Below are 922,746 nucleotides of genomic sequence, written 5' to 3'. Positions count from 1 at the left end.
AGTCGCCGTTTTACAGTTCGCTGCATAAACGGCGATTTTTTTATCCATAGGCTCCATTAATTCTGCCAAATACCTGACTAGGATTCCAAGCAATATCAGCTCCCCAGACCATTCGTTTTCCGTTTAGTCCTACGTGTTCAAATCCTTGCTTTTTCAAATAAGCAATTGCATCAGCGTTTTGTGAAGGAACTACCGCCTTATTCGTCAAACTATAATGTAGTTCCATCAATGAAATTCCAGCTTCTACGTCTAAGGCATAAATTGGCCCTTCGCCAAGAAAGGGGATATGGTAACCGGTAATCTTTTCTTCTTTCATGAAAACCATGCTGTTTTCTAGGTAAGGGGATAGCAAATCTTCCCTATTTTCTCCGGTTATGATTTCATCTAGTTTTAGGATATGTCTTCGGTAGGAAGGTGAGTAGGGTAGAATCGACGTATTTCCAGGTAGCGGTTCGTTCTCTCTCAATTTCTTGAATTCACTATATTCTCCTATAACTTTAAAACCCGCTTTTGCGTAAATAGGTTCGCCCATTTCCGACGCCATCAAGGCTACGGATGGTATATTGGCCTGTTGCGCATGTTCAAGAAGGCGATCTACGATAGTACTTCCTATGCCTTCACCCTGATGCTCTGGCGCGACAATAATATGTGTAAGCCAAGCCGATCCGGGAAATATAACTAGATTTCCAAGGCCTACAATATTGTCATCGATTGTCGCCTTTATGGGAAAAGAAAAGTCACTATTGATGTACTGAATAAAATTATCTGTTATCACTGCCCAGCCATCAGGCTGTAATTCGCCCACCAAACTAAGGTCTTGTAATGTTACTTTTTCTATGTGCACGCTTTGGTTTTGATGTTAATACTATATAGGATAACACAGAGTAGGGGTCATGGTTTACTTTTTATCCAAACTACCAATAGAATAATTTAAAAGCTACTCCGGATAATTCGATTTTTCTACCTGGAGTCGTAAAATATTTTATTCATTGCTTATTTCTTAGCACCTCGTTGATACGATAAACCGCTTGGGTATATTCTTTCTTCAACATGTCTGCAATGGGTAATTTTCTGGTGCCATTCAAACACTCTCGTATATAATTTTTGCTATAGCCGTGCTTTTCGCTTAAATGATTAATTACGAATGCGTTGTAGCTATTTCTTTTTTTGCTATTTTTGTCCATTGCACTATTAGTAACGAAATTAACAACTTGTACTCCCCAAGGGCAGGTAATGATTTAGGTGTTAGTATTATTGATATAATTAAAACAAATTTATATATCATAATTGATAATTAAAATTATAATGTAAAATAATGGTTAATTTTTTTGACAGGTTAGATTTATTTATGCAGAAATTAGGTCTCAATGATAATAGAATCACAAGAGAAGCTGGTATTTCCAATGGATTGATAGGTAAGGCTAGAAAAAGAGGATCATTATCCCAAGAGAATATATCAAAAATACTATTGACCTATCGAATCCTCAATGGAGATTGGTTACTTACCGGGGAAGGAAAAATGTTAAGAGAACAACATTCGGACATTCAGACCAATGTTTTAGCATACAAAGATTTAGCCGATGCGAGAGAAAAAATCATCTTACTTCAAGAAGAGCAAATAGATTATCTAAAGCGGGAAATCGTAAACCTAAAAGAATCAAGCTAATATTTTTAATAATTTAATAAATCATCATTTATTTATTGCCAATTAGTTTAAGTATTTTCACTGCATTATTAACGCTGTGAAAATACTGATCAAGCGTAAGTATCAGCTATTTAAAGGATAATAATCTAAAATTAGCCTTTCTTTTATTGTAACTTTTTTGAGTTCTTCATTTTTTTTATTGCTGTAATTCTATTCTACGCAATTATATGATCTTGGTTGACTAATAATGACACATTGTGAAGAAAATTTCATTTGCTTTGGCTCAGTAATTGATTAAATAATTGTGATCTTTACTCACTTAGTGAATTTTAGGAATAGTCTCAATTTATGATTGCCTTATGAAATTAATAATTTTTCTCTCTATTATAACTTTAGGAATGCAACGTGGTCTGGCTATGGAAAAACTTACAGTTGGGAAAATTGAAAAGCTTGACGTAGTGGCTCACTTACCAAAAGCTGAAAATCATCTGACTGCGGAGTCCACTGGTTATTTAGAACTTGTTAGATTGCACGAAGAATTTAATATCGCCATGATCATTCCTGTTTGGGTAACTAAAGAACCACGTCTTGTATTGATGGCATCAGATAGTAGCAGGTATTATAATGTTTCTGATGAGCAGTTTGATGCGCTGATAGCGGCAAACCATTTAAATAAGGATAAGTTATTATCGCTGCCACTTTACACTCGTCTAGGAGGTAAAGCTATAATCGTTGTGCTAATAGGATTTATCTTATATGGGATGGTTGGTGGGTGTAGTTCTACCAGAGATAGGAGTACTAAGCAAGAATTCTAGTAAATAACATTTAAGCTATTCTTTGCATTTTAACATTGTATGCGATTTTACAGTTTGTAATAATTGAATGATAGATGTAGTATAACAGCTACAATGGCATAACATTTGTAAGGCAGTTCTTATAAATTAGTTTACAGACCAACCTATCATTTACTAGCGTGAAAAAAATATATATTGCACCGACTGTCTCTATTGACACCGTGCATTCCGAAAATTCCTTTGCCAGTTGCTCTGCAAATCCCAGGCTATTAATAAAGCATAATAAAAATAAAGGAAAAAAATCAAACGATGATTCCACAAAATAGCATAATAACTCACAGGTAAGCTAAGTGATGAGATTAAAATGTATCTTCTATCATATACTTAACTAAATATCACGTTATATCAGGTCATTATCTAATATAAGATAGCGGATAGCAATTTTTGATAAGGCGTATTCCTAATCCCAAGTATAGCAGATTGGCCAAATCCAATAATATTTGCTACCTTCAAAGGTGAATGACCGTCTTATTTCGTTCAGCATCTTAATCGGTAAAATAATGCATTCACTCAAACGATTATCCTCATACGTTTCACTGTTTTTTCTTGTTTTTAGCGCGATTCTAGAATCTAAGGCCCAGATCGATGGGTTAAAACCTGGTTTCGATCCGATAGAATGTGAAGAAATTTTAAAATTGAATAGAGCATTCCTGGATACTGCTTTGGATAGTAAATTTGAAGAGATGGTTTCGGGGTATACGATGCATTATCGTACCCCTAGCGTAGGTTTGGATAATCGGGCGGATATCTGGATTAGAAAAGACTCGACTGTCGTACTGATGCTACGAGGCACTACACGTCAACAGGAGTCGATCTTAGCAGATTTTTATTGTGCGATGGTTCCGGCAAGTGGAACGCTACAGATGCATAAAGGTGAAGATTATGCATATCTATTAGCAGATGATGATCGTGCTGCCGTACACGCTGGTTTTCTGATTGGATTTGTTTATCTGGCAGACCATATAGAACAAAAAATGGAAGCATTGTATCATGCAGGTTATCGCCAATTTTTAATAGGAGGACATTCACAAGGTGGTGCTTTGTGCTATTATTTCAGTGCCTGGCTTATGCAAAAGCAAAAAAAGGGTACTATGAAAGATATTTTGGTAAAAACCTATGCTAGTGCTGCTCCAAAAGTAGGTAATATGTATTTTGCCTACGATTATGATAATGCAAATCGCTCCCAATGGAGCTTCAGCATTATTAATACCAACGATGCAGTGCCAGAGATGCCACTTACCACCCAGCAGTTGGAGATTGATATGAACGAGCCCAATCCCATTTTGAGCTTGTATACTAGATTGGATGATTTGCCTTTTTTAAAACGAACCGTTTTGCGACGCTCATTCAACATCATGAAGAAGCGTGCCGAAAAGTCTTCTGAAGCCTATCAGAAATACCTAGGTAAGTATACTGGTAGATTTATCGTACGCTACCTTCCTGAATTGCAAATCCCGGAACTGGTCAAGACCACCTATTTTCAACGTCCGGGAGTACCCATCGTGCTATCCGCAAATCAGGCTTATCTAGATTATTTTGCGGAATCATCCCGCTATTTTCATCACGGCATTGATACCTATCGTTTTTTGCTTCGCCAATATTATGATGGTCTTGATGAATATGCACCTTTTGTGAAAAGATAAACGTAAGATTACAAAATGACATTCATCAAGAGTTAATATTTTGCTAATCTACGTCTAACAACAATATGTCAACTTTGCTGTCGACCATCCAAAGGCAAAGAAGACGCTATGGCATCATTTGACTTCGATTTTGACATTCTTTACAGAGAACACGCGGCTACATTATTACATATTGCCTTGCGCAAGCTGGATGATAAAGAACAGGCGATGGACGTGGTTCAAGATCTGTTTGTTGATCTTTGGCAGCGCCGGTCTATGATCAATATAACGGGCAATCCGCAGCACTATTTGGTTTCCGCACTTTATCATAAGATATTTCAACACTTTCGGAAAGTCGGCTTAAATCAAAAGCATATAGCGCATTTTAAAGTCCTGCAAACAGCAGCTGACGAAGGGATGGATCGGGTAGGAGAAGATGACTTTGAAGAACATCATGCACTGACCATTCGGCACATAGATCACTCTGTCGAGCAGATGTCACCACGTATGCGTACGATATTCGAGCTTAAATATTATCAATCGTATTCCAATCAGGAAATTGCTTCCCTGCTTGGCATTTCCAATCAAACTGTCAAAAATCAATTGAGCAGATCACTCGATCAGGTGAGAAAGGAATTAGCCGAAAAAAGCGTGCACGATACGGTTTTTATAGTACCTCTGCTTTCCTATATTTTACTGCAGTAGTTGTTTTTAAGTTAAGGTAAACTTGATCTTTTGTTAACACCATTTTAGTGGTACGATTAGGCTGTTTGGACTACTACCTTATGTATGTCAAAACAATCCACCTCATTAGAGCAGCTCATCCAAAGATACCTGGAAGGTAAATGTACTGCCGAAGAAAAAGCAAAACTACATCGTTGGATGGAATCCCTGGAGATTTCTGACCAATCGGTCTCCGAAGAAGATATTCAGCAGCTAAGAAATCGTATTGACACTATCATCCAACCCGAAGAGCTAAATGTTAAAAAATTGGGAAGACCTCGCTTGCATATAGTTGCAATAGCCGCTTCTATATTGTGCATTGGGTTTGCCAGTTTTTTCTATCTCAGGAATCATCAAAATAAAACGAAACAGGTACAATCTAGTATAGCTGAATGTAATTCTTCGTCATCAGATCTGGATAGACTGCGCGTGTATCACAATCATGGTACCGCCGACAGGTCTATTCGGTTGGCAGATGGCACCGAGGTGACTTTGACTCCTAATAGTAGTATTTACCTATTGGCCGGTTTTGAAACAGATCACCGTCATATCTCACTTCGTGGAAAAGCGCGATTTGATGTTGCCAAAGATGTATCTCGACCATTCTCTGTTATCACGGGAGGTATTCATACCACTGCCATAGGGACAATTTTTTGGGTCACACACTTAGACAAACAAACGCTTCCTGTCGTACAGCTACTATCCGGGAAAGTTGCCATCACGAAAAAAGCTATCAATGGCACTTCTAAGCTCTTAGCAGCATTGAGCCCAGGCGATATTTGGGATAATAACGGGATCCGTTTACCCGCGAAAAGCCCTGCTAACCGTCATGAAACTCCACTAAAACCAGCCGTAGAAAAAGTTGAAGCTATCGTATTAGCCTTCCACCACACACCTTTAAAAGAAGTATTTGATGTGCTTTCAACTCATTTCGAAACCGACTTTTCCTACGAAAATGAGGATCTAACCGGGATGACTTTCTACGGTAACTACAGCGCTCAGGTAACCATTGATGACATCTTAAAGCATATCATGCTAACGCACGATTTAGTGATAACCTATCATGAAGAGACGGAAAGATATGAGGTATCTCTCCAATTGAACCACCAAACAAACGATTAAATTGAACAAACCAATGTGTAGAAAAATTCACTCCAAGCCTTCCCTAAAACTCGGGCTAATCGGTATCCTTTTAGGTCTGCTATTCTCGACCGCGCAGGCGCAACAACCACAGGGCGAACTCGTCGTGCTGGTACAGAATAAGGAAAACAGCGCAATCTCAGATGCTACTGTCCGCATTCACAATACTCGGCTAAACCTAGAGAAACTAGGTTCGTCAGACTTACAAGGTCGTGTTGTATTTCAGAATCTCCCGGCTGATAGCAATTACTGTATTACTGTTAGTTATGTCGGCATGTTGTCTAAAGAAGAGTGTGCCATCATCATTTCCAATAGTAAGCGGAGCAGTGCCATTATAGTGCTTAAAGATCCGGCACTCAATGAAATGGATCAGGTTGTGGTCACCGCTATCGGTATCAAACAACAAAAGCGAAAGCTCGGATATGCTACTCAGGAGGTAAATACCGAAGTATTGCAAGAGTCCAAAACGATGAACATCGGTACTGCGCTAACGGGACAAGTCGCAGGCTTGATCGTAAACAACCCGACGGGAATCTTCCAGGCGCCGACTTTCAATCTGCGTGGTCGCAGCCCACTCATCGTCGTAGATGGTATTCCTGTAGAATCTCAGCTGTTCGATATTCCTGCACAGCACATTGAAAATATCAACGTACTAAAAGGTACCGCGGCATCGGTGCTGTATGGCTTTCGCGGAAGGGACGGTGCCATTATGATCACCACAAAAAATGCAAAGGTAGAAGGGCTGGAAGTGACCATTGGGACGACCAATATGATGTCTGCCGGGTTCACGGTGTTTCCGGAATCTCAAACGGAGTTTGGTAGCGGATCCAATGGGCAGTATGAATTCTGGGATGGTGCCGATGGCGGGATATCTGATGGCGATATGGCCTGGGGGCCGAAGCTGAATACCGGCTTGTTATTGCCACAATGGAACAGTCCCATCAGGGATAGACAAACGGGTACAGTGATCCCTTGGTGGGGCGATGTAAGCGGAACGATTTACGATGATAAATCTCGGTACGAACGTGTGCCTATTGAGTGGCGTTCATACGATAACTTACGAGACTTTCTAGGAAGAGGAATTGTGACCGAGAATAATTTTACCTTATCTCATAAATCGGAAAAGCTAAGCTTATTCACGTCTGGTAAGTATGCTTACCAAAAGGGGCAGGTGCCAAACACTAGCCTGAATTCGGGCGGGATAAATATGAACTCCAACTATCGCTTTACACCGAATCTGAATCTAGATATTAATTTTTCCTACAACAAAGTGAAATCGCCCAATTACCCACGATATGGCTATGGCCCTAAGAATCATATGTATACCATATTGCTTTGGATGGGTAATGATGTCAATGGGCGAGATCTGGCTAACCACTTGTATATCCCCGGACAGGAGGGATATCGGCAAGCCAATTATAATTATGCCTGGTATAATAATCCCTATTTTGCCGCCCAAGAGCTGAATCAGGTATTTGATCAGGATGTGGTGCATGCCCAATCCAGATTAAACTGGCAAATCACCCCTAAATTTAATATGCAGGGGCGTATCGCTGCACGGCAGAAAACGACATTTGAAGATATGCAAAGTCCCAAGTCCTATATGAACTATGGTGATTCCAGAAATGGGGATTATAAAATGTGGAATAATGGACAGCTTAACTTCGATGCGGATGTGTTGGCCACGTATAGCGATCAGTTTGGTGACAATTTAGGACTGACTATTAACGCTGGTGCCTCCACTTTCAAACGCACTTTATCCAATAGTCAGCAATCTACCGACGGTTTGGTCGTACCATTCGTCTACAACTTAGGCAATACACAAGGTCCTGTACGAGCCACCAATGCTAATTATACGTCCATTACCCGCAGTGCATATGCATCGGTGAATTTTGATATTTTTCGCTCTACCTATCTGAATTTTTCTGGACGTAATGACTGGTCGTCCACGCTATCCGCCGAAAATAATTCCTATTTCTATCCCTCTGCTTCGTTTAGCACGATCGTGTCAGATTATATTCCCATGCCTCGTGTTATCGACTATGTAAAGCTTTATTCTTCTTGGGCGTCGGTATCTTCCGCATTAGATCCCTATAGTATTCGTGCGGTATACAATAAGGCGATCACCTACGGTTCTATATCTTCCGTCAATTATCCAAATGGTATTATCAATCCGAATATTCTTCCGGCGCAATCCAATACTTGGGAGATGGGATTGGCTTTTGCATTTTTGAAGAATCGCCTCAACATGGATGTGACTTATTATGACATGCGGGATCGCAATCAGATTATTAGACTCGAAAATTCAGATGCTTCCGGTTTTTCCACACGTATGGTAAACGGTAATGTCTATCGTACCCAAGGTGTAGAAGTCATGTTAGGTGCCCGGATAATAGAGAATGATCAGTTTTCCTGGCGTACCGCTGTGAATTGGACACGCTCTGTCCGTAGATTGCAATCCATTTATGGCGACCAGACTCGGTTCGGAAACCTTTTTGCAGGAGACCGGGCAGATGCTTATTACGACACTGTGTGGCAAAAAAATGCGGAGGGCCAGCTAATTCTAAATCCCACGACCGGAATGCCGATTAGAGATCCCTTTCCGAGGTATTTAGGCTATTTCAATCCTGACTGGCAATTTGGTTTCAGCAATACATTTATGGTCAAAAATCTCCGTATACAAATGGATATTGACGGATCTATCGGCGGCGTCATGCGCTCTCAGACGATTGAAAAAATGTGGTGGGGCGGCAAGCACCCTTCATCGACCTTGCACAGACAAGAAGAATACGATGCAGGACAGAACGTATACGTGCCTAATGGGGTTATTGTAACAGGCGGAGAAGTCACGTACGATGTACAAGGAAATATCACACAGGATACACGGACGTATGCACCTTTTACGGATGCAGTGAGCTGGCAGACCTGGTCGCAGATTTATCCTTATCAAGCACGTGTGGCCGAAAGTGAGAATAGCACCTTTGCCAACGTATACGATCGTTCGTTTGTCAAGCTGCGTCGACTTTCCGTTGGCTACGATCTGAACAAATGGATGAAATCCAGTCGTTTTAAAGCATTAGATGCTTCTGTATTCGGTACTAACCTGTGGGTGTGGAAAAACATTCCTTACATCGATCCAGATTTTGGTATCGGCAACGACGATAACCTGCAAGATCCATCTACCCGGTATCTTGGTGTCTCCCTCAACCTCACTTTTTAACTCTTTGAATTATGAAAAAGCTCCTATATACTATCTGCATAGGCAGTGCGCTGCTCTTAACTAGTTTATCCTCCTGCGAAAAATTGACGGATGTGAATGTCGACCCTAATAATGCGTCGTCTACGCATCCGCAAGCGCTACTCACCAATGTCGAATGGAATGCCTTCAATACTTGGCGAGGTACCTCACCGCTGTATACGCTTAAAATGATCCTCCAGACCGACGGAGAGAATGCTAATCAAATCTATAACTGGCAGCGTGGAAATTTTGACCAATATAGCCACCTTCGAAATGTGACCAAGATGATGGAGGAGGCAGCAGCTATTGAAGAGCCAACCTACACTGCGTTAGGGAAATTCTTCCGTGCTTATTATTTCTACAACTTGACGCTCACATTTGGTGATATTCCTTATAGCGAAGCTCTACAAGGCGAATCGAAAGGACTTTACCAACCAAAGTATGACGAGCAGAAAGCTGTTTTTGTCGGAATATTGGCCGAATTGGCCGAGGCCGATGTATTATTACAGGAAAATCAGGATCGCATTGCTGGTGATATTATCTATGGCGGAAATACGGAAAATTGGCGAAAGCTGATCAACGCTTTCCGGCTTAAAGTGCTGCTTACATTATCCCATAAAACCTCCGATAGCGAATTAAATATCGCACAGCAATTTGCGCAGATCGTGGCCAATGGTACATTGCTTACATCGGATGCGGACGACGGCCAACTCCTATATCTTGATCAGCAGGATAATCGCTATCCCGAATTTAATTCCAGCGGATATGGGTCTGGTATGTACATGGATTCTACTTTTATCCGTCGCTTGCAGGATCATCAAGATCCTCGCTTGTTTGCCATTGCTTCTCAAACCCGATTGGGTCGGGAAGCAGGAGCAGCACTGGATGATTTTTCTTCGTATGAAGGGGGAGACCCTATTGTGCCTTATGCGTTAGTGAATGATAAAGCTATTGCCGGGCGCCTTTCTAAGGTGCATGATCGCTATACGATGGATCCCACCTGCGAGCCGATGGTCTTGCTCGGCTATGCCGAGCAGCAGTTTATTCTAGCAGAGGCTATAGTACGTGGATGGATTACGGGTGATGTTGTTGCTACCTATAATACTGGTGTGCGGGCAGCATTCAACTTCTATGCTAAATACGCTAAGAATATGGGGCAATATTTCACAGCGGATCGCGCAGATGCTTATCTGCAACTCCCGATCGTTAATTTAGCTACAGTGACAACCAACAATGAGCGCATCGAGCGCATCATGATGCAAAAGTACTTGCGATCATTTCATCAGGGTGGTTATTCTGCCTATTTTGACCATCTTCGAACGGATTATCCGTTGTTACGCAAAGCACCAAACGTACGCACGGCTTATCGCTGGATGTATCCACAGAAGGAGTACAATCAAAATACAAGTCAGGTGCAGGTAGCGATACAAAGGCAATTTAGTGGCAATGATGCCATTCAGCAGCAGACCTGGTGGACGAAATAATGGTATATTACAAAGAAAAAAACGATGGACAGTAGAAGAGCATTTCTTAAGAAAGCGGCTTTATTGGGTGGTGCGACGGCAGCTTACCACATACTCCCAGATTCTATCGCACGCGCATTAGCCATACAGGTCGAAGCAGGAACAACCTATCTGGATGCTGAACATGTGGTATTTTTGATGCAGGAGAATCGCTCTTTTGATCACTGCTTCGGTACGCTTCGTGGGGTACGCGGATTCAATGATCCGCGGGCAATTCGTCGAGAAGATGGTTTACCAGTCTGGGTACAAAAAAATGTAAAAAATGAAGCTTACGGGCCATTCCGTTTGGATATCGAACAGACGAAAGCTACCTGGATGGGCTCCTTGCCTCACAGCTGGAAGGATATGGTAGAAGCACGTAATCACGGAAAGCTGGATACCTGGCTGGAAGCCAAAAAAGCAGGAAATAAAGCCTACCAGCATCTGCCATTGACCATGGGGTACCATACGCGTCAAGATATTCCCTTTTACTATGCATTTGCGGATGCGTTTACTGTTTGCGATCAGCATTTTTGTTCTTCGTTGACAGGTACTAGTGCCAATAGATCTTATTTTTGGTCTGGAACGGTGCGCGAAGAACCACATAATCCAGAATCGGTGGCGCACGTAGATAATGGCCAAATCAATTACCGCGATGTGCGCTGGACAACTTATCCAGAGCGCTTGGAAAAAGCGGGTATATCTTGGAAGGTGTATCAAAATGAATTAAGCCTGCCGGTAGGTTTTGAAGGGGAGGAGGAAGATTGGTTATCTAATTTTACGAATAATAACCTGGAGTTTCATGATCAATACAAGGTAAGATTTCATCCGGCACACCGTCGTTGGATGGAAGTGACTTTGGAACAGGTAAAACTGGAGATTGATAGAATCAGCGATCAGCAATCAGAAGATTACACCAAGCTTAGTCGACAAATAGAACGCCTCGAACGAGATTTGAAAACCTATAGTGCCGCGAATTTCGATCAACTGGATGATTTCACCAAAAACATTCATCGTAAGGCATTCTGCACTAATACAGACGATCCGGATTACCATGCATTAGCGTCCTTAAAATACAGGGACGAAGGGGGAGAGCAGGAAGTTCAGGTGCCGAAGGGCGATATTTTCCATGCCTTTCGTAAAGATGTGGATGCAGATAATTTGCCCACTGTATCTTGGCTGGTGGCGCCGTGCCGATTTTCTGATCACCCAGGTTCGCCTTGGTTTGGAGCCTGGTATGTGTCCGAAACATTGGATATCCTGACCAAGAACCCCAAAATCTGGAAGAAAACCATTTTTATTCTGACTTACGATGAGAATGATGGATATTTTGACCATGTGCCGCCTTTCGTGCCTGCACATTCCGAAAGGCTATTTTCTGGAATCAATCCGCAGGGAATGGATACAAAATCTGAGTATGTGACAGCAGATCAGGAAAAACGGCGAACAGGTAATCCAGATACTTCATTAGACAGCCCGATTGGTTTGGGTTTTCGGGTGCCCATGGTTATTGCATCACCGTGGAGCAAAGGAGGATGGGTAAATTCCGAGGTGCTCGATCTCACGTCAAATATTCAATTTCTGGAACATTTTATTAAAATGAAATTTGACAAGGAGGTCCGTGAAACCAACCTTACGGAATGGCGGAGAGCGGTATGTGGCGATCTAACTTCCGCTTTTCGTCCGGCCGGGGCAAAAGAAGGACTTCCTAAAGTTACGTTCGTTAATCGTGATGCTGAGGTAGTTCGTATTTACAGTGCCAAAGAGCAGCAGCTCCCTGGCGATGTTGCTGCATTCTCGGACAACGAATTGCAAATACTCCGTACCGGAGGTTCTTTACCTAAGTTGCCACAGCAGGAAAAAGGAACAAAACCAGCATGTGCTTTGCCTTATGATCTCGATGTTAACCTTTCTATGGATACGACAAAGCAAGCATTGGTGATGGAGATGGTTTACTATGGAAAATTGGCGAATGCCCAAAGAGAACAGGCTGTTCCATTTCACGTACGTGCACTTAAGGATTATCGTGATAAAGATAATACAGCCGGTATTTGGAATTTTACGGTATTAAAAAATACGTTAATACATTATTCTTGGCCCTTAGCTAATTTCGTAGGTGGTCAATATCATCTGGATGTGCATGGCCCAAATGGGTTTTACCGCTCTTTTGTAGGATCAACGGATGCGCTCCTGAGTTCATCCATAAAAATAGTATTGGAAAATGGGGTAGAGGCACTTCATGTAAAAATATTGGGTGTAGAAGATAACTGGAAGATTTCAGATGCAGCTTACGATGATCAGGTAAGCATTCGAAGAAATGATGCAACTGGATTCGTGATAGACTGTTCGGCAACCAATGGCTGGTATGATTTGCTTGTGGAGCATCCTACAGATCTGACCTTACGCTACCGATATGCAGGGCATCTAGATATCGGCCAGCATAGCCAAACTGATCCGCTGATGGGTAGTTAAGTTAGCGGATCCAGCCTGAAATTATAAGCGTGCTTATTTATCACAGAGGCTGTTAAAATGTCTTTTAAAAAAACAGCCATTTGATGCAAGATCAAATGGCTGTTACTATTTATGTATTTATTAGAATTTTAAAATTGTCTTTCTGTATCCTCTTCAGGTACATCTAGTATGGCTAGTAACAATAGGTACTCGCCTCTATCTAATCCTAGTGCTTGTGCGCGGTTCTCTTCGTTGTTTACTTCTTTCATGGCCTTATATTTTATGTTTCGTATGTTTCTTTCATACCGTTTTGCAAAGCCAATGCCAGATATCTACCTTTTATATTGATTGAGTAATAGTTTCCTGCACATCGCGTAATGTGTAACATAAATACGTATTATCCGCATTTACGCGATATGGTCTGCAATAGCATCCCATAATTTTGATCGAACTTGTAGTGCCTGAAGTGCTACATCCTGCATTTCTTGCCATTTTTGCTCATCATCGCCTGCGAGTTCGGTAATCATTTGCATAGCCAATGGTCCATGTTCATCACCATCTAATTCAATATGGCGTTGGAAGTAATAAATAAATTTAGACATATCCACCGCTGAAGATTTCGCCTGAAGCTCCTTCAGGATAGAAGTAAACATATCCGGAATCAGATCTTCTCTACCAAAGGTAAAAGCTGCTGCAATTTGATGTGCTTTGCCGGTCTGGATGACAGAGAATGTGAAGATTAGAAAATCTTTAACACGTTGATCCAAACTAGCTTTCTGTATCACTTCATGTATATCTGATGATGCTTTGGCTTGCTGTATGAAGTCTTCGATCGCATTGGTATTTGCACCCATCACCGACATGGCATCCAAATACATTTCGAAATGGCTTAATCGGCGGCCATCAATATATAAATCAGATTCCTCTGCCAACACAATTTCGTTGATCAAATACCGCGTATTGGGCATGCTGCTGGCAAACCAAGGTACGGAGGTGCAGGTAAGTTGAACTTGTAACGCCTTTAGTAACGACATGAAATCCCAGACTGCATACACGTGCCCTTCGGTAAAGGCTTGTAAGTCTTCTACGGTACTTATGCGTTCATACAAGGGATGGCGTAGCAGCAGCTCGCGCTCGCTAGCAATAAATGTTTGTAATTCTTCAATCCTAGACATAAATGCAAAGATATCACAAAGTTTTAATGCTATTTAACGATGCTATAGAAGGAATGGTAGTTTTCACATTGGCATGACGAAAAAAAGCCACGTATGTAAGTACATACGTGGCTTTAAAGATGTATAAGATCTAAATGATCAATAATTACATCGTTGGGAAAGCCAATCCTGTGATCGCTTTGCTGAAGTTATTTGTTGCTTTAGTTGCTCTACCAGTCTCTAGGTTGATGCTGTATAGACTATGTCTTCCATCAACTTCTAGTGATGCCATGATATATCTGCCATCCGAACTGATATCAAAACCACCAGCCGCTGTAATATTCAAGCCCAGATCTCCAATTTCCACCAAGGTACCATCATTTGGTGGATTTTGTAGGTATAGTTTATTAGTTTCTACATCAATCACAAATAGCTGCGTAGTTGTTGCGTTCGCTGTGTTGTTGGTGTAAGCTGCAGCAGTAACTTTTCCGCCTCGTACACCATTTTTATTCAATGATCCGTCAACCGCCGCTACGACACCAGTTTCTGGGTGAAGGCGTAAATTTTGGCCATTAGCAGTTACTAAACGGATACGATCTACCGTAGGATTAAAGTCGAAACCTACTTCAGCTGCATCCAAACCTGGTGTGAAAGGAATCAACCCAATAGCAGTTGCTGCACCAGTCTGTGTATTCAACGTATAGATTCTATTGCTCGTTCCTACTGCGTACAGTTGGCCAGTTGCTGGGCGGTAATCAATACCTAAGATTCTTTCGTTGGCTTGTGTACCAGTAATAGTCCACTCGCTAGTTGGATTTTGCACATTTTGTGCGTTGTAGCGAATTAAGTGGTTTTCACCATCAATAGCGAAAAATTCAACGTTAGGACCCACAATGCCATCATCGATGGTATTATTATCCGAACATGAAGATGTTGCAACTGCGCACGCTAACAATGCTGTTGCCAGGGAAAAAGTACTTCTTTTTTTCATAGTAGTTATTTATTAATAGTAATTGTGTAATTCTCAATACGTGTCATAACGACTAATTTTATGAACAGCCATATGATAATATTGTTTTAACTTTTTTAAATTTCAGTTAGAATTTTTCAAAGAATCATGCAATTCACGTAGCATAACATCCATGTCAAATGGTTTTGCGAGGAAGGCATTTGCACCTGCAGCTAGGGCTATTTTCTCTCCATTTGGGCTTGCTGAAATAGCGATAATTGGAAGACCTTCCAGCTCCTTTGTTTCTCGAATTCGCCGAATTACCTGATCACCAGATACGACAGGCATCCAAAGATCTACTAATAACAGATCCTGCTGGCCAGATAATAATCGTTCGTGAATCTTTAGACTGTCCGTTTCGCTTTCTACCATGTATTCGCCCGTATATTCCAGCAACATTTCTAGCATATTTACAATGCCATGGTCGTCATCGCAGATGATGATTTTCTTCTTATTTGCTACCATGATTTTCCTCTTCTCTATCCATAGGTAGTGTGAAGCTGAATGTAGAGCCTTTTCCTTCCTCACTATCAACCCACAGTGTACCTTTGTGTTGTTTTATAATTTGTTCGCATATATAAAGACCGATACCCATACCAGGGAATTTTTGCTGTATATGACGTACGCGGTAGAAGCGTTCAAATATTTTCTTTTGATCGTTGAGGCTAATACCCATTCCGAAATCCGTAACCGAAAACTTAATGTATTTACTAATGACAGATAGGGATACCCTAATTTTTTTTGCCTTCGGCGAATATTTGATGGCGTTAGCTAGTAAATTGCTTACTACTTGACTGAGTTGTGCTTCATCGCCTACGTATAATCCCTTGATGCTACCAGACATTTCAATTTCATGGCTATCTGTAGCTTGTCGGACGGCGTCGACCGCGTCTTGTACCATATTGTTGAAGTTAAAAGCATCACGATGAACCTCCAGATTGCCAGACTGTATTTTAGAAACATCTAACAGCTCCGCAATAAGTCGATTTAATCTATCCAATTGAACATTGGCTTTATCCATCACATCTAGGAGTTTGTTATCAGTGCCTTTAGGCAAGAGCCTAGTTGCAAATTGTATATATCCTTTGACTGTGGTTAAAGGCGTTTTCAACTCGTGACTCGCCACCGCTAAAAAATCATCTTTACGTAATTCTATCGCTCTGCGATCCGTAATATCTTCAATAGCCAGTAATATTCGGTCTTTATAGGCACCTTCTAATTCGATACGATGTGCATTCAGGAGCATTAATTTATGACCAATATGCGGGAAATTGTGTTCTACTTCAAAATCTAGCACGGGGTTGTTGGTAGGTAGGATTTTTTCGAGAAGGTCTTTCAAAGCTTCTATATCCCATTGACCATTTCCCAAATCATACAATTTTTTGTTGATAGTCTCTGATTTGTTCACCTTAAAAGTACGGGTAAACTCTTCGTTTGCCGTAAGCACCTTTAAATTCGGGTCGAGAACCAAAAGGCTTTCACGAACGGTTTCTACAATACTTTTCAAGTACTCTTGATTCAATTTTAGGCTAGCGGTTCGCTCTTTAACTTTTTGCTCCATGAGCTCACGCTCTAATTCTAGCTCTTGTTCTACTTTTTTTCGGGCAGTAATATCGTTTTGTACACCAATAAAGTGCGTTACCTTACCCGTATCATCGTGAATAGGGGATACATAAAGCTCATTCCAGAATAACTCTCCAGTTTTCGTGTAATTCCTGACTTCTACATTGATATGCTTTCCTTCTTTTACAGCATTGCGTAGTTGGTCGCGCACGACTTGTTGCCTATCCTCACGTTGTAGAAAGCGACAATTATGACCAATAATCTCTTTACGATTATAACCACTGATGCGCTCAAATGATTTGTTGCAATAAACAATAGGGTTATCAGGTAAACTATTGTCCGTAATGATAATTCCAGAAATGCTAGCATCCAACGCCGCATGAAATAACGGGCTAATATCTTTGGTGCTCAGATCAGGAGCAATTATCTGTAATTCATTACGTTCGTTTTTCATATATGAGTATCAATGTAGGTTAATAGAGATCGCATTTGCGCGTAATAATACCTGCTATGCTTCTAATCCATCCAATAAAATAGTAGTAGCAATTTGTTCGCAATAATCCTCTGGGTTGCCCGCCGTGAGTGCACCTAGGTAAGCATTGGTAGCCCATCGTGAGCGTTTTGTAATGACATCCGTGTTAATAAGCTTCTCCCGTACCTTTCCTGCCAAAGACCTCTTCAATTTATCTTCAAATCGAGTAAAGTGCTCTTTAAAAATTATATCGTTCATTTGTGTTTATCTTTCTTGCTTTAGTCTTGGTTTACAACTTTAAGGCCAAACATGAGAAAGGGGATGTTGCCGACGACGAATTTTAAATATTACGCATTTATAACGAGTAGAATACGTATCTACACTTTTAAAATATAATAGCTGGTGTCTAATTTCGCTTTGCGGAGCACCGGCAAGGCTACGTTGAATACAGGGATTCCTTCTTTTGTAGCCCCAGATAGTGTACCGGCATGTGCATGTCCGTGAAAAGCTGCACGCACATTACCACGGTTGATGGGCTCGGCTAGTCGGGAAGATCCCAAAAAAGGAAATAAAACTTCGGGTTCTCCGATTACCGTTTCTTGAATAGGTGCGTAATGCAATAGCGCAATTTTGGGTATATCGGGATGTTCCTGATCCAATCTTGTCAACGCCCGTTCTAATTGCAAGGATTCGTTGACAACCTCATGTACGAAAGACTTCATCATGTCTTCGCCAAATATTGACAACATGTATTGGTCAAAACCACCTCCAAATCCTTTTACACCGGCAAAACCAATATCTGAAAGCACGGTAGATTCTCCATCCAAGATAGTCATCTTATGCTCGGTCAGAATTTGCTTTATAATTTTCTGTCGGCCTTTTTCATAATCATGATTACCTAATACACCGACAACTGGGATTTGCAATGCGCGGAGATCTTCTGCCAGAATAGCGGCTTCATCTTCATCGCCAGTGTCCGTCAGGTCTCCACATATTACTAATACGTCTGCCTCGTGCGAAACCTGTTCAAAGATCGCTTTCATCTTACCGCGATCGTTCATCTTGATGTGTATGTCCGCCATAGCGGCCACTCTTTTCTGTATACGTTTTGCGTTCATACTTTGCTAAATGGTCGTTATCGTACAAGTTTTATAATTCCACTCTTTAATGTCTACTTGATATTGCGTCTGATCGATTAGTGGACCACGACATACCTTCTCCACCGGCGATGGTAGATCGTACTGCTCATTGGCACGGGAAATCAGTTCGTCAAAAATCCACTTGGGTACTATTGATCGATAATCCGCTGGGTATACAAACTGAAAGATGAGCAGTTGTGCAAGTAAAATGTGCCAGTGTGGATCCATTCGCGATAGCAAATGTTTCCAGTCTACGTGTTGGCCATATCGCAGTAAAATGTGGTTTACATCTGCGCTATCGTTCCGTTCTCGATTTTGGACATATAATTTACACCAAATCAATTCTTCGACCGGAATAAATTTTACCGGAAGGTCTGCAAACTCGCCTTCTGTCGCACGTTCGTACCACCGGTCGTCCACCGTGCAGATATTATTAACTGTATCGAAGATAATATCTATAAAATAATCGCCATGAAATACCTTCGCCAGCCAGCGCACGTCGGTGAGTTCTGTACGATAGCCTTTCTCTGCAAAAGCCTTTAAGATTTTTGGATATTCGCTACTTTTGCAGAAAATATCCAAATCTTTGGTGTCGCGAAAGATGCCTGTGTATTGAAACATCGCAAAAGCACCACCAAGCATAAACTGACAGTCATTGTCATACATTAACTGTAATGCTTCCTTATAAAATTCTTGAGATTCTATTTTCTGTTTTTCTGTTTCTATCATGTCATCCTTCCCGTTAGTATTTTAATACATCTTCTAATACACGTTCGTCTTCGCCTGGAAATCCGCGGTCGGGTATTGGAGGTAAATTGGTACCTGGGCTGCCTTCTTTTAATGGTGTCGGGTGATCCCGCTCTTCCGGATCTGGTACATCTTCGTAATCCGGAACCGCAAAGGCGTGATTTCTATTGATGTATACTAGGCCACTAGTAGTGGCTAATCGTAGCTGTCTCATAGGTGTATGTTTAGTGAATGATACAAAACCTTACTGTATGCTTAACAGCGCAGAACAAAAATGGTTGTAAGATAAATCTCCTTACCTGTTGCAAGATATAGGTGATGGTTAACAATTAGCAAACATGTGACCGCATGATTTGTTGTACAGAAAGTTATGACAAAAAATACGCACAACGCCATGTATGCATGGTTTTTAGGATTATTTATGTTGTCGGCGCTGCCGTTATTTTCGCAGCAAGATAGCAGTGTAAATGACGAAAGTGTAATCTCCGATACGACCAACAATACAATTGGACAAACCGCAGATACCTCGCAGCAACCGGTTGTACAGCAGCCTGTGGTTGTCGATTTAAAATTGACCACATTGCAAGGTCGGGTTGTCGATTTAGCTCATCAGATTGATAGTGCGAAAACAGAGCAGGATACACTTCGGCGACAAGTGGGCATGTTAGATTCCACACACCACCCTTCTACGGCATTTTTAGATGAAAAAGTTCGTGATATTACGGTGCTAAAACGCGAAATTAACCGCTATCGCCAGGATTTAAGAAATCAAAGACAAGCAGTAGGTGTTACTGAAAACGATACGATGCAAGATTCTGGCGAATTGCGTGAATTAAAGCTAGGTATCGAAGATTCTTTGTCACATCTAGACCGTAGATTGGATGTACTTTTGGATAACGTAGTCGAGATTCGTGATCACTTATCAGATCCTGTACTCACGGATACACTCACACGAGATTCTAGCTACAGCGCTACATTAGAGATGCCTACAACGCGCAGAGTTCTCAGCTCTATTCGCAAAAACTTAGATAGTGATAAGCCTCTATATCAATTTTTCGATTACTCTGCTTGGAGTAGCCGTATTCTCCTAATCCTACTTACTGGTGCTTATTTCTATTGGATGTTCCTTTTAGGTAAGAATGAGGAAAATGAGAAACAGCGTTGGAGGATTTTCAAGCACATCCCAATTTGGATTCCACTAATAAAGTCCTTCATATTCTTTTTAATACTACTTCCGCTAACCGCTTATGTGATTCCAATTTTTGTATTGCAGGTGAGCTACCTAATTATCTTTTTGTTGCTATATAGTTTGCTTTACACGCAGTTTTCGGAAGCGCAAAAGAAGGCTATTCAAGTCGTATTTGTGGTATTTCTTCTGCTTTTGGTTACCAATTTGATCATTTCTGAAGCCCTGTGGATTCGTCTAATCTCTGGGGTACTTAACGTGGTAGGATTAATCATTACGTGGCGAATTGGCCAATCTACGAAAGAAGGAGAACCCGCCAATCATATTCGGTCGATTGCAAAATGGGCTATCCTATTAGGTTTTACTGTATCCATTGTGAGTAATGCATTTGGTTATGTGTATATGGCACGCATCAGTAGCATCGCATCCAGCGTTGGTTTAATTCAAGCACTTGCACTACGCGCATTTAGTGAAATGTTGCTTAAAGATTTGGAACTGCATTACAACAAAGTAGCCAAGGAGAATTTAATTCGTCGTTTCGACTTGATGCGGATGCTTAGCAGTCTAAATAGACTAATCTCCTTGATCTGTATCATCATTGTGGGTATTGTGCTGGTCAATAACTTAAATATTACGACCCGTACGGCTAATTTTGTAGAGGGAGTATTGTATAAGGAGCATTCTTTTGGTAGCATCACATTTAACTATGCCAATCTATTGTTAGCTATATTGGTACTTTGGGGATCTAACTGGATTCAGAAAAATTTAAAACATCTGCTAAATGATCCTTCTTCGGATGAATTGCAGATGAAGCGTATGACCTTATTCCCGCTGTTTCGCCTCATACTAGTTGTGGTCAGTTTCTTCTTTGCTATTAGCATTCTAGGTCTTGGCCTTGATAAGTTGACGGTAATTGTTGGTGCGCTGACAGTAGGTATTGGTTTCGGTCTGCAAAATATTATTAATAATCTGGTATCTGGTGTTATCTTGGTCTTCGAAAAGCCTTTTAAAATTGGGGACTACATTGAATTGGCCGATAAAAAAGGACAAGTGCTGGAGATTGGTATTCGTTCCAGCGTATTACTTACTGATCAGGGTGCTAAGGTAATTATACCCAATGCGGATCTATTTTCTGGTCGACTGGTAAACTGGACTTTCTCTTCAACGGATATTCGGGTAAACATGGATTTATCAATTACCGGAAATGTTGCTATTGAAGAGGTAAAAGAACGGCTACGTACGCGCCTTAAAAATGATCGCTTTGTGGATAAATCGATCCCTATGAAGGTTTACACCAAAGATATCCAAACGGATACCTATAAGCTATCCATTCAAGTAGGCGTCAAGAACGTTCGTCAAATTGAGCGTTTTAGAAGTCAGTTTCTAGAAGGAATGAAGGAAGAGTTAAGTACAATAGACGTCGGCATTGCGTCTATATAGAAGCAGTTAAACTATACTATGAAAAACAAAGAGACACAAATGCTAGGCCTGTTACAGAAGTCTAGCGTTGCTACGGTCGTATATACTTCTGCTACGCTAGACATCGGTTTTATCAATGATGGCATGCGCGCTGTTTTTGGCCGGTCTGTAGGTGATAAAGAAGCTCGATTTTCAGATTTATTACCAGATGGCGAACAATCTATCTTAGGTAATTTGTTGACGGAAATATGGAACAGTGGAAAGCCTTTTCATCTCCATGCGTATCCGATTAGAATGACTGTTAATGGCTCTTTACAGTGTAAATATATGGATTGGAATGTGCAGCCGATCGTCGATTCGGAAGGCTATACCGAAGCCATGATCCATACGGTGATAGAAACGAGTAATCCAATGCGTAATCGAAATAGCCAACAAACAGATGAGACTTCTTCTGATGCAAAATTGGAAAAATGGAGTCATGCATTGTCTCACGACTTAAGAAACCCGTTGTCGGTTGCTAAGTTAGGGATGCAATACATGCGGTCTCGAATTCAGATGACACCGGAGGAACATACCAAATGGGTAAACATGGTTATTGATGCCTTACAAAATTTGGAGAAATTGATTACAGACACGGTAGAGGTAAGCCGCAATATCAAAAATAATCAAGCAGATGTTAATCAAGACATGGATGTGGCACATTGGGTTCATCATATCACAAATAACAATCGCTCTTTTGGTTTAGGTGATAAAAAAATGGAAATAGGAACGCTGCTACCTGTTCGCGGCGACAGCGATGTCTTGTATCAGGTTTTCTCATTGGCGATACAGGGCGCTACGCAAGCACTTGCCGCTAAGTCAAAGTTCACTATTGCAATAAATAGCACTCGGGCAGATAGAGAGGTAATTTATACCATTAATACTGATAATTTAAATCTGGAAAAAGAGCTTATCTGCTATCCGGTGTTGGAAAAAATGATGCAAGAATTGAATGGCAAAGTATCTTTCCATTCGAAGAATGGAAGCATAATACTTAATTTTCCCATTTTTTAGTCTATTTTTATAAAATTAAACTTTCTGGTATGGGAATTGGTCTATAATACTACAGCATGACTAACACCATTTTTGGGAAAAAGAGATAGGGTGTTCAAAGCTGCAAGAAATAGACAGACAGGCAATTATGGCTCAAAAAAGAGTATTCATTTGTGATGATGATAAAGGGATAACAGATATGTTGGAAATGGTGTTAGAGTTGGAAGATGTAGATACCATTACCGAAACGGACAGCGTGTACGCATACGATAAGATTACAGAATTTAAACCAGATATTTTGATTGTGGATCTATGGATGCCGGTAGTAACGGGTGATCAGCTTATTAAGAAGATTCGTGCTAATGATGCACTAAAACATATCTTCATAATTTGCATCTCGGCCAGTCGTGATGGTCTACAGGTGGCAAAAGACGCAGGAGCAAATAAGTTTATCGCAAAACCCTTCGACGTAGATGATTTTTTAACTACGGTAGAAAATGCGGTGATCAGCGCAGCATAGAGGTTTTAGATTTTTTTTTTGGCTGGCGTTGTAGTGTTATCTTAGCCATTCTATAATCAGAACAACCTAAAAGAAAGAACCCCAAGATATTTATCTTGGGGTTCTTTCTTTTAGGTGTTACATCAGTAACTTCCTATATTTAAGATCCTAAGAATTGAATTAAATCTTTATTCAATTGCTCAGCATGTGTGACATTAAGACCATGAGGTGCATCGTCATACACTTTTAATTCGCTACCTTTTATTAGTTTAGCAGCCTGCTCAGCAGATGTCGCAATAGGGACAGTATTGTCTTCCTTACCATGCACAATCAGCGTTGGTAAAGCAATCTTTTCTGTCTCCGGGCGGAAATCGGTATCCATCCAAGCTTTTGCCGCTTCGATGGTTGCGTTCGCATCCGCTGCAGACGATACAGCAAGATCTGCATCTAACTGAGATTCAGGTACCGCATCAGGCTTCTTGTCTACATTGTAAAACTGTTGATGAAATTCTTTCAAGAATGCAATGCGATCTTCTTTGATATTTGCTAAGATACCGTCTAAATCTTCTTGCGGCACACCATCTGGATTATCCTCTTTTTGCTTTACAAGCGGAATGATAGAAGCTACTAATGCCAGTTTGGCAATTCTATCCGTCCCATAATTAGTTACATAACGAATCACTTCTCCACCGCCCATAGAAAATCCTACCAGCGTCACCTCTTTTAAATCCAACTCTTCTAATAAAGCGTGTAAGTCGCTGGTTAGGCTATCGTAATCGTATGCATTTCCAGTAGTGGAATCTCCAAAACCACGACGATCATAAGCGATAACGCGATAGCCAGCGTCTACTAACGTAGTGATTTGGTTTTGCCAAGAAGTGTGGCTCAATGGCCAACCATGAATTAATACAACAGGTTTGCCTGATCCTTGATCATGATAATGAATATCTACACTCTGTCCGTTGTTGCTATTTGTTAATTTTGACATATTATTTTATCTATTTTATTTATAACTCTGCTCCAATTTATTTTTTTCCGGATGATGTATGGCACCCATACTCCATAAGGCCAACCAAATCAATGGTGGTTGAAAAAACAAACGAATAAATCTTGCCTTATCGGTCGTTAAGCCAAATGCATTTCTTTGGTTTTTATATTGCGCCCAATTGCCTGGAAATACGGCTGCTAAAAAAGCACCAACTAACCAGCCAACCCGAGGGTTACGGTGTCCTTGCCATAGCACTAATAATCCAAGAAGTATCTCTACATACCCCGACCAGAGGACTACTTGATCTTTGGTAGCAGGTACCCATTTCGGTACCTGAGCTCGAAATGCTCTTCGTCCGAAAGTAAGATGCGCAATACCGGCATACACGAAGAATAATCCGATAGCTATTCTTCCAATATGTTTACCGATACCTAATTTCTGTTGTTTTACCAATTCCATCGTGACCTTATTTAAGTGTAAAATTATGCAGGCACTTTGCGGAAAGATTCACGTGCCCAGTTACGGTGCCGAGCCACCGCCTTAACGAATGATCCCAGGTCTTGATCTGCCGTTTCTACGACAATTCCCCAATCATTTTCCTGCTTCTTAATGTAAGTTTGTTCTAGAATTTCTTCTGTTCCACTACCAAAAGCTATTGGTTTGCAATGTCTATACATTTCATTGATAAATTGAAAGACATCCGGTTCATCGTCCAGTATTTTAATCGCATCTTCTCCACTTGGGATGAATAAAGCATCGTATAACACAGAAGCCTCCGTTAGAAAACTATGCTCAATCGCAATAACATTACCTTGTTTCGAGGTAATCGATCCCACATTTGGGCCAATCAATACAGGCGTAGCACCACCTTCTTCCAACGGAAGCGTGATTTTTTCTATCGATTCTTCGCAGCTACCATTTGCAACCAGGATAGCTACTTTGCGGGTTTTAATGCTTTCCACTTTTTTATATTCCATACTAAGTGCTTCGGATTTTTCCACTTCAGGTTTATTAGGGGTGATTGGGTAATCTGCATGATTCTGTTTGGCATAAAAAAGAGTTTCCTCTGCTAAACCCTTGGGCACCTCTAAACCCAAATTATTGGCCACCTGCTTCACCAAATCCTCATCTACTTGAGTCAGAATTCCCAAATAACGCTTTCTGATATCCACCGAATTGATTTTCCCCAATTCAAAGCTAAATGCATTTACAATATGCGCTTTCTCAGGTTCGGATTGGCTGTTGTAGAAAAGTGTGGCCTGCGTAAAATGATCTGCAAAACTGTCTGATCTGCCACGCACCTTGGTTTCCGTAGTTTCTTCTGGGTAGGAGTCGAATCCTTGTCCCTGTATCATAGCATGAAATGGGCATCCACCCCCAATACTGTTGGGGAAATAATTTGCTTTGCCTTTCGCAATATCATGTCGCATATGTCCATCACGTTGGTTGTTGTGAATGGGTGCTACCGATCGATTTATTGGCAACTCGTGAAAGTTGGCACTTCCCAGACGGCTTAGTTGTGTATCTGTGTAAGAAAACAATCTGCCTTGTAAAAGGGGGTCGCTGGAGAACTCAATACCTGGCACAATGTGTCCTGGATGAAAAGCAACCTGTTCTGTTTCTGCAAAGAAGTTGTCTGGATTCCGGTCTAATGTGAGCTTGCCTACCAATTTTACCGGTACTAGTTCTTCGGGAATTATTTTAGTCGGATCGAGTACATCAAAAGAGAATTTATCTGCTTGTTCTTGTGTGAAGATCTGCAGTCCCAATTCCCATTCGGGGTAGTTGCCCGCTTCTATATTGTCCCAAAGATCACGACGATGGAAGTCAGAATCAAATCCAGATATTTTTTGTGCCTCGTTCCAAGCCACGCTCTGCATTCCTAGTACGGGTTTCCAATGGAATTTTACAAAATGCGATTCATTCTGTTTGTTGATCAACCGGAACGTATGTACTCCAAAGCCTTCCATGGTACGCAAGCTTTTGGGTATACCACGGTCGGACATGGCCCACATCATCATATGCGCAGATTCTGGCATCAATGATACAAAATCCCAAAAAGTATCATGTGCAGATGCCGCTTGCGGTATTTCATTGTCTGCTTCTGGTTTTACCGCGTGTACCAGATCCGGAAAGTTCATGGCGTCTTGTATGAAAAACACGGGAATATTATTTCCTACTAAATCATAAATACCTTCATCGGTATAGAATTTAACAGCAAAGCCACGTGCGTCGCGCGCCATATCGGTAGAACCCTTAGAACCAGCAACAGTAGAAAATCGTACAAAGACGGGTGTTTCCTTAGCAGGGTGTTGTAGAAAGTCTGCTTTAGTATATTTTTCTAAAGATTCGTATACCTGAAATACGCCATGCGCTCCACTACCGCGTGCATGCACAATTCGTTCTGGAATACGCTCATGGTCAAAATGAAAAATCTTCTCCCGTAATATAAAGTCTTCTAATAAGGTTGGTCCGCTTTTTCCGGCCTTAAGTGAGTTGTTATTGTCGTGCACATTTAACCCTTGATTGGTGGTCATATTGGTCATGTTGTTGTTGACCAAATGAGCGTCCATTTGTTCTTTCTTAGGGTTTCTTCCATCTTTACCGATCGCCATATACTTTTTTTTAGATTTTAACTCATCTCTATAATTTATCTCCCCTCATCACGCTATTGCTTGGTGGTTGCAATAGGGTGATGGGACCTCCAGGAGGCCCTTTTAACGTACTCACGAAGGAGTACATAGTAGCAACAGTTGCCGCATTTAATAGTTTGTGCAAATCAGCAGTTAAAATACTTACACGTAGTACTACTTCTTTGCTTTAAGTACATGCCGCAATGGTTACGATATGATTTCGTGTTCTGCAATCTATAAAAACATTAGGGTGAGGGATGTGTCTAGACAGTAGATATGATATAAACTGGTTTCATAATGCACACCATTATGCGCCGTTATTAAAACGATAGACATGGATACTAAAGAAACTCAAGGTTTAGAAAACCCACTAACAAGATTTCCGCAACCACCGTACCCTAAACAGCAACAACCTTTTCCAGGATTGGCTAGTAAAATGGAACCTGTTCCTGATCATGGAGAGACTTCTTATGTTGGATCTGGAAAATTGAAAGGACGCAAGGCATTGATCACTGGTGGAGACTCTGGTATAGGTCGCGCTGCAGCTATCGCGTATGCACGAGAAGGAGCAGATGTTGTTATCAACTACCTACCGCACGAGGAAGAAGATGCTCAGGAAGTTATTCGGTATATTGAGGAGGCAGGACAGAAGGGTTTTGCCATTGCAGGAGATATCACGGATGAAGCATTTTGTATCCAATTAGTAGAAGATTCGGTAGCTAAGTTAGGTGGGTTAGATATTTTGGTAAATAATGCGGCGAAACAAAAAAGTCATGACTCGATAGAAGATATTGATTCGACGGACTTTGATTTGACGATGAAAACGAATATTTATGCACCCTATTGGATTACCAAAGCTGCGCTGAAGCATTTAAAGCCAGGTGCTGCTATCATTGCAACTTCGTCTGTGCAGGCTTATGATCCATCGGCCAATCTTTTTGATTATGCACAAACTAAGGCGGCAAATGTAGCGTACGTGAAAGCCTTGTCTAAACAGTTGGGACCGAAAGGAATTCGTGTAAATGGCGTTTCACCGGGGCCAATTTGGACACCATTACAAGTTTGCGGTGGTCAACCGACGGATGCTATTCCAGAATTTGGTAAAACAGCACCACTGGAACGTGCAGGACAACCGGTTGAATTGGCTGGCGTCTATGTTTTATTAGCAGATACAAAATCAAGCTACTCACACGGGCAGATTGTAGGAGTAGCAGGTGGGTACGGCCATCCATAGGCATATTCGCTTAATATAATAATTATGGAGTCTATAATATAGTTTTGTAGTCGGATGCGGTACGCCATATCCGACTACTTTTTGGTATAATGTATGCAGTAGTAGTATAATTACAGGAAGGGAGCGTTATGTATAAAAATCAAACAGTGTTAGACAAAGCAATTGGCAGAGCATTATCATTTGTGCACGATCAAAAAGGTGAGGAGTTAGCAAATAGCGCCTGTGTACGTGTGGGAATTTATGTTCACCGACGACAGCCGCCTTTACCACCTTTAGGTATCAATTATATTATCACGTTTAAGAGGGGAGACGATGGAGAATGGCTTTACGATAGTCATGAACGGCATATTCCTTCGGTAGATTACGCGAAGATCACTAACGTAGATCCAATACTGCATTATTGCGGATAATGCATAAGCATTATCCGCGATTAAATACTTTTACAGCTTCTCTCAAAAGTTTTATCTGGTTGGCATCAAAATCTCCTGATCTCATTTGCCAGGTCCAATTCCCTTCCGTGGTAGCGGGTGTATTCATACGTTTACTACCATCTAAATCCAACACATCTTGCATGGGTACTATGGCGATATTAGCCTTAGAGCCGTAGGCCAAACGGATTAAGGCTTCATTAATCGAATTGGCATTGACTTGATGTCCAGCATATACCTGAATATTTCTACGCATGAGTTCATCTGTCTCTTCTTCATACCATCCACGGGATGTATTATTGTCATGCGTGCCTGTATATACCACATAATTTTTTTCATACTGATGTGGTATATGTGGAGAGGTAACAATGTCTTCGCCAAAAGCAAACTGTAGCACTTTCATGCCAGGCATTTTCTGGCTATCACGTAGCTCATATACCTCGTTATCTATATCGCCCAAGTCTTCCGCAATAAAAGGAAGATTGCCAAAGGTTTGGCGGATCTTGGCAAATAGTCCCTTACCAGGCGCCTTCTTCCAAGTGCCTAACTTAGCTGAATCCGCCGTTGCGGGCACTTCCCAATAGGCAGAAAATGCTCTGAAGTGATCCAGCCGAATTGTGTCATACAATTCCACATTACGGGCGATACGAGCAAGCCACCATTTGTATCCTGATTTTTGGTGTGTTTCCCAGTTGAATACCGGCATGCCCCAAAGCTGTCCTTCCTCGTTGAAATAATCTGGCGGCACGCCAGCCACAGCTTCCAAGCTTCCATCTCCATTCAAAGCAAACAAAGACGGGTTGGCCCACACATCTGCCGAGTCGTGGCTAACATAAATGGGAATATCTCCTAATATGGATATATTTCTCGCATGACAATAGCTTCGCAATGTCGACCACTGCCTATCAAAGGTATATTGCAACCATTTCTGAAATAGAATAGCCGATTGGTGCTGGTCGGAGAAACTTTTAATGGCTTCTGGATCTCGCAAGCGATAAGCCGCATCCCAGGAGTACCAAGCTACATCACCTTGTTTTTCCCGCAGTACTACATAAAGTGCATAATCATTTAGCCATTTACTTTCTACTTTGCAAAATTGCTGGAAGTCCGCACAGTTTTGTACATCTGTTATCTCAAACACTCCCTGTAGTAGCGGCATCTTAAAGGTTAAAGCTTCTTCAAAATCTACTCGATGTTTCTTGCTCGTTTTTGCTTTTTTACGTAATTGCTTCAACTGCTTATGTGAAATTCCCAGCTGTTCTAAGTCGATCAGCAAGGGGTTTCCTGCCATGGCACTCCAGGTGCTATATGGAGAATGAAACTGATCTTTTGCGGTAGGCCCGAGGGGGAGAACTTGCCACCATCGTTGTCCCGCAGCGGCAAGCTGGTCTACAAATTTATAGGCTTCTTTGCCCAAATCGCCAACGCCGTATTCTGAAGGGAGTGAAGTAATGTGCAGCACAATGCCTGCACTTCGCTCATTAGGCGTACTGCTTCCTTTTAAAATCGCTACAGGTAAATTTTCGAAAAGTGCATTGATTTGTACCTCTTTCTTATCGCTTGTGAGCGTAGACCATGCGTGTTTCCACTTGATATCCTGATCTTCAGGCAGTAAAATATGCGTGTCTTCCCAGTCAAACTGGAGAATATCATCCTGAGCAGATCGACCAATAGATGCCAAATGCAAAGGAACTACTACAATTACCCATTCCTGTTGATAACGTCTTGCATAGGCCAATACATTGCGCTTGTATTTACCTACTACTTCGATAGGTTGATAGGTACCATCGCGGAATAGTTTGTGTTCATCGTTGCGTATTGCTAATAGCTGATGTAATAGCGCAAGTTTTATCTTGCCAGAATGCCTGTCCTCCCAAAGCGATTCTATATGATCCGTAAAAGCGGAAGCAGTGATTTCTTTCAGGTATTTCTGCCGGAGCGCGTAATCTACCGGCCTGCGATTGTCTGGGTCAACAAAACCCAATTCCCACAACTCCGAACCTTGGTAGACGTCAGGAGTACCCGGGCAGGTTAATTTTAGTACTAATTGACTCAGCGAATTGCTAATTCCAAAATCAAGGTATTTTAAAAAGAATGCATGAAATTCTGGGAAGAAGCCTTGTTTTTCATCCAGCAAATAACCAGCAAAATCTTTTAACGTGTTCTCATACTCTTCATCTGGCGCAGCCCAATCCGATCTTTCTTTACCTTCCCGTAAGTATTTTTCTAAATAAGCATTCAGTCGTGTATCGTAGTCATCGTAAGGCGTATTTGGCATAGGGTAGGAGCCAAATAAGGTTTGATATAGGAAATAACGATCATTTGGATGCGGTAGCGGAGCATTGTAATGTTCGTGTAGATCCTTTTCCCAGGATCTCACAGCTGCAATCCATACATCAGGCATGGCGCTAAGCACTTGCAATCTGGCTCGCTGATCTTCACCACGCTTCGTATCGTGAGTGGCACTTCCATTTAAGGCAGAAGGCCATTTCTCTTGCCGATCTACCATGGCTTGATGAAATTTCTTTTTCGACAAGCCAAAATTCTCTGGATGATCGCCTACTTCATGGCGGCCAATGTGCCGGTGGTAGGTGTACATCAACGTATCTTCCACACCCTTAGCCATCACCGGTCCAGCAAATTGCATGCAGCGTGCAAAAAATAGCCTAGTTTTCTCGCGTAAGCCTTCATCTTTAGTGTTTTGTGCTTGCTGAAACACAGAGGCGAAAGCTTTGACCGATTTCTTCGGGGCAAATTTATCCTGGATTATCTGCTCAAAAACATTTTCCAGCACCTTATAAGAATCTTTGGATAGCGGAAACTGTTCGTCATACAAACGATATACCGGGAAATAAATTAAAAATGCTGCAATGGCATCCTTCAAATCACCGCTGTTTTGCGATGCATGCTGAGGTAACAACTCCAAGTGCAGGAGATAGTGGTATAGATTATTTATTTCACCACCCATGTGATTTTGTAGGATGGCTGTCTTTTTTTGCAATTGCAAGGTATGTGCATCCTCTTTTGTCCCCGTCAACTCCTGATAATAGTCGGTAAGGCGCTCTTTGCCATTTTTATCGGTCAGCAGGTTATTACACCAAGCTAAAAATTCGTAGCCAGTAGCACCCTGAATCGGCCAATCTTCAGGTAACTCTTCTCCTGTTTCCAGAATTTTTTCGGCCACTATAAACGTATCTGATCCACATAGGTTACGAAGATCATGCAAATATTTTGTTGGATTGTAAAGCCCATCAATGTGATCAATGCGTAGACCATCGAAAATGCCTTTATCTATTAGCTCTTTGATCAAACGATGTGTGTCTTCAAATACCTCTGCTCGATCCACATTCATACAGATCAAACCATTGACGGTAAAGAAACGGCGATAGTTTATCTGCTTATCTGTTTCCTGCCAATGGCAAAGACGATAGTGCTGCTGCTCCAATAAGGCTTCTAGGGCTTCCGCATCTAATCCAAACTGTTTCAAATGGCGTTGCAGATAAGTACGTTGTTTTGACGCAGCAAATAATTTGGATAATGAGCGGTGCGCAGCGGCATAATCTGGTGCCGCGTCCTCCAATTTTTCTTCTAGCTGCTGTACGATGGAAGAAAGCTCTTCTTTATGTTCGAAATCCAACAGCAAAGCCTGCAGTAAGTAAGCGTAGCTCGACGGTGCAATTGGAAAAGACTGATCAAAGTAATGGACGGAGAATTTTCCTTTTTCAAAACGGATATTTAGTTCTTCGTCCAGACAGGCTTGACGTAATGATTTACCTAATACTGGAACCATCATTTTTCCATGCATTAAATCACTATTGAGGCTCGTGTCGAAATACGATCGGTATGGAGAATGTTCTCCGTACTCCAAAAGATTCATCAACCAGGCGTTCTCTGGATGAAAAGCCATGTGATTAGGTACGATATCCTGCAACCAACCCATTTTGTGTTGGTTGAGTTTCTTTTTCAACTTTATCAGCTCACTTTTAGAACCTATTTCGGGATTGATACGATGGCTGTCAATACCATCATAGCCATGTGTACTACCTCGTGTAGCTGCCAACAATGGAGAAGCATAAATGGTATTTGCACCCAATTGATGCAGGTACTCGCTGATTTGATCCAGATCGGACAAGGTGAAATCCTGATGAAATTGAATGCGATATGTGTTGTGTGGGTGAGGCATGATGACTACCTGTATGTAAGTTTATAATTGTTGAAAGAAGACGCCTGTAGCGGGTGGTATGGAAAGTTGGCTACTGAAAAGATCCTGAATTGGTCCCGAACCTCCCCATGCTGGATCAGAAGTATCCCAGATACGTTCGAAGCTATGCGCATTATCTAGCGTGATAACTTGCGCATCTGTCGAAAAATTGAGCATGCCGACCATCAGTTGATCTTCGAATGTGTAACTTAAAACGATCACGGATTTAGCTTCATCATATTGAACGGTAAGGAGTGATCTATCTACCTGTCGGAGAATGCTGTTGGACTTTCTAAAGGCCAATAAAGCTTCGTAATAGGCTAACATTTGACGATGTGATCCCGAATCTTGCTCAGTCCAATTCAACACGCAATCTGTAAAAGTGCTTTGCGCTTGCGGATCAGGTGCTTCGGCCTCCGTGTGAAATGATTTAAATTCCTCTTTGCGCCCCTTACGTACGGCCTCAATGAGCTCTTCATCGCTGTGGTGTACGAAATATTGGAATGGGGTAGAAGCACTCCACTCTTCGCCCATGAATAACATAGGCACATAGGGGGAGGCGATTACAGCAAGAGCCATCAGGCGTTGCATATCTGACGAGAACAGCATACTGCTCCGTTCGCCGAGCATTCGATTGCCGGTCTGATCGTGGTTTTGCGAAAATACGACAAACCGTTCTCCGGCCAATCCGGTGGAGTCGCTGCCGAAGAACTTTTGGCGATGTTCAGAATATTGACCGGTATACACATAGGCATGTTGAAAGGCCTTCGCCAAATCGGCAATGCCATGGAAATCGGCGTAGTACCCATCTGGCTTGCCACCGGCAGCTACACGCAATGCATGGTGAAATTCATCTACCCATTGCCCGTCCATCGCGTAGCCATTCTTTTCTAAAGGCTCCAAATACCTTCTGTCATTCAAGTCACATTCTACGATCAAATAGTGCTTTGTTTCCTGTTCGGAAATCCAAGCATTGGTCTCCTTACGAATGTCTTGTAAGATATGGGATGCACTCGAATCTTTTAAAGCATGCGCTGCATCAATACGTAATGCATCCACATGAAAATCTTCAAACCACATCCGTACATTGGCCAAGACAAAGTCGCGTACACCGTTACTGTGCGCATCATCGAAGTTGATGGCACTACCCCAAGGTGTACCATACTTTTCGGTAAAGTACGGTCCGTAATGCGGCGCATAGTTTCCTTCGGGACCAAAATGGTTGTATACTACATCCAATACAATGGCAATATCGTGTGCATGTGCTGCATCTACCAATTGCTGAAAGGCTTTTGGCCCTCCATATGAAGCTTGTACTGCAAAAGGAAATACGCCATCATATCCCCAGTTGCGTTCTCCTGGGAATTGTCCGATGGGCATGACCTCAATCGCGTTGATGCCTAGCTTTTTAAGATAAGGTAATTTGTCAATCGTCCCTTGAAAATCATGTGTTTGGGTAAACGTGCCGATATGCAACTCATAAATGATGAAATCTTTCAGGGCTGGTACTTCGTACTTTGCATCCGTCCATGCGAACGAAAGATCTACCACTTCTGACGGGCCATGTACGCCTTCCGGCTGGTAGTAAGAAGCTGGATCCGCATAGGCGTCTCCGTCCAGTACAAAACGGTACTGATCTCCCACTTTTAATACATGCGTACTCGCTTCCCAATAACCATACTTGCTCTGATTAAGCGTTATACGCGTATCCTGACCTTCAATTTGGCAATGTACTGTTTTCGCTGATGGTGCCCATAGAGAAATATGGGCACCATCAGCCTCCGTACGAACACCTAAGTAGTTTATTTTTGGTGTATTCACAAGCTTAGTTATTAGGAATGTTACTATCAGCTTTCAATACAATGATCGAACGGCCTTGAACAGCGACTTCTTCTTCGGGGCCAAATGTATCATGCTCATCGATTGTGTCATATTCCGTGTTGATTACCTTAGTCCATTTCTGACCATATTTTGCAGAAGGCAATCGGTAATTAATGGTTTCGAAATGTGCATTAAATAGGATGTAGAAATTATCGTCTTTAATTTTTTCTCCGTCATCATTCAGGGAGCGAATACCATTCCCATTTAAGAAAACAGCCAAAGAGCGGGCAAAATCATGTTGCCAGTGCTCGTCGTCCATTTCGTTGCCTTCTGGCAGGAACCAAGCGATATCCTGTAGGCCGATTCCTTTGATAGGCATTCCCTGAAACCATTTGCGTCTACAGAATGATGGGTGCGATTTACGGAATGCAATTAATTGAGCGGTAAATTTTTGCAGGCTTTCATCCCTACTAACCCAGTCTAACCAAGAAATTTCGTTGTCCTGACAATAGGCATTATTATTACCTCCTTGTGTTCGCGCAAACTCATCCCCAGCAACCAACATCGGTACGCCTTGCGATAGCAAGAGTGTGGTGAGCATATTGCGCATTTGCTTGCTTCGCAATGCGTTAATATCGTTGTCTTCTGTAGGCCCTTCGGCACCGCAGTTCCAAGATCTATTGTGGCTTTCTCCGTCTTGATTATTTTCTCCGTTGGCATCATTATGCTTCTCATTGTAAGATACCAGATCGTTTAAGGTAAAACCGTCGTGTGCTGTGATAAAGTTGATGCTGGCAGTGGGTTTACGATAATCATCCTGGTATAAATCGGAAGATCCCATAAAACGCTCGGCAAACTCACCTAACATAGATTCTGCCCCGATCCAGTAATCGCGCATACAATCACGGTATTTACCATTCCATTCTGCCCACCCGGAAGGAAATTTACCAACTTGATAACCACCTTCACCAATATCCCATGGTTCCGCAATTAACTTTACCTGCGAAATAATCGGATCCTGATGGATAACATCGAAAAAGGAACTCAATTTATTCACTTCGTGTAGTTCTCGCGCTAATGTAGAGGCTAGGTCAAATCGGAATCCATCTACATGCATTTCTTGAATCCAATAGCGTAGGCTATCCATAATCATACGTAAAACACTAGGAAGCATAGCGTTTAGCGTATTGCCCGTGCCGGTGTAATCCATATAATAACGTGGGTCTTCTGTCAATCGGTAATACGCCGCATTGTCAATGCCGCGGAAGGAGAGTGTTGGTCCCATTTGGTTACCTTCACCCGTGTGATTGTACACCACATCCAATATCACCTCCATGCCGGCTTGATGTAGCGCTTTCACCATTTCCTTAAACTCTCGAACCTGCTCACCTTGTACACCTTTAGCGGCATAGCGTACGTCGGGTGCGAAGAAGCCAACGCTGTTGTAACCCCAGTAATTCGTCAAACCCTGATCTTTCAGATGTCGATCTGTGATAAAGTGATGAATTGGCATCAGTTCAATGGCCGTAACACCCAAATTTTTCAAATATTCTATCGTGACCGGGTGCGCCATCGCAAGATAAGTACCGCGTATGTCTTCCGGAATGTCGGGATGAAGTTGGGTGAAGCCTTTTACATGTGTTTCATAAATAATGCTTTTATGTAAAGGTATTTTAGGTGCTTTATCTCCTTCCCAATCAAAGGATTCGTCTACAACCACACATTTAGGAATATAAGGAGCACTATCCACCGTACTGAAACTAAGGTCTTCGTCTTCATGGCCTACTTCATACCCGAATAAGGAATCGTCCCATTCTAAAGTGCCAGCAATGGCTTTGGCATACGGATCGATGAGTAATTTGTTGGCATTGAAGCGATGTCCGGCCGTTGGTTCAAAGGGACCGTGTACCCGATACCCATATAATTGTCCTGGATGAATTCCAGGTACATAAACATGCCACACTTGGTGTGTGCGCTCCTTGATTCGAATTTTAACAGATTCCGTTGGATCGTCTGTTTTATTAAAAAAACATAATTCTACACCATCGGCGTTTTCTGCATAAATAGAAAAGTTCACGCCCTTGCCATCATAGGTAGCGCCTAGAGGGTAGGGTGAACCGGTGAGTACTTTTGTCTCCATATTAGTTGTTGCTATTTAATAGTTTTTGGCTAGACAGCCTTTCAGATGCCTATCGATTTGGATGTGAGTTTCTTCTTATTTTACTTGCTTAATAACAGGAATTACGACGATTTGTTCATCGCTCATATCTATATATCTTTCCTGATATTATCTTATCATTATTCTTGCCTGTAAATTCAGATACCGTAGTGAGTATATTAGGTATAATTCTGCGCTAAATCGACTGACATTATCAATCTGCATCTGGTAGCATTTTTTTGTTATTGCTTGCGCATTATACGGTATCTAGTGCGCTTAATACGTGTTTATTTTTCGAGTTGACCCGTAGCTACAACAGCAATAACTGGTTAAATATTTAAAGAGGATGCGCATGGAGCAAATGCGAGCATATTTAGCCTCTTTTGTATTGTATAATGTGGCCTGTTTAGCAAATTTTCCGCTGCTTGCCCATCAAACTTTGTGGAATAAGGTTTGTTAACATAATAGAACTCCTTAGTTCTTTTTTCAACAGATTTATCTTAGAAAAAATCTGAAAGTTTTTAAAATTAAGTAGGGCACCATGCCTGATCGAGATACAAGGTAAATTATAAGATACTATAACTGGAAATATATTATGCGAATCGGAATAACATTCTCTTCTTTCGACTTATTACACGCCGGGCATGTAAAGATGCTGGAAGATGCAAAGGATCAGTGCGATTATTTAATTTGTGGTCTACAAACAGACCCTACATTAGATAGGGCAGAAAAAAACAAACCTACCCAAACGGTGGTAGAGCGGTATATTCAGCTAAAGGGATGTAAGCATGTGGATAAAATTATACCTTATGCCACAGAGCAAGATTTGGAAGATATTTTGCGCTCTTTTAAATTCCATGTTCGAATTTTAGGTGACGAATACATGTACAAGAACTTTACTGGCAGAGCTTACTGTGAGGAGAAGGGGATTGATCTTTATTTCAACCGTCGCGAAAACCGTTTTTCTAGTTCGGCACTACGACAAATTGTTTTTGAAAAGCAGGGTGAAATGGAAGGAACAATTTTACCATTCAAAGAGCCGATAGCGCTACAGAATATTAAAAAAGTGTTGGTAAAGGGATAGTTACAGGATAGATGAGAATAGGAATAACATTCGGAGCATTCGATATGCTTCATGCAGGACAAATTGTCTTTTTGGCGGAAGCACGCAAAAAGTGCGATTACCTGATCGTGGGCTTATGTACTGATGGACAGGTAGATGCTGCACGAAAAAGCAAACCAGTGCAGTCGATTGTAGAGCGGTTCATACAATTGGAAGGTAGCCCAAGCGTAGACGAGATCATCCCGTTCGAAAACGACGACGATCTGATGGATTTACTGCAAACCATTTCGGTAGACGTAAGATTCGTTGGTAGTGAGTACGAAAATGTACCATTTACTGGAAAGGATTATTGTGACGAAGCAGGCATAGCCGTCTGTTTTATTAATCGTGCGCACCGATTTTCAGCGCGATCTTTACGAAAGATAGTGGCAGAGAAACAAGCAGCAAAATTGATGTCTTAATTGCTCTCTACAATCTAAAAAAACCGATATAAATAGGTTTTTATAGCTATAAGGCGCTCATTAGGGTGCCTTTTTTGGTGTTGTAAGTCTAGGGTATTTTCGATAAATTGCAGTCATTAACTTTTGACACCAAACTAACATGAAATTACTTAAACCTTTGGCGTTGGCTTTCCTATTACCTACTTTGGGCGCCACCGCTAAACCGCTTTACAAAAATCCTATGGGATTGCATTCGCAAGCCTTGCAGGTATTGGCTCAGGATACAATTTCTTGGTCTCAACCTTTACCATTTGATGATGGTGTAATTAAAGGCGAGTTGGAAAATGGATTTCAATATTTCATTCGTAAAAACGTGGAGCCGGAGAATCGGGTAACCATGTATCTTGCAGTGAAGGTAGGCTCGATTCTGGAAACCGAAAAGGAATTGGGCTTGGCGCATTTCTTAGAGCACATGAACTTCAACGGGTTGAAGCATTTTCCTAAAAATGAATTAGTGGATTATCTTCAACGTGCCGGGGTTCGCTTTGGTAGTGACCTGAATGCGTACACTGGTTTTGATGAAACAGTATACCAATTGCCAATTCCATCCGATGATCCAGAATTACTAAAAAATGGATTGCAAGTGATGCGCGATTGGGCGCAAGATGCGCTTTTAGACGAAGAAGAAATTAATAAAGAACGTGGTGTCGTGCTAGAAGAGTTACGCGGTTCGCGCGGCGCACAACAACGTATGCGTGACCAATATTTCCCATTAATGCTGAATGGCTCCAGGTATGCTGAACGCCTGCCCATTGGCAAGGAAGATATCATTACGAACTTTGAGCCAGAGACAATCCGCGAATTTCATCAAAAATGGTATCGCCCAGATCTGCAATCGATCATCGTGGTGGGAGATATAGATCCTCAAATGATAGAACAGGAGATCAAGCGTCTGTTTGGCGATATGCGTGTACCATCGTCTCCTCAAGATCGGAAGAAGTATACAGTTGATTTGCTCAACAAAAATCAGTTTATGGTGGTGACCGACCCAGAAATGCAATACACAGTCGGACAGATATTTATAAAACATCCTGAGGAGGAAGTCAAAACAATTGGAGATTATAGACGATCCTTGCTCAAATCCGTGTATAACGAAATGATTAACGGTCGTCTTGGAGAATTGGCGCAGTCGGCTAACCCACCATTTTTGCAGGCAGGGATCGGTATTAGTGATTTTATTGGTGGCTTGGATAATCTATCTGCCTTTTTTGTGGCTAAGCCAGGTGCTATGTCTGACGGCTTGAAATCGGTTGTGCGCGAATTGGATCGTGTGAAGGAGTTTGGTTTTACAGATTCAGAGTTTTCTCGTGCCATTCTGTCCATGCAAAAGAATAATGAACGTGCTTACACAGAGCGAGACAAGCGCCGTTCGGATAGTTATGTAGATACCTACCTTAACCACTTTTTGAAAGATAAACCGGCATTAAGCGACGAAGATCGCTATCAAATTACTAAGGAATTGTTGACGACATTGACATTGGCTGAGGTAGAAACTATTGACAAGCAGTATTATGTGGATCAAAACCGTGATGTATTGATTCTGGCTCCTGATAAAGAAAAGGCCAATCTTCCGGATGAAGCAACCGTTGCGGCCTGGTTTCAAGAGGTTAGTCAGGAAACATTAACAGCTTATGAAGATAAAGTATCCGAATTACCTTTACTAGCTTCAGAGCCAGCAAAAGGAACAGTTACTGAACGATCGGATCTACAAGCTATTGACGCAAAATCGTGGAAACTAAGTAATGGCGTGACCGTCGTATTGAAACCTACAAAGTTTAAAAACGACGAAATTCTAATTCATGCATTTGGCCCAGGTGGTACTTCATTGTATGCAGACGAAGAATTTTTTAGTGCTTCCAACTCTGCTTCATTGGTCAACAGTAGTGGGTTAGGGCAGATGACGACAGTAGAACTGCAAAAGTACCTGTCAGACAAAAAAGCGAATATAAGCCCTTTTATCGGGGAACGTACACAAGGGCTTTCTGGTTCGGCAGATAAAGAAGGTTTGAAAACGGCCTTTGAAATGATTTACGGTTATTTTACTGTTCCTCGTATTGAAGATGATGTGTTTAAAAGCACCATCAATCGCGCCATATCATCGATGGAAAACCGGGAAAACAATCCTTCATTTGTGTTTAGCGAAACGATTCAAAAAAGCCTTTACGGAGATAATATACGACGCAACCCAGCGACTGTAGCGAATATTCAATCCATCAACCAACAGCGGGCTTTAGAAATTTTTCAGGAACGTTTTGCAGACGCATCTGATTTCACATTTATGATAGTGGGCTCATTTAATGAGGAAGAGATTACGCCGTTGATCGAGCAGTACATAGCTTCCTTGCCTACCAAACAAAGGGATAATGCAGCCAAAGATCTACACATTGTAGAGCCAACCTCTGGCTTCGAAAAAATTGTCCATAAAGGTAAAGAAGAGAAGGCTCAAGTAAGGTTATCCTATTATGGTGATTATACTTATAATGAAGCCGAAAATCTAAATATGGATGCGTTGGAGTCGGTGTTGTCCATTAAACTGATTGAGCGATTGCGCGAAGAAGAAAGTGGTGTGTATGGTACGGGGGCTAGCGCTAGCTATCGCAAACTGCCTAGTGGTCGATATTCCTTCCATATCGGATTTGGTACTAGTATAGACAAGTATGATGGGTTGATCAAATCGGCATTGGATGAGATTCGTAAAGTGAAAGAAAACGGTCCGACACAAGTCGATCTGGACAAGTTCTTTATTGAGCAAAAGCGTCAGCATGAAGTAAATCTGAAAGAGAACAGTTTTTGGCTTAATTCACTGAACAATGCATTGAGTAACGAGGAAGAACTCGCCGCTATCGTACGACTCAATGCTGATCTGGAAAAGGTTACAGTGGAGACCGTAAAAGAGGTGGCAAACAAATATTTAGATGAAACGAAGTTGTTTCGATTTATCCTTTTACCAGATGCTAAGTAAGCAGCTGCAAAACTCTATTTTACTAAAAAGGGCTTTCGTTTGAAAGCCCTTTTTTATGTACATTAATCGTTGAATTTTCTCTTTTGTCGCCGGTACAACATGAATATCACGATAGCCAGCAACAGAATACCAATTAAAACATAACCGGTTGGTGATGATTCAGTTTGATTCACAGGTGTAGTTTGCGCCACCAAATTGGAAAGAAACCCACTCAAGACCAACCCACACAACCAATTTTTCATAATAATACGATTTAATAACCAACTTGAATCTACTCAAATTAGCTTTAAAAAGCAATAGTAGTGCCAATTAAATTTGTTTTCGTTCGTTTTCAATGAATTTTACGAGACTTTCGACGTAATCAGCCGAAAAATCAAAGCGAACACCAGCGGTTTCGTATATTTTGCCGATTGGTTTGGTATATCCTAGCTTCAATGCCGCCAGATATTGCGCCAGTGCACTATCACGATCCTCCAAATAATTTCTCCATACCGAAATGGCGCCCAACTGTGCAAAGCCATATTCAATATAATAAAAAGGAACCTCAAAAATATGGAGTTGCTTGTGCCACAGGTAGCGTTCGGCTTCTTCATGGCTTGTCCAGTCGGCGAAACCATGGCCAAAAGTATCATAAATGGTTTTCCAGGCTTCAGCGCGTTGCGTAGGCGTATGATCCGGATTAGTGTAGAGCCAGTGCTGAAATTTATCGACTGTAGCCACCCAAGGCAACGTAGAAAGCACGTCATCCAACTGTTCTTTCTTTGCTCGGGCGAGATCATCTGCATCGGGAAGGAAGTGATGCCACTGATCCATAGACAATAATTCCATCGACATGGAAGCCAATTCTGCTACCTCCGAAGGAAGTTCTTTGAAATCGTTTAATGCAAGATCCGCCGTGATGAAGGTATGGATTGCATGCCCACCCTCATGTACCATAGTCGTAAGATCGCGCATGGTACCGGTCGCATTCATAAATATAAATGGAGCACCCGATTCGTATAATGGATAGTTGTAACCACCCGGCGCTTTACCTTTCCGGCTTTCGACATCAAAAAGTCCATTTGTTTTCATGGTGGCCAAGCATTGCCCCATGTAAGGATGCAAGGCGGTAAATGCTTGCTCTGTTTTATCAATCAGCTCTGTTCCAGATTGGAAAGGCTTTAAGGGCGACAGGTTTTGTGGATCTACCTGCATGTCCCAAGGTTGCAGAGAAGGCAAATTTAGCTTTTGTTGACGTTCACTAGCGAGCTTTTGTAACACCGGTACTACGTGTTCGGCAACGGCTGTATGGAAAGCTTCACAATCGGCGACGCTATAATCGAATCGACCCATGGCGACAAACATGTAGTCTCGATAATTCTCAAAACCAGCGTTTCGTGCTACCTGATGCCGCAGTCGCAATAGTTCCTGAAAGATATCTTCCAATGCTTGTGTCTGAGCCAGGCGAACCGTTGTAATCGCTTCCCAAGCCTCTTGACGAATTGCACGATCCGTATCCAGCAATCTAACAGAGGCCTGTTGCATCGTATATTCTTCGCCGTTGATGCTAACCGTCATATTCCCAACGATCGCCTGATAAGCTTGTTGCTTTAGCTGTATTTCAGTAAATAGAGGAATATTCTCCTTGCGGAAAATCTCTAAAGATTTCCTGACTTTTCGCAGGTAGATAAAATAGCGATCGGGATCCAATTGGCTGGTCAATGGGTTTGCCATTAGTTGTTGGTCCAATTGGTTTTGTATAGGAGCGATCTTTGGCTCGATCTCGGTCGTGAAATAACGAAAGTTTTCAGCGTATTCTTCGTTGTCCGTATGGCAAGTCATTTGGATGTATCTCCAAGCCTGATCTTCTTGCAACACAGCATCTAGTTCATTGCGATCCAACATCCATCTTTCCAAGGCGGGTAAATCCGCTATTTCGCGACTTTGTAATTCGGTAAATAAGTCTTCCAAATTCTCCCATAGGATCGAAAGATCTTGCGGTACATATGTTCTTGGCTTTGCCAGTGCAGTCTTCATATTACATATCTAAGTTGTGATTCACGAAATTACTTATTTTTTGGATACCTCAATTGCTGGTCGTAGAATGCGAAAAAGCTCATCGAAATGCACTATATTTGCCGATTATAAAAAGAGACGGTAGAACCTAGTATGGAGCATATACGCAATTTTTGCATCATCGCGCACATTGATCACGGAAAGAGCACCTTGGCCGATAGACTGTTGGAATTTACCAACACCATTACGCAGCGCGAAGCGCAGGCGCAATTATTGGACAATATGGATCTGGAGCGGGAGCGAGGAATCACAATCAAAAGTCATGCGATCCAGATGGATTTCACGCGCGACGGACAAAAATATACGCTAAATCTGATCGATACGCCAGGGCACGTCGACTTTTCTTACGAGGTATCCCGTTCTATTGCGGCCTGTGAAGGTGCGCTTTTGATCGTCGATGCTTCACAAGGTATTCAGGCACAGACTATATCTAACTTATACTTGGCTTTAGAGCATGACCTAGAAATCATTCCTATCTTAAATAAGATGGATTTACCAGGAGCCATGCCCGAAGAAGTGAAAGATCAAATCGTGGATTTGATCGGCGGAAAGCGCGAGGATATTATTCCAGCTTCCGGCAAGACGGGAATGGGTGTTCCAGATATTCTGGATGCTATTATCGATCGTATTCCGGCACCGGTTGGAGATCCAAAAGGAGAATTACAAGCGTTGATCTTTGACTCTGTATTTAATTCTTTCCGTGGAATTATGGCCTACTTTAAAGTGGAGAATGGCGAAATCCGTAAGGGAGATAAAGTGAAGTTTGTCGCTACAGGAAGAGAGTATTTTGCCGACGAAATCGGAACGTTGAAGCTCAATCAAGTAGCCAAAGATGTGATCAAAACCGGTGATGTAGGCTATATTATATCGGGTATCAAAGAAGCCCGAGAAGTGAAAGTAGGAGATACCATCACCCACAAAGAACGCCCATGTACATCGGCGATCCAAGGATTTGAAGAAGTAAAACCCATGGTGTTTGCCGGAATATACCCGGTAGATACGGAAGATTACGAGGAGCTTCGCGAATCGATGCACCGCTTGCAACTAAATGATGCTTCTTTGGTTTTCGAACCAGAATCTTCCGCCGCACTAGGTTTTGGTTTCCGTTGTGGATTCTTGGGCATGTTGCACATGGAAATTATCCAGGAACGTCTGGAGCGTGAGTTCAACATGACGGTGATTACCACCGTACCCAATGTTTCTTACAAAGCCTACCTTACCAAGGATAAAGAAGAAGTTATAGTACACAATCCGTCGGATCTTCCTGATCCAAGTAAGTTGGATGCGATTGAAGAACCCTATATCAAAGCAAATATCATCACTAAATCTGACTTCGTCGGGCCAGTAATGTCTTTGTGTATTCAGAAAAGAGGTACCATTGTAAACCAATCGTACCTGACTTCTGATCGCGTTGAATTGGTATTTGAAATGCCGATGGGGGAGATTGTATTTGATTTTTATGATAAATTGAAAACAATATCTAAGGGATACGCTTCGTTTGATTATCATCAGATCGGCTACCGTACATCAGACTTGGTTCGCTTGGATATTCGTTTAAATGATGAACCAGTGGATGCGCTATCGTCGCTAATTCACCGTAGTAATGCGTATGATTTTGGCAAGAAGATTTGTGAGAAGCTAAAAGAGTTATTGCCTCGGCAACAGTTCGAAATTCGTATTCAAGCATCTATCGGTGCAAAAATCATAGCCCGTGAAACCATTTCTGCATTGCGTAAAGATGTAACTGCGAAATGTTATGGAGGAGATATCTCTCGTAAACGGAAGTTATTGGAAAAACAGAAAAAAGGAAAGAAACGTATGCGTTCGGTAGGAAATGTAGAGATTCCTCAGTCTGCATTTATGGCGGTTCTAAAACTTGATTAATCTATTTAAAGACCTTAAATAAAACTTAATGCAATTACTAGACGGTAAAGCAGTATCGGCCAAAATTAAAGAAGATATTAAGCAGGAAGCTGCTAATTTTTTGAAAGAATCAGGTCGTAAACCTCATTTAGTTGCTATTTTAGTAGGCAATGATGGTGGAAGCGAAACCTACGTGGCCAGTAAAATGCGTAACTGTGAAATGGTGGGCTTCGATTCGACCAATATTCGGTATGGTGTAGACATCAGCGAAGAGGAGTTGATCGCCAAAATTCAGGAGATCAATGCCGACCCGGCTATTGACGGGTTGATCGTACAACTGCCCTTGCCACCACACATCGATCCGGAAAAGATAACCGAAGCGATCGACTATCGTAAAGATGTGGATGGCTTTCATCCAGTAAATCTAGGTAGAATGCAGCGTAACCTGCCTTGTTTTATTCCGGCTACACCTTACGGCATCTTATTGATGTTGGATCACTACAAGATCGACACAGCAGGTAAGAAAGCAGTCATCGTCGGTAGAAGTAACATCGTGGGCTCACCTATGAGCATCTTATTGGCTCGTAATACTCAACCTGGAAACTGTACAGTAACCGTAACTCATAGCCGTACACAAAACTTACGCGAAGAAGTATTGCAGGGCGACATCGTCGTAGCTGCTATCGGTAAGAAAAATTTCGTAACGGCAGATATGGTAAAAGAAGGTGCTGTCGTGATTGATGTTGGTATCAATCGCGAAGTATCCGACGAAACTAAATCTGGCTTTAAACTATATGGAGATGTGGATTTCGACGCCGTATCACAAAAGGCCTCTTGGATCACTCCCGTTCCCGGAGGTGTAGGTTTAATGACCATTGTAGGCTTGTTAAAAAATACACTCGAAGCAGCCAGAGGTACGATTTACAAAAACTAATTTCTGGTATAGATATTGCCCAGCAAATAGTATACACTTTTAATGACTATTCGTATGGGTAAGTATGCTTTTTTCATCACTGCACTAAGTACGGTGATGTTCGTTGGCTGCAATCAGAACCAACAACAAGATCATTCGGTCACGCCAGCACAAGATACGGTGGGGGCGACAGCAGGTCAACGTTTGGATCATGCCATCAATAACGTTGAGCAAAGTGCCGAACGCACGAGCGCGCTGGCAAAAGAGGAGGTGCAGAAAGCAGAAGCAGCTGTGGAGCGAGCCAAAAGAGATTTGGCGGATGCTAAAGAGCGTGGAGATGCCAAAGCAGAAAGCGAAGCACAGAAAGCTCTGGATAAAGCAACTGCTATCTGGGATCGTACCCGAAAAGCAACGGATAAAGCGGTAGAGGCTACTAAAAATGCTGCACGGAAAACGGGTGATGCAGTAGATACCACCGTACAACGCGCAAGTCGTAAAGTGGATGATTTACTGCACAACGATTAATACCTTTATTACATTATTCTATTATGCCATTAACTGCTAAATACGCTGCACTAATTGATCTTTTAAATTCCTTAAAGGTCGATCAATTGGAGATTCATGAGGAAAATGATATATTACACATCTCGGGTGTTACTTCTTCGGTAGATGCGAAACATAAGGCCTGGGATTTGTACAACCGAATTGATCCGAATTATATTTCAGATGACTTGGCATTAGAACTCACGGTACAAACAGATGAAGTTCTAAAAGTAGCTACAGTAACAGCTCACGACGAACCATTTATAGCCGTAAGACGGGGTCCAGGTGTTAATCAACCTGTGTTAGCCGAATTAAAGGACGGAGATCGTATCGACATTTTAGGATTGACCAATCAAAATTGGTGTTTGGTAAAAGTAGCGGATAAGACAGAAGGTTATTGCTATATCGATTACCTATCGGTATAGATCGAATTATTTTTTTGGAAAAGTATCATACGATTTGGATTTATTCCAAATAGTATTTAGATTTGTTCCAATTAGAAGACTATGATCTGTCCGTTAGCAAATGTGGAAAAGGTGTTCGATACAGAACACGGTGTGGTGTACCAGTGCAGCCGTCAAAACTGTTATTGGTTGGAATTTCAAGGAACAACTACTGCTTTTAAAATTTCAGATCTTTTCTTATTTAAAAAACGCATCGATACGATAGATATTGAATCTATGCTTTCCGAATCATCACGCTCGTATGACTTTGAGATCGTAATGCCTTTTCGTACCGATCGTTGCTACCTCTTGAACGTATCAGATATCCTCAATCTTAGGGAAGTACTAGCGGGTACAAAGTTTATGATTCAGCTAAATAGCGAAGTAAAACGCTGTTTGCGTCGTGGTTGTGTGATTGCCTAAGTTGCATTTATAATTATACTGGTTCTAAAGAACTTATCTTTCTAAATCGTAATTTAGACTGAATTCGTATTGCACTTTTTTTAACCAAATTCCTTCGTCCCATAGTATCTTTGTATCAAACAAAAGCAAGATACATCCTGTTGTTAAGGTGTATGTAGTTTTTCTAAAGAACAAAGAACATGAAAGATTTATTAAAATTGAAATCTTCTTTAGCAGAAGAGATAGAAAACATATTAAACGCACAAATCAAAGTGGAGGCGCATGCATCTGCATTATACTTAGCGATGTCTAGCTGGTGTGACGATCAAGGTTTTGATCATGCAGCAGACTTTTTTGCTCGTCAATCGGATGAAGAACGTGCTCACATGCTTAAATTATTTAAATATGTTGGTGACCGTGGTGGGCGTGCTATTTCTCCAGAAATCACCAATGTACCTACAGATTTTGAATCTTTCCGCGGTGTATTTGAGCAGACTTTGGAGCAAGAAATGTTTGTGACAGAGCAGTTCAACAACATTGCAGACTTGTGTATGAAGTCTAAAGATTATGTTACCTTTAATTTCGTACAATGGTTCTTGGAAGAGCAAGTAGAGGAAGAGTATGTAGCACGTCGTATCATAGAATTATTCGATGTGATTGGCGAACAAGGTACCGGTCTTTGGGAAATTGACAGACATTTGGTTAAAGTAACATTTGACGAAGCATAGCACAACACACGCCTTAGAAGGCATAGCAAAAAAAAGGGTTTAATATAATATTAAACCCTTTTTTTGTACAATAATTTCAAGTTATAGCGTTATAATGTTAACTTACATTTATCAGTTAACGTATTATTTGATCACTGTCTTCTTAGTTCGAACGTGTGTCTATTAGACAATTAATCTCTGGAATATACCTATTACTTCTTTTGTTAGGCCTTGCTAGCCAGGGCCAAGCACAAGTGCGCGGTAAAGTATTGACCGGAACGGTCATGGACTCCTTAGAAATTGGATTAAAAGGTGTTAATGTTTTCTTACAAACCGACAGAGATACACTCTATACCGTAACCAACAATCAAGGTATATACCGTTTTCGCGGAGTCGTAGGTACGGCCGCAAAACTCACCTATTCTATGTTGGGCAAAGAACGGCAATCTGCCTTTTTAACGTTATATGACCACGATCCCAATCCATTGATATTATCACCGGTAGTTTTATTATCCGGTGTATCCAGTATAGATCCGGTACATGTTCTCCGTACAGTTCCAATTGTGCATAAAGGAGATACTACGATATTCAATATGTCTGGATTTTCCTATTTGAAGCAGTCATTATTGGAGGATGTTTTACGAAGCTCTCTGCCTGGATTTAATGTGTTGCGGGATGGTACCACCTTTTACAATGGGCAAGTTATTACTTCTGTACAGGTTGATGGTAAAAAATTCTTTGGTGGAGATGTATTGACCGCTACCAGAAACTTGCCTGCCGATTATATCAAACAGATCGAAGTCATTGACCATTATGGAGATATGGCAGAAGTAAAAGGAATTAAAAATACAGAGCCAGAAAAGATCATCAATATTATCCTGCATGAAGATCGCAAAAAAATAATGTTTGGCCAAGCTACTGCTGGCGGAGGTACTAATGATCGCTATCTGGGTAGTATAGGGCTGAATAAGTTTGATCGTGGTCAGGAAGTATCTATTATAGGATCTGCAAATAATACCAATACCAGTCTTTTTACCTTCGGTTCTCCAGATGGTGCGGGAGGCAGGGCGCCTAATCTTTCAGATATCGGAGATTATGCAGATCAGGCTGATGGCCTTAACACCATCAATTCTTTTGGTGTTAATTTTTCGGATGGTATTGGAGAGCGAAGCACCCTGACGGGAAGCTATGCGTATACACAACGTAAAAATGAAACAACGGGCAATTCCTTACTTCGCTCTACTTATTCGGGCTATCAAATCACAAAAGCCGATGATTTTATCTCCACTACTGATGATCGAACTCATAAAATCAATCTGGAGATGAACTCACGTTTCAAGAACAACGATCTGCTAAAAATTACTCCAGTAGTCACCTTGAATCGATTTGTGCGAAGCAATGAACGAAAAACTTTATTGAGAAATTTTCGACTAAGAAATGATGGTGACTACAAGGATTCGTCTACAGTTTATCAGCCCAATTATCAGTTAAACACGTTGTATTCCAAACATTTTCAACATCCTAAACGGAAGTTAGTAGGTGATCTTCAGATAGGGTACAATCGACTGGATAAGGTAGAGGATGTATCGGAACGGTATGTCATTTTTGATACAACCAGTGGCCGACCGATGATAAGTCGTTTTAATCAGGCGCAATTAGTCAATCAATATGACGGGACTAAATCGGTACGCGCCGCTTTATCCTATGTGGAGCCATTCTATAACCACAGCTTGTTAGAAATTTCTCATGAGTATGATCTTACTAATATCGAAATGTCCCGCCGTGTGCGCATGCCTGGAGAAGAAGATGCTCCATTTATCGATTCACTTGGGCTAAGGTACGAGTACCTTTTCACGAGCAATCGTACAGGATTGTTGTACCAGTATGAGCCCAATAAGCGTTTTCGAGCTAATATTGGCTTTGCAGTACAACCTTTACGTCTTGCGGGAGCCGTCGCTAATGATACGTTACAATACCGGTATAATAATATTAATCTAATTCCGTCTACAGTGATCCGCTATCGCTTTAACGATGAGCTGGACTGGCAATTCACCTACAACGGACGTAATAATCAACCTAACTTTCTGCACATTGCGCCCATCCGAGACAACACAAATTCCCGTCTTATTGTGGTTGGAAATCCATTGCTTCGGGCGGAGTTCGTTAATCGCTTATCTACGATTCTCCGTAAATCTATCATGAGTAAAGGCCAATATCTTGAGCTGAATTTTGCCTATAATTTTACAAGTAATAAGATTGTAGCCTCCAAGACGGCCAACTCCGACGAAACCATACAAGAGACAACCTTTACCAATACAAGTGGCTATTACGAGCTAAAGGGCTATTATGCTTTTAATACACCAGTCTTCAATGACAAATTCAATCTGGAAACGTCGGGAAATATCGATTATTTTAATAATATCGTATTTGTCAATACGGAGCGGAGTCTGACTCGCCAGTACTTGTTTGCGCAAAATCTACAGCTACGCTATAGTTGGGACGAATACTTCGAATCCGTGTTTAATGCAAATTATTTTTTAAATCAGGCAAATTTTGAATTGCCCATACGCCAGAGAATTGCCGCTCATTCTGCGTTGTTCAGTTTAGGTGGGCGAGGTTATGTAAGCAACCGTTTTATGTTAGGAGCCGAAATGTCCCAAAAGTTCTTTCGCGGATATGTACAGGATATCACCGACGTGAGCCCAACGATCATCAATACTTATCTGGAATACTCGTTCTGGAAGAACAAGATGGCGCTATTACGATTAGAATGTTTTGATTTGCTAGACCAGAACAAAAATGTAGGTGTGGTCACCGAATATGTTGGCAACGACATTTTCGAATCGCGCAACAATCGGCTTGGACGGTATTTTATGCTGACACTGAATATGCGATTACAGCGATTGCCAAAATAATTTTGGTGCTAATAACGAAGCAGCCTAACACCGCTTTCACAGTTTGATTATAATTTGATAACAAGCTCGAGTCAGGAGCGCATCGTGTAACTGTTAATTTTGCAGACAAACAATCTATTTCAAAATGACTATTTCTAATCTGCTTCTGAGTGTTGGATTATGCCTATCATTAACTGCGTTTGCACAAGATAATATATCGGGCGTGGTATACGATGATAAGAATCATAATGGTAAGATCGATAAAGGAGAAATCCGATTGCCAAACGTTGCCGTAAGCAACGGCCAGGAGGTGGTAACTACCAATAGCAATGGAGAGTATACGTTGCCTGTAGGTGATGACAATGTTATCTTTGTGATCAAACCTAGTGGATATACTTTTCCGCTGGACAGCAATAATCTGCACCAATTTTACTATATACATAAGCCAAAGGGCTCACCAGAAGCGTTGAAGTATGCGGGTTCTTCTCCAACCGGAAAGCTTCCCAAGTCGCTTGATTTTGCACTACACCAGCAGGATGAGTCTAAGCGATTCAACCTATTTGTATTTGGCGATCCTCAAACCTATACCGAAGAGGAAGTGGCTTATTTTAAGCAAGGAATTATACAAGATATTAAAGCAAAAGACCACATCGCGTTTGGTTTAAGTTTAGGGGATCTAGTGGGAGATGACCTGAGTTTGCATCCCGATTATCAATCTGCGGTAGCTGCGTTAAACTTACCCTGGTTCAATGTAATGGGTAACCACGACATGAATTATGATGTGACAGTAGACTCTCTGTCCGACGAGACTTTTGAGAAGAATTTCGGACCAGCCAATTTCTCGTTTAATTATGGAAATGCGCACTTCATCATTCTGGATAATATTATTTACCCTAACCCAGAAACGGGTAAAGGTTATACAGGCGGCTTTCGGGAAGATCAATTGACTTTTTTGGCTAATGATCTGAAATTGGTACCCAAAGAAAAATTGATTGTGATCGCCTATCATATTCCACTGTTTTTGAATGATAAATCATCTTCACATTTCCGATCAGCAGATCGCCAGCGATTAATGGATTTATTAGCTCCATTTCCGAATACGCTTTCACTTTCTGCACACACGCATTTCCAAACACAGGTCTATTTTAACAAAGAGGATGGGTGGAATAGAGAAAAGCCTCATCATGAGTACAATGTGGGCACAACGTCGGGCGATTGGTATTCGGGAGAAATGAATGAACAGGGAGTACCCGTTTCTACTATGCGCGATGGTACGCCAAAAGGATACGTAACCTTGCATATTGACGATAACACCTACGCGTTTGATTACAAAGTTGCCGGCAAACCGAAAGAATATCAAATTTCGTTAACTGGTGCGGAAATCATGTCAGAGAAATATGTAAGGCGACACAATTTGTATGCTAATTTCTTTGTAGGTACAGAAAAGGATACGGTACAATATCGCGTAGACGGTGGTCAATGGAAAGACATGGAATATGCTGAAGAAGCTGATCCAGATTATGCTTTTGAAACACTAAAGTATGATCATGCAAAAGAAACTATAAAAGAAGGCCGCCGCCCGTCAGATGCCGTTCCTTCTACACATCTCTGGAAAGTAAGATATCCTAAATTATCGGTAGGTATGCATCAAATAGAGGTACGTGCTGTCGATATGTTTGGTCAGGAGCATCGTGCCACCAAATCTGTAGAAATTACACACTAAGGCCTAGCGATCTCCAATATCTTCATCGCAAATCCAACTCCACGTTACTAGCTTGCATAGTGCGTGGAGTTATACATAGAACACATAGGCTTTACCGGATGCAAGTTCAACCAGTTTGGGTTTTGGCGTCTCACTAAACGCTCCCTTTGCATGCGTGTATAGGCGTATAGCTCCTTCAAACGATCCATAGCACAATTCTCCGTCGCATAAGTTTCTTCATATACCACTCGTGTTAATTGCGTCGTGATATTCATTTGTGTTTGCTGCAAAACACTCATATGTTGTAACACATCCGAAAGGTTGTTCGTAATCAATACTTCCAAATATCTTCTGTTGCTATCCGTGAGGATCACTATTTTATACATATCGCCGTTTTTGTTTGATAATAGATGTGTGCCGATTTGGTAGTCCATCATATTATTACTAATTTTATTGGCACAATATTACTAATAAATTTAGTCTTTCAAAAATTTACTAAGAAAAATGTCTAATATATCTTCTAATCTAAAATACCTCCGCAAGAAGAAAGGCCTTACTCAGCAGCAGTTTGCCGATGCATTAACGATCAAAAGAGCTTCAGTAGGAGCATATGAGGAAGATCGCGCAGAGCCTAAGTATGAATTGCTAAAAAAAATAGCCGACTTCTTTGAGCTTACGATGGATGAATTAATTGATCAGGTCATTGACGAGAAGTGGAGGCCTGCCGCACGTGGCCATGCTTCCAATTTACGTGTTCTGAGCATCACGGTAGATCAGGATCAGAACGAAAATATAGAACTGGTTCCGGTAAAAGCAAGCGCGGGATACATGAATGGGTACGGCGATCCGGAATATGTACGGGAGCTACCCCGATTTTCATTACCCATGTTCAATCAAGGCACCTATCGCGCATTTGAGATAAAGGGAGATTCCATGTTACCTTTACCAACAGGCAGCATTATTATTGCGGAATATGTAGAAAACTGGTCCGATATTAAAGTCGGGCAAACTTATGTAATCGTTTCTAAATCAGATGGGATTGTCTACAAACGGATCGGACAAAAGTTCAAAGAAGATAAGGGTTTGCGACTGGTGTCGGATAATAAGTCCTATGAACCGTATTGGGTAGAATCTGCAGACGTTTTAGAAGTCTGGAAAGCAAAAGCATTTATCAGTATGGAACTGCCAGAACCAAATCCAGAGCCTTCACTAGAAGCCTTAAGTTCTATGATGGCACAAATGCAGAAAACCATCAATGCCGTGGCAGATAAGAAATAGCAGCTTGCCGATTTAGTTTCCGATAAAGAAGAATGCAATAGCATCAGCATAATCTGCAATCATTTGGGTAAGGTGGTGAGCTAATACGTGCATAAGAATAGGGGTTTGATTAATAATTTTAATTATTTACATAAACCTATTGTTTTTGGCAGCGATCATCTATAAGCAATAGGCTAATGCACTTTGTATATCGGTAAACAGCATGTATTTTTCGGTTAAAATTCACCGGAATATCAACTGCGGTAACTTTTTCTATTTGTATCGGGTTCTATAGTGTCATTTTTATAAATAAGTCGTAATTTAAAGCAGTAATTCGAAAATTTGCAACGTTAAACTATGGCAGACATGACGTCTAAAGACGATAAATTTGAAGAGACAGGCCCAGTTGAATTACAAGACGAAATTCATCACGTCAACAACCCGGTGCTTGATCTCCCAAAAATCGAAAAAAAATATCTGGGTCTGGTAACAGGCTATACCAAAGAAGGACATTCCTTTTATTTTACAGATGGGAAGGCGAAAGTAGAGGTCAAGATTTTCTCTGACGAAATAATACGGGTGCGTTTAGCTCCGGAAGGTGTTTTCTTAGCTGATTTTTCATATGCGATAGACACGACCTCCTATGGCCCAACTTCGTATGCAATAGAAGATCATCCCGAAGCTTATCAAATCACCACGGCTAGAACTTGCTGTATTATCCGAAAGGCTGATTTCCATATCTCTTTTGGAGATGCAGATGGTAAGATCATCAACCAAGATGCCAAGGCAATGCACTGGGAAGAAAACGTAGATTTTGGAGGATACTATGTGTATTGTACTAAATCAGCGGAGCAAGACGAAGTGTTTTTTGGTCTGGGCGATAAGGCTTCCAATCTCAATCTACGCGGCCATCGCGTTAAAAACTGGAATTCTGACACCTATTCCTATGCATTTAATCAAGACCCACTTTATAAAACAATACCCTTTTATCTGGGCGTAACCGCTGGGCAGTCTTACGGTATCTTCTTCGACAATACATTTAAAACCTATTTCGATTTCGCGGCCGAACAAGCCGATCAGACCAGTTTTTGGTCAGAAGGTGGGGAGCTACAATACTATTATATTCAAGGTCCGCAGATGATGGATGTGGTGCGCCGATACCATCAATTAACCGGAACGCATTATCTACCTCCGCTGTGGGCAATAGGATACCACCAATGCCGTTGGAGTTATTATCCGGAGAAGATGGTGCGCGATGTGGCGACAGAGTTCCGTAAAAGGCAGATTCCATGTGATGCCATTTACCTGGATATCGACTATATGGATGGGTATCGCTGTTTCACTTGGAATACAAAGTATTTTCCTGATCCACGTAAGATGATTGCCGATTTAGCGGCCGACGGATTTAAAACGGTAGTCATGATAGATCCCGGGATTAAGGTGGATGAAAATTATTGGGTCTTTCAGGAAGGGCAGGCTAATAATTATTTCTGTCGTCGAGGAGATGATTATTTTATGGAAGGTTTTGTGTGGCCTGGTCGCTGCCAGTTTCCAGATTATACAAACCCGGAAGTGCGTGAATGGTGGGGCGGTCTCTACAAAGGTCTGGTAGAAGATGGTGTTGCAGGCTTCTGGAATGATATGAACGAACCTGCCGTCTTTGGCAGGGGAACTTTTCCGGATGATGTGCGGCATCAGTTCGATGGTCATCGTGGATCACACCGTAAGGCACACAATATTTACGGAATGCAGATGGTGCGTGCTACCTACGATGGGTTGAAAAAGCTCTATCGCAACAAAAGACCATTCACGATTACTCGCGCGGCTTATTCTGGCGTGCAGCGCTATTCATCGGTCTGGACGGGAGATAATATTGCGACTTGGGAACATCTGCGAATCGGTTTGTTGCAGTTGCAACGGCTTTCCGTATCTGGACTTTCATTCTGCGGAACAGATATCGGTGGTTTTACAGGTAATCCAGACGGAGAATTATATACTCGATGGATGCAGTTCGGGGTATTTTCACCCTTTATGCGCGTCCATTCAGCCGGAGATACGCGTGATCGCGAGCCATGGAGTTTCGGTCCGGAATGGGAAGCTATCTGTAAGAAATTCATTGAACTCCGCTATCAACTATTACCCTATATATACACTGCCTTTTGGCAACAGCACAAATATGGCGATCCGATCTTGCGTCCGATTGCGATGCTTGAGCAGCACATTCCTAAAAATTTGCGCCGAGAAGAAGAGTTTACATTCGGAGATCATATCTTGGTTTCTCCTGTACTCAATCCAGGACAAAATAACAAAACAGTATATCTACCGGCTGGCAAATGGTATTATTATTTTGACAATACCGCTTTTGAAGGTGGTGAAGAACATCAGATTGATACGCCGTTAGATGAAATGCCAATCTTTGTTCGTGGAGGCAGCATTATTCCGGAATATCCGGTAATGCAGTATACCTCGGAAATGAAAATACAAACGTTAACAATGCGTTTGTTCTTCGCGGAAGGCCGTTACGACTCGTATCTATACGACGATCAGGGCGACACATTCGGATACGAAAATAAGGAATATTCGTGGAAGCATTTTATAGTGGAAGGGTCATCGGACTCGCTGAAGATTTCTCAATTGGTCGAAGGCCATTACACCGCTTTTCACTCTCAATACAAAATTTACCTAATCGGCCTGCCATCAGAAATAGGGAGCATGAAAGTGGATGGCGTACAAGCGATAGTTGAAAAAGACGAGGATGGATCTTATGTGCTGATCGATCCTGGCTTTAAGAAAATAGTTTATCAGAAGTAGAACAAACACCACTTTAGGATGTTGATCAAAGTGTAGGAGGACTGTGCCAAAATGGCATCCTGCGAAAATATTTTACACTTATAAAATAATTTTATTGCAATATGGGAGAGCCTGTGGTGGCCTATACAATGTTCACCGACTATGATATTACATTGTTCCGATCCGGAAAACACTATAAACTATACGAAAAATTGGGTTCACGCACAGCGGAAGTGAATGGCGTAACCGGTGTATATTTTGCTGTGTGGGCTCCCAATGCAAATTATTTGTCTGTTATTGGAAATTTTAACGGCTGGAATTCATCGTCCCATGCTTTGTTTGTACGGTGGGACGAAAGTGGAATTTGGGAAGGCTTTATTCCTGGATTGGAAAATGGTACGACTTATAAATACCATATCGGTACAGCATCTGGCGAAGTGCTGGAAAAAGCAGATCCCTTTGCAATCCGTACAGAGCTCCCACCACGTACAGCATCTATTGTAGATACCACTTGGTATACTTGGAAAGATGCAGAGTGGATGGGACAACGATATGAAAGAAATGCCTTAGATCGCCCCAATTCAGTATATGAAATGCATGTAGGCTCGTGGATGCGCGATGCCAATGATCCGGATCGATTTCTAAATTATCGGGAAATTGCGGATCGTCTTGTGCCCTACATTCAGGAAATGGGCTTTACACACGTGGAGTTCATGCCCATTATGGAGCATCCGTTTTACCCCTCATGGGGTTACCAGATTACCAGCTACTTTGCCGCCTCCTCGCGGTACGGCACTCCGCAGGATTTGATGTACCTCATAGAAGAATTACATCAGGCGAATATCGGCGTGATTTTGGATTGGGTACCATCGCATTTTCCCGGAGATGCACATGGTTTGTACCGATTTGATGGTACACATCTTTTTGAGCATGCTGATCCTCGAAAAGGATATCATCCCGACTGGAAATCTTATATCTTCAACTACGGTAGAAATGAAATCAAGTCATTCCTGATTAGTAATGCTTTATTTTGGCTAGATCGATACCATGTGGACGGCCTGCGGGTAGACGCAGTAGCTTCCATGCTCTATCTGGACTATTCACGCAATCACGGAGAATGGGAAACTAATGAACACGGTGGAAATGAAAATCTAGAAGCAGTGGCCTTTCTGAAGGAGTTCAATGCTGCTGTATACACCCACTTTCCAGATGTGCAGACCATTGCAGAAGAATCCACTTCTTGGCCTGGTGTCAGCCGCCCGATTTATCAAGGTGGCTTGGGCTTCGGAATGAAGTGGATGATGGGATGGATGCACGACACCCTTAATTACTTCAAAGAAGATCCGATCAACCGAAAATATGTGCACGATAAACTGACGTTCGCTACCGTATATGGTTTTCATGAAAACTTTATGCTTCCTTTTTCGCACGATGAAGTGGTGTACGGCAAGAAATCTATGTTGTACAAAATGCCAGGTGATGATTGGCAGCGCATAGCCAATTTACGTGCCCTCTACTTGTATATGTTCACCTTTATGGGGACAAAATTACTGTTCATGGGGGGAGAATTTGGACAAACATCCGAATGGAACGTGGATCAGTCATTAGATTGGCATTTATTGGATTATACACCTCATCAAGGCATTAAAAAGCTGGTAGCTTCACTAAATAAACTTTACCGAAGTGAACCAGCTCTGTATGAAAAAGCATTTAGTCCAGAAGGTTTTGAGTGGATAGAAATGGGCGATCGGGAACAAAGTGTATTCGTCTATTGCCGTAGAGGTCACGATCGGGAGAATGATCTGTTGGTTGTCTTAAACTTAACCCCCGTGGTGAGAGAGCAATTCCGTGTTGGAGTACCTTGCGAAGGCATATGGCAACCTATTTTCAATTCAGATGACTCCGCATATTATGGTAGTGGCATCACAGCGAAAGAAGCTGTCTCCGAGAAAATTCATTGGATGCACCGAGACGATTCCATTGCCATCGATTTACCGCCATTGGCAGGTATCGTCTATAAGCAAGCAGCGGTTAAGAAGATTAAAAAGAAAAGTATAAAGAAGTAAAATGAAAGTTATCCATTTAAGTGTAGAGTGCTTTCCTGTGGCAAAAGTAGGAGGGCTGGCCGATGTGGTTGGGGCTCTTCCAAAATATCAGTGCAGCATGGGGATCGATGCATCTGTGGTGATGCCTTGGTTTGACCGACCTTTCCTCCAAAATCATGAAACCATTTCTGTTGGTAGCGGCTCGATAGAGCAAGGAGGAGAGCGGTTTGATTATGAGGTGCTCAAAGAACAGGGTGATAGCTTGGGTTTTCCTTTGTATTTTATTCATATTCCTGGGAAGCTAGATAGACCAGAAGTATATTGCTATCCTGATGAGGCAGAGCAATGGATTGCTTTCCAGCACGCATTTTTAGATTATCTGCATAATCAGGAGGTTCTACCAGACGTTGTCCACTGTCATGATCATCATGTTGGGCTCGTACCATTTTTACTGCAATATAGTACAGCATATAGTGAGCGGCTTTCTATTATTAAGACCGTTTTCACCGTTCACAACGGGCAGTATCAAGGTTGGATGACCTGGGATAAAGGTGCTTTGCTCCCTGCTTTTGACTCCTGGAAATGGGGTTTGTTGGATTGGGATGGACTGATTAATCCACTTGCAGCAGCCATCAAATGCTGCACAGCATACACTACCGTTTCTGAGGGCTACTTACTGGAGTTATATGCGGAAGCTAATGGTTTACAAAATCTCTTTAAAATGGAGTCTGGCAAAGCAGAGGGTATTGTCAACGGTATTGATGAAGCTTTTTGGAATCCAGAAACCGATCCAAGTATAGAAAAAAACTATACGGTAAGTACCGTACGTTCTGGTAAGAACACCAATAAAAAATCGTTGGGAAAAGCGTACGGAATGGATTTCTCCAAACCCTTAATCGCATTTGTAGGACGTTTTGCAAGTGAAAAAGGGGCAGATCTGCTACCGGAAATTATTGATGAAATATTTGCAAACACGAATGAGGAATTTTGTGTTTTTATATTAGGATCTGGTGATGAAGAAATTAGTCAACAACTGGAAGCTCGCAAAGCGCGTTATGAAGGACGTTTGGCTACCTTCTTCGGTTATAATGAGGAGTTAGCTCATCGGGTGTATGCGTCGGCAGATCTACTGCTCATGCCATCCCGAGTAGAGCCTTGCGGATTGAACCAGCTTTATGCCATGAAATATGGTACGATACCTATTGTACGTGGTATCGGAGGCTTGCGCGATACCGTGTTGGATGTAGAAAATGAAGGCGGGTATGGCTTCGTATTTGAAGAACCTGATGCTGTTGACGCTGCCGCCGCTGTTATCCGTGCACTGCATATGATTACCGATAAAAAAAGGGTGGATCAGATTCGCAAAAGAATGATGAAATTAGATTACTCCTGGGAGCAGTCAGCTATTAAATATGAAAAATTATACAACCGTTTAGTTGAACAAATATTATGATGCATAAAGTAGTTTCCATCGTGTTAGGTGGAGGTCGTGGTACGCGCCTCTATCCATTGACAGATCAACGTTCTAAACCAGCGGTTCCGATAGCTGGAAAATATCGCCTGGTCGATATCCCTATTTCCAATTGCTTAAGTTCGGGCTACAACAAAATTTTTGTATTAACGCAATACAATTCAGCATCCCTCAACAAGCATATTAAGAATACCTTCAATTTCAGCGTATTTAGTACCGGTTTTGTAGATATCCTTGCTGCGGAACAAACAAATGAAGGAGATCGTTGGTTTGAAGGAACAGCTGATGCCGTACGACGTACTCAAAAAAATCTGATTGGTGTTGATTATGATTATATTCTGGTGCTATCAGGAGATCAATTATACCAAATGGACTATTCCAAATTGATCGACTTCCACGTAGAATCGGAAGCCGAAATCACCTTGGCTACTATTCCAGTGACAGCCAACGACGCGACTGGTTTTGGCATCTTGAAAGCTAATGAGAAAAATGAAATTGAATCTTTCATTGAAAAGCCAACTAGCGATCTTTTAGTCGACTGGAATTCTGACGTTCCAGAACACCTGGAGAAAGAAGGTCGTAAATACCTGGCTTCTATGGGTATATATGTTTTCTCGAAAGGAGTTTTGAAGCAGTTGTTGGAGGAAAACCCGGGGATGGATTTCGGCAAGCACATCATTCCGGATGCCATCGGTGTAAATCGTGTCATGAGCTACCAGTTCGAAGATTATTGGACAGATATTGGAACGATCAGCTCATTCTTCGAGGCGAATATTGGTTTGACCGACGATATCCCGAAATTCAACCTGTTTGACAATCCTGTATTCACGCGAGCACGTATGCTTCCCCCTTCTAAGTTTGGCGGAACGACGGTAGATAATAGCATTGTAGCTGATGGCTGTATTGTGCATGCAGACAAGATCAGCCGCTCCGTAATCGGTATTCGTTCTCGAATCGGGATTGGTACGGTGATCCGAAGTACTTATATGATGGGAGCAGATTATTACGAGAAATTAGATGATCTGATTGAACTTTATCATACACAGGAGCCGCCTCCAATAGGCGTCGGTGAACGTTGTTATATAGAAAATGCGATCCTCGATAAAAACTGTCGGATTGGCAACGATGTACGCATAAAAGGTGGCGGTAAGCTAGCCGATGGTGATTTTGATAAATATTCCATTGTAGATGGAATCGTCATCATCAAAAAAGGCGTTATTATTGAAAATGGATTTACCATCGGATAGAGCGCTTTATTTCCCCGTTGGCCGAATGTGGTCAATGGGGAAATACTTAAAAGGCATATTCTAAACACATTAGATTACCCGAAAGTGCGCTAATGCATTCCATATGCCATCCTCATCCACGTGATCAGTGACGTAATCGGCGCTTTCCTTCACAGCAGTGTTGGCATTTCCCATAGCTACACCTAGACCGGCATATTTCAACATTTCAATATCATTCCCACCATCTCCGAAAGCCATGGTTTCGGACACATCAAATCCAAAATACTGGCAGAATTTTTCAATCCCTATCTTTTTGCTCTGCCCACTCGGGTTTACATCTGCAAAAGTGGCTATCCAGCGTGTCGCTACAGAATTAGGCATAACATTAGCCATGAATTCATCCTCCAGCTCCGGATGTATGAAAACGTTTACCTGTAGAATACTGCCGGTATCCAATGTCTCAAAATTTACTAGCGGTGGGGTTGGTAGATTGACTTTCTCGTACATTCCATCGATTTCAGGAGTAATATGATGTATAGTTACCTCCTTTTCAGACATAAGAGAGAAGCTGATCGGCGTTTCTTTGCTGTAGGCAATAAGCCGTTCGATATCGGTAGGATCCATCGTAGCACGGTGCAAAATAGCACCATCTTCGGATACACAATATCCACCATTAAAGGTGCTGTATCCATTAAATCCCAAGTGTTGAATATGATCCAGGTTATTGATCGATCTGCCTGTAGAGAGAATCACTTTGATCCCTTTTTCTTTTAGTTGCTGGATAGCATCTAGCGTAGACTGCGGAACCGTATGTGTATTAAAACTGATCAAGGTACCGTCTACATCAAAAAAAACTGCTTTTATAGTAGGAAACTGCATGTACAAACATAGAATTTATTGCGGTGATATCCTACGCGTTCGTCTACTGAGGCCTTATAATTAATTAGTAACTTTGCCATGTATGAAATTCATAGACAAGTCGGACGTTTTACAACTGTTGAAAAAATATATCGGATCAACGGAATTAGTCAAAGCTACTCTGGGAAGCTATAAAGGAGAAGAGGCAGATCTGAAAAATATTTATCTGAAACCGGTACGCATAAAAAACACCTATCAGTTATCTTTCACCTACCGGTATGCCCGAAGAGACACCGTTAAAAACTATGATTTACTTCTGGCTGAAGAGATGGTAATTTCTTTCTGTGAAGCCGAAGACTTTCATTCTGTTAGCTTATTTCTACAGCAAGAAAATATCTTCTTCCAGCTACATCCTAAGAAAGGCTGGAGTTATCGTCAAGAACCAGTGGCAAACTGCTGTGTGCCCAATCTGGAACATAACAAACAAAAAGAGCGTAAGATTACGGACACCAAAAGCCCGTACTTACATGAATTACGACTGACAGATGCCGATGGTAAGGTATACAAGAATGCGCAGGATAAATGGAAACAGATTAATCATTATATCGAAATCTTAAGCAGCACTTTGGCCGAATTGCCCCAGAAGGATGGGTTACGTATTGTCGATATGGGAGCGGGAAAAGGTTACCTGACCTTTGCTTTGCATGATTACCTGAGCCAGCAGTCCAATAAAATGGTAGAAACAGTAGGTGTGGAGTTTAGAAAGGATTTAGTAGATCTTTGTAATGCTATCGCGTCGAAGGCAGCATTATCCGGTTTGCGATTTGTAGAAGGTACGATCGAAGCTTATCAACCCGCTGTACCGATGGATGTGCTGATTGCACTACATGCCTGTGATACAGCCACTGATGATGCCATTTTTAAAGGTATTCAGCATCAGGCCGATTTGATCGTCGTAGCACCTTGTTGCCACAAACAGGTACGTCGTGAATTGGAGCATCATAAAGCTAAAAATGAGCTCAACTTTATGACGCGGCATGGTATCTTTATGGAGCGACATGCAGAAATGCTAACGGATAGCATCCGGGCACTTTTATTAGAGTACTACGGCTACCAAACGAAGGTGGTTGAATTTGTATCGGATGCACACACGCCAAAAAATGTGCTTATCATTGGACTGCGCAAAAAGATTAATCCAGAAAGACAGAAAGAAATCCAGACCAAATTAAATAGCATGAAAATGTACTTTGGTCTCGAATCTCACTACCTAGAACGTTTACTTAAAGAAGCGGCCCTTTTGGATGATTAGAAGCTTGCACTAAGGCCTCCATAGTAGTTTCTTGTTGGTGCTGGATTGAAATATCTTCCGCCGAAGGCATTAATATCATTACCCAGGCTGTAAACCTGATTCAGCAGGTTATCTCCACCAACAAATACCTGTATTTGCCAATCCGCACGGATAGGAATTTGCCAATGTGCTTTAGCTTGTAACAAATTGTATCCATCTGCAAATGCGGTATTCGCATCATTTAACGGGATAGAAGAGGTGTGGTTATGCATCAAATAGATTCCCGTGCGGTAAGGTAATTGTACATGAAGTGTATTGACCGACATCCAAGTTGGGATGGAGGTAACCTTATTGCCACTATGATCTACATTCTGCCCACCTTCTAGCACGGTATAAGCTCGGAATTTATAATCCTGATATGTGAGCGCAGCAGATACATTTAGCCCTCGGATAAAGCCTGTCGGGCGGGGTGTGATGATTTGCCCCATCAATAAGAGCTCCAGGCCACGCTGATTGATGCTGCCTGCATTGACAAAAAAATCTGCACCATTCTCCCGCAATTGACGCACAATTCCCTCTTCTAAGTTGTATCGGTAAGCGCTGAGATCCAATAGCCATCGTCTGTTCTTTGTTTCTCCACGAACGCCGATTTCGTAATTATAACCTCCTTCTGGCTGTAGATCCACATTGATCCTATTATCTGACGAACGTACCTCTGCTATAGTTGGCGGAGAATAACCTTTTGATAAAGACGTACGTAAGGCGAGTTGAGGGGTCAATAAGTAGGAGAGTGCCAACCTCGGCATCCAGGTTGCACCAAAATTGATGTCGCCACGGTTATTGGCAATTTCTGGGTACAATTGCGTAAAACGAATGTCATTGTAATTCAATCCGATAGACGCTTCAGCAGTCAATTTCTCCCGGAAAGTAGCTGCAGCCCGATAAAAATAGAAATGCTGGCCATTTCTCAGGTTGTCGAAGCTTTGGGGATCACCTTTTACACCACCGAGATTATCAAAGTTCTCGATTTCATACCAGCCAGCTTGTGCTTCCATACCTAACTGCATTTGCCAACTGACCCATTCATTCTGCTGTGGTGTGTAAGAAAAATAAGTACGAAATCCTGCATTTTTCTCATCCCGATGTTCATAGTTCGTGATGAAGGGATTTTTGAAATCGGTGAAGCTACCAAATACGCTGGCGCTGTGCATCCATCGATCATTGAACTTGTATTCATGCACAAGTCCAGATATCAACGTTTTGTTGTAGATGGTAGCCTGTTGGTCTTCAGCCCCCGGCATAGTGGAGGTAGCAGGTCTTGCCTGCCGTGGATTCTCCTCGAATTGCGCTTGTGTGAGTCCACCCGGCGTATTGTAGGATAGATCAGAATAAATCGCCAATAGCTTCAGCCTCGCTTTAGGGTTGTATTGCCATTGATGTGCTGTTTGTAAATACATGCGCTTTGCACCGGTGTGATCTCGGTATCCGTCGGATCGCATGAAGGCTTGGTCGAATGAGAATTGATAATTATCGCCCACTTGCTGACGATGACTCAACTGTTGGTTGAAGGTGCCGAAAGATCCGCCAGAAAGTAATACTTGCGTTGTGGGATCAAAAGTATCTAATCCATAGGGTGTTATCCGAACAACGCCTCCGGAGTTAGGGCCGAATAGCGAGCCATCAGGACCTTTAATAATGGTAATTTGTTGTAATCCGACGGGATCTAAACTATTCAGATAACTATTGCCTCCGGCATCTGTCAACGGAATTTCGTCCAAATAAATCTTCGTATTTCGTACACCAAATGGTGAGCGAAGCATACTTCCGCGAAGCGCCAAACGATAGCTACCTGGCGAGCGTTCTTCCATGCGTACCCCCGGTGTGGTGTTGATGGCCGGTAAGATCGTGCCGGGCATTTGCGCAGTAAGCAGATCCCGTGTGATCACTTTGGCGGAAGACGTATGTGCTAAGAAAGGTTGACTACTAAAATAGGAACGTATGCTAACCGGAGCAATCTGCTGTAACGTAGTATCTCGCTCCGTTTGAGCAAACAACGGATTTGCAAAGCAACAAGTTAAAGCAAAAAGCCCAAAGGGTACTATCGAATAATGCATAAGCCTAATAGAGTAGTTAGTGATATTTAGTAGTTAAAAAGCTTCATTCAACCCCAGGAAAAATCCGCGCTGTCCGAACCTTCCAAAGGCGTAATCAATACACAAATTGGTGCGTGTCGTTTTATTGAACAATACCCGCAAACCAGTACCTCCGGCCGGTTGCCAATAACGGAATAATTTGGTTCCCATCTGATCGTTGGCTGTCTGCACATTGGCAAATACGACTCCGCTTAAAAATCTATTGGATAAAATAGGGAACCGATATTCCAGTTCGGAATAATAAAAGGAAAGTCCTTTAAAATATCCTAAGGTATAGCCACGTCCGCTTCGTGCATAGGCATCTTTACCTGTTCCTGGTAAGTCCAGATAAGGGAGAAATTCCTTTCCTAGTTTAAACGATCCTAAGCTCCAAAAAGCCAATACATGATTTGTTTCCTGCTTAGAAAGGTTCCAATATTTGCGGAAGTCCGTGACCAACTGATAGGCACTTTGCTGACTACCCATCCATCTCTGGTTCGATCGCAGGACCATATCGGCATAGATTCCTTTGTAGGCATTGTTAGGATTGTCACGTGTCATATACTGAAAATTCAGCATGATCCCGTTATTGTTGTTTCGCTCCTCGTCAAAATTATTCCAGTCGCTGTAAATCCTGTTGGGAGATATACCCGAGTCATTATTTACCGAAATGCCACGCTTTAATTCAAAAAACACACCAGCGCCGACAAACATGCCCGGTAAGAGTTTCTTGTACAAACGCTCGCTGAAATTATATACATTGTAATTGTAAGTGAAGCGATTCCGCTCGGGGTTATTCAAAAGCAATTCATCTGGTGTAGGATTAGCCAGCGGCCTGCCGATGCCCAAACCATAGTCCAAGCCGACCATGCGGGCAATATTAATATTACCTTTTAAATTCCATTTGTTTTCTCTTGTATACACATCATGGTTGAAATATCCGACGATAATTCCGCGCGTGGTATAGGATAATGCGGTAGCAAAAGTGGACATGGTCGTATTCTCCCGATCTCCAAATACATGACCACCCACCACTTTCAATCCGATTTGCGCACCAATACTGGGGTTGTAATTGACGTTAGGTAGATAGGCAATCCCAGATCGGCGTTTGGGTACATCCGTAGTTTCTTTAGGAGGAAATATGCTCCTATATGCATCTACGATATCGTAAGCATCCTGATCTCCCCGGATGGTATCTGTTCGACTGATTGTGTATACCGTATCACGAGTAGTGGATAGACTGTCGGATTGAGCATGTGTATACACAGAAAGTAGCAAAAAGACAGCTAAAAAGCAAAATCGATAGAACATGGATACTAAAAAAACAATTTAAAATTTTTCAAACATGCCCAAAAATCCCGTCAGGCCGCCGGTGTGTACTATTAATAGGTGATCGTCTGGTGCGAAGTAATCCTGTTGAACGAGATCCAGCAACGCGTAAAATGCCTTTCCGGTATATGTGGGTTCGATCATCATGCCAGTTCGTTGTACAAAGTCTTTCACGAAAGCCAATAATTCGGGGGTGTATTTAGCATATCCTCCAAAATGGTAATCCGTATGAAATGTGATTTTTTCGGGATCTATCCCTAGTGTTTGCACATCGTTTTTCAAAAAATCGCCTCCTTTTAATACGGGCACACTGTGTACGCGTGTTGCCAGGTTCTTTTGAAGCACTCCGGCTGCCAAGCCGGCGACAGTAGTGCCGGTACCACTTGCTACAAAAATATGATCATATTTCTGTGGTAATTCTTGCACGATCTCTGCACACCCCTGTAAGGCACTGCTACTAAATCCACCTTCTCCGATATATACAGCATCCCGCACATGAAAGTTTTCATTGAAAAGCTTTTTTTTATCGCGATAGCTCGTGCGATCGACGAATTGCAGCTCCATTCCGTATAATCTACACATGGCCAACACAGGATTCTGCACTGGTTCTCCACGAACAAAACCATGCGTTTTGAAGCCAAATTTGGCACCAGCACAGGCCGTGGCCAGAAGGTGATTAGACCAAGCACCACCAAATGTAACTAAGGTACTTTTTCGCCCTTCATGAGCTTGGGTAAGTATATATTTTAATTTTCTCCATTTATTTCCGGAGATAAAAGGATGGATCAAGTCGTCACGCTTTACAGAAACATGTACCTTATGGTCACGAAGAATGGGTAAATCAAGTACCTCCACTGGGCTGCTGAAACGGAAATCCAAAGACATCATTCAAAGGTACTATTTCTTTCAACATCCTTCATATTTTCAAAAAATAGGTACTTTTGCAGAATGGTTGATCACTTAGAGGAAGAACACGACGAGCAGGAGCTTTTTGAGCACATCAGAATTGTCACAGACAAAAAACAAAGCCCATTGCGGGTAGACAAATTTTTGATGAATCGCGTGGAGAACACGTCTCGTAATCGTATCCAGAATGCGATCGATGCTGGTTCAGTCCGTGTAAATGATAATTTGGTGAAATCCAACTATAAGGTGAAGCCGCTGGATGTCGTCACCGTGGTTTTCCCAGACCCGCCGCGTGATACCGAAGTATATCCAGAAAATATTCCTTTAGATATCATTTTTGAGGATGATGATGTGCTTTTGGTCAATAAAACACCCGGCATGGTGGTGCATCCTGGATTTAATAATTATACCGGTACCTTAGTCAATGCATTGACCTATCATCTAAATCAATTGCCGACTATGCCTGGCAATACGGGAAGACCGGGCTTGGTACATCGCATTGATAAGGATACTTCTGGATTATTAGTGATTGCTAAAAATGAGTGGGCTATGACCTGTTTGGCTAAGCAATTTTACGAGCACAGTATTGCTCGTAAATATGTTGCCTTAGTGTGGGGAGATATTGAAGAAGATGGCACGATCACGGGTTATATTGGCCGTGAGTTGAAAGATCGTCGCATTATGACGATGTACGATGATCCAGAAAAAGGAAAATGGTCTGTCACCCACTACAAAGTATTGGAGCGACTGGGCTATGTTACCTTAATCGAGTGCGAGCTCGAAACAGGGCGTACCCATCAGATTAGGACACACCTGAAATCTATTGGTCATCCGCTCTTCAATGACGCTGCATATGGTGGCGCCAGTATCCGCAAGGGAACTGTTTTTGCAAAATATAGGCAATTTGTCGACAACTGCTTTTCGCTATTACCACGGCAGGCACTACATGCCCGAAGTTTAGGATTTGAACACCCAACTTCCAAACAAAATGTTGCTTTCGAAGTTCCATTACCAGCAGATTTTCAAGCTGCATTGGATAAGTGGCGTGCGTACGCTACCTTGAAAGACTAATCATTCCTTCTTACTAAAAAACTTATGCCCATACACTATATTAATACTAATGGTAGTCTGGTCGCAGAAAATAGCCCGATAATATCGATAGAAAATCGGGCTTTTCGTTATGGAGATGGGGTTTTTGAAACCATGCTCTGGCGAGATGGCGATATTCGATTCCTGGCGCAACACATAAATCGGTTGCAGGAATCATTACAGATGTTGCACATCGAAGATCACGTGTTGTACGATGCTTATTTTATCCGCTCTAAAGCGGAAGAACTTATTCGTAAAAATAATTTGATGGGCAAAGATGTTCGTATCCGGCTCATTGTGTACCGTGCCGGCGACGGTCTGTACGCGCCGCTCACCAATAGATCTGCCTATACATTGCAAGCCGATCTATTGCCCGTACCGACGAAAGATAAGAAGGTCGGACTGATTGTTGGCCTGTATTCCGAATATAAAAAGTCCTTCAGTGAATTGTCCAAATTGAAATCATTGAACGCCTTGGTCTATGTAACTGCTGGTTTGTTTAAGACCAAGTTTGGCTACGATGACGTACTCTTGCTCAATCAGGAAGGATATTTGTGCGAATCGCTAACCTCCAACATTTTTGTTTATTACGATAAGACCTTGTATACGCCGGCTATCAGCGAAGGCTGTGTACAGGGGGTGATGCGGCAAGTCGTCATGGATATGGCGGCAGAAGAAGGTATTCCCGTGGTGGAGGCGCAGATCAGTCCGGATATTATGAAAGAAGCGGATGAGATATTTTGTACGAATGCGGTGCAGGGTATTCAGTGGGTGATGGGTTATAAGCAAAAGCGTTATTTTAACATGATCGCCCGCGTGTTGCAGGATAAGCTGAAAAACTTCACCTATGACATTCCTTCTTAAACCCATATTGTTAACAGGATATTAAGCCTGTGTTATGGCTTTTATCAAAATAGCATGGTATGCAAATAGCTCGATCAGAATTCGTTAAATTGCTCATAAAAATCACTTTATGAAGATACTGTATGCTGTACAGGGAACGGGCAATGGCCACTTGTGTCGTGCCATGGATATTATACCATGTCTTCAGCAGCATGGCGAAGTCGATGTGTTGGTCAGCGGAATTCAAGCAGATATTGTGCTGCCTTTTGAGGTCAAGTACAAACTGCATGGCCTTAGTTTTATTTTTGGGAAGCATGGTGGTGTAGATCTCTGGCGCACGTTTATGAGTTCGACAGTTCGAAAATTCTCTAAGGAAATCACTAGCCTTCCAGTCGATCAATATGATTTGGTGATTAATGATTTTGAGCCGATTTCCGCTTGGGCCTGTCATCTTAAAGATATCCCGTGCATTGGCCTAAGTCATCAGATTGGCGCGTTGGATCCACTTAGTCCAAAGCCCGAGGAATCGGATACATTAGGCAAGTTCATCATGAAAAACTACGCGCCAGCATCGATCTCCTATGGTTTTCATTTCAAATCTTATTCAGAGCGGATTTATACACCTGTCATTCGTCAGTCGGTCAGAGAATTGGATGTAGCAGATCGTGGCCATTACACCGTGTATTTGCCTTCGTACGATGACGGACATTTACTCAAACACTTATCTCGATTTGAAGATGTTCAATGGGAGGTGTTTTCTAAGCACAACAAACAGCCATTTGCTCTCAAAAATGTACGCATCAATCCCATCAATAGTGACGCTTTTATAAAAAGTATGGCGCATTCTGCCGGCGTATTGTGTGGTGCCGGTTTTGAGACTCCGGCAGAAGCCTTATATTTGGGCAAGAAATTATTGGTCATCCCGATGAAAAACCAGTATGAGCAGCATCTCAATGCCGCATCATTACAAGAAATGGGCGTACCGGTTATCAAAAGTTTAAAAAGAAAATACGAATACGATATGGAGTCGTGGTTGTACAGTAAGTCGAAGGTACGTGTAGATTATCCAGACAATACTGCACAAATCATTGCACAAATCGTTGAAAAACACAAATAATACATGAAAATAATAGCTGGAGCAAGCTTACTATGTCTATTCGCGCTAAATTCTTCTGCGCAGAAATTACAATCGGGTGCCGATTCTTTGTCCTATGCCTTAGGGCAGGATATTGCCCGTTCTATCAAATCTATTGGTGTACCCATCAATGCAACCATTGTGAGCGAATCGCTGACAAAAGCATTGCAGGGAGAAGAAGGCTTATTCGGAGAACAGGAAGTGCAGCAGATCATTCGCCAGCAACTAATGGCTGCTCAGGAAGCCAAAGCTGCTGTGTTCAAAGAAAAAAGTAATCGTTTTTTTGAGGACAATAAAAAGAACGATGGCGTCGTCGTAGATTCTTCCGGCATACAATACCTCGTATTGCAGCCAGGTACTGGTGAACAACCAACAAAAGAGGACGAAGTGACTGTGCATTATATTGGTAAGCTGATCGACGGAAGTACTTTTGACAACTCGTATGATCGGGGAGAGCCGATTACCTTCGGATTAGATGGGGTAATCCCAGGCTGGCAAATTGCATTACCTTTGATGAAAAAGGGTGCCAAATATCGTTTCTTTATTCCTTACGATTTGGCCTATGGAGAGCGTGGCTCCGGTGCCATACCGCCATTCAGTACATTGATTTTTGATATCGAATTATTGAATATTACGCCGAAGGAAAGCTAAGCATGCAGTACAACAAGATAGGGAATACAGATATGATCGCTTCGGCAGTTGGTTTGGGTGGCATGTCTTTGACGGGTGGTGCAACCAAGACCAATGTGGAGATTGTACAACGCGCTTTTGATGGTGGGATTACCTATTTTGACACCGCTGATCTATATGAAAAAGGTCTGAATGAAACCTTATTTGGGCAGGCTTTATCGGGTTTTAGACAAAGGGTAGTATTGGCGACCAAAGTGGGAAACAAATGGCGTCCGGATGGCGAAGGCTGGGACTGGAAACCAAGTAAGGCACATATTCTTAAAGAGGTAGAGGCTTCGCTTACGAGATTAAAAACAGATTATATTGATCTTTATCAGCTCCATGGCGGCACAATAGATGATCCGTTCGAAGAAATTATAGAGGCGTTTGAATTGTTGATAAAACAAGGGAAAATTCGGTCTTATGGCTTCTCATCCATAAGACCAAATGTTTTTGAACGTTACGCAAAGTACGCATCCATCGTGAGTAATATGATGCCCTATAGCTTATTAGATAGAAGGCCGGAACCTTACTTCAAACAGTTGGAAAACGCGGGTATTGATGTAGCAGTACGCGGCGCTTTGGCGCAGGGTTTACTCATTAATAAACAGGCAAAGGAATATCTACAACAAACAGCAGGAGAGGTGTCATTAGCACAACGCCAAATAAACCGCCTGTCTGAAGAACTGGGACAATCGGCAACGACTATTGCATTGCGTTATGCGATTACACCATCTGCGGTAAAGCGATTAGTCATTGGAGTGCGTGCAATGAAGCAGTTGGATGATGTGTTGGATTCGGCAACAAAATTACAGCCATTGGATGTCGAATCGTTGGCTTTGTTAGAAAATGGTCTGCGTAAAGGCGCATACACAGAACATTTAAGCTAAGGTTTTACCTTAGCTTAAATGCATTAAAACAATCCGAATAATTCGGCTTCAATCTTTTGGATCACCATACCCAGATCTTCTGGCTTTTGTGCGAAATCCAAGTTATCCTTATCCAGGATCAATAGTTTTCCTTCTTTATAATTACCAATCCATTTTTCGTACTTGTCGTTAAGCTTGGAAAGGTAGTCCAAACGTATTCCAGACTCATAATCACGGCCACGCTTCTGTATATTATTGACCAATGTAGGTACAGATGCACGCAGGTAGATCAACAAATCTGGTGGCTGAATGTAATGGACGATGCTCTGAAAAATATTACTGTAGTTTTCAAAATCTCGGGCAGACATCAAACCCATGTCGAAAAGGTTCTCTGCAAATATATACGCATCTTCATAGATCGTACGATCTTGAATCATGTCGATATTTCTGTTTTGCAATTCTACAATGTGGCGAAATCGGCTATTTAGAAAGAAGATCTGTAGATTGAAAGCCCAACGCTTCATATCACTATAAAAGTCTTCCAAATATGGATTATTCTCCACCGCCTCAAACTGTGGTTCATACTTGAGGTGGCGTGCTAGTAATTCCGTTAGTGTGGTCTTTCCGGCACCGATATTTCCTACTACAGCTATATGCATCGTTATATTTTTTTCAATCCAATAATTTCACGTACCTCTTTAATCGTGCGGTCTGCACTGGCAGCAGCCTTTTCTGCGCCGAGTTGGATGACTTTGCTCAGGTAGGCCTCATCTGCAGAGATCTCTTCTATACGCGAGCGAACCGGCTCTGTCGCCAAAACCATATCTTCTGCCAATTGCTTCTTAAAATCACCGTAACGGATAGCGCAGTTGTTATACAAATCATCAAAGTGCGTATACGTATCTGCGCTGGATACGACTTTCATTAAATCAAAGAGATTCTGAATGGATTCTGGCTTAGCTTGGTTTGGTGTTGTTGGGCCTGAGTCTGACACCGCGCGCATCACTTTCTTACGAATTACTTCCGGGCTATCCGACAGGTATACACAGCTAGCATCGCCATTGGATTTACCCATTTTTCCTTGTCCATCCAGACCTGGTATTTTGACCAATTTGTCTGAGTAGCTAAAAGCGTAGGGTTCCTTAAAGTAATCCACTTCATATAAACGATTGAAGCGATTACCAAAAGTACGGGTCATCTCTAAATGCTGCTCCTGATCTTTTCCGACCGGAACTTTTGTAGCATGATGGATCAGGATATCACAAGCCATTAATACGGGGTAGGTAAGCAGTCCGGCATTCACATTATCCGGATTGGCTCTTACCTTATCTTTAAACGCAGTCGCACGCTCCAGTTCACCTAGATACGCATTCATATTCATGTAAAGATACAGCTCAGCTACCTGTGGCACGTCTGATTGTACGTAGATCGTAGATTTTTCCGGATCAATTCCGGCTGCTAAATATTCTACTACCACTTGACGTACAGTACGGCTCAAGTCACCTGGTGTAGGGTGTGTTGTCAAAGAATGTAAATCTGCAATGAAGAAGAAACAGTTGTATTCATCCTGCATTTTTACAAAATTGCTTAACGCCCCATAATAATTACCAAGGTGTAACTTCCCGGTACTTCTAATTCCACTAACTACTGTTTCCATAATTACAGCGAAATTACGAAAAAATAGGAGCTTCTGAAAGGCTAAAAATCAAACTTGATACGTGCGCGGATGCCCCAATTTGGTGCGTTGGGATGATCGAGATAAGACAATCGCTTCACAGCATCTACCCGTAAAATTTTAAAAATATTAGCGACACCTACGCTGGCCTCCATATAAGGAGATCCTTCGAAGGTATACGAAGATACCACACCATCCGAATTGCGCTGCCATTCGTATACCTGATTGGAGATATCGGGATTGTTGCTATCCCGTAGGCCGCCGTAGATACCTTTAAAGCTAAATACTTCGCGAAGCTTGAGTTTCTTTAACAATGGAATTTTGTTGAACAAAAATCCATTCATATAATATTGCACCTGCAATGCGGCATGATGATCAGATACAAACTCCATAAAGTTCATGAGATTGTACGAGCTAAGCTGGTAGGCGTAGGTCTGATTGGCACGATGTATTGTCAACAACGGATAAGGAATGTTATTTCCAAGAATATACGTACCATCGATATTCACATCTGCATAACCCAACTGAGAGAGATATACACGCTTGAATGCACCTGCGGTGAAGTTATGATAATTGTATTCTCCGTTTAATACATTTTTTAGCCCTGCAGTATAATTCAGATTGAATATTGGAAATTCGTTTACGATCGGCGTACGGTAGTTTTTACCTTGGTAAAACTGCTCGTTTGGTGCCCAGCGCACGCCAACATGTACTTCTGTGGTGTTGAGTTCCGAAATGTTACGCGTGGTGCCATCCGGCTGGATCTGCCGATAAGCCAATACGCCTGCTGGCATCTGTTTCCAGACATTCAACCCAGATGTGAACGCAAAATTACCTTCCATCTCTAGTTTGTAATCCAAGCGATACTGCTCATTATATAAATAACTTAAATCCTCACCACGTTTGAAAGAGAGCAAGATATTATCCTCCTGAATAAAATCCAGGTTCTGGCCCGGGATCTTGGTGTCGTGCGATACCGAGGCGCGGATATAATGCTGTGGAAATTTATAGGGAGACTTCTTATTTAGGGCGTATGTACCACTTACAAAGTATTTCCATTGCTGATCTCTTGTACCGTAGGCACCAAATGCCTCCGCGTAAAAACGCTCACTTAATTGTTCTGTCGTGCGCCCGCCTAACCGCAAACGCAATCCCTCTACCGGATTATAAGAGTAGAAGGTATTCACCGGTCCGATTTCTACCGGCCCTGCTTGTTTATAACCGGCAAGGACAAGAGAAGAAATATCCATAATTCGTTTGAAAGATGACATATTTTGCAATCCTTCAATATTCTGGTATACCACCGCTTCATTAGCCGCCAAAGGTTCTGGACGAATGGCTGTCCAGTCTACCGGAGTTTGGTTTGCCGAGGGTGTATTCGTCGTATTTCTAGCTGTTTGATAAACACTATCTGCCCTAACCAGCCCACTCGTGTAATTGTCCAGCATGACTACACGTTTTCCACGTATGCCTTTACCTTTTCCAGTAAGGGAGAACTCAATATCCAGGTCACTCTTAGTTAGGTAATACTTATCCTGATTGTCTTTATCAAAGAACAACTCGACATCCAAGCCACGTACAAAATTAAGATTGATCTCTTTATTTACACTCATCACGGCATATTTCACGGCATATTTCCCATCCATCGTGACGTGTAGTTTACCTTTGAAGAGGAGGTTACTTTTGTTCCTAGGGAAAAAACTTAATTCTACCAACTCTTCCGTGCCATTTTTAATCGTATCCGTGATGTAGAAACGATAAAAGTTAGGCGCTGTATTCGCAATAGGGCTGAGAAACTGATTCGTCAGAATAGTGACGTTATTGTCATAAATCTCTACCTCATCGTACAGTCGTTTCAAATAATTGCTCAAGCCGGAATTATCTACAAAACGCGGATCAAAATCTGCCTGTTTTTGCGCTAGTACTTCTTGCGAAGTGGTTTTCGGATTTTTACGGTAATAGTTTTTAGTGTATTTTTCTTCCATAAAGGCAGGCAGTACATAGGAAGAATCATCCGTTCCTAAACTATCCTGCTGAAACAGAAATTGATAATTCTTGAAAATCTTACGGTTTTTGAATTTTTCGCTAAGGTTGCTCAGCCCTAATACAATCTTTTCATACTGGTTGTATTCTACATAATCCTGACCCGTTAATCGGTTCTCATCCCGGTGCGCTACCACCTGACGGATCAGCTCCACTGCTGGGTTATCTTTATTGGAGTACTTTAACTTGGGAGCTTTAACAGATACGGCTTCGATAGCATTTTGAGCGTACAGAAATATGTCTTCATATTGTTCATTTTCCTCACTCAAAGTTACCTCTCTTACATCGTATCCAACAGAACTTATAGATAGAGTACGTTGTGGTCCATTAATCTGTAAGGAGAATTCGCCTCGCTCATTGCTAGCCGTTCCATAGGAGCTTAAACCAACCACGTTGATACTGGCATATGGAATGGGCTCCAAAGTATACCCGTCTTTGACTTTTCCTTTAATAATGATGGTCTGTGCCGAGCCAGAAACTGCAAACAGTATAACCACCATAAGTGTTATTACTGATCTTAAATATGCGTTATTCATATGTATCGTACTACTATCTGACTTTTATGGTATAATATTCAGTCTGATAAGTAATGCAAAGGAACTGCAATTTTGGGAAATAATAAAGCAAGTTTTACACTTTGACCTTTTTATGATAAAGGGTCAGTAATCAGGTAGTGCATAGAGTAGTTCGGAGGATCTTTTTACACAAAAAAGCATCGCCAATGGATGACGATGCTTTGATAAAGTATCTAGTAATAAAGACCTTATTGGTTACCGTCGGTCGATTCCCAATCCAGTGTGCCTATCAAGGCATCTATATAGGCATATAGTTCGCTAAGCTCCTGGTTACCTCGCGCACCATAATCATCTATTTTCTTCATATCACCATCTTCATAGCTAATGGAAGATATTACCGAAGGAAGGTCGCTAATTTGCCGATTTCCGTAAGTATCTTCTAGACTGCTATAATTCATCTGCTCTAGTTTCTTAATCAATTTCATCCATTCTTTTTCTGGAAGATTGGTTTCGTACCGGCCCTTTAGGCCATTTGGTAGATGATCTACCGCTTCCAAGGTAGCGACACAATGCTTATCTATTTGTAAGGTATAAATAGGACAGGTGCCAAAACAAGGTGTTCTCGAAATAGTAATCAGGCTGATCTGGTCCAACTTTTTATTGCTGTTTGTTGAAGGTTTCATGCATGATCCCAATAGCACGCAAGAAACTAAAATAATTAGTGCGGAATTTTTCATAGTTGATGTTTAACTGAATCTTTCCAAAAACATTGCCAAAGCTTTTTTATTGTCTAAATCGTTGATGTCAAAGTGCTGTAAAAGCCATTATTTTCCTAAGTATTAAGATAATGTTAAGTATTTATTATGTAATCATCAATCAAATATTAACATATTATTAATTAACATATCACTTGATATTACCATAGTATTAAGTAATTATTTTCGGCACATATTTTAACATTAAATTGATCTTACGTTTAAATGTCATTGTTTCGAATTACTTTTTTTTTACTGCTAATAACTGTGTCTAACACGATGGCACAAGAGAAATCTTCTATAACAACGCAAGAAAAACCTTGGTATCAAGCGATCAATATGCGGGGATATGTGCAAGCTCGCTACAATCGTCTGTTGGAGACAAACCCTAATCTAGGCTGCGAGCAATGCGATGCCAGTTGGGGTGAGGGTGGAGGTTTTTTTTTACGTCGTGTGCGGCTCATTTTTTCTGGGCAGCTCAACGATCGAATTTATTTTTATATACAACCTGATTTCGCCAGTTCTGCACAGGGTGGTTTAAATTATGGCCAGTTAAGAGATGCCTATTTCGATCTAGGTTTGGATGCTAAAAATGAATTTCGGCTCCGTATTGGGCAGAGCAAGGTGCCGTACGGTTTCGAAAATATGCAATCCAGTCAGAATAGGCTTCCATTGGATCGTGCAGATGGTACAAATAGTGCACTCCGTAATGAACGCGACCTGGGTGTTTTCTTCTATTGGGCACCGCAGGAAAAGAGAAGACTTTTTGCAGAGCTGATTGCAAAAGGATTGAAGGGATCTGGAGATTATGGGGTTTTTGCGTTTGGCGTATATAACGGACAAACTGCTAATAATCCCGAGGGTAACAAAGGCATGCACGTAGTTTCCCGTTTTAGTTATCCAATGGAGTTGGGAGATCAGATCATCGAGCCAGGATTACAAGCGTACACGGGTCGTTTCATCATCTCTCAGAACCGGATCAGTGAAGGTATTTCTGTTGATGCCGATCGAGATTACCTGGATCAACGGGTTGCAGCATCGTTTGTGCTCTACCCACAACCGTTTGGTATACAGGCAGAGTATAACATTGGCCGTGGACCAGAATACAATGGATTACAACAGGCCATTGATACCAAGTCTTTAGCTGGTGGGTATGTGACGCTTTCTTATATGACACAGTTCAAAAATCAAATTTTTATACCATTTACTCGCCTACAGCAATATAAAGGAGGAAAAAAACATGAGCAAGATGCCCGAAGTTATGACGTGAAAGAATTAGAGCTTGGTGTAGAATGGCAACCATCCAGGTATTTTGAATTAGTAGCCATGTACACCATCTCTTCTAGACGCTATGAAGATCAGCAACTTCCAAACAACTTACAACGCGGAAACCTCTTACGATTGCAGGCACAGCTGAATTTTTAGCATCAGTATATTTTCATCATAGGCAAACGCTATGGGTAATCCTTTGTTATCACTATAGATAATAAATCTATCATGTAAACATTAATTGGAGATACTATGTCAGAAGAAAATAAAAAAGAAAACCCATCCGATCAGTTGCCATTTGATAACGAAGAGGTTCAAAATGATGCAGAAGTGACAGGCGAAACCTTAAAATACAACGAAGAACAGGATAGTTTCGAATTAGATGCTGATGCCGGGGGCGATGATACGGAATACGATCATCCACTACCTTACGATACGGCTGCGCCAGAAGGACAGGAAGACGGTTCGCTGTATGATGAAGCAAATCCCTATGCACAAAGTGAGTATCAGGATAGCCAAAGTGAATTGGACGGCAAACTGGAGGAATTGGATCGTATTGTAACGGATAGTGATATTCAAGTTGACGAATTGGACGAAAAACTGAGTGAACAGCCAGAAGACGCTTCAAATAATCTGGATGCAGAAGGGTATCCTAAAAAAGATGATGCCGACGGAGACGACAATCCGATTACCCATCAAAATCATTAAAAACAATTATTATCGTCAGGCAGTAAGTTATACTGCCTGATTTTGATGTCATCAGGTTAATGTTATTACACCCAAGTTATAACGCTACGCTTTAGAAATAAATTCCATTCAGCAGCCTTTTTAAATCTATAAATGGAGCGATATTTGCTCCATTGTCGGCAAACTGCCTTATCACAAAATAATGCTATTTTTAAAAAAAATATTAAAGAGCATTATAGTCTACTGCTGAAAAAAACTGTTTTAGAGAACCTACATGATTCTGATTGTTGACGATACCATTGAGAATATTTATTCGCTGGAGCGATTGCTTACAAGCAAAGGCTTTGATGTAGATTCTGCCAGTTCGGGTGAAGAAGCCTTGAAGAAGGTTTTGAAAATGGATTATGCCCTAATTATTTTGGATGTGCAGATGCCTGGAATGGATGGGTTCGAAGTAGCTCAATCATTAGCAGGCTTCAATAAAACTAAAGAAATCCCCATTATTTTTCTGTCTGCAGTAAATACTGATAAGAAGTTTATCGCACAAGGGTATGCTTCGGGCGGTATTGATTACGTCACAAAGCCCGTTGATCCTGATATTTTAATCCTAAAAGTAAAGACTTTTCATCGTTTGTATGAACAAACGCTTGCATTGAACCGTACAGAGAAAGCGCTCCGCCTGGAGATCGAGGAGCGCAAACGTACACAGTACATGTTAAAGGAGCGTGTGGATCATTTGCGTTCGATTCTTGAGTCCTTGCCACAGATCGCCTTTATGGCAGATGCTTCCGGAGAAATAGAATTCGTGAACAACAAGTGGTTCAACTATTCTGTCACCTCCAAATTATTTCCGGAAACACATCCTGAAGATCCCTATCTGATGGATGCCTGGCAGCCCCATTTACTTACAGCGACCCCATTCGAGTGCGAAACACGCATTCGGGAGTTAGGCTCCAACACTCATCGCTTTCACTTATTACGCATCATTCCAATCCAGGAAAATGAATCCGTAGTGAAGTGGGTCGGTACTTTTACAGACATCGATGATCGAAAACATATTGAAAAAAAGAAAGACGAATTTTTAAGTATTGCCAGTCATGAGCTGAAAACACCTCTGACGAGCATTAAGGCTTACGTTCAGCTTCTGGAGCGTATCCTGGAGCCACAGGATCAGCATAGTGCACACAACTACATACAGCGGGTACACACACAGCTCAACAAGCTGAATGGTCTTATTGTAGATTTATTAGACATCTCCAAAATGGAAAATGGTCGTTTAAAAATAAATAAAATACCGTTTCTGTTAGAGCCCATGATCAGCAATGTGGTCGACACGATCTACCAAACCTTAGCACCGGGAGAATTTTTAGTAGAACGTATTGGTGATCCTATTGATCACGAGCTAATTGGTGATGAAATTCGAGTCGAACAAGTATTGACAAATTATCTTACCAACGCCATCAAATATTCTCCAAACTCCGGACGGGTGGTGATCAAAACCGAAAAAACTGCTGATCATATAAAGGTCAGTGTGACAGATTTTGGCATTGGTATTCCTAAGCATAAGCACAAAAATATCTTCGATAAGTTTTACAGAGTTGAAGAATCTTCGGAACGCTTCCAAGGATTAGGAATCGGACTGTACATCTGCGCGGAAATTATTAACCAACACCAGGGAACTTACGGACTACATAGTGCTGTAGGAGAGGGTTCTACATTTTATTTTACCTTACCATCAAATTAATATTATGCCTAAAAAGATTATCCGAAATTTACAGATAGGTTTTGGAGTCTCATTTATCATTCTGGTTACCAGTTCCATTGCTTCATACATTAGCATATCAAATCTTATTGATAATAAAGCAAGCGTGGAGCACACATACCAAGTAATTAACGCTTCCAATAAGGTATGGACAGATTTACAAGATGCCGAAACCGGGCAACGAGGATATATTCTTACCAATGATGAGCGTTTTCTGGAACCATACAATCAAAGTATGGCTAGCCTACCATTTTCGATTAAAACATTACAAGACTTAATCGCGGACAATGATTCGCAAGTACAGAGGTCAGACACGTTACATAGACTGATCGATACGAGGCTGAGTATTTTAAAACGCTTAGTACGCACCAAACGGGATAATGAGACCATTACCATAGAGCAGTTGGACGAGGGGCGTCGCTTTATGAATAGTTGTCGAGCAGTAATAGACCGAATATTGGCAGCAGAAAACGACTTATTAGAGGTGCGTACGGCGAGTGTATATGCTGCTTCTGATAATACCACCTTCCTGATTATAGCGGCAGGATTAATCTCTCTTCTAATTACGTACTATTTTTATACACGTATCCAAAAAGAGTTAAAAGCGCGGGAACAGCTACAGCATGAGTTGGCTGAAGTTGACCGGGAGTTGCAAAGCAGATTGGCCAGTGTACAACAAATGGCCGATCAGATCGCACATGGTAATTATAGCGTAAAAATTGACGAGCAAAGGGATGATCTGCTAGGCAGTCTTTCGAAATCGTTAAATGAAATGAGTGCGGCGCTGCGTACATCGTTCGAGGCATTGAATAACAATGAATGGGAACAAAAAGGGATGACCCAGTTTCACGAAGTGCTAAGCGGCAATAAAGAAGATGTCGAGCTGGCGGTAGATGCATTGAAATATTTAATATCGTACAGCGGGCTGGTCAATGGAGCTTGTTATCTCTTTGAAGATGGTGATTTGGTTTTGAGAAGTACATATGGGCTAGAAAATGGTGTACCGAAAAAACTCAAATCAGGTGAAGGTATGGTCGGGCAGGTATTTGCAGACCGCCAGCCAAAGTTGGTAGAGGATATTGATCAGCAAGAGTATATGGTAAGCTTTGCGCATGGTAAGATAAAGTTACATGCTGTATTGTGGATGCCTATTATGTCGGATTCCAAGTGCCTGGGTGTAATCGAGTTCGGTGCTTTAAGTAGCTTTGAAAAAGTAAAATTGGATTTTTTTGCAGAGGCATGTTTTACGTTGGCCAATGCCTTACTGGCTGCAAAAAGTCGGAAACAGGTGCAAACCCTTTTGGAAGAAAGTCAGGCGCAAGCCGAAGAATTGCAAGTACAGCACAACGAGATGCAAAATCTCAACGTAGAGCTGGAGGCACAGACGCAAAAGCTACAAGCTTCGGAAGAAGAGTTAAGAGTGCAGCAAGAAGAGCTCCTGCAATCTAACCAGGAAATGGAGGAAAGATCCAAGTTACTGGAAGAGAAGAATCTATTGATCGCGGAGCGAAATGTAGAAATTCAACAAAAAGCGGAAGAGCTAACACTCAGCACCAAATACAAAACAGAGTTCTTAGCGAATATGTCGCACGAGCTGCGTACTCCGTTGAACTCCATTCTACTGCTTTCAAGAATGTTAGGTGAAAATGTAGATGGAAAAATGGATGATGATCACGCGGAATCAGCACGCGTTATTCACAGCTCAGGAACAAGTTTGCTAACGCTTATCGATGAGATCCTCGATCTTTCTAAAATCGAAGCCGGCAAGATGGAGTTAGAATATGAGGATGTTCGTATTGCCGATGTGGTGGATGATCTGCGAAGCATGTTCTCTCCAATTGTGGCAGAAAAAACACTGCAATTTGACATCAATGTAGCTTCCGATTTACCTGTTAGCATTGAAATAGATCGTCAGCGATTGGATCAGGTACTTCGTAACCTACTATCTAACGCGATTAAATTTACGGCTCAGGGAAGTATTACATTGACGATCAAGAGAGATCCGAATGTCTACCACCACATACTGTTCTCGATAAAAGATACCGGGATTGGAATTGCAGCCGATAAACAACACCTTATTTTTGAAGCCTTTCAGCAGGCGGATGGTTCCACCCAACGCAAATTTGGCGGAACTGGACTAGGCCTATCTATCAGTCGCGAGATAGCGCGGCTATTGGGTGGAGAGATCCAGTTGGAGAGCAAAGAACACAGCGGAAGTACTTTTACCTTGATCGTGCCGATAGATAGAAAAGTAGAAGAGGTAAAACCTGCAACAGAAGATTTGTTGAGCAGCATTTCTCAGGATGTAAAAGAGATTGAATCTCTAGTAAGTGATTCTTCCAATGCCTTTGCACTGCCCGATGTCCCTGCTGAAGTCGAAGATGATCGCGACAATATCCTAGCGGATGATAAAGTCATTTTGATTGTAGAGGATGATATACATTTTGCCAAAGCACTATTAAAATACACACACCAGGAAAACTACAAGGGAGTTGTTGCAGTTAGAGGCGATGTTGCTCTGGATTATGCCAAAACATATCAACCAAAAGCGATACTGCTAGACATACAGCTACCGATAAAAGATGGCTGGCAGGTGATGAGCGAGCTGAAAGGCCACGCAGCAACTAAACACATTCCGGTACATATCATGTCTTCACTGGAAGTGAAAAAGGAAAGTTTATTAAAAGGCGCGATTGACTTTATTCGTAAACCCCTATTGTCAGAACAAATCGGCGGTATGTTTAAGAAGATAGAGGAAGCATTAGAGCGCTATCCAAAGAAGGTACTCATTGTCGAAGAAAATCCAAAGCATGCGCAAGCATTGGCCTATTACCTGAGTAACTTCGACATTGTTTCAGAAATCAAGAACTCTGTAGAAGAAAGTGTCGACGCCTTAGCTTCCTCGGATGTTAATTGTGTGATATTGGATATGGGGGTGCCAGATCGTTCGGGTTATGAAACGCTCGAAGCGATCAAAACGAGAAAAGGTTTGGAAAACCTACCGATAATTATATTCACCGGCAAGAATCTGTCCCACGCTGAGGAGGCAAAGATTAAGCAATATGCCGATTCGATCGTATTGAAGACAGCCCATTCTTACCAACGTATATTGGACGAGGTAGGCCTGTTTCTACATTTGGTATCTGGGCACGATACACCAGATCAGGCCACTAGAAGACTTGGCTTAGGGGCATTAAATGAGGTGCTAAGAGACAAAAAGGTGTTAATTGCTGATGATGATGTGCGTAATATTTTCTCTTTAACCAAATCGCTCGAGCAATACCAAATGAAAGTATTTTCTGCCATGAATGGCAAGGAAGCCTTAATGCAGATGGAGGAAAATCCAGATATTTCCGTGATACTCATGGATATGATGATGCCAGAAATGGATGGTTATGAGAGTATTCGAAGGGTTCGAGAAAATCCAAAATTTTCGCGACTACCTATTATTGCAGTGACAGCAAAAGCCATGACAGGTGATCGAGAGAAATGCATACAAGCGGGGGCATCGGATTATATATCCAAGCCGGTAGATGCCGATCAGCTATTGTCACTGCTCCGTGTATGGTTGTATGAAGGATAAGTAAGAGTTTCGTTATATAGTATGAAGAGTAAGCAAAAAATTTTGATCATTGATGATGATCCACGTAATATCTATGCCCTAGAGCTATCGTTGCGTGTAAAAGGGTATACCTCCGTGTCTAGCACAAGTGCTGTTGAAGGGGTCGCTATGCTACAACGTGATGCTGAAATAGGCGTCGTACTCATGGATATGATGATGCCAGAAATGGATGGATATCAAGCTATTCAAATGATCAGAAATATACCAGAGTTCGAGTTGCTACCGATAGTAGCGGTTACAGCGCAAGCCATGACAGGTGATCGAGAGAAATGCCTAGCTGCTGGTGCGAACGATTATATCTCTAAGCCGGTAGATTTGGATAAGTTATTGCATGTTCTTAAGAACATCATATAATAGTATGGAACCGACGATACTGAGGGAGCAAGAATTTGATTTACTGTTTGAGGAGATAGCCGAAAAGTACGGCTATGATTTCACGCTATATAGCAAAGCTTCTTTGAAAAGACGGGTAAGCCGTATCTGTATGATGGATAAGCTCTACAGTTTTGCTGAATTACGCTATCAATTAATGAGTAATCCGGAATATCTGCAACGATTTGTCGAAGAAATTACGGTCAATGTAACCGAGATGTATCGGGATCCTCAGTTTTATAAGACATTGCGAGATCAGGTATTACCGCAATTAGCTACCTATCCGTTTATTCGGATCTGGGTAGCTGGGTGTGCCACCGGCGAGGAAGTGTATTCTGTTGCCATTATGCTGCAAGAAGCCAACTTGTACGATCGGTCACTTATATATGCTACGGACCTCAATCCGACAGTACTCGAGAAAGCTAGAAATGGGGTTTTTTCCATCCGCCACATGAAACAATATTCTGAAAATTATATTATATCAGGAGGTAAGAAAGAACTCTCATCCTATTACATGGCAAATTATGATGTCGCAAAATTTCATGATAAACTAAAAGAAAGAGTGGTATTTTCTACACATAACCTAGTATCTGATTCATCTTTTAATGAATTTCAGCTTATTATGTGTAGAAATGTTTTAATCTATTTCGAAAAAGAGTTGCAACACAAAGTATTTAACTTGTTTGACAATAGCTTGGAAAAACTCGGTTATCTCGCTTTGGGATCTAAAGAAAGTATCCGCTTTTCGAACTTAGAAAGTACTTATAAACGGGTGGGAAGCGACAAGATTTGGCGTAAGATGAATTAATTATGGAAGATAAAAACGATATAGGGAATACAGGTATTTTACTTATTGGCGGTTCAGCGGGGAGTTTGAAGGTGCTTTTCGAATTGCTTCCTAAGTTAGAAGTAAATCTTGGTTTTCCGATCATCGTGGTTGTACACCGCAAAGCAGCTCCGGATTCCCATTTGGAGTCCGTTTTCAAAAAGCATACCCAATTAAAGACCTTTGAAATAGAGGATAAGATGTCTTTGGAAGCTAATACGATATACTTGGCACCAGCAGATTATCATGTACTGGTGGAGACACCGACAGAACTGGCACTGGATTACTCCGAGAAATTGCATTATTCACGTCCTTCCATTGACGTAACCTTTCAATCAGCAGTGGAAATATTCGGCAAAAAGACCGTTGCACTGCTACTTTCAGGAGCGAACCATGATGGTGTACAAGGACTTAAACACGTGAAAGCCGCTGGCGGCATGGTGCTTATTCAAGATCCAGATACAGCAGAAGTAGATTTGATGCCTCGCGAAGCCACTGTACAAGTTGAAGCGGACCATATTGTAAAGCCAGAGGAAATGGGAAATTTTATCAATGCTCTTGCAAATAAGACAAAGAATTATTAAAATACGACTATGAATAACAAAACAATATTAATATTTGACGACGACAAACATATTCTAGACGTATGCACCATTATATTGACGGATGCGGGCTATACTGTTGCTGTATCAGAGACGTCGCATGATATTATAGAACGGGTAGAAGAAGTGAAACCAGATGCGATATTGATGGATAATTGGATTCCAGATATTGGGGGCATGAAAGCGACCCAACTATTAAAACAACATCCAACGTACCAAGGTATTCCTGTTATCTACTGCTCTGCCAATAATGAAGTACATATTCTGGCAGAAAAAGCTGGGGCCGAAGCCTACTTATCAAAGCCATTTAACATTTTTGATCTCGAAGAGATGGTTAAGCAAGTTCTGGAAAACAGAAAATAAGTAGCCGGTAACGGATAGAGATATTGCCAAAGTCACAACGCATTGATAGCAGCGCACATTATCGCTTTTTACATCAAATTTTAGTATTATTGTAATACATGGTGCGTATTATATTAGCTGACGACCACCGAGTCGTTAGAAATGGCATACGGTTGCTTTTAGAGACCCAACCGGATATTAACATTATTGCTGAAGCCACAAGTGGTGAGGAAGTGCTAGCGCTGCTTAACGACAATTCTGATGTAGACATTCTGCTGACTGATATGAACATGAATGGAATCAGCGGGCCAGAGTTGATGCAGTCGGTATCAAACGATTTTCCTCATATCAAAGTAGTCTTTCTAAGTATGATCGATAACGAGCTCGAGGTTAAGGAGGTTATGAATTTGGGAGCGAAAGCCTACCTGCTAAAAAATGCCGATTACGATGAGTTACTCTTTGCGATCTCTCATGTTGGCAAAGGCGGCCAGTATCTATCTTCAGAAATATCTATGCGATTATTACAGTCGATAGGGAGCGTATCACAAAAATCACAGCCAGAGACGGTTTTACGAGACTTGGATCTATCTTCTAGAGAATATGATGTGCTACAGTTGCTGGTAAACGGATTTACAACTAAAGATATCGCAGAAAAATTGTTTATCAGTAAGCGAACGGTGGAAGGGCATAGACAAAAATTACTGGATAAGACAACATCTAAGAATTATGTCGAACTCATCAAGTTCGCAATCAATCACCAGTTGATTGATTAGAGGAAATTTTATTTGTATTTAGGAAATCGGCAACAGCTTAGTTTATTACTGAGCTGTTGTGCGTTTGTAGCAGATCGCGGACTTTATTGATTATCATTGCTACTTGATTTTCAGATAAAGAAAGGTAATCTGCGATTTCACAATTTCTGTAACCTTCCATATGCATCATGAAGGGCGTATATAAATAAGAATCAATCGCGTTTAAGCCGGCTTCAAAGGATAAAAGATCTTTCGAGTTATTAGATTGCTTATTATCCTTACCAGAATTCCCCGATTTGGGAAGATTAGATAGAGTTTTAGCTTTCTTAGAGATCACATCTGCCAAAGGTCTCATCTCTGTTCCATCAAGCTGAAATGGTACTACTTTTAATAAATTGCGTGTCAAAAAATTAAGGCCTTGTCCAAAAGCTTTCTTAATAGTCAATGGTAACATGTTCATTTTAAGTACTGGAGTAGGCGATTGCATCTTCATGTGATCCTTTTATTAAAATGTGAAATGATTATACATCAATCTTATTTCCATTTTTGGTACAAATACCATGCTATCCATTGACTTTACAAGAGTCTGCCGAGCGTGTGCTTAGGATGCGTATATTACGTGTTATACAAAGAATAAGTAAATGTAATTTATCTAAATTTCTATTATACAGGTTTTTATGATTAACACGGAATTGAAATGACTATCCTTTAACGTTCAATTTAGAATGGAAAAACACGTGGTTTGACCCGCATAATGCGTATAAAGTACGCAAACAAACGTAATCGTACCAAGATACCATGCTAATCGGCGTCTTAACTTTTTTAATCCTTAGATTATTCTTACCTTTAAGAGGCTTCGCCGCCCTCTCGTGTGGCAAGGGGAACCAAATTATAAACAAATACACATTAACAAATTAACTATGATGGTTTATTCCGCTGGTGCGCAGTTGCGACACATGCTAAAGCAGGAGCATCCTTTACAGATTGTAGGTACTATCAATGCAAACCATGCACTATTGGCTAAGCAAGCTGGCTTTCGCGCGATCTACCTTTCAGGGGGTGGCGTAGCAGCTGGCTCATTAGGCATACCCGATCTCGGAATTACCACCTTGCAGGATGTTTTAACTGATATCGATAGGATTACCGCTGTGTGTGATCTTCCCTTACTGGTGGATATTGATACCGGCTTCGGTGCCAGTGCTTTCAATATAGCGCGTACCATTCGCAGCATTTGCAAAGCAGGAGCGGCAGGTGTACATATAGAAGATCAGGTCGCTGCAAAACGTTGCGGACATCGTCCTCGAAAAGAAGTAGTATCTGCTCAGGAGATGGTCGAACGAGTGCAGGCTGCGGTAGAGGCCAAAACAGATCCGGACTTTGTAATTGGTGCACGTACAGATGCCGTTGCTACAGAAGGCGTGGATGCGGCTATTGCGCGAGCGGTCGCTTATCAAGATGCCGGTGCTGATTTCATTTTTGCAGAAGCCGTTACAGAGCTAAAAGATTATCAGCGTTTCTCAGAAGCATTACATATACCCATACTGGCCAACATCACTGAATTTGGACAAACACCCTTATTTACGACCGAGCAACTAGGGGAGGTCGGGGTAGATATGGTGCTGTATCCACTCTCCGCCTTCCGCGCCGCCAACAAAGCTGCGCAATCCGTATTCGAAACAATTCGTCGAGAAGGCTCGCAAGCAAATGCCATACAGCGCATGCAAACGCGCGAAGAACTGTATCAAAGTATCAATTATTACGCATACGAAGACTACTTAAATCAAAAGCAGGATGAAGGAAAGTAATGAACAAACATTTAAGCCAAAAAAGAGTGTAGCACTTTCTGGTGTTGCAGCAGGTAATACCAGTTTGTCTACCGTAGGTAAGACGGGCAACGACTTACATTATCGTGGGTATGACATACTGGAACTCGCCGATCAGGCGAGTTTTGAGGAAGTCGCCTACCTATTAATCTATGGAGAATTACCCACAAAAACTCAATTAGCGGCTTATGAATCGGAATTAAAATCCAAGCGTTATTTGCCCCAAGAGCTGAAAGAAGTATTACAACGGCTGCCAAAAACGAGTCATCCGATGGATGTGATGCGCACAGCGGTCTCCGTTTTAGGAAGCCTAGAGCCAGAACCCGCCAAACCAACCCTAGAACAGACGCAACAGATCATCGATCGACTGATTGCTTGTTTGGGATCTGCATTATTGTATTGGTATCACTATGCCTATAACCAAAAGAAAGTCGATGTGCTGACAGATGATAAAACGGTCGGCGCGCATTTTCTCCATGTTTTACATGGAGAAGTGCCCAGCGATAGCTGGATTCGTGCGATGCAAATATCCCTGAATCTGTATGCAGAGCATGAGTTTAATGCCTCTACATTCACGGCACGCGTCATCGCGGGCACAGGATCCGATGTATATTCTGCTATTGCGGGAGCGATCGGCGCATTGAGAGGACCTAAGCATGGGGGCGCTAACGAAGTAGCGTTTGAGATACAAAACAGATACGCATCGGCAGAAGAAGCAGAAGCAGATATTCGTAAGCGCTTAGAAAATAAAGAAGTAATCATCGGATTTGGACATCCGGTATACGTCACCTCAGACCCGCGCAACAAGGTGATCAAGCAGGTGGCCAAAACATTAAGTGAGGATGCTAACGAGATCACTCTATACGAGATCGCTGAACGATTAGAAGAGTTGTTGTGGGACGAAAAGAAAATGTTTCCAAACCTGGATTGGTTTTCTGCCGTTTCATACCACAGAATGGGCGTGCCGACCGATATGTTTACACCATTGTTTGTTTTGGCAAGGCTAACAGGCTGGGGAGCACACATCATGGAGCAGCGCTTAGATGGTAAAATCATCCGTCCTAGCGCAAACTACACTGGCCCAGAGAATAGAGCATACATGCCTTTGGATCAACGTGGATAAGCATTTATTGAATCAGACTACAACTACAAAAGCAAAAAAAACTAAACTTATTTATGTCTTACATTTCTAATGACAGACCCCAGCCAGATCAAGTGCTGGTAGACATCGCAAACTACGTCTTACAGTACGAAATTAAAAGTGACTTGGCACTTCAGACCGCTCATTATTGCTTTCTGGATACCATTGGTTGCGGACTGGAAGCATTAAGCTATCCTGCTTGTACCAAATTGCTCGGCCCGATTATTCCCGGCACCATAGTGCCACATGGTGCGAAAGTGCCAGGCACGTCATTTCAGCTAGATCCAGTGCAGGCGGCATTTAATATTGGCACTTTGGTACGCTGGCTGGATTTCAATGATACTTGGTTGGCCGCAGAATGGGGGCATCCGTCCGACAATCTTGGGGCGATCCTTGCTGTAGCCGACTGGACAAGTCGTACCGCAATCGCGGCTGGTAAACCTGCTGTAAAAATGCAAGCGGTTTTAGAAGCTATGGTGATGGCTCATGAAATCCAAGGCGTATTAGCACTCGAAAACGCATTCAACAAAGTAGGCTTGGACCATGTTTTATTGGTAAAAGTAGCCTCTACCGCTGTAGCAGGAAGATTACTTGGCTTAACGCATGAAGAAATTATCAATGCACTTTCTTTAGCATTTGTAGATGGACAGTCTTTGCGTACCTACCGGCATGCCCCCAACACCGGAAGTCGCAAATCGTGGGCTGCTGGAGATGCTACCTCTCGTGCCGTACGGCTGGCTTTGATCGCGCAAACGGGAGAAATGGGCTATCCTTCCGTCTTAACAGCACCGATCTGGGGATTTTATGACGTTTCCTTCAAAGGAAAGCCTTTTCAGTTTCAGCGCGGTTACGAAAGCTATGTCATGGAAAACGTACTGTTTAAAATCTCCTTCCCGGCAGAATTCCACGCGCAAACTGCCGTAGAAGCAGCGATGACCATTCATCATCAGCTACAGGAAGTCGGAAAAACGGTTGAAGATATTAAAAACATCACGATACGTACCCATGAGGCAGCCATTAGGATCATCGATAAAAAAGGGCCACTACACAATCCGGCAGACCGCGATCATGCCATGCAATACATGGTGGCAATTCCTTTGTTGTTTGGCCGCCTGACCGCTTCGGATTACGAAGATACGGTAGCCTCGGATTCCCGTATAGACAGCCTACGAGATAAAATGAATTGTGTAGAAGATCCGCAATTCACTGCAGACTATCACGATCCGGAAAAGAGAGCCATTGCCAATGCGTTGACCGTTTCTTTCCAGGATGGTAGTTCACTTCCTGAAGTGATCGTGGAGTACCCAATAGGTCATCGCCGTCGCCGGGATGAGGGTATTCCAAAACTAATTCAGAAATACAAAATCAACCTCAATAGGGTATATGCCGCCAAACAGCAAGCTCAACTACTCGATAGTACGCTAAATTTCGAGACGTTTAGAAACCTATCCGTACACGAATTAATGGATAGATTGTCTGTGCCGTATCCGGCAAGCTAACAGTTTTTATATAGCATTCTACGATGGATTCCAATTACTTTGGAATCCATCATAGAATGCAAAATTTTGAGCGGACAGATCTCGCAGCTGAGGCGGAATTTCCCACTGGGCTCCATGCGAGGCAAATCGTTCGCAGTCTCCCACAAATGTCGCAATCCCCACTTGATCAATGTGAGCGAACACACCGCCAGTGTGTGGTACGTAACCGATACCCAAAACCGATCCCAAATCCCCGTCGATGGGCTGTGCAATAATCCCACTAGACAAACAGCGAAAAGCATCCAAAGCGACTACATGCAACAGTCGTTTACCCAGATCTTGTATTTCTTGATCTGTATAGTCTTTCGGGTTAAGGGGCTCGTTCAGATTGCCTCGCTTTCCATGCTCATCATACTGATAGAAGCCAGCATTCGCTTTTCTACCTATTCTTCCCTCGGCAATCATTTGCTCGAGGTACGCATAGGCTGCGTACTGCGCATCGTGTAGTGTGGGGAATTGATCGTAGACATGTAGCATCAGGGGAAGTGATATTTCATCCAACACCAGTAAAGGCCCTACTGGAAAGCCCGCTTTCCGAGCCACTAGTTCTACCACAGAGGGCGATACTCCCTCCAAAACCATCGTAATTCCCTCTAACAGATAATTGAAAAAAATACGTGAAGTAAAGAAGCCGGGGCCATCCTGTACCACAATAGGTATCTTGCCTAGTAGATGTACACATTGAAGAGCGGTATCTTTTGTCGCTTCATCCGTATCTGGCCCAATAATTACTTCGACCAAAGGCATTCTATCTACTGGAGAGAAGAAATGTAAACCAATGAAACTAGAAGGGTTTTGGCTAGCTTGAGCAAGCTGCCCGATGGGCAAAGATGTGGTATTGGAAGCAAAAGCAGTCGACTTACCGAGATTTGAAGATACCTCTGCGATCAAGGCAGTTTTTAGATTCATATCTTCGAATACAGCCTCAATGACAATATCTGCGGTATATAAGTCTGTAAAGTTGGCCGAAGTGGTGATGCGTTTCAGCAAATTAACTTGCTCGTTTGAGGGCATTTTATCCTGAGATACCAGCTTATCGCTCACTTTCTGCGCATAGTTTTTCCCATGATTCGCTTTGGACAAATCGGTATCCAACAACGTTACTTGTAAACCAGCACGCGCACCTTCATACGCGATGCCCGAACCCATCATACCTGCGCCAATAACACCGATTTGCCCAATATCGCGAGCATTAGTTTCTGAAATTTCCTGAATCTGCTGCTTAGCTCCATTAATCCCATAATAATTTGTCCGGATCATGGCCACGACCTGATCAGAAGTTGCTACCTGAACATATAAATGATGCTCCTCTTTAATCAATACATTGATATCTGTACCGGCCTTATATTTTGTAAGAAGCTTTTGGCAAGCAATGACTCCGGGAAAATGAGCGTTTATCCTCGAAGGTGGGAGCAGCTCTCGGTTCTTCTTAACGTCCGAAGACAGTTCTTGTTGTGCTTCAGGAGTATGCAAATAAGCGGACATACTGCTCGATAAATCACCTATGCCTTCGACCTCCTGATCAATAATGCCGATAGACAAAGCATCTCGTCTGTTGTAGAGAAGAGCTTGTGTCGCTAAACGGAAGGCAAAATCTTCGCCCCACAATTGAACCATCCTACTGAAGCTACCCAGACCAGGAAGAAGTCCGAAAGCAGTTTCTGGGAATCCGACAAATCCCTCCGATCCAATAGTGATCCGATAATCTGCCAAGAGTGCGAAGGCAAAATTATCACCAACACAATCGCCATGTAGCACAGCAATCAATGCCTTTCTATACCCTCGAATTTTCTCCATCAATGTTTGTATTTGCCGGAGATTCTCTGATAAATCTTTCTCCTTTTTAGCAGACTTTACCAATGAAATATAATCGGGCTGGATCGTAGATTCCAGCTGCGGCAGGTGATAGTAAATCGCGCGAATATCTTCTTGCCCAAACCATTCATCCGCTACTGTTAAGAGGGCTAATACCTGATGAGCAGGTGACATTGTTTTAGCATCCGGTTCGAAGGTAATTTCTAAAACGCCATGGTCGTGCTGGCTAACTGTAAATAATTTATGATAGATTGAAGTGCTCATACTAGGTGTATTAATGCTAATTATTAGGGGTGGACGGCTTGTATTCTACCTGATCGATCGTCATCTTGGCGATAATCTCCAGCATAATTTCTGATGTACCACCGATGATGGTACCTACGCGGACATCGCGGTACATGCGTGCGAGTTTGTAATCTTCGGTAAATCCGTAGCCACCAAAAAATTGCAAGCACTGGTTGACCACACGGATCGCTAACTCACTTGCCTGCAACTTGGCAATCGAACATTCTTTCACCGCATATACCTGTTGTTCCTGCAAATCACAACAATGTTTTACAAACGCTTTTTGCACCAGTATATCCGCTTCCATCTGCGCAATGCTATGGCGTAACACTTGAAAGTCTTTCAGCTTTTGGTTGAAAGCGCTCCGATTTTGAATATAATCCAGTGCATAATGCAAAGCGGATTCTGCGGTGGCTAAGCTATGTATTGCTGCCGTTAAGCGCTCCAATTGTAGGCCGCCCATCAGGTAGGTAAAACCACTTCCTTCGATGCCAACCAGATTTGCTACAGGTACCCTTACCTGATCAAAATGAAGTTCGGCTGTATCCGAGGCATGCCAGCCCATTTTTTCGATCTTTTGAGCAGAGACACCCGTTGCATTTCGGTCTATCACCAGCAAGCTCATGCCTTTAGTACCCGCGTTGGGGTCTGTCTTCACGGCAGTAATAAAGAAATCCCCGTAGTAGCCATTGGTAATAAATGTTTTCGCACCATTTACAATATAATCATCACCATCTCTGACCGCCGTCGTCTGTATATTTTTAACGTCAGAGCCTGCTCCCGGTTCGGTAATGGCGATTGCACTGACCAAATCACCACTAATAACTCCTTGAAGATATCTTTTCTGTAAATCGGCAGACCCATATTTCCACAAATACGGCGCAGACATAAACTGAATCACCAATGCTGAAATGGTAAAGCCACCGGAAAAACATTTGGAAAGCTCTTCACAAAAAATCATCGAATAGTAAAAGTCGAGTTGTAATCCTCCCAAATCTTCCGGAAAGTTTAAACCTAGAAAACCCATGTCACCCATCTTTTTCCAGATGTTTCGATCTATTTGTCCCTGTTTTTCCCATTGATCAACATGAGGGAGGATCTCTTTTTTGATAAAAGCACGTAAGCTATCGCGAAAAGCAAGGTGCTCCGAAGTTAAGGCATTATGAATCATATAAGTCGGTTTATTCAGTTATGGCAAATTAAAGAATTCTTATGAATGAGATGCGAGAATCCTATTGATAGACTGCTACATTTCGAAGCAATGTCTTTTAGATATGAAAGAGATCAATTTATTACTTTGACAAATTGCTAATCTATGGGTAAGATTAGTAGAGATAATATATTTCTGCTAATCTCCAAAAAATAAGGTCTTAAATAATGCTAAATAAATTAGTATATTTGAACATCAACGATGAAAACATGTCAAAGGAATTGCGGGAATATGCTATTGTAGATATTGAGACGACAGGTGGTAGCGCGGAGAGAAGTAAGATTACGGAAGTCGCTATTGCCATTCATAATGGCGTCGAAGTGATCGAACGTTGGGAGAGTCTGATTAATCCGCAGCAACTTATTCCTACGGCTATCTTTAGCCTCACAGGGATTACGGACGAGATGGTGTCTGATGCGCCACTATTTTCAGAGGTCGCAAATACCATTTATGCGTTATTGAAAGATCGCATCTTTGTGGCGCATAATGTAAACTTTGACTATTCCTTCATAAAGCATCAGTTATCTGAATCTGAAATCCAATGGCAGGCTCCAAAACTCTGTACCGTACGTTTGGCACGAAAGATTAAACCTGGATTGCCTTCTTACAGCTTAGGCCGACTATGTGATGCATTGCATATTTGCGTGCAGCATCGACATCGTGCAGGTGGTGATGTCGCCGCTACTGTCGCGCTTTTTGACTTGCTACTCGCGGCAGATAGCGAAGCCGTATTCTTACAGATGTTACGAAAGAATGGTGCAGCGCAACGTTTGCCCGCAAATTTATCCCAAAACACCTTTGATAACCTGCCTCTCTCGGCTGGCGTATATTATTTTCATGACCGATCGGGTCGCGTGATTTATGTGGGCAAAGCCATCAATATTAAAAAACGCGTTGCCGGACACTTCACGGGTCACAATATCCAAGCTAAGCGGCAGGGTTTTCTGCAGGAGATATATGACATTTCCTATGAGCTATGTGGTACCGAATTGATGGCGCTGCTGTTGGAATGTTTAGAAATAAATCGTCTGTGGCCAAAATACAACCGTGCATTAAAGCGTGTGGAGCCCAAATACGGATTGGTAAGCTATATGGGTATGGATGGTTATGAGCATCTTAGCCTCACCAAACTAATCAAACATCAGCCCAGTATCCAATCTTTTTACAGCCTTCGTGAAGGCGTAGCAGTACTTCGAAAGATGATCAGCGATGGGGGCTTAGATAACCGATTTTGCCATTTTCCTTTAGAAGTGAGGTTGCCACACACGCCAGATCTACGCCTACGCCGATTACAAGATCTGCCAGATCAGGAACTTTACAACCTTCAAGTTGCTGAAGCGGTTGCGTCGGCAGTAACAGATACTTCCAGCTATTTGATTGTAGACCGAGGGCGACATGAGGAAGAGAAAAGCTGTATCTGGATCGAAAAAGGAAAGTTTTATGCCATGGGCTATATCCCTAAAGAAAGCCAATCTAACAGCTGGGAAGATTACAAAAACGAATTACAACGGCACCGTGGCAACGAGTACATGATGCAATTGATCGAATCTTTCTTAGCAAAATCAACCAGCAAACATCAAATAATTCTGGTAGATGACCAGTATTTAGATGAAACAGCGAGTATAAAACCAGTAACGCTTCGTATGAGGTTTGTGTAGGTGCTGTGTATCTATTTGGGTTATAATTAAAGGCATTACACCTTTTAGCGGTTGCTATTAGCGGAATTCACACTAAAATATTACATGTTTTTCAATGAAAATGTGTTAAAATGGACTAATTTCGAGCACATTGATTTATAACTAACAGCAAGATTACCAAATGAAACATTTTTTTATTGCCTGTTTAGTTTGCCTGGCCACGATATCCTATGCTCAAGAGAAGGAAAAAGCGCAACAAAAGGCAAATTATGCACTGGCTGCTAAATTCTCGCCAGAGAAATTGAAAAATCTAATACACTCTACCAGTGTTACTCCCAATTGGATCAATCATTCAGATCGATTTTGGTATGAATACAGTTCGCCTGCAGGCAAAAACTGGTATGTAGTAGATCCCGTTGCCAAACGTAAATCATTATTGTTTGATCATAATGATTTGGCGGCAAAGATCACCCGTATCGTAAGAAATCCATTCGATGGTCAACACTTGGATTTAAAAGACTTGCGCTTTACAGATGATGAAAAGTATATTCAGTTTGAAGTTCAAAGCACAAAAGACACGGTGAAAAGCAAAGAGGAAATTGCGAAGCTTAAGAACAAATCCGACACGATCAAGAAGAAAGTATTTCATTTAGAATATGACCTGGCTTCGGGAGCGCTTCGGGAGATTAGTGACCTTACCAAAGAAAAGCGCGCGCTGTCTTGGGCTAGTTTCAATCCAGATACTACACGTGTTTATTTTGCCAAGAATTATAATTTGTATTGGATGGATAAGTCCAATTATGACAAGGCGGTAAAAGATGAAAAAGACAGTACCATCGTGGAGCATCAATTTACCACAGATGGTGTGTTGAATTATGCCTGGGGTGGTGATGAATACAGTGTCACCACAGGAGGAGACAAGGAAGAGGCCGACAAACGGAAAGCCGTTTACTTAAGTTGGTCGCCAGATGGTCGCCATTTTGTACACACCCGTAAAGATGGCCGTCATTTAAGTCCGCTATGGGTAATCAATAATGTGGGAGCGAAGCGTCCTACATTAGAAACATACAAATATCAAATGCCGGGTGAGGTAGACTCTACAGAAACAGAACTGTACATTTTTGATGCACAAACGCTGTCACCAAGGCGCGTAGCCGTTGCCGCTTACAAGAACCAGTCTATTGGAATATGGAGAAAAGACAGGGATAAAAGCAGTTACCTCGGAAAGCGCTATATCGGATATTGGCATGGTAATAATGACGAGTTTTATATCTCCCGCTCTAGTCGCGATCTAAAACGCATCGATGTATTGGCCGTAAATATCAATGGTAATGTGCGCACCTTGGTAGAGGAACGCTCGAATGTGTATCAGGACATCCACAAACCTTATCTGGTAAACGATGGTAAACAGTTTGTTCACTGGTCGCAACGCGACGGTTGGGGACATCTATACCTGTATGATAACCAGGGAAATCTACAGCGTCAATTGACTTCCGGAACGTATAATGTAGATGATGTACAAGCCTATCAATCGGGCAACAATTCCATCTTATTTACAGCAAATGGAAAAGAGAATGGAGAAGATCCTTATTTTCTACATTATTACAGCGTCAGCTTGAATGGGGGAATACCAAAATTATTAAATCCAGGCGATTTTGATCACCAAATTACCAGCAGTGAAAGTGGTAATTACTTTGTCAACAATTTCTCGCGGGTTAATACTACCCCAGAATCTAATTTGTACGGCGCAAATGGCCGATTGATCATGAAACTCGAAAAGGCAGATCTATCCGGATTATTTGCTGCCGGATACCAATTTCCAGAGCCATTCAAAGTGAAAGCCGGAGATGGCACCACGGATTTGTATGGCGTGATGTACAAGCCATTTGATTTTGATTCGACGAAGACCTATCCTTTGGTGGAGTATGTATATCCAGGCCCACAAACCGAAGCAGTAAATAAGTCCTTTGGTCGCAGCATGGATCGTATTGATCGCTTGGCACAAATGGGTTTTATTGTCATCACGGTGGGCAATCGGGGAGGGCATCCTGCACGGTCGCAGTGGTACCATACCTATGGATATGGTAACTTGCGTGATTACGGCTTGGAAGACAAGAAAGTAGCAGCAGAGCAGTTGGCAGATCGTCATCCCTTTATCGATGTTAATCGTGTCGGAATTACGGGTCATTCGGGTGGTGGCTTTATGTCTACCGCAGCCATGTTGGTATATCCTGATTTCTTTAAAGTAGCCGTATCTGGTGCAGGGAACCATGAAAACAATATTTATAATCGTTGGTGGAGCGAACGCCATCATGGCGTAGGAGAGAAGATCTCAGAAAAAGGAGATACCACCTTTACTTATGATATCGACAAAAACTCCGCATTGGCGAAAAACCTGAAAGGAAAATTGCTTATCGCCACCGGTGATATTGACAACAATGTGCATCCGGCAAATTCTATTCGCATGGCGGAGGCTTTGATTAAAGCCAACAAGCGTTTTGATTTCTTGCTGTTACCCGGTCAGCGGCATGCTTTCGGTGATATGACCGAGTATTTCTTCTGGAAAATGGCGGACTACTTCTCTCAACATCTTATCGGAGACTCTAAGATGGAAGAAGTAGATATGGTGGAGATGAATCGGGAAAAACCGTTGCGTCGCTAAATTTAGCTATCAAATAATGATGTTGGCTTTTTGAAAGTCACTATTTAAAGCAAATGCTCGTCCTAAATGGATGGGCATTTGTTTTAAACGGAAAAAATAATGCTGTAAAAATTAGGTGAAAATTAGCTATTTTAGCCAACGATGAATAGGGATTATCCAGATAAGAAACGTCGATCCAGGCAGGTAATTATCTTCATTTTGAAGATCGTGGTGTCGGGACTATTAATTTGGAGCGAGGTGCAGTTCGAAGAGTTTTATGCTTTGACTCCGGGCTCGAATAGAACTAGAAGTTTTCCCTCGCAAATGGTGGTTGCGGCTTACACTTTTTTGATACCTAGTATCTTTTTCTCGATTATACGCTACGCCTTTATTGCGATCTACAATGCCCGAAATGCAAACCGGGCAGTGCGTGGTAATTTTGTGTTGGGGATGAACCGATTGACGGCCGTGGCCAATGCCATCTGTGCCGTTATTGCCATGATGATATTCTTCGGTATTAATCCGTTGGAGTTTGTCACCAGCTTAACCATTGTGGCGATGGCAATCGCGGTTACTTTCCGAGACTATATCACCAATATGATTAGTGGCTTGATTATTATGTTTTCCGACCAATTATCGATTGGAGATCGTATTCGTGTAGGCAATCAGCAAGGACGCATCATCGATATTACGTTGGCAAATATTGTTTTCCAAGATGAAGAAGACGATATGGTGATGGTACCCAACAACATGGTATTTACCTCTACGCTTACCAATCACTCCGCACATCCATCCAGTCTATTTGCCGTAAAATTTGAATTACCACTCCATATAGCACTCGAGGTAGAGCAATTGGAAAATGCGCTCCGAGAAAGTCTTCAAGCACATCCGAATTTGGAAGCTGGTGAAGAAATGGAATTAAAAGTGGTGGAGATCGGGAAGGACTTTGTAAAATATCGCATCGATCTGCATGCTGTCAGCAACAGCAATAAGTTACACAGACGATTGGAAAATGAAATTTTGAAAGAAGTGCTGAAGTTCGAACAAGATCGTACCGCTGCTAAGTCCGTCTAACCTTTACCTCTTTCACAAAATGCTGGGCATCTTTTGTCAGGATTAGATCGGCACGGTAGCGGGTCGGCAAAATGTTTTCATGCAAGTTGGGCCGATTAATCTCATTCCAGATTCCACTGGCCATTTCCTGGCTTTCCTGAGGTGACATATCTGCGTACTTATGGAAATAGGAGTTGGCATCCTGAAAAGCTGTTGCACGAAGCGATTCAAAACGATCTATATACCAACTTACAATATCTTCCTCAGCAGCATCTACATAGATGGATAAGTCAAAAAAATCAGATACGAACACACCATTTCCCGCCTGTTTCTGGGAATTTACTTGCAATACATTAATGCCTTCTACAATTAGGATGTCTGGCTGTGCAATAGTTTGAAATTCATCGGGTAAGATATCGTAAACGAGGTGCGAATATAGGGGCAGCTTGTACGTTCGATTGCCCGATTTCATTTCAGAAAGAAAGTTCAATAGCAAGCGTGTATCATAACTTTCTGGAAATCCTTTTCTATTCAGTATTCCTTTTGCAATTAGTTCCGCATTAGGATATAAAAAACCATCCGTGGTTACCAGATCTACTCTGGGCTTATCTGGCAATAGCGATAGTACTTTCTGAAGCACTCTGGCCGTCGTACTTTTACCGACTGCTACAGAACCAGCAATGCCAATGATAAATGGCAGTCTTTTTTCTTCGCGGTGAAAGTATTCGTTGTTTAAAGCATGTAACGAGCGATATTGTCGAATATGTAATTCGATAAGGCTAGATAGCGGAAAGTAAATATCTTCGATCTCTGCAATGTTTAATGGCTCGCCCAACGCCCGTAGGTTATCCAGGTCTGTAGCGGCCATGTTATGTGAACGTTTGCCATTAAGATTTTTCCATTCCTCTTTGGTGAAGGTGTGAAATGGATTGGTAAACGTTTGCTCTTGTATCGAAGACATGATTTGTGTGTTTTGCTGGCACAAATATAAACTATGAAGCTATATTTTACTTAGCATTTTTTTAAACGGAAGCTAATAATCCCTCTAATATTAACCCACCAGTGGCAGGATTGGTAGCTAAAGGTACATTATATAGATCACATATTCTCATAAGCATTTGAATATCTGGTTCATGTGGATGTTTTCCTAAAGGATCACGAAAGAAGATTATCCCATTGACTTTACCCTCAGCGGCTAATGCTGCTATCTGAGCATCACCACCTTTTGGACCGCTTAGTTTCAGTTCTACTTCCAGTCCAGTTTGTTTAACGTAAGTTCCGGTAGTACCAGTTGCTATGATATGAGCTTTAGCCAGCGCTTCTCTGTGATCTTTTACAAAGGCAACCATCTCGGCTTTCTTCCCGTCATGTGCTACTAGAGCGATTGTTTTCATCATTATTATAAAAGGTATTTAATTAGGTATTGGTTTTTTCACAACGTTTTTTGCAGTGGCTTACTTGATATCTCGGATGCATCAAGATAGTACTTCGTAAAGGTTTATCCAAAAAATATGTAAGACACGACGATTGCTGCAATAACTCCGACTAATTCTGCGAGCAAAGCGCAAGGCAAAGCATGTCGGGTATTCTTTATAGCAACGGAGCCAAAATATACGGCTAACACGTAAAAAGTAGTTTCTGTAGAACCTTGAATCACACAGGCTACACGGGAAGCAAAATCATCTGCTCCTTTGGTAGCCATCAATTCTACCATCAAACCGCGTGCACCGGAGCCGCTTAGCGGTTTCATAAATGCCACCGGCAGCGCATCCACAAAGCCTGTATCTAAACCTGCACTGGCTATTAGAAATGCTATACCATCTACCAGATAATCCATGGTACCCGATGCTCGGAATACAGCAATACCTACTAGTATAGCCACCAAATAAGGAATAATCTTTACCGCCACTTCAAAACCCTCTTTGGCCCCCTCGATAAAAGCGTCGTAAACATTTATTTTTCGAAATAACGCTAAGGCGATAAAGGATACGAAGATGGTAAATAAGGTGACATTACCCACCACACGAGATAGTACGCCAATTTGCTCTTGGCTCAGCGTATTAAAGTAAAGCAACGTGCCAAATACCAGAATCGACAAACCGCCCAAATACGCTAATATGGTTCTATTCAGCAGGTTGATCCGCTGGTAGATTGCGACTAAAATCAACGCCGCTAGTGTCGAGAAGAAAGTGGCTATTAATATAGGCAAAAAGATGTCTGAAGGCTGTGCGGCTCCTGCTGTTTGTCTATATGCCATAATAGAGATCGGCAGAAGAGTTAAGCTGGAAGCGTTGAGCACGATAAACATGATTTGGGCATTCGAGGCCGTCTCCTTTTGCGGGTTAAGCTCTTGTAACTCTTTCATCGCTTTGAGTCCTAAAGGCGTAGCCGCATTGTCAAGTCCTAAAGCGTTTGCAGAGAAATTCATCAAGATCGATCCCAATGCAGGGTGATTCTTGGGGATTTCTGGAAAAAGTTTATGGAAAAATGGGCCGACGATGCGTGCAAAAATAGCAATCATTCCACCTCGTTCGCCGATTTTCATGATGCCTAAAGCAAAGGTCATCATGCCAACCAGCCCTAAGCTGATTGTCGCTCCGTTTGCAGCACTTTCAAACAAGGAATTCACGATGTGCTGAAAAATCTCGGTATCACCACCGATCAGCTTGATCAGTGCCACGACAAAGGTGATCAAAAAAAATGATACCCAAACGTAATTAAGCGCCATATTGATGTGGATTGTGCGGTAAATGTACGCATTTTATAGAAAAGTACAGATCGGATCATGTCTAACAAATAATTGCTAATTTTTTCTAAAAGCACGAATGGCTTAAGCCTTTACGAATATTTGCCACAATTATTATTTAATTTGCCCATGGAAACAGGGAGTATATCTGAAAAGTAGGACTCCTATTGCTGTAAGCTATTACTTAAAAACAAGAGATTCAGGAGCATATTTCAATGCATTTCGAAGAAAGCTATACCTTAAAACATGACAACCCGCAAAAGTCTGCAAAAACGTTAGACTATACTTTATTTTTTCTCGATTCTTCCGGATTTGTGATATCGTACAATGGAGAAATTGAAAAATTTCTTCCTGAAGGGATAGATAAAGTTCATGGATTGAGCTTTTTGGAGCTTATCGGTGCCGAAGACACCTCCGCAGAAATGCGGGAGCAAGTAATTAGAGAACTAATCGTAAACGGAAGAAGCAGAAGACGCATTCACTTAAATAATGATCAGGGGGCGGGAGCTTATTCTGTGGGGATAGCCACGCTCAGAGATGGTGAAGAACATATTTGTGGCTTTGCTATGTTGATTGTGCCTAGTGTTAATATGGATGATACGGTCGTGGTTGATATGATCAGTGAAATCAAAGATTACGCCATATTTCGATTAAATACCGAGGGCAATGTCGAAAATTGGAATCGTGGAGCTGAACGTATTAAAGGGTATTATGCTGATGAAATAGTAGGGAAGAATTTTTCTCTGTTTTATACAGAGGAAGATCGGATCGCCGGGATGCCTTCAGCGTTATTGGAACGGGCTAGAAGTAAAGGCAGTGCGAATACCACAGGCTGGAGAGTACGGAAAGACGGAGGGAGATTCTGGGGGACTGTTACCATCACCGCAATTCATGACAGGGAAGGCCTTGTTATCGGTTTTTCTAAAGTGACACGCGATCTCACCGATGAGCACAATGCTGAGATTTCCTTAAGTGAGTTACATCGTCAGTTGATCATTAAAACCCATGATGTCGAACAGTTTACTTTCGCGGCATCCCACGACCTCTTAAGCCCAGCACATTCAATTATCAGCGTTTCAGGTTTGCTTAGGGAAACCCTACAAGAAAAATTGCGAGATGAAGATCTATACCTCTTTCAGGCAATAGAGGATTCTGCGGGTAGGATCATACAGATGCTAAAAACCTTATTGGATCATTTAAAATTAGATGGCAATTCGGCAAAGGAAAGTTGTAACCTTACGGAAATTGTAGACCATGTAAAGATGGATTTGCGCGTACAAATTTTAGATACAAAGGCCGTTATTACTTGTAGTGATCTACCTGTTGTAAATGGGCATGCCACGTTTTTATATCAGCTGTTCCAAAATTTATTAAGCAACGCCCTTAAATTTCGTCGGGAGGAAAGTATTCCAGAAATCCAGATAGAGGCTAATGACGAGGGCGAACATTGGCTTTTTCGTGTCATTGACAATGGGATAGGTATTGCCGATAAAGATCGTGAAAGGATTTTTACTTTATTTCAGCGGCTTCATTCCGAGGAAGTGTATACCGGTAGTGGTATTGGGTTGACTACTAGCCAAAAAATAGTAGAGCTACACGGAGGGGAAATCTGGGTAGAATCAAAATTTCCAGAAGGTTCCATCATCTTATTTACATTATCCAAATGATCAACTATAAAATTTTTTTTCGGTCTTTAGTTGCTAAATTTAACCCTTTAACGGATGTAGAATTTATCCTGATGTAATCATCCTGGCTTCGTTAAATTTTGGATGAGAAAATTGAGCTAGTAAGCTACTTTCATTTGTGCAAAAATTTCTATTATTGTGTTACGTAATTTCATTCACGGCAAAAAAACAAGGAAAATGATAATATGTGTTGTAGACGATGACCCCATTTTTCACTACGTGTGCAAGGTAAATTTTTCTTCGCTCTGTGATGACTTAGAATTTTTGACCTTCTTAGACGGCAAACAGGCGTATGATTATTTCATTTGCCAGTCGGATCGAGGTAATGCACTTCCGGATATTGTGTTAGTCGATATAAATATGCCTGTAATGAATGGTTGGGAATTGGTAGATCATCTTAATAATCGTCATTTGCTTGACAACACAGAGCTTTACATTGTCAGTTCCTCTGTCTCTCCTGAAGATAGCTTTCGCAGCTTATCAAAAAAAGCGGTGACCGGATATGTGACGAAGCCACTACTTAAGGAAAATTTTACGCATATTTACCATGATGCTATACAAAAGTACAATGTTTGAATAAACGCTATTCAACAGCTTTTGCTGCCCATGTAACATTATCAAAACACAAAAGAATGCCGTATCAAGGGTCAGCACAAATCGCACCTTCAAAGCGAATACTAGACTTCAAAATAAAAAACGAACAAGAGGTGCGGGATATGGTTTCAGCGGCTGCAGATGTATGCAGGGCTCGCTATGCTACCATATCTATACTGAACGATCAGCACCAATATAATTTCTACAACAGGGGTTTCGATGAAGATACAATTCATAAAAACCATTCTGTTCCTCATAGTTTACAACAAGGCAATGATGTTGTCATCATTGAAAATTTAGAAAGTATATCCTACTTGCCTAATAGGGCATTAGGCAATGCCTATCCGAAAATTAACTTCTATGCAGGAATTCCCCTGCATAATGAGCGGTTGGAGGTGATCGGTTATCTTTGTGTCTATAATGATAAATCGATAAAGCTAACGGATGTACAGCGTACTCTACTGATTACCCTGTCTAAGCAGCTGGTAACATTGTTTGAGTCTGGACAAGTGCTATCTTCTATGGAGACTCAGTTCAGTGACACAGATCATCCATATATTCGTCGAGAATCCCTATTTAATAGCACGCGTATGGTTACGCTTTTGTTAGATAAAAATTTTTCGGTAATGGCGTGCCATCCATTGCTAGCTACCTTAATCTATGATAATTTGCAACGGAAAATCCAGGTAGGCGATGATATCAGAGACTATATCGGTGAACTCACTATGTCTGATTTTTTAAAGAACTTTGATCGGGCATTGGGAGGGCAAAGTATCTCTTTGCAAACAAAATCAGGCATATGCTGGGGGGGAGTGAACTCATTTTGTCATTTCAGCCCAGCCTACAATACGAACGGAGAGCTTATTGGTGTTTCTTATCATGCATTACCACTCTCTTCAGATCATAACAATGATCCCATTTCAAGAGGTAGCGATAGTCGATTACAATGGATTAACGATTTACAGCTACATCGATTTAGAGGACCACTCTCGTCTATTTTGGGTATTACACAGATTTGGAAAGAATTAAATAAAATCCCTTCCAACGACGAGATAGATATGATTATACAGGCTGCAACTAAATTGGATCGAGAAATACAAAGAGTCTTATTAGATTTTTGTAAGCAAGATAGATGATCATAACCCCGACTATTGAATTTGGCTGTTAGGTATAACCAGATGAAATGTACTTCCTTCATACAGTACACTTTCAACAGAAATAAAACTCTTGTTTGCCTGAGCAAGTTTTTGAGACATTTGTAATCCGAATCCCGTTCCGATCTCACCTTCTGTACCTGTGTTTGGTCCCACAACTTCTGTAAATAACTTACACTTAGTTTCCTCACTCATACCTGCTCCTGTATCCTTTATAGAAATCCTAGTTTGGGTTAGCATTGATGTGATCGAAATAATAACTTCACTTCTTCTATGGCTAAATTTCAAGGCATTTAACAAGATGTTTTTCAGAATAGTTCCCAAGTGCGAACGATCCATATAAACAACTACGCTATCACAAACCTGTATACTAATTTGAATTTCCTTTTTTGCGGCCATAAGTGCTACAGAAGCTATCACACTTTCTAGAACTGGTTTCAGCACTATTTTCTGTGAAAGCGCTGCGTAATGATCCTCTGCTTTATTGATCCAGTTTGTTAAGGTTTCTGCTGTCTGATTAATCTCTAACAGTTGCGCACTGATTTTTTTCAGAAGTGACTTCGACTCTCTTTCATCAACATCTCCTGATATAATCATGTCAAGGCATTGGTAAGAGGTGGTGATGGGCGAACGCATGTCGTGCGCCATAATCGCATAAAACTGCTCTTTCTTTTGATTCTGCAAATTCAGATAGTTCTTCTGTTTTAGAATTAACAATTGATACCGTTGTTGTATAGATATAAAATATTTTACCAGTAAAATAATGAAAAATAAATTGATCATTAGATTCGTCGCCATCCTAGTTTTAATCACATCCTCATCATAATGAAACTCCATTCCAATATATTTAGGAATAAGGATAGCCACTGCTACGATAATATTGCATATCAGTTGCTGGGAAAATCGTTCTAATATTAATAAGCTGCTAATTGCGACACATATTAAGTGATATTCGGCATCGCCATACGTGAGATTTACAATCACAAGAATTGCAATAGATGAAGATACTAGCAATATTTTTCCAGCTTCAAAGAACTGCTTAGAATTGAGATATAGTACGATTAAAAGCGTCATCAAATAAAACGTATCAGCTATAGTCATATAAACTGGATTATGACTACGATTTAATACGGTAAATAATATGGTAATAATGAATGACCAAACAGAAATCGTGTTGATCATACGCGTACGAATATTCTGTTGTGAGATGTCCTCGTTTTTGATACCTATTTCCTCTACTTTTCTGTTTATACGCGCAAAAAAATCTAGCACATTCATATTTTGTCGGTTAATCCTCTTGCGAAATTAAAAAATGATTGTTTTTTAAGACTTGTTATATTATTAAATTTCCTCTCATCACCATTGATAAGACAGTTAAATAACTATTGTGGCAAAGAATATCTAACCTAAAGTAGGTAACACAAAAACTCATAAAAAGTGTTGTAGAAAGCTTGAAAAAAGCCTTCAAAGACTACATAATGAAACTTGCTATACATTATCAGAGATAATTCCTAATATACGACAATTATCCAAATCTTTCTTCGCAAGCTCGTAATTCCTTGTCATACTTTCCTCATACTTTAATTCTGATTGAAAAAGCTTTTCTGCGACCTTATATCCAAGATAAAGTTTAACAAAATTTGCTGGAGTTATTTAGTGTGAAAAATATTTATTTCAAACAAAACAATTACCTTTATAATATAATAGCAGTGCTATTTAGTGTACAATTGTTAAGAGATATGCGGATATTAATTGTGGAGGATGAGAAGAGTCTTGCTCAAAATGTAATAGATTTTCTTAAAAAAGACAGACTAGAAACTTACTGGACCTCTACTATTCAACAAACTAAAAACTTCTTATTGAGCAATCAGATGGATGTTGTTTTATTAGATTTGGTATTACCCGATGGACAGGGAATGGAATTGGTACCATTTATAAAATCAAATGCCAGATCTACAAAAGTAATTATCGTTTCTGCTAATAACTCTATTGATTACAAGTTAATCGGGTTGAATAGCGGTGCAGATGATTACATGACGAAACCATTCTCACTACCCGAACTGAAGGCCAGAATAATGGCTGTAAAGAGGCGTGGATCAGAAGATTCTGAACAGTCAATTCTGCAATTCAACGAAATCGTAGTAAACCTGGAGCAGTATGAATGTAAAATCATGGGACAAATCGTGCCTCTTACCAAAAAGGAACTTTTATTGTTAACGTATTTTTTAAACAACAAGCGCAGAGTTTTATCCAGACAGGCTATCGCAACACATCTTTGGGAAGATTATACCTACAATTTGGATAATATAGACTTCATCTATCAACACCTTAAAAATCTCAGAAAGAAGATTAAAGATGCTGGCGGAGGCGATTATCTTAAGACTATTTACGGCATAGGATACAAGTGGTGCGAGTAAAATGGATCTTAGTACCCGAGTCACCTATTACTTTACAAGTATAGTCCTTGTATCACTTATCTTTGGATTTCTGATCTTTTACTTTGCTGTGGAAAGGTCGACTTCTCAATCTGCATTAGGTAAGCTGAAAAATCTAAATCATGTCATCGAAGAACGGATTTCGCAAGGGCAGTCCGTTGACCTACTAAGGCAACAATTTCCACACGTCCGTATTACAATGCTCAACGAATCGCAGGATAGTTTGGTGAGTATGGTGGTATCCGAAACAAATTATTCATGGAATGAAGCGTTTCAAACAAATGTCCATCGTGTCACCGTCGATTCATATCCTTTTATTGACTGTAAACATTACGCCATACAATCAGAGATAAATCTTACTATTATAGACGAGGAATTCTTAGTTGGCTTACTCATGGTGGTTGCATGGATATTTGTATTTATTATCATTTCCGTCTTATTCCTAGGAGAATTAATCTCTCGAAATTTGTACAGTCCTTTCTACAATTTATTGCAACAAATGAGCAATTTTGATGTGCGTAAGAAAAGGCCAATAACAACGACAATAACCTCCATTAAAGAATTAAAAAGGTTGAATGTGATCATGCATCATTTGACGCGGCAGACCATCAGACACTACGATGTACTGCAGGAGTTCACCGAGAACCTGGCGCACGAGATACGGACTCCACTAGCAAACATTAAAGGGAAGATCGAATTACTAATGGATCGTGACTTGACCGAAACAGATTTACAAAGCTTAAGTTCGATGTACGATAGTGTATTGCGCGTTTCTTCTATCAATAAATCTTTGGTCTTATTAATGCGTTTGGAGCAACATCCGCCAGCAGGAGAATCGGTCGATGTTATGCAAGATATTCGTACGACCATATCAGAATACGAAGAATTGATGGAAATGAAAAATATCAGTATTGACGTAAAAACAGAAGGAGAGTGCCATTTATTTATAAGTAGACTGTTGTCGCCCATGGTTTGGTCAAATTTATTAAGTAATGCCATCCGTTACAACTACGTCGGAGGCCAAATACAAATAACTATCTACCCGGATCAGGTATACATCAGAAATACGGGATTGAGCAAAGGACTGGACTCCTCGATTATTTTTAATCGCTTTCAATCTAGCCTCAACAATCCTGATGCAATAGGTATTGGTTTGGCCTTGGTACGTAAAATCTTAAATACCTATGGCTACGAGATATCCTATGAATATAAAAACAGCATGCATTGCTTTCTTGTTAATTCCTAAAATTTACAAAGTTTCTTCAAAATTAAATCAGATTTGATGGTTTCATTCGCGTTGTGGTTTCACCCGCTAACCGAATTATAAAATGAAACTTAAACTATTACTATGTATTCTAGTAGTGTGTAGCATGCAGGCTATTGCACAAGAAGATAAAAAGGATGAATCCCATAATATTCGAGCAGATGATATTCTCTTTAGCGATCCATTCAAAAGTTCTTTAGGAGAAATGCTCATAAATTTCGGAAATGCGGAAGACAAATTTCTTCGATTCTCTCTTTCCAGTCAATTATGGCTTCGAATGGTAGAAAACAATCCCGGCACAGCAGTGAACAGTCATCCACAAGATAATACATACGATGCCAGCATTCGACGTATGAGGATCATCATGAATGCCCAATTATCTAATTGGTATTCGATTCAAATGCAATTCGGTATTAATAATCAATCATTTATATCTGGTGGACCAAATGACGGTACAGGAGCTTTAGGAGCAGGCAAAAAACCTCAGATATTTTTCATGGATGCCTATAATGAAGTGGCATTAAAGCCTCGCATCAATGCCATTTCTAAAACACTCAACAGGAATCACCTATATGTAGGTCTCGGATTACATGGCTGGGCGGGTGTTAGTCGGATGACGAATGCTAGTACAACAAAAATGCTGACAGCAGATCTACCTGTATTAAATTTCCCTAATATTGAGGTCTCTGATCAGTTTGCACGACAATTTGGTGTCTTTGCGCATGGAGAGTTTGATCGATTCAATTACCGCGTTGCGATCAATAAGCCATTCGCGACTGATCGCCTACCTACTTTGCCAAACGTAGCAGTAGAAAACAATCTGGCGGGTGCTTTATCCTATTCCATGTACGGCATGTACCAATTTTGGGATAAGGAATTGACCAGTACAGCATTTTTTGCGGGTACGTATCTGGGTTATAAACGTGTCTTCAATATTGGTGGAGGGATATATTTTACTAAAGATGCAGCCCTAACATTTAGTACAGATCGGGATGTACTCACATCCCATAATCAGACAAATGCCGGTTTGGACGTATTTGTAGACATGCCAATAGGTGCGAAAGAGAAAGAAGCGGCTTTTAGCTTTTATTCGGTTATCTACAAAAATCAATTTGGTCCAAATTATTTAAGATTCTCCGGAATTCTAAATCCTGGAGAAGAAAACCCTGACTTTGAAGGGCAAGTGGCTTTAGAGGGTTTTGGGAATAATAGGATTTTAAATGGTACGGGATATGTGTGGTACACCCAAACCGGTTATGTCCTCCCTAAATTCAGCAACAAATTTAAGGTTCAGCCATTCATATCCTACGAATACAAAGATTTTGATGGCGTCAACCAGATTGGTCACTTTTATAATTTAGGCGCCAACTTATACATATTATCTCAAAATGCTAAGCTCGTATACCAATATCAATCTAGGCCGCTTTACACGATAGACACCCGTCAAGTTTTTACACGCCGAGGAGAGCATATTTTATCATTACAAATAACCTTATAATTTTATATTTCTATGATGAACAACATGACAAAAATTACTGACCCATCCTTAGGGGAAGGAAATGGGCACAGTAGCGAATTAACTGTCAAAGCACGATTGAAAGCAATAATGGGTGGATCTATCGGCAATTTGGTAGAGTGGTATGACTGGTACGCATACTCCGCATTTGCTATTTATTTTTCTTCATCCTTTTTTCCGGAGGCAGACCAGACCACACAATACCTGAATTCTGCTGGTATTTTTGGAGTCGCATTCTTGATGCGACCGGTCGGTGGCTGGCTATTCGGTACAATAGCCGACCGTGTTGGTCGCAAAAAAGCAATGACCATGTCTGTGTTGCTCATGTCCTTCGGTTCATTGCTAATCGCGTTAACGCCTACCTATACGACAGTGGGCGTGATTGCACCGATTTTATTACTCGTTGCCCGCCTATTGCAAGGGCTTAGCGTGGGAGGAGAGTACGGCGTATCTGCTACCTACCTCTCCGAAATGGCAACTGCAGATAGACGAGGTTTCTATTCTAGTTTTCAATACGTTACTCTAATCGGCGGACAGTTGATCGCTTTAGGAATACAACTTGTTTTACAAAAATTCCTGCTCACAGAGAGTCAACTGATGGAATGGGGATGGAGAATACCATTTGTGATTGGTGCTATATTATCAGTTATTGCATTGTATCTGCGAAAAAACCTACATGAAACGGATTCTTTTGAAAGAAACAGAACACAAAGTGAGCAAGAATTGCAGGATACGTCCACGCCGGAAAGCACGCGTAAAGAAGGTTCAATACGAGAATTGTTGCGTTATCCGAAGGCATTAGTCACGGTAGTTGGGCTTACACTTGGTGGTACGCTGGCATTTTATACCTACACGACCTATATGCAAAAGTTTTTGGTCAATACCGTTAACCTGACCAAAGAGCAATCTACTTTAATCTCCTTCCTGTCTTTGTTTATTTTTGCCGCTTTGCAACCTGTATTTGGCCTACTATCAGACAAAATTGGTCGAAGACCACTGCTTTTAGGATTTGGTATCTTAGGTACCGTGTGTACCGTACCGTTGCTTACGGGTTTAAGCCGAGCTACATCAGTATGGGAGGCATTTGCTTACCTTATGGTAGCGCTAATCATCGTTTCAGGATACACATCCATCAACGCCGTGGTGAAGGCAGAAATGTTTCCTGCTAGTATCCGCGCATTAGGTGTAGGATTGCCCTATGCATTGACGGTTAGCATATTTGGCGGTTCAGCAGAATATATTGCCCTATTCTTGAAGAAGAACGGAGTAGAAACCTACTATTACTGGTATATCACAGCCTGCATAGCCTGTTCATTGATTGTCTACATTTTTATGAAAGACACTAAAAAAACCTCACTACTAAATAAAGATTAAGCCATCTCACGGAGGTAATTGTGTTACGTTCCGCGATGAACTCTTAAAAAAAGTTAAACAGGATGTTTGACTATTTATACATAAAACCTTTAACCTTTGTATCTGTTCTTATAAGGTCCGATAAATATTTTTCGGATCTTATAAAAACATAAAATCATGGGAAAAGTTGGAATATTACAAGATTTGATCGAAATTAATAACGATCGTGTAGCAGGCTTTGATAAAGCTAATGAGGATATCAAAGATGAGAATATCGACTTAAAGCAGGTGTTTTCAAAATATGCTGATCAGAGCAGACGCTTTGCGCAAGAACTAAGTGCTGAAGTTGGTAGATTGGGAGAAGAAGTAGATACGGATAAAAGTGTAGCGGGTACATTACACCGTGCATGGATAGATATTAAATCTGTATTTAGTGGCGGTGATCGCAAAAGCATCCTTGACGAAGCAGAACGCGGAGAAGATGCGATTAAAGCAGCCTATAAGAAAGCACTTGAAGATGTAGAAATTACGGGTGAGTTGAGACAGGTTTTGACTGCTCAAGCACAGGAAGTTAACGAAGGTCACGATACGATAAAAGCATTGCGCGATCTATCAAAGTAACAATTGCCTTCAAATAATGAGGGTAGAGTAAGAATATTTAAGGCATCTGTATAAATAATAGGATTTATACAGATGCTTTTTTTGTGCTATGCTAATTTTCCGTATTGACCTGTGTGGTGAGCACTTCTGCTATCAAATTGGATTCATAACCTCTGCCAAGTGCATATTGAAAAAGTTTATGTTTTCTTTTGTAACTGTTTTCCTCGTTTATCAATTGGTTCTTCTTAGTTATAATTGACTCCAGACGAGCATAATATTCTTCTGCTTCGATCTCTGTTAATGCAATTCGGATCAATGGATTAGAAATTTGCTTCATTTTTAATCCCTGCTTGATCTTTATCTTTCCCCATCCTTTAAGCTTAAATTTACCTCGCACATATGCACGAGCAAATCGCTCTTCATTTAAAAAGTTGTCTTCTATCAGCAGACTAATGGTTGCTTCTACGTCACCCGAGTGAAGCCCCCAACTATACAACTTATCTCGCACTTCTTGCTGTGCCCGTTCCTGAAATGCACAATAGCTCTCGGCTTTTGCTTTTGCCTGCATAGGCGTATACACTTTCTTCGGGCGTTCACTTTCTAGCATACAGAATGGCTTTGCTGCAAAAATACTGGTTTTCGTGGATTGCTAAAGAAAATAGATAATGCGAATTTTAAGAATACATATCACACTTTAGATATCATCTTATGAAAACATACTCCACATTCGCCTATGCGTACTACCTATTTATAGCGGTATCACTCTCTCTGACTGCCTGTTCTAAGAGCGACGGAATAGGAGATGATGATACCGGTGGTAGTTTGAATAACCTTTCGGGAACGATTTATTATGACTGGGCTACAGAAGGAATTCTACGGTTCACAATGCCGTCAGGCTCAGGTGGCGCATTCATACCAGACAATCGTAAGTTGAATAACTTTGATGTCTCTCGAGATGGCGCCGAGCGGCTTACTGTTGTTAATGAAAGTACATTAGGTGTTTACCCGATCCGCTTCACGATCAGTAACATGTCCGACAATGCTACATTGGAAAACTTTGTATATAACAGTCCCGGATTAAATGCATTTTGTAAAGGATATTTGTCGCACGATAAAAGCTTGATCATGATTACATCAAATGATGAAGACGATGGCATTACGATTCTGCGCAGAAACGGCGAGTTTGTAACCCGTTTAATTGACATTAATGGCGAGGAATTTGATTTCAACGAAACCCGACTTTGGCTTCCCAACAATGGGATATTGCTTACACACAAAAATTTCATCATTCGCTTGGATCCGCCGTACACTTCTGGCAAGCTAGTTAAAGATATGGCCTATGATGATTGGGGAGATCTGGCGGTGAATCCTGCAGGAACGCAATTGCTTGTTCGTATTGGCAACCACCTGCATACCATGGATATGAACGGATCAGAACCGGTGAAAATTACAGAAAGTAACTTCAAAGAAGCAGAATCTGTATTTTCTCCAGATGGTAAGCATATCTTAGTGGGATCCGACTATAGACAGACCGGACCTTTTGGCTATGTATGGAATATGAAGATTATCCCTAATGATGGCAAAGTGTATAATGTAGATCCAGTAGTTGCTAATTCATCGGGTGTGATTCCCGTGATTTGGCGCGACGGAAAGATAGAAGCGGCAGGCGGGCAAGTGATTTGGCGCTAATGCATGCAACTTCATCCGTAATTCCGTAACTTTCCTATTTGGAGAATACATCCTATTCTATGAAGGGTTGCCGTTGGCTTATTGGCGTCATATTATCTCTTGCAGCTTACTCTGCCAGCGCACAGTCTATGCGTGATATTCAGGAGTACGGAGATAGTATTTACCAAACAATCAAAGTACGTCCGGATAATGAAGACAAAGCATTTGCACTGTTAGATCTCAGTTTCTTTTGGGGCGACTATGATACAGCACAGGCTTTTCAGTATATCGAACAGGCACAAACGCTCTTTCCTAAAAATAAAGACCATGCATTTCAAGGCGGAGTAATTGACTTTTATAGGGCATCTGCCTACTTTGACGCGGATCCAGATAAAGCTAAACAGCTGTATATGGCTGCGGAAAAAAACCTAAAACAAATAAATACAGAACGGGCAACACGGTACCGCATTCGCTTGTGGTCCAGCTATGGCGCATTGTTGCAGCGCGAAGGTCGTGCACGTGAATATGTAGAAGCTTTGATCACCCGTGTAATTCCTATGGCGACAGCAATTCGCGATACGTCATTATTAGGCAACAATTACCAGAATGTCGCTATGGCGCTGATGAATATGCAGGATTACAAAAAAGCTGATAGGTACTACAAGCAAGCCATCTCGATGCTTCGAGATGAATCGGCCAGCGATGAACATCGACTTACCGCATACGTAAATGCCGCACGTAACGCCATATTTCAACAGCATCTTGATCAGGCAAAGGTGCTATTGCAACTAGCTGCAAAGACACTTGATTTGATTCCGCTATCCACCTACGGCCCAATGTATTATACGGTGTATGGTAGTTACTGGAAGAAAAAAGGAAACTGGGAAAAAGCATTTGCCCAGTTTGACAAAGGCCTTGCTATGGCTCGCACACTCCAGAGTGAATCTTTGGCCGCAACGGTATTGTTTGATCAATATGAAGCTTATCGAGATGCGGGCAGATTGCCCCAAGCCAGACAATCGCTTTTGGAAGTATTGCCTTATGTAGAAAGCAGCGCCATCTGGCGCAATAAGCAGCGATTGTATTATAATCTGGCCATCATTGAAAATGATCTTGGTAATTATCAGCAATCAGCAGCTTGGTACAAAAAATATGCTGCGGTGGTAGATACCCTGACATCAGATGCGAATGAAACCCGAATCTTGGAGTTAGAAAAGAAATATCAAACCGCCGAGAAGGAAAGAGAACTATTGCTTACCCAAGAAAAGAATCAAGCGCAACAAATCTCATTGATACGTACCAGGGGCTGGATCGTGACCTTGTTATTTTGTTGTATTCTACTGTTGATGTTCGTTTTTATTGGCTATAGTAGTTTGCGTAATCGCAAACGCTTAAATGCTCAAAAGGATAAATTGCAGATATTCAACGCTATGGCTCATGGAGAAGAACAGGAGCGGAGCCGCATCGCCCGAGATCTACACGACGGATTAGGAGGTATACTGGCTGGTATTAAATTAAAATTGTCGGCCATCGTATCTCAAGCTACTCCTAATGCCCGTACTGCACAGATCGCTGAAAAAGATCCCTTGCAGGAACTCATTCATCAAGTCGATTATTCGGTAGACGAAGTGCGTCGGGTAGCGCGAAATATGATGCCCGAATCCTTACGTACGATGGGGCTGGAATCCGCGCTCAGCGACTTATGCCGAAGCATGCAACATGCCGGTCTGCAAGTCAATTTTAGCGCTACCAACTTATCGGGCGATTACGATCAACGGTTTCTTTTAGGAACCTATCGTATTGCGCAGGAATTATTGACCAATACCGTCCGCCATAGTGGTGCTTCTCGCGCTTGGCTGCAGTGTAGTGAAGATACTCCCCATTTTTACTTATCGATAGAGGATAATGGAAGAGGTTTTGACAAATCTAAAACAGAAACCGGATCTAGTGGGATCGGGCTTCAAAATATTCAAAATAGAGTCGATCTGCTCAATGGCCAAATAGAGATCGATACCGCGCCGGGTCAAGGTGTTTCTATTCACATAACCTTATATACGCATGTCTGAAATCATACAAGTTATCGTGGTCGACGATCATCCATTAGTGCTCCGTGGCTTTGAATACATCCTTGCCGCGGCGAAAGACATGCAGTTGAGTCGGTCTTTTGAGGATGCGCGAGAAGCCATCGCTTTTTTAGAGAACGCGCATGTTGATGTCGTTTTATTGGACATCAACATGCCGAATATGGACGGATTCCAAGCCATACAAACTATACAAAAGCACTATCCCGATATTCATGTAATTGCGATTAGCAATCTAAACGAAGCTAGCGTAGCTACACGTATGCTTCAACATGGTGCCGCAGGTTACCTGCTCAAGAATGTGTCGGCAGATGAACTTATCGCGGCCATACATGCTGTCTGTCGCGGAGAAAAGATCATTGCACAAGAGATGCAGGATATGTTGAAACAGGCTGATCACACGGTGCCTATCGTAACACGCCGAGAGCAGGAAATACTTTTACTGTTGGCGAAAGGTTTCACCACCAGCAAAATTGCCGACGATATGTTTATCAGTCCTTTAACAGTAGAAAGCCACCGTCGCAACCTTCTCCAGAAGTTTAAGGTGACCAATGTAGCCTCATTGATTCATAGAGCGACAGAAATGAAATTTATCTAGCGCGCAGTACCGGTACGAGAAGCAAACAAAAGAACCCTATCCCATGTTGCTTCTTGTACTATGTTGACATTTACCGATAAAGGAATTTATTGCGAGCCTGGCAAATTTTATATCGACCCCTGGAAGCCTGTCGATTTTGCTATCATTACGCATGGACATGCCGATCACGCCAAGTGGGGCATGAAAAACTACCTATGTCACCACTATACCGTTCCCATTTTGCAAAGCAGGATTAGTGCAGATATTTCCGTGCAAGGTATTGGTTATAATGAAGTTATTTCACGCAATGGTGTTAAGATTTCTTTACATCCTGCTGGCCACATTATCGGTTCAGCACAAATACGTTTAGAATATAAGGGTAAGGTTTCTGTCGTTTCCGGTGATTATAAGATTCAGGAAGATGGGCTGTCGACACCATTCGAACCCGTGAAATGCCATGAGTTTGTAACAGAAAGTACCTTCGGATTGCCTATTTATCGCTGGCAATCTGTAGCCACACAAAACGAACAATTACAACAGTGGGTGAGGAGCAATCAAGAGCAAAAAAAGACGTCGGTATTTGTGGGTTATTCGTTGGGCAAAGCGCAGCGAATTATGCAAGCGATGCAGGATGCCGGTCCACTATATGTTCATTATTCCATTGGTAAATTGAATCTCGCATTTGAGCAGATCGGTGTTCGTCTTCCAAAATATGAAATTGTAGACCTACGGGAAGATGTCAAACATTTGGATCAGGGAATCGTAATCGTGCCACCATCATTGTTAGAATCTAAGGTGATCAAGAAAATTCCACATATGGCACACGCGATATGTTCCGGATGGATGCAGGTACGTGGAGCCAGAAGATGGCGCAGCGCGGATGCGGGTTTTCCAATAAGTGATCATGCCGATTGGGAAGGATTGATTGAGGCCGTGAAAGCCACGGGTGCGGAGCAGGTGCACGTCACACACGGACAAACGGCAGTATTCGCCAAATACTTAAATGAGATTGGCATTCCGGCAGATGAAGTACCGACAGAATATGGTCGTGAAGAAGAGGATGAAAGTCCGGAAAATGTGGAGGTGCCCTCATGAAAGCATTTGCAGATCTTATTTATGCCTTAGACAGCACCAATAAAACTACCGCGAAGCTAGAAGCCATTCAGTTGTTTTTGCGTGATGGAGATGAGAAAGACAAATTGTGGTTTCTTGCCCTGTTTACGGGCAAGCGTCCAAAGCGACCATTAACCACGACTTTATTGAAATTGTGGGTGATGGAAGTAACCCAAATTCCCGAATGGCTATTTTTAGAATCTTACTCGGCAGTGGGTGATCTTGGCGAAACCATTGCCTTGGTGCTTCCTCCGCCATCTCGTATTGTAGAGCGTACCCTGTCGGAATGGATGACAGATATTATCTCGTTGAAAGACAAGACGGAGGTCGAAAAGAAAGCCTTCGTATTACAAGCTTGGGATACCTTACCCGCCCATGAGCGATTCATCTTCAATAAGTTATTGGGCGGTAGCTTTCGGATCGGTGTATCCTCCAAAACGCTTATAAATGCTTTATCTCGATTTTACGACATGGAGGAAAGTGCTGTTGCACATAGCATTATGGGGCATTGGAAAATGGAGGATGTGCTATTTGAGCAATTGGTGAAAGGACATTACAGTGATACCGAGTTATCCAAACCCTACACGTTCTGCCTGGCCTATGCTTTGGAGAAAGAATTGTCGGATTTGGGTGATCGTTCCGAATGGCAGGCGGAGTACAAATGGGATGGCATTCGTGGCCAGTTTATTAAACGGGAAGGCGAAGTGTTCATATGGTCTAGAGGCGAGGAGCTAGTTACAGAGCAATTTCCAGAAGTAGTCGAAGCGCTTTCGAGTTGGGAAGGCAATTTCGTAGTAGATGGTGAGATTCTAGCCTATAAAGACGCGCAAGTGCTACCTTTTAGTGAGTTGCAGAAGCGTTTAAACCGAAAGGTGATCTCCAAAAAAATGTTGACTGATGTACCCGTTTCTGTATTTCTCTATGATCTTTTAGAATATGACGGGGCGGACTGGCGCGCGCGTCCTTTGGCAGAACGACGCCTGAAGTTGGAAGAACTCGTTGCAAAAAATCCCGGTACGTCTTTACGCTTATCGGAGGTCATTTCTACGCAGGATTGGCATGCTTTACCTGCCATTCGCGAAGATGCGCGTTCGCTTAATAGTGAAGGCTTGATGCTCAAGCATCTCGGATCTCCATATCATAGTGGACGAAAAAAAGGGGATTGGTGGAAATGGAAGGTAGATCCATTGACGATTGATGCGGTGCTGGTGTATGCACAGAAGGGCAGTGGTCGTCGTAGCGCATACTACACGGATTATACGTTCGCCGTTAGGCGCGACGAAGAACTCGTAACCATAGCAAAAGCGTATTCAGGGTTGACGGATAAAGAAATTCAGGAAGTAAGCCGATTTGTGAATCGTAATGCCACCGAAAAGTTTGGTCCGGTACGCACGGTAAAGGCAGAATTGGTCTTTGAAATTGCTTTCGAAGGCATTGCCTTAAGTAATCGGCATAAGTCTGGCGTGGCGTTACGTTTTCCGCGTATATTGCGCTGGCGTAAAGACAAGACCGTGGCAGACATAGACAATATAGAGGAAATTAAAAAGCTAATACCATCCAGTACCTGATTGCATGAAGATTTCGGCTAAAAATATAGGCCAAACTGATGGCTATGGTATTATTACGAGCTGGATGGCCGAAAAAGGAAATCGACCCTTCAGCTTTCAGGAAAAGACATGGGCGGCCTACGCGTCGGGAAAGAGCGGTATGGTGGTAGCACCGACAGGATTCGGCAAAACGTTTTCTGTTTTTTTGGCAGTACTGCAAGATTTTATGAATCAACCCGATAGTTATCGGGCTGGACTAAAATTGATCTGGATTACGCCCATTCGTAGTCTGGCAAAGGATTTGGCGCGCGCCATGCAAGAAGCGATTGATGAAATAGGCTTAGATTGGGTGGTCGATGTCCGAAATGGCGACACGGATGTAAAACGCAAACAGCAGCAAAGCAAACAGATGCCGGATGTTTTACTGGTCACGCCCGAGAGTTTACATCTGCTATTAGCACAAAAAGCGCGAGACAAATTTTTCAAATCCTTACGTTGTGTGGCCGTAGATGAGTGGCACGAATTGCTGGGCACTAAACGCGGAGTGATGGTGGAGCTGGCATTGGCTTATCTGAGGCACAGCTATGGTAAGCTGCGCATCTGGGGAATTACGGCTACGATCGGCAATCTGGATCAAGCATTGGATGTGCTGATTCCGCCACCGCTGAAAAGTACCAAGATTGTGGCGACCGAAAAGAAGATCATCGAGATTCAGCCGGTATTCCCAGATGAGGTAGAAGTACTGCCTTGGGCCGGCCACATGGGAGGCAAGCTGGTCGAACAAGTAGTTCCGATCATTTTGGCCAGTCGCTCGACCATTGTGTTTACCAACACCAGAGGACAAAGTGAAATGTGGTATCAGCTTTTACTGGAAGCACATCCAGATTTTGCGGGACAAATCGCCTTACACCACGGCTCTATAGATGGTGCTATTCGGGAATGGATCGAAGATGCACTCAGCGAAGGAAAACTCAAAGCCGTGGTCTCTACTTCTTCGTTGGATTTAGGAGTTGATTTTAAACCTGTGGATACGGTGATACAAATTGGCTCCAGCAAAGGCGTAGCACGTTTTATGCAGCGAGCCGGCCGAAGCGGACATTCCCCGTTTGAGGTATCTAAAATCTACGTCGTTCCTACCCACTCGCTGGAGTTAATCGAAGTAGCGGCATTGAAAGAAGCGGTGAAGTCCAATACGATTGAATCACGCGACCCGATGGTGCAAACTTTCGATGTGCTGGTGCAATTTCTCGTGACCATCGCATTGGGTGGAGGCTTTCGACCAGCAGACATGATGGCCAGAATGAAAGATACGCACGCCTTTTCATACCTCACGGAAGAGGAATGGGCTTGGTGTCTATTCTTCATTACCCGTGGCGGACAGATCGGTGCTAACTACGAAGAATTTCACAAGGTAGTTGAAAATGAGGAAGGACTGATGGTGGTGACGAAACGGCGAATTGCCATGCTGCACCGCATGAATCTCGGCGTGATTGTGAGTGAAGCCATGATGCGCGTACGATTTACTTCCGGAGGTTATATTGGTATGATTGAGGAGTATTTTATTTCAAAACTAAAGGCAGGCGAAAAATTCATTTTGGCCGGTAGGGTACTGGAATTGGTGCGCATTAAGGAAATGACGACCTACGTCCGCTTATCTTCTGGTAAGGCGATCACACCAAGCTGGCTGGGTGGCCGACTGCCACTGAGTTCCAATTTAAGCCATTTTCTACGACAGAAGTTAGCGCGTTCCGCGCACCCTTCTGCCAAAGAGCAAGAATTACGCTTTCTGCATCCACTATTTGCCCGGCAAAAAAATTTCTCCCATATACCCAATGAAGATGAATTTCTGGTGGAGCTGATTGTCACCAAAGAAGGATACCATCTGTTTATGTATCCTTTTGAAGGTCGTTTAATCCACGAAGTGATGGCCGCCCTAATGGCTTACCGTATTAGCCGCTATTTTCCTATTACCTTTTCCATGGCGATGAATGATTACGGTTTCGAACTATTTTCCGATACCGAAATTTCACTTAGCGAAGCACAGGTAAAGGAGATCTTAAGTGCAGACCACCTAATGGAGGATGTCTTATCGAGTATAAACTCTACAGAGATGGCTAAGCGTAAGTTTCGCGATATCGCCGTGATTTCAGGTATGGTTATACAAACCTTTCCCGGCGCTCAGAAGAACAATAAGTCACTTCAATCCTCTTCTGGAATTATTTTTCAGGTTCTGGAAGATCACGATCCGCAGAATTTACTACTCCGACAGGCCTATACGGAGGTATTTAATCAGCAGCTGGAAGAGCCGCGATTACAAAGCGCGTTCAAACGTATAAATTCCAGCAAGATTATCTTTAAATTTGCCACGGGTTTTACGCCGCTAAGCTTTCCTATCAAGGTAGATAGTATGCGGCAATCGCTTTCCAGTGAAGATTTGGCGACACGCATCCGTCGGATGCAGGAAAGTGGGAACAAGCCCGGAAAAAGGCGACGATGAACATACAGGAACAAGCGATTGATTTTGCAGGGGAGACACTGATGCTGACCAATCAGCGGGTGGTGTATTGGCCTGTTGAAAATACATTGATTCTGTCGGATCTGCACGTAGGCAAGGCGGCACATTTTCGTAAATCGGGAATAGCATTGCCACAGCAGGTAGCGAGCCGGGATATGGATCGTTTGAGACTGCTTTTGGAGCATTACCAACCCCAAAAAGTGCTGATTACCGGGGATCTGCTTCATGCGGGTCTAAATTCGGAAGTAGCGTTTTTGAAAGACATCATCGAAGAGACAACGAGCGAATTTTTACTGGTAAAAGGCAATCACGATCGCTTATCTGATCGGGGGTTTGCAGATTTGGGAATTCGTCTGCTGGCAGACGGATTTTCTATACGAAATATTCATTTTACACACGGTGATCAGCGATCTTCGTCAACTGCTCATACCATCAGTGGCCATTTACATCCGGGAGTTCATGTACAGGTTGGTCGCAAAAGTACCATGCGATTTCCTTGCTTCGTGCTGTCTGATTCGCAATTAATATTACCGGCGTTTAGTCTTTTTAGCGGACTGGATACCAAAAGTGTGCCCGAAGGGGCGGCGTGTTATGCCATCTATGAAGACGGTCTGTTTCACGTAAGTTGTTGATTTCAAAAATACCATGTATATAACATTATTAGTTCTTTCGATCCTTTTGATCGTGCTCAGTGTATTGCCTTTTATTCAAAATCAACACTGGGTATTCCGCGTACCAGAGTTCATGCGTTTACAATTACTCTTCTTACAACTGATCATATTCCCGATCACGTTTTTCTATGTAGGTAACGGTTTGTGGATATGGGTGCTGCAAGTTGCTCAAGCGGCATTAATCGGTTTCCATTTGTACATTTTCATCCGTTATACCAAGTTTTGGCGAAGCCAACGAAGTAAAGATGTTGGCGGTGAAACTTCTGAAAAAGTGCAGATCATTGCGTGCAACATCTATCAATACAATACCCAATACCATCGCTTTATTGATCTGATTAAGCAAGAAGATCCTGATGTCTTTGTCACGATGGAAAGCAATGGTCCTTGGGAAGAAGCGATGCGTGCGTTGGAAGATGCTTATCCAAATTACCAGAAGGTGACATTAGAGAATACCTATGGTATGCATTTATACACACGATTAAAAATGCACCGTGCAGAAACACATTACTTCGTGGCAGACGATTTGCCAAGCATAGAGGCGGAGTTAGAAACGGCGGATGGGCATCGCTTTATACTTTTTGCAGTGCACCCACCACCACCAAGTCCTACAGAAGAGAAAAATTCGAAAGAAAGAGATGGTGATCTGTTATGTGTCGCAAAAAAAGTGCGGGATTACGAACTGCCTGTAGTAGTGGTTGGTGATTTTAATAATGTAGCTTGGGCACGCGCATCTATTTTATTCAAGAAGACGAGTGAGTTAATTGATGCGCGCATTGGTCGAGGCATCCTGGCTACTTTTCATGCGAAATACTGGTTCTTCCGAGTTCCCTTAGATCTATTATTTCATTGCAAAGCAGTATTTATAGATAAATTATTTATCTATCCGTCAATAGGTTCTGATCATTTTCCAATAGGCTGTACATTCCACATCAACCTAGACAGTGAAGTGCAACAAAAAGAAGTAAAACAATTGGAAGGAGATGACGCTGAAGAAGTGGAAGAGCGAATAGAAGAAGGCAAAAAAGAAGAGAGCGATAATCGGTAATCGCTCTCTGCTAATTAAATCGGTAATATATACTATTTAGACTATGCCCCTTGTCCAAGATTAATACTGAGACCACCATCAATAGTTAACGTGGAGCCGGTAACATAGTCGCTATCTGCCGAAGCGAGGAATACCGCCGCTGCCTTAATGTCTTTCGTTTCTCCAGCGCGTTTCATCGGAATATGTTGTTCCTTTTCTTCCTTTACCTTTTCATCGTCCATCGATTCTTGATTCATCTTAGTCAGGATCATACCTGGAGCAATATTATTTACTTGAATGTGTTGCTCGGCTAACTCTAATGCCAAACTACGGCTGAAATTTTTCAAACCACCTTTGGAAGCATTGTAGTCGCTGTTTCCTGCCGTAACCACATCTTCATGGATAGAACTTACGTTGATAATTTTACCGCCTTTTTGGGATGATTTGCGAAGCCGTAGATATTTTCGAGTACAATAGAATGGACCATACAAATTGGTTTTTATACAGGTATCAAACACCTCATTGTCCATGTCCACCACATTAATATTACTGCCATTAACACCCGCATTGTTTACCAAGATGTCTATCTGACCATATTCTTCCACAACCTTTTCAAAAACCTCATCAACACTCTCTTCCTTACTTACATCGAGATGATAAACAGTATGTACAATTTCCTGAGAACTTAAATAATCAGAAGTCTTCTGGGCGCTATCCTCATCAGAACGATAAGTGATAATAACTTTGGCTCCTTCTTCTCCTAAAGCTTCCGCAATGGCGCGTCCTATGCCAGAATCTGATCCAGTAATAATTGCCACCTTATTGTTTAGTTTTCCCATCTGTTTAATTTAATTTGTTTATTGAAAAAACAAGAACTCACCTGTTTTGTTTTTAGACTAACAGGTTAAAAACACAAGCTCCGAATTGTAATTTATTCAAGTTGTAATTTATTTATGCAAAAAAATTCTGGTTATCCCGCTATTGAAGACCATGGCGTTATCGGTAACATGCACACCGCTGCACTTGTAGCGATGGATGGTACGATTGATTTCATGTGCTTCCCCACATTCGATTCGCCTACAATCTTCGGCGCACTTTTAGATAAAGATAAGGGCGGCTATTTTAGCATTACGCCAGAAATGAAGGATGTCAATATCAAACAAATTTATATCCCTGGCACAGCTGTGCTGATCACCCGATTCTTTTCGGAAGATGGTATTGCAGAGATTACCGACTATATGCCGGTAGTAGAGGATTCTTGTTACACGTTTAATGCAATTGTTAGAAAGGTAAAAGCCATTCGTGGAAACATTAATTTCAAGATGCAATGCAAACCTCGGTTTGGCTACGCCAAAGTGGAGCATACCGCAGAACGTATCGACGATGCAATCTTGTTTCAGACAAAAAACAACGGACAATCTACCGTACGGCTATCTTCTACCCATGATATGATGTTACGGAATAACGATGCTTATGCATCCTTCACTTTGAAGGAGGGTGAAAAGAATATCTTCGTACTAGAGACAGCGAAAGAGGAGGGAGATGAAACTAATTTCCAAAACATCGAAGAATACGGTGTAGAAAATTATTTCTCCACCATAAAATACTGGCGTGACTGGCTCAAGCAATCCGTTTATCAAGGTCGCTGGCAGGAGATAATTCATCGTTCAGCGATCACGCTAAAATTGATGACCTCTATGCAGTATGGCTCTACCGTGGCCGCGATTACTTTTGGTCTTCCAGAAGAAATCGGTGGAGATCGCAACTGGGATTATCGCTTTACCTGGATCCGTGATGCGGCATTCTCCATGTTTGCATTCCTCAAACTTGGTTTCAAAGACGAGGCAAAAGCTTTTCTGGATTGGATTATTACGAATGATAAAGATCGTGACCTGCACCTATTATATCGGGTAGATGGTACATCGGAAATGGAAGAACAGGATCTGACCCACTTGGAAGGATACAGACAAAGCAAACCGGTACGAATTGGTAACGAAGCAAATAACCAACTGCAATTGGATATTTACGGCGAATTGCTTGATACGATCTATATTTACAATAAGATGTATAAGCCTATCACCTACGAGTTGTGGGAAATCATCGTTAAAGAAGTAGCACAAGTAGAAAAGCGCTGGAACGAACCGGATCATGGTATTTGGGAAATCCGAAATGAAAAGCATGAGTTCCTCCACAGCCGACTGATGTGTTGGGTAGCCATAGATCGCGCCATTAAAATTGGACAAGATCGTTCATTCCCTTACGATGCCGATCGTTGGCACCGTCTACGTAATGACATCTACAGAGATATTTATGAAAACTTCTGGAACGATGATATCAAAGCATGGGTGCAACACAAGGATGGCAAAAAGCTATCAAATCGTACCGATGCCAGTGTTTTGCTGATGCCATTAGTACATTTTATATCACCCGAAGAACCGCGTTGGGCATCTACAATGGAAGCGTTGGATAAGGAACTGCGTATCGATGTATTAGTGTATCGCTACCTGAATGACGAAAAAATTGATGGCCTCGAAGGGGAGGAGGGCACATTTACTATGTGCTCATTCTGGTACATTGAATGCCTTGCAAAGATGGGTCGAGTGGATGAAGCCGTAGAAAATTTTGAGAAGATGCTTAGTTACGGTAACCATCTGGGCTTGTTCGCAGAGCAAATAAGTAAGAAAGGAGAGCATCTAGGAAACTTTCCGCAGGCTTTTACCCATCTCGGATTGATCAGTGCTGCTTTAGAATTAAACAAGCAGATCAGCAGACAGACTGGCAGCGGTAAAGATGTCTATTAAACAGAATAATGAATCGTAAAATTTATATGATAGAAAAAACATTAAAAATAGCAGTCGCGGTGCCTTGCCAATTGGGTGAGTCACCGGTTTGGGACGACCGCCAACATTGTTTACACTTCGTCGACATCCTTTCGGCACATATTTATTCCTATTACCCAGCTGACAAGTCGGTAAAGGTAACTACGGTAAATGATCCTGTAGGTGCTATAGTTCCATGTCAGGACGGTCGCTTTCTAGCGGCTACTTCTAGCGGAATCTACTATATCACTTTACCACAGGGCCAACAAGAGTTCTTATTACAACCCGAACCTCATACGCCTAACAACCGTTATAATGATGGGAAAGTAGATAGTAGCGGTCGATTATGGATTGCGAGCATGCATCTGGAAGAACAGGAGGAAAAAGGAGCGATGTACGTCGTGTACCCAGATCTTAGTTCTAAAAAAGTATTAGATAATACGACCATATCGAACGGCCTTGATTGGGACAAGGCTGATAATATTTTTTATCATGTAGAAAGCGGTGATGCCACAATCAGGAGATTTGCTTATGATAAAATCCAGGTCGGTATTCATGATATGCAACCGATTGTTACCTTCCAGGAAGATGAAGGTGTACCAGATGGCATGACTTTAGATAGTGAAGGTATGATCTGGGTGGCACATTTTGGTGGCGGTTGCGTTACCAGAAGGAATCCAGAAAATGGAGAAGTTTTAGCGAAAATAGAACTACCTGTAAAACAAGTTACTAGTTGCGTATTTGGCGGTAAGCAGATGAATGATCTGTATATCACTACTGCAGCCAAAGGACTTACTGAGGCAGAATTAGCAGAACAGCCAGAAGCGGGATTTACATTTGTATTGGAAGATTTACCTTATAGAGGCCTAAAACCAAACAAATTTGTGCAAATCGTTTAATCTGTACCTCTCCAAGCATCATCTATCTAGAAAAACAAATTATTATTTATGTTAATTAGCAGAAAGATTCCAATACGATATATCTTTAATAAGATTCGTTTGGAACTCATGTATGTAATCATCATTGGTTCTGTTGTGAAATTTTTAACGCTGACGTTTATTGATTATATACCACCAATGCACATCTCTATACCGGCATTTATTGGTACAGCAATCTCCGTACTTCTTTCCTTCAATCTCAACCAGTCTTATGACCGGTGGTGGGAAGCACGTAAAATTTGGGGTGCCATCGTTAATGATAGCCGCAGTGTTGTGCTGCAACTGCAATCATTTGTATCGTCTGACCAGAAAGCGGTAATAGAACAAATTGCGCTTCGACACGTCGCTTGGTGTTACAGTCTGGGCCAAAATCTTCGTGGACAAGATCCAACACAGAATATCGAAGATCTAATTAGCCCAGAAGATCTGAAAGCATTAGACGGACATACCAATGTACCACTGGCTTTATTGCAACAAGGTGCTGTACAGGTGGCCAGTTTACGGAAAACGGGTGACCTTACTGAATTCAGTCATGTTCAGATAAATACCTCATTTGTAAAATTTTCAGATGAGATGGGGATGGCAGAGCGTATCAAAGGCACGGTATTCCCGGTCACTTATCGGCTATTTCTGCATTTTATGATCTATGTATTTGTAGTTACCTTGTCCATTTCACTTGGTGAAACTCCCAGCTTATTCGAATTACCACTTTTAGTAGTTAGTTCAAGCTGTTTCTTTTTGTTGGAACGAACTGCAACACACATGCAAGACCCATTTAGTAATCGCGCACACGATACACCGATGACGACAATAGCACGGAATATTCATATAAATACATGCGATCTTTTAGGAAAATCTGATAAGCCTGATCCTATTAAACCAGAGTCATTCTATTCATTATAAAAAGGTATACTGCTTTATAAAAGAACCCCGTCATGAAGAAATGGCGGGGTTCTTTGTACTTGTCCTATTTTACACCGTCTCTTTTTTGCTGGTAGGACAACCGTAATTGCGATAATCGTTATTTTAATGCAGCATCAATTTCCTGTTGCGTGGGTAAAGCTATAATTTCCAATGCTCCATCCGTCCGTTTTATATAGCCGAGGTCTTCGAATGCTTTGATCCAACCCTCCATGGGCCAAGTATCCCATTTAGCAAAGAAGTGAGATGCATTGATCGTGATACTTTTAAGGTGATTTATGGGAGGCTGATACGACGTATGGTATTGATGATAAGCATGTGCATCAATAGTGTGCAGGGCAACATTATTCTTTCTTGCTTGAAATGCGAAGTCAGTATCTTCTGCACCGTATCCTTCATATTGCATGTCAAACCCGCCAATTCTCGAAAAGACTTCCTTAGAACAACCAAAATTCAAAGACCAGAAAAGTTCATAGGGATATGATTTTAGCGCATTGCGTACCGGATCCGGCGCACTTATTTCTGACATGTGTGTCAACCAGTTTTCTTGTTCATCAAAACCTTTTGGCAAGTATCCCACACGACCAGTGTATAGTACTCCATCATTCTGAACGAAGTGGTCATGATACGTTTTGAGAAATTCTTCATCGGGGATACAGTCTACGTCGAGAAAAACGTTGTGGTTGGCGGAAGATTCTTGCATCGCAAGATTACGCGCAGCGCTTAAGTTTAAGCCCGTTTTTGTTTCTAACATAATGCTTCGTACCGGAAATGGAAATTTTACATCCAATGCGAGTGCTTCTTCGTTCATAAAAACAACAAGCACTTCTGAAGGCCATAAAGATCCGGCGGCGATACCATTTAGCATATTTATAAGCGCTTTTTCTCTTTTATGTACCAATGTTAGAATGGCAAGGTTGTTAGCTGATTTACTCATATATCTCTTGCTTTACGATTTTTTTGAAAACTCGTTGAAACACACCATCCAATGTGTTCCTAATATTTGTTGTTGCTCCGGTATCTGTGATCATCTCTAATTTCTGTAGATCCAAATTTCGTGCAAGCATTACAAAAGCTTCCCAATCAGTGCGGTACAGATTTTCTTCCAATACGACAAGTGCACAGCCGATCTTTTCGAGGTAAAAAGCCTTTCTGATTTGTTCGTCGAAAGGTCTATCAGCAGGTATACAAATCATCTTTTTTTTCAGATCGGCTAACTCCATAACAATATTATGTCCGGCATTGCAAATCACGACATCGCAAGCAGAAAGAATTTCTTCGGGTCGATCCGCGTGCCCGTGGAAGTGCGTGTTTTCCAATTGGAGATGATCGGCAATTTTTCCAATAATATGTAACCTCGTATTCGTGTTTATTTTATTACGTATATGCCGAATTAACGGCAAATCAATATTTGAACCACCTTGACCAATAAATAGCGCAATATCGTTGTTTTGAGTACTATTGGAGGATATCTTTTTGCCTGTATACCTGGAGAAACCACCAGCATAATAGGTTTTCTTTAGCGCTGGATTATCATCTGCCGAATCCAGATCTTTCGAAAACGGTGCAATGATAAGCTCTGCACTTTCATAAGCAAGGCGATGTGCTGTATCTGTTCGTTTGCCATTTTGCCTGATTACTACCGTTGGTATACCACACAAACGAGCCAATAGAGTTACTTCAACCGACACATCAACAATTAGCAGAGTAGTGGGGTTTTCCCGAAAAAAATCGATCATCAATGCATTACGATGTAGCAATCCCGCCACTTGCAATGGAGCATAATGTAAGAATGATAGATCACGCTGCGTTCCTTGATTCTCATCGGGCGAATAGGTATCCATTGGTAAGTGGATACACAGAATATGATCTGGAATTTGACCTGCATGGCGCATCAGGTCACTCCCCATAAAAGTGATGCTGTGTTCGGGGAAAGCTTTTGCAATAGCAATAGCACGCATAAGATGTCCAGAGCCATGATGATGAACATAGTAGCAATACTTAGATAGCATGCGGCAGGTATTTTTTATCTACAATTTGATGAAATAATGCTTCATAGGAAGAAACCATTTGTTCCATTCCCAATTCCCTTTCTGCATGTATACGACAGTCTTTTCTGGAAAGCGTACTAGCAGAAGCAATACATTCGGCTAATTCAATCGGATTACACGACGCGGTTAGCGACCCTGTTTTTTCATTGATAATATAGGGTAGTGCTCCTCTTGCAAAGCCTGCAACAGGGGTGCCACAAGCCAAGCTTTCTGCCACGACCAAACCAAAAGGCTCATCCCAGCAAGGTGTAATTATACTTACCTCTGCCTGTCCAATCAGCGTGTTCAATTGATCATGTGTACATAAATCGACCCATTCTGCATCTGGGCCAAGTAGCGGCGCAACATTCGTTTCAAAATAGTGTCGATCAGCAATAGATCCGGCGATTTTGATATGCTTTCCTGCTATTCGAGCAGCCTGTATCGCATAATGCGTCCCTTTATCAGGATGTATACGTCCAAACCAAATCACATATTCTTTCTCATTGCTCGGCGTAAAGGTCCATTTTTTGACATCCACGCCATTGTTGATCACATGACATTCGGATAAATAGGGCTTCCAAGACTGTGCGTTGGATTGTGATACAGAAACATAGTTCATTCTACCATAAGGCTTAATCTTACCTATAGCACGCTTCATCTCAAAGATAGGAGGGGTATGAAGCACCGTTACCATCGGTGTATCGATAATAGTAGACATCGTGATGGGAACATAATTCAAACTGTTATTGAAAATAATGTCGAACCCGCTGTTATCAATATCCTGCATGAGTTCTAAGTACGCATGATGTGTTGATATAAAATCCTCCGATAAATCGTGCGTTCTAAATCGACTGAATGTTTCTCGATCATAATCCATATCACTCATAATAGAATGAAGGGGAAGAGCCGGGTCGGAATGTTCGCTCGCAAACAAGGTCACATCGTGACCACGCCGCATTAGCAAGCTGGTAATTTCGTAAGTAAAAGCTTCTAAGCCACCCATAAAGGGCTTACGAATAGGATGTTTGAGATGTGCGATTATTCCAATTTTCATGAGGTAGCGTTTTTCGTATCGTGCTGTATTGCATAGATTGAAATAACCGAAGTAGGGTATTCTATCTTAAAGCTATGTAGACTTATAGCGGAGATTTTATGAAGTAATCTCGATAGGCATAGTCAAAGCAAATGCCAAGCATGCCCAATTAAGTTTTACACGTATTTTAACCGGATAATCAGGTACTAAAACAAAGCGACTTTAATTAAATGGCTGATTCTAAAAATTTTTAACAAACACAATTGATCCAGTACACGACTTCTTTTGCGTAAATTGAATTTAAAATATAAATAATTACAGAATGAAATTTAAAATAAATGTGTATCCAATATTATTGGTCATGATCATTTTTGTATCCTGTACTCAAAAATCAGGTACAATTATAAACGACAACATGATGATCAGGATTGCCGAATTAGAAATTGAACCGATCCATCTCGATGAATATACAGCAATATTGAAGGAAGAAGCAGAAGCCTCTGTACGAATAGAGCCTGGAGTGATTTCAATTTATCCGATGTTTCAAAAAGAAAATCCGACTCAAATAAGGATATTGGAAATCTACGCTGACGAAGCTGCTTACAAAGCACATTTGCAGACCGCTCATTTCAAACATTATAAAACGGCCACAGCAGATATGGTCAAATCTCTCAATTTGTTAGATATGAATGCTATAGATCGACAAATGATGCCTGAAATATTTAAGAAACTCAATCAATAATTCGATATATTATTTAATTATAATATATATTATGTTAAATAGAATATTCGCTATTACGTTTTTGATAACCACCACGGTCTTCTATCGACGTGTAAAGACGACAAACATTCCAATGTCAAATATGTTTAAACATATAAGTATGACATAGTTATGTATTATACCTTATTGTACAGCTTAGAAAAGAACAATGAATACTCCTCTAATATTTCAATTTATATCCGAACCATCTGATGTAAATTATGGCGGAAAAGTCCATGGCGGAAGTGTCATGAAATGGATTGATCAAGCAGGTTACGCATGTGCTAGTAGCTGGAGTAGTCGATATTGTGTAACGGTTTATGTAGGTGGAATTCGCTTTTATCAGCCTATTAAAATAGGACAAATCGTAAAAGTTGAAGCACATGTGATCTACACTGGATCAAGCAGTATGCATATTGCCATAGACGTATATGCCCGAGAACTCAAAAGCATGGATTTTGAGAAGAAAACCCACTGTATTATTGTTTTTGTAGCCATCGATGATGATGGAAAACCGGTCAACGTGCCAAAATGGACTCCAATTACCGATGAGGCTAAGCAGCAAGAAGAATATGCTAAAAGATTGATGTCTTATCGCAAGCAGATCGAGGCAGAAATGGCTCCATTTTTATAAATAAAGCCGTTCTATCTTTAGATTTGTTCTATAGTAACCGCTCCAACAGTAATATTAGTCCGTGGATCTATGATAATAGCGCGCCCATTCTCTGGAAAATCTTCCTGAAGATCAAATGGAATTTCATCTGCTGCTTTAATGAAAACCTTACCGATGTCATTTAATCGAATGTCAGCACCATAATGCTGTTCTTGCGTATTGACATCGTATTTAAACAATACTTCGGGAACTTTAATTTTAACTGTTTTGCTATGGTGCTGCAGCAAATACAATTGCGCTGTATCCAAGGGCTTATTATCAAACCAACTAATATTAGCCTCAAAACTACGTTCGCTGTGCGTTGGATTTGCGGCACTCACGATGGTATCGCCACGAGAAATATCCACATCGGTGCTCAGATGAACGATCACGGATTGTCCATCTTCCGCTACGGTGAAAGCCTGCTGATTGATTTCGATACGCTGTACTGTACTATGCACACCGCTCGGCAATACGAGTACTTCCTCACCAACTCGCAGACCTGATCCTAATACCCGACCCGCGTAACCACGGTAATCATGTAAATCTTCTGTTTGTGGCCGAACGACCCATTGTACTGGAAAGCGCCAGCCTCTGGATTGCTTTGCTTCCGGAAACTCTACCTTTTCCAGGTAATCTAGTAAAGCTTCCCCTTTGAACCAGCTCATGCGCTCCGATCTATGAACGATATTATCGCCTTTCAAAGCCGATACAGGAATATAATCTATATTTTTCAATCCTAATTTGGTAGCAAGTTGCTCATAATCAGCTTTGATCGTATCAAAGACTGTCTGATCGTAATCCACCATATCCATTTTGTTCACACAAACCAGGACTTTCTTCATCGAAAGCAACTTGGCGAGGAAAGAATGTCTCTTGGTCTGTTCGATCACTCCCTTGCGAGCATCTACCAAAACGACAATTAAATCTGAATTCGACGCGCCGGTTACCATGTTTCGGGTGTACTGAATATGCCCAGGTGCATCCGCAATAATGAATTTGCGGTGTTTCGTCTGGAAATACTTATAGGCCACATCAATGGTGATGCCCTGCTCCCGCTCTGCTTTCAGACCATCTGTCAAAATGGCCAGATCTACCGTTCCGTCATTATTTTTCCGATTGGCTTTCTTAATAGCCTCCAGTTGATCGTCGAGTACAGAATTAGTATCGTATAACAGGCGACCGATCAAGGTGCTTTTACCATCGTCTACCGAACCTGCTGTTATAAATTTTAATATATCCATTTTTACTACTAGTAGTGGGTATTGCGTCATGCGTATTGCATGAGATAATCATCTCTACACGCACGACTCGCAACGCAGTACAAATTAAAAATAACCTTGTTTCTTACGTTCTTCCATAGCGGCTTCCGATACCTTATCGTCTATACGGGCGCCACGCTCACTGATCGTCGAAGAGCGAATTTCTTCAATAATATCGTCTAGTTCCACCGCTTCTGAGTCGACAGCAGCAGTACAGGTCATATCCCCTACTGTTCTGAAACGCACTGATTTATGATCTACTGTATCCGTTTCATCAATTTGCAAAAAGGGAGCTGCTGCCATCCACTGCCCGTTGCGCAATACCACATCCCGCTGATGACTAAAGTAGATCGATGGTAGTGCAATATTTTCTCTTTTTATATAGTTCCACACATCTAATTCTGTCCAGTTGGATATCGGAAATACGCGTACATTTTCTCCTTTATTAATTTTGCCGTTGAGAATGTTCCAAAGTTCTGGACGCTGCCGCTTTGGATCCCATTGTCCAAACTCATCCCGTACCGAAAATATACGCTCTTTCGCACGTGCCTTTTCTTCGTCACGTCTGGCGCCACCAATACAGGCATCAAAGCCGTACTGCTCGATCGTATCCAACAGGGTGACGGTCTGTAAAGCATTTCTGCTGGCATTCTTCCCTGTCTGCTCGATTGCTTTTCCCTGATCTATGCTGTCTTGCACATAACCTACGATCAATTGCTCGCCAAGCTCTGCGACTAGCTGATCGCGAAAGCTAATGGTTTCCGGAAAATTATGTCCTGTATCGATGTGTACTAATGGGAAAGGAAATTTTCCGGGCCTAAATGCTTTCTTAGCCAAATGCACCAATGTGATGGAATCCTTTCCGCCAGAAAATAGCAAGGCAGGATTTTCAAACTGTCCGGCCACCTCGCGCAATATATAAATAGCCTCGGCTTCTAAATGATCTAAATAATCCATCTTTTTTTATTTACTCGTAGCATGTAAACCACATTCTTTCTTACTCTGATCTTCCCACCACCAGCGTCCGGCACGAAAATCTTGTCCGGGTGCTACTGCTCTTGTACAAGGCTGGCAGCCGATGCTGGGGAATCCTTTGTCGTGTAAAGGATTGTAAGGCACAAAATTCTTCTTCAAAAATGATTCGACTTCTTCCAATGTCCAATGAAACAAAGGATGAATTTTAATCATCTGATTGACTTCATCCCATTCTACCTGTTCCATATCGTGGCGATTAGCCGACTGATCGGCACGGATGCCGGTGATCCAGATTTTATAACCTTGAATGGCCCGTTGTAGTGGTTCTATCTTTCGGATATAGCAGCACTCCTTGCGGTTATCAACGCTTTCGTAAAAACTGGATGGACCTTTCCTGGCCACCATTTGCTCGACTTGCTCGGTTTGCGGATAGTACGGACGTATCGGAAAACCATAGGTTTCCAGTGTACGATTCCACACATAATACGTTTCAGGAAAAAGCCTTCCCGTATCTAAGGTAAAGATATTAATCTGGCTTTGCACCTCATACAATAAATGCGTTAGCACCTGATCCTCAATCCCAAAAGAGGTCGAAAAGATGCTTTCCACCGCATGATTCTGCTGTAGGTAAGCCAGTATTTCTCTGGCATCTAATCCAGCAATATCCCTTCTAATATCCGTTATCATTTTTCTAACAACTCTTTCGTGTGTGCATTTAGCACCGTTATCTTTTGTTGTAAATCGCCTTTTAGCCCATTACGCATCTCTTGCATCAACGCCAGCGTTTCATCAATTTCTTCGGGAATTAAGTCCTGAAGTAGCTCTTTAACACGCTTTGCTATGGTCGGTGATTTTCCGTTCGTGGATATTCCTATTTTAAGATCTCCCTTTTGCACCACAGACCCCAAGTAGAAATCGCATAAACTAGGTTTATCCGCTACATTGAGTAAAAGGTGCCTGTCTGAAGCTAATTCCCGTACCCAATTATTCAATTTTTCATTATCCGTGGCTAGGATAGCGAGGTCAATATCCTCTAAATCGGCTTCCACAAATGATCTCTCTGCCACCGTTACCGTAGGCCGATCACGCACAAATTCCTTAAAATCTGCAGAGATAACCTCAGCGACCACACGTACTTTTGCTTCCGGCGAATTAGTAAAAATCGCCTGAAGCTTTTCCAAACCTACTGGCCCGGCACCGACCACTAAAGTCTGAATCTGGTGCATCTTTATATAGATCGGAAATAAGGTATTCATGATGATAAGACGGTTGTTTTCAAGTTTTTCAGCACGTTTTCAAACTCCCGATGCTTAGCCACTACCTCGCCAAGCACGATGATGGCTGGTGCACCCATGTTTGCGGCAGCCACTTGGGCGATAATGGTATCTACCTTGCCTAAAACGATGCGCTCTTCGGTAGTAGAGCCGTTTTGGATCACCGCAATCGGCAAGTTATGCTTGCCTTCCTGCTGGTACTGCGCCACAATTTGAGGCAATTTCGCAAAACCCATTAATACCACGACAGTAGCCGTGCTTTTGACGGCCAATTGTAGGTCTGTGGAAAGCTTCGTCTCGGAAGTAGAACCGGTAATTACCCAAAAACTCTCGGCAACACCACGATACGTTAATGGAATCTGTTGCAGACCCGTTAGTGAAATGGAAGACGATATGCCTGGCACCACGGCCGTCTCAATCTGATGGGCGTGTACATAATCCAACTCTTCACCTCCTCTACCAAACACGAAAGGATCGCCGCCTTTCAGGCGAACGACATGACCGTAATTTAGTGCATAGTCTACCAGTAATTTATTGATTTCATCTTGTGAAGTAGATAAGCGCTCCGCGCGTTTACCCACATATACTTTCACACAATCGGGTCCGGCATAGTCCAATAGCTCGTCATTGACTAAAGCATCATATAAGATGACATCCGCTTCGCGAATGGCTTTAATACCTTTCAAGGTAATCAATTCCGCATCGCCTGGCCCTGCTCCCACTAAAGTGACAAATGGTTTTATTTCTTTCATTTGATTCTCTTTCTCGTCCTGTTATTCGTTTAGGAATTCACTACCCGAAGATCCTCTCTCCGTTCTGCACCTTCCAGATAAAAGGCCGTAGCCTGAATTAAATATGCCTCAGCAAATTCTTTGGAAGGCTCAAATTTGTTGATTTGCAATACTCTTTCCGTAAATGTATTGGGGAATGAAAACAATCCTTCTTCTACAAACCGGGTCTCGAATTCTGCAATAACTTGTGCCTGCGTACTAGCATTCACTCCTTTATCCAATAATAATGCTTTCGCGGTACCCACGAATGAGCTGTAACTATGGTAAATGGCGTCGGCATACTGTTCTTTTTCCAGCGCCTGTCTTGCCCAATCTATTTTTTCCTCGGCTTCAAATAATAAGGTAGCGACCAGGTCGATCACTACGCCGGCACATTCTCCCACACCAATGGCCGTAGAAAACGTGCCTTCATGTCCCCAGTCTACAAATTCATCATCTGTTAGTGTAGACAGGTCTGCCAAGGGCTTCAACAAGCGGTAGAAGTAATCCTTCGTTTGCCGCTCGTAGTACGCATGAAATTTCTCGTCGGCTTCGCGGTTCGCTTTAAAATCAAGCAAGACGACGTCGACCACCTGCAACACCCGTTTTGTGGGTACTTTGATTACCCGTTCGGCCACTCGTCCTAGTCCGTCGCCTAGCGTACCTCCGCCGAGCATCACTTGCGCAGCAGGTACCACTTTTCCATCTGATTTGACAGAACTACCGTGGAATCCGATATGTGCCAAACCGTGTTGTCCACACGAATTCATACAGCCCGAAATCTTAATCTTCAGTTGACGCTCATGCACAAAATCAGCATGAAATTCGTGGATATACTGTTCAATGACACGCGCCATCTCTGTAGAGTTAGAAATACCTAAGTTACAGGTGTCGGTACCTGGACAAGTGGTAACATCTGAGGTGCTATCATAACCTGCGCGGGCATAACCTAGCTTGTGCAATACATTATAGATGTGTGGAAGAGATTCTTCGCGCACATATTTAAATAAGAGATTTTGATCTTGCGTAATACGAATATCATCGGCAATATGCGCTCTGATACCATCTACGAGCAAACGTGCTTTATCGGTCGGAATATCGCCGGTAAGCACTTTTACATATACGCCAAAATAGCCTTCCTGCTTTTGCGCAAATACATTGGTCTGTCTCCATATTTCATAGGCTAAAGCATCTACAGGCGCTACTGCTTCTACCACTGAAGTCGGCGGCTCGGGTTGCGCCACTTCATTTAGGTCAATGGCGAATTTTTTAGATTTAATCGCCGTTTTTTCTTCTTCGATCAATCTCAGGACTTCTTCCAAGCCTAATTTCTGAATCAGGTATTTGAAGCGCGCCTTATTCCGGTTATTACGTTCACCATGTCGGTCAAAAACGCGTAATGTAGCCTCCATATAGGGAATAATCTCATCAGAAGGCAAAAAATCGAAAACAGCATTTGCCAAAATAGGTTGTGCACCTAATCCACCACCCATCATCACCTTAAAACCACGTACTTCTTTTCCGTCGATCACTTGTATTTTTGGAATGAAGCCAAAATCATGTATATACGAAAAGGCGGTATCCTCTTCGCTGGAAGAGAAAGAAATCTTAATCTTCCGCCCCATTTCGGCACAAATTGGATTTCTTAGGAAATACAAAAAGGTCGCGTGCGCATACGGAGAAACGTCAAAAGGTTCTTTAGGATCGATCCCGGCAGCTGCAGAGGCCGTCACGTTACGCACCGTATTCCCGCAGGCTTCTCGTAAAGTTATATCGTCTGCAGCCAACTTTGCCCACAGCTCGGGCGTTTTGTCTAAGCTTACATAGTGGATTTGTATATCCTGCCGCGTGGTCAGGTGTAGGTTTTTACTAGCGTATTCGTCCGATACATCTGCAATCTTCAACAACTGCTGGAAAGTGACTCGTCCAAATGGCAGTTTAATACGTACCATCTGTACTCCTGCTTGCCGCTGTCCGTACACACCACGAGCTAAACGCAAGGAGCGAAACTTTTCCTCGGGAAGCGTACCCGCATGGTAATCACGAATTTTTTGCTCTAAAGCGATGATCTCCTGCTCTACGATAGGATTTTCCAACTCTGTTCGGAAACTTTGCATAATCTCTTCTAAAATTCAACACTCTATCTCTACGACTTATTTAATGATACAACAGCCGTACCACAAATCTAAAAAAAATATGGACAAAACCGATAATATCTATCAATTTACTATATATTTGTTCATAGGTTATGACTGAAAAGAGAATAGTGTACACCAAACACTATGTAGTTCAGCTACTTAGTTTGGTTTTTGTTTTATTTACTCATGCGTGCGCACCAAAACCGTCCAATAACGTGGACGCTTCTGGCCGGTTGGTGGGCAATATTTCCATCTCCGGAGCCTTTGCTTTATATCCGATAGCTATCTTATGGAGTGAGGATTTTAAAGCATTACATCCCGATGTTCGCTTTAATATTTCTGCTGGTGGTGCTGGTAAAGGTATTACGGATGTATTGACGAATATGGTGGATATCGGACTGGTCTCGCGCGACTTGCACCAACAGGAGATCGATAAAGGAGCCTATCCGATTCACGTGGCCAAAGACGCTGTAATTGGCACCATCAATAGTACGCATCCTAATTTTGAATTGATCGCAGCACGGGGGCTTACCCAGCAGGAGTTGGTGGATATTTTCGTAACACGTAAGTATAAAAATTGGAATGAAATCGATTCGCGCTTTGTCGCGCAACCTATTGAAGTCTATACCCGGTCGGACGCGGCGGGTGCAGCAGAGACTTGGGCTAAATTTCTAGGCGTGAATCAGGAAGATTTGAAAGGAATAGGCATTTTTGGAGATCCCGGCATTGCGCAAGCTATTAAAGATCGTCCACTCTCCATTGGTTTTAATAATATCAATTACCTGTTCGACCTCAAGACAAAGTTGCCTAGTAGCGGGTTGGCGGTGATTCCGATCGATATTAATCATGATGGCAAGATCGATACAGAGGAAGATTTCTATAGTACGCTGCCGGAGCTTACAGCGGCCGTGGCGGCAAATCGATATCCATCTCCTCCAGCTCGCGACCTGACCTTTGTGATCCAGCAAGAGCATAGAGACAATGCGTTGCTTAAGGCATTTATCCAATTTGTGCTGGAAAAGGAACAACAAGGGTATTTATTAGAAAATGGCTACGTCCCTTTAAATGAGGAAGCCATTGCTGTTGAAAATAAAAAACTTTTGACACGATGAGGTTTAGATTATGGAAAGATAAGCTAGTACAATACGGCTCGGCATTTTTGTTAATAACAAAAATTCTGGTAGTCGTACTTATCGCAGTAGGTCTTACACTAAAGTCATTGCCTTTACTAAAGAACGAAAACCTGTGGGAGATTTTAAGTAGCAGTGTTTGGTCTCCGCTAAGAGGGAACTTCGGTTTTCTCCCCTTTATCTTAGGTACGGTGTGGGTTACCGTCATATCGCTGATCATTGCGGTTCCACTATGCATCATGGCTTCGATCTATCTGGTAGAATTTGCTTCGGATCGGCTACGTAAATCGGTGTTGCCCTTGATGAATGTGCTTGCGGCTATTCCTCCTGTATTATATGGTGTATGGGGCATTTTATTTGTGGTGCCTATCCTTCGTAATTACGTCGCGCCATTATTTGGTGTAGATACCACCGGTTTTTCGGTGTTTGCTGGCGGAATTGTGCTGGCCGTGATGATTTTCCCCATCCTGATCAGCATCATGGTCGAAGTGATGCAAACTGTTCCGCAAGAACTAAAAGATGCTTCCCTGTCTTTGGGAGCTACACAATGGGAAACGATTGTGTCGGTCAACTTGCGAAAAGCAAAACCCGGCATCATTGCAGCGGTAGTGTTAGGGGTATCACGCGCCATTGGTGAGACAATTGCCGTGCTGATGGTTTGTGGTAATGTACCGCAGATTCCTAAATCATGGTTCGATGCCGGTTACCCTATTCCAGCGCTCATCGCCAACAATTTTGGAGAGATGATGTCGATCCCGATGTATGATTCTGCCTTGATGTTTGCCGCCTTATTATTGTTCGTTATTATTTTTGGATTTAACCTGATCTCTAGATTGGTATTAAACAGATTGGAGGATCATGGCTAAGCAAGTGTCGACTAGATTTGTCAGAAACCGTCTACGTAAAGAAAAAATCGCTAAGTTATTGATGCAGCTATGTGGTATCACGATCACGGGTTCCTTATTCTTTATCGTGGGTACTATTCTATATAAAGGATTGCCCTACCTATCTTGGGAAATGGTTTCTCAATCACCGCAAGGCGGATTTTATATTGGCAAAGGCGGTGGTATCCTGAATGCTATTTTGGGTTCCTTGTATCTGGCTCTTGCATCTACCGGTATCGCTACATTGATTGGTGTTCCGATTTCGCTGTACCTCAATCTGTATGTGCCGAAGGATTCATTCATCGCGCGTAGCGCAAAATTACTGTTTGATGTACTATTCGGTATTCCTTCCATCGTATATGGTGCCATTGCCTTCAGTATAATGATTTGGTTGGGCATTCGCGCCTCGTTGTTAGGAGGTATTATCACGATCACTTTACTAACTATTCCTATTGTGGTGCGTACCATCGACGAATTGTTAAAAACGGTTCCTATTGATTTGACACAGGTTACTTTCTCTCTGGGGGCAACACGTTGGGAAGCAGCTCGAGTGGTATTGAAATACATTAAGCCCGGCATTTTTACGGCTATTCTATTGGCCTTTGGCAGGGCAATTGGCGATGTGGCAGGTGTATTACTCACCACGGGGTTTAGCGACAACATGCCCAAATATATCGACGAACCAGCAGCTACACTGCCTTTGGCAATTTTCTTTCAGTTAAGCAGCCCGATTCCCGAAGTGCAAGGTAGAGCCTACGCTTCGGCATTGGTATTAACTATCATCATTTTATTCATTGTTCTATGTACACACTTACTGGCAGCGAAACAAAAGAAACACAAACTGTGATCGAAACGACTACAACACCTCTGATCCAGATTAAAGATCTGAATGTACATATCGAAGGAAAGCAGATTTTAAAAAATGTAAGCCTAGATATTCCTAATAACTCGATCACGTCTATCATCGGACCATCCGGCTGTGGCAAGACAACTTTATTAAAAACCTTGAACCGCCTGCTGGACGACAGCAAAGATGTGGAGGTTACAGGATCTGTGCTGGTAGATGGAGAAGATATTTACGGCAAGAACGCAGAGGTGACGCATATTCGCAAAAAAATGGGATTGCTCTCGCAAAAACCGTTTCCGTTGCCGATGTCGATCTACGATAACATCGTCTATGGACCTCGTATACACGGAGAACGAGATAAAAACAAGCTGAAACAGATCGTGGAAACCCAACTGCGCAACGTCGGCTTGTGGGAAGAGGTGAAAGATCGTTTGGGATCTTCTGCCACCCGATTATCCATCGGTCAACAACAGCGTCTTTGCTTAGCACGTGGACTAGCCGTACAACCAGAGATCATTCTCGGAGACGAATCTACCTCGGCTTTGGATCCCATTTCTACCCAGACCATCGAAAACTTGTTGATTGACCTAAAGAAAGACTATACCATCGTGTTGGTGACGCATATTCTACGGCAAGCACGTCGCGTATCGGATTATATTCTATTTGTGTATCAGGGCGAAGTCGTGGAATTTGGGAAGACGGAAGACATTTTGTTGAATCCACAACAGGAACTCACTAAGCAATATGTGAAAGGATTTATCACCTAAATAGAAACAGGTCATTATGCCTCCGCATAATGACCTGTTTTATAATTAAAAGCTAAACAGCGCTTCTACCTGCTATTCTGCTATTTCCTCATCCTGACGGAAAGGTGCTTCGGCATCAAACTCACCTTCCCATTTCGCGACAACCACCGTCGCTAAACAGTTTCCGATTACATTGACGGAAGTACGCGCCATATCCATCAATTCGTCGATACCTAATATCGCAGCGATCACAAATGTCGGCAAGCCAAACTGATCTGCGGTAGCGATTAGGATAATCAGCGAAGCACGAGGTACAGCAGCCACTCCTTTGGAAGTGATCATGAGCGTAAACGCAATTAGCAATTGCTGCCCGAAGCTCAAATCCATACCTGCCGCTTGCGCCACAAAAATGGAAGCCAAGGAAAGGTACAAAGAAGTACCATCTAAGTTAAAGCTATAACCCGTCGGAATCACGAAAGATACAATCTTACGAGGTACCCCAAAACGCTCCATGGCACTCATTGCTTTAGGCAATGCTGCATCGGAACTGGTCGTCGCGAAGGCAATAGAAACCGGTTCTTTAATGGCAGCCAAGAATTGTTTGATAGGTATTTTAAGATAAATCATTACTGGGAATAAAACCAGTAATATAAAGAATATCAACGCTATATAGAGTGTTGCTAACAACATAAATAGGTTCTTCAGAATCTCTACGCCCAGATGCCCTACCGTATAGGCCATTGCTGCGCCGACACCGATTGGTGCAAAGTACATAATGAGATTAGTGAACTTAAACATGGTTTCCGAGAGGCTTTCTGTAAACGCCACCATGGGCTTACGCTTTTCTTCTGGCACCATTGCGAGGCCGATACCGAAGATCACCGCAAAAACCACAATCTGCAAAACCTTGTTCTCATACACTGATTTCACAATGTTCTCGGGAAAGGTATCCCGGAAGAATGCGGCAAATTTGTATATCCCATGTGCCGACTCATCAATATGCTCCAGGGCTGCTAGATCAGAGGCAGATACGGTTGATGTAGATTGCGGCAATTCCTCGTGAGGCATATTCTCGACATCAATACCCACACCTGCCTGCGTAATATTGATAGCAGCTAGTCCAATAAAAATAGCACAGGTGGTCGCACAGAAAAAATATAACAATGATTTCCAAGCCATACGGCCGACCTGCTTAAGATCGGAATGACCGGCTATACCATATACCAATGTCGCAAATAAGATTGGTCCTACGATTGTCTTGACCAATTTGATGAATCCCTGACTAAGCGGTTGCAACGCACGCGCCACATTTGGGAAGTCGACTCCAATGAATACGCCAAGTGCCATACTGGTTAATATCCAGGTGGTCAAGTTGCGGCGAACCAACGCGTTAGCAATAAGTACGATAGCTGTAATCCAACGCACAGCCATCATCCCGCTGGTGGAAATGCTGATAAAATCGAACTCCGTTAGTAAGGTAATAATAGAAGCTAATGCAATGGTTATAAGTGTTACAAAAGCAATTTTTGATTTTTGCATGTAATGTGATGGTTTAACCTAGTTTCAGCAAAAATATAAAAATAGCCGGGTAAACCAAATGTTCTGTTGAATTAAGGGCATTATAAACAGCCTTTTTACATCGCGTACAATTGACTAATTTTGCATTCATCTTATGTCCGAAACTCATCCTCATTTCCACCCTTTGACGGCTGCATCCGAGGCGCTGCCTGATCTGTTCACTTTTCCCTTCAGTTACGATCCTCATCCATTGAGTATCCGCGCAGCGGAACAGGTGAAAGCATATCTTCAGAAACAACAGGATTTCTCGCACAATTTTGGATTGGTTCCAGGAGAAGATGGTTTAGCCATTGGAAAGATGTTTGGCGTGATGGTGGTGAAAGATAAACATGGAAAGCTTGGTTTTTTGGCGGCAGTGTCTGGAAAATTGGCCAACAGTAATCAACATGCATTTTTTGTACCTCCAGTGTACGACATGCTGGATGAAGAAGGTTTCTTTCTAAAAGAAGAACAGCGAATCAATGAGATCAATCGGGAAATTGCAGCATTAAAGGTATCTGAAGAATGGCTTCATGCCCGACAACGACTTCAGGACATCAAAAAGGAGAATGAAAAGTTAGTGGAAGCAGCTCGATTCAAACAAAAACAACAAAAAAGTGCTCGGAAGCAAATTCGTGAAAATCTGGATGCTACGCTTTCGGAATCAGCACGCGCTGAAATTCTGGCCGATCTGATTAAACAAAGTTACCGCGACCAGCACGAATACAATCTGGTCAAACAGCATTGCGATGCTCACCTGAATATAATGCAGGCAGACGAGCAGCACTGGCAGAAGCGCCTGAACCATTTAAAAGAAGAGCGTAAGCAACGTTCCTCTGCGCTGCAACAAAAGATATTTGATCAGTACCAATTTCTAAATGCCGAAGGCGATATACGGAGTGTATTGGCGATATTTCGTGATCTGGCCAACGGAATACCACCGGCCGGTGCGGGAGAATGTGCCGCCCCGAAACTATTTCAATATGCTTATCAGCATAATTTCACGCCTATTTGCATGGCCGAATTCTGGTGGGGCACCTCGCCTTCTGCAGAAGTGCGTCGGCACGAGCAATTTTATCCATCTTGCCGGGGTAAATGTGAGCCCATATTGAATTTTATGATGCAAGGCTTGGCGGTAGAACCCAATCCGTTACTGCAACCGTTAGAAACGCCTTCTGGACTGGATATTATATTTGAAGATGATCACTTCATCGTGGTCAACAAACCTGCTGAACTGCTTTCTGTACCAGGTATACATATCAAAGATTCGGTGTATACACGGATTTTAGCGATATGCAAAGATATTACTGGGCCGGTCATTATTCATCGGCTCGACATGTCCACGTCTGGCATTATGTTACTGGCCAAACACAAGGAAGCACATCGTCACATCCAAGATCAATTTATTAAACATCAAGTGACGAAGCGTTATACTGCCTTATTGGATGGAATTATTCCCCACAAAGAAGGAGTTATTGATCTTCCGCTACGGGTAGATCTGGATGATCGACCTCGGCAAATGGTCTGTTATACCCATGGTAAGCCTGCACAAACACGCTATCGTGTGGTAGAATTTGCTGATGGAAAAACAAGAATACATTTCTTCCCGCTAACAGGGCGTACGCATCAATTACGCGTACACGCGGCACACCGTTTAGGTCTGCATACACCCATTATGGGAGATGATCTGTATGGGGACAAGGCAGATCGGTTACATTTGCACGCGGGCCACATCGCATTCATACATCCTGCTTCCGGTGAAAAACTCGTGTTCGAAGTAGCAGATCCTTTTTAGTTTTCTTACCAATTTCCGTAATTAGACACAAAAAATAGCAGCCCGAAGGCTGCTACCCAACACAAACTAAGCGAAAACGCTTACAACAAAAACTAAAATATGTATCCGCCTCCCGGAGGAGCGTATAACTTTAAACGATAATAAAATGGAGTGCCGGTTTCATCATTCTTGGCTTACCAAATATATGATTTTTATAATCAAATCCAATAATTAATAACATTACATTAACAATTCGCATATTTAAATATTAAAATACCATCTACCACCCTATTAGCAGTGTTTTTAAAATTTAAAATAATCCTTCGCATTGTAGTAGCAGATATCAGAAACGATCTTGCCGATCCATTCCATGTCTTCAGGCAATTCGCCCTGCTCCACATCTTCCCCCAGAATATCGCATAGCAATCTGCGAAAATATTCATGACGTGGAAACGACAGGAAACTTCGGGAATCGGTCAACATGCCGACTAATCGGCTAAGCAATCCCATATTCGACAAGGTATTTAATTGCTTAGTCATCCCGTCTTTCTGATCTAAAAACCACCAAGCAGAACCAAACTGTACTTTGCCCGCTATAGAGCCATCATTAAAATTACCCACCATCGTAGCGATCATTTCATTATCCGCAGGATTCAAATTGTAAATAATGGTTTTCGTCAATTGATCCTCCGCATCCAAACGATTTAGAAACTTCGATAATGCGCGCGCCTGACTGAAATCTCCCATGGAGTCCCATCCCGTGTCGGGACCACTCAATCCAAGCATACGCGTATTATTATTACGCAACGCACCCAAATGATATTGTTGTACCCAACCCTTCTCGTGATCCCATTGGGCAAAATACACCAACATGGCAGATTTGAATTGATGATTCTCCTGCAAAGAAATTGGCCGATCTAGTCTAATCTTATGAAAGATTTCGGCGATCTCTTGTTCCGTGTAATCCTCTGCATAGATATGCTCCAGCCCGTGATCAGAAACGCTACAACCATGGTTAGCGAAGTAATCGTGACGTTTTTTCAGCGCATCGAGGTAACTTTTGAAATCACCAATAGCAATGTTGGTTACCGATTCTAGCAGATCAACATATTGGTTGAACGCCCCACAATCATCTACCTGCATTGCTTTGTCTGGCCTAAAAGCCGGAAGCATCTTAAAGCCTGCTTTCTGCTGCGCAAATTGTTGATGGTATATTAAGGAGTCTGTTGGATCGTCTGTCGTACAAATGACTTCTACATTCATCTGCTGTAGCAATCCATGTACAGAAAAGGCCGGCGTTTTCAGCTTTTCAACCGTCTCTTCATATATTTTTTCAGCTGTTTTTGGAGACAATAACTCACTGATACCAAAATAGCGCTGTAACTCTAAATGGGTCCAATGATATAGGGGATTACGCAGGGTGTATGGTACCGTTTCTGCCCATTTTAAGAATTTCTCTTTATCAGAAGCATTACCCGTAATGTATTTTTCTGCGATACCGTTGGCTCGCATCGCACGCCACTTGTAGTGATCACCATTTAACCAAACCTGACTAATATTATCAAACGTACTATTCTCGGCCACCTGTTGTGGACTTAAATGATTATGGTAATCAATAATAGGTAAATGCTTAGCTACTTGATGGTAGAGGCTTTGCGCAGTGGTGGTGCGTAATAGGAAGTTGTCGTCTAAAAATTTCTTCATTGCGCTTCTTTTCTGTATCCTAAAGTGTTCTTTTCTTCTTTAAGGTATGCGGTATGTCCTAACGTTTTTTAGCATCGCATCACCTGATGTTTTTTGCCATCTTAGAAGGCATTAGATCGGGTTGTGTACTTTCAGAAAATTGGTATAACTATCTTATTGGTAACATCGCTTTGCGTCGATTATTAGGTCTATTCTAACGAATCATGATCTGTTTCGCCGTTCTTTTCATCACTTTAGAAGATGCAATATAATAGATTATGCCAGACAGAAGTAGAAATGATGGTAGAATATTTACGCAAACGTTATCGCAAAACGGGTCGCATAAAAAAGCCGCAGCATATTTTGCTACGGCTTAAAAATCTATTGTAAATGAATTATTTACGTACTACCAGATGACAATACGATCTTCCTTAGGAATATACATTTTATCACCAGGTTTGGTATCAAATGCATTGTGAAAAGCATCTAAATTGATAATCGGCGCAAACGCACGATACTGTGCTGGTGAGTGTGGATCTGTTTTTACCTGATTTACTACGAACTCATCAGTAGTTTTGGTACGCCAGATCGTAGCCCACGACAAGAAGAAACGTTGTTCTTGGGTGTAACCGTCAATAAGACCAGGGTTTCCTTTATCTTTCAAATACATTTGCAATGCATCGAAAGCAACAGAAGAACCACCTAAGTCACCGATATTTTCCCCTAAGGTGAAACGACCATTTACAAATACACCCGGTACAGGCTCGTATGTCTCAAATTGTGCAACCAAAGCATCAGCTGCTTTTTCGAACTTCTCCCGGTCTTGATCTGTCCACCAGTTATTTAGGTTACCATCGCCATCATATTGTGAACCCGAGTCATCGAATCCATGAGAGAGCTCATGCCCGATCACAGCACCGATACCACCAAAATTAACGGCTGCATCTGCTTTGTAATCATAAAATGGTGGCTGAAGGATTGCTGCTGGGAATACAATCTCATTGTTCAATGGACTGTAATAGGCATTCACCGTTTGTGGAGACATACCCCACTCCTCTTTATCTACCGGTTTACCTTGCTTCGCTAGATTTTCTGCAAAACGCCATCTTTTGATGTCGTTGATATTTGCAAACAAGGATGTACCAACACTTAGGTTAGAATAATCTTTCCATTTATCAGGATAGCCGATTTTAACCGTGAATTTTGACAATTTCTCTAGTGCTTTCTCCTGCGTAGCGGGAGACATCCACGCCAGACCGCGGATATGTGCATCAAATGATTGACGTAAGTAGCCCACTAATTCTTCACAGGTTTGTTTGGCCTCTTCTGGGAAATATGCAGCTACATACAGCTTACCCAAAAGCTCGCCTACGTTGCCGTTTACAAATTCCAAACCTCTTTTATCCAACGCACGTTGCTCCTTTTGTCCCCGTAACTTTTTACCATAAAAGTCAAAAGATAAATCTTCCAACTCCTTTGTCAAGTAGCCTGTGGCACCATCCATCACGTGAAAGCTTAGGTATTCTTTAATGATTGGCAAGTTTTGCTCATTCAGGATTTCGTCTAATCCTTGGTAATACTTCAATTCACCAATGATCACCGTATCTGCTTTGAAACCCATTGTTTTCAAGTAAGCAGCAACGTCCATATTCTTCACTAAACCACCTAAATCTTTGACAGCAACAGGGTTGTAGCGCTTATTGGCATCACGAGATTCTTCTACCGTTTTTAATTTTGCAGCGATAGATTTCTCGAATGCTACGATGCCTGGTCCTTTAAGATCACGGGTTCTTTGTCCGTAAGCCGGAAACAACGTATTGATAAACTCTTGGTAATCCGCTAATGTTTCGGTATTCTTAGCATCCTCTTTCTGGTAATAAGTACGACCTAAGCCTAAGCCACCGCCACCAAGATAAACGGTATTGATAGCAGAATTTTTCATGTGCGTACCTACGTATCCGCCAAAAAACGGATTTCCACCAACAGCTCCGTATTTCACAAAATAGTCATACAGTTCTTTCAAGTTTTTGACTGCCTGTATGTCTGCTAACTGTTGTTTTACAGGTTCGATACCGTGTTTATTACGCGCATCCATGTCTACGTAAGAACGATACAAATCCGCAATCTTTTGTCCGTCGGTACCTTTAGCAAAATCTTTCTCCAACGCTTCTTGAAGCAATTTCAACGTATTCGCGTCGGTCATCTCCCGAAGCTCGTCAAAACTTCCCCAACGCGCTCTGTCTGAAGGAATCTCAACTGTCTTCATCCAGTTGCCATTCACAAATTGATAAAAATCGTCCTGCGGACGTACCGTTTTGTCCATGTGAGATAGATTAATTGCCGGGTTATCCTGCGCACTGGCCATCGTGGCAGCGAGCATAACCCCAGCGAAGATCATCGTTTTCTTCATATAAAATTATAGTTTAGTTGTTATTGTGTTTACGCTATTAATAGCCTTCTTTCCTTAACCGTAAATGTAATTCAATTCTTTTGCTAACCGTAATCCTGCTTTTAACAAGCATTCTTCCATGGTATATTTGTAGCGAAAAATGTACTTATAACTCAAATTCGTATCCTTCGCTACATCATCATAAATCTGATTGGCCAATTGATGCGACTCATACAACCATTCTTCTAGTGATGACTGGGTATATTTAGTATAGTTGTTTTTATCAAAGTCTAGCACACGAGCATATTCTGTGTAGCTGTACTTTTCATTATCTACCAAATCGCTATCCCAGACACGATGAATATTCCCTTTTCTACCAAAGAAAGTAATATCAATCAGATTGCCACCCAAATCTTCCTTACGACTAACGTGCATCGGTTGGTGCGCATCGGCCAATAGGTGAATAATGAAATATAACTGTTGTTGTCTACTGGCTAAATCTCCTTTGCGGTTCTTGGCATCGGCACGGAGCGCATTATAGGCTTTGTATAGGTTGTCTTCAGGAGATTGATCAAGCTCGTTAATAAAATCCGAATAAGAAAGATTGCCACTGGTATTCACAAAATGCCAGGAGCCTGTTTTCTGTAATTCAGGATTTGGATCAGATTTAATGAAGTCTGCCCAGTTCGACCAGTACGCTAACTTTTGATTACCGATTAATTGATAGATGTTTTTCTTCGCCTTTTTATTCAAATGTGCTTCCGCAATTTCTGAAATAACGCGGTGCCCCGTCATACCCCAGCCAAAAACAGTGGTGGTAATGCTAATCATTAAGAGTACAATGACGGACTTAAATAGATAATTCATGTTTCGATGTTGTTATAGTGGTGTGTTGTTTAAGTAAATAATTCAAACGCATATTTTGCCGAAGACCAAAAGCTATCTAGGCCGATTATCCGTGGTTTGAAGAAAGAAATCAGTTTAGGCCAGTCTTCTTTTTCCATAATATTGGCTTGGATAGTCGTTTGTATACAGGAGAATTCTTTTCCATAGGGATCTTGCGCTTTTGGCAGCCAATCCCAGGCTTCTTCCAACTCTCCCTCCAGTAAGCCGCGATATTGTTCAAATTGAGCATACATCAAAGCGCGCATACCTGCGTCTGGATGATCGATCTCAATGGCTATTCGTGCAACCTTATTGTCCGCCTCCATGCGAAAAAACAAGTGCTTTACGCCTGTTTTATAATTAATCCAACTCTGCTTTTCGGCGTCTGCAAAAGGAACTACGCGCATATATTGTCCATAAGCTGTCCAAAATGCTTCTTTTATCTTCTTTACCTCGTCCCTTCCGTACAATATTTTTCGATTTAGCAGTATGTAAAATTATCAAATCCAGAGAAACTTTTGGAATCTAAAACTGTTTTTAGTACAAAATGTTACAGGATGGATAAGAAACAGTCTTTATTAGTACTTTCTGCGGTGGCGCTTGGCACAGCAGCCTATAATATATTGAAGCCCGTGCGATCCAAAGTACCGGTCATCGATGATTTTGATAAGTCTCGCTATATGGGTACGTGGCATGAGATTGCACGGCTGGATTTCTTTTGGGAGAAAAACCTAACCGAGGTAACTGCAACGTATGACATCAATACAGATGGCACAATTAGCGTGCTCAATCGTGGATTTGACACCATCAAAAAGGTTTGGAAAGAGCGAAAAGGAAAAGCTAAGTTTCTGGGTGACGATCATTTAGGTGCCTTAAAAGTTTCATTTTTCGGACCTATCTACGCCGGTTACAATATTATGCATATAGATCAAGATTATAAATATGCCTTGGTATTTGGTGGAAGTACCGATTACATGTGGATCTTATCTAGAGAAAAGCATGTGCCAGAGCATATACAGCAAAAATATGTGCAATATGCGATGCGTGCAGGGTACGCTACAGACAAGCTTGTATGGACGGAACACGACTAAGGTCTTGTTGATAACCTTAGAAATTACTAACAACGCTAATTCTGTGTCTATTTTACACTAAAATTAGCTAATTTTGTGTTTGATTTTGAAGAATTTCTTACGCAGTATTTCTAATGATCCATTTCTTTCGTAACCTACACGGCACCGTCTATGGGGTGCAAACCCAGACGGCATTTACCGCTGACACTATCACTAAACTCAATTGGCTTTTTGGAAATGCTTCGCTTTTGGAAGAAACCGAAATAGCTCAGCCTCATGTTGGTCCCCGTGCTGCAATGCTAACACCTTGGAGTACTAATGCCGTAGAGATTACTCAAAATATGGGTATTGAGGGTATCGTTCGCATCGAAGAATTTACGCCTGTAGACGCAGATTTTAACGAATTCGATCCGATGATTTCGCAACGATATCCGACTTTAAAACAGGATCTGTATGCTATTGATATACAACCTGAACCAATTTTAGATATTGATGATATAGCAGCTTATAACAGCGCTGAAGGTTTAGCATTAAACACGGAAGAAGTGGCATACCTTAATAGCCTTTCGGAAAAGCTAAATCGTAAATTGACCGATGCAGAGGTATTTGCATTCTCGCAAGCAAACTCAGAGCATTGTCGCCATAAGATCTTCAATGGTACTTTCATTGTCGATGATGTAGAGCAGCCAACTTCTCTTTTCAAATTAATCAAGAAAACCTCAGAAACCAATCCTAATAGTATTGTATCGGCTTATAAGGATAACGTAGCGTTCGTGGCAGGCCCGCAGTTGGTGCAATTTGCTCCTAAATCTGCCGATAAGCCAGATTACTACGAAGAGAAACTATTTGATTCCGTTCTTTCTGTAAAAGCGGAAACACATAACTTCCCGACTACTGTAGAACCTTTTGCAGGTGCTGCAACCGGTTCTGGCGGTGAGATTCGTGATCGTATGGCTGGAGGTCAAGGATCAATTCCATTGGCCGGAACAGCTATTTACATGACCGCCTATTCTCGTTTGCTGGCAGACAGACCTTGGGAAAAAGCAGTTCCAGAACGATCTTGGCTTTACCAAAGCCCGGTGGATATACTCATCAAAGCATCCAATGGGGCGTCTGATTTTGGTAATAAATTTGGGCAGCCATTGATCACCGGTTCAGTACTCACCTTTGAGCACGAAGAAGCGGGTCGTACGTTAGGTTATGACAAGGTCATTATGCAAGCCGGTGGTGTCGGTTATGGCAAATTAGATCAAGCGAAAAAACATACCCCAAAAACGGGTGATAAAATTGTCATTTTAGGTGGCGACAACTACCGTATTGGTATGGGTGGTGCCGCGGTATCATCGGCAGATACGGGCGCTTTTGGTTCCGGCATTGAGTTGAATGCTATTCAACGCTCCAATCCGGAAATGCAGAAGCGCGCCGCTAATGCCGTTCGAGCGATGGTTGAATCCGATCATAACTCCATAGTATCCATTCATGATCACGGTGCTGGCGGCCACTTAAACTGCTTGTCTGAACTAGTGGAAGATACCGGTGGATTAATTGATTTAGATAAATTGCCGGTAGGTGACCCTACCCTTTCCGCTAAGGAAATTATTGGTAACGAGTCGCAAGAGCGAATGGGATTAGTGATTGGCGAACAAGATATTGCTGGCTTGAAAACCATTGCAGATCGCGAACGTGCTCCCATGTACACCGTTGGAGACGTAACCGGAGATCATCGTTTTACTTTTGCCTCGCAAACCACCGGCGTTAAGCCGATGGATTATGCGCTGGAAGATTTCTTTGGTTCTTCGCCAAAAACCATTATGCGTGATAAAACGGTTGTTCGCGATTATGCTAACTTAAGTTACAGCGCAGATCAAATTCCAGTATATCTGGATCAAGTATTGCAATTGGAAGCGGTAGCTGCTAAAGATTGGCTTACGAATAAGGTGGATCGTTGTGTGGGTGGTCGTGTGGCTAAACAGCAATGTGTCGGTCCGTTGCAATTGCCATTAAACAACGTTGGCGTGATGGCGTTGGATTTTAAAGGAAAAGAAGGAATAGCGACCACCGTTGGGCACTCACCCGTAGCGGCTATTGTGGATCCAGCGGCTGCTAGCCGTACCGCGATTGCCGAAGCCTTATCCAACATCGTATTTGCTCCTATTAAAGACGGCATAACCGGCCTCTCTCTTTCTGCCAACTGGATGTGGGCCTGTAATAATGAAGGAGAAGATGCGCGTTTGTATAAAGCGGTAGAAGCATGTTCTGCATTCGCTATTGCATTAGGAATTAATATTCCAACTGGAAAGGATTCCCTTTCCATGAAGCAGAAATATCCTAACGGGGAGTCGGTGATCGCGCCGGGAACCGTCATTATTTCTGCGGCAGGTAATTGTACAGATATCACTAAAGTAATAGAGCCGGTATTACAAGCAGATGCCGGATCGATTTATTATATCGCCTTATCGCAAGATCAATTCAAATTGGGAGGGTCCTCTTTCGCTCAGATTTTGAACAAAGTGGGTCAAGAAGTACCCGATATTAAAGATGCTGCCTATTTTAAGAAAGCATTCGATAGTATACAGGATGCCATTGGTTCGGGATTAATTACCGCGGGACATGATATCGGTTCCGGCGGTTTGGTCACGACTTTATTAGAACTGTCCTTTTCTTCTGTGAATTTAGCAGCTCAATACAATTTGACACCACTGGCCGAACAAGATACGGTAAAGGCACTGTTTAATGAAAATATCGCGGTAGTCTTACAAGCAACGGATGATGCCGCATTCGAATCCGCTTTTGCCGCAGCTGGTATTGGTGCGGTGAAGATCGGAACGCCTCAGGCCGGTGATCAAATTAGTTTTGAGAATCATACAGAAAAATTTGATTTCAGTGTCTCTACCTTGCGCGATACCTGGTTCAAAACCTCTTTCCTATTGGATCAGAAGCAATCTAAGAACGGCACGGCAGCATTACGGTATGAAAACTACAAGCAGCAACCACTTCACTTTGTATTGCCGGCGCAATTTGATGGGAAACTACCGACAATTGATGCATCAGCTCCAAGACCAAAAGCAGCTATCATCCGCGAAAAGGGATCCAATTCTGAGAGAGAGATGGCACATGCTATGTTCTTAGCAGGGTTCGATGTGAAAGATGTACATATGACGGATTTAATCAGCGGTCGGGAGACATTAGAAGATATTCAGTTTATCGGAGCTGTTGGTGGGTTTTCGAATTCGGATGTACTGGGCTCTGCAAAGGGCTGGGCGGGCGCATTTCTATATAACGAAAAAGCGAAGAAAGCATTGGATAGTTTCTTTGCTAGACCAGACACCTTGTCTGTAGGTATATGTAATGGTTGTCAGCTATTTATGGAGCTGGAGTTAATAAACCCTTCACATGCAGAGCATGGCAAAATGCAGCACAACACCTCCGGTAAGCACGAGTCTAACTTTGTTTCTGTTCGTATTGAAGACAATAATTCGGTGATGCTTTCTACGCTGGCCGGTAGCACATTAGGGGTATGGATTTCGCACGGCGAGGGTAAATTCCATTTGCCGGAGGCTGAAGCTCACTATCAGATTGTCGGTAAATATGGTTATGAGGCCTATCCGCACAATCCAAATGGGTCGGACTACAATACCGCCATGCTATGCGATGATACTGGCCGCCATTTGGTAACCATGCCTCACATTGAACGCTCGATATTCCAATGGAACTGGGCCAACTATCCGGATGGCCGCCAAGATGAAGTATCTCCTTGGTTAGAAGCGTTCGTGAATGCGCGTAAATGGATTGAATCACATCCATCTGCGTAAAAGTCGCATGATGTAAATGATATAATAAGGCCTCTCTATATAGGCTACTGCAAATCTAGAGAGGCCTTATTATTTGGAGAGGATTTAAATTTTTTCTGGTTGTAACTGTTGTTCTGCCTTATAGCGCTCAATTTCCTTTTGCAGTTTGGTCAATGCATAGCTTACAATAGCCACGTCATCCAACCAGCCTAATACTGGAATGATATCGGGAACAGCGTCTAACGGCGAGATTACATATACGACAGTACCCACGATGATAGACATATTCCACTTATTCATCTTATACTTCCCTGTCAGCGTATCTTTCGCCATACCCACCAATAACTTAAAATCCTGCCCCTGAGCTTTAAGGTTTGCTGACAAACTGTCTGCTTTATCCAAATCCTTTCTGCTCAACTGATAGGTTCTAAACACTTTATATAGTGCTAAAGCCTTCACAAAATACCTTGGTTTCATCATTATCATCCTTTCTTGTTCACTTATCCACCATAGAAAGACAATAACTATGCCCAAGGAAAACTAAACCAGCGGTATAGGTGTTTGTACAGTAATCACCAAATTGAAAAATGCAATGGGAGTTAAAAATATAGGAATAGTAGTTGGATCACTTCGTAAAGGATCATTCAACAAAGCAATTGGTCAATACCTGAAAGATCAAGCACCAGAGGGTGTCACGCTAGAAGCAGTTGAAATTGGAAACTTATCGTTATACAATCAGGATTACGATGAAAGTGGAGAGCCTGCAGAATATGGACCATTTCGCGAGAAAATCAAGGCATTCGATGGGATCATCTTTATCACGCCCGAATACAATCGTTCGGTACCTGGTGTATTGAAAAACGCAATCGATGTGGCATCACGTCCTTACGGACATAGCGCCTGGGATGGAAAGCCGGCATTGGTGATTTCCTCCTCTATTAGCAATCAAAGTGGATTCGGTGCAAACCACCACCTTAGACAATCACTAGCTTATTTGAATATGCCAACACTCGCACAGCCGGAAGTTTATATTGCTAATGTGCAGAATATATTCGACGAAGATGGCGCTTTGAAAAATGAGGAAAGCGGTAAGTTTTTAAAAGACGTGTTAGCTGCCTATCTTGATTTTGCAAATAAACACGTTTAGTTAGCAGAGAGCTAAGCATATTTTTTAACGCGACGTTGTCTTGTAAAGACATTATTAACGCAAAATCGTCATTGCGAGGAAGTATGACGTGGCAATCTTAACTTTTGAACACAAGATTGCCACATCCTCCTACTTCGGATTCGCAAGGACGTCTATTGAATCATAGATTACAAGTGGATACCCAAGATCTTTAGGCTGCGCCTTTGTCCGTCTAATACAGCGATATCGGGAAGATGTGCCCATTCAGAAAAATGGAATTTCTCGAACAGCGCAATGCTTGGCGTATTGTGCGCGAATATATAAGCTAATAACGTATCGATGCCATAGTCTGGGGCGCGATGGAGACAATATTGCAGAATCGCCTTACCGTGCCCTTTACCCCGCTGGTTTTCATGTAGATATATGCTAATTTCTACTGTACCGTCGTAAGCAGGTCTTCCGTAGAACGATTGAAAGCTAACCCAGCCTACCAACGCTCCGTCCGACTCATTTTCGACCACCCAAAGTGGACGTTTATCGGAACTGTGTGCGTAAAACCAAGCTTCTTTACTTTCTATACTTACTGGATGTGTGTCTGCCGTTACTAAACGAGAGGATACCGTCGAATTATAGATAGCAACGATACTTTCCAGATCTATCAGTTTGCTATCTCTAAATAATAATTTACTCATACATTGGTGGAGTATTGGAATTCCGGACGTACAAGACGTATAAAAGGGATGTTATTATTAATGATAGCCATATAAGGTGCTCGCAGAAAGCACCAGTATAAGCTACAACTAGTATAAAATCACGATTGTTAATCACCCGAAAAATAAATTTTGACAAAGGTAGCTCTATTGGAACGCTTGTAAAAATTTATTATCGGGCTTACACTTAGGAGCAGCTTACTTCTCCATTTGGTTTTGGATAGACATCATCCCATCGCGATCTACAGAAGCTACGCCTGGCACTTTTTCGAAATAGCTAATAGCCTCCTCGATATCTTTATCGTCGGGTATACTAATAGCTATACCACTTAATGCGTCGTAAAGATATACGACCTCTGCACCGTATTTTTGTACTGCTTCCAGCAATTGTGTGTTGCCGGTATCCTGATCATAATAAATAACCAGATTACGAGTCGCATCCATGCCGGGTTGTTCTTTAGTGGTTTCATTCTTTAAACGCTTATTAGCGCAAGCACTAGTCAGGAACAAACCTGCGGTCAACAAAATTATTGTGTTTAGTCTCATGATCAATTTTTGGAAATAGAATACTATAAGGTAGTAACAGTATTCTAGGTGCTCGGTTTGCTCGACGATGAAAATCAGCGAAAATAAATCAGGGAAAAATAAGCAAACTATCTTTCCAACGCAGCGATTACTCGGGTTAGCGCGGATTTAAACCAATAGGTAAACTGTTCAGGAGACTGCTCTATCTTCTGTTGTAGTTCTTCTAAAGATATCCACTGGTAGTCCTGTACTTCGGCTGGATTGGGTTGCGGCTCCACATCGGTATAGCCCACAAATACATGATCGTACTCGTGTTCTATTAAGCCATTTTCTACTGGTGAATGATAAACAAAGGAGAAAATACGTTCTACATCACAGACCAATCCCATCTCAAAACCGAGACGTTCCTTAGCGGCAGATTTCAGATCTTCCCCCTTTTGTGGATGAGAACAGCAGGCATTTGTCCACAAACCACCACCATGATATTTTTTGGCAGCACGTTGATGAATAAGCATCTGCCCAGCCTTGTTAAAGATAAAAATGGAAAAAGCACGATGTAATTCGCCGCGTTGGTGAGCCAACAACTTATCCATCTCTCCTACTTCCTGGTCATACTGATCTACTAAAACGACTTGATTTCTTTCCATGCTAACTTCTCGGGCCGATACATATAGAAGTTGGCTAACTTCTGGCCTCATTTAATGCTTTTTTATACACTTTCAATACCCGCTCACGTGCTTCTTTGTGATCCACAATAGCTTGCTCCACCCGGTATGAATAACTTGGATTCCAACGTTTTATATAGGCCAGATCTTTGTCGAAGCGCTTCGTCTGCGCATCCGGATTAAACACGCGAAAGTAAGGCGCCGCGTCGCAGCCGCAGCCTGCCGCCCATTGCCAATTACCGTTATTAGAAGATAATTCGTAATCCAATAATTTCTCCGCAAAATAGGCTTCGCCCCATCGCCAATCGATCAGGAGATGCTTACACAAAAAGCTCGCCACCACCATGCGTACCCTGTTGTGCATAAATCCAGTCTCATTTAATTGGCGCATTCCCGCATCGACGATAGGATATCCCGTTTCACCCTTGCACCATCTGGCAAACTCCTTTTCGTTATTCCGCCATGGAATAGCATCATAAGCTTTTTTGAAACTAGTATCCACCACATGCGGAAAATGATATAATATCTGCATAAAAAACTCTCGCCAGATTAATTCCGATAACCAGGTATCGTTGTTTTTCAAGGCCGTTTTAACACATTCACGTATGGATATCGTACCAAATCGCAGGGCCACTCCCATACGAGTCGTCCGATCTTCTGCCGGGAAATCTCGATGTTTGTCGTAATCGTCAATCATTCCGGGCGTTAGGTTCGGTTTTTCATATACCAATTCCGTTTTCTCAAAACCTAATGTTTTAAGGGAAGGAATAGATTTTTTGGCAGTTTGGTAAAAACCATCCGTACGGTTTGGTGCCGCGGTATAATGCTTACGCTCCAATTGCGCACGCCATTTTTTGCTATAAGGTGTATAGACGGTATAAGGCGTACCATCATTTTTTTGAACGTCCTCTTTTTCAAAAATTACTTGATCCTTAAACAGATGGAAATCAATACTCGATTTATTCAACAACTTAGCGATGGCCTCGTCTCGCTGTATAGCTTGTGGCTCATAGTCGGTATTGCAGAACACGCCCTGTATATCAAACTGCTTTAACAATTGCTCGAAAGCTGCTTTAGGCGTATCATGGAATACCTGTAATGTGCTGCCTAACACTTCCAGATCATGCTGCATCGCTTGTAATGCTTGATGGATATAATCTACCCGAATATCCAGGGGATTCGGTAGCTTATCCAAAATACCGGTATCAAAAATAAATACAGGCACAACCGGGATGTCATCCGACATGGCTTTGGATAAGCCTACGTTGTCTTCCAGACGCAAATCTCGCCTAAACCAAAAAACATTCACCTTATCCTTCATGCGCACCTTCCGTGTTTGGATCTTGATCTACCCATAGCAGATCATCAATAGTGTAACCTACTTCCAGAGCGATACGTAAAAAATCCAGCTTCACCTCTTCAGGGATCGATCTTTCCCGAGACAAAATCCACAGGAAATCCAAATCCTTACCAGCAACTAGTGCATACTGATAGTCTTTGTCAATCGCCAAAACATTATAACCGGAATAAAATGGACCAAAGAAGGAAACCTTCAATGCAGCGACAGTTGGTTCGCCACGGAATTTAGCTTTACCTTCCGCTGATTTCCATTCTTGTTCTTCCTTATTGTACCCTTTATTAAGTACCCGGATGCTCCCGTCTTCGTTGGCAGAATAAGTTGCCGTTACGTGCGATAACCCCCGCTCAAACTTATGATCCAGTCTAGCCACTTCGTACCAAGTGCCTAGATACCGGTCTACTTCAAAAGGTGCTACGGGTTTTGCTGTTTTAGGTATAGAGCTACATCCAGCGCAAAATAGACTTAAGATGAGCCCGATATAAATAGGTAATCTAACGTTCATGTTGTTGATTTTTTTTAAAATACATCTGAAAGTACTTGACCGGAACCCACAAAAATCCAAAGCATTCACCTTCTTCTTTTCCGGTATGTTTGTGATGCTGTTTGTGCGCGCGGCGGATAGCCATCAAATACGGATTAGTTGTATTTCGAAGGAAAGATACACGCTGATGTATAAAAATATCGTGCACAAAGAAATACGCAAAGCCATACAGTGTGATGCCTAAGCCAATGTAAAACAAGTGATTGAAACCTTGAGTACTGCCCCAATAAATCAATGCAATAGCGGGAATAGCGAAGATAACAAAGAAATAATCATTTTTCTCGAGATGTCCTTCGGTGCTATGATCGTGGTGATCGCGGTGCAATCTCCATAGGAAACCGTGCATCACGTATTTATGTACCGTCCAGGTAATACCTTCCATCAGAAAGAAGGTTACCAAAAGGATTAAAAAGTTCATAGTTGTGGGGTATTTTGATTAAAATTTTTATCCAATACTTGATAGCGATAATCAAATATATTATTAAGCTTCTTACGTACGAACAATTTATGCGCCAATATACCCAGTGGGCCTAGTGGCAATTGATAGCGCACATGATCAGTAATCAGTACACCGTCGTCAACCGGAGTAAATGTATGCGTATGTTCCCACAATTTATAAGGTCCCCGTTCCTGAAAATCAATGAAACGTTGTAATGGCACTACTTCTGTGATCCGTGTACGCCACTTTAACGGAATGCTTAAAATCGGGCTCACCGTATATTCGATAATCATATCTTCATATATCGCATCATCCGGGAGTTTGCTTCTCACCACAAATCCCATATCCTTCGGTGTTATCTTTTCTAAATTATAGGGCGAAGAGAAAAACTTCCAGATCGTCTCCAGGTCTCCTTTCAAATGTTGCTCTCGGTAAATGCTATAGATCATCTCGTCAATTGTTTTATGTAGTAGCTTACATAATGGCCATCTTGTAGGCCACATAGCTTTGCATCATCAAAGAAACTTTTCGCCCGTTCGGAATACGAATACGTTCGCACAAAATACGTTGTGCAGGCAATCGGCGGATTTTCTTGAAAAGAGATAGATAATATTTATAGGCCAGGTAGACGCCGAATCGGGCTGAGGCAGGCAGTTTTTTGATACCAATCAATGCCTCCCGAAACTCGGCATGTATGTCTGCCTCTATCGCTGATTTGATCGAATTGTCAAAAACAGCCATATCCACATCTGGAAAGTAAGTGCGACCTAAAATCTGGTAATCGTCTTTTAAATCCCGCAAAAAGTTGACTTTTTGAAAAGCAGAGCCTAGTTTCATGGCATAGGGCTTCAATAGTTCATAAGCCGTTTTATCTCCCTCTACAAAAACCTGCAAACACATCAAGCCAACCACCTCTGCCGAACCCAAAATATACTCTTTGTATTTTTCCGTATTGTATTCTGTTGGATTCAAATCCATTTCCATGCTGTGCAGAAATTGTTCGATCAAACCGTGATCGATATCGTATCGATTCACCGTCTCTTGAAAAGACTGCAAAATGGGATTTAAAGAAATTTTCTCCTCTAATGCCTGATGCGTTTGCTCTTTAAATCGTTGCAACAATTTGTGCTTATCATAGCTATGGAAGCTATCCACTATCTCGTCTGCCAACCTCACGTATCCATAAATGGCATACACCGCCGGACGAATGCAGGAATCTAATGAAAGGATGCCAAGCGAAAAGCTGGTACTATATTTTTCTGTGGTGGCTTTGCTTACTTGAAAGCTTAATTCATCAAACAGCTTTTTCATAGGAGTGTGTGTTAAGTTTATTGACTTCGGTAGCGACGATTTTACCAGAAATGATGGACGGCGGTACACCCGGGCCCGGTACAGTCAATTGTCCTGTATAAAATAAGTTTTTCAATTTTTTGTTCTTTATGGCAGGCTTCCATACCGCAGTTTGAGATAGCGTGTTGGCTAAGCCATATGCGTTGCCACCGTAGGCATTATAATCCTGTATAAAATCAGAAACACAATAGCTTTTCTTATAATCCATTTTATCTGTCAACCCAGTCGTCCCAGTGTGTTTCTCCAGGCGTGTGATCATATCCAAAAGGTAACGTTCTCTAGTAGATTCGTCGTCTGCTACACCCATTGCCAAAGGCATTAATAGAAATACATTTTCATGTCCTTCGGGCGCTACGCCATCATCTGTTTGTGATGGAGAGCAAGCATAAAATAGCGATTTTTCAGGCCAATCCTTATCGACATAAATGGAATCAATGTGGGCGTCTAAATCGTTTTCAAAAAATAAGGTGTGATGCTTTAGATTAGGAATACGCTCTCGGAATCCTAAATAATAGATCAGACAGGAAGGTGCGAAAGTGCGCCCTGCCCAGTAAGATTCATCATAATTTCGTAGCGATGGCTCCAATAAAGATTCTGTGTGATGATAATCAGACGATGCAATTACAACATCGAACTCATGAAGCTCGCCGTTTATCCGCAAAGATTGCACGGAGGAATTGGCACACTGTATTGCTTCTACAGGATGGTTAAAGTGAAACTCGGCACCTTGCTCTTCCGCTACAGCTTTCATCGCTTTCACTAACTCATAAAAACCACCTTTCGGATACCAGGTACCCAGTGCATAACCGCCATAATTCATCAAGCTATACATGGCAGGGATCTTTCTCGGAGAGGCGCCTAAGAAAATGACCGGAAATTCCATGAGGGAGATTAGCTTTGGATTTTTAAAGTATTTCTTCACGTACTTCCTGAAGCCCGACAGCAAATCCAATCGTAGCGCGCTGCCGGCTATTTTTGGTGACATAAATTCAGACCAGCTGTAACAAGGTTTGTTTACAAAATCCCGCATACCCACCTCATACTTATACTTGGCCGCCTTCATGAATTCATCTAGTCTTGCTCCTGCTCCCTTCTCTATGCGCTCAAATAAGACTTTCATTTCTGTATAATCTCTGGGTATGGATACATTTTCTTCCGAAAAAACCATTTCAAACTGTGGGTCCAATGGAAGCAAGTCGAAATAATCTGTCGCATGCTTATCAAAGTCCTGAAAGAAATTATCAATAATATCTGGCATCCAGTACCAGCTTGGCCCCATATCAAAGGTATAGCCATTGTCGGTGATGAATTGACGTGCGCGACCACCAGGACCTGAATTTTTCTCAAATACGTGCACCGTGTTACCGGCAGCGGCAGCGTATGCAGCGGCAGACAATCCCGAGATTCCGGATCCTATAATGGCAATCCTTTTTTTCATGTTGTAGTGGTAGCAGTTAATTGTGTATATGCTTTGTCCAACAGCATCTCTGCTGGCACATTAAGCTGATATAAAGGATGATGAAACGATTCTAATTTTTGTAACAAACGAATCAATTCCAATTTTTCTATTGTCGTAAGATTTGCTGAAACCACTTGCGTAGCCTGCCTGATCTTTTGCATTTGTTCCTTTAAAACTTGCAAACCGCCATCGGTAATAGAGATGAGCTTGCTGCGCCGATCTAGACGAGAACCCACCTGCACTACCCAACCATTTTTGATCAGACGGTTGATAATTTGCATACCTACCGGTTTATCATGAATGTTTTTCTTAATCAAGGCCATTTTGCTCATCTCTCCAAAAGCTTTAAGGTTGATAAGATAAATATAGTCTTCTTGCGTCGAAAATTCAGAATCAAACATGGCAGATCGCGAATAGTTTTTCGCATACCTGTTCAAATGCACTAATAGCGTACTGATTACGCTTTCTGGAGACCTCCCCTTTGCGATACCCGCCCAATCCGGAGCTTGATCGGATTCCAACCGATACAGATCTGCCACCCAGTTTTTAAAACCAGGCAAATCAGCACCATAGTTGGTATCTTCCGTTCGAGCATGTTCGAATTCTGACACCAATTTGATAACAGCTTGTATTAAGTCATAATTCATATCTAGTATGTCTAATGATACAGTGGTGATTAAGCGAAGTAGTATACAACTATATTATTACCAACCCTAACCTGGGTTATAAACCGTACAAAATGGCATTTGTTTGCCCGAATATAGTATAATAATAAACTTTTATTTTACTGTTTAAATGTTGCTTATTCAATCTAGAGACATTTAGAGGTGTTTTTTAATATCAAATACACGCTAAGGAAACAAAGGCCTGATTTGTCTGTTGGTAATCAAGTAAATGAAATAGTTAAAAGCAGTTTCAGAATTTACATTTAGTAGAGAAGACATATAGATGGAAAACACCGATCAAGCTATTAAAAGCGCATTAAAATATATAGATTGTAAATGCAAAGGATATAAACGGGTTAAGGTCGGTAAATCTTACCGTTACAAAAATTTACGTGGCGCCGTTATTACCAACGAGCGCACGTTGAAACGTATTCAAGCACTCATCATTCCTCCTGCCTGGAAGCGGGTTTGGATTTGTCCGGACCCGAAGGGACATATCCAATGTTTCGGATACGATATCCGAGATCGGAAGCAATACATTTATCACAAAGAATGGGCACAAAATCAAAACGATAGCAAATTCCAGAAAGTGCTTGAATTAGGTCCCTACTTACCTTCATTGCAACGACGCATCAATAAAGATTTGAAATTAGCAGAATGGACAAAGGAGAAGGTTTCTGCTTTGGCACTCGCTGTCATCAAGCGCACGCTGATGCGAGTGGGTAATGCCCGTTATACTAAAGCCAACAAGTCATATGGATTGACCACGTTGAAGAAATCACATATTACACTTTCCAAGGAAGGTGTAACCATAGACTACGTTGGAAAGAAAGGTGTTCCGCAACTACACGTGGTGACAGACAAAAAGCTGTATAGCTTTGTCGAATCTTTGTCGGAGATACCGGGAAAAAATTTGTTTCAATACCTGGATCCATCGGCGCCAAAAGGAATCAGGAAATTGCGTGGACGCGATGTGAATGCCTATTTGAAAGGCAAGGATCGGGATAACAAACTCTCTGTGAAGAGTTTTCGGATCTGGGGAGCGACAATTATGGCTGTTCGCGAGATGGCAGCAGTGCAGGCCGAATATGATCTAAATAATAGTCAGAAGATGCTGAATGCTATCATCGATCAGGTAGCAGCCGAGTTAGGCAATACCCGTACAGTAGCTAAGAAATATTATGTACACCCTTTGATACAAGAGTTATTTCTGGATGGTACATTTTACAAAAAAGCGAAGTTAAAGGTTACTGCACGACGACTCACCATACCGCAGGCAGAAACTATCGCTCAGCGATTGTTACGGTAGGCTCGTTCAACGCTCCTAAATGCTGCACATTATGTAAGTCGTATGGAGTTTCCTGATAAACGAAATAGTTCAACCAATTGTTAAACAATAGATTGGCATGTCCGCTCCAACGTACAACTGGTGGATTTCGTTCATCATCGTTTCGATAATAGTTTGTGGGCAATTGTATGTCGTTGCCTCGCTCCAAATCTCTTAGGTACTCCTCGTGTAGCGTCCAAGGTGAATATTCTGAATGCCCTGTTAAATAGAATTCCCTACCTCCCCGCGAGCATACGACGGCTACACCCGCCTCGTCAGACTCGGACAAGATGGAAATCTCTGGGTTGTTTAACAACTCTTCTTTAGCGATGGTGGTGTGCCGACTATGCGGAATATAAAACTCATCGTCAAACCCCCGAAACAAAGGACTACGGTTTTCTGTCGTGCTGTGTTTGAATACGCCAAAAAGCTTTCGGTCTAATGGAACTTTCTCCACACCGTAAAAATGATGTAAAGCTGCCTGCGCAGCCCAACAAATGTACAAAGTAGAGGTAACGTGCGTTTTAGCCCAGTCAAAAATCACCTTCATTTCACTCCAATAACTCACTTCTTCGAAAGGCAACATTTCTACTGGCGCCCCAGTAATGATCATACCATCGTAGAAATTGTCTGTAACCTGGCCAAAACCTTTGTAAAATAATTCCAAATGTTCTTCAGACGTGTTTTTAGGGGTATGTGTATCGAGCCTTAAAAACTCGACCTCCACCTGCAAAGGATTATTAGAGAGCAACCGGACAAAATCGGTCTCTGTCGTGATTTTCAGCGGCATTAGGTTAAGGATCAAGACGCGCAGCGGCCTGATATCTTGCGTGCTGGCACGTAAATCACTCATTACAAAGATGTTCTCTTCCTTGAGAAGCTCGATGGCTGGTAGATTATTTGGTATCTTTACTGGCATATCCCGTTCTTTCCCTAGCGTATTGAAGTAGCAAAAATAGCAAGAATACCCAAGAATTAAAAAGTATTACGAAAGGTTTACTGGTACACCCTCGGGTGCGAAGAGACGTATATCTTGAATCAACTCGTCCACGACATCTTCCGGAGTGGCCCAGGATGTAATCAGGCGCACAGCGGCTTCTTTCTCATCCACCTTTTGCCAAATATAAAACTGATACTTTTCCGTCAATTTCTGGATCAAAGCCATCGGTAAGATCGGAAATAGCTGGTTAGACTGCGGTAGTGATAAGAAGTGGTATCCTTCCTTTTTGATGGCCTGCGCAATCTTAGCCGCCATCAAGTTGGCATGTTGAGCCAGCTTGAGATACAGTTCTCCTTCAAAAAGACAGAGAAATTGCACGCCTAAAAGGCGACCTTTAGCTAGCAAAGCTCCTTTTTGTTTCATGATATAGTCGAATTCCGCTCCCACTCCGCTATGATTAAATATGATGGCCTCTCCTAACAAGCCACCATTCTTAGTAGCTCCCATATAAAATACATCCGTAAATCGACTCACATCTTCCAGCAACAAATCACTTCCTGGAGCCATTAAGGCGTGTCCTAGTCTTGCACCATCTAGAAAAAGCAACAGACTATTTGCTTTGCACTGCGCATAGAGATCCTGCAATTCGGTTTTAGAATATACGGTACCCATCTCGGTAGTATTGGAAATGTAAACTAGCCTAGGTTTTACCACATGGGGTTTCAGGTTATACGATTCCAGTACTTTTTCAATGTCAGCGGCTTTCAATTTACCATCTGTTGTAGCGATGCCGATTACCTTATGACCAACCGCTTCAATAGCGCCAGCTTCATTCGTATAGATATGACCTGATGTAGCACTGATCACTGCTTCGTGCGGGCGCAATAAAGAGGAGATAACCAACAGGTTGGCTTGCGTACCACCGGAAACAAAATGAATAGTAGCCCATTTGTTTCCCAGCTTTTCCTTCAGTAATTCCTTCGCCCGCAAACCATACTCATCTTCTCCATATCCTGACTGCTGCACCAGGTTGGTCTCTATCAAACGGTTTAATATAGATGGGTGTGCACCCTCTGCGTAATCATTTTTAAAATTATACATATCGTGGCAAGCCGTATACTGTGGCGCTCAAAATTGCAAAAAAAGGGTTGGAATATCTTATTTGGTGCGATTAAAGTTTGAAATGATTTGATCGGCGAAAGCGCTTGTCTTCAATAAGGTGGCATTATCCATTTGATTGTAGAAATCAATAGTTACGGTTTTCTCCTCGATCGTTTTGGCCAATGCCTGTGTAATAATCGAAGCCACTTCGTGCCAGCCCAAGTACTCAAACAGCATCACACCGCTCAGGATCACGGATGATGGATTCATCGTATCCGTATTGGCAAAGCGTGGTGCTGTACCGTGTGTAGCTTCGAAAATAGCATGTCCGGTTTGGTAATTAATATTAGCACCCGGTGCAATTCCGATTCCGCCAACGATGGCAGCCAGTGCGTCAGATACATAATCTCCATTTAAATTGAGCGTAGCAATCACAGAATAGTCTCGAGGTGCAAGTAGGATTTGTTGTAGAAAATTATCTGCAATGACATCCTTAATAATCAATTTACCTCCCTCTTCAGCGATTTGCTGTTCCTTATTTGCTTCCTCCTGCCCTTTTTCCGCCTTTGTTTTCTCCCACTGTCCCCAAGTATAGACCTGCTCGCCAAACTCTTGCTCGGCCACTTCATAAGCCCAGTTTTTGAAAGCTCCCTCGGTATATTTCATAATGTTCCCTTTGTGAACAATAGCAACGGAGGATCTTTTTTGTGCTAAGGCATAGTTTATCGCAGCGCGTACTAATCGTTTCGTACCTTCTTCAGATACTACTTTGATCCCCAACCCAGTGTTCGGACGAAAATCATAATCCAGCTTCAGATCTTGATCAAGAAATTGTTGAAGCCGAACGCTTTCTTCGGAATCCGCGGCATATTCTATTCCTACATAAATATCTTCTGTATTTTCTCGAAAGATCATCATATCTACATACTCCGGATGCTTCACCGGAGAAGGCGTGCCCGGGTACCATTTCGTAGGTCGAAGACATACGTACAAATCCAATGCTTTTCTTAACGCCACATTCAGCGAACGTATACCACCACCTACCGGCGTAGTTAAGGGGCCTTTTATGCCAACAAGGTATTCTCTAAACGCGTCGATTGTATTGTCTGGAAGCCAGCTTCCCGTTTCATTAAAGGCTTTCTCACCCGCCAAAACTTCTTTCCAAGCTACCTTTTTTTCATCACCATATGCCTGAGATACCGCGGCATCGAAAACGCGTACTGCTGCATGCCAAATATCCGGTCCAATACCGTCACCAATGATAAAAGGGATAATGGGGTGTTGAGGAACTTGTAGTGATCCATCCGCTCCTAAAGAAATTTTTTCGGCCATGATGTAAATATTTTAGCGTTGTTTGTGGATAAGGCAACCAAAACAATACCAAAAAACACCAGATGGAAACATCTTACTTAAACTGGATGGTTTTTATAGGTGAGATGCGACTGATTAGCATGGATGGAATAATCAATACGATCAGCACAATGCCTACTAATGCCACATTGAGTGATACAATCTCGTACCAGCTTATTTGGACAGGAACAAAGGAAACGTAATAGATACTGGGATCTAATTTAAAAAATTGTGTACTCTTTTGAAAGAAATAAAGGGCGATGGCCAATATATTACCGATCAGCAAGCCATAACCAATGAGATACAATGAGTTATATAAAAACACTTTACGAAGTTGCGTATTACGCATTCCCAGTGCCTTTAGAATACCGATCATGCTAGATCGCTCCAAAATATTGATCAGCAAAGCGGATATTAAGTTAATCAGCGCTACGATGACCATCAATACAAAGATGACGCTATCATTCATATCCAATAACTCTAGCCAGTTGAATACATCGGGCATTTGCTCTACCACATTGGTGGTTACCATCTGTATCGGCAGATTATCTTCTACAACCTGCGAAGTCATCGCCAGTTGCGTAAAATCTTTAATACGAATCTCATAGCCGCCTACATCTTTTGCTGCCATATCATTGATACGCCGAATGAGGTCAAGCGAGCCAATGATATACATCTTATCTAGCTCTTCAGAATGTGTGGTATAAATTCCCTTGACCTCCAGCTTTCGTTTACGTACAGGATGCTGCACAAAATACATAATAAAGCTATCGCCAACTTTCAGATGCAAACGATTGGCCGTTTGTTGAGACACCAAAATTTGATTATTGGCATTTTCCGCGGCAAAATTAACCGTATCTCCTTCCACCAGCATGCGCGATAGGAAGTCTTGCCGGTAGTTGGCATCAATACCTTTGATCAATACACCCTCTACTTCACTGTTCACATGAATAATACCGGCTTTTGTGGCAAACGGGTAGACACCTTCTACATTGGGAAGCTGTCGTAGGGAATCGATTTTTGAGCTGGAAAGAGAGATGGGAGTGTTCTCGTAGGAGGTAGAAACATCGTTCTTAACGATCATAATATCTCCGAAAAACCCCCGCTGCTTATCGGTAATCTCCTGCTTGAATCCTTTGAGGATGGCCACCGCCATAATAATGGCGAGTATGGCCAGGCTCAGCGCGCCAATCGTAACCCGAATAATCATCTTCGAGAACGTTCTTTGACCGAAAAGCGTGATCCGTCTGGCTAAAAAATAGGAGAAATTCAAGCTGAAATTTTATTTTGTAACTTCGCAAAGTTAATAAAAAATGTCATCCCTGAATTGACGGGAAACAAACTACAAAAACATTTATACATACGATGCGAATTATATTTATGGGAACACCGGATTTCGCGGTGGCCTCCCTTGATGCACTTTTACAAGCGGGCGAAAAGGTGGTGGCCGTTGTAACTACTCCAGACAAACCCGCAGGTCGCGGTCAGAAAATGCACGAATCGGCCGTAAAACAATATGCCGTAACACATCATATCCCGGTGCTGCAACCCGAGAAACTGCGCGATCCTCCGTTTCTGGAAAACCTTAAATCGTATCAAGCAGACCTACAAATCGTCGTCGCATTTCGCATGTTGCCAGAAGCAGTATGGAATATGCCGGCACACGGCACTGTTAATGTACATGCTTCGCTCCTTCCAAATTATCGTGGTGCCGCCCCAATCAACCATGCGTTGATCAATGGAGAAAAGGTTTCGGGCGTGACAACATTCTTATTACAGCACGAAATTGATACGGGAAACGTCTTGTTGCAGCAGGAAGTTGCTATCAAAGAAACAGATAATGCAGGAGATCTACATGATCACTTAATGCAAGCTGGCGCTAGATTACTGTTAGATACCGTAGCCGCTTTGAGGGATGGCACGCTAAAACCAATTCCGCAAGATGATATGGCAGGGAAAAATTGGAAACATGCGCCAAAAATATTTAAGGAAGATTGTGTGATCGATTGGAACAAACCGGGCAGAGAGGTCTACAATCTTATCCGCGGACTGAGTCCCTATCCTACCGCATTTACTACACTACAAGGCAAGGTGCTAAAAATATATGAAACAGCACTACTGGAAGAAAAACCTAATAGTGCGCCCGGAGAGTACGAAACAGATCATAAAACGTATCTGCGTTTCGCCTGTGCCGACAGCTATCTTGATCTAAAATTGATACAGATTGAGGGCAAGAAACGCATGACCATAGCAGATTTTTTACGAGGCTATCGCTTCTAATAACACTACAATCCAAGCAAAAATATATGTAACTTACCACATCGTATAAAAGCCCTACAAAAGCAATATAGATGGAAGAACATAAGCCGCTACCCCTATTAAATTCTGAAGAAGCACGTGTAATAGGCGTGTTATTGGAGAAAGCAAAGACGACTCCAGAGTATTATCCGCTCACGTTGAATGGGCTACAGACCGCCTGTAATCAAAAGACTTCTCGACGACCCGTTGTTCAATACGAAGAAAACACTATAATCGTCGCGCTGGATAGCTTACGAAAGCTTGGCTTAGTGTCGACTGTAGTTGGTGGCGGTAGCCGTTCTGTGAAGTACAAACACAATTTGGCCATACAATACCCGCTATTGCCACAAGAATTAGCCATTATATGTCTGTTATTACTTCGCGGCCCGCTAACCGCCGGAGAAATAAATAGTAACGCCGGACGTCTGTATGATTTTGAATCGATTGACGAGGTTTCTCAATTGTTGAGCAAGTTGGAAAGCCATGAGCCATCCTTTGTTAAAATTGCTCCAAAACGCACTGGACAAAAGGAGATTAGATACATCCAACTACTAACAGAGTTTAACGAGGAGGAGTATGAATCAGATCAGCCTTCCACGAGAGCTGGTTCTAGCGAACAGATAACCGCATTGACTGATCGAGTGGCCAACCTGGAACAACAGTTGGAACAGTTACAAACCGCTTTCGACAAGCTGATGAGCGAACTTACCTAGTTAAATGACCAATATGCACTAAGCTTATGAAACTATCCTTATCATTTTTTACAGGTATCTTATGCCTCCTATCTCTAGCAACCTTCGGACAAAGCATTAGTCCACTAACCAAACATCCTGAAAGTGGGTTTCGTGGACTAGACACACACGGTGAACGCGTCGTATGGGTCAGCGGTACACGTGGTACGGTGGGCAGATCTACCGATCAGGGTAAAACATGGGAATGGGTGGGTCCTAAAGAATATTCCGATACAGATTTCAGAGATATTGCCGTTTTTAGTAAGAACGAGGCAGTTATCGTGAGTGCGGGTTCTCCTGCGGTGATTTTACGCACGGTGGATGGCGGAAAATCCTGGGAGCAAGTATACCATAATGATGATCCGGAGATCTTCCTGAATGGTATGGACTTTCAGGGTAATCGTGGCTTTGCCATAGGCGATCCAATCGACGGTTTCTTTCAATTGTTGCAGACGACTGATCGGGGAAAAACCTGGACGGATGTTTCGGGCAGCTTGTTGCTATTTGCGGAGCCTGGCGAGGTTGGTTTTGCGGCGAGTGGTTCTGGATTACAATTACAAGGCGACAATCTTTGGATTGGCAGCGGTGGCTCCTTTGCTGCCGTATTTCGCAGAAACGAAAAGAAGATGTTGATGTACAAAATGCTGACACCCATTATCAGTGGAGCAGCAAGTCAAGGTATATTTTCCCTTAGTTTTTGGAATGACCAGATTGGTGTGGTCGTTGGAGGAGATTATATGAATGATCAGCATAATGAGCATAATGTATACCTTACCTATGATGGGGGCGATAACTGGATAAAGCCAATACAGCCTGTGGGTGGGTATCGATCTGCCGTGAAATACATCACCAAACAAAGATTGGTGGCAACGGGCACTTCGGGTACGGATATTTCTGAAGATGGAGGACAGCATTGGAACACCATTTCGACCGACAGTTTCAACGTAGTTGGAAAATCCAAATCTGGAAAAAGAGTTTATCTGGCAGGTAGTAACGGGCAAATCAGCGTACTTCTTTGGAGGTAGGCCATTAGTACAAGCGTAAAAAGTAAGCATGAAATATTATATCATAGCGGGTGAAGCTTCTGGAGATCTACATGGAGCGAACCTGATAAAAGCATTAAAAGAGCAGGATCAAGAAGCCGAATTTCACATCGTAGGTGGATCTTTAATGGAGGCGGAATCTGGCCAAAAAGCCTTGATTCATACTTCGCAAATGGCATTTATGGGGTTTGTAGAGGTGGTCATGAACCTTTCTTCCATTGCACGCAACCTGCGAATAGTGAAAGAAGATCTATTACGGGCTCGCCCAGACACCGTAATCTTGATTGATTTCCCAGGATTCAATTTGAAAATTGCGGAATTTGCCAAGAAGCATGGAATCACCACAAGCTATTACATTTCTCCAAAAATATGGGCTTGGAATCAGAAGCGAGTCTATAAAATCAAAAAGGTCGTAGATCATATGTTTTGTATTCTTCCTTTCGAAGTGGATTTCTACAAGGAATACCATTACAAGGTAGATTATGTAGGTAATCCGCTATTGGATGCCATTAGCAAACATGAGATCAACGCTAATTTCGTCGCCGACCATGGGCTTTCTCCAAAAGAAGATATCATTGCCTTGCTACCCGGCAGCCGGAAGATGGAGATCGAACGCATTCTGCCAGAAATGGCGGAGTTATACCACAAATTCCCTTCCCATCAGGTCGTAATTGCTGGAGCTCCAAACTTTGACGAAGCGTATTACCGTAGTATTATTGGGGACTTGCCCATAAAGGTAGTTTTCGACCAAACCTACGATTTATTGAAGCATTCGGTAGCCGCGGTAGTTACGAGCGGTACAGCTACCTTAGAAACGGCAATCCTACGCGTACCGCAAGTGGTCGTGTATAAAGCCAACCCCATCAGCATCGCCATTGCTCGAAAATTGATCAAAGTGAGATTTATCTCTTTAGTCAACTTGATCAACGACTACCTTTCTGTTCATGAGTTGATTCAGGGCGATTGTACAGCCAGTAATATCAGCGATGAGATTGGGGAATTAATAACCAATGCCGCGCATCGCGCCAGTGTATTGGAAAACTACGATGTACTTCGCAGCAAATTGGGCGATCCCGGTGCTTCGGCAAGAACCGCTAGCAAGATCATTGCTTACCTTCGCGATGCGTAATAAGTTTTGATGGAAACTTCGTCTTTACGAAGCCGAGGCACGATGGTACGGCAATTTTCAACGGATACAATTACGCAACTACAATAGATTACTTCGTCGTGCCTTCTCGTAATGACGGAAAGCGGACTTATTTGCGAAGCCGAGGAACGACGGTACGGCAATCTAGGGTATTAACTTTCTCAACTATATAAGCTCTCTCAACAGATTATTAAACCTATTAGCATAGCATAGGGTCTAAAGTAAGTATTAATGACAAATGCTTATGAAACGCTTACTAAGTTTACCACTCGCGCTCTGCCTATTGATGATGATAGGCTTATCGTACAGCACGACTATATTTGCTCAGGAGAAAAGTGAAGAGCATCGTATACAGGAACATATCGGAAAGCTGGTCTTATCAAAAAAGAAGAAAAAAGTATTTCAGAATAAAGGACGTGATTCTACCATTACGGTGCGTATCGACACTTTGATCATGAAAGACCGCGCTTCTTTGCAGTTTTATGGGTTGAAAGACGTGAAATTGGAGATTGGTTATGCAGAGATTGGCAAAGACGTGGTATTTTCTGGTATAGGAAATAAGAATAATGCCTCCAATTTTGATATTAGTGTAAATCTAGCCAAATTTCAATCCATGTATGTCATTGCTAGAGGCATTGATGCGATGAATGGTACACGCACAAACCCTAACGGAGATGGTGGAAATGTTACTTTTCACTACGCTACCAGCGGTCTAACACCACAACAAGAGGATCGTAAAGCAAAACAGTATTTAACAATAGATGTGAGCCCAGGGGGTCGGCGAGTGAATCCGCCTACAGACATTGCTTTGGTAATGAGCCGTATTGGCATGGGCGGTCCACGTTTAGGAGGCATTCCACAAGGTCAGGTATATTCCGGATCTCCGGGTCGGGAAGGAAAAGTGGTCGTAGAAGCTGCTCCGTAGCAGAAAGCTTGTTTATGGTTGTGCTTTACCGAAGATTATAGTACTTTTAACCATGAAAGTTTTAGCATTTGCGGCCTCGAACAGTTCGAAATCTATCAACCAAAAATTGGTGACCAGCGTGTCCAAATATTATAAAGAAGATGAGGTTGAGCTCTTGCATATTCATGATTTCGAGATGCCGATTTACTCGGCAGATCGGGAAAAGGAAAGTGGTATTCCGTCACATGCCATTGATTTTGCCGCTCACATAGATGCGGCAGACTTAATTATCATCTCTTTTGCAGAACACAATGGCAATTATACAGCCGGTTACAAGAATTTAATTGACTGGGTGAGCCGAATTAAGGGGCGTAAGCCTTTTCAAAATGCCCACCTTTTCCTACTTTCTACTAGTCAGGGCGCGCGCGGTGCGCAAGGCGTATTAAGCATTGCAGCATCTCGGATGCCTTTTGATGGTGGCACGGTACTGGATAGCTTATCTTTACCGGAGTTTTCTGCAAACTTTGAAGACGGTAAAGGAATTACTAACGTGCTGTATCGAAGTCAATTGGAAGCCAAAGTGAGGAAGACGAAACGAGAAATGAAAAAAATATTGGACAGTAAAGAGATATCATGAAAGTGAAGTCACGTAAAATAGTTTGGTTTGTAGGTGCGCTAGCACTATTATTGGCCTATTTCATATGGGATAGTTATACACAGCCTTCTATCGCTGATGTACCCGGCGACTTTGAGGAAGTGGCCTTTGTTCGCAATGAGCAAAATAAGGGTGCCATTGTTAGAATCTATGCCATCACCGTAGGTGATCCGAATAGTGCGTTGTATGAGGAATGCGCTGATCTATTCCCCACCAACGATTATGGCAGTGTGACCAAAATCTATTTCTTTGATAAGGGCGGCCCCTATCCTACCGAATTGACGTTGGATGAACCTCATTTCGATGTATCAAAATATGGCGCCCTTCGTATTGTAAAACGCTACGGCTCAAAATAGGACACTAAACCTATGTCATGCAGAATAGGTCTTCTTTTATTGATATTCATACGCATCAAGACACGGTAGAAAGTGGTTCTTCGACCTTCCATCTACGCAATGTGATTATCGCAAGAGACAAAATGAATACTCATCCTTGTTCGGCGGGCATCCATCCTTGGTATATACAAGAGGATGGCAAAGCGCAGTTAAATATGCTACGCGAGATGCTCGGTACGTATACCAATATATTAGCTATTGGAGAATGCGGTTTAGATAAAGTGACGGCAACTCCATGGCAAACGCAAGAAGCAATTTTCTCCGCGCAATTGACATTAGCTGGCGAGTTTAATAAACCAATCATTATACATTGCGTTCGGGCTTATCAAGAGGTCATACGTTTAATAAAACACGTGCAGAATACAAAGCCTGTTATCATGCACGGTTTTAACAAGAGTGTTGGATTAGCAAGGCAGCTATTAGATCAGCACTTTTATCTTTCTTTGGGCGACAGCATCCTAAGAGGTCATCAAGATCAATTGATAGCAGATATACCACTGGATCGTCTATTCTTTGAAACAGACAGCTCAACCACTCCAATCTCAGAAATTTATATGTATTTTTGCCGCGTTCGAAACTTGAGGCTGAATGAACTGCAGGCACAGATCTGGTCGAATTTTGAAGAGGTATTTAATTAGTATTTTAAAGTATAATGAAAGATGTATCTTGGCTTTCTCGTACGGAAGCTTTGATTGGCGGCGACGCCATTAAGACACTAACCAATGCGCATGTGATGGTACTTGGATTAGGCGGTGTAGGATCTTTTGCGGCAGAATTTGTGTGCCGTAGTGGCGTAGGTAAAATGACGATTATAGACGGTGATACGGTCGATCCTTCTAACAGAAACAGGCAACTTCCTGCGCTAGCGACTAATCATGGTGTTTCTAAAGCGGAGATTATGCGCGAGCGCCTTCTGTCTATCAATCCAGAGCTTGAGCTCCAGGTGTTTGAAGAATTTGTGGTGCCCGAACGTATTCCTTCTTTTATAGATTTAAAGCCGGATTATATTATTGAGGCTATCGACAGCATCACGCCTAAGTTATTTTTAATCCGATCGGCTCACGCGGCCAATATTCCATTCATTAGCTCCATGGGTGCTGGTGGTAAGGTAGACCCTACACAAATCCGCATTGGTGATATTAGCGATACGTACAACTGCAAGCTGGCAAGACATATTCGCAAGAAACTACGTAAACACGATATTCAATTAGGTGTAAAAGTGGCTTTTTCTGTCGAACCGCCAGAAAAAGCTTCTTTATTGTACACCGATGGAAGCAATTATAAGAAATCAGCTTACGGTACAATGTCGTATTTACCAGCTGCCTTTGGTGGCGCCATTGCTTCTGCTGCTATACGCGATCTGATCAGCAAATAATACAAATTTTGTGCTTCTGGTAAATTGGAAGTAAATGTGTATTTTTAACCTTCCTCGGCTAGCATACTATCGGTAGGATATACCACAGATTTACCACATGAACACAATTGAATCGAAAGATATTCCTCAATTCCTCTCTGGAGGTGGCGAGATGGGTACGCTTATCCGAAGTATGGATTGGTCGAAGACCGCCCTTGGCCCGATAGAAGATTGGCCTCAAAGTTTGCGCACATCAGTGAGTTTATGTCTATCGTCTACTTTTCCAATTCTAATCGCTTGGGGTCCGGAGAAAATACAGATCTACAATGATAGTTATCGTCCAATTTGTGGGGATAAGCACCCCACATCAATGGGACAAAATTTTAGAATCTGCTGGGAGACCGCTTTGGAAGTCGTGGGTGATGCATTCAGTCGTGGAGAACTGGGGGAAGGCACATACATCAATGATCAGCGCATGTTTCTGGATCGCCATGGCTATCTGGAAGAAGCTTTCATGACTTTTTCGTTTGCGCCAATACGCGATGAATCTGGTGGTGTAGGTGGAATTTTCCATCCTATTACAGAAACTACCGTAAAAATGCTAAGTGCCCGACGTACCAAAGTACTACGCGATTTGGGTGCCGCATTAGGCGAAGCCAAAAGCATTCAAGATATTGCAGCCGTAACCCGAAATTTACAGCCTGAATGTGAGCTGGACCTCCCCTTTCTGATGCTCTACCAGTTAGATAGTCAGCAAAATTCCGTTAAGCTTATCAGTACCTCGGGCTTACCCAATAACAGTAAACTAACTCCTGAAAGCTTAAATTTGATAGAGGCAACTGGTAGCTGGCCTTTACAACAGTGGAGACATAGCGGAAATATAGAAGAAGTACGCCATCTTACTTCGCTTTTTGAAGAATTCGAATGCCAGCCCTATCCAGAATGTCCGTCCTCCGCCGTTATTTTACCCATTCGCATCAGCGGACAGGACGAAGCATTTTGCTTTCTAATTGCCGGAGTTAGTGCACGACGAGCGCTAGACAGCGATTACCGTAATTTCTATGAACAATTGCTCAACACCTATAATACTGCCTTTTCTAACGTTTACGCCTACGAACAAGAATTAAAACGTGCTGAAGCATTAGCAGAAATAGACCGAGCTAAAACTCAGTTTTTTAGCAATATAAGTCACGAGTTTAGAACCCCGTTAACGTTGATGCTGGGACCGTTGGAAGACATTCTACAGCAAGAAACTCTCCCTGTTGATTTGCAGGCGCCGTTACAAGCTACTCATAGAAATGCCTTGCGTTTACTTAAGCTCGTCAACAACCTGTTGGATTACAGTCGTGTCGAAGCCGGTCGTACGCAGGCAGCCTACCAGAAGGTAGATCTTGGTCAATTGACGGTAGACTTGGCCAGCAGCTTTCGATCTATTATTGAAAAAGCCGGCATGAGCTTGGTAGTAGAAGCCGCTCCCATCGTATCAGAAGTGTATGTAGATCGCCAAATGTGGGAGAAGATCGTACTCAACTTATTGTCAAATGCTTTCAAATTTACTTGGAAAGGAAGTATTAAAATTCGAGTTTATGAATCCGAGGATAATGTATTCCTACAGGTAGCAGACACGGGCACGGGCATCCCTGCCAAAGAACTACCCTATATGTTTGAGCGTTTTCATCGCGTAGAAAATGCCTCTGGACGTACGCACGAAGGTTCTGGCATTGGCCTTTCCTTGGTGCACGAACTGGTGTTGTTACATGGGGGTGAGATTCATGTAGATAGTACCGAAGGCATAGGATCAGTCTTTACAGTCAGCATCCCGTTGGGTAAAGCACATCTACCAGCAGCAAAGGTCTCAGAAGAGGTAGTGAATATCGACACATCTGCTTTGAAGGGAGCCTTTATACAGGAGGCCACGAGTTTATTGCAGCAGGATAATGCCATAGAATTTTTGCCGACCGAATCTGCGATTAATGAAAATCCTGATTTAGGATTTAGCACTACTAACATACGCATTCTGGTTGTCGACGATAATTCGGATATGCGTGCCTATCTCGAACGATTACTTGAGCCTTATTTTCAGGTTGAACTGGCATCAAACGGTGCAATAGCATGGAGCAGCATACAGTCTCGGCAGCCTGATCTGGTATTGAGCGATATGATGATGCCGGTGATGGATGGAAAGGAACTGCTACATCTGATACGCAGCACACCGCTAACAGTACGCCTACCGGTTATTTTTCTTTCTGCACGTGCTGGAGCAGAAGCACGGATAGATGGTCTGGAAGCAGGCGCAGACGACTACCTAGTGAAACCCTTTGCGGCAGCAGAATTACTCACCAAGGTACGGGCACAAATAAAAATATTGGGTGTGCGCAATCAAGCTGAACAACAGTTACGTGCATTGATTACCAATGCACCGGTTGCCATTGCCATTTATCACGGCCCCAATCATATGGTGGAAATAGCCAATGATCGTATGCTGCACTATTGGAATCGCGACGCTCAGGATATTCTAGGAAAGCCGCTTTTCGAAACAATTCCTGCGCTCGTATCGCAAAAATTACTAGCAATACAAGACGAAGTGTACCAAACGGGCGAACGATTTGTATCGTCGGAGTTTCCCATTACACTGATGCGTAATGGACTGGCTGAAACCAATTATTTAAACCTAACGATTGAAGCAATACAAGTGGATCATCGCATTACTGGTGTGATGGCTGTGGCGGCAGATGTCACGACATTGATCAATGCACGGCTAGCTTTAGAAAAGACTTCTGACACATTGCTCTTGTCGATGGAAGCCGCCAATCTCGGTACTTGGCGAACCGACTGGGGCACCAACAACTTATTCTTCTCCGATATAGCATACCATTTGCACGGTATTCCGATCGGAACCGATTTATTATTCGATCAAACCATACCAATTATCCTGGCGGAATATAGGATACAATTTCTTGCAGCAATTCAGGAGGCGGTGGAGAATAAAGGACGCTTTAGTATAGAATATCAAATTCAGCCTGCTAATGGCTCCGCTGCTAAATGGTTACATTCTACTGGTAAGGTGGAACTGAACGAACAAGGAGCAGTAATCGGATTGATCGGAACATTATTGGACATCACCGAATCTAAAGCGGATAGCCAACGCAAGGACGATTTTATCGCAATGGTGAGCCATGAACTCAAAACGCCGCTGACTGCGATGAGTGGTTATGCGCAGATATTGCAACGGAAAGCACAAAATAATTCGGACGACTTTTCGGCGGATAAGCTAGATAAGCTTTTTTCTCAATTGAAGAAGATGAACACCTTGATCAATGGTTTTCTTAATGTTTCCCGATTGGATTCTGGTAAGATCCATCTCCATGCGCAGCATTTCTCCTTGCGTGAGCTTATTGAAGAAACAATCGATATAGCACAGGATGTAACTAGCAGCCATCAAATTACTTACGAAGAAGAACAAGTGGTAATGCTGTCTGCAGATCGTGAGAAAATCAGCTCTGTCGTATATAATCTGGTCGGGAACGCCGTCAAGTATTCTCCACGAGCAGATAAAGTAATCGTACGGAGTAGAGTGGCCGATGGTATGGTGATCGTAAGTGTGCAGGATTTTGGTATGGGGATCAAGACAGCAGATATAGATCATCTGTTTGATCGTTATTATCGCGTGAAGAGTAAAAGCATGGATAACATTGCTGGATTCGGAATAGGATTGTACTTGAGTGCAGAAATTGTGCAGCGGCATTATGGTAGAATATGGATAGAAAGCATTTGGGGAGAGGGATCAACCTTCTATTTCAGCTTACCTATAGCATAACAATAATGCTAACTTTCACTCTATAAAAACATTACCGGGTTCGTTCGGTTTTACTGCTACAGTCTACATTGTACCAAAAAACACCCCGACATGAACGAACACATCCCTAAACAAATTAAGGGCCATCACCTAGATTGTCGTGATTCGGCTGACTTTGCAGGGCTTGATCAAGCAAATGAATTCTATGAGATTGCTAAGAATAGGTTATTATCTATTGAGCAATGGGACGATATTAGTCAATTTCCGGCAGCTACATTTTCCTTGTATCAAGATCATACCAATCTGGCAGAGAAAAATACGTTGACAGAAGGTGCCTATGTCAAGATTAAGGTACCATTGCCTTCAAGATCAAATGAAGAAGGATATGATTGGGTACAGATAGAAGGGATACATGTAAACGAAGACAAGGCCTTTAAGCGAATAGCTATTACGCTACGTCCATCGGAAGATCCTACCCAAAAATCCTCAGAGACAGCGCACTTTTTTACCGCTAATGCGACTTCTACCATCTGCGTAGAGCAGAAAGACAACGTAGTATCCGCAGTGTATGCTGGCCGAAATCAGTCGCCAAATACGGATACGAGCAGCCTATCTGCTGAGATCCGCAATAGGATTGTAACGATTGGAGCCAAGTTAGGTGCCTCTTACCCGCAATGGAAAGCGTTGGTAAATGGACTAGTACGTAAGTAAAATTCCCTAAACTGGGGCACAATACGCTAAGACGTTCCGATTATACCTGTTTAAGTTACCTGGCTGTAAAATTTAGATGTTTGGCATCGCGTTTGGAATAGTCCTAATAGCAGACAATATCATTCACACACCAAAAAATTAAACGCTATGAACACTATCGAGACAAAAGCAGCAAAATTAGGGTTGGACAAAGGATATTACTTATTACTGATGGCAATTCTAGAAGATGAGCAATCGGAGGATATGGGTTTAGCTGAGGCTAGTTAGATTGATCTATCCCCTATATTTTCAAGTGTTTTACCTCTTGAATACCATCAATCGGAGTGTACGCAGCATTCCTAAAATAAACGGCCATTTACGCAAGCTCCACATAATGCGAAGATCATTCGTAAAGTCCGACTGCGCATCCAAAAATTGAAAAACGTGTGATGCACGTGCCTTGTTAAATAAATCAGTGAATAACATATGCCCAGGGTAACCACCTTGGGCTAATACATGCAGCAAAATAGCGTCGTAGAACTGTTCCTTACGACGCGAAGGCAAGGTCACCTGTGGCCATGTTTTACGCTTGAATGCCTCTAAAATTTGGGAGATCGTTCGCTTTACATTAGTATAGGTGTAGCCTGTAGAGCCTCGCGTATCCCCTCCTGCTGATCCTAAGAAAAATACGCGACCATCACGACGTTTAAAATGATAATCCGTCATCGGAATAACCCCATATTCTTCCTCCGTTATTTCGTAGTCCTTAACATGGCATACTTCTCGTAAATATAAAGCTAGCTTTTCGGCATACTCTTCCCGCGAGATTAATGACTTAGAGAAGATAGTATACTCAACAAAAATCTCGTTATCTGACGCAGGTAAACCATAAATAAAAGATGTACCATGTTCTTGAGAGGTGCGGTAATCCATAATCACCGCTTCCTCTGGATCCGAGAAACGATGCTCAGTGCGTATCTTCCATCCCGTAAAATGTTGGAGGAAATACTGGTTATGTGGTTTTAATGTTGGCTCCTCAAAGATAGTCTGAAAGACATATTCAGCAAAGAAAACGCCTTCATCACTTCGAACCTCACAGCTTTTATCATCTTGTAGTATATGCTGTACTTTGCCTTCCACCACAGTAACATTCTCATATTTCTTGATCTCTTTCAGAGCATGTTTTCGATATGCTGAAGCGTCGAAACTATAATAGGAATAATCATCCAATTTCAATGGAATTGAAACTCCATCGTTAGAGACAACCGAAAGCTTATCCCATTTTAAATAGGGAAAATCTGGAATAGGATCAGTAGCCGTAGACCAGAACGAAATACGCTTGTTTGGCGTATTATTCAATGATTCGCCGAGAAGAAGAATGGATTTATTCTCCCATATATTTTGTTTCAATCCATCCAAAAGCAAAGTAAGACCAGCGATGCCAGCTCCTAGAATTGCTATATGATAATTTGTAGATGATTGTTGCATTTTCCTAGAAACGTTGTGTAGGTCTAAAAGTTTGTGCGTAAGTGTGAATTTAATGGTTTACTCACGCGATTATTAACTCTTAAACAGGGTATTGTACATTTTCAGCACCTGTGGATGTTTTAGCTGTGTCTTTCGCTGCTGAATATAGGATTTGTCTCCCTCCATATCTCGGTAATAATTCAGAAAGCGAGGACAGTTACTCTGCACAGAATAGCGCAGTAAACGAATTTCAACATTATTAGGAGATTGCAGAACAGCTGCTTCCAGATTATCTTTGCCTCTTTGAAAAGTTTTCCATTTGCTAATTGGGCTGTTGGTATGGTTTGCCCATATCGTTTGCAGTGCGCCCAAATACGCTTTCTCTGTAGAAGTGATATTACGCTTACTTGTTAAATCCGTAATTAGACTTTTACACAATTCACTATCGGATACTACTTTGGGGAACTTACTCCGAACTTCTTCCAATGTATTGGACCACAACAGTACAGGAAGAAAAAACAAGAAAAATAAAATGTGTCGAATCATGGTGGAGGAAAACACAGCAAATGCTACGCTATCAAACATAAGGAATAGTTTCGAAATAGTGAAAGAAATGATATATTTGATGAGCGCGTAGCGATACGCGGAAAATAATACAACTACACCAAAATTGCTTTAGTCTTTTTATGTCTGCTTCTCCCCAAAAACATGGTTCGCTGTTCACCATTTACGACGTTATATTTCTGATCCTCGGTGTCTTATTTGCGAGCTTTGCGCTTAAAAGTTTTTTGGTTCCCAATCATTTTCTAGATGGTGGTGTAACGGGCATATCCCTGTTATTACACGAGGTATATGGATGGAATCTGGGTATACTTTTAGTGCTACTCAACGTTCCATTTATTGCTTTATCATTTGCCAAAGTAGGTCGCAACTTTGCGATACGTAGTAGCTTGACCATCGTATTGATTGCGCTTACCATGCACTTTGTTTCCTTTCCAGAGCTTACTCATGACAGATTGCTGGTCGCCATGTTCGGCGGTTTCTTTATGGGGATTGGTATTGGACTTTCTATGCGAGGCGGCGGTACATTCGATGGTATGGAGGTATTGGCTTTACTTACCTTCAAACGAAGTAGCTTCACAATTACGGAAATAATTCTAGGAATGAATATGATTATATTCATTGTGGCAGCAGCCTTTATTGGTGTAGAAACAGCTTTATACGCGATCTTAACCTACCTAATCGCGAGCCAAACGACCAAGTACGTGATCGAAGGTATCGAGGCTTATACCGGTGTTACCATTGTTTCTTCGGATAGCGAAGCAGTGAAACGCGCTTTGGTATTATCGCTAAATCGTGGTATTACCGTGTACAAAGGCGAACGAGGATTTATGAAAGAATCTTTTGAGCAAAGCACAGAGGTAGATATTATCTTCACGATCGTAACGCGGTTGGAAGTACGAAAACTACGTAATATCGTGCATGCGATAGATCCAAAAGCATTCATTTTTACGCAGACAGTACGCGAGCCTCAAGGCGGAATCGTGAAGGAGATCGTAAAGCACTAGCTTTTACGAAACAATCCAACGATTTTTTTGCCTCCCAATACGGCGATGAGCGCTACGATCCCTGCAATCAAACCGATCAAGAGCTCTGTTAAAATGCCCGGTAAGTTAGGCAGTATGCCATGAAAGAAATCAATATTGTGGACGAAAATACCACCAGATACCAAGATTAAGGCTACGGTACCGATCACACCGAGCGTTTTGATGACGATGGGTAACGCCTTTACCAAAACTTGACCTAGCTTCGCCCTGAATCCTCTATTTTCTGATTTTTTGATCAAGTGATAGCCCGCATCGTCCATTCGTACGATTAGTGCTACGATACCATATACACCTACTGTGGCCAAAATGGCCACAACAGAAACGGTTACGATCTGTATGGTGGTGCTGCGGTCCAATACGGTACCCAGTGCAATAATGACGATTTCGACAGAAAGTATAAAGTCAGTGGTGATGGCCGAACGCACCTTTGCTTTTTCCATGGCAGCAGCATCCATCTCTGCCTCTGATACCACTTCCTGCCCCGTTTTCTGACGATGAAACAGGAATTCCACGATCTTCTCTACGCCCTCGTATGCCAGGTAAAATCCCCCTAAAACAAGAATGACCTGAATAGCAACTGGAAAAAAGGCATTTAGTAGTAAGGCTACTGGTACAATAATCAGCTTGTTGATGAAAGAGCCTTTGGTAATGGCCCACAATACCGGAATTTCTCGATTAGCCAGAAAGCCCGTGGCCTTCTCGGCATTTACCGCCAGATCATCGCCCAAAATCCCCGCGGTTTTGCGGGTAGCGATCTTACTGGTAACAGCGACATCGTCCATTAAGGCACCGATATCGTCTAATATTGCAAAAAATCCTGAAGCCATGTTCGCCTATATAATTGGGACTAAATGTAGGGAATATCTCCGAAAAAAATCTATCTTGTTTGCATGAAACCGACTATACAGATAGAATATTGTCCGAAATGTGGATGGATGCTTCGAGCCGCATACATGGCCCAAGAATTACTCACCACATTTGTGGAGGATGTACACGGTGTTACACTGATTCCCAGCGGCATTAGCGGTAGATATCAAATCCGGATTGATGAGCGCATGGTGTATGACCGAAAGCTGGCAGGTGGATTCCCAGAAATCAAAGCGTTGAAACAATTGATACGCGACGAAATAAATCCAGACAAATCATTGGGCCACTCGGATAAAAAACAAGAAGGTGACCACTAGGTCACCCCGTTAACGGGCAAACTTATCGATAATATCCTTCGCCATCTGTGTAAAATAACCTCCAGAATGATAGCCGTTCCACGACATGGTCGTCGTTTCGTATAGATCGGTATCATATCGTTTATCTGGTGTAATATAACCGACATAGCCACCATTAAAACTCGTGACAATTAAATGCAGACCACGTTGCTGTGCATAGCGATCCAGCTCAGTCATGATTTCTCCAGAAAAATCTGCTGGCATTCCTAGCAATAAAACATCATCAATCTTTGTAATTTTGATGTAAGTAGGGTACGCGCCAAAAAAAGTCCGAAATACCCAAGGACGTAAAGCGTAGTTTAAGCTGATTCGCGCAGACTGCTCTGGCATAGGCACTTCTATATAATCGCTAACCAACCGATCGGCAAGTCTTATGTGCTCATCTTCTTCCCTACTATTGATACGTGAAATGAGACCGTGAGCCATGCCTTCGGCCCAGGCAACATCAGAATCGCCTTCACTCAACGCGCCCATACTGCCGACAGCACCGGACATGAACATTCCAAAGTGTTTGGGCACCCTTTCGATGGAGTCGAGCAACATGCCTGGATAATCACGTGATAACTGTAAAAATTTCCGATTAAGCACCGTTGGGTGTGCTCCATAGGTCACCAGCTGTGCTTGGCTAGAATCCGAACGTTGAAACGTTAGGTTGCGAATCCAGGGATCTATTACACCATCGGCCACGTCCAAACGGTTACGAATATTATCCGCATCTTCTATTTCATCGTAATATACCTCGGCATTCTTCAGGTTAGTAGTGGATGCGATAATGGCGTCTCTAAATTTTTGCGCTAATCTTATTTCTACCTGCTTATCATAAGCACCAGCGAATAAACGGCCTGCTAATTTGAGCCCCCAACCACCTTGCCCATGATGTGTATGCGTTGCATTCAAGTGCACATTAGATAAAGTGATCCCATCTTCTGTGAGCAGAGCTTCCAATCTATCCGTGATATTGGGAGGAATAATCAACATATCGGCCGACAAAAAATAGATTGTGGCACCTGGATTTTTCACCGCAATAACGCGCACATAAAGCGAATCGCGTACGGCTTCATAATGTTTGCCCCACCGATTGCCATAGCCGGCCATTGGTGTAGATGTAAGTGGTGTGATATTGATCTTAGCCCAGCCAACTTGAAAGGGACCGCTATGTTCCTTAAATTGCTTTTGGCCAATAAAATCCTTCCATGCATGATAATAGGTAGTTTCGTTGATCGGGGCACGATCGATCCGTTCTACCAATAGGAATAAAATGCTGAGTACCGAAAGTAGCACAATCAAGAATATTTTTAACGCTTTTTTGATCATAAAAGGTCGTATTTGCATCCTCAATGCTTAATTTCGAATATCGAACTTAGAAGCGCATGAGGAAAGGTATTACAAGGCATTTTAGGGTTTATCGCTATGTTTTTTACAAAGAAACACTGGTTGATTTTAAAGAGCAATTCTGGTCATTTCTCGGGGCCTTTGTCGGTATCGGAATTATCGCCGTAATACAGTCTTTCCAACTACCACAATTGGAAAACGTATTTCTTATCGGCTCATTTGGCGCGTCCAGCGTACTGATTTATGGTGCGATTCAAAGTCCGTTGGCACAACCGAGAAACCTGGTTGGCGGCCATGTCGTATCTGCTTTAGTTGGCGTTACTGTAGGCAAGTTATGTCCAGACATTATCTGGATCACTGCTCCCTTGGCCGTCGCACTGGCTATTGTAGCTATGCAGTTTACCCGTACCCTGCATCCTCCTGGTGGGGCTACTGCTTTGATTGCTGTAGCGAGCGGTACACAAATACACGACATGGGCTACCTCTATGTATTTAGTCCGGTACTTTCCGGCTCCATCATTCTCCTGGTTGTTGCCTTGATTTTTAATAACATCACGGCTAAACGACATTATCCAGTGAAGCGATCTCGATTAAGAAGATCGCGAAGACAACAAATCAAAAAACGCTTTCAACCCAAGTAGTTGAAAGCGTTTTTGTTTCTTTAGTTACTGCTGAAGTAAGCACGTACATTCTTGCCTTCCATCCAGTTCATAAAAGCTCGATTAACAACCTTATTACCTCCTGGCGTCGGATAATCTCCTGAGAAATACCAATCTCCCAAGTGATTTGGACATGCTTTATGCAAGTTTTCCAAGGTTTGAAAGATCACTTCTACCTCTGCATTCAAGTGATGCGGCTTAATGATACGCGCAATCTCATCCGATACCTCCTGTGGTTCAAAAGGCTCATAAATCGCCTTCACATAGTTATCTACCTCATCCTTAGGCTTCGTAAGAGAAGCTAAACATTTCTGATATACATCTTCAATGATATGTGCTAAACCACGCTGCTTCAATAAAGAGATAGCGGCTTCAAAAGCAACAAATTCCCCCATTCTAGACATGTCGATACCGTAGCAATCGGGATAGCGAATTTGAGGTGCCGAAGACACGATCACGATCTTCTTCGGATTCAAACGATCCAATATTGTTAAGATACTTTGCTTTAAGGTAGTTCCGCGCACAATAGAATCATCGATAGCGACGATGGTATCTTCATGATCACGCACAATACCATAAGTGGTATCATATACATGCTGTACCATGTCTTGACGATCCGCATCCTGGGTAATGAACGTACGCAACTTAGCGTCTTTTACATTCAATTTTTCAAAACGGGGCTGAATGCTTAGCATATCGTCTAGCTCGCTATCCGATATTTTGTCGGCGCGTTGCAATAAAACTTCCTTTTGATGTCTGCGTACATATTCCTGCACCCCCTCCATCATACCATAATAAGACACTTCTGCCGTGTTAGGTATAAAACTGAAAACGGTATTCTTAATATCATACTGTACAGACTCTAGTACCTGCGGACAAAGAAGCTTACCTAAAGCCTTACGCTCTTTATAAATATCTGCATCGGAGCCGCGGGAGAAATAGATGCGCTCAAAAGAACAGGATTTCTGCTCGGATGGTTCGCGAAACATCTCTTGCGTGATGGTACCATCCTTTTTAGCAATCAGCGCATAACCAGGTTTGATCTCCTGTACACTCCCTAACGGTATATTGAATGCGGTTTGTATCACCGGGCGTTCGGAAGCAACCACCAATACTTCCTCATCCTGATAGTAAAATGCTGGGCGAATTCCTGCAGGATCGCGCATCACGAACGCATCACCATGTCCGAATATACCGGCAATCGTGTATCCACCATCCCAGGTTTTAGCAGAACGGGTCAAAATCTTGGAGACATCCATGTTTTTACCAATCTGCGCGCTGATTTCAATGTTAGAATAGCCGTCGCGTTTAGCCTGATCGAATAATTCCTGGTTTTCTTCGTCTAGGAAATGACCAATCTTCTCCAAAACAGTAACCGTATCGGCTTGTTCTTTAGGATGTTGCCCTAAGTCATAGAGCTGTTGAAGCAGTTCATCGACATTGGTCATATTGAAGTTACCGGCCAAGACTAGGTTTCGGGTCATCCAGTTATTCTGACGAAGAAATGGATGGCAGCTTTCTATGCTGTTTTTACCATGCGTACCATAGCGTAGATGGCCCAATAATACTTCTCCGGTAAAGCTCACATTGTCTTTTAGCCATTGTGGGTTTTTGGATTGCTCGGGGTAAGCCTTGTTTACTGCGGCAAATTTCTTCTGCACATATTCGAAAATATCCGCTACTGCAGTAGATCCCATCGCTCTATATCGTGAGATGTATCGGTTTCCCGGCTTCACATCAAATTTAATAGTTGCTATACCCGCACCATCCTGACCTCTATTATGTTGTTTCTCCATCAAGAGATAGAGCTTATTTATCCCATAATAAGGCGTGCCATACTTTTCCTGATAGTAAGAGAGGGGTTTTAATAAGCGGATCATTGCAATTCCGCACTCGTGTTTTATTGCGTCACTCATAGTTCCTTTTGAAGTGACAAAGGTACAGAAATATTGCACATAATTGTGCAAACAAAATGCGTAAACGATGAGAATAAATTACGTGCTAAAGGATATTGATTTTACGCTTGGCGATATTTAAGGAATGATCTTTACGTTGAATCAATTCCGGCTTTTCCATCCGTTGCCAAGTCATATAGCTATTCACCATTTTTCCGTGCGAAAGAATGGGTCTGGTAGATTTCAGGTATAAAATATCTGCTTCAAACGTAACATCTCGTTCTACCGTTTTGCCGATCAGGGCTGGTGTAACCGATGTAATGACTTCGTGTACAACGGTAGCTTGCCGATTATCGGTATGATATGAACCACTAAACACCAAAAAATTACGATAATTAATATCCAGGTATTTGGCACTATCTGCTAATAACGTTTCCTCCTTATCATCTGTACCTGCAATCTGCACAGACATATACCCATCTGCCGAATAAATCAATATGCCATTGGGTGTATTTCCAAGAGGGAAAAATGAATCGGCGCCATCAGTTGATATCTCAATATAAGATAGCAGCTTCCACGCTCCTGTCAATTCATTTTTTATTGATGTCATATTAGCTGGTTTTATGATGGTCTATTACTAAGATAACGGAATTTAGCACAAATTAGTTTACCTCTGTATTGAAATACTTTATTTGACTTCACCGTGATTATGTTATTCTTCTATTGCATGGCAATTTTATTGCCAATAAAAATATGAATTGCACTTTGTAGCACTTATAATTCGTAAAGCGTTCACTAAGACATAGAAAAATGATAGAATAAAATCGTATAAATGTATTGCAGCATGAAAAAGACCGTAAAACTACTCTTGTTATTAACTGTTATTGTACTGGCCAATAGTTGCCTGAAAGATGATAGTGTTCGTCAACCTTTTGCGGTTTTGACAGTGATTAATGGCTATACCGCAGAGCCTCGCCTTACCTTTGCATTGGATCGTAACAATTTTCATACAGGCAACTATACAACGGCTCAAAGCTATGATATCGCCATTGGCAATCGTGCATTCTCCTACCGAGGTGCCGCTGCTCAAAACCTGGTCGACACTACTTTTCAAATCGTACCGTCGACATTCTATTCTGCTTTTGCATATGGCACGCCGTCCGATCCCAAGGTACTTCTTACCAAGGATTCTGCAGCACGTGATCTTGGAGCAAGAGCGGCCGTGCGCTTTATTCATCTGGCGAATGACGTGGATGCTGTACAACTTTACCTTGGAGAGCAACCCGTAGAAGGAATTGCGATGCGAACCCAAGAAACAGCAAGTAGTGTAAATACTAGTCAAGTGTTTGTTCCCATTACAGCAGGTAATAATACTTTCACGGTAAAAGACAGCGCTGGCGACGTATTGGCTACATCTCGTAATATATCCATGAATAGTGGTATGCATAGGACATTGATTCTTTGGGGAACTCGCGGTAACGAGGCCACCCCATTGCGTCTAGTTTCCTATTAGCAAATAGGCACACGATTTCAATGGTATATCGCTTACGGCATTAAGGGCTCTGCTTCTTCTGCTTGTTTATGATAGCGCTGTGCTATAATAGTAACTACCAAGATTTGAAATGCGTGGAATATCATTAACGGTAAAAAATAAAGCCCTGCGGAGGCACTGTTAATAAATAGGAATTTTCCAAATACACTACCATGTGTAAGAGATTTCTTCGAACCGCAAAATAGTGCTGTAATACGATCTGCTCGATTGAATTTGAAGATCTTCTTGTTGAGCAGATCTACTATAAACCAAATGGCAAAGAACAAGAAAATCGTACCACCAAATACGGCTAACAGATACGTGCTATCAATGGTATTAAATATACCGCTAACGAAAGATTCTGCAAAGCTGCTATACACGATTAGTAAGATAACCGCCTTATCAAATTTGGAAAGCATATTGTTATACTTCGCCGCCCATGCACCCAGGTACCGCTGTAGGAATAAACCCAGAATAACCGGAAGTATAATTTCTTTGATCAACCCAAGATAAACATCTCCCAACACCTCTACTTCTCCAAAATCAAGAAACAACTGCATCCATAAGGGGGTAACAATCACCCCGATTAATCCCGAAATGCTGGCATTAAAAATAGCAGCTGGAATATTGCCTTTTGCAATAGAAACCATCACAACGGAAGATGATACGGTGGATGGCAAGGCGGCCAAAAAGAAAAATGATAACCAAAACTGCTCCTGCAACGCCGTGTGAACTAAAGGACGGAATGCAATCACTACCAAAGGAAATAGAAGAAAGGTGAAACTTTGTACAGCTAAATGTAGGCGCCAATTTTGCAAGCCATCTTTAATCTTCTGAAAACTCAACTTTAATCCGTAGAAAAAGAAAATCAAAGCGACACCAATAGAAGTAGCACTCTCTATTAATTGGCCATCATTTATGAGTACTAAATTGGGGAATAGATAAGCGATTAGGATGGATAGAAATAGAAATAGGATAAAGGGATCGAATTTTAACTTCATGATGTTTTTCGTTGGGTGGCAAATATAATAACTTATGACAAATTTGTAAGGAAGTCGGCACTATACTGCAAACTATATAATATATTTGTATTACCATGAGTACAACTTCATTTCTATCGGACAGGATAAATAATTTATCTGAGTCAGCAACCTTAAAAATGACCAAACTAGGTCGTGAACTAGCGTCACAAGGAATTAATGTGATTAGCCTAAGCGTGGGTGAACCGGACTTCAATACGCCGGAGCACGTAAAGGAAGCCGCAAAGAAAGCACTGGATGAAAACTATACCCGCTATTCGCCCGTACCGGGCTACCCGGATCTTCGTCAGGCTATTGTTGATAAGCTGAAGAAGGAAAATAATCTAGATTACGATATCTCGCAAATTGTCGTTTCTACAGGTGCGAAACAGTCGCTTTCTAATGTGATTCTTACCTTGATCAATCCTGGTGATGAGGTGATTATCCCTACTCCTTATTGGGTATCTTATTCTGAAATGGTGACCCTAGCGGAAGGAAAATCGGTATTTATCAATACCGAGATTGAATCTGACTTCAAAATCACACCAGCACAACTAGAAGCAGCTATCACTCCAAAGAGCAAATTGTTTATGTTCTCCTCCCCTTGTAATCCGACGGGGTCTGTATACAGCCAGGATGAATTGGCAGCCTTGGCAAAAGTATTTGAGAAACATCCTAATATTTTCATTATCTCTGATGAGATTTATGAGCACATCAACTTCGGTACAGCACACGCATCGATTGCACAATTTGACACGATTAAGGATCGTGTGATCTTGGTCAATGGCTTCTCCAAAGCATTTGCGATGACAGGATGGCGCTTAGGTTATATCGCAGCCAGCAAAGAAATTGCTGCTGCTAATGATAAACTGCAAGGACAGACAACCTCAGGAACCTGCTCTATCGCACAACGTGCAGGTATAGTAGCCTACGAGCAAGGTTTGGACAGTGTCAACGAAATGAAAGAAGCTTTCGCACGCCGTCGTCAGTTAGTTTATGACTTGTTGCAAGATATCCCTGGTGTAAAAACTAATTTACCAGAAGGTGCTTTCTATTTCTTTCCAGAGATCAGTTCTTTCTTCGGAAAGAAATATGGCGATGGCAATGTTATCAAAGACTCGGCAGACCTCGCCTTATATTTATTAAATGTAGGCCATGTGGCAACTGTCGGGGGTGACTCTTTTGGTAACAACAATTATATCCGTTTGTCGTATGCGGCCTCTGATGAGAACCTTCGCGAAGCATTACGTCGTATTAAAGAAGCTTTGAGCAAATTGGTCGATTAGTTTTCGGAAAAAAATTAAAAAGCACCGCGGTGCTTTTTAATTGAATATAAACGGTAACGGGGGGGTCTTATTGACCCCCCCGTTTCGATAACACCCTTTCGAACATCAATAGGTAGTATTGGTCTACTAGGTTATCGCCATCCTCCTCCCAGTGCCTTATATAGCAATATTTGATTTATTGCTCTTTCTTTCATGACATTTACGGCATTAATTTGAGCATCCACTGCTTCCTTTTGCGCAGTGAAGATATCCAGATAGGTTACCCGCCCCGCAAAGAATAGCTCATTGGCCGCTTCAATGGATGCATCTAGCGCATCCACATTATCATTCACGTGTACCGCCCTATTTTCAATGGCTTGTTGAGTTTGTATAATATTAGAGACTTCGTTAAAGGCATTGAGTACACGCTTCTCATACTCCAAAAATGCAACACCGTAGTTGGCCTGTATAATGGCATATTGGGCTTGTAAATTGCGTTGATTAAGTATTGGCATCGTAATGCTCCCTAATATGCCATAGGTTAAGGATCGGTTAACATTCAGCAATTGATCTAAATGAAAACTCTGTAAACCTAAATAAGGACTCACCGCTACCGAAGGCAGAAAGTTAAGTCGTGCCGCCTCCTGTTCATTAGCAGACGACAGCATACTAAAATAAGCCGACCGAATGTCCGGACGATTATTCACCAATTGATCCGGCGTACCTACTTGCAACGTATCAAACAAAGGCCAAGTAGATTTATCCTGTATCGCCCTTGTAATCGGCTGGTAAAAACGTCCGATCAGAGAGTTGATATGATGTTCATACATCACGATCTCCTGCTTCACCATTTCCCGGCTAGCCTTGGTGCCGGACAATAATGCTTTAAATTGCTGCACACCCAACTCAGTCGCTTTACCGGCCTCTTTCTGTATCTGCATCAATTCGAGCACATCTTCATGCAACTGTATATTTTCATCGTAAACGCTGACCATCCGATCCAGCGCCATCAGTTCGTAATATGTCTCAGCAATACTGGATACCAATTCTGTCTCTAACAGACGGCGCGCCTCGTTCTCTGCAAGAATGGTCTGAAATGCCGCTTCGCGCCGATTCCGTAATTTTCCCCACAGATCCAGCTCCCAAGAAGAGCGAAGACCAACAAAATAGTCGGGAATTGCTGGCTCTGGGATCTTTTCTTTTTCTGTGAGGTTTTCAGAGAAATTAGAATCGTAATTACCGATCCCTTCTTCCGTATAATGCCCATATTTGGTTAAACCTGCCTCCGCAGCAGCTTCCAACTGTGGTAATAAGGCTGCTTTACGCTGTTTGAAATAAGCTTGCGCAGACTCGATCCGGCGGAGTGCCTGCTGTAAATCTCGATTTTGCAGGAGTGCAGTGTCTATCAACGATATCAGCATCTCATCTTTAAAGACGCTGCGCCATGGTAGTCGCGATATGTTCTCGGCAGAGTCTGCCGAGAAATCATTAAATGTGGTCGGCGTAGCCATTTCCTCCGGCTTAGCCGTTTTCTTCGGAACGGTACACGATGTGATAAACAAACCGAAGAAAACCAATATGCCAACGATTTTTGCCCCTTTACCACCAGTCTTAACCTTTTTCGGTGTCTTGGAAAATAGCACAATTAATCCTGGAATAATGATAACCCCTAGCAAGGTCCCGATCACCATACCTCCTACAGAAGCGGTACCAATACTACGATTACCAAGCGCACCCGCTCCTGTAGCGAGCATCAACGGAATCAAGCCTGCCACGAAAGCGAAAGAGGTCATGAGTATCGGCCGTAAGCGGGCCACAGCACCTTCTATGGTAGCTTCTAAAATAGAAGCCCCAGATTGTCGCTTCAAGACGGCATATTCTACAATAAGAATCGCATTCTTGCCCAACAAACCAATCAGCATTACTAAGGCTACCTGAGCATAAATATTGTTTTCCAATCCCAAAAGGTTCAGTAAAAGAAAAGCGCCAAACAATCCAGCTGGCAAACAAAGAATTACGGGCAGCGGCAACAAAAAGCTTTCATATTGAGCAGATAGCAACAGGTATACAAAAACCAGACAAAGTACAAATACGTAAGCCGCCTGATTACCCGATATTTTCTCTTCACGTGTCATCCCCGACCACTCTATGGTAAAACCTGGTGGCAACTCGGCTGCCAAGGTTTCCACCGCTTCAATCGCCTGTCCGGAACTAAAGCCGGGAGCCGCCTGTCCGGTCACTAAAGCAGAATTGAACATGTTATAACGAGTAATCTGCTCTGGGCCATACACACGCTTCATGCGAATAAAGGATGAGTACGGCACCATGCTCCCATCATTAGTTTTTACATGCATCCGTAATACATCCTCGGGGCGGGATCTGGAGAAAGCATCCGCCTGCACCATCACCTTATACATCTGCCCGTAGCGTATGAAGTTCGTCGCATAAATACTCCCCATCAATGTCTGTAGGGTATTCATAGAATTTTCAACAGAAATCCCTTTCTTAGCGGCTAAGTCATAGTCGATCTCTAACAAATACTGCGGGAAATTCACGTCGTAGGTAGAACTGGCTGCATCTATTGCCGGATGCTTATTCATATCCTCAATAAACTGTTCCAGAATCTCGGCCGTTTCTTGTAAGTCGTCGTTTCCACTACGATCCAATAAGCGCAATTCAAATCCAGCGGCATTACCAAAGCCCGGCACCGTCGGTGGTGGGAAAAACTCAATCAGCCCATCCGTGATGTGGTCTGTATTCGCATATAGCTCCTTCATCACGTCTTCCACGGTTTTGGATCTATCCGACCAATCGGCCAGATTGATCATGCCCATCCCATAGGATGAACCCGACACCTCCGTTAAAATACTATACCCTGCTAAAATAGAGACCGTTTCCACTTCTTCCATCCCTCGGGCTATCTCATCAATCTCGTTCAGTACTGTTTCTGTCCGATCTACCGTAGCTCCCGGTGGTGTAGTCACCGCGACATAGATCATCCCTTGATCTTCAGTCGGGATAAAGCCTCCCGGCAAAATGGATCCAGCACCATAAGCCGCGATAAAGAATACAACAAGCATGCTCAGCGTGACGATGCGCCGGCCACTGATTTTCCACAATACATTTTTGTAGCGGCCTGCTATGCGGTCGTACACGGTGTTAAATCCTTTAAAAAATTTAGCCAATATCCCTTTCCTCTCCTTTTCATCATGTGGAGAACGCAAGATAATGGCACACAAGGCTGGTGTTAAGGTTAATGCATTTAGCCCTGAAATGACGATGGCAGAAGCCAGCGTAAGCGAGAACTGTCGGTAAAAAATTCCTACCGGCCCTTCCAAAAAGGCGACCGGGACAAATACGGCAGACATCACCAGCGTAATGGCAATAATGGCTTTACCTACATCATTCATCGCTGCAATAGTCGCCTCCATCGGGGGCAGATGCTCTTCTTCCATCTTGGCATACACCGCTTCTACCACAACGATGGCATCATCTACGACAATCCCGATCGCCAATACCAAGGCAAATAAGGTCAATAGATTAATGGAGAAGCCCATCATATGGATAAAGAAGATGGCACCAACCAGACACACCGGAACGGCAAATACGGGAATAATTGTCGCGCGGAAATTCTGTAGAAAAATAAAAATAACCAAGAAAACCAAAATAAAAGCTTCAATCAGGGTTTTTAATACACTGCTGATGGAGGCATCCAAAAAGCGGGATACATCGTAGCCCATCGTGTAGGTCATGCCCGAGGGAAATTGACTTTCCTTTAGCTCCGCCATTTTTTCCTTCACTCTTTTGATGACATCCTGCGCATTCGAGCCTGGGAGCTGCTTCATCATAATGGAAGCAGATGGCCGGCCATCCGTTTTGGATACCATCTCATAGTCCAGCGAGCCGAACTCTACCTGAGCAACATCTCGTATGCGGATAATCGTTCCATCACTGTTAGCTCGAATAGGGATATTTTCGTATTCATAAGGCTCAGAGAATTTCCCTGGATAACGCAGTACATATTGCTGCATGTTGATCATTTTATCGGAGCTGATTCCGGTCTGACCGGGTGCCGCTTCAATATTCTGCCGACGCAAAGATTCAATCACTTCTTCCGTGGAGATGGAATAAGCGGCTAAACGAGCCGGATCTACCCAGATGCGCATGGCATAATCACGCATGCCCATGATCTCCGCAAAACCTACACCTTCAATACGCTTCAGCTCTTTTAAGATGTTGATATCCGTGAAGTTATAAATAAAACGTTCGTCGGCGGTTTCATCTTCCGTGAAGATATTGAGGTACATCAGCATAGAATTCACCTCTTTTTCGGTGATCACCCCTGCTTTAATCACTTCCTCTGGCAATTCATCCAATACCGTTGCCACGCGATTTTGTACACTTACCGCCGCCACATCGGGATCCATGCCTACTTTGAAAAATACCTGAATGAGTGTCGTGCCATTATTGGTGGATACGGAACTCATGTAAGTCATTCCAGCAACTCCATTTATAGCGCGTTCTAAGGGAATGGCTACGGCATTGGTACTTACTTCTGCGTTCGCACCAATATAATCGGCCTTCACCATAACGGATGGTGGCACGATATCTGGAAATTGGGTGATAGGAATCGTAAAAATGGACAAAATGCCCAGTAAACTGATAAATATAGATATGACCAGTGAAAGCACCGGTCTCTTTATGAAACTTTCAAACATGCTTTAATCTTAGTCTTCGTTTTCTTTAAATTTTGCTACTTTAGGATTGATGGTCATGCCATCGCGCAAGCTTTGTACGCCTTCATAAACGACTTGGTCGTTGGCATTCAGCCCACTGTTAACCACGTAAAAATGCCCAACGCGTTGTCCGGCTTTGAATGGGGTCATTTTGATGGTGTTATCGTCTTGTAGCACGTACACGTACACTTTATCCTGAATTTCTAATACGCACTTCTGGTGTACAAATAACAGGTTTCCAGTAGCCAAAGGAACGGCAATCTTACCGGAAGCACCATGGCTGAGCAACAGTTTCTCATTTGGAAAGCGCGCTCGGAGAGAGATAGAACCTGTTTGAGATTCAAACTCACTTTCTACAATCTCGGCAAAGCCCTTACTGGGGTAGCGATCGCCGTTAGCAAGCAGAAGCTGCACCTCTTTACGGTAACTATTTCGGTTGAAATTAGAATCTTTGGCCAGCGTAAGGTATTCCGATTCGGAAATATCAAAGTAAACATTGACTTGACTAAGGTCGGATATGGTGGTCAATAAGCTACCCTCATTTAATAAGGAACCCTCTTTTAGTAAGATGCGGTTGATGCGGCCATCAAATGGAGCACGGATTTGTGCAAAGGATAGTTGTGTCTGAGCCTGTTGTACCATCGCATCTGCCTCTGCTATTTTTGCTTTTGCAGCACGCAATTGTACTGCAAGAAGCTCATATTCCGTTTCACTGACGATGTTTTTATCGACCAGCTTCTTGGTCCGCTCAATCTCTAGTTCTATTTTTTTGGCATCTGCCTGAGCACTACTTCGCAGTGCCGTTGCTTTCGCTAATTCAGCTTTGTATTCGTCCGAATTCAAGCGAAAAAGCACTTGACCTTTTCGAACTTGAGCACCTTCATCTACATGGATGCTTTCTAGGAAACCCGTCAATCGGGATCGCATCTCCACGTTCTTAAACGCCTGTATATCGGCAATATACTGTTTATAAACGGTGGTATCCATCTCAATTAGGTGCGTTACCGGGATGGATCTACGTGTTGTTTTCTTTTCTGTATCGTTCTCATTGCTTGAAGCCGAACAGGCAGCCATCATGGAGAGAGTTGACATGCTGAGTACCCAAGCAAAAATTCTATTCCTCATAAATAATTAATGTAAAAACTAAAATGTACATGGATCGCCCACGTCCGTCGTAGGCAATAGTAAAACAAGAATCTGGAAAGAATTTAGAATGGCCTTAGCCTATACAAAAAAGTATAGTACCCGGGTGTGGAGCACATTTTGGATACGTAGTTAGGGTGATCATGACAACGGAAGTTGTCGACGTCGGAAAATAAATAGCCCGCAAAAAATAAAAATACAGGGAGTATACAACTTAGTGCCTGGCTGATACCACGAAAATCTTCGTACACGATCTCTGGGTCTGCGGGGTCGCAAACTGGATCGCCATCAATATCCATGATATCTTCTAAGATAAACTCCACCAACGTGTCAGTCACAAGCTCTGCTTGTCCGTACAGCATTTCCATATGCCGGCTTTTGTCAAACGTGAGCATATTAAGAAAACTAAGTAACGACAGAAGATGAATTATCTTAGTAACCATATGATGTTCAAATATAGTGTTTATTGTACACTATTACCTATCAATTGTTTTAATACGTAAAGGATATAAAGATAATCTCCTATAAATTTTACATAACAGACAAAGATTTATGGATTATATGTTATATTTAACTACGTATTGAGACAATTTTAGAAAAACCAATTCGGCAGATATTGGTTATAAACCTGATAATTATGTGGCGTAAGAAAAATGTATCCTGTTCAGACGGTAAGGTATCGAGACACCCTTTCCTTCGGAAGAAATCTACAAAAAAATCGGCCTCGCCTGCGTCTTTGGCGCAAACGATCGCACGGGAATTGATTGAATCTAGTAGAGGGTTGAATTAACATCATCTTAATATTACTTACATATGCAAGGGCTAATTTTGGGGCAATAGATCACATTACATGTCTAAGAAGTACAATCCGAGAGATATCAGTTGGTTAAGTTTTAATGATCGCGTTTTGCAAGAAGCGGCAGATCCCAGCGTACCGCTTCCTATGCGGATCAAATTTTTAGGAATATTTTCCAACAATTTAGATGAGTTTTTTCGGGTACGCGTAGCCGGATTGAAGCGAGCATCAGAGATTAAAGATAAAACGGCGATGGCTTCTTTCTTCGATGACCCATCGGTGATACTCGAGGAGGTGCACAACATTGTCATCAGACAACAGAAAAAGTTTGACCAGATCTGGAAAAATGTCCGCAAGGAAATGGCTAAACAGAACGTCTTCATTCGCGCAGCAGATGAATTGACCGTCGAGCAGGTCGCGTATGTAAAAAATTACTACAGCGAGAAAGTGGAAAGTAATATCATCCCACTGTTGTTAGACGATGTACGCCCGATGCCCTATCTCCGAGACAAAAGCCTTTATATGGGCATTGCCATGAAGAAATCCCAGTGGCAATACGAGACTAAATTTGCGATCATAGAATTGCCTACCCGACTGGTTGGTCGTTTTTTAATTGTTCCCTCCGATCGTAAGAGCGACAAAATTGTGGTCTTACTCGAAGATGTAATCAAAGTAAACCTACCTCATATCTTCTCTTATTTTGGGTTTGATGAATTTCACGCGCATGCCTTCAAAATTAGTAAAGACGCCGATTTTGATCTTGACAATGACGTGAATACAACCTTAGTAGAAAAGATCACCAAAGCAGTCAAAAATCGTCGTAAGGGAAAACCCACTCGCTTTGTCTTCGACAAAAACATGGACGCAAACCTGGTGGAATTTTTGATTAAGAAGCTTAATCTGAGCAAGAAAGACAGCATTATTCCCGGACAGAAAATCCATAATTTCAAACACTTTATGGACTTTCCAAATGTGTTTAAAGCCTATACAAAGCCTGCAGAACGTACAGCATTTGATCATCCTGCATTTGTAGAGGGTAAGCGCATAACCGATGTGATTACTCAAAAAGATATACTGTTATCCTTCCCCTACCACACCTTCGATCCCGTGATTGATCTGCTTCGTGAAGCAGCCATGGACCCTGATGTGAAATCTATTCGTGTTACGATCTACCGGATGGCAACCAACTCAAAAATTGCCAACGCGCTGATTAATGCTTCTCGGAATGGTAAAGAGGTGACAGTAATGATAGAGCTTCGAGCTAGGTTTGACGAAGAGCATAACTTGGAATGGAAAGACCGATTTGAAATGGAAGGCATCGAGGTGCTGCTCGGTATTCCTAACAAAAAGGTACATGCCAAACTATGCATTATTAAAAAACGGGCTGGTGGAAAAACCATTCAATATGGCTTTGTAAGCACTGGAAATATTAATGAGAAGACTGCAGCGCTATATGGTGACTATTGCCTCATGACCAGTGATCGTAGGATTATGGCGGATATCAACAAGATTTTTAACGCGCTATCTAAACCTAAAATCGATCTGGACAATCAGCTATCTGCTTGTAAGCACCTATTGGTCTGCCCGACCTCCATGAGACAAAAACTGGTTACGTATATCGATAAGGAAATTGCAGAAGTACAGGCTGGACGTAAAGGACATATGATCATTAAGATAAATTCATTGAGCGACAGAGATCTTATCAAAAAGCTGTACGAAGCTGCAGAAGTAGGCGTCGAGATTGATTTGATCGTACGCGGAATCTATTGCGCCGTAAATCAAAAACGTTTCAAACAACCTATCCGTGCAATAAGCATTATTGATGAATTCCTGGAACATGCACGCGTGATGTATTTCTACAATGCTGGGCATGAACACATCTTCATTTCTTCTGCCGATTGGATGACACGAAATCTGGATCACCGTGTCGAAGCGGCCATACGCATTACCAATCCGGACATTAAGAAGCAGTTAAAAGATATGCTATGTATCCAACTCAAAGACAATGTAAAAGCTAGATATCTGGACGAGAATTTGAGCAATGAGTACGTAGCAGATGAATCAGAAGCTTATCGATCACAGCTGAAAACCCATCAATACCTGAAAGAGTTGCTATCTTAAATTACTAATATTATTAGTATATTTGTTTCGTAGAGGCTAACGATATGAAACAGTACACCAAAGGCAGGGGAGCTCAATATAATCCACAAAATCGATTTTTTGCCAACGAATATGGCAAGCATCACATAGAAGGTATTGATGAATGGGAAGAGGAACATATCCGTACCATTCAAACGAAGGTGTTTCCCAAAACGCTAGTCAATAAGGTAGACAGTCCAGATGTAGGCATGGCCTATTCTGCTAATCCTTATCAGGGTTGTGAACATGGATGCATTTATTGTTATGCGAGAAATTCCCATCAATATTGGGGTTATAGCGCTGGTGTGGATTTTGAGAGCAAAATTTTAGTAAAAGAAAATGCACCCGCATTATTCAAAGAGTTCATCAATAAAAAATCCTGGGACGCGGCTACGATTTCGCTTTCCGGAAATACAGATTGCTACCAACCGCTCGAACGCAAATACCAACTGACCCGACAGATCCTTCAGATTGCTTTAGACTACGGACAGCCCATTGGCATCATTACCAAAAATAGTCTGGTACAGCGCGACCTTGATATATTGGAAGAAATGGCGAAGAAACAGCTTTGTGTAGTATATCTATCCATCAACTCATTGACAGAAGCTACGCGGCAAAAGCTGGAGCCCAGAACCGCTACTGCAAAAGAACGTCTACGTACCGTAGAAGCGTTGAGTTTGCGCGGAATTCCTACCGGTATTATGTGTGCGCCTATTATACCTGGACTTACAGACCATGAGGTTCCGGCGGTGCTTCAAGCAGCGAGTGATCACGGTGCAAAATGGGCAGGATATACTATCGTACGACTAAATGGTGAAATTGGAGTACTATTTAAAGACTGGCTGGAAAAGACTTATCCTGATCGTGCAGAAAAGATTTTGCATCAGATTGCGTCTTGTCATGCTGGACAGCTCAACAATAGCACTTTTGGAGATCGGATGCGCGGATCTGGAAATATTGCTCAAATCATTAGGGACAATTTTAAGTTACATGCCAGAAAATGTGGTCTTAATCAAGAATCACATACATTTTCCAAAACACATTTTAGACGATCTATATCTTCCGATCAGCTCAGATTATTTGAGTAATCGGAAGATCATAGCTCATCTACTACTACGTTAGCCTATTAAAAATTAGGCTGAGCAGGATTTCTTGTATTGAGAGTGTCTGAAGTTGGCATGGTATCACGGTGTGCTGTATCCGTGGTTGCCGAAGCACCATCATGTGGATCCATGGTCCGATCTTCCGGCATACGTGGCTGTTCTGCTTCTTCACGAGGATGATTATTACAAGCACTAAGTGCCAATACACCAGCCGCTAACATTCCTAAGACATATTTTTTTCTGTTCATAACTTTATTTTATTGTTCAGAAAAAAAACAGAGTAATCAATATCTTGTTTACATAGGTAGATTTTTACGTATTTATACGCGTCGATTTGACTATTTCGCAAATAGATACTCTGGAAAAGCGGAAACACCAGAACATCTGTAAAAATTTTTTTAGTTAAAATAAATTCTTTTTGAGATTATAATTAATTTTTTATTACATTTATCAATGCTAAACCATTGTCAATTACTTGCAAAGCATATAGCACTGCTATTTGTATTATTTATGATTTACGAGACTTCGACGGCCCAAGATTCCTTGCAGGTACATCTGGGAGGTGCAGTTCGTTTCAATTATTTATATTCATCTTGGGACGAACAACTACGTGCTCAGGGAGGAAATATAGCCTACGATGTAGTCCGCCTGAATGTAATTGCTGCCTATAAAAATGTCTTATTAGATGCCGAGTATCGTTTGTATGCATCCTCCTTCGGAGGTGGTTTTCTGAAGCATGCCTGGATGGGCTACCAATTTCGAGAAGGAGAACAGATACAGGTAGGATTGGCTTCTATACCTTTTGCGCTTCAACCATACACCGGCAACAATTGGTTTTTCAACATAGGCTATTACGTAGGTCTGGAAGATAATTATGATATGGGTATTCGCTACTTACGCCGAAAGAAAAACTGGGATTATGACATAGCCTTCTTTAAGAATCCAGAAACATTAGATATAGGAGGCGGTACAGAGCTTTCCCACAGCCGTTATGGGTATGATATTGTTGGCCGTAATAAAAAGATCAATCAGCTAAACGGTAATCTCGTCTATAAAACGCTCGGTACAGTAAAACAGCGCATTGGCATCTCCGCGCAATATGGTGGATTATATAATCTGGACACGAAGCAAGTTGGCAATCACTATGCCGGTGCTTTAGCCTATGAAGCAGATTACCGAAGTTGGAATCTAAAAGCCAGCTTTATACATGCAGTTCACAACCCCATAAATGCCGCAGGAGAATCCAATCAAATTGTGGAAATGGCCGCATACGGCGCAGCCTATGAGGTAGCCACAGACTTTAACCTGTATACCATTGGTGTGGCCAAAAATATTGATGTGAATTGGAGATTATTTAAGCAGTTTGCCGTATATAACGATTTCGGTTACATGCAAAAACAGCTGAAATCGTTCGAAAACTCTTATATGAATGTCACTGGACTGCGTACTACTATAGGTCCTATAACCACTTATATAGACTACGCGACCGGATATAATCACTCTTGGTTTGGCGGAAATTTTGTCGATGATTTTAGCCGAGGCAACCCGGATGCAAAGCGGCATAGTAGGTTTAATATCAACTTGGGATATTATTTTTAAGTGTAGCACAAAAGTCCTGGTAAGTAACCTCCTAATTTTGTATTTCTTTATAGCTAGCCATCCAGATTATTAAACACTACATTTGATTAACGCAATTTAATGTTGTGTATTTTCCTATGGAACAAATTCTGCTACATCATATCGCTGAGAAAGTAACGTTAAGCGAGCCGGACAGATCACAGATCGGTTCGTATTTCGTGTCAAAAAAAATGAAACGAAGACAATATGCTTTACAGGAAGGCGAGGTGTGCAAGTACCTGACTTTTGTCAGCACAGGATTGTTAAAATCCTTTAAGATCGATGAAAAAGGTAATGAGCGCATCTCTTTGTTTGCTTGCGAAGGCTGGTGGATTTCGGATTTTAACAGCTTTATTCATCAGGAACCGGCGGTACTAACGATCGACGCCATCGAAGCTTCCGAACTCTTGCAGATCAGTCGCGCTAATTACGAACGCCTGCTGCGTGACGTGCCGATTATGGAGCGGTATTTTCGGATTTTGTATCAAAATAGCTTGGTGACTAAAGACAAAAGACTGATCAGTTCCAATAGCGACACTGCCGAAATCAAATACCAACGCATGCTAGAAACCATGCCTGATATCGTACAACGGGTGCCTCAACACCTGATTGCCTCCTACCTCGGGCTTGCACCCGAAACCATTAGCCGGATCAAAAATAAGCCCTAACGCAGTATCTTCCTTGATCTAGATCAAGGAAATTTCTTGTCCGAAGTCAATGCCTACCGATCTGAAGCTGGTTAACTTTGTCTTATCAAATAATAAGGACATGAAACATATCGCATTAGTTGTCGGTGCTACAGGCATTACCGGCAGCAATTTAGCAGAAGAACTTGTTACACAGGGTTGGAATACATATGGCTTGGCTCGTCGGCCTCAAAATTTACCCAAGAGCGTATCCCCTATTTCAGCAGATCTGTTGGACAAAGACAGCCTGCGCAAAGCATTAAAGGACATCTACCCTACACATGTATTTATTAATACTTGGGTGCGTAGGGAAACCGAGGCAGAGAATGTACGGGATAATGGGTTAATGATACAAAACCTTTTGGAGGTGCTCGCTGAAAATCATAGTGTACAACATGTAGCTTTGGTTACAGGATTAAAACATTATTTAGGACCATTCGAGGCCTATGCCAAAGAAGGTACATTGCCTGCAACGCCGCTTCGAGAAGAGCAGAAGCGATTGGATTATCCTAACTTCTACTACGCGCAGGAAGATGCAGTATATGAAGCTGCAGCTCGAGACGGCTTCACATGGAGTGTACACCGACCACATACGGTCATTGGAAAAGCGGTAGGCAACCTAATGAATCTCGGAACCACATTAGCAGTATATGCCAGCATTTGTAAAGCTCAAGGCAGAAAATTCACTTGGCCAGGTTCCGATGCGCAATGGAATGGACTTTCTGACGTAACAGATGCTAATATTTTAGCCAAACAGCTTATCTGGGCGAGTACTACATCAGAGGCAAAAAATGGCGCATATAACATCGTCAATGGCGATGTATTCCGATGGAATTGGCTTTGGCCGCGTATTGCCAATTGGTTTGATGTGGAATACGAAGGTTATCAGGATAAAATCCGCTCTCTGGAAGATGAAATGAAGGATATGCAAGCTACATGGAAAGAGATTGCCGAAAAGCATGATTTGGTAAACGATAATCTTGATCAGCTCGCCTCCCCTTGGCATACGGATCTGGATCTAGGCCGACCAATCGAAGTAATGACAGACATGAAAAATAGTCGATTGAAAGGATTCGATGCTTATCAGTCTACAGAAGATTCCTTCTACAGATTATTTAAGAAATTACGTCAAGAACGTATTATTCCTTAGTATAAACGTTTAAATCCTCCAAAAACTGGAGGATTTAAACGTTTATATAGTCAAAAGAAACAATGATTAATAATGCCTACAGCTCGTTATACTCGACATTTGGAAAACCTAGTTTCGTGATGGAATTGATTAGACTTCGCAAATCTTGCTGAATACCGCGAACACTAGCCTGAAGCTCGTTATGCATATTCGCTAAATTTCTTAATTGCTCTGCATTATATGTACCTCCATTGTTGAAGTACAGCATTTCCAGATTTTCAATATTGTCTTCTTCATCTAAGCCGTATTTAATCCAACGAGCACGTATGGATTGCATCAAGGAGTTGTTGTCAGTATTGCTAAACTGCTTCTCGTTAAGGATGCGCCAAAGTGATGGCGGATATACCCTATCTGTATTCCTTTCGTACCATATATTGTGTAGCATATTGCGTTCAATATTCATTTGCACCTTCTTTTGGTGCGGTTTCAATGTCCAGAAACCCAAAACAGCCGCTCCTACACCACCAGAGATGTTGATTACATTATTGACCGCATTACTTTCGAATGCGGTACTGGCAATTGCGGTTGCTGATCCTAGGATAATAGAGGCTACGGTTAACCTTGACACGGTGCGATCGTTACGCTTCTCCAAGTAATTGGCCAATTGCTCAATACGCTCCCCATTACAGTCCAGTTCTGCAGCAATGGCATCCAATTCGGTACTAAATACAAGGTATTTATCTGTTATATATTGCTTCGCTACAAGCCTTTGTACGACATCTTCTGCGATAAGATAACGGTTGACGTGAGAAAGAAGGCCGATGTTCTTGCTTAGTGTAAAATCATGCTCAGAAAACACTCGTCTAATCGCAATGCTATCCTGATCCGAAATGTCGATAATCGGCAGCTCAGGCTCATATTGTACATTTGGCGTGCAATAATTGGCCGTTAGCGTACTAACCTTTGCGGTCTGTATAGTCGAAGAACAGCTAAAGAGCACAAAAATAACAGTACATATACCACACAGCCTGAACAAAAAATATTGGCGCGAATAGTTCATTTTATGTAATTGCATTTGTGATTCATGTTTACCGAATGAGCCCAATCTCTCCTCACCCATTATCCAATATGTATAATCTGTTCCTAGAGTGAGATGAAAATAAGAAATATTTCTCTTTGCATCATGCTATAGATACCGTCAAACATTATGATAGGTAAATAGGGAATGAAAGCTATGATGTATTTCTCAGGCAAACTACTCTTTAATTACTTTTTAAACCATTGCATAAATTATGCCTTTATCAGCACATAATGCTTTTAGGTAGTTTGCTGGTTTTCCACCTCAGTAATCTTTAACCGTTTAATCTTATTTATCTTCAATTGCAATGCGATAAATGCTAAAATAAAAGCTATTAATGCAATGATTCCCATGTTTATGATGTACGGGTATGTTAAATATGCAGGACCATCCTCTATAATCAAAATTCGAAACACTGGTAAAAAATGTGTTAATGGAATGATACTGGCAATGTACTGAATCAAGATGGGCATTTGACTGAGCGGCCAAGTAAATCCAGATAGAATGAAACTTGGAGTAGCAATAACCATTAATACTTCGGTAGCCTTTAATTGGTTCGGCAGCAAAATACTACAGAGAATTCCTATAAAACAAACCGATAAAACGAATACACCTGCAACCAAGGTAAGCATACCTAAGTTCTCTGTGAAAGGAACCCTGAACCAAAAAGTAAATAACCAGTAAATAAGCCAAATACCAAAACTCATGATTAAATAGGGAATCACTTTTACCATGATTAATAGAAACGTGTTTTTGGTTCTGGATACTAAGTCTTTAAAAGTACCATTCTCGAATTCGGATGCGAAAGATAATGCCAAGCCTAATAGCAATACCTGCTGCAGCACAGTAGCCAATATGCCCGGCCAAAGAAAGTACATGTAATTGGTTGCGCGGTTGTTTTTCTTGATGAAAGTGGTTCGGAAAGGTTCGTATTGACTCATTCGAACATTTTCAGGCACGCCTTGTTTACGTAGACCCTCTAACTGACTGCCGACTTTTAAGGTTCCGAGAACAACCTGCAATGCGGAAGAGGCATAGTTGGCCGTTAACACATTAGATGTATTGACGATCGTAATCACTTCTGGATACCTCTTGGTTAACACATCCTTTTCAAAATCTTTCGGGAAAATGACAATACAAGCTGCTTCTTCCTTTATACTTAGCGTTCTAAGATTCGTTTGATCTGGCTTAATGGCTATGATATTAATGACTTCGTTGTCTCCCATCATTTCGATCGCTTTTTGGCTCAGACTACTATTATCCTCATCCACCACGATAATAGGGAGATCGGTTACTTTTCCCTTGCCATACACATAGCCCAACAGTATGCCATACATTAATGGAGCGCCTATAAACAAAATCCGCAGTACACTATTGCCCCAGAATAATTTGAACTCTCTTTTCAGTAATTTTAAAAACGTACTCACAACTTATTTTTTATAGTGACGGTTGTTTTATTTAGGATATCCTTTGCGGCATTAGCATCCTTCGGATAAATAGTCATTTCATACAACGGATCTTGTAAGTCATAGTCCGGGTAGGCCGTCGCGATATTGGCATAAGCACCGATCGGTTTGATGTTTTTCACCACACCTGCCACCTTTAGATTATCTTTATATGGGACGATTACCTCCATGTCCATTCCTTTACTGTAGTGATTTAACTGTGATTCTGGAAGTGTAAAACGGAAATAAATCGTGTTATCTAAAGTACCGTTAAACAGGGTATAGCCTGGTAAAGCCAATTCTCCTACTTTTAGGGTGATGGATTCTATCGTCATATCCTGCGGAGCAATTATGTAGCGCTCTTTTTCTGCCACAGCTACCTCCTGTAATGCCCCTTCTGCTCGGTCTTGCTGGCCAAGCGCCATTTCTTGTTGTTCGATGCGCACACCATTTTGCACATCTGCAATTTCTGCATTCACAGCTATTAATTGCGCCTGAGCACCCTGATATTTTGCAAATACCTCGTCGTATTGCTGCTGTGCAATGAGTGAATCTTTCACCATTTCCTCCATCCTGTTAAGCGATTTTTGCGCAAACTCATATTGCTGTTCTAAGGCACCTTTTTTGGCATTTAATTGCTTTAACTGATTGGCTGTGGCTCCGTGTTTACTCATTTGATATTGTGCGTTCGCTGAGGTGACTGCTCCAAGGGCTTGCATTCTTTTTGCCTCTACCTCTGGTATATCTAAGATAGCGAGCGTATCTCCGCGGCGCACAAAATCACCTTGACTACAATTGATTGTTTGAATCCGACCGGCAATTTTTCCAACGACCGCTATTTGTTCCTTTTCCGTTTTACCTTGAATAAAGTCTTTTGTGCCTTCATTATTGCTACAGGCTGTTAGGAGGACACCGGCTATGATCACCACCAAATATTTTTTCATAATCTATATTTCTATCGTTATTGTACTTGAATAAAATGGTACAAGGGTTTAGATGCGCCGTAGGCATTCAATGCCGCTTGTCTTTGATTGATCAGGATTTGAATTTTATTTAATGCCATCTCATACACATCCGTTTCGGCACTGATCCGTTCCGTCACGTTGATTAGACCCAACTTGTATTGTTTCTCGGCTGTGGTTAGGTTGTCCCTTGCAATCTTCTCTTGTTGTTCAGCAATACTCAATTGATTCAATAGCACCCGGTAATTGACTAAGTTGTTTTGTAACTGCAAATTCATCATCCGCTGACTATCTTCCTGCTTGTTCGCTAAAATCTGTTGATCAATTTTTACAGCTTCTATTCTGTGCTTACGTTCAAAACCTCCAAAAATCTCCCATTTCAAAACGCCGCCAAGCATCCAGTTTGGAGAAAGCGTTGCCTGGTTTAGAGACAAATGCGCTTGGCTTCCTATAATCGGTAAAGCGAAAGAGGAGTTCACATTAAACAGACTAGCATAGCTATAGCTTGCAAAAGCACCTACCGTTGGAAGCAAACTGCCTTTTTCTTTCTTTAAGTTATAATCTAAGGCCTGTGAAAATGCCTTCATCGCTTTAAGTTCATTACGCTCCAGTATATCTAATTCTGTAGACACCTTAATAGGATCTAATTCATACGTAACGCTATCAATTTCAATCCTTTCAAATCCGGTAAGATTATTTAATTTGATATATAACAGTTGTTTTTTGCCTTGAATCTCCGATTTTTTAGCATCCAGATTAAGGCTCGCCAATTTAATTTTATCCCTATCGTAAGGTATGGCTAATCCATTCTGAACAGCCTTTTCCACGCGTTCCTTTTCTTTCTGCAGGCGCACTTCACTTTCCTGAAGGAGCACTTCCGCCTGCGCTAAAAGCCTAATCTGATCAAAACTCCCAATAACATCTTTTACAAGTTCATCCTTTTGGATTTCGTCTATCAGTAGATTCCCTTCATTTTTTGCCGCTAATGCTTTCGCACCGTTAGCAATCTGTCCACCGCTAAAAAGAACCTGTTTGGCAGTTAAACCGGCGGCAAACACATTAGCGCTTGTATTGATGGTAGAAGTCCCTTCAAAAATATTCGCACCGCTAATCGGCAGCGTAGCTGTTGGCACGTCTAATTTCAAATCATTATTTAAATAGACGTAAGTTGCATTAGCAGAAAGAGTTGGCAAATATTTATTCATGACAGCTTTCTGTTCATCCTCCGCCTTTCTATGTTCTAAAGAATGATTTTTGATGTTGCTACTATGATTTATAGCCGATTCAATAGCCGATTCAAGTGTGGACGAAATCCTAATTTGTGCATATACGCTCGGAAAACTCAAACTACAGATCAGCAGGCCTGCAAGCACATGTTTTTTCATTTCTCTTGATTTTCTATATTGCTGTAAATTGCTTTAAAAACGATCCGAACGCCTTCTATTTGCTGTTTAGTAAGACCTGTTGTCAAAATATTGAACGTCTTGTCTACCACGGTCATGATTTTATCTTTCTCCTGTTCCGCAAAATCAGTCAATGTAATGATATTCATTCTTTTGTCGCTCTGATGAGAAATACGAGCTATATAGCCCAACTTCTGTAAGTTATCCAATAGACGGGTCGTACTTGGCTTATCTCTCCCGGTTTCATTAGCTATGACCTGTTGTGAGACGCCATTTTTCTCCCATAACACGGCTAATACCGTCCATTGCTCCTTCGTGAGATTGATTCCGGCATGTTTAAAATTCTGATTTAATAAGCGAGAAACATATCCGAATAGGCGTCCATTCAGTAAGTTATACTGCTCTTCAAATGATAATACATTTTCCATATCCTGATTAATCAAATTTATAATGCAAAGTAACAAACAAATAGTTAGTTATGCAACTATATTTTTTCACCTGTTATTTATCCTCTTGGTAATAGTGGTGCATAGTGATTTACCGGTGCATCAAATATTGATAATAATTTTATTAAAAATAGGAATATATTACGTTATCATCAAAATGAGAAATGATATGATAAAGGCCTATCCTATTAGGGTTGCTATTGCTTTAGCTTTTTCGACAACAACCCTTAACGGAGGAAACGTGCATTGTAATTAGACTTAAAATATATCTATGGCTACCACTTATTATTAGACAGGTAACGAAGTGATCAATCACTTCGTTCCTTCAAAATCTTTACAGCGGAGATCGAATAGTCATAATCAAGCTTATTTACTTCATAAGAATTAAGTTAGTTTGGAGCTACTATTATCTCCTTTACGGGAAACCGCATTTTTATTTATTGCTAACAATCTATATTCGTGATGTAATTAACTGAAAATCATTATGAATATTATAATATTACAAGCCACAGATGTGGGAGGAATTATCCCACTCCTAATTTTACTTGCTCTTTCTATCGCCATTTTTTTGATACTACGAAGTGTCGTCCTTTGGTACTTGAAGGTAGATAAGATTATCGAAAACCAACAGAAACAGATTGTGCAGCAACAAACAATTATTGATGGCTTAGCTGGATTGTACAAATCTGTGAATAAGCCTAGTGATTCTGAGGAGCGGAATGATAATGTTGAAGGAGTATAGTTACTTTAATACGTTTATTCATAATTTTTTAATTGATAGACCGTAAAAATACTTGTAAAAAATCTGCATACGACTTACCTAAGCAACATTGGTCTAATATTTGCCAAAATGCACCATATGAGAAACAGAATAATAACCATCATCATAGTGGCTTTTGCGATGCTATTTAGCTTTTCATCGTGCTATACACATGGATCCAGACATGGAAATGGTCCTAGACACGGACATGTAAAAAGGGCTCACAAAGGCAAATCCAAAAAGCATCATGGACCACGGTATCACAAGAAAGGGAAAGGAAAAAAGGGGAACTCGCGAAGAAGGGATGAGAATCTATTTCCTAGCAGACGGTAAATAATAGCAAACGCGCTCCGCTATTTAGTGGGCGCGTTTGCCTTCCCTATGCTCAGGAGAAGCTATTATTATGGGGGTCGATTTTCCTATGTCGATTTCAGTCAAAGTAGATTTTAATAACACCAAAACTTAAGATTAAAACAACTATGACAGTTAGCAACTGTCAAATTGTATTGGTCAATAATTTCGTACATAAAAGTCACGATTACTATCAAAAGACGTGGCTAGTAACCTTATAAATGACCGTGTCATAATTAATCAGTAATCCCTCAAAAAAAGCTCAATAACATAACGATTGGACACTGCGCATAACAAAATTTTTTGATACCGGACTTTCATAGATACCTATCTTTTATGCTAAAGACAAACTTCCTGCAAGATGATGACGACCTCCTCTCCTTTTCCTTGAGCTTTCATCAAATACTGACATTAAATTATGAAACTCGCCCTATTGGAAAGTATCTTTTCAAAAATGACAAAATCCAATAAACAGCGATCTCCAAAACAAATGGCTAAAATTCCTCGATTAGCCACTTGCTTTATCCAAAGAAACGAAACTATCTCGTATAGTCTATACGAGATAGCTTGTCGGTCATGTTTTCCTAATTTCCTTGAAGAAGCTGCATAAACTTAGCGCGGTGATCAATAATCATCCATAGGTTGATCAATAGCAGTGGAATAGCCATGGCTAAGCCGCTTGGCATGAATGTGTAGTTGTGGAGCACAATGCCAACCATCACGGGAAGTATCACGATGGCTCCAATGGCCCGGGTTCTGGGAATGATAAACAGTATGCCACCTATTATTTCCACCAATCCAATTAATGGCATGATCCATTGTAGTTTTTCGATTGCCTGGAATATTTCCAATTCCTGAGGAGTCGGCTCCGGCACGGGCATGTAGTTTAAGAATTTATTCAGTCCCGCGTTGATAAACAGCAAACCGAATAATAAGCTCAAGATGAATTTTACGATTTTCATAGCGATTAAGTTAGTACTAATTGATAATCACAAATGTAGGATAGAAATTTAGGATTTTACTTCTCCGTGCTTATTTCTTGTCATAAAATAGTTTTCAAAATATTTCTCAGTACATGAAGCCGAACCTAAGTGGTGATAGGCTATGCGCTCGCATACTCAGCTGTAAAGCGAGATCAACTCTAAGTTGAACACCATCTATGATAGCCCTAATAATGAAGCACTCACTATTCCATGAAAAAATTTTATGTAAAAAGAATATTTAAGACTTTTTCTAAATAAGACTTCGGTAACTTCCCATTGGGGCAACTCTCTTTATAAGAAAGCGGTAAAAATTGCCGCTACCATCACAAATAACTCCATGATGAATAAGAGAACAACACTTTTCCTATGTGCTTTTGCTTTGCAAGGCCTTTTGGCATTCGGCCAAGACAACGATATGCCCAACATGAACTACGAAATTGCACACACGCAAAAGTTGCCCAACGAAGTCTATCAGCTGGTTTACAACCCCACCAACGATAAAGTATATGTAGCAGGTCCAAAAAAGGGATTCAACCGCGAGGTAGAAAACTTTATTTATGTGCTCAACGGTACCGATCTGCAGATCACCGACTCCATTTCGGTAGGTAACAACCTGCCCTTCGGCATTACCCTTAACAATAAAACCCAAACGCTCTATGTCGGACATTCCCTGCAAAATGCGATCAGTGCGGTAGATATTAAAACCAAAAAGCACACGCTTATCCCTAGTGGAAAGGCAAAATCCAAAATTCGGGAACTCGCGGTTGATGAGAAAACCAACAAAATCTATGTATCAGACCACGGAAATCCTTCTATCTGGCAAGTAGATGGTAACACCAACACGTACGAAAAGTCATTGGATTATGCTAATGCGTATTTACTTGGCCTCAGTGTCGACAGCGAACGCAACAGAGTGTATGGCACCGACGGACAGAATATGAAGGGTAGCATCTTGGTTTTCAACGCCACGACAGGCGAGATGGAAAATAGCTTCCAAACCTGGTCTTATTGCCCCATGAACCTAGCCCTGGACTTAAAAAACAACCGGATTTTCGTAAGCCAATCTAACGACAATAACATCACGGTGATAAATGGCAACTCAGGCGAGATTATCGACAAAGTATATTTAGGCTACGACAGCTCTCCTATTGGCCTTGTTTATGACCATGCCAATCAGCTAATCTATAGCGCTAACCGCATAAAACAAGAAGTAGCCGTGATCGACGCGAATACGTACAAAGTACTCGAACGCATCCCGACCGAAGGCCTACCTAACACCATCAGCCTAGATCAAAAAACAGGCACAATCTACGTGACTAACAAAGAAGCCGGACGAAATGGCGAACCAGTAGAAAATGGCAATACCGTTATGAAAATCCACTACAAAAGAGGATAATCACACCTACATCTACTTTTAAGAACATCTTCTAAACCACTACCCTATAGACATTATCCCCTATCTCCACCATGGAGACTGGGGATAATATCCCGACTTAACATGAATCTACAAACACGTTTACTCTTTTTCCTTTTTCTATCTTTCGGCGCCAACCTATACGGGCAAACCACCGTAAAAGGACGATTGCTCTCCGCAGATCAGAAACCCTTGCCGGAAGCTTCCATTACCCTCTTGCGCTTGCCGGACAGCACCGTTGTTTTTCAGCATAAAACCGATGCCGACGGATTTTATCGGTTGCATCCGACCAATGCAGGTTCATTTGTCATCCAAGTACACGCATTGGGCTTCGCCGAATATCATTCGGAGGCTTTTACGCTCACTATGGGCGAGCAGCGACTGTTGGATGCTATTTATTTGCGCGCGGATTTGACCGAAATTGCAGCAGTAGTAGTGAGCGGACGCCAACCCGGTATTCGACAGTACGTGGATAAGCTGGTAGTCGATGTCGAAGGTTCGGTTTTGAGTGAAGGAAATAATGCCTTAGAATTGCTGGAGAAAACTCCGGGCATTGTATCGGATGGTAAAGGAAATTTTTCCATTCAGGGACGGGCGGGTGCCAATGTGCGTATTGACGGACGCGAAACTTACCTCACCGGCGCGCAGCTCGCCAGCATGCTTCGCGGCATGCAAGCAGCGGATGTTGCAAAGCTAGAGCTGATGAGCAATCCATCTGCTCGAGAAGATGCCGCTGGCACGGCTGGTATCATCAATATCGTGACTAAGAGAAATAAAAGGAGCGGCTTTGGTGGTGACGTGTTTGTGCGCGGATCGCAAAGCAGAAAATCTCAGGCTACGGTTGGCGGCGGCATTCACTACAAGGTAAATGGTTTGAACATGTATGCCAACGGATCTGTCGGGCGCGAACAGTCGGAAGATAGTACGCGGATCGAAAGGCAATTTTTTGACAACGGCTTGCTTAGTTCGATACAACAGCAGAAAGAAATACAGGAGCTCAACCCAGGCAAGTTTCACAGTCTGCGCACTGGTGCCAGCTATGAATTTAACGATGGAGGTGTATTAGATGCCAGCTTTCATTGGATGCGTGGCCGTTTCATCAGCTCGTCGCTAATTGACATGGTCACCAGTTCCGCAGCAGGTGCCACCACACAAACAGCGGCCACCAACAATCAGTTTGATGAAACCTTTAACAATCTAACATTTAATGTTAACTACGTAAATAAATACGAAGGAGAAGATCATTTCCTGAAAATCAACTTCGATTATGCACCGCATGGCAACGCCTATAACAATAGCTTCCGCACAGATATTATGGATCTAGCCAACAACAATGTGCGCACTTCAGCGCGGGCCAACGTTCAGGATCTCAGCAACACTACCTACGCAGGCCGACTGGATTACAGCAAGCCGTTTAATGACCGTGCGAAGCTCGAGTTAGGTTGGAAAGCCACCTATTTCTTCATCAATAATGATGTGCAGAATGATACGCTGAGTGGTACAAGTTGGCGTAGAGATGCCGGTACCTCCAACCAATTTCAGTATACGCAGCACATACAAGCGGTGTATGCAATGTATTCTGGCCAATTCAACCGATTTGAATACCAAGCCGGCCTTCGTGGCGAATATACCTTCATCAAAGCCAATCAGGTTACACTCAGCAATATCAGTCAACAACGTTATTTTGACCTGTTTCCCAACGGCTTCTTGTTGTACAACATCAACAACAACCACACGATCAGAAGTTCCTTTAGCAGCCGGATCGAGCGTCCGGGGGATCACGACATCAACGCGTTTCGGATCTATCAGGATGCATTCACCTACTCCGAAGGTAATCCCGAGCTAAAACCAGAGCGCAGTTATATTGGTGAAGTGGGGCATGGCTTTAAAAATGTGCTGTTTACCACGATGAGCATGAGCTACGGCTACGACGTTATTAATTGGATCTCCCGCGTAGGTAGCAATCCGGGTGAAAACCTAACGCGACCTGCCAACATCGGTAACTTCAAAAATTACAGTGCCAGTGTGATGTACAACAACAGCTTCTTCTCGTGGTGGACTGCTAGTCATTACCTGAATGCTTTTCATAATAATTACCGTGGGGAGATTGACGACGTAATATTGAATTCTGAAGGTTCAAGTTGGTCGGCCAATAGCCGACACACCTTGCAGATAAAATGGGGATTGCGCGCCGAAATTGCAGCGTACTACAACTCGGGTGTTACGACGGGCGCCATGCGCACCGATCAACGCTATGGCGTGGATGTGGCCGCGGAGAAAAAACTAATGAACGATCGGGCTATGCTAAAACTTGCCGTGACCGGCCTCATCCGGAATGCCAATCCGCAGTACACCAGCACTTATGGCGACTTAATCATAGCGCACTCTGCATTCCCGGACAACAGGAAGTTAATGCTGTCCTTAAGCTACCGCTTTGGAGAATAAAAAATTGGCACTAAGATTAGCCGTATGAGATACACAAAGACACAGCAGGCAATTATAAATGTGTTGCAGCAACAGAGAGAAGCCTTATGCGCAGACGAGATTTTTTTGCAGCTCAATCCAGGAAAGAAATGCTACAGCTATGCAGCTATCTATCAAAACATCAGTCAACTCTGTCGGGAAGGTGTGCTATCTGTAGAGAAACCCGAAGCACGACGGAGTCGCGCCGTAAAAATCAACCAGCTGTAGAAAGATAAACAATATGAAAATACTATTTATAATAAATCTAAATAAATGTATATTTGCGATGCTTTGGAAGAACAGCATCAATTATTACAGGTCAATCGCGCATCGTTCGAACAGTTATTCGAACGATACTGGAAGCGTTTATATGCTTTTGCAGTAAAGATGACTTCGGATGAAGAGGATGCGAAAGAGATTGTTCAGGAGATTTTCAAATCTCTTTGGGAACGACGGGAAAATCTTAACATTCAGGATGTAGAGCGCTATTTGCTTCGCTCCGTGAAACTGAAAACCATGGAATACATCCGCAACAAAACGACCAAGCAACGTCATCACGACATTATCCTAAGCACCACAAGAGTCGACTATGAGGATCAGCAGGTGCTGGTAAAGGAGCTCAATCACAAAGTACATAGCTTGGTCGAATCCTTACCAAAACAATGTAAAAATGTATTTAAGATGAGTCGTGAAGAAGGCTTGACGAATAAGGAAATATCCCGTTTGTTGCTGATCTCCGAACGCGCCGTAGAATACCACATCAGCAAAGCGCTTTCTACCTTGAAAATAGGGCTGTATCCGGTAGAATAAGATGTAATTACAGCTCATAATTATATACTATCTTTGTAGTGTAGAAGAGATGAAGATAACCAAAGAATTACTGGAGCGATATGAGCTTGGTCAATGTACCGATCAGGAAGAGGCTGCCGTAAGCAAATGGTTGGATAGTCCCGACTTAGTGTTGGATGAGCTGGAAGGAGAACTTGATTTGGGTACTACAAAAGAGCATGCCATCAAACAGGATTTATGGGAAAATATCGCCGCGCACATGGACGCCTCTACTCCTACTGAAAGACATTCCGACCTCCACTATAATCAAGTTTCTAAGGATGCATTCCTAAAATCTCGCAGGACGACGGTTACCTGGCTATCCGTAGCGGCTTCTACCATTATTTTATTGGGAATTGGTTGGTGGGGTTTCCAGTCTTCCAACAAGGAACGACAATTCTTTAATGCCAATAATTCAGACAATTCGGTGGTGCTCTGGGAGGAAGATTCTTTTGAATTCACCCTCAGCAAAAATAGCTCCGCCAGCATCAACTTTCAGTCGGGTAATATGGCCGTATCAGGCGACGTGTTATTCAGTCCAAAACGAGACATCATCCTTTATGATGAGCAGAATAAGACTTCGCTCGATTTTCGCCAGGGCGAAGTATATTTTATCTCCACCGATCCGGATACCAGTGAATTGGTGGTTTACTCCAAAAAAGAGTTAGAATACCTGCCGCCTATTTTACGTAAACATATCCGAAAGCAGTTTCACCTGACCTAATCTATGCGTTTACCTACAGGGCTCTCTCCTATCTTATTTACCTTCCTTGCAATTTTTGCACTCGGGTTAGGGTTATCCTGTACGCATGAAGATAAGCAGGTAGATGCTGCTCTTCAATTTGAACCCGCCTATTCGCTTTTTGTCAGTAAGAATGGTGACAATAATTTTTTATTAATAGATAGCAGTTGGCAGCAGGTGGGATCCGTGAAGCCGCCGCATAAAGGCTTTAACCGAGAATTCATCCAGCGAAATGGTTTCGTTTATTCCATCAACCCGCAAAATGATTATCTCATCCAATACCAGATTTCCTCTGCCGGATTACAAGCCAAAGATTCCATCAAATTGGTAAACGATAATATCGAGCAATACCATTGGAAAAACAATTCTGACACCTTATTAATCGCCAATGTCGTACATGGCGACACTGAAACTTGCCGCTTTTACGAGATCGATACCAAGAATTTTTCGCTGATTCGCGAGCAGAACGTGCCAATACCACCTGCTGTGAATGACTTTTCTATCTTAAGCATTGGCTTGATCCATTATGAAAACAATAAATTGTGGATCGCTTATGCTTACAGCAAAATGCTTAGCCATACCGAATATACTACCCTAGACACGATGTATTATCGCACGTTGGATTTTTCCTCGCTGCGTGTACTATCCGAACAAAAAGACGCCCGATCCACCTATCCCGGTGGGATCAATACCATCCAAACATATAGCGGCACAGCCGAAAATGGTGACTTTTATTTTAGCAGCGGACCAGGGATAGCCGCCGGGAATGCCATTCAACTCCCATCAGCCATATTTCGCAAGAAAAAAGGCGATGACCAAGTAGATACCACCTATATGGTCAATATCTCCCAACAAACGGGTAATCATGCGTATGGATTTTGGTATCTGGGCGATAACAAAGCTATCATTCGGGGCGAGCAGTCCGACAAATACACGGATTTCTCCAACCATCATTTGGTCTACCAATTTGAGTATTATCTCGTAGATCTCGTTTCTGGCAAAATGGAACAATTGGCCCTGCCATTAGATAAGGGCACGCGTAAAGAAAACGTAGTAAAAGTAGGTGACGATATCTACATTGCTATTGACGACGAAAAGGATCGCCACAGTGTGTGGAGATATAATTTAAAAACGGGCTCATTTTCCCAACACCTAACTCCCCAATTTCCAATCGATTACCTGCTTCGACTGGACAAATTGCAATAATTTCTCATTTTTCTCGGCAACTGACCTTCGGTTAAGCGGTACATAAGCTACATTCTTATGTGTCATTAATCTAAATAAAAATATGTTTGGTCTAAAATGGAGACTTTGTCTTCTCTTGCTCGTCGCAGTGGGTGCGACATACGGACAAGGAAATGTGATAAATGGTTTTATAAAAACAAATAATAACCAGGGACTAGAAGGAGTAACCATCCGTGTACTGAACGATAAATCAAAGCAAACGCATAGCGATGCTTTGGGAAAATATACCTTAAAAAACTTTGCCCCTGGTGATTATACCATCGAAACGTATTTGATGGGCTATAAAACGCAGCAGAAAACTATCCGCATTGTTGCAAATGAGATCTCAAAACTAAACTTTACACTGGAAGAATCGGATGAGAACATTGAGCAGGTACAGGTGCAGGGCAAAAGCAAAGCACAGGAGATCATGCAATCAGGTTTTAATGTCAATGTAATTGAGACCAAACAATACGCCAATAGCAATACCGACATTAACCAGATCTTGAATCGTAGTACCGGTGTCAAGATTCGGGAACAGGGCGGCCTAGGTTCCAACTATTCGTTCTCTATCAACGGCATGTCTGGCAATCATATCAAATTCTTCATCGATGGGGTACCAATCGAAGCCTATGGTAGTGGTATGTCTTTCAATAATATCCCGGTCAATATCGTGGAGCGTATCGAAGTGTACAAAGGCGTCATTCCAGCGCACCTTACCTCAGACGCGCTGGGCGGAGCTGTCAACATAATCACTAAACGGGATCGCCGAAAAGCCATTGACGTTAGTTATAGCTATGGCTCTTTCAATACACATCGGGCGGCATTGAGCGGTAGTTTTACCGATCCGAAGAAAGGATTGCATGTCAATGTCAACTCCTTCTTCAACTATTCGGACAACGACTACCGCATGTATACCAACCCCAAGGCGCGTGTATTTCTGGATGTGGTGAACCGCGATAACCCGAACACGTTTGACACCATTGCTTCGGCAAAGCGTTTTCACGATGCTTACCGCTCTAACATGACGCAGGTAGAAGCTGGATTATCCGGCAAACGTTGGGCGGATGTATTTGTCTTGGGGATGACGTATAATACTGTATACAATGAAGTGCAGACTGGCGCTACGCAACAAAAGGTATATGGCCATGTGCAGGAAACCAGTCAAAGTATTGTTCCTAGTTTACGCTACCGCAAAGAGAATTTATTTACAAGTGGCTTGTCGGCTACAATCTTCGCCAATTTTGCCAATGACAAATCCATCGTGACCGATACAAGCTCGTACAGAGTATACCGTTGGGATGGTCGGCCAGACACCTATTTCCCAGAAGCAGGTGAGATCAACCTATCTAAATCAATACAGCACTTCAACGGATACAATAGCTTGTTACAAAGCACATTCAATTATAAAATAAATTCGGTTCAAAACATTAACCTCACGCACTCTTTCACCAATAACTACCGTAAAAGCTATAATGAGATCGATCCGTATAATCATAGCTTCCGCCAAAATAACAGCGTGAGCAGACAAATCCTAGGTTTGAATTATATGCATGATTTCTTCGACAAAAAATGGCGGAATCAGATTTTCACGAAATACTACAACTTTGGTGGACGTGTGGAAAATGCGGATGGCGGCGATACACGGCAGTCCAAGAATTATCTCGGCTATGGAGCGGCATCAAGCTATTTTCTGTCCAATGGTTTAGGCATTAAAGCTTCGTACGAGCATGCCTATCGCCTACCCACGATGGTAGAGCTATTTGGTAATGGTGTAGATATATATCCTAACGTAGGTCTGGTGCCCGAAAGTAGTGACAATTATAATTTAGGTGTCTTTTACAATGGGGTACTGCGGGAAAAACACCGCCTGTACATGACCGCAGCGATCTTCTACCGCAATGCGGAGAATTATATACACCGCACACCACCGGGTGTAGTTTCTGGTTCTTCAGAGAATTTTAGTCAATACTACAACTTCGGTGGCATCAAAGTAGAGGGCGCGGAGATGGAAGTAACCTATTCATACGGGGACTTGCTGAAATTTACGGTAAACGGTAGTTACGAAAGTGCCGTGGATCGCGAAAAATACGTACGCGGCACCAACCGCATCAAAGTTACTTACGACAACCGCTTGCCGGATAAGCCGTGGCTATATGGTAACACAGACTTTATCATCGGTAAGAACGACCTGTTTGGTGAGGGTACGCGTTTGGAATTCAATTGGTTTATGCAATATGTAAATGAATACTCTACCACTTGGTCCAAACTGGGTGATCGAACAACCAACTATTACATTCCAACGCAGTTGATCCAAAATGCAGGCATCACCTACTCGATTCGTCATGGTTTATACAACTTCACGCTGGAAGGCCGTAACCTGGCTAATCAGATTGCATACGACAACTCGAAACTCCAGAAGCCCGGTCGGTTTGTCTCTATGAAATTCCGTTACAACTTAAATATTTACTAATTAACATGTTTGATATGATCAATTTAGAACCCACGAAAAAATGGGCTTGGAGCGTGGCACTAGCTGTAGCGACGCTTGGCTTCACCGTTACTTCTTGCAGTGATGATAACCCTACGACAGACGATGTAGTCGATCCGGAATTTGCTGTGATTGTCGGCACCGACAACGGTCGCTATATGCTGCCAATTGAAGACTTAATGAGTGGTGTGATATCTCCTGTTGGAAAAGGAACCAATGTTTCAGAAATCCTAACTTGGGAAGAGAATCTAATGCAAAAAGGACGGGATATCTATCATGTAAACCCAGATGCAAACAAATTCGGCAAATACCGCTTTGAAAATGGGGTACTAAAGACGATTCGTGAAATCCCCTTCTCGCAATTACCAACCCTATACCTAGGCTGGCATGCTTGGTTAAGCGAGACCGAACTGATGTTCGGCGCGCGTTCTAATAATTTTTACGCCGTAGTGGATGTCGAGAAAATGGAAGTCACCAAAAGTGGTGAATTCGATAAAACCGGTATTCCGGCCAACCATAGCAGGCGTGTATTTTCGGTGTTGCCTCAAGGCAATAAGCTGTTTATTGGTTACGGATTGTACAATGAGCAAACGCAAGTGCACTACGATAAATCATATACTGCGGTATTGGATTACCCAAGCTTGTCTAACTTAGAAGTAACCGGAGAAGACTCCCGCTCAGCACCATTAGGTACAGTACGCAACTCCTATTTCAGCAATTTCCGTGACAATGGTTATACGTATATCCTAACGATCCCGATGCCTGTGCTAGGCGGTGGTAAAGCGAGCTTGCCTACCGGTGTGTATCGCGTGAAAGATGGCGAATACAAATTAGATCCGAACTATTTCTTCAATATCAGCGCGCAGCGCGGTGGCGATAACCAATTAGGCGTAAGTTACATTGGTAACGGCAAAGCAATGCTGATCAGTGCACACGATACACAAAACAATATTAAAGAGTTCAATGACTGGTGGTATGCTGCTATGTGGGAATATTTAATCATTGATGTCAATACACAGCAAGTAGTCAAGAAATTGGACTTCCCGTTAGTGGGTAACTCCAGATCTGGCGTAGTGCACAATGGCAAAGCCTATATCGCGGTGAATGATCCTAAAGCAGATGGGGTATACATCTGGGAATACGACTCCAACACCGATAAGCTAACTCGTGGTGCACGTATCGACGGTGCCGACGGAGACACGCCTATGTTGTACAGATTGAAATAAAACCCTACATCTACATCCGTATCTTCCTGCTACACCAAATGGCAGGAAGATATTTTTTTGACCAGCTTTTCCTGAAGAGATATTGTTAGCATGAAAAAAATAGTATTAAAAATAAATGCCTGGCTACACTTATGGCTTGGATTGATATCGGGTATTGTAGTCGTTATTCTATCTATCACGGGCTGCGCCTTGGTTTTCGAAGAGGAAATTAAATACTCTTGGCTCTATAGCGCATCTCCTGATCACCCACAGCAAACTGAACTATTAGCCCCCAGTGTAGTTTACCAAAAAATTAAAAACATTTATCCAGATAAAGAGTTGGAAAGCTTCTGGTACTACGGTCATCGTAAGCCAATTAAAATTGGCATCAACCATGGAGATACTTTGATGTATGTAAATCCGTACAATGCGCAGATCATAGCGGAGGTAGATCATGAGGATTTCTTTCATTTCATGGACGAAGGGCATCGTCATCTCTGGATGCCAACAGAAATCGGTCGGCCTATTGTCGGTTGGGGAACGTTGCTATTTTTTGTGATCACTCTATCCGGCTTGATACTTTGGTGGCCGAAGCGTTGGAGCAAGCGCATGGTTAGGCAAAGCTTCACGATCAACTGGAAAACGAAATGGAAGCGCATCAACTATGATTTACACAATGTGCTGGGCTTTTATTCTCTCATTTTGGCGCTGGTGATGGCCTTTACCGCCATGATGATGTCGTTCCCTTGGCTACGCAAGTCGGTGATTGACCTGGCCGGAGGTTATCCAAGATCTCCCCGTAAAACGGAAGTAGTACAACCTGAAACATATCGGCAAAAGATAAACGCACTAGCTACTGCCGATTCTATCTGGTATAAAGTACGTACTGAAATTGCTCTAAAAAATAAAGATGCAGTGATCATACACATCCCGGAAGAAGACGAAGACGTCGTCTATGCTTGCACCGATATGCAGGATGGCAGCTGGCGGGATTTACGCTTTGATCGCTATACGTTGGAATTACTTCCCACCTCTCAGCAACCTATTGGCGAAGCCAAAACCGCAGAATGGATTTCCCGCGCTAACTTTGGCTTACACACGGGCTATATCGGAGGGCTGACCACCAAAATTCTCTATTTCGTGGCCAGCCTGATTTGTGCTACGCTGCCGGTTACCGGCTTTTATGTGTGGTGGGGCAAACGTAAAAAGAAAAACCCAAAGAAGACAACAAAGAAAAAGCTAGTCGCTATTTAAATCTTATCCCGAAGGTATCCATGAAAATTATCCTCAAATTGTGAGCCTTTGCCCGAACGGTACTTGCTCAACTTATTGTTCAGCGTGAGTCCCCACAGCAAGAATTCACTCAGGAAATAGATATCTTCGGGCTTCGTATCTGGTTGATATTGTGTCAGCAGCTGTTGCAAAGGCTTTACCTGATCCAATTGTTCCCGGTAATCCGCGTCATTGGCCTCATCAGATAAATGGATGCCATCCGATTCAGAGAACCAACGTACGATATCATCGTACGGATACCGTTGGTTTTCGCGCTCTAGTTTTTCCACTTTCGGAAATAGTGTGGTGAACAAGGTTTTTACGGCACTTTCTATCAATTGAATGGCTACTGTGGCGGCACCTTCCTGCTCGCCTTCGTACACGAGCTCTACCTTTCCGGTGATGGCAGGAATAATTCCCATAAAATCGCTAAGACGAATTGCTGTAGCGCTATCGCCACTCCGTAGCAAGCGTAATTCGGCGGCACTTAATAAGTTTTGGAATGCCGTAATTCCCATCCGAGTACTCACCCCACTTTTCGCATCAATAAATTCACTTTCTCTCGCTTCAAAACTGATCTGTTCGAGTAGATCACGTGCCAATTCCGGCACATAAATCTGTTCTTTCTGCGCACTTTCCAATCCGGCTTCCTGCTCGGTGATACGTTTGGCAATAGCTACAGAGGTCGGATAATGCGTGAGGATTTGCGAGCCAATCCGGTCTTTCAACGGTGTAACGATGCTGCCGCGATTCGTATAATCTTCGGGATTGGCGGTAAATATAAATTGTATATCCAATGGCAAGCGCAGCTTAAAACCGCGGATCTGGATATCGCCCTCTTGTAAGATATTGAATAATGCGACCTGAATTCTGGCTTGCAGATCGGGCAGCTCATTAATCACAAATATGCAACGATTCGCGCGAGGAATCATACCAAAGTGGATCACGCGGTCGTCAGCATAATTCAACTTCAGGTTAGCCGCCTTGATAGGATCCACGTCGCCGATCAGATCTGCTACGGTGACATCCGGCGTAGCCAATTTCTCTGCAAATCGCTCACTCCGATGTAGCCAAGTAATAGGGGTATCGTCTCCATGCTGCTGCAATTGATCTACCGCGTAGCGAGAGATCGGCTCAAAAGGATCATCATTGATCTCCGATCCGGCGACCACAGGGATATATTCGTCCAATAGATTGATCATCAAACGTGCCAAACGCGTCTTTGCCTGCCCGCGCAAACCAAGTAGGTTGATGTTGTGTTTTGAGAGGATCGCTCGCTCTAATTCGGGAATCACGGTATCTTCGTAGCCGTGCACGCCTTCAAAGACTGTTTCACCTTTTCTTATTTTCTCCATTAAATTCTGGCGTAACTCCTCCTTGATATGTTTAGGCGTATAGTTCGCTTTCTTTAATGCACCAAAAGTGTTAATTTCTGTATAATTCATGGAACTTAATTATCGTGTTTAGTGTGTTCATTTAATAAGCATGCGCTTATACTACTTATGGCTTAAAGCCGTACTATTTCTATCGGATACGTTTCTTCCGATTGTCTTCATAATCCGAAAATATCATCTCGCCTAGATCGCCCAAACCGGTGTAATAAGCTTTGCCATGATTGGAAGCCGTAAATTCATCCACAAATTCTTGCAGATAAGGATCTGAGGTAATCATGAAGGTCGTGATTGGAATACCCAACTTGCGCGCTTGGGCGGCCATGCTGTAGCATTTGCTGGTAATAATCGGATCCAAACCCATCGGGTTTTTGTAGTAGGTGCCGTCTGGCATATTTAGACAACTTGGCTTGCCATCTGTAATCATAAAGATCTGCTTGTTGGCATGGCGTTTCCGCCGCAGAATATCGAGCGCCAGCTGTACGCCAGCAACGGTATTGGTGTGAAAAGGCCCGACCTGCAAGTACGGTAAATCTTTAATAGCTATTGGCCAGGCATCATTACCAAAAACGATTACATCTAAGGAATCTTTCGGATACCGTGTTAAGATAAGCTCCGATAGCGCCATGGCGACTTTTTTGGCTGGGGTGATACGATCTTCTCCATACAAAATCATGCTATGGCTAATGTCAATCATCAACACAGTACTCATCTGCGATTTGAATTGCGTATCTTCTACCACCAGATCATTTTCTGACAGGTTAAATTCACCGATTCCATGGTTTACCTGCGCATTCTTAAGGCTTTCGGTCATTGAAATCTTATCCAAGCTGTCGCCGTACTGGTAATTTCGTAGATCGCCCGTATTTTCATCACTCTGACCACTATATTTGGTCTTATGATTGCCGGAAATGCCTTTTCGCATCTTTCCAAAAATCTGTTCCAACGCATTCTGTCGTAAGGCTTTTTCCATCTTGGAGGTAATCCCCACACCGTTGCCTCCCAAGTCAGGACGCTCCTGAATGTATCCTTTGTTCTTCAGGTCTTCTATAAAATCATCCACCGTGTATTCTGGCGTAGTCAGTTTAAATTCTTTGTCTAGCTGCCTCAACCAGTCGATCGCTTCATCAAAATCCCCGGAAGTATGTGTGATCAGTTCCTTAAATATATCAAAAAGCTTATCGAAGGGTGTCTGAAAGGGAGCTTCATACTGCTTGAAAACAAATCCATTATTTCTCTTCCCGTTGCTCATAATTTAAATTTACAACATAATTTCTGGTATCTGTGCACGGAGTAGATACAATATGACGTTATCGTGAGAAGGATCGGTATGTAGACAAAACATAAATTGATAAACTTTGTACTGTTTATTTCAGGTTCACTATTCACATACAAAAATGGAAAATCAGCACGATGCATACGACTTATCCTACCTTCCTGTTGCTAGCGAATACAGGGAGATCATTGAACAATTGATCAGCAATAAAGCGAGCGGTAAAATATTCTATTTTGACCCAAAGAATCGTGTGGAAGAGACAACCGGGCAAGTAATGGAGTTGATCGGAGACCAGGGTTCGGGCATGTTTGTTACCACAGACAGCGGAACGCTTGTACGTATTGACCGGATCATTACGATTTTCGGAAAGCTAGGCGCCGCCTACGACGAATACAATACCTTTAGCTTTTGTGGTATGGGTTGTGATCCAGACGATAAACAACAGTAGACCTAAATACATTACGAGTATTCAAGACAGAATCATCTGGCTTCTTGAACCTCAACTGTTATCTATATCGTGAGCAGTTAGTGCCCCTCAACTCCGCCATAATGATACCCTCAAGTGAAGGGAAGCCTCTAAAAAATTAATGTTATCGTTCGAAAACATAACGATTGACGTAATTCTAACAGCCTCCACGTAGAAAGCCTCCTCTCCGTGGAGGCTTTCTACGTGTTACGCACGCTATCAAAACAATCTGTGATGCAACTTGTGGTACAAACAACATCTCATCAAGTTGGAAACAACGTAAAACATAAGCCTATGTTAGCAATGAACTATAGAGGCCCTTATCGGGTCCGAGCTGAACAGAAACCCATGCCGGAAATCCAGCATCCAGAAGACGCCATTATACGCGTTACGAGATCCTGCATTTGCGGATCAGATCTTCATCTGTACCATGGTATGGTACCCGACACCCGAGTCGGATCTACGTTTGGTCACGAATTTACCGGAGTGGTCGAAGAAGTAGGACCCTTAGTACAAAATTTGAAAGTTGGTGATCAGGTATTGGTTCCTTTTAACATTGCCTGTGGTCGATGCAACTTTTGCAAACAAGGTCTTTACGGTAATTGCCATGAGACCAATACCATGTCTACTGCGGTAGGTTCTATATTTGGCTATTCGCATACCGCTGGAGGATTTGATGGCGGCCAAGCCGAATACGTGCGCGTGCCCTATGCTGATGTGGGGCCAACGGTGATTCCAGCAGATATGGATCCGGATGATGCAGTGCTCTTAACTGATGTGGTACCTACAGGATACCAGGCGGCCGAAATGGGTGGTATAAAAAAAGGCGATACGGTCGTGGTATTTGGTGCCGGACCAATTGGTATTATGGCGGCCCGATGCGCTTGGTTTTTTGGTCCTTCCCGTGTGATCATTATTGATCAGATTGATTACCGCCTGGAGTTCGCTCAGAATTACGCAAAATGCGAAGCCTATAACTTCAAAGACATGGAAGATCCGGTACTATTTATCAAAAAAATCACGGACTGGTATGGTGCCGATGTGTGTATTGATGCTGTGGGGTGCGAAGCCGATGGCAATACACTACAAACATTTACAGGAAGAAAAATCATGATGCAGGCGGGTGCTGCCACCGCATTGCAATGGGCAATCAACTCTGTCAAAAAAGGAGGCATTGTGTCTATTGTGGGCGTATATGGACCGCCATTCAATATGATACCGGTAGGCAATGTGCTGAACAAAGGATTGACCATTCGTGCCAATCAGGCATCTGTAAAACGCCTGCTTCCTAAGTTGATCGATCATGTGCAATCAGGACGTTTAAATCCGAAAGAATTAATTACACATCGTGTACCACTGGAAGAAGTGGGAGACGCCTATCGCCTATTCTCTTCTAAGCTCGATAATTGTATCAAAACAGTATTAATTCCTTCTACAAAATAGTGAACTATGACTTCTAATACAGAAAATTATAAAGATATCCCCGGTTGGGGAATGGATGCAGATCCGAAAAATGAACCGACGTATCCTATGAAAGAATATACGGGTGATGATCACAAGCGTAGCAACTACGAACGTGCCCCACAGCAGAAGCAGAGTGTAGAGCTACTGCAATCGCTGGAACGACCGGAGCCCTCGCGTGTATTCGGGGCGACCGTACCTCCCAGCGGATTGAGCGGAGCGATCAGGCGATATGCTTTTAAGCACAGCGAAGACAAGGTACGACATTGGATACCCCTACTCATGGCCGATCGAATTCAGGTTTGGGAAGGTCTTGTCGAAGATTTGACAAAAGGATATATTCCTAATATAGTAGCCGAACGCGGTTTGGCGACAGAATGGAAACACAATCCAAAAGGAATGTTGAAGAAAGCCGCGGTATGTGCTACCATCGCACTGGTGATTGGCTGTGCACTGCGCCGGAATAAAGGTTAATTTGAAAGTGCCATAGTGCCATGCTGAGTATGCAAAGGAGATCATACGCAACGTGGTTATCTAGTTCGGAACTACGCTAACTGTGTTAAGCAAGCGATACTAAATACGAAAGCCCCCACATAAGTGGAGGCTTTCTGAGTTTTTACTTACCGATTCAATTACCAACCGCTGTTTTGTGTAAGCTGCGTATTGAAGATAAGCTCATTGGCTGGGATAGGCCAAAGGTAATCCCGCCCAGGATTGAAAGTACGACGTTCTACCGTGACATAGTTGTTGAAATCGCCACGAGAAGAATCGTAATTATTAAATATCCCTTGCGCTACGCCTTGCATCACGTTTTCTGCGATGCCCCATCGGCGGATGTCGAACAGGCGATTGTCTTCTACTGGAAATTCAACATGACGCTCTCGACGCACTAATGCACGCAATGCCTGTTGATCTGGATGAGTAGCAGGCGTAGCCGCAACCATATTAACACCTGTCCGCTGCCGCACCTGATTAATGGCAGCGTATACAGAAGGATCGATTTGTCCTGATTCGATCTTTGCTTCAGCATACGTCAATAATACTTCGGCATACCGCATGATCATCACATCAGCTCCTGCACTACGATCCCATTCACCGGAGATATTCGCTGGTACAGCTTTTCTATAATAATAACCGGAGAACGATGCGTTAGACTTGCCCAGTGCATCTGGTGAATTGGGGTTGGTCACGTCAATGGTCACGCCATTTACTGGTGTACCCGGTGTTACAATAGTGAGTCCTAACCGGGGGTCACGATTGGCAAATGGCGCTGCTGGATCGTACAATGGAGAAACGTCAATCGTTTGTCCGTCGGTACATTCGTATGCATCTACCAATCCGCGTAGCGGAACAATTTGTCCCCAACCTGCTAAACTCGGCCCGCCAATCCAAGTGGCATTGGCATTAGGATAGGTATTTTCCAAATAGCGAGCAGAAAGAATAATCTCTGTACTATTCTCATTTGTTCCGTTGAAAAGGCTTAGGTAATTGTTGTCGATCGTATACACGCCCAAATCCATCACCTGTTGCGCTGCAGCTGCGGCTTCCAGCCACTGGCCGCTATACAACAAGGTACGCGCTTTTAGCGCAAGCACAGCGCCTCTAGTGGCTCTACCTTGCTTAGCACTTTCTCGCGTAATTGGTAAGCTCTCTGTAATTTCCGTCAATTCGTTTATCACAAACGCAACGATTTCACTCTTTGGTGTCTTGGCTATCTGAAATTCTTCTGGACTTGGCGTTGTAGTATATAAAACGACATCACCGTATAATCCGGTAAGTTGCTGATACGCAAAGGCACGTAAAAAACGAGCTTCACCAATTAATTCTGCTTTCACTGTGGGATCCATATTAGGTACCCGATCTATGTTGTCCAATACATCATTCGCCTTGGCAATCATCTGGTACATGTATCGCCAATTTTTAAGAAAGACATCCGTATTTGGTGTAGCACTGCCATTGGCAGCAAATTGGATATCTACGGGCCAGTTGCTCCAAGAATAACTATCGTCTGTAGCACAAGACATAAAAAAGCGCTCATCTGAACCTAAGAATCGGTACACATCATTCACCGAACGCTCCGCATCTGCTGTGTTTGTCCAATAAGTGGTATTACCTAAAGAATCCAGCGGCTGTCTATCCAACTGATCGTTGCAAGAGATCATTAGGAGAAGCCCCGCCAGGCTATATGTTATTTTTTTTCTGATCATGTTGATTTAATTGTACGATTAAAAATTAGCGTTAAGTCCGAAGGATATGGTACGCACCTGCGGGTAAAAACGATTGTCATTTGGCGACTCTGGGTCTAAATCTTTTGGAAGCGACGTGATAGTAAACAAGTTCTGCGCTCCTGCAAACAGACGCAGATTGCTAATGAAAGAATTTCCTATGACGCTTTTAGGTAGCTTGTAACCAATAGTGACATTCTTAAGGCGAACGTATGCACCACTTTGCACCCAGAAATCAGAAGGTTGGTAGTTAGTCTGGTATGGCACCAAACGTGGATAGGCCGAACCAGCGTTGTCTGTGGTCCAGGCGTCTAACCAGGCCGAGCGGAAGTTGCCATCCTGATTGATGGGCGCTCTTTCCAGATTCAACGTATTGATATCTACCTTAGCGACGCCTTGGAAGAAAGCGCTAAAGTCAAAACCTTTATAGTTAGCTCCTAATGTTAAACCGTAGTTGAAGCGTGGGATATTGCTACCCAAATAGGCAAAGTCATTCGTGTTATCGAAAACACCATCTCCATTAATATCGCGGTAGATCAAGTCGCCTGGACCAACCTGTCCAGACAAGGTGGTAGAACCAGCTACTTGTGCATCATTCTGATAAATTCCGTCTACCAGATAACCATAGTATGAACCAATAGGGCGACCTACATAGTTTCCAATATTTAATCCATTACCATCTGTTGCATTGTAATCGGTTCCTTTTAAATCTAGAATTTCATTACGTACGTCAGAAAGATTCAATGCTACATTGAAGCGGAAATCTTCGTTAACGGGTTGGTTATAGTTGAGCGAGAGTTCCCAACCTCTATTGCGTACCGAAGCTGCATTCTGGAAACTCGCTTCCAATCCTACCGCTTCTGGGATCGGCAATTGCAATAAGATATCATTCGTTTGTTTGTCGAATATATCTAGGGTTACATTCAAGCGGTTAAACAAGGTAAAGTCCAATCCCAAATTGGCAATATCGGTCGTTTCCCAGGTAAGTCCAGAATTAGGATAAATCTGCAACCCTGTACTTGGATTGAGGACACCGCCAAATGGATAACTGCGTAAGATATAATTAGACTGATAAGGATAATCGCCAATGGCATCGTTACCCAAACGCCCGTACGATGCACGGATTTTTAAGTCTTGTACAAAGCGAACATCCTGCATAAATGCTTCTTCGGATACGCGCCATCCTACGGATGCAGATGGGAACCAACCCCAACGTTGCCCGTTCGAGAAGCGGGAAGATCCGTCGCGACGAAGATTGGCTTCTAAAAGGTATTTGCCTTTAAATGCATAATTTACTCTTCCGAAGAAAGATATCAACGTGTATTCACGCGCTGTACCTCTTGCCAACTGCGAAGCTTCCGATCCAGCATCGATCTCAGTTAGGTTATTGTTAGGCATGTCGAACCGTGTACCCAACAAGTCATCTGTACGTTGCCCTAAATAAGATGCACCGCCCAAAAACTTGAAATCGTGATCATTGATCACTTTGGTATATTCTGCTAAACCCTGATAATTCTGATTGATGTAACCGATTGCATTCTTCGTGATTTGATCACGGCCGATGGGCGATGACGCATTCACATAGTTAAAACGCTTCGAATGATTGGTGAGGTATTGATTCTGAAAATTATTGGATGCAACGGCGCTCAGCATCAACCCTTCTACCGGCAGGTAATTCAACCTGAAATTGGTGGTAAACAAACGGTCATTATTAGAAAATATGCCTCCTTCTTCTTGCAAACGCAGTACGTTGTGTTCTCCACGTAGCGCGCGCCAGTTACCATTTTCATCTTTAGCAGATTCCAATGGATTAATTCTGGAAGCCTGACCAAATTGAAACCAGGCTGAACCAGCGGCTGCCTGCGGTTCATTTCGACCGGATAATCGACCAGAAATGTCTGCGTTAAAATTCAATTTTTCGGAAATCTTAAAATCCGTATTCAAACGAATGGTGAGACGGTTGAAATCCATGTTTTTAATCAGACCCGCCTGATCAAAGTAGTTGGCAGAGAAACGGTATTTATTCTTTTCATTTCCACCAGCCAAGGACATACTATGCTTTTGCTGGAAGCCAGAGCCAGTGAGGATATCGCCAAACCAGTAATTGTCTGGAAACTGGTTCATATCTCGATTTGGATCATTGTATGCATTGATACGGTCTTGATTGTACACCGGCGTGTTACCCGCATTGGTGTTCATCTGGTTCACCAATTGCATAAACGATTGCGCGCCCACAAAGTCTGGTGTGCGAATCGCTTCCTGCCAGCCAAAATAGTTACCATACGACACTTGCGTACCGCCTTGTGCACCTCTTTTGGTGGTCACCAGGATTACGCCGTTTGCGGCACGAACACCATAAATAGATGCAGCGGCCGCATCTTTCAATACCGAGATGTTTTCGATATCATTGGCATCTATATCGTTTAGGCTGATCGAGTTATCGTAACGTATTCCATCTACCAATATTAAAGGGCTACTGTCATTCAATGTGCCCATACCTCTGATATTTAGCATACCTTGATCGCGACCTGGTTGACCGCTATTCGTAGTTACAGTAAGCCCGGCAGAAAGTCCTTGCAATGCTTGTGTGGCCTGGCCAACTACCTGTCTGTTAATATCTTCGGATTTTACAGTAGATACCGAACCTGTTAGGTTGACTTTTCGCTGTGTACCGTATCCTACTACTACAATTTCATCTAATCCTTCGGCCGCAACTTCTAGTACGGTTTGGATAGTTTGCTGTCCGGTATACCGCACTTCCGTAGGTAGAAACCCAATAAACGAGAAGGTCAATGTTTCGCCGGTAGCTACTTCTAAATTATACTGGCCATTCTGATCAGTCGAAGTACCTCGGTCGGTGCCCTTTATACGTACGCTTACGCCTACTAAGGGATTGCCTTCCGTGTCTTTTACTTCGCCCGAAACGCGCTGCTGCGATGCAGGATTGTTGATCACGATCAAGTTATTTTCCATTTCTGTAAATGAAATGCCTTTAGCGCCCAGCACCTTTTTCAAAACGTTGATGACAGACTCATTTTTGGCATTGATGTTCACCGTTCCCTTGCTCGCTAAAGCATCTTGATTGAACACAAAGCGGTAGTCTGTTTTGGATTCGAGTGTGTTTAAAAGCGCTGTAATAGAGATGGATCGATGCTGCATCGTGATCTTGTTCTGTGCATGCACCTTGGCATAACTCTGTAGATGCAGCAATAGCATAAAAAACACAATCAACTTCATGGTCATAAGCTTTTTAAAAAGTCCATGCCTTCTAAAAGCACCACTTGGGTGTTGAAAAAAAATCATAAATTTAATACAAATTGGATAAAGGACGGCATCGGCAAATGCTGTCCCGATTCTTGTTTATTCACAGTGATTAGGTGGAAGCTGCCTGGCAGCTTTCACCATTTATGTAGGTTGTTTTGAACTACTCATTTTGACTAGGTTTTTTTAGTATTTGGTTATGGTAATCTGGTTATCATCGACTTGATATTGAAATGATGCCGCCAATTGCAATGCTGCTAGAATTTCTTCCAGGCTTTCTTGTTCGAATCGTGCAGTAAATCGCATCTTAGCGAGTTTGGCCTCTTTAAACTCCAAGCGTATGTCATATTTTCTTTCTAATACTTTGGCTAAATCGGCAAACGTCTGATCCTTAAAGACTAATTTATTTTCTAACCAAGTCGTCTCCATGGCTTGTACATCGGTCGGTTTGAGGAAAGTTATTTTGGCTTTTTGGGCGAGTACATTGTTACGGGCATCGGGCCGCTTTGCTGGCTGATTGGAAATGATGACCTTATCAGATGGACGCAATAAAATGGGTTTTGCTTTTTTATGCGTAGCAGTCACTTCCAACACGCCTTCAATCAAGCTGGCTTCGGTGATTGTTTCATCTGGATACGCGCGTACGTTAAAGCTGGTACCCAAAACCTTTAATAGCGCATGCTGCGTGTTCACGATGAATGGCCTATCCTGTTCTTTTGCTACACGAAAGAACGCTTCACCTACGATGGTAACTTGCCGTACATCTTTGTCGAATTTATCCGGATAGTAGAGTGTGCTTTTATAATTCAATATCACTTCTGTACCATCGTCTAATATGACTTTCTGTTGTTTACGATCGGCTACAAATTTTTGCTCTGCTGGCCCAGCATTATAGAAAACAAATAGACCTATCGCCAGTATCAAACTGGCAGCTAGTCCGATCGGAAGAATGAACTTCACCAAACGACTTCTTCGCCGAGGTGGCTGATGGTCGATGCGTTGCAATACTTTTTGAAAGAGCTCGCGATCACGGCGATTTTGACTATGCTTGTCCGACCAGTAGTGCTCCAGTAACTTGTACTCTAGAAGCAGATCGGGATATTGGAGCAAAAGCGCATCGAACTCCAATGCCTCTGCGGCACTGAGTTGATCCCCTAGCTTTTTGCTAGCCAAATACTGAAATCTATCTTGTTGCATGGAATTTCATAGGTGGCCATAGGAAGCCTTTCCATAGGTATGACAACAATTTTGCAAAAAAGGCGTAGAAGAAAAATGAGATTTTATAAAAAAGGTAAAATCAGGATCGCAATGGAATAGAACTTATTAGATAAGCGAGCTTTATCGCGATCAACATAAGCTTTTAAGAGACCGGATATTTTCTGAAAAGCTAGGCGCATGTGTGTTTGAACGGTACGTGCAGAAATGTTCAAGAGTTTGGCCACCTCATCATACTTCATCCCATCTTCTTTCACTAAGCGAAAGACCAGCAACGTTTGTGTAGGTAGTCGTGCTATGATGCCATCAATCTTTGCAAAAAACTCCTTACGCTCTAGCAGCGTATTTGGATCGGTACTATCAATTACTTTGACGGTATCTGAAAGATCGACATGTAATTGCAAGTGTGAGAACTGCTTGAGGTAATTTAGTGCTTTATTTTTAACGGCTGCGTAGAGGTAGGATCGCGGCTTCAAAACGTGGTGCAGCGTCGTCCTATTGTTCCAAACATGCACAAATAGGTCAGACACAAGCTCTTCCGCAGCGGCTTCATTGTGAATGATGGTGTCGCAGAATATCAGTAAATTGCTATTAAGCTGATAGAAAAGCAGCTCGAACGATTTTAAATCGTCTTGGAGACAGACCTGATCCCATAGTCTCTTTAAGTGATCGTTTGAAATCTCTTGCATGTATTCGGTAGAATGCGACCAATATACAAATTTGAGATCAACTACTAAAAACTGGTGATTATGGTTGGTCGAGAAACAGATTTATTGGAATGCAAATATTGCGCCGTTGATCTAGAACAAGTTAAGGAGGTTTCTTTATCTAGAAATCATACTGTCAGCACAATCTTACCCACATGTCCGCCTTTTTCCAGCCAGGCATGTGCTTTCTCGACCTCTTGAATAGGGAATACCTTTTCTACGATTGGTTTTATAACGCCAGATGCTATTTTTGGCCAGATTTGCGCACGCAACCCTTCTGCAATACCCGCCTTCACATTAAACGATTGTGGCCGAAGAAAACTACCGGTTAACGAGATTTGTTTCTCCATAATTTGTGGAATTGGCACGGTGACTTTGGCTCCGGTGAGAAAGGCGATCCAGACCAACCTTCCCCCCTTACCTAATACCTTTATATTACCTGAAACGGTTGTTTCTCCCAACATATCCAGTATGACGTGGATCGAACCAGACAATTCCTGTACTTTCTTTACCCAAAGTTCGTCCAACAAAATTGCCGCATCGGCACCGATGTCCTGACATAATTTTAACTGCTCTTCTTTACGAGCAGTAATGACGACACGATGTCCCAGCGCTTTTGCCATCTGTATAGCGGCTACTCCGATCCCGCTTGCTCCTGCATGGACCAACAAGGTTTCCTTTTGACTGTTGCCAAGCTTGCCTTGCATAAAAACATTGAACCAAACGGTAAAGTAGGTTTCTGGCAAGGATGCCGCCTCTGCAAATGACCAGCCTGCTGGCTTGGGCAAACAGTGCCGCTCATCTACCCACACATATTCAGCATATCCACCTCCGTGCGTAAGCGCACAAACTTCGTCGCCAGCTCTCCATCGGCTTTCGCCAAAAACCTGTTCTACGACACCGGCCACCTCCAACCCTAAAATTGGTGAGGCATCAGCCGGAGGGGTATACATTCTATCGCGTTGCAAAATATCGGGTCGATTTACTCCTGCCGCTTTTACCCGGATAAGCACTTGTCCTTCTGCCGTTGGATGTGGATAAGGAACATTTTCCCATCGAATTTGCGGGGAATTATTGGCATAATCCAATTTAATTGCCTTCATGAGTTCCATCATCCTGCAGGTTTATTTTGGTAATTGATCTATTTGTGAATCCACCAGGTATAGTAAGGAGGCAATTGCTGCTACACCAGATTGAAGTTCCCGTCGGTCTACCGCTTCAAAAACATCTTTATCGGTGTGATGCAAATCAAAATAACGATGTGGATCCGGTCGGAAGTTGAACATGACGGTATTTGGAAATTGCTTGGCCCATATACCCGAATCTACGCCCGGACTGCCCTGCAAAAAGCGAGATACCCAATATTGTTGCTCAAATAAGGGTTTCCAAGTTGACTGAATCCAATCTACAGATTCCCGGGAAGCTTTAATATCAAAACCCCGGGGAGCAAATCCTCCGGCATCGCTTTCAATTGCAGCAATAATTTTTTCCTTATTCTCTTCTGCTAACTCTCCATATCGTGTAGCACCATGTACGCCATTTTCTTCATTCATATAAAAGACTAAGCGAATGGTATGTTTTGGCTTATAGCCTAATTTCATCAACGTGCGGATCGCGTCCAGCGTACCCATGGTTCCCGTTCCATTATCATGCGCACCTTCGCCAACATCCCAGGAATCGATATGTCCACCGATGGTGATAATTTCATCTGGCTTCTCACTACCGCGCCATTCTGCAATGACATTATGCGTTTGCACAGGTCCCTTCCATCCTACATGTTGCTCCAGGTAAACTTTGGATTTTGGATTTTGTTGTAACGCTGTATGCAAGCGTTCTGCACTTACCACTGAAATAGCCATCGCTGGAATACTATCTATTCCTTCTACATATCGGGTACCGCCTGTATGTGGAAAATCATCTCTTGTCGAGGAAGAAAGCGAGCGAAATAAATAGGCTACCCCGCCAAATTTAGCTACTTCCGCCGGGCCACGACTACGTTGCGCTGTATTCAATCCGTAGGCCATTCCGGTTTCTACCAATGATTCATCCCAAGGCTTGTTTACGAAGACTATTTTTCCATATACATTTTCTCCGTGATCCTGTAACTCAGACAAGTATTCTACTTCCAGCACTTCGGCTTCCAACCCCTCTTTAGGTGTGCCTATAGAACCTCCCAAAGCCAATACTTGCAAAGTATCGTTATTGCCAACTAAAATTGCCTTTTCCGGTGCTCCTCTATCCCAATAGGGAACGGTTACATCCTGCAAGTACACGCGATCAAATGGCAATGTTTTCATTAAGGACTCAGACCATCGGACTGCTTTCTCCGCTCGATCAGATCCCGCGATACGATGGCCAATTTCTTTTGTGAGATACCGTAAATCGTCGTAAGCTTCTCCTTTTGTGAGCGAATGACGATAGATTTCGCGCATCATGGTCGTGTCTGTTTGCGCAAAAGAGCCAGACGTAAGCCCTATTGTTGCAAGGGCTAATAGTAGTTTATGCATGTTTTGTAGTGGAATCGATAGATTACGTAACAATTAATCTAATAGCTCACGTTAATCAATGAACGCATAGGTATTAACACCCCTGCTTTCAATACAATGTATTTCTCTGTCAATGACCAAACCGTCGTTTCCACGCGTTTCGCGCCATCTTCTGTCATAAACGTTAATGCTACCTTTGATTTAAACTCATTCCCTAGGCGTAATGCCCCTGACAATTTAGAGGCAAATTCATCTGTACGATCCACCTCAGCAGGAACAAATTTATATTGCTCAATCTCTTCCTTCTCGATCAAAGTTGCTGTCATATCTTATTCAATTAAATGCTAAAAATTCTCTCCTTAAATATTTCAAACAATTTACGAAAAACAAGACGTTATATTTTACTAAAAATCGTTAATTCTCGTAATTGCATTGCAATTATTACAATAAAACACTCTCTAACAAGCCAATATAACATCGCAGCTTGTAATTTATTCAGATCTGAAAATGATATGACACAAATCAAACGGGATCGCATTGTTTTTTTTCCAAATATTACGGTTATTTGTATATATACTAAAAAGGCATATCATGGTGACCGTCACAGAGAAAGCGAAAGCACGAATAGATGAGATTTTAATGGATGAGCAGTACAATGGCTCGTACTTTGTTCGCGTTGCGGTGGAGAGTGGTGGATGTTCAGGACTTTCCTATAAGTTAGATTTCGACAATGTCGAGAAAAAAGGAGATCAGTTTTTTGAGGATAATGGTGTAAAGATTTGTCTAGACATCAAATCATATTTGTACTTGGCAGGCACAGAGCTGGACTATACAGACGGCTTAGGTGGTAAAGGTTTTGAGTTTCATAACCCTAATGCCTCCCGCACTTGTGCATGTGGAGAGAGTTTTTCTGTTTAATAAATCAATACATATAGTTTGTAATGGGTAAGCAACTCTAATTAGAGTTGCTTATTTTTTGTCCTTATATAGTACTTATCCGAGATTACAAGGCCAGGAAAACATATGCGCAATACATAACAAAGCCCAATCCGATGAAAGATTGGGCTTTGTTATTTTATTCTTCATTTTCAGAATAAAGATTTACAACTTCTCTAGAATAAATTCCACATCTTTTAAGTTTACAAGTCTTTCTATATCTCTAGTCTCGTCATTGAGTAACACAAATTGAAATTTGGGCTCTAGGGTATAAAAGCCGTTTCGAAATCCTGTTAGTCTATCAAAGACCAAATCGGACTGCGTTACTTCCTCATCATTTAAAACATCAAATATACTGCCCCCATCCTTTGGCACAGCTTTTATCTTAAAATTGGGTAGAGAATCAGGATCTGTAATCCTACTGCTCGCACCATTGAAATCTGCACCTTCCCCATACGCTTCTAGATAATTATTAATTTTTAATACTTATCTCTCAACGAGAAGCTCCCAATTTGATTGCAGCCAATCATTTATAGAGGCTTGATCAGAGGTGTAACCTCTATTAACAAGCAAAGGATTAACTGTTTCCCAACTATTATCCAAAAATGTAGCAAATATTCTAATTGCTCTATCTATGATCATCATATACACTATTTTAAACGGCTTTTTAGTTATCTATGAATTCTATAACCGGTTCCATTGCCTGCCTTCCAATCACCTATTTTACTTTCTATATTTCTAATTATATTACCAGAGCTGTCCCATGGTCTTATATCAAAATCATAGAGCCCTGACCCGTAACTAAATGGATGGACCTCATAAATTCCTTAACATAGCATACAACGAATGAATAATCATATTGGCCTCCAAGCTCGCTCTGGCATTATCATGAATATGTATTTTTTATCGACTATGATGTACCTCAAAAGAGGCTTCCTTCCTATTGTAAAGATACTTATTTATACCGCCCTCAGTAATCTCACATTGACACACTAAAGCAAAATAAACTGATCAGAGAAATTAAACTTTATGATAAAATAATATCCTAATGAGTATTTTTAATAAAATCAACAAAAAAAGTCAATTTAATAACTAAATAACATTCAATATATAAATAAGGTTAACACAAATTCATGAAGAGATATTTTTTTTCGCTTAAAAATAGGTAAAATCAAATTTAATTTTCATTTATTCATTAAAAAAGGTAATTTAGTGTCATAGGTATGATCAAGGAGATTATACACCAAACTATTATTTATTCTTATTTTTTATGAAATTGAAACAGTTTGCCAAATTGGCAGCTATTTCTGCTGGATTATTATTTGCAGCAGCGTGCCAAAAGTCTATCCTAACAGACAGTGAGACTTCAGGCGGTTCCTCCACCAACCCTCGAAGTGCAAGGCACCCAGAATATCATCACATTGGTTACGGGTATGACGCTACTGGCGAATATGCTAATCAATCTGCGGTCAAGAATTCAGTTGTAGACGTAGCCAGATTATCAGCCAGTGGACAAGGTCGTTATGTGAGCGGTCCATCTTCCGGTCAACGTTATTATGAAGAGTATGGAGAAAATGCAGAACAGTATTCGCGGAAGGTATCTCAAAAAATTTCTGCGACAACCGGATTTCCACTTTTCGGCGGTACGATTAGTGCTTCTTATAGTTCATCAAATGAAGGGTCATATTCATTCGACGGTAAGCACGTATACGGTAACTATCATTTGTTAATTAGAAAGCGACGAATCAATCTAAACGCGCCTCCTGAAACTCTTCAACAATTTTTGAGCCCTCAATTTTCGCTAGACATAGTTAGCCAGTCCCCGGAGTATATAGTGCGGAATTATGGCACGCATGTGATGACAGACATATATGCAGGCGGTAAATTTAACATGACCTTTCAATCGGAAACTAGAAATAGTAATAGGACTGAAGCTGCTCGATCAGGTATAAAAGCCTCAGCTAGCTTCGTATTTAACGCATCAGTTGAAGAAGCAAATAGCGTTGACGTAAGTCAAGCAAATCAAAACTTCTCAAAGAAATTAGTATACTATACCGAGGGAGGAAATTCATCTATTGGGTTAAGAGGAGAGATAAATTTGGATATATCAAACCCTACAATCAATACAAATAACTGGCAAAATAGTGTAACGTGGGATAACGCCGAGTTGATTGACTTTGGTCCTGATGGCTTAATTCCTATATACGATCTTATTCCGAACCCAACAAAGCGTCAGCAAGTTAAGGGGTATGTAGATCATTATTTATCGAATAACACAGTGAAAAATATTCATCGACGTGTACCTGTTTATTCTCTTTATGCGCCTACCACGCGGAATCAAAGTCACAATCACTGGTTAGCTCTCAATCCAGGTGCAGAATGGGCACAAGCAGTTAATGAAGGAATAAGTTTTTATGCTTTTAGTTACCAAGCTCCGGGTACAGTGCCTGTTTATAGGTATTATCATCAAAGATTTAATAACATAATCCACGTGATTAACCCAGGGAGAGAGAATTTGAGCGGCTTCACGTATAGCCATATAGATTTTTACGCCTACCCAACACCAAACAATACCAATGGTACTCCTACAATACCAATACATAGATATCAAGATGTGAGGAATTTTGACCATTATTTTACCCCGGTAAGAACAAATATTAATAATTACCAGTACGAAGGAATAGAATTTCACGCGCACAATAATTAACAACAACACTTAAGTCCCTCCATCGCGAGGGGCTTTTTTCACACCCACACGTCTGCAATCAAATCCCTGTCACCAATATTCTCAAGTGCATCAGCAATTAACAGAAAATACGGTTTTCTACTATTCCCCTGTAAAAAACTAGCTAAACCCACCGAATCTGGATACTGAGATGGATTCTTGTAACTCAGCAGAAAGGTGGATCGCACAATATATTATCTTTAGTCAATGCAATCGACGTAGCTCATAATAGAATGGGTTAATGCTGGTAGTTGAGTCTAACACACTGGGTATTGAGTGGACGCGTAACATCTCATGCGAGCGGAGAACACATAAAAAGTTAGGGCGAATGATTAATTCGCCTTAATCGTAAATTATACTCTTCTCCGTTTTATCTATCAGCTTCAAACCAAAAAAATAGACACATTGAAAATAACATGCTGTAGGTATTGATTACAGATGATCCGGGAAATATAATCTAGACCACACTTCCATAATATTATCCTTTTGTTAAGAATAGTAATATTCATTGAATCGGGATAAATCATATATTATCTTTAAAGAAAAAAATAATTATGAAACAAAAATTACATTACAATTTGATCCTATTTACTGCGGTATTTTTATTATTTCAAGCCTGTAAAGATGCAGCTCCTACGTTACCAAATTCATCTGCGATTACCGAAGCCAGAAGTGTAAGAGGCACACCAAATGCCGGTAATGATGCGCAACCTCCAAATGGAGACAATAGTAACCTATTTCTTGGAAATCCGTCCAATGCACAAACGGCAATGGTGTTCAATAAAAACTACCTGATTGATATGAAATACTTCACTCTTTCCTACGATTCAGACAAGGGTGTGCCTAATTGGGTATCCTGGTATTTAGATAAGAAATCAATCGCCGCTAACGCTCGACGGCAAAATAACTTTGCGGGATACTCTGGCCTTCCAAGCAATTGGTATATGGTGCGACACAATAGCTATACTCAATCAGGGTTTGATAGAGGGCATAATTGTCCATCTGCAGATCGCTTGAGCTCTGTCGAGGCAAATTCCGCTACCTTTTTAATGGTAAATATGATTCCACAAGCTCCACGCAATAATCAAGGCGTGTGGGGTAATTTCGAGTCGTATCTAAGAACAAGAGTAAATCAGGGCAATGAGGTGTACATCATTATGGGATCTTATGGAACCGGTGGCACGGGAAGTAATGGCACCGCGCACACCATAGATCAGGGACGCATAGCAGTACCATCGAACGTGTACAAGATCGCTGTTATTCTACCAGAAGGCGGCAACGATCTTGCGAGGATTGAAAGAGGTGATGTGGAAGTAATCGCCATCAATACGCCAAATGTCAATGTGCTGGATTCAAACTGGCGTAATTATAGAGTTACAGTTAGATCCATAGAAAATGCAACTGGCCATAACTTCTTTTCCAGGCTTTCACCGCGATCTCAAACTGAGCTAAAAAACAGGTTAAATAACGCAGCATAATACTACTGTAAGCCTTAATAGAGTTACTTTACAAGTAACTCTATTAAGGCTTACAAATTATTTCCCAAAGTGTCAAGCTTTGAAATACCGAATGGATCTAAGTGGATAAAAAAACGCTTTATCCCCCCTTTTGATCAATATTTTACTACAGAAAATCGGCATTTCTTCTACTATACACAGAAATGTATAGAGTTCTATACTCCTAAAACAGCGAACTAAAGATCACCAATGAAAGTCGTTCCTAGAAAGGCGCCTTTAAAATCCAAACCTTTGCAGTCAAATCACCTTGATCAATATTTAAATCATCTGCAATTGCAAGCAGCTGCTTTCTCTTTTACAGGGATACGTACTTGTAATTTTTTAATATCAATACATGTATTTTATCCATATATTCGCAGGAAAACTAACTAAAGAATGGTAAAGCGAGATTACAGTTTCGATATACTGAGGGGTATAGCAATTATTTTTGTAATTTATATTCACGCCTATAGCTTCTCAGGAGCGAGTACCGAAATCACTTTCCAAACCGTTTCGAATGTTCTTTCGCGACAGACTGTAAATTTCGCTGTTCCCCTATTTTTGGTACTTTCAGGCTATTTCATGGCTAACAAAAGCATTGGCAACACTAATGAGTATTTTAGTTTCTTGTGGAAGAGACTGCCAAGAGTCCTTTTGCCTTTCCTCATATGGAGCGTAATTTACAGCGCTCATTCGTTGTACACCGGTCAACCCATTGGCGCAATAGTTAAATCATTCACTAGATTTCAAGCGGCTGTTCCGTTTTACTTCATTTTGCTTATTTGTCAATACTATGTGCTTCAGCCATTGTTGAGGATATTGGGAAGTAATTTTAGAGGGCTCGTCCTGTCAGTTCTTATCAGCTTCCTCTCCTGCTTGTTTATACAATATCTAAGATATGTACACAAGATTTATTTGCCGCTCTACATGTATGGTGGAGCCTTTACTACGTGGCTTTGTTTTCCAGTATTAGGCGTTTATTTATCTAGTCACAAGATCTCTCAACTAAAAAAGTACCTCCCAGTAATAAGTATTTTCACTTTGGGATTATCAGTAATTGCGTCTATGTACATAATTGCCAAATATGGCGATGTTGTCAGTGCTGTTAGTGCTGTTAAAATATCTTCTTTTTTATACTCAATTAGTATAATCCTATGGTTATTTTCGATTAGACATACTTTCGGTTTTAATAATTTTTTAGTGAAACTCGGAGAAATGTCATTCGGGATATACTTCTCACACATGCTAATCCTATTTCTATTAAGGTTTTCGTTTCATCGTATTACCGGTGAACACATTCCTCAGGATGCGATATCTTCTATATTATTGACCGTTATAACCGTTATATTTGGTTACGGATTAGGAATTTTCCTTAACAAGATTAACAAGAAAGCAAGCGGATTGTATTTAGGTTATTAATTACATTTTAGGTCGAAGGCTTTACCAAACGGCACACCATTATCCAGCCATCAATTAGGTTACGCCTAAAATTTCTATCCTGAAGGAATATGCCTGCCATTGAGTTAAAAACCAACCCACTATATGCTTCAATATCCCTATATTTGGGAAAAAATTGTTAACAGCAAAATAGCGTATGGAAAAATTAAGAGTGCTAGTATATATACTAGCTTGCATGATGGTGGTTTTAAACGTCCAGTCATGCGCCAAAGACGGTAGCCCTGGCGAAGATGGCATCGACGGAACAAGTGGAGTTGATGGTGCCGATGGAACAAAAATTTATAGCGGTAGTGCAGATCCGACAAATGCAACAGGTGCTATTGGTGACTTTTATATTAATATGAATAGTGGATTGCTATTTGGACCGAAAGCAGAAAGTGGATGGGGCATAGGTTTTAAACTTAAGGCTACGGATGGGAAAGATGGTACAAACGGGAAAGATGGCATCAATGGAAAAGATGGAGCGACGGTGTTGAATGGATTTGGAGTTCCACAGGATAATTTAGGCAAGAACGGAGACTTCTACATAAACACAGAAACACTAGTCCTATTTGGTCCAAAATCTGCTGATGGATGGGGCAATGGTATTAGCTTAAGAAACGATGAGTACTATGGCGTAAAATCGTATAAGGTTCAGGTAAAGTTTAATAAGTATCCTATTGGTCAAACTTATCGAGAGACCCATCCTGATGTACATCTGGAGTCAGAATCTTACAACATGCCTTATCTCAATAGTTCTACGATACTTGGTGTTTATGTAAGCTACGGTGGAGTTTTTGGATTGCTTAGAGATTTGCCTTCTCAAATTTACGATCCACATAAGATCGATTCGGAAAACTGTGCACCGTGCTGGATAGAACTAAATAATTACGATCAATTGACGTATGGAAAATATATTAGATTATCCACTAGAGCCGGAATTGGAAACGTCGGGTTTCAGTACGGACCAAGCGGTCTAGGCATCGGAGCTGGAAATACGAATGACGCGATTTACTTCAGATTACAGGGGTATACATATCAGCCTATATTCCCCGATGATGCCCCAGAGATATCAGGACCAATGGAACCAGATTTCAACTTTTTAGAACGTGATATTACTGTAGGAATAATGGTGAAATACATGCTCGAAAAAGAATACGAGATATTGGCAAAACAGCATCCTGACGTGGAGAGATTTTTGAGAATGCCGGCCGGTGATAAAGTGTTGAACATTTCAAAGTAATTGCATTCTTCAAAGGTGAATTTTTTAAAATGCAACACCTCCAGAAAAAGTTTGTTTTTTGGAGGTGTTGCATTTAGAACGGTTTAATTCAATAAAAGCTTTATTCTGAGTCCTCGTAACTGGAAATTCCATTCATCCTAAAGCAAATCCGAAAAATATACCATTTATGATCTTGATGATTGTAACCCGCTAGATTCAGAATCCCCTACTTTTCTGCCAGGCAACGATTAATCTATTCATCATACCGTAGCGCTGGGTACCTTCCGGCTGATTGTTGTGCTGTAGGTATTGGTTATAAATTATTCCAGAAATATAATCTACCGGACCCGTATAGCGGGACCAAAACTCCCGTTCTACTCTCAAATCTTCTACGATGCGAGGATCCAATCTATTGAAGTATTTTTGAAATACTTCGGGATGCGTATATCGTATAGCACCGAGTAAAGATTGGATGGCTGCATAATGCGCACTGTAAGCATACCAGGGATTAGGATGTGATGCCAGCACCTGATACGCAATGAAATTGCACTCATCTTCAAATCCAATTCCCATTTGGTGCGACAGCTCGTGCGCGACGGTAAACGGGAAACTTGACCAAGGAATCAGCGCATTGACCTGCACTTCGTGCGTGAACGGATTAAAGTAACCATTTACCGTAAAATAAGAAACCAAAGTACTGGATATAGGTCGTTTCGCACGGATATGCTTTTTGCTCAGCATGGCATCGAACGTGCTATCGGTAGCCATGATACGCTCTAACTGCTCTACATTTCGCGACGTACGCATTGCTGACAAATCGATCTGTTGTCGCAAGTTATTAGCCCTGCCAATGATGCTATCCAATACCAATTTATAATCCTCCATTCGGATATTCTCGACATTCAAATTATACTTCTTAGCTAAAGGTTCCCGATAGTAATGCAGTCCCCAGCTGAGATAAAAAAGGTGATGCAGCAAAAATAAGGCAGTAACAAGTTTAAGACCTATAAGTATAGCGCGATTCCAATGCCGCCTCAACAAGCAGGTAATGCCTTTACCTAATAAAAAGATTAAACTTACAGAAGCAAAAACATAAAATAGATCTCCCAGACTAAAAGGAAGCCAACTAAACAAGATAGTAGGTAGATAGGTATAAACCGGATAAAAGTGACGAGCATAATACCATTCCACACGCGCGGGATCTTGCACAAAGATAAAACCGACTATGCTCAACGCAAAGCAAATCCCGAGGATCCAATAGTAGGGTCTGTGTTTTAATCTTGCTAGCCGCATAAGCTATTGCTCATTGTCGAAATACAGTTTATAGTAATTCATACTCCGGTCATCGTCGTACCCTCTTTCGATGTAGTCGCGTTTACCGTGAATGTAAATATGGAAATTTTTATCCAATTTCAATACAGATTTATAGTCGGAAGCCATTTTTTTAACTGCTCCGGCAGCGATATCAAAATTAGCCTGGAAAGGCATGTCCAATTCCTCACCTACCTGTTGCCGATAGTCCTTGAATAAGGAGATCGCCTCCGAGTTGCCCAGCACCTCTCCCGAAAACTCCTCTTCCTCGAACGTATCGTGTGCTTTAAAATAATTCATCGATCTGTTGAGCAAATCAATCTTTTCAGCCTTATCCATTTCAAACACCTCATCAATCTTCTCGTTTACGAAGTTTTTGTACACCTTAAGAAAGTTACCCGTCTGTTGGAAATTGTCATCACGCACGCGCAATTGCAGAAAATCATCTTTCCAATAGACCGCGTCCGATCCATTGGTTTGATCTGTGACCAATACCTTATAGCCTTCTTCTGCGTCTGCTTTCACAATCACCACGCCCTTATCCAACTTATTGATATTGATGGCTTCCTGCTCATAATCCAATCCAAATCCACCCTGTTCAGGATATACCTTCAGGTAAGCTTCTTTATTTTCCGACTTAAAAATACCGACGGCTTGACCTTCCTCCCCTTCCATCTGCACATTTTCTAACGCCACCACGTATAATTCTCCTGATTTGATATTCGGATGTGCCGACACCTCATACAGGTGCTTCGTCACCTGTTCGGAGAATTCATGAAAGGGCATTTTTCCTTCGAAAAAGGCGTGTGCAAAGTGATACACTTCATTAAGCTGCAGATCCTCATTGGAATGAAAGAACCGATACACCTCCTTCGCCTTGGCGAAAGGCTTCATAAAATATTGCATCAGCAAATCCGGCAACACCTCGTCCTGACTAAGATCGATGGGTTTCTCTGATAACACAAAATATTCGTCCCGAGCTTTATTGCCCACACGGTGTATAGATAATTGTTCGAACGTAGCGTCCTGATGGAAAAACATATTTGTTGAAATTTAAAAATTATTATAATGCATACAGCTGGATTGCAGTACGATATGTACTGACATGCGCATCTACGATATGGCGCAAAACGGTTGAATATCCACCACCCATACTCACCTGCACAGGAGCCTGATAGGCGCGGCACAATTGAAACACGATCTCATCTCGCCTTCGACAACCATCTAGGCTGAGTCCCAGCTTCCCGAGTTTATCGGTGGCTAGCACATCTACACCTGCTTGATAAAAGACAAAATCAGGCTTTACCTGCTCGAAAACCGGAACCAGATGCTTTTCTAACTCAGTTAAGTAGTCGCCATCCCCGATCCCGTCTTCCAATCCGAGGTCTTTATGCGATTGCTCCTTAACAAAAGGATAATTCTTCTCTCCGTGCATCGAGAAAGTAAAAATATCGGGATGATCTCGAAAAATATGTGCTGTACCATTTCCTTGGTGCACATCCAGATCTACCATCAAGATCCGCTTAGCCTTTTGATTACTAAGAAGATAAGCTGCAGCCACTGCCTGGTCATTGAGCAGGCAAAATCCTTCTCCATAATCACGCCCCGCGTGATGTGTACCACCAGCCCCGTTGAATGCCACGCCGTACTGTTGTGCGTAATGACAGGCTTTTATAGTACCATCTACTAATAGTCGTTCGCGGATAATTAAGGATTCGGATAAGGCTAAGCCAATGCGACGCACCATCTTAGGGTCCAACGTGAGATCGAGAAGCTGATCCACATAATGAGGATCATGTGCCAAACAAAGCGTTTCCCGATCAGCCATCACCGGCTCAAAAAAATTCTCGTGCCCTGCCAAACCCTCATGCATCAATTGCTCTGGAATCAGCTCGTACTTTGCCATTGGAAACCGATGATTGTCTGGTACAGGATGCACATAGGCTGGGTGAAAAGCAATTTTGAGCACAGCGAATAAATTATTTTTTGAGCAGGGCTTTGCAGATTTTGCTCACCAATCCCGGTCCTTCGTATATAAAACCAGTATACAACTGAATTAAGGCTGCGCCTGCCTCCAATTTTTCTTGTGCATCAGCTGCCGAATGAATACCACCCACACCAATCACCGGAAAAGAATTGCCAGATTTTTGAACCAAATAGCGAATTACCTCTGTGGAACGTTTCGTGAGCGGTTTCCCACTAACGCCGCCAACTTCCTGTACTAGGCGGGCATCGCTCTTCAAACCATCGCGAGAAATAGTCGTATTCGTAGCAATAACACCAGCAATATTAGTTTCCTGCACGATTTCGACGATATCATCTAGCTGACTGTCGGTCAGATCGGGTGCAATTTTTAACAGAATTGGCTTGCTCCTATCCTTCTGCAAATTAGCAGCTTGCAGAGTGTTTAAAATATGCATCAACGGCTCTTTCTCCTGCAACTCACGTAAACCAGGCGTGTTCGGGGAACTAACATTGACTACAAAATAATCGACATAAAGATGAAGCGCGTGAAAGCAATATAGATAATCGTCTACCGCTTGCTCATTAGGCGTCAGCTTGTTTTTACCGATATTCCCTCCTATTATTAAATCACCTTTGTTTTTGAGATATTTGAGTCGACCCGCAGCTACATCGGCGCCTTGGTTGTTAAAACCCATCCGATTAATGATTGCCCCATCTGGAATAAGGCGAAACATGCGGGGTTTATCATTGCCAGGTTGAGGTCTCGGGGTCACCGTTCCAATTTCGATAAATCCGAATCCAAAAGAAGCCATTTCGGCTATGTAAGACCCATTTTTGTCGAATCCTGCGGCAAGGCCAACTGGGTTTTTGAATTTCAAACCAAACACTTCACGTTCCAAACGAGGATCTTCCACTGCATAAGAAGCCTTTAATAGCGCTTTTGAACCCCAGATTTTAGACACTTTAGTAAGCCCATTGGTGACCATATGATGGGCAGATTCCGGGTCCATTTTAAAAAAGAATGGTTTGACAAGTTTGTACATAGTACCGCAAATTTAGCCAAAGAAGCAGAAATATTCACTACTTTTGCGGAAATGATCTCAATTAATAATTTAACTTTTGAAATAGGCGCAAGGGCTTTATATGACGATGCAAACTGGCATATAAAGCCAGGCGACAAAGTCGGACTGATCGGTGCCAACGGAACAGGAAAATCTACGCTATTAAAGATTATCGTAGGCGAGTACGCTCCCACCACAGGTACTATCTCCATGGCTAAAGACCTAAAGATAGGCTATCTCAATCAGGACTTGTTGTCCTACCATTCCGAAAAAAACATTGTACAAGTAGCGATGGAGGCCTTCGAGCGCCAAAATCAGCTCCAAGGCGAGATAGAAAATTTGTTAAAGAAGTTGGAGACCGATTACTCGGACGATATTCTGAACAAATTGAGCGACAAACAAATGGAATTCGAGGCGCTGGATGGCTATAACATCGAATTCCGGGCTAATGAGATTTTAGCTGGCTTGGGATTCTCCGAAGAAGAACAAAAACGCCCTTTGGCTACGTTTTCGGGTGGATGGCGTATGCGTGTCATGCTAGCTCGTATCCTGCTCCAAACCCCCGATATTCTGTTGCTAGATGAGCCTACCAATCACATGGACTTACCTTCTATCAAGTGGCTGGAAAATTATTTGGGTGCTTTTGAAGGTGCTATTATCATTGTTTCTCACGACCGCTATTTTCTAGATAGAATTATCAACAAAACCGTAGAATCTCGCAAAGGCAAATTGACCTTATACGCGGGCAACTATTCTTTTTATTTGGAAGAGAAATCGCTGCGCGAGGAATTGCAGGGCAACCAATTTAAGAATCAACAGGCCAAAATAAAACAAGAGGAAAAGCTAATCGAACGTTTCCGTTCTAAAGCATCTAAAGCGAAGATGGTACAATCCCGTATCAAAGCATTAGATCGGATGGAAAAAATTTCCGACGTAGACGACGATAATCCAGAGGTAAACTTCAGCTTCAAATTTTCCAAGCCCTCTGGTAGACACGTAGTCACTTTAGAAAACATCTCAAAAAGCTATCCGAATATTGAGATTCTGCGCCATGCAGATGGACTGATTGAAAAAGGGGATAAAATTGCGTTGATCGGTGCCAATGGTAAAGGAAAGTCTACGCTGCTACGCATTGTGGCCGACGATGATTCGGAATTTACGGGTACTAGCGTAAAGGGACATAATGTATCGCAAACATTCTTCGCGCAGCATCAGCTGGAGGCATTGCATCTGGAAAACTCGATCTTGCAGGAATTGCAGAACTTTGCACCCAAACATTCCGAAACAGAGATTCGATCCATCTTAGGCTGTTTTCTCTTTACAGGAGACGATGTGTTTAAAAAGATCAAAGTACTATCTGGAGGCGAAAAATCTCGTGTGGCCCTAGCGAAGGCTTTGACTGCTGATGCCAACTTCTTGGTGCTGGATGAACCAACCAATCACTTAGATATGGCTTCTGTGAACATCCTGATTCAGGCTTTACAACAATATGAAGGCACCTTGATTGTCGTTTCCCATGATCGGTACTTCTTAGATCACGTGGCCAACAAAATCTGGTATATCGAAGATAAGGACATTAAAGGATACCCGGGAACCTATCAGGAATACGAGGTTTGGAATAGCAAGCGTGCCGTAAAACCTAACCAGGCAGAGAAGAAAGAAGAGAAACCAAAGGTAGAAAAGAAACCGAAAGCGGTGCTTACAGACGACTCCAAAGTGCAATTGCTGAAGAAAAACAAGGAACTAGGGCAATTGGAAGCTCAGATAGCGACCGCTGAAAGAGAGGTAACTCGATTGGAAGCAGATCTGGCTACTGAGGAAGTTTTCTCTGACGCCGAGAAACTAAAAACAGCTACTAGAGAATATAATTCCTCGAAAGCAGCTTGGGAAAAATTACAGGCAGACTGGGAACAACTGGCCGAGGAAATCATGGAATTGGAGGGTTAAAAGCTTCTTTTCTCCCTGATACTCCATTCACAACCAAGGTAGAAGAATTAATTTCATACATCCATGTACTAAAGACCGCTCAACAGCGGTCTTTAGTAGTATTAAGTACTACAGAAAAATAAACTTTCCACTGTGTCAAATAACCAAACGTTTTTGGTAAAACGTTGTTGTAACCTATAATATGGAAAAAACCGAGAAAATGTCGATCATGCGCAAAACGGCGCTGATATCTTTTGTAGTCTTACTGTTCGTCTTATTTGCTTCACTGTTTGTGAAAACGTTTAGCATACTGTTGCTGCTTTTTGGAGGTCTCTTGCTCTCTATCTTTTTTCAAGCAATATCAAATCGTATTCACGGCTGGACGGGATGGCACAAGGGCGTAACACTTACCTTGGCATTCTTTCTGGTTTTTGGATTCATCTCTGGAGTAACCTATCTTATTGGGAATACCATGGCACAGCAATATGAACAATTCAAAGATGGTATTCCAAAGACGGTAAAAAGTGTTGAATCTTATCTAGAAGATACGAGCTGGGGCGACAGAGTCAAAGAACTAACTCCTTCCATGGAAGAAAATGGAGATCAAGTCATGCAACATGCTGGCAGTTTTTTTAAATCCACCTTTGGATTTTTCGGAGATCTTTATGCCGTTATCTTTCTGGGGCTATTCATGATGATATCGCCCAAAGAATATAAAAATGGCATCGTGACCTTAGTACCTAAGCGCTATAAGCCGAAAGCAGACCATATTTTAAGTAAAATGGGGAACGATCTGAAAGTATGGCTGAAGGCTCAGATGCTGGAAATGGCATTCGTGTTTACATTAACGGCCATCGGCGCACTAATTCTCGGAGCAGAACTCTGGTTGATCCTAGCGATCATTGGAGGTACATTGACCTTTATTCCAAACATAGGTCCGACGTTAGCGCTTATACCTGCTACGCTCATCGGCTTGATGGATGGGCCTGAAATGGCATTATGGCTTGTTGGGTTATTCCTACTTATCCAATTATTGGAATCCGGTATATTCGGACCCTTTGTCAGAAAGAAAATGCTCTCGCTGCCACCGGCGTTGGTACTATTCTTTCAATTGTTGATGGGTAGCATTTCGGGAGCTTGGGGTATCCTATTTGCCACGCCAATCCTCGTGGTCATTATGGTTTTAATTCAGGAGATCTATTTAAAAGGTATGTTGGAGCAAGCACCCGAAACGGATGAGTAAATATCTCATCGTGGCGAAATCGAGATATAAGGCTATGGCGATGTTTGAACTTTACTCACATGTCAATCTTTAATAAGATCATCGTAAACGGTATTAGATCGCTTTGTCGTACCTCCGCGCGATGACGACATTTAGAAAGAAATGACACGAATTCGGAAAACCGAGTCCTTGCAAAGCCGAGGAACGAGGCTGTGGCAATCTTTGAACGACATATAGGTCATTTGCCCATTCTGATCACCTTCATACAATAAAACAAAAAACGGCGCCGGAATGAATCCGGCGCCGCTTCTGTATAAGTAAACCAATTATACCACTATATTGATAATCTTGCCCTTTACAAAGATTATCTTACGAATTGCTTTACCATCAATATAACGTCGAACGTCTTCATTAGCTAATACTAATTCTTCTACCGCTTTCGCCTCCAGATCCAAAGACAATGGCATGTTCAAGCGGGTTTTCCCATTGATGGAAACCGGATAAGCAAACTCCGACTCAATTAAGTAATCTGGGTTAAACTCTGGATAAGTAGCATAAGACAGCGTTCCTTTTTGCTGGCCCATCAAACACCACAGTTCTTCCGCAATATGCGGTGCATAAGGCTGCAATACAATAACCAAATCCTGAAGGATCTTGATCTTGTTACATTTAAGCTCCGTTAATTCATTCACACAGATCATAAATGCGGACACCGACGTGTTAAAGGAAAAACGTTCGATATCATCTTCTACCTTTTTGATAATCTTATGCAGCGCCTTGTACTCTGCTTTAGTTGGCTCCTCGTTGGAGATATGGAAATTCCCTTCCGCATCATGAAACAAGCGCCACAATTTCTTAAGAAACTTGTAAACGCCCTCTATTCCATTCGTATTCCATGGTTTTGATTGCTCTAAAGGCCCTAAGAACATCTCGTACAAACGCAGGGTGTCGGCACCATATTGTTCTACTATGTCATCAGGATTCACAACATTCTCATAGCGCTTAGACATTTTCTCCGCTACATGCAAAACTTGAAATCTTTTATTCGAATAGATAAAAAACGCATCTTTAAAATCTGCGTATCTAATCTTTGCCGCCTCTACATCGAGAAAACTATTATTAACCAAATTAACGTTTACATGTACTTCTGAATGAACAAAATCAAATTTATCATCAAAAGTTGACGGGATATATAGCGTAAAATCGTGTTTTTGCCTTTCCCAATCAGACTGTTTAAGTTTAGCTGATAAATAATCATGAAGTTCTTTTGAATCCTTTGGATCAAAGTTTAATCCATATTCATCATTTGTGATAAATATTGGAAAAAATGATTTTCCGTCGATATCATTATACTTTATACGGTGAATAACTGCCGAAGTTCCCTGGATCATCCCTTGGTTAATCAGTTTTTTGAACGGCTCTTCCTCACCCTGGCAACCCCAATCTTTCAGGAATTTATTCCAGAACCTAGAGTAGAGCAAGTGACCGGTAGCATGCTCAGAACCACCAATATATAAATCAACCGATTTCCAATAATCGATAGCATCTCTGGATGCAAAGGTATTCGGATTATGTGGGTCCATGTAGCGGAACCAGTACCAAGAAGAACCCGCCCAACCTGGCATGGTACTCAATTCGTACACGCAACAATCCTGATATTTCCAGTCCACCGCGCGACCCAATGGTGGTTCACCTGTCTCCGTTGGTAAGTACTTATCTACTTCCGGTAACAATAGCGGTAACTCTTCTTTATCAATCAAGTAAGGCAAACCTTCTTTAAAATAGATTGGCACCGGCTCACCCCAGTAACGCTGCCGACCAAAGATTGCATCGCGCATGCGGTAATTGATTTTGGCCTTGCCTAATTCCAAGGATTCCAACATATCAATCACAACAGGGACCGCCTGTGTATAATTCAAACCATCGATCAGATCGGAATTGATATACAAGCCATCTTTATTTGGATCGGCTGCTTCGCTGATATCTTGGGAATCCGAAATGGGCACAATCGTCAGATCGAAGTGCTTGGCAAAAAGATAGTCGCGCTGATCACCGGAAGGTACCGCCATCACCGCTCCTGTTCCATATCCTGCCAATACGTAATCAGCAATCCAGATTTGTACATCCTCGCCCGTCAGCGGATGTTTGGCATACGAACCGGTAAAGGCGCCAGAAACGGCTTTCACGTCGGCCATACGATCCAGCTCGGATTTTTTAGCCGTTTTATCTATATATTCTTGAACTATAGGTCTTTGTTCATCTGTAGTTAAAGTAGTTACTAACTCGTGCTCTGGCGCCAAAACGACGAAAGTGACGCCGTATACCGTATCCACGCGTGTGGTAAATACTTCGATATGTGTATCCAATTGTGGCAACGGAAAACGCACCGTAGCACCCACTGATTTCCCAATCCAATTGCGCTGCATCTCTACCAATGGTTCTGGCCAATCTACGGTATCCAATCCGGTAAGCAATCGTTCTGCGTACGCCGTGATACGCATAGACCATTGCATCATTTTTTTCTGCTCGACTGGATAACCTCCACGTTCGGAAACGCCATTGATCACCTCATCGTTAGCTAATACGGTACCCAATGCCGCACACCAGTTTACGGTGCTCTCGCGAAGATATGCCAAGCGATATTTCAACAATTCTTCCAATTGGGCTTCCGGCGTGTATGCGGCCCATTCCTCTGCGGTGAATGTAGCCACGTCTTCATCACAAGAAGCATTAACACCAATACTTCCAGTGGTTTGAAATTTCTCTATTAAAGTATCTATTGACTCTGCTTTATCCGCATCCTTATTATACCAAGCATGGAAAAGTTGCATAAAAATCCATTGCGTCCATTTATAATACGCCGGATCAGAAGTACGCACTTCTCTAGACCAATCAAAGGAAAAACCAATATTGTCCAATTGTTCCCGATAGCGATCGATATTCACTTCAGTCGTAATAGCAGGATGCTGGCCAGTTTGGATAGCATATTGTTCTGCAGGCAAGCCAAAAGAATCATACCCCATAGGATGCAATACATTGAAGCCCTTCAACCTTTTGAAACGTGCAAAGATATCGGAGGCAATATATCCAAGTGGATGGCCCACATGTAGTCCTGCTCCAGATGGGTAAGGAAACATGTCTAGCACATAATACTTTGGCTTATCGGTCGATTCGCTGGTGCGAAAAGTACCGTTTTCTGCCCAGAAAGTTTGCCATCCCTTTTCAATGACCTTATGATTGTAATCCATATCCTAAAATGATCTAATAACAAGTGCGAAAATAGCGATTTTCAAAGATTATAGCGACAACAAAGCCAAAATGGCCATTGAAAAGTGTTAGTTTATGTTAACGCCTATTTCTATAGTCGGCAATAATGTTTACTTTCGCAGGGTATATATAAGATCGCAAGAACATATGTCAATAATTGAAGAAGGCTCCTCCAGAAAAAAGACTAAATCGGTATATGTATCCACCGTTATCAGTATCGCACTGGTGCTTTTGATGACGGGGCTGCTGGGGCTTATCTTGGTTCACGCCAAAAATTTATCTCGCTACGTAAAGGAAAACATTGTACTTAATGTCATTGTGAATGACAATGTTAATGAAGGCGATGTGTTGGCTTTGCAAAAAGATTTGGATGGCAATAAACATGTATTACGCACAGAATACATTAGTAAAGAACTCGCTGCAAAAAACCTGAAAGAAGATTTAGGCGAAGACTTTGTAGAATACCTGGGTCACAACCCATTGCTACCTTCTATTGATGTGTACATGAATGAAGAGTACGCCAATAATGACAGCATACAAGCTTTCATTACGCAAGTTTCTCGCAATAGCCGCATCAATGAAATCGTGTATCAGGAAAACCTGATCGATATGGTAAACCAAAACATCCGTGTGATCGGCATTGTGGTATTGGCTTTTGCGGTGATCTTATTAATTATTGCGGTAGCGCTGATCAATAATACCATTCGCTTGGCGATTTATTCCCAACGTTTTCTAATCAAGAGTATGCAGCTTATCGGCGCCACAAAAGGGTTTATTCGTAGACCATATATCCTTTATGGCATCGTACATGGTCTAATTGGCTCGTTGATTGCGATTTTGTTATTGCTTCTTACATTGCATTTTGCACAGCAGCAAATACCCGAATTAGTCTTCTTACGCGATTGGTTAGAATTCATCTTCATCTTCGTGGCTGTAGTTATCTTAGGTATTTTAATTTCCGGTGCGAGCACCTATTTTGCCGTTACGAAGTACCTGAAAGCGAAATCTGCTAGTTTATATCGTTAATATACGCAATACATCAAAAATATATCTGAAATATGGCGCAAGTTAAAAAGCAACCGACCACTAAGGTTGGCAGTACCAGCAAAGCCTCTTTTGTTTTCAAAAAAGAGAACTATCAACTATTTGTGGCAAGTATTCTAGTCGTAGCCATTGGATTTATCCTCATGACAGGCACGGAAGATATCTATAGCTTCACAAAAATTACGATAGCTCCATTCGTAGTTGTACTAGGCTTTGCACTAGGTTTTGTAGCTATTTTATATAAACCAAAATCCGCTAAATCCAAAGAAGGATAATGACCTATTTTGAAGTAATTATCTTGGCCATCATAGAAGGCCTTACCGAGTTTTTACCCGTTTCGTCTACTGGCCACATGATTATCGCTACCGCGTTCATGGGCGTCGAACCAACTCCTTTCGTCAAGCTTTTTACCATTGTCATCCAGCTAGGTACCATCCTTTCTGTTCTGGTATTGTACTGGAAACGTTTTTTCAAGTCATTCGACTTTTATTTCAAATTAGTAGTGGCTGGTATTCCGGCTTCCATTCTGGGATTGTTATTCAGCGACGTGATTGATGATTTGCTAGAAAGCCCGTTTATGGTTGCTGTTATGCTAGTCGTAGGTGGTGTAATACTACTTTTTGTAGATAAGTGGTTTAATAAACCAACGACTGACGATTCGGATGAAATTTCATACAAACAAGCCTTTATCATTGGTTGGTATCAATGTCTTGCATTGATACCTGGCACCTCTAGATCCGCCAGTACCATTGTTGGTGGTATGACACAGAAACTCACTCGTAAAGCAGCCGCAGAGTTCTCTTTCTTTTTAGCGATCCCGATGATGTTGGGCGCTTCTGTTGTAAAACTGTACAAATTCCTAAAAGATGGGCATGCGTTTACATCGGATGAGATAAACTTATTAATTGTGGGCAATGTAGTGGGTTTCCTTGTCGCTATCATCGCTATTAAAACCTTTATCGGAATACTAACCAAATATGGCTTTAAGGCCTTCGGTTGGTATCGGATTGCGGTGGGTACCATCATCATTCTTTTAATTGCTGGTGGTTATAGCCTTGAAATTCTGTAAAACATGATGTCTGAGTTGAGTACAGAAGAAAAAACACCTTTTCAGTTTGCAGAAGGACAGCTTTTGCTGGTAGACAAACCGTACGAATGGACCAGTTTCGACGTCGTAGGTAAGTTACGCAATACCATAAAACCCTTAAAAGTTAAGGTCGGGCATGCGGGTACCCTGGATCCTTTAGCCACGGGGTTATTGATTATTTGCACGGGCAAGATGACCAAGCAGATTGATAACTTCCAAGCAGAGGATAAAGAATATACGGGCACGATTACGCTGGGTGCTACCACACCCACTTTTGATTTAGAAAGTGCTGTTGATCAAACATTTGACATCAGTCACATTTCAGAAGAGGATATTTACCGCACTGCTGCTTCATTTGTGGGAGAGCAGGATCAATATCCTCCTGCCCATTCTGCTATCAAAATTGATGGGGAACGGGTTTACGAAAAAGCAAGGCGTGGCGAAACCTTCGTGCTAAAACCACGGCAAATCACCGTACATAGCTTTGAAGTAGAGAAGATTGCGCTACCATTGATTTACTTCAAAATTAAATGTACGAAAGGTACCTATATACGATCTATTGCGAATGACTTTGGTCAGAGATTGGAAAATGGAAGTCACTTATCCGCATTACGCCGCACGAAAAGTGGGGATTTCCATGTGAATGATGCCTGGAACCTTCAGGATCTGATCCAAACTATCAAATCGCATCAACAATAACTAAAGCACGTCTGTAGACGAAGAGTGCTAATTAAAAGAACTCAACAGTGAAAATCTATAGAAGTCTAGACGAATTCGAACGGTTGCCCAACGCCGTCGTTACCATTGGTACATTTGACGGTGTACACGTAGGGCACCAACGCATCTTAAGTAAACTAGTAGAAACCGCCAAAAGTACGGGTGGAGAAACCGTTTTACTAACCTTCTTTCCGCATCCTCGTCTCATTATCAACCCAGATGACGACAGCCTAAGGCTGATTAATGATATTGAGGAAAAGACACATCGTTTGGCCTTAGCCGGCATTGATCATTTGATCATTACACCATTCACTAGAGACTTTTCTATACAAACTCCAGAAGAATACATTTCTAATGTATTGGTGGATAAAATCGGCACCAAATCCATCATCATTGGATACGACCATCACTTTGGTAAAGACCGGGCAGGAAATATTCAGGAGCTCACGAAGTACTGTAATATATTTGACTTTCGGGTGAGTGAGATTCCTAAGCAGGATATCGACGATGTGGCCGTGTCTTCTACGCGCATTCGCGAATCATTGATAAAAGGAGATACTGAGACCGCTAATAAATACCTTGACTATCCGTTTGAACTAACAGGCACAGTGGTAAAAGGCGATCAGATCGGACGCACCATCGGCTTTCCTACCGCAAATCTCAATGTGCACGAAAGTCATAAATTGATCCCTGCATATGGTATCTACGCCGTGGAAGTAGAAATCTATCCACGTGTACCATCTATAGAATCCGGCCCTTATATCTCGCCGCAGCCAGAACGCGTAGCCCAGGGAATGTGCTACATCGGCACACGGCCTACTATAGATGATATGAGTCGCAAGATTGAGGTGAATTTATTAGATTTTAAAGACGACCTGTACAAGAAGACCCTTCGGGTACGATTCGTACACTTCGTAAGACATGATCAGTGGTTTGAGAGCCTGGAAGAGTTGCAAGCTCAAATCCAGCTTGACGAAGAAAGTGTGCGTACTTATTTTGAACAGAGCTCGCGCTAATCTAATAGCGCCATCCCAGTTTTTGAAACACTTTAGACCATAACCAAATTGGACCTATGGTAAGCACGCGTATAAAAGGCACTGATTTTTTGCTTGACTCCTCCTTTGCATAATGCAGGTACAACAATCCGCATCCGATAAATGCAAGGACAGCAAACACCATCCATGCTGCCAAACCGTGGTCGCGCTCCACATACTCTAACTGCACGATAAAATAACTCATGCCACCGATGGTAAACAACATCGCATACGATAGTGTTGCCGCCAACTTTAGGTAAATATAGATCACGATTGCGATAAAAAAAGATCCCCAATTCAAAAAAGTATGCGCCTCCATGCGTTCCAAAAATGCGAGCTGTGGAAATGGGATCATCCAGATCAGGCCCATCACACTAAAAAAAGTCAGGAATACGCCTACTGCGTAGATCGCTTTAGCACGCTGTAATCCTTGATCCATTTGGTAGAAATAGGCATCTACCGGCCTTTCAAATTTGGGTGGAGTCGTTGTAGGGTTTGTTTTCTTCTTTGCCATTAACTCGTATACTATATTTTCTGAACTTCGCGCTAAGATACAAAATCATTAGCGATTCAGATGATCTCGTAATCCCACGCCGTCTTGGTAAAATAGTCGGCTGTAACGCACAATATTCCCATGATTTTATTAATTTAGCTTGGTAACGCCTAGGTGGGATGAAGTTATTTAAAAAGTTGGTCATGAAGCAGGATGGTAGAGAAGTACTTATAGGTCCGCAGGAGATCAGCGAATTTTGGGAGTGGTTTGTAAAGCATGAAGAGCGCTTTTTTAAAGCGGTAAAGGATGGAAATGTAGAAAAAGGTTTTTTCAAATCCTTAGCTCCTCGCCTATCCAAGTTACATTCGGGCATCTATTTTTTGACCGGTCTGTATGGAAACAAAGCGGAGTTGGTTTTCACGCCCGACGGAAATATCAAAAACATCGTCTTTGCAGAAGATATCGTTTCTATGGCCCCCGATCTGCCCAATTGGATTTTCACCGCCCTCAAACCGCCTACCTCCATTGAGCATGCTTCCATACAAGTCGGCGATTTTGTATTCACGAAAGACAATTTGCATTTCTACGCGAATGAAGATGCTATTTATCCTGACGAGATTGATTTATCGATCGTATATGATGGCTACGTAGAAAGTGCGGATGAAATTATTACGAACGGCATCTATATCTTTCTGGACAATTATCTTGGAGAATTGCAATCCATCACTTTAATTGATAGTGTTACTGTAATCGGACAGCCAGCAGCAGATCAAGATTTAATTCCCATCACAAGACTTCAGGACTTTTTGACCTGGCGGAAGAAAGAGTTTATCGAGGAATACGAAAGCAACTATAATGTGCCCAATGCCGACAGTTTCTCTGTTTATAAAGGAGAAATAAGCAGTGGACAACCATTGGTGGCCTATATGAATACGCACTTATTGGAGTGGGAAAACAAACCTTCCCGACCTTACATCATTCGCGTATCGTTAGAATATCAATCTACGCATGCTGATGGTATTCCGGATGATGATATCCTGATCGCTTTAACGAGCGTAGAAGAAATTTTGTCTGAGATATTAAAGGATGAAACACAGTATCTCTATGTTGGGCAACAAACGGGAGATGGCGTTCGGGAGATTTATTTTGTGAGTAAGGAATTCAGAGTCTGTTCCAAGCTTATTTACGAATCATTGTCTGCGTATTCGGGTGAATTAACGTACAGCTACGACATTTATAAAGACAAATACTGGCAAACATTTGAACGATATCGCAAACATCACAACTTATAGCCGCAAAATTTGCACGGGATGCTAAACCTTTTCTACCGAATAATAATCCTCAGCTGTATCTGTATTCCAGGATATTTGGCTGCACAAGAGCTACCTCGCATTGCGAAGCCTTATGTGGCGCATTATACCAAAGCAGATTATCAGGCCGAAAATCAAAACTGGGGACTTTCCGTAGATCCAAAAGGGGTGATTTATGCAGCCAACAATGCAGGGTTACTACGATATGATGGGCAAGAGTGGCATCTTCACCGCCCCAATAAAGGGGTGCCAATGCGCAGCGTAAAAGTCGCAACGGATGGGCGCATCTATACCGGCGGTAAAGGAGAATTCGGCTATTGGACAGACCAGGGATTCGGACGATTAGCGTATACGAGCCTCTCTACGAAAGCAGATAAAGCAAGTGGCTTACAAAACGATGATATCTGGCGCATAATAATTCACGGAAACAGGATCATATTTCAGGCATTCTCCAAAGCCTATGTTTTGGAAGATGATCAAATTACCACAATCAGTGCACCAGGAGAACCTTTTCTATTCTCTTTTAAGGTGGGCGATGAATTGTATTTTGAGCAACTCCCATCAGGTTTGCACCGCTATAGTAATGGAAAACTCATACCAATACAGGGTAAAGATGTACTTAAAGGAAAACGCATACTGAGTATGCTGCCCTTCCTAGACGATCAAACGTTGATCGCGACCGAAAGAGATGGTTTATATTTAATGGACCGACAAGAGCGTATTCGCCCGTGGCGCACCAATGCACAATCTCTTTTTGAACAGCATCAAATTAATAATGGACTACAGGTCGGAAAAGATCTATACGCTTTCGGAACTATTAAGAACGGACTGGTCATCATCAATACGCGTGGTGAAATTGTGCAACTCATCAATAAAAACACCGGATTACAGAATAATACCGTCTTAAGTTTAACGCTAGATCGACAGTCCAATCTATGGATCGGGCTAGACAATGGTATAGATCGTTTGGACTTACATCGTCCTTTCTATTATTATACGGACCAAACAGGAATGCTCGGCACCGTATATTCTTCGGCTGTCTTTCAGGGCGAGCTGTATCTTGGCACCAATCAAGGTCTTTTTAAAAGCACGTGGCTAGGTGCCTATTCAGACATACCATTACAATTTCAGTTTGTTCAAAACTCAAATGGGCAGGTGTGGTACTTACGTGAAGTCGACAATGTATTGTATTGTGGGCATAATGCAGGAATATTTGCCGTGGAGGGAAATCGTTTAAACAGACTATCTGATTATACCGGTAGTTTGGTTTTACATCCTATACCAGATACGGATTACATATTGGAAGGCAACTACACGGGTATTTCTTTATTTGATCGTTCCCAAAAGCCTTTTAAGCATATACTACAATACCAACCCATACGTCAGCCCATTAAATACATCGCCAGAGAAAATAATCTGGGATACTGGATCGGTAATGATGATAATATGCACTTCGTGCAATTCAACAAAGAATTTTCCGCTGTAGAAGTAGATCATCAAACTTCGAAAGGGATACCGGAGCAAGCAAAAATTCACGGTATCTATGAGATGGGCAATCGACATGTATTTGCGACGGATACTGGCTTATTCCGATTTGATAATGTGCTGAATGAATTTACACGCTATGATGAGCTCAATAAGCTGCTTGGGCCATTCGCGACGGCCAATCGCATTCAGTGTGATCAGGGAAACAGTTATTGGTTTTTCAAAGATTCGCATTTGGCCAGACTCACCTTCGAAAACAATGGTGGAGTACACATTGACTCCACGACTTGGCGTCCGCTATCCGGACAGATGATGAGTGGTTACGAAAACTTACTCCGCGTCAGCGAAAACATGGATCTTTTTGGGCTTAATGATGGTTTTGCGCTTTACATGCGCGACTTACGAAATGACGAGGTCCGGATTGGAGCACCTATACTAACCGGATTTTGGAATAGTACTGCCGAATTGATTCCTTTAAATGCGAATCAGCCCATTCCCTTTCGGCAAAACAGTATACGAATAGCCTACAGTGTGCCTTGGTATGATGCCATAGCACCAAAATACCAGTATCGTCTACTAGGGTTTACCGAGACATTCTCCGAGTGGGGTATAGATGCCTACAAAGACTTTACAAACCTTCCGCATGGTAAGTATGTATTTGAAGTACGCAGTGTGGATGCTATAGGCAACATTTCTGATGTAAATTCATTCACCTTTGAAATTGCACGGCCCTGGTATTGGAGCTGGCTTGCCATCTGTTGCTATTTAATTGCCCTTGTTCTGGCGGGCGTCATGATTCGCAATTGGTATCAGAAGAAGATATACCGGGCTAAAATGCAGCTTCGAGTAAAGCTACAACAGGAAAAAGAGCGGGCAGTGGAGCGTGAAAACGAAATTAGTGCGCAGCAAATGATGCAGCTTAAAAACCAGCAGCTGGAACTAGCGTTGACCAATAAAAAACGAGAATTAGCCAATATGGCCACGAATGTGCTTTACAAAAATGACCTACTCAAAACGCTACATGAGGAATTGGGTAATATCAAGGATACGGGTGGCAAAGCGCTTAGTTCCGAGCAACTCAAAAAAGTAAATAAACTCATCGACGAAGCTAAAAATGATGAACGCGAATGGCAATTATTTGAATCTAGTTTTAACGAATCGCATGACAACTTTTTCAAGAAGTTAAAGGCGAATTACCCAGAGTTGGTACCCAATGACCTAAAGTTATGTGCTTACCTACGATTAAATATGTCCAGTAAAGAAATAGCGTCACTCCTCAACATCAGTTTGAGAGGGGTGGAAATCCGTCGTTATCGGTTACGCAAGAAGTTACAGCTGGAAACACATAAGAACTTAACCGAATTTTTACTGGAAATATAGATAAACACTACATCATTACCTCTCACCTATCCCAAAATCCGCTGAAAACACTTCATCAGGATCAGTAAATATTATAATAAAACAAATCACAAAAATACTGACTATCAGTTATTTAGAAATTAAAATAGCATTTAAGTGCATTTCATAACACGACGTAGTAACGATGTGGTACCCAAAAATTGAATTGCCAAACCTTATATGCTGATATTTGTTCTGTCCCCGGCTACATATGATGATCGGACATTAAACACAACGGCCACATTATAAATTAAATCATTTACAAACTACATTTTTATCTATGAGGAAGTCACTTTTACTTGCCTTGTTGTTCGTATACAGCAGTGTGCTGTTGTATGGGCAAAACACCGCTATTCGCGGTACAGTAAAAGACAGCCAATCGCGCATGAGTATTCCTGGTGCTACTATACGTATCGCCGGTAAATCCACTGCTTCACAAACCGATGATGCCGGGAGGTTTACCATCGAAGCTGCTCCAGGCGATGCGTTGTCTTTTTCATTCTTAGGTTATGAAACCAAAACAGTTACTGTCGCAGCTGGTGACACCGTACTTAACGTCGTATTGGAAGACGGTAATCAATCTTTGGAAGAGATCGTCGTGGTTGGTTATGGTACACAACGACAACGTAATCTGACGACTGCAGTGGCGACCGTGCGCGCGGACGATATCGTCAAAACACCAACAGCAAATCCTATGCAATCGCTTCAAGGTCGTGTACCGGGCTTGCAGATCGTGAGCAACGGTGCCCCAGGCGCCTCGCCTACGGTGCGATTACGTGGTATCACATCCGCAGAGGGAGGCTCAGCACCATTGTATGTAGTAGATAATATGTTTTTCGACAATATCGACTTCCTAAATCCCAATGATATTGAAACCATCAACGTATTGAAAGACGCTTCTGCTTCTGCCATATATGGTGTACGCGCAGCGAATGGTGTCGTTATTATTGAAACGAAATCAGGAGCGTACAATAAAGACGCGGAAATTGTATATGATGGTTATTGGGGTATTCAGAACCCACAGAATGTCCTTCAAATGGCCAATACGGAGCAGTTTGTTCGCTACATCAACGAGACGGGTAGTACCGCAGATATCGCATTTATACAAAATGCCATCAACCGCTTCGGCGCCAACCCAAATAATCCTGCACTACCCAATGTCAATACCAATTGGTACAACGAGGTAATGTCTCCTGCGCCTATCCAAAATCATAACCTGTCTTTCAGTGGCGGTAGCGAGAAAACACGCTATTCCATCGGCGGAAGTTATTTCAATCAAGAAGGTTTATTAAACGATCAGCGAAATGATTTCACCCGTTTGAATTTTCGGACTAAAGTAGATAGTCGAGTAAAAGATTGGTTGACGGTAGGTGCTAACTTTAATGTAAGTACTGCACGCCAATATGTCGGTGAAAATACCGCTTGGTTCCGCTCCTATTTTGCCGTGCCTACCCTACCGGTATTCGATCCACAAAATACTGCTGCCAGTCCATTAGGATTGGCCAACGCGCAGTCGTTAGGATATAGAGGCGTACAAAATCCTTTTTTCCCCTTGAATTATGTAGATAACAGAAATCATATTGCCAAAGTATTAGGTAACTTCAATTTGGAAGCCAATATCATTGAAAACAAGTTAAAATTCCGTACGCAGTACAATTACAGCTTGGCATTCAATAATACGCGTCGCGTTGATCAGGAATACAATGATGGCGTCACACAAATCCCATCAGCCATCAGCCGTAATAATACGAGTAGCTATGATCAGGTATGGGATAACTTCCTGACCTACGACGATCAGTTTGGTAAGCATAATTTAAATGCCGTTTTGGGGCAGTCTTACCGTACCGAATATAGCGAATTGCTATTTGCGCGTGGTACAGCTATTAATCCAGCACCAACGCGTGCTGCAGAACAATTCTGGTATCTGACAAATGCGACCGATTTTGACGTAGATGGTATTGGCGATGCCAATGAAACTACATTAAATGCCAACCTGAAGTTTCTTTCTTTCTTCGGTCGGGTAGCTTATAACTATGATGGAAAGTACCTGTTGTATGGTACGCTGAGAAGCGATGGTAATAATAAATTCCAACAAAGATGGGGACATTTTGCAACCATTGGTGCAGGATGGGTTGTATCACAGGAAGAATTCTTTAATGTACCCGGTATAAACTTCCTAAAACTTCGAGGAGGTTGGGGGCAGCTAGGTAATGATGGTATCAACCCTGCAGTAGGTCGTCCGACTTATGGTGAAAATCTGGGAGCTATCGGTGATGGTCGTACAGTGGGTCGCTTTCTCAATCCTTTGTTCGACTTAATCACTAGCTGGGAAACGACTGTAGAAACCAACATTGGTGTGGATGCCCAATTTTTAGATAATCGACTATCACTAAACGCCGATTATTTTATCCGCGATACACGCAGTCTTGCGGTAAACATTATTCCACCGGTACTTCGTGGTTCGGAGCGTCGTAGTGTGGGTGAGTTTCGTAATCGGGGTTTTGAAATGAACCTAAACTGGCAGGACAATATCAACGAAGACTTCTCCTACAGCATCGGCGGTAATATTGCTACATTGAGCAACGAAGTAAGAAGACTAGGCGATGCTTCATTTTTAGATGCGGGTTCTGCCGAATTCCGCCAGCGTTCGATTATAGGTCAACCTTATCAAGCCTTTTTCGGTTATGATGTGCAAGGTGTGTTCCAAAACGAACAACAGATTCAAAACAGTGGATATACGGCAGAGTTTATTCAAGCGAATGGCATCCGCCCTGGAGACCTAATTTTCAGAGACGTAAACGGCGACGGTGTGATCGACGATCAGGATCGTACGGTACTTGGGTCTTACCTACCGTCATTTACCTGGGGTGGTAACTTAGGGCTTAGCTATAAACGTTTTGATTTCTCCGCGTTATTTCAAGGACAATCAGGTTTCAGTATCCTAAACCGCAAGCGCGGCGAGATGATTTTCACTAACGATACCAACATCGATGCTAATCTGGCTGAGAATATGTGGCGCGGTGAAGGTACTTCGAACCAATATCCTTCTGCTTCGGGCTTACGTCGTGCCTGGAATCAGAATATGAGTAGCTATTTTATTGAAAGTGGTTCCTACTTCCGTTTGCAGAATGTTCGCTTATCTTACTCGTTCTTCGGCCGTGAATCAAAAATTCCAGAGACACGCGTAACCTTTACAGCAGAACGCCCATTAACCATCTTTAAATATAACGGGTTCAACCCGGAAGTGGCTGATGGTATTGACCGCGAGGTTTACCCAATCCCAGCAGTATACACTTTAGGCGTAATGATTAAATTGTAAGCAGCCATAAAACTATGATTCAAATGAAAAAACTATATAAAACTGCTCATACCTTACTTTCGCTATCCACGCTAGTAATGATGAGTGCCTGCTCACTCGATGCACCACTAGAAAACGAAATTATCGCCGATGAGATTGATTACTCGCAGAGCGCTAACATGGTATTGCTGGCACGTGGTGCATACAACGACTTGTATAGCATGGAATGGGAAACGGTGCCGTTAATTGGCGTTCGTGGAGATGACATCAATGCAGGAGGTCTCGGCGACCAGCCTTTATTTGCTAATGCAGATAACTTCCGTTATGATCGCAATTTCTGGATGCTGAACTCCACCTGGTTAAATCTGTACACCGACCTGATCAATTGGCAAGGTGCTATCGAAGAAATTCAGAAGTACCAAGCGGCCGGCGCGCCGGAAGCCACCGCACAACAGTACATTGCCGAAATCAAAGTGATGCAAGGCTTTGAAATGCTCCAACTTGCCCGTTTATGGGGAACGATATTGATCCCAACTAGTTCGGTACCGGCAGACATGTTTAATGTGGAGCCTACAGATTTCGCAGGTGTGATGGCTCATATCTCCACGTTGATGGACGAGGCTATGCCTGCCCTGCCAGATGTGCGCCCCAACCAGCGTACAGACATTCGTGGTGGAGTAACCCGTCACACGGCATTGGCAGTGAAAGCAATGGCTAATTTGGAAGCGAAAGATTATCCAGCGGTCGCCGAGGCAACCAGTCAGATCATCAGTAGTGGATTGTATAGTCTTTCAGCAGATTACTACCAGCTATTTAAGATACCGGGCAAACTCAATAACGAAAACTTATTGGAGTACCAATATTCAGATTTAGGTACAAATACAGGAGCTTCTTACCGATTCCCTTGGGATTTTTATGGCCCAAGCAGTTGGACACCGGCTCGCGCCGGAGCCAGCCAAGGATGGGGTTTCTACGAACCGAGCCAAAAATATATCAAATTTATGTTGGATCGTGGAGAAACTGATCGCTTAGAGACCACCGTACTATTTACGCCACGTGGGATTGCCGAACTGCAAAGTGATCCGCAATATGCAGAACTGCCTGATTTCATCAGCAATACCACCCGCGAAGGTGATGTATTTAATGATCACCCAAGGTATTTTTTCCTAAGTGGCAAACACTACTTGCCATCTACACAGCTCACACAAGGCCGTACGAATTATGGCGAAAACAAAAATATGATCGTCATTCGCTACGCGGAAATCCTGTTGATGCATGCTGAAGCCTTAGTTAGTGGTGCTTCTAGCAGTACGTTAAGTGCCGATGAGGCGGTTAATATTGTTCGTCGCCGTGCAAATTTAAGTGACATCTCGGGTGCGACTCTCGCAAATGTTTTAGATGAAAAGTTTGCTGAATTCGGTTCGGAATGGGGTATTCGTTTTTATGATTTGATCCGTCATGATCGTACCAATGAGTTGAACTATGAAGGAAGAACCTACCCTGCCACAGGTCGCTTTTATCCTTATCCATTACCACAGCAAGACATTTTGCCACAGTTAGTTGGGCTAGAACAGCGATAGTATCTACACAAAAAAGCGAATTACTAGAAAAATATGAGGGAAATAAAAACAGTAGGGTTTACGATTTTAGCAGCAACAAGCCTATTCATCGCTTGCCAAAGCAATACCAGCAACCACACTGAAAACAACGTATCAACGGAGTCATCTGCAGCAGATGATTCCCTACTTACCGAAATTCAACGAAACACCTTTCAGTATTTCTGGGAGGGCGCTGAGCCTACCTCTGGTATGGCGCGCGAAAGAATACACTTGGATGGTATTTATCCGAAAAATGACAAAAACGTGGTCACGATAGGTGGCAGCGGCTTTGGATTGATGGCCATTATCACCGGAATCGAAAGAGGCTTCATTACGCGTGAAGAGGGCGTGAATCGCTTAGATCATGTGATGACCTATCTGGGAGAGATCGATCGATTTAAAGGAGCTTGGGCGCATTGGTATCATGGAGATACGAAAAAGGTACAAGCATTTAGCGAGCAGGATAATGGTGGTGATATCGTGGAGACCGCATTCATGGCCGAAGCACTGATCATGGTACGCGAATACCTGAAAAATGGTACAGACGAAGAAAAAGCAGTTGCAACCCAGGCCGATGAATTGTGGAAAGGTATTAACTGGAATCACTACACCAATGGACAGCAGGTAATTTATTGGCATTGGAGTCCAACGGTGGATTTTGGTATGAACCATCCCGTACGCGGATACGATGAAGGATTAATTACCTACATTCTTGCGGCATCTTCTCCTAATCACCCTATCGATACCACGGTTTACCACGAAGGTTGGGCGCGTTCTGGCGAGATTCGTTCATCCGCAGAAAAGCTAAATATACCCTTGAGCATCAAACACAATGCACGTCCCGGCGAAATCGGGCCATTGTTCTGGGCTCATTATTCCTATTTAGGGCTTGATCCGCAAGGTTTGCAGGATCGCTATGCAAATTATTGGGATGTGGTAAGTAACCACGCCAAAATCAATATTGCGTATGCAGAAGAGAATCCAAAGAATTACAAAGGTTATGGTGCAGAAAAAGGCTGGGGATTAACGGCCAGCTACTCCCTTAAAGGATATGATGCACATCATCCAGACAATGATCACGGTGTGATTAGCCCTACCGCTGCATTATCTTCCATGCCATACACGCCAAAAGAGAGTATTGCTTTTGCACATTATTTAAAAGACTCATTAGGTGATAAAGTTTGGGGAAAATATGGATTCTACGATGCCTACAGCGAAACCGAAGACTGGTTCCCACAGCACTACCTCGCCATCGATCAGGGCCCTATTGTGGTGATGATCGAAAACTATCGAAGCGGCTTGCTCTGGAAGCTCTTTATGGAGGCTCCAGAAATACAAACGGGATTGAAAAAGCTAGGGTTTACATCTCCAAAAATCCGCTAAGCAAAATATACAACATGAATAAACGACATTTTCGATTGATACTATGTGCACTAGCGATACCTTTTTTGTCGCAAGCGCAGCAAGATGATACCAAAATGAACCGATTCTTAGACGATTTAATGTCTAAGATGACCTTACAGGAAAAGATCGGGCAACTAAACCTGGTAACGGCAGGCGAAGCCGTGACTGGCTCTGTCGTATCTACCGGTGTGGAAGAAAAGATTGCCGAAGGAAAAATCGGTGGCATCTTCAGCCTCAGCACACCAGAGAAGACCCGTCGTGCTCAGGAAATTGCCATGAAGCAATCACGCATGAAAATTCCAATTATCTTTGGAATGGATGTGATACACGGCTACCGCACCGCTTTTCCTATTCCGTTGGGCTTAGCTGCCTCTTGGGATCTGAATTTAATTCAACAAACAGCTCGTATTGCAACCAAAGAAGCTACGGCAGATGGTATTCACTGGGCATTTTCCCCGATGGTAGACATTAGTCGTGATGCCCGCTGGGGACGTATTTCTGAAGGAAGCGGCGAAGACCCTTATTTAGGTAGCTTGATTGCCGCAGCAATGGTTCGCGGATTACAATCAGATGATTTACGTGCTAGAGATGCGATGTTAGCTTGTGTAAAACATTTCGCCTTGTACGGTGCTGCCGAAAGCGGTAAAGACTATAATACCACCGACATGAGTCTGCACCGCATGTACAACGAATACTTTCCTCCCTACAAAGCGGCTATTGATGCGGGTGTTGGTTCGGTCATGGTATCTTTCAACGACATCAATGGAGTTCCAGCCAGCGCTAATAAATGGTTATTAAGCGATGTATTACGCAAAGACTGGGGTTTCAAAGGGTTGGTGGTATCAGACTACACTGGAATCAACGAACTGGTAGATCACGGATTAGGAGATTTGAAGCACGTATCTCAACTTTCTCTCAATGCCGGCATGGATATGGACATGGTTGGTGAGGGCTTCTTAACTACGTTGGAGCAATCATTTACCGAAGGCAAAGTTTCTCAAGAACGTATTGATGCTGCCTGCCGTGCCGTATTGGAAGCAAAATACAAGCTCGGCTTGTTTGACGATCCCTATAAAAACACGGATCCCAAACGCGCAAAAACCGATATCTATACCAAAGCGCACTTAGAAAAAGCACGGGAAGCAGCTACAAAATCTTTTGTGTTGCTTAAAAATGAAAAGCAGCTTCTGCCTTTAAAAAAGCAAGGTAAAGTAGCAGTTATTGGCCCATTGGCTAATACCGGTAGCAATATGCCAGGTACCTGGAGTGTGAGTGCCGATCATGCCAATACGCCATCCTTAGTAGAAGGGATGCGTGCTGCATTGGGTAATCAAGTAGAAGTCATTACGCACATCGGTTCGAATCTCTTAGAAGATGCTGCTTATCAAGAGCGTGCAACGATGTTTGGCCGCACTATTCCGAGAGATGAGCGCGATGAGGAAACGATTTTGGCAGAAGCGGTAGCAGCAACCAAAGACGTGGACGTCATCATAGCCGCATTGGGAGAATCTTCGGAAATGTCTGGAGAAAGTTCCAGTCGTGTAGATATCGGAATTCCAGAAATCCAACAACGCTTATTAAAAAAGCTATTGGCCACCGGAAAACCGGTGGTATTGGTTCTTTTCGCTGGCCGCCCGATGACCATTGTTGGAGAGAGTAAAGCGGTGCCTGCCATCTTAAATGTGTGGTTTGGCGGGTCAGAAACTGGAAAAGCCGTAGCAGATGTGTTGTTTGGTGACGTAAACCCTTCCGGTAAACTTCCGGCAAGTTTTCCAAAACACGTAGGGCAACTTCCGCTTTACTATGCGCATAAGAACACCGGACGCCCTTTGGCAAAAGGACAGTGGTTTGAAAAATTTCGTTCTAACTACATTGATGTAGATAACGCACCCCTATATCCCTTCGGATACGGCTTAAGCTATACCCAATTTGATTATGGGCAGCCGCAGCTTTCGTCAGAAATCCTAACAGCAGGTAGCACCATCGAAGTACAGGTAGACGTCACCAATTCGGGTAACTGGGATGGTGAAGAAGTGGTACAGTTGTACATTCGTGATGTCGTCGGATCGATCACCCGCCCGGTCAAAGAATTGAAAAAATTCGAGAAGCTATTGATTAAAAAAGGAGAAACGAAAAAGGTGTCTTTTACCTTACAAGAGGAAGATCTGAAATTCTTTAACCACGAATTAGAGTGGGTTGCTGAACCTGGCGATTTTGAAGTATTTGTGGGTACAAACTCGGCGGATACCCAGGTAACCAGATTTACTTTGAGCAACTAATAATTAATTTTTCAAATACAAGAAGAGCGGGTTGTCTTACGATAACCCGCTCTTCTTTTGTTAATTGTCCTATTTTAGTTCAACAAAGTTGATCCACCTGATGCGGCGACAAAGATCGGTTCGAGTGCTAATCCGAAAGCATCTTTGTATGCTGGCGCTACCTGCTTTGCAATACGCTCGGCATGTCCTTTCTTAACAATATTAATAGTACAGCCACCAAAACCGCCGCCCATCATTCTAGCTCCTACCACCTCTGGTTGCTCTTTCATGTAATCTACCAAAAAATCTAACTCCGCACAGCTCACTTCATAGTCTTTACTAATGGCCTGATGTGCTTCAAACATCTGACGTCCCATCTCTTCGATGTTGCCCGATTTTAAGGCTTCACAAGCCAACTCTACACGAATATTCTCTTCTACGACATACTTACACTTTGTAAATATGTCCTCACTTTTAGGTTTTACGACAGATTCCAGCATGTCCACAGTAGCATCACGTAGGCTGAGCACTTCTGGATATTCCTCCCGTAGCCAAGCCACACCCTGTTCGCAGGAATTACGTCGATCATTATAGGCAGACGATGCTAATGAATGTTTGACATTCGTGTTGAGCAACACCAACTCATAATCTCCCAAAAGTAGGGGCACATGTTCGTATTCCAAAGAACGGCAATCTAGCTTGATCACGAAATCTTCTTTACTCAGCACCGATGCGAATTGATCCATGATACCACATTTTACACCAGCAAAAGTATGTTCCGCCATTTGGCCGATTTTAGCAATTTCTTGCCGGCTAAGTTTAAACTGAAAAAGTTCATTCAAGGCAAATCCAGTAGCACATTCTACCGCCGCAGAGGAAGATAAACCCGCTCCCAATGGCACATCGCCATCCACATATAGATTAAATCCTTTAGGTGCTAAACCAAGTTCCTGTAGCTGATGCACCACACCAAGGATATAATTTGGCCAACCCTTATCGGACGGGCTTACGGTATGAATGCTCGATTCAAAATATTCTGAAAAGTCCTCCGCATACAATACGATCTTATCGTCTTCACGTGTTGCTAACGCCACGTAGATGGCCTTATCTATGGCAGTAGGCAGCACAAACCCTTCATTATAGTCCGTATGCTCTCCGATAAGATTGATCCGCCCCGGTGACTTCGCCATTAAATCCGGCTCCGCGCCAAATAGAGCCAGATATCTTTCCTTTAGTTTGCTTTCCTTAGACATCTAAACGTGTTTTATAATGTGTTGTTGCTTGTTTTTTTATTAAATCGGCAGCATATTCTGGCGTGACGTCGCGCTGTGGATTTGCCATCATCTCATAGCCTACCATAAATTTCTTCACGGTAGCAGAGCGTAATAATGGCGGATAGAAATGCATGTGCCAATGCCAATGCGCTTGATTACCACTGTTCACCGGTGCCTGGTGCATTCCTGCAGAATAGGGAAAAGAGGTATTAAAAATATTGTCGTAACGAATGGTCAATTCCTGTAATGTTTTGGCCAAATCTGTTTTTTCTTCGGCAGTGAATTCCGCTATGCTGGAAACATGACGTTTACTGACGATCATCGTTTCGTAAGGCCATGCCGCCCAAAACGGCACTAATGCTATAAAGTGATCATTGTCGATGATAATACGCTCATTTTTTTGAATCTCCAAGTTTACATAAGCGGATAAAAGAGATACACCATGCTTTACAAAATAATGGTGCTGTTGTGCATTCTCCTTCTCCACCTCTACCGGTACATTACCTTGCGCCCAGATCTGTCCATGAGGATGTGGATTGCTACATCCCATGATGGCACCTTTGTTCTCAAAAATCTGAATGTATTTTATCCAATCATGCTTAGCAAGCTCAGAAAATTCTTGTTGCCACAAATCTACTACCGCGACAATCGCATCTTCTTCCATCTCCGGAAGTGTAAGATCGTGCCGCGGACTGAAAGCGATCACTTTACAAATGCCGCGTTCGCTTTCTGCCTGCAAAAGATCAGAATCATTATACTGGCCTTGTGGAGTATCTTGCAACAACGCCGAAAAATCATTGACAAAAACAAAACTATCCCCGTATTCGGGATTAACCGTGCCATCAGCACGTTTATTCCCAGGACATAAATAACAAGTCGCATCGTAAGAAGGCCGCTGTTCGACAACGAGATCTTCCACTTGTCCCTGCCACGGACGTTTGCTTCGATGAGGAGATACCAGCACCTTTTCGCCCGTCAGAATATTGAGACGGGTATGGGGATGGTCTGAAAAATTTAACATAGATGTATCTGTGGTTAGTAAATTGTAAAACGCATTTGTTAAATGTAAGATAATTATAAAAAAATTAAAAGTGTTAAATTAACACTTTTAATTTTTTTATCACATCATTGCATTTCACCACAGAAGTGATAGAAGAAAAATACCGTTATTTTACTGCGCTAGCAAAGGCATTGCCTGTTTTATGGCTTCCTTAGTAGCGTCTGTAATCGTTACCAAAGGCAGGCGAACATGTTCGGTACCGATATACAATTCTTGCAAGATGTACTTCACACCACATGGATTAGCATCTACAAAGCACAAGTCTATCGTTTCCAATAAGCTATTGTGTGTAGTTCGCGCTCCTACATAATCTCCTGCGGCACACGCGTGTACCAAATCAGCAATTTGCTTCGGGTAAGCATTTGCCACCACGGATATCAAGCCTACGGCGCCCAAAGACATCATCGGCAACGTAATTGGATCGTCGCCCGAGATTAACAGAAAATCTGCTGGTTTGTCGCGCATGATTTCACTAAACTGCGCAAAGCTTCCAGATGCCTCTTTCGTCGCTACGATATTGGCAAAATCCTTCGCTAAGCGTACCGTTGTCGCTGATGAGATGCTACTCCCTGTTCTAGATGGTACATTATATAGAATGATCGGCAACTTACTCGCTTCGGCGATCGCTTTATAATGTGCATAAATCCCAGCTTGAGTAGGCTTACTATAATAAGGAGAAACGGAGAGTATGGCACAATAACCGGACACATCGAAGCTACTTACCTCTGCGACAACTTCAGCGGTATTATTACCCCCTATTCCGGCTACCAAAGGTATACGCCCTGCTACCTGTTTAGCCGTAAATTCCCATACGGCAAATTTTTCTTTCTTGTTCAGTGTAGCTACTTCACCAGTGGTGCCCAAAGAAACCAGATAATCCATTCCACCTGTTATCTGATACTCAATCAATGTTGCTAAAGATTCGAAGTCAATAGATCCATCGCTGTGAAATGGTGTCACTAACGCGACTCCCGCTCCATGTAATTCTTTCATTATCTGTACTTACTGATTAATTATTTGAAACAGTTCCTGATCTGAAATAATCGGAACTTTTAACTTTTCTGCTTTTGCCAGTTTAGCCGGCCCCATCTTATCACCTGCTACCAGGTAATCCAACTTAGCGGAGATGCTACTCAACATACGACCACCGTGCGATTCGATGATTTGTGTTAGCTCCTCGCGGCTATGGTCGGCAAAGACGCCCGAAATTAAGAAAGTTTTGCCAGATAAATGATCTCCAGCGAGTACAACTTCTTTATCCTCCACTACAAACTGTAGTCCGGCATGTTTTAAGCGGGCTATTTCTGCTAAGTTTGCCTCGGTGTGCAAATAAATATAAACACTTTCCGCGATCCGTTCACCAATATCTGGTACGGCCGCTATTTCTTCCACTGTTGCCTCCGCAAGAGCATCTATGGACTTGAAATGTTGTGACAATTTTCGAGCCACCGTCTCGCCAACATGGCGTACGCCCAAGGCGAAAAACACTTTTTCGAAGGGTTTTTCACAAGATTCCAACAACCCTTGCAGCATATTATCAATCGATTTTTGTCCAAATCGATCCATCGTTAGCAAATCTTCTGCCCGCTCACGGAGGGTGTATAAGTCTGATATTTTGGAAACCAGACCATTCTTATAAAGCGCTTCCACCGTTTCCTTACCTAAACCTTGAATATCCATCATCTTGCGCCCGATGAAGTGCTGCATTCCGCCAATAATCTGCGGGCGACAAGTAGCATGATTCGGACAGTAGTGCACCGCCTCCCCTTCTTGTCTGACTAACTCGGTATTACATTCCGGGCAATGCGTAGGATAATGTATCGCGATAGCCCCTGCCGAACGCTTTTCTATATTTACGCCCATAATTTTGGGGATGATCTCACCACCTTTCTCCACGAATACGGCGTCGCCTTCGTGCAAATCTAAACGCTGAATTTCGTTGGCATTGTGTAATGACGCCCTTTTTACCGTGGTACCAGCCAACAATACAGGCTGTAAATTCGCCACAGGCGTTACTGCACCGGTACGGCCTACTTGGTAGCTTACGTATTTCAGCACGCTTTCGGCCCGTTCCGCTTGATATTTATAGGAAATGGCCCAACGTGGGGATTTGGCCGTGAAGCCTAACTCCTCTTGCATCGCATAATCATTCACTTTGATCACAATACCATCGATATCGTAGGTGAGATTATGTCTCTCCGTGTCCCAGTAATGTATAAAATGCAGCACCTCGTCGATAGAATAGCACAACTTGGAATGCTCAGATACATGAAAGCCCCAGCTCTTTGCGGCCTCCAAGCTTTCCCAATGCGTTTTAAATAGTTTACTGCGGTTATCGGCATATAAGAAGTACAGAAAGCAATCTAACGGACGCTTTGCGACTTCTTTGGGATCTTGTAATTTAATCGTTCCTGATGCGAAGTTCCTTGGATTAGCATAAGCTACTTCTCCCTTTTCTTCCCGCTCCTTGTTCAGCCGGAGAAAAGCAGATTTATGCATGAGTATTTCTCCCCGAATTTCAAAAGAAGCTGGATAATCTGTTGCTTTGACCTGGTGAGGAACGCGGCGAATGGTCTTCACATTCTCGGTTACATTATCTCCTTTTAGGCCATCACCCCGGGTCACAGCACGCAACATCGTACCATTTTCGTATGTAATGGCGATGGATAAACCATCAAATTTGAGTTCGCATACGTAGGACACATCTTCTCCTACCGCCTTCCGCACTCGTGCGTCAAATTCTTTCAGCTCTTGCTCATTATACGTATTTCCAAGCGAGAGCATGGGCCAGCGATGTGCTACGGTTTCAAATCTACTGGTAATATCTCCACCTACCTTTTGCGTAGGTGAGTTGGGATCTAAAAGTTCGGGATGTGCCTGTTCTAGACGGCTTAATTCGGCCAGCTTTTGATCAAAATCAAAATCGGATATCTGCGAATTGGCCAACACATAATATTGGTAATTGTATTCGTTAAGTGCTGCGGTAAGTTCCGCAATCTGTTGTTGAACATCCTTTGGCATAGACGACGAAATTAAGAAATAAATAGGAATTTTACCGAATGAAGTCTCTCTCTGATAAACTAGAAAACTTCTTTTTAGCACGTAGGAAATAGTCTAAAATAAGCGAACGATTGTATGTTCCTCTTCTACGGAACGGCCCTAGAAAACGTTTACGCTTGCTCGCAGTACGGAAGAAATACCAAAGGAATTCTTGATGCGCACGGCTAATTGCCCAGGCATCGCCCAGCCTTCCTTTGAACAGAAATTGTAGCAAGGCGACAAGATCTAGCCACATCCGAATAAAGATTACACGGCACGCTGGCCACCAATCCAGATTTTTCTGCAACATCATCAAATTGTTACGAAAATTGAGGAAAGTTTTTCGCGGATTACTGGCACTCAATGTCCCCCCTCCTACGTGATAAACTACCGAGCTCGGACAAACACCAATACGGAAGCCCATTCGTTTCAATCTCCAGCATAAATCGATTTCTTCCATATGAGCAAAGAAATCGGCATCAAAACCACCCGATGCTCGCCAGGTCTCCGCCCGAATAAACAAGGCAGCGCCTGTCGCCCAGAATATATCAATGGCATCATCGTATTGACCAGTATCTACTTCTGTATGCGCTAAAATCCGTCCACGACAAAAAGGGTAACCAAAGGCGTCGATAAAGCCACCAGATGCTCCAGCGTGTTCGAATTTCGTACGCTCGTGAAAGGAAAGAATTTTAGGCTGTGCTGCTGCCATATTAAGATTGCTTTCCAGCATAGCGATCACGGGCTCGATCCAACCTTCCGTTACTTCTACATCGGAATTGAGCAACACGTAATAATCGGCATCCACGCGCTCCAATACCGCATTGTAGCCGCCGGCAAAGCCCATATTACTGGCGTTTCGCACGATGCGAATGGTGGGATAGTGTTTTTCAACAAAAGCTATTGAATCATCTGTCGACGCATTATCTCCTACTACAAAACTTATATTTGGGTAACTGCTATTAAATACCGATGGCAGAAATTTCTCTAGAAAATATCGTCCATTCCAGTTCAATATTACTACCGCAACTTTTGGATAACCCGTCATTATTGTCTTTTTTTCCTTTTCCAGCGCCGATGAGACCACAGCCAATAAGCAGGTTCGTTGCGTATAATTTGCTCTGTAAAAGCCGTATGTTTATGTATAATTTCTCTGTCTGCGCATTCTCGAGGATGCTCCACCAGCGTTGTAAATTTGCACGAATAGTAGCCACGACGCGCCTTTTTTTTGATTTCAAAAAATACGACCGGTAGATCCATTGACTTCGCAATACGTTCTGTGCCGGTAAAAACTAGTGTATCCTGTCCTAAAAAACTCGTGTAATAATCCGAGTCCTGATATCCTGGCGTTTGATCGGCTACAAAAATGCTGACCTGTGGCTGATTCTTTAGATTTACCAAATGCCGCAGGATTTGCTTCATAGGCACCATACTGACTCCAAACCGGCTACGAATGGCATTCAGTACATTGCCAAATGATTTATCGGACAAGGGTTTGTAGATTACTAGCCTGGGTAATTCAGTCATTATTGCAAGACGGTGAATTCCCAGCTCCCAATTCCCGTAGTGCGCTGTTACACCCATCACGCCACGCCCCTGCTCTAAATATTGGTAAACCACCTCTGGATTAAGCAGTTCCACTCGTTTCATTACTTGCTTCCTAGATATGCTTTTACCTTTAACAGTTTCTACGATAATATCCGGTAAATACCGAAAAAAACGGCGTGCTATCTTTTGAATTTCCGCTTCGGATTTCTCTGGAAAGGAATTGTGCAAATTCTCCAATACCACCTTCTTTCGATACCCAAATACATAATAGATCAACACGAACAGCAAGTCTGAAATACGATACAGTATCCAAAATGGCAGTAAGGAAATCACATATAAAACAAGCGCCAATATTCTTTCTTTCATCAAAGACGTCCGTAGATAAGCTGCAAATATCCTCAAATAAACTTACTTTTGTCCCATCTTGACACTGGATATTTATAGCGATGACAGAACAATTACTATTGCCCGCCTTTTACCTTCCGAATGTTTCCTATTTTCAGGCTATTTATCAACATAAAGGCGGTATTTGTATAGAGCAGTATGAACATTTTCCTAAACAAACCTACAGAACGCGCACACAGATTGGCACCGCCAACGGAGGATTGGATTTGATTGTACCTGTAATGCATGGCAAGAAAGTACATGTTCCAGTCAAAGACGTCCGTATCAATTATGATCATCCTTGGCAGCGCTTACATTGGCTTAGCATACAAACGGCGTACCGTAGTTCTGCCTACTTCGAATATTATGAGGATGACTTCACCCGATTCTATCAGGATAAGTTCGAGTTTTTAGTAGATTACCATATGGAACAGCTTAGCCTGCTATTACGATTATTGAAAATCAATCGTGACCTCTCCTTATCCGAAAGTTATGTCAAAGAAATTGACGCTCCTGTGGACTGGCGGATTGCTGCAACTCCGCGGAAACCAAGCTTAATGGTAGACCCAAAGCCGTACTACCAAGTGTTCGAAGAAAAAACTGGATTTGTGTCCAATTTAAGTATTATAGACCTGCTGTTTAACCAAGGTCCGCAATCGCGATCCTTTCTATAATTAAAAAATTATTTTACTCAAACTTTATCTCTTAATTCTTTGTTAATTGGGTTATAATTACATTTCCCATGAAAAGATTAATGATGTTTTTGGTGGCTTTGCTCTCGATAGCACAAGCTTATTCACAGGAAAAAGCGGATACCACTATTATAAATTATTCCGGCCCCGACACCCTACACTATAATAAAGTTTATTATTTTGGGGGTACTGGCTTAGCTTTCCCAATCGGGAAAACCAAAGAATCGCTCTCCCCACAAGCATTTTCGGGAAGCATCGGTTTGGATATCGCGCTGCGTAATCCTCGTTATTTTGTGATCCCCACCTTATTTACGATGGCCTTTCGCTACAATCAACTGATAGATGATCCGAATTACAATCAAATTTTGGAGAATGGGCAGGCATCTATTTATGCACTAAGCTTAGCTGGTGGTATACGAAAGCAAGTTAATCGACTAAACACTTATGCCTATGCTGGACCAGCATTTGCGCTGGATGTAGAATCCCGTGTCAATAGTATAGGAAATTCGCGCTCTCGCATGGAGAAGATCTATAGCTTCTCACCGGCTGTCAAGATTGGAGTGGGTTCGGATTATAAATTTCGTGGTTTTTATCTGGGTTTAGAATTTGATTACATGCATCATTTCAGAAATATCCAAGGAAATCCGGTGAATGTTTTAACCGTGATGGTGGGTCTAAAATCTGATATCACCAGTTTTAGTGATCGCATGGTACAGGTTATTAAGCCAAAAGAATAGTAATAAATGGCTTCAACAAGGCACATAATAACTACCTTATCGAAAATCTATTAACAATAAAATAACATCTACGTGATAATTAAGACACGCATATGAATTAACTTTAAACATATTAAAAGGAGAATATCATGATTAAAGATGAAGAATTAGTTTTTCAGGAACCCGTACAACCTATGGAGTGGCTGTATGATGGAGACGATTTGAATCCATTAGAGGATTAGTAAATCGTAACTCAGATGATCTTTGGATCATAGATGCTTAAACCTGTCGGTTTAAGTTTTTTTTTGTCTAAGATTTAAGATTGTAGCAATGCATGTTGCGTAGCCGTAAAAAAGTTACGAAATACCCTATTCAGCGGTGAATCTGACTGCGCTGCCGAGATGCCGCATTTGACATGCAAATCCATCATGTGGGATCTCATTACGGTCAGATCTTGCCTCGTGTAGGCCGCTACGGATGAATATAGGATGGCGTTGGACTCGTAATCTCCGCGCAATAGATTGCTCCAGGTTTCTTCCATTAGTTCATAGATTCTTTTTCTACTTTGTTCTGCAAATTGTTGTGCCCTATCCAATTGTTTAAAAAGTTGTTTTCCGTGCTTCTCCTGCCATAGGGCATCCTTTGCCCGTAGATAAAAATTTTTTTGCACTAAATCGGTATACCGCGAAAACATGCCTAAATAATTGACGAATAGCGTAAATTCTGCGAAAGGTAGGAATGGGTATTGAAATAGTAAGCTAGTATGTGTAGCAGCCTTTGGACTAAGCTCAAAACAGTGTTCTTGAGGTATAAATGCATCCTGAATACTAAAACTATGACTCGCGGTAGCTTCCAGGCCAAATGTTTGCCAGTCATTTTCAATCAAAACATGCTCTCGAGACACAAAGAACGATTTTACCAACTCCTGTTGATTTTCTGCTATATCTTCTCCGGAAAATACGACCGCATTGCAGGTAAAGTGACTAAGGTGCGGTGCACCGGTAGCATAGGACCATCTGCCCGTTAATTGATAGCCGCCTGGAACTGGAATCGCTTTTCCAGAAGCTCGGCCACTACCTCCAAAACACACATTTCCAGAAAGGAATAAGGTCTTTGCGGTAGCCACATCAATAAATCCGGCAAACATATTAGCACCAGCGCACAAAGTTACTGTCCAACCCAAGGAGCCATCCCAATAGGCTAAAGATTCCAGCAAACGACATCCGTCTGCAAGCTCAAGCTCCAGTCCACCGTATTCTTTTGGCACCCAAAGATTGAACCACTGCTTTTCAAAAGCTATCTTTAGTACTACATCGCTTAGTACACCCGCTTTCGCCGAGTACGCTTCGTTTTCTTCTATTAGTTCAATAATATCTTCACTAAGCATATTTGGGTGTTTGAGTCTTCATAATGCGACGCCATTTCGCGAAACCTACAAAAGCAATAACAAAAAGGAATGTGGTGAGCAATGCAAATAAGTACAGTTCTTTATGCACGAGCAAAGGTATTGCAAAGAGATTACTCAAATTGAGTAAGAGCCAATTCTCCAACTTTCTTCGCGCCAGCAGCCACATACCTGCCCAGGCGGTACAAGATACCCAGGCATCCCATAAGGGCACATCTGAATCGGTAAACGAACGCAACGCCAAATACAGTATGAAAAAGCCTCCCAATACAATCACACCGACAATACTCCAATCGCGTCGATTGGCACGAGTAATAGGTTGCTCGGCCTGCGTGCGATTAGCAGTCCAGTACCACCAACCGTACAGACTCATCACTAGATAGTAAACATTTAGAAGAATTTCGGCGTATAGCTTTGCTCCATATAAAGCGGCCATTCCTAGCACAATACCCACAATACCAACGGGATAATTAGCAATTTTGTTGTTTTTAGACAATAAAACCTGACTTACTCCAAACAGTACAGATAAGCGCTCAACCCAGGAAGTTTGCTCGAAAGCTTGTGCTAATGATGTGGTGAAGGAAGCAATATCCATATTAGTCAGTATGTATATGATCGTTGTTTAGTATATACAAAAAAAGCCTGACTAGCAGGCTCTCCAATTTTATGCATTCGCTTAGTAAAGCTTCAGTGTATCGTGTGTCCATTTACGGGTGCTAGCACATAGCTCCGCATCCTCATTCAGACTTTTACCCCAAGATGGAATCATTGTCCGCAATTTAGTACGGTACGTATCTGCTTTCGCGCGATCTGGGAAACACCTTTTCAACAAATTGATCATTACCGCTACCGATGTAGAAGCGCCTGGTGAAGCACCTAAAAGAGCAGCAATAGATCCGTCTGCACTAGATACCACCTCGGTACCGAATTCTAAAATCCCACCATGCACCGGGTGTTTTTTGATCACCTGTACGCGCTGACCGGCCTTTTCAATCTCCCAATCTTCCATTTTTGCCGTAGGCAAAAACTGCTTTAATGCATCTAATTTATCTTTGGGTTTCTTCATCACTTCTGTGATGAGGTATTTAGTAAGCGGAAGGTTATCCAATCCTGCAGATAGCATAGGGCGAATATTGGACAATTTGATGGACGCCGGCAGATCAAAATAAGAACCTTTTTTCAAAAATTTCGTTGAAAATCCAGCATATGGTCCAAATAACAATGCTTGCTTGCCATCTATATACCGTGTATCCAAATGTGGTACTGACATGGGTGGTGCTCCCACCGACGCTTTTCCATATACTTTGGCATGATGCTGGGCAATAACCTGCTCATTGGTACAACGTAACCACTGGCCTCCAACCGGAAAACCTCCGTATCCTTTGGATTCTGGTATTCCTGATTTCTCTAACAAAAGCAATGAATGCCCGCCTGCTCCAATAAAAACAAACTTAGCCTTAATTTTTCTTCGATTGCCCGTTTGCAGATCCTTGGTTTCTACTTCCCATCTACCATCAGACAAGCGTTCAATATCTTTTACCTCGTGGCTTTTAGAAAGCGCAATATTTTCTTTATCATCCAAATAGGAGATCAGATCACGTGTCAGCGTTCCAAAGTTTACATCGGTACCAATGTCCATTTTGGTAGCGGCAACTTGTTCATCAGCTGCACGATCTTCCATCATCAAGGGAATCCAATCGTTCAATACAGATTTATCTTCTGCATATTCCATCCCTTTAAACAAGTTGTGCTGCGTCAATGCGTCATAACGGGTCTTTAGGAACTGCTTATCTTTCTCACCAAACACGGCTGACATATGCGGTACCCTACGAATGAATTCTTCTGGATTCTTGATTACATTTTGCTCGACCAAATACGACCAAAATTGCTTTGATACCTCATATTGTTCGGCAATAGCGATCGCTTTACTTATATCCACAGAGCCATCGGGGCGTTGTGGTGTGTAGTTAAGTTCACAGAGGGCAGAATGTCCGGTGCCAGCATTATTCCAGGCATCTGAGCTTTCGGCTGCAACGGTATCCAATCGTTCTAAAATCTCAATTGTGATATCGGGACTTAGCTCGTGGATCAGTGTTCCCAAGGTTGCGCTCATGATGCCCGCCCCGATCAACACAACATCTACTTCTGTCTTTGTCGTCTTTTTACCCATTTTAATTTTGTGTGATGCAAATTTAACATTTGAGCCATGATTTGGCGAATGAATTTGTCATAGATGTTTCATTATATATCATATTTGCCAACATCTTGCCGTTTACACTGCCAAGTTTTAAACGACCTCTGGACCTACGAAACACCGTCATTAAAGGATCATTGTGATGCTAAGTTGTGATTACAACAATTATTTAACATTTTTGCACCTGCAATTTTACAACGCCAAATAGCGTTTAATCTATGCAAAAGAAAAAATAAACATCTTCATAAATGAAACTACTTGCAGGTAAAACCGCTTTAATTACTGGCGCCTCGAAAGGAATAGGCCGCAAAATCGCTGAAGTATTCGCGCAACACGGTGCTAACGTGGCATTCACTTACCTTTCTTCCGTGGAAAAAGGGCTAGCATTGGAAAGTGAGTTGCAGGAATATGGTACACAAATTAAAGGTTACCGTTCAGACGCTGCCAAATTCGACGAAGCAGAGCAATTAATTGGAGATATCGTAGCGGACTTTGGTACGTTAGATATTGTTGTAAACAACGCTGGTATCACGAAAGATGCTTTGTTGATGCGAATGTCAGAAGAAAACTGGGATGACGTCATTGATATCAACCTAAAATCGGTTTTCAATATTACAAAAGCTGCTACAAAGGTCATGATGAAAAGCCGCAAAGGATCTATCATCAATATGAGCTCTGTAGTTGGTATACAAGGAAATGCCGGTCAATCTAACTACGCTGCTTCAAAAGCAGGTATTATAGGTTTCTCTAGATCTATTGCGAAAGAGTTAGGTTCTCGCAACATTCGTACAAACGTCATTGCACCAGGATTTATCCGTACAGAGATGACTGATATTCTGGATGAAAAAGTGGTATCTGCTTGGGAAGCAGGTATTCCGATGAAACGTGCGGGCGAAACAGAAGAAGTAGCTAATGCTTGTTTATTCCTCGCTTCAGACCTATCCAGCTATGTCAATGGCCAGGTATTGGCTGTAGACGGTGGAATGTTGTAGTAAATATCAACAATATGTTGCTGGAGGCGAACGCTATATTCACTATTCAAGATGAAGCTGCATTTAATGCATTAGCGTTATCCATATTTCGCTTTCAGGCTACTCACGTAGCTGTCTACAGAAAATATATAGCCTATTTGGGTAGAAATGTATCCGATGTTCAACATTATACAGACATCCCATTTCTACCCATTGAGTTTTTTAAGACGCAAAATGTCCTTGTCGACGACCAGGAAGCTATTCTCACTTTTCAGAGTTCAGGCACTACCGGATCTGTCACTAGCAAGCATTTTGTAACGGATCCCTCTTTGTACGAAAAGAGCTACAATCAAGCGTTTCAGATGAGTTATGGTGATCCTTCGGATAGTGCTATTCTAGCCCTGTTACCGTCTTATCAGGAACGAGAAGGGTCTTCTTTGATCTACATGGTCAATGATCTTATTTCCCAAAGTAACGTACCGGAAAGTGGTTATTTTTTAGCTGATCATCAGAGCCTATTCCAGACCCTAATCACACTGCAGCAAAAAGGTGTAAAGACAATCCTTTTCGGAGTTACCTATGCGTTGTTGGATTTCATTGCCTCCTATCCGGTGCAATTTCCAGAATTGATCGTGATGGAAACTGGGGGCATGAAAGGTCGACGCAAGGAGATGATTCGCCATGAGTTACACGAAATATTGAAAGATGGATTTGGCGTACCACAGGTGCATTCAGAATATGGGATGACCGAATTGCTGAGCCAGGCTTATGCCATACAAGATGGTATCTTCCAGACTCCTCCGTGGATGAAAGTGTTGATTCGGGATACCAACGATCCGCTTACACTATTACACAATCGGCAGACCGGAGCGATCAACGTAATTGACCTGGCCAACCTATATTCCTGTGCATTTATTGCTACGCAGGATTTAGGAAAGCTGCATACTGATGGTAGGTTCGAAATCCTAGGAAGATTCGACCATAGTGATATTCGCGGCTGTAACCTACTGGTGCAATAATACACCTTCATTTAGCGTAAAAATAACATAGGTACTGCCTCCTGTATCGATAATTCTTAATAGTTTTGTTGTCGTATTGCAGTTTAACATGACATATTTTTCATTTAGAATCTTCGTGCCTTATGGGATGTCGCTTTTACTGGCTCTCAGCGCCTGTAAGACCGCTCATTGGCAAAAAAACAACTATGAGCCCACAAAATTTGCTATAGATCAGCAAATAGAGCCAGATTCCAGTATCACCAATTATATTGCGCCCTACAAACAACGGTTGCAAGCGCAAATGGATACGGTCATTGGTCAGGCAGCACAGATGCTTCCCCGCTCTCCAACTGATGGACAGAGCTTAGGAGGCAACTTTTTTGCAGATGCGTTGCTCGCTCTTGGACAGGGACTAGATCCAGAGGTTTCCTGCTCGTTAGGCACCAAGTATGGCATCCGCGTAGACATTGCTCAGGGAGATATCCAAGTAGGCAAAGTCTTTGAATTGATGCCTTTTGAAAATTTCTTGACCGTACTCACACTAAAAGGAGAAGATCTGTTGACACTCGGTAAATTTATTGCGAAGTCTAATGGACAACCGGTCGCGGGCATGTCTATCAAGATCAAGAATCAGCAACTGGTAGAGATGAAAATACAGGGCAAAGCGGTCGAGAGCAATAAAATTTACAAACTGGTTACCTATGATTACCTCGCGAATGGTGGAGATAATATAGTAGGTATTTCTAGCCCTCTAAATCGGGTAGATACGCCAACACGAGTACGCGAAGGCCTGATCGCTTACATAGAATCTTTAACGAAACAAGGAATACAAGTTAATGCAGAACGCGATGAAAGAATTATCATTGTACAATAGACGTGCATTTATAAAGAAAGCAGGTGCACTAGGCGCATTAGCTACCTTGAGCACACTACCTACTTTTGGTCAGGGAAGTCGATCCAAAGAAATCAAATTGACCATATTGCACACCAACGATGTGCATAGTCGAATAGAACCCTTTCCGATGGATGGCTCTCGGCTTCAGGGATTGGGCGGTGTGGCCAGAAGAAGTACTTTGTTAAAAAAAATTCGTCAAGAAGAAAAAAACCTACTTCTGCTAGATGCAGGAGATATGTTTCAGGGAACGCCCTACTTTAATTTATTTGAAGGACAGGTGGAGCTGGAGCTGATGTCTAAACTGGGTTATGACGCAGGTACTTTTGGCAATCATGAGTTTGATAATGGGTTAGCCGGTTTATCAAAACACTTTGACAAAGCTAATTTCCCCTTTATCACCTCGAATTATGATTTTAGCGACACTATTCTAGCTGGTAAAACAAAGGAATATATTATTCTGGAGCGATCTGGGCTAAAAATCGGTGTTTTTGCTGTAGGTATTCAATTGGACGGCATGGTGGACCCAAACAACCATAAGGGAGTAAAATACCTTGAGCCTATCGCAGTGGCTAATCGGCTAAGCAAAAAATTAAGAGAAGAAAAACGATGTGATCTAGTGATTTGCTTATCGCACATTGGTTATGAGTACAGTACGGATCAGGTATCGGACTTGGTGATGGCTTCCCAAACACGAGGAATCGACCTCATTATTGGAGGACATACACACACCTTTTTGGACAAACCTACTGAGGTGAAAAACCGCGATGGCGAAATCACGCTCGTCAATCAGATGGGCTACGGAGGGGCAAATCTTGGTCGCATAGACTATTATTTTGATAAGAAAAGTGGCAGCAAGCGATATTTAGCACAACATTACACGATTGATCAGACCTTTGGCGAAGATCAGCAACTGCTGGGATAGGAAAACAAAATGGCGGTGATTATTATACCGCTTTTATCCCACCTTACGCTCGTAAGGTACACGAGTCATGATAGAACGTCCTAATGTGATTTCGTCTACATATTCTAATTCTCCGCCGAAGGCAATGCCTCGGGCAATGGTAGAAACCTCAATAGAGAACTCCTGTAACTTGCGGTACAAATAGAAGATCGTGGTATCCCCTTCCATCGTAGCACTCAACGCCAAGATCACTTCCTTGATATCACCTTGCTTTACGCGTTCGATCAATCCATCGATACGTAAATCTGCAGGCCCTATGCCATCCATCGGCGAGATCAATCCACCCAATACGTGGTATACACCCTGGTACTGATTGGTGTTTTCGATCGCCATCACATCTCGCGTATCCTCCACCACACAAATGGTGGTACGATCTCGTTTTGGAGATTGACAAATTTCGCAGGTATCTGTATCAGAAATATTGAAGCAGTGACGACAATATTTGATATGCTCTTTGAGCATGGTGAAAGCTTGAGAAAAACGGTTGACGTCTTCCTTGGATTGCTTGAGTAAATGTAATACCAAACGTAAGGCCGTCTTTTTGCCCACGCCAGGCAACTTACCAAACTCTTCTACGGCTTGCTCCAGTAATTTAGACGAAAAATGCATGTACAAATTTACGAAAGAAAATAGATATCTGACTGCGTGATAAAAATGGGTTTGCTGTTCTTTTTTTAAAGACAACGAAAATCCTTATATTGCTTAAGTCAGCATTTCGAGCTAGACAAGAAAATAGATTTATAGACTGTTATTGAGGTATTTCGATATTTTTTATGGGTAAAGACGATAGAATTAGCCGTTCATTTGCGAACAAAACTTGGCAAGAAATTAAAGTAAAAGACTCTTGGCAGATTTTTAAAATCATGTCAGAATTTGTAGATGGATTTGAAAAACTAGCCAAAATTGGACCCTGTGTCTCGATTTTCGGTTCGGCACGAACACCGAACGATCACAAGTATTATCAGCTGGCGGTAGATATTGCCGGATTGCTTGCAGAGCGTGGTTATGGTGTGATATCTGGTGGTGGCCCCGGTATTATGGAAGCTGCGAATAAAGGTGCTTACGAAGCGGGGGGTAAATCCGTGGGATTAAATATTGATTTGCCTTTCGAGCAATTTCACAACAAGTATATCGATCGAGATAAGTTGTTAGAATTCAACTATTTCTTTGTAAGAAAAGTAATGTTTATGAAATATTCGCAGGGTTATATTGTGATGCCCGGTGGATTTGGTACGATGGACGAACTTTTCGAGGCAATCACGTTGATTCAAACCGGTAAGATCGCCCGCTTTCCTATCGTAATGGTAGGAAGTGAATATTGGTCTGGACTGTTCAAATGGATTCAGGAATCAATGCTTGGCAACCATTACATCAGCGAAGAAGATTTGAATCTTTATAGAATGGTAGATACCGCAGAAGAAGCGGTAGAACACATCTTTCGCTTTTACGATAAGTATCTACTTAAACCTAATTTTTAGGTTTTTGCAATTATTCAAAAACCTATACCGTGATTATTTGTTGATTAGATACATTTAAACAATTAAAGGTTTTATTAAACATCAATCACTATGGGAAACATATTGTATTTAATCGCAGTTATTTTAGTAATTATTTGGGCAATCAGTTTCCTAGGCGGCTATGCTACCGGTGGAATTATCCACGCCCTATTGGTTATCGCTATTATCGTAGTATTGCTACGTGTAATACGAGGAAATGCATAACTAATTAAATAGTTTATCCAAGTATATTTGGGCAATATCAAGGTCTTCTGGATGCGTAATTTTTAAATTGAAATGATCGCCTTCAACAATACTTATGATATTGCCCATTTTTTCTACCGCAGAAGCGTCATCCGTAAAATTGGGCTCCTCCTCCTGTTCATAGGCGCTAAATAATAATTCCGCTTTAAAAACCTGTGGAGTCTGTATTTGCCAGACCAAATTACGATCTACAGACTCACTCTCACCTAAGTTTCCTATACGAATACTATTAGTACTCCGTACCGCAGGTACTACAGCCGCTACTTCTTTCGCTTGTGTAAACAAACGTTCTAGCAGTGACGAGGACAATATAGGTCTTGCTCCATCATGGATCGCTATTAAGACGTCATTAATCTGCTCTAAGTCCATCAGATTGTTTTTTAAAAAATTCAGTCCGTATTTCACCGACTGAAATCGTGTCGCTCCACCAGTAACGATATGATGTGCAACATTGAAATGATACTTCTCACACAGCTCCGCCCAATAGCTTAGCATGCTGGCCGATAAGACCACAACGATTTCTAAACCCAGATTTGCTTGCTCAAAACGGCTTAAGGTGTGCATCAATACGGGACGATCTCCCAGAAGGTGAAACTGCTTTGGTAGCGTACTGTTCATCCGCGAACCTACTCCTCCAGCGACGATAACGACAAACTTTTTGGACATAAAAAAAGCGTAAGTCGAATAAGACTTACGCTCAAAGTTATTATTATTTTGCTGATTTAGATAATCAACATAGCGTCTCCATAGCTGTAGAAACGATATTTTTCTTTAACAGCTACTTCGTAGGCTCTCATGGTATTTTCATATCCTGCAAAAGCAGCGATCATGACCAATAAAGTCGACTCTGGCGTATGGAAATTGGTAATCATGGAGTTAGCAATGCTAAACTCGTATGGAGGATAGATAAACTTACTTGTCCAATCGTTACTTTGTTTCAGGTGTTTATCTGCAGATACAGCAGACTCAATAGCGCGCATAGATGTGGTACCTACAGCACAAACACGTCTTTTTCCATCAATCGCTTTGTTAACCGTGCGAGCAGCATCCTCCGTAATAATGATTTGTTCGGAGTCCATTTTATGCTTGGTCAAATCCTCTACTTCTACGGTACGGAATGTACCTAAACCGACATGTAGTGTGATCTCCGCAAAGTCAATACCTTTCAATTCCAAACGCTTCATCAATTCGCGAGAGAAGTGCAATCCGGCTGTTGGTGCCGCTACTGCCCCTTCATTCTTAGCATAAATAGTCTGGTAACGATATTTATCCTCAGGCGTAGCTTTACGAGTAATGTATTTTGGCAAAGGTGTCTCTCCCAGGATTTCGATGTTACGACGAAACTCTTCGTCTGTACCATCAAAAAGGAAACGGATAGTACGACCACGAGAAGTGGTGTTATCCACCACCTCCGCTACTAACAAATCGTCTTCACCGAAGTATAGCTTATTACCTACACGTATTTTACGCGCTGGATCTACTAAGACATCCCACAAACGAAGCTCTTTATTCAACTCCCGCAATAAGAATACTTCAATAGTAGCACCAGTTTTCTCCTTATTACCATACATCCGCGCAGGAAATACTTTGGTATTATTCAGGATCATGACATCTTTGTCATCGAAATAGTCTAATACGTCTTTAAAGATCTTATGCTCGATCTGTCCTGTATCACGGTGAAGAACCATTAATCTGGATTCATCACGATTTTCGCTAGGCTCAGAGGCCAAGAGAGATTCAGGTAGATCAAAGTTAAATTGAGATAATTTCATCGTTTTTCAAAAAAAATTAAGTCCACGCGGCCTATAGAGCTGCGCTTCTAAAAATAAGGGCAAAGTTACATAATTTTCTAGAATTTATAGAGACGTTGTAGCACCCTATTCAGTTGGAAAACGCTGATGCTTATCATGCGTTGCATATTCGTGCTGTTTTACCAGTCGATATTCCTGTGGCGTTGCCGTTTCCGACACATTTTCTGCTTTGTCTATAAATGTAATTTCATCATCCCCAAGTCGGAAAGAATAATCTACCTTACTTCCTTTCAGGATAATATACGTCTCGTTGCTTTCCCATTTAATTTCTCCCTTATCTTCCATGGATTCGGAAGTCCCTTTCTTGGTTGTTTTTACTGCGAAGGTATTATCCCGGTTGATGGTTATTTCCATAACGGTACTATCCTTCTCTTTTCCAGGCACCGTGCCTTTGTAATTACCTGGCCAATCTAACATATTGGTGGCAGAATGAAGGGAATCTATGGCTGGATTTACATCTGGACCTTCATTGGGCTCTGCTTTGTTTTTATCAGCAGAAGTACAGGATATGGCAAATGCCAACGGCAACATAAACAGTAATGATTTCATATTTAATGTGTTCAATTAGTGTGTGATGGTAACGCAAAAAGCGTCGTTTCTTATGATTGAAACGACGCTTTTTTGATTTTGTTTGGCTATGCTGCGAAACTTCTACGCAAAAGTTTCTTTCGCTGCCAGATAACGCTCTGCTTCTAATGCCGCCATACATCCTGTTCCTGCAGCTGTGATTGCCTGTCGATACACATGATCCTGCACATCACCACAAGCAAATACACCAGGAATATTAGTAGCAGTTGCGTCTGGTTGTGTGATCAAGTAACCGGTTTCATCCATATCCAACACGCCTTTAAACAAGTCCGTATTTGGTGTATGCCCAATAGCTACGAAGAAGCCAGTGATGTCTAGATCGCTACTTTCTCTGGACACATTGTTGATGATCCTCAGACCAGTTACTACCTGCCCATCTCCTAATACTTCTTGTGCCTCTGCGTTGTAATGCACTTCGATATTAGGTGTGTTGAGTACGCGATGCACCATCGCTTTTGAAGCTCTAAACTCATCGCGACGAACCAGCATATGTACTTTATTACACAACTTTGCCAAGTAAGTGGCTTCTTCGGCTGCAGTGTCTCCAGCGCCTACGATAGCTACATCTTGCCCTTTAAAAAAGAATCCATCACATACGGCACAAGCAGAAACCCCAAAGCCATTGTATTTTTGCTCCGAATCCAAGCCCAGCCATTTGGCCGTAGCTCCGGTAGAAATGATTACCGTATCTGCGGTAACGGTTTTTGTGCTATCAATTTCTATCGTATGAATTCCGCCATCTGTAGAGAAATCGACTTTATTGACATATCCAAAACGTACTTGTGTTCCGAACCGCTCGGCTTGGGCACGTAAATCTTCCATCATCACAGGGCCTGTTACGCCTTGCGGGTAGCCAGGAAAGTTATCCACTTCTGTAGTTTGAGTAAGCTGACCGCCCGGTACCATACCGGTATACATGACCGGCTTCAAATCTGCACGTGCAGCATATATTGCAGCGGTATAACCCGCAGGGCCTGACCCTATAATAAGACAGGAGACGTGTTCTATTTCTTGTTTGGTTTCCATATAATTATGTATGCTATTATTCTTTTCCAAATTTGCCTTGCAAGGCTTTCAACATATCGGAGGTTACAGGTACTGCCTTCTCCTTCTTTTTATAGTGTTGTGGATTGGAGCGCTCCGGATTTACTTTTGGATCGGCTGTAGGTCGATTACCTGCAGCTGGTTCAGCAGTGGCTTTAGGAGCTGCCGCCTTTTGTTCTTTTCGGGCATTCCGGTACTCATTCCAAATCGTCTCTAACACCTTTTTTGTGTACAATGGAAAATCTCCATTCTGCATCCAAGCGTAATAACTCGGTTCCACATCAAACACATCAACCACTTTCTTGCCTTTATGTTTACCAAAATTAATGCTTGGATCACCATCTTGATCATACACCAATCTACCTGCAAAATCTACTGGCTTGCTCAGGTTAGTAAACTGATGCAAGGCCTCCACATCATTGACTACCGGTGTAGATACCACACCCGCTTTATCTTCGAAGGATACCCCATTATACTTCTCCAACTGTGCTTTCAGCACCAAATACGTTGCACGTACATCTGCTTCGGCCGTGTGCGCATTAGTTAAATCTTCCTGACAGTAAAATTTATAGGCGGCCTTTAGGGTGCGTTGCTCCATCTGGTGAAAGATGTTTTGTACATCTACAAAAGACCTTCCGTCTAATGAAAAGACGATTCCAGCACGCAGGAATTCCTCCATCAACATCGGTACATCAAATTTATTTGAATTGTAGCCCGCCAAATCAGCATCAGCAATGAAATCCGCTACCTCTTGTCCGATTTCATCGAAACTTTTGAGGTCTTTTACATCTTCATCGCGGATTCCATGAAAAAAGGTGGATTCTGCTGGAATCGGACGCTTGGGGTTAACTCGCATGGCCAATACTTCTTCGCCTCCTCCTGGCAAAACCTTCAGGATGGCAATTTCTACGATTCTATCGGTAGCGATATTAATTCCTGTAGTTTCTAAATCAAAAAATGCCAACGGACGGCGCAAGTTCAATTCCATGATGCTCTAAACAAATTGTAAAATCTGATTACAAATGTACGAAACATCTATCTCCCTGACCAAAAACTTGCTCCTTATATCGGGTATTTTAAGACCTTTTGTAGGCAAAATCACACAGATTTTACCTGAATTTGAAATTCCTCGGCTGTTGAATTAACATTTAATTCGTATTCTTGGGATGGAATTACTCAAAAAATTTATTGATAAGCAAGTTTCATGAAAAACATACGTTCAACGATTTTCTATATTGCCATTGTCATTGTGTTTGGTCTGTTTATGTACTGGATTATCCAGCAGGGAAGCGCATTGGAGTCTGGCAGGGATGTACTTGTCCCAACTTCTGAAAACGGAGCCTGGATTGATTTTGTCGAATCTATTAAGGAAAGTTTAAAATATCCATTATCGATCTTACTGATCCAAATCGTAGCCATTATCTTGACGGCAAGGTTCTTCGGATGGATTTGTGTAAAAATCAAGCAACCGGTAGTAATTGGTGAGATGGTGGCGGGTATCATTCTGGGGCCATCCTTATTAGGACTTTTCTTTCCCGATTTTTTTAATGCACTTTTCCCACAGCAATCATTAGGTAATTTGCAGTTTCTCAGCCAAATTGGTCTTATCCTTTTTATGTTTATCGTGGGTATGGAGCTGGATCTTAATGTGCTTCGAAACAAGGCTCATGACGCGGTCGTGATCAGCCATGCGAGCATCATGCTTCCATTTGCCTTAGGCATTGGACTAGCCTATTTTTTGTATGAAAATCATGCGCCGGATAACGTGCAATTCCTTTCCTACAGTTTATTTATAGGAATTGCGATGAGCATTACCGCGTTCCCGGTGTTGGCTCGTATCGTACAAGAGCGTGGTTTGCAAAAAACACGATTAGGCACTGTAGTGATTACCTGTGCAGCCGCAGATGATATCACTGCCTGGTGTATCTTGGCGACCGTTATTGCGATTGTTAAGGCAGGTTCCTTCGTGTCGGCACTATATACTATTGGTCTCGCGCTGGCGTATGTATTGGTGATGATTAAGATTGTGCGACCATTTATGCATCGTATCGGACAGGTAAACTCCACCAAAGAAACATTGAACAAACCTGTGGTAGCGATTTTCTTCCTGATGCTGATCCTTTCCGCCTATACTACCGAGGTAATCGGTATACATGCGTTATTTGGCGCATTCATGGCGGGCGCTATTATGCCAGAAAATAATAAATTCCGCAATCTGTTTATTGACAAAGTAGAAGACGTTGCTTTGGTGCTTTTGTTACCATTGTTCTTTGTATTTACCGGATTACGCACGCAGATCGGTTTGCTTAACGATCCTTCCCTTTGGCTCATCACTGGGCTCATCATCCTGGTAGCTGTGATTGGTAAGTTTGTGGGCAGTGCTTTGGCAGCACGCTTTATGGGCCAAGGCTGGAAAGATAGTCTAAGTATTGGCGCGCTGATGAATACACGCGGTTTAATGGAACTGGTGGTATTGAATATTGGTTATGACCTGGGTGTTTTATCTGCTGAACTATTCTCTATGATGGTGGTGATGGCTTTAGTGACCACTTTTATGACCGGACCAGCATTAGATCTGATCAATTGGGCATTTCGCGATAAAGGAAAGCCAGCCTTTGTGGAAAAAATTGAAAGTCAGTTCAACATCTTGTTTAGTTTCGGAAAAACAGAATCTGGACAAGCCTTACTACGCCTATCCAATGCGCTCACGGTGGGTGCAACCGATCAAAGTCAGGTAGCGGCGCTACATGTCGCTCCAGCAAATGAACTGCATCACTATGAGGTGGAAGAGCAGGAGACCGAATGCTTTCGTGCGATTCTCGCAGATAGCAAAACACTCAACAGACCCGTAAAAACGCTATTTAAAATCTCTAGTGATATCGACCACGAAATTGTGGATGAAGTAGAGTCCGGCCATTATGATATGCTCTTGATCGGCACCAGTGAATCCATTTACGAAGGTAGTTTGCTCGGGAAGATCATTGGTTTTACTTCCAACATCATCAGTCCAGAAAAACTTTTTTCTAGCCGAGGTGCTGTATATAGCAACAAATTCTATGAACGCACCAATCGCCTATTGTCTAAGATAGACATCCCTGTGGGCATATTAATTGATAAGGGTTTGGAGAAAATCGATCAGGTCGTCATGCCTATCCTTTTTAAGGAAGACTTATTCCTGTTGCAGTATGTGGATAAGCTGATTGGTAATGATCCGCTAGCAAGATTGATATTATGGGATGTCGATAGCCAATTTGCCGATGTGGATTTATTGGCCGAGGCTGAATTGACACACCCTACCTGCCGCCAGAAGATCGACTTGCTATCGGGTGAGCCAATCGGTCATGAAAAACTACTGAAAGACCGATTGATGCTGATCAGTCTCGTGAGTTGGGAAACCTTATTACAACAAAAACGTAAACTAAGGATTGATTCTTCGTCAGAGCTCGTTATCCGCGATCGTGTACGCGGTTAATCTTTCCTTTATTAAAAACAACCTTTAAATGTCTTTAAACATAGCATACAAAGAGTCTGATAATTTTGCCGTCGTGTTCGATATGGACGGTGTAATCGCCGATACAAACCCCTATCACGCGAAAGCTTTCGAAGCTTTTTTTGATAGATACAAAGTGAACTATACGCAAGAAGCCTTTGAGCAGCATATGTACGGTAAGCACAATAGTTATATCATGCAACATTTCTTCGGAAGACCTTTTTCTCCCCAAGAGATTGCCACATTAGAAGCGGAGAAAGAAGGACTTTTTCGCGAGATATACAAGGCAGTCGCTACACCGGTTTTCGGTTTGGTAGATTTCCTACGCGATCTACAACGTCATGATTTTTTATTGGGTGTTGCTACATCAGCTCCACGTGCAAATATGAATCTCGTATTAGATACGCTGGGCATCCGCGATTTATTTCAGTCCACACTATCTAGCGAAGACGTCTCACTGCACAAACCACATCCTGAGGTATATTTAAAATCGGCGGAGGCCTTACACGTATCGGCGCATCGGGTGATGGTATTCGAAGATTCCTATTCGGGCGTCACAGCAGGTACTGCTGCTGGTATGGCTGTTACTGGTGTACTTACTTCACATAAGAAAGAAGAATTACCTCCTTGCGCCGCATACATCCGCGATTACCGTGATATTGACGCCCCTACCGTCAAATCCTTGTTGAAATAAAATGCTGGAAACTGCCTGGCAAGCTGCATTACAATTGCTTCCCACCCCACAAGCGTGGTTGCTATACCTTTTATGTGCTGTGCTAATTGGTATGTCTAAGACGGGTATACAAAATATTGGCACGGTAGCCGTACCATTTTTTGCCCTCCTTTTTGGCGCGAAATATTCTACGGGTATTGTACTGATTATGTTGTGCATGGCAGACCTTACCGCTGTAATCTACTACCGAAAGTCATTAATCTGGTCTGAAGTAACTAAGTTACTGCCTTCTGCCCTTCTCGGGTTGCTGGTTGGCTTAGTACTCGGCAATAGCATCGACGATCAATGGTTTAAAACAGCCATGGGCATTTGCATTCTCCTTGGTGTTGGGATCATGCTATGGTCTTCTCGACAAACGGAGGAAAGCACCAAAGAATTAGTCGAGAAAAAATGGTACTCGCCCTTGTTTGGGTTTATCGTTGGTTTCTCGACCATGATCGGCAATGCAGCAGGCCCTGCCCTATCAGTCTATTTACTCACCAAACGCATGTCTAAGCTCACCTTTGTGGCTACCGCCGCGTGGTTCATTATGATTCTCAATTACATTAAGATCCCGCTGCAGGCATTTGTATGGCAAAATCTTTCCATAGCTGGCCTGGTGATTAATGTGATGGCCATTCCATTTATCCTCTTAGGTGGCTTAATAGGCATTAAACTGGTTCAGATTCTTAAGGAGCAACATTTTCGCTGGGTAATTATGGGCTTAGTTATTTTCTCTTCACTAATGTTGATTATGATGTAATATTATATGCTATTCGTCGCACCACCTTCTTCAAACTGCTGTTAAATACCATCTGGCGCTTCATTGCATAATTTGTGCTACCTTTGCGACTATGGGAGAACAACAGTATTTAGCCAATCTTGGTATATCGGCATTAAATGAGATGCAGCAACAGGTATTTGACACTTACAACGGTGCGAATGACCTCATCTTACTGTCTCCTACAGGTAGTGGAAAAACACTTGCCTTCTCCTTAATCATTCAGAAAAGATTGCGTGATCATGCTAGCGGAAAAATACAAGCGTTGATTATCGCTCCAACACGTGAGCTGGCTTTGCAAATTGAACAAGTGCTACGCAAAATGCCTAATCATCCGAAGGTGACCTGCTTGTACGGAGGTAATGATCTACGGACTGAAAAAAACAAGCTGAAAGAAGCTCCTCAGATATTAGTGGGTACCCCCGGAAGAATTATCTACCATTTAGAACGCCACAATATCGATCTGTCGGAATTGGATACGCTGGTACTGGACGAGTTTGATAAATCGCTGGAATTAGGTTTTCACGAACAAATGGAACAGATTGTTGGAGAGACCGGTCATTCTTTTCAGATGCTGACTTCGGCCACGGAACTGGAAGAAATACCTGAATTTTTAACCTTGAAAGATGTGGCATCTGTCAATTTTCTACATGAAAAAGGATATGCGCCAGATCTGACTTTTCGTACGGTAACTGCCAGTCCACAAAACAAGCTGAAAGCATTGTTAAAGCTCATCTGCAAATTGGGTAGTGAACAAAAAACGCTTATATTCTGCAATCATCGCGAAGCGGTAGATCATATCAGTGAGCTTTTGGCAGATCGCGATATTATCCACGATGTATTTCACGGTGGTTTGGAGCAAGCCGATCGCGAGTTGGCTTTATTGAAATTTAGAAATGGAAGCACCCATATTTTGCTGACCACGGATCTTGCGGCGCGCGGATTGGATATCCCGGAAGTGGATGCCATCATCCATTACCAGCTTCCTTACAAGCAAGATGCTTTTGTGCATCGCAACGGACGTACTGCCCGGATGCAGGCAAAAGGTACGGTTTATTTGCTTTTGAAGCCGGAAGACGACTTTCCTTACCTTACCGATGCGATGGAAGAAGAAGTATTGGAGGATGAATATCCACTACCTTCTAATAGTAAAATGACCACCCTGATGTTTACCGCTGGCAAGCGTGATAAGGTGAGTAAGGGAGATATTGTGGGTTATTTACTGAATCTTCCCGGCGTTGCTAAGGAAGAAGTTGGCATGATCGAAATCAAAGAGAAAAATGCTTTCGTAGCCGTAACACGGAGTAGTGTAACCACTATTTTGCAAAAAGGAAATAACGGCAGAATCAAAGGCACTAAAGTACGTATACTACGTAGCTAGTGGTATAATAATTACGGTGTTTTCAGAAATGGCAAGATAGCTTCTGGCACCAATGCAGATACATCACCGCCATTTCGCAAAATATCTCGAACGATTGTAGACGAAATGTGTCCGAATCCACTCCTACTTAGCAGGAAATAAGACTCTACTTCTGGAGCGAGAATGAGGTTGTTCTGTGCAATCGCATTTTCAAATTCCAGATCGATCCCGTTACGTAATCCCCGGAGCATAAATTGCGCACCTACCTCCCGGCAATAGTTTACCGTTAGGCCTTGAATACGATGTACCTGAATTTTCGCCTCTTCTTTGAACAAGGCAGTAATCGCCTCTTCCCGTACTTCGAAAGGCATTAATCCTTGCTTCGATGTATTGACGGCGATGGCGATAATAATCTCATCGAATAGCGGCAGGGCGCGAAGCACCAAATCCTGATGTGCACGGGTAAATGGATCAAAAGAACCTGGGAATACAGCAATTTTTCTCATCGTAATGCTACCGATTAAAGTTCGTCGTGACTATAGAAACTAAAGGAAGAATATCCGTACTTACGCTCATCGCGCAATAGTGGATGACTAAGCATCTTTCTTGTAGAAGGGTGCTCTATGACCAAAATACCCTCTGGTTTCAACAAGTTGTTATCCAGAATTAGGTGTGCTAACTGAGGCAAACGGTCTATATCGTAAGGAGGATCTGCAAAAATAAAATCATAGGATCCCTTTTCTTGTTGTACAAACTTAAACACATCTGCTTTTCGCGTGCTCACCCCTGTAAGTTGATGCTCTTTTGCCATCTCTGCAATATACTTCAAGCATTTAAAATGAGCATCTACCGATAACACAGATTGCGCGCCTCGAGAAGCTAATTCGAAAGAAATATTCCCGGTACCTGCAAATAGATCCAGGCAAACAGCGCCGTCCCAATCTATACGATGTTGCAGAATGTTAAACAGGGCTTCCTTGGCGATGTCCGTAGTGGGCCGTACAGGAAGATTTGCAGGCGGATGAATACGTATTCCGCCGATACGACCTCCTATTATACGCATAGCTCGCGCTGGAATAGCGTACCAAACAATGGGGCACTTTGATGTACGGCATGATGATCAACATCAGCCTCCGGTAATTTGACCCGTACGAGCTGTGCTGAAAATTTTTGTACAAAAGCCAGCAAGGGATCGTTCTTTTCCAAGTTAAATAACTGGATCTCGTCTAAAGAAGGTACCGAAAAATCACTCATGATCCGACGTACATAGTAGCCAAGATCTGCAGCATTGGTTACATAGAAGCTGTTATAGAACAAAAACCTGCCCTCCTTCAAGAGCATAACATGCATATGACCAGCTTGTTCGTGCAGAAATAATTGGGTATCTACGGATGGTACATCTTCTGGTACCAGATCAAATAAAACCTGAAATATGGGAAGATAGGTTGCGTCAGGAAATAACGTATACCATCGTTGGTACAACAATGAATCCAGCTGATAGATCGCATGAAGTTGAAATCTCGGCATATCTACGGTATAGATATCCTGATCATTCTTGTTGACCAGATATTCTCCGTAAATATCTTCGTCTTCCTCTTGGTAAGCTTCTGCTGGCACAAATGTAAGACTGTGCTGTGGAATCATGATCGAAACATGGCGGAACGGTAATGCCAACAAACGTGTGGCATCCACGCTAGGACTTGCCGATGCATACCGAATATACGCTTGCACCGCGTTTTCCTGATCCATTATCATCAACACATCCTCTTGATGTCCTGCTTGGATGACTAATTTGTAATAAGACAAATGCTGAATACGAAAATCCGCTGATATATAGTTCATGCCTTAGGGGTATTAAACAAAAATAGGTTTTAAAATTGGATTGATCAACCTTTTAGATAACTTTGAATGTGCATATCCGGGAATCTTTAGAGCAATACTTTCAGCAGAAACCGACCGAACAGCAACTTCAGGTGTTTGCCCTACTCGAGGAATTTATCTCCCGATTTGATTCTCAAAGTCTTTTTATATTGAAGGGATATGCCGGCACCGGCAAGACGACCATTATTAGCACCCTGGTTAAGGTGCTGCCACGCTTACAGAAAAAGACCGTCTTGCTTGCCCCCACCGGACGTGCTGCAAAAGTGATCAGCCTATATGCCGGACGTACCGCATTGACCATTCACAAAAAGATTTACCGAAAGAAATCTGCGGCTTCCGTTGCCATGGATTTTACCTTAGGAGACAATCCACATGAAGATACTTTATTCATTGTTGATGAGGCTTCTATGCTATCTGACGATCCGGCCAGTGTTTTCAAAAGCAGTTTGCTAAAAGACTTGATCACCTATGTACAAAGCGGTGAGCGCTGCGTACTATTATTTGTTGGCGATACGGCGCAGCTACCACCTGTTGGCATGTTGCAAAGTCCGGCGCTGCGACCGGAATACATGGCTAGTCGCTACCATCTGTATGTGACCCATTATGAGTTAACCGATGTGGTGCGGCAGGATAAAAACTCGGGAATCTTATTCAATGCGACCAAAATCCGGCAGGAAATAAAATTGGAGGATGAGACGGCAGAATATCCATTTCCGCAATTTATAACACGACCTTATACCGATGTATTTCAGATGACCGGCGAGCGGCTGATAGATGGCTTGCACTACAGCTACGATAAATTTGGTATGGAACAAACGATGGTGATCTGCCGATCCAACAAAGCCGCCAACTTGTATAATCAGCATATTCGTAATCAGATTTTATTTCGCGACGAGGAGATTACAGGTGGTGATTTGATTATGATCGTGAAAAACAATTACTTTTGGTTGCAGCAGCACGATGAATCGCATACAGGTTTTATTGCTAATGGCGATATGGCTCGGATTCGAAAGGTATCCAATGTACATGAGATGCACGATTTTCGATTTGCCGATGTGCTGATCGATTTTCTGGATGGCAATGAGCACGACACGATTCAATGCCGCATCCTATTGGATAGTTTGTACGTGGATAGTCCAAATCTTCCGCAAGATCAATTGCAGAAACTGTACGAATCGATATCCTCGGATTACGAGGATATTCTGGATCGCAATAAGCGAGCCGAGGCGATCAAAAAAGACCCTTATTTCAATGCCCTACAAATAAAGTTCGCCTACGCCATTACCTGCCACAAAGCACAAGGTGGGCAGTGGCCTTCCGTATTTGTGGATCAGGGATATTTGAATGATGAAATGCTGACCACCGAATTTCTGCGATGGCTCTACACGGCGTTGACACGGGCAACTCGGGAATTGTACCTGGTCAATTTTCATCCCAAATTCTTCCAACCTCCTGCTTGATGACTGCTTCCGAAGCTTACAATAATCAGAAAATACGCTTTACGCTGTGGCTTGAAAAGCACGATCGTATAGACAGCAATCCTATACGTGAACGAGATATTGACTTAGACCAGTTGCTACAACTTTGCGTATCAAAGGATGTAAAAAGTAACCTTGCGCTGCACGCGATCTGGTTTTTGGAAAAATATGCACTAGCGCATACCGCACGACTCCCCTATATATTTGATTTTCTGGTGGCAAATCTTGCGAGCGTGAGTATTGAAGGTGCACAGCGTATTTTAGGAAATATCTTTCTGCAAGCCTTAAAGAATTTACCACAGAACACAGCAACGGAGGGTCAAGAAGAAGCATTGATCAATTGTGGTTTCGACTGGCTGACCACGCCTGGAAAATCCATCGCGGTCGTCGCCAACTCCTTCGATTTATTATACATCCTATCGCTAAGGCATGCGTGGATCAAAGAGCCCCTCGAAGCAGAAATTAGCTTGTTGCTCGAACGAGGTACCACTCCTGCCATTCGATCCAGAGGACAAAAAATAGTAAAACAATTGCATAAAATGCCGAAGAAGAAGTAATCTTCTTCTATCGTTCTACCAACTCTTTCACCTTTTCTCCGTAAAAATCTGTCTCTGTCGGACTTTTCTTCGAAAGTTCATACCACTTCTTGAAGGCAGAGATGAATACGATTAACATCAAGACCATGGCCACAATGGCTAAGCCAGCCAGCAAATAATCTCCAGCGGGAACGTAAATATCAACCACCTGCAAGTAACCTGCCCAAAAAGTAACCAGAGCCATCATAACACCTGGCACTGCGGCGCAAAGGGCATATTTACCACGATCCATACGCATCAGCATCGTCGTACAGACAATCAGTCCACAGGCTGCCAAGAGTTGATTGCTAATGCCAAACAGCGGCCAAATACTACTTACATTTCCGGTAAATACCAGGTATCCCCAAGCAAAGGTGAATAGAAAACTGGCGATGATAACACCGGGCATCCAATCCTTATCCCTAAATTTCGGAAAAACACCGCCCAACATCTCCTGTAAGAAAAATCTACCTACACGTGTTCCTGCATCAATAGCAGTTAGGATAAAAACGGCTTCAAACATGATGGCAAAATTGTACCAATAGGCCATCACCTCATCCATATAAGGAATACTATTGAAGATATGCGCCATACCGACGGCGAGAGATACAGCCCCTCCGGTACGCCCTTGCAAATCGACACCGATTTTCTCCATAAAATGAGGAAGATCAACCGCCGTAAGATGCGGATTTTCAACCAAAAACTGAGCGTAGCCCGCTGCAGGAGTATTGATCGCAAAGTAGTCGCCCGGCATTAAGGTACAGGCTGCAATAAGCGCCATCAGCGCAACAAAGCCCTCTACCAACATGGCACCGTATCCTACAAACAGAATTTCTCGTTCGTTGCCAATCATCTTCGGTGTGGTGCCCGTGGCAATGACGGCATGAAAACCCGATATGGCGCCACAGGCGATTACGATAAATATAAATGGCAATACCGGACCGCCAATGACGGGGCCGCCGCCATGAATGAACTCTGTCAAAGCAGGCATCTGCAAGGTCGGATGTACAAAAACAATTCCGACAGCTAACAATAGGATGGTTCCTATTTTCAGGTAAGTGGATAAGTAATCGCGCGGCACCAATAATAACCAGATGGGCAATACGGAGGCCAAAAAACCATAAACCGCAATCGCGATGGAGATGGTAGATACGTCCCAATGAAATAGATCGTTGAGAAAGGGAATTTGCATTAGATTGTGCCCGCCAACAATGCCAGCGATCAGCAAGATACCGCCCAAAATACTAGCAAATGTGACGCTGTCTTTTCGATAACGCATGATCAACCCCATAATAATGGCGATCGGCATGGTGATAATTACCGTGAAAAGTGACCAGGATGCCTCATGCATGGCACTAATGCAGGCCAACGATAAACCTGCTAAGGTGAGAATCAAAATAAATAAAACGGCTATACCTGCAATCGTACCGGTAGTGGGTCCAATTTCTTTTGATGCGATTGAAGCCAAGCTTTGTCCTTTGTGTCGCATGGAAGCAAAGAGTACCACCATATCATGGACTCCTCCACCCAGCACACAGCCAATTAAGATCCATAAGGTACCAGGAAGATAACCAAACTGTGCCGCCAGTACCGGTCCAACTAAAGGACCAGCCGCAGCAATTGCCGCGAAGTGATGACCGAATAGCACATTTTTATTTGTTTTTACATAGTCACGTCCGTCGGCAAACTCTACGGCAGGTGTGACTACTTTTGCATTTAGTCGCAGCACTTTATTGGCTAAAAACAGGCCATAAAAACGATAACTGATAGCCAATACTAGCAATGCTACAAATACTAACGTCAGCGCATTCATCCCATCGAGGTACTTCATATAAATTCAGTATTAATTCACATTTAAGTTTACAACTTTACATGTAATCCAGTCAAGCGACTAGATGCACACAGGCAATTTAGTAATATTTAAATTAAAAAAGATAGTTAGGGAAAAATATAATTAACGCAATTTGCGCAAAGAAAATACCGTTTTGAACTCGATAAATATATATTCTGAAAAATCAAGAAGCAGGATCGGCTAAAATAAGGTATTACCGCGTGGATAGAGCTTTCCAAGATGTTTGAACGCCATCTCTGTACACTCTCGCCCACGAGAGGTACGCATAAGATATCCTTCCTGAATCAAGAAAGGTTCATATACCTCCTCGATGGTACCCTCATCCTCACCTACTGCTGTTGCAATGGTTTTCAGCCCGACTGGCCCGCCTTTGAATTTGTCGATAATGGTCGATAAGATTCGGTTGTCCATCTCATCCAGCCCATGTTCGTCCACATTTAGTGCATTCAACGCAAACTGAGCAATGGCTTTGTCGATGTTTCCGGTGCCTTTGATTTGTGCAAAATCGCGGGTGCGTCGGAGTAAAGCATTTGCTATACGGGGCGTACCACGACTGCGGCGCGCAATCTCATAGGCTCCTTCTTCGGAAATAGGTATGCGGATAATATGTGCGGAGCGATCGACAATGGTTGTCAGCAACTTCACGTCGTAATACTGTAAACGGGAATTGATACCAAAACGGGCACGCAAAGGAGCGGTCAATAAGCCGGATCGTGTGGTAGCACCTACCAATGTAAATGGGTTCAGACTGATTTGCACAGAACGGGCATTCGGACCAGTCTCCAACATAATATCGATCTTAAAATCCTCCATCGCAGAATACAAGTATTCTTCTACTAAAGGACTGAGACGATGTATCTCATCGATAAATAGAATGTCTCCTTCGTCTAATCCGGTTAACAGTCCGGCAAGATCGCCGGGTTTGTCCAATACCGGACCCGAAGTAATTTTGATACCTACGCCCATCTCGTTGGCAATGATATGGGAAAGCGTTGTCTTTCCGAGGCCCGGAGGGCCATGTAATAATACGTGATCCAACGCTTCGCCCCGTAGCTTCGCTGCTTTCACGAATATGGAAAGGTTCTCCAGAATCTTAGCCTGACCGGTAAAGTCCTCAAAAGTCTGCGGACGCAGTACCCGTTCCAGCTCTTTCTCGGTATGACTTAGCCGCTCTGCATTCGGATCTAGATTTTCGTTCATCCTCTCTCTCCCTTTCTATTAGATTTCTTAAACAAACTCGCCCACTTCAAACTAATCACACCCCAGAATGCTTCTCGGAAAATCTTGGTGCTCATCTTCGAAGTACCATGCGTGCGATCCGTAAATATAATGGGTACTTCTACTACACGAAAGCCATCCTGTATTGCCTTAAATTTCATTTCGATCTGGAAGGCATAGCCTACAAAACGAATCTTATCCAAGGGAATAGTTTCCAGTACTTCCCGTCGGAAACACACAAAACCCGCTGTCGCATCCTGAATATTAATACGCATGATCGCACGTACATACATGGAGGCAAAATAAGATAGCAACACACGCTTCATCGGCCAGTTCACCACATTTACGCCTTGAATATAACGAGATCCCACCGCCATATCAGCACCCGTTATGCACGCTTCTTTTAATCGAAGCAAGTCATCTGGATTGTGACTAAAATCGGCATCCATTTCAAAGATATACGCATACGAGCGAGCCAATGCCCAGCGAAACCCATGGATATATGCAGTACCTAACCCCAGTTTTCCGCGACGCTCTTCAATAAATAAGCGATCAGTAAAAGATTGGCAGAGTTCCTTCACAATCATTCCAGTTCCATCTGGAGAGCCATCATCAACGATCAATATATGGAAGTCACCCTCCAAAGAAAACACTTTCCGAATAATGCGTTCTATGTTTTCCTTTTCGTTGTACGTAGGAATGATTATCAGACTATCTGCCACGGTATATTGTTGATCTAACTATAAAAGTACTAAAATAAATCTGCTATCGGACGCCGTGCATCAATCGCTTTATGAATGGAGAAAGTGCAAATAACACGACCGCCGCTACAATAGAATAAAGAGCCAATTGTTGGTAGCCGTCGGTATAGGCCATCAGTTTGTCTAAAGGCGTCGCATTAGCTTCTGGCGAAGACATGCCTGCGCCTAATAAACCTGCGACATACTGGCCGTACGCACTAGCCAAAAACCATAATCCCATCATCATACCGCCCAATCGTTTCGGAGATAATTTGGTGATCATGGATAAACCGATGGGTGACAAACAAAGCTCACCGATTGTAACGGCTAAGTACGCTAAGGTAAACACGCCTAGAGAGGTTTTACCATCTGCATCGGCAAAGAAACGCGTACCGAAGAACAGGTAATACGCCAAGCCGAGAAACACAAAACCCAAAGCAAACTTAATTACCGTGTTAGGCTCTGCCTTTCTTTTGGCCATCGCCAACCAAAGCAAACCCAACAGCGGACTGAACACAATGACGAAAAGGGAGTTTGCGCCGTTGTTTACTACGTTTGGATCTATCCGAAAGAACAAGAGATTATCGTGTAGATTATTATTGGCAAACAAGGCCAAAGATCCGCCAGCCTGTTCAAAAATTGCAAAAAATAAGATGGAGAACAGGATCAAAATTAAAGCGGCGGTCAATTGCTGCCGTGCTTTAGCATCACTTTCCCTTCTCATCTGTACAAAAAAGTATCCGAGGGCTATCGGGCCGATGATGTACATAAAGTAGTCGGTATACAGCGTATTATTGATCATCAGAAAGATGAGTGGAATACTGGCTAATGCGGCTAAATATACAAATAGCTCGGTGCGGATGCGTGTGGCCGCGGGCATGTGTAGTAATGGACTATTGCCAATGGGCTTAATGTGCTTTTTTGTCGCCAAAAATATGGCCAAACCGATAAACATCACTAGCGCTGCAGCGGCAAAAGCATAATTCCAAGAATAGTTTTTGCCCAGGTATACGCAGAGGATACCCCCTAACAAAGCACCCACGTTGATACCTGAATAGAACATGCCAAAACCAGCATCCCTTCTTGGATCATCTTCTTTGTACAAATCGCCCACCATCGAAGAGATATTGGGTTTAAAAAAGCCCGTACCAATAATCGTGAGCGCGATGCCGAAGTAAAAATAATCATGCGGTGATAAGGCAATCAGTCCGTTACCCAGCAACATCATCGAGGCACCGAAAATCAAAGAGCGTTTGAATCCCAAAAATTTATCGGCAAAAATACCACCGACAAAAGTAAACGCATACACAAATGCCTGAATGGCACCGTATTTCAAATTAGCATCCCGATCAGACAACAACAGCTGATCGACCATGAAAATAGCGAGCACACCCCGCATTCCGTAAAAGCAGAAGCGTTCCCACATTTCCACTAAAAAGAGATACCACAACTGCTTGGGGTACTTGCCCTCAAAATTTTGAATATCTTCTAGTGTAAGTTCTTTAGACATACGTAATGGTTAATAACAGGCTATTTGATGCCGTGCATCAATTTTTTGATCAATGGATTTAACAGGATAACCAGCAAACCACCGGCAGCCGGAATAATGGTAAATAGGAAGAAAAAATGGCTTAAAGAATAATTCTCTTGAATGACCTCTACCTGTCCACCTAGGATAGCGGCAAGCTTTTGTGCGATAGCGATCGCCAGGTACCACATGCCAAACATGAAGGCCAGCATGCGTGCGGGTACTAATTTGGAAACGTATGACAGTCCTACAGGAGAGATAAAGAGCTCTCCGATCGTGTGAAATAAATAGGTTAACACCAAAAACACCATCGACATCTTTACGCCAGAGCCAACCTGTAAAGAGCCCATACCTAAGATTAAAAAGCCAATTGCCACGAAGAATAGGCCTAGTCCATATTTCACTGCCGCTGAAGGATTGTATTTGGAATCCCAGATACGAGATATAGTGGAGGCTAAAGAGATGATGAAAAAGGAATTAAGAATGGAGAACCAGGAAACCTTAATCGCTGAAACTTCTGCTGTAAACTCCCGATATAGCATCCAGATTCCAGCACCCCAGATCAATATAAAACAGATGAATAGAATGATGTTGGATGCCGCTGTCTTCGACCAGGTGATAATAGACAAACGAACTAAAACCCAAGAGATAATAATCAACGGTACGATAGTCAACAAGGTGTTAATGGTATTAAAGACATACAAACTATTCCCTGTTAACTCTCGGTCGACATAATCACGTGCAACCAGTACAAGGGAAGTAGCTCCTTGCTCAAAACTCATGAAAAAGAAGATGAGAAAGACCGCCAATAAGATCACGCCAAACATCCGGTCTCTGACGACTTTCGCGTAACGTAAAATACGGGAAACTACCAAAGCCAAGAAGATTACCAAAGCACTTAGCACCACAATATTTTGGCCGCGCAGGCTATCGGTATCCAAAAACGCGAACATATCCAATACATTGTTCTTAGACAAAGGATCGTTGAAAGCATATGTTAATCCAACGATAGAAACGATGATGATCAACAAGAAATCGACCTTTGTAAATCGATTGTAGGTCGTTTCTCCTTCTTCCAGATTGGTTATTTCTTTTTGTTCTGGGCTAATCGATTTTTTAAGTACCCCCAGATCACCCATCAACGGCTTTGCTAACCAAAACTGAATAGTGCCTAGTAACATAAATATTCCGGCAAGGCCGAATCCCCAATGCCAACCGACGGTCTCTCCCAGATAACCGCAGAGCATCATTCCGAAAAATGCACCGGCATTCACACCCATATAAAAGATGGTGTAAGCGCCGTCTTTCTTCTCCGGGCGGAAACGGTACATTTCCCCGAGAATAGCTGGCATATTAGGCTTGAAGAAACCGGTACCGATCACCAAACCTGCCAAACCAACAAAAAACATAATCGGTGAATTAAACGCCATAGCGGCATGACCTAAGGTCATGATAATCGCACCGATGATCACCGCTGCGCGAGAACCGATGTATTTATCGGCAATGATACCTCCAAAAATAGGTGTAATGTAGAGTAACATCGCATAGGTACCGTATAGGGCACCTGCCTGCTCGGCAGACCAGCCCCAACCCGGATTGGCAGTAAGCACAGAGGCTGTTAAAAACTGAATGAGTAACACGCGCATCCCATAAAAGGAGAAGCGTTCCCACATTTCCGTGAAGAACAGTACAAATAATCCTGGAAAGTGACCTAATAGCAATTTTTCCGGTTCCGTTTGGGCAGCACCTGATGGGTTCATATTAGCCGATGAATTCATAATATATAAATGGATGAATTTTCAAGTCCCAAAGTTAAAAAAATAACTGAAGTCACTACCTTCATTTCCAAAAACAAAAAAAGCGCCCTCACAGACGCTCTAAGTATAGTATCACTTACGCTTATTTGATGCCATGCATCATACGTTTTAGCATAGGATTGAAAGCCACTAACAGAATAGCTACAGCAACAGGTAAACTGGCAATAATTAAGAAGAATACCGAAATAGAGTACGCATTGGCAATCTGATCAATGTAACCACCGAGCCATCCTGCCAAATAATTGGCGATAGCAGTCGCCAGAAACCAAAATCCAAAAATCAATCCGACTAGATTCTTTGGCGATAACTTACTCACGTAAGATAACCCAACTGGAGAAAGACACAACTCTCCCATCGTATGAAAGAAGTAAGCTAATACCAGCCAAAGCATACTTACTGAAGCGGTCAGTGCACCTTGTGGAATTTCTCGGCTACCATAAGCCATGGCTACGAAACCTAGTGCTACCAGCACCAAACCTAATGCAAACTTGATCGGGCCGGATGGGTTCCAAACTTTTTCCCATAACTTGCTGAATATAGAAGCACAGGTAACGATGAAGAAGGCATTCAAGATCTGAAACCAGGATACCGTTACTTCCGTTTCTGTTGCGCTGAATTCATTATTGACCTTCCAGAAACCTAGCACGGCAATAGACGCAAAAGAAAGCATCGTAAAAAAGATGGTCAATGGATAAGCATGTATAATTTTACGTGCCAAACTAAACAGTACATAAGTAACGATCGCAATTGGCATGATGGTTAACAAAGCATCAATCCACTTAAAACTGGTGGCTGCACTACCCGAAAGTATGCGCTGCGTATAATCTTTTGCAAAAATGGTCATTGATCCACCCGCTTGCTCAAAAGCAAAGAAGAATAAGATACTCGCCACCATCAGCACGCCAGCAACGATCAGACGGTCGCGTACAACATGACTCGGTGTTACCTCTTCTTCAATGACTTCTGCGATATCTGTATCTAATGGAATTTTATGTCCAGGCTTGTCGCCGATCACACCAAAAATTCGCTGACCAAAATAGAATTGCAGCATACCAAAAAACATAAATACCCCGGCAAGACCGAAGCCATAATGCCAGCCTACCTTCTCGCCGATATATCCGCATAGCAAGGATCCTAAGAAAGCACCTGCATTGATACCCATGTAGAAAATGGTGTAGCCTGCATCTTTCTTCGCGCTGGAATCTGGATATAGCTGGCCTACCATCGAAGAAATATTGGGTTTAAACATACCATTACCCAATACCATAAAGGCTAAACCGAGGTAAAAGAAATTCTCTGAAATACCTTCTAAAGCCATGGAAGCATGACCTAAAGTCATGACCAGTGCGCCAATCAATATGGCTTTCTTGTAACCCGTTAATTTATCGGCAATAATACCACCTATTAGTGGCGTAAAGTATACCAGTGTGGTATACCATTTGTACAGTGATAGGGCTTCTTCGTTATTCCAGCCCCATCCTCCTTTAGCGATTTCTGAAACCAGAAATACCGTTAGTAAAGCGCGCATTCCATAATAACTGAAACGCTCCCACATTTCAGTAAAAAATAGCACCAGCAAACCAGCCGGATGCCCGAAGACCATCTTGTCGTCAATACCCTTCTTGGCCAGGTGATTTACCAGGCCTTCTTCGTTGTGTTGGTTCATATAAGTTTTAAAACAATCTCTGATTAGTTTTTGCGCACATCGCTACGTTACGTCATTCGCAACGTGCTCATAGGTGATGTGAGGTATACAAAGAAAAGAAAAATAACGACATATCTGCGGTAGCGTCATAGATCTTTTACATGTTATGCCATTTGAAAACGCTCTAGTAAGGTCTTGGTTAATTTGATCCCTTCAATCTCGCTGTGTTTATCCCCCTCGTACTCAATCCCTACGTAGCCAGTATATCCTGCGTCGCGTACAATCTTCATCATGCGTGTGTAATCGATATTGGCTTCCATACCTTGTGCATCGAAAACATTGGATTTCGCGCTAACACCTTTCGCAAATGGCATTAAGTCTTTCACTCCCTGATAACGATCGTATTCGTAAAAATTACCAAAATCCGGCAGCGACCCACAGTTCTTGTGATCCACCGTTTTAAGCACTTTTGAAAGCCAAGCGCCGTCGGATGAAATACCGCCGTGATTCTCTACCACCACACTAATACCAGCATCTTGGCCATATAAAGCCAACGTTCTCAAACTATCGATCACGCGCTTTGCCACTTCATCTGGCGTGCCTTTGCCAGCGGCATTCACGCGGATCGCATGGCAGCCTAGCTGTTGCGCGGCATCTATCCATTGGTAGTGGTTTTCCACGGCTTTCGTTCTTTTGCTCGCATCTGCATCACCCAGATCCCCTTCACCGTCGACCATGATCAATACATTCGCGACATTGTGATCTGCGGCTCTCGCATTTAAATCTTTCAAGTAAGTGATATTCTTAGCCTCGTCTTTAAAGAACCTACTGACGTACTCGACCGCATGGATATCAAACTCATTGGCGGCAAATGCTGGGAAGTCAATATTTTTCAACTCACCTTTGCCTATGGTACGATGCAACGACCATTGTGCCAAAGAGATACTAAACCAATTTTTACTTTGTGGATGACTAAATAGATTGTGTACGGGTGACAGTGCTAAGCCCGCTCCCACCAGACTCATGTTTTGTAAAAATGTTCTTCGTGATTGCATATCAATTATATTTAGGGTTTAAAATAATAGGTGTTCCTGTTAAATATTTGGCCATCCTGCGGTCAATACGTCGACCAAGTGAATGGCTTGGATCGGCATACACTGTTTTTCTATGATAGCCTGCAAGTGCATCAAGCAAGTATGATCCTGACAGATTATATAATCTGCTTTTTTGTCCATAGCATCCCGAAGTACATCATCGCCCCACAATACGGATAAAGGTACATAATCGGCTTTCGTAGCTCTTCCCATTTTGCAGTTTCTGCCGTGCGGTTCCGCAGTAAGCAAATCTAAGCCGCCAACTTGATGTAGTAAGCGCAGCGCTTCATCCTGTAACTGGTATCCATTCCAATTAGCGCAGGCCGGATGAAATACTGCTGAGGATACGAATTCTGCTCCAAAATACTCTTTCCGAACGACATTAACCAGGAAATCACTGATTTCAAAGATATTGCGCTGCATTTGCCGACATTTATTGTGATCGGTAGAATTGGTAAATAAATCGTTGAAGCCATCGCGCACCATGCCTACTTCAGTAAGAGACGGCGATACAATATAGCCAAATCCTTCGAAGTCGTACAGGTATTTTGCACCAATCTCCTTCGCTTCTTCCCAATATCCTTCTTCATACAAATCCACACCACAGGTAGTTTGTTGAGGATTATAGGATACCTCGCAGCCGGCACGCTCGAGCAAACGCAACGTATTGAATGCGGTATTTGGATAAAATTGATCGATAACTCCAGGAATGGATAGTTCTACTTTATGCATGTGTATTTGTTGTGGCTGTACGTTCGAATCTGTATAAACTAATCAAGAGGATTAGTCCGATAATAAAAAACACCGACATGAATAGTGCCGAATAGCGGATGTTGTGACTCAGTTGCTCAATGATAGCAAAGCTAAATAATCCTAAAACGACGGCTATTTTTTCCGTAACATCATAGAAGCTAAAAAATGAGGTGGTATCCTCAATATCCGTCGGTAAAAGCTTGGAATAAGTGGATCTGGATAAGGATTGTATGCCTCCCATCATTGCGCCCACCAGCATAGCCAATAGGTAAAATTCTATTTTCGTGGTGATGTAAAATGCGGTTACGCAAATAAAGATCCATACGGCAACTACCCCTATCAATACCATAGTATTGCCCAATGGTTTAGCTAGCTTAGACATTAGATAGGCGCCAGCAATTGCGATCAATTGGATCAATAAAATCGACGCGATTAACTCGGACATTTCCAAGCCTATTTCTTTCATCCCAAATGCGGTCGCAACAATCATGACCGTTTGTACGCCCATAGAATAGAAGAAATATGGAAAAAGAAAGCGTTTGATAGCTGGAATACCTTGAATACGTCTCCATACGCTGCTAAACTCTTTTCGCACCTTCTCGCCGATTGTTAAGCCGTTAGCCATAGCTGAAGGTCGGCTTTCTGGCAAACGGCGAAATGGAATCTGCGAAAATCCTAACCACCATAATCCGACTAAAAAGAAGGAAAGGCGTGCTGGTAAAGAAGCGTCGGTAATACCAAACCATTCTGGTTTTAACACAAAAACAAAACAGATCAGCTGTAGCGTCACGCAGCCCACATAACCATAAGCAAAGCCTTGTGCACTCACCCGGTCTTGCTGTTCTACCGTGGCAATAAGCGGTAAATATGAATTATTAAAAGCCAGACCTCCAATATATCCGGCAGCCGCAAATGCATATAGAAAAATGCTGACTTCTAAGGTATTTAAGCGAAAGAAAAACAAACCCATACAGGCTAAAGCACCTAAGTACGTGAAGAGCTTCATAAAGTACTTTTTTCGCCCGCGCACATCAGCATATGCTGAGATAAAGGGCAAAGCGAAAGCCATGATCAAGTAGGCAATAGACAATGCAAAATTGGATAGCGCGGTGTTAACAATCGGATAACCAAAGAAATGCACCACATCACCGTACTGTTCAGTGTACGTAATCGCCGTATAATATGCGGGGAAAATGGTAGAGGTAATGACCAGGTTATAGGCAGAGTTTGCCCAGTCAAACATGGCCCAAGAACGGATGGTTTTGGGATTATCCTTCTGTAAAGTCTGAATATCCATAGATTAAAAGCGAATATACCACAATTGAAGAAGAGATTCGATCAATAATTTTGATGTATAAACGTGATGATGCGTACTATTTCCTCCTTTACGCTATTCAAGTTACCAAAATAATTGTTATTCATGAAGGAAAACGCATAGCGTTTTCCACTGGCACTCAGCAGAAAACCACTTTGTGCGTACACGCTATTAATAGTACCTGTTTTTGCCCAGACGAATGGCTGGCCTTTCGGCAGGGAATAAAGATTTCGCAATGTTCCACTGGAGCGTCCTGCTGGGAATAGCCGAAGCAGCTCTTCTTCCGTCCTGACGGCTTTTCTTAACATTAATAATAGTTCGATCATGCTTCGTGGCGTCACCTTATTATAGAAAGACAATCCACTGCCATCGTATAGGTCGACCTCGTTCGTGAACAATGAATAATAAGTGGTAGACATGTAGGCACGCAACCGTGCCGCATTAAACTGATTAAACAGGAGAAATGACGCGCCATAACACAGCTGCTCCGCCAAAAAATTATCACTGTAAAGCATCATCTCACGCAATATTTTTTTTGTAGGCATACTGTAAACATATTGCACATCGGAAGGCATGCTGTAGCCTGCCAACACCGTGACCGGGCGGTGCAACGTATCTTGGAGTAAAGTAACAAATAGATCCGAACTGTAGATAAAAGGTTTGTGAGACACAAAGCCTGTGCGTATACGATAGCTAGTCATATCAAAATAATTCTCATGCGGGTGCCGGTTGATGTCGAACCCGCCAATACCCGGCTTTACGCTTACATTGGCTTCAAAATAGCGAGGTATTGTCCGCAATTGTCCACGAACATTTCTGAATTGCACGGTATTGCCATAAATAGGAAAGCTGGTGATCTCGGGTTGAAAGTCATTCTGATAATCTTCTGCTGCCCAACCATCTCTATACGCTGGCTCAAGTATTTGAGCAGGTGCATAAAACAGTTTATATGGTGTCTTACTCAGAAAAGTATAGACTTTGCCAGTATCGAGCTTGCGGTGCAAAAAGGTGGGATCTCCCGTTCCCCAAAAAATCAATGAATCTCCACGGATCACATAAGCTAATCCTGGAATGGAATCTCCTAAATGTTGCAAGCTTTGCAACAGCGTAAACAATTTGGTATTGGAGGCAGGCGTAAAATACACGTTTTCATTAACGCCGTATACATAACGTTTTTCGTCGATATCGTACAGGGAAAAGCCATGCAAATGCTGCTGTAAAACGGCAGATTCTTGAAACAACTTTTGAATGGATTCCTCGTGTTGTGCGTGGGTGAGATGTAATACCGGCAACATGAGCAATAGTAGAAACCATCTGATCATAAACGTAAACATACAGAAAAAAACAATTTACTGGTTCTACCTGTTCTCTTAATGTAACAATAAAAGGAGATTATTATGAGTACACAGGATAATGCAAACAAAGACCCAAAATTAACGGAAGATAAGGATCCTAAAAAACAAACGGAACAAGAGCACACCGAATCTGGTAAAGGTGATGGATACGTACCTCCTACACCAGAAGCGCCTTCCGCACATAATGCGAGAGAACACAATGGACCGATTACCAACAAGAATCCAGGCGGTCGAAGAGAATAATTTTTTAGAAGGCGAATAAAGCGATTTATTCGCCTTTTTTGATGCAATAATTCTGATAGCTTTTATCTAATTACACGACAAAATTTGTATAGTGTTGACATTTAGCTTGTCTACACCAGACAAGAGGCATTTCCCGGCATCAAGATATTGTTATCGATAAATAATTATTTGATATACTCAATACCGTCGTTTAAATTATTAAACCATGAAGCAATCGCTTGATGTTTTAGTGTGTTGTATTTTGTCAAATGCTGCCTTGCCACCCGACAGTGCGATCGTCTGATTGAAGCTGTACGATCTGACCTTTTTTTCGGTATAGGCAGGCGTACCGCTCACCCTGGTTTTTATTATAAAAATACTATTATAAGTTAAAAAAATTACGTAATTCGATTCTCTTTGTTATGTTTGGATATCTTTCAATTAAAGAATCGATTATGAATGCTATCCAACCCACCTGTCTCCGCATCTCAATATTGTTTCTGCTGACTGGTACTCTGTTTAATTCCTGCCGGAAAGAATCCGACTGGAATCCCGAGGAGAATCCGACCGAAGAATCGGTACTGGCTACCGCCAAGGCTTGGTATAGATCAGTGGCAGCACATGCCGATACGACCGGCAACCTGGATGTCCGGCAACTACGCCCCGACTGGGACAGGTACATGCTGGACACCAACTCGGCGGGTCGCCCCTGGTTGTCCGTGCCGCTCAAGGGAAACCCCGACAGTACGGCCTACCTGACAGAGCTATCGTTAGTCATCGACCATGCGGGGGAAGTCCAGGGAATCATCAAAGAGTACGGGGGCAACCCGTATGCGGGCAACACGTCGCTGACTATCTACACGGTGGACGGCAAGGCCTTCCTGCGGGGCATGTACCGCCCGGGCAGGAAAGCGATGCTGCTGCCGGGAGATCCTGCAGATCCCTTTGCGATCAACCTGAGAATGCAGCGCGTGACTAGAGTGTCCGGTGGCGGCGGACTGAGAGCCTGCGTGGACTGCACCGGGGATATGATCGAGATCGAGGAAGTAACCGTCCCGCCCCCGGGAGGCGGCCATTGGAGCCCCGGTCAAGACCCTCCGCAACCGTCAGTTCACGAGGACCGGCCGAGTGGAGGTGGCGGTAGCGGGGGAGGTAACAATAATGGCGATGGGAATATACCAGTGCCGCCACAACCGAAAAGCCCGATCGATATCGAGGAGGTGGAGATCACACGCCAAATCAAAGACAAGCCCTTCGCACTATTCATAGACATCCCCTGCCATATCATCAGGAATTGGTTAGCTACCGCAAAGCACCCAGTGCTCCAAGCGCAGCTGACCAAGTTGAATAGCATCGCCAGACAAACCACTAGCCGTGGCGGGATAACGACCAAGACCGTGGCTCAGCTTCAGGATATCAACAATGCATACAGCACAGTCGTCAATATGGATTACTTCCCGGTGACGATCAATCAGCTGCCTGTCGTGAACGGCTTGCGGCTTACGGCTCCGCAGTTCATCGACCACATCCGCAGGAATCTGAACAGCTTTGTAAACACCTCATACGCCCACTTCTCGCCGTACAACTGGTACGGGACTGATGACCGGGGGCTTTGGAACTCGGGCAATCCCCTCGGGGCTGTTGTCGGCATAGACATTGCAGGTCCGGACAATGGTTCGGTTATCGTGAGCAACTACGGATCGCATGGCTGGACATTCTCCACGATCTACGACCCAAAGTATGGACAACATCCGGTCAGCGGACATAGGGATTTCGGCTATACACAAAATGCGAATGGATCTTATACTTTTTATACCAGAGGGGTGGATAGGTTGACAAGTTGGGATGGAGAATTTGCAAGAAAGTATGCGAAGGAATTTCCGTTTAGGCAAGCCGACGCTCTATGGAAATCCTTTCAGGACAAGATCAACGAGTTCGTGCGTTCGCACGGCGGCAGTGCCAGCTCAGATTCACCGCAGATCCACCGTCCGGATTGGCAGCAGGTAAAAGATGTCTTGGAAGGCAGGGCCCCCTTGAGTACATTGAGTAATGATTGTTAGGACTAATCTGTCTTTTTATGTTATTTAGAAAAATACTGCTAAATTTAATAGTCGGATTTTATGTTTTCCCTTTGTTTTTGCAAATAAAGTATTGGATAGACTTTGATCTGAATTTGATAGAACGGTATGGATCGGTCTTAGGGGCGCTAACGATTGGAATATTCGGAGACCCCTTTTACTGGGTAATATCGATAGTTTTTTCGGTAATGATATTGCTACCATTTCAATTGGTAAAAGACCACTATACCGGCATGGGTAAAAGCCTTTCTTTCGGAAAGAAGGTTTTTGCTCTCTCCTTGCTAATTTCCATTTTGATTTGCCTTTTCGGTTCATTCAGTAACATTTGGACAATCCCGTGGTATTATAATTTTATTTACATCGTCTATGCATTTGGTTTCGGCTTGCTGTTTACCACTTTACTATACGTCATGGTAGACCGATACGTGGAGAAAGGGAAAACTCGCTGAGCATAAGGCTAAAAGATCGAAGACAGACTTACTAAGTTGGGATATTGGCTAAATCTGAGGAATTTACGCGTGATAATATGGGAAATGGATTTCCGTTTAGGCAAGCAGACGCGTTGTGGCAATCTTTCCAAAGCAAGATCAACGAGTTTGTACGCTCGCATGGGGGCAGTGCCAGCCTGGATTCACCGCAGATCCACCGACCAGACTGGCAGCAGGTGAAAGATGTGTTGGAAGGTAAAGCACCATTAAGTACACTGAGTAAGGATTGTGATAATTAGGATAGTATATTATGAAATGTATAAAAATCATTGTTAACATTGTTTTAGCTTTATTTGGTTTTCCGCTTATTATGACAGTTCGATATTGGTCAAATATTATTCAAGGAAAATATAAATATTACGACGCCTATTTTGACACACTCGGCGAATATGTTTACGTGGTGGTCTTGCACCCCTTGGCATATCCTTTGGTGCCGATTCTATTTCTTTTGTTTATTCTTACACCGTTTCAATTGATAAAAGATCAGCAATACGCAAAAAGCTGTGTTCGATATTCCTATTTAAAAAAAGTACTGATCTTCACTGCAATCATATTAATTTCCATCATTTTCTTCGGTACGTTTAGTAATATTTGGTGGATTCCGTGGTACTACAATTTCGTCTACGTCGGATGCGCATTAGGCTTCGGGCTGATTTTTACGACCATCCTTTATTTTACGGTTGATGTATATGTTGAAAAAAATATACCTACAAAAAATGGCAAAGTATCTAATGCAAGAAGCTCATAGATAGACTCTGCCTGCTTTAGTCGGTCGCAGTAATCCAGGATCGAATCCATCCAAACCGAATAAAGGAACAGAAGTGTGCGGGTAGAGAACAGCAGAAGCATCTTGATAGCGGTGTTTTGCATTCAAGACAAGATCAACGAGTTCGTGCGTTCGCACGGCGGCAGTGCCAGCTCCGATTCCCCACAGATCCACCGTCCGGATTGGCAGCAAGTGAAAGATGTCTTGGAAGTTAGGAAACCCTTGAGTACGCTGAGTAATGACTGTTAGAGATAAATCCGTGTCTATAATATTTAGAAAATTTTTGGCAAACGCTTTATCAGCGTTTATCATTTTCCCGCTGTTTCTTTTTCTGAAAGACTTAATGGTAATTGACCTGGATTTCTACCGGCCCGATTTGGGCCATGAATCGGCTGCGGACTACCTCTCAGTTTTTTTTTCGGCATTACGTACTCTCTTCAATTCCGTTTTCGATCATAATCCTTTTTTTGATACTGCTCCCTTTCCAATGGTTAAGCGGACTACCTCTCAGTTTTTTTTTCGGCATTACGTACTCTCTTCAATTCCGTTTTCGATCATAATCCTTTTTTTGATACTGCTCCCTTTCCAATGGTTAAGCGGACTACCTCTCAGTTTTTTTTTCGGCATTACGTACTCTCTTCAATTCCGTTTTCGATCATAATCCTTTTTTTGATACTGCTCCCTTTCCAATGGTTAAAAGACAAGAAAAGTAAAGACGGAGACGCGTTGCCGTTCTTTCACAAGTGGCTATGGATGGTAGGCCTCATTTGCACAATGATCATCTTGTGGGGGAGTTTTAGCAATATTTGGATTGTCCCTTGGTGGGAAAATTTTATTTACTTGTTTTTCGCAGCGGTTTTTGGTTTGGTGCTCACCACCTTTTTGTACGTCACCGTAGACCGGTACGTCGAGAAAATGGAAACTCGCGGAGCATAAGGTGAAGGGATTTTCAGCAGGATAATATGGAAAATGGATTTCTGTTTCTTCAAGCCGACGCTTTATGGAAATCTTTCCAGGACAAGATCAACGAGTTCGTGCGTTCGCACGGCGGCAGTGCCAACTCTGATTCTCCGCAGATCCACCGTCCGGATTGGCAGCAGGTGAAAGACGTCTTGGAAGGCAGGAAACCCTTAAGTACGCAGAGCAATGATTGTTAGGAATAAATCTCGGAAATGCTATACAGAAAAATTCTTGGTAATATCATAGCAAGTTTGCTATTCAATCAGGCTTAGCATGTACAATAACCTGATTAGAACTTAGAATATTCTATGATAGGAAAGATGGTAATTGTTCATTACAAGCTGTTTCGATAAATAGAAATGGTATCTTTGTGCGGTAAAACATTCTCATGGCAAATACTTCGCAGACCCTCCATTATAATAACAGACATCTTGACGGATATGATTTCAAAAAACTCACGGCAGCAGAGCCTGCATTGAAGGAATTTATCATGACCACCCCTCGTGGCACTGAATCCATTGATTTCAAAAATCCAGAAGCGGTATTTACGTTGAATAAAGCTTTACTCGCCGCATACTACCAGATTAAAGGCTGGAAGCTGGTGGCCAATAGCTTGTGCCCACCAATCCCAGGGCGCGCAGATTACTTGCATCATCTCACCGAACTTATTCCTGACGATAAACCGATGCGTATTTTGGATATCGGCACGGGTTCCAGCTTAATTTACCCACTGTTGGGTGCATCGATGTTTCCCTGGAGCTTTACGGCGACAGATACGCACGCTCCCTCTTTGGATAATGCGTATGAGATATTAGAAGCAAATCCGCAAGTAAAAAAGAGAATCTTGCTTAGGCACCAGCCGGATAGTACACAGATTTTAAAAGGTGTAATTCGTCCTCAGGATCGTTTTGATGCGATTATCTGTAACCCGCCGTTCTATAGCTCTCGGGAGCAACACTGGAAAAAAGTGGTCAATAAAAATGACAAATTGCACCAAGGCAAAGGTTTACCAGTTCAGAATTTTGGAGGCCTGGCCAATGAATTGTGGCATGACGGTGGTGAGAAGGCATTTGTTACTCAACTGATTTACGATAGCCTTACTTACAAAGATCAACTTACTTGGTGCACCGCATTAGTGGCAGATAAAGATCACTTAAAACCATTGATAGCCGTGTTGGAGTATCACAAAGTACCGCAAATTGAAATTATTGCCATGCAACAGGGACAAAAAATTTCTAGACTACTTGCTTGGCGCGTACGCTAAGCAAGTAGTTGCGCATCTAATTAATTGCCTAATTCCGACATAAATTTGATGCGCATCAATTGAATATCCTCATACGTGTAGTCCGCCTCGCCCAACTCATTAAGTGCGCTTTTCACCGTATCAATATCTGCCGATAGAAAATACTCGTACACCTCATCTTGGCGATCCTGGTCGATCATTTCATCCACGAAATAGGCAATATTTAATTTAGTGCCCGAGTTAACGATGGATTCTACCTCGCGTAGCATATCTTCGTAACTGATCCCTTTGGAAGAAGCAATGTCATCTAGCCCTATCTTCCGGTCTATATTTTGAATAATAGACACCTTCAAGGCCGATTTGTTGGCAGTACTCTTGATCACCAAGTCTTGTGGACGATCAATATCATTATCCTCCACGTATTTGCGAATGAGCTCCGCGAATGGTGCCCCAAACTTCATGGCTTTACCACTTCCTACGCCATGTATCTGCTTTAGCTCGTCTATTGTAACGGGATAGTGTGTACACATTTCATCCAACGAGGGATCTTGAAATATCACAAATGGTGGCAAAGATTTCTGCTTAGCAATTTTCTTGCGCAAATCTTTCAGCAATTGCAACAATGCTGTATCCAAGGTACTTCCATTCGGGTTTATCAATGAGATCGAAGAGCCAGATGAATCCGCAGCTTCCATGGGTTTGTTGAGCACAAACTTCATAGGATACGGATTTGTCAAATATTTATTTCCGGACTCTGTCAATATCAATAATCCATAATGATCTATGTCTTTCTTAATAAAATCTGCCAGTTCAGCTTGTCTGATAACAGATTTCCAGTAGATCACACCCTGCTCTTTTCCTGTTCCGAAAAGTGGGTGTACATCGTGTTTGTAGGATGAAACGGGTTGGTTATTTTGTCCCATCATCACATTAATGATGTGATGATCATCAAATTTATCGCCCTGCTCCTTAATGAAGCCTAACACTTGCAAAATGGCAGACTCCGCATCCAAATAGGTGCGTGAAGACCGGCAATTATCACACATACTGCTACAGCCCGTCTCATCAAAGGATTCTCCGAAATAATGCAGAATTTGTTTCCTTCTACAGACCGCAGACTCAGAATAGTCAATGACTTCTTTTAGAATTTGTGTACCTATCTCCCGCTCTGCCACGGGCTTATCTTTCATAAACTTCGTCAGCTTCTCAATGTCCTTTTCCGAATAAAAAGCAACACAAACCCCTTCGCCACCATCACGACCGGCACGACCGGTTTCCTGATAATAGCCTTCCATGGATTTCGGAATATCGTGGTGGATCACAAATCGTACATCTGGTTTGTCGATGCCCATTCCGAAGGCGATCGTAGCGACAATCACTTCCACATCTTCCATCAGAAACTTATCTTGTGTATCTGCACGCACTTTGGCATCCAGACCGGCATGATAAGGCAGCGCTTTTATGCCATTAATATTTAAGACTTCCGCAATCTCTTCCACCTTCTTGCGACTTAGGCAATACACGATTCCTGTCTTGCCAGCATTGTTTCGAATAAAACGTACGATCTCCTTTACTACGTCGCGTTTAGGGCGTACTTCGTAATATAAATTAGTTCGATTAAAGGAAGATTTAAATAGACTTGCATCGTTCATTTGCAAGTTCTTACGAATGTCTGACTGCACCTTTGGTGTAGCTGTTGCTGTTAAGGCAATAATGGCTATATTGTCTCCTATTCCGTTGATGACTTGCCTGATTTTTCGGTATTCCGGACGGAAATCGTGCCCCCATTCCGAAATACAGTGAGCCTCATCTACCGCCACAAAAGATACTGTGATATTGCGCAAAAACTGGATGTTATCCTCTTTACCCAACGATTCTGGAGCAACATACAGTAACTTGGTTTTTCCTTGTATCACATCGTCTTTGACGCGGGTAACTTCACTTTTGGTTAGGGAAGAATTTAAGAAGTGTGCGATGCTATCACTACCACCAAAAGCCCTCAATTGATCGACTTGATTTTTCATCAAGGCAATTAAAGGTGAAATGACAATGGCAGTACCTTGACTCATCAAGGCAGGAAGTTGATAACAGATTGATTTACCACCTCCGGTAGGCATGATCACAAACGTGTCTTTTTTATTTAACACATTCGTAATAATCGCTTCTTGATCACCTTTGAACGTATCAAACCCAAAAAATTCTTGCAAGTTATCAAATAGTGATTTTTCTATATCCATAGAATTAGATGAAATATACAGATGTATGCACTCAATATAAAATCTGTCGAACACGTAGGAAAAACAGTAACATAAAATTACACTTTTTTTGATTGAAAAGCAATACGAAAGACTAAAAGGATCTTGTCTGTACCCTATGAGGCATTACATCGGCTATTTCTGAAATGTCAAATAATCGGCGTATATTCGTATAATTTCGAAGGTCTTAAAGTGTAATATTTGTATCGATAAATAAATGAATTATACATTTTACCGACACAAAACAATACTTTTGGTCTGAGAATTGAAGGGATAAACGTAAAGAACTAGTTAAGATGAAAAAGATAAGCAGTGTAATTGTAGCGTTCGTAGTTCTTGTAGGTCTGACATCCATGTCATTAGTACAAGGCACATTTAAATTCAGTACAGAAACTCACGATTTTGGTAAGATTCCGCAGAACAAGCCAGCATCGTTTGAATTTACCTTCACTAATGATGGCGATTCGCCTATTATTATATCCGAAGTAAGACCTACCTGCGGATGTTCGGTAGCAGATTTCACGAAGGCTCCTGTAAAACCGGGAGAGACTGGAGCAATCAATGTAACTTATGACGCGAGTGTTAAAGGTCCTTTTACAAAATCATTTATTGTAAAATCTAATACCAACACACCGGTAAAGAATTTGACGATCAAAGGAAACGTAGAATAGAGCAATCTTTTCACACTCGATACAGTTTAAAAGCTACTCTTTTGTTAAGGGTAGCTTTTTTTGTATTAACGAGTTTTCCTCGCACAACGTCGATATATCCGTTTTTCAAGACTACGCAAATCAGGAATTTAGTAACTTAGCGCAAAATTTAAGAGTACTATGCCAACGATATCATCACGCGGACATCAGATGCCCGCCTCTCCCATCCGGAAGCTTACGCCGTTTGCCGATCAGGCCAAGAAAGATGGCAAAAAAATCTATCATCTAAATATTGGACAACCCGATATCAAAACGCCAGCTGGCATGCTGCAAGCCATTCGCGATATTGATTTTGATGTGTGGGCTTACACACCATCTGAAGGTACGAGCACCTATCGCAGCAAACTGGTAGAATACTATAATAAGTTAACATATAATATCAGCGCAGATCAGATCTTGGTCACTAATGGAGGATCAGAAGCCATTTCGATCGCTATGCAGGCTTGCTTAAACCCGGGAGATGAGATCATCATCCCAGAACCATTCTACGCAAATTATAATGGGTTTGCCTGTCCGGCAGATGTGACTCTTCGCCCAATTATGTCGTATATAGAAGATGGCTTTGCCCTACCTAGTATTGCTGAATTTGAAAAAGTGATCAGCGATAAGACCAAGGCAATTGTAATTTGTAATCCCAACAACCCAACTGGCTATTTGTATTCTCGCGAAGAGCTAGAGGCATTGAAAACCCTTTGTCTGAAATACGATTTATATCTTTTTGCCGATGAGGCGTATCGTGAATTCTGTTACGACAATAAAGAGTTTATTTCGCCAATGCACCTGGATGGTCTTGAAAACCATGTGGTCGTATTTGATACGGTTTCTAAACGCTATTCCGCTTGCGGTGCGCGCTTGGGTTGTTTAATTACGAAGAACGCCGCGCTTTATCAGGTAGCATTGAAGTTTGCTCAAGCTCGTTTATCCCCTCCCGCGGTAGCACAGATAGCAGCTACTGCGGCGGTAGACACACCACAAAGCTACTTTGATGAAGTATTGGAAGAATATACTGAAAGAAGAGATCTATTAGTGGCGGGATTAAATGCCATACCAGGCGTATATTGCCCTAACCCAGGTGGTGCTTTTTATGTGGTAGCCCGTTTTCCGATTGACAATTCTGATAAATTTTGTCAATGGATGTTAGAATCATTTGAATACGAAAACGAAACGGTAATGATGGCTCCAGCAGCAGGTTTCTATAGCTCCAAAGATGCCGGACAAGACGAAGTTCGTCTGGCCTATGTATTACATCAAGAAGAGCTAAAGAAAGCTTTGGTTTGTTTGGAGAAAGCTCTAATTGCTTATCCAGGGAGAACCACGATAGCAGAATAATAGGCTATTCCGTAATACAAGAAAATCCTACTGAAAGTATTATTCAGTAGGATTTTCTTGTATTAAGCTATCGGTAAGAATACGTTTGATGATGCGCAAACGATGGGTATACGTTTTCAGCTTGGCATTATAGATCCCGGTCGTATCTATCTGATCAATGCGTACATTAGCGGAGGCATGCAAGATTGATTCCGGATCTAACAAAATACCTACATGAGTAATATGTCCTTCTTCGTTATCAAAAAAAGCCAGATCACCTACTTTAACCTCCTGCAAAAAATCGATAGTTTCTCCCTGCAATGCTTGCTGGGAAGCATCTCTGCTTAGAGAAACGGCAAAATGCCGAAATATCAATTGCACTAGCCCAGAACAGTCAATTCCAAAACGGCTTCGACCTCCCCACAAGTACGGTGCACCTAGATAGTAATCGATCAATTTGGGAAACTCGTCTTCAAAATCAAGTAGAGAAGGTTTTCGTATAGATCCTTGTATTAAGCAAGTTTGATCGTCTAAGATCATCTCTTCCGCATTAGGCAATACACATCCATGCAACAGCGGAAATGGTCTATTCTCTCCTATTGTAACGATGGCATCCTTCACATCAACAATGGTAAAATCAGTCGAAGCTCTTTCCAGCGTAGCATATTGTCCACGTTGTATCCATCCTTCATAGGCTGGATCGGCACATTTGATCAACAGCCATTCCGGACGTTCTTCGAGAATCGTGAAGTATTCTCCAAAAAGCAGTTGGGAGACCTGCTCGCTACGATGTGAAGGTTCTGCCCTAAGCGGAACTATAGATAAATTACAAACAGCCTGTCTTTTCATTGCTGCAAGTTAGGGGTATTTTCTGATTCCTTTATGAAGGGAAATACAATAAGATGCGGGTAATTATCTCGATAATAAAACAAAAAAACCATCCTACTGGTTATTCTGTTAAGAACAAAACTAAAGCTATTTACAAGATGGAAAATAAATTTGAGAGAATACTGATTGCGCTTGATGACAGCCCCTGTTCTGAAAAGGCAGTGGAATATGCGAAACCATTGGTAAATGGCTGGCAGTCAACGGTAGCTTTGTTAACGGTGACGCCAGTAACTGCTCCCGCCAATTTTGGAGCCGATCCATTGCTTGGACAGCAGCCTATTGTAGTACCTGAGGTTTCGGAAGTACAACAGAACGCTGCCGAACGGCATCTAGAAGGCTTACGTAGTCAGTTCTCTGGCGCGAAAGAGATTACCATATTCAATACAATTGGTACCGTACGCGACGAAATTCTGACTACCGCCGAAGAGTGGAAAGCAGACTTGATTATCATGGGTACAAATGGGCGAACTGGATTTGATCATTTCCTCTCGGGAAGTGTTGCAGAATCCGTCATTCGTAAATCCACTTGTCCGGTATTGGTTGTACCAGGTCACTCTGACGAAGAATAAGATTTAGTTTTTTTGAAAACGAGCAATATACATCGAATCCGCTTGTTCTCCGTAACCTAATAGGTACTCTTCATGGATTAATTGCAAGCCATAATTCTGTTTCACATAAGATGTAACGACTTCATTTTCATCAGCAAACACCGAACAGGTAATATATAGTAATTGTCCTCCTGATTTTAAAAATGGGAGGACATTTCTTATAATATCGCGTTGTAAATGAGAAAAACGGGATAGTGATTTTGCATCAAACTGCATCATCATCTCCGGTGTGCGCCCCCAAGTACCTGATCCGGTGCACGGGGCATCGACAAGGATTCCATCAAACTGCTCTCCTTCCATCAGGTGGATTACCGGTTGCGACAGGTCTAAGATCTTTTGCCTGTAATCTGAATTACTAATGCCCGCCTGCTCAAAACGTTCTTGCAAATTACGCAAGATGGTCAGGCGAATATCGGACACCAACAGCTTGATACCTGGACATTGATCCAACATCATCAGAGATTTGCCACCAGATGCAGCACAGCAATCCCACCAGGCTTCTCCGGCTTGTAGATGGAGCAACGATTGCGTACGTTGCGATGATAGATCCTGTACCTCGTACATACCTGCAATTTCGCGGATACCGGCTACATTAAAGCCATTCGGAAATGCGATTGTCTGCCCGTTCACGTGCTCATGCGGCACTTCTGCTTGTTGCAGTACACGCAATACTTGGCTGAGGTTAGCTCTCTTTACCCGAATAAATAGCTTTGGTTGGATGAATAGACTGGGAATGAAAATCGCTGTATTCACTTCGGAAGAGACATCAGATAATACCCGGAAGACGTCTTGCAGAAATTTGCCGTACCGTTCTTCCACCAATGCGATCTTTTCTTCCACTGGCTTGGCGATCTCTGTATTCCAAGCGGGATATTTGACCGATACCACATCACTTTTTTGTTCGCACAAGAATTCGGCAACGACCAACTTCTCTTCTATATCCAGATCAGTAAAAGCAGCGCCTAAACGAAAATAATTATAACATAAACGAGAGGTAATACGTCTGTCCGTAGACCCCATTTGCCGATTCGACTTGTAGAATTTTGTCAAAAACCGGGACAGTGGTTCGCCGTATCGATAATTTTCCAGCACTTTGATCGCGTTCCGGATTTGATGCATTACCCGTTTCTCCAGCATAGTATCTTTTAGCGGGCTTGGAATTTACCAAAGCGATACTCCATCAGACTAACGCCAAAATTTACATAGCCCCAACGATCGTTACGATTGAATTTATAGCTGCTATACAATCCGTCAAAAGTTTCTTTATTGATATACTCCGCGTAATCGTTGCCGTATTTCTGCAATAGATTACCAAAATAAGTTCCCGAGTCGAAACCTTTGTAGGCATGATCGGATGGTTCTATACCGTAAGCATTTTTGTACGCAGATTGAAAGCTGCGTGTTGCGTTCGACAATGGATTCAAATGACTTTCCGAGGTGATTACCGGACGATAGAACGTAAAGTTACTGTATGAGCTGAAATCTACCCGACTCCAAAGTGGATGTCCATAAAGACGGAATTCCATATTGTCAGACAGCGATCGTTCGTCCATTACATTCAACATCGCCTTCAGCTGATTTCTATCCGTAGTACCGCTGATAATATGGTACACCACGCCTGAAGTCAATCTTTCGTTCAGTTCAGATGGGGATGACACCGATAAAACCTCCGCATAAGGAAGTCGTTCTTTGATATCATCGGGAAATCCTTGGATAAACTGTTGATGATCGCTATTTGCAGAATTATAAATGACAACAACATCGCCATTTTTATAGTTTTTTGCCAACTCGGCAGATACCGCACGCATGTGAATACTGATGGGAGGCGTTACCGACACCAAATTGGGAAGGTTAAACTCTGTCGGCATAGTCGCTGCCAAAGGATTGACCTGCAACACGCGATTATTGGAATTCATCATTGCAGCACTAAACGATTTGATCTCTGCCGGATAAATGGGCCCTACAATAAGCATGGCATCCTTAACTTCCTGAGATCTTGCCAAATTGGCGTTGTGCCCTGCATTATCGCGAGAATCCAGTACTTGCAGTTCAACGCGCTTATTGGATTTTGCGATTTGCTGTAAACCCATCTGAAATCCCTGATAGAAATCTAATGCCAGCGCGGAGCGTTTTACATCCTCTTCCGAGACCGCGCTGGAAGCTACCCTATCCAGTTGAAAAGGTAGAATCAAGGCAATCGTACCGCCAGCATACAATTTTGCTTTCTCCGAAACAGGCTCTTCGAGATCACGTGACTTATCTTCACGAACAGCTTCCGCTTGATCTCGCGTACCATCCACACGACCTGTTTTCTGACCAGGCGAACGTAAAACCCCTGTAGTCGTCTTAGGCGAACAAGATGATACCGCTATCAGCGCGGCAAAAAAACCTATTAGATAAGTACACTTCATTTTTTTCTTTATTTTATTCCCACTCTATCGTTGCGGGCGGTTTTGAACTGATATCGTACACCACGCGGTTGATGCCTTTCACATGGTTGATGATCTCATTGGATATCTTAGCCAAAAGATCATACGGTAGATGAATCCAATCGGCAGTCATCCCATCTAGAGAACCTACTGCACGTAATGCGACTACATGTTCGTAGGTGCGCTCATCGCCCATCACTCCTACCGATTGTACTGGCAAGAAAATGGTGCCTGCCTGCCAGATTTTATCGTACCATCCTGACTCACGAAGATTACGAATGTAGATGTCATCTGCTTCTTGCAAAATTCGTACCTTTTCAGCAGTTACATCGCCCAAAATACGAATACCGAAACCAGGACCTGGAAATGGATGTCTGCCTAAGATAGTAGGATCTACTTCCAGCGTCTTTCCAACACGCCTTACTTCATCCTTGAACAACGTTCTTAACGGTTCAATGACATTCAGCTTCATATAATCTGGTAATCCACCCACATTATGGTGTGATTTGATGGTTGCCGAAGGTCCATTTACGGAGATAGACTCAATAACGTCCGGATAAATAGTACCCTGCCCAAGCCACTTCGCCTCTACACCATCCGGCAATTCTGCCTGAATTTGTTTCGCAGCATCATCAAATACATCGATGAACGATGCACCGATAATTTTACGCTTTTGCTCCGGGTCTGAAACACCAGCTAATTTGCTGTAAAATTGTTCTTTGGCGTTTACGCCTTTGATATTAAGCCCCATATGCTCGTAAGAATCCAACACTTGCTGGTACTCATTCTTACGTAATAAACCGTGATCCACGAAAAAACAGTGCAGCTTATCTCCAATAGCTTGGTGCAGCAATACGGCTGCTACGGTAGAATCCACTCCGCCAGATAAAGCCATGATGACGTGATCGTTGCCCAATTGTGCTTTCAAGTCGGCTATAGTCATTTCTACGAAGGCATCTGCTGTCCAGTCTTGTGTACAACCACAGATATTCACGACAAAGTTTTTCACCAATACCTGTCCGTCGGTACTATGCGTTACCTCCGGATGAAACTGAATTCCGTACGTACGAGTACCTTCGATATGGTAAGCTGCTACGCGTACCTTGTCGGTACTTGCGATCACGCGAAACGTAGAGGGCACTTCTTTAATGGTATCTCCATGCGACATCCACACCTGTGATTGTGTAGGAATGCCAGTCAACAATGGATTCTCCTGATCAACATATAATAAATTTGCTCTTCCGTATTCTCTAATCTCGGAAGGCAAAACCTCTCCCCCAGAATGCTGTGCCAGATATTGAGCGCCATAACAAACGCCCAGCACGGGGTAATCCCGCATCATAGCAGCGTAGTCTACTTGCGGTGCATCTTCCTGACGCACAGAGTATGGACTACCTGAAAAAATGATACCTTTAACTGTTTCATCGAAGGTAGGGATGTTATTAAATGGATGAATTTCACAGTAAACATTCAATTCGCGCACACGACGCGCGATCAACTGCGTATATTGTGACCCAAAATCGAGGATAATAATTTTTTCTGACATGGCGCAAAGTTACATATTCAGGATGAGTTTTACACGGCGAAATCTTCTTACCTTAGCATTTACACTTTTCTTAATAAGCAGATATGAAATTTGGCAGCGTTACAGACCCATCATCTATTGATTTCTCCCTTCCCAATACGCCATCAGCAACGCTGGAACTACTGAAAGCGCATCAATCAGACGCGCCGTTTGAGGTATTTGTTGGCTGTGCCAAATGGAATAAAAAAGAGCTCAAAGGATTTTACCCGCGCGGCACTAAAGATGAACTCGCGTACTATGCTACGAAATTCAATTCTATTGAATTAAACGCGACATTCTATAACTCTCCCTCCAAGGATCAGGTGCAAACCTGGAAAGACAAGACCGGAAAGGATTTTAAATTTTTCCCTAAAATTCCTCAATCTATTAGTCATTATGGCCGCTTGCTTAATACCGATGAAAAAGTAGAAACCTTTGTAGATGCCACCGTGCTATTTGAAGATAAGTTGGGAATGGCTTTTTTACAAATGCACGATAACTTTAAGCCCAAAGATTTTGAACGATTGGAGTCATTTCTGAAAAACTTCCCCGCGGGATATCCTTTAGCGATAGAAGTGCGTAATGAAGCTTGGTTTAGTGATCAAGAGGTTGCTGCGCGCTATTATTCCTTGTTGGAGAAAACAGAAAAGACCAATATCATCACCGATACCGCCGGACGTAGGGATTTATTGCACATGCGACTAACTACACCAATTGCTTTTGTGCGTTATGTGGGCGCCAACGCTCCTTCTGATTACACACGCTTAGAAGATTGGGTGAAACGCATCCGCGAATGGAGAAAGGCTGGATTACAGAAACTGTATTTCTTTATCCACCAGAACATGGAAGTCGAATCCCCCATGCTAGCAGATCATTTCATCAAACTGATAAATAAATCCTTTGACTTGAATTTGAAATTACCGAATGCTGACAAATTATTTTAAAGTTTATTTGGAGATTAACGAATACTCTACTAAGTTTGTAGAGTATTCAGAATTGCCTGACGCAATACCAACCGAGTTCGCAGAACCGCGGTGGTTTTTATAATACGGGATTCATTCCAAAACAGATTATATTGCCGTTCTGAATACGATTGATGGTTTCACCTTTAATAATTGTATTGTATGCAAACTCCAAACGAACTGTACCAGCATTTGGTTCAAAATTTTCACCACTATTCCGTCAAGGAGCTCGTTAACTTGAATAACGATCTCGTCCGAAACAAATCCTGGGGTACACAAAAAGCAGCTTTTAGAACTGCCGTATTGAACAGTCTTGCGCGTAAAGGCGTAGATCTGTCGCGCATCGTATCTCACGACGATGGGTTTACCACTATTCAGCTAGTACCCGTTGAGTTGGGTGACGACAACACCTTAATTCCGCTTGCCTGTTAGTTATGAACCCGTGTTTATTGATGCGTAATGGCATAAAGTGCAAAAGTTCCTAACCAGTGTGAGCCCATGTAATCGTCTTCCTTGGTAAGGTTTGGTAAAGAAAAAGCCATGTGCTCATCGGCGATTGTACGCAGATGTGCTAACGCCGGAACTTGATGCGCAATGCCATACAGACAGGCTGCACGACTATAGTTTAGGCCATCTAGGTGGACTAGCTGACCGTCGGTGCGATCTTTCACAATAGCAGGTTTCAACTGAAAATCAGCTTCATACATTTGCGGCAGAAAGGCATGAAGCCAGGTTTCATATGCTTCTCTATCTAAAACTTTGCTCATCAGATAGGCTTCCTCCAGACAAGGCGAAAGAAAGTCTGAACCACTCGGCTCATAAGAAAAGTCACAGTTTTTATCCTCTTTATATAGGCGAGTAGCATGTTCTGCAATAATATCGGCTAATGCTTCGTCTTCAACCGTCAATGCGTAATCGTACATCAATGACAGACCAAAAGCGGTATTGTCATGCTTTCCACTACGGATGGGATAAACTAACTTAGGCAAGTAATCCAACAACTTACCTCGCAGAAGATCGACCATGGGTTGCAAAGATCTGCTCCATCGCTGGGCATCGGCATCGTCCCATGTTACCAACTCTTCCTGCAACTTAAATAACCAAGCCCAACCATAAGTACGCTCAAATGAGAGGTTGTTTTTATCTTCAAAGAAAGCCTTCTCAATAGCCGCGTTCTCATCCGTGATTAGCGCATTCAATGTGCTACGCACCGCACCGTCTTGATCCAGGTTATCGAAAGATTTCATCAATTTGATGATAGACCAATAGCCATGTACCGATGAGTGCCAATCAAAACATCCGTAAAAAATAGGTCGCAATGCACGCGGTGGTTTAAGATCAGCATCGCCTCCTAAAGACTGCCCCAATTTATTGGGGTATTCTACCGTAATACAATGGACCGGCATATCAAAAATAGTCTTCGCCTGCTGTTGGCTCAAAGCAAATTTTGGAGTTGGCTTTTCAGTCGCGACTGCTTTTTTGTCGTTAGTTTGGTTATTCTGGCAGGAAAACAAAAAGCTACTGGCAAATAGGAACAAGATTAAGAAAGCGAACTTACCTATTGTATCACGTATGATCATGTATTAAATCTATAATATAAATAATGAAACACTAAAGATAGTAAATTCAGTGATGTGTACAGAAAGGCCTACTCAATATTTTACTTTAATGGATAGTATCTATTTAGCAACTATGACACCTTAATAAACGATGATAAATCGAATGTTATAGTTGAAACCAATAACCTTTACGGCACGCTATTTGGCAGATTTATATTTTTTAATAGGACGATACAAATAACAATATGACATTTCAGGAAATAATAAACAGTGATAAGCCCGTATTAGTAGACTTCTTTGCCGAATGGTGTGGGCCATGTAAAATGATGCCGCCCATCTTAGAAGAATTAAAGCAACGTGTCGGTGACGAAGCCAATATTATCAAAATAGATGTAGACAAAAATCCAACCGCAGCGGCGGCGTATCAAGTACAAGGCGTGCCTACGCTCATTATTTTTAAAAAAGGAACTGTTCGTTGGCGCCAATCTGGTGTCGTTCCTGCGAATGAGCTGGAACGACTGATCAATGAAAACAAATAATTGGAGACAGGAGGATCCGTTTCGCAATAAATATCGACTTTTATTAGCTCCTATTCCAGGTTGGCGGATCCACCTGTAATAGGTGTTTGACGAAGAAGTCGCGACGTTTGCGTTCACCAAAATCACCTCCCGATGAGTGCCCCATACCAGGCACCATAATAAAATCATGATCTTTGCCATGCTTGATTAACTGATCCACTAACTGGTACGTGGACGATGGATCTACATTGTCGTCCAGTTCTCCTACGATTAATAACAGCTTTCCTTCCAAAAGATGGGCGTTTTCTACATTCGAACAGGCAATGTACTCTGGCCCCACAGGCCAGCCCATCCACTGCTCATTCCACCAAATTTTGTCCATCCGATTGTCGTGACATCCGCAGGATGAGACACCCACTTTGTAGAATTCGGGATGAAAAAGTAAGCCTGCGGTAGACGATTGTCCACCCGCTGACGTCCCGTAAATACCTACGCGTTCTAAATCCATATAGTCATATTGCGCTGCCGCTGCTTTCATCCAGGCGATGCGATCTGGAAAGCCTGCGTCTTTTAAATTTTTCCAAGCCACATCATGAAATGCTTTTGAACGGTGCGAGGTACCCATGCCATCAATCTGTACGACAATAAAGCCCAACTCCGCCAGCTCGTGCATGCCGGAAGGATTCGCAAAAAAAGACTTCGGCACGAAGGCACTGTGCGGACCGGCATAGATATACTCAATAACCGGGTATTTTTTCTGTGGATCAAAATTGGAAGGTCGAATAATAACCCCCCAAATATCCGTTTCCCCGTCGCGTCCCTTCGCTTGAAAAACCTCTGGCTTTTGCCAGCCAGTTTCTTCCAATGCGCTTAGGTCGGATTTCTCGAGATCCATCAGCATTTTTCCATCTTTCGCATCACGCAATAAAGCCACCGGAGATTGGTCAGCACGCGAGTACACATCCACAAACAGTTGGTGCGAAGCGTTGAAATACGCCTGATGATTGGCTTCTTCTGGTGTTAATTCCCGCAAACCTTTGCCATTCATGCCGATCACATAATAGTGAACTAAGTAAGGGTCCTCTCCTTTTTTCATACCACTCGCCTGAAAATAAATCTCTCGTGATACTTCATCTACATGCGTCACCCCACGCACCACCCAATTACCTTTGGTGATCTGATTTTTTACTTGCCCATTACTGGCATCAAAAAGATATAAGTGATTCCATCCGTCGCGCTCTGATGCCCAGATGATCTCGCCCGAATCTTCGAGGTCTTTGCGGTATTTCTTTCCGCTATAATCAATAAACGTAGGGCTTACTTCTGCGATAACACTTCTGGTAGCACCGGTAGTCGCAGATAATTCCAGAATCTCGTAGCGTTGATGTCCACGTTGATTATACTCAAAGGTGATCGCTGTATTATTTTTATTCCATACAGGAGGTGTCAGCGAAAATTGATTACTGATTAGGGTAGCATCTACCGCTTTGAGATCTCCGTTTTCTACATCTAGGATAGTCGGTGTATATTGTGGCAAAGCATCGCCAGGCTTTACGTAATCCCTAGTTTGCAATTTCGGCTGCAATTGATCGAGAGGGGAAGATTCTAATAAGGTAAGCTGCCGAACTTCTGCCTTGCGTACGCGAAAAGCTGCCAGTTTGCGACTATCGGCAGACCAGTATAAGCGGGAAGAATAATAATCGCCCGGACTGCCGTCGTAGGTCAGCTGACGCGCAGCATCGTTATTATTGTCTTCCTTTTTTCGCACATACACATTGTTATTTTTGATAAAAGCGACGTAGGTGTCGTTCGGTGAAACGATGGGCTCTCCTACTGCGTCGTCGCCACGGCGACCCCAGTAACCACCACTATGCTCCGTGTCCACCTCTTTTAACTTAGTCAATTTCTTCTGCGCATTATCCCACTGCCAACTGTTTTTTCCGGCAGAAAAGCTTATGCTTTGCGCGTCGAGCACTTCAAAATCCCGCTCTGAAATATCTTCCAAGCGTGTGGGTTTCCCAAGTTGCTCAGAAAGTTGCGTAGTCAATGCTGCCGCATCGACCTTCACCTTCGTTTTACGAGTGGCATCTACCAACACATAGGTGCTACCGGCATCGCGCAAACGCACACGATAAGCAAAGGCATCACCCGCTTTGGACCAGGTAATTTGTTGCGGAACCTGATATACTTTATTGCGGGTATGTTCTCGCATTTCTTTCGAACGATCGTAATCTTCCGCCCCACCCTGCGCAAAGCCGGATGCGAGGTAAAAGGTAGATAAGACCGCAACTAGCGTTATTTTCATATCACTTGATTCTTCTTTTTAATTAAATAATACAAAGGAATGCCGGCCAGTGTAATGCCGATACCAGGCCAGGTAAACTGTGGTTTATAGATAACCAGCAGTACAATGAAAGACAATCCCATCAAAATATAAATCGCCGGCAGAACAGGATATCCAAAAGCACGGTATGGCCGAGGTATATCCGGTCGTTTTCTCCGTAAAATAAATACACCGATAATGCACAACATGTAAAAGATCACGACCACGCAGGTAATCATATCGAGCAGATCTCCATAACGACCTGTAAGGCACCACAGTGCAGCCACAATTCCTTGAAACCATAAAGCATAGGCCGGCACGGAGTTTTTATTCAGTTCTCCCGTCTTTTTAAAGAAAAGGCCATCTTGTGCCATCGAATAGTAGATACGGGCACCGGCTAAGATGAGTCCATTATTACATCCGAAGGTGCTGACCATAATCATAATGGCTAATATAGTAATGCCTACCGGACCAAAAATTTCTTGCGCAGCGACCATGGCCACGCGATCTTTCGGAGCAGCAGCCATTTCGGACAAGGGCAAAACGCCCGTGTACATCAGATTCGTCAGCAGGTAAACTACCGTAACAATCATGGTGCCCAATGCTAAACTCAATCCAATATTACGTTTTGGGTTTTTAATTTCCCCGGCCACTGCAGAGGATGTATGCCAGGAATCACTACTAAACAAAGCGCCAACCAGCGCCGCTGAAAGTGCACCTAGTGCTCCCATAACAGTATAGTCGGTATAAAAGCCCTCCTTCGATAAATTTTGTAACTTCCAGGTATCAGCGGTGCCCCAGTTCTGCTGCCATACATCGCTATCGAATGCCCAAAAGCCGAAACCTACTAATAAGACTAGGCTCAAAAGTTTTAATAGGGTAATAATCGTTTGTATGGATTTTCCATTTTGCACGCCCAGGGTATTGATGAACGTGAGTAAAAAGATGACAGCGATGGCGAGCACCTGTGCATACGATATTTCATAAGTACCTAGCGACCACAATATAACGTCTTCGTCGAGTATAGGAAAAAGGTAGGCGGTAAACTTAGAAAATGCCACGCCTACTGCAGCGATGGTCGCCGTGTGAATGACGGCGAAAAATGTCCAGCCAAAGGTGAAACTTACCAGCGGACTGTACGCTTCTTTGAGATAGATGTACTGCCCACCGGCGCGCGGAAACATCGCGCTCAACTCGCCATAACTGAGTGCAGCAGTCAAGGTCATAAATCCGGCAATCAACCATACGACCATCAACCAGCCCGCAGATCCTGTATGTCGGGCAATGTCGGATGATACGATGAATATACCCGATCCAATCATGCTTCCAGCCACCAGCATGGTGGCATCCAGCAGACCTAAAGACTTTTTAAATTCTGGAGATTCGTTATTCATAATGAGGTGCGTTAGTCGTTAGTTAGCTGAATAGAATTTCCATACTGGTTTATAATTGAGAGGTACTTTTTGATCCGTCAATATTGCGCGTAGCATCTCCATCGGCAAGTAATTCTCCTTGATCACGCGATCATGAAATTCCGCATACGACATCTTCCCGCCCCCAACGAGTTCGTCGCTAATGCTGAGCAATTGCAAGCCACCGATCATATACGCTAATTGATACAATGGATCGTACGATCCTTCAAAAGAACGCTTCACCTCACCATGCGCATTCGCCGGTTCGTGGCCTACTTCGTTCACCAAATAATCGATGCATTGCTGCGGTGTCCATTCCCCCAAATGGAATTTGATGCTAAAGGTGATGCGGGCACAGCGGTGCATGCGCCAAAAAAGCATACCGATACGTTCTTCCGGTGTTTTGGCAAATCCCATTCTGTACAACAGTAACTCCCAATACAACGTCCAGCCTTCTGTCCAGAATGGCGTATTGAAATGCTGCGCGCGATACGGTTTGTATCGGCGGTTCATAAAGTACTGTAAGTGATGCCCCGGCACTAACTCATGCTGCACAGTACCTAACGAAAAGTACGGGTTATTGCCCCGCATGCTCATCATTTTCTGATCGTAGGTCATGGTATTCGTTGGATACGAGATACTGATCTCCCGACCCCCTGTGAAAAATGGATTGACCAACTGCCGTTCGGGCGTCATCATAATCATTCCCCAAGTTTCATCCGCCAATGGTGGAATATCCATCAACTGATTTTGTTTAATAAAAGCTTGCGCCTTGTCATACAGTTCATTGATGAGTTCCGGCTGCTTTCCTACCGGAACGTAGGTATTCTTTACTTTTTCCTGTGCTGCCTGCCAGTCGTCGCCAAATCCCATTTCTCTGGATGCTTTCAGCAATTCTGCCACGCACCAGGCCCATTCCTTATCGGCGATAGCCAATAGTTCATCAGCGGTGTACGCAATCATTTCATCTTGCAATTTCTGGTTGAGCATTTTTTTGCCGATTGGCTTCCCGCCAATATTGCTCCCATCGTCATACACTTTCCAATCGCTTTTAGCCGCAAGCACTTCCTTGTACTGATCTAGTTGTGTATTGACATCTGCAAACGTAGTAGGCATCCACCAAGTAAACTCGGTATCGTACCCATTATAAAAGTCAAAAGCGCTAGCCAATCTCTGCTTCACGCTTTCTATCATTTCCGTCAGGAATTGTACATCTGCCGATGGGATGGCTTTGCCATTCTTAATCTGTTCGCTTTGCTGTTCTATTAGCTTAATCGCATGCTGTAAATCCGTAGCTAGCTTCTTCGCATCAACCTCATGTCCGCGACGTCTTTTTTGCTCGAAATCATAGATCACGGCAGCAAAAGGCAAATAATGCTCTAAGCGTTTGTAGGTTTCGAGATCAGCTTGTAGGTCTTCGCTATGCCTTGCTATTTTGCGCTTTAGCAATTGATAATCCACTTGTCCACCCGTTGGTAGGTTTTGGTAATCCACTTCTTCCAATTCTTTGAAATAAGTGCGATCCAATACCAGCAAGCGATTCATTTGTTCTGGAGATGGCGCCGAGCGCTGAAAACCCCATCCTTTCGGCATCGGGCCGTAAAAATAATTGATCGCCTGCTCATCATGACCATATCGGATCACGTAAGGTTCTAGCGGCGTAGTATGTTCATTCATATGTTGAGCTTGGGCAAGCGCGGTCGCTAAGGAGCAAAAACCGATGATTAGTTGAGAGCGAATAGTGATCATATAAGAAGGGTTTTGGGGAGTTATTGAAACCGCTCGGGTCGAAATCCCTTTATATCTGTTTGCGGCGCGTGGCCATCGAGTAGATCAGCAATGGTTTTTCCAAAAGCCGGTCCGAGGCTTAATCCCATCATACCGGCACCGCCTGCAATCGAGAGATTCTGATAACGAGATGAACGACCAAGGTACGGCAAGCCGTCTGGCGAACAGGGTCGGTAACCATACCAAACTTGTTCGGGGTAAGACACCTCCAAATCAGGAAAATAATTAGGAATCGCTTCTACAATACCTTTAACACGGTTAGTGTAAATCCGATCATTGGCAGGGCCTAGTTCCATCGTGCCGCTGAAACGAATTTGTCCGTTCATCGGTGTTACCGCTACGCGGGCTTCGACCAGCAAAGCGGCGTGTTGCATCGCAGTATTCTCAGGCGGTTCTACCATGAAGGAGTATCCTTTGCCCGGCATCAACGGTGTTTTTATGCCTAAGTTCCGCACTAATCCGGGTAAGGAAGCTCCGCCCGTGATCACGACCTCATCGGCATCAAAAGTACCTTTTGACGTTTTTACGGCTTTCACTTTGTTGCCTGAAACCTGAAATCCTTCTACTGCGGTATGGTAGTTAAAAGTGACACCAGCGCTTTTTAGGAGAACCGTCAATCCGTGCATTAATTTGGATGGCGAGAGAATACCATCGCAGTTATACAGAATACCGCCTACTGCATCCAACCGAAGGTTTGGTTCCAAAGCTTGTATCCCTGCTTTATCATACGGTACCGCATCCAGACCTAATGATCTTGCCCGGTCGGCTAATTCCTGTTCTTCATGTTCGGCAGCCTTCGATTTGTACAGCATCATAATGCCATTTTGCCGCAATTCAAAGTCGAATCCGACCTCATCCTTCAGTATATCGTAAAGCTGACTACTGTATAAATTTAGATCGCGTATCGCTTCTGCATGTGTGTTAACATGCTTCTCGTTGGCGTGTCGCAGAAATTTTAATCCCCAACTGATCAACTCCGGATTGAGGGACGGGCGGACGTAAAATGGGCTTTTGCTATCGAGCATCCAGCGAAGTCCTTGAGCTACGATTCCAGGGGCTGCCAACGGGGTGAAATGGCTCGGCACAATCATCCCGGCATTGCCAATGGAGCAGTTGTTAAGCCCATCGTCTTTGTCCAGCACCTGTACTTCCCAACCCGCTTTTTGAAGATAATATGCGCTACATAAGCCGGCAATACCCGCGCCTACGACGAGCACTTTCCCTTTATTTGTTTTCTCTGTAGTAGTTATAGACACGTTTCTGGATGTATTAAATGTTTGTTACATGACTTGAAATCCCTCAAAGTAGGGATCTTCATCATCAATAATAATTTGGTTGTAGCCAGTAATACGCGCCCAACCTTCTATGGAAGGTATAATGGCGGGGCGATCTACTATCCTTGTTTCTTGCTCGATCCGTCCAATAAATTGTGAACCGATGTAACTTTCGTGCACGAAAACATCTCCTGTCGTCAGTTTGCCTTTGGCGTACCATTGCGCTAGTCGTGCAGAGGTACCCGTGCCACACGGCGAGCGATCCAACGCATTCTCCCCTACCAACACGGCATTCCGGCCCATAGAGTTTTCTTTCAGCGGTTTTCCTGTCCACTGAATATGCGTTAGTCCGAAAATAAGCGGATCTTCTGGGTGTACGAAATTATATTTTTCGCTGAGTAGCTTACGGATGATCTTGCCGTAATGAATAAGTTGGCTTGCACTAAAATCGCTGATGTCTTTGAAATTCGCTTGTGGGTCGATGATGGCGTAGAAATTGCCTCCATACGCCACATCTGCTACAATTTCACCCAAATCAGGACAATCCACCGTTAACCCTTCGGCATAGAGAAATGATTTCACGTTGGTGAGTTTCACCGTCTTTACCTTCGCGCCCTCTTGCACATAATCGATATGAATAAGACCAGCCGGCGTCTCCAAACGCAATTTGCCGGGTACTTTGGGTTGGATTAGTCCTTCTTCGATGGCGATGGTCACCGTGCCGATCGTGCCGTGCCCACACATCGGTAAGCAGCCACTAGTTTCAATGTATAAAACACCTACATCGTTGGCAGGATCTGTAGGCGGATACAACAAGCTTCCGCTCATCATATCGTGTCCGCGTGGCTCAAACATGAGTCCTTTACGAATCCAATCGTACTCTGCCATAAAATGCAACCGTCGTTCCATCATGGTTTTACCAGGTAGAAGTGGTACACCACCAGCAACTAGACGTACAGGACAGCCGCAGGTATGGGCGTCAATACAAAAAAAAGTCTTTTTCATGATGCATGTGACATGTAGACAGCGATATTATAAAGTGGCGGCGGTAAGTGTACCATCCACTATGCGTGTTAATTGTAAGGGATTGCTCGACTGCAATTCTGCTGGTAAGCTTTTCTCTGGCCAGTTCTGGAAAGCAATCGGTCGCACAAATCGTTTTACGGCATCAGGACCGACAGAAGTAAAGCGCGGATCGCTGGTGGCTGGAAATGGGCCGCCGTGTTGCATCGCATAAACGACTTCTACACCGGTAGGCATGCCGTTAAACAAGAGACGGCCTACCTTATCCTGCACTACGCTGATCAGCGCAGCGTTCGCTTCCAGATCTTGTTCGGTAGCGGCTATGGTAGCCGTAAGCTGTCCTTCCAGATTGTTGGCAATAGCCAATAGTTGCTCTGTTGATTCTGCCTCTACGAGTAATGCAAACGGTCCGAATACTTCTTCGGCCAATTCGGGCGCGTTTAGAAAGGCCTGACCAGATGTTAAAGCTACTGTGGGCTGCCCCTGTGTATCCTCTGCACTCACGTCTGACTGCGCCAGTATGGTCACCGCTTTGTGCGTGCTCGTTGCTTGCTTTTTCTCCAAATAGTTTTTCGCGATACCACTGTGTAACATAGCGGTTGGCTTTGCTGCCGCAATGGCTTGCTGCACGGCTTCTTTAAAGCGGTCAAATGCTTCGCCTGCTTGTGCAATAAAGATCCCTGGATTGGTACAGAATTGTCCGGTACCTAAAGTCAAAGAACCTACATATTGCTGTGCTAGTTCAATAGCATTTTTTTCGAGTAATTGAGGTAGTGCAAACACGGGATTCACGCTTCCCATTTCTGCAAAAACCGGAATGGGCACTTCACGTGCTGCCGCCACCGCGACCAATGCTTTTCCACCTTGTTGCGAGCCCGTAAAACCGACCGCTTGAATGCCCGGATGTGCGGTGAGGTAAGCACCTACAAGTATTTGTGTGCCTGCTACTCGATCACCCGCAACATGACCGAATACACCTTCTGGCCAGCCGAACTTTTTCAGGGCGTGGCTGATGGTATCGGCCATTAGTTGAGAAGTTTTAGGGTGTGCGGGATGCGCTTTTACCAGTACAGGACAGCCAGCACCAATGGCACTAGCCGTATCGCCTCCAGCAGTAGAAAAAGCAAAAGGGAAGTTACTGGCACCAAAAACCAACACAGGACCCAATCCGATGCTGTACTTTCGAATATCATTCTTACCCTTTTCGGCATCTGCCTGATCAATGCGCACATCGAGATAGGTTCCTTTTGCCACCGCATCGGCGTAGCTACGCCATTGACCGACAGTACGCGCCTTCTCTCCTTGCAAACGAGCCATTGGCAAAGCCGATTCGGCATGTGCCAAATTCAGCAAATTATCATCTAATGCTTCAATAGCATCTGCTACTCCTCTCATAAATGCGGCTCTCTGCTGTACTGTCGTCGCCTTCAAAAATTGAAACGCGCCGACGGCATGCTGCACGTACGCATCTAATATCTCCTTTGTTTGATCCATTTGTCGTTTTTATGCAGGCACTTCGTCCAATACCGGACGTTTGGCGATGCTATCTTGAATAATTTTCTGTACACGATCCGCTTCTTCACCTACTAATGGTAATCTCGGTGCACGCGTATGTGGCGTACTAATTCCTTCTGCGGTAGCGGCTAATTTGATGTATTGAATCAATTTTGGATGAATGTCTAACTCCAATAATGGCATAAACCACCGATATATTTCGACCGCTTTTGCGATCTCACCTTGCTGCGCGTAGTTGTACATGGCCATGGTTTCATTTGGAAAGGCATCTACCAGACCAGCCACTAATCCATCAGCTCCTAAGAAAAGTGTTTCTAAAGAAATCGTATCCACTCCGCCCAAAATGCTGAAACGGTCGCCAAAACGGTTTTTCATGCGCGTCACATTCGCCAGATCACGTGTTGATTCCTTTACTGCCTGGATAGTAGGGTATTCAGCCAATTCGGCAAACATATCCAAGTTTACGAACGTGCTGTAATCCACTGGGTTATTATAGATAAGAACCGGTAAATCGGTGGCTTTTGCTACAGCTTTAAAATATTCAACCACCTCGCGATCGTCCGCTTTATACCGCATCGGTGGTAACAGCATCAATCCATCCGCACCAAGTTCAGCTGCTCTCTTTGCAAAAGACACTGCATTACGGGTGGTGTTTTCAGCGATATTTAGGATCACAGGAATTTGATCTCCTACCACCTGCCTAGCGTACTTCAACAAGTCAAATTTCTCCTCCAAATCCAATGCAGCAGCATCTCCTAATGTGCCCGCTACAATGATTCCATGTACTCCTGCTTTAAGTTGTGCGCGGGTATTCTTGGCAAACATGTCATAATCAATATCACCGTTTTCCGTAAAAGGTGTCAACACAGCGGGATAGATTCCCTTCCAATTTAAATCGGCCATAGTCAGTCTATACTAAGTTTTATGTATCTAATTTATTAGAATCAAAGCTACCGACTTATCTGTGCGGCGACTAACCGCCTTTTAATCATTACTTACTTGATATTAACCATCAGAATTTTATTGGTATAAAATATTTTGATAACTAAGGACATACTCTTTTGGCGACAAACCAGTAACACTACGAAATACGCGATTAAAATTCGTGATGCTGTTAAATCCACAATCATAGGCAATGCCTGCAATAGAATCGTAGCGAGAAGACCCCAACAAGCGACAAGCTTCCCTTACCCGAATTTCATTGAGGTAAGAGACAAAGGTTTTGCCGGTGCTTCGTTTGAAAAAACGACAGAACGCTTGTGGTGTTAGGTTGGCTTTGTCGGATACCGCGTCTAAGCTAATGTTCTCTCTGAAATTATGTTCTATATAACGACACAGTGCATGGATGCGAAAAGAACCTACCTCTTCCGATTCTCCGATGGATATGCCCGACAGCGGTTTTAGTTCGGAAGAAACCGCATTCAACGCCCGCAGTAAGTAGCAAAAGTTAATTAACTGATCCATGTGGTCAGATTTTTTCAGAATATCAAACCGGCGACGTACTCTGGAAAGTTGGTCTTTTGGCACTTGAAATCCGCGCTTATTTTTGCTGATAAAATCGAGTAAAACACTCAACTCCGGTAAGTGCAGCATATTCGCGAGTGCACCTTTATCACTAAAAAATACGGATACCGAACGCACGCACTCACCCAAAGGACGGTTTTTGAACACATGCGCTTGGTTAGAGCCTAACAAGAATATATCCCCTTCCTGAAAGTCGTGTAAGTTATCATCCACGAGCAGCTGCCCATCTCCGGCTACAATCCATATCAATTGGTACTCCTTATGCCGGTGCATATAAGGATAAAACTTGTCCAAAACATCTTCCTGGATAAATACGGTCCTGTCCTTAGGTACTGGAACGCTGTATTGAATCGGTTTCATAGTAGAAGGATTATGTTAGTTGTTAACACTAAGATAAACTTAAAAACAATTCCTTCACAAGAAATACGCGAAAATTTAACAAAAAAAATCTTCTTTCAAAAAGAGATTAATTTCCGAATAGTATGCGGTAAAATCCGGTTTACAAGCAAATCATCTAGCCTTTATATTTGTTGGCTCAAATGACCAATACGCCCACCCTTATGCTTATAAAGATCTATTCGTCGACTGTCCTTATCTTAATTCATATCTGCCTTTTTAGCGTACATGCGCAGCAACGTGAGCACCCTGTTTGGGAATCGGTACGTAAGCAGCCTGCGACATTGCATCTGGATCGTGGCGAACATAGCTTTGCATTACCACAATTGAAAGGAAAGATTTTGAAGGCCTCACAAACCATCTCTTCCTTGCAGCAAACCAGTGGCGATAGAGCATTCAATTATACACCGGTCGAATTGCTCGATAAAAGGGATCGCAACCTATTTTTTCATCTGGGAGATATCAATCTGCGCATTAGAAAAGTATCCGACACGGCTTGGGTCAGTTACTCGACAGCGTCGGATCGGCATGATATTCAAGCGTTGCCAGCAGGCAAAGGTATCCTGGCAGCAGCCGATTTATCGCCCACCCTGTCCAACATACCTTTACATCTAAAGAGAACCTGGAAGCAAAAAGGCGATGATCTTGTCCTGGAATTCGAGATATATAACCCCAGCGATCAGGCTTTTGAAATCGGATCTTTAGGTATACCGCTTCCTTTTAATAATAATCTCGATGGAAAAAATCTGGATGAGGCACATGCAAAAAATGTATTTCTTGACCCCTACATTGGTCTCGATGCCGGTTATGTACAAGTAAACCACCTTCACGGAAAAGGCGTTAGCTTGCTCGTATTACCGGAAGAAAACGCCCAATTTGAAGCATACAATCCACTCAATACTGATCCTACTCCGCGTAGCATTACTTTCGAGGGTTTCCATGAATGGATGATCCATAGTAAAGCACATGCGGAAACCGATTGGAAAGGCGTGGATCAATGGAACAATCCTACATCTACCATCCTGCAGCCCAATGAGCGAAAAACTTTTGCCCTGCGTTTTGTATTGGCTCCCGCCATACGAGACATTGAGCCCACTCTGGTGCAAAATAATCGCCCATTGGCTGTCGGATTCCCTGGTTTTGTAGTTCCTTTAAATAATCCGGCTAAATTATTTGTTCAATACGGTTCGCCCATTAAGCATATAAACGTTTATCCGAAACAAGCACTTTCAGTCACGAAAAACAATAGCAGCTCCAATAAATGGAGTAGTTACCAGATCAAGGGAAATCGTTGGGGCCGTGCTCGCCTGACGCTCACATACGAAGATGGTAAGCAGCAAACCATCCATTACAAGGTCATCAAACCGGAGCGGGATGTCGTGAATGATTTAGGTCGTTTTCTAACGACCAAACAGTGGTACGAAGATCCGCAGGATCCTTTTAAGCGTTCGCCATCTATCATCACTTATGACAATGAGGTAAAACGACAAGTGACGGAAGAACAACGCGCCTGGTACGCAGGCTTGAGCGATGAGGCGGGTGCTGGTAGCTGGCTGGCAGCCATGATGAAGCAGGTGGTACAGCCCAATGCAGAGGAAATCACGAAACTGAAGCGTTTTATGAACGAAACGTTGTATGGTGACATACAACATAAATCAGGTAAGGATCACTATGGTGTGGTCAAAAGCTTGTTCTACTACGAGCCTGATTCGCTACCGGCAGGAACCTATAGCGACAGTATAAATTACACGACCTGGTCGGCCTGGCCGAAGAAGGAAGCCGATAATATCGGGCGTTCTTACAATTATCCGCATGTGGCGGCAGCGCATTGGGTATTCTACCGATTAGCGCGCAATTATCCGCATTTAGTGGCGGAAGAAAGCTGGGATACCTACTTGGAGCGTGCTTTTCAAACCTCGGTCGCGATGGTCGAAAAGGCACCCCATTATGCGCAGTTTGGACAGATGGAAGGCAGTATATTTTTGATTATTCTAAAAGATTTGCAGCGTGAAGGAAAAACGGCGGAAGCCGCTAAGCTAGAAGCATTGATGCGCGAACGTGCTGCTCACTGGCGGACGCTCAACTATCCATTTGGTAGTGAAATGCCGTGGGATTCTACCGGCCAGGAAGAAGTATACTTATGGTCTGATTATTTTGGTTTTGATGATAAAGCGACCGTCACGCTGAACGCAATCCTGGCGTATATGCCAACCGTGCCACATTGGGGATACAATGGGAGCGCAAGACGCTATTGGGATTTCGTCTACGGCGGTAAGCTATCTCGCATTGAGCGGCAGCTGCATCACTATGGTTCGGCCTTGAATGCCATTCCGGTATTATCCGCGTACCGTAGCACGCCAGACGACTACCACTTACTGCGTATTGGACACGCTGGAATGTTGGGTGCGCTGGCGAATGTCACGGAAGAAGGATTTGCACCTGGCGCCTTCCATTCCTATCCTTCCACCTTGGCAAACGATGGTATTACTGGCGATTATGGTTCTGGTTTCTATGGATACGCTGCCTATGCTGGCACCTATGTTGTACAACATCCAGAATTTGGCTGGCTGGCATTTAGCGGAAACGTAAAAGAAGATAAAAAAGGTATCCAGGTCGAAGTAACTACTGCCTCGCGTAGCCGTGTGTTTCTAGGCCCGGAGCGATTGATGATTCAGGCAGAATCTGGTGAAATAGCACAAATAGATTACCAGCCAAAAACGGGCGATATCACGCTAATCTTAGCTAAATCGGGCGACAATAATCCGGCTACTCGTTTGCGCTTGGAGCAGGAAAGCGAAAGCTATGCGATTGCGGGAAGTGAAAAAGATACCTTAGGCAGGTATGTGATCCCAGCAGGTACGAAACAGGTGAAGTTGCAAAAAGTAAGCCGGTAATTTTAGGCAAATCGATACATTTGTATACTATGTTTTCTACTTCAACGTATAAAAATCGACGCCAGGCGCTCCGGCAGCAACTTGCTGGAGGCATTCTGCTCTTTCCTGGAAATATCGAAAATCCGATCAACTTCGAACATAACACCTATCCGTTTCGTCAAGATAGCACCTTTCTATACTACTTTGGCTTGGCTGTACCTTCGCTGGTTGGTCTAATGGATTTGGATGAAAATAAAGAAATTATTTTCGGTTGCGAAGCGACCATAGACGATTTGGTCTGGACGGGGCCTCAGGAATCGCTAAGCGATCGAGCGGCGCGTGTTGGCGTGCTGGAAACGGCGCCTTTCACTAGCTTGGTGCACTATATTGAACGAGCTATTGCACGGAATCGCCCGATTCACTTCCTTCCGCCTTACCAGTCGGTCAGTAAGTTGTTGCTAAGTGAGTTGTTGCAAACGACTCCGAGCGCACTAGAGCCGTCTGTTTCGTTTATCCGCGCGGTAGCGCAACAAAGATCGATCAAGGAGGAACAGGAAGTCGCAGAAATAGAGAGAGCCGTATCGGTATCTACAGAAATGCATCTGTTGACTATGCGATTGGCAAAGTCGGGCATGAAGGAAAGTGAGTTGGTCCATGCCATACAAGCATTTGCTGGGAATCGGGATTGTTCGTTAGCCTATCCTCCCATCATCACCGTGCATGGCCAGATATTACACAATCAAGTGCGCAGCAACCCTTTGAAGAATGGCGACATGGTGCTCGTAGATGCTGGTGCTGAAACGGCGATGGGCTACGCGGGAGATTTGACGCGCACCTTTCCGGTGGCGGCTACATTTGATAGTCAGCAACGCGCGATGTATCAAATTGTATTGGATGCCATCACCGGTGCGAGCGAAATGCTTCGCCCGGGAGTTTCTTTTAAATCCATACACCTGCATGCTGCAAAAATCTTAGTCGAAGGACTGAAAGGATTAGGATTAATGAAGGGTGATCCCGAAGAAGCGGTGCAATCTCACGCCCACACCTTGTTCTTTCAGTGTGGCTTGGGCCATTTGATGGGGCTGGATGTACACGATATGGAAGATCTGGGCGAGCAATATGTGGGTTACACAACAGATGATCCGAAAGACACGCAAACCTTTGGCTTGAAGTCGTTGCGATTGGGCAAACCCTTGGAAGCTGGTTTTGTGCTGACCGTAGAACCGGGCATTTATATCATCCAGGATCTAATTGACCATTGCAAGGCGAGCAATCGCCACAGCGATTTTGTCAATTATACCGAATTAGAAAAATTCAGGAATTTTGGAGGCATTCGTCTGGAAGACAACTTCTTAATCACCCCGGAAGGTCATCAGCTTTTGGGACCTGATCTGATAAAAACTATTGATGACGTTGAATCTTACCGCTCACGCTATGTCTAAATTTTTACCTTTACTATACTTACTGGCTGTTGTTTTTGTTTTCCAACCTGCTTACCTGCACGCACAAGAACAATGGTCTGCCGATGGCAATGCATATTACGAATTTTCTGAAGAAGGCATCCAACTGGTGCATTTGTTAGATGCGAAAAAATCTACTACCTATCTAACGGCGGAGCAATTGATACCAGCCGGTAAAAAAGAACCACTACAGGTACAATCATTTGTGGTATCGCCGGATGGTAACGATTTATTGCTGTTTGCTAACACCAAAAAAGTATGGCGTGATAACACGCGCGGCGAATATTGGATCTTCAACCGCTCCACCAACAAGTTGACGCAATTAGGTGCCGGATTGCCCGAAGCCTCTTTGATGTTTGCCAAGTTTTCGCCGCAAGGCGATCAGGTCGCTTATGTTTCTAAGAATAATATCTATGTAGAAGATCTCAAAACGAATAGCTACATACAGATTACTCAGGATGGTACGGATCGCCTCATCAATGGTACATTCGATTGGGCTTACGAAGAGGAGTTCGGCACGCAAGATGGCTTTCGCTGGTCGCCCGATGGCCAACGGATCGCGTATTGGAAACTCGATGCGAAAGAGATCCGCAACTTTCTGATGATCAATAATACGGATAGTTTGTATGCCTTTACGATTCCGGTAGAATATCCAAAAGTGGGATTAAATCCGTCGGCAAGCAGCATTTGGATGTACGATTTGAAAGACAAAAAACAGGTCGAAGTAAACATAGACGGCGACCCGGCACAACATTATATTCCGCGCATGGAGTGGTTAACGGATGCCTCAGGCATTATCTTCCAACGGCTGAATAGAAAACAAAACGAAAGCGCGATTATCACTGCTAACGCGATGAATGGCGCGACAAAGATAATCCACCGCGAAACGGATGCCGCCTGGATTGATATCAAATCGCGCTGGAATGGTGGCGATCCGAGTGGTTGGGATTGGTTGGAAAATGGAAAATCCTTTATTTGGGTATCCGAAAAAGGAGGTTTTCGCCAGATTTACCGCATAGGCCTGGATGGAACAGAAAAGCTACTTACCGAAGATGCCTTTGATATCATACAGATCGATCATATTGATCCTGTGAACCAACGCATTTTCTTTTCGGCTTCACCGGATAATGCGACGCAGAAATACTTGTACGAAATTGCGATGCGCGGCGGGAAAGCTAAACGCGTGACGCCAAAGACAGCAAGTGGAACCAATACCTACCGTATATCGCCTAATGGTGCCTTGGCTTTTTACACGAGCAGCACCACGAAGCACCACGCTTATGAGGCACTCGTAAAACTTCCTTCACACCAACAAATCCAGGCACCAAAGCAAACGTATACGGTGCCGGAAGGCACTCCCACGGCGACCTTCTTTACCGTTACGACGGTAGACGGTGTGGAAATGGACGGTTGGATGGTGAAGCCAACCGATTTTGACCCTGCGAAGAAATATCCTGTGGTTTTCTATGTATACGGGGAACCTGCTTCGCAAACCGTTACCGATAATATCTATTCGGGAAGAAATCGCTTGTATGAGGGTGATATGGCCGAAGATGGCTACATCTACATTTCTCTGGAAAATCGAGGCGCTCCTGCTCCAAAAGGACGGGAATGGAGAAAATCGATTTACCGAAATATCGGCTACCTCAACATAAGGGATCAAGCGATGGGCACCAAAGAAGTGCTTAAATGGGACTTTATTGACGCTACGCGTGTCGCCGTCTGGGGATGGAGTGGCGGGGGTGCTACCACGTTGCACTTGCTTGGACAATATCCAGATATATACCAAACGGGTATCTCCATTGCTCCGGTGACTAATCAATTGCTGTATGATAATATTTATCAAGAGCGCTATATGGGCTTGCCGCAAGAGAATGAATCGGACTTTATTCGTGGATCTGCCATCACTTACGCCAAAGATGTGCGTGGAAATTTGCTGCTGATACATGGTACGGGAGATGACAATGTACATTATCAAAATGCCGAAGTATATATCAATGAGTTGGTTAAGCACGGTATTCCTTTTCAAATGATGTCTTACCCGAACCGCAGTCATTCCATCAATGAAGGCGAAGGTACTTCCGACCACTTATCTAAAACGTTTACCAACTTTTTAAAGGCACATTGTATTCCCGGCGGGCGGGATTAAATCCCATCCGCACTTACTCCGTACGAGGGCTACCCTTTTTAGAAAGTAACATGCAACATCCAGCGAAGGGGTAAAAAAAGAATGGTTAATATCCGAGACTGAAACGGCAAAATAAGGGGAAAATTTCATTGCTAAACTTTCTAATTTACCACAAATTAAAGAGTGTATAATGAAAACATTAAAACAACTCCCCCATGTATTGGGATACATCCTGATAGCGCTACTACAGCTTAGCCATGTAAAGGCTCAAAGCGGTGATCAGATTCTGGATGGCATCGGTGAAACGGATATGATTGCACGCTACATTTTTCGTGGCGATTTAAGAGACTGGTCCAGGAATAACCTTCATGCTCGCTACCTCGGCGAGAAAGCACCCGATTTTAAAGATCAAAAGGGTGGCAAAGTATTATCCTTGCCAGGTACCGGGAAAAACTACCTGCAGTTATCTAATGAGGCCTTAAATGACCTCGAATCCCTCAGTATCTCCACTTGGATTTTTATTCCGGCGCAGGCGGTACCTGCTTATCTGTTCGACTTTTCATTTGATGCACAACATCGAATATATGGGCAGATCAAAGGTGCCGGAGCACAACCGCCTTTCGAAGTCACCATTCAAAATCAAAGCGCAAAGCAACGTACGGAAGTCAAATCCTTGCCTACTAATGAATGGATACATGTGGCGTGCATTGTTGATCTCCCCTCCAAGACATTATCGGTTTACCTCAATGGTATAAAAGCGAGTGAAACAGCGCCCGTTAATTTAGATTTTAGCAACTTATCACAAAGCAACAACGCTTCGACCCGCAAACTGACGATTGGACAATCCAATGATGCTGGTGATGCCTATCCAATCGCCTCCTTATTGAAAGATTTTCGCATCTACCGCGTGGCGTTGACACCTAATCAAGTGCAGACAATTTATGGTAATGCGAAAAACGGAGACCAATCTGCTAGCAGCACGGTAAACCAAGGCGCTAAGGCCGAAGACGATTTACCTGTCTTCCCGATGACGCAAGCGCAATTGTACAATGCCTATTTGGAGCGGGTAGCTGATGTGGAAGTTAAAACTACCATTGGTGATGCCCCTCGCCTTCCTAGTCATGTGGTGGGTACGTATCGCGATGGTATGCAAGGACCAAAAGTACGCGTAATATGGCCTGCCGATTCGGACAATGCAGCAGTACAAACCGCCGGAACATATACGGTGGTGGGCCGTGTACCGGGAACCGATTTACAACCAAAAGCACACATTACGGTAAAGGGCGGTAAAAAAGCTGCGGCTCCTCGCCGTAGTTTATCGGCATTTGCCCTAAATGAAGTAACACTCAATAATGGCTCTCCAACCGAGAAAAGCCCGTTCGTAGCCAACCGCGACAAATTTGTCTTGACCTTAGCGGAAACTAATCCAGATGATTTTCTATACATGTTTCGCAATGCGTACGGTGTGGAGCAACCAGTTGGGGCAAAACCTTTAGGGGTCTGGGATAGCCAGGATACCAAGCTACGTGGCCACGCAACAGGACACTATTTAACAGCCATTGCGCAGGCATATGCCAGTACTGGATATGATCCAGCACTGCAAGCCAATTTTAAACAAAAGATCAACCGAATGGTCGAAACACTGCACTCGCTTGCCCGTTTATCTGGTAAGCCACAAAAGGCAGGCGCTACTTCGATAGCCGACCCACGCGCAGTACCTACCGGTGCTCAAAAGGATGAATATAACTCTGACCTAAGCGTGGAAGGCATTCGTACTGATTATTGGAATTGGGGCGAGGGCTATATTAGTGCCTATCCGCCAGATCAGTTCATCATGCTAGAGCAAGGAGCCAAATACGGTGGCCAGCAAAATCAGGTTTGGGCACCCTATTATACACTGCATAAAATTCTGGCCGGACTATTGGATATCTATACGCAAACCGGTGATAAAAAAGCCTTAGAAGTGGCTACGGGGATGGCCGACTGGGTAACATCGCGTTTAAGTGCTCTTCCGCCGGAAACCTTACGCGCAATTTGGAACACATATATCGCAGGAGAATTCGGAGGAATGAACGAAACCATGGCGCACCTGTATCAATTGACTGGTGACAGCAAATATTGGAAAACAGCACAGCTATTTGATAACGTAGACATGTTTTTTGGCAATGCAGCAAGAACACATGGCTTAGCAAAAAATGTGGATACGTTCAGAGGCCTACATGCTAATCAGCATATCCCCCAAATTGTGGGTAGTATAGAAATGTATGGTGTCTCGGACGAACTGGATTACTTTAAAATCGCCGATAATTTCTGGTATAAAGCGGTAAATGATTATATGTACAGCATCGGTGGCGTGGCAGGTGCCCGTAACCCGGTTAATGCAGAATGTTTCATTAGTGAACCTGGCACGCTGTACCAAAATGGATTCTCCGCAGGCGGACAAAATGAAACCTGTGCCACCTATAACATGCTAAAGCTCACCAGCAGTCTCTTTATGTTCGAGCAGCGACCTGAGCTGATGGACTATTATGAGCGTGGCTTGTACAATCATATACTGGCATCTGTGGCTGAAGATAGCCCAGCCAACACCTATCATGTGCCGATCAGACCGGCTTCGGTGAAGCAATTTGGTAATCCACATATGAATGGTTTTACCTGTTGTAATGGTACCGCTATCGAAAGCAGCACAAAATTACAGCATGCTATTTATTTCAAAAGCAACGACAATAAAGACTTGTATGTGAACCTATTTATACCCTCTACCTTAAGTTGGACAGAGAGAAATATACGCATTGAGCAATCCACGCAGTTTCCGCAAACGGATCAAACGACGTTGACGGTACATGGGAAGGGAAAATTTGCATTGCATCTTCGCGTACCATCTTGGGCAACAAAAGGCGTACAAGTCAAGATAAACGGGCGTACGCAAGATATCAAGGCTGAGGCAGGGTCTTATGTAAAATTGGCACGTAACTGGAAGGACGGTGATGTGATCGAGTGGCAGTTGCCTTTTCAATTCCGTCTGGAGCCTGTGATGGATCAGCAGAATATTGTCAGTTTATTCTACGGACCGATATTACTCGCTGCGCAAGAGCCTGAAGCCCGTAAAGACTGGCGTCCAGTGACATTAAATGCACAGGATATTAGCCAATCTATACAGGGAGATCCAAGTCAATTGACATTTCAGATCGATGGCGTAGATTTCAAACCATTTTACGAAAGTTATGGCCGTCATTCGGTTTATTTGGATGTGACGTTGAAATAGAGATTTTCTTTATTGATGATACATCAACGGATTTTATACTTAGGTATGAAATCCGTTTTTTTTTCTGGTAAATGTCCAACAATAATTTCTAGAAAAAACAGCACTATATATGCTTCGGCTTTTTCCCAAGCATTGATAACCTTTTTTTAACAGGTCTTTTTATGACATTTTTCAGATTTAGGTAGGTCTCAACATTTAAACCTGTATAAGGATTGGTAAGAACTAATCTTTCCTTAAACTCTTTCGGTAAATCATTAAGGGATTTATCATCATCGATAATAACAACATCTTTGATCTCCATATCATGACGGTCTATCCAATCCAATATCTCCGTCTTTCTAGTTAACCGATGATTAGTTAAAAAATTATCATTATCAATTATTGAAAGAAAATTTAAATCAAGACCTCGACTTTCAAAAATAGCTTTCCATTGTTCTATATCATATTTAAATCTATGTGATGTAGATAGAACAACTTTGTCTTTTGTTTTGTAGATAATAGAATTTAAAATTTCGACAGCGATGGCGTTAAATCGATAAAAACCATCAGCCTCCAATTCCACCCTCTTGTGTGGGTTAGCGTGCACCATTACACCATCTATATCTAAGAAAAATATCATGTTTATTATTCCCTTCTTTTGTGCCCTTCTAAAAAATCATCCTTTATGAATCTTCTTGTGTGATAATGGTGAATATCCCAATCTGTGTCAAAATCAATCTCTATTTCATTAAAACTTTTGACGATATCAGAATGGGAACTAGTTCCCTCTATACGCTCGATTTCTACACCTGCCAGTAAATAAGCAATGTATCTGTGATTACCTTCGACCACCATTCTCTTATTCGCACAAATTTTTATACCACCAAAATCGTACCCTAATTTAGTACGCCTATATATCCTTCTGATTTTAGCAAAACACAATCTTTTTTGTGCAGTGTAAAATTCTACGGTAGTCGAATTTAAAAAACTCTTTAATCTATCACTCGTAAGTTCTTCAAAATTACTGTATAGCAAAACTATATTTATTAATTTTTAATTAAATAAAATTAATAAAAAATTATAATTAATTAAATCAAGGTATTAACTACGTCCAGAAGAGACTTAGCATTTAAGTTATATTTATACCGTAGCATCGCATCAGCGTCGGGCAGTAAACTAACACCAGTATTTTGTAGATAATCTTAAATTCTACAATTCAAACCCCTCTCTTTTCGAATTCGAGGCACAAGGCTGAAGCAATCTCATCACTATGTGTACCAATTAAAAAGAGACTGTCCTTAACGGACAGCCTCTTCAAACTAATGTAACACACACTTTTTATTAGTACCCTGGGTTTTGTCTTAAGTTAGGATTCTTAGTTATTTCCGCATTGGGAATTGGGAAGAGCGCCCTGCTTTGCGCATTAGCATGCGGACGATGATTAAACCAAGACTTCGTTTGAAACACACCAAATCGGATGATGTCCTGTCTTCTGCGAGCCTCCGCTGCAAATTCCCAGCCTAGCTCATCTAAAAAGCGGCCAAAAACAATATCAGCACCGCCATTAGTGGCATTTACCGTGCCGTCGATAGCTTGCACTCCGTAGTTGTAGTTACTTCCTTGTCTTAATTGTGTACCGGTGACGATGGCTTTTTCCGGATTATCGGTAAATGCTCTGGTACGCACCTGCGTCACCAGTACCGCCGCCTCATCTGCCCTTCCCAAACGCAATAATGCTTCCGCTTTCATCATGAGCACATCGGCATAGCGTAACATCGGATAATCGTTGTCTAGGTTGTTTGTCGCGCCCTGCTTTACCCGGTATTTCCCAATCCGATAGCCAGTATTTGCAGGTGCCACGACGCCATCGCCACCGATTCCAGGTACATTCTTCGTGTAGTTGATCACCACGGCACCCGTGGCTGCATTGAGTTGCGGCCCTTGTATCCAGGTGTCGTACAATCGTCGATCATCCGCATCGTAGCTATCGATAAACTGAGGTACCGCACAATTACCGCCCCACGGTCCTGCTGCCATACCGTATACCAGGCGACTCAACGGATCCAAGGTTTTCATGTGAATCTGATTACCATGTCCGTATACTTCATCATAGGGTACCGAAAAGATGATCTCTGGGGAGTTTTGATTAGTATGAGAAAAAACGGCACTGTATGAATCATCCAATCGGTATTGATTGCTTTCAATAATTGCATCCGTTTCTATAAGCACTTTGTCCCACTGTGCCGTACCAGTATACACCTGCGCATTTAAGTAAATCTTTGCCAATAGCGCTTTTGCCGCCCAGTGATTGACCCTTCCATACATGGTACGTACATCTTTGGATAGGTTTGGCAATGCTTCTGTCAACTCTTTCACCACAAAATCATACAGCTCTTGGCGTGTGCGTTGTTCTGGCAGACTGTCGTCCCGATAATCTGTTACGATAGGTACATTGCCATGATTGTCCAGCAATAAGTAGTAGGCCATTGCACGGGTTGCGCGCAATTCGGATAGCGCCGCTGGCCCTATGGTTTCGGGTAAGGGCAGCGTACCTTCCTCTATCTGCATAATCACCATGTTGACTTTAGATACCGTAGCAAAAGCCTGGTTCCAGGTATTGTACGGTTGCCATTGTTCTGTATTCCAAGTATGCTGGTGCATACGACGATACGTTCCCGCATCGTCCCAACCGTTGGGCCGTACCGGTGTGATAATATGATCTGCACTTTCCTCTTGCAGGTCGAAATAGCCTTGCCATCCGAACATCAGTGCCCGAAAAGAGGCATAGGTAGGCGCTAATATAAAAGGAAGGTCGCGTTCCGTCGGATTAACCGTGTTCCCCAGTACTTCAGAATACACCTGTTCATGCAGATCGGTACAGGAGGGCGTGACGCTGAATGCCGTCAGTATCAATCCCCAAAGTGCTATAGATGAACTTTTAAACTTCTCCATAATAGTTATATTTATTTTTGAGCGTTTCCGCTTCGTGTTATCATTAAATCTGTAGTCGGCTCGGTTCGTTAAAATCTGACATTTAAGCCTGCGGTATACGTACGGGTCGTCGGATAGCGATCGCGATGCTCAATACCGGGCGCAAACTGGAACTCCCCTTCGTAGCTCGTCGCTTCTGGATCCAACCCCTTGTAGCCGGTAATTGTAATCAAGTTCAATCCGGATACGTATATCCGTAGCGATTTAATTCCTTTGATAAATTGCTTGTCAAAGGTATAGCCGATCGTAGCATTATCTAACTTGATAAAGTCTCCATTCTCAATGTAATGAGATACATACACCAAATCATTATTCAAGGTTTGTCCGTAAACCGGATCGTATGCAGATCGAAGCGCATTGTACGTCTTATTAACTGGGTTTTCATAATACATTCTCGGCATATTCAAGATTTGATGGCCGAAAGATCCGCGCCAATTTAAAGTGACATCCAGATTTCCGTACTGAATGGAATTATTCCACCCCAAATTGAAGTCTGGAATACCATTTCCATAATATTGTCTGTCTTCAATCGTGGCACTCTGGATTGGGATGATCTCCCCACCACGATTCTCCACCAGCCATTTACCTTCCTCGTCTACTCCCACCGTTTTAAACACATAGAAATCACCAATACTTCTACCTACCTGTACACGATGCGTAAATGTCTGTATAGGTTCGCCAGTGTAACCGGTATCAAAAAATTCCTGTGTTACGCCAAATCGATCATTGGACAGATTAAGCAATTTGTTGTGGTTCGTAGAAAATACCACACTGGTTCTCCATTTAAACCGTTCCTTGTTTACGGCATCTACATTAACCAACGCCTCGAATCCGCTATTACTCATTTCGCCTGCATTTAGGAACATCGTCGATGTGAGGTATGGCGGCACCGGTACTTCAAACATGTACAATAAGTCCTTTACTCGACGGGAATAATAGTCTAAAGCACCGGAGACACGGTTGTTGAATAAGCTAAAATCTGCTCCGACGTTGAATTCTGTCTTGCGCTCCCAGCGTAAATCGGGATTGAAGTTACGCGCTGGAATAAACCCGGGTACCCAAGCACCATTGATATAGGCACCTTGCGTTAAGGTATAATTATAACTGATCTGCGAGTTATAAGGAGAAGCGGCAATGGTACCTGTTACTCCATATCCTGCGCGCCATTTCCATTGGTTGATGATTTTTTGATCCGCCATAAAATCCTCTTTCGCCATATCCCAACCTAATTGGATCGCCGGAAAGTTACCCCATTTATTGTTATCGCCAAAGGTACTGGAACCCTCCCGGCGAATACTGGCCATTGCAAGATACTTCTCTTTGTAACTGTAATTCAAACGAGCAAAGTAGCCGATCAAGGTCGTTTCCTGCTTGTAGCTTCCCATAGTGGCCAGTCCGTTCTGCAAAGCACGCCCGGCCTCCAGGCGATTGTAGCTATATTGATCGGTCGGGAAGTTAAAATTATAGGCATTGAAATTTTCGAAGATATTGCGTTGCCAGCTATACCCTGCCAACCCGATAATACGATGATCCCCGATCTGTGTATTGTAGTTGGCAGTTAATTCCATCAAGTTTTCTACTCCTGCCTGTGTCCAGCGTGATGCCGTTCCATTCAAATTATTCTTGGTGGTATTCACATGGTCGAAGGTGGTCGACGTACCCGTAAGGTCATTGTCCTGTACGCGCGAGAACAACCCTTTAAAACTTAATGCAGTAGTGGGCCGATAATCCAGGGAACCATTAAGTCGGGTTTCCCGAAATAGGCGGTCGTTGGTCGTTTCATGGATCATTCCTAATGGATTATCATACATGTACGCATTGCTTTCCTGCCACTTACCCTGATCGTTGAAGACCCGGTCCGTTGGGTTACGAATCATTGCTTGTCGCCACATATAGTCTGAACTTCCACCCTGATTCGCTGTAATGGTATTGCTAATGACCTGTATACGGCTGCGCAATTTTCCGTCGAACATATCATGATTTAAATCTGTACGGATGTTTAAACGCTCCTGCCCGCTTCGCAGCAGTACGCCCCCCCAGTCTCTGTAGTTCACCGAACCAGTAAAATTCGTTCTGGAATTTCCTCCAAATAAGGTGAGGTTATGGTTGTGACTGAATGGATTTTGAGTTACCTCATCGATCCAGTTGGTGTTATGCCCAAGATCTTCATAATTTTTGCCTTCCGCAATTAAACGACGATAATCATCTGCCGTTAGCAGATCCGGAACACGGAAAAGCGTTTGCAAACTCGCATAGTTATTATAATCAACACTAGTTCGCCCGTCGGTCGATCGGTTTTGCTTGGTGGTGATAAAGATTACCCCTCCTGTCGCCCGCGTTCCATAGATAGCGGCCGCCGAACCATCTTTCATCACGTCTACCGATTCAATATCCTCTGGCGCCACCGAATTAAACTCTCCTGGTACACCATCAATAATCACTAATGGATTTACGGCACCCTGGATAGAATTCAACCCCCGCAAATTGATCTGCGTAGTACCATTGGGATTACCACTTGGCGTCGTGATCCGCAAACCGGCAACTTTGCCCTGGATCAACTGCCCAGCATCAATCACCGCACCTTGATTAAAGCTTTCGGATTTGACACTGGCGACAGAACCCGTGGTTTCGCCTTTACGTTGCGTACCATAACCTACCACGATCACCTGCTCTAACTCTTCCGAGGAAGTTTGTAGGCGAACAGTAATCGTCGTCTGGTCTGTTAATGTTTGTGCAAACTCTAAGTGTCCTACAGAGTTTACGGTCAGTCTGGCTCCAGAAGTGTAGCGCAGTGAGAACTGGCCATCTGAATTGCTGGAAAATTTTTCGGGTGAATTGCTTAATGAAATTGTTGCGCCTTGAACTGGATTTCCAGCTTCATCAACGACCTGCCCCGAGAGCGATTTCTGCTCCTGGCCGTGCAACAATCCTATATTAAGCAATAGTAAAAAAAGTACATAATGGAATCTATTCATAATTCACGTATTTTAATGGTAATTGCTGCCGGGCAAGTTAGTAGGTATATTTAGGATGCTTCACGCTGATATTACCCTATGTTATTCGGATTTTAACGTGCAGATAATGATCCCTCGAATAAAGCGATCTATTATCGCAACACCTACATATTAAGCTACTTAGCGTCAATAAAAATCTCCACAATGCGAACATTATTAATTTTAAGTAGTAGAAATGATCCGAACATCAGTCGGCATAAATAGCCGGTATATAGTTCCCATTGCAAAAGCATCTATAAGAAAAGTACCTCTGTCAAAAAAATAATATGTTTTTAATTGTCATATTGACAATATTTTATAATATTTGAGGAAATCGAATTATGATGCTTACAAAATATGTTATTGGAGTCGACTTTGGTACCGACTCAGTCCGCGCTGTATTAGCCGATACAGCAGACGGAAAAGAGGTAGCCACTTCTGTATTTGAATACCCACGTTGGAAACAAGGTCTGTACTGCGATCCAAAAAAAAGTCAGTTTAGACAACATCCTCTAGACTATATAGAGGGGCTGGATTATGTAATTAGCCGATGTGTACAACAAAGTGGTCCGGATATCGCCCGACAGGTCGTGGGAATTTCTGTCGACACGACGGGTTCTACACCAGTCGCGGTAGATAGCACCGGAACGCCCCTTGCCTTGCTACCCGAGTTTGCAGACAATCCAAATGCTATGTTTGTATTATGGAAAGATCACACCGCCATTCAGGAAGCTGCGGCTATCAATGAACACGCTAAACAATTTGACATAGATTACTTGCAATACGTTGGCGGAATTTATTCATCAGAATGGTTCTGGTCAAAATTGCTCCGAATATTCCGCCAGGACAGCCAAGTACGTGCTGCCATGCAATCGTGGGTCGAACACTGTGACTGGATACCATTCTTGCTATGCGGTGGTGATCAAGTCACCCATATTAAAAGAGGTGTATGCTCGGCCGGACATAAGTCATTATGGGCAGCGGAATTTGGGGGATTCCCACCCAATGAATTCTTCGCGTCATTAGACCCCTTATTGGATGGCTTCATTCAAAAATTACCAAAGGAAACCTATACGGCAGATCAGGCTGTCGGAAAACTAAGCGCGGCTTGGGCTGAAAAGCTGGGGTTATCCACAGATGTATTCGTAGGCATTGGCGCCTTTGATTGCCATATGGGTGCCGTGGGCGGTCAAATTGAGCCGTACTATTTAAGCAAAATTATCGGCACGTCTACCTGCGACATTTTGGTCGCACCGCAACAGGAAATGGCCGGAAAATTAGTGCAAGGTATCTGTGGTCAGGTCGATGGCTCTGTAATCCCAGGAATGATCGGATTGGAAGCTGGTCAGTCTGCTTTTGGTGATGTATACGCCTGGTTCAAAAAATTGCTTTTATGGCCACTCAAGAACATAGGCGTAGATCATGATTTATTAAGCGCGGAGCAGGTTGAACAATTAGAAAATAAGGTACTAGTTGTATTAAGTCAGCAAGCTGCTGAGATAATTCCTACAGCCGAAGATGAGCTGGCGCTGGATTGGTGGAATGGCAGAAGAACGCCTGATGCCAACCAAGCTTTACAGGGCGCATTTGCCCACCTGGATCTTGCCTCTGATGCGCCACATATTTTCAGGGCATTAGTAGAAGCGACGGCCTTCGGAGCTAAGCGGATCGTAGATCGATTCGTGGAACAAGGTATTCCTGTCAAGGGTATCATTGCTTTGGGTGGTATCCCCCATAAGTCTCCCTTTGTGATGCAGATGATGGCAGATGTGATTGGCATGCCGATCCGCGTACATAAGTCGGAACAAACCTGTGCCATCGGAGCCGCGATGTTTGCCGCGACAGTAGCCGGAGTATTTCCGTGTGTTGAAGATGCTATGCATCAAATGGGACAAGGATTTGACCAGGAATATAGGCCAGATACCACGCGTGCCGAGGTATATGCCAATCGCTATACGCAATACATTGCACTAGGTAATTTCACGGAGCAACGACTCATCAAAAACTAAGAACTATGAGTACAACATACAACCGTATAAAAGCCGAAGCTTATGCCGCCAATATGCGATTGCCAGAGCTAGGTTTAGTGCTTTTCACGTTTGGAAATGCCAGCGTAGCAGATCACGAGCAAGGCGTTTTTGCGATTAAGCCCAGTGGAGTAGATTATCCGCAATTGCGGCCGGAAGATATGGTGATTGTAAATTTTGATGGAGAGGTCGTATCGGGAGATTTAAGACCTTCGTCCGACACCAAAACTCACGCTGTGCTTTACAAACATTGGCCTAAGATTGGTGGAATCGTGCATACACATTCTCAATATGCGACCGCCTGGGCACAAAGTCAGCGCGACATTCCACTTTACGGCACGACCCATGCGGATCATCTAACGACCGACATTCCCTGCGCTCCTCCCATGGAAGATGATATGATAGCTGGTAATTATGAATATGAAACCGGATTTCAAATTTTAAACCACTTTGAACGTTTGGGACTAGATTACGAAGAGGTAGAAATGACTCTAGTGGCCAACCATGCGCCTTTTACCTGGGGAAAAACGGGTGATAAAGCCGTATACAATAGCGCTGTGTTGGAATATGTTGCCAAGATGGCTTTATTCACCGAACAAATACAACCGAACGCACCTCGAATGAAAGAGGCACTCATCAAAAAACATTTCGAACGTAAACATGGGCCAGATTCGTACTATGGACAGTAGGGAGATGTGAGATGTTAGTAGTGAGATGTGAGATATTAGTACTAAGTATTTAGATATTAGTATTGAGTAGTTAGATATGAGTAGTAAGATGTGGGATGTGGGATGTGGGATGTTAGATATAAAATAACCTTATAAATATAAATACGCTATATGATTAACTTAAATGAATTGGAGGTATGGTTTGTGACCGGCAGCCAAAGCCTCTACGGAGAAGAAACCTTGAAGCTAGCCGCTACTCATGCCGAAGAAATCGCGAAATACCTGGATCAAAGCGCGGAGATTCCAGTACGTGTGGTATTCAAACCCATCGTAAAGTCATCGGAAGAAATCTATGAAACCATTGCCGCGGCGAATTACGCCAACAATTGTGTCGGGATTATTGCCTGGATGCACACCTTTTCGCCTGCGAAAATGTGGATCCGCGGTTTAAAGATTTTAAACAAACCTTTATTACATCTGCATACGCAATACAACCGCGATATTCCGTGGTCTACGATCGACATGGACTTTATGAACCTCAACCAAAGTGCTCATGGCGATCGCGAGTTTGGTCATATTGTCTCTAAATTAGGCATTGCTCGCAAGGTGGTGACCGGATACTGGAAAGACGAAGAAGTGGTTCAACAGATCAATGTGTGGTCGCGTGCAGCGTCTGCATGGAATGACTGGCAAGGCGCTAAATTTGCTCGTTTTGGCGATAATATGCGTTTTGTCGCCGTAACAGATGGCGACAAAGTCTCGGCAGAGGCACAATTTGGCTTTTCGGTGAATACCTACGCAGTAGGAGATTTGGTTGCAAAAATAAATGCTGTAAATGATGTGCAAGTAGACGAACTCCTCACGGAATATGAAAACGCCTATCACATGGAAGATGATGTGCAAAAAGGCGGTGCGAACTACGACAACGTACGCGATGCGGCACAAATCGAGATCGGACTAAAAGCCTTTCTGGAGGAAGGTGAATTCAAAGGCTTCTCCAATACTTTTGAGGATTTGCACGGAATGAAACAGCTTCCAGGCATTGCCACGCAACGTTTGATGCAGGCTGGTTTCGGCTACGCCGGAGAAGGCGATTGGAAAACCGCTGCATTGGTTCGTGCGGCAAAGGTGATGTCTGCCGGTATGGAAGGCGGAAGTGCATTTATGGAAGATTACACCTATCATCTGGATCCGAACAACAGCATGGTACTAGGTGCCCATATGTTGGAGGTAGATCCAGTACTATCGGCAGATAAGCCGAGCTTAGAGGTACATCCCCTAGGTATTGGCGGTAAAGACGATCCTGCCCGACTGGTTTTTAATGCTAAAGGCGGCGACGCATTAAACGCAAGCCTAGTGGATATGGGCGATCGCTTTCGCTTGGTCGTAAACACGGTCGAAGCAAAAGAATTTGAAAACGACCTACCGAAATTACCGGTAGCACGCGTACTGTGGGAACCAAAACCCGACATGAAAACGGGTTGTTCTGCCTGGATCTATGCAGGTGGCGCCCATCATACGGTCTATAGCCAAAATCTAACACCAGAATACTTCCATGATTTTGCAAAGATAGCCAATATTGAGTGTGTCATCATTGATGAGGACACTAACCTCAGAGCATTTGAAAAAGAATTGCTTTGGGGAGAACTAGCCTACAAAATGAAGCCGTAGAAATTGGTCTATTTATTTGTGGACGTCTGATTTTCTAGGCAAATTTGTCATGTAATTACAAATAGGATATGAGTGCATATAATGAACATTCTCGCCTACTATTGGCAGTAGATTGTATTATTTTCGGTTTTGATGGCAGATCCCTCAAACTATTGATTATAGAACGTGGGATGCTGCCGGAGAAAGGAAAGTGGAGTCTAATGGGCGGTTTTGTGCAAGAGCATGAAAATCCTGACGATGCTGCATCCCGGATTTTGACCTACTTAACTGGCTTGAAAGACATTTACATGGAGCAGTTTCAGGTATTCGGCGAGCCGAAGCGAGATCCTATTGCACGTACGGTTAGTATTGCCTATTACGCACTTATCGACATCGGAAAATACGAAAATCAGTTAAGCAAAGACTATAAAGCGGAGTGGGTATCCTTAAATCGCCTACCCGATTTGATCTTCGATCACGATACCATGGTCAAAGCCGCCAAAGAGCATTTGCGTTATAAGGCGGCTTTGCATCCAATTCTGTTTGAGTTGCTGCCAGAGCGATTCACCATCCCTCAAATCGCATCGCTCTTTGAGCAGGTGTATAATGTGGAATTGGACAGACCCAATTTTATGCGTAAACTACGATCCACAGGATTACTCTTGAAACAATCCGACAAGGATAAAGATGGCTCCAAACGCGGTGCACATTATTACGTATTGAATCGTGATATGTATAAGGAAAAGGTTTCCTCCTTTCTACATTTCGTGACGCAGCTGTAGTTTTTATTTAAGTCTATATATAGTTTAGAGGGGTGATATAGTTGAAAGCGTTGATAAAATTAATAACAGACAAAGCCGATCCAGAAGGATCGGCTTTGCTTTGTTTTTTAAAAATAGACTTACACTACCGTGTAACCACCATCAGCGATGTAATATGCGCCTGTCACAAAAGAAGCATCGTCTGAGCTTAAGAACAGCACTAGCTTAGCGATTTCGTCCGCACTTCCCAGTCTGTTCATGGGTGCCTTAGCAGCAATCGCATCTCGCATTTCGGGTGTCAAATTATTTTCCAATAAGGGTGTCAATATATAACCTGGACCTACGGCATTACATCGAATATTTTGTGTCGCATACTCAGCTGCAATATTTTTTGTCAGGCCAACTACCGCATGTTTTGTAGCGGTATAGGCGCTACTCATCGGTGCAGCTACCGTGCCGTGGACAGATGCCATATTGATAATATTTCCACCTCCATTTTTAACCATTTGTTCTAATTGATAGCGACATCCGTAGAATACGCCATTCAAATTCACATTAATGACTTTGTTCCATGCTTCAATATCGTACTCTCCTGCGAGTGCTGCCGGCCCGCCAATACCTGCATTGTTACAGGCAATATCCAATCTGCCGTAATGCTCGACGGTAGTCGCCACGAGATTTTTATTATCCTCGGCGCTCGATGAATCTGATTTTACGAAAATAGCATCTCCACCAGCCAACTTAATCTTATCGACCACAGAATTACCATTTTCTTCATTAATATCTGAAACAACGACCTTTGCTCCGCTAGCAGCGAAGAGTTCTGCTATGGCTTGGCCAATACCCGAGCCACCACCAGTCACAATAGCTACTTTATTATCTAATTTAGACATCATACTACGTTTTAATTTACCACTTAAATTTAAGGTATTTCCAATGATTCACCCAACTAATAATCTTATTATGACAGGAAACAAATAATGGCAATAAAGAAGTGCAAGGTGCCTAAATATTGCTACATGGGTATGAAATTGTTAATTAACAAGGAAAAGGGAAAAGGTTTAAACCAAGCCGAGAAAACAAACATCGCTTACACTTTTCATCTCAAATTTTGCCTAGTATAACAACTCTCCCATTCCAAAAAGTTCCAATCCTTTTCGATATTGAACTTCCACAGCCTGATTGGCGGCTTCAATCAGTGCTCCGGTAATCGGATCTACCACCGTTCTTAATGGTATTTTTCCTCTTTCAGAACCGATCAATTTGACCACCGCGTCCGCGACATCTTGCGGATTGGGTTGATTCGTTTCGATCAATCCGCCAAGCGTAGCCATCATCTTTGCCGGAATCTCTGCAATAGCGCTATAACCTTCGTAGACAGAAACATCCGAAGCTGGATTGTTTTTCTGTGCCATCTCCGTCGGGAAGGCACCTGGCTGCAAGATGGCAACATCTACACCTAAAGGTCTCACTTCGTAATGCAAGCCCTCACTTATCCCTTCTAAAGCAAACTTAGATGCGCTGTACATCGTAGCGAATGGAAAGGAAACCCGGCCAAATCCGCTGGTAACATTGATAATTAAACCCGCCGATTGCTTGCGCATAGTAGGCAATACCTGCTTGATCAGTCTCCACGGTGCGAAAACGTTGATATCAAACAATGTTTGTAGATCAGCAGTTGTAAAACTTTCCGTCAAACCATTCATCGAAAAACCGGCATTATTGACCAATACATCAATGGTTGTTTCTTTGGATAAGATGGTATTAATGGCTTCCTTCACACTCTCCTCATTCGTGAGTGTGACATCTAATACCGTTACGTTTTCTAGTTGAGATAAGGTATTCGCTTTGTCTGCATTCTTACCTTTTGTATCCCGCATGGTTGCATAGACTTGATGGCCTAAAGCTGCGACACTATGCGCGGTAAGCCAGCCAAAACCACTATTTGTTCCTGTTATTATTACTACTTTCTTTCTCATCTTTTTAATGTTTTAAATGAATGAAACAAATATGAGTAAGACACAGAAAATAGCATTTACCATATGGTAAAAAGTAAATTTATCGCATGTTTTTTCGAATTCGACTTAGGGATTGCTGCGTAATCCCCAGATAGGACGCCACATAGGATAAAGGTATGCGATTAAGTAGCGCAGGAAAAGCAGCCATAAAAGATAAATAACGTGTAGTAGCATCATCCGACACTAAAGGACTTCTACGCTCCATCGCTGTCGTCAAACATTTTTTGACAATGTTGGCTTGAATCAGTGGAAAACCAATAATGGTATTAGATATTTCATCCCAGTCTTTTTTGGTGAACGTGATCACTGTACAGTTTGTAACCGCCTGAATGTATTCGGAAGCGGCAATCTGACTCTCAAATTTCTGGTTATCTACCACAAAGTTGCCCTCATCGATAAAGTAATTGGTAATCTCCTCCCCCTTGTTGTTATAATAGCAAAAGCGAAAAACACCTTCCAGTACGAAGCCCAAATACTTTGGTATTTTGCCCCCTTCGGAGAAATACGCCTCTTTTTTAAACTCAAGGACTTTGGCTTTACTCAAAATAAAATCAATCTGCTGCTTGTTTAGCTGGCCAAATTGTAGAATAAAATCGATTAATGTATTCATGGCGAAATATATCTCTTCCTATCCACATGACAGTTACCAAATGGTAAATAGATAGGCCGCAAATTATCTGCCTGCCATGTTTAAACCCTAGCTCTATAATAGATGTAATCTCTAATTACAGCTATTACAGAGCTAGGGCCTGTTTAGGCTACTTTGATTTTGCGGGACGCACTTCTATTTTACTTGGCAGTACGTTGGGATTCATCTGTAATAAGTCTACGACCATTTCTCCCAAGTCTGAAGGCTGAATTTTCCAACCATCCGCTTCACTAGGCTCATGCTCGGCGAAATGAGAGGTAACGGAGCCTGGCATAATCGTGGTGCATTTAATATCGTGATTACGCAAATCCAACATAGCCGCTTGTGTAAAACCGACGACACCGAATTTCGAGGCATTGTACCCCGCACCGTTGGCAAAGAAATTGGTACCCGCCAGAGATGCTATGGATATATAATATCCCTTGTGTTGCTTCAGCTGGTCAACGCTCGCTTTTAAGGTGTGAAATACGCCCGTAAGATTGGTATCAATCATCGTATTCCAGTCTTCAAGAGAGATTTCATCCACCGGTGCAAATTTTCCAACGCCAGCATTGGCAATCACCACGTCTAACTTCCCAAAGGCAGCCACAATTTCCTTAACTGCTTTAACTTCATCCTCAAAGTTGGTCACATTAGATTGTAAGGCCAACACATGCTCACTTCCTAATGCTACCTTGGCTTTCTCTACATCTTCCAATTTTCTACCGGAAATCGCTACTTTCACGCCGCTTTCTACCAGCGATTTTGCAATTCCGAAGCCAATGCCTCTGGTTCCACCAGTGATATAAGCTACTTTATTTTCTATGTTCTGCATATGTATAGTGTGTTTAAATAATATACTCCTATAAAATTACGGTATTCCCTATACACTATTTTCACAGTAGGGTAAGATTTACCGTATGCTTGCGCATCTTATCGTATACAACTTCTACGAGGGTCCATCATTATCTATGTCTTATCGTTTGAACATTGCACAGGAAGAGAGGGAATTCGGAATATACCTTAAAATCTCCTATCTTGTCTGGGTACTAATAAGCTATCCCACTTATACACACCTCAAAGTGTATCTGAAAATGTGATATCTTTTTAATTTTGCAACAAATTAAAAGGAAGCAAGGAATGGGATAGCTAATCAATCGATCGAGAAAATGAAACTATTCGCCACGACCATGTATACCGGCACTACGGTGTTAAAGAATCAGCTCATTAACACACAGGACGGAAAAATTGTGAGCATAACCAGCGGTGAAGCTGACGCGGATTGTCATAGTGTGGATTGTATTGCACCCGGGTTCGTGGATATTCACATCAATGGAGGCCGCCAATTTCATTTTACGCAAAAACCAGATTTGGAGACAATCGAGGATATTTCAACTTCTTCTGCCCTATTAGGCACCGCTTATACGCTGCCCACGCTCATTACATCTCCGTTGGAGAATATGATGAAGGGGGTTGAGGCCATTAAAAACTACTCTCAATCCTCCGTATTAGGCATGCATGTAGAGGGCCCATATATCAGTCCAGAGAAAAGAGGGGCACATTTGCTGCGCTATATCAGAAAACCGTCGGATGCGGATATCGAACAAATTGTCCTATGCAGCGATGCCATCCGATTGCTGACTATTGCACCGGAATTGTTCAGCAAATCGCAGCTCAGAACATTGATAGAGAGCGGAATACCTATCGCTGCGGGGCATTCAAATGCGAATTACCTAGTAGCGAAGCAGGCTTTTGATCAAGGGATTAAACTGGTAACACATCTATACAATGCAATGTCTCCCTTTACCCATCGGGAGCCAGGCCTTGTTGGCGCTGTTCTGGACAGTCCACACGTCTATGCGCCAATTATATTGGATGGATTGCACTGTGACTATGCGGCGGCAAGAATAGCATGGGCCACTAAAGGCGACAAACTATTTTTGATATCTGATGCCTTATTTGTGGATAGAAAGGTCAAATCATTTCAATGGAATGGTTTCGATTCAGCATTGAAAAATAATGCTTATTACAACTCAGAAGGAAATTTAAGTGGAGCAGCTATCTCCTTGGGAGATGCCGTGCGCAATGCGGTGGCATATGTCGGCATCCCTGTACAGGATGCAATAGAAATGGCTAGTATACGACCGGCAATAGCAGTAGGTATGGAGGATCGAATTGGAAAAATTGAACCAGGTTACCCTGCCCGCTTCACCACTTTTGACCGGGATTTAAACGTATTTAAAGTGATTTCATAGGTAATGATATGCTCATCCCAAGTCATTTTTACAATTATTGAGGTCATCACCTAAACGAAATACATCTCCACATACTATTTATCATCAATACGCTCATATAAATGCTACAATTTACATCTTTCAGCAAGAAGTACGGGAATGTGAAAATTTTGGATTTAGGCGACTATCTATTGCCAGACGGAATAGTATGGTTAAAAGGGATTAATGGGGCAGGAAAATCTACGTTATTGTCTTGCGCTGCGGGTCTTCTTCCGTTTTCTGGTGATATTGCTTTGCGTTCCACAGGACAATCATTAAAAAAAGACAGTATAGAATACAGACAAAAAGTTAGTTTCTCGGAAGCAGATCCTATATTCCCCGGTTTTTTAACGGGTAAAGAGATTATTGCGTTTTTTCGTGCCGCTAAGGGAGGCAGCAAGCAACAGGCAGATGATCTTATAGCACTATTTGAAGCCAATACGTTTATTCATCAGGTTACCGCCACTTATTCTTCCGGGATGAACAAGAAGCTTTCGCTGATTTTAGCATTTATTGGCTTGCCATCGGTAATCTTATTAGATGAACCCTTGGTTACATTGGATCAGCATGCCCAGGTTGCTCTTTTGAGTTTGATAGAAAAGAAGTTGGCGCAAAACTGCCATATCATGGTTTCGAGTCATCACACATTAACATTATCACCACCAATAGCAATACAGGAACTATTCTTAGAGAATGCTAGCTTACAGGACGACTCTACGCAGATATGATAGCCCTTTTCAAACGCTTATTCGTAACCGGATTCTATAAGCACTATGCCGGACTGTTCTTGTTGGTAGCACTATCTTTTATCGGACTCTGCCCGCCAGGAGAGCATTGGCGTGTATTTGTAAATTTAGCCCTTGCGACCATTAGCTATTGGCCAGCATTAGCTATTATACTTACCTTAACACTTACTTACCAGTATTTAATCGTGTACTACGTGTTTACCATTTTAAATACGGAATCATATCGATTTTTTAAGTTAGGCGTACTTTCATTTTCCTTTTACCATCAACGCCTCGGATGGCTGCTATCACTCCTTGGCATGTTCTTACCCCTGTTATTTTTCCTAATCACTGCGATCTGTGTGGGAATGATGCAGAGCCAGTTCCTTTTCACCTTCATCTTATTGGCATTCACGATAAGCACTTTAGGCGTATCCTATTACGCGATCCTTCGCTTTGCGGAACCATTAACAGCGAAAGATACATCGGGTTTATGGACGGTATTAGGTGCAAAGTTAGGACTGAATTATCCGATGCTAGGTATTCGTTATTTGTTATATCGTCAGCAATTGGCTTGGGTTATTGCAAAATTGCTGTCCTATATTTTTGTGAGTATCCTTTTCTTCATCTATAGTGATGTGAAGGAACATCAGGGTATTATTATGATTGCTTTAACTTCTATTGCGATGGCACACATCTCCGTACTTTCCGGGCAATTTAAGTTTGAGCGGCACGATCTTGCGTTGTGGAGAAATCTCCCTTATCGGAAGTCCAACCAATCGTTACATGTATTTTGCCGCGTAGCAATTATACTTCTTCCAGAAACCGTGTGGCTACTGTATCGTTATCCTTTTATAGCTTCTTTAAGCTATCTTTTTTACATGTTCTCCTTTACTTACTTTTTATATCATTTACACTTTCTCTTTAAGAAAGGATCAATTCCTATTCAGGTAACATTCTTTTTGTACTTCTGCTTGTTGTTGATTGCTCCCATGGCTCCGATATTCTTATTGGGATTATTTTTCTTATTATTTAGTATTGGAGTGTTCTACAAAAGTGGATAAAAATAAACCGAAGTAACACTACGCTAAGTGAAGCATATTTGGGTCATAGCGCTTACTTGTTTGATATCTGGATAAATCGTGTGTGCTTGGCTATGATACAACAAATAATTAAAACCATCCATTAGGATAATGTATGTGTGATAATCTATCGTGAAATCTGTATCTTACCTTCTATCTATTCTATACATGGGAAAAGCCGGATTTAAATCGCCTTGCTTTCCGATATAACTAAGTTACAAACACATGAATAAGATCAGCCATCTTACCATATATCTCATTTCAGTATGCCTGCTAGTGGCCTGCTCAACAAGTCAAAAATTCACTAACCCTGTAATCTTAGGAGATCTCCCCGACCCTACTGTGATCCGTGTCAAAGATACTTATTATGCCGCATCTACCTCTTCGGAATGGGCACCATTCTACCCTTATTTTAAATCGAATGATCTAGTGAACTGGACACAAATCGGACATGTATTCGACATCCAGCCCGAATGGACGCTATCCTCATTTTGGGCACCAGAGCTCTACGAAATTGATGGAAAAGTGTATTGTTATTATACAGCCCGCCGCCGTTCTGATGGTATCACCTGCATTGGTGTAGCCATAGCTGAATCTCCCGAAAGTCCATTTGTAGACCAGGGTATATTGATAGATCATGGAACGGAAGCTATTGACGCATTTATTTTTGAAGATCACGGCCAGCTGTACATTACCTGGAAAGCCTATGGGTTAGATGACAGAAATATAGAAATTGTCGGCAGTAAGTTATCTGCAGATGGCCTGCGATTAGAGGGTGAATTATTTTCCTTATTGCGTGACGATGAAGGTATCGGTATGGAAGGGCAATATCATTATAAGCAAGGAGACTATTATTACCTGATCTATGCCGCCCGCGACTGCTGTGGCCCAAAAAGTAATTACGATGTGCGGGTAGCGCGAGCCAAAAGCTTTACCGGGCCTTATGAAAAACACGAAGGAAATCCGATTTTAGTTGGTGGTGATGAATACGTTTCTGTAGGTCATGGAACGGCAGTGAAAGGATTAGACGACCAACTGTATTATTTATGCCATGGTTATCTGGCAGGCGACAATGTTTACCAAGGGCGACAGCCAATTTTACAGCAAATAAAAATGAACACAGAGGGCTGGCCCTACTTTGTTACCGGAAAAGAAGCGATTAAAAATCAACTGCTGATCACAGGTGCAAGGAAGCAAAAAGAGATAGGATATTTCGAGGATTTCTTTGATGGTCAACAGCTAAAACCCGAATGGACGTGGAACTATCCCTACGCGACCAATGAGTTTGAACTCAACGATCAACAGCTTATCTTAAAAGGTACGGCAAAACTGGACAACAATTATGGTACAGCGATGTGTATCCGTCCAACCGCCGCACATTACGCTATTGAGACGCAGGTGGTCAATCAAAATGAGGCATCAAAAGGATTGACGCTATATGGAGACCATCAAAACCTAATGCTGCTCAGCGTCGAGGGTGACGATATTTATTTGAAATCAGTACAGGATGGAAAGGAAACATTAGTGAAGACTATGGTTAACGAAGTTCCCGACGTATATCTGAAAATGGAAATAAATCGAGGTGTTTATTGTGATTTCTTTTGGAGTTCCGATGGCACAAAATGGAATAAAATAAACCAAGAAGCAATCGATGCCACGGCACTTACCCGTTGGGATCGCGTAGCACGACCGGGATTGCTGCATGCTGGAAAAACCAATGAGCCTGCCGTTTTCAGCTATTTTAGAATGAGAAATATGTTGTAGTCGGCAATAATTAGCTCCTTTAAATGCAGCATTGTCAGTCAGTTTCAATTTTGGAGAAGCCGAAATCAACAAATGACCCGAAATTACTTTCTCCGCTTTCTCTCAAAACAGTTTGTTCTGAGAGAAAGCGTTGCAAAAAAGCTTGTTTGAATAGCTTGAGATATAAGAATCTTTGTTAAGATTATATAATGCGAACCGTTAAGAAATTCCCATGACAATCGCTTTGTGAGCAATACATTAAAGTAATGAAGCAAAAGCCTACATAGGCTATCTTATTACTTTAACCTTATTACTATAGCGGATAGGAGCTTCCGGAGATTCGGCAGGGTGACCCAAGGCGATATTGATGGATACTTCATAGTCCTCCGGTATATTCAATAATTTCAGAATATCGGCATTTTCAGGGGCATTAAGAAGAGGTACTAAGGTGCCCAGCGGACAGGTTCCTAATCCCAAAGCATGTGCACTAAGCAGAATATTCTGTAAAGCCAGTCCAGCATCCAATTTAGAATAAGCATTTGCTTTTTCACTAGCGATGACGATAAATGTGGGCGCGTGGTGCATCACATTGAACCCCGGCTCACGGTACCGCGCGGCACTACCTTGAAATTCCCGGCCTTCTGCATATTTCAAAAACCGTTTATTAACCTCTTCGATTATACTTGGATTTTGCACGACTCGTATCTCCCATGATTGTTTATTCAATCCACTAGGTGCGTATATAGCGGATTTCATGATGGTGTCTAATTGACTTTCACTTACCTGTTGATCGGTAAATTTTCTGATCGCACGTCTGGTCAGAATATTGTCGATAATAGCTTCTTTGTTTGTTCCCTCGTATACTACCTGTTCTATTTTTGGTTCTGCACAGCCCAATATGCTAAAGGCTATGACACTCATCATGATTATTTTTTTCATTTTTTTCTTATTTTTAAATGGTGTTATCAACTTGTTTGGAAAAGGAATAATTGAACTTGAATATGAGGTATATCACAAAGATGTACACCAGATAGTGGATCAGCTCATAGTAATATAGCGTCAGTATAGCCGATGACACGGCAAGAATCTTCAAGGTCAGCATAAAAACGTCTTCCAGTTTTGCCTTCCGGTCTATTTTTTGACCCCACACTCTGGGTTGAAATAAGAGACTGATCTGGTGGGAGAAGCCGTTCATCATCAAGATAGCATATGACATATACTCCTGCCGACAACCTCCGATGATAAAAATATAAATCGTTATCCCAATCATCATCCCATAATATAGCTTTCCATATTTGGTAGTGGGGCTTGACGGCATGTCCGTAGCCATAAAAATCGCTCCCAAAAGTACACCTCCGGTAGAAAAACTAACATCATCATTCCCAAACAACCAAAGCATCAACATCAAAGCACCTAGTAGGGAAAGTGGAATGTGCCAGCTAATTCTGTTGCGTAGCATCAGATACACACCGCCCAAAACAAGGCATATAGCAGAATATTCTCCCAAAGCACCGGAAGTCTTAAAGAAAATTCCTTCCAGGTAGTTCGACAAAACAGTGTCGGAATTTTCGAAAAGATGAAGGGAAGATGTATTGATCAAATCATTGTTCTTCCAGATACCGGACGAACTCATAGTGGAGGCAAAGAAAACCGACATAAATTCTCGGCCGACCAATGCTGGATTAAAACGGTTCTTGCCTAATCCGCCCCACACTATTTTACCAAACAGAATAGCCGAGAAAGAACCGAATACTACGATGTACAACGGTGTGGCGGGCGACAAAGTGAATGCTAAAAGCAAACCCGTCACCACCGCCGAACCATCCAGTAGGGTATCTTTTTTGCCAAGAAAAATCAGCGAGAATATCACATCCGCAAGCATTGCGGCCGCAACGGCAACACCGATCACTTGAAGAGCCATCATACCATAAGCCAACCAAGCGACATAAACAAGTGGAAGCAGAGCGATTACGACGTCTAGCATGACGATCTGCACGGTACTGAATCTGGCTTTGAGGTAAGGATTAATACTCGCTTTCAGCAACATATTAGGCATTTTTTAAAAGTTTATCTTTTCCCCTAAATATGTTTTCCATAAGCGGGACATCACTCGGGCATACATAAGCACAGGCGCCACATTCAATACAATCCAGCAGATTGAAGTCTTTTAAAGACGCCGTATTTCCAGACTGATTGAAACGAACAAACTCCAAGGGCATCAGTTTTTGAGGGCATACATCTACGCAGGCGCCACATTTGATGCAATTATCACTTTCTAACCTTAATTTCTGCATCACTAGCAGGCCGCCGGAGCCCTTATGTATAGGGAGCAATGGCGACGATACGGCCTTACCCATCATCGCACCGCCGAGAATAATCATTTGCTCATCTGGATTCCATTCATTACCTGTTTCGCGGAGAAGATGCGCTATGGGCGTACCTATTTTTACCTTATAATTTCCAGTATTTGCGCACCTGTTTCCCGAAATGGTGACAATACGCTCAATAGTAGGCCGGCTATGAAAAAATGCGTTGTAAATAGACCATAATGTTCCGACATTGTTAACCAGAATACCGTGTTGGGCTGGTATACTTCCTTTTTTCAGCTCCTTTCCGGTAACTGATTTGATCACTTGCAGCTCTCCACCTTGCGGATAACTATCGGGCAGTATTTTGACATTGATTTTTACCTCATTCTCCCTTGCGGAACGCAACAGCAGCTTTTCCAGTTCCTTATTTTGCTTTTCAATAGCAAATACAATCTGCTCGGCACCCAGCACCTTTTTTATCAGTACAGCCGCACGAAGCAATTCGGCGGTGTGGTGTTTCATCAGGGCATAATCTGCGCTCAGATAAGGCTCGCACTCCGCGCCATTGACAATGATGGTCTTGATAGGTGTTTCATTCTTTTTAAACTTCAATCCTGTTGGAAACCGCGAACCACCTGCTCCTTCGATGCCATATTCAAACAGCCTTTCGGCAAATTGTTCTTGTGTGATCTCTTCCATAGCTATCACAGCAGCGAGAGTCTCCCGATTTCGGAAATCGTTTTGTAAATGCAAGAACTGCTTTCCATTGAGGTTAAAAGTTCCTTTCACTATTCCTGATACCGGAGCATGTATACTCGCGGCGAATAATCCATCGCACGCAGCCAAGAGCTGGTATTTTTCTACCTGATTCCCAATTTCTACCAGGGGCGTCATGACGTTTCTATAGCCATCTAATGGAATATAAAAGTCTTCCGGATCGGCAATCTGCCCAACCTCGCTTTTTTTGGTTTTACTTTTAAGAGATGGTATTAAGAGCATCTATTAATTATTTTTATCGTTAACGTCTATCCTGAAATAATCAAAATCAACATAGCGTCTTAATTTGTTTACGCTTTCTTCTACTTCATTTTTTTCCAATGCAAATAGAGCCGTCGATAGTATATCGCCTATGAACGCATTTTTGGATAGTACACCCACTTGCAAAGTAGATACAGGCCATCCGGTTTTAGGGCTGATGATATGTCCGTATTCCTTCCCATTGATGACTAGATTGTTGTTGGATCTAGCAGATAGGCTGAAGCACTGGTTGTTGATGGAGATGCTTTTAGCAATTTTGTTGGGCGAATGCGGATCCGGTACGTTCACTTTCCAAGTGCGATGCATATCATTGTTTAACCCCATGATGGTGCTCCCACCGGCGTTGATGATGGCATCAGTCACCCCTCTTTTCTGAAGCAGCTGCACGACCTGATCTGTTGCGAACGCTTTTATAAACGAGCCAGTTATCAATTCTTGCGTCGGTTGTATTTTTACGTCATTCCCGCTTACGGCTATTTTACGGTAATCGACATGCTGTAAAGACTCGTTTATCGCTTTCTCCGTAGGAATATCATCCTGTTTTTGTCGGTAGAACCCCCAAAGCCGAAGCAATGGCATACAACTGACATCAAAGCTTCCTTCTGTGAACCTGGAGACCAGCAACAAGGATTTCAACATCTGGATACACGCGTCGTCTACGGTTACCCAACTGCCTGCCTGTTGATTGATCTGGTCAAAATAGGATCCCGCCTGATAGGAATTGTACTTTCGGTCTATCGCACTGAGCAGTTCAAAACAGTCATTTAGGGTTTGTTCGCCACATTCAAAAGGTATTTTAATTTTGAAATGGCAATGAAACAGCCACCGAGTTTGGGTTATGTAGGATTTAGAGACTGTCGGAAGCATTTTCATCATCATTGGTTTCCACCGTCGTGCTGCCAGAATTCCTGAACGCTTTGAGATTTACCTGTCCGACGTGGATCGTTTGAAAATAAGGCAGTTTATTTTTCCAGGTATTCGAAGCCGTATCGAATACCAATTCCTGCACTTCAAAAGGCTTAGCGGAGGCCACTGCGGCTTCTTGTTGTATTCTTTTCGTTTCCCTTTTCTTCCGGTCTGCTTCCGTTATTTTGTCCCAGAAATTGGGATGCCCAAAGACCAACAGAAAGAATCCGATGAGATAAAGCATAATATGTCGCGCATTAACATTAATCATTAGTATGCAATCATTTTGTTTACATTAAAAAGTATACGAAGATAAAATATAGTACTTGTCTCCACTCAATATTAATGTCGAACAGCATTCGTTAATGACCAATTCAATTCGTCATTAATAAAGATCATAGAGCGGTGGATATATTTACCTTTGCACTAGTAAGTTGAACACCATATGAAGAATATTTTTGAAAGAAAATGGACACAGGAAGTGGGAATACTCTTATTCTCTTTTATCTTGTTTACCCTGAATGACTGGATCTTGATCGCCACTTGGAAAAGTCTCTTTTTAGGTACAATCTATTTTTCCTTTTTGTATGCCCATGCTCAATTCAATCGCTATTATATACTTCCGATTTTGCTAAAAAAGCATAATCCTTATCTATTTATATTTTTAACCTTACTGGCGTTAGCTATTTTTGCATTAGGGTTAAATTATCTAGCCCATTCTGTATTATACAACAACTGTTTTCTGCACAAAGACCAAAGTAAATTGAACTATCAATACCAGATAGGTGTATTACTGGGATCCTATATTTGTATTATCGGAACGACAAAGATTTTTGAATATTACCGACAGCAAAAAGATGCAGACAGTAAAGAGCTTCTTTCCAGAAAGAACCAAATAGATTTGCTGAATAAACAGCTCAATCCGCATTTTCTGTTTAATACCCTCAATACCATATACGGATTGAGTATCAAATACCCGGAGAAAACACCGGAAGCTATCATGAAAATATCTGATTTACTACGTTATCAGGTAGAAAACAGCAATAAAGACCTAGTGTCGCTCGAGGAGGAGATTTCATTTATCCAAAGCTATATAGAAATAGAAAAAGAACGGGTCGGCTACCGATGTAAAATAGAGTTTGACTATCAGATAGACGAACCTCACCACCGCTACATAGCACCGATGATCGTCTTTACATTTGTAGAAAATGCTTTTAAACATGGTACATCAAACATTGAAAAATGCTTCATAAAAATAGATTTGAACGTTAGAAATGGTATTTTAACTTTACGAATAAGCAACTCACTTCCATCTAAAAATAATGGAAGACTATCCACTAAAATGGGTCTTGAAAACACAAAAGCTAGATTGAAAATGATTTATCCTGGTACACACCTCATTAAAGTTGAACCTGCTGAACACGCGTTCGAAACATTCTTGGAAATAACGCTTTAACTCATGATTATTACCCAGTACAGATGTATTATCATTGATGATGAGCCCGCAGCGCACTATGTGCTTGTCAGCCATATTGAAAAAAATGCTAACCTTAAATTAGTAGCCCAGTTCTATAATGCGGTGGATGCCCTGAATTATCTCAGAAATAATCCGGTTGACCTCCAGTTTTTGGATATTGATATGCCAGAAATATCTGGGATAGAGCTTTTAAAATCGCTATCCAATGTGCCAAAAACGATCCTGACGACAGCACACTCGCAATACGCATTAGAAAGTTATGACTATGGTGTTATTGATTATCTATTAAAACCTATTTCACTGACACGATTTATAAAATCCACAGAAAGATTTCTTTCGCTGTATCATAAAGATGAATATGTCGAACCGACCGAAATAAGTGTAAAGGTGGATGGCAAAAGTGTCACGATAGTAACGGAAAATATTGGTTATATACAGAGTTACGGAAACTATGTGAAGATATTCGCACACAAAATATATCTGGTCTCTACTACCACGCAAGTGATCCTTGCAGGGCTTTCGTCACGATCTTTTATGCGTATTCACAAATCATACATCGTAAATATGGATAAGATAGCAGCACACACCGAAAGTGAAGTAATAATAAATAATGAAAGGCTTCCTATTGGTATTACATTTAAGCGCGAGTTCCTACAAAGAGTACAGGAGAAGAATTAGTATATCTACTGTAGATATTTAAGACGCATCGTTACCCTTTATCCACTTTAAAAAGCTAAGAGATAAGGTAACAGCTAGTGTAAATATTTATGCTAATCCCACGCCGATTCTTTATTATGGTAGTAATGATTTATTTCACTTCTGCCAAATTTTCGTATCCAGTTCCCCTTCCCCATCCCCCAGTATGTAGCCTTTTGGTTTTAAAACACTGAGAAAATTATAATAAGCTAAAGCGTTTTATATTGCTGTAAATGCCTTATCCGGCAACTTCCAAATCATTTGGCGTGAAAATATTAAAATAATTTCTTGCTTAAACAACAAATATAATCTATATTTATTGTCATTAAGACAATTAATAATCTACCTAAATGTGATGGTGTTCAATACGCAAATTTGATCACCTGTTGTGATCTTTCCATTGAAACTTGAATGCAGTAGGATCATCCATTAGATAGATTTTAGAACAGGAGTAATAAAACAATTATAACCGGATAAATATCTCTTTATGGTAAACGATAACCTCGACATCTGTAGCTATTTAGCGAGAATTTTTGAAAAAGACTTTCAGGTCTTTGCTATTTCGGGTAAGCCTACTGCAACAAGATTACTAGAAGACATAGAAACACGAGCTTCAACTAGTACGCTTACGTTTGGAGGTAGATCAGGAATTGAGCTAAGTGAACAAAGCAAGTCCAATCTACTATCAAATCATATACCTGTTGTGCTATTAATTGCCAACTCTTCCGACAACATCGTGCTCGAAGATCTTACTGTTGTTGCGGATGACGAGGAACGGCTGTTGGCTCACGTGCATCGTCTAATACAGAACCAGCATCATTTTCCCACTAACTTTAGCAAAAACATTCAGCTTCAAGATGTGGATTGCAACATATCCATAAAACATAAGGAGTTTATTCAGAAAGTGACTCACATTGTAGAAGAGCACTTGGACAATCCGAAATTTAGTGTGCAGATGCTCGCCGAAGCTATATCAATGAGTTATTCCAATTTCTACCGACGGATAAAAACGGCCTGTGGAAAACCTGCCAATGAATTTATTAGAATGGTGAGGTTACAAAAAGTAGCCCAACTACTTATCGAAACGGAGTATAATGTAAGCGAAGCCGCATTCGCCGCTGGTTTCAGCGATATCAAATATTTTAGGTCTAAATTCTTAAAATTATACGGTATGAAACCCTCTGAATACAGAAAGAAATACGAGGTCTTGAAACAGGAACATCGCCTAACCACTTAGTTTTTACGAAATCTCAATTAGCGCAGTTATCAAAGAACTGTTTACACGCAAACACCTTCCTACAGAGGAATACAGAGATTGGATTGCATCGCTGCAATCCAATCGATAAGATCTTACTCCCCCACTAAGAGGACTCCTCCATTTGTCGGAATAACCATCCTGTAGCGTTGATCTTCTCCCAATTCGCCAGAAGAAACCATAGTTCCTCCTGATGCATCATCCGAATAAATAAGCAATTTTCTATTGGAAATCATCGGCAATGATAGCTCTACCGTCTTCGGGTTTGGCTCTGCGTTAATTCCAGCTATGTACCATTGGCTTCCCTTACGTCTGGCCAGCACGACATATTTTCCAGGATAGCCATCCAGAAATAATGTTTCATCCCAAGTGGTTGGTACCGATTTCATAAACTCAATAGCCCCCTTGCTTGCATCCGTGAGGTTATTAGGCGTAATACCAAAATTTTGGATGGCACTTTGAAACACTACGGCTGTGGCGATTTGAAACGCTTCACTCGTTTTCCGAATGGTGCCATCGGAGTTTGTTCGATTATGCCTTTTATTGAGCAAAACCGGACCAAAGTCCATCGCAGCCACGCTATTGCGTATAAAGGGGTGCAGGGTCGCATTAAATGCTTCCATATCATTGGCTCGTTGGGTGAAAATCAGATTCTCGGAAGCTAATACCGCTTCACTGGATATAAAATTAGGGTACATGCGCTCCCAACCTCTAGGCAGGGTACAACCGTGAAAGATCACCCCCAACCCGTGATCATTAGCGTCAGACAGAATTGCTTCGTACAATTGCATGGTCTCCTGCTTATCACCACCAAAGAAATCTACTTTAATACCTTTGATGCCTAATTCTTTCATCCAAGCCATTTCCTCTTTTCGCTGGATGGATTGATTCATCTTATTTTTTGGTCCCTGCGGCGCATCGTTCCAGTACCCATTGGAATTGTACCAGAGTAGCAACCCTACTCTTTTCTTCTCAGCATAGGCGGCTAACTCGGCTATTTTATCCCTTCCGATTTTGGTATCCCACCAATTATCTACCAAAGTATACTCGTAACCCATCGCTGCCGATAAGTTTACAAATTTCTTTTGGTCTTCCAGGTTGATGCTTTCATCCTGCCATTCCAACCAACTCCAGGTCGAACGTCCAAAGGCATAATCCATGCTTGGTTTGTATTTCGCACCAACCACGTCCTGTGTAATCGTGGTTTCCAAAATAGGTTGTAAGGTCTTCCCAACCGTCAGCGTGCGCCAAGGTGTAAATCCAGGCAAGGCGAACGCAGGCTGGACAGCACCAAGACCATTATTCTCGCCCTGCTCCGGGAAAGCAATAGAATACAATCCGCCAGAAGTAGGTTCACTGAGTTTGCTGCCGCAATAGTTGCCATCGACTCCTGTTTCTGAAAGCAAAACCCAACCCTTATCTTCTATTTTAAATAAAGCTGGAAAGGTAAAACCGACGCCATATTGCGATGGCGCGCCCAAAGGCGCGTCTACCGTGTAATCCTCTTCATAACTTGGTTTAGTCTTTTTCCAACCGACCATCGGTGGCGACTGCGGTGTCAAGAAAGTCGTAGTACGAGCTGGAAAATGAAAACCACTATGCTCCTGCTGCACCACGATATTGGCTTGCTCCCCCTGCTGTGGTACGAAGTAGCGAAATGCTACGTCGTTATTGCTGACTTGGAAAATCGTTTCGAAAGCCTGTTTTTCGCTGTTCTCCCATCGACAAACTAATTCATTGGCTTGATATCGGATGTGGCTTTTCTTAAAGCGGGTTTCGCTATACTGTTCGTCAATAGCACGATCATGTTTTAACACGAAATGCAGCTTTTCTGAAAGGGGATGCGTACTGGCGGTCAACCCAAGAGGCGACTTGGCCAGCATCATCTCTTCATCCAAAAATACCGAATAGCTAAGCTTTCCATCATCCAGATGAAGATGAACAGCCAATCGAGCATCCGGACTACGAACGACCCACTCTTGTGCCAACGCCGGGAGTGAAATAATTAGAGATAGTAGTAAACTGCAAAAAACAGGTTTCATGAGCATAAATGTATTAGTTAAGGTAAATTTACTCTTTGTACATCGGTATAATAGTATTCTCCAGATAAATTGGAAAGCACACCTACTCGGACAAACACATAATCAAGATTGGCCAACGATGCGGGTAAGGTTGTGCTCATATTCAACGGTTGCCCTACTTGAATAGACGCGGCATTCATCTCCACGCGATGCTCAAACCGGCCTTGATCCGTTAGAATAGAGTGCCCCACATAAAGTGCTACTCTACTCACATTAGCATTCGGAACCACGCGTCTGATGGAAAACTCCGCATTAAGTGCTGTGCCAGTCGCCGAAAACGATTCATTGTCCAACACGAAATAGGGCGTTACTGGAATATCGACTACCGTATTCCCTCTTACTGTCACTTCAACGGTATCTAAATTCCGCGGTAACCAAGGCGCATCGCCATTAGTCACCAATTTGTAGGTGCCATCGAATAAGGACGCCGAGAAATGGCCTTCATGGTCAATAAAGACATCCATAGGCGTACGTAGTTCATGTCCATCTTCCCAAAGTTGCAGTCTTGTACCGCCTGTTCTTACGCCGACAGGACTACCCTCGTAGATAATATTGCCCGACAAGGTAGACTTAGGTGCTTCAAAATTATCGTATTCGCAGCCCACCGAAAACAGAGACGCCAGGGCCAAAATAGATAGATATATGCTTGAATATTTCATAATAAAATCTTTGCTGATCGTAATAATGATTAGTTAAATGGATTTCGAACAATCTTAGGATTGTTGTTGATCACATTTTGATCGATAGAGGCATAATAGTTCGCCATCCGGAAAAGTCGTGCCCGACGAAAACGTGTCGGACGGATACGTTGGTAAATGTATTGCCCATTCGTAGGATGCCCTGGGCGTACCACACGATAAGGATAAAGTCCATACACCACGGCGTTCCGGTCCGTTTCTTCTCCATTCCATACTAAGTGAGCAGTACGCCAGCGTTTCAGATCAAAGAAACGGTGATCTTCAAACGCCAGTTCGGTACGGCGCTCTTTGCGGATAATATCCATCGTCAAGTTGGAAATGCTATTTGCCGGGAAACCTGCGCGCTCCCGTAATGTATTGATATACATGGTAGCAGGACCTGTTTCGCCCAATTCAAAAGCGGCTTCGGCAGCATTCAGATAGATTTCGCCCATGCGATACCAAGGCCACCAGTTGCTGGCAGAGATACCGCGCGCACTAGCTCCTGATGCATCACTCACCATCTTCCTGAGATAGAATCCGGTATTACTCACATCCTGTTGATTGTCTGCAGGACCATCAAAACCGGTCCACAACCCGCCATCTGGCGCGTAACTATCTCCTAATCGTGCTGTCGTGCGCAAGTCGTAGCCTCCATCTTGCCACACGGCTACACCGGCTTGTATACTGGTATTGCGTCCTTTGAACGTCGTGCCTGCATAGATCACCGTACCGTAAAGCCGTCCATCTTTGTTGGCAAAGATATCAGCAGGATTAGCATAGACGATGTAATTTCCGTTTTGATCGCGGTCGCGAATCGTGCCGACAGCACCATCCAGATAATCGAAGCTTTCTACAAAGCTTAACGAAGGACTCAAGGTAGACGAGGATTCATTGTCTTCGGTAGAACCTTTTATAATATTATCGTACGTGAAGCCATGCACCTTTACTCCTGTTTGAAAGTCCTTGGCAAAGATGACCTCTGCATTATTTTTGGCATTCAACATCGTGTAAAAATTCTCTCCTTTATTCGGATTGGCATTGAATAAGCCGTACGATGAATTAGCCATAATAGCGCGTGAAGCAGCCAAGGATTTTTGATAATAGTCGCCGGCCATACTGGCGGGAATACCGACCTCGCCGCCCGGCGTACTAATTGGCGCTCCCATCAAGTTATTGTACTTAGCGATCGAGGCTGCGTATAGCATAGACCTACTTTGTAAGGCTAAAGCCGTGACCGTATTGGCACGGGTTCTGCTATTCGCATTGGTCGCCAAATGATCTTTAATCGCCTCGGTCTCGCTGTAGATGAAATCATATACTTCATGCTCTTTAGCACGCGGCATTTGCAATGGCTCCGGATTTCCACTAAAATCGTAGATCAGTTGCGTGGTTACCAGCGGTACACCGCCCATACGCTTCACCATTTCAAAATACACTGATGCACGGATAAAACGTAACTCCGCGTTAAAGAGTTGTTTCTGTGCGGCAGTCAAACTGCCACCAAATTGCTCGATGCCTTCGAGTGCTACACTAATATCACGGATCAATCCATAATCCCAGTACCGACCGTAATCATCACCGTATTGAAAATCATTCCGCCAATTTTGATCACGATGGCCTGACCACATGGCATCATCCCCTTCGGCCATCCCTCCGGTATTAAATACACCGTGTAGCCATGGCAGACGATTATAATAATTCGCCAATAGCGAAGTGATGAGCACCGGATCATTCCAGAGCTGCTCATCGGTTATCAGGTTTTTTGACGGTCGATCAAACCATTCATCATGTTTACACGAACTCGCCGATAGCGCTGCCGCTACAAGAAATATTATCAATTTAGTCTTCATGTCTTTCATTAAAATGTGATGTTGAAACCTGCCATAATTACCTTCTGCTGTGGATACACCACGGCCGCTGGAGCCGAAATCTCCGGATCTATCTGAAAACGTTTTACGTTATCAAATGAAAATAGGTTAGAGCCATTGACATACACTCGAATTTTGCTCGAACCAATTTTGGATGCTAGGCCCTGTGCAAAGGTGTATCCCAGTTCCATATTCCGCACGCGCAGGTATCTCACATTAGTCAACCAGAAGTCGCTGTTCCGATGATTTGGCCCTGAGTTACCATTACGTATGGCGGGATAATAACCCGGAATCCACTCACTATTCAGGTCGTAAGGATCAACACGATGCCAACGATCTTCTAAAAGATAGGCTGGAGAGTTACCTCCTCCATGCAACGCATTACGCAATTCATAATCTTGATTCCAAGATTGTATAGCGCCACCAGCGAAGTCCAGGTTCAAGTCAAAACCTTTGTAATTCAAACCGATGCGCCCACCAAAACTCAGCATTGGTGCCCAACCTGTCGGATAACCGATGGGGCGTTCGTCCAATCCATTAATCACGCCATCACCATTCACATCTTTGTAGATGAAATCTCCCGGAAGTTGTGTCCGATTATTTTGTCCATCGTTATTAATCGGGTGGTTACGGATTTGCTCTTCCGATTCAAATCGACCTTCTACCTGGTAGCCCCACCAAACGCCACCCCAACGGTCTTCGATAGAATTACGATACTCGTTCCAAGCACTCCCAAACCGCGGCTTGTAGGTTTCGATACTGCGGTAACGCGAATAGGTCACATTTCCACTGACCACGTATCCGAACTCGCCTACATTACTACTATAGGTTAGCATGCCTTCGATACCGTAATATCCGTTTTTGCCTAAATTTTCTGGTGGCAATCCATACCCGATTTCGGAAGGAAGTAACACATCGTATCGCTGCGCTGGTGTTCCAGAACGGATAATCTTAAAGGCATCCGCCGTAAAAGTCAATTTGTTGTCAAACATCGCCAGATCCATACCGATATTATAATTGGTGTTTTTCACCCAAGAAAGATTTCGAATGGGTAATCCACGAGGTTGCAAACCAGGAACGTAGGCTCCATCCAATATGGCATTCCCTTGATTCCAGTTATAGCCTGCTAAATAGCCATGCATCGCTACGCCTTGCTCTAAACCGGTTTGACCAACAGAGAAGCGAAATTTCAAATCGTTGATGGTACCTTTCAGGCTTTCGAAAAATGCCTCATCCGACACACGCCATCCGGCAGACATGCCCGGAAAAATTCCCCAACGATTGTCTTCGTAATACAGGTAGGAGCCGTCGTATCTACCCAATACTTCCAATAGGTACTTTCCTTTATAGTTATAATTGATCCTTCCGATATAACCTGCACGTGCTTCATAATCCCAACCATCGCCAAAACTATTCAACTGATCCAATTGCTGTAGCGGGATGTAGTTGTTGGTAGGGTTAGAGCCCACAGCTTGGTAATTACGATCCCAATCCGAGCGTTCATATCCTAAGGTCGTTGATAGATGATGATCGCCAAAATCTTTGGTATAGTCTAGTTGAAATTGTGCATATCGCGCTACCACTTCGCGCTCGGTCTGATAACGCCAACGCGAATCAGTACCGTGGGTACGGTTGTACGCATCGTTGGCCCGATCGTAGGTAAATACATCATACGAATACTGGAAACCATCGAACTTATTATTAGTATAGTTGTACGACACTGTTCCTTTGGCTGAAAGGCCAAAGTCCGTTTTATACTGTGCAAATAAGTTCACATTAGCATTTCTATAGCGATTATCCTTGTATCCGGCGATATCGCGACTAAAGATGGCAGGGTTATACGCGAAGTCATTCACATGGTTCGGATACAGCGGATTATCGTTCGCATAAGGTCCTACGGTTGGCCTGTTTCTAAACAGCGCTAGGAAAGAAGCAAAATACCCATCTCCACCTGGCAAACCCACATCCTGACTGTATTCTTGGCGGCCAGAGATTTGAGTACCCACGGTCAATCCTTTTAGAATGGTAGTCTCTAGGTTGGCTTGTAAATTCGTGCGTTTGTAGGAGAAATCTTCCATCATGGCATCCTGATTCAGGTTACCTACTGAAAGGAAATAGTTGGAGTTAGCGCTACTTCCATTGATATTGGCATTGATATAGTTCTGCGGAATATTTTTGCGCACGATCATATCGTAATAATTATAGCCCTGGTATCCGGCCTCGGTACCAGCTTGCCATTTCGCGAGCTCTTCCCGCGTCATCACAGCAGAAGGATTTCCACCTTCATTTTGCGCCGTTTCTACCAGAGCACGTGTATATTGTGCGGCATTGGCCAAGGTTGGGAAGCGAGTCAAATTCTGCCAGCCCATGTAACCATTGATATTAACGCGTACCGATTCGCCTTTGCTTCCTTTCTTGGTCGTCACGAGCACCACACCGTTGGCCGCCCGCAATCCGTAGATCGCTGCCGATGCATCTTTTAGGATGGTGATGTTTTCAATATCCTCGATATTTAACGCGTTAAAGGCATCTTGTCCGGATACGTTGGAAGATCCGACCCAATCGTTTCCGGTTTGCCCACCGTAAGGTATCCCGTCGATTACGAAAAGTGGGCTACCCATATTACGGATTTCCAAGGCCGCACCACGTCCAGGTCTGCCGTCTTGTGCGCGCACCGAGATACCCTGAATCTTACCAGCCAATGCGCCAGCGGTGGTCGTCGACGATGTGCGTACAATCTCTTTTGCATTGATATCGCTTACAGCGCCTGTCAAGTTTCGACGAGACTGCGTTCCATATCCGACCACTACGACATCATCAATCGTTTGGTCGTCATCTTCCAAAGTAATGTTAAAGGAAGAGCGGCTTCCAATCTCGATTTTTTGCGTTTTGTAACCAATAAAGGAGACGATCAATGTCGTACCATCGGTACGAAGCTCAAATTGACCGTCTTTATCCGTCGTAGCGCCATCGGTTGTTTTTTCGGCGCTGACGCTGACGCCTTGTAAGGGGGTATTATCTTCTTTCACCACGGTGCCTCGTATGGTGCGCTGTTGGGCAAATAGCGAATTTGCACAACATAAAAAAAGACAACATAGAAGAATCTTTAAGTCTTTCATTGAAGTAGAAATTTAGGTCTGTTAGCAATTAGTTAGACAAATATTCAACTTCTAAATTGCATTTGCGGGGGTGGAATTGATCAAAAAAGATGGTGTAATATGTCGAACTATTTTCTCTTTTACAGAGGAAAAAAACACGTTGTCCAACTTAGAAATCAGGGTTTTAAGTTGGACAACGTGGGAAGCGGAATAGTTACTTAATCTAAGGTCAAAACGACCACAGAGAAGGGTGGCAATTCAAGGGAGAGTTGTTCGCCTTTTTGGGTGAAATCTTTGTACGCTATTGGTTGGATTGCTTCTGGCTTTTCAAAGGTATTATGATCGTTTAGGGTAGCAGATTTTAGAATTCTTCCCGAAAACTTGCCTCCGAATTTTCCAACATTTATATCCACACGCTGTGGTTTTGTCGCATCGATATTCACCATGCTGATATGGGTTTTACCATCCTTACTTACCGAAGCAGATGCATGTACAGCAGGCAATGTTTCTCCTTCAAAAGTATATAGCGCACTTTCCACCGTCAGTGGAATCAGCTGTGCATCTTGATGTACTTTATACATTTCCATCACGTGGTAGGTTGGCGTGAGCAACATCTTGTCGTCTTTCGTCAGGATCACGGCCTGCAACACATTAATCGTCTGCGCCAAATTCGCCATCCGCACCCGATCTGCATGATTGTTGAACACGTTAAGTGTTAATCCAGCAATCATCGCATCGCGCATGGTATTCTGTTGATACAGGAAACCAGGATTAGTACCTTCTTCTACTTCGTACCATCCACCCCACTCATCCACGACCAAAGCGATGCGCTTTTTGGGATCATATTTGTCCATAATCGCGGAGTGCTTGCGCACCAATTCATCCATTTTCCAGGCAGATTGCATGGTTTTGAAATATTGTGTATCAGAATATCCTGTCGCCGGACCTTTGCTGTTCCATTCCACATTAGCATAATGGTGCAATGCTAATCCTTCCACCAAATTGTGTTTAATGTTTTTCATGAGCGTTTCTGTCCACTCATAATCGTCTACATTCGCTCCAGAAGCAATGCGATATAATCCGCCTGTATTTGTCCAGTCCGACATGAAGGTGGCGTATTTTCGATACACATCCGAATAGTATGCCGCAGTCATATTGCCACCGCAACCCCAGGCTTCATTTCCTACCCCCCAAAATTTAACATTCCAAGGTTCTTCACGGCCATTTTTACGCCTTAGATCTGCCATCGGGCTTTCGCCCGCATGATTCACATACTGCACCCAGTCGGCGAGCTCTTGCACTTCACCGCTTCCGACATTTCCCGCGAGATAAGGTTCGGTTTCCAACAATTCACACATGTTTAAAAAATCATGCGTACCGAAACTATTGTCTTCCGTAACTCCTCCCCACCAGCTATTTACCATCGTTGGGCGATTAGGTTTAGGGCCAATACCGTCCTTCCAATGATAGGTATCTGCAAAGCATCCGCCCGGCCATCGTAAATTAGGTATCTGTAATTTCTTGAGTGCTGCAACCACATCGTTACGCACACCTGCTGTATGAGGAATGCTTTCGTTATCTTCTCCTACATAAAACCCTCCATAAACGCATCTCCCCAAGTGTTCGGCAAAGTGGCCGTAAATATGCTTGCTGATGGTCGTGTTGGATGCCGTGTGCATGGTAACTGTGGTGGTTGCTTTTTGCGCACAAACCCAGTTACTGGTAAATGCAATCAGGAAAAGAAACAAGACTGGCTTATTAATCGTCTTCATCATGTGTTTATAATTTTGCAGTTTATGTTTTAAGATAGCCTTTCGTGGCTATGGCTATAGGCTAGTTGATCTACAAATATCCATAAACTGACGGTAACACACGATGGTAATCTAAACCAAAATGAGGGGGTATATTCGTCAAAGATGGATGGTGAAGGCGTGATTTTAGTAAGAAAAGTTAGCCTATTTTAGTGCATGCTATGGTCTTTACCGACTTGCTGGCCCGTCCATATCTTCTGGGATGTCCAGGCTTGTGCAGCATCAGACCAAAATGGATGGCTCTCTGGTAGCCCTAAAGGAAGAAATAGCGTGGTTGCCAAATACGGACTGCCTTGATTATTGTAAAAATCGCCTAAACTTTCTTGCGCGCCGTACAAGCCGATGGTCAACCAGCCATTTTGATAGGTAGAAGCACTTTCTACCGTTTTGCGTAATACCGCTGTCAACGCGCTGCGTACTTGTGCTGCGGCCAAACTTTCTGGCAAACGACCTTTGAAAGCCATGTCCGCCAAATGATGGAAAGCTGCTCCGCGATAAATCACCGAACGACCCGAAGCCGGATAAGTGCCATCTACGTGAATCAGGCGCTCCTGAATCTCGGCGTAGCGCTGGTTACGTTTTCCAATTTCTTCAAACATGTGTTTGTAGGTATTGGTCTTCGTGCTGATTACATCGGCCAGCGCACCTAAGTAAGGATGAATGACGTAACTGTTGTAATAATCAAATGCGAAATGCTCTCCATCTTTGTATAGGCCATCGCCGACATACCATTGTTCAAATTGTCGTAGTGCATAATCCACACGCATAGCATCCCAGGAGTCTGCATATTTTGCGAGGAAAGCTTCGTTGACTGCCGAAAACAACAACCAGTTGGAATAAACAGGCAGAAAACGGCGCGTGGTTTGAATGGATTGCACGAGTTTTGTCTTTGTCTGTTCAGGCAGGTTTTCCCAAATCCACGGTGCGCGGATCAACCCTAGCGCTAAGAAAGAGGCATCTACCAATTGCTGACCACCTATATCGAAACGCATAAAATCATGTGCATTCGAATCTAAAGCATGTTTAAATCCTTGGATGACCCAAGCGCGATATTGCTTTCGCAAAGTCAGCTCTTCGGTGGAACCTCCTTCTAACTGTAGCCAGGGCGCTATACCTGCCACTACCCTTCCGAACACCTCCAAGTATTGCACCTGAATACGATGCTCCCTATTGTCTACATTTTTGGAGGTGACGCGTGGCATGCTGATCTTTAAGCTGTCCTGCGCGAGACTTTGAATGACTGGGCGCACCATTTTGTCCATTTCTGCTAGCCAAAATAGTCGATCTGACTCGGTCGTATTTTTAACAACGTTTACGCTTTTGTTTTGGGCAAAAGAAGTACTGGAAATCAAACATATCAATCCAGCCAATACCCCAAATCTCCTCTTCATCCCTTGATTTTTTTATTGATCTAAATAGTTGTAAAGCTCCGTGGCGGCAAGCAAATAAGCGCCCACTCCAAAATTAGTAGTAGAATTTTGATCAACCACTTGACCCGGAATGGCTTTCTCGCCGATCGGTTGCACATAGCCAACCGAACCGTCTGCCTGAACTGCAACATCTTGCAAATAGCGCCACGAGCGATCAACCACAGGCAAGTATTCTGCTGCGTTTAGATAACCATTGTTCACTCCCCAAAGCAAACCATAGGTAAAAAAGGCGGTACCACTTGTTTCCGGACCAGGAGCGTGTTCGGGATCGAGCAAACTACGCGTCCAATAACCACCCGGTTGTTGCGCATTGGCTACTGCCTTAGCTAATTGTTGGAAACGCTGTTCGAAGAATGGGCGATGTTTGTAGTCTTTCGGCAAATCGGCTAGCACCTTAGCCAACCCGGCCAAAACCCAGCCATCTCCTCTCGCCCAGAAATCACGCTTCCCATTTGCACTCTTGTGCTTTGGGTAAAGGTACTTGCCGTCCCGATAATACAGATGCGCGTCTTGATCAAACATCAGGCTGTCTGCATAGCGGAAATAGGTATTTAGCTTATCAAGATACAAGGGGTTTTTAGTAACGGTGTACAACTTCGTCATCACCGGCATGACCATATACAAGCCATCTGCCCACCACCAATAATCGTTTACCAGCGTAGACATTTGGTATCCCATCACTTCTTTGGCGCGACGGATACGTACCTCATCAGGATGGATAAGATAAAGGTCTATATACGTCTGAAAACAAATCTGCCAATCTCCAAACAACGCATAGTCATCACCTTCTCCATAACTGTATTTCCAGTCTTCTCGATTATTGGATTTAGCACCCTTCCACTGATTGTAATCTGCCCATATCACGCTATAATTCAACGCGGCAGAATCTTTCGTCACTTTGTAAGCGGCCATATTTCCGGTATGATACGCGGCTTCATCCCAAAATGCCCAATTCTGCGGTTTGTTATTGGTTTGCCAATACGTATTGACCAGACGAATAGATGCTAAAACCTCCTCTTTATCGACCTGATCAATCGCATATTTTTTGCCAGCACAGGCTGTAAAAACTAACACGAACGCTATAATAGCGATGTTTTTCGTCCAATTCATATCCTTATCTATTTCACGGTGAAAGGTGAACTTGTCTATCCTCCTTTCTTTATGATGTATTTATTGAAGTGGTATAGTTACTTCTGCGCTTTGCAGCCAAGGTGCTGTCAGCCGCACGCGAATTTCGTCCGAAGGCTTGCCATCAGCGCGTACATAAACCATCATTTTCCCCTTAAAGGCGCGTTGCTGGTGGTCTGTATAATCAGACATATCACTATTGTTTCCCGCTTCCATACCGAGTAACGTAGCCGGTCCTACAATTTGACAGGTAATCTCATCATCCGCCATTGGAACAGGTATACCATCTTCATCGACGACTTGCAGGGCAATCTGTGCCAGTCCACCTTCCGCTTTCACCGATTGATTCGCTCCTTCTATCACCTTTAATGCAAAGGATCTTTTACTGGTCTGCAGATTGTATTTCGCGATTTCACGACCATCTTGATCTAATCCAATCGCGGTAAGCGTTCCCGGCTCGTAAGGAATATCCCAATACACGATGCCATGACCTTCATCCGCCACTTTTTCTTCTCCAACTTTACGCCCATTGAGGGTCAAATATACTTTAGCCGCATTGCTGTAGGATACGACACGTATTTGCTGTCCTTGTTGGTAATTCCAAACTGGCCAAGCATCCATGGAAGGTGCCTGATCTTTTTGGCCACCTTGCTCCGCCTCTAACATCGACCACGTGTCCGTAGCTGCGCCACCGCCTTGTACTGGATAGGTGCCTAGAAAAGCCATAGGCTTTTCTGACCATAAAGATTGACGGAAATAGCCGCGTGGCTTCATAAAACCGGCAAAATCCAGTAATCCAGAATAAAAACCGCGGGAAGGCCAGCGGCCAGATTCACCCAAATAATCAATACCTGTCCATAGAAACTGTCCGAAAATATGCTCGTTATCCCGTACTGCTTTCCAAGCGCCATAATCATGGCGATTTTCACTACCATAGATCACTCTTTCCGGATATTTGGCGTGATCCTCTTGATAGCGGCTTTCGGTATAGTTGTAGCCTGCGATATCCAATACCCCTGGGTAAGCGGTCTCATTGGACATGGCGACGCCCGCTAAACCGGCGGTTACTGGTCTGGATTGGTCGTATTGGCGCACCACTGCCGCTAAACGCTTCGCAATATCACCCAATTGCATGGCATCTGGTGCATCCTTCCGGTAACCTCCGAAAATCGGTTGGGTAAAGCCGCTTCCCTGCCCCCCATCCAATACGGGGTGCGAATACGGATCGTTCGGGTAATCTACTTCGTTACCGATACTCCAGGCAAAGATGGATAAGTGATTTCGGTCACGACGCACCATATCGGCTAAATCGCGCTCGCCCCATTCTTCGAAATAATCATACGCTCCCTGAAAACCTGGCGTACCGACATTCCAGCCCGAAAGCCACTTTCGCTTCGGAAACTGCCATTCGTCGAACGCCTCATTCATCACCAGCAAACCCAATTCATCACACAGTGCATATAAGCTACTTGCCTGCGGATTGTGGCTGGTACGTATCGCGTTTACACCCATAGATTTGAGCTGCTGCAATCGTCTGCGCCACACTTCGGGATACACTGCTGCACCTAATACTCCGGCATCGTGATGCACACAAACGCCTTTTACTTTCATCCAGATACCGTTAAGGGCAAAGCCTTTATTCGGATCGAAGGTATACGTTCGAAAACCGGTACGTACGGCAGACTCATCCACGACTTGATCTCCTTGTAAGATGGTCGTTTTTAGTGTGTATAGGTTTGGATTGTCCAGACTCCACAACGCGGGATCGCGGACATCCAACGTGCTGTGCACCGTTTGGCTTCCGTTCTTCGGGACATTTAATTTCGTAGTTTTCTTGGTCACCGTTTTACCAGCAGCATCCAACAGCTCATGGATCACCTGTAGGTTAGCGGTCTGATCGGTATGATTTTGTACCGGTGTTTCAATCTTCAACGCACCTTTATTTTTCTGTACTTCGGGATAGACGTATAAGCCCCAGGGTTCGATGTGCACCTTATTCGCCTGCACCAGCCATACATCCCGATAGACTCCCGATCCAGTGTACCAGCGGGAGTCTGCATCTTGGGTATGATCTACCCGCACCGCGATGGTATTTTCTGCACCATATTTTAAGTGTGGTGTGAGGTCATACATAAAGGAAACATAGCCGTTGGGTCTTTTCCCCAAGGAATGACCGTTAATAAATACCTCGCTTCGATTATATACGCCTTCAAAATAAATGTACAGCTGCTGGCCTTGCTTTTCGGCATCGACGAATACCTGTTTGCGGTACCAGCCTATCCCGCCCGACAGGTAGCCTGTGGCACTGGCCAAGTTTGGACTCAAGGGCTGCCGAACGCTCCAGTCATGCGGTAATTGAACAGGGCGCCACGAACGATCCAATGATTGGGCTGTCGCAGCCTCCTTCTGATCCCCCAACTTAAAATGCCAGTCTGTATTTATTTTTTTAGCGTGACCAAAGTCTGGTTGCGCTATCAATAGCGTACTACTGCTGATCATCAGCAATAAACACGCACTAAGGCGGGAAATCAAGAAATATGCTATTCTTAGGAACATCGTTTTTTAGGTATTATTTATCAAAAAAATTTAATTAGTGGGAAAAACCGGCAAGATTAAGCCCTGATCATCAAAACGCAACTCATCGATAGCCACTTCCCTATGAAAACCTGCGGCATCTCCCATGTTAATGCCATCGGGATACGAGAAGCGATGGTATACGATATACCATTCATCTTTTCCCGGCACTTGTATGACCGAATTATGCCCTGTTCCGTAGATGCCTTTTGCCTCATCTTTCGATAAGATCAGGTTGTTTTCTGGTATTTGAATCGGTCCCATGGGCGAATCTGAGATTCCATAACGCACGCGATAATCTGGGCTTCGCGTGTCATCCTCCGACCATAAGAAATAGTATTTTCCTTCGCGGTAAATGACAAATACACCTTCTCGAAATGTACCGTCTGTCGGTGTCAGCACTTTGGTCGTATTTGGCTTGAGCGAGATCATATCTTTATTTAGTTCCGCTACGGCCAGATAACCGTTGCCCCAGAACAAGTAGTTTTTCTTTGATTTAGGATCGTAAAACACCGCCGGATCGATTTCCTGACCGTTTTGTATGCCCTCCGGTTTGCTGTTCACGAGTGGTTTTCCCGAATCGCGAAAGGGTCCTTGCGGATTATCTGCAACCGCCACACCAATCTTTTGTGCTGCTGTAAAGTAGTAGTAATACTGGTATTTCCCTTTGTTATTCTTCTCGATAATGGTTGGTGCCCAGGCATGGCGATCTGCCCAAGAAACGTCTTTTTTCAAATCTAAAATAACGCCTTCATCCGTCCAGTTTTTCAAATCGGTCGATGAAAAAGTTTTGAAATAGTAACCGCCCCAGCCGTCAAATCCATCACTGGTTGGATACAGATAATATTTACTATCCTTATGCGAATAGATAATATCCGGATCCGCGTAATAGCCATCTAAAACCGGATTGCTGGGCGTGGGCAAATGGATGTCCTCTGGAACTCCCCAACGATCGGTCAACGCTTTTAACTCGGAGCGCGATAGTGGTATGATGGATCCATGTCTTGGATGAAAATCCATGCTGATCTCTTCGTCTATCACCTTAAACACATCTAAATCCACACTTTCACAAAACTGGTATTTACCTTTTCCGTATACATCATACATCAAAATATACTTGTCTGAGTGATTCAACTTAAATACGCTGGATCCTTCTACGGCATCTCTAGTTTGTTGTTTATACCCTGGCTGCTCCACCCATTTTCCGGAGGTCAATGAATCCGTGATCGCTAGCCGAATGCCATTGCCATGCCCTTCGGTTTTGTAAAAAAGGTAGTAAAGGCCATTTTTAGCCATGATATCACCATCGATACAGGACTTCTGATTTTTCGGGATAAACAAGGGCTTTGGTTCGCTTTCCAGATCGGTAAAATCTGCATTCGCGTACGCGTAATAAATAATATCTGGCCCGTCGCCGTGCTGCATAGACCAGTACACCATGTATTTGTTGACCGCGGGATCGTAGATGGTCTGTGGCGCCCATACACGTTTCAAATCCTCGTGCCCTGCAAAGCGCGTTGGAACATGTATAATACTGTGCTTCCAATCGACTAAATTCTCCGACTTCAATAGCACCATCGCGCGGTTAGAATCCCAACCTTTACTCGAGGTCATATCGGTCAATACCATATAAAAGGATTTCCCATCTTCTCCCCGCAAAATATGCGGATCTCGAACACCGCCTGTCGAACTGATCTCCGATGAATTCAACACCGGTTGATTGTTATTGAGCGCACGATATTGATAGCCATCGGTGCTTACGGCGAAACAAACGGCCTCGTCTTCCACCGCATTACCTTTGAAATAGGCAAACAAATAGCCCGCATAATCTTTCTCCACAGGACCCGATTTGTAAGCTTGCGCCAGCAGCAAAGCGCTGCTTAAAAAGTAGGCTAAGAGGGTAATTAGGATTTTCATTTCAATTAGAACTAGTTCAAAAAATTTAGTTTATGCCTTCGGATGTCATCTGGATCCGTTTGATTGTATTATCTTCATTATAAAACAGGCGATCGATGCACACCGAGCGGCTGAAACTACCGCCATCCGTCTGTATAGCACCATTGTGGTAGATAAAATACCATTCCCCCTTAAATTCGACAATAGATTGATGGTTCGTGTTGCTATTGCCTGCGATCTCGTTCAGAATGCCTTTATACTCGTATGGCCCGTCCATCCGGTCGGCCATAGCGTAAGCGATTTTTTCTGGAAATCCCGTGGCATACGTGAGGTAGTATTTTCCGGCATGCTGATGTACCCATGGCGCCTCTGTAAAATCGAGCTGATCAAACTTCATTTGCTTGATTTCACCATCAATTTCGATCATATTATCCTTCAATTTGGCGTAATAACATTCTCGATTACCCCAAAATATCCAAGCTTGTCCGTCGCCATCTATGTGTACCGCAGGATCGATACACGCCCAGGCATGGCTGGATGCGAAGCAATCATCGTTGGTTAATAGTGGTTTGCCCAGGGCATCTTTAAATGGTCCCGTCGGAGAATCCGATACGGCCACGCCGATGCCCGACCAATTGGTGCTAATGTACCAGTAATATTTGCCGTCTTTCTCGGTGACGTGCCCTGCAAAAGCATCTCCACTCTTTGCCCAGGAAAAATCTGTAATTTTCAATGGTACAGCGTATTCCGTCCAATGCTGAAGATCCGTCGTGGAGTAGACCAACCAATCTTTCATTTTGTAATTGGTCTGCCCTCCTTCCATATCGTGGCCGACGTACAACCAGAGGGTGTCGCCCTTTACGAGCGCAGCCGGATCGGCGGTATACTTATCTTTAATAATCGGGTTGCCACTGGCTCTAAAGGTGTTTACTTCCTTTTTTTCGGTGTTTTGTGCGAAGGTTGGAGAAAGTGCCCCGACAAGAAAGATACCTACTGCCCATGTACGCAAATATATTCTCTGCTTTGTACTTACTTTTATACTCATGCTTAAAAATTGGTTATCGCGCCATCCGAAGGATGGCTTTTTACTAATCGAATATCGGTCAACTTTGCAGTAGTGCTGTTAGGATTGGCTTCTACCCGAAGCGTGATCTCTTGCTCGGATGCTACCGACGGTGGCAATGCGATGATCTGATCTTGAACGGCATTTCCCACTATTTCCGATTTAATATCGGCTACTTTAACACCATTGACCGTAATGGTAAAATCGTGCTTTTCCTCCGAAAAATAACGGATATACAGGTATTTCGCTTCGCTGGATGGGTTACGTAATTGATAGCTAAACCAGCCGTTGGCCTGCCTCCACTGTATGCCGTTTTGGGCACCTGTGGTTGCCTTTTCAAAACGAATCGCATGATCGGATTCGGGCTGTTGCTGGCCTACGCGCACCTGATCTATCGTTTGCTCTTCCAACCTTTCTAAATAGGCATCGTTTGCCTGCGCAGATTGCTGCTCTGCTTCTGTACTAGTCGTGGCATAAGGCCAGTATAAGAGGTATCGTGTGTCGTGGATTTCGGCAAAGGGCTTTAATTCATGCGTTTGCCTCCCGCCTGTTGGGCTATTCGTTTGCAACGCAAAACGAAGCTCGCGAGCAGAAATTAATTCGACAGCGTCCTTTAAATGATCTTTCGAGCCCACCAGTATGGGGATTTCTGTAGCGGGAACCTGCGGGCCTTTGGCGATGTGTCCTCCACGGCTGTCATCTGCCAATAATCCGGTCATTCCGGCATCGCCGGCACTTGCCGCCAGTACCAAAGGACCGTACTGGAATGCGACGTAATGCGAGCCATCCGGAAGCTCTTCCACGCCTACCTGCATCGGCAGCACTAGCTGTACCTCATCTCCGTCTTGCCAGCGTCTTTCGAGCGTTAGGTAGCCATTGTCGCTTTCTTCCACCATTTGTTTTTGCCCATTAACAAAAAGGGAGACTAGCTCCCTTTTTGACCAGGATGGTTTTCGTAGATGTAGGGCAAAATCTTTAGACTCGGTGGTATTTATTTTGAGATGAATCGTATCTGTATTTGGGAACTGATGTCTTTGTTCTATGCGAATGCCTTTCTGCTTCCAATCCAATACCGACGGAATGAACAGATTGACATACAAGTTCTGCTCACTACTTCCGTAAATAAACTCGCCGTACTTCGCATGGCTTTCTAATCCGGAGCCGACACAGCACCAAAAACTGGTCTCCGGCTGGGAATACACTCTATAATGCGCTGGTCTCATGGGTGTAAAATAAACTAAGCCCCCGTGTTCGGGATGTTGGGAAGACAGCATGTGATTGTAAAGTGCGCGTTCGTAATAGTCGGCGTAGCGCACATCCGCCGTTTGCTGGAATAGCTGGGCACTCAGCTTCAGCATATTGTAGGTGTTGCAGGTTTCTGGTCCTTCCACACTTTTTACCATACTGGAAAAATCATCTGATGGATGAAAATGCTCATAGGTGCTATTTCCACCAATGGCCACACTTCGATGCTTTACCACCGTTTCCCAAAAGAAACGGGCAGATTCATGCCATGATTCTAGGCCTTCCAGCTCGGCAATGCGTTGTATACCGATTACTTTAGGGATTTGGGTATTCGCATGCATTCCCGTCAGCTGATCTTGTTGGTTTAGCAGTGGCGTGAGAAAAGAGATCTGCGTAAAGCGTTTCGCTAATCGCTTATGAGCCGGATCATGAGTCCAAGCAGATACATCTGCAAATACTTCATGTAATCCGCCATGCTCGCTTCTCAACATATCCTGCATCTGCTCATCACTCAGTCCTTCCGTTAGGTCAACTGCCCAGTTGGTCATATCGACCAGCATGCTCTTAGCGTCTTCATAACCGGCAATCTGATAGGCATCCCTAAGACCCGCGAAGGTCTTATGAATATTGTATAATGGCACCCATTTACCATTGAGATCAAAACTATTGGCACGAATGTCTCCTGCTTTAATTTCCCGCCAAAGTGCTGCACTGCCGGGTACGCCGCCAATGTATCCGGATCCCAGGGCTTGTTGACAGCGTTTTAATTCCGCAAGCAAATACTCCAGGCGATCGCCGATATCCTTACTCTTGGTGGAGGCATACAGCATGGATAATCCCGAAAGATAATGACCGGCAGTATGGCCATCTAATCCAGAGCTTTCCCAATTGGGATAGCTAGCCGCTTTTTGCGGTAGCCCAGCCTCTCGAAGAAACGGCGACAATAAGCGATCCGCATCCAGCGTGAGCAAGTACTGGTAATTAAGCGATTGTGCGCGTAAAAAAGGACTTTCTAATAGCTGTACCTGGTTAATGGGAAACAAGGTAACCGCATGATGCTGCCCGATCGCTTCCAATGCCGAAAGACTAAAAACAGCTATTATCCAATTCATCCTAGATTTCTTATACATGACGCTGGCGATTTATATATTACTAATAGGCTATTTTAATTAGATAAAACGATTGGGGCTGCATAGCAAGATCCAAGGTATTTTTCTTCAGTGGAAGAGTGGATTCCTTCGGCATAACCTGACGTTGCTGTCCGACCGGATTATAGGCTAATGGATCATCTATCGTTAGGATTTCAACTTGTGCAGATTTTGCTAATTTCTTTATGCCGTCTACCGTGAATGATACTTGTTTTGCGGTAGCACTGGTATTGACCACTTTGATGATTACTTGTTTATGTACATTGTCCAACACAGACGATGCATATAGGCTATCTCGCCCTGCAACCGGCTCCTCTTGTTCAAGAAGCGGTATGATCTGCGTGCCCGGGTTGGTCGAATAGGCTTTTTGTACATAATAACTTGGCGTCGGATACACGTTCATATTGTCCACCCAGATCAAGTTCGGATTCCACTGCCAACCATCGATATGCGCAAATAGCGGCGCATAAGACGCGAGTTGCACAACATCTGCATTGCGTTCCAAACCGGTGAGAAAGGCGGCTTCAGACAAGGCTGCTTCCCAATTATTTCGCTGTTCCGCATCGGTGGCTTTACGGCTGTGCGCGGCATATTCGCCTGCAAAAATCTTTGGTCCCTTCCGATCATAGTCATCGTAGCGCGATGCATTGTTTAAAAACCACTTTGGCTCCTGGTAAAAGTGCTCGTCAATGATATCTACTTTCATCGCGCGCAGCTCCTTATCCAAGTATTCAAAATATTCGCCACTTGAATATGGTCCTGCACTCGCAATGATCTCTACTTCTGGATGTTTTTCTTTCAATATTTTTTGAAAAATGGCCAGACGTTCTACATACTGTGGACCCCAGTTTTCATTGCCCACACCCAGCAATTTTAGGTTGAATGGTTCTGGATGCCCCATTTCGGCACGTAGTTTCCCCCAGCGCGTATCCACCGAGCCATTAGCAAATTCGATGAGGTCCACTGCATCCTGTATGTAAGGATCCAGCTCATCCAAGGGTACGAGTTCTCCCGTGTTAAATTGACAAGCCATACCACAGTTGAGAATAGGCAGCGGCTCGGCCCCTATGTCTTCTGCCATGAGAAAGTACTCGTAAAAACCTAAACCAAATGTTTGGAAATAATCTGGTGTTAAACGATGTGCGAATTCCGTATTCCAGCGATTGATGATCAACTGGCGATCTTCTATCGGGCCGACCGTCTTCTTCCACTGAAAACGCTGCGAAAGATCAAATCCTTCGACGATACAGCCGCCCGGAAAGCGGATAAACCCGGGTTTAAGGTCGGCCAGGGCTTGTACCATATCCGCACGTAAACCTTTTTTACGTCCTTTCCAGGTATCTTCGGGAAATAAGGAAATCATATCCAGATCGATGACTCCCTCCCCTTCAAACCACAGCCTAAAAGATCCTTTTGGATCCGTTTTTTGGGCGGTCAGACGCGCCTCTCCACTTTGCCAATTATCTTTTGTGGCATTGGGTTGGAACTCGGCTTGGCCAATTACCTGATCCAGTGAATCCAGCAATTCCACTTTGAGTCGAATGCCGGCATTGGGCTGTCGGTACAACAGGGAAAAATCATAGGCCAAACCTTCTTTGATACCTATGCCACGAAAGCCTTCATTTTGCAAGCCAATCAGCGAATCGACCTTTCGTGTATCTACTCGAAGATAGCGCGGATTTGCCTGATGCTGATCTTCTTGCCGATTCAGAATGGTCATGTTCGCTTCGTTTGCTTTACCCAATTTTTTCCAACCCATCATTGGCCGAAAAAACTCAAACGATCTATTTTTGATCAACTCGGCATAGATACCGCCATCCGCTCCCATATTGATATCTTCGAAGAAGATGCCCCACATATTAGGATTAATATCTCCTTTTGGCCGACTAGCATCAATCACAAAAGTCTTTTGCTCCTGCGCAAATGCACGTGGATGCGTCTGTAGAATCACAGCAAGCAATACGATTTTTAGCAAATAGGTTGGGTAGCTGTTACGTTTTCCGGTCAATATCATAGGTTTTACAATGGTTTTATGAGAACGTTAAAAGTATAATTTTGATACGGGATAAGGTATTGTGTCAACGGCCATGCTCCCCAGCTGTTGATACCGCCCACTCCCATTTGTTTCAAATCAATATTCAATTGCGTCTGTGGACGCTTTTCTAGGTCGGCCGCGTGCCGTTGTATGCGCTTTTCGCCATCGTCCAAATCTTCATCAAAATAATGGAGCGCGCTGGCGCTAAACAGGCTATCCGACGCTACTAATAATCCGCGGCCCTTCTTATTGGTTAACTTATACCAACGAAGATCGGTCTTATTGCCGGTCTCGTTGGGCATCACATACGGGAAGTACTGCTCGTCCACCGTTTGTCGGTACCAGCCTACGTGTGCACTGAAATTACGATCGATGTAATTTTCGTGTGGCCCGCGCCCGTAGTATTCTACCTGCTCGAATCCGGCTGGTAAAATCCACTGCATGCCAAACCTCGGCAGTACGCTTACTTCTTGCGTGGAATCGACGGTGATGGTCTGCGAAACAGACATCATTCCCGCACCGTTGATGACATAATTTATCTCTAAATTAGCAAAAACTATCGGAAGCTGCTGGTAAACAGTAACGTAAGCCAAATTATTTTTCACTTCAAAGTGAAGATCCTTCAATACTGCTTTTTGTATAGCGGCTTTCCAGGCGGCTAATTTTGTTGGAATTTTGGCTCCGATATCGTTGTCATTTGGCGCTCTCCAAAAGTTCGCTTTAAACGCGTAAGTGTCCTCCATCATAGCGGTTCCTTTGTGCACATATTTGATCAGTGCTCCCGTAGCGGGGTCGAAAACTAGATGTACATCTTTCGATTCGACAACGATGCCGGATTGGTCTTCGTAAGCCGAAATTTTTGACTGCGCTGCTACTTCAATCGTATTCGAATACCTGCCTCCTAAAGCCAGCTGTTCTGTTGCTACAATATGATTGGCAGGTAGTAATGGTTCATCATTTTTGAGGCGATAAGTTACGTTGAGGAATGTCTCGCCATCCAATTTCTTATCCCATTCAAATGGTAGTATGATGGTATCTTGTGGTTCAACCGACAATTGATCGACCCTCCAAGAAGATACTTTTTTGCCGTTGCGAATGATTTCAAACTCGGCTTTGACATTGCTGAGGTCTGTAAAAAACTTTTCATTGTAAATATTAACTGCTGCATCGCCCGATAAGCTGGTGTGAATATCCTGATAGACCTTTTTCATCTCCCAAGCATGCGGATAAGGTGTGCGATTGGCATAGAAGATGCCTTTGGAAGCAAAATTCCAGTCGGTGATCGCCTCCTTTGGTTCATAATCTCCACCATAGGTATAGACGGTGTCGCCTTTTTCGTTGATCTTCTGAAATGTCTGATCTACAAAATCCCAGATATATCCTCCCTGAAAATGCCCTTTATTTTCTCGAATAATATCCCAATAATCTTTGAAGTTGCCGAGTGAATTGCCCATCGCGTGTGCATATTCACACTGTATAAATGGTTTTGTGGGGTTCGGATAGCGCTTTACATAGTTTTTCATCGCGTCGGGACTGGCGTACATCGGTACATTCAGATCTGTATTCCAGTCGAATCGCAATTCTCCGTAATTCACTACCGCACGCTCGTACTGAACCGGGCGCGTCGTATCACGCGCTTTCATAGCGACATAACTTCGGTAGAAATTATAACCATTGCCTGCTTCATTGCCCATGCTCCAGATGACCACACTCGCGTGATTCTTATCGCGCTCCTGCAATCGTGTTACTCTCGAAACGTGCGCTTTTTCCCAAGTCGGGCGATTAGCCATGGTGTACGAAAGATCGTATCCCATTCCATGAGATTCGATATTGGCTTCATCGATGACGTACAGTCCGTACTGGTCACACAATTCCAACCAATATTCTGCATTGGGGTAATGGCTATTTCTAACCGAGTTGATGTTGAACTTTTTCATCAACTCTATATCCTTGATCATGGATTCCTTCGAGATGACTTGTCCAGTCTTTGGATCGGTCTCGTGCCGATTGACTCCTTTTATTAATATAGGCTGGCCATTGACTAAGAATTGTCCGTTCTTGATTTCGATCTTTCGGAAACCAATTTTAGTAGGAATTACTTCCAACACATGGCCTTGCGCATCTAGTAAGGTCGTGGTGATTTTGTAGAGATTAGGAGTTTCTGCTGTCCACAGCGCAGGTTTGGCAACCGCTATTGCTGCTTTGACAACAGCTGAGTTACCTACTGGAACCGTTTGATGCCCGATGGTTTCCTTTCCTCTAGTCAGTACAAATGCGACGCGATGCCCTTTATCTGTCGCTTGATTCAGTCTCACCTGAGCGTGCAGCAGGCCTTGATCGTAGGTGTCATTTAGTGAAGGCACCATGTCCACGTCGTAGATATACTCTTTGTTGCGCGCCAGCAGATAACAATCCCGTGTGATGCCGCTCAATCGCCACATATCTTGATCTTCCAAGTAATTGGCTACTCCCCAACGCATGATTTTAAGGACAATACTGTTTTTACCTTTCCTCAAAAATGGAGTAACATCAAATTCGGAAGGCAACTTACTGTCTTCGCCATAACCGACGTATTCTCCATTTACCCAAACCGACAAATTAGATTTTGCAGCACCAATGTGCAGCGTGATGTTTTTGCCAGTCCAATCATCGCCAATTTCCACTTCGCGGCGGTATATGGCAGTGGGATTAAAATCCATCGGTACGTGCGGCGGATTGGGTCGCCCGATGAGATAGGTAAATTCAAAACCGGAAGTGGTATACATCGGAAAGCCATACCCATTCATCTCCCAGTTTGCTGGAACTTGAAATGTTGGCCATTTACTGTCGTCGTGTGTAGCTTCTTCAAAACCTTCTGGTAAATCAGCAGGCGCTTCTACCCACTTAAACTTCCAGGATCCATTGAGGCTTTGGTAATTTTTGGACAAAGTCCAATCTCCTTTATCAGCAGCTGATTGATTCTCGAAGACAAAATAATCGCTACGCATGGGTAAACGGTTGACTTCAACGATGGTCTCATCCAACCAAGGAATGCCTTTGCGTTGTGCATCAGATAGAATAACTTTGGGATCGCCGGATCCAGTTAACGTGACGCTTGATTGCGCCAGTGCACCAGAGTAAGCGACAGCTGATAGGATAATAAAAATGAGTTTTGTATATAATTTGTTATTCATATCGATTAAAAATGAGCACTTTCGCCGTACGTCGCGAAATAACGAAAACAGGTTAGCTGAAGCTCATGCCACTAAGGTAAAGCTTAAAGCGCGCTGTGAAGGGGGACATTTTTAACCAAAATAGGGTGTATATTGACCTAAGGCGAGTCCCTACGATTTACATGGTAAAGAATGCATGACAGACATGCACTAAATCTACAGAACAGTAGAAAAGAAATTCCGCTAAAACAAAACCGCAGACCATGTGATCATGGTCTGCGGCAAATAAACAACTATAAAAACGATCTTTTAGAATCCATTAGGAGCAGTACCTCCGGCGGTAGTCCATCCTGGATTTTGATAAATCACAGAGGTTGCTGCGCTATTATCTGCCGATGTGAGGATAAAATGCAATGCGGCAATTGGCTCCAGGTAATGTGCCATGGTAAATCGTGCTCCGTTGTATCCTAGAGAACTGCCTTGAATTTCTAGAGGTCTTAAATACGCACTACGTGCAGGGTCGGAAACGATGGCATTACTATTGGATGCGCCAAACACCAATGCGTTCGCACTATACCAATCTTTCATAGGGCCCCACAATTTGAAACCCTCGAAATGGTAAGGCGTCTGAATCATTTGATCCATTGCCCGCCAGCGTTTTAAATCCATCCAACGCAAGCCTTCGGCCATCAATTCCGTACGGCGCTCACGACGAATGTTGTACAGCGTTGGATTGATCAGGTTGCCCGCAGAATACGCACCCCAATCCATGGCTTCTTTACTCATCTCTGTTGCAGCAATTGTTTTGGTATAGTCGGGATCTACCTTCGCACGATTGCGAATGGCTATCCAATAGCCTTGTGCTTTGCCATCGATGTTGCCATTCTTCTCGTAGCAAGCTTCGATATAGTTTAGGTAGGCTTCTACTGCGCGAAACGTGATGCTTCCGGTATATCCCTGCCCATTGTTTAATTGTAATGCATCATAGGATAATCCTTTCCGCAACGCATAGCCGGTCGTATATTTTTGTTCCCAGTTCGTAGCCAAGATTTGTGGAGTCGGTTCTACGGCTACTTCCGAATTGCCTGCACCTCTATTGAGCAATACATTCCGCTGATTAGGCTCTTTTAAAAATAGGTTTAAGCGTCCGTCGCGATTGGCGCGAACATTGGCGATAAAATCATCTCCCTGGTACCCACTACCGGAGGCGTAGATCGGTAAGCCATTTTCCATCAGGAAACTTTCCACCATACTGCGCGTGGTGCCAACGGCATAGTTACCCGTCTGCACATTTACAGGAACATTATGCGTTACCACACTTTGGCTGTATTCTCGCCAAAGCAACACTTCACTATAACCCGACATATTCACTGCCGAAAACATATTGAAATATGGATTTTCATTGGCTGGAGATTCGATGATGCCTGTATTTTCTACCAAGGCGACTTCATCTGCCACTACTTGCGCGCTAGACATGGCCTCCGTGAGGAAAAAGTCGATTTCCTGATCGATCCCACCAGACGGATATTGATAATTACTAGTAAACGCTTTGCTTGTACCCGGCCACTCCGGACCGTTCGGCACAAATGCCGAGCCTTTAAAATATTTCAACCAAGTACCTTCGTACAGTGCTACTCTAGATTTAAGCAATAGTGCCGCGTGCTTAGCGATGCGCTGCTTACGACCGCCGGGAGCCTGCACTTTTAGTAACATAATGGCAGAATCCAGGTCGGACAAAATAAAACGAGCTACCTCATTGCGAGGAGATCGGCGACTTGCTTGCACTAGAATCTCTGGATCGCTATCGTTCATATTTGCTTTCAGAATAGGAAAATCTCCTACCGTTTGCAGCTTTTGAAAATAGGCCATTGCACGCAAGAAATAGCCTTCGCCAACGTAATGCGCAATGTTTTCGGAAGTTCCGAAAATAGTTCCTGCTTGCCATTTGGGGACGACGGTATTGAGGTAATAGTTAGCTTGAAAAATCGCCGTAAAACTCCATTCTCCACCACTTGCTTCGACGCGTTGCTGCCCAGGTACATAACGATTGTTGACCGATGGAGTAACCATGTTATCGGTGCCTCCATCAATACCGAAAGTACCGTAAGACCAATTGCCATGTGATGGAAATAATTCTGTATAACGTGCGATGGTGTAGGCGGCCAATTGATTCTCTTCTTCCAAGTAATTTTCAGGAATGATTTGAGAAGGTGGTTCAATATCTAGAAACTTCTCACAGGAACTCAAACTCGCCACCGCTCCAATTAGGAGCATATATTTCGTAAAAAATTGATTCTTTAATTTCATGATATCCCTAATTAAAACGTAACACTAAGACCTGCCGACCACACTTTGTTCAATGGATAGACCGTTCCGTTTGAACCTCCATCAATCGTCTCCGGGTCAAATACATTGGAAACTTTCGAAAACGTAAAGACATTCTCACCAGATACGTAAACGCGCATTTTGGAAATGCCCAAGCGGTCCATAGTACCGGCCGGCAACGTATAGCCTAGCATCAAATTCTTTAAACGGAGGTAGGAAGCATCTTGTAAATAACGCGTTTGTACCTGCTGATTTCTGCTTGTGTTAAAAGCTGGTCGGGCATAATAGGCGTCTAAGTTTGATCCCATTGGATCACCTTCAGGTCTGAAAAAATCTTCATGCTCAGTGAGACCAGTAGACCACCACTGATTGGATACCGCTCCCCAGAAATAATAACCACCTTGCCAGAAGTCTCTTTTTCCTACGCCTTGAAAAAATAAACTGAGATCAAAGTTCTTGTAATCTGCATTCAAGTTGAAACCAAAACTGTAGCGCGGTGTGCTGTTACCAATCACTCTTTTATCTCCTGGATTTCCTTCTGTATCATCTCCCCAGTCGATAACGCCATCACCATTAAGGTCTTTATACATGATATCTCCGGCACCCCATTGCTGTCCGATACGATTTTGGCCGCCGTTTGGCAATGTCGCTAAATGAGCATCCATTTCTTCTTGTGTCTTCGCTATGCCGATCGTCTCATATCCCCATATTTCGCCTAACTTTTGTCCGGCACGATACCGACTCAATTGCCCAGCTTCGTTGTTGAACCGAGTTACTGTAGTCTGGTAATCGGAAAGTAGGAATCGAGCGCCGTAGCCAAAGCCACCAGCAGTGCGATCGTTATAACCAATAGTAGCTTCGAAACCTCTTGTTTTCAAATCGGTATTGTTGCTTTGAGGAACTCCTGTTCCCAATGTAGCAGGCAATGTTGGCGCATCTGCCACCATGTTTAATGTTTTGCGAGAGAATACCTCAAAGGAACCGTTCAAGCGGTTATCCAATAAGGCAAAGTCTACACCGATATTCGCCGTGTTGATTGATTCCCAGGTTAGGAATGAACTCACTAATCCCGGTGCACTGGCCGTATTTGGCGAAGTACCGTTTAACAACCATCCGCCATTGGTTACACCAATTGGCATAACAACATATGTAGGATACCAATCATTAGTAGTCTGATTCCCCAGCTCACCGTAAGAAGCACGGAACTTCAACATATTGACGGTACTTGTCCAGTTTTCAAAAAAGGATTCTTTCGAAATATTCCATCCGGCAGATACCGAAGGAAACCAGCCCCAACGGCTACCTTGACGAAAACGAGACGATGCATCATAACGGAGATTTCCTTCGAACAGGTACTTCTCTTGATAATCGTAATTCACCCGGCCAAAGAAACCTGCTGTTGCCCAGTTTTGATATTGCCCAGAGACAATGGGCACTACTAGCTCACCGTTTGGATCTGTACCGGTGGTCAAATCAAGCACCGGTTGATTGGGTGCAATAATTCCATTACGCTGTGCGCCAAGACTACGGTAACCTGTCCACTCGGCCTGAAAACCGACCATCCCCTTGATATGATGATTGCCTAAATACTTGTCGTACTCGGAGTAGGCATTCGCATTATAATAGTTTTCTTTCCATCCGTATTCGTATACGTTAGACGCTTGTTTGAAGAGATAAGGCTCGCCGTTCACATCGTAATTATACAATTGCTGCGAATCCCAATGTCTGAATTGTGTGGATGTACGGTAGTTGATGGAACCGACCGTTTTCCAGCCTGCAATGGGCTCTAGGGTTAATTGCAATTGCTGAAATATAAAATCCTTAGTCGATTTGTCATTTCCTCCATCGCGCATGCCTAATGCGGGAGAAGGCGAACTAAAAAGGTATCCATTCGGATCGTACAATGGCAAAGTAGGCCAACCCTGGCGACCCAAATCGTCATAAAATCCATCGGTCAGGTTGGCCGGACGGGTATAATCTTCCCGTACCAAGCGCGCATTGTAACCTACTGTCACATAATCGGAAACCTGTGAATTGATCTTAGCGGAAACGGCGTAGCGATCGTAATGATCGGTATTAAACGCCATCATCCCACCTTGTCTCATGGCATTTCCAGAAAGGTAGTACGTCGTTTTTTCAGAACCACCGTTCAAGCTCAGGTTGTGTTCCTGACTGAATGCGCGATCTCTGTACATCACATCAAACCAATCCACATTATCATTACCATAGGCATAGCCCTCACCCCAACGGGAAGAATTATTGGGGTCTACAATCGTAGAACCCGTAATCGTTCCGTTCTGATAATCCAGAATGCGTTGTAAATGTGCTTCGCTAAATACCAGGCCGCTATTACCATTGACAGCTGCGCGGTTAAAATATTGTGCGAAAGTATAGGAATCCATCATCTGCGGTAAGGTTGTCGGCGAATTGGCACGAAAGCTATTATTGTAATTGACCACCGTAGTACCCGCTTTTCCTGATTTGGTAGTGACCAAAATTACCCCAAATGCAGCTCTCGACCCATAAATAGATGAAGCACCTGCATCTTTTAGTACGGATATGCTTTCAATATCCTGCGGATTCAATGCTGTAAGCGAACCTTCAGATCCATCAATCAATACGAGTGGAGATGAAGATGAACTGCCGATGGTACCCAATCCCCTAACGTTGATCGAAGCCCCGCCCTCCAACGAACCGCTGTTTTGTGATATGTTTAGTCCTGGCGCTAAGCCTTGTAATGCCTGCACAGCGCTTTGAACAGGTCTGTTCTCCAATTGCTTTGCGTCTACAATGGCCACGGAGCCGGTTAAGTTGGTTTTCTTCTGTGTTCCAAAACCTACAACGACTACTTCTTCCAATGCGTCTCCGCCTGAGGTCAGCATCTCTACATTGAGCGTAAATTCTCCATTTGCACCAGCCGTTTGGTCGGCTAAGTTGATCGTCTGCCGTTGATATCCCATCGCGGTGATGATCAATGCGTCCGTTGCGGTAACCGTGATACTAAATTGTCCTTGTTCATTGGTGGCTGTTCCCTGCTGTGTGCCCTGTATTTGAACAGACACTCCCGCCAGCGGTGCTCCTTCAGCAGTTACCTTTCCCTTCACTTGCCTGCTTTGTGCATGGGCGTGGTGGAGTGCAACTGCGATCACAAAAAACATCAATAAGATGCTTTTAATGAGGTTACGATTTTTTCTCATTTCTTCTGGTAATTAAGATTTATGTTTTTCTTATCGATTAGTAGCCGATGGTATTAGGTTCATTGTGGTACACACTGTCGTGTGCACTGGCTTGGATCGATTAGTTATCGACAAATCTCTCTAAAAAAAATGCCCACAACGTGGGCATTTTCATATTTAAAAAGGGGTGAATTCGTTTTCCAACTTACTCAGAAGCTTTTTAGAGCATATTTTTACCCATTGGCTAGTTCATTTAATAATTCCATGAGTCGTGCCATTTGAAGAACAATAATCCGTCGGCATTAAACTCGATAGGTAACCAAATGTACCGGCTATCTTTCAAATTTTTCGGATTCCACCGATCTGCCATAAAGATGAATGTATCCTTTTTGCCTTGCACTGGAAGTATATGTGTACTTTGAGATTCGAATGTCCTATTTGCTCCAGATCCTAGGGCAGGATTGTCGTGGAGCGTCCATTCACCAAGCATGTTATCAGCAGTTAACAAACGTGCCGCGTTGGGCTCCCAACCCGTGCAACCTGAGGTAACCATGAAGTACTTTCCATCTTTCTTTACTAAAGCAGGCGCTTCATTATGCCCTCCTGGTTCTACGCGAATGTATTTACCCGTGTAGCCGAGATAATCTTCGGTGAGTTCAGCAATATGAATGGTCAAATTATCTTCCGATGAATAGACATGATAGGCCTTCTGATCGTCGTCGACAAATAAAGTCATGTCGCGCGCCATCTGGCCTCCTTGAAAATCTCGCCGTACGAACAGTCCGCCCTTGATGGCTTCCATCCAGCTTGGCGTCCACCAATCCGGATGATCTTTTGTCGTAACACGTGATTTACGCTGGGATGTAGACATATTCAAAGGCCATTTCTTCGCGTTGACACGACCAGCTTTATGATAGGTAAATGGTCCTGTAGGATTATCGCTGGTGGCTAATCCTACATAAGCAGCCTCGTAGCCACGCCCTTTGAGTTCTAAGTGGAAGTACATCACGAATTTCTTGGTCTTTTGATTGTAGATCACTTTCGGGCGCTCAATAATACTTCCACGCGTGATCGGACTGGTGGTATCACTTGAGGTAGTCAATGCCAATCCTTCTGATTTCCAACGATATAAGTCTTTAGACGAATACACGGTTACGCCCTGAGATTCTTTGCCACCTCTCTTTTCTCCATACCAATAATAGGTACCATCGTGATGCAGCACACCACCACCATGCGCGTTGATATGTTCTCCGTTTTGATCTAACCACAATTCTCCGGGATGAAATGCCTTTTGCGTATCCACTTTTGCTTTGTCTCCCGCATCCTTTTGATACACACGTACGTAGTCGATTTCATACCTGGCAGGCAACAGCGAATTGTCGATTTCTCCACCATTATCGCCACCTAAAGCCAAGTTCAAGAGCATATAGTGGGGTTGTTTGAAAGGGTAAAATCCGGATCCATCTTTATTAGCAAGCTTTTCTTGCGAAACTTTGTTCATCAAGACATCATCCACATATAGTGCAATCTCCTGCTCGTCCCAGTCCATCCGCCACACATGAAACTCCGACGCCCATTGATCTCCTCCTAAATCGGCTACCGACTTTTTGCCGTTGTGCCATTCTGCTTTCCAACGCTGATTCGTTCCTACGGCGATATTGGCCAGCAAATTGCCTTGGTAGTACTCCATAATGTCAATTTCTCCATTAGATGGCCATTCGCGGTCTACGCCTAAAGTCCAAAAGGCAGGCCATATTCCTTGCCCGACAGGGATTTTTGCACGCATTTCAAATCGTCCATACTTCCATGCTTTTTTGCCAGAAGTATTGATCGAAGCAGAAGTGTATTGAATTTTTTCTCGCGATGTTGACCATTGGGTACTCCCTTTTTCATAAGTTGGATTGCGTTTGGTCTCTTGTCGGGCCTCTATCACCAAAACGCCATTTTTAACAAAAGCATTTTCTTCCTGATACCATTGGTCTTCGTGGTTGCGCATAAAACCCTTTTCAAAATTCCAAGTACGGAGGTCGACCGCGCCTGTTCCTTCAAATTCATCCGACCAAACCAATTGATAGTGCTGGTTTTGGGCATAGCAGATCGCCATAAAGTGAAAGACAAAACAGGTTAAGATGAAGCTCTTATTCATAGGTAGTATATTATGGTTGAGTATAAAACAAAATTATACTATCGGCATTTCTCATAGAGGGTCAAATTCACCAAAACAAGGGTACATACTGCCTATTATAGCATTTTTAACGACCCTTTTTGTTTTTTAGCCGTTCGATGTAACACATATTCTTTGCGTTAAATTTGCTTTAAGTTTTTATTAAAGTTATATTTATTCAAGGGAAGTGCTATGAAGCTTCTTGTCTGAAAGACTAACCACCTAATGAACATTTTGATACTCCTATTTTTATTCGCGACGGCGATATCGAACGTAAAAGCTGAAAGCAATCCAGCAATCCGCTACGTTGGCATCGAGCAAGGTTTGTCCAATAACAATGTCACATCCATATTCGAAGATAGTGATGGATTTATGTGGTTCGGTACGTTCGATGGCCTTAACCGCTTCGATGGTGATCAATTCATGGTGTTCAAAAATCAACCGGAGGACCGTCTTTCTTTGCCAGATAATCGGATCACTGACATTTCGCAGGATGCTAACGGCAGATTATGGGTGGCAAGTAAATCTGGTTTCGCAAAATTGGATGCTGATTACACCCATTTTCAACGTGTTAGATGGAAAGATTATCTGCCTTTCCGATCTGATCATACGACGATATCTGCTAGCGTCAATCAACTCGCTTATTCGGCTACGCATGGAATCCTCGCGGCGACATCCCTCCATGGTTTGCTACAGGTAAACACAGAAAATGATCAACCATTGGCCACAAAAATCCCACTACAACTGAGCAATGGGCAAAAAAACCTAGACTACAACGCACAGGGTGTGGTGTCCACCAGTGCAAATGAAATTTGGGTATTTATCCATAATCATGGACTTTGTCGATTGAATCCGCAAAGCAATGCGTTGGAGGTAGTAGACGATCAGATTAAAAACAGCGTCGGTATAAAAGTGGACGAAAATGGCAGGTCTATCTGGGTGGCATCTAACGAAAACAGACATACACTCTACGAATTTGATCTCCGTAAAAAAGCATATAGCACATACCAGATAGATCCGACTCTTGTACCGTTTGAAATCACCGCGCTATACGCCAAATATGAGAAGGTTTTCCTGGGATCAGAAGGGAAAGGAATCATCGAATTTGACAAAAGGACAAACCAATTCCAACAATATCAAAAAAATACAAACTGGATGAAAAGTATGACGGTGTACAGCATGTACATCGACCAGATGCAACGAAATTGGATCGGAACACTCAGGAGCGGCATCCACGTGGTGGATAACAGGTTAGCCCGATTCCACCTCATTCAGCCTGGTTCTGCGACAGATCGGCAAAATGCAAAAAATTTCATTCTGTCTTTTGCCAATGGCAAAAACAACGACCTCTGGATTGGAACAGATGGTGCCGGGATGATGCATTGGAATCGAAAAAAACAATCCTTCACACATTATGCTGCTGACGACAACACACATACAGGAAAGCTTAATAACAACTTTATTACGGGCATATTAGCGGACGAAAATGGTTTTGTATGGGCAACTACGTACGGAGGTGGCATAAACCGATTAGATCCAAAAACCGGCACATTTAAACAGTATATCTGTTTTTCGCCCAAAAACAATCGAGTGTATTCGGCTACTTGGAAGATTTTTGAAGACAGTCAAAAACGAATATGGGCTAGTACTATCCATGGCGGCGGACTATTTTGCTATAACGCTGTCACCGATCAATTTGAAGTGAAAACAAACGATATCATTGATGTGCTGAGCATTTTTGAAGAAGCACCTGAAGTGATGTGGTTTGGCAGTTGGTCTACGGTAACGATGCGCAACTTCAAGACGGGCGAGCAAAAAGTGATCAATACGGATTTCCCGGTGAGAGACATTTTTACCGACAACGACGGATACGTGTGGCTAGCTACTGAAGGCGGTGGATTACTCCGTTACGAAAAGTCAACTTGCAAACTCAAACGGTACTCTGAAAAAAATGGGCTGCCAAGTAACACGGTGCTGAATATTTTAAAAGACAACACGGACACATTTTGGCTATCTACTTACAACGGATTATCGAATTTCAATCCTAAATCGGAAATATTCACCAACTATTATGATTCTGATGGGTTACAGAGCAATCAATTCAGCTATAATGCGGCTATAAAGTTGCCAGATGGAAGCCTCGCCTTTGGAGGTATTCACGGCTTTAATCTATTTCACCCGACGCAATTGAAATCGCTTCAGCGTAATTCCAAAGTAGTATTTACGGCGTTGAATATTAACAATAAACCCACGAATCAATTTACCGAATCAAAATCTTACAGTTCGGCAAATCATATCGAGAAACTTACTATTCCATTTAGTAATGCGGTACTCAACGTTCATTTTTCGGCGCTCGAATACTCCTTCCCTACCAAAATCAAATACGCTTACTATTTGGATGGGTGGGATAAGGATTGGAACTATGTAGACAATCTAAAGACGGCCAATTACACCAATGTTAAAGAAGGGAAATACACCCTGCGCATTAAATCCACCAACGCAGATGGTGTTTGGAGTGATTCGAAAAAAACATTGCAAATTATAATACTTCCGCCTTGGTGGCGTAGCATCTGGGCGTATCTAGCTTATTTAGCTTTATTTGCAACCGGCATCGTGGCCTATCTTCGATACGACCGCAAGCAAATACGATTACGATACGAAATTGATCTTGCAAAAGTGAATGCGGAGAAGAAGAAAGAGCTACACGAGAAGCAAATCGCATTTTTTACGCACATCGCTCATGAGTTTCGAAATCCGTTGACGCTTATCGTCAACCCGTTAAAAGAAATGAGCAGTGAACCAGAAAATCACATCGATCGGGAGGATATACAAGGGGTGTACCGCAACTCAAAACGTCTACTCAATTTGGTGGATAAGCTGCTCCTTTTTAGGAAGACTGAGAGTGGCATGGATCGATTGCGCCTTGTACAAGCCGATATTGTGAGTCTTACACGAGAAGTGTTTACCTGTTTCCAACAGCAGGCTACGTTGCAGCACATTCACTACGTATTCGATAGTAACATTAACCACCATCTGCTTTTGGTCGATCGAGAAAAGATGGAAATTTGCCTTTTCAACCTGATTAGTAATGCATTCAAATACACGCCAAATGGCGGCAGCATTCGCATTGCATTACACTATCGTTCTGTTGATTTTTCGATTCAAGTGATCGATACCGGGTGTGGCATTGCGAATCAGCATAAAGATCAAGTCTTCCATGTCTTCGAGCGAGATTACATTGGCAATAGCAACAATAAAGGTGGATTTGGAATCGGTCTTTTCTTAGTAAAAAGCTTCATATCTGCTCACAAAGGTAGTATCGCGCATCGTCCGCATTTCCCTGCGGGAACACAGTTCGAGATTTTGCTGCAAAATGGAAAAGCACATCTTTCGGAATTTACGATTTTCGAAGATGTGGTAGAGCACAGCGCGAGCATTGACGAATATATAGCAACGAGCTCCGCGAGAAAAGCATCGAACGACAATGCTGTTGTGGAGAACGCGACCAATGTGAGTAACGATTCGAATATCACAGCACAAGAGCTAACTCGAGATTACCAAAACGTGGTCACCGACAAAAAGGCCATGGTGGTGGTGGATGATAATGCGGAAATTAGAAAATACCTCCGCAAGATGTTTCACAACGAATTTGAGATACGTGAAGCAGACTGCGCTGAAACGGGGATCTCTTTGATTGAGCAAACGCCTCCAGATATCATCATCAGTGATGTGGTGATGGGTGGTATGTCTGGCATTGATCTCTGTCAACATATCAAAAATATTCCTGCGTTGAGCCATATCCCCATCATCTTGCTAACCGCCAGTAACTCTCCCGACATCAAGCTGAAAGGATTGGAAGGAAAAGCAGATGATTATGTAACCAAACCTTTCGAGCGGGAGTTATTAATCGCACGTGTAAACAACCTCATTCAAAGTCGCAGTCACCTACAGCGTTATTTTTACGATGAGATCACGCTGCAACAAACGAATCACAAAATCTCCAAAGAACACCGCGCATTTTTAGAAAAGTCCATTGCTATCGTGGAAGAGAACCTCGATCAGGAAACCTTCAGTGTGAAAGAGCTGGCTGAGCAGATTGGCATGAGCCACTCCAACTTTTACAAACGCATTAAGGCTATTTCCGGTAAGTCAGCCAATGAATTTATCCGCTTCGTACGACTTAGAAAGGTTGCTCAACTGCTGATCGAGACCGATGCTAATGTGAGTGAGGCTGCCTTTGCCGCGGGCTTCAACGATATTAAATATTTCCGAACCCAGTTTTCAAAGGTTTTTGGAATGAAACCTTCTGAGTTTAAAAAGAAATACGATGCACTTCGGAAAAATCATCGCTTAACAATTTGATCATGAATTAATTTAAAAACACAATGCATCGTGCAATAGAGAATCATTTGAAGAAAAAATAGTTGGGCAAGTTAGTAATTTGACAAACATACGATTGGCTTCCTTCGGAGCTGCCTTCGGTGGTCGTCGTCGTGCCTCCTTCTCGTAAAGACGCTCATCTCTTGCTTATATTATGTCTCCAAAAATGTATCTTAGCCACTGTATGGAGGAGATCATCACGCATGAAGAAAAGACGTTCAGTGGAATAAATTACGAGCAAAAGATACTTCGAAACAGGGAATTTGTGCAGTGTACATTCGTGAATTGTGATTTTACGAAGAGCGACTTGCAAGGGAATACTTTTGAAGATTGTTCTTTTAAACAGTGTAATTTCACGATGACTGAAGTGTCGGACACCGGCTTTAGAAATGCAACTTTTATCAGTTGCAAACTTTTAGGCATCGATTTTAGCAGGTGCAATACCTTTGCTTTTTCGATGTCATTCTCTGACAGTTACTTGGATTTTAGTGTTTTTTATAGCATGAAATTAAAAAAAACACTTTTTGAGAGATGTAGTGTAAAAGAAGTTGACTTTTCAAACGCTGATCTTTCCGGTTCGGTGTTCAAAGATTGTGACTTACAGCTCGCCAATTTCTCGGGTGCAAACCTAGAGAAAGCAGATCTTAGAACGGCGCGAAACTTCTCCATCGATCCTTCCGATTCTAAAATAAAAAATGCTAAATTTTCTGTGATGAATCTGGAAGGGCTTTTGGATAGACACAAAATTATAATTGACTACAACATCTAATCCTATTCGTTTTCAGGCTTGATCGTTCTGATTTACTGCATTTTAATAGATTGATCAAGAAGTTGTACACGAAGTAAGTAGTTCGAAGCAGTAATGTATAGCCAGTTATCACTTCCGAAAGCGCAATTTGCGGTGGAAACACCGGTGTGAATACGACCTAAAAGTTTCCCAGTTTTATCTATCACTACGACGCCTTTTCCGGCAGCTATAAAGATATTTCCGTTAGCGTCGACTTTAAAACCGTCTGGTGCTGCTCCATCCTCCGGAAACTGTGAACTAAAATCAAATAAAACTTGAGCGGATCCATTGATCTTGCCTTCTTTTAAGGGATACGCTAGTAAGTAAGGTTTTTTTGGATTACTTAAACCAACATACAAAATGGATTCGTCTGGCGATAGTGCAATTCCATTAGGTTTCTTTACATCTGCGATGATTTGGATTACGGTACCATCTGAAGAAGCTTTGTATACACCATCTTGATTAATTTCCCTGTTGGCTACATCTGAATCCCCGTCTGGCAAACCATAAGGTGGATCGGTAAAATAATAACTCCCGTCGCTATGCTGGCAAATATCATTGGGGGAGTTAAACCGCTTTCCGTCCCAAGAATCCGCCACCGTGACCTTGCCTCCTTTGTCTAATGGCATCCGTGTAATACGCCTGTCACCATGCTCACAGGCTACCAGTTCTCCTTCATGATTGATGAGTAATCCATTTGAGCCGGGCTCATCACTATAGGGCGTTAAACCGGTATAACCCGAAGGTGATAGGAATACTTGCACACCGTCTTTTGAACTCCATTTGTACATCGTATTACGCGTGGGATCACTACATAGTAAATAGCCCTGTTCAGGCACCCAAACTGGTCCTTCTGCCCATTTCAAACTATCTGTTAATATTTCTATCTTCTGATCCGATGCCACAATGTGCGCAAAAGAGTTATCATAGGTATCGATTTTCCCTAATGTTGGGTAGGTCTGGCCTGTAGCTACTATAGCGAATAGCATACATAAAAACGAAAAAGCATATTTAATCATATCTGTTCATTGTAGTTGGCTGTCGATAAGTTTACAAATGTCATGCTACGTTATTCCGTTGATGACATTTTCGCTACTTTTCTTGCTTGAATATACTCTGATGGCGTACTTTTAAATTTCGATTTGAAAACCTTAGTAAAGTAGTTGGGATTGGCAAACCCCATTTCATACGCAATCTCGGAAATAGACTTATCGCTTTTATCCAATAGTTTTTTTGCTTTATCCAACTTGGTTGAGCGAATAAATTCTACGGGTGTCATGCCGGTATATTCCAATAGTCTATTGTATAAAGATGCTCTGCTAATAGATAGGTTTGCACTCAAAGACTCCACGGAAAGTTGCGGATTAGTGATGTTCTCTTCAATATAATGCATTGCTTTCTGGAGAAATTTTTCCTGCTCTGAAACGACTTCAATTTCGGGTGCTACGATAGATAGTTGCTTAGAATATTTTTCTTTAAATGCTTGATTAAGATTCAAAAGGCTATCCACTTTAGCCTTTAAATGCTCCATATCGAAAGGCTTATTGATATAATCGATGGCTCCTGATTCCAGACCATAGATAGCACCATTATGCACGTCGGCAGCAGTTAGTAAGATCACCGGTATTTGTTTGGTCCTCTTATCGTGATGCAGCTTCTGTGCTAGCTCTACCCCATTCATAATCGGCATCTGTACATCACTAATGATGATTTCGGGATGATGAAATAGTGCTTTTTGCCAGCCGTCTTGTCCATTTTCCGCTTCGATAACCTGATATAGATCTGCCAAGTGCTCCGTAAGATAAGAGCGAAAATCTGCATCGTCTTCCACGATCAATATTTTCGGTGATTCAGATAGCGTATTTGCTTTTCGACTGTCTTTGCTTTCTGATTGTTCGATGGCTAGACTTGCTGTATCGAGCAGAACACACCGCTTTAAGTGCAAATCTAACGCAAATACACTGCCTTTGCCGACTATACTTTGCACTTCAATTTTGCCGTCATATAATTCTACGAAGGATTTTACGATGGAAAGTCCGATGCCGGAGCCTTGGTTTAACACATGCGCCTGCGCATCTAATTGAAAAAAATTCTCAAATATTTTCGTATGATAAGATAGCGGAATGCCGATCCCGGTATCTTTTACTGCCACGTTCATCTGTACCGTATCTGCATCTGTAATAGCATGGCTAGCATCTACTGTGACAGCGATTTTGCCACCCAATGGGGTAAATTTAAAGGCGTTTGACAGTAAATTAAAGAGTATTCGCTCTACTTTGTCCTTATCAAAGCGCACATACATTTTCTCGCAGCTAGACGATACAGACAAGTCGATCCCCTTCTGAATTGCTAAATCTGTAAACGAGGCGACGGATTGTTTGACAAAGGAGACAAATTCTCCATCCGTGTCTTGCAGATGAATCTCATTTTCTTCCATCTTTCGGAAATCCAACAATTGATTCACCAGACTCAATAACCGTTCGCTATTTCGTTTGACTAATTTTAACTGTTCCGCTATTTTGCCGTTTTCCATCTGGCCTAGCATAGTATCTACCGGACCTTTAATCAATGATATAGGCGTCCGAAATTCATGGCTAAGATTGGTGAGGAACTTAATCTTCATTTTATCCAGATTTCTGAGCTGTTGGGCTTCTTTCCTTTCCTGTTTAATGAGTTGCTTGGCCGTGGCTCTTTCTTGTTCTAAAGCAAATTGAGCTCTTAGTTTTTGTATACCTCGTGCTCTGATGAGTAGCAAACCGCCTATCACCACCATTAGGTATACCAGATAGGCATACAGTGTTTTCCACCAGGGCGGTGAAATAATGATCTCGATAGTGCGCTCATTCTCATCCCAAACGCCATCATTGTTACTCGCCCGTACCCTAAATTGGTATTTACCGGGTGGGATATTGGTATAGTTAGCCGTATGCTCTTTGCCGACCTCCATCCAATCTTTATCAAAGCCCTCGAGAAAATAGGCATACTGATTGTCTTCAGGAACCGTAAAGTTTAATGCCTCAAAGGATATGGAGAAATTCTGATCGTGCCGAAGTCGTATCTGTTTTTCTAACAGTAGCGAGGTACTAATGGGTTGGTCTTTTCCGGGTTGGACGGTTACATTATTAATGCGCAAATTGGTTAATACCACTTGCGCGGGATTTTGGTTTGTTTTTAGATGTTGAGGATAGAAATGATTAAAACCCTGCTGACCACCGAAATATAATTCTCCATCAGGCATTTTTATGCCTGCGCCCAAGCTGAATGCTCCCGCTTGTAGGCCGGCAGAGTGAGAATAATTTTTAAAGGATTGCGTGGAGGTATCATAGCAGCTTAACCCTTGCCCTGTACTGAACCATATCTTACCCTTATCATCTTCTATTATTTTTTGTACAACGCCATTAAGCAAACCATCATTGATCGATATCGTTTGAAAGGTAGATTGTCCTCTTTTTAGTACGCCGACGCCATCTCCATTCGTTCCGACCCAGGTATTTCCCTGCTCATCATGATAGATAGACAAAATATAATTACTAGGTAGCTGATGTGATTGTACATTCATGCTACTTGTTTTACCCGTGTTGGGGTTAATGATCGAAATTCCGCGACCATAAGTACCGACCCATATGTGCTCCGCACCAACTTCTTCTATCGCTCGCACATAGCGCGAAGATTCATATTTTGTGATAGATTTACGATCAGGACTTAATACATTGACACCTCCCCCATTCGTACCAATCCAAAGATTCCCTTTCCGATCTTTTTTAAGTGCAAAAATCTCATCGTTGTTTAGTTCATTTTGCCCTGCCCCCGCCCCGATATGCTGATGCGATTTTGTGAGAAAGTTATAGCCATATAAACCATTGCGGTACGTTCCAATCCATAAAATATCCTTATCTGATTCCAGGGCTAGGACAGCGAGTTCTTTTGGAAGATGCTCCATTTCTTGTTGGCTGCCTGTCTTCTTATCGTACGCGATAACACCATTTCCATCGGTTCCAACATAAATTTGCTTGCCCGAGGCGGCAAAGGCACTTACAATAGCACTTTCTCCCGCATATGAACGTGCTCCAGCAACTGTCCGTAAGTTAAATTCATTGAGGTTATTGTCGTATTTGTTTAAGCCTCCCTGGTAGGTGCCTACCCAGGATATGCCAAAATCATCAATCAGAACAGAACGTATGGAGCGTGTACTTAAACTATATAAATTACTTTTATTGGGCTGATAGTAATCTAATTCAAATGTATTGATATCTAAAATATGTAATCCTTTATCGCTACCAATCCAGAGATTTCCCGATTTGTCGACATCTGCTGCATACAAATTACTACTATGCATTTGATTACCTCTCAGGAGATCTGATGATGATTGCAACGCTGTACGCTGTTTATTTAAGCGAAATAAGCCCTCTGTCGATACAATCCATATGTATCCATTTGCATCTTCCACAATCCCCCGAACTAAGGGGTCTGAGTTGCGCACTCCCGCACTGCTTGGAAGTTTGAAAACAGATTCTAACTTTAATTGTGCATCGTATCGATAAATCGTTTGATCCGATGCGATCCAAAGGCTTTCGCTTTTATCTTTAAACGTATAAGAGGAGATCCTATCTCTCAGCTTTTTGCTGATTTTTTGATAAGGTGTACCAGTTAGCACCGCATGTGTCTCCACATCTATACAGTAGATTGCTCCATATGCACTCACCCATACATTATCCTGAGCATCGCCAGATATGGAGTTGATGGCGGTGCTGATCCCCTCAATAGTTCCGGGATCGTAATGTTGGATACGGTCGGTATTTCTGTCGTAATACGCTAATCCGCCACCATTGGTACCTATCCAGATGCGTCCGTTGCGATCTTCATACAAGCAGGTGACATGGTTCACACCCAGGCCGTCACTTTCATTTGGATTTCGCCGATATATCTTGAAATTCGAACCATCAAAGCGATTTAATCCATCCTCTGTACCTATCCACAGGAAGCCAAAGCTATCCCGGCATAACGCGTAGATGGTATTGGAAGATAGCCCATCTTTTGAATACAAATGTTGAAAATCAATGGAGAGATCCTGGCTCCTAGCAGAACTTATTATTCCAAATACAAATAAGAAATACCAGGCAACTTTTTTCATAGACAGCTAGCTTATCAAAGGCGATAAAGAATACGTTTATATTGGTTACGCATACAAATAAATGTCGCGTTGACAATAAAGATAGTAATTACCTCCGGAACATCATGTATGTTTATGGGCAATGATAAAGGACGTATGGCGTTAGACACACGACTTAAATGGCTTTCGACGATGATACGGTTGCCTATTTACAAGACAAAAACCGTCAAAAATCACCCTGTCACTTGTCAATCGCGAGAAAACAACCAAAGAACAAGTAACAAGGTGAAAATATGCTATTTATAAACGAAAGCGGCTAATCTACCGACATGTAAGAATGTCCATCTATCAGCAGCGTGTATTCGCTCACCATACTAATCGTATCCAGGGTTCTGGTATATTCCGCGATCTCCCTCCATCGCATCCAATTGCCCCAGTGGGATCGGGCGCAAATAGTGAAAATTCTCAATATTTCGCTGAAATACAATCGGTGTTCTATCTCCGATATTCGGTCCGCAGATGGTGTAACTCGATGCAAGCTGCGTCCATTTCTGCGTACGCACCAAATCGTGCCAGCGGTATCCTTCACCAAAATATTCGCGCGAGCGCTCGGCTAGTATATATTCAATGGTGATTTCTGCTGGAGTAGATGCGATCATCGCCGCGCTGTTGTCCTCAATTCTCTCTGTATTGCCATTGTTATCCCAGCGCCATACACCTGCACGCGCACGTATAACATTCACCAAATCTCGCGCGGTGAACCCCGCTCTGGTAGATGCCCCTTTTACCGCCGCTTCTGCCGCCACGAGATACAGCTCCGAAAATTTTGCAGCCGTAAATGGCCGCGTGCTTCCTGCATTAGGCTCGCCCAATCCACTTCCGCTATCCGTACGATATGGACCCAATTTCCATAATCCAGGATATATCCTGCGGCTAACTCCACTAGGCGAAATCACAAAATCAGCACGTCCAGGCAAAACACCAGCGCCTACGTTGCTATTAAATGGCGCACCATAGCTGATCGCCTGAGTTGGTTCTTCGTTTAGAAAAGTTAAAATGGCATCTCCAGGATTTACCGGAAGATAATTAGCGTTATATAGTGGCCCTTGAATACCTGCTTTATTCCAGTTACCTCTATAAACGGTAGTAAACGTACCGTCGTACCTAGAGTCATTTGTCTTATCGGCAAAGGTATTGGACAACGCTCCGATGGTCGGTGCCATCCGTACCCAAGGACGACCCAATGCTTGTGCTGCTTCTCTTTGTACCGAACTTACGGCAGACCACGCGGAGCTGGAAGAGCTGCTTCGAATTTCTGTGTAATTCCAGGTAAGCATCCAACCGGCAAAGTTATCTGGTGCGCCACCGTTCCCCCAGGTGAGACTTCCACCGTTATAAAACTCACTTGTCTCGGTATGATCCGCATAAAGAAGCAACTCATTGTTACGGTCATTCGTAGCCAAATTCACATCATAATATGTTTGTTGTAATCGAAATGGGCCTGGATTTTCGATGCCCTGTACCGCCACGTTATAGGCTTGTTGAAAATACCACTGGGCGTCGTGACCATCCGGGTCAATGCGATCCGCGGCAGGATATGTCGGAATATTATTTGGATTTTCTAACCACCAGCCGTACGTAAGATAGGCTTTCGCTAAGTACAGGCGTGCCAGGGTCTTGGTTACGCCACCCACTACTCGTCCGGTTTCTGGGAGGTGTTCGGCTGCATGTAACAGATCCGGAAAGATGGCTTTGGTGTATACTTCGGGCACTGTATTGCGTACAGAGCTACGTGTAGTGCTGGTATTGAATGTCAACTCGCCGGCACCCAAATCCAAAGGTACTCCGCCAAAGGTCTGCGCCAATAAAAAGTAGTCAAATGCTCTGAAGAACCTCGCTTCTCCGATGTGTGCTTCTGTAACACCATCTACCTGCTGTGCAAATTCTATAATACCATTTGCGGTGTTTATATTACTAAAACAAATTCCCCATATCGCGTCGGCACGGCTGTTCTCCGCATTCATCAGGGCACGTCCACTCAAATCCATGACCAGAAAGTTTTGGTCAGCCTGTTGTGCATACGTCACCTCGTCTGTACCCGTCAACAGGGTATTATACCAATAGGCTTGTCCGTAAATCCAACGTAAATGGGCATACATGGATGTCAAACCGCCCATGATACCGCGTTCGGTTTCAAAAAATCCGGGTTCGTAAATACTTCGTGGCTGCTCCTCCAAGATCTTTGAACAGGAGCCAAAAGTGGCTACTAATGCTAAAGCACTTATCTTTATATATTTTGTTATCGTCTTCATAGCGAATGTTTTAAAAGGTCAAATTAACACCAAATAAGAAAGTACGTGTCGCGGGTGCGTTCGTTCCGATAGTTAGTAAACGACTTTGGTGAGATGCTACAGCCGTATTCTGGTTAGCATAGGAATTGGTCTCTGGGTCCATACCTGTCGCACGGTGAAATGGCGAGAAGAATACAAATGGATTCTGTACCATAACATACAAGCGTAAACGATCTAAGCCTGCACTCTCCAATAATCTGGAATCGTTGAAGTTATAACCCATTGTCATGGTTCTGATTTTTAGGTAAGAGGCATCAAAGTAGCCTAATGAATTACCGTATTTTGGATTGTCACCACTCATCAGACCACCCGGTTTAGGATAGCGTGCGCCGGTATTCTCTGGCGTCCAGTAATCCACTTGCACGTTATTGGTACGGCCCGACATCAAGTTGAGGTATCCTGAGGCAGAATGCAACGTACTGATTAATACGCCACCTTGCTGAAACATACCAACGACACTGAAATCAAAATTCTTATAGGCTACACGCGTGTTAAATCCACCCATAAAATTAGTCTGCATATCAATAATTTGACGGTCATCGGGACCGATCGGACGTGTGGGCACACCATTTTCATCGAAGCCACCGGTATAATCTACTTTTATCATCCCGACGTTACCTCCTGGCTCTAATACGTTCAGATGTGGATCGCCTTCTTGCCACAATCCGTTGTATTGGTAATCGTATATTACGTCAATAGGATGTCCTACAAACCACCAATTGCTTTCATCCCTGGTTTGCCCGGAAGCCAATTGCGTCAATTTATTTCTGTTACGGTAAAAGTTTACGCCCGCTTCCCATGTCCAACCATTCTTATTCTGGAAAATGATACCATTTAAGGCAAATTCCACCCCTTTGTTTTGTGTACGTCCGACATTGGCGGTGTAGCTTTCCACGCCGGAAGAACCAGGCATTCTCAAGTTGAGCAATAGGTCGTGCGTATAAGTTTCATAGTATTCGGCAGTACCGGACAGACGGTCATTGAACAAAGCAAAATCCACCCCGACGTTGTAGGTTTGGGAATATTCCCAGCCCAATTGTGGATTGGGTAGCTGCGAAACAAAATAACCTACGTCGTAATTATCCGATCCAAAGTTATACGGTCTGGTGGCTAATCGGCCAAGCGTAGCATAAGGATTAATGGCTTGATTGGACGTTTGCCCGTACCCCACACGCAGCTTTAACATGTCGATCGAAGTAACATTATCCATAAAGGGTTCTCTACCGATATTCCATCCGGCAGATATGGCCGGGTAGGTGTGCCATTTCTTTCCCCTTGCCAGGCGGGATGACCCGTCCGAACGGACTGTCGCGCTGATCATGTAGCGATCGTCATAAGAATACATGGCACGCCCCATGTAAGACAGCAGGCCCCATTTTTCATAAACCTGACCATCTGGATTCACGATAATTTCGCCCAGTGCATGCCCAATATTATAAAATTGAAAGGCCGATGCTGGAATATCCCGACCAGACATTTCCGAACGTACAAATTGATTTTCTTCCGCAGAATACAAGGCGGTCAAGTTCAGGTTGTGTTTCGAACCAAAGGTTTTGTCGTAAGTAAGCAAGTTTTCCATCACATAATGGTAGATATGCGAATTATTAATTCCGGCGGTTGAGGGTGAGGTTGCATTGACATTATTGATGCCTTCTCCGGTAAACCAGCCACCATTATTCTGGCGATAATCCAATCCCAGATTAGCACGGTACTTCAATCCCTCCACTCCTGGTATTTTGATTTCGCCAAATAGTGCATTGTAGGTGGCAAATGCTCTGGTTTCGTTGAGCCACTCATCACTCAGATTTTCGATGATTGAACGGGTGGATACCCAATTTTCATTAAGTGGCATCTGAATAGTGCGTTTGAAACTGCCATCTGGATTGTAAGGATTGGCAATCGGAGAATTGGCTAAAAGACCTAAACCCACATGCTGACCAGAGGTTACGTTATAATTACTATTGGTATTGAATCCTAGGCGAATGTAGTCTCCTATACGTTGATCGACGGTACCTCTTAGCGATATCCGGTTATACCCCTGTAGCGGCAACACGCCTTGATCTTTATAATATCCTGCGCCAAAATTATAAGCACCTGTTTCGGTTCCTCCAGAGACTCCCACATCTTGACTAACGACGTATCCGGTACGATACATGAGGTCTTGCCAATCGGTGTCGACATCATCAGACTCGTCAATACCGTTATTAGGAAACATGCCGGCAGCTTGGCGCAAGGCCACAAATTCCGGTCCATTCATCATAGGATATTTGGAAAAGATATTTTGAAAACCTTGAAAGCTGTTGTACGATATTCTGGCCGGCTGACCAAAAACTCCTGTATTAGTAGTAACTAAAATAACACCATTAGCACCCCGTGATCCATAAATAGCCGTTGCAGAGGCGTCCTTTAACACATCTATACTCTTGATATCATTTGGGTTAATATCGCCAATCGAACCGGTAAAAGGAATACCATCTAAGACGATCAGTGGATCGTTACTAGCGTTCAACGAGCGCGTACCCCGAATACGGATCTGCGTTGTCGCTCCTGGCCGAGAGGATGATTGCGATATCTGTACGCCTGGCAATCTACCTTGCAACGCTTGGGTAATATTTGCCGAAGGTACTTCACGCATAGCTTCACCACCAATAGAGGATACAGAACCGGTAACGGCCTCTCTTCTTTGTGTACCGTATCCTACAACAACGACTTCATCGACAGAAATATCATCATCCGAGAAGGTAATGTTTAGCGGTTGGGATAGGGAGGTAACTACCGCAGTTTGCCTAGTGAGACCCACATTAATAAACTCTAAGGTATCTCCTACTGATGCTTGAATAGCATAACTACCACTTGATGTAGATAATGCACTTGTATTGGCACCTCTCAGATTAACCGTTACGCCGGATAATGGTTGACCATTCTTTGAGGTAATGGTTCCGGTGACTGTGCTTTGTGCAAATACGCTGCTACTGATGATGACATTGAGCAGTAATACGTAGATTTTCTTATCGGATCCCCAACATCGCGCGAGTATCCTACACATAAAGGTTTTAAAATTATTCATCAATTTATAATTAAAGGTTTATATTCTGTTAGTTCATTACAGGTTAGTTTATCGGTAGATAAAGTTCTCTTGTGTTTTTTTCAGGCTCTTTTATTCAAAAATTTAGATCTACTGAGTATCCCATGCTATGTGATTTGCCGAGGTAGCATATAGCCCGATCAAAGCCCCGGTAAAGCCACCGGCCACATCAGTGGAAAGGATATTTCCGGAAAGGACATCACCCACCGCTCTATAGTCTGCATCCCCTTGTTTAAAGGAGAACTGGTAATAATCATTCTTGGATGCTACACGCAAACTCAGGTCTTCTGGATGCTTTATTTTTTCCTGCGCTAGAATTGTGGACACACCGTCTGACATTTGCTCTAACACGAGGTAGTATTCGTCATTCTTCTTCGTCAGACCCAATGTATAGTAAAATGCTTCACTTTGCATACAGGTGATACCTGCAAGATCCTTGTGCGATCTAGGCAGGTAATTCAGGTCCACCTCGGCCGTAAAATCTTTATGCTGCTGTCTATAGAAGAGTGCGGAGATTGGTTTCTTTTCGTTTATGCTCACTGCCGAAGGGCTGATGTGTAGACCTGAATCATGCCGCCGCAGAAATTTTTCACGCGAACCACGTAAGGCTACCCAACGCGCATCTAACTCGGTCTGCTGAAAGTTATCCTGAAAGCTGAAGTTTCCATTGGGAAAATAGCGTCCTGTTTGCGTCTGGTTTGAAACGCCCTCTGGCATGGGAACGTAGGGTTTTAAAGCTTCCATGCCTCCTGCGAATACGGGCCATTTCCCAGTCCAATCTACAGGAAGTATAAAAGTCTCCCGACCGGTGTTGACTAGATTATTACTGTTTGGGCGCACCGCTAAAAAGACTCCATACCATGCTCCGCCGGGACCTTCCACCAAATCCGCATGCCCAGCCCATTCTACCCGATCTGTCCTTGATTTATCCAAATGTCTTTGAGAGAGTATCGGATTGGTAGCAGCAGGTTTAAACGGACCGCGCGGGCTATCTCCGATGAAAATCACTTCGCTATGATTGCCTCCTGTTCCTCCTTCTGCGCACATCAAAAAATACTTTCCATCCTTTTTATAGATATGTGGCCCTTCTATCCATATCGGCTTTTCCTGAATATCCACCCCTCCATCGACAATGATTTGGTCTGTACCGGCAATCACCTGATCTTTTTCCAGATCGTAATCCCAAATTTTGATGACGCGATGTCCTTTGTATAGTTCCTTCCCTTCGTCGGGCGCATCGTTGTGTACGATATACGCTTTGCCATCGTCATCAAAGAATAACGCCGGATCGATACCATCAAAATTCAATTTGATCGGATCTGTCCAATCTCCTTTTTTAGGATCATCCGTCTTCACCACCATGTTTCCTATCCCGGCAGAGATTTGCGTCGTGACCATATAGAAGGTATCATTGTGTGGATTGTATTGAATATCCGGCGCATAGATTCCTTCGCTAATCCCCGCATTTTTGACGTCAAGCTGGCTTTCGCGATCCAGTACATGTCCTAATTGCTTCCAATTAACCAGATCCGTAGAATGAAATATGGGTACGCCAGGAAACATCACGAAGGAGGAGTTGACCAGATAATAGTCTTCTCCTTTTCTGGTGATACTAGGATCGGGATAGCATCCTTGGAGAATAGGACTATAAAATTGGCCTTCCGGCAAAGGATAATTGTCATACACGGCATCATTTCCTGTATAGTTAAAATTGCTGAAAAGGGCTTCTGTTCCAGATGTCGCTGCATCTTGCTGACAAGCGCCGAAAAGGAAAACACTACTTGCGTAAAGCAAAGCGCTCGATATATTTTTTAGCTTTTTTATCATCATGTCGTTTTATGGTCTATCTAATTGTGCGCCGCATCGTGTAGTTCACACAGCGCTCATTCGGGGTTAATTAGTTATGATGCTTTAGATCTAATTTAATTTTCTGGAGATCCTCCAGTTGGTGTACCGGCTTTTCGACCGACGAAGGGATGGGCAAATTCGAAAATGTTTGGAAGTACAATAAAACGGCATCTTTCCACCAAACGGCATCTTGTGCTTGAATTTTTAACTTTGCCTGCACCTCTGCAAACCGCTCGGTATCCACATATTTCTCTAATTGATCCCAGGTGTTTTCAAACGCTTCTGCTTCTTGAACTCCACCATCGTAACGGAAACAGAGTTCATCCCACAGGGTATTTCCATTCTGCGTTTTGTGAAGCCAAGGCAGATGATGAAACCACAAGAGCAGGGTCTCGGGGCAGGTTTTTGGATCGCTATACTGTTGCTGCACAGGCTCATGGTATTGAGCAACCGCATTGCTCCCGCTTGCAGTACGATCAAAACCAACACCATTCACGTCCGCATTATGATAATACCAGGGCATCCAGTCCGGTCTTCCTCCTGCTACATCTCCCCATGGTTCAGGCCCGTAATGGTGATCGAAGGCGAATATATGATGCAGTCCTAAAGGCATCATGTAGTTTACCGCCGTTTCACGCGAAGCAAGCATCAGATCTTTGACCGGAGCGACGAACGCTTCCTCGTTTGTGAAACTTAATCGGATCCACTCCTCGGCGATATCTTCCGATGAAAGCTGATGATTCCAGGCCAGTCTTCCGTAGGCGTACCAATTGGCTTGCGCAAAATGGTGCCCTGTCCAGTTGGCATCCTCTCCGATATTAGCGACTCCAGCTATCGCCGTTTTAAAGCCGGGACGAAAGGTTCCATCGGTCATCTTCGCCACGGTGCTTACCGGACCGTGCGCATAGGTGTCTGCGTCTAACGTTTCCTTAAAAAGAGGCGCTAGATACACTAGGTGGTTCGAAAAACCGAGGTATTCTTGGGTGATCTGAAACTCGACCATTTGATTGGATTGCTTCATCGCGCCAAACAAAGGATGAAAGGGCTCACGAGGCTGAAAATCTATCGCCCCATTTTTAATCTGTACGATTACGTTGTCTCTAAACTGACCATCAAGCGGCTCGAATTCCGTATAAGCCTGCTTTGCCCGATCTTCTGATGTCGGATTGTACACAAATGCGCGCCACATGATCATCCCTCCAAAAGGCTTTACCGCATCGGCCAACATATTTGCGCCTTCTGCATGGGAGCGGCCATAATCCTGAGGGCCAGGTTGTCCTTCCGAATTTGCTTTTATTAAAAAGCCACCAAAGTCTGGAATTTGTGCATAAATCTCGGTTACTTTAGCTGCCCACCAGCCCTGTACTTCCGGACGTAGCGGATCGGAATCTGGCAATCCTCCCAGTACGATGGGCGACGAGAAATTAGCCGAAAGATAGACCTTAATCCCATATCGCCTGAATAGATCTGCTAATGCTTTTACTTTATGGATATAGGACGGAGTCAGAATTTGTGGCGAGGCATTTACATTGTTTAAAACGACAGCATTGATACCTACGGAAGCATTGGCACGGGCATATTGCTCGTATCGCGGTGATAGTTGATGAGGCAATTCGTCCCAAAGCCACAACGAGTGCCCTGCATACCCTCGCTCTACGGTACGGTCTAAATTATCCCAGTGATTGAGCATGCGGATATCAAACGAGGGAATCTCCGTTAATTCGATTTTATCTGCTGTATTTTTGCCTGTCTGCTGCCATTGGAGCAAGCGATAGGCTCCATACAATAAACCAATGGGTTGCTGGGCGATCACCGTGATGCGCTTGCTATCTCCTTGGATATGAAAACCATCTTTGAGCTGCTTTTGCTGCGCATCCAGCTTTAACTCCACGTCTTGGCCGACCCAGTAATCTGCCAACTCTTGTACGGCTAATTTAGCTGTCTCGTCGGTACTTTTGGTCACAATCGTTCGCTGCTGAGATACTGCTGGCGCAACGCGCTGGTATCTTAGCCAAAGCTGACTACCATCTTCCGCAAAAAGCGTAACTAATGGCAAAAGCACGATAAGAAGGGTTAAAAAATATGGTTTATTCATCCATTGCATCGAAAATTCTATTTAATAATTCCACTATAACTCATTGATCACGAACGCTATATCAGCCCTAAAATCATTGGCCTTGAATCGTTTTAATTTGCCCGTTATCGTCGTATTCCAATGCGACGACCTTCATGCTCCGCAGCCAGGTTTTCCCTTCGGACGGCACGCAATCGTGATAAAATAGATACCAACTTCCTTTAAATTCTACGATACTGTGGTGTGTTGTCCAGCCTACGACAGGCGTTAAGATGACACCCTGATATACGAATGGCCCATATGGATTATCGCCTATGGCATAACATATTAAGTGCGTATCCCCAGTGGAATAGGAGAAGTAGTATTTGTCTTGGTATTTGTGCAACCAAGACGCTTCAAAAAACCGCCGTGCTGTATCTCCTTGTTTTAGCGGGTTTCCCCGTTCATCCACGATAATTGCATCGCGCGGGTCTTCCGCAAACGAAGTCATATCATTGGAAAGACGTGCTACTTTTGGCGCCAGAGCATCCTCATTAAACAAGGGCAAAATGGAACCTTCGCCCAATTTATTGTTGCGATAATACTGCAGTTGTCCGCCCCAGATGCCGCCAAAGTAGATATAATACGCACCATCGCTGTCACAAAAAACACAAGGATCTATGCTATAGCTGCCCTTGATGGGATCATCTAATGGAATAAATGGTCCGTAGGGTTGTTCGCTGACGGCTACGCCCAACCGAAATATATCCGTCTTATCCTTCAAGGAGAAGTACAGGTAATATTTTCCATCCTTATGCGCTACGTCCGAATCCCAGAGTTGCCTTCCGGCCCACGGGATGTCTTCCACACGGAGCACTGTGCCATGATCGGTTACTTCTCCATCCACGCTATCCATTGAAAAAACGTGATAGTCCTTCATATCGAAGTGATCGCCGTGGTCATTTTCCGGTTTACCGCTTTCCCAATCGTGCGATGGATAGATGTATATTTTATCATTAAATACGTGCGCCGATGGATCAGCCATGTAATCTGCCGGAAATAAATATCTTGGTTCGTTCATCATAACTTTTAGTGTATTTAACCTCGTGCTAAACGGACAATTTCTTGGACAAAAGGCTTTGGTTTGAATTGTCTATCAAATAATAAGGGGTAATCGGTACGTCCTGGAATTGGCCAGCCATTTTTCCAGGAATCGTGATCTCCTACTCCCCATACGGTTACCCGGGATATCTTATCGCTATGCTTCAAGTATAGCTTAAAGAAGCTGATGTAGCGATCGCCTAATTTTTCCATGATGCTGTCTGGCAAGCCATCTGGATAAGGATTGAGTTGCTTACTATAGGCATAGGTTTCACTCACTTCAGCTCCCATATTCTCCCGGGCATGCGGCAATACAGAAATGTCTAGTTCGGTGACCATCACACTGGCACCGGTTTCCGAAAAGGCTAAAATAGTTTTCTCCACTTCATCAATGTCGGGGTGATGCAGTCCTTGATGCTCCTGCATACCTAAACCATGTAGCGGCAAACCTGCTTTTAGTATGCTTTTCGCTACTTTGATGATGCCCTCTCGTTTAGCGGGCAGGGCTGTTGAATAATCATTGTAATACAGCTCTGCATCGGGATCTGCTTCGTGGGTAAACCGGAAAGCCAGCGGGATAAAATCTTCTCCGATAATTTCATAGAATTTACTTTTTCTATATTCCCCGTTGTCTAATACGGCTTCATTTACGACATCCCATCCGGTGATCTTTCCCTTATATCGGGATACGACCGTGTGAATATGCGTCCGCATTCTTTCTATCAGCACATCACGAGAGACATCCTGACCATTTTCATCCACAAAAAACCATTTGGGTACCTGCGAGTGCCAAATGAGCGTATGACCAATAAGTTGCATGTTATTTTTTTGTCCAAAGGCGACAAAGCGATCGGCATCTTTAAAATTAAACTCACCTTCCCGTGGTTGTAGGTACATGCTTTTCATACAGTTTTCGGCCACGATCGAGTTAAACTGTTGCTCCACCAAAGTGATTGCATCCTGATCTCGTTCCCAGATTTGATCTAGGTTCAATGCTGCACCGATATAAAAGCGATCCTGAAACGCCTCCTTTAAAATTAGTGCGTTGCTAGTCTCCGTCTTAACCTGAGAATTGCTGGACGAGCAGGCAATTCCTGTCGCCATAATACTCGCTATTAGTGTTATTTTAATCCTGTTCATAATTCATTTAATGCTTATGGCGATATTCTATCTCGTAATTAATTTTATCAATTTGTGCATCACTTAAATCGTACTTGGAAATGATGTATAAGGCCAGCACCAATAGCAATGCGGGGATAATGGCGACCAGCCAAAGTATTCCTTGTTCTGCAAAAGCAGATTGTACCATCGTATTGTGCTGATCGAAGCCAACAAATGCCAGTACCAGTCCGGGAACTACGCCACCGAGCGCCATACCGGCTTTATAGAAGATGCCCGTTAGGGCGTTAACAATACCGGAAATGCGTTTTCCAGTCGTATATTCTCCATAGGAAATGACTTCGGGGACTAATGCCCACATATAACCTGTTGCTACGATGACGCCGCTAGATTTGACGAATTGAGCCATCAACACTAACCAGACTTGTGTCTTCAAGGCAGGGACGACAGAAATAACGTACAGCAGTATCATCCCTACAATAGCGATCGTTAAGAAGACGTAAAACATTTGCTTTTTACCAATTTTTCGTTTGATAGCGGGTACTAAAGGCATGAAGATAAAGGCAGGTATAGACCCTAATGCCATAAAATAGGGCAACATATCAGGCGCTTGTACATTGTAGATCATATAATATGATCCGGCAGAATTACCGATCGCCATCATAGCGAATGCGGTGATGAAAAAGAAAGCTAAGATGCGCAAGGGTTTATTGTGTCGGAATTCCGTCCATAGGTCTGACACTTTCACATTTTCGGTTTCTTTCTCATCCATCACTACTCGTTCTTTGGTCTGCGTGTAGCAAAAAATTAACAAGAATAAGCCTGCCAGCGCATAGATGGTCATCGTGATGAACCAGGCTTCTCCAGATACTTGCGAATTGATCTTTCCATCTGGCGAAAAAAACTGCACAACAATAGGTACACCATACCCCACGGCCAGGCCACCGAGATTGGCCATAAACATGCGAGTCGAGGTTAATTTTGTAATCTCATCGGTGTCTCTGGTTAAGGAAGCGTTCAAAGCTCCATAAGGCACATTGATGAGCGTATATAACATGGATAAACCGACATAGGTAATGTATGCGTAGGTTAATGAGCCGGAAAAGCCATTCCAAAAACAAAGTATGGCAAATCCGGTGAGTGGGATTCCTCCAAGGAGTAGATACGACCGATATTTACCGATCTTCGGGTTACTTTTGTCTACGTATGCACCTACGATCGGGTCCCATAACACATCTATGATCCGTACAATGAGGAACATGACACCTGCTGCTGCCGCAGAAATTCCGAATACGTTGGTATAGAAAATTAACAGGTACATGGAGACGGTCTGATAAATAAGATTTTGCGCCAAATCGCCCGAACCAAATCCTATCCGCTGTACTTGGGATAGCTTGTAAAAGCCTTTTGTTATACCTGGTTGTTGTGTATCTGTGTTCATTGTTGTTTTTATCTATTGCTTTAGGGATGTCCAGTTTATCGCTGTTTGCTTTGCGGTGCTCCCAAATAAGAGGGCTTTAGACCTCCGAAATCAACTAGTATTTTTTGGATCACGATGCCATGATCAAGCGGACGTATTTTTATGGTGTACTCTCCTGCTTTGCTAAATTCGTGCGTTGTCGTGTTTTTGATGATACGCTCGGCTTGCCATTTTCCCAGTTCTCCCCGATAATGGCCATTTATATTCACGACTTCTTCGGCCGAGTCATTGATGGAGATAGCATAGCGTAGACCTCGATTGGAATTGAAGTTCAAAGTGGGCGATGTGCATACTGTTAACTTTGCGGAGCCTACAGACTGTACTTCGATTTTGTATTCCAGGTAAAGATGCTCTTCTATTGGAGCGGTGACCGGAAGGGTCGTGATAGCAGAAGCCGTTTTTCCCAAATTGGGTATTTCTGTCCATGTCGATAAGCCGGCGTTGCTTGCCTGGTTGAAATTCATGGCTTCGATCGCGATATGTCCATCCTGCTCGACGAAAATTTTTGAATTTCCGACGCGGGTACTATCCACATAGCTTACCGCTGGCATAATAGCATGTGCTGGGTTGTTCCAACTAGTATAACCAATTCTGACTTGATCCATCATATGCTTCCACTTACCATCAGAAATGGTATTAAAATGCACCGTTAATAGGGAGTCTCGGACGAAGGATTCTTTCACTTGATCTGCCCAATGATTTGCCCGTACATCATTTTTGGCGGCGTAATAGTCGTTCTTGGCTTTCGCGAAATACATATCATAGAGATTTGACATGCCATTGATTGGAAAAAGCACCAACTGATCAAAACTATCCTTGTACTCGGCAGGTAATACGTTGTATAAGCGCATGGCATCCACCAGGAGATGGCGATAATCCTGCACAACGGTCTCAAACTCGTTGTAGTTTTCTAAGCTGTAGGTCCGGTGATCCAACAACTCGGGGGTTACGCGATGATTGTATTTAGTATACATATCGATCAACCGCGCGGCCTCTTCCGCGTATTCTGCGCCAAATTGCTGCCTGCACCAGGCTATGGTATGCTGGTAGATATTGGATGGATGAAACTGTTTTGGATTCCAAGCCATATCCAAAAAGAATGATATGGGATATTCCATGGGCTTTAGATCCCCCACGTTGACCACCCAGATACGGTCTACTCCATGTTCGTAGGTCAGATTCATCTGTTCCCATACGCGCGATACTTGGCTTACATTTAACCATTTGGTGTTGCGCGGTCCACCGACGTAGTCGAAATGGTAGTACATCCCATACCCCCCTGCACGTGGTTTAGCATCGAGATCTGGTAGCTTGCGCACATTGCCCCAGTTATCATCACAAAATAGTAGCGTCACATCATCCGGCACGCGCATGCCTTCGTCGTAATAGTCTTGTACCTCTTTGTAAAGTGCCCAAACTTGTGGCGTGTGTTTGGCAGATTTGCCCGTTACCTTTTGTATGATTTGGCGTTGGTCTTCGACAATATTTTCGAGCAAGCTGATATTTTGATCATCACTCATCGGTTCGTCGCCATCTCCACGCATGGCAATAGTGATAATGGATTCCCAATCTTTGGCGCGCTGCATGCCTTTTGTCCAAAACTCCTGAAGCCCTGCTTTATTTGTGGCGTAATCCCATGCGGCTCCATTCCCATGCCGTTTCCACTCGGCTTGCGCTCTCGCCATGGGCTCATGATGTGATGTACTGATCACGATTCCCATCTCATCGGCCAAAGCACCATTGCGAGGGTCGTCATCATAAAATGCATTTCCCCACATGGCTGGCCACAGAAAATTACCTTTCAAACGAAGGATTAACTCAAAGACGGTTTCATAGAATTGGCTGTTGTAACCGCCAAATGTATGATTGGTCCATTTGGTAAGGGCCGGAAATTCATCGTTCAAAAATATGCCTCTATAACTGACTGCCGGTTCGCCCTGTGTGTAGATTCCAGGTTTGAAATAGATATTTTCTTTCTTCTTTACGGGTACATCGGCCCAGTAATACCAGGGCGATACACCCAACTGAGCAGATAACTCGTAAATCCCGTATATCGTTCCCCGTTTGTCACTCCCGGCGATGACCAGTGCAGAATCGACACCCGCGATCGGATGGGCAACTAGCTGAACAAGAAATTTCTCGTTTTTCCCTCTTAGTGCTTTTTGATCAATTTTTCCTGTGCCTACGAGCTGATCGATGTAGGTAGAATGTCCGAGTGTGCCAACGATGATGCTGTAACGTTCCAATGCACTGCTGGGCGAAGTGTATGTTACGCGGTTAAAATCTTGCCTTAAATTATCGACTGCACGCAACACGCCTTTCCAATCATGCCCATCGGCAACGACCGGAATAGGCTGTCCTCGATGGATGATCGGCAAATACCCTTCATGTGCTGTATCATGTAAAAATTGGTTATCATTTGCATCTTGAGCTGCCGCGACCATAGTCGTAAAAGCAAAGATCAAGACTGCAAACCATCTCAGGTTTACCATGTTTTAAAGAAGATTGTGTAATCGTGGTTTATACTATTTTTATGGCAATCCCGCAGGAGTGACATTGGTACTGTAAAGGTAGAAGTACCACGAGTTCCTCGATGGTACATATGTATTATTAACAGATAAAAATGTATAAATTGAGGATAAAAACCCTGCCCGAAGGGTATTTAAGGTGGGGTTAAGTGGTATTCTTCTGTTCTGATATAAGGTAAAGAGGCGGTCTAAAGAAGCATTGAAGATAAATGCGCCATCGAGGAAGATTGCTTCGTCGTCGTTCCTCCTTCTCGCAAAGACGTTCATTGCTTGCGTTTTAAACCGCCTCTTTATACTCCGAAAATAGGCTAAAAATAAGCCTCCTTAAATCACGTCTATTTCCAGTTTTTTCAGCTGAGCATCTTTGGAACTTCCTCCATATAGAATGTGATATTTACCAGGCTTGACGCGTACATCATCTGTCGCTTCGTCATAAAATTTAAAAGCATCTTCAGACAGGTTAAGCGTGATGCTTCTCCGCTGCATTGCTTTCACCGGAACTCTGGAAAAAGCACGTAATGATTTGACGGGCGCATCAGGATCATTCAGGCGTTTTACATATACTTGCACGACTTCTTCCCCATCCATGGAAGAGGTGTTCGTCAAAGAAATAGCTAATTGCAATCCTTTTTTTGCTGCTACCTTGTTGTCTTTTCGATCGATTTCGCCATAATTAAATTGCGAATAGCTCAATCCATGTCCAAACGCATACAAAGGTTCACTTTGCATATAGCGATAAGTACGACCTTGCATATCGTAATTTTCGAAACCTTGTCGGCCAGCATCGCCCGTTTGTGTAAGGCCGCCATCCAATTGAGCTAAGGTCTTGTAAAACGTGACAGGCAATCTTCCCGCAGGGTTATAATCGCCAAACAATACATCGGCGACAGCCGTACCAGCCTCTTCGCCGCCATACCAAGCACATAACAGTGCATCGTAATTCTTTTCGTCTTGCGCTAGCGCTAACGAACTTCCGGTGCACAATACAAAAGTGACCGGTTTGCCTGTATTGCGTAGCGCAGCCAGTAAATCCCGCTGCACGTTGGGCAAATCGATCGATGTGCGATCGCCACCTTTGAATCCTGCAAAATCGACAAACATCTCTTCGCCTTCCAACTGTGGTGACAGTCCGCCAACATATACGATCGCATCAACATCTTTCAAGCGGACAGTAAGTGCTGAAAACGCTGCTTTCTCTTTCTTGTACACCGAAAATCCAATGATATTAATTTTGTTTAACTGCCGATGTTCCATGACTACAGGATAGGACTTGCCTTTCTCGACTTGCATAGTGTATTCTTCGCCTTGTATAGCAGATTCTCCGGACTTCTTGGCGACTTCTTTTCCGTTTATTGTCAATACATAACCGTCATAAGCATTCGCTTTGAAAACCACCTCTCCCGTGTACGGCGCTACAAAAACACCAGAAATGCGCGTCGAAGTATTTTCCATATTGACATTTTGTGCTAGTGCAGTACCGCCCCGATTACTATATTCGATACCTAAGTCGTTGTTTAATGTACGAGCGGGTTTACCTTCCAACTTGTTATTGTTGAAAAATTCTACCTGAAGTCCTTTCTCTCCATTTTGTGCTGTCTGAAACGAACTGTAAAGTGAGCTTCTCACCCAAGGATCTACCAGGTCACTTCCTTTTTCATAGATGACTTCGGCATTGGGTAATTTTCTTCGAATACCTTCTAATATAGTGACCGTCGAAGTGGGTGTGCCGTTGTAATTTCCCCACAACATTAGGCTATCTGCTGCGTTTGCACCGATTACTGCTATCCTTTTAATGTCTTTGTTTAACGGCAAGGTGTTGTTTTCATTTTTGAGTAATGTCATCGATTGACGCGCCACATCTAAGGATTGCTGGCGATGTTCTGCCGAAGCTACGATGCTGTACGGAAGATCATCCCAAGGGCCAGTGCCTTTGGGATCAAATAGGCCTAACGTTATCCAACCACGTAAAATACGTCTCAAAGAGGTATTAATTTGCTCTTCGGAGATCAATCCATCTTGCACAGCAGCTAACAAGTTTTCGTACGTACTGCCGCACTCCAAGTCGGTCGAAGTGATCACCGCATCAGCCGCAGCCGCTGCTGGACTTTCGTGTGTTTCATGATGTGCTTTTTCATAAAAATCATTGATCGCCCAACAGTCGGACACGACCATGCCCTTGAAATCCCATTTGTTGCGAAGGATGTCGATGAGCAGGGTATTGCTACCACAACAGGGTTCTCCCTCAAATGCATTGTACGCGCACATCACCTCCTGCACATTTCCCTCTTTGACCAAGGCTTCAAAGGCGGGCAAATAAGTTTCCCACAGATCACGTTTGGACACGACAGCATCGTAAGAATGACGATTCCACTCGGGACCACTGTGTACGGCAAAATGCTTGGCGCAGGCATGTGACTTAAAAAATGTATCGTCCTCTCCTTGCAGGCCTTTCACCGCAGCCAAGCCCAATCTGGTGGTCAAGTAAGGATCTTCGCCATAGGTTTCTTGCCCACGCCCCCATCTGGGATCACGAAAGATATTGATATTCGGCGTCCAAAATGACAGTCCGTAATAACGTCCGCGCTCGCCTTCTTCGACCGATTTATTAAATTTAGCTCGTGCTTCGTCTGAAATAATTTCAAAGGTCTTGAGGTGACTTTCTTCATTCCAGCTCGCGGCCATGCCTATGGCTTGCGGAAACACGGTGGCCTTGCCAGCACGCGCCACTCCATGTAGTGCCTCATTCCACCAATCGTAGGCGGGAATACCCAATCGAGGTACGGCCTTTGAGCTATTCATCATTAAGCCTACTTTCTCTTCCAAAGTGAGTAAACTGAGGAGATTTTCTACACGTTCGTCTACCGAAAGGTCTGGATTCTGAAAGAGATGCTCATAATTCGGGTTGCCAGATTTACATTGGGTAAACAGCATGCCAAGCATCAGCGTTGCAAAAGCACAAATTCTTCTCATACGTATCAGTTTATTGATCATCATCTACTTATTTACTAGTTAGTTAGAGTTTATGGTGAGTGATCGCATTAGCATAGGAATGTTTGCTATTCTCCGTAAGAAATCTTGAATACTAAGGCGATATCATTAGGCATCACTGTCGGTTTGGTGATGTGTAGACCATTTTTGCTACGTTTCCATTTCAGCGATTCGCTGCTGCCTAATAACTGTATGTCTTTAATAGTATGTACACCTGTGCCTTCTGCCAATCGGGTGATATCGATATCATTTTCAGGCTGGCCCAAAAGAGAGACATATAGTTCTTTTTGAGCTGCTTTGTGATTGAATCGAATGTCATTTCCAGTGTATTTCACCTTACCTTCATTAAATCCCTGTGCATTGATAGGGTTAGACGAGTCGGCAGATGGACCTTCTCCAAACACCGTCCAAGGACGCGTTCCGAAGATGCTCTCTCCATTGACTTCCATCCAGTCGGCGATTCCTTCCACAATAACACGTTCCTTTTCATCGATTGATCCATCTCCCCGCATGGGGATATTCAACAACAAATTTCCATTCTTGCTGACCACATCGATCAACATCTGAACCACCTGTTTGGAAGATTTATATCGATCATTCTCATAAACTTCATCATTGTAGTGCCAATCGCCTATACATGTACATGTTTGCCAAGGAAGAGATTGAATTTGATCTGGAGCGCCTCGTTCCACATCCCACACCATTGCCTTTTTTTGCTCTTCGTTCAAAATCTTACCGAACAATACGGCATCTAACTTCCCATTGTTCTTGGCCATATTGCTGTTGTAAAAGTGTGCGGCAATTTGTAATCCCGCATCGCTAACCGGATATAGCGGCAAAGCCGTATCGTCGAAATAAAGTAGATCTGGCTCAAATTGATTGATCATATCAACGGTTCGATTATAGAAATTATTGGAATATTCTTTCGAAGGTATGGAAGCATCATTGCCCCATTCCCACTGGCTATGTATTTTGCCAAGATCTTCACTTCCTTCGCTCAACGCATGATTTTGAGCATACAACTTCTGCGGATCCATGCCTTCCCACCATTTGCCCACACCATCCTCGATGGTCAACTTACCATCATAGGGCACTCCTGCATAAGGACCTTTTTTGTTTGCATGTTGTGCTGTTTCGAACCAAGACCACGCGTGTGCGGCGTGGACGCTGAGTCCAAGCGGTAAATGTTGATCTTTAGCCGCTTTTGCCCAACGTGATAGAATATCTGTCTTCGGTCCAACATTCACCGAATTCCATTCTTGGTATGGGCTATCCCAGAGATCTAGGTTATCGTGATGATTGGCCAACGCGAAGAAGTACTGTGCACCAGCCCGTTTGTATAAGGCTACCAATTCATCGGGATTCCATTTCTCCGCTTTCCAACTATGAATGACTTCCTTGAAGCCCGCTTCGGAGGGATGTCCGTAATTCTCGACATGCCAATTATACTGCCGACTTCCTTCATGATACATACCCCGTGCATACCAGTCCCCTTGCCCTGGTTGACACTGCGGCCCCCAATGTGCCCAAATGCCGAATTTGGCATTCTGAAACCATTCTGGCGCTTCGTATTGTTGCAGGGAATTCCAATTGGCTTCAAATTTTCCAGTTGCGACAGGTTCTCGCGTCGTATCAACCTTTATGACATTTTTTTGTGCGAGTAATCCTATTGGACTGATACCAAATAAAGCCGCTGTGATGTATAATTTGAGTTTTTTTGTCATGTGATATGGTAGTTTATTAAATCACTTTTAGTTTAGTTGCTAATGTGGAAATAATCGAAATCCACGTATCCACCTGCCTCTTTAGTAGCATAGTTGAATAAGCCAAATCGATATCCCATAAAGTGCGGTATGGTATACATCATCTTCAATGGCGTTCCGATAGGATTCCACGTTTCGCCATCTAGGCTATAAGAGAAATTGGCAATGTCCTTTTTATCGGTAAAATCACAGCTTGCTCTCAGGTAAATTCTGTCCTGGTTTATCGGAATATCGGCGACCTCTTCCGGGTTACCACCGGTGGCATTTACCATCACCAAAGATCGTTTACTACCTACCATCCGAACACCGAGCAGTCCATAATTTTTCTGTAGTAGAGAAAGTCCTGCAAAATCGCCATCTTTCATATTGGCCACTTCTATAGCTGTGGATCCGACACAGGTAGGCCCAATCGTCCGCTGGGTTAGGGTATTTCTTGCTTGTAGAAACGTATCATCGATCCGTCCAGTCTTTAATCTTAAATAACCAGCTCGTTCAGAGACCGACCAAAGCCCATCATCAGGATTATGATTCCACTGCCAGACCAAAGGCAGCGCAGGTTCATCGGGTTTACGCGTGAAATCGTCTGAATTGACGATTCCGGGTATCAATCCTTTGCTAGCTGGTAGATCGAGCTCGGCAGGCACTTTCCCATTCACACCGAGAACAGGCCACTCATCTTCCCAGTGTACAGGCACCAAAAATGGAATGCGCCCTACCGCTCCATAATCTTGAAATAGATATGCATACCATCGACCATCAGGCATATCGATTAATCCTCCCTGCGCGACGCCCTGATCTTGCAATACCACTCGTCCTTCGTAAGGGCCATGCAATTGATCTGCTCTATGCACGATAACGGTACGCATACCGCCGGGAGGCCAAGAAATATTAAACAGGTAATATTTTCCGTTGACTTTAAATAACTGAGAGCCTTCGGCCGGCAAGCCGCCTTTGGCACCATCTGGCGTGCTTGGTACTGTTGCGTTTTCAATTAATACCTGTTGCGTTTCCGGTTTTATTCCTGAAAAATCAGTTTCGAGCTCCACGATATGAAGTTGGCCACCACCCCAAATCATGTAAATTTTGTCTTCTTCGAAAAACAAGGTATGATCATGTAGCGCGGGTTCAAACTCTTTAGTTTCCCATGGACCATGCTCTATATCCTTAGTCATGTAGATGTAGGTTTTACCCGTCGTTTGTGCGAAGGTGCTGAGGTAATAGGTGCCACGGTGGTAACGAAGACTGCTAGCCCAAGATCCATTGCCATAGGCATTTTTGCCCTGATCCAGATTAAGCTCATCCATATCCTGTAAAGTAGTATGCCTGTAAGCAAATAGCTCCCAATTCACCAAATCTCTGGATTTCATCAAGGGCAATCCAGGGTTTAGGTGCATGGTGGTGCTACTCATATAATAGGTATCGCCGACACGTATCATCGACAGATCGGGTACGTCCGAAAATATAATGGGGTTTGTTGCTTTTTTACTCGATAATTCCTGTCCTTGGCAGATATTACTTTGTAGAGAAACAGCTGCTGCGATGAGCACTATTCCTTTCGTAATTATATTCATCGTATCGATCATTCCATTAAGTTATTATAAAATTAGTTAGTCGTTGTTTTCCAAACTCCCCGTAAATTATTCATTTCAAATTGACATCGTTGTGCATGATTCTATAAAAACTATCTTACCAATTGTCTGTACGAAACGGAACGGCCAACAAGCCATCCATGTTCATTAAGTTTGCTTGCTGTGGATTATCACTCCAAGCATAACGAACGGCCACTGGTCGCTTAATCGCTTCATGATGAACGATAATTTTATTGCCTTTAATCACCGCTTCTGCCCATACAAATTTTTTATCCTCCCCCGCGATGGCGAAATGTTTCAAGCATTGACCGTCACGAATTTTTAAACCCTTCTCTGTAAAATACAGTACGATACGATCTCCATCAACCTCAATCTTCTGATATATGGGGCCAGAACTCTGTATTTTCTCTCCATAAACAAGCTTTCGAGCGCCAAGAAATAACCGGATAGCGATATCTTTTTTGTTCAATGGATGAATATCGTTCCATTCGCCCGTATCGTAGGTCACTGCCAGCGCAGTATGCGTTAATTCCTGAGCTGCCTGTGCTTGTGCCTCGCGAATAGCGGCCCATCCCGATTCGGATGGTTCATTTTTCTCTGGCAAAAAGTTAGGTAGCTGCACCAGAAGAAAAGGCAAGTTTGGCTGTTCCCATAGTGCACGCCAATTGGTAACCAAATTTTTTAAATGAGTTTTATACGCTTGAGGTTGGCCGGTATTGCTCTCTCCCTGATACCAAATGGCTCCTTTGATTTGATAATTTCGTATCGGGTAGATCATGCCATTGAAAAGCCCTGATCCTGCTAACTGTTGATTAGACATTCTATCCTGCGATGATTGCGCTGCTGCCAGATCCAAGCCCACTTTGTATTTCCAACTTCCCGTTAGATCTATAATCAGATCATCTCCCTGTATGTAGTATTTTTTATCTTCTACGAAGCCCCCATTTCCAGCATCAGACCGCAAACGAACGGTGACCACATTCTTTCCTTCACGAAGTATTCCTGTTGGAATATCATATTTTCTTGGCGGGTACATATAGGCTGTTGCCCCTACGAAATGTCCGTTGATAAATACAGAATCACTATCCACCAAAGTACCCAGATAGATGCGGGCATGTCTACCTGCCATCGATGCTGGTAGGTCAAAAGTTTTCCGCAGATATAAGATACCTCGAAGGGTAGCAAGATCTGGGTTAGTCTGCCACATTCCCGGAACCTGCGTTTCGCTCCAGTTCGTGTCGTCCCATTCTCTCGTGTTCCATCCGGCTAAACCAAGATTTTCTTCGACAGTAGCTAAACTATCCCCTGCATTTTGATCGATTCTCCGATCGGGAAATTCCTGTAAATGCACCTGATCAATCCAGCTCTCGATACGCGAACCGCCCAAACTGGACACCAACATGCCGACCGGAATTCCGTTATGCTCATAAGATTGCTTTGCATAGAAATAAGCTAAAGCTGTCCAGTTCATAATGTCTGAGGAAGTACCAGAAAACCACTCCCCACCGTGAGGAATACTTTCCTCTGGCTGCCGCATCGTATTTTGGGTGGGCACTTTAAAATACCGAATCATATGTTGGTTGGAGACCGATATTTCAGGATATTTTTCTACCAAACGAGCTATGGGTGTCTCCATGTTAGACTGACCGGAGCATAGCCATACGTCGCCAATCAATATATCCCGTAGAATTAGTTCATTGATCTCCATAATGAATGGCCCTCCTGCTAACTGAGCAGGTAATTGCACGATCCATTTTCCTGCTTCATCCGCTTCGGTGTAATAGTGCTTTTCACGAAAACGCACGGTTACTTTTTCTCCTGCATCTGCCCAGCCCCAGATCTTAAGTTCGGTGTCGCGCTGCAATACCATACGATCACTCACCAAGGAGGGCAGCCGGATGGCGGCTTCTGTCTGCATAGCGCAAAGCACTAATGCCACTAACATCCCATAAAAAATAGGATTCCGAACTATCCAATTCCTCTTAGTATACAATCGCATCATCAGTTCTTTATGGCCTGCCAGCTGCTTTTGTATGATCGGATAGGAATTGAGCCAGCCCAGAATCGGTCAAGGGATGTTTTATTAATGCCGTAATAGCAGAGAGCGGTGACGTGGTGACATCCGCTCCAATCTTAGCACAATTCACCATATGCATGGCATGCCGTATAGATGCTGCGAGGATTTGGGTGGTATAACCGTAGTTATCGTATATCAATCTGATCTCCTCAATCAAACCTAGACCATCGGTCGAAATATCATCTAAGCGGCCTAAAAATGGGGATACATAGGTAGCGCCAGCCTTTGCGGCCGAGAGCGCCTGACCAGCAGAAAACACCAATGTACAGTTTGTCTTAATTCCTTCCTTTGAGAAATACTTTATTGCCTTGATGCCATCTTTAATCATGGGAACTTTCACGACGATCTTGTCATCTAATTTTGCTAATTCTAGACCTTCGTTGATAATTTCCTGATAATTCGTACCAATGACTTCTGCGCTCACATCGCCATCTACTATAGCACATATAGCGTTGTAGTGCGCAATAATATTTTGCTGCCCGCTGATGCCTTCTTTGGCCATTAATGATGGGTTTGTCGTTACACCATCTAATACGCCTAAGTCTTGCGCTTCCTTGATATCATCTAAGTTCGCTGTGTCAATAAAAAATTTCATGGTTTAGAATATTTGTGTGTTTACCTATTCTTACCGATGAATTCCAATAAAATATAGGCTTATAATTGATAGTATAAAGCTACGGTAATCTGAACGCGTTCCCTGTAACATTTATCGAAAAAAAGGGTAAAAATGTCTAAAATAGCGGAAAATTGAGTGGAAATAATTTGTCCGTTCCTATGCTGGCTATAATTTTAAAACCTGGTATGCAAATAGGTAGAAGTCAATTAAAAAGTCCGTCAAATATAGCTTTACGCTTTTCTGCTAAAACGTGGTGACACATTATTCCTCATAGTAGTGACACTGCATGTAACTTATTTACTACAAACTATTTAAATGTCGCGTAGTTTTGAACTGATAATGCCTAAAACGTGATCAATAGCTTCATTTGGCTATAATATAGTGACATTTATCACATGTATTTTGTGACGTATATCCTTGTCTAAACTTACTTTTTATACATAAATTTCACCTTTCAATAATATTAATAAGAATAACCGGGAATGGCTAAATATAACTTTTAAATGAGCTTGTTCATACATCTACATTACGCTAATAAACAATGCATCAGCAATTCAATCTAGTATTTGTAGATAGTATAAAGTACATAAAGCAAAATATAAACAGACGGTTGATCGAAGTGGCATGCAACATGGTATAGTAGAACCTCTTCTTACTATCTCCATAAAAATACCACGGAAGCTTTTAATCATTTTTTCTGATGAAAATGATCAATCCTATTACTGATACTTTTTTCGTTAAGAAAAAGATAGATGCTGTATATCGTTATTCTCCAAACAGGAAACAATATTAAAATACTGTAGCGGTAAAATTGAAAATAAATTAAATGAGATCCTATCTACTTCAAATATGTTAGCTGTTATACTTAATCATGGAAAAATAAACCGGAAAAGCCATTAAAAAATAGAACATAAAAACAACTATCGATACGATGAAGAAGAAATACACCTCCCCTATTTTAAACGTAAATAATATAAAGTCAGAAGACTACCTAGCCAGCACTTCGATAAGTTTATCTAAAAAAAAACTCAACAGACTGAATCAAAAACAGAGCGACAGCAATGTAGATAAAAAGCAAGATCCATCTGATAAAGATGATGCTAAAGAATAATATATTCAAAAAACTATACTAATACATAGGCAACCTAAGTAATACAAAAAGTATTTTTTCTACAGCTAATTTTACACAAAATAGGCTGTACAAATCAAGTGTATTAATGAATTTGGAATACCGAAAAAATAGTAAAATCCAATCCTGTGCAGTGTGCAATATCTTTATAATTATTAAAGAGTCTGTTAATCAGAAATAATACTGTCGAAAACGTTTTGTATAAAACTCTACCATAGGAATCGTAGTATATTAAAATTGAAATTTATAATCCTTTCAGGATATAAAATTTTTAGAGGAAGACAAAATATATTACCAATGAATGATGTTTTAAAAGAACATATAGCAGAAATAATTGAGCTTAATGATGACGATTATCATGTGATAGCTGAATATTTCCGCACCATAAAATTCCGTAAATGGCAATTTGTGATTCAGGAAAATCAGACAGTTGACAAAATCTATTTTGTATTAGAAGGCTTATTACAAAGTAGTTTTGTTGATAATTATGCTAGAGAGCATATCCTACATTTTGCGACTAAAAATTGGTGGATCACCGATTTTCAGGCGTATTTTAAACGAGAAGTGTCGACTGCTGCTGTTCAATGCTTAGAAGATTGCGTTTTATTAAGTATTTCGTTTGACGATGTAGATAAGCTTTGTAAAGCAAAACCTCAAATGGAACGTTTCTTTAGAATGAAATGCAATAATGCCTATTTGGCACTTCAAAGCCGAATTATCTCACTTATGTCAAATTCTGCAAAAGAGCGTTACAGTAATTTTATTAAAGAAAATCCAGATCTCTTCCAGAAACTATCAAAAAAGCGGATTGCTAACTATTTAGGCATGAGCAGAGAAACGTTAAGCCGGCTGAATACATAGTCAATTTTTAAGCTATAACCCGATCTGGTATAAAATTTCAAAACCCACTTTAATCCAACAACTAAATACCTCCCTTAATAAGATGGGATATTTGGCATAATAAAATAAGCAGACTCTTTTCCAAGTAAATATTTTAATGCAACATTGTTGCTTTTTAAAAATTTGTTGATACTTTTGTCTTAGCAAAAGCAGATTGATCTTGTATCTGCTTTTGTCGTTTTTAAGAAAATGATTCTTTGTAATCAATAATCAACATGCGATATATGACAAATAAAATAGCAAAAAAGTTACCGGTAACGGTACTAAGCGGATTTTTGGGAGCCGGAAAAACGACGTTACTCAATCACATTTTGCACAACAAAGAAGGGCTAAAAGTGGCTGTTATCGTCAATGACATGAGCGAAGTAAACATAGATGCTCAACTTGTTGAACGCGAAAACGTGCTGTCCCGTACAGACGAAAAATTAGTCGAAATGAGTAACGGATGCATTTGTTGCACGCTTCGAGAAGACTTAATGATTGAAGTAAAGCGCCTTGCTATGGAGGATAGATTTGACTACCTTCTCATAGAAAGCACGGGTATATCCGAACCAATTCCAGTAGCGCAGACATTCAGCTATGTAGATGCAAACCAGGATATCGATCTATCCTCATTCAGTGTCATCGATACGATGGTGACGGTGGTTGATTGTTTTAATTTTTTTAAAGATTTTGGTAGTGCGGAGACGTTGTTAGATCGATCCTTAACGGATGATGATTACGACAATAGAACGATCGTAAATCTTTTGACAGATCAGATCGAATTTGCGAATGTCATTATCCTCAACAAAACAGATCTGATCGCTGATGAAAACCTATTAATTTTGGAAGCTGCTATTCATAAATTGAATCCATCAGCAAAAATTATACAATCACATTTCGGACAGGTTGATCCAAAAGAAATTATTGGAACCAATTTATTTGATTTTGATACTGCCGCATCGTCTGCTGGTTGGATTAAAGAGCTTGAAAGTGAGCACACGCCAGAGACAGAAGAATATGGAATCTCTTCCTTTGTCTTCAGATCACAGCGAGCATTTCATCCACAGCGTTTCCATGCGTATCTCAATGACGTATACCCTCACAATATCATCCGATCCAAAGGCCTATTCTGGCTTGCTTCACGACCCAACGATGCATTAAGTTTTAGCCAGGCAGGCGGTAGTGTGCGAATAGAAAATGCTGGGTCGTGGTGGAGTAGTGTGCCTAAAGATCTCTTGCATCAATATCCAGATTACGCAGCAAATAAAGCTGAAATCATGTCGCGATGGCATCCCGAATGGGCAGACCGCAAAATAGAGTTGGTATTTATCGGCCAAGATTTGGATAAAGAAAAAAACATCCAGGATCTGGAGTCTTGCTTACTCACAGATCAGGAAGCGAAAAACTGGCGAACAAGCACCTTCATAGATCATTTCCCACAAAATATTTAGTGAACTACGGATGACTCTTGGCCTGTAATTATTCTATTGGGATCGATAACTTGGTGAACGACATGGATGCCAGCATCCACTTTCCGTCTTCCTGAATGTAAACTTCAGTGACGACAAATGGATTATTGGCTTCATTACCACGGACGATGGCTTCCAGTTTTAATTTACTAAGCAAGATCACCATATTTCCGATGCTTTGCGCCGATATCTCTCTGATATCGGCATTTTTGTAATGTATATCTCCCGTCTTGATCACGTCGAGTTCCTGATCTTTAGTGAGGGTTCTACTCATGTGCACAAAGGCAGATTTCGGATGAAATATGCTAGCCAGGGAATCTACATTCTTTTGTGACATCCAAGACCATTTCTGCTTCGATAGCGCAATGACTTGTTGTGTATAGGCATTATCATCAGAGGATGGTAAACTTTGCGCCATACTGATCTGTGCATAAGCGAACAATAGTATCAAGATGATCAAACAGTTTTTCATAGCTAATACTTTAACGTGTTTTTAAATTATAATGGTTTATACAGATGCCTTATCCGACATCCCGTTTATAAATGGCTGTATATAGAATCTTTTTCCGATGGCATTATACAGACCGTTGGCAATAGCGCCGAACATCGGGGGAAATAATGGTTCGCCCATCCCCGTAGGATTTTTTCCATTATCCACAAAATGTACCTCGATCTCTTTCGGGACTTCATTCATACGGATCATTCGGTAAGAACTGAAGTTGTTTTTGAGCGGTTGCCCGTTGTCGAAAAGCTGCTCTCCAAAGAGCGCATTATTCACACCATCGATGATCGCACCTTCGGCCATATTAATAGACGCATCTTTATTTACCACAATGCCACAATCTGCTGCTGCGACAACCTTTAAGACACGTGGTTCGCCTTGCTGAATGTGCAGATCTACAATGGTAGCCGCATAGGTATTGTGGCAAAAATAAGCGGCCACGCCACGCCCCACACCTTCAGGGGCGGGCTGCCCCCAATCGGATTTGTCGCGCACTAGCTTCAAGACTTCTATATACCTCTCGGCATCGTATTCATTCCGCTCTCCTACCGGTCGGGTGCGTGCGCGCTCCAGCAAAGCTAACCGAAATGCTAAGGGATCTTGATGCATCTCAAACGCCAATTCGTCCAAGAAAGATTGTTCGGCACTTGCAATGAAGTTGGATCTCGGCGCTCGAAATGCGCCGATAGTGATGTTAGACTCGATTGCCCAGGACTCCGCAAGATAGTTATCCACTGCTCCCGCAGGAAATCGATTTTCATGCAGCGGTGACTCCGGAATACCGCCTGCTTTAATATGCAGTCCGATGAGTTGATTATTTTCATCTAAAGCTGCCCTGTATGTAGCGCTATAGGTCGGCCGATAGATGCCGTAAGTAGCTTCATCTTCCCGCGTATAAACCAGCCTGATAGGCCCACCGACTTTTTGAGAAATCACGGCTGCCTCGACCAAATGGTGACCGTAAGCACGCAAACCAAAGCCACCTCCCATTCGTGCCAGTCGAATAGTGATCTTTTCTTTTGGCAAACCTATTCGGGTTGCTATCGTATTGATAATGAATTCCGGTGCTTGGATCGGACCGTAGATATCTGCTCCATCTTTGGTGACGTTGGCGAAGCAGCAAACGGGTTCCATCGTATTATGCACCAAGTAAGGAGCGGTATACGTTCTTTCTATTATTTTAGCCGCGTTGTTGAATGCCGTTTCCGGATCACCATCTCGCCGACGGACTTCCGCAGTCGCAAGCGTACTCTTTGCCATTTGTTCCAAATGCCAGCTCGTCGATTCCAAACCTGCAGGTCGCTTCACCTTACGGGTATTGCCTCCAAAAGCACCTACGGTGAAATACCCATCGGATGCTTCTTGCCACTCTACATGGAGTTTTTTCTTAGCCTGCATCACCTCCCAGGTACTGTCTCCCACCACAACTACCAATTTGGTAAAACTGGTGACATCAAACATATTTTGTTCGATATCTTCCGGCAAGGTGTCGATGACAAATACGCGTCGGACGCCGGGCATATCCTTAATAGTGCGCTCATCATGGGATTTGTATTCCAATCCAAAAGCCGGTGGATGTATGATCATGGCGATCAACATGCCGTCGACTTTATAATCGCTGGTGAATAGTGGCTTTCCGGTCAGAATCCGATCGATTTCTACATTTCCTTTGGACGTTCCTATAATTTTAAAATCTTTGGGATCTTTTAAGGAAACACTTTTCGGAACGGCAACTGCTGCCGCACGCGTAGCCGCTTCGCCATAGGTGATCTTTCGTCCAGACCTTTGATGATACAATACGCCATCGGCTGTTGAAATCTCCGAAATAGGTACGTTCAACAATTCGGCTGCAGCAGTCATCAACATATACCTTGCTGTGGCGCCTGCTTTACGAAGTGGTTCCCACGATACGCGTATCGAGTTACTGCCACCAGTAAATTGTCGTTCGTACCTCTCCGGATAAAATTCGGCCTGCACCACCTCCACATCTTCCCAAGCTACGTCCAGCTCTTCTGCCAGAATCATGGGCAGCGAGGTTTTCACATTTTGACCAAATTCAGGATTAGGGTTGTACAAGGTGATTCCGCCTCGCGGGTTTATCTTGATGTAACTATTTAGCTCAATCGATTGTTCCTCTAGGGTTGCTGCTATCGCAGTTGGCCAATTAAAGCGCAACATCAATCCGCCTCCCGCTAGAAGGGCAGCTTTCAAAAAAGAGCGTCTGGCAATTTTATCTTTCATATTACCGATGTTTTTGTACTGTATGTATTATTAATTTTCTGCTGGCGCATAAGCGCCGGTGTTAAGCCAAATGATCCAAGCCTCTTTGAACTCGGCATGACTAAGTGGCGGTAACGTCCTACCTTCTCCCGGGTTCCATCCCCACAAAACCAAACTGTCGTCGGCATGCGCAATCAATGCGGCTTTATCCTTGTTGCCATTCTGCTCCCGATCTACTAATTGCTTCGCCAACTGATGAGGAGTTTTGCCTTCGAAAACCATCTTCATATCCGCTGGTGGTAAATGCCATTCGGCATTACCCGGAGGCATATGTAGGCCATCTGTATTTTCTGGTTGGTGGCAATTGGTACATTTCATGGTTAAAATACCTTTGCCATCGGCACCACGTTTCGGTGCCATGGCATGCAGATGACTATCATCGCCTTGCAGTGGAATATCGCCAGCGGGATGACAGTTTACACACCTCGGGCTCATCAGCACACTATACACTTTTTTGAATGCTGCTACCGACTTCAAGCTGTCCGCTGTTCCGGCGTGGCTTTTTATGGTTTCGTTCTCGGCATCATTCACCGAGTAGGAAGATGCAGAGGCTAATAATGTAATTACGCTCGCAAAAACTAATGCTATGATTGTAGCACGCCTGCTCCCGACGTGCTTTTTTGTAATGCTCCTATTCATAACCTCCTGTATTTGACGAAACAATTTGCTGCTTTTGTAGCGCCGCAGCCTGATGGATGGCTTTGCGAATCCGTATATAGGTGCCGCAGCGGCAAATATTGCCTGCCATGGCATCATCGATATCCTGATCTGTCGGTTCCGGACATTCACGTAGAAGTACCACAGCAGACATGATCTGGCCGGAATGACAATAGCCACATTGGGGCACGTCTATTTCACGCCAGGCTTCCTGCACGGGATGGTCCCCTTTCTCGGAAAGCCCTTCTATGGTAACTACTTCTTTTCCAACAGCACGTTTGACCTTGGTAACACAAGACCGCACGGCCTCACCTTCCAGATGCACCACGCAAGCGCCACATTGTGCTACGCCACAACCGTATTTGGGACCTGACAAGCCGATAACTTCTCTCAGAAACCATAATAAGGGCATATTCAAATCAGCGTCTACCGGATAGGATTTGTTATTCACAATAATTGTATCCATCGTATTTTATATTTTTTCTCTTCCAACATCGAACGTTTCTCCATGGGGTATATCGAAAAACATCCAAATTCAAATATATTATATAATGAATCTTCAGAATGATATGTTTTACGGAAAAAACTACCATTTTTACTGGTTAGCCTACTGCAGGACATATTTTTCTACATTTGTACGATATGGGCGAGAAACTTATTTATCTGGATCATAATGCAACCACTCCGGTCGATCCACGTGTCGTGGAGGCGATGATTCCTTATTTTTCGACAACTTACGCCAACCCAAGCAGTCCTCATCTAGCGGCTCTTCTTGTTCAGGAGGCCGTTGAGCATGCGTGGAGCATACTCGCAAAATCGCTTGGCTGCCATCGGGACGAACTCGTGCTTACATCTGGCGCTACCGAGTCCATTAATTTGGTCATGAAAGGAGTAGTGACCACGAAAAGGCCGCAAATTGTGGTACTCGAAACCGAACACGAAGCTGTCTTAAACGTTTGCCGGTATTTGGAAGAGGTAAAAAACTATGAGATTACCTATCTACCAGTACAGCCAGACGGCCGTTGCGACCTGGTAGCGTTGGAAAAAGCGATTTCTACCCAGACGGCATTAGTTTGTGCCATGCTGGTCAATAATGAGACCGGGGTGGTACAAGATATATCATCTATAGCAGCCCTTGCGCATGCGCAAGGGGCTTACTTACTATGCGATGCGACGCAGGGTTTTGGAAAAATGCCGACGGAGGTGGATAAATTAGGTGTGGACTTCTTCACACTTTCTGCCCATAAATGCTACGGACCGAAGGGTGTTGGCGCATTGTATATCCGGTCTGGAATACCGAGAATCGATCCGCAGATCCATGGCGGAAATCAGCAATCCGGTTTACGTAGCGGCACTTTAAATGTGCCAGGTCTTATCGGATTAGCGAAAGCGGCAGAGATCTGTCTACAGAATATGCAAGCAGATACAGATCGTATTACCGAGTTGCGAGATCGTTTGGAGCACAAGGTGTTGCAGATCGAAAAAACCGTGGTAAACGGAAATACCGGGCATCGCCTTTATACGACGACCAGTATTTCGTTTGAAGGAGTAAATGCACTGCAGCTGATTCGGGCATTGGGTCCGATCGCGGTGTCTAATGGATCTGCATGTTCCGCCGCGACCATCGAGCCTTCCCACGTTCTGTTAGCGATGGGACTGTCTCACGAACAAGCACTGAGTACGATCCGTTTCAGCTTAGGCAGATTCACCACCGAGGAAGAAATTGATACCGCAGTGCAAAAAATTACCGGAGCGGTGAGCCAGATCAGGATGGCGTAGCCAATAATACTTTGTCTGGCGTTATCGGCAAATCGCGCAAGCGCTTACCGGTAGCATTGTAAATAGCATTTGAAATCGCCGCTGCCGTGCCAATTATCCCCACTTCTCCTAAACCTTTTGCGCCACTAGGATTAATATTCGGATCTGGCTTGCCAATGAATGCCACCTCGACGATCGGAGCATCCGCATTAACAGGAAAATGATAGCCAGCCAGATCATCTGCGATAAGTCCGCCCAATTTATGCTCCACAAATTGCTCTTCCATTAAAGCCATACCGATGCCGCCCACGGCTGCACCCGACATCTGGTTCGCAGCGGCACGTTGGTTAATAACCGTCCCTCCATCTGCCACACAAACCATACGGTCAATCTTAACTTTGCCAGTTTTTTGGTGTACTCGCACCTGGCAAAAGTGAGCCGCAGAGGAACAGAATGCATATTTCTTCCGCTCTTCGCCTGGCTCGGAAGTAGCCTCTACCCGAATCTCTTCCAATTGATTATTTGTCCAGAGATCGGTATATGCTACGCGTACATTCGCTTTGTCGCGCAACGTGATACTATCCGTAGAGAGCATCACTTCATCCGCTGAAACACCATTAAAGGCGGGGTTATTCTTTGCCGCATATTGCGCAAGCTGCAATTTCAGCGCATTACTCACCGCTACTACTGCGCCACTCACGGAAGACATACCAGTACTACCGCCCTGACTTGGTGCAGGGGGTAAATTGGAGTTGCCTAACTCAATGTGGATCTGATGCTTTGGAACACCAGTGACATCGTGGGCTATATTCAACATACCCGTTCCAGTTCCGGTACCGATATCGGTCATCGCTGTCTGTACTACCATATGTCCGTCGGCAGTCATGCTAATAGCTGCGCTTGCCTTACCGCGACCGGCATTCCACATACCGACCGCCATGCCATATCCGACATGCCAATCGCCATCTACCGTACTTCTTGGCTGGCTACTACGCTTCTCCCAGCCAATCATCTTCGCACCTTGCTCTACACATTCTTTTAAAAAATGGGTGGACCAAGGCAGTTTATTATCTGGGTGATTCACCGAAGCAATATTATCCAAGCGAATCTGCACAGGATCTTTCTGCATCGTGTAACACAACTCGTCAATAGCGCTCTCTACTGCAAAATCGCCCGTACAATCGCCAGGTCCGCGCATCCAAGTAGGCGTATTCATGTGGAGTGGTACGGTAGCAGATTCTGCCTTCAGATTTGGAAAATCATATATTAACCGTGTAACCCGCGTAATACCTTCGTTAAAGTTTTCATAGGTTGACGTGCCGTTCATCGCTTGATGGTATATGCCTAATAAACGACCTTGTTCATCAGCACCTATGCGTACCTTTTGCCAGGATGCTGGACGGTAGCCCGTAGACACAAACATTTGCGGACGCGTCAATACGACTTTGACCGGTCGATTCACCTGTTTGGCAGCCATGGCAGTAGCCAATACGTGTGGCCATACACGTAAACCCGAGCCGAAGCCGCCACCCACGTATTCGCTGACGACGTGGATCTGCTCTTTCGGTATTTGGTACAAACCTGCTAATACCTGCTGTACGTTGTTTACTCCTTGGTTTTTGTCATGCAATTCCAAATGACCTTCTGCCGTCCATGCTGCGATGGTAGCATGCATCTCCATCGGATGATGTACTTCTGCCTTGATGGAATAGGATTGATCCACCACGTGTTTCACCCGCTTCCATGCTTCTAGCGTACCGCGTTCTTTTCCACTCTCTTGTAATGCAATTTCCTGTCTTTTTTTATCAAAGTCTATGTCAAAAGCCGCCTCTTCATACTCTGCCTTCACTAATGCTGCCGCGTACAAGGCTTCTTCCAGCGTTTCGGCAATCACTAATGCGATCGGCTGTCCTTTGAAATGTATTTTGTCGGTGTGAAATATAGGTAAACCAAAGCCGGACTCCTTTATCTTTTCAGCGCTGGAGAATCCCGGAATAAGGGGTCTGTTTTGATGCGATAGGCAATCGATAACACCCGTCACTTGACGAGCCTGCTCGGTATCAATAGTTATAATCCGTCCAGAAGGAATGGTGCTACCAACCAACACGCCATGACAGAGATTATCTACGGTGTACTCCGCGGCGTACTTACCTTTTCCCGTCACTTTAGCCCGTGCTTCTACCCTACCTTCGGTATCTTGCTGTTTAAGATAATATGATTCCGACATATTCATGATACTACGTTGTTGAAAATAAAAAATCCTTTACGCCTGAAGCGCTTCCTGAAGTGCCGTTTCTATGGCGCCTTTCAGCATATCCACTTTAAAAGCATTGCGGGCCAATGGCTGAATGTCTTGTACCGCTAATGCGGCTGCTTCTGCAAATACTGTCGCATTTGCCTCCTTGCCAGCCAGAAATTGTTCGGCTGCCAACCAACGCCAAGGCTTATGCGCTACACCTCCCGAAGCTAACCTTGCGGCTACAATACGGTTGCCATCTATCTGCAATGCGGCTGCTACAGAAACCAATGCAAAAGCATAAGAGTCGCGATCGCGAATTTTTAAGTAAGCAGTGTGCTTATGAAACGCATTTTTGGGGATATGCACCTCACTGATCAATGCGCCCTCAGGCAATGTATTGTCTTGTTGTGGCGTAGATTCAGGTAAACGATGAAAATCCTTGAAAAGAATAGATTTCTTTTTTCCCTTAGCATCTTGCACGACAACCGTTGCGTCCAGCGCGGCCAATGCAACACATAAATCCGAGGGATGTACTGCCACACAATCAGCACTATAACCAATAACGGCCGACATACGATTTTCACCGTCATAAGCGCCACATCCACTACCCGGCGCCCGTTTGTTGCACGGCAAAGACGTATCATAGAAATAGGGACATCGTGTGCGTTGAAGCAGATTTCCGCCGATGGATGCCATATTACGAATTTGGGGGGATGCCCCTGCTAATATGGCTTTAGAAACCAGCGGAAATTGTTCTAGGATGGCTGGATTAATAGCTGCTGTCGTATTACGCACCATCGCACCTATTTCGATACCACCTCGTTTCAACGCAATGCTATCGGATAGTGCTTGCGTCACATCCAATACCTGATGTGGCACAGCGATATTCTTTTTGAGCAAATCAACCAAATTGGTTCCTCCGGCTATATAAGCACCTGTTGGTGTTTTTGAGCGAAGTGCTTCTTTGCTGTCTTTAGGTTTTATGTACTCGAACGGTCTCATGCCTGTGCTACTTTTTGAATTGATTCGACAATACCGTTGTAGGCCCCACACCGGCACAAATTACCACTCATATACGCTTTGATTTCTTCGACCGATCCCGTATGCCCTTCTTTGACACAGGCTACAGCCGACATGATCTGCCCTGGCGTACAATAACCACATTGAAAACCATCGCATGCGATAAATGCCTCCTGCATGGGATGAAGATCATCTCCCTCCGATAGTCCCTCTATGGTGGTGACCTCTTTACCGACAGTCATCGCCGACAGCGTAAGACAACTGAGTGTACGTTCGCCATCCACATGAACGGTACAGGCACCGCATTGACCGTGATCGCATCCCTTTTTTGTGCCCGTAAGCTGTAGATTTTCCCGCAGTAAATCTAACAAGGTCGATCTCGTATCCGCTTGCATCGTGTATGGTTGTTTGTTCACCAACACGGTTAGATTCACGTGCTTTTTTACCGGCACAATCAATGCCTTTACATCTCGGTAAAATGAGGACACATACTTCGGAACAACCGCCAAAGCGCCCATAGCAGCAGATGCTTTAATAAAAAAGCGCCTGGAGTAGGAATTCTTCTTCTCCATAATTACATTCTTCTATTATCTCTTCTAGGTAAGTACATTGCTGGTTATTCTCTCGGTAATACCAAACCTTGTACCTTTAACTTCTCTTCTTCTGACAACAAATATGTCATTTGTTTGCATGATTTGTTAACCATTTTTACGGATTATGAACAACATCATGCAGCTGTACATTTTAAACAAGTGCGTACCGACTATTGTTTTTTAGAACGCATATTGAGTCGACATGCGACGAATTAATGTCCTCCTGCATTCTTTACATGGAAAACGTGCCATAGGTGAGGAAATAATACCTGCATAAATTCACGCACAGCATTCGGTGAACCCGGAAACGTCATCACTAACATATCGTTTGCAAAGCCCGCTACTACACGCGATAGCATGGCGGTTTTGATCATTTGTTGCCCATACTGCCGTGCCGTCTCCGCAATCCCGGGTATTTCTTTGGTAATGAAAGGAAGGACGGCCTCCGGCGTGACATCCCGATCTGATAAACCTGTGCCGCCTGTAAAAATCAAGAGGCGCACACCTGCTGCCTGAGCTTCTTTTAAAGTAGACTGTATGGCATCGATATCATCGGCTACGACACTATAACCAATCTCGGATACGCCCTGTTCTTCCAGTAACCTAACCAATAGACGACCAGAAGTATCTTGCTTATCGCCGCGCGATACCGAATCGCTACATACGACCACGGCGCTCTTGATCTCCTCTGGCGAAACTACCGTTTGGTTGCCACTCTTTCCACCCGTTTTGCTGCACAGCTTGATCGTACCGATCTCTACTTTTTTATCAATAGGTTTCAGCATATCATAAATGACCAATGCGGCTACGGATGCGCCGTGCATAGCCTCCACTTCCACTCCGGTTTTGTAAATGGTGTGTACTTCAACGGTGATTTCAATAGCAAGGCCATCCGTATTATAGCTCACTGCAGCATACTCTACCGGTAAGGGGTGACAATCTGGAATGATATCACTGGTCTTCTTAATGGCTAGTAGCGTAGCTGCACGCGCAAATTCGAACACGTTGCCTTTGGGTACCGTGCCATCTAAGACGGCTTGTACCGTTTCGAGGCTAGACGTTTCTACTCTGGCCATGGCAATGGCTTTACGCAGGCTAAATGTTTTGTATGTTATATCGACCATATATTCGGCTTATCTGCCATTTTTTTTAAATTCCCGGCTATTTAAATGTGTTTGTTTTCCATTGACTGCTATTGTCTTCAAAAATTTCTTCTCCCCAAATAGGAAGCTCCTTTTTGATTAGCTCAACGATATCTCTACAGGCTTGCTGCGCCTCGTTTCTGTGTCGGGAGGATGCAAAGACAAATAAGCACAACTGCCCTGCGCGCACGGCTCCTAAGCTATGATATACATGCATGCACACTAAATCATAGGTGTTGAAAATCCGTTCGCGGATCTCCTCCATTTGTGTTAATGCCATGCTTTCATAGCTAGTATACTGAATAGCGGCGACTTTGCGTCCGTCAATCTCATCGGCACGCACTTGGCCTAGAAAGATTTCATGCGCGCCGATGTTTTGCTTGGATGCATGCTTCTCTAAGCTTTCCGCTACAAAAGCGGGCGATATCGCGCCCTGTACAAAAATATTTTTTGGTTTACTCGTCATTTTTTTCTGATTGATAGGCTAAAATTCCTCCCTGGAGATGGCTTATTGTTTGCTTGTTGCCAAAATAGTTCTTCAACCAGTCGGCAGCGCGCGCACTTCTTACGCCGCTTTGGCAAATTAGCACCAGGTGCGAACCTTCCAATTCGTGCACATTTGCCATCAGCAATTCTAAAGGAATCGATCGATGGGGCAATGACAAACGGGGCAATTCATCCAAAGCACGTACATCAATTAAGAGCGTATCGGATTGATGAGCAATCGCATCCAGTTCGGCGGAAGAGATAAGCGCTACATGTTCATTTGCCGAACCGCAATAATAGCCATAGTTTGCGGCCTCAAAGGCGATTCTAGATCCGGGTGCATCCGGATGATGCTGTGGTTGTAGGCGTATCGTGACGGATTGATAATCCAATAATCCAATGGTATATAATTTATTAATCAGTGGCTCTCCTATTCCAGCCAACAGCTTGATCACTTCATTCGCTTGTAAAAGACCGATTACGCCAGGCAAAACGCCCAACACACCGGTTGTGGCACAGTCCGGCGCTTCTTCCGAAGACGGCGGCACTGGAAAAAGATCTCGATATTGACACCGTATACCTGCTGAATCTGACACGTTGAACACCGCCACCTGCCCTTCGTAGGTGTATATAGCGCCATATACCAATGGCTTATGCAATAGCGCGCAGACGTCGCAAAGTACATACCGCGTTTCGAAATTATCGGTGCAATCCACTATAATATCATACGAGGATACTAAATCCCAAGCATTCTGATTGTTGAGGTGAAATGCATATTCTGCTACCGTGATCGTATCGTTTTGTGCGCGTAGTACGGCTGCGGCCACTTCTGCTTTTAGACGGCCGACGTCTGTAGTACGATACAAGGGTTGGCGGTGCAGATTGCTTAATGCCACCTTATCAGCATCAACGATACCGATATGGCCCACTCCGGCTGCGCACAAGTATTGCAGTACTGGGCAACCCAAACCGCCTGCTCCGACGATTAGCACGCGTGCTTGGGCCAATTTTGTTTGCCCTTGCTCTCCGAAATCCAGGAGTGCATACTGCCGCGCATACCGCGCGTGGTTGTTCTGTTCCATATTAACCGCCTGAATAGGGAGGTAATAAAGCCACCACGTCACTTTCCCGCAATAGGGTATTCTCGGTTTTCATGTGCTCGTTGATCGCCAAAACATATTTTCGACCAGCTAACGCAGGATAGGTTTGCTCCAAATGGCTTACTACCTGATCTGTATCGATAGCCTCGATCATATTCTCCTTCCCTACGATTTCAACCAATCCTCCAAAAGATAAAACCCGTACTTTCATCATCCTTCTATGTCTTTCATTTGTTTATAATAATCCAACTTAAGCAATAGTAAACAGCAACTTATATGCCGCCACCAGCAATACGGTAGCCAAAACATATTTTAGTATGTCCTGATTGAATCGCTTGGATCCAAAATAAGCTCCCAGCAACCCACCCGTAAAAGCTACGACAATATACATCGCCATATGGTTAGTAACTGTAATGCCTTGCGTCATCATACCACCCAATCCTGCCAACGAATTGACGAAGATAAATGCCGCACTGATCGCTGCCGTCTGCTTTTGATTGGTCCACTGCAATAAGATCAATACGGGCGACAGGATAATGCCGCCACCAATTCCGATCATACCCGAAAGCAGTCCGACTACCGCGCCAATGGCAATAGAGATGGTTAATACAGGTGGTTTCAAGTTTTCATCTGCCGTATTCTTGAAAAAGAAAAACCGTACTATCGGCAAAATGAGCAGCAAACCCAAGATTTTTTTATAATAAACGTCGTCCATGGTAAGCATACCGCCTAGGAATGCGAAAGGAATAGATGCCAATGCGATGGGTAAGAATATGGGTATCTTAAAATGCTTTCCCCGATAATATTGAATAAAGGACGTCATCGCTACAAAAAGGTTCAATATTAACGCGGTAGGTTTCATCTCTTGTGGAGCGACACCGTATAATGCCATCAGTGCCAGATAGCCACTGGCTCCGCCATGTCCTACTGCCGAATACAAAAAGGCAACAATAAACAGTAATCCGTAAAATAGTTCTATATCCATGTATGATCTGGCAGTAAAATTAATTGTACTTCAGCACCTTTAGCATGCCCTTCTGAGTCTTCCGGCAAAACCATCAAGGCATTAGAGCGAGCATAAGATTGCATACGATACGATTCTTGCGCATGCAGTGCCTGTACTCTTCCATCGGCAAAATAGGCTTTTATAAAGTGGGTCAAACCCACCGGCTTTCGGTAATCATTGGCCGCAATTGCTTTTGTTTCTGTGAGCGAAGATTTGCGCTGCATCATGCGATCTATAGCAGGCAGCACGTATCTGTAAAAACAAGTTAATGCCGAAGAAGGATTGCCTGGTAAACCAAATACTAATGTATTGCCTGAATATCCGAAAAAGATAGGTTTACCGGGCTTTTGCCTTATTTTATGAAATACCGGAGTCACACCAGAGGCCAAACAGGATTGCACCACGAAATCATAATCACCCACACTAACTCCCCCAACGAGTATAAGTACATCTGCCTTAGGCAACGCATCTGCTATAGCGCTGCGAAGCGCAACTGGATCATCTTTTACCTTTTGTGCATCGACATGGCTCACTCCAGCGGCTCGCAAAGCCGCCGTTAATTGTATGGAATTTGATTCGTAGACTTCCCCGAATGCCAGTGGCTTTCCTAGTGACTGTAACTCATCGCCAGTCATCATCAAAGCTACTCGCGGAGCGGAATAAACATCCACCTGCTCGTGGCCAATGCCTGCCAGATAACCTATCGCCGCGGCAGAAAGAAAGGTACCCGCAGCAACCGCCAGCTCTCCCTTTTTCACTTCTGAACCTGCAGCACGTACGTTGGCACCTAGGGTGAGGCTTTCATCTACGATTCGAATTTCTTCATCGGATTTCTCCACCCGTTCTTGCATGACGACCGTATCTGCACCCGACGGAACAGGCGCACCGGTAAAAACACGTATGGCTTCCTGAACTCCCAAATACTGCATGGTGCTACTTCCCGCACGCATCTCTCCTACTATACGTAATGGCAGGCTCCGATCTGAAAATGCAATGGCATAGCCATCCATGGATGACTGTACAAAATTGGGAATATCCAACGTAGCATACACATCTTCGGCCAAAATCAGTCCATGAGATGCCGTCAGCGGTACGCGAACTACAGAAAGTGGATTCACCTGCTTCAAAATAAGTTCAGAAGCTTCGTTAACAGATACCATATACTCCATCAATTGCGTGGTATCGTATTGGGTATCTATATCGATATTCCCTTGTAAAAAGGGTACAGTCGTCACATCATCTTGATGTTGTTGCAATAGTACTTTGGCGCCTTTTTCTTCTCCGAGTTGCATCAATTCATCCACATATTTTCGGCTGAATAAGGTAGGTACGCCTATCTGTGATGGGTCGTCCCCGTAGTGACAAGTCACTATTCCTTTTCCCGACTCTTCGAACGTTTGGCAAAGTTGCCTAAATACGGAAGTAGTGAGGAAGGGTTGGTCGCAAACCGAAATAATTACCGCTGATAAGTTTGCATTCATCTCCAATAGATGCTGTACGCCAACGCGGATGGATGAACCCATACCGGAAGACCAGTCTGGATTCACACAGGTTGGTACGGCAGAATCCTGTAATTCTTGAATGACCGCATCTTGCTCAGCCCCAAGCACTACAACAACTTGGGCTGCCTCTAATTGCAGCGCCTCCTCTGTGACATGACGGATCAAGCTTTTACCTTTGTGTCTCAAGAGCTGTTTGGCATACCCCAAACGGGAGGAGCTCCCGGCAGCCAGGATTACGATACCTATTTTATCCATTGCATTCTTATTATCCACCGATACGAATCATGCTTCTGTTTGAAAGCTTTTCTGCTTCCAAATCATTAAAATCTTGCGTCATCTGCCCTCCTAGTTTAGCCTTCTTCTTATAAATATGTGCTTTGATCAACGGAACGGGATCTTCTCCTGTACGTAGTGGTGTGAGCAGGTCTACTTCACTATCTGAAAACAGGCAATTTTTCAATTTCCCGTCAGCCGTTAACCGGATTCGGTTACAACCGCTACAGAACGGTTCGCTCATGGAACTGATGACTGCAATATTTCCTCGATAGCCAGGAATTTTATACCGCTTTGCGGTATCATGTGGACTGCCGGGCATGAGGTGTAATTCTGGATCAATATCCAAGGAGTCCAGAATCTCCGCATGCGTTAGCACTTGATTGCTCGTCCACTTATTTCCGGAAAAAGGCATAAACTCGATAAACCTTACTTCGATTGGATGGTCTTTGGTTAAGGCCATAAAATCAACTAACTCGTCATCATTCAACCCCTTCATGACCACCATATTGATTTTACAGGGAATCCCTTCTTGCAACAAAAGATCGATATTGTTATAGACACGATCAAACAAATCGCGGCGTGTGATCTGTAAAAATTTGTCGCGCTTTAGGGTGTCCAGACTCACGTTCATACTGCTGAAATTACAGGCTTGTATTTCGGGCAACAAGTCGTCTATCCGTATTCCATTGGTCGTACAAGCCAATTCAACCGGCAGTTGCGCCAGCCCGGCCATGATTAGATCCGCATCTTTACGTACAAACGGTTCTCCACCAGTAAGACGGATCTTATTTACTCCTAAATCAATAAATCGACGAGCAAGAAAATCAATCTCCGCAGGCTGCATGAGCTGTGCTCGCGGTGCAAAACTGTAATCCTCTTCGGGCATGCAGTAGAAACACCGCAAATTGCAGTTGTCTGTAAGCGATATACGCAGGTACGTATGTTGGCGTCCGAATTGATCTACTAGCATACATGACCAGCTAAAATAGGTGTATTGCCATGCATCTTTGTCGTACGTTCGCGGAGCGATCTTCCATCACGATTACTCATGACTGCCTTTATTTCTGAAAGGATCGAAAGTGCAATTTCTTCTGATGTTTCTGAGCCGATATCCAGACCTATTGGTCCGAATAAACGTGTCATATCAAGGAAATCTGGCGGATTACCTTGCTCGTTGAGTTCAGCCATCAATCGATCAAATCGCTTTTTAGGACCTAACAATCCAATGTACGGACTATCAGATTGTATTAATTGATGTAATACATCCCGATCATAATTATAGTTATGTGTCATTAACACAGCTACGGAATACGAATCAATGGAAAGTTGGGCAATTGCCTCAGAAGCCGGAGCGATCAAGACACGCTTTGCCTTTGGAAACCGACGAGCCGTAGCATGCGTCGCGCGCCCATCAATGACCGTAACCGGCCAGTTCAACACCGAAGCAAGTTCCGCTAGCGGCTGAGCATCATTCCCGGCACCAAAGATGAACAATGCAATGGGCGGAGCAATGTGCTCAAGCAAGATGTCTTGAGAAACACCTTGGTCAACGATCGCAGTTTGATGCGAACGCTTGTTCTCCAGCACCTGGTTTATATCCTGCTGCAAATTATAGGATATAGATGAAGCGGCTGGTGGTGAGCTTTTCTGCGTACCTAAATCCTCTTTAACCAGTAAAAAGGTACCTCGCTGTCTGTCGCGCTGTTCCAATGCGTATTGAACAGCGATTACCGCATGCGATCGATACTGAATTAACTCTCGTAATAAAGCGATGGGATTATAATCCTGCTCGGCATCGATATACTCAAACAGAATGTGCACGATACCATTGCAGCCTAATTGTACGCCAAAAGCGGCATCACTGTCTTTTGTGGTATCATAGGTAATGAGCTTATTTTCCTTTTGGTAGGCAGCCAAGAGCGCCCGATTTAAGGCATCACCTTCCAGGCAGCCACCGCTGATGGCACCTGTGATCTGTCCGTCGTCGGTAACCAACATCCTGGCGCCTGGGCGCCGATAAGAAGACCCCTCTACGCGCACGACTGTAGCCAGTACTGCCTGCTTGGCTTGGCTTCTTGCCTTATCATAAGCTTCGACTATATCGTGTATCTCTTTCATCCTTCAAAATTATTAGGGATCCTGTGCCAAGTGATTTACTTTGGTTCCACAAAAATCATGCAATCTCTTCGTTTATATCCAATATGATTGGAGATCATGCTTTTGCAGAAAACCTATAGGAGCTTACCTAGCAGACGCCGTCACGTCTTCCGTGGTATACTGCTTACGGAACGCTACCGGTGTATGTCCGACTTTATTTTTAAAGAACCGGCAGAAATGTTGTGGATAATTGAACCCCAACAGGTAAGAGATTTCGCTTACTGTATAGGTTGAGCAGACTACTTTATGAATCGCTCTGGCAATAATCCAGTTTTGAATATGCGTCTTAGCAGGTAATCCCGTCTCCAATTTAATCAAATCTCCGAAATAATTTGCCGATAAATTCAGTTGATCGGCACAATAATTAACGGTGGGCACGCCCAGTTCTAGTTGCTCGCCACGCTCGTAATACGCATCCAATAGTGCTTCTAATTGGAGCAGTAGGTTTTTTCTAGCAATAGTAGACGACGCAAAGGATGTAAGCCAATTCATAATTCAAACTTATCAATAATTGCCCCAAACATTTAACAACAGGTACTAAAGCGAAATATTTACCACTCAAGACGAATACAAAGCCGCTACTTACTTTGAATCAGCCACTCTTTGAAATCGGCTGCCCGATTTTTACTCACAAAAATGATTTCTGGAACGGCAATATTCAAGTTAACCTGCAAGCGACTATCGGTGCAAACCACTACGTCTACCACACTTTCTCGAGCGATGATGAATTGCTTATTGGCACGATAGAATAGCTTTGGATTTAATGAGGAGGTAATTTGCTCCAATGTCTTCGCGTAGCGCAACACGATACCTGTGTCTAAATGCAAGCTGGTATTCTTTTCTGTGGTATAAAAACAGGCTACACTATTGAGCGCAATAGGCATCAGTTTATCACGCTGAGGAACCAACAGTTTCTCCGGATAAGACAATTGTTCCATTACATCCTTTGTAGACTTTTGATACAGCACCATTTCTTGCTGCGTTCTTCTCTTCCACTTGTTTATTGCACTCTCCACGTCTGCGTTCATCAGAGGCTTTAAAAGGTAATCAACGCTATTTACTTTAAAGGCGTCAATAGCATACGTATCATACGCCGTAGTGAAGATAATAGGCACGTCAATTAGCATCTCTTCAAATAGCATAAAAGCATGACCGTCAGACAAATGGATATCCATAAAGATAAGATCTGGCAATGACTGCGTTTGTAACCATTGAATAGTTTGTGCTACTCCTTCGGTGTTTCCTACAATGCTGATGGAAGGATCTATCTCCGACAGAATAGCGATCAAACTATCGTAAGCCGCAGTTTCATCTTCTACAATTAAGACCTTCATACTACGTCAATCTTATTTAATGGTAAAGTCACGGTAAATGTATCCATACGCTTTTCAATGATTACTTCTTTATTGAGCAATAGCTGGAAGCGACTCTGCAAATTTTTCAACCCCGTACCTGTCGTTTCTGGCTGTCTGATTTTAGGGAAAATAGGACTGCTGATTCGTAAACGATCTGCTTGCTCCGTATCTATACGGATGTGCATCGGATGAAGGCTGTCGATTGTATTGTGTACTACAATATTATCCAGCAATGGCAGAATAGACAGCACCGGTAGTTGATCGGTCAAAACATCCTGGTTTACGGCAATCTCAAAATGGATCTTATTGGCAAAACGTACTTCCATCATATAAGCGAATGAACGTACGAAAGCTAACTCTTCTGCGACACTCACCAGACCTTTCTTATCACTTCTAAGTATGTATCGAAACACATCGGATAGTTTCTCCACGTAGGTCAGTGTGGCTTCTTGATTTTGCTTTCGAATCAACGAAGTCAATCCATGAAGAGAGTTAAAGAAGAAATGAGGATTTATTTGATTGGTAAGCGCGTCGTATTGGCTTTGCAAATTTTCGACTTTCAATAATTCAATTTCTTTTTCTTTACTTCTTTGCAGTTGATACAATAAATAAATATGTCCTATCAACGCACTGAGGATGGCGACGATAAAAAACTGAAACAACACTAGGCTTCCGAAGTGACGTATGCGGCCATATAAAGAATAGGAAATAATGCCATACAAGATATAGGCTATTACGACAACCATTGCACTATGCAAAAGGCGTTTCAAAAAACTGGTAGTTGACCATTTTTCTAGATTCACCTTGATTAACTGATAAACTAATAACGTAAAATAGACGTATCGCAATACCGAAAATAAAATATGGAATGGTCGTCGATCTGCGGGCATATCGCGCATCTCGTAGGGCGTCCAAACAATATCCGGAAAAATTAGAAATAGCGCCACCAGCGAACTGAGCAGAAGAATTTGATAGGTTGTATAATATCGCTGTACCATGATCCTTAAAATAGCTGTAAAGCTATCACTTTATAAAAGCAAAATGACACTTCTACGCGTTAACACGAAAATATATTGATAATCACGAATAAAATCTAGTGATATAAATAAGTCTGCGCTAACCATCATAACTCAGCGAGTTTGAGGCCAAGTGCGCTATGCTTCAATGCTTTGATAACGGGAAGCTGTCGCACACGGATTCCTGTAGCCTGATAGACTGCGTTTACCAGGGCTGCTGTAGCGGGACCTTGCGCTGCCTCCCCTGCACCAAGCGGCACCTCATGGGGGTGGTCAATCACGTCAATATGTATAGCAGGAGCTTCCTGAAAACGTAAAATCGGGTAAGAATCCCAATTTAAATTGGTGACCTGCGTATCATCAAAATTGACTTCTTCCATAAGACCCCAGCTGATGGACTGCACCATCCCTCCTTCGATCTGATTTTTCAGTCCATCTGGATTGATCACCTCTCCGGCATCTACCACAGCCCATAATTTTATTACTTCGACCTTATTGGTTTGCTGATCTACCCGTACGTGTGCTGCTACAGCGCAATAGGCTGCCTGATTTTTATAGCGAGCAAACCCAATACCGATGCCTTGCTGGTTCTGCTTCTTGATGCTTCTAATTTGGTTTGCCAGTTGTTTTAGACAGGCAATAGCCCTTTCATCATTCAAATGACGGATCCTAAAATCAATGGGATCTATGTTCGCTTTCTCCGCCAGCTCATCCATAAACGATTCGATCGCAAACACATTTGCATAGGCGCCTAAGCCTCGTAAGGAGGATCTTCGTAGTGGGCCTCGAAAAATATGAGATTGCAGATGCAGTTGTGGTATGGTGTAATATGGCTCCGAATTACGGGTCGCTCCTCCTCTAAATCCGGACTTAGCCTCTCCGTGTCCCTTTTCGATATACCAAGCAGGCATCAAATTGTCTGCATCTCCACCCGGCCTCACGCCGTGATCGTCCGACCATAAATCATACTTCCAGCCTTTGATACGGCCTTGGCTATCCAAACCAGCCTCCACCTCTAACACCATCGCAGTACCGTAAGGCTCCCAAGCATTTTCCTCTTCGCGCATCCATTGTAAACGCACATGCCTACCCGGAAATTCCATCGCTAGTAATGCGGCTTCGGCAGCGACATCATCTGCACCATTGTGGCCATAGCAACCCGAACCGGGAACGCCTTTAACATGTATATGTTCTTCCGCTAATCCAAGTAGGTCCACAAGCGCTCCCCGTAATGGATAGACGCCTTGGCTATGTGTCCATACCCAAAGCTTTCCGTCCTCGTAACGTGCAATTCCGCAGGAAGGGCCATTAGCGGCATGCATAATATACGGCTTAAAATAAGCAGCTCGGTGCCTCACCGGAGAGTTGGCTATGGTGCTATCAGACCAAGCCTCGCTTTTTTCATCTATTTTGCTATCCGTAGGTAGTGATCTAATATGCTGCATAAGCGACCTATTTGCCGGTAGCGCTTTTTGATAATCCCAGGTGAGATGATGCGATACTGCTTTAGCGAGTTTAATCGTCTGATATTCATCTTCTGCTATCACGGCCACAAGACTACCAATCCGTATAAACTTAGCTAAGCCAGGAAGTTTCGAAATTGCCTGCGTAGCTACGGAAGTTAATTTGGCAGCCTGAGCAGGAGGGCGAACGATGCGCGCATGTACCATATCCGGGAAACGAAGATCATGTATAAAATGCGATTTGCCGGTAACCATAGATTTGATATCCATACGCGCGACAGACCGGCCTACAATCTTTCGTTCAGAATTAGCGTATAAAGGTGCATCCGAAGAAATCTTAGTTTCGAAATATTTTCCATTTAATAAGGTATAAATCGCAGTAGATTTCCCTTGTCCACTAATCTTCCCATCTTCAAGCGTTAAAGCTATTTTTGGAGTTGATAGTTCCTGAGATGCCATTTCAAGCAAGTATTCGCGAGCCGATGCAGCCGCCCTGCGAACCGACATCGCGCTGGTCTCAATGGATCTGCTTCCTGCGGTGTACCCTTCGTCTGGCGTATAACCTGTTTCTGCCAAATGAACATCAATAAGCGACATATTCATATTCAATTCCTCGGCAGCAACTTGGGCAATCGCGGTCGTTATTCCTTGCCCCAACTCCATTTTTCCGGTCATAATGGTTACACGACCATCCTCTCGAATGACTAACCAGGAATCAATTTCTTCCATATCCAGTTCCCTTGTTCGTATTTCGGGTGCAGATGGATCTGCTTGCTGTTTCTCGGATCTAGAACATGCCGTGCCCGACATGGAAAAACCAATGGCCAATACGCCTAAAGATTGAATAAATGCACGTCTACTTTGTTGATTTTTTTCCATAGTTTCTAGCGATCTGCAAGCTTTTTAACGGCACGAATGGCTCTGGCATGTATACCGCAACGACAGATATTTCGTTGAAGTTCGGCTCTAATTTCTGTTTCGGAGGGATTTGATTTGCGACGTAGTAAAGCTACAGAGGCCATGATTAGCCCATTGGTACAATAGCCACATTGCGCTGCCTGCTCCTCAAAAAAAGATTGCTGTACTGGATGAAGTTGTTCGCCTTCTTGGCTCAAACCTTCAAGCGTAGTGACTTCAGATTGCCCCACATTTTGAAGCGGATACGTACAGGATGGTACTGCAACCCCATCAATAAGCATCATACAGGCGCCACATTGTACTAATCCGCAACCAAATTTCGGCCCGTTGAGGGTGAGATTATTTCGTAAAATGTACAACATCGGTGTTTCTGGATCTGCCTTTATCTGACAATCCTTACCATTGACAAGAATTTTAAACACATTTTCCATATATATCGTAGAAGGTTAGTTATTAATAAAACATTTTTTTCTTCATAATGTTGTGGAAGCTAGGTAACAAGCAGCTACGAGCTTGGTTGTGATTAGCCCGATTTGTCATCTATCGTAATATAAATATCTACCGCTCACACTTTAAACACCATGATGAGGCGAAAAAAAGAAAATTCTTAAAAGCCTAATTTTATTCCTCTCACAACGCATTATACTATAATTTAGAAAAACCAACATGCAAAATCATTTATTGAACGCGACAGAAATGATGGCTTTTTTCGAGAAAGTCTTTTTGCACAATTTAGACTTTAGCTACGCATTTGAGATCGTATTTAGAACGACGATCATGTTTGCTATCATCATTACATTCTTAAGATTAACGGGCAAAAAGGGTATTCGCCAATTAAGTATTTACGAAGTAGCTATTATCATCGCCTTGGGATCTGCAGCAGGCGACCCTATGATTGTTGAAGATATGGCGATTGTACCTTCCTTGATAGCATTTGTGTCTACCTTATTACTGTACCGACTAATTACCTATATTTCTGCTCGTCATACAAAAGTGGAATCCTTAATTGAGGGCCAGCCTCTTTACGTTATTGAAGATGGTATGTTCAGTCTGGAAGCGAAAAAAGCACATACGCTGGGCGAAGACGAATTTTTTGCAGAAATGAGGGAAGCTAATGTTTCTCATATAGGCCAGATCAAAACGGCGATACTCGAAACAAATGGAAAGCTTAGTATTTTTTATTTCGAAGATAAGTTGGTCAAATATGGTCTTCCCATCTTGCCGAGGGAGTACAAAAATAGAACAGACGAAATAGAAATTGAAGGGCACTATGCCTGTACAAACTGTGGCGCAATCGAATATTTAACGAATAATAGTGTTTGTAAGCGATGCAATAATACTTACTGGCTACGTGCATCAAACGATAGGAGAATAACCTGATACTCAATAGCAAATTCAATAAAAATATACCACAGCCATCGGATTTCCTTTGCTTAGTTTTTGATCGTATCAATCACATTCTTTTTATAGAACTTTCCAATAGGAAGAATTGTTCCGTCTCTTAAGTATAATTCTCCCCCCGTAATTTTGTAAATTTCTCTAGTTGCGACCAGGTAAGACTTATGAATTCTGATAAAATGCTTTGGATTTAATTTAGCTTCGACTTCCTGCGTTCTTATCTGGCTTATAAACATCTTGTTCGCCGTAAAAAACTTCACGTAATTACCACAGCTTTGCGTGTACAATATTGAATTAAAAGGTATTTTGAGGATTTCATTGTTAACTTTTAACACAATATCTTCCAAATCTATACTAGCCTGTTTTTCAACACTTTTGCCTTCTAATCGATTTACTACCTTATCAATAGCAGAAAGAAATCTTTTAAAATCAAAAGGCTTTAACAAATAGTCGATAACATCATACTTATACGCTTCTAAAGCGTACTCTTCATAAGCGGTAGTAAGAATTACGAATGGTCTATTTGACATAGTCTCCAGCATCTCCATCCCCGTTAATCCAGGCATGTTGATATCTAGAAACACAAGATCCACCTCGTTATTATATATATATTCCATGGCTTCAACAGTATTGAAGATCGAAATACTGAGATTGAGATATCTTACCTGGCCTATAAAGTGTTCTAACACACGATGCCCTCCTTCTTCATCATCTACGATAATACACTTCAGTATGTTCATATTAGTTATCAAGATTTAAGACCAGGATAGTTTTGTAATGAGATGCTAATTTGTGGCTCTCCAAGATGAAATCATCATTATAAACATAGGATAAGCGTTGTTTAAGATTATCGAGACCCAGGTGTGTAGATTGTTCCTTAAAATCTTCATCCCCGATTGAGTTAATTATAATCATACGTAATACATTGCCTTTTAATTCGATGGAAATGTGAACAAACCAAAAAGTTTGATTACAACTGTGTTTGAAACTGTTTTCGACAAGGATAATTAGCAACAGTGGGGATATTTTTAAATATTCAATTTCATTTGTAGAATGAGAGCACCTAAATATGATATTACACCTTTTACCAATTCTTTCTCTTTCTAAATCAACATAATTGCGAATGAAGTTTATCTCATTGGATAATGAAACCTTTGACGTGTTGCCATTTTCTATTTGATAACGCATTAATTCGGAAACTTTAATAATAAGTTCAGGTGTTCGTTTAGGCTCAGTTAGACTCACCCCATACAGATTATGTAGCATATTGAAAAAGAAATGAGGATTTAGTTGAGCATGTAAAAACTTTAGATTCATCTCATTGAATAAAATCTGATTTAATTGCGCACGTTGTACCTCATTAGCATAGCCCTTCATCAAAGAAATAGCCATTACTGTCGCAGTACTGATGATACAAATAAAGAGATTATACAAAAACCCAATAGCTAACTCTCCAGAATCATAAAAATCAGGATCTATCCACTTCATATCAGCGACTAGAAGTATGATGGCCCCAACTAGGATTAATACTAAAGAATAGACAATGTAGATGAAGTACTTTTTAAGAAGATAATACCTAAATACCACAAATCTGTGAACCTGTGCTTGTAAATAGAGAATTAAGAAAAAAACAAATCCCTTGAAAAAGTCTTCTATCGAATTTATATAAATCCACTCCTGAAGCATTGTTATAATAAGCATAGAACAGAAAATGAGTAATTCTAGGCTCCAGTTTTTACGTAAACTTAATTTCATAACATTCACTCAAATAATACTAAATTCGGGTAGAGTAATTTTTTCTTTTAGCTTGTTATATTACCTTATGATACTGCTCTCTGCGCTTAGGCATTAGACATCGTGATATAACTACACTCCGTTTTTCATGGCTTAATCACTATTGTCTTATTTATTTACTAATATTAGCCGAGGATTTAACTCTCTGTAACACCCATATATATTTACTGCACAAAAGTATTGCACTTGAGCTTTTAACGTTCCCACAAAAAGCCGTAATCATAGGACAATAAGACAAATTAGAATGGAGGGGGTATTGGAATGGATAATTAGTTATTGGTGCCGAGATGGCCGGTAGGGTTTGTTCGAAAAATACTTCTTTATATTACGACTTACTTGTATTCGAAGTATCACTTTTTCAGGCATAAAATATATCGCTGAAACCTAAAAAAATGCAGTTAGCTTTAATCCAGTAGTAAAATAATCCATATTATTTTTTTTCCTAAATTGTAAACTTGATGACGGTTCTTGACTGGGTTCTTGGATGTCGTCTGAGATGGTATAGGTGAAAACAGGTCTCAAATGGTGATAATCGGCGTAGAGCGTAATTCCTAATTCCGCATTCAACATTCTTGTAAGACTAAGTCCACCGTTGACTTTGAAAGACCTAGAGGGTTTATAAGTGAGTAAATCTATTTCATTGTTTAAGACGTTGTGATCGTCATCCTCAAATTTAAAAGATACTTTTCCGGTAGCACCAGCAGCTACCCCCGCCCCTACTTTGGCATGTGCAAGCCAATTGGGAGAGATTTGGTAGGTGTAATGGGGTCCTATTGTGAAATTCAAAACACCCACAGATTGCGTTATTATCGAGGATGTCCCAGAGCCTATTTCTGGGTCTATAAAGGTTGTTTTGCTTGTACTTATCGGAAAACTCGAAAAGGAGAAATCGGCGCCCACTCCCACATTCTTGCTGAAATAATACGCCCCATCCAGACCTGCTTCAAAACCGGTCTGCGAGTAAATCCCTAAATCGAGGTCGTCCATCAGATTTCTACGTGCGGACGCGAAGCCCATTTTCAATGATAGATAAGAGAAGTTATTGTTCTTGTTTTCAAAATGGAAATTGTTCGGGCGGTCACCATCATTCTTGTACAACTTGTTTACAAAGAGATATCCGAGTTGTGTAGAAATTATGCCAATACCTGCTCCAGCCAGCACATCCGAAATCCAATGTCTGTTGTTAAGCCCCCTTCCAATACCAGTAAAAGTACTCATTGAATAACCCGCAACACTGTACATAGGACTTATTTGGCCGTACTCCTTATGCATAAAAGTTGCATTCATAAATGCATTGGATGTGTGCCCAGAAGGAAAGGAGTTGGCACTAGAGGCATCTGGTCTTTCTACATTAGCAGTATATTTTATCGAATTGACAATAATCGCCATAATAGCAGCGCTCATAGCGTAGGATACCGTAGCGCGTCCAAGATTGTTGCGGCCTTTTACTCCGGAAAGGTTTAGGGCATAAACACTAAGAGCTGGCATATACTGCATATAATCATCATAATGATTTGCAAAAGTAGGAATGTACCGATTACGAATTTCTCTTATATTCTCTCTACTACCCCACGTCGCAGCACTCGCAGCGAAGAATATTGTTGGTGTAAGACCAATTCTTACCGCGTCTTTTTTAAAAAAAGATTTTCCAATATTTTCTACAGCTAAGCTATCTCGATGTAAGAATGGCGCATTCTTGCTAGATAGCGATTGTGCATAAGTGCTCGTGTTTACAAGAAGGATAGCAACAAAAACAATCCTTAAGCGTAGTATTAAATACATTAAGCCTGTTCTCATATTAAAATAAAGTTAGAGTTAACTGTAACAGCAGCTGTTTTAATTGTTCTGCATCAGAGAGATGGATGTGATTTCCGGCTTATCTTAATCCCGCCAACTATTTAGTTACCTGAGAGATCAAAGGCAAGGGAGCGAATAAGCGTTTTATCATCACTTTCGGTTTCTCATTACTTTACTTAGAACTAGAGGAGCTGCAAGTAGATCAATATCGTAGGAGTAAACGATGTACTTTTCCACCCAATGAGGTTCAAACTTTTCTTTAAATTCTCTAAGCCCCCTGGTGCTTTTAAAGTGTGAATTTTTATTATACAAAAAACTAATTGTGGATTCGATGACCCCATTTTTTTTATCAAATCCCGAGAGAGGTGCTAAGCCCATATTTAACATCTGATACCCCTCATCCCGACAGTAATCCATGAATCGTAGGAGTAATACATCCATATTTCCACCTGGTGCAATATCTAGCTTTCTGATCAAATCGTAAGTAGCTTCCCTTGGCGCGTAGTTTGGAATGATGTTTAAAAATGCCAAAACGTTGCCTTCGGCATCTTCCAAAGTAATTACATCATTATCTCGTATTTTTTCGGGATCAAACATACCTTGTGAAAAGACGCGTTCACTTCGCTTCATCTCTATGAGCCAATTATCTGAAACGAGCCGAAGTCTTTCTATGAATTCATCTGATAGTGGAGCGCGGTAGCATTCGGAACGATAGCCTTTCCTATCAATGTTATTAACGGCATTCCTCAAAGATTTTCGCTTTTTCCCTTGCAAATTGAAATTATGCACATCGACAATAGCTTCTTCTCCTATAAGAAAATGTTTCTTGCCTAATGACTGATACAATTCAAGGTGTTGTTGATCAACCCTGTAATACGTAACTTTTAATCCTTTTTTTCGGCAATACTCTTCGAATGATCGGATTAAATCCATGATAATATTTCGATCATCCTCACAAACTGGTCCTTCAAGAGCCACTGCAAAGCCCATACTGACTTTGTATGATATAAATCCGGTCTTACTTTCATTGAAAAAGAGCGTTTTGTCTCCATAAGTTTTGAAGTAATCAACGGGTGATCTTCCATACCTATTTAGTATCGCTTGTGCCTCTGCTGTTTTTGTTTCACTTTCTGAACACTGGCTAGACATTGGCTTGAAGACAAAGTATAAGATGGCGGAAATGCTTAATACACCAAAAAGATTAAGTGAATATAAAAATAGGTGCGCAAGCAATGTCTTAGGATTACCGGCTGTAGTATCTAGTAAAATAAAACCTTTAGAAGTTGCTTTTAGCACAGATTCAATTGAAAAGTCCATGGAGAAATGCTCTATTTGCAGATAGCAAAATCCAGCAATACCGTAGAGTATGACACCGGAAACAAGAAAAATAAATTGACCACGTTTTGATATGGATAATATTTTCCTATTAGAAACGAAATAATGCTTGTAAGAACATAGCAGAATTAGACTTATACCAAAAGCTATTATACTGTCTACATAAGCAGTATCCTGTATCAAACCAAATAGAACCATAAAGCAGCAAAAAATTAGCCCGAAATACCAGGCTGCGCGTAAGCCGCGAATCATAAAAACGGAACAAATAATGCAGACGATGCCAATCAGGAAAATCAATGCATTTGAAGGATCTTGGCCAAGGGTGTCAAATATTCCGATTATATATTGACTATGTGGAATATAAGATGGAATAATAGAAGAGATAATGTATAGCAATCCAGATATAAAAATGAAGATCGCAGGTAATGTTCGGATAATAAGACCATCCTTATGAATAAAAAACGTAATCCCCCCAATAAGCAAGGGCGCCCAAAATTCAAGTAATCTATAAAGCAACGAAATTGATATCGCTTGTTGCTCAGAATAGCCAAAACGATGAAGCAAAAGAACCATTGAAACTTCTACAATACCCACCCCTTTTAAAAAAGGAGAAAAGCAATAAAATAAAGTAGCCACAGCATAAACTATTAAACAAGCATCAAAGGATGGTTCAATATTAAGCGCAAACATGGCCACATATAGATGTAACAGTCCTATCAACTCGATAATAAGCGCCCAAAATAAACCCATAATTAACGGCTTCATTGACAACTTATGCCGTAGAAGCTCACTATGAAACAATTCTGCAGATGGGAAAAACTTTACCGTTAACCTGTATAATATACCCTTTTTATAAAATGAGACGGCGGAACATGCTATAATAACCCAAAAACCTATCGAACTTGCCAGAAATATTAGGAAGGACTCGCTGGCATTTTGAATGCCCCAATAGAACAATACAAAAAAACTTAATACCGTAATCGACAACAGATTAAGCAACGTATAGATCACCGAGGCGAAATCTGTAGTTGGGCGGGATATTCCTTGTTTTTCAATTTCCTTTCTAAAAAGGGCAATAGAAGTAAATCCTCCCGCTGGAAGAAAAACACTAACGAAATTTCGCTTAAGAAACAACTCTAAAGCCACAGACATAGAAAGGTCGCACGAAAGTGTTTTAAAACTGCAGCGATATATAAGACCGTGCACGACTATATAAGCTATTGAAAGTACGGCTCCAATAGCTAGCCAACGGAAGGATGTATGATTAATCAATTGCACAGCGGCTATTACCTCCGTTCGTTGATTCATAAAGAAAGCTATTCCGCCTAATAACAAGATTATTCCCAAAAACACTTGAAATAAAACCTTATTATTTTTATTGATTGATAATTGTAATGTACTCATAACTGTATTTAAAAATCTATTCCTATTTTTGCTCTGATCCCCCATTTAGAAACCATGGGATTATTTGTGTAAGTGAATCGCCTAACCAGATCGATACGCAACACTTTGAAAATGTTACCCAGTCCTACACTTCCTTCTATATAAGGCCCCCGATCTAAGCCGTATAGCATAGGCACTGCTCCTGGGAACCTCGAAGTGGGTGAATATTCACCAATAGCGGCGGCTCTATTTTCTTTATCTATATGTCCAAAAAGAGTTTTCACGGATATCCATTCGCGTAAATCAAGCTTATTAATCAATGGAATCTTATTCAGAATAAATCCATTAAAACCGTGTTGTATTTGTAACGATGCATAACGATCACTCATAAATTCCATATTATTCATCAGGTTGAAAGAGTTGGCCTGATAAGCATACGTTTGATTGGCTCTATGAATCATCGCTAATGGGTAAGGGACTTTGCCAAATTGAATACCGCTCTCAAAATTCACATCTGAAAATCCCAGTTGAGACATAAAAAATCTCTTACTAGCGGTGACAATAAATCGTTGGTAATTGTAGTCACTTCCAAATGGACCCTTTAAACCAATCTCTCCCGAAATTGACATAACAGGCTTTCCTACGTTGATTATGCGACGAAAGCGTTTCCCTTGATAAATTTTCTCTCCAGGTGCCCAACGAAAACTAGCCGTAATCGCTGTAGTCGTGATCTCATTATTTAAGCTTCCATTGTTATTTTCATAAAATCTCAGAAGACCTGCCGGATTCAGCGTCTCCCTTTTAAGGCCTAACTTGAAAGCAGTATGATTATCAAACTCATGATGTAATTCTGTATATATTTTGTGATGATAGATCATCCTATCATTTCGGCCTCTTCGAAATGATAACAGAAAGTTGTCATTGTCCAAAAAATTTAGCTCTTGTCCGGGAATCTGTATATCACTTGATGTACCCACAGAGATCGAACTGACCGGATATTTATAGACCGATTCGCCGTTTAAAGAGTAGATAGCTGCCAGATTATATTTAAATTTTTTATCTCTGGTACCGTATGCGCCATACCCATCAAGAACTAGTTTTTTACTAAATTGATCGGTAGTGTTGCCTCCAAATTTGAAACGGTTTCCCTCGATTGGGTTAAAACTATAAAAAGATGGAATTGGACCAATTTCAAACAATCCTTTAGTGACATAACCTGAGGTTATGATACTACTTATAGACATTATTCTGCGGAAAGACTTTGAATTTTTCAGACTGTCGATGTTATTGTATGCCTGAGTTTCAAAACTGCTAAGTTTTTCTGGACGCGCTTGCTCCCAATCTATTAAGTGACCTTTTTCCCCTTTTGACTGAAGCGCATAAGGTGACGGATTTGATATAGTTGTTGGCGAGTCACCAATGGTTCTAGTAATTACTTTTTCACCAAAGAGGTCCATACCTTTGCGGAATACTCCAAGATCCATCTTAACGACACTTTTATTTAAGAAGTACTTGTTGTCTTTATTTTTCGCGTAGTTATATTCCATCTCTAGGCTTTTAACCCAATTAATGTTGGTTACATCATTAATTGTAAGTTCGGCCTTGCTCAAAGCATAGCTGCCATCAAGATCTATATATAGATATCCTGAAAATAATGCATCTTCTGGATTGCGGGGTACAAACTGAATCTTTAAACGTGCTGGAGATGTGTCGTTCAAGGTATCTACTTCATAATATTTATAGAAAGATGGCCCCAAGGAAGCGATCGGGCTTAAAAACCTCCTATTTCCAATAGCTATATCATTTTCATATACATTACTCGATCCATAGATTTTCTCTAGGTACTCATCTACACCATCTTCGTCGATAAACTGGTCTACGCGAGATTGCTTTTCATCGATTAATTGATACTGCTCGTCGTGGGTTTGAGAAACCGTTCTTATTCCAATTTTCTCGTTCATATAAATAGGTACGAGTGATCGACCGGGCAACTTCACCGTATCAATACCAGCCTCCAAAAAACTGAATTTTTTAAGCAGCTTAGAATTTGCCCTTTTTTCGTTTGCAATTCCTAACGACATCGATAGCTTCTCATATTCTGAAAATAGTATGTGAGACGTTTTGAGCGAATTATTGTCATCGCGTTTTGCTATAACTTTTCTAATAAAATCGACCGTAGCATTATTCTTATTAGTGTAACGTCTTCTTTTAGGAGCTCTAATCACTACTTCTTCAATAGCTGTGCTCTTTTCAGACAACGAGATATCTATCGCTTTGTCTTGATCTACTTGAGTCAAAGAAATAGACTGCTCATCATAACCAAGCGATTGAATTAACAGTGTTCCTTCGTTGGATGGAATAGAGATGATGAATTCTCCATTACTATTAGTACTGGTTGCCACATTACTCTCTACATGTCTAATAACGACTCCTGCAATTGGCAAACCGCTGCTTATGCTAGTAACTTTCCCTGTCAATTTATTTTGAGCAAATAAAAATGACATAGAAAATAAAAACAAAAGCGCGCAAAGATATTTCATAACAAATTTTGCTTGAATGTTTAAATAATTTACTTAAGTGTGTTGGTGGCCTAGAGATTATTAAGCTTTATGGCATTATAAAGCGCCTGGAAATCCCTCTTGTAAGTATGCGGTCCCGCTAAGAGAGTGACCTTTAATCCGGCATTTTGAAATAGACTTGCTCGCTCTTCTTCGTCATCTCTAGAGAAGATATAGGCAGAGGAGATAGATTTCATTTTTAATGCTTCCGGAATAACCTCAAACTCATTTGGTTTTTGTTTTACATTAAGCATCGTCGCAAATGTTACCTCTAGGCTCGCATACCGATCTGGAGAAAGGAATGTTGCATGTCGTATTTTTTTTTGCAAACTCTTTGAAAAGTTGTTGATAATGAACGGTAAAATTCCTGCTGAAAATGAATGGCCGATCAAGTAGATGTTATCGCATTTAGATTTTGCCAAATAAAGTTGGATGTACCTTTCAAAATCCCTGCTGGCTACTTGAGGTGTTTTCTTCGTCCAAAAATATTTCCTTGCATCAAAGACTATTTGGTTATACCCATCCTGATTAAAATATTTCAACAAACCCTTACTAAAACTAGTATAACCACCATCTCCGGTTATGAACACAATGAGTGTGTTCTTATTCGCATCGCTACTTATCTGCGGAATGACATAGTCAGGCGTTTCACCATAACTTTGCTTTTGTCCGACCAAACAGTAAAAAAAAATTGCCATCAGAACCCTTATATTATTACGCATTTTCTATTTAATTTTCGATATGTAATAAAGTGCTATGTAATAATAACTTCAGTACGCAGAACAATCCTGCTTACACCAGCATTTTATTGATATGCAAAACAATACAAAAGTTATTGTAGACAGAAAAACAAATGACGAACGTACATTTTGTAAGGATGAAATGACTTTATCATACCACTATTTCGTCGTAATAGCAGAAAAGGAGGTGTATTGCAACAAATACAGTTTCCTATATATTTGCATATTTAAAAATTTAAATTCAAGTTTAACTAAATAATAGATTTAGCTTTGTCTTCTAAAAAAGTTCAATTATCAATACCTTTTATATATGTATAGCATTGCCGAAGAGAATTATTTGAAATCACTTTTTAACCTTGCCAATGAGCACGATCTTATTCAGTTGAAGGAGATTGGGAAATTGCTCGATGTCAAAATGTCTTCCGTTACGAATATGATGAAGCGATTCGCTGATAAGGGGCTAGTACATTATGAGAATTACAAACCGGTCAAGCTAACAGAAAATGGGAAGCGGGAAGCAGCTTTGATCATTCGAAAACATCGTTTGACAGAGATGTACCTCGTTGAGAAAATGGGTTTCGGTTGGGAAAAAGTACATAATATCGCGGAACAAATTGAGCATATCCATGCTTCCGATTTTTTTGACAAAATGGATGAGATTCTCGGCTTTCCGACCGTAGATCCCCATGGATCACCTATACCAGATAAAGATGGCAAAATTGTACGAATTCAACACAAAACATTGAGCGAGTGTAAAATTGGCGACAAAGCAAAGCTAATGGCTGTGAGACAATCATCATCTGACTTTCTCAGTTATTTGAATTCGCGTGAACTTTATCTGGGTGAAACCGTAGAGGTGGAGGAAATCGAGTCCTTTGATGGTACAATGAAAATTGTTTATAGTTCTGGCAGAAAGGAAAGCCTCAGTAAGAAAGTCTGTGATATGCTATTGGTGCGTTAGTTTACAGACAACAAAATTTGGTGATATCTAAACAAAAAGACCTTGTAAAAGTCTATTGCACTATCAAACTCCCAATTATCAACAGTCTTACATCCCTTCAGTTCGACATTGCTTTCCTCATTTATTCTCCACTCTTGCCAAGTGCCTAAAAGCTGTACGAATCTTTCTTAAGTAATTTAATATTCATTGATCTTAGTGAAGAATAGCGGGGAATTCATGTGTTCCATCTGCTCGGCTGTTATGCGGATTGAATATCAGTCAAATTACATCCTTCGGATCAAGTAAAGTTCAGCAAACCACATTTCGCTGACGACAAAGACAGCCCCTTCCCTACCTATTTCAGTAAGCATTATCGGTTTTTAATTCCGATGGTTAACACGACCTCTACGGCACGACACTTCAACTTGCTGCTCAAAGTGGGTATTTCGATCTCGAAATACCTGCTAATCTTATCGGTATCCATCTTATCATTTGGCGTTCTCAAGTCTAAACAAGTGTTTGAAATGGCTTTTTTTCTGTGGTAATATCACGACGCAAAAACACAAAAGTTAGTCAAGACTAAAAATAAATTTAGATTTATATTATTAGATGGATAAAACTTATTATTTTTGCTAGACTAAATTTCTATAATGCAGTATGGATAAGATAACAAGCAAATGATTTATGGAATACGTAATTCAATTATTGGAAAGGGAAAAGAAGGTATTGGAAACCAGCATTCGTGATCAGGATATGTTGCGCAAGGATATGAGAAAGGCGACACTACATCTTAAAAATATTAACGAATTGAAAAGAGCATTAAAAGTCCTGAAAACAAAAGTGCGACTGTTAAGCTGAGCAAAAAACGAACAATAATAAAGAAGAGAAAATGAAAATTGATTTAACATTACCAGAGTTACCTTATGAGAGGACAGCCTTAATTCCCATCATTACCGAAGAGACCTTTGACTACCATTATGGAAAGCATCACGCTACCTATGTAAATAATCTTCAGGGATTGGTAAAGGATACAGCACTTGGAGAATTGAGTGTCGAAGACATCATTCAGAGAGGCTTTCAGGAAGGCAATGCGGCACTGTTCAACAATGCCGCACAGCACTGGAATCATAGCTTTTTTTGGCATTGCCTATCTCCTGATGGTGGTAAGATGCCAGATGGAAAAATTGCAGAATTGATAAATCGTGATTTTGGCAGTTTTGTCGATTTCAAAAACAGATTCTCAGAGACGGCCGTCAAGCTCTTTGGCGCGGGTTGGGCATGGTTGGCACAAAACGAGCGAGGCGTTTTGGAGATCGTTCCGATGAAAGATGCTTATACGCCATTGACCCAAAATAAAACTCCAATATTGACACTCGATGTATGGGAACATGCCTATTACATTGACTACCGTAATGCCCGTCCAAAATTCGTAGAAGGCTTTTGGGACATTGTGAATTGGGATTTCGCCAACAAAAATTTGAAGTAAGGGAACGGGCGATATGATGGACAGCATCATTTCTAGATGGGACTTTAGAATAAGGAAAAGGATGAATATATGGGTGAAAGATGTATGAAACATATTGAACAACATTGGAAAACGCTGACGGTTTCGGCCAACGATTTTTTCAATACAGGAAATTTCGAACAGGCGCTCTCTAACTATCAGGAAGCCCTGTATCGAGCAGAAGTCATAAATGACCATCGTTCAGAATGTTTGGAATTCAACATTCCCACTATACAAATCTTTGTCATTTCCTGTAATAACCTCGCCAATACGTATATCGAACTCTGTAGGTTGGAGGATGCCGAAAGGATGCTGACAAGAGTAATATATTATCTATTGTATCTGGTGAAAGACGGTGATATTAGTAGCGATGAGGTTCGAAATGAGCTCAAACGAGCCGGTGTAGCTTTGATGGTATTTGGCCAAGAGCATAGTGATAAGCAATCTCAGGAAGCTAATTTCCAATTGCTTAAAGAAGAGTTAACAGAATATGAAATCTTAAAAAAATAGAAAAAACATGTGTGGATCAATAAAAAAGTTAGTTGCCGGACAACAGGCTACCTTTGTCCAAAAAGGCCCTTTGACAATCGGAAATAGATTGCCCGAATTTACAAAGAAAGCCATTTTTACAAAGGAGAATGGAATAGAGATAGTAGACATCACCAATACCTATGCGTCAAAGCAGGAAAAGTGGACAATTCTGTTCTGGTGGCCGAAGGACTTCACCTTTGTCTGCCCAACGGAGATTATCGAATTTGACGAACGTTCAGCGGATTTTACTTCGCGAAACGCATTGGTAATCGGCGCATCGACTGACTCGGAATTTGTACACCTCGGTTGGAGACAGAGCCACCCCGGACTGGCGAAATTGAGCATCCCGATGTTGGCTGACACCTCCAAGTCCCTAGCAGAAGAAATGGGAATCTTGGATGCTGATGAGAAAGTGGCATACCGTGCAACATTCATCATTGACCCCAATGGCATCATCCAATGGCTCAGCGTTTACCCAATGAATGTAGGCCGCAACGTGGACGAAGTACTTCGAGTATTGGATGCCTTACAGACGGAAGAACTGACAGGTTGCGGCTGGACACCTGGGCAGCAGACGGTAACGACAAAATTAAAGGAAAAGAATGCTATATGAAAAGGAGGATTAAAGATGATTGAACCGATTTTACAGGAAAACAAAGACCGGTTTGTCGTTTTTCCTATTCATCACGATGACATTTGGCAATTCTATAAAAATGCAGAGGCGAGTTTTTGGACGGTAGAAGAAGTGGATTTGTCGCCGGATATGAACGATTGGCAAGATAAGCTTAACACGGATGAACGTTATTTCATCTCGCACGTGTTGGCATTTTTTGCAGCGAGCGATGGTATTGTCAACGAAAACCTAGCAGTCAACTTCATACAGGAAGTTCAATACCCAGAAGCCCGTTGTTTTTATGGTTTTCAGATCATGATTGAAAATATCCATTCTGAAATGTATTCGCTGCTCATCGACACATACATTAAGGACGCACAAGAAAAAGATCACCTGCTCCGCGCCATCGACACGATACCCTGTGTTGGCAAAAAGGCAGATTGGGCATTGCGCTGGATAGAAAGCAACAGTTTCGCCGAAAGGCTGATTGCCTTTGCTGCAGTGGAAGGTATTTTCTTTTCTGGTAGTTTCTGTTCCATATTCTGGCTAAAGAAAAGGGGCCTGATGCCTGGACTTACTTTTTCTAACGAATTGATTAGCCGTGATGAGGGTTTGCACTGTGATTTTGCCTGCCTGCTATACACCCGTCATTTGCTACACAAATTGCAGGAAGAAACTGTTGAGGAAATCATTATAGATGCCGTAGCCATCGAAAAGGAGTTTGTGACCGATGCCCTGCCTGTCCGCCTAATTGGTATGAATGCCGAGCTGATGTGCCAATACATCGAATTTGTTGCCGATAGATTACTTGTGGCATTAGGTTGCAAAAAGGTTTGGAATGCGATCAATCCTTTCGATTTCATGGAACTTATTTCCTTGCAAGGGAAGACAAATTTCTTCGAACGGCGTGTCGGCGAATACCAGAAAACAGGGGTTGTACAGGGAGCGAAATGGAACAACGACTTTTCGTTGGATGAGGAGTTTTAGAAAGTATCATATAGGTAGATCAGATATGGGATTAGCAATATACGGATATGGTAGTTCGGTACTAAAAAAACGAACGCTTACAATAGATAAGACTTATCCAAACTTGGACAAATTGGTTGCTGATATGTGGGAGACCATGGGCGATGCTTCAGGTTGTGGCTTGGCAGCGCCACAAATTGGACGGTCAATCAGCCTGTTTATAGTAGATAGCCGTCTTATCTATTTAGGGTTGAGCGAAAAACAGCGAAAACTCTATTTCTCACCTGGTGACGAGGGGATCCGTGAGGTATTTATCAACGCTCAGATCAATTCCTACTCGGAAGAGGAATGGGAAGAAGTAGAAGGCTGCCTAAGTGTCCCAACTTTGTCGGGAAAAGTAATTCGGCCTTGGGCAATCCGTGTGACTTATGAAAACCAATATTTTGAAAAGAAAGAAAAGGAGTTCACTGGCATGACGGCACGGATTATCGCTCATGAATACGACCATATACAAGGATTGCTCTATGTGAATAGGCTAAAGCCATTAGGTAAACAACTGATGGAAGCTAAACTCCATCAATTGGCAAACGGCAAAGTGCGGGTGGCATATGAGATGAAATTTGGCAACCCGAAAAGAAACAAATAAAGCAAACTAAGGATGTTCGTAATAAAAAGAAACGGAAAACAAGAGGCAGTGCATTTTGATAAAATCACCGCCCGCATACACAAGCTCATTTATGGACTTTCCATAGCAGAAAAGGATGTCATCGAAATTTCTAAAAAAGTAATACAGGGCATTTACAACGATGTAACCACCACCGAACTGGACAACCTTGCTGCCGAGACTGCTGCAGCTTATACCACGATACACCCTGACTTTGCTGTACTGGCGGCTCGTATTGCGGTCAGTAACCTGCACAAGAATACCTTAAAATCCTTTTCCAAAACGGCCAGATTGCTGTACGACTATATCGACCCTGTTACCCACAACCCTGCTCCCCTATTATCAAAAGAAGTTTATGAGATTATTCGCAAAAATGCTGATGAGATAGACGGCAGCATCATTTACGACAGGGACTACGGGTTTGATTATTTTGGGTTTAAGACCTTGGAACGTTCTTACCTGATCCGTACCAATGGTGACGTGACCGAACGCCCACAACATCTTTTCATGCGTGTGGCGCTGGGTATTCACAAGGAAGACATCAAGGCTGCTATAGAGACTTACAATTTGATGAGCGAAAAATGGTTTATTCACGCTACACCGACACTATTCAATTCGGGTACGCCCAAACCGCAGATGTCATCTTGCTTCCTGTTGAGCATGACCGAGGACAGCATCAATGGCATTTTTGACACGCTGAAACGCTGTGCCTTGATTTCACAGTCTGCCGGAGGAATCGGGTTGAGCATACACAATATACGTGCGACAGGTAGCTATATCAAAGGTACGGGTGGTATTTCTAACGGTATCTTGCCAATGTTACGCGTGTTCAACGATACGGCACGTTATGTAGATCAGGGTGGTGGCAAACGCAAGGGAGCAATCGCAGTATATCTCGAACCATGGCATTCCGATATATTTGATTTCTTGGATATTCGTAAAAATCATGGAAAGGAGGAGATGCGAGCAAGAGATCTCTTCCCAGCCCTATGGATACCTGACCTGTTTATGCAGCGTGTGGAAGCCAATGCCAGCTGGTCGCTATTCGACCCAAACGAGGCTGCGGGCTTATATGATGTTTATGGTGATGCCTTTGAGGAACTGTACCAGCATTACGAATCTGATGGCAGGTACCACCGCAAACAGGTAAAAGCCCGCGAGCTGTGGAATGCCATCTTACAAGCCCAGATTGAAACAGGTACACCATATATGTGTTACAAGGACGCCGCTAACAAAAAATCTAATCAACAGAACATCGGCGTAATCCGCAGTTCCAATCTGTGCACCGAGATCATGGAGTATACCAATGCCGATGAGGTAGCGGTATGCAATCTTGCCTCACTGGCCTTGCCTCGCTATGTTATTGAAAATGGGTTTGATTTCCAAAGACTGTACGCGATCACTAAAATCGTTACCCGGAATCTGAATAAGATCATAGACGGCAATTATTATCCCATACCTGAAACTGAAAATTCCAACTCCCGTCATCGTCCGATCGGCTTGGGAATACAAGGGCTAGCGGATGTGTTTATCCTATTGCGATTGCCTTTTGAAAGTGAAGAAGCGAAGCGGTTGAATATCGAAATTTTTGAGACAATATACTTTGCGGCAATGGAGGCTTCGATGGAATTGGCGAGAGAACAAGGTGCTTATAAGAGCTTCAATGGTTCGCCACTGTCAGAAGGGAAATTTCAATTTGATCTTTGGAATATTGAACCGTCCCAACGCTGGAATTGGAACGCATTGCGGGAAGAGGTGAAAAAATTTGGCGTTCGCAATTCATTACTAATCGCACCAATGCCTACCGCCTCCACCTCACAGATATTAGGCAATAATGAATGCTTTGAACCCTATACAAGCAATGTTTATAACAGGCGTGTGCTTTCAGGAGAGTTCGTTGTAGTCAATAAGCACCTGCTCAAAGATCTGACCGAACTTAACCTGTGGAATCCTGCTATGAAAAACAAACTGATCGCCGAAAACGGATCGGTACAGCGTATTAAAGAAATTCCAGACAGCCTTAAAGCACTTTACAAAACGGTGTGGGAAATAAAGCAGAAAACCATTATTGATATGGCGGCAGACAGGGGTGCTTTTATCTGCCAATCACAGTCCTTAAATCTATTTATGGCAGAACCGAATATCGCAAAATTGACCTCTATGCACTTCCACACTTGGAAAAGCGGACTGAAAACAGGAATGTATTATTTGCGCACTAAAGCAGCGGTAGATGCCATCAAGTTTACCGTTGAAACGGCATTCTCTTCAGAAGACAAACAGGCTGAGATATCCTGCTCTTTGGACAATTCCGAGGAATGCATCGCATGTGGAAGTTAATAGGATCGGAAAGAATAAGCGATTGAAGTACAAAAATTAAGGAAATGAGCAGTCATATAAATACGCAGATACAATCTTCGAATCAGAGGTGCAGCAATAGCCGAAATTAGTTATGAAATTAATATTAGTACGACACGGACAATCTCAATGGAATTTGCACAACCGTTTTACAGGCTGGAAAGATGTAGATCTGACGCATACTGGCAGAGAAGAAGCCAGAATCGCGGCGTCTCAGATCAGAGATGATCATATCGATGTGGCATTTACCTCTAAATTGATTCGGGCGCAGCACACATTACAGATTATCCAAAAAACCAACGGATGGGAGGAAATTCCTGTCATCATGGATCAGTCACTCAATGAAAGATCTTATGGAGATCTAGAAGGGCTAAATAAATCAGAAGCAGCCAAGAAATTTGGAGATGAGCAGATACATATCTGGCGACGATCGTATGATGTAGCGCCTCCCGGTGGCGAGAGTTTGAAAGACACTTATATCCGTGTGGTTCCTTATTTCCGGTCGTTTATTTTGCCCCAACTCATTAATAACAAGAATATTCTGATCGTAGCACATGGCAATAGTCTCCGTGCCCTGGTCATGTTTATCGAGCAGTTGTCTCCTGCGGAAATTCTGGAAAGGGAAATCGCCACCTGTGTGCCCATTATTTATGATTTAACAGGTGAGCAGTTATTAATTTTTCCCATAAAAACCCCAGATTAAATAAACACACGGCATGAACCCAAACATCTCACATCAGGAAAACCTTGAAGAATTATTAATGTCGCTAAAATTTATAGATGTCATTCCCTCGGTCAATAGTCCGGCATTTTCTGAGTTATTGGATATACTAGCGCAACATATAGATGAACTTATTCTTTCCAATGTCAATCTGCTGCTAGCATTGTTATATAGAGTTGATGTAGATGAAAGCAAAGTAAGGAATGCGTTAAATAATACGGACAAGCAAGAGACAGATGGACACATTATTGCACGATTGATTATTGCTAGACAAAATGAGAAGTTAAAATGGAGAAGAAATTACCTCTGAAAAAAGATTGAGTTTGATTGAAATTTAACTTTCCTCCAAACTGATGTTACGTGAACATATTTTTTACCGTGTGAGAAGCTACTGAGCGCAACACAGAAGGTTATTAGCAAAGTACACAGAACAATAAAAGGTATTTTGCTGCCGAAATCAGTTGTAATCATTATATAGGTGTATTCGGTTGGATTGTTACAGGAACAAATGATAATATCTAACTTATTAATATAAGCAAAATGAGTTTACCATTTATTATGAAGCGGCAGTAAGATGTTTACCTTGTTACTGCCGCTAAAAGAATACTCTCGATAGGTTAACTGTGATTAAACACCGTGCTTCATGTGGCGCATGTAACCTAGTTTCTGCAATGCAAGAGCAGTGAGAAGCACTCGCAGCATAATAAGTTTCCGTTCATGAATAGAAAAGGTTGCCATTAGCTACACTTACGCTCCCGGTAATGTGGAAGCCAAAGCATGATAAGTCGTCCTATCATCCCACTTTCTCTCGATGAGCACATAGTGCTCAACTGGTTGAATGGAGGATAATTTATGGACACTTGATTTTAATTTAATGGCCTCATTGTGTGAAATGTTTTTAAATTTCCATTCATCATTCTCGTAAAATAATACTGCAAAAGGCATTTCGCTTGGCAAACGAAGCGCAAAGGTGACGGGAAGTTCTCCGAGATTATAGCCTGTGAGTTCAAGCATTCTTGTTTCCGTATGCGCAAACGCCACACCATTACGCGACGTACTGTTGTGCCAAGAACATAACGGCATGAGGTAGCAGGTTCCGCCGTTGGCAACCTGGCCATTAGCATTTGTTGTCATGTGGCCTCCCAGCCATCCTGCAGGGTGGCTTGCACCTGGTGCAGGAACAGCATTTGTTACATAACAATCGTGATCTATTCCAAAAGCGACCAGTAAAGGTTTCCAATTTTCTCCGTTATGGTCTGGAATTCTCTTTGGATCATCACTACTACCGTCCACATTGTAAAGAACGCCGGCAAAATCGACAACAGTCGCCCCTGTGGATTGTATACGCCCTGCCTCTAACTCGTGAAGAAACGTCTTTATACGTTCCAAGTGTTTAATTTCATTCATAATCTTATTGTTTAAGTATAGTTATTTATAGGATGCTTACATCTCAACTTTAGAACCTTATCACAGAAAAGCAACGAACCTCTGTATAGGGAGTAAACCCAACACAAAGACTCTTATAAAGTGGTACATTCCCTTTTTTACATATCCGCTTCTGCTATTAAAAAAAGGATATTTTTGATAGATCATCTGTATCGCGGAAGAAGCTAAAATATGCGCACAGATCGCATTTTGCTCCTTAACATACTCTTCCCGCATGACATCGAGGATAAGAATAAGTCGCTTTTGGTTGGTGTGATTCCATGCCGTATGCGTATGGGCATCACAAAAAGGAAGCGTCACACCGTTTTGCCAAGGTCTTATCTCCTTCCCAACCTGAAAACCACAATCTGGTAGCGTACCAGGAATATCAATCCCCACATGGCAGCGGATGATCGCATCTGTATCGCCTTGATGTGGGTTGATGTTAGAGCCGGGTTCCAGCACACTTAATGAAAACGAGGTCAGCCCTGGTATCTTCCGTAATACTTTTATCGTCTCCGGACATTTTTTGTAGTTTTCGCGGATCACAAACTTCCAGAAATAAATGCCCATTGTCTTCCATTTCTTTGGAGGGAAAGACATGCTTTTATTGATAAAATAAGGTTTTAAGTTCTTGGGCTTTTCCGTCATCTGACTTATAACTTCATCTTTGATAACTTCCCAGTTATCTTCAATGATCTTTGTCCAGGGCAATCGTTCCCTTTCATAAAAAAAAGGTTCGCTGCCCATATAGCGGCCACCGCCAAAGTTATACCATGGTTTGTTGTCGGTTTTCATAAGCTAATGTGGTTAATTTTCTAAGTGATGATAGCCATTAATAGATGGATAATTAACAGCATCCTTTATTATATTGGTCAGCTCAGTACTATTATTTTTAATCAATTCATGGCCACCGTTGATCAAGTGAATAGAGAAATTATGGTTTGCCAGATTTATCCAGCTTTTTACTTTTTCCAGGTCGGATATCTGATCATCTGCGCCCGCGATTAAAGTAAGTGGTACATCTACTAGCTCTTTTCCCGGCACGTAGGTTTCTAATATCTGCACATCTGCTCTAACAAGCGAGGAATTGCTCGTGAGCACTTTTTTTCGTTCCAACACATCGTGTGAGTTTTCGTATTTTACAACCATCTCTTCAATAAACTCCGTATCGGACAACTCATGTAGCCTACTTTCGGAAGGGTTTAATGGTGCTTCGCATGCAGAGAGAAAAAGCTTATAGGGCGTCTTTCTATGACGCGTTTTCAATAGAGTATAAAACTCATAGGCCATAAGTGCCCCAAAACTATGACCGAAAAACACATAGTCTTCTTCCGGCTCTTCGAAATTGGAAAGTAATGAGTCCATCAGGTCGCTCATGGTATTAAAGGGCTTTACATCGCTGCGCTCTTCCCTGCCCGGCGGCTGTATAGCAATAAGCTCTACGTCATGGCCAAACATACCCGCCCATTTCTCGTAAGCAGATGAACCGGTACCCAAGTAAGGAAAACAATACATTTTGAGCTTAATCGGCTGGGTTGCTTTTTTTATGACCTTAAACAGCAACTCAGGCTCTTCTTCCTTAACAGGGATAATTTCCTGCCTGGCGACAGCCGCTTCTATAGCTGGAATTGTGACACTACTATCTACTCTATTGGATATTTCCGGGTAGATAAGCGAAAATATATGATCACTTACGGCATCTATCGTTGGGTAATTGTACGCCAGCGTATTGGGCAATTGGCAGCCAAAATACTGTTCCAATTCAACCACAAAATGTATGGCCATTAGAGAATCCATACCAAGAAAATTAAATCGTTGATTACCCTCAATCTTGTCAAAGGAATCGATAAGCATCACATTTCTCAGCTTAATCCTTACCGCGCCTTCAATCAGCTCTCGGGCTTTTTCAGGACTACTTTCCTGTATCAGCTTAATGCTACCGCTAATGATTTTCTGCTCGTATTTGTCGGCAGAATATACTTCTACAAATAAGGATGGTTGAAGTGAAAAATCGATAAATGTCCCAAATTTCTGCCAATCAATAGCGGCGATGAGCGAAAGCGGCCTATCTAGTGACAACGCTTTTTCCATAGCGGCCAATGCGGCATCTGGCTGCATTAATTGAAATCCGAGCTTATGTAAAAGATCCGTTTCCCGCTCTTCCGCACTCATGCCCACTTCTCCCCATGGCCCCCAGTTTATACACAACGATGGGAGACCAAGCCTCCGTCGTTGCAGGCTCAGCATATCCATGAAATGATTTGCGGCGGTATAATGGCTTAAATCTACCGATCCCCATAGTGCCGATACGGAGGAGAACAGGATAAATACATCTAAATCCATTGTTAGGCTGAACTGATGTAGTGCCCATGAAGAGGAGACCTTTGTCTTCAATGTTTCAAGGAAATTCTCCTGGTCTAGATCCATCACTTTGCTAAACCAGTTTACTCCAGCCGCATGAATGATTCCTCTAAGGGGAACACTCCTATTATCCAAGTTCCCCACTAACTTTTCCAATCCCGTGACATCTCTAATGTCTAGAGAAATTACCTCAATCTGCGCGCCTTTATCCTGAAATACTAAAAGCTGTTTTATAATTTGATAATCGGGATTTTCTTCGCCGATAACCGTCCAAAGATGTGCCTCCGGCAATGCGCGCCGGCTGATTAATACCAAATGCTTTCCTCCTTTGTTTATTACCCATTCGGCACACTTCAATCCCAGCCCACCTAAACCTCCGGTAATTACATAAGCACCATCTGCGCGAAGAGCAACCTGATCTTTGATTATTTCTTGTTCTTCACGAACGATATATTCAATATACTGCTTGTCCCGTCTTATGGCAATACTTCGCTCACTACCCGGATTATTCACTTTATTTAAAATAACTTGTGATGAGGTCTGGGAATCAATATCGATCAATCCGCCTCTTAATTCGGGGTGTTCCAGAAAGAGCGTTTTTGAAAAACCCCACACAGGAGCATGTGCTAGGTTGATCTCGCTATCCTGTTCGGCAATGTATTGTGATTGTGTAGTAAGCACCCATACCGGCATGACTAAGGCATTTCTTTTAAGCGCCTGCATCAACGGGATAAGTACACCGCTACCACAATTTACGGTATACTCTAGGCTAGGAATGTCAAATTCTTCGGGTATAGAGTGTCCTCCCGGGGTGAGAAAGACAAGCTTCCAGTCACTGCTATTATCTCGGCTCTTCAGGTTTATAATTTTATCCATAATGGCCGACCATTCCAGCGCATTTGCTTTATCTGAAAGGCTGAATTCAGGTTTTAATTTACTGGAAGTATGCTCTGCAGTTTCTATCCTTATCCAGTAAACATTATTTTTATGTGCTTTTAAATCCTGAAGCAAATTTTCCGTCAAATTTCCGGATTCACCGATGAGTATCCAATTTAACTCTTTTGACAGCGGTACCTGTGTTGGTGCCGAAGTTTCTTTCCAGCTAAGATTATAAATATCCGTGTCTAACCATTTTTCAGCATTCCTGTAAACAGTTGCTCCGGTCGAAGGATTTGCAAACTCTGATAGCCTTTCGGCGTTAATACCCGCCATCCAATACGATTTATGCATAAATTTTTGCCCCGGCAAACGATTAGGATACGCATAGCCTTCCAATATGGCATCCCACTTGATGTTTATTCCAGACTGGTATAATTTACAGACCGAATCGTAGAAGAAATAATCTTCTGTACGCTCACCTTTCTTGACGTTCAAAGAGCGTAGAAGCAAAGAATCTGTCAGGTTTAGTGAGTCATTTACCGCCACCAATGTACTGGCTCCGGGACCAATCTCGACAAAATTGAGTCGACTATTTTGGGGAAGCAACGCGGCGGCACTCTTAAAATCAACCTTGTTTATCAGATGTTCTACCCAGTACCTGGAATCTGGTGCTTCATTCATCACTTTTGCTCTTAATGAAGAAATCCATCTCTTTTCGGGGCGTTTGAAGCTAAACTGCTGAAGATATTCTCCAAATTCCTGCGCTATAGGCTTCATCAAATGGCTATGGAAAGCATGAGATGTTTTCAAATGATATGTTTCTATTCCCAACTGCTTATAATGTTCCAATAGTTGTGCGACGGCGGGTACTTCACCCGAAACAACCGTTTTCTTTTTACTGTTGATGGCCGCTATCCTCACTTTATCGTGATCCATTATTTTGCTGATCTCTTCAGCATCTGCAAAAATGGTAACCATCATCCCATTGTTGTCCAGTGTATCAATCAGGCTCGCTCTTTTAAGTAAAATGGCCATACCTGTCTCCGGCTCAAAACATCCAGCCAGACATGCTGCTGCATACTCGCCTAAACTATGCCCTAACAAATGCGAAGGCATTACCCCACATTCCTGCCATAGTATTCCTAAAGAATACTGCACAGCAAAAAGGATAGGCTGCATATATTTGTCGAGCCAAAATAATGTATCTCTTTCCTCAAAAGCGATATGATTTAAGCTAAAACCATCGCCTAACGTCGTATCTATAACCTGTGCACATCGATCAAAAGCTGCTTTAAACACCGGAAACCTTAGATAGAGCAATCTTCCCATATGTAGATAATGCTCGCCCTGTCCTGTAAAAAGGAAACAAGTATCTGTTAAGGATATTGGTTTGGATCCCGCCTCGCCCGAATTGATAAAGCCTTCTAGCTTTTCTTTTAGTGTCTGTCTGGAGTTGACCACCACACAGTGACGGTATTTCAGGTCGGATCTTGCCATAGCCTGGGTATAGCATATATCTTCGATAGTAAGTCCATGAGCGGTGTCAAGCCATTCATTAAGGATCTTAGCCTGATCAGTAACACCCTGACTTGTTGTAGCAGAAAATACAAACGGCCTTGGGGCAAACTGATAAGATGAAGGTTCATGAACGGCTTCGATCACGTCGGGAGCTGATAAGATAGCATGGGCTAAGGAACCACCGAAACCAAACGAACTGATAGCAGCTCTTCGGGTTTCGTTATCGATGTTCCAATCTGCCAACTCTTTGGTAATCTTTAGTCTGGTATTATCTAATTGAATTTTTGGATTAATACTTTTAAGGTTTATTTGTGGCGGAATTTGTCTGTGTTGTAGCATCAAAACCGCCTTAATGACGCTGGCAATTCCAGCCCCTGCTTCCAGGTGGCCTATGTTTGCCTTTACGGAGCCTACATAACAGGTTTTATTTCCTACTCCATAGAGTTTTCTTACCTGTTCCATTTCAATAGGATCACCAGATGCCGTGCCTGTACCATGCGCTTCCACATAGCTGATATCACTACCTTTTAGTCCCGCAATTTTAAGGGTGTTTTTAATCAGTTGGTATTGCGATTTTCCGTTTGGAAACGTAATACCTTGGCTGCGTCCATCCTGGCCTACAGAAGAGGCGGACAGCACGGCGAGTATCTTATTGCCCTCTTTTACCGCAGCCGACTTCCTCTTGAGCATCACCAACCCACAACCTTCTGCTCTCACATAACCATCGGCGCTGGCATCAAATGTTTTGCATCTGCCTTCGGGAGACATCATGCCAAACTGAGACAGCGTGATGGTAGGACCCGGTGATAAAATGGCATTTACACCACCTGTTATTGCTTGCGTACAGTTGCCATTTATAATAGCCTGTGCCGCAAGATGTAATGCTGTTAATGAAGATGAACAAGCGGTGTCGACGGCTAAACTAGGGCCCTTAAAATCATAATAATATGAAAGTCGGTTGGCCGCTACACTATTGGAATTCCCCAGACCTGTATAAGCATTAAACCCATCCATACCCGGGCTAAGCTTTATTTTCATGTAGAGGTAGTCGTTGGTAGACATTCCAATAAAAACGCCGGTGTCTGATCCCGAAATATCGGCCTTCTTTACGCCACTATTTTCTAATAGTCTCCACGAAGTCTCCATAAGCAACCTTTGTTGCGGGTCTATCTCGGGCGCCTCGACCGTCGAAATCTCAAAATGTGCCGGATCAAACTGGTCAATGCCATCAATAAATCCAGCCCATTTGGTATTCACCTTACCCGGTACAGCAACCTTATCCTCATAAAACAAATCATTGTTCCATCTGCTCGGTGGCACTTCGGTTACTGCATCAATTCCTTCGGACAATAATTCCCAGTATTTTTCTGGGCTGTCTACCCCACCGGGGAAACGACAAGCCATACCGACAACGACCACAGGATCGTCTTGAGCAATATCTTTTTCAATAACCTCTCCAGCAACGGTATACATAATCTGCATTTTGCCCGACAAATATTGTGTCAGGCATTCTCCTCTGGCAATCTTATAATTACCGGTTTTAGGTATCAGTCCTTGTGCCAGAAAGATGATTCGGTTCGGTAATATACCATAGCCTTCGGCAAGATTGGAATTAATTTGTGATGCGAGTTTATCCAGCTCACTATTGTTTGTATGCCGGTGCACTTCCTGAAAAACAAAAAACTCTTCTTTCGATCCGTCTATGTGCGAAACACAGAGTGTATGATCATTCGTTCGTACATTGGAAAGGAAGTGGCGTGCGCAGGCTTCCAGGTCTTCAGCGGCATAGTTTACACCACGAATAACAATCACCTGTTTTAGGCGTCCTGTTATGTATAGATAACCATTACGTACAAAACCGGTATCACCTGTTTTCACGATATTGCGTTCATCCAAGATCTCGCCTAAATACCCACTGGAATTAGATGGACCTTCGATCCATATCTCCCCTACTTCACTTTCAATACATTGCTTACCAGTTTGATTATCAACTATTTTAACCACATCTTCCTCATCAATAAGATAAGGCATTATTGATCTCTTTTTGTGCTCACCGAGATCTCTCCAGAAAATATGCTGCTCTACTTCTTCCAATCCATGCCGGCCTCCTGCCACGAGCAATGTGGCTTCGGCAAGACCATAAACGGGCTTAAAGGTATTCCTACTAAACCCTGCTGACTTAAATTTATGATAGAAATCGTCCAGAATGGATACCGATACGGTTTCCGATCCTACATATGCATATTTCCAGGTGCTTAGGTCAAAAATTTTGCTATCATCTACTTTGCGGACGCAGTGCTCGAAACTAAAAGTAGGTGCTGCCGACGTATTTGCGGCATATTTATCGATAGCCTCCAACCATAAATGCGGTGAAGATATAAACGTGTAAGGTGACAAAATAACCCCAAATCCTGATTCGTATAATATGGAAAATAAGTGACCTACCAGTCCCATATCATGATGAAACGGAATCCAGCCTACCAGCCTAAGGCTTTCTTCTCGCTGGAATACACGATACATCTTCGCAACGTGGTTCATGACACTCTTATGCCTTAGTACCACCCCTTTTGGAGCGGACGTAGAACCGGAGGTGTATTGGATATAGGCAATATCATGGGGTTGTAACTGAGGTAATGTAACAGCAGTTGCGGGTTGGGTTTTAATGGAATCGACAGAAATCACCTTAACTCCAGATACACTTTCTTGGCGCAGCACTTCTTCGAGAGGCTGATGATGAATCTCATCGATCACCACGTTCTTGGCCTGACCGCGTTTTAAAATTTCCAAAATGCTTTCATAACCGTGCTTATTCCTGGACTTTCGTACCGGAGCAAGCGGAGCAGGAATGCCTCCAGCCATGATACATCCGAAAAAAGCCAGCACAAAGTCGGACTCATCTTCAGCAATCAAAAGCGTAATATCTTTGGGAGTGATATCCGAAGAGAGGTTATACGCTGCCTGAAGACAGCTTTCTTTGAGGCTTCTACTGGTGAATTGCTTTTTTTCATTGCCATAGGCATCCAGAAAGATTAGCGTTGTTTCGTCCCCTTTTTCTTCTGGATAGCGCAGCACCAGATCAACGACAGTCATTTTATTATCCATAGCTAAATAATTACATGTAATTGGCTTGTTATTATCGATCCGTTTTTAGCAGTTCCTTTTAGTGTGAATGTAGCCGAAGCGGTAAGACTAACATCCTTTGTACCGGATTCGATCTGAGCTACTGGGATATCATCTCCGCTCGGATCCAAAGTAAGCTCGTCAAGATTAGCGGTTATCCACGACAACTCGTAAACACCACTCCCTTTGCTTTTATACGTGAAAAATTGTATCTGTGGATGAATGGTGTCATCTGCCCCCAGATAATAAACTTCTTTTGTGCTTCCGGGTTGATATAAGGTGAGTGTTGCCAGATTATTTCCTTCAATATCCAGTTTAAAACCTTTCCATTCCGGAGTATCAAACTGATAATCAATTCCGCTCAGGCCACCACTTGCATCCTGACTGGTATATTTAAAGTATAATAACTTTACCGGAAGTAACCCTATCTCAACTCTTCTCTTTGCGGGTGTTTGAAATCCATTAACATAAAGCTCATAATAAATCGATGAAGGCATATTTTCATAATTACCTTTATAGAATTGCGCCAGATCTTTTCCTGGATTTACGGTAATCTCCGGTCGGGGATTATTGAGCTGCAATCCCGAATTTGAATTTATTGCGGAGGATCCGCCCCAAAGGTAGAACCAGTCTAATACCATAGCATCATCCACCGATATTAAGCCGCTCTTATCACTTGTAAATGCCGTGATGAGTGGTGGGTTTTGTGTCAGGGTTACCGGTACCGCGGTATGTTGCTGATCCGAAGTATACAGGGTTAGTGTATATGTTCGTTGTGACTCGGTTGTTGACGGTATATTGATCTTAAAATTGCCTGGACTGGGGGGCGGCCCATCTACTTTAAAAGTTTTATCGCCATCTTTAAATGGCCCAATAACCACTTTTGTACCTCCAACTGACTGCCAATATAGCGTGGCAAACTGGTTTAATCCGATGGTAGAAGGACTGACCCAGGCTATTACCTCAAAAGTATCATTGGGCTTCTTAGCGATATTGATAAATGCGTCTCCATCGTACTCGCCTATCCCTTCTTCTATTTTGATCACCGCTGGCGTAGCGTCTTTGTATTGTGAGTTAACAGGTACCTGAAGAAAAATGATTTCCAATTGTTCTCCAGGCTGCAATTTCGTTGTATTATTGGTGAAATTAAGTGTGTAATAATCTCCAAAAGACGATTTTTCACAGGTCGTGCCTGCTGGCACCCTGGTTTTAAAATCAAGATTTTCGACCAGATCTGTCGCCCCTTTGCCCAGAGGAAAATAAACCTGTATGCTATCTCCGTCGCGACCACCTTTAAATTTTATCAGGCTTCCATTCTGCGGATTTTTAATGATCATCCTTATATCTACAGAAGTACTTATAAATACTTCATTTGGCAGGAATGAGTACTCTAAAATAGTGGTATTCGCCATGGTTTCTTTACTTAAGTTAGTTATCTGTTGCATGAGATCCTGATAGTACGATCCACCCCTCAATAAGTGATGGAGGTGTTGTATGTAGTGTAGCCACAGGTGTAGATGACGATATTGCTACCTCTTCATTCCAGGTAGTGACATCTTTTCTTGCCATCCATGACCATTTTCCCTTTACTTCTGCTGGAGTTGGCATTTTTATTTTTAAGGGATCTAAAAGCAGCGGACCAGCTCTAAATGTCGCTTTCAGATTGTTTAATGCTGTAGCCACCGGCCCATTTGGCAAGTTTATGGTAAGCGATGGGAGGCTACCCGAAATGACAGGAATATTGCCTGAAGGATCTATAAGCAGGGTAAGCTTCACTGGCTTTTCATTTGCGGCAAGCTGCACCACATGTTTAGCCTTTACATAATTGGTTTTGTACCTCACCTCTCTGCCATCATCAATGAGGTCCGAAATTTTTGTTTGCAGGTTATTAGCCTTGGAGAAAGCCTCGTTTATCCTGACAGTTTGCCCATTTGCGCCATACACTGAGTAAAAAGTATCATAATTATCCTCCTGGAAATAACCTAAAACACCATTACTTTCCGCATGGCTATCGCCCACCCTTACGGTAAATGGCACCTGACAGAAATCAGGTAATTCCAACTTGTAGGTTCCCGATTGGTTATAATACTTACCCGTCTCCATCCAGCTTTGGTTGAATGCCGGCATACCCGAGAGTGCCATGGCTATTTCGCCTCTTACCAGAGCCAGAGGCCTTCCCAGAAGTATGGAAAGATTTCCATTTTGATTACCCAAGTTGCTCATTGTCCACAGTGAATCGTCAATAGAAGCCATAAAGTCGTCATAAGCACCAGACCCATTGGGCGCAGTGGCTAATAGCCTGATTATAAAAGCCTGAAGATGTTTGTTAAAAAATTCGGGTGGCGCGCCTAAAGCGGCATCACTACCTGGCACCGCATCCCATCTTATGGTAAAACTTGCCGTCCTGTCGCCGCTATCTCCTTCATGTCCTACCTTAATGACAGCTCCCATATTTTCCCCTTCCGCATTAAAGACTATCAATGAATTATCCAGATGATTAGGCATTACCCAACCACATATTGGGCTTGTAAGGTCCGATGAGTTGCTTTTAATGTTGTCATCATCATTTTGTAGTAGTTGGAGATTTACCTTAGCGGGTTGTGCCAATCTAGGCGGAAGCTGACCAAAGTTTTTTGTGGCTCCATGGTAGGCCGGGCTTATCGTTGTAAGGCTTTCAGACCAGTTAACATCTGGAATGGGACTCTGCTGTCCGCCCTGTAATATCTGTCCGAAAGCATCTACAACCCAAATATCCAACACTTCGAAATGCCCCGCGGGAATAGGGAAAAATGGTTGGGGACTTGCCGCATTCATACTCCCCGTAACCGGCCTGAAGTTATAGTTTGAATCTCCTAACAAATCGACCACATCAGCGTCTGTAGGATAAGTATTCATCGCAATAAATGAGGTGGTCAACTGCTTGGTCAATCCATTCATCGCCTGTGTTAAGATGTCTATTTTTGCTATTTCTTTGGCTACGATTTTTAGATCTTCCTTGATGTAGTAGGGTATGTTTGAAGTATCATAATTAGAATCGGCGGTAAATGTTTCGAATTTTCCCTGAATTAGTTTGGACGTTTCCGCATTGAGGATTGCCCTGCCCATAAATGGCGGAAAGTTTTGTATAGGTGTAATCTCACTACCCTGCCATTCATAATCTATATCTCCAAGGCGCCACTCCAGCAGCTCCTTTGTATCGTCTAATGAGGTTGGTAGCCAGCGTATCTTCCAATCCATATATACCGGACTCCAAGGCTGTTTGATCCGGTAAGCCACCCCAATTTCGGATGGAATCACACCTGTAAATTTGGCGACGTCGGCCAGAGTCTGTACATGGCATTCGAATGTTCTGGGATCGTTCCAGACAACCGTTTGTTGTTTCCTGACCTGTTCTGCCAGCGGATTAATCTGGCTATTGTCAGGCTTAATTACACCACATTTGTTGAAGAATATGGTAGCAAGAAGACGAGCACAGCTTTGGTCCATTAATAAAGACTCCACCCATAAATCCATTACCTCTTTAGGAATGACATTCCATGATGGCATGGATACAGCATGTAGAATTTCAGCAGCGCCAATGTTTTGTGTCTGTACACTATCACTCACTTTATAACTTATATCAATGGCCGAAACGGTTTGGCCTGTTACCCTCACTCGTAAGAAACTCCCATCCTGATATTCGGTTGGGTCCGAAAGCTTGGTATCCTGCCCTATGCCGGCCACCATAATAACCGGATCGTTTGGAGCCGCAAAAGCAACCAGGTCAACCGCCTTGACTACATATTCTGACCCAAGAGAGTCCTGATAAGCTTTTGCATCATTAGTGGCTTGTTCCTGCTTGGTTTTATACCCATCAATATTCGCATTTAAGTTTGTTGATATAGCCTGAAGGCTTTCCTTGACCAAGTTGGGCACTCTCCTTCCTGCATAATTTTTTTTCAGGCTAAGTGCAAATAACTCTGTCCTCTGACTGATGATAAGCCGATAAAGGTCATTCACTTCAGACTGTAGTGTATTAAGGGCAATTAAAAACTTAGTTTGCGTTTCATCAAGATGTACTGTCTGCTGGCCACCTGTTTCGGCTTTATTATTTTCACCTTGTTCTGCATTAACGACGATCCATTCCTGCCCGGCATACGTTGTTTCAAATCTTGAATTATGCAGTTGGGTCTCCACATTGACGGGATCATTATCCAGATCGAAGATCAAATCTCTCTGAAATGCTTCCAAAGCCCGTTCTATCTCGAAAACAAAAGACTCCTGCTTATACTCTTTGGCTACTTTATTGGCCATGTAGGCTGATATAGCCTCAATAGCATTACTACCTATAGCAACATCTGGAAACTGAGTTCCCCCACCTGGAGCACCCGATCCGTAGGATGTATCATATCCTTCCCAAATAACATTGGCAACCATAGAATGGCAAATGGTCTGTGTAGGCAGTGACAAAGGAGCTGCTTTATCGCCATGCGATTGTTGCCAGTTATACCAGGCTATAATAGCGTTTTTTGCCTGTTCTGGTAAATTGATTTGTGACGGATCGAAATCCCCTACCAATCCATGCGCTTTCTGCCAATCCAACCATGCATGAATGGCATCCTCCACGTCGGCAGTACCATCACCTACCGTCCAGAGGTATTTTTCTCTTATTGCTGTTTCCCATATTTCCTCATTATTTACCGGCAGGTCTGTCAATATATCATCATCCAGATTAGCATACCAACCTATAATAGAATAGGTAAATATGGCGTTTGATGGATCAGGCGTATCATGTAGGGAAAAAACATTGGTAATATTATCATAAGCTACCGACCAGGAAACATCTCCGGGTCCGACGGCCTGAAGGAAGGATTTCCCTGCTGTAGCCTCACCCGTCCAGTCTTTTAAAATAAACGTTTTGCCTATACCTCTTACGGGTAGCCCTTCAGTATCTTCCGGGTATGGATATTGGTTATAATTACCAGGTGCATCTTCAATAGGATAAAGTGCATCACTCATAACAATGTTGACTCCATTGTCCTGCACGACAGGACTCACTTTTATTGGTGTCCCATCGGGAATCGTATCGTTAATTGCACGAGGGTACTCAAATCTCGTTACCAGCCATCTATTAGGCGCGTTAGGGAAAGTCACTTCATGGGTTTCATTATTCTGACTGCCTTTACGCATGCTGTACGGAAGTGTCCACATCAGGTGTACACCGGGTTCTGGACATTTCTTCTCTCCAAATGGAGCGGGCTGATCCGGCGACTGCAACATATACAGATTGTAATAGTTGTCCTTTAAACTGGACCATTTTGTTTTTGACTGATAGTCGATATTACCGATCAGTAAAACATCTGTAGCCATAGGTACCAAAACACAAGGCCCTGGCCATACTGGTGAAAGTTTCGTATCTGACATCGCTTTGTCGTTTATAAGCTGTTAATTGTAAATGTACATGTGGGATAATGCTTACCCTTCTCATCCTTTATCCTATAAGATTGCCTCCCGGCTCCCTGAGTAAGCTGGATAGCAAAACCGCCAGGGCGCAACTCTCCTTCGAGAGCCTTTATTGCATTCAATTCTTGTTGCATAGAGGCCGCAAGTCCGGCGATATCTACCACGCCCTCCGCGCCATTTTTTCTCAACTGCCCCTTAGCTTCTGCTCCAATGATCTGCTGTCCCGCCGCATAGTTGCCATACCCCAAACCACGTAGGGAAACGGCAAAATCTGGAGATTTTATGTCTCTGGTAATTCCAAAGTGAAGTCCTTCAGCTGGTTCAGAGAAGTCAACTTGATCGGGCATATCATAAAACAGACATAGCAACACTCCCGGCGAGAGTCTGTCCATCCTTAAGATCTTTAGCGGAGTAGCACCTTTGTAAGCATTTATCTCCAATCCCGGCCAGCCTGACACCACCTGCGAACGAAAAATAAATCCAGAGATTGTACCACCTGTCGTAGCGATATTTGCAGACTCATTGCGAAGTGTAGATCGTAATTTTAGCTGTGCCAGATCCACCTGGCTGTATATTTGTTCAAAAAAGGTTTCGCTAAATACAGCTTCCTTGGTGGAAAGTACACCTACGCTTAGTGCGCCATCCACCAATCGGTCAAGCCAGTTTCTGTCCAGGAAAAAGAAGCGAATGGACTCTGAGGGCAGCAGCCTCGGGTCTGGAATTAGATACTCCGTTGGTACACCATACAAGAGTGTAAGCTGTGCTAGCCATTCTGCGAGGTTATCAGGTAACATAGGTTTATTTTCTTCCTTATTAGAAGCTGAAATATCTCTCATATTTTTCACCACAGACTCATGTAGCGATTTTCTATTTCCCCAGGATTTCATACGCTTAACTTTTTATTTTTTTAACCAATTCCAGAAGGAGATCGCCATCATTCGCTATAATATCCTCCATTTCACGATCATCAAGTACCCCAGGTAAGTGATCGCCTAATAGTTTTTCTTTGCGTGTTTCAAAAACCGGCCAAGAGATGTTCCTGAATTTATCTGTAAACAGGCTTAAAGTACCTGTTACCATGGTCAAGTCTTCCGCTTTCTTGGACCCGATGGCATTAGCTTTTGCCTGCAGCTTTCTATTTTTAGCCTTTTGAGTGATTCCTTTCAGGTAATTATTACGCCAGTTGAAGAGTCCGTTAGCAAAAGAACCGTCCGACAGAGCCAATAAACGTCCTATTTGCCAGGCGGCACTGTACGCGTGATTAAATAACCCATACTCTGGATCGTAATGTATGGCGTGGTCACTGTACCAATACGGACCATAAGTAAAGCTTCGCTTCGTTGGCGCAGCCACGATTGGCCCCCGATACCAGGAGGTAGATGTTTCTCCTTCACGCAGGTTGTTTTGCAGCGGCACATAACTTATTTCTAAAGCTTCCTTAGCCAGTGCATTTGTATTTGTTTCTTCATTTTTAGGCAGTTGTAACAGTGTTACACCTCCTCGGCCTTTTTCACATAAATCATTCATCAGCACCTTAAAGCTGGCTCTTGCTTCATTACAGGTAAACTGCCATGATCCCAATACTACCAGCCTTATCTTGTCATAACCTGCTATTTTGTTGGGAGGCAAATGATTTTGATGTCCTTCGTAAGAAACTAAATAGACATAATTCTTTGCTCCTGCCATAGGCAACCTGTTGCCTATAACCACCGAAAAACAGCCGTCGTCGTCCATGCCCAGCAACACCTTTCCTCCTGTATTGACACCTCTTGCATGAGCCAGATAAGGTAATTCTTCACAAGTTGGGGCTATAGATTGAAAATAAGTAAGATCTACATCTATTGCTGTTAACGAGGCTGATTCGTTGATCACACTTCCGAGCACGGGCAGTAACACACTATCCTTGGGAGTAAGCATTTCTGCAACAGTCATTGTTTCGGGCTTTGACAGCTTTCCAGACGTTATATCGTTTTCATAAATGGTAAGCAGGCCGATCCATGGGATCTGATTTATTTCTGTTGGATTTTCTGCTGCATTTTTCAACCTCCGCTTTTTTTCTTCTGCAGAGACCGATGGATTTATTTCGCGGGACCAGGGTAGCGCAAAATTGCTAAAAACCATGTTGGGCAGTGAGTTATCATAATTACCCTGCATATTTGCCGGCGGAAATAAACTATGTATCGTACCCGGATCTATCATAAAGCGGGGGCCGTCGACCAACAGCGGCTGATCTGCCAGATATAATGGATTCTCGTTATCGGTCACTCCTATTACCTCTTGCTTGGCCTTTAGGATATACTGTCCGGCAGGTAAGGGCGGCTGGATATAGTCGTAAAAACGAATTTGTCCTGCTGCTATGGTATCCGGTTGTGTAATTATACTTGTGCTCATTGTTAATTATTTAGCCGTTACATTTAAAGTACATGATTTGTTGTTTTCGGCTTCCAGGTCTATGGCTCCGTATTCAAGCGATAAGCTGTTCCAAAGATTTCCCGAAAATTCTTCTAGGTTATTAATTCCGTACATACCGATGATGCTTAAGTCACTACTGCCCGGCTTGGTCACTACGCCATAATACGTATCGGTATCCTTGGTTTCAGGCACGGCGTAGATCAACGTGGTCTTGCCCTCGTGTATGTGGGTTTTCAACGGAATAGTAAGTCCCGCCTTTTGAGGAATTTCGCCGGCTGTTATGGTGGTTAAGAGATCGGTATCGCCCTCAATCACGCTTTCAGTAAGTACCGCAATGTACTTGCATGTTATCGGAAATAGCGACTGTATCCAGCCCGGTTCCAGACCATTTAAACCTTGCACCATATTGTTTTCAAGCATATAGCAGGTATCTATAAGCCCCATTTGCTTGCCAGTTCCCGGAACGGTTATGCGCTGGCTGTTCTGTACCCTTATCAGCGCCCTGTCTGTGAGTGCCCATACTGAATTGACTTTGGAGAGCAACGTGTTGCTCTGCCAGCCAACGGCATTTTCAATATGCTGTCCATAGCCTTGTATCACCACCTGCGCCGTAAAAGCAGGAAGTGTGTAGGTAGTTCCTGATTCGAAGAATTTCATTTCGGTGATCTCTCTATACTTATTGAATGAGAATACCAGAACGGGAAGATCTCCATCGTTATTGACGGTAACAAGGCTCTTCTCGTCTACTTCCCATATAGCTACACCTCCATCGTGTACGGTAATGAAATTAGGAGATGGTAGGTTATCTGTAAGCGGAACCTCCTTCTTGTCGGACCAACTTGCTCTCACTAAGGTATTGTAAGTGGGCAAGTCACTTAATGTAGCATCCCGCAAACCCCTGATCACCGCCCTGCTGTTGTATCTTTTTACTACCGCGTGCAGGCGTGGCTGTCCGATCTCTTTCTTCTTAGATATGACTTTTTTAATCCTCGTCACTTTTGGAAGAGCATTACCACCGACCACCTGCCCACCATTTTGGTAAACTCCAATCCTTGCAATTACAGGAAGATCCTGAAGTATCATTTCTGCACTAAATGCCATGACCGATAAATCCGGATTTGCAGGAGCGTTGATCTCACTTGCCCTAAGCGCTTTAAATACGCCTTCACGTTTAGCGATTACCTCACTATTCATGACGGATCGTTTGATAATCGTGTACGACCTGTTCTGATCCGGATACAAAGATGCTGCAGGATAGGAAGGCACAAGTGCATATGGAAGCAGTCTGTACGGATTATCGTCGTATTCCAGGTTGCTCAAATCAAAAGCAGGTAAGTTTTTGGGGATTTTATAATGATCTGCGGCAAGTGTTAACCCAAATAATGCCCCTTCAATAAGCATGGTTGATGCATCCGGTGCCTGCTTTTTGTCGAGCATTTCTTTCGACCATAATGCCGATGGTGCTCCATTAGTTATAGCGGTCAGCGTAATTTCGTTTTTCTTCAGATCAATTTCGTTTCCTCCTTCGTCTACAATGGCAATCGTAAAGGGAGCATCAAGGTTGTTGATGTAACCCATCGGACGTATTCCTACAGGTTTTCCGATTATTTTAACATCAGAACCGCTAACCGTGACCAGATTGGTGGGAATTACCGACTGTACAGATACAGAAAAGGGAACAGGATTTACCAACCATATTTCGCTATTGGTATTTGTACTCAGCATACCTTTTTGAGCAGTCCACTTGACCACTTCCTGTTGAGTTCCTTCAGCTTTAAAGCTATCGACAATGAAGCTTTGATGTGCTGATCTATCGTCTGACTTGGCGTTGGCTGGCAGAAAACTCTTCTCGAACAACTCCCAGGTAAGTTGATTGTCTTTATTGGTATCACCCGATCCGATAGGTATGGTAAAGGAAATCACATACCAATTAACCTCAATAAACCCATGTGTTGGTGGACCTTCCAGATAAAGTTTGGCACCCAATTCTGCTTTAAGCGTGACAGATACGCCCGCTATGGTCGTGCCAAAAGCAACTCCTATGGTAATACCAATACCTACATTAAAATAAAATGGTTTCCACTCTATCAGGAAATTGGCATAAGCGTTCAGCCAGGCACTTAAAGGTCCTAGTTCATAGCTCACATTCAGGTAACCACCCGCCATAATTGCTGTAGGGCAAAGTGCGAAGTAGGCTCCTCCAACAATGCTGATCTTACCTACTGGTATATCCATTTTCCACTGCATACCAAGGCGTGGTACATCAGGGTAGTACACAGGCTTACTAAATGCCGGATGATACCCTCCGAGAGTGATCACAAAATCTCCGGCAGCTATTTTGTAGTCGTCCGTTGTTATATCTTTATACCATAGGTAAAATGCAAATCCGCCGGTTACTTTACAATCTTTGGTAAGCACATAAGAATTTGGTGTTAATCTTGCCTCAGCAGAAATTATTCCCTCGGTGGGCTTGAAGGATGCTTTTATAGCAAGCTCAAAATAAGCAATCGCGATCTCCGGCACTTCCGGTGGTAATGTGGCATAACTCAAACCAAGCAGATTGATATCCCATTCTTTACCAAAGCTCAGAAACAGCAAGGCCACGGTATTCACCAACTCAAAAGATTTGAATTTCAATCCGGCGGCGACCCAGTACTGTCCTATTTCAGGTTTAACGATCTCGGAAAGGCTTTTAAGCGCCTCCACTGGGTCATTACTGGTAAAGCTACCTTCTACAACTCCTCTAACCAGTGGGAACTCCTGTACTTTCTCTATCGAGGGTATCATGATAGAGCGGTTGTAACTAAAGCCGGCGGCAACTCCTGTAATAAAGAATGCCGGTGGACCACCCAATGGTGCATTTAATACTCCGAAAACAAATAATGATGGCGCAGTAGCAGCATTCGGTTGGCTGGATACGGGTATCTCGGCATAGGAACCCAACGCCATCAAAGAGAATGATCCTCCTTTGATGACTGCTGTACCATTATAACATAAAAACGGTTCTGTCTGCTTTAGTAATCCGGCATCGAGGCTCACGCTACCTCCATCAAAGCTGATGTCCAAGCCCTGAAGGTCTAATGTATAGGCTTTAAAATCGGCTGGGGTATTTGTAGGTAATCCCACATCCAAGCCAATAAGCGTAGCTTTTAATCCTGCCAGTTCCACGCTTCCTGAGAATAGAAAATGCAGGTATCTCTCCAAGCTTTTTGCATCCCAGCCCAACCCAAGGCTATCCACATACAATGGACCAAATGATCTTTGGACAGGAAGTATCACCTGCGTACCATCACCGGTATTGCTTTTCAGATTGACGTATACATTTTTGGTATACCCGGCTGTTACGGAAAAAGTAGGATTGGTAGCGGGATTATTTTCATTCTCCTTATCGCCGGAACCCAATAAGTTGCTTGCAATGGGATTGCCTTCTGCTCCGGATACCATATTGGACGGTGCCAGTGAAATACCGATGTCTTCCAGCGTAGCCGCCGCGCCAAATGTAATCTCGGGGCTACCTCCGTTAAGATTCAGATCAAACAATACACGTGGCTTGATAGCATTGATGACAAACCGGCTGAAATCGACCAATGGTTTGCCCTTGGTGCCCACTATATCAAAGCCTACATTATTAAATACCAGATTGATTCTTGTGAAATCGGCGGACAGTCCCTTTGTTTCAGCGTCCGATTTGATCGGCAGGTATATGCCAATTCCGGGATTAGATAGTTTATCTCCACCACTGCCTTTTATCCATTCGTCGTCTTCATCACCCAGTTGCAATACAATGTTCGGTATTGCATCAATTTTTAAATTTGGCGCAAAGAGATGCAGTCCGTAATTTCCTTGGTGATTTGGATCAGGACCAATTTTAATACTTGATTTTTTACCTTCACCAAAGTTCAATAGCGTGATTTCATTTTGCATTAAAGTTTGGAGCAAATTGCCAAAGAAAGCCTCTGGTGTAATATTTAAAAGGTTATCAAATGAGTTGAGGTAATATTTCTTTTCTGTTGCTCCACTACTTACGATGAGTGAGGTGGCCTCTAGGAGCAATGCCGGAGAAGGCGCGCCAGATCCTGTACTTATAACCGGCGCTTCCAGCCAGGCATGTACGCTCTCCTGATTGAGTATAAGTGCCGATATATAGCGAGGCACTACGTTTTTAAACACGCTAAATATCCATTCGCTCATCTTGTCTGACAACGAATTGGGTCCTGGAAAAAATTCAGGAAGGAGCTGTCGCTTCAAGGACGAATTGACCATTCCTGTTTCTGTCTTACTAGTTAGCGGATCTATGTTTAACACAAAGCCATCTGCTGATACATAGTGCAGGTTAAGCGATGGTCCGGACGCTCCTTCTACCGGAATCATGATGTCTAATCCGAAATTAAAATCGAATTCCCCAGTGTTAATATCAATTCCGGCACCGGCATCCGCTATATTAATGTCTACTATTTCTAGCTTAGGGAGTTCAAGCCCTGCCCATAGTCCTAGTAGATTCTTATCGTTTAAACCTGCTTTTAGTACCGGGAAATTTTCACCCGGTTTGAACAATATCATCCCTTTGTTGGTGGTGAGTTCGCCGGGCACAACACCGTCCAGCAACGCTTTAACGGCATCAGCAGTTGTGGCCGCATTATCAGGATTAAATCTGCCTCTAAGCCAGCTTAACCCTGCTTCCTCTACCATGGCAAAAAGCTCTGTTTGGGTTTTATCCCGGAAATTTTGTGGAGTGAGTATCTTTAATAATGCGGTAACAAGATCGTTTACGTCTACAGCTGTTGCAAAACCAGTCAATTTATCAATAAATGGTTTTGCTTTAGTTTCAGATAATGCTTTCAGCAACTTAGGAGTAAGGTCTTTTACTAGCGTTGCAGCCGCTAGGCCTGCTGCCTGTCCTGCGATATTGCCCCATCCTAAAAACGGAAGCAGCTGTAGGTCTAGTCCTTCCGGTTTATCCGGAGTTCCTCTGGATATCTTCAGCAGAAACTGCTTATCGAAACCTGCAGATAGGTAAAATGGAAAATCAGCTTTTGTGGTAGAAATATCGAGAGCACCTGCAAATGCCGGTTGGAAGTTGGCATCGAGATCGACCTTAAGCCTTAGATTGTCTAGCACCGCCGTGCCATCTGCAATATCTATTTTCTTGGTGCCAAACAGGAACGAGGCTACGCCATTCTCCCCTGTAAGGTCTATGCCTAGTCCATATGGCAGACCAGAGATTTTCGCACCGTTTTCAAGTGGAGTTACCATAATGCCACTCTCTGTTGATACTTTTGGAAGATTGCTCAGTAAATGTACAAGCGCGCCCACATTAAATCTACCGTCGTGCCCCAAAACACTATCTGACAGCAACCACGGCAGCGGATCTTTCAAGATTCCTAAAAGAGATTGCATGCTCCACTCCTGCCCGTTTGCTGCCATAACGAGTCCGGCTTTCTGAGAAGAATCTACTTTTGTAGCGAGACCGAGCCCACTAAACACCTGTTGCAAGAATGGATATTTATTCAATAAACTGTCTTCCAATACGGCATTTAGAAGTACGTTCAGTACATAGGCCGGAGCAATTTTAGACAGCTGATCTACAAAATCCTGTCCGTTGAATGGGTATAATTGTAATGGGTCGGCAGCAGGTTTGCTACCGTCTCCCCAAGTTATTTTGGAAGTGAATATAGTGTCCTGGCTTACCGGATATTTTAAATTTATCGTGTTACTTAATGATAAGCCCAACACCGGGCAGTATCCGTCTAAGGTCAATATCAGCGATGAGTTAATAAGATCAAGGCTAAAACTTCCACTGAATTCCGCAAAGGTACCTAGCTTCCATGCATCTTTCGGCAATACAGATAAAGTGACTACGCCACTGCTATTGGTGCTGAATGTAAAACTGCCCCATTGCGTCGGTGGGATATCTTGTACCAGCTCCTTTGCCAATGCGGTCAGCGATGTCGTATTAGAGAATAAATCTTCAAAGCGCGAACGGATACTGTCTACAGGGCTTGAGCATATCTCCAGTAATGCTTTAGGATACAGAGGATACCCCTGCTCTGAAGGGCCACAGATGCCTAAGCCATGCAGGAGATCTAACAGTGGTTTTGGGAATTGCGGAATAGAGATATCAAAAATATTCTCTAAGAAACCGAATAGCTGTTTTCTTGCATCGACATTGGTCAGCAAGGACGAAAGTTGATTTTCTATATACGTATCAAAATTCGCCAAAAGTCCGTTCCATCCGTCAACATTGATAGCATAAGGATCATTTTCTTTGTTTCTCGTAGTTACAAGCCCTAATAAAGATAGAAGCTCATAAGTCGTTTTAAAGCCGGGCACATCTTTAACCTGGCCTGCGGCCGCCTGTACAGCCTGATTTAAAATAGTGTAAAAAGATTGCTGAAGGCTGGCAGCAAAATCAGGACTTAAGATGTCATTAAGGGTTAAGGAATCTCTTTTCTTCTGTCCTGCCAGCGTAACATCAAGCATCGTTACGACAGGTTCAAATTTGATGACAGCATCTGTCATGCTTAGATTTAGACCCAATATCACTTTACCAACACGACCAGCATCAAGCGGCAAATCTACTAAGGGTCCATCCGGATTGGATAGCGTGCCTAAAAGGCTAAAAGACGGACAGTTATTGGCATTTACAAACTCTTCATTGGCTAAGGAATATTCGATGGCATTTAATCTTGTTTCAAGGTCAAACTGAAAATTAAGCGCTGACTTTTTATAGTGATAGCTATCATTGCGCCCTATACCTGTACCAATAATGTTGGTGCCGGCATCATACCATACGGGCAGTTCAAATCCCTGAGGTAGTGGCGTTTTATAGGGATCAATAAAGCTGCCACTCCCGCCTATTGTTGGGGGAGTTTCCAAATCAGAATTTATCGTCCAAGATAAAAGTGCCAGCAAGCTTTTTGCTTTCTGCTCGGAATCAAAATTGGATATGAACTGATTTCTGATTGCAGTCCATGGTTGATGAAAATCGGCAATCTTAAACTGTGTAAAACCATCCCATTTAAATCCTTTCGGAAAAATAGGTGATTTTGACAGATCGGTTAATAGGCCAAAAGCACCAGTCGTTAATAATCCCGCTCTAGTATTGCTTCGCATTAGGAAAGCTCCTAATGCTCCCGTCAGAAAAGGCCCAAAAGTAGCCACACCGTTTATTACGAGGTCTTCCAGTGCACTTTGGTCATTGAAATTAAGATCCTGACCTAAAGCCAGATCCTCTCCATCTAATTTTAAAGACGGCTTATTAACAAATAAAGACCAGTTCCAACCGCCAAATCTGCTCCACGTGGCAGACAACTGCGATTTCTTGACGCTAATGGATATACCGGCAACCTCCGGAGTGTCAAATCCGTCGGGCAAGGTTAATTTGGCAGCGATCAGCGGAAGCCAATCGGCTACAACTGCTTGATTTGGATTATCGGGCGATGGAAAATCAACGCTTACAAAATCAAGTACTATGGCTGGTACAACCTTGGTTTCAAGCAAAGTTAGTTCCGGCTCCAGGGATAATCCCAAGACAAGACGTACGGCGTCTTTGCCTACAGCTACCTGATAGGCGGTAAGATAGGCTGGTAAGGAAACATCGGTAAGTGATATACCCGCTTTCCAGGGAGCATCTTGCGTGCCGTCACCCGTAACTGTTATCGTTTCGACTCCTATTCCAGCATTCAGCATTTGCGCAAAATCCTGCACGATATAGGTAAATGCTTTCTTCCCGTTCACCAATGGAGCATACCGCAGTGCCTTCAAATAATAGTCTGCCCATGCTCCTATCGGATTCGTAATGGAGTCAATCATTTGCGTCGCATCGAATGGAGCGGCTAGTTTATCTGGCCAGAGCGTACCTGCGCTATGGGGCACTGTTACTCCTATAAGTGATGCAACGTTATTGGAAAATGTATTGGTTTCCTTTGATGTTACTCCTAACAATGTCTTAATACCATCACTTAATACGGATGCTCCGGCATTTGCCAATTGTGAAGGAGAAAGCAAGTCAATCGTCTCAAAAGAGCTGGATGGTGTATCCACCTTATTTAGTCTGAAATAAGGAATTACGCGGCCCGATATGCCGAATGACATTCCGCCTTCGAGATTTCCAAAACAGTACCTCCCGGTTTCATGATCATCAAATTCACATAAAGGCTGCTCCTCATTTTTGTTATGCAGGTCGCATTTCAATTGGAAATTAATGGTCGGAGCCGCCTTAGCATCTTTACCGTTAAGCTGGAATTGTGCCAGCTCCAGATCAGCCTCCAGATTCAGCGCAATATCCGAATCCCCCAATACAATATCTTTTCCTTCAAATGATATTCCCGGATAAAAATATCGAATACCTTCCTCAACTACATTTGTTCCTACTGTAAAGTTTAATTTTCCTATTTCATTCACACTGACTAATGAAATCTGGAATGGATCATTTCTGGTGCCGGCTCCTGTAGCTTGCACTGGTGTAACGCCGATAAAACCTCCCAGGCAGGAAAGCCATGTTTTTAACTGTGCTGGATTAGCACTTATGGTATTGAACCAATTGATAAACGGAGTCGCAGCACCGTTGGGATAATCGGCTGGTTTAGAAGCAATTTTAAACAGTTCGTACCACTCAAGTGTCGGTAATTTTTCGTCAGAATTTGGCACGATAGAGCTCAATCCCAATAGAGGCGGAAAATAACTTATCCTTGTTTGCTGCGTATCAAACACCTTACTTAAAGCACCGACAAATAGACTGGATACTGTTTCCAGTATCTGTTGTCCCGTTATCGCTTCGAGGTCTGCTAAAGTCCGGTCGCTTGGCTTTTTATCTCCGGCAAGCTTTAATGCAAGCACCTGAACAGATAACTGAAAAGGAATGTCAGCAGCGAAATCAATCCCTGCGTTTACTTTTACAGCATTGAAGGAAACATCATTAATGGCTACTAAAGGGCTATCTTCTTTAGCGCCCTCTACCGCAATTCCAAAATTGATAGGATAACCCGGCGTATCGAAAGTGATGTTTACCTGGCCTTTATCTATTCTCAAAAAAGGTATCTGACCCCATACATTCACTTTTATTAATGGATTATCAGAAGTAACTGTCCAACTATGTAAAACACCAAAGCCTAAAACCGTTTCCGTTCCTCTCTCATAGGTCACAAAATACAGCCCTGTAAGCTTATCATCATACTTCACCGGATACCAGGTGCCTAACAATGAAGGATCTATCACCGGAATTCCCAATGCGTTGCCCCCTACTTTACCTAATAGTTGCCCGAGCAGATCTCCAAAATGTGCAGACTTTTCGGTAAATCCACTTTTCGTATTTTCTATAGGGTCTTTAAACCAGGCATTGTTGAGATGATAGACTTCACTTTCTCCATTTTCCTTGTCAAGAAGGCCAACCATTTCGCCCAAACTTCCCAATATAGGATCAAGCTCCGAAAAAGACACGTCATTATTGGCATCAAAAGCATCTTCGGTAAATGTATGGGTATCGTTGTAAGTGCTGTTTTTCATGATAGATAAAACTTAATGTGCTATAGGCGTCATATTCGAATGCCATTTGGATTTAATAACCCGATGTAACCTGTTAAGGAATGATAGGTAGACTCCTCTATTTCCAGTTGTCCATTCATCGTTATGGGGTTCATTATAGTAAAATATCCTAGTGCCTGGATTGCATTGTGCAATTTGTCCTGAAGCCTCACTAACTGATAGCTTTTGGAGCCAACATGTGCATCAAAGAGAGTCTTAAAAGAAATCGTGGAAAGTAAAGTACTTCCAAAGGTGTACAATGCTTTGAGTTGAAAACCACAATCGTTAAGCGCATAGTCTGTAGCGGCAATACTTGCCACCGCACCACCGATGTCATGCCCAGTTAGATACACATTTTTATTTGGTGCTATGGTTTTTAGCTCCGCTATTATCGCTTCCGCCAATGTAGTTGGTACAGTTGTGGAAGCACCTTCTACGGGGAGGTTATAGATTGCTGCGGCCCCCGCATGTACATATACAGATGAATTATCAATGAAACTTAAAGAAGCGTAAGTAGACTTGCAATTGTAGGTATAAAACTCCTGAAAGCTGATACTACCCCTGAAAGCAACCACCACAGAATCCGGACTCTGGAAAATTGTCGCAAACGCAGCGGCACTTGTTATGGTTTTATAAACCTCATAAGGTGCAATATTTATCACCAAAGAATCAGGGTGTTGAGCCCTTTGATAAGTCGCTGCGACCATCAGAGATAAGGTATAGGAAAGGTTACGTGAAAAGTCTGTCGGTAACGTAGAAAATGTAACAGGGATAACCGAGTTTTTGGTCGGCTCACCTCCCAGTTGCTGTAGGTAATACACATCACTCCGCTCCCACCAGGGAACATCATACTTAGGTATGGACACGGTATCCATGTACTTTAATTCTCCTAAGTACCCACAATCACCATTTAAGGGAAAGAAATCGACGATTAATCCCTGTGAAGCTGCCCATACCGTACATTGAGCAGGAAATTTGTTCTTGGTGATCTGTAAATTATAATAGCTTACAAAATCAGGTTTTGCAAATTTTGGTGCAGAGAAGACACACCCTTCGTCCAGCATTTTAGGTGCATCTTGTTTTAATGGGCCTGTATTTTCCGCGCGCATATCCATAGCACACAGCTGCGCGACAGGCGCCGCTAAGCCCATGCCTGTGGTGTATAGAGGACAGGCCGAATAGTCTTCTGTTATAAAGCCGAGTACATTCCAGATATCATTTCGTGATTTGCTATAGGCATCTGCGAACACCGTCATTACCATAGCTTTCGATGGTGCAGTTTTGCCGATAATATCGGAGGACAGCCGCGTGAAATCATTTGGCGCAAGCGGATAACCTGTCGTATTATTTTTATAAAAATTGCTCCACAGCATCCCAAATGATAAGACAAGCACTAAGTCGCCATCTTCATTAGGACCAGCAGCCAATATACCCTGTATCGGTACGTAAGGCCTGGACGGTTTACTATCCAGAATGGTCAGTACAACCCATCCGTCTGGAAGTACCGGGCCGGAAGTGGTAAGTGATGGAAGGTTTGCCTGTGAAGCAAGCTGTTCCAGAAGTATCTTTAATGAAGATGTAACTGTGTTGCTCATGGCTGTTTTTTTATCTGTTTAAAGATGACTGTGCCATGTAATCCATTATCTGCTAAGGATCCTCCACCTGGATTAATCCCGGTTTTCCCTTTTCCTGCATTGGAAGGTTGACTTCCTGGTGGCGGTTCATTGGTGCCTCCAGCACCGCCTACGCCACCCTCACCACCATTCCCACCTTTACCACCGGTACCAGGATTGCTTACTATCCCTATTTTACTGATGTCTGGGTTGTAGTTATAGTAGAACAACGTGATGTCACCACCATTGCTACCTTTGAAGCCATTGCCACCTAATCCGCCTTGACCTCCATCGCCGCCTAGCCCCCCCAATCCCGGAGGACAGTCACCACTGTCAAGACATTTTTTGTTATTTGTTCCGGCATTGCCTCCAATGTCTCCGTTGCCACCTTTGCCACCGTCACCACCTTTACCCCCATTTCCGCCCTGGCTAAGGATATTAAAACCCGAGGGTATACTAAAATCGGTCACAGTTAACATAAATGAAGGAGCATCTTCTCCTGTAGTACCATCATCACCCTTTTCACCATAATCTCCGTGCGCTCCTTGAGTTCCGTTTGTTGCACAGGAGCATCTCCAAACCTTACGAGAACCGTCTTTTCCATTTTGTCCGGTATTATTGTCCTTATTATTTACCCCATTGAGTCCAATAGCGCCATCTTTCCCATCTTCCCCATTTTTAATAAAAATATAGATGGTATTATATGTTGTATCACTTACCATAATAGGCTGATTTACGTTCGTCTAAAAAAGTACTGTTGCGCACTTCTACAGCACGCTCAGCAATGCGTTTATAAAATGGAAAAATTTTACTGAGGCAACAGTGTAATTGTTGATACAGACCCCGGCTTTCCTTTAGTACCATTTTCGCCAGGGCCAAGATTACCAGAAGTTGAATTACCCGGGTTACCCCCAGTGCCTGGATTACCCGGTTGTCCTGATGCGATGTTGGTCGTAATATTACCCGGCATTTTATCGTAGTAGATAATAATCTGTGCGCCGGGGCCCCCGTTACCAGCATTTCCACCAAGACCACCTTGACCACCTTTACCTTGAGGCCCCTGCTTTGCTACAGTACAAGAATTGCCGATATTGTAGTTGTTCGGATTCAAAACTCCTGCATCGCCACCATCACCGCCATCACCACCTGTGCCGCCATTACCGCCTGTCTGACCATCACCGCCACCAGCATTGATGATCAAGTCGCCAACAATGTCTCTTAGCGTCCATGGACAAATTGGTCCTGCAATACCATCGGCGCCATCTGTACCTTTACCCCCGGTTTGTCCATCACCACCGGTATCTCCGTTGGTAGGAGCGCTGCTGCAATCGTAATTACAGTTAGAAGAATTGTAGGTGTATGTACCGTCTTTGCCAGGAGTACCTTTACCCGCTTTAGTCGCATCCGTACCCTTAGGAGCAGGACTATCATATGGTTTTGGAAAAAAATCTATCGATGTTGCCATGTTCTTTCTTTTTAAGATCAATTATTATAGTTGGGTAAATATTTGGCAGGTTACTTGGGTGTTTCCGACAACTTGTATCTGTCCGCCTTGTTCAATGGTAATGGTTCCAAAATTGTAAAGCTCTGTATCTCCGCTCTTACCTAAAACACATGTCTGCCCACTTTTTATGTATAAATCTTCTGCAGAAAAAACCAAGGCCTTTCCCGGAAACATCAACTTATTGATAAGGTCTTCATATTCCCTAACCTTTTCCGGATCTCCAAGAACATAAGCACTAGCCGCTTTTGTCATTTCATTCTTCATGTCCTCTGTAATGTTTTGCTTAGTAATTGCTGCTTCATTAGCGCTACTACCCAGCATCCCTTTTACAGGATATACAACATGATCGTCTTCCCCATCATTAGGTACGCCCGATAACCGCTTCAATTCCGCTATAGAAGCAACGGATATAGATTTGCCGATGATATGTCCATTTGATAGGTCATCTGCAAATACAACCGTATCGTTTTCAAATGCGCCATGCGACATTTTAAACATGTATTCGTCGGGCGCTAATCCCAAACGCTCATTAACTTCAATGAAATTTTTTTTGTGGTGATCTTCTAGATTCTTCATATGAAAATTGATTTTATGATTTAGATTTTTTTATTTCTAAAAAATTTTAGAACTGACATGGTTAAGTGGCTTGTAAATACCCCGAACGGTGAATAATACAATGGATGAAGGATTTTTTTTTCTTAGTCATAGCCATAATTTAGTTTCTCAATGCTACTCGTTTAGTTCATTGGTATTGCCTGCTTTTTTTATAATGGTGTCTGGCCACCATTTGATACCTAAAATTAGGCAACTCTGGTAGGTGAAAATAGCGTGTAAAAACGTAAAAATGTGATTGCGTATTTATACCGAATGGCGTACGCAGATAAGTTCATATTTCCGAAAAATGAGAAAAAAATCGACGTATCATGTTCGAAAATTGGGATATACACCACAATTAATTATATTTACTAACATTCAATTATTTACCTATGCTACCAAAAGAACAATGCAAAAAGGCACTTCAAAGTTGGTTATCTTCTAAAAAGAACAGTGCTAAATTTCTTGAGATGATCCCCCCCAATTATGGTTTTATATTTTTGGAATCAGAAATAAAATGGTTGCGGAAATACAATGAGACAACACACTTTCACGCCTATATGGGAAAGCTCGAGGATCAAATCATTCTGATGTTATTCCCCTTGGGTCAGGATGATCGGGAGCTCGACTTGGAAGAATATGCTTACACTAAATTACAAGCCTTCACCGATAACCTTACTTTGGTCGAAAAAGAAACAAAGGTGTCTATGTATAAATCTGTCCTCTCGCCAGACCTCCAGGTTATATCTCGCACATATCACGAAGAAATACCATTATTCAATCACAATATTTCATCACAAAGGACACTCATTCACGAAATCGCAGATTGGCGCAGGTATTCGTCAGATTGGCTTTATAAGCAATTGAAAGAGTTTGCCGGAAAGACCATCTTCAATGTGTTTGACATACCCCTGGAAGACTTAGGATCCGGCAACGAAAAAGTATTTGGTTTATTTGGTTTCAAAAAATCTGATGTATTTTCCGAAGAAGTACCGACAATAATATTTCTACAACATCAAAGCGGTCTATCGGAAAACATACAACTGGAGAGTATAGATAGCAATGCTTACAATTGGTCGCAGCCTTGTCCACCATTTTGCGCAACCACTAAAGGCTATTTATTGTTCGATGAGAAATCATGACATTGTTCTATCTGACAATTGCATTATCCAACATTGCTTTACTTCTCGCTTGCTTAACGAGTTTCAAGCTCCATAGTGGCTTCCCGTTAACCACGAGAAGTCTGAGGTACTACCTACTTTTTTTATGCATAGCAGAAATCATGTCCAAACTGCTGATATATGTTTATAAGGTAGATAGTACCTTATTTTTATTTAATCTTTTCATTTCCTTTGAACTGCTCTTACTGACCAATTTTCTTGCGCGCATTCACCATAATTGGAGCAGGATGTTATACGTATCTATCGTACTATTCCTCTTCATGCTCACCATATCCGTAATCGATTTCTTATGGCATCCTATATATTGGACCAAATGGATGAAGCCGCTGTCACACATCGTTATCGTTTCCTTTATCGGGCTCAATTTGGTCCGTGGTATTAACCTGCGGTTTGATAAACACGGTACGTTGACGGTTCACTATGCGTTACTGCTCTATTATTTCGTATCGACTATTCTTTTTCTGATTATGGAACAACTACCAAATATCCATATTGAAAATGCCGCTTTGCTATGGGGTATAAATAACTTACTATCTACCATATTGTACGCCACATGCATCTACCATTTTTACAGCTTGCGCAAATCCTATTAGATGTCCATCAGGTCGTTCTTTTGTTGTTGTTGGCCATTTCTGTCGCAACATTTGCTACGCTGATCTACTCAAAGTACCTGAAAAGAATACAACAACAGCAGGAACTACGTCATAATCAAGAATTGCAATTCGAAAAATTATCGAAGAGAATTGCTATAAAAACCCAAGAAGCCGAACGTAAAAGTATTGCAAAAAACCTACATGATGATATAGGAAATCAGCTCCAGATGTTGTTGCTAGTCATTCACAATATGCAGGATACACACGCTGATGATCAATTAGAAAAACTATATCAAAACACCAGCAAAATCATAGAGTCGACCCGAATTTTAGCACATCGTCTATACCCTGCTAATTTAGAGCATTTCGGCCTTATACTTACTATTGAGGAGTTAATGGCGCAGTGCGCTGAAGTGTATACGATTACCCTATATATGTACCATTCCTATAAAAAACGTTCCGTTACATTTGAGGTACAGATATACCGGATCATACAAGAGTTCATCAGCAATTCGATAAAGCATGCAGCTGCCTCTCACCTTGAGATACACGTCAGAAATAGCCCAAAAGGATTATCATTTCTATTAAATGATGACGGAATCGGATTTGACACCACAGCAAGAGCTGGCATGGGTCTCCATAATATGCTTTCCAGAACTAAATCAATCGGTGGACTCGGAAAAATTAAATCCAGCCATGATAAGGGTACACGTTTAATATTACTATTTTCTAACGAAATGAAAAACGGAAACACCAATGACTAAGACATACCAACAAAAGGAAATTAAAATAGGTATAGTAGACGATGAGTCTCTCTTTGTAGAAGGATTGACGCTATTGATCGAAGGAATTTCTACCTGTAGCACCGTCTATAAAAACATAAAATCAGACGAAGTGGTTAATGATCTTAGCAAAATGTCTCCGGAAAAACTTCCAGACATCCTTCTTTTAGATATAGAGATGAAACCAATATCTGGTCTGCAATTGGTAGAAGAATTGATACCTCGTTTTCCTTTAGTTAAGATACTCATACTTTCCTCACATTATAAGGCTAATTTGATCGGACACATGATCAAGATTGGTGTATCCGGATTTTTGCCAAAGGTCATCGAACTGAAAGAACTGGAAAAAGCATTGGAAACCGTTTATACGACAGGAATATACTTCTCTCCGTCAGAATATCATTTGCTCCGTTCGTATTTATCCAATCCACAAAAAAAGCACGTATCCTTGCAGCCAGCCAGTCTCCTGACAAAACGAGAAATCGAAATCGTCGTACTGATCTGTCAAGAATTTACGAATCAGGAGATTGCGGATCAGCTGTTTCTGAGCAAACGTACCATTGAAAGTCATCGACAACGAATACTGGATAAAACGGGATTGAAAAACACGGTGGGTTTAGTCATATATGCATTGGCCAACGAAATATTTGTTCCTGATCTTAAATGGATTCCATCACGACAGTATAAGCGCTAATAAAGGAAGAGATTGTGATTTTTTAACCATTAAATAAATCGCATTATTTCCCTACCTCGTATTAAAGCGACGACAACAGGGGATCTACGTGGGAGCGAATTGATGGACGCGATAAAAGCAAGTAGAAATCTGTACCTACGCAATTTTTCTATCTTCTTTATTCCTATTTAAAGTTGATGATTCAACCCCGAAATTTCTACTTTTAAAAAGTCTTGTTTTCTTTGAGTAGGTCACACTTACCAATATAGCGAACCGAATACTAGATTAGCATATGATTCAACCCGGATCAGAGACGTAACCTCAGAGAAAATTTCAACGTATATAAATAAGAGAAATATACAAGTAGAAGCGCTCTGTTTCTCTATTACGCTAGTATAACATTAAGTTAATATAGGCTTTTTATCTTTGTCTATCCAACGGCCAACGTAAAATATGGAGACTTTACCCGAAAATCAACTTATGCAAGCCATTCGGGCGGGGAATGAAGAAGCCTTTGCCCATTTTTTCAACACGCACTGGGAATATCTTTACCGGGAAGCATACTTTCGCCTCAAAAATCATGATGATGCACAAGATCTTGTGCAAGAAATTTTCACATCCTTCTGGCAGAATCGCGAAACCGTGACGATACAGGTTTCCATCAAAGCATACCTAGCTGGTGCGCTCAAGAATAAAGTAATCCGACATTACACCAAAAGTAACCTCCATCAAGAAACAGTGAATCACCTGCTGCGACAGATGACTGTTTTTGAAGAAGGCGTGCTCGATGCCATTACAGCGAAAGAAATTCAACATACTGTGCAGCAAGCAATTCATCATTTCCCCAAGAATATGCGGGATATTATGCTCTTGCGCATGCAAAACTTCACCATAGCCGAGATAGCAGAAGCCCTTGGGCTCTCGACTCAAACGGTTAAAAACAATACCACCATAGCCTTGAAACAACTCAAAGATATCTTAATCAAGAAGCATCCCGAGGTTTCAACCAGTCTGTATGCCTCTATCTTGGCTTTAACAAATATTTAATACCAACTTAACGATTTCTTGAGGTACTTATTCCGCTTTCGCTGCACTATAGGGGTGAAAACAACATCAAGTGGAATTAAGAAAACTCAAAGAACTGCTCGATAAGCACCAATCTGGCCAAGCTTCGGAAGCCGAACGACAACTCATCGAGACTTGGTACGCTTCCTTCTCAAAAAATGAGGAGCAAGATCCATTAGTAAATAGCATACAAAAAGCACATATCCGCTCGCAGATCTGGTCTGGCATACAGATCGGCCCACCTCTACCGAAACGCACATTCAAACAACGCTACCTGCTTCCGATGATCAGCGCTGCCGCGGTACTGCTCGTATTAGGAATCACGATTAATCAGGACATCCTAACCTTTCGCAGCAGCATACAGCAAGCTACCCTACCCAAATTTCAAAGCAGCACCGGAACCAAAGAACGTAAGATGTTGGTACTGCCCGATAGCACACAGGTTTGGCTGAATGCCAATTCCACTATACAGGTTTTGGCCAACTACGGTGACAGTAACCGTATCGTACGCTTATCGGGAGAAGCCTTCTTCGACGTCGCACACCAGCCTTCCAAACCATTTATCGTGGAGCTGGATGACCTGAAAGTGAAAGTACTTGGAACAGCCTTTAACATAAATGGCTATGCAGGATTACAGACGATCAATGTGAGCGTGGATCGCGGTGCTGTGATGGTGGAAAAGAATGGTGTTCCTCTAGAAAAACTATCCCATGGACAATCTCTCGTTTTTGTGAAAGAAAAGGGTACGTATGCCCTTTACGAAGACTCAAACAAAGGTTCTTGGCGAGAAGGAAAAGTGGTGCTGGCACAGGCCAGTTTTGAAGAAATGGCGCAAGTGATCAAAAATATGCACGGAGTAGTTGTCAAGAAACCAGTAAATACAAATCAGGCGTATTCGTATGATCTGACACTCTATGCGAATCGTCCACTCAGCGAAAATATGGAAAAAATATGCAGTATACATCGATTAAAATACAGGAGGGTCGGCGATGAACTAATTCTATACTAAACCAAACTATTGCGTGCGGCACCCACAGGCGCCGTCCGCAACATACATTGGCCCGGCCTTGCTTGAGACCCAATACCCGGCCACTTAGCTTTTTTGAATTACTAAGACTATAAAAATAATGAATATAAATCTATTGTTCATACGAATTATTATGCGTGCGACAATTATGCTCTGCCTATTAGGGACAACCGTAGGCCAACTCCTATTGGCCGGCCCGCTGATGGGTCAAATCCATCAACGAAAAATTAATTTTACAGCAGCCGATATGACGCTCTATGCAGCCATCAAGAAGCTCGAAAAAGAGCAAAATCTGGATATTGCATTTGATGACAGGCTCTTGGAACTTTCGTCCAAAACGGTGGCCAATAAATCCTTCAAAACGACTTCCATCGAACACGTACTTCAAAACCTATTTGCCGGTACAACTGTGGTCTTCGAAGAAAAAGACAATGGCACCATCATCCTGAAAAAAGCACAACGACCGGGTGTGCTTACGGGTGTTGTATTGGATGAGAACGGGGAGCCTTTGCCTTCAGCAACAGTGCGAATAACGGAGCTGAACAGAACTACCAACACTAACAACGATGGTCGATTTACGTTTTCGGTACGCCCGGGCTCTTACACCGTCACCGCGAGCTACATTTCGTTTGAAACGACGAGCAAAAACCAGGTTCTCGTACAGGAGGGTGAAACCATGACTTTAAGTTTTCAATTAGTGCCAGCGATGGATGAAGTAGCTGAGGTGGTTGTGACCGCGCTAGGCATCTCACGCCAGCAAAAGTCGCTAGGCTATGCCGCTACCGAACTAAAAGGAGATAAAATCACCGAAACCATGCCTAACAATTGGACAGAAGCGCTGTCAGGACGCGTTGCTGGTGTTAATCTCGTGCGCTCGGGAGCAGGACCTGCGGGATCTAACAAAATTATCCTCCGCGGCGAAAACAACTTAACAGGCGACAACCAAGCGTTGATCATTGTAGACGGCGTAGTTATTAACAACAGTAGCGGCAACCAGGTAGGCCAAGGTCATGGCGCCTATTTGGGAGGCGACTCACCCGTGGATTTTGGAACAGGGATCAACGATATCAATCCCGAAGACATTGCGTCCCTTACGGTGCTAAAAGGTGCCAATGCAACGGCTCTCTATGGACAGCGTGGTGCTAATGGCGCAATTGTCATCACCACAAAATCCGGACAAATCAACAAAGGTATCGGTGTCACGGTATCTTCCAATGCGGTGATCGAATCCGTATCCCGGTGGCCGGATTACCAGTATGAATATGGACAAGGGACTGAGGGCGTTCGCTATTATTCCTTTAACGACGGGATAGATGGGCCAAGTACCCGCAGCACAAGCTCTGCTTGGGGACCAAAATTTGATGGTCAATCCTATTTCCAATATGACCCTGTCACACAAACCCGCGCCACACAACGCACCCTTTGGGAAGCATTCCCCGGTGAGCGTAAAAAGTTTTTCGAAACAGGAACTACATTCACCAATTCCATTAGCTTGGATGGAGGAAATGCACGTACGCAAGTACGTTTCTCTTTTACGGATCTACGGAATAAATGGATCATCCCAAATACTGGGTACGAACGAAACAACGTATCATTAACTGCAGCCCATCAGGTCACAGATAAACTACGTATCCAGACCCGCATCAATTACCGACAGAACCGTAGTGACAACCTGCCAACATCGGGATACAATAACCAATCGTTTATGTATTGGAATGCATTTTGGCAACCCAATGCGCAGCTAAGCTGGTTGGAAGATTATTGGAGACATGGATCGGAAGGTCTCGTGCAAAACTACCCGTACAGCAGTCTGGTCGACAACCCTTATCTGATCGCCTATGAAATGCTCAACAAGAACAAGCGACATGGCCTCACCGGTAATATTGAAGCTACGTATAAGTTCTCGGACGAATGGGATGTTTTGGTGCGTACCACCATGGACTTAAACGCCGAAAGACGCAGCCAACAGCGACCATACGACACCGAAAAATTCAAAAAAGGAATGTTTCGTACCCAAGCCATCAACAATACGGAGACCAATTCCGAATTGATGCTGACGTATAAGAAGGATATTAACGATGACTTGAAAATAAGAATCACCGGTGGCGGTAGCTCACTACGCAATGAAAATGCGCTAGAGCGCAATTCTGCCGATTCACTCGCTTATCCGGGCATCTTCAACATGGGTAACCCTGCAGGTATCATCGTAAGCACACCATTTCGCAGTGAACTCGTACTCAACAGTGTGTATGCATTTGGTACGGTGGCATTCCGCGATTACTTATTTGCCGATCTATCGTTTCGTACCGACTGGAACAGTGCCTTAGCTTCGCCCACCAACAAAGGCAAACCTTTTAGCTACCCGTCTGTCAATTTGAGTTACGTACTTTCCGACATGGTCAATTTGCCTGCGCAGTTCTCCATGGTAAAGTTCCGCGGATCTATCGCCGAAGTCGGTAGCGGCTCGATGGTCCCCTATCGTACCTCATACACCTATAATGTAGACCCTACCTTTCCGGGAGGAAGATCAAACCCTACCTCGCTTCCTAATCTACAGTTGCAGCCGCTTAAGACCGTCAGCTATGAGCTCGGAACAGACCTTAACTTGTTCAGAAATAGGTTTACGTTGAATGCGACCTACTATACCGCAACAACCACCAATCAGCATTTGGTAGCTGTAATCGACCGCGCCTCCGGCGCGAATAACGTATTGATTAATGCGGGAGGTATTCGTAACAGTGGATTTGAATTAGAAGCGTCCATTATCCCAATTCAAAAGAAAGATGGCCTCATCTGGACCATCAGTCCCACCTTTAGTACCAATAAGAATAAGGTTTTGGAACTCACGGACAACCAACAAGAAATGATCTTACAAAACGGACCCGGAAGTCGCGGTATGATGGTGGCTCGCGTGGGTGGTCGTATGGATGAGTTGTGGGGTCGCGGTTATCAACGTGCACCGGATGGACAGATCATCTATGAAAATGGTATTCCTCAATTAACCGATTCGGTACAATACATCGGCCAAGCCAACCCTGCTTTTCGCTTAGGTCTGTACAACGAATTTCGTTATAAGCAATTCCGTGTTGGATTTTTGTTCGATGCACAGTTTGGTGCAGTTGGCTATTCGTTAACCGCCGCTGTCAATAGTGAGCAGGGTAAAACAACCAATACGCTACCGGGACGTTACAACGGGATTATCGGCAACGGTGTTATCGAAAATGCAGATGGTAGCCACAGACCAAACGATGTGATTGCCACCAATGTATGGGATTATTATAATGCACACCTAGGCCGCGACAATGTCGAGGGAACAAGTTATTCGACCGACTTCCTAAAATTCAGAGAATTCCGCATCGATTACAGTTTGAAGCCCGCGACACTAGCCAAGCTAGGATTACAGCGTGCCACGATAGGCGCATTCGGACGCGATCTCTTTATCTGGTCAAGCTGGCCGGCCTTCGATCCTGAGTTTGGTACCCTTGGCAATGGCGACATCACCCGTGGCTTTGAGCTTGGGCAATTCCCGACCACGCGAACTTTTGGCGTCAACCTAGTTATTGGCCTTTAATATCATCCTAACAATGAAAAATCTTAAAACAATACTATTTCTAGGAGTCGTTTGCTCGGCTATCTTTACCTCGTGCAACACCGATTTTCAAGAAATCAACACCAATCCAAATACGAGCCCGCGAGTGCAACCCGAGAACCTTCTCGCTCCTGCTTTAACGAAATCGGTGAGTGCCAACATGAGCCGTAGCCAGCGTATCACCAACGAGCTAATGCAGGTGACAGTGAATATGGGTGACGGGGACGGACGCATATTTAGGTACGATATCCGCACCAACGAAGCAGATCATATGTGGAATAACCTCTATGTGCAACTGCGCAACTTTCGTGATATCTATGAGTATGCAGATGAGCTCAATCAACCGGAATACAAAGCGATAGCGCAGATTTCAGAAGTATGGCTATTTTCCATCCTGACGGATATCTATGGCGACATCCCCTATTCCCAAGCGTTGTTAGGCCGTGATTCAAACTACGTACAACCCGCATTCGACAGGCAGGAAGCGATCTATGTATCGCTCTTTGAGAAGCTGGAAGAGGCCAATACCTTGCTGAATGGTCTAAGTTTTGAAAAAAGAATAAATGCAGATGCAGATCCCGTTTTTAATGGGCACATGTACAAATGGCGCCTTTTTGGAAATTCCCTGTACCTACGATTGGCGCTGCGCCTAGCGCATAAAACAGAACTCAATACTGCTGCTATCATCAAAAAAATCGTCGAAGACGATCCCATCCGATACCCTATTATGCAAAGTAATGATGACTCTGCTATCTTAATGTGGACGGGTATATCACCCTACGTATCCCCTTTCGCTACTTGGCGAAATGCCGATTGGTATGGCCCAAGATCAGCCAGCTTCTTTATCGACAAACTCAATGAGCGCAGTGATCCACGCATCGTAACTTGGGCATCACTCGCCAATGGAGATTATTTTGGCGTACCAAGTGGATACCCGATCGGCCAGCCTCCGGTACAAGGGTCTGCGTTAAGCACTGGCCTAATGTCCCATCCCTTGTTGGGCAACATCTTGAATTACGGCGAACTACAGTTCATCTTAGCAGAAGCAGCTATTAAAGGATACATTTCCACTGGCTCAGCCCGAGAATACTACGAGCGCGGTACTATAGCCGGAATCCAACTATGGGGACACCAAGTACCCTCGTTCTACCTATCCACCGAGCTGACTAGCTGGGATGATAGTTTCGATGAGTTTCAGAAAATGGAGCTTATCCATTTGCAAAAATACTATGCACTGTTCTTTACAGATATGCAATCTTGGTTTGAATACCGCCGTACGGGTCACCCCGTGCTCCCAATTGGATCGGGACATCTTAACGGGGGAAAAATGCCCGTACGACTCAATTACCCGGTATACGTGCAAAATGCCAACCGAGCAAATTACCAACAAGCAGTAGCCGCGCAAGGGCCGGATAATATCAATACACCGGTATGGTGGCAGAAACCCTAATCGAATACGCACTAATAATCCAACTTAGAAAATGAAAAAGTTAAGCTATAGCATTCTATTCATCGCACTGGGATTGATCACGGTATTTACCGCCTGCGAAAACAGGGATCATATATTGGGGACACTTAGCCCCTATATCACCATCCAAGATCTCCGCGCCGTTCATAAAGGCAATGACGTGGAGGTTACTGTTGAATCTGTGAATGAAGCACAATGGACCACCGGTGTGGTGATATCGGATGTACAATCGGGCAATGTTCCCGAAGGCATGCTAATTGTACAACAGCTGCAACGAGGCAATAAATTGCACGGCATCGCGCTAAAGGTCGGCGACGGTGTCACAGATTACCGCATTGGCGACTCCCTACGCATTAACATCAGTGGCAAGACGCTACGCCGCGAAACATTCTTGTACCTAGACGGACTACGCACAGGCGACCTTGAAGTAGTCGCCCATGTGCCGACCGTAGCGATCAGACAAGTATCTGCATCGGCGATCAACCAACGTCCGCATGAATACGAAGGCACATTTGTGCAGATCGGTGGCGCAGAAGTAGTTCCTACCCCAGTGGGAGGAGACAGCTTCGTGGGCGCAAAGAAAATAATCAACGGCGCGGATACTCTTGTAATCCGAACATTGCCTACGGCAAACTATGCCACACTGCCTGTACCACGCAATCTGAATGTAAAAGGTATATTGTTAGGCGATGCAGATGGATTGATGGCGGTATGGCCATTTTCAGAAGCACATATCGAAGATACTTCTGATCCGGTCATTCCGGGAGACCTTGGTGATATGCCATTGATCTTTACAGGGTACTGCCCAGATCCAGAAGGTGGTGATGGCAACTATGAGTATATTCAATTGATGGCCAATGCCGATATCAACTTTGCTGAAATTCCTTTTGCGGTGGTCACGACCAACAATGCCGGAGCAAACCAACCCAATGCCGGTGCCGCACCGGGCGCAGGATGGTCTACCGGTGGTGCGCGTACCCTAAAATTCAATTTGACAGAAGGATCGGTCAAGAAAGGGGAATTCTTTTATGTCGGTGGACATCAAAAACGCATTAGTGGTGCAAACTCCACAACATTAGCTGAGTTAAATTGGGTGCGGGCTATTCCGTACACTTCTTCTGGGGGTGATGGATTGGGGGATGCCAATGCAAACATCTTGGCGAATAGCGGTAATGCAAGTGGTATGGCGCTATTTGTAGGCACCAATATCAACGAAGCTTCGGTACCACTAGATGTAGTGATGTTTGGAGGCTTAGGTACGGCCACCGTCATTGACTCGGTCGCAAATCTTGGATACCGAATCCCGAACAATGATCATTACAATCGTTTTCATCCCGAGACTTTGGCGCCACAGCCATTCTTCTCTATGGGCAGCAATCAATATCGCGTTCCACACTTTGTACCGGCTAATGTTGGTTTCTTCATCAAGCTCGGCGGTGTATTCAATGCCACCACCCGTACTTGGGAGGTAGCGAGAAGCTATTACCCACAGCCGCTAAGCAAACAGGCACCTGCCAGTGTACTATCTACCGGAACAGGCGTGACCCAACAAGTGGATTAAAATAAAATGGAGCGTGTCTAACTAGTCCATTATCATCGTCATCGCGAGGCGGAAGAATGACAACGAAGCGATCTTAAACTATACCAATATAGATCGCTCTGTCTTAACCTCCTCGCGCTGACGTTTTTTTTTGAGCATGCATCGTTTTTAGATACAATCATAATACGATAACAACGCACATGAATAAACCAAACTTTCCCGCGAACTACCGCACATTCAGCCGGGTCTTGAGCCTTCTTGTTCTACTGACGCTATTGGCCAACTCCTGTAGCAAGAACAAGCTCGAGCCGATTAATGAGGAGATATCGACAGAAGAAAACCCTAATGGCATTGATTTTAAGGCCTCGATTGCGGCAGTATGGGATATTGAGCGTGGCAAAGCGATATCCCTTCCGGGCACAGGCTACCAGCAGGGAGACATCTTGCAATTGGAGCCCGTAGAACAAGGGCAACAAAGTGTAACGGTGGCTATTTTAGATGGCCGGGTCACCTTCCCCACCGACTTAAAACCAATCAATTACCGCTTAAGCGTCCTGCGCGGCAACACACCCTATCCCATAGGTAGCGCGCAGTTCAACTATGTGCTTCGTGCAGACATTCCAAACCAAGATGGGAAAAATATTAAGGGCATCGTCCATATTGCTGGGCAAGGGCTTGCTAATGTGGTGGTTTCTGATGGGTACGACGTAACTGTCACTGACGCACAGGGCGTATACTACCTTAGCTCAACCAAGCGGACTGGATATGTTTTCATTTCGATTCCCGCAAACCACGAAGTAACCGAAACGGTAAATCAGGCTCCAAAATTCTATCAATTTGTAATGTCTAATCCCGAAATAATCGACACCCGCGACTTTGAATTAAAAGCCATGAACAATGAAAATCATGTGATCTTGGCACTGGCCGATATGCATCTTGCGAACAGAAACAGCGATTTGAGTCAATTTCAAAGTGGTTTTATGTCAGATGTCAATCAGCAGATCGCTCGCCTGAAATCGGAAGGAAAACAGGTCTATGCTTTGACTTTAGGTGATCAGACTTGGGAAACTTACTGGTACAGCAATAGTTTTATGCTTCCTGAGTATGTCCAGCAGATGAGCAACCTACAGGCTCCTGTATTCAATACGATCGGCAACCACGATAATGATCCTTATTTTTCTAACGATTGGATGGCCGAAAACGCCTACCGGAGAATTCTCGGCCCAACCTACTACTCATTCAATCTCGGGAAGGTACATTATGTCGTACTCGATAATATCGAGTACATCAATGATGGAGGCACATTCGGCACGGTTGGAAGCCGAAATTACAACGCCAAAATCACGGAAAACCAATTGGAGTGGCTCGCTAAAGATCTTGCATCGGTATCCACCACCACACCTATTGTTCTCTCGACACACATCCAATTGCACCATGCTCCTACGGAGCAGGGCAACACGCCCAACTTCCGCACCAGCAATGCGCAGCAGCTCATTTCCTTGCTCGATCGGTACGATGAAGTGCACGTTCTTACTGGCCATACGCATGTAAACTACCGCGTACTACGCAATGATAAATTGATGGAGCATAACATCGCCGCGCTGTCGGGAACTTGGTGGTGGACCGGCCGGCCGGGCTATTCCGACAATCACATTGCGCCTGATGGTAGTCCGGGTGGGTATGGCATATGGGAGATGAACGGTAGCGATATCGCCTGGAAATACAAGTCCATCGGCTATGCGCCCGAATACCAATTCCGCTCGTATGACCTGAATGAAGTGCAAATTACGGCAGCCACACATGCGCCAGCCGCCAATGCCACATTTCGTGCCTTGGTACCCCAATATGCCGCCAACTTTGCCAATGCCAATAAAAACAATGAGGTATTGATCAATGTGTGGGGTTACGATCCCAAGTGGACCGTGTCGGTCACGGAGAATGGCAGATCTCTAGCCGTACAACGGGTTTCTTCGTATGATCCCCTTCAGATTATTTCTTATGCTATGCGTCGCCTCAATGTGAATGCAACACCGACCTTCGATGCGGCAAATACCTCACACATGTTTAAAGTAAAGACTTCAGCAGCGAATACCACTTTGCAAATCAAGGTCACCGATCGGTTTGGCAACACATATAGCGAATCCATGGAACGGCCAAAAACATTTACCTATTCGATGCGATAGCCGAATGACAGGAAGCTGCGGGTTACGCGCCAATAGCTTCTGTCATTTCTACATTTTTCATAATTGGGTTTGATAAACGGTGATTAATTTTAGAAGAGGTTATAGTTTGAATTAGCATGCAAAAAGAACTTTAATCTATTTGTACCCTCTTCGCTGGAATTTCAACAAAACATTCATGAATCACGATCGAAAGCTTGAAAGGAGGAATGAATACAAGCTATTATAAATCTACACAAATAACTATAGCTGTTTTTAGGGAAGATTACAATATAAATTTCTTAAAAAAACAGTGAAGCCTTACCATTACAGGTTATGTGGGGGTTATATGATCTTGTAAAATAATGCCAATTAATTATTGCTATGTGATAAATCATGTAACCTGTTTTTCGGTAGCGTCAACGACAGCTTAGTTTGATTTAATCGGTCTTTCGATATCAATTAATTCTACCCTTTTTCCCATTTTTTTCTGAATAACCTCAAAATGCTGTAGTTCATGTTGCGTTAGCAGTGCGATTGCTTCTCCATGTTGCTCTGCTCGACCAGTCCGTCCGATGCGGTGAATATAATCTTTTGGAGACCGAGGCAATTCATAATTGATGACGAAGGGAAGGAAGTTGATATCTATTCCTCTAGCCATTAAGTCGGTTGCAACCAACACTCTTAGATTTCCAGATTTGAACTGAGCCAATGATTCCGTTCTAGCACCTTGGCTTTTCTTGCTGTGGATCGCTTTTGCATCAATACCATTCTTTTTCAATTTGTTAACGATGGCGTCAACCTGATAAACTGAAGAAGCAAAAACCAATACCTGGTTCATTTCTTTTTGCTGAATAAGCTGGCGCAAATAGGGGCCTTTTTTCTCAGACGGCATAAGATAGGCCGTTTGTTTAATCAGTTCTAAAGAATCTTTATCCTCCTCAATCTTAATTACTGTTGGATTAGACAATACTATCTGCTGGATGCTTTGTAAATCAGAACTTAGGGTAGCAGACAAAAGTATATTTTGTCGCTTCGCCGGTAGATAGTTTAAAATCTTATTCATTTGATCTTTAAATCCTAGATTCAACATTTTATCGGCCTCGTCCAACACCAAAGTAGTAATACTAGAAAGATGTACTGCATTGTTGTCCAAAAGTTCTAAAAGCCTGCCCGGTGTAGCAATAAGTACATTTACACCCTGCATACCCTTCATCTGCGGATTAATAGAAACGCCCCCGTAAACCGCAACGGTTTTTACTGGATGTGCTAAGGCTGAGCTAAAGATTTTAAATACCGTATTCACCTGCTCAGCCAGTTCTCTAGTAGGTACCAATATCAGCATATTCGCATGACGATTCTTTACATCCAGATTTCCCTCCAGATTCATCAAGAGTGGTAATACATAAGAAATGGTCTTTCCAGATCCTGTTTTGGCGATCCCAAGAACATCTTCTTTATTTAAGATGGCAGGAATAGCAGTTTCCTGGATCTTAGTGGGATGGGTGTATTGCTGATGCGCCAATAATTTTAATAGCGCAGGTGACAAACCTAAAGATTCGAAAGACATATGGTTTTTTATAAAAAATATAAATAATTAGGATCGATGTAGGCAAATCAGATATCTTGAAGAAAATATCCAATAAACCAAACCGTATAAGATAGCTATTGTATTTCATCAGCGTGCTGATCCATAAGAACAAAAATCCCTGCAAATATAAGCAATCTAATGACCAACACGTTTTCGAAGTGTGGGATCCATCACTCGGATATCATGGCTAAACTTAGCAACTTTTAAAGAGGTAATTTTGGAGTAATTAGTCTTTGCTGTACGGGGGCACTTAATGCCTGCATAAAGGATATTATAGCCTCCACTTCTTCAGAGGATAGATCTAATTTTTTTAATAATGGAGAAGGTATTGGACGTAGGTTTTCATCGACCACCACCCGACGCTGTATGGGTGCTGGATTGCCAAGATTATATAACTCCACCACATCGCGTAATGTTGGGAAGTTGCCGTGGTGCATCCAAGGACCTGTTAGCGTTACATTGCGCAACGATGGTGTACGAAATGCGCCCACATCTTCCTGTTTGCCTGATACATAATAATGTCCGAGATCTTCCTGTCGGGTACCATATAAGGCTTGCCCATCATTATGAAATTGATTATCTGAAAACAAAGGCGTATTGTGGCAATTGATACAACGGGCTTTGGTACGAAATAGATTTAAACCCAACAATTCTTGATCATTAAGCGCTTCCTTATTTCCGCCGATGAAGCGATCAAAACGGGTTGGATAACTCGTGATGGTACGCAAATACGTGGCTAATGCCCGCTGCACACGGAGTATGCTCACCTCTTCATTACCATAAGCCTTCAGAAAATAAGCGCGATAACCTTTAATCTCGTCAATATGCTGTAGCATAGAATCCAGGTTCATATTCATCTCCACATGATCCTGAATCGGCATCAAGACTTGCTCTTCTAAAGAAGTCGCACGGCCATCCCACATCCAAGAAGTATAATGGCCTACATTGTATAAAGTCATTGCATTGCGCTTGCCGACTTGGCGATCATGTCCATGCGCCAAACTCTTACCATCGCCAAATCCCAGCTGCGGATCGTGGCAGCTCGCGCAAGAAATCTGCTTGGAAGCGGACAATCGTCTATCAAAGAATAAAAGCTTCCCCAATTGGGACTTGGCCTCTGTAAATGGATTATCAATCGGATATCTTACTTTGCCCAAAACGCCAATATCTGCGAAATTAGGCTTCACGCTTTCATCAATATGCGGCAAAGGCCATTGGTTGACATCTCCACTACTATATAGCTCGCGTAATTGTGCTAATGTATATTCTGGTTCAGAGAAAAAGCTAGAAAGTACCACCGCTGCCGGTGCCAGTGATAACAACAACAAAATGACGATAAAGCGTTTATTCAAACTCCACATCACATCAAAAATTTAAAAACCGTAAGCCAAGCTTAGGGCAAAATAGTTCCTTTTGGAGCCCGGCAAGGTAGCCGTCTGCCTGCCCAAATCAGGCAAATCACTTGCCGATATCGTTTGCCAAGTGGCTAGCAGGCGTACAAAATCTTTACGTTTCAAGTGTTGTCTAAAACCTAATTCCACCCGTGCACCTTGTGTATTCGCTTGATAGTATGTGACATCGTGAAAATACACGTATCGGTGAAACATGTTTTCATTGATTTCGGGCACCGACCAATTCATGCTAAGCGGTTTGCCCGCTAAACCCATCAAACTGAGATGTACGTGTTGATTCTTCCGAGTGATGTAGGTGGCCATAGCAGATAGCGAGCCATCCAATCGCGAATAATCCAATAGTGTACCGCTACCGCCATCCTGTCTCGTTTCCGAAGTCATATCCGCGCTTCCTTCGAAATGAAATTGCCATTTTCGAGCATAATAGGTGTGCGCTAACTTGGCACGATGTGTATCGTACTGGTAGACCAAATTGTTAATTCCGTTTGCTTGAAATACCACCTTATCCTTTCCGCTACGCATAGTCGAACTCAACTGTACTAAATAGGCACGTTTCTCGCGTTTTAGCTGCCACATCAAATCGGCACCGATATCACCTATGGCATATTCATTCAGCACATTGTTGCGCGACTCGTTGCGTAACACTTGCTGATACACCTGCTGCTCCTGCTTATAATGTGCGGTGGCGTAGAACTTCCCTATTTCGGTATTATAAGAAATATAGGCCTGCGAACCATAGCGGTTCATGTCATTCTGGTAATGAATTCCACGCGCAAGCAACCAATCATTGGTCTGCCATCCGTAGCCAATCACTGCATAATTGAGATAAGGCGTCACCGCCGGACTCAACACATAATTTTCATTTTTGAAGGCTACTTCAAAACTTTCTTGTCCATATCCATAGCGCGCTTCCAACCCGATTTCTAGATCGGCACCCAACTTGCGGCTCACACCCAATTGTCCATTTACCTGAATCACATCGATACTACCTCGAGGATCATTATTACTGAAATGATCTCCGATGCGATAATCCAATCCGCCGAACACCGACCACTCCTTAAAATAGCGTTGACCACGCGCCTGTATCGTGTAATTGGTGCGCACGTAGTGATTGTTGCCATACGAGGCAAAGTAAAACGGTGCCGAAGGATTTTGTCGGGTTTGATGACCAAAACGCGTGCTGTCTTCCAACGTGCGGTTGTAGGCAAATCGACCCCAGAGTCGTACATCTTTCAGGGTGATACTACCTTCCGAATTCACATTGGTGCTGCGCACCTTTCCAGCGTCTTGCGCTAATCGATAATCGCCCTGACTCCCACTATATTGCGCATGCAAGAGCGTATATCGGTTTTCGACCGATTCGTGCAGCCACATCGGATGGTCTACGGCAAAATAACGGATTTGCCGCTGAATGGTATCCAGCGTATTACTTTCCTGTGCCAGCGTAATCTGACACAAGAAAGTAAAACAAACCCATAAAATATATTTATTGGTTTGCTGCATGGTATTAATTAGCAAATCCGCGTGGATTGGCTTTGATCGTCACAAAATCTGCTGTCGAGTTATTGGTATCCATCAATACGCGACGGCCGTTGATGGTTTCTTTTGTTTTGCGTATCACCGAATTGGAAGAACGTGCACCCCCTGTTACCGCTACCCAACCGGCATCGCTTTGCGCCGTGAATTTTTTAGGATACGTCGTGGTGGTCGATGAAGATTGGATTTCTACTGCATCAATGATATTAGCAACGGGGATTTGTACAAACACGCCATCCGTACGTTCGCGACCATCCGCATAAGGTACATCATAGCTTTTCCAAGATGTTACCGGCCCCATATTTTGATCTCGGAAGATGATGTAACTATGCTGACCATTAGAACTTAAAATCAAATCAGTCGCATTGCCTGCTCTGCGATGCACGATGACATTCGGAACATTTGGATTATCCACATCAGAGGCAATCGGACGACCGCGATCTACATACGGTGTATAATATGCTTCAAAATCTGCCTGACTAAGATCTACCGTTAATTCCGGATCCTGAATAGAAATACCTACACCATCTGTACCTTGATACGGTTGTTTGTGGTTTACTGCCGTAGCAGCGATGACAATGCTTTGACCTGCACGAACTGGATACTGCTGACCCGTACCTGGCAATTGCAAAATAGTACGCGCATATACGTAATCAGCGTTGGCATTGATATCAGTCGGCATACCGAACGAACGTGACCAATCGTACTGACCACTACGCGCCTGATACGCATATGTCGTATTTGCGTTATTGGCTCCTTGCGCTTCTGCAATGTATAATTGATCTGCATACTGTATCTCTTCGGAGTTGTTATAGACCTCAATAAAGTGGTCGCGGAAATTGGCTCCTCTATTGGCATCAGAGCCAGCATAATAAATTTGCTTAATTACCAATGCGTTGTACGTTCCATTACGCAATTCAATGGAGAATGATTTCTCAGAATTTAAGTTAATATCTTGCGTCTCGATCACACTGCTGAAAAGCACGTCAAACTCTTCGCTCAAGCCTGAAGCGGCATTGAAATCACTAACCGGATACGTTTTAGTACCCTGAATACCATAGCGGCCTGGCGCTAGATTGGGTACACTCACGCGCCCTTGTGCATCTGTTTCGCCTTTGAAGACTTCTTTGCCAGAGATGTCAAACACCTGAATAGTGATGGCATCCAGTTTCAATTTATCGGAGTAATCGCTGCTACCATAAGCGGCACTAACATCAATACTAACGGATTGATTTTCGGGTGCTACATCTTTTTTACAAGCTACGACGCTGAACAAAGCGAAGCAGATTAAGACGAGTTGAATTGGGTGTTTCATTTGTTTTGGAATAATAATGTTTGTGTAATAAATAATGAGTTGGATAGCGACTATAGACGCAGTCGCAATTGCGCACCATAGGTAGGTTTACTGTTTGGAATAATCAACGTATTATCGGATCGTAGGTACTGTGGCCTATAATTGAATACATTGTATACATTAAAGGAAACGGTAAGCCGTTCGGTGATTTCCTTGGACAGATTTAAGTGAAAGTTGCTGTATAATCCTGGTTGATTCTGGTTGTTCAATAATTCTTGTGTCTGCAAAAGATGCTGATACGACGTATTCGTAGGATCAAACGTCGGAATCGCCACAAACTCGCCGCGCTCAGTATAATACCCAGTCGGAAAGCCATCGGTAGCTAGTGTTTTGGTTTTATTCAGAATATTGAATTCTGCCGTAAAATTTACGAGGAGCTTGGCCTTGGGAATATGTGTGCTGCTAGTCAAAGCAGCATTACTTACTTTAGTATTCCGAATACGAGCAGGATATACACCTGTAACGGCATAGAGAGGATCTGTGCCTGGATTGGTAAAATCACGCATCACCTGTAATGTCTGTGCATTGCTACTGGTGAATCCACCTCGAATATTAAAAACAGTTTGTATAGGCTCCCATTTTGGCGTGGAGAACAACAATTCTACACCACGATTTTTGGATTTATTGCCATTTACAAATTCATTGCGCGTGAGTCTATAATTCTCCTTACCGTCAATTACATAAGGCAATTCAGCATTCGGATTTGGATTAGACTTGTATAGATCTAATGCCGTGACCTCAAAACTTCGGAAAGTACCGATTCCATCATAACTGCTTTTGTCGAAAACATTCATCGCTAACCTAAATCCTTGGGCAGCATATACAACCGATAATTCTAGTTGTTGTGATTTAGTCGGTTTCAATGTATTATTTCGCGGCACGAATTTGTCCACGTGCAACAGGTAAAGGCTATTCGCTGCATCTACGGCACCCGTTTCGGTCACCGCGGTATACTGGAATAATGGAATCTCATAATATACTGGACCGGGGTACAATTGTGCTAATGCAGGTGCTTTGCTCGAGAAACCATAAGCCAAGCCGACACGCCATTTGGAGTTTAGCTCATAGCGCAAATTAGCACGTGGTGACACCGTAACAAATCGTTCGAAAAAATCCATACGCGCACCAGCCCGCACATGTAACGGTCGGTCTGCAAGATCTATTTGGAAAACATCTTCTGCATACAAGCCGATCTGCTGTTGAGCACGGATCTGGGTATAGTCATAGTATCTCGCGGAGCGATTGCCTGCCGTTGCAGCGGAAGCTAAGCTATTCGGACGAGAAGGATCGACGATCTGTCCTGCGCCATTGTTTTTTGAATAATTGTAATTGGCGCCAAACTGCACTTGATGGGCTACATCGCCTGTATAATACCGGCCAGTGAGATCTAATCGAGTCGTAAAATCGATTGGTTTACCTTCAATATGCGATACCGACGTGTAGGTACCTGGACCATAAACTCCTTGAGCTACGCCTACTTCGGTAGCATCAGAATAAATCACAAAAGTGCCATTCATCAACTGCTCTTTGTACGTATTTTGGTAAGATTGCCCATAGCGCATATTGAGGCCAATATTACTGATGAACCCGTGATCGATCCGGTAATTGGATCGATTGGCCACACTAAAATTGTAGGTACGAAAACGCACAAATGTTCCTGTAGGATCATCTGGATCTTGCAAGATATTATCCAAATTACGGTTGTAATCGAGTGTGAACGTATTTGTAAATGCACGCTCACGACCGCCAGCGATCGTCCACATGGCGTTACCACCCCAGCGATCATACGCTTTTAGCTTGTCGCGATTATCTTCAAACGAACGGGTGAAATTTGCCCCAAAAGAGAAGCCACCAAATTTTTTGGTTTGGAAACCTTTATTCATACCATATACCGTAGCATTGTCGCGTAGCTGCATTTGAAAATGAAGCGGTGAACTTCCTGCCATGCGGTTGATGATAATAGCGCCGTCTGTCAGGTCACCATAACGGGCAGAAGCCACACCGGCCACAATCTCCACACTCTCAATATTGTCGGTCGTAATTTGCCGAAGATCCAATCCACCGAAGGCGTAATCTCCAGAATAATTACCCGGGGAATTCGTACCTCCTTTGAGTCCCGATGCACTGCCAAACACATTAGCATTTTCCATGCCCGTCATACCCGCATTTCGGGTTTGCATATTGGCATTGTTAGACATGGCGATACCATCCATGATCAGGGCAACACCAAAGGCATTGTTTAAGGCAAAGGCATCACGCGAAGCCGCCGAAGTAGTCGCATAGTTGGCTGTACGCAAATTGGCTTGTTGAACACGCTGCAAGGAAGGTGCTTCGATTTTCTTTCCCGGCACAAGGTTCAATAAATCATTCAAACTCAGCGCACCAGATTGCAAAATCACTTCCCGATTGATGTAAATGGAGCTATTACTTTCTAAGCGTGAATCTGTCGTTGGCGCTACCGACACTTCTTCCAACCCCATACTTAATATCGGCAAGGTGACATCGGGCAATCGTTGTTCTCCAGGTGAAAGATCGACCTGCAGGCGTTGTTCCTGTCTACCTAAAAGCGAGATGGTTAATAGTTCATTCCGCGTTTTGGTTGCGGGATAATGAAAGCGAAACTCGCCATTTTCACCAGTGATAAAGCGTTGATCCATGGTCGGCAGATATACTGAAACCGATTGTAACGGCTCTCCTTGCTCATCAATTACGCGTCCTAGTAACAGACCTGTGCGCGATGGTTTCATCAAAATATGCTTCCCAGATACTTGCAGCTCCACCATGGCTGCTCTTTCGATTGCCTTCAACACCGTACTCAGGCTGCCATTTACCTCGAGCGAGATGCGTTTGTTGAGTGAAATACGTTGTTCATCGTACAGGAAAGTATAAGGCACCTGTGCTTCCACAAGCTTCACGACTTGCCGCAATGCCATCTTATCTGCTTTCACAGAGATATTTTGCTGTGCAATAAGCTGATTGGTGCACAAACATAGTATGCACAGTATTTTGTAAAAATGATTCATGTTAATTCTGCTGTACACGTACAGTATCATGTTGCAAAGTGAAGCGGTAATCGGTGGTATAGGTCAGATGATTTAATACATCTTCAAGGGATTCTTGATCTATCGTACCTGAGAATTGTATCTTGACAGGTATATTGGTTTGCCATTTTATGCCATACTTACGCGTAAGTTGACGCGTTACTTCCTCGTAGTCGGCATGTTCAAATACTAGTAGGCCATTGGACACCTGACGCTCTTGTGAGATATCAAATGATTCGACGTGTGCCGACTGGCTCACTTTATCCCACAGAAATGCTTGTCCGGGCGACAAGGTTTGTTGTTTCCCATGATGTTCGATGAGTACTTCCCCATTGAATAAAGCGACTTTAGTCTGGTTATCGGTATCATATGCTTGCATATTGAAAGAAGTTCCCAATACCCGGACAGCTACTTCTTCAGTATGAATGATAAATGGCTTTGCTGCATCGTGCGCTACCTCGAAAAAACCACCACCATCTAATTTTACTTCGCGTATACTATCTTGAAAAGCCGCAGGATAAGAAAAATTTGACCCCGGAAACAATTTGACAACAGTACCATCTGCCAGTGCTACGTGCATAATCTTTTTATCAGGCACCTGTTGATCGACCCATGCTATATTCGCAGCCGCTGTAGCAGCTATATTTCGCGTTTGCTTCCAAACTTGGTAAGTAATTCCGCCAATCAATAGCAGGCCTGCCGCAGCCATCCATGGTTTCCATAATCGGCGAATCCACAGTTTTATTTGCTTTTCCGACGCTACGACGTGGTTTAGCAACCGTGTTCTTTCAATCTGAAATTCTTCTTCAGTGGGTCGGTCCACCAATAACAATACCATTTGGCGTGCCTCTTCGACTACGTCAATATATTCAGGGTGTTGTTGCCACCAATTATCCCAATATGCGCTGTCTTCGGCGCTTTTCGATAGGCAATAATTCACAAAAGAGTGATCGGAAATCAGTTTTTCTACTGTAGGATCTACCATGTAATTGAGTTACTATATGGAGTAGTGGTTGAAGTACTGGATTTTTACCTATTTTTATTTAGAAAAAATCAAAATAATTGCGTGAAGAACAGCGATATCCCCGCGCATACGTTTTAAAGCTTCGTGAATCACATTGTACACCGTTCTGACCGAGGCATTATCTAGCTCGGCGATCTCTTCGTATGAACGCTCTTCGAAGAATCTCCATTGAATATACCTACGTTGTTTTTTGGTCAATTTGTCTAGCGCGCGTTGCAAGCGCTCGTGCATATCCATGACCTGCTCAATAGCAATTCGCTGTGCTTCGATCGATTCTTCGGCAGGTTCATGCAATAAATCTTCGATCTGGGTATGTGGCACTTCTACTTGGCGAATGATAATGCGCTTCAGCCAAGTAAATAAATAGAATTTCGGATCAACGGTGGTTTGAGGTAGGCGCTCATGTCGCTCCCACAATTCGCAAAACAATATATGAAGGCTTTCTTTTACTAATTCGCGATCCCGGCGGATCGTCATGCCGTAGTGAAACAAAGGCGCGTAGAATGTATCATAGAGCTTCAAGAAGCTCGAACGATCACCTTTAATTATGTTTAACCACGTATCTTTCATAGATGTGGCAGCAAATATATGTATTATTTATAATTATTCTAAATTAACTAATTAGTATTTAAAAGTTGAGGCCTTAAAAGTTATTTAGATTAAAAAGATGAATCTATTTGTCCATTTAGGAAGATAATATGCAGGAAAGTTCAGAGGTAATTGCGACTTAAATATACTCATTACAATAAAAACCTCAGCCAAAAGGTTCTTCTGGATTTATTAGCATCCTCAATAAAAGCTAAACCACCTCACCGTATTTGAAATACTACTACGGGTATAGCAATATCGGGAAGTTTAAAACTTTTAAGAAATTCGGGAGTGTGCTTAATCGCTATTACGAGTCGGAATTGGAAGTAGATAGCTTAAATGAAAAGGCATATAATTTATATAAGAAGGTTTGTTTTAAAGAAACCTTCTTATATAAATTATTACAAACAGGAGTATGCCTAGTCATCATCGGCAACCAAAATATCTTCGAGAGATATTGGTGCTTCTGAGAAGATTTTATATAGGCTAACAATATGTTATAAATCCATTATGACCCCTCCTACTTTTAATGAAACCAATTATCGATCTCGCATCGGAAAAATGACTCCAGGCCTTGGAGACTGATTGATCGATCAGTTTGCAATTTGGTATATTCAGTTAAGCGCTTAAAGAATTTGGCACCGTTATACCTTTTGATTGTTGTAAATTATCATTTGGTCGAAATAAGCGTAGCAAATGCTATTTCACACCATGCAAATGGCATTATAGCCTTTGTTTCGTGATACACCTTACTCTCGTAAATTTCAAATTATTGCGAATTAGAATTGATCCATGATCCCAAGCTCCTAAAGTACCGGGAGAAACAAAAAAGCCGTTTTTCGTGCAGAAAAACGACTTTTTTACTTGGTGCGCCCACCTGGGCTCGAACCACGGACCAAAAGATTATGAGGCTTTTTAGCAGCTCTTACTGATATGGCAAAAAATCTGCGTTTCTGACTTACAGAGGTAATTTATTGATAATTAATGAATTTTGAAAATATCAGGTTGGAACCTATTTGTAACTCATCCATTATTTAGCTATTCTTTCTAAGGTAATTACTTGTACCTAGGCTATATCAATGACACTACATCAAATTAATTTTGGTCTTGTTAGATCTTTTGTTTATTTTAAATTGTCAAACAATGTATTAAGTGTTAACCCTACTGTTTTTGTAAACAGTTATAATCGAAAACGACTCATTCTATTTTTCAACAAATCGAGAAAATATAGAATTTCCTGTCATTACATCCATTGGCTCTCTTTTACTCCATTCCCACATTTTGTTCCAAAGATGAATTCCGAATGTCTCTTTATCTAAACTTATTTTTTCTTCTGTAAAAATGCTTTCAAAGCTTGAGTAATCAAATGGACAAAATACCTCAGGAGATACGATATATGTAACTAAGTCCCTATCTATGATTTCGTTTTGCATATATTTCGCTCCAATTTCAGTCCATTTTATATCAACAGGATTTTTAGACCGTAAACAATCGTCGATACGAGAAAGAATTGACTTCGCCATATCATTGCCTTTCGGCATTTTTATTACGCAATTACAGATGTGCGTAATTTCATCATTCCCATTTTTTTCTATCTCTGTAGCAAAGACATAAGGCCAATCAACATGAAAATGCTTAATACAGAGCATATCGCTATCCACCCACCATCCACCAACTTCATAAAGTAATTTTATACGAAACCAATCAGAAAATGTAGCGTAAGAATTAAATAAATCTTTGAACACTAAATCCTCTGCCAAAATAACATCAGCATCCATCAATTTGACACCTATCGGCAAATTGGTAACTTCACCATATGAGTAAAGATGTACATCATGGCCATTGTCGAGAAATGATTGAAGACAAAATTTCTGGTGTTCGCCTAATTCGTTACTGATCCAAAGTGTTTGAACAATTATATTGTCATTCATAAGTACTGTATATTAATTAAATTGAATCATTACATTTTGGCAAAGGTTATTTACTTCTTGACAAAAGTTTAATACTTTAGAGATTTTGACAAGTTTATCCATATTCTTCTCATAATAGACATATCTTCTGTGATAATATCAGCATCTGCCATAATACCCGGTTTTAGTAAAATAATTGAATCTTGTTCAGTACGTTTGATTGCTATCTTGGAAAAAAAGACGCTATCTCGAATCGGGATATCACTAATGAACGAAACATTCCCATGTAGATAACCATATTCTTGATAAGGATAACTCCGTACTTTCATTAGGACCTGTTGACCAATTTTAATCTTTGACGAGTTTATCTGCGGAATGTAGACTTCACCATAATACTCATCAAGATTTGGATTGATGTAAAACAATTCTTCACCCGCTTTAACATATAGGTTTTCTTGCAGAAAACCTCCGTATACCACTATTCCAGCAATAGGTGCAGAAAGGACATGTTTACGTTTCCAAGTAGCTGCCTCACTAATAAAACTGTTGAAAGCTTGAGTAAATTTCTGCAGAGCTTCAAATACGTGATTGTTGATCTCTGCCAACTCTCTATCTTTACTTAATAGATTATTTTGAATCATGAGAAGATTATTCTCCATTTGCGGAATACTCTGACGCTTAGACAACAGCAATGTTTCCTTTTGTTGGAGCTCTTGCGGGCTCACAATCTTTTTCTCTGCCAGTTTTTTGTATCGTTCGTACTCTTCAGCTGCTATATCCAATTCTTTCTGTTGCAGTTCTAAAACCTGCTTAGATCGCTCATCCTGTTGTCTAATGATTTGAACTTCCTCTTGTATAGATCTTTTTCGTGTCGAAAAAATCCCCTTATCCGCAGCCGCTAGATAATTTAAATAAGCAATATAAAAAGATTGGTAGCTTCCCTGTAGCTCACCAAGCTGCAAGTCACTTGGAGGGATAATTTTTTCTAGATCAATAGATCCAGGATCGTTCTCTCTCATTGTATGCAAAGCCTTCAGTAAAGACAATACTTGTAAATGGTCAGCAGTACTTTCAATGAAAGCTATTTCCTGGCCTTGCTGAACTACTGCACCGTCGTCCACCAAAATATTTAACAAATTACCATCGATAGGATTTATAATTTTTTTTGGCGAAACGGTTGTTGTAAATTTCATATCGACTGTCACAATCTCAGGATAACGTATGAAAGCAGTCGCACCAACGAGCATTACTATGGTAATAAAAATAAAGGAAATACCACGTGATAGCAACCACGATGGAGTTTTAGAGATTATATCTTGAAGATCTTCTGAATGCAAATCTTCTTCTAAGATGTGTTGTGGTTTCATAAATACTAACTCCCCAATTCCAATTGATTTTTAACCAAATCGTAATAATATCCTTTTTGAGCGGCTAGCTCTATATGCGTCCCTTCTTCCACGATCATACCTCTGTCCAACACAATAATCTTATCTGCGTTTCGCACGGTACTGAGACGATGTGCCACTACTATCACAGTACGGTTACGAAAAAACTTATCTAACTTCTCGACAATCATTTTTTCGTTGTTGGCATCTAAAGCATTGGTAGCTTCGTCTAAAAAAATAAAACTTGGATCTTTATATATCGCGCGTGCTATCATGAGTCTTTGCTTTTGTCCTTGACTAATTCCTTTTCCTGCCGTACCGATCTTTGTAGATAATCCAAAAGGCTGATCCGCAATAAATTCAGTTAAGTTGGCAATCTCGATCGCACGCTCAATTTTAACTTCATTAACCAATTCATCGTTTACAGTGATGTTTCCTTCAATAGTGTCAGCAAAAACATGATTCTCTTGCAAAACACTTCCGCAACTATCCCTCCACAACTGATAGTCGATTTGTTCCAGTTTCTTTCCGCCAACTAAGATTTCACCTGATTCGTATTCATAAAAGCGTAACAATAGTTTCAATATAGTCGTTTTACCGCTACCACTAGCCCCTACTATCGCAGTTGTCTTACCCGCGGGAAATGTGAGATTGATTGCATTAAAAATAGGTTCGTTTCCAGCACCATAATAACGAAATGTTACATTACGAATCTCGATGGTCTTATCTTCCGAAAGTTTTTTTACGTAGTCCTTTTGAATATTCTCTTCTTCTGCTGTCTGATAAATCTCATTAAGTCTTTCCAAACTTATTTTGGCATCTTGATAAGACTGCATAAAGCCAAGTAATGATTCGACAGGACTAGATACCATGCCAACAATATATTGGATCGCCATCATCCCACCCAATGTCAGATCCCCATCAATTACTGCTTTCGCGGCAATATATGTGATAAAAATATTTTTGACTTGATTGATCGCCATAGAACCTAAGGACTGATATTGCGACAAAGACAAACTCTCTACCTTAAATTTAAACAATTTCGCTTGCAAACCTTCCCATACCCACCGTTTTTGCTTTTGTGCGTTATTTAATTTAATGTCTTTAACACTTTGTATCATCTCTACCATGTAAGTCTGGTTTTCTGATGCAATTTTAAAGCGACGGTGATCCAATTCTCGACGATACCGCATAAAAGCAAGTATCCAGATCGTGTACAGCGCAGTAGCAACGAAGAATACTAAGAAAATAGTTTTGTTATATACCAATAACAGCGTTCCGAATACGACCATGTTCAACAATGAGAACAAACTTGTCAAGGTATCTCCTGTTATAAAAGACTCCACACGCTGCTGATCATTCATTCGTTGCATAATGTCTCCATGCGTCTTTAAGTCAAAGAAATGCATCGGTAGCCGCATAATTTTGATCAGTAGATCGGTCAAAATAGATATATTTACCCTCGTTGTGATATGTAATAATATCCACGAACGAATAAAACTTACTGATGTTTGTCCAACGAATAGCATTAATTGGGCAATAAGAATAAGATTTATAAAATTGATATTCTTGGTATTGATGCCTATGTCAACTACTGACTGTGTTAAAAAAGGAGTAATCAGTTGAAGTACTGTGCCCAGTAGCATCCCTAGTATTAATTGAAGAAAAAGCTTCCTGTATTTATAGAAATAGCGAAAGATCTTTCTCCAACCCAGTTTAAGCTCAGACTCCTCATCATCCAGCTGATAAAAAGTCGGACCTGGGCTCAAAATAAGAGAAAGTCCAGCGTGTAGTTCTTTCGTAGAAAACCAATTATCAGCAAAGTCTTTTTCGTCATAAACCAACAGACCCGTTGCAGGGTCAGACACATAATACTTACCTTCACGAATCTTATATAACACCACAAAGTGATTTTGATTCCAATGAAGAATACATGGTAATTCTAATTCTCGTAACTGATGTAATGATAAACGAACACCTTGGGTACGAAACCCAATTTTTTCGGCCGCTTCGCTGATACCTAACAGATTTACACCATCTTTTGTGGTCTGGCATAACTTTCGAATTTTTTGAATCGAAACAAGCTGACCATAATATTTAAAGACTATGCGCAAACAGGTAGCGCCACAGTCCATCTGATCCTTTTGCTTATAATGAGGAAAGCGTTTTAGCATAAATTTAGAGAGATATAAGTAGATTTTCCAACAATATAGAACACAAGGCAACACATAAAAACTTAGTAGATATCAATTTATCACAGTCAAATCAGTCGTATCTTTATTATTTTTTATTGTTAGACGATTAAACATTTTCATCACTTCTAAAATTTTGCGCTCACTTAAGCCATAATTTGGGGAATTCTGTTTAATTGATAAAGCATCGTTTTTCGTCTCGGAGCACGCAAATTCCTTTCGGCCTGAAACGAATGGATAGATGATGTACTTATTAGCGGTTAGAGAAGATAATTTTTTATCGACCGAGTCATTATCATCAAAAGTTGAATCTAGAATAGTTTGAAATAAACTACTGTAGATTACAATAAATGACGAGTCTTGAAAAACACTAGTCCAAGAAAGATGATTACTGACCGGTATTATCTGTTGCGTAACCGCTGTACTACCTAAGATAATATCTGCTCCTAGAAAAGCACCTTGATATATCGACTCAAAAAGCGCCAGCTTGTTATATGCATCACAAAAAACATGGTCATCTTGGCAGATTAAGATCACATCTTCCTCTTGCTCAGACGCAATTTCTACAATATGTTGAAGAGCATTCCATAATTCAAATACTTCACTTTTTCGATTTTCGATCCTTATTACAGAGATATCAAATTCTTGTCTATAGTCAAACTGTTGTTGTATACTCGCCAATCGATCAGTATGGTGATCCGTATTAAGTACATAAGTCGATAATTGCATATCTTGTTCAACATCTACTGGACTATAAATAGTTATTGCCCTTTTCGTATGTGCTATTACGTCTTTGAGTGTTTCCCAGCGTTTTCTAGTATCCGAAAAAAGCACATCTACTCTGCCTTCGACATTATTCTTAGGTGTTACATCCGAATATCCAAAGTCATGTTGCACCGATAACATAGGTACTGCAACAAATATTTTGTCTGATAATTTACTTATCCACTGGTCTATAATATCTACTTCAGTAAATCGAGAGTTTAGTATTTTTTGATAAAAACGTTCGTAAATGATTAAGAATTGGGCCCCAGTAAAATTATCTATCCAGTACAAATCTTCTTCCGCAGGTAGTGCGCAATTAAACCAACTTACTCCGCCCGCGAACACATCTGCTTCGTATTTTTCTACACGTTCTAAATAACTCTTTAAAACATCAAATTGATATTCGTTACTAAACTTATGGTCATCTTCGCAGATCAACACTAGAGGAAATCTCTTTTTACGAGCACTTTCGATTATCGTACGTAATGACTTATATAAGCCAAAAGCAGGATTGCTATCTTGGATTGCTTTGAAAAAATTCACATTGAATTCTGGATGTTTGCAAAACTGGTTTTCTGCAAATTGTCTCCTTTCAGCGCGCTTTTCTAGGTTAATGATATAAGTTGGAATAGAAGTACTACTCATATGATTGAAAAATGATTAAAATCTCTAATCATCAGCGTGAAATGCATTATTGTTAAAACAAAGACAGTCAGCGAGGAATAACCTCACTGACTGATTAAAAAAATTACCCGTGCGTAGTGCAACCATTGCAATCAATAAGTGTGAAAATAATGCCGGACTGTCCGGGGTAAACTCGTTGACATAGCTCCTCGGGATTGCCAGTAGAATACCAACAAGAATAATTACCCGAATCTGTTCTACAGCCATAGCATTGACCACCACTACCACTACCGTTAGATCCGCCCAATACCGTTTTTAATTGATCTCTAGAAAGTTGTTCTACTTCCGTGACACCTAAACTCTTGAATGAAATTTTTTTCATTTTTTTTTTGAAATTTAATATGATTAAATTTGCATCCGCTCACACCGGATTACTTATTTGATACGCAATAAAGAGAGGGTTGTGAGCTCTCTTTGCCCGAGTACATTTCGAACTGGCTCGGGCATATTTTATAAGTCTAATAAAATATGCTTTAGTTCTGCTATCTGGTAGCTTTCTGGCAGTTCCTTCCCATTAATATAGATAGTGGGAGTAGCACGAATTTTCATCTCGTTGCACCACTGATACATTCTTTTTATTTTCTCTCCTTGTTGTCGTAATTCTTCATTCATAGGGTACTTGCTGGCAAAAATCTCATAGTTTTTCTCCTCTGCTAAGTACCAATCATCTAATGCTTTCTGAACGACACTCGCACCGAGCATCTCTTCGATCGCCAATAAATGCGAAACTGGCGCCGTTTTCCTATCAGAGTCTTCGCCACTTGCGGTAAATATAATTCTCACCTTGACGTTAGGATTATGCTGAATAATCTCCTCAAGTTCTGGATGTGCTTTGGCACAAGGACCACAATAAGGATTGCACACTTTTAATATTTCAAGCTTAGCATCAGGGTTTCCGACAACGATCCCTAAACCTTCTGCAGGGGTCATGATAGAGTCACTTTTCTGTAGTAGCCCATAGAAAATATCTGAGTTGTATCGCATTTTTTTCCACTTGCGCTCATAGTCCTTACTATCCTTTGCTTTTTTTAGGAGAGGTATCATAAAGTAACCTGCAATAAGAAACGAAATACTTAGCATTGCTGTCAAACTAGTCAAATACCAATTCCATTGAGGCGTGATATCACTAGAAAGATAAGCAAGAGAAGCAATGGCATTGATTAACAAAACAACCTGTACAGTAAGACATAGCGGACACCATTGCTTAATAATACGCCCTTGAAAGTAGATAGAATACAGAATATATGGTGATGCTACCAAAGAGATTGTCGACCACAAATTGATTTGGGAGTGAAAACCAGGATATAAAAACTGTGTAAGATAGAAGGAGGCAAAATATGCAAAGCCCCACACCGACCAGCTGATACCTAAAAAATTGGATGAATTAGAGTTTAATACAGCATGACAATTCACATTACGACCATTACCACCACAGACTTCTTTTAGAAATGGATTGTGAGAATCAATCTCGTACCATATGAGAAGAATTGATGCTATAAGCCCAACAGATGAACCAAGAATAAATAAAAAAGAAGTCCAAAGTAATATTGCTGATTCCGCACTGAACCATAATTGGATACTTGCTAACAAGATCGGTACTACGAAAAGAAGATAAGGTAGTTTATTGAGTAAATTATCTCTCCATTCACCCTGCTTGTTTACGATATAGTTTACCTCATCTTTCACATGCTCTCCATCTAAAAGTAAAATGACTTCCTTATCAATATTTTCAAACTGCTGCACATCAACTTTCAGGTTTCTGCCTTTTATCGGGTCAAGGTACGTGATACTTTTTTCGTCAGCATCGCTAACTACGGTAAACATGGCGCTAGGCCAATTGTCTTGCTGGATCGAACAAACAAAAGGTGTCTCAAAATCAGCGTAATTAAAACGTCCTTTTCTAATGGCTTCACTTTGGATACCATACTGCGACAATACGTCTTTTACGGTAAGAAGCGATGGAAATTCAACATGTTGAGTTAAAGATTTGTCAATACCCTTATCTGTAAATTTCACTTTAAAAAACTCCAATACTGATTCCAAAACGACATTAGAATCATGTTTTTTATTGCTAAGTAGCTTGAGATTACTAAACATATATTAGGTTAACGAGTAGATGTTTGGTTCGTATCAAACTTATAAAAACCAAATTAATTATGCAATTAATAAGAATATTAATTTTATTATTACATTTAAAAAATCTACCATAATTTACCAAACATAAAAAATTTAATTACTCACATTATAAACACAAACACCTTATTTTATTTCACATCAAACTAAGTGGCCACATTAAAATATCAATAAAATTAAATATTTATAAAAAACTCAATTAAAAACAGTTGCAATGAATAAAAAAATTTAAAAATCATCTAATTATTAAAAAATAACAATATACTCGAATAATTTAACACTCTGAACTCACCACATCAGACAAAAATTAAAATGATAAAGCATGTCCTTAAATTTTCAATTATTCACAATTACACTAATTTTAAAACATCATTAACAATACTATTATCAATATTATTTTCCCAACAAAGATCATACTCTCAACATAGAATTGATTTGACTACAGCTCTATCGATACTTGATCGAAGAAATATAGATATTCAAAATCTTAAACATCAAACTACATTAGCCCGGCAAGAGGTAAAAGATGCAAAGAACGCCTTACTACCCAAGCTAAATTTAGGATTAAGTCATAATTACAACTTCGGTTTAGCCTTTGACCAGATCGCTGGTCAACTTATAACTGGAAACAGATGGACGAATTTTGCCAACGCCAATATTGGTACTCAAGTTGTTATATTTAAAGGTTTTGAACTACAAAACCAAATCAGAAATGCAGTTCTAAATTTGGAATCAAACTATTTAGAACTAAAATCTTTAAATAGATCATCAAAACTGCAACTACTTCAAATCTATTTTACAGCCATCACCAACAGAGCCCTTTTAGAATCTGGCCTTAATCAATTAGATTTTTCTAAGGAACAATTGCAACTACAAAGAGAACAATTTGAAATGGGCGTAAAAACACTAGTAGATGTATCATTAGCTGAAAGTCAAGTTGCTACAAATGAGCTTAATGCATTAACTAGTAAAAACAATTACATCAACTCGTTAATTGACCTAAAACAGCTGCTTAACATTTCCTATACAGATAGTATTGAGCTTGAAATTCCAGAAAACAGCATAGAAAATCTTTATATTACAGACACGTCAAACTCAAATGAATCCCTAGCACAAAACCCACTGATTGCGATAGCAAACATTAACCTAACAAAAGCTGAGTTAGTGCAAAAAATCGCCAAGAACAGGTACATGCCAACAATATCTTTTTCAGGAGGATACGGAACCAATTACTCTTCTGAAAGAGTTGATTTTCAAACAGGAAACTTTATGCCATTTCTTAATCAAGTGAATCAAAATAGATCACTCAATTTAGGGCTATCGCTATCGGTTCCTATTTTTGATGGTTTTCAAGTCCGCAGTGCAAAAAACAAGGCTGATATCAATATTTTGATACAAAAAAATGAGATAGAGAAGGTCAAGATGGAACAAGAGAAGATTTTCCAAAAGTCTTTGCAAGAATACCATCGATCAATTCAAGAATATAATGTTTCTAAAAAGCAACTTAAAAGTCTAAAAACCTCGCTTGACGCTTTGTCTGAACGATATGAATTGGGCTTGGCTTCGCCTGTAGACTTTTCAAAAGCATTATTGGATCATAATTTAAGTGAATTTAAGGTGATAACTTCTAAATACAATGCGATGTACTACAATGAAATTATTAAGGTGTTAAATAGTAGTAGTTAAGAATTATATAAATTTAGATAATACCATGAGATACAAAAAAAGTCATTTTCAATGTAGAAAAACGACTTTTTAGATTTGTACACCCATTTGGGATCGAACCAAAAACCAAGAGATTTTAAGTCTTTCGAGTGCTAAGAATTGAAATAGCCCTAACAACCAATAATGAAGTATTTACAAGATATAAAGGGACTTAACCGATTATTTACTGTAACCTATTTGTAACCGTTTTACGTGAAGTTCAACAAAACCTGCATGAATCAAAAGATGAATACAGGCTTCATCACCTATAATTACAAACTCTGAATGAAAAACTATGTAAATCACACCGATCGGAGAACTCCGATTAGTGCAGGGTACAAGCTCCTAAAGTACCCTGAGAAACAAAAAAAGCCGTTTTCCTTACAGAAAAACGACTTTTTTACTTTGTGCGCCCACCTGGGCTCGAACCAGGGACCAAAAGATTATGAGTCTTCTACTCTAACCGACTGAGCTATAGGCGCGGTTAATTTATTGTCAGAAATGGCGTGTGCTGCGCTGTTTTGACGATGCAATTATCGATATTTGTAGCGACAAATCAAAATCTTCTCATGCAAAATATCAAAAATATCGTACTAGATTACGGCAACGTAATCTTCTCTATTGACTTTCAACGTGCGCAACAAGCTTTTAGCCAATTGGGTGTACAAAATGTAGAAGATGTATTTGCACATAAACAGCAAAACGAAATTTTTGATCAGTTTGACAAAGGATTGATCAGTCCGGCACAGTTTCGGGAAGGTATTCGAAAAATAGCTAACGCACCGCATCTTTCCGATGCGGATATCGATCAAGCCTGGAATGCGTTATTAATTGGTGTCCCTGCCGGTAAACACGAAGTGCTCACGCAACTTAAAAGCAAATACCGCCTATTCCTACTCAGCAACAATAACGAGATCCATTATGCTTATTGTATGCAGCACATTCAAGAGAAGTATGGAGTAGAGAGTAATACCGTGTTTTTTGAAAAAACGTATTACTCCCACGAAATGGGGATGCGAAAGCCGGATCGTGACATCTTTGACTATGTCTTACATGATGCACAGATCAATCCAGAAGAGACACTATTTATTGATGACAGCCCACAGCATTTGGCCACCGCCAAATCACTCCGAATACATACCGCCCTATGTACTACAGAAGAACCTCTGGAAAAAATAGTGGCCGATTGGCAGTTATAAACGGGATATTTTATTTTTGAGAATAATGCTTTAATTTGTCTTCGAATAAAGCTATCTTTGCACACCAAGAATTCCACGACGAAAGGAGGTATATAAAAAGCTATGATTATTGTAAATGTAAAAGAAGGAGAATCGTTAGATAGAGCATTGAAGCGTTTCAAGAAGAAATTCGAGAAAACAGGCGTTTTGAGAGAGTTACGTTCACGTCAGGCTTACGAGAAAAAATCTATTACTCGTCGTACCCAAGTGAAGAAAGCGATCTATAAAGAATCCTTACAGTTAGACAACGCGTAAGTAACGTATTCTTACAAAATAAAACAATAAGGCGCCCCCAAAAAGGTCGCCTTATTGTTTTATTAAGGCTACTGCTTCAGCATACGCTCCATCTTATCAAAGTCTTCCGAAACCGAATCATCGGGCTTAAATGTAGCCAACGAAACAACAAAATTGACCAACAAACCTGCGAAAAATCCTGGAATAATCTCATAAAGATCCTTATAATTATGCGGGATATAAACCCATAATAGCACAACGATACCGCCAGTCAACATCCCACTTAATGCACCCCAACGCGTAGATTTTCGCCATAATAGCGCCAATAAAACAACAGGCCCAAAAGCAGCGCCAAAGCCTGCCCATGCATTTCCAACCAAATTTAGAATACTATCTTTTGGATTTAATGAAAGTAGAATCGCTATAATCGCTACCAATAAAACAGACAGCCGGCTCACGATCAGCATACGTGCTGGAGATGCTTCTTTGTGCAACAGCGCTTTGTAAATATCTTCTGTCATCGAACTCGCCGTCACCAATAACTGCGACGAAATCGTACTCATGACGGCCGCCAAAATTGCTGAAAGCAAAAATCCACCAATCAATGGATGGAACATAATGCGCGACAAATAAATAAAGATCGTTTCTGCCATCTCTTTGGAACCATCAAACTGCATCATCAGCGTACTATCACTCTTAGTCAGATAGGCAATTCCAAATAGACCTACCGCCATTGCCCCGCCCACGGTAAAGATCATCCAACTGATGCCAATATGTCGCGCTTTCTTGATATCACTTACTTTATCAATCGCCATAAAGCGCACCAGAATATGCGGTTGCCCGAAGTAGCCAAAGCCCCAAGCAAGCAAAGAAACAATTCCTACCGTAGTGGTTCCTTTGAAAAGATCCAGATAATCTGGATTTTTCTCTCTAATTACGGCAAACGTCTCACCCAGCCCACCAAGTTCCATAATCATGACAATCGGTAATATCACTAATGCTAAAACCATAATTGCCCCCTGCACAAAATCCGTAAGACTCACCGCCAAAAAACCTCCCATAAAGGTGTAAATCACCACCACAACAGAAGTAAATACTAATCCTGTAGTATAATCCATATTAAAGGCTGATTCGAACAGACGGCCGCCAGAAACCATACCTGCTGAGGTATACAGCGTAAAAAAGATCAAAATTAATACGCTGGCAGCAATCTTCAATAATTGAGATTTATCTTTAAAGCGGTTTTCAAAGAAGACGGGTATCGTGATCGCGTTATTGGCTACCTCTGTGTAAGCTCGCAAACGCGGGGCTACCAAGATATAATTCATATAGGCACCAAAGGTCAAACCGATCGCAATCCAGGACGCGGATAAACCGGACAGATACATCGCTCCCGGCAAGCCCATCAACAGCCAGCCGCTCATGTCGGCCGCACCAGCAGACAAAGCGGTGACAGCTGCACCAAGATTGCGCCCGCCGAGTAAGAATTCCTCCGTATTGGCGGTAGATTTTTTATAAGAATAAAAGCCTATCAGGAGCATTAATACCATATAGAGGCCAATGGATATACCTTCGTAAACATGCATAATTGTCAGATTAATAAGTGTATGAAGGTAACAAAAAGGACAAGTACAAACAAAAAAAATCATAAAAGAAAAAAGCATCAGATATATTCCGATGCTTTTTTCTTTTATGATAATTACCCAACTATGGGTGGATTAAATTTACTCTGCGTGAAGCCAAGCCTTTTTCGCTAACAATTCTTCCTCAGATTCTACAATATCTTCATCTTCAACACAACAGTCTACCGGACAAACCGCTGCACACTGTGGCTCATCGTGAAAGCCTACACATTCCGTACATTTGTCCGACACGATATAATAAACCTCATCTGAAACTGCATCCTGAGACTCGTTTGCATCTAAAGTAACCCCATCACCAAAATCAATCACTCCTTCTAAAGCAGTACCTTCAGAAAACTTCCAGGTCACACCTGCATCGTAGATCGCATTGTTAGGGCATTCAGGCTCACAAGCTCCACAGTTGATACATTCGTCTGTTATTTTAATTGCCATTTATAACCTCTCAATAATTATTTTAAACTAGTTTTGCACTTCAAAGTTAAACAATCCGTTAAGAATATCTATAAGTATTATAGATTATTCCTTTCCGAGTTGTATATACTCGCAAAGATAGAGCAAAATTCGGTGAGATTTGTTCTAAATAATTTAAACAAAACAGCATTTTGACAAAGAATCAACGAATAGCAGCATTTACCAAATTGGGGGATTATCTCAGAAAAGATGATTCAGATATAGCAAGCTTATTACTAAGTACTGAAATAAAAAATCCTTGGTACACCGCTGAAAATGTAAATCGGCAGCTTCGTGCCATTACACAAAACCTCACCGAAAGCAAATTAGAAAGTTGGACAGCACAAATCCCTCAAAAACTTTCCGATAAAACGGTCGCGCTGGTATTGGCAGGAAATATTCCTTTGGTTGGCTTTCATGATATATTAAGCGTTTTGATTAGTGGTTTCCGTGTACAAATAAAGCCTTCCTCGGACGATGCAGGGTTGACTGTATGGTTATTACAGCAATTAATCCAAATAGAACCATTATTTGCAGACAAAATCGAGATTGTTGAACGATTGGGCATGCACGATCTGATCATAGCTACAGGAAGTAACAACTCAGCCCGTTATTTCGAGTACTATTTCGGAAAGAAACCGCATATTATTCGAAAAAACAGAAATTCTGTCGCTATACTCCAAGGCAACGAATCTTCAGATCAGTTACTACAACTTGGTCACGACATCTTTGATTACTTTGGATTAGGTTGCCGTTCGGTATCAAAAATATACATCCCCGAGCATTATGATATTTCCGCATTTTATGAAGGTATTGCCACATTTCATCCGATCGGGCAGCATCATAAGTATGCCAACAACTATGACTACAATAAATCGATTTTCTTAATTAACGGAGATATACACTTTGACAATGGTTTTCTACTGCTTAAAGAAGATACCCAATGGGCTTCTCCCCTAGCCGTGGTACATTTCGAGCGCTACACGTCATTGACTGACGTGGCTGCGGATATCCATGCGGCACAGGATCACATCCAATGTGTAGTTTCCAGCTCAAGTATCTCCCTAAACGTTCCCGTCTTCGCATTTGGAGAAAGTCAGTGTCCGGCATTGGATGATTATGCCGATGGTATCGATATTTTAGCTTTCTTGGAGAAACATAGATAGATCAGAACTACGTTGAGATTCGTCAAAAGAATTGTTAATTTTCAGGCCAATTCCGGCGCTTATCGTGAAAAAACTATACATTTGATAATTGAACTTTACATTTGACAACTAAAGTTTGTATTTGACCGTTGAGATGTATTTAATAAAAGTAAAAGGTGTAGCAAAAATTCCAGATTACGTACAATTACGTGATGAGGCCTTTACCCTATTGGCTTATTTTCGTGTCGATAGACCAGATAAATCCCTAGACAAAATAGGTTTAGGCGACAAAATGGACTACATCATGGGCATCGCTCAAGAAATTCCTTTCGGTCAGATCGTCAAACTTGATTTATAATTTTTTATGACAGAACATTCCGTTATCAGACTCAAAAATATCGATATCTATCAGCAGAAGCACCTCGTACTGGCTAATGTGAATCTTAGTATTCAATCGGGTGAATTTATCTATTTGATCGGCCAGTCCGGATCCGGAAAAAGTAGTCTTTTGAAAATTATCTACGGAGACCTGTACATCGCTACTGGAGAAGGTATGATCGCAGGGTTTGATTTAAAAAAACTGCATGACAACGAAGTGCCCTATTTACGTCGTAAGCTCGGTATTGTTTTTCAAGATTTTCATTTGCTGAATGATCGTACTGTAGAAAAAAACCTAGAGTTTGCTTTAAAAGCTACGGGCTGGAAGGATCGCGGGCTGATCGAAAATCGGATGGTTGACGTATTAGAGAAAGTAGGTCTTCGTTCCAAATTGAAAAAAATGCCACACGAACTATCCGGCGGTGAGCAGCAGCGAGTGGTGATTGCACGTGCTTTGCTCAATGACCCCGAGATCATCCTTGCTGATGAGCCTACCGGAAACTTGGATCCCGCTACCTCCGAAGAGATCATTCTATTGCTGCGCGACATTGCTTCGTCTGGTACAGCGGTACTAATGGCTACGCATGATTATCAAATCATCCGCAATATGCCGTCTCGTATTCTGCGCACCGCAGATGGCGCACTGCACGACAATGTCACGATCTAAGACCGTCAATAACTGACACAATTACACAAAGCAGACAAATTGTTTGTTCATACCATTGAAAACTGACAGGCTGTCGGCGAATCTGGTATTGGCAAAAAAATTGAACATCCTTGGGGACAACTAGGGATTGTTTTATAGTATAGCGTAATGGTAAACGAACACGAACATAATCAAGAAGAAGAGAGTTTGGAGCAAGATAACCTTGTTTCCAATGAGGAAAACAGTGAGCAAGAGGCGACAGAAGCTGTCGAGGATTCGGATGTCGCTGTAAAATTAGAGGAAGCACAGGACAAATATGCACGCCTGCTTGCTGAATTTGAGAATTACAAAAAAAGAACCTCTCGCGAGAAGATAGAAATTATTCAATCTGCCGGAAAAGAAGTAATTGGAAAACTTTTACCTGTGCTGGATGATATGGATCGCGCCATTATTTCGATGGCGGCAGCGCAAGATGTAGCTACCGTGAAAGAAGGGGTTGAGTTAGTCAATACTAAGTTTAGAAAATTGATGGAGCAACAAGGTCTGAAAGAAATGGACGTAGTTGGCCAGGCATTCGATTCGGAATTTCAGGAAGCTATTACGGCAATCCCCGCTCCTACAGACGACATGAAAAACAAAGTGATCGATGTAGTGGAGAAAGGGTATATATTGAATGATAAAGTAATCCGATTTGCCAAAGTGGTGATTGGTCAATAGAAAAGGAAAAGATGTCAAAAAGAGATTACTACGACGTATTAGGTGTTTCAAGAGGAGCAGAAGCCGCAGAGATTAAGTCTTCTTACCGCAAGCTTGCGATTAAGCACCACCCGGACAAAAATCCGGATGATGCAGCAGCAGAAGAAAAATTTAAGGAAGCTGCGGAAGCCTACGAGGTACTTAGCAATCCGGAGAAACGCAGACGCTACGATCAATTTGGTCATGCAGGAAATAGTGCTGCCGGTGGATATGGGGGCGGTGCAGGCGGCATGAACATGGATGATATCTTCAGCCAATTTGGAGATATTTTCGGTGGCGGCGGTGGCGGCAATCCGTTTGAAGGCTTTTTCGGCGGTGGCGGCTCACGTGGTGGCGGTCGTCGTGTACAACGCGGATCCAATTTACGCGTAAAAATAAAACTCACGCTGGAAGAAGTTGCCCAGGGTGTAGAGAAAAAAATTAAAGTCAACAAACAGGTCGCTTGCCAGACATGTGATGGCACTGGTGCCAAAGACAAGAGCTCTTACCACACGTGTAGCACCTGTAATGGCTCTGGCTCGGTAAGACGTGTCACCAACACCATTCTTGGCCAGATGCAAACGACTAGCACTTGTCCGACTTGTAATGGAGAAGGCATCGAAATCACCGCTAAATGTACTACTTGTAAAGGTGAGGGCTTGACACGTAGTGATGAGAACATCACCATCAATATTCCAGCTGGCGTAAGCGAAGGCATGCAATTGTCTATGAGTGGCAAAGGTAATGCAGCTCCTCGTGGCGGCATCCCTGGAGATTTGATCATTCTTGTGGAAGAAACTCCTCACGAGTCGTTGAAACGCGATGGCATCAATGTAATTTACGATTTGTATATCAATTTTGCAGATGCAGCATTAGGCACTAGTGTAGAGATCCCAACCATCGATGGTAAGGCAAAGATCAAGATCGAGCCCGGCACACAAGGCGGCAAAATTTTACGCCTGAAAGGTAAAGGACTTCCAGAAGTCAACTCCTATCATAAAGGTGATCAATTGGTTTACGTAAATGTCTGGACACCAAAAGCAGTTTCTAAGGAAGAGCGTGATGTCTTAGAAAAATTGAAAGAATCTTCTAATTTCAAGCCACAACCTGGTAAGAATGAAAAGTCATTCTTTGAGCGCATCAAAGAATATTTCGAATAATAGTCAGCGTTCCTATCTGCCTACCGATAGGAAATACAAAATTGCTAGTATTAAAGAGGTTGCCATTGTGGCAACCTCTTTGTATTTTTAGCCAATCTCCGTAAAAATTAATAAACGCTTGTAGCGAAGCGCTACTAACAACCGTATAATGGGTAAATAAAAAATTACTATAATAAAAAGACTAACGTAAAATCTACATGAAACAATTAGTGAACTTAAAGAAAGCTTGTGCGATAGCACTGAGCGTGGTGTTGTTTGGAAGCTGTATGAAAAATGAGGAGCCCGCTCCTGCCGTTCCGGGTTCTAGAATTTCTGTTATAAATGCATATTCTCCACTTTCAGGAACACAATTAAGATTTGTTGACCAAACATTGGGAACCCTTCGGTATAGCGAAAATTCAGGCGCACTTTTCAATACCAATTTGAACGATCTAACACTAACAGTTCTTAATCAAACAACTAATCAAATTTTGATAGATAAAGCACCTATCAGAACTGCAGTCGACAAATACTATTCGGCATATATCTATGGAAAAGCTATTCCTGCAAAATTTCTATTACTTAACGACACCCCAGATCAAAGCACCGAAACCAAAACAAGAATTCGATTTTTGAATTTAGGAGAAGGAGTAGAAGCAGTAGATCTATTTATTGGTGGCCAAAAGGTAGAGACTTTAAGTAATCGCGTTCCGGAAACCCAAGCAAATGCAGTGACTAGCGAGAGGTTTATCCTTAGCCCGAGGGATGCGGGTGCAGCTGATATTATAGTTAAAACGCTGGATGGACAAGAGTTAGCAAAACTAGCATCATATGATTTTAGATCAAATAGTTATATTTCCATCGTTTTACTAGGAGATAAAGCTTCTACAGGCGAAAGTGCAGAGGAAAAGGCAAAAGCTTTAAAAATTGGCGTGTTCTTCTCTGGTCAATAGACCTTTCAAGCGAATGATATTAACCCCCATATTTTTATAAAAATATGGGGGTTTTCGCATATGCGCAATTTACTTTAACGCCTATATCTTTGATATAGGCGTTTTGCTTTTTCATAGTCATTCGATCTCGTCGAGGGCATTTCTTTACAAAAATATCTCAGAAACTTACACCAACCTCTTATTTGGCAGCCAGCGCGAAGCTACCTGCCATACCAAAGTGTAGTTATGACACAATTGCAGTCTTATGTAATATTATAGCTTTGGAGAGAGATAGGCTATAAATACGTATGAAATCCCATTTTTATGAAATCAGAATTATACAAAAAATCGCATAAAACAAGTGATTTTAGTGCATTTTGCACGAATATTGCTTCATTTTAGATGGAAAAGTGAAGAAAATCTTCATTTTCAAAATTTTTAAAATCAATATTACATATCTATGAAAGTACTTGTAATTGGAGGGGGGAATATGGGCTTCACCTACGCGGAAGCTATTGCAAAATCTACTATTTTAAAGACTAACGATCTGATGATTTTAGACAAATCAGAGGAACGGGTAGCCGAACTATCACGCAATCCATTGTTGGATGGTTATACGGAGCTTAGTGCCTGCTTGCCCGAGGCAGACGTGATATTTATTGCAGTCAAACCGAATCATGCACAAGGTTTGATGGAGGAAATGAAACCGTTTGTAAATGACGAACAGGTCTTTGTTTCCATCATGGCGGGCGTCACCATCAAAGTGATACAAGAAGGACTCGGCATGACAAAAGTTATTCGTGCCATGCCTAACCTGCCTGCACAAGTTGGATTAGGAATGACGTCCTTTACCGCATCCAAAGAGGTTTCTCGATTGGAGCGTTCTACGATCAAACAGTTATTAGACACAACCGGTCGCTCTATTTATTTAGATACCGAAAATGACATCGACGCTTCTACAGGAATCTCCGGTAGCGGCCCCGCTTACATTTTTTATTTTATGCAATCCATGATGGAGGCAGCACAACAAATGGGATTCTCTGGTAGAGAAGCACGTACTTTAGTGTACCAGACATTTGCAGGCGCTGTGGAGCTTTTCGGTTCATCCGATTTAGATCCAAATGCCTGGATGGCCAAAGTAGCCTCCAAAGGTGGCACTACACAAGCTGCGCTGGACTCCATGGAAGATAATAACGTAAAAGAACAAATTAAAGAGGCCGCTTATGCTGCATTCAACCGAGCGGTAGAATTGGGAAAAGAATTTAACCATGCATAATACAACAGAGAAAGATTCTAAAACTATAAAGCGTGTAGTCATCAAAGTGGGGACACACGTTATCACGAATAAAGACAATCGCATCGTAGAAAAGGTGCTTCAAAAATTGGTAGACCAGATTGCCTACCTACATGAACAAGACATCATGACCGTGTTGGTATCATCTGGCTCCGTGATCGCCGGAAAAGAGGTGATGCGTCATCAGTTGAAAACAGATGATAAAATTATTCGTCGCCAGGTATTCTCCGCGATTGGACAACCGCGTATGATGCGGCATTATTATACCTTATTTCGTTCCTACGGAATAAGATGCGCGCAGGTGCTGGCTACGAAAAGAGATTTTGATGCTGGTCCCCACCGCGAGAATATGATTAACTGTTACGAGGGGCTACTTCAGGAAGGCGTTGTGCCAATTGCCAATGAAGATGATGCTGTATCCTTATCGATGTCCACTTTTACGGACAATGATGAATTAGCGAGCTTGGTAGCAGAACTAATTCAGGCAGATATGCTTATCCTATTGACGGATGCCGACGGCTTCTTCAGCGGGCATCCGGAGGATCCGGACAGTGAGTTACTGAGTCACATCAGTGCGGATGAGCCCGTGGAGCAATTCGTACAAGAAAGCACCAAGGGCGAAGCACAAGGTCGTGGTGGTATGAAATCCAAACTAAATATTGCCAAAAAGACCGCCAATCTGGGCATTACCACCTATATTGCAAATGGTAAACGACCAAATGTCGTGCTCGATATTGTGAATGGCATGGACGTGGGTACGAAGTTTACTGTGTAGTCCAAAAACTGATTAATATATTAAAAAGAAAAGATAACATGAAACGTTTACATACAGACATTAAAAATCAGGTGTTGACGTCAATGATCAACATATTAGACAATAGTCGCACGGAAATTCTAGCGGCGAACGCAGAAGATATTGCCAATTTTCAGGGGCAGGATCAGGCTCTTTATGACCGATTGCTGGTTAATGACAAGAAAATCGACGAGATGATCCGTGCGGTTCGCGCAGTAGCCGGACAGGAAGATCCTGTTGGCAAAACCATCTCCGATCTTACTTTAGAAAATGGTTTACACATCGTTAATCAGACAGCGCCATTCGGTACCATCATGATTATCTATGAATCACGACCGGATGTGACTATCGAGGCGGCGGTACTTGCTTTTAAAGCGAATAACCGTATCTTATTGAAAGGTGGCAAAGAAGCAGTACATACCAATCAGGCGCTCGTAGATTGTTGGCATCGTGCCTTAGCTGAACATGAGTTACCAAAAGATTGGATTCAACTGCTCACACTAAACCGGGAAGATACACAGGAGTTTTTACGCAACCCTCCGCAAAGGCTAGATCTTATCGTACCCCGAGGTGGCGAACGATTGATTGCTTTCGTAAAAGAACATGCACGCTGTGCAGTATTGATTAGTGGGCGAGGCAATAACTTTGCTTACATCAGCGGGGATGCCGATTGGGAGATGGCTTTAAAAGTGGTCGTGCATTCCAAAATCGATAAGATCAGTGCTTGCAACGCGTTAGATAAAATTTTGATCAATCCGGCCTTGCCGAATTTTGAAGAAAGAGTACGGGAGTTAGGTAAGCATTTTGCCAAAGAATCTGTCGAGATATTGGCCGATGAGCCGCTTCGCAGCTATTTTGCTTCCTCCCAATCGCTTCCAGATGAGGCTTGGCACGAAGAATTTCTGGCGAAAAAGATTGCTATCGGTTTGGCAGCTGATCTTCCTGCCGCGGTCGAGAAAATCAACAACTGTAGTGGCGGGCATTCGGCGATCATCTTTAGTACCGACACACAAAAAGCACAAGCTTTTATGGAGCAGGTAGACTGTGCTGCCGTATATCATAATGCATCGACACGCTTCACCGACGGCGGGCAAATGGGCGTTGGTGCAGAGTTAGCCATTAGTACGGATAAATTGCATCATCGTGGTCCACTTGGTTTAGAGCAATTGGTCACCAACAAGTACTATGTATTTGGAGAAGGACAAGTCCGGGAATAGGGATTTCAACGGTCTATCATGGTTACTTTCTATCAAGACAGCTTGGATAAGTAAAAATGCTACTTTTTAAATTAAAAGTAACCTAAAAACGTCATTGCGAGAAGGAGGAACGACGACGACGCAATCTTATGTTCGTAAAATTCAGATTGCTTCGTCATACTTCCTCGCAATGACGCATTTTTTAAGGTCTTCGATTATCTAGTTTGGACAATTAAATATACTACAAATAAAGGCATCCCGATTAGGATGCCTTTATTTATTTATTCTCTATCGTCCCACCAGGAGTTGAGCAGTTCTTGATTTTCTTCTACCCACTCCCGGGCAGTTTCTTTTTCATTTTTACTGGCTTCCATCCGCGTCAATAAATCTGACAACACATCCTCCTCAAAAAAAGCATGTTGAAAATAGCGATAAACGGCTGGATAATCCAACTCAAAATCCTCGCGCACGAATGTTTCTATATGCTCGGTATCGCCGTATATCTTCTTTGGATCTTCTAAAAACTTCACATCATATCGCCCAAAAAGCCAGTGCGGTTGCCATGCCGTTACGACAATCCATCGTTGCTCGTCTATCGCTTTCTGCAGCTCGGAAGCCATCGCAATCATTGAAGAATTTAACTGTCGATAATCCAAATCATAGGCCATTATAACGCTATCCGTGTAGGTCGCCATGCCAGATCCACGTTCAATACCAACTATCCGACCACCGAACTTATCTTTATTGTCGTTCAGTTCTTCGATGGAATTGATATCAACATATTTCGGCACTACCAATCCCAAGCGAGCTCCTTCGTAATTAATACCAGCACTCTTTATATGACCAAAAGGTGCCACTTTATCACCATGGGTAGTGGGAAGCCACACGTTCATAAACACATCGGTATCGCCATTATCCATGGAAGCCAATAATAAGTTTGGAGCCGCTTTATGCGTTACCACCAGATAACCTTTCTGCGTCAGGAACTCTTTGGTTACAAGGGTCATGGCATTACCTTCTGCCCAACCCTCAACCATTCCCATACTAATACGCTTACCGATCCTTCCCCCGCAACTTCCAAACAATAGAAAGAGGCCAAGATAGAAGCAAACAAAATATATTATACGTCTCATTTTACACTCATTTTATTGCCAAAACCCTGTGTGATACGGTCCAGCACAATGGCTAAAATCACCACGGATAGACCGCTTTCAAACCCCAAACCAATATCGAGATTGTTAATTCCTTCCAGCACCTTCTCTCCTAACCCACCGGCGGCAATCATTCCGGCAATCACGACCATCGATAGCGATAGCAAGATGGTCTGATTAACACCTGTTAAAATTGTTTTAAGCGCCAAAGGCAATTCTACTTTAAACAAGATCTGCTTTTGCGTAGCTCCTAATGAGCGTGCCGCCTCCAATACATCTGCCGGCACTTGTTGGATGCCCAAAGCGGTTAAGCGAACCGCAGGCGGCATAGCAAAAATAATGGTAGCAAAAGCGCCAGGCAGCTTTCCAATGCTAAAAAATAATACTGCAGGAATCAAATAAACAAACGCAGGCATGGTCTGCATCAAATCTAACAAAGGACGAATAACCCGATGAGCGGTGCTGTTTTTTGCCGACCAAATCCCCAAAGGAATAGCGATAATCAGCGCGATAATGGTGGATGAAATAATCAGCGCGAGTGTCTGCATGGTCTCTTCCCAGAAACCCATCAAATAAATTAGTGCTAAACCAGCCAATGTAAAGGCCGCGACACCACGACTGGCATAACGCCAGGCAGCGGCAGTAAATAAAGCAATCGTGATGAAAAAGGGAATCGTTACCAATACCCACTCAATACTTTCAATCCCAGCGTTACCCGATGTTTTTATAAAATCAAATACCGGTCGCAGGTTCGCCATTAACCATTTGACCGCGATGGCTATGTATTGTCCTATATCTATTGTCTTTTCCATGATTTAATTGTGGTTGGCATTTTCTTTCAATTCAGTGATCTCTTGCTCGTTAAAGCGCGTAGCTTCAATAACGACGGAATTTTGGGATACAATACCGAGCAAAGCTCCCGTATCCTTATTCGTGACGGCTATGGGTGAGCGCGTGGCCGTAATCAATGGCAGCATTTCTTCGACTGTCACGTCCGTTGTGACGGTGGGCACGTCCTTTTTCAGGACATTGACCACGGTAGCATCTTGTCGTTTTGCGCACTGAAGGACTTCGTTGACCCACACAAAACCTAAGAAAGTCTGATTATCGTCGACAACGGGTAGCACATCCAGTCCTGTTGTACGCATTTTCCTCAATGTTCCCTCTGGACCATCTTTGCCAAATCGCACGGTGGTTGGTTTTTTATGCATCAACGAGCCTGCCGTAATGATCGTCTTCCGATCTACCTTCTCCACAAAAGCTTCCACATACGGTGTGGCCGGATTAGTCAATATTTCCTCTGCTGTGCCAATCTGCTCGATAATACCGTCTTTCATAATCACAATACGATCACCTAACTTAATGGCTTCGTCCAAGTCATGCGTAACGAATACCACCGTCTTTTGCAATTTATTCTGCAGGCTGATCAATTCATCCTGCATTTCGGTTTTTATTAAAGGATCCAGAGCAGAAAATGCCTCATCCATCAGCAATACTTCGGGATCATTGGTTAGCGCACGCGCTAAACCTACACGCTGCTGCATACCTCCGGATAGCTGTGCAGGAGATTGCTGTTCAAAACCCTGCAGACCAACGGTATCTATCGCCTGTTGAGCCTTTTTTTCTCTTGTTTCAACATCCTCTCCTCGAATCTCCAAACCAAAAGCCACATTGTCTAATATACTTCGGTGTGGCAACAGTCCAAATTTTTGGAACACCATGCTCATCTCTGTACGACGTACGTCGAGCAGTTCCTTGTGGTTTTTTCGGGTAATATCGTTTCCATTTATGTAGATGTTACCCCCGGTTGGCTCAATCAAGCGATTCAGACAACGCAACAAGGTAGACTTTCCACTGCCGGATAATCCCATGATCACGAAGAACTCACCTTCATAAATCTCAAAATTTGCCTTGTTGATACCCACTGTACAATGAGTCTTAGCTAATATCTCTTTCTTGCTATGGCCTTCATTTAGCATCTTCAGTGCATTGTCTTTTTGCTTTCCGAAAATCAACACTAAATCTTCGACCTTAATTTTTACGGGTCTTTCTTCTTTCATAATAATTGTATGTTGAAAATAGCCATCACGGCTATCCTAAATTGGATGGATAACGATTGTTTCCAAATGTTACCTCAGATTGATAGGCTGTCGGCACCATCAGGTCTTTTAAAAAGCAGGATTACTAGGTAACTGCAAAAATTACCGCGCGCACGGAGGAATCTTCAAAGAGTTATTGCGCGAAGTTTTTCTGATTTTATAAAATAAGCAATAGTTGATATTGTATATTTTCTGTTTCCTCATTGCTGCAAAGATACAAAAAATAAAAAAAACGTCTTTTGGAGACGTTTTATACTTTATTAGGCTTGTTTTTTCGACCATACCAGATCATAAATCCGGTTACGGGAAGCGAAGCACATATTAAACTGACTAGAAAAGCAATAATCTTTGTTGGAAGATTAAAAATGGAGCCCACATGGATATCATAATTCGCCCCAACCATACGCTCACCGAGATTTTTGTCTTTGTAATCGTGTATGTGCAACAACTCGGCAGAATGTTCATCAAAGATTAGCTGACTCATCTTATGATAAGAGTAAGAAAGATGTTTAACATAAACTTCGAAGTTAGGATGAATATGATCATCCAAGTGATCATCTCCTAAATCCAATGCGAAGCCATAGCTGTCGGGGTAAAGACGTTTTACCTGATTAGCAACGGAATCAAGCGTGTAATCCGTGCGTACAGATTCTGGCGCTATAGTCGTGATATGCGAATGATCTGGAAATACCGTTTCTCCGCCCGAAAAAACAACATAAATAAAAGCCTGCACCACAAAAAAACAGTAAAACAAACCGGTAATAGAAAATATCAACGCAAAAATAGAGGCATAAAAACCAAGAATGTTGTGCAAATCGTAATTCTTACGCTTGGACTTGGTCGTCTTTTTCCAGTTAAATTGAAATCTTTGTCTTCGCCCCGCTTTATTGCGCGGCCACCATAGCACGATACCGGATATCAGCATAAATACAAATAAGCATACCGGAATCCCGACTACATATTTGCCCCATTCTGATTGCAGAAGAAAGCTAAAATGGATCATCTTAACAATATTGAAGAAGCCGATCTTCTCATCATACACGCGTAATACTTCTCCAGAATACGGATTTACGTAAATCAGCTTGTAGATCACCACTTCATCAAAGTAATGCCAGGCATCTGGGTTACGCTCATAGTAATAGTATTGGTAAGACACGGCTGGGTCGACGGGCACGTTTACCCAATGCAACGGATAATCTTCCGGACAGGCTTTCTCTACCCGATCTGCCAGTACAGAGATTGGGATAAGTTTTTTGGATTCTATATTGGGTTCGTGATGGTAAATGACGTCTTTCCGGGTAAAGCCTTCCAACTCATCCTTAAATACATACAAAGCACCTGTGATAGAAATAATTACTACGGGTATGCCAACAGCCAGGCCAAACCACAAGTGTAGTTTGGCCGACCATTTTTTAAATAATGACTTTTTTTTCTTTTTCTTCTCCTCTAACATTGATCTCTCCTCTTTTCGTTTGGTCGCTAGAAACGGTACGTAACGTTGCCAATTAAATTTCTAGTCGGTTGCGCATTTGCGGTACTGTACCCAATCCAGTACCGTTCATTTGTTAGGTTATCCATTCGCAGTCCAAAACGAAATTGTTGGTAATCGTAATACGCGTTAGCGTTTAACACCGTATACTTTGGTAATTCGAATACATCCGTAGTGGTATTAAATATCGGTACGGCACCCACGTGATTCCCCCCAAATCCAAAAGCCAAACCTTTGAGCACTCCATCCAGGAAATTGTAATTGGCGTAAAAGTTAGCCTGCCAAGGCGCTGCACCAGTAGTTGGGCGACGCCCCAATATGTTGGCATCAGAGCTTTCGCTAATACGCGAATCATTATAGCTCACGCCTCCAATCACGGTAAATCCTTTTACTAAATAGGCGTTTACTTCCAATTCTACCCCACGACTAGTGCGCTCACCCAATTGGTCCTGTACAAAATTGAAGGTACCAGGAATAGGGATTCCGGTGGATTGTATAGAATTTTGTACGGTAATATCATAATAACTTAAAGAGGCGTTAATACGACCTTTTAATAAATCTGCTTTTAGCCCTCCCTCCCATTGATTGGCTGTTTCTGGTCTCGACAATTCTACAGCACCCGATACATCGGTAAAAAAGTAACCGTTGGAGGTAAAACTATTCTGATAGTTGGCAAATACAGAAAATCTATCTTTTACAATTTCATACACCGCACCGAATTTCGGAGACCAACCCGACTGATTGTATGGTTCAGTAGGTGTATTATAGGAATTACCACCCAAGAAATCATTGTTTTCGTAACGCAAAGCCGCCATCAGATTTAAGCCAGGCATAACGGTCAACACGTTAGAGGCATAAAAGCTATACGTATCTTTATCGTTGATCAGTGGAAATGTTGCTGCATCAAAAGTACCTTGATCGCGCAGGTTCTGGTAGTAACTATCAACTAGTTCCCTATTGAACGTCGCATAATTACCCCCAACAAAGGGCACAAACTGTATGGTAGATGCGGAAAGGAACATTTGCCGATTATTAGTCCGCATGTAATCGCCTCCTACAACTAGTCTATTGCGCATATTGCCAATCTGCCCATCAAAATTAAAATTTTGCTGGATTTGAAAAATATCCTGATGGCTATTGATGGTAGATTGATCCGCTTGATGCAATCCTACCGGACCCGTATTCGCGAAAAGTTCTTGTCTTCCAACGTAGAAAAAAGGATTTCTGCCGTCCGATCGGTTATACGCTTTATTAACAGTCGTAGTGGATTGTATACGGTCGGATATTCTATAATGTGCGGTGGCGAATAGGTTACTAGTACGACCTCGATTATATAGTCCATCTCCAATGTAAGACTCTCGATATTGCATCCCTGTATCATCAGCGAGTTCCCTCATATTACGATATCCAAGTTGAGAGGGTGGAAACCAGAAGAATACATTTTGTTCTCCTATCGTTTTATTTTCGAAAAGCTCGTACTCTAAGTTGATGTCCAAGCGATCATTGACCCGCCAAGTCAGGCTTGGTGCCAAAGTAAACAACTGGTTCCTGGCATCCTTAATTTGAAAAGTTCCGGTGTTGGTATAAGCGCTGTTTAACCGAAAGAGCAGAGATTTATCTTCATTAAGTGGTGTATTGATATCGGCCTGTGCGCGGTAGTGGTTAAAGCTACCCCAAAATATCCCCACCTGTCCTCCAACTTCTTCAAAAGGCTTTTTGGTGACTCGATTGATAACACCGCCATACGACGTTGGCCCGGTACCAAATAAGGTAGCTGATGGGCCTTTCAACACCTCTATTTTCTCTACGTTAATCGCATCCATCGTTGAAGTAACAGGCGCTACATAGCCATCGCGCAATGAATTATTAGTCACAAAACCGCGTAAATTTACATACGCTCCGCCATCTCCTCCGCGGTTGGTGGCATTCCACATCTTTTGCAACCCGACTACGTTTCTAAAACCATCATCTACTGTAGTGATCTGTTGATTTTCTAAAGCGACACGATCAATAGAAGAAAATACTTGTGAATTCTCTATTGCTTTTAAAGGCATGCGGTTAACCGTTGGAGAATTCTTCTTAACATACCCGTCGATAATAACGTCCTCGACTTTTCGGGTAGTGCTGGTATCACGCATGCGCTGCGTGTCTCGTGGCTGTTGCGCAGAAAGCGTTTGTGAGGCAAATACCAAAGCAATTAAAGATAAACTATGCTTCATGACATAAAATTTGTCCGCAAATATATTCTTATTTTTAATAAATCTAAATACACCTTATAAAAATAGCATAAAAAAGGCTTCCGAAAATTCGGAAGCCTCTTAGCACAATTTTGAGAACAATGCTGTTAATTATAGCCTGGGTTTTGGGCCAGGTTTGGATTCAGCACACGTTGTCTATTAGGTATAGGGAACAACGTTTTGTTGATATCCGTTGATGGCTGGTGATCCCACCATGATCCTGTCACGAATTTTCCAAAGCGAATTAAATCCTGACGGCGGTATCCTTCGAAGATAAATTCGCGACCACGTTCGGCTAGCAATTCGTCCAACGTTAATGTAGCCGGGTTATATAAATTCGCGGTCCGATCGGCTTCGGCATACGCTCTGGCTTTAGAAGCATTAATCAGCTCAACAGCTTCCGCGTTCGCGGTACCGCCTGCTTTACGTATAATGGCTTCCGCTTTGGCGAAGTATATCCAAGTGAGACGGTACAGATTCCAATCGGTACTATTGTAACTTGGATGTGCTAAGTGACCTAGCTTATATTTATTAAACCGCACGCCACTATTACCTTCTCCTGTCGTCATATTTGACGGCAGCAAATTAGGATCAGTTCCGTTAGCCTGAGCGACAAGATTCTGACGAATGTTATCAACGAATATTACCGGTCTGTCTTGGTATTCGTCAGACGCACCCAATACTGGTCTTGTAGGATCTGAAAACAACATCTGTGGGCCTATTAAAAACCACTCTCTTTTACGCAAATCAGAATCTGGGAATGTCGGATAGACTCCCGGAATTACTACTGCACCATTGTTACCATTACGACCACCACCAGTGATATCGCGTTGATTAAAGTAGAAGAAATCAGCTGCCCATTGCGGTTGTGTAGCAGCTCGTTGGAAATCATATACGATAGACATAATGACTTCTTTCGACAAATGGTTATCCGGTCTAAATGCATCCGTAATGTTAATATCTAACCCCATTTGACCATTTTGTGCTCCAGCACTTCCATTAATCAATTGATCTGCGGCAGCGATACAATCATCCCAGCGCGCGGTACCCGTCCAAACTTCTGCATTCAAGTACAATTCGACTAACATGGCGTAGCCAGCCGCGCGTGATACACGTCCGGTCATTGCTGTGGAAAGTACGGGTACGTTATTGATGTTTTCGAGAATTTCCTGCTCGATAAAGTTGAATACTTCAAGACGGGAAGACGTCGCCGGATTAATCGGAATACCTACTTGAGTTACAATAGGCACATTCCCCCACAGGTCCATAATTTTCAAATAATGAAAAGCTCGGAACAGTTTTAACTCGCCAATATAGGCAGCCCTCTCCTCTTCTGTGATACCCATTGCAGTCGCTTCCCGGCGCTCGAGATTTTCAATCGGATCGGTACAAAGGCCCATCCCCCAGAACATCAACCTCCACGCATCACGCACAGTATCTTCGTCTGGCGTCCAAGAGTGACCGTGCAAACGAATCCAGTTGCCACCGTCTAAACCATGTCTGCCTTTTTGAGGCCAAGCCAATTGGTCAGCCGAATATTCGCTCAAACGCCACCAACCATTTTGTCCAGGTGTAGCCCAGGCGTTGGCGTGTGTATACGGACGGAGAACTGCAGAAAGTGTCTCCATTTTGTTATTATAATAATTGTCGGTGATCAACTGATCATATACCGTTTCTTCCAGGTTTGTACATGCATTCATGGTGGATAAAGCAGTTACCATACCCATTGCATATACCCATTTTCTAATTTCTTTTTTCATAATAATGTGATGTTTATACACAAACATTAGTTGCTTAAAATCCAATGTTAAGACCAAACAAAAATGATCTGGTATTTGGAAATATACCTCTATTATCGATACCTGGATCAAGGCCGGTGTCTTTGATATAATCCGGATCGTTACCCGTGTATTTAGTAAATAATGCTAAATTGGTTCCAGTAGCATACACCCGTAGATTCCTAATCCGTTCGTTATTAAGCTTAAAAGTATAACCTAAAGTCACCTCATCTAACTTGAAATGCGAGCCACTTTCCAGATAGTAATCCGAGTATACGTATCCACCGTTTTGCTCCGCATGACGATCAAAAGCATCATTCAACACGTTGGCAGGTAGCGTGACGCGATTACCATAAGACATCTGTAAGGTGTTTAAGATGTCATAATCGAAGCGACCACGGAAAAACGCACGTAAATCAAAGTTTTTGTACGATACCACTGAATTGAAAGATAAATAGTATTTAGGTAATGCATTTCCAAGTATAGCCAAATCGGTATTGACCATATCCGTTGTACTTTGATTCAACTGTGCCTGAGGAACAACTTCACCTGATTTATTTAAGAATAACCAATTACCAGTCTCATCAAACCCAGCAAAGCGCTTTCCGTAGAAGTCACCTATCCTAGAGCCTTCGAAGGTACGAATAGCATCGCCTAAGGCTCCAAAACCACCAATGTTACCAAAAGTTCTGGAATCAGCCTTGTATATATCGTTGGAAAATGACGTCAGGCGATTTCTGTTGCTACTACCGATGATATCTACAGACCAAGTGACTTCTTCATTTCGAACAGGCACCAAATTCAAGGTTAATTCAACACCTTTAGATGATATCGTACCTACATTAGTGTAAATATTATCTAAGATGAGTGATGGTTGCTGCGACGTATATGTCCCTAAAAGATCATGAGTATCGCGACGATATACGTCAATCGCACCACCTACACGTCCTTGCAAGAAGGAAAAGTCAACTCCAATATTAGTTTCTCTTTTGGTCTCCCAACGTAGGTCTGGGTTGGGATTTCGTTCGGGGCCGTATGTTTGGCGCCATTCCCCATCAGGATAAAGGTAATTATTACCTGGCCCGAGGGTAACCAGAGACCGGTAATTAGGAATATCCTGGTTACCGGTGACACCGTAGCTGGCGCGCAGCTTCAAGTCATTGACCCAAGAATAGTCTTGCATAAAATCTTCTTGTGAAATATTCCATGCTGCACCTAACGCGCCGAAATTACCCCATTTATTATTTCTACCAAAACGACTCGATCCGTCACGACGGAAAGTACCTTGGAAGCTATATTTGCCATCAAAAGAGTAAATCAAACGACCCAAAAATCCAATAACCTTATTATCGTTCTTAAAGCTACCCATGGAAGCAGCACCGCGGATAAGCCCATTACCCGTATTTAGGTTATTCTCCTGAAATATATCATTTTGAAATCCTATGTTACGGGCGTCAAACTGCTGATTTACATCGTAACGATAGCTATATCCGGCTACCGCATTAATAGAGTGTACATCATTGATCATGCGATTGAACGAGATAGTTGGCTCTACTGCGTATTTAAATTCTAATCTGGAAGCCTGATAAGCGTTACCCAATAAACCGCGCTCATTCTTAAAGGAAGGCTCGGATGCTAAAGTGGCATAAGCACCATCATTCCATCCGTTGCGCTGGACGGATCCGAATACATTAAATTTTAAATCTTGGATGATTTCATAGCCAATAGTTCCAGAAATGGTCGTGGTTTGTTGTTGACGCCGGCTGGTTTGCTCGTATAAACGTGCTACTTCGTTGGTAGATGTTTGGTCGTAACGCCAAGTACCATCTTCATTTTTTAATGGCAGGGTCGGATTACGTGAGTATGCCCATAGCCATGGGCCACCAGCACGTAAATCATTGGCATTAGTGCTACCACCTCCTAACAAATTAAAATCTCCAAAATTTGTGGCAAAATCAACCTGCGTGGTTAGTTTATTATCTAAACCTCTACCGTTAAAGTTTGCGCGAACGCCATATTCTTGACGTCCATTTTCTTTCGCAATACTCTGTAGATCCCGGAAATAGGTACTTGCACGAAAGCTATTGTTCTCGCCACCTCCAGAAATAGCCAAAGTATGATACTGACTTACATTGTTTCTACGCACCAATTCCTCGATTGGATCCTCGTTGGCGCCGAAGTCCTGGTTTGCAGGAATGATTCCTTCTGCAATTTTTTGACGGTATTGTTCTGCATTCATAAAATTAGGCTCCCGTTGTAAGATATCTTTACTCACATAGGTAGCATAATCAAAACGAGTTTTTCCAGATACACCTTTTTTGGTGGTCACCAAGATTACACCACCATTGGCCTGTGTACCATAGATTGCGGCAGCAGAACCATCTTTCAACACAGTCATGGATTCAATATCTTCTTGCTGCAAGAGATCCAGATTACCTCCTGGGATACCGTCAATAACAATTAATGGTGAATTAGTACCTTCAACAGATGTGGCACCGCGGAGCTGTATACCTACCCCGGTATTTGGATTTCCTCCGCTTCGAGAAATTTGCAAACCAGCCACTTTACCTTGCAGTAAATCCATCGCATTACGTGCGGCACTTTGACGGAAGTCCTCTGCCTTTACAGTAGTAGAAGCAGCCGTGATTTCACTCTTACGCGCTGTACCGTATCCTACCACCACGACTTCATCCATGCTTCGGTTGTCGGTACGCATCACGACTTGTAAACGTGAGGAACTACCTACCTTTACCTCTTGAGGCTGAAAAGCGATGTAATTAAATTGTAGTACTTCTCCAGTGGATGCTTGAATGGAAAAGTTTCCGTTATCATCGGTTACGGTAGCAGTGTCGCTACCTTTCACACGAACTGTTACTCCTACCAATGGAGCTTGATCCGTAGCACTACTAACGACACCAGTAATAGCACGCGATTGCGCGTAAGAAGTCGTGAATGCACTAAAAAACATGAGCAGCGTTAAAAACGTGCTGAGCTGTAGTCTAGGGTACAGTCTACCCCGACTACGCAATAAATTGTGTAGTTGATTCATTATGGATTTGATTGGTTTAATCTGGTTAGAAATGCTAGACGCAAAGCGCAAGTATTTTATTCCAATAAAAATGTTAAAACGATTTAGTTGGTGTAAACTTATTTCATAGGCGAGTTCATTGCTTTTAGGTGGTAATCAATAATTTCGTATTAGTTGTGGTAAATTTAAATGATAATCACCGACCAACTTGTGAACGAATTCCCAATGAACTGTTAATAGATTGTTAACAACGAATAGAGCGGAACGCGAAACTCATAAATATCGTTTCCCGGGTAAGCTGGGAGCTTAAGGCCCGGGAAACGAGGTAATACTAATAAAATGCTATGCTACTGGTAAAGTAAACCAGAAAGTAGAGCCCTGCCCTTCTTCACTATCTAAGCCGATAGTTCCGCCATGGCGTTCGATAATGTCTTTACAGATATACAGTCCAAGACCCAGACCGGAGTAATTATTCGATTCTTCCGCGCGGAAGAATCGGTCGAAAACATAACTTTGCTTGTCTTTTGGAATTCCAATACCACTATCCATTACGGATATATACACTCTATGTTCTTCCTGAAGAACAAGTTTTACAGTCACTTCTTTCGAATCTGGCGAATATTTGATCGCATTAGAGAGGAAATTACTGAGCACCTGTTCAATACGAAATTGATCTGCGGTAACCGTAATATTTTCTGGTGAATCTACCTCAATATGAAGGGATTGATCTTCCGCTTGCAAACCACTAACAAGATCACCCAGTACTTCTGCAATATTAAACTCGCTATAGTTTAATTGGAGCTTACCGGCGTGTATCTTAGTCACATCCAGCAAGTCATTAATCAAGAAGGTTAATTTATCCGTTTGTTTCAGGCTTCTACCCACGAATTCTTCGATAGTAGCCTTGGGTTTTTCCATCGTGATATACCGAGATGCGATCTGTAGCATTCCCTTCAAACTTGTCAGCGGTGTCTTGAGCTCGTGGCTGGCTATACTCATAAATTCATCCTTTCGATGCATGAGATCTTTTGTCGCCAGCTGCGCTTTTACTAATTCGGATACTTCAAAGCCAAAGAAAGCAACCCCATCGATTTCCTCTTTTTCATTGAAAACCGGCGTGAAAAGATAATCCATCCAGGCATTCCCAATCTCTTTGCCATCGGGATTGTATTTGGTAATAGCAAGCGCTTTTCCTGATACTGCTATTCCTTCTTTCAAGATTTTAGTATCTGCCTGATACAATTGCTTATCTACCCCTTCTGCATGTGCATCATCTGTAGCTAAGCTTTTGAAAGACAAGCCTCCATAAAATTGATCGAATGCTGTATTAGTATATTCATAGGTAAGTTTCTCACCACGCCGAATGGAGATCAGCGCTGGCACATGCGCAAAAAGCTCATAGAATTCTTTTTGCTGCCGCAATACATAGTCCTTCAGTTCTTGCTTATCGGATTCTGCTTCCTTCACGCGCGTCACATCGATTACCGAACCGACCATACGGTACGGAACACCATTGGAGTCTACTTGTATACTTCCGCGATCTAAAACCTCCACGTAACTTTCATCTGCTTTTGCAAAGCGATATTCTGCAGACCAATTTTCTTCTTGTTCGTTGATGGCTTTATGCACACTTTCTCGTACCCGCTGACGGTCTTCAGGATGAATGTGTTCATACCAAAAGCTCGTACTTTCCGAATGCGCATTGCGGTCGAACCCAAACATCTTGTCGAAATTGTGATTACGCCAGATGGTATTATTCACCAAATCCCAATCCCAAATGGTATCATTGGTAGCCATAGATACCAAGTTAAAGCGATTTTCACTTTCCGCCAGGCTAGAAGTGCGCTCTCTCACGCGATTCTCTAACTGATTATTTAACTCTTTTAGTGACTCCCGCGTGTGAACCAAATCATTGAAGTTCCTTTTCAGACTTTGTTCATTCTTCTTGCGCTCCGTTACATCGGTATAGGTCACAGCGAGCATATCGCTCATCTTGGATGCAGTAACAATGTACCAATTTTGATTATTAAGCTGAACTTCGGTTTCCAAATGATCTTCATTGGCATAAATTCCTTTGAATCTATCCATCAAATGTGCATCTGTAAGATCTGCTAACTGATTTTTGAGCTTTAGACCAAATAAAGAGTCTCCAGAACGATTGGAAATAGTCATTGCCATTTTATTGGCTGCCAAACATTCAAAGTCTACTATTTTTTTCGCGTCTGTACGGATTGGTTTAAAGATCAGGATAGCGCTAAGGCTTGCGCGGAATACACCCGCAATGATGTTATTTTGCTCATTCAGTGTGGTAATATCAATGAATGTGATAACTACACCATCTTTTTTGCCATCTACACGTGTGTAAGGCAAAATCCGCATCAAGCACATGCGGTGGTTACTTAACTCAATTTCCTTTTCCGTCACATAATCGGAATGAGCTAATGCTTCATTAATGTCCTGAAGGAAATGATCGTATTTTATGTTGTTGGAAATATGGCTAATCGGTCGCCCTATATCGGCTTCTATCAGATTGACCATCTCAACGGCCGCTGGGTTAAATTTTCTGATTTGCCCATTTTTTCCTAGAAAGATCTGACCGATATCAACACTTTTAAAATAATTATTCAGGTCGTCATTGAGTTCAATAAGCTCGTTTATTTTTTGTTGATGCTCCGCATTAAGTGTGTGAAGTTCTTCGTTTAGAGATTGTAATTCTTCATTACCAGATTGTAGCTCTTCGTTGGCCGAGAGTAATTCCTCATTGCTGGATTGCAATTCTTCATTTGTAGTCTCCATCTCTTCCATGGCGATCTGCAAATTACTTCGCGTTTCATTAAGCTCATTTTCGAGCTCCATGACATAACCCGTTTGCTGTTCACTAGCATCGATTGGCACGACGTAATGCGGCGCAAGCACCTCCGTCTCGACTTCCTTAAATGCAACCAAAGTATAAGACTGTCCAACCTCTTCATTTGCCGGAGTAACATCGATATTGACATATACTTCATCGTTGCCTCTACGTACTCTAGCGCGTTTCAACGATTGCATCTTGTTTTCTTTCCAAACAGAGCGAATCGTATTACTTAACATGAATGATAATTCTTTGGGAACCATCTTTAATAGATTAACCTCTAACTTTTTATCAGGAAGAGATAAAAAACGGCGGTAATCTCCTACCGTATCGCGCACCTCAAAATTACGATCAATAAATACACCTACGTAACCATACTGATTAACTAAAAATCGTTGAAACTGTTCCTCGGCAGGTACTTTTACCCTTTGCCTAACCTGCATCGAAAAGCGGCCAGTATTATCCGTGCGAATACCATCAGCAAATTCATTGGGCCTCGGAATTACACCGCTCTTACGATATACCTTCCATTTGGCACTGATCTCGGTTACACCGTCTTTTATTGGCGCAATCGTTTCACTTGGACCTAGAAAAAGATAGCCTCCAGTATTTAGAGAATAATGAAAGGTTGTTAATATCTTTTGCTGCAATATGTTATTCATGTAGATGAGCATATTGCGACAACAGATTAAGTCATTTTTGATAAACGGTGGACTCTTGATTACGTCATGCTTAGCAAATACGACCTGCTTGCGGATGTGAGGGACAACAGATATGCGTTTACCATCATGTACAAAATAGTCTTCCAGAATATTTTCAGGAATAAACTTTACAAAAGATTCAGGGTAATTATTTTTAGATGCAATCTCCAGACTTGCATCATCAATATCAGAGGCAAAAATCTTTACTTCAATATGCTTATCGATCGTTTTTAAGTATTGATCAATTAGTATGGCTATGGAATACACCTCTTCGCCTGTACTACATGCACAAATCCATACTTTTAAGACATCCCCATCATCCTTTCGTGCTATAATTTCTGGAATAACCTTATTTTTCACGATATTAAAAGCCGCCTCATCGCGAAAGAACTGCGTTACTCCGATCAAGAAGTCTTTACTTAACAAAGAAACTTCCTGTCGATTTTCAATGAGGTAATCTACATATTCATTGGTCAATTCTATATTTAACTCTTTCATACGACGCCCTATACGACGAAATATAGTTGGCGTTTTATAAAGAGAAAAATCATGTCCTGTCTGCCCGTAGATTAAGTCAAATATCTTATCGAGGTATTGCTCATCAATCCCGCCACTTTCTACCTTACGTATAGGGGCAGAATTGATATGTCCAGTAATTTTATCATACATCTCTGATGTCGGAACTACAAAGTCAACCACACCCGATGCAATGGCATTGACGGGCATACTGTCGAATTTCGCCGTATCGGGTTGCTGCGCGATCACCAATCCGCCCTGATCTTTAATAGCTTCTATTCCTTTTGTGCCATCATTACCAGTTCCAGATAATACGATCGCTATAGCCTTTTCTTTCTTATCCTTTGCTAGGCTCAAAAAGAAATTATCAATGGCGTTATTCGGAACTTTTTCTACTTTTTTTTCTAGGTGAAGGCGACCATCCTGAATGGTGATTAATTTATTATTTGGAATTACGTAAACGCATGCTGGCTCTACCAATTGGCCCTCCGAGGCTTCGATAACCTTCATATGCGTATGTTTGGAAACTAATTCTACCAACAGGCTTTTGTAATCAGAAGAAAGATGCTGTATCAATACGTACGCCACGTCTATATCAGAAGGGATACGATCAAAGAAATTATGTATGGCTTCCAGGCCTCCAGCAGAAGCGCCAATCGCTACGACATACGTTGACAAGGGCTGTATTTTTTTTCCCATGAAGGAATATGTATTTTATGATTTAAATTCCAAAAGGAAGCTTCGTATGGTATTGGCAATCTGAATCTCCTGCTCATGCCAAGGCTGCGCTATTTGATTTACCGTCTCCATCCAGATTTTGAAAGAATGGCGCGGATGATAGGTCAGTCCATTATCTTCGAAATTGATGGCATGATGTGGATTTCCTCCCCACTCAATAGTTTTTATTACTTCTGGACGGAAACAAACAATATAGTCGGGAGAAAAGGATGATATCGGAATAACCAACATACCGCTGGCGATCTCACTAAACTGTGCAGACTCTTCCATCACACCAGCCAAATGATGCGTCGTATAGATTTTGTCGATATCTTTAGCCTGTAACCACAGGATCAGATTGTCTAGAAAGTTAGCATCAGGCACTTGCCCATGTACGTACTGCTTCCCGCCACTAAATAGTACAGCCCCAGTTGCATGGAATAAGGTTAATAGAGATACCTTCGACTCTCCCTCTCCAAAAATACCTTTTGTTACTGATCCCGTACTATATATTGCATCCACAATAGCATTGCGATCGGTCTGCATCTTCGAAATAAATTGATATTCATTCGCATTGATGATCGAAGAAATTTTATTAGAAATAACGTTTGATAGCAGCCCAAAGTTAGCACTTTCATCAAACGTAAGATGGTATGCTGATGTATGATTACAGGAGATTAGTCCCCATAGATTACCATTATGAATTACACGGATCGATAGGGAACCGCACATCTTCATATTGGCCATGTATTCAAGATGTACATCTGCCACACCACGAAGATGACAGGAAGACAGGTTAGTAAAGGAATTAGTAAGAGGATTAATCACTGGAAACAACCGTGCGGGTGTATATGTACGGTCTGGTATTAACCGAAGCGGATTTTTCAAGTAAAGTTCACGTGCTTGCTTTGGCACATCCGAAGCAGGGAAAGTGACGCCTAGATAGTTCTCCAATCCATTACTCTTTTGCTCCGAAATCACCGTACCGTTCCAGTCATCATCAAATTGGTACATCATAACACCATCGATGCCCAGCATTTGCTTGAGCTCTGATACGATCAAGTCACACACTTGTGGTAGGCTATTAGCACCTTCCAATGCCAACATCAAATTTTTGATATCTTTCAAGCCGTCAGCCATCCGCTTATTGGCCATTTTCTCCTGAAGCTCCACAACAAAATAGTCGGCCTGCTCATGTACTAATGCGTAATAAGCTTTCTCGCCAATTTGTAATGTATAGGCATCTGTTTTCGGAGCCTGTAGTCCCAGCGTATCTCGTAGTTGCTCTGCCGAAAGGTTACATAGCTCTCCAAGTGTCTTACCGATAATCTCTTTATGATCGAAACCTATTTTCTCGGCTGCATTTGTCGTCGTTTGAACAATGGCGTACCGTTCTTTATCAATAACTAAAATTGCTCCATAAGGCTGAATAGTATTAATGTGGTGTATAGGTAGAGCTCCGCAAAATTCGGAGTCGAAATTGTTCTTGCCCATTAAGTGTGAAACGCTAAAAGTCTTAAATATAAAGCAAGGTAGGAAAATAATGTTAAAAATTAGGTTTGTCAAACATTACACTTCCTTATCTTTACCTTGTTAGGCCTGTCTTTAATCTTTATTATATTTGGAGATATTATTCCTTCGGAAAAACATAAAAAACTCACTGCACGGCAAACCAATAGTCGGATGCCGATTCAGGGGTAATTGCAAACTATACCGATGCAAAAACAGCATTTTCTGGCATTAGATGGACTACGTGGCATAGCCGCAATAGCGATTGTCGTGTTTCATTTTATGGAGTGGATATTTCCACAATTTGAGGACAACGTGATTGGTCATGGTTTTCTTGCGGTAGATTTCTTCTTTTGTTTATCCGGTTTTGTCATGGGCTATGCCTACGATGAAAGGCTGAAAACAATGCGTCTACGTGATTTTTTCACCTTACGCCTCATTCGTTTGCAACCATTAGTAATTGTAGGGTCGGTATTGGGTTTAATAGGCCTACTTTGGGCGCCATACCACACCGCACATAATGGTAATACTACAGAAAATATCCAGCTTTTCATCTACTCCATATTCCTTATCCCCTATCCTGTCTTGGAAGAAAAAGCATTTAATCTTTTTAGTCTAAATGCGCCGGCATGGTCATTATTTTGGGAATATGTAGCTAACATCATCTATGCATTCGTGCTAGTACGCATTACTGCAAAACATCTTTTTGTGCTCGCTGCACTAGCGGCATTGGCTTTGGTATATGTGAGTTATTCTTACGGCAATTTAGCGGGTGGGTGGAGTATCGATAACTGGGAAGTTGGCGGCATCAGACTGGCCTATTCTTTCTGTGCAGGATTATTGATCTATCGTAAGCAATGGGTCTTCAAGAATCAATTGGGTTATATCGTTCCTATCCTATTACTGGTTCTTGCAGTAATCATGCCCTTTACTTCGCTCAACTGGCTGATCGAATCTCTGATCGTCCTATTTCTCTTTCCATTAATTGTCGCGCTTGGTGCCGGCACAACGACTCCAAAATCTACCCAATCTGTAAGTGCTTTTCTTGGTGCAATATCCTACCCACTTTATATGACGCATTATGCAGCTATGTGGATTTTCGGCGATTACCTGCAAAGTGAGGCATTCCGAGAAGACCTACTCCCTTTGATAGTGGTCGGCGGCAGCATTGGATTGATAGTTTTTGCTTATATCATCATGAAGGCCGTAGATATACCCGTAAGAAAGTATTTGAGGAAGCGCTACCTTAAGATTACTTAAACTACTCGGCGTGCTGCTTTTTGTGCACATAGTTTTTACCTTTGTGTTATGAAGAAAATGTTCAACAATGTGGTGGATCTGTTACCTTCGATGATTGACTCTTTCAATAATCGGTCTATGTACGATCAATTAGAAGAAGGAGATATTATTTCCTTTATGCCTATCGAAGACGAGCAGACAGCTCAGGATTTTGTGGCAAAGACCAATATCCTCTTGGCGAACTATTTCGAAGTTCATGATGAACTTTGCTATGCAGAAGATAGCTATCTAGATAAAGAAGATAACCCTATTTTCTTCTGGAAAGATTACCTGAGTTGCTTTTACACGTTTAAGTTGGTAGATGAAGATCCGGCCGACAAAGATTTGATAGGCTCTCGATTTGGTTTGTTTGAAATAGTAGACATAGCTTATATAGATGAGGTAAACAAACGCATCAAGCAGCGTAGACTTAATGGGATCCGGCTAGAATACAAAGTAAAAGCGACTCCAATGGATAGAAATAATCACTGGAATCGCTCGTACGATAAAGATTTTTAAGAGAAACGGTCTCCAACAATTTCAATGGCCGACAAGTCGGCTGTTAGCTTGGCCAGCTCATCCGCATCAAATTTATAGTTTGCTGCCTGTAGATTCTCTTGTAAGTGCGCCAACTTCGTGGTTCCAGGAATCGGTACTACAAACGGTTTCTGAGCCAACAGCCAGGCCAGTGCCACTTGTGCAATGGTCAACCCCTTTTGATCACCAAATTCTTTCAGCACATCCAGCATAGGCCAGTTTGCTAAAATTGCCTCTGGCTGGTAACGCGGTAAGGTTGGCCTATTATCATTAGTTGGGATATATTTAGTGCGTTCATTAATATAACCTGTGATTAAGCCACGGCTCAACGGGCTATATGGCACAAATCCAATTCCCAACTCTTCACAAAGTGCCAGCACTTCGCTCTCCGGTTGTCGTGTCATGATGGAATATTCGCTTTGAATCGCAGTAACCGGTTGTATCGCATGTGCTTTACGAATCAGTGAAAGCCCATCTTGTGTTAGGCTAAAATCTGTCTCACTCATACCAAAATGTTTCACTTTACCTTCGGCAATTAAGTCTTTCACCGTTCCCGCCACGTCTTCAATCGGAATAGTTGGATCTATGCGATGTTGGTACAACAAATCAATGTAATCGGTCTGTAACCGCCCGAGGGATTCTTCTACTACTTTTCTGATTCTTTCTGGTCGGCTATCCAAACCCACTGATGGTTTACCGCCTTTAAAACCAAATTTTGTAGCCAAGGTAATGTCTTTACGAATAGGCTTTAATGCTTCTCCGACTAAAGATTCATTAACGAATGGCCCGTATGCTTCGGCCGTGTCAAAGAAATTCAACCCCAGATCGGCTCCATTACGAATTACCGAAATCATCGCTTGCTTGTCGGGTACAAAACTTCGGTGATAACTCATGCCCATGCAACCCAGACCGATGGCAGAAACCGCTATGCTATGTGCTCCTGACCCAAGTGTGCGACGGCTCATATTGGCCACTGCATCTATAGTACTTTTAGAATCTGCATGACAGCTAGATGCCACTCCTACAACCCCTAATGCCATAGCAGAACTAGCAACAGCGCCGGCAGTCAAAAAATTTCTTCTATTCATATTTGAATTTTTCATAGTAAACAAAAGCTTATCGTGATTAAATTAAAACATAAAGTTCGGCAAGTTCCAACGCTATTTTTTTACATAAATTACTGGAATAGTTACCTATATTACTGATTGTTAACACCAATGTATTGGCCTTAAGTTTTATATGTTAAATTCGTATCAATAAAAACCCTTGGCAATGGAAGAGATACATCATTTTGACTCGGTCACCAAATACAATGCATTCAACAACAACGGCACACGGCATCCGTTGGTAAGTATTGTATATCTGGACAAAGCAGAACCACGGCATAATCGCAAGCTGCGTTACGACTTTTATACCGTTTTTTTGAAGAAGATTCACTGCGGAGATTTGCGCTATGGTTTGGCTAATTACGATTACGAAGAAGGATCGCTGATTTTTCTGGCACCTGGGCAAGTGATTGGTCAGCATAGCGAAGAATATTACCATCCACAAGGGTTAGCATTGGTGTTTCATCCGGATTTGTTGGCAGGTACTACCTTAGGGAAGCAGATAGATCGCTATCATTTTTTCTCTTACAGAGTGCATGAAGCACTTCATTTATCAGAGACCGAACGCAAGGTGATCATGGATTGTTTTACGAACATTGAATTCGAATTGGAGCATGCCATTGATAAGCATAGTAAGCAATTGATCATTTCCAATATTGAGTTATTTTTGAATTATTGTACGCGTTTTTATGATCGACAATTTATCACACGTGAAAATGTAAACAAGGGGGTTTTGGTGCAATTCGAGAAACTGCTCAATGATTATTTCACTGCTGATCTCGCTCTAGAGTATGGCCTACCGGCCGTTGCCTATTTTGCAGAAAAGCTGCACATGTCTCCCAACTATTTTGGAGATTTGATTAAGAAAGAAACCGGAAAATCGGCACAAGAATATATCCAGAATAAGCTGATGGATAGGGCTAAAATGAAGATGTACGATCCTGAAAAATCTATCCAGCTTATCTCTTCAGAGTTGGGTTTTAAGTATCCACAACATTTCACCCGTTTATTCAAACAACGCCTCGGCATTACCCCAAATGAGTATCGAAAGAAACTATAAATAATTGTCACTATGTAAGTAAAGTTAATTGTACAGCTCACCAGTTTTTATTAGCTTTAAGACGATCTCTACCCAGATCTAATAGAATTATCTGCTATAGCATCGTGATAAACAGTGAGAAATATTTCTTTATATCCTATTCTAACCTATCTCATCGCGGGAATTTGGCTTGTTAATGGTTTGCTCTGCAAAGTGCTAGATCTTGTACCCAGACATGAAAGGATTGTTGCTGCAATCTTAGGTGCACCATTTTCCAGAGAATTTACCCTATTCATTGGTATTGCAGAAATTATTATGGCGATTTGGATATGTTCGGGCTATCAATCACGATTGAATGCGATCGGCCAAATAACGATCATCTTATCCATGAATCTATTGGAGGCTCTCCTTGTCCCAGACTTATTGCTTTGGGGTTACATGAACATAGTGTATGCCAGTATATTCTGTGGGGTAATCTACTATTGGGGATTTGTGTTAAAAGCTAAAGAAAAAAGGAAAAGAATATGATCGGCAAACTGAAGAATCACCCCTTTCCGGTGAAAGCGCATTTCGACGAATCCGTTGTACTTACCTTTGCAGTACCAAAAGAACAGCTGCAACCTTTAATACCCGAACGGATGCAATTAGATACCTATCAAGATCAGTGGGCTTTTGTAGCTGTAGCCTTGGTACAAACCTCGCGCTTGCGCCCGGCCATTTTTCCTGGATGGATGGGGCATAATTTTTTTCTAATTGGCTATCGAATTTTTGTTCGATACACTAATCGGGCAGGCAAACGCCTTCGTGGCTTGTATATCTTAAAATCTCAAACTGATACCTGGAAGATGACTTTTCTAGGCAACCTATTTACGCATTACCAATACGAGCACATAGATATAAATAGATCTTCTACAGGCAACATACAGCATATTAATTCTAATAAATCTAATTTTCATCTATCGTGGAACTCCGACGGAAAGGAGCATGCTATGCCGAGCGGATCTCCCTTTGACAACTGGAAGGAGGCCAGAAAATTTGCAGGTCCGTTGCCGCATACCTTTAGTAGTCGTGAAGCAGGAAAATCAGTGCTCATTGTAGAGGGTAAAAGGCAAGACTGGATACCCACTCCGATTGAGGTTCTAGATTATCAAATTGGTTTTCTAGATTATTTGAAATTAGAAGAAATTGTTTTGGCCAGCGCATTTAAAATCGACAATGTACCATATAGCTGGAACAAGGGTATATTGGAGCTATGGTAGCAGCGAGAGGAAAATTCCACGGTGTTTGGAATATCATAAGGTTCAATTGGCACTTTTACGCGATAGCATTTCTATTTTTTATCATCCTCACGATTACCAGTTTCTGGATGAAACCACTACTGGCTCTTTTACTCCACGTAGTTTTACTACTAGCTGTAATCAATGTATTCATTTCTTTGCTAGTTTCCTACTATGTGTATGATTCTTCCGACTTGTACGAGCTACCTTTTTTGCCCGCATTAAACAATAAAAAGATACTCCAAGTACATGCAGGTTTTGACGAAATTAGCGACATCTTGGCACACAAATTCCCTAAAGCTTTACATGTTAATGCAGACTTTTATGACCCTGAAAAACATACGGAAATATCCGTAAAGCGAGCACGGAAAGCGTATCCGACAACATCGCCAACCCTACCTGTAAAGACCAATATACTCCCCTTTGATCAACAGGAATTTGACAGCATCATCCTATTCTTTTCCGCGCATGAGATTAGAGACCACGCAGAACGAGTGCATTTCTTTCGAGAACTGCACCGTGTTATCAAACCTAGCGGACACATCTATATGACGGAGCATGTGCGTGATGCAAGTAATTTTGCTGCTTATAGCTTCGGGGCATTTCATTTCTATACTCGTAAAACATGGAATGCGTGCTTTCAACAGGCAGACGTGGCCTTAATAAAAGAAGTAAAAACGACGCCATTCATCACAACATTTGTCTTATCACCTCATGGAAAATCACATTAAAATAGCCGGTGTTTTATCAATAGCTCTGGCTATCATTCACATATTCCTCCCTTCCTACTTCAAATGGAAGGAGAACCTCAGCACATTACGATTGATCGACCGACAGATTATGCTGGTACACACCTTTTTTATTGCATTGATGATCTTTCTAGCCGGCATGCTATCGGTACTATCTGCCGCCACACTTAATAGCACGAAACTTGGAAATCAGATTACATTAGGACTAGGGATTTTTTGGTCATTACGTTTGTATTTTCAACTATTTGTTTATTCAGCAGCTCTATGGAGAGGAAAAATGTGGGAAACCAGTATCCATGTTATTTTCACAACAATATGGATTTACATGAGCATTGTTTATCTTATTAGTGCATATCAGGGTTTCACTTACTGATCTATAGAAGGAGAAGATCTCTATTATAAAATTTCTAATGACATTTTATAAAGCATTACTTAGCTCAAATGTGGGCATTAGGGAACAATCATTTAAAGTGCGAGTACTAATCAAAGTACAGCCACTAAAACTGGTTATATCGCACGGCTTACTATGGTTTTAAGTTGATATACAAACGGGTTTAATACATCGTTTTGATGGCACTGGGTGCAGCCTTATCCTCTAACATATCAATGTATAGCATCATTTTGCTATTTGTGATACCATCTATTGTTTCTCATAGAATTGTGTGTACATTGTTCAAACGATCACACTAGGATGACTACTGGGCGGTCAGATGTACGTGGTTCGTTTCAAATGATGTAACAATTTTAATTAAGCGAGTGTACTATCATTTTTAATTGCTAACTGAACATAATCATTATCAAATAATCATCCTGTTACAAGTTGTCAAAAGTTTTTTGGTAACTATCTAATGGAAAATTTTATGCGAATAGCAGCAAATCCCAATATCATAGGTGCCATGATTAAGGCATTAGATACTAATCTATTTTGTATGCGAATCAGATTCGCTTGTGAAGTTTCGTATTCTATTGATGAAGATGATTCGTATATAGAACTCAAACCACGTAAAGGTCAGCAGCTAAATCCAGACGAATTAGTTTGGCTAGGATTTTTTGCTAAAGACGAGTTGCACAATTTTAAACCGGGAAGGAAGTCGAGTTTCTAGAATTGAAATGTTCGCGATGTAAGACAGTAGTTTGTATCTGTGATATATGACAAAAATTTGTTATGTATCAGTAAGGTTAAACCAATCTGCATAGCGTATCTTTGCATTCAACAGATTTTTTCTATGCCTCAAGATATTACATTAAGCAGAAAAGCCTTTGTGCTGGATGATCACCAACTTTTTGCAGACTCTTTTACATTATTATTGGAACGATACATGCAATTTGAAGAAGTTCAATCCTTCTCCAAAGCAGAAGATCTCCTAGCATGTATGGCGGAGTTAGGTACAAAGGAAGTATATGTGTTTTTGGATTATTACCTATACAATGACAATGGTCTACAGGTTTTTTCAGAAATTAAACGTTTAAATAAAAAAGCCTACATCATTTTTATCACCAGTGCCGTTTCTACCAGTGTGATCCGTAATCTTATCTTAGCGAAACCACATGGTATTCTTAGTAAATCGAGCGACGTACCGACCATGATGGATGTCACAAATCGAGTTATCAAAGGCGAGATATCTATCGACCAAAACTTGCAAGAAATCTTAAGCAAATTTGATGACATTCCTTCATTTACTCCGCGAGAACTCCAACTCTTGAAACACTTCTCCTTGGGAAGCAGTATTTCTGAGGTTGCAGAAAAAATGTTCTTAAGCAAACATACCATCGTAGCCCACCGACGCAAAATGATGGCAAAGGCAGACTGCAAATCGATTGGACAACTGATCCGATTTGCACATGACAACGAGTTGATCTAATCGCTCTACGCTCTTACTCATTATTCTACTCGCTTACTAATTATGTTGCATTTGCTCGGAAGCCATATCAAGATCAAACCAAAATTCTGCTCCTTTGCCAGGCTCTGATTTTAAATTCAGATGTGTGTTATTTACATGTAGATAAAGGATACACAAAGACAAGCCGATGCCTGTTGCCTTCTCTCCCCAAGTACCCAAAATTCCCTTTTGAGAGAGTTCTGTCAGCTTTCTATCGATCTTGGTATCGAAACCCACGCCTGTATCACGAATCGTCACACGGATTTTCCCTCCTGTTTCACTTTTAGCACTAACATAGATATGATCGTCTGCTGCACAAAACTTCAATGCATTATTTAGCAGATTGTTGACCGTAATTTTTATCATCTGTTTATCTGCTCTTACAAACGTATCCGGCATGCTCTCCACATTAAAATGAATGCCTTTTTTTTCGGCACGGCGACGATAGATATCTACTGTTTCGTCCAACATTTGAGAGATACTAAACGTTTCTAAAATAGAGCGAAGTCCATCCCGTTGCCCTACAATCCAAGTAAGTGTTTCATCCAGAAATTTCTTGAGCGTATCCATCTCTTTTCTGGCTTTTTGCAACATATCGCGAGTCTCATTTTCAGAAAGGTACCCATCTTCAAACAACTTGAGCAACGATATAATACTGGCTATAGGAGTACGAAGGTCATGTGCAACAACAGATATCAAATGCTGCTTGAAGCGATAACCTTCATCCAGTTGCAGGTTTTGCCTTTCCACTTGATCCAATAAAATTCGCAACTCTTTATTATGGGATTTCTTTCTTCGGATGATGATGTAGAGAAGAAAAGTTTTAGAGACAACGGCCAACGTAAAAATACCGACGATCATTAAGGTACTTTTCCGGCTTTCTTCTTGCTGGTGTGCTAAAGCTTCTACATGCTTGGCAGTATATTCTGTCTTAAGTTGCTCGGTTCTTAGTAAGCCCAGATCGAAAGATTCCTTATGTATGGCATTTTCTGCATCGCGAGCAGATTTATAATATTGAAGCGCCTGGCGTAGATCACCTTTCTCCTCATAAATGGCAGCGAGTTGATTTGCTGCCCGAAGAAGCTGCTCAGCATTATTCTCCTTTTTAGCCAGATTATAGGTGATCTTGGCATACTTTTCCAAACTATCACGCTTTACCTGTCCACTAATGTACTCGGTAAGATTACTCATACGCACTAGCGTATCTGCTTGCTGATCGGGATTTAGAATCCGATCTTCAAATTTATTATCATGAGCATATGCAGCATTGCATAGAAAACATAACATGGCAATAAATCGCAGTAATTTGATCATAGAGGAATAGGTAGTCATAATCTTATGATTTAAATAATCGGTCATTCATGTACGTACAAGTTGGCGGTAGATATTAAAAAGTCTGCGTCTTCTGCAGAATAAAATGCTTGTGATTCCCTTATATTAGGGAGCCGACCAAGTAAATATACGTGATCATATGCAAATTAGATTGCTAAAATATAACAAGTAAATGGATTTTATAAAAAATTATACCAATCGACGGAAAAAATTAAAAGTATTTCATGAATCACACTGGTATAGTAAGTTTTACGAAATGCCTTTTTTAAAGTATGCGCTCTTTTTTATTGATTGGTTCATATTAAAACGCAAACTCTAAAACATTCCTAATAGGGATGAAGTTTTATACACATGAAATTGTCCACCAACATTCAACCGATTAGCTGTGCTAGTAAGACGCCATATTATTATCAGCAGCAGGATATCGACCTACTTTTTGGCAAACTCGCAAATAATAAACAAGCAAAAGGAAAAATATTGTATCAATTGCCCACAGGTGGTGGAAAAACACTGATCTTCTCTGAGATCGCAAAGCGCTTTATGGAGAAGTATAAAAGGAAAGTGATCGTACTTACTCATCGCGCTGAATTATGCAAACAGACAACTCGCGTATTAAAAGATAGTGGTGTAGTCAATAAAGTCATCAACAGTGCTGTGAAGCGCGTTTCAAAAAGAGAATTAATACATTGTTACGTAGCCATGGTAGAAACTCTCAAGAACAGGATCGATGACGGTATGATAGATACAAGTGATATTGGTTTAGTGATTGTGGATGAAGCACATCACAATTCTTTTCGGAAATTATTGAATCGCTTTGAGAATGCCGCTGTCGTTGGTGTTACAGCCACACCCTTCTCGGCCGATGTTAACTTACCTATGAACCAATTTTACGAGGAATTAGTGGTAGGGGCACCGATTGCAACCCTGATCAACCAAGGATTTCTGGCAAAGCCAAAATACCAAGGGTATGACGTTGAACTTAACACCCTCAAAACGGGTATAAATGGAGATTTTACGATTAGCACCTCCGATATGCTCTATGGTTCTGACGTAATGCTTGATCTACTCTTGCATGCCTACAAAACCCATGCAAACGGCAAGAAAACGTTGATCTTCAACAATGGCATCTTTGCTTCAAGGCGCGTCTTGGATGTATTCAGCACAGCAGGCTATCCCGTGCGCCATTTGGACAATAAAACACCTGCTGCAGAAAGAGCGGAAATCCTGAAATGGTACCGAAAAACAAAAGGAGCGATTCTGACTTCGGTATCCATCTTAACTACTGGCTTTGATGAACCCAAAACGCAAGCCATCATTCTATATCGGGCAACTACATCTATTACGCTGTACCACCAAATGGTAGGCCGTGGAGCACGTTACTTACATAATAAGAAAACTTTTCAGGTGATCGATCTGGGCAACAATACCGATCGCTTCGGAAACTGGGATGCAGAGATAGACTGGCATCACGTATTTGAGCATCCCGAAATTTACCATGAAAATCTGAAGCAAAGTACCCAAACTATCCGGCAAATTGACCCTGAAATGCGCACTCGATTTCCCAACAGTCTCGAAACCACATTTGATGTACTTGCCGCTTATCAACGAACATCTGAAACGGGAGAAAAGTCAAAAAATGTGATCAGGGACTCCATACGGCAGCATGCCACCATGTGCCTGGAAAACAGTGAAAGTATTACTGAAGCATTGGTATTAACCAACTACCTTGATAAGGAGATCGATTACAGAATTCGAGAATATGCTAAATGCTTAGGCAATGTCACGAAGAATTATCGTAATTGGTTACAAGAAGATTATAAGAATCGCCTGCAAAACATGATTCGTCGCCTTATGAGTAGGATGGCTGGGTAAATATCAAGACCACTTCTTATCTTTATCACAGATATGATTACATATAGTACCGCAGCACTTTTATTCCCAGCAATTAGTTTGATTATGCTGGCCTATACCAACCGTTTTTTGGCGTTGGCCGCCTTGGTCAGATCGCTACATGCAAAATACCTCGAACATCGACAAGGCGGAGTTTTAAAAGGTCAAATTGGTAATCTTCGCTTCCGATTAAAGCTGATTCGACACATGCAAGGCATGGGGGTATTGAGTTTTATTGCGTGTATTGTGTGCGTTTACTGCATTTACCTGGAAAATGTGATCCTGATTGAAACAACCTTTGCTTTAAGCCTGTTATTTTTCACGATCTCTTTAGTACTCTCCTTTATAGAAATACATTTTAGTAATAGAGCTTTAGAGTTAGAACTGAGTGATATGGAGGAGCAAGATGAAAAGTCTTTGGTGAAATATTTCAAGAAGAAATTGGATCAGCGCAAGAAAGACAGCAGTACGACCGACTCTGAAGGTTTGTAAGGTTTCAAAATTGCGTTATCATGCTAAAAAAGCAGATGATTTTTCAATCATGATTTGACATAACATCGACAATATTTACGTGTTACAACACGTAAATATTGTGTATATTTGTAGTAGATTTATAATCGTGCTGCTGTGCACCTGCGCAGCGACACTTTGATCATTACGCTTATGAAAAAGTTAGGTTTTTTATCTTTCGGTCACTGGTCTAATCATCCAGCATACCAAGCTCGTACTGCCAGTGATACGCTATTGCAATCCATTGATTTGGCCGTGGCGGCAGAAGAATTAGGGGTAGACGGTGCTTACTTCCGTGTGCATCATTTTGCCAAACAGCTGGCATCACCATTCCCTCTCCTATCTGCCGTAGGCGCTAGGACAAACCGTATCGAAATTGGTACGGGAGTAATCGATATGCGCTACGAAAACCCCTTGTATATGGTAGAGGATGCAGGCGCTGCAGATTTAATTTCTGAAGGACGATTGCAATTAGGTATTAGCCGAGGTTCGCCAGAGCAAGTAATCGATGGATGGCGTTATTTCGGACAAGAACTGAAAGACGGAGAGACAGATGCAGACATGGGTCGACGTAAGGCATTGGAGTTTTTGGATAAATTAAAAGGCGAGGGTTTTGCAGAACCTAACCCCTATCCGATGTTTCCAAATCCTCCCGGGTTGCTTCGTTTAGAACCTTATGCACCAGGATTACGGGATCGTATCTGGTGGGGAGCCGCATCCAATGCTACTGCCATCTGGGCAGCCGAGCAAGGCATGCACTTACAGAGCTCGACACTCAAATTCGATGAAAATGGAAAACCATTTCACATACAACAGGCAGAGCAAATTCGTTTGTACCGCGAAGCTTGGAAAAAAGCGGGTCATGCCGGTGAGCCACGGGTTTCTGTGAGCCGCTCTATATTTGCGATCACCACAGATCAGGATCGTTTATATTTCGGACACGAAAACGATAAGAGCGATAAAATAGGAATGATTGAGGCCGACAAACGCGCTATTTTTGGTAGAAGCTATGCAGCAGAACCAGATCAGCTCATTAAAGAATTAGCGCAGGATGAGGCTATTCAAGAAGCAGACACCTTACTATTAACCATACCCAATACATTGGGCGTAGATTATAATGTACATGTCTTATCCAGCATCTTGGAACATGTAGCGCCAGGGTTAGGGTGGCGGTAAAAGCTGCATAAAAGCAACATATAAAAGGCCTGATAATTTTGATTATCAGGCCTTTTACTATTTCCCGTTAAGCAACTATCTGAACAATACCAATGCAATCAATAAAGTGACGATGACATTGAATGTTTGAGCAATCAAAAAGGCATACAATGGCTTCTTATTATTATGCTGAAACAGATCTTTGAAGTTGGTTTCTAGCCCTATCGATGTAAAAGCTAAAACAAACCACAATCCCTGCAAGCTTTTCAAACTATCTTTTACCGCATCGATCTGTACCTGCGGTACCACAAAAGAAAAAAGCAATGATGCCGCTACGAAACCCACGACAAATTTTGGAAAACGTTCCCAGATCACTTTCGCAGTGGGCTTCTCCCTTTTCGTTTCATCATCTACAGATTTTGCATAGGTCCAGTATACGCTAATACAAAATGCAGCAATCCCGAGCAACACATTTTGAGAGAATTTCACGATAGTACTGATCTTCAACGCCTCCTCACCTACTAGAGAACCAGAAGCCACTACGGCGCCCGTAGTATCGATACTACCACCTAGCCAGGCACCCGTCACTTCCTGCGAAAGTCCCATCCAATCTGCCATGTAGGGCATAAAGATCATCATGGGAATCGCAGTGATTAACACTAGAGAGATTACGTAAGAAAGCTTTTTGCTATCTCCTTGTATCGCACCAGAGGTGGCAATCGCAGCAGATACACCGCAGATCGATACGGCACTGGAGAGCATGAGTGACATCTCTTTATCGATTTTTAGCTTACTACAAACCCAGAAAGCAAAATACCAAACGGAAATTACCACCACCAATGCTTGAATCAATCCCAAGGATCCGGCTTTCAAGATATCCCGAAAGATCACCGTGGTACCCAACAGGACGAGACCGATCTTTACGTAGAGTTCTGTATTGAGGGATTCCCTAAACCAATCTGGTAGGTGAAAAAGGTTACTGATCGCCAATCCGATTCCTAAACTGAAAATAACAGCCTCTAGATTATACTCCTGAATCCAGTTATTCCCTGCAATAGCAAGCGCTAAAATGGTTAGGAAAAATACGATCGGGAAAACGATCATTAAAGATTTTAGCGGTTTTTTCAACAAAATAGCACCTGCAATGGCAATACCAAAAGTAATGCAGAACTGCATCATGATGCGATACAAATTATCAGAGGAGAATACCGTATTTGTGAGTTGTTCCCCCGAAGTCCAGCCGAAGGTTGGTTTCGGAATAATAATCCCGGCTAAAGCCAGCAAGATAATCCCCATACCTAAAATAACGACTACCCAGTCTTCTGATAGTTTGCTTGATCGTAACATGTAGTGATTTTAATGATTCATTCGGCAAGTAGCCGATCCTGTTGTAAATATATAGCTAATGGGTTACTTCTCCTATTTCTTCCAAAGACTTCCCTTTGGTTTCTGGAATAAATAGGATAAAAATAAAGGATAAGACCACCATGATGGCGTAAAACAAGAAGATATAAAATGCACCATCAGCTATTTGCTCCACAATAATGGGGAACAACCCAGATACGATCGCGGCAAAAAGCCAATGCGTCGTACTGCCGAGCGAGGTACCCTGCGAACGTACTTCATTAGGAAATATCTCTGAAATAAACACCCATATAACCGCTCCTTGCGATAGGGCAAATGCGGCAATAAACCCGACGATATACCAAAGAAGATATGGTGTACCGCCGTCGCGCAACCCGAAAGCAGCACATAATAAAAACACAAACATACCTACAGCACCAGTCAGCAATAGCTTCTTACGACCAAATCTATCGATAATACTCATCCCTATAAGGGTAAATAACAGGTTTGTACCTCCAATAAATATCGGTTGTAGGTAAGCATTCTCTCCATCAAAACCCGCCATTTCAAAAATGCGTGGAGCATAGTACAATATCGCATTGATACCCACCATCTGATTGAAAAAGGCGAGCAGCACGGCCATAATAATCGGCTTAGTATACGCTTTTTGGAAAAGATTTACCTGCACCACTTTTTTCATGGGAGTAATGTCTCCAGCGACCTGTCCAATTCGCTCGAAAAGAGGCAATGCTTCTTCTCTGCTTCTGTGCAACATGACCCAGCGCGGACTTTCTGGCACAGACAAGATAAGAATACAAAACAAGATGGAAGGAACAGCCATGATGCCCAGCATATAGCGCCAGGCTTCTTCGCCCATGCCCGAAAACAGGTAGTTAGTTAAATACGCTGCAAAAATACCGGAAACCACCATGATCTGAAACAAGCCTGTAAGCTTGCCACGATCCTTCGCAGGTGCAATTTCAGAAATGTATACTGGCCCAGCAACAGAGCTGATACCGACTGCTAATCCTCCTAAAAATCGAAAGAATAAGAACACAGACCATATCGGTGCTATGGCACAACCAATAGCAGAAAGCAGGTATAGTACAGCGACAAATGTGAGCGTAGGCTTGCGCCCATATTTTTCGGCAGCTTTACCAGCTACAATGGCACCGATGATGGTGCCGATGAGCGACATGGATACCGTTAATCCATGCCAGAAGGAGTCTAACGTCCAGAGCCGTTGAATAATTCGCTCCGCGCCTGATATAACTGCTGTCTCAAAACCAAAGAGAAAGCCGCCTAATGAGGCAATCAGCGAGAATTTCCATACATTTTTCATAGGTTTATATTTGAAATCATTCCGTAAAATAGGTTTATTTCATCAAAAGATGCCACACGAACCGGAATTTCTACTTGGGTTTGTACCTTTTCCAAAAACAATTCATGTGATTTAGCAATGCTTCCACCCACGATGATGTGATCGGGGGCTATATCCCGAATATATTGTTGATGGAAATCCACCAAACTATCCGAGAGAAAGCTTAATGCCACATCGCGATGGGTATCACGATCTGGATTGGCAATTACTTCTTTCACATTTTTATAGTGATGTACCCCTTGCTTTTTAAGGTGACCCAATATACCTCTGGTAGAAATATAATCTTCGGCTATACCATCGCGAAACGTAGCCGATCCGAAATTAAGATCTTTGGCATGGGAGCCATCGTAGAAGGCAGAGCCCAATCCGGTGCCTAAAGTCAATCCAATAACGGTAGAATCCGCCAGTTGGTGATGGTAGATCTCTCCAAGCAGGAAGGCGTGTGCATCATTGAAAAACCGAATATTTTTGGCAGGTATATGGTATTTTTCATTTAAATACTGCTTTACATCCATTCCCAGAATTGCTTGGTATTTGTACATACCATCCATCTGAGAAACGCCATTCACATAATCAAACGGGCCTGGAATAGAAATTACACAAGCTTGCACTGGGTTTTCCACTAGGCATAATACTTGAGTCAATACCTGATCCCAATCGGTTAAAATAGATGCTCGCGAAGCATTGCTATCTACCTCTCCCTGCACATAGGCCTGCTCATGCAAACACATCGTGTTTTTGTTTATTAAGGCGGCACTGATATGTGTGCCGCCAACATCTATTGCTAAAATTAGTTCTATCTCCATTTGCTTTTATGGTAGCGGATCAAAATTGGTCGCTTTACTTGGATCATACACAGAGACACCTACTTTAGAATCGGCACAACCATAATATAAGAACCATTTAGATTTATAATACGCTAACCCTTGTATGAATACGGTGCCATCTACGTATTGCCCGCTTTTTTCAAAATCCTCCATGGGTCTCTTAAACGGAGTATCTAACCGCTGGATTACTTTAGTAGGGTCATTGGCGTCAAACAACACCTGTCCTGCGCTGTACGTACCTAAAGTGAAACGCGGGTCGGCCTGTTCTTTCTCGTCGTGGTTTTTACCATTGTACAATAGAAGAATTCCTTGATCGGTTTTTATGGCCGGTGGGCCACATTCTGTGAGTGCACTATCGAAATATCCTTTTCGAACATCAATAAATGTAGCTAATTCGCCTTGATTATCCAACACCGGCTCCCAATCGATCAGATTATCAGAGGTGGCACCCTTAACGCCATGTTCGCCCCAATACATCCAATATTTACCATTTACCTTCTCAATGACCAGTTTATCATTTTTCAACGTGGTGACAATAGAAGCCGATTTATGTGGCATGTGCATCATTTTGCTATACGTCGACTTAGCGAAGATAGGACCATGCTTAGTCCAGTTACGCAAATCTTTGGAGGTGGCTACGCCTAAACGAGGGACATCTCGATTCCATTGTGTGTAAAACACCACAAAAGTGCCATCTTCCGTCACCGCTACGCGCGGATCTTCTATCCCTCCCGGCCATTCATACGCTTTTTGATTGTCATCATCCGGAAACAAAACAGGCGTCTTATCCCGCGTGAAATGCAACCCGTCTGTGCTATAGGCTAGTCCGAGTCGAGAGGTGCGAAAACCAATGCCAATGCCATATTTATCTTCGGCTCGATACAAAACGAATACCGTATCATCTTTTACTACGGCACCTGGATTAAAGGTATCATTCTCTTCCCAGCGCACCATATTGCCCGACATCGGGTCCAAAAAAGTGGTGGTCGAATCAGGGCTGATGACTGGATTGATTCCTGCTGGTCGTTCAAATCCTCCCAGTGTCCAATTGGGCACCGTCGTGGATTCTTCTTTGGTTGCGTCTCCGCAAGCACTGATTGCAGCGATCGCTACGGCATAAAATAAAAGTCGTTTTTTCATATTAATATCCTGGGTTTTGTACTATTTTACCGGCTGTCTTGTCCACATCACCTTGTGGGATTGGGAACAAGTCATGCATGTCTAAATAAGGTTTTCCAATCTGATTAAGGGTTGTTTTGGCTACTTTCCAACGACGAAGATCGGATAATCTATGCGATTCCATACTCAATTCTACCCGACGCTCCTGACGCAGCCATGCTGTCGCCTCCTCTTTCGTGGCATCAGTCGCCCGGTCAGGTAATACCGATTGGCCACCGCGGGCGCGTTGGCGGATCAAGTTGATAATCGCCACACCTTCCGCTATCCGATTGGTCTCAATGAATGCTTCGGCTTTCCAAAGCAATACATCAGCATAGCGGATATACACGCGATTAACGGGTGAATTTTCATTTCCTTTGAAGGTGTCGTTTTGGGCTCCTAAGAGCTTATAGATTGATCGGGAGCTTACATTAGCCGTTTGCGACAAACGCGGATCTCCGGTCTCAAAGGACTGCAGCAGATTAGCGGATGGTGCTAAGAAACCCCATCCCATCAGCGCCGCCAAGCCATTTCCACGTGGAGGCTGTAGGCCGGTTTCATGATCATAAATGAAAATATTCTCTTGCTCCTGATAGGCTTTCTCATTATCGAATGCATCGAAAAAATTGGGATTTAGCCCATAAAACCCCGTTTGCTCTAAACGATTGGCATAATCGATCACCGCATTCCAATCTCCCTCGAAAAGGGCTACTTTTGCATTCAAGGCTAGAGCAGCGCCCTGAGATGCGCGCCATCGTTCCTGCATATTGGAGTATTTGGCAGCCGGGAGATTTTCTAAGGCTATCGCCAAATCTGCTTTTACCTGAGCATATACATCGCTCTTTGGCATACGTACAGCCACCTCATACGCTTCATTGAAGTTTTCTAATGGCTGTAGCACCATAGGTACATCTCCAAAATACTTGACAAGATCAAAATAGTAGAAGGCTCGTAAGAAGGAACTTTCCCCGAGCAACTGTTTTCTACGCTCATCGCTGATATTTAATTTGCCCAGCGTCTCCGGATCGGTAAGTTGGAAAATGGCAATGTTAACACGCGCGATTCCATCGTAATTAAAGCGCCAAATACCGGCAAATGCACCGTTTTCAGCAGTAAAATTGTAATTAGCGACATCGTCCATCCAGGCTTGGTCACCGTCAGGCACCCACTTCTTTTGCGCATCGCCAGATGCGATATCTTCCAGGATGAAGTCTGGGCGAATGACTAATCCGCCCGTCCAATCCCAATCGCCAAAGATGTTCAATGTATTGGAGAGCGGCCGGTAAGCAAATAGTACTCCGGTAGTGATCGTGCCTTCTGTAGGATCGACCTGCACCTCCTCTTGTGTCAGAATGCCGATTGGGTCTTTATCCAACCATTTCGAACAGCTGGTGAACAACAAAGCGGCACTTGCTATATAAATGAGTTTCGTCTTCATGGTTTAAAAAGTTAGGTTAACACCAAATAAAAAAGTTTTGGCTTGTGGATATGTACCACGATCGATCAGGTCTGTATTTTCAGGATCTAGCCCAGTGTATTTTGTCCAGGTATACAGATTCTGACCAGAAACATACACGCGTGCGTTTGACACGCCCCACCGGGCAGGTAGCTGGCGGAATGAATACCCTAATTCCACATTTTTCAGGCGGAGATAGGAAGCATCCTCAATGTATAAGGAGGAAAAGCGACTCACGCCCGTCTCTTCAAACGCGACACGTGGCAAGCTATTAGTAGACCCTTCGCCGTTCCAGGCATCTAACATGCGGGTAGAATAATTAAAAGGCCGGCTATCAAAGTCGACAATTCGCATACCGTCATTGTAACGATCTACTCCTTTTACCCCTTGAAAAAACACATTTAAATCAAATCCTTGATAAGAAACATCACCGTAGAATCCATAACTCAAGCGCGGAATCGGATTACCAATAAAGGTGCGGTCATCGTCGTTGATGATACCATCGTTATTTAAATCCTTAAACCGAATATCTCCGGGTTTGCTTAATGGCGTGCTCAATCCAAATTGATGTGCAGCTACCTCTCCCTGGTTTTGATAGATACCCTCCATTACATATCCGTAATAGGCATCAAGCGGTTGCCCCACTTCTGCGCGAGCTACCGGACCAACGATGCGAGGTACATTCTCATGCAACGCGGCCACCTTATTACGTAAGCCGGTCAGGTTACCACCCAAGCTGAATGTACCATCTTTGGCGAAAGAGTCGCGATACCGCACATTCAATTCCCAGCCTTCATTATTTACCTGCCCTGCATTGACGTAGGTAGGATCTACATTCCCGACAAAGCTGGGCAGACTTAACAACAATAGAATATCCTTCGTTTGCTTACTAAAAACATCTGCTGTAATGTCTAGTTTATTGTTTAACCAGCGCATATCTACCCCAATATTATGCTGCGTAGTAGACTCCCACCGCAAGGAAGGATTTCCGTAACGGGTGATATTCCCTTCTCGGCTAAACATCGTGAGGTAGGCATAGTTGTTAATATTTTGGTTGCCCAAAGTACCTGTTGAACCACGTACTTTTAAGTACGACAACGTGCTATTTGGTTCAAAGAAGGATTCATTGCTGACAATCCATCCGGCAGATAACGAAGGGAAGTAGCCCCATTTATTATCCGAACCGAAGCGTGATGAAGCATCTGCACGAACATTTCCCGTCAAGGTGTAGCGTGATTTGTAGGCATATGTAGCAGAAGTGAATACGGAAAACAATCCCCATTCTTCGGCAAATCCCCCATTCCATAAATCCCGGTTCATATCACCCAGATCAATGTAATGGAATCGATCCGATTCATATTCGAAGCGGCGACGCGAGGCATTGATAGAGCTGCTGTTATTGATGATAAACTCGGTACCGACCAAGGTATTGATCTGATGATCTTCCCACTGCTTATCATAGCTCAAAACATTGTTCCAAGTCAGCGTGTAATCTTCTCCACGATCTTCGTTAAGACCGTTCGGGCGGTTATGTCTTCCCGTACCCGCATCAATAGCTTCTCCTCCGCCATCATTATCCCCATAATTCGCAAAAAAAGCTTTGTTGTGATTGAAGTTGAGTTCGAGCCCCAGTACCGATCTGAATTTCAGTGAGCGGTCTGCCAGTATATCTACAGAACCTTCTACGTTACCGAATAATTTGAACTGGCGTTGGTTGTTGTTGGAATAATAGGCTGCGGCAACCGGGTTCTGCGACCATTCGTACAGGTCGGATCGAAAATTTCCCGGACCCTGATAGAAAGGTAGGTCAGTAAATGGTCGGTTGGCGGTGTAGGTGGGGTCACTCGGATCCTTGTACACGCCCAAGACAGGTGGCCGCAATAAAGCATGCCGGATAATACCCGGCGCATCTCCTCGAGAAGACGCTACCATACGTTCCTGATGATTGAGCAAAAGGTTTGAACGCACCTGCACCCGGTCATGCAACTTCGCAGAAACATTGCTACGAAATTCCAAGCGACGGTATTTATCGTTATCAAATTTCAAAATTCCATCTTGACTATAATATCCAGTGGCCAAGCGGTATGTCACCTTCTCGGATCCGCCCGAAGCGCCGATCTGAAAACTGCTGGTCTGCCCTGTTTCAAAAAGCTCATCCAGCCAATTCGTGTTGGCCAAATCCGTCCGGTTTTTCTCAGCCGTGTAGGGGTTTGTGCCACCAGTATTGCTATTTGCCCAAGCCTGCTCCACGGTATTTAAATACTGCGTAGCATCCATCATTTTTGGAAGGTTTGTCGCCTGCTGTATACCAGAGAATACATTGACATCAAAACGGGTAGATCCCGCGACACCTTTCTTGGTCGTTACCAAGATAACGCCCGCCGCAGCTCTGGAACCATAAATGGAGGCGGCCGAAGCATCTTTGAGCACCGACATAGACTCAATATCATTCGGATTGATAAAACTAAAGTTGGTAGTAGGTATACCATCTACAACAAAGAGTGGCGAATTATTACCAATAGTACCTACTCCACGTACCCGAATATCAATAGGATCCCCAGGTTGGCCACTAGCTTGGGTAACGTTTATACCGGCAGCAGCTCCCTGTAGCATCTGCGATACATCCTGCACACGCCGTTTCTCTGCCACCTGCATGTCTACACGGCTTATGGCACCAGATACATTGGTTTCGCGCAGGCTGTTGTACCCCATGATGACCACTTCATCTACCGATTGATTACTGGAATTCATGGTGATACGGAGTTGAATTTCGGCTGTTAGCGTATGAGACAGAGAAGCAAAACCCGTATACGAAAATTCGAACACTTCCCCAGGTCTTCCTTCTAATACAAATTCGCCTTGCTCATTAGATTGCGTCGCGGTATTCTGCTGTAGATTTCTGACGGTGGCATTGGAAAGTGGATTCCCTTGCTCGTCGACAATAGTACCACGGTAACGTTGTTGAACGACCGATACGTGAGACACATGCCGTGGTAAATCTCGCAACGTAAAGGCGCCAGCGGGCAGACAAAGTGATGCGCAAAAAACAATGCACAGCCCTCCCCTCATTCGATGTAGAAAATGATGCTTTATCATAAATAGCTTTATTAGGTTTATATATATAATGCAAAACCGGTTTTGCAAGATTTGATAAAGGTATAGGATTTCCAGAATAAATGCAAATTACCCTGTAGTAGTACTTTTTCTAATCAAAAGTTTGGACGGTATTATCGCTTCGGTTGGTTGCTTCACCTTCCCATTAATCTGCGCCATGATATTATCGACAATTCTTTGCGCTATTTCTTCAATAGGTTGCCGTATACACGTGATTGGTGGATCAAATAATTCGTACACTTCGTGGTCGTCAAATGATAATAACGCATAGTTAGTGACTTTATCAGAAAGCTGAATGGCTTTGATTCCGGAGATGCATAAATAATTGGTACTGAAATAAATCGCTTCCAAATTATTCTCTTTTAGGAAATTTTGGATACATGCAACACGCTCTTCTGCATGGTAGGAAAATGGAACACTGAGAATATGCAAAGGTAAATCATGTTGCTCTAGCTGAGTATGATAGGCCGCCAATCTTTCCAGCATTTGAGATTGTTGAGAATCGCTAGTAACCATTCCGATACGAGAATATCCTTGTTCTATCAAGTGCTTTACGGCCTGTTCGCTCGCTAAGTAGTTGTCTGTGCCTACGTAATTTACCTCTGACAAATTGGCTTTGCGATCAAATACGACCAAGGGAATACCAGACGATAATACTTTCGAAATCTCGTTTTCAAGATCTGCTGTAGGGGAGATAATCAGGCCCTCCACTTTCTGGTCGACCATAGATGCTATAATTTCTCGGGCTATTTCTGCCTTACCTACGGTACTGCTATAGAGCACATGATATCCGTGCGAGCGTAAACATTCTTCTATGCGTAAGGCTATAGGACCGAAGAAACTGTCACCTATATTTTCTACAATTAGTCCAATTGTTAGCGTCTTTCCAGTAGCTAAACTTTTTGCCAAGGCATTGGGTTTGAAACCAATTTCATTTACATAATCCAGGATTCGCTTTTCGAGTTCCTTGCTAATACGGGATTGTTGTGCCTTTCCATTGATGACTAAAGACACCGTGGATTTGGAAACATTAAGTTCTTTTGCTATTTGATTAATGGACATCTAGTAGATAAAGATACACTATTTTAGTCGCGCAAAAAATCAGCATACCAGTTACCTGAAGCTTTTATAATTCGTTGTTGCGTCTCAAAATCAACGTGAACAAGACCAAAACGAGGGTGATAACCTTCTGCCCACTCAAAATTATCCAAAAAAGTCCAAAAGAAATAACCGCGAATATCTACTCCATCCTGCTTTGCCCGATACATCTGCGCGATCGCATCTTGTAGGTATTGTACCCGCGCTGCGTCATTTATCTTTCCATTTTCCAAGACGTCCGGAAAAGATGCACCGCTCTCGGTGATCATCAACGGAGGCATAGTCGGGTATGCACTGAACTTTTTTAAAACATGGTAAATAGATTCGGGATATACCTCCCAATTCATTGTAGTCGTGGGCACTTGTCGTTCTTGTGCCGTCACCAGCTTTGCCCTTAAGTAGGGTACAAAATAGGAATGTTTTATGATCTCGCGCGTATAGTTTTGCACGCCGACAAAGTCCATATCAAATTTCAAATTTTGCTCATCTCCTGCTTTCATGAACTGCTCCAATTTGCGAAGCGCCCTGATCTCATCTGTAGGATAACCCATGCCAAGTAATGGTTCTATATATAATCGGTTGAGTAGCGCATCTGCTTTTTTTGCAGCCACGATGTCTCGTTCTCGATTACTAAAAGGCTCAACGTGCGAAGTGGAAAAGGTGGTTCCCACCATACCTTCTGGCTGCAAAGACTTAATGATACGAGCACCATGTGCTTGTGCTAAGGCCGCGTGATGCGTAGCCGCCAAAAAGGAATTCAGCCCGCGGCGGCCAGGGGCATGAATCCCCAGAAAATAGCCTGCTCCGGTGAATACCATCGGTTCATTCAATACCATCCAATGTTTTACGCGATCGCCAAAATGCTTAACGCAAAAGGCTACGTATTCGCCAAACCAATCGACTATATCCCGATTAGTCCAACCGCCCTTTATTTCCAAGCTTGATGGAAGATCCCAATGGTACAAAGTGATCCAAGGGGTAATGCCTAAAGCCAACATATGATCAATCAAACGATGGTAATAATCTACACCTGCTTGGTTCACCTCACCTCTTCCAACAGGAAAAATTCGGCTCCAGGCAATGGAAAAACGATGATGGCGGATGTTCATACCCGCCATCAATTGCAGATCGTCCGCATAGCGGTGATAAAAATCGCAAGCCACGTCGCCATTTTCTTTGTTGGCAATCTTACCGCGCTTTCGCACGAAATCGTCCCAAATGGAGAATCCTTTCCCATCTTGTAAATAACCACCTTCGATTTGATAAGCTGCTGTAGATACACCCCAAACGAATTCTTCGCCGAAAGGCGCTTTGGTTAATCCCATGAAAGCAACTTACTTATTTTGAGATAACCAACTTCTAACGTATCATCTATAGCTGATTGCGGTGCTGGAGTGATTTTCAGGGAGTAGTTAGTCTTGAAACTATCGTTTAAAAGATCGCTTATTTCGTAAATATCGTCGACATCGATGCCGTATTTATCATCTATATGCGACGAGTCGTGGTGCTTCCAAAAGGTGGAAGATTTGGCAAGGCGAGTCGCCTCAGCTAGGCTGTCGGCTACCACGACTTGTTTGTAATGGTATTCTTCCATATCCTCTGGCTTGTAACCTCCAAGATTAACGAAGTACAATTTTTGTGCGCTGATTTCTACTTGTTCGGTCTTCGGAACCACTTGAATGGTAAATTCATTCACCTTCGACACCTTACGCCAAGAGTCGATATGCATTTTACCAGCCAGTTCTGGCCAAAATGATTCCATTTGTGGCACTAGATCTTTGAGGCTTGCCCCTACTCCAAAAAAAACGTCATGCTGTTCGGTGTGTCGACCTTCTGGCTTACCACCAATCACCACCATATATAATTCCATGTAATATTATTTACTCGCTTATAAATCAATATTTGTGCCTAGATCATTATTTGCAACGATCATTTTGAACCTTCTTGCACAAAGTTAAAGCATCTTCAAATTTAATTATAACGCATGAAAGAAGAATCACAATAAAATCATTCTTCCAGCTTTTCTACGGCTTGCTCCCTCCTACCCAACCGCATCAACTTTGGCGTCATAAATGAGGCAACCCCAACCAACATCACCAAGCCTCCGGCGATGATAAATGCAGGTGCGACTCCCACTCTCTCCGCGATCAACCCCGTGAATAATAGACCAATGATACTTGGCAACACCGCCATACTGAAGTACAAAGAAAATACGCGCCCCAACATCTTCGGTATCACCTCTTCCTGAATCGTGGTCATAAATGCAGCAGAAAAAATAGACATGGCAATACCGGATAATGTGGTGACCACTACAAATCCCACGAACCACGAAGGCGGAAATGCGCCACATAAGAGAAAAGAGAATCCAAGTATGATATGCATAGCGTTTACCAGAATAATCTTGGGCGTTTTGATGCGAAGTATACTCAATACAGATCCGCCTACAAGCATACCAATCCCCCATACAATCTCAATCAGACTGATCTCCCATTTGCCTCCCCCGTAATAACCAGTCGTGAGTAGTGGAAACATAATCGCCGCAGGCATCACAAAAAAGGTGACCAACATGGCGTAAAAGAATAAATATCCTAAGCCTTTATTTCGATGAATAGCGCCAAAACCTTCTTTCAATTCCGTGAACACCGCAGAAATAGAAGCATTACTATCTGATTTCAAATGAGGTATACGCACAAAAAATAGGGAAGTGATTGCGAGTACAGCACCGACGATATCCAGATAAAGCACGTCAGCGATCGCAAAATAGGTGATGGCCAAGGTGCCAAGCGCTGGTCCCGCGATAGTACTGACCGACTGCAGCATTTGATTAATGCCTGATACGCGCAACAGTTCCTTCTCCGGCACGATAAGCGGAGCAATGGCTTGCATAGCCGGCGATTGAAAGGCATTACCAACGGATCTACACGCCAATAAAGCATAAATCCAAAACAGATCTACCTGTTCATTGCGCAGCAAAAAAGTCATCGCGAAGGCGCAGATGGCGATAAAACCATCGGAAAACATCATGACTTTCTTACGATCCCAACGATCGATAAACACGCCTGCAAACGGGCCGATCACCGCCTGCGGCAGCAATCCGGCAATACCGGCGAATGCCAATACTTCGGCCGATTGATGTTCCAGACTCAACCAAATAATGACGGCAAAATGCACGGCATAACTGGTAATCATGGAAAAGAATTGTCCAGTCCAAATAAATAGGTAGGTCCTATACCATTTTTGATTTTTCATAAAGAAATACTAAAAAAAACAACAATCAATTAAACACGCTGTCTTTGGGAAAACAGCAACATAAGCAGACGATACGACTACTTACTTAGTGGGCACGGGTAGCCAAGGTTTAGCTACCATTGTTGTATAGGTTGAAATGCTCATCGGGATAAAGATATGAAAACTCTACATAAAATCCATCAAAAGAAAAAACGAGACTACCCATTCGGATAGTCTCGTTTTTTATAATAATCGCAGGATCTGCCTAATAGCAGTGCTGAAGATTATGCTTGAATAGAAGGAACACCTACTAATTCATTTGTATCTGCTTCGTAATCGATGCCGTCAACGTGAAAGCCGAACAGACGGAAAAATTCGTCGCGGTACCCGCTAATGTCAGAAATTTCTTCCAGGTTCTCGGTAGAGATTTGCTTCCACAAAGCAGCTACTTCTTCCTGTACATCAGCACGCATTTCCCAATCGTCTACGCGGATACGTCCTTTTTCGTCTAAAGCTGGTGCATGTCCGCTATACAATTGTTCCGCAAAAAGGCGTTGCATTTGTTCAACTGTTCCTTCGTGAATGCCTTTTTCTTTCATCACTTTATACAGCAAAGAAATGTACAAAGGTACTACCGGAATTGCGGAGCTAGACTGTGTTACTAAGGCTTTATTGACAGACACATAAGATACACCGTTTAAGTCAGCAAGCAATTCATTCAATGCAGGCACGGTGGCTTCCAAGTTATCTTTCGCACGACCAATGGTACCATTGCGGTAGATCGGGTACGTCAACTCAGGACCGATGTAAGAATAAGCGACGGTTTTAACACCTTCTGCTAATACACCCGCAGCTTTAAGATCTTCGATCCAAAACTGCCAGTCCTCACCGCCCATTACGGCAACAGTATTCTCAATATCGTCGTCGTTTTCAATAGGGTTAATCGTAATATCGGAAACAACACCACTGTGAAAATCTACCGTTTTGTCGGTGAAAGGCTGTCCAATAGGCTTCAGCACAGAACCGTGAGCGACACCCGTTTTAGGATGCGTACGACGTGGAGATGCTAAAGAATAAACCACTAGATCTACCTGACCCAGGTCTTCTTTAATTAATTCAATAGCTTGTTTTTTCACTTCATCGGAGAAAGCATCGCCATTGATACTTTTTGCATATAACCCAGCTGCTGCAGCTTCTTTTTCAAATGCTGCCGAATTGTACCAACCTGCAGTACCTGGTTTTCCGGCAGAAGCAGGCTTCTCGAAAAATACACCGATAGTAGCTGCTCCGGAACCAAAGGCAGCAGTCACCCGCGACGAAAGTCCAAAACCGGTAGATGCACCGATTACCAATACTTTTTTAGGACCATTTGCAATGGTTCCTTTGGACTGAACGTAATCAATTTGGTTTTTAACGTTCTGAGCAGTGCCATCAGGATGGGTAGTCAGACAGATAAATCCTCGTACGCGTGGTTGAATAATCATATGAAAAGGGGTTGTTATACGTAATCTGTTTTTAAATTAAAGTGCAAAATAAGTAATTATTCCACAGAATCCCATCAATGGGCACACTCTTTTAAGAATTTTCCGACGCGCAGGGCATTCAAACACCGAAGAGTAGTTCAGCGAAAGCACTTTAGGTCTATCTGCTTATTTTCTATCTTTACTGCCATGAACTGGGCGGTATGGAAAAAAGATTTTAAACGCTACCTGCTCTTGGAGCGCGGGCTGTCTGCCAATTCGATAGAAGCTTATCTTTTGGATGTTTAATATCGAATTACTACCAGCTCGTTTATCAATAATTATAATTGAGCTCTATTCTCCAAAACCACTTGCTCTGTACCATTCGTACCCGGTGTAATAATTATAGTAGCTATCGTTAGAATCAGGAATATAGCATGTGACGCCTGAATTAGCTAAAATCGGTCTTCCCAAAAAATTGGGAGTATTATTTTTGTAAACTACTACTTTAGATAGACTTTTTTTTAAAGAGACAAGTTGTGATGAATTAAAATTTTTCGTCAAAAAATCTCCGAAATCGAAACTGGGAACTGGGAAACTTTGAGAATAATCGAACCGCTGAACTGATTTTCTTAAGAAGAAATTCCTTTGTTCAGACTTTAACAACTCCCTCAGGTTAAAACACATTTCTTCAAGTTCATCCATTTTTATCAGAGATATAGTTGCAGATTGAGCTGACCCGTTTAAATCGTTGTAGTGTTCATAATAGATCCTTGCAATATTTTTTAATTCTGCTAAATCAAGAAATAAATAAGGTACGATTTTATCATAAGGATAGCTCTCGGACAAAACTTCTGAAGGAGAACATAATATGTACTTGCTTTTAAACCTGAACTCATACAACACCTCGAGACTGGCCATTGAACAAGCATCAAAGATTATATAATCCATATTATCTGGGAGGGCATTTTTTAAATCTAATATGTCCATTTCCTTACCTCTATCACTACCGAAAGACATAATACGCTTATTACGCGGCGGCGCCCAAGATGTAGCATGAGACCATAATATTAGCCCGAAAGAATCTGAGGGATAGGTTTTACGAATATAATCAATAACGTCTTTCATAATTACGGGATCCGAGGGCTTATAGCTGTAAATCGTTTTGATAGTATCGCTAGAAAGAGAATTCGCGTTTTTACTGGGTCTGATCTTAAGTATGTGCGAGACTAGATCACTAGCTTTGATGTAAACGAATAAATCATTGTTTTCATCTACCATACCTTTTTCCATGCTTTTTATTGAGTACCACGCATCTTGTCTAAGATCATTATTCGCCTCCATAAAAACTAAAACATTCCTTTTAATGGTAATATAACTATCGGTTATATTACTAGTTTTTTTACAAGAATAGAGAAAAAAATAAAAAAAACATAAGCAATAATTTTTTTCATAAAAAAATATAATCAGTATTAGAAAATTGTTTATAATTGTCAAAATTATAATATTAATCTTAAAAAACAAATTCATGAAATTATTGAGAAAAATCACATTATTACTAATAGCCTTATTATCTCTTGTATCTTGTAAAAAAAACACGGTTGATAAATATTCAGAAAATCATGAAAATAATTATGATGATTAAATTCTCGCAATGGATAAATTTTCAGAATTACTATCTAAAGCCACTAGAAATAATTCTTTGCTAAGAGATTTTATTAAAATTGAAGCTTTGAAAGAATTTGACAATGACTATGATATTTTTTACCCTTTTGTAAAAGACAAAATGGTAAGCCCTACAGAAACTTTTAGAGATGTCATACTTAAATATGCTGAAAGTGAAGTTGAGCTTTCAAATATTGAAAAAGCATTGCCGTTGCTAAATATTTATATACCAGAATTGCCATCCGGTTTCAATGCAGAATCATGGAACACAAGTCAAGAACTACCCTTAGTGGCTCCAAATGTTATCAAAAACAATAAAATACGTTTCTTTGACGATGGAAAGATAGTAGATTCTGTGGACAAAAACCTAATACCTGCATTTCCAGTTCTTGTAGTCAAAAACAACGAACGCCTAAGGTTGAAAGACAAGATTTCATTAAAAAGTAGTACAGCACTTGAAAACCCACAATATGAATTTATAGATGATGCTTACGATAGAAGGTTAAGAACAAAATCTTCTAACACATCAGCAAGTTCGTTGATTCCAGAAGTATTAAGAGCTCGGGACATTATGGGCCTAGACGGTTTCAACTGGCACCGCGATTACATTTACTATGGACTTACTCCAGAATCAAATTCCCAAGGTCAACTTAATCGGCGTATAATCGAACGAATAGTTTCTATGGAATTTTCAAAAGATGCTTTTTATGTCATGTCTGATCAACCAAAAGATCCGAAATTACATACTACAGTAGTTTATCCAAGCAATTGGCCTAGCACTCGTATTCAGAATACCTTCTGGACCGAAGGTAGATTTGAAATTCAAGTAGATGTCTTGATTGGCAATTTACAAGGGCTGGGTACTACTTTGGAAAAGCATTTCAGCGCGCATCCAAATGACCTTTATCACGTATTATTCGAAAAGAGAACTCCTCCAAGATCTACGAACTCTTATTATCACCTTTTAGACATACAACCGAAAGAATATAGGTTAAGCATTGATTTGGCAACTTGGGATATACAAAACAATAGCTTTGTCTGGAAGTTTATTATCTCGGAGAAAGACGAGCAAGAAACGACCACTAAAACTGAACGCTCTATGTCTGAATTTGCAACAAACTTTGGAATAACAACAAGTGGCAATCAAAAATTTGGTCTGAACTTTGGCGGATCCACAAAACGTAGTGTAGATAATACATTCAGCATATCTGTTACACGCAACTCAGATCAGTTAGGAACTTTGGAGACTGATTTTTCGCGTCCAGTATTAATAGGCAATAGATCTATGAGTCCGTTCGTAATTTCGAATCCTTATGTAAAATTGAAAATGTTACCACAATATGCTTACTAGCAGAATGTATTTATAGAATATGATTTATTAGCGAGTATCGACCCACTAATAAATCATATTCTATAAATAAAATTTTAGTACATAATTCACTTAAATTTGTCGGCTTAAAATATTTGTTTTTTTAAACCACACTTTAATCATACAATTATAAAACTCACGCACCTACATCTAATGATTTTTAACTTGAAAGACTTACACTAATTTATTTAAAAAAGTCATTAAGTCAAAGACGACAATTATATATTATTTCACTGAATTTACGGCATCTTTATTTTCTATCTTTACTGCCATGAACTGGGCGGTATGGAAAAAAGACTTTAAACGCTATCTGCTCTTGGAACGCGGGCTGTCTGCCAATTCGATAGAGGCCTATCTTTTGGATGTATCCAAATTGGAAGCCTATGCATTGGAAGGACAGATGTCAGTCCAAAGCATGGCACCTTTAGATATACAGCAGTTTCTCGCGCATGTGCACCAACAACATATCGCTCCTACTTCTCAAGCACGGTTGCTCTCTGCTTTGAAATCATTTTTCACCTTTTTGCAGATAGAGCATAATTTGCCCAACAATCCAGCGATGCTGATTGAAGCACCGCGACTCCTGCGCAAATTGCCCGATGTATTGAGCATTGCCGAGATCGATCAATTAATCGACAGCATTGACCTGTCGCTACCTGAAGGGATGCGCAACAAGGCGCTGTTGGAGGTTCTTTATGGCTGTGGGCTGCGCGTTTCGGAATTAGTTTCCTTGAAGATTTCAAATCTATTTCTGGAAGAAGAGTTTATAAAAGTAGAAGGCAAAGGCAATAAAGAGCGTTTGATCCCTATTGGCAATCAGGCCATCAAATACTTATCTATTTATCTGAGCGAAAGCCGACCACAGGTGCCCATTAAGTTGGGACAGGAGGACATGGTTTTCCTAAACAGACGGGGTACGGCGATATCCCGCGTTATGGTGTTTTTGATGATTAAGAAGTTGGCATCAAAAGCGCAAATTACCAAAGAAATCAGTCCACACACTTTTCGTCATAGCTTTGCCACACATCTGGTGGAAGGTGGCGCAGATCTACGTGCTGTGCAAGACATGCTGGGCCACGAAAGTATTAGCACCACAGAAATATATACACACTTAGACAACGCTTATTTGCAAACCGTGATGACCGAATTTCATCCCAGATCCAAAAAGCGGTCGCAATGAGCAAATAAACCTTGCAACATCATTGCATTTGATGTACCTTTGTCTGGTGGTGAAGAAAGGAAACTACTTTCGGCTAGTTGGGATGCTATTTTGTATTATGCTATGGATGTTTTCCATAGGCATAGCTTCTGTGCACAATCATATCGTAGATGATTCTCAACAAACCCATCACGAACAGACAGACCATTGTGATCATCAGCATCATCACGCATCTGACCAGGACTGTGGCATCTGTTTCCTGATACATCATAACAACCCAGTAAGCCTCTCCTACTTTGCTATAGGTTTTGCGCTGCTCTATCCGGCGACACTCCCTAAGTTGACAACGCCGTATTTGCTTTCTTTACAGCAGGATTACGACCTCGGCGTACCCTCGCTTCGCGGCCCTCCCCTTTACTAAGCGTCCTTCAGTACCCCTTCAATTTTAGTTTTTCACTTTTATAGGTCGAACGCATGTTTCGTTATCTGTGGGTGTTGTTTCTGCTGCTTTTGTGCAGTTCGGCAGCAAATGCCCAATTATCTTCATCTTGTACATTATCGCTTTCTGGCACTGTCGTTGACCAAAAGGCAAGGCCATTAGTAGGTGTCGCCATTCGCAGCACCGCTAGTAACACCGTCACGTATACCGATCGACAAGGCACCTTCAAATTACTACGTCAATGTCCTGGAGAGCAGATCATAACCTTTAGTTTTCTAGGTTATGATACCGTAAAAAGAACGATCACGTTTCCGGCGAGTGAAGCGCTATTTATTGAGATGAAGGTTGGTACAGTGCATGTGCAGGATGTACAGGTAACCGGAATACAATCAGAACACATCACCAGCAGTAGGCATCACGTATCGGAAGACTCCAAACAGGAACTTCGCGCGAAGCCGTTGGCAGAAATGCTGAGCCAGATTGCAGGTGTTAGCCAGCTAAATACTGGCGCTAGCATCGCTAAGCCGGTGATTAACGGCCTGCATAGCAATCGCGTGCTGATTCTTAATCATGGCGTTCGCCAAGAGGGACAACAATGGGGTGCAGAACATGCGCCAGAGATTGATCCTTTCACAGCGGATCGACTGGAAGTAATCAAAGGAGCGGAAGGTGTGCGGTACGGAGCAGATGCACTTGGTGGCGTGGTCATCAGCACGGCCAATCCCATTGATCCCAGCAAAGTATCCGGGCGCGTAGATCTTCTGGGGCAATCTAATGGCCGTGGCGGTGTCGGAAACATTCGCCTGGAAGGCGGAATACCGTCTATTCCTAATTTAGGTTGGCGCATTCAAGCGTCCGGCAAGAAAATTGGCAACTTGCGTACAGCCGACTATTTTCTCGGCAACACTGGAGTAGAAGAACTTAATCTTTCCGGTTTATTGCAATACAACAAAGGTCGGCATGATCTGGAGTTTTATTATAGCCACTTTGGTACAAATCTGGGTATTTTCTACGGGGCACACGTGAGCACGTTGGAGGATATCCTCGTGAACATCGAACGAGGTCGACCGTCTAGCACCTATAATTTTACGTACGATATTGCATCGCCCCGTCAACGTGTTGATCACGATCTTTCAAAGATCAAATGGGTGTACGCGTTTACAGGACAGACTCGGTTAGAAACGCAATTTGCCTTTCAACGCAACCGTCGCAAGGAATATGACCTACGGCGTGTGCTCTCGGACGACACGCCTATGGCCGACATGAATCTAACCACGCAGACGTTAGATATTGCCCTGAAATCCGGGCATCACCGCATCGGTATCGATGGTATGTTACAAGTCAATAACAACGTGCCTGGCACGGGCACTACACCAATTATCCCCAATTTTGACAACCATAATTTGGGTATTTATGCGATCACGCAGCATCATTGGGGTAAGTTTCACGGCGAACTAGGTGCACGCTATGATTATCGTTATTTTGATGTAGCCGGCTTCCGTTATGATTATAGTAGCATCGATGAAAATGGCATCGTTAGACAGTACTTGTTGACGGATCAACGCCACTTCCATAATTGGAGCGGTTCTGCAGGTTTGGCTTATCACGCTTCTTCAGCTTGGACGTGGAAGACCAATCTGGGATTAGCTTGGCGTGCGCCTTCGGCGAACGAATTGTACAGCGACGGGCTCCACCATGGCAGTGGTACTTACGAAGTGGGAGATCCAAATCTCGCATCAGAACGCGGATATAAGTGGGTTAATTCCCTGCTATTCCAAAGCGAAAATATAGCCATCACAACGGATTTGTATGCACAGTACATCAAGGATTATATCTATGCAACGCCCAACCCTGATTCGGTTCGGCAAACCATTCGCGGCACTTTTCCAGTGTTTAATTATAGACAGCATGATGCCTTCTTTTACGGGGTAGATGTACAATTGGATTGGCAAATTAATTCAACCTGGTCTTATGCCTTGAAAGGTGCATTGGTACGCGCAAGAGATCTCGATAATCACACCTATTTTCCATTCATTCCGGCAGATCGCATCAATCAAAGTGTTAAATGGCAATATGGAGAAGATTCGGAAAATTACATCCGGTTGGCACATGTATTTGTCGATCGGCAACATAATTTCGATCCCGCAACGGATTATACCAATCCGCCGCCCTCCTATCATCTCTTCAACGCCTATGCAAGCGCTCGGCTACCCATATACAATCGCAGCGTCCAATGTAACTTGGGTATAGAGAACCTATTCAACGTACTCTACAAAGATTACATGGACCGGATGCGTTACTTTTCTCACCAGATGGGAAGAAATATTACACTAGGTTTTACATTTCAATTTTAAATAAACAGTATTATGAAAAAAACATCTATTTTCCTTTTAGCTGCAGTCGCTACTTTAACTTTTCAGGCTTGTCAAAAAGACGATCCAGTTCCAGAAACGGATCAGGAAGAAGTGGGAACGGCTACCCTTATTTTTACCGAAGTACATCGCGAGGCACATGGCGACCATTTCCACTATCATGACGAAGAAGGTGGACAAGTTGAAACCGTCGAATTTACGACCGTAAATGGTCAATTGGTTCCACAAGAGGGACATGTGCACTTGAGCAAAGGAAAGACTTACCGCCTTGATTTACAAAGTACAGACTTTCTAGGTCGTCGCTCTGAGCAAACATTTGTTACCCGAGACGATATACATCAGGTTTTCTTCGCTACTACACCAGCATCCGAAATCAGTAAATTCCGTTACGAATATGGAGATGAGAACGCCGCGGGTCAGAATCTACAAGTGGGCGTTACCGGATACTTAACGGTATTGGAGACATCTAATACCTTTGTCATGCGGTATGTAATGCGCCACTTAAACCCTGGAGTGAAAGCAAATATCACAGCTGCAGACTGGAACAACCCTAACTTTTTGAACTTTGCCGGAGCAACAGATCTTGATTTAAGATTCGAAATGCACTTTGTGGATGGCGCTGGTCATGGCCACTAACAACTAGTATATTCATTATCAAAAGGTTGCCTAATTAGCAACCTTTTTTTAGTAATAACAGGAGAAAAATAGTATTTTTGCCGCACTGCCTGCGTAGTTCAATGGATAGAATATCAGATTCCGGTTCTGACGATGTGGGTTCGAATCTCGCCGCGGGCACGTATAAAAAAAGCGCTTTACAGATGTAAGCGCTTTTTTTATGAATCGTTACGATTCAGCACTTTATTATTTCTTCGACAGAATTCACTATCTTCTGATCTGAGTGGTATCCGTAGACGTCGTATCTAGGTTGATCACTTCTTCCGTAGATTGATTGATATTGTAGCGCTGCTGATCAGCCGGTTCTACTGGTGTTAATTCATTTTCATCGGCTCGCTCTTGCGAAGAATGACAGGCCATAAAACTGAATGCACTTAATCCTAAGATGGTGTATATTAGCTTTTTCATAGTGTTCTTTTTTGATTCCTACTTTTAGAACAGTCTAAGTAGAAGAATTGTTTCCCGGAAGATTGCCTATCTTGGTAAAACGCGTTTCCGTTTAGCAAAAAATAGCTTGCATGATACATACACTTTTAATCGTTTTGATTGCTTTAGCAGTCATCAATCTCTTGGTTTTGCTCCTCAAAAAATCGGGCAACAGCTCCTCTGCGCAGTGGCGAAATATGGAACAGGGCTTGCAGCGGCTAGATCATCAACTGGAGCGAATGGATAAATCCACTCGAGATGATCTTCATCGCCATCGCAATGAAAATAGCGCATTGGCTCAAGCCAACCGCGAAGAGCTATCTATAAACTTCCGTTCTTTAGAGAAAAGTGCTCAGGAGCAAGCCCAAGCACTACATACATTTTTAGGTCAACGTTTTGAGAGCTTGACGAAGCAGCAGTATGAAATTAACAAGACAGCCAACGATCATCTGAAAGATATCAAAATTAGCATTGAAAACCATCTGAAAGCCCTGCGAGAGGACAACAACCGGCAACTAGAGCAGATGCGACACACGGTAGATGAAAAATTGCAGTCTACGTTGGAGAAGAGATTAGGCGAGTCGTTCAAACTGGTAAGCGAGCGATTGGAACTGGTGCATCGCGGATTAGGTGAGATGCAAACCTTGGCCAACGGCGTAGGCGATCTGAAAAAAGTGCTTTCTAATGTAAAAACTCGGGGTATATTAGGAGAATACCAGTTAGCCAATATCCTCGAACAGCTACTCACCAACGAACAATATGCGCAAAATGTAGCGACTAAAAAGGGATCACAAGCACATGTGGAGTTTGCGATTAAACTGCCGGGAAAAGACAGCGATGAAACGGTTTGGATGCCAGTAGATTCTAAATTTCCGATAGAAAACTACCAGGCACTGATGGATGCGTATGAAGTGGGCGAGAAAAACCAAATCGAGCTACAGCAGAAAATCCTCATGCGCAACGTAGAAGCTTTTGCCAAAGACATCAGTGATAAATACATTGACCCACCACATACGACGGATTTTGCGATCATGTTTCTCCCTATTGAAAGTTTGTATGCAGAGATCTTGCGCCATCCTGGGTTATTTGAAACTTTGCAGCGCAAATACCGCGTTACGATTACCGGGCCAACTACCCTATCGGCGCTACTCAATAGCTTACAAATGGGCTTCCGCACACTGGCTGTGCAGAAACGCAGCAGTGAAGTCTGGAAAATCCTGGAAGCAGTGAAAACAGAGTTTAAAAAATTCTCTGACCAATTGGATAAGGTAGACAAACAACTGAGCTCGGCTTCGAAATCATTGCATGACCTCCGCCTAACGCGCACCAATATGATGAGTAGAAAGTTAAGAGATATAGGCACCCTTGATGTGCAGGAATCCAACGATTTGCTCGATCTGCCTATTAGTGAGGACGAGTAGATACCACACGTCCAATCGGATAAAGCAAATGCGTATCTTCATAATAAGGAGATTGCTTGTAGATCCAATCTAATTGTGCTCTGCCACTATTGGCGAAAGAAGCATCTGATGCCTTTTTATTTTCCAATTCTTCTTTCCACGAAGGATTTGCATCCAGCAGACGCTGTGCTTCTTCTTCAAAGATGTAGGCAGAGAAATATTCTTTTTGGTTCAAGATGCCATCAAAGAAGTTCCACCGGAAAAAAGAGTCATGCGCCTGCGGCTCTAATGTTTCGATCAGGTAACGGTTGGCTGTTTGATCCATCTCAACCCACCAATCTCCAGCATAGAACTGGCGGTCCATCATAACGGGTTTCAACTCGACACGTTCATGCATATAATGGCCTTCGTATGGCGTTGTAGCAGTCTTCAATCCATTGATATAATACATTTCCAAGAAAATAGTCGTATCGCGCTCTAGCGGATGTAGTTTGACACCATTAGCCTGTAGTCGTTCTATTACCCGATCATAGGCTTGGGGTATCACATAGGCCAAGGGCTTCTCTACCTGCAAGGTTACGTTATAATGTTGGTAATGCGGGATTCGCATGGTTTTGGGCTGTTGCCGATCATAATATAGCCTTTTTTGTCCGGTCACTTGACTTGGCCATTCACCAAATTGATATCCAAGGAATGTGATAGAATCAATTCGCTTGGTGTCCAGTGCCCAGTTTATCGGAAATTGTTGCTGCGTCTTTACCGTCTCTTTAACTTGTTGGCGCGTGCTCAGTAAATTTTCTTTTTCCTGCGCAACCACTTCCAGCAAATGCTGTAACAAGGTATAGGTAGAGGCAACCCGTTGCTCATAAGATTTCCACATGTGTGTCTCCGGCATGAAGCCGATAGTATGGTGTAGCGCTGCAAAGCCGGATGAATAGCGAGGTGTTTCCAAAAAGTCGACCAAACCGGATTCTGGCGTAGCGCCTAGCGTATTTACATACGGTATCATCTCATAACCGGAAACTTGCATCCGCTGGTACAATGCTTTCGTAAATCGTTCTTCCATGAGTGAAGCCAACGGCGCAGCCAATTTGTCTTTTTGCGTAGCGATCAATGTCATGATGTATTGGTAATCCGCTCCATTACTAGCATGCGTATCAAAAAACAGATCCGGATCCCAGGTGGTAAAGAGCCGCTGAAATAACAGCGAATTTCGGGTGTCGGCTTTGATAAAATCACGATTTAGATCATAATGTTGCCTACTCCCACGAAACCCATACGCCACAGGACCATTCTGGTTGACACGAGATACGCCTCTATTAAGCATTCCGGCAACATTGTAAACCGGAATAATGCAAATCACCACATCTTTGGGCAACTTATTGTCTCGCAAAATATCCCGAGAAAATAGCATCCCCACATCAATCCCTTCTGGCTCTCCTGGATGTATTCCATTGTTTATCAATAAAATGGCTTTGCCTTTTGCTCTGATACTTTGGGGGTCAAAATCTTCCTCCACAGACAACACCATCAGGTGTAACGGTTTTCCCACATCCGTCTTTCCCATTTCCAAAAGTCTGGCTTGCGGATAATTGGCAGCCAAGGTTTTATAGAACCCAATCACTTCTTCATAAGTAGCGGTGGTATTGTGATCAGGATCTTTTTCAAAGGCCGTCTGCTGTGCTGAAGCGCTGAAGCAAATAGATACTAAGACAATGCAACTTAGAGAGAAGTATTTGATAAAGGAAGACATAATAGGGTACTTTTGCTTCAAATATACGTAAAGAAGCCGGCAGCTATAGCAAGCCTTCGTCGCGAAAACTGAAATAATGCTGATCGGTGAAGATAACATGATCGTTTACACGAATGTCCATCAACTTGCCTGCATCCACAATGCGCCTTGTGAGCTGTTTATCAGCGAGACTTGGAGCTAACGTACCGGACGGATGATTATGAATTAAGATCATAGAATGTGCATTTGCTTGCAGCGCGTGCCGCAGGATGATGCGGATATCTACCGGTGTAAAATCATTACCCCCGCGACCAATTAATTGGGTATCTATTAGCTTACAGCCTGTATTGAGGAATAGTACCCAAAATTCTTCGTGCGGAAGATCCAACAAGCGATCTCGGAAAAAATTAAAAACCCGTTTGCTGCTATTCAATACAGATGAAGGTAACTCTTTGGCGTCCTTACGGCGACGTCCGATTTCCATGGCAGCAATGATCGTAATCGCTTTTGCCAGCCCTATGCCGTGGTATCGGCATAAATCGGCCACTTCCAGTTTGGATAGTGTTGCAAGATTGTTTTCTACGCCGAACAACAGCCGACGACAAAGCTCGACAGCACTCTCTTGTGAAGATCCTGAACCGATGAGTATTGCTAATAATTCTGCATTCGTCAATGCGCGTCTCCCCTGCTCTACTAATTTCTCTCGTGGACGATCTGCTTCAGCCCATTCGCGTATTGCTAGTTTCATAGTCGCATAATTAATTAAAATTTCTTTTAAAGATAATTTATTTTTCAAATAATAACCTATAGGATTCAGTAGTACTTTGTCAATTTTTTGATTATCCCTAGAAAGCGTATCTTTGTATCTTAGTAATTTTAGATATGAGTAAAGCAATAATTAAAACCGAGAAAGGTGATATGACTGTGCAGTTCTACACAGAGGACGCACCTAAAACTGTAGAAAATTTTATAAAATTGGCTAAATCAGGCTATTACAATGGATTAACTTTCCACCGTGTGATTCCAGATTTCGTTATTCAAGGTGGTTGCCCTAATACACGCGAAGGTGCTACAGGCATGCCTGGTACAGGTGGTCCAGGATACCATATCGATTGTGAATTAACGGGTGAAAATCAATATCATGACCGTGGCGTATTGTCAATGGCACACGCTGGAAGAAACACCGGAGGATCACAATTTTTCGTTTGCCACAGCCGTACAAATACAGCTCATTTGGATCGTAACCACACGTGTTTTGGCAAGGTGATTGAGAATGTCGATGTCGTAGATGACATCCGTCAAGGTGATCGTATTTTGAGCATCGATGTAATCGAAGACTAATAATCATTAGGTATATACTTACATAGCATAAGCATGAATTTAAGAGGATTAGTATCTGTAACGGGAAAGCCAGGATTATTTAAGTTGATCGGACAGAATAAGGGTGGTTTTATCTTAGAAAGTTTGGATGGCGCGAAAGTAAAATCAGTGATCAACCTTTCGAATACTAAAATGGCGACATTGGAAGATATCACTATTTATGGCGAAGAGGACGAAATTCGTTTATTGGAGATTTTCGAAACCCTAAAAACAAATGAAATCGAAATTCCAGATGTGAAAGCAGATGGAAATACACTTCGTGAGTTTTTTAGAGTGGTAGCTCCTGGCCATGACGAGAGCCGTGTATATAGCTCAGATATCAAGAAGGTGATCACTTGGTACAATATCATCAAAGCGCTTCCTTTGTTCGAAGAAGAAGCTCCTGAACCGATTGATGAGGAGCAAGCTTAACTGCTGATCCAATCTCGATATACTACTTCGGTATATTAAAATAAAAGGCCGGATTTACTTGAGGTAAATCCGGCCTTCTTATTATAGCAAATTCTCTATCCGAGATAGTATTACGCTTTATCAGCTTGTTTCTTGCGAATGATATTCAATGCTGCACCAGCTTTGAACCAACCGATTTGTTGGGCGTTGTAGGAGTGGTTTACTTCGATCTCCTCAGAGCTACAATCTTCATGGTGCAATACCAATGTTAACGATTTATTCGGAGCAAAATCTGTCAAACCTAGTATGTCAATCGTATCATCTTCTTGGATTTTATCGTAATCGTCCTTATCTGCAAATGTCAATCCCAACATTCCTTGTTTTTTCAAGTTCGTCTCGTGGATACGCGCAAATGATTTTACTAACACCGCGCGAACGCCTAAGTGACGTGGCTCCATCGCAGCATGTTCGCGGGATGATCCTTCTCCGTAGTTTTCATCACCAACGACGATCGAACCGATTCCTTCTGCTTTATAAGCACGTTGTGTTGCAGGAACTGGGCCGTACTCGCCGGTCAATTGGTTTTTCACCGTATCTGTCTCGTCATTAAAAAAGTTAACAGCACCGATCAATAGGTTATTGGAGATATTATCTAAGTGGCCGCGGTATTTCAACCAAGGTCCGGCCATAGAAATATGATCTGTCGTACATTTACCTTTTGCTTTGATCAGTAATTTCAGACCTTTCAGGTCTGTACCTTCCCATGCTTCGAACGGCTCCAGCAATTGTAAGCGATCCGAATCCTCTGCAACATCTACTTCCACATCCGAACCATCTTTGGCTGGCTCTTGATAACCTGCATCTTCTACCGCGAAACCTTTAGCTGGAAGCTCATCTCCGGTAGGTGCGTCTAGTTTCACTTGCTCGCCGTCTTTGTTGGTCAGTGTATCCGTTACCGGGTTGAAACCCAAATCTCCAGAAATCGCAATAGCTGCTACCATTTCAGGAGAGGTTACGAATGCATAGGTATTCGGATTTCCATCCGCGCGCTTCGCGAAATTACGGTTGAAAGAGTGAACTATGGTGTTTTTTTCGCGTTTATCTGCACCTGCACGATCCCACATACCAATACATGGACCACAAGCATTTGTAAATAACGTCGCGTTTAGATCAGTAAATGTTTTTAACAAACCATCACGATCTGCCGTGTAACGTACTTGCTCTGATCCTGGGTTAATACCGAATTCTGCTTTCGTTACCAAACCTTTATCAATCGCTTGTTTTGCAATCGAAGCTGCTCGCGCCAAATCTTCGTAAGAAGAATTGGTACAAGACCCGATCAATCCCCACTCTACCTTTGTCGGCCAACCATTTTTGTCTGCCTCCTCACGCATGCGAGATATTGGCGTATACAAATCCGGTGTGAAAGGGCCATTCAAAGAAGGTTCCAACTCAGATAGGTTAATCTCAATCAATTGATCAAAATATTCTTCTGGGTTAGCATAAACCTCATCGTCACCCGTAAGGTGTTCTTTAACTTTATTGGCGGCGTCTGCTACATCTGCACGATCAGTCGCGCGTAGATAGCGCTCCATAGATTCGTCATATCCGAATGTAGATGTCGTTGCACCAATTTCGGCACCCATATTACAAATAGTACCTTTACCGGTACATGAAAGCGATTTCGCTCCCTCACCAAAATATTCAACGATAGCGCCGGTACCACCTTTTACGGTTAGTATACCAGCTACTTTCAAAATCACGTCTTTTGAAGTGGCCCAGCCCGACAATTTACCTGTTAACTTAACACCAATAAGCTTAGGGAATTTTAACTCCCAAGGCAAACCAGCCATTACATCACAGGCATCTGCACCACCAACACCGATCGCTACCATTCCCAACCCTCCGGCGTTCACGGTGTGAGAATCGGTACCGATCATCATGCCACCTGGAAACGCATAGTTTTCCAATACCACCTGGTGAATAATACCTGCTCCTGGTTTCCAGAAACCGATACCATATTTATTAGAAACAGAACTCAAAAAGTTAAATACTTCAGAGCTTTCTTCTTTAGCACGTGTTAAATCTTCTTTCGCGCCATCTCTGGCCTGTATTAAGTGATCGCAATGTACGGTAGAAGGCACGGCCACTTTGGGTCTGCCAGCTTGCATAAATTGCAACAAGGCCATTTGAGCAGTCGCATCCTGCATAGCCACTCGATCTGGCGAGAAATCGACATACGATTGTCCTCTTTCGTATGCTTCTTCCGCATTGCCATTCCACAAGTGGGTATATAGAATCTTCTCTGCTAAAGTCAAAGGTTTGCCTACTACCTTACGTGCCGCATTGACACGCTCTTCGTAGAGGCTATACACCTTCTCAATCATATTAATATCAAAAGCCATATACGTATAATTTTATCTCTTCTATTGGTTTAAAAACAATACAGATTACACCACCATTTGTTTTTCTATTGGTGTAAATTTTGTCAGGTTGATCCCATCAACCGCTACTCTATATTCTTCGATTGTTGGAATTCTTCCCAAAATAGCAGACAAAACTACTACTGGCGTAGAGGCTAACAAAGATTCTCCTTTCTTACCTTCCGAATCTTCCACCACTCTTCCTTGGAAAAGTCTGGTAGATGTGGCCATCACCGTATCTCCTTTTGCTGCTTTTTCCTGGTTTCCCATACACAGATTACAGCCTGGTCGCTCTAGGTACATAATATTTTCGTATTCTGTACGGGCGGAGCTTTTCGGCATTAAGTCACTAAATTCAAAACCCGAATATTTCTGTAAAATATCCCAATCGCCTTCTACTTCTAGTTCATCAATAATATTGTAGGTTGGTGCTGCGACAACCAGTGGTGCATTAAACTCCACCTTGCCTTTTTGAGCTTCCAAATTCTTAAGCATTTGAGCTACAATTTTTAAATCCCCTTTGTGTACCATACAGGAACCGACGAATCCTAAGTCTACCTTTTTCGTACCTTCATAAAATGATAGATCGCGAATGGTGTCGTGCGTATAACGCTTAGAGACATCTTGGTTGTTTACGTCTGGATCGGCAATCATAGGCTCATCAATTATATCTAAATCGATGACTACTTCTGCGTAATATTTGGCATTTTCATCTGGAGTTAAAGCAGGTATCGCGCCCGACTTGATCTCTGTGATCCTTTTATCTGCTTTGTTAATCAAGCCTTGTAGCACCTGACTTTTATTCTCCATACCTTTTTCGATCATGATTTGGATACGGCGCTTGGCAATCTCCAAAGATTCGATCAAAGTATCATCTTGAGAGATACAGATAGAGGCTTTTGCTTTCATCTCCGCCGTCCAATCCGTAAAAGTGAATGCTTGGTCGGCCAATAATGTACCAATATGCACTTCGATGATACGTCCCTGGAAAACATTTTCTCCACCGAATTGCTGCAGCATCTGTAATTGAGTAGCATGTACGACATCACGGAAGTCCATGTGCTCTTTCATGCCACCTTTGAAAGTTACTTTCACCGATTCGGGTATAGGCATCGAAGCCTCTCCTGTCGCCAAGGCTAATGCCACCGTTCCTGAGTCAGCACCGAAAGCTACTCCTTTAGACATTCTGGTATGCGAATCTCCTCCGATAATGATTGCCCATTCATCAATGGTAATGTCATTCAACACCTTATGGATTACATCCGTCATCGCATGATATTCGCCTTTGGGATCACGTGCGGTGATCAAGCCAAATTCGTTCATGAATTTCATCAATTTTGGAATATTTGCCTGTGCTTTTTTATCCCAAACTGATGCCGTATGACAACCGGATTGATACGCTCCGTCTACAATGGGAGAAATAACAGTGGCTGCCATTGCTTCCAACTCTTGCGCCGTCATCAATCCAGTGGTATCTTGTGATCCAACGATATTCACTTGAACACGCACATCTGAGCCTGCATGCAACACTTTCCCTGGCGTAGTACCTACTGCATTTTTGTTAAATATTTTTTCAACTGCGGTTAATCCTTGTCCATCAACAGACACTTCTTTGGAAGCGGCAAAAACAAGTGGGGCTTCGATATCCAATAGTCCGGCTGCGAAAGTTTGGATTTTCTTACCAAATACGATCGCATAAGAACCACCTGCTTTGATAAACTCCATTTTCTGCGGCGTCAACGCTTTAGAAATATCGATCAGTTCCTGATCTCCCTGATATAATTTTTTTGTTTTGGTATTAATGGTTAGCTCCGTACCCGTAGCGACAGCATAAACCTCTTCTAAAATGGGCTCATTCTTTTCGTTACGTACTATATTGCCTTCTGCATCTACCTTTTTTACCCAGTTTTTCAGATCTATACCGATACCCCCAGTAACATCCACTGTGGTAAGGAAAATAGGAGAAATACCATTGGTACCTCCTACGATTGGCGCAATATTCACAAAGGGAACGTACGGGCTTGCCTGCTTTCCTGTCCATAGAGCGACATTGTTCACGCCAGACATTCTGGAGGACCCAACGCCCATGGTACCTTTTTCAGCAATTAACATCACACTACTATCTGGATGTTGCATTTGCAAATCCTTGATCTGTTGTTGCGCTTCTGGCGTAATCATGCATTTACCATGCAACTCCCGATCGGAACGCGAGTGAGCCTGATTTCCTGGCGAAAGTAAATCGGTGGAGATATCTCCTTCTCCAGCAATAAACGTGACAATTTTGATTTCTTCTGGAACGCTAGGAAGCTTGGTAAAAAACTCTGCTTGTGCATAGCTCTTAATAATCTCGATGGCGGTTGGATTCCCTGCGTGGAAAGCTTCTTTCAAGCGATCAGTATCCGCATCATAAAGGAATACTTGTGTTTTCAACACGTCAGCAGCTTGCTTCGCGATAGATGCGTCCTCTCCTAAGGCCAAATCTAATAAAACCGCTATAGAAGGACCGCCTTTCATATGAGACAATAGCTCAAAAGCATATGCTGTTGTAATTTCTGCTACAGCAACTTGACCAAGAATAATTTCCTTTAAAAATTGCGCTTTGACGCCAGCCGCACTCGTTGTACCGGGCAAGACATTGTAGATAAATAAACCGAGAGAATTTGCTCTATGCTCATGATCAATATCTATAATCTGTTGGATGATAGCACCAAGCAACTCATCACCATCAATGGGCTTTGGATGCAATCCTTGAAGTTTTCTTTCTTCGATTTCCTGTATGTATTCGTTGTAAACACTCATAGTTAAACTTTATTCTTATAGGGTGACAGATAGCTGATAATGACCTGTCTTTTAATTTCTTCCTTTAAATCAGCGTGCAGAATCTTATGAAATGATTAATGATGCTTCCGATAACTTACACAACTGTAACAAGCCTCGAAACATATTATGGAGAAGAGAAATCATCTGAATGAATGTCTCAAACTCCTCTGGCATCATCCGCTGCACACTTTGCTAAACATTGGCTCAAACTTTTTTACGTCGCACCATCATATGCTGGTTCCTGCGGGATGTTGTATAACAGTATATTCAGAGCTACTATAGCTTTTCCATCTGCTGACATAAGAGAAAAGCCACACGCTTTCTACTTTTTACTACAAAAATACAAAATAAGACGCTTTTATACGAAGAGCTAAAGACTATCAGCCAAATTTGGAAATATTCTAAATTAACAATTTATTACTTGATAATCAACGCATTAAATCAATAATTTCAATAGATATTTTCATCGGAAAAGTCAAAAATCGGTCTATACAATTTTTAAATGCGGATCTACCGATTTCAAAGAATGGATTGTTTGCGTGGGATTCGCAGAATTAAAAACAAAACTTCCAGCTACCAGCACATTTGCTCCCGCGGCGATCAGCGCAGCGGCATTATCCAGGCTCACACCTCCATCGATTTGGATCAACAATTGATCATTCACTCCCTTAGATAGGGATCGCAATTCGCGAATCTTGGCGTACGTATTTTCAATGAACTTTTGACCACCAAAACCTGGATTTACCGACATCAAGCATACCATATCCAGATCGGGCAAAATATCTTTCAATAGATGAACTGGGGTGTGTGGGTTAAGTGCTACGCCCGCTAAACAATCCAACTCTTTAATCGCCCAAATGGTGCGATGAAGATGCGTACAGGCTTCATAATGTACCGTAATATGCGCTGCACCGGCTTCTTTAAACTCCTCCAAATAGCGATCCGGTTTCTCGATCATCAAATGTACATCTAACGGTTTTGTCGCATAGCGATGTATGGCTTTCATTACTGGAAACCCAAAAGATATATTTGGCACGAACAAACCATCCATGATATCAATATGAAACCAATCTGCTTCACTTTGATTAACCAGGTCTACATCGCGTTGGATATGGGCAAAATCTGCCGCAAGCATAGATGGCGCAATCAGGTGGTGGTGAGTTGTATTCATGACGTTTTTGAGTATCTTCAAAGATACGAGGTTCTGCATCAAATAGCAACGGTAGGTTTGTCATTGGGCGGTCTTTAAAATATTGTTTCATAATATTTTAGGTTTTATAAATTATTACTGCTATCTTTGCACCGCCTTAGGCAATATAGCCTATTGTATAATTTATTTCATGAACCCATTTTTAGAATTGGGAATCCGTCATGAGATTGTTAATGCAGTCACCGAGCTAGGTTTCGAAAAACCTTCTCCTATCCAGGAACAAGCCATTCCTGTTTTATTGACTGGCAACAACGATTTTGTCGGATTAGCCCAAACCGGCACAGGGAAGACAGCAGCATTCGGTCTCCCTCTATTAGAACAAATCGATCCTTCACAAAAGCATCCACAAGCCCTAGTACTTTGTCCGACACGTGAACTGTGTCTACAAATCTCAAGAGATTTGGAAAAATTCGCTAAGTACATTGATGGCGTTAGCGTGGTAGCTGTATACGGAGGAGCGAACATCAGCGATCAATTACGTCAAATTAGACGTGGTGTGCAGATCGTGGTCGCCACTCCAGGACGTATGTTGGATATCATTGGCCGTAAAGCCATTAATTTCTCCGACGTCAATTATGTCGTGTTGGACGAAGCAGATGAAATGCTGAACATGGGATTCCAGGAGGACATTAACAATATCCTTTCTGAGACTCCAGACACGAAAAAAACATGGTTATTTTCTGCTACGATGCCTAAAGAGGTTCGTCGTATTGCACAGAAATACATGACCGATCCTTTTGAATTGACCGTAGGTACAAAAAACACGGGAAATGCAAACATCGAACACCAGTACTTTTTAATAAGAGCAAGAGACAAGTATGCGGCATTTAAACGCATTGTAGACTCTTATCCTCAGATTTTCGGAATTGTTTTCTGTCGTACTAAGATTGAAACACAAGAGATCGCTGAAGCATTGATGAAAGATGGTTACAATGCGGATTCTTTGCATGGTGACTTATCGCAGCAACAACGTGACCGCGTCATGAAACGCTACCGTGATCGCAACCTACAGTTGCTTATTGCAACTGATGTGGCTGCTCGTGGTATCGATGTGAACGATGTAACTCACGTAATCAACTATTCTTTACCAGATGAGGTAGAAAACTATACGCACCGCTCTGGTCGTACAGCTCGTGCCGGAAAAACTGGTATCTCGATTTCGTTGGTAAATGTGAAAGAGATGAGCAAGATTCGTCATATCGAAAAAATCATTGGCAAATCTTTCGAAAAGAAAGAAGTTCCAACTGGTGCAGAAGTATGCGAGAAACAATTGTTCAAAATCGTTAACAAGATTAATGATGTAACGGTTAATCAAGAAGAAATTGCACCATTTTTGCCTGCTATCATGGAAAACTTCCAAGATTTGAGCAAAGAGGAGATTATCGCACGTTTTGCTTCTTTAGAATTCAACAAATTCCTAGATTATTACCGCAATGCACCAGATTTGAATGTAGATGCGCGTGATATCAGAGCTGATCGTGGAGAGCGCGGAGATCGTCGTGAAAGCCGCAGTAGAGAAGGTTCTAAAGGATATACTAGATTGTTCATCAACTTAGGATCGGTAGACGATTTCTCTCGTGGTGATATGTTGGGTTACATCTGTAACAATACACGTATCTCCGGTAAAGATATCGGAAAGATTGATCTTAAAGGTGTATTCACTTTCTTCGAAGTACAAGACGCAGAAGTTCAAAAGGTAATCCAAGGATTCCAGAATGTAGACTTCAACGGTCGTGGTGTACGCATCGAAGTATCGGGTGAAGGTGGTGGTGGTGGTGGCGAACGTCGTGGCCGCAGCAACGATCGCCCTAGAAATGGTGGTGGTGGTGGTGGTCGCTCAGGTGGCGGACGCTCTTACCGTTCTGACGATAACAAAGGAGGAGGATTTAAAGACTTTTCCGGAAAACGCAGACCTTCATCTTCGTCTTCTAGAAGCAAGTACTAAATCTTCGAGAAATAACACCAAGAAGGGTCAACAGCATGCTGTTGACCCTTCTTTTTTATGGGTATAATTGATGCCTGCATTTTCTGGAAGAAATACAGCAGATTACTGCGTTTATGCGATCGCTCTAATTCGTCTCTAAAGGTCTGAAAGTTACCTTCTTCATGTCAGGTAAAAAGTAAGCCACGATGCCAAATAAAGGCAAATAGGAACACACCTGGTAGATAAAGTTTATCGATGTTTGATCTGCCCACCATCCCAGCACAGCAGATCCCAATCCACCCATACCAAAGGCAAACCCATAAAACAAACCCGACACCATGCCCAATTTGCGTGGCAGTAATTCTTGCGCAAATACGAGTATGGCTGCAAAAGCGGAAGAAATAATCAATCCGATAACGACGATAAGCACACCAGTCCAAAACAGATCGACATAGGGCAAGAGCAGGGTAAACGGTGCCGCACCCAATACCGAAAACCAGATGATGTACTTTCGCCCCACGTAGTCGCCCAACATACCTCCTATGAGTGAACCCACCGCAATAGCAATCAAAAAGTAAAACAGGTACACCTGTGCCTGTACTTCTGTGAGATCAAAACGCTGAATCGTGTAAAACTGAAAATAACTGGTAATGCTGGCGGTGTAGAAATATTTGGAAAATATGAGCAACAATAAGATCGCTACGGACCAGTTGATTCTTGTAGAAGATAAATCGGGAAGCAAGATCGCTTTTTTAGGTCGGGATTGCACCAAGCGCAAATGCCTGCTGTACCATCGTCCAATATATCCCAAGATGAACTGCGATACCATCGCAATAACGGCAAACCAAAGAATATAGTGTTGACCGTTCGGGATCACAATCCAAGCGATCAGGAGCGGCGCTAAAGCCGCCCCGGTATTTCCTCCAATCTGAAACATGGCTTGCGCAAAACTTCTCCGACCTCCTGCCGACATATAGGCTACGCGCGCGGATTCGGGATGAAAGATCGAAGAGCCAATTCCTACGAGTATTACGGATATCAATATCCACTCGTAATTGGCCGCATAGGCCAAAGAAATCATTCCTGCAGTAGAAAAAAGCATTCCCGCCATTTGAGAATAGGGCTTTGGATGCTTATCGGTATACGCGCCGACCACTGGTTGGAAAATCGAGGCGGCCAATTGGAAGCATAATGTAATGACCCCAATCTGTGCCATGCTTAGATCATACTTCGCTTCCAAACGCGGATAGATGGCAGGAATCACAGACTGCAATAAGTCATTAAACAAATGCGCTACGCAAACTGCTAAAAGCAGCGAATAAGTTGGCTTCTGCAGGTTGTTTGAAGCAAATATGGAGGGCATACGGCGAGTAGGTTATCGACGAAAAATCTTAATTTTTATAGTTGATCAATTCAGTGTACAACAGTTCACCAGCACTAGGTCTTGGCGCTTGCTTGAGTACCACTTCACCATCTTTTGCGATGATGTAATAAGGGATCCCAAATGCTTTACGTCCTTGATATTCGCGCGAGAACTTTGCCTGGATATCTTTATATAATGCTTTATTAGCCCGCATGTGATAGCCAGATAATTCGTGTTTCTGAATAAATTCCTGCCATTTCTGATCGTCTTTATCCTGATCCATAGAAAGATACAGAATATCAATATCATGCTTGGCAGCAATATCATGTAAACCATCTTTATAAGCAAACTCCGCAACGCAAGGGCCACACCAGGTAGCCCACAAATCGATATACACGGTACGCCCCGCAAATTTTTCGAGGACTTCATCAAAAGAATTCAGCTTTTGATAATCTTCTAAAAATACCGCATGAGACGCACTTTCCCCAGAAGGTTTTTCTACATTCTGTTTACCTGATTGGCCTATGGCCAGCAACGGCATCATTAATAATAAAACATATAGTTGTTTCATGAAAAATGTGATTTAATGTAACTGGCTGACGTCAGAGCGACGCAACCTAAAATTTCTTATTTATAAATCTCAACCTCGATTGTACCATCTGCTTTGATGACACCGCGATACATACCGGCCGTATTGAATGGCATGGCCACTTCCCCTTGCTTATTGATGGCGATTAGTCCACCGTCTCCACCCATATCGCCAATCTTTTTAATGACTGCTGCGGCTGCATCCGCGATAGACAATCCACCGTATTGCACACGAGCAGCTACGTCATATGCGGCCACAGATCGGATAAAAAATTCGCCCCATCCCGTACAGGAAACTGCCACAGTCGCATTGTCCGCATAATTGCCCGCACCCGTGATCGGCGCATCGCCGACTCGGCCATAACGCTTATTGGTCATGCCACCTGTGGAAGTCGCTGCCGCCAGATTTCCAGCACGATCAACAGCTACCGCACCCACCGTGCCATATTTATAATCTTTATATACTTCATGAATACCTGATTGCGCATCATGATCCAATTGCGTCGCTAAAGAATCCAACTCTCTGGCTTTTTGCAACCCGTCCCAACGCTCCTTGGTATAAAAATAGCTGGGATCTACGATCTCCAAACCCTGCTCTTTTGCAAATTGCTCCGCACCCGCTCCTACCATCATCACGTGTGGTGAATGTTGCATCACCGCACGAGCGGCCTGAATCGGACTTTTTATATTCGTTACACCAGCAACTGCACCGGCGCTCAACGTCTTACCATCCATAATAGCGGCATCCAACTCATTTTTGCCTTCACTGGTAAATACAGCTCCTTTGCCGGCGTTAAACAAGGGGTTATCTTCCAAGACCTTTACTGCAGCTTCTACTGCATCCAGACTGGTGCCTCCCTCCTCTTGTAAGATCCGATATCCAGCCAGCAAGGCTTGCTTTAGTCCATCTTTGTACGCTGCTTCCATAGAGTCAGTCAAGTTTTTCTTCAAAATCGTACCTGCACCACCGTGAATGGCCATAACATAATTACGCTGTTGCGCCACAACGAACTGCAACGCAAAACACATGAATATCAGAAACAAAGATTTTTTGATCATTTTGCGAGAAGTTAATTATGCTTTTAACGCACGCTGTCTAATTGCTTCATAAATTACCACACCCGCAGATACCGATACATTCAGGGATTTAATTTCACCAAACATCGGAATACGAGCCAGCTTATCTGATATTCTGATCAGATCATCCGATACACCGACATCTTCTGCACCCATCACCACACAGGTTGGACCTGTGTAATCTACATCGTGAATCGAGTCTTCTGTCTTTTCGGTACTTACGACCATCTGCACTCCCGACTCAATCAAAAAACGTCCTACTTTACCCAACGAATCCTGGCGACAAACCGGGATTTTATACAAAGCACCAGCCGAGGTCTTGATGGCATCGGGATTAATCTCTGCCGATCCTTTCTTGGGCACAATGATCGCATGCACACCCGCACACTCTGCTGTACGTGCGATGGCACCCATATTACGCACATCAGTAACGCCGTCCAACATCAACAACAAAGGAATTTCGCCTTTTTCATAAATCGTGGGCAACAGATCTTCAATCTGTTGATAGGTAATTGGTGAAATGACTGCAATTACACCCTGATGATTCTTTCCGGTAATGCGGTTTAACTTTTCGATAGGTACCTGTTGCGATGGCAAGTTATGCTCTTTGAGCAATGCCTTCAATTCCATTAGCAATCCTCCGCTCAGTCCTCGTTGAATAAAAAGGGATTCTATCTCCTTTCCACTGTCAATCGCTTCCATTACGGCGCGAATACCAAACACCATCTGATTCGACTCTCTTTTCTCGCCACGAGGTTCTCTACGTTGAAATTGCTGCATACACTTATTACTGTTAAAAGTTCAAAAGTAAACATTAAAATCGATGAAAAACGGCTTTTGCCTTGTTCCTTGCAAAATTGGCGACAGGAAGATTGATCGAATCACCAACAAAATCGTATCGGTCCATTATAGGCTCTCTTTGCAATCACCGCTAATAAAACAATCGATTTCTGTATCGCAATCTAAGTCGTGCACTTAATGAAGATTAATTTGTTATTTTTAGACAACAAAATTTTAGCTATGAGAGAGCAATTTATTGAAAAAGTCTCCACATCTTATAAGCCGAAAGGTGCTTTTATACAATTAGGATCTGGTATTTTAAACGGCGAAATTGTGACTGAAGCAAAAGTAAATCTCGCGCTTCGCATGATGAACCGCCATGGACTGATTGCAGGGGCTACAGGAACAGGAAAAACACGTACTTTGCAATTAATAGCTGAACAACTTTCTGATGCAGGCGTACCTGTATTTATGTTGGATGTAAAAGGTGACCTATCGGGACTTGCTGAACCTGGAAAGACGAATGAAGCATTGCTAGAAAGAGGACTTGCAGTAGGAGTTCCTTTTGAACCAGCGGCTTTTCCAGTCGAGCTCTTTTCCTTGAGCGGCAAGTTAGGTGCCCCTATGCGGCTGACTGTAGGGGATTTTGGCCCTGTGCTATTAGCTCGCATACTGGATCTCAATGATACACAATCCGGCGTACTAAGTGCTATATTTAAGTATGCACAAGATACAGACTTGCCTCTTGTTGATCTTGATGACTTAAAAAAGCTACTTTCTTATTTATCGAATGGTGCTGGTGCCGCAGAAATAAAAGACGATTATGGCCGCATCAGTAGCGCGAGTTCTGGAGCCATCTTACGAAAGATAGTTGCCATTGAGCAGCAAGGTGTGTCACATTTATTTGGAGAAAAAGAATTCGATATTCAAGACCTTTTCGGAAAAGTAGACGGAAAGGGCGTAATCACGTTATTAAATATCGCGGATGTACAGGATCAGCCACTCTTGTTTTCTACTTTTTTATTAAGTCTATTAGCACAATTATTTAAAAAATTACCAGAAGTGGGTGATCTGGATCAACCCAAGTTAGTTTTCTTTTTTGATGAAGCTCATTTACTATTTAATGGTGCATCTAAAGCTTTCCTCAGTCAGATTGAACAAATTGTTAGGCTAATTAGATCCAAAGGGGTAGGCGTGTTCTTTTGTACGCAAGCGGCAACAGATATCGCAGAGAGTGTATTAGGTCAGCTCGGCAACAGAGTACAGCATGCTTTAAGGGCGTTTACACCCAATGATGCTGAGAACCTACGTAAAACGATCCGTACCTATCCTACCTCAGATTTCTATGCCATTGATAAGATACTTACCTCGTTGGGAACTGGACAAGCATTAATAACCGTGTTGAATGACAAGGGTATTCCGACTGAGGTGGTAGCGACACACCTAGTACCCGCACGTGCCATTATGGGAGCCTCATCTGCGGAAACGTACACGCGGATTTTGGAAGAATCTGATGCTACGAGAAAGTATCAGGAGCGTATTGAGCGTCGAACAGCATCTGAAATTATAAAAGAGCGCCAGCAAAAGCAGGAAGCTGATTTAGCGCGTGAGCAAATGGAAAAGTCACTGCCGAAACCTTCTGCTGGTTCGAAAAACTCTTCTTCTTCCCGATCGCGAAGACAAACTCCGCTAGAAGCAGCGCAAACTACTGCAAGCAGAACGCTGGCACGAGAAGGAACAAAATTATTAGGGAAAATAGCGAACGGGTTACTAGACATGTTCCTAAAAAAAAGAAAATAAACATTATCTCCGACGTAGCTATGAAAATCTTGTCCGCTTCTGACATCCGCACAGCCGATCGGGCTACCCTAGATCGGCAAGGCATTCGATCTGTTGACCTGATGGAGCGAGCCGCAAATTGCTTGTTTCAGCAAATCACCAAAGATTTCCCTTCGTTTGAAACTTCTTTTGTGATCTTTTGCGGTACTGGGAATAATGGTGGCGATGGCTTAGCGCTCGGACGGTTACTATCCAGTTCTGGAAGACAGGTTCGTATCTACTTATATGAGACAGACAAATACAGCCCTGATAATATCGAAAACCAAAAACGTCTGCGTGACGCGCGCGTTGAAGTGAACTATTTTACCGACGTTATCGCGTGTGATTTTGAATTGGAAGATGTCGTGATTGATGCACTTTACGGTATCGGACTTTCTCGTCCTTTGGCGGAGAAATGGCGGCCCGTAATCGACGCGATCAATCATTCAAATCGCCCCATCCTGGCGATAGATATTCCTTCCGGATTATATGCGGATCAGCCATCGGAAAACGGAATGTTCATCGTAAAAGCAAATCATACCTACACCTTGCAATGCCCTAAATTGGCGCTTCTTCAACCGGAAAACGCGGCTTACGTTGGAGAATTCAAAGTCGTGGATATACAATTAGATACCGCTGCCCTTTCGGCCGCACCTGGCACCTATTATTTCACCACATTACAAACCATTCAAGCACAATGCTCCATGCCAAGTCGCTTTTCGCATAAGGGTACATTTGGTCATGTGCTGATTGCCGGCGGCAGCTATGGAAAAATCGGTGCTATTCACTTGAGCGCAAAAGCCGCCCTACGCACTGGCTGTGGCCTGGTCAGTGTTTACAGCGCCCGTTGCGCTCATCCGATTCTCCAAACAAATTTCCCGGAAGCCATGTTGCAAACGGATAGCGAGTTACAACACCTTTCCACTTTTCCTGACGCTACAGAACAATACTCTGCGATAGGAATTGGCATGGGAATGGGCAGGCACGCGGATACCGAGCAGGCATTTCTTCGATTTTTACGTAACGTATCCCTTAAGCCGAAGCCTCCCAAACTGGTGTTAGATGCAGATGCAATCAACACGCTAGCCGCACATCCAAATAGTCTCAAGGACTTGCCTGCCGGAAGTATATTAACACCACACCCGAAAGAATTGCAACGGCTGATCGGATCTTGGAAAAATGATTGGGATAAAATGGAAAAAACACGAAAATTTGCCCAAGCACACCAAGTTGTCGTATTGATTAAAGGGGCTAATACAGCCGTAGTAGTACCAGATGGAACGATTCACTTTAATGCTACCGGCAACTGGGGTATGGCCACGGCTGGGAGCGGCGATGTATTGGCCGGCATGATCACTTCGCTACTGGCGCAGGGATTTTCCAGTAAAGATGCTGCCCTTACCGGAGTTTACGTACACGGTCTGGCCGGTGACCTCGCGGCGCATACGACACATCCCAAAAGCCTGATTGCCTCCGACATCATCGCTGGCATTTCTTTGGCTTGGCATGAAGTTTTGCCGGTCGCCAGAATGCATTAATTACAGATAATACACTTCAAGAGTTTTCCTCGTCTCGACAAAATCGATATATTGCATCTCCAAAAAACGACTAACAAGATGCAAATCTCCTTTAGAAGCATATTTTCTCAAACACGCCCTATCTTATCCGCCCTTTTTTTCATCAGTGGTTCGTTTGCCTTTGCGCAGCAAACGCAAAAGCCACCATTACATGGCAAAAACTGGATGGCGATTACCGGCAAACCTTTAGCCGCGACAGCGGGAGCACAATTATTTCAGCAAGGAGGAAATGCCGTAGATGCTGCCTGTGCCATGTTGGGCGCTACCTGTACCATGTGGGATGTGCTCAGCTGGGGAGGCGAAACACAAGCGCTAATTTACCATCCGAAGCTCAAAAAAGTACTGGCAATTAATGCATTAGGCGTGGCTCCTACCGGAGCGACAGTTGACTTTTTTAAATCTCGCGGATATGAGTTTCCGCCAGAATTTGGCCCGTTGGCAGCCGTAACGCCAGGCACACCAGGTGGCATATGTTATATGCTGGCTAAGTATGGCACTAAAAGTCTGAAGGAAGTACTACAACCTTCTATGCAAATGGCTGCAGGCTATCCGATAGAGGCGCAGACTGCCAATAGCATCGAGCGCGGCAAAGCACGCATCAAAGAATGGCCTTACAGCAAAGCCGTTTTTCTGGTACACGAAGGAGAAGACCGGGAAGCACCTGAAGCAGGAGAAATTTTTGTGCAAAAAGACTTGCTTCAGACATTGGAGAAAATGGTAGAAGCCGAACAAAATGCGCTGGCGGCTGGAAAGAGCCGCGAGGAAGCCATTATGGCAGCGCACGACCGCTTCTATACCGGAGATATCGCAGCAGAGTTTGTTCGCGGTAGTCAGGAGCATGGTGGGCTCATCACGATGGAAGACTTGGCCAACTGGCATCCTATAGAGGAGAAACCCTTACAAATAAATTATAAGGGGATTGATGTCTACAAATTGCAATCCTGGACACAAGGGCCAGCGATGCTGCAAGCATTGAATATTCTAAAACAGTTTGATCTTAAAGGGATGGGGTACAATTCTGCCCCTTATATACATACCGTATATCAAGCGATGAATCTAGCCTTTGCAGATCGCGATTTTTATTATGGAGATCCCGCATTCCAACCGAAAACGCCCATTGATGGTTTACTGAGCGACGATTACGGAACTGCAAGAGCCGCGAGTATAGATCCAGAGAAAAACGATCCATTGGTACAACCTGGAGATCCCTATCCTTATGAAAATCGTACAAATCCTTATACCAATTTATTAAAAGAACGCCTTAAACTAACGGATACAACAGCAGGTGAGCAGGGTGATTTCGTACCGAAACACGATGCCACCGCTTATCAAACAAACACGGATAGCTTATATATGGATCGTTTGCTTCGGGGCACTACCAGTATTGAGGCAGCAGATGCCGAAGGTTGGGTGGTTTCAATTACGCCTAGCGGCGGCTGGCTACCAGCGTTCATTGCCGGCCATACGGGCGTGGGCATGAGCCAGCGCTTGCAAAGTTTTGTACTCGATTCTCTGGTAAGTCCGTTTAACGTGGTAGAACCGGGTAAGCGTCCACGGGTAACACTAACACCAGCTATGGCGCTGAAAGAGGGTAAACCCTTCTTATCTTTTGCCGTGCAGGGTGGCGACACGCAGGATCAAAACTTATTACAATTCTTTTTGAATGTGGTCGAATTTGGTATGACGCCACAGCAAGCAGCAGAAGCGGCAAACATCAATAGCAACCAGCTATGGCTATCGTTGGGCGGCACGAAGCTAGACGATCGCAAACCAAGACCGGGTAGCCTACTTTTAGATAAACGTACTCCTGCCGATGTGGTGAAGCAATTGGAGTCTATGGGCTACTCCATTCAATTTGGTGAACGCAATAGCGGCCCAATCAATGCGATTTATTTTGATGAAAAACATGGCACACTTTGGGGCGGAAGTAGTAACCACGGAGAAGATTATGGCATTGCGTGGTAGAAAAACTATAAATTCAGTAGACTAAAATAAATTGTTTTTACGTACTTTTGGGACACTTTTTAGAGCGTGTACCCAGAATGATTGACGTTAAGCATATTTCCAAAACATATACAACCAGTAAAGGGAGACGAGTTCAAGCGTTGGATGATGTATCTTTCTCTGTGAAGAAGGGAGAAATTTTCGGTATCATCGGAAGTTCCGGAGCCGGAAAAAGCACGATCTTACGTTGCTTAAATCTCTTGGAAAGGCCAGATAAGGGCGAGATTTGGTTAGCAGACAAACAGCTTACCAGCTTAAGTGAGCGCCAACTGCAACAAGAAAGACGGCATATTGGAATGATTTTTCAGCATTTCAACTTACTTTCTTCCCGCACTGTTTTCGATAATATCGCTTTGCCCTTAGAGCTCAGCCAGACTTCCAGAAAAGACATTCAAACCCGTGTAACAGAGTTATTAGAATTGGTGGGACTTTCTGATAAAGCGCATGATTATCCTAGCAATCTTTCTGGTGGCCAAAAACAGCGCGTAGCTATTGCGCGTGCTTTAGCCAACAACCCTACCCTACTACTATGTGATGAAGCGACGAGTGCCCTGGATCCAGGTACCACGAAATCCATCCTCAATCTTTTACAGACGATTAATGCAAAACTGCAAATTACGATCGTACTGATCACGCATGAGATTCATGTCGTGAAAGCGATTTGCGATCGTGTGGCTGTGGTGAAGGACGGGAAGATCATAGAATTAGGCGACCGATCTCAGATTTTTGGTGCCCCTGAGCATGGGCATACGGCTGCATTCGTAGCTTCTGCCGTTCAGGCAGACTTACCCATCGCCTATCAGCCGCATATACATGTAGATAAAACGACGGATACAGACGATCTAATCGTACGAATACAGACTCGCGACAATACCGATTATTCTTTTTCGGCACTACAAAACAGATTCTCTTTAGCTGTTGCCATTATTGAAGCACGGATTGAAACCATCGGAGAACTGAAAATCAGTTCATCCGTACTGCGCCTTTCCGGGGATCAATTAGAAGAAGCCCTTTCATTTTGCGCAACACATTATTTTAACACCGAAATCATAGGCTATGTCTCCCGAAGTTATTAATCTATTAATTGCCGGAACGGGCGAAACCCTGGCCATGACATTTGTTTCCTGCTTTTTCGGCTTCTGCCTCGGACTTCCCGCCGGCATTTATCTTTTTGCTTCCCGCAAAGGCGGTATGCTGGAGAATCGCACAGCACACAACGTCACTTCTTTTGTGGTGAATGTTTCCCGATCCATTCCTTTCATCATCCTCATCGTCTGGATGATTCCATTTACCAGAAGCATCGTCGGCACATCTATCGGTTTGAAGGCCGCATTGGTACCCCTAAGTATTGGTGCTGCACCGTTTATCGCTCGACTAATCGAGAATAGTTTGATAGATTTGCCGGTCGGTTTAGTAGAAACCGCTCGCGCTATGGGTGCTACACAATTCCAAATCATTAAAAAAGTACTCCTGCCAGAAGCGTTACCCTCTATTATCAATCATGCGACGGTAACCTTGATCACATTGGTTGGCTATTCTGCTATGGGTGGTGCCGTTGGTGCAGGTGGATTAGGCCAAATTGGTTACCAATATGGTTACATTGGTTATGATGCACAAATCATGAATGCCGTGCTTGTCCTACTCATTATCATGGTCATCCTAATCCAATATAGTGGAGATTTTATCTCCAAAAAATTTGATCATCGTTAATTATTATTTCATCTTAATAAAAATCTTATGCGTTATATTATTGCTCCTCTACTTTACATTGCCTTATCCGCGCTTTTCGTCGCTTGTGGGAATAATGCCACCGATGAAAATACCATTCGTGTAGGCATCGTAGCGGGACCGGAAAAAGAAATTGCCGAAACGGCCAAGAAAGTGGCTAAGGAGCAATTCGGCTTAGAAGTAGAACTAGTTACTTTCAATGACTATGTGATGCCTAATGAAGCATTGAGCACAGGAGATATTGATGCCAATGCCTTTCAGCATGTTCCCTATTTAACGGAGCAGTCTAAACAACGTGGATATCAACTAGCTGTTATTGGTAATACTTTTGTATATCCTATTATCGCTTATTCTAAAAAAATTAAGTCTTTGGATGAACTGGTGGCAAATGCTACGGTAGCGATCCCGAACGACCCTACCAATGGTGGGCGTTCCTTGTTGATGCTCCAAGAACAGGGTTTAATAACACTGAAAGATAACACTGGAATTATGCCGAAAGTGATTGATATTACTTCCAACCCTAAAAACCTACGTATCTTAGAATTAGAAGCACCGCAACTTCCCAAAGTTTTGGATGATAAAGAAGTAACGATCGCGATTATCAATAACAATTTCGCAGCACAAGCAGGATTGGATCCAGATAAATTAGGACTTTTCAGAGAAAGCAAGGATTCACCTTACGTCAATGTCATCGTAACACGTGAAGACAATAAGGATCTAGACAAAGTGAAGAGGTTTTTACAGGCATACCAGTCTAATGCCGTGGAACAGAAAGCATTGGAGCTTTTTAAGGGACAGGCTATAAAAGGCTGGTAATCCCGGCTTATAGGTCAAACTTCTCGTTCAGGTATTTCCAGTAGCGCTTAGGCACATGCTGGAGATGTAGTTTTGTATTTTTTCTTTCGGTGATATTCGTACTTCGGAAGTAACGTCTCCATAGTTCATCGTACAAAGCTTCCTTGTCCTCACCACGCTCCATGATTTCGCGCTCGGATGGTAGATCACTTAAGTGAATTTCTACCACCTCCGATTGATTATAATAGGCGCCATAATCTCGTTTGATATCATAAATCACCCAGGATTGATCCGCATAGCGATCCCTAAAATGTGGAATGATGAGCGGCAGAATATTGAAATCAGGGTCTATTTTGGCAAAAAACAGCTCATCGCTCAACTTTCTGAATCGTACAAAAGCTTTGAATCGGTGTCGCTCACGCGACACCGATTTGTTTATTTGCTTGATGCGCAATACATCTTCATGCCCATAATTCTGTGACAAACCTACTCCATCTGGTGCGAGATAATTTCGTACCAAACGCAAGATAAGATCTTCCACCCCCTGCAATTCCGAAAGATAAGCGGCATACAATTCCTGAAAATCCTTCTTACCGACGCGATTTATAACACCCTTTTTCACCCGCTCAGCCTTTGCATGATCGGTATGCACCTCGTGTCGCGCACCAAAAAGATCCCCCTGATCCGCCTGTGCCATTTGCTGGATGGATGCAGCATCAAACTTATATTCATACACTTCGAATATGGCGGTCAATAATCCGACCCAGCTCCCATCATACGATAAAGTAGTTCGTTGCTGCATAGAAGTCCTTAAAATAAAGTCAGTTGTTGATTGAACACTTTTTTATACTTGGTATGTGAGGCAGCCAAGATATAATGCTTGATCATCTCGGCAGGACGATCCGACATCAAAGGCACAAAACCCTGGCAGGATATAAAATACCGCACTTTATTGGCAGATATACCAATTTTCTGAAGATGCTCCATTCGCAAAGCGCCAAACCGCCGTGCGGCCACGATTTTTTTTGCCGAAGTAACGCCGATTCCGGGCACACGTACAATAGATTCATAAGGTGCACGATTGATATCTACCGGAAACTGATCCAGATTGCGTAAAGCCCATCCCAATTTGGGATCAATATCAAGATCCAAATTGGGATGGCGTTCATTGACTATTTCATCCCGTTTAAAGCCATAAAATCGCAATAACCAATCGGATTGGTACAATCGGTTTTCGCGAATCACGGGAACGTCTGATCCTAACCCAGGCAAGCGCTTGTCGTTTGAAATGGGAATATAGCCCGAGTAATACACTCGTTTTAAATTGTACTCGGTATAATAATGATCGGCAGTCTTCATAATATGCATATCGGATTCGCCAGAAGCGCCAATAATCATCTGTGTACTCTGCCCTGCCGGAGCAAACTTTGGCGTAGAACGAAAGATCTTCTTCTCTTCTTTGGTACGGATGATCTGATTTTTCAGATAGTCCATAGGCACATCCATATCTTTCCTGTTTTTTTCAGGAGCCAACAGCTTCAATCCCGTTTCCGTGGGAATTTCCAGATTCACACTCAAACGGTCGGCATACAATCCGGCTTCATTGAGTAAATCGTCAGAGGCTCCTGGAATAGTTTTAAGGTGAATATACCCATTGAAATTATGCTCTTGCCGTAGTTTTTTGGCAATCAACACCAATCGTTCCATCGTATAATCGGCATTTTTAAAAATGCCGGAACTCAGGAAAAGCCCTTCTATGTAATTTCTCCTATAAAAGTTGATGGTCAGATCAACGACTTCCTGTACCGTAAAAGCTGCCCGCTTAATATCGTTGCTCCTTCGCGAAACACAATATGCACAATCGAAAATACAATGATTGGTTAGCAAAATCTTAAGTAAAGAGACACATCGACCATCCTCCGTATAAGTATGACAGATTCCTGCCCCCGTGTTTCCGAGGCCACCTTTCTTATTCTTTCGATCGCTTCCGCTGGAACTACAACTCACATCGTATTTCGCAGCATCTGCTAAAATTTCCAACTTCTCTTTAATCCGATCGTCTGCCATGGGTATAGTTTTACATAATAAGAGACCGACGTTAATCATATCAATCCCTTAAATCAAAAATACATAAAACTAATTATATTAGCATTAAAACTATAAAAAATAGTATTAACAATAGATATCATAAGAGCGACTCTATGGCTGAAAAATATTTAAATATATGCTTTGGTGCTTTTAAATCTTTGTGGCGTAATTGAGAAAGTGAATTTAAACGATTGAGCTAAGTTTATTTAGCCGTCACCGTAAATTGATTATTTCCTAATCGTTCACAACAGTCCGATAATTATTAATATAATCTTATTTATATTTTAATAATTTTTTAATTTATAAATAATTAAATATATTTAATTATTGGTGAAAACAAAGTGTTTACATAGTTATTATTTAATATTTATTTGAACACGGTCGACAAAATTTTTTGTTAAAACTAATCTCATCTATATTTTATAAGATTAATTCGTCCTTAGCGCAATTAAACGAAAATTATTATTATGTATTATTTAAAAACTATTAGAATAGCTTTAAGAGTTGTTCGCTTTTTCAACGAAAAAGCGTACCTACACATCCTCTTACGATTATTCAACAGGCCTCCCAAAAGGAAAACTTTAAAGATAAATTCTAGCTATGGTTTCGAAGTATTAGATTATAAAATCAACGATAATCTTGAATTCACTTTATATCAGAAAGGATACTCGGACATACTGATCATATTTGCACATGGATGGGGAAGCAAATTTCAGGATTTTAAGCATTTTTTTCAACCTATATTTAGAGAGGATATTAGCATAATAGGTTTTGACGCCCCTGCACACGGTAGTTCACCAGGCAAATTCACCAATATACTCAAATTTAAAGAAATAGTAAAACACTGCCTTCAAGAGATTCAAGGTCAAAAGGAGATTGTTGTAATTGGACATTCGATAGGTGCATCAGCCGCAGCTTTAGCGATTCTGGAAGTACCAAAAATAAAAATAAGTTGCTTTTTTCTTATTGCTGCCCCTTCTAATTTGACGAAGATCTTGGATAATTTTGCAGGAACAATGGGGTGTTCTAAGAAAGACAAAACAGCTTTGGAAGAAAAGATAAAAAAAACTTATAAAATTGATTTTAAAACAAATAGCCTAATAAATAATGATAGACCAACTAATGTTCAACAAATAATACTTATTCATGATAGAGCTGATGAAAAGATGGTCTACGATGAATCCATCGATTTAGCATACAGGTGGAAAATAAATGAAAATAAAGATATATGGACAATAGAAAACTCGGGACATCACAAAATACTAAAGAACAAATCGGTAATAGAAAATATAATTTCAAAAATTCTTCCACGTTAGACTGGTGGAAATTTTCCATAACCCCTATAAATGTGTCTTGCTTAGCACAATTTAAAATTATGTCCGCTAGCCACATACTACATGTCGACATCGTGTTGGTGCATACTTAGTAGTAATTATGCTTCTGAGCAAGAAAATGTCTAGTCTATTGGCAATATGAATTTATAAAACATTAGTTAACTCAACATCAATCCTTGTTGTGATATCTCACTATACTATATTTGATAAAACTATGAATCAGGACTCTAAACATCTTAAATGATTAATGTAATCACTTAAAACACATTTGAAAAGGAGTTTTCAACGATTTAATAGAAAAACTTGATTCAAATAAAACGTTGATTCGAAGGCATAAAAAAAGGTTTTCAAACGGGGAGAATGAAAACCTTTACTAACCAATTATAAACCTAAATTATGATGACACAAAGATAGTGTAAAAAGTACACTATCAAAATAATTTTGATGGAAAAATGATTTTCCGACAATAATTTGACAATTCGGATTTATCGACACAAAAGGTTTATTCATTTAATGGAAAAAGTGCTTGTTTTAAAATCGATGCTTTTTATTACGGATACGACCAGACCGCATTATTTCTTTCAAGAAAAAACAATTACCCAATAAATTATTTAGTATTATTGTAATGATTTAATTATGCGCAATTATAAACACATTAATCTCTAAATAGAGCATATATTTCTTTCATTTATAAGCGCAGTGCGAAACAACAGCTTGAGTAAAAAGGTTATACAATAAAAATGAAGTTGTTTTTAAGATGAAAACCGAAAATTTGGAAAATATCGCAGTAAAGAAGGTTGAAATTATCAGGATAAATGATAATAAAAGCTTGCATCTTGCAGACGAAGTTTCCGTCGAGGAACCATTAGAAATAAGGGTTTCATTTGGCCATGCAACCATACGCGAAAGTAAAAATATCTCCGTTACGATGCGTACACCGGGCAACGATCCAGAGCTTGCTATGGGATTTCTTTTTACCGAAGGAATTATTTCCAATTACCAGCAGATTGAAAGCGTAACTGGCATAGATGCAGCTTGTTCACGCAATCAGGAGAATGTCATAATAGTCAGACTTACTAACGGATTTATTCCTGAGCTAACGCATACCGATCGAAACTTTTATACGACTTCCAGTTGTGGGGTATGCGGAAAGGGATCTATACAATCCATACGAACAGTAAGCACATTCAAGGATCATGTTAAGGAGGAGATACGAATAGATACGGAAACATTATATCAATTACCGAACAGATTAAGATCGTTCCAAAATAACTTTAGCGCAACAGGGGGCATTCATGCTTCTGGACTTTTTAACCTTCGCGGAGATCTGTTGGCATTACGCGAAGATGTAGGAAGGCACAATGCTTTAGACAAGTTGATCGGATATGCCTTATCAGCCAATTTGTTGCCTCTAGACAGCAACATTTTGTTATTGAGCGGAAGGGCGAGTTTTGAACTAATACAAAAGGCTGCAATGGCCGGAATTGCTATTGTAGCGGCCATCGGTGCTCCTTCCAGTCTGGCAGTCGAGTTAGCAGAAGACTTCGATATGACGTTAATTGGTTTTTTAAAAGACAATAGATGTAATATTTACACCAAAAGTAGTCATCATCATCTCGATGTTGCCATGGTGTAAAGAGAAAGTAGGAAAGAGAAATTCATGTATCTGTGCTAAAAAACACAAAGTAAAATGAAGATAAGAATTAAAGACAATTCCGTAAGACTGCGCCTTACCCAGTCAGAAGTTACCGACTTGGGATCCAAAGGTAGGGTATCTGGCTTTACCGAATTTATCGACCAGCCTTTTGTTTATTCGATCGAAACGTCGGCGGTCACAACATTGTCAGCTACTTTTGTTGCCAATAAGATCATTCTTTTCATGCCAGCAACGATGGTTCATGAATTTGTCACAACAGATCGAGTGGGTTTTGAAGGGCAGGTAGGCTTAGTAAAGCTTTTAGTAGAAAAAGATTTCGCTTGTATCGACAACACCGTAGAAGATCAGAGTGACAACTTTCCAAACCCTAATGTAAAGTGTTGAGATATCCTAAATGACTATAATATTATGAAAGAGGATTTTGAAAATAAAGAGTATATAACTGAAAGCAACAATAAGCCGAATGCCGAAAACCCTTACCGTCTTTCCGACATGACGGTAGCGCCAATTAAAAATTCGGCAGCAGGCCCCATTGCCGTCATAGCTGCTTTTAGTGATTTAATAGAAGAGAAAACATTGGTTCGTGGTACTCGAGCGCTATTCAAGATGAACCAAACAGATGGTTTTGACTGTCCAAGCTGCGCTTGGCCCGATCCCGATGATGAACGCTCGGCACTGGGTGAGTACTGTGAAAATGGCGTGAAAGCACTAGCTGAGGAGGCAACGACGAAAAGAGTCACAGCAGCATTTTTTAAAGAGAACTCCTTATCTGAACTTGCCGAACTGGACGATTACCAGATCGGAAAAATGGGAAGGTTGGCAGAACCCATGTATCTTCCGAAGGACGGCACACATTATGTACCAATTAGCTGGGATAATGCTTTTAAAAAAATAGCCGCACATCTCAATGCACTTGAATCTCCGCATCAAGCCGCCTTTTACACCTCTGGAAGGACGAGCAATGAGGCATCATTCGTATACCAACTCTTCGCCAAAGAATTTGGAACTAATAATATGCCCGACTGTTCTAATATGTGCCACGAGACATCCGGAACGGCTTTACGACCTACCATCGGAATTGGAAAAGGAACGGTGACATTGGAAGATTTCTACGATACAGATCTCATCATAGATATCGGCCACAATCCTGGCACTAATGCGCCCAGAATGATGACTGCTCTGGCTAAAGGAAAGAAGAACGGCGCTAAGATCATTGCCATTAACCCTTTACCTGAAGCGGGCTTAATGGGATTTGAAGATCCACAAACTGTTAAGGGAATGATAGGAGGCGGCGTTAAACTTGCTGACCTCTATTTACCCGTAAAAATAAATGGTGACATGGCACTGCTAAAAGCCATTGAATTGTTATTGCTTGACTTTGAAAAGAAATCGCCAGGAGAAGTCTTCGACCAGCAGTTTATCGCGGATAAAACAACCGGGTATGATGCTTTTCTAAAGAGACTAGAAAGCTATAATTTGGATGAGCTGGCGAAAGAATCTGGGGTTTCGGCAGCAGATATCTACAACGCGGCACAAATGATTGCGTTCAAAAAACGCATTATCATCTGTTGGGGAATGGGACTTACACAGCAGCCGAATGGTGTAGATATGATTCGGGAAATTCTTAACATTCTGCTTCTGAAAGGAAGTATTGGTAAAGCTGGTGCTGGTGTATGCCCGGTGCGCGGGCATAGCAATGTACAGGGAAATAGAACCATGCTTATCGATGAAAAACCAACTGATGAACAATTGGATCGACTGGAAAACTTTTTTGGCTTTAAACCACCTCGTGAACACGGATATGATGTTGTAAGAGCGATTAAGGCTATTCATGAAGAAAAGGTAAAAGTTCTCTTTTGTATGGGTGGCAATTTCTTATCGGCGACACCAGATACAACCTACACCGCAAATGCGCTTCGAAAACTGGATCTGCTAGTGAGTGTTTCTACAAAATTGAACCGCGGACATCTTGTTCACGGAAAAGAAGCACTAATTCTACCAACCTATGGCCGCAGTGATAAAGATATTATTAAAGGAGAAATCCAGATTGTATCCACCGAAAACTCTATGGGTGTGGTACAGTCTTCAAAAGGTATGTTGGATGCCGTATCTGATCTGCTGATTAATGAGACACAGATTGTCTGCCGGATGGCAATAGAAACATTAGGTCGTCGATCCGTCGTCAATTGGCAACGATATCATGACAGCTACGATGCTGTAAGAGACGATATAGAAAAATGCATTCCGGGTTTTGAGGATTATAATACCAGAGTACGGCAGAAAGGTGGATTCTACCTTCCCAACGCGGCTAGAGACGGAAAATTTATCACTAAAGATTTTGGTGATCGAGCTCCATTTACTTTGACTGACATCCCGGATAACACGCTGCAAGAAGATGAATTCCTAATGGCCACCACCAGAACGCACGATCAGTTTAACACGACCATTTACGGGCTGGACGATCGTTACCGAGGCATAAAAAATGGTAGACGTGTTATTTTTATGAATCAAAAGGATATTGATCATCTCGGTCTAAAGGCCGGAGATAAAGTAGATCTATTTAATTACGACGACGGTATTGAAAGAGTTGCGCCTCTATTTGTTATTGTTTCTTATCCAATTCCTGAAAAGAATACAATCACCTATTTTCCCGAAACCAATGTATTGGTTTCGGTGAATAATGTAGTAAAGGAAAGTAATATGCCAGCTTCTAAATACGTGAAAATAAAGATTAAAAAACATCATCCAGAAATATATCAGGAGAAGGATCTACGTGCTTTAGCAACTAGCATTTAGATAAATGAATTGCATGAGGCTGTCTAAAAAGCAAGGCATAACATCTTGTATTTTAGATAGCCTTATTTTTAAAACACTAACCAATCGTATTTCTTAAAAAGAAATCCCACAAAAGCTATATCTTTCCCAATAAATAATTTTTAATTTTTATGTTATATAATTTATTATTTGAATTATATATTTATCTTTATTAAGATTACTTACCGATTAATATTTCAATAAACTATCAATTGCTAACTCCACCTAGAAGATGATAAAAAAAATAAAAAACCGTTGGCTAATTGCTGCTTCAGCAGTAGGCATTCATATCTCGATTGGATCTGTGTATGCCTATTCTGTGATAACAAATCCTGTAAGAGGTATTTTTGGAGTGGACGAAAGTACCGTCAACTGGTCTTTCAAACTCGCTATATTATTTTTAGGATTGTCGGCGGCACTTTTAGGAAAATGGGTAGAGAAAGTCGGACCAAAGCGAAGTGGGATCGCAACTGGTTTATTCTTTGGAATTGGGATTTTAGGATCTGGATTAGCCGTACACATTGGTTCAATATCTATGTTTCTGATCTGCTATGGTGTTATCGGAGGTATTGGCTTGGGCATAGGCTACATCACGCCAGTAAGTACACTGGTCAAATGGTTTCCTGATAGACGTGGACTGGCAACGGGTATGGCTATTATGGGCTTTGGATTTTCTGCGTTGATTTTTGGTCCTGTCATGCAGTTTCTGTTTGAAAAAGTAGGCATAGCCAACGCATTTTTCATTTTAGGTGTTGTGTATATGATTTTGATCTTCGCATCAGCCCTCTACATCGAAAAACCACCAAAAGATTATCTTCCGAAAGGTTTTCAATCGGGTGAAGGAAAAAATATCAAAGCAGATATTTCTAATATTGATGCCAATGCCTCATTAAAAACATCTCGCTTTTATTATATCTGGATCATGATGTTTATCAACATTACTTGTGGTATAGCCGTCATTGCTGCAGCAAGCCCGATGATGCAGGAAAAATTACAGTACACGCCCATGCAGGCCGCTACCATCGTTGGGCTAATTGGAGTATTCAATGGTTTGGGCAGATTATTTTGGTCCTCTTTATCAGATTACATTGGGCGGGCGAATGTGTACATTCTCTTCTTCTCATTCCAAGTCTTAGGATTTTACTTTCTTCCCCAGATCTCATTAGAAATTTTATTTTTAATTGTTCTCTTTACAATAGTTACCATGTATGGTGGAGGATTTGCAGTTCTGCCTGCATTTTTAGGAGATCTCTTCGGCACCAAACAGCTCGGAGCTATTCATGGAATGATTCTAGTTGCTTGGGCATTAGCAGGTATTGTTGGCCCTACGATTTACGATTATGTTAAAGAGTCGACCGGTTCATTGACACAGACATTGACCCTATTTTCTGGATTATTCTTGATCGCATTATTGGTTTCCATTCTGATGAAATTTGCTATCGCAAAATTGAAAAAAGAACAAGACAAGCAAGCGGCCTAAGAAAATGCTTTTTATGTATGAATTTCCGGTGTCGGGTCGCGAGGAAAGCTTTATGTGCTCTTTGCTGTCATGTATCACTTTTAGAAGATAGGATCAGTTTTACTTTGGCTGCATCTTCCGGTGTGTTTACATTCATTAATGCTTTGGGAGATAAAGGTGTCAAAATATGAACATCATTGTTCAACAATACTTTTCGAGGGCTGGTTCTTCCCATACCTAAAAATTGCAGTAGTACCGGATAGCTTTTAGGTTCCCAAATGGTAATAAGTGGTTCTGGAAGTCCGTCCAATGGGTTTTCAAAGGCAGTAGCTAATTTTGAGTCATCTCTGTGATCAATCAGAAATTGTAGCGTTTCTCTATTCAACAAAGGCAGATCACAGGCCACTACTAGCCACGCCGCTTCTCGATCCGACCGCAATGCGGTTAAGATGCCACCGAACGGTCCCATCTCCAGAAAGGTATCGGTCAAAGCATGATATTTGGTATCGAAATGCTCCAACTGCTCCTGTCGGCAAGAAATATAGACCACTTCACACAGCGTGCTCAAAATATCTGCTATAAAATAACGCTGTTCCTTTCCGTACCAGTCCATCTGATCCTTTGCGTCCCCCATCCTTTGACTTTTTCCGCCCGCGAGAACCAACCCTTTTATAATGGGTATATTATGCTGTTTTGATGTCATTACCTACCATCTGGCTTTATAATAGCAATATTACTAAAAGAAATATTCATAAATATAACCATTGATTAATGGATTAACATTTCACGCGTTACCCTAATCTTAATTATATTTATAGTTCAATCACCAAAAGATTACTAAAAAATAAGAAATCTTCCCTTTATGAATGAGCACTACCATACAGAACAAGTTTTTGATTTAGATAAATCCATTGCTTCGGATCTGGCAGATCTTACTTTAGATGTGGTGCACAATGGCGCGTCCATTGGCTTCATGGATAATTCCACAAGTAATGATCTCGTCGCGTTTTGGACTGCAGTATTAGAAAAAGTCGCGCGACAAAAAGTCTTGTTATTAATATCGAGAGAGATGAAAACCAATAAAATTGTGGGAACTGTGCAACTAAATATTGACTTGCCTCCAAACCAACCGCACAGAGCTGACCTAGCAAAAATGCAAGTCCATTCCAGGCATAGAAGAAAAGGAATTGCGGAAGAACTTTTAAAAATGGCCGAAATAATCGCGTTGCAGCATCGTAAACATCTATTGGTGTTAGATACGGTTACAGATAGTGCCGCTCAGCAATTGTACCTAAAATGTGGATGGATCACGGTTGGTAATATTCCCGAATACGCTTTGTTTCCAACTGGCGAATTATGCAGCACCACATTTATGTACCGGAAACTTGGCTAATGGCATTCCTTTTCCAACTAAAATATTAATAGCTTTGTATAAATTGAAGTTATGTTTACAGGGATTATCGAATGCTTAGGCACCATCTTGAAAATTGAAAAGGAAGATCAAAATGTCCATTTTACGGTACGATCTGACATCAGTCATGATCTTAAAATTGATCAAAGCTTATCCCATAACGGAGTATGCCTTACGGTCGTAGCGCAAGATCAGCATACGCATCGGGTCACTGCCATACAAGAAACGTTAGTAAAATCCAGCTTAGGACAATTAAAGGAAAATGACATCGTGAATCTGGAACGTTGTACCATTGCTGGCGGCCGCCTAGATGGACACATTGTGCAAGGTCATGTGGATCAGACGGCTACTTGCGTTAGCATAGAAGATCAAGGTGGTAGCACGCTACTCACCTTTGAATACGATACCAGCTTAAATAATATCACTGTAGAAAAAGGTTCGATTACGGTCGATGGTATTAGCCTTACTGTCGTAAACTCTCGCACGAATCGCTTTTCAGTCGCCATTATCCCTTACACCAAAGAGCATACAAATTTTGCACAAATTGCCGTTGGTACTGTCGTAAATATAGAATTCGACATCATTGGCAAGTATGTAAGCAAGTTACTTTCTTTACGCGATTAGGAGCGGTGGATTAATAGCGAAAACCGAGTACATCCATTCGCCGCTTGGATCGAAAACGTTCGGGCACCGCTCGCCAAATTTCCTGCTGTAACGCCTCGATGGCTTGCTGCTTACTGAAGTTTTTGGTCATCACGATGCTGATCTCTCGAACAGGTTCTGGTGATTTAAAATAACGAACATGTTGCAACTCATCCTCCCCATAATCCAGGATAGTTAATTCTGGTAGAATGGTTATTCCGCCATTGATATCCACCATGCGTTTCAGCGTTTCTACACTTCCGGTGTTGTAGTCAAAGGTGGCGCTGGCCGATTGAGACTGCCTGTATTTACAAATGTTAAGTACCTGCCCGCGCATACAATGTCCTTCATTGAGCAGCCAAAGATTATCATCTGCTATCTCGTTGGTCTGTAGCAATTTCTTGCCATACAATTTGCTTCCTGGAGATACGTAAGCTACAAAAGTTTCATAATAGAGTGGCAACTCGGCAATGGCTGAATCTTGGAGTGGTGTGGATAAAATACCGCAATCTAATGTACCTGTCTTGAGCTCTTGCACAATTTTCTCTGTCGTATATTCCCATATCTGGATTTTTAGTTGTGGATATTGTTTTGCAAAAGATGCAATCACAGGAGGCAATAAGTAGGGTGCTACCGTGGGAATAACACCTATTCGAAATTCTCCTGCAAGCTGGCCAGATGCTTCCTGCAAAATATCACGTATCTTTTTACTTTCAATCAGTACCACACGTGCTTGACTAATAATCCGCTCTCCTACTTCTGTCGGCACGACGGGTTGCCTACTCCGATCAAATATCTTGGCACCCAGGTTTTCCTCCAATTTTTGTATCTGCATACTCAGGGTTGGTTGCGTTACAAAACACTTTTCTGCTGCAGCTACAAAGCTCCGATACGTATCAACAGCTATAATATATTCTAATTGAACTAAGGTCATACTATAAATTAAAACTATACTAAGTTACAAAATTTCGAGATGAGTCTATTTCCTTTTAACTAAAATATTTGTTGGGCGAAGATAACTTCCTACTATAGAAAGATTTCGTAATTTTGAGATCCAACACATTGAGAATAATTTTATGATTTTACACAAAGTAATCGTTACTGCACTGCTTTTGGGTGCAAGTGCTTTTCAATTTGCCGCAACGGTTCCAGATGAAGGCATGTTTCCACTGAGCGATCTTAACCGGGCAGGCCTTAAGAAAGCAGGACTGAAAATTTCAGAAAAAGATATTTATAACCCGGGGAGCATTGGTCTAGTAGATGCGTTGGTTCGTGTCGGCGGTTGTTCCGGCTCCTTCGTATCGGGTCAAGGGCTGATCATCACCAATCATCATTGCGCATTCAGTGCAGTACAGCTAGCCAGCACACCGCAACACAACTATTTAGAAAATGGCTTTGTAGCCCATCAACAGGAGCAGGAAATTGAAGCCAAAGGATTAACCATTCGGATCACAGATTCTTATGAAGATGTTTCCAAAGAGGTTTTGGACGGAGTAAAGGCGATCAGCGATCCATTGCAACGCATCGAGGCCATCAATCAAAAACGACAAGAACTCGCGCGCAAAGCGGAGCAGGCAGACCCGACCATCAAAGCCGAAGTTTCAGAGATGTTTATCGGAAAGAGCTATGTATTGTTTAAGTATAAAACCATCGAAGATGTACGTTTAGTGTACGTGCCGAAACAAAATATTGGAGAATTTGGCTTTGAGACAGATAACTGGGTATGGCCTCGACATACCGGCGATTATTCTTTCCTACGTGCCTACGTAGCGAAGGATGGTTCCTCAGCAGCTTACTCCAAAGACAATGTTCCTTACGGACCTAAAAAACACTTAAAGGTGAATCCCAAAGGCGTGGAAGAAAATGATTTTGTATTCATCTTAGGTTACCCTGGGCGCACATTCCGTCATCGCCCCGCCCAGTATATAGACTATCAAGAAAAGTTCCTATTGCCATATACATCGGAACTTTATGATTTCGAGAATCAACGGATGGAAGATGCTGGAAAAACCGACAAAGCAGTAGAACTTGCTTTGGCCACACGTATCAAGCGCAACGCCAATGTGCTTAAAAACTACCGCGGAAAGTTAAAAGGCCTGCGAAATATCGATCTAGTACAAACAAAGAGGGACGAAGATGCTGCCTTGGCAAAATTTATAGATAGTCGGCCTGACTTAAAATCTGCCTATGGCAACCTGATGACCGATATCGAAAAACATTATGATAGGGTGTTCGAAGATGCGCCAAAAGAGTTGTGGATGAACAATATATATCACGGTGTCAAAACGTTTAATATCGCCAGCTACTTCCAATCTTTTCAAGATGCTATAGCTCAGCAAGCGTCTCCAAAGGCACAACAAGCCCTATTCGATCAAAACATCAACAAATTTAACAAAGGCATTCATGAGCTTTTCGAAGCTTACCATCTGGGGGTAGATCAGCAAATTGCCCGTCACCTCTTCGCGGAAGGCGCAAAAATGCAGGGTGCCAATGCATTAAAATTCTTGCGAGACAATGTTCATGCGCAAAGTGATACAACCGGCGCATGGATTGCTCAATTATTGGCAACCACCAGGCTGAATAATGAAGAAGCTTTTCGTAAAATCACATCTTCACCGGCAAGCATTCTGGCTTACAAGGACGAATTGTTGGATTTGCACCGTGCTGTAGCAGCAGAATACGCTACGTTTAGCTCCGAACAAAAACGTCGAGAAGGTATGTTAAACAAACTAATGGGCGATTACGTAGCGGTTCGAGAACAATTTATGGACAAAAATTTTGTACCTGATGCCAACTCCACACTGCGACTTACTTTTGGAAACATTAAAGGATATAGTCCGGCAGATGCGACTTATATGCAACCATTTACCAGTGTAAAAGGGTTGCTTGAAAAAGGTAACTCAGGACTTCCAGAGTTTGGCTATCCGCACAAGATTAAAGAAGCTTGGTTGGCAAAGGACTTTGGCAGCTACATGAAAAAGGACATGAATGATGTACCCGTCAACATTCTTTATAATATGGATACTACGGGGGGCAACTCTGGCTCACCAATTATGAATGCCAACGGAGAATTGATTGGCGTAAACTTTGATCGCGCTTACGATGCGACTATCAATGATTTTGCCTGGAATGAAAGCTACAGCCGATCTATCGGTGTGGATATCCGTTTTGTATTATGGGTGGCCGACAAAATCGACAACGCCCAATTCATCCTAAAAGAAATGGGCGTACACTAGAAGAGATCAATCCTGTATTTATAAAAAGGGTAGAAAGCACGTGCTTTCTACCCTTTTTATATGTTGTTTATAGTGGCTTAAGATCCTTTTTGCTCTTCGTGCCGCGCACGCACTTCCAATTCTAGAATAATATCCCTTTTCTTACCTTCAATTACTGAGATATCTCCCGCTACGAAAACTCCTTTTGAACCAGTCTTGACATTTTGAATACCATAAACGTGCGATTCATCTCCCGGGTCGGTTGCCCCTTCATATCGGTAGATATGATCAATTTTATAATCATTCGCACTAGTATGCAACTCATCAAATTCAATATTGTAATCTACCTCGTATCCCGCTTGCTTCAACATCTCTATTGCGACGGAAGCCGATTCATAGTTATAGCTAGTTTTCATAAGTCCTGTTTTTATACTGTTCAGTGGTACAACAACCGAAATAAAAATGTGTTTTCAGGCCAGCATTTTTTAACTTGCCACCTAAAATAGTAAACAATTTGTATATGGCTTATCCTATTCCTCCAGCAGTGCCCACTCCTTCCGCTGCTTTTGATCGGCTACTCACAGTCTTAAATACACTTCGCACAGCATGCCCCTGGGACAGAAAGCAAACCATGGAAAGCCTTCGCTTACTTACCATCGAGGAAATGTACGAGCTGGGCGACGCTATACTGGAGACCGACTTGCCAGAAATAAAAAAGGAATTGGGCGATGTAATGATGCATTTGGTATTTTATGCCCGAATCGCAGAAGAGCAACAAGCGTTTGATATTGTGGACGTACTCAACGGCGTATGCGATAAACTGATCTCCCGGCATCCTCATATTTATAGCGATGTGCAGGTAAACAACGAAGAAGATGTCAAGCAGAATTGGGAAAAATTGAAACTGAAAGAGGGAAATAAATCGGTGCTTTCTGGAGTACCTAAAGGGCTTCCGGCTTTGGTAAAAGCATATCGTATACAAGATAAAGTACGTGGTGTAGGCTTCGATTGGCAAGATCCATCTGAGGTATGGAAGAAAGTAGAAGAAGAGATAGCCGAGTTCAAAGATGAATTTGATTTGAGTACGCACACGGCCGTTGATACCGACCGGGCCGAAGCAGAGTTCGGAGATGTGCTTTTCTCCTTGATCAACTATGCTCGGCATTTGGGCATCAATCCAGAAAACGCGCTGGAGCGAACCAATAAAAAATTTATCAAGCGTTTCACACACGTGGAACAACGTACGCAAGAATCCGGTCGCCAATTGCAGGATATGAGCCTAGAGGAAATGGACGTATATTGGAATGAAGCAAAGAAAATGTAAAAATAAATACTGATGCACAAGATTTGGAAGTTTTTTGCCGCCTTCATTGGCTTTGTGGTGCTAGCCATCGCTGGAATGTATGTATTCGGATTGGGGTATATTATGAAGGGCATGTATGTCACCTACCTGCACGGCCATAAGACTGCCTACCTTTCGGACTACCAATACTTTGATAATCACCTCGTGCAGCATGAAGCGGGGCGGCCTTGGCCAGCTGCTCAACCACAAAACCGCATCCAATTACCCGATTCCCTGCGTCAATTCCATGAAGACATCCAGTCCGTCGCTTACTTGATTATCCAACGTGATAGCATCGTATTGGAAACATACTTCGATGGCTACGAGGCCGACTCCAAATCCAACTCTTTCTCCATGGCCAAAAGTATTGTTGCCGCTATCTTAGGAAAAGTTATCACGGAAGGAAAAATCAAAAGTCTGGATCAAAAAGTACTCGACTTTGTACCGGAGATCAAGGGAGAATATGCTTCCGAACTTACGTTGAGAGACCTCGTAAGCATGAGCTCTGGCATGAAATGGGAAGAAGATTATTACAGCCCGTTTTCGGTGACCACCAAATTGTATTTTGACCAGAATATTCTGAAAGTAATCACTGAGCTACCCATCTATAAGAAGCCTGGAGAAGAATTCATCTATCAAAGCGGCGACACACAGTTACTAGGCATTGCCATACAGCGCGCGACAGGACAGAGCTTAAGCGAATTGTTATCTACTTATTTCTGGAAACCAATGCAAGCCGAGCACGATGCCTTGTGGCAAGTAGATAGTGAAGCCAATGGTATCGAGAAAGCATATTGCTGTATCGCCAGCAATGCATTAGATTTTGCGCGCTTTGGAAAATTGTATCGGGATCATGGGCGATGGAATGGGCAACAACTCTTAGATAGCGCCTATGTACACGCGTCTTTACAGCCACGATTCGAAAACTCACCAGAATATGGGTACGGCTGGTGGATGGGAAGTTTCGATCAGAAACCTTACTTCTATATGAATGGGCATCTGGGTCAATACGTGATCACGATTCCTGAGGACGATCTTATTATCGTACGATTAGGACACCAAACTGATAAGTTGAGCGCTTCTAACCCCGCCTCCAATTTTTACCAATTCATAGCGCATGCTTATCAGCTGATCGATAAATAAGGAAGCTTGCCCCGAGAACCGGAACAAGCTTATAATAGAGGATGGAATATAGAAACAATTAAAAAATTACAGCTTTTCGCCGTGCTGCGAGAAATCGAGACCAACCTCTTCTTCCTCATCCGTTACGCGAAGTGGCGTAATCAGGTCGGTAAGCTTCAATAAAACAAATGCCATAATCAAGGTAAAAACTGTTGCACCTAGCAAACCGATCACGTGTGCAATAAACAATCCGGTTTCACCAAAGAAAAGTCCATTTGTTTCTACTGCTTCGTTGATCGCGCTATGCGCAAATACGCCAGTAAGCAACATCCCCACCATACCACCTACACCGTGACTTGGAAAAACATCCAATGTATCATCCAATTTGGACTTCGTTCTCCACTCAATACATAGACGACTGATGATTGCGGCTACTGCACCGATAATTAAGGAATGTGGAATTGTGACGAAACCAGCCGCCGGTGTAATGGCAACCAAGCCAACCACAACACCGATACAGACGCCTGTGGCCGAAGGCTTGATACCTTTTGCTGCGTCGAAAAATAGATAGGTGAGTGCGGCTGCACCAGAAGCTGTTGATGTAGTAGCTAATGCTGTTGCTGCTAAAGCCGAAGCACCAAAGGCAGAACCACCATTAAAACCTATCCAACCAAACCAAAGTAGTCCAGTTCCCATCAACACATAGGTAATACGAGCTGGTACATGCGGGTGTGTATTAAAATCTTTACCGTGTTTCAAATAGATCGCCGATGCTAATGCGGTTAAACCAGCGGACATGTGTACTACGGTACCACCTGCGAAATCCAGCACACCCATGTTAAACAAGATGCCATCAGGGTGCCAAGTGGAGTGCGCTAATGGTGCGTAGATAAAAACAAAGAAAAGACAGACAAAAAGTACGTAAGAAGTGAATTTAATACGCTCAGCAAAAGCACCTGTTATCAATGCAGGAGTAATAATCGCGAATTTTAACTGATACATGGCAAATAACACAAAGGGAATCGTCGGAGCACCTCCCCAAGGTTCTCCGTCGACCACGCCTTCAAACATAAAATAGGTCATCGGATTACCGATGAAACCTCCTACTGATTCGCCAAAGACTAGGGAGAAGCCAAAGACCACCCACAAGACAGCAACAATAGCCATACAGATAAAGCTTTGTAACATGGTAGAGATCACATTCTTCTTTTTGACCATACCACCATAGAAGTAAGCTAATCCTGGCGTCATAATCAACACCAAAGCCGCAGCTGTCAACATCCAGGCTACATCTGCCCCGTTATATTCATATGTTTTCGTAATATCTGGAATTCCAGGATTGAAAAAAGCTAAAACAACAACAATACCCATCAATAATATAGGTATGAAAGATTTTTTTCCAGATAAACTCATGTTTTTTTATTGAAATATTAAATAATAACTCAAAAAAACAATAAAAAAACAATATTTCAAATATTTTATTATAAATATTTTATATAAAAACCGTTTTTAATAAAATAAATCAGTTTTACAGTAAAAATCAATTCTTAAAACACAAAAAAAGAGCTCTCATAAGATGAGAGCTCCAACAATAATCATAAAATACAAAAACTACATTACCTCAATGCTTCTTTTAGTGACGATAGCGTCTTCTTTCTTACCTATTTTTACAAATAATACACCGTCAACATAATTGGCGTCGATGTTATTGTAGTTTACTACATCGGGAAGCGTGAAAGACCGACTAAATGAATTATAGTTAAACTCGCGTTTACTATACGTCTTATCTGACTTCTCCCCTGTAGTTTGCTTTTCAGCGCTAATGGTAATCAAGTTTTTATCCACATTAATCGCAAAATCCTCTTTTTTTAAGCCCGGTGCTGCTAATTCTAACTGAAAAGCAGAATCGCTCTCTACAATATTCACTGCTGGCACACGGGTTACCAAACGATCGCCGATAAAAGAATCTGTAAACAAGCTATCAAATACATTATTTACAAAAGGGTTCACCGCATCGGTGTTTACATTACGCGCTGGAAATTTTACTAAAGCCATGTTATATCCTCCAATTTTTAAATGTTTTAATTATATATGGAACGATTTACAATTCTCATACCACCCCTAAAAGCAGTTAAAAACAATGACTTTCTGTCATTTTACAGATAATTTTAATGACAAAAAGTCATTTTGCATCTAAAGAACACGAATCCAATTTCCCATCAGCCTGTCAGCGAACAACCTACTAACCAACGGAGCGCACGCAACGAATTCCCCTACCATGATCCACATTATTGTTTTCGGTAGTCAACGAATTACCACTACTACCACGTATCCGCATGTAAGTTCCTCTCGTACGGTTAGTATTACCGTCAATTGTCCAATAATATCCATAATTGTCCCTAGATGTAGAACAGCCCGTACTACGTGTGATCCTTCCTATATCTTGAAAATACACCCGAATACCTTCTCGCTCAAAATACATGAGATGATCCCCTCCCGACCGTCCGTTAGCACCATTATTACCACGTAACTGATCCATTGCAGCCTCGGTGGGCGTCTGCCAACGACCATGAGGATACACCTCTTCGCACGGGTCACCTGCAGGGTTTTGAAGCGCGTCCGTTTCGCTACGAGGCAATTTGGTCTCAAACTTCCAGTAAAAGTTACATCCATAATCAGGCTCAACGGACAATGTCCGCACTTCATCTTCGAACTTGTAATGATTCTGAGGATCCGCTGCATCATAATATAGATTTCCGGTCGCCCAGACAAAATTTCCCATTCTATTTCCACCTTGCATAATACGGGTAGTAGCACGCAGTACCCCTGTTGGCGGTGGACTTCCGCGAAAAACGAAATGCGCATTTCTGGCCGTAGCGTTGGTGATAAGGTCTCGAACAGCAGCACCTCTGGAAGTGCTTAATGCATTAAAACGAACCGTCACATCTGGCTCCGATACTGTTGTATATAGTTGATTTGTGGATATTCTCCTAACGCGTGACGATTCAAAATCGGTAAAATTAATCACATCATTCACATCACGTACTGAGCGAGCGGGCCCACTACTGACTACTCCCTGGCGAAATATAAAATCAGAAGTTGTAATACGTTGATTAACGAAACGCGCCTCCAAACGATCTATACGATCAGCGAAAATACCACGCACATCTACCATCACTTCAAGCTTACGTATCTTATGTTGAAACAATAATTCAATACGTGCTGTCTGTGCATTATTGATAAATTCTCCCGAGGCAAATAGAAACGGTGCATTATCTCGCGTAGGTGCAGTAGGTTCGCTCGTATTAGATGGAAGAGGAATTGCCGAAGCAAGGTTATAAGAGTAGGCATACCACCTGTAGCGTGCATTCAACAAAAGATCAACAGAATAAGCAGAACCAGAAACAGCAACCTCATGCGATTCGCGGTAGATTTCACGGCCGCCACTAATTTCGTAAAAAAGTATGCGATAACGAATTCCGTCCGCCATTGGTCTACGTACCGCCGCGCGCGCTGGAGCAACACCCCCGACACGCTGCGGCATTTGAGAAAACTCATAATCGGACGATGACGAACGCTCCGAAACTACATCGGATCCCAACTGCCAACTAAAATCCTCAAAATCTTCTTCAAGAGGTGAAGACACCTCCTCGTAACCTCGATTAGTTGCTGCCCTAGAGTCTGTAGCATCAAGATTGATATGCTCCTCATCCTCCATTCCAGCAACTACGAAATGTACCTCATTAGAACCACCTCTAGCTTGCATATCTTCCTCCCGACTACAACCCGCAAAAATCATCCACACGGAAAAGAAAAACAACATCAAAGCATTCTGCCTCATTTTCATATATTAAATAGTTAAAATATCTAGTCAAAAATTTACAAACGCAGCATATTTCATTACTAAAACACGAACCCCGCGAATTACAGTATATTAAAACTCGAAGTCATAAAATTGTTCTTCTGGATCATCCTCCATAATCTCGGGTCTCGCACCATTATTACCTCCGCCGATCTGAACATTCGACCCTGCTGCCATAGAGCATTCCATCTGGACAAAAGACAGCTGGATATCTGGAGATACATATTTTCTTCTAGAATTGTTATTCTTCATATTTTTATTAATCTAAATGACTTAAACAAACAATCACACACTTAATTATCAAAATAAATTCAACTTATTTACAATTTTGTGGGTACAAACATAGATACTATAAAATCAATATCTAATAAGTTTATATACTAGATTTTCAATTGTAGATTATAGTCTACAATCGAAATAACTAAAAAATGTTTTAAAATTATTAATTGTTAGTTTGACATAAATATATTTTTTAAAATTCACTTTTAACAGAATATTATTCTTAATATATAGCCATATATAGAATATATGTGTTTTAAAAATTAATACACAAGGGATATTTTATTTCTTTAAATGTTAATTCGAAACATGAAAATTAACGTATTACGACATAAAATACCAAACAATAATTAAATGAAAAACGTGTAATAAGGCGCGCTTTTACATCAGGTATTCTTGTCGTATTTTACGACGGTAAGTGGTAAGCAGATGGGGAAATCAGACTAGTGTCTGTTGGAATTTTTTTTAAAAATTTGAGATTAGCGTTGGTAAACTAACCTTACTTCCGATTGTGAAATATCTCCTCCGAATGGTGGATTTTGCTTTCGGATACGAACAGATATATACTGCAAAGAAGCATATCGTTCTAGCAAACGATTCAAAATATCTTCGGCAGCAGACTCGAGCAGCTCACGCTTTGGCGCCATCACTTCCGACATTACTTGATACAGCTCTTCGTAGTTAATTGTATTTTCTAGGCGCTCTGCATTTGGGTTTACAAAGGGAAATGATACAGACACATCCACATAGAATTCATTCCCCAATAACTGTTCTTCAGGATAAAACCCTATGGGAGAAAAAAAACGTGCGTCTTTGATTGCTACTTCTTGCGTAATGGTTGCCATGAATCAGTAGATATGTGTATCTAAAGATACTAATAAACATAGAAATCCCTAATTCATGGCCACCATTCCAAATCTTACTTCAGCAAATTGACTTCATAGAGGTCTTTACGGCGATCCTTTAAAATCTTTACCGTTCCGTATTCATGTAAGTCGCGCAAAGCATATAGATCGACATCAGCAATGAGTACCATCTCCGTATTTGGTGTAGCCTCTGCTTTTATCGCATTATTGGGAAAGGCAAAATCAGATGGTGTAAATACGGCAGATTGAGAATACTGAATATCCATATTATTTACGCGAGGCAAGTTACCTACAGAACCCGCAATAGCGACATAACATTCGTTCTCGATAGCACGTGCCTGTGCACAAGCGCGTACGCGCATATAACCATTTTGCGTATCCGTCATGAAGGGCACAAATAGAATTTGCAGGCCTTGATCAGCCAAAATACGCCCCAACTCTGGAAATTCTACGTCGTAACAGATCAATAACCCCACCTTACCGCAATCCGTATCAAAAACTTTCACTTCGTTACCGCCTACCATACCATAGTATTTGGATTCATTCGGCGTGATGTGTATCTTTTTATAGGTATCCAACTGCCCATTACGATGACAAAGGAACGTTGCATTATAAAGCTTCCCGCGCTCCATCATCGGCATAGATCCAGCGATGATATTCACATTATACGACACTGCAAATTCCTGAATCTTTGCGACAGTCTCTTTGGTGAGCTCCGCCAGTTTTTCCATTGCCATGCGCTCCGGCATATCGTTGTACGGACTCATCAATGGTGTATTGAAAAATTCTGGAAATAACGCAAAATCCGAACCGTAGTCACTTACCGCATCCACAAAAAACTCGACCTGATCATAAAATTCATTCACATCTTTGAAAAGGCGCATCTGCCACTGCACCAAACCTAAGCGAATAGTCTGCTTGGAAGCGGAGTTAGATTTCGCATCGGGTTCGTAATAGATATTATTCCACTCCAACAATGTGGCAAATTGCATCGATTCTGCATCTTCCGGCAGATAATGTTTAAGAATTTTCTTAACGTGAAAATCATTAGAAAGCTGAAACGTTAGGGTCGGATCGTAGATCTCCTTACGTTTTACACGTTCAATATACATGCGCGGACTCATGGTAGCAGCATAGGTGTGGTAATTAGGAATACGACCTCCAGCCACAATGCTTTTCAGATTCATTTGCTCACACAATTCTTTCCGAGCATCATATAACCTGCGCCCAAGACGCAGTGAACGGTATTCAGAATGTACAAAAACTTCAATCCCGTATAACGTATCTCCTTCTCCATCGTGTTTCGAAAATTTACCATCATCTATGATCTCATAATATTTTTCATATACGTTGGTTTTTTTCGTATTGATGATGATGGACAGTGCACAAGCTACGACCTTTTTGTCTACTTCCACACAGATCTGTCCTTCAGGAAACATATCGATTAGGTCATTAATATGGGCGCGGGTCCACACGTCTCCAGCATGGCCATCATAAGCTTCAATCATAGACTCGCTAAGGTCTTTATAGTCCTTCCTCGTCAGGGTTCTTAAATTAATATCCATTATGTAATCTGTATTGCAATGTAGTAACAGGGCATATTATAGATTGTTTGCCACTGGCCAGGCGTAAACAATTAGAAAATGAATAGGCCCTGTGATGGGCCTATTCATAAGTTTATGACAAGATCAGGCTTGTCCTGTAGGCCCACCAAAATTCAAAGGAATGGGTACATCGCGGGAATCGATCTTGCCATTTTGCGCTTCAAAACGGTTGACATTATCTTGCAACGCAGACAACAGTCGCTTCGCATGCTCAGGCGTTAATATGATCCTAGACTTCACCTTCGCTTTAGGCATCCCAGGCATAATACGCACGAAATCTACGACAAATTCAGTATTCGAATGCGTGATAATAGCCAGATTTGAGTAGATGCCTTCCGATACTTCTTCCGTAAGTTCAATATTGATTTCCTGTCCGTCTGGATTAGGATTATTTTGATTATTACTCATAGTTCTTGAAAAGATATGATGTGCTGCGTAAAGTTATTTAGTAAATGAACGAAAATCCTGATCCGGCTGAATCGCCAGTACCATTTCATAGATCAACCGGATGACATTATCTACGTCTTCCTTGTGAATCATCTCGACTGTCGTGTGCATATAGCGCAACGGTAAAGAGATCAATGCCGAAGGCACACCGCCATTGGAGTAGGCAAATGCATCTGTATCCGTACCCGTCATGCGAGAAGATGCCTGTCTTTGAAATGGAATATTGTGCTGCTTTGCCACCTCAATCAACATCTTATTGAGGTTGATTTGTACGGCTGGTGCGTAAGATACGACCGGTCCCTTGCCACAGGCCAATTCTCCTTGTGTGATTTTATTAATCATCGGCGTAGTGGTGTCGTGGGTTACATCGGTCACGATAGCGAGATTAGGCTTGATGTAGTTCGCAATCATCTCGGCTCCCTTCAAACCAATTTCTTCTTGCACGGAATTCACGATGTACAAGCCAAATGGCAAAGTTTTGTTATTTTCCTTAAGCAAACGCGCTACTTCGGCAATCATCAGGCCACCCGCACGATTATCTAAGGCACGGCCTACGTAATAACGATCATTGAGAACCATAAATTCGTCTTCGTATGTGACAACGCTGCCGACGTGAATTCCTAATTCTTCTACTTCTTCTTTAGCCGTACAGCCGCAGTCCAAAAATATATTTTTCAGACTAGGCGAGTCCTCTTTCTCACCCGAACGGGTGTGTATGGCTGGCCAACCAAATACAGCTTTGACAATGCCGTTGTCCGTATGAATGTTTACCCGCTTTGAAGGTGCAATCTGATGATCAGATCCTCCATTACGAATCACGTAAATCAGTCCGTCCGAGGTGATGTAATTAACGAACCAGGAAATCTCATCGGCATGTGCTTCGATCACTACTTTGTACGGTGCATCTGGATTAATAATTCCGACTGCGGTACCGTAGTTGTCGATGTACGTATCATCTACGTATGGAGCCAGATAATCCAGCCACAGGCGTTGTCCTTGCCATTCAAAACCAGTGGGCGATGGATTGTTTATATAGCTTTCGAAAAAGGTCAATGATTGCTTATTGACCACTTTTATGTGTTTATTGTCTTTGGAATTCTTTTTACTCATAATACTTAATTTGTGCTATGCAAAATAAGTATTTCAAACAGATATGACAAAAACTAACCGACTAAAGCTTATCTTTATGGCATAATTTATTAGCATGACAACTACTCTGGCTCACATAGTTTGGGATATCGAACCTGAAATATTTAGTATAGGATCCTTCGGTTTAAGGTATTATTCTTTGTGTTGGCTTCTGGCTTTTGCGGCTTCGTATTTTTTCATGTACAAAGTCTTCATGCGTGAAGGGAAATCCCAAGAGTTACTGGACAAACTGACCATCTACATTTTCGTTGGTACGCTATTGGGAGCGCGAATTGGACATTGTTTATTTTATGACTTCGCTTATTATAAAGACCATATTTTAGAGATTTTCATTCCTTTTCAAAAAATTAATGGAGAGTGGCAGATGACTGGCTTTACTGGACTTGCCAGCCACGGTGGTGCCATTGGCATATTAATCGCCTTGTGGTTATTCGCCAAAAACACGAAGATGAACTTCATCTGGATCACCGACCGCTTAGTGCTGGTAGTGCCTATTGCATGCTTCTTTATTCGTTTAGGCAACTTCTTCAATTCCGAAATCATTGGACATCCTACGGATATGCCTTGGGCCATCATCTTCCAACAGGTGGATAGCGTACCTAGGCATCCGGCTCAGCTGTATGAAGCGATTGCTTATCTGATCTCTTTCGGTATCATGTGGATGATGTATCAAAAAAATCAACATCCAACTCCTGGCAAATTATTCGGAACACTACTTATTCTTTTATTTGGATCCCGACTGGTACTCGAATATTTCAAAATCGATCAGGTCGCCTTCGAGCAAGGCATGCTGTTAAACATGGGACAGATCCTAAGTATCCCATTTATCCTGGTAGGGCTCTACTTATTACTGCGAAAAACCACACCGGTAACGCGCTAAATATAGAAGCCCTTCCCACTATCACGAAGGGCTTTTTCTTTTACCTTTTTTCAAGACACGTATTTATATATGCAATTTAATTCTCTTTCCAAACCTAGGCGTTTTGCCATCTTGCTCATTTTAGGTCTACTTTCCGCCATCGGTCCTTTTTCTATAGATATGTATTTGCCCGCTTTTGATACCATAGCGCTGGATTTCGATACTTCCATAGAAAAAGTGCAACTTTCGCTAACGGCATTTTTTGTTGGGATTGCGATAGGTCAGATCATATATGGACCTTTGTTGGATAAATTCGGTCGCAAAAAGCCATTGTTCGTTGGTTTGGGCATTTATATATTGGCTTCCATTATGTGTGCTTATACCGAAGATGCAGACCACCTGATTGTATTCCGCTTTTTACAAGCTTTAGGAAGCTGCTCCGGCATGGTCGCTTCGAGAGCCATGGTGCGAGATTATTTTGATCCTAGAGAAGGCGCCAAGGTATTCAGCATGCTCATGCTCGTGATAGGAATTTCTCCAATTATTGCGCCGAGTGTTGGTGCATTTGTGCTAGCGCATTTTGATTGGCACATTATCTTTTTAATTCTGACCGCTTTGGCGACTTTGATTTTGCTCGCGGTTATTTTTATTCTACCTGAATCCTACAAAGGCAACCGCCAGATGTCTCTTTACCCGAAAGATATATTAAATGGCTACTGGTCCGTTTTTAAAACCCCTGTATTTCTGTTGTACGCGATGGTGGGTGGATTCGCGGCGAGCGGATTGTATGCGTACCTATCGGGATCTCCCTTCGTTTTACAAACACTACATGGCCTGAGTGAGTCGCAATACGGCATTGCCTTCGCGATGGTGGCGTCTTGTTTGATTGTGGCTACACAATTTAACAGGGTATTACTCAACAAATTCACTAGTGAAGAAATATCTAAAAAGGCGAGCTATTTCCAGGCAGCCTCCGGCGTGCTTCTGGTCGTATTTGCACTGACAGGGATACTCAATCTGGTTAGTCTTTTAGCATTAATCTGTTTGTTTCTGTGCGCACAGGGATTTATTTTCCCCAACACATCTGCTATGGCCTTGGCACCTTTTGATCGCTTAGCCGGTAGTGCTTCTGCCCTATTAGGTTGTATACAGATGGCTTTAGGGGCAGCTGCTTCTGCTATGGTGAGCCACTTTCATAATGGCACCCAATTACCGATGGTCGGTGTTATGTGTTTTGGTGCAATGACCAGCTTTTTGATCTATCTGTTTTTGCCGAAATTCAACAAACGCAGAGCAAGAGTTTAATGTTGTAGGAATTACAACATTAAACTTAAAATTCCCAAACGGTAACTATTTAGGCCAAAACCCAAAATCACGCCTTTGCAATGTGCTGAAAGAAAAGAGTGCTGTCTGAACTCTTCCCGCTGATGCACATTGGAAATGTGTACCTCAATCACAGGAGTAGTTACGGCTGCAATCGCATCTGCAATCGCAACAGAGGTATGTGTGTAAGCGCCCGCATTAAGGACGATACCGTCCCATTCAAATCCTACCCTATGTATTTCATCGATGATGGCACCTTCGCCATTAGCCTGAAAATAGGTAAGATCCACATCGGGAAACTCTTCTTTTAGTTCATTGAAGAAGGATATAAAATCCTGATCTCCATAAATACTCTTTTCCCGTACTCCTAAAAGGTTGAGGTTGGGACCGTTTATTAATGCTATTTTCTTCATGAATAATAATGTCGATTTTTTTGGGTAGCAAGCGCTTAAGTAAGCTTATATATCTCCATAAAATGGTCGGAAGGTGGACCGCAAGCCGACCGATATCACTCCGGTACGTACAGATGGCCGATCAGCAATATTTTGTTGCCGATGGGTATAACCTACTTCAAAGCGCAGATTGTACGTAGGATTGAGTACATAAGAAGCGCGCATATCTGCAAAATAAAGGTCGTTACGAATACCTTGTCCGATGCTATTCCCATACCAATTTGGATAGTTTTCGTATGACTCGAAAATATCTCCTCCGTAGCTTGTACCATCGCCCGGGTCGGTACCATATAAGCTATACATGCCCTGCAGCGCAAAATGAAATCTTTTCCAAGAATAGTTAGCAATACCCACCACTTCACGAAAATTAGCTCCGCGTGGATGTGCCAAAGGCTCGGCATTGTTACTGTAATTAGAAATCGAGACAAAATGCTGATAGGTGTACGGGCGAGCCAAATTATATTCTGCCAACAAACTGAGATTGCGCACACCAAACATATGATATCCTCTGGCACCCAACTGCGCTGCCCACTTATTATGGATATACCCGTTTCCGGCAAAAAACTCACTCCCTGTAAATTCACCTAGTAAAAACTGGCTATATAAAGTGATGTTCTGCCAGGTTTTATACTTCGCATTCAAACCCAAAAACATCTTGTCTGGGGAAGAAGAATTATTAGATTCGATCGGGCGAAGGAAGTTAACCGGAATAGCATAGTTGAAATCAAATCCTCGATATCCGGCCTGATTTCGATTGGCCCATATGACTGCCTGAAAAAAACCGACAGACAATCGATTCGAAACATTGTAATCTAAATACTGGAAAGCACCCCATTTCTTACCATCTCCAAATTGCGCACCGCTATTCAAAGAGTCAATCCTTGCCGTGCGCGGATCATTCATGTACGCCCAAACAGAGGTGTATCGAACATTGCCAATGGTACCCGTAAGGCGAAGCTGCGCGTAATTGGAAGAAAAATCGGACAATAATACGGAACGGTAACCATCTCCAATATGGTTACGATCGTAACCTACCGATGCCTGAAAATAATCACCAAAAGCGTACGTTGCATTGGCTGTCGCAAAAAGCCAAGCTTTTCTATCTCCATTCCTGTGTCGGACTACGCCCTGCCCTGGCACCACTTCATTCGTATTAATATAATCTGTTAAGTAATTAGGGAACACGGCACGATTATCAATCAGGTTTCCATAAAATACAAATTTATCTTTGATATTCAAGCCCGCTTGTATCCCTTTAGAGCCCAACCAGACATTTTGCCTATCGGATGCGCGTAAATCTGATCCAATCATCAAATCCGGAATGAAATCGGCGTAGAAACGATAGTCTTCTCCTTGAGCTTCCACTAAATGCTCATTGAATAGCTTTCTGGCAAACCAATTGGCGGAGGTACTACGATGCAGATTAGTAATAGAATCGTGTGCCGCGAACAATCGATTTTTCAGCAATAGGGGTTTTACGGTGGTAAACTCACGGCTATATGGCCCATAGAGCACTTCTCCATATTGCTGATATAAGGAATAGGAATAAGGCAAGTAATCTATCTGCGCCCGAGCTGGAAGAGCTAGCCCTAAACACCCTAGCGCAAGGATCAAACCATGAGAAATCTTCATAACCACGAAATTAGACAAAATTTTTAATGCAGAACGCAATTTTTGTACCGAAATAGCTACTCATCCTATTGATATGATCTATATCAGGATATGATCAAAGGAAGAGCTAGGCTAAAACGTTTTTATTAATGCTATTTTGTATAAAATATGTATATTGGAGCTCACAATAATAAACTAAAACACCTATAATACACAATAGCATGAAGCGTAGAACCTTTATTCAGAATTCTGCTCTTTTGAGCGCAGGCATGTTGGCAAGCAAGTTTTCACTTGCCTCCGACGGATTATCCTCCTCCTATCCGGTAGTCAGAGTTGCTGAGAAAGACAGGCACTTTAAAAGCAAAGTGATCGAAAATATTATTAAAGAATTCCAAGGCAAAGTAGCCGATAAGGAATTGGGTTGGTTGTTTCACAACTGCTTTCCAAACACCCTCGATACCACCATATACGATGAGTCAACGGCGACACAGAAGCTGACTTATGTGATTACAGGTGATATCGATGCGATGTGGCTACGCGACAGTAGTGCGCAAGTGTGGCCGTATTTGCCTTTTATGAAAAAGGATAAAAGCCTGCAAAACCTGATTGTCGGATTGATCAACAAACAGGCGAAATGTATTAATATCGATCCGTATGCCAATGCTTTCTACAACGATCCAACTAAAGAAGGCGAATGGTTTTCAGATCACACGGAGATGAAGCCAGGTATACATGAGCGTAAGTGGGAAATTGATTCTCTATGTTATCCGGTTCGTCTAGCACACGCTTATTGGGAAGAGACGAAAGATACGTCTCCTTTCGATGCGGAATGGGTACAAGCACAAGAAAACATCTACAAGACTTTCGTGGAACAACAGCGTAAAGAAAGTTTGGGTCCATATAACTTTATGCGTACCACACCTCGAGGTACGGATACACTACAAGTTGATGGATGGGGATATCCGGTGAAGCCAGTGGGTCTAATCTGTTCCAGCTTCCGCCCTTCGGATGATTGTACGATGTTGCCCTTCTTAATTCCATCTAATTTGTTTGCCATTGTAAGTTTGAGACAGTCTGCTGAGATCTTGAAAAAAGTGAAAAATAACACGGACCTAGCGCAGAAAATGGAAGCGTTGGCCAATGAAGTGGAAGAAGCGGTTAATAAATATGGCATTATTGACCATCCTACTCACGGACGCGTATATGCGTTTGAAGTCGATGGTTATGGTAGCTACATGATGATGGATGATGCCAACGTTCCAAGCTTATTGTCTTTGCCGTACTTAGGTGCTATTGATAAAAATGATGAAGTGTATCAGCGAACTCGCAAATTTATTCTATCAGAAGAGAATCCTTTCTTCTTCAAAGGTACCGCTGCGGAGGGAATTGGTGGTCCACATATTGGTCGTGATATGATCTGGCCAATGGCAATCATCATGCGCGCTATGACATCTTCGGACGATGCGGAAATCAGAACATGTATCCAAACCTTGAAAAAAACACATGGTGACACCGGATTTATGCATGAGGCCTTTCACAAAGATGATCCTAAAAACTTCACACGCCATTGGTTTGCCTGGACAAACACCTTGTTTGGAGAATTACTTTGGAAAACATACCAAGAAAAACCAAGCTTGCTAGTGTAATCAAAAGCTGTGTAAAGTAATAAGCATGCATCCATAACATGTAAAATTTTACTCTACACATTTTTTTAAGTTTACAGAAGAGCCACCCTTGAAAGGTGGCTCTTCTTTTTTAAGGAAGACAGTGCTTTAAAGAAAAAAGTCCTGACATGTATAAAACACGTCAGGACTTTACCTCATTTTTATAATTCGTTGTGTTGTATCTATCTTCTACGAAGAGGATATCTGGATTACAACTTACGTTTTACTTCTACTTGTTCGTAAGCTTCTACAATATCACCTTGTTGAATATCGTTAAAGCGATCGATGTTAAGTCCACATTCGTATCCGAACGTTACTTCTTTCACATCGTCTTTGAAACGCTTCAAGGAAGCTAGCTTACCCGTATGGATTACGACTCCTTCACGAATCACGCGGATATCATTGTTTCTATTGATCTTACCTTCCAAGACCATACATCCGGCAATGGTACCCACTTTAGAGATTTTGAAGGTTTCGCGAATTTCCACGTTAGCCACAATCTTCTCTTCGAATTTCGGCGCCAACATACCTTCCATCGCAGATTTAATCTCGTCGATCGCATCGTAGATGATAGAGTACAATCTAATATCGATTTGCTCTTGCTCCGCCAATTTACGTGATCCTTGTGTAGGACGTACTTGGAAACCAATGATGATCGCATCAGATGCAGACGCTAATAATACGTCTGACTCAGAAATAGCACCCACCGACTTGTGAATGATATTCACTTGAATCTCGTCGGTAGACAACTTCAATAGGGAGTCAGATAATGCCTCAATAGAACCATCCACATCACCTTTCACGATTAAGTTAAGCTCCTTGAAGTTACCAATCGCTAAACGACGACCGATCTCATCCAACGTAATGTGCTTAGTAGCACGCATTCCTTGCTCGCGTTGTAATTGTAGACGCTTGTTGGCAACCTGTCTGGCTTCTGGCTCGCTTTCCATGGCGTAGAATTTATCTCCCGCCGTAGGCGCTCCACCCATACCCAAAATCTGTACTGGAGTAGCTGGTCCCGCTTCTTTTACGCGCTCGCCACGTTCATTGGTTAGGGCTTTCACCTTACCAGAATGTGAACCCGCTAAGATCGCATCTCCAACACGTAAAGTACCACCTTGTATCAATACAGTAGTAACGATACCACGTCCTTTATCCAAAGCGGCTTCGATTACAGAACCGACAGCACGTTTCTTAGGATCGGCTTTCAGATCTAATAATTCCGCTTCTAATAATACTTTTTCCAGTAACAACTCTACGTTGTCACCTGTTTTTGCCGAGATTTCCTGAGCCTGGTATTTACCACCCCATTCTTCGACAAGAATATTCATAGCGGAAAGTTGCTCACGGATACGATCCGGATTCGATCCCGCTTTATCGACTTTCGTAAAAGCAAACACAATAGGCACACCTGCCGCTTGCGCGTGGTTAATCGCCTCTTTGGTTTGCGGCATCACGGCATCGTCTGCTGCAATAACGATAATAACAATATCGGTAACCTTCGCACCACGTGCACGCATCGCGGTAAAGGCTTCGTGACCTGGTGTATCTAAAAATGTTATGCGACGACCGTCTTCTAGTTTTACGGCATAAGCACCAATGTGCTGCGTAATACCTCCGGCTTCACCACCCGTTACATTTGCCTTCCGGATATAATCCAATAAAGATGTCTTACCGTGATCCACGTGACCCATTACGGTAACAATCGGCGCTCTGGATACTAGATTTGCCTCAGTGTCGGCCTGTTCCAGGTCACTGGTTTCCTCATCCTCTGGCTTAATAAATTCTATTTCATAGCCAAACTCATCCGCCACGATAGTTAAGGTTTCCGCATCCAGTCTTTGGTTGATCGACACGAACATACCTAAGCTCATACAAGTGGAGATTACCTGCGTAACCGAAACATCCATCAAGTTGGCCAGCTCATTTGCAGTTACAAACTCCGTAACACGAAGTATTCTCGATTGTGCTTCCTGCTCCATTGCTGCCTCTTCGGCAGATAATGCCACATCATCTCTCTTCTGACGACGTAATTTAGCACGTTGAGCAAATTTACCAGACTTACCGGCACCACTCAAGCGCGCTAATGTCGCTTTGATTTGATCCTGGATATCTTTTTCAGTAGGCTCCTCTTTTGGCGTTTGCGGCCCTGTTCCTCTACCACGGTTATCATGGCGACCTCTGTTGCCCGGATGGTTACGATCTCCCGGACGGCCAGGTCCACCACCTGTTCTATTACGATCATTCGGACCGCCTCCAGGACGATTTTGTTGATCGCCTGTAGCACCCGGAGTTGTTTGACCTGGTCTAGTATTATTATTAGGTGTACTTGTACGTTTGCGTTTGCGTCTGCTGTCGTTGTTTGCGGCATCAGATGAAGAAGCAACCGGTTTATTCGATTTAAACACGGGAAGATCGATTTTACCGATGACCTTAGGTCCCGATAAAGTGGTTGATCTACCACGAATGACATCATTACTAGCATCCGGAGCTTTGACAGGAGGTTTGGTCTCGTCTTTCTTCTCCGCCGGCTGTTCTTTCATAACTTCAGGCTGTTTTTCTTCGGTTTTTTTTGCTTCAGTTGCTTCCACTGGTTTTTCAACCGGCTTTTGTTCTGCTTGCGGCTCGCGCGGTGTTTCTTGTTTCGGAGCTTCTGGTTGAGGTTTTGCCACGACTACAGGCTCCTCTTTCTTCACCTCTTCTACTACTGGAGGAGTGACGACAGGCTCAGCCTTCGGCTCCACTTTCACGGGCTGCTCCGCTTTTGGCGTCGGTTTACCTTTCTTAAGGCTGTCCAAATCAATTTTACCAACTACTTTCAGTGGGCTCTTTCCTTCTTCTTTAGGCTGTTCTTGCTGTTGTTCAATTACGGGCTCCACAGGTGCCTGCTTTGCGGCTGGCTCCTGGTCGGCTTCCGCTTTATTTTCGCGGTCATCAGTAGCGTCGACAGTAGTTTCAGACTGATTGGCAACAGGAGTTTCATCACGGCGAATCTTTCCGATTACGATTTGTTTTGCTTCGTCTTTTACTATTTTATCTCCCTGAAACTCTTTCAAAAGAACTGCATACATATCTGGACCCAGCTTCGTGCTAGGTTTTGACTCTACGTCAAACCCTTTCTTCACCAAGAAGTCCACGGCTGTACCGATCCCAATATTTAGTTCTTTTGCTGCTTTCAGCAAATTAATGCTCTTACCTTCTGTCATCTAACTTATACTCGCTATAAAATATGATACTACAAAAATATATTTTTTTTACACCTATTTAACATTTTAATGAAAAATAGTCTTGCCGTGCTTGCTGAGTGTATTATTCGAATTCTGCTTGCAGAATGCGTACAATCTCCTGGATAGTATCTTCCTCCAGGTCGGTACGGCGTACTAACTCTTCCTGAGACAGTGACAATACTGATTTCGCGGTATCTAAACCAACGCGTTTTAATTCGTCGATGATCCAGCTATCAATTTCGTCAGAGAATTCTTCGATATCGACATCCTCATCAACCTCATCATTCTCTCTATATACATCGATCTCGTATCCTGTCAGTTTGCCCGCCAATTTAATGTTGTGACCACCACGACCGATTGCTAGGGATACTTGATCTGGTTTCAGGTATACTGCTGCCGTAGAATCTTCATCGCTCAACTTAATAGAGCTAATACGCGCAGGGCTTAATGCACGTGTGATGTAAAGTGAACTGTTGGTGGTAAAATTAATTACGTCAATATTCTCGTTACGCAATTCGCGAACGATACCATGAATACGTGAACCTTTCATACCAACACAAGCTCCTACCGGATCAATACGATCATCGTAAGACTCTACCGCTACTTTGGCACGCTCTCCTGGTTCACGAACAATTTTTTTGATGGTAATTAAGCCATCAAAAATCTCTGGTACTTCCAGTTCGAATAGGCGTTGCAAAAATTCTGGTGCTGTACGAGATATGATGATTTTTGGATTATTATTCATCATATCTACTTTGTGCACTACCGCACGGATATTATCTCCTTTTTTGAAGTAATCCGCAGGGATTTGCTCAGTTTTCGGCATGATTAGTTCATTGCCATCCTCATCCAACACCAAGATTTCTTTTTTCCAGATCTGGTATACCTCACCGATTACCAACTCGCCTTCACGGTCTTTGTATTTTTTGAATACCTCATCTTTCTCTAGTTCTAATACTTTAGAAACTAAAGTCTGACGAGCTGCCAAAATTGCTCTACGACCGAAACTTTCCAGCGTAATCTGCTCAATATAATCATCCCCTACCTCTAAATCAGGATCATAAGTATGGGCTTCTTTCAATTCGATCTCCAGATCATCATCTTCAGAAAAGCCATCCTCCATCACGGTGCGGGTACGCCAGATCTCCAAATCCCCATTATCAGGGTTAACGATGACATCGACATTTTCGTCAGTGCCAAAGCGTTTACGAATCATACTGCGGAATACCTCTTCCAATACGGTGATGACCGTCGGACGATCAATATTCTTGAAATCTTTAAACTCCTGAAACGAGTCAATTAAATTAATATCGCTGCTCATTTTTATTTAAATGAAATTAACACCTTAGTCTCCTTTATATCTGTGAATGGAATCTCACGCTCTTCTTCCTGCGCTTTCTTTCCTTTTTCTTTTACCTTTTCAGTCAACACGACGACTGTATCGGATGCAGCCACGAGCTTACCTTCCTTTTGGGTACCGTCTTGCAAAGTAATCTTCACTTGACGACCTACATTTTTCTGATATTGACGCAACAACTCCAACGGATAATCAACTCCTGGAGAAGATACTTCCAAACGATAGGCTTGGTCAAGTACATTTTCTTCCTCCAAATGATAGCCTACGTGGCGACTAATTTGCGCACAATCTTCAATAGGCAGGCCTTGATCACCGTCTACTAAGATAGACAAAACACCATTGCTTTGCATCTTAATACGAACGATAAATAAGTCTTCCCGATCCGCAATTTTTTCCTCAACCAGCTCCCGTACCCGTTGCTCTACCTGCATAAATGATTCACAATTTGAATTAAAAAAAGGGGGCAAATGATGCCCCCTTCCTCTCAGATGTACAAAGATACTAATATTATTTGAAATACAAACTAATGGATTAAAGATTAGTGAAGGTGCTTCCCGAAGAAGCCCATCATCGCTTTATAGAATTGAATTTGATTTTCTTCTTTTCCGAAACCATGTCCCTCATCATACTTCACCATATAAGGCACATCCACTCCTTTTTCACGCAAAGCTTTTACAATCTGATCTGCCTCGGCAATCTTGACCCTCGGATCATTCGCTCCTTGCACGACAAATAGAGGTGCTTGGATCTTATCGATATGGAAGATAGGCGACACCTCCTTGGCGATAGCCGCTTCTTTCTCATCGTCCAAGTCGTACCAGATTTCGTACAACATGTCTTTGTAGGGCTTCCAATACTCTGGAATAGAGCTCATCAATGTAAAGATATTAGACACGCCTACGTAATCTACTCCTGCTTTATACAACTCTGGCGTCTTAGTCAAACCACGTAGCACCGCATAACCACCATGACTTCCGCCATAGATGGCGATATTATCTTTATCTACCCAACCCTGCTCAATCGCATATTGAATACCATCCTCTACGTCGTCCATCGCTTTACGCCCTACTTGTTTGAATCCCGCGCGTAAAAATTCTTTACCGTAACCTCCAGACACCCGAAAGTTGACCTGTAAAGTAGCATATCCACGACTCGCGAAAAGTTGCGTTTCCGGGTTGAATCCCCAGCTATCACGCACGCCTTGTGGCCCACCGTGTGGATTGACAATTAATGGTACTTTTTCTCCGTCAATAGCTGCTTTAGGAAGCGTGATGTATCCGTGAATAGTCAATCCGTCTCTGGAAGTGAACTGTATAGGACGCATCTCGGCCATATCGTTCTCTTTCAATTGCGGCATCAGATCTACTAATAAGGTAGTTTTACCAGAAGCGGCATCGTAGTTATAGTATTTGCCGTATAATTTGTCGCTCTGAACGATGATCAGCAATTGATCTTCATTATCCGTTTTGCCCACCACACTAAATTCATAGCCTGGAAATTGCTTTTCCAGATTAGCATAGATTTTCTTAAACGTTTCACTGATTGGTTTTATCTCTACCTTTTCTCCTTCATATCCTACAAAGTCGATTTCCCAGTTACGCTTCCTGGATAAAGAGATCAAGTTGGCGTCAAAACTATCGTGTGCAAAGATTTCCCGGACTTCCGCATTCTTTTTTAGATCATACAACACAATACGTGCACGGTCTGATGTAAGGTTGGAAATCACGTACGCCTCATCCTTGTTATCAGAAGCATAATTGAACGACACGATACTGAAAGAATCATCCCATCTTCCGGTATGTTTTTTCTCAAAATCTGTTGCTCCAGCAGCCTTAAAATAATATTCTGTCTGTGTTCCGTTCAGCATTTTGGCATAACCTCGTAACACGCCTTCCTTGTCGAAATCATATCCTACAATCGCATTCTCGGGATCGTCGTTCGTAAACAGCTTTTCTAGATCACCTGTATTCACATTTACTCGATAAGGCTCAAAGACTTGTTTATTATCCTTATTCATCTGAACAATGATGAAGTCCTTTTGCTCTTTGAGCATGTTTAGGATACTAGCTTGTACGCCTTCGAAAGGGGTTAAATCAATACTGTTGGTACCATCTATATTGATCGCGAAAAGGTGATAATTTTCATTTCCACCTTCATCCATCACATAAATTAACCGCTCGTCATTTACCCAACCTGTACCACGGATCAATTCGTCTTTCTCTTCAATTGCGCGTACTACGTTGCCTGTAGCGACCTCTTTGATCATCACGTGTCGCTTATTGTTTTGATCCTTTTCTCTGTATAAAAGGTATTTACCGTTTGGCGAAAGCTGAAAACCAGAAGTAATGGGCTTCGCAAAATAATCTTTAACGCCATAAGTAAAATCTCCTTCGTCTAAAGCGATCAAAGCATCTATCTCTTCTTGACTAGATACCAAGGTCGTATCCCCAGGCTTGGTAATGGTAGTTTTTTCCAGTACTAACGGCATATCCATACCGGCCTGGGAAAAAGTTCCCGTAATTTTGCCTTGCTCCAACACGCCTTCATATTTAATTCCGGCCTGCTCCATAGCCACAGATAACGTATTGTTTTCAAATTTGGCAGGAGATAGCGGTAAGCCACTGGCTCCCTGCATCGGCACATCTAAAGTAGCGGAGATTCCGTCAGGAGTTTCTGTAATATGGAAGATTAACTCCAGGCTCATTCCCTGAACATCTAATTTTCCCTTCCAATCACCTGCGATTTGCGCAAAAGTATTCGTCATACCCAAAATTACGAATATGAGTGAAAATAGGCTTCTTTTCATTGTTAAAAATGGTTTTTTACTATTAGTAGTCCTATTACATCTTTTGTTACAATTAATTACCAAAAAACTTTTTTACCTATAAACAGTTTTAAAGAGACAGAAAAGTATAATTTCTATGAAGCATCCAATAAGGTTAACTGTATACCTGCTAGTTTTCGGCTTAGCTACAATCGTTTGCAGCTGTCAGAGCATAGAACAGAGGCGCGATCATAATGATCCCGATAGCATGGACTTATTGACTGAAAAGCATGACGGCACTATACTCACTGACGTGCCTTTTGCTATTGCTCAGAATTACTTCGTATTGAATGATGCAAAAACACCTGAAGACCCTAAAATCACCACCCAAGAAGCGTTCGATCACGTCTTTGGCAACGCGACGTTAATGGGTGAGCAGGGCAAGCCTACGCCTATTGATTTCAATCAGCAATTCGTCATTGCTATTGTGCTCGATCAATCCGATTTCGCTACTACCATAGAACCCATGGACCTACGTCAGCAGCATACCGGCGAACTTAAATTTCGCTATGCAGTAGTGGTCGGCGAGCGCCAGCAATACATTTCGCAACCCGCGTTGATTTTGGTCGTCAATAAAAAATACGAGGCTTCTGTGGTGCTGGATCGAGTAGATTAGATTTTATACACTGCCCTTTCCATCAAAAAATTAATCTTCCACATTCGGCGGTATCAATTTATAAATCACAGGCGTAACCACGCGCGATAGTAAGGTGGAGCTAATCAACCCGCCAATCATCACAATCGCAAGCGGTGAAATGAGTGGGTTGGAAGACCAAGCGATTGGCATCAACCCACCTATTGCTGTTAAGGACGTGAGTATAATGGGTAAGAAACGAATTTCGCCAGCCTTTTCAATCGCTTCATGCAATGGCATACCCTCTCGCCGAAGCTGATTGGTAAAATCTACTAATAAGATCGTATTCTTTACCTCTATTCCGGCCAGTGCCACAATACCAATAGTGGCCACAAAAGAGAGCGTATTTCCAGTAATCAATAGTGCCAGCACAGCGCCCACTACACCCAACGGAATAACGGACAATACAATTAAGGTACTTTTGAATGTCTTGAATTCCAATACTAACACGGCTATAAATAAGAACACCGTGATAATGATAATGGTAGAAAAACCACCAAAAGCAGCCTCTCGACTCTCCACCTCGCCGCCCATATCATAACTATAACCATCCGGAAAACTAAATTTGTCCATCTGCTCAATCACTGCTGAAATGACTTCATCATTACTAAACCCCTTTTGTACGAATGAGTTGACAGAAACCGTACGATCCTTATTGCGATGAAAGATGCTGGATGGCGATGACTCCAACTGAAAAGTGGCGACTTGATTCAACGGGATGGCTTGCCCTTCGATATTCTGCACGAAGATACCTTCCAAGGTGTTTAGGTCTGCGTAAGCACCTCTGGGAACGGTAATCAGCACTTCGTAATCATTATCATCGGAATTAGGATCAGAGAATGTACCTACCGGATAGCCCGCAAGCGCGATGCGAACCGTCTGATCAATGGTACTGGTTGGAATACCAAACGCCATAGCTTTTTCACGATTTACGACGACACGTATATCCGATTTATTGCTCTTAATAGGGTTGTTTACATATTCTGTTCCTGCTGTATTTTTGAGCAGCATTTCTACGGACGCAGCCAGCCGCTGTAAGCTATCCAGATTCTCTCCCACTATCCGAACTTCCACCGGGGAGATGACAGGCACTCCTTGTTCGAAGTCCCGAACCTCTACTTTAGCACCCAAATAGGGCGACCAGCGCTTACGCAATTGTTCAATCAATTGAATTTTCTGCCCAGACTTCACATCATCATGCAGCTGCACAAAGATTTCTGCGTAAGAAGGATTTTCATTGGCTTGCTGCATATTGTAATACACACGAGGATTTCCTTTACCGACGTTGCTGGTATAATATTTTACGTCGGCTATCTCTCCTAGTTCTCGTTCTATTTGCCGAGTAATGCTGTCGGTTGTAGCCACATTAGCTTGTTGTGAAGCCGTGATATGAATCGTAAACTGCGGTTTCTCGGAGGGAGGAAACAAGCTGAATCCGACCGTGGGAATCAAGGCCAACGATGCACCAAACACCACCACCGCAATAAGTGCGGTCATGATGGGATGTTTCAACGCTTTGTCCAACAACTTACCATAGGTTTGATGAATCCCTTTTTGCATGGTGCGTAGGATGATATTCCCTCCTTCGTGCTCATGTGGCTTCAAAAGCTTGCTTGCCAAGAATGGCACCACCAACAGCGCTACGAACATGGATCCGATCACCGAAGCAATCACCGCAGTAGGCATACTGCGGATAAACTCACCCGCCATCTCTGGCATAAACATGAGCGGCATAAACGCGATAACTAACGTAACAGTACAGCCTACCACCGCTAATGCAATCTGTTGTGTACCTTTGATCGCAGCATCCAGCCGAGAGTAACCTTCTCGCATCCATCGTTCAATGTTTTCCACCACCACGATACTATCATCCACGACCAATCCGAGGGCTACTACAAAGCCGACAATACTTAATTGATTCAACGAGTATCCGGCAATATTCATCGTAATCAAGCCCAGGCCTAACGACAGCGGAATGGCAATCATGACGACCAACGATGCACGCGTGCCTAACGGCAATAACGTAATCAAGACCAACGTAATGGCAATCAAAAAATCTATCCCCAAGCCACCTAAGCGCTGGTTGACATTCTTTCCCTGATCGAACGACAAAATAAGATCCACATTATCCGGAAGTTTCTTCTGGAAGGTATCCAATACCGCAAGATAGGCTTCCTGCGTTTCCGAGATATTTTCGCCTTGCTTCTGCGCTGCATTGATCAATACGCACTGATAACCATTCAAGCGCGTGATATGGGTATTCGGACCAAAACCAGGATATACGTCAGCAATATCTTCCAGAAAAACGTTGCGACCCTGCGCGCTAGACACCACGGTGCGACGAATCTGTTGGATATCCTGATAGCTACCACTCGTGGTTACGCTGAAATTGCGCGTACCTGCATCCAGACTTCCGCCCGGAATATTTTGCGTTTCACTCTGCACAATTTGCACCACACGATCTACTGGAATACGCTGCTCCCGCATCTTTGCCATATGAAGATCAATCCTCACTTGTTGAGCCGGCATCCCAGAGATGGTCACTTCCTTAAGTGCTTTCACCTTTTCCAACTCGCTCTTCAAGTCGTCGGAGAGCCGCTTCATAGTAGTTCGGGACGCATTTTCAGAAACCAAAGCGGCCTGTATTACGCTCACATTGGTCGGGTCTACCTTGAGCACTTGCATGCTGTAAATATTATCTGGAAGTTCTGCGCGTGCCGCATTGAGCTCGCGCACTAATTCTTGATATTTACTATCGTAGTTGGTTTTGAATTCGTACTCCACAAAAATGAAAGCCAGGCCATTATTAATGGTAGTCTTGATCATTTTGATATCATCCAGCCCATAAAAACGAGATTCCAGCGGTTTCACCACCAGATTCTCCATATCCTTCGGGCTAGTGCCTGGATAAACCACCACTACTGGAAAGGTGGAAGCCTTCATATCCGGATCTTCTGCCCGTGGCATCGTCAGTAAAGTACTAATGGCAACGACCATCACCATCACCACCATAATCAGGGTAAATTGATAGTTTTTGATCGGGTATTTTATTAAGCTCATAGCGATAAATAAAAAGTGGGGAATACTACGGTTTTACGCGTATGAGTGATCCTTCCGTAAGATAAGGGCTTCCTGCAACGATGACGCCATCGATATTTTCCAAACCGGAAAGTACCATTACAGATTGCTGTCCAATACTACCGAGCTTCACGGCCTGCTTAGTGGCTCTCTTTCCGTCACGTGTCACAAAAACATAGGCCTGATTGCCATCGGCGTCTACCAATGCCTCATAGGGTAGCTCCCAACTGGCTTGCGGAGAAGTATTATTCGCGGCTTTACCCACCGAAATGCGTGATTTGCCAAACACTCCGGTGGCTAGTTTGCCACTCGGTGGTGTTTTTAAATCCAGGTAAATGGTAAAAGTACCCGATTGCGGATCCATCGCTTCGAGTTTTTTGGAGACGATAGCTTGTAGTTTTTGACCCGGAAGCGCATCTGTTTCAATCTCTGCAGCATCTCCTTTCTGAATCTTGGCCCACTGACTATCGCTCACGCCTACCTTGAGCATCCAAGAATGCATCCCTGCACCGTTTACCTGCAAAACGGGTGTTCCTGGCCCCACCACCTGACCTTGGTTAGCAAGCCGAGCGAGTACAAAGCCGGATACCGGAGAGATAATATGTAACTGCTGCTGGTTGTATTGCACCGCGTCGACATCCCGCTTAGCCAGCTCCCAAGCCGAGCGCGCATTCTGCAACTGCTCCAATGTCGCCACACTATCACGATACAATTTTTGTGCTCGTTGGTAGTCCCGTTCTGCTTTTTCCAAGCCGACATTGACCTGGCCAGCTCGCGTATCGATCTCTGTAGCTTGTACCGATGCCAGACGCTGACCTTTTCGTACGGGATCACCTTCCTTGACATAAATTTGCTGGATAACCCCGCCATTTTTAAACCCCAAGACCGTTTCGTCGTCGGTGGTAAATACGCCGGTGGCTTCTATGATCTCGTCCGCATCCAGTTGCCGAAGCGATAATAAGGTGACGGGAATCGTGTCTTCTACGGGAATGGCCACTTCTCTTTGGGCATGACCACAAGACCAAAGTGCGGTCGTTCCGATAAGAAATAGGGCGGTATATGCTGCTTTCATCATGTTTTTAGTCTAGTAAATAACTTGCTGTTTCTCGTTCTAATTTGGCTACTGCAATCAGCCACTTGTATAAGGCTAGGTTTTCGGCTAATTGCGCATTGGTATATTGAGAACGCGCATCAATCGTCTCGATATACGTGTTTACTCCTTCATTAAAACCACGCTGGATTAATCGCTGATATGTACCAGCCGCTTCTAGCTGCTTTTTAGCATTTTGATAATTACGAATGGTGGAGGTCACTTCATTATTAGCAACCCTTGCTGAGGTCTCCAATTGTTGCTGTACGCGAAGACGCTGTTGCTGTGCTTCCGCTACGGCGACCTGACTTTCCCGAATTTTCAGTTTATTTCGACCACCCTCAAATATCGGTACAGAGAGCTGGGCGCCAATCATTACATACTGAGATTCTCGGTTAAATCGCATATTTTCGGCCTGGGATCCTACGTCAACAAAAGCATTTAACTTAGGAACGAACACCTGTTTATTCTTCTTCACCAGGGTTTCTTGGATCGTAATCTGACTGGTCAATGCCTCCAACTCTTCCCGCCCTGTTACCTGCAATTCACCTCCCTGCTGTGAGAGATCCTCTGCATTGGCGAGCTGTTGCTTGATGAGCTCCTCCGCATCCCTGTTTAATAGCATATTGAAATAGTACCGCGCATTAGACACCTGCTGCTCGGCTTCTACCAACTTGGACTCTGCTTGCGCTATTTCCGCATCGGCTCGCACCACATAGGCAGGCAGTCCGCTACCAGCCTCTAGCAATTTTTGGTTCATACGCTTTCCCTCTTTGGCAAGATCCAGGGAATTCTGGTATACTTTTACCCCGTCTTCGGCACTCCAGTAATTGTAATAGGCTATTTTGATATCCCGCACCAATTCCCGTTGGTATATTTCAACTTCGTGCTCCCGCATATGAACGGCTTCTTCACTCACGCGTTTATTATGTTTGATGTCGGTATTTAAAATAGGCATACCAGCACGAAAGCGCGCATCATAATAATTGCGTGGCAAAAAATTGATTCGCTCATTATCAATCTGCGGAAAAGCCTGAGACTGGGTCAATTGGTTAAGCGTCTGGTAAACTGGATTCAACAAATCTCCGACGGGAAGGTCAATCATACGCCCTCCATTTGCGGTAGTATAGGTAGCATCAAACGACAGACTGGGTAAGTACAAGCTTCGCGCTATGTCTAGGTTGATCATTGCCTTGTCCAACGAAAGGTTCTTTTCGACCACTGTTAAATTATTTTTCAGCCCTATATTGATGTATTCTTCCAAAACACCTTGTGCTTGCACCGCTGGAAATGCAAAAACATGGGCAAACAGAACAATGATTACGATGACCTTTTTCATGATTAACAGTGTTTATCAAATATTATTTCAACCTTTTCAGCATGTTCACATACAACTGAAATGTGTTTTCTAAAAACGTGGCTTCATCCGCAGCGGCGAACAATAAATTATTCATCTTTTTAAGGTGTCCAGATATAAACAGGGAAGCAATACCATGCACCGTACTCCAGGCTTGTAGGGATAGCGTGCTGGTATCCATACCGGTGAAAAAACCCGCTTTCTGGCAATCCTGAATAGTTTCTTGCAGCAAGTCAAATACGCGGTCTCCTTCCTCCCACTCACCATCAATACACTGATCTTCTAGAAACTGCATCGGCTCTTTCATCATAAATAGCAACTCATAATAGCCTGGTTCATTGACTGCAAAAGAAAGGTAAGCTTTGCCGATGGCGATCAAGCGCTCAAATGGATTTTCTACATGCATCAACACCTGCATTTGAGATCTTAACAAAGAGAAACCTTCCAAATGCAAGGCATAAACGATATCACTTTTATCTTTATAATATAGGTAAATAGTAGTTGGACTGAAGGCAATCGCTTTTGCTATCTTTCGAATAGATGTGGCCTCTATGCCTTCTTCGACAAATAGCTTTTTTGCTGCATCCAGAATCTTGCTACGAAAATCTTCTTTATGCTTTTGTTTTTTTTCTTGAATACTCATGACGTCACAAATATACTTAACACTGTTAATTAATTTATATTTTTTAACATCCTGACGAAACAATGACCATCACCTTGTCCGAAAACCGCGTCGAGAATTTATCTAGAAAGACATTTTGTCGCTTTAAAACAGATTTGGCTGACATAATTTCAGTAACACAGAACTAAAAATCCAAAGGCATATATTTTGATAAAGCATTGGTATAAAACGACATTAACATGAATTTTAACAACTATACGATTAAAGCTCAAGAGGCCATTCAGAAGGCTTCCGAGATTGCAGGCGGAAATCAGCAGCAAGCGATTGAGCCAGTACATATACTGAAAGGACTGATGACGGTAGATGAAAATGTCGTCAATCATCTTTTGAAAAAACTACAGGTTAACATTAATTATACGGCTGCGGAACTAGATCAATACATTGCAGCTTTACCGAAGGTTTCGGGGAGTAACATATACTTGAGCAATAGTAGCAATAGTGTATTGCAAAAAGCGCAAACCTACCTGAAGGAATTTGGCGACGAATTTGTCTCCGTAGAACATTTGCTGTTATCGCTATTGAGCGGTAGTGATAAAGCGGCTTCTTTACTAAAAGATCAGGGTGCAACGGAAAAGGATTTGAAATTGGCCATCAAGGAGCTTCGTGGCAGCAATCGGGTCACCGACCAGAATGCGGAGGCTACTTACAATGCCTTAGGCAAATATGCCCGCAATCTGAATGAGTATGCAGAATCTGGTAAGCTGGATCCGGTGATTGGCCGTGATGAGGAGATCCGCCGGGTGATGCAGATCCTTTCTCGCAGGACGAAAAACAACCCAATTCTTGTTGGAGAGCCTGGCGTAGGTAAAACGGCTATAGCAGAAGGTATTGCACACCGCATTATCAAAGGTGATACGCCGGAGAATCTAAAATCCAAAACCGTATTCTCCCTAGATATGGGCGCGTTAATTGCTGGCGCAAAATACAAAGGAGAGTTCGAAGAACGACTTAAAGCTGTTGTAAAAGAAGTCTCCGATAGCGACGGAGAGATCATACTTTTTATTGATGAGATACACACCTTAGTAGGTGCCGGAGGCGGTGAGGGTGCTATGGATGCAGCTAACATCCTGAAACCAGCACTCGCGCGTGGAGAATTGCGTGCTATTGGTGCCACTACCTTAAACGAGTTTCAGAAGTTTTTCGAAAAAGACAAAGCATTGGAACGCCGTTTCCAAAAAGTGATGGTGGATGAACCGGATACGCAAGATGCGATATCTATTCTCCGCGGGCTAAAAGAACGCTACGAAACACACCATAAGGTGCGCATCCTGGATGAATCAATTATTGCAGCTGTAGAACTATCACAACGCTATATCACCGATCGTTTCTTGCCAGACAAGGCCATTGACTTGATCGATGAAGCCGCATCTAAGCTACGATTGGAAATGGATTCTGTGCCAGAAGTGGTGGATGAACTCAACCGTCGTATTATGCAGCTTGAAATTGAGCGGGAAGCCATCAAAAGAGAAAAAGACAATCGCAAAGTCGATGAGTTATCAGAGAGTATTGCTAACCTATCTAGTGAGCGCGATTCGCTCCGTGCAGCATGGCAATCGGAGAAAGATTTGGTAGACCGGGTAAACCAGGAGATTCAGTACATTGAAGACTACAAGCTGGAGGCGGAGCAAGCGGAACGTGCGGGCGACTACGGCAAAGTGGCGGAACTTCGGTATGGCAAGATCAAGGAGGCACAAGACACGACCGAAAAACTGAAACTGGAACTGGCTGAAAAGCAACAAAACAGCCGGATGCTAAAGGAGGAAGTGACTTCGGAAGATATCGCTGATGTTGTATCCCGTTGGACGGGCATTCCCGTAAACCGGATGATACAATCGGAACGCGAAAAACTACTCAACCTGGAAGAAGAATTGCATAAACGCGTAGCGGGACAACAGGAGGCAATCGAAGCGATTTCTGATGCGATCCGTCGCTCCAGAGCTGGCTTAAGCGATGCAAAGCGACCCATCGGTTCCTTTATTTTTCTGGGAACCACTGGTGTTGGAAAAACGGAGCTCGCCAAATCATTAGCAGAATTCTTGTTTGATGATGAGCAAGCGTTGGTACGAATAGATATGTCGGAGTATCAGGAACGGCATGCTGTTTCGAGACTAATCGGCGCGCCTCCGGGATACGTGGGTTACGAAGAAGGTGGACAATTGACCGAGGCCGTGCGCCGCCGTCCTTACTCCGTCGTATTGCTGGATGAAATTGAAAAAGCACATCCTGATGTGTTTAACATTCTCCTGCAAGTGCTGGACGACGGACATCTGACAGATAATAAAGGACGTGTGGTGAACTTTAAGAATACGATCATTATTATGACTTCCAATACCGGATCGCATTTGATTCAACAAAACTTCTCGACGTTAAACGAAGAGAACAGAGAAAGTGTAGTCGCAAAAACGAAGGATGAGGTATTTGAATTATTACAACAGACCATTCGTCCGGAGTTCTTGAACCGTATTGATGAAATCATTATGTTCACCCCGCTGGGTCGTGACGAAATCGGAGATATTGTACGGATGCAGTTTTCGCGGGTGCAGAAGCAACTGGCAGAGCAGCATATTTTTATTGAAGCAACGGAAGAAGCCTTGGATTGGCTGGCGCAATTGGGTTACGACCCTGCCTATGGCGCCCGCCCGTTGAAACGCGTAATTCAGAAACGCATACTCAATGAACTGTCTAAAGCTATTCTGGCGGATAAGGTGAGAAAAGATTCCATCATTAAGATCGACAGCTTCGATGGACAGTTTGTGTTTGTCGAGAAAGAAAGCGAAACCTCCATCTAGCGCTATTAAGACAAGAAGGCGGGATAGAAATATGTTCTATCCCGCCTTCTTTATGGATTATTTTATCCGGGTGGTTTCCGACGCGCAATAAGTTACTATTGGCGGTTGATTAGCTGTACGGCGGCCTCCAGTTGCGCATCCCTTCCCATTGCCAAAGCAGCAAGATTAACAGGAACTACTTGATCTGGAGGGTATCCGATGCCTTCGTAACTTTGATTATCCAACCCTTTGAGTTGTAATGAAGAGGTATAGACCAAGTCCATAAAGCTGGTCGAATACTGGCCGCCGTTGTACACAAAATTACCTGTTAAAGGCCCCATCGCTCCCCAAGTACGCTCCCCAATAAAGTGTCCGTTGGGCATCGCTTTTACCGCCATCGCTGTGATCTCGGCCATACTCACGGAATAACGATCGGCCAGCACCACGATAGGCGCAGTAATTTGCTTTGCATCGGCCACTGGATTCACTCTGGCAGGTATCCATGGCGTATAATCCAGTCGATTGTTATCTAGTTTTGATTTTGTATAAGCAAAATGTAGTGGGCTAGTAATCATACGACCCAACAGGAAGTCAAGGTCAGCCAATGCTCCACCGAAATTATTACGCACATCGATAATGATACCACGAGGCTGCTCTCCCTCCAACACATTGGTAAAGAAATGATCTAGAGTTGCGGCAAAAGCTTCGGAATTGTTATAGGTATTTCTCAAGTTAAAGGTATTGAAATACAGGTAAAAAATCCCCTCTTCCATGCTACCACTCACTGCAAAAGTTTGCCTACCTGGCGCATTTACCAGAGCTCGCGACGCGCCGGAATTCAAGTATATAGCCGGTATCGTATTGAAAAAGTGATTGGGATTGATTTGATTACGAAAATCTTCCATACGCTGCATACGCTGGAATGACGGATTGATCGAAGCAGAATCCCGTAAGATTGGTGACCGAAATTGAATAGAATAATGCCCATCCACCAAACCATTTGTCATCGTTTTGAAGTACGTATAACCTGTTCTCACATCTGCCGTATCATTGAGATTTAAATTCGCAAAAAGTGGCTTGTAGCGACGATATACCTGATCCCAATCTGTGGTATCTACATCCCAAAAAACATAATTATTATTCATACCATTCCAATAGGCCTCGAATATTTCTTCGAAGTTGCCACCAACATAATCGTTTGGACGTTCTAGCTCGGGCATATCTTTCCGGCATGAGCAAAATGCTAGGAGCATGAAGGGAATAGCGATAAGGAAAGAACGTGTTGTCAATGTATATATTTTCATTTTAGCTGTTTAAAATAAGTAATTGTGAAATAAAAAAACTAGCGCCCTCCAAAACCATAGAATACACCTACTTGTACACCAAGCGTATTATTATAGCGTGGAATTTGATTGACCATATAGTCTTTTTGCAAATCTGTGAGGCTGTAGTGATAACGGGCCTCAGCAAAGACCTTATAGCTTGGAGATACACGGTACTCCAAACCTACACCGGACAAAAGCCCGAGTTCCAGACGGCGATCACGCCGACTGTCAAAGGCTACACGCTCATCGTAATTGTACAAATCGATCAGATCAGTATATCGGAACAACTGCTCATCGTCTCCTAAATCACGGCCAGCAGAAAACACATCTGCACTAGCACCACGTATACGACTGCTTACCCAATAGCCTGCATAGCCTCCCAGATTCAAAAAGCCACGTAGATCTTCTCCTCCGAAGGAGAAATGAGCCATCAAAGGAGCCTGTAAAAAGCTATTGGTAAACTCACTTTCAATTCCTTCGAAAAATCCCGTTCGACGAACCGCGTAGTTCTTTTGTATATAGGTAAGATCCAATTGAACACCTAGCCAATCATATACGTGATACTGCATAGGAACGGCGACCTGGAAACCGTTGAGAGGGTAATGCCTCGTAAAGGAACGGTAACCATTATCAGTAGTTAAGGAATTTCGGGTATACCCGGCAGACAAACCAATTTCGTAGCGTTGTTGCTGAGCATATCCTTGCATCGCAGCCAAAGACGACAGGCTTACTAATAGGAGTAAAAGTTTTTTGTGCATAGTTTGAGCAGTAAAATTGTAATCAGTGAATAATATGTAGTTTAGTTATGATAGCGGAAGCGGTGAGCTCCGAGTGTGATTAAAATTCACTTCGTTATCAAAATTAAGTTAAAAAAAGGAAAAATCAAGTATCCGATGGATCTATTTATCAATTAAAAGTTAAAAAACTAACATATTATTGTTCAATATTCCTTTAACGTAATCTACTCACCTAAAAATGAAGCATCAAAAACGCACAAAGCAAACAATCTTAATTTTTAAAGGTTCGACTATTACTACTTAATATGTGTTGCTATAGCACCCTCAATTCCTAGTATGGTATGAAAATATTATTAACCGGTGCCACCGGATATATTGGTAAGCGAATTTTGCCGGCACTATTGCAAGAGGGTCATGAAGTTGTGTGTTTGGTACGGGATGCTGCACGCCTCCTGCATGACACGCACGAATCAGCCAAGCTGTCCGTTGTAGAAGCCGATTTGATGAAGCCAGCTTCGATGGATCAAATCCCTAAAGACATTGATGTGGCTTACTACCTGGTACATTCCATGGGAAGCGGAAGCAACAGTTTTAGTAATACCGAAAGAACGTCTGCCGAAAATTTTGCGGAAGCACTTCAAAAGACCCATGCTAAACAAATCATCTACCTCAGTGGCATCGTCAACAGCGATGTTTTAAGTGCCCATTTGGCCAGCAGAAAAGTAGTAGAAGATATTTTACGTGGAGGCGCTGTTCCAGTTACTGCGCTAAGGGCAGGTATCATTATTGGTTCTGGGAGTGCATCGTTTGAAATTATTCGAGATTTGGTCGAAAAGCTTCCTGTAATGGTCGCACCAAAATGGCTAAAAAGCCAATGCCAACCCATCGCTATTAGAAATGTGATTGAATTTCTGATTGGCGTACTACAGCAGGAAGAATTGTATGACCGACATATCGACATCTACGGCCCGGATCTGCTGACCTATCAGCAAATGCTGGAAGATTTTGCCAGCGTTCGCAATCTGAAACGCAAAATATACATTGTACCTGTGCTCACACCTAGGCTATCATCCTACTGGTTGTATTTGATCACATCCACCTCTTTTAGTTTAGCGCGACATTTAGTAGACAGCATGCGCATTGATGTCGTTCCGGTGGAAAACGAGTGGGCAGAAAAATTGGGCATTAACTTGATTTCTTACCGCGATGCAATCAAACTGGCATTTGGCAAGATAGAGCAAAATCTGGTGCTGTCCACTTGGAAAGAAGCGGGCACAAGACGTGCTATGCAAGGATTATCTACCTACGTGGAAGTGCCGGCGTTCGGCGTGTTGACAGATCGTAAAACCATTGCCCTGAACAATCCAGACGAAACCTTGAAAAGAATATTTGCGATTGGCGGACGTAATGGCTGGTACTATGGAAATTGGCTGTGGCAATTCAGAGGCTTTTTGGATCGCTTATTTGGAGGCGTAGGCCTGCGACGAGGCAGAAGAAATGCGCTCGAAACCGCTCCTGATGAGGTGCTTGATTTCTGGCGGGTACTGCTATCTAGCAGGCAAGAAAAAAGATTATTATTATACGCTGAAATGCGACTTCCCGGTGAAGCTTGGCTAGAGTTTCGCATTAATGAAAAAGAGGAACTGGAGCAAATTGCCACGTTTCGTCCGCACGGTATTGCAGGAAGATTATACTGGTACGCGATGCTCCCTTTTCATCTCTTTCTATTTAGGGGAATGATCAGAAACATCGCAAAATAATAAAATCGCTACACGTTAAATAACATTTATCATTGGCGTATGTTATTGCTTCAAACAGATAATTATGTGGTTTCTATGGGCATTGCTAGCCGCAATATCGGCAGCATTGGTAGTCGTATTGACAAAAGCAGGCTTGAAGAATGTGGATTCAAGTCTAGCATTTGCCATACAATCTATACTGATTCTCACCATTACATGGTCTGTCGTAATGTACCAAGGAAACTTCGCTGCGCTGAAAGAGATTGATAAGCAAGCTTGGATCTATCTGCTTAGTGCTGGCCTACTAACTACGTTGTCTACGCTTTTCTCCTACAAAGCGTTATCGATGGGCCCGGCATCCTATGTGGTCACCATAGAACGCACTTCTTTGGTGATAGCTATTTTATTATCCGTCATTTTCCTGAAAGAGAAGATCACTTGGCAACTTATTGTAGGTGCGGGAGTTATGGTTGCCGGTGCGGTACTCATTGCGTTGTCCGATCGGCCAGAGTAACAAACAACACATAGAGTACCATCAATAAGCACTATGATAAGGTCCAGCTATTCCTCTGCCTGTTGTATAGCTGAAATAACGTGAGATTTTTGTTGGAAGGTAAAACTATCGCCAACACCTTTGCCCAATAATAACTGTCCTATTGGCGACTGTAAAGATACGACGAAAACGATTTGATCCAAACAAGTTACCTTCCCAATTCCAATAGACAAGAAATACAAGCCCGTTTCTGTTTTTACCAAACTACCTAAACGCGCGCGGTTTTCCTTGGTTGGAGGCAGTGAGGGAATCGATTGTAATACTTGCTGATCTTTCTGTGCTTCCTTAAGCTGTCGTTGCAGACGGTCGAGATCTTGCTGTATCATTTCGCGAGAGGTCTCATACTTATCTCCCGCGCTGCTTTTTGTATCACTTATTAAGGAATCCTGCGATAAATCCAAAGAGGTCTCTATTTGCTTTATTTTCTCCATAATCAAAGTCGAGCATTGCGCTAAAAGCGCTGGATAAAAAGTAGGATTCATGAGTACAAAATAAGAAAGGGATAAAGATAAGATATATTGCCCATATGAGTAGGTTATCTGAGTTGATGATCCATATATTCGCGTCTACAAATGGCTTAACGTACTGGGAGTAGTCGAATTATAATCTGTTAGATCTTAAAAATTACTGTTTGGTTATTTTTTGCTTTTCGAATATATTTTCTACCTTTGCACTTCCGTGTATACGGAGACGATTTAATTAACATAACATATTAAACAAATGCAACAGTACGAATCTGTCATTATTCTTACCCCGTTGCTTTCTGAAGATGCTGCGAACGAAGCGATTGCGAAGTTCAAAAATATTCTTGTAGAGGGCGGAGCCGAAATTGTCGCTGAAGACAATTGGGGTTTGAGAAAATTAGCGTATCCAATCCAGAAAAAAACGACTGGATTTTATCACTTAACTGAATTCAAGGCTTCGGGTGAATTAATCAAAAAATTAGAGCTTGAATACAAGCGTGATGAGCGCGTGATGCGTTTCCTTACTATCGCATTGGATAAGCATGCACTTGCTTACAATGAGAAGAAACGTAGCGGAGCATTCAACAAGAAAACAGAAACCAAAACTGAGGAGGTAGCAGGCTAATGGCTAACGAGAACATTCAATACGTAACAGCCCCTAAAGTAGAGGACAACCGTAAAAAATACTGTCGTTTCAAAAAGAACGGTATTAAGTATATCGATTATAAAGATGGTAACTTCCTATTGAAGTTTGTAAACGATCAAGGTAAAATCTTACCTCGCCGTCTTACTGGAACATCACTGAAATTTCAACGTAAAGTAGCTCAAGCCGTTAAACGTGCACGTATTATCGGACTATTGCCTTACGTAACTGATTCACTTAAATAGAGAGGTATACGATAATGGAAGTTATATTAAGACAAGATGTTAAACACCTTGGAGAGAAAGACGATGTCGTAGTAGTAAAGCCAGGTTATGGCCGTAACTACCTAATTCCTCAAGGATTTGCTGCTTTGGCAACATCATCAGCAAAAAAAGTGCTAGCAGAAAACATTAAGCAAGCACAATTTAAGCAAGAAAAAATCCAGAAGGATGCTGCTGAATTGGCTACTAAATTAGAAGCTATTAAATTAACTATCGGAGCTAAAGCTGGCGAAAGCGGCAAAATCTTCGGTAAAGTAAATAGCCTTCAGATTGCTGAAGCGTTGAAAGCACAAGGTTATGAGGTGGATCGCCGCCGCATTACTTTCGAAGAAGAGCCTAAAAACTTAGGTGAATATGTAGCTAACCTTAACTTACACAAAGAAGTAAAGGTACAAGTTCCTTTTGAAGTAGTAGCTGAGTAAGCTCGCATACCGCAATAAAAATTATAAAGGGAATATCATTTGATATTCCCTTTTTTGTTACTTTTATCTTAAACATAAGACTCTCGTTATGAATGTAAAAAGTATCATCTCCGCCATCATTCTCGCCACCGTTATCATCGTTTTATTTTTCAATAGAGAAGAAGCAACTTTTTGGCTATTTGGAACAATTCACACATCCAAGTTGATTATACTCGGTATATTCTTCTTACTTGGTATGATAGCAGGAGGTTTTTTATTCAGGCGTCGCAAAAAGAAAGAATACAGTGTAAGCAATTTCCATAACACGGATTCAGATCTGAACGATACAACCCCTATAGCACCGACATCGAACTTATCCGATGCTGATCGCGATTATCTACGTAGAGATTAATGCGAATTACTTCTTAATGTGCCGATTTTTCTTCTAAAATTCGCACTAAGGATTTTACGCGATTTACGGATGTAAAGGTTTGAGGTTCATCCATTCCTTGTATCGCAAAGTTTTTATGTTTGGCAGTAGATACGTGGACTTCTTTTGCGGAGCTATGTATGCTCGTGGCTCTAGTATAGTCCAAAATTTCTTGTATATTCTTTTCGTCCACGCCTGATCCAGGCATAATTTCGATACGACCAGCTGCTTTTTCAATCAATTGCCGAATCAGATCTCTCCCTTCCCATGCCGTTTGCGCTAGGCCTGAAGTCAAGATGCGTGTACAGCCCAAATCGATAATTGCTTCCAATGCTTCAAACGGATTGCTACACAGATCAAATGCCCGATGAAATACGACTGGCATTGCGCCAGCAGCTGCGATTAGCTCTCGCATTTGAGGGTGATTAACTTTTCCGTTTTCATCTAGCGCTCCAATCACCACGCCATCACAACCCATTTCTTTACAAAATTGAATATCATGGATCATTTCTTCAATTTCCAAATTGGAATAAATGAAATTACCTGATCTTGGACGGATGAGTACGAAGATGCCAATTGCTAGATTTTTGCGTGCTAGCTCAATCTGCGCATGCGTTGGAGTCAATCCGCCACTTTCTAAGTTTTGACAGAATTCAATTCGACAGGCTCCCCCTTCCTGTGCGGCTATTGCCGAAGTGGGCGAACTACTGCAAATTTCTAATACATACTTTCCTATCACTTTTTCTGATTTCATGGTGAGCAAATATAAGGAAAGCTACCAAAGAGGTCATAGATAAAAAAATTGTTAAGTAGTTGGTTTCTTCTCGGAGATTGTTTCGATGATTAGAAAACCGACCAACGGCAAAAAAAATAGTATATACAACATCGTATAATACTTCCAAATTGGAATACTCCCATTTGCCTTTAATCGTCGCACTTTGTCTAAACCTCGTACGATCAAATACGCACACAAAGGAATAACAAACAATAATACAATCTCTTTTACTCCCATAATATCAGCGGTTACTAATAAATTATATTCCTAAATATAAGAACTTTGTTTCCAAAAACATTGCCTCGGATGAATTTTCATAGACTATCACACCAAACCAATTTTATTATTTTTAACAATCTAGCCATCAGCAAATCCACTATATTTACTTCTTAAAATATGGAATTATGGATAATGGATTTAATTGGTCTACACTAGACTTCGTAGTTGCAGGTGCGATCATCCTGCTATTCGTTTTAGGACTCAAGTGGATATTAAAAAGGGTTAACAAAAAATACCGACTCGTCGCATCTGCTGGATTGGTACTTTTTACCGTAATAATCTGGGCAGAATTAGCGGTAGGAATATTTAGCTCTGTTCTTGCTGGAAGCTGATAATTAATTTTTATTTTAGAAGATAGAATAATCGGTCTACCTATACACCATCATTAATCTCCATATCTCCTAAATAATGAAAAACTACATTCTGGTATCTCTTATCTTAGCAAAATTCCTCATTCAATTTTTCTTAATAAGCCCAGAATACGAATTGCATCGCGATGAGTTGCTACATCTTGACCAAGCCAATCATCTGGCTTGGGGATACCTATCTGTGCCCCCCGCAACATCTTGGATTTCTTACCTCATCAAATTGCTGGGCAATTCCATCTTTTGGATCAAATTCTTTCCCGCATTATTTGGAGCACTAACGATTCTTGCCGTCTGGAAAACGATCGAAGCATTAAAAGGAAACCTATTCGCTTTACTATTTGGTTCGTTGTGTGTCACTTTTTCTGTGTTGTTTCGATTAAACACATTGTATCAACCCAATTCCTTAGACGTACTTTGTTGGACATCATTTTACTTTTTCTTGATCAAGTTTCTAAATCAACGACAAGCGAAGTGGATATACCTATGTGCTATCATATTTGCTTTAGGCTTTCTAAACAAGTATAACATGATCTTCTTACTGCTTGGCTTATTGCCTGCACTGATGATCACTAAGGAGCGAAGGATTCTACTCCATAAAAATGTGTATTATGGCGTTGCTATAGTTATTGCATTAATTACGCCGAATCTAATTTGGCAGTTTCAAAATAACTTCCCGGTGTTTCATCACCTCAACGAGCTCTCGGAAACACAACTTGTGCATGTAGATAGATGGAATTTAATTCTTTCACTCCTGCTCTACTTCCCTGGAACTTTCGTAGTTATTCTATTTGGTTTGTATGCACTAGCGCGCGATTCCGCTTTCGAAAAATATCGGACTTTCTTTTGGTCTTTCTTCTCAACAATACTTATCTTTTTATTTTTTCGAGCAAAAGATTATTACGCCATCGGAATCTACCCAATATACTTTGCTTTCGGCTCTGTTTATATAGCTTCATTATGTGAAAGCAGAATTGGCAAAGTATTGAAGCCAATCCTAATTGCCCTACCGATTTTATTCTTTATACCAATCTATAACATCGCATTTCCCAACAAAGATCCGGAGTACATTGTAAATAACCCAGATTTGTACCGAAAATTTGGAATGTTAAAATGGGAAGACGGTAAAGAACATTCGCTTCCTCAGGATTTTGCTGATATGTTGGGATGGAAGGAGCTAGCCTATAAAGTAGATCGTATTTACAGTGGAATTCCAAACAAAGAACAGACGCTCATATTGTGCGATAATTATGGACAAGCTGGAGCAATAAATTACTATTCGAAGCAAGGGGTCAGAGCCGTATCATTCAGTGCGGATTATCTAAATTGGTTTGATTTTCAACCGCAGTATATTAATTTAATTCGTGTAAAAAATGCAAATGAAAGAAATAGGGAAATGGCCGAAACGTCGCCTTATTTTGAACAATCTTTGGATGTCGACTCGGTCACCAATCCTAACGCTAGAGAGCATGGAACAGTTATATTCTGCTTTTTGAGATCAAAAATCGACATCAATGAAAGAGTAAAAAAAGAAGTGGAAGAGGAACAGGCTTTTATGAAAAGGTAATCGGTATAAGAAACCCCTATTTCTTATTTATAAAGCGATCTATTGGTCTACATAAATTTGTTTATATTCGCTCATCGTCACTTTTTATAGCGAATAACAGGTCAAAGATGCGTAGTAATAAGAAATCATATTCTGCCGGAAGGATTATCCTTTTTGTCCTGGTATTATCGGTTGCGATTGGACTAATAATTCAACAGCCTGCCATGATTCTACTCCAAGAACATGGATTTAATCCGGCATTCCATGGTACAATTAGTAGTTGGATGATTTATCTGGTATTGCTTGTAACCGCGATTTATGGATACAAAATACTACAAAGCCAGTTAACAGTACAACGCGAGCAAACCAGCCTCAGTAAGCTGTATGCTTATCACATCAGATCACAACATCATGCCGATATTAGTTTCGTAGCAGAAAGCTTACCCGCACAAGAGGAGTCCCGTTATTTTCTAAAACCATCTTTTAAAATCACGAAGAAGAATGCATGGAATCTTCGGGTAGAATCTGACCTGAACCATAGCCTTTCCCAGCCTTATTCGATTAAAAGAACTCCGGGCGGTTATACCTCTGCTGCCGCTAACTTGGAGGAAGGCAGCATGCTAACGGTGACCGTATCAGAGAATATACTAGATTCACTTTCAGACACTATTCCTTCGAAGCAGGAGCCTTTACAAGAAGCGGAGCTACCGATCATTGCCTCGTATAAGATTAAATTCTGGTATCAAGATGAGTTTGGCTTAAATTACAGCAAAACATTCATACTGTCCTATTCACAGCAAGATCAAAAATTACAATGCATTTCTTCGAATGTAGACTACCTTTAAAAATTTTCAGAATTTTACTTGGTTTAAAGGAGAAAACTGAAGCGAAAGGTTTATTTATTCTTATATTTGCTTTACTATGAGATGGATAACGCTAATACTCCTCACCTACTTAACGGCGCTCTTTGCCGTTCCGTGTAGTGATGCAGCAGCCCTCTCTAACCGTACAGATGTGGCATCACCTGCTCCCTCTCATGATCATGCGGATCATACCACAGACGCCTGCTCTCCATTTTGTATATGTACTTGTTGTGGAATATCGATTGAGAGTCCCCAAAACTACTATTTAGAATTATCAACCCCATTTTTCTCTTACAGAACAGATAAAACTATCATCAAGGATCTTCTGATGATCGATAATTTCTTGTCTTCTATTTGGCAACCGCCAAAATACTAATCTTCCATTCTTCTTACGTGCTATGTCCGCTCAGTTACGGATAAGCTAGGATGTTACCTATCGCATGGCGCCTTAATTGGCGACAGTATGTCGATATATACTCCTTTTCAGCATCTTTTTATCCCCATGGCGTAACCTGACTAGTATTTTCTGATACTTCTGGTTTTCATGTCGTTGGGAATGATCTGGACATAGCCAAACTATTTCATTCATAAAATAAACAGATCGTGTTAGATAGTATTATAAGATTTAGTATTAAGAATAAGATCATCATCGGAATGATGACCCTAGTTCTTATTATTTGGGGAATGTGGAGCGCCACTAAACTCCCCATTGATGCGGTACCAGACATTACTAATAATCAGGTACAGATTTTCACTTCATGTCCGACGCTTGCTGGTCAGGAAGTGGAGCAACTGGTTACTTTTCCCATCGAACAAAGCATCGCCAATGTACCAGATATTGAAGAGATAAGGAGTATATCTCGTTTTGGGCTTTCCGTGATCACTGTCGTTTTTAAAGAAGAAGTCGATATCTATTTTGCCCGACAGCTCATTAACGAGCGGATGAAAGAGGCCTTGGAAAACATCCCTGCCGGAATCGGAACACCAGAGATGGCTCCCGTAAGTACAGGTCTTGGCGAAGTATACCAATACATTATACACCCTAAAAAAGGGAGTGAAAATAAATATTCTGCGAAAGATCTGCGCACGATGCAGGATTGGATCGTAGCCAGACAGTTGTACGGCACGCCAGGCATTGCGGAAGTCAATAGTTTCGGTGGAGAATTAAAGCAGTACGAAGTATCCGTAAATACTGATCGGCTTCGTGCCATGGGTGTCACCATACCCGAGGTTTTTTCCGCTTTGGAAAGCAATAATCAAAACACAGGTGGTGCCTATATTGATAAAAAGCCCAATGCTTATTTTATTCGAGGCATTGGCTTGATCACTACACTGGAAGATATTGAAAATATTCCGGTCAAAACAGATGGTACTGTCCCTATATTGATTAAAGACGTAGCCCAGGTTGGTTTTGGTAGTGCTGTTCGCTATGGCGCCCTCACCTTCAATGGGGAGGTCGATGCGGTAGGTGGTGTAGTGATGATGTTAAAAGGCGAAAACAGCAACAATGTCGTCAACCGTATTAAAGAAAAGCTACCCACCATACAGAACTCCCTACCAGATGATGTAGTGATCGAAGCGTATCTCGATCGGACGGATTTAGTAGGAAGAGCGATGCAAACCGTTCAAAAAAATCTTATAGAAGGAGCCTTAATCGTAATCTTTGTGTTGGTTATTTTTTTGGGCAATCTACGGGCAGGCCTGATCGTTGCCTCTGCTATCCCACTTGCACTACTATTTGCTTTAGGCATGATGAATGTCTTCGACGTGAGCGCGAATCTGATGAGCCTCGGAGCTATAGATTTTGGTTTGATCGTTGACGGTGCCGTTATCGTGGTGGAGGCCACACTTCACCATTTGGGGTTGAGAAAATCAACTCAAAAAATGACACAATCCGAAATGGACGATGAAGTCTTTAATTCGGCAGCCAAAATACGTACACAGGCCGCTTTTGGTGAAATCATCATCCTAATCGTCTACATTCCTATTCTAACATTGGTAGGTGTAGAAGGCAAAATGTTTACCCCAATGGCTCAGACTGTTGGTTTTGCCATCTTTGGAGCACTCCTATTATCACTTACCTATATCCCAATGATGTGCGCGCTATTCCTACCTAAACAATGGACAGGCAAAAAAACCTGGAGCGACCGATTTATGGAGAAGCTACATGCTTTCTACGCCCCATTATTGCAGAAAGCAATACGTATCAAGTACGTGATTGTTATTGCTACCGTCGCCCTTTTCGCCTTCAGCATCTTTCTTTTTAGCCGTATGGGCGCAGAATTCATGCCTCAGCTGCAAGAAGGGGATTTTGCTTTTCATTGTATCCTGCCACAAGGGAGCTCACTCAGTCAGAGTATAGAAACGTCCATGCAGGCCTCAAGAATTATTCGGGAATTTGATGAAGTAGATATGGTGGTTGGAAAGACGGGTGCAGCAGAAGTACCTACCGATCCCATGCCACCAGAGGCAACCGACCTCATGGTGGTACTCAAACCAATTGACGAATGGACATCCGGCAGATCGTATGACGAGCTCGGCGAGGCCATTATGGAAAAACTAGAAGTAATACCAGGTGTATTTTTTGAGAAAAACCAACCGATTCAAATGCGATTCAATGAATTAATGACAGGTATTCGACAGGATGTAGCGGTCAAGATCTTCGGAGAAGACATGGATAGTCTAGCCATTTATGCCGAACGGGTAAACCAGATCGTGCAATCTGTACAAGGCACCACGTCTCCTCAAGTAGAGCAAGTGAGCGGTCTTCCAGAAATCAACATCGAGTACGATCGCACCAGAATGGCCAATTACGGACTCACGGTTCAACTGGTCAATGATATCGTCAGCACAGCATTTGCCGGAAAGAGTGCCGGTGTTGTTTATGAAAATGAAAGGCGATTCGATTTGGTCGTACGCTTAGGTACGGCGTACCGCACCAGTATAGATGATGTCAGCAACCTGATGATTCCGACACCACAAGGTAACCAGATTCCCCTGTATCAAGTAGCGCAGATTACCAACAAATTAGGCCCTGCCCAGATCAGCCGGGAAGAAGGGAAACGCCGGATCGTCATCGGCTTCAACGTCGCTGGGCGTGACGTACAGAGTGTAGTAGAAGATATTCAACAAAAATTATCTACGGAAGTACAACTGCCTACAGGATATTATTTTACCTATGGTGGACAGTTTGAAAATCTACAAAAAGCGAGTGATCGACTCATGATCGCGGTGCCGGTTTCTTTACTATTAATTTTCATGTTGCTTTATTTCACTTTTCATTCCTTCAAGCAGGCCATTTTAATTTTCACCGCAATACCAATGAGCGCCATCGGTGGTATAGTAGCTTTGCTCCTACGCGATATGTCATTCAGTATCAGTGCCAGCATAGGTTTCATTGCTCTTTTCGGCGTAGCGGTACTTAATGGTATTGTATTGATCGGTAAGTTTAATCAATTGGAAAAAGAAGGCATGAACAATATTTTTGAACGCGTGAAGGAAGGTACACGAATCCGTTTACGCCCGGTGTTGATGACTGCTGCTGTGGCCTCTTTAGGTTTCCTTCCTATGGCGATTAGCACCAGCGCTGGAGCCGAAGTACAAAAACCTTTGGCTACCGTAGTAATAGGAGGATTAATAACCGCTACGTTTTTAACCCTGTTTGTACTTCCGCTATTGTACGTCATTTTCTACTCGAACTTTAGATTTGGGCGCAGAAATAAAGCCGTAACAACGCTAGCTGGACTACTCCTATTATTTACCTTGGGCATTAATGCCGCACAGGCACAAGAGAAATTAACAGTTGATGATGCCATTAGTCGTGCGGTATCTGCCAATTTGGATGTACAATCCAGAAGCTTAGCTGTTCGCGCTGCGGAAAGCTTACGCAAAACGACGGGTGAATTACCGAAAACTGCGGTCAATTTCCAATATGGGCAAAATGAAGGATTTGAATATAATGACGGAATCTCAATTAGTCAAAACATCCCGTTTCCATCTCTCTTCGGTGCAAAACGTGATGCGGCAAATGCACGGGTAGACGCATCGATATCGGCAAGAGCCATTTCGATCAATGAACTAAAAAGACAGGTACGTACCTATTACTATCAGATAGCCTATTACGACAACAATGCCATCACCTTGAAATCATTGGATAGCATATATCAAGATTTCATTAAGGTGGCTGAGCTGAGGTATCGTACAGGCGACACGCCTAAAGTTGACATCAGCACTGCTGAAACAAAACGCGGGGAAATAATGGTGATGCTTATGCAGAACAATACCGCACGTAAAAATGCGTATCAGAGCTTACAGAACCTCTTGGGTAATACAGGAGATTTTGAAATTGTAACAGCGGGCAATTACCAACCTTTGAGCATTCTAAATGTCATCGATAGTAACGATGTATCGACCAATCCACAAGTGCAAGCGCTATATCAACAGGCGAAAATAGCCGAAATGGATAAAAAGGTAGAAAGAGCGACTGGACTTCCAGATTTCACACTGGGCTATAGTAATATCTCTTTGATAGGTAACCTCAGCAGAAATGGAATAGAACAATTTTATGACCGTGGGCAGCGTTTTCAATTTGTCGATGTCGGCATATCTATTCCACTTACATTCGGGGCTACTAAGGCGCGCATTAAATCGCTTGATTTTCAAAAGCAAGCTGCAGTAACCGCCGCAGCGTGGCAGCAGCAACAATTGCAGACCGATCACACCAATACCGTCAGACAATACGAACAAAGCCTCTATCAATATCAATACTTTAGGGATCAAGCATTACCCAATTCGGAAGAAATCATAACTGCCGCACAACTGAGTTATAGAACCGGAGATATTACCTACATGGAATACCTATTCTCCTTACAGACTGCGACGGATGTAAAACTTAATTACTTAAAGAGTATCCAGCAAGTAAATGAAGCTGTGATTCAAGTTTATTACCTCATCAATAAATAGTACGATTATGAAACGATATATCACTAAGACGCTGTTTGTGTTTGGGTTTATACTAACCGCTATAAGCCTGAATGCCTGCAGCTCAAACACGACTAATAAAGCAGCAGTAAAAGCAGAAAATGGAGATGATCACGATGATGATCATCATGGAGAGTCATCGATTGTGGCGCTAAGCCAAGCTCAAATGAATGCTGTAGGCATTAAACTAGGCGATTTGGAAACAAAAAACCTGACGGCCAACATCACGGTGAATGGCGTACTCCGTGTGCCAAATCAAAACAAAGCCGATATTACTTCCTTGTATGGCGGTGTGATCAAAAGCTTACGTGTCGAATTGGGACAGCGGGTTAGCAAAGGTCAGGTTGTGGCTACCATTGAAAACCCTCAATTTGTGCAGTTCCAAGAGGAATACATAACCACAGCGAGCCGTATTATGCAAGCGGAACAAGAACTTAGCCGACAACAGGAGCTTAACGAGGGAAATGCAGGGGCAAAACGTAACCTGCAAAACGCTACGGCAGAATTAGCGACATTGCGCACTCGTCGAGCATCCTTGCGCCAGCAAATCCAGATGATGGGAATAAATCCAGATAGGGTGAGCGATGCCAACCTACAAAATTTGTTACAGGTAACGAGTCCAGTGAATGGTGTGATCAGTCAGGTTTATGCTAAAGTGGGTAGTTACGTAGACGTATCGTCTGCCATAGCAGAAGTATTGGATAATAGTCAGCTTCACCTCGATCTGCAGGTTTTTGAGAAAGATTTACCAAAGATCAAGATTGGCCAGGTGATTAACTTCGTTCTTACCAATAATCCTACGACCTCCTATCAAGCAAAAGTATTCAATGTTGGGTCGTCCTTTCAAAATGAAAGTAAAACGATCGCAGTTCATAGTACCATACAAGGTAACAAGACCGGCCTTATTGATGGTATGAATGTGACAGCGGCATTGAGCATCGCCGATGTAGCAACGCTAGCCGTGCCCAACTCCGCGATCGTGGAGTCAGAGGGAAGATCATACTTATTTGTCCAAACTGATGATGAAGAATCAGCAGTACATGTACACACAGACGGCGATAACCATGAGGATAAACAAAAAAGCGAAGAAGAACCACACGTACATGTAGCCGGTGAAGCACATGATCACGAAAAAGAAAACACAAAACAAAAGACGGATACAGTACATTTTGAGCGGATCGAAATAGTCAAAGGAGTCTCCTATCTGGGATATACAGGAATTACGTCCGTGAAAAGCCTTCCGAAAAATGCGAAAATCGTCGTCAGTGGAGGATTTTTTATTAATGCTAAACTAAATGACACAGGCGAAGCAGGACACGCCCACTAATTATGACGTTTTATAGATAAAATAGCCTTTATTTGATAGACGACATGATCGATAAAAATCAGATTTACTAAAATCATCACCATGAAACACGAACATATTTATAACGATAAAGGAGAAAGGATTTGCTGCAATCAAACACAGAAAGTGTATAGCAACGCAGGTGCAGAAAATCTATTGCTACCCGAATCGCCTTTGGAGAAACATGCTGGAATGGAGCAGGAAGTCGTGATACAACATCATGATGATGGACATGATCATACCCATAGCGAGAAAGCGACCTGGTTGCTATTTCTAGCACCCATAGCATCACTTACCTTATTGTTATTGGCCATCGGTTTTGACAATTGGATACAATTAGACTGGTTTACAGGTGCACCACGATTAATCTGGTATGTAGTAGCTTACTTAATCGTTGGGCTTTCGGTGATGCGCGATGCCTTGCAAAGTATCATAAAAGGAGAAGTGTTTTCAGAGTTTTTCCTGATGAGTATAGCTACGCTCGGGGCATTTTATATTGGTGAATATCCAGAAGGTGTGGTCGTGATGTTATTTTATGCCATCGGTGAAGTATTTCAGACTTTAGCAGTTTCGCGTGCAAAAAGCAATATAAAAGCTTTATTGGATCAACGACCAGACGAAGTAACGCTGCTAGAGGGAAACACACCAAAATTAGTGAAAGCAGAAAATGCACAGATAGGCGATGTCATACAACTTAAGCCCGGAGAAAAACTGGGATTAGATGGAGAACTGGTGTCCGAGCGGGCGGCTTTCAACACCGCAGCACTAACCGGCGAAAGTAAGCCGGATTCCAAGACAAAAGGCGACTTTGTACTAGCCGGGATGATCAATCTGAATACAACTAGTCGAGTACGCGTTACTGCTGCCTACAAAGACAGTAAACTCAGTAAAATTTTGGAATTGGTACAAAATGCCACTACACAGAAAGCGCCAACAGAATTATTTATTCGAAAATTTGCTAAAGTGTATACGCCCATCGTAGTGTTACTTGCCATAGCCATCGTTTTAGTCCCTTATCTTTTGGTGCAGCATTATGAGTTTGATACCTGGCTATACCGTGCCCTTGTTTTCTTGGTGATATCCTGTCCATGTGCCTTGGTCATATCCATACCCTTAGGCTACTTCGGCGGCATTGGAGCAGCCAGCCGAAATGGCATTCTTTTCAAAGGCAGTAATTTTTTAGATGCTATGGCCAATGTACAACACGTGGTGATGGATAAGACCGGCACGATGACAGAAGGTGTATTTAATGTACAAGAGATCAAATTTGACCCGGCTTTTGATGAAAAGCATATCCTCGCCTTGGTAAATGCGATCGAGAGTATGAGTACACACCCGGTCGCTACTGCTATTCATAAACACGTAGGAGACGTAGACCGCTCTATCGTACTGCAGGATGCAGAAGAGATCGCGGGTCAGGGACTAAGAGCCATGGTGGATGGGAAAGAACTGCTAGTGGGTAATTTTAAACTCATGGACAACTTTGCTATTGATCATAAAGTCGATGTTTCTTCCATTATCTACACCGTCATTGCGGTAGCTTATGGAAAACAATTTGTAGGATATATAACCATCGCGGATACCATAAAAACTACTGCATGGGAAACCATCAATCAGCTTAGCAACTTACATGTTCGCACGACGATGCTCAGTGGGGATAAAAATACTGTGGTGCAATATGTGGCCAAAAAATTGCGTATCGATCAGGCCTATGGAGATCTATTACCAGAAGATAAAGTGAATAAGGTAAATGAAATAAAGGCGAAAAAAGAATCAGTAGCCTTTGTGGGGGACGGCGTGAATGATGCGCCTGTAGTAGCGTTGAGTGATGTGGGCATTGCGATGGGCGGACTTGGAAGTGATGCGACTATCGAGACGGCCGATGTGGTTATTCAGGATGATAATCCTTTAAAAATCCCGATGGCCATTCGCATCGGCCAGAAAACAAAAAGCATCGTTTGGCAAAATATCACCTTAGCATTTGTGGTAAAAGCAATCGTGCTTATTTTAGGCGCAGGAGGTTTAGCGACCATGTGGGAAGCCGTATTTGCGGATGTAGGCGTCTCTCTGATCGCTATCCTCAACGCGATCCGTATTCAGCGGAGCAATTTCAACAAGCCATCGCAGAGAAAGGTTTAAAGTGCGGCATAGTCGGAGGCGAGCGATCATTTTTCGAGTAAGAATAGATCGCTCGTGTTTTCAACCTGTATTCTAAAGATCCATTCACATTTAAGATGGTTGGTTCTTAAAAACTGTATCGCAACCCGAATTGCATTTGCCAACGTGATGCGAAGAAATCTATGGAATAATCAGTCACGTTGCTTTCGTTAAATGTATATAAAGGATAAGCTGTCGCAGACCCTACCTGTCCTGCAACAGGAGTAAGTCCTACGCTCGAGGTGGAGTTAAACGTATTGGGCGAAAAATATTGGATACCCCAATTTCTAGACAATAGGTTTGTCACGTTGATGATATCGTACGTGAATGTGATGGTTTGTGTACGCTTGCCTTCGCGCATAATATTGAAGTCTTGCGAGAATCTAAAATCTGCTTGATAGTTCCATGGCGTACGCGCGCCGTTCCGTTCTGTAAACCTCCCCCGTCTGCCGCTTAGGTAGCTATCGCCATTTATATAAGCATCGAATGCGGCGGATTGCGCTCTGCCCTCGTCTGTCTGTGCAAAGAACATTCTGGTCTCATCAATAGAGGGAATGTAAGCCAAGCCAATGTTTTGAGCAGTTCCATTGATCGTCCGATTCACAAATCCTAGTATGTACGGCAATCCAGATTGTGCATTGAAAAACAAGGAAAAGTTAGACAGCATCTTTCCAGCACCATTCCAATCTGTCCTATAATTCAACGTACTCACGATGCGGTGGCGAACATCGAAATTGGAATAAGCCAGCGTCGGATTATTTGGATTAAGAGATTGATTAAACTGCCAGTTAGATTCCATAGAATTACGGATACCATTGGTATTGTCTTTGGACTGTCCGTACGTGTAGGCTGTCATGATATCCAAGCCATGTGTAAAGCTTTTAGAAACCTGCCCTGTTAAGCTATACCGATATCCTTGGTTTGTATTGGACAATAAATAAGCATTAGTATACAATGGATTGATGGCCTGCGAACCGTCTACCGGACGGTAAATAGGTTGCTGTCGGTCTGTATCGTAGGGTAAATAAATAGGATTATCCCGCAGATTGACGTACGTGAATTGCAAATCGCTGATCACCCTAGTATAAATACCTTCTAATGTAAACTTCCAACGATCTTCTGTTAAGTAGTCGAAGGCCAGATGACTTCTCCAGGCTTGTGGCATCTTGAAATTGTTATCAATCAAATCCACTTGCGTAGCACCCGTCACATCGTTAGGGTTCACTCCTTGATTCTGGACAAATCCCGCTGCCCCCACTCCTGTCATGGCGTCACGAATTGGATCAGAACCAGTAACTGGCGTTACAATATTATTGCCGGAATACGTATATCTTCTATCAAATGCGCCGTAGCTATCCCCATTGTTATAATAAGCGTACCCTAGCCAAGCAAATGGGATTCTTCCGGTAAAAACACCTGTACCCCCGCGCATGACTAATTGCTGATTGCCCAGTACATCGTAATTAAACCCTAAACGTGGCGATACCTGCACCTGACCAAGGAATTGATTGCGAATAGCACTCGGTTGTGTATAGGTAAATGTAGTGCCATATTGCGGATCGATCGGAGATTCGGTTGTTTTTGGACTTAGGCTAGGTTTGTCTGGCATTTGTGCCATATCAAAACGTATACCTGGAGATAGGTGTAGGCGTTGACCGATCTGTATATCATCTTGTGCATAAAGGCTATATAGATTAACGCGAAACTGAGCTGGCGGATTATCGATGATATTATCTCTGGTATTGTCTAGGTAATTGAAATTAGTTCGGACACGATCAGGACGATTGTTTAAAAAATCATCGACGCTCCCGTAATTTACACGTCCATTCCATGAATTCACAAAGCCATAATTGATATTGTAAAACTCATTATGCGTACCAAAGGTAAAATGATGATTGTCTTTGATCCAAGTAAAATTGTTCGTTAATTCAAAAGTACGCTGTTTCAAATCAAAAATACTGGCCTCTCTATCCGTACCCAAAAAGATCGTACCGCCAGCAGAAGATATTTCAATTTGTGGCAAAGCAGCATCAGAAGACGGACTTCTGTAATCATGAATGCTAGAATAGCCAAGCAAAAAACTATTAGACATCGTGCTATTAAAATGGCTTTTCAACTCTGCCACCGTGGAATTTTGATTATTCACCTGGCGGAAATCGATACTTCCAAAACGGAAGTTTTGCTGATCGCGCTCCAAGTTGGTGGCTTGCGAGAAGATCGTATTGTTGCGCACCGACAAATTATGCTTGTCGTTGATGATCCAGTCTACCCGGTTAAAGAACTTGTTGGACCGAGAAAAGGTATTGTAATCTCCATATTCTCCAGCATCTAGATTATACCTAGAGGCCATATAATCGGTAATTTGTCTTGCTTGTTCTAAGTTGATAATCGGCATATCTGCTGAACCAGCTGCCAAAATCACAGGATCCTGCCTGCGGGTGATCTCTTGATTAGTAAAGAAGAATAATTTGTTCTTTATAATCGGGAAACCTAATCGAAAGCCAGTCTGATATTCGTAAAAAGAAGAAGGTAATCTGGAGTCATCACCTGCTCGATTTCTTCCTGTGATAGTGGCATTTCTTCCAAAAACGTATACAGATCCGGTAACCTCATTGCTACCGCTCCGCGTCACTGCGTTGATACTTCCACCTAAAAAATTTCCAATCTTTACGTCGAAAGGCGCTAAATAAACTTGAATATCTTGTATTGCATCCAGCGAAACAGGATTTGTCCGCGTGCTGCTTCCTGGTTGGCCAGAGGTATTGCCCTGCCCTCCTAGCGACGGACTGAAACCAATCGCATCATTATTAATAGCTCCATCTAATGTGACATTATTATACCTAAAATTGGTACCCATAAACGAGTTATTTGAACTTTGCGGGGTCGTACGTGTGAAATCTTGTAAACTACGGCTGATGGATGGCATCACCTTGATCTGTTTCTCATTTATTCGTGTACCGCCTCTAATATTCTGATTGGCTCGACCATATACCACTACATCATCGATCACAGCAGATTCTTCCTGTAGTACAAAATGGTAATTTGACAGACCTAAACTTAAATTGGCATGGGCAATTACATCTGTCGAAAAACCTATAAATGTGGCTTGTAGCGTGTAGGGGCCTCCAGGATTGAGATTGGCAATAGTATACCGGCCGTCCGCATTCGTTGTGGAGGTATAGCTCGATCCGGTTCCATCATTCCTTACCAGAATGCTGACACCCGCCATAGAATTTCCATTTTGATCTGTCGCTCTCCCAGAAATGGTTGAACTGGTGATCTGAGCTTGACCGGAAGAGATAAGGCCTAAAAAAATTAATATACTAACCAGATAATACCTCATACTAAATAATTTGTGTTGGTATTCAAATATCGCACAAACATATTACCTCAATGTTAATTAACTTTTAAAGTTTTATTTTAAAGAAAAATAAATAAAATTAAAGAAATATCTATAAATCGCATTTTTTATTGACTAATATCAAACTATTATGCAACTCTATTATTCAAAATTAGCACCTTGTAATACAGATTCTCCTTATATCATTGGTCATAGCTTAAGGATAACCCAAAGTTTTATTATTCGCCTAAGCATGCAGTGATTGAGTTAAATTTTGATATATTTGAATGGCTTTAGGGGTATTCTTTTAAGAATTGAGACAGTCCCTTCGAACCTGATTCGGCTCATACCGGCGTAGGGAAAAGCGTGTAACAGATCCTCTTTGATTTGCTTCCATTTTCCATGGTACCCCGTTTCACTTATTTTTTTGACTTCGGATTAAAAACATGGAAAAATATAAAGTCCCCACCGTATTAAGTATTGCCGGATTTGATGGAAGTGGTGGTGCTGGCATACAAGCCGATACCAAAACTATTTCTGCTTTAGGCGGCTATGCCATGAATGTGCTCACTGCATTACCAGTGCAGAACACACAAGGCGTTCGAAATATATATGACATTCCTACTCAGGCAGTCAAAGATCAATTGAAAGCTATTTTTGAGGATATCTATCCCGATGCCATCAAGATTGGTATGGTGCATTCCGTAGAATTGGTCCATTGTATTCATACAGAATTAATCCATTACGATGGTCCGGTTGTATACGATCCCGTCATGGTATCCACTAGTGGCCATCAGCTGATACAAGAAGATACGATAGCGGCCTGTGCTGCCCTATTATTTCCCCGAGCTACTATCATTACACCCAATTTGGATGAACTGGGCGTCTTAGTAAACAAAAATATTCAAACCGTTTCCGAGATGGAGGTCGCTGCAGCGCAACTGATTGGTAACGGTTCGCAGGCTGTATTGGCAAAGGGCGGCCATCTAGCGAGCTCGCAATTGACTAGCCTTCTTTTACAGAAAAACAAAGCTGTACAGGCATACCAATCCTTGCGTATAGATACCCGAAACACCCATGGATCCGGTTGTACACTCTCCAGCGCTATAGCCACATTTTTAGCCATGGGAGATGCATTGGATGCTGCAGTTCCTAAAGCGCTGGACTACGTGTATCAGGCATTGCTTTCTAGCAAAGATTTGCGAATAGGCGAAGGATCTGGACCCCTTAATCATTTTCATAATCCAAAAAAATTACATATTTATGAGTTGGAGCAATAAAGCCTGGACCAGTATCGAACCAATCTACGAACAGATTATTAACATGCCATTCATTCAAGAATTGCAGCATGGAAATTTGGCCTTAGAAAAGTTTCAATTTTACATGCAACAGGATGCGCGTTATCTGGAACAGTTTGGTCGCGTACTCGCATATATAGGTAGCAAAACATCTGATAATGAGCAAGCCATTGACTTTTTTGACTTTGCAAAAAATGCGTTAATTGTTGAAAAGGCATTGCATGAAACCTATTTTACACAATTTAATGTGGTAGATACCCATGCAGATAGCGAAGTGCAGCCCGTATGTCACCATTACATTCATTTTCTAAAAAGTACGGCTGCATTTGCTCCGCTAGAAGTAGCCGTAGCCGCCGTCCTGCCCTGCTTTTGGATTTATAAGGTTGTGGGCGACCACATTTACAAAAACTCCCAAAAAGATAATCGGTATCATGCTTGGATTGATACCTATAGCGGAGAAGAATTTGCTGAAGGCGTTCATAAAGCCATTGCTTATGCAGATAACATGGCCAATAACACCACCGCAGAAATTCGCGATGAAATGTGGGAAGCGTTTGAAAAATCCTCGCAGCTTGAATATCAATTCTGGGATGCAGCGTATCAATTGACACGTTGGAAAAAGTAATCATCCATTATTATAATAAATAATTATCTTTAAAAGAAATATTAAACGATATTTACGTTTAATATGATTAAATATGGGCTTTTATTGTGGGGAATACTGGTCTGCATTTTATGTAGTTCTTGGGGATTCTTTGCACACAAACTGATTAATAATACTGCTGTATTCACCCTGCCAACAGAGCTTTCCGGATTCTTCAAATTGCATATTAGAGAAATTACCGAGCGGGCCATTGATGCAGACAAACGCCGGTACGTCGATTCAGCAGAAGCGGTTCGCCATTATATAGATGTGGATCGCTACGAAGAACTACCCGACTCTATTCCTATCCATTGGTCTCAAGCGAAAGAAAAATACCAGGAACGATTGCTCAAGGCGCGTGGCATTGTGCCCTGGCAGATTGATCTTACATACCGTAATCTTGTAGCCGCCTTCTCCGCCAAAGATGTATCACGTATTATCCGCCATGCAGCAGATTTAGGTCATTACGTTGCCGATGCCCATGTGCCCTTGCATACCACTCAAAACTATAATGGGCAGTATACCGATCAGATTGGCATACACGCTTTTTGGGAAACGCGACTACCTGAGATGTTTTACGGAGACTATGATCTATTAGTCGGAAAGGCCGAATACCTATCCGATCCATTAGAGACGGCGTGGAACGTTGTAAACCAAAGTTATCTGTTGGTAGATTCCGTATTATCAGTAGAAAAAGAACTTTCCCAAAAAATCCCGGCCAACCTGCAACGTGCCTACATTACGCGGAATAATGTACTTGGGTTACATTATTCCGATCATTATGCTTCGGCCTATCATACGGCATTGAATGGCATGGTGCAGCGACGACTCCGATCATCCATCCATCTGGTCGGATCCTATTGGTATTCTGCCTGGGTAGATGCTGGGCAACCGAAACTTCAAAATCTAGGATCATCTTTCGCTGCAACGTTTGATCGCGATACGACGCAGATTTTTCCAACCAAATCACTTGGTCGGCAGGAGTGGCATTAAATTATCGCTTGGTGTATCGAAGACCTAATGTCTGCCAACGACCAGGCATCGGTACGGCTCCCGCCTCCACGTAAGTCACGTCCCAAAGATTTTGCATATCAGCAAATACCGTAAACGCCCCTATGTCATAGGCAGCCCTAATATCTGAGATCACATAGGCGGTTGAAGAGGCGCGTTCAATAAATCGATTCGTAGTCGAAAATGACCAGGCATTTACTCCATAAGATACGGTACTATTCACCTGATGCTTCAAATTTTCGATCTGATAACGGGATATCACACCTCCACTAGTGGAAGCCACACTAGGATTGAGATAAGTATAGCCAAGGCGGATCCTAAATTCGGAACGACTGCTCAAACTCTGGCGATAATCGGAAGAAAAATGCAGTCCACGCATGCGGTTGTTATCCACATTATTGGCTTGGTAAGGCTCATCAATACTATTCCTTTGCCAATCAATAAACTGCGCCACATTACGATAGAAATAACCTGCCTGTGCGGTAAAATTCCCCAACTGATACCGCAAACTTCCTTCTGCCTGCCAGGCATTTTCAGATTGTAAGTCCGGATTTCCGATATTACCGGGCCGCTGATCAAGATACAGGTCTGTAAACGAAGGGATACGCTGGCTGGAACCTACATTGGCCGCAACACGCCATTGTGGCAGGAAATTATAGGCTACATCAATGCCCGGAAAAGCTTGCCAGCCATATTGAGAATTGTAATTCACATAGGTTCCAATGTTCAGCAGTACATCCTGGATATATTCCGTTCTAAACTCCGCATAGTATCCATGATTCTGCCGGCTATGATTACCAATGTTGGAACTTTCTATGCGCTCCCACCTGGACTCCGCTCCTAGACCTACATCACCGACATTGGTATGGTAGCGTGCATTCAGTTCGGCCGACCACACATCTGTCTCGTGCTCACTGCGTGCGCGGGAAAGGTCGTTTCTGAAATACCTGTAATCGTCTTTATTATTACGGTAACTTAGCCGAGGACTGATACGCAGACGGTCATTGAGATCGTGTTGTGAACTGATCGCAGCAATAGCAGTACGCACGACTTCTTCTGCCTCGACATCTCCTGGCGCTGCATAAAAACCGTTAGCGCCAAATTTATTGCCGATATAACCACCCATTACTTGAATTTCATCTTGCGCACTCAACTGTATTTTATTCTCATAAAAAGCTCTGAAAGCCTCCGATGCGGTATTATAGCGTTGTCCATTGCTTTTTTCTGTAGTAAGGTACAGCTGGTGCTGATGTTTTTCTCGCACAAATTGTCCACCCAGCTGATGCCCCATGCCATAATAAATGCCAGATCTGCCAGGCTCCTCCTCGACGGATTTAAATGATGAACCAGCGTATGTTTGTGCAAAAATTTCGGATGATACTGCTTTCCGGGTAACGATGTTGACAGATCCGGTAAGACCATTAATACCATAAATACGGGATGTAGGGCCACGCACTACTTCAATTCGTTCGATCGCCTCCAAGGGTATAGGAAGGTTTAGGCTGTGGTGTCCTGTTTGTGGGTCACTCATCTTGATCCCATTCACCAATACGAGCGTTTGCTCGAAGCTTCCTCCATCAATACCAATATCTGCCTGTGTACCAAAAGGACCTCGCTGCCTTAGATCTACGCCGTTAATATGGGTAAGCACCTCGTTGATCGTTCGCACCGGCATACGCCTAATCTCTTCATACGTAATAATCTCAATATGGCGGCTATTTTTATTGAAAGGTACCTGCAATCTATTTTCTTGGATCATTACTTCCGAAATCTGGGAAGTATCTCTATCCACCATCTGGCCGAATGTAGTAGCATATGACAACACGCCAAATGCTAATAGCATATTTTTTATGTATTTGGCCAGACCGGCCCCGTCTAAGTAAGTTCTGCGACTCATGATTTTTATTTTATTGGCGCAAATGTAGTATATTGCCGGACTGCAATACCACGCCACTTTTTAAATAATGACTAGTCCGGCTAATATTTCAATCCTCACTACCCTGTCCATTGACAGATCTGCTACAAAAGATCTCTACCTGCAAATCGTAGAGCAGCTCGCTAATGCGATCCAGCGTGGCCTTCTTCGTGAAGGCAGTAAGCTTCCTGGATCACGTAGCCTGAGCGTGCTATTAAAGGTGCATCGGCAAACAGTAGTGGCTGCTTTTCAGGAGCTGGAATCACAGGGCTGGGTACAGACTTATCCAAATCGAGGCGTTTTTGTTCTGAGCAGTCAATTGGCAGACCCTGCTCGGCTACAGCCAGAACAGATAGCGTCTCCAAAACAACACTATCCATCGCGGGTTGGATTTACATTCAAAAAGTCCAACATCCTAGATAATCCCTGGACAAACACCATTAGTGATTTTACGATGGATGATGGTGTTCCAGACATTCGGCTCACGCAAATCAATCAGCTGTCTACCTTCTATTCAGCGAATCTGAAACGGAAAAGCAATAGGAAGAAGCTCGAAAGATATACTAGTGAAGGGAGCGAGTATTTCAAGGAGCAATTGTGCACGTACCTTCATCAGTCCCGCGGATTGCGCATCACCGAGCAAAATATTCTGGTTACCCGAAGCACCGAAATGAGCTTGTACATTATATCCAAAGTAATGCTTTCTCCCGGCGACATCGTCGTGGTGGGATCATTGAGCTACTTTGCGACAAATATGATTTTGCAGGAATCGGGAGCCAGCATGCAAACCGTTCCTGTTGATGACAATGGCTTAGATACGGATAGCATTCGAGCGTTGTGCCGCAAAAAGCAGATTCGTATGGTGTATGTAACTTCTCACCATCATTATCCTACAACGGTCACTTTAAGTGCACAACGCAGAGTAGAGTTATTAGCATTAGCTCGCGAGTTTGGTTTTGCCATCGTGGAAGATGATTATGATTACGAATTTCGGTACGACCAACAACCTATTTTGCCCATGGCTAGTGCCGATACCGATGGCATGGTAATCTATCTTGGTTCATTTGGAAAAACCCTTGCCCCTGGTTTCCGCACCGGGTTTACGGTAGCGCCCGACGACATTATCATGGAGATGCGCAAATACTTGGGCATCATTGATCGGCAAGGCGACATTACGATGGAGCTGGCATTGGGTGAAATGATCGCTGAAGGCGAAATCAATCGATACGCCAAGAAATCATTGAAAATGTATGAGCAAAGACGCGCGCATCTGGTAAATTTACTTCAGAACAATTTTCCACAGCACGTACAATTCGAATCGCCCCGCGGTGGCCTCGCTGTGTGGACCATCTGGAACCGAACCATCAATCTATCTCAACTAGCGACCCATTGTGAAAAGTTGGGCTTGCATATTCCAAGAAATCTATTGTACCAACATAAAGATATGGCGGGCATGCGCATCGGATTTGGACGAATGGACGAAGGAGAAATGAGTGCTTGTATTGACAGAATGCAATCTGCCTTACACGAAATGGATCGGACGTAAAATCCGTATTGCATTAGCAGACAAATACCTTTACATTTGCTTCCGAATTTAGGGCTGATAATTATCCCCTTCATACCCTGAAATCATACTATATAGGATTTTACAACATGCTTAAAAAAAGTTTGATATCACTGGCTTTCGGATCATTTGCGATCGGAATGACAGAATTTACCATTATGGGCATCCTACAGGATATCGCCTTGGATCAGAATATTAGTATCCCCAGCGCAGCGCACCTTATCGCTATCTACGCATTAGGAGTAGTCGTTGGAGCGCCTACGCTAGTATTGTTTACCAGCAAATACCAACCGAAGAACGTCCTCTTGTTTTTGATGCTTCTTTTTGTGTTATTCAATAGCTTGTTTGCGGTGATGCCGGATTATAATTCATTGATGATTACGCGCTTTTTATCAGGCTTGCCACATGGCGCCTTTTTCGGTGTTGGCTCGGTAGTCGCTACACAGTTGGCCACCAAAGGCAAAGAAGCTCAGGCAATCTCCATCATGTTTACCGGCATGACGCTGGCCAATTTATTTGGTGTGCCACTGGGCACCTATATCGGCCACCATTACTCTTGGCGCTGGACGTATGGCATCATTAGCCTTTGCGGACTTGCTACGATTGCTACAGTGTTTTTTTGGCTCCCTAAAGTCGCTAATTATCAAGCGCAAAACATGTACAAGCAGCTTAAATACTTCACCACCAAAGAGGCCTGGATTCTAATCGCGATGATCTCTATTGGTACAGGAGGTCTATTTGCTTGGATGTCTTATATTTCACCGTTGATGACTAAAGTAGCACAATTACCTGAATCACATGTGAGTTACATCATGGCATTGGTGGGCTTGGGTATGGTGGTTGGTAATTTTCTGGGTGGGCGCCTTTCGGACAGCATAGGATCAGTGCGTGCTTCTATTGTCTGTTTCTCCTCGATGGCGGTGTGTTTACTCCTGGTGTATTTCACCATCCACATTGAACATTTGGCTTACTTTTTGGCTTTCCTAACCGGAATGATCTCGTTTACGATCGGATCTCCGCTACAGATCACGCTGATCAACTCAGCACGTGGTGCGGAAACCTTGGCAGCAGCCGGCGGACAAGCGGCATTTAATATGGGGAATACCTTGGGGGCATATTTGGGCGGTATTCCAATTACCTTCGGATTGGCCTTTAATTCTCCGTTATTAGTCGGTATTGGAATGGCTACTATTGGCGCGTTGATTGCCTTCTATTACAAATTGTTGAGCAATAAGACTAGTCTGCCAGAGACCGCGGACGCTTAAAACATTTTCATGCGCTATGGTGTTATCCTAAACAAACACCATAGCGCATGAAAAAGCAGTTTTTCGGTTTATTAAACAGATTGAATAATGCCATACTTCCCAGTTACAGCAAATTAGATCCTGCTGGACTGACGAAATTTCAGCAGGCTGTACTAGCGTTTCGCTATTATGTGCTGGTTCAATCTAAAGACTAGGTTTGCACGCTGTCTAAAACTGGTTTCTTCCTAGAGAAACCCTATTTTTACGGTATGATATACCTGGATAATAATGCGACGACTCGTGTAGACGAGGATGTGCTTGCCGCTATGCTACCTTATTTTGCAGAAGCATATGGCAATGCGTCCAGTGTACAACATCGATTAGGTAGAACCGCGCAGGAGGCCATTCAACAAGCGCGGAAAATCATTTGCAACGCCCTTTCCATTCAAAATCCAGATGAGCTCATCTTTACCAGTGGTGCCACAGAGGCGATAAACATGGCTATCAAGGGCATCGTGGCACGTTATCGCAGTATAGGAAGTCACGTGATCACCTGTAAGACAGAGCATAAAGCCGTGTTGGAAACTTGTGCACAAATAGAAAAAGAAGGTAGTAAAGTGACTTACCTGTCTGTATTACCCAATGGACAGATTGATCTGACGCAATTGGCGCAAGAGATTACGAAGGAAACCATCTTGGTGAGTATAATGGCTGCAAATAATGAGACTGGTGTAGTACAGCCCATAGCAGAAATCGCGCGCATATGCCAACAACGTGGAGTCTTGTTTTTCTGCGACGCCACCCAATATATTGGCAAGCATGGTGCATTAAATTTAGCGCAAACTCCGATTGATTTACTGTGCCTTAGCGCCCATAAATTCCACGGGCCCAAAGGCATTGGGGCTTTATATATACGCCGCAAAAGCAAGCCGATACAAGTTGCGCCATTGATCGTTGGCGGCAATCAGGAAGGCGCTCAGCGAGGAGGCACCTACAATGTACCTGCTATAGTAGGGTTTGGCGCAGCTATGCACGAAGTGCAAAAGCAAGACTGGAAAAAGATAGCTGCACTACGTGATTATATGGAGACATCGCTTATGGCAGTAATACCACACGCAGCGATAAATGGCCTTCATTCACCACGTATAGGGAACACCTCTAGTCTGACCATCAGGCACGTACTTGCTGCGGAGCTAATGAATCGCCTGCCTGATGTGGCTTTCTCTACCGGCTCCGCCTGTGTGGTCGGCAGCAGAGAACCTTCGCACGTACTACTAGCTATGGGTTTATCAGAAGATTTGGCACGTTGTACCATACGCTTATCGCTAAGCAAATATACCTCTCAGAAAGATATTGATGATGTGGTAAAGCAGATAGCCTATGCTGTTGAAAAACTCCGAGAGCAATCGCCTGTATGGGTGCTGTTTGAAAAAGGTTTGCTCGACTAAAAGAGTGAATTATAGCCCTACCGGAATTAACGCTGTGGATTGGATATCGCGCACGCTGATCTGATTCGCTAAATGACTTTTCAACTTCGATCCATCGCCGTGTATCGTCCATATTTCCAAAGGATTTACTCCATTTATATAATGTAAAAGATCAGCCCAATCCACATGGTCAGAGATATATAACGAGAGGTCATTATGCTGTTGTAACTTGGCCCAACCTGAGGCAAAAACACGCGCCACATTTGTTGCCCGAAAGTAACTATTAAACGTTAACGGCGGCACCAAATAGACCTTATTAGCAATCCCTTCCTTCATGTCTTTACGCCCATAAACCTTGTAATTTAGGGATGCCGGACTATACTGATCGTACAGACGGTGTGCCATTAACATACGATGATGCAACAGCACCACTTTGTCGGGACAGTAGGTATTGAGCAAATGGGTGATGCGCTGCGCCTTACCAAGTGTGTAGCACCCCAACAGGATATTGCTATTTATCTCGTTCAGCTGTTGTATTTCCTGCGCAGGATCTGGGTGCTGTACCGTAGGGTCTGCAAAAGTGGTTTCTGTAATGAGTACATCGGCCTGTACAAACTGTATCGGCTCGCAAGTAGGATCATCCTGCAATTTGTAATCTCCGGTATATAGGTATCGTACGCCTTGATACTCCATCAGGATCTGAGCTGAACCAAGGATATGGCCAGCGGCCAATAGCGTGATCTTTATGCCGTTTATAGTCCAGCTTGTATTGAATGGTACCGCAGTGTATGCTTCTTTGGTATATTTTGGAAATCGCTGTTGCATAAACGCTACCGTGAAGGGAGTGGCGTACGTATCCAGATGACCTGGGCTGGCATGATCGCCATGGGCATGAGATACGATCGCGGTCTTTACAGGATATAGTGGGTCGATATAAAAATCACCGTAACGGCAATAATAGGCATCTCCCTTTTTAACCAAAAAATCAGATAGAATCGTTTTACTTTTCATAGTTTATCAAACGCTCATGTAGTGCCATTACTTGTGAAATCAGCGATTCAACACCATCGTTCAGGATGATGGCGTCTGCCAGCGGCATTTTATCACGATCTGGCCATTGTTTTTCCATGCGCGCGCGTGCCTGTTGCTCTGTTACCTTGTCCCGCTCCATTACACGCTGAATACGAATAGCTTCATCTGCCGTCACCATAATAGTGAAATCCAGGTTTTTGTACGAACCGCTTTCAAATAATAGCGCGGCTTCTTTCAAAGAATAGGGGCCTCGCTGAGCGTCGGCCCAAAGTGCGCCAGCTCGAATCACAGCTGGGTGTACAATGCTATTGAGCAGCGCAAGCTTATCCTTATCGTTAAACACCACTTCGGAAAGGTATGCCCGATCTAGCTCACCAGAAGATTGATAAACCTGCTTTCCAAAAGCTTGCTTGAGCGATTCGACGACAGTCGCATCGTCTACCATAATATTCTTGGCTTCTCGATCTGCATCATAGACAGGAATGCCGAGTACCTTAAAAATTTGACAAACAATACTCTTCCCGGCACCAATACCTCCGGTAATTCCTACTTTAAGTCCCATAATTCTATAATCGTACAAAAAAGTCAATATTCTGCGGCTCTATGCGCAATACCTGGCAGTACGGTGGCACCTTTGTTAATTGAACGGGCAAGCTGGTAGCACGACCGTGTGCCCAGTCGTCCATATCTACTACCGCTTCAAAATCCCGCGGAGTCCATTTACTATAATCCAAAAGCGAGATAGAAAGGGTGACTTTCACCTTGCCCGGAATGGTGCGCACGGACGTGTAAGATTCCGCATTTTGAACCCGTATGGGTAGCTCAATAACTTTCTCTGTCATCTCGCCAATCGGAATCAAAATCTCTGCAAAGGTAGGATAGATGGCAATATTGGCCTTGTTGTTTCTATTGAGATAGCTAACCGTACGCACATCATTATCAACCAATTCTCCTTTGATACTGTCTGTTTCAATGAAAGCGATTTCATCTACATCTTCTGCCGGCCCAGTAATGGTTACGAATGCAGGATTGGTTCGTATTTCACCTACAATTCCGTACTGCTTGCGATACGTGATGCCGTATACCGGTTTCACCGGAACACGCTTCTGCGTTTGCTTGGAAAAGTCGAAATATAAGGTGTCTGGCGTGACCGAAATGGCCTGCTTATTCACGGGAAATTGCTTGTTGATGAAGCCAATCTGATTACTAAATGCGATGAAGTTTCGTGTTTTTAGCCCACCCAAGTCTACTTCAAGCCGAGTAGTGTCTGGCTTGAATGTTTTCAGTAACACATCCCATCCACTCATTTGCAATCGAACTTTTACCATATCAGATTGTAAGGGGTGGAATGCTTTCTCTTCTGGAAGATTAACGTAACTCACCCGAGACATTTGCAGGAAATCGTAGGTACTGGAAATGGCAAATAAGGACCATGCAACAAATGATACTGCCAGGCAGCGCATAAACACGGTGATTTTGCGCTTTTGAATTTTAGAAAATCTGCGTCCTAGCATACCTACAAATGTAGCATTAACCAATTAAATAACCATGACTTTTGAATAGCACGAAAGCCATTCTTCTATTCGAAGAACGGCTTTCCATATACCTTTTAAGAAACGGAGCTGCTTATGCTTGTTCTTTCTTTTCTACTTTCTCTACATTCAATGCCTTAGAAGCATCCAATGAAACGGCTGATTTATCAAAACGAATTTTGACACCAGAACCTACATCGACCAAGAAAGAGGTCTCACCTACTTCTACAATGCGGCCGTGAATACCCGCTGTTGTGACAATTTTAGCATTCACTCCTAATTCCTGAATATATTTTTTATGGTCTTTTTGTTTCTTCATCTGTGGTCTGATCATGAAAAAATAGAAAACCACGAAAATCAAAATCATAGGAAGGAACATGCTTAGTCCACCGCCTTGAGCTTGTAATAAAATTGTTGATAGCATTATATTAAGTATTAGATTTATAGATAAATGGATGCGATTAGCTTACCTCTCCCTTGAGCTGAACCGTTTGAATATTGTTTTTGGCATTGGATACCACTGTAACGATTTTTTGCTGCTTTCCAGATTGTCCATGACTATCGAAACGTACTTTGACTTCGCCTTCCTGGTTTGGGGCGACCGGAGTTGCTGTATACTCCGGTGTGGTACAACCACAAGAAGTAGACACGCGTGATACGATCACAGGCTCTGTGCCGGTATTTTTGAATTTGAAGGTGTGCTCTACAACTTCACCATCTCCTATCTGGCCAAAATCGAAGACATCATCAACAAATGAAATCTCCCCATCACCTGTGCTAGCTTTTGTTCCCTCTTCAGTTGCACTAACGGCACCTTCAGAAGTACTATCAGACGTTTTATTTGCATTGTTACAAGCAAATAACAGCAGTAAACTCATCACCGCAGATATGTTTTTTATATGCTTCATGGCTTTATATTTTTCTGAATAATTAACCCTGTAATCCTCTACCTTCTTTACGTATCCGGCCTTGCTGTTTTAGGTCAGACAAAATCTTATCGAGGATACCATTTATAAAGGTACTACTTTTCGCGGTACTGTAATCTTTCGATATCTCAATGTATTCGTTCATCGTCACTTTCACGGGTATGGTTGGAAAATGCAATAACTCGGTGATTGCCATCTGCATGAGCAAGCTATCCATCAATGCGATACGGTCCGATTCCCAATTTTTTGTTTTATCACCCACCAATACAGCATATTCTTTTTGGTAGCGTATTGCTTTAGACAGTAACTCCTGCACGTATTCCTGATCTTCGGCCCAACTTGGAGTAAGATCAGCCAGCTTATTTTGCGCCGGATTATCGCTGGAGAAATTTTTGAACGTTTTTGCGATCATTGCCTGCAATACTTCTTTGTCTACCGACCAATCGATGAAACGAGCTTCCAGTGATTGCTCGATATTCGGAGTTTTCAGAATAATCTTCTTGAATACATACTTAATAATGTCCTTTTCCTTTGCGATGGATCGATCTTCGTCTTGCAAATAGGCAGTGTACGTCTCAGAAGCTTTTAGTTGTGCATACACCGAACGAACGATTTCGGGATCGAAGCTCCAATCCACCTTGTATTTCTTAACCTTCTCCACATATACCCTATTTTGACGTAAACTTTCTATAAAGGCATTGTTATTTAACTTAGTGGATGACAGGAATTTATCCTTATCGGATGGCAACCATTTCTTAGCGCGCTCTTCGGAGTCGATGACTACATATTCAGCCACTTCATCCAGCAAATTTAAGGTCCATATATACATATGGTCTACCTCTTCTATGCTTCTGAACAAAGCATTTTCGAAATCTTTGATACTCTTATCCTCGGTGAGGGAATACGCATAAAGCGCCTGCATAACTTTTACGCGGAGATGTCTTCTGTTTAGCATTTTTTAAAGAACGGGTGTGTATGTAAGAACGAATAATATGTATTTATTAGTAAGAAATAAGCATTCTATCTGCTTATTTTAATTTACGAAGGTCAAAGATACGCTTTTCTGCCAATTGTTTGGCCGCTTCATACGTAGATACATTGTCTTCATTCGCTTTTTGCACTACATGCCTTGTCGCGGTGTAGATGTGGCGAATAAGGTATTCCGTGCGTTCCGCTCCGTATCCTTCCAATTCGGAATAGCAGCTGATAAGTGCTCCGGAGTTAATCAAAAAGTCTGGCGCATACAATATGTTGTGCTCCTTGAGCAATTGAATGGTACGTTCTTCTTCTTTTAGCTGATTATTCGCCGAACCAGCGATCACTTTGCAGCGCATGCGTGGCACAGAATCTGGATTGACCGTTCCGCCCAGAGCACAGGGAGCATATACATCAATATCATGCTCGAAGCTGGTCGCGTACGTAAGCGGCTCTGCTTTATATTTAGCAGCGATTTTCATCTTACGCTCTTCCGTCATATCGGTTACATATACACGAGCATTTTCACCGCGCAATAAGGCTACTAAATGCTCGCCTACACTACCAACTCCTTCTACAGCAATCTTGCGGCCGGCTAAGTTATCATCTCCGTATAATTCTTTGATAGCTGCCTTAATACCATAAAAGACGCCTTTAGCAGCAAACACCGTGGTATCACCTGCCCCATTCAGCGAAGCTGGAAGTCCGGCTACATAATCGGTCTCGGCATGAATGTGCTCCAAGTCGATTTGAGAAGTACCTACGTCAGTAGAAGCAATAAAATTACCGTTCAATCCTTCTACAAAACGGCCAAAGCGGCGCATAAGCAATTCAGATTTTTGTGTACGATGGTTTCCCAAAATAATAGCACTACCACCACCCAGATTCAATCCCGCAAGAGAAGCTTTGTAGGTGATAGCCTTTGACAAACGCAACGCATCTTCTATGGCATCATCAAAAGACTCGTAAGGCAACATCCGCACCCCGCCAATGGCCGGGCCCAAGGTCGTATCGTGAATGGCTACAATAGCCTGCAATCCGACTTCTGGATCCTGACAGAAAAATAAATTTTGGTGATCTGATACTTTCATCAAATCAAACAAAGAATGGCCTAGCTGCTGACTCATGGTGCTTATATAAAAGAATTATCCTCCGCAAAATTAGAAATAATATTTCACGTGCAGAATTTTATTACATCAAATACTACCCTACCAATACCTGTTCATTTCCGCTTAAATTTAGGAAATCAGATCGCGGATATTTCCGTACTTTTGCAGTACATGAAAGAGCTTTCTTACCTCAATAAATACTTCTATAAATATCGGTGGCACGTAATACCGGGAATCCTATTTGTCATCATCTCTAACTATTTTGGCATATTGCCTGCGAAAGTGATTAGGGAAGCTTTTGACCTCGTGCAGGAAAACATTGATCTCTACCGTTTGTACGATGGATTTGAGCGACAAAGCCTTATCTACAGTGTATTTGGCACTAGTTTATTGTTTTTTGGTATTGTAGTATTGGCTTTATCGTTTCTAAGAGGAATATTTTTGTTTCTGATGCGTCAGACATTGATTTTGACGTCTAGGCGTATTGAGTATGATATTAAAAATGAAATCTATGCCCATTATCAGGCACTTGACTTTAGCTTTTACCGCAGAAATAACACCGGTGATTTGATGAACCGGGTGACGGAAGACGTGAATCAAGTCCGAAATTATCTGGGTCCTGCAATCATGTATGCGATCAACACCATCGTATTGTCTATCATGATCATCTATGCCATGTATAGTGTCAACGCCACGCTGGCCACCTATTCCCTATTGCCTATACCGATTTTGGCTGCCGTAATCCTATTCGTAAATAAAGTAATCAACCGTCGGAGTACGCGCATTCAGGCAAAGCTCTCCCAACTCTCTTCTTTTGTACAGGAAACATTTTCTGGCATTCGCGTCGTAAAGACCTACAACAAGGAAAAGCAAAAGTTGGATATGTTTGCCTCGGAAAGTAACGCTTATAAAGACCGAATGCTAGATTTGGTACGTGTACAAGCTTACTTCTTTCCGCTGATCATTCTTTTAATCGGCTTGAGTACCATCATTACAGTATATGTGGGTGGTTTGGAGCTAAGTAAGGGCAATATTACTGCAGGTAACATTGCGGAGTTTATCATCTATGTTAATCAATTGACGTTTCCTGCCATGTCGTTGGCTTGGGTTACCTCTTTGATACAACGAGCCGCTGCATCACAAAAACGCATTAACGAATTCCTGCAAACGAAATCCGATATTCCGAATGGTGCTATCGACGAAGAACTGAAAGGACGGATTAGAATGGAAAATCTAACTTATACGTACGAAACTACAGGCATACAAGCCTTAAGAAATATAAACGTGGATATTGAGCCGGGAACTACTGTCGCGCTGATAGGACGTACCGGATCGGGCAAAACCACACTGGCGAATATGCTACTCCGGATGTTTGATACCGATGAAGGTCGTATTCTCTATGATGGGCATGATATTCGCGATTTGCAAACAACCAGTTTGCGTAATCAAATCGGCTTTGTACCTCAACAGGTATTTCTTTTCTCGGACACCATTGCCCGAAATATCGCATTTGGTCTGGATACACAGGATGACGAGCAAATACAGCAGGCAGCACGTGATGCGGCTGTTTATGACAATATCGTGCGGTTTGAAGAAGGTTTTGAAACCTATATCGGTGAGCGCGGCGTTACCTTGTCGGGCGGACAGAAACAACGACTTTCGATTGCTCGTGCCTTGGTGAAAGATCCTCAAATCTTGATTTTTGACGATTGCTTGTCTGCGGTGGATACGAAAACTGAGGAAGAGATCCTTACTAATCTATCGCGCATCATGGAAGGCAAAACGACCATCTTTATCGCGCATCGTATCTCCACAATAAAAAATGCAGATCTCATTCTGGTGATGAATAATGGTGAAATCGTAGAGCGCGGCACGCACGAGGAACTTTTAAACCAGCAGGGAGAGTACGCCAACCTCTATGAAATGCAGCTGTTGGAAAGTGCCGAATAAAGGGATGATTTTTGTACAGAATTTGCTTTGATATTATTCGTGAAATAGTATATTTGCATGCAAATCAATACAACGGGGGATTAGCTCATTTGGCTAGAGCGCTTCGCTGGCAGTGAAGAGGTGATCGGTTCGAATCCGATATTCTCCACATACGTAACTTTTATTTATTTAGTTACAATATTAAAGGGGTTTAAGTCTACACTTAAACCCCTTTATTTCTGTGTGTTACAACGGTTTAAAGATACATATCCCACCCCTATTCTCCCACGATACATTTTATAATTCCTACTGTTTTTTACTTCATTTTTACTGTTCTCGCCACACTTCTGCCACACTTTTTCAAGTGGGCCACGTGCGCTATTTAGTGGAGAAACAGGTAAGGCTACCACCTTAAAAGAACTTATGAATTCCTTTTACCACCATTATCAAAAGCTTCCATTTATTTACTCTCTAAAAAGCTCTAGAATCAATTATTATAGATCCTTACACAGAGTGTTGTTAAATCGATACAATTCGTGTTAAATTAGCTTATAAAGGGTAAATTTACCGTGTGATAACCCCCCTACTAGGTTTTATCTAATAGGGGTAAAGTATTATTATAATGATTCTACTTGATTTGTATACCTTCTAGGCTTTGCGTTAAAACATCTCTAGCTTGATCGTGTTTTGTTGATTCACTGATTAACGCTATGTAGTGACTTATTTGTTCAGCATCGATCAATATTACGGTCTTAAAATCATAAAGCTTCGCAACATTGAATTTTTCGAAAATTACTTGAAATAGATTGCACCTAAACTCTTGATGTGACATATGTTGATGAGTCTTACTCTTAAAAACATTTCCTTTTGTGTCACAATAACAATATAATATCACATTATTAGCTTCCATAAAATTATGGATGACAGCGAAAATTTTCCTTAAATCTGAATAACTATTTGTAACATCATACTCATCTAGGGAAATGAGGGTAACGTCATATACCGAAACACCACCTATTTCTAAACCTTGATCAATCAGTTTAGTTGCAATGTCTGTAAAACTTATACGATACTCCCTATATCCTGTGTAAACCTGTACATCAGTTTGTAGGTGCATCAAACAATCGGAGCTATTATTTAATAATATAGGTAAAACCTGAAGTTTTCTTTAAGAGTAATTTCTTTCGTTGCTCTTTAGCTTCGGCCAGTCCCTTAACAAAATCTATAAGTTTTGTTGATGGCTTTTGGATTACAAGAACTTCACTTTTCATATCTCTTTTGTTTACGTTACAAATATAACAACTACCTTTTAATAGACAAGCATATCTACAAATAGTTTAACAGTAACTACCTTAATAACAGGCGCTTTTTCAACAAAACCTTCTTACATATTAAGCCGTATAGACATGATCGATAAACGTGAGTTCATTGCCAACCAAAGAATAGTTCCCTTAGATAAACTCATCCTCAATGTGTCTATGATCGCACCTTTTTGGATGTAATAATGCGTTACAAAATCCTATTCTTATACTGATGTTCCCCATCTGCGCAAATTGACATAATCTCCATTTACCGATTAGCATTGTTTCGGTGATTTTGGATTTACCAGGAGTGATGTTAAATCTATGCTTTAAAAGCAGTAAAATCTCGTAAAAAGATTGTCCCATCACGACTGATATATGCTCACACATTGAAAGCGTTTAATGCTAGTTCCTTTCTCTGCTTTTATTAATCCATGTATCTAATTATCTTTATGTTGTGATTTACTATTAAAGCACAACGGCCAAAGCAATTATGAATAAAAATCTGAGAAAACAGCACGCGGTAAATAGCGACTGGTCTAATTTCATACAAATTTGTATGTACGCGCACCCTGTTATCAGTATTTTTCTAATCGTATCTTTTCTAGTGCAACACAATATCATCAACAACCACGTGGTTGAAGTGCTGACATCGGTTTTCTACGAACTCGGCTTTTTGGTTATCTTACTTTTCCTGATAGTCAACGTTATCATCGTCATACGTCAGTTTATCCGACCATCTATCCCCACGAATAGTAATCTTTGGTTAATGGCGTATACATTATTGAGTCTCGGGATTATTTTTCTGCCAGATGCGCTCCATATCATGCCATCCCTGAGAGGTTCGATCCCAACATAAGCGCTAGCAAGTGATTAGCATTAGCGAAATCCGCCTACCCTTGCACGACCGGCGGCATCGAAAACGCTATTAGACCTTAACTGAGGATAGCTCCACCATTCCATTATTAGAAATTTCCGAATTTGAAGCATTATTTCCGAATATGCACTTGCATATGTGGTAGGCAGCTAGTACATTTGTACTGTTGTTTATATTTAATCTAAATAAATATAAATAAACACTTCTAAGTACATTATCTCTTCTCAATACAAATGTCGTAGTCTCCCAAGCTACGGCATTTTTTGTTTTGTATCGTTTTGATAATAGATCGCTTCTTCGTGCCTCATCGCGATGACGTAATAATGGATGCTTGCACACCTATTCCAACTAGTTGTGTCCTCATTGCGATGACATTTTAGCCGTCATTGCGAACCTGAGGTACGAAGGTGCGGCAATCTGGCGTCTCAACGTTATAACCGTTATTAACTTCCTAAACTCAGCTATAAATAGATCGCCTCTTCGTACCTCATCGCGATGACGTAATAATGGAAACATACAGACCCTACTCCAACTAGTCGCGCCTCATCGCGATGACGAAAGTACGAGGTAACGCCGCCATCTATGGATATCAATCAAAATATAAAGGGCGAAACCAGCCGGTCTCGCCCTTTATATGTGTTGATTAAATCCTCTTAATCAAGGATCAGTTACTTTTACAATTGCTTGTCTAGTTTCTCCGTTAATACCGATTTAGGTACTGCACCGACTTGTTTGTCTACGATCTCTCCATTTTTGAAAAACAATAATGCAGGGATGTTACGGATACCGTAGCGTACAGAGATATCTGGGTTGTTATCTACGTTTACTTTACCGATGACCGCTCTACCATCATAGTCTTTAGCGATCTCATCCACCACTGGACCTACCATGCGACAAGGACCACACCACTCTGCCCAGAAATCTATTAAAACTGGTTTATCCGATTTCAACACCACTTCGTCGAAGTTGCTATCTGTAATTTCTAATGCCATAATTTTATTCCTATTAATTTATCTCTACTAACAAATATAACTAATCATTTGTTAGTGCAATGTCCAAAAAATGTAATTAATCTGTACCGTCCGGATCAATTCAGCTTGTATTTCACATATTCTAACTGCTCCAACCCCTCCAGGAATTCGTTGGTCAGGTTGATCTTTATTTTCTTCGCCGGCATCTCGATCGCAAGCTCGTCTTGCATATCCAAAATTTTGAATTTGAGCTGACAGTTGGCTTGCTGATCTTCCACTACCGTGAGCGCAATCAACTCTTCCAGATTTTGCACGAATTCGTCGTTAAGCGATTGTAACGGTACTTGAATAGTAAATGACTTCGCCATCTTATCCCGCAAATCCGACAGCAATTGAATACTCCTAAGTTCAAAACCCCAATTACCGACCTGCTTGAACCGCTCCTGCACGATACCTCGTACCTGAATAAAATAGCCCTCTTGTAGATACCCTTTGAACTTCACATAATCTTCGCCAAAAGCCATAATCTCATAAGAATCGGAGTAATCTTCAATCACAAAGGATCCGAATGGCTTACCGTTTTTCTGAGAAACCCGATGGGAGGCTGCTGCTACGATACCACCGATAACTATTTCGCGATTTTTGATCTTGGCAAATTGTTGTGTTACTTCCTCATCTACTTCCAGCGCCTTGGCCTGATTGATTAGCTGAAGATCCGACACCTTGTTGGCACAAAAGTGCGTAATCTCAAATTTGTAGCTATCTAGCGGATGGTTGGTCAGGTAAATACCAATCACATCTTTTTCGTATTTCAGTTTTTCAACCAATCCCCATTGCGCACAAGGTGCTAATATGGGTTCAGGAAGCTCGGCTGCACCACCTCCGCCAAACAAACTTCCTTGTGCAGAGCTTTCATTTTCCTTAAATCGCTGACCAAAACGTATCGCTTTCTCTAAACCGGTAGCTTGATCGCCATCATTATTGAAATATTGTGCGCGATGCGTATCGGTGAAGCTATCAAATCCGCCCGCATAGGTCAAACTTTCAAAAGCTTTCTTATTAGCAGCACGCAAATCAATGCGCTTGGCCATATCAAAAACCGATTTATACAAGCCCTTGTCTCTGTTTTGCACAATCGTATCTACCGCACCGGCTCCGACTCCCTTAACAGCACCCATCCCAAAACGGATGGCTCCTTCGTCGTTTACCGTGAATTTGTAATGCGACTCATTGACATCCGGACCAAGAACGACCAAGCCCATACGACGGCACTCTTCCATAAAGAAGGTGACCTGCTTAATGTCGTTCATATTATTAGAAAGTACTGCAGCCATATATTCTGCCGGATAATGCGCTTTCAAATAAGCGGTCTGATACGCTATCCAGGCGTAACAGGTAGAGTGCGATTTATTGAAGGCATAACTCGCAAAGGCTTCCCAGTCTGTCCAGATCTTTTCTAGCGTCTTAGGATTGTGTCCTTTCTCTGCCGCCTGACCCACAAATTTGGGCTTCATCTTGTCCAATACGGCTTTTTGCTTTTTACCCATCGCTTTACGCAACACGTCGGCATCACCTTTAGAAAAACCAGCCAGCTTTTGCGAAAGCAACATCACCTGCTCTTGGTAAACGGTGATGCCATAGGTTTCCTGCAAATATTCTTCGCAGGCGTCCAAATCGTAGGTAATCGGTTCTATGCCGTGTTTACGCTTTACGAAAGATGGAATATACTCCATCGGACCTGGACGATACAGGGCATTCATCGCAATCAAATCGGCGAAAACGGTTGGCTTCAGCTCCTTCATGTACTTTTGCATGCCGGGAGATTCGTATTGAAATACCCCAACGGTTTCTCCACGTTGAAATAATTCATACGTCAGCGTATCATCGATCGGAAAAAGATCGGGATCGAGTTCAATATTGTGGCGCAGCCGCACATTGACTACCGTATCTTTTATTAACGTCAGCGTCTTCAGGCCTAAAAAGTCCATTTTTAATAATCCGGCACTTTCTACTACCGAGTTATCAAATTGGGTGACGTACAGGTCTGAGTCTTTCGCTACCGATACTGGCACAAAGTTGGTGATATCGTCGGGCGTGATGATGACACCACAGGCGTGAATTCCGGTATTACGCATGGAGCCTTCCAGTACACGCGCTTGCTTGATCGTTTCTGCTTCCAGTCCAGCTCCATCTGCGATATCTTTTAATCGCTTTACGGCTTCCAGTTCATCGCCACGCAGCGCCTCTTTCAATGCTTTTTCTTCCAGATGAAAGATCTTACTCAGCTTGAGATTGGGTATAAGTTTGGCTATTTCGTTGGCATCTGATAACGGCAAGTCAAGCACGCGAGCGGTATCTTTGATGGAAGATTTAGCCGCCATTGTACCGTAGGTAATGATTTGTGCTACTTGCGATGCACCATATTTATCGATTACATATTGCATAACGCGGCCGCGGCCCTCATCGTCAAAGTCAATATCGATATCGGGCATGGAAACCCGGTCAGGATTTAGAAAACGTTCGAAAAGTAAGTCGTAGGCAATAGGGTCGATGTTGGTGATCCCCAGACAGTATGCCACGGCCGACCCTGCTGCCGAACCCCTTCCCGGCCCTACCGATACGCCCATCTTGCGGGCTTCTGCAATGAAATCTTGTACAATCAGGAAATATCCCGGATATCCGGTATTTTCGATCGTGGCCAATTCAAAATCCAGACGTTCCCGAATTTCGGGGGTGAGGTCAGGGTATCTCTTTTCAGCGCCTACGTAAGTGAGATGGCGCAAGAAGGCATTTTCACCACGCTTTCCACCATCTGTTAGGTCTTCCGGCGATTGGAATTGTTCTGGAATGATAAACTTTGGAAGCAGTACATCGCGATTAAGGGAATATCCCTCAATCTTATCAATCACTTCCTGAATGTGGATAATAGCCTGCGGCAAATCGGCAAATGCTTTTTTCATCTCCGCATCGGATTTGAAATAGTACTCTTGATTTGGAAAGCCAAATCGGTATCCACGTCCGCGACCTTTCGGTGTGGATAGCTTTTCGCCATCTTTTACACACAACAAGATATCGTGGGCATGCGCATCTGCTTTATTAACGTAATAGGTGTTATTTGTGGCCAACAATTTTACATTGTGCTTATCGGCAAACTGGATCAAAGTTTCGTTTACACGCGACTCATCCTCCTGTCCATGACGCATAATTTCCAAATACAGATCTGATCCGAACTGCTCTTTCCACCAAATTAACGCTTCCTCGGCCTGGCTTTCACCCATATTCAAGACCTTGGAAGGAATCTCCCCGTATAGGTTACCCGACAACACAATCAGGTGCTCTTTGTATTTTTCTACCGTCGCTTTATCGATTCGGGGAACATAATAAAATCCTTCTGTATAGGCGACAGAAGACATTTTCGCTAAGTTGTGGTAACCTTGTTTATTCTTTGCCAGAAATACGACTTGATAGCCGTTGTCCTTCCGGGTTTTATCTTTGCGATCTTCGCAAACATAAAATTCGCAACCTACGATTGGTTTCAGGGCTTGTCCTTCGAAAGGTACGCCGCTATCTTCCGCTTCTTGCCTTTTGGTCTCCAGAGATTTGTTGTGATCGAAGATCTTGCTCACAAACTTAAATGCGCCCATCATGTTGCCATGATCGGTAATAGCGACTGCCTGATGTCCGTTTTTGATCGCAGCATCTACTAATCCATCGACCGAACTGGTGGATTGCAGGATGGAGAACTGTGAATGGTTGTGCAGATGTACGAAAGATGCATCCTCCAGCTCTGCTAGCAGGTTTTTATCGACCACAATCTGGTCGGCACCGTCCGACTGCTCGGCGCGCAGCGCCTGCGAAGCGGCTTTGAGGTTAACGTGCTGTAGACCGACAGTCGGGATCGTTTGCGGATTCTGGGTTTTGAAATCTACAAAATACCCGGTATCTGTTTGTAAATCCTCGGGTGTAAATACTTCCTGGCGCACCAACTCAAAGAAACAGCGTGTAGTTGCTTCTACGTCGGCGGTGGCATTATGCGCTTCCGCGAATGGAACTCCGAAAAGGTATTGGTGCAACTCCGTTAGATTCGGCAGTTTGAAACGACCGCCTCTTCCGCCGGGTATTTTCAATAAGTTGGCGGTAACCTCTGTACACGTGTCGAGTAAAGGCATCGTAGCCATCGGAGAATCGACGCCGAAGCGATAAAACTCACAGCCCATGATATTGATATCAAAACCCACGTTCTGGCCGACTACAAATTTGGCTTTACCCAACGCTTCATTAAATTTCTGCAAGGCATCTATTAACGGGATACCTTCTTCGGTAGCCAGTTCGGTCGAGATACCATGGATCTTCTCGGCGTCATAAGGAATATTGAAGCCATCCGGACGGATTAAAAAGTCCTGATGCTCCACGAGATTCCCCATTTCATCATGCAGTTGCCAGGCAATCTGAATACACCTGGGCCAATTATCCGTATCGGTAATTGGCGCATCCCAGCGCTTAGGTAATCCTGTAGTTTCGGTATCGAATATAATATACATGAACTCTGATCCTGATTTATTTATAACGACGAAAGCAGCACTTGGTATATGCTGCTCTCAAATTTTGTATAGATTGGCAAGCAACCTTTTAGTCGAGGATCACCACCTCTACTCTTCTATTTTTCTGACGGCCGTCTGGCGTTTTATTATCCGCTACCGGAGCTGTTTGTCCATGACCTTTCGTACTAATACGAGAGCCGTACACGCCTGCAGATTCCAAATACGCTTTCACCGAAGTAGCACGCTTCTCTGATAGCCATTGATTATAAGTTGCTTCGCCGGTAGAATCGGTATGACCATCTACTCGGATTTTTTTATTGCGATCTGCATTTAACAAATCAGACAACTTATCCAACTCTGCCTTTGCTGCATTCGTTAGGTAAGACGAGTTTGTAGGAAACAATAGATCAGACGAAAGTGTAAATTTTATCCCTTCATTAGTACGTGAAGCATCTTTAAATTCGCCTTTTACGTTATTAAGACCGTCATCCGTACCATCTTTAGATATCACCGCTCCTGGGTTTACCAGCATATTCTTGGATTTACAAGAATAGAAAGATAGGGTTGAAATTATACAAATCGCGAGAAGATTGATCCTTTTTATCATGTCTGGTGCCGTTTTATTCGTTTGGTAAATATAGCAAATCTAATTTAAACTGCTTTGGACAAATATCTTTTCTTGCACCGCTTTGATTTCAGGTACTTCTCTGTATAATTTCCAGATCAATCCAGTGCGGGCATTCTCTATCATAATCGCTACTGAAGCCTGGTTGATAGAAAGGTATTCGTCGGATACATCGTAATTTTTAAGATCTATCCACGAACGGAATCCATATTCCGTGAGGAGAATATCGCCATATTCTCTATACAACGTTAGCAAAGCTTGTAACCCTTTATCATAATCTACCATTACTGAAGATACGCTGATGGCAGGGTTGATATGAGAGCTGGCATTACGATCCGTTTCTGACTGATAACCCCATACCGCAACATTACGTGTACCGCGACCCGATTCGTTATCTCTCCTTTTCACATAATTAGTATACCGCTTAAGCACATCTGCAAAGGCAAAATCCGCTGTATTAGCGAGCTTGGGATCAATTGTCAAAAATGGGGTATACATAGACAGCAAATTACGGTTAGTAAGCTCACCAAATGGAACTCGCACCCCATACAGTACCGTATCGCGCAACATATTTTGTCGCTGCAATGCTTTATCCAAATCATGCATATCAGACTCCAATGTTTGATTCAGTTGGCGCTGATTCTGCACCAAATCCTCTGGCTCCAAATCGTCGAGACTATCTGTCAGGATGGTGTTTTGCGTATTGTAATCGTAGTTAAGGTTATGGAGGAATCCGCTGGAAGATATCCCGTTTTTAGTGGAGGCGGCTGCTAATATATAGGTATTCATACTTTCATTGAATCCGCCTAAAGGCTTTATCTCTGTCAGCTCCTCAAGCACCCCTACATCAGCTACTAATACATCTTCTGTATCGGCCATCACCAACGCTGGCCAATTGATATTATCCCAAAGCTTATTAATTTTTCCACGGATGTATTTCTCATCTTCGGTATCTCCGTCCAAAAACTGCCGTACAACAAGCAAGGACTGCAACATCGTAGTTGTAGCAGTCACGCTATAATTAGGCCGTGCATCCATGTAAATAGGCTCTTTCTTTCTACCATCGTAAAACGACGCAAACACACCATGTTTCTCCGGGACAGATTCTAAAAAGTCTACCACCCGCTTCACGCGATGCGTAAATGTATTTTTGGAAACATATCCCCTTTCCACGCCTACCAATAAGGCCAATAAAGCTAAGCCCGTTTCATTAGTAGACACCACAGTCTTTCCTTGCTGACGGAAAGGTGTGTGCATACCACTATTAATATCAAAATTGTCTACGAAATAATTGATATGCGAACGCTGAATGATATCAAAAACTTGTTGATCGGCTAATCTAACGGGTTTCACTTCCTGAATGGCGGAATACGGAGATTCTTTGTAATCATAATCTACCCAGGCAATCTTATAGTAATAGGTTTTGTCTAATGCCGGCACGTAATCCAACCCTCCTTGCATACTAATCGGGCGAATGGAAACAGGTTCGAATGTTTTCTTATCTTCCGAGCGATAAATTTTTACGTAGCGAATACTCGGGGTTAAGGGCAATTGCCACTGTAAATGAATATTTCTATCATAGGGCGTTACCTTAGAAAGTACAGCGGGCGAGGTAAGCCGTGCTTTGGAATAATTCGTAGGAAGAAACTCCACCTGATCGAGGTAAATATGATGCGAACCCGTGCCCTGCTGATGCAAGACAACAGCTTTGATGGCACTTTCGACATCTACACCCCGAATTTTAGAAATAGGAATACGCACATCCAACCAAGTATTCACATTATATTCCTCTATAAAGTTTGCCAGGTTTATCCGATCACTATCTCCGTTCTTCTGCCGAATAGACAGGGTCGGTAATTGTTTGCTAGTCGTTTTGTCCGAATGTACATACAACTTCAGCACTAAAATATCCTTATTAGTGATCCGATAATGGTATTTTTGGCGGCTATATTTGATAGCTGCTTCCCAATTTCCACCCGCGGCATTGTCATAGCGCAACGATAGAGAATTGCCTGGCGTAAAAAATATACTATCGGAAACCGGAAGATGTTTACCCACATTCTCTATCCAACTGCCTCCTGTACAACGAATTTCACTTTTGGCATAAACCCCTTTGATAAGACTGTTATCAAATACAACCTCCGGGTAGGTATCTGCTTGTGCATTAATGCTGATCAAAAGGCTTATGCCAATAAGTAGATATATAATTTTCATATTTTAATTCAAGTAGATCGATCTTTGACCTACCGAGCAAAAATCAAACCAGTATATAAGGCCATAAGAAAACACCATCGCGAAAGATCTACGACCGCGGCCTCAAAAATAATTGGCGCATTACTAGGCTTTTAGTGTATTAAAGCACGTGTAGACGCACAAATAATTTCTCGATATAGTTTTTCTGTCTATATTTGCAGCACCAAAAGCGAAAGTAGCTCAGTTGGTAGAGCACGACCTTGCCAAGGTCGGGGTCGCGAGTTCGAATCTCGTCTTTCGCTCTCTACTTGCCTAGGTGGTGAAACTGGTAGACACGCAGGACTTAAAATCCTGTTCCCGTTAAGGGAGTGCGGGTTCGATTCCCGCCCTAGGTACAAAACCCTTTATATCAACAAGATATAAAGGGTTTTGTCGTTTACTAGAATTACTGCTTATCGGAACTTTTAACAGTTTGATTTACTGGGAGTATAAATTTAAGTTGAAAATGAACAAGATACCTACACCAACTCCAGCGCCTGTAATTCAGCAGCAAGTCGATGAAGCCCTTCCTCAATTTTTTTCAGTTGAGGTTGACGAGGCTTTTTTAGCCCAGAAGAGTAATGCTGTAGTTGGCGTTGGTTTATACCAGTAATCTTCTCCAAAGCAGAGTTGGTAAAGATTCCTTTATAGTAGTTTAAAAGGCTTTCCACATCAAAATGATAAATAATTTTATAATCACCTTTTAGTGTAGCCGGGATATTTTCTGGTGTAAACTCCTCTTTGATAATATCAATAGCCCCCAAAATGGATTGTTTTGCTTCTTCGACCGTATCTCCTCCGCCATAGATGCCTTCGGCATTCTCTGCATAAGCACTGAACATATCGGCACTGCGCTCAATGATGATTTTCAAGGTTTTCATAATGTTGTCCCTTTTAGCTTTCATGAGAACCTGGAGCTTATTTACGCCCCAGATCCTTCATGATTTTTTGCGAAGACCCTCTCCAATTTCCTTACTACCATGATAGGGAATGGGATAAGTCCTCCCATCTTTCTCATAAATGTAGTGAGATCCACTAGTGCAGATATGGTTCCAGCCATTCTTTCGCAAAAATCTGTGGAATTCACTTGATTTCATAAAAAAATTAGTTTAAATGTGTCTGGAAAATTTATGCCTTAAATCGCCATACACACCTCTAACTCCACAACACAAAGGTAGTATATTTACTACTAATTACATAAATTATTTTTACTTTTCAATAGAGACTGTAGTCATAGTATTGAACGAGAGTCATAAAATACTTGTCAAGCTGCCTTTCTAATATTAGCAATACAATCATAGCGACTTCTTTGGAGAAGTCTACTGCGATTACCCCAATAGATAGCTTGTTGAATATTTCCAAAAAGGTCGACATTGCAACGCCCCCTGTACAAATCCCTTTATATCAACAAGATATAAAGGGATTTGTCGTTTAAGACCTTTTCTAAATCGTTTTTAAAACGGAAATCTTATATTTATATATTCTCAGATTTTTTTAACCAGATAAATCGGATTCAAAAATATGTTTACGGTAGCACAACTTCAAACCGCCCACAGCAAGGTAAAATCAGGTGCTGATTTCTCCACTTATGTTAGCGAAATTAAAGCATTAGGGGTTACTCATTACGAAGCCTATGTAAATAATGGACATATCTTGTTTTTTGGAGAAAACGACCACATGGCAAAAGTACCAGAGAAGTATGAACCTTTAACGATTGCTCCTGTAGTACATAGCGAAGAATTTAAAGCACAGCTAGTCGCTCACCAGCAAGGGAAAACAGACTACCTAACCTTTATAAGTATGTGTGCAGAAACCGGAATTGAAAAATGGATCGTTGACATAGAAAAGATGACCTGCACCTATTTTGATACCAAGAAAAATGAAATCCTGACCGAACAAATTCCACAGTAGCTTACTGCAAAAATAGTGATGATAGACACTCCTGTAAAAAATGCTATTTATGATGTGCTGATGGAAATGTTTGAAATATAGCTTTTAAGAGATGACAAAAGTAATTGACAAAGTTGCGCTGCTGTGTTTACGAGATAAACAGGTGCTTACGACTCGTTCGAAGAATAAAACTACCCTTTATTTCCCAGGCGGTAAAAGAGAAGGGAATGAATCGGACTTGGCCTGCCTGACACGCGAAATAAAAGAAGAACTGGATGTACAAATAATAGAAAGTACAGTCAAGTTTTTTGGTGTCTTTGAAGCTCAGGCAGATGGACATGAGGAGAAAGTAATAGTTAGTATGCGTTGTTATTTCGCTGACTTTGAAGGCACACTCCTACCGTCCAATGAGATCGAAAGCTTCGAGTGGATAACCTTTCAAGATAAATTGAAAACTTCTGCAGTTGATCACCTGATCATGGATAAACTAAAAGAGATGGACTTGATCCAATAGTATTTATAGCCATTCTTACAACACTATTCCTGCATACCATCATATCACACAAGCATTCCCCTGTAATATATAGCAGTGGAAGCTGGAGAATTCTTTCCAAGTTAATATTTCCTGATCAACACCTCCATTTTGCTGAAACAGAAAAGCATCTTCTCCATTACGCAAACGTTATAGTTCTGATATTGAGACGATTTAACAATTTATTGAGACGTACTGTAAATTTTATCGTCAACACAATGATGAAATTTGAATTGTTGAATAATATCTAACCAACTTATAAACTCAACGTACTTCTTAGCACAAAATCGTCATAGGATTATTCAGCAGCATACCGTGGTCCTAATTATATGCATTAGCAATACTCAGAAAAACTGATTTAAGAGATAAAAAAGGCTGTTGTCCTGAACCACTTATCTTAAAACACAACATTCTGTATTCAAGCTTAAAAAAAGCATTTTTTTGAGCAGGGAATCCTTTTGCGCTAAAATATGGTATGCCACATAATTGCTAACCACTGCCATTAAGCTTGTATTGCACAAGTGGAATTGGTCGATAAGTTATAAAATCTAACTAAATAATAATTATGATGGAAAACAGATTAAACAGAACCTATAATTTATGGTTGCTTAAAATCGGCATAATCTTACTGGGCTATCCACCCGGTATCGCCAACACGCAAGCCCGAGAACATCCGAGTAAAACAATCGATACCGATGTTGAAATCTGGACAGCGCACGTAGTTGAAACTAAAGAGCACATAACGACGGATAATCGATCTATGTCTATCATAGCAGATGCAAGAGACATCGTAAGTCTGCAACAAGATCAAGAAGTGCGCGGTAGTGTACGAGATAGCTCTGGCGTATTGCTCCCCGGCGTTTCTGTAACGGTAAAAAATAAACCCAGTATTGGCACCACCACCGACCTCAATGGTCGCTACATTCTAAAAGTTCCGGCAAACTCGACACTGATCTTTGCCACTATTGGTTACGAATCGCGAGAAATCAACGCAACAGGCCGGGAGGTGATCGATGTGGTATTAGTAGAAAGTGGCTTTGTGGTAGAGGAAACAGTTGTCACGGCATTTGGGCAAAGGCAAAGGAAGACGGATCTGATTAGCTCTGTTAGCTCCATCAACCCAGAAGAATTACGCATGCCAAGCAGCAACCTTACCGGTGCTATGCAGGGTCGCGTGGCAGGGATGATTTCTTTCCAAAGAAGTGGCGAGCCTGGCTTGGACAATGCCGACTTTTTTATTCGGGGCGTCGGCACCTTCGGCGTCAATAGCCGACCGCTGATTCTTATAGACAATATGGAAGTCACCACCGATGATCTGGCCAGAATTCCGGTAGACGATATCGCCAGCTTTTCGATCTTACGCGATGCGACCGCATCAGCGGTATACGGATCGCGTGGCGCCAACGGTGTTATTTTGGTCACCACAAAATTGGGTACCGAAGGTCGTCCAAAAATCACGTTCCGCGCAGAACAACGTGTATCTACACCAACACAGATGACCAAAATCGCCGATCCGGTGACATTCATGCGTATGAACAATGAAGCAATTCTGACGCGAGATCCGTTGGCTATCACGCCTTATACCGACGAAAAAATAGCGCGTACAGCAGCCGGAGATGACCCCATCAATTACCCAGCGGTGAATTGGCTCGACGAGGTGACTAAGCCCAGTACGCATACGCAAAATTATAACATTAATATTCGGGGAGGCGGGCAGCTTGCGCGTTACATGGTGAGCGGCAACCTAACGCAGGATAATGGACTCATTCGCGTCAATCCAATTAACAACTTCAATAATAACGTTGATTTCAAGGTGTACAACCTGCGTAGTAATATTGAAGTAAACGTGACAAATTCGACGCAACTGATGGTGCGCACAATCGCTAACTATCGAAATTACAGCGGACCGCCGGAAGGCGGCAGTTCTTCATTTCGGAATGCACTAAGAGCGAATCCAACCTTGTTTTTGCCCGTGTACGAAGCCGGTCCCCAGCAAGCCTACATCAGTCATCCTCTATTCGGAAATTATGATGATGGCAGTGGCAGTTCCTACCTCAATCCCTATGCTGAAATAGTAAGGGGCTATTCAGAATGGTCGCAAAGCAATATGCAGGTACAGGTAGAACTAAGGCAGGATTTCTCTAAATGGATCGAAGGTTTCAGCTACAGAGGACTCGCCAACGCATCCAGAAGCGCTTACATGGAATATCGCAGACAGTATAATCCTTTTTATTACTCACCACAGGGCATAGATCCCAATACAGGCGCCTACACCTTTTTCAACCTCAACCCCTTAACAGGTACGGAATACCTGGATTTCAGTGATAATGGTCGAGGACAGGAATCACTTTTCTACATGGAAAATGCGCTTAACTACAACCGCACCTTCAACGATGAGCATGTAGTTACTGGAATGGTAATCAATACGATACGAAATCGTATTACGCTACCCAGAGATCAAAGTGGCAATGTGATCAATACCCTTCCTTATAGAAATGTAAGTTTTGCAGGATCGTTCACCTATGCATACGACAACCGATACCATGCACAATTTTCTTTTGGATACAATGGTTCTGAAGTATTTGCACCCAATCACCGATGGGGATTCTTCCCATCAGCAGGTATCGCATGGACCGTGCACAACGAAAAATTTATGGAACCGCTGCAAGATGTGATCAATACGGCACGGATTCGCTTTACCCATGGTTTAGTGGGGAATGACAATATTCACAATAGCCGCTTTTTCTACCTATCGCAAGTAAATCTCAACGACAATTTACGACGATTCAACTTCGGCGTGAATGCGGGAGAAGAAAATTACCATCGCAATGGCGTGTCTATTAATCGCTACGCCAATCCGTATGTAAGTTGGGAGGTATCCCAGCAAACCAATCTCGGGGTAGATCTGGGATTCTTAAATGGAAAATTGACCTTCACAGGCGACGCATTTCGCCAGATTCGATCCGACATTGTACAGGAGCGGGCAGCGCTCCCTTCTTCGATGGGACTAGCAGCTCCCGTGCTCGCCAATCTGGGGAAATACAAGAGTCAGGGATTTGATGCAGAGCTAGTCTACAACCACAGCGTGAATCAAAACCTGTGGTTTCAAGGTCGCGGTACATTCACCTTCGCAAAAGGTGAATACCTGTATTATGAAGAGCCCACCTTTGATCATGCTTACCTAAGTCGCATTGGCACGGATGTTAATCAACGTCGCGGATATATAGCAGAGCGTCTTTTTATCGACGACGAGGAGGTCTATAATAGTCCGGAACAATCTTTCGGGGGTGTAGTGATGGGAGGAGACATTAAGTACCTCGACGTGAATGGGGATGGCATTGTCAATGCAAATGATGAGCTACCTATTGGCTTTCCGACCGTGCCACAGATAAACTATGGTTTTGGTCTCACGTCGGGCTATAAAAGCTTTGAGTTTTCTTTCTTCTTCAGCGGAATGGGTAGAACATCGCTCTTCATAAACCCTCGCTTACGAGCTCCGAATGACAACAATGTCAATGGGGCCGCCCCTTTCGGTAGCCAAACATCACCCAATGCAGTGTTACAAGCCTGGGCAGATAGCCATTGGTCGGAAGACGATCGAAATGTCTATGCACTATGGCCAAGACTGAGCCAAAATCCATTGGAAAACAATGTCATTAGCAGTACACACTGGATGCGGAATGGCGCCTTTCTACGATTAAAGCAAGTGGAATTGGCTTATACGTTGAATAAAGATTTTACACGTCGCTTCAAGATAGATCAATTTAGAATCTATGCTAGCGGGAGCAATCTGTTTAGTGTTTCTGCTTTTGATTTGTGGGATCCGGAGATGGGCGACTCTGGCTTAAGGTATCCGCTGCAACGCGTATTTAACTTAGGCTTATTACTCACCTTGTAACCTAAAAATGCTGATTAAATTAAAAAATAAGCACATGAAACGAATTTTAAATATAGGATTGGCCGTCGTAGCACTTCTGCTCGGCAGCTGCAATAAGTATATGGATATCGTGCCCGACAATATTGCCGAACTGGAACAAGCCTTCTCCATGCGCGCTATGGCCGAGCGGTACCTCTTTACCTGTTACAGTTATATTCCCAGAGGGAATGATTTACAGCGAAACCCCGCACTCCTATCCGGAGATGAGTTCTGGCTGAACTCCATGAGCAACTATTCTCAGAGCGATTATCCTAACTGGTACATTGCGATGGGTGCGCAAAACACCAATAGCCCGCTACTCAACTACTGGGATGGAAATAATCAAGGTGGAAGTAGCGATGATCACATCCGTCTGTGGCGAGGTATTCGTGACTGCAATATCTTTTTGGAAAACATCTACAACGTGCGTGATATGGATGAAATGGAAATTAAGCGCTGGGCTGCAGAAGTCACCTTTTTAAAAGCCTATTTTCATTATTATCTACTACGGATGTATGGTCCGATTCCAATCGTTGAAGAGAATACGGCTGTATTCGAAGACCCCAACAATGTAAATTTTGAAAGGCAATCGATCGATGAAGTTTTTGCATACATCGTGAGCAAGATAGATGGTGCCATGCCAGATCTGATGGTCGATGTGATGCAGCCAGTACAGGAAAACGGACGGGTCACACAAATTGTGGCCAAGGCCATGAAGGCCGAAATATTGGTCACTGCGGCCAGCCCACTCTTCAATGGTAATTCAGACTATGTGAGCTACACAAATGCCGACAACCAGCCATTATTTAATGCGGCACTCAGTATGGAGAAGTGGCAAGCAGCAGCCACCGCATGTCGGGAAGCGATCGAGACGGCTCAAGCCGCCGGAAAATCATTGTACAAATGGATACCCCCTACCACCATGATTACCCGACCGCAGCAAAGCACTATCCATCAGATGAGTATCCGACAGGCCGTTACTGAGCGATCAAACAATCCGGAATCGCTTTGGGTGAATAACCGCAGTACGGCTAATCAATCTCACCAAGGACACGCCTACATGCCTCGAAGTATTGATCCTGCCCGCATCACCAACCAACAAACAGGCGGCTTTATGGCACCGACTATTAATATTGCTCTAGCATTTTACAGCAAAAATGGGGTACCTATCGAGGAGGACTACACCTACAACTATGCCGGGCGTTTTGAACTGAGAACTGTTCCTCTGGGGAGTTCTCCTTATCAATATGATTTGATTCCCGGCCATACTACGGTAGGTATGCATTTCGATCGGGAAGATCGATTCTATGGCTCCCTTTCTTTTGACGGAGGTCGTTATTTTATGAATAATCACACAGACGACATATTGGCTTATGCTATCAATGCCAGACCCGGTGGAAATGCTGCGGCGACAAATTCGCCTACACGGTATTCAGGCACGGGGTACACGCCTAAAAAACTGGTTAGTTATTTCAATGTAATCGGAGATGGTCAAGCATTTAGCACCTATACCTATCCTTATGTGATGATGCGCCTGGGCAATCTGTACTTGCTGTATGCAGAAGCATTAAATGAGGTGAATGGCCCTTCTGCGGAGATTTTTCAATACCTCGATGCACTACGTGAACGCAGTGGCTTACGTGGTGTTATAGAATCCTGGTCCGACTATTCTATTAATCCCAACAAGCCTAATAGCCAAGAGGGTCTACGAGAAATCATTCACCGCGAACGCACGATAGAATTAGCATTTGAATCACAACGATTCTGGGATTTACGAAGATGGAAAACAGCGCAGGAAGTACTTAATACACCAATATATGGATGGGATATCCGACAGAACACGGCACAGACCTATTATAGAAGAGTCGTCATGTTTACCAGAACATTTACGCAACGCGACTATTTCTGGCCGATCAGTATTAATGAACTACGTCGAAATGACAAATTGTTGCAATCCCCACTCTGGTAAGCATCAATCAAAATGATTCACATTTAACCATAAGATATGAGACATTATTTTAATACTATAAAAACACCTCTTTTGCTATGCCCGCTTCTACTCCTATTGACGGGCTGCGCCGAAGACCTTATACCCGGATCATTCCGGCAAGGTGAGAAACCTGGCGCGATTACCTCCTATACTGTAACAAGCGTACCGGGCGGCGCCGTGATCCGTTACGAATTGCCCAATCATCCGGATTTACGTTACGTAAAAGCGGTATACAGCATGGCCGACGGCCGTGTCCGTGAAAATAAGGCATCCATTTACAACAACAGCATATTAGTAGATGGCTTCGCCAAAGCAGGCGATTATCAGGTAAAATTGGTGGCCGTGGGTGTGGGTGATGTAGAGTCTGATGCTACAGCGATCGCTATTACGGCATTGACGCCCACTTACCTGCAGACCTTGGAGAAGTTGCGGGAAGAGGGAAATATCACAGCAACTTTTGGTGGAATCCGCCTGTTATTCGAAAATGCGACGGAAACCCCTTTAGCCATTCATATTATTTCTCGAAACGACCAGGGTCAATGGCAAACAGCAAGAGACTTTTACACTCGTCTTGGTGCTGGAGTGCTTAATGTACGGGGCTTTGCGGCGCAGGAACGAGAATTTGGCATTTTTGTAACCGACCGATGGAATAACACGTCCGATACCATTCGAGCTAACTTTCTACCATTGCACGAAGTGATGATGGATAAGTCTCGCTTTCGGGAATACAATTTACCGACCGATACCTGGCAGGCGCATACCGGATTCCGTACTCCCTCGGTTTTGTGGGATGGGAATGATCGCGTATCCAGCACCATCTTCCATACCGCGCCGGGAACAGGTATTCCTCAGCATTTTTCATTTGACATGGGTGTGGCGGCAAATTTGAGCCGGTTTCTCATGTACTCCAGATTGAATTACGAATACCAATTTAACCATCCGAAGATGTTTGAATTATGGGGATCAAATAATCCTGATCCTGATGGCAGTTGGGATTCATGGACACTGGTGGGCACCTATAATTCAGTCAAGCCCTCCGGCCTTCCTTTGGGTGAAAGCACCAATGATGACATTAACTACGCGAGAGCAGGCGAAGAGTTTGATATCGAATTTCAAGAAGAACCATACCGCTACTGGCGTTGGCGCACACTGGATACCTGGGGTGGAAATTCGGATGTATCGCTGGGAGAATTTACCTTTTTTGGCACGGTCAATTAGTGTCCTTCATTTAAATAATGGACTGTATTATTAGCTTTTAAAACACATGAAACGACTTCATATTCAACTATTAGCGGTGTTTATCACCTTTTTGGGGATGCTTTTGCTTACGCAATGTACTCCTGTAGATCATTTTTATAGCGACTACTTATCGGATGGCGAGCGCATTTATCCTGGCCGAATAGATTCTATCCAATTTAAGCCGGGCGACCGTCGAGCAGGCATTCGCGCTCGAATAAGCACCGATGCTCGGGTGGTAAAACTGCGCGTATCCTGGGGTCAAGGAAACACCTACGAAGTTCCGGTGCTGCCCACTGAAATTGCTGGATACAAGGAAATTGTGATTCCAGAGGTAGCAGAAGGCATTTATACCTTCGATATTCGCACCTTCGACCAGGAAGGCAATCAATCTATGCGCTCAGAAATATTCGGACGTGTATATGGTCGAAGCTACATCAACAATCTCAACAACCGGATTGTAAATAACTTGGAATATACTCCTGATGATGAGATTGTACTCAATTGGTTCGTAGAAACTGCCGATACTACGTTGTTAGGCACGGTCTTACGCTACCCGAATCTTACAGGTGATAGCGTAGAGGTATTTATACCGCCCAACAGCAATCAAACATTGCTACCAGAAATTGATATTACGGGCACGTTTAACTACCGCAATTTGTATAAACCCAGCCCTTTGGCTATAGATACTTTCTATGCGCATCCAGTAGCATTAAGAACACGGGAATTGCTTCCACCAGATAGAGAAGAATACCCTTATACCACATGGTCCATAGCAGGATTCAGCTCGGAAGAGCCGAATAACAGCCGATTAGCGGCTCGTTTGATTGATGGACGCGATGACACCTTTTGGATCGCTCGATTTTCTAATAACGCGACCACCTATCCAAATCATTGGGTGACGATCGATATGGGTGAACCCTTGCAAGTGAACGGATTTATGTTCGCACAGAAAAATGGAGATCGTAAAATACGAGATATGGAAGTACAGGTGAGCAACGACAATCAAAATTGGGAGGTGGCCACGCTGATCAGACTTGTTGCTGTAGATCGTACCAAGCAATATTTTGACCTACCGGAGGCGCTCACCTTCCGGTATTTTAAAATCATTCCGTTAAATGGACACGATTCCCAACAACAGCCAGGCTTGGCTTTAGCCGGAACGTTTAAAAACGTGTTCACAAATTAAGTGACCCTCACTATTTAAAAAGGAGCGGCTCCGATACCAAATTGGTATCGGAGCCGCTCCTTTTTACGTTTAATTGTATTTAATACGCTATTACTGCGCAGCAATCTTCTGCTCAAGCATCTTGATAAAATAACCACCCACTACAGAACGTGCTTTAAAGCCTCTTCTCTCTGGTTTATCTGTAAATACCCAGTCAGACATCGGTGTACGGGTAGTACAGGTGTTCATAAAATGATGCACCGGTTTTACAAACTGCTCGAAAGTAGCTTTATCATCCGCCATCGTAGCCGTCCAACAAATCCAGTCGGTCTTCGTATAGGTTTCGCGGTTGTCTAACGGGAGGCCATATTCATTTTGCTTGGTTAAGTAATAGGCGATCTCTGTATCGATGATATCTTTATCAAACAAGTCCATATCAAACAATTTATCCCATACCAAATTATACTTTTGGCTCCAGGTACCCGACTTATCAAAAGTCAGCCGGTAATGATCACCGTCATTAGCCATGTTTTTCCATTTTGTAGCCATATCCTTCGCAATCCTCTCATACTTCTCTGCGACATCTTTCTTGTCTAACATGGCCGCTAATTTCGCGTAGGATCCAATGCCTACGATGGCTTTGATAGACAGGTTTGCATTATGTGCAAAATGTCCGGCAAAATCATCCGTACACAATTGGTTGTCTGGATCCAAACCATTTTCTATCAGATAGTCGGTCCAAGTCGTCAACACATCCCAATGCTTTTCCGCATACTTTGCATGCTCTTCCATACGCGCGATAGCATAGGTCAGAATCAGCATATTCCCAGATTCCTCTATGGGCATATCGCCGCCATAGGTTTGTCCATTGGCTAGTGGGTAGGTGCCCACGTCGTGCGCCGCGAATGGCTTAGTCCATTTTCCGCTTTCACTATAGGCAAAAATAAAATTCAACAGACCCTTCGCTAGTTCTGGATTATAGTATAAAAATAGTGGTGCGGATGGATAGGTAACATCCACTGTACCGATAGACCCATTACTATCGTTTTCTTTTGAAAGAAACATCAGATCACCATTGGGTGCTTCTACTAATTTGTGCGCAGCAATAGATTGACGATAGGCCAGCGCACACAGTTCGGCATATTCTTTACCACCTGTGGACGTATATTCTTGCATAAAATCAGCATCAAAAGCATCCGCTCTTTTACGCAGCGCTGCGTATTCCTGATCTGCTTTTGCAAATTCAGCCTCTATCGTATTTTTTCCATCCTTATTCCAATATCCCCGTAGGTTTTCTCCAAAGTACTGAATGGAATAGACATCGTCGTAGCCCACCATAATATGATCGTGATGTTCGCCATCAACTTGGAACGACTTTGTATAAGCAATATTTTGATGACCGTCGGTGCTTGCCCCACTGACTTGAGAAATATCGTTGCCAGCAGCAAATGCCTGACGCAAAGCCCTACTTTCGCCGGCACCCACACTTCCGTTCTGATCACTTCCTGCCAGGTAAAAATAGCCCCAATCTATATTGATATGATCGCCGCTACGCTGCAAGACCGGCTGCTGAGCACTTCCGGTTTTTGCGATGAGCAAATTTCCATTTTTACTGGTCGACGAGGTGGACGCTTGCGATGGAAGATTCAACGCCCAATTGGGTGCAGCTTCCAGATAAATGGATATGTCACGAGGCTGGTCACTCTTGATGTCGTACGAAATGTAATTAATTGGTCTGGAAAGCAGGTGTAGATCATCTAAAAACAAAGGTGCGGTAAAGGTGACTTTCAAATCCACATCGCCACAGCGAAAAGTATAATGCGTCTGCATAGCCTGTACATCTACCGAAATTTGTTGTGCCGTTTTGGCAAATGATGCAGGGATGTCTTTCTCCACGACTAAACCCACATCAAAAAAAGCATTGCCTCCGGTATTGTGACAATATCCTGCAATAAGATGCTCGCCTTTGGTCAATTTTGCGGCTTGCTCTGGTGTTAGCTTGTAACGCTTATTTTTAGCGGTTGCTGGCCCACTATTGACCAACTCTTCGGCATCCAGATAGAGCACTACATCATCATCATGGGAATACTCTAGGTAAACCGTTTTACCTTTTAGATCTTCATTTAGTTGAAATGGTCGACGTACCCATATCTTTTCTTCGTTCCATGCTGTCTTGGAAGATGGCTCGCTATCCGGCGTTCCAAAAGCGCCTTTACCAGACTGCCAACCCTGATCATTGAAATCTTTCGAAAACCAATCTCCTGATGGCATTTTGGTAGTAAATTGACCCGCCCAAGGCGTATCTTCTCCCATGGGCAATAATGGAAAGACTTCCACTTCCTCGGTACCCATAAATCGATAAATCTCATCTCCTACTTTTAGCACGCCCAGCAATGGAAAAGGTCGTTCTGTCCAGTGCTTTACCGTAGAGCCGTACAATTCATCCGTGTACGACCAGCCACTTGTGTTTGGATCAATGGTAATCAAAGGGTAAGCTGGCGCCCGTAAATCACTTTTTACAGAAGAAGGCTGCTTTGAACAAGAGATGGCCATCGTGGCCAGAAGAAGTCCGGTAAAAAAACGTTTAATCATATAGCATGTTAGTTTTAGGAAAGCACAGCTAGATTTAACTGTCTCCCCGAATTACATTTGGTTATTTTTTAAAATAGGGCGCTGCTTGCGGCGCAAAACTAGCGGTATCGCCTGCAACGGACGGCCACTCATCCTTCCAGCTAATCGCGTCGAGCATCAATACACGTCGGGAGGTACCACTGGCTACCCGATCATTCTGCGTATCTATCCCGTGATAAAGCATCCAGTCTTGTTCATTGTCGTCCGTGATGATACGCGAGTTGTGGCCAGTACCTACAAATCTGGAGTTGCCTTTGAGCAGCAAGGTACCATTTCCACGTTCAGCAATATCTCTCCCCTGTTTATCCAGGTAAGGCCCCTTTAAAGTGCTGGAACGACCAACCAGTACGCGGTACGTACTTTTTTTCCCTTCGCAACAACTACCTTTTGACCCGATGAAATAGTAATAATCATTTCTTTTATGAATAATGACGGCTTCAAAATCTCCTGCTGCCAGTTTAAATTTTTCAGCATCTGCTGCGATGTCCAAACCATCATCTGTCAATTCTACCCCAAAAGTCCCTTGCGTGGGCGCATCGCTAAAGCTCCCCCAAAACACATATTTTTTGCCTTGATCTTCATAGTAAAAGGGGTCGATGGAATTCGGTACGTCAATACTTTTACTATCAAATAACTTACCCTGATCGGTAAATGGGCCTTCTGGCGTTTTTGCCACAGCAACTCCTATACCTGGGTTGGGATCGCCCCAAGTAGAATAGGCATAATATAGATGATACTGATGGTATACCTGTACCACATCTGGTGCCCAAATGCCACCTTTCGACTTCCAATTTGGTTTTTCACGCAGTGCGTTTCCAACGGAGCGCCAATGTATCAGATCGGAAGATTGCAAAATGGGCACCAATCTACTTCCTTGTCCATCTCCCCAATTATCTTGGGTGCCATAGGCGTAAAATACGCCAGTAGATGGATCACGAAAAACGGTAGGGTCTGCCAAAATGGGTTCAAAAACAGGATTGGCATAGGTAAGCGAAGAATCTTGATTGGTAATAGCCCTTGACCCAACACGAGTAGCGTAACTGGAACACGACAGTAGCAAAGCACCTACCACAATTCTGAAGGAAACTTTCGAAAAATTCACAAACATCTGTACAAGAATTAACTCAATTTATAATGGTCGCAGTGCTTGCGCAGGTATTACGCGTGCATGCGGATTAGTTCTAGATAGCTATCTAAAACAAATTTGGAAATAATAGATCACAGGAATCTATCTATTTAGTTCATAAACTATCCAAATTGATTCATAAAAGGTTTTAGCAAAATGATTTTACTAGATAGCTCTTATCAATGTACTATCTATCGCTTTTGCCAACTTTTCTTCCACGTGGTATGTTTTAGCATATTTCGGCCATTTATTTACGATCTCCATTACCTCAGTAATAATAGCTTCTGGATTACGGATAGAATTCTGCTTTGCCATAGTCAAAAGATCACTTTTTACAAAATCCTTCCTTTTACCGTTTATACTGAGGTTGTGTTGGCTTACCCAATCGCTTTCAGGGCGATAGGCATAGCATATATCGTAAGCTGGCGCTAATTTCCATTTCCCATCCTGTTCCATGATGAATGCAAAATTCTTAGTATGGTCATCACAGTTACGAGCAGTTTCATTGTACGCAATAATCGCTTTCGGTCTGGCTCCACCCGCCGAAGTACCCATCTTCAGTACATCGAGCAATACGTCCTGCATGTCATGATCCGTATGGGTTTCAAAATGCTCTTTACTTTCCAATAGCTTAATAGTGGTGTCAATTAAACTGGACAACGCTATGGTGTGTGAACTGTTTGCCCGTGACAGCGTAGTCGGCTCAAATTCTAGTGCGCCCATACCTCGGCTACCAATGAAACAAAGCAGTTCTACTGGGTTTAATGAATTTTCTGGCCTTCCGTTGCGCGCAAGCCAGATATTAATCAGTTCATTTCCATATCTGTCTGGTAAACTATCTGCCAATAGTCCCGGAAGACCTTTAAAGGTGGAGGTATTGCGTAATTCTGAAAAAGAATAGATACTTGAAGACAAAGGCATCTTGATAGGTGCCACTTCCAGTTTTCCTGCGGCAAACCTTTTGTCGTACTCAAAAAAACCAAGCTGCTGCTTTTCATCCCAGGCAACTGCAGCAATTCGTTTGCCCCGTAGTTTTACAAAGGCGGTTTTTACCATTCCCAATCATCTTTATCGCGTTGCGTATTGGTACGGTAAGCTCTTTTGCGTTTCTTTTCGTCCTCCTTTGCCAATAGCATAGGACTGATTTGATTTACGACTTTAAATTGTTCGAGAACATATAAAGCATCAAGTACGCGCAGGATTTTGAGTAAATTTCTTAGCGCGATATTTTCACCCCTCTCCAGTAAACTTAATGTTGATCGGCTTATTGCCGCTCGCTCGGCCACTTCATCCTGCGAAAGATTTTGCGCTACTCTACGTGTTTTGATGAATTCACCTACTTGCTGGAGAAGCGCTGCATCACTTAAAGAATTTGTGTATGATAAATCATTCATTTTATATGAAAATAAATAGTATTGCATAATATATCATTCAAATATACTAATTTCATGCGATATAAAAAAATGAATTAAATATCATTCAATGATAATAATAAAATGACATATTGAATGATATTTAATTCAAAAATACATTTATCTAACTCGATTTACTCAAAGTTTGTACAATATTTGGAAGTAAGATTTCATTCCATAAAGCGTACATTTTTGCAGATGGGTGTAAGGTATCTGACGCGGTCAATGTCTGATCTGATGTTGCTAATCTTGATTTAGGGGTGATATCCACAAATAGCACTCCTTCTCTGCTCGCTTCTTCTCTAACAATGTTATTGTAGGCGTCAATGTCATCACTGATCTGCAAAACAAGATTTTTTTCCTTGGCAAAATCAGTGACACCATAATCTGGAATGGAAAGTACAAAAACCCTATCCTTTCTGCCATTAACAAAGGCAATCGATTTAAAAATTAGTTGCTGAAGCTCTTCGCGGTATTGCGTCTTCGATTTCGCTTGATATTGATTGTTTACACCAATTAATAGCGTCACAAAATCGTATGTGTGATCTGTTTCTTCACTTTCAATAGCAGCAATGAGATCGCTGGTTGTCCACCCTGTTTTAGCAATGATCTTTACACTCTCTACCGGAACATCATGATCTTTCAACAGCGCGGTCAATTGATATGGAAATGATTCTCTTTCCGTCACCGCTTCGCCAATAGTATACGAATCTCCTAATGCTAGATACCTGTAGGTCTTATTTTTCATTTCCATTCAACAAAAGATCCTGTTTTAAAACGTGTTTTCACCCCAGTTTTCCTTTTCTTCTGGATTCCATAGATCCGGAAAATACATCAATCGTCGAATTTTAGGAGACAAATATTTTTTCCAGTTGGTGCCTCCTGTAGAGGTGACAGTCTCCGAGTTTTTTGACAAGTGTTTAGCCGCAGATCTGTAATGTACCAATGGCCATTTCAAATTAGCGTTTGCATCAAACTTTCGCATTTCACCAATTAATTCTTCATTCAATACCTTATTAGGTCTATTCTTCCACAAATACGCAATATTTTTTTTATGATATTTGGCCGCCTTTTCTATAATCAAATGCTTGTATTTCTCTTCAAACTGGACAAGACCGAGTACTTTTTTATCACTGTTCGGCTCGACACCTCCTTTTCTCCAATATAATTTTTCGTAGATCACTTCTACACTTTCTTCGGCCGCCTCATCATGATTTTTAAAAGGCTCTTCTACTAAATTTTTAAATTCCGTAGACAGTATCTCTATTTCTCTGAATTGGAAGGATTGAAAACCGCTCGAAGGCAACAGCGCCAGGCGAAATTTCAGAAATTGATTCCTATCCAGTCCTTTCAGCATCACTTCAAAAGAGTTGACGAGTTGCTCAAAATAGCAGTTTACGCGTTTGAGTTTCGTAATTATAAATTCATCGTCGACTAACCCTTCTTCAATTAATTGCTCTAATTCTGCAATGATAAGCTTAAAATAAAGTTCTGTTATCTGGTGATACGTAATAAATATATGCTCATCCTGAATGTGAGTTCTAGGAATTTGGATGCTTAACAACGTATCCAGGTGAATATAATCCCAATAGGTTACGTAATTAGAATATAAAAACCCCTCTAAATGTGTCACAAGATCTTGCCCATCTTCTTCATACTTTTCATGAAGCATATGGAGAAGGTAATGCACTTTCGGGTCGTTGATATTATTCATAGTTTTCACTTTTTGTGATTTGATCTACTTTTTAGCTTACACATGAATTGATGGTTACTAGGCATTTTTCCGAGTAGCCGCAGGCCCACCTACTGTGAGTACACCTATTTTGAGAATTGATTATGAACAGAAAAACTTCTTACGAAACACCATATATGCGGAACGGACGGTAAAGAATACCCAAATTCCATTCAGAATATATAAAATTATTATTTCCATAACATCAGTACTTATAAAACGTGACTATATATAAATAATCAATTGTGTTGATCACACCTTAGTGGCCAATAAAGAATAAAGCATGGGGATTTTATTTTCCAAATGCTTAATCCGAAACTTACCAGGTTCAAATTCTTCCGTATGACTAAAACAATCATACGGTGAGTAGTCGTATTCTTTAAATTGAGAAAGATGTAATCCGTTGGATAGCAAGCTTCCCAGCACATCGCCCAAACTATGATTCCACATCACATAGTCGTGATTAATAGCGGCTTCTTTATCAGCATAGGTACCATTTTCATTCTCGCTAATGGCGCCGGCATTGAAGTAATTGTAGTGTACTGTTTTAAAATCATCATCAAACATCCACACGACGGGATGAAACTCCACAAAAACGAATTTTCCACCCGGCTTGAGATAATGCGTTACTATTTTAGCCCAACGATCTAGATCAGGCAACCAACCAATGGTGCCGTAACTGGCAAATACGAAATCAAATTGCTTATCCAAGTGTGCTGGAAGTTCATAGATATCGCTACAGATAAATTTTGCGGAGGAATTGGTCTGTGCAGCAATATCTACTGCACTCTCAATGGCTTTATCGGATAGATCCACTCCAGTCACTTCCGCCCCTAATCGGCCTAAAGAGATCGAATCTTGCCCAAAATGGCATTGCAGATGCAGAACAGACTTACCTTTTACATCTCCAAAAAGATCCAATTCAATATCCTTTAGGGAATTGTTTCCGCCTAAGAAACCAGGCATATCGTAAAAGCTTGATTTTAAATGTGCATCGGTTCTATTATTCCAAGATGCTCGGTTAATCGCTAAATAATCTTCCTTTGCTTGCATAATACAAATTGATTATCCTAAAATTAAGAAAATTATTTGATTCAGTAGCTTTTCAATCCACTGTAAAAGGCAGTATCTGCTTCCTTTGCGATAAAAAGCACTTTCCATTTCCTATTATTTCGCCATCGTAGAGCTAGTACTATATCAGCCGGCAAAATCCCTTATCTTTGCAGACAATTCAACAGCAAATACAGTGATTAGCATAAACAATATTTCAGTTTCCTTCGGCGGTACGACACTTTTTAGCGATGTATCCTTTTCCATCAATGAAAACGATAAGATTGCCCTAATGGGTAAAAATGGCGCCGGTAAATCTACCCTATTAAAAATAATCGCGGGCGCAGGCAAGCCTTCTTCTGGTAACGTATCGGCACCGAAGGATGCGGTGATTGCCTACCTACCACAGCACTTATTGACGCAGGATAATGTGAGCGTATTTGAAGAAACTTTGAAGGCTTTTGACGAGGTGTATAAAATGCAGTCGCAGTTGGAGGAACTGAATGAGCAATTGACGGTGCGGACAGACTACGAGAGTGACTCGTACATGGAGTTGATTGAGCAAGTTTCGGAGCTTAGTGAGCGGTTTTATTCGCTGGAAGAAACCAATTACGACGCCGAAGTGGAAAAGGTGTTGAAGGGATTGGGTTTTGACCGAGCTGATTTTGTACGGCCGACATCTGAATTCTCTGGTGGTTGGCGTATGCGCATTGAGTTAGCTAAAATCCTGCTCAAAAAACCGGATCTTATTTTGCTCGATGAGCCTACCAATCACATGGATATCGAAAGTATTCAATGGTTGGAAGATTTCCTGATTAATTCGGCCAAAGCGGTTGTAGTCATTTCCCATGACCGGGCTTTTGTAGATAATATCACCAATCGTACCATTGAGGTGACCATGGGTCGCATCTACGATTATAAGGCAACGTACAGCCATTACCTAGAGTTGCGCAAAGACCGCCGCCAACATCAACTAAAAGCGTACGAAGAGCAGCAACGCTTTATTGCAGACAATCAGGAATTTATTGATCGTTTTAGAGGTACCTATTCGAAGACACTACAAGTGCAATCCCGCGTAAAGATGCTGGAAAAACTCGAGGTAATTGAAGTGGATGAGGTAGATACCTCTGCGCTTCGCCTGAAGTTTCCGCCTGCCCCACGCTCTGGCAAATATCCGGTTATGGTAGAAGATCTCACAAAGAAATACGGAGATCATACCGTGTTTGAAAAGGCCTCTATGGTAATTGAGCAGGGAGAAAAAGTGGCTTTTGTCGGAAAAAATGGAGAAGGTAAATCAACCATGATCAAAGCGATCATGGGTGAAATCGACTTTGAAGGGTCGCTAAAGGTGGGGCACAACGCTAAAATTGGCTATTTCGCGCAGAATCAAGCGGCCTTATTGGATCAGGAAATGACGGTATTTGAAACCATTGATCAGATTGCTGTAGGTGATGTACGTGTCAAAATCAAAGATCTTTTGGGCGCTTTTATGTTTAGTGGAGATGATACCACGAAGAAGGTAAAAGTACTTTCGGGTGGTGAAAAGACCAGATTGGCTATGATCAAATTGCTACTCGAGCCAGTAAACGTATTGATCCTGGATGAGCCGACCAACCATTTGGATATGAAAACCAAAGACATTATCAAAGATGCGTTGCAGGATTTCGATGGCACGTTGATTTTGGTATCGCACGATCGGGATTTTCTGGATGGTCTAGCGAAGAAGGTATTCGAATTCGGAAATAAGCGTGTTCGTGAGCATTTCGAAGATATCAAAGGTTTTCTGGAATATAAACGAATGGACAACCTGAAAGATATTGAGAAATAGTTAATATTGTTATTGCTATAGCATGGTTCGAACTATGTATATTTGCAAGAGTAGACCATTGTTATAGTCACACATGCAGACTTTCATTCGTAAATTCTTTCAATCCGCATCAAGCGCGGGCATTATACTTTTTTCGTGCGTTGTTCTCGCTTTAATTATTGCTAATTCACCGTTGGCAGAATCCTTCCATCGGCTATTGCATACCACGATCGGATTCGAAACAGCGCATGTACATCTCAGATATAGTACTGAGCTTTGGATTAATGATGGTTTGATGGCGATCTTCTTTTTGCTAGTTGGACTGGAAATCAAACGAGAATTAGTGAGTGGTGGTTTGGCAACGCCAAAGCAGGCGGCATTACCGATTTTATGTGCTTTCGGCGGAGCTATTGTACCAGCACTTATCTATTTTTTCATCAACAGCGGTAAAGATACGGTTAGCGGTTGGGGTATTCCAATGGCTACAGATATTGCTTTTGCATTGGCCTTGTTAGCGATGTTGGGAGATCGTGTGCCGGCTTCTTTAAAAGTTTTTTTGGCAGCACTTGCTATTGTAGATGACTTGATCGCTATTTTGGTGATTGCGATTTTTTATTCTACGAATTTAGAATTTGCTTATCTCGCGTATGCGCTGGGTATATTTGGATTGATGTTGCTCTTCAATAAGCTAGGTATTCGTTCGCTCTTTTTTTATCTGATCCCCGCTTTATTTGTTTGGTATTTTATTCATCACTCGGGTATTCATGCTACGATTGCAGGCGTACTTACTGCATTCACCATTCCGATCCGATCGGCAGATGATCAGGAATCTCCATTGGTGCGATTAGAGCACGCGCTATTAACACCTGTTAATTTCTTGATTGTACCCCTATTCGCACTGGCAAATACGGCAATTACCTTTACACCTAGTATGCTCGACGGACTCACTTCACCATTGGGTTTAGGCATCATCCTTGGATTATTGGTTGGCAAACCGATTGGTATTTTCCTTCTTTCTAAAACCGCTACTAAATTAAAATTGGCTTTACTCCCCGATGGTGCGTCTTGGCAACACATTATTGGCGTAGGTCTACTCGCTGGTGTGGGCTTTACCATGGCTATTTTCATTGCCTTACTTTCTTTTACAGATCCGGCATTGATCGCGGAAGCGAAATTTGGAATTTTAGTGGCTTCATTGATTTCGGGTACAGCAGGTTATGTATTGCTTCGAAATACACCGAAATCACCTAATATTATAAAAGACATAGACGCTGTCATTCCCCAATAACTGGATTTTTCAGGCTGATCACTTCATTCTTACGTGCTGTTAATTGATGTACATGCGTATACCTACCTGCCCTTCCCATCGGCTGCCTTGCGGAACAAATGTTGGGTCTAAGTCGGTCCTCAATGTAGGATTTGCAGCCTTACGATAGTCCAATGCAACAAAAAATCCAAGGTCGTTTTTCCCAAAAAACCGACCGATATATTCCCCTTTAAATTGAGTGCCCCAGTAGCGTGTACTGTAATAATAGTAATCTGTAAAAACAACATTTTTCACGAAGTCGGATTTTGCGATGGGATTATAATTTAAAGTAGTAAGGGTTGGCAAATTCAAATAGGGTTGTGCCGATAGTCGAATACTATTCCCAGATGGACGGGTTGCATACAAGCTTGCCCACAGACTCACTTCCATATTTCCTACGTCCAGCAGGACGGATTGCACCAAATCTTGACGACGTACGGAACGATGCGCCAGATCAACACCTATTTCCTTCGCAATAGTTCGATCTTTCGCCCACAGAATACGGTAACTTCCTGCCAAATCCAGCGTATTCACTTTATAATTGACGATATCCAAACTTCCTGTCGTTCTTGTATTCCCATCTGATCCGACTTGATATCCGCCATTTATGTTGAGCATATGTTGTTTGCTTTTATGCAATGGACTGTACAAACCGATCTTTCCATTAACGCTGTGCAAATCGAATATACCTAAGGGCCCGCTATAGTATACAGAAGATTTATCGTTAACTTGGTTAGTATTGTGGTACCACTGGTACTCTCCTACGACCTGCGCGCGCCATCCTTTCCATGTGGAGCCATATTCTAAACCGGCACCTTTATAGGAATCTACTTTAGATCTGGCCACGGAATCTCTAATAACAGAACTACCATATCCATAGTTCATGTGATAAATACGATCAGGATAGAGAGACGATTGCTTGAATACCAGGCTTTTGTACACCAGACTTACCTGTTCATCTGCTTTCCCGATCAATCCGTACAGACCTAAGCTATGATTTTCAATCTTAAAAGCCACTCCTGGGCGTGCTCTTAACTCAAAACGCTGTGAACTCAAACGCGGATCTACTGTACCAGCAGACCAATGCCGATGGTAATCTATTTTCAAAAAAGGTTGTAGATGTTTAGTAATCACAAATCCTAATGCTGCATTCAATATGTAATTCTGCCGTTGGTATTCCCCACTTTTATTGGCATAAGGATAATAGGGAGCCAGTTCATTCATATTGCTGCGCAAACTATTGGCTAAGCTATCTTCAAATTGATTGTTGAATTCGAATCGCGCACCAATATGAAAGCGTCCCAATTGATTAAACCCTTTGGCCACAAAGCTTGTCATGCGTTCGGCATAGGCTTGTTGTGCTTGTCGAAAGCCGCCAGCGCCAAATCGCTGGTTCAGCTGGATCATGCCATAACTCTCCCAATTCGATTGCATCCTGAAAGTAGGTGACAATATCAAGGCTTCGGCAAAATGTTGATCTTGCCGAAAAAAATAAACAGAGTCCAAGCTGCGCTGCGCATGTGCAGCGACAACTTGAACTAGGAAAAATAAAGTGATTACTAATCTAGTATTCATGTATTTCATTAATCAATAAAAGAGCTTTCACCTTTAGAAGAGTTGGCACGATTCAAGAAACCAAAGTCGTTCGCAGAATTATTGGTATCTAATAAAATGCGTCGTCCATTTACCTTTTTGGCCGTTTTACGGACGACTGACTGACTGGAGAATGGCCCACCCGGAACAGAAATCGCACCTGCATCAAAACGCTGCGGTAAACGTCTTGGTAAACGGTCTGCGACGACTGGTGTCTCTACTTCTACCGCATCAATAATATATTGGGTTGGTATCTGCGGATAGCGGTTCGTACTACTCGATATTGTACGTGTGATTGGCGAAGCATAAGCGGGTAGATTTTCCACATTAACCGAGGCGTCTAATTTCACAATAACATACGATTCACGGGTTTGCGGAGTGAAAACCCACTCCCGTCCCGAATCGATAAAAATCACGTCCATATTAGGCACATTCAGATTATCTACATCAGTCGCCAAAGGAGAGCTTGCTGCATTGATACGCTTTAAGTATTCCGCCATATTTACCTCAAAATCAGCTTGGCTCAAATCAACCGTCAAGGTCGGGTCTTGAGCGGTAATAACACGTCCGTTCAAATCCGTATAAGATCCGGCGTGATTTACTGCAGTAGCGGCCACAATAATGCTTTTACCTGCTTCTACTCGATATCTTTTACCTGTACCATCACTCGGCACACGCATTATGCTCTTAGCGTATACAAAATCTTCGTTAGGATCACCGTTTGCAGTGGTCATTTCCAAGGCTTTACTCCAATCAAACTGATTGTTCGACAAAGAGTAGGCATCAGTGCTACGGTTTGGTTTTCCATAAATCGTGACCACTAACAGGCTATCTGCGTAGAGCGTTTCGGAGGTATTATTATAGATCTCAATGAAATTATCTCTCGTGGTCGCAGCACTTCTCGTATCTGAACCTGCATAATAGATCTGCTTGATCACAAAACCACCAATCGTTTCGCTAGTAACTAAGGTGATGGTAAAATTTTCATCTGCAAAGATGGATTTATCATTCAAAGCATAGTTCAGATAGAAATCATCTTGGCGATTCGTACCCGTCAGCGCCGTATATTCGGCTGCGGTCAGTTTCAAGGATACATTAACCGCGTAAACACCCGGAACCATATCATTTAGTTGGATCTGCCCATTAGCATTCGCCTGCAAGGTATATTTTGTACCATTGGCATTACTTTGCAAAGTGATCTCCGCTTTGTCGTAAGGAACGGTAAATGGCACTTTCTCTTCGTCTACAGCCAGTTGTATCTGCACGTTAACGGGCATCGCTTGTTGCTGGTCTTTCTGACATCCAATTAAGAGCAATAGTGTAATGGATGTAAATAATAAAGTAATTCTAGTTTTCATATGTAAGTAATTTGTTTTTATTGGTCATATAGAATGTCCAGATCATAGTGATTTGTGTTTGGCTATGATGGACATTTCATATATGTGATTGGGTTGATTATTATTCATTTTATCTTATAACCTAAATGACACGCCACCGGTAATACTTAAAGGGCTATTGTAGCGGGTAATGGTTTCCAAACCATTTGTGGGATTGATGAAAGAAGACTGTGGCCGCAAGTTGAATGTGTTATAAGCGGTCACGGCAATGCGCATTTTCTTTCCAATTTCTTTAGCTACAGAAAGTGAAAAATTAGCATATACCATGCGTTGTTCTGTGCTATTGGTATTTAGATCACGACCAGGGATAATTCCAGAGGCTTGCTGTTCTGGTGTTAGCCACACGCGCTGCATCGTCACATCCAAGTACGCAATGGCTGGCTGAGTAGCAGATTTATGTAAAGACGACATCTTATTCATCCAATTGATATCCATATAGGTCATAATTACAAATCCTAACTTTGAAATATGGGTAGTCGAGTTGAGTTTACTCGTTAGAATGTATCGCTGTTGACTATTTAACGGATTGTACAAGGCATACCAAATATTCTGGCCATCAATAATCACCGGCGTGGTTAAGCGTGTATCTTCCAAAATATCACCATTGTCCTGACGAGAAAGGATAAAGGAGGTGCTGGTGAGAAAGCTGGTTTCTATCGCTTTGATTTTCTTAGTAGACAATGACCAGTCAAAACCATAAGTGTACGAACTTCTCACATTCGCAATGTAACTAACCGAGTTATCGTAATAGGTTTGGTACACACCGGTCTCTGTATAATTAATTTTTTCTGCCGCAGCATCATAATTAAATGCGAATTGCGGTAAGGTGATCGGATGAAATTGTCGGATCGACTGGAAACCATTTGCATTATGCTTGAAATAGCCGTTCAATCTGGAAGTGATAAATTTATCCCGATAATTAACATTAATCTCTGCCTGCATGGAGCGACTAGGTTTTAAATCGGTATTGGACAATTCGATACGTTCGGTATGCAATAGATAAAGACTGGTATTGCCATAGCTGACATTCCCCAATGGAATATCGATCCAGGTCGGCGGTGGATAACGGTGCAACAAAGTCGGCGATTTGGTCGCGATACCGTAAGCCGCAGCAACTTGCCAGTGCTTATCGAGCACTATTTGTGTACTTAATCGCGGTTGTACCGATAAGGATCCGTTTTGCGAATCGAAACGGATGCCTAGACTGCTATTCATCGCTTTGCCAAACCAGCGATAGCGGATATTATCGGTGAGGTACACACCGGCGTTGAATAAGGCTGGAGTAAGCTCAAAAGAATACGGTCGTACATTTTGATCACTAAGGTCTATCCAACGCGGTCGTAATGGATCTGCAATAATTCCTCGTCCGCCGTTATTCGCATAGTTAGTATTGGCGCCATAACTTAACACGTGCGTGGATTCGCCGAGCCGAAAACGTGTTGCCAGTCGTAGATTGGCACTGGCTGTAATAGGATTGCCGACAATACGCTCTTCCGACATATATCGACCACTAACTAAAAGGCCTTCATAGATTCCTGTCGTATCCTTTCCGCCTATTGCTATTCCGCCACGATTTAGTAGCTGCTGTGCATAACTTTCTTGATTGCGTTCGGAATACGAAGCACTGAAATTGATATCATCGAGCCAGGGTTTATCTACCTTGATCATCATATTGTTGGATATCCGAATCCCAGATTCCGTAGATTCATATCTTTTCTGGGCATCATCATCCGGATCGAGCTTTACTTCATCCAGTCGTTGATTAAAATCTATACTAAGCTTATTTCGAAAATAGCGGTACTGTGGTGTATTCCATCGAATACCCGCACCATAGCGTCTGTATTCCTGAAAGCGGTCTGTAGGATTGGAGTTTGATATCGCATAGTTTCCATCCACGGTCAATCCACCCCATTTTTTCGGAAGATCGAAGCCTTTGTTTAGCGAATAATTATGGGAACCTCCGTTGATGTTGGTTGTGAAATGCCAGGGAGATCGACCCGCTTTACGTTCGATCAAAATAGCACCATCCGTCAGCTCACCATATTCAGCGGATGCCACACCTTGAATCACTTCAATCTTTTCGATGGATTCTACAGGAATTTCCCGCAAATCTATTCCCCGAAAGGGCACATCTGCGGTATTGCCGCCATTAGTGGCGGGCAAAGCACCCGAACCCATCCCCCATTGTCCTGGCAGGCGAGATTGCATATTAGCATCATTGGACAATGCCACACCATCCATAATGATCGGAACACCCAGCGAATTATTGAGCGCATCGCTACCGCCTAACGTGGTGCGTAAAGTGAGCGTTTGCGGAGCATTAATATTCGGTGCTGTGATCTGCCTACCCGGTAAGTTGTTAAGTACATCGAGCAAACTAAATGCTTGCACACGCTCAATAGCTTCTTCATCAAAGGTTATCGAAGATATAGAGTTCTTCGTGCCTTCAAATATCGGATTAACATCTACCTGCTCCAGCGTCAGACTGTTATTAACTAGCGTAATCACAATAGATTTATTGATATCGTCTTTCGCGATCTTCTGCTTGATGGTCTTTTTCCCAATATAAGACACTGTCAAAGTGATGTCGCCGTTATAAGCCGACAGTGAAATAGTGAATTTACCGTCCTTATCCGTCCTGGTTTGTTGCTGTGTTTCGTCAATGTATACGTTCGCCAATGGAAGCGGTTTACCGACTTGCCCATCGTAAACTACGCCCGACAAAATGGGAATATTACGAATCTGTGCGTGTCCTTGCAATGGCATTAAATACATAAATAAAAACATTAAAAGCATCGTAGCAATAGCTTTAATGTATATTTTCCCTAGGTTGACCATTATTTATATTAAATCTAAATAATGCGCAAATGTAAATTATATTTTCCCATCGACATAATTATTTTTAATTATTCTAAATAAAAATTGTAGTTTTGCAGCGATTTAGGAGCGGGTTTTATGCGTATTTTAGGAGTCTTTATAAGTAGTTTGTTGCTGGTGATTTTGTTATCATTCGGAGAACAATATGGTAGCACAATTATCTCCACTACAGACTCCATAGCTTCGTTATACAAACGCCCTCTTGTCGATTGGCCACAACCAAACATAGATCCGGGAGTATCGTGGAAAGAGTTCAGTTCCTTGCCCAAAGTAGATAGCGATTACTTTGCTATTATGGAATCACCGATCGTAGTATTGGGCAAAAATCTATTTTTCGACCCGATATTGTCTGGATCCAATCAAATCTCTTGCAGTTCCTGTCATCACCCACAAAGTAGCTGGGCAGATAAAGTTAGTACGCCAATAGGTCATGACCATCAGTCAGGTACGCGCAATACGCCATCTTTATTAAATGTGTACGCTCGCAAAAGCCTATTTTGGGACGGACGGGAAACTGCTTTGGAAGCACAAGCGTTGTCCCCAATCGAAGCGCACCATGAGATGAACATGAATCTTACGCAACTGATTCCAAAACTAAAAGCTATTCAGGCGTATAATGCTTTGTTTTTAGCAGCCTTTGATGACCCTGATTATTCCGTTCCAGAGGTTTTAAAAGCATTAAGTGCTTTTCAGCGTACACTGAAAAGCCGACGAAGCCGTTTCGATGAATTTTTGGATGGAAACTACAGTGCTTTATCGGCACAGCAAATTGAAGGCATGCATTTATTTCGGACCAAAGCGCGCTGTATGAACTGCCATAACGGACAATTTTTAACGGATGAAGATTTCCATAATATCGGCCTCACCTATTACAAGCGCAAGTACGAAGACCTTGGTCGGTATTATGTGACCGGCAAAGCAGAAGATGTGGGTAAGTTCCGCACGCCTTCGCTTCGCGATGTAATGAATACCGGACCTTGGATGCACAATGGTATGTTTTGGAACATCACGGGTGTAATCAATATTTACAATAGGGGCATGCAGATGAACACGGCTACCGCCGAACAAAAAGCAGCAGACCCCCACCACCCTATAACCGACCCGCTGATGCAAAAGCTCTATCTCAGCAAAGTAGAAATTGCGGCTATAGAATCTTTTATGCACGCGATTACGGCTACATCGTACCATATGCGACGGCCAGAAAAATTACCTCGATAAAGCCCATTTCTCCGCAAATTCCTATAATACTGTGACAATGCATTTCTGCAGGAAAATGTATTTTTGTGTCTAACACTTTATTAACTTTAGTCTATGCATAAATATTTTTCTATGAGAAAGCTCTTGGTCGCGGCCTGCCTATGGGTTCCCACAATGCTTTCTGCTCAAGAAGCCTTATGGCTTCGTTATCCAACCATTTCGCCGGATGGCACATCCATTGTATTTGGTTACCAAGGTAATCTGTACAAGGTAGCCTCTACGGGCGGAAATGCGACGCCACTGACCGTGGGCGAATCGCATAACATGATGCCTATTTGGAGTCGCGATGGCCAATGGATAGCCTTTGCAAACAATCGCCACGGCAATTTTGATGTTTTTGTGATGTCAGCAAATGGCGGGCAAGCGACACGCCTCACCTATAATAGTGCCGATGACTATCCCTACGATTTCACGGCAGATAATGGGGCCGTGTATTTCGGTAGTGCTCGTCAAGCTCCGGCTGCCAGCGTGCGCTTCCCAAGCATGCGTTTATTTCAGAATGTCTATGAAGTTCCTGTCCATGGCGGCCGCGCTAAGTTGGTCTCTGCCGCAGGCATGGATCATGCAAAGCTAAGCCCGAATGGCAAGCAGTTAGTTTTTCAGGATCGCAAAGGCTACGAAGATGCTTGGCGTAAGCACCATACCTCTTCGGTAACACGCGACATCTGGATCTATGATCTAGAAAAAAACAACTATCTGGCATTGACCAACGAGGAGATTGAGCATCGCGAGCCGGTATTTGCCCAAGATGGCCAATCGGTATTCTACCTTTCCGAGAAAGACGGTACGCTTAATGTGTATAAAAAAGGTCTGCAAGCGGGCAATAGCAATACGCAACTCACCCGTTTCACCAAAAACCCGGTACGACATCTTAGCGCTTCAAGAAACAATACTTTGGCATTTACGCAAGATGGCGCTATTTATACCTTGACCGAAGGGGGCACACCGAATAAGCTGAGCATTCGTATCCATACCGATTCTGGATTGCCAGATGTGAAAAACCTACCGCTTAGCGGCGAAACCAGAGAATTCAAACTGAGTCCTGATGGTAAGCAAATCGCCTACATCACGCGTGGCGAATTGTTTGTTACCAGCGTAGAAGGCGATTTTACTAAACGCATCACCGAAACTGCTGGTCAGGAGCGCATGCTTGACTGGGCACCAGACAGCAAAACGCTGATCTATGCTGCCGAACGCGATAGTACCGGCTGGGGTATTTATAAAACGGAGATTGGCAAGGCAGCTGAGCCTTATTTCTTCAATGCCAGCTTATTAAAAGAATCTCCAGTACTGGTAAACACGCACAATAATTTCGCACCAAAATATTCCCCGGATGGCAAATCCATTGCCTTCATTGAAGACCGCAATATCCTGAAAGTAATGCCAGCAAGCGGTGGCAAAGCAATCACCATCCTTCCTGAAGGTCGCAACCACTCCTATGCTGATGGCGATTGGGGTTTTGAATGGAGTCCGGATAGCCGCTGGTTATTTGTGGACGATCAAGGTGGTTTCTTTTTAAGTGGCAATACCGCCTTAGTGAAAGCGGATGGCAGCGGCGAACTGCGTCATCCTATACAAAGTGGATTTGGTGATAGCGGAGCGAAATGGTCTAAGGATGGTAAGATTATGACCTGGGTGAGCAGCCGTTATGGCCGTAAATCACTCGCTTATCAGGGAAGCCGAGAAGTCGATGTATTTGCTGCCTTTTTTGATCAAGAAGCCTACGATCGCTTTCAGCTCAATAAAGATGAATTTAAATTACTCGAAGAAAGAGATAAGCAAGATTCTACCAAGAAAAAAACACCCGAACCAGAATTTGTACCTAATATCGAAAACTTACGTGACCGTATGGTGCGCCTGACGATCAATAGCTCATCCATCAGCGATTATGTACTGAATAAAGATGTAAGTAAGTTATTCTATCTGGCGGCGTTCGAAAAAGGCTATGACCTTTGGGTCACCGAACCACGGACGCGAGAAACGAAAATCCTGGCTAAGCTAGGAGGTTCGCCGAGTGGCTTGGAAATCAGTAAAGACGGCAAAAGCTTGTTCATGACGAATCGTGGCAGCCTAGTCAAGGTCGATGCTGAAAATGGCAAAGTTACGCCGATCAGCAGCAAGAGCGAGATCAGTTTGGATGCCGCGGCAGAACGGGAATATATGTTCCACCACGCGTGGTTGCAAGTAGAGAAGAAATTCTACGATCCAAAAATTCATGGTATTGACTGGAAAGGCTACAAGAAAACCTATGCGCGCTTCTTGCCACATATCAACAATAACTATGATTTTCAAGAACTATTGAGCGAATTGTTGGGTGAGCTGAATGCGTCTCACACTGGAGGTCGTTACTCCCCTCGCCCATCCAATCCAGACATCACACCAAGCTTAGGCTTGCTATACGATGAGCAATACACTGGCGAAGGATTACGCGTAACAGAGGTGCTTGCTGGCGGCCCATTAGATAAAGCAAATAGCAAAATAGACAAGGGTAGCGTCATTACCGAAATTGATGGCAAATTGCTTAAAGCCAACGAAGATTGGGCGAAGTTGTTCAATCGTAAAGCGGGACAATATGTGTACATCAGCGGTAAAACATCTTCTGGTGCTGCATTTGCTGAAAACATTAAGCCGATCTCCCAAGGAGAAGAAAATGGCCTGATGTACAAGCGTTGGGTAAAGAGCCGTAAAGAATATGTGGACAAAATCAGTAACGGTCAGATTGGCTACGTGCATATCGAAGGGATGAATGATGGCAGTTTCCGGGAGTTGTACGAGCGCGCGATGGGCGAAAATGTGGATAAGAAAGCACTAGTAGTCGATACGCGCTTTAACGGCGGCGGTTGGTTGCATGATGACTTGAACACCTTCCTAAGTGGCAAGCAGTACTTGCAATTCGCGCCACAAGGTAACATCGTAAAAGGTGGTGAGCCAGCTTCGCGTTGGACGAAACCTTCGATCGTAGTCATGAGCGAAGGCAACTACAGTGATGCGCACATTTTCCCATACATCTACAAACAGAACGGCCTTGGCAAGTTGGTGGGTATGCCTGTACCGGGAACCGGAACAGCCGTGTGGTGGGAATCACAAATCGATCCAACCATCGTATTTGGTATTCCAATGATTGGTACCATCGGTAAAGAAGGTCGCACGACGGAGAATATGCAAGTAGAACCAGATATTCGCGTACCCCTTCCTTATAAAGCATTCTTAAGTGGGGAAGATCCTCAGCTGAAAACTGCTGTGGAAGAGATATTGAAAGAGGTGAATTAAGCCGCTTTATACTATTTAAAATCACAATAGCCCCGACGAATGTCGGGGCTATTGTTGTAAACCAAAAACACAAAGCCTACAAAACCTCGATTACTGAACCATTTTCCAGCGGATGCGAAGTACAAATCAAACAACGACCATTGTCTACTTCCCGATCCGTCAATACCTCGTTGTAACTCATCCGTACGGATCCTGCATGTACTTGTGATATACAGGTACTGCACATGCCCGATTTACAAGAGTACGGCAATTTGATCTTTTGCGCTAAGCCCACATCCAGTATAGTCTTATTGTAAGGCACCAAGAGATCATAGTTTTCTCCTTGAAATTTCAGGATCACCTGATAGGTACTGGTATCTTGCTCTTCCTCCTCACGCTCATCTTCATCCGCCTCTTCTTCGGGAAAGAAAAATGTCTCGCGATGGATTGTCTCATCCGGAAACCCCATACCTAATAAGGTAAACCGACACAGATCCATGTAAAACACCGGACCACATAAGTAAATAGCTGTTTGCTTATCCGCATCTCGATACTGCTGTATTAATCGGATGATATATTCTCTGTTCAATCGAGCGGTTAACAAGTGTTTGGAATTCGAAAATATCCACTCAATATGCAGACGATCTGGGTATTTTGCTTGCCAGCTTCGCAACTCGTCCAAGAAAAGTGTTTTTTCTGGTGAGCTATTACTGTAAACAAGTACCACTTTTGTATCTGGTTCGGCCACTAAAGCGGTCTTTAATATCGAAAATAAGGGCGTCACTCCTACTCCGGCGGCAAACAAAAAAAGGGTTTTCGGCACGCTATCTTCTGGAGTGTAAGCTAGTAAGCCTTGAGCTGCCAACACTTCAATCGTATCGCCAACGGCAGTACGATGGTGCAACAGTCTGGAAATTTCACCGTTATCCACACGCTTTACCGTAATGGAGATGGGTTCGTCAACCTCAGGAGAACTACTAAAGGAATACGACCGCCTAACCTGCCGACCATTGAAGTCAAAAGCCAACGTAAGAAACTGGCCTGCCAGATAAGGAGGAAACTCTTTGGTAGGATCATCAAAGGCTATGGTAATATTATCATTTGGTTGACGGATGATCTGAGAAATTCGAAATTTATGCATGTATTTCAACGATTCGTTACGGTTAAGCAGGAGTGTCACTTGAATGTTGCCATTCAATAATACTTTCTCGACAGCTACTATTCTTATTTAGAATACTGGATCAAATTTAATGTATAATTGTGAAATTACCTGACAGCAGCAGGTCATCAAGCTCCTTTACCGTGAAAATAACGTGTTGATAATAGTGATTTTCCAAGTTTACAAAAGCACTGTAATTATTGCTTCGCTGATAAAAATCAATTTTTAGATTCAGGGGATAATCGTTACAATTTCACTAGTGACCATTGTGCTGAAATTCCAGTATACAAAAGTGTAGATTTCGAGAATTATGTGTAACTATGCAGAAGATGAATCAGGGACCTATCGGAATTTTTGACTCGGGATTTGGCGGATTAACCGTCTTCAAATCCATTAGCGAGCGATTGCCTCAGTACAGCTATACGTACTTAGGAGACAATGCCCGCGTGCCGTATGGCAACAGATCATTTGAGACGGTGTACCAATACACCAAGGAATGTGTCTTTAAACTCTTCGAGATGGGCTGTCCGCTAGTGATCGTGGCCTGCAATACCGCATCTGCTAAAGCCTTGCGAAGTATTCAGCAAAATGATCTTCCCCCAGGTAAAAAGGTGCTGGGTGTAATCCGGCCCACCACAGAGATTATTGATCAATATACTAAAACTGGTCACGTCGGTATATTAGCCACCCAAGGCACCGTAAAATCTGATTCCTATAAAATAGAGATTCATCGTTTTCATCCGGAGATTACCGTACATCAACATGCTTGTCCGGTTTGGGTACCGCTAGTCGAAAACAACGATTTAGATAGTGAGGGAACACATTACTTCGTAAAAGAAGATGTAGAAGCGTTATTAAGTCAGTCGCCAGAAATCGACACGATTTTATTGGCCTGCACGCATTATCCGCTGCTGCTTCCTGCGATACAAGCACATACACCGAAGCACATCAAGCTGGTTGCTCAAGGCGAGCTGGTTGCCGACAGCTTAGAGAGTTACTTAGAAAGACATCCGGAAGTAGAAGCGCAATGCCAACGCGACAGTACCTACACCTTTTATACCACGGATGATCCGACAGACTTTGGAGAGAAAGCCAAATTATTCTTCGGGCAAGAAGTAATTGCCTTTCACACGATAGTAGAAGCCGTAGATTAAGCGATAGAGTCGCGAACTTCCACCTTAGTCCAGTACGGAGAAAACTTTTGAGCAGCAGCCAGATGATCGGGATGCTTTTCGTAAATATTAATGGCTTCCATAGAAGGAAACACCGCAATCCAATGATAGGAAAAGGAATTATCGACTACTTCTCTCGGGGTGGTAGGCGCTGGTGTAGCCACACGACAGGCAGTATAGCCAGGCACTTTCTTCAACGCTTCAAAAAACTGGGGAAAATCTTGTTTCTCTTGATCCGTCAGATCGGTGCGCAACCAGAAATAGACCGAATGAACAATCGTTCCTTCGCCCCATTCCACAGAAGATTGTTCTGACGGAGAACCACATGCGGCCAACACCGCGCCAGACAATACCGTGGCGCTCACTCCTTTTATAAAAGACTTTCTTTCCATAATTTGTAGATGGTTTTCGGAAAGTTACTATTATTTCATTTGCAATGCAATAGCATATAGCTTCATTTGCTTTACCATAGACAGCAAGCCGTTGGCTCTGGTAGGCGAAAGATGGTCTTTCAAGCCGATCTGATCAATGAAATACAAATCTGCATCAGCGATTTCCTTTGCGGTATGACCAGAGAGCACTTTCACCATTAAGCTCACCAAACCTTTTGTGATGATGGCATCGCTATCTGCTGTAAAGTTAATTTTATCATCGCTTACCTCTGGGCGCAACCATACTTTTGATTGACACCCTTTGATGATGTATTCATCGGTCTTCGATGCATCATCAATCAAAGGAAGCTCTTTACCCAGTTGAATAATGTATTCGTATTTTTCCATCCAGTCTTCGTAGAATGCGAAGTCCTCGATCAATTCGTCTTGTTTTTCGTTAATGGTCATGCTTTATTCTTATCTTAACATATTTGCGGCACGCGTCAACCCTTTAACCAAAGCATCAATTTCTTCCTTTGTGTTGTACATCGCGAAGCTGGCGCGTATTGTACCAGGGATGCCATAGTAGTCCATGATAGGCTGCGCACAATGATGTCCGGTGCGTACCGCAATGCCCATCTTATCTAACAATACGCCCACATCATAAGGATGTGTTCCATCAATCAAGAAAGAAACCACAGAACTTTTCTCTTTGGCAGTACCAATAAATCGCATACCTTCAATTTTGCTCAATTCCGCTGTCGCGTAATCCAGCAATTCTTCTTCGTGCTGCCGGATCGCATCCAAGCCCACCTCATTTATGTAATCGATAGCTTGCGCCAAGCAGATTCCTGCTTCAATATTCGGCGTTCCTGCTTCGAATTTAAACGGCAATTCGTTATAGGTCGTCTTTTCTAATGTTACTTCTTTAATCATATCGCCCCCCCCCTGATACGGTGGCATAGCATTCAGCAAATCTTCTCGACCGTAAAGCACACCGATACCGGTGGGTCCGTACATTTTGTGACCGGAGAATACCAAGAAATCTACATCCAAATCTTGTACATCAATAGGAATATGCTGGATAGCCTGTGCAGCATCGACTAATACCACTGCGCCATATCGGTGCGCTTCCACAATCATTTCCTTGACGGGATTGATGGTTCCCAACGCATTCGACACATAATTGAACGTCACCAATTTGGTACGTTCGGTCAATAGCTCACGATATGCATCCTGATCAAGCTCTCCATTCTTCAACATGGGAATCACCTTCAGAATGGCATTCTTTTCTTCGCACAACATCTGCCAAGGCACAATATTAGAATGATGTTCCATCGCGGTGATGATGATTTCATCTCCTTCGCCCACAAAAGCCCTCCCATAACTGCTGGACACCAAATTGATACTATCGGTAGTCCCTTTGGTTAATATGACTTCATAATCATGCGCTGCATGAATGAAATCCTGTAATTTTCTACGCGTCACTTCAAAGGCATCTGTCGAAATCTGACTTAGATGATGCACACCACGATGTACATTACTATTCATATTCGAATAATAATCGCTGATCGCCTGAATCACTTGTATGGGCTTTTGAGTAGTTGCGCCATTATCCAAATATACCAGCGGTTTGTTATGAACCTGCGTGTTTAATATTGGAAAATCTGCACGGATTTTATCTATATGAAATGGTTTCAAAATGCTGCTCTCCTTGTTTTGTCAAACAAAGTTACGATATCTAAGAGCAAATAAGCCCTCTCGCCGATTCGTTTTATCGAAAGCATGACGATTATATGAGATATTGACAATATACTTAATGCCAAAAGCACTAATCTGCCATTCACCGTCTTTTTAAACAAGATTGTTTAAGAGATGTAGACGCTATAAATAGTGTAGATAATACACATTCACACACGTCATCATAACAACCTTATTTATAATATATTATAATATGATTTTCTTGTTTTTAATTCGTAAACTGCATAATAATTCATTTTTATCTATCGAATTGGAATAATTAGTCTGATATTTGCAGAAAAATCATAATTAAGGTTTACATTTCATCGAAATCATTATGTTGCTAAATCGATCTGAGAGAAAATTCCCAAGAGTCATTATCATCGGAGGTGGCTTCGGCGGTATAGAAGTAGCGCGTCGCTTAAAAGACAAAGAAGTAGAAGTTTTATTGATCGATCGCAACAATTTCCATACTTTCCAACCGCTTCTTTATCAAGTTGCTACAGGTACATTAGCATCGGACTCTATCGCGTTTCCATTGCGAAAAATGTTTAAATCTCAGGATAATTTTCGCTTTCGCATGGCTGAGGTACTCCGCATCGACAAAGATGATAAAGTAGTACACACTTCGGTAGGCGACTTTGACTATGATTATCTTGTTGTAGCCAGTGGTGCTACGTCCAACTTTTTTGGAAATGCAGATGTGGAGAAATATTCATTGGGTATGAAAAGTATCCAGGAAGCACAAAATATCCGCAGTTATGTACTACAGAATTTGGAAGAAGCTGTATTGCGTAAGAATGCAGACGATCGCGAGCGCTTTCTAAATTTTGTGGTGGTAGGTGGTGGGCCCACCGGTGTAGAACTTTCGGGAGCTATTGCTGAAATACAGCTGCACATGTTGAAAAAAGATTACCCAGAACTATCCAAACATGAGATGAATGTGTATCTCGTAGAGGGATTGGGCGAAGTATTGGCAGCGCTTTCTGATAGATCATCTCGCGATGCCGAACGTTACCTCAAAGAGCTGGGTGTCAAAGTGATCCTAAACACCGTGGTAAAAGAATACGATGGGTTAACGGTAACGTTATCTAACGGTGATAAAATCCCAACTAAAACTGTGATCTGGGGTGCTGGTGTTAAAGGGCAATTTCCGGAAGGAATCAGCCCTGAATTGCTTCAGCGCGGAAACAGAATCAAGACGAATGGTCAGTGTCAGATCATCGATATGCCAGGTGTATATGCCATTGGTGACGTAGCAGCTACGGTTACAGAAAAAACACCTAACGGCCTTCCTGGTGTCGCTCCTGTCGCACAACAACAAGGAAAATATGTGGCAGACCACATTTTAAGTATTTTGAAAAACGAAAACAACACCGAAGATTTCAAGTACTTCGACAAAGGATCTATGGCTACTATCGGGCGGAATCGTGCAGTAGTAGATATGGGCAAAATACACTTGAACGGATTTCTAGCTTGGTGTACCTGGATGTTCGTCCATTTACTATCTATCGCTGGATTCCGCAACCAGTTGGTCACATTTATTAATTGGAGTGTTAAGTTCTTCACCAAAAATTCAGGTATTCGCCTGATTATTCACAAATATTATCGCCCTGATCCGCAGATGAAAATCACGGACGACGTGGAGCAAGTTTAAGCGTACTTACTGCGCTTAAAAGCATATTTATTGATACAAAAGGGGCATAAGCCCCTTTTGTATTTTACAGGAATTCCAGTGGTAAACACATTTGGGATTACGCATATTTGAGTATCTTTGCCTATACATTTCAACACTTAAACACCCTATTTCTATGGATAATAAAAGCGTCGCAAAGGTTTTCAAACTATATGGTCAGTTGATGGAATTGATGAATGAAAACCCTTTCCGAACTAAGGCCATTACCGGCGCCGCTTTTAAGATTGACAAGCTTCCATTCGCTGCTGAAAAGGCTAGCATGGAAGAGCTGAGCCAACAACCGGGCATAGGAAATAGTACGGCCGAAAAAATCAAACTCATCATCCAATCGGGTACATTACCTGAACTGGATAAGCTGATGGAGAAAGTACCGGAAGGCGTATTGGAGATGCTACATATCAAAGGATTAGGCCCAAAAAAAATTCAGATTATCTGGAAATCATTAAACATAGAGAGCATTGGCGAGCTTTACTATGCCTGTAATGAAAACCGCCTGGTAGAAGCCAAAGGCTTTGGCTTAAAAACGCAGGAGGAGATTAAGAAAAATATTGAGTTTGCTATTGCCAATAAAGGCTGGGTATTGTATGCTCGCGCTACACATTTCGCGGAAGCGACCTATGAAGCTTTACAACAAAATTTCCCGGACAACCAAGTTGTATTTACAGGCGACTATCGTCGTAAGACAGAGGTGCTGCAATACATAGACTTCCTAATTGATCTTCCACAGCATGTGCTCGTATCTACGCTAGAAAGCAAGGATTATGTATTGCAAGTGGATGCCGACCGTGAAGGTGTACATTTCAAAGACGACAATAATATCGCTTACCGCATCTTTACCTCTTCATCCGAAGCCTACGCTAAAAATTGGTTGTTGACCACCGGATCGGGTGAACATATCGACTTACTTACTGCGCGGAACAAAAACCTTCCTGATCTGCCTACCGAAGCCGCAATTTATGAATCCATGGGCTTAACCTTTATCGAGCCGGAGCTACGTGAAGGATTCAACGAAATAGATTTAGCGGCAGCAAATAATTTACCTAAGCTGATTCGAAACGAAGATATATTGGGTACACTGCACAATCACTCGACTTATTCCGATGGCGTACATAGCTTGGAGCAGATGGCTACCTATTGTAAAGAACAAATGGGCTTGCAATATCTGGGAATATGTGATCACTCTAAAACTGCTGTATATGCTAACGGTCTTTCCATAGAGCGCATTGAGCAGCAATGGAAAGAAGTTGAAAAGTTGAACCAAAAATTAGCGCCATTTAAAATCTTCAAAGGCATAGAATCAGATATTTTAGGCGACGGCTCCTTGGACTATCCAACGGAGATTCTTTCACAGTTTGACTTTGTCGTGGCTTCCGTGCACAGCAACTTAGGCATGACCGAGGAGAAAGCAACAGAGCGATTGATCAAAGCGATTGAAAATCCATATACGACCATTTTAGGACATCCAACCGGCCGACTATTATTATCCAGAGCGGGATATCCGATTGATTACCGGAAAGTAATCGACGCTTGCGCTAGTAATCAAGTAGTCATTGAGATCAACGCCAATCCGCTTCGTCTGGATTTGGACTGGCGCTGGCATCGCTACGCTTTACAAAAAGGTGTGCTACTATCGATCAATCCAGATGCGCACCGCATGGAAGGATTTCATGACATGCAGTACGGTGTACTGGTAGGGCGCAAAGGCGGCCTGTCGGCCGACAAATGCCTCAACGCTTTTAATCTGGAAGCGATACAGGAATTTTTTGACAAGCGGAAGGCAGAAAAGAGCTAGGAGAACTTGTTGCAAAATCAGGCAAAAACTTTCTTACAACCTCACTTCTAAAAGCTTTCCGTCAGATAGGATCTGCAAACTATTCTTAGCGTGAGGAGAAATTTTGAGCATGTCACACGGTTCCAGGCTACTGATATCTACTCCATCTACACTAATGATCTGATCGCCAGATTTCATCTTCGCCTTCAAATCATCACGCAAGATATAACCGATCACAAATTTTTTATCGCGTATACCGATGGTATAAGCAGGCAAATCACTGGATAAATCATGCACTGCCTTGTCACTTTCAAAATAGAAGTTCTGATGTTTATAATCCAAGATTACGTTACCATATTGCAACAACCCGGTACCCACTTTGGAGCTTCCATTCGAGGTCGTGATGTTCATGTTTTTCAGATCAACTGTACCAATGCGTACATAATCTGCGGTAGCAGTATATTGACGACTAGCGACCGATCCATAGATCCCAGATGATCCAACTCCCTCCATTGCGATCGCGCGGCTAAACAAACCTGATCTACGCGTCGCTTTCTCATATGACTTTTTTGAATAGGTGAAGAGATTATTAAATCCACTATCAAATAATACCGGAACCTTGGACTTTCCATTTTCTCCAAATGAGAACGGAATAATAGGCAGTAATTGCTGCCCGTCAAGCCTCATTTTAATCGGAGCGGCGGTCGGATTGATCTTATTTAAATCGTCTGTAACAATGAGTTTCTGGTTTTCCCAATCAATCTTCACAATCAAATCACGAAACAGGTTACTTCCTATAAATCCAGCAATATCATGACAACCAAATGGAAAATGATCAGAAAAATCGTGATCCAATGCCGCATAATCATAAAAGGTCACTCCGCCTAAAGTGAGCGAATCAATAATTCCGAGCTCCATTTTTCCTTTTTGATTCTGGCTATCACTAATTTTCAAAATCTTAGGCTTCACTTTGTCAGACAAGAACTCTCCTCTAATCATATTGGGCGCGCCGGTATCAAAGAGAAAACGATGCGCTACACCACTCACTTCTGCATACAGAAAGATAAATTGATTTTTAACTTCGAAAGGGATTTCCAGATAAATATCCTTTTGGACGCTTCCGCTTTTAAAAAGAGGGGATTGTGCAAACAGAGATAACCCTGATATACACAATAGCACAAATAGTAAGAAAAATTGGCGCATGGTTAAGCGATTGATCACCCTAATTTAACCAATAATTTGCTGATAATAGCACGGTGCGTAAAGATTTAGCGATCGACGTCGATTTTTTGTAGATTTAACCATTCAATCGATCATATGATGCACAAATTTGCCGCGATTCTACTTATCAGCGTCCTCACGCTGCCGTTAGGCGTATCAGCACAGCTGATGAAAGCCAAGCAACTCTTTACTAAAGCCGACTCTTTACGCGGACAGCTTACTCCATACAGAACCTGTTACGACATCAAATACTATCATTTGGATGTGAAGGTAGATATTGAAAACAAGCATATTGAAGGGACTAACCTATTTCGATTTGAGGCGGTAGAAAACTTCGACACCTTGCAATTCGACTTATTTGAAAATCTCTCGGTAGACAAAGTGCTTTACCAGGGCAAAGAGCTAAATTTTAGTCGGGAATACAATGCTGTTTTCGTGGCTTTTCCAACCAGCATCCCGAAAGGGAAGTTAGACTCTTTCGTGGTGCACTACTCCGGCAATCCTATCCAGGCAACTCGCGCACCGTGGGATGGCGGCTTTGACTGGAAACAGGATAGCAATGGAAAACCTTGGGTAGCCACCGCCTGCCAGGGTTTGGGCGCCAGCGTTTGGTGGCCCAATAAAGACCATCAGTCGGATGAAGTAGATAGCATGTTGATCTCCGTAGCTGTGCCACAAGGTGTGATGAATGTATCCAATGGCAGATTGGTAAAAACCGAAAAACTAAAAGATAAGTACACCAAATACCATTGGAAAGTGCGCAATCCAATCAACAACTACAATGTAGCCTTGAATATTGGCGATTATGTACATGTAAACGAAAACTACAAGGGCGAAAAGGGACCTTTAACGGTTGATTACTATGTATTGAGGGAAAATGCGGATAAAGTAAGTCACCTACAAAAAAATGTTCGCCAAACGCTAGAAGCTTTTGAACATTGGTTTGGCCCCTACCCTTTTTATGAGGATGGTTATAAGATCGTAGAGACGGCACATCTGGGCATGGAGCACCAAAGTGCGATCGCCTATGGCAACCGCTTCGGCAATGGCTACTTGGGCAGAGACATGTCTGGTACGGGCTGGGGTTCAAAATGGGATTTCATTGTGGTTCACGAATCTGGACATGAATGGTTTGGCAATAATATCACTTCCAAAGATCTTGCAGACATGTGGATTCACGAAAGCTTCACCAACTACTCCGAATCCCTATTCATCGACTATTTTTATGGTAAAGCCGCGAGCGGAGCTTACGTTGATGGTAATCGCAAAAGTATTTCGAACGATAAACCCATGCAAGGCCCCTATAACGTAAATAAAGAAGGTTCGGGCGATATGTATCCTAAAGGAGGTGTATTACATCACATGATTCGTACCATTATCGATAACGATGAGAAATGGCGGGAAATACTGCGTGGATTGAACCGTACTTTTTATCATCAGACAGTAGGATATCAAGACATCGTACAGTACATCAGCAAGGAGTCAGGTATCGATTTTTCAAAAACTTTTGAGCAGTACGTACAACACCGTAGTATCCCAACGTTGGAGATTATCCGAATGCCTGAAAATCAGATCGCCTACCGTTGGATAGCAGAGGTGCAAGGCTTTGATATGCCAGTACATATCCAGCTCGGTGAAGACAAGAAAACGCTGTTACATCCAACGGATAAATTTCAATTTATGGAGTTGTCTGGTGTCACTGAAAAAAACATTTCGGCAGACATCTTTAACTATTATATAGGGGTTTCTATACAATAAATCTATCCATTTCGCGTTGCGAATACGTACTGAATAATCATCTTCATATGACCGAGCCGGCTCGTTATTTTTTATGAGGGAGTATAGCCAAAGAAAAGATTTTTTTCAGTAGGTTTGCATTTAAAATAAAACTTAGAAAATTCGCGCTAGATGGGTCTTTTTAATTGGTTTACGCAAGAAATTGCGATTGACTTGGGTACGGCGAATACCCTTATCATACATAATGACAAAGTAGTGGTGGACGAGCCTTCTATTGTCGCATTTGATCGCACAACAAACAAGGTTATTGCGATCGGTCGGCACGCTATGCAGATGGAGGGTAAAACGCATGATAATATAAAAACCGTACGTCCGCTTCGTGACGGGGTTATCGCTGATTTCACAGCCGCAGAACACTTGATCCGTGGTATGGTGAAGCTGGTTAACAACGGTAAAAGCTGGTTTTTTCCTTCTTTGCGGATGGTGGTATGTATACCTTCAGGTATTACCGAAGTAGAGAAACGTGCCGTTCGAGATTCTGCGGAGATTGCGGGAGCAAAAGAAGTATACCTAATCCACGAGCCCATGGCGGCAGCGGTAGGTATCGGTATCGATGTCGAAGAACCGGTTGGTAATATGATTATTGATATCGGTGGTGGTACTACAGAAATTGCAGTTATTGCCCTATCAGGAATCGTTTGTGACCAATCGATTCGCGTAGCAGGAGACAACTTTGACTCTGACATCGTACAATACATACGTCGTCAACATAATATTATGATTGGCGAGCGTACCGCAGAGAAAATAAAAATCGAAGTCGGCTCGGCACTTCCTGAATTGCAAGACGCACCAGACGATTTTCCAGTACAGGGTCGTGACTTGATGACGGGAATTCCAAAGCAGATTACGGTTTCTTACACGGAGATTGCACACTGTTTGGATAAATCGATTTCAAAGATCGAAGAAGCCATTCTCAAAGCGTTGGAGATCACTCCTCCAGAGCTTTCCGCCGACATTTACCAAACAGGTATTTACCTAACGGGCGGTGGTGCTTTATTACGCGGCTTGGACAAACGTGTACAAGCGAAAACAAAGCTTCCGGTTCATATTGCTGAAGATCCCCTTCGAGCAGTAGTACGTGGTACAGGCATCGCCTTGAAAAACATCGGAAGATTCAAGTTTTTGATGCAGTAATTAATCTCCATGTAGGAGTAATAATAGACACGTTTGCGGATGATGAATGCATGATTCCGCAAACGTGTTAAATAATTTTAGGGGATAGGCTAGAAGACTTTCGTCGTATAGATAACCCGCATGAGCAAAGCAGAAAAATAAAAAAACAGGATGAAAAACCTTTGGCTTTTCTTTATTCGTTACAACGCCTTTTTCTGGTTCTTGCTTTTTTTTACAGCGGCCGTTATCCTTGCGATTCGCCACAATTCTTTCCAACGCTCTTCTTTCGTCAGCTCTTCCAACGTCGTGGTAGGTTCATTTTATGATCGACTGAATTCTTGGAAAAGCTATCTCGATCTGAGTACCACCAACGAAGACCTGGCACGTGAGAATGCCCTACTGAGACAAAAGTTACAAAATTATATTGTTCGCGATACGGTAGACTCCATCCCTTTAGCAGATTCTATTGATGAAAGTCGCTACGAGTTTATCGTTGCCGAAGTCGTGAATAACAGCATAAATCAAAAAAGCAACTACCTCACCTTAAGCAAAGGAACAAATGCTGGTATCGAAAAAGGAATGGGTGTGATCACGTCTAATGGAGTTGTGGGCATCGTACTGCATGTATCCAAGAATTTCGCCACGGTACGCTCCTTATTACACCCAGATTCTCGCGTTTCGGTTACGCTGGATAGTACAGAGGCCTTCGGCTCTTTGGTTTGGGGTAATAATATTGACCCAAAATTGGCTACGCTCCGAGATATTCCAAATCACATCAAAGCCCAAAAAGGACAGGTGATCCGAACCTCTGGGTTCTCTTTATTTCCTAAAGGAATTAAGGTAGGTGAAGTAGATGAAACAGGCATTACCTCAGGAGAGAGTTTTCTGGATATACGAGTCCGGCTGAGCACCAACTTTTACAACCTACATCACGTATACGTGGTGAAAGACAACTTGGAAGAAGAAAAACAAATGCTAGAGGCAGAAAGGGAAGATAATGGCTAGAGTAATTTTCCAAAATATCATCCGTTTCATTGCCCTAATTGCGATACAGGTCGTCCTGTTCAAAAACATCGGCTACTACAATCTGGCTACGTTCTTCCCCTACATCCTGATTATCCTGCTTCTGCCATTGAGGTCGTCCAATTTCTTTGTGTATGCATTGGCTTTTGCTACCGGATTGTCTATTGATGCCTTTTACGACTCCTTAGGCATCCATGCCGCTGCCTGCGTTGCACTGGCTTGGTTTAGAATCGCGTTTATACGAATAACATTAGAGATGGATGTGAGACAATCGTCAGACAGCCCATCTTGGGGTGAATTGGGATCCAAATGGTACATATCTTATGTTTTCTTTGGTACGTTAATCCATCACCTTACCTTATTTGTGATGGAGGTGTTTTCTTTCAAAAACTTCTTGATGACATCTTTGAGCATTTTACTAAGTAGTTTGAGTACTTTTGCAGTTATCATGTTAATCAGTCTTCTCTTTTATAAACGGAAGTCGAGATTAGGTATATAATTCTATAAAGCCATCGCGTATATGAACAATAGCTTCTTTACACGCAAATACATTATTCAGGGTATTTTCCTTACGACCGCCATTCTGATCGTAATTCGGCTATTTTATATCCAGATTATTGACGACAGCTACATTTTATCGGCCAATAACAATGTGCTGCGCAAAGTGATTGTTTACCCCGCTCGAGGAGCGATATTGGATCGAAATGGCAAAATTTTAGTACAAAACGAACCAATTTACGACTTATTAGTAACGCCTCGCGAAGCGAAAGACATCGATACTTTGTTGCTTTGCGAATTGATCGGCATTGACAAAGAGGGTTATATTCAACGTATCGATAAGGCAAAAGCTCATTCTCCTTATCGGGCGTCACAGTTCGAGAAGCAGCTTTCATCGACCACCTATGCTCGTTTGCAAGAACATCTCTACAAATTCAGAGGTTTCTATGTACAAAACCGAACCGTACGAAGTTACCCAGATAGTATTGCTGCTCAATTTCTAGGGTATATCCAAGAAGTTAATCAACGGGATATTGAACGGTCTGAAGGGTTCTATCGGCCTGGAGATTATATCGGTGCCACCGGTGTAGAACGCGCGTACGAAGATCTCCTACGTGGCAAAAGGGGTATTAGAAACCAAATGGTAGATGCTCTTAACCGCCCACAGGGTTCGTTCATGGATGGCAAGTACGATACCCTTGCCGTGACCGGGGATGGTATGGTTTCGTCTTTAGATAAGGACCTGCAAATTTTAGCGGAGCGTCTGATGAAGAACAAATTAGGTTCTGTTGTGGCGATTGAGCCTTCCAGCGGAGAGATATTGACAATGGTAAGTAGTCCTACCTACGACCCCAACCTGATGGTAGGACGTGATCTAGGGAATAATTATATGGATCTGCTAAACAACGAGAATAAACCCATGTTTATCCGGCCTATCCAGGCATCCTATCCTCCTGGTTCCATTTTTAAAATTGTAGCGGCACTAACAGCACAACAGGCGGGCATGATCAATGCGCAAACAACTTTTAATTGTAGTGGTGGATATAGGTACGGTGGCGGACGTGGATTCATGCGATGCACTGGTGTGCATGGAACGATTGATCTTGCGCGTTCTATAGAAGCTTCTTGTAACCCTTATTACGCCAATGTATTTGCCAGAATGATCGATGGACGAGGCATGTCGGGTCCGCAAGCTTACGACTTATGGCGGGAATCGTTGATGAAATTTGGTTTGGGACATACCTTGGGGATTGATCTTCCTGGTGAAAAACCAGGACTTGTACCCACTTCCGACTACTATACCAAAATATACGGTAGCACAAAATGGCGTTCTTCATTTAATATTTCACTTTCTATCGGACAAGGTGAATTAGGTATAACACCTTTGCAGATGGCTAATATTACAGCTATCGTAGCTAACAGGGGCTTTTACTACCGCCCTCACCTAATCAAAGGTATTGGCGACGAGCAGATTGTAAAACCAGAGTTTACCGAGAAAATATCTGCTGGTGTAGATGCCAAATATTATGAAGCAGTGATTGAGGGCATGAGTCGTGTGGTCAACCGCGGCGGTTCGGGTCGCGCAGTAGCCATTCCTGGTATCGAGATGTGCGGAAAGACCGGAACCGTACAGAATCCCCATGGTGAAAATCACGCCGTATTCTTTGCCTTCGCCCCAAGAGAAAACCCTAAAATTGCTATTGCAGTGTTCGTAGAAAATGCTGGATATGGCGGTACTTGGGCAGCTCCGATTGCCAGTATGCTGGTAGAGTCTTATTTGCGAGACACCATCTCATTACCAAAATACTTGCAAGACCGGATTTATAATGGTGATTTGAGACCTAAGCCAAAGAAGACGGTGGAACCTATAAATACAGCTTTGAATAAAGGGGACAATATCCAGAAAAAAAAGCCAGAGCAGTCGGCGTTATTAGTACATCACAGTCAAAGACCGCGCAGGTCATGATAAACGCGAGTGCCTGGCAGCATACACGCATGAGCTATATAGTTGTTAATAGACAGATCATAAACATATATGAATAGTTTACAGAAAAAGAGCTTTTTGGGACAGGTGGACTGGTGGACGGTCTGCCTGTGGTTTATGCTTTGTCTAATAGGTTGGTTTAATATACACGCAGCAGTTTACGATCCAGACCAAGCTAGCCTATTTAATCTGAACACCAATTATGGCAAACAATCTATCTTTATTGGCACGGCACTTATTATTGGATTCAGTATTCTGATTATTGATGCCAACTTTTTTATTTCATCGGCTCCTTTTGTGTATTTTATTGTGAGCTTACTGCTCATTGCCGTTTTAATCGTCGGTCGAAATGTGGGGGGTAATCAGGCCTGGATTCCTTTAGGAAGCTTCCGGCTACAGCCCTCAGAATTTGGTAAGCTGGCGACCTGCCTCCTTTTAGCCTTTTATCTCAGTAACCAGATTACTAAAAATCCAAACCTTAAAACTTTGTTTTTTGGAGCGGTGATCGTTCTTTTTCCTGTAATGCTGGTCATGTTGCAACCCGATACTGGGTCGGCATTAGCCTTTTTTGCACTCATTTTCGTATTCTATCGGGAAGGTTATGTAGGTACACAGGTTTTAGTAATCGGTGGCTTGGCTATCGTTTTATTTCTATTAGCACTACTCTTCAATCAATGGCTGTTAATTGGTGTATTGGCGGCTACAGCAGGACTATTTATGTATCTGCTACGCAGGAAGCGAAAAAACCTGATCAATATCGCGATACTATTTCTCTCCTCTTCGGTCTATATTCTGTGTGTAGATTTCGCTTACGATCATATCTTACAGACGCACCAGCGAAACCGGATCGACATTATTTTAGGGAAAATTGATGACCCCCGCGGGCAAGGTTATAACTTGAACCAATCGAAGATTGCCATCGGCTCTGGCCAGTTATTTGGAAAGGGTTATCTACAGGGCACACAAACAAAGTACAATTTCGTACCAGAACAAAGTACCGATTTTATCTTTTGTACAGTTGGTGAAGAATGGGGATTTGTAGGCTGCGTTGTGCTCATCAGCGTGTATTTGGCCTTATTGATGCGTCTCATCAATATTGCGGAACGACAGCGATCGGCCTTTGGTCGTATTTATGGATACGGTGTCGTATCCATCATCTTCTTCCACTTCTTTATTAACATCGGAATGACGATCGGTATCGTGCCCGTTATTGGTATCCCTTTACCCTTTATCAGCTATGGTGGATCTTCCCTATGGTCTTTCACCATTTTACTTTTCATATTATTAAAGTTCGATTCTTCCCGTAAAGGTTTGTCGAATATGAATTAAAAAGTGAGTTGGCTTCAGCCTGCTTGATTAAAATGATAGCATCTGTCCACCATGTACTTTCTGATATTTATCAGGAATTAGGAAACTTAGATCGCTTGGGCAATGGCGTAGCCAGATGCCCAGGCCCACTGAAAATTGTAGCCACCGAGCCAACCGGTAATATCCACCGCTTCGCCACCGAAATAAAGTCCTTTTACCAAGTTGGATTCCATTGTCTTGGCATTGATTTCGTCGGTAGCCACACCTCCAGACATCACTTCTGCTTTATCATACCCTTTGTCACCAGCCGGCTTCACGGGAAAGCGATGAATGATATCAAAAATACGTTGTGCATCTGCTTTGCTCAAGGAAGCAATCTTCAGCGTTAGCGGCAACATCTCTCCCATGGCCTCCACTAGCTTTTTGGAAAAATGATCTTGTAAGAGTTGTGCAACAGTGCGTTTACCGCCTTGTTGACGCTCTTCTTTGATGAGCTGATCTAAGCGATGCCTAGGTAGCAGATCGATCGAAAATGTTTCGCCCGCTTGCCAGTAGGTCGATATCTGCAAAATAGCCGGTCCGCTCAATCCCCAATGGGTAAATAGAATATTTTCTTCAAAAGAGATACGCTCATTCCATACCCGGGCAAATAGAGAGTTGCCCGATAAGGCCGCGTACCAGGCTGCATCTTTACCCGTAATCGTCAGCGGTACCAGCGCAGGAGCTGTCCGCACGATCCGATGTCCAAGATCGCGTGCCACACGTAGTGCAAAATCAGACGCACCTAGCTTCTGTACGGGCAAGCCACCAGAAGCCATCACGACCTTCTTCGTGGTAATTTGTTGCACAGCGCCTTGTCGTTCTATCGTAATCTCAAAACCGGGCGAAACCTGCTTCACTCCCTTTACTAAACTATCTAACCAAAGCACTTGCTTTGTCTGATTCATTAGTCGAAGAAAAACATCCACAATATCTTTAGCTTTATTGGAGGTTGGGAATAATTGACCTAACGTTTTCTCTGCTCCCTGAATGGATCCGTATCCTTCGAAGAACGAAATAGTGTCGTCTACCGTCCATTGATTAAAAGCGGAGTGAAGGAAGTCCGAATTTTCGGTCACGAAATTATCGATCGACGTATGCAGGTTGGTGTAATTGCAACGCCCTCCACCCGAGATCAGAATCTTTGCTCCCGGCTTGCTATTACGCTCCACGACCAAGACGCGCTTGCCCAATAGTCCGGCTTGCGCTGCACACATTAAACCGCAAGCGCCAGCACCAATAATTACGGCATCAAATTCCATCATACGCAATGAGTTCTCCAGCTAGAGAGATGACTGATTTTTCATTCCAGGATTGCTCGCAAAGCGCTAATATGCGGATCACATCTCTCGCTTGTTCGGGCCGAACGATCAATACACCTTTACCTTGCAGCACATCGACTACATTGGCATAAAAATCTTGTCCAGATCCCCGTTCACTCCTAATTTTTCGGATGTTATCCCCTTTTACGGGATCTTCGACCGCCAACGTACCGTAAGTGCTCTCTTGCTCTACTCCCCAATCGGCATGCAAATGTGGTAAACTTCCACTTCGGAGCATCTCTTCTTGCGGATCTGTTCCGGGCTTTATAAAGCAACCTGCGGTTCCGTAAAGTGCATAGCGAGGCGTGGGCAACTTGGCCAACATCTGACCCTTGAGGGATACTTTTAATGCGGGATAAGAAAGAATAATCTCAAAATCGTCTACCGCCTCTGCTCCATCCCGTTGTACGCGAAGGTCCGCAAAAACCGAGGTCGGCGCACCAAAAAGTTGCAAAGCTTGATCGATAAGATGTGCGCCCAGATCATAATGAATGCCAGATCCCGGCAGATTTTGTTCGCGCCACGCACCTTCACGAAGGTAATTACGAAAGCGATCGTATCGCGCTTCATAATTCGTTAGCCGACCTACAGCATGTTCTTCCACGAGCTTACGAACAGTTTTGTAGTCAGAATGGAACCGCGCATTGTGATGAACTGTGAGCAACAGATTCTTTTGCGCAGCTATAGAGATCAACTCATCAGCCTGTTCTGTGGTGTTGGTAAATGGTTTCTCCACCACGACGTGTTTGCCGGCAAGCAAAGCTGCCTTTGCAAAATCATAATGCACATCATTAGAAGTGGCAATAACCACAATATCAATTTCTGGATCGTCAAAGATGTCTATCGCGGATCCCACAGCGATAGCTTGCGGATACCGCGCTCTCAGCAGCTCTTGATGCTCCTTTTTACGCGCGGTAACTTTATAGAGTTGCAGTTCGGGATGTCCTGCGATAAAAGGTGCATGAAAAACCTGACCACCTATTGAAAAACCTATTAAACCAACTTTATACATCTAATTGTAGTTACATGCGTTCTGGAACCTGAATACCTAATAACTGCATGCTACGCGCAATCGTATCGGCTGTAGCCGCAGATAAACGCAAACGAAAACCCTTTACTGCAACATCTTCTGTTTTCAATACGCTAACTTCATGATAGAATTTATTGTACAATTTCGCCAATTCGTAGGTGTAGTTAGCCACGTGCGCGGGACTAAATTCCTGCGCTGCTATTGCTATCACCGAGGGATAATTGCCCAATGCCTGTATCAGATCCCGCTCAAACAGACTAATCGTAGCGATATCGTATAATTTGGCACCTGCCGAATACTCCCCTTTGCGCAAAATGGAGTTGATCCTTGCATAGGTATATTGTATAAAAGGACCGGTATGTCCCTGAAAATCTACAGACTCGTTCGGATCAAACAACAGGCGTTTTTTGGGATCTACCTTCAATAAGAAATATTTCAAAGCGCCCATTCCGATAGTTCGGTATAGCTCCTGCTTATCTTCCTCCGAAAATCCTTCTGTCTTACCCAATTCTTCCGTACGCGATTGCGCCGTTTCGACCATTTCTGCCATCAAATCATCGGCATCTACGACAGTTCCTTCCCTAGATTTCATCTTACCCGACGGTAGGTCTACCATGCCGTAAGACAGGTGGAAAAGACCATCTGCCCACGCTTTACCCAATTTCTTTAGAATTAGGAACAATACTTTGAAATGGTAATCTTGCTCATTGCCCACCACGTAAATGGACTCTTCCATACCAAATTCGTCGTATTTCAATTGCGCTGTGCCCAGATCCTGGGTAATATACACGGAAGTGCCATCTCCACGTAACACCAACTTTTCATCCAAGCCATCGGCAGTCAGATCAATCCATACAGAGCCGTCTTCTTTTTTGAAAAAAACGTTTTTGCTTAATCCTTCTTGAATGATGTCTTTACCCAGCAAATACGTATCCGACTCATAGTAGAACTTATCAAAGGCTACACCTAACGAATTATAGGTTACTGCAAAACCAGCATATACCCATTCGTTCATCGTTTTCCACAATTGGATCACGTCAGCATCGCCTGCTTCCCATTGCTGGAGCATATGCTGCGCTTCCTTGATCAATGGTGCATTGCGTTTAGCCTCTTCTTCCGATTGTCCTTCGGCCTTTAAACCTTCAATTTCTGATTTATAGGCTTTATCAAAGGCTACATAATATTTACCCACCAGATGATCTCCCTTCAAGCCAGCTGTCTCCGGTGTTTCGCCATTGCCAAATTTCTGCCACGCCAGCATAGACTTACAAATATGTATACCGCGGTCGTTAATCAGGTTGGATTTGATAACATCATAACCATATGCTTTCCAGATTTCTGCTACCGAAAAACCCAACAAATTGTTGCGGATATGCCCCAAATGCAGCGGTTTATTGGTATTAGGCGACGAATATTCCACCATAATACGCTTGCCCGTTGGCTGGAAAACACCAAATTCTGGCGTAGAAATCGTGTTATTCAACAAATTGATCCAATAATCATCGGATAAGACAATGTTCAGAAATCCTTTGATCACATTGAAAGATACTACTTCTTCAATGGCATCCTGTAGCAACTCGCCGATCTCCTGACCGGTTTGTTCCGGAGATTTTTTAGAAAAGCGGGTAACGGGGAAAACCACAATCGTAAACTGCCCTTCGAACTCCTTACGAGTTTCTTGTAGACTAATTTGGCTTGCGGCAATATCGGCTTGATAGCACGTTTTAACGGCTTTAACCGTTTCTTCTATGAGTAATTGTTGAATGGATGAATCCGCCATATAAATGTAAGAATGTTATAAAGCTTCTGATAATGAGGGTGAAAAATTACGGTGTTTGTAATAGGTATTCATTACGAAAGCATATCTTTGCCAAAAATAACAAAAAATGCAGAGCTATCAGGAATTTCTTGACTTAAGTGTCGGCTTCCCGCAAGACGGATTCGACATCATCGATGACGAATTATACTTCCACGACCTTAACCTGATGGAGATGATTGAGACGTATGGTACTCCCCTACGTTTTACCTATCTTCCCATCATTAGCAAAAAGATACAGCAGGCGAAAATACTTTTTCAAACAGCCATCTTAAAGCATAATTACCGCGGTTCTTATATGTACTGCTACTGTACAAAATCTTCCCACTTTAAACATATTGTCGAAGAAGCGTTGAAGAATGATATTCATTTAGAGACATCTTCTGCTTTTGATATGCCGATGATTGATGCGCTGGAGCGTCAGGGTGCCGTTACGAAAGACATTACGGTGATCTGCAACGGTTTCAAAACATTTCAATACAAACAATACATCGTAGACATGCTTCACGATGGTTATAGAAACATCATCCCAGTATTGGACAATAAAGAAGAGTTCAATATGTACGATGATGAAGTGGAATTGGATGCACCGTGTAGCCTGGGTATTCGGATTGCAGCAGAAGAGCAACCCGACTCACAGTTTTATACCTCTCGCCTAGGTATTCGTATGGAAGATGTCATTGACTTCTACAACTCCAAAATTGCGGAGAACCCACATTTCAAGGTGAAGTTATTACATTTCTTCATCAACTCGGGCATCTCAGACACGCCTTATTATTGGAATGAGTTGGAGAAATATGTGACCTTATACTGTAAATTCAAAAAAATCAATCCAGATCTGGATACCTTAGATATTGGTGGCGGTATGCCTTTTAAAGATTCATTGGTACATGATTTCGATTTCGAATACATGGTCAACGAGATCGTCAACCGAATCAAACAAATCTGTGCACACCACGAAGTATTGGAACCGGACATCATTACCGAATTCGGAAAATATACTGTGGCAGAAGCTTCTGGTATTTTATATAAAGTGCTAGGCCGCAAACAACAAAATGATCGGGAGAAATGGTTGATGTTAGATGGTTCATTCATCACCAACCTACCAGATGTATGGGCATTGAACCAAAAATATATCTTATTGCCGATCAATAACTGGGATTCGGAGTACGAACGCGTCAATCTAGGCGGCATTACTTGTGATGGTCAAGATTATTACAACCAAGAAGCACACATGAACTCGGTGTTTATGCCGAAAACCCGCAAGGTACAATATCTCGGATTTTTCCACACCGGCGCTTACCAGGAGGTGTTAAGTGGATATGGTGGTATTCACCACTGCCTGTTGCCTTCGCCTAAGCACGTGCTTATTCGTAGAAATCGAGACGAAACATTCAACTATGAGGTATTCGGCGAAGAGCAAAATTCCAAGCAAGTGATGAAGTTATTAGGTTATCAATAGGATCTTTTCCCTTTAAACAGTACACTAGCTTTGAAACGCTTTATGTGGATACTCATTGTTCTATTGGCATTACTAGCCCTTGCTGTATACCTATTCAGCAAACAAGATAAGATTGGCTATTATGCCAAGGGAGAGCGCTTGCAGCGCATGGAGGCGGCCCCCAATTTTAAAGATGGTGTGTTTGACAATCTGGAGCACACGCCAAGCTTAGCAGAGGGAGAAACAATGTTGACCGTGATGCGTAAGTGGCTTTTCACCAAAAACCCAAACAAACAACCGCTATCGGAATTGCCTCATGTGCAAACCAACTTGAAATCACTTCCGCTTGACAGTAATTTGCTGGTGTGGTTTGGGCACTCTTCCTATTACCTACAGTTAGACGGAAAACGTATACTGGTAGATCCAGTTTTTAGCGGAAGTGCTTCACCCGTGAACAACATCAAAGCATTCTTAGGTACGAATACCTTTGGGGTAAATGAGATGCCAGAAATTGACCTATTGATCATCAGTCATGACCACTGGGATCATCTAGACTATGCCACCATACGCGCGTTGGAACCAAAAATGAAACGTGTATTGACTGGACTCGGTGTCGGCGCACATTTTGAAGGCTGGGGATATCCGGCTACTAAAATCACCGAATTGTATTGGGGAGAAACAGCAGATATTGAAGGTTTGCATTTTACCAGTTGTACCGCCCGTCATTTTTCAGGACGCTGGCTAACGCGTAATACCAGCCTGTGGTCTTCCTTCGCGGTGCGATCCAGTAATCTTAATATCTACCTCGGTGGCGACAGCGGATATGGTAGTCATTTTAAGAAAATTGGGGCAGCATTGGGACCGTTTGACTGGGCAATCCTAGAAAACGGACAATACAATACTTCCTGGCGATACATCCATATGCTACCCGACGAGGTAGTGCAAGCAAGCCAGGATTTACGTGCCCAAAAATTAATTCCGGTACACTCCGCCAAGTTTGTGTTGTCTATACACGATTGGGATGAGCCCTTGAGAGAAGTGACTAAATACGCGAAAAACAAGGGTGTGGAAGCGGCAACACCGCAAATCGGCGAAGTAGTCTACCTAAACCAAAATCAATCTTTCGCCCCTTGGTGGGAAAACCTTTAGCAATTGCTTAGCATGTGTTTAACTTGTGTTTAACATAACCCCTGTACCTTCGTACCTACCGGAGATACTATCTTAAATCCAAACCTCAAGGTATTCGTTACATCATTCGATGGTCGATTTTTGCTTTTAGTTTTGCTTTTGGTTAAGTTTGTAGTTCTCTGCCTTAAGATCTCATTCTTTAACGAAGAGTACATGACGAACCCAACTATTGACAATAAAATCTACTTACAAGACGTGGATCACTTCAAGTCTGTATACAGGGATTTCTTTGCTCCATTATGTCTCTTCGCTAGTAAATTTGTCCCTGAAAATGAGAAAGACCTCGTCAACTCCCTTTTCATAAAACTGTGGCAGCGTGAGCTTTCTTTCGACAGTCACGAACATTGCCGAAATTACCTATACAAGTCTGCATACCATGCCTGTATGGATGAATTGAACTTGCAAAAGAATAGTAAATTAAGAGAAGATGGCTACGCCCGATCCATGCCTATGCAGGATGATACGGTAGAAGATCTCATCGTAGAGAATGAATATTGGGCGGTGATTTTTCGAGAATTATCCAATCTCCCTACCCCGTACAACAACGTATTGAAGATGAGTTATGTGGAAGGATTGAAAAATCAAGAAATCGCACAAGAGCTCAACTTATCCATGCAGACGGTGAAAAACCAAAAGTCGAAAGGCCTAAAATTACTGCGTTCGATCCTATTGAAACACGTATCTCTACCTTCCCTAATCCTCTGGTTTTTGGGCTAATAAAAAAATCTTCATTTTTTCAGGTACGTTTCGCTCGGCTGGCCGTATATAGAATATATGACTACCAAGTATCGAATTATTGAATTACTCCGCAAAGAGCGCACAGGTGTGTTGGACGCACACGAAAAACGGGAGTTAACGGACTGGTTGTCGATTCCAAAAAATACCACTTTATACCACAAGCTGAAAGACATCCAATCAGAAAAGGAAGCCTTGGATCAATTAGCCGCTTATGAAACAGAAACACAACTCACACAAATTTTAGACATCCTCTCCCAGGAAAAATTTGTTCGAAAACCAAAACGCAACTGGTTTAAAGTAGCTGCATGGAGTGCCGCATGCCTCGCTGCTGCCATGATGATAATCTCCCAATTTTCGAAACCAGATGAGCAAGTAAATAGCTTAATCGCTCCGGGTACTGACAAAGCGATCTTAACTTTAGAAGATGGTTCCATCGTACCATTATCAGATCTGGCAACCGGTGTAGATACCTCTAACGGATACATGCGCGTGTATGAGGATTCTGAAGGAAGACCAGTGTATGAATATACGGGGTCGGACCACGATAAGCAAGGTTGGCACACAATTACGACTCCGAAAGGTGGACAATATACCGTAAAATTACCAGATGGGTCCACCATATGGCTGAATGCAGCATCCAAATTAAGCTATCCGCTTAACTTCTTAGCCGATAGAAAAGTAAAATTAGAAGGCGAAGGCTATTTTGATGTAAAGAAGCTGCCTCAAACCGACAAGACATTAGCGCATTTCACCGTCGAATTGCCTGGGCATAGCGTGCAAGTGCTAGGCACCCAATTCAACATCAATGCATACCAAGAAAATGCACAAATAGAGACTACATTAATAGCTGGAAAGGTACAGATCAGCGCTGAAGGAAGCACACGCGTATTGCGCCCCGGACAGCAAGCTAGGGTATCATCCTCCGGATTGGGTGATATCCTGATACAAGAAGTAGATACCCGCTCCTTTTCAGATTGGAAGGATGGATATTTCTACTTCGACGATATCCAGATCCAAGATATCATGAAAAAGATTGCCAAATGGTATGATATAGAGGTTATCTATTCAGGCACTATTCCTAAAGAAAAATTTGGCGGAGAAATTTCCAGATTCGAAAATTTGCAAGAGCTCTTAGATCTTTTGGAAATGACAGAAAAGATACATTTTAAGGTAGAAGGAAGGAGGGTAACCGTTATGCCGTAACCACATGTGCAAACAAATATGTTACCCTTGAGAATTAAACAGGACATTGTTGCAGCAATGCCCTGTCGAAAATAAGGGCTGACAGCTATCTAATCGTGAAAATCGTAGTTTTCTAACCCTAATCAAATATATGAAATTATTAAAAGCCAAAGGTATCCTTATGCGCTTAAATTTAGTCGTTGCCCTACTGCTTACTTGCGCTATTGGCACCTATGCGACCAACACCTTCGCCCAACGCGTTACTTTAAGCAAAAAGGACGCCAAGCTGAAAGATGTATTCTCGGATATTCGCAAACAAACATCGTATAGTTTTATCTATACCAATGAATTGCTAGAAAAGTCGAACCCTATCAATATAGAGGTTCTGAATAGGCCATTGGCCGAGGTTTTGGATTTATGTCTAAAAAATCAGCCTCTTACCTACACCCTATCGGGGAAGAGCATCATTCTAAAAGAAAAAGCACTGGCTTTGCCACGTGGAGCACAAGCTACCGCAAGCCAACAAGAAACATTTACCCTTCGCGGAACCGTGTACATCCGGACGGAAGACGGTACTGCTACCGTAACTGGCGCTAGCGTACGCAGTAATACGCAGGCGGTAGGCACCGGAATAGACGGTACCTTTACCCTTTCGGTAAAACGTGGAGATAATATCTCTATTGCCATGATGGGCTACATCACCAAAACGGTGGTTGTCAATACAGCACGAGAAATCGAAGTAATACTAGAACCGGCGATCAATGAAATGGAGGATGTCGTGATTACCGGATACATGAAGCAAGAAAAGCGCTCTATCACAGGAGCCATGTCTTCTATAAAAGGTGATGTGCTAGAAAATGTACCCGTCCAAAGTATCGACCGTGCCATGCAGGGTCAGTTATCTGGGGTAAATATCATGGCCGCTAACGGTGTACCCGGCGGTCCGGTAAACATCAACATCCGTGGTATGGGATCCATTACTGCTGGAAATGAGCCTTTGATTATCGTAGATGGTGTACAGCTGAATATGTCGACCAGCTCTGGACAAACGGCCAGCAATCCATTGGCTTTCTTGAACAACAACGATGTAGAAAGTATCGAAGTATTAAAAGATGGTGCTGCGGCTTCTATTTATGGAGCACAAGCGGCAAATGGTGTGGTATTGATTACCACAAAACGCGGTAAAGCAGGTAAAACAAAAATAGGCCTCAATTACTACAATGGTATTACCACTCCTATGCCGGAGGTAGCGATGATGTCTACCCAACAGTATTTCACTTCCCGCTTTGAAGCCAGAAACAACCGATACCCTACACGAACGCTGGAACGTAATCGTGGAGATATCCTGACTGCGGTAGGTTTACCAGCAGATCTTACTGATGAGGATATTGCTGCAATGGCTACCTACAACTGGCAAGAAGCGGCTTTCCGTACGGGTAGCACCAACAATGTAGATGTGTCTGCTAGTGGTGGAAACGACAAAACACAGTTCTTCGTATCCGGTTCGTATAATAAAACAGACGGTAATGTCGTGGCGATCGACTTCGAACGCGCGACCGCAAAAATCAATTTGAGACACGAGATTTCAAAACGTCTTTCTTTCGATTTAAATACCAACTTAAGTAGCATCGTACAAAACGGTACTTCAGGAAGTAATGGTTCTACTGGCGCGTACGCAGCACCTCAGTATGCTGCTCCAACTATGCTACCTTTCATACCGATCTACAACCCAGATGGCTCTATGAACGCGCCAATAGAAGGTTTCCCGGGATCGGCAAACCGTAATCCAATTCAGGAAAGCTTATTAGGCACCTTGCAAAGTCGTACCAAAGCCTTGGTATCGAATATCAGCGCGACCTACAAGATTGCAGAAAACCTATCCTTTAAATCTTTCTATGGTCTAGATTTTCGGTTGATAGATGACGAACGCTACGTAGACCCACGCACCAGAAGTGGATTTGCGGCTCAAGGTACACTCAGCATAGGAAGTCGTCAAAACCGCAACTTCATCACCAATCAGACCTTGCAGTACAATACCAGCTGGAATGACCAGCACAACCTATCTGCATTACTTGGTTTTGAATATCGTAGTGACAGCCGGGAGATGAATTCCATCTCAGCAAGTGGTTTTACCACGCACCAGTTCCGCTCGTTGCAGTCAGCTGCTGTAATTGGTAGTGCATCGGGCAGTTGGACTGGATTTAAGCGCGTTGGCGTATTTACACAAGTCAACTACGATTTCCAGAAGAAGTACTTGTTAAGCGGTGTTTTACGATATGATGGCTCATCGCGATTCGGTGCAAACAACCTTTTTGGATGGTTCCCCGGAATTTCGGCAGGATGGAACATCACCGAAGAATCTTTCCTAGAAGACCAAGCGTGGATTAACCAGTTGAAATTACGCGCCGGTTACGGTGAAACTGGTAATGATGCCATCGGTAATTTTGATGCCAGAGCACTATATAGTAGTTCCAGCTCCGCCAATTACAATCAGGAGCCTGGTCTTCGGCCCTCCGGATTGGCGAATACAGATCTAAAATGGGAAAGAAATCTTACCTCTAATATTGGTTTGGATTACGGCTTTTTTAACAATCGCATATCGGGTTCTATGGAAGTATTCAGACGGGTCAGCAGTGATCTATTGTTAGACAGACCACTACCCTACTTAAGTGGATTTTCAAATGTGACCAGTAATATTGGCCGCGTGAAAAATGAAGGAGTAGAATTTGAATTACGCACGACGAATGTAAAATCAGGTCATTTTACCTGGACAACCAACTTCAACATTACTTTCTTGCGCAACAGAGTATTACAATTGTTGGGTGATGATCAAGTATTGCCAGGTGATCAATCGGTACGCGTCGGTCATTCACTACGTACGAATGTGACGTTGGAATATGCGGGTGTCAACTCCGCAACAGGTCGCCCGATGTGGTTTGACGCCAACGGAGAAGTGACTTACACGCCAAGCAGCCCGACCGACCTGAAAATTTTTGGTAACCAGATGAGTGATTTCTTTGGCGGATTTACCAATACATTCAGTTACAAAGGCTTATCCATGAGCGCGTTTTTCCATTACGACTACGGAAGAGAATTAAGCAACGCCGGCATGCATAGCCGTTGGTTCTTAAATGGTGGCGACAACCGTAATACCTTGGAGCGTATATTCCTGAACCGTTGGACCACTCCTGGTCAGGTAACCAGTGTACCGCGTCCATTCGATGCCAACACGGAAGTGGGCAGCATCTCGCATGCAACTACGAGTAGTCGTTTCTTGGAAGACGCTTCTTTCATCCGCTTGAAGAATGTTACGCTATCTTATCAATTACCGAACACCATCGCGCAGCGCCTTCGCATGACCAACTTGAAAGTGTACGCACAAGGAGAGAATCTAGCAACGTTTACCAAATGGACCGGTTATGACCCGGAGTTAATGATCGGATTTGGCGACTATTCCTCTACGCAGGGTATCATCCCTCAAACAAAGGTCTATACGCTAGGTGTACAAGTTGGTTTTTAATAACAAAGGATAACGACAATGAGAAGAATATTATATATCACCGCCATAGTATGGTCTACTGTACTATTTAGCGGATGTGAAAAGATGTTGGAGATTACTCCACGTCACGCTATCGATGCCTCTGACGCGCTGACCAGCCAAGAATCCATTACGGCAGCGACAAATGCGGCCTACGCCCGATTAAGAGAAGTGAGTTTATATGGGCGTGACCTGATTGCATTGCCTGATGTATTAGCCGATAACACCATTAATACCTTGGCGGGAAACCGACTGGTGCGAGAGTGGAACAATCAAATTGGATCGCACCTAAGCAATTGGCAACACTCTTATTACGGGATCAACCAAATCAATTTGGTACTCGAAGCTTTAGAAGAGTTTGATACAGACCAGGCGTATAAGGATGGTATCCGTGGGCAGAATTTATTTCTACGCGCCTTGTATTACCACAACCTGATGCGCGCCTATGCCTACGATCCAACGGCCATTGTGCAAGCACAAAACCGCGGCGGTGTACCGATCATGGAGAATGGTTCTATTGCAGTAGAGCAGATTGTTTTTAGTGGACGGTCCAGTATTGAGGAGGTATATGCCTATATATACCGTGATCTCGAAGAAGCATATGACTTAATTCCTGCATCCAACAATAGCAGAGCACCCTTCTTCGCTAGTAAAGGTGCTGTTGCCGCTTTATTCTCCCGTGTTGCTTTGTACAATGGAGATTATGCGCGTGTAATTTCAGAATCAGAAAAAGCTATGAGTAGCGGCGTAGCGAACTTTCCGAATGCGGCACAGTTAGAAGCATCATGGCGCTCAGAGCGTCATCCAGAATCGTTCTTCGAAATTCCGTTCGCTTCTGCCGATAATATTGGCAGCAACGAATCATTACGCGCTACTTACATGACCCGAACTACCGTTGGCTCTACAGCAGTAGCGTCACATGGAAATGTGGTCATGAGCGAAGATTTAATTGCTCAGTTTAGTGCAAATGACGGACGCCGTGCTTTTATACAGAATGGATTGGGTACGGTAAACCGTTCCTTTTTTGAAATCAATAAATTTGCTAGTAAGAATGGGGTACCCAATTTGGACAACGTTCCGGTGATACGCTATGCCGAAGTAGTACTCAACCGCGCGGAAGCACACGCCGCTTTAAATCAAACCGCAGCCGCAAATACGGAATTAAATAAAATCCGTACTCGCGCAAATTTGGCGGCTGTAAATCTTCAGGGAGATGCATTGAAAGCCGAAATATTGCAACAGCGCAGACTGGAATTTGCTTTTGAAGGACATCGTTTCTTCGATTTAAAAAGATTGGGATTACCGATTGTAAAGGAATCAGAAACCATTGCATTTCAAGACCTTCGAGTATTAAGTAGAATTCCAGTACGAGAGATAGAAATCAACATTAATCTGGAACAGAATTTCGGATATTAAACTAGCCTAAACATGAAAAATAGTATAATCATATTGATGTGTATTCTCTTAACGTCTTGCTTCAAAGACTACGAAGAAAACCTCATCTTTAAAGACTTAATGGTAGAATTTCAAGATGCCGTTGTCGTGAGCAATGCGGTAGGAAAAACCTACCCCATCATCACTGCACGCCCTGGCGAGCACAGCCTACAGGTGAATCTGCTGGGTGGCGTGTCAGACGTGGCGCAAACGATCAAAGCAACCGTAGTCGCTGGCGAGACCACCGCTATCGAAGGTCAGCACTATCAACTGGGACAAGATGGACAGATCCAGTTTCCTGCTGGCACGCCAATTAGTGCGCTAACTTATGTTGTACCTGCTTTAGCTCCACGAACAGATGTGGTGCTGGTTGTAGAACTACAGGCAAACGATCAAATCAAAACGAGTGGAAACTACAAAACAGTAGGCATTCGTATTAGAAACTAAATCCATGCATTACGTAAAGGTATTATTAACGCTCTCGGTTGATAATACCTTTACTTTTATACCAACCTTCAAATGATCAAATATTCCTTCTTACTTTCACTTATTGCCTTTTCCGTTGCCCATGCGCAAACACCAAAAACGGAAGAGTTGACATCAATAGCGAAAGACAGTATTCAAGAACCACCTCACCTATTCTTTGATACCCATGACACGGTCATCAGTTGGGTAGAGAATGGTACGCTAAAGCAACTCTCAAACGCACATTCTACCAATTTCCGCGAGGAAGTAAAGCTAATCGCTAACCGATTCGATTTACCATTAATAGATGCATTGGATCAACACTATACAAACACTACTTCTTTGGCAAATCCATATCATTATACCGATGTCAATGAGTTAGTGGCCATCAGTGATATCCACGGGCAATACCCCCTATTTGTAGCATTGCTTCAGCAACATCAGGTTATCGATTCAGCGCTGAACTGGATTTTTGGTGATGGGCATTTGGTGGTTAACGGGGATATCTTTGATCGCGGAACCGGCGTAACAGATGCGCTCTGGCTCACCTACAAGCTCCAACGCCAAGCGACTTCAGCAGGTGGCAAAGTACATTATTTGATGGGTAACCACGAGCTTATGGTGCTAGATAATGATCTTCGTTATGTACACAAGAAATACGACGTAATTGCGGATATTCTGGGAAAATCGTATCAAGAGCAGTTTGGAAAGGATGCTTTTTTTGGTCGATGGATAAGGCAACAGCCGATCACGATTAAAATCAACGACATCTGGTTTGTACATGCGGGCATTTCGCCAGAGATCGTAAAAGAAAATCTGGATCCCGCTCAGATTAACCGTTTATTCAGAGATAGCATCTTTACGCAGCAAAAAGTCGATTATCGAACAAATCCTATATTGAAATTATTGGCTACTACAGACGGTCCGCTATGGTATCGGGGTTATTTCAAGGACGACATGCTACAGCAAGCAGATATTACGCAAATCCTTCAATTCTGGAATGCAAAGCATATGGTCATTGGCCATACCTCTCAAAGACAGATTACGCCATTATTTGGGGGTCAAGTGATGGTGATCGATTCCAGTATCAAAAATGGAAAAACAGGTGAAGTACTCATTTATTCGAAAGGCATGTTATTCAGAGGTCTCCACAATGGCCAACGAATTGCCCTATAAGATTTATTAGTTGATTCTTAGCCCTCGTTTTGTTTGGTCACAGGCGAGCTCGCTTTATCTTTTTTTGGAATCATGGTGCCAAAAATTCGATCCCAAAAGTAGGAACTTACACCAAATCCTTTATCCGGATCAGAATAGTGATGCAGCATGTGGTGGTCTTTAATTTTTTTCAGAAAACCCGATTTGAAATTCGCATGATGAATCGCATAATGACATTCATCGTAGATTAAATATCCAAAAAGAAAACCTGCAAAAAATCCTGCCAAGTAAAAGGTAGAAAAGAATAGACTAAACAGCAAGTAGATCACAGCTGCCATCGGTATACTGGCAGATAGTGGCATCACCAACCGCATCCTATCTCTTGGATAATCGTGGTGTACACCATGAAAGATAAAATGAAGACGTTTGCCTAACTTGCCTGGAGGCTCGTAGTGAAATACCCAGCGGTGCAGCACGTATTCTGCCAGGGTCCAAAAGGCTAAACCATAGGCAAAGTATAATGCGGTAGATCCGGCACCTATGCCACCCTGCGCATATGCTCTCCAAAGGAAATATAGGATAACAGGAATCCAGAATACCAAAGGTACAGCGTAATGTACTTTCGTGAGGGAGTTTAGAAAATTGTTCTTAAACATGCGAACTGACTCGCCCGAATTCGAGATATAATGCTTTTTAGCCATTAAGAAGATGAAAGTTGATTGTGTTTTAAAATCACCGTGTGCTACAAAAGTAAACACCAAACCGTAATATCTGTATTAGTAAACTTAACATTTGACCGAAAACTTACAATAGTCAAAAAACTATGACTAGATAGTGAATCTCAATAATGGGAGAGATCTAATGTCTTTCTTTCATTGTTTTCATAAACGTGCATGTTAAACTTTAAATGAAATTGTTTATTTTAATGTTTGACACAAAATTACGTCCCGTAGCCGCCTGATGACGCCCAGAATAAGCCAATATTACAGGGAAATAAGACAAATTTTATTGAAAAACAGTAATCGGAGTGCACAATTTATCCCCTACCAGCAGGAAGTTGGGGTTTATTCCAAATTTATTTTCATTGTCCTTCGCAAAATAAACTATGCTTGTTATATGCAAGTTCACAGGCTATTTCCGAAACGTTACCGATAGGATGCTTGTTGATAATGAGGGCACTGGTAGCCAGCTTCACCAAGTAAGAACGCAAATAAAGTGTAGTATGCTTTAAATCAAACTCAAAGAATACGTCGTTAATATCTATAAATAAAAAAACCTGGTTCGGAAGGATGATCTAATACCCATGTATCAGGTTTCAATTTGCGCATCGTATAGACAATCATGATGTCTCCAATTGCCGATAAGGTGAAGAAAGTACCAAATAATAGGCATAACCAATTTCCGGTAAACCAAGCATAAATCACTGGCGCAAATCCCAATGTTACGAGTGGGGTTAATGCGCCAATAACATAATGAATAATGCGCAGCGGTTCAGTACAGTGGCAATAGGGTACAAAATGAGGTCGAAGTATACCAAAACGGATAGATGACCAGCCATTTTTAGCAAAGAAAGACCAAGGCAGACCATGCAGGAGCTCATGGAGGAGGATGCCTAGAATCAAGATCGCAACTCCGATCACAGGATATAGCATCGGGTGCAAAATATCTAGATAACCATCTACAAAAAACGCGCTGGATAGAGAATCTTTCCAAATTATGAAATAAGGAAATACATAAATCAACAACACAGGAATCGTCATCGAACAACCTAAGCGACTGGCTTCCGCTACGTCAATGATATGCTCTTCTTTGTGATGTGATAGCAATTTAATTCATTTGATCACCTGCCCTCTCTACGGCAAGTCGGTAAAAAGATGTGTACTAATATACGCAATAATACAGCAATTCGCCGATGCACATCTTCATCACATTACTAGTTGATGTTCATCCTGATGATAATTTTACGGTTTAGATCACATACACACTGTAGAAAATAGATATCTTTGCATCTGGAAAAAGTAGAGAAGAAACTATGAGTAAAGTACAGGTTGGCTTGGTTCAGATGTCGTGTGTACGCGACAAGCAGGAGAACTTAGAAAAAGCAATTACTAAAGTACGCGAAGCAGCGGCCAAGGGTGCACAGATTGTGTGCCTTCAGGAACTATTTACGTCCTTATATTTTTGTGACGTAGAGGATTATGACAATTTTGACTTAGCAGAATCCATACCTGGTCCATCGACAGATGCTTTATCGGCAATAGCAGCAGAATTGGGTGTGGTGATTATTGCTTCGCTTTTTGAAAAGCGAACACAAGGCTTGTATCATAACACTACTGCTGTTTTAGATGCAGATGGCTCTTACTTAGGCAAATACCGCAAAATGCACATCCCGGATGATCCTGCATTTTATGAAAAATTCTATTTTACCCCTGGCGATTTGGGCTACAAAATCTTTCCTACCAAGTTTGGAAAGATCGGAATCTTGATCTGTTGGGATCAATGGTACCCAGAAGCATCGCGTATTACCGCGTTGATGGGTGCCGAGATGCTGTTCTACCCTACTGCGATTGGCTGGGCGACCGATCAGGACGAGGAAACAAACAAGGACCAATACAATGCGTGGCAAACTATTCAACGCTCCCATGCAGTTGCAAATGGTGTACCCGTTATTTCTGTAAACCGTGTAGGTTACGAGCAAGATGGCGCCATGAAATTTTGGGGAGGAAGCTTTGTGACTAATGCTCAAGGACGCTTACTATACCTAGCCTCTCATGATCAAGAAGAAGTAGAGGTGGTAGAAGTGAATCTGCAAGAAACAGATTATTTCAGGAAGCATTGGCCATTCTTACGTGATCGTCGTATCGACTCATATAGCCAGATCACCAAAAGATTTATCGACGAGGATTAATAGTACATTTTAACGAGTTTTTTATCGGGAAGCTTCCTGCTTGCCCAGCATTCTATATAGCATGACATCGCACGATTCTGACACGAACTGGAAACAAGATTTCTTAACGACGCCTAAAGATTTGGGCTTCACTTTCCCTGCCGAATGGGAACCGCAAGATGCACTTTGGCTAAGTTGGCCGCACAAAGAAGCTTCTTGGCCAGGTAAGATTGATCAAATCTATGCTCCCTATTGCGCTTTTATAAAAGCGGTAAGTGCGCATCAAAAAGTCCGGATCAATGTAGAAAACGAGGATATGCGCGATTTTGCGCTGAAGCATTTAGAGGTAGCTGGGGTGCCAACCGAAGAAATCGAATTCTTCTTTCATGCCACCAACGATGCTTGGTGCCGCGATCATGGCCCCGCATTTGTTATTCATCGAGAAACGGGTGAGAAAGCCGTTGTTGATTGGGGATACAATGCTTGGGGTGGCAAATATCCTCCTTTCGACCTGGATGATGTGATCCCGACACGAATAGCGAATCGCTTTGGTCACCGCCTGTTTACTCCATCCATTGTGATGGAAGGAGGTTCAGTAGAATTTAACGGAGCAGGTACAGTACTAACTACCACCGCTTGTTTGCTTAACGAAAACCGCAATCCGCATCTCACCAAAGAGCAAATAGAACGTTATTTGCTGGAATTTTATGGACAGAAGCAAGTATTGTGGTTGGGCGATGGTATTGTGGGTGATGACACCGATGGTCATATCGATGATATTACCCGTTTTGTTAATGAGGATACGGTGCTCACGGTAGTGGAAGATAATCCAAGCGATGAGAACTACAGTTTATTACAAGAGAATCTACAAGCGCTGCGCGCTATGCGCCTGCCTGATGGTAGACCATTGAATATTGTGGAATTACCGATGCCAAAGCCCTTGATCTATGAAGATCAACGCCTTCCAGCATCCTATGCTAATTTTTACATCGGGAATAATGTTGTCGTTGTCCCTACCTTCCAAGATGAAAATGACGAGAAGGCGCTAGCAATCATCCGCCGTTATTTCCCGGAACGGGAAGTGGTTGGTATTGACTCAGTAGATCTGATCTGGGGATTGGGCAGTTTCCACTGCTTGAGCCAGCAAGAACCTGCTGCCAAAGTAGTATAGTAAATTCAAATAAAATTGTATTGAAAAGGGTAACAAACTAATATTTGTTACCCTTTTCAATACAAAACCCATAAACCTGATGCAAAGCGCGTAATTATTTCAGATTCTCCTTAAAAAACAAGTCTAGTTTGTCAAAAGGTATCACTTCAATCTTGTCGTACAAATCAACATGTACTGCATCTGGAATAATGACAAGCTCTTTTGGCTCTGCCGCCATGTTATAAATATCTTCGCTAAAATAGCGCGAATGTGCATTTGCACCCGCTATAATTAGAATAGGTCGAGGAGAGATTTCTTTGACATATGATAACAATGGCATGTTCATAAACGAAATTGGGTTGGTCACGAGCCATGCGCCATTTGAATTGACTGATCCTGGATGAAATCCTCTAGGTGTACGGTAATAGTTGAAATAATCAACAACGAACTGTGGTTCATCCCCTATTAATTTTTCAGGCAGATTACGAGATCCTTCCGCTGGCTTTCCATTGGCAGCATCGTCCCAGCGTTGCACACCCAAGTCTACTAGCATTTTCGTACGTTGCTCGAGCGTCATGGAGTCATTATAACCTTTCGACATGACTCTGGTCATGTCATACATGCTCGTGGTTGCCACAGCCTTTACACGCTTATCGACAGCCACCGCATTTAGCCCCATTCCACCAAAACCACAAATACCTATAATTCCGATTTTATCTCGGTCTACAAAAGACTGTAATCCGAGGTAATCTACCGCAGCACTAAAATCTTCTGTATTGATTTCGGGCGAAGCCAAATTTCTAGGTTCACCACCGCTTTCACCCGTGTAAGATGGATCGAATGCGACAACCGCAAAACCTCTTGCTGCCATCTCATTGGCATATAGACCGGAAGATTGCTGTTTCACCGCTCCAAAAGGCCCACTAATGGCCAACGCCGCCAACTTAACGTTTCCCGCATTTTTGGGTAAATATAAATCACCACTTAATGTGATGCCATAACGATTTTTGAAACTGATTTTTTCTCGAGTAACCTGATCGCTCAACGCGAAGGTATAGTGATCTTCTTCTATTGTATTCATTTCAGCAGTGTGTTTTAAGGTCTGTTTTGTCTGTGCTGCTACCGAACCAAATGACAGTAAAGCAGCGGTTATGATCATTAGTTTTCTCATTTCAGGTTGTTATTTACGTGGTTAAATTCTTCATCGGTCACGCGCTGCAACCACGTTACCTGCACGTCTTGCAGAAAATTGGTGATGGCAATATGTGTCATGGCCGTGGTGGCCGACGCGCCGTGCCAATGCACTACGTTCTCAGAGATATTCACCACATCTCCTCTTTTAATAATTTGTGCTTGCTTTCCCTTTTCTTGGTAAAAACCAGTCCCCTCTGTCACGATCAATACTTGACCCTTCGGATGTGTGTGCCAATTTGTTCGTGCTCCGATTTTAAAAGTGACGCTTCCAGCAGAAAATTCATTGTTCTTATCCTGCGTTATTAGCGGAAATAGAAAGGCTTCTCCGGTAAACCAATCGGCAGAGAGTTTATTTCCTTCCGGAAAAAGTGCTGTTGTGCTTTCTTGTTTCATTGTATCGTAATTTTGATTGTTACATGCTATTAGGACGCCGAAGAGTAGCATCGTTAGCAAAGTCATTTTTGGCAATATGCTGTTATTTATTACTACCTATCTGTTTGAGTATTTTTGCGGGAACACCGCCCACGACAACATTATCGGGAACATCCTTAGACACTACGGCACCTGCTGCCACAATCGCATTTTCACCGATGGTAACACCGGGGAGTACCGTTGCTCCGGCACCGATCCATGCATTTCGTTTAATCAGAATTGGCTGACATAGCATACCTCGCCTTTCTATCGGAGATAAGGGATGGTTTTCTGTAACTAGATTTACTCTGGGGCCAATGAGTACCTGATCTTCTAGCGTAATTCCTCCCATATCTAAAAAAGAGCAGGCGTGATTGATAAATACATGCTTACCGATCGTAATAGATCGACCAAAATTTGTATAAAATGGTGTAAATATGGTTGTACTATTGTCTAATACATAACCAAGAATCTCACTCAGCTTACTTCTGGCATCATCGATATTCGTCGAAGCGTTGAGCCCCGGAGAAAGCGCTAGTGTACGATTGACGATTTCATCAACCTGATGAAATTCCGGATCGTTTAGATGGACAAGTTCGCCACCTTTTAGCCGTTGGAAGATATCTTTCATTCCACAAAGTTCGGTACTTACCGCTTCTGCAGATAAAGCTTATCAAACCAATAGTTAAGAAATTCAAACCACGCCTTCTCGAAAAAAGGTTGGATTATTTCCTGTGGCCTTTTTAAAGAAATTGTTGAAATAAGTTGGGTACTCAAATCCCAGTGCATAGGCAATTTCCGAAATATTCCAATCGGTATGCAAGAGCAGCGCCTTAGCTTCTGCCACAATGCGTTCAGTGATATGCAGGGTAGTCGGTCTGCCCGTAATTTCTTTTACCGCACGATTCAAATAGTTGGCATGCACATTCAGGGCTATAGCATAATCTTGTGCCATCCTCAGCTTTAGAGGTCTATTTCTGGTTTCTATCGGAAACTGCCTCTCCAATAGCTCAAAAAATACCGAGGTTAAACGACCAGCCGCGTTCTTATGCTGATCAAATTCGATCGATGGCTGTATTTTTAAAGCCTCATGGATAATTAGATTGATGTAGTTTCTAATCAGATCGTCTTTGTAAATATAATCACCTGTTTGTTCTTCGATCATTCGAAGAAAGATCGTATTCAAAACATCTCGCGTGCCTTCCTCAATCTTTATCACAGGTGTCCCTCCTATCTTGAATAATGGGGAGTGTTGCAAGCTTTCGCTGCGTTCCAAAGCATTAAAAAAGTCTTCGGAGAAAAGTACCGTGTATCCGACATAACTGGTAGAAATCGTTTCCCAAGAATAAGGTACATGTGGATTCCCGAAAAATAAAATCGTCCCCTCGTGCTCGAAACTACGATCTGCATAATGAACCATGCTTTTCCCGGTGGTCAAGCAAATTTTATAAAAGTCCTTACGATTGTATATTCGGGTCGCCTGGCTGTCGGCCTCCAATTGCCAAACATTAAAGCCTTTCAACTTTAGTTCACTATTGAATTCGGATATCGGACGTTCTATCTTTGCAGCCATCGAATAAAGTTAAGAAATTCAAATGTATCATCTGCTTTTAAATAGAGGTCAAAAACAGACTAAATTTACAGGTAAAAAATTGCCTCCCACATCCATTAATCGTCTCACTTAATGTAGGCTCACAAAGTTTTTCCCATCTTTATATCTGCCCGTTCATACAGGCCTTGTTCCAACTCCATTTCTTCAAATCCGTATTTTCGGTACATCCTCAAAGCTGTTTCGAGCTTAGTATTTGAGTAAAGAATCAATTTATTGGCTCCTTCTAATTTAGCCACATTAATGGCATGCTCGAGTAATAGGGTGCCAATTCCGTACCCTTGAGCTGCACTACTCACCGCCATTTTCCCTAGTTCAAATATAGTTTTGCTTTTCTTTAGAAGTGCCGCCGTGCCAACAATATCAGACCCCAATTTTGCATAAAAAATAAAGCCCCCTTTGTCGATTATTTCCTTCTTCGGATTAGATAGAGACACTTTATCCCCTTCTTCCACTTTAAAGAATTTTTCCAACCATTCGTAGTTCAACGTCTTGATGGCATCTTTATATACTTCCGAAAAGTTAATGATTTCTATCTTATTCTTATGCTCATCCATATCCTTCTAATTTGTGTGGCCTTGTTTATATACAACTCAGCTAATGAACAGATCTTTCTTCGTCAATATAAGATTTAATGGCATACCATAAAATAGTATTAAGGTGTAATTATGGAGATTTAAATTAACCTGATAAAGTAGTAATAACAGTTCTTCAAAAAAGAACAGACTTTGAATGCTCAAAGTCTGTTTTATACATTACGTAAAATAATATTGAAGTACCCGAGAGCAGATTCGAACTGCCACGCCGTTGCCAGCACCAGCCCCTCAAGCTGGCGCGTCTACCAATTTCGCCACCCGGGTATGAAGTGCTACAAAAATAGCGGTTTTTCCGGTACTTGCAACAGGTTTTTATCTACAATTTTTCTCTATTCCTATCAATTAACGTCTGGATGATTCCATCTGCTAAACCTACTCTAGGCGCAACGATATTTTTCAATCGCCCAAACTTCATCACGGTCAAAAAAATCTCTGCTGCTGGTATAATAACGTCTGCACGATCATTTTTCAAGCCTAACACATTGATGCGATCTTTCAGCGAATAAGAGCTCAAATATAGGTACATCGCCTTCAATTTAGCATACGAAATCGGCTGATCTTGTTTGTCGCTGGAGAGGCGTGCCAGTTTATTGATGTTACCTCCTGTACCGATGCCATAAATGACTTTGTGCGATTTGGTCAATTCCTTTAACCAAAGTTTCATCTCTTCCCACGTTTCCGATCTATCCTGGTTGTCAAGGATACGAATCGTGCCCAAGTTAAACGATTTAGAATCAATCAAACGGCCGTTAGCAAATAAGGAAATCTCTGTACTACCACCACCGACGTCCACAAACAAATATACGCGGTTTTTATCCAACTTTGCTCCGAGGTAACTATTGTAGATAATCAGTGCTTCTACACTTCCATCAATAATCTCAATATCTACGCCCACCTTTTCACATGCTTTTACAACATCTGCACCATTCGCAGCATCGCGCATCGCTGAGGTGGCACATGCCATGTAATCGGTCACTTTGTAGACATCCATCAAATCCCGAAACGAACGCATCGTCTTAACCATACTTTCAAACTTCGGTTCAGAAATGTAATGCTGAATAAAAGCATCATCTCCCAAACGAAGTGGCACGCGTAGTAAGGTATTTTTGTTAAAAGAGACCTCCTGATCTTTGACAATGACATCGGCAATCAGCAACCTGACGGCATTAGATCCAATATCGATGGCAGCGTATCTCATAAAATGAATAGAATAAAAGTGTACAACCTCTGGCACAAGTCTGCAATTTGCTTGCAGCAATGTTACAGAATCAAGGTTATTTAATTGTTAACGAATCATTAATTAACTTTATTTTCTTTTTGCAGGAGACAATATCTCCAACTGCCAACGAATCTGATCTGCTGTTACATAATAAGGAGCAGCATGGCGAATACTTTCGTAGACCTGCCGAAAAACCTCGCTGTACTGTCCTCTTTCAGACGGCACGACTATTTTTTCCAACTCGCCATCTCCAAGGTTTACCGTGAGTAAACCATCTACATCTGGCGCTTCCAATCCATAAATCGGATCATTCGGCATCACGCCAGCCAAAAGCTGTGCTTCCTGCACATCTGCACGCTGCTTGATAAATGAGCCTTGTGTGCCGTGCAGTACAAATGCAGCTTGCGGATCGGCAGCCAGTAAACTGGTGGTGATAAACACATTTAACCCATCTACATAACTCAGTATAATGGTACCATAATCGTCTACTTCCGAAGCTTCGCGATAAGCGCCGGCAATCTTAGTCATCGACTTCGGCTTACCAAATAAAGAAAGCGCCTGATCCAACAAGTGCGACCCTAAATCATAGATTACGCCGGCTCCTGGTCTCTTCGTTTCTTTGAACACTTTGGGTCCAATCACTGTCTTATAACGATCGAAACGAAGGTGTAGTTCTATGGGCTGACCAACAAATTTCTTATCTAACACATACTTTAGGGAAAGAAAGTCGGAATCGAATCGCCTATTGTGATAAGCAAATACCTGTTTACGGTATTTCTCTCCCAGAGCGAATAACTCATTGGCCTCTTCAAGAGTCGGGGCAAACGGTTTTTCAATTAAAACATGTTTCCCATACTCAATGGCTCGCTTCGCAAATTCGAAATGCGTATCATTGGGTGTGTTGACAATCACGAGTTCGATCTGCGGATCGAGCAAAAAGTCGTCTACGGAATCGTAACTGATGATGCCAGGATAGTCAACATGTGCATTTTTCTTCGTTCTCTCCACAACTGCGCGCAGATCAAACAAATCGTTACCATATAAAAAAGGCGCATGGAATACCTTACCGGACATTCCATACGCCAAAAGACCTGTTATTATTTTGCCTTGCTTATTCAAATAAAATATAAATTAATGGTGGCCGCCAGCTTCTTCTTTACCACCAGCTTCTTTATACAAAGTGCTTAGGGCTTCTAGTTTAGAAGCAGCGTAATCTCTCAAATCTTTATTGGTATTTCTACTTAAACGACTGAATTGCTCTTTGATCTCGGCAACTTCATGTTGCACATGGTGTGCATAATGCTCATCAGACAGCTCGCTGTGCGTTGCCGGAGCACTAGCCAAAGTAGTAGAATCCGAAGCCATCACCACCGTGCGATTTTCATTCTCAGCTTGAAATTGCTTCGCGCCGCGAATTGGAAAATCTACATTATAGCGCGTTGCCAAAGTATCCAAGTCTGCGATCATATTGTCTAGAGTCGCTCTCACCTTTGCAGCAAGCGCACGATTCTCTCCTACAGCGCTATTGTTTTCTACATAGGTAGCATAATCTGTTTCGTAAGGCACCTTTTCTCCAACGATCTGAAGGGCCTGATAAGCATCACCATCAACCTGTGTAGTATGGGTATACTTCAATTGCCGCTCTTTCATGGAGGGTTGGCAAGACGTCGTAAATAAGATGCCTGCATATGCCCCAGCGACTAAAATTGTATTTATTTTCATTCTGATTCTATTTTAATAACAAAAATAGCAAAATATCCCTTAATTACTCCAAAAAGCGAGCAATTGAAATTAATTCTAAGCTAAATTTCTTCCTGCATTTACTACGCCGTATACCGTTCTTGCGATGAGTTTTTCGTATACCGTCTTCTTTTCATCGCTAATATTACCTCCATTCAGCATGCGAATGGCATAATGTTGTATGGTCAATAGCGGTAGAATGATTTTCTCCCGTTCTAAGATGGACAGGCGATCTACCGGATAATTTTGCATCAGGTACTCTGAACCAGTGAGCTTTAATACATATTCTCTGGTACGGCTGTATTCTTCGTATAAACCCTTCCAAAACTCCCCAAACTTCTCATCATGTTGCACGTAAGAAGTGATGTCGAAGTTAGACTTAGTCATGGACATCATACAGTTGTCAATGATGGTGCTAAACATACCGGAAGTTTCGTATAAGTTTTTGACGGTAGACCACAAGTTATTATCTTCTGCCCATTTTAGTGCCGTACCAACGCCATAGAAACCCGGAATATTCTGTTTTAATTGACTCCAGGAGGTCACAAAACTGATGGCACGCAAATCTTCCAAACGGAGTTCACGATCCGAGTTGCGTTTCACCGGACGGCTACTGATGTTGATAGAGGATAGCATTTTGAGCGGACTCAGTGCTTCTAAGTATTTCAGGAACAACGGATCGTGGCGAAGATTCAAGAATTTCTGATGACTTTCTTGTGCCAACTGATCGATTACCCGTTTCTGTTGTTCCGTCAGCGTATCCCCTTCCCGTTGTTTCAGTTCGGAGATGATACCGGCATGCATCAATTGTTCAATATTATACCGGGCCGTATCCAATGAGCCGTACTGACTACTGATTGTTTGCCCTTGAATAGTGAGTTGTATGTGCTTGTTTTCGATCTCACGCCCCATACTCGCATAGAAGCGCTGCGTCTTGCCACCGCCACGTGCCGGTGGCCCACCACGTCCATCAAAGAAAACTAGATCCACTTCGTGCTCTCGTGCAATGGCGGTTAATTCGATCTTTGCTTTGTAGATCGACCAATTCGCCATCAGGTACCCACCATCTTTAGTACTATCGGAGAAGCCTAACATGATGGTCTGCTTGTTTCCACGAGAGCGCAAATGTTCGGAATACCAAGGATGCGTATACAATGTCTGCATCACTTCCGCGGCATGCGACAAATCGTCTACCGTTTCAAAGAGTGGCACAAAGTCCATGTGCAAAGCTTCTTTGGTCCAACCTTGCCACAGGAATAGTTGCACTAATCCTAAAATATCCGACGCTTTCTGACAGTTACTGATAATAAATCGTTGTGCAGCACGCTCACTTCCTGAACGCTGAATATCTTTGACCAAACGGATGACATTCACCGTATCCTCTATTAAAGAGTCTGGCGCTGCCTCCAGATCCAATTCGCCCTCTGTAAATGTAATAGCGGCTTGCTTCGCTTCTTCTGAATCCTGATAATCAGTACCTGTGATACCTGTTTCCGACGGATATTTCTCCGTCAAATGGTCAAAGGTAGCCCGCAAGACTGAACTATCCTGGCGCATATCTAAGGTCGTGAAATAGCATCCAAAAGTATTTACCTTATGAATTAAGTCATCGACTAAATCTACAAATAATCCGCTATGCTGTTCCACGATCACTTCACGTGCGGCATGCAAATTTGTCAAAATTTCCTCTGTCAGATCTGCCGAATCCTCTTTTGGATTAAAGCTGTTCTCATAAAAAATCTCCTGCAATCTTTGCAATGGTTCTTGTACACCTTGGAAGGTAATTCTACGTCTTACCACACGGAAATCACGGTAATAGCAACGGAATAAAATCGTTCTCAATAAAGAAGCGACCTTACGGGTACTCTCCCAGGTTACATTTGGATTTCCGTCACGGTCTCCTCCTGGCCAGAATCCAAGCTCAATCAATTGCTTTCCACTTTTATCTGCCTCATCTAGCTCAGCATCTACCCTTAAATGTATTTCAGAAGCTACCTTATAAAATACGTTTTCCAGATACCAGGCTAAGCTAGCAGCTTCATCTACTGGCGTAGGTTTTTCTTTATTTAAGAACGGTGTTTTACCCAATTGCTGCAACAGCAAATGTATGTTCTGAATATCATCTGCTTTCAACGATTCGATCAGGTCATTAATAATACCCAATACCGGCCCAGGATAAAATTGTGTAGGATGCGCGGTAAGCACCAGACGAACCGAAAAATCTTTTAATTTCTTTGCTATCTGCTTTTTCAGCTCTGGATTATTTTGCACAGACTTGAAAAGCGCATCCAGCCCTTCTGTATCATCTGTTTTGCCTAAAGCCTTGAAAGAAGAATCTTCTACCGCATCAAATAATACCACCTGACGCTCGATATATTGCACAATTCTAAATAAAAAGTCAATTCGATCATCTTCTTGAACATATTGTTCGTATTGTCCGAAAAAGCTATCAATAATGTCTTCTGGCGGTAATTTCTCTTCTACCCCTTTTTGGCAATGTGTTGCGAAGAATGGCAGGATAGTACCCGTGTGCTTTACACGCTGAAATGGCAAAGTCAAAAAGAGACTTTTAAACAGATCAAAGCGCACAAGCACCTCATTTCCGAATATAGCTTGTTTCTGTAATGATTTCATGTATTTATATTGTTATTACTAATTGTCTTATTTACACCAATACCAAATATAATATTTTGTTATTAACATCAAAGTTTAGTTGCCAATAACGTATTTAATAAGCATTTTATTTACGAATAGAGCAAAAAAAATAAGGAATTAACACATTAGCGTCTTCCTATGACTTAAGCTACCGATACGAATAAGAATCTATTGAAAAGAGTATTGAAATTCCTCGTTAAATCGCCTCCCGACTTTTAGCAATTTATTGCCCATTAAGATATTTTGTACAATGCATTATGGTTATCTTTGCTACCTAATACAGAGATGAAACAATCCAAAGAAATAAAAAGTTTTTTTTACGGACAATATTTCGCAGAAGGTCTGCGGATCACCATAGGAAGCATTATTCCAGTGTTGGTGTGCGCTTTGCTGGATCAACTTTTTGTGGGCACATTGATTTCTCTGGGCGCTTTACTCATTGGGTTATCGGATACTCCCGGCCCTCCCCATCACCGCCGCACAGGCATGCTAGCTTGCTTGGGCATTTGCTTGTTTACGTTTTTATTAACGATCCTGGTGAATTCTTCTTTTGTGATGATGGGCGTAGTACTTGCCTTAGTTTCTTTTCTATATTCCATGTTTGGTGTATTCAATGCGCGTGCGGCTACAGTCGGCGTTATGGGCATCTTAATGATGCTCATCCATATTGAAGGCGAGTATACCTTAAAGGAAGAGTTACAGTTTATTCTCTTCTTTATCATCGGCGCCGTATGGTACATGATCGTTAGTTTTTCGTTCAACCAAATACAGCCTTATCGCTTAGCTCAACAGGAGTTGGCGGAGTCTATCCGACATGTTGCCGAATTTCTACGCTTGCGTGCCAATTTTTACAATGTGAAAACCGATCACGATCAGAACTACCTGAAAATTATCGAGAAACAGATTGAGGTACACAAGCATCAGGAAAACGTGCGTGAATTACTGTTTCGCAGTAAACGTTCCGTCAAAGACACCACTAAATTGGGGCGCCTACTGATACTGGTATTTAATGACATTGTTGATCTGTTTGAGCAGACAATGACTACCTATTATGATTATGATGCCATTCGTAAGATGTTTAACGATACAGGCGTATTACATCACTTTAGATACGTGGTCGTAAAACTGACTCATGAATTGGATCATTTCGCTTATCAGCTCAATGCGAACCAGATGCCACGGCCCATGCACGACTTTACAAAGGATATTGAGCATTTGCGTTTTAAGGTGGAGCAAATTGATAAAAATTACGATCGGAATACCATCCCGTTGAAAAAAGTAATCGTCAATATTCGGAAGATGGTGACCTTGATAGATAATATGTATAACTACAGTCAAGTCAATGCCTCTTCCATCGTAAAGGAGGAAATAGACGACGCTAGTAAGTTTATCCAAACTTCTCATATCGACTGGAAAAGCTTTAAAAGCAATTTATCACGCGAATCTTCAATCTTCCGCCACGCCGTGCGCATGGCTATTGTGATGACGGTGAGCTATTTTGCGATGCATTTTCTCCACTTCAGTGATAAAGGTAGCTTTTGGGTTTTACTAACGATTCTGGTAATTCTAAAACCTGGTTTTGGTCTCACCAAAGAGCGGAATGTACAACGGTTGATGGGCACGGTTATCGGGGGGATTATTGGAGGAGTAATTCTGATCACGATCCATAACCAGGTAGCATTGTTTATTCTTTTAATTTTGTTCTTTCTAATCGCATACAGCTTGTTTAGGATCAACTATATTTTATTTGTGGTTTTCTTAACTCCTTATGTGCTCATCATGATCAGTTTCACAGGAGTCAATACTTTTGAGATGGCGAAGGAGCGTATTTTCGATACTTTTCTTGGTGGAATGATTGCCTTTTTATCCAGCTACATCATATTCCCTAACTGGGAAAGCACCAAGATTAAGGAAACGATCTACAAACTATTGGTGGCTAACTTTGTGTATTTGGAGCAGGTAGCAAAAATGTTTACAGATGAGGCCATCAATGTGACCGAGTATAAACTCGCCCGTAAAGAACTCTATATTGCTTCCGCAAATATGGGGTCGACTTTTCAGCGCATGCTCACCGAACCAAAATGGCGACAAAAAAACACAAAAGATGTCAATAGGTTCGTGATTCTAAATCACATATTTTTCTCGTATTCTGCTTCGTTATTCACGGAGATAGACAAGTCGAGTAATCTGCATATCTCTAATAACCAATACGATTTGCTAAAGCGGACCGCTTTCAATCTGTATCGACTTATTCAGCAATTTGATGAATATGAAGCTCCGGAGGACTGGACTACAAATTTTCAGGGATCGTTGGATGAAGATGAAAATCACGAAGACTCCAAACTGATCACCGAGCAACTACAATTCTTATTGAAGATTTCGAACGATTTGCCAAAGGCTACCGAAGAGGTCGTCAAAAGAGACGCTATCAAATACGACAAAGAAATGGAGGCAACACATGCATAACGATATTTATGATGTTTTGATTATCGGTGGCGGCCCTATTGGTATGGCCTGTGGCATAGCCGCCAAGACGCACAACCTGTCACATATTATACTGGAAAAAGGCTGTCTCGTAAACTCCTTGTACAACTACCCCGTGAACATGACGTTCTTTTCTTCGGCAGATAAGTTAGAGGTTGGCGGAATACCTTTCGTAACCACCAACCCCAAACCAAAGCGTGCGGAAGCACTGGAATATTACCGTCGCATCGACAGTAACTTCGATCTGAACACGCGCTTATTTGAGGAGGTGAAGCAGGTGGTTAAGGATATAGATTCCGGCCTGTTCATCGTTACCTCTTCCCGAGCTACATACACAGCACGGCATATCATAGTGGCCACCGGCTTTTACGACATTCCGATGCAGATGCAGATTCCCGGCGAGGACCTACCTAAGGTGCGTCATTATTATGATGACCCACATTACTACGCTAAACAGAACGTAGTGGTCATAGGAGCCAGCAATTCCTCTATCGATGCCGCATTGGAAACGTATCGCAAAGGCGCCAAGGTAACCTTAGTGATCCGGCGCAATGAGATTAGTCCTCGTGTAAAATATTGGGTAAGACCGGATATAGACAATCGGTTAGCAGCAGGAGAAATCACTGTATACTACCAAAGCTGCTTATCGGAGATTAAGGAGCATACGGTACGGATTAGAACTCCGCAAGAAGAGGTTGAGATAGAAAATGACTTTGTATTGGCGCTTACGGGATACCGGCCAAACTTCGCATTTCTGAAACATATTGGCGTGCAAGTACCTGAAGATGGTGCGCGCATACCGGAGCATGATGAGGCAACCATGGAGACTAACATTACTGGCCTTTATCTGGCCGGAGTAGTCTGCGGCGGGCTCAATACGCACCTATGGTTTATTGAAAATTCTCGCGTGCATGCCGACATGATTATTGAGGATATTCTTCGGAAATTAGGAGATTCTTAAACCATTCACAAAGATCTTGGCCAACTGCTTTTGCATAGCGAGTATCTCTCCCACTTCTTCTTTGGTAGGCGGTGTGAAGATGGCTTTAAAGTCTTTCATCAAGCCCATCCGCATACCTAATATGGATACCAAAAAAATGCGCGCAGTCTCTAACTCATTTTCTAACTCGATTTCACCATTAGCTACTCCAAGCTGCAAGAGGCACACAAACTGAAGAGTTTCTTTCTCAAAGATTTTAGGAATTAAATCTTGCAAATCGGCAGGGATATCGAACCTAAAGGAATAGGCATCTGCAAAAATATTGTAGTACTCATTAATAAAACGCATTCGCTCGTCTAATAAGGCGTTGGTAACTGATGCAATGTCACCACCCTTCGCGATAATTACATCACCCCGATCGAGTAACTCATCCAGTAGATGATTCCATACCGCAGCATAAAGACTATTCTTGTCCGGGAAATAATAATATAGGAGTGCTTTAGAGAAAGCTAAGTCTTTAGCAATCTCGGCCATGGTAGTTTTTGCCATTCCAAAATGGGAAAATCTTCGCAAAGCGGATTCAATGATTTTAACACGTTTTGCATCAGCACTCTTCATATTCCTCCGTAATTTTTTTAGCTTATACGTATCACAATGGGTATCTTTAACCCCAGATAATTAAAGATAATTATTTTTCTTTGATTTTTCAGAACAAATAGTCACATATGGGCATACACATCTCAGAAAACACTGCTCTAGGTAGTTTCAACACCTTTCGCATTGCAGCATTTGCTGCACGATATGCGAAAATTACAGAAGAAACTGCTCTTGTAGCTTTATATGCCAAAGGTGTTTTTGCAAACCCTTTTTTTGTATTGGGTGGCGGTAGTAATGTGTTACTTACTGGCAATTATCAGGGGTTGGTTGTGCATATGGCTATTAAGGGCAAGCAACACTTCATCGAGGGTAATTATGTGTATGTCACTGCTTCCGGCGGAGAGATCTGGAACGACTTAGTTTGGTATTGTATTAATCATCATTTTCCAGGATTAGAGAATATGGCCTTGATTCCAGGTTCTGTGGGTGCATCTCCGGTACAAAATATCGGAGCATACGGTGTAGAACTCATGGATGTATTCTATTCATGCAGAGCATTTGATACACACACTGGGGAATTTGTGACGTTTACTAAAGAAGCCTGTGGATTCTCCTACCGTGACAGTATTTTTAAATCAAAATATAAAGGCAGATACATCATTACCTCTGTCACCTATAAGCTCCATCTCAACAGCCAACAGAACACCTCTTACGGTGCAATACAGAGCGAACTCGATAAGCGATTGATTAGCTCACCTACGATTCGAGACATCGCAGAAGTGGTATCTCATATCCGAGTGGAAAAACTCCCAGACCCGGGTACTATCGGAAATGCGGGCAGCTTTTTCAAAAACCCGGTAATCCATAAATCATCTTTTAATACGTTGGTAGAAAAGTTTCCCGACCTGGTCTATTATCCGATGCCTGAAGAGGAATACAAACTGGCTGCTGGCTGGCTCATCGAACAATGTGGATGGAAGGGCAAACAGGTAGGCAACGTGCTGATCTGGCCAAAACAGGCACTGGTAATTACGAATGCCGGTGAAGCAACAGGATCCGAAATTTATGCCATTTCGGAGAAAATCATAGAGGACGTGGCCTCGAAATTCGGCATTTCGTTAGAACGAGAAGTAAATATTCTTTAATTTTTTATTTTTTTTAAATAAATATCCTTTTTCTTACTAAACCGCTTTGAACCCACATGAAGCGGAAAAATAAAGCTTCTCACCCCTTTATTTAAGGCCTAATTCGCCCTTATTTTAAGAATAAAACCTACTTGATTTTCATTTTTGCACGGTATTTGTTTTTATTCTGGCAGTAGTGCGCTTCAAAGCGTCAGCACAGGAATAGAACAGCGGACGCCCTTTGTTCCTCGCAACAGCTACTCACATTGAATCACACATTAGTAAACACATAAATAACCAGTAGTATGAACAAGTTAGAATTTAATACACTCGTAATACAACATTCGGATTCGCTTAAATCTTACGCGAGAAACTTCACGAAAGACGGTGACGATGCTAACGATCTAGTTCAAGATACGTTATTAAAAGCCGTTACTTATTTTAAAAACTTCCGTGAAGGCACCAATTTAAAAGGTTGGTTGTACACCATCATGAAAAACACGTTTATCAATAATTATAGACGTGTGGTAAAAACAAACTCTTTCATTACGAAAGAAGAGGAAATTAGCAATGCCAATTTGGTGGTATCTGCTACGCATAATAAGGGTGAGAACAAGTTTATGATGGAAGACATCAATAGCGCATTAGGAAAGTTGAGTGAAGAATATTATGTGCCTTTCACCATGTATTACGAAGGATATAAATACCATGAGATTGCCGTGCATTTGGCCATCCCAATCGGAACAGTAAAGACCCGTATCCATGTGGCACGTAAGACAATGAAGAAGAGCTTAAATGCTTATAGCTAGGAATGACAGATAGCCTGCCTTCCTTTAGTAAAAATATGCTGGCTCTTCGCAATGGTCAGGATAGACCAGAAATATGGGTCGCGTATCAAGGGGTTATTTATGATGTTTCAGGTAGCAGGCTCTGGAAAAATGGTAAACATTATGAGCATTGGGCTGGTCAGGATCTAACTGATGAGCTAGAAGATGCTCCACACACGAATACTGTGTTTGAAAGGTTCCCTGTAGTAGGGACTTTAATAACAAATCGATAAAAATAGGGGGTTATGATTAACCCCCTATTTTATTTCAAATTTAGCAAGTGCCACAAATTTCTCTATTCTGTGTGCAATCTCCTCTTTACTTAATTTTTGTAATTTTTCCGTACCAAACTCCTCTACGCAAAACGACGCCAGCGCGGATCCATAAATGATGGCATTTTTCATGTTATGAAAATTGACGGATTGCACATGTGCTAAATAGCCAATAAATCCACCTGCAAAAGAATCACCTGCACCTGTAGGATCGAACACATCCGCTAAAGGCAATGCTGGTGCAGAGAAAATCTGTCCTTCTCCAAATAATAACGCTCCGTGTTCCCCTTTCTTGATAATCAGATAAGACGGCCCCATATTTAAGATTTTTTCAGCTGCTTTTACCATAGAATATTCACCGGACAATTGTCGCGCTTCCCCATCATTGATCGCCAGCACATCAACACGTTTGAGCACCTCCTTTAAATCATCTAGGGCGACGTCCATCCAATAGTTCATCGTATCGATCACCACGAGCTTCGGCGCTGTTCTGAGACGATCTAAAACCGCCATTTGCACCTTGGGCATTAAGTTGCCCAGCAAGAGGTATTCGCAACCTTGGTAAGAAGTAGGGATCTTGGGATCAAAATCAGCTAGCACATTGAGTTCGGTTGCCAGTGTATTCCGGCTATTCATATCTACATGATATTTGCCAGACCAAAAGAATGTCTTTTCATCATTAACGATTTCGATGCCATCGATGTCGATTCCTTTTGAGCGTAGAATAGTGAGATTATCTTCTCCAAAATCTCCACCTACTGTACCGATAAGCTTTACCTCATCGTATAAGTAGGAAGCCGCTAAGCCAGCAAATGTAGCAGCTCCTCCTACGACCTTATCTGTCTTACCAAAAGGGGTCTCAATGGCATCAAATGCTACCGAGCCAACGATTATTAAACTCATGTCTATACCGTTTTAAAATGCTTTAACAAAAAATGCCGACAAAACTTGCCGGCATTTGACGATTGCTCCTGAAGCTGGGCTCGAACCAGCGACCCTCTGATTAACAGTCAGATGCTCTAACCAACTGAGCTATTCAGGAATGTCCTTCTGAAGAGCCTAAACCCCTCTAAAGCGGTACAAAAATAGTAATTGAAATTTACACTTCCAAATGGTATTTTAAAATAAAGCGACCGTAGCCTCTCTGGCATCATTGTTTGCTACGAAAAACAATCCTCTTTATCCTTTACCATTCTTGTTATCAAGCTCCTGATTTTTATTTCGTCCTATAATAATGGAAAGCCACAACTTAATATTAGAAAGATGTTGGTCTCCATATAATTTCGCGAAGCGCTTTGTCTCCGGGAGATTTTCGTCGGCATAAACAGCCAGCCTTTTCTCCGCAAATTCTAATGTTAGCGGAATGCCGCATTTCTTTTCAATGCAGATTTTCCATTCCTCAAAACTTTCTGGTAATAAACTCATATACATGCCTTTTCCCAAAAATAAACACAAAACACATTAAAAGCAACTTTGTTGCAAATAAAATATAATTTTATATATTTGATTATATCTTATCGATTTCCAAATGACAAAATTATTCCGAAAAAGCATTTTATTGTTTTGCCTGATCGCTACGATAAAAGCAGCTCCCGCACAGCAAAAAACAAATGAAGCAAAACACCTCACAGACCACAAATCGCTCATGAACGACGTTTGGGAGACATTTGATATGCTGATGTATAAAGTAACCACAGAGAACGGCAAAAAAGTTTACACACCCTACTTTCCTCCGAAATTATCGGCAATGAATGGCAAAACAGTTATCCTAAAAGGATATGTCATTCCGATAAAGGCGGGAATTAGACACAACAAGTTTCTACTCTCCGTGCTTCCGATTGATCAGTGCATGTTTTGTGGACAAAACGGTATACCAGCTATGATTGAAGTGACACTTTCGGATGACAAAAAAATTAGAGCATCGGAACGACCCATTCAGATCAAAGGAAAAACAGTGCTCAATAAGGAGGACAAAAGCCGAGTCGAAATTTTGATAAACAATGCTCAGTTAATGGGTGATCTGGATTAGGCTTAAAGCAACTGAATCATAAATAGACACTACTATCAAAATGCCCAATGCAGACATGCTACATTTTTCAAAAAATAAAAAAGCTGTTTTTCTATATGAAAAACAGCTTTTTTATTTGCTCCTGAAGCTGGGCTCGAACCAGCGACCCTCTGATTAACAGTCAGATGCTCTAACCAACTGAGCTATTCAGGAATATTGCCCCGTTTGCTTTCGGTGACACAATATTCGGAAGATTTAAGGAATTATCAAAATATTCCTACCCAAAAAATCACAAGTTATTCAGTACCAACCAGAATAATTATTGCAGCACATCTTTCAGAATGAGCGAAATGAAAGTAAAGTAAATAAACAAGCCAGAAACGTCTACCAAGGTCGATACGAATGGCGCTGATGAGCTAGCGGGATCTGCGCCACAACGACGCAAGATGAACGGCAACATAGACCCTACCAACGAACCCCATAGCACAATACACACCAATGACAAAGATACCGCGCCAGCCAAAAGTTGCCAATACTCTCCATAGGAAGCCGTAAAGGCTTGCCAAGCTCCGATGCGTACAAATCCAAGAATACCCAGAATAACTCCTAATGCAAGGCCGGATAGAATTTCTCGTTTCATCACGCGCCACCAATCGCCGAGCGTTACCTCACCCAAAGCCATCGCCTGTATAATCAATGTGGATGCCTGAGAACCGGTATTTCCTCCGCTAGACATAATTAGCGGCACTAAGGCCAAAAGTGCGACGGTTAAACGTGCTTCATAATGTTCAATTACTGATGCTGTAAATAACTGCCCGATAAAAAGCACTACCAGCCAGCCTGCTCGCTTAGAGACGAGTTGATAGATAGAGACATCCATATATGGCTCATCTAGCGCCTCAGTACCTCCAAAACGCTGCATATCTTCGGTATATTCTTCGTTAGCTACCCAGAGTATATCATCAATCGTTACGATACCCAACATAATATCCTGGTGGTCTACTACAGGAAGTGCGACACGGTTGTTCATACGAAAGACAGTCACGGCTTCTTCCTGCGGATCGTCTGCATATAATTTAATCAGGCGGTTGTCGATCAGATCTTCTACCGTGTTTTCAGGATCGGCAAGCAGCACATCCTTAATTCGGATATCATCAATCAGCTTCCCTTCGGCATCAATAACGTACAATACATCTATCGTCTCAGAAGCTTTACCGTAGCGTCGTATATGATCAAGTACACGTGGTATAGACCAATGCGATTTGACAGTAATATAATCCGGTGTCATCAAACGACCGACACTATCTTCTGGATAACCTAATAACGACAATGCTTCTTTCCGCTCTTCCGGGGAGAGCATAATAATGATCCGCTTTACCGCATCACCTTTCAATTCCCCTAAAAAAGATGTCCGGTCATCTGGAGGCATTTCATTGATCAACTCTCGCACCTTGGCAGCAGAGAGTTTTTTGATAATCCGTTCTTGTGTGGGAAAGTCAAGAATCCGGAAAACGTTGATTGCCCTTTTTATACTTAACGTTTCTAAAAATAAAGGACCATGTTCCGGAAGCTCATCGATGAGTTCCTCCACATCAGAAATATTTAGTTCGTTAAGGTATTCCTCCAAAGAGAGCATATCACCTTGTTCGATGAGCAGCTCGATGCGCTCTACCTGCATGTCTAGTTCTTCCATAATGCCCTCTCTTTTTATAAACCCTACATTGGTGTTGATCTGCTAATTTGCTTGCAAAAGTCGGGTATTTTGCCGGAAATCACTAATTAAATTTTACGACATGAATATCTTCATTTTATAAAATTTAGACCACTTCACACGACCTCTAATCTTTACTAAACCGAATTAATACAAGACATGATGTCAGTCAAAATTTTCCTGTTGATTAATGTGCAATTTGTGTTATAACGAAGCGATTGAGTGAGGTGCCGAGTAAACAATTCTATCATGACTTTTTTTGGCCAGAACATCTCGCAAAAATACCACCGGCTATGTGACCTGAAGGAAAATAAAAAATACAGAAGCAGGTAACATCAGCAAATCGGACAGTAAGGAAAGTAACGAATTCCCCAAATTCATGAAACATTTTTTTATAGTTTAATAAGCAGCATGCATGGATTTTATCCAGAAATAGTTTAGCTTTAACCTGTAATAATAATAACCACATACTGGCCAATAATGAAGATATTAAGCAATATTTAACGGCAATTAAACACCTTTAAAAATATATATATTTATCATAAAATCAGATATATACATAATATATATCAATAATTTATAAATACAAAGACAAAAAACATTACTAACAAATTTAGCTTTATGCGTAAATGAACAAAATATTGAATTATAAAAACTTCTTAATCAAGATTTTAACTGTATTAATATATATAATCAATTCACATAATACAATTGGTCAGATTATTGACAACGAACAGGTGGATCCGCGTATTAAATGGGAGCAGTTTAATTTGCGTCATCATCGTATTATTTTTCCAAAGACCTACCGTCGGCAGGCTTCTCTCCTATCGCATGATCTAGATACTATGCGCCATTATGCAAACGCAGATTTGGGTACGAATCCCAAAAATATCCCAGTGATTCTACATGCCAATCATATATTGCAAAATGGATTTGTACAACTTGCACCACGCAAAACTGAGTTCTTCCCCCTACCGAGTGGTGTAGCGAGTAACGTAGAATGGTTGCAAAACCTAGCCCAGCACGAACTACGACATGTGGCACAAATGGACAAATTGACAGGTAGATTTACGGCGCCATTTTTGGAACAATTTGCCTTTGCCTTGTTTGGCTTACATCTCCCAGCATGGTATTTTGAAGGAGATGCAGTAGCAACAGAAACCCAATTTTCTACGGGCGGGCGCGGGCGGATGCCCGCTTGGTTTATGCCACTTCGTGCCAATGAAGTTAGTGGCAGATCCTATACTTTTGACAAAAACATACTAGGCTCTTTCAAAGATATCACGCCCAATTTTTACCTTACTGGGTACCTCATGAATGTACACCTGACCAATCAGTTTGGCTATGAAATCAGAGAAACCATGTTGGAAGAAATGCGACGGAATCTATTCAGGCCTTTTAACTTTTATAAAGCATTGCACGGACAGACGCGTACTTATAATAGCAGAAGATTATACCAAAGCGCTATAGATTCTATCGGGAATATTTGGACTCAAGAGGCCGAAGGAAAAGAAATGATGAACCATCTGGCAGTACCCTCTAGTCGTTACCCTCAAAACTATGTACTCCCTCAATATGACGACGGAAAGCTCTTTGCTTTATTTCAAGGACCACAAAAAATACCGCAGATCGTGTCCATTATGGATGGAAAAGCACAACATATTGCCTACACAGGGCAGCAACTAATGCCCTATTATCACATTAACAATGGGATGATGGTGTGGGATGAAGTTCGTAAAAACGCACGGTATGGAAAAAACACTTTTCAAGTGATCCATTTGATGGATTGGCAAACCAAACGCAGAGAGACACTCTATTTACCCGACTTTGTGTACACTCCGGTATTATCTCCGGACAACAGTAAATTGGCCGCAATACGCCTTGACCCGGCAGGCCGAAGCAGTATATTGATATACGATATTGCGGCTAAATCTGTTGCCGAAGAATTCTTACTACCAGAAGGAATACATATTCAGCAACCGCAATACCACAGCAGTGGCCAAAAGATCGTTTGTATTGCGGTCTCCGATCTCGGCACTACCTTATTCGAATTTAACACCGTAAACAACCAATATGCACCAATTTTACCCTGGGATCAACAGCATTTAGAACGTCCTATATATGCTGGAGACGATATTATTTACAAAGCACACTACAATGGTATTGATAATATATATCGTTGGGATAGTGGCACAAAATCTATTCAACAGCTGACGAATGCACTATACGGCGCATTTAATCCTTCCATGATGCCTTCTGATTCGGTGATCTTTAATGAGTACACACCAGATGGCCAGCAGATCGTAATGCAGCCTATAATCGACATGCAGGTGGTCTCTGCATCCTCTATTAAAAATGTGCTTTATGACCAAGATGATACAGGACAGAAAGACTTAAACAGTATTTCTTTGCCGAAATTAGCATTAGATACCGCCCTTAGTCGGCCCTACCATACCATCTCAAGCCTCTTCAACTTCCATAGCTTATCGATTAGTAGCAATAATTTTGAAAGTCTTGATAACTTTAGACCAGGCTTATTTTGGTTGGCCAACGATCTCTTAAACACCTCACAGATTACTTTGGGTTATGAATATGATACAGATATCCGCAAAAGTATCTACAGCGCCGACCTCACCTATGCCAAATACTATCCAAGATTCACCCTTCGCTACGAAAACAGGGGACAGATTGGCCAAGCGCGACTACCGGATGATACTTACGCGCAATTTGATTGGAGAGAACATTATTATGCAGCGAATGTACAAATACCATTCTCCATATTTAGGCAGCATATGATCTATAGCTACGGTGTAAATTTAGGCAGCTCCTATCTTAAGCGATACGATGTGAATATGCAACTCAATAATTTTAATGAAGAGATTGCATTTCCATTGAATTACCAAGCTTATTTCAACCGTAACATGCGACGCAGTGTGATGGATTTGCAGCCCCGGTGGGGCCAAAATTTCAATATAACATATCGACATTTACCTTTTGCCGCTGAGGCCATAGATGGGCAGATTTTTTCGATTAGAACAGGCTTCTTCCTCCCGGGATTGATGCTGAATCATGGTCTGCAAATACGAATGAGCTTTCAGCATAAAACAGGCTCCTATTTATTCAACAATGACATCCCGGTAGTCAGCGGTTTTGGGTATTTCCCATCTCCTAGAGTGGACAACACGGTATTGCTATCGTACCGATTGCCGATCGCTTATCCGGATTGGACTGTAGGACCACTGGTTTATGTAAAACGCATTCAGGCACGCCTTTTTTCTGATTATCAAAATATACAAGACTCAGGATTGGCTCCGAAGACATTCGGCTTAGGCCTATCCGCTGATGTCAATTTCTTACGCTACGTTTTGCCTGATATAAATATAGGAGTACAAGGCATTTACATCAACGACAATCGCGCTTCGCAACGCGTCGTTCCTGTATTCAACTTTAGTTACACCTATTAATTTCCGCATTAGCGATATTCCTTAGCACAAAAAAGGTTCATCCGAAAAAATCGAATGAACCTTTTTTATGTATAATAAAATGTGTTTTTACAATTTATTCTCCTTCGGAGATCGCTTTAACACCAGGTAGCGTTTTGCCTTCCATGTATTCTAATAAAGCGCCGCCACCGGTACTTACGTAACTCACATGCTCGGTCATACCAAATTTAGAAACCGCAGCAGCAGAATCACCACCACCAATTAGTGAAAATGCACCTCTTTCGGTAGCTTTTACCACCGCATCTGCCACCACGCGCGTACCTTTTGCGAAGGTATCCATTTCAAACACACCCATTGGACCATTCCATAGCAGTGTATTCGAAGCACTAATCACCTCGGCAAAATGCTCACCCGATTCTGAACCGATATCCAAACCTTGCTTATCAGCAGGAATAGCATCGTTTGCACCATTGTATACTTCTGCATCATTGGCGAATCGATCAGCAATCTGTGCATCAGTAGGCAATACGAGATTCACGTTTTTTTCTTCTGCTTTCTTCACCAAAGCATTTGCCAAATCCAGTTTATCTAACTCTACCAGTGACTTACCAATCTCGCCACCACGTGCTTTCACGAAAGTGTAGGCCATTCCGCCACCGATAATAAGGTTGTCCACTTTATCCAACAAGGCTTCAATGAGCTCCAATTTATCAGAAACCTTCGCACCACCCATGATGGCGGTAAACGGTCTTGTTGGGTGGTTCATTACCTTTTCGGCATTTTCAATTTCTTTGGCCATTAGGTAACCAACGAATTTATTCTTTGGAAAGTTTTCTGCGATCACAGCGGTGGAAGCATGTGCGCGGTGTGCCGTTCCGAATGCATCATTTACATATACATCTCCTAAGGCAGCCAATTTTTTTGCAAAATCCTGATCGCCTTTCTCTTCTTCTTTATAGAAACGAAGGTTTTCTAACAGTAATACTTCACCCGCTTTCAAAGAAGCAGCTTTATCTGTAGCCTCACTACCGATACAGTCGTTAGCAAATTGCACCTCTACACCCAGTACTTTCGAAAGGTGTTTTACAATATGCTTCAAAGAGTATTTCTCTACAGGACCATCTTTTGGTCTACCGAGATGAGACATCAGGATAACTGACCCACCATCTTTCAAGATCTTTTGTATGGTCGGCACAGCACCTTGTATACGATTATCATCGGTTATATTGAAATCGTCATCCAATGGCACGTTGAAATCCACACGAATAAGCGCTTTTTTACCCGAAAAATTTAAATCATCAATAGTTTTCATAGTTCAAACTTTAAGGCCTAAATATACAAAAAAGCACCTCTTTTAAAAGCTTAAGATCTGTTAATTTAAAAAGTAAACCGCATTTTACGGCATAAAAAAACCTACAGAAAATATTTCTGTAGGTTTTTATAAATAGTCCCGTATTTATAGGACTACCTGTATGTGTTAGGCTTTGTTTGCGACTAATTTCACTTTGAAGTTGATTTCTTTAGAAATCAAATCATCTTCTTTACCTGTGTAGTTAACTCCCCAATCTGCACGTGTGATGTTGAAATCAGCATTCACTTTTACAGTTGTTTCGGTGATCTCTTCTACATTTGCGTCGAAAGTGATATTTTTAGAAATACCTTTGATCGTTAAGTTACCAGAAATAATTACTTGATTTGCTGATGCTCCTTCACGCACTTCTGTGATCTGGAATGTAGCTTCTGGGTGAGCTGTAACATTAAAGAAATCTTCGTTTTTCAAGTGACCATCCAAGTTGTTTTTGTACTCGCCTTCTAAGTCAGTTGAGCTGATGGTGTTCATATCCAACACAAAGTTACCACCAGTAACCGCTTCGTTATCTACTAATAGAGAGCCAGATTTGATGTCTACTGTACCTTCGTGAGCACCAGTTACTTTAGTACCTTTCCATACTAATGATGAATGCGTAGTATCTACATCGTATGCTGTTCCTACTGATTCGCCCGCTTCAACAGCATCTGCTGTATCTGCTTTTTTACCTTCTGGATTGCCAGCACATGCCGACAAAATTAATGCAGCTGCTGCCGCTACTACTGTCATTCTTTTCATGATTGATCTATTTAATGTTTAAACATCTAATTTGCAACAAAGATATAAAGTATTCTGCAATAAGTAAAAAAAATCAAAAACATCTAATGACCTTGTGGTGAGGCTTCTACACGACGAATATCTGCACCCAGTGCTTTTAAGCGTTTTTCAATATGCTGATAACCTCGTTCAATTTGTTCTATATTATGAATAACAGAGGTGCCTTGCGCAGACAATGCGGCAATTAAAAGCGAAACCCCAGCTCGAATATCTGGCGAAGTCATCTCAATTCCACGCAAGGTATTTTGCTTATTTAAGCCTATTACCGTAGCACGGTGTGGATCGCATAAGATAATCTGCGCACCCATATCAATCAGCTTGTCTACGAAAAACAAACGGCTTTCGAACATCTTTTGATGAATGAGTACATTTCCTTTAGCTTGTATAGCGGTAACTAATACAATACTCAGTAAGTCTGGTGTAAAACCAGGCCATGGCGCGTCCGAAATGGTCAAGATAGATCCGTCGATGAACGTATCTATTTCGTAGCTATTTTGAGCAGGTATGTAAATATCGTCTCCACGAAGTTCAAATTTTATTCCCAATCGAGCAAATACAGAAGGAATAATGCCTAACTCCTGAAAACAAACATCTTTGATGGTTATTTCGGAGCCGGTCATCGCAGCTAGTCCGATAAATGATCCGATTTCGATCATATCTGGCAGCATCCTATGTGTCGTACCACCCAATTTTTCTACACCTTCGATTGTCAGCAAGTTAGAGCCGATACCGGAGATATTAGCCCCCATACGGTTCAACATTTTACACAATTGTTGCAAGTAGGGTTCGCAAGCTGCATTGTAGATTGTCGTCGTACCTTTAGCTAATACGGCTGCCATCACAATGTTTGCCGTTCCGGTTACCGATGCTTCATCCATCAGGATGTAAGTGCCCTGCAATTGGGTAGCATCTACATTAAAGAAGTGCTTTTCAGCATCGTACGTAAATTTAGCTCCCAATTTTTCAAAGCCCAAAAAGTGCGTATCAAGCCTTCTACGGCCAATTTTGTCCCCTCCTGGTTTTGGAATTGCGGCTTTACCGAAGCGAGCCAATAATGGTCCTACGATCATAATCGATCCGCGTAAGCTGCCCCCTTTTTTCTTAAATTCTTCGGACTGGAAATAATCGATGTTGATATCCTTTGCCTCAAACTCGTACGTATCATCGTTTAGGCGGTTGACAGAAACGCCTAGCGCTGCCAGCAGATCTATTAATTTATTGACATCTTTAATATCGGGGATATTGCTGATGGTGATCTTTTCAGAAGACAATAATACGGCAGAAATTATCTGCAATGCTTCATTCTTGGCTCCCTGTGGAATAATCTCTCCACTTAATGGCTTACCGCCACGTATTTCAAACGCATTCATAGGTATATAGCATTCCATTGAGGTAACAGAAGAGGTAGATCGTGATCTACCTCTTCTGTTACTTACAATTTATTGAAATTTCTTTCTGTTGTTGTTAAAATTGTTGTTCTTGTTATTGTTATTGTTGCTGTACCCACCCACCTTTTTCTTCATCATGGGCTTCTTGCCTGAACCGGCATTCTTCTGATGGCTACTCTGCTGGTTGGTCATGGTAGATTTTGTGCGACTTCCTGGAGGCGCAGATTTGAAATCTAACTTGGTAAGCACTGTATCGGCGGGTAATACTAACACACCTTTGGATAGCTCTTTCAAATCCTGAATAATATGTTCATCCGACACAGAATCTTTATTCCAAGAAAGATAGGCCATCTTCATAAAGTTCGCAATAGAAAGCGCCATACGCTCGGTATACTCTGGCTCTGGCTGTGCGATCGCTTTGCTAATCATATCTTCTACCGTGCGGCCATAGTGCTTGTAACGAATGCGTTTTTGCGGATATGGGAGCGTTTCTGGTTTATGTCTGATATCATCTCGATCCGGAATAGGGTACGGAGAATCTACATCAATCTTAAAATCAGAAATGATATATAGGTGATCCCAAAGCTTATGTTTAAAATCAGACACATCACGCAAATGCGGATTCAAAACTCCCATCATATCGATCACTACCTGAGCCAGACGGTTACGCTCTTCGCGGTCGTCTATGGTACAGATATAATCGACCATATTTTGCACATTACGGCCATATTCGGCCAAAATCAAGTGCGACCGAGTACTATTATAATCAAAATTCATAGTGTTATTTTATATGCAAACGCCTGATTATGAAGTTAATGACGTTCTGTAATTGTTTTAATTGTGCTTTTCTATACAATTCTAAGCTTAGCAAATTTAAGCAACAATTGCTTCTGTCCCAACTCTTTGAAAAAAATAGTTGCTTTTATGTCGGGCTTGTTACCCTCTAGATTAACTACTTTACCAAAACCGAATCGCTCATGCTCCACTTCCATACCTACTTGTAGCCCGCTCGTATCCGATGGTGCAAATCCTGCCGTCGGCACATGGGCTTTAGGCAAAATTGAAGTCGTTTTAACCACTTTAGGCTTCGGCTTGCTAAATGACTCTTCTCTTTGCCAGGCCATGCGCTCGGATTGAAAACCTCCCTCCTGCTGCGCAGGAACTCTTGGTTTAAAATCTAACTCTAGGCAGGCCGGAGCCAATTCATCCAAAAACCGACTCGGCTCACAGTTATTTAAAGAACCCCAGCGATAGCGCGATGTGGCATAAGAAATATGTAACTTCTTCTCTGCACGCGTCACGGCCACATAAAATAGTCGGCGCTCTTCTTCTAATTCGGATCTTGAGTTTAGAGACAGTTGAGATGGAAAAAGGTTTTCTTCCATACCTACGATAAACACAGAATTAAACTCCAATCCCTTCGATGCATGTATCGTCATCAGCGAAACCGTATCCGCATTTGGATCTTTGTCTTTGTCGTCATTGGTTAGCAAAGCCACATCCTGCAAAAAGATATCCAAGCCTTTCTCTTCCAAATCCTCTCTTTCAGAAAATTCTTTAATACCGTTGAGCAATTCCTGAATATTTTCATACCGGCTCAACCCTTCGACGGACTTATCTTCATACAAGCTCTTCAGAATCCCGGAGTGCTGTGCGATATGCATTGCCGTATCGAAAGCAGAATGATTTTTTGCTGTAGCTTGAAAACTTTGGATCATGGTCGCAAAATTCACGACAGCCGTGGCACTTCGCCCATCAAGAATACTACCAGCATTTGCTAAGACATCCCAAAGTCGATAATTATTCTGATCCGCCGCGACCATAAGCTTTTCAATGGTGGTATCGCCAATTCCTCGGCGTGGATAATTGATCACGCGCTTCAGTGCTTCCTCATCATTTGGGTTGAAAGTGAGTCTGAAATAGGAGATCAAATCCTTGATTTCCTTCCGTTGGTAGAAGGAGGTTCCGCCATACAGTTTATAAGGAACATTGAGCTTACGTAAGGCTTCTTCCAACGAACGGGATTGCGCGTTGGTACGATACAGAATGGCAAAATCCTTATAACGTAAGCTTTTTAATGCCTTTTCCTGCGTGATAGCTTCGGCGACGATTTTCCCTTCTTCATTGTCCGAGAAAGCACGATTAACCTTAATTTTTTCGCCATCCTCGTTATCAGAAAAGACATTTTTCTCTAACTGGTTCTTATTGTTGGCAATAATACTGTTAGCCGCATTCACGATCATCTTGGTAGAACGATAGTTCTGTTCCAATTTGAATACCTTTACATCAGGATAATCTTTCTGAAAATTTAGGATGTTTTGAATATTCGCTCCTCGAAATGCATAAATACTTTGCGCATCATCTCCTACCACACAGATATTTTCGTGCACCGCAGCCAAACGCTTCACAATAAGGTATTGCGAAAAGTTGGTATCCTGATACTCATCCACCATGAGGTATTTGAACTGATGCTGATATTTGTGCAATGTATCTGGATGTTTATTGAGCAAAACATTGGTTTTGAACAACAAATCATCAAAATCCATCGCTCCTGCACGGTAACATCGTTGCGCGTAGGTCATGTAGATTTCTCCCAATTGCGGGCGACCATTAGCACGATCTTCGGCCATAATGGCCTCATTTTTATTATATTCCTGAGGAGAAATCAAATTATTCTTGGCCGAAGAAATCCGTCCGTACACATGATTTACATTATATAGCTTATCGTCGAGATTCATCTCTCGCAATATCGCGCGAAGCAAACTCTTCGTATCATCTGTATCATAAATCGTAAAATTGCGTGGATAGCCAATCAACTCAGCTTCCGAACGCAAGATTCGTGCGAAGACAGAGTGAAAGGTACCCATCCAAATATTCTTTGCTTCCGACCCTACTACTTTCATGATCCGCTCTCGCATCTCTTTTGCAGCCTTATTGGTAAAAGTCAACACCAAAATATTGAATGGATCTACTCCTTGGCGAATCAAATGGGCTACGCGATACGTAATGACACGCGTTTTTCCAGATCCGGCTCCCGCTACAATCATTACCGGGCCTTGAATTTGTTCTACCGCACCACGTTGGGAGGGGTTGAGCCCGGCTAAATAATCTCCTATATTACTATTATTCAATGAATTATGCACCTTAATTTTCTGTTCACAAATTATTTACATCCTATTTCGTGATTTAGTCATCCGATCTCGAAACATCTTTCAAATTTACGAACTTTATATCGGTCTATTGAACCCAAATTAGAAACCTATATCAAATAGCGTTAAATTTGGCTTAATGAGGTGGGAATGGCTTCCGTTATTTGAAATTATTGATCATAAAACACTGCTGAAATATGCACCGCCAAAAACAGATTTCGGCGGTGCATATTATTGTTAATCGATCTGAACTGGTTTTCTTTCGCGAACAGAACGTATAGCCGCAACGGCAATCTTTGCAGCCTCCTTGCCATCTACCGCCCCTACCGGAACAGGCGTATCATCAATACAGGCGCGCACGAATGCACGCATTTCTGCTAAATAAGAGTCTGTGTAGCGATCCATAAAGAAATTTAAAGGTAAAGACGCCTCTACCATGTTCTTTCCATAATAAAGATGCGTATCCGGAGCATTGTTTTCCACTTTGGCCATTCCTTTGGAACCAAATACTTCCATACGCTGATCATAGCCATAAATGGCTTTACGGCTATTATCAATCACAGCTAATGCACCATCTTCAAAACGTAGCGTGATCACCGCCGTATCAATGTCGCCAGCAACTTCCACGTCGCCGCCGGTTAAGGTGGAGGCCTCTGCATAGACCTGCACCACCCTTTTGCCCATCATATACCGCGCCATGTCAAAATCATGAATGCTCATATCTAAAAACATACCTCCCGAGCTTTGCAAGTAAGTCAAGGGCGGCGGCCCGGGATCTCTACTGGTAATTTTGACAATCTGTAAATCGCCAACCTTTCCATCTTGCACCAAGCTACGCAGCTTTAGGAAATTAGGATCAAACCGTCTGTTGAATCCAAGCATCAACTTAATATCCGTTTCTTCTAGTACCGCCAGTGTTTTTTCAATACGATCCAAGGAAAGATCCAAGGGTTTTTCACAGAAAACATGTTTACCAGCACGTGCACACCGTTCGACATAATCGGCATGCGTATCGGTTGGCGAACAAATCACCACCGCATCGATATCAGGACTGTCGATCAAGCTGTCTACGTCTGTAAGCGTTACCTCTTGCGGCAATCCGTCCTGATTTACATCCGCAAGTAGCAGTACCTGCGCATCCTCTATTTGTTGTGCAATATTGTTGTAGTGTATTTTGCCGATTCGGCCAAAGCCGATAATACCTATTTTGAGCTTCATAACTTTTCTGTTTAGATTCCTAATCTTTGTAAATACGCCCTATTTTTTGCTGCATACACCTTCGGTCTTCCCATGCCCGGCAACACATCCTGCTCCACCACAATCCAGCCCTCATATCCGCTTTGTTCCAAAATTTCAAATGCTGCATGAAAGTCTACATTTCCTTTACCCAGCTCACAAAAAATACCATGACGCACTGCATCAAAATAATCCCATCGATGATCCTTCAACCTTGCCGCTACCGAGGGATCAAAATCCTTGAAATGTACATGCCATATGCGATCGATATATTTTTGCAATCCTTTTATTGGATTTCCACCGCCCAATGCATAGTGTCCAGTGTCAAAACACAGCCCAATACTGCTGGGATCAGTCAGTTTCAAGAAGGTCTCCACTTCATTTACTGTCTCTACGTAGCCAGCACCATGGTGATGAAATACCGTGCGAAGGCCATAGCTTTCCCTTACTGCATTGGCAATGGCCTCTGCGCCTTGTGCAAATACCTGCCATTGTTCGTCCGTTAAACCCTGTGCCTCCACAATACGTCCCGCGTGTTGTGTACGTTCGGTAACACTACCGTTATCATCGGCCAATACAATGAATGCGTCGTCATAGCCAGCTTCCTTTAGCAACTTGGCCACGCGGAGCGCTGCATTCTTTCCTGGTTCGTGCGCATCTGCAACGGCCAACGCGACTGGAACAAAAGCACCAACAAGCTCTAGTTCATGTGCGTTTATTGCGGCGCGCAGGGCGTTAGGATCTGTCGGCATAAAACCCCAGTCACCCAATTCTGTACCGATATAACCGGTTTCTTGGATTTCACGAAGTACCTGCTCATATTCCGGTTCCTTGGCTTCAAAGTCAAATTCTAAAACACCCCACGAACATGGCGCATTCGCAATTCTTATCTTTTCCATCGATTTAAAATTTTCTAGACCATTCTTTCGGCCAACGTTCAATAACAACTTTCGTCTGTGTAAAAAACTCGATGGCATGACGCCCCTGTCCATGGAGGTCGCCAAAGAAGCTGTCGTTCCATCCGCTAAAAGGAAATTGCGCCATCGGTGCGGCCACACCTATGTTGATTCCGATGTTTCCGGCATTTGCTTCACTTCTGAACTTCCGCGCGTGTGCGCCGCTACTCGTGAACAAACAGGCCATATTGCCGTACTGGTTTTTGTTAACGAAAGCAATGGCTTCATCAACCGTTGGAAGGTTGATCAAACTCATAACTGGCCCGAATATTTCAGTTTTGATAAGCTTTCCATCTAATGGGACGTCGGCAAGAATAGTGGGTTTCAAAAAATTCCCTTGTTCAAATCCATCGATACTCGCCTGACGACCATCCAGCAGCAACGCAGCGCCTTCCTGTTTCCCTAGCGCAATAAGATTTTCAATACGTGCTTTGCTTTCCGTTGAAATCACAGGACCCATGTCCACCTGTTCATCCAGTCCGTAGCCGGTAACCCTACTCTTCGCAGCTTCATACAGCGCCTCTTTCACACGCCCCTGCTGGTCGTCGACAAGCACAATATTAGAGGCTGCAAGGCACCGCTGTCCAGCACAGCCATACACGCTATCCGTAATGATACGCGCTGTGGTATCCAAATCGGCATCTGGAAGCACCACGACAGGATTTTTGGCTCCACCTTGAGCCTGCACACGTTTGCCATGCTGTGCGCCTTTGGCATATACATAACGTGCTACCTGGGTAGATCCGACAAAGCTTACCGCTTTTACTAAAGGGTGCTCCAACAAGGCATCCACCGTTTCTTTACCACCATGCACGAGGTTGACCACGCCTTTAGGCAAGCCTATCTGCTCCATAAGCTGCACGACCTTTTGCATCGTCAACGGTACTTTTTCAGATGGCTTCAGGACAAATGTATTTCCGCAGGCGATGGCATAAGGTAGAAACCAGAAAGGAATCATCCCCGGAAAATTAAATGGCGCAATACATACACATACCCCCAGTGGTTGCCGAATAACAAACTCATCCACCCCACGGGCGATGTTCTCGGAAAACTCACTTTGCATCAACAGCGGTGTGGCACAGGCGGTTTCCACATTTTCAATCGCACGCTGCATTTCGCCCAAAGCTTCCGCTTTGGTTTTTCCCGATTCTTGGGTAATGGTTTCTGCAAGTTCGTGCAGGTGATTTTCCAAAAGCGTCTTGAGACGAAAAAGTGGCTGTACACGTTGCATAACCGGCGTTTCAGCCCAAGATGCGGCCGCTGATGCAGCGGCCTTAACAGCTTGGTCAACGTCAATACCTGTAGCAGGACCATAGGGAACAGCAGCTAAACGTTCCTGTGTTGCTGGATTAATCACAGTAATAGACTCCGATTCAGCACTTTGCACCCAGCCTGCATTTACATAATTCTTTAATATTTCCATTTTTATTTAATTTTAAACGTTTCCTAATAATATATAGATAGCCAACGTTACGAGCAGCAGCGCCAAGCCAAAGGGCTTTGCATAACGCCAGGCAAGCATCGGTATCGGTGCCTCATTTTCCAAAGTCTCTGACACCACTGGCCGTGGGTAAAAATAAGATACCGCGAACATGACGCCCATGTTCAACAAAAACTCAATTCCCCAGAGGTGAACGAAATGGATATTCACTTTAAAAATGAATGTACAAGACACATAGAATAGTAAGCCTATACACATCGCTGCCTTTGCCGCTGGCGCGGAGATGCGTGGAAAGAAAAATCCACCCAACATAATGGAAGCAATGGGAATAAAAAATATACCGTTTAGCTCCTGCAGAAGTTGGTACAAACCGTTAGGAGCACGAGCGACGAAGGGGGCCGCAATAATAGAACTCACCGCCAAGATGCTCGCAGCAAGGCGTCCCATACGCACCAAGGTGCGATCGTCTGCCTTTTTATTGATCAGGCGCTTGTAAACATCAATGCTAAAAATCGTGGATGCGCTGTTCAAAACGGCATTAAAAGTACTTAACACCGCCCCGACTATAATTGCCGCAAACAAGCCCAATAACGAGACAGGCAGAATACGTTTCACCAGTGCAGGATAAACCAAATCTTGATCTGCGTAAAATTCGTCCTTGAAATAGTAATAACCGATCACTCCTGGCAGTACGATGATAAAAGGCACCAGGATCTTTAACATCCCCGTGTACAACAGCCCTTTCTGTGCTTCCTCCAAATTTTTGGCACCAAATACTCTTTGTATAATGGTTTGATTCATGCACCAAAAGTAGATTTGGTTGATCATCAAACCGGTGAAAAGCGTACTAAAGGGTAATATCGAATCTTCTGCTCCAATAACATTGAATTTTTCCGGACTATGCCTGAACAGCTTTTCCATTCCCAACAAAGGATTCCCATCACCAATATAAATCAGGGCGAGAACTGGGATGAGGAGGCCAGCTAGCAACAATCCGTAACCATAGATAACATCTGACACCGCAACGGCCTTTAGCCCTCCAATCACCGCATAGGCCGCACCGAGTACGCCGACCACTACCACCGTGATCCATAGGCTACTTGCTTTGCTTATACCCAAAAGCTCTGATGTATTGAAGATACTTTCTAAATTGATCGCTCCGGTGTAGAGGACAATCGGCAACAAGGTTACGGCAAATGAGACCAACAAAAACAGCGCAATAAGTGAGCTTGTACCTTTGTCGAAACGTCTATCCAGATACTGTGGGATCGTGACGACTCCCATACGCAAGTACTTTGGAACAAAGTATATGGCCGCCAGGATTAATGCCAAGGCCGAGGTGACCTCCCAAGCAATAATAATAAAGCCGTTTCTATAGGCCGAGCCATTCATACCTACCAAATGCTCGGTGGAGATATTGGACATGATCATAGACGCTGCAATAACGGATCCCGTCAAGCTCCTACCTCCCAAAAAATACCCGTCCTGCGACGACAGGTTATCCTTCCGCAGTCGATACCAGGCATAGATGCCTACAAAAACTGTAAAACCTACAAAACTAATAACAGTAATCATAATACTGTATTAGAGATGATAGCGCTGACGCTCTTTCTGTTCGCTATTTTTTTGATACGCTTCGCACACCTTAGCATTGTAGGCAACGGAAGCGATCGGCACCTCCCACCAAGCATGTCCATAGCCCGCCATTTTACGTTCGCCAGCGGTCTCGACATAGATCACTGTTGTACTATCTGTTGTTTTAGCAACCTGTAGCGCTTCCGCGAAGTCGTCCGGCCGATGCGCTTCCAACACGATAGCGCCTAAACTGCGAGCATTTTCTGCTAGATTCACTGGTAGTAATCCGCCGTCTAACTGACCCGACTCGTTGTTACGAGCGCGATATTGTGTACCAAAACCTTCCATACCCAGGGATCTGGAAAGCCCTCCAATACTGGCGTAGCCGTGGTTATTAATCAGGATAATAATAAGCTTGTATCCTTCTTGTATGGAGGTTATTATATCAGCAGACAACATTAAAAAGCTGGCATCGCCCACCATTACATAAACTTCTCGCGATGGGGTTGCCATCTTTGCGCCTAGGCCACCAGCGATCTCATAACCCATACAAGAATATCCATACTCTACATGGAAACCTTTGGGATCTCGTGTACGCCACAGCTTGTGCAGATCTCCCGGTAAACTACCAGCGGCACAGAGTACTACATCTTCTGGAGCAGCATATTCGTTGACCAATCCGATGATCTCTGCTTGCGATAAACTATCCGCTGCAAGTGGCGTATAGGCCGCTGTCACGCGTTGATCCCATTGTTCGTTAAAAAATTGCGCACGCGCGCGATAATCAGCATCCACTTGGTAGCCTTCCAGCCGGAGCAGCAGCGCTTCTAAGGTAGCTCTAGCATCACCGACAAGTGGTAATGCGGATTGTTTATAAGCATCAAATGCGGTGATGTTGATATTGATAAAGGTTACCGCATCATTTTGAAAAGCCGTGTTAGAAGCCGTAGTGAAATCGCTGTATCGCGTACCTATTCCGATCACCAGGTCAGCCTCGGCTGCATAAACATTTGCGCCCTCCGTTCCCGTAGCACCCGCAGCGCCCAGCGCCTGGGGGTGGTCGTAGCGCAGCGCGCCTTTTCCGGCAAAAGTTTCCGCCACCGGAATACCCGTTTGATCTACAAAGCGTTGAAGTGCCGCACTCGCCTCACTATATAGGACACCACCGCCGGCAACAATCAAAGGTTTTCTAGCGGTACGAATTTTGGCAACGGCCCGATCCAGCAATGTCGTATCGGGCAAAGGCCGAGCGATAAACCATGTTTTCGGCTCAAACAGTTCGATCGGAAAAGCGAAAGATTCTGTCTGTACATCCTGTGGCAAACAAAGCGTCACTGCTCCCGTCTCAGCGGGTGACGTGAGCACACGTAACACTTGGGGAAGCGATGCAATGACCTGTTCGGGTCGAGTGATGCGATCCCAAAAACGAGAAACCGGACGAAAACAATCATTCACGGACAGATCTGCGCTATGAAATGATTCCAGCTGCTGCAGCGCTGGATCGACATGGCGCGTAGCAAAAGTGTCTCCAGGCAGCAGTAAAACTGGCAGGCGATTTATGGTAGCTGACGCAGCCGCAGTGAGCATATTGGTAGCACCGGGTCCGATAGATGCTGTGCAAGCAAAGGTCTCCATACGATTTTTCATTCTGGCGTAGGCCGCAGCGGCATGCACCATCGCCTGTTCATTCCGTGACTGGTAGTAACGAAAGTTTGGATATTCAGACAGCGCCTGTCCGATACCACCCACATTGCCGTGCCCAAAGATGCCAAAGCATCCTGCAAAAAATTTATTGATTTCACCGTCTCGCTCGACCGATTGTTGATCCAAATATTGGATAATCGCCTGTGCGACGGTAAGTGTAACCGTCTTTTTCATCCGCTTATGTTTAGTTTATAATTTAGAAAGTGTGCATATGTAATGCTATGGAAGGCTTGTTAAATAGCGGTGCTACTAAAAGCCGCCATACTTTTCAATAAAGGCCATCGATTGAGACAGGCGGGGCATAAAATTGGCGCAACCCGATTCCAAGACTACTTGTGCTCCGCTTGCATTTCCCATCCTGCAGCACTTGTACAAACTCCAACCTTGCAGGTATCCGTAGATAAAACCTGACGCGAACGCATCACCTGCCCCCAATACGTTCAACGGTAACACCGGAAAGCCGGGCACGTCAACGCGTTCCTTTCCGGCTTCATAGATGCTTACTCCATTGGCCCCACGCTTCACGATCAGAATCTGCACTCCCAAAGACAATACCCCCTCTATAGCTTGATCAATATCACCGGAAATGCTGGGAGCAGAAATCTGTTGGTGCTCGATGGTTACTTGGGAAGCATCTTCTAACATGGCTGCCAACAATTCCTCTTCGGTGCCGATGGCAATATCAATCTTGGGCAAGAGCGCACGGGTCATAATCCCAAAAGAACGAACGTCAGCCCATTGATCGGCACGAAAGTCAATGTCTAATAACGTATTTGTGCCCGTCTGATTCGCTCGCTCAACCGCAAAAAACACAGCACTGCGACTAGGTTCAACGTGCAATGCCGTACCCGAAATCTCCAGTAAACGTACCTCGTTCATTGGTATCGCATTCACGTGATCAATATTGATCTGCGAGTCGGCAGCATTGTTCCGATAAAAAACCAAAGGAAAAGTATCCGGTGGCTGTATGCCCAATAGTACGGCACTGCTGCGCGCATGGGCAATGCGTGGGATAAAAGCAGTTTCTATGCCTTCCTTTTCCAAAAAGTTTAAAATGAAATCACCTACTTTATCATAACCTACACCTGTCAGCAAGGCCGTTTTTAAGCCAAGTCGTGCGCAGCCTGTGGCAATATTCAATGGAGATCCGCCTACAAAGGCATCAAATCCTTTTATTTCGACAAATTCGGCTCCGATATTCTGCGAATACAGATCAATGGAGGAACGACCAACGGTTAAAACATCGTATCTTTTCATATCTTATCTTTTTAGGGTATTCATTATAGCAGAAACCAAAGGGAGTCGATCATCAATACCTGTCCAAGTATCAAATATCCAAGCATGTTCGGGGTCAGGTGTGTTCGCTAATGATTGGTCAGATCCAGCCAAGAAATTTAGGTAATAGACATCATATCCATGTCCAGCTACCACAGGATGGTAGCCTCTAGGCACCATCACTACATCGTTGTTTCGCGCTATTGCGACCTCATCAAGAGAACCATCACTCGTGTAAACTCGTTGCATGGCATATCCCTGTGGCTTGGCCACTTTATAGAAATACGTTTCCTCCAAACGAGCTTCCAAGAGCTCCCCTTCTTTATCGACGACGCGTTCATCGTGCTTGTGGGCAGGAAAAGAACTCCAATTCCCCGAGGGGGTGTACACCTCTACGACGACCAAGCGATGGCAGGGAAAGCCCGGCCCCAACAGGTCATTTATTTGTCGGCTTGCATTGTCGCCCCCACGAATCTCTACAGCCAGCTCTTCCGGCTTCTTAAACACCGGCGCAAAATCTTTATCCGTTTCACACCAACCGTATGCAAGATCAAGTACGGTACTACTAGCTGTAAGCGTAAACTTAGTACGACGGGGTAGATACAATACGTGCGGCATACCCGAAAAAACGTCGCGACGTCCGTTTGTTGTTTTCCAGGAACCGCAGTCACTTTCCACGATGTAATCTCCACCCAGTAAGATAATGGCATACTCCTGTTCCAAGGTATCTACTGTCCATGTTTCGCCAGCCAGCATGCGGCGCGCACCAAAATTCAGGTATTGCCACCCGGCATCTTCCCGGGTAATATATTGGTAGTTTTCCTGCTGATCCTCGGCATTTACAACCAAAGGATACTTCTCCGATCTTTTCATACGTATATTTCTGTCTTTATCTATTTTATAGGATGGTTAGTTATAGATGGTTAGCTTACACACATTCATCGTTATGCGGCACAGCCGCCAGCGACAAATCATCACATACGTTTCTTACTATAGATTACTTTGCTTGCCGTCCCGGAAGTAAGCGGCCTTCTCCACGGAGTTCAAACACTGAAATTTATCCATACAAAACTTGGTAAGCGCATCGATGTATAGCTTTCCTGGAGCTACAGGATCGAACACCTGCGGTTGATTAGCAAAAAACTCGCGATGCACACGTGTCCACAATACGCGTAGATCCGTTGCCACATTCACTTTGCATACTCCAAACCCGATGGCCCGACGTATTTCCTGATCGGAAACGCCTCTTGCGTCTTGTAATAGAGAGCCGCCTACCGCATTGATCCGCTCGATTTCGGCAGCCGAAACGGCAGATCCACCGTGCAGCACAAGTGGAAAGCTGGGCAATTCATGTTGGATGGCAGCAAGGACATCGAAGCGAATGCCCTGATCTCCCTTAAATTTATAAGCGCCGTGGCTCGTACCCACGGCAACGGCCAAGCTATCACAACCTGTCTGCTGCACAAATGAAGCTGCTTGCTCCGGCTGGGTATATGCGGACAAAGAAACATCAACGATTAAATCATCCTCTACGCCGCTCAATACGCCAAGCTCTGCCTCTACAAAAATGCCTTGCAGATGAGCTGCATCCACCACCGCTTTGGTACGCTTGCAATTTTCTGGGAATGGGTCGTGGGATGCGTCGATCATGACAGAATTGTATCGGCCGTCCTGCAAAGCGGAGTCTATATGGAGCTCGTTGCCGTGATCCAGATGTAGGGCATACACCACGTCAGGGTGCTGTTTTGCCGTTGCCAAAATCATAGCCAGGAGCGACTGCGCAGTAGCATAATCCCGAGCAGCGGGCGTTGTTTGGATAATGACCGGTGAATCGCTGAGCTCTGCTGCACGAAATACCGCCAGCACCTGCTCAAGCGTAAATACGTTGATCGCCGCGATGGCATAATCGCCATAACAATGCTTAAACAATACATTGGGAGAAACAATCATCTGGTTTATTTACTTGGTTTTACATTACAAGTAAACAGGAAATTAGGCGATCCTCCAAAATTAGTCATGCAAAGGTTTGCATAACAACAAGGGGGAATATGTGTGTTTAAACGTACTATTCCGAATGTAAGCAAGCGATCAAATGATATGTCCCAAAAAAAGATATGTTGTAGAAATTAGTTACCCAAATCATTACGTAACTTCATACTTTAATAACACCAGTCTAGATTGTTCACATTATCGACTGTTTTTTCCGAGGCGTGCGTTGCGGCTATCCAAATAGGAATCATTTATAAATCAATTATGAAAAAAAAACGTCAAACCTCTATCACCGACCTTGCGAAAGAGCTTGGCCTATCAGCGTCCACCGTCTCACGTGCACTGCGGCACCACCCCGCAATAAGCGAACACACCACAAACAGGGTATTGGAACTCGCCGAACGGCTTAAATACCAACCTAATCGATTGGCATTAGGTCTGCTTCATGATACAACCGGTGTTATTGGCGTTGTTGTTCCAGAAATTACAGGTTATTTTTTTGCGACGGTCATCAGCGGAGTGCAGGATATGGTAAGCGAAGCTGGCTATAAGCTCTTGATCTACCAAACCAACGAATCATTTGAGGAGGAACGAGAACTATTACTGGATATGGCGGCTCTGCGATTGGATGGTGTACTCATCAGTCCAAGCCACGAAACAAAGGATTACCAACATTTTGAACAGTTAAGAAACGCGGGAATACCCTTAGTTATTTTCGATCGCGATTGTCCAAATTTTGAAGCTGATAAAGTTTTGGTGGATAGTTATACAGGAGCCTATGAAGCCGTAGACTACCTGATCAGCAGCGGTTCCAAACGAATTGTCCATATAGCTGGTCCGATCTCTTTCCCTACATTTAAACAACGACTGGATGGCTATCTCGACGCACATTATGAAAACAATCTTCGGATAAATTCCGAATTGATTATTCGCAGCGACGATTTTTCCGCAGAAGCAGGTTTCAATGCCATTGATAGATTGTTTGCGACGCAACAGGTTTTTGATGCTATTTTCGCTGTTAACGATGCTGTCGCTATCGGTGCTTTACACAATCTGCGTGAACGCGGATATGCCATACCCCATGACATTGCTGTCATCGGTTTCGATGATGAGCCTTATGCACAGCACTTTTACCCCACCCTCTCCACCGTATGGCAACCAGCTTATGAATTGGGTATGTTATCGGCAAAAATCTTGTTAGACTACTTTTCGAAGGAAGGCGCTCCAAATGCTTACCGTTGCGAAGTGATGAAGCCAGAGCTCGTTATCCGTGAATCCTCGAGCCGCAAATTGACCCCCTCATAGTTTGCGGATATGGTTAGGTAATTATAATCTTTAAAGTACTGCTTTCCCATTAAAATTGTGACATTTTAACGGGATACTGGTAGTAAATATCGTTATGACAGCCGCGAAAGATCGCGGTTGAGAATTGCTTTCATTCTTTGATTTAGCGATATTTGCGCTGTCGAGACAGCCTATTCTATAACTCAGGTGGCTTTATTTAGAAAATCTAAAAGGGAGCATCGTCTGGCATATCATTCATACGAGATGGCATCGTGATGCCGCCTCCAAAACTATCCGAGGGAGCCATTGCTGACGGAGATGGCGGTCCGCCGAAGGCACCAAAACCATCATCTTTACCATTATCCATACCGTAAAAATCGTCTTCAAGGTCGACAAACTTCACATATTTACCGATAAATTTCAACGGCACAATACCCGTCTCCCCGTTCCGGTGTTTCGCGATGATTACCTCACCAACACCTGCTGTTGGGCGACCTTCTTCATCTTCCGTCATACCATAGTACTCCGGACGATACAGGAACAGCACCATGTCGGCGTCCTGCTCGATAGATCCAGATTCACGTAAATCGGATAGCATTGGTCTTTTACTATTACCGGGTCTGGATTCTACTGCACGACTTAATTGTGACAGGGCTAACACAGGCACATTCAATTCTTTGGCCACCGACTTCAACGCACGGGAAATACTACCGATTTCCTGCTCCCGGTTTCCGCCACCTTTGCCTTCGCTTTTACCATGCATCAGTTGCAAATAATCGACAATGACCATCTGTATATCATGCTGCGCTTTCAGACGGCGGCATTTGGCACGAAACTCAAATACATTTAAGGCTGGTGTATCGTCAATGATAAGCGGCGCTTCTGTCAATCGGCCAATGCGCGAATGCAATTGCTGCCATTCGTGATCCGCCAGATTTCCTTTTTTTAATTTCTCTTGCTCAATCTCCGTTTCTCCGGCAATCAAACGATTTACCAGCTGTACAGAAGACATCTCTAAGGAGAATACAGCTACCGGACGTTGGTGGTCCACTGCTGCATTTCGCGCTACAGAAAGCACGAAAGCTGTTTTACCCATCGCAGGACGCGCTGCGATAATCACCAAATCAGATGGCTGCCAGCCCGACGTCATGCGATCCAAGGCCGTCAAACCACTTGGAATACCGGTCAATCCATCCGTACGATCGCGCAATAATTCCAATGCATTGATCGCTTCTCGCATGATATCATCCATCTTCCTGGAATCACGACGTAGGTTATTTTGTGCGATATCAAAAAGGCTTTTCTCTGCATGATCCAGCAAATCGAAGATATCGCTGGTTTCATCATAAGATGCGTTGATAATCTCCGTAGAAACTTGGATAAGCTCCCGTTGTATGTATTTCTGAGAGATAATACGGGCATGGAACTCAATGTTTGCAGCAGACACGACGCGATCGGTTAATTGCGTAATATAATATGCTCCGCCCACCATCTCTAAGGCTCCCATTTGCCGCAACTCAGTGGTCACCGTTAATAAATCAATCGGTGAAGTCTTTTGAAACAGATTATAAATGGCCTGAAAAATCTTTTGGTGCGATTCCTTATAAAAAGACTCTGGCTTTAAAATGTCTATAACCTCACTTAATGCATTTTTTTCTAACATAAGCGCGCCCAATACGGCCTCTTCCAGATCGGGGGCTTGCGGCGGTAACTTGCCCAGTCCACCGATCAAGTTGCTAACACTTGCGCGCTTTCTGTTCAAATTTGCCTTGCCGGGTTTTCCGGAGTCGTTAGTATTGTTATCGCTTTGTTGTGACATATAGTAAATTTGGATTTAGAGAGGGTTTTTCACACATTCCCAGATTCCGTCAGACAGAATACATTTAATGGGATAGCAAAAGTAACAAAAATAGCTACCGTGTAGGATTTTAGTTTTAAACACCTTCTTTTATCAAACGTGATAATAGCCCGTTTAGCGTGCTTTCTCGCTTGTAGGTATTCCACATTGCAAATCATTTCAATGTGAACAAGTTAATTAACCTATTGATAACGTTATATTTACAATAAACAACAATTCACATACCAAATGTGGATAAGGTATTTTCATCATTCAATCGCAATGCAACAATGTACATAGGACTTAGTCATAACATGGATGCATATTTTTACATAAATAGCAGGTAGTGTCCTGGCGCATTATGTATCTTTGCAGCTATGACAGCTCCTAATTCAACGGTTAAACCTTACTCGGCAGACGGCAATAAAAAGGAACAGGTGGCTGATATGTTCAACAACATCTCTTCCACCTACGACATGCTAAATCGCTTCATGACGATGGGTATTGATATCATTTGGCGACGGAAAGCCATTCGTTCGCTACGCGTTATAAAACCACAGCATATTTTAGATGTGGCAACAGGTACCGGTGATTTTGCTATAGAATCCATCAAGCTGTTGCACCCAAAAAAAATAATCGGAATTGACATTTCTGAAGGTATGCTTTCTGTGGCAAAAGAAAAGATAAAAAAGAAAGCTTTGACAGCGCAGTTTGAGGTAATGTTGGGCGATTCGGAAAACCTGCCTTTCGAGGATGGTGATTTTGATGCCGTTACGGTTGCCTTTGGCGTACGAAATTTCGAAAATCTCCAAAAGGGATTGGATGAAATTAACCGTGTGATCCGTCCTGGTGGTAAAGCTATTGTTTTGGAACTTTCCAATCCTACGGCATTCCCGATCAAGCAGTTATTTCACTTTTACTTCCACAAATTCACGCCAGCACTGGGAAGGTTAATTTCTAAAGACAAGCGGGCTTACAGCTATTTGCCGGAGTCGGTTGCACAATTCCCGAGTGGCAAAGCATTTGCGGAAATGATGCAGAAAGCAGGGTTTACAGAAACTAAAGTACGTCCGCAAACTTTTGGATTTTGTACGATTTACGAAGCCACTAAATAATATGAACAGAACCGTATTGATTACAGGAGCGAGTTCAGGTATTGGCAAAGCCTGCGCATTACTGCTTGCTCAAGAAGGATACCGCCTGGTTCTTTGTGCCCGCCGTGCCGAACGACTGGAAGACCTGAAAAAAGCCATCCAGCAAGAACATCCAGGTACCGACATTTTCACATTTACCTTGGATGTACGTGACGCGGCGGCAGTACAACAAGCGGTGACAACGCTACCTGCAGAATGGCAACAGATTGATGTGTTGATTAACAATGCTGGTTTAAGTCAGGGATTGGATCCTATCCAGAGTGGCCAACTAAGCGACTGGGATACGATGATCGACACCAATGTCAAAGGCTTATTATACGTGAGCCGTGCAGTGATTCCTCTAATGGAAAATAGCAAAAATGCACATATCATCAACATCGGTTCGATTGCCGGCAAAGAGGTATATCCCAATGGCAATGTGTATTGTGCTACTAAGCATGCGGTGGATGCCTTAAATAAAGCGATGCGGATTGATCTACTGGAAAAAGGAATACGCGTATCCGCCATCAACCCTGGTATGGTGGAAACAGAATTTTCGGAAGTGCGTTTCCATGGAGATACTGAGCGGGCGAAAGCGGTATATAATGGAGTAACCGCCTTGACCGGACAAGATATTGCAGAAGTAATTGCCTTTGTGTTATCCCGTCGGGCGCACATCAATATCAACGATCTACTCATCATGCCTACGGCACAAGCCACTGGTACTATTGTAAATAGAAAATAAATATATTATGTCTTTAGAAATCACAATTAATCAGGATATTAAAGCGGCAATGATCGCGAAGGACAATGTGAAGTTAAGAGGTTTACGCGCGATCAAGTCGGCGATCTTATTAGCAAAAACCGACAAAACGCATGTAGAAGAAATCACCGAAGATGCAGAAATCAAAGTACTTCAGAAATTGGTAAAACAGCGTAAAGAGTCGGCCGAAATCTATAAAACGCAAAACCGAGAGGATTTGTATCAAATTGAAGTGGAAGAGCAGGAGGTCATTGAAGCCTACTTACCAAAACAGCTGGATCGCAGTGAGATTGAGGCAGTGGTGAAAGAAATTGTGTCGGAAACGGGTGCTTCATCCATGAAAGATATGGGAAAAGTAATGGGCTTAGCGAACCAACGGTTGGCAGGTAAAGCCGATGGCAGTACGGTATCTCAGGTGGTAAAAGCGCTATTAGGATAATACTACAGACGATTAAACAGACGGTAAGCAGTAGGTCATTGCCTAAGCAACACCTTGGTACTAAGGCTTCTTTAGCTCAAGCCTAAATTGAACGTCTTCCTCAAGGTCTCCAAAGCTGGGTTTTTGGAGACCATTGATTGATATTTCTCTTGAGAAGTATAGGGTTTTCGCACTTTCGTTTTCTCGGTAACCACTTCTTTGATTTCCAGTCCGTAGTTGCGTAGTTGCACACGCAGGTGATTCAGAATATCTACTTTCCCCATCTTCATCTCCTCCATTTGCACCATGTTTTCTACCTCTACTTCGATCATGTTTCCCTTCAGTACAGGTGTGCTAGAAGACATAATCGTATACAAAGTGATTTTATTTTCCTGCTTCACATAATCAGCGTAAGCAGCCCACTTCGCGTAGAAATCTTCGACGTCTATTGCAGCAAATTCAGAACCTTGCAATAGTTCATTTTCTTCTTTCTCCTCCGTTTTTTGATCAAGAATCGTGTTGAGATTAGGCAAAAGCTTCTTGGCAGGCATTGCTCCCCAACCTTTTGACGGAGCAGGCACTGGCTTTACTTCCGGTTCTTGTGCCACAGATGGATTACTCCCCGAAGTACTAATAGGATTAGGGGTATTCACACCTTCCGTAGAGCGTGTAGTTGATGGCACAACGGGGTTATCCGCTGTCTGAACAGGCGTTGCTGAGTTCGGCTTCGACGATGGTGTTATGACACTTTCCGCGACGCGGTTATTAGTCTCCGGAATATTTACGGTCGGTTTATCCGTTAGTTTTTTTTTTACATCAACTTCCGTTGATGTTTCTGTTAAGCTCAATTTAATCGCCGTAGCGATGTGGCACATTTTCAGCAAGGCCAATTCGACTTGGAGTCGATGGTTTTTGCTGGTTCGATAATTAATCTCGCATTGGTTGGCGATATTCAGTGCCGACAGCAGCAAGCCACTATTAAGCTGTTGAGATTGTTCTAAGTATTTTTGGCGAATAGTATTCCCTACTTCCAGTAATTTCAATGTAACAGGTTCTTTCGCAACCAGTAGATTACGCAAATGCGTGGATAGGCCGGCCATAAAGTGTCCACCATCGAAGCCATTGCTCAACACCTTGTCAAACACGAGCAAAGCCTGTGCAGCATCTTGCTGCGCAATGTACTGCAATAGATTAAAGTAATAATCGTAATCCAGAATATTGAGATTGTCAATTACTGCCCGATAAGTGACTTCCCTGTTAGAGAAACTCACAATCTGATCGAACATAGACAGTGCATCCCGCAATCCGCCATCGGCCTTCTGTGCGATCACATGCAGGCCATCATTTTCGTAGCTGATACCTTCATTCTTAGCGATTCTGGCCAGATGATTGGCCATATCTTCCACCTGGATACGATTGAAATCAAAAATCTGACAACGGGATAGTATCGTAGGAAGGATCTTATGTTTTTCGGTGGTTGCTAAAATAAAGATGGCATAGGTCGGCGGTTCCTCCAGCGTCTTTAGAAAAGCATTAAAAGCCTGCTGAGATAGCATATGCACCTCATCAATGATATAGATTTTGTACTTCCCTGTTTGAGGTGGAATACGAACCTGGTCGATCAACGAGCGAATATCCTCTACCGAATTATTGGACGCCGCATCCAATTCGTGGATGCTGAAAGAGTTACCGTTCTGAAAAGAGATACAGCTATTGCATTCTCCACAGGCTTCGGTATTTTCGGTGATCTGTTCACAATTTATTGTTTTCGCCAAGATACGCGCACACGTTGTCTTCCCCACACCGCGGGGCCCACAAAATAAGAATGCTTGCGCCAACTGATTGTTGTGTATTGCATTCTTCAACGTATTGGTGATGTGCGACTGCCCAACGACCGAATCAAAAGTGACTGGGCGGTATTTTCGGGCAGAAACAATAAAATTGTCCATTGCAACGAAGTTACGGAAATATTCGACCCTACGCAATATGACTACTGCAAAAAAAGGCATGAAAAAAGCCATCTTGGGGATGGCTCTTTGATAACTCAGTGGCATGTTTCACAACAGACCTGTAACTAACTAAACACAAGTATATAAAACAAATAATCTACTTGCACAAAGGTAATAGCGTTGTTTAAAGTCTGTGTTATCCACGCGTTATGTTTATACTTATCGGAAGTATTTATCGGGCTTGTGCCTCTGCAATCATTTTCAAAACTTCGTCAATGGTTGTCTTGGCAGCTTCCTTCATTTTCGGATTACCTGGGTAGTCCGTATCTAGGGTTACTTCTTTGGATTTTTCTTTATACGTAAACTTAAGAATAAATCTTGCCGCCGATGGTTGACGATCAGCATCTGGAGTCGTCATATCATCGTCCACGTTCCAAAAACCAAGTTCCTGTGCTTTGCGGTGTAAATATAAGAGATCATTATCCCGTAGCTTTACTGTATCTAGCGCTACTGTACCATTTTTACGCTCAAACTGATAGAGATTTGTGGTAGAGCTATAGTGATTTTTCAACGAATCGGGTGCACCAAATGTAAGCTCAATGGCCTCGAAGTCCGTAAAACGAAACGGTGCATTTTTTACCATTGCAGAGTAATAGTAAAAACAATAAATAAAGAATGGAACGATGATACAAATTCCGAGAAAAATTCGTTTTCCTCTGTCAGACATAGTTTTTGAATGTAAAGTGCGCACAAAAGTACGCATTTAAACACACTTTCCGACCGGAAGTATAGAAAGAGACGATGCGCTGACTAAGTTTTTGGGCTACCAGCTCGTTTGAAATACCGATAATACCAGGTATCCTTCAGATCAGATATGATGACGCCCTTTTTTGTGGATACATGTACAAACTTGCCGTTGTGTAAGTAGATACCAACGTGATCAATATTGCGCCCACCAAACGAAAAAAATACTAAATCGCCCTCTCGCAATTGATTTTCGTATTTACGTTTGACATTATCCGCCATATCTCTGGAAGTACGTGGTAGATTTTGACTAAAAACTTCCCGATAAAGTAATCCCACAAAAGCAGAACAATCCATTCCATTTCGATCTAATCCACCGTTGCGATGTGGTGTACCCATCCAGTCATCTATGAAAAGATATAAATCGCTACTCTTCGAGATATCTCGGCTATTCACTCCAAGCAGTTGTGCATAGTTATCTAGTTTATTTCCAGAATAGTTCATCGACCTGGCCTTACTGGCATCCGATACAGGAGCATTTCTTGAAGTGGATCGTTTGCCACTTTCCAGAACAGCATAGCGACTATTCCCGCTACCTTTTTTTCTCGCTCCGCAGGAGCTAATCAGTAGAGCGCCACAAAGAATTATGAATAAATGATATCCTTTGTACCGCATCATCTTCATTGTACTATTTGCCATCTTACAAAAGTATTTTCGCGACACGAAAAAACAAGGTACTTTTTTCCACAATTGTTATTTACTTTTGTCCGGTGATGGAAAAATTGAAAGGTTCTTTGGCTGTTTTTATTGGAGCTGCTAGTTTTGGCGTGCTCTCTACTTTCGTGAAAAAAGCCTACAAGGCCGGCTTCACACTAGGTGAAGTCACCGGCTCGCAGGCTCTCTTCGGGGTTGTTTTTCTATGGATATTGTACCTGATATCCCAAATTGGAAAAGTGCAGAAGAAACGTACGCAACGTAAGGATCCAAAATGGCTACTCGTAATCGCCGGCTTGAGTACAGGCTTGGTCAGTGTGCTATATTATCAATGTGTACAACTTGTTCCTGCGTCTATCGCCATTATCTTATTAATGCAGTACATCTGGATTGGTGCCATCCTTGAATTTCTACTATTTAAGAAGCCACCTAGTAAAATACAACTCATCGGCTGTGTGTTTATTATTATCGGGACTTTATTTTCTACTGGTTTGTTTGAACAGGAAGTACCTAGCCTTACCGCTAGCGGTGTACTTTATGGCTTGGGTGCCGCAACTGCATTTGCCTGCTTTATTATCCTGAATGGCAGAGTTGGTAAAGATTATCCTATTGTATTAAAGAGTGCCCTGATGGTTACTGGTGCTTTAATTCTTATTATAGCTTTATTAAAACCTGTAGGTTTACTATCTATTGAAAACCTGTACAATCTATTTCCTTATGGCTTTTTTCTAGCTTTATTCGGAACAATCATCCCACCACTGCTCTTCGCTTATGGCATGCCAAAGACCGGCTATTCTCTGGGAAGTATTCTTAGTGCGGTAGAGCTGCCCGTCGCGGTAACCATGTCGTATCTTGTTCTGGGAGAATACGTATCAGGTTGGCAATGGTTCGGCTTAGTATTTATTTTATCCGTCATTATCATTATCCAACTACAGAAGCCAAAAAAAACTCCTGTATGATAACTTACAGGAGTTTTTTCATTTTTGTATTCACTTGAATTTAACCAGGTGCAGATGCGGTATTAAAAAGCGTACCGCAATCCAAACTGTACTTGAAATGGATTACCGGTAGGCGCTACTTGGCCATTACTATTCACATTATAATTGAATTGACCATCGGTAAATGCATTTGCAGCAGGCAAAGCATACAGCGCCTGAGATGCCAGGTTATGCATTACACCCCATTCCTTATTCAGCATGTTCATGAAGTTGAAAATCTCCGCGGAAAGCTCGATGCTGTGCGTTCTATAGAAACGTATATTTTTAGCTAGACGCAAGTCCACCGTTCCGTAAAACCCATTAATTCCGCCATTTCGTTCCGCGAAAGTACCTCTGTAAGCCTGAATATAGTCTTTCATGCTCTGACTTGCTTCCGGATTGTCCAGAATTGCCTGTAAGCCGGTACGGATGTTATCGGGTGTATTGGCGCTCGTATAATCAAATATATAAGCCAACTTATTTGCTGCGCCACCAAAGTCACCAGTGGTGTTGGCTCCCGCCAACAAACTGTATCGCGTACCTCCGATACCGGTATAACGAAGACCAACCTGCACCCCATACCATGTCGGCAAATTACCATAGGCGACAAACTTATGACGGAATTGATTAGAAGAATAGGTGACTGCACTGAGATCACGTGGATCGTTCACCACGGCTTGAGATAAAGTTGCCGAGTTAGCGACATTTCCGTTGAACGAGGTGTTGTCTCTGGTATCATTCCAGGTATAGCTCACCGTGATGGTTCCATCTTTAAAGTAGTTATAAGTACCGTCTAATACCACAGCGTAGTTGTTGACTTTACCGATACTGGTGAGCTCCAACACCCTCCCTAGTTGATTCGACAAACGGCCTTGTTGCCAGTCTGGCTGTCCATTATTTGGAATCGATTCTCTAGGCACAAACACACTTCTATTGCCTTCATTCGCTAGTGTGAAAGCTGGCTCCGCCACCATATTGCGATCGATATACGTATAATTGTTGCGGCCTAAGGTCATATAACCTGTTGCACTAACCTTGAACCGGTCTGTGATAAATCGTGTGTACGATAAATTGGCTTTGTATACCGTTGGTACATCCGCATTTTCACCCGTATAATTAATTGTCGGCACACCACGATTCAATACCGCTGGAATGGTACTCTGATCGGCACGATATCCTGGAAAGTTAGGCACAGGCACATCCGCTCCGCGCACATCCACTGTAGCAAAGTTAGATCCATCAAAGGTTAAATTATTGATGATCATGTAATTGTTAATATCTGAAGCAAAAACACCACCACCAGCACGGATAATATCCGTACCATTCTGATTAATATCCCAGCTAAATTGTAAGCGTGGCTGAATGATAAATGTTCCTAATTTGTTGTCTGTACGAATGCCCAATTCCTCATCCACCAATGCATTGTACTGCGCTGTAGGGTAGCCCGCATAGTCCATCCGAAGACCCGCAGTCAGTTCCATGCCTGGGCCAATATCTTTGCGCAACTGCCCATAGAGGCCTATATTTGCAATTGTACCGCGTACAGCCACATCGTCCTTGAGTGGCACTTCTCGATAGTATCGATACGCATTTCCTTGTGCTAAGTTATCTAAGCCTGAAAAGTGAAAGCGTCCGTTGACTTCTGAGCCATATACCGACGTCGAACTGGTAGTCATCAGATCTACACCGAACACATATTTTGCCCAGTCGGTATCATAATACAGGTTATTCATCAATTGCACCACGTGGTTTCGAAAACTTTCCTGACCGAAACGATGGCCTCCCAATTGCAGATTGGTACGCAGTGTGGTGCCGTCTATGTCAGACGCTACTCCCTCCACTATTGCTCTGGGAATGTATCCAGGCGCGATCTGGTTGCCCTGCGTACTATTTTGATAAACGTAGAGATGTTGTAGCTTTATTTCGTTCGTTAAACGAGGCGATATAGAGGTACGTAACGTGGCTAGAAAACTATTGTCTACATTCTTATCGTTACCATAAGACTCCAGCAAATTGATGGCCGTATTATCCGCCAAGCCCAGTGGGTTGTAGTCATAGGTCATGTTATTGCGAATGGTGAGTAGATTTTTATCATTGATCTGCCAGTCTAGGCGTAAGAAAGCTGCATCGGATGTACGACGCTTATCGATCGCACCGGTCTGTGGCACATCAGAAACACCGTATCGGCTTCTGGCGATGTCAAGATAATTATCCAATGTCTGCTCGTTAATACGAAAAACTTGCTGATTTAAGCCACCACGTAAATCGGCAATCAGTAATGCACGATTATCTTGTTGACGGTCCCACACAGCAAAGAAGTGTAACTTATCTTTTATAATCGGACCTCCTAAAGAGAAACCATATTGATAGGTCGCGTAACTCCCCAAACGTGGGTTGCCTGCAATATCATACTGACTGCTAGACCAATCGGCACGACCAAACATAAAAGCTGATCCGGTAAATGTATTGGTTCCTTGTTTGGTAACAGCACTAACCATCCCGCCCCCACTACGGCCAAAGGTAACATCGTATTGGTTCGTCACTACTTTAAATTCTCGCACCGCTTCCATGGATAAGGAGTACGGTGCACCGCTCCGTGCTGTGGTTGCGCCTGCGGAAGTAGGATTTTTGGCATTCATACCGTCAATAGTAAAGTTGGTGGAAGAAGCCAGCTGACCAGAAATACTACCCCCTGGCGTCGCCAATGGAGAGAGTTCCGTGAGAGAAGTAAAATTCCGGCCATTCACAGGCAGAGAGCGAATTACTTTAGATGAAAAGGCCGTTGCGGCACCAAGGTAATCTTTGGTATTTACCAAACCGGAAGCGTTTACTTCTACCACATCCAAGCTAGTGGACCGAGAGACAATTTCAATCTGTATACGTGCCACATCGCCCTGATTTAAATAAATACCTGTTACAGCTCCTTCTCCACTACTCATGTGGGTAGCTGTCGCGACATATGGCCCACCCAACGGAAGCTGTTTAATATCAAAGTTTCCACGATCGTTACTTACAGAGGTCGTCGTAAAACCGGTGGACTCATTACGTACCCGAACTGTGGCTCCCGACACGGGTGTTCCTGAGGCATCGATTACTTGTCCATTGATGGCCGCCTGTGTGCCTTGCGCGTAACTAGTATGGCTAAAAACGAAAAGTAGCGCAATTAACATAAGTATTTGGCTTCCATTCACTGTGTAACTTCTTTTCATAAAGGGATTAGAATAGCGTTGATTAAAATGATAAGCAAAATTAAGTGGCCAAGATTATGAGGATAACAACTTAAAGTTAATATAAAGTTATTAAATGCACACCTTGATCACCTAATCACGACATCTTAAAAAGGCAATATTATCATTTTCAAACCTTAAACAAATAGTGTAAGATTACCTGTCCCGATAAAAAAAGTAATTTTGTCGCAATTATTCCTTATATTTAATATGGAAACGAATATTAGGAGATAACAGAATAATCATGAAAAATGTCGTTCTAGGATATGGTGTAGAGATGGACTGGATGGAAGGATTAACTCAATCCCTTGATGGCAGCCTTGAAAATGGACGGATCAATTGTCCAGATCACCTAATGACAGGCACACTCTATGGATATCAGATCAATGATTATCTAAGCACTTTTTTTCAGGACGTTACTTACCATAGTGATATAAGTTACCAGATGCGTAACACTACGGAGGATTTTGTTGGCATCTATTTCAACCAAACAGAGGGTGATTTCATACAGATTATGGACGACGTCAAAAAAACAATTGGGCGTTGGGCGTATAACGTGGCAGTGGTTGACGCTACGTTGCCTGCAGATTATATGGTTAAGTCGGGGAGCAAGAGTTTCTCCATTTACATCTTTATTAAAAAGACAGCTTTGCTGCAAAGCTTGTCAAAAATCCCCAAATTCGAAGAAATCAAGGATGCACTTTTTGATGCGGAGCAAAATACTCTTGTTCGGTTTGAGCGAGCAAGCAATCAAGCCTGGTTTCTGATGAATGAGCTGCGTAAAACGAGCTTTGAAAACCCTCTTTTCAACACCTATTTGATCGGTACGGTATATGGGCTTATGGGCGATTACCTAGATCAGGTTATTGACCATGATATTGTCCTAGATAAGGTTTCTCAGGAAGACATTGTAGGGATTGTTAGTTCGCAGTCCGCCATCATCGATGGTATACATGGTACATTTTCGGGAATCGAGACGCTAGCAGCTTCGGTAAATATGTCTGAAAGCAAATACAAGCAACTCTTTAAAAAAATCACCGGTATGAGTGCCCATGTTTTTTTTCTGACCAACAAATTGGATGCCGCAAAGCAAATGCTGGAAACTGGAAACTATTCCATAGCTGAAGTGGCCGATTCGTTTGCTTTTTTTGATGCTTCGCACTTTATAGAGCAATTCAAAAATACATATGGTTTTACTCCAAGAGAATACTTAACCTTTTTATAAGTGGATCTGATCAGAAAAAAGTTTCTCTTCAATTATACGCTGACGCCGGAATGGTTGAAAACTATTTCGAATGATATTGGAGCGGAATTAATCGATGGAAAGATCTTGCGAATGCCAAAACAACTCGCAGAGGGTGCTGGGATATTTTTAGAAGTACTGCCGGGTCTTTCTGTATTCTTGATAGACATGTATTTTCATGAACCAGTTACTATTACACGCGTTCCTAAAGATGATCTTTATTTTGCGTATTATGATCTCGGCGAAAAAATAACCACTCATTTACTAAATGGTACACCTCATAGGGCTGGCTACTACTCGAAGTTGGGAATGGCTTTCATGGACTCAAGCATACCAACCTCTCTCTTACCACCTGTAGGAGCAAGGTCTTATAGTCTGCGTCTACTAATTTCCAAAAAGCTATTGCCTAATCTTACAGCCATTAATCAACATGCAAATGTCGATTTTCCTGTCTCTGAGCAGTCAATAGATACGTTGTATTATTACAGCCATATAGATTCCAGGAGTAGGATTTTACTCAACAGATTAAAGAGTAAGGATATTAACGACGTATCCTTTGAATTTCATTTAAAGCACACTGCACTTTATCTGCTTGCTTACCTAGTAGAACGCGCGACCAATGCGCCTATTATCAATAAACTCCCTAAGCAAGAAGTAGAATCTATTATGGCATCCGCCAACTACCTGACGGAACAACTTCTTTCAGATTTTCCAACGATTGAAACGCTCGCACGCACGGCCGGAATGTCGGTATCGAAATACAAGTCGCTTTTTAAAAAACTCCTTCACTTTAGCCCAAAACAATTTTTTATAAACGAAAAGCTCCTTCTTGGAAAAGAGCTGCTTGAGAGTGGCAATTTCAGTCACGTCTCTGAAGTAGCCTATGAACTTGGATATAGCAAGCCTAGCTATTTTGCAGAGGTCTATAAAAATAAATTTGGAATAAATCCCAACTCCCTGTTGGTAAGGAATAAATAGCACACGCTCAGTATTTTTTTCCAATAAAACTTTGTCTTATTTCCCTATTATCATGGCTTATTTGGGGTGCCCTCAAGCGGCTACGGGACATAATTTTGTGTCATCAATAAAATGAACGATTTCATTTTATTGTTTAACATAAACGTATATGAAAGTCATTAAAAAAAAACATTACATCTCTCCTGTTATTGAGATTCACTATGTAATTCCTGAAGATGTTATATGCGCATCTTCAGTCAATGTGTCTCCTGGCGGCACAAATAATAGCACCCCATTAATTCAGGATGAGATCAAGGAGGAAAGTGCTTTAGATTGGGATCTATCCTAAAAACAATGTTATCTGGTGATGAACAAAATTAAATTTATAACCTACTGGTCATGTGTATTAAGCATCTCATTTATCACATCATGCGCCAAGGATAAAAAGATTGATCGACATACAGAATCCAATATCGTAACTGTATTAGTTGGCGGTATTACCAACCCAGAATTCAATTCACAAATCTCTGCCAGAGCAGCGGTTGCATCGCCGGAATCAGCAAATCACCAGAATGTACCGTTTCACAGCAATATCGAGAACGCCAAGATGTCTATGGAATTGGAATGTTTGGATCGGTCTCAAAATTTTCATGATTCTGAGCTGGTAAATACCGCGACCTACTCAAGATCTGCGACATCTCCAATGCAACAAGGCGTAAAATTCTGGATCGCTTTATATAATACAACTACGAAAAGATATGAACATTCTGTGCAAGGTACATCCGGTACACCACTAAGTTTGGCAATTGTACGTGGTCAAGACTATGAATGGTGGGCATATAGCTACAATAGCACAGAATCTATCCCAGAAGTTAATCCCGAAAACCCCATCATCGAAACAACTACAGACAAACCACTTCTATATGCTAAAGGAAAAATTAATTTTTCAAATTCTGGAGATAACAGATTAGCCATACTTTTTATAAATCAGCTAAAACAAATTAGAATTGACGTGGATACAAGAGGGTTATTTGGAGATATTGAAACCGCAAATGTTTCTTTTTTGGATGACTATATCAAGACGGCAGAGTTTAATCTCTATGACGGACAGTTGTCCGCTGATTTACATACCAAAAAAATAGATCAGGTGGTATGGAAAGATAATCCTGAAACCGGACGTGAAAAATATATTACGTTTTATACCTCCGATTTTTCTCACGATAGCTACAGTATCATCATGAGAGATTTGATCATAAAAGTGCCCAATCAAAATAGCGTAAATCTGACTAATGATTTACCCAACGGAGGACAGGCCACATTTTCGTTTCAAACCAATGGACAAGGGGTATTACATCAAGCTAAGCTGAGATTGAGAAAGATATTCCCTATTCAAAAAATCTTACATGTGGAAGATGGTGATACATTTTATGGATATACAGGATATAAAACTCACACGGCATGTGCACAATTTTTAAGGTCTAAATCTAATTTCTCCGAAACCAGTCCATATCTTAGGGTCAAAGGATTTACACATGAGCAAGTAATTTCTAACGCCAATAACGTTGCTAACCGATTAGCAACCCCAGATAACTATCCCGACATCATCATCATGGGAGTGTTCGCAACATTAAATAACAACGATTACACCGCGCTGTATAATTATCTGAAATACGGAGGTGCTGTCTTTTTAATGATCGAAAATATAAATGGTACCATTACAAGAGACTTTTTCAGAAAAGTTTTTAATTCGGCAAATATATCTATCAGCGAGCACGATGAAAGAGAAGGTGGTGGAGCAGTCTACAAAATAGCAGATGTCGATAAAGACGTGTTATCAGGACCATTTGCTGATGTCAGAAACCACTATTGGGGTCAAGATGGAGGACAGACTTTAACAATAGACAATATTCCAGAAGCAGAATTAAACAACATTTTCGTGTACACCAGGAGGTCCGCAAATAAGACTGAAAATCATAATGGCGTCACGATGTTTCGGCATAAAAAACTTAATTTATTTTATGTCGGAGATACAGGCTTCACGGCAAATGACATGAGAAATGGGCAAACAAGTGGACGAAATACTCGCGCTTATGCAACTGATAGCAACAATTTTCCAAACTCGAAAAAATATGGACCAGCATCAGGGCCACTAGCTCAGGAACCTAACAAACCTACAGGCAGCTGGGAAGTGTATAACTCGGCGCTTTTTGGTAATGTTTTCTCACTTTTTGTCGCCCAGTCTTTTTATAGAAAACTCAAGTAAAAATCAGTTCGATGAGTAGCCAAATTCAGCAGGCGGTACTCCAACGAAACTATTTACAACCCTATGGATAAGTATATTAAACATCAAACAGCTGTTAACAAGCAATCACAACACACTCTATACCGCATAAATATATACTCTGAATGATGCTTTCTAATAAAACTTTGTCTTATTTTCCTATTATCGTGACTTATTATGGTTACCCTCAGATTGGTTAGAAATGTAATTTTGTATCATCAAAAAAAGGAATAATTTCATTTTTTGATGACCCTAACATCTACTAAAGCAATAAAAAAGCATAACGCCTTTCCGTAGGATTCACTATGCCGCTTTTGAGGATGCTTATGCGCATCCTCATTCAATGTGTCTACTAGAAGCGAATCGTTAATGCAAAATGAAATCGAAGAGGAGAGCATTTTATAAAGGGAATAATGAACTAATAGTATTATCTGGCGATGAATAAAATTAAATTAACAACCTACTTTTCATGTGTATTAAGCATCTTGCTTATCACATCATGTGCGAAGAATAAACAAATTGATCTGCATACAGAACCCAATATCGTAACCGTATTAGTTGGCGGTATCACCAACCCAGAAGTCAATTCACAAATCTCTGCCAGAGCAGCGGTTGCATCGCCGGAATCAGCAAATCACCAGAATGTACCGTTTCACAGCAATATCGAGAACGCCGAGATGTCTATGGAATTGGAATGTTTGGATCGATCGCAAAATTTTTATGATTCGGAGCTGGTAAATACCACGACCTACTCAAGATCCGCGACATCTCCAATGCAACAAGGCGTAAAATTCTGGATAGCATTGTATAATACCACTACGAAAAGATATGAACATTCTGTGCAAGGTACATCCGGTACACCACTAAGTTTGGCAATTGTACGTGGTCAAGACTATGAATGGTGGGCATATAGCTACAATAGCACAGAATCTATCCCAGAAGTTAATCCCGAAAACCCCATCATCGAAACAACTACAGACAAACCACTTCTATATGCTAAAGGAAAAATTAATTTTTCAAATTCTGGAGATAACAGATTAGCCATACTTTTTATAAATCAGCTAAAACAAATTAGAATTGACGTGGATACAAGAGGGTTATTTGGAGATATTGAAACCGCAAATGTTTCTTTTTTGGATGACTATATCAAGACGGCAGAGTTTAATCTCTACAACGGGCAGTTGTCCGCTGATTTACATAACAAAAAGATAGATAAATTGGTATGGAAAGATAATCCTGAAACCGGACGTGAAAAATATACCACGTATTATACCTCCGATTTTTCTCACGATAGCTACAATATCATCATGAGAGATTTGATGATAAAAGTACCCAATAAAAATAGCGTAAACCTGACTAATGATTTACCCAACGGAGGACAGGCCACATTTTCGTTTCAAACCAATGGACAAGGAGTACTACATCAAGCTAAGCTGAAATTGAGAAAGATATTCCCTATTCAAAAGATCTTACATGTGGAAGATAATAAGGGATGGAAATGGGGATACACAGGGTATAATTCTGCTACCGCTTTCGGAGGCTTTTTAAGGTCTACATCTAACTTTTCTAAAACAAGTCCATACCTACGGGTTAAGGGGTTTGAACATGAGCAAATTTTTCCGGTGGCAAATAACCTCGCTCATCGCCTAGGAAATCCAAATAACCTTCCTGACGTGGTCATTCTGGGAGTGTTCAAAACTCTGAATAGACAGGATTATAGTGGGCTGTACGATTATTTACAAAAAGGCGGCACGGTCTTTTTAATGACTGAAGACGTTAGTGGCGCTACCAGAGATTTTTTCAGAACACTATTTAACTCAGCCAATGTAACTCTCAGCGAGCGCGACGGAAAGGAATGGGGTGGAGCAGTTTACAAGATAGCAGATGTCGATAAAGACGTGTTATCAGGACCATTTGCTGATGTGAGAAACCATTATTGGGGTCAAGACCTAGGAAATTCCTTATTGATCAATAATATTCCGGAGGCAGAACTGAACAACATTTTCGTGTACAGCAGGAGGTCTGCAAATAAGGCTGAATACCATAATAGCGTCACGATGTTTCGACATAAAAAACTTAATTTATTTTATGTCGGAGATACCGGCTTCACGGCAAACAATATGAGAAATGGGCAAACATCCGGACGGACCTCTCAACCGTATGCTACTGATGGCAATAACTTTCCAACCTCGAAAGCATATGGAGCAGCATCTAAATCGCGAGCTCAGGAACCCTATAAGCCTAAAGGCAGTTGGGACGTGTACAATTCGGCAATTTTTGGTAATGTTTTCTCTTTTTTTGTCGCCCAGTCTTATTACGGCAAACTCAAGTAAAAATCAGCTCAATGAGTAATCAGTTTGGCAGGTGTTACTTTTGTATAACATTCTATAACCGGATCAGAGATCCATTTTTCGAGCATCCGGAGCAAATGCTATCGGAAGAATTTCGGAATTAAAAATCAAGCGAGGTTATGTGGTATTCGCGTTCTCGGGCGACCACCATAACCTGTCATCCAGCAGTGCTTTCGAGTTATAATATCGGGTAAGCATCGTGAGTAACAAATAGCTGTGTACCAGCATCAATACATCTGGCATCCCGTCTAAATAATATATTCTAACCACTACTTCCAACCAAAACTTTGTCTTATTTCCCTATTATCATGGCTTATTCTGGACTCCCTCAGACGTTCGGTATATGTAATTTTGTGTCATAAAAATATAAATAATTTCATTTCAATGTTTAATACATAGGCACATGAAAGCAATTAAAAAAAAATATTACGTCCCTCCAGTTATTGAGATTCACTATGTAATTCCTGAAGATGTTATATGCGCATCTTCAGTCAATGTGACTCCTGGAGGCACAAATGATAGCACTCCATCAATTCAGGATGAAATCAAGGAGGAAAGTGCTTTAGATTGGGATTTAATGGACTAATAACATTATCTAGCGATGAGTAAAATTAAATTAACAACCTACTGGTCATGTGTAGTAAGCATCTTGCTTATCACATCATGTGCTAAGGATCAGAAGATTGATCTACATACCGACCCTAATATGGTCACCGTGTTAGTTAGTGGTATCACCAACCCGGAGGTCAATTCACAAATCTCTGCCAGAGCAGCGGTTGCATCGCCGGAATTAGCAAATCACCAGAATGTGCCATTTCACAGCAATATCGAGAACGCCAAGATGTCTATGGAATTGGAATGTTTGGATCGGTCTCAAGATTTTCATGATTCTGAGCTGGTAAATACCACGACCTACTCAAGGTCCGCGACATCTCCAATGCAACAAGGCGTAAAATTCTGGATCGCATTGTATAACACCACTACGAAAAGATATGAACACTCTGTGCAAGGTACATCCGGTACGCCACTAAGTTTGGCAATTGTACGTGATCAAGAATATGAATGGTGGGCATATAGCTACAATAGCACAGAATCTATCCCAGAAGTTAATCCCGAAAACCCCATCATCGAAACAACTACAGACAAACCACTTCTATATGCAAAAGGAAAAATTAATTTTTCAAATTCAGGAGATAACAGATTAGCCATACTGTTTATAAATCAGCTAAAACAAATTAGAATTGACGTGGATACAAGAGGGCTATTTGGTGATATGGAAACCGCAAATGTTTCTTTTTTAGATGACTATATCAAGACGGCAGAGTTTAATCTCTATGACGGACAGTTGTCCGCTGATTTACATACCCAAAAAATAGATCAGGTGGTATGGAAAGATAATCCTGAAACCGGACGTGAAAAGTATACCACGTATTATACCTCCGATTTTTCTCAGGATAGCTACAGTATCATCATGAGGGATTTGATCGTAAAAGTGTCCAATCAAAATAGTGTAAATCTGACTAACGATTTACCTAACGGAGGACAGGCCACATTTTCGTTTCAGACCAATGGACAAGGGGTACTACATCAAGCTAAGCTGAGATTGAGAAAAATCTTCCCTATTCAAAAAATCTTACACGTGGAAGACGATGGTTTAGGATGGGCGTGGGGATACACAGGGTATAATCCTGCTACCGCTTGTGGAGGCTTTTTACGGTCTACATCTAACTTTTCCGAAACCAGTCCATACCTACGGGTTAAGGGATTTGATCATGAACGAATACTTCCATCAGCCAATAATCTCGCCAACCGATTAGCAAACCCGGATAACTACCCAGATATGATCATTATGGCAGTCTTCGGAACTGTAAATGATAATGATTACAATGCGCTATATAGTTATCTGCAAAATGGAGGAGCTGTTTTATTAATGCTCGAAAACGTAAATGGTGCTATTACGAGAAATTTCTTTAGAAAGGTATTTAATTCTAATAATGTAAATACCAGCGAGCACGATGGATGGGAATGGGGCGGAGCAGTCTACAAGATAGCAGATGTCGATAAAGACGTATTATCATGGCCATTTGCTGATGTCAGAAACCAATATTGGGGTCAAGATGGAGGGCAGGCTTTAGCAATAGACAATATTCCAGAAGCAGAACTGAATAATATTTTCGCATATACCAGGAGGTCCGCAAATAAGGCTGAAAATCATAATTCCGTAACGATGTTTCGACATAAAAAACTTAATTTATTTTATGTCGGAGATACCGGCTTCACGGCAAACAATATGAGAACTGGACAAACAGCCGGACGGACTTCAGTGCCATATGCAACTGATAACAACTACTTCCCAGCCTTGAAAGCGTATGGAGCAGCTTCTGGATCTCAAGCTCAGGAACCTAACAGACCGACAGGCAGCTGGAACATCTATAACGCGGCAATTTTTGGCAATGTTTTCTCATACTTTGTCGCCCAATCTTATTATGGAAAACTCAAGTAAAACCAATTTGATGAGAAGGGCGAAAATGGAGGTGTGAGGTTTGATTTACTGGTCTATTTGATCTAAGAAACCTTATTTGTTCATTAGTTTAAAAAACCAGTTTCACAAAATTTATGACAGCGTATGATCGCTATTGCAGAATGCTATTTACCAATAATTTTTGCATACACCAGTTGTACCAATTAGAAAATTGGACTTGCATTCTAAACATATTAGAAATTTAGCTTCCTTATACTTTAAAATTAAAACAACACAAAATTATATAATTACCTATTTTTTACGAAAATGATCAGTCGCGTATTTTTTGCCTCTCCTGTAACTAACGTCCTTGTAATTGTTCGGGTTTTTGTTGGCCTTTGGATGGCTTGGTATGGAAAGGATGTCTTCTCTAACATTTGGTTTGAAGATCAAGTAGAAGGATGGGGGCCATACAAATATGGGTTTTCGAATCCTATTTTGACGTTATATTTTGCTAAAGTATCTGAAATCGTTTTTGGTCTTTGTCTGGCCCTAGGATTACTCACCCGCTTGTCTTGCTTCGTTTTGTTAATCATGATGACTATCGTAATGGGGCTAGCATATCAATGGCAAGTATTACCACATGATCAGGGTCAAGTATCATTTTTATATTGGTTGTTTTCATTTATGTTTTTGTGTCTAGGCGGTGGGAAGTACAGCTTAGATGCCATTCTAAATAGTCAAGTGAGCGAATAAAACTAAATTATTCGAACAGCATAAGATGTATGATGTAGTTTGATATATCCGCGCCTTCACAATCGCGAAGTGGATGAAGCGAATAGTCATGTATCTCGTAAGTATTACTATTTTTAATGCTTGAAGTTTTTAAAAAAAACGGGAGTATCTCTCTTAATCGCTTCCTTAAAAGAAAACAAAAAGTATGGCTGCTTAGTCGTGCATGCCTTCTAATAATCTTCTGTTGTATTTAACCTTTTATTATTCGTATAATCTAAATCTACAATAGACTTCCAAGCATTTGGATCAAATAGTCACTAGTAGCAACCAAGGGCCCACTAATACGTTATTTAAACTATATGAATCAGCTTATTTCAACGATTTAGAGACAATAAATCATTGAAATTAGGTCTAGTGAACAAGTAACTCAGGAAGTTCTTCCATATCCATCTCACCAGAATCTGTTAACGCCACGAAACGTACCGGAACGATCTCATTTACTAGTAAAGGATCGTAGGACGTTCTGACTTTCACATAGTTTTTGGAGAAACCATGCATATAGCCGTCCTTTTCATCGCCTTCAAAGAGTACATCTCCCACCGCGTTTACTTGAGATTCGTAGAATGTTCGGCGTTTCTTCTCGGATAAAATGTGTAACATTTTGCTTCTGTCACTTCTCTGGGCACCTGGTACAGCTCCTTCCATTTGCGCAGCAATCGTATTTTCGCGCTCAGAATACGTAAAAACGTGCAGATAGGAGATGTCCAACTCGTTTAGAAAATTGTAGGTCTCTATAAAGTCTTCGCGTGTTTCGCCAGGGAAGCCAACAATGACATCCACACCAATACAACAGTTGGGCATGAGGGATTTAATCTTTGCTACGCGCTCCGCATACAACTCGCGCTTGTAACGCCGACGCATGGCTGCAAGCGTTTTATTATTACCGGACTGTAGTGGCATATGGAAGTGCGGCACAAAACGCTGTGATTGAGCGACAAAATCAATAATTTCGTTAGAAAGCAAGTTTGGTTCAATAGAAGAAATTCGGATACGATCTATTCCTTGCACCTTATCCAAGGCTTTGACTAAATCAAGAAATTTATCCTGCCGTTTGCCATCACGAATACCAAAGTCACCGATATTTACACCAGTTAGTACAATTTCTTTAACACCAGCTGCCGCGATATCAGTTGCTTGTTGTACCAAGTCTTCAATTTTACCAGAACGACTGGCACCACGTGCTAACGGGATAGTACAGAAGGTACAAGAATAATCACAGCCGTCTTGTACTTTCAAAAATGTACGTGTGCGATCGCCAATAGAGAATGCAGATACAAAATGCTGCGTTTCTTCAATAGGTGCGTTATGAACGACTGCCTTCTCCTGTTTGGTGAGGTCGTTAATATGCTCGATGATATTGAATTTTTCTGCGGCCCCTAAAACCATATCAACTCCCGGTATTTCCGAGATCTCCTTGGGCTTGAGCTGTGCATAACAGCCTACAATGGTGATATAGGCATTTGGAGAATGCTTTAGCGCTTCTTTGACCACTTTTCGGCATTTCTTATCTGCATTATCGGTCACAGAACAGGTATTAATTACGTATACATCTGCCGCACTGTTGAATGGGGTGGTATCGTAACCGGCATCCTTAAACAAACGCCCAATAGAAGAGGTTTCTGAAAAATTCAGCTTACATCCTAACGTATAAAACGCCACCTTCTTGTTCATAGTCATCTCCTCCATGTGCATACTCTCCTACGCATGATACCAACCCATACTGAGCAAGCATCCGCCTTTGATTTTGCAAAAATACATAAATTGCTCGAAATGTGCTCTGTGGAAAAAATATGATCTCCGCATGATACGAAAAACAGTTATCTTCGCAGGTACTGGTTTCCACTGCCGGAGCATTCAAAATGCACGATGCTTTAATGCCCGCTAGCGGAAATAGGCGAGCATTGATCGCTATATCTTTTATAAAATAGTATATAATAAGGAATATGAAGCAATATCTGGATCTATTGGATCATGTATACCGCACCGGCGCAGAAAAGACAGATCGTACCGGCACAGGTACCCGTAGCGTATTTGGTTATCAAATGCGGTTCGATTTGAAAGCTGGCTTTCCGTTAGTAACGACCAAAAAGCTACATATGCGATCCATTATCCACGAGCTAATCTGGTTTCTAAAAGGCGATACAAACATCCATTATCTGAAGGAGAATGGTGTAAGTATTTGGGATGAATGGGCGGATGCTGACGGCAATCTTGGCCCTGTATATGGATCTCAATGGCGCTCTTGGCCCACGCCTGATGGTACGCATATCGATCAGATCGCTCAGGTGATTGATCAGCTAAAAAAAACACCTGATTCCAGAAGGATCATTGTATCTGCTTGGAACGTGGCTGAGATCGGTAATATGGCGCTTCCGCCCTGCCATGCTTTCTTTCAATTTTATGTTGCACCGGCACAGCCGGAAAAGGGTATCCATAAGCCTCAGCTATCTTGCCAGCTGTACCAACGCAGTGCTGACATCTTCTTAGGCGTACCCTTTAATATTGCCTCATACGCTTTGCTCACTATGATGGTGGCACGGGTATGTGATATGGAAGCATCAGAATTTATCCACACGCTGGGTGATGCGCACATTTACAGCAATCACTTTGAACAAACGGAATTACAGCTTTCCAGAGATCCAAAGCCGTTGCCAACCATGAAGATCAATCCAGAGGTGAAAGACATTTTTGATTTCAAATTTGAAGATTTCGAGTTACAAGACTATAGCTTTCATCCACATATTAAAGCGCCAGTTGCTGTTTAATCACCGTACAAATGCATTCACTTTAAATACGCAAAGGCACAGGACTAAAATCATACATGAACACGATTAAGATCACACTTATAGCAGCCGCATCCGAAAACAATGTTATTGGTAAGGACAATAAAATGGCTTGGCACTTGCCGGATGATTTCCGTTATTTTAAAAATACCACAAAAGAGCATTCAGTAGTAATGGGTCGCAAGACTTTTGATTCGATGGGAAAAGCACTTTCGGATCGTCGAAACATCGTGATTACCCGCGATCAGAAATGGTCTGCTCCAGAGGTGGATGTAGCGAATTCGCTGGAAGAAGTATTCACCTACTGCCGGGATGAGCAGGAGATTTTTATTATCGGAGGAGCCGAAATATATAAACAGGCACTTCCTTATGCCCATAAAATCTTGTTGACCCGCGTACACACCACAATAGAAGGCGACGCTTATTTTCCAGAATTCGACGAGTCGACATGGAAACTGATGGATTCTACGCTGCATGTAAGCGATGAAAAACATGCCTTTCCGTTTACCTTCCAAGTGTACGAGCGCATAGAAGCGTAAGTTTTTATTATATCACCTTTATCCTACTCCATGAGCGAACAGACTAAACAAGCCATCTCCTATACCCTATCATTTACAGAAGCACAGGCACATTATGTGGAAGTAACCCTCTTACTACACGGCTTTAGCGCTGAATTTATCGATTTAAAGATGCCAGTTTGGACACCGGGGTCTTATCTTATAAGAGAGTTTGCACGTCATGTCGAATCTTTTACTGCGCAGCAGAATAATGGAGAATTGGTAAAGCAGGAGAAAATTAGCAAAAATACCTGGAGGGTTTACAATAAAAGTAAAGACGCTGTTGTGCGTTATCGCGTGTATGGTTTTGAAACATCAGTACGCACCAACTTCATCGATGATACACATGCTTTCATAAGCCCTGCAGGCACATTTATGTATGTCGATGGCCACTTGGCTCTTCCTTGCACCGTGCATGTTGATTTGCCACCCGATTGGTCTACAATCACGACCGGATTACCAGAAATAGCACATCATACCTATGAAGCGGAGAACTTCGACATTTTATTTGATTCTCCTATCGAGATCGGTAATCAAGATGTCTGGTCTTTTGAAGCAGCTGGCATACCGCATGAATTTGCGATGGTAGGTGGCGGAAATTATAACAAAGATCAACTCTCTGAAGATATTCAAAAAATCGTAGCAGAAGAAACACGTATCTGGGGATCAAACCCCAATGATCGGTATGTGTTTATAACGCACAACTATCAGCAAGGTGGCGGTGGCCTAGAACACCTCAACTCTACCGTACTTGGTGCTAGCCGAAATGCGTATACGCAGGCGACTTCATACAACAACTTTTTGAGTTTGGTAGCACATGAATATTTTCATTTGTGGCACGTCAAAAGATTGAGACCAGCGCCGCTCGGACCATTTGACTATGAGCAGGAAAGTTATACGGCCTTATTATGGATCATGGAGGGCTTCACCTCTTATTACGATAACCTGATTACGTACCGTTGTCAGTTTCGCGATGAGACTGATTACCTGCAAATGCTGGCACAAGAATTTAATCTGGTATACAACCGACCCGGATATGAACTACAATCAGTAGGTCAATCGAGCTTCGACACTTGGATCAAACAGTATCGTCCAGATGAAAACTCGGCGAATACCAGCATTTCATACTACAATAAAGGTGCTATGTTGGCTGTGGCGATGGACTTTAAAATTATTGCGGAGACCAATGGTAAAAGACGTTTGGATGATGTCTTGAAAGCTGCTTACAATCAATTTTACTTGAAAGAGCAGCGTGGCTTTGAGGAACTAGAATTTCAAAAACTCGCTGAAGATGTATCTGGAGTGGATCTATCAGAAATCTTTGCAGCAGTTTATACCACGGAAGAGCTTGATTACAACAGCTATTTCAACCGGGTGGGTTACGAACTAATCGATCAATTAGCCGAAAGCAAAACGCTTAGTTTGGGTATTCGCACTGTAAATAATGACACCAGAATATATATTAAAGGCGTCGATCGGAATTCTACTGCTTGGAAGGCTGGTTTGAATGTAAACGACGAAATATTAGGCATTAATGGTGTTCGCATGGATCCTGCGGGCAAAGAACTTGAAATGGTGATACAGCAATGCACATTCGGACAGACTGTAGACATTTTAATTGCACGTGATGGTATTATTCGCACCATTAGCACGCCGCTTGGCTACAGCGATAAAAAATCTCTTGTTGTACAGCGTCGGGAAGACGCTACCACGGAAGAAAAAGCATTAGGAGAAATTTGGTTGAAGCGTAACTAATAAAAAAGGTAGAAATCGAATGATTTCTACCTTTTTTATTAATCGCTATCGCGCTATTTATTTTTCTTACTAGTTTGACAACGCTGCTGCACCGGATACGATCTCGGTCAATTCTGTCGTAATGGCTGCCTGACGTGCTTGGTTGTAAGACAACTTCAACTGCTTGATCAAATCACCGGCATTGTCTGTTGCTTTATCCATCGCTGTCATACGGGCACCATGCTCAGAGGCATGAGAATCCAATACGGCTTTGTACAACTGTGTCTTGATGGTCTTAGGAATTAATTCCTCAATAATTTTTTCCTTAGAAGGTTCTATAATATAATCGATCTCCTCTACCTTGGATTCATCTGCTTTCTCTGCTACCAAAGGAAGCAATTGCTCTGAGGTAAGAATCTGTACAGCGGCATTGCGAAACTGATTATAAACAACCTCTACGCGATCCACATTTCCAGCTTTGAATTCCTTCATGACCATATCAGTCACTTCAGATACATTTTCAAAACTCAAATTGTTGAAAAGTTCGTTGTGGTTACCTAACAGACTGAAGTTACGTTTACCAAAGAATTCGTGGCCTTTTTTACCAATCGCAATAATACTGACGTCACCACGGGCAAATTGATCGGCATATTTTGCTGCGATCAGGTTGTTGGCCGTTTTGATGGCGTTAGCATTAAAAGCACCTGCAAGACCTCTGTTAGAGGTGATCACAATAATCATTACCTTGGTAGGAATACGATCTTCCGTGTAAGGAGAATCATTGCCCTCCATAGATGCAGATACCTGTGTCAAGATCTCTTTCAGCTTATTAGCATAAGGGCGTAACTGTATAATAGCATTGGTTGCTCTTTTCAACTTCGCTGCCGAAACCATTTTCATGGCTTTGGTAATCTGCTGTGTGGAGCTCACCGAAGTAATTCGGTTTCTAACTTCTTTTAAATTCGCCATATTTTAGATGTAAGATATGAGTAATGAGATAGGAGAAATGAGAAAAATCTCAAATCTCCTATCTTTTATCTCCTATCTAAAAATTAATATTTAGACGCTAATTCTTTAGCTACTTTTTCTAATACGCTTGTTTGTTCTTCAGAGAATTTTCCTGCTTTCAGAGCGGCCAACACTTCTGGATGACGTTGCTCTAACTGAGTAACATATTCTTCTTCAAACTGACGAACTTCTTTGACAGGAATACTGCGCAACAAACCTTTGGTACCGATGTAGATAATCGCGACTTGTTTCTCTACCGCAACTGGAGAGAACTGGCCTTGCTTCAAAATCTCTACGTTACGAGATCCTTTATCTAATACTGCTTTTGTAGCCGCATCTAGATCTGAACCGAATTTAGAGAACGCCTCTAGCTCGCGGTACTGCGCTTGATCCAACTTCAACGTACCTGCAACTTTTTTCATGGATTTGATCTGCGCATTACCACCTACACGAGATACCGAAATACCTACGTTGATCGCCGGACGAATACCTGCGTTGAACAAGTTAGACTCCAAGAAAATCTGACCATCGGTAATGGAAATTACGTTGGTAGGAATGTATGCTGATACGTCTCCAGCTTGTGTTTCAATGATTGGCAACGCCGTTAATGAACCACCACCTTTTACCAAATGCTTGATAGATTCTGGCAAATCATTCATAGAAGCCGCGATCTCGTCATTGGCATTGATCTTCGCTGCACGCTCCAATAAACGGGAGTGAAGGTAAAATACATCACCTGGGTACGCCTCACGTCCAGGAGGACGTTTCAACAATAGAGAAACCTCACGGTATGCTACAGCTTGCTTAGACAAATCATCATAAACGATCAATGCAGGGCGACCTGTATCACGGAAAAACTCTCCGATAGCAGCTCCAGCCATTGGTGCATAGAACTGCATCGGCGCAGGATCTGCCGCTGACGCCGCGATTACTACGGTATAAGCCATAGCACCATTTTCCTCTAACGTACGAACGATGTTCGCTACAGTAGAGTTCTTCTGTCCAACAGCTACATATATACAAAATACTGGCTCGCCAGCTTCGTAGAATTCTTTTTGGTTGATGATGGTATCGATACACACCGCAGTTTTACCTGTCTGGCGGTCACCGATAACCAACTCCCGCTGGCCACGTCCAACCGGGATCATCGCATCAATTGCTTTGATACCAGTTTGCAAAGGCTCTGTTACCGGCTGACGGTAGATAACGCCTGGCGCTTTACGCTCGATTGGCATTTCATACGTTTCGCCTACAATAGCTCCTTTACCGTCGATAGGCTGACCTAATGTATTCACCACACGACCCAATAATCCTTCACCTACCTTGATAGATGCGATACGGTTGGTACGTTTGATGGTATCACCTTCTTTGATCTCATCCGATGAACCCAAGATTACAACACCCACGTTGTCTTCTTCCAAGTTCAAAACGATACCTTGCAATCCATTTTCAAATTCAACCAATTCACCGGACTGTACTTTCGTCAATCCATAGATGCGAGCGATACCGTCACCGACTTGCAATACGGTACCTACTTCCTCGAGTTCCGCGTCTGATTTAAAGCCTGACAATTGCTCCCTAAGAATTGCCGAAACCTCATCTGGTCTTACCTCTATCATTTTATTATTATAAGGGGGTTTTGAATTTAATTTATACTTATCGCTACACAGCTACCTAACCTAGATAACGTTTGCAGCAAAGTGTTTCTCCAATTTATTTAATCTGCCGGCAATGCTCACATCTACCTGACGGTCTCCAACTTTGATGACAAATCCGCCAATTAAGGCTTTATCAACTTTGTTGTTAAGCACCACTTCTTTCGCTTTGATCTCACTGGCAATCTGTGTCTTCAAAAGCGAAAGGTTTTCTTCCGATAAAGGTACTGCAGAGGTTACTGTAGCCTGTACAATTCCTTTCTCAACGCGGTATTCACGAAGAAATTCGATCGCCACGTCGTTCAAAATACCCGCACGACCTTTTGCTACCAGCATATGGAAGAAACTCATCACCGACGGCTCTACCTTTCCATCAAACAAGGCAGACAAAATACTTCTTTTTTTATCTTGTTTGATAATCGGATTCTTTAGAACAGCGGCTAATTCAGAGCTCTCTTTTACAATCGCAATAAACTGCTCCATATCGTTCTTCACTGCATCCAAATTACCTTGCTCTTTCGAGAGGTCGATTAATGATTTGGCATAACGTGAAGCAACCGTAAATACTGACATAGAAATACTTTAATAATGGATGAACTAGCTTAACTTAACATCTTTTAGCAGGTCTGCTACTAAGGACTCCTGCTTGGATTGATCTGCAAATTCTTTAGTCAACACCTTCCGAGCAATATCCAAAGATAGAGAAGAAACCTCAGATTTAACTTCCGCCAGTGCACGTAGTTTTTGTTCGTCGATCTCCCGCTTAGCATCCTCAATAAGACGAGCACCTTCTGTTTGTGCATGTAATTTGGCCTCGGCAACGATCTTATCTTTCAATTCTTTTGCTTCTTTTAAAATTAAGTCACGCTCTTCACGCGCTTCTTTCAGCAATTGTTCGTTCTCATTAGTAAGACGAGCCATTTCCAACTTTGCCTTTTCGGCAGAAGCCAATGCATCGGCAATACCATTCTCACGCTCTTCTAGGGCATTGATAATAGGTTTCCACGCAAATTTGCCCAAAATAAAGATGACAATAAGCAGGATGATCAATTGCCAAAAGAACAAGCCGTACGAAAACTGATTAATAAGTGCTTCCATTATAATGTGTAGTCTAAACTGTTATATTTTTCTTTTTTGTTGCATTTAGTTAAACCTAGTTTGCAACCAACCGTTGCAAACTAGGTTTGTACTTTAAAATGATCTGAGCTTATTTACCCAAGATCAAAGCACCGAATGCCAAACCTTCTACTAAGGCACCGATGATAATCATAGCAGTCTGAATTTTAGATGCTGCTTCTGGCTGACGAGCGATAGCTTCCATAGCTGAACCACCGATTTTACCCAAACCTAAGCCTGCACCAATTACGATAAGACCTGCTCCAATTAAGTTGTACATAATAATTAATTTATAAAATTTAACAAAAAAATGCGGTTTAATGATGGGCGTGTTCTTCTACGGCCATACCTATAAATAATGATGATAACATCGTAAAAATAAAGGCCTGCAAGAAGGCAACCAATAATTCCAAGAAAAACAATAACAATGTTAACAGCATCGAAACACCAATACTACCTGGGATTGTCAATTGCTGCTGGAACAAATATACGATAGCAATCAATCCCATCACAACAGAGTGCCCTGCGGTGATATTGGCAAACAAACGAAGCATCAAGGAGAACGGCTTGGTAAACATACCCAGCACCTCGATTGGAGCCAATACAAATTTGAATGGAACCGGCACACCTGGCATCCAGAAAATATGCTTCCAGTAATCTTTATTGGCTTTGAACGTCGTAATGAAAAAAGTAAACAAGGCCAAACATAAAGTGACAGTGATGTTACCTGTTACGTTAAAGCCTAGCGGTGTCAAACCTAGAAGGTTTAACAAAAATATTAAGAAGAATACCGACAATAGATACGGCATAAACTCTTTGTAACGGTGTCCGATATTGGGAATAGCCATCTCATCACGTACATAAAGTACTAATGGCTCCAAGACGCGACCCATACCTTTCGGCAAATTATTTGCTCCTTTTTTATATGTTTTGGCTAAGCCAATGAATCCAACAAATAGCAGCAATGCCGCAAGCATTAGACCGACCACATTCTTGGTGATCGAAAAGTCTAATGGTTTAGCATTTGTAGGATGATTATGCTCATCCATATCCAACGTGCCCGCAGCATCTGTTTTGTAAATTTTGCCGTGGTACAACGTGTAAAAGTTACCGTCTTTCTCCACAGTATGCTCACCATGATGAAATTCGGCAGATGAAAACACTTTTAATCCATTGTCAATCAGTATTACTGGTAAAGGAAACCCATAATGTACACCTTCCTCACTGTCTACGAACAACGAAAAGTAATGCTCATCTTGTAAGTGATGCTGGATGTGATGGGAAATTTCTTCTTCTTTACTGCGAGAACCCTCCTGATGCGCATCCTCTGCGCGTAGTGAAAATGGACTTACAGCAAGTAAAAATACTGTGAAAAGGATAAGTGCTTTCTTAAAATTTAGCATTTTAGATTTCGATTGAAAAACAAAAATTTTGCGCAAAAATACAACTTTCTTTGGCATATATAACCATTTATCGGAACTTTTATTAAAATTTAGTTCCATGATTCGGCTCTGCCTGATTTATAGCACGATAGGCCATAAATACATCCATAAAAAGAAACAGGAAATAGGTCACGAGGAAGTGCGTTGCCAAAAATTTGTCACTAGACATTTCCAAGCCTCCCCGTATAAAAAGATAACCCGCAATAGCCTTTAGGAAAATTAACCCCAGAAAGATAAAGCCTAGGTTTTTGGGCATCGCATATTGTGCCAACAAAATCATCATCGCGACGAATACGCTGAGCAAAGTCTGAAAGGCATACAAACCAAGTAAAGAATGACCTGTACCACTCCATCCATCCGACAATTTTAGCAAGTATTCGAAACTGTAGTGTATTACAAATACAACCACTGCAAAACGCAGTACTAGCAACAAAGATTTAAGATATTTATTCATCACGATTCACATAGTTTACCAGTCGGATAAAATGATATAAGGAAACCCCTACTCCTATTAAGGTAAATCCCTTCATCCACCATTCTCCACTAACTTCATACCTATTATCTAACCATTGCCCAACCCAGTAAAACAAGTAAATAGTAGCCCCCATTTGAAAGGGCATACTGACAAAAACTAACCATTTGTTTGCTTTCCTTTTTTCTTTAGATGACATGCTTGTTTTTATCCGGTCGACAAATATACATTATTGCGCTCTCCTACCCTAATCCCAATACTTTTTGTCCGATACGGATGTCTGGATAATCAAAATTGCTACCCAGAATTACTTTAATTTCGGACGATGATTTGCCTTCGTTTTCCCGTAAAACAGCTAATACCCGATCCAGCTTATCTTTATCAATCAAATCTTCGGCATCGATCTCTTCTCCGACAAAGTGGATAAGATGACCATAGATCGTACCAGCTACCATCCCACGTTTTTCTGCAATCTGCTCAATAGAAGCTCCATCCTGATACATGACTAAGCTGATACCCTTGGTATCGGTTGGCATTTCGTCACTGGCTATATTCGCGACAGAATCATCCTTTACCTTCTTTGTCTGAAGTAAATCATGCGACAGCAGGGTAATATCTCCAGTCAGCACTTCCGCAATAGTAAGGCTATGCTTGATTTGCTCGTACTTGCGTTTATAATCTAACAGGATAGCTTTTATTTCTGTGATGTATTTTTTTGTTCTCTTCTTAATTTGCCATTCGGCAATATGTTTTTCCATCGGCTCGATCAGTTCGGTTTCCATTTTAGGTAAAAACCAACCCACTGCAGAATTTGCACGCCCATGAATATCTTCATAATTGACATTTGCGGCATCTCGGAACATATTGTAAAGTTGCGTCACAAACTTATTGGCAACGCTTTCCTGTGTTTTAAGCTGTTGCAGCAACGTATTAAAAAAGGCTTGAGCTTCTTCTTTGCTATCAATATTTCGTTCTTCCAAAGCGATCGCCTGCCCCTCAGTCGATTCTACCAGACTAGCCCACCGAAAGCTATGCAATAAGATCTGCCCTAAGTACTGGCGCTGGTACTGTTGCAATACGTGCTGCAATCTATCGGTATCCAATGCCCGATCCATATAATTGACCACCTGAGCATCGGTACGAATGGCATGCGAGACAATCGGGCTGCGCAATACTAGCCCTTCCAGACCGCGCAGACGAGACAGCGCTACGTAAACCTGTCCGGCAGCAAAGGATGTACCCGCATCGATGATCGCCCGATCAAAAGTTAAACCCTGGCTTTTATGAATGGTAATAGCCCAAGCCAGACGCAACGGAAATTGAGAGAACGTACCCATAATCGTCTCTTCGATCTTATCATCTCCTTTATTATAACTGTATTTGATGTTTTCCCAGGTTTCACGTTTCACGACCACATCGTCTGAACCGTCTGCAAAACTCACCACCACCTGCTGCTGATCCATCTTCAGCGCTTTCACCGTGCCGATCTTCCCGTTAAAGAATTTGCGATCTTCGCCGACATCGTTTTTGATAAACATCACCTGCGCACCCTCCTTTAGGGTAAGCGTTTCTTCTGTAGGGAAAGATCCTTGCTGAAAATCGTCTTTCACCACCGCTTTTACATTAAACAGCTTTCCAGGCAGATGCTGTAAAGCTTCTTGATTGATCTGATCTGCTAACCGATTATGTGAGGTTAGTGTAATGTATTGTTCTCCTTTCGCAGGAACGAAGTCTGTCTGATAATAGCTATTCAATTTAGCCAGATCTTCCGCCGTCGTTTGATTATTTCGAATATTGTTTAAGATGTTGATAAAGTGATCATCCTTTTGGCGGTAGATTTTTTGCAATTCCAGGATTACTGGCGGATGCTCGCGTAAAACTTTCGCATCGAAAAAGAAAGGACTGGAATAATGATCGCGTAGCACTTGCCATTCATGATCGCGTACGACTGGTGGCAATTGATATAAGTCACCAATAAAGAGCACCTGCAAACCACCGAACGGGCGCATATCACGCCTCACTGATTTCAAAATCACGTCGATCGCATCCAGCGTATCAGCGCGAACCATAGATACTTCATCGATCACCAATAATTCTAATTCCTGCAAAATAGCACGGCGTTGTTTGGTGAGCTTAATGGTGCTAAACAAACGACTTTTATTATAAATATGGCTATCTGTCTGATCCCACTGGATTGGATAATCTTCTATGAAGGTACCAAAAGGCAACCAAAACAGCGCATGCAAGGTAGTGCCACCCGCATGCATCGCTGCTACGCCAGTCGGTGCGGTGATTGCCATTTTTTTGAAGCAATTCTGCTGTATATATTTTAGAAAAGTAGTCTTACCCGTACCTGCCTTTCCGGTGAGAAACAGCGGTTGATTGGTTTGATTGACGAAGGCTACTGCTTGTAAAAATGATGGGTTATCGGTGTCTAAAATTTCCATTGCCATAAGTTACAAAGCTACAAATATTTCATTCCGGCAGGGAGTTTTCACAATATTTTGGCCGTTTTATAGAGAAATCCTATATTCACTTGAAAAACAAATAATAGATGACAACATACACTGATAAAAGCGAACTTTTTAAGCAAATTGAAGAAAAATTAACCAGCGAAGGCTTCGGTATTGATAAAATTGATCAAACTCGTCCATGGGGTGGTTTCTTTGTCATCAATGAAGATCAGGCGCAAGAATTTGCGAATACATATTTTGACGGGCTGGATGTGCAAGACTTGAAAATCTCCGGCAAATTGAGCCCTAAAATCCTAGTGGTTAGCCCAAATAAAAGACTTTCATGGCAATATCATCACAGACGTGCTGAAATCTGGCGCGTAGTGCAGGGTGAAGTAGGCGTGGTAACCAGCCCCACTGATGAGGAGCACGAGTTGAAGATGTTGAAACCGGAAGATACGATTCGCTTGAGTCAAGGTGAACGTCACCGTTTGGTGGGCTTGGAAGGTTACGGTGTGTTAGCAGAGATCTGGCAGCATACAGATGTAGATAAGCCATCTGACGAAGAGGATATCGTACGTGTACAAGATGACTTTGGTCGTTAATATTTTCTGCTTTATAAAAAGAAGTCCCGATCTTACTGAGATCGGGACTTCTTTTTATAAAGCTATTTTTTGCTGTCGTTGTTATCTTTACTTCTATCTTGTAACGTGCCGTAGCTCAGCTCATTTTCTTCCGGGGCATCGTGCCTGTGGCCGTAGACTTTTTTTGTACGCTTCAACTTATAAAAATCATAAAACGCTATAAACATGAGGGTAAAACAAACTACGAAAAAGGTAGAATTACCCAAGAAATTATAGGAAATACCACTGATGATACCTCCGGCAACGTAGCAAGACATAATCACCAACAGCAGATGAAATTTTTTCACTAATTGCTCATCTCCTCGATTAGTTCTCTTTGTAAACATAGACACCAATATAGCCAGATCTGTCGTGAGACCTGTTAGATGCGTCGTTTTAATCACTGAATTAGAAATGCTGGCCGTCAATCCGTTTTGCAATCCCATAGCAAAAAGTAGGATACCGACTAGGAATTCTGTTTCTAACAAGGTATCGGTATAAAAAAACTGCAGGTAAATTCCAACAGTGAGTATTCCCAAAAATTCTAATAGGATAGGAATAGCATGTGCTGCATACTGACTGATACGTCCTTTACCTTGAATGATGACAAAATTTGACAAGAAGCTACCGGAGAAAAACAAGAGAATCCAAAAAAGTACAACAGCACCCTGGTAAATATTGCCTCGCGACACTTCTTGCGCAAATACGGCATAATGGCCGGTGATATTGGAGGTGTAGGAGAAGAACACAATAACCGAAACAACATTCGTCATCCCGGCGGAGAGTGCTGTTAGTGCGCCTAACTTTAAATTATCTCCTTGGGTTCGGTGATTACTATATTTTCTTAACATTTTACTTACCTAATTCGTCTCTTTCCAATAGTATTTTTATCACCCCTTTAATCTGTATATCCAAATTGAGGTGAAGTTCCATTTGGTTATTACTCAAAGTCTGAATCTGAAAACTTTCAATGGGTGTACCATCTCTGCTTATCTCCAGAATATGACCACGTCCTTTGATAGACCAGGTCATATTCGCTACCGATGAATCATTCACTTCTAATGTTCCATCATCACGAAAAATCCAACGATCTACGTGCAAGATCTCTAACTTTTCCAGAATCTCCATCCGAACATTTTGCTCCAGTACCTGAGCAAAATTCTGCTCATCTACGCGATAATCTGGTTTTTCAAAATACCAGCCGACTTCTTTCCACTCTCCTACAATCAACTTCTCCGGACTCGCCGCATAGATTACCACGAGTAGGGAAGCCAATAATAGCACCCCAACTAATAAGTAGTTGAGCTTATAAAGCGAATCCCGTCTTAAACGTAACATGTATCTTTCTCTTAAAATAGCTAAACAGCTCGTTTTAGCGAACGTTGTAATAATAGACTTTTCGTCCTATTCCTCCGATACGATCCATCCCTTCTACTACTACTTTATAGCGGCCATTTCCATCTCCGTTATAATAATCTAAGGTTATCTCTCCTGATCCATCGATCAATACATCTGGATTCCAATAAATTGTGGAGCGATAATCTGCGGTATTTTTGCTTGCTGCAGTATCATATTTTGGCGTGTAGAAAGAGCGCGTCTTTACATAGCCTAATGGATATAGATCAATGACATTCGTTTTCGGCAACATCGCTTCAATCTCCGCCATAGACATGCGCGGACGCTTTGGTGTATCATCTTTTTTAGTGATGATGGATACCACACCATCATTCTGGTAGGTGCGGCTTACCGTTCCCAAATCATCGCGCAAGAAAATCTCAATTGCTTCGATATCTGCAGGCTGGATGGAGTTTAATGTTGGCTCATCAATCGGCATACCGTTCAAGAAAAACTGCACTGGTACACGACTACCTTGATTATAGTTTCGAGATATAAAATACTTCTGCATATTCGTATCAAACGTGATACCCGTCAATACGGTATTTAGACACATCGTCAATACATTACATCCAGACAAACGATCTGCTTCGATCCGGTGTTCGGGCATATTCAGGCCGGTGAGTGAACCGAAATCTCGGCTACTCTGCTTTTTCACCACATTTCTATTGATCACGACTTCGTCGATCAGGATGGAGGTGCGAAACTCGTTTTTACTATTTGCCAAGTAAGATTGTAGCTTTTCATCAATATTTTGAACAAAATCGCCTTTGTAAGGAGAGTTAGCATCGATCTCTGGAAAATGCGTTTGATCCATATTGATCACTAAAGCGCGATAGTTATCATTTCCTCTGGCATTCACGGTTACGCGTGCCGAATCTGGGAACACCAAATTGTCGAAGGAAAATCGTCCTTGCTGATCGGTGTAAGTATCTTTACGCATGCCTAGTGCAGGAATAGACAACAACAATCCGCCATTTGGCTGCGTGCGACCTGTATTCATCCTTAAGGTTCCAGAAAGGGAAATTCCCTGCTCCGGCATAAACATCACCTGCGGGTAATTGCCTTTTATTAATTCTTTGTATTCAAATCTTCGGAAACCTTGTGTCATCAATAATGCTTCCAATGCTTCTGCACGATTCTCATTAGCGGTGTTAAAATAATAATTTGGCTTTTCCACAAAACCGTGCAAATCCGATACCAGCAACAAATTGCTCAGAATACTCAACTCTTGATTATCATCGTATGGCACTTTGGCTTCATCGGTAACCGTTACCGAGAAGGATCCGGTAACGCTGTCGGTACCATTTTTCACCGCAACGCGGAGTTTCACCGGATCTTTGCTATTGTAAGAATCTTTATCGCTCGACACATCAATATCCAGTAAGTTTTCTGTTGTGGAGTTGCAGAATACTAGTCGCTCGCTCAACGGTGTCCCATCGGCCGAAAACAAAGTATATTGTACGATGCCGTTTGGCATATTTTCTCTCGGCACTTTCACCAGTACAGATGAACTCTTTAGGGCTACCTGAGCCGCGTATACCAAATGTCCATTAGATTGTCCCAAAACGTAAAAAGCATTGTTTTCTACCTTCTTGAAATGGTCTTCACTCGTGACGATACCTAATTGCATATGGGTGTCATCAGCGCGTAGGCTCACCAGATTAACCGCTGCTTCTACCGGAGCAGGAAGATCGTACGTTCGCTCTTGTCCATTATCAAAGGTGATGATGGCTTTATAGCTTTCGCCCGACTGCGGAACGAAGGAGAAATATCCCATGCCCATACCCAGATCAGAAAAAGTCAGAATCTCGTTCTTCTTGGCATCGATCAACTTACCTTTCACAGCAGCACTTTTACCGTCGTTGCTCACTGCTTTGAAGGCTACATTTTTTGCCAATCCGCTAATGAGATCGCCGCCTTCCGGAAAGAATTGCACGTCGGCATCCCAGAGTGCAGATGCCAAGGAGTATTGTCCTACTAATTTTTCTTCATTATTATCGATATGCACCAATAAACGCCCAGTTTTCAAAAGCTCTTTGTTTTTCGCAGAAAGGCTGATAGATACACGTCCCATATCGTCGGTCTCCCCTCGTCCCTTATCAAAAGGATCCCAGCCATCATTCGCTTCCCATGTAAGCTTTTTGCGCGATAGAATCGCGCCCGATTTATCCCGGAATTGTAAAGAAGCCTTGGTCTTGTTACCGTCGGGGGTAAATGACACGATGGCGCCTAATTTCTTATTGATCGCGTCGCCCACTGGCACGACTTTATTATAGAAATAGTCTTGGTTGAAATTGACCATCCACTTGGTGTAAGCTCGGAACCGATAATTATCCTGACTCCAAAACTCAGGATCTAGCACCAACTGCCCCTTTCCGACACCATGCTCGGATTGGATACGCAAGGTTTGCATCAGGGAATCTCGGCTATTGAGCACTTCCACATAGACTATCTTGCTGGGGTCATAGTTTGCTAAATTGTAGTTGAGATACGATTTAAACCAGAGGGTATCGCCAACGGCATAATAGGGTTTATCGAAATGCAGGTGTACTTTTTCTACCGGATAAACATTAAAATAACCTTGCACTTTTTCCACAACATCATTGATGGGTATGGCTGGTTTTTGCTGTGCATATGAGAACGTGGAAACGGAAAAAATAAAAATCGCTAAATAAAAACGCGTATAAAATTTCATGTATTGTACTTTCAGAACACATAAATATATCGTTTTTTTAGGGAACCTTGAGAAAGGTTGTCATTTTTTAACATTCTTCTATCCCTAAAGCAATGGGGCTAAAAGACGACAAATGGAGTCTAATCCCCTTTTCCAACGAGGTCGAGCCGCCCAAATTTCACTCGTGAGTAGTTTACTATTTGCCCGATCATCTGAGAATTGTTGCGCCATTTCCTTGCCCAGCTTTTCATCCGACACGATGGCTGCGATTTCATAATTAATGTAAAAACTTCGCGTATCAAGATTCACGGTTCCTACAAAAGCCAATTTATCATCGATATTCACTGTCTTGGCATGAATAAATCCCTTTTCGTATAGGTACACCTTTATTCCACGCAGTAACAGCGGTTTTAAGAACGAGAAAGAAGCATGTTGCACAATCCAGGAATCACCTTTATAAGGTACCATCAACTCAACGGATACACCCGAAGCAGCAGCCACCATCAAGGCGGTTTCCAACTCGGGACTAGGTATATAATAAGGTGTGCACAGTTGCACCTTGTATTGAGCGGCGGCAATGGCGATCAGCAATGCTTCCATAGTATACGGGGCAGCAGAACCCGGATCACTGGCGGCAAAGGAGACGGTGGCTTTGCCTAAAACGTTACTTGTTCGCTTCACATAATATTCATCTAAAAGAAAGGAATCTCCGTCGGTTTGGTTCCACAAAGTCCAGAAATGCAGCTGTAGTAAACCTACCGATTCTCCTTTGATGTGCAGTGAGGTATCGCGCCAGTAGATGCCATATGGATTGGGATTACGATAACTATCGGAAATGTTGATCCCGCCAATGTAAGCAGATTCGCCATCTATGATGCAAATCTTACGATGATTCCGATAGTTACTGTTGGCTAGCGAGGTAAAGGTAACGGGCAAGAAGGCCTGAAATTGAATTTTTGAGGGGTGCTTCTTTTGATAACGGATTATGCTTGGCGAACCAAAAGCATCTACCAACAGTCGGACAGTAACTCCGGCATTGGCTTTTTCCTCCAATAAAGCCATGATTTTACCCCCAATCTCATCGTGCTCAAAGATATAGTACTCGAGATGGATGAAATACTTTGCCTGTCGTAAGGATTCCAGAAGATGTGCAAACTTCTCTTCGCCATTATGAAGCAGCGTAACCTCATTATGTAGAGAGGGAAAACATACCTGCTCATTCCTTAGATATGAATACACTCGACTAAGATCACCAATCTCCTCCTGTATCTGCTTTAAGTATTCTTTTATCCTGGGTTCGAGTTGTTTTAACTCAGTCATGATTCGAGCAGACTGTACCTCACTGATTCGTTTAAATCTCCGCTCCTTTTTGAATTTTTGACCGAATAAATAATAGAGTATAATCCCTAATATAGGTAAGAAGACGATGACTAATACCCAAGCGATGGTTTTGGTCGGGTTTCGATTTTCAATAAGAATCGTAGCAATGACACCCAGATAGAGTATAGACAAAGGCAACCAGTACCACTCTCGGATAATCGGCCATAGTACATCTATTATTTCTTTCATAAATTGCTTTGTTGGTCGGCTTAGCTCAGCGCATAACACAAGTTATGAAAATACGGTTAAGAATGGACTATTTGAAATCGGCAAACATTTTTCGTTATACAATCAGCTACAATGGGAGGCTCCAGTAGGGTACAAAAGTGGGCTGAGATACGGAATATCCAAATTGGATCCGCGCAGTATAAACCATATTCCCATCAGCACATATAATCCAGGCAAAATCCAGGCAAAACGCCATCTGACACATCTTTTAGACCAATGAGCTAAGAAAGAAAAGACAAATAACATCGGCCAAGTGCCTAAGCCAAAAGCCAGCATAAACAGGAAACTCGGCCACACCCCATCGGCATTCACTGCCGATGTCAACGCGACGTATACCATTCCGCAAGGAAGCATACCATGGAACATTCCTGCCACGAATGAACCACTCGGCCGGTGCATCCAATGACCCATACCGCGTGCGAATGGCTGCACTAACCAAGACTGAAATCGTTGTGCCGATGCAGATTTGAATCCTAAAAACTGGAAACAGCCTATCAACAATAAAAGGATTCCACTTATAACACTGATTGTCTGCTGCCATCCGCCGATTTTGCTAGCCTGACCTATTAATCCAAATAAAATTCCGAGCAGGCCGTAAGTAATCACTCTACCCGACTGATACCGTAATTGAAACAGCAAACCAGCAAAGAAATTATTTTGGTGCCGTTGCACACTATAGATTAGTGGCCCACACATCACGGCACAATGCAGGCTACCAAATAATCCCATGAAATAGGCGAAGTAGACGTAGTGCATCGTAAAGCAGAATTATGGAATAAACAAATGATGTATAGATTGATAAGCTGTGCCCTCACCTTCCCAGGTAAGCTCAATCTGCCAATTTCCGCGTTCGTAAGACGCCAAAGGAAGTACGACGGAATCGGCTGCTGTTTGAAAGTGTTGTTCCGTATCCAACCTCGCGTTGGAAGGTCTTTTCCACTGAGACATTCCTTTATTGCCCGAGGTGGTGAAATATATGCACAGGCTATCGCCTTTTAAACGGAGCGTCGGCATTGCTTGATCCCGCTGTAGGTTTTCCTTCCGTGTATACACTTCGCTGTAGTGTATTCCTTTATCGTAGTAGTTATCTTCTTCCAATGTGTCGGTATCTTGACCGACCATGTAAAAAACAGACCCTATTATGAAGGCCATAAAGGCGCCCATTCCAGCTATAATACTTCCTCCCCAATTCATGTGCTCTAATTTTTAAGTCAATACTATGATTTATCCCGCTTGCCTGTCGGGGCAATAAAGGTGGTCTTCAAGGATTTGATGACCTTGCTATTTGAGATGATCTGTACTTTCACATCTGTTTTATACTTTTTGACGTGATGATTTGGTGTACATAAAAAGAAACTTAGCATTGCTTTGCCATCTGGTTTTAGAGAATCGATTGCATTGACTCGCTGTAATGAGATCGTAGCATCCTCGCTCTTCAATGTAAATGGCATGTCTTTCCCCGACTTATTCGTAAGCTCCAATGTATAAAGGTTGCTCACCGTTCCATCATCCCGGAGTTGATAAGAACTTCCTGCGGCGCGTAGCAAACGACCATCTATAAGAGATCGCCCAGCCAGTAAAAAGCTAAATAATAGCGACAACACCAAAAGTATGGCGGTATAGGCCCAGGTTCTATTCATGATACCTTTCCGTTTTTTTAGCTCACCTTCCAACGTAGCGGCACTATAGAAACCGACCAACCTCTTTGGCTTATGTAGCTTTTCCATCACCGCGTCGCAGGCATCAACACAGGCGGTACAATTCACACATTCTAGTTGTATACCATTTCTGATGTCAATACCTGTAGGACAAACGTGTACACAAAGCTTACAGTCCACGCAGTCGCCCTGCATGCCGAGATTTTGTGGTGCTTCGCGTTTATATTTACCGCGCGGTTCGCCTCGTCGGTGATCGTAGGCCACTGTGATGGTTGATTCGTCTAACAAAACGCTTTGTAAACGGCCATAAGGACAAATGGTAGTACATACTATTTCTCTAAGATGTGCGAATACGCCATAAAAAACCAATGTAAAAGTGATCAGCGATAGAAAACCAACCAGGTGCTGCTCTACTGGCTCTTTCACGATACGCCAAAGCGCATCTACACCAATAATGTATGCAAGAAAAAGATTGGCGATCAGGAAGGATAGTAATAGAAACAGACTATGTTTCAAGAGCTTTTTCCATGCGCGGGCATCCGTATCCGGCCCCTCATTTGTCCGCCTTTGTTGTATCCAGTCGCCTTCTATCCAATATTCGATACGCCGAAAAACCAGCTCCATAAAAATGGTCTGCGGGCAGGCCCATCCGCACCACACACGCCCCGCCATAGCCGTGATTAGTACGATAGCCACGAGTACAATCATCATCCCAAAAACGAAGATATAGAGATCCTGTGGATAGAATAATAGGCCAAGCACAGCGAACTTGCGTTCGACCACATTGAGCATCAGCAAGGGCTGTCCACCAATTTTGATAAAAGGTAGGACAAAGAAAATAAGTAGCAAACTATATCCGACCCATTGTCTTCTCTGATACCAAATGCCTTTCGGCATTTTGGCGTATATCCAGTTGCGCTTGCTATTTATTGCTGTTGCTGCCATGACTGCTGAACTCCATTTTGTGATATATGCTATTCATATACTAATTCGACTCCTTCTGCTGCCTTGGGGTTGGATGGCTTACTATCTCGTAGGGAAAAAATATAATTACTCACTTCGGCTATCTGTCCGGGAGTAAGTGTTTGCTCCCAAGGAACCATACCCTTCTCTGGCACTCCGTATTTCACGGTTTTAAAAATATCTCTGATCTCTCCACCATGCAGCCAGTATCGATCAGTTAGATTCGGGCCAATGGTTCCTTCGCCCTGTGCTCCGTGACATGCGGCACAGTTAGCGGCAAATATGGCCTTCCCGGATAGGGCTAGCGAACCGGTAGAATCGACCGTGATTGTAGATTCATCGACCAGATCTGCCACTTGACTGAGATACAATTGCCGGGCTTGTTCTGCTTGCACGACTTCTACAGCATATTCCTGATCCTGATTGAGCCCCCAACCAAATACGTGATAAGAAAACAAGTAGCCCAATCCAAAAATAATAGTAGAGTAGAACAGCACATTGAACCAAATGGGAATTGGATTATCCAATTCGACGATCCCGTCAAAATCATGATCCTCTATCACCAATGCATGCTCTTCTTCCAGCTTATGTAGACCTAACAAACCATCCCAACGTGCTTTATTACGTTGCGCACGAACCGCGCTTATTTTCGCCTTTTGTGCCAGCTCATTGCGGTAGCTTTCTGGAAAACTGATCCGATAAATAGCCTGTAAGGCCCGATGGATTCTATACACCGCTACCAGTAAAACCAGCATCGCAACGACCAACGTAATCAAGAATATCGTATGATGTACATCGCCATCTGGTAATAGAAATTGCTTAAACCCGGCCAACACCTCCGTTGTCATCAAATGTGCTATCATAATGAAAGTATTAAACGGTTTCTGTATCTTTTTCTACCTGTTGATCATCCAATGGAATCTGCTCCATGTGGGCGGTAAAATTCTTTTTCATCGTCAATAGCATGACAATCACTACGGTAAAGAAGATTAGGAATATCCATAACGATACCATAAGGTAGATCTCGTCGCCATGAAGATTTGATATTTGCTTAAACATGAGCCTGTTCTTTTTTGATTATTAATGATCGTCGTTAGCAGTAGCTGTCGGCGCTTTGTTGACTTTGATATCGGTACCCAAACGTTGCAGGTAGGCAATCATCGCTATGATCTCCCTGTCTGCATCCACTTCCACTTGATTAGCATGCAGGGCATCTGCGATGGATTTCGCTTGTCTTTTTGCATCTGGTATGGCCTGTTGGATCTGCTGCTCCGCATAGGGCACGCCTAAGGTCTTCATCACTTCAAGTTTTTTTGGCAAATCGGTGTAATTGATCTCCTGCTCAATCAGCCAAGGATATGCGGGCATAATACTTCCTGGAGAGGTGATTGTCGGATCCAACAGGTGGTCAAAATGCCACTTATGTGGATATTTACCTCCAATACGTTGCAAATCTGGCCCGGTACGCTTGGATCCCCATAAAAAGGGATGATCGTAAACAAATTCGCCGGCCTTACTGTATTCACCGTAGCGTGCCGTTTCGGAACGAAACGGACGGATCGTCTGTGAATGGCAGTTCACACAGCCTTCGCGGATGTACAAATCTCGACCTTGTATCTCTAAGGCTGTATACGGTTTTACAGATGGGATACTGGGCACGTTGCTACTCATGGTAAATGTTGGAATCATCTCCACCATACCGCCAATTAGGATAGCGACGAGCGCCAACACCATAAATAACATCGGTTTGCGTTCCAGACGACGGTGGCGGTATTTCTCCCCGTGAATAGCATTGTCCAACGCAGGTGCTTCCGCTCTTTCATTTTCCAGCAAGCGACCGCTACGCATGGTTTTGGTCAAGTTGTAAGCCATCATGATTGCTCCCGCCAGATACAATGCGCCACCAAAAGCACGCATCATGTGCATAGGAATGATTTCCAAGGTAGTGGCTAGAAAGTTTGGATTTCTCAATACGCCCTCTGGCGTAAAGTCCTTCCACATCAGGCCTTGCACGACCGCTGCCCAATACATCGGAATCGCGTAAAAGAGAATCCCGAGGGTACCAATCCAGAAATGTGCGTTTGCTAATTTTTTGGAGTACAGATCGGTACGATAGATCCGCGGTACGATCCAATATAAAATAGAGAAGGTCATAAATCCATTCCAACCTAATGCGCCCACATGTACGTGCGCTACAATCCAGTCGGTAAAGTGTGCAATGGCATTCACTTGCTTCAGAGATAACAATGGGCCTTCAAAGGTAGCCATGCCATAGGCCGTAAGCGCGACTACCATAAATTTTAAGGTAGGCTCTCGACGCACCTTGTCCCAGGCACCACGCAGCGTAAGCAATCCATTAATCATTCCTCCCCATGACGGAGCGATTAGCATTACAGAAAACACAACGCCCAAAGATTGCACCCATCCGGGTAAGGCGGTGTACAACAAATGATGCGGACCTGCCCAGATGTAGATAAATATTAGTGACCAGAAATGCAGAATACTGAGCCGATAAGAATAGATAGGCCGATTGGCCATCTTTGGCAGGAAATAGTACATCATACCGAGGTAGGGCGTCGTGAGGAAAAAAGCGACCGCGTTGTGGCCGTACCACCATTGCACGAGTGCATCCTGTACACCGGCATAAATATAATAGCTTTTCCAGAAGCTGACCGGCACCTGCATAGAATTCACGATATGCAAGACCGCAATCGTGACAAAAGTAGCGATGTAGAACCAAACGGCCACGTACATGTGCCTTTCGCGACGTTTGATAATCGTTCCAAACATATTGATCCCAAATACAACCCAGATTAGGGTAATGGCAATATCTATTGGCCATTCCATTTCAGCGTATTCATGGGAGCTGGTGAGGCCTAGCGGAAGAGTGATCGCAGAAGCTACGATAATCAATTGCCAACCCCAAAAATGAATTTTACTGAGCGTATCGTTGAACATACGCGCTTTCAAAACGCGCTGTAAAGAATAATAAACGCCCATGAAAATCCCATTTCCGACAAAGGCGAAGATAACCGCATTGGTATGTACGGGGCGCACCCGTCCAAAGGTGGTGTACTGCGTTAAAAAATTCATTTCTGGCCAGATCAGCTGCAACGCAACAAGCAAGCCGACGGTCATGCCGACTATCCCCCATACCATGGTGGCCACACCAAAGTCGCGCACGATCTTGTTGTCATAATCAAATTGCTGTAATTGCATTATTCTACGGTTTTGTTTGTCATTCAAAAGTAGAAAAGATGCCTTGTAGCACTAATGATCAACTATACCGAAAAAGGTGATCTTGATCACAATTTTCCAGCACAAAAAAATGGCTGATGAACATTGTGTCTATCAGCCATTCTATACGTTAAATCCGGATAACAATTACATCATCGCGACATCTTCCTGTACATCCGTATTTGCCTTTGCCAATCTTCGGTAACCAAAACGATCTGGATGTTCAATGACAGATTTCACAGAGATAATCTTGTACACATACGAACCAGTCTCTTTATTAAGATTTAGGTCGTAATAGCTTTCCGTACCTTGGCGACGAATAGACCGCTTTAAGCTACCCCCACCTACATTGTAGGCCGCAGCTACTAATGTCCAATCGCCAAATTCTCGGTGCAATGCTTTTAAGTATTTTGCGGCAGCATGTGTAGATTTAGTTAAATCCATACGATCGTCCGCATCACCATTTACACGTAATCCATACAATCGAGCGGTGGCAGGAATGAACTGCCAATATCCACCTGCTCCTTTGTGAGATGAAGTACGTGGATCCAAATCACTCTCCACCACAGGAATGTATTTGAAATCTTCCGGAATGCCATACGAAGCTAGTATTTTCGCTATACGCGGCAGATACTCATTCGCTTTGCGATGCATCTTATACGATTGGATCTTCTTGAAGGAAAATCTTTTGAGGTAAGTCGTCAGCTTATTCTTTACAGCTGGATCATTTAAGGGTACTTCCTCTTCGGCAAATGTAACATCACTCCAGTAGGGATCTCGTTCAGTCGAGTCTACGATTGCCGTTGTTTTTTGTTCTTTGTCGAACTGCCATGCCACCGGATTGGTCCCTTTAGGCATCTTTTCGACATTGGAGCTTGAGTATAACTTTGTCAGCAAAACGGCGACTAGTACCACACTACAAGCTAATGCTTTCTTTTTTATCATCCACTTCCTTAATGTTATCCGTCCCCAAATTCTTGTGTATGCAAGGGGAAAATGATAACTTGGTAAATTGAGCCGACAAAGATACAAAGGATTTATCTAGGAAACAAATAGTTAGCATTAGTCCCCTTTAGTGGCAATGAAACAACTTCCAGAAAATCAATATAGTTATAGCAAGAAATCCATATAAAAGCGTACCTTTGCATCCTAATTTAATTTCTTTATGCCATTCAACAATAAAAGGAACAGTCGTGACGACAGCGCCAGAAGAGGTAGAAACAACGAAGACTCCCGGTCTCGTAGTAATGATCGTCCTAAATCAAACTTTTCTTCATCAGACAAACGTTTTAAAGGAGAAGATAGTCGATCAAGAAACAGCAACGATGGATTTGCAAAAAAATCCTTTGGTGATCGTGAAGATCGCAAACCTTACAATAGTGACAATCGCAGATCTTCCGAAGACCGTAAACCGTACAACAGCGACAACCGCAGATCTTCTGAAGACCGCAAACCATACAACAGCGACAACCGCAGATCTTCTGAAGACCGCAAACCATACAACAGCGACAACCGCAGATCTTCTGAAGACCGCAAACCATACAACAGCGACAACCGCAGATCTTCTGAAGACCGCAAACCATACAACAGCGACAACCGCAGATCTTCTGAAGACCGCAAACCATACAACAGCGACAACCGCAGATCTTCTGAAGACCGCAAACCATACAGCAGCGACAACCGCAGATCTTCTGAAGACCGCAAACCGTACAACAGCGACAACCGTAGATCTTCTGAAGACCGTAAACCGTACAATAGCGACAACCGTAGATCTTCTGAAGATCGTGGTGGTAGCTCGAGAAGTAATGACAAATTCGGCAAGAAAGATGGCTTCAACCGAAGCAGCTCTCCCCGCCCGGATTTCAAACAACGTGACGGATTCAAAAAGAGATCCTTTAGCGACCGCGATGATCAGTCTAAAGGTGGCGACAGAACAAATTTCCGTACCAGAAAAACATTTGGATCTGGTGAAGGTGATGGAGAGCAAAAAACATTCTTTCCGAACAGAAAATTTGCTCAAGCGAAGAACCCGGCATCTGGACAGGCAAAAGATGATGGTACCATTCGCTTAAACCGTTACATCTCCAATTCGGGAATCTGTTCGAGAAGAAAAGCAGATGAATTAATCGAGCAAGGCTTAATATCCGTGAATGGTGAGGTCGTGATCGAACTGGGAACGAAAGTAGATCCAGCGAAAGACGAAATCCGTTATAACAACGAACGCCTTAAGCGGGAAAAAATGGTTTATGTTTTATTAAATAAGCCAAAAGACTACATCACCACTACCGACGATCCACAAGAAAGACGAACGGTGATGCAATTAGTAAGCAAAGCAACGAAAGAGAGAATCTATCCGGTAGGCAGACTCGACCGCAATACAACAGGCTTACTTCTTTTAACGAATGATGGTAATTTGGCAGAAAAACTTTCTCATCCGAGAAACAATATCAGCAAAATGTATCATGTGGAATTAGACAAGAGCTTGTCGCAAGGTGATATGAACAAAATTCAATTCGGTATTGAATTGGAAGATGGGTTAATCAAACCGGATGAGGTGAGTTACGTAACCGGTGCCAGTAAGAAAGAAGTTGGCATTCAAATACATAGTGGCAAAAATCGGATTGTAAGACGGATTTTCGAGCACTTAGGATACGAAGTAGTAAAACTAGACCGTGTGGTGTACGCGAATTTAACTAAGAAGGATCTACCACGTGGCAGATGGCGTTATTTAGAAGAGCGTGAGTTGATACAACTAAAACACTTGATGAAATAGAAAATTAAGTAAGGTGCTAGAGATAGCACCTTTTTTATTGCTTGGTAAAATGCTTATTTTTGACAAAATTATAATAGCACATGATAGATCCTAAAAGCTTAACATCCGTATCTGAATTTCACAAAACCTTTCAACACCCTATTTTAGATAGCCCACAAATCCCTTCTGAAAAAAGATCTGCCTTGCGCGTTGCGCTCATCGCCGAGGAATTGAAAGAGTTGGAAGAAGCAATCCAGAATAATGATTTGGTAGAAGTAGCCGATGCGCTTTGCGACATTCAATACGTACTGTCGGGTGCTATCCTCGAATTTGGACTACAGAATAAGTTCAATGCATTATTTGAAGAAGTACAACGCTCTAACATGAGCAAAGCTTGTAAATCTGAGGAAGAGGCGATACAAACGCAGGAGCACTACCGCACCAAAGGCGTAGAATCCTATTATAAAAAGGTGGATGATCTGTATCTCGTATTTAGAGAGGGAGATCACAAGACGTTAAAGTCCGTCAACTACTCCCCGGCGGATTTGAAAACCATACTGGAAGAAAAATAAGCAAAATATGCTGCCGAGCAGCTAATATACTGCAGGGTCAGCTTAACCAATTAACCTTGGTAAGCTGATCCTTGTTTTACTCCACGCGCTTCCAAACCTTTATCAATCTCCGTCTGTATTTTTGATTTTGGAAAACCCCAATTTGGTGCAATCAACAACTCTCGATCTGCAATACCAAAAATCCGTTGGATGATGATATCCGGCCTGAGCAAAGGGATAAACTTAGCCAGAAAATCGGTATATTCTTGAATCGTAAACAGTTTAAAAGGCTCTCGCTTGTACTTCGCTCCCATAATGGATCCTTCTACGATATGCAAATGATGCAGCTTCACAAATTTGATATGTGGCTGCTTATTAATTTCATCAGCATATTTCAGCATCATCTCTTCGGTTTCCCAGGGGAAGCCAAAGATAGTGTGTACACAAATTTCTAGTTTGGAACCTTCCAACATCTTCATAATGTTGATGAACTCATCGTGCAGACAACCGCGATTGATGCGCTCCAGCGTATCATTATAGATGGACTCCATACCCATCTCCAAATCCACATCATATCTATCGGTGTAGCTTTCCAATAAAGCGATTTTCTCAAAATCCAAACAATCTGGTCGAGTACCTACTGACAGGCCTACAGTATGTTCTGGACAAACGTTCAAGGCTTCGTCGTACATCATCTTCAGCAAATGGGTAGGCGCGTACGTATTGGTGTTTGGTTGGAAGTAGATGACAAACTTCTCTGCTCCGTACGATTTACGTGCTCTGGCGATGCCATTCTCCACCTGCTCTCGCATAGACGGAATTTTTCGAGCTGTATCTGGAGTGAAAGAATCTACATTACAATAGGTACAGCCTCCATAACCCTTGCTTCCATCCCGGTTAGGACAAGTAAAATTACCATCTACAATTACCTTGAAAACCCGCTGTCCTGCGTACTTTTCTTTCAGGTATGCACCGTAATGATTATACGGTTTTACGCCTGTGTCTAATAGTGTTCCCATCTTCAAGCGCAAAGATACGCATACTTAGTGGCAATGCAACATAGCACATTTGAGCTCGCCAGCTAAACTCCGGTTTGCGGTTGTGATTGATCGTCCGGCAGCTCGCCATTCTGATCTGCAATGATGGATTGCTTTGGGCTTTCTTCCTGTTTGTAAGATATCACAAACGTTCCCTTTACTCGATCTGAATAGTACAAATAAGACAACCATATTATGGTAGGCAGTATATTTCTAGTTATTCCATACAAAGAGTTATTGGGATCCACCAAATTTTCGGGCATCACATAATTAGCATACAATTGCATAATAATACCAAAAACCGAAATGGTTAAGAATGTATAGAAACAAGTTTGAGGAAAAAGATCCCTTTTCCTGAAAAACAAATACAGACAATACCCTAGTGTGAAGGATAAAAAATAACTGATTAAAAATTCAATAGATAATATAATTTGCCACTGAAAAAGATTTATGTGATGCAATTCTAAATTATAAGCGCTCCAAACTGAATTGTTAACAATATAATTTTGGGTGTTAACCCATAGACTGCCTAAAAAACCAATAATTAGTGAACATCCAAGTACGTATAGCCAACCACCTAATTTAGAATATAACATTTCATCATATAACGAAGGTATATTGCCTGGCGTGAGCTTGTTATATCTTCTGACAAATAATGCGAAGATAATCCCGACAAGAACGAGCAACAAGATTGGATACAATGTCATTTGGCCTGTGGGTGAACTCTCAAAGTTATCCATAGCTACATTATAATCGTCGTCGAGATAAAAGCCTGAAAAGAAGAAGCTATTTCGATCTTGAAATGTCGTCACATATTCTGCTACATTCTTTTCATCCACATAGGATTTGTAGGTATAAAAACTGTAACTGATTTTCAAAGTATCCTGATTATTTCGCATAAATCTGCTGTAGAAATAGCTTTCACATTGCCGGTTGTGGCTATCAGAAACCGTCGACATGGGTACACCATCTGGATTGATGATACAAAGATCATGTTCAAATTTCAGTGGAAAAGGAAGGTAAATGGGGGCAGGCCGTACCGTGTTTACCAATGGCAAATATTGATCAGTGTGTTGAGAGTAAAAGTTGATATATTTTTTACCACTCTCCTTCTCTACATCATACAATTGATTTATTTCATAACGCTCGTAAACCGACAACACATTGTTTTCCAAGTTGTCATCATATTTTAAGTTTGAACCTAGTGTGACGCCCTTATGTTTGTTCTGATAGTAGGTAAGATACTGTTTTTGAATCTCGCTCTTTGAAATACCTGTGAAAAATGATCGCATCGATTCTGCTGCCGATGATGTGTAATAACTTTTGACTGTTACGGTGGCAGAGCCATCTTTGTGCATCTGATACACTTCGGAGATATGTGTGAGTGCTTCATGATCTGCACCAAGATCTTCTACACGACCTCTCGCTAAGTTGAGTACGGCACCATACCAAGGGAAATATCTATACAATATATCACCTCCTTGTTGAGCGGCTGTCGCATCGATCCATTGTTCGCGACCATCGATCGCTGCCCAGACGACCATATGATTAAAACTCTGAGGTGACGGAATTTGATTTTTTAACCCTTGATCAACTTGTGTATTCACTAGTCCTAAACCACTATCGATTTGTTTATATCTCAGCAGGGTGACCAACAATACAGACTTGTCCTTACAATCTCCATAACGCTGTCGAAACACCTTTTCCGGATCATTAGCACGATGAGAAAACTCACCCATTTCGATACCTTGGTAGCGAATTTCATTTTGGACAAAATCGGTAATTAACTTAAAATACTTGACCTGATTGGCATCTGCTTTCTTCCAGGTTTCATCAGCAAATGTGCGCAACGATTTTGTTGAAGTCAATGCAGGAATAGGATTCACTTTTACTGCCCAATTCGCCACTTCCTCCCAGTTACTAAATTCAGAACATGTCAATGTAGGGACGCTTACGTACCAAGAGGGCACATAGTCATAAAATGTTCCTTTCGCAACTTGGTTCGCTTCGTAATAGTAACTGGTTGCAGCGCTGCTCTGCTTCACATTCAAAGCTTCGGCACCACCTTGGTACGAAAAGTAGAGGTCGCGATTTTTTGGAACAACATAATTTACAAGAAGCAATCCAATTGGTTCAGAAGCTTGTAGATGGGCAAAGTCGAAAAATTTATTGTCAAATACAGGATTAAAACCCTTTACTGTATAGGAGATAGATATACGATCTCCCTTCCTTAAGTCATCAATAATACAATACGCCGAATAGGTTCCGTTGTAGATAGATCTCGATAAGTCCGATTCTGTCGCTAGTAATTTAAACAACTTAGTATCCGCTTTGTCGATACGCTTTCCATCGCGAAGAACAATCAATTCATGTAATAAGATACTTTGATAACTCGGATCGAACAATATTGACACTTGCCCTGCAGAGGATAAACCTTGTTCATTCTCTACGACCCGTACTTCGCTATAATAACGCTCTTGAAGGCCTAAATGAACCTGATATTCTTGTCGTTCATAATAATATCCATCGCTAACATCGTCGAGATTCACCTCGGAAGGAGAAAGCGAAGACACTCGCAACCAGTCAGGGGTTTTGACTTTCTGAATATTTGGGTGCGCCATCAAATTAGTTACGCACAGAAAAAATGCTGCACAAAGCAGCAAAAAATTCTTTGTATTGGTCTTGTACATTTGGCTAATAAAGATTCTCCAAAGATAATTTAATATTTGGATCTTAGCAGCAGGAATTTTCTGGAGAAGCTAAAATTCGGAATCAAAAACTAATGGTATTGCGATCGGAACGAATCTGCTAATGCCGCAATCTCAAATTATATATCGCTTTTATAAACTAGTAACTGAAATTTCAATAGTCCGAACAACCTGTCATAAACCATTAGTTAGTGGGCGAAAGTGTATGAGATTGTGATAACGGCAGTTTGCCTAACTCGAGATAAAGCGTCCTAATAGTCCCTGCTCTACCAAGTTAATGGTCAGTAACAGTCGTTATACCACTAAAGCTCTATTTGTGTGATACTGTTCATATATCTTTTCTGTGATAATACGTTCCAGAATATGCACCACTTGATACACTTCCTCATAGGTATTATATAATGCAACAGGCGCTAATCGAATCACATTAGGCTCTCTAAAATCTGGAACAACACCATTGTCGCGCAATGCCCGACTGATCCTATAGGCTTCATCATGCTCGAGACAAATGTGGCCACCTCGCTTTTTATCCTCACGTGAATTACCAATACCACAGCCATATTTCGCCAACTTCATATCAATTAAGTACATCAGATATCCGGTAAGATCTAGTGATTTAGCCCGAATTTTACGCATACCGATTTGGTCGAATAGTTGAAGGACACCCTCCAGCGGCGCCATTGCTAACAGCGGCGGAGTTCCTACTTGCCAGCCACTCGCGTCTTGTTGATGTTCAAACTCATGCTTCAGTTGAAATTGAGTTTCATCACGATTACCAAACCAGCCTGCCATACCCGGTGTCTGTCCAAAATGACGTTTGTTAATGTATAAACCAGCAATAGCACCTGGACCCGCAGAAAGGTATTTATAATTACACCAAACTGCAAAATCTGGCTGTATCGCATCAAAATCTATTTCTACAGCACCAATAGCATGACACAAATCGAAGCCAATGATGATATTTCTTTTATGAGCTTCAATCGTCAACTTCTTCATATCGATAACCTGCGCACTACGATAAAGAACAGCAGGTAGTAAGACTAATGCTACATCTTCATTCATCGCTGCGACCACAGCATCTTCATCTATAAACCGACCATCCGGACTGGCTACAACACGTACTGCCTCTTGGGGATTATACCCTTTTAGGGCGACCTGACTATCCACCGCATAACGGTCTGTCGGAAAGTTAAGGTCATCTACGAGTATCTTATACCGTGATTTAGTGGGATGATAAAATGTACTGATTGCCTGATGGATATTGGATGTCGTACTTCCAACTAGTGTAACTTCGTTTGCATCCGCATTAATAAGCTTAGCCATTGGTTTGGCCAATACTCTTGCGTAATGATAATACTTACCATCTTCCCTATTCCAGATCTTGATACCGTCTTTCTTCCATAACGCTAACACATTCAATAGAGCAGCTTCGGCATCCTTACTCGCCATACCCAACGAATTTCCATCCATATATATTTCATTGGGCTGAATGAAAAAACGATCACGAGCATCTCGCAGCTCATCGCCTTGATCTTTCTTTCTTGCAAAGTCAAGGCTAGTATCAAATTTTACAGATTGCTTATGTCGATCTTGCATCCTGATGTTCCTTCTTTTATTTATAGCTAATTATAGTGATTTTTGTAGCAAACAACTGGATTAAAAGGCTGAATACAAGTCTATAGAAAAATCCTGTCGATGGCAATTTACAAAATATTGGCAGCAGTTAGATTATAATTTATTTAACGGGCTAATTACCATTCGTTGACTGCAGTAGTCATAACACAAACAAAAAGTGTTTATACGCAAAAAAGCCCTTGCAATTTTGTTGCAAGGGCTTTAGTATAAAATTAGGCACCGACCTACTCTCCCACCTGTTACGGCAATACCATCGGCTCTGGCGGGCTTAACTACTCTGTTCGGAATGGGAAGAGGTGGACACCGCCGATATAGGCACCTGAATATCTTT

General features: G+C 42.5%; 720 protein-coding genes, 8 tRNA genes, 1 rRNA gene, 1 pseudogene and 2 riboswitches. Of the genes and pseudogenes, 336 read left to right on the top strand and 394 right to left on the bottom strand.

Features of this window, described 5'->3' with window-relative positions:
* Window positions 1–40: 40 nt before the first annotated feature.
* Window positions 41–844 carry a GNAT family N-acetyltransferase gene (locus M8998_RS03640; protein WP_249990710.1) on the bottom strand — a complete coding sequence of 268 codons (804 nt, stop codon included), beginning with the start codon at window positions 842–844 and terminating at the stop codon, window positions 41–43.
* A 504-nt stretch (window positions 845–1,348) separates the two neighbouring features.
* Between M8998_RS03640 and M8998_RS03635 the strand changes: the two genes are divergently transcribed.
* The 8 genes from M8998_RS03635 to M8998_RS03600 all read left to right on the top strand — a co-directional run bounded on the left by M8998_RS03635 (window position 1,349) and on the right by M8998_RS03600 (window position 13,196).
* Entirely contained in the window at window positions 1,349–1,666 is a 318-nt protein-coding gene (locus M8998_RS03635; RefSeq protein WP_249990709.1) for a hypothetical protein, read from the top strand.
* Between the two features lie 338 nt (window positions 1,667–2,004).
* On the top strand, window positions 2,005–2,460 hold the full coding sequence (locus M8998_RS03630; protein WP_249990708.1) for a hypothetical protein: 456 nt from the start codon (window positions 2,005–2,007) through the stop codon (window positions 2,458–2,460).
* A gap of 674 nt (window positions 2,461–3,134) precedes the next feature.
* Window positions 3,135–4,142 (top strand): lipase family protein, encoded by a 1,008-nt coding sequence (locus M8998_RS03625; RefSeq protein WP_249990706.1) that lies wholly within the window; start codon window positions 3,135–3,137, stop codon window positions 4,140–4,142.
* Between the two features lie 63 nt (window positions 4,143–4,205).
* Complete coding sequence (locus tag M8998_RS03620) at window positions 4,206–4,826, top strand: RNA polymerase sigma factor (protein ID WP_349665656.1); 621 nt, start codon at window positions 4,206–4,208, stop codon at window positions 4,824–4,826.
* Window positions 4,827–4,910: 84 nt separating this feature from the next.
* Window positions 4,911–5,966 carry a FecR family protein gene (locus M8998_RS03615; protein ID WP_249990701.1) on the top strand — a complete coding sequence of 352 codons (1,056 nt, stop codon included), beginning with the start codon at window positions 4,911–4,913 and terminating at the stop codon, window positions 5,964–5,966.
* Window positions 5,967–5,979: 13 nt separating this feature from the next.
* Window positions 5,980–9,204 carry a SusC/RagA family TonB-linked outer membrane protein gene (locus tag M8998_RS03610; RefSeq protein ID WP_249990700.1) on the top strand — a complete coding sequence of 1,075 codons (3,225 nt, stop codon included), beginning with the start codon at window positions 5,980–5,982 and terminating at the stop codon, window positions 9,202–9,204.
* Window positions 9,205–9,215: 11 nt separating this feature from the next.
* Window positions 9,216–10,706, top strand: coding sequence for a SusD/RagB family nutrient-binding outer membrane lipoprotein (locus M8998_RS03605; RefSeq protein WP_249990692.1), 1,491 nt, complete (start codon window positions 9,216–9,218; stop codon window positions 10,704–10,706).
* 24 nt (window positions 10,707–10,730) lie between these two features.
* A complete protein-coding gene (locus M8998_RS03600; RefSeq protein WP_249990691.1) occupies window positions 10,731–13,196 on the top strand; it encodes a phosphocholine-specific phospholipase C in 2,466 nt (821 codons plus the stop codon).
* A gap of 386 nt (window positions 13,197–13,582) precedes the next feature.
* Here M8998_RS03600 and M8998_RS03595 read toward each other — a convergent pair whose 3' ends face one another.
* From M8998_RS03595 to M8998_RS03560, 8 genes are all read right to left on the bottom strand, one after another.
* Window positions 13,583–14,350, bottom strand: a complete 768-nt coding sequence (locus tag M8998_RS03595; RefSeq protein WP_249990690.1) for a DUF3050 domain-containing protein — start codon at window positions 14,348–14,350, stop codon at window positions 13,583–13,585.
* Window positions 14,351–14,495: 145 nt separating this feature from the next.
* Window positions 14,496–15,320, bottom strand: coding sequence for a DUF4394 domain-containing protein (locus M8998_RS03590; RefSeq protein ID WP_249990688.1), 825 nt, complete (start codon window positions 15,318–15,320; stop codon window positions 14,496–14,498).
* 102 nt (window positions 15,321–15,422) lie between these two features.
* A complete protein-coding gene (locus M8998_RS03585) occupies window positions 15,423–15,803 on the bottom strand; it encodes a response regulator (RefSeq protein WP_249990686.1) in 381 nt (126 codons plus the stop codon).
* Window positions 15,790–17,355, bottom strand: a complete 1,566-nt coding sequence (locus M8998_RS03580; RefSeq protein WP_249990685.1) for a PAS domain-containing sensor histidine kinase — start codon at window positions 17,353–17,355, stop codon at window positions 15,790–15,792. Before M8998_RS03580 ends, M8998_RS03585 begins: the two co-directional genes overlap by 14 nt.
* Before the next feature lie 54 nt (window positions 17,356–17,409).
* Entirely contained in the window at window positions 17,410–17,631 is a 222-nt protein-coding gene (locus M8998_RS03575) for a DUF1896 family protein (protein WP_249990683.1), read from the bottom strand.
* A 119-nt stretch (window positions 17,632–17,750) separates the two neighbouring features.
* Window positions 17,751–18,491, bottom strand: a complete 741-nt coding sequence (locus tag M8998_RS03570; RefSeq protein WP_249990682.1) for a metallophosphoesterase family protein — start codon at window positions 18,489–18,491, stop codon at window positions 17,751–17,753.
* A 6-nt stretch (window positions 18,492–18,497) separates the two neighbouring features.
* Window positions 18,498–19,241, bottom strand: coding sequence for a nucleotidyltransferase (locus M8998_RS03565; protein ID WP_249990680.1), 744 nt, complete (start codon window positions 19,239–19,241; stop codon window positions 18,498–18,500).
* A gap of 13 nt (window positions 19,242–19,254) precedes the next feature.
* Window positions 19,255–19,473: a hypothetical protein gene (locus tag M8998_RS03560; protein WP_249990678.1), complete on the bottom strand. Its 219-nt coding sequence runs from the start codon at window positions 19,471–19,473 to the stop codon at window positions 19,255–19,257.
* A 156-nt stretch (window positions 19,474–19,629) separates the two neighbouring features.
* On the opposite strand from M8998_RS03560, the gene M8998_RS03555 reads away from it, so the two are divergent.
* From M8998_RS03555 to M8998_RS03545, 3 genes are all read left to right on the top strand, one after another.
* Entirely contained in the window at window positions 19,630–21,885 is a 2,256-nt protein-coding gene (locus tag M8998_RS03555; protein ID WP_249990676.1) for a mechanosensitive ion channel family protein, read from the top strand.
* A gap of 18 nt (window positions 21,886–21,903) precedes the next feature.
* Window positions 21,904–22,917, top strand: a complete 1,014-nt coding sequence (locus tag M8998_RS03550; protein ID WP_249990674.1) for a histidine kinase dimerization/phospho-acceptor domain-containing protein — start codon at window positions 21,904–21,906, stop codon at window positions 22,915–22,917.
* 127 nt (window positions 22,918–23,044) lie between these two features.
* Window positions 23,045–23,416: a response regulator gene (locus tag M8998_RS03545; RefSeq protein WP_249990672.1), complete on the top strand. Its 372-nt coding sequence runs from the start codon at window positions 23,045–23,047 to the stop codon at window positions 23,414–23,416.
* Window positions 23,417–23,555: 139 nt separating this feature from the next.
* On the opposite strand, the gene M8998_RS03540 is transcribed toward M8998_RS03545, so the two are convergent.
* From M8998_RS03540 to M8998_RS03530, 3 genes are read right to left on the bottom strand one after another with little or no spacing between them, the layout of a single operon-like run.
* Window positions 23,556–24,383, bottom strand: coding sequence for an alpha/beta fold hydrolase (locus M8998_RS03540; RefSeq protein WP_249990670.1), 828 nt, complete (start codon window positions 24,381–24,383; stop codon window positions 23,556–23,558).
* Between the two features lie 15 nt (window positions 24,384–24,398).
* On the bottom strand, window positions 24,399–24,842 hold the full coding sequence (locus M8998_RS03535; RefSeq protein ID WP_249990668.1) for a DoxX family protein: 444 nt from the start codon (window positions 24,840–24,842) through the stop codon (window positions 24,399–24,401).
* A 23-nt stretch (window positions 24,843–24,865) separates the two neighbouring features.
* Entirely contained in the window at window positions 24,866–26,998 is a 2,133-nt protein-coding gene (locus M8998_RS03530) for a catalase (RefSeq protein WP_249990666.1), read from the bottom strand.
* A 352-nt stretch (window positions 26,999–27,350) separates the two neighbouring features.
* Here M8998_RS03530 and M8998_RS03525 point away from each other — a divergent pair, with 352 nt between their 5' ends.
* Entirely contained in the window at window positions 27,351–28,250 is a 900-nt protein-coding gene (locus tag M8998_RS03525) for an SDR family oxidoreductase (RefSeq protein ID WP_249990664.1), read from the top strand.
* 128 nt (window positions 28,251–28,378) lie between these two features.
* Window positions 28,379–28,660, top strand: coding sequence for a hypothetical protein (locus tag M8998_RS03520; RefSeq protein ID WP_249990662.1), 282 nt, complete (start codon window positions 28,379–28,381; stop codon window positions 28,658–28,660).
* Window positions 28,661–28,670: 10 nt separating this feature from the next.
* Here M8998_RS03520 and treY read toward each other — a convergent pair whose 3' ends face one another.
* The 3 genes from treY to glgX are packed head-to-tail and all read right to left on the bottom strand — an operon-like array spanning window position 28,671 to window position 36,840.
* Entirely contained in the window at window positions 28,671–32,861 is a 4,191-nt protein-coding gene (gene treY, locus M8998_RS03515; RefSeq protein ID WP_249990661.1) for a malto-oligosyltrehalose synthase, read from the bottom strand.
* A 21-nt stretch (window positions 32,862–32,882) separates the two neighbouring features.
* Window positions 32,883–34,700 (bottom strand): malto-oligosyltrehalose trehalohydrolase, encoded by a 1,818-nt coding sequence (gene treZ / locus M8998_RS03510; RefSeq protein WP_249990660.1) that lies wholly within the window; start codon window positions 34,698–34,700, stop codon window positions 32,883–32,885.
* A 4-nt stretch (window positions 34,701–34,704) separates the two neighbouring features.
* A complete protein-coding gene (glgX, locus tag M8998_RS03505; RefSeq protein WP_249990659.1) occupies window positions 34,705–36,840 on the bottom strand; it encodes a glycogen debranching protein GlgX in 2,136 nt (711 codons plus the stop codon).
* A gap of 613 nt (window positions 36,841–37,453) precedes the next feature.
* On the opposite strand from glgX, the gene M8998_RS03500 reads away from it, so the two are divergent.
* From M8998_RS03500 to M8998_RS03490, 3 genes are all read left to right on the top strand, one after another.
* A complete protein-coding gene (locus M8998_RS03500; protein ID WP_249990657.1) occupies window positions 37,454–37,942 on the top strand; it encodes an adenylyltransferase/cytidyltransferase family protein in 489 nt (162 codons plus the stop codon).
* Between the two features lie 11 nt (window positions 37,943–37,953).
* Entirely contained in the window at window positions 37,954–38,382 is a 429-nt protein-coding gene (locus tag M8998_RS03495) for an adenylyltransferase/cytidyltransferase family protein (RefSeq protein ID WP_249990655.1), read from the top strand.
* Between the two features lie 139 nt (window positions 38,383–38,521).
* Entirely contained in the window at window positions 38,522–41,383 is a 2,862-nt protein-coding gene (locus M8998_RS03490; protein ID WP_249990653.1) for a M16 family metallopeptidase, read from the top strand.
* A gap of 62 nt (window positions 41,384–41,445) precedes the next feature.
* On the opposite strand, the gene M8998_RS03485 is transcribed toward M8998_RS03490, so the two are convergent.
* Window positions 41,446–41,625 (bottom strand): LPXTG cell wall anchor domain-containing protein, encoded by a 180-nt coding sequence (locus M8998_RS03485; RefSeq protein WP_249990651.1) that lies wholly within the window; start codon window positions 41,623–41,625, stop codon window positions 41,446–41,448.
* 67 nt (window positions 41,626–41,692) lie between these two features.
* On the bottom strand, window positions 41,693–43,399 hold the full coding sequence (locus M8998_RS03480) for a M3 family oligoendopeptidase (protein ID WP_249990649.1): 1,707 nt from the start codon (window positions 43,397–43,399) through the stop codon (window positions 41,693–41,695).
* A 132-nt stretch (window positions 43,400–43,531) separates the two neighbouring features.
* Between M8998_RS03480 and lepA the strand changes: the two genes are divergently transcribed.
* The 8 genes from lepA to M8998_RS03440 all read left to right on the top strand — a co-directional run bounded on the left by lepA (window position 43,532) and on the right by M8998_RS03440 (window position 52,926).
* Entirely contained in the window at window positions 43,532–45,322 is a 1,791-nt protein-coding gene (gene lepA / locus M8998_RS03475) for a translation elongation factor 4 (RefSeq protein WP_249990647.1), read from the top strand.
* 28 nt (window positions 45,323–45,350) lie between these two features.
* A complete protein-coding gene (locus M8998_RS03470) occupies window positions 45,351–46,235 on the top strand; it encodes a bifunctional 5,10-methylenetetrahydrofolate dehydrogenase/5,10-methenyltetrahydrofolate cyclohydrolase (protein ID WP_249990645.1) in 885 nt (294 codons plus the stop codon).
* Between the two features lie 42 nt (window positions 46,236–46,277).
* A complete protein-coding gene (locus M8998_RS03465) occupies window positions 46,278–46,739 on the top strand; it encodes a hypothetical protein (protein ID WP_249990643.1) in 462 nt (153 codons plus the stop codon).
* A 23-nt stretch (window positions 46,740–46,762) separates the two neighbouring features.
* Window positions 46,763–47,182: an SH3 domain-containing protein gene (locus tag M8998_RS03460; protein ID WP_249990641.1), complete on the top strand. Its 420-nt coding sequence runs from the start codon at window positions 46,763–46,765 to the stop codon at window positions 47,180–47,182.
* An 81-nt stretch (window positions 47,183–47,263) separates the two neighbouring features.
* A complete protein-coding gene (locus M8998_RS03455) occupies window positions 47,264–47,623 on the top strand; it encodes a DUF6686 family protein (RefSeq protein ID WP_249990640.1) in 360 nt (119 codons plus the stop codon).
* 179 nt (window positions 47,624–47,802) lie between these two features.
* Window positions 47,803–48,330, top strand: coding sequence for a ferritin (locus M8998_RS03450; RefSeq protein WP_249990638.1), 528 nt, complete (start codon window positions 47,803–47,805; stop codon window positions 48,328–48,330).
* A gap of 155 nt (window positions 48,331–48,485) precedes the next feature.
* The gene (locus M8998_RS16270; protein ID WP_249990636.1) at window positions 48,486–51,224 is read left to right on the top strand and encodes an outer membrane beta-barrel protein; all 2,739 of its coding nucleotides are present in this window, start codon (window positions 48,486–48,488) and stop codon (window positions 51,222–51,224) included.
* A gap of 124 nt (window positions 51,225–51,348) precedes the next feature.
* Complete coding sequence (locus M8998_RS03440; RefSeq protein ID WP_249990634.1) at window positions 51,349–52,926, top strand: calcineurin-like phosphoesterase C-terminal domain-containing protein; 1,578 nt, start codon at window positions 51,349–51,351, stop codon at window positions 52,924–52,926.
* A gap of 47 nt (window positions 52,927–52,973) precedes the next feature.
* On the opposite strand, the gene M8998_RS03435 is transcribed toward M8998_RS03440, so the two are convergent.
* Window positions 52,974–53,342 carry a GIY-YIG nuclease family protein gene (locus M8998_RS03435; RefSeq protein WP_249990633.1) on the bottom strand — a complete coding sequence of 123 codons (369 nt, stop codon included), beginning with the start codon at window positions 53,340–53,342 and terminating at the stop codon, window positions 52,974–52,976.
* A 67-nt stretch (window positions 53,343–53,409) separates the two neighbouring features.
* On the opposite strand from M8998_RS03435, the gene M8998_RS03430 reads away from it, so the two are divergent.
* The 5 genes from M8998_RS03430 to M8998_RS03410 all read left to right on the top strand — a co-directional run bounded on the left by M8998_RS03430 (window position 53,410) and on the right by M8998_RS03410 (window position 61,715).
* Window positions 53,410–54,183, top strand: coding sequence for an XRE family transcriptional regulator (locus M8998_RS03430; protein ID WP_249990632.1), 774 nt, complete (start codon window positions 53,410–53,412; stop codon window positions 54,181–54,183).
* Between the two features lie 345 nt (window positions 54,184–54,528).
* Complete coding sequence (locus M8998_RS03425) at window positions 54,529–56,973, top strand: glycoside hydrolase family 31 protein (protein WP_502957360.1); 2,445 nt, start codon at window positions 54,529–54,531, stop codon at window positions 56,971–56,973.
* A 101-nt stretch (window positions 56,974–57,074) separates the two neighbouring features.
* A complete protein-coding gene (gene glgB, locus M8998_RS03420) occupies window positions 57,075–59,018 on the top strand; it encodes a 1,4-alpha-glucan branching protein GlgB (protein WP_249990629.1) in 1,944 nt (647 codons plus the stop codon).
* 1 nt (window position 59,019) lies between these two features.
* Window positions 59,020–60,450: a glycogen synthase gene (locus tag M8998_RS03415; RefSeq protein WP_249990627.1), complete on the top strand. Its 1,431-nt coding sequence runs from the start codon at window positions 59,020–59,022 to the stop codon at window positions 60,448–60,450.
* Complete coding sequence (locus tag M8998_RS03410; RefSeq protein ID WP_249990626.1) at window positions 60,447–61,715, top strand: glucose-1-phosphate adenylyltransferase; 1,269 nt, start codon at window positions 60,447–60,449, stop codon at window positions 61,713–61,715. The genes M8998_RS03415 and M8998_RS03410 overlap by 4 nt, the downstream gene beginning before the upstream one ends.
* 69 nt (window positions 61,716–61,784) lie before the next feature.
* Here the strand turns inward: M8998_RS03410 and M8998_RS03405 are convergent, their stop codons facing one another.
* Window positions 61,785–62,573, bottom strand: coding sequence for a Cof-type HAD-IIB family hydrolase (locus tag M8998_RS03405; protein ID WP_249990625.1), 789 nt, complete (start codon window positions 62,571–62,573; stop codon window positions 61,785–61,787).
* Window positions 62,574–62,655: 82 nt separating this feature from the next.
* Between M8998_RS03405 and M8998_RS03400 the strand changes: the two genes are divergently transcribed.
* The gene (locus tag M8998_RS03400; RefSeq protein WP_249990624.1) at window positions 62,656–63,861 is read left to right on the top strand and encodes a class I SAM-dependent methyltransferase; all 1,206 of its coding nucleotides are present in this window, start codon (window positions 62,656–62,658) and stop codon (window positions 63,859–63,861) included.
* Here the strand turns inward: M8998_RS03400 and M8998_RS03395 are convergent.
* From M8998_RS03395 to M8998_RS03385, 3 genes are all read right to left on the bottom strand, one after another.
* Window positions 63,858–65,954, bottom strand: a complete 2,097-nt coding sequence (locus M8998_RS03395) for a TonB-dependent receptor family protein (protein ID WP_249990623.1) — start codon at window positions 65,952–65,954, stop codon at window positions 63,858–63,860. The genes M8998_RS03400 and M8998_RS03395 overlap by 4 nt on opposite strands.
* A gap of 33 nt (window positions 65,955–65,987) precedes the next feature.
* Window positions 65,988–67,238, bottom strand: a complete 1,251-nt coding sequence (locus M8998_RS03390) for a BamA/TamA family outer membrane protein (protein WP_249990622.1) — start codon at window positions 67,236–67,238, stop codon at window positions 65,988–65,990.
* Between the two features lie 63 nt (window positions 67,239–67,301).
* Window positions 67,302–68,189 (bottom strand): 1-aminocyclopropane-1-carboxylate deaminase/D-cysteine desulfhydrase, encoded by an 888-nt coding sequence (locus tag M8998_RS03385; RefSeq protein WP_349665645.1) that lies wholly within the window; start codon window positions 68,187–68,189, stop codon window positions 67,302–67,304.
* 60 nt (window positions 68,190–68,249) lie between these two features.
* Between M8998_RS03385 and M8998_RS03380 the strand changes: the two genes are divergently transcribed.
* The 5 genes from M8998_RS03380 (at window position 68,250) to M8998_RS03360 (ending at window position 72,833) form a co-directional block, all read left to right on the top strand.
* Complete coding sequence (locus M8998_RS03380; RefSeq protein WP_249990621.1) at window positions 68,250–69,278, top strand: RluA family pseudouridine synthase; 1,029 nt, start codon at window positions 68,250–68,252, stop codon at window positions 69,276–69,278.
* Window positions 69,279–69,302: 24 nt separating this feature from the next.
* On the top strand, window positions 69,303–70,160 hold the full coding sequence (locus tag M8998_RS03375) for an aminotransferase class IV (protein WP_249990620.1): 858 nt from the start codon (window positions 69,303–69,305) through the stop codon (window positions 70,158–70,160).
* A 109-nt stretch (window positions 70,161–70,269) separates the two neighbouring features.
* The gene (locus tag M8998_RS03370) at window positions 70,270–71,256 is read left to right on the top strand and encodes a glycosyltransferase family protein (protein ID WP_249990619.1); all 987 of its coding nucleotides are present in this window, start codon (window positions 70,270–70,272) and stop codon (window positions 71,254–71,256) included.
* A gap of 3 nt (window positions 71,257–71,259) precedes the next feature.
* A complete protein-coding gene (gene bamJ, locus M8998_RS03365) occupies window positions 71,260–71,925 on the top strand; it encodes a BamJ family beta-barrel-assembly machinery protein (protein WP_249990618.1) in 666 nt (221 codons plus the stop codon).
* 2 nt (window positions 71,926–71,927) lie between these two features.
* Window positions 71,928–72,833 (top strand): aldo/keto reductase, encoded by a 906-nt coding sequence (locus tag M8998_RS03360; RefSeq protein ID WP_249990617.1) that lies wholly within the window; start codon window positions 71,928–71,930, stop codon window positions 72,831–72,833.
* Between the two features lie 23 nt (window positions 72,834–72,856).
* Here the strand turns inward: M8998_RS03360 and M8998_RS03355 are convergent, their stop codons facing one another.
* The 4 genes from M8998_RS03355 to M8998_RS03340 form a co-directional block, all read right to left on the bottom strand.
* Window positions 72,857–73,471, bottom strand: a complete 615-nt coding sequence (locus M8998_RS03355) for a deoxynucleoside kinase (RefSeq protein WP_249990616.1) — start codon at window positions 73,469–73,471, stop codon at window positions 72,857–72,859.
* Window positions 73,472–73,473: 2 nt separating this feature from the next.
* Complete coding sequence (gene trpS / locus M8998_RS03350; RefSeq protein ID WP_249990615.1) at window positions 73,474–74,469, bottom strand: tryptophan--tRNA ligase; 996 nt, start codon at window positions 74,467–74,469, stop codon at window positions 73,474–73,476.
* A gap of 41 nt (window positions 74,470–74,510) precedes the next feature.
* Window positions 74,511–77,030 carry a DUF5686 family protein gene (locus M8998_RS03345; RefSeq protein WP_249990614.1) on the bottom strand — a complete coding sequence of 840 codons (2,520 nt, stop codon included), beginning with the start codon at window positions 77,028–77,030 and terminating at the stop codon, window positions 74,511–74,513.
* A 263-nt stretch (window positions 77,031–77,293) separates the two neighbouring features.
* Window positions 77,294–77,782 (bottom strand): DUF6438 domain-containing protein, encoded by a 489-nt coding sequence (locus tag M8998_RS03340; RefSeq protein ID WP_249990613.1) that lies wholly within the window; start codon window positions 77,780–77,782, stop codon window positions 77,294–77,296.
* 297 nt (window positions 77,783–78,079) lie between these two features.
* On the opposite strand from M8998_RS03340, the gene M8998_RS03335 reads away from it, so the two are divergent.
* From M8998_RS03335 to M8998_RS03295, 9 genes are all read left to right on the top strand, one after another.
* On the top strand, window positions 78,080–79,225 hold the full coding sequence (locus M8998_RS03335; protein ID WP_249990612.1) for a porin: 1,146 nt from the start codon (window positions 78,080–78,082) through the stop codon (window positions 79,223–79,225).
* 96 nt (window positions 79,226–79,321) lie between these two features.
* The gene (locus M8998_RS03330; protein WP_249990611.1) at window positions 79,322–79,777 is read left to right on the top strand and encodes a hypothetical protein; all 456 of its coding nucleotides are present in this window, start codon (window positions 79,322–79,324) and stop codon (window positions 79,775–79,777) included.
* Between the two features lie 253 nt (window positions 79,778–80,030).
* On the top strand, window positions 80,031–81,500 hold the full coding sequence (locus M8998_RS03325) for a hybrid sensor histidine kinase/response regulator (protein WP_249990610.1): 1,470 nt from the start codon (window positions 80,031–80,033) through the stop codon (window positions 81,498–81,500).
* Window positions 81,501–81,504: 4 nt separating this feature from the next.
* A complete protein-coding gene (locus tag M8998_RS03320; RefSeq protein ID WP_249990609.1) occupies window positions 81,505–85,101 on the top strand; it encodes a response regulator in 3,597 nt (1,198 codons plus the stop codon).
* A gap of 21 nt (window positions 85,102–85,122) precedes the next feature.
* Complete coding sequence (locus M8998_RS03315) at window positions 85,123–85,494, top strand: response regulator (protein WP_249990608.1); 372 nt, start codon at window positions 85,123–85,125, stop codon at window positions 85,492–85,494.
* 4 nt (window positions 85,495–85,498) lie between these two features.
* Window positions 85,499–86,320, top strand: coding sequence for a CheR family methyltransferase (locus tag M8998_RS03310; protein ID WP_249990607.1), 822 nt, complete (start codon window positions 85,499–85,501; stop codon window positions 86,318–86,320).
* Between the two features lie 2 nt (window positions 86,321–86,322).
* Window positions 86,323–86,922 carry a chemotaxis protein CheB gene (locus M8998_RS03305; protein ID WP_249990606.1) on the top strand — a complete coding sequence of 200 codons (600 nt, stop codon included), beginning with the start codon at window positions 86,323–86,325 and terminating at the stop codon, window positions 86,920–86,922.
* 9 nt (window positions 86,923–86,931) lie between these two features.
* Entirely contained in the window at window positions 86,932–87,303 is a 372-nt protein-coding gene (locus M8998_RS03300; RefSeq protein ID WP_249990605.1) for a response regulator, read from the top strand.
* 98 nt (window positions 87,304–87,401) lie between these two features.
* Window positions 87,402–88,055 (top strand): response regulator, encoded by a 654-nt coding sequence (locus tag M8998_RS03295; RefSeq protein WP_249990604.1) that lies wholly within the window; start codon window positions 87,402–87,404, stop codon window positions 88,053–88,055.
* 37 nt (window positions 88,056–88,092) lie between these two features.
* On the opposite strand, the gene M8998_RS03290 is transcribed toward M8998_RS03295, so the two are convergent.
* Window positions 88,093–88,527 (bottom strand): hypothetical protein, encoded by a 435-nt coding sequence (locus tag M8998_RS03290; protein ID WP_249990603.1) that lies wholly within the window; start codon window positions 88,525–88,527, stop codon window positions 88,093–88,095.
* A 427-nt stretch (window positions 88,528–88,954) separates the two neighbouring features.
* On the opposite strand from M8998_RS03290, the gene prpB reads away from it, so the two are divergent.
* From prpB to M8998_RS03275, 3 genes are read left to right on the top strand one after another with little or no spacing between them, the layout of a single operon-like run.
* On the top strand, window positions 88,955–89,839 hold the full coding sequence (gene prpB, locus M8998_RS03285) for a methylisocitrate lyase (RefSeq protein WP_249990602.1): 885 nt from the start codon (window positions 88,955–88,957) through the stop codon (window positions 89,837–89,839).
* Window positions 89,826–90,980 carry a bifunctional 2-methylcitrate synthase/citrate synthase gene (prpC, locus tag M8998_RS03280; RefSeq protein ID WP_249990601.1) on the top strand — a complete coding sequence of 385 codons (1,155 nt, stop codon included), beginning with the start codon at window positions 89,826–89,828 and terminating at the stop codon, window positions 90,978–90,980. Before prpB ends, prpC begins: the two co-directional genes overlap by 14 nt.
* 53 nt (window positions 90,981–91,033) lie before the next feature.
* The gene (locus M8998_RS03275) at window positions 91,034–92,497 is read left to right on the top strand and encodes a bifunctional 2-methylcitrate dehydratase/aconitate hydratase (RefSeq protein WP_249990600.1); all 1,464 of its coding nucleotides are present in this window, start codon (window positions 91,034–91,036) and stop codon (window positions 92,495–92,497) included.
* Between the two features lie 18 nt (window positions 92,498–92,515).
* Here the strand turns inward: M8998_RS03275 and M8998_RS03270 are convergent, their stop codons facing one another.
* Entirely contained in the window at window positions 92,516–94,615 is a 2,100-nt protein-coding gene (locus tag M8998_RS03270) for a 3-hydroxyacyl-CoA dehydrogenase NAD-binding domain-containing protein (RefSeq protein ID WP_249990599.1), read from the bottom strand.
* A 16-nt stretch (window positions 94,616–94,631) separates the two neighbouring features.
* Window positions 94,632–95,807, bottom strand: coding sequence for an acyl-CoA dehydrogenase family protein (locus M8998_RS03265; RefSeq protein ID WP_249990598.1), 1,176 nt, complete (start codon window positions 95,805–95,807; stop codon window positions 94,632–94,634).
* Window positions 95,808–96,013: 206 nt separating this feature from the next.
* On the opposite strand from M8998_RS03265, the gene M8998_RS03260 reads away from it, so the two are divergent.
* The 3 genes from M8998_RS03260 to M8998_RS03250 all read left to right on the top strand — a co-directional run bounded on the left by M8998_RS03260 (window position 96,014) and on the right by M8998_RS03250 (window position 101,198).
* Window positions 96,014–97,504: an exonuclease domain-containing protein gene (locus tag M8998_RS03260; RefSeq protein WP_249990597.1), complete on the top strand. Its 1,491-nt coding sequence runs from the start codon at window positions 96,014–96,016 to the stop codon at window positions 97,502–97,504.
* Between the two features lie 160 nt (window positions 97,505–97,664).
* Window positions 97,665–100,145: a S9 family peptidase gene (locus tag M8998_RS03255; protein ID WP_249990596.1), complete on the top strand. Its 2,481-nt coding sequence runs from the start codon at window positions 97,665–97,667 to the stop codon at window positions 100,143–100,145.
* 141 nt (window positions 100,146–100,286) lie between these two features.
* The gene (locus tag M8998_RS03250) at window positions 100,287–101,198 is read left to right on the top strand and encodes a mechanosensitive ion channel family protein (protein WP_249990595.1); all 912 of its coding nucleotides are present in this window, start codon (window positions 100,287–100,289) and stop codon (window positions 101,196–101,198) included.
* On the opposite strand, the gene coaA is transcribed toward M8998_RS03250, so the two are convergent.
* The 3 genes from coaA to M8998_RS03235 all read right to left on the bottom strand — a co-directional run bounded on the left by coaA (window position 101,185) and on the right by M8998_RS03235 (window position 103,905).
* The gene (gene coaA / locus M8998_RS03245; RefSeq protein WP_249990594.1) at window positions 101,185–102,138 is read right to left on the bottom strand and encodes a type I pantothenate kinase; all 954 of its coding nucleotides are present in this window, start codon (window positions 102,136–102,138) and stop codon (window positions 101,185–101,187) included. The two genes, M8998_RS03250 and coaA, sit on opposite strands and share 14 nt — an antisense overlap.
* Before the next feature lie 61 nt (window positions 102,139–102,199).
* Complete coding sequence (locus M8998_RS03240; RefSeq protein WP_249990593.1) at window positions 102,200–102,574, bottom strand: methylglyoxal synthase; 375 nt, start codon at window positions 102,572–102,574, stop codon at window positions 102,200–102,202.
* 101 nt (window positions 102,575–102,675) lie between these two features.
* Window positions 102,676–103,905 (bottom strand): spore maturation protein, encoded by a 1,230-nt coding sequence (locus M8998_RS03235; protein ID WP_249990592.1) that lies wholly within the window; start codon window positions 103,903–103,905, stop codon window positions 102,676–102,678.
* A 233-nt stretch (window positions 103,906–104,138) separates the two neighbouring features.
* Between M8998_RS03235 and M8998_RS03230 the strand changes: the two genes are divergently transcribed.
* From M8998_RS03230 to M8998_RS03220, 3 genes are all read left to right on the top strand, one after another.
* Entirely contained in the window at window positions 104,139–105,590 is a 1,452-nt protein-coding gene (locus M8998_RS03230) for a sensor histidine kinase (RefSeq protein ID WP_249990590.1), read from the top strand.
* 195 nt (window positions 105,591–105,785) lie between these two features.
* Window positions 105,786–106,184 (top strand): response regulator, encoded by a 399-nt coding sequence (locus M8998_RS03225; protein ID WP_249990588.1) that lies wholly within the window; start codon window positions 105,786–105,788, stop codon window positions 106,182–106,184.
* A gap of 56 nt (window positions 106,185–106,240) precedes the next feature.
* Entirely contained in the window at window positions 106,241–107,338 is a 1,098-nt protein-coding gene (locus M8998_RS03220; RefSeq protein WP_249990586.1) for a sensor histidine kinase, read from the top strand.
* A gap of 12 nt (window positions 107,339–107,350) precedes the next feature.
* Here M8998_RS03220 and M8998_RS03215 read toward each other — a convergent pair whose 3' ends face one another.
* A complete protein-coding gene (locus tag M8998_RS03215) occupies window positions 107,351–108,634 on the bottom strand; it encodes a sensor histidine kinase (protein WP_249990584.1) in 1,284 nt (427 codons plus the stop codon).
* A 461-nt stretch (window positions 108,635–109,095) separates the two neighbouring features.
* Between M8998_RS03215 and M8998_RS03210 the strand changes: the two genes are divergently transcribed.
* The 5 genes from M8998_RS03210 to M8998_RS03190 all read left to right on the top strand — a co-directional run bounded on the left by M8998_RS03210 (window position 109,096) and on the right by M8998_RS03190 (window position 114,545).
* Window positions 109,096–109,773 carry a response regulator transcription factor gene (locus M8998_RS03210; protein WP_249990582.1) on the top strand — a complete coding sequence of 226 codons (678 nt, stop codon included), beginning with the start codon at window positions 109,096–109,098 and terminating at the stop codon, window positions 109,771–109,773.
* A gap of 88 nt (window positions 109,774–109,861) precedes the next feature.
* Complete coding sequence (locus M8998_RS16265) at window positions 109,862–111,037, top strand: sensor histidine kinase (RefSeq protein WP_249990580.1); 1,176 nt, start codon at window positions 109,862–109,864, stop codon at window positions 111,035–111,037.
* Between the two features lie 82 nt (window positions 111,038–111,119).
* Window positions 111,120–112,553: a hypothetical protein gene (locus M8998_RS03200; protein ID WP_249990578.1), complete on the top strand. Its 1,434-nt coding sequence runs from the start codon at window positions 111,120–111,122 to the stop codon at window positions 112,551–112,553.
* 24 nt (window positions 112,554–112,577) lie between these two features.
* Window positions 112,578–113,945 carry an MFS transporter gene (locus M8998_RS03195; protein WP_249990576.1) on the top strand — a complete coding sequence of 456 codons (1,368 nt, stop codon included), beginning with the start codon at window positions 112,578–112,580 and terminating at the stop codon, window positions 113,943–113,945.
* Window positions 113,946–114,101: 156 nt separating this feature from the next.
* A complete protein-coding gene (locus tag M8998_RS03190) occupies window positions 114,102–114,545 on the top strand; it encodes a ferritin-like domain-containing protein (protein ID WP_249990575.1) in 444 nt (147 codons plus the stop codon).
* A gap of 91 nt (window positions 114,546–114,636) precedes the next feature.
* Here the strand turns inward: M8998_RS03190 and M8998_RS03185 are convergent, their stop codons facing one another.
* Window positions 114,637–115,131, bottom strand: coding sequence for a regulatory protein RecX (locus M8998_RS03185; protein WP_249990574.1), 495 nt, complete (start codon window positions 115,129–115,131; stop codon window positions 114,637–114,639).
* Between the two features lie 101 nt (window positions 115,132–115,232).
* Between M8998_RS03185 and M8998_RS03180 the strand changes: the two genes are divergently transcribed.
* The 8 genes from M8998_RS03180 to M8998_RS03145 are packed head-to-tail and all read left to right on the top strand — an operon-like array spanning window position 115,233 to window position 125,741.
* Complete coding sequence (locus M8998_RS03180) at window positions 115,233–116,213, top strand: TolB-like translocation protein (RefSeq protein ID WP_249990573.1); 981 nt, start codon at window positions 115,233–115,235, stop codon at window positions 116,211–116,213.
* A gap of 59 nt (window positions 116,214–116,272) precedes the next feature.
* Window positions 116,273–118,258 carry a sensor histidine kinase gene (locus M8998_RS03175; RefSeq protein WP_249990572.1) on the top strand — a complete coding sequence of 662 codons (1,986 nt, stop codon included), beginning with the start codon at window positions 116,273–116,275 and terminating at the stop codon, window positions 118,256–118,258.
* Complete coding sequence (locus M8998_RS03170) at window positions 118,251–118,871, top strand: response regulator transcription factor (RefSeq protein ID WP_249990571.1); 621 nt, start codon at window positions 118,251–118,253, stop codon at window positions 118,869–118,871. Before M8998_RS03175 ends, M8998_RS03170 begins: the two co-directional genes overlap by 8 nt.
* Before the next feature lie 60 nt (window positions 118,872–118,931).
* Window positions 118,932–119,945: a ligase-associated DNA damage response exonuclease gene (locus tag M8998_RS03165; RefSeq protein WP_249990570.1), complete on the top strand. Its 1,014-nt coding sequence runs from the start codon at window positions 118,932–118,934 to the stop codon at window positions 119,943–119,945.
* Complete coding sequence (locus M8998_RS03160; RefSeq protein ID WP_249990569.1) at window positions 119,942–121,531, top strand: ATP-dependent DNA ligase; 1,590 nt, start codon at window positions 119,942–119,944, stop codon at window positions 121,529–121,531. The genes M8998_RS03165 and M8998_RS03160 overlap by 4 nt, the downstream gene beginning before the upstream one ends.
* A 4-nt stretch (window positions 121,532–121,535) precedes the next feature.
* Complete coding sequence (locus M8998_RS03155) at window positions 121,536–124,007, top strand: ligase-associated DNA damage response DEXH box helicase (protein ID WP_249990567.1); 2,472 nt, start codon at window positions 121,536–121,538, stop codon at window positions 124,005–124,007.
* Window positions 124,004–124,657: a ligase-associated DNA damage response endonuclease PdeM gene (pdeM, locus tag M8998_RS03150; protein WP_249990565.1), complete on the top strand. Its 654-nt coding sequence runs from the start codon at window positions 124,004–124,006 to the stop codon at window positions 124,655–124,657. Before M8998_RS03155 ends, pdeM begins: the two co-directional genes overlap by 4 nt.
* A gap of 13 nt (window positions 124,658–124,670) precedes the next feature.
* On the top strand, window positions 124,671–125,741 hold the full coding sequence (locus tag M8998_RS03145) for an endonuclease/exonuclease/phosphatase family protein (protein ID WP_249990562.1): 1,071 nt from the start codon (window positions 124,671–124,673) through the stop codon (window positions 125,739–125,741).
* Between the two features lie 41 nt (window positions 125,742–125,782).
* Here the strand turns inward: M8998_RS03145 and M8998_RS03140 are convergent, their stop codons facing one another.
* Window positions 125,783–126,559, bottom strand: a complete 777-nt coding sequence (locus M8998_RS03140) for an SDR family NAD(P)-dependent oxidoreductase (RefSeq protein WP_249990561.1) — start codon at window positions 126,557–126,559, stop codon at window positions 125,783–125,785.
* Window positions 126,560–126,673: 114 nt separating this feature from the next.
* Between M8998_RS03140 and M8998_RS03135 the strand changes: the two genes are divergently transcribed.
* Genes M8998_RS03135 through M8998_RS03125 form a run of 3 tightly spaced genes read left to right on the top strand, consistent with a single transcriptional unit; the run spans window position 126,674 to window position 130,380 of the window.
* The gene (locus M8998_RS03135; protein ID WP_249990559.1) at window positions 126,674–128,521 is read left to right on the top strand and encodes a glycoside hydrolase family 15 protein; all 1,848 of its coding nucleotides are present in this window, start codon (window positions 126,674–126,676) and stop codon (window positions 128,519–128,521) included.
* Window positions 128,522–128,529: 8 nt separating this feature from the next.
* A complete protein-coding gene (locus M8998_RS03130) occupies window positions 128,530–129,438 on the top strand; it encodes an SMP-30/gluconolactonase/LRE family protein (protein ID WP_249990558.1) in 909 nt (302 codons plus the stop codon).
* A gap of 48 nt (window positions 129,439–129,486) precedes the next feature.
* On the top strand, window positions 129,487–130,380 hold the full coding sequence (locus M8998_RS03125; protein ID WP_249990556.1) for a bestrophin family protein: 894 nt from the start codon (window positions 129,487–129,489) through the stop codon (window positions 130,378–130,380).
* 118 nt (window positions 130,381–130,498) lie between these two features.
* On the opposite strand, the gene M8998_RS03120 is transcribed toward M8998_RS03125, so the two are convergent.
* From M8998_RS03120 to M8998_RS03110, 3 genes are read right to left on the bottom strand one after another with little or no spacing between them, the layout of a single operon-like run.
* Complete coding sequence (locus M8998_RS03120; RefSeq protein WP_249990554.1) at window positions 130,499–131,335, bottom strand: glycosyltransferase family 2 protein; 837 nt, start codon at window positions 131,333–131,335, stop codon at window positions 130,499–130,501.
* Complete coding sequence (locus M8998_RS03115; protein ID WP_249990552.1) at window positions 131,328–132,410, bottom strand: glycosyltransferase; 1,083 nt, start codon at window positions 132,408–132,410, stop codon at window positions 131,328–131,330. The genes M8998_RS03120 and M8998_RS03115 overlap by 8 nt, the downstream gene beginning before the upstream one ends.
* Window positions 132,400–133,485 (bottom strand): glycosyltransferase family 4 protein, encoded by a 1,086-nt coding sequence (locus tag M8998_RS03110; RefSeq protein WP_249990550.1) that lies wholly within the window; start codon window positions 133,483–133,485, stop codon window positions 132,400–132,402. The genes M8998_RS03115 and M8998_RS03110 overlap by 11 nt, the downstream gene beginning before the upstream one ends.
* 394 nt (window positions 133,486–133,879) lie before the next feature.
* Here M8998_RS03110 and M8998_RS03105 point away from each other — a divergent pair, with 394 nt between their 5' ends.
* Entirely contained in the window at window positions 133,880–134,206 is a 327-nt protein-coding gene (locus tag M8998_RS03105) for a putative quinol monooxygenase (RefSeq protein WP_249990548.1), read from the top strand.
* A gap of 187 nt (window positions 134,207–134,393) precedes the next feature.
* Window positions 134,394–134,858, top strand: a complete 465-nt coding sequence (locus M8998_RS03100) for an acyl-CoA thioesterase (RefSeq protein WP_249990546.1) — start codon at window positions 134,394–134,396, stop codon at window positions 134,856–134,858.
* A 17-nt stretch (window positions 134,859–134,875) separates the two neighbouring features.
* On the opposite strand, the gene M8998_RS03095 is transcribed toward M8998_RS03100, so the two are convergent.
* The 6 genes from M8998_RS03095 to M8998_RS03070 form a co-directional block, all read right to left on the bottom strand.
* Window positions 134,876–136,120 carry a sulfate adenylyltransferase subunit 1 gene (locus M8998_RS03095; RefSeq protein WP_249990544.1) on the bottom strand — a complete coding sequence of 415 codons (1,245 nt, stop codon included), beginning with the start codon at window positions 136,118–136,120 and terminating at the stop codon, window positions 134,876–134,878.
* Window positions 136,121–136,204: 84 nt separating this feature from the next.
* Window positions 136,205–137,095 (bottom strand): sulfate adenylyltransferase subunit CysD, encoded by an 891-nt coding sequence (cysD, locus tag M8998_RS03090; protein ID WP_249990542.1) that lies wholly within the window; start codon window positions 137,093–137,095, stop codon window positions 136,205–136,207.
* Between the two features lie 6 nt (window positions 137,096–137,101).
* Window positions 137,102–137,800 (bottom strand): phosphoadenylyl-sulfate reductase, encoded by a 699-nt coding sequence (locus M8998_RS03085; RefSeq protein ID WP_249990540.1) that lies wholly within the window; start codon window positions 137,798–137,800, stop codon window positions 137,102–137,104.
* A complete protein-coding gene (locus M8998_RS03080) occupies window positions 137,797–138,369 on the bottom strand; it encodes a precorrin-2 dehydrogenase/sirohydrochlorin ferrochelatase family protein (protein ID WP_249990539.1) in 573 nt (190 codons plus the stop codon). The genes M8998_RS03085 and M8998_RS03080 overlap by 4 nt, the downstream gene beginning before the upstream one ends.
* A complete protein-coding gene (gene cobA, locus M8998_RS03075) occupies window positions 138,366–139,139 on the bottom strand; it encodes a uroporphyrinogen-III C-methyltransferase (RefSeq protein WP_249990538.1) in 774 nt (257 codons plus the stop codon). The genes M8998_RS03080 and cobA overlap by 4 nt, the downstream gene beginning before the upstream one ends.
* Before the next feature lie 29 nt (window positions 139,140–139,168).
* The gene (locus M8998_RS03070; RefSeq protein WP_249990537.1) at window positions 139,169–141,274 is read right to left on the bottom strand and encodes a ferredoxin-like domain-containing protein; all 2,106 of its coding nucleotides are present in this window, start codon (window positions 141,272–141,274) and stop codon (window positions 139,169–139,171) included.
* A 131-nt stretch (window positions 141,275–141,405) separates the two neighbouring features.
* Between M8998_RS03070 and M8998_RS03065 the strand changes: the two genes are divergently transcribed.
* Genes M8998_RS03065 through M8998_RS03050 form a run of 4 tightly spaced genes read left to right on the top strand, consistent with a single transcriptional unit; the run spans window position 141,406 to window position 144,923 of the window.
* Entirely contained in the window at window positions 141,406–142,407 is a 1,002-nt protein-coding gene (locus M8998_RS03065; RefSeq protein ID WP_249990536.1) for a PstS family phosphate ABC transporter substrate-binding protein, read from the top strand.
* A complete protein-coding gene (pstC, locus tag M8998_RS03060; RefSeq protein WP_249990535.1) occupies window positions 142,404–143,291 on the top strand; it encodes a phosphate ABC transporter permease subunit PstC in 888 nt (295 codons plus the stop codon). The genes M8998_RS03065 and pstC overlap by 4 nt, the downstream gene beginning before the upstream one ends.
* The gene (locus tag M8998_RS03055) at window positions 143,284–144,156 is read left to right on the top strand and encodes a PstA family ABC transporter permease (RefSeq protein WP_249990534.1); all 873 of its coding nucleotides are present in this window, start codon (window positions 143,284–143,286) and stop codon (window positions 144,154–144,156) included. Before pstC ends, M8998_RS03055 begins: the two co-directional genes overlap by 8 nt.
* Complete coding sequence (locus tag M8998_RS03050) at window positions 144,111–144,923, top strand: phosphate ABC transporter ATP-binding protein (protein WP_249990532.1); 813 nt, start codon at window positions 144,111–144,113, stop codon at window positions 144,921–144,923. Before M8998_RS03055 ends, M8998_RS03050 begins: the two co-directional genes overlap by 46 nt.
* Before the next feature lie 72 nt (window positions 144,924–144,995).
* On the opposite strand, the gene M8998_RS03045 is transcribed toward M8998_RS03050, so the two are convergent.
* Window positions 144,996–146,441 (bottom strand): dicarboxylate/amino acid:cation symporter, encoded by a 1,446-nt coding sequence (locus M8998_RS03045; protein WP_249990531.1) that lies wholly within the window; start codon window positions 146,439–146,441, stop codon window positions 144,996–144,998.
* A gap of 133 nt (window positions 146,442–146,574) precedes the next feature.
* On the opposite strand from M8998_RS03045, the gene M8998_RS03040 reads away from it, so the two are divergent.
* Window positions 146,575–148,254, top strand: a complete 1,680-nt coding sequence (locus M8998_RS03040) for an RluA family pseudouridine synthase (protein ID WP_249990529.1) — start codon at window positions 146,575–146,577, stop codon at window positions 148,252–148,254.
* A gap of 282 nt (window positions 148,255–148,536) precedes the next feature.
* On the opposite strand, the gene uxaC is transcribed toward M8998_RS03040, so the two are convergent.
* The 4 genes from uxaC to M8998_RS03020 form a co-directional block, all read right to left on the bottom strand.
* Window positions 148,537–149,937, bottom strand: a complete 1,401-nt coding sequence (gene uxaC, locus M8998_RS03035; RefSeq protein WP_249990527.1) for a glucuronate isomerase — start codon at window positions 149,935–149,937, stop codon at window positions 148,537–148,539.
* Window positions 149,938–150,322: 385 nt separating this feature from the next.
* Window positions 150,323–152,326 (bottom strand): M13 family metallopeptidase, encoded by a 2,004-nt coding sequence (locus M8998_RS03030; protein WP_249990525.1) that lies wholly within the window; start codon window positions 152,324–152,326, stop codon window positions 150,323–150,325.
* Between the two features lie 54 nt (window positions 152,327–152,380).
* Window positions 152,381–153,172: a S1/P1 nuclease gene (locus M8998_RS03025; protein ID WP_249990523.1), complete on the bottom strand. Its 792-nt coding sequence runs from the start codon at window positions 153,170–153,172 to the stop codon at window positions 152,381–152,383.
* A gap of 29 nt (window positions 153,173–153,201) precedes the next feature.
* On the bottom strand, window positions 153,202–153,660 hold the full coding sequence (locus M8998_RS03020) for a DUF4268 domain-containing protein (protein ID WP_249990521.1): 459 nt from the start codon (window positions 153,658–153,660) through the stop codon (window positions 153,202–153,204).
* Between the two features lie 87 nt (window positions 153,661–153,747).
* Between M8998_RS03020 and M8998_RS03015 the strand changes: the two genes are divergently transcribed.
* Together M8998_RS03015 and purL are read left to right on the top strand one after the other, a co-directional pair.
* Complete coding sequence (locus M8998_RS03015; protein WP_249990519.1) at window positions 153,748–154,281, top strand: lipocalin family protein; 534 nt, start codon at window positions 153,748–153,750, stop codon at window positions 154,279–154,281.
* 113 nt (window positions 154,282–154,394) lie between these two features.
* A complete protein-coding gene (gene purL, locus M8998_RS03010) occupies window positions 154,395–158,072 on the top strand; it encodes a phosphoribosylformylglycinamidine synthase (RefSeq protein WP_249990518.1) in 3,678 nt (1,225 codons plus the stop codon).
* 84 nt (window positions 158,073–158,156) lie between these two features.
* Here purL and M8998_RS03005 read toward each other — a convergent pair whose 3' ends face one another.
* Entirely contained in the window at window positions 158,157–158,531 is a 375-nt protein-coding gene (locus M8998_RS03005; RefSeq protein WP_249990516.1) for a YkvA family protein, read from the bottom strand.
* Between the two features lie 112 nt (window positions 158,532–158,643).
* On the opposite strand from M8998_RS03005, the gene M8998_RS03000 reads away from it, so the two are divergent.
* The gene (locus M8998_RS03000; protein WP_249990515.1) at window positions 158,644–159,198 is read left to right on the top strand and encodes an NADPH-dependent FMN reductase; all 555 of its coding nucleotides are present in this window, start codon (window positions 158,644–158,646) and stop codon (window positions 159,196–159,198) included.
* A 167-nt stretch (window positions 159,199–159,365) separates the two neighbouring features.
* On the opposite strand, the gene M8998_RS02995 is transcribed toward M8998_RS03000, so the two are convergent.
* The 10 genes from M8998_RS02995 to M8998_RS02950 form a co-directional block, all read right to left on the bottom strand.
* The gene (locus M8998_RS02995) at window positions 159,366–159,869 is read right to left on the bottom strand and encodes a GNAT family N-acetyltransferase (RefSeq protein WP_249990513.1); all 504 of its coding nucleotides are present in this window, start codon (window positions 159,867–159,869) and stop codon (window positions 159,366–159,368) included.
* A 216-nt stretch (window positions 159,870–160,085) separates the two neighbouring features.
* A complete protein-coding gene (locus M8998_RS02990; protein WP_249990511.1) occupies window positions 160,086–160,433 on the bottom strand; it encodes a S8 family serine peptidase in 348 nt (115 codons plus the stop codon).
* 107 nt (window positions 160,434–160,540) lie between these two features.
* Window positions 160,541–161,110: an isopentenyl-diphosphate Delta-isomerase gene (gene idi / locus M8998_RS02985; RefSeq protein ID WP_249990510.1), complete on the bottom strand. Its 570-nt coding sequence runs from the start codon at window positions 161,108–161,110 to the stop codon at window positions 160,541–160,543.
* Window positions 161,094–162,398, bottom strand: a complete 1,305-nt coding sequence (locus tag M8998_RS02980; RefSeq protein WP_249990509.1) for a cryptochrome/photolyase family protein — start codon at window positions 162,396–162,398, stop codon at window positions 161,094–161,096. The genes idi and M8998_RS02980 overlap by 17 nt, the downstream gene beginning before the upstream one ends.
* On the bottom strand, window positions 162,388–162,939 hold the full coding sequence (locus M8998_RS02975) for a lipocalin family protein (protein WP_284040027.1): 552 nt from the start codon (window positions 162,937–162,939) through the stop codon (window positions 162,388–162,390). The genes M8998_RS02980 and M8998_RS02975 overlap by 11 nt, the downstream gene beginning before the upstream one ends.
* Complete coding sequence (locus M8998_RS02970) at window positions 162,929–163,396, bottom strand: sterol desaturase family protein (protein WP_249990508.1); 468 nt, start codon at window positions 163,394–163,396, stop codon at window positions 162,929–162,931. Before M8998_RS02970 ends, M8998_RS02975 begins: the two co-directional genes overlap by 11 nt.
* Entirely contained in the window at window positions 163,393–163,866 is a 474-nt protein-coding gene (locus M8998_RS02965; RefSeq protein ID WP_249990507.1) for an SRPBCC family protein, read from the bottom strand. The genes M8998_RS02970 and M8998_RS02965 overlap by 4 nt, the downstream gene beginning before the upstream one ends.
* Window positions 163,867–163,891: 25 nt before the next feature.
* Window positions 163,892–164,728 (bottom strand): phytoene/squalene synthase family protein, encoded by an 837-nt coding sequence (locus tag M8998_RS02960; protein ID WP_249990506.1) that lies wholly within the window; start codon window positions 164,726–164,728, stop codon window positions 163,892–163,894.
* Window positions 164,712–166,205, bottom strand: coding sequence for a bifunctional phytoene desaturase/3,4-desaturase (gene crtID / locus M8998_RS02955; protein WP_249990505.1), 1,494 nt, complete (start codon window positions 166,203–166,205; stop codon window positions 164,712–164,714). Before crtID ends, M8998_RS02960 begins: the two co-directional genes overlap by 17 nt.
* Window positions 166,202–166,873 carry a MarR family winged helix-turn-helix transcriptional regulator gene (locus M8998_RS02950; RefSeq protein WP_249990504.1) on the bottom strand — a complete coding sequence of 224 codons (672 nt, stop codon included), beginning with the start codon at window positions 166,871–166,873 and terminating at the stop codon, window positions 166,202–166,204. The genes crtID and M8998_RS02950 overlap by 4 nt, the downstream gene beginning before the upstream one ends.
* Before the next feature lie 301 nt (window positions 166,874–167,174).
* On the opposite strand from M8998_RS02950, the gene M8998_RS02945 reads away from it, so the two are divergent.
* Window positions 167,175–168,200 carry a DNA topoisomerase IB gene (locus M8998_RS02945; protein WP_249990503.1) on the top strand — a complete coding sequence of 342 codons (1,026 nt, stop codon included), beginning with the start codon at window positions 167,175–167,177 and terminating at the stop codon, window positions 168,198–168,200.
* On the opposite strand, the gene metA is transcribed toward M8998_RS02945, so the two are convergent.
* From metA to M8998_RS02925, 4 genes are all read right to left on the bottom strand, one after another.
* Window positions 168,175–169,137 (bottom strand): homoserine O-acetyltransferase MetA, encoded by a 963-nt coding sequence (gene metA, locus M8998_RS02940; RefSeq protein ID WP_249990502.1) that lies wholly within the window; start codon window positions 169,135–169,137, stop codon window positions 168,175–168,177. The two genes, M8998_RS02945 and metA, sit on opposite strands and share 26 nt — an antisense overlap.
* Before the next feature lie 66 nt (window positions 169,138–169,203).
* Window positions 169,204–170,259 (bottom strand): threonine aldolase family protein, encoded by a 1,056-nt coding sequence (locus M8998_RS02935; protein ID WP_249990500.1) that lies wholly within the window; start codon window positions 170,257–170,259, stop codon window positions 169,204–169,206.
* A 57-nt stretch (window positions 170,260–170,316) separates the two neighbouring features.
* Window positions 170,317–171,591 (bottom strand): NADP-dependent isocitrate dehydrogenase, encoded by a 1,275-nt coding sequence (gene icd / locus M8998_RS02930; protein WP_249990499.1) that lies wholly within the window; start codon window positions 171,589–171,591, stop codon window positions 170,317–170,319.
* 73 nt (window positions 171,592–171,664) lie between these two features.
* Window positions 171,665–172,882: an ABC transporter permease gene (locus tag M8998_RS02925; protein ID WP_249990498.1), complete on the bottom strand. Its 1,218-nt coding sequence runs from the start codon at window positions 172,880–172,882 to the stop codon at window positions 171,665–171,667.
* A 92-nt stretch (window positions 172,883–172,974) separates the two neighbouring features.
* Here M8998_RS02925 and fmt point away from each other — a divergent pair, with 92 nt between their 5' ends.
* The 11 genes from fmt (at window position 172,975) to M8998_RS02870 (ending at window position 184,643) form a co-directional block, all read left to right on the top strand.
* Window positions 172,975–173,889 (top strand): methionyl-tRNA formyltransferase, encoded by a 915-nt coding sequence (gene fmt / locus M8998_RS02920; protein WP_249990497.1) that lies wholly within the window; start codon window positions 172,975–172,977, stop codon window positions 173,887–173,889.
* A 71-nt stretch (window positions 173,890–173,960) separates the two neighbouring features.
* Window positions 173,961–174,620, top strand: coding sequence for a YceH family protein (locus M8998_RS02915; RefSeq protein ID WP_249990496.1), 660 nt, complete (start codon window positions 173,961–173,963; stop codon window positions 174,618–174,620).
* A 26-nt stretch (window positions 174,621–174,646) separates the two neighbouring features.
* Complete coding sequence (locus M8998_RS02910; protein ID WP_249990495.1) at window positions 174,647–175,663, top strand: YCF48-related protein; 1,017 nt, start codon at window positions 174,647–174,649, stop codon at window positions 175,661–175,663.
* A gap of 28 nt (window positions 175,664–175,691) precedes the next feature.
* Window positions 175,692–176,810 carry a lipid-A-disaccharide synthase gene (gene lpxB, locus M8998_RS02905; RefSeq protein WP_249990494.1) on the top strand — a complete coding sequence of 373 codons (1,119 nt, stop codon included), beginning with the start codon at window positions 175,692–175,694 and terminating at the stop codon, window positions 176,808–176,810.
* Between the two features lie 262 nt (window positions 176,811–177,072).
* The gene (locus M8998_RS02900; RefSeq protein WP_249990493.1) at window positions 177,073–177,753 is read left to right on the top strand and encodes a hypothetical protein; all 681 of its coding nucleotides are present in this window, start codon (window positions 177,073–177,075) and stop codon (window positions 177,751–177,753) included.
* 52 nt (window positions 177,754–177,805) lie between these two features.
* Window positions 177,806–178,369, top strand: coding sequence for an NADPH-dependent FMN reductase (locus tag M8998_RS02895; RefSeq protein WP_249990492.1), 564 nt, complete (start codon window positions 177,806–177,808; stop codon window positions 178,367–178,369).
* Complete coding sequence (locus M8998_RS02890) at window positions 178,366–178,743, top strand: hypothetical protein (protein WP_249990491.1); 378 nt, start codon at window positions 178,366–178,368, stop codon at window positions 178,741–178,743. The genes M8998_RS02895 and M8998_RS02890 overlap by 4 nt, the downstream gene beginning before the upstream one ends.
* Before the next feature lie 17 nt (window positions 178,744–178,760).
* Window positions 178,761–179,420 carry a TatD family hydrolase gene (locus tag M8998_RS02885; protein WP_249990490.1) on the top strand — a complete coding sequence of 220 codons (660 nt, stop codon included), beginning with the start codon at window positions 178,761–178,763 and terminating at the stop codon, window positions 179,418–179,420.
* A gap of 14 nt (window positions 179,421–179,434) precedes the next feature.
* Window positions 179,435–180,157 carry a tRNA threonylcarbamoyladenosine dehydratase gene (locus tag M8998_RS02880; protein WP_249990489.1) on the top strand — a complete coding sequence of 241 codons (723 nt, stop codon included), beginning with the start codon at window positions 179,435–179,437 and terminating at the stop codon, window positions 180,155–180,157.
* A 97-nt stretch (window positions 180,158–180,254) separates the two neighbouring features.
* The gene (locus tag M8998_RS02875) at window positions 180,255–183,953 is read left to right on the top strand and encodes an ATP-binding protein (protein ID WP_249990488.1); all 3,699 of its coding nucleotides are present in this window, start codon (window positions 180,255–180,257) and stop codon (window positions 183,951–183,953) included.
* Between the two features lie 90 nt (window positions 183,954–184,043).
* Window positions 184,044–184,643: a hypothetical protein gene (locus M8998_RS02870; protein WP_249990487.1), complete on the top strand. Its 600-nt coding sequence runs from the start codon at window positions 184,044–184,046 to the stop codon at window positions 184,641–184,643.
* A 297-nt stretch (window positions 184,644–184,940) separates the two neighbouring features.
* Here M8998_RS02870 and M8998_RS02865 read toward each other — a convergent pair whose 3' ends face one another.
* Together M8998_RS02865 and M8998_RS02860 are read right to left on the bottom strand one after the other, a co-directional pair.
* The gene (locus tag M8998_RS02865; protein ID WP_249990486.1) at window positions 184,941–186,110 is read right to left on the bottom strand and encodes a lycopene cyclase family protein; all 1,170 of its coding nucleotides are present in this window, start codon (window positions 186,108–186,110) and stop codon (window positions 184,941–184,943) included.
* A 72-nt stretch (window positions 186,111–186,182) separates the two neighbouring features.
* On the bottom strand, window positions 186,183–186,674 hold the full coding sequence (locus M8998_RS02860; protein ID WP_249990485.1) for a hypothetical protein: 492 nt from the start codon (window positions 186,672–186,674) through the stop codon (window positions 186,183–186,185).
* Window positions 186,675–186,775: 101 nt separating this feature from the next.
* Here M8998_RS02860 and M8998_RS02855 point away from each other — a divergent pair, with 101 nt between their 5' ends.
* Window positions 186,776–187,657, top strand: coding sequence for a YitT family protein (locus tag M8998_RS02855; protein ID WP_249990484.1), 882 nt, complete (start codon window positions 186,776–186,778; stop codon window positions 187,655–187,657).
* Here the strand turns inward: M8998_RS02855 and M8998_RS02850 are convergent.
* Window positions 187,654–188,523, bottom strand: coding sequence for a DUF808 domain-containing protein (locus tag M8998_RS02850; RefSeq protein WP_249990483.1), 870 nt, complete (start codon window positions 188,521–188,523; stop codon window positions 187,654–187,656). The genes M8998_RS02855 and M8998_RS02850 overlap by 4 nt on opposite strands.
* Before the next feature lie 63 nt (window positions 188,524–188,586).
* On the opposite strand from M8998_RS02850, the gene M8998_RS02845 reads away from it, so the two are divergent.
* Window positions 188,587–188,880, top strand: a complete 294-nt coding sequence (locus M8998_RS02845; RefSeq protein WP_249990482.1) for an Rdx family protein — start codon at window positions 188,587–188,589, stop codon at window positions 188,878–188,880.
* A gap of 9 nt (window positions 188,881–188,889) precedes the next feature.
* Here M8998_RS02845 and M8998_RS02840 read toward each other — a convergent pair whose 3' ends face one another.
* The gene (locus tag M8998_RS02840; protein ID WP_249990481.1) at window positions 188,890–190,233 is read right to left on the bottom strand and encodes a neutral/alkaline non-lysosomal ceramidase N-terminal domain-containing protein; all 1,344 of its coding nucleotides are present in this window, start codon (window positions 190,231–190,233) and stop codon (window positions 188,890–188,892) included.
* A 56-nt stretch (window positions 190,234–190,289) separates the two neighbouring features.
* Between M8998_RS02840 and M8998_RS02835 the strand changes: the two genes are divergently transcribed.
* Complete coding sequence (locus M8998_RS02835) at window positions 190,290–190,892, top strand: HPP family protein (protein WP_249990480.1); 603 nt, start codon at window positions 190,290–190,292, stop codon at window positions 190,890–190,892.
* Window positions 190,893–190,912: 20 nt separating this feature from the next.
* Here M8998_RS02835 and M8998_RS02830 read toward each other — a convergent pair whose 3' ends face one another.
* Together M8998_RS02830 and M8998_RS02825 are read right to left on the bottom strand one after the other, a co-directional pair.
* Window positions 190,913–192,826: an amidophosphoribosyltransferase gene (locus M8998_RS02830; protein WP_249990479.1), complete on the bottom strand. Its 1,914-nt coding sequence runs from the start codon at window positions 192,824–192,826 to the stop codon at window positions 190,913–190,915.
* 85 nt (window positions 192,827–192,911) lie between these two features.
* Window positions 192,912–193,415 carry a lipocalin-like domain-containing protein gene (locus M8998_RS02825; protein WP_249990478.1) on the bottom strand — a complete coding sequence of 168 codons (504 nt, stop codon included), beginning with the start codon at window positions 193,413–193,415 and terminating at the stop codon, window positions 192,912–192,914.
* Window positions 193,416–193,649: 234 nt separating this feature from the next.
* Here M8998_RS02825 and M8998_RS02820 point away from each other — a divergent pair, with 234 nt between their 5' ends.
* Window positions 193,650–194,318: a DUF4397 domain-containing protein gene (locus M8998_RS02820; protein ID WP_249990477.1), complete on the top strand. Its 669-nt coding sequence runs from the start codon at window positions 193,650–193,652 to the stop codon at window positions 194,316–194,318.
* 32 nt (window positions 194,319–194,350) lie between these two features.
* On the opposite strand, the gene M8998_RS02815 is transcribed toward M8998_RS02820, so the two are convergent.
* Window positions 194,351–195,337 carry a bile acid:sodium symporter family protein gene (locus M8998_RS02815; RefSeq protein WP_249990476.1) on the bottom strand — a complete coding sequence of 329 codons (987 nt, stop codon included), beginning with the start codon at window positions 195,335–195,337 and terminating at the stop codon, window positions 194,351–194,353.
* Window positions 195,338–195,432: 95 nt separating this feature from the next.
* Between M8998_RS02815 and M8998_RS02810 the strand changes: the two genes are divergently transcribed.
* Window positions 195,433–196,641 carry a pyridoxal phosphate-dependent aminotransferase gene (locus M8998_RS02810; RefSeq protein WP_249990475.1) on the top strand — a complete coding sequence of 403 codons (1,209 nt, stop codon included), beginning with the start codon at window positions 195,433–195,435 and terminating at the stop codon, window positions 196,639–196,641.
* 131 nt (window positions 196,642–196,772) lie between these two features.
* Here M8998_RS02810 and M8998_RS02805 read toward each other — a convergent pair whose 3' ends face one another.
* The 3 genes from M8998_RS02805 to M8998_RS02795 form a co-directional block, all read right to left on the bottom strand.
* A complete protein-coding gene (locus M8998_RS02805) occupies window positions 196,773–201,338 on the bottom strand; it encodes an efflux RND transporter permease subunit (RefSeq protein WP_249990474.1) in 4,566 nt (1,521 codons plus the stop codon).
* Between the two features lie 9 nt (window positions 201,339–201,347).
* Entirely contained in the window at window positions 201,348–202,481 is a 1,134-nt protein-coding gene (locus M8998_RS02800) for an efflux RND transporter periplasmic adaptor subunit (protein WP_249990473.1), read from the bottom strand.
* An 83-nt stretch (window positions 202,482–202,564) separates the two neighbouring features.
* Window positions 202,565–202,894, bottom strand: coding sequence for a hypothetical protein (locus tag M8998_RS02795; protein ID WP_249990472.1), 330 nt, complete (start codon window positions 202,892–202,894; stop codon window positions 202,565–202,567).
* 242 nt (window positions 202,895–203,136) lie between these two features.
* Here M8998_RS02795 and M8998_RS02790 point away from each other — a divergent pair, with 242 nt between their 5' ends.
* The 3 genes from M8998_RS02790 to M8998_RS02780 are packed head-to-tail and all read left to right on the top strand — an operon-like array spanning window position 203,137 to window position 206,522.
* Entirely contained in the window at window positions 203,137–203,289 is a 153-nt protein-coding gene (locus M8998_RS02790; protein WP_249990471.1) for a hypothetical protein, read from the top strand.
* A 60-nt stretch (window positions 203,290–203,349) separates the two neighbouring features.
* Window positions 203,350–205,416 carry a polyphosphate kinase 1 gene (gene ppk1 / locus M8998_RS02785; RefSeq protein ID WP_249990470.1) on the top strand — a complete coding sequence of 689 codons (2,067 nt, stop codon included), beginning with the start codon at window positions 203,350–203,352 and terminating at the stop codon, window positions 205,414–205,416.
* A 44-nt stretch (window positions 205,417–205,460) separates the two neighbouring features.
* Window positions 205,461–206,522, top strand: a complete 1,062-nt coding sequence (locus M8998_RS02780) for a PA0069 family radical SAM protein (RefSeq protein ID WP_249990469.1) — start codon at window positions 205,461–205,463, stop codon at window positions 206,520–206,522.
* A gap of 38 nt (window positions 206,523–206,560) precedes the next feature.
* Here the strand turns inward: M8998_RS02780 and M8998_RS02775 are convergent, their stop codons facing one another.
* Window positions 206,561–206,785, bottom strand: coding sequence for a hypothetical protein (locus tag M8998_RS02775; RefSeq protein WP_249990468.1), 225 nt, complete (start codon window positions 206,783–206,785; stop codon window positions 206,561–206,563).
* Window positions 206,786–207,047: 262 nt separating this feature from the next.
* Between M8998_RS02775 and M8998_RS02770 the strand changes: the two genes are divergently transcribed.
* The 3 genes from M8998_RS02770 to M8998_RS02760 all read left to right on the top strand — a co-directional run bounded on the left by M8998_RS02770 (window position 207,048) and on the right by M8998_RS02760 (window position 209,990).
* Window positions 207,048–208,136 carry a hypothetical protein gene (locus tag M8998_RS02770; RefSeq protein WP_249990467.1) on the top strand — a complete coding sequence of 363 codons (1,089 nt, stop codon included), beginning with the start codon at window positions 207,048–207,050 and terminating at the stop codon, window positions 208,134–208,136.
* A 209-nt stretch (window positions 208,137–208,345) separates the two neighbouring features.
* A complete protein-coding gene (locus M8998_RS02765) occupies window positions 208,346–208,822 on the top strand; it encodes a Crp/Fnr family transcriptional regulator (protein ID WP_249990466.1) in 477 nt (158 codons plus the stop codon).
* Between the two features lie 100 nt (window positions 208,823–208,922).
* Window positions 208,923–209,990 (top strand): SDR family oxidoreductase, encoded by a 1,068-nt coding sequence (locus M8998_RS02760; RefSeq protein ID WP_249990465.1) that lies wholly within the window; start codon window positions 208,923–208,925, stop codon window positions 209,988–209,990.
* Window positions 209,991–210,066: 76 nt separating this feature from the next.
* Here M8998_RS02760 and M8998_RS02755 read toward each other — a convergent pair whose 3' ends face one another.
* From M8998_RS02755 to M8998_RS02735, 5 genes are all read right to left on the bottom strand, one after another.
* Complete coding sequence (locus M8998_RS02755) at window positions 210,067–211,044, bottom strand: hypothetical protein (RefSeq protein WP_249990464.1); 978 nt, start codon at window positions 211,042–211,044, stop codon at window positions 210,067–210,069.
* A gap of 242 nt (window positions 211,045–211,286) precedes the next feature.
* Complete coding sequence (locus M8998_RS02750; RefSeq protein ID WP_249990463.1) at window positions 211,287–212,474, bottom strand: ABC transporter permease; 1,188 nt, start codon at window positions 212,472–212,474, stop codon at window positions 211,287–211,289.
* Window positions 212,471–213,436, bottom strand: coding sequence for an HlyD family secretion protein (locus M8998_RS02745; protein ID WP_249990462.1), 966 nt, complete (start codon window positions 213,434–213,436; stop codon window positions 212,471–212,473). Before M8998_RS02745 ends, M8998_RS02750 begins: the two co-directional genes overlap by 4 nt.
* Window positions 213,437–213,453: 17 nt before the next feature.
* On the bottom strand, window positions 213,454–214,839 hold the full coding sequence (locus M8998_RS02740) for a TolC family protein (RefSeq protein ID WP_249990461.1): 1,386 nt from the start codon (window positions 214,837–214,839) through the stop codon (window positions 213,454–213,456).
* On the bottom strand, window positions 214,836–215,285 hold the full coding sequence (locus tag M8998_RS02735; RefSeq protein ID WP_249990460.1) for a MarR family winged helix-turn-helix transcriptional regulator: 450 nt from the start codon (window positions 215,283–215,285) through the stop codon (window positions 214,836–214,838). Before M8998_RS02735 ends, M8998_RS02740 begins: the two co-directional genes overlap by 4 nt.
* 502 nt (window positions 215,286–215,787) lie before the next feature.
* Here M8998_RS02735 and M8998_RS02730 point away from each other — a divergent pair.
* The gene (locus tag M8998_RS02730) at window positions 215,788–216,045 is read left to right on the top strand and encodes a hypothetical protein (RefSeq protein WP_249990459.1); all 258 of its coding nucleotides are present in this window, start codon (window positions 215,788–215,790) and stop codon (window positions 216,043–216,045) included.
* A gap of 953 nt (window positions 216,046–216,998) precedes the next feature.
* Here the strand turns inward: M8998_RS02730 and M8998_RS02725 are convergent.
* Complete coding sequence (locus M8998_RS02725) at window positions 216,999–217,376, bottom strand: MauE/DoxX family redox-associated membrane protein (RefSeq protein WP_249990458.1); 378 nt, start codon at window positions 217,374–217,376, stop codon at window positions 216,999–217,001.
* Between the two features lie 358 nt (window positions 217,377–217,734).
* Between M8998_RS02725 and M8998_RS02720 the strand changes: the two genes are divergently transcribed.
* From M8998_RS02720 to M8998_RS02680, 9 genes are all read left to right on the top strand, one after another.
* Entirely contained in the window at window positions 217,735–218,793 is a 1,059-nt protein-coding gene (locus tag M8998_RS02720; RefSeq protein WP_249990457.1) for a YncE family protein, read from the top strand.
* A gap of 102 nt (window positions 218,794–218,895) precedes the next feature.
* Window positions 218,896–221,256, top strand: a complete 2,361-nt coding sequence (locus tag M8998_RS02715; protein WP_249990456.1) for an outer membrane beta-barrel protein — start codon at window positions 218,896–218,898, stop codon at window positions 221,254–221,256.
* Between the two features lie 24 nt (window positions 221,257–221,280).
* Entirely contained in the window at window positions 221,281–221,502 is a 222-nt protein-coding gene (locus M8998_RS02710; RefSeq protein WP_249990455.1) for a transcriptional repressor, read from the top strand.
* A 45-nt stretch (window positions 221,503–221,547) separates the two neighbouring features.
* The gene (locus M8998_RS02705) at window positions 221,548–222,084 is read left to right on the top strand and encodes an RNA polymerase sigma-70 factor (protein WP_249990454.1); all 537 of its coding nucleotides are present in this window, start codon (window positions 221,548–221,550) and stop codon (window positions 222,082–222,084) included.
* Window positions 222,085–222,133: 49 nt separating this feature from the next.
* Entirely contained in the window at window positions 222,134–222,826 is a 693-nt protein-coding gene (locus M8998_RS02700) for a FecR family protein (protein WP_249990453.1), read from the top strand.
* 3 nt (window positions 222,827–222,829) lie between these two features.
* Window positions 222,830–224,050: a DUF4374 domain-containing protein gene (locus M8998_RS02695; protein WP_249990452.1), complete on the top strand. Its 1,221-nt coding sequence runs from the start codon at window positions 222,830–222,832 to the stop codon at window positions 224,048–224,050.
* Window positions 224,051–224,132: 82 nt separating this feature from the next.
* Entirely contained in the window at window positions 224,133–226,541 is a 2,409-nt protein-coding gene (locus tag M8998_RS02690) for a TonB-dependent receptor (RefSeq protein ID WP_249990451.1), read from the top strand.
* 14 nt (window positions 226,542–226,555) lie between these two features.
* Window positions 226,556–227,785: a DUF4374 domain-containing protein gene (locus tag M8998_RS02685; RefSeq protein ID WP_249990450.1), complete on the top strand. Its 1,230-nt coding sequence runs from the start codon at window positions 226,556–226,558 to the stop codon at window positions 227,783–227,785.
* 90 nt (window positions 227,786–227,875) lie between these two features.
* On the top strand, window positions 227,876–229,018 hold the full coding sequence (locus M8998_RS02680) for a PepSY-associated TM helix domain-containing protein (protein ID WP_249990449.1): 1,143 nt from the start codon (window positions 227,876–227,878) through the stop codon (window positions 229,016–229,018).
* Here the strand turns inward: M8998_RS02680 and M8998_RS02675 are convergent.
* On the bottom strand, window positions 229,015–230,481 hold the full coding sequence (locus M8998_RS02675; protein WP_249990448.1) for a MoxR family ATPase: 1,467 nt from the start codon (window positions 230,479–230,481) through the stop codon (window positions 229,015–229,017). The two genes, M8998_RS02680 and M8998_RS02675, sit on opposite strands and share 4 nt — an antisense overlap.
* Window positions 230,482–230,560: 79 nt before the next feature.
* Window positions 230,561–231,679 carry a vWA domain-containing protein gene (locus M8998_RS02670; RefSeq protein WP_249990447.1) on the bottom strand — a complete coding sequence of 373 codons (1,119 nt, stop codon included), beginning with the start codon at window positions 231,677–231,679 and terminating at the stop codon, window positions 230,561–230,563.
* Between the two features lie 145 nt (window positions 231,680–231,824).
* On the opposite strand from M8998_RS02670, the gene M8998_RS02665 reads away from it, so the two are divergent.
* From M8998_RS02665 to M8998_RS02655, 3 genes are all read left to right on the top strand, one after another.
* The gene (locus tag M8998_RS02665) at window positions 231,825–232,151 is read left to right on the top strand and encodes a hypothetical protein (protein ID WP_249990446.1); all 327 of its coding nucleotides are present in this window, start codon (window positions 231,825–231,827) and stop codon (window positions 232,149–232,151) included.
* A gap of 321 nt (window positions 232,152–232,472) precedes the next feature.
* Window positions 232,473–233,612: a zinc-dependent alcohol dehydrogenase gene (locus M8998_RS02660; protein WP_249990445.1), complete on the top strand. Its 1,140-nt coding sequence runs from the start codon at window positions 232,473–232,475 to the stop codon at window positions 233,610–233,612.
* A 6-nt stretch (window positions 233,613–233,618) separates the two neighbouring features.
* Window positions 233,619–234,104, top strand: a complete 486-nt coding sequence (locus M8998_RS02655) for a hypothetical protein (protein ID WP_249990444.1) — start codon at window positions 233,619–233,621, stop codon at window positions 234,102–234,104.
* 158 nt (window positions 234,105–234,262) lie between these two features.
* Here the strand turns inward: M8998_RS02655 and M8998_RS02650 are convergent, their stop codons facing one another.
* The 7 genes from M8998_RS02650 to M8998_RS02620 form a co-directional block, all read right to left on the bottom strand.
* Complete coding sequence (locus tag M8998_RS02650; protein ID WP_249990443.1) at window positions 234,263–235,837, bottom strand: RagB/SusD family nutrient uptake outer membrane protein; 1,575 nt, start codon at window positions 235,835–235,837, stop codon at window positions 234,263–234,265.
* Window positions 235,838–235,855: 18 nt separating this feature from the next.
* The gene (locus tag M8998_RS02645; protein ID WP_249990442.1) at window positions 235,856–239,092 is read right to left on the bottom strand and encodes a SusC/RagA family TonB-linked outer membrane protein; all 3,237 of its coding nucleotides are present in this window, start codon (window positions 239,090–239,092) and stop codon (window positions 235,856–235,858) included.
* 210 nt (window positions 239,093–239,302) lie between these two features.
* Complete coding sequence (locus tag M8998_RS02640; protein ID WP_249990441.1) at window positions 239,303–240,313, bottom strand: FecR family protein; 1,011 nt, start codon at window positions 240,311–240,313, stop codon at window positions 239,303–239,305.
* Between the two features lie 83 nt (window positions 240,314–240,396).
* A complete protein-coding gene (locus M8998_RS02635) occupies window positions 240,397–241,020 on the bottom strand; it encodes a sigma-70 family RNA polymerase sigma factor (protein WP_249990440.1) in 624 nt (207 codons plus the stop codon).
* A gap of 146 nt (window positions 241,021–241,166) precedes the next feature.
* Window positions 241,167–242,153, bottom strand: coding sequence for an NAD(P)H-quinone oxidoreductase (locus tag M8998_RS02630; protein WP_249990439.1), 987 nt, complete (start codon window positions 242,151–242,153; stop codon window positions 241,167–241,169).
* A 9-nt stretch (window positions 242,154–242,162) separates the two neighbouring features.
* Window positions 242,163–243,545 carry a M20/M25/M40 family metallo-hydrolase gene (locus M8998_RS02625; protein ID WP_249990438.1) on the bottom strand — a complete coding sequence of 461 codons (1,383 nt, stop codon included), beginning with the start codon at window positions 243,543–243,545 and terminating at the stop codon, window positions 242,163–242,165.
* A gap of 38 nt (window positions 243,546–243,583) precedes the next feature.
* A complete protein-coding gene (locus tag M8998_RS02620) occupies window positions 243,584–243,850 on the bottom strand; it encodes a hypothetical protein (protein WP_249990437.1) in 267 nt (88 codons plus the stop codon).
* Window positions 243,851–244,115: 265 nt separating this feature from the next.
* Here M8998_RS02620 and M8998_RS02615 point away from each other — a divergent pair, with 265 nt between their 5' ends.
* From M8998_RS02615 to M8998_RS02600, 5 genes are all read left to right on the top strand, one after another.
* Window positions 244,116–244,442 (top strand): HesB/IscA family protein, encoded by a 327-nt coding sequence (locus tag M8998_RS02615; RefSeq protein WP_249990436.1) that lies wholly within the window; start codon window positions 244,116–244,118, stop codon window positions 244,440–244,442.
* Between the two features lie 1,288 nt (window positions 244,443–245,730).
* Window positions 245,731–247,167, top strand: coding sequence for an MAC/perforin domain-containing protein (locus M8998_RS02610; protein ID WP_249990435.1), 1,437 nt, complete (start codon window positions 245,731–245,733; stop codon window positions 247,165–247,167).
* A gap of 572 nt (window positions 247,168–247,739) precedes the next feature.
* Window positions 247,740–248,663, top strand: coding sequence for a DNA/RNA non-specific endonuclease (locus M8998_RS02605; protein ID WP_249990434.1), 924 nt, complete (start codon window positions 247,740–247,742; stop codon window positions 248,661–248,663).
* Window positions 248,664–249,077: 414 nt separating this feature from the next.
* On the top strand, window positions 249,078–250,100 hold the full coding sequence (locus M8998_RS16330) for an acyltransferase (protein ID WP_502957352.1): 1,023 nt from the start codon (window positions 249,078–249,080) through the stop codon (window positions 250,098–250,100).
* Between the two features lie 214 nt (window positions 250,101–250,314).
* Window positions 250,315–251,361 (top strand): collagen-like domain-containing protein, encoded by a 1,047-nt coding sequence (locus M8998_RS02600; RefSeq protein ID WP_249990433.1) that lies wholly within the window; start codon window positions 250,315–250,317, stop codon window positions 251,359–251,361.
* A 195-nt stretch (window positions 251,362–251,556) separates the two neighbouring features.
* Here the strand turns inward: M8998_RS02600 and M8998_RS02595 are convergent, their stop codons facing one another.
* The 4 genes from M8998_RS02595 to M8998_RS02580 form a co-directional block, all read right to left on the bottom strand.
* Window positions 251,557–252,633 (bottom strand): DUF3810 domain-containing protein, encoded by a 1,077-nt coding sequence (locus M8998_RS02595; protein WP_249990432.1) that lies wholly within the window; start codon window positions 252,631–252,633, stop codon window positions 251,557–251,559.
* A 3-nt stretch (window positions 252,634–252,636) separates the two neighbouring features.
* Window positions 252,637–253,692 carry a nucleoid-associated protein gene (locus M8998_RS02590; protein WP_249990431.1) on the bottom strand — a complete coding sequence of 352 codons (1,056 nt, stop codon included), beginning with the start codon at window positions 253,690–253,692 and terminating at the stop codon, window positions 252,637–252,639.
* 22 nt (window positions 253,693–253,714) lie between these two features.
* Window positions 253,715–254,557, bottom strand: a complete 843-nt coding sequence (locus M8998_RS02585; protein WP_249990430.1) for a histone deacetylase family protein — start codon at window positions 254,555–254,557, stop codon at window positions 253,715–253,717.
* A 73-nt stretch (window positions 254,558–254,630) separates the two neighbouring features.
* Window positions 254,631–255,659 (bottom strand): quinone-dependent dihydroorotate dehydrogenase, encoded by a 1,029-nt coding sequence (locus tag M8998_RS02580; RefSeq protein ID WP_249990429.1) that lies wholly within the window; start codon window positions 255,657–255,659, stop codon window positions 254,631–254,633.
* Window positions 255,660–255,710: 51 nt separating this feature from the next.
* On the opposite strand from M8998_RS02580, the gene M8998_RS02575 reads away from it, so the two are divergent.
* Window positions 255,711–257,624, top strand: coding sequence for an ABC-F family ATP-binding cassette domain-containing protein (locus M8998_RS02575; protein WP_249992421.1), 1,914 nt, complete (start codon window positions 255,711–255,713; stop codon window positions 257,622–257,624).
* Between the two features lie 181 nt (window positions 257,625–257,805).
* The gene (locus M8998_RS02570) at window positions 257,806–258,846 is read left to right on the top strand and encodes an AI-2E family transporter (RefSeq protein ID WP_249990428.1); all 1,041 of its coding nucleotides are present in this window, start codon (window positions 257,806–257,808) and stop codon (window positions 258,844–258,846) included.
* A 305-nt stretch (window positions 258,847–259,151) separates the two neighbouring features.
* Here the strand turns inward: M8998_RS02570 and M8998_RS02565 are convergent, their stop codons facing one another.
* Complete coding sequence (locus M8998_RS02565; protein ID WP_249990427.1) at window positions 259,152–262,073, bottom strand: leucine--tRNA ligase; 2,922 nt, start codon at window positions 262,071–262,073, stop codon at window positions 259,152–259,154.
* Window positions 262,074–262,239: 166 nt separating this feature from the next.
* On the opposite strand from M8998_RS02565, the gene M8998_RS02560 reads away from it, so the two are divergent.
* From M8998_RS02560 to M8998_RS02540, 5 genes are read left to right on the top strand one after another with little or no spacing between them, the layout of a single operon-like run.
* Window positions 262,240–263,118, top strand: a complete 879-nt coding sequence (locus M8998_RS02560) for a cell division protein FtsX (RefSeq protein ID WP_249990426.1) — start codon at window positions 262,240–262,242, stop codon at window positions 263,116–263,118.
* 32 nt (window positions 263,119–263,150) lie between these two features.
* On the top strand, window positions 263,151–263,411 hold the full coding sequence (locus M8998_RS02555; RefSeq protein WP_249990425.1) for a DUF3098 domain-containing protein: 261 nt from the start codon (window positions 263,151–263,153) through the stop codon (window positions 263,409–263,411).
* On the top strand, window positions 263,411–264,205 hold the full coding sequence (locus M8998_RS02550) for an undecaprenyl-diphosphate phosphatase (RefSeq protein WP_249990424.1): 795 nt from the start codon (window positions 263,411–263,413) through the stop codon (window positions 264,203–264,205). Before M8998_RS02555 ends, M8998_RS02550 begins: the two co-directional genes overlap by 1 nt.
* Before the next feature lie 6 nt (window positions 264,206–264,211).
* Window positions 264,212–264,922, top strand: coding sequence for a tRNA pseudouridine(55) synthase TruB (truB, locus tag M8998_RS02545; protein WP_249992420.1), 711 nt, complete (start codon window positions 264,212–264,214; stop codon window positions 264,920–264,922).
* Between the two features lie 47 nt (window positions 264,923–264,969).
* Window positions 264,970–265,956 (top strand): bifunctional riboflavin kinase/FAD synthetase, encoded by a 987-nt coding sequence (locus M8998_RS02540; protein WP_249990423.1) that lies wholly within the window; start codon window positions 264,970–264,972, stop codon window positions 265,954–265,956.
* A 1-nt stretch (window position 265,957) separates the two neighbouring features.
* Here M8998_RS02540 and M8998_RS02535 read toward each other — a convergent pair whose 3' ends face one another.
* Entirely contained in the window at window positions 265,958–266,488 is a 531-nt protein-coding gene (locus M8998_RS02535) for a DUF962 domain-containing protein (RefSeq protein ID WP_249990422.1), read from the bottom strand.
* Between the two features lie 158 nt (window positions 266,489–266,646).
* On the opposite strand from M8998_RS02535, the gene M8998_RS02530 reads away from it, so the two are divergent.
* From M8998_RS02530 to bglX, 6 genes are all read left to right on the top strand, one after another.
* Window positions 266,647–267,759: a DUF695 domain-containing protein gene (locus tag M8998_RS02530; RefSeq protein WP_249990421.1), complete on the top strand. Its 1,113-nt coding sequence runs from the start codon at window positions 266,647–266,649 to the stop codon at window positions 267,757–267,759.
* An 18-nt stretch (window positions 267,760–267,777) separates the two neighbouring features.
* Window positions 267,778–270,642, top strand: a complete 2,865-nt coding sequence (locus tag M8998_RS02525; RefSeq protein ID WP_249990420.1) for a transcriptional regulator — start codon at window positions 267,778–267,780, stop codon at window positions 270,640–270,642.
* A gap of 298 nt (window positions 270,643–270,940) precedes the next feature.
* Complete coding sequence (locus M8998_RS02520) at window positions 270,941–273,979, top strand: SusC/RagA family TonB-linked outer membrane protein (RefSeq protein WP_249990419.1); 3,039 nt, start codon at window positions 270,941–270,943, stop codon at window positions 273,977–273,979.
* 23 nt (window positions 273,980–274,002) lie between these two features.
* Window positions 274,003–275,538, top strand: coding sequence for a RagB/SusD family nutrient uptake outer membrane protein (locus M8998_RS02515; RefSeq protein WP_249990418.1), 1,536 nt, complete (start codon window positions 274,003–274,005; stop codon window positions 275,536–275,538).
* 33 nt (window positions 275,539–275,571) lie between these two features.
* A complete protein-coding gene (locus M8998_RS02510) occupies window positions 275,572–276,939 on the top strand; it encodes a glucoamylase family protein (protein WP_249990417.1) in 1,368 nt (455 codons plus the stop codon).
* A gap of 14 nt (window positions 276,940–276,953) precedes the next feature.
* The gene (gene bglX, locus M8998_RS02505) at window positions 276,954–279,239 is read left to right on the top strand and encodes a beta-glucosidase BglX (RefSeq protein ID WP_249990416.1); all 2,286 of its coding nucleotides are present in this window, start codon (window positions 276,954–276,956) and stop codon (window positions 279,237–279,239) included.
* A 74-nt stretch (window positions 279,240–279,313) separates the two neighbouring features.
* Here bglX and galK read toward each other — a convergent pair whose 3' ends face one another.
* From galK to M8998_RS02475, 6 genes are all read right to left on the bottom strand, one after another.
* The gene (galK, locus tag M8998_RS02500; protein ID WP_249990415.1) at window positions 279,314–280,471 is read right to left on the bottom strand and encodes a galactokinase; all 1,158 of its coding nucleotides are present in this window, start codon (window positions 280,469–280,471) and stop codon (window positions 279,314–279,316) included.
* Window positions 280,464–281,513, bottom strand: a complete 1,050-nt coding sequence (locus tag M8998_RS02495; protein WP_249990414.1) for a UDP-glucose--hexose-1-phosphate uridylyltransferase — start codon at window positions 281,511–281,513, stop codon at window positions 280,464–280,466. The genes galK and M8998_RS02495 overlap by 8 nt, the downstream gene beginning before the upstream one ends.
* A gap of 150 nt (window positions 281,514–281,663) precedes the next feature.
* A complete protein-coding gene (gene dapA, locus M8998_RS02490) occupies window positions 281,664–282,545 on the bottom strand; it encodes a 4-hydroxy-tetrahydrodipicolinate synthase (RefSeq protein ID WP_249990413.1) in 882 nt (293 codons plus the stop codon).
* Between the two features lie 9 nt (window positions 282,546–282,554).
* Complete coding sequence (gene ligA / locus M8998_RS02485) at window positions 282,555–284,573, bottom strand: NAD-dependent DNA ligase LigA (RefSeq protein WP_249990412.1); 2,019 nt, start codon at window positions 284,571–284,573, stop codon at window positions 282,555–282,557.
* A gap of 31 nt (window positions 284,574–284,604) precedes the next feature.
* Window positions 284,605–285,639 (bottom strand): glycosyltransferase family 2 protein, encoded by a 1,035-nt coding sequence (locus M8998_RS02480; RefSeq protein WP_249990411.1) that lies wholly within the window; start codon window positions 285,637–285,639, stop codon window positions 284,605–284,607.
* Window positions 285,639–286,505 carry a lysophospholipid acyltransferase family protein gene (locus tag M8998_RS02475; RefSeq protein ID WP_249990410.1) on the bottom strand — a complete coding sequence of 289 codons (867 nt, stop codon included), beginning with the start codon at window positions 286,503–286,505 and terminating at the stop codon, window positions 285,639–285,641. Before M8998_RS02475 ends, M8998_RS02480 begins: the two co-directional genes overlap by 1 nt.
* Before the next feature lie 80 nt (window positions 286,506–286,585).
* Between M8998_RS02475 and M8998_RS02470 the strand changes: the two genes are divergently transcribed.
* Together M8998_RS02470 and M8998_RS02465 are read left to right on the top strand one after the other, a co-directional pair.
* Window positions 286,586–287,197, top strand: a complete 612-nt coding sequence (locus M8998_RS02470) for a WbqC family protein (protein WP_249990409.1) — start codon at window positions 286,586–286,588, stop codon at window positions 287,195–287,197.
* Between the two features lie 68 nt (window positions 287,198–287,265).
* Complete coding sequence (locus tag M8998_RS02465; RefSeq protein ID WP_249990408.1) at window positions 287,266–287,952, top strand: hypothetical protein; 687 nt, start codon at window positions 287,266–287,268, stop codon at window positions 287,950–287,952.
* 295 nt (window positions 287,953–288,247) lie between these two features.
* On the opposite strand, the gene M8998_RS02460 is transcribed toward M8998_RS02465, so the two are convergent.
* The 3 genes from M8998_RS02460 to M8998_RS02450 form a co-directional block, all read right to left on the bottom strand.
* On the bottom strand, window positions 288,248–289,318 hold the full coding sequence (locus tag M8998_RS02460; protein WP_249990407.1) for an acyl-CoA dehydrogenase family protein: 1,071 nt from the start codon (window positions 289,316–289,318) through the stop codon (window positions 288,248–288,250).
* On the bottom strand, window positions 289,311–289,931 hold the full coding sequence (gene pnuC, locus M8998_RS02455; protein ID WP_249990406.1) for a nicotinamide riboside transporter PnuC: 621 nt from the start codon (window positions 289,929–289,931) through the stop codon (window positions 289,311–289,313). The genes M8998_RS02460 and pnuC overlap by 8 nt, the downstream gene beginning before the upstream one ends.
* Before the next feature lie 81 nt (window positions 289,932–290,012).
* Window positions 290,013–291,506 carry a malate:quinone oxidoreductase gene (locus M8998_RS02450; RefSeq protein ID WP_249990405.1) on the bottom strand — a complete coding sequence of 498 codons (1,494 nt, stop codon included), beginning with the start codon at window positions 291,504–291,506 and terminating at the stop codon, window positions 290,013–290,015.
* Window positions 291,507–291,778: 272 nt separating this feature from the next.
* Between M8998_RS02450 and fabG the strand changes: the two genes are divergently transcribed.
* The 4 genes from fabG to M8998_RS02430 all read left to right on the top strand — a co-directional run bounded on the left by fabG (window position 291,779) and on the right by M8998_RS02430 (window position 295,316).
* Window positions 291,779–292,522 carry a 3-oxoacyl-[acyl-carrier-protein] reductase gene (fabG, locus tag M8998_RS02445; RefSeq protein ID WP_249990404.1) on the top strand — a complete coding sequence of 248 codons (744 nt, stop codon included), beginning with the start codon at window positions 291,779–291,781 and terminating at the stop codon, window positions 292,520–292,522.
* 14 nt (window positions 292,523–292,536) lie between these two features.
* Window positions 292,537–293,520, top strand: a complete 984-nt coding sequence (locus M8998_RS02440) for a long-chain-fatty-acid--protein ligase (RefSeq protein WP_249990403.1) — start codon at window positions 292,537–292,539, stop codon at window positions 293,518–293,520.
* A gap of 88 nt (window positions 293,521–293,608) precedes the next feature.
* On the top strand, window positions 293,609–294,373 hold the full coding sequence (locus M8998_RS02435; RefSeq protein ID WP_249990402.1) for a 5'-nucleotidase C-terminal domain-containing protein: 765 nt from the start codon (window positions 293,609–293,611) through the stop codon (window positions 294,371–294,373).
* Entirely contained in the window at window positions 294,348–295,316 is a 969-nt protein-coding gene (locus M8998_RS02430) for a bifunctional metallophosphatase/5'-nucleotidase (protein ID WP_249990401.1), read from the top strand. The genes M8998_RS02435 and M8998_RS02430 overlap by 26 nt, the downstream gene beginning before the upstream one ends.
* A gap of 33 nt (window positions 295,317–295,349) precedes the next feature.
* Here the strand turns inward: M8998_RS02430 and recR are convergent, their stop codons facing one another.
* Complete coding sequence (gene recR, locus M8998_RS02425; protein WP_249990400.1) at window positions 295,350–295,964, bottom strand: recombination mediator RecR; 615 nt, start codon at window positions 295,962–295,964, stop codon at window positions 295,350–295,352.
* 164 nt (window positions 295,965–296,128) lie between these two features.
* Here recR and M8998_RS02420 point away from each other — a divergent pair, with 164 nt between their 5' ends.
* Complete coding sequence (locus M8998_RS02420; protein ID WP_249990399.1) at window positions 296,129–296,833, top strand: LOG family protein; 705 nt, start codon at window positions 296,129–296,131, stop codon at window positions 296,831–296,833.
* A gap of 90 nt (window positions 296,834–296,923) precedes the next feature.
* Window positions 296,924–297,076, top strand: a complete 153-nt coding sequence (locus M8998_RS02415) for a lmo0937 family membrane protein (protein WP_116775662.1) — start codon at window positions 296,924–296,926, stop codon at window positions 297,074–297,076.
* Here M8998_RS02415 and M8998_RS02410 read toward each other — a convergent pair whose 3' ends face one another.
* From M8998_RS02410 to M8998_RS02390, 5 genes are all read right to left on the bottom strand, one after another.
* Window positions 297,077–297,781 (bottom strand): 2-C-methyl-D-erythritol 4-phosphate cytidylyltransferase, encoded by a 705-nt coding sequence (locus M8998_RS02410; RefSeq protein WP_249990398.1) that lies wholly within the window; start codon window positions 297,779–297,781, stop codon window positions 297,077–297,079.
* Between the two features lie 56 nt (window positions 297,782–297,837).
* On the bottom strand, window positions 297,838–298,887 hold the full coding sequence (queA, locus tag M8998_RS02405; protein ID WP_249990397.1) for a tRNA preQ1(34) S-adenosylmethionine ribosyltransferase-isomerase QueA: 1,050 nt from the start codon (window positions 298,885–298,887) through the stop codon (window positions 297,838–297,840).
* 105 nt (window positions 298,888–298,992) lie between these two features.
* Complete coding sequence (locus tag M8998_RS02400; RefSeq protein WP_249990396.1) at window positions 298,993–299,475, bottom strand: copper resistance protein NlpE N-terminal domain-containing protein; 483 nt, start codon at window positions 299,473–299,475, stop codon at window positions 298,993–298,995.
* A gap of 102 nt (window positions 299,476–299,577) precedes the next feature.
* Window positions 299,578–300,540, bottom strand: coding sequence for a thioredoxin-disulfide reductase (gene trxB, locus M8998_RS02395; protein ID WP_249990395.1), 963 nt, complete (start codon window positions 300,538–300,540; stop codon window positions 299,578–299,580).
* A gap of 16 nt (window positions 300,541–300,556) precedes the next feature.
* On the bottom strand, window positions 300,557–301,546 hold the full coding sequence (locus M8998_RS02390; protein WP_249990394.1) for a 3'-5' exonuclease: 990 nt from the start codon (window positions 301,544–301,546) through the stop codon (window positions 300,557–300,559).
* A gap of 216 nt (window positions 301,547–301,762) precedes the next feature.
* Between M8998_RS02390 and M8998_RS02385 the strand changes: the two genes are divergently transcribed.
* The 4 genes from M8998_RS02385 to M8998_RS02370 all read left to right on the top strand — a co-directional run bounded on the left by M8998_RS02385 (window position 301,763) and on the right by M8998_RS02370 (window position 306,922).
* Complete coding sequence (locus M8998_RS02385) at window positions 301,763–304,030, top strand: cation:proton antiporter (RefSeq protein WP_249990393.1); 2,268 nt, start codon at window positions 301,763–301,765, stop codon at window positions 304,028–304,030.
* 28 nt (window positions 304,031–304,058) lie between these two features.
* The gene (locus M8998_RS02380) at window positions 304,059–304,742 is read left to right on the top strand and encodes an HAD family hydrolase (protein WP_249990392.1); all 684 of its coding nucleotides are present in this window, start codon (window positions 304,059–304,061) and stop codon (window positions 304,740–304,742) included.
* A gap of 1 nt (window position 304,743) precedes the next feature.
* Complete coding sequence (locus tag M8998_RS02375; RefSeq protein WP_249990391.1) at window positions 304,744–305,523, top strand: sulfite exporter TauE/SafE family protein; 780 nt, start codon at window positions 304,744–304,746, stop codon at window positions 305,521–305,523.
* Between the two features lie 91 nt (window positions 305,524–305,614).
* A complete protein-coding gene (locus M8998_RS02370; RefSeq protein WP_249990390.1) occupies window positions 305,615–306,922 on the top strand; it encodes a DEAD/DEAH box helicase in 1,308 nt (435 codons plus the stop codon).
* An 11-nt stretch (window positions 306,923–306,933) separates the two neighbouring features.
* Here M8998_RS02370 and coaD read toward each other — a convergent pair whose 3' ends face one another.
* From coaD to M8998_RS02355, 3 genes are read right to left on the bottom strand one after another with little or no spacing between them, the layout of a single operon-like run.
* The gene (gene coaD / locus M8998_RS02365) at window positions 306,934–307,407 is read right to left on the bottom strand and encodes a pantetheine-phosphate adenylyltransferase (RefSeq protein ID WP_249990389.1); all 474 of its coding nucleotides are present in this window, start codon (window positions 307,405–307,407) and stop codon (window positions 306,934–306,936) included.
* 14 nt (window positions 307,408–307,421) lie between these two features.
* Window positions 307,422–307,964, bottom strand: a complete 543-nt coding sequence (gene rsmD / locus M8998_RS02360) for a 16S rRNA (guanine(966)-N(2))-methyltransferase RsmD (RefSeq protein WP_249990388.1) — start codon at window positions 307,962–307,964, stop codon at window positions 307,422–307,424.
* Entirely contained in the window at window positions 307,955–308,743 is a 789-nt protein-coding gene (locus tag M8998_RS02355; protein ID WP_249990387.1) for a DUF3822 family protein, read from the bottom strand. Before M8998_RS02355 ends, rsmD begins: the two co-directional genes overlap by 10 nt.
* 68 nt (window positions 308,744–308,811) lie before the next feature.
* Here M8998_RS02355 and M8998_RS02350 point away from each other — a divergent pair, with 68 nt between their 5' ends.
* Together M8998_RS02350 and M8998_RS02345 are read left to right on the top strand one after the other, a co-directional pair.
* Entirely contained in the window at window positions 308,812–310,242 is a 1,431-nt protein-coding gene (locus M8998_RS02350; RefSeq protein ID WP_249992419.1) for an ATP-dependent DNA helicase, read from the top strand.
* Window positions 310,242–310,817, top strand: coding sequence for a HEAT-like fold family protein (locus tag M8998_RS02345; protein ID WP_249990386.1), 576 nt, complete (start codon window positions 310,242–310,244; stop codon window positions 310,815–310,817). Before M8998_RS02350 ends, M8998_RS02345 begins: the two co-directional genes overlap by 1 nt.
* A gap of 7 nt (window positions 310,818–310,824) precedes the next feature.
* On the opposite strand, the gene M8998_RS02340 is transcribed toward M8998_RS02345, so the two are convergent.
* The 10 genes from M8998_RS02340 to M8998_RS02295 form a co-directional block, all read right to left on the bottom strand.
* Complete coding sequence (locus M8998_RS02340) at window positions 310,825–312,666, bottom strand: carbon starvation CstA family protein (RefSeq protein WP_249990385.1); 1,842 nt, start codon at window positions 312,664–312,666, stop codon at window positions 310,825–310,827.
* 201 nt (window positions 312,667–312,867) lie between these two features.
* Window positions 312,868–313,887, bottom strand: coding sequence for a Holliday junction branch migration DNA helicase RuvB (gene ruvB / locus M8998_RS02335; RefSeq protein ID WP_249990384.1), 1,020 nt, complete (start codon window positions 313,885–313,887; stop codon window positions 312,868–312,870).
* On the bottom strand, window positions 313,884–314,627 hold the full coding sequence (locus M8998_RS02330) for a polyprenol monophosphomannose synthase (RefSeq protein ID WP_249990383.1): 744 nt from the start codon (window positions 314,625–314,627) through the stop codon (window positions 313,884–313,886). The genes ruvB and M8998_RS02330 overlap by 4 nt, the downstream gene beginning before the upstream one ends.
* 43 nt (window positions 314,628–314,670) lie before the next feature.
* The gene (locus M8998_RS02325) at window positions 314,671–316,155 is read right to left on the bottom strand and encodes a peptide MFS transporter (RefSeq protein WP_249990382.1); all 1,485 of its coding nucleotides are present in this window, start codon (window positions 316,153–316,155) and stop codon (window positions 314,671–314,673) included.
* A gap of 20 nt (window positions 316,156–316,175) precedes the next feature.
* Window positions 316,176–317,951, bottom strand: coding sequence for a peptide MFS transporter (locus tag M8998_RS02320; protein WP_249990381.1), 1,776 nt, complete (start codon window positions 317,949–317,951; stop codon window positions 316,176–316,178).
* Window positions 317,952–318,072: 121 nt separating this feature from the next.
* The gene (locus M8998_RS02315; RefSeq protein ID WP_249990380.1) at window positions 318,073–319,656 is read right to left on the bottom strand and encodes a peptide MFS transporter; all 1,584 of its coding nucleotides are present in this window, start codon (window positions 319,654–319,656) and stop codon (window positions 318,073–318,075) included.
* Window positions 319,657–319,799: 143 nt separating this feature from the next.
* A complete protein-coding gene (locus M8998_RS02310; protein WP_249990379.1) occupies window positions 319,800–320,690 on the bottom strand; it encodes a sugar phosphate isomerase/epimerase family protein in 891 nt (296 codons plus the stop codon).
* A 39-nt stretch (window positions 320,691–320,729) separates the two neighbouring features.
* On the bottom strand, window positions 320,730–321,461 hold the full coding sequence (locus M8998_RS02305) for a heterodisulfide reductase-related iron-sulfur binding cluster (protein WP_249990378.1): 732 nt from the start codon (window positions 321,459–321,461) through the stop codon (window positions 320,730–320,732).
* The gene (locus tag M8998_RS02300) at window positions 321,454–322,779 is read right to left on the bottom strand and encodes an MFS transporter (RefSeq protein ID WP_249990377.1); all 1,326 of its coding nucleotides are present in this window, start codon (window positions 322,777–322,779) and stop codon (window positions 321,454–321,456) included. The genes M8998_RS02305 and M8998_RS02300 overlap by 8 nt, the downstream gene beginning before the upstream one ends.
* Before the next feature lie 41 nt (window positions 322,780–322,820).
* Window positions 322,821–324,119 (bottom strand): D-alanyl-D-alanine carboxypeptidase, encoded by a 1,299-nt coding sequence (locus tag M8998_RS02295; RefSeq protein ID WP_249990376.1) that lies wholly within the window; start codon window positions 324,117–324,119, stop codon window positions 322,821–322,823.
* 75 nt (window positions 324,120–324,194) lie between these two features.
* Between M8998_RS02295 and M8998_RS02290 the strand changes: the two genes are divergently transcribed.
* The 4 genes from M8998_RS02290 (at window position 324,195) to M8998_RS02275 (ending at window position 327,179) form a co-directional block, all read left to right on the top strand.
* On the top strand, window positions 324,195–324,395 hold the full coding sequence (locus tag M8998_RS02290) for a hypothetical protein (protein WP_249990375.1): 201 nt from the start codon (window positions 324,195–324,197) through the stop codon (window positions 324,393–324,395).
* Window positions 324,396–324,829: 434 nt separating this feature from the next.
* Window positions 324,830–326,434 carry a hypothetical protein gene (locus M8998_RS02285; RefSeq protein WP_249990374.1) on the top strand — a complete coding sequence of 535 codons (1,605 nt, stop codon included), beginning with the start codon at window positions 324,830–324,832 and terminating at the stop codon, window positions 326,432–326,434.
* 206 nt (window positions 326,435–326,640) lie between these two features.
* Window positions 326,641–326,901 (top strand): hypothetical protein, encoded by a 261-nt coding sequence (locus M8998_RS02280; RefSeq protein WP_249990373.1) that lies wholly within the window; start codon window positions 326,641–326,643, stop codon window positions 326,899–326,901.
* A gap of 77 nt (window positions 326,902–326,978) precedes the next feature.
* Window positions 326,979–327,179 carry a hypothetical protein gene (locus tag M8998_RS02275; RefSeq protein WP_249990372.1) on the top strand — a complete coding sequence of 67 codons (201 nt, stop codon included), beginning with the start codon at window positions 326,979–326,981 and terminating at the stop codon, window positions 327,177–327,179.
* A 503-nt stretch (window positions 327,180–327,682) separates the two neighbouring features.
* Here the strand turns inward: M8998_RS02275 and M8998_RS02270 are convergent.
* A complete protein-coding gene (locus M8998_RS02270) occupies window positions 327,683–328,018 on the bottom strand; it encodes a hypothetical protein (protein ID WP_249990371.1) in 336 nt (111 codons plus the stop codon).
* Between the two features lie 357 nt (window positions 328,019–328,375).
* Between M8998_RS02270 and M8998_RS02265 the strand changes: the two genes are divergently transcribed.
* Together M8998_RS02265 and rlmF are read left to right on the top strand one after the other, a co-directional pair.
* A complete protein-coding gene (locus tag M8998_RS02265) occupies window positions 328,376–328,642 on the top strand; it encodes a hypothetical protein (protein ID WP_249990370.1) in 267 nt (88 codons plus the stop codon).
* Window positions 328,643–329,054: 412 nt separating this feature from the next.
* Window positions 329,055–329,930, top strand: coding sequence for a 23S rRNA (adenine(1618)-N(6))-methyltransferase RlmF (rlmF, locus tag M8998_RS02260; protein ID WP_249990369.1), 876 nt, complete (start codon window positions 329,055–329,057; stop codon window positions 329,928–329,930).
* A gap of 20 nt (window positions 329,931–329,950) precedes the next feature.
* On the opposite strand, the gene recQ is transcribed toward rlmF, so the two are convergent.
* On the bottom strand, window positions 329,951–332,146 hold the full coding sequence (gene recQ, locus M8998_RS02255) for a DNA helicase RecQ (protein WP_249990368.1): 2,196 nt from the start codon (window positions 332,144–332,146) through the stop codon (window positions 329,951–329,953).
* 314 nt (window positions 332,147–332,460) lie between these two features.
* On the opposite strand from recQ, the gene M8998_RS02250 reads away from it, so the two are divergent.
* Together M8998_RS02250 and M8998_RS02245 are read left to right on the top strand one after the other, a co-directional pair.
* The gene (locus tag M8998_RS02250; RefSeq protein ID WP_249990367.1) at window positions 332,461–332,835 is read left to right on the top strand and encodes a DUF1573 domain-containing protein; all 375 of its coding nucleotides are present in this window, start codon (window positions 332,461–332,463) and stop codon (window positions 332,833–332,835) included.
* A gap of 159 nt (window positions 332,836–332,994) precedes the next feature.
* Window positions 332,995–334,203: a pyridoxal phosphate-dependent aminotransferase gene (locus tag M8998_RS02245; protein ID WP_249990366.1), complete on the top strand. Its 1,209-nt coding sequence runs from the start codon at window positions 332,995–332,997 to the stop codon at window positions 334,201–334,203.
* A 39-nt stretch (window positions 334,204–334,242) separates the two neighbouring features.
* Here M8998_RS02245 and M8998_RS02240 read toward each other — a convergent pair whose 3' ends face one another.
* Window positions 334,243–335,031: a C40 family peptidase gene (locus M8998_RS02240; RefSeq protein ID WP_249990365.1), complete on the bottom strand. Its 789-nt coding sequence runs from the start codon at window positions 335,029–335,031 to the stop codon at window positions 334,243–334,245.
* Window positions 335,032–335,168: 137 nt separating this feature from the next.
* On the opposite strand from M8998_RS02240, the gene M8998_RS02235 reads away from it, so the two are divergent.
* Window positions 335,169–335,639 carry a universal stress protein gene (locus M8998_RS02235; RefSeq protein WP_249990364.1) on the top strand — a complete coding sequence of 157 codons (471 nt, stop codon included), beginning with the start codon at window positions 335,169–335,171 and terminating at the stop codon, window positions 335,637–335,639.
* A 3-nt stretch (window positions 335,640–335,642) separates the two neighbouring features.
* On the opposite strand, the gene M8998_RS02230 is transcribed toward M8998_RS02235, so the two are convergent.
* From M8998_RS02230 to guaA, 3 genes are read right to left on the bottom strand one after another with little or no spacing between them, the layout of a single operon-like run.
* Window positions 335,643–336,815 carry an RsmB/NOP family class I SAM-dependent RNA methyltransferase gene (locus M8998_RS02230; RefSeq protein WP_249990363.1) on the bottom strand — a complete coding sequence of 391 codons (1,173 nt, stop codon included), beginning with the start codon at window positions 336,813–336,815 and terminating at the stop codon, window positions 335,643–335,645.
* Window positions 336,816–336,823: 8 nt separating this feature from the next.
* Window positions 336,824–338,089: an ABC transporter substrate-binding protein gene (locus tag M8998_RS02225; protein WP_249990362.1), complete on the bottom strand. Its 1,266-nt coding sequence runs from the start codon at window positions 338,087–338,089 to the stop codon at window positions 336,824–336,826.
* A gap of 13 nt (window positions 338,090–338,102) precedes the next feature.
* The gene (gene guaA, locus M8998_RS02220; RefSeq protein ID WP_249990361.1) at window positions 338,103–339,653 is read right to left on the bottom strand and encodes a glutamine-hydrolyzing GMP synthase; all 1,551 of its coding nucleotides are present in this window, start codon (window positions 339,651–339,653) and stop codon (window positions 338,103–338,105) included.
* Window positions 339,654–339,736: 83 nt separating this feature from the next.
* Here guaA and M8998_RS02215 point away from each other — a divergent pair, with 83 nt between their 5' ends.
* Both M8998_RS02215 and M8998_RS02210 read left to right on the top strand, forming a co-directional pair.
* Window positions 339,737–340,615, top strand: a complete 879-nt coding sequence (locus tag M8998_RS02215; RefSeq protein ID WP_249990360.1) for a DUF72 domain-containing protein — start codon at window positions 339,737–339,739, stop codon at window positions 340,613–340,615.
* Between the two features lie 37 nt (window positions 340,616–340,652).
* Window positions 340,653–340,749, top strand: a riboswitch (SAM-I-IV-variant riboswitch).
* A 46-nt stretch (window positions 340,750–340,795) separates the two neighbouring features.
* A complete protein-coding gene (locus M8998_RS02210) occupies window positions 340,796–341,065 on the top strand; it encodes a 5-oxoprolinase (protein WP_249990359.1) in 270 nt (89 codons plus the stop codon).
* A 14-nt stretch (window positions 341,066–341,079) separates the two neighbouring features.
* Here M8998_RS02210 and M8998_RS02205 read toward each other — a convergent pair whose 3' ends face one another.
* Window positions 341,080–342,213, bottom strand: coding sequence for a DUF2891 domain-containing protein (locus M8998_RS02205; protein ID WP_249990358.1), 1,134 nt, complete (start codon window positions 342,211–342,213; stop codon window positions 341,080–341,082).
* Window positions 342,214–342,437: 224 nt separating this feature from the next.
* On the opposite strand from M8998_RS02205, the gene trxA (M8998_RS02200) reads away from it, so the two are divergent.
* A complete protein-coding gene (trxA, locus tag M8998_RS02200) occupies window positions 342,438–342,731 on the top strand; it encodes a thioredoxin (RefSeq protein WP_249990357.1) in 294 nt (97 codons plus the stop codon).
* A gap of 43 nt (window positions 342,732–342,774) precedes the next feature.
* Here the strand turns inward: trxA (M8998_RS02200) and M8998_RS02195 are convergent, their stop codons facing one another.
* The 8 genes from M8998_RS02195 to M8998_RS02160 form a co-directional block, all read right to left on the bottom strand.
* On the bottom strand, window positions 342,775–345,015 hold the full coding sequence (locus tag M8998_RS02195) for a S9 family peptidase (RefSeq protein WP_249990356.1): 2,241 nt from the start codon (window positions 345,013–345,015) through the stop codon (window positions 342,775–342,777).
* Window positions 345,012–346,427, bottom strand: a complete 1,416-nt coding sequence (locus M8998_RS02190; RefSeq protein ID WP_249990355.1) for an APC family permease — start codon at window positions 346,425–346,427, stop codon at window positions 345,012–345,014. Before M8998_RS02190 ends, M8998_RS02195 begins: the two co-directional genes overlap by 4 nt.
* Window positions 346,428–346,445: 18 nt before the next feature.
* Window positions 346,446–348,194 carry a DUF885 family protein gene (locus M8998_RS02185; RefSeq protein WP_249990354.1) on the bottom strand — a complete coding sequence of 583 codons (1,749 nt, stop codon included), beginning with the start codon at window positions 348,192–348,194 and terminating at the stop codon, window positions 346,446–346,448.
* A 20-nt stretch (window positions 348,195–348,214) separates the two neighbouring features.
* Window positions 348,215–349,489: an NAD(P)/FAD-dependent oxidoreductase gene (locus M8998_RS02180; protein ID WP_249990353.1), complete on the bottom strand. Its 1,275-nt coding sequence runs from the start codon at window positions 349,487–349,489 to the stop codon at window positions 348,215–348,217.
* A 24-nt stretch (window positions 349,490–349,513) separates the two neighbouring features.
* Window positions 349,514–350,512: a 4-hydroxyproline epimerase gene (locus M8998_RS02175; RefSeq protein ID WP_249990352.1), complete on the bottom strand. Its 999-nt coding sequence runs from the start codon at window positions 350,510–350,512 to the stop codon at window positions 349,514–349,516.
* Between the two features lie 27 nt (window positions 350,513–350,539).
* On the bottom strand, window positions 350,540–352,024 hold the full coding sequence (locus M8998_RS02170) for an aldehyde dehydrogenase (NADP(+)) (protein ID WP_249990351.1): 1,485 nt from the start codon (window positions 352,022–352,024) through the stop codon (window positions 350,540–350,542).
* A 9-nt stretch (window positions 352,025–352,033) separates the two neighbouring features.
* Window positions 352,034–352,948 (bottom strand): dihydrodipicolinate synthase family protein, encoded by a 915-nt coding sequence (locus tag M8998_RS02165; protein WP_249990350.1) that lies wholly within the window; start codon window positions 352,946–352,948, stop codon window positions 352,034–352,036.
* 117 nt (window positions 352,949–353,065) lie between these two features.
* Complete coding sequence (locus M8998_RS02160; RefSeq protein ID WP_249990349.1) at window positions 353,066–353,929, bottom strand: helix-turn-helix domain-containing protein; 864 nt, start codon at window positions 353,927–353,929, stop codon at window positions 353,066–353,068.
* A gap of 200 nt (window positions 353,930–354,129) precedes the next feature.
* Between M8998_RS02160 and M8998_RS02155 the strand changes: the two genes are divergently transcribed.
* The 4 genes from M8998_RS02155 (at window position 354,130) to M8998_RS02140 (ending at window position 363,691) form a co-directional block, all read left to right on the top strand.
* A complete protein-coding gene (locus M8998_RS02155; RefSeq protein ID WP_249990348.1) occupies window positions 354,130–356,859 on the top strand; it encodes a DUF5695 domain-containing protein in 2,730 nt (909 codons plus the stop codon).
* A 29-nt stretch (window positions 356,860–356,888) separates the two neighbouring features.
* Complete coding sequence (locus M8998_RS02150) at window positions 356,889–358,280, top strand: aminopeptidase P family protein (RefSeq protein WP_249990347.1); 1,392 nt, start codon at window positions 356,889–356,891, stop codon at window positions 358,278–358,280.
* The gene (locus tag M8998_RS02145) at window positions 358,273–360,447 is read left to right on the top strand and encodes a S9 family peptidase (protein WP_249990346.1); all 2,175 of its coding nucleotides are present in this window, start codon (window positions 358,273–358,275) and stop codon (window positions 360,445–360,447) included. The genes M8998_RS02150 and M8998_RS02145 overlap by 8 nt, the downstream gene beginning before the upstream one ends.
* Window positions 360,448–360,616: 169 nt before the next feature.
* A complete protein-coding gene (locus M8998_RS02140) occupies window positions 360,617–363,691 on the top strand; it encodes a beta-L-arabinofuranosidase domain-containing protein (RefSeq protein ID WP_249990345.1) in 3,075 nt (1,024 codons plus the stop codon).
* A gap of 103 nt (window positions 363,692–363,794) precedes the next feature.
* Here M8998_RS02140 and M8998_RS02135 read toward each other — a convergent pair whose 3' ends face one another.
* The 3 genes from M8998_RS02135 to M8998_RS02125 all read right to left on the bottom strand — a co-directional run bounded on the left by M8998_RS02135 (window position 363,795) and on the right by M8998_RS02125 (window position 369,636).
* Window positions 363,795–364,310, bottom strand: a complete 516-nt coding sequence (locus M8998_RS02135) for an HAD domain-containing protein (protein WP_249990344.1) — start codon at window positions 364,308–364,310, stop codon at window positions 363,795–363,797.
* Window positions 364,311–365,011: 701 nt separating this feature from the next.
* Entirely contained in the window at window positions 365,012–366,622 is a 1,611-nt protein-coding gene (locus M8998_RS02130) for a RagB/SusD family nutrient uptake outer membrane protein (RefSeq protein WP_249990343.1), read from the bottom strand.
* A gap of 68 nt (window positions 366,623–366,690) precedes the next feature.
* Window positions 366,691–369,636, bottom strand: coding sequence for a SusC/RagA family TonB-linked outer membrane protein (locus M8998_RS02125; protein ID WP_249990342.1), 2,946 nt, complete (start codon window positions 369,634–369,636; stop codon window positions 366,691–366,693).
* Window positions 369,637–369,995: 359 nt separating this feature from the next.
* Between M8998_RS02125 and M8998_RS02120 the strand changes: the two genes are divergently transcribed.
* From M8998_RS02120 to M8998_RS02105, 4 genes are all read left to right on the top strand, one after another.
* Window positions 369,996–371,663 carry a ribulokinase gene (locus M8998_RS02120; RefSeq protein ID WP_349665643.1) on the top strand — a complete coding sequence of 556 codons (1,668 nt, stop codon included), beginning with the start codon at window positions 369,996–369,998 and terminating at the stop codon, window positions 371,661–371,663.
* Between the two features lie 5 nt (window positions 371,664–371,668).
* Window positions 371,669–372,370: an L-ribulose-5-phosphate 4-epimerase gene (locus M8998_RS02115; RefSeq protein ID WP_249990341.1), complete on the top strand. Its 702-nt coding sequence runs from the start codon at window positions 371,669–371,671 to the stop codon at window positions 372,368–372,370.
* Between the two features lie 150 nt (window positions 372,371–372,520).
* Complete coding sequence (gene araA, locus M8998_RS02110) at window positions 372,521–374,020, top strand: L-arabinose isomerase (protein WP_249990340.1); 1,500 nt, start codon at window positions 372,521–372,523, stop codon at window positions 374,018–374,020.
* A gap of 68 nt (window positions 374,021–374,088) precedes the next feature.
* A complete protein-coding gene (locus M8998_RS02105) occupies window positions 374,089–374,781 on the top strand; it encodes an NUDIX hydrolase (RefSeq protein WP_249990339.1) in 693 nt (230 codons plus the stop codon).
* A gap of 119 nt (window positions 374,782–374,900) precedes the next feature.
* Here the strand turns inward: M8998_RS02105 and M8998_RS02100 are convergent, their stop codons facing one another.
* From M8998_RS02100 to M8998_RS02085, 4 genes are all read right to left on the bottom strand, one after another.
* A complete protein-coding gene (locus M8998_RS02100) occupies window positions 374,901–375,656 on the bottom strand; it encodes an SDR family NAD(P)-dependent oxidoreductase (protein WP_349665642.1) in 756 nt (251 codons plus the stop codon).
* 219 nt (window positions 375,657–375,875) lie between these two features.
* Window positions 375,876–376,739, bottom strand: coding sequence for an SDR family oxidoreductase (locus M8998_RS02095; protein WP_249990338.1), 864 nt, complete (start codon window positions 376,737–376,739; stop codon window positions 375,876–375,878).
* A 79-nt stretch (window positions 376,740–376,818) separates the two neighbouring features.
* Entirely contained in the window at window positions 376,819–377,388 is a 570-nt protein-coding gene (locus M8998_RS02090; protein WP_249990337.1) for a Crp/Fnr family transcriptional regulator, read from the bottom strand.
* A gap of 148 nt (window positions 377,389–377,536) precedes the next feature.
* A complete protein-coding gene (locus M8998_RS02085; RefSeq protein WP_249990336.1) occupies window positions 377,537–378,241 on the bottom strand; it encodes an SDR family oxidoreductase in 705 nt (234 codons plus the stop codon).
* 334 nt (window positions 378,242–378,575) lie between these two features.
* On the opposite strand from M8998_RS02085, the gene nagA reads away from it, so the two are divergent.
* From nagA to M8998_RS02065, 4 genes are all read left to right on the top strand, one after another.
* A complete protein-coding gene (nagA, locus tag M8998_RS02080; protein ID WP_249990335.1) occupies window positions 378,576–379,661 on the top strand; it encodes an N-acetylglucosamine-6-phosphate deacetylase in 1,086 nt (361 codons plus the stop codon).
* 101 nt (window positions 379,662–379,762) lie between these two features.
* Window positions 379,763–380,407 carry an ATP-binding cassette domain-containing protein gene (locus tag M8998_RS02075; RefSeq protein WP_249990334.1) on the top strand — a complete coding sequence of 215 codons (645 nt, stop codon included), beginning with the start codon at window positions 379,763–379,765 and terminating at the stop codon, window positions 380,405–380,407.
* On the top strand, window positions 380,404–381,468 hold the full coding sequence (locus M8998_RS02070; RefSeq protein ID WP_249990333.1) for a hypothetical protein: 1,065 nt from the start codon (window positions 380,404–380,406) through the stop codon (window positions 381,466–381,468). Before M8998_RS02075 ends, M8998_RS02070 begins: the two co-directional genes overlap by 4 nt.
* 243 nt (window positions 381,469–381,711) lie before the next feature.
* On the top strand, window positions 381,712–383,250 hold the full coding sequence (locus tag M8998_RS02065; RefSeq protein WP_249990332.1) for a family 43 glycosylhydrolase: 1,539 nt from the start codon (window positions 381,712–381,714) through the stop codon (window positions 383,248–383,250).
* Between the two features lie 267 nt (window positions 383,251–383,517).
* Here the strand turns inward: M8998_RS02065 and M8998_RS02060 are convergent, their stop codons facing one another.
* The 5 genes from M8998_RS02060 to M8998_RS02040 are packed head-to-tail and all read right to left on the bottom strand — an operon-like array spanning window position 383,518 to window position 387,753.
* Entirely contained in the window at window positions 383,518–384,168 is a 651-nt protein-coding gene (locus tag M8998_RS02060; protein ID WP_249990331.1) for a nitroreductase family protein, read from the bottom strand.
* Between the two features lie 13 nt (window positions 384,169–384,181).
* Window positions 384,182–385,285, bottom strand: coding sequence for an RnfABCDGE type electron transport complex subunit D (locus tag M8998_RS02055; RefSeq protein ID WP_249990330.1), 1,104 nt, complete (start codon window positions 385,283–385,285; stop codon window positions 384,182–384,184).
* Window positions 385,278–386,537: an electron transport complex subunit RsxC gene (rsxC, locus tag M8998_RS02050; protein WP_249990329.1), complete on the bottom strand. Its 1,260-nt coding sequence runs from the start codon at window positions 386,535–386,537 to the stop codon at window positions 385,278–385,280. The genes M8998_RS02055 and rsxC overlap by 8 nt, the downstream gene beginning before the upstream one ends.
* Before the next feature lie 3 nt (window positions 386,538–386,540).
* Window positions 386,541–387,455, bottom strand: a complete 915-nt coding sequence (locus M8998_RS02045; RefSeq protein WP_249990328.1) for an FAD:protein FMN transferase — start codon at window positions 387,453–387,455, stop codon at window positions 386,541–386,543.
* Window positions 387,424–387,753, bottom strand: a complete 330-nt coding sequence (locus M8998_RS02040) for a hypothetical protein (RefSeq protein WP_249990327.1) — start codon at window positions 387,751–387,753, stop codon at window positions 387,424–387,426. The genes M8998_RS02045 and M8998_RS02040 overlap by 32 nt, the downstream gene beginning before the upstream one ends.
* 174 nt (window positions 387,754–387,927) lie before the next feature.
* Between M8998_RS02040 and M8998_RS02035 the strand changes: the two genes are divergently transcribed.
* From M8998_RS02035 to M8998_RS02025, 3 genes are all read left to right on the top strand, one after another.
* Entirely contained in the window at window positions 387,928–388,938 is a 1,011-nt protein-coding gene (locus tag M8998_RS02035; protein WP_249990326.1) for a sensor histidine kinase, read from the top strand.
* 3 nt (window positions 388,939–388,941) lie between these two features.
* Window positions 388,942–389,637, top strand: a complete 696-nt coding sequence (locus M8998_RS02030) for a LytR/AlgR family response regulator transcription factor (RefSeq protein WP_249990325.1) — start codon at window positions 388,942–388,944, stop codon at window positions 389,635–389,637.
* Window positions 389,638–390,142: 505 nt separating this feature from the next.
* Window positions 390,143–390,892: a helix-turn-helix domain-containing protein gene (locus M8998_RS02025; protein ID WP_249990324.1), complete on the top strand. Its 750-nt coding sequence runs from the start codon at window positions 390,143–390,145 to the stop codon at window positions 390,890–390,892.
* A gap of 113 nt (window positions 390,893–391,005) precedes the next feature.
* Here M8998_RS02025 and M8998_RS02020 read toward each other — a convergent pair whose 3' ends face one another.
* From M8998_RS02020 to M8998_RS01945, 16 genes are all read right to left on the bottom strand, one after another.
* Window positions 391,006–392,952, bottom strand: coding sequence for a glycoside hydrolase family 97 protein (locus M8998_RS02020; RefSeq protein WP_249990323.1), 1,947 nt, complete (start codon window positions 392,950–392,952; stop codon window positions 391,006–391,008).
* A 17-nt stretch (window positions 392,953–392,969) separates the two neighbouring features.
* Window positions 392,970–393,650 (bottom strand): DUF3823 domain-containing protein, encoded by a 681-nt coding sequence (locus M8998_RS02015; protein ID WP_249990322.1) that lies wholly within the window; start codon window positions 393,648–393,650, stop codon window positions 392,970–392,972.
* A gap of 29 nt (window positions 393,651–393,679) precedes the next feature.
* Window positions 393,680–395,521 carry a RagB/SusD family nutrient uptake outer membrane protein gene (locus tag M8998_RS02010; protein ID WP_249990321.1) on the bottom strand — a complete coding sequence of 614 codons (1,842 nt, stop codon included), beginning with the start codon at window positions 395,519–395,521 and terminating at the stop codon, window positions 393,680–393,682.
* A gap of 8 nt (window positions 395,522–395,529) precedes the next feature.
* On the bottom strand, window positions 395,530–398,658 hold the full coding sequence (locus M8998_RS02005; protein ID WP_249990320.1) for a SusC/RagA family TonB-linked outer membrane protein: 3,129 nt from the start codon (window positions 398,656–398,658) through the stop codon (window positions 395,530–395,532).
* Window positions 398,659–398,855: 197 nt separating this feature from the next.
* Window positions 398,856–400,412, bottom strand: coding sequence for an alpha-N-arabinofuranosidase (locus M8998_RS02000; protein ID WP_249990319.1), 1,557 nt, complete (start codon window positions 400,410–400,412; stop codon window positions 398,856–398,858).
* A gap of 185 nt (window positions 400,413–400,597) precedes the next feature.
* On the bottom strand, window positions 400,598–401,839 hold the full coding sequence (locus tag M8998_RS01995) for a DUF2264 domain-containing protein (protein ID WP_249990318.1): 1,242 nt from the start codon (window positions 401,837–401,839) through the stop codon (window positions 400,598–400,600).
* A gap of 12 nt (window positions 401,840–401,851) precedes the next feature.
* On the bottom strand, window positions 401,852–402,988 hold the full coding sequence (locus M8998_RS01990; protein ID WP_249990317.1) for a glycoside hydrolase family 88/105 protein: 1,137 nt from the start codon (window positions 402,986–402,988) through the stop codon (window positions 401,852–401,854).
* 60 nt (window positions 402,989–403,048) lie between these two features.
* On the bottom strand, window positions 403,049–405,562 hold the full coding sequence (locus tag M8998_RS01985) for a glycoside hydrolase family 2 TIM barrel-domain containing protein (RefSeq protein WP_249990316.1): 2,514 nt from the start codon (window positions 405,560–405,562) through the stop codon (window positions 403,049–403,051).
* A gap of 30 nt (window positions 405,563–405,592) precedes the next feature.
* A complete protein-coding gene (locus M8998_RS01980; protein WP_249990315.1) occupies window positions 405,593–407,497 on the bottom strand; it encodes a glycoside hydrolase family 43 protein in 1,905 nt (634 codons plus the stop codon).
* A gap of 25 nt (window positions 407,498–407,522) precedes the next feature.
* Window positions 407,523–408,521 (bottom strand): glycoside hydrolase family 43 protein, encoded by a 999-nt coding sequence (locus tag M8998_RS01975; protein ID WP_249990314.1) that lies wholly within the window; start codon window positions 408,519–408,521, stop codon window positions 407,523–407,525.
* A 2-nt stretch (window positions 408,522–408,523) separates the two neighbouring features.
* The gene (locus M8998_RS01970) at window positions 408,524–410,896 is read right to left on the bottom strand and encodes a glycoside hydrolase family 127 protein (protein ID WP_249990313.1); all 2,373 of its coding nucleotides are present in this window, start codon (window positions 410,894–410,896) and stop codon (window positions 408,524–408,526) included.
* A gap of 40 nt (window positions 410,897–410,936) precedes the next feature.
* Window positions 410,937–412,946 carry an alpha-L-arabinofuranosidase family protein gene (locus M8998_RS01965; protein ID WP_249990312.1) on the bottom strand — a complete coding sequence of 670 codons (2,010 nt, stop codon included), beginning with the start codon at window positions 412,944–412,946 and terminating at the stop codon, window positions 410,937–410,939.
* 5 nt (window positions 412,947–412,951) lie between these two features.
* Window positions 412,952–416,140: a glycoside hydrolase family 2 TIM barrel-domain containing protein gene (locus M8998_RS01960; protein ID WP_249990311.1), complete on the bottom strand. Its 3,189-nt coding sequence runs from the start codon at window positions 416,138–416,140 to the stop codon at window positions 412,952–412,954.
* Between the two features lie 288 nt (window positions 416,141–416,428).
* The gene (locus M8998_RS01955) at window positions 416,429–418,426 is read right to left on the bottom strand and encodes a RagB/SusD family nutrient uptake outer membrane protein (RefSeq protein ID WP_249990310.1); all 1,998 of its coding nucleotides are present in this window, start codon (window positions 418,424–418,426) and stop codon (window positions 416,429–416,431) included.
* A gap of 11 nt (window positions 418,427–418,437) precedes the next feature.
* Window positions 418,438–421,641 carry a SusC/RagA family TonB-linked outer membrane protein gene (locus M8998_RS01950; RefSeq protein WP_249990309.1) on the bottom strand — a complete coding sequence of 1,068 codons (3,204 nt, stop codon included), beginning with the start codon at window positions 421,639–421,641 and terminating at the stop codon, window positions 418,438–418,440.
* 232 nt (window positions 421,642–421,873) lie between these two features.
* Window positions 421,874–423,766: a family 16 glycosylhydrolase gene (locus M8998_RS01945; protein WP_249990308.1), complete on the bottom strand. Its 1,893-nt coding sequence runs from the start codon at window positions 423,764–423,766 to the stop codon at window positions 421,874–421,876.
* A gap of 243 nt (window positions 423,767–424,009) precedes the next feature.
* Between M8998_RS01945 and M8998_RS01940 the strand changes: the two genes are divergently transcribed.
* The 3 genes and pseudogenes from M8998_RS01940 (at window position 424,010) to M8998_RS16320 (ending at window position 428,933) form a co-directional block, all read left to right on the top strand.
* The gene (locus M8998_RS01940; protein WP_249990307.1) at window positions 424,010–428,146 is read left to right on the top strand and encodes a hybrid sensor histidine kinase/response regulator transcription factor; all 4,137 of its coding nucleotides are present in this window, start codon (window positions 424,010–424,012) and stop codon (window positions 428,144–428,146) included.
* A 172-nt stretch (window positions 428,147–428,318) separates the two neighbouring features.
* Window positions 428,319–428,510, top strand: a pseudogene (locus M8998_RS16325) (hypothetical protein); the annotation flags it as partial.
* Between the two features lie 156 nt (window positions 428,511–428,666).
* Window positions 428,667–428,933 (top strand): pentapeptide repeat-containing protein, encoded by a 267-nt coding sequence (locus tag M8998_RS16320; RefSeq protein WP_249992416.1) that lies wholly within the window; start codon window positions 428,667–428,669, stop codon window positions 428,931–428,933.
* Between the two features lie 32 nt (window positions 428,934–428,965).
* Here M8998_RS16320 and M8998_RS01925 read toward each other — a convergent pair whose 3' ends face one another.
* The 15 genes from M8998_RS01925 to fsa all read right to left on the bottom strand — a co-directional run bounded on the left by M8998_RS01925 (window position 428,966) and on the right by fsa (window position 458,638).
* Complete coding sequence (locus M8998_RS01925) at window positions 428,966–429,940, bottom strand: SMP-30/gluconolactonase/LRE family protein (protein WP_249990306.1); 975 nt, start codon at window positions 429,938–429,940, stop codon at window positions 428,966–428,968.
* Between the two features lie 80 nt (window positions 429,941–430,020).
* Window positions 430,021–434,082: a hybrid sensor histidine kinase/response regulator transcription factor gene (locus M8998_RS01920; RefSeq protein WP_249990305.1), complete on the bottom strand. Its 4,062-nt coding sequence runs from the start codon at window positions 434,080–434,082 to the stop codon at window positions 430,021–430,023.
* Between the two features lie 353 nt (window positions 434,083–434,435).
* A complete protein-coding gene (locus tag M8998_RS01915) occupies window positions 434,436–436,373 on the bottom strand; it encodes a RagB/SusD family nutrient uptake outer membrane protein (RefSeq protein WP_249990304.1) in 1,938 nt (645 codons plus the stop codon).
* 10 nt (window positions 436,374–436,383) lie between these two features.
* Window positions 436,384–439,458: a SusC/RagA family TonB-linked outer membrane protein gene (locus tag M8998_RS01910; RefSeq protein ID WP_249990303.1), complete on the bottom strand. Its 3,075-nt coding sequence runs from the start codon at window positions 439,456–439,458 to the stop codon at window positions 436,384–436,386.
* Between the two features lie 129 nt (window positions 439,459–439,587).
* A complete protein-coding gene (locus M8998_RS01905; protein WP_249990302.1) occupies window positions 439,588–441,327 on the bottom strand; it encodes a glycoside hydrolase family 43 protein in 1,740 nt (579 codons plus the stop codon).
* A gap of 67 nt (window positions 441,328–441,394) precedes the next feature.
* Window positions 441,395–443,440: an alpha-glucuronidase gene (locus tag M8998_RS01900; RefSeq protein ID WP_249990301.1), complete on the bottom strand. Its 2,046-nt coding sequence runs from the start codon at window positions 443,438–443,440 to the stop codon at window positions 441,395–441,397.
* A 73-nt stretch (window positions 443,441–443,513) separates the two neighbouring features.
* Window positions 443,514–444,482, bottom strand: a complete 969-nt coding sequence (locus M8998_RS01895) for a glycoside hydrolase family 43 protein (RefSeq protein ID WP_249990300.1) — start codon at window positions 444,480–444,482, stop codon at window positions 443,514–443,516.
* A gap of 14 nt (window positions 444,483–444,496) precedes the next feature.
* Entirely contained in the window at window positions 444,497–445,639 is a 1,143-nt protein-coding gene (locus tag M8998_RS01890) for an endo-1,4-beta-xylanase (RefSeq protein ID WP_249990299.1), read from the bottom strand.
* Between the two features lie 7 nt (window positions 445,640–445,646).
* On the bottom strand, window positions 445,647–447,059 hold the full coding sequence (locus M8998_RS01885) for an MFS transporter (RefSeq protein ID WP_249990298.1): 1,413 nt from the start codon (window positions 447,057–447,059) through the stop codon (window positions 445,647–445,649).
* Between the two features lie 35 nt (window positions 447,060–447,094).
* Window positions 447,095–449,590, bottom strand: coding sequence for a glycosyl hydrolase 115 family protein (locus tag M8998_RS01880; RefSeq protein ID WP_249990297.1), 2,496 nt, complete (start codon window positions 449,588–449,590; stop codon window positions 447,095–447,097).
* Window positions 449,591–449,950: 360 nt separating this feature from the next.
* Window positions 449,951–452,596 carry a beta-glucosidase gene (locus tag M8998_RS01875; RefSeq protein WP_249990296.1) on the bottom strand — a complete coding sequence of 882 codons (2,646 nt, stop codon included), beginning with the start codon at window positions 452,594–452,596 and terminating at the stop codon, window positions 449,951–449,953.
* An 86-nt stretch (window positions 452,597–452,682) separates the two neighbouring features.
* The gene (locus M8998_RS01870; protein WP_249990295.1) at window positions 452,683–454,338 is read right to left on the bottom strand and encodes an alpha-L-fucosidase; all 1,656 of its coding nucleotides are present in this window, start codon (window positions 454,336–454,338) and stop codon (window positions 452,683–452,685) included.
* A gap of 32 nt (window positions 454,339–454,370) precedes the next feature.
* The gene (locus M8998_RS01865) at window positions 454,371–455,948 is read right to left on the bottom strand and encodes a glycoside hydrolase family 43 protein (RefSeq protein ID WP_249990294.1); all 1,578 of its coding nucleotides are present in this window, start codon (window positions 455,946–455,948) and stop codon (window positions 454,371–454,373) included.
* Between the two features lie 115 nt (window positions 455,949–456,063).
* Window positions 456,064–457,884, bottom strand: coding sequence for a sialate O-acetylesterase (locus M8998_RS01860; RefSeq protein WP_249990293.1), 1,821 nt, complete (start codon window positions 457,882–457,884; stop codon window positions 456,064–456,066).
* A 91-nt stretch (window positions 457,885–457,975) separates the two neighbouring features.
* Entirely contained in the window at window positions 457,976–458,638 is a 663-nt protein-coding gene (fsa, locus tag M8998_RS01855; RefSeq protein ID WP_249990292.1) for a fructose-6-phosphate aldolase, read from the bottom strand.
* A gap of 952 nt (window positions 458,639–459,590) precedes the next feature.
* On the opposite strand from fsa, the gene M8998_RS01850 reads away from it, so the two are divergent.
* The 3 genes from M8998_RS01850 to M8998_RS01840 all read left to right on the top strand — a co-directional run bounded on the left by M8998_RS01850 (window position 459,591) and on the right by M8998_RS01840 (window position 462,121).
* Window positions 459,591–459,770, top strand: a complete 180-nt coding sequence (locus M8998_RS01850; RefSeq protein ID WP_249990291.1) for a hypothetical protein — start codon at window positions 459,591–459,593, stop codon at window positions 459,768–459,770.
* A gap of 255 nt (window positions 459,771–460,025) precedes the next feature.
* On the top strand, window positions 460,026–460,649 hold the full coding sequence (locus M8998_RS01845) for a Crp/Fnr family transcriptional regulator (RefSeq protein WP_249990290.1): 624 nt from the start codon (window positions 460,026–460,028) through the stop codon (window positions 460,647–460,649).
* 263 nt (window positions 460,650–460,912) lie between these two features.
* Window positions 460,913–462,121, top strand: a complete 1,209-nt coding sequence (locus M8998_RS01840; RefSeq protein WP_249990289.1) for a GTP-binding protein — start codon at window positions 460,913–460,915, stop codon at window positions 462,119–462,121.
* Between the two features lie 28 nt (window positions 462,122–462,149).
* Here M8998_RS01840 and M8998_RS01835 read toward each other — a convergent pair whose 3' ends face one another.
* From M8998_RS01835 to M8998_RS01820, 4 genes are read right to left on the bottom strand one after another with little or no spacing between them, the layout of a single operon-like run.
* Window positions 462,150–462,611 carry a nuclear transport factor 2 family protein gene (locus tag M8998_RS01835; RefSeq protein ID WP_249990288.1) on the bottom strand — a complete coding sequence of 154 codons (462 nt, stop codon included), beginning with the start codon at window positions 462,609–462,611 and terminating at the stop codon, window positions 462,150–462,152.
* Between the two features lie 36 nt (window positions 462,612–462,647).
* On the bottom strand, window positions 462,648–464,882 hold the full coding sequence (locus M8998_RS01830; protein ID WP_249990287.1) for a xanthine dehydrogenase family protein molybdopterin-binding subunit: 2,235 nt from the start codon (window positions 464,880–464,882) through the stop codon (window positions 462,648–462,650).
* 30 nt (window positions 464,883–464,912) lie between these two features.
* Window positions 464,913–465,560 (bottom strand): hypothetical protein, encoded by a 648-nt coding sequence (locus tag M8998_RS01825; protein WP_249990286.1) that lies wholly within the window; start codon window positions 465,558–465,560, stop codon window positions 464,913–464,915.
* Window positions 465,553–466,044, bottom strand: coding sequence for a (2Fe-2S)-binding protein (locus M8998_RS01820; protein ID WP_249990285.1), 492 nt, complete (start codon window positions 466,042–466,044; stop codon window positions 465,553–465,555). The genes M8998_RS01825 and M8998_RS01820 overlap by 8 nt, the downstream gene beginning before the upstream one ends.
* Window positions 466,045–466,220: 176 nt before the next feature.
* On the opposite strand from M8998_RS01820, the gene M8998_RS01815 reads away from it, so the two are divergent.
* Window positions 466,221–467,357: a cysteine desulfurase family protein gene (locus M8998_RS01815; protein WP_249990284.1), complete on the top strand. Its 1,137-nt coding sequence runs from the start codon at window positions 466,221–466,223 to the stop codon at window positions 467,355–467,357.
* On the opposite strand, the gene M8998_RS01810 is transcribed toward M8998_RS01815, so the two are convergent.
* From M8998_RS01810 to M8998_RS01735, 16 genes are all read right to left on the bottom strand, one after another.
* A complete protein-coding gene (locus M8998_RS01810; RefSeq protein WP_249990283.1) occupies window positions 467,344–469,563 on the bottom strand; it encodes a xanthine dehydrogenase family protein molybdopterin-binding subunit in 2,220 nt (739 codons plus the stop codon). The genes M8998_RS01815 and M8998_RS01810 overlap by 14 nt on opposite strands.
* A gap of 36 nt (window positions 469,564–469,599) precedes the next feature.
* Window positions 469,600–470,577 carry an FAD binding domain-containing protein gene (locus M8998_RS01805; RefSeq protein WP_249990282.1) on the bottom strand — a complete coding sequence of 326 codons (978 nt, stop codon included), beginning with the start codon at window positions 470,575–470,577 and terminating at the stop codon, window positions 469,600–469,602.
* A complete protein-coding gene (locus M8998_RS01800) occupies window positions 470,574–471,167 on the bottom strand; it encodes a (2Fe-2S)-binding protein (protein ID WP_249990281.1) in 594 nt (197 codons plus the stop codon). The genes M8998_RS01805 and M8998_RS01800 overlap by 4 nt, the downstream gene beginning before the upstream one ends.
* Before the next feature lie 233 nt (window positions 471,168–471,400).
* On the bottom strand, window positions 471,401–472,312 hold the full coding sequence (gene moaCB, locus M8998_RS01795) for a bifunctional molybdenum cofactor biosynthesis protein MoaC/MoaB (protein WP_249990280.1): 912 nt from the start codon (window positions 472,310–472,312) through the stop codon (window positions 471,401–471,403).
* Window positions 472,313–472,349: 37 nt separating this feature from the next.
* Entirely contained in the window at window positions 472,350–472,796 is a 447-nt protein-coding gene (locus tag M8998_RS01790) for a molybdenum cofactor biosynthesis protein MoaE (RefSeq protein ID WP_249990279.1), read from the bottom strand.
* The gene (locus M8998_RS01785) at window positions 472,786–473,898 is read right to left on the bottom strand and encodes a HesA/MoeB/ThiF family protein (protein WP_249990278.1); all 1,113 of its coding nucleotides are present in this window, start codon (window positions 473,896–473,898) and stop codon (window positions 472,786–472,788) included. Before M8998_RS01785 ends, M8998_RS01790 begins: the two co-directional genes overlap by 11 nt.
* A gap of 1 nt (window position 473,899) precedes the next feature.
* Complete coding sequence (locus M8998_RS01780) at window positions 473,900–474,130, bottom strand: MoaD/ThiS family protein (protein WP_249990277.1); 231 nt, start codon at window positions 474,128–474,130, stop codon at window positions 473,900–473,902.
* Window positions 474,131–474,166: 36 nt separating this feature from the next.
* Window positions 474,167–474,901 (bottom strand): sulfite exporter TauE/SafE family protein, encoded by a 735-nt coding sequence (locus M8998_RS01775; protein WP_249990276.1) that lies wholly within the window; start codon window positions 474,899–474,901, stop codon window positions 474,167–474,169.
* Window positions 474,892–476,679: an NTP transferase domain-containing protein gene (locus tag M8998_RS01770; RefSeq protein ID WP_249990275.1), complete on the bottom strand. Its 1,788-nt coding sequence runs from the start codon at window positions 476,677–476,679 to the stop codon at window positions 474,892–474,894. The genes M8998_RS01775 and M8998_RS01770 overlap by 10 nt, the downstream gene beginning before the upstream one ends.
* 10 nt (window positions 476,680–476,689) lie before the next feature.
* Window positions 476,690–477,670 carry a GTP 3',8-cyclase MoaA gene (gene moaA, locus M8998_RS01765; protein WP_249990274.1) on the bottom strand — a complete coding sequence of 327 codons (981 nt, stop codon included), beginning with the start codon at window positions 477,668–477,670 and terminating at the stop codon, window positions 476,690–476,692.
* The gene (locus tag M8998_RS01760; protein WP_249990273.1) at window positions 477,664–478,818 is read right to left on the bottom strand and encodes an XdhC family protein; all 1,155 of its coding nucleotides are present in this window, start codon (window positions 478,816–478,818) and stop codon (window positions 477,664–477,666) included. Before M8998_RS01760 ends, moaA begins: the two co-directional genes overlap by 7 nt.
* A gap of 123 nt (window positions 478,819–478,941) precedes the next feature.
* On the bottom strand, window positions 478,942–479,349 hold the full coding sequence (locus tag M8998_RS01755) for a helix-turn-helix domain-containing protein (protein ID WP_249990272.1): 408 nt from the start codon (window positions 479,347–479,349) through the stop codon (window positions 478,942–478,944).
* An 86-nt stretch (window positions 479,350–479,435) separates the two neighbouring features.
* Complete coding sequence (locus M8998_RS01750) at window positions 479,436–480,191, bottom strand: LytR/AlgR family response regulator transcription factor (RefSeq protein WP_249990271.1); 756 nt, start codon at window positions 480,189–480,191, stop codon at window positions 479,436–479,438.
* Window positions 480,188–481,210 carry a sensor histidine kinase gene (locus M8998_RS01745; protein ID WP_249990270.1) on the bottom strand — a complete coding sequence of 341 codons (1,023 nt, stop codon included), beginning with the start codon at window positions 481,208–481,210 and terminating at the stop codon, window positions 480,188–480,190. Before M8998_RS01745 ends, M8998_RS01750 begins: the two co-directional genes overlap by 4 nt.
* A gap of 125 nt (window positions 481,211–481,335) precedes the next feature.
* Window positions 481,336–483,570, bottom strand: a complete 2,235-nt coding sequence (locus tag M8998_RS01740; RefSeq protein ID WP_249990269.1) for a xanthine dehydrogenase family protein molybdopterin-binding subunit — start codon at window positions 483,568–483,570, stop codon at window positions 481,336–481,338.
* Window positions 483,571–483,575: 5 nt separating this feature from the next.
* On the bottom strand, window positions 483,576–484,040 hold the full coding sequence (locus tag M8998_RS01735) for a (2Fe-2S)-binding protein (protein ID WP_249990268.1): 465 nt from the start codon (window positions 484,038–484,040) through the stop codon (window positions 483,576–483,578).
* A gap of 235 nt (window positions 484,041–484,275) precedes the next feature.
* On the opposite strand from M8998_RS01735, the gene M8998_RS01730 reads away from it, so the two are divergent.
* The gene (locus M8998_RS01730; RefSeq protein ID WP_249990267.1) at window positions 484,276–484,989 is read left to right on the top strand and encodes a DUF421 domain-containing protein; all 714 of its coding nucleotides are present in this window, start codon (window positions 484,276–484,278) and stop codon (window positions 484,987–484,989) included.
* Window positions 484,990–485,042: 53 nt separating this feature from the next.
* On the opposite strand, the gene M8998_RS01725 is transcribed toward M8998_RS01730, so the two are convergent.
* The 6 genes from M8998_RS01725 to M8998_RS01700 all read right to left on the bottom strand — a co-directional run bounded on the left by M8998_RS01725 (window position 485,043) and on the right by M8998_RS01700 (window position 494,596).
* Entirely contained in the window at window positions 485,043–485,747 is a 705-nt protein-coding gene (locus M8998_RS01725) for a LytR/AlgR family response regulator transcription factor (protein WP_249990266.1), read from the bottom strand.
* 1 nt (window position 485,748) lies between these two features.
* Complete coding sequence (locus M8998_RS01720; RefSeq protein ID WP_249990265.1) at window positions 485,749–486,762, bottom strand: sensor histidine kinase; 1,014 nt, start codon at window positions 486,760–486,762, stop codon at window positions 485,749–485,751.
* Window positions 486,763–487,185: 423 nt separating this feature from the next.
* Window positions 487,186–488,598, bottom strand: a complete 1,413-nt coding sequence (locus M8998_RS01715) for a phosphatase PAP2 family protein (protein WP_249990264.1) — start codon at window positions 488,596–488,598, stop codon at window positions 487,186–487,188.
* A gap of 150 nt (window positions 488,599–488,748) precedes the next feature.
* Window positions 488,749–491,337 carry a phosphatidylglycerol lysyltransferase domain-containing protein gene (locus tag M8998_RS01710; protein WP_249990263.1) on the bottom strand — a complete coding sequence of 863 codons (2,589 nt, stop codon included), beginning with the start codon at window positions 491,335–491,337 and terminating at the stop codon, window positions 488,749–488,751.
* A gap of 8 nt (window positions 491,338–491,345) precedes the next feature.
* Complete coding sequence (locus M8998_RS01705; RefSeq protein ID WP_249990262.1) at window positions 491,346–493,820, bottom strand: DUF5686 and carboxypeptidase-like regulatory domain-containing protein; 2,475 nt, start codon at window positions 493,818–493,820, stop codon at window positions 491,346–491,348.
* Between the two features lie 86 nt (window positions 493,821–493,906).
* Window positions 493,907–494,596, bottom strand: a complete 690-nt coding sequence (locus tag M8998_RS01700; RefSeq protein WP_249990261.1) for an AcvB/VirJ family lysyl-phosphatidylglycerol hydrolase — start codon at window positions 494,594–494,596, stop codon at window positions 493,907–493,909.
* A gap of 328 nt (window positions 494,597–494,924) precedes the next feature.
* Between M8998_RS01700 and M8998_RS01695 the strand changes: the two genes are divergently transcribed.
* From M8998_RS01695 to M8998_RS01650, 10 genes are all read left to right on the top strand, one after another.
* On the top strand, window positions 494,925–495,575 hold the full coding sequence (locus M8998_RS01695) for a metal-dependent transcriptional regulator (protein WP_249990260.1): 651 nt from the start codon (window positions 494,925–494,927) through the stop codon (window positions 495,573–495,575).
* A 663-nt stretch (window positions 495,576–496,238) separates the two neighbouring features.
* The gene (locus tag M8998_RS01690; protein ID WP_249990259.1) at window positions 496,239–496,412 is read left to right on the top strand and encodes a hypothetical protein; all 174 of its coding nucleotides are present in this window, start codon (window positions 496,239–496,241) and stop codon (window positions 496,410–496,412) included.
* Between the two features lie 31 nt (window positions 496,413–496,443).
* On the top strand, window positions 496,444–497,040 hold the full coding sequence (locus tag M8998_RS01685; RefSeq protein WP_284039966.1) for a superoxide dismutase: 597 nt from the start codon (window positions 496,444–496,446) through the stop codon (window positions 497,038–497,040).
* 84 nt (window positions 497,041–497,124) lie between these two features.
* The gene (locus tag M8998_RS01680) at window positions 497,125–497,568 is read left to right on the top strand and encodes a tetratricopeptide repeat protein (RefSeq protein WP_249990258.1); all 444 of its coding nucleotides are present in this window, start codon (window positions 497,125–497,127) and stop codon (window positions 497,566–497,568) included.
* A 7-nt stretch (window positions 497,569–497,575) separates the two neighbouring features.
* Window positions 497,576–498,202, top strand: a complete 627-nt coding sequence (locus M8998_RS01675) for a peroxiredoxin (RefSeq protein WP_249990257.1) — start codon at window positions 497,576–497,578, stop codon at window positions 498,200–498,202.
* A 15-nt stretch (window positions 498,203–498,217) separates the two neighbouring features.
* Window positions 498,218–499,189, top strand: coding sequence for a ribonucleoside-diphosphate reductase small subunit (locus M8998_RS01670; RefSeq protein ID WP_249990256.1), 972 nt, complete (start codon window positions 498,218–498,220; stop codon window positions 499,187–499,189).
* Window positions 499,190–499,214: 25 nt separating this feature from the next.
* A complete protein-coding gene (locus M8998_RS01665; RefSeq protein ID WP_249990255.1) occupies window positions 499,215–499,814 on the top strand; it encodes a peptide deformylase in 600 nt (199 codons plus the stop codon).
* Window positions 499,815–499,826: 12 nt separating this feature from the next.
* Entirely contained in the window at window positions 499,827–502,169 is a 2,343-nt protein-coding gene (locus tag M8998_RS01660) for a ribonucleoside-diphosphate reductase subunit alpha (RefSeq protein WP_249990254.1), read from the top strand.
* 112 nt (window positions 502,170–502,281) lie between these two features.
* A complete protein-coding gene (locus M8998_RS01655) occupies window positions 502,282–502,890 on the top strand; it encodes a 2,3-bisphosphoglycerate-dependent phosphoglycerate mutase (RefSeq protein ID WP_249990253.1) in 609 nt (202 codons plus the stop codon).
* 13 nt (window positions 502,891–502,903) lie between these two features.
* Entirely contained in the window at window positions 502,904–503,218 is a 315-nt protein-coding gene (locus M8998_RS01650) for a hypothetical protein (protein WP_249990252.1), read from the top strand.
* A 437-nt stretch (window positions 503,219–503,655) separates the two neighbouring features.
* Here the strand turns inward: M8998_RS01650 and M8998_RS01645 are convergent, their stop codons facing one another.
* The 12 genes from M8998_RS01645 to M8998_RS01590 form a co-directional block, all read right to left on the bottom strand.
* On the bottom strand, window positions 503,656–504,315 hold the full coding sequence (locus M8998_RS01645) for a hypothetical protein (protein WP_249990251.1): 660 nt from the start codon (window positions 504,313–504,315) through the stop codon (window positions 503,656–503,658).
* Window positions 504,316–504,375: 60 nt separating this feature from the next.
* On the bottom strand, window positions 504,376–505,131 hold the full coding sequence (locus M8998_RS01640) for an aspartyl/asparaginyl beta-hydroxylase domain-containing protein (RefSeq protein ID WP_249990250.1): 756 nt from the start codon (window positions 505,129–505,131) through the stop codon (window positions 504,376–504,378).
* Window positions 505,132–505,143: 12 nt separating this feature from the next.
* A complete protein-coding gene (locus M8998_RS01635; protein WP_249990249.1) occupies window positions 505,144–512,196 on the bottom strand; it encodes a type I polyketide synthase in 7,053 nt (2,350 codons plus the stop codon).
* Between the two features lie 2 nt (window positions 512,197–512,198).
* Window positions 512,199–513,659, bottom strand: coding sequence for a hypothetical protein (locus M8998_RS01630; RefSeq protein WP_249990248.1), 1,461 nt, complete (start codon window positions 513,657–513,659; stop codon window positions 512,199–512,201).
* Window positions 513,643–517,617 carry a hypothetical protein gene (locus M8998_RS01625; protein ID WP_249990247.1) on the bottom strand — a complete coding sequence of 1,325 codons (3,975 nt, stop codon included), beginning with the start codon at window positions 517,615–517,617 and terminating at the stop codon, window positions 513,643–513,645. Before M8998_RS01625 ends, M8998_RS01630 begins: the two co-directional genes overlap by 17 nt.
* Window positions 517,618–517,628: 11 nt before the next feature.
* On the bottom strand, window positions 517,629–518,492 hold the full coding sequence (locus M8998_RS01620; RefSeq protein WP_249990246.1) for a hypothetical protein: 864 nt from the start codon (window positions 518,490–518,492) through the stop codon (window positions 517,629–517,631).
* Between the two features lie 55 nt (window positions 518,493–518,547).
* Window positions 518,548–520,047, bottom strand: coding sequence for a hypothetical protein (locus tag M8998_RS01615; protein WP_249990245.1), 1,500 nt, complete (start codon window positions 520,045–520,047; stop codon window positions 518,548–518,550).
* 6 nt (window positions 520,048–520,053) lie between these two features.
* Complete coding sequence (locus M8998_RS01610) at window positions 520,054–529,572, bottom strand: DUF6603 domain-containing protein (protein WP_249990244.1); 9,519 nt, start codon at window positions 529,570–529,572, stop codon at window positions 520,054–520,056.
* 29 nt (window positions 529,573–529,601) lie between these two features.
* The gene (locus tag M8998_RS01605) at window positions 529,602–531,185 is read right to left on the bottom strand and encodes a lipase family protein (protein ID WP_249990243.1); all 1,584 of its coding nucleotides are present in this window, start codon (window positions 531,183–531,185) and stop codon (window positions 529,602–529,604) included.
* Entirely contained in the window at window positions 531,182–531,925 is a 744-nt protein-coding gene (locus M8998_RS01600; RefSeq protein ID WP_249990242.1) for a hypothetical protein, read from the bottom strand. The genes M8998_RS01605 and M8998_RS01600 overlap by 4 nt, the downstream gene beginning before the upstream one ends.
* A gap of 86 nt (window positions 531,926–532,011) precedes the next feature.
* Window positions 532,012–532,668: a hypothetical protein gene (locus M8998_RS01595; protein WP_249992440.1), complete on the bottom strand. Its 657-nt coding sequence runs from the start codon at window positions 532,666–532,668 to the stop codon at window positions 532,012–532,014.
* A gap of 24 nt (window positions 532,669–532,692) precedes the next feature.
* Window positions 532,693–533,283, bottom strand: a complete 591-nt coding sequence (locus M8998_RS01590; protein ID WP_249990241.1) for a hypothetical protein — start codon at window positions 533,281–533,283, stop codon at window positions 532,693–532,695.
* Between the two features lie 578 nt (window positions 533,284–533,861).
* Between M8998_RS01590 and M8998_RS01585 the strand changes: the two genes are divergently transcribed.
* From M8998_RS01585 to M8998_RS01540, 10 genes are all read left to right on the top strand, one after another.
* Window positions 533,862–534,443 carry a hypothetical protein gene (locus M8998_RS01585; RefSeq protein ID WP_249990240.1) on the top strand — a complete coding sequence of 194 codons (582 nt, stop codon included), beginning with the start codon at window positions 533,862–533,864 and terminating at the stop codon, window positions 534,441–534,443.
* 140 nt (window positions 534,444–534,583) lie between these two features.
* Window positions 534,584–535,075 (top strand): hypothetical protein, encoded by a 492-nt coding sequence (locus M8998_RS01580; RefSeq protein WP_249990239.1) that lies wholly within the window; start codon window positions 534,584–534,586, stop codon window positions 535,073–535,075.
* The gene (locus M8998_RS01575; protein WP_249990238.1) at window positions 535,036–535,839 is read left to right on the top strand and encodes a sensor histidine kinase; all 804 of its coding nucleotides are present in this window, start codon (window positions 535,036–535,038) and stop codon (window positions 535,837–535,839) included. The genes M8998_RS01580 and M8998_RS01575 overlap by 40 nt, the downstream gene beginning before the upstream one ends.
* On the top strand, window positions 535,832–536,551 hold the full coding sequence (locus M8998_RS01570) for a response regulator transcription factor (RefSeq protein WP_249990237.1): 720 nt from the start codon (window positions 535,832–535,834) through the stop codon (window positions 536,549–536,551). The genes M8998_RS01575 and M8998_RS01570 overlap by 8 nt, the downstream gene beginning before the upstream one ends.
* A gap of 432 nt (window positions 536,552–536,983) precedes the next feature.
* The gene (locus M8998_RS01565) at window positions 536,984–537,577 is read left to right on the top strand and encodes an RNA polymerase sigma factor (protein ID WP_249990236.1); all 594 of its coding nucleotides are present in this window, start codon (window positions 536,984–536,986) and stop codon (window positions 537,575–537,577) included.
* Between the two features lie 70 nt (window positions 537,578–537,647).
* Window positions 537,648–538,604, top strand: coding sequence for a FecR family protein (locus tag M8998_RS01560; RefSeq protein WP_249990235.1), 957 nt, complete (start codon window positions 537,648–537,650; stop codon window positions 538,602–538,604).
* Window positions 538,605–538,755: 151 nt separating this feature from the next.
* Window positions 538,756–542,193, top strand: a complete 3,438-nt coding sequence (locus M8998_RS01555) for a SusC/RagA family TonB-linked outer membrane protein (protein WP_249990234.1) — start codon at window positions 538,756–538,758, stop codon at window positions 542,191–542,193.
* Window positions 542,194–542,206: 13 nt separating this feature from the next.
* Window positions 542,207–543,661 carry a SusD/RagB family nutrient-binding outer membrane lipoprotein gene (locus tag M8998_RS01550; RefSeq protein ID WP_249990233.1) on the top strand — a complete coding sequence of 485 codons (1,455 nt, stop codon included), beginning with the start codon at window positions 542,207–542,209 and terminating at the stop codon, window positions 543,659–543,661.
* A 31-nt stretch (window positions 543,662–543,692) separates the two neighbouring features.
* Window positions 543,693–545,240 carry a DUF5689 domain-containing protein gene (locus M8998_RS01545; protein ID WP_249990231.1) on the top strand — a complete coding sequence of 516 codons (1,548 nt, stop codon included), beginning with the start codon at window positions 543,693–543,695 and terminating at the stop codon, window positions 545,238–545,240.
* A gap of 179 nt (window positions 545,241–545,419) precedes the next feature.
* A complete protein-coding gene (locus M8998_RS01540; RefSeq protein WP_249990229.1) occupies window positions 545,420–547,402 on the top strand; it encodes a calcineurin-like phosphoesterase C-terminal domain-containing protein in 1,983 nt (660 codons plus the stop codon).
* A 406-nt stretch (window positions 547,403–547,808) separates the two neighbouring features.
* Here M8998_RS01540 and M8998_RS01535 read toward each other — a convergent pair whose 3' ends face one another.
* The 13 genes from M8998_RS01535 to M8998_RS01475 form a co-directional block, all read right to left on the bottom strand.
* Complete coding sequence (locus M8998_RS01535) at window positions 547,809–548,948, bottom strand: DEAD/DEAH box helicase (RefSeq protein ID WP_249990227.1); 1,140 nt, start codon at window positions 548,946–548,948, stop codon at window positions 547,809–547,811.
* A gap of 224 nt (window positions 548,949–549,172) precedes the next feature.
* Window positions 549,173–550,330, bottom strand: a complete 1,158-nt coding sequence (locus M8998_RS01530; RefSeq protein ID WP_249990225.1) for a cytochrome-c peroxidase — start codon at window positions 550,328–550,330, stop codon at window positions 549,173–549,175.
* Window positions 550,331–550,342: 12 nt separating this feature from the next.
* On the bottom strand, window positions 550,343–551,884 hold the full coding sequence (locus M8998_RS01525; protein WP_249990224.1) for a DUF6850 family outer membrane beta-barrel protein: 1,542 nt from the start codon (window positions 551,882–551,884) through the stop codon (window positions 550,343–550,345).
* A gap of 4 nt (window positions 551,885–551,888) precedes the next feature.
* The gene (locus M8998_RS01520; RefSeq protein ID WP_249990223.1) at window positions 551,889–553,232 is read right to left on the bottom strand and encodes a DUF4876 domain-containing protein; all 1,344 of its coding nucleotides are present in this window, start codon (window positions 553,230–553,232) and stop codon (window positions 551,889–551,891) included.
* Window positions 553,233–553,282: 50 nt separating this feature from the next.
* Complete coding sequence (locus tag M8998_RS01515; RefSeq protein WP_249990222.1) at window positions 553,283–556,294, bottom strand: TonB-dependent receptor; 3,012 nt, start codon at window positions 556,292–556,294, stop codon at window positions 553,283–553,285.
* A 1-nt stretch (window position 556,295) separates the two neighbouring features.
* Complete coding sequence (locus M8998_RS01510) at window positions 556,296–557,297, bottom strand: FecR family protein (protein ID WP_249990221.1); 1,002 nt, start codon at window positions 557,295–557,297, stop codon at window positions 556,296–556,298.
* A gap of 54 nt (window positions 557,298–557,351) precedes the next feature.
* Complete coding sequence (locus tag M8998_RS01505) at window positions 557,352–557,906, bottom strand: RNA polymerase sigma factor (protein WP_249990219.1); 555 nt, start codon at window positions 557,904–557,906, stop codon at window positions 557,352–557,354.
* 1,220 nt (window positions 557,907–559,126) lie between these two features.
* Window positions 559,127–559,855, bottom strand: a complete 729-nt coding sequence (locus tag M8998_RS01500) for a capsular polysaccharide synthesis protein (RefSeq protein WP_249990218.1) — start codon at window positions 559,853–559,855, stop codon at window positions 559,127–559,129.
* Between the two features lie 68 nt (window positions 559,856–559,923).
* Entirely contained in the window at window positions 559,924–561,201 is a 1,278-nt protein-coding gene (locus M8998_RS01495; protein WP_249990217.1) for an HlyD family secretion protein, read from the bottom strand.
* Window positions 561,202–561,206: 5 nt separating this feature from the next.
* Entirely contained in the window at window positions 561,207–563,393 is a 2,187-nt protein-coding gene (locus tag M8998_RS01490) for a peptidase domain-containing ABC transporter (RefSeq protein ID WP_249990216.1), read from the bottom strand.
* Between the two features lie 72 nt (window positions 563,394–563,465).
* Window positions 563,466–564,821, bottom strand: coding sequence for a glycosyltransferase family 25 protein (locus tag M8998_RS01485; protein ID WP_249990215.1), 1,356 nt, complete (start codon window positions 564,819–564,821; stop codon window positions 563,466–563,468).
* A gap of 103 nt (window positions 564,822–564,924) precedes the next feature.
* Window positions 564,925–565,182, bottom strand: a complete 258-nt coding sequence (locus M8998_RS01480; RefSeq protein ID WP_249990213.1) for a hypothetical protein — start codon at window positions 565,180–565,182, stop codon at window positions 564,925–564,927.
* 128 nt (window positions 565,183–565,310) lie between these two features.
* Window positions 565,311–566,957, bottom strand: coding sequence for a vitamin K epoxide reductase family protein (locus tag M8998_RS01475; protein WP_249990212.1), 1,647 nt, complete (start codon window positions 566,955–566,957; stop codon window positions 565,311–565,313).
* A 471-nt stretch (window positions 566,958–567,428) separates the two neighbouring features.
* Between M8998_RS01475 and M8998_RS01470 the strand changes: the two genes are divergently transcribed.
* Complete coding sequence (locus M8998_RS01470) at window positions 567,429–568,679, top strand: TolC family protein (protein WP_249990211.1); 1,251 nt, start codon at window positions 567,429–567,431, stop codon at window positions 568,677–568,679.
* Between the two features lie 426 nt (window positions 568,680–569,105).
* Here M8998_RS01470 and M8998_RS01465 read toward each other — a convergent pair.
* Window positions 569,106–569,179: transfer RNA gene (locus tag M8998_RS01465), tRNA-Ile, on the bottom strand.
* Between the two features lie 87 nt (window positions 569,180–569,266).
* Between M8998_RS01465 and M8998_RS01460 the strand changes: the two genes are divergently transcribed.
* Window positions 569,267–569,896 carry an HAD family hydrolase gene (locus M8998_RS01460; protein WP_249990210.1) on the top strand — a complete coding sequence of 210 codons (630 nt, stop codon included), beginning with the start codon at window positions 569,267–569,269 and terminating at the stop codon, window positions 569,894–569,896.
* 102 nt (window positions 569,897–569,998) lie between these two features.
* Entirely contained in the window at window positions 569,999–570,190 is a 192-nt protein-coding gene (gene rpsU, locus M8998_RS01455) for a 30S ribosomal protein S21 (RefSeq protein ID WP_066753982.1), read from the top strand.
* 68 nt (window positions 570,191–570,258) lie between these two features.
* Here rpsU and putP read toward each other — a convergent pair whose 3' ends face one another.
* Both putP and M8998_RS01445 read right to left on the bottom strand, forming a co-directional pair.
* On the bottom strand, window positions 570,259–571,755 hold the full coding sequence (gene putP / locus M8998_RS01450; RefSeq protein WP_249990209.1) for a sodium/proline symporter PutP: 1,497 nt from the start codon (window positions 571,753–571,755) through the stop codon (window positions 570,259–570,261).
* Between the two features lie 138 nt (window positions 571,756–571,893).
* A complete protein-coding gene (locus M8998_RS01445) occupies window positions 571,894–572,244 on the bottom strand; it encodes a 4Fe-4S dicluster domain-containing protein (RefSeq protein WP_116774787.1) in 351 nt (116 codons plus the stop codon).
* A gap of 170 nt (window positions 572,245–572,414) precedes the next feature.
* Here M8998_RS01445 and M8998_RS01440 point away from each other — a divergent pair, with 170 nt between their 5' ends.
* The 9 genes from M8998_RS01440 to M8998_RS01400 all read left to right on the top strand — a co-directional run bounded on the left by M8998_RS01440 (window position 572,415) and on the right by M8998_RS01400 (window position 580,541).
* Window positions 572,415–573,428 carry an acyl-CoA reductase gene (locus M8998_RS01440; protein WP_249990208.1) on the top strand — a complete coding sequence of 338 codons (1,014 nt, stop codon included), beginning with the start codon at window positions 572,415–572,417 and terminating at the stop codon, window positions 573,426–573,428.
* Between the two features lie 133 nt (window positions 573,429–573,561).
* Window positions 573,562–573,765, top strand: coding sequence for a fructose-6-phosphate aldolase (locus M8998_RS01435; protein ID WP_249990206.1), 204 nt, complete (start codon window positions 573,562–573,564; stop codon window positions 573,763–573,765).
* Between the two features lie 6 nt (window positions 573,766–573,771).
* Window positions 573,772–574,452 carry a cell division ATP-binding protein FtsE gene (locus M8998_RS01430; protein ID WP_249990205.1) on the top strand — a complete coding sequence of 227 codons (681 nt, stop codon included), beginning with the start codon at window positions 573,772–573,774 and terminating at the stop codon, window positions 574,450–574,452.
* 147 nt (window positions 574,453–574,599) lie between these two features.
* The gene (locus tag M8998_RS01425; protein WP_249990203.1) at window positions 574,600–575,148 is read left to right on the top strand and encodes a nucleotide exchange factor GrpE; all 549 of its coding nucleotides are present in this window, start codon (window positions 574,600–574,602) and stop codon (window positions 575,146–575,148) included.
* A gap of 11 nt (window positions 575,149–575,159) precedes the next feature.
* The gene (gene dnaJ, locus M8998_RS01420) at window positions 575,160–576,326 is read left to right on the top strand and encodes a molecular chaperone DnaJ (RefSeq protein WP_249990202.1); all 1,167 of its coding nucleotides are present in this window, start codon (window positions 575,160–575,162) and stop codon (window positions 576,324–576,326) included.
* Window positions 576,327–576,523: 197 nt separating this feature from the next.
* Entirely contained in the window at window positions 576,524–577,258 is a 735-nt protein-coding gene (locus tag M8998_RS01415) for a DUF4397 domain-containing protein (protein WP_249990201.1), read from the top strand.
* A 439-nt stretch (window positions 577,259–577,697) separates the two neighbouring features.
* Window positions 577,698–578,513, top strand: a complete 816-nt coding sequence (gene proC, locus M8998_RS01410; RefSeq protein ID WP_249990200.1) for a pyrroline-5-carboxylate reductase — start codon at window positions 577,698–577,700, stop codon at window positions 578,511–578,513.
* Window positions 578,506–579,306 carry a glutamate 5-kinase gene (gene proB, locus M8998_RS01405; protein WP_249990199.1) on the top strand — a complete coding sequence of 267 codons (801 nt, stop codon included), beginning with the start codon at window positions 578,506–578,508 and terminating at the stop codon, window positions 579,304–579,306. Before proC ends, proB begins: the two co-directional genes overlap by 8 nt.
* Window positions 579,307–579,314: 8 nt before the next feature.
* Window positions 579,315–580,541 carry a glutamate-5-semialdehyde dehydrogenase gene (locus M8998_RS01400; RefSeq protein WP_284040266.1) on the top strand — a complete coding sequence of 409 codons (1,227 nt, stop codon included), beginning with the start codon at window positions 579,315–579,317 and terminating at the stop codon, window positions 580,539–580,541.
* A gap of 260 nt (window positions 580,542–580,801) precedes the next feature.
* Here M8998_RS01400 and M8998_RS01395 read toward each other — a convergent pair whose 3' ends face one another.
* From M8998_RS01395 to M8998_RS01355, 9 genes are all read right to left on the bottom strand, one after another.
* On the bottom strand, window positions 580,802–581,653 hold the full coding sequence (locus M8998_RS01395; RefSeq protein ID WP_249990197.1) for a glycine betaine ABC transporter substrate-binding protein: 852 nt from the start codon (window positions 581,651–581,653) through the stop codon (window positions 580,802–580,804).
* On the bottom strand, window positions 581,650–582,483 hold the full coding sequence (locus M8998_RS01390) for an ABC transporter permease (protein WP_249990196.1): 834 nt from the start codon (window positions 582,481–582,483) through the stop codon (window positions 581,650–581,652). The genes M8998_RS01395 and M8998_RS01390 overlap by 4 nt, the downstream gene beginning before the upstream one ends.
* Before the next feature lie 3 nt (window positions 582,484–582,486).
* Window positions 582,487–583,731, bottom strand: a complete 1,245-nt coding sequence (locus M8998_RS01385; RefSeq protein WP_249990195.1) for a quaternary amine ABC transporter ATP-binding protein — start codon at window positions 583,729–583,731, stop codon at window positions 582,487–582,489.
* A gap of 289 nt (window positions 583,732–584,020) precedes the next feature.
* Window positions 584,021–585,223, bottom strand: coding sequence for a PepSY-associated TM helix domain-containing protein (locus tag M8998_RS01380; protein WP_249990194.1), 1,203 nt, complete (start codon window positions 585,221–585,223; stop codon window positions 584,021–584,023).
* Window positions 585,224–585,249: 26 nt separating this feature from the next.
* Entirely contained in the window at window positions 585,250–587,478 is a 2,229-nt protein-coding gene (locus M8998_RS01375; RefSeq protein WP_249990191.1) for a TonB-dependent siderophore receptor, read from the bottom strand.
* Between the two features lie 125 nt (window positions 587,479–587,603).
* Complete coding sequence (locus M8998_RS01370) at window positions 587,604–589,256, bottom strand: RagB/SusD family nutrient uptake outer membrane protein (protein ID WP_249990190.1); 1,653 nt, start codon at window positions 589,254–589,256, stop codon at window positions 587,604–587,606.
* Window positions 589,257–589,290: 34 nt separating this feature from the next.
* On the bottom strand, window positions 589,291–592,323 hold the full coding sequence (locus M8998_RS01365; RefSeq protein ID WP_249990189.1) for a SusC/RagA family TonB-linked outer membrane protein: 3,033 nt from the start codon (window positions 592,321–592,323) through the stop codon (window positions 589,291–589,293).
* Window positions 592,324–592,644: 321 nt separating this feature from the next.
* Window positions 592,645–597,069, bottom strand: a complete 4,425-nt coding sequence (locus tag M8998_RS01360; RefSeq protein WP_249990188.1) for a chemotaxis protein CheB — start codon at window positions 597,067–597,069, stop codon at window positions 592,645–592,647.
* A 15-nt stretch (window positions 597,070–597,084) separates the two neighbouring features.
* On the bottom strand, window positions 597,085–598,581 hold the full coding sequence (locus M8998_RS01355; protein WP_249990186.1) for a GAF domain-containing protein: 1,497 nt from the start codon (window positions 598,579–598,581) through the stop codon (window positions 597,085–597,087).
* Window positions 598,582–598,803: 222 nt separating this feature from the next.
* Here M8998_RS01355 and M8998_RS01350 point away from each other — a divergent pair, with 222 nt between their 5' ends.
* Window positions 598,804–599,856, top strand: coding sequence for an acyltransferase family protein (locus tag M8998_RS01350; protein ID WP_249990185.1), 1,053 nt, complete (start codon window positions 598,804–598,806; stop codon window positions 599,854–599,856).
* Between the two features lie 48 nt (window positions 599,857–599,904).
* Entirely contained in the window at window positions 599,905–600,393 is a 489-nt protein-coding gene (locus M8998_RS01345; RefSeq protein WP_249990184.1) for a hypothetical protein, read from the top strand.
* On the opposite strand, the gene M8998_RS01340 is transcribed toward M8998_RS01345, so the two are convergent.
* Window positions 600,390–601,499, bottom strand: coding sequence for an aldo/keto reductase (locus M8998_RS01340; RefSeq protein ID WP_249990183.1), 1,110 nt, complete (start codon window positions 601,497–601,499; stop codon window positions 600,390–600,392). The two genes, M8998_RS01345 and M8998_RS01340, sit on opposite strands and share 4 nt — an antisense overlap.
* A gap of 184 nt (window positions 601,500–601,683) precedes the next feature.
* Here M8998_RS01340 and M8998_RS01335 point away from each other — a divergent pair, with 184 nt between their 5' ends.
* The 6 genes from M8998_RS01335 (at window position 601,684) to M8998_RS01310 (ending at window position 606,444) form a co-directional block, all read left to right on the top strand.
* Window positions 601,684–602,577 carry a helix-turn-helix domain-containing protein gene (locus M8998_RS01335; protein WP_249990182.1) on the top strand — a complete coding sequence of 298 codons (894 nt, stop codon included), beginning with the start codon at window positions 601,684–601,686 and terminating at the stop codon, window positions 602,575–602,577.
* Between the two features lie 114 nt (window positions 602,578–602,691).
* The gene (locus tag M8998_RS01330; protein WP_249990181.1) at window positions 602,692–603,084 is read left to right on the top strand and encodes a DoxX-like family protein; all 393 of its coding nucleotides are present in this window, start codon (window positions 602,692–602,694) and stop codon (window positions 603,082–603,084) included.
* The gene (locus M8998_RS01325) at window positions 603,081–603,815 is read left to right on the top strand and encodes a DUF2071 domain-containing protein (protein ID WP_249990180.1); all 735 of its coding nucleotides are present in this window, start codon (window positions 603,081–603,083) and stop codon (window positions 603,813–603,815) included. Before M8998_RS01330 ends, M8998_RS01325 begins: the two co-directional genes overlap by 4 nt.
* 107 nt (window positions 603,816–603,922) lie before the next feature.
* Window positions 603,923–604,564: a class I SAM-dependent methyltransferase gene (locus M8998_RS01320; RefSeq protein ID WP_249990178.1), complete on the top strand. Its 642-nt coding sequence runs from the start codon at window positions 603,923–603,925 to the stop codon at window positions 604,562–604,564.
* 947 nt (window positions 604,565–605,511) lie between these two features.
* Window positions 605,512–605,685 (top strand): hypothetical protein, encoded by a 174-nt coding sequence (locus M8998_RS01315; protein WP_249990177.1) that lies wholly within the window; start codon window positions 605,512–605,514, stop codon window positions 605,683–605,685.
* Window positions 605,686–605,808: 123 nt separating this feature from the next.
* Window positions 605,809–606,444, top strand: coding sequence for a response regulator (locus tag M8998_RS01310; protein WP_249990176.1), 636 nt, complete (start codon window positions 605,809–605,811; stop codon window positions 606,442–606,444).
* Between the two features lie 36 nt (window positions 606,445–606,480).
* On the opposite strand, the gene M8998_RS01305 is transcribed toward M8998_RS01310, so the two are convergent.
* Entirely contained in the window at window positions 606,481–607,776 is a 1,296-nt protein-coding gene (locus tag M8998_RS01305; RefSeq protein ID WP_249990175.1) for a sensor histidine kinase, read from the bottom strand.
* Window positions 607,777–608,145: 369 nt separating this feature from the next.
* Here M8998_RS01305 and M8998_RS01300 point away from each other — a divergent pair, with 369 nt between their 5' ends.
* From M8998_RS01300 to M8998_RS01290, 3 genes are all read left to right on the top strand, one after another.
* Window positions 608,146–609,666: a DEAD/DEAH box helicase gene (locus tag M8998_RS01300; RefSeq protein WP_249990174.1), complete on the top strand. Its 1,521-nt coding sequence runs from the start codon at window positions 608,146–608,148 to the stop codon at window positions 609,664–609,666.
* A 33-nt stretch (window positions 609,667–609,699) separates the two neighbouring features.
* Window positions 609,700–610,176, top strand: a complete 477-nt coding sequence (locus M8998_RS01295; protein ID WP_249990172.1) for a DUF2721 domain-containing protein — start codon at window positions 609,700–609,702, stop codon at window positions 610,174–610,176.
* A 171-nt stretch (window positions 610,177–610,347) separates the two neighbouring features.
* Entirely contained in the window at window positions 610,348–611,370 is a 1,023-nt protein-coding gene (locus M8998_RS01290) for an LLM class flavin-dependent oxidoreductase (RefSeq protein WP_249990171.1), read from the top strand.
* A gap of 75 nt (window positions 611,371–611,445) precedes the next feature.
* Here the strand turns inward: M8998_RS01290 and M8998_RS01285 are convergent, their stop codons facing one another.
* The 12 genes from M8998_RS01285 to M8998_RS01230 all read right to left on the bottom strand — a co-directional run bounded on the left by M8998_RS01285 (window position 611,446) and on the right by M8998_RS01230 (window position 627,759).
* Window positions 611,446–612,696: a YeiH family protein gene (locus tag M8998_RS01285; RefSeq protein WP_249990170.1), complete on the bottom strand. Its 1,251-nt coding sequence runs from the start codon at window positions 612,694–612,696 to the stop codon at window positions 611,446–611,448.
* Between the two features lie 55 nt (window positions 612,697–612,751).
* On the bottom strand, window positions 612,752–614,035 hold the full coding sequence (locus tag M8998_RS01280; RefSeq protein ID WP_249990169.1) for a sugar porter family MFS transporter: 1,284 nt from the start codon (window positions 614,033–614,035) through the stop codon (window positions 612,752–612,754).
* A complete protein-coding gene (locus M8998_RS01275; RefSeq protein WP_249990168.1) occupies window positions 614,032–614,880 on the bottom strand; it encodes an ROK family protein in 849 nt (282 codons plus the stop codon). Before M8998_RS01275 ends, M8998_RS01280 begins: the two co-directional genes overlap by 4 nt.
* A 6-nt stretch (window positions 614,881–614,886) precedes the next feature.
* Window positions 614,887–616,041, bottom strand: a complete 1,155-nt coding sequence (locus M8998_RS01270; protein WP_249990167.1) for a beta-1,2-mannosidase — start codon at window positions 616,039–616,041, stop codon at window positions 614,887–614,889.
* Window position 616,042: 1 nt separating this feature from the next.
* On the bottom strand, window positions 616,043–617,497 hold the full coding sequence (locus tag M8998_RS01265) for a RagB/SusD family nutrient uptake outer membrane protein (RefSeq protein ID WP_249990166.1): 1,455 nt from the start codon (window positions 617,495–617,497) through the stop codon (window positions 616,043–616,045).
* A gap of 3 nt (window positions 617,498–617,500) precedes the next feature.
* Window positions 617,501–620,611 carry a SusC/RagA family TonB-linked outer membrane protein gene (locus tag M8998_RS01260; protein WP_249990165.1) on the bottom strand — a complete coding sequence of 1,037 codons (3,111 nt, stop codon included), beginning with the start codon at window positions 620,609–620,611 and terminating at the stop codon, window positions 617,501–617,503.
* 87 nt (window positions 620,612–620,698) lie between these two features.
* Window positions 620,699–621,691 (bottom strand): LacI family DNA-binding transcriptional regulator, encoded by a 993-nt coding sequence (locus tag M8998_RS01255; protein ID WP_249990164.1) that lies wholly within the window; start codon window positions 621,689–621,691, stop codon window positions 620,699–620,701.
* Between the two features lie 23 nt (window positions 621,692–621,714).
* Window positions 621,715–623,052 carry a GH1 family beta-glucosidase gene (locus M8998_RS01250; RefSeq protein WP_249990163.1) on the bottom strand — a complete coding sequence of 446 codons (1,338 nt, stop codon included), beginning with the start codon at window positions 623,050–623,052 and terminating at the stop codon, window positions 621,715–621,717.
* Window positions 623,043–623,597 (bottom strand): DUF1543 domain-containing protein, encoded by a 555-nt coding sequence (locus M8998_RS01245; protein WP_249990162.1) that lies wholly within the window; start codon window positions 623,595–623,597, stop codon window positions 623,043–623,045. Before M8998_RS01245 ends, M8998_RS01250 begins: the two co-directional genes overlap by 10 nt.
* A 137-nt stretch (window positions 623,598–623,734) precedes the next feature.
* Entirely contained in the window at window positions 623,735–624,976 is a 1,242-nt protein-coding gene (locus M8998_RS01240) for an MFS transporter (RefSeq protein ID WP_249990161.1), read from the bottom strand.
* A 263-nt stretch (window positions 624,977–625,239) separates the two neighbouring features.
* Window positions 625,240–626,439: an enoyl-ACP reductase FabV gene (fabV, locus tag M8998_RS01235; RefSeq protein ID WP_249990160.1), complete on the bottom strand. Its 1,200-nt coding sequence runs from the start codon at window positions 626,437–626,439 to the stop codon at window positions 625,240–625,242.
* A gap of 330 nt (window positions 626,440–626,769) precedes the next feature.
* Entirely contained in the window at window positions 626,770–627,759 is a 990-nt protein-coding gene (locus M8998_RS01230) for a clostripain-related cysteine peptidase (protein WP_284039942.1), read from the bottom strand.
* Between the two features lie 310 nt (window positions 627,760–628,069).
* Here M8998_RS01230 and M8998_RS01225 point away from each other — a divergent pair, with 310 nt between their 5' ends.
* The 6 genes from M8998_RS01225 to M8998_RS01200 all read left to right on the top strand — a co-directional run bounded on the left by M8998_RS01225 (window position 628,070) and on the right by M8998_RS01200 (window position 634,214).
* The gene (locus tag M8998_RS01225) at window positions 628,070–629,431 is read left to right on the top strand and encodes a hypothetical protein (protein WP_249990158.1); all 1,362 of its coding nucleotides are present in this window, start codon (window positions 628,070–628,072) and stop codon (window positions 629,429–629,431) included.
* 289 nt (window positions 629,432–629,720) lie between these two features.
* Entirely contained in the window at window positions 629,721–630,629 is a 909-nt protein-coding gene (gene xerD, locus M8998_RS01220) for a site-specific tyrosine recombinase XerD (RefSeq protein ID WP_249990157.1), read from the top strand.
* Window positions 630,630–630,660: 31 nt separating this feature from the next.
* On the top strand, window positions 630,661–631,029 hold the full coding sequence (locus tag M8998_RS01215) for a DUF2946 family protein (RefSeq protein WP_349665655.1): 369 nt from the start codon (window positions 630,661–630,663) through the stop codon (window positions 631,027–631,029).
* A gap of 53 nt (window positions 631,030–631,082) precedes the next feature.
* Complete coding sequence (locus M8998_RS01210; RefSeq protein ID WP_249990155.1) at window positions 631,083–633,401, top strand: TonB-dependent receptor; 2,319 nt, start codon at window positions 631,083–631,085, stop codon at window positions 633,399–633,401.
* Window positions 633,402–633,413: 12 nt separating this feature from the next.
* Window positions 633,414–634,055 carry a hypothetical protein gene (locus tag M8998_RS01205; RefSeq protein ID WP_249990154.1) on the top strand — a complete coding sequence of 214 codons (642 nt, stop codon included), beginning with the start codon at window positions 633,414–633,416 and terminating at the stop codon, window positions 634,053–634,055.
* A gap of 87 nt (window positions 634,056–634,142) precedes the next feature.
* Window positions 634,143–634,214, top strand: a tRNA-Arg gene (locus tag M8998_RS01200).
* Between the two features lie 87 nt (window positions 634,215–634,301).
* Here M8998_RS01200 and M8998_RS01195 read toward each other — a convergent pair.
* Entirely contained in the window at window positions 634,302–634,502 is a 201-nt protein-coding gene (locus M8998_RS01195) for a hypothetical protein (protein WP_249990153.1), read from the bottom strand.
* 110 nt (window positions 634,503–634,612) lie between these two features.
* On the opposite strand from M8998_RS01195, the gene M8998_RS01190 reads away from it, so the two are divergent.
* Window positions 634,613–635,941, top strand: a complete 1,329-nt coding sequence (locus M8998_RS01190) for a DNA recombination protein RmuC (RefSeq protein ID WP_249990152.1) — start codon at window positions 634,613–634,615, stop codon at window positions 635,939–635,941.
* Here M8998_RS01190 and M8998_RS01185 read toward each other — a convergent pair.
* Both M8998_RS01185 and radC read right to left on the bottom strand, forming a co-directional pair.
* Window positions 635,925–637,673 (bottom strand): M14 family metallopeptidase, encoded by a 1,749-nt coding sequence (locus M8998_RS01185; protein ID WP_249990151.1) that lies wholly within the window; start codon window positions 637,671–637,673, stop codon window positions 635,925–635,927. The two genes, M8998_RS01190 and M8998_RS01185, sit on opposite strands and share 17 nt — an antisense overlap.
* A gap of 43 nt (window positions 637,674–637,716) precedes the next feature.
* On the bottom strand, window positions 637,717–638,400 hold the full coding sequence (gene radC, locus M8998_RS01180; protein ID WP_249990150.1) for a RadC family protein: 684 nt from the start codon (window positions 638,398–638,400) through the stop codon (window positions 637,717–637,719).
* Window positions 638,401–638,534: 134 nt separating this feature from the next.
* On the opposite strand from radC, the gene M8998_RS01175 reads away from it, so the two are divergent.
* Both M8998_RS01175 and M8998_RS01170 read left to right on the top strand, forming a co-directional pair.
* A complete protein-coding gene (locus M8998_RS01175) occupies window positions 638,535–638,993 on the top strand; it encodes a peptidylprolyl isomerase (RefSeq protein WP_066753907.1) in 459 nt (152 codons plus the stop codon).
* Window positions 638,994–639,026: 33 nt separating this feature from the next.
* Window positions 639,027–639,443, top strand: coding sequence for a DUF5606 family protein (locus M8998_RS01170; protein WP_249990149.1), 417 nt, complete (start codon window positions 639,027–639,029; stop codon window positions 639,441–639,443).
* A gap of 110 nt (window positions 639,444–639,553) precedes the next feature.
* On the opposite strand, the gene M8998_RS01165 is transcribed toward M8998_RS01170, so the two are convergent.
* The 3 genes from M8998_RS01165 to rpe form a co-directional block, all read right to left on the bottom strand.
* Window positions 639,554–641,827 carry an aconitate hydratase gene (locus M8998_RS01165; protein WP_249990148.1) on the bottom strand — a complete coding sequence of 758 codons (2,274 nt, stop codon included), beginning with the start codon at window positions 641,825–641,827 and terminating at the stop codon, window positions 639,554–639,556.
* Window positions 641,828–641,872: 45 nt separating this feature from the next.
* Window positions 641,873–644,644: a bifunctional aconitate hydratase 2/2-methylisocitrate dehydratase gene (locus M8998_RS01160; RefSeq protein WP_249990147.1), complete on the bottom strand. Its 2,772-nt coding sequence runs from the start codon at window positions 644,642–644,644 to the stop codon at window positions 641,873–641,875.
* Between the two features lie 508 nt (window positions 644,645–645,152).
* Window positions 645,153–645,836: a ribulose-phosphate 3-epimerase gene (gene rpe / locus M8998_RS01155; RefSeq protein ID WP_249990146.1), complete on the bottom strand. Its 684-nt coding sequence runs from the start codon at window positions 645,834–645,836 to the stop codon at window positions 645,153–645,155.
* 169 nt (window positions 645,837–646,005) lie between these two features.
* Here rpe and M8998_RS01150 point away from each other — a divergent pair, with 169 nt between their 5' ends.
* Complete coding sequence (locus M8998_RS01150) at window positions 646,006–647,820, top strand: DEAD/DEAH box helicase (protein WP_249990145.1); 1,815 nt, start codon at window positions 646,006–646,008, stop codon at window positions 647,818–647,820.
* Between the two features lie 124 nt (window positions 647,821–647,944).
* On the opposite strand, the gene M8998_RS01145 is transcribed toward M8998_RS01150, so the two are convergent.
* The 4 genes from M8998_RS01145 to rlmB are packed head-to-tail and all read right to left on the bottom strand — an operon-like array spanning window position 647,945 to window position 651,607.
* Window positions 647,945–649,162, bottom strand: a complete 1,218-nt coding sequence (locus M8998_RS01145) for an MFS transporter (protein WP_249990144.1) — start codon at window positions 649,160–649,162, stop codon at window positions 647,945–647,947.
* 28 nt (window positions 649,163–649,190) lie between these two features.
* Window positions 649,191–649,733, bottom strand: coding sequence for a TlpA family protein disulfide reductase (locus M8998_RS01140; RefSeq protein ID WP_249990143.1), 543 nt, complete (start codon window positions 649,731–649,733; stop codon window positions 649,191–649,193).
* 56 nt (window positions 649,734–649,789) lie between these two features.
* The gene (locus M8998_RS01135; protein WP_249990142.1) at window positions 649,790–650,809 is read right to left on the bottom strand and encodes an isoaspartyl peptidase/L-asparaginase family protein; all 1,020 of its coding nucleotides are present in this window, start codon (window positions 650,807–650,809) and stop codon (window positions 649,790–649,792) included.
* Between the two features lie 15 nt (window positions 650,810–650,824).
* Window positions 650,825–651,607 carry a 23S rRNA (guanosine(2251)-2'-O)-methyltransferase RlmB gene (gene rlmB, locus M8998_RS01130; RefSeq protein ID WP_249990141.1) on the bottom strand — a complete coding sequence of 261 codons (783 nt, stop codon included), beginning with the start codon at window positions 651,605–651,607 and terminating at the stop codon, window positions 650,825–650,827.
* Between the two features lie 240 nt (window positions 651,608–651,847).
* Between rlmB and M8998_RS01125 the strand changes: the two genes are divergently transcribed.
* From M8998_RS01125 to metQ, 6 genes are all read left to right on the top strand, one after another.
* A complete protein-coding gene (locus tag M8998_RS01125) occupies window positions 651,848–653,407 on the top strand; it encodes a helicase HerA-like domain-containing protein (protein ID WP_249990140.1) in 1,560 nt (519 codons plus the stop codon).
* A gap of 20 nt (window positions 653,408–653,427) precedes the next feature.
* Entirely contained in the window at window positions 653,428–654,963 is a 1,536-nt protein-coding gene (locus M8998_RS01120) for an NAD(P)H-hydrate dehydratase (protein WP_249990139.1), read from the top strand.
* Between the two features lie 78 nt (window positions 654,964–655,041).
* Complete coding sequence (locus M8998_RS01115) at window positions 655,042–656,967, top strand: gamma-glutamyltransferase family protein (protein WP_249990138.1); 1,926 nt, start codon at window positions 655,042–655,044, stop codon at window positions 656,965–656,967.
* A 47-nt stretch (window positions 656,968–657,014) separates the two neighbouring features.
* Window positions 657,015–658,082 (top strand): methionine ABC transporter ATP-binding protein, encoded by a 1,068-nt coding sequence (locus tag M8998_RS01110; RefSeq protein ID WP_249990137.1) that lies wholly within the window; start codon window positions 657,015–657,017, stop codon window positions 658,080–658,082.
* Window positions 658,063–658,716: a methionine ABC transporter permease MetI gene (metI, locus tag M8998_RS01105; protein WP_249990136.1), complete on the top strand. Its 654-nt coding sequence runs from the start codon at window positions 658,063–658,065 to the stop codon at window positions 658,714–658,716. The genes M8998_RS01110 and metI overlap by 20 nt, the downstream gene beginning before the upstream one ends.
* Before the next feature lie 27 nt (window positions 658,717–658,743).
* The gene (metQ, locus tag M8998_RS01100) at window positions 658,744–659,550 is read left to right on the top strand and encodes a methionine ABC transporter substrate-binding lipoprotein MetQ (RefSeq protein WP_249990135.1); all 807 of its coding nucleotides are present in this window, start codon (window positions 658,744–658,746) and stop codon (window positions 659,548–659,550) included.
* A gap of 7 nt (window positions 659,551–659,557) precedes the next feature.
* On the opposite strand, the gene M8998_RS01095 is transcribed toward metQ, so the two are convergent.
* On the bottom strand, window positions 659,558–660,331 hold the full coding sequence (locus M8998_RS01095) for a TIGR03915 family putative DNA repair protein (RefSeq protein WP_249990134.1): 774 nt from the start codon (window positions 660,329–660,331) through the stop codon (window positions 659,558–659,560).
* An 8-nt stretch (window positions 660,332–660,339) separates the two neighbouring features.
* Window positions 660,340–661,596, bottom strand: a complete 1,257-nt coding sequence (locus M8998_RS01090; protein WP_249990133.1) for a putative DNA modification/repair radical SAM protein — start codon at window positions 661,594–661,596, stop codon at window positions 660,340–660,342.
* 488 nt (window positions 661,597–662,084) lie between these two features.
* On the opposite strand from M8998_RS01090, the gene M8998_RS01085 reads away from it, so the two are divergent.
* From M8998_RS01085 to M8998_RS01065, 5 genes are all read left to right on the top strand, one after another.
* Window positions 662,085–662,933 carry an alpha/beta hydrolase family protein gene (locus tag M8998_RS01085; protein ID WP_249990132.1) on the top strand — a complete coding sequence of 283 codons (849 nt, stop codon included), beginning with the start codon at window positions 662,085–662,087 and terminating at the stop codon, window positions 662,931–662,933.
* A 775-nt stretch (window positions 662,934–663,708) separates the two neighbouring features.
* Window positions 663,709–664,587: a formate dehydrogenase accessory sulfurtransferase FdhD gene (fdhD, locus tag M8998_RS01080; protein WP_249990131.1), complete on the top strand. Its 879-nt coding sequence runs from the start codon at window positions 663,709–663,711 to the stop codon at window positions 664,585–664,587.
* Window positions 664,588–664,641: 54 nt separating this feature from the next.
* The gene (locus M8998_RS01075) at window positions 664,642–664,992 is read left to right on the top strand and encodes a DUF7009 family protein (RefSeq protein ID WP_249990130.1); all 351 of its coding nucleotides are present in this window, start codon (window positions 664,642–664,644) and stop codon (window positions 664,990–664,992) included.
* Window positions 664,993–665,016: 24 nt separating this feature from the next.
* Window positions 665,017–667,404, top strand: a complete 2,388-nt coding sequence (locus M8998_RS01070) for an FdhF/YdeP family oxidoreductase (RefSeq protein ID WP_249990129.1) — start codon at window positions 665,017–665,019, stop codon at window positions 667,402–667,404.
* A 250-nt stretch (window positions 667,405–667,654) separates the two neighbouring features.
* Complete coding sequence (locus M8998_RS01065) at window positions 667,655–668,902, top strand: L-lactate MFS transporter (protein WP_249990128.1); 1,248 nt, start codon at window positions 667,655–667,657, stop codon at window positions 668,900–668,902.
* Window positions 668,903–668,969: 67 nt separating this feature from the next.
* On the opposite strand, the gene M8998_RS01060 is transcribed toward M8998_RS01065, so the two are convergent.
* On the bottom strand, window positions 668,970–669,584 hold the full coding sequence (locus M8998_RS01060) for an NTP transferase domain-containing protein (RefSeq protein ID WP_284039931.1): 615 nt from the start codon (window positions 669,582–669,584) through the stop codon (window positions 668,970–668,972).
* Between the two features lie 159 nt (window positions 669,585–669,743).
* Between M8998_RS01060 and M8998_RS01055 the strand changes: the two genes are divergently transcribed.
* Window positions 669,744–670,274, top strand: coding sequence for a GNAT family N-acetyltransferase (locus M8998_RS01055; RefSeq protein ID WP_249990126.1), 531 nt, complete (start codon window positions 669,744–669,746; stop codon window positions 670,272–670,274).
* A gap of 51 nt (window positions 670,275–670,325) precedes the next feature.
* Window positions 670,326–670,916: a riboflavin synthase gene (locus M8998_RS01050; protein WP_249990125.1), complete on the top strand. Its 591-nt coding sequence runs from the start codon at window positions 670,326–670,328 to the stop codon at window positions 670,914–670,916.
* 10 nt (window positions 670,917–670,926) lie between these two features.
* Here the strand turns inward: M8998_RS01050 and M8998_RS01045 are convergent, their stop codons facing one another.
* Window positions 670,927–671,868 carry a hydrogen peroxide-inducible genes activator gene (locus M8998_RS01045; RefSeq protein ID WP_249990124.1) on the bottom strand — a complete coding sequence of 314 codons (942 nt, stop codon included), beginning with the start codon at window positions 671,866–671,868 and terminating at the stop codon, window positions 670,927–670,929.
* 142 nt (window positions 671,869–672,010) lie between these two features.
* Here M8998_RS01045 and M8998_RS01040 point away from each other — a divergent pair, with 142 nt between their 5' ends.
* Window positions 672,011–674,170, top strand: coding sequence for a S46 family peptidase (locus M8998_RS01040; protein ID WP_249990123.1), 2,160 nt, complete (start codon window positions 672,011–672,013; stop codon window positions 674,168–674,170).
* 77 nt (window positions 674,171–674,247) lie between these two features.
* Here the strand turns inward: M8998_RS01040 and M8998_RS01035 are convergent, their stop codons facing one another.
* Complete coding sequence (locus M8998_RS01035; protein ID WP_249990122.1) at window positions 674,248–674,565, bottom strand: hypothetical protein; 318 nt, start codon at window positions 674,563–674,565, stop codon at window positions 674,248–674,250.
* Window positions 674,566–674,669: 104 nt separating this feature from the next.
* Here M8998_RS01035 and mazG point away from each other — a divergent pair, with 104 nt between their 5' ends.
* Window positions 674,670–675,473: a nucleoside triphosphate pyrophosphohydrolase gene (gene mazG / locus M8998_RS01030; RefSeq protein WP_249990121.1), complete on the top strand. Its 804-nt coding sequence runs from the start codon at window positions 674,670–674,672 to the stop codon at window positions 675,471–675,473.
* 12 nt (window positions 675,474–675,485) lie between these two features.
* Window positions 675,486–676,634, top strand: coding sequence for a serine hydrolase domain-containing protein (locus tag M8998_RS01025; protein ID WP_249990120.1), 1,149 nt, complete (start codon window positions 675,486–675,488; stop codon window positions 676,632–676,634).
* Between the two features lie 66 nt (window positions 676,635–676,700).
* On the opposite strand, the gene M8998_RS01020 is transcribed toward M8998_RS01025, so the two are convergent.
* The 8 genes from M8998_RS01020 to M8998_RS00985 all read right to left on the bottom strand — a co-directional run bounded on the left by M8998_RS01020 (window position 676,701) and on the right by M8998_RS00985 (window position 684,781).
* Window positions 676,701–678,026 carry an ammonium transporter gene (locus M8998_RS01020; protein ID WP_249990119.1) on the bottom strand — a complete coding sequence of 442 codons (1,326 nt, stop codon included), beginning with the start codon at window positions 678,024–678,026 and terminating at the stop codon, window positions 676,701–676,703.
* Between the two features lie 198 nt (window positions 678,027–678,224).
* Window positions 678,225–678,668: an Hsp20/alpha crystallin family protein gene (locus tag M8998_RS01015; RefSeq protein ID WP_249990118.1), complete on the bottom strand. Its 444-nt coding sequence runs from the start codon at window positions 678,666–678,668 to the stop codon at window positions 678,225–678,227.
* A 187-nt stretch (window positions 678,669–678,855) separates the two neighbouring features.
* Window positions 678,856–680,460, bottom strand: coding sequence for a hypothetical protein (locus tag M8998_RS01010; RefSeq protein ID WP_249990117.1), 1,605 nt, complete (start codon window positions 680,458–680,460; stop codon window positions 678,856–678,858).
* Between the two features lie 87 nt (window positions 680,461–680,547).
* Window positions 680,548–680,727 carry a hypothetical protein gene (locus tag M8998_RS01005; RefSeq protein WP_249990116.1) on the bottom strand — a complete coding sequence of 60 codons (180 nt, stop codon included), beginning with the start codon at window positions 680,725–680,727 and terminating at the stop codon, window positions 680,548–680,550.
* Window positions 680,728–681,233: 506 nt separating this feature from the next.
* Entirely contained in the window at window positions 681,234–681,599 is a 366-nt protein-coding gene (gene folB / locus M8998_RS01000; protein WP_249990115.1) for a dihydroneopterin aldolase, read from the bottom strand.
* A 74-nt stretch (window positions 681,600–681,673) separates the two neighbouring features.
* Window positions 681,674–683,185: a carbon-nitrogen hydrolase family protein gene (locus M8998_RS00995; protein ID WP_249990114.1), complete on the bottom strand. Its 1,512-nt coding sequence runs from the start codon at window positions 683,183–683,185 to the stop codon at window positions 681,674–681,676.
* Window positions 683,186–683,308: 123 nt separating this feature from the next.
* Window positions 683,309–683,632 carry a DUF3467 domain-containing protein gene (locus M8998_RS00990; RefSeq protein ID WP_249990113.1) on the bottom strand — a complete coding sequence of 108 codons (324 nt, stop codon included), beginning with the start codon at window positions 683,630–683,632 and terminating at the stop codon, window positions 683,309–683,311.
* A 33-nt stretch (window positions 683,633–683,665) separates the two neighbouring features.
* Complete coding sequence (locus tag M8998_RS00985; RefSeq protein ID WP_249990112.1) at window positions 683,666–684,781, bottom strand: M42 family metallopeptidase; 1,116 nt, start codon at window positions 684,779–684,781, stop codon at window positions 683,666–683,668.
* 94 nt (window positions 684,782–684,875) lie between these two features.
* Here M8998_RS00985 and lgt point away from each other — a divergent pair, with 94 nt between their 5' ends.
* Both lgt and M8998_RS00975 read left to right on the top strand, forming a co-directional pair.
* Window positions 684,876–685,700, top strand: coding sequence for a prolipoprotein diacylglyceryl transferase (lgt, locus tag M8998_RS00980; RefSeq protein WP_249990111.1), 825 nt, complete (start codon window positions 684,876–684,878; stop codon window positions 685,698–685,700).
* Between the two features lie 69 nt (window positions 685,701–685,769).
* Window positions 685,770–686,984, top strand: coding sequence for a multidrug effflux MFS transporter (locus M8998_RS00975; protein WP_249990110.1), 1,215 nt, complete (start codon window positions 685,770–685,772; stop codon window positions 686,982–686,984).
* An 11-nt stretch (window positions 686,985–686,995) separates the two neighbouring features.
* Here the strand turns inward: M8998_RS00975 and aroQ are convergent, their stop codons facing one another.
* Window positions 686,996–687,415 carry a type II 3-dehydroquinate dehydratase gene (gene aroQ, locus M8998_RS00970; RefSeq protein ID WP_249990109.1) on the bottom strand — a complete coding sequence of 140 codons (420 nt, stop codon included), beginning with the start codon at window positions 687,413–687,415 and terminating at the stop codon, window positions 686,996–686,998.
* Between the two features lie 45 nt (window positions 687,416–687,460).
* On the bottom strand, window positions 687,461–689,086 hold the full coding sequence (locus M8998_RS00965; RefSeq protein WP_249990108.1) for a gliding motility protein RemB: 1,626 nt from the start codon (window positions 689,084–689,086) through the stop codon (window positions 687,461–687,463).
* Between the two features lie 200 nt (window positions 689,087–689,286).
* Between M8998_RS00965 and M8998_RS00960 the strand changes: the two genes are divergently transcribed.
* On the top strand, window positions 689,287–690,711 hold the full coding sequence (locus tag M8998_RS00960; RefSeq protein WP_249990107.1) for a glycoside hydrolase family 125 protein: 1,425 nt from the start codon (window positions 689,287–689,289) through the stop codon (window positions 690,709–690,711).
* A gap of 227 nt (window positions 690,712–690,938) precedes the next feature.
* Here M8998_RS00960 and infB read toward each other — a convergent pair whose 3' ends face one another.
* The 4 genes from infB to M8998_RS00940 all read right to left on the bottom strand — a co-directional run bounded on the left by infB (window position 690,939) and on the right by M8998_RS00940 (window position 698,119).
* Window positions 690,939–693,935 carry a translation initiation factor IF-2 gene (gene infB / locus M8998_RS00955; RefSeq protein WP_249990106.1) on the bottom strand — a complete coding sequence of 999 codons (2,997 nt, stop codon included), beginning with the start codon at window positions 693,933–693,935 and terminating at the stop codon, window positions 690,939–690,941.
* Between the two features lie 103 nt (window positions 693,936–694,038).
* Window positions 694,039–695,277 carry a transcription termination factor NusA gene (gene nusA, locus M8998_RS00950; protein ID WP_249990105.1) on the bottom strand — a complete coding sequence of 413 codons (1,239 nt, stop codon included), beginning with the start codon at window positions 695,275–695,277 and terminating at the stop codon, window positions 694,039–694,041.
* Window positions 695,278–695,279: 2 nt separating this feature from the next.
* Window positions 695,280–695,744: a ribosome assembly cofactor RimP gene (gene rimP, locus M8998_RS00945; RefSeq protein WP_249990104.1), complete on the bottom strand. Its 465-nt coding sequence runs from the start codon at window positions 695,742–695,744 to the stop codon at window positions 695,280–695,282.
* A gap of 107 nt (window positions 695,745–695,851) precedes the next feature.
* Window positions 695,852–698,119, bottom strand: a complete 2,268-nt coding sequence (locus M8998_RS00940; protein WP_249990103.1) for a S9 family peptidase — start codon at window positions 698,117–698,119, stop codon at window positions 695,852–695,854.
* Between the two features lie 115 nt (window positions 698,120–698,234).
* Here M8998_RS00940 and M8998_RS00935 point away from each other — a divergent pair, with 115 nt between their 5' ends.
* On the top strand, window positions 698,235–698,753 hold the full coding sequence (locus tag M8998_RS00935; protein WP_249990102.1) for a hypothetical protein: 519 nt from the start codon (window positions 698,235–698,237) through the stop codon (window positions 698,751–698,753).
* 30 nt (window positions 698,754–698,783) lie between these two features.
* On the opposite strand, the gene M8998_RS00930 is transcribed toward M8998_RS00935, so the two are convergent.
* From M8998_RS00930 to M8998_RS00915, 4 genes are read right to left on the bottom strand one after another with little or no spacing between them, the layout of a single operon-like run.
* Window positions 698,784–701,831, bottom strand: a complete 3,048-nt coding sequence (locus M8998_RS00930; RefSeq protein ID WP_249990101.1) for an efflux RND transporter permease subunit — start codon at window positions 701,829–701,831, stop codon at window positions 698,784–698,786.
* A gap of 25 nt (window positions 701,832–701,856) precedes the next feature.
* Complete coding sequence (locus M8998_RS00925) at window positions 701,857–702,924, bottom strand: efflux RND transporter periplasmic adaptor subunit (protein ID WP_249990100.1); 1,068 nt, start codon at window positions 702,922–702,924, stop codon at window positions 701,857–701,859.
* A 4-nt stretch (window positions 702,925–702,928) separates the two neighbouring features.
* Complete coding sequence (locus M8998_RS00920; RefSeq protein ID WP_249990099.1) at window positions 702,929–704,278, bottom strand: TolC family protein; 1,350 nt, start codon at window positions 704,276–704,278, stop codon at window positions 702,929–702,931.
* Window positions 704,279–704,300: 22 nt separating this feature from the next.
* Complete coding sequence (locus tag M8998_RS00915; RefSeq protein ID WP_249990098.1) at window positions 704,301–704,939, bottom strand: TetR/AcrR family transcriptional regulator; 639 nt, start codon at window positions 704,937–704,939, stop codon at window positions 704,301–704,303.
* 218 nt (window positions 704,940–705,157) lie between these two features.
* On the opposite strand from M8998_RS00915, the gene clpB reads away from it, so the two are divergent.
* A complete protein-coding gene (gene clpB, locus M8998_RS00910; protein WP_249990097.1) occupies window positions 705,158–707,767 on the top strand; it encodes an ATP-dependent chaperone ClpB in 2,610 nt (869 codons plus the stop codon).
* Window positions 707,768–707,862: 95 nt separating this feature from the next.
* On the opposite strand, the gene M8998_RS00905 is transcribed toward clpB, so the two are convergent.
* Entirely contained in the window at window positions 707,863–709,050 is a 1,188-nt protein-coding gene (locus M8998_RS00905) for a S41 family peptidase (RefSeq protein ID WP_249990096.1), read from the bottom strand.
* 38 nt (window positions 709,051–709,088) lie between these two features.
* Window positions 709,089–709,829 (bottom strand): porin family protein, encoded by a 741-nt coding sequence (locus M8998_RS00900; RefSeq protein WP_249990095.1) that lies wholly within the window; start codon window positions 709,827–709,829, stop codon window positions 709,089–709,091.
* Window positions 709,830–710,149: 320 nt separating this feature from the next.
* On the opposite strand from M8998_RS00900, the gene M8998_RS00895 reads away from it, so the two are divergent.
* The gene (locus M8998_RS00895) at window positions 710,150–711,568 is read left to right on the top strand and encodes an SDR family oxidoreductase (RefSeq protein ID WP_249990094.1); all 1,419 of its coding nucleotides are present in this window, start codon (window positions 710,150–710,152) and stop codon (window positions 711,566–711,568) included.
* 64 nt (window positions 711,569–711,632) lie between these two features.
* The gene (locus M8998_RS00890) at window positions 711,633–712,061 is read left to right on the top strand and encodes an EamA family transporter (RefSeq protein ID WP_249990093.1); all 429 of its coding nucleotides are present in this window, start codon (window positions 711,633–711,635) and stop codon (window positions 712,059–712,061) included.
* Window positions 712,062–712,108: 47 nt separating this feature from the next.
* Here M8998_RS00890 and M8998_RS00885 read toward each other — a convergent pair whose 3' ends face one another.
* The gene (locus M8998_RS00885; RefSeq protein ID WP_249990092.1) at window positions 712,109–712,531 is read right to left on the bottom strand and encodes a 3-oxoacyl-ACP synthase; all 423 of its coding nucleotides are present in this window, start codon (window positions 712,529–712,531) and stop codon (window positions 712,109–712,111) included.
* A gap of 289 nt (window positions 712,532–712,820) precedes the next feature.
* Here M8998_RS00885 and rpsF point away from each other — a divergent pair, with 289 nt between their 5' ends.
* From rpsF to M8998_RS00865, 4 genes are all read left to right on the top strand, one after another.
* Window positions 712,821–713,189, top strand: coding sequence for a 30S ribosomal protein S6 (gene rpsF, locus M8998_RS00880; RefSeq protein WP_249990091.1), 369 nt, complete (start codon window positions 712,821–712,823; stop codon window positions 713,187–713,189).
* Window positions 713,189–713,452: a 30S ribosomal protein S18 gene (gene rpsR / locus M8998_RS00875; protein WP_066750513.1), complete on the top strand. Its 264-nt coding sequence runs from the start codon at window positions 713,189–713,191 to the stop codon at window positions 713,450–713,452. Before rpsF ends, rpsR begins: the two co-directional genes overlap by 1 nt.
* 14 nt (window positions 713,453–713,466) lie before the next feature.
* Complete coding sequence (gene rplI / locus M8998_RS00870) at window positions 713,467–713,910, top strand: 50S ribosomal protein L9 (protein WP_249990090.1); 444 nt, start codon at window positions 713,467–713,469, stop codon at window positions 713,908–713,910.
* A gap of 88 nt (window positions 713,911–713,998) precedes the next feature.
* Window positions 713,999–714,301, top strand: a complete 303-nt coding sequence (locus tag M8998_RS00865) for an LPXTG cell wall anchor domain-containing protein (protein ID WP_249990089.1) — start codon at window positions 713,999–714,001, stop codon at window positions 714,299–714,301.
* 13 nt (window positions 714,302–714,314) lie between these two features.
* Here M8998_RS00865 and M8998_RS00860 read toward each other — a convergent pair whose 3' ends face one another.
* A complete protein-coding gene (locus tag M8998_RS00860; RefSeq protein WP_249990088.1) occupies window positions 714,315–715,073 on the bottom strand; it encodes a copper homeostasis protein CutC in 759 nt (252 codons plus the stop codon).
* Between the two features lie 51 nt (window positions 715,074–715,124).
* On the bottom strand, window positions 715,125–715,331 hold the full coding sequence (locus tag M8998_RS00855) for a hypothetical protein (protein ID WP_249990087.1): 207 nt from the start codon (window positions 715,329–715,331) through the stop codon (window positions 715,125–715,127).
* A gap of 167 nt (window positions 715,332–715,498) precedes the next feature.
* Between M8998_RS00855 and M8998_RS00850 the strand changes: the two genes are divergently transcribed.
* From M8998_RS00850 to M8998_RS00825, 7 genes are all read left to right on the top strand, one after another.
* A complete protein-coding gene (locus tag M8998_RS00850) occupies window positions 715,499–715,705 on the top strand; it encodes a hypothetical protein (RefSeq protein ID WP_249990086.1) in 207 nt (68 codons plus the stop codon).
* 76 nt (window positions 715,706–715,781) lie between these two features.
* Complete coding sequence (locus tag M8998_RS00845) at window positions 715,782–717,305, top strand: glycosyltransferase family 39 protein (RefSeq protein ID WP_249990085.1); 1,524 nt, start codon at window positions 715,782–715,784, stop codon at window positions 717,303–717,305.
* Between the two features lie 107 nt (window positions 717,306–717,412).
* A complete protein-coding gene (locus tag M8998_RS00840; protein ID WP_249990084.1) occupies window positions 717,413–718,129 on the top strand; it encodes a hypothetical protein in 717 nt (238 codons plus the stop codon).
* 76 nt (window positions 718,130–718,205) lie between these two features.
* Window positions 718,206–718,523, top strand: coding sequence for a DUF6660 family protein (locus tag M8998_RS16315; protein ID WP_502957343.1), 318 nt, complete (start codon window positions 718,206–718,208; stop codon window positions 718,521–718,523).
* A 278-nt stretch (window positions 718,524–718,801) separates the two neighbouring features.
* Window positions 718,802–723,109, top strand: a complete 4,308-nt coding sequence (locus M8998_RS00835) for a CusA/CzcA family heavy metal efflux RND transporter (protein ID WP_249990083.1) — start codon at window positions 718,802–718,804, stop codon at window positions 723,107–723,109.
* A gap of 7 nt (window positions 723,110–723,116) precedes the next feature.
* Window positions 723,117–724,454: an efflux RND transporter periplasmic adaptor subunit gene (locus tag M8998_RS00830; protein WP_249990082.1), complete on the top strand. Its 1,338-nt coding sequence runs from the start codon at window positions 723,117–723,119 to the stop codon at window positions 724,452–724,454.
* Window positions 724,455–724,535: 81 nt separating this feature from the next.
* Window positions 724,536–726,611: a heavy metal translocating P-type ATPase gene (locus M8998_RS00825; protein ID WP_249990081.1), complete on the top strand. Its 2,076-nt coding sequence runs from the start codon at window positions 724,536–724,538 to the stop codon at window positions 726,609–726,611.
* A 106-nt stretch (window positions 726,612–726,717) separates the two neighbouring features.
* Here M8998_RS00825 and M8998_RS00820 read toward each other — a convergent pair whose 3' ends face one another.
* Window positions 726,718–729,972 carry a TonB-dependent receptor gene (locus M8998_RS00820; protein WP_249990080.1) on the bottom strand — a complete coding sequence of 1,085 codons (3,255 nt, stop codon included), beginning with the start codon at window positions 729,970–729,972 and terminating at the stop codon, window positions 726,718–726,720.
* Window positions 729,973–730,254: 282 nt separating this feature from the next.
* A riboswitch (TPP riboswitch) is annotated at window positions 730,255–730,347 on the top strand.
* Window positions 730,348–730,415: 68 nt separating this feature from the next.
* Between M8998_RS00820 and thiD the strand changes: the two genes are divergently transcribed.
* From thiD to M8998_RS00805, 3 genes are all read left to right on the top strand, one after another.
* Window positions 730,416–731,249 (top strand): bifunctional hydroxymethylpyrimidine kinase/phosphomethylpyrimidine kinase, encoded by an 834-nt coding sequence (thiD, locus tag M8998_RS00815; protein ID WP_249990079.1) that lies wholly within the window; start codon window positions 730,416–730,418, stop codon window positions 731,247–731,249.
* A complete protein-coding gene (gene tenA / locus M8998_RS00810; protein WP_249990078.1) occupies window positions 731,233–731,892 on the top strand; it encodes a thiaminase II in 660 nt (219 codons plus the stop codon). Before thiD ends, tenA begins: the two co-directional genes overlap by 17 nt.
* A 63-nt stretch (window positions 731,893–731,955) precedes the next feature.
* Window positions 731,956–732,903, top strand: coding sequence for a zinc dependent phospholipase C family protein (locus M8998_RS00805; protein WP_249990077.1), 948 nt, complete (start codon window positions 731,956–731,958; stop codon window positions 732,901–732,903).
* A gap of 1 nt (window position 732,904) precedes the next feature.
* On the opposite strand, the gene M8998_RS00800 is transcribed toward M8998_RS00805, so the two are convergent.
* Window positions 732,905–734,818 (bottom strand): TonB-dependent receptor plug domain-containing protein, encoded by a 1,914-nt coding sequence (locus M8998_RS00800; RefSeq protein ID WP_249990076.1) that lies wholly within the window; start codon window positions 734,816–734,818, stop codon window positions 732,905–732,907.
* Between the two features lie 67 nt (window positions 734,819–734,885).
* Between M8998_RS00800 and M8998_RS00795 the strand changes: the two genes are divergently transcribed.
* The 4 genes from M8998_RS00795 (at window position 734,886) to M8998_RS00780 (ending at window position 739,092) form a co-directional block, all read left to right on the top strand.
* Window positions 734,886–736,382: an aminotransferase-like domain-containing protein gene (locus M8998_RS00795; protein ID WP_249990075.1), complete on the top strand. Its 1,497-nt coding sequence runs from the start codon at window positions 734,886–734,888 to the stop codon at window positions 736,380–736,382.
* A 107-nt stretch (window positions 736,383–736,489) separates the two neighbouring features.
* On the top strand, window positions 736,490–737,665 hold the full coding sequence (locus tag M8998_RS00790) for an MFS transporter (RefSeq protein ID WP_249990074.1): 1,176 nt from the start codon (window positions 736,490–736,492) through the stop codon (window positions 737,663–737,665).
* A gap of 47 nt (window positions 737,666–737,712) precedes the next feature.
* A complete protein-coding gene (locus tag M8998_RS00785) occupies window positions 737,713–737,859 on the top strand; it encodes a hypothetical protein (RefSeq protein ID WP_249990073.1) in 147 nt (48 codons plus the stop codon).
* 54 nt (window positions 737,860–737,913) lie between these two features.
* Complete coding sequence (locus M8998_RS00780; RefSeq protein ID WP_249990072.1) at window positions 737,914–739,092, top strand: cysteine desulfurase family protein; 1,179 nt, start codon at window positions 737,914–737,916, stop codon at window positions 739,090–739,092.
* A gap of 9 nt (window positions 739,093–739,101) precedes the next feature.
* Here M8998_RS00780 and M8998_RS00775 read toward each other — a convergent pair whose 3' ends face one another.
* From M8998_RS00775 to M8998_RS00745, 7 genes are all read right to left on the bottom strand, one after another.
* Window positions 739,102–740,082, bottom strand: a complete 981-nt coding sequence (locus M8998_RS00775) for an MBL fold metallo-hydrolase (protein WP_249990071.1) — start codon at window positions 740,080–740,082, stop codon at window positions 739,102–739,104.
* Window positions 740,072–740,665 carry a dephospho-CoA kinase gene (gene coaE, locus M8998_RS00770; RefSeq protein ID WP_249990070.1) on the bottom strand — a complete coding sequence of 198 codons (594 nt, stop codon included), beginning with the start codon at window positions 740,663–740,665 and terminating at the stop codon, window positions 740,072–740,074. Before coaE ends, M8998_RS00775 begins: the two co-directional genes overlap by 11 nt.
* Before the next feature lie 4 nt (window positions 740,666–740,669).
* On the bottom strand, window positions 740,670–741,566 hold the full coding sequence (locus M8998_RS00765) for a hypothetical protein (protein ID WP_249990069.1): 897 nt from the start codon (window positions 741,564–741,566) through the stop codon (window positions 740,670–740,672).
* Window positions 741,567–741,729: 163 nt separating this feature from the next.
* Window positions 741,730–742,059 (bottom strand): preprotein translocase subunit YajC, encoded by a 330-nt coding sequence (gene yajC, locus M8998_RS00760; RefSeq protein ID WP_249990068.1) that lies wholly within the window; start codon window positions 742,057–742,059, stop codon window positions 741,730–741,732.
* 37 nt (window positions 742,060–742,096) lie between these two features.
* A complete protein-coding gene (locus M8998_RS00755; RefSeq protein ID WP_249990067.1) occupies window positions 742,097–742,543 on the bottom strand; it encodes a DUF1573 domain-containing protein in 447 nt (148 codons plus the stop codon).
* Window positions 742,544–742,565: 22 nt separating this feature from the next.
* Window positions 742,566–743,516: a transcription antitermination factor NusB gene (nusB, locus tag M8998_RS00750; protein ID WP_249990066.1), complete on the bottom strand. Its 951-nt coding sequence runs from the start codon at window positions 743,514–743,516 to the stop codon at window positions 742,566–742,568.
* A gap of 73 nt (window positions 743,517–743,589) precedes the next feature.
* Entirely contained in the window at window positions 743,590–744,663 is a 1,074-nt protein-coding gene (locus M8998_RS00745; RefSeq protein ID WP_249990065.1) for a Glu/Leu/Phe/Val family dehydrogenase, read from the bottom strand.
* Between the two features lie 153 nt (window positions 744,664–744,816).
* On the opposite strand from M8998_RS00745, the gene M8998_RS00740 reads away from it, so the two are divergent.
* Both M8998_RS00740 and M8998_RS00735 read left to right on the top strand, forming a co-directional pair.
* Window positions 744,817–746,595 (top strand): ABC transporter ATP-binding protein, encoded by a 1,779-nt coding sequence (locus tag M8998_RS00740; protein WP_249992414.1) that lies wholly within the window; start codon window positions 744,817–744,819, stop codon window positions 746,593–746,595.
* A gap of 74 nt (window positions 746,596–746,669) precedes the next feature.
* Window positions 746,670–746,743 (top strand) — tRNA-Ala (locus M8998_RS00735).
* 459 nt (window positions 746,744–747,202) lie between these two features.
* Here M8998_RS00735 and M8998_RS00730 read toward each other — a convergent pair.
* Together M8998_RS00730 and M8998_RS00725 are read right to left on the bottom strand one after the other, a co-directional pair.
* Window positions 747,203–747,694, bottom strand: a complete 492-nt coding sequence (locus M8998_RS00730; RefSeq protein WP_249990064.1) for a hypothetical protein — start codon at window positions 747,692–747,694, stop codon at window positions 747,203–747,205.
* 13 nt (window positions 747,695–747,707) lie between these two features.
* The gene (locus tag M8998_RS00725) at window positions 747,708–747,845 is read right to left on the bottom strand and encodes a hypothetical protein (RefSeq protein WP_249990063.1); all 138 of its coding nucleotides are present in this window, start codon (window positions 747,843–747,845) and stop codon (window positions 747,708–747,710) included.
* Window positions 747,846–748,368: 523 nt separating this feature from the next.
* Here M8998_RS00725 and M8998_RS00720 point away from each other — a divergent pair.
* Window positions 748,369–748,734 (top strand): hypothetical protein, encoded by a 366-nt coding sequence (locus M8998_RS00720; RefSeq protein ID WP_249990062.1) that lies wholly within the window; start codon window positions 748,369–748,371, stop codon window positions 748,732–748,734.
* 692 nt (window positions 748,735–749,426) lie between these two features.
* On the opposite strand, the gene trxA (M8998_RS00715) is transcribed toward M8998_RS00720, so the two are convergent.
* From trxA (M8998_RS00715) to M8998_RS00700, 4 genes are all read right to left on the bottom strand, one after another.
* The gene (gene trxA / locus M8998_RS00715) at window positions 749,427–749,744 is read right to left on the bottom strand and encodes a thioredoxin (RefSeq protein WP_066750467.1); all 318 of its coding nucleotides are present in this window, start codon (window positions 749,742–749,744) and stop codon (window positions 749,427–749,429) included.
* A gap of 95 nt (window positions 749,745–749,839) precedes the next feature.
* Window positions 749,840–754,264, bottom strand: a complete 4,425-nt coding sequence (dnaE, locus tag M8998_RS00710; protein WP_249990061.1) for a DNA polymerase III subunit alpha — start codon at window positions 754,262–754,264, stop codon at window positions 749,840–749,842.
* An 88-nt stretch (window positions 754,265–754,352) separates the two neighbouring features.
* The gene (locus M8998_RS00705) at window positions 754,353–754,796 is read right to left on the bottom strand and encodes an OmpA family protein (protein ID WP_249990060.1); all 444 of its coding nucleotides are present in this window, start codon (window positions 754,794–754,796) and stop codon (window positions 754,353–754,355) included.
* A 114-nt stretch (window positions 754,797–754,910) separates the two neighbouring features.
* Window positions 754,911–757,103: a glucoamylase family protein gene (locus M8998_RS00700; protein ID WP_249990059.1), complete on the bottom strand. Its 2,193-nt coding sequence runs from the start codon at window positions 757,101–757,103 to the stop codon at window positions 754,911–754,913.
* Window positions 757,104–757,311: 208 nt separating this feature from the next.
* Between M8998_RS00700 and M8998_RS00695 the strand changes: the two genes are divergently transcribed.
* Together M8998_RS00695 and M8998_RS00690 are read left to right on the top strand one after the other, a co-directional pair.
* Window positions 757,312–757,384, top strand: a tRNA-Gly gene (locus M8998_RS00695).
* Between the two features lie 8 nt (window positions 757,385–757,392).
* Window positions 757,393–757,477: transfer RNA gene (locus M8998_RS00690), tRNA-Leu, on the top strand.
* Window positions 757,478–757,600: 123 nt separating this feature from the next.
* Here the strand turns inward: M8998_RS00690 and M8998_RS00685 are convergent.
* Together M8998_RS00685 and M8998_RS00680 are read right to left on the bottom strand one after the other, a co-directional pair.
* A complete protein-coding gene (locus M8998_RS00685; RefSeq protein WP_249990058.1) occupies window positions 757,601–758,002 on the bottom strand; it encodes a type II toxin-antitoxin system HicB family antitoxin in 402 nt (133 codons plus the stop codon).
* 57 nt (window positions 758,003–758,059) lie between these two features.
* Window positions 758,060–758,218, bottom strand: a complete 159-nt coding sequence (locus M8998_RS00680) for a type II toxin-antitoxin system HicA family toxin (RefSeq protein WP_249990057.1) — start codon at window positions 758,216–758,218, stop codon at window positions 758,060–758,062.
* 424 nt (window positions 758,219–758,642) lie between these two features.
* Here M8998_RS00680 and M8998_RS00675 point away from each other — a divergent pair, with 424 nt between their 5' ends.
* The 6 genes from M8998_RS00675 (at window position 758,643) to M8998_RS00650 (ending at window position 767,874) form a co-directional block, all read left to right on the top strand.
* A complete protein-coding gene (locus tag M8998_RS00675) occupies window positions 758,643–759,032 on the top strand; it encodes a DUF1398 domain-containing protein (protein WP_249990056.1) in 390 nt (129 codons plus the stop codon).
* Window positions 759,033–759,123: 91 nt separating this feature from the next.
* Window positions 759,124–759,525: an NUDIX hydrolase gene (locus M8998_RS00670; RefSeq protein WP_249990055.1), complete on the top strand. Its 402-nt coding sequence runs from the start codon at window positions 759,124–759,126 to the stop codon at window positions 759,523–759,525.
* A 583-nt stretch (window positions 759,526–760,108) separates the two neighbouring features.
* Entirely contained in the window at window positions 760,109–763,441 is a 3,333-nt protein-coding gene (locus M8998_RS00665; RefSeq protein ID WP_249990054.1) for a SusC/RagA family TonB-linked outer membrane protein, read from the top strand.
* Between the two features lie 34 nt (window positions 763,442–763,475).
* Window positions 763,476–765,428, top strand: a complete 1,953-nt coding sequence (locus M8998_RS00660; protein ID WP_249990053.1) for a RagB/SusD family nutrient uptake outer membrane protein — start codon at window positions 763,476–763,478, stop codon at window positions 765,426–765,428.
* A gap of 36 nt (window positions 765,429–765,464) precedes the next feature.
* Window positions 765,465–766,667: a DUF5000 domain-containing lipoprotein gene (locus M8998_RS00655; RefSeq protein ID WP_249990052.1), complete on the top strand. Its 1,203-nt coding sequence runs from the start codon at window positions 765,465–765,467 to the stop codon at window positions 766,665–766,667.
* A gap of 46 nt (window positions 766,668–766,713) precedes the next feature.
* A complete protein-coding gene (locus tag M8998_RS00650; protein WP_249990051.1) occupies window positions 766,714–767,874 on the top strand; it encodes a DUF4998 domain-containing protein in 1,161 nt (386 codons plus the stop codon).
* Between the two features lie 90 nt (window positions 767,875–767,964).
* Here M8998_RS00650 and M8998_RS00645 read toward each other — a convergent pair whose 3' ends face one another.
* The 7 genes from M8998_RS00645 to M8998_RS00615 form a co-directional block, all read right to left on the bottom strand.
* Complete coding sequence (locus M8998_RS00645; RefSeq protein ID WP_249990050.1) at window positions 767,965–770,445, bottom strand: glutaminase family protein; 2,481 nt, start codon at window positions 770,443–770,445, stop codon at window positions 767,965–767,967.
* A gap of 61 nt (window positions 770,446–770,506) precedes the next feature.
* Window positions 770,507–771,586, bottom strand: coding sequence for a family 43 glycosylhydrolase (locus tag M8998_RS00640; RefSeq protein ID WP_249990049.1), 1,080 nt, complete (start codon window positions 771,584–771,586; stop codon window positions 770,507–770,509).
* A 189-nt stretch (window positions 771,587–771,775) separates the two neighbouring features.
* The gene (locus tag M8998_RS00635; protein ID WP_249990048.1) at window positions 771,776–772,666 is read right to left on the bottom strand and encodes a type II toxin-antitoxin system HipA family toxin; all 891 of its coding nucleotides are present in this window, start codon (window positions 772,664–772,666) and stop codon (window positions 771,776–771,778) included.
* Complete coding sequence (locus M8998_RS00630; protein WP_249990047.1) at window positions 772,660–773,004, bottom strand: helix-turn-helix domain-containing protein; 345 nt, start codon at window positions 773,002–773,004, stop codon at window positions 772,660–772,662. Before M8998_RS00630 ends, M8998_RS00635 begins: the two co-directional genes overlap by 7 nt.
* A 142-nt stretch (window positions 773,005–773,146) precedes the next feature.
* Complete coding sequence (locus M8998_RS00625) at window positions 773,147–773,770, bottom strand: SGNH/GDSL hydrolase family protein (RefSeq protein WP_249990046.1); 624 nt, start codon at window positions 773,768–773,770, stop codon at window positions 773,147–773,149.
* A gap of 24 nt (window positions 773,771–773,794) precedes the next feature.
* Window positions 773,795–774,736: a tryptophan 2,3-dioxygenase family protein gene (locus M8998_RS00620; RefSeq protein ID WP_249990045.1), complete on the bottom strand. Its 942-nt coding sequence runs from the start codon at window positions 774,734–774,736 to the stop codon at window positions 773,795–773,797.
* Window positions 774,737–775,006: 270 nt separating this feature from the next.
* Complete coding sequence (locus M8998_RS00615; protein WP_249990044.1) at window positions 775,007–775,807, bottom strand: class I SAM-dependent methyltransferase; 801 nt, start codon at window positions 775,805–775,807, stop codon at window positions 775,007–775,009.
* 193 nt (window positions 775,808–776,000) lie between these two features.
* Here M8998_RS00615 and M8998_RS00610 point away from each other — a divergent pair, with 193 nt between their 5' ends.
* On the top strand, window positions 776,001–777,632 hold the full coding sequence (locus tag M8998_RS00610) for an ABC-F family ATP-binding cassette domain-containing protein (protein WP_249990043.1): 1,632 nt from the start codon (window positions 776,001–776,003) through the stop codon (window positions 777,630–777,632).
* Window positions 777,633–777,705: 73 nt separating this feature from the next.
* On the top strand, window positions 777,706–778,899 hold the full coding sequence (nhaA, locus tag M8998_RS00605) for a Na+/H+ antiporter NhaA (RefSeq protein WP_249990042.1): 1,194 nt from the start codon (window positions 777,706–777,708) through the stop codon (window positions 778,897–778,899).
* A gap of 39 nt (window positions 778,900–778,938) precedes the next feature.
* Here the strand turns inward: nhaA and M8998_RS00600 are convergent, their stop codons facing one another.
* The 3 genes from M8998_RS00600 to M8998_RS00590 all read right to left on the bottom strand — a co-directional run bounded on the left by M8998_RS00600 (window position 778,939) and on the right by M8998_RS00590 (window position 784,682).
* The gene (locus M8998_RS00600; protein WP_249990041.1) at window positions 778,939–780,492 is read right to left on the bottom strand and encodes a DUF6850 family outer membrane beta-barrel protein; all 1,554 of its coding nucleotides are present in this window, start codon (window positions 780,490–780,492) and stop codon (window positions 778,939–778,941) included.
* Between the two features lie 8 nt (window positions 780,493–780,500).
* Entirely contained in the window at window positions 780,501–781,868 is a 1,368-nt protein-coding gene (locus tag M8998_RS00595; RefSeq protein WP_249990040.1) for a DUF4876 domain-containing protein, read from the bottom strand.
* 114 nt (window positions 781,869–781,982) lie between these two features.
* Window positions 781,983–784,682, bottom strand: a complete 2,700-nt coding sequence (locus M8998_RS00590) for a TonB-dependent receptor (RefSeq protein WP_249990039.1) — start codon at window positions 784,680–784,682, stop codon at window positions 781,983–781,985.
* 180 nt (window positions 784,683–784,862) lie between these two features.
* On the opposite strand from M8998_RS00590, the gene M8998_RS00585 reads away from it, so the two are divergent.
* Window positions 784,863–786,002, top strand: a complete 1,140-nt coding sequence (locus M8998_RS00585) for a cytochrome-c peroxidase (RefSeq protein ID WP_249990038.1) — start codon at window positions 784,863–784,865, stop codon at window positions 786,000–786,002.
* 111 nt (window positions 786,003–786,113) lie between these two features.
* A complete protein-coding gene (locus M8998_RS00580; RefSeq protein ID WP_249990037.1) occupies window positions 786,114–789,311 on the top strand; it encodes a S41 family peptidase in 3,198 nt (1,065 codons plus the stop codon).
* 76 nt (window positions 789,312–789,387) lie between these two features.
* Here the strand turns inward: M8998_RS00580 and M8998_RS00575 are convergent, their stop codons facing one another.
* A complete protein-coding gene (locus tag M8998_RS00575) occupies window positions 789,388–790,431 on the bottom strand; it encodes a ferredoxin--NADP reductase (protein WP_249990036.1) in 1,044 nt (347 codons plus the stop codon).
* A gap of 347 nt (window positions 790,432–790,778) precedes the next feature.
* On the opposite strand from M8998_RS00575, the gene murI reads away from it, so the two are divergent.
* Window positions 790,779–791,603 carry a glutamate racemase gene (gene murI, locus M8998_RS00570; RefSeq protein WP_249992413.1) on the top strand — a complete coding sequence of 275 codons (825 nt, stop codon included), beginning with the start codon at window positions 790,779–790,781 and terminating at the stop codon, window positions 791,601–791,603.
* On the opposite strand, the gene M8998_RS00565 is transcribed toward murI, so the two are convergent.
* From M8998_RS00565 to M8998_RS00555, 3 genes are read right to left on the bottom strand one after another with little or no spacing between them, the layout of a single operon-like run.
* Window positions 791,600–792,013, bottom strand: coding sequence for a Dabb family protein (locus M8998_RS00565; protein ID WP_249990035.1), 414 nt, complete (start codon window positions 792,011–792,013; stop codon window positions 791,600–791,602). The two genes, murI and M8998_RS00565, sit on opposite strands and share 4 nt — an antisense overlap.
* A gap of 30 nt (window positions 792,014–792,043) precedes the next feature.
* Window positions 792,044–792,460 carry a SufE family protein gene (locus M8998_RS00560; protein WP_249990034.1) on the bottom strand — a complete coding sequence of 139 codons (417 nt, stop codon included), beginning with the start codon at window positions 792,458–792,460 and terminating at the stop codon, window positions 792,044–792,046.
* 9 nt (window positions 792,461–792,469) lie between these two features.
* On the bottom strand, window positions 792,470–793,693 hold the full coding sequence (locus M8998_RS00555) for an aminotransferase class V-fold PLP-dependent enzyme (RefSeq protein ID WP_249990033.1): 1,224 nt from the start codon (window positions 793,691–793,693) through the stop codon (window positions 792,470–792,472).
* A gap of 376 nt (window positions 793,694–794,069) precedes the next feature.
* Between M8998_RS00555 and M8998_RS00550 the strand changes: the two genes are divergently transcribed.
* Window positions 794,070–795,389 (top strand): NAD(P)/FAD-dependent oxidoreductase, encoded by a 1,320-nt coding sequence (locus M8998_RS00550; protein WP_249990032.1) that lies wholly within the window; start codon window positions 794,070–794,072, stop codon window positions 795,387–795,389.
* Window positions 795,390–795,543: 154 nt separating this feature from the next.
* Complete coding sequence (locus M8998_RS00545) at window positions 795,544–797,220, top strand: DNA polymerase/3'-5' exonuclease PolX (RefSeq protein WP_249990031.1); 1,677 nt, start codon at window positions 795,544–795,546, stop codon at window positions 797,218–797,220.
* Between the two features lie 33 nt (window positions 797,221–797,253).
* On the opposite strand, the gene M8998_RS00540 is transcribed toward M8998_RS00545, so the two are convergent.
* A complete protein-coding gene (locus tag M8998_RS00540; RefSeq protein ID WP_249990030.1) occupies window positions 797,254–798,402 on the bottom strand; it encodes a hypothetical protein in 1,149 nt (382 codons plus the stop codon).
* Window positions 798,403–798,516: 114 nt separating this feature from the next.
* Between M8998_RS00540 and M8998_RS00535 the strand changes: the two genes are divergently transcribed.
* The 6 genes from M8998_RS00535 (at window position 798,517) to rodA (ending at window position 806,164) form a co-directional block, all read left to right on the top strand.
* On the top strand, window positions 798,517–800,178 hold the full coding sequence (locus M8998_RS00535) for a M1 family metallopeptidase (protein WP_349665639.1): 1,662 nt from the start codon (window positions 798,517–798,519) through the stop codon (window positions 800,176–800,178).
* Window positions 800,179–800,328: 150 nt separating this feature from the next.
* Window positions 800,329–801,351: a rod shape-determining protein gene (locus M8998_RS00530; protein ID WP_066750435.1), complete on the top strand. Its 1,023-nt coding sequence runs from the start codon at window positions 800,329–800,331 to the stop codon at window positions 801,349–801,351.
* Window positions 801,352–801,501: 150 nt separating this feature from the next.
* Window positions 801,502–802,335, top strand: a complete 834-nt coding sequence (gene mreC / locus M8998_RS00525) for a rod shape-determining protein MreC (RefSeq protein ID WP_249990029.1) — start codon at window positions 801,502–801,504, stop codon at window positions 802,333–802,335.
* The gene (locus M8998_RS00520; RefSeq protein ID WP_249990028.1) at window positions 802,328–802,852 is read left to right on the top strand and encodes a rod shape-determining protein MreD; all 525 of its coding nucleotides are present in this window, start codon (window positions 802,328–802,330) and stop codon (window positions 802,850–802,852) included. The genes mreC and M8998_RS00520 overlap by 8 nt, the downstream gene beginning before the upstream one ends.
* A 21-nt stretch (window positions 802,853–802,873) precedes the next feature.
* The gene (mrdA, locus tag M8998_RS00515) at window positions 802,874–804,817 is read left to right on the top strand and encodes a penicillin-binding protein 2 (protein ID WP_249990027.1); all 1,944 of its coding nucleotides are present in this window, start codon (window positions 802,874–802,876) and stop codon (window positions 804,815–804,817) included.
* Between the two features lie 69 nt (window positions 804,818–804,886).
* Window positions 804,887–806,164, top strand: a complete 1,278-nt coding sequence (gene rodA, locus M8998_RS00510) for a rod shape-determining protein RodA (RefSeq protein WP_249990026.1) — start codon at window positions 804,887–804,889, stop codon at window positions 806,162–806,164.
* 86 nt (window positions 806,165–806,250) lie between these two features.
* Here rodA and M8998_RS00505 read toward each other — a convergent pair whose 3' ends face one another.
* The 3 genes from M8998_RS00505 to argS are packed head-to-tail and all read right to left on the bottom strand — an operon-like array spanning window position 806,251 to window position 810,314.
* The gene (locus tag M8998_RS00505; RefSeq protein WP_249992411.1) at window positions 806,251–807,444 is read right to left on the bottom strand and encodes a BaiN/RdsA family NAD(P)/FAD-dependent oxidoreductase; all 1,194 of its coding nucleotides are present in this window, start codon (window positions 807,442–807,444) and stop codon (window positions 806,251–806,253) included.
* Complete coding sequence (locus tag M8998_RS00500) at window positions 807,434–808,516, bottom strand: Gfo/Idh/MocA family oxidoreductase (RefSeq protein WP_249990025.1); 1,083 nt, start codon at window positions 808,514–808,516, stop codon at window positions 807,434–807,436. Before M8998_RS00500 ends, M8998_RS00505 begins: the two co-directional genes overlap by 11 nt.
* A gap of 10 nt (window positions 808,517–808,526) precedes the next feature.
* A complete protein-coding gene (argS, locus tag M8998_RS00495) occupies window positions 808,527–810,314 on the bottom strand; it encodes an arginine--tRNA ligase (protein ID WP_249990024.1) in 1,788 nt (595 codons plus the stop codon).
* 106 nt (window positions 810,315–810,420) lie between these two features.
* Between argS and M8998_RS00490 the strand changes: the two genes are divergently transcribed.
* The 8 genes from M8998_RS00490 to M8998_RS00455 all read left to right on the top strand — a co-directional run bounded on the left by M8998_RS00490 (window position 810,421) and on the right by M8998_RS00455 (window position 821,512).
* Entirely contained in the window at window positions 810,421–811,812 is a 1,392-nt protein-coding gene (locus tag M8998_RS00490; RefSeq protein WP_249990023.1) for an arginine decarboxylase, read from the top strand.
* A 42-nt stretch (window positions 811,813–811,854) separates the two neighbouring features.
* Complete coding sequence (locus tag M8998_RS00485; protein ID WP_249990022.1) at window positions 811,855–812,940, top strand: MBL fold metallo-hydrolase; 1,086 nt, start codon at window positions 811,855–811,857, stop codon at window positions 812,938–812,940.
* A gap of 192 nt (window positions 812,941–813,132) precedes the next feature.
* On the top strand, window positions 813,133–813,696 hold the full coding sequence (locus tag M8998_RS00480) for a sigma-70 family RNA polymerase sigma factor (RefSeq protein WP_249990021.1): 564 nt from the start codon (window positions 813,133–813,135) through the stop codon (window positions 813,694–813,696).
* 57 nt (window positions 813,697–813,753) lie between these two features.
* Window positions 813,754–814,920, top strand: a complete 1,167-nt coding sequence (locus tag M8998_RS00475; RefSeq protein ID WP_249990020.1) for a FecR family protein — start codon at window positions 813,754–813,756, stop codon at window positions 814,918–814,920.
* Between the two features lie 130 nt (window positions 814,921–815,050).
* Window positions 815,051–818,419, top strand: a complete 3,369-nt coding sequence (locus M8998_RS00470; protein WP_249990019.1) for a TonB-dependent receptor — start codon at window positions 815,051–815,053, stop codon at window positions 818,417–818,419.
* A gap of 18 nt (window positions 818,420–818,437) precedes the next feature.
* The gene (locus M8998_RS00465) at window positions 818,438–819,853 is read left to right on the top strand and encodes a RagB/SusD family nutrient uptake outer membrane protein (protein ID WP_249990018.1); all 1,416 of its coding nucleotides are present in this window, start codon (window positions 818,438–818,440) and stop codon (window positions 819,851–819,853) included.
* 12 nt (window positions 819,854–819,865) lie between these two features.
* Window positions 819,866–820,318 (top strand): DUF4843 domain-containing protein, encoded by a 453-nt coding sequence (locus M8998_RS00460; RefSeq protein ID WP_249990017.1) that lies wholly within the window; start codon window positions 819,866–819,868, stop codon window positions 820,316–820,318.
* Between the two features lie 72 nt (window positions 820,319–820,390).
* Window positions 820,391–821,512, top strand: coding sequence for a metallophosphoesterase (locus M8998_RS00455; RefSeq protein WP_249990016.1), 1,122 nt, complete (start codon window positions 820,391–820,393; stop codon window positions 821,510–821,512).
* Window positions 821,513–821,529: 17 nt separating this feature from the next.
* On the opposite strand, the gene M8998_RS00450 is transcribed toward M8998_RS00455, so the two are convergent.
* The gene (locus M8998_RS00450; RefSeq protein WP_249990015.1) at window positions 821,530–822,192 is read right to left on the bottom strand and encodes a sterol desaturase family protein; all 663 of its coding nucleotides are present in this window, start codon (window positions 822,190–822,192) and stop codon (window positions 821,530–821,532) included.
* Window positions 822,193–822,744: 552 nt separating this feature from the next.
* On the bottom strand, window positions 822,745–823,317 hold the full coding sequence (locus M8998_RS00445) for a DUF3267 domain-containing protein (RefSeq protein ID WP_249990014.1): 573 nt from the start codon (window positions 823,315–823,317) through the stop codon (window positions 822,745–822,747).
* Between the two features lie 206 nt (window positions 823,318–823,523).
* Between M8998_RS00445 and M8998_RS00440 the strand changes: the two genes are divergently transcribed.
* Together M8998_RS00440 and M8998_RS00435 are read left to right on the top strand one after the other, a co-directional pair.
* Window positions 823,524–824,399: a carbon-nitrogen hydrolase gene (locus M8998_RS00440; protein ID WP_249990013.1), complete on the top strand. Its 876-nt coding sequence runs from the start codon at window positions 823,524–823,526 to the stop codon at window positions 824,397–824,399.
* A 61-nt stretch (window positions 824,400–824,460) separates the two neighbouring features.
* Window positions 824,461–825,549, top strand: a complete 1,089-nt coding sequence (locus M8998_RS00435) for an agmatine deiminase family protein (protein ID WP_249990012.1) — start codon at window positions 824,461–824,463, stop codon at window positions 825,547–825,549.
* A 94-nt stretch (window positions 825,550–825,643) separates the two neighbouring features.
* Here the strand turns inward: M8998_RS00435 and M8998_RS00430 are convergent, their stop codons facing one another.
* From M8998_RS00430 to M8998_RS00385, 10 genes are all read right to left on the bottom strand, one after another.
* Window positions 825,644–826,699 (bottom strand): alpha/beta hydrolase, encoded by a 1,056-nt coding sequence (locus M8998_RS00430; protein WP_249990011.1) that lies wholly within the window; start codon window positions 826,697–826,699, stop codon window positions 825,644–825,646.
* Window positions 826,696–827,115: a (R)-mandelonitrile lyase gene (locus M8998_RS00425; RefSeq protein ID WP_249990010.1), complete on the bottom strand. Its 420-nt coding sequence runs from the start codon at window positions 827,113–827,115 to the stop codon at window positions 826,696–826,698. The genes M8998_RS00430 and M8998_RS00425 overlap by 4 nt, the downstream gene beginning before the upstream one ends.
* An 82-nt stretch (window positions 827,116–827,197) precedes the next feature.
* Window positions 827,198–827,764 (bottom strand): sugar O-acetyltransferase, encoded by a 567-nt coding sequence (locus M8998_RS00420; RefSeq protein ID WP_249990009.1) that lies wholly within the window; start codon window positions 827,762–827,764, stop codon window positions 827,198–827,200.
* Window positions 827,765–827,827: 63 nt separating this feature from the next.
* Window positions 827,828–828,706: a helix-turn-helix domain-containing protein gene (locus M8998_RS00415; RefSeq protein ID WP_249990008.1), complete on the bottom strand. Its 879-nt coding sequence runs from the start codon at window positions 828,704–828,706 to the stop codon at window positions 827,828–827,830.
* A gap of 119 nt (window positions 828,707–828,825) precedes the next feature.
* Window positions 828,826–829,299: a GNAT family N-acetyltransferase gene (locus M8998_RS00410; RefSeq protein WP_249990007.1), complete on the bottom strand. Its 474-nt coding sequence runs from the start codon at window positions 829,297–829,299 to the stop codon at window positions 828,826–828,828.
* Window positions 829,300–829,518: 219 nt separating this feature from the next.
* Window positions 829,519–829,602 (bottom strand) — tRNA-Leu (locus tag M8998_RS00405).
* Window positions 829,603–829,654: 52 nt separating this feature from the next.
* Window positions 829,655–830,536, bottom strand: a complete 882-nt coding sequence (locus tag M8998_RS00400; RefSeq protein ID WP_249990006.1) for a Ppx/GppA phosphatase family protein — start codon at window positions 830,534–830,536, stop codon at window positions 829,655–829,657.
* 108 nt (window positions 830,537–830,644) lie between these two features.
* Window positions 830,645–831,676, bottom strand: a complete 1,032-nt coding sequence (locus tag M8998_RS00395) for a Gfo/Idh/MocA family oxidoreductase (protein ID WP_249990005.1) — start codon at window positions 831,674–831,676, stop codon at window positions 830,645–830,647.
* A 12-nt stretch (window positions 831,677–831,688) separates the two neighbouring features.
* On the bottom strand, window positions 831,689–832,279 hold the full coding sequence (locus M8998_RS00390; protein WP_249990004.1) for a hypothetical protein: 591 nt from the start codon (window positions 832,277–832,279) through the stop codon (window positions 831,689–831,691).
* Between the two features lie 75 nt (window positions 832,280–832,354).
* On the bottom strand, window positions 832,355–834,931 hold the full coding sequence (locus M8998_RS00385) for a phosphoenolpyruvate carboxylase (protein WP_249990003.1): 2,577 nt from the start codon (window positions 834,929–834,931) through the stop codon (window positions 832,355–832,357).
* A 306-nt stretch (window positions 834,932–835,237) separates the two neighbouring features.
* On the opposite strand from M8998_RS00385, the gene M8998_RS00380 reads away from it, so the two are divergent.
* Window positions 835,238–837,418 carry an FUSC family protein gene (locus M8998_RS00380; RefSeq protein ID WP_249990002.1) on the top strand — a complete coding sequence of 727 codons (2,181 nt, stop codon included), beginning with the start codon at window positions 835,238–835,240 and terminating at the stop codon, window positions 837,416–837,418.
* The gene (locus M8998_RS00375; protein ID WP_249990001.1) at window positions 837,411–838,397 is read left to right on the top strand and encodes a YpdA family putative bacillithiol disulfide reductase; all 987 of its coding nucleotides are present in this window, start codon (window positions 837,411–837,413) and stop codon (window positions 838,395–838,397) included. Before M8998_RS00380 ends, M8998_RS00375 begins: the two co-directional genes overlap by 8 nt.
* Here M8998_RS00375 and M8998_RS00370 read toward each other — a convergent pair.
* Complete coding sequence (locus tag M8998_RS00370; protein ID WP_284039928.1) at window positions 838,383–838,994, bottom strand: TetR/AcrR family transcriptional regulator; 612 nt, start codon at window positions 838,992–838,994, stop codon at window positions 838,383–838,385. The genes M8998_RS00375 and M8998_RS00370 overlap by 15 nt on opposite strands.
* Before the next feature lie 107 nt (window positions 838,995–839,101).
* On the opposite strand from M8998_RS00370, the gene murB reads away from it, so the two are divergent.
* The 3 genes from murB to M8998_RS00355 all read left to right on the top strand — a co-directional run bounded on the left by murB (window position 839,102) and on the right by M8998_RS00355 (window position 841,157).
* The gene (murB, locus tag M8998_RS00365; protein WP_249989999.1) at window positions 839,102–840,118 is read left to right on the top strand and encodes a UDP-N-acetylmuramate dehydrogenase; all 1,017 of its coding nucleotides are present in this window, start codon (window positions 839,102–839,104) and stop codon (window positions 840,116–840,118) included.
* Between the two features lie 284 nt (window positions 840,119–840,402).
* Window positions 840,403–840,906 carry an RNA polymerase sigma factor gene (locus tag M8998_RS00360; protein WP_249989998.1) on the top strand — a complete coding sequence of 168 codons (504 nt, stop codon included), beginning with the start codon at window positions 840,403–840,405 and terminating at the stop codon, window positions 840,904–840,906.
* 2 nt (window positions 840,907–840,908) lie between these two features.
* Window positions 840,909–841,157: a cytochrome b5 domain-containing protein gene (locus M8998_RS00355; RefSeq protein WP_249989997.1), complete on the top strand. Its 249-nt coding sequence runs from the start codon at window positions 840,909–840,911 to the stop codon at window positions 841,155–841,157.
* Between the two features lie 24 nt (window positions 841,158–841,181).
* Here M8998_RS00355 and M8998_RS00350 read toward each other — a convergent pair whose 3' ends face one another.
* From M8998_RS00350 to M8998_RS00340, 3 genes are all read right to left on the bottom strand, one after another.
* Window positions 841,182–842,099 carry a PfkB family carbohydrate kinase gene (locus M8998_RS00350; RefSeq protein WP_249989996.1) on the bottom strand — a complete coding sequence of 306 codons (918 nt, stop codon included), beginning with the start codon at window positions 842,097–842,099 and terminating at the stop codon, window positions 841,182–841,184.
* A gap of 65 nt (window positions 842,100–842,164) precedes the next feature.
* Window positions 842,165–842,238, bottom strand: a tRNA-Asn gene (locus M8998_RS00345).
* 137 nt (window positions 842,239–842,375) lie between these two features.
* Window positions 842,376–842,621: a hypothetical protein gene (locus M8998_RS00340; RefSeq protein WP_249989995.1), complete on the bottom strand. Its 246-nt coding sequence runs from the start codon at window positions 842,619–842,621 to the stop codon at window positions 842,376–842,378.
* Window positions 842,622–842,724: 103 nt separating this feature from the next.
* Between M8998_RS00340 and M8998_RS00335 the strand changes: the two genes are divergently transcribed.
* The gene (locus M8998_RS00335; RefSeq protein WP_249989994.1) at window positions 842,725–843,225 is read left to right on the top strand and encodes a hypothetical protein; all 501 of its coding nucleotides are present in this window, start codon (window positions 842,725–842,727) and stop codon (window positions 843,223–843,225) included.
* 118 nt (window positions 843,226–843,343) lie between these two features.
* Here M8998_RS00335 and M8998_RS00330 read toward each other — a convergent pair.
* Together M8998_RS00330 and mgtE are read right to left on the bottom strand one after the other, a co-directional pair.
* Window positions 843,344–843,417, bottom strand: a tRNA-Asn gene (locus tag M8998_RS00330).
* A 106-nt stretch (window positions 843,418–843,523) separates the two neighbouring features.
* A complete protein-coding gene (gene mgtE / locus M8998_RS00325; RefSeq protein ID WP_249989993.1) occupies window positions 843,524–844,897 on the bottom strand; it encodes a magnesium transporter in 1,374 nt (457 codons plus the stop codon).
* Between the two features lie 647 nt (window positions 844,898–845,544).
* On the opposite strand from mgtE, the gene M8998_RS00320 reads away from it, so the two are divergent.
* Window positions 845,545–848,379 carry a hypothetical protein gene (locus tag M8998_RS00320; RefSeq protein ID WP_249989992.1) on the top strand — a complete coding sequence of 945 codons (2,835 nt, stop codon included), beginning with the start codon at window positions 845,545–845,547 and terminating at the stop codon, window positions 848,377–848,379.
* A 94-nt stretch (window positions 848,380–848,473) separates the two neighbouring features.
* Here M8998_RS00320 and M8998_RS00315 read toward each other — a convergent pair whose 3' ends face one another.
* The 13 genes from M8998_RS00315 to M8998_RS00255 form a co-directional block, all read right to left on the bottom strand.
* Window positions 848,474–849,670: a phosphoglycerate kinase gene (locus M8998_RS00315; RefSeq protein ID WP_249989991.1), complete on the bottom strand. Its 1,197-nt coding sequence runs from the start codon at window positions 849,668–849,670 to the stop codon at window positions 848,474–848,476.
* Between the two features lie 165 nt (window positions 849,671–849,835).
* On the bottom strand, window positions 849,836–850,465 hold the full coding sequence (locus tag M8998_RS00310; RefSeq protein ID WP_249989990.1) for a YceI family protein: 630 nt from the start codon (window positions 850,463–850,465) through the stop codon (window positions 849,836–849,838).
* Between the two features lie 83 nt (window positions 850,466–850,548).
* The gene (gene murA, locus M8998_RS00305; protein ID WP_249989989.1) at window positions 850,549–851,874 is read right to left on the bottom strand and encodes a UDP-N-acetylglucosamine 1-carboxyvinyltransferase; all 1,326 of its coding nucleotides are present in this window, start codon (window positions 851,872–851,874) and stop codon (window positions 850,549–850,551) included.
* A gap of 69 nt (window positions 851,875–851,943) precedes the next feature.
* Complete coding sequence (locus tag M8998_RS00300) at window positions 851,944–852,669, bottom strand: DUF4290 domain-containing protein (RefSeq protein WP_249989988.1); 726 nt, start codon at window positions 852,667–852,669, stop codon at window positions 851,944–851,946.
* Window positions 852,670–852,740: 71 nt separating this feature from the next.
* Window positions 852,741–855,035: an ATP-dependent helicase gene (locus tag M8998_RS00295; protein ID WP_349665638.1), complete on the bottom strand. Its 2,295-nt coding sequence runs from the start codon at window positions 855,033–855,035 to the stop codon at window positions 852,741–852,743.
* A 243-nt stretch (window positions 855,036–855,278) separates the two neighbouring features.
* Window positions 855,279–856,259, bottom strand: a complete 981-nt coding sequence (gene iolG, locus M8998_RS00290; RefSeq protein WP_249989987.1) for an inositol 2-dehydrogenase — start codon at window positions 856,257–856,259, stop codon at window positions 855,279–855,281.
* An 11-nt stretch (window positions 856,260–856,270) separates the two neighbouring features.
* On the bottom strand, window positions 856,271–857,176 hold the full coding sequence (locus tag M8998_RS00285) for a TIM barrel protein (protein ID WP_249989986.1): 906 nt from the start codon (window positions 857,174–857,176) through the stop codon (window positions 856,271–856,273).
* 4 nt (window positions 857,177–857,180) lie between these two features.
* Complete coding sequence (locus tag M8998_RS00280) at window positions 857,181–858,656, bottom strand: CoA-acylating methylmalonate-semialdehyde dehydrogenase (RefSeq protein ID WP_249989985.1); 1,476 nt, start codon at window positions 858,654–858,656, stop codon at window positions 857,181–857,183.
* A gap of 12 nt (window positions 858,657–858,668) precedes the next feature.
* Window positions 858,669–860,249: a solute:sodium symporter family transporter gene (locus M8998_RS00275; protein WP_249989984.1), complete on the bottom strand. Its 1,581-nt coding sequence runs from the start codon at window positions 860,247–860,249 to the stop codon at window positions 858,669–858,671.
* Window positions 860,250–860,258: 9 nt separating this feature from the next.
* Window positions 860,259–862,127, bottom strand: a complete 1,869-nt coding sequence (iolD, locus tag M8998_RS00270) for a 3D-(3,5/4)-trihydroxycyclohexane-1,2-dione acylhydrolase (decyclizing) (protein WP_249989983.1) — start codon at window positions 862,125–862,127, stop codon at window positions 860,259–860,261.
* A gap of 75 nt (window positions 862,128–862,202) precedes the next feature.
* On the bottom strand, window positions 862,203–863,210 hold the full coding sequence (gene iolC, locus M8998_RS00265) for a 5-dehydro-2-deoxygluconokinase (protein ID WP_249989982.1): 1,008 nt from the start codon (window positions 863,208–863,210) through the stop codon (window positions 862,203–862,205).
* Window positions 863,211–863,213: 3 nt separating this feature from the next.
* Window positions 863,214–864,101, bottom strand: coding sequence for a 5-deoxy-glucuronate isomerase (gene iolB, locus M8998_RS00260; protein WP_249989981.1), 888 nt, complete (start codon window positions 864,099–864,101; stop codon window positions 863,214–863,216).
* A 117-nt stretch (window positions 864,102–864,218) separates the two neighbouring features.
* Window positions 864,219–865,178, bottom strand: a complete 960-nt coding sequence (locus M8998_RS00255) for a class II fructose-bisphosphate aldolase (protein WP_249989980.1) — start codon at window positions 865,176–865,178, stop codon at window positions 864,219–864,221.
* A 303-nt stretch (window positions 865,179–865,481) separates the two neighbouring features.
* Between M8998_RS00255 and M8998_RS00250 the strand changes: the two genes are divergently transcribed.
* A complete protein-coding gene (locus M8998_RS00250) occupies window positions 865,482–866,522 on the top strand; it encodes a LacI family DNA-binding transcriptional regulator (RefSeq protein ID WP_249989979.1) in 1,041 nt (346 codons plus the stop codon).
* Window positions 866,523–866,727: 205 nt separating this feature from the next.
* Here M8998_RS00250 and dnaB read toward each other — a convergent pair whose 3' ends face one another.
* A complete protein-coding gene (dnaB, locus tag M8998_RS00245; protein WP_249989978.1) occupies window positions 866,728–868,320 on the bottom strand; it encodes a replicative DNA helicase in 1,593 nt (530 codons plus the stop codon).
* Window positions 868,321–868,715: 395 nt separating this feature from the next.
* Here dnaB and ubiE point away from each other — a divergent pair, with 395 nt between their 5' ends.
* From ubiE to M8998_RS00230, 3 genes are read left to right on the top strand one after another with little or no spacing between them, the layout of a single operon-like run.
* Window positions 868,716–869,453: a bifunctional demethylmenaquinone methyltransferase/2-methoxy-6-polyprenyl-1,4-benzoquinol methylase UbiE gene (gene ubiE, locus M8998_RS00240; RefSeq protein WP_249989977.1), complete on the top strand. Its 738-nt coding sequence runs from the start codon at window positions 868,716–868,718 to the stop codon at window positions 869,451–869,453.
* Between the two features lies 1 nt (window position 869,454).
* The gene (locus M8998_RS00235) at window positions 869,455–870,216 is read left to right on the top strand and encodes an SDR family NAD(P)-dependent oxidoreductase (RefSeq protein WP_249989976.1); all 762 of its coding nucleotides are present in this window, start codon (window positions 869,455–869,457) and stop codon (window positions 870,214–870,216) included.
* Between the two features lie 7 nt (window positions 870,217–870,223).
* Window positions 870,224–870,673 carry a GatB/YqeY domain-containing protein gene (locus M8998_RS00230; RefSeq protein ID WP_249989975.1) on the top strand — a complete coding sequence of 150 codons (450 nt, stop codon included), beginning with the start codon at window positions 870,224–870,226 and terminating at the stop codon, window positions 870,671–870,673.
* Window positions 870,674–870,744: 71 nt separating this feature from the next.
* Here the strand turns inward: M8998_RS00230 and M8998_RS00225 are convergent, their stop codons facing one another.
* The 3 genes from M8998_RS00225 to M8998_RS00215 form a co-directional block, all read right to left on the bottom strand.
* Entirely contained in the window at window positions 870,745–872,601 is a 1,857-nt protein-coding gene (locus M8998_RS00225; protein ID WP_249989974.1) for a DNA polymerase III subunit gamma/tau, read from the bottom strand.
* 232 nt (window positions 872,602–872,833) lie between these two features.
* Window positions 872,834–873,328, bottom strand: a complete 495-nt coding sequence (locus M8998_RS00220) for a hypothetical protein (protein ID WP_249989973.1) — start codon at window positions 873,326–873,328, stop codon at window positions 872,834–872,836.
* Between the two features lie 83 nt (window positions 873,329–873,411).
* Entirely contained in the window at window positions 873,412–874,044 is a 633-nt protein-coding gene (locus M8998_RS00215) for a C40 family peptidase (RefSeq protein WP_249989972.1), read from the bottom strand.
* Window positions 874,045–874,118: 74 nt separating this feature from the next.
* Between M8998_RS00215 and M8998_RS00210 the strand changes: the two genes are divergently transcribed.
* Window positions 874,119–875,018: an EamA family transporter gene (locus M8998_RS00210; protein ID WP_249989971.1), complete on the top strand. Its 900-nt coding sequence runs from the start codon at window positions 874,119–874,121 to the stop codon at window positions 875,016–875,018.
* 62 nt (window positions 875,019–875,080) lie between these two features.
* Here the strand turns inward: M8998_RS00210 and M8998_RS00205 are convergent, their stop codons facing one another.
* Window positions 875,081–878,245 carry a TonB-dependent receptor gene (locus M8998_RS00205; RefSeq protein ID WP_249989970.1) on the bottom strand — a complete coding sequence of 1,055 codons (3,165 nt, stop codon included), beginning with the start codon at window positions 878,243–878,245 and terminating at the stop codon, window positions 875,081–875,083.
* 262 nt (window positions 878,246–878,507) lie between these two features.
* On the opposite strand from M8998_RS00205, the gene M8998_RS00200 reads away from it, so the two are divergent.
* From M8998_RS00200 to M8998_RS00180, 5 genes are all read left to right on the top strand, one after another.
* Complete coding sequence (locus M8998_RS00200; protein ID WP_249989969.1) at window positions 878,508–879,488, top strand: helix-turn-helix domain-containing protein; 981 nt, start codon at window positions 878,508–878,510, stop codon at window positions 879,486–879,488.
* A complete protein-coding gene (locus M8998_RS00195; RefSeq protein ID WP_249989968.1) occupies window positions 879,489–880,484 on the top strand; it encodes a helix-turn-helix domain-containing protein in 996 nt (331 codons plus the stop codon).
* 148 nt (window positions 880,485–880,632) lie between these two features.
* Entirely contained in the window at window positions 880,633–880,812 is a 180-nt protein-coding gene (locus tag M8998_RS00190) for a hypothetical protein (RefSeq protein ID WP_249989967.1), read from the top strand.
* 18 nt (window positions 880,813–880,830) lie between these two features.
* Window positions 880,831–882,726: a hypothetical protein gene (locus M8998_RS00185; protein WP_249989966.1), complete on the top strand. Its 1,896-nt coding sequence runs from the start codon at window positions 880,831–880,833 to the stop codon at window positions 882,724–882,726.
* A gap of 455 nt (window positions 882,727–883,181) precedes the next feature.
* Entirely contained in the window at window positions 883,182–885,077 is a 1,896-nt protein-coding gene (locus M8998_RS00180; RefSeq protein ID WP_249989965.1) for a hypothetical protein, read from the top strand.
* Between the two features lie 135 nt (window positions 885,078–885,212).
* Here the strand turns inward: M8998_RS00180 and M8998_RS00175 are convergent, their stop codons facing one another.
* A complete protein-coding gene (locus M8998_RS00175; RefSeq protein ID WP_249989964.1) occupies window positions 885,213–885,374 on the bottom strand; it encodes a hypothetical protein in 162 nt (53 codons plus the stop codon).
* Between the two features lie 124 nt (window positions 885,375–885,498).
* On the opposite strand from M8998_RS00175, the gene M8998_RS00170 reads away from it, so the two are divergent.
* The 3 genes from M8998_RS00170 to M8998_RS00160 all read left to right on the top strand — a co-directional run bounded on the left by M8998_RS00170 (window position 885,499) and on the right by M8998_RS00160 (window position 888,312).
* Entirely contained in the window at window positions 885,499–885,681 is a 183-nt protein-coding gene (locus tag M8998_RS00170; RefSeq protein WP_249989963.1) for a hypothetical protein, read from the top strand.
* Between the two features lie 15 nt (window positions 885,682–885,696).
* Window positions 885,697–887,598, top strand: a complete 1,902-nt coding sequence (locus M8998_RS00165) for a hypothetical protein (protein WP_249989962.1) — start codon at window positions 885,697–885,699, stop codon at window positions 887,596–887,598.
* Between the two features lie 285 nt (window positions 887,599–887,883).
* Entirely contained in the window at window positions 887,884–888,312 is a 429-nt protein-coding gene (locus M8998_RS00160; RefSeq protein WP_249989961.1) for a DoxX family protein, read from the top strand.
* 390 nt (window positions 888,313–888,702) lie between these two features.
* Here M8998_RS00160 and mtaB read toward each other — a convergent pair whose 3' ends face one another.
* Entirely contained in the window at window positions 888,703–890,022 is a 1,320-nt protein-coding gene (gene mtaB / locus M8998_RS00155) for a tRNA (N(6)-L-threonylcarbamoyladenosine(37)-C(2))-methylthiotransferase MtaB (protein ID WP_502957359.1), read from the bottom strand.
* 272 nt (window positions 890,023–890,294) lie between these two features.
* On the opposite strand from mtaB, the gene M8998_RS00150 reads away from it, so the two are divergent.
* The 3 genes from M8998_RS00150 to M8998_RS00140 are packed head-to-tail and all read left to right on the top strand — an operon-like array spanning window position 890,295 to window position 893,446.
* Complete coding sequence (locus M8998_RS00150) at window positions 890,295–891,116, top strand: thymidylate synthase (protein ID WP_249989959.1); 822 nt, start codon at window positions 890,295–890,297, stop codon at window positions 891,114–891,116.
* 56 nt (window positions 891,117–891,172) lie between these two features.
* Window positions 891,173–891,673 (top strand): dihydrofolate reductase, encoded by a 501-nt coding sequence (locus M8998_RS00145; protein ID WP_249989958.1) that lies wholly within the window; start codon window positions 891,173–891,175, stop codon window positions 891,671–891,673.
* A gap of 30 nt (window positions 891,674–891,703) precedes the next feature.
* Window positions 891,704–893,446, top strand: coding sequence for a M61 family metallopeptidase (locus M8998_RS00140; RefSeq protein ID WP_249989957.1), 1,743 nt, complete (start codon window positions 891,704–891,706; stop codon window positions 893,444–893,446).
* 69 nt (window positions 893,447–893,515) lie between these two features.
* Here the strand turns inward: M8998_RS00140 and atpG are convergent, their stop codons facing one another.
* From atpG to M8998_RS00095, 9 genes are all read right to left on the bottom strand, one after another.
* Window positions 893,516–894,394 carry an ATP synthase F1 subunit gamma gene (atpG, locus tag M8998_RS00135; RefSeq protein WP_249989956.1) on the bottom strand — a complete coding sequence of 293 codons (879 nt, stop codon included), beginning with the start codon at window positions 894,392–894,394 and terminating at the stop codon, window positions 893,516–893,518.
* Between the two features lie 83 nt (window positions 894,395–894,477).
* Window positions 894,478–896,052: a F0F1 ATP synthase subunit alpha gene (gene atpA / locus M8998_RS00130; RefSeq protein ID WP_249989955.1), complete on the bottom strand. Its 1,575-nt coding sequence runs from the start codon at window positions 896,050–896,052 to the stop codon at window positions 894,478–894,480.
* A 60-nt stretch (window positions 896,053–896,112) separates the two neighbouring features.
* The gene (gene atpH, locus M8998_RS00125; RefSeq protein ID WP_249989954.1) at window positions 896,113–896,661 is read right to left on the bottom strand and encodes an ATP synthase F1 subunit delta; all 549 of its coding nucleotides are present in this window, start codon (window positions 896,659–896,661) and stop codon (window positions 896,113–896,115) included.
* Window positions 896,662–896,685: 24 nt separating this feature from the next.
* A complete protein-coding gene (locus tag M8998_RS00120) occupies window positions 896,686–897,186 on the bottom strand; it encodes a F0F1 ATP synthase subunit B (protein WP_249989953.1) in 501 nt (166 codons plus the stop codon).
* Window positions 897,187–897,295: 109 nt separating this feature from the next.
* Entirely contained in the window at window positions 897,296–897,484 is a 189-nt protein-coding gene (gene atpE / locus M8998_RS00115) for an ATP synthase F0 subunit C (RefSeq protein WP_028070619.1), read from the bottom strand.
* A 37-nt stretch (window positions 897,485–897,521) separates the two neighbouring features.
* Window positions 897,522–898,607, bottom strand: a complete 1,086-nt coding sequence (gene atpB / locus M8998_RS00110; protein ID WP_249989952.1) for a F0F1 ATP synthase subunit A — start codon at window positions 898,605–898,607, stop codon at window positions 897,522–897,524.
* A gap of 82 nt (window positions 898,608–898,689) precedes the next feature.
* The gene (locus tag M8998_RS00105) at window positions 898,690–899,100 is read right to left on the bottom strand and encodes a hypothetical protein (RefSeq protein WP_249989951.1); all 411 of its coding nucleotides are present in this window, start codon (window positions 899,098–899,100) and stop codon (window positions 898,690–898,692) included.
* The gene (locus M8998_RS00100; protein ID WP_249989950.1) at window positions 899,093–899,317 is read right to left on the bottom strand and encodes an AtpZ/AtpI family protein; all 225 of its coding nucleotides are present in this window, start codon (window positions 899,315–899,317) and stop codon (window positions 899,093–899,095) included. The genes M8998_RS00105 and M8998_RS00100 overlap by 8 nt, the downstream gene beginning before the upstream one ends.
* A gap of 43 nt (window positions 899,318–899,360) precedes the next feature.
* The gene (locus M8998_RS00095) at window positions 899,361–901,565 is read right to left on the bottom strand and encodes a helix-turn-helix domain-containing protein (RefSeq protein WP_249989949.1); all 2,205 of its coding nucleotides are present in this window, start codon (window positions 901,563–901,565) and stop codon (window positions 899,361–899,363) included.
* A 107-nt stretch (window positions 901,566–901,672) separates the two neighbouring features.
* On the opposite strand from M8998_RS00095, the gene M8998_RS00090 reads away from it, so the two are divergent.
* Window positions 901,673–902,176: a cupin domain-containing protein gene (locus M8998_RS00090; RefSeq protein WP_249989948.1), complete on the top strand. Its 504-nt coding sequence runs from the start codon at window positions 901,673–901,675 to the stop codon at window positions 902,174–902,176.
* A gap of 62 nt (window positions 902,177–902,238) precedes the next feature.
* Here M8998_RS00090 and M8998_RS00085 read toward each other — a convergent pair whose 3' ends face one another.
* The 11 genes from M8998_RS00085 to M8998_RS00035 all read right to left on the bottom strand — a co-directional run bounded on the left by M8998_RS00085 (window position 902,239) and on the right by M8998_RS00035 (window position 914,677).
* On the bottom strand, window positions 902,239–903,045 hold the full coding sequence (locus M8998_RS00085; protein ID WP_249989947.1) for a YoaK family protein: 807 nt from the start codon (window positions 903,043–903,045) through the stop codon (window positions 902,239–902,241).
* 1 nt (window position 903,046) lies between these two features.
* Window positions 903,047–903,532 (bottom strand): lipocalin family protein, encoded by a 486-nt coding sequence (locus M8998_RS00080; protein ID WP_249989946.1) that lies wholly within the window; start codon window positions 903,530–903,532, stop codon window positions 903,047–903,049.
* Between the two features lie 34 nt (window positions 903,533–903,566).
* Window positions 903,567–906,287 carry a carboxypeptidase regulatory-like domain-containing protein gene (locus M8998_RS00075; RefSeq protein ID WP_249989945.1) on the bottom strand — a complete coding sequence of 907 codons (2,721 nt, stop codon included), beginning with the start codon at window positions 906,285–906,287 and terminating at the stop codon, window positions 903,567–903,569.
* A gap of 84 nt (window positions 906,288–906,371) precedes the next feature.
* Entirely contained in the window at window positions 906,372–907,835 is a 1,464-nt protein-coding gene (gene cls, locus M8998_RS00070) for a cardiolipin synthase (protein WP_249989944.1), read from the bottom strand.
* A 102-nt stretch (window positions 907,836–907,937) separates the two neighbouring features.
* Entirely contained in the window at window positions 907,938–908,630 is a 693-nt protein-coding gene (locus tag M8998_RS00065) for a sulfite exporter TauE/SafE family protein (protein WP_249989943.1), read from the bottom strand.
* 12 nt (window positions 908,631–908,642) lie between these two features.
* Window positions 908,643–909,068, bottom strand: a complete 426-nt coding sequence (locus M8998_RS00060; protein ID WP_249989942.1) for a FixH family protein — start codon at window positions 909,066–909,068, stop codon at window positions 908,643–908,645.
* Window positions 909,069–909,091: 23 nt separating this feature from the next.
* Window positions 909,092–910,477 carry a cytochrome c oxidase accessory protein CcoG gene (ccoG, locus tag M8998_RS00055; RefSeq protein WP_249989941.1) on the bottom strand — a complete coding sequence of 462 codons (1,386 nt, stop codon included), beginning with the start codon at window positions 910,475–910,477 and terminating at the stop codon, window positions 909,092–909,094.
* Window positions 910,478–910,506: 29 nt separating this feature from the next.
* Window positions 910,507–911,358 carry a cbb3-type cytochrome c oxidase N-terminal domain-containing protein gene (locus M8998_RS00050; RefSeq protein WP_249989940.1) on the bottom strand — a complete coding sequence of 284 codons (852 nt, stop codon included), beginning with the start codon at window positions 911,356–911,358 and terminating at the stop codon, window positions 910,507–910,509.
* A 10-nt stretch (window positions 911,359–911,368) separates the two neighbouring features.
* Entirely contained in the window at window positions 911,369–911,554 is a 186-nt protein-coding gene (locus M8998_RS00045; protein WP_249989939.1) for a hypothetical protein, read from the bottom strand.
* A 21-nt stretch (window positions 911,555–911,575) separates the two neighbouring features.
* Window positions 911,576–913,714 (bottom strand): cytochrome-c oxidase, cbb3-type subunit I, encoded by a 2,139-nt coding sequence (gene ccoN / locus M8998_RS00040; protein WP_249989938.1) that lies wholly within the window; start codon window positions 913,712–913,714, stop codon window positions 911,576–911,578.
* A gap of 165 nt (window positions 913,715–913,879) precedes the next feature.
* The gene (locus M8998_RS00035) at window positions 913,880–914,677 is read right to left on the bottom strand and encodes a lytic transglycosylase domain-containing protein (protein WP_249989937.1); all 798 of its coding nucleotides are present in this window, start codon (window positions 914,675–914,677) and stop codon (window positions 913,880–913,882) included.
* 220 nt (window positions 914,678–914,897) lie between these two features.
* On the opposite strand from M8998_RS00035, the gene M8998_RS00030 reads away from it, so the two are divergent.
* Together M8998_RS00030 and M8998_RS00025 are read left to right on the top strand one after the other, a co-directional pair.
* The gene (locus tag M8998_RS00030) at window positions 914,898–916,505 is read left to right on the top strand and encodes a pseudouridine synthase (RefSeq protein ID WP_249989936.1); all 1,608 of its coding nucleotides are present in this window, start codon (window positions 914,898–914,900) and stop codon (window positions 916,503–916,505) included.
* Window positions 916,506–916,585: 80 nt separating this feature from the next.
* Window positions 916,586–917,056, top strand: a complete 471-nt coding sequence (locus M8998_RS00025; protein WP_249989935.1) for a pyrophosphohydrolase domain-containing protein — start codon at window positions 916,586–916,588, stop codon at window positions 917,054–917,056.
* A gap of 50 nt (window positions 917,057–917,106) precedes the next feature.
* Here the strand turns inward: M8998_RS00025 and mnmL are convergent, their stop codons facing one another.
* From mnmL to rrf, 4 genes are all read right to left on the bottom strand, one after another.
* Window positions 917,107–918,054 carry a tRNA modification radical SAM protein MnmL/YtqA gene (gene mnmL / locus M8998_RS00020; protein WP_249989934.1) on the bottom strand — a complete coding sequence of 316 codons (948 nt, stop codon included), beginning with the start codon at window positions 918,052–918,054 and terminating at the stop codon, window positions 917,107–917,109.
* A 62-nt stretch (window positions 918,055–918,116) separates the two neighbouring features.
* Window positions 918,117–920,693, bottom strand: a complete 2,577-nt coding sequence (locus M8998_RS00015; protein ID WP_249989933.1) for a DUF3857 domain-containing protein — start codon at window positions 920,691–920,693, stop codon at window positions 918,117–918,119.
* Window positions 920,694–921,074: 381 nt separating this feature from the next.
* Window positions 921,075–922,376, bottom strand: coding sequence for a kynureninase (gene kynU, locus M8998_RS00010; RefSeq protein ID WP_249989932.1), 1,302 nt, complete (start codon window positions 922,374–922,376; stop codon window positions 921,075–921,077).
* A gap of 250 nt (window positions 922,377–922,626) precedes the next feature.
* Window positions 922,627–922,738 (bottom strand): 5S ribosomal RNA (gene rrf / locus M8998_RS00005).
* Window positions 922,739–922,746 lie beyond the last annotated feature (8 nt).

Source organism: Sphingobacterium sp. lm-10 (genome assembly GCF_023554555.1).
Lineage (GTDB): Bacteria > Bacteroidota > Bacteroidia > Sphingobacteriales > Sphingobacteriaceae > Sphingobacterium.
This window is presented reverse-complemented; position numbering and strand designations above follow the sequence as displayed.

What these genes read in the sequence shown, in the direction of transcription:
- M8998_RS03635 (WP_249990709.1), top strand. Translation starts at nt 1,349, where the DNA reads ATGCAGAAATTAGGTCTCAATGATAATAGAATCACAAGAGAAGCTGGT.
- M8998_RS03630 (WP_249990708.1), top strand. Translation starts at nt 2,005, where the DNA reads ATGAAATTAATAATTTTTCTCTCTATTATAACTTTAGGAATGCAACGT.
- M8998_RS03615 (WP_249990701.1), top strand. Translation starts at nt 4,911, where the DNA reads ATGTCAAAACAATCCACCTCATTAGAGCAGCTCATCCAAAGATACCTG.
- M8998_RS03610 (WP_249990700.1), top strand. Translation starts at nt 5,980, where the DNA reads ATGTGTAGAAAAATTCACTCCAAGCCTTCCCTAAAACTCGGGCTAATC.
- M8998_RS03605 (WP_249990692.1), top strand. Translation starts at nt 9,216, where the DNA reads ATGAAAAAGCTCCTATATACTATCTGCATAGGCAGTGCGCTGCTCTTA.
- M8998_RS03600 (WP_249990691.1), top strand. Translation starts at nt 10,731, where the DNA reads ATGGACAGTAGAAGAGCATTTCTTAAGAAAGCGGCTTTATTGGGTGGT.
- M8998_RS03595 (WP_249990690.1), bottom strand. Translation starts at nt 14,350, where the DNA reads ATGTCTAGGATTGAAGAATTACAAACATTTATTGCTAGCGAGCGCGAG.
- M8998_RS03590 (WP_249990688.1), bottom strand. Translation starts at nt 15,320, where the DNA reads ATGAAAAAAAGAAGTACTTTTTCCCTGGCAACAGCATTGTTAGCGTGC.
- M8998_RS03585 (WP_249990686.1), bottom strand. Translation starts at nt 15,803, where the DNA reads ATGGTAGCAAATAAGAAGAAAATCATCATCTGCGATGACGACCATGGC.
- M8998_RS03580 (WP_249990685.1), bottom strand. Translation starts at nt 17,355, where the DNA reads ATGAAAAACGAACGTAATGAATTACAGATAATTGCTCCTGATCTGAGC.
- M8998_RS03575 (WP_249990683.1), bottom strand. Translation starts at nt 17,631, where the DNA reads ATGAACGATATAATTTTTAAAGAGCACTTTACTCGATTTGAAGATAAA.
- M8998_RS03570 (WP_249990682.1), bottom strand. Translation starts at nt 18,491, where the DNA reads ATGAACGCAAAACGTATACAGAAAAGAGTGGCCGCTATGGCGGACATA.
- M8998_RS03565 (WP_249990680.1), bottom strand. Translation starts at nt 19,241, where the DNA reads ATGATAGAAACAGAAAAACAGAAAATAGAATCTCAAGAATTTTATAAG.
- M8998_RS03560 (WP_249990678.1), bottom strand. Translation starts at nt 19,473, where the DNA reads ATGAGACAGCTACGATTAGCCACTACTAGTGGCCTAGTATACATCAAT.
- M8998_RS03555 (WP_249990676.1), top strand. Translation starts at nt 19,630, where the DNA reads ATGACAAAAAATACGCACAACGCCATGTATGCATGGTTTTTAGGATTA.
- M8998_RS03550 (WP_249990674.1), top strand. Translation starts at nt 21,904, where the DNA reads ATGAAAAACAAAGAGACACAAATGCTAGGCCTGTTACAGAAGTCTAGC.
- M8998_RS03545 (WP_249990672.1), top strand. Translation starts at nt 23,045, where the DNA reads ATGGCTCAAAAAAGAGTATTCATTTGTGATGATGATAAAGGGATAACA.
- M8998_RS03540 (WP_249990670.1), bottom strand. Translation starts at nt 24,383, where the DNA reads ATGTCAAAATTAACAAATAGCAACAACGGACAGAGTGTAGATATTCAT.
- M8998_RS03535 (WP_249990668.1), bottom strand. Translation starts at nt 24,842, where the DNA reads ATGGAATTGGTAAAACAACAGAAATTAGGTATCGGTAAACATATTGGA.
- M8998_RS03530 (WP_249990666.1), bottom strand. Translation starts at nt 26,998, where the DNA reads ATGGCGATCGGTAAAGATGGAAGAAACCCTAAGAAAGAACAAATGGAC.
- M8998_RS03525 (WP_249990664.1), top strand. Translation starts at nt 27,351, where the DNA reads ATGGATACTAAAGAAACTCAAGGTTTAGAAAACCCACTAACAAGATTT.
- M8998_RS03520 (WP_249990662.1), top strand. Translation starts at nt 28,379, where the DNA reads ATGTATAAAAATCAAACAGTGTTAGACAAAGCAATTGGCAGAGCATTA.
- treY (WP_249990661.1), bottom strand. Translation starts at nt 32,861, where the DNA reads ATGCCTCACCCACACAACACATATCGCATTCAATTTCATCAGGATTTC.
- glgX (WP_249990659.1), bottom strand. Translation starts at nt 36,840, where the DNA reads ATGGAGACAAAAGTACTCACCGGTTCACCCTACCCTCTAGGCGCTACC.
- M8998_RS03500 (WP_249990657.1), top strand. Translation starts at nt 37,454, where the DNA reads ATGCGAATCGGAATAACATTCTCTTCTTTCGACTTATTACACGCCGGG.
- M8998_RS03495 (WP_249990655.1), top strand. Translation starts at nt 37,954, where the DNA reads ATGAGAATAGGAATAACATTCGGAGCATTCGATATGCTTCATGCAGGA.
- M8998_RS03490 (WP_249990653.1), top strand. Translation starts at nt 38,522, where the DNA reads ATGAAATTACTTAAACCTTTGGCGTTGGCTTTCCTATTACCTACTTTG.
- M8998_RS03485 (WP_249990651.1), bottom strand. Translation starts at nt 41,625, where the DNA reads ATGAAAAATTGGTTGTGTGGGTTGGTCTTGAGTGGGTTTCTTTCCAAT.
- M8998_RS03480 (WP_249990649.1), bottom strand. Translation starts at nt 43,399, where the DNA reads ATGAAGACTGCACTGGCAAAGCCAAGAACATATGTACCGCAAGATCTT.
- lepA (WP_249990647.1), top strand. Translation starts at nt 43,532, where the DNA reads ATGGAGCATATACGCAATTTTTGCATCATCGCGCACATTGATCACGGA.
- M8998_RS03470 (WP_249990645.1), top strand. Translation starts at nt 45,351, where the DNA reads ATGCAATTACTAGACGGTAAAGCAGTATCGGCCAAAATTAAAGAAGAT.
- M8998_RS03465 (WP_249990643.1), top strand. Translation starts at nt 46,278, where the DNA reads ATGACTATTCGTATGGGTAAGTATGCTTTTTTCATCACTGCACTAAGT.
- M8998_RS03460 (WP_249990641.1), top strand. Translation starts at nt 46,763, where the DNA reads ATGCCATTAACTGCTAAATACGCTGCACTAATTGATCTTTTAAATTCC.
- M8998_RS03455 (WP_249990640.1), top strand. Translation starts at nt 47,264, where the DNA reads ATGATCTGTCCGTTAGCAAATGTGGAAAAGGTGTTCGATACAGAACAC.
- M8998_RS03450 (WP_249990638.1), top strand. Translation starts at nt 47,803, where the DNA reads ATGAAAGATTTATTAAAATTGAAATCTTCTTTAGCAGAAGAGATAGAA.
- M8998_RS03440 (WP_249990634.1), top strand. Translation starts at nt 51,349, where the DNA reads ATGACTATTTCTAATCTGCTTCTGAGTGTTGGATTATGCCTATCATTA.
- M8998_RS03435 (WP_249990633.1), bottom strand. Translation starts at nt 53,342, where the DNA reads ATGATGGACTACCAAATCGGCACACATCTATTATCAAACAAAAACGGC.
- M8998_RS03430 (WP_249990632.1), top strand. Translation starts at nt 53,410, where the DNA reads ATGTCTAATATATCTTCTAATCTAAAATACCTCCGCAAGAAGAAAGGC.
- M8998_RS03425 (WP_502957360.1), top strand. Translation starts at nt 54,529, where the DNA reads ATGACGTCTAAAGACGATAAATTTGAAGAGACAGGCCCAGTTGAATTA.
- glgB (WP_249990629.1), top strand. Translation starts at nt 57,075, where the DNA reads ATGGGAGAGCCTGTGGTGGCCTATACAATGTTCACCGACTATGATATT.
- M8998_RS03415 (WP_249990627.1), top strand. Translation starts at nt 59,020, where the DNA reads ATGAAAGTTATCCATTTAAGTGTAGAGTGCTTTCCTGTGGCAAAAGTA.
- M8998_RS03410 (WP_249990626.1), top strand. Translation starts at nt 60,447, where the DNA reads ATGATGCATAAAGTAGTTTCCATCGTGTTAGGTGGAGGTCGTGGTACG.
- M8998_RS03405 (WP_249990625.1), bottom strand. Translation starts at nt 62,573, where the DNA reads ATGCAGTTTCCTACTATAAAAGCAGTTTTTTTTGATGTAGACGGTACC.
- M8998_RS03400 (WP_249990624.1), top strand. Translation starts at nt 62,656, where the DNA reads ATGAAATTCATAGACAAGTCGGACGTTTTACAACTGTTGAAAAAATAT.
- M8998_RS03395 (WP_249990623.1), bottom strand. Translation starts at nt 65,954, where the DNA reads ATGCATTATTCGATAGTACCCTTTGGGCTTTTTGCTTTAACTTGTTGC.
- M8998_RS03385 (WP_349665645.1), bottom strand. Translation starts at nt 68,189, where the DNA reads ATGATGTCTTTGGATTTCCGTTTCAGCAGCCCAGTGGAGGTACTTGAT.
- M8998_RS03380 (WP_249990621.1), top strand. Translation starts at nt 68,250, where the DNA reads ATGGTTGATCACTTAGAGGAAGAACACGACGAGCAGGAGCTTTTTGAG.
- M8998_RS03375 (WP_249990620.1), top strand. Translation starts at nt 69,303, where the DNA reads ATGCCCATACACTATATTAATACTAATGGTAGTCTGGTCGCAGAAAAT.
- M8998_RS03370 (WP_249990619.1), top strand. Translation starts at nt 70,270, where the DNA reads ATGAAGATACTGTATGCTGTACAGGGAACGGGCAATGGCCACTTGTGT.
- bamJ (WP_249990618.1), top strand. Translation starts at nt 71,260, where the DNA reads ATGAAAATAATAGCTGGAGCAAGCTTACTATGTCTATTCGCGCTAAAT.
- M8998_RS03360 (WP_249990617.1), top strand. Translation starts at nt 71,928, where the DNA reads ATGCAGTACAACAAGATAGGGAATACAGATATGATCGCTTCGGCAGTT.
- M8998_RS03355 (WP_249990616.1), bottom strand. Translation starts at nt 73,471, where the DNA reads ATGCATATAGCTGTAGTAGGAAATATCGGTGCCGGAAAGACCACACTA.
- trpS (WP_249990615.1), bottom strand. Translation starts at nt 74,469, where the DNA reads ATGGAAACAGTAGTTAGTGGAATTAGAAGTACCGGGAAGTTACACCTT.
- M8998_RS03345 (WP_249990614.1), bottom strand. Translation starts at nt 77,030, where the DNA reads ATGGTGGTTATACTGTTTGCAGTTTCTGGCTCGGCACAGACCATCATT.
- M8998_RS03340 (WP_249990613.1), bottom strand. Translation starts at nt 77,782, where the DNA reads ATGAAAAATTCCGCACTAATTATTTTAGTTTCTTGCGTGCTATTGGGA.
- M8998_RS03335 (WP_249990612.1), top strand. Translation starts at nt 78,080, where the DNA reads ATGGCACAAGAGAAATCTTCTATAACAACGCAAGAAAAACCTTGGTAT.
- M8998_RS03330 (WP_249990611.1), top strand. Translation starts at nt 79,322, where the DNA reads ATGTCAGAAGAAAATAAAAAAGAAAACCCATCCGATCAGTTGCCATTT.
- M8998_RS03325 (WP_249990610.1), top strand. Translation starts at nt 80,031, where the DNA reads ATGATTCTGATTGTTGACGATACCATTGAGAATATTTATTCGCTGGAG.
- M8998_RS03320 (WP_249990609.1), top strand. Translation starts at nt 81,505, where the DNA reads ATGCCTAAAAAGATTATCCGAAATTTACAGATAGGTTTTGGAGTCTCA.
- M8998_RS03315 (WP_249990608.1), top strand. Translation starts at nt 85,123, where the DNA reads ATGAAGAGTAAGCAAAAAATTTTGATCATTGATGATGATCCACGTAAT.
- M8998_RS03310 (WP_249990607.1), top strand. Translation starts at nt 85,499, where the DNA reads ATGGAACCGACGATACTGAGGGAGCAAGAATTTGATTTACTGTTTGAG.
- M8998_RS03305 (WP_249990606.1), top strand. Translation starts at nt 86,323, where the DNA reads ATGGAAGATAAAAACGATATAGGGAATACAGGTATTTTACTTATTGGC.
- M8998_RS03300 (WP_249990605.1), top strand. Translation starts at nt 86,932, where the DNA reads ATGAATAACAAAACAATATTAATATTTGACGACGACAAACATATTCTA.
- M8998_RS03295 (WP_249990604.1), top strand. Translation starts at nt 87,402, where the DNA reads ATGGTGCGTATTATATTAGCTGACGACCACCGAGTCGTTAGAAATGGC.
- M8998_RS03290 (WP_249990603.1), bottom strand. Translation starts at nt 88,527, where the DNA reads ATGAAGATGCAATCGCCTACTCCAGTACTTAAAATGAACATGTTACCA.
- prpB (WP_249990602.1), top strand. Translation starts at nt 88,955, where the DNA reads ATGATGGTTTATTCCGCTGGTGCGCAGTTGCGACACATGCTAAAGCAG.
- prpC (WP_249990601.1), top strand. Translation starts at nt 89,826, where the DNA reads ATGAAGGAAAGTAATGAACAAACATTTAAGCCAAAAAAGAGTGTAGCA.
- M8998_RS03275 (WP_249990600.1), top strand. Translation starts at nt 91,034, where the DNA reads ATGTCTTACATTTCTAATGACAGACCCCAGCCAGATCAAGTGCTGGTA.
- M8998_RS03270 (WP_249990599.1), bottom strand. Translation starts at nt 94,615, where the DNA reads ATGAGCACTTCAATCTATCATAAATTATTTACAGTTAGCCAGCACGAC.
- M8998_RS03265 (WP_249990598.1), bottom strand. Translation starts at nt 95,807, where the DNA reads ATGATTCATAATGCCTTAACTTCGGAGCACCTTGCTTTTCGCGATAGC.
- M8998_RS03260 (WP_249990597.1), top strand. Translation starts at nt 96,014, where the DNA reads ATGCTAAATAAATTAGTATATTTGAACATCAACGATGAAAACATGTCA.
- M8998_RS03255 (WP_249990596.1), top strand. Translation starts at nt 97,665, where the DNA reads ATGAAACATTTTTTTATTGCCTGTTTAGTTTGCCTGGCCACGATATCC.
- M8998_RS03250 (WP_249990595.1), top strand. Translation starts at nt 100,287, where the DNA reads ATGAATAGGGATTATCCAGATAAGAAACGTCGATCCAGGCAGGTAATT.
- coaA (WP_249990594.1), bottom strand. Translation starts at nt 102,138, where the DNA reads ATGTCTTCGATACAAGAGCAAACGTTTACCAATCCATTTCACACCTTC.
- M8998_RS03240 (WP_249990593.1), bottom strand. Translation starts at nt 102,574, where the DNA reads ATGATGAAAACAATCGCTCTAGTAGCACATGACGGGAAGAAAGCCGAG.
- M8998_RS03235 (WP_249990592.1), bottom strand. Translation starts at nt 103,905, where the DNA reads ATGGCGCTTAATTACGTTTGGGTATCATTTTTTTTGATCACCTTTGTC.
- M8998_RS03230 (WP_249990590.1), top strand. Translation starts at nt 104,139, where the DNA reads ATGCATTTCGAAGAAAGCTATACCTTAAAACATGACAACCCGCAAAAG.
- M8998_RS03225 (WP_249990588.1), top strand. Translation starts at nt 105,786, where the DNA reads ATGATAATATGTGTTGTAGACGATGACCCCATTTTTCACTACGTGTGC.
- M8998_RS03220 (WP_249990586.1), top strand. Translation starts at nt 106,241, where the DNA reads ATGCCGTATCAAGGGTCAGCACAAATCGCACCTTCAAAGCGAATACTA.
- M8998_RS03215 (WP_249990584.1), bottom strand. Translation starts at nt 108,634, where the DNA reads ATGAATGTGCTAGATTTTTTTGCGCGTATAAACAGAAAAGTAGAGGAA.
- M8998_RS03210 (WP_249990582.1), top strand. Translation starts at nt 109,096, where the DNA reads ATGCGGATATTAATTGTGGAGGATGAGAAGAGTCTTGCTCAAAATGTA.
- M8998_RS03200 (WP_249990578.1), top strand. Translation starts at nt 111,120, where the DNA reads ATGAAACTTAAACTATTACTATGTATTCTAGTAGTGTGTAGCATGCAG.
- M8998_RS03195 (WP_249990576.1), top strand. Translation starts at nt 112,578, where the DNA reads ATGACAAAAATTACTGACCCATCCTTAGGGGAAGGAAATGGGCACAGT.
- M8998_RS03190 (WP_249990575.1), top strand. Translation starts at nt 114,102, where the DNA reads ATGGGAAAAGTTGGAATATTACAAGATTTGATCGAAATTAATAACGAT.
- M8998_RS03185 (WP_249990574.1), bottom strand. Translation starts at nt 115,131, where the DNA reads ATGCTAGAAAGTGAACGCCCGAAGAAAGTGTATACGCCTATGCAGGCA.
- M8998_RS03180 (WP_249990573.1), top strand. Translation starts at nt 115,233, where the DNA reads ATGAAAACATACTCCACATTCGCCTATGCGTACTACCTATTTATAGCG.
- M8998_RS03175 (WP_249990572.1), top strand. Translation starts at nt 116,273, where the DNA reads ATGAAGGGTTGCCGTTGGCTTATTGGCGTCATATTATCTCTTGCAGCT.
- M8998_RS03170 (WP_249990571.1), top strand. Translation starts at nt 118,251, where the DNA reads ATGTCTGAAATCATACAAGTTATCGTGGTCGACGATCATCCATTAGTG.
- M8998_RS03165 (WP_249990570.1), top strand. Translation starts at nt 118,932, where the DNA reads ATGTTGACATTTACCGATAAAGGAATTTATTGCGAGCCTGGCAAATTT.
- M8998_RS03160 (WP_249990569.1), top strand. Translation starts at nt 119,942, where the DNA reads ATGAAAGCATTTGCAGATCTTATTTATGCCTTAGACAGCACCAATAAA.
- M8998_RS03155 (WP_249990567.1), top strand. Translation starts at nt 121,536, where the DNA reads ATGAAGATTTCGGCTAAAAATATAGGCCAAACTGATGGCTATGGTATT.
- pdeM (WP_249990565.1), top strand. Translation starts at nt 124,004, where the DNA reads ATGAACATACAGGAACAAGCGATTGATTTTGCAGGGGAGACACTGATG.
- M8998_RS03145 (WP_249990562.1), top strand. Translation starts at nt 124,671, where the DNA reads ATGTATATAACATTATTAGTTCTTTCGATCCTTTTGATCGTGCTCAGT.
- M8998_RS03140 (WP_249990561.1), bottom strand. Translation starts at nt 126,559, where the DNA reads ATGGGAAAACTAAACAATAAGGTGGCAATTATTACTGGATCAGATTCT.
- M8998_RS03135 (WP_249990559.1), top strand. Translation starts at nt 126,674, where the DNA reads ATGCAAAAAAATTCTGGTTATCCCGCTATTGAAGACCATGGCGTTATC.
- M8998_RS03130 (WP_249990558.1), top strand. Translation starts at nt 128,530, where the DNA reads ATGAATCGTAAAATTTATATGATAGAAAAAACATTAAAAATAGCAGTC.
- M8998_RS03125 (WP_249990556.1), top strand. Translation starts at nt 129,487, where the DNA reads ATGTTAATTAGCAGAAAGATTCCAATACGATATATCTTTAATAAGATT.
- M8998_RS03120 (WP_249990554.1), bottom strand. Translation starts at nt 131,335, where the DNA reads ATGAGTAAATCAGCTAACAACCTTGCCATTCTAACATTGGTACATAAA.
- M8998_RS03115 (WP_249990552.1), bottom strand. Translation starts at nt 132,410, where the DNA reads ATGCTATCTAAGTATTGCTACTATGTTCATCATCATGGCTCTGGACAT.
- M8998_RS03110 (WP_249990550.1), bottom strand. Translation starts at nt 133,485, where the DNA reads ATGAAAATTGGAATAATCGCACATCTCAAACATCCTATTCGTAAGCCC.
- M8998_RS03105 (WP_249990548.1), top strand. Translation starts at nt 133,880, where the DNA reads ATGATGATCAGGATTGCCGAATTAGAAATTGAACCGATCCATCTCGAT.
- M8998_RS03100 (WP_249990546.1), top strand. Translation starts at nt 134,394, where the DNA reads ATGAATACTCCTCTAATATTTCAATTTATATCCGAACCATCTGATGTA.
- M8998_RS03095 (WP_249990544.1), bottom strand. Translation starts at nt 136,120, where the DNA reads ATGGATATATTAAAATTTATAACAGCAGGTTCGGTAGACGATGGTAAA.
- cysD (WP_249990542.1), bottom strand. Translation starts at nt 137,095, where the DNA reads ATGGATTATTTAGATCATTTAGAAGCCGAGGCTATTTATATATTGCGC.
- M8998_RS03085 (WP_249990540.1), bottom strand. Translation starts at nt 137,800, where the DNA reads ATGATAACGGATATTAGAAGGGATATTGCTGGATTAGATGCCAGAGAA.
- M8998_RS03080 (WP_249990539.1), bottom strand. Translation starts at nt 138,369, where the DNA reads ATGAATACCTTATTTCCGATCTATATAAAGATGCACCAGATTCAGACT.
- cobA (WP_249990538.1), bottom strand. Translation starts at nt 139,139, where the DNA reads ATGAAAGAAATAAAACCATTTGTCACTTTAGTGGGAGCAGGGCCAGGC.
- M8998_RS03070 (WP_249990537.1), bottom strand. Translation starts at nt 141,274, where the DNA reads ATGCAAAGTTTCCGAACAGAGTTGGAAAATCCTATCGTAGAGCAGGAG.
- M8998_RS03065 (WP_249990536.1), top strand. Translation starts at nt 141,406, where the DNA reads ATGACTGAAAAGAGAATAGTGTACACCAAACACTATGTAGTTCAGCTA.
- pstC (WP_249990535.1), top strand. Translation starts at nt 142,404, where the DNA reads ATGAGGTTTAGATTATGGAAAGATAAGCTAGTACAATACGGCTCGGCA.
- M8998_RS03055 (WP_249990534.1), top strand. Translation starts at nt 143,284, where the DNA reads ATGGCTAAGCAAGTGTCGACTAGATTTGTCAGAAACCGTCTACGTAAA.
- M8998_RS03050 (WP_249990532.1), top strand. Translation starts at nt 144,111, where the DNA reads ATGTACACACTTACTGGCAGCGAAACAAAAGAAACACAAACTGTGATC.
- M8998_RS03045 (WP_249990531.1), bottom strand. Translation starts at nt 146,441, where the DNA reads ATGCAAAAATCAAAAATTGCTTTTGTAACACTTATAACCATTGCATTA.
- M8998_RS03040 (WP_249990529.1), top strand. Translation starts at nt 146,575, where the DNA reads ATGTCCGAAACTCATCCTCATTTCCACCCTTTGACGGCTGCATCCGAG.
- uxaC (WP_249990527.1), bottom strand. Translation starts at nt 149,937, where the DNA reads ATGAAGAAATTTTTAGACGACAACTTCCTATTACGCACCACCACTGCG.
- M8998_RS03030 (WP_249990525.1), bottom strand. Translation starts at nt 152,326, where the DNA reads ATGAAGAAAACGATGATCTTCGCTGGGGTTATGCTCGCTGCCACGATG.
- M8998_RS03025 (WP_249990523.1), bottom strand. Translation starts at nt 153,172, where the DNA reads ATGAATTATCTATTTAAGTCCGTCATTGTACTCTTAATGATTAGCATT.
- M8998_RS03015 (WP_249990519.1), top strand. Translation starts at nt 153,748, where the DNA reads ATGGATAAGAAACAGTCTTTATTAGTACTTTCTGCGGTGGCGCTTGGC.
- purL (WP_249990518.1), top strand. Translation starts at nt 154,395, where the DNA reads ATGATCCATTTCTTTCGTAACCTACACGGCACCGTCTATGGGGTGCAA.
- M8998_RS03005 (WP_249990516.1), bottom strand. Translation starts at nt 158,531, where the DNA reads ATGATGAAACCAAGGTATTTTGTGAAGGCTTTAGCACTATATAAAGTG.
- M8998_RS03000 (WP_249990515.1), top strand. Translation starts at nt 158,644, where the DNA reads ATGGGAGTTAAAAATATAGGAATAGTAGTTGGATCACTTCGTAAAGGA.
- M8998_RS02995 (WP_249990513.1), bottom strand. Translation starts at nt 159,869, where the DNA reads ATGAGTAAATTATTATTTAGAGATAGCAAACTGATAGATCTGGAAAGT.
- M8998_RS02990 (WP_249990511.1), bottom strand. Translation starts at nt 160,433, where the DNA reads ATGAGACTAAACACAATAATTTTGTTGACCGCAGGTTTGTTCCTGACT.
- idi (WP_249990510.1), bottom strand. Translation starts at nt 161,110, where the DNA reads ATGAGGCCAGAAGTTAGCCAACTTCTATATGTATCGGCCCGAGAAGTT.
- M8998_RS02980 (WP_249990509.1), bottom strand. Translation starts at nt 162,398, where the DNA reads ATGAAGGATAAGGTGAATGTTTTTTGGTTTAGGCGAGATTTGCGTCTG.
- M8998_RS02975 (WP_284040027.1), bottom strand. Translation starts at nt 162,939, where the DNA reads ATGAACGTTAGATTACCTATTTATATCGGGCTCATCTTAAGTCTATTT.
- M8998_RS02970 (WP_249990508.1), bottom strand. Translation starts at nt 163,396, where the DNA reads ATGAACTTTTTAATCCTTTTGGTAACCTTCTTTCTGATGGAAGGTATT.
- M8998_RS02965 (WP_249990507.1), bottom strand. Translation starts at nt 163,866, where the DNA reads ATGATCTATAGCATTTACCGAGAGCAACATTTGAAAGGAGACCTGGAG.
- M8998_RS02960 (WP_249990506.1), bottom strand. Translation starts at nt 164,728, where the DNA reads ATGAAAAAGCTGTTTGATGAATTAAGCTTTCAAGTAAGCAAAGCCACC.
- crtID (WP_249990505.1), bottom strand. Translation starts at nt 166,205, where the DNA reads ATGAAAAAAAGGATTGCCATTATAGGATCCGGAATCTCGGGATTGTCT.
- M8998_RS02950 (WP_249990504.1), bottom strand. Translation starts at nt 166,873, where the DNA reads ATGAATTATGACTTAATACAAGCTGTTATCAAATTGGTGTCAGAATTC.
- M8998_RS02945 (WP_249990503.1), top strand. Translation starts at nt 167,175, where the DNA reads ATGGAAAACACCGATCAAGCTATTAAAAGCGCATTAAAATATATAGAT.
- metA (WP_249990502.1), bottom strand. Translation starts at nt 169,137, where the DNA reads ATGCCAGTAAAGATACCAAATAATCTACCAGCCATCGAGCTTCTCAAG.
- M8998_RS02935 (WP_249990500.1), bottom strand. Translation starts at nt 170,259, where the DNA reads ATGTATAATTTTAAAAATGATTACGCAGAGGGTGCACACCCATCTATA.
- icd (WP_249990499.1), bottom strand. Translation starts at nt 171,591, where the DNA reads ATGGCCGAAAAAATTTCTTTAGGAGCGGATGGATCACTACAAGTTCCT.
- fmt (WP_249990497.1), top strand. Translation starts at nt 172,975, where the DNA reads ATGCGAATTATATTTATGGGAACACCGGATTTCGCGGTGGCCTCCCTT.
- M8998_RS02915 (WP_249990496.1), top strand. Translation starts at nt 173,961, where the DNA reads ATGGAAGAACATAAGCCGCTACCCCTATTAAATTCTGAAGAAGCACGT.
- M8998_RS02910 (WP_249990495.1), top strand. Translation starts at nt 174,647, where the DNA reads ATGAAACTATCCTTATCATTTTTTACAGGTATCTTATGCCTCCTATCT.
- lpxB (WP_249990494.1), top strand. Translation starts at nt 175,692, where the DNA reads ATGAAATATTATATCATAGCGGGTGAAGCTTCTGGAGATCTACATGGA.
- M8998_RS02900 (WP_249990493.1), top strand. Translation starts at nt 177,073, where the DNA reads ATGAAACGCTTACTAAGTTTACCACTCGCGCTCTGCCTATTGATGATG.
- M8998_RS02895 (WP_249990492.1), top strand. Translation starts at nt 177,806, where the DNA reads ATGAAAGTTTTAGCATTTGCGGCCTCGAACAGTTCGAAATCTATCAAC.
- M8998_RS02890 (WP_249990491.1), top strand. Translation starts at nt 178,366, where the DNA reads ATGAAAGTGAAGTCACGTAAAATAGTTTGGTTTGTAGGTGCGCTAGCA.
- M8998_RS02885 (WP_249990490.1), top strand. Translation starts at nt 178,761, where the DNA reads ATGCAGAATAGGTCTTCTTTTATTGATATTCATACGCATCAAGACACG.
- M8998_RS02880 (WP_249990489.1), top strand. Translation starts at nt 179,435, where the DNA reads ATGAAAGATGTATCTTGGCTTTCTCGTACGGAAGCTTTGATTGGCGGC.
- M8998_RS02875 (WP_249990488.1), top strand. Translation starts at nt 180,255, where the DNA reads ATGAACACAATTGAATCGAAAGATATTCCTCAATTCCTCTCTGGAGGT.
- M8998_RS02870 (WP_249990487.1), top strand. Translation starts at nt 184,044, where the DNA reads ATGAACGAACACATCCCTAAACAAATTAAGGGCCATCACCTAGATTGT.
- M8998_RS02865 (WP_249990486.1), bottom strand. Translation starts at nt 186,110, where the DNA reads ATGCAACAATCATCTACAAATTATCATATAGCAATTCTAGGAGCTGGC.
- M8998_RS02860 (WP_249990485.1), bottom strand. Translation starts at nt 186,674, where the DNA reads ATGTTTGATAGCGTAGCATTTGCTGTGTTTTCCTCCACCATGATTCGA.
- M8998_RS02855 (WP_249990484.1), top strand. Translation starts at nt 186,776, where the DNA reads ATGTCTGCTTCTCCCCAAAAACATGGTTCGCTGTTCACCATTTACGAC.
- M8998_RS02850 (WP_249990483.1), bottom strand. Translation starts at nt 188,523, where the DNA reads ATGGCTTCAGGATTTTTTGCAATATTAGACGATATCGGTGCCTTAATG.
- M8998_RS02845 (WP_249990482.1), top strand. Translation starts at nt 188,587, where the DNA reads ATGAAACCGACTATACAGATAGAATATTGTCCGAAATGTGGATGGATG.
- M8998_RS02840 (WP_249990481.1), bottom strand. Translation starts at nt 190,233, where the DNA reads ATGATCAAAAAAGCGTTAAAAATATTCTTGATTGTGCTACTTTCGGTA.
- M8998_RS02835 (WP_249990480.1), top strand. Translation starts at nt 190,290, where the DNA reads ATGAGGAAAGGTATTACAAGGCATTTTAGGGTTTATCGCTATGTTTTT.
- M8998_RS02830 (WP_249990479.1), bottom strand. Translation starts at nt 192,826, where the DNA reads ATGAGTGACGCAATAAAACACGAGTGCGGAATTGCAATGATCCGCTTA.
- M8998_RS02825 (WP_249990478.1), bottom strand. Translation starts at nt 193,415, where the DNA reads ATGACATCAATAAAAAATGAATTGACAGGAGCGTGGAAGCTGCTATCT.
- M8998_RS02820 (WP_249990477.1), top strand. Translation starts at nt 193,650, where the DNA reads ATGAAAAAGACCGTAAAACTACTCTTGTTATTAACTGTTATTGTACTG.
- M8998_RS02815 (WP_249990476.1), bottom strand. Translation starts at nt 195,337, where the DNA reads ATGAAGTTAAAATTCGATCCCTTTATCCTATTTCTATTTCTATCCATC.
- M8998_RS02810 (WP_249990475.1), top strand. Translation starts at nt 195,433, where the DNA reads ATGAGTACAACTTCATTTCTATCGGACAGGATAAATAATTTATCTGAG.
- M8998_RS02805 (WP_249990474.1), bottom strand. Translation starts at nt 201,338, where the DNA reads ATGTTTGAAAGTTTCATAAAGAGACCGGTGCTTTCACTGGTCATATCT.
- M8998_RS02800 (WP_249990473.1), bottom strand. Translation starts at nt 202,481, where the DNA reads ATGAGGAATAGAATTTTTGCTTGGGTACTCAGCATGTCAACTCTCTCC.
- M8998_RS02795 (WP_249990472.1), bottom strand. Translation starts at nt 202,894, where the DNA reads ATGCTCACGTTTGACAAAAGCCGGCATATGGAAATGCTGTACGGACAA.
- M8998_RS02790 (WP_249990471.1), top strand. Translation starts at nt 203,137, where the DNA reads ATGTGGCGTAAGAAAAATGTATCCTGTTCAGACGGTAAGGTATCGAGA.
- ppk1 (WP_249990470.1), top strand. Translation starts at nt 203,350, where the DNA reads ATGTCTAAGAAGTACAATCCGAGAGATATCAGTTGGTTAAGTTTTAAT.
- M8998_RS02780 (WP_249990469.1), top strand. Translation starts at nt 205,461, where the DNA reads ATGAAACAGTACACCAAAGGCAGGGGAGCTCAATATAATCCACAAAAT.
- M8998_RS02775 (WP_249990468.1), bottom strand. Translation starts at nt 206,785, where the DNA reads ATGAACAGAAAAAAATATGTCTTAGGAATGTTAGCGGCTGGTGTATTG.
- M8998_RS02770 (WP_249990467.1), top strand. Translation starts at nt 207,048, where the DNA reads ATGATTTACGAGACTTCGACGGCCCAAGATTCCTTGCAGGTACATCTG.
- M8998_RS02765 (WP_249990466.1), top strand. Translation starts at nt 208,346, where the DNA reads ATGAAACGAAGACAATATGCTTTACAGGAAGGCGAGGTGTGCAAGTAC.
- M8998_RS02760 (WP_249990465.1), top strand. Translation starts at nt 208,923, where the DNA reads ATGAAACATATCGCATTAGTTGTCGGTGCTACAGGCATTACCGGCAGC.
- M8998_RS02755 (WP_249990464.1), bottom strand. Translation starts at nt 211,044, where the DNA reads ATGCAATTACATAAAATGAACTATTCGCGCCAATATTTTTTGTTCAGG.
- M8998_RS02745 (WP_249990462.1), bottom strand. Translation starts at nt 213,436, where the DNA reads ATGAAAAAATATTTGGTGGTGATCATAGCCGGTGTCCTCCTAACAGCC.
- M8998_RS02740 (WP_249990461.1), bottom strand. Translation starts at nt 214,839, where the DNA reads ATGAAAAAACATGTGCTTGCAGGCCTGCTGATCTGTAGTTTGAGTTTT.
- M8998_RS02735 (WP_249990460.1), bottom strand. Translation starts at nt 215,285, where the DNA reads ATGGAAAATGTATTATCATTTGAAGAGCAGTATAACTTACTGAATGGA.
- M8998_RS02730 (WP_249990459.1), top strand. Translation starts at nt 215,788, where the DNA reads ATGAATATTATAATATTACAAGCCACAGATGTGGGAGGAATTATCCCA.
- M8998_RS02725 (WP_249990458.1), bottom strand. Translation starts at nt 217,376, where the DNA reads ATGAAAATCGTAAAATTCATCTTGAGCTTATTATTCGGTTTGCTGTTT.
- M8998_RS02720 (WP_249990457.1), top strand. Translation starts at nt 217,735, where the DNA reads ATGATGAATAAGAGAACAACACTTTTCCTATGTGCTTTTGCTTTGCAA.
- M8998_RS02715 (WP_249990456.1), top strand. Translation starts at nt 218,896, where the DNA reads ATGAATCTACAAACACGTTTACTCTTTTTCCTTTTTCTATCTTTCGGC.
- M8998_RS02710 (WP_249990455.1), top strand. Translation starts at nt 221,281, where the DNA reads ATGAGATACACAAAGACACAGCAGGCAATTATAAATGTGTTGCAGCAA.
- M8998_RS02705 (WP_249990454.1), top strand. Translation starts at nt 221,548, where the DNA reads ATGTATATTTGCGATGCTTTGGAAGAACAGCATCAATTATTACAGGTC.
- M8998_RS02700 (WP_249990453.1), top strand. Translation starts at nt 222,134, where the DNA reads ATGAAGATAACCAAAGAATTACTGGAGCGATATGAGCTTGGTCAATGT.
- M8998_RS02695 (WP_249990452.1), top strand. Translation starts at nt 222,830, where the DNA reads ATGCGTTTACCTACAGGGCTCTCTCCTATCTTATTTACCTTCCTTGCA.
- M8998_RS02690 (WP_249990451.1), top strand. Translation starts at nt 224,133, where the DNA reads ATGTTTGGTCTAAAATGGAGACTTTGTCTTCTCTTGCTCGTCGCAGTG.
- M8998_RS02685 (WP_249990450.1), top strand. Translation starts at nt 226,556, where the DNA reads ATGATCAATTTAGAACCCACGAAAAAATGGGCTTGGAGCGTGGCACTA.
- M8998_RS02680 (WP_249990449.1), top strand. Translation starts at nt 227,876, where the DNA reads ATGAAAAAAATAGTATTAAAAATAAATGCCTGGCTACACTTATGGCTT.
- M8998_RS02675 (WP_249990448.1), bottom strand. Translation starts at nt 230,481, where the DNA reads ATGAATTATACAGAAATTAACACTTTTGGTGCATTAAAGAAAGCGAAC.
- M8998_RS02670 (WP_249990447.1), bottom strand. Translation starts at nt 231,679, where the DNA reads ATGAGCAACGGGAAGAGAAATAATGGATTTGTTTTCAAGCAGTATGAA.
- M8998_RS02665 (WP_249990446.1), top strand. Translation starts at nt 231,825, where the DNA reads ATGGAAAATCAGCACGATGCATACGACTTATCCTACCTTCCTGTTGCT.
- M8998_RS02660 (WP_249990445.1), top strand. Translation starts at nt 232,473, where the DNA reads ATGAACTATAGAGGCCCTTATCGGGTCCGAGCTGAACAGAAACCCATG.
- M8998_RS02655 (WP_249990444.1), top strand. Translation starts at nt 233,619, where the DNA reads ATGACTTCTAATACAGAAAATTATAAAGATATCCCCGGTTGGGGAATG.
- M8998_RS02650 (WP_249990443.1), bottom strand. Translation starts at nt 235,837, where the DNA reads ATGATCAGAAAAAAAATAACATATAGCCTGGCGGGGCTTCTCCTAATG.
- M8998_RS02645 (WP_249990442.1), bottom strand. Translation starts at nt 239,092, where the DNA reads ATGAAGTTGATTGTGTTTTTTATGCTATTGCTGCATCTACAGAGTTAT.
- M8998_RS02640 (WP_249990441.1), bottom strand. Translation starts at nt 240,313, where the DNA reads ATGCAACAAGATAGATTTCAGTATTTGGCTAGCAAAAAGCTAGGGGAT.
- M8998_RS02635 (WP_249990440.1), bottom strand. Translation starts at nt 241,020, where the DNA reads ATGCAAGAGATTTCAAACGATCACTTAAAGAGACTATGGGATCAGGTC.
- M8998_RS02630 (WP_249990439.1), bottom strand. Translation starts at nt 242,153, where the DNA reads ATGATGGAACTCATGAAGGCAATTAAATTGGATTATGCCAATAATTCC.
- M8998_RS02625 (WP_249990438.1), bottom strand. Translation starts at nt 243,545, where the DNA reads ATGCATAAACTACTATTAGCCCTTGCAACAATAGGGCTTACGTCTGGC.
- M8998_RS02620 (WP_249990437.1), bottom strand. Translation starts at nt 243,850, where the DNA reads ATGACAGCAACTTTGATCGAGAAGGAAGAGATTGAGCAATATAAATTT.
- M8998_RS02615 (WP_249990436.1), top strand. Translation starts at nt 244,116, where the DNA reads ATGGTGACCGTCACAGAGAAAGCGAAAGCACGAATAGATGAGATTTTA.
- M8998_RS02610 (WP_249990435.1), top strand. Translation starts at nt 245,731, where the DNA reads ATGAAATTGAAACAGTTTGCCAAATTGGCAGCTATTTCTGCTGGATTA.
- M8998_RS02605 (WP_249990434.1), top strand. Translation starts at nt 247,740, where the DNA reads ATGAAACAAAAATTACATTACAATTTGATCCTATTTACTGCGGTATTT.
- M8998_RS16330 (WP_502957352.1), top strand. Translation starts at nt 249,078, where the DNA reads ATGGTAAAGCGAGATTACAGTTTCGATATACTGAGGGGTATAGCAATT.
- M8998_RS02600 (WP_249990433.1), top strand. Translation starts at nt 250,315, where the DNA reads ATGATGGTGGTTTTAAACGTCCAGTCATGCGCCAAAGACGGTAGCCCT.
- M8998_RS02595 (WP_249990432.1), bottom strand. Translation starts at nt 252,633, where the DNA reads ATGCGGCTAGCAAGATTAAAACACAGACCCTACTATTGGATCCTCGGG.
- M8998_RS02590 (WP_249990431.1), bottom strand. Translation starts at nt 253,692, where the DNA reads ATGTTTTTCCATCAGGACGCTACGTTCGAACAATTATCTATACACCGT.
- M8998_RS02585 (WP_249990430.1), bottom strand. Translation starts at nt 254,557, where the DNA reads ATGGCAAAGTACGAGCTGATTCCAGAGCAATTGATGCATGAGGGTTTG.
- M8998_RS02580 (WP_249990429.1), bottom strand. Translation starts at nt 255,659, where the DNA reads ATGTACAAACTTGTCAAACCATTCTTTTTTAAAATGGACCCGGAATCT.
- M8998_RS02575 (WP_249992421.1), top strand. Translation starts at nt 255,711, where the DNA reads ATGATCTCAATTAATAATTTAACTTTTGAAATAGGCGCAAGGGCTTTA.
- M8998_RS02570 (WP_249990428.1), top strand. Translation starts at nt 257,806, where the DNA reads ATGGAAAAAACCGAGAAAATGTCGATCATGCGCAAAACGGCGCTGATA.
- M8998_RS02565 (WP_249990427.1), bottom strand. Translation starts at nt 262,073, where the DNA reads ATGGATTACAATCATAAGGTCATTGAAAAGGGATGGCAAACTTTCTGG.
- M8998_RS02560 (WP_249990426.1), top strand. Translation starts at nt 262,240, where the DNA reads ATGTCAATAATTGAAGAAGGCTCCTCCAGAAAAAAGACTAAATCGGTA.
- M8998_RS02555 (WP_249990425.1), top strand. Translation starts at nt 263,151, where the DNA reads ATGGCGCAAGTTAAAAAGCAACCGACCACTAAGGTTGGCAGTACCAGC.
- M8998_RS02550 (WP_249990424.1), top strand. Translation starts at nt 263,411, where the DNA reads ATGACCTATTTTGAAGTAATTATCTTGGCCATCATAGAAGGCCTTACC.
- truB (WP_249992420.1), top strand. Translation starts at nt 264,212, where the DNA reads ATGTCTGAGTTGAGTACAGAAGAAAAAACACCTTTTCAGTTTGCAGAA.
- M8998_RS02535 (WP_249990422.1), bottom strand. Translation starts at nt 266,488, where the DNA reads ATGGCAAAGAAGAAAACAAACCCTACAACGACTCCACCCAAATTTGAA.
- M8998_RS02530 (WP_249990421.1), top strand. Translation starts at nt 266,647, where the DNA reads ATGAAGTTATTTAAAAAGTTGGTCATGAAGCAGGATGGTAGAGAAGTA.
- M8998_RS02525 (WP_249990420.1), top strand. Translation starts at nt 267,778, where the DNA reads ATGCTAAACCTTTTCTACCGAATAATAATCCTCAGCTGTATCTGTATT.
- M8998_RS02520 (WP_249990419.1), top strand. Translation starts at nt 270,941, where the DNA reads ATGAGGAAGTCACTTTTACTTGCCTTGTTGTTCGTATACAGCAGTGTG.
- M8998_RS02515 (WP_249990418.1), top strand. Translation starts at nt 274,003, where the DNA reads ATGAAAAAACTATATAAAACTGCTCATACCTTACTTTCGCTATCCACG.
- M8998_RS02510 (WP_249990417.1), top strand. Translation starts at nt 275,572, where the DNA reads ATGAGGGAAATAAAAACAGTAGGGTTTACGATTTTAGCAGCAACAAGC.
- bglX (WP_249990416.1), top strand. Translation starts at nt 276,954, where the DNA reads ATGAATAAACGACATTTTCGATTGATACTATGTGCACTAGCGATACCT.
- galK (WP_249990415.1), bottom strand. Translation starts at nt 280,471, where the DNA reads ATGTCTAAGGAAAGCAAACTAAAGGAAAGATATCTGGCTCTATTTGGC.
- M8998_RS02495 (WP_249990414.1), bottom strand. Translation starts at nt 281,513, where the DNA reads ATGTTAAATTTTTCAGACCATCCCCATACCCGTCTCAATATTCTGACG.
- dapA (WP_249990413.1), bottom strand. Translation starts at nt 282,545, where the DNA reads ATGAAAGAATTACATGGAGCGGGAGTCGCGTTAGTGACACCATTTCAC.
- ligA (WP_249990412.1), bottom strand. Translation starts at nt 284,573, where the DNA reads ATGCCAAAGGATGTTCAACAACAGATTGCGGAACTTACCGCAGCACTT.
- M8998_RS02480 (WP_249990411.1), bottom strand. Translation starts at nt 285,639, where the DNA reads ATGACGGGTTATCCAAAAGTTGCGGTAGTAATATTGAACTGGAATGGA.
- M8998_RS02475 (WP_249990410.1), bottom strand. Translation starts at nt 286,505, where the DNA reads ATGAAAGAAAGAATATTGGCGCTTGTTTTATATGTGATTTCCTTACTG.
- M8998_RS02470 (WP_249990409.1), top strand. Translation starts at nt 286,586, where the DNA reads ATGACAGAACAATTACTATTGCCCGCCTTTTACCTTCCGAATGTTTCC.
- M8998_RS02465 (WP_249990408.1), top strand. Translation starts at nt 287,266, where the DNA reads ATGAAAAGATTAATGATGTTTTTGGTGGCTTTGCTCTCGATAGCACAA.
- M8998_RS02460 (WP_249990407.1), bottom strand. Translation starts at nt 289,318, where the DNA reads ATGCTTAGTGAAGATATTATTGAACTAATAGAAGAAAACGAAGCGTAC.
- pnuC (WP_249990406.1), bottom strand. Translation starts at nt 289,931, where the DNA reads ATGGATATTGCTTCCTTCACCACATCATTAGCACAAGCTTTCGAGCAA.
- M8998_RS02450 (WP_249990405.1), bottom strand. Translation starts at nt 291,506, where the DNA reads ATGGGTAAAAAGACGACAAAGACAGAAGTAGATGTTGTGTTGATCGGG.
- fabG (WP_249990404.1), top strand. Translation starts at nt 291,779, where the DNA reads ATGAAACTACTTGCAGGTAAAACCGCTTTAATTACTGGCGCCTCGAAA.
- M8998_RS02440 (WP_249990403.1), top strand. Translation starts at nt 292,537, where the DNA reads ATGTTGCTGGAGGCGAACGCTATATTCACTATTCAAGATGAAGCTGCA.
- M8998_RS02435 (WP_249990402.1), top strand. Translation starts at nt 293,609, where the DNA reads ATGACATATTTTTCATTTAGAATCTTCGTGCCTTATGGGATGTCGCTT.
- M8998_RS02430 (WP_249990401.1), top strand. Translation starts at nt 294,348, where the DNA reads ATGAAAGAATTATCATTGTACAATAGACGTGCATTTATAAAGAAAGCA.
- recR (WP_249990400.1), bottom strand. Translation starts at nt 295,964, where the DNA reads ATGCATTTTTCGTCTAAATTACTGGAGCAAGCCGTAGAAGAGTTTGGT.
- M8998_RS02420 (WP_249990399.1), top strand. Translation starts at nt 296,129, where the DNA reads ATGGGTAAAGACGATAGAATTAGCCGTTCATTTGCGAACAAAACTTGG.
- M8998_RS02415 (WP_116775662.1), top strand. Translation starts at nt 296,924, where the DNA reads ATGGGAAACATATTGTATTTAATCGCAGTTATTTTAGTAATTATTTGG.
- M8998_RS02410 (WP_249990398.1), bottom strand. Translation starts at nt 297,781, where the DNA reads ATGTCCAAAAAGTTTGTCGTTATCGTCGCTGGAGGAGTAGGTTCGCGG.
- queA (WP_249990397.1), bottom strand. Translation starts at nt 298,887, where the DNA reads ATGAAATTATCTCAATTTAACTTTGATCTACCTGAATCTCTCTTGGCC.
- M8998_RS02400 (WP_249990396.1), bottom strand. Translation starts at nt 299,475, where the DNA reads ATGAAATCATTACTGTTTATGTTGCCGTTGGCATTTGCCATATCCTGT.
- trxB (WP_249990395.1), bottom strand. Translation starts at nt 300,540, where the DNA reads ATGGAAACCAAACAAGAAATAGAACACGTCTCCTGTCTTATTATAGGG.
- M8998_RS02390 (WP_249990394.1), bottom strand. Translation starts at nt 301,546, where the DNA reads ATGGAATTGAACTTGCGCCGTCCGTTGGCATTTTTTGATTTAGAAACT.
- M8998_RS02385 (WP_249990393.1), top strand. Translation starts at nt 301,763, where the DNA reads ATGAAAAACATACGTTCAACGATTTTCTATATTGCCATTGTCATTGTG.
- M8998_RS02380 (WP_249990392.1), top strand. Translation starts at nt 304,059, where the DNA reads ATGTCTTTAAACATAGCATACAAAGAGTCTGATAATTTTGCCGTCGTG.
- M8998_RS02375 (WP_249990391.1), top strand. Translation starts at nt 304,744, where the DNA reads ATGCTGGAAACTGCCTGGCAAGCTGCATTACAATTGCTTCCCACCCCA.
- M8998_RS02370 (WP_249990390.1), top strand. Translation starts at nt 305,615, where the DNA reads ATGGGAGAACAACAGTATTTAGCCAATCTTGGTATATCGGCATTAAAT.
- coaD (WP_249990389.1), bottom strand. Translation starts at nt 307,407, where the DNA reads ATGAGAAAAATTGCTGTATTCCCAGGTTCTTTTGATCCATTTACCCGT.
- rsmD (WP_249990388.1), bottom strand. Translation starts at nt 307,964, where the DNA reads ATGCGTATAATAGGAGGTCGTATCGGCGGAATACGTATTCATCCGCCT.
- M8998_RS02355 (WP_249990387.1), bottom strand. Translation starts at nt 308,743, where the DNA reads ATGAACTATATATCAGCGGATTTTCGTATTCAGCATTTGTCTTATTAC.
- M8998_RS02345 (WP_249990386.1), top strand. Translation starts at nt 310,242, where the DNA reads ATGACTGCTTCCGAAGCTTACAATAATCAGAAAATACGCTTTACGCTG.
- M8998_RS02340 (WP_249990385.1), bottom strand. Translation starts at nt 312,666, where the DNA reads ATGAAGTACCTCGATGGGATGAATGCGCTGACGTTAGTATTTGTAGCA.
- ruvB (WP_249990384.1), bottom strand. Translation starts at nt 313,887, where the DNA reads ATGAACGAAAATCTAGATCCGAATGCAGAGCGGCTAAGTCATACCGAG.
- M8998_RS02325 (WP_249990382.1), bottom strand. Translation starts at nt 316,155, where the DNA reads ATGTCTAAAGAACTTACACTAGAAGATATTCAAAATTTTGAGGGCAAG.
- M8998_RS02320 (WP_249990381.1), bottom strand. Translation starts at nt 317,951, where the DNA reads ATGAATTCATCGGCTAATATGAACCCATCAGGTGCTGCCCAAACGGAA.
- M8998_RS02315 (WP_249990380.1), bottom strand. Translation starts at nt 319,656, where the DNA reads ATGAACCAACACAACGAAGAAGGCCTGGTAAATCACCTGGCCAAGAAG.
- M8998_RS02310 (WP_249990379.1), bottom strand. Translation starts at nt 320,690, where the DNA reads ATGCAATCACGAAGAACATTTTTACAAAACATGAGTCTGGTGGGAGCG.
- M8998_RS02305 (WP_249990378.1), bottom strand. Translation starts at nt 321,461, where the DNA reads ATGCATAAAGTAGAACTATCCATTCCTGGAGTTATCGATCAATTTTAT.
- M8998_RS02300 (WP_249990377.1), bottom strand. Translation starts at nt 322,779, where the DNA reads ATGGATATTCAGACTTTACAGAAGGATAATCCCAAAACCATCCGTTCT.
- M8998_RS02295 (WP_249990376.1), bottom strand. Translation starts at nt 324,119, where the DNA reads ATGATCAGATGGTTTCTACTATTGCTCATGTTGCCGGTATTACATCTC.
- M8998_RS02290 (WP_249990375.1), top strand. Translation starts at nt 324,195, where the DNA reads ATGAGTACACAGGATAATGCAAACAAAGACCCAAAATTAACGGAAGAT.
- M8998_RS02285 (WP_249990374.1), top strand. Translation starts at nt 324,830, where the DNA reads ATGAATGCTATCCAACCCACCTGTCTCCGCATCTCAATATTGTTTCTG.
- M8998_RS02280 (WP_249990373.1), top strand. Translation starts at nt 326,641, where the DNA reads ATGATATTGCTACCATTTCAATTGGTAAAAGACCACTATACCGGCATG.
- M8998_RS02275 (WP_249990372.1), top strand. Translation starts at nt 326,979, where the DNA reads ATGGGAAATGGATTTCCGTTTAGGCAAGCAGACGCGTTGTGGCAATCT.
- M8998_RS02270 (WP_249990371.1), bottom strand. Translation starts at nt 328,018, where the DNA reads ATGATAAACGCTGATAAAGCGTTTGCCAAAAATTTTCTAAATATTATA.
- rlmF (WP_249990369.1), top strand. Translation starts at nt 329,055, where the DNA reads ATGGCAAATACTTCGCAGACCCTCCATTATAATAACAGACATCTTGAC.
- recQ (WP_249990368.1), bottom strand. Translation starts at nt 332,146, where the DNA reads ATGGATATAGAAAAATCACTATTTGATAACTTGCAAGAATTTTTTGGG.
- M8998_RS02250 (WP_249990367.1), top strand. Translation starts at nt 332,461, where the DNA reads ATGAAAAAGATAAGCAGTGTAATTGTAGCGTTCGTAGTTCTTGTAGGT.
- M8998_RS02245 (WP_249990366.1), top strand. Translation starts at nt 332,995, where the DNA reads ATGCCAACGATATCATCACGCGGACATCAGATGCCCGCCTCTCCCATC.
- M8998_RS02240 (WP_249990365.1), bottom strand. Translation starts at nt 335,031, where the DNA reads ATGAAAAGACAGGCTGTTTGTAATTTATCTATAGTTCCGCTTAGGGCA.
- M8998_RS02235 (WP_249990364.1), top strand. Translation starts at nt 335,169, where the DNA reads ATGGAAAATAAATTTGAGAGAATACTGATTGCGCTTGATGACAGCCCC.
- M8998_RS02230 (WP_249990363.1), bottom strand. Translation starts at nt 336,815, where the DNA reads ATGCTGGAGAAACGGGTAATGCATCAAATCCGGAACGCGATCAAAGTG.
- M8998_RS02225 (WP_249990362.1), bottom strand. Translation starts at nt 338,089, where the DNA reads ATGAAGTGTACTTATCTAATAGGTTTTTTTGCCGCGCTGATAGCGGTA.
- guaA (WP_249990361.1), bottom strand. Translation starts at nt 339,653, where the DNA reads ATGTCAGAAAAAATTATTATCCTCGATTTTGGGTCACAATATACGCAG.
- M8998_RS02215 (WP_249990360.1), top strand. Translation starts at nt 339,737, where the DNA reads ATGAAATTTGGCAGCGTTACAGACCCATCATCTATTGATTTCTCCCTT.
- M8998_RS02210 (WP_249990359.1), top strand. Translation starts at nt 340,796, where the DNA reads ATGCAAACTCCAAACGAACTGTACCAGCATTTGGTTCAAAATTTTCAC.
- M8998_RS02205 (WP_249990358.1), bottom strand. Translation starts at nt 342,213, where the DNA reads ATGATCATACGTGATACAATAGGTAAGTTCGCTTTCTTAATCTTGTTC.
- trxA (WP_249990357.1), top strand. Translation starts at nt 342,438, where the DNA reads ATGACATTTCAGGAAATAATAAACAGTGATAAGCCCGTATTAGTAGAC.
- M8998_RS02195 (WP_249990356.1), bottom strand. Translation starts at nt 345,015, where the DNA reads ATGAAAATAACGCTAGTTGCGGTCTTATCTACCTTTTACCTCGCATCC.
- M8998_RS02190 (WP_249990355.1), bottom strand. Translation starts at nt 346,427, where the DNA reads ATGAATAACGAATCTCCAGAATTTAAAAAGTCTTTAGGTCTGCTGGAT.
- M8998_RS02185 (WP_249990354.1), bottom strand. Translation starts at nt 348,194, where the DNA reads ATGATCACTATTCGCTCTCAACTAATCATCGGTTTTTGCTCCTTAGCG.
- M8998_RS02175 (WP_249990352.1), bottom strand. Translation starts at nt 350,512, where the DNA reads ATGAAAAAGACTTTTTTTTGTATTGACGCCCATACCTGCGGCTGTCCT.
- M8998_RS02170 (WP_249990351.1), bottom strand. Translation starts at nt 352,024, where the DNA reads ATGGATCAAACAAAGGAGATATTAGATGCGTACGTGCAGCATGCCGTC.
- M8998_RS02165 (WP_249990350.1), bottom strand. Translation starts at nt 352,948, where the DNA reads ATGGCCGATTTAAATTGGAAGGGAATCTATCCCGCTGTGTTGACACCT.
- M8998_RS02160 (WP_249990349.1), bottom strand. Translation starts at nt 353,929, where the DNA reads ATGAAACCGATTCAATACAGCGTTCCAGTACCTAAGGACAGGACCGTA.
- M8998_RS02155 (WP_249990348.1), top strand. Translation starts at nt 354,130, where the DNA reads ATGCTTATAAAGATCTATTCGTCGACTGTCCTTATCTTAATTCATATC.
- M8998_RS02150 (WP_249990347.1), top strand. Translation starts at nt 356,889, where the DNA reads ATGTTTTCTACTTCAACGTATAAAAATCGACGCCAGGCGCTCCGGCAG.
- M8998_RS02145 (WP_249990346.1), top strand. Translation starts at nt 358,273, where the DNA reads ATGTCTAAATTTTTACCTTTACTATACTTACTGGCTGTTGTTTTTGTT.
- M8998_RS02140 (WP_249990345.1), top strand. Translation starts at nt 360,617, where the DNA reads ATGAAAACATTAAAACAACTCCCCCATGTATTGGGATACATCCTGATA.
- M8998_RS02135 (WP_249990344.1), bottom strand. Translation starts at nt 364,310, where the DNA reads ATGATATTTTTCTTAGATATAGATGGTGTAATGGTGCACGCTAACCCA.
- M8998_RS02130 (WP_249990343.1), bottom strand. Translation starts at nt 366,622, where the DNA reads ATGGAGAAGTTTAAAAGTTCATCTATAGCACTTTGGGGATTGATACTG.
- M8998_RS02125 (WP_249990342.1), bottom strand. Translation starts at nt 369,636, where the DNA reads ATGAATAGATTCCATTATGTACTTTTTTTACTATTGCTTAATATAGGA.
- M8998_RS02120 (WP_349665643.1), top strand. Translation starts at nt 369,996, where the DNA reads ATGATGCTTACAAAATATGTTATTGGAGTCGACTTTGGTACCGACTCA.
- M8998_RS02115 (WP_249990341.1), top strand. Translation starts at nt 371,669, where the DNA reads ATGAGTACAACATACAACCGTATAAAAGCCGAAGCTTATGCCGCCAAT.
- araA (WP_249990340.1), top strand. Translation starts at nt 372,521, where the DNA reads ATGATTAACTTAAATGAATTGGAGGTATGGTTTGTGACCGGCAGCCAA.
- M8998_RS02105 (WP_249990339.1), top strand. Translation starts at nt 374,089, where the DNA reads ATGAGTGCATATAATGAACATTCTCGCCTACTATTGGCAGTAGATTGT.
- M8998_RS02100 (WP_349665642.1), bottom strand. Translation starts at nt 375,656, where the DNA reads ATGATGTCTAAATTAGATAATAAAGTAGCTATTGTGACTGGTGGTGGC.
- M8998_RS02095 (WP_249990338.1), bottom strand. Translation starts at nt 376,739, where the DNA reads ATGAGAAAGAAAGTAGTAATAATAACAGGAACAAATAGTGGTTTTGGC.
- M8998_RS02090 (WP_249990337.1), bottom strand. Translation starts at nt 377,388, where the DNA reads ATGAATACATTAATCGATTTTATTCTACAATTTGGCCAGCTAAACAAG.
- M8998_RS02085 (WP_249990336.1), bottom strand. Translation starts at nt 378,241, where the DNA reads ATGCAGAACATAGAAAATAAAGTAGCTTATATCACTGGTGGAACCAGA.
- nagA (WP_249990335.1), top strand. Translation starts at nt 378,576, where the DNA reads ATGAAACTATTCGCCACGACCATGTATACCGGCACTACGGTGTTAAAG.
- M8998_RS02075 (WP_249990334.1), top strand. Translation starts at nt 379,763, where the DNA reads ATGCTACAATTTACATCTTTCAGCAAGAAGTACGGGAATGTGAAAATT.
- M8998_RS02070 (WP_249990333.1), top strand. Translation starts at nt 380,404, where the DNA reads ATGATAGCCCTTTTCAAACGCTTATTCGTAACCGGATTCTATAAGCAC.
- M8998_RS02065 (WP_249990332.1), top strand. Translation starts at nt 381,712, where the DNA reads ATGAATAAGATCAGCCATCTTACCATATATCTCATTTCAGTATGCCTG.
- M8998_RS02060 (WP_249990331.1), bottom strand. Translation starts at nt 384,168, where the DNA reads ATGAAAAAAATAATCATGATGAGTGTCATAGCCTTTAGCATATTGGGC.
- M8998_RS02055 (WP_249990330.1), bottom strand. Translation starts at nt 385,285, where the DNA reads ATGCCTAATATGTTGCTGAAAGCGAGTATTAATCCTTACCTCAAAGCC.
- rsxC (WP_249990329.1), bottom strand. Translation starts at nt 386,537, where the DNA reads ATGCTCTTAATACCATCTCTTAAAAGTAAAACCAAAAAAAGCGAGGTT.
- M8998_RS02045 (WP_249990328.1), bottom strand. Translation starts at nt 387,455, where the DNA reads ATGATGATGAAAATGCTTCCGACAGTCTCTAAATCCTACATAACCCAA.
- M8998_RS02040 (WP_249990327.1), bottom strand. Translation starts at nt 387,753, where the DNA reads ATGATTAATGTTAATGCGCGACATATTATGCTTTATCTCATCGGATTC.
- M8998_RS02035 (WP_249990326.1), top strand. Translation starts at nt 387,928, where the DNA reads ATGAAGAATATTTTTGAAAGAAAATGGACACAGGAAGTGGGAATACTC.
- M8998_RS02030 (WP_249990325.1), top strand. Translation starts at nt 388,942, where the DNA reads ATGATTATTACCCAGTACAGATGTATTATCATTGATGATGAGCCCGCA.
- M8998_RS02025 (WP_249990324.1), top strand. Translation starts at nt 390,143, where the DNA reads ATGGTAAACGATAACCTCGACATCTGTAGCTATTTAGCGAGAATTTTT.
- M8998_RS02020 (WP_249990323.1), bottom strand. Translation starts at nt 392,952, where the DNA reads ATGAAACCTGTTTTTTGCAGTTTACTACTATCTCTAATTATTTCACTC.
- M8998_RS02015 (WP_249990322.1), bottom strand. Translation starts at nt 393,650, where the DNA reads ATGAAATATTCAAGCATATATCTATCTATTTTGGCCCTGGCGTCTCTG.
- M8998_RS02010 (WP_249990321.1), bottom strand. Translation starts at nt 395,521, where the DNA reads ATGAAGACTAAATTGATAATATTTCTTGTAGCGGCAGCGCTATCGGCG.
- M8998_RS02005 (WP_249990320.1), bottom strand. Translation starts at nt 398,658, where the DNA reads ATGAAAGACTTAAAGATTCTTCTATGTTGTCTTTTTTTATGTTGTGCA.
- M8998_RS02000 (WP_249990319.1), bottom strand. Translation starts at nt 400,412, where the DNA reads ATGATGAAGACGATTAATAAGCCAGTCTTGTTTCTTTTCCTGATTGCA.
- M8998_RS01995 (WP_249990318.1), bottom strand. Translation starts at nt 401,839, where the DNA reads ATGAAGAGGAGATTTGGGGTATTGGCTGGATTGATATGTTTGATTTCC.
- M8998_RS01990 (WP_249990317.1), bottom strand. Translation starts at nt 402,988, where the DNA reads ATGAATTGGACGAAAAACATCGCTATTATAGCGTTCGTGTTAGTTTTT.
- M8998_RS01985 (WP_249990316.1), bottom strand. Translation starts at nt 405,562, where the DNA reads ATGTTCCTAAGAATAGCATATTTCTTGATTTCCCGCCTTAGTGCGTGT.
- M8998_RS01980 (WP_249990315.1), bottom strand. Translation starts at nt 407,497, where the DNA reads ATGAAAATCCTAATTACCCTCTTAGCCTACTTTTTAAGCAGCGCTTTG.
- M8998_RS01975 (WP_249990314.1), bottom strand. Translation starts at nt 408,521, where the DNA reads ATGAGTATAAAAGTAAGTACAAAGCAGAGAATATATTTGCGTACATGG.
- M8998_RS01970 (WP_249990313.1), bottom strand. Translation starts at nt 410,896, where the DNA reads ATGAATTGGATAATAGCTGTTTTTAGTCTTTCGGCATTGGAAGCGATC.
- M8998_RS01965 (WP_249990312.1), bottom strand. Translation starts at nt 412,946, where the DNA reads ATGATATTGACCGGAAAACGTAACAGCTACCCAACCTATTTGCTAAAA.
- M8998_RS01960 (WP_249990311.1), bottom strand. Translation starts at nt 416,140, where the DNA reads ATGAATAACAAATTATATACAAAACTCATTTTTATTATCCTATCAGCT.
- M8998_RS01955 (WP_249990310.1), bottom strand. Translation starts at nt 418,426, where the DNA reads ATGAAATTAAAGAATCAATTTTTTACGAAATATATGCTCCTAATTGGA.
- M8998_RS01950 (WP_249990309.1), bottom strand. Translation starts at nt 421,641, where the DNA reads ATGAGAAAAAATCGTAACCTCATTAAAAGCATCTTATTGATGTTTTTT.
- M8998_RS01945 (WP_249990308.1), bottom strand. Translation starts at nt 423,766, where the DNA reads ATGAATAAGAGCTTCATCTTAACCTGTTTTGTCTTTCACTTTATGGCG.
- M8998_RS01940 (WP_249990307.1), top strand. Translation starts at nt 424,010, where the DNA reads ATGAACATTTTGATACTCCTATTTTTATTCGCGACGGCGATATCGAAC.
- M8998_RS16320 (WP_249992416.1), top strand. Translation starts at nt 428,667, where the DNA reads ATGAAATTAAAAAAAACACTTTTTGAGAGATGTAGTGTAAAAGAAGTT.
- M8998_RS01925 (WP_249990306.1), bottom strand. Translation starts at nt 429,940, where the DNA reads ATGCTATTCGCTATAGTAGCTACAGGCCAGACCTACCCAACATTAGGG.
- M8998_RS01920 (WP_249990305.1), bottom strand. Translation starts at nt 434,082, where the DNA reads ATGAAAAAAGTTGCCTGGTATTTCTTATTTGTATTTGGAATAATAAGT.
- M8998_RS01915 (WP_249990304.1), bottom strand. Translation starts at nt 436,373, where the DNA reads ATGAAGACGATAACAAAATATATAAAGATAAGTGCTTTAGCATTAGTA.
- M8998_RS01910 (WP_249990303.1), bottom strand. Translation starts at nt 439,458, where the DNA reads ATGTGTAGGATACTCGCGCGATGTTGGGGATCCGATAAGAAAATCTAC.
- M8998_RS01905 (WP_249990302.1), bottom strand. Translation starts at nt 441,327, where the DNA reads ATGATGATAAAAAAGCTAAAAAATATATCGAGCGCTTTGCTTTACGCA.
- M8998_RS01900 (WP_249990301.1), bottom strand. Translation starts at nt 443,440, where the DNA reads ATGAATAAACCATATTTTTTAACCCTTCTTATCGTGCTTTTGCCATTA.
- M8998_RS01895 (WP_249990300.1), bottom strand. Translation starts at nt 444,482, where the DNA reads ATGATGAACGAACCAAGATATTTATTTCCGGCAGATTACATGGCTGAT.
- M8998_RS01890 (WP_249990299.1), bottom strand. Translation starts at nt 445,639, where the DNA reads ATGAACAGGATTAAAATAACACTAATAGCGAGTATTATGGCGACAGGA.
- M8998_RS01885 (WP_249990298.1), bottom strand. Translation starts at nt 447,059, where the DNA reads ATGAACACAGATACACAACAACCAGGTATAACAAAAGGCTTTTACAAG.
- M8998_RS01880 (WP_249990297.1), bottom strand. Translation starts at nt 449,590, where the DNA reads ATGGTAAACCTGAGATGGTTTGCAGTCTTGATCTTTGCTTTTACGACT.
- M8998_RS01875 (WP_249990296.1), bottom strand. Translation starts at nt 452,596, where the DNA reads ATGAGAAGAATTTGTGCTTTTGCAACGCTGATGCTTGGCATGCTGTTT.
- M8998_RS01870 (WP_249990295.1), bottom strand. Translation starts at nt 454,338, where the DNA reads ATGACAAAAAAACTCAAATTATACATCACAGCGGCTTTATTTGGTATC.
- M8998_RS01865 (WP_249990294.1), bottom strand. Translation starts at nt 455,948, where the DNA reads ATGAATATAATTACGAAAGGAATAGTGCTCATCGCAGCAGCTGTTTCT.
- M8998_RS01860 (WP_249990293.1), bottom strand. Translation starts at nt 457,884, where the DNA reads ATGCAGACAGAAGCCGCCATCCGGCTGCCCTCCTTGGTGAGTGATCGT.
- fsa (WP_249990292.1), bottom strand. Translation starts at nt 458,638, where the DNA reads ATGAAATTTTTTATTGACACAGCGAACTTAGATGATATCAAGGAAGCG.
- M8998_RS01850 (WP_249990291.1), top strand. Translation starts at nt 459,591, where the DNA reads ATGAAGAAGAAATACACCTCCCCTATTTTAAACGTAAATAATATAAAG.
- M8998_RS01840 (WP_249990289.1), top strand. Translation starts at nt 460,913, where the DNA reads ATGACAAATAAAATAGCAAAAAAGTTACCGGTAACGGTACTAAGCGGA.
- M8998_RS01835 (WP_249990288.1), bottom strand. Translation starts at nt 462,611, where the DNA reads ATGAAAAACTGTTTGATCATCTTGATACTATTGTTCGCTTATGCACAG.
- M8998_RS01830 (WP_249990287.1), bottom strand. Translation starts at nt 464,882, where the DNA reads ATGAAAGATAAAATTGCCAGACGCTCTTTTTTGAAAGCTGCCCTTCTA.
- M8998_RS01825 (WP_249990286.1), bottom strand. Translation starts at nt 465,560, where the DNA reads ATGAATAGGAGCATTACAAAAAAGCACGTCGGGAGCAGGCGTGCTACA.
- M8998_RS01820 (WP_249990285.1), bottom strand. Translation starts at nt 466,044, where the DNA reads ATGGATACAATTATTGTGAATAACAAATCCTATCCGGTAGACGCTGAT.
- M8998_RS01815 (WP_249990284.1), top strand. Translation starts at nt 466,221, where the DNA reads ATGGGCGAGAAACTTATTTATCTGGATCATAATGCAACCACTCCGGTC.
- M8998_RS01810 (WP_249990283.1), bottom strand. Translation starts at nt 469,563, where the DNA reads ATGTCGGAATCATATTATCTTAAACAGCAAGATACCGAAGGTAGGGTA.
- M8998_RS01805 (WP_249990282.1), bottom strand. Translation starts at nt 470,577, where the DNA reads ATGAGACCGTTCGAGTACATAAAACCTAAAGACAGCAAAGAAGCACTT.
- M8998_RS01800 (WP_249990281.1), bottom strand. Translation starts at nt 471,167, where the DNA reads ATGGAGAAGAAGAATTCCTACTCCAGGCGCTTTTTTATTAAAGCATCT.
- moaCB (WP_249990280.1), bottom strand. Translation starts at nt 472,312, where the DNA reads ATGGTCGATATAACATACAAAACATTTAGCCTGCGTAAAGCCATTGCC.
- M8998_RS01790 (WP_249990279.1), bottom strand. Translation starts at nt 472,796, where the DNA reads ATGACGAGTAAACCAAAAAATATTTTTGTACAGGGCGCGATATCGCCC.
- M8998_RS01785 (WP_249990278.1), bottom strand. Translation starts at nt 473,898, where the DNA reads ATGGAACAGAACAACCACGCGCGGTATGCGCGGCAGTATGCACTCCTG.
- M8998_RS01780 (WP_249990277.1), bottom strand. Translation starts at nt 474,130, where the DNA reads ATGATGAAAGTACGGGTTTTATCTTTTGGAGGATTGGTTGAAATCGTA.
- M8998_RS01775 (WP_249990276.1), bottom strand. Translation starts at nt 474,901, where the DNA reads ATGGATATAGAACTATTTTACGGATTACTGTTTATTGTTGCCTTTTTG.
- M8998_RS01770 (WP_249990275.1), bottom strand. Translation starts at nt 476,679, where the DNA reads ATGGATAAAATAGGTATCGTAATCCTGGCTGCCGGGAGCTCCTCCCGT.
- moaA (WP_249990274.1), bottom strand. Translation starts at nt 477,670, where the DNA reads ATGCTAGTAGATCAATTCGGACGCCAACATACGTACCTGCGTATATCG.
- M8998_RS01760 (WP_249990273.1), bottom strand. Translation starts at nt 478,818, where the DNA reads ATGAAAGAGATACACGATATAGTCGAAGCTTATGATAAGGCAAGAAGC.
- M8998_RS01755 (WP_249990272.1), bottom strand. Translation starts at nt 479,349, where the DNA reads ATGAATTGGCTTACATCCTTTGCGTCGTCTACTATTGCTAGAAAAAAC.
- M8998_RS01750 (WP_249990271.1), bottom strand. Translation starts at nt 480,191, where the DNA reads ATGAAGGTCTTAATTGTAGAAGATGAAACTGCGGCTTACGATAGTTTG.
- M8998_RS01745 (WP_249990270.1), bottom strand. Translation starts at nt 481,210, where the DNA reads ATGGTACAGCGATATTATACAACCTATCAAATTCTTCTGCTCAGTTCG.
- M8998_RS01740 (WP_249990269.1), bottom strand. Translation starts at nt 483,570, where the DNA reads ATGGAAAAAAATCAACAAAGTAGACGTGCATTTATTCAATCTTTAGGC.
- M8998_RS01735 (WP_249990268.1), bottom strand. Translation starts at nt 484,040, where the DNA reads ATGGAAAATGTGTTTAAAATTCTTGTCAATGGTAAGGATTGTCAGATA.
- M8998_RS01730 (WP_249990267.1), top strand. Translation starts at nt 484,276, where the DNA reads ATGCAAAATCATTTATTGAACGCGACAGAAATGATGGCTTTTTTCGAG.
- M8998_RS01725 (WP_249990266.1), bottom strand. Translation starts at nt 485,747, where the DNA reads ATGAACATACTGAAGTGTATTATCGTAGATGATGAAGAAGGAGGGCAT.
- M8998_RS01720 (WP_249990265.1), bottom strand. Translation starts at nt 486,762, where the DNA reads ATGAAATTAAGTTTACGTAAAAACTGGAGCCTAGAATTACTCATTTTC.
- M8998_RS01715 (WP_249990264.1), bottom strand. Translation starts at nt 488,598, where the DNA reads ATGAGAACAGGCTTAATGTATTTAATACTACGCTTAAGGATTGTTTTT.
- M8998_RS01710 (WP_249990263.1), bottom strand. Translation starts at nt 491,337, where the DNA reads ATGAGTACATTACAATTATCAATCAATAAAAATAATAAGGTTTTATTT.
- M8998_RS01705 (WP_249990262.1), bottom strand. Translation starts at nt 493,820, where the DNA reads ATGTCATTTTTATTTGCTCAAAATAAATTGACAGGGAAAGTTACTAGC.
- M8998_RS01700 (WP_249990261.1), bottom strand. Translation starts at nt 494,596, where the DNA reads ATGCGTAATAATATAAGGGTTCTGATGGCAATTTTTTTTTACTGTTTG.
- M8998_RS01695 (WP_249990260.1), top strand. Translation starts at nt 494,925, where the DNA reads ATGTATAGCATTGCCGAAGAGAATTATTTGAAATCACTTTTTAACCTT.
- M8998_RS01690 (WP_249990259.1), top strand. Translation starts at nt 496,239, where the DNA reads ATGGAATACGTAATTCAATTATTGGAAAGGGAAAAGAAGGTATTGGAA.
- M8998_RS01685 (WP_284039966.1), top strand. Translation starts at nt 496,444, where the DNA reads ATGAAAATTGATTTAACATTACCAGAGTTACCTTATGAGAGGACAGCC.
- M8998_RS01680 (WP_249990258.1), top strand. Translation starts at nt 497,125, where the DNA reads ATGAAACATATTGAACAACATTGGAAAACGCTGACGGTTTCGGCCAAC.
- M8998_RS01675 (WP_249990257.1), top strand. Translation starts at nt 497,576, where the DNA reads ATGTGTGGATCAATAAAAAAGTTAGTTGCCGGACAACAGGCTACCTTT.
- M8998_RS01670 (WP_249990256.1), top strand. Translation starts at nt 498,218, where the DNA reads ATGATTGAACCGATTTTACAGGAAAACAAAGACCGGTTTGTCGTTTTT.
- M8998_RS01665 (WP_249990255.1), top strand. Translation starts at nt 499,215, where the DNA reads ATGGGATTAGCAATATACGGATATGGTAGTTCGGTACTAAAAAAACGA.
- M8998_RS01660 (WP_249990254.1), top strand. Translation starts at nt 499,827, where the DNA reads ATGTTCGTAATAAAAAGAAACGGAAAACAAGAGGCAGTGCATTTTGAT.
- M8998_RS01655 (WP_249990253.1), top strand. Translation starts at nt 502,282, where the DNA reads ATGAAATTAATATTAGTACGACACGGACAATCTCAATGGAATTTGCAC.
- M8998_RS01650 (WP_249990252.1), top strand. Translation starts at nt 502,904, where the DNA reads ATGAACCCAAACATCTCACATCAGGAAAACCTTGAAGAATTATTAATG.
- M8998_RS01645 (WP_249990251.1), bottom strand. Translation starts at nt 504,315, where the DNA reads ATGAATGAAATTAAACACTTGGAACGTATAAAGACGTTTCTTCACGAG.
- M8998_RS01640 (WP_249990250.1), bottom strand. Translation starts at nt 505,131, where the DNA reads ATGAAAACCGACAACAAACCATGGTATAACTTTGGCGGTGGCCGCTAT.
- M8998_RS01635 (WP_249990249.1), bottom strand. Translation starts at nt 512,196, where the DNA reads ATGGATAATAAAATGACTGTCGTTGATCTGGTGCTGCGCTATCCAGAA.
- M8998_RS01630 (WP_249990248.1), bottom strand. Translation starts at nt 513,659, where the DNA reads ATGCAACAGATAACTAACTTAAGTAAAGAAACCATGGCGAATACCACT.
- M8998_RS01625 (WP_249990247.1), bottom strand. Translation starts at nt 517,617, where the DNA reads ATGTCAGATACGAAACTTTCACCAGTATGGCCAGGGCCTTGTGTTTTG.
- M8998_RS01620 (WP_249990246.1), bottom strand. Translation starts at nt 518,492, where the DNA reads ATGAGAGATATTTCAGCTTCTAATAAGGAAGAAAATAAACCTATGTTA.
- M8998_RS01615 (WP_249990245.1), bottom strand. Translation starts at nt 520,047, where the DNA reads ATGAGCACAAGTATAATTACACAACCGGATACCATAGCAGCAGGACAA.
- M8998_RS01610 (WP_249990244.1), bottom strand. Translation starts at nt 529,572, where the DNA reads ATGAAAAACAGCACTTACAACGATACCCATACATTTACCGAAGATGCT.
- M8998_RS01605 (WP_249990243.1), bottom strand. Translation starts at nt 531,185, where the DNA reads ATGAGCAACACAGTTACATCTTCATTAAAGATACTTCTGGAACAGCTT.
- M8998_RS01600 (WP_249990242.1), bottom strand. Translation starts at nt 531,925, where the DNA reads ATGGTAAGTGATACAACATATAATACCATCTATATTTTTATTAAAAAT.
- M8998_RS01595 (WP_249992440.1), bottom strand. Translation starts at nt 532,668, where the DNA reads ATGGCAACATCGATAGATTTTTTTCCAAAACCATATGATAGTCCTGCT.
- M8998_RS01590 (WP_249990241.1), bottom strand. Translation starts at nt 533,283, where the DNA reads ATGAAGAATCTAGAAGATCACCACAAAAAAAATTTCATTGAAGTTAAT.
- M8998_RS01585 (WP_249990240.1), top strand. Translation starts at nt 533,862, where the DNA reads ATGGGAAAGCTCGAGGATCAAATCATTCTGATGTTATTCCCCTTGGGT.
- M8998_RS01580 (WP_249990239.1), top strand. Translation starts at nt 534,584, where the DNA reads ATGTCCAAACTGCTGATATATGTTTATAAGGTAGATAGTACCTTATTT.
- M8998_RS01575 (WP_249990238.1), top strand. Translation starts at nt 535,036, where the DNA reads ATGCATCTACCATTTTTACAGCTTGCGCAAATCCTATTAGATGTCCAT.
- M8998_RS01570 (WP_249990237.1), top strand. Translation starts at nt 535,832, where the DNA reads ATGACTAAGACATACCAACAAAAGGAAATTAAAATAGGTATAGTAGAC.
- M8998_RS01565 (WP_249990236.1), top strand. Translation starts at nt 536,984, where the DNA reads ATGGAGACTTTACCCGAAAATCAACTTATGCAAGCCATTCGGGCGGGG.
- M8998_RS01555 (WP_249990234.1), top strand. Translation starts at nt 538,756, where the DNA reads ATGCGTGCGACAATTATGCTCTGCCTATTAGGGACAACCGTAGGCCAA.
- M8998_RS01550 (WP_249990233.1), top strand. Translation starts at nt 542,207, where the DNA reads ATGAAAAATCTTAAAACAATACTATTTCTAGGAGTCGTTTGCTCGGCT.
- M8998_RS01545 (WP_249990231.1), top strand. Translation starts at nt 543,693, where the DNA reads ATGAAAAAGTTAAGCTATAGCATTCTATTCATCGCACTGGGATTGATC.
- M8998_RS01540 (WP_249990229.1), top strand. Translation starts at nt 545,420, where the DNA reads ATGAATAAACCAAACTTTCCCGCGAACTACCGCACATTCAGCCGGGTC.
- M8998_RS01535 (WP_249990227.1), bottom strand. Translation starts at nt 548,948, where the DNA reads ATGTCTTTCGAATCTTTAGGTTTGTCACCTGCGCTATTAAAATTATTG.
- M8998_RS01530 (WP_249990225.1), bottom strand. Translation starts at nt 550,330, where the DNA reads ATGTGGAGTTTGAATAAACGCTTTATCGTCATTTTGTTGTTGTTATCA.
- M8998_RS01525 (WP_249990224.1), bottom strand. Translation starts at nt 551,884, where the DNA reads ATGCAGCAAACCAATAAATATATTTTATGGGTTTGTTTTACTTTCTTG.
- M8998_RS01520 (WP_249990223.1), bottom strand. Translation starts at nt 553,232, where the DNA reads ATGAAACACCCAATTCAACTCGTCTTAATCTGCTTCGCTTTGTTCAGC.
- M8998_RS01515 (WP_249990222.1), bottom strand. Translation starts at nt 556,294, where the DNA reads ATGAATCATTTTTACAAAATACTGTGCATACTATGTTTGTGCACCAAT.
- M8998_RS01510 (WP_249990221.1), bottom strand. Translation starts at nt 557,297, where the DNA reads ATGGTAGATCCTACAGTAGAAAAACTGATTTCCGATCACTCTTTTGTG.
- M8998_RS01505 (WP_249990219.1), bottom strand. Translation starts at nt 557,906, where the DNA reads ATGAAAGATACGTGGTTAAACATAATTAAAGGTGATCGTTCGAGCTTC.
- M8998_RS01500 (WP_249990218.1), bottom strand. Translation starts at nt 559,855, where the DNA reads ATGAATGACAATATAATTGTTCAAACACTTTGGATCAGTAACGAATTA.
- M8998_RS01495 (WP_249990217.1), bottom strand. Translation starts at nt 561,201, where the DNA reads ATGAAACCACAACACATCTTAGAAGAAGATTTGCATTCAGAAGATCTT.
- M8998_RS01490 (WP_249990216.1), bottom strand. Translation starts at nt 563,393, where the DNA reads ATGCTAAAACGCTTTCCTCATTATAAGCAAAAGGATCAGATGGACTGT.
- M8998_RS01485 (WP_249990215.1), bottom strand. Translation starts at nt 564,821, where the DNA reads ATGAGTAGTACTTCTATTCCAACTTATATCATTAACCTAGAAAAGCGC.
- M8998_RS01480 (WP_249990213.1), bottom strand. Translation starts at nt 565,182, where the DNA reads ATGAAAAAAATTTCATTCAAGAGTTTAGGTGTCACGGAAGTAGAACAA.
- M8998_RS01475 (WP_249990212.1), bottom strand. Translation starts at nt 566,957, where the DNA reads ATGTTTAGTAATCTCAAGCTACTTAGCAATAAAAAACATGATTCTAAT.
- M8998_RS01460 (WP_249990210.1), top strand. Translation starts at nt 569,267, where the DNA reads ATGCAAAATATCAAAAATATCGTACTAGATTACGGCAACGTAATCTTC.
- rpsU (WP_066753982.1), top strand. Translation starts at nt 569,999, where the DNA reads ATGATTATTGTAAATGTAAAAGAAGGAGAATCGTTAGATAGAGCATTG.
- putP (WP_249990209.1), bottom strand. Translation starts at nt 571,755, where the DNA reads ATGCATGTTTACGAAGGTATATCCATTGGCCTCTATATGGTATTAATG.
- M8998_RS01445 (WP_116774787.1), bottom strand. Translation starts at nt 572,244, where the DNA reads ATGGCAATTAAAATAACAGACGAATGTATCAACTGTGGAGCTTGTGAG.
- M8998_RS01435 (WP_249990206.1), top strand. Translation starts at nt 573,562, where the DNA reads ATGTATTTAATAAAAGTAAAAGGTGTAGCAAAAATTCCAGATTACGTA.
- M8998_RS01430 (WP_249990205.1), top strand. Translation starts at nt 573,772, where the DNA reads ATGACAGAACATTCCGTTATCAGACTCAAAAATATCGATATCTATCAG.
- M8998_RS01425 (WP_249990203.1), top strand. Translation starts at nt 574,600, where the DNA reads ATGGTAAACGAACACGAACATAATCAAGAAGAAGAGAGTTTGGAGCAA.
- dnaJ (WP_249990202.1), top strand. Translation starts at nt 575,160, where the DNA reads ATGTCAAAAAGAGATTACTACGACGTATTAGGTGTTTCAAGAGGAGCA.
- M8998_RS01415 (WP_249990201.1), top strand. Translation starts at nt 576,524, where the DNA reads ATGAAACAATTAGTGAACTTAAAGAAAGCTTGTGCGATAGCACTGAGC.
- proC (WP_249990200.1), top strand. Translation starts at nt 577,698, where the DNA reads ATGAAAGTACTTGTAATTGGAGGGGGGAATATGGGCTTCACCTACGCG.
- proB (WP_249990199.1), top strand. Translation starts at nt 578,506, where the DNA reads ATGCATAATACAACAGAGAAAGATTCTAAAACTATAAAGCGTGTAGTC.
- M8998_RS01395 (WP_249990197.1), bottom strand. Translation starts at nt 581,653, where the DNA reads ATGAGACGTATAATATATTTTGTTTGCTTCTATCTTGGCCTCTTTCTA.
- M8998_RS01390 (WP_249990196.1), bottom strand. Translation starts at nt 582,483, where the DNA reads ATGGAAAAGACAATAGATATAGGACAATACATAGCCATCGCGGTCAAA.
- M8998_RS01385 (WP_249990195.1), bottom strand. Translation starts at nt 583,731, where the DNA reads ATGAAAGAAGAAAGACCCGTAAAAATTAAGGTCGAAGATTTAGTGTTG.
- M8998_RS01380 (WP_249990194.1), bottom strand. Translation starts at nt 585,223, where the DNA reads ATGTTAGAGGAGAAGAAAAAGAAAAAAAAGTCATTATTTAAAAAATGG.
- M8998_RS01375 (WP_249990191.1), bottom strand. Translation starts at nt 587,478, where the DNA reads ATGAAGCATAGTTTATCTTTAATTGCTTTGGTATTTGCCTCACAAACG.
- M8998_RS01370 (WP_249990190.1), bottom strand. Translation starts at nt 589,256, where the DNA reads ATGAAAAAAGAAATTAGAAAATGGGTATATGCAATGGGTATGGTAACT.
- M8998_RS01365 (WP_249990189.1), bottom strand. Translation starts at nt 592,323, where the DNA reads ATGAATCAACTACACAATTTATTGCGTAGTCGGGGTAGACTGTACCCT.
- M8998_RS01360 (WP_249990188.1), bottom strand. Translation starts at nt 597,069, where the DNA reads ATGGGAAAAAAAATACAGCCCTTGTCAACGTATGTCGTAGCGATTGGC.
- M8998_RS01355 (WP_249990186.1), bottom strand. Translation starts at nt 598,581, where the DNA reads ATGGGCAAGAACAATTTCGACTCCGAATTTTGCGGAGCTCTACCTATA.
- M8998_RS01350 (WP_249990185.1), top strand. Translation starts at nt 598,804, where the DNA reads ATGCAAAAACAGCATTTTCTGGCATTAGATGGACTACGTGGCATAGCC.
- M8998_RS01345 (WP_249990184.1), top strand. Translation starts at nt 599,905, where the DNA reads ATGAAGAAAATGTTCAACAATGTGGTGGATCTGTTACCTTCGATGATT.
- M8998_RS01340 (WP_249990183.1), bottom strand. Translation starts at nt 601,499, where the DNA reads ATGAATAGAAGAAATTTTTTGACTGCCGGCGCTGTTGCTAGTTCTGCT.
- M8998_RS01335 (WP_249990182.1), top strand. Translation starts at nt 601,684, where the DNA reads ATGGAAGAGATACATCATTTTGACTCGGTCACCAAATACAATGCATTC.
- M8998_RS01325 (WP_249990180.1), top strand. Translation starts at nt 603,081, where the DNA reads ATGATCGGCAAACTGAAGAATCACCCCTTTCCGGTGAAAGCGCATTTC.
- M8998_RS01320 (WP_249990178.1), top strand. Translation starts at nt 603,923, where the DNA reads ATGAAACCACTACTGGCTCTTTTACTCCACGTAGTTTTACTACTAGCT.
- M8998_RS01315 (WP_249990177.1), top strand. Translation starts at nt 605,512, where the DNA reads ATGCGAATCAGATTCGCTTGTGAAGTTTCGTATTCTATTGATGAAGAT.
- M8998_RS01310 (WP_249990176.1), top strand. Translation starts at nt 605,809, where the DNA reads ATGCCTCAAGATATTACATTAAGCAGAAAAGCCTTTGTGCTGGATGAT.
- M8998_RS01305 (WP_249990175.1), bottom strand. Translation starts at nt 607,776, where the DNA reads ATGATCAAATTACTGCGATTTATTGCCATGTTATGTTTTCTATGCAAT.
- M8998_RS01300 (WP_249990174.1), top strand. Translation starts at nt 608,146, where the DNA reads ATGAAATTGTCCACCAACATTCAACCGATTAGCTGTGCTAGTAAGACG.
- M8998_RS01295 (WP_249990172.1), top strand. Translation starts at nt 609,700, where the DNA reads ATGATTACATATAGTACCGCAGCACTTTTATTCCCAGCAATTAGTTTG.
- M8998_RS01290 (WP_249990171.1), top strand. Translation starts at nt 610,348, where the DNA reads ATGAAAAAGTTAGGTTTTTTATCTTTCGGTCACTGGTCTAATCATCCA.
- M8998_RS01285 (WP_249990170.1), bottom strand. Translation starts at nt 612,696, where the DNA reads ATGTTACGATCAAGCAAACTATCAGAAGACTGGGTAGTCGTTATTTTA.
- M8998_RS01280 (WP_249990169.1), bottom strand. Translation starts at nt 614,035, where the DNA reads ATGAAAAATGTATGGAAATTCTCGCTGATTGCCTCATTAGGCGGCTTT.
- M8998_RS01275 (WP_249990168.1), bottom strand. Translation starts at nt 614,880, where the DNA reads ATGGAGATAGAACTAATTTTAGCAATAGATGTTGGCGGCACACATATC.
- M8998_RS01270 (WP_249990167.1), bottom strand. Translation starts at nt 616,041, where the DNA reads ATGAAAAAACGACTTTTATTTTATGCCGTAGCGATCGCTGCAATCAGT.
- M8998_RS01265 (WP_249990166.1), bottom strand. Translation starts at nt 617,497, where the DNA reads ATGAAGACGAAACTCATTTATATAGCAAGTGCCGCTTTGTTGTTCACC.
- M8998_RS01260 (WP_249990165.1), bottom strand. Translation starts at nt 620,611, where the DNA reads ATGATAAAGCATCATTTTCTACATCGAATGAGGGGAGGGCTGTGCATT.
- M8998_RS01255 (WP_249990164.1), bottom strand. Translation starts at nt 621,691, where the DNA reads ATGTCCATTAATCAAATAGCAAAAGAACTTAATGTTTCCAAATCCACG.
- M8998_RS01250 (WP_249990163.1), bottom strand. Translation starts at nt 623,052, where the DNA reads ATGGGATTAACCAAAGCGCCTTTCGGCGAAGAATTCGTTTGGGGTGTA.
- M8998_RS01245 (WP_249990162.1), bottom strand. Translation starts at nt 623,597, where the DNA reads ATGGAATTATATATGGTGGTGATTGGTGGTAAGCCAGAAGGTCGACAC.
- M8998_RS01240 (WP_249990161.1), bottom strand. Translation starts at nt 624,976, where the DNA reads ATGAAAAATCAAAAATGGTATAGGACCTACCTATTTATTTGGACTGGA.
- fabV (WP_249990160.1), bottom strand. Translation starts at nt 626,439, where the DNA reads ATGATTATTCAACCACGCGTACGAGGATTTATCTGTCTGACTACCCAT.
- M8998_RS01230 (WP_284039942.1), bottom strand. Translation starts at nt 627,759, where the DNA reads ATGGAGGCGAATAATGATCTTAGACAAGATGCGTGGTACTCAATAAAA.
- M8998_RS01225 (WP_249990158.1), top strand. Translation starts at nt 628,070, where the DNA reads ATGGATAAATTTTCAGAATTACTATCTAAAGCCACTAGAAATAATTCT.
- xerD (WP_249990157.1), top strand. Translation starts at nt 629,721, where the DNA reads ATGAACTGGGCGGTATGGAAAAAAGACTTTAAACGCTATCTGCTCTTG.
- M8998_RS01215 (WP_349665655.1), top strand. Translation starts at nt 630,661, where the DNA reads ATGTACCTTTGTCTGGTGGTGAAGAAAGGAAACTACTTTCGGCTAGTT.
- M8998_RS01210 (WP_249990155.1), top strand. Translation starts at nt 631,083, where the DNA reads ATGTTTCGTTATCTGTGGGTGTTGTTTCTGCTGCTTTTGTGCAGTTCG.
- M8998_RS01205 (WP_249990154.1), top strand. Translation starts at nt 633,414, where the DNA reads ATGAAAAAAACATCTATTTTCCTTTTAGCTGCAGTCGCTACTTTAACT.
- M8998_RS01195 (WP_249990153.1), bottom strand. Translation starts at nt 634,502, where the DNA reads ATGAAAAAGCTAATATACACCATCTTAGGATTAAGTGCATTCAGTTTT.
- M8998_RS01190 (WP_249990152.1), top strand. Translation starts at nt 634,613, where the DNA reads ATGATACATACACTTTTAATCGTTTTGATTGCTTTAGCAGTCATCAAT.
- M8998_RS01185 (WP_249990151.1), bottom strand. Translation starts at nt 637,673, where the DNA reads ATGTCTTCCTTTATCAAATACTTCTCTCTAAGTTGCATTGTCTTAGTA.
- radC (WP_249990150.1), bottom strand. Translation starts at nt 638,400, where the DNA reads ATGAAACTAGCAATACGCGAATGGGCTGAAGCAGATCGTCCACGAGAG.
- M8998_RS01175 (WP_066753907.1), top strand. Translation starts at nt 638,535, where the DNA reads ATGAGTAAAGCAATAATTAAAACCGAGAAAGGTGATATGACTGTGCAG.
- M8998_RS01170 (WP_249990149.1), top strand. Translation starts at nt 639,027, where the DNA reads ATGAATTTAAGAGGATTAGTATCTGTAACGGGAAAGCCAGGATTATTT.
- M8998_RS01165 (WP_249990148.1), bottom strand. Translation starts at nt 641,827, where the DNA reads ATGGCTTTTGATATTAATATGATTGAGAAGGTGTATAGCCTCTACGAA.
- M8998_RS01160 (WP_249990147.1), bottom strand. Translation starts at nt 644,644, where the DNA reads ATGAGTGTTTACAACGAATACATACAGGAAATCGAAGAAAGAAAACTT.
- rpe (WP_249990146.1), bottom strand. Translation starts at nt 645,836, where the DNA reads ATGAATACAACTCACCACCACCTGATTGCGCCATCTATGCTTGCGGCA.
- M8998_RS01150 (WP_249990145.1), top strand. Translation starts at nt 646,006, where the DNA reads ATGAACCCATTTTTAGAATTGGGAATCCGTCATGAGATTGTTAATGCA.
- M8998_RS01145 (WP_249990144.1), bottom strand. Translation starts at nt 649,162, where the DNA reads ATGCCCTCCATATTTGCTTCAAACAACCTGCAGAAGCCAACTTATTCG.
- M8998_RS01140 (WP_249990143.1), bottom strand. Translation starts at nt 649,733, where the DNA reads ATGAAACAACTATATGTTTTATTATTAATGATGCCGTTGCTGGCCATA.
- M8998_RS01135 (WP_249990142.1), bottom strand. Translation starts at nt 650,809, where the DNA reads ATGATCAAAAAATCTTTGTTTCTGATATTCATGTGTTTTGCGTTGCAG.
- rlmB (WP_249990141.1), bottom strand. Translation starts at nt 651,607, where the DNA reads ATGCAGCAATTTCAACGTAGAGAACCTCGTGGCGAGAAAAGAGAGTCG.
- M8998_RS01125 (WP_249990140.1), top strand. Translation starts at nt 651,848, where the DNA reads ATGAGAGAGCAATTTATTGAAAAAGTCTCCACATCTTATAAGCCGAAA.
- M8998_RS01120 (WP_249990139.1), top strand. Translation starts at nt 653,428, where the DNA reads ATGAAAATCTTGTCCGCTTCTGACATCCGCACAGCCGATCGGGCTACC.
- M8998_RS01115 (WP_249990138.1), top strand. Translation starts at nt 655,042, where the DNA reads ATGCAAATCTCCTTTAGAAGCATATTTTCTCAAACACGCCCTATCTTA.
- metI (WP_249990136.1), top strand. Translation starts at nt 658,063, where the DNA reads ATGTCTCCCGAAGTTATTAATCTATTAATTGCCGGAACGGGCGAAACC.
- metQ (WP_249990135.1), top strand. Translation starts at nt 658,744, where the DNA reads ATGCGTTATATTATTGCTCCTCTACTTTACATTGCCTTATCCGCGCTT.
- M8998_RS01095 (WP_249990134.1), bottom strand. Translation starts at nt 660,331, where the DNA reads ATGCAGCAACGAACTACTTTATCGTATGATGGGAGCTGGGTCGGATTA.
- M8998_RS01090 (WP_249990133.1), bottom strand. Translation starts at nt 661,596, where the DNA reads ATGGCAGACGATCGGATTAAAGAGAAGTTGGAAATTTTAGCAGATGCT.
- M8998_RS01085 (WP_249990132.1), top strand. Translation starts at nt 662,085, where the DNA reads ATGTATTATTTAAAAACTATTAGAATAGCTTTAAGAGTTGTTCGCTTT.
- fdhD (WP_249990131.1), top strand. Translation starts at nt 663,709, where the DNA reads ATGAAAACCGAAAATTTGGAAAATATCGCAGTAAAGAAGGTTGAAATT.
- M8998_RS01075 (WP_249990130.1), top strand. Translation starts at nt 664,642, where the DNA reads ATGAAGATAAGAATTAAAGACAATTCCGTAAGACTGCGCCTTACCCAG.
- M8998_RS01070 (WP_249990129.1), top strand. Translation starts at nt 665,017, where the DNA reads ATGAAAGAGGATTTTGAAAATAAAGAGTATATAACTGAAAGCAACAAT.
- M8998_RS01065 (WP_249990128.1), top strand. Translation starts at nt 667,655, where the DNA reads ATGATAAAAAAAATAAAAAACCGTTGGCTAATTGCTGCTTCAGCAGTA.
- M8998_RS01060 (WP_284039931.1), bottom strand. Translation starts at nt 669,584, where the DNA reads ATGACATCAAAACAGCATAATATACCCATTATAAAAGGGTTGGTTCTC.
- M8998_RS01055 (WP_249990126.1), top strand. Translation starts at nt 669,744, where the DNA reads ATGAATGAGCACTACCATACAGAACAAGTTTTTGATTTAGATAAATCC.
- M8998_RS01050 (WP_249990125.1), top strand. Translation starts at nt 670,326, where the DNA reads ATGTTTACAGGGATTATCGAATGCTTAGGCACCATCTTGAAAATTGAA.
- M8998_RS01045 (WP_249990124.1), bottom strand. Translation starts at nt 671,868, where the DNA reads ATGACCTTAGTTCAATTAGAATATATTATAGCTGTTGATACGTATCGG.
- M8998_RS01040 (WP_249990123.1), top strand. Translation starts at nt 672,011, where the DNA reads ATGATTTTACACAAAGTAATCGTTACTGCACTGCTTTTGGGTGCAAGT.
- M8998_RS01035 (WP_249990122.1), bottom strand. Translation starts at nt 674,565, where the DNA reads ATGAAAACTAGCTATAACTATGAATCGGCTTCCGTCGCAATAGAGATG.
- mazG (WP_249990121.1), top strand. Translation starts at nt 674,670, where the DNA reads ATGGCTTATCCTATTCCTCCAGCAGTGCCCACTCCTTCCGCTGCTTTT.
- M8998_RS01025 (WP_249990120.1), top strand. Translation starts at nt 675,486, where the DNA reads ATGCACAAGATTTGGAAGTTTTTTGCCGCCTTCATTGGCTTTGTGGTG.
- M8998_RS01020 (WP_249990119.1), bottom strand. Translation starts at nt 678,026, where the DNA reads ATGAGTTTATCTGGAAAAAAATCTTTCATACCTATATTATTGATGGGT.
- M8998_RS01015 (WP_249990118.1), bottom strand. Translation starts at nt 678,668, where the DNA reads ATGGCTTTAGTAAAATTTCCAGCGCGTAATGTAAACACCGATGCGGTG.
- M8998_RS01010 (WP_249990117.1), bottom strand. Translation starts at nt 680,460, where the DNA reads ATGAAAATGAGGCAGAATGCTTTGATGTTGTTTTTCTTTTCCGTGTGG.
- M8998_RS01005 (WP_249990116.1), bottom strand. Translation starts at nt 680,727, where the DNA reads ATGAAGAATAACAATTCTAGAAGAAAATATGTATCTCCAGATATCCAG.
- folB (WP_249990115.1), bottom strand. Translation starts at nt 681,599, where the DNA reads ATGGCAACCATTACGCAAGAAGTAGCAATCAAAGACGCACGTTTTTTT.
- M8998_RS00995 (WP_249990114.1), bottom strand. Translation starts at nt 683,185, where the DNA reads ATGGATATTAATTTAAGAACCCTGACGAGGAAGGACTATAAAGACCTT.
- M8998_RS00990 (WP_249990113.1), bottom strand. Translation starts at nt 683,632, where the DNA reads ATGAGTAATAATCAAAATAATCCTAATCCAGACGGACAGGAAATCAAT.
- M8998_RS00985 (WP_249990112.1), bottom strand. Translation starts at nt 684,781, where the DNA reads ATGAGTAAAAAGAATTCCAAAGACAATAAACACATAAAAGTGGTCAAT.
- lgt (WP_249990111.1), top strand. Translation starts at nt 684,876, where the DNA reads ATGACAACTACTCTGGCTCACATAGTTTGGGATATCGAACCTGAAATA.
- M8998_RS00975 (WP_249990110.1), top strand. Translation starts at nt 685,770, where the DNA reads ATGCAATTTAATTCTCTTTCCAAACCTAGGCGTTTTGCCATCTTGCTC.
- aroQ (WP_249990109.1), bottom strand. Translation starts at nt 687,415, where the DNA reads ATGAAGAAAATAGCATTAATAAACGGTCCCAACCTCAACCTTTTAGGA.
- M8998_RS00965 (WP_249990108.1), bottom strand. Translation starts at nt 689,086, where the DNA reads ATGAAGATTTCTCATGGTTTGATCCTTGCGCTAGGGTGTTTAGGGCTA.
- M8998_RS00960 (WP_249990107.1), top strand. Translation starts at nt 689,287, where the DNA reads ATGAAGCGTAGAACCTTTATTCAGAATTCTGCTCTTTTGAGCGCAGGC.
- infB (WP_249990106.1), bottom strand. Translation starts at nt 693,935, where the DNA reads ATGACAGAAGGTAAGAGCATTAATTTGCTGAAAGCAGCAAAAGAACTA.
- nusA (WP_249990105.1), bottom strand. Translation starts at nt 695,277, where the DNA reads ATGAGCAGCGATATTAATTTAATTGACTCGTTTCAGGAGTTTAAAGAT.
- rimP (WP_249990104.1), bottom strand. Translation starts at nt 695,744, where the DNA reads ATGCAGGTAGAGCAACGGGTACGGGAGCTGGTTGAGGAAAAAATTGCG.
- M8998_RS00940 (WP_249990103.1), bottom strand. Translation starts at nt 698,119, where the DNA reads ATGAAAAGAAGCCTATTTTCACTCATATTCGTAATTTTGGGTATGACG.
- M8998_RS00935 (WP_249990102.1), top strand. Translation starts at nt 698,235, where the DNA reads ATGAAGCATCCAATAAGGTTAACTGTATACCTGCTAGTTTTCGGCTTA.
- M8998_RS00930 (WP_249990101.1), bottom strand. Translation starts at nt 701,831, where the DNA reads ATGAGCTTAATAAAATACCCGATCAAAAACTATCAATTTACCCTGATT.
- M8998_RS00925 (WP_249990100.1), bottom strand. Translation starts at nt 702,924, where the DNA reads ATGATGAAAGCAGCATATACCGCCCTATTTCTTATCGGAACGACCGCA.
- M8998_RS00920 (WP_249990099.1), bottom strand. Translation starts at nt 704,278, where the DNA reads ATGAAAAAGGTCATCGTAATCATTGTTCTGTTTGCCCATGTTTTTGCA.
- M8998_RS00915 (WP_249990098.1), bottom strand. Translation starts at nt 704,939, where the DNA reads ATGAGTATTCAAGAAAAAAAACAAAAGCATAAAGAAGATTTTCGTAGC.
- clpB (WP_249990097.1), top strand. Translation starts at nt 705,158, where the DNA reads ATGAATTTTAACAACTATACGATTAAAGCTCAAGAGGCCATTCAGAAG.
- M8998_RS00905 (WP_249990096.1), bottom strand. Translation starts at nt 709,050, where the DNA reads ATGAAAATATATACATTGACAACACGTTCTTTCCTTATCGCTATTCCC.
- M8998_RS00900 (WP_249990095.1), bottom strand. Translation starts at nt 709,829, where the DNA reads ATGCACAAAAAACTTTTACTCCTATTAGTAAGCCTGTCGTCTTTGGCT.
- M8998_RS00895 (WP_249990094.1), top strand. Translation starts at nt 710,150, where the DNA reads ATGAAAATATTATTAACCGGTGCCACCGGATATATTGGTAAGCGAATT.
- M8998_RS00890 (WP_249990093.1), top strand. Translation starts at nt 711,633, where the DNA reads ATGTGGTTTCTATGGGCATTGCTAGCCGCAATATCGGCAGCATTGGTA.
- M8998_RS00885 (WP_249990092.1), bottom strand. Translation starts at nt 712,531, where the DNA reads ATGGAGAAAATAAAGCAAATAGAGACCTCTTTGGATTTATCGCAGGAT.
- rpsF (WP_249990091.1), top strand. Translation starts at nt 712,821, where the DNA reads ATGCAACAGTACGAATCTGTCATTATTCTTACCCCGTTGCTTTCTGAA.
- rpsR (WP_066750513.1), top strand. Translation starts at nt 713,189, where the DNA reads ATGGCTAACGAGAACATTCAATACGTAACAGCCCCTAAAGTAGAGGAC.
- rplI (WP_249990090.1), top strand. Translation starts at nt 713,467, where the DNA reads ATGGAAGTTATATTAAGACAAGATGTTAAACACCTTGGAGAGAAAGAC.
- M8998_RS00865 (WP_249990089.1), top strand. Translation starts at nt 713,999, where the DNA reads ATGAATGTAAAAAGTATCATCTCCGCCATCATTCTCGCCACCGTTATC.
- M8998_RS00860 (WP_249990088.1), bottom strand. Translation starts at nt 715,073, where the DNA reads ATGAAATCAGAAAAAGTGATAGGAAAGTATGTATTAGAAATTTGCAGT.
- M8998_RS00855 (WP_249990087.1), bottom strand. Translation starts at nt 715,331, where the DNA reads ATGGGAGTAAAAGAGATTGTATTATTGTTTGTTATTCCTTTGTGTGCG.
- M8998_RS00850 (WP_249990086.1), top strand. Translation starts at nt 715,499, where the DNA reads ATGGATAATGGATTTAATTGGTCTACACTAGACTTCGTAGTTGCAGGT.
- M8998_RS00845 (WP_249990085.1), top strand. Translation starts at nt 715,782, where the DNA reads ATGAAAAACTACATTCTGGTATCTCTTATCTTAGCAAAATTCCTCATT.
- M8998_RS00840 (WP_249990084.1), top strand. Translation starts at nt 717,413, where the DNA reads ATGCGTAGTAATAAGAAATCATATTCTGCCGGAAGGATTATCCTTTTT.
- M8998_RS16315 (WP_502957343.1), top strand. Translation starts at nt 718,206, where the DNA reads ATGAGATGGATAACGCTAATACTCCTCACCTACTTAACGGCGCTCTTT.
- M8998_RS00835 (WP_249990083.1), top strand. Translation starts at nt 718,802, where the DNA reads ATGATGACCCTAGTTCTTATTATTTGGGGAATGTGGAGCGCCACTAAA.
- M8998_RS00830 (WP_249990082.1), top strand. Translation starts at nt 723,117, where the DNA reads ATGAAACGATATATCACTAAGACGCTGTTTGTGTTTGGGTTTATACTA.
- M8998_RS00825 (WP_249990081.1), top strand. Translation starts at nt 724,536, where the DNA reads ATGAAACACGAACATATTTATAACGATAAAGGAGAAAGGATTTGCTGC.
- M8998_RS00820 (WP_249990080.1), bottom strand. Translation starts at nt 729,972, where the DNA reads ATGAGGTATTATCTGGTTAGTATATTAATTTTTTTAGGCCTTATCTCT.
- thiD (WP_249990079.1), top strand. Translation starts at nt 730,416, where the DNA reads ATGGAAAAATATAAAGTCCCCACCGTATTAAGTATTGCCGGATTTGAT.
- tenA (WP_249990078.1), top strand. Translation starts at nt 731,233, where the DNA reads ATGAGTTGGAGCAATAAAGCCTGGACCAGTATCGAACCAATCTACGAA.
- M8998_RS00805 (WP_249990077.1), top strand. Translation starts at nt 731,956, where the DNA reads ATGATTAAATATGGGCTTTTATTGTGGGGAATACTGGTCTGCATTTTA.
- M8998_RS00800 (WP_249990076.1), bottom strand. Translation starts at nt 734,818, where the DNA reads ATGAGTCGCAGAACTTACTTAGACGGGGCCGGTCTGGCCAAATACATA.
- M8998_RS00795 (WP_249990075.1), top strand. Translation starts at nt 734,886, where the DNA reads ATGACTAGTCCGGCTAATATTTCAATCCTCACTACCCTGTCCATTGAC.
- M8998_RS00790 (WP_249990074.1), top strand. Translation starts at nt 736,490, where the DNA reads ATGCTTAAAAAAAGTTTGATATCACTGGCTTTCGGATCATTTGCGATC.
- M8998_RS00785 (WP_249990073.1), top strand. Translation starts at nt 737,713, where the DNA reads ATGAAAAAGCAGTTTTTCGGTTTATTAAACAGATTGAATAATGCCATA.
- M8998_RS00780 (WP_249990072.1), top strand. Translation starts at nt 737,914, where the DNA reads ATGATATACCTGGATAATAATGCGACGACTCGTGTAGACGAGGATGTG.
- M8998_RS00775 (WP_249990071.1), bottom strand. Translation starts at nt 740,082, where the DNA reads ATGAAAAGTAAAACGATTCTATCTGATTTTTTGGTTAAAAAGGGAGAT.
- coaE (WP_249990070.1), bottom strand. Translation starts at nt 740,665, where the DNA reads ATGGGACTTAAAGTAGGAATTACCGGAGGTATTGGTGCCGGGAAGAGT.
- M8998_RS00765 (WP_249990069.1), bottom strand. Translation starts at nt 741,566, where the DNA reads ATGCGCTGCCTGGCAGTATCATTTGTTGCATGGTCCTTATTTGCCATT.
- yajC (WP_249990068.1), bottom strand. Translation starts at nt 742,059, where the DNA reads ATGCTATCAACAATTTTATTACAAGCTCAAGGCGGTGGACTAAGCATG.
- M8998_RS00755 (WP_249990067.1), bottom strand. Translation starts at nt 742,543, where the DNA reads ATGAAGCATATAAAAAACATATCTGCGGTGATGAGTTTACTGCTGTTA.
- nusB (WP_249990066.1), bottom strand. Translation starts at nt 743,516, where the DNA reads ATGCTAAACAGAAGACATCTCCGCGTAAAAGTTATGCAGGCGCTTTAT.
- M8998_RS00745 (WP_249990065.1), bottom strand. Translation starts at nt 744,663, where the DNA reads ATGAGTCAGCAGCTAGGCCATTCTTTGTTTGATTTGATGAAAGTATCA.
- M8998_RS00740 (WP_249992414.1), top strand. Translation starts at nt 744,817, where the DNA reads ATGAAAGAGCTTTCTTACCTCAATAAATACTTCTATAAATATCGGTGG.
- M8998_RS00725 (WP_249990063.1), bottom strand. Translation starts at nt 747,845, where the DNA reads ATGAAAAGTGAAGTTCTTGTAATCCAAAAGCCATCAACAAAACTTATA.
- M8998_RS00720 (WP_249990062.1), top strand. Translation starts at nt 748,369, where the DNA reads ATGAATAAAAATCTGAGAAAACAGCACGCGGTAAATAGCGACTGGTCT.
- trxA (WP_066750467.1), bottom strand. Translation starts at nt 749,744, where the DNA reads ATGGCATTAGAAATTACAGATAGCAACTTCGACGAAGTGGTGTTGAAA.
- dnaE (WP_249990061.1), bottom strand. Translation starts at nt 754,264, where the DNA reads ATGTATATTATATTCGATACCGAAACTACAGGATTACCTAAGCGCTGG.
- M8998_RS00705 (WP_249990060.1), bottom strand. Translation starts at nt 754,796, where the DNA reads ATGCTGGTAAACCCAGGAGCGGTGATATCTAAAGATGGTACGGATGAC.
- M8998_RS00700 (WP_249990059.1), bottom strand. Translation starts at nt 757,103, where the DNA reads ATGAAAATTATATATCTACTTATTGGCATAAGCCTTTTGATCAGCATT.
- M8998_RS00685 (WP_249990058.1), bottom strand. Translation starts at nt 758,002, where the DNA reads ATGAAAACCTTGAAAATCATCATTGAGCGCAGTGCCGATATGTTCAGT.
- M8998_RS00680 (WP_249990057.1), bottom strand. Translation starts at nt 758,218, where the DNA reads ATGAAATCAAGTGAATTCCACAGATTTTTGCGAAAGAATGGCTGGAAC.
- M8998_RS00675 (WP_249990056.1), top strand. Translation starts at nt 758,643, where the DNA reads ATGTTTACGGTAGCACAACTTCAAACCGCCCACAGCAAGGTAAAATCA.
- M8998_RS00670 (WP_249990055.1), top strand. Translation starts at nt 759,124, where the DNA reads ATGACAAAAGTAATTGACAAAGTTGCGCTGCTGTGTTTACGAGATAAA.
- M8998_RS00665 (WP_249990054.1), top strand. Translation starts at nt 760,109, where the DNA reads ATGATGGAAAACAGATTAAACAGAACCTATAATTTATGGTTGCTTAAA.
- M8998_RS00660 (WP_249990053.1), top strand. Translation starts at nt 763,476, where the DNA reads ATGAAACGAATTTTAAATATAGGATTGGCCGTCGTAGCACTTCTGCTC.
- M8998_RS00655 (WP_249990052.1), top strand. Translation starts at nt 765,465, where the DNA reads ATGAGACATTATTTTAATACTATAAAAACACCTCTTTTGCTATGCCCG.
- M8998_RS00650 (WP_249990051.1), top strand. Translation starts at nt 766,714, where the DNA reads ATGAAACGACTTCATATTCAACTATTAGCGGTGTTTATCACCTTTTTG.
- M8998_RS00645 (WP_249990050.1), bottom strand. Translation starts at nt 770,445, where the DNA reads ATGATTAAACGTTTTTTTACCGGACTTCTTCTGGCCACGATGGCCATC.
- M8998_RS00635 (WP_249990048.1), bottom strand. Translation starts at nt 772,666, where the DNA reads ATGGTAAAAACCGCCTTTGTAAAACTACGGGGCAAACGAATTGCTGCA.
- M8998_RS00630 (WP_249990047.1), bottom strand. Translation starts at nt 773,004, where the DNA reads ATGAATGATTTATCATACACAAATTCTTTAAGTGATGCAGCGCTTCTC.
- M8998_RS00625 (WP_249990046.1), bottom strand. Translation starts at nt 773,770, where the DNA reads ATGAAAAATAAGACCTACAGGTATCTAGCATTAGGAGATTCGTATACT.
- M8998_RS00620 (WP_249990045.1), bottom strand. Translation starts at nt 774,736, where the DNA reads ATGAATAATATCAACGACCCGAAAGTGCATTACCTTCTCCATATGCTT.
- M8998_RS00615 (WP_249990044.1), bottom strand. Translation starts at nt 775,807, where the DNA reads ATGCAAGCAAAGGAAGATTATTTAGCGATTAACCGAGCATCTTGGAAT.
- nhaA (WP_249990042.1), top strand. Translation starts at nt 777,706, where the DNA reads ATGCAGACTTTCATTCGTAAATTCTTTCAATCCGCATCAAGCGCGGGC.
- M8998_RS00600 (WP_249990041.1), bottom strand. Translation starts at nt 780,492, where the DNA reads ATGAATACTAGATTAGTAATCACTTTATTTTTCCTAGTTCAAGTTGTC.
- M8998_RS00595 (WP_249990040.1), bottom strand. Translation starts at nt 781,868, where the DNA reads ATGAAAACTAGAATTACTTTATTATTTACATCCATTACACTATTGCTC.
- M8998_RS00590 (WP_249990039.1), bottom strand. Translation starts at nt 784,682, where the DNA reads ATGTATTTAATGCCATTGCAAGGACACGCACAGATTCGTAATATTCCC.
- M8998_RS00585 (WP_249990038.1), top strand. Translation starts at nt 784,863, where the DNA reads ATGCGTATTTTAGGAGTCTTTATAAGTAGTTTGTTGCTGGTGATTTTG.
- M8998_RS00580 (WP_249990037.1), top strand. Translation starts at nt 786,114, where the DNA reads ATGAGAAAGCTCTTGGTCGCGGCCTGCCTATGGGTTCCCACAATGCTT.
- M8998_RS00575 (WP_249990036.1), bottom strand. Translation starts at nt 790,431, where the DNA reads ATGCATAAATTTCGAATTTCTCAGATCATCCGTCAACCAAATGATAAT.
- murI (WP_249992413.1), top strand. Translation starts at nt 790,779, where the DNA reads ATGAATCAGGGACCTATCGGAATTTTTGACTCGGGATTTGGCGGATTA.
- M8998_RS00565 (WP_249990035.1), bottom strand. Translation starts at nt 792,013, where the DNA reads ATGGAAAGAAAGTCTTTTATAAAAGGAGTGAGCGCCACGGTATTGTCT.
- M8998_RS00560 (WP_249990034.1), bottom strand. Translation starts at nt 792,460, where the DNA reads ATGACCATTAACGAAAAACAAGACGAATTGATCGAGGACTTCGCATTC.
- M8998_RS00550 (WP_249990032.1), top strand. Translation starts at nt 794,070, where the DNA reads ATGTTGCTAAATCGATCTGAGAGAAAATTCCCAAGAGTCATTATCATC.
- M8998_RS00545 (WP_249990031.1), top strand. Translation starts at nt 795,544, where the DNA reads ATGGATAATAAAAGCGTCGCAAAGGTTTTCAAACTATATGGTCAGTTG.
- M8998_RS00540 (WP_249990030.1), bottom strand. Translation starts at nt 798,402, where the DNA reads ATGCGCCAATTTTTCTTACTATTTGTGCTATTGTGTATATCAGGGTTA.
- M8998_RS00535 (WP_349665639.1), top strand. Translation starts at nt 798,517, where the DNA reads ATGATGCACAAATTTGCCGCGATTCTACTTATCAGCGTCCTCACGCTG.
- M8998_RS00530 (WP_066750435.1), top strand. Translation starts at nt 800,329, where the DNA reads ATGGGTCTTTTTAATTGGTTTACGCAAGAAATTGCGATTGACTTGGGT.
- mreC (WP_249990029.1), top strand. Translation starts at nt 801,502, where the DNA reads ATGAAAAACCTTTGGCTTTTCTTTATTCGTTACAACGCCTTTTTCTGG.
- M8998_RS00520 (WP_249990028.1), top strand. Translation starts at nt 802,328, where the DNA reads ATGGCTAGAGTAATTTTCCAAAATATCATCCGTTTCATTGCCCTAATT.
- mrdA (WP_249990027.1), top strand. Translation starts at nt 802,874, where the DNA reads ATGAACAATAGCTTCTTTACACGCAAATACATTATTCAGGGTATTTTC.
- rodA (WP_249990026.1), top strand. Translation starts at nt 804,887, where the DNA reads ATGAATAGTTTACAGAAAAAGAGCTTTTTGGGACAGGTGGACTGGTGG.
- M8998_RS00505 (WP_249992411.1), bottom strand. Translation starts at nt 807,444, where the DNA reads ATGGAATTTGATGCCGTAATTATTGGTGCTGGCGCTTGCGGTTTAATG.
- M8998_RS00500 (WP_249990025.1), bottom strand. Translation starts at nt 808,516, where the DNA reads ATGTATAAAGTTGGTTTAATAGGTTTTTCAATAGGTGGTCAGGTTTTT.
- argS (WP_249990024.1), bottom strand. Translation starts at nt 810,314, where the DNA reads ATGGCGGATTCATCCATTCAACAATTACTCATAGAAGAAACGGTTAAA.
- M8998_RS00490 (WP_249990023.1), top strand. Translation starts at nt 810,421, where the DNA reads ATGCAGAGCTATCAGGAATTTCTTGACTTAAGTGTCGGCTTCCCGCAA.
- M8998_RS00485 (WP_249990022.1), top strand. Translation starts at nt 811,855, where the DNA reads ATGTGGATACTCATTGTTCTATTGGCATTACTAGCCCTTGCTGTATAC.
- M8998_RS00480 (WP_249990021.1), top strand. Translation starts at nt 813,133, where the DNA reads ATGACGAACCCAACTATTGACAATAAAATCTACTTACAAGACGTGGAT.
- M8998_RS00475 (WP_249990020.1), top strand. Translation starts at nt 813,754, where the DNA reads ATGACTACCAAGTATCGAATTATTGAATTACTCCGCAAAGAGCGCACA.
- M8998_RS00470 (WP_249990019.1), top strand. Translation starts at nt 815,051, where the DNA reads ATGAAATTATTAAAAGCCAAAGGTATCCTTATGCGCTTAAATTTAGTC.
- M8998_RS00465 (WP_249990018.1), top strand. Translation starts at nt 818,438, where the DNA reads ATGAGAAGAATATTATATATCACCGCCATAGTATGGTCTACTGTACTA.
- M8998_RS00460 (WP_249990017.1), top strand. Translation starts at nt 819,866, where the DNA reads ATGAAAAATAGTATAATCATATTGATGTGTATTCTCTTAACGTCTTGC.
- M8998_RS00455 (WP_249990016.1), top strand. Translation starts at nt 820,391, where the DNA reads ATGATCAAATATTCCTTCTTACTTTCACTTATTGCCTTTTCCGTTGCC.
- M8998_RS00450 (WP_249990015.1), bottom strand. Translation starts at nt 822,192, where the DNA reads ATGGCTAAAAAGCATTATATCTCGAATTCGGGCGAGTCAGTTCGCATG.
- M8998_RS00440 (WP_249990013.1), top strand. Translation starts at nt 823,524, where the DNA reads ATGAGTAAAGTACAGGTTGGCTTGGTTCAGATGTCGTGTGTACGCGAC.
- M8998_RS00435 (WP_249990012.1), top strand. Translation starts at nt 824,461, where the DNA reads ATGACATCGCACGATTCTGACACGAACTGGAAACAAGATTTCTTAACG.
- M8998_RS00430 (WP_249990011.1), bottom strand. Translation starts at nt 826,699, where the DNA reads ATGAGAAAACTAATGATCATAACCGCTGCTTTACTGTCATTTGGTTCG.
- M8998_RS00425 (WP_249990010.1), bottom strand. Translation starts at nt 827,115, where the DNA reads ATGAAACAAGAAAGCACAACAGCACTTTTTCCGGAAGGAAATAAACTC.
- M8998_RS00420 (WP_249990009.1), bottom strand. Translation starts at nt 827,764, where the DNA reads ATGAAAGATATCTTCCAACGGCTAAAAGGTGGCGAACTTGTCCATCTA.
- M8998_RS00415 (WP_249990008.1), bottom strand. Translation starts at nt 828,706, where the DNA reads ATGGCTGCAAAGATAGAACGTCCGATATCCGAATTCAATAGTGAACTA.
- M8998_RS00410 (WP_249990007.1), bottom strand. Translation starts at nt 829,299, where the DNA reads ATGGATGAGCATAAGAATAAGATAGAAATCATTAACTTTTCGGAAGTA.
- M8998_RS00400 (WP_249990006.1), bottom strand. Translation starts at nt 830,536, where the DNA reads ATGAGATACGCTGCCATCGATATTGGATCTAATGCCGTCAGGTTGCTG.
- M8998_RS00390 (WP_249990004.1), bottom strand. Translation starts at nt 832,279, where the DNA reads ATGAAAATAAATACAATTTTAGTCGCTGGGGCATATGCAGGCATCTTA.
- M8998_RS00385 (WP_249990003.1), bottom strand. Translation starts at nt 834,931, where the DNA reads ATGAAATCATTACAGAAACAAGCTATATTCGGAAATGAGGTGCTTGTG.
- M8998_RS00380 (WP_249990002.1), top strand. Translation starts at nt 835,238, where the DNA reads ATGAAACAATCCAAAGAAATAAAAAGTTTTTTTTACGGACAATATTTC.
- M8998_RS00375 (WP_249990001.1), top strand. Translation starts at nt 837,411, where the DNA reads ATGCATAACGATATTTATGATGTTTTGATTATCGGTGGCGGCCCTATT.
- M8998_RS00370 (WP_284039928.1), bottom strand. Translation starts at nt 838,994, where the DNA reads ATGAAGAGTGCTGATGCAAAACGTGTTAAAATCATTGAATCCGCTTTG.
- murB (WP_249989999.1), top strand. Translation starts at nt 839,102, where the DNA reads ATGGGCATACACATCTCAGAAAACACTGCTCTAGGTAGTTTCAACACC.
- M8998_RS00360 (WP_249989998.1), top strand. Translation starts at nt 840,403, where the DNA reads ATGAACAAGTTAGAATTTAATACACTCGTAATACAACATTCGGATTCG.
- M8998_RS00355 (WP_249989997.1), top strand. Translation starts at nt 840,909, where the DNA reads ATGACAGATAGCCTGCCTTCCTTTAGTAAAAATATGCTGGCTCTTCGC.
- M8998_RS00350 (WP_249989996.1), bottom strand. Translation starts at nt 842,099, where the DNA reads ATGAGTTTAATAATCGTTGGCTCGGTAGCATTTGATGCCATTGAGACC.
- M8998_RS00340 (WP_249989995.1), bottom strand. Translation starts at nt 842,621, where the DNA reads ATGAGTTTATTACCAGAAAGTTTTGAGGAATGGAAAATCTGCATTGAA.
- M8998_RS00335 (WP_249989994.1), top strand. Translation starts at nt 842,725, where the DNA reads ATGACAAAATTATTCCGAAAAAGCATTTTATTGTTTTGCCTGATCGCT.
- mgtE (WP_249989993.1), bottom strand. Translation starts at nt 844,897, where the DNA reads ATGGAAGAACTAGACATGCAGGTAGAGCGCATCGAGCTGCTCATCGAA.
- M8998_RS00320 (WP_249989992.1), top strand. Translation starts at nt 845,545, where the DNA reads ATGAACAAAATATTGAATTATAAAAACTTCTTAATCAAGATTTTAACT.
- M8998_RS00315 (WP_249989991.1), bottom strand. Translation starts at nt 849,670, where the DNA reads ATGAAAACTATTGATGATTTAAATTTTTCGGGTAAAAAAGCGCTTATT.
- M8998_RS00310 (WP_249989990.1), bottom strand. Translation starts at nt 850,465, where the DNA reads ATGAAAAGAATGACAGTAGTAGCGGCAGCAGCTGCATTAATTTTGTCG.
- murA (WP_249989989.1), bottom strand. Translation starts at nt 851,874, where the DNA reads ATGAATGCGTTTGAAATACGTGGCGGTAAGCCATTAAGTGGAGAGATT.
- M8998_RS00300 (WP_249989988.1), bottom strand. Translation starts at nt 852,669, where the DNA reads ATGAATTTTGATTATAATAGTACTCGGTCGCACTTGATTTTGGCCGAA.
- iolG (WP_249989987.1), bottom strand. Translation starts at nt 856,259, where the DNA reads ATGAAGCTCAAAATAGGTATTATCGGCTTTGGCCGAATCGGCAAAATA.
- M8998_RS00285 (WP_249989986.1), bottom strand. Translation starts at nt 857,176, where the DNA reads ATGGAAAAGATAAGAATTGCGAATGCGCCATGTTCGTGGGGTGTTTTA.
- M8998_RS00280 (WP_249989985.1), bottom strand. Translation starts at nt 858,656, where the DNA reads ATGGAAATATTAAAGAATTATGTAAATGCAGGCTGGGTGCAAAGTGCT.
- M8998_RS00275 (WP_249989984.1), bottom strand. Translation starts at nt 860,249, where the DNA reads ATGATTACTGTTATTAGTTTTGTAGGTTTTACAGTTTTTGTAGGCATC.
- iolD (WP_249989983.1), bottom strand. Translation starts at nt 862,127, where the DNA reads ATGAAAAAGACGGTTACACTTACCGTCGCACAGGCGATTATCCAATAT.
- iolC (WP_249989982.1), bottom strand. Translation starts at nt 863,210, where the DNA reads ATGAAAAGATACGATGTTTTAACCGTTGGTCGTTCCTCCATTGATCTG.
- iolB (WP_249989981.1), bottom strand. Translation starts at nt 864,101, where the DNA reads ATGAAAAGATCGGAGAAGTATCCTTTGGTTGTAAATGCCGAGGATCAG.
- M8998_RS00255 (WP_249989980.1), bottom strand. Translation starts at nt 865,178, where the DNA reads ATGATTGTTTCTCCCAATGTATTGTTTAAGCATTGTTATGGCGATTAT.
- M8998_RS00250 (WP_249989979.1), top strand. Translation starts at nt 865,482, where the DNA reads ATGAAAAAAAAACGTCAAACCTCTATCACCGACCTTGCGAAAGAGCTT.
- dnaB (WP_249989978.1), bottom strand. Translation starts at nt 868,320, where the DNA reads ATGTCACAACAAAGCGATAACAATACTAACGACTCCGGAAAACCCGGC.
- ubiE (WP_249989977.1), top strand. Translation starts at nt 868,716, where the DNA reads ATGACAGCTCCTAATTCAACGGTTAAACCTTACTCGGCAGACGGCAAT.
- M8998_RS00235 (WP_249989976.1), top strand. Translation starts at nt 869,455, where the DNA reads ATGAACAGAACCGTATTGATTACAGGAGCGAGTTCAGGTATTGGCAAA.
- M8998_RS00230 (WP_249989975.1), top strand. Translation starts at nt 870,224, where the DNA reads ATGTCTTTAGAAATCACAATTAATCAGGATATTAAAGCGGCAATGATC.
- M8998_RS00225 (WP_249989974.1), bottom strand. Translation starts at nt 872,601, where the DNA reads ATGGACAATTTTATTGTTTCTGCCCGAAAATACCGCCCAGTCACTTTT.
- M8998_RS00220 (WP_249989973.1), bottom strand. Translation starts at nt 873,328, where the DNA reads ATGTCTGACAGAGGAAAACGAATTTTTCTCGGAATTTGTATCATCGTT.
- M8998_RS00215 (WP_249989972.1), bottom strand. Translation starts at nt 874,044, where the DNA reads ATGGCAAATAGTACAATGAAGATGATGCGGTACAAAGGATATCATTTA.
- M8998_RS00210 (WP_249989971.1), top strand. Translation starts at nt 874,119, where the DNA reads ATGGAAAAATTGAAAGGTTCTTTGGCTGTTTTTATTGGAGCTGCTAGT.
- M8998_RS00205 (WP_249989970.1), bottom strand. Translation starts at nt 878,245, where the DNA reads ATGAAAAGAAGTTACACAGTGAATGGAAGCCAAATACTTATGTTAATT.
- M8998_RS00200 (WP_249989969.1), top strand. Translation starts at nt 878,508, where the DNA reads ATGAAAAATGTCGTTCTAGGATATGGTGTAGAGATGGACTGGATGGAA.
- M8998_RS00190 (WP_249989967.1), top strand. Translation starts at nt 880,633, where the DNA reads ATGAAAGTCATTAAAAAAAAACATTACATCTCTCCTGTTATTGAGATT.
- M8998_RS00185 (WP_249989966.1), top strand. Translation starts at nt 880,831, where the DNA reads ATGAACAAAATTAAATTTATAACCTACTGGTCATGTGTATTAAGCATC.
- M8998_RS00180 (WP_249989965.1), top strand. Translation starts at nt 883,182, where the DNA reads ATGAATAAAATTAAATTAACAACCTACTTTTCATGTGTATTAAGCATC.
- M8998_RS00170 (WP_249989963.1), top strand. Translation starts at nt 885,499, where the DNA reads ATGAAAGCAATTAAAAAAAAATATTACGTCCCTCCAGTTATTGAGATT.
- M8998_RS00165 (WP_249989962.1), top strand. Translation starts at nt 885,697, where the DNA reads ATGAGTAAAATTAAATTAACAACCTACTGGTCATGTGTAGTAAGCATC.
- M8998_RS00160 (WP_249989961.1), top strand. Translation starts at nt 887,884, where the DNA reads ATGATCAGTCGCGTATTTTTTGCCTCTCCTGTAACTAACGTCCTTGTA.
- mtaB (WP_502957359.1), bottom strand. Translation starts at nt 890,022, where the DNA reads ATGAACAAGAAGGTGGCGTTTTATACGTTAGGATGTAAGCTGAATTTT.
- M8998_RS00150 (WP_249989959.1), top strand. Translation starts at nt 890,295, where the DNA reads ATGAAGCAATATCTGGATCTATTGGATCATGTATACCGCACCGGCGCA.
- M8998_RS00145 (WP_249989958.1), top strand. Translation starts at nt 891,173, where the DNA reads ATGAACACGATTAAGATCACACTTATAGCAGCCGCATCCGAAAACAAT.
- M8998_RS00140 (WP_249989957.1), top strand. Translation starts at nt 891,704, where the DNA reads ATGAGCGAACAGACTAAACAAGCCATCTCCTATACCCTATCATTTACA.
- atpG (WP_249989956.1), bottom strand. Translation starts at nt 894,394, where the DNA reads ATGGCGAATTTAAAAGAAGTTAGAAACCGAATTACTTCGGTGAGCTCC.
- atpA (WP_249989955.1), bottom strand. Translation starts at nt 896,052, where the DNA reads ATGATAGAGGTAAGACCAGATGAGGTTTCGGCAATTCTTAGGGAGCAA.
- atpH (WP_249989954.1), bottom strand. Translation starts at nt 896,661, where the DNA reads ATGTCAGTATTTACGGTTGCTTCACGTTATGCCAAATCATTAATCGAC.
- M8998_RS00120 (WP_249989953.1), bottom strand. Translation starts at nt 897,186, where the DNA reads ATGGAAGCACTTATTAATCAGTTTTCGTACGGCTTGTTCTTTTGGCAA.
- atpE (WP_028070619.1), bottom strand. Translation starts at nt 897,484, where the DNA reads ATGTACAACTTAATTGGAGCAGGTCTTATCGTAATTGGTGCAGGCTTA.
- atpB (WP_249989952.1), bottom strand. Translation starts at nt 898,607, where the DNA reads ATGCTAAATTTTAAGAAAGCACTTATCCTTTTCACAGTATTTTTACTT.
- M8998_RS00105 (WP_249989951.1), bottom strand. Translation starts at nt 899,100, where the DNA reads ATGAATAAATATCTTAAATCTTTGTTGCTAGTACTGCGTTTTGCAGTG.
- M8998_RS00100 (WP_249989950.1), bottom strand. Translation starts at nt 899,317, where the DNA reads ATGTCATCTAAAGAAAAAAGGAAAGCAAACAAATGGTTAGTTTTTGTC.
- M8998_RS00095 (WP_249989949.1), bottom strand. Translation starts at nt 901,565, where the DNA reads ATGGAAATTTTAGACACCGATAACCCATCATTTTTACAAGCAGTAGCC.
- M8998_RS00090 (WP_249989948.1), top strand. Translation starts at nt 901,673, where the DNA reads ATGACAACATACACTGATAAAAGCGAACTTTTTAAGCAAATTGAAGAA.
- M8998_RS00085 (WP_249989947.1), bottom strand. Translation starts at nt 903,045, where the DNA reads ATGTTAAGAAAATATAGTAATCACCGAACCCAAGGAGATAATTTAAAG.
- M8998_RS00080 (WP_249989946.1), bottom strand. Translation starts at nt 903,532, where the DNA reads ATGTTACGTTTAAGACGGGATTCGCTTTATAAGCTCAACTACTTATTA.
- M8998_RS00075 (WP_249989945.1), bottom strand. Translation starts at nt 906,287, where the DNA reads ATGAAATTTTATACGCGTTTTTATTTAGCGATTTTTATTTTTTCCGTT.
- cls (WP_249989944.1), bottom strand. Translation starts at nt 907,835, where the DNA reads ATGAAAGAAATAATAGATGTACTATGGCCGATTATCCGAGAGTGGTAC.
- M8998_RS00065 (WP_249989943.1), bottom strand. Translation starts at nt 908,630, where the DNA reads ATGCACTACGTCTACTTCGCCTATTTCATGGGATTATTTGGTAGCCTG.
- M8998_RS00060 (WP_249989942.1), bottom strand. Translation starts at nt 909,068, where the DNA reads ATGAATTGGGGAGGAAGTATTATAGCTGGAATGGGCGCCTTTATGGCC.
- ccoG (WP_249989941.1), bottom strand. Translation starts at nt 910,477, where the DNA reads ATGGCAGCAACAGCAATAAATAGCAAGCGCAACTGGATATACGCCAAA.
- M8998_RS00050 (WP_249989940.1), bottom strand. Translation starts at nt 911,358, where the DNA reads ATGATAGCACATTTGATGACAACGGAGGTGTTGGCCGGGTTTAAGCAA.
- M8998_RS00045 (WP_249989939.1), bottom strand. Translation starts at nt 911,554, where the DNA reads ATGTTTAAGCAAATATCAAATCTTCATGGCGACGAGATCTACCTTATG.
- ccoN (WP_249989938.1), bottom strand. Translation starts at nt 913,714, where the DNA reads ATGCAATTACAGCAATTTGATTATGACAACAAGATCGTGCGCGACTTT.
- M8998_RS00035 (WP_249989937.1), bottom strand. Translation starts at nt 914,677, where the DNA reads ATGATAAAAAAGAAAGCATTAGCTTGTAGTGTGGTACTAGTCGCCGTT.
- M8998_RS00030 (WP_249989936.1), top strand. Translation starts at nt 914,898, where the DNA reads ATGCCATTCAACAATAAAAGGAACAGTCGTGACGACAGCGCCAGAAGA.
- M8998_RS00025 (WP_249989935.1), top strand. Translation starts at nt 916,586, where the DNA reads ATGATAGATCCTAAAAGCTTAACATCCGTATCTGAATTTCACAAAACC.
- mnmL (WP_249989934.1), bottom strand. Translation starts at nt 918,054, where the DNA reads ATGGGAACACTATTAGACACAGGCGTAAAACCGTATAATCATTACGGT.
- M8998_RS00015 (WP_249989933.1), bottom strand. Translation starts at nt 920,693, where the DNA reads ATGGCGCACCCAAATATTCAGAAAGTCAAAACCCCTGACTGGTTGCGA.
- kynU (WP_249989932.1), bottom strand. Translation starts at nt 922,376, where the DNA reads ATGCAAGATCGACATAAGCAATCTGTAAAATTTGATACTAGCCTTGAC.